Raw genomic sequence first — 922,746 nt, 5'->3', positions numbered from 1 at the left:
GTGAATGTCGGCATGGCCTGGGTTGGCGTGATCGTCGGTGAATTTCTGGTGGCTAAAAACGGGTTGGGTTATTTGATCATCTACGGCTTTCAGGTATTTAATTTTACGCTGGTGATGTCCAGTCTGCTTATCATTGCCGTTGTAGCAACACTGATGTATCAGGCGGTCGTGTATGTCGAGCGTCTGTTGCTGTCTGATCGTCCCCAGCGATAAGAATCATACTTCTATACATTTGTGTAAAACGTGAAAATAAAGTACCATGAAAATGAAAATGATTCAAAATTTACGAAAACAGATTTCATCCAGAGAGGACAGAATTTTTTCATGGGCTTTCGTACGATTAAAACGGCTATTGCCGCATTAATGGCCGTACTTATTGCGGATGGTTTTGGCATTCATGGAGCCACCTCGGCAGGGCTTTTGGCTATTTTGGGGGTGGATGTCACGCGCAAGAGGAGCCTCCGTACCATTTCGGCGAGATTTTTTGCATCCGTCGTGGGGCTTCTTTTTGCTTGTGTTTTGTTTGTTGTATTCGGATTCCATGATTGGGTACTGGCAATATATATTTTAACGGCGTTTCCGGTCATTGTACGGGTTGGCTTTAAGGAAGGAATCGTCACGGGTTCGGTCGTGGTTTTCCGCGTGTTCAGCGGTGGTGTGATTGATATGCAGGTGCTGCTGACCCAACTGTGTCTGCTGGTCATCGGATTAGGGTCCGCGATGGTCGTCAATTTGGCCTACATGCCGCGCTCCGATAACACCATGCAGCAAATCCGGCAGGAGGTAGACCGGACGTTTTCCATTATATTCAGAAATATGGCCAATACATTACGCAGTCCGGCATACATATGGGATGGCAAGGAAGTTATAGAGGCAAACAGCGTCATAGCCAGAGGGGTGACCGAGGCAGGGCGTTCATTGGAAAATCAGATGCTTCGTCCGCAAGAGGGCTGGAATGTGTATTTTTATATGCGCAGGGAACAGCTGGAATCCATTCAAAATATGATGCAGTTGATCTCGCAGATGTACCAGCATATGCCGCAGGCCAAGCTTCTGGCCGAGCTATTCGATCAGCTCAGCAATGACGTTCTGGCCGGACATTATACGGGACAGACGGAGAAGTTGCTGGAGCAGGTACGTGAGGAATTCAAAAAAATGGAGCTCCCCTCAACCCGGGAGGAATTCGAAATTCGTTCGGCATTGTTACAACTTACACATGAATTACATCAGTATTTGAAAATCGCCAAAAAGGACAAGGCCCCCACTCCAGTCAAAGCTTAGAGTCGAGGGCCCAAACTGAAAAGCTACTGTCTAACGAAGGACAGTAGCTTTTTCTTGTTCAGTGATGACGGGCGGAGCAGGAAGGGGGCGTTTGTGCCGAATTCGACCTGCGATCCATAAGGCAACGGTGATCAGGCAAGGATAAAGCATGGCCCAGCCGACAAAAGGAAACACCACAGCAGTCGAGATGAACGACACCCAACTGATGGCTACACCCCAGCGATTACCTCGTAGCAGCTTGATACCCGCAGCACACCCGCCCAGATAGGTCAGGATAAAAGTGGCGTTGGGGAACTGAATCAGGTTGGTGAGTGAAACAGTACCGCTACCGTAAAGGGACATAATGACGACGAAACAAAGGGAGAGAAACACGATACCCCCAATTGGCGTATGAAAGCGTCGGGATAAGAGACCCATCCAGCGGAAGGCATGGCCTTGCCGGGATAAAGCATATGCGACGCGTGAAGCAGCACCCACATAAGCAATAATCGTAGCTGTACATATAAAGATGCCTGTCAAGCCGGCTATCACCGCGCCCCACGGACCAATGGCCCGGCTAATCACCCATACGAGCGAAGCGTCCGATCCGCCTGCAAGGTAGCTTTGCGTCCCGACTGTAGCCAGTGCAGTAAGAAAATAAAGCAAGCCGACGATAACGGCTGCAACGGTGACACCCTTAACAGCCGCCCGTTGTGGATTGGTGAATTCCTCCGACAAATGGGAGACAGCCTCCCAACCGATGAAGCACCAGAACAGAATTGCTGTCGCCTGACCAACAGGAAGCCAGCCGTGCGGAGCAAACGGTGTGAAGTGTACCGATTTCATTTGTGGCAGCGCTGCGGCAATGGCGAAGATAAGGACAGCAACGATAGCAATGACAACGGCGATCTGAATACGTCCCGCAACCTTCATACCGATCCAGTTAATGATCAGTCCAACCGCCAGCATGGCGGCAGCCAATCCCATCCGGCTTCCCTCTCCCCAGCCCATGGCGGCGGTCATATAGCCAGCTCCGGTGAGTGCGGCAACAGGCGCCCCAATCGGAACTGACATCAGAAAAAACCATCCGATATAAGAGCCTGCACGCGGCGAAAAAGCCAGCGAAACAAAATGCGATACTCCTCCAGCGTTCGGGAATTTGGCGGACAACAGTCCCATGGACAGAGCCATCGGCAAGATGAGCAGGGTCATAAAGCCCCACGCCAATAGGGAGGCCGGACCCGCCATTTCGGCGGCAAGACCGGGCACAATCAATATCCCCGAACCCAGCACCGCCCCGATATATAGCGCAATGGCCTGTGGAAGACCAATGGTGGATTGCAGTTTATGTTCATTTGTCATTCAGGTAAGCCTTCTTTCTCTTGTCATTTCCTTCAGCTTATCAGATAATCAATCTATCGGAAAAACGGAATATAACGATGGCTTGCATCGAAAAAAACGATCGAAGGAGCAATTTATGGAATCACGGCATTTGTTTACGTTTTTAAATGTGGTTGAGGCAGGCAGCTTTACCCGGGCGGCGCGTATATTAGACTATGCACAATCAAGTATAACTGCCCAAATTCAGACGCTGGAGACGGAGCTGGGCACGCCTCTTTTTGACCGCATAGGTAAGAAAATCATGCTGACAGATGCCGGACGACGCTTGCTGCCCTATGCGCAGGAAATTTCCAAGATGCATGCCCTTGCCAAGGATGCGCTACGTTCGGAAACAGTGCTGACGGGCACGCTGAAGATCGGAGCGCCAGAGTCGCTGGCGGCTTTCCGCCTGCCGAGCTTGATCCGTGAGTACAGGGAACAGTATCCGAAGGTGAAAATCGTGCTTAAACCGGGAGAATGCTGGGAATTGCGCGATATGATCCGCTCAGGTGAGCTGGATTTGGCCTTTTTGCTTCAGCCGGAGACGGAGGATAGAGAACTGAATGTCACTACACTCATTCACGAGCCGATGGCATTGGTCGCGCCACTGGGTCATCCATTAGTTTCCTATAATAACGTGGAGCCCGTTGACTTAAAGGACGAAACTATTTTGCACACAGAGGCGGGCTGCACCTATCGTATCCTTTTTGAGCAATATTTGAATAGACACGGTATTTTTGCAGACCCGAGTCTGGAGTTTTGGAGTATAGAAGCGATCAAGCAATGTGTCATGGCCGGATTGGGCGTTGCGCTGCTTCCGCTGGTTACGGTGCAAAATGAATTGCGTGAAGGGAAGATGGAGCGTTTAAGCTGGGATGACAGCGAACAGCAGGTGGCTACCCAAGTTGCCTATCACACGAAAAAGTGGAAATCTCCGGCGCTCAGCGAATTTTTACGGATTGTCGAGCAGCATGTAACACATTGGCGTGCATGAGTTCAAGCCGTTAGAGCATAAGCTTATACAAATAATATTTTTTCCTTTTCGCCTATTCACTCAACATTCGCCTACTTCCTGCATACATATGTATGGAATGATTGATTGTATGGAGGAGGTTCAAGAATGGCATTGAGTCATAAAAATCGTAGAGAGATTATTACAAAAGCGATCTGCGGTAAAGGTCGCAAATTCTCTACCGTAACCCATACCGTAACTCCGCCTAATAATCCTACCAGCATTTTGGGGGCGTGGATTATTAACCACCAGTATGAGGCTATGGCGGCTGGAGACGGCATTGAGGTCGTGGGGACGTATGATATCAATATCTGGTACTCATACGATAAAAACTCGCAGACCGATGTGGCCAAGGAAACGGTGTCGTACGTGGAAAATGTGCCGCTCTCGTATCTTGATCCGAAACACCGGGCGTCTACAGTGGAAGTATCCGCCGAGGCGACACAGGAGCCAAGCTGCGTTGAGGCGAGTGTGTCTTCAGGGGGCGGCAGCGTAATGATCCGGGTCGAGCGGGAATTTGCGGTGGAGCTAGTGGCGGAAACGAAGATTGTTGTAGAAGTATTCCCGAATGGCAGCAGTGACGATTTTGACAAGGACTATGATTTTGGAGCGGAAGAAGGGGACTATGAGGAGCTCGACCCCGACCTCATCGACGACGAGCTCTGACGAAGTAACCAAAAAGAGGGCCGCTTTACTCTTTGCGCCGGCTGAGACTGCGTAGAGGGCAAAGGCCCTCCTTTTTGTTGTTATAAGGCCCTCCTTTTTGTTGTTATAGGGAAGGGAAATTTTCCGGCCGTCCGTAATCTGGTAGGGAGGGGTAAGATGATGCAGCAGGCGGGACAGGCGCTTAGACGCTTCAGACAGATGCCGGATGATGAAAAGCAGCGCAGGCTGGAACGTTCTGGCATATCGGTTCGCTGGATTGACGACAACGCAGCAGATTTTTCGGTAGGCTATGTGGTGCAAATCCATCAACTGCGAATGCTGGAAATTCGAAGACGCACGATTGAAGGACACTCCAAAATCCTCGCTTATGATCCGACTGTGCTGGATAGCAGTTCTCAACTGTCCATCAGAATGGAGCGATTGGCTGTACGTACTTTGTACACACTCGGCCTCGACAGTGGTGAAGTGGTGCTGACACTGCTGGGCGAGCGCAGTTGTCAGGTGCGTGAAGTCGTGGCCCAGCCATGGCTAAATGATAGACGTTTAGATGCGCTATATGAAGCCGCAGCTCGCGAAGAACAAGGCCTTCCAGCGGCACAAGGGGATAAGCAGCTGCTAATCGGGATGGACCCTGAATTTGTGCTGGTCCGCATGCCGGAAGGACGGGTCGTACCGGCTTCACGATATTTGGGCCGCCTTGGCGTGGCAGGATGCGATGCGGTTACGCGCCGGGGGCGGACGTTGTACCCGGTCGCTGAGCTTCGACCCACGCCAAGTGGCGATCCCGCCCTTTTACTGACTCATCTACGGCATGCCTTTGCGGTTGCAGCCCGTCGCATTGACGACCGTACGCTGATTTGGCAAGCGGGCGGGATGCCGCAGTCGGGTTTTCCGCTGGGAGGGCATCTGCATTTTAGCGGAATTCCGCTGAACGGGGCACTGTTACGTGCGCTGGACAATTATTTAGCGCTGCCTTTGGCGTTGTTAGAAGATAAACGCGCAGCTCGGCGCAGACCGTATTACGGCAATTTGGGCGATTTTCGTCGCCAACCGTACGGAGGTTTTGAATACCGTACGCTACCCAGCTTTCTCGTTTCGCCGCAGCTTGCGAAGGGCGTGATTGGAATGGCATTTCTCATCGCGTCTCAATATCCGCGTTTGCAGCGCAGGCCGCTGGATGAGGAAGAGGCTCATAGAGCGTTTTATGAAGGAAATCGGATCGTGCTGGGGGAGTATATGAAACCTCTTATTTTGGATATTGTTTCACTGGATGTATATCCGCAATATAAAGCTTATGTCGGTCCATTGCTGGACAGCCTGCGTCAGGGAAAACAATGGGATGAATCGCGGGATTTGCGTCCGTTCTGGAAGCTTTCGTAAAATGTGTGACGTTGTTTGCGATGCTTTCATGTTATCGACTGTCATTTTTGCTATAATGAAAGGTAATGTAAGTTTAAACGGAACATTGTATGGGGGTTAGTAAAAGGTATGGCCAAATATACACCGATGATTGAGCAATATTTATCGATAAAAGATCAGGCGCAGGATGCGTTTTTGTTTTTCCGCCTGGGGGATTTTTACGAGATGTTTTTTGATGATGCGATTCTTGCATCCAAGGAGCTGGAGATTACACTTACCGGACGCGAGGGTGGCGGCACGGAAAAAATTCCGATGTGCGGCGTGCCTTATCATTCGGCGGAAAATTACATACAGCGCCTTATAGAAAAGGGCTATAAAGTTGCCATTTGCGAACAGATGGAGGATGCCTCGGCTACGAAGGGGATGGTACGGCGAGATATTGTCCGTGTCGTCACTCCGGGTACGGTAATGGAAGGCAAGGTGCTGGGTGACAAATCCAACAACTACATGGTATGTGTCACCGAGACGGACGGGATGCTGGCACTGGCGGCTTGCGATTTGTCCACAGGTGAGCTGTATGTGACCTCTGTACCAGATTCGAAGGAATGGCTATTGGATGAAATTAATATTTATGAGCCATCAGAAATGCTGGGGGATGGTCATCTGCTCGATTTTGTGACCTCCCGAATGTCACCCGTAGGACGGCGTGTTGTATTCACAGCCTGGGACAAGTCTAAGGATGATCTTGTGCGTAGTCAATTTGGTGAAGCAACGTGGGCCAGACTCAACGAGGAACGTAGGCATTGTGTATCGCGTTTGATTGCTTATTTGAATGAAACGCAAAAAAGATCGTTAGGCCAGTTAACACAGATTTCTGCTTATGAGCCGAACCATTTTATGATTCTTGATCCATTTACCCGCCGTAATCTGGAACTGGTGGAGACGGTTCGTGAGCGCTCCAAGAAGGGCTCGTTGCTGTGGCTGCTGGATCGGACGGAGACGTCGATGGGAGCGCGGTTACTGAGACGCTGGATCGACAAGCCGCTACTTAGCAGTAATTTGATCGAGGAACGGCTGGAAGCAGTGGACAAGCTGTACCATCAGTTTATTTTTCGGGAGGATGTGCGTGCACAGCTCAAGGAAATTTACGATCTGGAGCGGTTGGTTGGGCGAATTGCCTTTGGCAGCGCCAATGCACGCGACCTGATTGCACTCAAGCTATCATTGACCCGGATTCCGGCTTTACGTGAGCTGTGCGCGGAATCGGAATCGGAGACACTGCGCCGAATTGCCCAAACGCTGGATAGCTGTACAGACTTGTGCGCGCTGATTGAGGAAGCCGTGGCGGACGAGCCGCCTGTTTCCGTAAGGGACGGGGGTCTCATTAAGGAAGGCTACCATCAGCATCTGGACGAGCTGCGGGAAGCTAGTGTGAACGGCAAGCGCTGGATCGCCGAACTGGAGGCGAAGGAGCGTGTAGCGACTGGTATTCGATCGCTCAAAATCGGATACAACAAAGTGTTTGGTTATTATATCGAGGTAACCAAATCCAATCTGGCTTCATTGCCGGAAGGACGTTATGAACGGAAGCAAACGCTGGCGAATGCGGAACGTTATATTACACCGGAATTGAAGGAAAAGGAATCTCTGATTTTGGAAGCCGAGGATAAGATGGTGGACCTGGAATACTCTCTCTTCTCCGAGCTTCGCAGTAAACTAAATACTGAAATTCCACGTCTGCAAAAGCTGGCAGAGCGGGTGGCTGAAATTGACGTGTACCAGTCACTGGCATCGGTCAGCGCAGAGCGTGGCTTCGTGAAGCCTGAGCTGACAACCGGATATGATTTCGTGGTGGAGCAGGGGCGACATCCCGTTGTGGAAGCCGTGATGAAGGATGGCAGCTTTATCGCCAATGGTACGGCACTGGAAGAAAAAGACGCGCATATTTTGCTGATTACCGGTCCGAATATGGCCGGGAAAAGCACGTATATGCGTCAGGTCGCGCTTATCGCAATCATGGCGCAGATCGGCTGCTTCGTTCCGGCTGCACATGCCAAAGTGCCGATGCTGGATCGCATTTTTACGCGCATCGGTGCGGCGGATGATCTGATTGGTGGACAGAGTACGTTCATGGTGGAAATGGCTGATATTCAGGTTATGACAGACAAGGCGACTCCGCGAAGCCTCATCATTATTGACGAGTTGGGACGCGGTACGTCCACTAGTGAAGGGATGACGATTGCGCAGGCGGTCATCGAGTTTGTGCATGATACGATCGGCTGTAAGGCGCTGGTGTCTACGCATTTTCATGAGCTGGCTCATTTGGAGCAAAGCCTGTCCTCGCTGCGGAATTACTCTATGGCAGTACAGGAAAGCGGCGACAAGGTGAATTTCCTGCGCAAGCTCATACCGGGTGCGGCCAGTAGCAGTTACGGTATTTATTGTGCCCGTCTCGCAGGTTTGCCAGATAATATCATTGAACGCGCGAACGGACTGTTGCACGGCTTTGAGCACGCAGCTGCCCAAGTGACGGCAGGCACCGAGGTTGTTGCAGCAGCGAAGGAAAACGTTGTAAGAGAAGCTGCATTGCAGGCTCCATTTGTGTCACAGCAAGCCAACGTTGTAAAAGAAGATACTCAGCAGGAAGTGGAAGATTCCAGTGTGCTGGATCATACAGCTACCGGAGTCGTACAGCTGTCCATTTTCGGAGAGCAAGAGCTTGCTCCTGCCAAGCCGCAGCCAGAGACGGCCGAGGTTAATCCGATTGTGCGCCAGATTTTGCGCAAGGTGAAAAACGCCGATGTCATGAACATGACACCTTTGCAGGCGATGCAGTTGTTAAATGAACTGAAAAACAAGGCTAACGGCCTGTAGTTCACGATATGATATTTCCAGTTTTTCATCACACTTTGAGGTCAGGGGGAGGTTAAAAGGATGTCTAAAATTCGGGTACTGGATGAGCATATTGCCAACCAGATTGCTGCCGGTGAGGTTGTGGAACGTCCAGCCTCCGTCGTGAAGGAACTGGTGGAAAATGCGATTGATGCGGGCGGTACGCGCGTAGATGTATGGGTTGAAGAAGGCGGACTGCAAAGCATCCGGGTGACGGATAATGGCAGTGGCATTGAGCCTGAGGATGTGGAAACGGCGTTCTATCGGCATGCGACAAGCAAAATCGGACATGGACGCGATCTGTTCCAGATCACGAGCCTGGGCTTCCGTGGAGAAGCGCTGCCGAGTATTGCGGCTGTATCGAAAGTGGAGCTGCTCACAGCAGCCGCAGATGACGGACGTGCCCGCAAATTGATTATTGAGGGCGGCAAGCTGGTACTGCACGAGGATGCAGCCGCCCGGCAAGGGACGGATTTTACCGTCCGGGAGCTGTTTTATAATACACCTGCAAGACTGAAATATATGAAAACGATCCAGACGGAGCTGGGGCACATTTCGGATGTGCTTTACCGAATGGCGCTTTCGCACCCGGAAGTTGCCTTCACTTTACGACATAACGGGAATACACTGCTTCAAACGCTGGGTAATGGTGATTTGCTTCAGGTGATTGCTGCTGTTTACGGAACTTCTGCGGCCAAATCCATGCTGCTGCTGGAAGGAGAAAGTCTCGATTACCGTATTAGCGGCTATGTCAGCCGCCCGGAGTGGACCAGATCGAATCGAAACGCCATCTCAACGGTGGTGAACGGACGCTTTGTGCGTAGCTATGGGCTGAATCAGGCGTTGCTTAAGGCATATCATACGCTGCTGCCGATCAATCGTTTTCCCCTGGCTGTGATCCAGTTGGAGATGCATCCTTCACTGGTAGATGTTAACGTTCATCCCGCCAAGCTGGAGGTGCGTTTCAGCAAAGAAGCAGAGCTGTTTCAGTTGATTGAGGATTCGGTAAAAGCTGTTCTAGGACAGCAGGTGCTGATTCCGAAGGCAGTCAAGCGCGAAATCGGCGGCAAGGATAGCGGCTCGTTTGTGCAGGAGCAGTTTCATTTCTCGAAGGGAAACGGTATGGAAGGAAATTCTTCTGCTGGCGAGAGTCAAGTGGAGGCACAGCCGCTTACCGGATCTTACCCAGAGGGCCGTGACCCTCGCCAATCTATTCGGTTGGATGGAAATGAGGAGAACCGTGGGCATGGGGCGGATCGTGAGCAACGTCAAGATAGGGAGAGGCTCCCTGTCATTGGTCGGGTGAACCCGCCTTCTGGGCAACGTGTCAGTGACGAAGAGCTAGATGCAGATTTTGTGGATGGAAACGATGGAAATGGCGTTAGAGGGAGCGCTCCATTGCCTGATGGTGCTGCCGGGCAGACGCCCGATACTCAAGAGATACAAGGAAGTAGAGCCGTATCGGGCTCATCTTCCTTGTGCAGCGACGGAGTACAGGAAGCGGCTGCTTCTGTGGCTTATCGGCCTTCTGCACCGGGTGCAGGAAACGCTGTGGATTCCCGCTATTTCACGGATCAGAAGCCACGTCAGTCACGACTGAATGCAGAGCAGTTGGCGGTGGTATCGGGTGAGGCTCCCGAGCTGCCCGCTTTTCCTGAGCTAAATTTGATCGGTCAGCACCATGGAACCTATTTGATTGCGCAGAACGATCAGGGGCTGTATTTAATCGACCAGCATGCAGCGCATGAACGAGTTAACTACGAATTTTATTATGAAAAATTTGGAAATCCTGAGGCCGTATCGCAGGAGCTATTGCTGCCGATTACATTAGAGTTTACGCCTTCAGAGACGGAAAAGCTGAAAACAAGGCTACACTGGTTTGAGCAAGCGGGAGTGTATTTGGAGCATTTTGGCGGTCAAACCTTTCGGGTTAGCTCTTATCCTTACTGGCTTCCTAAAGGAGAAGAAGCGGATATTATTGAGGAAATGGCAGGATGGGTACTGGATGAAAAAGCAATTGATCTTGCTAAGGTACGGGAGGCAGCCTCGATCATGTGCTCCTGTCGGGCTTCGATTAAAGCGAACCAGAAGCTGACCGACCGACAGGCTGTCGTATTGCTGGAGCGTTTGGCGACGTGCAGACAGCCGTACACCTGTCCGCATGGGCGACCTATCGTTGTATCCTTTTCCACATATGATTTGGAGAAGCTGTTTAAAAGAGTAATGTAAGGGAGTTTGTACATGTTGCAGGATCGGGAAAACCGTAAAGAAGAAAGGCAGGCAAGGCTTCGGAAGGAACAAGCCGATTTACTGGTGACGACGGGGGATTCTCCCTCGGCTGAGGTCGTGCAGCGGGCGGAAATGCTTGCAGCCGAACTGGGGGTGCTGTATGCCCCCCGTCGTGGTATATCGGTAGCAAGGCTGACTGCTGCTCATAAAGTTCGTCAGGCGCTGGTGCTAGTGCAGGGCGGGGTGAGGCTGATTAGTCCGGAACAACCACCGATGACTTTTCACCCAAGTATGGGCTTTATCCGCGCCAAGCGGGTGTTGAAAGGGGAGCCTGATCCGATGTTGACCGCCGCTCGGCTCGTTCCGGGGGACACCGTGCTGGATTGCACCGCAGGACTCGGAACGGATTCCCTCCTGTTTGCAATTGGAACGGGAAGCTCTGGACAAGTAACCGCTGTGGAAAGTTCTTTTCCTGTCTATGCTTTAATCAAGGATGGAATGAGGCATTACCGTTCCGGTAACGAAGCGGTAGATACGGCATTTTCCGGCATTGATGTTCGTTTTGGTCATCATTTGGACTATTTGCGTAGCGTGCCGGATCGCAGTGTGGATATTATCTATTTTGACCCGATGTTCCGTGATCCGTTGCTCGATTCCAGTGCCATCGGTCCATTGAGAGGGTTGGCTAACCCGGATGCGCTGGATGAGGAAAGTATTGCTCAGGCAAAACGGATTGCAAGGAAAACAATTATATTGAAGGAAAAACGGGGCAGCGGGGAATTTGCCCGCCTCGGCTTCCGTGTGGAGCAACGGGGCACAACGAAAACAGTGTACGGAGTGATTGATATTGACAGCGGCATCTAAGCCTAAACTACTTGTTCTTGTCGGCCCGACAGCGGTCGGCAAGACGAAATTAAGCATCGAGATGGCACGGCAATTTGACGGGGAAATTATTTCCGGAGATTCCATGCAGGTGTATCGTCATATGGATATTGGAACTGCCAAAATTTCCGAACAGGAAATGGAAGGAATTAAGCACCATTTGATTGATATTCATGAGCCGGAATACCCATATTCGGTAGCTGCATTTCAGGAAGATTGCCGTCGCCTTATACCGGATATTCATGCCAGAGGAAAACTGCCGTTTATCGTAGGTGGGACTGGTTTGTATGTGGAGTCTGTCTGCTATGAATACCAGTTTTCCGAGGTGGGAGCTGATGAAGCTTTTCGTCAGGAACAGCTTGATTATGCCGAGCAATTTGGAGCCGAGGCGCTTCATGCGCGACTACAGGCGGTTGATCCCGAAAGTGCACGTCGTCTGCATCCCAACGATCGTCGCCGAGTCGTTCGAGCATTGGAAATTTATCATGTTAGCGGAACGACGCTTAGCTCTCAACTTGCCAGTCAAAAAAAGGAATCTCCTTATCAGCTATGCATCGTAGGTTTGACAATGGATAGGCAAATGCTATATAAACGTATTGAAGACCGAATTGACGGGATGCTCGATCAAGGGCTTGTTGCTGAGGTAACCTCCTTAATGGAACGGGGAGTGCGAAGCGATGCCATCTCCATGCAAGGTCTAGGCTATAAAGAGATATCCTCCTACCTGCGAGGAGAGGTGTCTTTGGAAGAGGCGGTGACTTGGCTGAAACGGGATACGCGTCATTTTGCGAAGCGGCAGCTCTCGTGGTTTCGCCATATGAAGGATATCCAGTGGGTAGATGTCACTGATTTCGGAAATTTTTCTGCTCATGCAGCCCGAATACACGAAATTATAGCAGGAAAGTTCCGGACAGACCTTGAATATACTTCAAAACAATCCAAATGATTATTGGGGGTACGGCTAAAATGAACAAGTCCATTAATATCCAAGATACGTTTCTGAATCAATTGCGCAAGGATTCTATACCGGTAACGGTATACCTGATCAATGGATTTCAGGTGCGGGGAACGATTAAAGCATTTGACAACTTCACAATTGTTATCGACTCCGATGGAAAGCAACAGCTGATCTACAAGCATGCTATTTCCACCTTTACACCGCAGCGCAATGTGTCGCTTGTACAGCAACAGGATAACGCCAGCGATAACTGATTACGGCCTGACGGACGCCCGGGTTGATGAAACTTTTCAGGCGTCCGTATCGTCTAACCGTATAGGAATGTGACCGGGAGCAACCTGAACAGGGTTGTTCTTTTCATTCCGTTTGCTTTCATGCTGTCGACATGAAGCTATATACGTTCTGCAACATATGATTATTCGCGAAAGGGAGTCAGGGGAATGCCAAACGATTCATTGTCCAGATCCGGCAATCGCAATAGAAACACACCTAAAGAGAAGCCGAAGGGCAAGAAAAAGAAAATTACAGGTAAGCGAGTTGGATGGACGCTGTTTATTACGGCGGCGTTAGCCATATTTTGCGCGCTTGGAGGATATTTGTTTGTCATGGTAAATGGCGAAAAAATTTATAAGGCCAATCTAGACAAAATTACAGTGAATGAGACATCGAAGGTTTACGATCGTAACGGCGTGCTCATGGGCGAGCTGTCCGTGCAAAAAAGCGATCCTGTCACAAGTAAAGAAATACCAGACCTGCTGAAAAAGGCCTTTGTGGCAACTGAGGATAAACGGTTTTATGAGCATCAGGGTGTCGATATTTGGTCCATTGGCCGGGCGGCTGTTAAGGATATCGTAGCACGTTCGGCAGTGGAGGGCGGCAGTACGCTGACCCAGCAGTTGGCGAAAAACCTGTTTTTGACGCGTGACAAGACCTTTTTCCGTAAAGCGACCGAAGTATCCATTGCGATGGCGCTGGAGCGGAATTTGAATAAAGATCAAATTATTACGCTTTATCTGAACCGTATTTGGTTTGGACGTTCTTACTCCGGTATCAAAGCGGCGTCGGAAGGCTATTTTGGAGTGTCAGACTTAAATGAATTAAAATTATGGCAGATCGCTACATTGGCAGCTATTCCAAAAGGGCCTTCCAAATATAATCCAATTAGTAATCCGGAAAACTCAAAGGAACGACGTGCAGTGGTTCTCCAGTTGATGTTCGAGCAGGGAATGATCGGCAAGCAGGAAATGGAAGAGGCCAAGGCTGTAGATTATGATTACAAGCAGCCGGAAAAAGTTCAAAAGTATCAGAATTTTATGGAATATGTGATGAATGAAGCGGAGGAAGCCCTGCCAGAAGTCAGCGGAGACGACTTGATCGTTGGTGGATATAAAATTCATACGACGATGGATGCTCAGGCCCAAAATGCGTTGGACCAGGCGATGGCAGATGATGATATGTTCGAAAAAAGTCCGGACGATCAGCCTGTTCAGGGCTCCATGGTCATCATTAACAACCAGACGGGCGGAATTGCCGCGATGGCACCCGGACGGGATTACAAAAAGGGAACCTTTAACCGCGCAACACAAAGCCGTAGACAGCCAGGCTCGGCCTTTAAACCTATCGCGGCGTATGCGCCGGCTCTCGAATCTGGCAAATTTACAATGGATACACCTTTGAGTAATGAGCGACAGAGTTTTAACGGGTACAGCCCGAAAAACTTGCACGGTTACTCTTCGACCATCAGTATGACTGATGCGATTACCAAGTCTGAAAATATCCCGCCAGTATGGCTGCTGAACCAAATTGGTGTGGAAAAAGGAGTTCAATTCGCGGAGAGCGTAGGAATTCCGATGGACAAAAATGATCACTCGCTCGCTATCGCTTTAGGTGGATTAAGCAAAGGAACGAATACCCTTGAAATGGCACAGGCGTACAGCTCTTTTGCCAATAACGGACAGTTCCAAAAGGCTTATTCCATCAAGGAAATTAATGATAGTGATGACAAAACGGTTTACACTCACAAAGAAGAGTTTAAAACCGTAATGAGCGAGAAAACAGCTTATGAAATGACGCAGATGATGCAAAATGTCGTCAATAGCGGTACTGGTCGTAAAGCCCGTATTGATTGGCCTGTAGCCGGTAAAACGGGTACAACCCAGAGTGGAATCAGCGGTAACAGTGGCAACCGTGATATCTGGTTTGTCGGTTATACGCCGGAATATACTGGTGCGGTATGGATGGGCTATGACAAGCCGGACAGCAAGCATATGCTGAGAAATTACAGTGGGCAGTCGGCAGCCTTTTTCGGAAGGGTCATGGGTGAAGCCCTCAAGGGGCACCCGGTTACGCAATTCAGCCAGCCGAAAGGATATGAACCGCCAGTTGAGCAGAAGCCAGATGAGCCAGTTCAGGCTACCGCTCCAAGCGGACTGAGCGGGTCTTATAGTCAGGACACCCAAATTGTATCGCTGTCCTGGAATGCCGCGGCGGGAGATAATATGCAGTACCGTGTGTATCGCAAAGGGACTTCTGATGCTGGCTTTACTGCAATTATGGAGGCAATGAAGGGCACGAGTGGTGAAGACACGTCTCCTATAGCTGGAAACACGTATGAATATTATGTAGTAGCTTATGGGACGGATGGAAAAGAATCCGAGGCTTCCAATACTATCCGTGTGGAAGTTCCGGCAGAGACCACTCCGGTAGATCCTCAGCAGGGAACCGATCCGAATCAGAATGGAACATTACCGGATAACAGCGGGACTACAGATGGTCAGAACGGCACCGATCAGGGGAATACATTCCCTGGAGGTACCGATAATGGAACCAGCCCGGAACAGGTTCCGACGACTCCTGGAGACACTAGCGGAAATGGCACTGGCAGTCCAGGCAATAATAGTGACTCCGGCACAGGAAGTGACACGAATCAGGGAAATGGTCAGACTACTTCACCGGATACAGGTATTTCTGATGAAGATACTATGGTAAATCCAGAAAATACGGATACATCTACGACTGGAGTCACAACGGATGGAAGTCAGGAAAGCAATTCCAACGGTCAGTCGAACTCCAATCGTGGACATCGCAACCGAAATTAGAAGGCATATGTTGTATGCAAGTTGAATTTATCTCAACCAAAGGTATTCTCGGACCATTTCATGGTCTGAGAATACCTTTTTTGCTGTGATGAAGGGAGTTATTTTTGAGTGTACAGTTTAAATATGGTAAGCTGGTTTTACCAATGTTGGAGAGGAACATCATTATGAAGCGCAAATTCGGAGACCGGGCCAACTGGCGCAGAATAACGAACCGCAAGTTTGCTTGCCGGTATGTGGAAAGTGACGTGTTTACAGGATATGTGACCTTGTATACCATTTTGAGTCTCAAGGAGCCGTTATGGAAAAGCTACGGCGGTCATACATTTTGCATAGCGGATAAAGGTTATTCCTGGTTGCAATATTATCCGAAGGGTGAGCATTATGTTGTGACTGCCATGTTCGACAATCGGGAGCAGATTGTGGAATGGTATATTGATACCTGCCGTAATCAGGGTGTGACCGATCAGGGAGTTCCCTGGTTTGACGATTTGTATTTGGATGTGGTGGTACTTAAAAATGGCGAAATCTTTTTGGTGGACGAGGATGAGCTGGAGGATGCGTTACAGCGCGGGCATATCTCGACACAGGAGTCAGAATTGGCTAATCGTACGGCGGCTGACGTTTTACGACGAATAGATGCCCATACATTTCCCTATTTTAAAATGTCGCTGAAACACCGGGCAGACTGGTTTCACAATGGTGATTTTAAGAGGGATCGGTGAAGGTTTTGCAGAGGATGAGAAGGACTGGGCGAAAAGAATCTGAATTAAAAAGCAGGCTGAGCCGCCCAGAGAAAAAGTTTACAGCAGCCAAACGTTTTATACTTTGTCTGCTGGTTATTTTTATGATCGGTTTGGTATGGGTGGGTATTCGATTTTGGAATATGAATAACGCAGCCTCTACCACTCCGCTTAAGCAGGCACAGGTAGGTATTGTACTTGGGGCTTCCATGTGGGGAGCAGAGCCAAGTCCGGGGCTTAAGGAGAGGCTGAACGAAGCCTTGCAGCTATACCGCAACGGGACAGTGAAGTATCTGATTGTAAGCGGGGGATTGGACAAACCGACTTACCCCTATACAGAAGCTGAGGGGATGAAACGCTATTTGGTCGACAGAGGTGTTCCAGCGCAACATATTGTGTTGGAAAACCATGCGACCAGTACCTACGAAAATCTACTGTATAGCCAGCGCATCATGCAGGAGTATGGTTGGACCTCGACTGTGATTATCACACATAGCTATCATGGCCAACGGGCGCTGGAGATTGCCCGATTTTTGAATTTGGATCATCCTCAGATGGCTCTAGCGGAATCTAAAGTACTGAATATGCCGCTTCATCAGTCGAGAGAGGTACTGGCTTACGCCAAATGGTCGCTGCAACGGTGGTGGCTTGGTGCCAAAACCTGGGTGTCCTGAAACGTACAACGTTTTCTCATAGAGGTCTTCTCCATAAACAAAATGCTTTGCAAAAGCTCCCGTTGCTTTTGTGCTAATAAGGACATGCCGGGCCGAATACATTAGTAGGGTAAGCTGTGCCTGAAGAAATGTTGAGGTGATGGATGCATGAATGGACGGGGAATCGCCGCGGGCAAGCGGACGGAGGATAGACCTTCCAGGCAAATCAATGTCGTGCTGCGTAGCCCGGAGCCGATAGCTTCGGTAAATGTTGATGAGACGGATGCAGCAACTTCGACCAAGTCGCAGGCGTTACCGCAGTATCTTAGTCTCTATCAGGAAATTCAGAAGGACCTCGATCATCTCGTCGGTCTGGATAACATCAAAGAACTGGTATTTGAAGTATATGCTTTTTTGCAAATTGCCCATATGCGTACCGATGCGGGGCTGTTGAGTAATGCGCACGTATACCACATGATTTTCAAAGGAAACCCGGGTACGGGGAAAACAACGGTAGCACGCATTATCGCTAAAATGCTGCAAAAAATGGGGGTACTGAGCAAAGGCCATCTGATTGAGGTGGAAAGGGCTGATTTGGTAGGCGAGTATATTGGGCATACCGCGCAAAAAACGCGGGATCTGGTCAAGAAGTCTCTGGGTGGAGTGCTGTTTATTGATGAGGCATACAGTTTGGCGCGGGGAGGAGAAAAGGATTTTGGAAAGGAAGCTATTGATACCTTAGTAAAATCCATGGAGGATCAGAAAAATCAATTTATTTTGATCCTTGCCGGATACTCGGGGGAGATGGACTTCTTTTTGCGTACGAATCCTGGCCTGCCTTCCCGTTTTCCCATCCAGCTTGATTTTCCGGACTACACCGTGGATCAGCTAATCCAAATTTCTGAAATGATGGCCAAAGAACGGGATTATATTCTCATGCCCCAGTCCATACTCAAAATGAAAGAGTATCTGTTGAATGAACGCAACGACAGTCTTCATGCATTCAGCAACGCGCGTTATGTCCGCAATGTGATCGAAAAAGCGATTCGGCATCAGGCTGTCCGGTTGCTCAATCAATACAGGAGCGGGCAGCCGGGAAAGCAGGAACTGATGACACTGCGTCCTGAGGATTTGAAAATGGACAAAAGATAGGCGATAATAGAAATCTGAACCACATCGAATTGTATAACATCAAACGGGGGCCGGCCTGAATATCAGGTCGGTCTCTGTGCGAGAGTTAACATGGAAAATAAAGGAGCAAACAATATGGCGAACTCCACTTATGATACACAAACCGAAATGCAGGATAAGGCGGTACTGGTCAGTCTGATTACGGATGAAGTCAAGCGTTCTGGCATCAATACAGAATACTCTCTGAATGAACTTGTGAAGCTGGCTGAGACGGCTGGTGTTGAAGTGCTTAGCGTTCTGACCCAGAACAAGGAAGTGAAAGATTCCAAATGGTTTATCGGCAAAGGTAAGGTAGAAGAACTGCGTGCGGCTGCCGAGGAATTGGGCGCGAATACGGCTATTTTTGATCAGGAGCTGTCGGGGGCTCAGGTGCGTAATCTGGAAGAAAGTCTGGATCTCAAAATTATCGACCGTACGCAGCTCATTCTGGACATTTTTGCCCAGCGTGCGAAAACACGGGAAGGTATTATTCAGGTTGAGCTGGCGCAGTTGTCCTATTTGTTACCCCGTTTATCTGGTCACGGCAAAAATCTGTCGCGACTCGGCGGCGGTATCGGAACACGTGGTCCCGGTGAAAGCAAGCTGGAGACAGATCGCCGTCATATCCGTGATCGTATCAGCGATTTGAAGCGTCAGTTGGAGGAAGTGACCCGACATCGGTATTTACACAGAGAGCGCAGACAAAAGAGTGGTATTGTGCAGGTAGCGCTTGTCGGCTACACCAATGCGGGTAAATCAACGCTGTTAAAGCAACTGACGGCGGCTGATGTATATATTGAGAACCAACTGTTTGCAACACTGGACCCTACCTCCAGAACGATGGAACTGCCGAGCGGAAAAGAAATTATTCTTACAGATACGGTTGGTTTTATTCAAAATCTGCCTCATGATTTGGTTGCTTCTTTCCGCGCTACTCTGGAGGAAGCGAATGAGGCCCATCTTATTTTGCATGTGGTCGACGCTTCCTCGGATATGCGTGACGAACAGATGAAAGTCGTGGAAACGATTTTGGAGCAACTGGGGGCTGCGGACAAGCCTCAGATCGTACTATTTAATAAAAAAGACGCTTGTACTTCTGAGCAACTGGAAATGCTTCCTTCCGGCGAGGGCTATTTGAAAATCAGCTCATTCGACGAAAGTGATCTGTTGCGTCTTCGTGAGCTGATTCAGGAGCATCTGAGCGGAGATACGCTGAGATTCCGTATTCCGGCGGAACGTGGGGATCTGACATCGGTGCTTTATCGGATCGGGGATGTACTCCTGACCGAGTATGATGGCAATGATGTCATTTATGAGGTGGAAGTTCAGCGAGGTGAGTATGAAAAATATGGTCATGCCCTCAAAGACTTCACAGAAGGTTAACATCTGATGACGTTTTTAGGTCAATTCAATAATAATGCACGTCATTCAAAGCGACGATGATATAACATCAATAGCCTAAGGCTGCGTAAGAGAGAGGGTCAGAAAGGTAAAATGGTAGTTTTTAGTCCAGAAATCCAACAAATTCAGGAAACAGCAGAGCGCAAAATACAGGAACGGCTACAGCGTATAGATCATATTGTAGATGCAAATCAGTGGAAGGTTATTCAGGCATTCCAGCGGAAGCAAGTGAGCGATTTTCATTTTGCCGGCTCCACGGGATATGCGTACAATGACCGGGGGCGTGAGGTACTGGAGGAGGTCTACGCCGATGTGTTCGGTGCCGAGTCGGCGCTGGTCCGCCCGCATTTTGCCTCGGGAACTCATACGATTGCCACTGCTTTATTCGGCGTGCTGCGTCCGGGTGATGAACTGTTGTATATTACGGGGCAACCGTATGACACGCTTCACAAAGTGATCGGCAAGCCCGGCGACGGGACCGGGTCATTGCAGGATTTTGGTATTACTTATCGAGAAACTGCACTGACAGCCGAAGGTAAAGTAGATTGGACAGCGGTGGAGGCTGCAATCCATGCCAATACGAAGGTGATCGGTATCCAGCGTTCACGTGGCTATGATTGGAGAGCTTCCTTTAGCGTGGCAGATATCGAGGAAATGACAGCCCATGTAAAGGTGATTAAACCTGACGTTATTGTCTTTGTGGATAATTGCTATGGTGAATTTACCGAAAAGCTGGAGCCTACTCAGGTCGGTGTCGATTTGATGGCAGGTTCACTAATTAAAAATCCCGGCGGCGGCATTGCCGAAACGGGAGGATATATTTGCGGTAAACAAGAGTATGTGGAACTGGCGGCCTACCGCTTAACTGCGCCTGGAATCGGTGGAGAGGTAGGAGCTATGTTAGGTACTACGAGAGGCATCTTTCAGGGCTTATTCCTCGCCCCAACATTGGTTGGTCAAGCGGTTAAAGGAAGTATATTTGCAGCTGCGGTCTTTGAGGAAATGGGCTTTGAAACAAAACCTGCCTGGCATGAGGAGCGCACTGATTTGATTCAGGCCATTTCTTTTAGCGGACCTGAGCATTTAATTGCTTTTGTTCAAGGAATTCAGCGTGCCGCCGCCGTGGATAGCCATGTGGTACCGGAGCCGTGGGATATGCCGGGCTACGAGCATCCGGTTATTATGGCCGCAGGCACTTTTATACAAGGAGGAAGTCTGGAATTATCTGCAGATGCTCCGATTCGTGAACCCTATATTGGTTACATGCAAGGGGGCTTAACCTACTCTCATGTGAAATATGGAGTGCTGATGGCCCTGCAAACGATGAAAGAACGTAAATTATTGTGAGTTTTTCTAACATATTATTGACACTTTGCATCAGCTAAATGTACAATAAGGTGAAGAATAGATCACTGGAAGGTTGATGACAAATGGGCGACGAAATTCGCAGAAACATGGCCTTATTTCCAATAGGTATTGTCATGAAGCTAACGGACTTGTCAGCACGTCAGATTCGTTATTATGAACAGCATAACTTGATAGTTCCTGCCCGTACGTCGGGTAACCAACGTCTTTTTTCTTTTAATGATGTAGAGCGTTTGCTTGAAATCAAGGCGTTGATTGAGAAGGGTGTTAACATTGCGGGAATTAAACAAGTCATGAATCCGGTCACCAAGGAATCGGAAGAAGCGACGGTTATTACTGCAGATACGGAAGTCAAACGCCGTGAAATGTCCGATACCCAGCTTCACCGCTTGCTGAAACAACAGCTTGTGGCAGGTAAAAGACCAGGACAGGTATCCCTGATCCAAGGTGAATTATCACGTTTTTTCAATAAGAGATAATGTATAGCCTGCATTTTTGCATACTACCGTTTTACTTGAAGACCAGACCTCATTTATTTAAGACAATTACGGAACAGCTACTTTGTATATAGTCGCTACAGAAAGGGAGAGGTTAGTGTGAGTTATACCAGAGAAGATATTCTTCGGATTGCCGAAGAAGAAAATGTTCGTTTTATTCGTTTGCAGTTTACAGATTTGCTTGGTACGATCAAGAATGTAGAAATTCCGGTTAGCCAGTTGCCAAAAGCGCTGGATAATAAAATGATGTTTGATGGTTCTTCCATTGAAGGTTATGTGCGCATTGAAGAATCTGACATGTACTTATACCCCGATCTGGATACATGGGTAGTATTCCCTTGGGTAACCTCGGATCGTGTAGCTCGTTTGATCTGCGATATTTATAAGCCGGACGGAATCCCCTTTGCTGGAGACCCGCGCGGTATTTTGAAACGTGTACTTAAGGAAGCCGAAGAGATGGGTTATACTTCGATGAACGTTGGACCTGAGCCTGAATTCTTTCTGTTCAAAACCGATGAAAAAGGCGAACCGACTACAGAATTGAATGACCAAGGTGGATATTTTGACTTGGCACCGATGGATCTGGGTGAAAACTGTCGTCGGGAAATTGTCCTTAAGCTTGAAGAGATGGGCTTTGAAATTGAAGCGTCCCATCATGAAGTTGCACCCGGTCAGCATGAGATTGACTTTAAATATGCAGATGCAATCAAAGCTGCCGATCAGATTCAAACGTTCAAGCTCGTTGTTAAGACGATTGCACGTCAGCACGGTCTGCACGCCACCTTTATGCCAAAACCTTTGTTTGGCGTGAACGGCTCCGGTATGCACTGTAACCAATCGTTGTTCAAGGACAATGAAAACGTATTTTATGATGAATCAGACGAACTCGGATTGAGCCAGACGGCCCGCCATTATATGGCTGGTATTCTCAAGCATGCACGTGCGATGGCAGCAATCACGAATCCAACGGTGAATTCATACAAACGTCTTGTACCGGGTTATGAAGCTCCTTGTTATGTTGCCTGGTCTGCCAGTAATCGTAGTCCGATGATTCGAATTCCGGCATCTCGTGGTCTGAGTACCCGTGTCGAAGTTCGTAATCCTGACCCGGCTGCGAACCCTTATCTGGCGCTGGCTGTGATGCTGAGAGCCGGTTTGGATGGCATCAAACGTCAAATGGCTTTGCCAGCTCCGATTGATCGTAACATCTATGTTATGTCTGAGGAAGAACGGATTGAAGAGGGTATTCCAAGCCTGCCTGCGGACTTGAAGGAAGCTTTGTCCGAGCTGATTCGAAGTGAAGTTATCTCGGATGCTTTGGGTGACCACGCGCTGGCTTACTTCTACGAGCTTAAGGAAATTGAATGGGATATGTACCGGACACAGGTTCATCAGTGGGAACGTGATCAATATTTGACGCTTTACTAAAACATAGAATCCCTTGGCGCTCTAAGCGTTGAGGGATTTTTAATTTGGGGACAGTGAGTAAAAAATATAAATCCGATATATAGTTGCCCCAAAATGCCCCCAAACTTTTTATGGATTTTGGAATTACTCTACCATCAGTGCGATACATTACCAGATTTAGATCGTACCTATACCTTTTGTCCAAACAAGTGGAATCCCGTCACATCAGTAACCCATTTTTCATTCGGGGTGTCATCGCATTGAAAGAGTAATTGCCAATGAAAGAATTACATTGAGGACATTGCCTGAAATTTTAAGTGCAGCAGATATTACTCAATATTACTCAATATTTAGGTATTTCAAAAGATCGTGTATATGAATTACTCAAGATAAAAGAGGATACCGAATTTTTCAATTGGAGGTACTAAAAGAATTGCAAAGGAAGAGTTTGTGAATTGGATCGAAGCCCGTAAGCAAGAACATCGGTGTATTAATGCCATGTTGTCTTGTCTCTTTTGGCTGATTGTGTTTGATGATTTTTTTGAGCGTTTGTAACATCCTAAATAATCAAAGAAGAGAACCTGTATGAGTTGGGGCACGATATTGGACACGTTTTTCCATGATCCCAGGTTTTCGAAAAGAAAAATTGGCGGTAAATGGTATTTTCCAGCTCGTGAAATAAGAGCTTTTTTGAAATATGGTTCTTAGAGCAATAAACACATTATAAGGAAACGAGCGAAAAATATTTACTTAGAATAATACATAAAATATTACAAATAAACATATAATTGTATTGCCATGCTGTTATAGCAAATATAGAATTATATTGTTGGTTACAACTGAGTGAAGGGGATATGTGTTATGTGGGAGCCTATACGGTTCTTGCTATTTTCTAATGTTGAAACATTTGCGGCGTTTGTTTTAATGCTTACTATTTTTAGAATCCGAGCTTTAGATTTTGTCTGGCCTGCCTTGTTTATCAGCCTAATCATGAATTTGCAAAGTATGGTGTTGAGAGAAGAAATGTCGTTGTCTTTTTTTGCTCCGACTATAAACATTATATTATTCACATTATTGATAACTACTGTTGTAAGGATGCCCATTATTTGGGCAGCTATTATATCCATTACAGGTACGTTTTTGTATACGCTGTTTCAAGCAATAATCATAGTAATGCTCTTTGGTACATTGACATCAGACATGCAGACCTCTCCAGAGGGATCGTTAGCTCAAGCTGTAACCAGTGCATGGGTGTTAGCTATATCATGGTTGCTATTTAAATTCAAAATAGGCTTTACAGCAGATTATGAAAGCTTGCGTTTTAGGTGGGAACATGTACTTGTTGTTATTTTAATAATTGGGGTATTAGCAGCTAGTACATTTATGTTCTACGTCAATAATTTTCCTTTGAGTATTTTATTTATAGCTTTGGCATCTGGAATGTTCCTGTACTATGCGCTAAAAACGGAGCGTGATTATTATAAAAAATCTTGATTCTATCGCTCTTGATATTGCAACTCATATCAAAACAGTTGTACCGGATCATCCAGCTTCTATTGCAGTTTTAAAACATGGAATAGTCGTTGTGATTAATACAGTTTCAATCATTTTGTTAACTATTGGTATTTCATTTATTACGGGTAAGGTGCAGGAAACTGTACTGGCGATGATATCTTTTTCTATACTGCGTCAAGTTGTAGGAGGAATACATTTAAAGAGCAATATAGTGTGCATTGTTGTATCTACAGCTTTACTTACCGCCCTGTCCTTTGTGAATTTAAACTATAATTGGACAGTTATTACTTCGATATTAAGTATAATACTTGTCTTAGTTTATGCTCCGTCTAGAATAGACGGGAAGACTCGTATACCTAAACGGCACTACCCATTGTTAAAAATTTGCGGAGTTGCAATAATAACACTTAATTTGTGGCTGGCTTTTCCGGTGGTAGCTGCTAGTTTTTTTGTTCAGAGCTTAACATTAATAGAGAGGAGGTGCGAAAAATGAAAAGTCCTAAATTTAGTAAATTTAAGATTGGCATGTACTATAATGCTGCCATATTACTAACTTCACTTGCAGTTGTATCAGTGAGTACAGCGAGTTTGTCTTGGATTCACAGTCCCGAACCACCTGAAGAACTGTTGAAATAAAGTGGGAAATATATGAAATGCTAAACTTAACCGTCTCAGCTGATGATTCTCGAGGTATTTAACAAGGGCGAAAACATACCAGTAGACAAGGTTCTTTTCATATCTAAAGGACGTAAGAGGGATCAGATTCTAGTTCACACATTCGAAAAAACATATTACATGATCGGCACCCTAAGACATTGGGAAAGCTTCCTGAATAATAATGGGTTTGTGGACAGAAGCAATACTCTGAATGTGGAAAAGGTGAAATTGTTAATGGCATTTTCAAAGACGCTTACTTTGAATGTGAATAACAAAAACATCGAAGAGGTGTCCGATCTCTTATCACCGATTTGACGAGGGTATAGAGGAAATGGGTTTCATTAATTCGAACATAATCTTCACTGGAGTTGCTACTAGATAGCGGCTCTTTTTTTGTCAAAAATAACTCGGCTTATATTGTCGAATCATAAGAGACATTCATCACCCTGATTTTTGTTCATATGTCCCTAATTTTAGGAATTGATATAGGTAAGAGTTTCGAATTTCAAGCCCCTTATTATTGGTTGAATTTCCGTTTTACACTATAATGCGGCACAAAAAAGCGGGAAGAAATCCTTCCCGCTTTTCGCTTAAAAACAATCATTAACGTCTGCGTTGTCTATCATTTACGCTAAACAGATTAACGGCCAGTGCATTACCTCTAGCGCGCGCAATAGCTCTTTGATTTGAACGGATCGATAATCCTCTTCTTCTCACATTACGTTTGAAATGTTTTTTACACATGATATCACCTCCTTTCACAGGAAAAGAAAAGAAGGTACGATGAATCTTAGAAGCGTTTATGATTCCGCTTACGGTTGCGCTTGGAAATTTTGATGTTCAATGCATTGGTGGCTAGTGCGTTACCGCTTCTTGTTTCGGCAGCAGCGGCTTGAAAGACTTTTACGACCAGAAATTTGTTCTTACCAATACGATGCTTATACGTTTTGACTCTATTTTTGATCATCTGCATATCTCCTTTGCTAAGGTCTACTTTATTCATATGTCAGTAGCACTAACAATGTATCAGCATAAATCTATTAAAACCAAAATGAAGCTATTACCTATGACCCTGATATTTAGAAACTAATAAAGTATAAAGGTAAGGAACGCAAAAAAACTCATGCTTACCTGCCTTATCCTTACCAACTTTACGTTGTAGGAAAAGTTACAGTAGATCAGCACGAGCAAAATGATAAAAGTGAAGATAACAAACGGGGAGAAGTATATTACTTACTATAAAGGGCTTTAAGTTTTTTCTGGTAATATGTTTCCTGCTCAAGAATGTGATTCATTTGTTCAGAAAGCTCTTTATATGCTGGACTGTCCTCTGGGTAGTTATTTCTTTCGGAAAGTACAGCTTCAAGTTGCTTTTCCAATGATTTAAAATGGATAATTATTTGTATGTAATGAATGCGATCAAAGGTTGTTCTGGTTGAATTCTCCTTAGCATACACATAATCCATTGTTGGACCTGTAAAACCTATTACGATAAAAGTCATAATAAACACTGAAATTATAATTTTTTTCATTTAATCTCTCCTTAATAAAACTATAAATATTAATATACCATATTTATCCAAAATAATTACAAAGTTCTTTTTGACCCCCCAATAAGCAGAACAGTAATTGCAGATATATACCGATTAATCCATGGGCTATCAAAAGGGAAAAGGATAGTAGTGAGGTAGATTCTATGTAAATAAGATCAATACAAAACCGGCCTGCTATGGGCAGCCGGTTTTGTTGTAGCGGGAAGAATAACGGGGCTGAAAAATGAAAAATCAGTGGAAGTCCCGGAAGAGTCCTACAACCTTGCCCAAAATACTGACGTGCGTCAGGCGAAGCGGTTCAAAGGCTGGATTTTCCGGTTGAAGTCGGATATGATCTTTTTCCTTGTAAAAAGTTTTAACAGTAGCTTCGTCCTCGTCCGTCATGGCGACGACAATGTCGCCGTTATCGGCTGTCTGCTGCTGACGTACAATGACATAGTCTCCGTTGGCAATACCAGCCTCAATCATGCTTTCTCCTACAACAGATAACATGAACATCTTATCCTCACCAACAAAATGCTGGGGAAGAGGAAAGTAATCTTCAATATTTTCTGTTGCTGTAATCGGCAAACCGGCTGTTACTTTGCCGACGACCGGAACACGACTAATAGAGTAATTAATCAAGTTGCTGTTATCCGATTCGTCTTGGCCGAGTAACTCGATAGCCCGTGGTTTCGTTGGATCACGACGAATCAGGCCCTTTTTCTCCAAACGATCCAAGTGACCGTGAACCGTAGAACTGGAGGCCAATCCGACAGCTTCACCTATTTCGCGCACAGAAGGGGGATACCCCTTTAGACGCACTTCATTGCGGATAAATTCAAGAATGGCCTGCTGGCGGCTTGAAATCTTAGACATACCGTATCAACCCCATTTAGTAACGTTTGGGAAAATTATAGCATAGAACCTCCGTTCGTACAAACATAAGTTCTAAATAATCCCTAAAAAAATTACGAACTTTTGTTCTCTTTTCTATTGAACAAAACAAATGTTCGTGTTATATTGTGAAAAAATATAAGAACGAACGTTTGGAGGACGCAGCCAATGATGAAATATAGCACATATCAAAGTATTTTTCCAATGAATTTAGAAAAGATGCATAATATCCGGAATGAGAGAAGGGCACAGCTTGTACGGACCATTTCCAACAGTCTTCTGCCCAAACTTCTTATTCTGGTTATCGTTGCCTGGATCGCAGGTGCAGGTGTACTGACAGTATTCGCGGCTCCTTCGGTTTCGAATGAAGAGGTGACCAAACTTATTGTACAACCTGGGGATACATTGTGGCAGATTGCCTCCAATCATAAACCGAAACGAATGGATACACGGGTATATATAGAAGGAATTGTTCGGATTAACGGACTGGAAGATCGGGGAGTGCAGGCAGGCCAGATTTTAAAGCTTCCGTATTTCTGATCTGAGCTTGTCAGAGGACGTAATGAGGGAACCTTGACAAGCTCTTTTCTACATGTCAAAGTGTATTATATCTTTGCTTATATGGAGGGGACAGAATTTGGATATAGACAGCTTGGTACAGCGCATCAATGAATTGGCTCGCAAAGCAAAAGCCGAAGGATTGACGGAAGAGGAAACAGTAGAGCGCGCCAATCTTCGGGAAATTTATTTGGATAATATTCGCCGTAATTTCCGGCAGCAACTTGATACGATTGAAATTGTGGACGAAGATACGTCGAAGGGAAATGGTGGGCTGACGCATTAATGTTGCTAAAGCGGCTTAGCCCGCGTAATTTGCTTTTCGTTTTTTAGGTATCTATTTTTGGTATCTATATAGATTAGGATTGGTGGCAATGGTTTTTACGCAATATATTTGGGAAGGGAACTGAGAGATGGCCCGGTCATTTGAAAGAAAAGTTCGCAAAAACACAGCGCATTTGAATAAATCGCGTAAAAAGCAAGGTATTCAAACCATTAGTGGTGCCGGTTCTGCAATGGATATTTTCCGTGGACGTAATTTTACCGTGCCAATCATGCTGGCTGGACTTGCAGTTTTGTACATGCTCATGAGTTATTTTTTGACTAAGACTGGCATGCGGGGAATGGACTGGCTTGTATTCGGTTTGTATTTGATGCTGGCTGTTATCTTTTTCATCCGTCGTCCTTATTTGAAGGTTGGAAAGAGCACGCTGTATATGCTGAAGGGTGGCAGAGAGCGTCCAATGACAGCAGAGGATATGAAAGCCATCAAGATTGAAAAGGGTTACGTAACGGTTGAAAGAAAAGGTAAGGGTGGCAATTTTATTTTCACAAAATCACTGGGCCGTTATGATACGGATGCCATTGCAGAGCGGCTTGAGAAGTTTGCGCTATCTAATCAGGTTCAAATAGACAAAAAATAACGACTTCTTTGGTACGAATCGTTTAAATTGTCTGTCGGCTGTAGCCTCTGTAAATAAGGTCGCATGATGTTATCTCATATAACACATCGCGGCCTCTTGCTTAATATGGGCACATTTGGAATGCTTGTAGACACAACAAGGCAGAACAGGCGTACATATAAAGTGGAAAGAGAGTGGATAATTCAGATGACGATTCAGGCGGTAATGTTCGATCTTGATGATACACTTCTGTGGGATGAGCGCAGCGTAGAAGAGGCATTTGACGCGGCGTGCCAGACAGGTTCCCGGGAAGCAGGCGTTGATCCGAAGGCTTTGGAAGAAGCAGTCCGCAAGGAAGCGCGTGCTTTGTATGAGTCTTATGAAACCTTTAGTTTTACTCAATTGATTGGTATTAATCCGTTTGAAGGATTGTGGGCGAATTTTACGGCAGGAGAGCAGCCTGAATTCCGGCAATTGGAACAGTTGGCCCCTGCTTATCGAAAGGAATCTTGGCGTAGAGGTCTTCAAAAGCTGGGGATTGATAATGAAGAGTTGTCGCAAAAGCTGGCAACCCAATTTGCCTTGGAAAGACGCTCCCGCCCCCATGTTTATGAAGAAACGTTTGAGATTCTGGAGCAGCTAAAAGGGCAGTATAAGCTGCTTTTGTTGACAAACGGTTCCCCTGATCTACAACAGGAAAAGCTGGATGGCGTTCCGCAGCTAGCTCCATTTTTTGATCACGTTGTTATTTCAGGTTCGTTTGGTAAAGGAAAGCCTGATCCGTCTATTTTCCGGCATGCTTTGGGACTTCTCGGTATTGAGCCTGAACATGCTTTAATGGTGGGGGATAAGCTGACGACTGATATTCAAGGGGCTCTGGCGGCAGGTGTGCACTCCGTGTGGGTGAACCGAAACGCCAAAACTAATACTACAGAAATCAAGCCAAAGTTCGAAATTAAGCATCTGTCCGAATTGGATGGGATTATTCAATCGTTTAAGTAAGTGCTTTTCGGCTCTTATTTATAGTAACAAGCCAAAAAACTCCCTCCGCTCAGATATCTCAGAGCAGAGGGAGTTGCTTTATCCACATTAGGATGAATTCGCTATTATAGTATTATGCCTTAATAAATGATGAATCTTCAAACGGCTCGGCAATCCAGCCATTTTCTTCGATGAACAAACGTACTGCGACGATCTTCTGATTTTCCATTAAGGTAAAGAAGTGAGGAATATTTTCTGGTACGGAAATAACGTCACCCGGTGAAAGCTCAACATTAAAATAACCGATTTCTTCAGGGCCTTTAATGATGAAAATGCCTTTGCCTGCCACAATAGCACGAATTTCATCTTCAGTATGCGTATGAATTTGCTCAAACTTGGCAAGCAGCTCATCCAGGTTCGGCGTTGCTTCGGACAAGGTGATAACATCCCATATTTTATACCCGCGACGGGCGGCTAAATCCTTGATTTCGGGTTCGAAAGTGCTTAGAACAGCCGCTTTTTGCTCATCCGTCAGGATAAAGTTTTCTTGCAGCTCCCCGGCCAGCTTGGAAGCATCCCAATGCTCGTACAATACCTCTTGGCTCTCCAAAAATTCACGTACCTTGTCTTCATTGCTAATTCGTACATTCGTATTGCGTATTAGGATTTCAGCCAACGGTTATCCCTCTTTTCCACTTGGTTTAATGCTGTATATAGGATACCATGTCTTGAATCGTTGTACAATATAGGTTTGTAACAATTTATACTACAAACTGTAAAAATGAATATCGAGAGTGGCTTTATGTACGGAAGAAGCCGTATAAAACGTATGATTTTACTTCAATCTATCTAAATGATACGGTTTCTGCTAAACTAGGATTTAACGTTTTGCGGGGGGTGGAAAGATTTTGGATAAAGTTAGCTTACAGGATGCATTACAAAGAAGAATACTCATTCTTGATGGGGCCATGGGCACCATGATCCAGCAAGAGGATCTTTCCCCCGACGATTTTGGTGGGGAAGAGCTGGAGGGCTGCAACGAGATGTTGGTCTTGACCAGACCGGATGTCATTCAAGGGATACATGAAGCATACTTGGAGGCCGGATCAGACCTGATTGAAACGAATACTTTTGGAGCGACATCCGTTGTTTTGGCGGATTACGATATACCGGAGCGTGCCCGTGAGATTAATCTGGTTGCAGCTAAATTGGCGCGTAACGCGGTGGATAAGTACAGCACACCGGACAAGCCTCGTTTTGTTGTAGGAGCCATGGGACCGACGACGAAAACATTATCCGTGACAGGTGGTGTTACGTTTGCGGAGCTGATCGAGAGCTATGAAGAGCAAGCCTTGGCGCTAATTGAAGGCGGCGTGGATGCCCTGCTTTTGGAGACCTCGCAGGATACGCTTAACGTCAAAGCTGGAAGTATTGGAATTCGGCAGGCTTTTGAACAGACAGGTATTGAGCTTCCGTTAATGATTTCGGGAACGATTGAACCGATGGGAACGACTCTGGCAGGTCAGAATATTGAGTCTTTCTGCATTTCGCTGGAACACTTGCACCCGGTGTCGATTGGGCTGAACTGTGCTACAGGACCGGAGTTTATGCGGGACCACATTCGCTCTCTCTCCGATATGTCCTCAGCAGCAATTAGCTGTTATCCAAATGCAGGTTTGCCCGATGAAAACGGTCAATATCATGAATCACCTGATTCATTGGCCCGTAAAATGGCCGCTTTCGCCGAAAAAGGCTGGCTGAATATCGCGGGGGGGTGCTGTGGTACCACGCCTGAGCATATCCGGGTTATGAGTGAACGTATGGCGCAGTTTGAGCCGCGCCCGCTGGAAGGTCATCACCCACCGGCTGTATCGGGTATTGAGCCTGTATATATTGAACAGGAAAATCGTCCCTATATGGTTGGTGAACGAACAAATGTTCTCGGCTCCCGCAAATTCAAGCGTTTGATCGTGGAAGGCAAATATGAAGAGGCATCTGAAATTGCCCGCGCTCAGGTAAAGAGCGGAGCGCACGTCATAGATATTTGTGTACAGGACCCGGACCGCGATGAAATGACGGATATGGAAGCTTTTTTGAAGCTGGTCGTGAATAAGGTAAAGGTTCCTCTTGTAATTGATACCACGGATATTCAGGTCATTGATACCGCCTTGCAATATTCGCAAGGGAAGGCGATCATTAACTCCATTAATTTGGAGGATGGCGAAGAGAAATTCGAGAAAATGGCACCTCTTATTCATAAATACGGCGCGGCTGTTGTTGTTGGAACCATTGATGAACGTGGTCAGGCTATTTCACGTGAGGATAAGCTTGAAGTGGCAAAACGTTCTTATGATCTGCTGGTGAACCGTTACGGTCTGGCACCCGAGGATCTTATTTTTGATACACTCGTATTTCCCGTGGGAACAGGTGATGAGCAGTACATCGGTTCGGCCAAGGAAACGATTGAGGGGATTCGGATTATTAAAGAGGCACTTCCAGGGGTTCACACCATTCTGGGTATCAGTAACGTGTCCTTTGGCTTACCGGAGGCGGGGCGTGAAGTGCTCAATTCCGTCTATTTGTACGAGTGTACCAAAGCAGGCTTGGACTACGCGATTGTAAATACGGAGAAGCTCGAGCGTTATGCTTCGATACCAGAGCATGAACGGAAGCTCGCCGAAGACCTGATTTATAAAACGAACGACGAAACTTTAGCCGCTTTTGTGGCTGCTTTCCGTAATAAGAAAGTGGAGAAGAAGGAGAAGGTGTCCAACCTGTCGCTCGAAGAGCGGCTGGCTTCCTATGTAGTAGAAGGCAGTAAGGAGGGACTGATTCCGGATCTGGAGCAAGCGCTCGCCAAGTATTCTTCGCTGGAGATTATTAATGGGCCGCTGATGAAGGGTATGGAAGAGGTAGGCCGTCTGTTTAACAATAATGAATTGATCGTTGCAGAGGTGCTGCAAAGCGCTGAAGTCATGAAGGCGTCGGTAGCTTACCTGGAGCCGTATATGGAGAAAAATGAATCCTCGGTAAAAGGTAAGATTTTGCTAGCTACGGTCAAAGGCGATGTGCATGACATCGGTAAAAACCTGGTGGAGATAATTCTATCCAACAATGGTTACCATATTGTAAATCTGGGTATAAAAGTACCACCAGAACGCATTATTGAGGCTTACCGTGAAGAAAAGGCCGACGCGATTGGCTTATCCGGTTTGCTTGTTAAATCGGCTCAACAGATGGTGTTGACTGCACAGGATTTGAAAAATGCGAATATTGATATCCCGATTATGGTTGGCGGAGCTGCTTTGACGCGTAAGTTTACCAAAAACCGTATCCGTCCAGAGTATGACGGACTGGTCGTCTATGCCAAGGATGCTATGGATGGTCTGGATATCGCGAACAAGCTGATGAATCCTGAGTCCCGTAAGAAAATGGCTGAGGACATGGAGGCCGAGCGAGAGGCGGAAGCTGCGACGATCGTGGAAACTAAGCAGTTGCCTAAGCTAACCCGGGCGGTTCGCTCTAACATTGCTCAGGATTTACCTGTTTATTTGCCGCCGGATACGGATCGTCACGTACTGCGCAACTATCCGCTCAATTATATTTTGCCTTATGTGAATATGCAGATGCTGATGGGGCATCATCTTGGTTTAAGAGGAAATGTAGAGCAGTTGCTGGCTTCGGGGAATCCGAAAGCGACTCAGTTGAAGGAAACCGTAGACAGCATCATGTTTGAAGCCGTTACAGACGGGATTATTCAGGCACATGCCATGTATCGTTTCTTCCCTGCACAGTCCCAAGGAGATCAGATTTTGGTCTATGATCCAGCGGATACGAGCAAGGTACTGCACACCTTTACGTTTCCACGCCAACAGGTAGAACCTTATCTGTGTCTGGCTGACTTTTTGAAGTCGGTGGAATCCGGAGTTATGGATTATGTAGGTTTCATGGTCGTTACGGCGGGTCATGGTATTCAGCAGCTTTCCACGCAATGGAAAGAAAAAGGCGATTACTTGCGTTCTCATGCGCTTCAGGCAGTTGCTCTGGAAGTGGCAGAGGGGTTGGCCGAGCGGCTTCATCATATTATTAGGGACAGTTGGGGCTTCCCGGACCCTGCCGATATGACAATGAAACAGCGGCATGGTGCCAGATATCAGGGCATACGGGTATCCTTTGGTTATCCGGCTTGTCCTGATCTGGAGGATCAGGGGCCGTTGTTCCAACTGTTGAAACCTGAGGATATTGGCGTTGAACTGACAGAAGGGTTTATGATGGAACCGGAGGCTTCAGTATCAGCCATGGTGTTCAGCCACCCTCAGGCGCAGTATTTTAACGTCGAAAAGGTATAACACCTTTATCAGTGGGATAGCAAAGACCCTCCGAGCTTCGGAGGTTTTTTGCTGGTCAGCAGGAAGAAGGTTAAAGTCATGGAATTTTATTTTCTCGGCACGAATGCAGGTGTGCCAACGATCCAGCGAAACGTGGCGTCTATCGCACTCCGTTTGCTGGAGGAACGAAGAAGCATGTGGTTGTTCGATTGCGGCGAAGGAACTCAGCAGGAGGTACTGCGTTCGCCGCTTAAGCTAAGCAAGCTTGAAAAAATATTTATTACCCATTTGCATGGAGACCATCTCTTTGGTCTGCCGGGTCTGCTCTCAAGCAGGGCATATCAGGGAGGTACGACACCGTTGACGGTATACGGGCCGCCCGGATTAAAGCAGTACATCGAATTATCACTGGGAATCAGCCAATCCCGTATCAACTACCAACTACATATTGTGGAGCATACGGGAGGAGTGTTGTTTGATGACGGGCAGTTCCGTGTGGAGTCGGCTCTGCTGGACCATCGTATTGACAGCTACGGCTATCGTATTGTAGAGATGGATAAGCCCGGCAAGCTCAATCAGGAGCTGCTGGAGCGATACGGAATCAAGCCCGGCCCGGTGTATGGCAAGCTGAAGCGTGGAGAAAGCGTAGAGGTGGAGGGTGGAGTCATTCTTCATCCTGAGGATGTATTGGGTACACCGAAAAAAGGGCGTATCATCACCATTCTTGGTGACACGCGGCCTTGTCCGAATACCGTAGTATTGGCTCAAGATGCAACGGTTGTCGTTCATGAAGCTACTTTTCTGCATGAGTTGGCGGATACGGCGTATGAATATCATCATAGTACAGCACTTCAGGCGGCGGAAGCAGCTAAAGCGGCAGGTGCGGGCCAATTGATCATGACGCATTTTAGCTCCAGATATAAAGATCAGGAGCAGCTTCAGCCGTTGCTGGAGGAAGCGCGGAGTATATTCCCCAATTCATTGCTGGCGGAGCAGCATGTGCTGTTACCGGTGCCCGATATCGGTTCATAAACGGTTAGTTATAAAAGATAGACGTGTATGGGTACCGGGGCTTGCTCCGGTGCCTTTGTTTTTCCTGCGAAATTATTTTCCGGGAAAGCGCAGGATGCGACAAGAGATGAGGGTGACATATGGATGGGGTCGAATGAATTTGTACTACCACATATGGAGGCGTGCCATATTCGGTTTTCTATATATCGAATTTTAAGCATTTTGTATTTTGAGCAGGGCCAGGAAATACAGGGAATTTCCCTTGTAGAAAAGGCATCTTCGATGGATTTCGACGGAGATGTAAGCTTATTCTCTGGGAAAGGGACGGCTTTTAGCGAGGAATGGCATTATTTTGAACGGTTTATCAGCAATTCATAGACTTCATACGTATTTTTGACTTAAGATAGATAAGATGAAATGGGGAGACCAACTTATTTTATGACCTGAATGGTTAAGGTGATTAAATACGAGGGTGAACATCATTCATGGGATGAATTATAATTTCAATGTTATTATGAATTGATTTGAAGTGCGGGAGGGAATTACGATAAAATCGTTACTAATTGATCTGGATGGAACATTGTATCATGGGGACCGGATGATCAAAGGTGCGGATCTGCTCATATCCCAATTGCGCACGAACCAGATACCTTACGCTTATGTTACGAACAATGCTTCACGCACACCCGAGTCGGTGGCAGAGCATTTGGTCGGGATGGGAATTGATGCAGTTAGCGATGAAGTATGTACTTCGGCGCTGGCGGCTGCACAATATGTTGCACAGCAAAGCCCTGGAGCACGTGTATATTGTATTGGTGAAACGGGATTACGTCAGGCGCTTACGGATGCCGGATTGCAGCTTGTAGAGGATCACCCTGATTATGTGGTGCAGGGGATAGATCGCCAATTTACATATGATAAGCTGGTTGCTGCCATGCGCTGGATTCGGGAAGGGGCCATTTTTGTTTTGACGAATCCGGATCTACAATTGCCTTCACAGGATGGACTCACGCCGGGGGCAGGAACGATTGGAGCTGCGATTGAAGCGGCATCACAGGTAAAACCGATAGTCATTGGCAAGCCTTCAAGTGTATTAATGAACTATGCGCTGGATCGCTTGAACATTAGAGCGGATGAAGCTCTTGTTGTGGGCGATAATATGCTTACCGATATTGCGGCAGGTGCGGCGGCAGGTTGCAAAACAGCTCTCATACTATCGGGTGTTTCGACCCGCATTAATTTGGACGAACATATACGTGTCGTTGGAGTAAAGCCTGACCTGATTTTTGACAATCTGGATGAATTGCGGGATTGGCTTCAGGAAGAGTGTAAGTAATAGTAAATATACATTTTAAAAAAATCTGCAAGAATCAAAAGTGATTTGCAGCTACGAAAGGAAAGATGTTGACATGCCGGAACTTCCTGAGATGGAGAATTATAGAACGCTATTGTCAAAACAAATTTTGGACATTCCGATTACTGGAGTGACGGTTAACCGTGTGAAATCCATTAATACCGATGTGGAAACGTTTGAGAAGCAATTGTTGGGAACTACCGTTGTATATATGGAGCGTCGAGGCAAGCACTTGATTTTTCATCTAAACACGGGCGGGCGGCTTGTGCTGCATCTGATGCTGGGAGGACTGCTGTATCTGGGAACAGAGGAGCAGCGTCCTGACCGTACGGTTCAAATTGAACTGGATTTCAGTGGAGTAAAGCTTTATTTTATCGGGCTGCGCTTGGGTTACCTGCACCTGCTGACGGCTAAAGAAACAGAAGAGGCGATGTCTGAACTCGGACCTGATCCGCTGGATCGTCGTATGACACTGGAAAAGTTCACTGCACGTTTGAAGGGACGTCGGGGTATTTTGAAAACAACGCTCGTAAACCAGCATGTTTTTTCCGGTATCGGTAATTGTTATTCAGACGAAATTGCTTATATCGCTGGATTTACACCAGGTTCCAAAGTACAAAACATTGTACAGTCGCCAGAAAAAGTGGAAAAGCTGTATCATGCTACGCAATCGGTGCTTCGTGAAGCTACTGCGGAAGGCGGTTATATGGAAATGCCTTTGATGGAGGGGGATACACTAACGGGCGGTTTTGACCATCAGTGCCGGGTGTATGACCGTGAAGGAGAAGAATCGCCAAGTGGCGGGAAAATTGTACGGGTGGAGCTGGCGGGGAAAAAAGCATTTTATTGCCCGGTACAGCAGCATGATGCCTAAATTGCTGATCGGTTCTCATGTTAGTACGCGTGGCGGTTTTTCCAAAGCCGCTGCGCGTGCACGAGAGCAGGGAGGGCGTTCTTTTCAATATTTTCCGAAAAACCCGCGTAGTCTCAGGCTAAAGGAATGGAATGCGGCTGATGCAGCCGCTTGCAAAGCTTACTGTGTAAAGCACGAACTCCAATCTATTGCCCACTCGCCATATCCTGTTAATCCAGCCCACGGACGCGAACGTGGTCAGGAGCTTTATGAACTGACAGTTGCTTCGTTGCGGAATGATCTGGATATTGCTGAAGCCTGTGGCTCCAAGGGGATTGTCGTTCATTTTGGTCATACCCATGCGTCTGACCCGCTGGAGGGCTATCGGAATATCATTGGTTGTCTTGATGATGTGCTGGAAGGATGGAAGGGAAATGCTAAAATACTGATTGAAAATCAGGCGGGGGATCATGGTCCGATGGGAACCACACTGGAGGAAATGGTACAAATTCGCCAGTTGTGTCAATACCCTGACAGCATCGGCTTTTGTCTGGATACCTGTCATGCCTATGCAGCAGGATTGTGGAACGGTGGAAGTGATGAGGCGTTGATCGAAAAAGGGGATCGTCTTGGCTATTGGCCAGCCCTGTGCGGAGTTCATTTGAACGATTCCAAATACCCGTATGGCTCAAGAAAAGACAGACATGCGCGTGTTGCGCAGGGATGTATTGGTCTGGAGGGCATGCGATGGATGACGGAACAGGAGCCTGTAAGGGGCATTCCAGTCGTTTTGGAAAGTGAAACGGGACCTGATGGGACCCATCGCGAAGATATTCAATTAATCCAAAGCTGGCAGTAATACTGTTTGGCGGATGTACTTCATCTTTAAGGATTAGGGAACTTGCATCCTTGGGAAAAAGGAGGAGATGTTATGCATTTGTTTATGGACGATTATCGGCCTTGTCCTCCGGGCTTTAAGCTGGCAAGGGATGCGGAGGAGTGTTTGTTATTGCTTCATGAATATCCGATTTCGGTGTTATCGCTGGATTATGATTTGGGGCCGGGTCAGCCAACGGGGAAAGATGTAGCTGCTGCCATTGCAGGGAAGCAGTTGTATCCGCGTGAAATTTATTTGCATTCCTCCAGTGCGGAGGGCAGACGCGCCATGTATGAGCTACTGTATGCCAACAAGCCGGAAGGTGTCACCGTGTATAACGGCCCGGTACCAGAGGAACGTATGCGTGAGATTAGAAAAGAGTTGGAACGATGAAGGAACTGGGACAAAAGGAGATAAGTCGTGCCATATGGGAGGGATGCAAGCTGGCTTTGTTTGTGTACACTCCCATGTGCGGAACCTGCGGGGCGGCCCGGCGGATGCTGGAGGTGGCAGAGCATTTGCTCCCCGAAGAAGTCGTGGTGCAAAGCAACATTAACTATATTCCCGAACTGGTGCAGGAGTACCGGATTTCCAGTGTTCCTGCGCTGCTTTTATATAACGGAGAGAACGAAAATCCTGAAATCATTTACAAAATGGAATCTGTGGAACACTTGCTGAGCAGGATAAGGAGCGTTGTGGAATGATATCCATTAAGAACATTACATTGCAGCGGGAAGATAGACGAATATTGGACGATGTGAGTCTTGAAATACGGGAAAATGAACATTGGGCCATTCTGGGGCGTAACGGCTCTGGTAAAACAACATTGCTGGAAATGATGACAGGGTATATGTTTCCAAGTCGCGGAACGGTCGAGGTGCTTGGACAAACGTATGGTCAATGTGACGTGCGGGAAGTACGCAAGCAGATCGGATATATCAGCCAGACGTTGCTGGAGAAATTAGCTTTAAAAGATCCGGTATGGGAAGTGGTTGCTACTGGAGCGTATGCTTTTTTACGTTTTTATCAGGAGATTCCAACGGAGACAAAAGAAAAAGCCGTATCTCTTCTGGAGGGGATGAATTTAGGTGCGCTGATGAATCATCCGTTGGGTACTTTATCTCAGGGGGAACGCAAAAAAGTAATGCTCGCCCGTTCGTTGATGGCGGAGCCTCGTTTGCTGATTATGGATGAGCCTTGCGCCGGGCTGGATCTATTTGAGCGGGAAAAAATGCTGGTTGAAATTGATCGGCTTCGCAAGAGGGATTTGTCAGTGGTCTGTGTAACCCACCATATTGAGGAGATTGTTCCCCTCTTTACCCATGTGGCACTTATCCGTGATGGCAAGGTGGCAGCAGCCGGACCGAAAAAAGAGGTTTTAACGAAAGAATTGATTATGCATACCTATGAAGTTCCAGTTGAGCTGGATTGGGATGGAGACCGTCCCTGGATTCGGGTGTGCACTGGAGGGTAACGTTATTTTGGAGGAAATATATATGAGTACAGATGAACAGGGTGAAACCGCTTTGTCATCATCAAGATTTGTTTGCACGGCTAACCATGGGTTTGCACCTTATGCCCAAGAAGAGCTTAGAAGAATGTTTGGCTCGGTGAAAAGCACAATACTTTTACCTGGTGAAATTTTTCTGGCTACATTACCTGTGGATGCAAGTGAAGCTGTGGGAACGATTACGGGTCAGCCGCCAATGTTTTTGCGTCACTTATTTCCTGTGCATTTTCAGGAGGAAGGAACGAACTTGGCTCAGGTGATGGAACGTTTGGTTTCTTTTATCCGTAACCGCCGAGAACTGATAGATCAACGCGTTTCTTTGCAGGTGCGCAAAGGAGCTGACAGTAGTTGGGCTGAAAGCGCAGGTGCGCTCAAGCAGGCTTTAAGTGAGCAATTAAGTGATCTTCCTATGGAGCTTACGGTGCAGGGAGCAGAGGTTATTGTGTCCGTTTTTGCGGATACGCATACATGGTATGCAGGTGTGTCGCATCCTCAGGACAATCTATCGGATTGGAGCGGAGGCGCAGTTCGTTTTCAAAAAGAGGACGGGCAAATCTCTCGTGCCAAATTCAAGCTGCTGGAAGCAGAAGCGACGTTTGGCATTGATTTTAGCGCTTTTCATCAAGGACTGGATATCGGGGCGGCGCCGGGTGGATGGACTTCCTTTTTGCTGGAGCGTGGACTCAAAGTAACGGCGGTTGATCCGGCAAAGATGGAGCCTTCGTTGATGAAGTATGCCAATCTGACTTTTTTGCGTAAAAATGCGAGTGAGGTCAAATTCAAAGAAAATACATTTGATCTGCTGGTCTGTGATATGAGTTGGAGTCCAAAGCAGATGGTAAGGCTTGTCACTGATTTGCTGTATAGTTTACGCAGCGGTGGTACTGCCATCGTAACGGTCAAGCTAATGCATAAAAAGCCTTTGGCTCTTATTCATGATGTGATCGCTTCGTTCGAGCAGTCTGGCATGCAGATCCAGCGGGCCAAGCAGCTATTCCATAACCGGGATGAGATTACATTGTATATGATCAAGTATGGAAAATAATGCTTTACAATTGGTATAGGTGTGCTATATAATAAACCCAAATTGTTCCTTAAAAATACAATAACCACGTTTAAATAAAGGGAAAGCATCCCGCGAACATCGTTTTCATGGTGACATGAAGATTGTGTTTTTGCGGTAGGCTTTCCCTTTTTTGCGTTGTTTGCTTATAGAAAGGAGGCAAGAGAGATGAAAAAACAATCGCATTTGGAATACGGTTCGGTTGTGGGTGAGCGTTACCGGATTGTCCGTACGTTGGGTACGGGAGGGATGAGTAGCGTGTTTATGGCAGAGGATTTGAAGCTGCCAGGTAAGCAATGGGCTGTGAAGGAGTCCGTTGCCAATCCGCAAATGATGAAGATTGTACGCGCGGAGGCTGAGATGCTGATTTCGCTGAGCCACCCACGATTACCGAGAATTGTTGACTTCTTCGAGCATCCGCCATCCGGGGCGGTATATCTGGTTATGGACTATATTGAAGGAATTACGCTGGAAGCGTACATGAAGGGTTACCAAGGCCATATTCCGCAGGAGCAAATTGTTCCATTAGCTTTGCAGTTGCTGGATGTGCTGGATTACTTGCACACTCGCCAGTCCCCTGTCATCTACCGGGATCTGAAACCAACGAATATTATGCTGACACCGGAAATGGAATTTAAGTTGATTGATTTTGGCATAGCGCGGAGCTATAAGGCTGAGATGAATCAGGATACGGTAAAGCTGGGCACGGTGGGCTTCGCAGCCCCGGAGCAATATGGAGCAGGCCAAACGGATGCCCGTTCAGACTTGTACAGTTTGGGAGCGTTGTTGTTGTATCTCTGTACAGGTGGCAAATATAGCGAATGGACGGCCGGAGTAGAAGGATATATTCGTGGAGAATTACCTCGTCATTTGATCCCGGTGATTCGTAAGCTGCTGCGTCATCATCCAGGAGAGCGATTTCAGTCTGCCGGAGAGGTGATTGGGGAGCTTCGACGCAGTGCTGATTTTCAGCCTGCTCAACAAGGAGTGTCCGTTGGCGATGCTTCTATCGAATATGGAGGTACAAGGGTTGTAGCTGTGCTGGGCGTGTCTTCTGGTTCTGGTGCAACGCACACAGCGATTGCGGTGAGCCACTATCTGGCCCGAAGGTCCCGTTCAGTGGCATTGGTCGAACTGCATAGTACAGCCAAAGCATTTGCCCGGCTTCAAGAAGTGGTAGACGGAGTACCCGTTGGGCGATCGAGCTCAAGCCGGCGCTTTGAGGTAGACGGAGTACACTATTGGCGCCAAACATCCCGTGCCGATGTCATTGCGTTACTGGGGGGCTCTTACCAATTTATTGTGCTGGATTTGGGGAGCAGGCAGGATAATGAGCGCTTGGAAGAATTTTTGAGAGCCGATTACCCGTTAGTGGTCGGTTCTGGAGCCGAGTGGAGAATTCAGGATATAGCAGGACTAGCTCGTTCTCTCCAGCGCCATCCGCAGCATAAATGGAATTACTGTTTGCCGCTGGCAGCAACGGAGGCTGTACGCAGGCTGCGTAAGGAATTGGATCACGACAAAGTGTTTGCTTTACCATTCCATTCCGATCCATTTGAGCAAGAGGACGAGATGGATCAGGTGCTGGATGAGCTGTTTCGTGGAGCCATTCCCGATACGCGAAAGAAACGCTTTGGATTCCTCAAACGCAGTCAGCGCTAGATAAAAGGTATATATCAAAAAAGGCAGGGGAGAAGTTGTGTGTCCAAGCTAAGAAAAAGCAGTAAGCAAAAGCTTTACGCCGGTTGTATTGGTGCGGGTATTGTTGGCGTTGTCTTCGCGAGCTACCTTATAATTAACACCCATCAATTGAATGATGTCAGGAAGCAGGCCGAAGCAGAGGCAGCACAAAAATGGAAAGGCTATGAGCAAGAACAACGAACGGCGAAAAAAGGTTGGGTTGTCGTTCGTGACATTTCTCCGGGTGAGCAGATTACACCTAGTGATTTGAAGGGAATTACGGTTCCTCGCTCTCAGGCTCCAGCCAATTTGGTTGCGGGTAAAAATGAAGCTTCCGGCAGCACGGCTAAAATTGAGCTGAAAAAAGGGTCTGTGCTTACATCAGCTATGATTACTGCCGAAGAACCTACGCCTAAAGACTTACGTAATCGGGAGCTGAAGGTGGTGGTCCTCCCAAACAGCCTCAAAGCCGGAGACGAAGTAGATATTCGTATTCAATTTCCGACGGGTCAGGATTATATTCTGCTAGCCAAAAAGAAAATTTCCAAGCTGGAAGGTTCCGTCATCTGGGTTACGTTGAATGAACAGGAGATATTATCGCTTTCGAGTGGGATTGTTGACGCCTATCTGCATAAAGCATCTATCTATGCATTAACGTATGTCGATCCGCAATTCCAGCCGAAGGCGATTCCAACCTATCCACCCAATTCGAAGGTGATAGAGTTAATGAATAGTGATCCTAATTTGATCCGCGTTGCTGAACAAAAGCTGTCCAAGCAGTTGCGTGAGTCTCTTGAAAATGCACTTAGTTCGCCAAACAATGTAATATCGACACCTATAGAAAGGAGCCTGAGTGAGGAAGTTGCGGCACAGCATGCGGGAGCGAATGCAGGTGGAGCTTTGAATGAGAACACAGGTACAGGGGACGGATATGGAAACGGGCCGGATGCCAAAGAACAAGCAGACATCTTGACGCAGAGCGGAAGCTCTGATCCATATGGTAAATAAATCAGAGAAAAGGGACAAAAGTATGAAAACTTGGATATTTGCCGGGCTATGTGATAAAAGCGATACCTTGTTATACATCAGCAGTATATTGGCAGCATCCGGTCAACAGGTATTACTTGTGGATGCCACGCTGCGGGGACAGTATCGGTACAGCATAGGGATGCTTGACAAACCACTTCCCATTGTGCAGTTTGGCGATTTTGATGTCGCCACGGGTTTTACATCTTGGGAGGATTTGCATATCGCCATGATGGCTGATCGGAAAGCAGGGTTGACTTATGACATTGTTATTCTGGATGTAGAGTCACCTGATTTCTGCCCCGTGTCTGTTTGGCAAGAGGCCGAACAGCGGATTTGGGTCAGTGACTATAGCCGGATGTTAATGGACAACGGACAGGTGTGGCTTGAACGTTTGTTCAGTCAACCTGATTTTCCGAAAAATCTTGTTTTTCACAAGTTATTTATGCAAGCCGTCGATTGTGGTGTGGAAGAGCCGTATTTATGGGAATACATGAACCGCTTTCCGGCCTCTTGGCAGCAGGAGCCGTATATACTGCCATGGGATGAAGGGCATCTTGCCCTGAAGCTGGAAAATGAGCACAAACAACAGCTCAAGCTTAAGCCATTGTCCAGAATGTATAAGAAAGAACTGAGTCGTTGCATTGGAGAATTAATGGGTTGGGAACCCAAAGAGAGCCGTCATGCGTTAAAGCGTGCGGAAAGGAGGAAAGCATGAGTACTATTTTGTTTTGGAGCCCGGTTAAGGGAGCGAGTGGAAGCAGTTCTTTGGCGGCATCCATAGCTGTTACTATAGGTAATCTTTATAGAGGGCGACTGCTGCTGACCCATTTGGGGCGCAGACATAACGGGATTGAGTCGGGATTTCCCATACAAGAACATCGGATGGACGATCCAAGCTTACAGCTTCAGGAGGGAGGTTGGGATGCTCTTGCACGATTAGCCCTGCGAGGGACATTGTCCAGAGAAAATATTCGCAATTATACGACGCCTGTACTGGAGCAGACTCTTGATGTGCTTGAGGGGACCTCAAGCTTTGGAGCCGCGCCGCCACTGTTATCCTCTGCTCTTGTACGAGCAGTGATGGATACGGCGGATCAGTATTATGATTTGACGCTTGTTGATGCAGGGAGTGGGGCAGGATGGGGAGCTGTACAGCATGAAGCATGTGTACGAGCCAAGCTGGCAGTTCTTTCGCTGACTCAAAATATGAGAGAACTGGATGCCTACTTTGAATCTGTATCTCCATTATCCACTTATTCGGAATTGCCGCTATTGATCGTGCTTGGGAAATATGATGTGCATTCTCAAGCGAATGTGGCGAATATTCGCAGGAGATATGGCTACAAGGGAGCACTCCATACCGTTCCTTATAGCACCGAATTTATGGATGCGTGGAACCGCAGAGACGTGATCGGTCATGTACAGCGGGATGTGCGAAGCGGGAAAGAGAAGGATCGTAAGCTTTTTATGCCTGTGGGATGGGCACAGAGCATGCGTCAGATCAGCAAGGCTATTCTGGAGACGGCAGAGTCCGATCTTCGGCTCAAGGCTTTGGAGAGGGGCGCTTAAATGCTGTCCGCTCAAATGATTAACGGGCTGATTCTTACCTGCATCATTCTGTTGTGTATCATACTGGTTATCGTTAAATACCGAGGGAGCCTTCGCTTGCGGCATTCAACCATGCAGGTAGCTCCAGAGAGTAAAGATGCCACATTGGAGGCGCTGATGGAGTATATCAAAAATGCGCTGCACGAGCTAAGTCATAGTCAGATGGCGGATGCCGGATTACATGAGGAGGAATACAGGCGGCGTATCCATCAAAGGGCCGAACTGCGCAGGGCGTTAAAGGACTGTGCCAATGGCAGCAGTGGAGACAAACGTTTTGTGAAAAACCTGATGGCTGAGCTGCTGATTAACGGTTATGGCTTGAATGAAAAAATCGTTGATACCGTTATGCCATTCTCCAGACCAGAGCTGTTTAGCGTACAGGACCAATTCGAAATTGTATTTTACCAATATCAGCAAAAGTTTGGTGTCGATGCCCTGTCTCGCTTGCTGGATACTTATGATTTGGCGGAAATGAGATATTCGCAGCAAGATGAAGAGGATGGAAGCTATCATATCACGGCAGAGGATATCCGCTATATCTATGACTGTGAGCATCGCCCTCTCTCCTTTCTGGAGAAGGTAGATATTATTGTGCAGCGGATTTATCAGCACTATAAAGGCTTTTCCGTCATTGATGATATTCGTGACCAGCGGATCGACGGTGTCAGTGGGGGCGTTAGCGGTGTGCCGGAAGGCGGAATCCCTGTATCGGCCGATTGGCCTCAGGATCAATATGCATTCGAACCAACATCTGAACCGATAGCGAATGGTTATGAGAGTGTGTGGATTTTTTATAAAGGTAAGACCATCCACCTTTCGTTCCTTTCCTTCGGTTCAGAGCGGGAGCTTAAAAGGGTGTGCCAAAATATTTACAAATACAACTATCCGGGGCAGCTTTCCGAAGCCAATGGTTATAAGGTGAACGAAATGAAGGATGGGTCACGGGTTGTTGTGGTACGACCTCCTTTTTCAGAATCGTGGGCTTTCTTTGTCCGTAAATTCGATATTCAAAGCGCATCGCTCGAGCAATTAATTAAGGGAGAAAATGCTGAGTTTCCGATACAGTTACTTTCTTATTTAATGAAAGGCAGCCGCATCACAGCAATCACCGGAGCGCAAGGCTCAGGTAAAACGACGTTGCTGATGGCGATGGTTAAGCATATTTACGCTTCGTATACGCTTCGTGTGCAGGAAATGGCCTTTGAGCTGCATCTGCGTAGCATTTACAGCCGCCGTAGCATTCTGACCTTTCGGGAAACGGATCATATTTCAGGGCAACAAGGGCTCGATTTGCAGAAAAAGACAGATGGAACCGTCAATATCCTTGGTGAAGTAGCGAGTGACGAGGTAGCCGCATGGATGATTCAAATGTCGCAGGTTGCCAGTCTGTTCACCATTTTTACCCATCACGCCAAAACCTTTCGTGATCTTGTGTTCTCCCTTCGTAATTCACTGCTCAAAACAGGAGTGTTTCAGCATGAAGGTATTGCTGAGGAACAGGTCGTTCATGTCATTAACTTTGATGTGCATCTCAAGCGTGATGCTGAGGGACGGCGATATATTGAACGGATTACGGAATGTGTGCCGCACGATCCCGATCATACAGATTCAGACTCCAGCTCTGCATCGAGTTATAGCTACCGTCATGTTATGGAATATCGGAATGGGAGATATATGGCGATGGAGCCCCTGACCATCAAAAGCACAGAAGAAATGTGTGAACAGATGAACGTCAAGGATGCCGGAGATTTTCGCAGATTCCTGACTCGCTATTGGGAGGAAGCCTATGAGTCTTAAAGAAATTTCACTGTGGGTTTTGCTCATTTCGAGTGGGTGCTTTGCGCTTCTCTACGTGACTTTGTGGTGGTTGCGCAAGCGTAATGGTCATGCAATCCGCAGAGGGCGAATTCATTCTGTGCGAGAGGGACGGAAGGGAAAGGCAGTACTGCAACGGCAAATGCAATCTGCAATGCACAGGTTGTACACGATAGGCATGAGATTTCCTGTTACATCCGGGTATATCACGAGTGTACGTAAACGATTATCCGGTTTGCACGCCTACGATGAATATAAGCTTCGCCTTGAGACGATGAAGATGACGTTGTTCATTTGGGGGGCTTTTGCTTGCAGCGGCGTTGTGTTGCTTATGATGAAACCGGGGATAGAGTTTGTCATACTGGCTCTGTTATGCGGAGTGGTGATTAACAGTCTCATCTTGGATATGGCGATTAGCCGGATGGAAAAAAGGCTGCTTGCACAGATGATCGAATTGTTCGCCAATGTACGCCATCATTATCATCAGCATGGCATGGTGGAGGAGGCAATATCCGAGGCGGCCGATTTGGCAGGGGCTGAGGCTGGAAGGCATGCGCGACTTATTCATGAGGCGCTGACGGACGCTGATCCGCACGAAGCGCTGGAAAGATACTATGAGTCCGCTCCTAATCGGTTTTTAAAAGCATTTGCCGGTATCTCGTATATGGTAATGGAGTTTGGTGACCGGATTGAAGAGGGAGGCTCCATTTATTTAAAGGGACTTGGCAGTCTTGCGCGCGAAATCCAACTGGAGCTACTGCGGAGAAATAAACTGGACTACCTGCTCAAAAGCTTAAATGTGATCGCACTTGCACCTGTTTTCTTTACAATGCCAATCGAAAGATGGGCAAGGTCCAGCTTTCCATCTATGGATGAGTTTTATCAGGGGAAATGGGGCTTTATCACGAAATTGTCCGTCTATATTGTAATTATAATATCTTACTTCCTGCTCCAAAAGCTGCAACAGACCGACGAGACTGGATATCGTGCGGGCAAAGGAAAACGGGTCTGGGAGCAAAAGCTGTACCGTTTCCCCATTATTCGTAATGTGGTGGATGCTTTAATTCCGCGACAGCATATGCCTTCTTATTTCCAACTGACTCGGCTGCTAAAGGAAAGTGGTGCAGAGGTTAAACTGGAGTGGCTGTACATACGCAGAATCGCTCTTTTTATCGCAGGATTGGTGCTCAGCATCAGTACGGTATTTATTTTACATCAAGCTGAGAAAACACATATCCTTTACGCTCCGGTTCAATCGGGACAAATGTTCGGGCGTTTGGGTCCAGCGGAGGAAAAAGAAGCTTTAAAGCAGAGTGAGATTGATCGTAAAATGATGCATGCGCTAAACATGAGGGCGGACAGTACCTATGAGCAGACGTATGCAGCGCTGGAGCGGGTTTCTGGTGGCAGATCTACTCCGGAGCAGCTTTCCGAAAATACGCGTCGTATCCTGCAAAAGCTGGGAGCGTGGAACGCGGAATATATCAAGTGGTGGGAAGTGCTGATTAGTTTGGTTGCCGGGTATGTAGCCTATCAGATGCCTATGCTTTTATTGTATTTGCAGCGAAAAATGAGGCGCTTGGATATGAGGCATGAGGTTTACCAGTTTCAGACGGTTATTTCGATTTTGCGAGCCATGGAACGAATGTCTGTTGAGGAAATATTGGAATGGCTGAACCGTTTTTCGGTTATTTTCAAAAGACCTTTACAAAAATGCCTGCTTCATTATGAGCACGGGCCTGAGGCAGCACTTGACTTGTTAAAAGAAGAAGCGCCACTGCCCGAATTTCAACGCTTGGTGGACAAGCTGCATCTGTCTTTGGGCAAAATTACGATTCGAGAGGCTTTCGACGATTTGGATTCCCATATGTCCTACTATTTTGAACAAAGAAAACAGGAGTATGAAAAAATTATAGATAGCAAGGCCATTTGGGGAAGGTTGATAGGTTTTGCTCCGATGTACGGTCTTATCTTTTTATATTTGGTCATTCCTTTGATCGGTATGAGCTTTGTCCAAATGGATAGCTATTACGAGCAAATACAAAAGATTCAATAACAGTTCTAATACGACTATTACGATATAACAAGCTAAGGAGAGAAAAATAATGAATAACGCATCAACAGCCTTAAAAGTAGCTGCTGGCATATTTTTGACCATTGCACTGATCACAATTGTAGTCATTTTGTTCATTTCAGCACAGGAGGCGACCAAAACGGCACAAAACAATTTTGCCGATATCCAGACCGAGTTGTCTCAAGCCTCATTTACGGTGTATGACGGGACAACGATCAGCGGGTCCCAGGTGACCAATGCACTGCGGAAATTTCAGGGCAAGGACCAATTCGGGATTCAGATTAAAACTGGAAAAAACATGGCAGGTCAGTGGTATGGAAATGCGCTGAACATTAGCCCTGACAGTGAACAGTATGGAGCGGTGAACGGTGGAAGTGATAAGACCGGAAAAATAACGAATACGCTGAATGAGAAAGAAAACGAATACGTAAATCCAAGTGGTAAATTCAAGGCTGAAATCGTCAAGGATAAATCGAATGTTGTACGCGGGCTATTGTTCACTCAATCCTAAGCTCCACAGTAAGGATATCAATTGTAAGGGAGATGGGTAGCATGTCTGATCACGCTTCAAGTATGCTGCGGCTTGGTGTGTCAGTTACGCTGTTTATAACCGCATGTGTAGCGGCAGCAGAGTTGTCCAGTCAGATGGGCACTACACTGGAATTAAGATCGCAGCAGGAGGAACATTCCGAGGGCCGTATCAATCGTATTTTAGAGGTGAGTATGCCAGAACGGATCAAAGGCACTCAAGTTATGCAGGCAATCCGTATGAACTTGCAGGACGGCATTCCTGTCCAGGTCGATGGTACAGTGTACGATATGTATTCTGAACCGTTCGAGCCCGATGTAATAGCCCTTGATGCTTCCTCTTTATATTCCATGCATCCACAGCGTGATCAGTATGGAGATATACAAACCATACGTTTTGAGAAATTGGGGGAGGATTGAAGTGGTTCAATCAATATCCAAGCTGTTGGGGGCATTGCTCGCTGTCCTGCTCTTGTATATAGTGCCCGCAGCCCAAGCCGCTGAACGGCAGGACGATATATCCGGGTTAAATACATATCATTCAACCGTACGTTTTGTTGATATGGTGAGGACCAAGGGATATATTACACCAACGATGTACGACGATTTTATGCGCGAGCTGGATCTGACGGGAAATACGTATGAGGTTGAATTGGAGCATATGCACAAAAAATATGTACCTGACTATGCAGATGCGGCGAGGCCGGATAGCTTTCTCGGCTACTATTCCTCCGTATATGACGGTTACTATAACCCGCAAATCTTGCCTGTACTGTTTCCAGACAGTCAGCAGCCAAAGTCAGATCAAACACGTCGGTATACCATGATGTCAGGAGATTATTTTACAGTGCGGGTGCACAATACGAATCGCACTCCTGCGGACTTGTACAAATCATGGCTTCTTGGTGGGGCAGATAGCGGCAAACCGGCGGTTACAGCTTCTTACGGGGGCATGGTTCTGAATGAAGATTACTGATTTTGCAATTATATTTATCCTGCTCTTTTTGCCCTTTGGCGTGGTTAGTGACCTGCGGGTGCAGAATCAGCGCGAAGTACAGCAATTGGAAATGAAATATACCTCGGCCCTCCGTACGGCAGTTCAGGATGCAGGTGTCGTGCTTTCACAGAATGAACGTCAGGAACGGGAGGCTGGGTATGGCTCGGACAAGTTTTTTCGTGTAGATAAAGAAGAAGCGCTGCACACCTTTCTGCATACCCTTTTTCTTAATATGGGAATTGATGGAGATCCAGTGGCACAACGTGCACTATTGGATTATATGCCTGCCCTTATGGTTCTGGACTATGACGGCTATTATGCGTTTGCTTCCGAATCTTACACAGATGAGCATGGACAAGCTGTCCAAGGACCCAAATGGAGTGAAAAAAAACCTTATGCTTACGTTGATTCAGTAGGTAACAGTGTTGGATTTACTTTGGACAATTATGTACACGCCTATGATGCTCGGAATCACAGGTGGGTAGAGGGCTTTCAGAAGGAACTTCAGGGACAGACAACGATCTCGTTGCTTAATGACCCGGAAGCTTTTGAGCAAGTACGACGTTCCACCATTGTCCACAGCATTCAGGAGGATCTGGGCCGACTTATTAATCTCCATAACGAAAAGGCAGCACATAATGGTGTATCCTATACTTTCACGCTACCGCTCATCTCACAAGAGGAATGGTATAACACGGTAGATGATGTGGGGCTGATGGCGTTTATCCAGGGAATCCCGGTTGGAGACAGGTACTATAATAACTATGGGTTTGGTGGCGGAAGAGTCGTGAGGAAGCAAGCCATGATCGGCGGCGTAGAGCCGGATACCGGAATGAAATATTTTTACAGAGATTCTTGTCCAGCTCCATTTAAAGCGACAGAGCGTTTTACGGATGAAAAATCTGCGGCGGCCGCAGGGTATTTTGAATATAAATGTTATAATGATTATAAATAAATCTTTAAATAATCTTTAAATAAATCACTCCCACGAGTGGTTTTTCTTTTTTTTAAAGCAGGCAATATCAAAATCCTTCAAATTCACCCAATTTCAATATTCCGATAAGGCTGCTGAATGTGCTACAATAAGGCTTTGAAAGAAATGCATATGAAATAAGAACAGTCGGCATTGCCGATGACAATAAGGAGCCAAAAACAGCTTATGAGTTTATTGACTGTAGAAAATGTATCCCATAACTTTGGGGACCGCGCATTGTTTAAAAATGTATCCTTCCGATTGCTCGGAGGGGAACGTGTAGGTTTGGTGGGAGCCAATGGTGTTGGTAAATCGACACTGATGAACATTCTGACCGGAAAATTGCTTAAGGATGAAGGCAAAGTGGAATGGACTCCACGTGTACGTTATGGGTATCTGGATCAGCACACCAAGCTGACACCTGGCAAAACAGTGCGGGATGTACTGAAGGACGCCTTTCTCCCGTTGTTGGAATTGGAAAAGGAAATGATGCAGATCACTGACAAGATGGGTGAAGCTTCTCCCGAAGAACTGGAAGTGCTGCTGGAAGAGATGGGTGAAATTCAGGAACAACTGGATATGGGGGATTTTTACCTCATCGATGTGAAGGTTGAAGAAATGGCGAATGGATTGGGCCTTTCCGCGATAGGACTGGATCGGGATGTATCCGCACTTAGCGGCGGACAACGGACCAAGGTGCTTCTTGCCAAGCTGCTGCTGGAAAAGCCGAATGTGCTGCTGCTGGATGAGCCTACCAACTATTTGGATGTAGAGCATATTGAATGGCTTACACGCTATTTGAAGGATTATCCATATGCGTTTATTCTTATTTCTCATGATACTGAGTTTATGAATCAGGTTGTGAATGTCATCTATCATCTTGAATTTGCTAAAATGACCCGTTATTCAGCCAACTATGAAAAGTTCCTTGAAATGGCGGACCTGAACAAAAGCCAGCATATTGAAGCTTATGAGAAGCAGCAGGATTTTATTAAGAAACAGGAAGATTTCATTCAACGTAATAAGGCGCGCGCCTCTACGTCAGGTCGGGCGAAGAGCCGTGAGAAGCAGCTTGATCGAATCGAGCGCATTGATAAACCGGAAGAAGCGGCTAAACCAACATTCCAATTTAAAGAAGCACGTGCGAGTGGAAAAACGGTATTTGAGGGTATTGATTTTGAAATTGGCTACACCCATGCCCTGTTGCCTAAAATGTCCATGACGATTGAACGTGGCGATAAAATTGCGATTGTGGGCTACAATGGTGTCGGTAAATCGACATTGCTTAAAACCATCCTGGGAAAAATTCCGCCAATCAGCGGCAAGACCTATCAAGGGGATTTCTTGCAGCCAGCTTATTTTGAGCAAGAAGTACGAGCAGAGAAAGTTACACCGATTGAGGATGTGTGGAATGAATTCCCACACTTGAACCAGCATGAAGTAAGAGCGCATTTGGCGCGTTGCGGATTGAAAAATGAGCATATCACCCGTCCACTATCCGCGCTCAGTGGTGGTGAGCAGGCCAAAGTCCGCCTATGCAAACTGCTAATGCGGGAAAGTAACTGGGTGCTGTTCGATGAGCCTACCAATCACTTGGATATCAAAGCGAAGGATGAGCTGAAACGTGCCTTGAAGGAATACAAAGGAACGGTATTGCTCGTATCTCACGAACCGGACTTTTACGAGGATTGGGTAACCAAAACGTGGAATGTGGAAGAATGGTCAAGTAAAGTCAACTAAATATCCAGTTCTGTACCAAGCTTCACAAGAAGCGGGGTTTGCAGGAATAGGAAAATATGCTAAGCTATCTTTAGCTGATACAATAAAATAGTTACACTAGGGGAGCCGCCCATGCGGCTGAGACGGAATAAACGGATTTCGGACCCTTTGCACCTGATCTGGGTTATGCCAGCGTAGGGAAGTGAGCGCCGTACAAACGAGGTTACGAAATCATTACTTTGTTTGTACGTGGGACGATATACGTATACGGATATAATGGTCCGTTCGGTTATTGGACGTACGTTAAACCACTTCCTTTGGGAAGTGGTTTTTTTGCGTTTTCGTTCGTGTTCATATGTTCGTGTTCATATCCCGTGCCCCTTCATTTTTTTGCTGGTAAACGTGGCTAGTCCATGCCGTATAGCACGATATGAGACTGTAAAGATACAGGGTCAGCTTACAACCATTTAGTCTATTGTGAGGTGAGAATGAGATCGAATTGCACGTAATTACGATGGAAGGCGATTCCGATGCACATGCACATACTGCCCAAGTGGCTGCTGCTATTCATCCGTATGTTCATTATGTACACGTGCGGTTGAAGCAGAAGGGTGCATCTGAACTCCTTGCATTGACCCGCAATATGGCAAATCTGGGAGTTACTTTACAGCAAATTGCAGTAAATGACCGAGTGGATGTTGCTTTGCTTACCTCCGTTGGAGCTATCCAGCTACCGGCTAACGGATTACCTGTTGGGGATGTCAAAAGTATACTTCCAGAGGGTACGCGCTGCGGGGTGTCGGTGCATTCTTTGGAGGAGGCACAGGCTGCCGAACGGGCAGGAGCGGATTATGTACTCTATGGTCATGTGTATGAGACTCACTGCAAGCCTGGTGTTACTCCACGAGGTATAGCACAGCTTGAGCGCATATGCAGGCTGCTGAGCATCCCTGTAATTGCTCTAGGCGGCATACAACCACGCCATATTCCCGAGCTGTATACTGCGGGTGCAAGCGGAATTGCGGTGATGTCCGGCATCTGGGAGGCTGAGTCCCCCGTTGCGGCTGCGATGGCGTACAGGCGAATGGCGGATCGGGTAGTTCACAGCCTGAAGTGGTGAAACGGAAGTAGGACGCTGCAAGCAGAATCGTTAGTGGAGAGGAGAGATGGAACATATGCCAGAGATAAAAACAGAGGCACAAGCTATTGGACACGCTGAATGCTTGGTGATTGGTGGAGGTGTCATCGGTAGCTCCATTGCTTATCATATGGCCAAGGAGGGACGCAGTACGATATTGGTGGAACGATTCATTCCGGGCGAGGGAGCCTCAGGGGCTGCGGTTGGGATGCTGGCAGCAGAGAGTGAAGAATTCACCGACCCGGAGTTGGCACAGTTCGCTCGCACAAGCCGGGATGCATTTCCCGAGCTGGTTCGTGACCTGGAGCGTTTGTCCGGTGTTGCGGTGGAATTCCGAACAGAAGGATTCGTGACTCCCTTCCGTTCGGAAGCAGAGGGGCAAAAACGCTGGAATGCGGCTATTGCGCGAGAGGGTGATCATCCTGTGTGGTGGGATGCCAGAGAATTGGCCCGCCGAATTCCAGGTTTGGATGGTCAAGTGATCGGGGCTATATACCGATCAAAGGAGACACAGATTTCTCCTGCCCAGCTTTGTCGTGCTTATACGGGGGCAGCTATCGTACTGGGAGCAACAATATGCTCTGGTACACAGGCGGAGCAACTCGTAGTACAGAATGGGCGAGTTTGTGGCGTACAAACAGACAGTGGTTTTTTTTCCTGCGAACAGGTCATTATTGCTGGAGGCTTGGATAGTATGAGACTGCTGGAGCAGGTTGGTTTTGAATATCCGCTTAATCCGGTCAAGGGTGAGGCTGTTGCAGTCTCCTTGAAGGATCATCCATTGGAATATACCATTTACGCCGATGATATTTACCTGGTGCCCAAGCGGAATAACGAGCTTTGGATTGGGGCGACGAGTCTGCCACATCTGTATGACAAAGAGGTCACCATTGGAAGCCTGGAGGGGCTGCTGGCCCGTGCTTCTGCCTGGCTGCCTCGCGTCCGTGAAGCTTCTTTTATACGCACTTGGGCGGGCTTGCGTCCGCAGGCAGTAGCGGGGCGTCCTTGTATTGGGCCTGTTCCCGGCGTAGAAGGAGTATATGCCGCGGTCGGGCACTACCGGAACGGTGTGCTGCTGAGCGAAGCTACCGGGCGTGCGATTGCAGCGCTGTTAAAAGGGGCTGGTGTGGCTGAGCTTGGAATAAGCAGCTTTTCTCCTGAACGTATAAAGGAGGCAAGCAAATGAAGCTGACGATTAACGGTCAGAACATGACATTTTCCAATCGGATCATTCATGTGGATCAACTGCTGAAAGAGCTGGATTTGAAAGTAAAAACTGTGGTGGTGGAGCTGAATCGTCACATATTGACTCGTGAAGATCATGATGAAGCGGTACTGAAGGATGGAGATAGCTTGGAAATTGTACATTTTGTGGGAGGCGGTTAATCATGTTAACGATTGGCAAAGCATCTTTTACGTCAAGGCTGCTATTGGGTACAGGAAAATTCCCCGATCTGGATATTCAATCCAAAGCTGTGGAAGCTGCGGAGACCGAAATATTGACGTTTGCCGTGCGGAGATTAAATTTGGAGGAACGGGATAAGCAACATTTTCTGGATACGCTGGATTTGAGTTGTTATACGTTGCTGCCTAATACGGCAGGAGCGACGACAGCGGATGAGGCAGTGCGCATCGCTCAGCTGGCGAGAGCCTCAGGTCTGTGCGATATGATTAAGGTGGAGGTCATTGGGGATAGCAAGACCTTGCTACCTGATCCTTTTGAAACGCTCAAGGCCAGCGAAAAACTGCTGGAGGAAGGCTTTATCGTGCTGCCTTACATATCGGATGATGTGATTCTTGCCAAAAGGCTGCAAAAGCTTGGTGTACATGCCGTTATGCCTGGAGCTTCACCCATTGGTACCGGACGCGGTTTGCTAAACCCGTTCTCATTGGAGCTAATTATTGAACAAGCGGAGGTTCCGGTTATCGTCGATGCGGGCATTCGCTCACCTGGAGATGCGGCAATGGCGATGCAACTGGGGGCTGATGCCGTACTGTTGAATACAGCTGTATCAGGAGCTCAGGACCCCGTAAAAATGGCTGAGGCGATGAAGCTGGCTGTTCGCGCGGGCAGATACGGTTTTGAGGCGGGCCTGATTCCTGTAAAACGTTATGCCTCGGCAAGCAGCCCGACAGAAGGCTTGGTTCAGGCATGAAGGCGACTGAAAAAACTGGTGTGCAAGTACAATCAAATGATCGTTATTCCAGACAGGAAAGATTCGCCCCTTTCGGGCCGGAAGGACAACGTCGTCTGGCTTCATCCCACGTACTGATCATAGGTTCTGGAGCGCTGGGTACCGGGATTGCGGAAACGCTCGTTCGTGGAGGCGTAGGCACTGTGACCATCGCAGACCGGGATTATGTGGAATGGAGTAACTTGCAGCGCCAGCAGCTTTTTCAGGAGAGTGACGCCGCAGAGAGGTGCCCCAAAGCAGTAGCTGCCCAGCGAAGACTAAAGGAAATCAATTCGGAAACGATCATACATGCACATGTACTGGATGTTGGGGTAGAGGAATTGGAGGAGCTGATTCAGGGAGTGGACCTCATTATGGATGCCACCGACAACTTTGATACCCGGCTACTTATGAACGATATGGCACAAAAGCATCGCATTCCTTGGATTTATGGGGGATGTGTTGGCAGCTATGGTGTAACCTATACCATTTTACCAGGGAAAACGCCTTGTCTTCATTGTCTGCTTGGAGCTGTACCGTTCGGCGGAGAAACCTGTGATACCGCAGGAATTATACCACAGGCGGTGCAGATGGTCACGGCCAACCAGACCACGGAAGCCTTCAAGCTACTTGGTGGATACCCGGAGGATCTTAGGGGGAAGCTGCTTTCGTTTGATCTGTGGCAAAATGAGTATGTAGCGATAGCAGTAGACAGTGTCAAAAAAGCGGATTGTCCTTCTTGTGGTACTCATCCGACCTACCCTTATTTGTCGGTAGCCCATCGCCAGAAAACAGATGTACTGTGTGGCCGGGATACCGTTCAAATTAGACCCGCAAAGCCGATACAGGTGAATCTTAAAGAAACAGCAGACAGACTGGCTTCTTTGGGAGAGGGAAGAGTGGAGCAGAATCCGTTTCTGGTTTCTTTCAGTCAGGGAGCGCACCGTTTAGTTATTTTTGCAGATGGAAGAGCCTTGATACACGGAACGAAGGACGTAACAGAAGCAAGGAAAATCTATCACCGCTATTTAGGCTAAACCGTAAAAGCAGGAAGTCTTCCCCCGGGGAATGATTTCTCTGCTTTTTTGTTACAATATAATAAATAATGCTTAAATAAGTTTGTATCAATTACGTCTGTATCCATTTCGCAGTTCTATGTCCAAACACAGGTGGGTGAGAAGAATGAACCCGTTAATTTTACTCGTGAATGGGAATGAAGCATCTGCTACTACGTACGTGCATCAGTTGAAGCAGGAAGGCTATCAGGTTGTTTACGCCCGCAATGTAGCGGAGGGAGAGTCCTATTTAGACGAAAATTCTGTGAATTTGCTGCTGCTCAATATGGAGAATGAGCAGGCCAATACACAAGGCTTGATCCGCATCATGCAGCAAAATGATCCCACTGTTCCCATGTTCGTAATGACCTCATCAGACGATGAGAACCATATTGTTTCCTGTTTTGAGCAGGGAGCACACGATGTGATTGTCCAACCCTTTTCCCCTAAAGTGTTTCAAGCCAGAGTGGCTAATTTATTGCGGATTTTTGGTACTGCACGTGATGTGAAAAGGCCGATACAGGCGGGTGATTTACATATTGATAGTGGAAGTAGACTGGTAAGCAGAGGCGGACAGAAGCTGGAATTAACTCCGAAAGAATTTGATCTTTTGTTTCATCTGGCTATTCATCTAAATCAGGTTTGCAGCAGGCAGCAAATTTTGAAGGATGTCTGGAAGCATGATTATATTGTTGATACGAACGTAGTAGACGTGTATATCAGGCATTTGAGAGTCAAGGTAGACAAAGGACAAAGATTCAAAATGATTCGCACGGAACGAGGCATCGGCTATTCACTCAGAACACCCCCTGAAGTAGAGTAGTAAAGTATGGGGAAATATAAAAAAAGCCGAGACCCAGAGTCCCGGCTTGAAAAGGCTAAATCAAATGAATGCTACAGCACGCGGCGTGCTTTGATGTATGTTCTTTTCCAGTTGCTGGAGTTCAAATCGGAGAAAGTAACCCCGGGTCTGCCGTATGTGTGTAAAATTTTACCTCCGCCTACATAGACCGCTACATGTGTAATGTTGCGACCTGTGGCGCGGCTACCGCTCGAAAAGAACACGAGGTCGCCCTTTTTCAGATTGGACTTGGATACGGCATGTCCAACTTTGGATTGTGCAACAGAGGTACGAGGCAAGTCGACGCCATATTTCTGAAATATGTGCTTCATGAAGGAAGAGCAATCAAAATTGCGTGTTGTGCTTGTGGAAGCACCAAATTTATAGGGAGTCCCCAGATATTTTTCACCGTAGTTAATTACTTTTTGACCTGCAGAAGTAGCGGTGGCAGCTTGAGCCGTATTTGTTCCCTCTAATGCAAACGTTCCAAAGCCGATAGTGGCTGCCATTCCTGTGATAATTGCCTTTTTTATGATTTTATGCATGTTCATGTTGTAAGTACCTCCAGAAATTGATTTGTATAATATTTTGCTGAGCTGCTAACTAACTGACAGCGTTGAGTATAACAGCTTTGAAGCCGCCTAATAGTTGGAAAAATACTCTCAAATCCTTGAGGGACAAGGCTTACACGCCAATTATTAAAAAACGATTAAAAATTACAATTTGTAAAAAATATCGAATTTCACAAATCGGGATAAATGATAAAACTCTTGATTAGCAAGGGTTTTAAGCAGAAAAAATCCTTTTACAAAGGTTACAATAATGTCATAATCAATCTTTGCTTTGGATCACAAGCAGCAGTCCACTTTCGATGGAAATCGTCCCTTTTGGAGCGATCAGTTGGTTGCTGACACCGCGTGATTGTCCCATTTTAAGTGTGGCATTGTGCAGTGGATACATAAACCCATCCAGCTCTATACCGGTTACTTCGGCAGTCATAGGAATGAGAGATGTATATGTATAGCCCATAGGCTCAATCTCCAGCGTGGATCCAGTGAGTTCAATATAGTTATGGGCGTCCATAATGGCACAGCTTATATGATGTTGCATCGCACGTACCAATATTTGAACATTAGCCAGCGTATGATCCATCCGCGTACCCGTAACGCCAAGCATAAGCACATGCTCTGCCTGCTCATCCATGGCAATTTCCAGAGCAAGCTCTGTATCTGTCAGGTCCTTGAGCACGGGATCGCACGAAAGCATACGTTTACTTGCGGATTCAACCCGTGACTTTTCCTCAGGTGTTACTGAATCAAAGTCTCCTACAGATACGTGTGGCGTAATGCCGTGTTCGATCAGGAAAAGGGCACCTTTATCTGCACCAATAATAAAATCGCCGGGTTGTATTTGTTGTAGATCTTCCTCGCCAAGACGGCCGCCGGAAAATACAATCGCGCGCTTCTTCGTCATATTCAACATCCTTTCTGTCTGTCATACATCTACATAGCTCATCAGCTTATAAGTATAACGCGTTAAATATGGCTTGCACAATTTTGGAGGGCATAGCTACAATGGAACAGAAAAAAGGAATGTACGCGCATTAGGAAGGAGAGACAAATGATTAACGTTTTGTTTGTGTGTTTGGGTAATATTTGTCGTTCGCCGATGGGGGAGGCGGTACTGAGACATAAAGCGCAGGAACGGGGACTGGGTACAAAAATTCGGGTAGACTCGGCAGGAACAGGGGACTGGCATATTGGGAATCCCCCGCATAAGGGAACGCTAAACCAGCTCAAGCTGCACGGAATTAGTGAACATGGCCTAGAGGCGCGGCAAATGAAAGGTCATGATTTTGAAGCGTTTGATTATATCGTGTGCATGGATGACTCCAATGAGCGAAACATACGCAAAATCGCGGGCGGAGCAGAGGCTGACATATTAAAATTCATGGATCTGCTGCCAGAAGAAAAGCTGAGAGAGGTGCCGGACCCGTATTTCACCGGGAATTTTGAAGAAACATACCGATTAATGGACGCGGGATGCAATGCCTTGCTGGACAAAATCATAGAAGAAAAGCTATAATGTGAACGACAGAAGACGGCAAAAAATGCCGTTTTTCGTTATCCAGTTTTGAAAGCGTATCCAATATACAAAAAAAGAGGAAAGAGCATAACGACCCACTCTGGTCGACAAATGCCCAATCCTCGGTAGTCTCTGTAGCCTTGGAAAAGCTTCACTCAGGCACGATCTAAAAAATACATTAGCGCGTCAGGCAGCTCATTTTGCCAGAAGCCCCACAAATGCTTGCCGTCCTTTTCTCGATAGGAAACCTCGGCGTTCCGTTCGCGTAGCAAATCTGCGCATTGGCGGTTAAGCTCTACAAAATTGTAAATGCCGGTGTCGCTCTCAAACGCATCTTCTTGAAGACCAACCGTCATCCACACCCGCAGATGGGACAGATCACTTTCACGAGCGATAATTTCTTGTGAAGCTTCATAGTAAGCACCGGACAGGCTGATAATACGATTGAACAATTGGGGATACAGCAAGGCCAAATGCAGAGACACACTGCCTCCCAGTGAATCTCCAGCCAGAATCCGGGACGATGCATCTCTTCTTATAGGATATTTCTGTTCCACATAGGGAATAATCTCTTCTGCAAAACAGGCGGTGTACGCCTCAAAGCGATTGCCAAAGGGAGCATACTCCTGAGTTCTGATTTTCGTGTTGACTTCGACGCCGACGATGATGAAAGGCTCAACGCCTTCGTCCAGAATGAGACGATTTGCCTGTGTTGCAATACGGCCAAAATTGAAAAATTCCTCCCCGTCCTGACAATACACGACCGGGTAGCTCAAAATTTCATTATAGCCGGGCGGCAAATAAATACGGAGTGTTCTGGTCTCGCCAAGAAAACGGCTGTCTATTTCGTCTTTTAGGATGGTTCGTTTCAAATACCGGGAATCCGTCATTATTTGTCACCTTTCTGGAGTATAATTTTGCATTCAGGATCACAATAAGTTAAGATTACCCTGATTGCAATAGATGTTTAAAATTTCAATCATGTACTAAGCTGTTATAGTAAAAATTGTTCCCTGTTACACACACAAAAATGTGGCAAACTCAAAAAAAATAACTAAATCTTTGACGCAAGCAATATAACAGGTGTATAATAATCCTATAACAGCGGAACTTGATATTCAAATTTTTTTGTTGAGGTGAAGAAAATGAGCAAGGTTCCTTATGAAGTGTACACAGAGGAAGTTAAGGCTCTGTCCGTGCTTTCTCCGGATGGTGAAATTATCAGTAAAGATAAATTGCCTAAACTTACAGATGATCAGTTGAAAGAAATTATGTATCGTATGGTATTTACACGTACTTGGGATGATCGTGCCGTTAACTTGGGTCGTCAAGGACGTCTCGGCTTCTACGCTCCGGTATCCGGACAAGAAGCAACAATGATTGGTAGTGAATATGCACTCCAAAAAGAAGACTTTATTGCCCCAGGCTACCGCGATATTCCGCAAATCGTATGGCATGGCCTGCCATTATATCAAGCATTCCTGTATTCCCGTGGTCATCAACATGGCGGCCAAGTGCCGGACGGTGTTAATGTATTGATGCCGCAAATCATCATCGGCGCGCAAATTTTGCACGCTATGGGTATTGCAATGGGATACAAACTGAAAAAACAAAAACAAGTCGCCATTACATATACAGGTGACGGCGGTTCTTCCGAAGGTGACTTCTACGAAGGCCTGAACTATGCTGGTGTTTACAAGCTGCCAGTTATTTTCTTTGTACAAAACAATGGCTACGCAATCACAACTCCATTTGCGAAGCAAACGGCTGCTCTTTCTATCGCTCACAAAGCGGTTGCTGCCGGTATCAAAGGCGTGAAAATCGACGGAATGGACGTACTCGCAGTTATCAAGGCTGTTCAAGATGCTGCTGAACGCGGACGTAACGGCGAAGGCGCAACATTGATCGAAGCTGTAACTTACCGTTTCCGTCCACATTCTCTGTCTGACGATGCAAGTAAGTATCGTTCGAAAGAAGAAGAAGGCGAATGGAATGCAAAAGATCCGATTGCCCGGTTTGCGAAATATCTTGAGAAAAAAGGTCTTTGGACTGAAGAAGATACAGCTCGCGTAAAAGAAGAAGCTAAAGCGAAAGTGAACGAAGAGATCAAAAAAGCCGAGAAAACAGAAAAAATGACCATTTCCGGCCTGATCGACAGCATGTTCGAATCTACGCCTAAGCATCTGGAAGAACAAAAAGCTGATTTTAAATAATTGAGCTTGAAATAAATCAGAGAGACCGGGCGGCATCCCGATCCGGTCTATTTTTCAATTGAACCTGAACTGAAACTGATCTGTCAATGTTTAAGGAGGAAATGAAGCAAATGGCACAAATGAACATGAAAGAAGCGATTCGTGACGCACTGCGCGTAGAGTTGAAACGCGACCCTAACGTCCTGCTTTTCGGTGAAGACGTAGGTCATGTAGGTGGTGTATTCCGCGCAACAGAAGGTCTGCAAAAAGAGTTTGGTGAAGAACGTGTATTTGATACTCCGTTGGCGGAATCCGCAATCGGGGGTCTTGCTGTGGGTCTGGGTATCCAAGGTTTCCGCCCTGTAGCTGAAATCCAGTTTGTAGGCTTTATTTTTGAAGCACTCGACCAAATGGCAATTCAAGCATCCCGTATGCGCTACCGTTCCGGTGGACGCTACAATTCTCCAATCGTATTCCGTACGCCTTTTGGCGGCGGGGTTAAAGCGGCTGAGCTGCATACAGATTCCCTGGAAGGACTTTTGGCTCAAACACCTGGTATCAAGGTTGTTGTTCCTTCCAATCCTTACGATGCAAAAGGTCTGATGATTGCGGCTATTCGCGATAACGATCCAGTATTTTTCATGGAGCATTTGAACCTGTATCATGCATTCCGCGCTGAAGTTCCTGAGGATGATTACACAGTTGAATTGGGTAAAGCGAACGTAGTTCGTGAAGGCTCCGATGTTACAATCATTACTTACGGTATGATGGTACACACTTCGATTAAAGCTGCTGATGAGCTGGAAAAAACAAAAGGTATTAAAGTCGAAATTATTGACCTGCGTACTGTTAGCCCAATTGACATTGATACAATCGTGGCTTCCATTCAAAAAACAAATCGTGCCATCGTTGTTCAGGAAGCGCAAAAGAGCTCTGGCGTAGCTGCTGAAGTGATTGCACAAATTAACGAAAAAGCAATTCTGCATTTGGAAGCACCAGTTCTGCGTGTGGCAGGTCCAGATACCGTTTATCCTTTTGCTCAAATTGAAGATACTTGGTTGCCAACGCCAACACGTATCATTGATGCGGTTAATAAAGTATTGGAATTTTAATTAAAGCACACCGTAAATTTGGGAGGTTTTAAACGTGGCAAAATTTGAATATAAATTCCCGGAGCTGGGTGAAGGTCTTCACGAAGGCGAAATCATCAAGGTGCATATCAAGCCCGGCGACAAAGTAACAGATGAAGATATCATCATGGAAGTACAAAACGACAAGGCTGTAGTTGAAGTTCCATGTCCGGTTAATGGTACGGTTCAAGAAGTATTTGCCAAAGACGGAGACATCTTTAACGTAGGTCAAGTCGTAGCTGTAATCGATGCAGAAGGTGAACTTCCTGAACAAGAAGAAGCACCGGAAGCACCAGCTGCTAGCTCTGAGCCAAGTGCTGCTGCACCAAGCGGAGCTGCAGGTCCAGCTAGATTTGAATATAAATTCCCGGAGCTGGGTGAAGGTCTTCACGAAGGCGAAATCATCAAGATGCACATCAAGCCCGGCGATAAAGTAACAGATGAAGATATCATCATGGAAGTACAAAACGACAAGGCTGTAGTTGAAGTTCCATGTCCAGTCAATGGTACGGTACAAGAAGTATTTGCCAAAGACGGAGACATCTTTAAGGTAGGCCAAGTTGTGGCAGTAATTGCTGCAGAGGGTGAGCTTCCTGAACAAGAAGAAGCACCGGCTGCCGCTAAACAAGAACAGGATGCTGCACAAGGCGGGGCTAACACAAAACCAGCTGCAACTAACAAAGACGTGCTGGCTACTCCTAGCGTACGCAAATTTGCACGTGAGCAAGATGTAAACATCGCTCAAGTGAGTGGCTCCGGCAAAAATGGTAAAATCACTAAAGAGGATGTAGAAGCTTTCAAAAATACTGGAGGCCAAGCGGCTGCACCAGCAGCGAAAGAAACAACAAAAGCACAAGAACCAGCTAAAAAAGAAGCGAAAGCTGCAGCGCCATCCGCACCAGCAGCAGACCCACATGCTGAGGAAGAGCGCGTACCATTTAAAGGTATCCGCAAAGCTATTTCCAATGCCATGGTTAAATCGGCTTACACGGCTCCGCACGTTACGATTATGGACGAAGTGGATGTAACCGAGCTGGTTGCTTTCCGTACTCGTATGAAACCTATTGCTGAGAAGAAAGGCACAAAAGTAACATACCTGCCATTCATCGTAAAAGCTTTGGTTGCCGCTTCCCGTCAATTCCCGGCTCTGAATGCCTCGATCGACGAAGAAGCAAACGAAATCGTCTACAAAAAATACTACAATATCGGTATCGCTACAGATACAGACAACGGCTTGATCGTTCCGGTTATCAAAGATGCTGATCGTAAGAGTATCTGGATGATCGCTGATTCCATTCGTGATCTGGCTGTACGCGGTCGTGATGGAAAATTGGCTGCAAACGAAATGAGAGGAGGCACAATTTCCATCACTAACATCGGTTCTGCAGGCGGTATGTTCTTTACTCCAATTATCAACTTCCCTGAAGTTGCGATTTTGGGAACGGGTCGTATCAGTGAAAAAGCAGTTGTGAAAAACGGTGAAATTGTTGCCGCTCCAGTTATGGCTCTTTCTCTGAGCTTTGACCATCGTATTATTGACGGTGCAACTGCTCAGAACTTCATGAACTATATCAAACAGCTGCTCGCTAACCCTGAGCTGCTTGTTATGGAGGTGTAATCAATGGTAGTAGGAGACGCTTCTCTGGATATTGACACATTGGTTATCGGTGCGGGTCCTGGCGGCTATGTAGCTGCCATTCGTGCCGCACAATTGGGACAAAGCGTATTGATCGTTGACCAATCGGAGCTGGGCGGTGTCTGTCTGAACCGTGGATGTATTCCTTCCAAAGCTTTGATCTCTGCAGCTCATCAATACGAAGCTGCCCAACATGGCGAGTCTTTCGGTATTACGGCTGAGAACGTAAAAGTTGACTTTGCTAAAACACAAGAATTCAAAAACAGTGTTGTTAAGAAAATGACTGGCGGCGTAAGTGGTCTGCTTAAAGGCAACAATGTTGAAGTTTTCAATGGTGAGTGCATGTTCATCAACGAAAACGAAGCGCGTGTATTCAACGAACATGAATCACCACGCTACCGCTTTAAAAATGCCATTATCGCAACAGGTTCCCGTCCAATCGAATTGAAGCCATTCCCATTTGGCGGACGCATTCTGTCTTCTACAGAAGCATTGGACCTGCCTGAAATTCCGAAAAGCCTGATCGTGATCGGCGGTGGATATATTGGTGCAGAGCTTGGACAAATGTACTCCAAATTCGGTTCCAAAGTAACGATTATTGAAGGTATGGATACTGTTCTTCCTGGCTTCGACAAAGACATGACTTCCATCGTTGCGAAAAGCATGAAGAAAACAGGCATTGAAATCTTCACTGGCGCTAAAGCGGAAAGTGCGGAACAAACAGATAAAGACGTAACGGTGAAATTCTCCGTTAACGGCGAAAGCAAAGAAGTAACTGCTGATTACCTGCTTGTAACCGTTGGACGTCGTCCAAACACAGACGGCGAACTGGGTCTGGACCTGATCGGTTTAGAACTGGATGAGCGCGGAATGGTGAAAGTTGACCACCAAGGACGCACTAGTATTCCTCATATCTTTGCAATCGGCGATATCGTTGCTGGTCTTGCTCTGGCTCACAAAGCTTCTTACGAAGGTAAAGTGGCTGCTGAAGCGATCGCAGGCGAGCCTTCTGTAGTGGACTACAAATGTATGCCGGCTGTCGTTTTCACAGATCCAGAATGCTCCAGCGTAGGCTACACAGAGGCACAAGCCAAAGAAAAAGGCCACAATGTCAAAGTTGGCAAGTTCTCTTATGGAGCAAACGGTCGTGCCGTTTCCCTGAACGCTGCTGAAGGCTTTGTGAAAATCGTAGCTGACGCAGATACGGGTCTGGTACTGGGTACGCAAATCGTAGGTCTGGAAGCTTCCAACCTGATTGCTGAGCTGGGTCTGGCGATTGAAATGGGTGCTACACTCGAAGACATCTCGCTGACTATTCATGCTCACCCAACATTGGGCGAAATCGTTATGGAAGCAGCAGAAGTCGTGCTGGGTCATCCGATCCATGCATTGGCACCACGTCGCTAATCCGGATTCATTATCCCGTTTTTGGTTTTCATACATGAAAAGAGAGGCAAGGAGCGCTATATCTGCGTTCTTTGTCTCTTTTTGCATATTTTAGGATTTTCAGGACGTCCATGAAAATTCACACAGTAGATAGTCAATAAAGCGTAGTCCATGATAAACTAAATATAGATATGGGTGCAGAATAGCAGGTCTTTTCTAGATTAGAATTTGACACTGCGGGCATTGAATACTGGATAATGTCGTGAACGTGATACGTTTTTAACGTTTATATACGTTCGGATTTTATGAATGCCGATGTTTATTCATGCTTAAAGGAGAGAAATAAAATGCGCAATTACTTGGATTTGCTGGAGGATATATTGGAAAATGGAGTGAAAAAGGAGGACCGTACTGGAACGGGAACACTCTCTGTTTTCGGAAGACAACTCCGCTTTGATCTGGCCAAGGGTTTTCCCTTGGTGACAACTAAAAGAGTACATTTAAAATCCGTCATCCATGAACTACTGTGGTTCTTACGTGGAGATACCAACATTTCTTACCTCAAGGAGAACGGAGTTACCATTTGGGACGAATGGGCAGATGAGCAGGGGAATCTGGGCCCCGTATACGGATCTCAATGGCGTGCGTGGGAAACAACAGACGGACAACATATTGACCAGATTACAAATGTCATTGAAGCGATTAAAAACAACCCGGATTCCCGACGACATATCGTCAGCGCTTGGAATGTGGCTGAAATCGATTCAATGAAACTCCCGCCATGCCATTTCGTATTTCAGTTTTATGTGGCCGGAGGGAAGCTTTCCTGCATGCTGACCATGCGTTCAGTCGATACCTTCCTTGGTCTTCCTTTCAATATCGCCAGTTATGCATTGCTAACGCATATGGTTGCACAGCAGTGTGGTTTGGAGCCTGGCGAGTTCATTTGGTCAGGTGGGGATGTGCATATTTATTCAAATCACATGCAACAAGTGCATACGCAGTTGGAGCGTGATCCTTATCCATTGCCTCAGCTCAAAATCCTTCGTAAACCGGATTCGATATTTGATTATACGTACGAAGACTTTGCTTTTGAGAACTATGAATATCATCCGGGTATCAAGGCGCCTGTCGCAATCTGATTTTTGGGGGGGCTGTGAGTTATGAGCATTTCGATGATATGGGCTATGGCACAAAACGGCGTCATTGGCCGGGATAACAGTCTTCCTTGGCGCCTGCCGAGAGATATGGCATTTTTCAAGGAGCAGACCATCGGTAAAACCGTACTTATGGGGCGCAAGACGTGGGAATCCTTTGGCGGAAAAAGCCTGCCAAAGCGGCGTAACGTTATTTTGACCCGTGATCAGAGCTACCTGGCAGAAGGCGCAGAAGTGATCCATTCCCTAGAAGAAGGACTCCAATTGGCGGCGCAGGAAGAACTGATGATCATCGGCGGCGCGGAGATTTATTCACTGTTCTGGACACATGCTGATCGGCTAATCGTCACCAGGATTGATGAGAATTTCGAGGGAGATACGACTTTTCCTGAGTTGGATTGGAACGGCTGGTATGCAGTCAGTGAGACTCCAGGTGTCAAGGATGAAAGAAACCCGTACGACTACCGTTTTGTCGTTTACGAGAGGACGAAGTAAGATTGGGGTACATTTGACCTCGCTCATTTGAAAAATTAATGAACCATATAAAAAATCCTTTTGGCTGTTGATGCAGAAAGTTGCATAAGTTTTCATTACTTTTGCGCTGTATTGTGATACAATAAATCAAATTCAACGAGAATAGACCCTTTCATGATACAAACAGACAAATTCGAATTTGACTTAAGTTCGGATGGATGAACGGGGTTCATAAGCGAAGAGATGGGGGAACGTAACATGTCTACACCAACTGGATTTATGGAATACACACGACAGCTTCCTACAGACCGGGATCCGGCAGAGCGTATTAAGGATTGGGAAGAATTCCATAAGCATATGTCCGAAGAAGAGCTGCGTACCCAAGGGGCACGTTGTATGGACTGCGGAACTCCTTATTGTCATACGGGGATGGACATCATGGGAGCGACTTTGGGCTGCCCAGTTCATAATCTGATTCCGGAATGGAACAATCTCGTATATCGCGGTTTGTGGAAAGAAGCGCTGGATCGGTTGCACAAGACGAATAACTTCCCGGAATTTACCGGGCGCGTCTGTCCTGCACCATGTGAAGGCTCCTGTACGGTCGGCCTGATCGGGCAATCTGTTACGATCAAGACGATTGAGGAAGCTATTATCGAAAAAGGCTTTGAGGAAGGCTGGGTTGTCCCTAATCCGCCGGAGAAGCGTACAGGCAGACGAGTGGCTATTGTCGGCTCGGGTCCGGCCGGACTGGCTGCTGCTGCACAGCTTAATAAAGCAGGACACAGCGTAACTGTGTACGAGCGCGCGGATCGTGTTGGCGGGCTACTGATGTACGGCATTCCTTCCATGAAGCTGGACAAAAAGGTTGTTCAGCGTCGTGTGGATTTGCTGGAGGCGGAAGGTATTCAGTTCATTACGAATACCGAGATTGGAAAGGATATTCCTACCGATCAGCTTATTGCTGAGTATGATGCGGTTGTACTGTGCGGTGGTTCTACGAAGCCGAGAGAATTTAACATTGAAGGTAGCAATTTGAATGGCGTTCATTATGCGATGAATTATTTGAATGGAACTATCAAGAGCTACCTGGATTCCAATCTGGAAGATGGCAATTATTTGTCCTCCCAAGGTAAGGATGTTATTGTAATCGGTGGCGGTGATACGGGTTCGGACTGTGTGGCTACTTCGTTGCGTCATGGTTGTCGAAGTGTTACACAATTTGGTACGCATGCCAAAGCTCCTGTGGAACGTGACCCGATTGCCAATCCTTGGCCACAATTTCCGAATGTGTATACTCTTGATTATGCACAGCAGGAAGCGAAGGCGATATTCGGGGAAGATCCGCGTGAGTTCTCCATCATGACCACCAAGTTTGTAGGTGATGAGAACGGTAATTTGAAAGAGCTGCACACGATTCAAATTCAGCGTATTGTGGATGAAACAGGTCGCAAGATCTACCAGCCTGTTCCGGGTACGGAGCGCATATTCCCGGCACAGATCGCTCTCATTGCGATTGGATTCGACGGTCCTGAGCAAACAATTGTGGAGCAAATTGGTTTGGAAACCGATCGTCGTTCCAACGTTAAAGCACGTTACGGGAAATATGTTACGAATGTAGATAAGGTTTTTGCTGCTGGTGATATGCGTCGCGGCCAAAGCCTTGTTGTGTGGGCCATTAATGAAGGTCGGGAAGCCGCACGTGAGGTCGATAAATACCTGATGGGCGCTACCGTTTTGGTGTAGATACAGCTCTATATTAGTTACCAGTCAAAGCTCCATCCTCGGATGGGGCTTTGTTGCGTTCACGAGGATTGTCATGATCAGGGTTGTAAAATGCGAATGGATAACCATTGAGTTACGAAATTTTTCCGAAACAGCATTTATTATCATTGTTTTATAAAGTTTGTGAACTTAACGTTAAATAATATGACTTTATATGATTTCATAATCTTTATTTCTGTTTTCTACAGCGATCATAACATAAAAACAGGGGTGAAGTGTAGCTTTTTTATTGAATAATGAAATTATTTTGCGAAAATAAAGATGAAATTCAATTTTTATGTAATATAAAATAACATAAATATAACTCATTTTGTTATATGAAGAGTGATTTAAGTGAGACTTCATCTAAATCATCCATATAAGTCGAACTCAAAAAGGTATAGGGAAAACCGAGTAGGTGGAAGGGGCTATACAAGCGAAGTGGTGGCGATGGGAAGCATCATTCCTTCGCACAATGGTACTATAGTAACTTTTAAGTTCAGCTTATAAAGCTCTTTTACATGGCCTTATAGATAATGAAAGTAGCTACTATCATTTCATGGCTTCGTTAATCATCACCTGAGAGTATGATTGTATCTATGGTATAATACACGTATATTGTTGAAGCGCTAATGGACAAAGGAGCTTTCGCCAGGAGAAGGCTCCTTTTGCATGAGGCCCTGCCTGTATTTCATTTACCTCTCGTTTGTTACGTGTGAGTTAGGGAAGGGAAGCAGAAGGCCGTCAGGAAGGAATGGAATACGAATGAAGACGTTGATTATTGCTGAAAAACCGGATATGGGGCGCACCATTGCGGCTGTTATGGAGCCGAGGGCTAAAAATAACCGTACCTATCTGGAGGGGGAGAAATATATTGTAACTTGGGCGATCGGTCATTTGCTGGGTCTTGCTGAGCCGGATGCATACGATGCCAAGTACAAACGCTGGAATATTAAAGATCTTCCCATTATCCCTGAGCAGTTTAAAATTGTACCGAATCCGAAAACAAAGGATCAGTTAAAAATAATTGGTGAGTTGGCCAAACGCTGCAATGCAATCGTGAATGCTTGTGATGCAGGGCGAGAAGGGCAATATATTTTTGCGTTGATTCAACAGCAGTTAAAGCTTCGTCAGCCGGTCAAGCGACTGTGGATCTCAGATTTAACGGCAGAGAGTATTGCGGCAGGCTTCGAGCGCTTGCGAGATGCTTCGGAGTTTGAATTTCTGACTCAGGCTGCGCGGGCACGAAGTGAAGCAGACTGGTTGATCGGTATGAATGCCTCCAGAGCCTTTACAACACGGCATAATGCGTTGTTATCGGTTGGACGGGTGCAGACCCCTGTGCTGGCATTGATTCATGATCGTGAAAAGGAAATTGAGGCGTTTCAGTCTCAAACCTTTTATGACGTGTGGGCCGAGTTTAAGCAAGATCAGATCAAGTACAAAGGTGCGTGGCAGGGAGATCGGCTCACCAAACCGGAAGAAGCTGAGGCGATAGCAGCCGCAGTTCGCGGAAAAACAGGTAAAATCACCAAATATGATGTGAAGCAGACCAAGGAATATCCGTTCAAGCTGTACGATTTGACGCTGCTTCAACGCGAGGCGAATGCCAAGTATAGTTATTCAGCCAAAAAAACACTGGATGTAGCACAAGCGCTTTATGAGCGGCATAAGGTCATTTCCTATCCGCGTACTAATTCCAACTATGTAACGGAGCAAAATATAGACGGTATGCACAAGGCGCTTCGTATGCTGGGCACAGGTCCTTATGCTGATCTGGTACAGCAAGCGAACCCTAATTTGGTCCATAAACAGAATAAAGCTGTCTGCAATCCATCCCGTGTTGAGGATCACCATGCTATATTACCGACGCTGAAAAGACCGGGAACACTCAGCAAAGAGGAACAAAATGTATATGACCTGATAATCCGCAGGTTTTTGTCACATTTCTTCCCGCCTGCCGAATATAAAATGCATACCGTGATGACTCAGGTGGACAAGCATCTGTTCAAAACAAGCATTAAGGAACTTCTGTCCTTGGGCTGGAAGGTAGTTCTGAGCAAGGCAGATCAGGATAAAGGAAAAAAGAGCAAAGCACCGAAGAAAGAGGAAGAAGAGGAAACGGACGAATGGACGGACAAGAAGTTTGAGATTGATGCAGGTCGTCCGGTGGATTGCACTCGTGCCGAGATGAAAGAGAAAGCCACGCAGCCGCCTAAAAGCTACACTGAGGGCACGTTGCTTAAAGCCATGGAAAGCGCAGGCAAGCAGATGGAGAACGAGGAACTGCGCGAGGTTATGAAGGATGCGGGATTGGGTACGCCGGCGACACGTGCTGCCACGATTGAACGGTTGAAGAAGGTTGGCTACATTGAAATGAAGGGTAAAAAGATCCTCATTACGGATAAGGGTAAAATGGCTATTGACCTGATTCGTCATGCGGGGGTTGACCTGCTTGCCTCGCCGGAAATGACAGGTCAATGGGAACGCCGTTTGCATCAAATTTCCAAGGGGGAAGCTGCCCAGGAAAAGTTTATGGATAACGTTAAAAAGTTTACCTTATCCATCATTGACAAGGTGAGGCAGCAACCACCGGCTCCAGCAAACGCATTTGGTGAGGAAGCAAGAGGCAGACGCTCGGGTAGTAAGGTAGCCGCCCGTAGTGCAGGCGCAAGCAGCTCTGGCGTGAGGGCAGCGCGAGCTTCGTCCGCCGAGCCGTCGGGCACTTCGCCGGGCCAAAGGCAGACTTTAGGCAACTGCCCGCGGTCGAATTGCGGCGGGAGCATTATCGAAGGCCGCAAAGGATATGGATGCAGCCACTACAAGCAAGGCTGCGGCTTCGTCGTCTGGAAGGAATATGCTGGCAAGCAGATTACGGAAACGATGCTCAAGTCTCTGTTGACGAAGGGACAGACACAGTTGTTATCTTTTAAACGCAAGGATGGTTCGACCGTCAAAGCAAGAATTGTTCTGAATGAAGCAGGTACAGGGCAACTTAGCGTTCGTGAGGAAAACTGATACAGGTACAGAGTATGATTTTCGACAGCTTAAAAAAGAAGGCCTTTTCTAGCTGCCATCAGATGATTTCTGAATTCATCAGGAGTCATCTTTTTTATGTTTCGTACACCAAAATTCCCCATAAGAGATGATTCTATAACATTTTATTAAACATTTGTAAGCTTCCAACCGATAAAACAAATAAGGGTTATGCAAGAGTGTTTTTTTAGGTAGTTTATAAAGCAGACTCTATGCATAGCGTTCAAAAAACTTCCCAAAGCGGACTGTGCAAATCAGGAAGAAAAGTTGTGTTATGTGCTTTAAAACGTGAAGGCAATCGTTTCACATGAAAACTTTTTTACGGGAGATGATGGAAGGATCGTGGAAGAGAAAACGGTAAATGTGGCAGGCTCACTGCAATTACGCAAGCTGGGCAACTCGGATTTAAAGCTGTCACCGCTGGGGCTTGGGTGTTGGCAGTTCAGCAATGGAAAAGGGATAGTCGGGAAATTCTGGCCAGTGCTGCGGCGGGAGGATATACGGCAAATCGTTCAGACCAGTTTAGAAGGTGGAGTTAATTGGTTTGATACCGCCGAAGCATACGGTGGCGGACAGTCTGAGCAGCTACTGGCCGGCACGCTGAATGAGATCGGAGGACTGCTCGCGGAACAGGCGAATATCGCTACGAAATGGTGGCCTGCCTTTCGGACCGCAGGCAGTATCACAGCAACGATTGATGAACGTATTCGCCATTTGGATCAACGGACGATTCACCTCTACCAGGTGCATTCGCCTTACTCCTTTGCTTCGGTTGGCGCCGTGATGAATGCGATGGCTAAACTGGTTGCGCAAGGAAAGATTAAATATGTGGGCGTAAGCAACTTTTCCGCGCAACAAATACGTGAAGCCGATCGTGTGCTGCAAGAACACGGCCTTCGCCTAGTTTCGAATCAAGTGAAATACAGCCTACTCGACCGGAGAATCGAACAGAACGGAATTCTGGACACGGCCAAAGAACTCGGCGTGGCGATCATCGCATACTCTCCGCTAATGCAGGGGATCTTAAGTGGGAAATTCCATAAAAATCCTTCTCTGGTCAAGTCGATCAAGGGTCCGCGCAAGTGGACGGCGGCATTCCGGGATTCGGGGCTGCGGAGATCGAAGCCACTGATTGAAACATTGGAACAGCTGGCTCAACAATATAACGTGACGCCAACGCAGATTGCCCTGAATTGGCTGATTAACGCTCACGGAGAGAATGTATTTGCGATACCTGGGGCTTCAAAAGTACATCATGCCGTGGAAAATGTGAAGGCGATGCAGTTTACCTTGACAGTCGGTGAGATTGAGATGGTCAGCCACGTTTCCAACCAAGTGCTGAGATCAAAGTGATCATGGCTCAAATAGTGGAATATTCCGTTCTTCGGGGTGCTACGCTTTGTGACTAGACCTTGGATATATCCTCCGCAGTAAGCTTACTTGCTCTTAATCAGTTGGAGAGGGGGTTCCCTCTTGTTTTCCTGGTTTGATTTTGGCTTTCTCTTAAAAATGTTGGAAAAAGCACGTTTTACTCTTCCGAAGTTGCACTCCAACTGTCCTTCACTCCCCGTGTACACTCACGTCGCTATTTTCGGCGAAACATCGAATGCGAGAGAAGCTTTGAAACGTCATTTTTAGGTGGATCACAAATCCATCATTTTAAAAAAAGCTAAGCCGCTAAAGTTGTGCAGGTTGTTATCTCTGAATCTTGGGGGTGAGAAATTAAGTAATATGAACTGGAGTTGTCGGATGACAGGAATTTAGTGGCTTGCTGATGTGTTTTAATCAGCAGCTAACAACGTATTGTAAAACTATATCAAGGTAAATGTTTTGAGAACTCAAGGTCAGCTCCTACCGAATGCAGGAGGAAGAAGCATAAGAGCATGCTCAAAAGATGTAAAAATATACGAATGTATTTCCCGTTAATCGTAAACACCTCGAAAGTGGTGGACACAAAGCCATGGGTCTAAAGCTGGATTAAACAGCCATGATTGCCAGGTTGCCGAAGGAAACCGGGCGAAGTCTGCTGTCTGTTCCTGTGCTTTTATATATGGGAACAGGCTTCTTTTATTTGTAGGAGTAGAACGCATGAAATGATTAACAATAGGAGGTAATTTTATGCAAACGAGCGTAATAAGTGTCAAGGAGTATCCGTTAAGTTCCTATCAGAAAGATATATGGTTCGAACAGTGCATGTACCCAGCGAAGCCCATTTACAATATCGGTGGGTATGTTGAGGTTAAAGGAAACCTAAATACGGCTATTATTAGGCAGTCCATGCAGTTATTAATCAGGCAAAATGATTCCCTCAGTGCCCGTTTTATCGATAAAAAGGGAGAGCCTTATTTAACATTTTTGCCGGAAGCTGACTATGAAGTTCCGTTTCATGATTTCTCGGTGAAGGAAAACCCAAACTCTTTTTGCATCAATTGGATGAAGAAGGAATTTTTAAAGCCTTTTCAACCAGAGGACTTCTATTTTCAATTTGTTTTGTTGAAAGGTGCCCCGAACACATACTTCATTTTACTTAAAGTTCATCATTTGGTGATCGATGGATGGGGATTTGCTCTCTTAATCAGTCAAATGTTTGACAATTACAATAAATTGGCGCAAGGAAATGGCGAAATGAACAGAACGGTCTATTCCTATGCCGATTTTATTTCCGATAATCAGAATTATCTGAATTCTCCGGCCTTTTTAAAAGACAGGGCGTTCTGGCAGAACAAATATCTGACCATTCCCGAGCCTCTGTTGAGCAGAGGCATGGATATCGATGATGGTGACGGCGATTCCGTTTGGAGTGATCGGCGAACCTTAACTATAACCAAGGCGTTATACAATCAAATGATTGAATTTTGCAAGGAGGAAGGATGCTCGTCGTTCCATTATTTTTTAGGCATACTGTTCCTATATTTCAGCAGGATTTGCAATCGGAACGAAATGGTGATCGGCGTCCCGGTTTTTAATCGGAGCAAAGCGAAATATAAGCAGACTATGGGACATTTCGCCAACGTGCTGCCGCTGCGGATCAGCCCCGAGAAAGATATAAGCTTCAAAGAACTGATCAAGAGCATCAAACGTGAGCTTATGCAATGCTATCGTCATCAGAAAATGTCTTTCGGTGAAATTTACCGGGCGGTTTACGAGAATAGCAATGAGAAAGGCAAACTGTTTGATATATCGCTTTCTTTCGAAGAACAGGAAACGAGAGAAGCATTGATCGGCGCAGCAAGCCGGATTGTAAGTATGCCGCATCATCATGAAAGAAATGCACTCAATCTCCTGATATGGGGACAAGAAGGTGAAGCGGATGTAGCCGTTAATTTTGACTATCAGATACAGGCTTTTGAAAGATTCATCCCCATTGAGAACGTTATCTCCCACTTTGAATATTTATTTGCTCAAGTCATGGAGCAAAGTGAAACTCTTATTTCGCAAATCGAAATCGTGCCAGAGGAAGAAAGGAGTACGCTAGTTCGCGGTCTTAACCATACGGAGGCGGAATATCCGAAGGATCAAACGATCCACGGGTTGTTTGAGGAACGAGCGAAGCAAAGAGCAGATCATCTGGCTTTGGTCTGGGGAGAACAAACGCTGACCTACCGGGAGCTGAACGAGCAGGTGAATCGGCTGGCCATTGTCTTGAGAGAGCGTGGAGTGAAGCCGAACGATATCATCGCCATCATGGCGGAGCGTTCCATGGAAATGGTCATAGGCATCCTGGGAACACTCAAAGCGGGCGGAGCCTACCTGCCGATAGATCCGAATTATCCGGAGGAACGGATTCACTACATGCTGGAGGACAGCGGCGCGTCCATTGTACTGACGCAAAAGCATCTCCGGGACAAGCTCACCTATCACGGGGCCATCATGGACTTGGATGACGCAAGCCTGAGGTATATAGAGCTAGACCGTGCCAATCCGGAGCCAGTTAACAATCCGGAGGATTTGGCTTATATCATTTATACCTCGGGATCTACGGGGAAACCCAAAGGGGTCATGGTAGAACACCGGGGAATCATCAACCTCCAGCATTTCTTCCAGGAACAATGGGGCGTGGATGGATCGGACCGGATGCTGCAATTTGCCAGCAGTTCGTTTGATGCCTCGGTTTGGGAAATGTTCACGATTTTGCTGGGAGGTGGAACGCTGTATCTGGTTTCGCGGGATATTATTAATAATCTGAATGAATTTGCACGCTTCATGAACGAAAACCAAATTACGATTGCGCTGCTGCCGCCTACCTATCTGGCAGGGATTGAGCCGGACAGGCTGCCGACGCTGAAAAAACTGGTGACAGGCGGATCAGCGATTACCAAAGAGCTGGTTATGCGGTGGAAGGACAGCGTGGAGTATATGAACGCCTATGGTCCGAGCGAATCGAGCGTAATTGCAACCGCGTGGACGTACCGGGGAGAGGATATGGGGTATCCATCGGTACCGATTGGAAAACCGATTGCCAATACTCGAATTTACATTATGGATACACATCAAAAGCTGCTGCCGCTGGGAGCAGCCGGGGAAATGTGCATTGCGGGAGACGGATTGGCCAGGGGGTATCTGCACCGGCCGGAGCTGACGGCGGAGAAGTTTGTGGCGAATCCTTACGAGGCTGGAGAGAAGCTGTACCGGACAGGCGATCTGGTACGCTGGCTGCCGGACGGGAATATCGAATTTTTGGGAAGAATCGACGATCAGGTGAAAATTCGGGGCTTCCGCATTGAGCTGGGTGAAATCGAAGCGCAGCTAATGAAGCATCCGCTTGTCCGGGAAGTGGCGGTGATCGCGAGGGAAGACAAGCAAGGCGAGAAGTATCTGGCGGCGTATTTTACAGCAGAGGGCGAACCGGGAGCGGAAGAGTTGCGGGAACAGCTTATGCAGGAGTTGCCTGATTATATGGTGCCGTCCAGCTTTATGCAGCTGGATGACATGCCGATGACTCCGAGCGGAAAAATTGACCGAAAGGCATTGCCCGAGCCCGATCTGAGCGTGAATGCAACGGAGGAATACGCGGCACCGAGAGACAAAATAGAGGAGATATTGGCTGAAATATGGGAAAAAGTCCTGAAAGTCGAACGGGTAGGCATTAAGGATCACTTTCTGAATCTGGGGGGAGATTCTATTAAAGCCATCCAGATCGTGTCCAAGCTTCACGATTATAAGCTAAAGCTGCAACTAAAGGAGCTTTTTGACCATCCTGTGATTGAACAATTGAGTGCCTATGTACAATCTGTCGAACATACTGCTTTTCAAGGAATGGTAACAGGGGAAATTATGCTCACTCCCATCCAAAGCTGGTTTTTTGAGCAGCCTTTTGCAGCAAAACATCACTTCAACCAGTCTGTTCTGTTACATAGGAAACAGGGCTTTGACGAAAAGGTGTTAAGAAAAGTGTTCGATGGCTTGGTGGAACACCATGATGCTTTGCGTATTGTAGTGCGTGAGAAGGCGGGACAGGTGGTTCTGTTCAACCGGGGCACGGAAGGCGAACTATATTCGCTGGAGGTAAAGGATCTTACAAATGATGATATATATGATAGCTCCGTAAAGGAAGAAGCCGCCCAGCTTCAGTCCCGCATGGATTTAGAATGTGGACCTCTGATGCAAGCGGGCTTGTTCAAAACGAAAGACGGTGACTATCTGTGCGTAAGTATTCACCACCTGGTGGTTGACGGGATTTCTTGGCGGATTCTTTTTGAGGATATTTCTACAGGATACCGACAGGCGGAGAAGGGGGAAGAAGTCACATTCAGAGGGAAAACGGACTCTTTCCTGGCATGGTCTGAACAACTTTATACGTATGCCGGCAGCGGGGAGCTTCTGCAAGAAATCACGTATTGGTCCGAGCTGGAGCAGAATGAAATCAAGCCAATTCCCAAGGATCATTCCGTTCATGGCAGAAAATATATGGATAGCGATCATATCGAAATCGTGCTGGATGAAGTTGAAACCGCCAAGCTGCTTAGAGAAGTGAATAAGGCTTACAATACTGAAATCAACGATGTTCTTTTGACGGCATTGGGAGAGGCTATTCGGGAATGGACAGGAGAAGATAAGGTGCTTGTTAACCTGGAAGGACACGGACGGGAAGAAATCATTCAGGATATGGATATCAGCAGAACCGTAGGCTGGTTTACCGCCCAATACCCTGTGATTTTGGATATGGCAGGCGTCAAGAACGTGTCTTCCCGGCTTAAAGCCGTTAAAGAAAGCCTCCGGCGCATTCCGCAAAAAGGCATCGGCTACGGCATTTTAAAATACCAGACGTTCCCTCGGAACGAGGAAATCTTAAGGTTTAATTTGCACCCTGAGATCAGCTTCAATTACCTGGGGCAGTTTGACCAGGATATCGATGCCGATATATTTACCATCTCCGATGTTCTTGCCGATGAGACGATTTCACCCGACATGCAAAGACCTTACTGCTTGGACATTAACGGAAGGGTGACTGATGGAAAGCTGCGGCTGAGTTTCGCCTATCACAAGCACGAATATGAAAAGGCCACGCTGATCACAGTGGCAGAAGGCTTTAAGCGCAATCTGGAGCAAATTATCGAGCATTGCGTATCACAGGAATATACGGAACTGACAGCCAGTGATGTAAGTTCCAGCAACATTACGACGGCGGAGGTAGAAGAGGTATATCGCGCGCTGGGGGATTCTAAGCCCAATATCACGGATATTTATACACTGACCCCTATGCAGTCGGGAATGCTCTACCACTTTCTCAGAGAACAAAACTCTCATGCGTATTTTGAGCAAGTCGTAATCAGTTTGCAGGGTAAGATCGATAGAAGCTTGTTTGAGCGTGCTTTCCAGCAGGTGATTCAAAGACACGATATTTTGCGGACCGCCTTTGTTTATGAGAAGGTGGAAAAACCGGTTCAGGTCGTTTTAAAGGACAGATCGGCTGAAATGTTTTTCGAGTATATTTCCTTCTTGACGGAGGAAGAGAAAGAAAACTATCTCCAAGCCTATTTGGACAAGGATAGAGAAAAGGGCTTTGACCTCACCCGGGAGCCGCTGATCAGATTTGCCTTGATTAGAGTGAGTGCCGACAGCTACCGTTTCATTTTGAGTTTTCATCATATCATTATGGATGGATGGTGTCTTGGCATTGTATTTAAAGAGCTGCTGGAAATTTACAGTGCGCTTCATAAAGGAAGCATACCGCAATTAGGCACGGTGTATCCTTATCGTCAATATATTCAGTGGCTGGAACAAAGGGATGACCGGGAGACGGCGGATTACTGGGAGAATTATCTGACAGAGTACGAACAGCCAGCGCTGCTGCCTAAAATCAAAAGTGGTATAGCTAATCCGGGATACATTCAGGAGGAATACGATTTTACGATAAATAAGGAAATGAAGGCGAGTTTGGAGAGAATCGCAAGAGAAAACGGCGCCACGTTAAGTACGGTGATACAGGCCGTATGGGGAATCCTGCTGCAACGGTACAACAATACCCAGGATGTGGTGTTCGGAACGGTTGTCTCGGGAAGACCGGCAGAAATTCAAGGCGTTGAACAGATGGTAGGGCTGTTTATCAATACGATTCCTGTCAGAGTCCGGGCAGAGAAGGAAGAAAGCTTTTCAGCCCTGGTTGCCAAACTGCAGCAGGAGGCATGGGCATCGGAGCAGCATCACTATTATCCACTGGCGGAAATTCAGTCGCGGACCGCCCATGGAGGCGGATTGGTGCAAAACCTGCTGGCCTTTGAAAACTATCCGATAGAGGAAGCTGACAAAGGACAGGGTGACCACGGAACAGATTTGAGGATTCTGTCCACAAAGGTCTCCGAACAGACGAATTTTGATTTTAATTTCATTGTTGTGCCTGAGAACGATTTGCAGATTAAATTCCGCTACAATAGCTTGGTCTATGACAGAGGCTTTATGGAGCGGGTAGCCGGGCAGACTAAAATGATCATCCGTGAAATCATCCGTTGTCCAAAGATGAGGATTGAAGATATCGAGATCGTACCGGAGGAAGAGAGCAGCGTGCAGCTCCGTGATTTTAACCGCACGGAGGCGGAATATCTAAAGGATCACACGATTCAGGGACTGTTTGAGGAACGAGCGAAGCAAAGAGCAGATCACCCGGCTTTGGTCTGGGGAGAGCAAACGCTGACCTACCGGGAGCTGAACGAGCAGGCGAATCGGCTGGCCATTGTTTTGAGAGAGCGTGGAGTGAAGCCGAACGATATCATCGCCATCATGGCGGAGCGTTCCATGGAAATGGTCATAGGCATCCTGGGAACACTCAAAGCGGGCGGAGCCTACCTGCCGATAGATCCGAATTATCCGGAGGAACGGATTCACTACATGCTGGAGGACAGCGGCGCGTCCATTGTACTGACGCAAAAGCATCTCCGGGACAAGCTCACCTATCACGGGGCCATCATGGACTTGGATGACGCAAGCCTGAGGTATATAGAGCTAGACCGTGCCAATCCGGAGCCAGTTAACAATCCGGAGGATTTGGCTTATATCATTTATACCTCGGGATCTACGGGGAAACCCAAAGGGGTCATGGTAGAACACCGGGGAATCATCAACCTCCAGCATTTCTTCCAGGAACAATGGGGCGTGGATGGATCGGACCGGATGCTGCAATTTGCCAGCAGTTCGTTTGATGCCTCGGTTTGGGAAATGTTCACGATTTTGCTGGGAGGTGGAACGCTGTATCTGGTTTCGCGGGATATTATTAATAATCTGAATGAATTTGCACGCTTCATGAACGAAAACCAAATTACGATTGCGCTGCTGCCGCCTACCTATCTGGCAGGGATTGAGCCGGACAGGCTGCCGACGCTGAAAAAACTGGTGACAGGCGGATCAGCGATTACCAAAGAGCTGGTTATGCGGTGGAAGGACAGCGTGGAGTATATGAACGCCTATGGTCCGAGCGAATCGAGCGTAATTGCAACCGCGTGGACGTACCGGGGAGAGGATATGGGGTATCCATCGGTACCGATTGGAAAACCGATTGCCAATACTCGAATTTACATTATGGATACACATCAAAAGCTGCTGCCGCTGGGAGCAGCCGGGGAAATGTGCATTGCGGGAGACGGATTGGCCAGGGGGTATCTGCACCGGCCGGAGCTGACGGCGGAGAAGTTTGTGGCGAATCCTTACGAAGCTGGAGAGAAGCTGTACCGTACGGGCGATCTGGTGCGCTGGCTGCCGGACGGGAATATCGAATTTTTGGGAAGAATCGACGATCAGGTGAAAATTCGCGGCTTCCGCATTGAGCTGGGGGAAATCGAAGCGCAGCTAATGAAGCATCCGCTTGTCCGGGAAGTGGCGGTGATCGCCAGGGAAGACAAGCAAGGCGAGAAGTATCTGGCGGCGTATTTTACAGCAGAGGGCGAACCGGAAGCAGATGAGCTGCGGGAACAGCTTATGAAGGAGCTGCCTGATTATATGGTGCCGTCCAGCTTTATGCAGCTGGATGACATGCCGATGACTCCGAGCGGAAAAATTGACAGGAAGGCATTACCCGAGCCTGAATGGCAGGGAAGCGACCACACAGTCAGCAGCCCAAGAAATGACGTTGATTTGAAAATCCAGAAGGTATGGCAGGAGATTCTCGGCATGGAGTCGATCGGAATTGATGAGCATTTCTTTAGACTGGGTGGCAATTCGATCAAGGCGATTCAGGTGGTTTCGAGGCTGGCGCTGGATTTTGAAGTGGGCATTAACGACATCTTTCAATATCCGACGATTCGGGCCTTGGCGGATAACATTAAGTATTCCAAAGACAGATTAAAACAATTCGTGTACGCCTTACGGGAAGCGGCAGCTTCTGGGGAAAACGGCGTACCTGGTGTTGTCTGGAAAATGCGCGAGAGTCTCAAAGAATACCAAAAGAAAAATCAGGGTTATGAAAATATCGATCTTTCTGAACGGGCTGACTACCGTAATGTTCTGCTGGTAGGAGGAACAGGGTATCTGGGAATCCATATTTTGTTTCAACTGCTGCAAAATACGGAATATAAGGTGTATGTACCTGTTCGGGGAACGAGTGACAATGAGGCGCTGGAAAGACTGTGGGCGAAGCTGAAGTTCCATTTTGGTCTTGAGCTTGGGGAGAATGCCTGGGAAGACAGAGTGTGCGTGTTTTGCGGAGACTTAACCCAGGACTACTTTGGACTGAGCCGGGAGCGCTATGAGGATTTGGCCGGAAGCATTGATGCGATCATTAACTCGGCGGCAAATGTGAAGCATTTTGGACATTACTCGGAATTTCAGGCGGTCAATGTGGAAGGGAACGAAAGACTGATCAAATTTGCTGGCACAGGGAAGAAAAAGACCTACAATTTCGTTTCCACCACCAGCGTAGGTAGTGGCTGGATAGAAGACCAGAGCAGCATCATGTTCACAGAATATGATTGCAATGTCGAACAAAGCTCTGATAACTATTACGTTATGACAAAGCTCGAAGCCGAGAAAGAGATTGTTAAAGCAAGGCAACAAGGGCTTGATTCCAATGTGTTCAGAGTCGGGAACCTCGTATTTGATTCCAATTCGGGGATCTTCCAGGAAAATATCTCGGATAATGCATTTTATTCATTGGTAAAGTCGATGATCACACTTGGCCGGGTCCCCGCAATTCAAGATAAAACCATGAACTTCTCCTTTGTGGATGAGGTGGCCAAAGCAGTTGTACTCCTGTTCGACCGGAAAAATTTAATCAACGAAACCTATCATCTGTTTAACAGCCATCAGGTTAGCATGATATCTTTTTCCAAGCTTTTGAAGCAAGCGGATATAAATGTAAAGCCAATGCCAGTGGAGGATTTTACCGAATACATGTTTGAAAAATACGATGAACCAGAGACGGAGCAGGAGGTTGCCCGGATTCTTGTTCATTCCAACGTCTTCTTTGAGGGAGCAAGCAAAACGTTGTTCATGACGATGAACAAAAAGACTGATGGTATTTTGCAGGCGCTGGGGTTTGAGTGGTCCAGGCTGGACGGTCAAAAAGTGAAGCTGATGATGGATCATGTCAAAAAAGTAGGGTTTATGTAAAATAATAGAAGGGAGGGAGGGAGAAAAATGGATGCGATTAAACTGGCGAGCACCTACTTTTTCGGAACTGAAGATTATATTTTATCCAATTGCATAATCGCAACGGTTACTTTTAAAAGAAGAATCGACGCTGAAAAATTGTTTTCCAGCTACAGCTCACTCATCATGGACAATCCTTTGCTGCAAGCCAAAAGGGTGGAACAATTCGAAAAAGACACGTTTGTATGGGGGCGTTTTTCTCAGGAAGAGCTGGAACATTTTCTGGAGGCAGAAAAGGTGAAGCTTTCCCAATATTTTACGGAGGAGGAGGTACTGGCTCAGTACAGACCGACCAATGTCAGACTTCCGTTTCGTATTTACCCTATAAATGAATATACAATGATATTTGCGATGAACCATGCAGTGGCTAATGGGCTGAGCTTGGTTTTCTGGATCAAGAGATGGCTGGAATATTACTCAGGCGAACCAGATTCCGAGCCAGAAAATAAGGCGGCAAAGGGCGACGTCTCCAAAGACAGGCTGTTGCGTATGAAAAGAAGATTTTCCGCTTTTATGTGGATGCCGGTTTTTGTTGCAGGTTTTATGACCAGGGTTAGGGGAAAAGGGACAGGCGCTGGCGAAACCGTTGATTTGAGTTACGGCAGAAGGCCGGAGCAAGGCGGCGGTTATGTCAAAAAATCGTATAGATTCAGCAAAGAGGAGACTGGTGAGATTTTACGGCGATGCCGGAGCCTAAAAATGACATTAACCGAATACATCTGTTATCGAATGACTGATGGACTACTACAGCATGCTCCCGGCAAGCAACGCGTGTTTGTCTCCATGCCTATGGATTTGAAGTTTCTGCATAACTACTCGCCGGAAACTATGCACGGCAATTACGTCGCAAGCCTTCCAATGCAATTTTTCCGGGATGGAAATTTGGAAAAACAGGTGAAATCCGCGTTCAAATGGTTCAAAAGGGGGGTTCCTTATGCGTTGTCGCTCTTTTTTGCTTCGTTTTCCAATTCATATCGGAAATATAAACAACAGTGTCTTGAATTGGTTATGAAAACAATGCCTGAAAGATTCCCCCTGTGGAATTTTACCATCACCTTGTCCAATCTGGGAGTCATATCGTATCCGATTATGGAGGAATGGGTGGATACCATCTATTTTTCCATCAAAAACCAGTCGTTATTGCTCACAACGGCTACGCTTTCGGGATGTTTAATGATGGAGCTCAGCGTATTGGAGAATCTTTACGATTCGGAAGAAGTCTTTGGTCTTTTTGACCGGATTTTATCCGTGGAACCTTTGTTTGATGGTTATCCCCCTGCCAAGTAGATAAATAAAAAAAAACTAAGCAGCCAGCGCGTGCCGATACTTAATCGGCGCGCGCTGTTTGAATTTGACTAAAATCGTTGGTAGTTTTAAAAGTAAAAAAATATCCCCGCCAAGTTCTCTCTAGCCTCATGATACCATGTGGACTTTTTTGAGTGTCTACTTGAAGGGGATATTAGCGGTGCTATCTAGCCGAGAGTCCTTTTTTGTTGATGCAATTGAATGCTTTCGTGTATCACTCGGGGTACTTCTGTTAGCTTCTGTATCGTATACATTACGGAGTTAACGTTTTTTTGCAGCTCTACCATATTGTAAACCCACTCCTTGGCCTGCTTGAGGTATACAGCATGAATGCCTGTCGCAAGGGCGGGTGATACATCGGTGCGCAGAGAGTTACCAATCATCCAGGTGATGCTTCGATCAAAGCTATTCATCTGGATAATTTCCTCCAGAGCCTCGACATTTTTATGCTGACGAATGTAGATGCGATCATCAAAATAGTTAGCCAGCTTCATCTGTTCAATCTTCTTTTCCTGAATGACCTGCTCACCGCCGGTGTACAGATGCAGGGAATGTCCAGCTTTTTGGAGCGAATTTAACGTTTCGACCATCCCGGGATACGGTTCGATTTCCTGCTCGTACACACTTCGCCCAAGTGAGCGAAGCTCCAGCTCTTCCCGCAGATCGGTACGGCGTCCAAACTGTTCCGAAAAAAAGTGGTACGTATCAATCAAAGACTGTGGAAAATGCTCGCTGGCAAAGCCTACCTGATGCACTCCAGCTATATCAATTTCGATTTGCTTTTCACGAATTGTATTTTTCGTCAGGTTATGGGCTGCAAACCATTCCTGAAGCAACTCGAAAAAGTGGTTGAGAATAAGATCGAAATACTTATTACAGTGGACCAAAGTGTCATCAAGATCAAATAAAATATGCTGCTTCGGATACGACATGTTGCATGCTCCTTCCAAGCCAACGCTTTAACGATGTTCGGTTATAACTGAGGATACAGTTCAAATTACAGTCCGATATAGGATTCCAAAAATACCTGTAAATCAGCCGCTCCGTCGGGGCGAATGCAGAATTTTTCCTTGTGATAACGTCCAATATGGATACGGAGCAGACCAGCTACTCGTAAAATCATCATATCAGACATGAGTGTGTCTTCCAATCGGCTCAAATCATGACGCATATCTTCGAGGGATTTAGGGCCTTGAGCCACATAACGCAGAATCCGCAGACGTTGTGGGTCATTTACCGCCCGGGTCAGCCGAAGCAGGAGTGTAGGAGGTTCTTCCTCACTTTCTTCGGGAACGTCTACCGGATACTGGATCAGCAGCATACGGGTATAAAAACAGTACGAATTAATCGGACGATTATGGACGACCGGAAACAGAACAACGGTATCCAAATCTTCCATATGAGGCACGATCAGTCCGGCTGTAGCGTATTCAACCAGTGCTTCCGGCTCCATTTTGCTCAGCAGCATGCGTTTCTCTGCAGCATCTTCCTCTGCCAGCACACGCAGTTCGCTTTCCATGGCCCGGAAATAGTCCCGATCCCATAATTTGAGGAGAGGGGCGTACACCTTGCGAATGCGCAAAGATTCTTCAAAGGTTAAAAAAGGAACATGCGGTACAATCAGCTCGAACATGTCTTCATCCGGGCCGTTGTCCAAATAAGCGATATAATCGGATATTTCATCCGATTCCGGTCGAAGCAAAGCCCAAACATAAAGCGCGTCATAATCGCTAAAAGGGCAATCCTGCGCCGTAGTAAGCTCGGAGCGCACTTCGTTTTGCAGCCGTGCATCCACCTTGTCGATCCACTCGTGGCCCAAGTCCATGTCGTGTACCCACTTTTTGGTTACATAGGCCATAAAGCTGCCGAGTAATTCGTAAATTGGAGAAGTGTCTATTTTAATTTGATAACTCATGGAATCAAATGCCTCCTATTCTGTCTTCGAGCCCAGAGCGGTGAACGTAATTAAGCCCGTCCATAAGCACAACATGAGCCTTTTGAAATTGCTCACTTATTTATTATGGCTTGTTCTGCTGGGCATTGTCCACTATAATATATAATAGTGCGCTGTGACGTGATTCGGTTCGGATTGAACATACAAGGCTCCCTAACGATGCGGAGTCGGTTACTTATCAGACAGGCTTTCCGTAAAATCGTCATCTTAGATGGCGATTTTTTTCATCCTTTCTTTTATGCACTAAAAATACCGGAATTTGCATGTAGCTTGGTTGTGTGTGCGTGACTGCTATACATAGTAATAAGAATATCTATTTATTATGGAATAAAATCCAAATAATTCCTTAACATTCATTTTACTTATTGATATTTTATTATGTTATATCTGGAGGAAGCATAATGTCGTCGTCCATGCGGGTGCATTACTTTATCTTAATTGCGGTTATTGTTGTGGCCGGACTGTGTCAAGGGCTACTGCTGCCGATTTTGTCTATATCTTTGGAACAGATGGGAGTTTCTTCTTCGCTGAACGGAATGAATGCCGCAGCGTTGTATATTGGTTCATTTGCTATGACGCTGGTAGCTGAACGGACATTGGGATGGTTGGGCTTCAAAAAGCTGATGGCTGGAGGGCTCGTGCTTGTACTCTTTACGATACTGCTATTCCCGCTAATCCCCGATATCCGGGTGTGGTTCATACTGCGATTGCTAGTCGGAATCGGGGACAGTGCATTGCATTATTCTGCCCAACTGTGGATACTGCTGGTGACTCCGGCAGAGAATCGTGGGCGCAACATTTCTTTTTATGGCATGTCCTACGGTCTGGGGTTTGCATTGGGGCCGCTTGGATTGTGGTTACTTGATTACGGGATGCTGGTTCCATTTGCAGTGCTGGCCTTACTGTGCTTGCTCGTTCTGCTGCTGGTGCTCATCAAGCTGCCGGATTCCAGACCAGAAAAGCTGGAAACCGAGGCGCGTCCAGCACAAAGATTCCGGCGCAGCTATAGCTGGGCATGGTACGCGCTGCTGCCTGCATTTTTGTACGGTTATATGGAAGCCAGCCTGAACAGCAACTTTCCGGTATATGGTCTTCGCATTGGCTTTCATACCGATGAGATTGCCGCGTTGCTGCCCTTTGTCAGCTTAGGTGGATTAGTACTTCAACTGCCGCTAGGTATATGGAGTGATCGTTGGGGCCGTAAAAAGGTGCTTATAAGCGTAGGGATAGCGGGTGGATTGATCTTTATGTTGATACCGTGGAGCGGCAATCATTTTATGCTGACATTAGTATTGTTGGCGGTGGCAGGCGGTTTGGTCGGCTCCTTTTTCTCCCTGGGGCTGGCCTATGCCGCTGACTTGCTACCCAAATCGTTATTAGCCGCCGCCAATGTGCTGGCATCCTTTCATTTTAATCTGGGAAGTGTGATTGGACCTAACATTAGCGGGACGCTGCTGGACTATGGAACCCAAGGCAGCATGTTTCTGGTTCTTGGGGGCAGCTACGTCGTTTTTGGGTTGTTGGGATTGTTATTCCGAAAAAGAATATCGACGGCATAAAACTGCGGTTTGCATGGTATTTGTTTCACATTTACTATAAACTATAGACAGTATTGATGGCGGACAAAGGGGAATCACAAAGATGATCAGAATACAGAAGCTGACCAAGCAAGTGGGGCCTGAACGGACCCCGTTACTTCGCGGAATTAATGCTGAAATTCACCCGGGCGAACTGATAGCCGTAGTGGGACCGAGCGGAAGTGGAAAAACCACACTGCTGCGCTGTCTTGCTTTGCAAGAGCCATGGGAGGAAGGCAGTCTGATGGTGGACGGCCATGATGTGCTGAAATCCGGATGGACGGGCAAAATGAAAATAAAGCGGGAATGGGCATACCTGGAGCAAAATCCGCATTTAAATATGAATCGGACCGCTCTCAAAAATGTGCTGATCGGCAGAGCGGGTCAGACTCCATTATGGAGAATGGTGACCGGAATGGTGCGTTCTGACGATTATATGGGAGCAATGGACGTGTTGGAGGAGCTGGGCTTGCTGGATAAGGCCCATGACAAATGTGACAAGCTTAGCGGCGGTGAGCGGCAACGGATAGCGACTGCACGAGCGCTCGTTCACGGAGCCAAGGTTATTTTGGCTGATGAGCCTGTAAATGGACTTGACCCGACTTCAGCAGCTCATGTGATGGATACCTTCCGAAAGCTGTGCTCAGACGAACGGGTGACCGTAATCACCGTACTGCCGCTGGAAATGGCTGAACGCTTTGCTTCACGCATATGGGGATTGAACGGCGGCGAACTCGTATTTGATATTCAGGGCAGACGACTGACACAGGTGGAAAAGAACAAATTGTGAAGGGGACGGCAAGTGAAGTGAAAATGATGTTGTTGAGAATATTAACCGGTTGCTGTGCATCACTGCTCCTTGTTGGATTTTTAAGCGGCTGTAATGTCATTAGTGACCCGATTTCGCTGATGCAGTCACCGATGATGTCTGACGAGAAACAGCAGTTGAATGGTGCAGTGGTTACGCAGCTTGGAATGGTGCAGCCTCTGCGCCCGAATGACCCCGATGACCCGACGCCGATTCGTACGGGGGATCTGAACAATGATGGTACAGACGAAGCGGTACTTTTTTACGAAACGCCAGATGAAAGTGTAAAAATACACGGAGCGTTGTTCGAGGATCAGAACGGAACGTGGGTAAAGAAGCTGACGTTTGACGGAGAAGGTACTGTACTGGAGTCGTTCAAACTGGTTGATGTAACGAATGATGGCACGCTAGATATTGTAGCAGGCTTTTCCAGCGGGGATAGCGGTGATGGTAACGATCAGAAGGGACTTATCGTGTATTCTTATACCGGAGGAACTTTGGAGAAAATATATGCTACTGGTTATACGGACTTCGTCGTAGACGATTTTAATCATAACAAGATGGACTTGAACGGGGACAATTTGAATGACTTGACGATTATCACGCTGCGCCGTAATGAATTTTTCACGGTCAAAACATTTCAATTCAGCGGGGGAACGTTTAAAGAAATCGGTTCGCTGGATTTGGACAGTCAGACGCTTAGTATCTACAATGTCGTCGCTGGTAAGGTAGCCGATGGCAGGCAGGGTATCATTATAGATACCAAGATTGCCCAGACAACTACGGTGTCCAACGTTATTGTGATGGACCATAGCAAGCTCAAAAAACTTGATCTCATGGATGTGACCTTTAAGGATGCTACCATTACTAGCGGTGATGTGGATGGTGATGGCATTCTGGAATTTGGCAATCTGGAGAAGCCGAAAGGATGGTCCAACAGGCCGCTGGATGAAGTCCCGTATTTTGTCTCGTTCTATCAGTGGGATGGTGCAAAGGGAACGATTTTCAAACAGCAACAGTATCGCGACTCCAATGATCAGATCTATTTCAGACTACCGAAGGAACTGCACGGCAAGGTAACCATTGATCCGAAAGTATCAAAGAAGGACAGCTATTTGCGGTTCATTCTGGACAATACAGACAAAACGATTGCAGAAATTAAATATTTCTCGTTGTCGCAATGGGAGCGAAACAATGAAGGATATAGCCAGTTATGGCGAACCAATGCACAGGTGATTGGAATCAAGCGATCCAGTGAGCTGGAACCGCGTAAAACCATTAAAAACAAATTGGGGGAAAGGCAGGTAGAATAGAGTGAGTAAAGTTTTAATCATGGAAGACGAGGAATCCATTCGCAGCTTTATCGTTATAAATTTGAAACGAAACGGTTTCGAGGTGTTGGAGGCGTCGGATGGGCATGAGGCTCTTAATATTTTGAACACGGTACGGGATATTGATATCGCGTTGCTCGATGTAATGGTGCCGGGCATGGACGGTTTCGAGGTCTGTCGAAGAATTCGGGAAACGAATGAGCGAATTGGTATTATTTTTCTAACGGCGAAGGTTCAGGAGCAAGATAAAGTATATGCCCTGTCGGTAGGGGCAGATGATCATGTCAGCAAGCCCTTCAGCCCGACGGAGCTCATTGCCCGTATTCAATCGCTGCTGCGGAGGGTAAATGTACACCGCGAGACGGCAGCCAAAGTATCCTTTCAGTCCGGTCCGTTCACGCTGGATCTGATTGCCAAGCAATTTAAGAAAAACGGGCAGCTGATTGAGCTGACGCCAACAGAGTTTTCCCTGATTCAATTTTTTCTTGAAAAAGAAAATACACCGCTCAGCCGGGATGTTTTGCTTGACCACGTGTGGGGCAAGGAATATATGGGCGATCCAAAAATCGTGGATGTGAACATCCGGCGGTTGCGTCAAAAAATTGAAAACAATCCTTCTGAGCCCGCCTTTTTACAAACGGTTTGGGGACATGGATATAAATGGAAAGGTCAGGCTCAATGATTAAAAAAGGAATTCGCAGACAGATTGTGCTTCACTATTTTTTTGTGGTGTTCTTGGCGCTTCTGTTGGTAGAAACCATTTTCATGTTTGCAATCCGGGGGTACTACTACGACACGATTTATAAACACATGGAAAGCCGTATTGAATCAGTAGGTGAGTTTGCACCTAAATTCAAAGACCCAGAACAGTCTTTGCAATCGTATTTGTTGAATACATTTTCTTTGCCCAACACGGAATTTCAATTACTCGATGAACAGGGAAATGTAATTGATAACTCGACGAACTTTGCGGCAGATATAAGTGTGCAAACGAGCGATGTGCCACAAGCGTTAGCGGGGGATACGGGTAGCTGGATCGGCAAGCAACCGGGTACGGGGCAACAGGTGATGGCGGTATCCAAAAAACTGGACAATATTGTCGGAGATCAGGTCTACATTGTACGGTTTACCACCTCTCTGGAAAAGGTCAACGACAAGCTGTTTACGATTACGCTGTTTTCCCTTGGCATCATGGCAGTTGTACTAGTTATTGTATTTGTGGTCAGTACAGGTCTCGCTAATTCCATCGTTAGGCCAATTAACAATATTCGCGATGTATCAGCTCAAATGGCGCAAGGACGATTCGATACACGTATTAAAGGCGATTATCGTTATGAGTTGGGTGAGCTGGCTTCGACACTAAACTACATGGCGCAAGAAATTGTCAGAACGAATCAAATCAAAGATGATTTTATTTCATCCATATCTCATGAACTGCGCACACCGTTGACTTCCATTAAAGGCTGGAGTGAAACGTTAGATTCCGGCACCTTTGACCCAGAGGAGACGAAGATTGGGATGCAAATTATTTCCAAAGAAACAGACAGGTTGATCGGTCTGGTGGAGGAAATTCTCGATTTTTCCAAGCTGGAGCAAAACGCAATGAAGCTTGTCATGGGAACAGTGGATCTACGGGAGCTTCTACAGGAAGTTATGCTGAACGTATGGGCAAAAGCGGAAATGAAGCATATTAAACTCCAACTGGACTCGGAGAAAGCAGCATATCTGGTTCATGGCGACGGCAACCGTCTGAAACAGGTGTTTTTAAACATTGTGGACAATGCCATCAAGTTTTCGCATGAAAGCTCTATTATTTTTCTGTGTCTGCAACGGATCGCAGACAACATCGAGGTATCTGTGCAAGACACAGGAATCGGGATTAGCGCGGAGAATCTTGCCAGAGTAAGAGACCGCTTTTTCCAGGTAGACCATCAGAATGGTGGTACGGGATTGGGATTGGCAATCTCACAGCAGTTTGTGGAGCGCCATCAAGGGCAAATGCTCATCAAGAGTGAATTGGGAGCAGGCACCACCATTACAGTTTCATTGCCTGCATTACAAGCTGAGCAACCCGCAGAGTCCCCGCAACTCACTCAAGGCTAGTTATGTAAACAGCCAGCACCTCACTATAGCGGGGTGCTGGCTGTTTGACGTTTTTCGTTCCATTATGAAGTAAAACCTTCAGCGCGCAAGCGTGTGTTGCGCTCATAAGCTTCTTTCAGCATGCGGGCCGTTTGTGGGCGTACCGCCATTTTCCCGAACACTGTTTCATTCGGTCCGATAACCATAATCTCACTCGGGTTACCCTTGATGATTGCACCGTCACGAATTATAGCACCTTCCCCGATAATCGCGTGCTCAATATGCACATTACGTCCGATACGGGTGTTAGGCATAACGATACTTTCCTTAATAGCTGATCCTTTACCTACCTCGACGCCGCTAAATACGACGGAACGTTCGATTTGACCTTCTACTTGGCAAGAATCATGTAGGAGGCTGTCCAATGAATCCGTTTTGCTGTTAGATAGCTTGTGTGCGCTCAACCTTGTACGGCGTTCACGCGTATACATAGGCCAGTCTGTCCGTTGCAGGTCAATAGCGCAATCCTCTTGCAACAGATCCATATGTGAATCCCACAGGCTTTTAACGGTACCTACATCCTTCCAGTAGCCTTGAAATTCGTAAACATACAAGGACTCTTGATCCGCCAGCATTTTAGGAATGATGTCTTTACCAAAATCATGACTGGATTGCTCATCCTCGGCGTCCTCCACCAAATACTTTCTCAAATAATCCCACTTAAACAGGTAAATCCCCATAGACGCCAGGTTACTTTCCGGTTTTTCTGGCTTCTCGGCAAATTCTGTGACACGCAAATCCTCATCGGCACTCATGACTCCGAATCGGTGCGCCTCATCCCAAGGCACTTCCATAACGGAAATCGTAGCCACTGCACCTTTTTCTTTATGGTAGTTCAGCATTTCACGATAATTCATATAGTAAATATGATCACCGGATAAAATAAGCACATGCTCCGGGTTTTGGCTGTCAATATATTCGATATTTTTATGAATGGCGTCTGCCGTTCCCAAATATTCAGCGTTGTCTGTGTTATAAGATGGAAGTAAGGTAACTCCATTGTCGTTCGTTTTGGTAAGACCCCAAGGAGATCCATCCCCAATATGCTCGTGCAAGGATTCCGCCTCATATTGCGTCAGCACACCTACAGTATCAATGTCTGAATTAACACAGTTGCTGAGAGGAAAATCGATAATTCGGTAATGACCGCCAAAGGGTACGGCGGGTTTTGCAATCGTTGAAGTAAGGGGAGCAAGACGGCGTCCCTCTCCGCCTGCCAGCAGCATGGCAATGCATTCTTTATTAAACATTTCGTTTCCCTCCCGGTTTAGTTGTCTGTTGTAGTACATACATAAACGGTATGGGGTGCTCTTGAAACCATCAGGTGTGTAAGATCCCCCAAAATTTAAGGTTTATTTCTTTCATAGTCATTTTTCTGTTCATTGTGGCTAGAATGGGGTAATAACTCAAGTCAGCTTTGACCGGAAAGTAAATGTATTTCCGAATCATACATTTTGTACGAAACAAACATATAAAGGTGGTGGCGTGATGACAGACCAAACTCTCCCGCAACAGGCTGTATCGCCGGAAGATATTTATTTGTTTCACGAAGGAACGCTTTATCACAGCTACCGATCTTTGGGTTCCCGCCTTACTGTGGAGAACGGAGAACAGGGCGTCCGTTTTACGGTCTGGGCTCCTCATGCTCTCCATGTCGGGCTTGCTACAGATCGTAACAACTGGAATGGGGAACAGGATTCCTTATATAGAGTTCCCGAATCCGGCTTTTGGAGTCGTTTTTTTCCGGGAATATCCCAAGGAACTTTTTACAAATATCATATTACGGGTGCAAATGGTGAACGTTTTCTAAAAGCAGACCCTTACGCGGTACGCGCAGAATTGAGGCCGGCAACGGCTTCCGTGGTTGCTTCACTGGAGGGCTATGTTTGGAACGACGCGGCTTGGCGGCGTAAACGGAGAGAGCCTTATGGAAAACCCCTTCATATATACGAGCTGCATTTGGGCACTTGGAGACAAAAAGAAGACGGTACATTTTATACATACAGGGAAATGGCTGAGCTTCTTGTGCCCTATGTAACGGAAATGGGTTATACGCATATCGAGCTTATGCCGCTCAGTGAGCATCCGTATGATCTTTCCTGGGGATACCAGCTTACCGGATATTTTGCGCTGACAAGCCGTTATGGGGAACCGCATGATTTTATGTACTTGGTGGATCGTTGTCATCAGGCGGGCATTGGGGTGCTTATGGATTGGGTTCCGGCTCATTTCGCCAAGGATGCTCATGGTTTGAGACTGTTTGATGGATCGCCGCTGTTCGAATACGCGGACCCGCTAATTGCAGAAAAGCCCGGCTGGGGAACGCTGACGTTCGATTACAGCAAGCCGGAGGTGCGTTCTTTCCTGATATCCAATGCGTTGTTCTGGATGGATGTGTACCATATTGACGGCCTGCGCGTAGATGCTGTGACGAGTATGCTGCGGCTGGATTTTGAAAAGCAGGATGGTCAATATCGTTTTAACTCCAAGGGTGGCATTGAAAATGAGGAGGCTATTGCCTTCCTTCAACAACTGAATGAAACAGTATTCCGCTATTATCCGTATGCGCTGATGATGGCAGAGGAGTCCAGTGCCTGGCCGATGGTGACTTCCCCGGTAAGCGATGGAGGACTCGGCTTTAATTACAAATGGAATATGGGCTGGATGAACGACACACTTGATTATATCGAAACGGATTTCGATCAGAGATCCGAGCGCCATAATTTGCTGACGTTCCCCATAGCCTATGCATACAGCGAGAATTTTACACTGCCGTTGTCGCACGATGAGGTCGTTCATGGTAAAAAGTCGCTGCTTGATAAAATGCCGGGTAGCTATGAACAAAAATTTGCCGGGCTTCGAGCGCTTCTCGGTTACCAAATCACCTCACCGGGTAAAAAGCTGTTATTTATGGGAGGGGAATTCGGCCAATTTATCGAATGGAAAGATGAGGAGCAGCTTGACTGGTTTTTGCTGGATTATGGCAGCCACCGTACGCTGCACGCTTTTACGAAAGCGCTGAATCATTTGTATATACAGGAAAAAGCATTATGGGAGCTAGATCATTCGTGGGATGGTTATCAGTGGATTGAGGCAGAGGACCGTGGGCAGAGCGTAATTACGTATCTACGTAAAGGTAAAAAACCGGGAGATACACTGGTCATTCTCATCAATTTTCAGCCTGTGGCAAGAGAGCACTACCGAATTGGTCTGGAAAAATCAGGCAGCTATATCGAGTTGCTGAACAGTGATCATTCGGACTTCGGTGGTAGTGGCCAGTTGAACACCGAAGTGTTGCGCACGACGAAGATCCCTTGCCATGGACAACTGCACAGCCTGGAGGTGACCATTCCGCCGCTGAGCGTCGTTATATTGAAGAAAGCATCCCGGAGGGCTAAAAAGGCGGATTAATCCATGTTACAACTGGTTTAAAATAGGATTGAGGTCATTAAGGAGGAAGCATATATGAAGATTCTATTTGCAGCAGCAGAAGCACATCCATTTATTAAAACAGGCGGGTTGGCTGATGTCATTGGCGCACTGCCGAAGGCCCTTCTTCAGGCAGGGTGCGACGTCCGAATCATTTTGCCTAAATATGCGGGGATTCCCGATACTTATAAGAAGTTACTGCGTCCGGTAACGGTCAAGCATGTCGCTGTAGGCTGGCGTGATCAGTATTGTGGAGTAGAGGAACTGACGCTGGACGGAATCAAGGTTTATTTTATAGATAATGAATATTACTTCGGTCGTGAAGGGATTTACGGTTATATGGATGATGGCGAACGCTTCTCCTTTTTCAACCGGGCGATTTTGGAAGTATTGCCTGATTTGAATTTCCAGCCGGATATTTTGCATTGTCATGATTGGCATACCGCGATGGTACCGTTACTATTGAACGCTAATTACCGTCATTTGGCCTTTTACAGTGATATTCGCACCGTGTTTACGATACATAACCTGCTGTATCAGGGGGATTTTCCATATGAGGTCTTAACGGAACTGCTGAATCTCGACAGTAGCTATTTTACCCCTGAGGGTGTGGAGTATCATGGCAGACTGAATTTTATGAAGGGCGGACTGACCTACTCGGATCATGTCACCACAGTAAGTCCTACCTATGCAGAGGAGATTCAGACAGAATTTTACGGGTATGGGCTGGAAGGGCTGCTGCGTAAGCTGGGAGAGCAGGGGCGTTTATCGGGTATAGTGAACGGAATTGATACCAAAAGCTACAATCCTGTTACGGACAATCGTATTTATATGAAGTACCGCACCAGTCTGGTCAAGAAAAAGGAAAACAAGATCGGTCTGCAAAAGGAACTGGGTTTGCCGGTACGACCGGATGTGCCTTTAATTGCGATGGTAACCCGACTTGTGGATATGAAGGGACTGGATCTGGTAACAAGGATACTTGATGAGATCATGTACTATGATGATATTCAGTTTGTCGTGCTAGGCACGGGAGATCCGGCCTTTGAGCACTGGTTCCGGGAAGCGGCTGGACGTTATCCCTTGAAAATGTCGGCGCAGCTGGCATTCAGTGAACCTTTGTCCCGTAAAATTTATGCTGCAAGCGATATGTACCTTATGCCGTCGAGGTTTGAGCCATGCGGAATCAGCCAGTTGCTGGCGCTTCGCTATGGTAGCATTCCCATTGTACGGGAAACGGGCGGTCTAAACGATACCGTACATGCTTACAACGAGTCTACAGGCGAAGGGAACGGTTTTAGCTTTAAAAACTACAATGCACATGATATGCTGCATACGATTCGTCGTGCGGTTGATTTTTATCGCCAGCCTGAGCATTGGTCCAAGCTTACGAATACCGCTTTTGCAGGAGAGTACAGCTGGGATGTGTCGGCGGGAGCGTATCTGGATATTTACCGTTCACTGATTGGGAACGAATGAACAGAGTGTACTGGGGTAAAAGTGTTCAAATGATGCAGAATTGACAATGTACAATGGAAAAAGGGCATTCCTCATGAAGCCAATAATGGCTGGGGATGCCCTTTTTTTGATGTGATCAGTCGCCTCCGCCTCCACCACAGCTGCTTCCGCATGAGGAGCTACTGCTGCACGAGGAATGGCTGCCGCCGGAATCACCTGAATCGTGATGAGATGAGCCTCCATCATGGGAGCTACCGTGGGAAGAGTGATGGTGCGAGTGATGCGTATCCCAGTTCGAGCAACCGCTTGCAGAGCTACAGCCTGAGGAGCTGGCTAATGCGGCACTGCCCGTAGCATACGGATGCATGTGCAAGGCAAACTGATGAGGTTGATACCAGGAATACCATACGACGGCCAGCAGCAGATAATCGATTTGCAAATAGTTGACCTTCGGTAGCCGCTTGCCATCTGGATCATCCACTGCTTCATTCACCCGATTACGCAGATGGTCCACAATTCTCTGAACCGCTTGCTGTGTCTGCTGAGAAATGCCCATGCCCTCCTGCGTATTCCAACGGTCGCCTGCTGGCTGCCCGGAAGCTGTCAGCTTGTAATAGTGTGCAAGCTCGTTATTCGGCAATGGATGATTAAAAAAAGTTCCCCACAAGCTCGCGCTATAGCGGTTCCAGCCAAAGCATTCCACATACAGCCAGTCAAACCATGCCCGTTCATCCGGCATCGGCTGTAATCCGGAATGAGGGGCGTGGTGAAGCATACGGCCAAAGAAGGCTTCCGAGAATTGCTGGTATTCCCGCGTAAACATCAGCATTTCATGCCACAGTTCATCCACATCTGGACTAAACATCGGCACCCGATTCATAATCGCGCATAGCATAAAATACCGTTTTAGCTCATTCCAGCGCCAATCGTATTCCTGCTCCGTCAGGTGAGGATGGGCTTCCACCACACGCTGCCTGACACTATGAGCGTAGGAGGCTGGAATAGATCGTTCCAAAAGCTGCATTAGCTCTATAATTTCCTTATGACGTCCTTGTTCAAGGGAAGAGGGAGACGGGGAGCTTAGGAAAAATGCATTACGGCGACGTGTCCGTCGATGTCCTCGGTTCCTTCGGTATAATGCGCGGAATAAAAACCAAAAAAAGATGATGTCGACCACAATAAACCACGCCCAAAAGCTACTCATATTATTCATAATGACTGCTCCTTTGTGGGAACTGTAATTTACATGCTGTGAAAAATCATAAAATAGTGCTATAACATTCATTGCATATTCATGCATATTCATTTATAATGACACAATCTTATTTATTATAAAGAATTTAAGGAGAGAAAAAAAGATTGAAAAAGCTATATCGTTTTACCGCCCTGGTTTTGACGGCGGTTATCTTGCTGTTGGCTGGTCTTCCCATGCTCACTGCATACGGAACGGAAGCAAAGGCTAAACAGAAGCTTGTACTTGGCACAAGCGCAGACTTTGCGCCGTATGAGTTTCATAAGGTAATTAACGGGAAGGATACCATTGTTGGCTTTGATGTTGATATCGCCAAGGAAATTGCCAAGGATCTTGGCGCGGAGCTGGTTATTGAGGACATGGGCTTTGACTCGTTGCTGCCTGCTCTGCAAAGTGGCCGCGTAGACTTGGTTCTGTCAGATATGACACCGACGGATGAACGCAAAAAGAGTATTGATTTTTCGGATGTGTACTATCACTCCAAGCAAGTGATTATGGTACGCCCGGAGGATAAGGACAAATATGCGACGATGGCTGCTTTGAAGGGCGAGAAGATCGGTGCACAAAAGGGGAGTATTCAAGAGGAAATTGCTCAGAAAGTGCCCAATGCCTCAGTAACCTCACTGGACAAAATATCCGATCTGGTGCTCCAGCTTCGGACCCAACGTGTGAATGCTGTAGTGATTGAAGACACTGTCGCTAAAGGGTACACATTGGATGGCACTGTAACGCTTGCCAAGGCGGTGCCTGAGGATGCAGGAGCAGATACAGCTGTAGGTATTCGTAAGGGAAATACTGAACTGCTGGCATCTGTAAATAAAACGTTGGCTCGGCTGAAAGCAGACGGGGCTATTGAAAAGTTTTCTACAGAAGCGAGTGCGCTCTCTGCGGATCGACAGGCTTCTTCCCATAATATTGTGGATATTTTCTGGAAATATCGCAGTTTATACGCTACGGGTATCGGCTACACGTTGTTGCTGTCTGCCCTCGGGGTACTATTCGGATTTATCATTGGTCTGATCATTTCTCTGTTGCGGATGAGCGGTGTACGCATCATTGAGTGGTTGAGTACAGCGTACGTGGAGGTACTGCGTGGCACACCTATGCTGGTACAGCTTATGATCATCCATTACGGGGTTGCTTTGACGCTGGGCGTCAATTTTTCGCCACTCCAGTCCGGTATTATTACGTTATCACTGAATAGCTCGGCATATCTGGCTGAAATTTTCCGTGCAGGTATTCAGGGAGTAGACCGTGGTCAGATGGAAGCAGCCCGTTCACTCGGTATGGGACGAGGCAAAGCTATGCGTCACGTCATTTTACCGCAAGCGTTCAAGTCCGTACTGCCTGCCATCGGCAATGAGTTTATTACGATTATTAAAGAATCATCCATCATTTCTACCATCGGTATGGTGGATATTATGTATCAGGCCCAAGTCATTAAGAACATTACCTACGAAGGACTAAGTCCATTCTTAATCGCGGCCGCTATTTATTTTGTAATGACATTCAGCTTGTCGAAGCTGTTGGGTTTATGGGAAAGGAAGTTGAGAGCCAGTGATCACCGTTAAACAACTGCGTAAATCGTTCGGCAAAAATGAAATTTTAAAAGGCATTAATGTAGATATTGCCAAAGGCGAGGTTGTCGTCGTCATTGGACCGAGTGGCTCGGGAAAAAGTACATTTTTGCGTTGTATGAATCTGCTGGAGCAGCCGACTGACGGGGAGATTCTGTTTGAGGGTGAGTCGATTACGGCTCGTGGTCACAACATTAATGCGACTCGTGAGAAAATGGGGATGGTGTTCCAGCATTTCAATCTGTTCCCGCACAAAACGGTGCTGCAAAATCTGACGCTTGCGCCGACTCAGGTTAGAGGCCAGGCAGCAAAGGAAGCGGAGAAAATTGCGTTGGGGCTGCTGCGCACCGTTGGACTTGAAGACAAAAAAGACACCTATCCAAACCAGTTGTCCGGTGGACAGAAACAGCGGATTGCAATTGCACGTGCCTTGGCGATGCAGCCGCATGTGATGCTATTCGATGAGCCGACCTCCGCCTTGGACCCTGAAATGGTCGGAGAGGTGCTGGACGTGATGAAGAAGCTGGCTGAGGGTGGCATGACGATGGTCATCGTAACGCATGAGATGGGCTTTGCCCGCGAGGTAGGTGACCGGATTATCTTTATGGATAACGGTCAAATTGTGGAGCAAGGTACACCGGAGCAGGTTTTTGGTACTCCAAGCCATGATCGTACTCGGGATTTTCTTGCCAAGGTTTTATAAGAAATGAGCTTTTAAAGCTATGAAGCAAGCCCTCCACGACGGAAGTTTGACGGGAGGGCTTATTCTTTTTTTTGTCATATCCTTTCAGATTTTTATTACCTTTTTCGATTTTTTGATGACAAAATTGTAACGGATATAGTATGATGTTCAAGGTTCCCAACAATTTCATGCAGATTAGGTTACAAAATTGTGATACTATGCAATGAGCCAAAACTTACCGGGGCAGCAAACAGCCAGACAGACGCTGAATGCGGGACCCAAAACCATGGGAAGTGCGGGGGACGTAACAACGGCAGTCACTTCTGATCCGTCTTCATACGAAGGGATGGAAGGTGCCTAGGGGTGAATTGCATTAAGCATAGGGCTTCTCCTGAGTCCGAATCCGACAGCTAACTTCGCAGGCATATTAGAGGAGGTACATATCTTTTGAAACATCTGAAACGTATTGGAAAAACAATGAAATTTGCAGTGCTGGCCGCAGCTATCGCAGGATTGGCACAGACAGCAGGGGTAGCTGACGCCGCTTCGCTTCATACCGCCAGGGAAGGTGATACCTTCTTTTTGCTTGCTCAGCGTTACGGGGTATCTGTAGAGGATCTGCAAAAGGAGAACCCGGATGTTGCTGCCAGCAATATATATGCAGGAGTACAAATTAAGGTTCCGGATGAGAACAAGGTAAAGGTCTCTTCGGATTCGAAGCCTCAGCTTTTGTCCGAGAAAGAGCCAGCAGGTGACGGTCAACAGGTTGAAGCATGGGGCAAAACATTTAGCTACAGCAAAGTAGTTGACGTGAAGGCCACAGCGTATTCCGCAGCAGCCTGTGAAAATGGAAAATGGGGAGCGGTGGACTATTTCGGAAATCCGCTTAAGCTCGGTACGATTGCTGTAGATCCAAGCGTAATTCCTTTAGGTACGAAAGTACTGGTTACAGGCTATTCCCATCCAGGGCTGCCGGATCAATCTTTTGTAGCGGTAGCACGCGATAAGGGCAGCGCCATTACAGGGAAACGGATTGATATTTTCATTCCGGGTAGCCCATCTTTTGTGAATGACTTTGGTTTTCAAAATGTGAAGCTGTACGTCATTGATAAATAGACTGTATAAGCCAATGAATTATATTTACATAATATATATTATGTAAACCAATATCAAATAACTTAATCGCCGATCCTAATTCATATGGGCTTTGTCGAATAAAAAAGGGCTGTCTTGACGAGCAGAATGCATCTGCTGGTAAGACAGCCCTTTTACTATTATTTCCGCTCCGAGGTGTGAAGTAGCCGTGGAACCGTGACAAATTTGTAGCCCTTGGCTTTCAGCGACTGAATGAGACCCGGCAGGGATTGAACTGTGCCTTTCAGGTTGGAGCTTTGACCTCCACCTGCGTGCATTAAAATGATGGAGCCTGGTCCGGTAGCAGGAATTACATTACGCTGAATTTGTGTTTTACTCAGTCCCTTCCAATCGAGGGAGTCTACGTTCCAATTTACAATCATGTAGCCGTGACGACGCGCCCACTGGATCTGAGGCTCCGTTATTTCACCATAGGGCGGGCGAATCAGCTTGGGTCGAAAGCCGACGGTGGCCTCCAAAATATGTTCTGTTTTCTTAATCTGGTTGCGAAAGCGCTCCGGTGAAGCCTTCCTAAAATCCGGGTGGGTATAGGAATGGTTGCCTATGGCATGGCCTTCACGTATGATACGGCGAATCATGCCCGGGTGTTTTTCCGCACGGTGACCGACGATAAAGAAGGTGGCTTTGATACCATTCGCGTGCAAAATGTCCAGAACCTGCGGCGTATACCGGGAATCGGGCACGTCATCAAAAGTTAGGGCAATTTGCTGAGTATGCGGGCCGCACATTTTAAAAATATCCGCATGTTTTTTTCGAAGCATGGCTAATGTAGGAGTGGCTCGTTCTCTGCTCTTATGTGCTAAAGAAGCAACAGTCGCTTCCTTGGGAGGGTTCGTTCCAATATCGGGAGGCGCATCCGCGTGAACGGGAAAACTCGAAAATGCTAGTAACAGTGCCATGATTGGCCATATTCCCCTGTACGGCATATGTATCCCCCTTTCCGTGCAGTGGTACCTTCTTTCGCTTTCATTTATTATGTACCTGACATGTTGAAATTATGCCGCTGAACAGGTTAGACTATTGAGTGGCTGAGTTGAAATGCAGCACAATACGGATGTAAGTGCAGATCACGAAGCTAAACGCACATATTCTATTAAACCTGACCGAAAACAACAGCATTTTCGCAAGTTTTAGCCTTTTAATGGATTCGGTATCCAGTGATAGCTGGTGTATAATGAGGTTGGAATTCATATTGTACAGAGTTGGAATTAAAGGAAGGATGGATAAAAGTGACCGACTTGTTTACTCCTTATCAATTAAAGGGACTTTCTTTAAAAAACCGGATTGTAATGCCCCCTATGTGCCAATATAGTGTGGAGGCCAAAGATGGAAAGCCAAATGATTGGCATCATGTCCATTATGTTAGCCGGGCAGTAGGTGGTACCGGGCTGATTATTGTGGAAATGACGGCGGTCCACCCGGATGGACGTATTACAGATCATGATCTGGGCATTTGGAGTGACGAGCATATTCCTGCATACCGTAAAATAGTGGAAGAAGTCCACAAGTACGGTGCCAAAATCGGAATTCAATTAGGTCATGCCGGACGAAAGGCTGAAGATGCCGACTTGCCTGTTGCACCGTCCTCGATTGCTTTTAGCGATCGTTTCAAGGAGCCGCATGCTTTGACGACAGTCGAAGCCAGGGAGCTGGTTCAGGCTTATAGGGAAGGCGCGCGCCGCGCGGTGGAAGCCGGGTTTGATACGGTAGAAATTCATGGCGCACACGGTTATCTGATCCATCAATTTCATTCACCTTTAACGAATACCAGAGAAGATGAGTATGGACAGGATCTATCGCTGTTCGGTGTTGAAGTGATTCAGGCTGTTAAAGAGGTACTTCCGTCTGATATGCCTGTGTTGATGCGGATATCCGCCAAAGAGTATGTCGAAAACGGATATAATGTGGAATACATAGCGGGCACAGGGGAACGATATCGTGATGCAGGTGTGGATATTTTTCACATCTCCTCTGGTGGCGAGGGGCCAATTGGTTCTAACGGCGGTCCATCTGCGCGAGCGGGATATCAGGTGGATTTGGCACATAAAGTACGTGAAAAGCTGAATGTTCCTGTAATCGCTGTCGGTCTGCTGGACGATTATGAGGATGCCCGGCGGGTGATTCAGCAAAAAGAAGCTGATCTGGTAGCGATAGGACGCGCTATGCTGCGCGATCCGTATTGGGCGTTGCATGCATCGCGGGATCTGAAAGTACAGGCGGATATCCCGGAGCCATACTTGCGTGGTTTCTAAAATGCACTTTATCAGATAATATTTTTGAAACTCTATTTGCAAAGCTTGCGTAAACATGTGTACAGAGCTTAAAATTTAAGCATTCAACTCTAGGAGGAACTTCACATGTCTATTTTCAAACGTTTAAGAGATCTTACGATGTCCAATATCAACTCCATTATTGACAAGGCCGAAGATCCAATTAAAATGACGGATCAATACATTCGTGATATGCAAGAGGACTTGGAGGATGCAGAGAAAGCCGTAGCCGCTCAGATTGCCATTGAGAAGAGATTCAAACAGCAATATGAAGAGCAGGCCGCTTTGGTGAAAAAACGCGAAGAGCAGGCTCATACGGCAGCAAAAGCGCAAAATGTGGATCTGGCTCGCCGCGCGTTGGAAGAAAAGAAATCTGCTGAGCAAAAAATGACCGAGTTCAAGACGGGCTACGAGCAGAATAAAGCGGCAGCCGATAACCTGCGTGGTAAGCTGGATGAAATGCGCAGACAACTGACGGAAATGAAGAACAAGCGTGAAACACTGGTTGCCCGTTATAATGCAGCCAAAGCGCAAACAGAAATTAACAAAGCGATGAACGGTTTTAGCTCCGATACGGCAACTGCCGGACTGAAGCGTATGGAAGAAAAAATGCTGCAAGCAGAAGCGCATGCTGAAGCAAGCAACGAAATGTCCTCTAAGGAAAAATCGCTGGATGAGGAATTTAAGGAGCTTGATAAGAAAAGTGCCGTGGACGATGAGCTTGCCGCTTTGTTGAAGCAATACGATAATAAATAAGGTTATAAGCATGGCCGCCTGCGTGGCTGCAAAGGAAGCGAAGGGGAACCGTTTTCTCCTTCGCTTTTCCCTGCCCGGAGGCGTGAATCAACATATATGAAGGTCAAGAAGATGTGGAGGATGGTATGAAATGCATTTTTTAGAAACGATGAAAGCGATGCTTGTATGGACTGGCGCCGGTGCCGTTTTGTTGTTCGTATTGATGTACATTGATTCTTTATTTACGAAGTATAAGGATTTTGCAGAAGTGAAAGCCGGTAATATGGCCGTAACGGTACGGTTAATTATGAAGCTGTTTGCACAAGGGTATATTTTGTCAAGCTCGATTGCTACAGCTAACAATTTGCTGGAGGCGCTTGTGTATTCTGTGATCGCCTTTGTCATTCTGTTTGTTTTGGAAGTTATCGTTCGTCTGTTACTTCGGTACTGGGCACAGCTTGATCTGGATAAAGGTACGCAGGAAGGCAAAATTGGCTTTGGTCTGTTTTCAGGTACGCTGCATCTGGTTGGTGCTTTGATCATTGCGGCATGTTTCTAGGCTAAAGAAAGGCAGGGGGAATCATCATGGGTGTATGGAAACGAGTTTCGAATCTGTTTGCCAAGCCGGAGCCGCCGAAAGCGGAAAAAAGTATGCTTCATTTAAATCCGGGCGATATCTGTGAAGTGTCGCTTGTCACATATGAAGTGGTAGGCCGAGTACATAATCGTGCTCGGAATGCCGTTGTTTTGACGCTTCAGGATGGTAATCAAGTCAGCTATCTTCACATTGAGGAACGGGAAACGCTGCAATTTGGACTGTATCAGGCCATCGACGGCAGACTGGACAACCCGGAGGAAGTGCCAACGATTCTGGAGCTGGATGATATAACATATCATTTGGAAGAGCAGTATTTTGGGCATGTTACGGTTATGGGCCGTGCTCCTTTTCGACAGGGTGGAGAGCAGCACGTTTGGCAGTATCAGTCAGATGATTACCATTTGCTGCGTGTAGAGTGGCAGGACGGTCGCTTTATGCTATATGAAGGAGAAGAAGTAATTACCGGAGACGTCAAGGTTATTCGGGCAAGCTAGGAGAGGGTGACACATGGGCAAACGCACCTGGCAGTATGCATTAAAGGTCATTGTGGCGCTGAGCTTGTTCGTATCCGTGTTAAGCGGCTGCGGTGCGCCAAATGTGAAAGATACGTACCCGCTGGAATCGGTTAGCGGCAGCGGCAATTCGACCTCGTACGTGTATCGCGCCGCAGGTAAAACGGTCCCGGAAGTGGCGGAGGAACTGAAAGAACAGCGTGAACCGGAACAAATGTCGCCGCAGAGCAATGAGCGGATGTTTCTGGTGTACAGCGATGAATGGTACCATTTACAGCAAGATCCAGCCAAGAAGGAAGACACATTAATTGAAATTGACAGCAAGAAGTATGTCGAGCAAAATTACAGTTCCAGCTTTCTAAAAGGATACTTAACGGCAACCGTACTGGATGCTCTGTTTGATTCGTTACGCGGATCTGGCTCTTACCGGGGGTATTCAAGCAGAGATGTATACCGACCTTCTCAGGGCCAGTATCGTGCACCTACGGTGCAGGAGAAGAAAGCGATCCCGCCGATTACGGTGGAGCGGAAGGGTTCCGTTACCCGCAGGGGTAAGGGGTCTGATTCCAGTGTCGGTTCCAGCGGAAGTCTGTTCGACAGAGGCTCCAGCAGCAGTTCACCGAGCAGGGGCTCGATTTCACGTGACCAGGGCAGCAGCGGCGGTTCCAGCATTTTTGATTCGCCGCGAAGATCTTACAGCAAGCCTAAAACACGCAGCGGTTCAGGTAAAATCAGTCGACGAAGCCGACGATGATGGGGTCAAGAAGTGTAATGATGATCAAAATTCTAAAATAGCACCTGCCAAAACAGCCTGGGTATGAGATTCCGGGCTGTTTTTTTGCGCATAGAGACTGGCCACGACCCAATAAATACTGTCCGCATTTGCCAGATAACGGTTTTAGCGTTATAACAGAAAGAGAGTATTTTTCAGAAGAACGGAGTGAAGATATGAATCAGGTACAATTAAATTCGGATAAATTTCAGCGCAAAGCGGTTCAAGTGGAAGAAGCGCAAAGAAGAATAGCTGCTCATGTTAAACAGGGAGAGCGGGAGGATGTAGGACTGGAGCAGGCCCATGGACGTTATTTGGGGATGGATTTGACCGCACCACACCCATATCCCAGCTTCCGTCGTTCAGGCATGGATGGATACGCCATCCTTGGTTCGGACACTGAAGTCTGTTCGTCCGGTCAGGAAATCTGGCTACGCGTGATTGATGAAATTCCATGCGGCACCGTATCGGACAAGCGGGTGGAGACGGGCTTGGCGGCGCGCATCATGACAGGAGCACAATTGCCTGAAGGGGCAGACACGGTTGTTATGCTGGAAGCAACACAGCTACGTGAGGAAGATGGACAGGTATATGTCGGCCTGAAGAAGCGCATGGAAATCGGCAAAAATGTAACACCAATCGGCCATGAGATTCAGGAAGATCAGCTTCTACTCAGCAAAGGAACCTGTCTGGGGGCAGGGCATATCTCGGTGCTGGCTACCTTTGGTGTGCATCGGGTACCCGTCTACAGGAAGCCACGGGTGGCCGTTTTTTCCACAGGTTCGGAATTGCTTGCCGTGGATGAGCCGTTGCAGCCGGGGAAAATTCGGAACAGCAATACATATATGCTGGCTTCACAAATCAGGGAGGCAGGGGGGGAGCCGTTCATCCTGCAAGCCATTCATGATGATTTGGATCTCGCCCGTGCTTCTGTACGTGAAGCGATAGCTGCCTACGATATCGTCGTCACGAGTGGCGGTGTATCGGTGGGGGATTTTGATATTATGGGCGATCTGGTACGACAGGAAGATGTGGATATGCTGTTTAACAAGGTCACAATGCGTCCGGGCAGTGTGACTACAGCCGCGGTCATTGACGGTAAGCTGTTATTTGCACTTTCTGGCAATCCTGGTGCGTGCTTTGTAGGCTGCGAGTTGTTTGTGCGACCCACCATCCAAATGATGCTGTCTTCAGAGCAACCGTATTTGCAAACCTGGACGGCGCAGTTGGGGGCAGATTATACGAAGGTGAATAATTTTACCCGTTTTGTACGCAGCTCCCTGGAAATACGCAATGGGCAAGTATACGCGATTCCTGCGCGAGTAGATGAATCCAGCGCCATGGTGACGATTAAGGACACCGACTGTCTGATCGTGATTCCTCCGACAACAGAAGGCTTGCGTGCAGGGGAAGAGGTATGTGTGCTGGTGCTTCTAGGCGGTCATGTGACGTGAATAGGATAAATCCGTATGTATGTCAGGTCGTCGGATTCAAAAATACGGGGAAAACGACCTTCCTCGGAGGGTTGATTCGTTATTTGCGGGAGTCCGGGCTACGCGTAGCTGTGATCAAGCATGATGGACATGAGTTTGAGATGGATCATGAGGGAACAGATACGTACAAGCACCGACAAGCGGGAGCCGAAGGCGTAGCCATTGTTTCAGGTGGAAGAACAGCCATTATAGAGGAGCATAGTCGGCCTGTCACCGGACTAATCCGGCATTTTCAGGCATACGACTGTGTATTGCTGGAAGGCTTCAAACAGGAGCATTATCCAAAGCTGGTCATGGTGCGGGAACAATCGGATGCCCAGCTTACCACTGAGCTGACAAATGTACAGGGAGTAGCGGTTTGGGTAGATCAAACGTATTGGGCACAGAACCATTTTTCGGATAAAACGATACAGATATTTCCCGCCGCTGCCAACGGCCCGGCAGGCCGCTGGTTACTTGGACAGATTCAGAAGCAGAGAGAAGGAGTCCCGGATGAGCAGGGCTGAGACATCAATTGGCTGAGTCGGTTAGAGTCTCTACCCGCCGTTCGATCGCCTGGGACATGGTTTTGTCAGTCAGGTGGGCATAGACTTCTGTTGTTTCTGTCGAAGCGTGCCCCAGCTGTTCCTTTGTTTTGTAAATATCGTTTTGCAAATAGTAGTCGGTGGCAAAGGAATGACGGAGCTTGTGAACAGTCAGGTAAGGCTTGCCGAACCGTTTGGCGTACTTGATGATCATCGCCTGAATCGCTCTTTTAGTCATACGTTTGCCTTCTGTACTGCCGTTAGGACGCGCGACAAAGAGAGCTTTTTCTTTTTTTGGAGCGCGGTAACGGACATGTCTCAGGGACAAATAAAGTGCGAGATCATCTTTGGATTGCTCGCGGAAATACACCGGAGTTTTAAAGGTTTCGTCGTTATTGCCTTTACGGTACACATATAGTAATTTATTGTTTACATCCAGATCGTCCATATTCAGATTAACGATTTCAGATACGCGCAGGCCCGAGTTTAGAATGAGACTGGCAATGCAGGCGTCCCGTTCCTTGTTCAGTTCATAGGAGTACAGTGCCTGCTTATTATCGGCCATATCCTGTCCATAGCCTTCATAAATATAGCCGATAAATTCAAGCAGCTCTTCCTCCTCCAGTATCTTTCCTTTGAGCTTGGCGGCCGTGTCCTTGGGTTTATGTATGCGCTTGATTTCGACCTTGGCCATAATGTTGCGCTTGAGCAAAGGATAAAAGTTTTCATCCTCAGCGATCTGGCTCAAATAATGAAAAAGGGAACGCAGGGACGAAAGCTTACGTGAAATCGTAATACGGGAGTTGGAGCCTTCACGCTTAGTCGATAGGAACAAACGGTAGCCTGTAATGCTATCCATATGGAGCGTCTCCAATTCTTCCAGCGTAACTTGGGCGTTCGTCTCTCCGGCAGACAAGCCTTCTGAGCGAAGCCATGTAAAAAAAGCTTCATAATCACGCACATATTCCAGCAATGTGGAAGGGGACAGATCGGGCAGCTTGTAATCCATAAATTGCTGCACGTACCATGGTAATCCTGGCATTTTTTCGTCCAGTTTGCGCCGGTCGATAATCTTTTGTATATTCATTGGGTTCCACCTCGTCCGATCATAATATATGTATTTTAGCATATTTTGAACAGCACCGGATGGAAGGGAAGATGGAATGCGAATCGAAGTAAAGAACGAACCGATCCATCAAGAGAGGTGAAAATATGGGGTATGACATTCAGTCGGAATTGAAGCTGTCCATAAAAAGTGCACCGGAGTCGCAGAGGAACATTATTGTGCAGCTCATGCAATTTTATTTATATGATTTTACAGCCTATCTTCGAATTGATGTTACTGAAAACGGCACATTCCCGGCTTACCCGGACTTGTATCAATACTGGACAAGCGGTGAACAGAAGCTGCCTTTTCTGATCTGGAGGCAGGACGTTCCCGTAGGTTTTGCGCTGGTTGACCGAATGTCCAGCAATCGGGAGGCTGACTACTACATGGCTGAGTTTTTTGTGCTGCGTCCTTATAGGCATAATGGGGTCGGGACGTGGGCGGCTCATGAGCTGTTTGAACGTTTTGCTGGGCGTTGGAAGGTGACTCAGATGAGCACGAACAGGCCAGCGCAGTCCTTTTGGCGCAAGGTGATTGGCAGTTATACGGATGGGGAGTACAGGGAGCAGACTCATCCGGTACGAGGGAATATAAGTCAGTTTTTCAATACCTGAAAAATTCAAAACTGTGATTAACAACAAAAATGAGTCGGGGAGAGTCTCCTGTCGGCTCTTTTTTGCGTTGTCAATTTAAGTCTTCTATCCATCCATACAGTTATTTGTAAAATTCATATATATCTGATTGGAATTATAAACAATGTGACATTGGCTCCAAAATGCAACGTATTCATAACATTACCCATAAGATTGGAGAGTGCTTTCAAGTGAAACGAACAAGTCGATACGCAAAAATGTTAGCTCTAACCCTGTCGCTGGTGCTGGTATTGTCGGCATGCTCAGATAATGGAGGAGCCAATTCTACGAATACGGGGGCAAATGCAGCGGGAGGCGGGCAAGCCGCAGAAACCTGACCTATGCAAACATTTGTTGGTCGATTTTCACTCTAAATATTTCAATATATGAAAAATTCACAATAGTAATATATAAAGGTATCAACGCCCAGGAGAAGGATCAAACCCACATTGTAAACCACGGAGCAAGTGATGATATTAACATAATCTTGATTTTTTACACAAGGAACCGAGAAAAAGATGACGAATCTATTGACCAAGACAAAATGTAAGCGCTTTATAAAAAAGTAATTCCTGTTGCATTTCATTGATAACGACTGGAGGTGAGGCCGAGAGAAGCATTGATCAGACTATGTTGGTTGGAAATACAATGATAGGAACGAATCCGGAATCGGCTGATTCTTTCATCTGGAAATGACTCGCATATTCAAATGAAATTGGAGAAGGAGGTTAAATTCAATGACGAAGGCAAAAAGCAGGTTTAGGATCGCGTGTCTGGCGTTAGTGGTAGCGGGTGCTTCCTGGACGGGATTGATAGCTCCGACACATGCCGCTCCAAGTGATGAGTATACCTGGAAGAGTGTGGTCACGGGTGGAGGTGGCGGTTTTGTGCCCGGTATCATTTTTAATGAGAAGGAAAAAAATCTGATCTATGCCCGTACAGATATTGGAGGTGCTTATCGCTGGAATCCCGCTGACGAGAGCTGGATTCCGTTGACGGATTTTGTGGGCTGGGAAGATTGGAACAAAAATGGCGTGGATGCGTTGGCTACCGATCCTGTTGATCCGAACCGTGTATATATAGCTACAGGTACGTATACCAATTCATGGGACAAGCAAAACGGACAGATTATGCGGTCGACCGACCGGGGCAATACGTGGCAGACAACGAAGCTTCCTTTTAAGGTGGGAGGCAATATGCCAGGCCGCTCGATGGGGGAGAGGCTGACGATTGATCCCAATAAGAACAATATTTTATTTTTCGGGGCACGGAGTGGTAATGGACTATGGAAAAGCACGGATTACGGGGCAACCTGGAGCAAGGTAAGCAGCTTCCCGAATCCGGGCACGTATGTTCAGGACCCTTCCAATGAGTACACCAGTGATATCGTCGGTTTGGCCTGGATTACGTTTGACAAAAAGACGGGCTCTTCCAGCAAAGCTACACAGACGATTTATGTGGGGGTAGCTGATAAGAATCAAAGTGTCTATCGCAGTACAGATGGCGGGACAACCTGGTCTGCTGTAGCAGGGCAACCTACGGGCTATTTGCCACATCATGGCGTGTTGTCATCGGACGGCAACCTGTATATCTCTTATAGCGATGGAGCAGGTCCATATGACGGGACAAAGGGTGATGTGTGGAAATTGAATACAGCTAGCGGTCAATGGACCAACATAAGTCCTGTTGCCAGTAGCAGCACGGACAATTATTTTGGATATGGTGGACTGACAGTAGACGCGCAGAAACCGGGTACTCTTATGGTGGCTACGCTGAATTCCTGGTGGCCGGATGCAACGATTTATCGCAGCACCGACAGCGGGGCAACCTGGAGCCCCATTTGGGAATTCGATGGTTATCCAACTCGCAAGCTGAAATACAATTTGGATATAACAGCTGCGCCTTGGCTGACTTTCAATGCCAACCCTGCTCCGCCGGAAGTATCGCCCAAGCTGGGCTGGATGATCGGGGATCTGGAGATTGATCCATTTAATTCAGACCATATGTTATACGGCACAGGAGCTACGATTTACGGCTCCAAAAATTTGACGAACTGGGACAAGGGCGGTAAGCTGGATATTTCGGTAGCAGCTAAGGGGGTAGAGGAAACTGCGATTTTGGATCTTGTAAGCCCTCCAACCGGTGCACCTTTGGTGAGCGCAGTAGGGGATGTCTCCGGTTTCAGACATGACGATCTGTTCAAGGCTCCAGCTAAAATGCTGGATAATCCCACTTTTACAAGCAGTGAAAGTATCGATTATGCCGAGCTGAATCCAGCTTTTATGGCGCGGGTAGGCAAAGCAGATTACCAAAAAGATCCGAATGCCAAATCCATCGGCTTCTCCAATGATGGCGGAGCAAACTGGTATAAAGCGAACAGTGAGCCTTCCGGCACAGTTGGAGGGGGAAGCATAGCCGTTGCGGCCGATGGTAATGGCTTACTCTGGAGTACCTCGGACAAAGGCGTGTTTTACTCCAAAACAGGCGGCAACTTATGGACCCCAAGTACAGGGATTCCAGCGAATGCGAAGATTGCCTCAGACCGGATGAATCCTAACAAATACTATGCGTTTGCCGCCGGAAAAATATATGTGAGCACCAATGGAGGCGTATCGTTCACGGCTTCGGCGGTATCAGGCTTACCAACAGAAGGTAATGCCGATATTGATGCAGTACGTGGAGCAGAAGGGGATGTATGGTTCGCTGGGGGCTCTGAGGATGGAGGGCCATACGGCTTGTGGCATTCCAAGGATTCCGGCGTTACGTTCACCAAGCTCGCTAATGTGCAGGAGGCAGACTTTGTAGGCTTTGGTAAAGCAGCACAGAATCGTACCAATGCAACTGTATTCATCGTTGGTAAAATCGACGGTACACGCGGATTTTATCGTTCGGACGATGCTGGCGCAAACTGGGTACGCATTAATGACGACAAGCATCAATATGCACGGGTGACGACCATTATCGGTGATCCCCGAGTTTATGGGCGTGCTTATCTGGGAACGAATGGCCGCGGTATTCTGGTGGCGGATCGTGTGGGTGGTGATCAGCCATCTACCGGGCAAGCAAGTATTACACCAACGACTGCAACCTACGGAGTGAATAACAGCAATACCGATATTACTGTCAAGCTTACACTTAACGGTAATACGCTGGAAGCCATCCAGCAAGGGAACGTGGTGCTGAACAAAGGTGAAGATTATACACTTAGTGACGAGACAGTCGTTCTTACCAACAAGTATTTATCTAAACTTCCTAAAGGTGAGACCACGCTGAACTTCCATTTTAGTACAGGCAATGATGCGTTGTTCACGATTACGGTGAAAGGGGATACGCCAAGTGAGCCGGGAACAGGTGAGGGCGTTCTGAAGGTGCAAACCTTTAATGGGAATGTATCCGCCACAAGCAATACAATCAGTTCCAAATTTAAAATAACCAATACGGGAACTTCATCCGTTTCCCTAGCAGACGTTACATTGCGTTATTATTACACCATCAATGGGGAGAAAGCGCAAAATTTCTTCACGGATTGGTCAAGCATCGGTACAGAGAATGTGATTGCTAGCTTCAAAACACTATCCAATGCGAAGCCAGGGGCAGATTCTTATGCAGAGATCGGTTTTAAGTCGGCTGCGGGTTCTTTAGAGCCTGGTCAAAGTGTGGAGTTGCAAACCCGGATATCCAAAGTGGACTGGAGCAATTATACACAAACCGATGATTATTCCTTTAATCCCACAGCAAACAGTTTACAAGATTCCACTAAAATAACCGCTTATCTGTCTGGAAGCAAGCAATGGGGGATAGAGCCTTAAATCTTAATAAGAATAATCCTAAGTCAAAGTCAGCCACTCTAATGAGCGAGCTGGCTTTATTTTCGATGACATTGTTGCCCGTCAATCTTTTTCGGAAACAAAGCAACGACAAGTTGAAAACACAACCAACAGAGATTCAAATTAATTTTATATAATTATTTCACTATATGAAAAATTCATAATAGTAACAAGATTCTTTCTCGCATACAATCTCCATAAAACAAACACACCACTTTAAGTAGAAAAAGGAACACCAATGGGAACGTACGTTCTTTTATCCGTGAAAAAGAAACGCTCCTGTCCTCAGACAAAAAGCGTCTCTAATCCAATTTTTATATTTATACACCTCAGACAAGATGCCGGGATGCTGAAATCAACAGCGTCATCGTAATGACATTCACAATCGTAGAAAGTAATACTGTCTGTGCCGCAAAATCGGGTTCATTTTTATATTCTTCCGCCAAAATACTTGTGTTAACGCCGGTAGGCATACCCGATGCAATGAGCAGCGCTTGAGCGGGAATCCCCTTAAGACCTAGCAGCAACACTAGCATAAAACCGACCATCGGACCAGCAATCAGACGTAGTACCATACTGATGTACACGGCTGTACGGCGCAAACGAAAGGGGTATTGCACTATTTGTGCTCCCAAAGTAAGCAAAGCAACGGCAACCATCGACTGGCTAATATAATTCAAAGGCTCAGCCAGTAAATTAGGCAATGGACTATGCAGCAGATTTAGAAGCAAGCCTAGCGCAAGCGCGTAGGGAACAGGCATTTTCAGAAAATTAATTAAAATTTTTCGAGTATTGGCCTTGCCATTTTGCACAACAAAAGTACCGTATGTAAATGTGACAAAGCTTTGAAAGGTCATAATCAGTGCTTGAACGGAAATGGCCAGCGGATCACCTTTGAACACCAACTGATTGATTGGCAGACCATAATTTCCTGAATTATCTAGCATAACACTGTTTGTAAAAGCTCCTCGCATTCCAGGGCTGTATTTCAGAGATCTGGCGACGGTTGTGCTGATTACGTACAGAATAGCTATGTACAAGGCATAAAAAAGCGAAACCTCACCCATGAGCATTAAGGATATTTCCGAGTTATAAAGACCCGTAAACACAACTGCGGGGGTGATATAGTAAAAATTGATTTTAGCTAAGGTGTACAAGTCCAGTCGGAAAAAATATTGCATAATACAACCAAAACTGATAAGTACAAAAATAGGTAAAACAACGTCCAAAAGAATGGTGCCGAACATGTCTGTTTCATCTTCTTTCTATTATGCGAATGTAAAGGCTGATTCTTAAAAATGCATGTGTAATTCTCATTATACTGTGTAAATAGGTTAGGCGTATAATAAAATTTTATAGTGGTTTTGGCAATCTGGACTGCAGCTATAGCGGTGTCTCACACATTAGTTAAAGAAAAGATAAAAAATCAGCTTAGAGAAGCCGTTAATACGTCTAGGGACATTTGAGCCCGGTCTTTACTATAAGGAGGAATTGCATCATGAGAAACACTTGGACAGCTTTACTAGCGTGTATACTGGTCTTGGGATTGGCAGCGGGAACCGCTGAAGCCAAGCAGGGACGCGGAAATGATCAGGAGAACAAACAGGAAGCTAAGACGTCTGTTAAAGACGGGAATGAAAAGAGCGGGGAAGAGATAATCGATCCCCATGACTCAGACAATGATCAGTCCAAAAAACAAAAGGACAAAGCATCCGGTAAAAAGGATGAAAACAGTAAAAAAGACAAACACGCAGAAATCAGAAAAACTGAACCTGTTGCAGTAACGGATGATACATACGGGGAGTCCAAAGACCATAATGGTCACAAGGGACGCAACGGTTACAAGGGTCTGCTTAACGCGGTAGAAAATACGAAGGATAAGCCGGCAGGAGCGGTTATTGCGAATCTGCTGCTTACGAAATACCCGGACCGTTTGACTCCGGAGCAGGTTGCTGAACTTGAATTGATCCGAAATTCTGGTAAAGCACTGACTGAGGCGGCTGAGCTACTGGCTGAAAACGGAAATGTGACAGATGCCGTTTACATGCAGGAGGAGGCGGTACTGGCTAATGTGTCCGATCTGGACAGCTACAAAAAGCTGGGTGAATTCTCGAAGAAGGCCGGACGGCCGTCGGGTATGAAACTGTTCGTGAATGGTGAAGAATACGATGCCAAACCGATTAACCGCAATGGGACCACACTTGTTCCGTTTAGAACAGCTTCCGAAGCTTTGGATGCAAAGGTTTCCTGGGATCCGAAAGAAAAGGCTGTTACTGTCACCCGTAACGGCGTGTCCGTCAAATTATTTGTTAACAGTCCGAAAGCATATATTAACGGTCAGCCGTATTCTATCGAGCAGCCAGCATCCATAGTGGATGGAACGACAATGGTACCTGTAAGGGTAATCGGAGAGGCCTTGGGGACAAATGTTAAATGGGAGCCTGAGAGCCAGTCCGTTGTTGTATACGAGCAGCCAACAACACCTGCATCAACATCATAACGTGCTGTAAACAAAACGTGCTGGTCCTGTGTACAATTAAATAGAGAACACTGAGAAAAGGGAGTGGCATAAATGGATTTAGGATTAACAGGAAAATCTGCCTTTGTTGCAGGTTCCAGTAAAGGACTCGGAAAGGCAAGCGCACGGGAACTGGCACGCGAAGGTGCGAATGTCGTCATTTCCGGACGGAATGAAGCAGATCTTCAGCGGACGCAGGCAGAATTACAGGAAACAGCGAGTGGCCGCGTTGAATATGTAGTTTGCGATGTAACAAAACCTGAACATATTTCCCTGGCCATCCGCCGTACAGTCGATTTGTTTGGCACCGTCGATATTTTGGTTAACAATGCGGGTGGTCCTCCTGCGGGCACCTTTGATGATTTTACAGATGAAGTTTGGATACAGGCCTTTGAGCAAAATTTACTTAGTCATATCCGGTTAATCCGTGAGGCGTTACCATATATGAAAAAACAACAAAGCGGCAGAATTTTAAATATTGCTTCCTCCTCAGTTAAGCAGCCGATTCCGGGCCTAATCATTTCGAATACACTACGTACTGGGGTCGCTGGATTAGCGAAAACATTGTCTCTGGAACTAGCTCCTTATAATATCCTGGTACATACTGTAGCACCGGGGAGAATAGCAACCGATCGCGTTCGCAGCTTGGACGAGCATCGAGCTGAGAAAACCCACCAAACGACGGATCAGGTTCGCAAACAAGCAGAAGAGGGCATTCCATTGGGACGGTATGGAGAGCCTGAAGAGTTCGGTAAAGTCGTTGCTTTTCTGGCGTCTTCAGCTTCATCCTATTTGACAGGCAGTACCATTCTTGTGGATGGCGGGATGATTAAATCGTTATAAAAAAATAAAGAAGCGTGCCAGCATCAGGTTTAATTGGTGCTGGCACGCTTTTTTTAAGTTATTTAGGGAGTTAAACATCTTCATTCATTGTCGATCAGCTCTCGCGGCCTGGAATCTCGCAACCGTCGTCGGTACATACACCACCACCTGCATCATGCTTGGACGAGCTGGCGCTTATCATAGTGAAAGGTGAGCGTTCGTCCCATGCTTTTTGAAGCGCATCATAAAATACGTCCTCCGGCTGAGCACCAGAAATAGCAAATTTTCGATCAAATACAAAGAATGGCACACCCCGAACACCCAACTCAGCGCCTTCAGCTTCATCGGCTCTAACTTCATCAGCAAAGCGGTCACTCGCTAATATAGCAGCGGCTTCCTTCTGATCCAAACCAACCTCAGCTGCCAACGCTGCCAGCACTTCATGATCACCCGTATGCTTTCCTTCGAAGAAAACAGCCTGGAATAAACGCTCGCTCAGCTCCAGCATTTTGCCTTGTGTTTGAGCCCAAAGGGTTAGGCGGTGCGCATCGAGAGAGTTTGTCGGCACCATGGCATGAATATTGTACTCCAGACCCGCAGAGCGTGCGTTTTCGTTCATACGATCATTCATGGCCTGAGCCTCTTGCAGACTGACGCCATATTTGGCTGACAGCTCTTCATTGATCGTTTTACCACTATCTTTCACAGCATCCGGGTTCAATTCAAAGCTCTTGAACGTCAATTGCACCTCATCGCGGTGTGGGAATTGCTGTAATACTTGCTCCAAACGGCGTTTGCCAATATAACAGAACGGACACATATAATCAGACCAAACTTCGATATTCATCAGGAAAAAGCCTCCATGTTTACGTATTTTATTGAGTAACCGGGAGTGGGCCTGCCCACTTTAGAATGTGCACAAAGGTGAAACTATATTAGTTACAGAAATAATTATAAAGCTAAAGCATTCAACATGCAAATAATTAATGCTTGTCAAAAAATAAATGCTGTGATATTTTATATGTGTAACCGGTTACACATTGGAGCTGAAACTACACAATGACAACAATTAAACAGGTCGCCAGCTATGCAGGCGTTTCCGTAGCAACCGTATCCAGAGTTATTAATGAAACCGGATATGTGCATGAGGATACACGTCGCAAGGTTGAGGCCGCAGTTAAGCAACTAAATTACAAACCCAACGAAGTTGCTCGTTCTTTGTACAAAAAGAAATCCAGATTGATCGGCCTGCTTCTACCGGATATTACGAATCCTTACTTTCCTTTGTTAGCTCGTGGGGTGGAGGATCGAATGCAGGAAAATGATTTTCGGATTATTTTCGGTAATAGTGATGAAGATCGCCAAAAAGAATTGGATTACATGGATACTTTTGTTCAAAATAATGTCGTTGGTGTCATTTCATCTACAAATGATCCCAATGCTGATTGCTACGCCAAGTTGAAAATCCCTGTCGTTTTTCTTGATCGAACTTCCAATGACAGTCCGTCCGTATATGCGGATGGTGCTCATGGCGGTCGACTTGCAGCGCAGGAAATCGTGGCCCGTGGTAGCAAACAAATTACGGTCATGCAGGGCCCGGCGCATATTCGTCCGGCACAGGATCGTTTTCGCGGGGCGGTTGAAGAACTTCAGCAATCGAGTATTGCCTATCATGTCGTCAAGACGACGTCCTTTTCGTTCAAGGAAGCCGAGCTGTGGGCCAAAGAGCTGTTCAGCAAGCATCCGGATACGGACGGAGTCATTGCGAGTAACGATATTGTGGCTACAGCGGTGATGCATGAGGCACATAGATTAGGAAAGAAAATCCCGGATGATGTTCAGATTATCGGGTTTGATGATATACCATTAAGTAGCTTGTTATTCCCGCCATTGTCAACGATCCGGCAGCCCGCTTATGAAATGGGATGGGAAGCAGCAGGTTTGCTGATTCAATTGATTGAGCAGTCACAAGCAACGAAGTCTAGCGTACCTAATCTTCATTCGAGCATACTTACCCATTCAAGCATACAATTGCCCGTCAAATTCATTGAACGGGAAACGACTAGAAAGGTGGATTATCATGGCTAAAATCACGATTATTGGAAGTAGCTCTATGGATCTTGTAGTGACTTCATCCCTGCGCCCCGGCGCAGGAGAAACGGTGCTGGGTGAAAGCTTTACAACCGTGCCTGGAGGGAAAGGTGCCAATCAGGCAGTAGCCGCAGCTCGTCTCGGAGCGGACGTCACGATGATTGGACGCGTAGGGGATGATCATTTTGGTCAACAGATTTTACGGAATTTTGAAGAAAATCATGTTCAAGTTGGCTATGTGAAACCGGTTACACATATGGAAAGCGGCACAGCACATATTGTACTGGCTGAGGGTGATAACAGTATTGTTGTTGTAAAAGCTGCGAATAATGAAATAACTCCAGCCTATGTGGAGGAAGCACTCAATGTGATCCGAAATTCGGATATGGTGCTCATTCAACAGGAAATACCGGAGGAAACGGTCGTATACGTGAGCAAAATTTGTGCGAAGTATCAGGTGCCGCTATTGCTGAATCCCGCTCCGGCTCGTGAGGTGGAAGCAAGTGTGATTGAGAACGCGACATACATTACACCAAATGAGCATGAAGCCGCTATTATGTTCAAGGGCCAAAGCCTTCAAGAGGCTCTGCGTCAATATCCGAACAAGTTGTTTGTCACAGAAGGCAGCAACGGTGTACGGTTTTTCGACGGAGAACAGGAGGTCGTTGTCCCTACTTATAAAGTAGAAGTCGTGGATACGACAGGTGCAGGGGACACATTTAACGCTGCATTTGCGGTGGCGCTGGCTGAGGGGAAATCGATGGCAGACAGTGTGAAATTCGCCAATCGTGCTGCATCGCTGTCCGTTACCAAATTTGGGGCACAGGGTGGTATGCCAACGCGGCGTGAAGTGGAGGAACAATTATAATATGAAAAAACATGGAATCCTGAACAGTCATATATCCAAGGTACTGTCGGATCTCGGTCACACGGACTATATTGTCGTGGCCGATGCCGGCTTACCTATTCCTGAAGGCGTTACCAAAATTGATTTGGCTCTCAAATTGGGCGTACCGTCCTTTCAGGATGTCGTTGATGTAATCGCAGCAGACATGGTGATCGAAAAGGTAACGTTGGCTGAAGAAATTAAACAGGGGAATGAGGAAGCTTTACAGTATATTAGCCGCACATTTGCAGGGGAGCAGTCAGAATATTCGCAGACCGCGGCGCAAACCGCTGCCATTGAGTTTTGTTCGCATGAGCAATTCAAGGAGTTGACCCGTCATGCCAAGGTGGTCATTCGCACAGGAGAAAATAAACCGTTTGCCAATTGTATTTTGCAGGCCGGGGTTTATTTTGGATAAAGCCTATTTTGGATAAGAAGGAGGGAGCAGCATGCAGATTCAAATGAAGGGAATTCACAAAGCCTTTGGAACCAATCAGGTACTGAGTGGTGTAGATTTTGATCTCCGTGAAGGAGAGGTTCATGCACTCATGGGTGAAAATGGTGCAGGTAAATCAACGCTGATGAATATTTTAATTGGGCTGCACCGCCGTGATGAAGGAACAATCATCATTGACGGTCAGGAAACCTATTTTGCTAACCCTAAAGAAGCGGAGCAAAAGGGAATTGCTTTTATCCACCAGGAGCTGAATGTGTGGCCGGAAATGACCGTGCTGGAAAATCTGTTTATTGGGAAGGAAATGACATCCAAGTGGGGATTTCTCGACAGCACCAAAATGAAAGCGCTAGCAAATGAACAATTCGCTAAGCTTGCAGTGAATCTGCCTTTGAATGGTGAAGCAGGCGAGTGTTCCGTAGGTCAACAGCAGATGATTGAAATAGCCAAAGCATTGATGACGGATGCCAAAGTAATCGTAATGGATGAGCCGACAGCCGCGCTAACTGAACGGGAAATTCAAAAGCTGTTTGAGGTTATTACTTCCTTGAAAAAAGATGGTGTTTCTATAGTGTATATTTCACACCGTATGGAGGAAATATTCGCAATCTGCGACCGGATTACCATCATGCGTGACGGGAAAACCGTGGATACCCAAGCGATTCCCGATACGAATTTTGATGAGGTTGTACGGAAAATGGTTGGCAGAGAGCTGACTGAACGCTATCCAGCGAGAACGCCTGCTTTGGGAGAAGTGGTGCTGGAGGTCAAAAATGCCTCGCACAAAGGTTTATTTAAAAATGTGAATTTTACCGTGCGATCCGGGGAAATTGTAGGCTTTTCGGGCTTGATGGGTTCGGGACGGACAGAAATTATGCGAGCGCTTTTTGGATTGGATGCTTTGGACAGCGGTGAAATCCATGTGCGGGGAAAAAAGGTAGCTATCCGCAAGCCGGATGACGCGGTTAAGCTGGGAATCGGCTTTATTACAGAGGACCGCAAGGATGAGGGTTTGGTGCTGGATTTTTCGATCCGGGAAAACATGGTGCTGCCGAATTTGTTCAGCTTTACGTCAAAGGGATTTATTTCAGGCAAAAAAGAGCTGGAATTTGTTAATACATTAATAAAACGCTTACAAATTAAAACCCAATCGGGCGAAACAACGGTTCGCAGTTTGTCAGGTGGTAATCAGCAAAAAGTCGTTATCGCCAAATGGGTGGGGATTGGCCCAAGCGTACTCATTCTTGATGAACCGACAAGAGGCGTGGATGTAGGTGCCAAACGGGAAATCTACCAGTTGATGAACGAGCTGACCGAGCGTGGAGTAGCGATCATCATGGTATCCTCAGAACTTCCCGAGGTGCTCGGCATGAGCGATCGTATTGTCGTGGTGCACGAGGGTAAGATCAGCGGGGAGCTAAGCAGAGAAGAAGCCACACAAGAACACATTATGACGTTAGCTACAGGAGGACAGTAATATGACAACTATGAATGAAGCAAAAGGTAGCAAAGGCTTTCAAATGTCGCAAATCACACAAAAGCTTGGCCCGTTGTTAGGACTCATTATTTTGGTTATCATCGTATCGGTCTTAAATCCCAGCTTTTTGGAACCGCTTAATATTTTGAATTTGTTGCGCCAGGTATCCATTAATGCGTTGATTGCGTTCGGTATGACCTTCGTTATTCTCACAGGTGGGATTGATTTGTCTGTTGGCTCGATCCTAGCTCTATCCAGTGCGTTTGTCGCGAATATGATGCTGGCCGGGTTCGATCCGATTTTGGCAATTATCATTGGCTGTGCGCTGGGTGGCGTCATGGGGATGATTAATGGCTTGATGATCACCAAAGGTAAAATGGCTCCGTTTATTGCTACATTGGCGACGATGACCATTTTTAGAGGATTGACGCTGGTCTATACTAACGGTAATCCAATTACAGGACTCGGAGACAGCCTTGTATTTCAATTGTTCGGCCGTGGTTATCAATTTGGCATTCCGGTTCCGGCGATTACGATGCTCATTACCTTTGCAGTATTGTGGATCATTTTGCATAAAACGCCGTTTGGACGCAAAACGTATGCCATTGGTGGTAACGAGAAGGCTTCGATTGTATCCGGTATTAAAGTACCGCGCGTGAAAATTTGGATTTACTCTCTGGCTGGAATGCTATCCGCGTTGGCGGGTGCTATTTTGACCTCACGTTTGAACTCGGCGCAGCCGACAGCAGGTACTTCTTATGAACTGGATGCCATTGCGGCTGTCGTACTGGGTGGAACAAGCCTGTCAGGGGGACGCGGACGAATCGTAGGTACGTTGATCGGTGTACTCATTATCGGGACGCTGAACAATGGCTTGAATTTGCTGGGAGTGAACTCTTTTTATCAAATGGTGGTCAAAGGGATTGTAATCGCCATTGCTGTATTGATTGACCGTAAGAAATCTGCATAAACCACCTAATCTGTATATAAGGAGACCACATATATGAAAAAGCTTACATTAATTATGACAGCCTTACTGCTCCTGCTCATGACAGGCTGTTCTCTGGAACCGCCGGAATGGGCGAAACCTAAAGCAGCCGCGAACTTGAAGGATATTAAAATAGGCTTGTCCATCTCTACACTGAATAATCCATTTTTCGTCTCTCTCAAAGATGGAGTCGTTGCAGAGGCCAAAAAACAAGGATTGCAAGTCATTGTCGTCGATGCGCAAAATGATTCGGCGAAGCAAAGCAATGACGTGGACGATTTGATCCAGCAAGGCGTAAATGCGTTGTTAATTAACCCGACAGATTCGTCGGCTATCTCCACGGTAGTTCAATCCGCGAATGCTTTGAACATCCCGGTCATTACGCTGGATCGTTCGGCTGACAAAGGGGATGTAAAAGCGCTTGTTGCTTCGGATAATGTAGAGGGTGGACGCATGGCTGCCAGATACGTGATTGATCAAGTTGGAAAAGGTGCCAAGGTCATTGAGCTGGAAGGCGTACCAGGTGCGTCGGCCACCCGTGAACGGGGCAAAGGCTTCCACGAAGTAGCGGATAAGGAATTGAACGTTATTGCCAAACAGTCGGCCGATTTTGACCGGACCAAGGGTTTGAATGTCATGGAAAACCTGCTGCAAGGCAACCCGGACGTTCAGGCGGTATTTGCCCATAATGATGAAATGGCGCTTGGGGCAATTGAAGCCATTCAAAGCTCGGGTAAAGATATTCCGGTGATCGGCTTTGACGGCAACGAGGATGCACTTAAATCTATTAAGGAGGGCAAGCTCACGGCGACCGTGGCTCAGCAACCCGAACTGATTGGACAATTGGCGGTTCAGGCAGCACAGGATGTACTCCAGGGTAAAACCGTGAAAAAATCAATTCCTGCCAAGCTGGAATTAGTGGATCTGAAGAAATAAAACGGGTATATGACCTAACATATTAAGCTTTCGGACTGATGCTGTAATGCGCATCAGTCCTTTTTCGGGCTATTCTACTATGACGATACATACACATAAATGGGAGTTTTTAATTTTGGTGTTGTAAGAAGTAGCGGTAAAAGATACAATAACAATTGTATGATAATGAGAATCACTATCATTTTTTGATGTATACACTTAAGGAGGACATCATCTTGCAACAAAGTAACAGGATAAAATGGGGTATCACACTGTGTCTCGTGGTTCTGCTGACGGTTGTACTGGGTGCTTGTGGAAACGCAGATAGCGGTAATCAAACCAACGGAAAGACTAGCACTAACGACTCTTCCGGGCAATCCCAAACGGTTGCCATGCGTGAATATACAGATGCCACGGGCAACAAGATCAATATCCCTGTAAATCCGCAGCGGGTTGTCACAACGCAATATTTGGATGCTATGCTGGCCTTGGGAGTTAAGCCTGCAGGTGCTGCTTCCCATTTGTTGGAAGGCGATTATTTAAAAGGTAAGATTGACGGAGTTGCGGATATTGGGAACCCGACGAATGTAGAAAAGGTGCTGGAGCTACAACCAGACCTGATCATCACAACAGAATATACCACGCCAGAAGTGAAGGAGCAGATGGAGAAAATTGCTCCAACCGTAGTCGTTTCTTTTGGAGAAGGGGATGTATTCAAACAACTGCGGAACGTCGCAGCCGTACTGGGTAAGGACAAGGAAGCAGAACAGTGGATCGCTAACTTGGACAAAAAGGCTGCCGAAGGACGGAAAAAGCTGGCTGGAAAATTCAAAAAAGGTGAAACGGTTACGATTTATATGGCCTACGATAAGAATGTGTTAAGGGTATACGGAGCGCGGAATGTAGGACATGTCATTTATCGCTCGCTGGAATTGAATCCTCCTGAGTACATACGCCAAAAGCTGGCGAAGGACCCGAACTTTAATTTTGTTTACGATAGCATCTCGATGGAAAAGCTGCCTGAACTGTCAGGGGACCGAATTATTATGCTGGTTTATGATGAAGCGAGCAAGGACGGCATGCTCAGGGAGATCGAGCAAAGCGCATTGTGGAGAAATCTCCCGGCTGTCAAAAACCACAAAGTATATTTCATCAAAGCTGACCCATGGTTTACGTACTCACCGCTTGCTATCGACCAATCGCTGGATGAAGCCGTTACCATGCTTTCCACCGATCCTAAATAATCACTCGAAATAAGAAAGGAAAAGCCATATACATGCTAAGACGATTTTTTGAATACTACCGTCCTTACCGGACTTTGTTTATTATCGATTTCTCTTGCGCCTTGCTGGCAGCACTGCTGGAGCTGGCATTTCCACTTGCCGTCAACCGGGTGGTCGATGATTTGCTGCCTAGCGGGAACTGGAGGTGGATTTTATATGCCTGCCTAGGACTTCTTAGTATTTATGTAGTTAGTGCCGGATTAAATTACGTGGTTACCTTTTGGGGCCATAAGCTGGGGATTAATATCGAATCGGATATGCGTAAAAAGCTGTTTGATCGAATTCAAAAGCAATCCTTCCGTTTTTTTGATAATAACAAAACAGGGCATCTCGTCTCCCGTATGACCAACGATCTGATGGATATCGGGGAAATTGCTCACCACGGACCCGAAGATTTGTTTATCGCGCTGATGACATTGGGAGGGGCCTTTGGCATCATGCTCGGCATTAACTGGAAGCTGGCTGTGCTGACGTTCATTATTGTGCCGCTTATGATTTACTTGTCCTTATATTTCAGTCGTAAAATGTCTGCGGCTTTCCATCGTATGTTTTCAGATATCGCAGATTACAACGCTCGTATTGAAAATAACGTCAGCGGTATCCGCGTCGTTCAAGCGTTCTCTAACGAAGCACATGAAATGGAACGTTTTGCTGAAAATAACGGACGCTTCCGTAAAACGAAGCTTGTCGCTTACCGCATTATGGCCTGGAATTCCTCGATTAGTTTTATACTGATGAAGCTGGTTTCATTGTTTGTGCTTGTATGTGGAACATGGTTTGTTATTGAGGGGCAGATGACCTATGGGGAATTTATCGCATTTGTGATGCTGTCCAATGTATTTCTCGCACCAATCAAACAAATTAACTCCGTTATTGAAACGTATCCCAAAGGCATCGCCGGCTTCCGCCGATATCTGGATTTGTTGGAAAGTGAATCGGATGTAGAAGATTTGCCTGGGGCCAAGATCGTTACCCATCTCAATGGAGAGATCCAATTTGCAGGTGTAACGTTTGGTTATGAAAACAAAGACAAGGTATTGCGTAAAGTGGACCTATCCATCCATGCGGGAGAAACTGTAGCACTGGTCGGCCCTTCAGGAGCAGGTAAAACGACGCTTTGTAGTTTGTTACCACGCTTCTATGATGTGGAGGAAGGCAGCATTACCATTGATGGTATGGATATCCGTGAAATGAAGCTGGAATCGTTGCGCTCCATGATTGGTATCGTACAGCAGGATGTATTCCTGTTTGATGGAACGGTTCGTGAAAATATTGCTTATGGCAAGCTCGATGCTTCGGAGGAAGAAATTTGGGATGCTGCCCGTCGGGCTCAGATTGAAGACCTTGTTCGTTCCTATCCGGAAGGTCTGGATACGATGATTGGTGAACGGGGTGTAAAGCTGTCTGGGGGTCAAAAACAACGTTTGTCTATTGCGCGGATGTTCCTCAAAAATCCGCCTATTCTTATCTTGGATGAAGCGACATCGGCACTGGATACAGAGACGGAAGCTGCGATTCAGCAGGCGTTGACAGAGTTGTCGCAAGGACGCACAACGCTCGTTATTGCGCATCGTCTGGCAACGATCAAAAACGCCGACCGCATTATCGTGGTTGCCGATCAGGGCATCGCCGAGCAAGGTAGACATGAAGAATTGCTGGCGGTAAAAGGACCATATAGCCGTCTGCATCAAGCCCAGTACGGCACCTAAATAGAATAGTATGAAAGGTCAATAGAGAGAGGAATGAATTTTTTTGAAAAAGAAAATGTGGATTGCAATGATGCTCCTGTCATTTATTCTGGCTCTGACCGCGTGCGGAGGAAAGACGGAGCAGGCTGACGGAAAGCAGAATCAAACTTCTGCCGAGCAGAAGTCAGCGGCAACGAAGACAATCAAAACGATTCATGGTGATGTTACAATCCCAACTCATCCTCAACGGATCGTCGTAGATATGTATCAGAATGATTTGCTAGCTCTTGGTATTCAACCCGTGGGGAGTGTTAAGTATTATTTGGACAATCCGTTTTCAAAGGATCTTGTACAGGGCATTACAAGCATTGGAGATCGCGGTAGCGTGTCCTTTGAAAAGGTACTTACTCTTCAGCCGGATTTGATTCTGATTGGTTCCAAAGATGCTTCTGAATATGAGAAATACAGTAAAATTGCTCCAACCATCGTCATTCCTTATGGAACGTACAAGGATGTGCATGAGGAACTGACAGCTTTTGGTGAGCTGCTTGGAAAAGAGCAGGAGGCTAAAGCGTGGCTTGCCCAATACGATCAGCGGATGCAGGCTGCACGTGACAAGTTGAAGGGAATTATTCAACCTGGAGATACTTTCACCGTAATGGAAGCTTCGGATAAAGAATACTTTGTATATGGTGATAACTTTGGCAGAGGAGGGCAGGCGGTTTACAGAGGACTGGATTTGACACCTCCGCCACTTGTCCAAAAAGAATTATTAGGTGAGACTCAATGGAAATCGGTATCGAAAGAAGTTATTAATCAGTATGCCGGCTCTTATATTTTTCTGACGGTTAACAAGGAAACTGCCGGTTATACAGGGGACAGTATATGGAAGTCACTGGATGCCGTCCGAAATGGCGAGGTCTTTGAGTTACAGGAGGATCGATATTGGTACTTTGACCCGATTGCCATTGTAGGACAAGCAGAAGAAATAGCAGACATGCTCGTCGAGCGGAATAAAGAGAAGGCTTCACAGAAGTAGTTACTCAGGTGTTGCTGGCAGCCCTTTGGTATTTATTTATGCCAAAGGGCTTTATTTTTTCACAAAATTGCAGGGCTTCACGGGTTCGTCGAAATTTACTATTGAAGCCATTGTCGCATTAATTTACAATAGTAAAGATTGGATGATAATAATTCTCATTATCAAACGCCTTCATGAGCACAGGTTTGTGTGAAAGCCTACATACTATTCAACAGTAAGGGTGAAAAATAGTCATGAAATTAACAGATTCATCGGAGAGTCCCGCCCAGAGTAACAATAGCCAGCCGCTGACTCCATTCCACTCACGGCCATGGGCGGCTTCGCTCATCTTAACAGCCGGGCTAGCCCTTTTGGCGTTCGGTATCGCTCTATCCCTATCTTTTGGTGCAGCTCCTATTAGGCTGTTTGAGGTATGGAACGCAGTCTTTCATTTTAATCCTGAAATACAAAATCATCAAATTATTTGGGAAATCCGGCTACCACGGATTTTGGGTGGTGTGTTGATCGGAGTCTGCTTCGCTGTGGCGGGGGCGATTATGCAGGGGATGACCCGCAATCCGCTTGCTGACTCGGGCTTGCTTGGATTGAATTCGGGAGCCAGTTTGGCGATGGCGATTTGTTTTGCCCTTTTTCCCGGGTCATCCTTTTTACAGTTAATGCTGTACTCCTTTGTTGGTGCTGCCTTAGCTGTTGTGATGGTATATGGTACAAGCTCCATATCCAAGGCTGGACTTACGCCAGTACGCCTTGTATTGGCGGGTGCAGCTGTAACGGCGTTGCTGTCTGCCTTGGGTGACGCGATCAGCTTGTATTTTAATGTCGGGCAGGATCTAGCCTTCTGGTATGCAGGGGGACTTAGCGGAACCAAATGGGTGCAACTAGGAATTGTCTTGCCTTGGGTTGTGGCGGCTTTCATCGGCGCGCTTATGCTGTCACGGTCTATTACGTTGCTCAGCCTCGGGGATGAAATTGCGCTCAGTCTCGGTCAGCGCACTGGTATTGTAAAGGTACTTGGGATGATCTTGGTACTTATTCTGGCGGGGGCGGCAGTGTCGCTGGTAGGATCTATCGGCTTTGTAGGTCTGATCATTCCTCACATGACCCGCAAGCTGGTAGGTGTCGATTATCGCTGGATCATTCCTTGCTCGGCCATTATGGGAGCTTTGCTCATCGTGTTTGCCGATCTGGCGGCCCGTATGATTAATGCACCGGAGGAAACACCAGTAGGCGTGCTTATTGCCCTGATTGGGGTGCCATTCTTCCTTTATCTGGCTCGTAAAGAAAGGAGAGCGCTGTAAGATGAATAACATCACGACTGGAGCTATTGCCAAAGCAGGTCACCGTAAAAAAATCCATGATTGGATCGTTGTTATCGTTCTGCTCATTCTACTCATTGTTGCATTCACCATTAGTGCGAATACAGGAACCATTCGACTTTCGCCAATGGAGCTTTTTAGAACCTTATTTGGGCAAGGGACTCCACAGCAGGAATTAATCTTATTTGAATTCCGATTGCCACGAATGGTTATTTCCATTTTGATCGGTGCAGGTCTGGCTGTTTCTGGCTGTATCATGCAAGGAGTTTCACGTAATGGTTTGGCGGACCCTGGTATTTTGGGGATTAATGCCGGAGCCGGGCTGATGGTTATGCTGTTTGTATTGCTTTTCCCAACGATGCAAACAACGAATTCATTGTTTTTACTACCTGCCCTTGCGCTGATTGGATCGGGAGCGGCAGCTATTCTGATCTATGCGCTTTCTTACAAAAAGGGTGAAGGGATTTCTCCGATAAGGTTACTGTTAAGCGGAATTGGTGTAGCGGCGGGGATCAGTGCCGCGATGATCATCATGACCCTCAAGCTTACGCCTGAAAGTTATACGTTTGTTGCCAGTTGGCTGGCAGGAAGTATATGGGGGTCCAACTGGAAATTTGTAATGGCACTGTTACCTTGGCTTGTTGTGCTGTTGCCTTTCGCATACTACAAGGCCAATGTAATGGATGTGCTTAATCTGGGGGATCAGATGGCATCCGGGTTAGGTACATCAATTGAAAAAGAACGCATCCTTCTACTCGCTGCTGCGGTTGGATTGGCCAGTTCCAGCGTATCGGTTAGCGGTGGAATCGGCTTCGTCGGTTTAGTCGCTCCGCATTTGGCGAGAAAGCTGGTGGGGCCGAAGCATAAGATGCTGTTAGTGGGCTGTGCATTGGTCGGGGCACTGTTAGTGCTTGTGGCCGATACGATCACACGATCCTTACCTTTACAGAAGGAAATCCCGACAGGTTTAATTGTGGCCATTATTGGGGCGCCATACTTCCTGTATCTGCTGAGTCGCTCCAAGGGATAATCTTGCGAAGAAATCATAACTTACTCATTAAAAGCTATACACGACAAAATAACCTTCAGCCCCACTTCCTTAGTGGTGTTGAAGGTTATTTTGCATTTAAAATTTAAGCAATCGCATTCTTTCATATCAACGGGAAGTATTCAAGGCATGAGAGGTTTGATGCAGCTCTCTGATCATTTTATGCAACGTGTAATTTTCCTGACGCGTCACGCCGTGTTGATTTTCCTGAATCAGCAACTGATGGATGTTTCGTTTTAGAATTTCACTTCGACGTTCCAGCATTTCGGTACTCATAAATAAATGAACACTCCCTTTGTCATGAATAAACCTACATTTTTGAAATGAGCATAAGCTGAAAATAAGTTTGTCTTTCGACTTCTTTAAGTATAGCGTGCTGAATGATGAAGGGAAAACGGAGCGAGACAGCAAAATTCTTTTTCACATCTCCCACGTCCCGTCGATGGCTACTCACCCCGTAGGTTCTTAGATATGCTTCCTGATGCTGGTGATAACTGGAGCTAAGACGTAATTAGCTAATTGAATAGAATTTGACTGCCGTGTATTCATTGCAATAAAGAGTAAGATGCAATGACACTTTAGAAGTGAGGAGATACAATAATGATTATTTTAAAATCGGATGAAGAAATTGAGATCATGAGGGCAGTTGGCCGAATTGTCGCAGAATGCCATGCTATGTTGGCCTCCATAATCAAGCCAGGTATCACAACCATGGAAATTGATCGATTGGTGGAGGAAAAAATACGTTCACGGGGTGCAGAGAAACTGATGAAGGCGTGTCATCAAAGCTTATTCCTGGGCATTGAGCAAGCCGTTGTTGGAAATCGTACAGGTGATATCGGATATGCAATAGATAGTCTTGCTCAGCATTATGAATACGGAAATGTTAGGGAGTTTACTGGCCATGCCGTTGAGCCTATGCTGACATTAGGTAGTTGGCGCTATGTTTTCTCTCGGCTGCTAAACAAGGGAAAGGTGCTTTATTTGTGCTTGAAAACCGCTTAAAAAACAGCGTATAATATAAATTATACGCGGTTTAGGTTTAAATCGACTTTCATTAGCCCTCACGCATTAGTTGTCGATTGGATTGTCGATAAAAATTAGGCGAAAATGGACGTTTTATAGCATATTTGGTATTTGGGAATATGAATCGAAGCGGAGGGAATCAGGATGAAAAAAGGGATACGACAAATGGAGCCGGATACGATAGATGATATTGATGAAGTGTATGCTGAGGAGCTGGAAGCTTTTTTGATCTGGATGAAGGATGCGGGATATACGATACATACGCAAAAAAACTATACGGGGGATGTAAAGCAGTTCTTACGTACGCTGCATGAAAAGCCACTTGATCAGGTGAAGAAAATTCATGTGATGTCGTATCTGTCTAAAGCGCGGGAAAGTGGGGCTGGAGATAGTACGCGGAACCGGAAGCATGCGGCGGTAAGTAGCTTTTACAAAGCGTTGCAGGAATTTGAATTGTGCAGCACGAATCCGGCATTTGGAATTAAAAAAGCAAAGACCGAAAAGAATCGTATGCCCGTCTATTTGGATGAAAAGGAAATTCAGCCGTTTTTACTCGCAGTGGAGGGAAAATATGCAAATCGCAACATGGCTATTTTTCTGCTGATGGTATATATGGGATTACGGGTGGGAGAGGTTCATTCTTTGAATGTCTCGGATTTTAGCAGAGAACGGCGCACACTAGATGTGTTTGGTAAAGGGCGCAAGTGGCGTACGCTTCCGGTGCCGGAGGGTGTGTGTGATATTGTGGAACGTGCGTTGGAGGAAAGATTAACGCCGTGGAGGGGGAAGGAGGACGCGATGTTTGTGTCGCAAAAAGGCCGCCGTTTGGCGGTGCGCTCTATTCAGCAGATTGCTACGGAAACGTTCGAGCGATTCCAGCAGGATAAGAGTGTGGAACGTCGGGTATCTTACTCCAGTCACAAGCTGCGCCATACGTTTGCAACGATGCTTTTGCGTAAGGGTGCCGATCTGCGTACCGTGCAAGAGCTACTGGGGCACTCATCCATCCAGACTACCACCGTATACACGCATGTCACGGATCGGGAAAAGGAAAAAGCGATGGACAAGTTGGATATTCAGGTACCTATGATGGAATTAAAGAGTTAGGGCTAATAAGAGAAAAAGGGGAATAAAGTGTTCAATAGTCAAAAGTAAAATATTTACAGGGATATGGTAAGCGCATTAGGGGGAATAAAAAAATTAAGTTTACATAATAATTATTATGTAAACTTAATGGAGTGAAACCCAATTTCATAACTTCATATCAACGAAAAATACCAACATATTATATTCGTTTTAACGATTATTAGAGTTGAATCTACAATTGTTCTTACACTTTATCTTCCGGAGGAGATTCAATCATCAGGCCTTCGATATGCTTCCGGCCTAGAAGCTTCCGTTTTTTACGGTTTTCCTTAGTTTCCAAAACGATGTCCAGATCATAGTCGTCGGGATACAACTCGGTAGCTGCAATATGAAGAATAAGCCTCTTTTTGTTTATGGTCAGCTTTTGTCCTTGGATCAAAACCCCGACATTGCCTCGTTCATCTTCGGTTTTGTACACAATTCCAGTCCGGTTCAGGTAGGCTGCGTAAACACTGTCACCAAGGGCAAATGGCTTAGGTCCGGCAGTGTGTTCTTGTTTCACCTGTTTTGTGGCTGTAGGCTTTAAAGACGCTCTTTTAGGAGAGAGTTCACTTATTGTGTTCTGCTTTACATCATCAGAAGCTGGTGGAATCACAAATGATTCCTGTGTATTTTGAGATGTCCTACCCGCAGAAATAGCCTGAGAACGGTCAATAATGCGATTCCACATCCCCAGCTTCAAGGCAATGGCGTATGCGTAGCTTTCCCCGGCCTCGCCGATCCGAAGACGATACAAGGGTTGCAGCGTTTCGGTATCAAACTCCATACGAGCATTTTGGAATCCCGGTGTCTTTTCGGCAAAATGCTTAATCTCGCTAAAGTGCGTGGTAGCCACTACGGTTGCTCGGCGGCGGTGGAATTCTTCCAGCAACGCGATAGAAAGGCCCACACCTTCGCCCGGATCGGTTCCAGATGCCATTTCGTCAATCAGGATCAGAGTGGAGTTGCCCGCTGTTTCCAAAATACCGATCATGTTGCGGATATGTGCAGAAAAGGTGCTCAAGGCATGCTCGATGCTTTGTCCGTCTCCGATATCTACCTCAATTTCCTCAAATACAGCCATTCGGCTGCCTTCCGAAACAGGTACCAGCAATCCGGACTGCACCATCAGGGTTAACAGGCCGACACTTTTGAGGGCCATCGTTTTTCCACCTGTATTGGGTCCGGTAATGATGATTGAGGAGTAGCCTTCACCGATTGAGAAATCAAGTGGAACCATGGAATTTCCCATGAACGGGTGACGTGCCCTTCGAATGTCTATAATTCCGTCAAGGTTAAGCTCGACAGGCACAGCATCCATCGTCAAGGCATATTTGGCTTTGGCTAATAAAAAGTCGAGAATGCCTACCGTCTCTGTGTTGATGCTCAGCTCCCGGTTGTATGACTCAGCGAGTGTCGTCAGGTCTCCCAGCACTTTCATTTCTTCTTTTGATTCTTCCGCTATGTTCGCACTCTGATCGTATTGAAGACTTACGATCTCGGCAGGCTCAATGTAAACCGTTTGACCACTACCTGATTCATCCAGCACGTTGCCTTTCACCTGTTTGCGAAACTCTTTTTTGATCGGAAGCACGTAACGGCCACTGCGCTGACTGATCATATTTTCCTGCATGATGGATCGGTGACGGCTGGTGAGAGAATCGAGTTTCCTTTTGATCCGTTCTTCCGTGACCGCAATTTTTTTGCGGATTTTAGCCAGTTCTTTACTGGCGGTGTCCGTCACTTTTCCTGAATAAATACATCTTTCAATTTCAGACAGAAGAGGTTCCATACCATACATGGAAGATGCATAGGCACTGACGCTTGGAGCGGCATTCGACTTGGAAACCATATATGTTATCAGTTGAATGCAACTTCTGATAAATTGGGCAATGTGAGAAAAATCGCGCTCGCTGAACAAATATCCGGTTCCCAGCAAGTGAAGAATGTGTTCCATCCCTTCCAGGGAGGGAATGGGAACACTTGCACCGTGGCGAATGAGCTGCAAGGCTTCGGTCGCTTCGTCAAGGCGGATCTTGATCGTACGTATGTCTGTAATTGGTTGCATAGAAGCGGCATGGCGCTTACCAAGGTAAGAAAAAGCACATTCGGAAACTCTTGTTTTGATCCGGTCGTATTCCAAACGCTGCATTGTGGTTTCATTCATTAATAAATCTCTCCTTTAGTGTGTGATTTTGGGATTTTTTAGAAGCTTTTCTGTAAAATAAAAAAGGGCGGAGAATGAACAAATCGTTCATTCTCCGCCCTGAAGGAAAGAGGAAATGTATCGTCAAATAAGCCTATAATCCAGCTTTTGCAGCTCCAATTTATGCGTCCCCAAATCATCCATGAGTAAACCAATTTGTAAGCTAATTAGCCCATGAATAGGAGGTGTATAAAGGAAGTTCACAAAATCTGAAAACAAAAAAACCGCGCTGAACACAGCACGGAATAAGGCCTAGAAGAAAATAATCCCTGAGGCGATTTATGATATCCGCATGTTCTTAACTAATGTCAGGGTAAAAACACAGTAGCAAACAAACCTGTCCCGGAGGGCACAAGCGCCTGAATGGTCTTCCCTGAATATGAAGTTGCTTAGTTAAGAACGTTCACCGACATCAAAATCTCTCCCTTGATTACAGATATATCCACACTATACGATCAGTCAGCACCGAAGTCAAGTCTAGCTTCTTCTAAATCTCTAAAACGAAAAAGATAAACGAGCATCGGGCTTCTTAAATTCGGTACAATGGTGATCATGAGGACCTGTTTTTGCTTAACAATAAAAAAAAGTTAACATAATATATATTGTGTTAACTTAAATGTTGTGAGCAAACACGAATATAGAAAAGACAGCATGAAGGAAGAGAATTATAAGTCGTATGAAATCATAAAGAAACCGGCCTTGGGGGATGGCAGGTCATACTATACTTCCATTCCACTAAGGTTCGGTTTCTTGTATTACTCAGATTCATCGACTACGACAGCTTGTGCAGGTTGTCTGTCACGAAGCAACGGTACCAACAGCATCGCTCCGACTAAAAACAACCCGGCACTGACAGCAAATACGATAAACAGGGAAGACGCATGCTTGATCGTCCCGCCAATACTCATACCGACGACCATCATCCCAGTGAACAGGGAGAGAGGGCTCCGCCGACGCGGCCGATGAAAGCTGCTTCGGCATTTTTCATCATCATGGTGTTGATGCCGATATGAATGCACGGATAAAATAAGCCGCTGAATAGTGGTAAACGGACTCAATATAAACTTGTTATTTGGAAATTATATCTAATTCGCAAATTAAGTTAACATAATAAATATTATGTTAACTATAATGTGTATCTTGATGATGAGGACTTGAATCCGATGTACGTTTTAAATCCATAGTGATATAATTACGCGTACATGCCTGAAAAGGAGCGTATGAAACGCAAATGAACTTTCAAGTGGACTTTTTATCTTTTTTTGTAATTCAGGTGGACGGAAAAGAAGGACAGGGCGGTAAATCATACAAGCATTATGCTACGATGGATGACTATGATTATGACGAAAGCGATGTTAAAAAATTTCTGGACGGAGAATTTGCCCGCATTAGCAAGCGAAAGGTCGAGAAAAATCCGAGCACAGAGCAGGCACCGACCAAAATTGGCCGCTTTATCGTCGAACCGGAGCATGAACTGAGCAGTAATCCCAATTTCAATATGTTCGCCCGGCTGCGGGCAGCAGAGGATAAGGAAGATTTTAAAAATGCCTGCGACGATCTGGTGCGGATGTATCTGGATACGAGCGCGGTACGCGGCGGAGCGCTGATCATTGTACAGGCTACCTTGAATACACACTCCGATGATCCCTTTATTTTTGTGCTCAAATGTGATTTTGAACCTAAAATTGCCCGGATTACCGAAAGCAGTTTGGTCAGTGAGGTCGAAATGGCCATTTCAGCCCGTAATATGAAATCTATCATGTATCCTTACATGCTGGAGGAGGGGATGAACGATGAGTGGGAGCTTAAAATTCACCAGTCCTCGCATGCCCGGTATTTTGAGGATTTTCTGAAATTTGTGACCTATGAGCAATCCATGCCAGAAATCGTCAATGAGCATGTCATGGGCTTCGTCCAGAACTATGTAGAGACGAAATGGCCGGATGCTTCCAATGAGGAAAGACAGCAAGAGGAACGTGATCTGGAGCTGTGGGCAGCCAGTGAAAAACGGGATTTGCAAGGGAAATGGGAACCCCTTCAGGTCGTAGAAGCTGCACAGCATATTGTTGAGCTAAAGCCGGAAATTGAAGTTCGCTTCAAGCTGGATGATACGGCTGTACGTGGACTGCTGTCCGACTTTGGGGCCAAGCTGCATATTACGAAGCTGCACGACAGGTACGCGCTTATCATTGAAGGCGATGCATTTACGTTTGAAAAAGGCTTTTCACCGATTGAGCTTCTTCAACCTGAATCGTTCGAAACGGTGGCTGAGCGGCTGAAAGAGAAACGCCTGCAAGAAGACGAGTTTGCCGATGGCGATACGCCGCCTTGGTAATCTGAGTAAACTGTTTGCGATAAGCTGAACTCTTATATGACATAATCAAAGGGCCTCTCAACGGTATTTTCGCCGCTGTGGAGGCCCTTTTTGTCTACAATTTCAGTTCGTTCATCTACAAGTTGAGTTTACTGATTTGATCTTTCAGCTTGTCCGCAGATTGGTGTAGCCCTTGACGTTCCTTGTCATTCAGTGGAAGATCCAAAATTTCACGTACCCCGTTGTGATCTACGATACTTGGAACACCCAGATAAACGTCAGACACTCCGTTATAATCTTCCAGCAAGGTGGACACATTAAGTACCGATCCTTCGTCTCCCAGAATGGCGGCTACGATCCGGTCGAGAGCTAGCCCGATGGCGTAAGAAGTCGCGCCTTTGGCATCTATAATTTCATAGGCTGCATTTTTGGTGTTTTCAAAAATCTCATTTTTCGTTTCTTCGCCCAGCTCCAATGGAGTTCCTGCGATGTTGGCCGTGCTCCATACAGGCAGTTCGGAGTCGCCATGTTCTCCAATAATATGGGCGTGGATGCTGCGAGGGTCAATGCCCTTTTGCTTACCAATCAAATAACGGAAGCGTGCGCTGTCCAGCAGCGTTCCCGAACCGATAACTCTGCTCGAAGGCCAGCCACTACGTTTCCAGGAAATGTAGGAGAGAATGTCCACTGGATTGGTTGCGATCAGCAAAATGCCGTGTGTGTTTACCTTGACGATATTATCAATAATGCTTTCAAAAATTTCGGCATTACGCTTGAGCAAATCAATGCGTGTTTCTCCCGGCTTTTGTGATGCGCCCGCTGTAACAATGATGATATCCGCATCACGGCAGTCTTCATAATCACCTGCCCACACTTTGACACCGCCGAGAAAGGGAAGCCCGTGGTTCATATCGAGCATTTCCCCCTGCGCCTTTTTGACGTTTACATCGATAAAGACAAGTTCTGACATACGTTGGCGTAGCAGGAGGGTGTAACCGGTCGTTGTACCGACCGCTCCCATGCCGACAATGGCCACTCTGCTTCGTTTGTAAGGTTTTAAGCTCATAAAATCCTCATCTCCTTCTCGGGTTGAATACCTTTTCATTTTTTAATAATACAAATTTTATCTTTCCAACTTAGTTTACCGTATATATGCCCTCCACTGCAAAGAAATATGACATTTCTCCTTGACTTCAAACAGAGACTCGCTAATAATTAATCGAATGGTAGGGACACACACTAAAGCGTTGCAGTAGCAATATTGGCGTAGGACATTATGGAAAGAGGATTATGATTATGGACTTATTTCGAAAAAAGACAGGGATGCTCCCGCAAGGGGAAAACGGAACGACGGGTCACTTGAAGAGAACGATGGGCGCCTTCGATCTGACTATGCTGGGTGTAGGATGTATCATCGGTACCGGGATTTTTGTGATCACAGGCAAGGCAGCAGCGGAAAATGCGGGTCCTGGCCTGATGATTTCCTTTGTTATTGCAGGAATTGCCTGCGTGCTGGCAGCCCTGTGCTATGCGGAGCTTTCATCTACGGTTCCCGCAGCTGGCAGTGCTTATGCGTATAGCTATATTGTGTTTGGGGAAATTCTGGCCTGGGTGCTGGGCTGGGACTTAATTCTGGAATACGGGGTGGCGGCTGCCTCTGTGAGTAGTGGCTGGTCTGCTTATTTTCAAGGCTTGCTAGCCGGCTTCGATATTCATTTACCACTGGCTCTAACCGCAGCCTTCAATTCAGCCAAGGGAACCATTATTGACCTGCCTGCTGTGTGTATCATTATGTTGATCACACTGTTGCTGAGTCTCGGAGCCAAGGAAACGGTCCGATTTAATTTCATTATGGTTTGTGTCAAAGTCGGAGTCGTGCTGCTGTTTATCGGAATCGGAATTTTTTATGTTAAGCCTGCTAACTGGACACCGTTTCTCCCCTATGGTTTTTCCGGTGTTTTGAGTGCTGCGGCAATCATATTTTTTGCTTATTTGGGCTTCGATGCCATTTCAACGGCAGCAGAGGAGGTACGTAATCCGCAACGGAATATGCCCATCGGTATTATTTCCTCGCTTGCGATTTGTACAGTGCTGTATATAGCGGTCTCGGTTGTACTTACTGGAATGGTACCTTATACGCAGCTGGGGGTAAATGATCCTGTTGCGTTTGCTTTGCGCTTTATTCATCAAGATTTTGCGGCAGGATTGATTTCTGTCGGTGCGATTGCCGGGATGACCACGGTTTTACTCGTGCTGTTGTATGGTCAGACACGGCTAATCTTCTCGATGTCCCGTGATGGTCTGTTACCGATATTTTTTTCTAAAATCAATCCCAAAACTCAAACACCCATCCGAAGTACCTGGCTGGTCGGAAGCATCATTGCATTGGCTAGTGGATTTTTTCCATTACATGCACTGACGAACCTGACGAGTATCGGAACCCTGTTCGCTTTTGCCGTTGTATCGGTTGGGGTGATCGTTCTGCGGAAGAGACGTCCGGATTTGAAAAGAGGCTTTAACGTACCTTGGGTTCCGTTGCTCCCGCTTTTGAGTGCCCTGGTTTGCGTCGGTTTGATGCTTCAGCTTCATATCAGCACGTGGATTGGATTTTTCGTGTGGCTTCTGCTGGGTTTGCTGATTTATTTCTTCTACGGATATCACAAAAGTTTGTTAAATCGTAAATCCTAATAGGTATAAATGTTAAAAAGCCGGCATCCTGCACGTATGTGAAGGGTGGCCGGCTTTTTGGTATGAGCATGCGAAAAGTGTCACTTAGGGTCGTTTATGGTATAATTCTGTTTCAGATAAGCTTTTGGCACGGGATTACCGCATGCCATCGAGGGAGGATTTTATATGAAACTGCGCTGGCGTGCGCTTCTAGGGGGAGTATTGCTGCTAACAGGCATTCTGCTGGCTGGCTGTTCTTCCGAACCTACAGAAACCGTAACCAAACCTCAGATTGAGGAACCGGATGACCAGGGACAAACGATAACTATTAATCCACCATTGACGCCGAAGGTGGGCGATCCCAATGCCAAATATGTAGTTCAGACACGAATAGCTGATTTCCATCTGATTGATGATACCAAAGGTTTCGTTTGGGGAGTTACTCGTAATGAGCTTCGGCTCTATTATACGCATGATGGCGGAAAGACCTGGAATAATATTTCTCCTTCCGAAAACGTTCAATTTCAAGACAAGCTTGAATATGGGAAGGATATTAGCTTTACCGATTCCCGGCACGGCTGGGTTGTCCGTCAAAATCTGGACAAAACCGCAACCGTCATCCTCAGAACCGCTGATGGGGGACAGAGCTGGGACATTTCAGCGCTTCCAAGCGGGGAACATGTGAGCGCGATTCAATATGTAAATCCATCTACTGGATGGATTATGGCTTCTACAAACCTGAATGAACAGGATCAACAAAAGTTGTTGTATCATACCACTGACGGAGGAGCCACATGGCAGAAGGTTGCGCAAAGTTCCGGCATGTCATCCAATGAGTCAGGCTTGGGCTTACCCGATCAGGGCAGCATGGCGGGAATGGGCTTTGATGGCAACAAGCAGGGTTTTGTTACGATTAATCTGGATAGCAGTGTTAAGCTTTATAAGACTTCGAATCAAGGGAAGACCTGGACTCCGTTAGCCAATAAAATGAATGGTTGTCCTCAAGCAAAATCCGAAGCTCCACAGTCTCTTAATGGAAGTAGTTCCTCGTACTGGATTCCTGTTCTCTGTTATTTGGATAGCGGCACAAAATATAGCGGACTGTTTACTGCTGATACAGGCACGCAATGGAACAATGTGTCTTTGGGGCTAAGCAGTAAAAGAAACTCCATTATTCCCGGCCGCACCTTTCTAAATGATAAGGAAGGGTGGATCGTAACCCCAACTGGAATGAGCCGAACAATAGACGGGGGCAAGACGTGGACAACCCTTATTGTCAGCAAAGTGCTGCCATCGAAGCTAAAGGATTACCCGCGATCGGTCAAGCTCCGTTTTGCTTCTTCTACGGTAGGTTGGCTGCTTTTGGAACGATTGGATGACAAGAAATCACTGTTACTTAAAACGACGGATGGCGGTGTCAACTGGAGGATCCTATAACCTTCACCAGGGTGATTGTCCTGTGCTTTTCCCCTCATTTTGCACGTCCTCAAAAAAAAGGTCATGCAGATCTGGGAAGAGGCACAGGGCGTTTTATTTTTAAAAAACTTAAATTTTATATGACAATATGTGAAAAAAATCACAATATACCGGATGAGTCGCTGTTATACTGAACCTGTAAACAACGATAGGAGTGATAATCATGAGAACGAATCAGGATCATATGTTAACTCAATACTACCTTCAATTTTGTTACACTTGCCAGGATGCCTATGGTTGCACGACTGAAGAGGATTGCAAGCAGTGTGCAGAGCGTTATGCGGAAACAGAAGAAAATGAAGTTCTGGATGAGACACAACGTTATCTCCAGCTTGTACATGTATAAACAGATGCACCATTCTGATATCGCCATATATTGAGCCTCCCGGATCATTCCGTGGAGGCTCTTGGCGTTCTTGAGGGTTGCTAACAAATTTGGGCAGGAACGTACATATACTATTACAGAAAGCTTAGGTCATGTGAGGATGCCCGGCCGTTTCCCTGTGGAATGCCTGGCGGAGAGGAGTGCGGTGCATGGGATTTGAGTCATTATGGATGTTCGATTGGCTGGGTACGGTGCTGCCCGTTTTTTTCGTAGTCGTGTTAGGTATTATCGTACTGTCTGCGGGCAAGGAAGTCATGGAATGGAGCCGGAATAAAAGGCAGCCTGTATTGACGGTTGGTTCCCGAATTACGGCCAGAAGGACGCATCTCCAACAGAGGCGGCAGGAGGAGCAAGGGACTCGTACCTATACTTTCTATTATGTAACCTTCGAGGTGGAGAGTGGCGACCGGATGGAGTTCAAGGTAAGCGGGGAAGAATATGGTCAATGTGCCGAGGGAGATGAGGGACGGCTTACCTTTCAGGGTACACGGTACATCGGGTTCCAGCGACTTAATCGCTATAGCTTGGAACAGGTTAAAATGTAGACAGCAGCTCGTTCTCCCGTTCATTCATGGGTAGCCCCCTGCAATACAACAGGCCAGGGGGCTGTTCTTGTTTCTTGTGCAGCACATTTTGGTACATATATACTAGGGAAGTATATAGAGGAGGAATAAGCCATGTCATTTGAGGGACAAGTTGTTATCGTAACAGGAGCGGCACATGGAATCGGAAGAGAGGTCGCTTTGGCCTACGCTGGCAAGGGTGCCAAGGTCGTATTTGCCGATCACAATGGGGAAGAGGGGGCCGCTGTTGCGGCTGCGGCACGGAATGAAGGACATCTGGCAATCTTTGTTCCCTGTGATGTGCGTAAGGAGGAAGATATTGTTGCGCTGATCCGTGCCACGGAAGAGGAATATGGCACCATTCATACGCTGATTAACAATGCAGGCGTGTTCAAATGGAAATCTCCGTATGATTTAACGGTTGCGGAATGGGATGACATTTTGAATACGAATGTACGCAGTTGCTTTATTGCGACACGAGAAGCGGCCAAGGTGATGAAACGCAATCCGGAAGGCGGCTCGGTGGTCAACATGACTTCGACACGGGCTTTCATGTCAGAACCGGATACAGAAGCCTATGCAGCGTCAAAAGGAGCCATTGCCGCCCTTACACACGCGATGGCCATATCGTTAGGAAAGGATGGCATCCGGGTCAACTGTATTAGTCCGGGCTGGATTGAGACAGGGGATTACGGACAACTGCGCCCCGAAGACCATCAGCAGCATCCGTCTGGTCGAGTAGGAACCCCTGCCGACATCGCACGAGCGTGTCTGTATTTAACCCAACCCGGCAACGATTTTGTAACAGGTACAAATCTGGTGGTGGACGGCGGGATGACGCGTAAAATGATTTATGAGCCCTGAAAGTCAGGCTGAACAGGGGCGAACTTAATTTTCATATAAGGATACGTTACTGTAGGATAGTCCCGAATTTCGGGGCTATTTTTTTGTCTATTTTTTTCGCTGTCGCTGTCACCCATTGGGCATTTGTACCATACAATACGATATATGATTGAGCAGTAAGGAGGAGAGACGTTGGCTGTTATTAATGTCAACTCAGAGGATGTAAGGACACTCGCCCGGCTTATGCGGGCAGAGGCCGAAGGAGAAGGAGAGCAGGGAATGCTCATGGTCGGCAATGTCGGTGTTAATCGGATTTTGGCCAATTGTCTGGATTTTCAGGGAATTCGCCTCATGAATGACATGGTGTTTCAAAGTCCCGGCGGATTTGAAGCTACCCAAAAGGGGTACTTTTATCAAAGAGCCCGTGACCGTGACATTCGTCTTGCCCGGCGTATCATTAATGGGGAAAAAATCCGCCCGGCTTCGAATGCATTGTGGTTTTTCAGACCTTCCGGAGAGTGTCCGGGTACCTGGTATAACCAGACTAACACTGGGCGTTTTAAAGCGCATTGCTTCTTTAGCCCGACTGTACAGGATTGCCCTGCCGTCTATTAATGCGTAACAACATGAGTTTGGATGATTTAAAACCATTTTAGGAGGAATTAACATGATTTCACAACAAGCTTACCGTCCTGTCTCTTATCCTACTGGCGGCGGGTTTCCCGAATGGCCTAGGTTGGCTCCAATGGGAACTATGCAGCCCATGAGCGGCTTTCCCCCTCAAGTCAATAGTGGTAGCGCAATGACACCGACTGGCACAGTGGTACAGACTCAGACTCCACAATATGAGCAATCTTATATTGAAAATATTTTGCGCCTGAATCTGGGCAAAACGGGTACTTTTTATATGACCTATGAAAATAACCGGGAATGGAACGCGAAAATTTTCAAGGGTATTTTGGAAGCGGCTGGTCGTGACCACATTATTATCAGTGATCCTTCTACCGGAAGACGTACCATTCTGTTGATGGTGAATCTGGACTATGCAACTTTTGATGAGCCGCTGCTGTACCAATATCCTGGCGTCATGGGTAATCCGGGCTCGTCCCCGGTTCGCTGATGTCTTCATATATATAGTTTATCCCCCAATCCTCTGCCTTACGGCGGGGGATTTATTTTATTTACATTCTTTCTCAAATATAGTAGCTTCCCTTGTGGTAAGAGGCGGAAAATGGCGATTTCCGGTCAAAATGACCGCGTTAGCCGATTTTTCTGACATACCTTGCGGATTGACTGTGTAGTGTATAACTATATAATTGAATATAAGCTGATGAATGGCTTCGTCATTCATGCGAAAATATGGCTTGTGAAAGCCGGAAGGAGTGAATGTGTTGGGAAGTTGACGCTGCTTATGATGTGTTATCGTTCTGTTTATGATGAAATTATCCGAAGGAGGTGCGCCTGTCTGCCGTAATGACGGCTGATGGGGAGCATATTGAGTGACCCTTTACCGAGTATGTTTAACTTATTTATTGTTTTTGCATTAGTATTATTGAACGGTTTTTTTGTATCTGCAGAATTTGCAATGGTGAAAGTCAGAAGCAGCCGTATTGACACATTGGTAGAGGCGGGCAACAAAAAAGCCGTATATGCCGCTAATATATTACACAATTTGGACGCTTATCTGTCTGCCTGCCAGTTGGGCATTACACTGGCTTCGCTGGGACTGGGGTGGATCGGAGAACCGGCCATTGCACATTTGATCGAACCTGTATTTACAGCCGCCGGGCTGGGACCGGTATATGTACATGGTACTGCTGTGGTCATTGCATTTATTGTGATTACGATTCTGCATATTGTGCTGGGTGAATTGGCGCCCAAAACAATAGCCATTCGTAAAGCTGAAACCATTACGCTGTATTCGGCCATGCTGATGACTTGGTTTTACAAGCTGATGTATCCATTCATATGGGCGTTGAATGGCATGGCGAACAGCCTGCTGCGTTTATTCCGTCTGGAGCCGGTATCCGAATATGACGATTCCGCGCATACGGGGGATGAAATACGCATTCTGATGAAAGAAAGCAATAAGAGCGGACTAATTGATAATACGGAATTGGCGCTTGTTGATAATATATTTGATTTTACCGACACGACCGCTAGGGAAATCATGATTCCGCGTACCGAGATGATCTGTTTGTACAGCAATGAGTCCACAGAGGAAAATCTCGCGATTGCGACGGAGAGCATGAGAACCCGTTATCCAATCTGCGCCGAGGACAAGGACCATATTATTGGCTTTATCCATATCAAGGATCTTCTGCGGGCGAACAAACTGGATACCCGTACGATGATCCGTCCGATTCTTGCCGTTCCTGAATCTACGCAAATTAGTGATTTGCTCAAACGCATGCAGCGTAGCAAGACACAAATTGCGATTCTGATTGATGAATACGGTGGTACCTCAGGTATGGTAACGCTGGAGGATATTATGGAAGAGATCGTTGGTGAAATTCAGGATGAGTTCGATCAGGAGCGTCCGGGTTGTGAGCAGATTAATGACGAGGAATTTTCCATTGACGGTATGCTGTTAATTGATGAAGTGAATGATCGCTTTGGACTGGATCTGGATCATGAGGATTATGATACAGTAGGGGGCTGGCTGTACTCGCATGTTGAGGTCATCCCCCCACAGCCGGGTCAGTCTGTAGAATTTGAAGGTTGTCTGTTCGTTGTAGAAGAAATCGAGAACAAGCGGATTTCACGTATCCGGCTGTTGAAGCAGCCAGTCCTTATGGAGGAAGCGGGAGTCTCGTAAATCAGGATTCACCAGATAAAAGAGTAGACATTCTATAATTGAATTATTCTTGAAGCGACCCTTGAACGATAGAGGGTCGCTTTTTTTGATTTTGGCTTCTTTACACATGAGACATGAATTGATATGATGAGCTATATTATTGTCAACCTATTATATTTTTATTTGGTTGACAATTAAAAAGGGAATTTCTCCTGAGTAACGTATCTATTAGCATGTTCATTTAAAATAGGGAGGTATAATGTATGAAATGGTCCAATGAGGTTACGGATTGGTACTCGCTGGCAGAGAAAGCGATCCACGGCGGCAATGTGACACTCGAAGAAGGGTTGGCGGTGCTGGAAGCGGACGATGAGGAAATTTTACCGATTATGCAAGCTGCATTTCGGGTGCGTCATCATTTTTACGGTAAAAAGGTAAAGCTCAACATGATTATGAATGCCAAAAGCGGTCTGTGCCCGGAGGATTGCGGCTATTGCTCACAATCCATCGTATCCACGGCACCTGTCAGCAAATACAGTATGCTGGACAAGGAGTCTCTGCTGGCCGGAGCCCGTGAAGCGTTAGCGAGGAAAGCAGGTACATATTGTATCGTAGCTTCCGGCAAGGGCCCAACGAATCGAGAGTTGGATCAGGTAATTGAGGCGGTACAGGAAATTACCAGTACGATGCCACTTAAAATTTGTGCGTGCCTGGGGATTCTCAAAGGAGATCAGGCCCGCCGGTTGGCAGAGGCGGGAGTCCATCGTTACAATCACAATTTAAATACGAGCAAGGCCAACTATCCGTCCATTACAACCACACATACATACGATCAACGTGTCGAAACGGTTAAAATGGCTCAATCTCACGGGATGTCACCATGCTCCGGCGTGATTATCGGAATGGGGGAAACGAATGAGGAAATCGTCCAAATGGGTTATGCGTTAAGGGAAATCGGTGCCGACTCCATCCCAGTCAATTTCTTGAATCCGATCCATGGAACCCCGCTGGAAGGAGCAAAGCGTACATCTCCGATCAGAGCATTAAAGGTACTGGCGCTGTTTCGGTTCATTTGTCCATCCAAGGAAATTCGTGTCGCAGGCGGACGGGAGCTGAATTTGGGGACACTGCAACCCTTATCCCTGTATGCAGCCAATTCGATTTTCGTAGGCGATTATTTAACGACAGATGGACAAGAAGTCACAGCCGATCATCAAATGATTGAAGATCTGGGGTTTGAAATTGAGATGTGTGCTCTTCCGGCTGTATAATAGGAATTGTACAAACTTGGAAGGGAGCGTTGAACGATGAGCGAAAAAGTATTTATTAGTCCGGGTAAATATGTGCAAGGGAAAAATGTGATTGATAAAACGGGTGAATATGTCAAGCCATTAGGTCATACTGCTCTGGTTATTGCCGACAAGCTGGTATGGGGTATCGCAGCCGACCGGGTAGTGAAAAGTCTGGAACAGGCGGGGATTACTTCGGTAAAGGTAGAATTTCAAGGGGAAGCGTCCAAAAATGAAGTGAACCGGATTGCTGATCAGGGACGAAGCGGGCATGTCGATATTGTCATTGGTGTAGGCGGCGGCAAGACGCTGGATACCGCCAAGGCGGTTAATGAGGTGCTAGGTTCCTCGGTTGTGATTATTCCAACGACAGCCTCTACGGATGCTCCAACCAGTGCGCTATCTGTCTTGTACACGGATGAGGGCGCATTTGATACGTATTCTTTTTTCAGTAAAAATCCAAGCTTGATCCTGGTCGACACAAAGGTTATTTCCCAAGCACCACCATTGTTCCTCTCTTCCGGCATTGCGGATGCGATGGCAACATGGATTGAAGCTCGTGCCGTCATCGAGGCTCGGGCTACAACGATGGCTGGTGGCTTGCCAACCTTGGCAGCCGAAGCGATTGCGGCCAAGTGCGAAGAGGTTCTATTCGATTACGGACTGCAAGCTTATGAATCCGTGAAGCGCAAAGTGGTTACACCTGCGCTTGAAGCAGTGGTAGAAGCCAATACGCTGCTGAGTGGACTAGGATTCGAAAGTGGTGGCTTGGCAGGCGCACATGCGATACACAACGGTTTTACCGTGCTAGAAGGGGATATTCATCATTTGACGCATGGTCAGAAGGTGGCTTTCGGTACCTTGGTACAGCTTGCGTTAGAAAAAAGACCTTTGGCCGAGGTGGAACGGTATATCGATTTTTATCTGAAGCTGGATCTGCCCGTCACGCTGGAGGACGTCAAGCTCCAGGAAGCCTCCCGCGAGGATCTGTACCGTGTAGCTCAGGCGGCGACGAAAGAAGGCGAAACTGCTCATAATCTGCCATTTGCAGTAACAGCGGACGATGTGCTGGATGCGATTTTAGCCGCTGACCAGTATTCTCTTGCTTACAAAGCTAAAATTGGACATAAGAAGTAACACCAATACAATATGAAATACACGAAGAGGTCGCTAACAAGCGGCCTTTTTCCATTATTTAACTTGCAGCTTATGTTATGATTTTTACAGTACATAATTAGGAAATGTCGGAAGTATATCTACGGCTAGCCTAAAACTTGAGAGGAGTAGAGCAATGGCAAAATGGAATGTAGAAGATAATGGAACTCAGTATGAAATTGAGTACAAGCGTAGCCTCGGCGGAGGGAAAATTATTGTGAATGGAAGCGTACAGAAGGTTAAAAGCCAGAATGCTTTTTTGAATTTGGTCGATTTCCCCATCAGATTGACGAATAAAGCTGTAAATGTTGTCGTCATCGGCAACAAAGCGGATTTGGCCGTGGATGGCGTATATCTGGGTTCCAATCAGCCTTACGTGCCCGTGTCTAAAGTTCCCGGCTGGAGTTGGGCTTTTGTAGTGGTGAGCTTGGTCATAGGCTGGCTGTTTGCGGGTATCTTTGGTTTGTGTTTTGGGATATTGGGCAGCATGTTTTATGTAAAATCTTCTTTATCCATGCACCAATCCACGAATCGAAGAATCGTAAGCTGCCTTATTGTCTTTTTAATCATCAGCGTGGTACAAATTGTTTTTGGAATTTCAGTAAATCAGTGGCTTCGTAATTTGTAAAACGTTTGTGACCTAACCCATTGAATGAAGAAAAAAAAGGCTCCTCCGCATGAAAGCATGAAAGCGGCGTGAGCCTTTTTTGTCTTTTTAGATTGCCCAGTTTCCTTTGCGGAAGATGGGTTCCTCGGTACCGTCCTCGGTGACGCCGTTAATGTCCATTTCACCTGAGCCGATCATAAAATCGACGTGTGTCAGACTGGAATTCAGGCCGTTGGCTGCCAACTGCTCCTGAGTCATGTCCTTGCCGCCTTTGAGGTTAAATGCATAGGCATTGCCGATGGCCAGATGGTTGGAAGCATTTTCGTCAAACAACGTATTATAGAACAAAATGTTCTTATCCGAAATGGGGGACTGGTGAGGTACAAGAGCGACTTCGCCCAAGTAGTGGGAGCCTTCATCCATTTCAACGAGATGCTGAAGAGTCTCCAAGCCTGTTTCAGCCTGCACATCGATAATACGTCCGTTTTCAAAGGTCAGCGTAAAGTTGCCGATAATATTTCCGCTGTAGCTGAGCGGTTTGGTGCTGCTTACTTTGCCATTCACTCCGGTTTTGAGCGGGGCAGTAAACACTTCCTCGGTAGGCATATTGGCTACGAAGGTATGTCCTTGCTGATTGACGCTTTCGGCTGCAACCCACAGGTGATCTTTAGCCAATTCGATGGTTAGATCGGTACCTGGGGCCAGATAATGCAGCTTTTTATAGCGTTTGGCATTCAAAATATCTGATTTACTGGAGAGTGTTTTCAAATGCTCTTTCCATGCTTCTACCGGGTTATCCAAATCCACACGCACAGTGCTGAAAATAGCTTCCCACAGCTTATCTATTTGTTCGGAAGCTGGCAGATTCGGGAATACTTTGGCAGCCCATTCTTCGGAAGGGTAAGCAATCAGAGCCCAACTGAATTTGTCGGCCATTTGAAGTTCGCGGTATTGGCGCAATTCATGTGAACGCACACGCTGAGCCGCAGTAATGCGACTGGACGGGATACCTTGAAGTAAATCCGGATTTTCTGCTATGATATGCAGTACCGCTGCGCCGTTCTCGACCTCTTCGGTCATTTCAGCCGCGTACCATTTGGGAGGAATATTAAAAGTCTCATCAGGAGCCAGTTCATATTGCAGGCGAGTGATGGCTTCGTCGCTCCATTTTACCTTAACCAGCTTGGCTCCGACGGTATACGCGGATTTGACAATAAGCCGCACAAGTTCAGCGGACAGGATGGGAGCATGAACGATGAGTGTTTGCCCAGGCTGGACATTAGCCCCCACCCGAACAGCTAACTCGGCATATTTTTGCAATTTTTGTTGAAAATCTGACATGTAACTTTCCTCCATTTCACGAAAAGGCCCTTAACAGGGCTCGGGGTTGCCTGCGCAGTTTTTTTGCAAATTCCACACACGGCTTATATATTGTACAATGTAACGAAAAGGTTCACAAATCCATTTTGGTACATTTTGGCGAAAATGAAAGGGCGGATAGATGAATGACGGATCAAAATGCACCTCAGGAAGTACATATTCAGCAGGCACAAATGACTAGAGATGAGAATGGTGCATACTTGGGTCAGGTCGTGTTTGGAGTTGATGGACAGACCTCTGTATACGAAATTACGTTCCACAGCAAAAGGGGCAAGGAGTGGGATTACAGTCTCCATTTTGCAGGGGAGCCACGGGTAGAGGAAGAGATGCTGCGTATGGATGCATGGATTGAAGAGAACGATGATTTGTTTGATTATTTGCTTGATGCGGCATGGAGTAAATTACCTGAGTAATGTAAACATGGTCTATTTTCGTGACAAGCGGATTATATTTAGCAGTGTCCGCATAATCTGCCGACATGGGGGAAGCCTATAGGTCGATAATGACAGCAAATTCCATGTGAATGGGGAGGATGACGGTTTGGCAAATCATCTGTTCACCGAAGGAATGACAGCAAATGAAGAGGCTGCTCCCGATCTTCTGAGCTTACGGACGCTGTTTGTAAATGTGTGTTTTATCGGGGAGCCGGGAAGTCGATCCTGGGTACTGGTGGATACGGGGATGGCGGGGTTTACAGACTCGATTATTCGCTTGGCTGAGGAACGGTTCGCTGGCCCTCCCGTTGCTATTGTGCTCACTCATGGGCATTTTGATCATGTGGGATCAGTCATTGAACTGGTTCAGCATTGGGGTACCCCTGTGTATGCGCACTCGCTGGAGCTTCCTTACTTGACGGGGATGAAGGATTACCAACAACCTGATCCCAGTGTGGGTGGAGGTCTGCTGTCGAGCGTTTCCTTTTTATATCCCAATGATGCCATTGATCTGGATGATCGCATTACCCGTCTGCCTGAGGATGGCCGTGTGCCCGGTGCGCCTGGGTGGAAGTGGCTGCATACACCTGGACATACGCCGGGTCACATATCGCTTTTTCATGAACGCAGACGGTTGCTGGTAGCTGGAGATGCTTTTATTACAGTAAAACAGGAATCGGCGCTGGCAGTTATTTTACAGGAAAAAGAAGTACACGGTCCGCCTGCATATTTTACGACAGATTGGCAGGCTGCGCAGCGGTCAGTGGAACTGCTGTCCGGTTTAAAGCCGGAGATTGCTGTTACGGGACACGGTCACTACATGCAGGGTAATGAGCTGACGACCCAGTTGGAACGACTGGCGGAGGACTTTGAGCACACGGCTGTACCCAAGCAGGGGCGCTATGTGTAGTGACGTGGAAAGGACGATGCCTTACGGGGCATCGTTTTTTTGGGTTGGCATGGAATTTTTTTGCTCAGCATGGTATAGTCAAGCCAAAAGCTAACGCTTTCATTAACCATCGTCATTCATCAAGGAGGATTTTTGATGACACATCAGCATGCTGCAATTGGTGACCTTTATTATGGAATACCGGCGATTCGCCTTAAATTCGGGCGTTATGAAGCGGTAGCCCTGCCGGGAAACGGCGCAAATCTGATTTCTTTTCGTGACAATGAGACAGGATATTCATTTCTCCGCGAGCCAGAAGCTGACAGCATAGAGGCTTTTAAACAAAGTCCGTCAGTCTATGGGATTCCTTTCCTGTATCCTCCGAATCGGTATGAGGATGGCAAATTCCTGTGGAATGGAGTTACATATGAACTGCCCATCAATGAAACGGCGACCCACAACCATTTGCACGGTTTTTTACACACCGTCCGGTGGGAGGTTGAGGACTACGGATCTGGAGAACAAGGCAGCTATGTGGTAATGAATCAGCGTGTGAGGGAAGGACATCCCATGTTCCGCTATTTGCCGTTCACCTTTACCATCAAGCTAACATACAGCCTGGACGAATTTGGACTGCATCAGCGTTATGTGATCCACAACGAGGGTGATCAGCCGATTCCAAACCTGTATGCCTTTCACACGGCAATTCGGGTTCCATTCGTACCGGAGAGTTCGCCGGAAGACTACAAAATTAAGGTTACCATCGGTGAGCGTCGCGAGTTGACGGAGCGGTTGTTAGCCACAGGACAGTTCCAGCCATTGTCACCGGAAGAGGAATTGCTGAAGACAACGGGAGTGAGTCCCTATTTTGCATCGATGGACAATCATTACACGGTAGCTCCGCAAAATGGACGCAACTATATGGAGCTGACACACAGTAAGACAGGCGCTACTCTCGTATACGATGTAGGCACGGCCTATAAGCATTGGATGATCTGGAATAACAAAGCGAACAAGGAATTCATCTGTCCTGAGCCGCAAATGAACATGATCAATGCACCGAATCGTCCGGACTTGCCTGCGGAGGAGATCGGGTTGATTGCACTTGCTCCAGGCCATATTTTTGAAGCAACCAGCCGTTTGTATTGTGTTACACCTGCACAATCGAAATCCTAGCCTATATTTTATCGGAATAAGCCTGTATCGTGTCCAACGGTGCGGGCTTTATTTTGTTGATGGGAGAGGTGGAGAAGACAAATATTACAGGCAGAAGTCTGTTTAGTGAGGAAAGGAACATGAAAAACAGGTTGCAGGATGGCAAGCCATCATAGTATGATACGAAACAGGAGATGATCAGATGAATCAGGAAATGATGCCTTTTCAAGCCGTCAAACGCAAGCAAATCGCTGATGAAGTGGCTGAACAGCTGCAACGAAAAATAGCTACTGGTGAATGGGATGTGGGTACAAAAGTTCCGACAGAGCCTGAGCTGATGAAGCTTTTTGGAGTAGGGCGTTCCACGGTGCGTGAAGCGGTCAGCGTTCTCGTACATGCCGGTTTATTAGAGAAAAAACAAGGACACGGAACCTTTGTATGCCAACCGACGACTTCCCAGGAGCCTCTGGATTACCGACTGAGTCGCGCTGAAATAATTGAAGTCTATGAGGTACGGAGTGTGTTGGAGCTGGAAATTGCCAGACTGGCTGCTTTACGACGTAAGGATGAAGATTTACGCTTGATGCGCGAGGCGCTGGACCGTCGTGCCGTGACATTGGCTGCTGGAGATTTGAACGGGTATCTGGATGCGGATATCACTTTTCACTTGGCTGTTGCCGGAGCTACACGTAATAAAGTGCTTACAGATGTGTATCGCAGCTTTGTAGAGGCGATTCGGAAGGCGCTGAAAAATCTCGTAACCGATCCGGCGATGCAAAATCCTTTTACACTTCAACATGAGAAAATATATGAAGCGATCCGCGATCAGGATGCCAAGGCTGCCGAGCTATACAGTATTCAGCATTTGGATGGCACCAAGCTGGAACTGCAAAAGCATATGGGAAATTCATAATTTTTTTAATCTTAAACATCAGATGATCGGATGAATAAATTGAATTATAAATCTTTTATATCGAACATCTCCTAAAATAAAACCAAAGGTGGGTTCTGAATGCGCAAAATATGGGTGTTGGACACAACGTTAAGAGATGGAGAACAATCACCAGGAGTTAGTCTGACCAGTACAGAAAAGGTGGAAATCGCCCTTCAACTGCAAAAATTGGGCGTAGATCGGATAGAAACCGGTTTTCCGGCTACCTCGCCAGGTGAGATATTCAGCATGCAGGAGATTGCCAAACAGGTTACCAACTCAACCTTGGTTGGTTTTGCACGTTCGAAAGAGCAGGATATAGATGCGGTCAGAGAGGCACTACGGGGAGCGGAGGACGCCTGTCTTCATCTGTTTTTGGCTACCTCACCCATTCACCGCCAGCACAAGCTGCGAATGGATAAGACGAAGGTACTGGAGACCGCAGCCGCAGCCATTCGTTATGGACGAAAGTATTTTGATAAGGTGGAATTTTCGGCGGAGGATGCCAGTCGTACTGAGCTGGACTTTATTTGCGAGGTCGTGGATATGGCGATCCGTGCTGGAGCAACGGTCGTCAATCTACCGGACACCGTTGGGTATGCTTCGCCGGATCAGTTCGGCGAAATGTTCAGAATCGTAAAAGCCCAAGTGCCGGGCATCGAAAAAATACAACTCAGCACCCACTGTCATGATGATCTCGGCATGGCAACAGCTAACACACTGGCGGCCATCCGTAATGGTGTAGATCAATTTGAAGGCACAATCAATGGCATCGGGGAACGTGCCGGAAATACACCAGTGGAGGAGGTCGCGCTGGCTCTTGATACCAGAACCGATCTTTATGATGCGCAAACCAGTCTGGTTCTGGAGGAATTGTATGCCACCAGTCGCCTGGTGAGCAAACGCACGGGGATGTCCGTACCGGGGAATAAGGCCATTGTTGGAGCGAATGCTTTTGCCCACGAGTCCGGTATTCACCAGGACGGGATGCTTAAGGAGCGTACGACATATGAAATCGTGTCCCCGGAGCGCATCGGCTTGAAGACGAGTAAGCTTGTACTCGGCAAGCACTCGGGTCGGCATGCGTTCAAGGAAAAGCTGGCGGACATGGGGTTTGATGCTTTGACAGAGGAGCAGCTTCAGGAGGCGTTCCGTAAATTCAAAGCCTTGACGGACAAGAAAAAACAGGTGCTGGATGAAGATTTGCTCGTCCTGCTGGATGAGAGTCGCAGTGCCTCCCCACAGATTTACACGCTGGATTCCATCCAGGTATCCTATGGCAATCAGTCGGTTCCAGTAGCATCCATTCGACTGATTAAGCAGGATGGGACAGCTATTGATGAAGTGGCGATGGGCAACGGCTCCGTAGACGCGATTTTTCATGCTATAGACAAGGCCAGTGATGAAGAAGTGGAATTGGAGGATTATTCGATTCAATCTGTAACGTATGGTAAGGATGCTCTCGGAGAAGTGCATGCTGTTCTGAGACAAGGAGAATACACCGCCCGTGGAAGAGGCACAAGTACAGATATTTTGGAAGCCAGTGCCAGAGCTTACATCGACGCGCTGAATAAGCTGCTGGGCAGAAAAGAGGTTCGAGCTAAGGGCAACATCACCATTAGCTGAACCGACCTCCCTGGTATGTCGCTGACGATACATTCCTCCTCCGGCCTAATCGTAAAAAAGCGCTTGCAAAATATATGATAACCTTTGAAATTTAATGTATAATAGGCAAGGAAGTCACCATATTTTGTCTGAATTACATAGGCCAAGAGGAGGAAATGAGTTGAACTACCGCATCGAAAAAGATACGTTGGGTGAAATCAAAGTACCGGCAGACCGTCTGTGGGGAGCGCAAACACAGCGCAGCAAGGAAAATTTCCCGATTGGCTCGGAGAAAATGCCTTTAGAGGTTATTCAGGCATTCGCAGTGCTCAAGAAGAGTGCAGCGATCAGCAATTATAAGTTGGGCAAGCTGTCACAGGAGAAGCAGGACGCCATTATTTATGCGGCGGACGAAATTCTTGCTGGACGGGTCGATGACCATTTCCCATTGGTTGTATGGCAGACAGGAAGCGGCACGCAGTCCAATATGAATGTGAACGAAGTGATTGCTCATCTTGGAAGCCAATGGCTGCAAGAGCAGGGACAGGATGCGAAGCTGCATCCCAATGACGATGTGAACATGTCGCAAAGCTCGAATGATACGTTTCCGACGGCACTTCATGTAGCGGGTGTCATTGCAGTGGAGGATCACTTGCTGCCTGCTATTGATAAGCTGAAAGAAACCTTCCAGCAGAAGTCAGAGCAATTTAAGGATATTATTAAAATCGGACGTACTCATTTGCAGGATGCCACGCCGCTTACTCTGGGTCAAGAAATCAGCGGCTGGTATGCCATGCTGGACAAAAGCAAGCGAATTATCATCGACACGGTGCAATATATGAAGGAGCTGGCGATTGGCGGTACAGCCGTGGGCACGGGTATTAACGCTCACCCAGAGTTCGGTGACCGAACCTCTGCGGAAATTTCCAGCTTCACCGGCAAAACGTTCACGTCCGCACCCAACAAATTCCATGCGCTGACGAGTCATGATGAAGTGGTTGCCGTACACGGAGCAGTTAAAGCACTCGCTGCTGATTTGATGAAAATCGCTAACGATGTTCGCTGGCTGGCAAGCGGTCCGCGTAGCGGCTTGGGTGAAATTACGATTCCTGCTAATGAGCCAGGCAGCTCGATCATGCCGGGCAAGGTCAATCCGACCCAGAGCGAGGCACTTACGATGGTCGTAACGCAGGTCATGGGTAATGATGCCGCTATCGGCTTTGCTGCGAGTCAGGGGAATTTTGAGCTTAACGTGTTTAAGCCAGTCATTATTTATAATTTCCTGCAATCCGTGAATCTGCTAGCCGATTCAATTGTTGCCTTTAATGACAACTGCGCGATTGGTATTGAGCCGGATCTCACTAAAATTGAGCACAATTTGAACAATTCGCTGATGCTGGTGACAGCATTAAATCCGTATATCGGATATGAAAATGCCGCTAAAATTGCCAAACTTGCGCACGCGGAAGGATTGTCTCTCAAAGAAGCGGCTCTTCGTAGCGGCTTGCTGACCGAGGAACAGTTCGATCAGTATGTCGTACCGGCGAATATGATTCAGCCCAAAGCATAAAGCGCTGAGAATTTCGCAGTTCAAGTCCTATAAAATCAAAAAATCCAGCTCATGGAGTGCTGATTCGCACAGCTCATGAGCTGGATTTTTTGATTTTATATATATTTTTTCATCTGGAATTAGTATTCTGCGTGATTTGAGGGTATATAGATAAAAGGCGAAAAAATGAACATCTATTTTCAAGATAGGAGAAGCCGTCGTATGGAACAGACAACCGTTATTAATTTTATTGTGCTTTTGCTGTCCGGCTTACTGCTGGTTGGCGTACTGACTACCAAATTTTCCAGTCGTTTCGGCATGCCCGCGCTCGTATTGTTTATTGCCGTCGGCATGGTGCTCAGTCAGTTTATTTATTTTGATAATGCGTTTATTACGCAATTGGTGGGGATTCTCGCGCTCATCGTTATTTTGTTTGAAGGCGGGATGCAAACGAAGTTTGCAGATGTTAAGCCAGTCATTCGACCTGCGATGTCATTATCGACGCTTGGCGTCATTATTACGACGGTGGTCATTGGCGTTTGCGCCAAGTTTATTTTAGGTGTGAGCTGGATGGAATCCATGCTGTTCGGCGCAATTGTCGGATCGACGGATGCGGCAGCGGTGTTTTCTGTTTTAGGTGGTAAAAACATCAAAAAACGAATTACATCCACGCTGGAAGCAGAGTCCGGCAGTAATGATCCGATGGCCGTATTCCTCACGGTAACGTTGATTGAGCTGATCCATCACCCTGAGCAATCCATTTGGGTACATATTCTACTATTTTTGTGGGAAATGGGTTTTGGTCTGGTCGTTGGTTTTGTGCTCGGACGCATAGCTGTATATGCCATTAATAAAATGAATTTTGATTCATCCGGTCTGTATCCTGTGATGGCGCTGGCATTTGCGGTCTTAACGTATGCGGCGGCATCTTTACTAGAGGCAAGCGGCTTGCTGGCAGTATATGTCATGGCCATCGTGCTGGGTAATTCGGACCTGACCTACAAGCGGTCTATTATTCATTTTAACAACGGCTTCGCCTGGATGGTGCAGATTATGATGTTCGTTCTGCTCGGGCTATTGGTCTTTCCCGATCAATTGCTGGGCATTGCGTGGCAAAGCTTGGCGCTCTCCTTCATTCTCATGCTCGTGGCTCGTCCAATAGGCGTGTTCCTAAGCTTGCTTTTTTCCAGGTACTCTGTGCGCGAGAAGACACTGTTATCCTGGGCAGGACTGCGGGGGGCGGTACCTATTGTACTAGCAACCTATCCTTTACTGGATGAGATGGATGTAGGACCCTTGTTTTTTAATGTTGTATTTTTCGTCGTGCTAACTTCTGCGATTATTCAAGGTACCACTATTTCGTGGCTAGCGGTGAAGCTTGGCTTAATGGATCCTAACGAAACGTCGTCTCCTTCACTGCTGGAATTAGTTTCTCTGGGAAAAACCACTTCGGAAATCAACCACATTCAGGTACAAAAAGGGATGTCGATAGCGGGCAAAGCGATTCAGGATATACAGTTGCCTGAAGATATTTTATTCACCGCTATTATTCGAGAAGAGCAAATTATAGCTCCGAGAGGCACAACTGTGATTAAGCCGGGAGATACCCTGTATGTGCTCAGTCCGAAGCTCAAGCGACAACAAATGAAAGAACTGTTCATGCTGCTTGAACCAGAGGCAGTACCATAAAAGAGATTGCAATGCAAATGAAACAAGGTTACGACCCACGTGGTTTCTAACGTAATTTTCCAAACAGTCCTTCACATTGATGTGGAGGGCTGTTTTATTGTGTTCTTTTTCGGTATGATGAATCTGTTAAAAAATTGACACTATCATTCTACAAAATTAGTTTATGATATTGTCGTTAGATGTCGCTGCCGATCTGTTACCCTCTGAGGATAAGAATCAGCAGCATGGCTGTCCTGAAAAACAAACTCTATCAGCTCATTGAGAGAACAGTTATATTCAAGACAGAAGTCAGCATACAGGAGAGATGGCGAATGAAACCGGAAGTCTTGCCACAGCGTGCAACAGCTCGCAGGCAGAAAAACAAAAAAAAGAAACGAAAAGGAAAATTTGGTCGCTTTATGGGGCGGCTTTTTATTGTATTACTGCTCGCTGGAATCGGGGGCGGCGCGTGGCTGTTTTTAACACCATCTGGCAAGGACATGCGCTACTTGGCTGCGGATACGCTGATCACTACACAACATCGTCACTGGGCAAAATATTTTATTGGTGAAGCGGAGGCTCAGAAGCGAGTGGCTGAATATTCGGCCCGTTTCGAACAGATGGGCGAGGAGAAGGACAGACATACGATCAAGCTGCCTGATCTGACACCGACCAAGGTGCAGCAAACGCCGCTGGTTGAAGTAGAAGAGGTATCGGGCCGCAATTATCACGGCTATGTAATGACAGTGCATGACCCGACTAAAATCAGACTCGGGGTTCCTGCCAATATAGGCAAGGGAGAAAGAGTATCCAGTATGGTAGAGCGCTTGGGAGCCGTTGCAGGCGTAAATGGTGGCGGCTTTGCCGATCCTAACTGGAATGGGAATGGCTTTAAGCCGATCGGCGTTGTTATTTCACAAGGCCAGCTATACTACAACGATATGGGAAAAAACGCTTCTGCCCAAATCGTAGGGATTGATAAGCAAGGCAAAATGGTGGCCGGGCATTACTCGCTGTCCGAGCTAGCCAAAATGAACGTGCAAGAAGCGGTTACCTTTCAGCCACGCCTGATCGTGAATGGTAAAGGTCTTATTCGCAATGCAAGCGAAGGATGGGGAATTGCTCCCCGTACGGCAATGGGGCAAAGAGCAGACGGCGCGATTATTTTTGTGACCATCGACGGTCGTCAGCCGGGTTACAGCATCGGTGCCAATTTGTATGATATGCAAAACATTTTACTTAAACACGGAGCGGTTATCGGTGCTAATCTGGATGGTGGATCATCGACTGTGCTCGTCAAGGATCATGCCATTGTGAATAAACCTTCTTCTGAATACGGCGAGCGGTATTTACCGACAGCGTTCCTCGTATTCGAGCATCCAGAGACCGTCAGTATCCCGAATATCTGGGAGGGTTTGAATCCTGGAGATATTGACGCAGCCAAGAAGAGATAGAATTTGAATACAAAAGCCCATTAAAGTGAACGGAGACTGGTCATGGAGTTAAACCGGGGAACATTTCAGCGACTGCTTGCCGCCTTGTTTACACTATCCATACTATTCACAGTTACACAGCAAGGAGTGGTGAACGCTGCCGAACAAAAAGCCACACCGACACCAAAAACGCAATCAACGCAGTTAACAACTATTGTCGTAAACGGACAGCCATTAAACTCAAAGGCTGCACCTATGCTGATCGCCGGAAAGCTCATGGTTCCGCTTAAACCCTTTGCCGAAGCTGTGGGTGCAACCTATCATTGGGATGTCAAAAAGAAGCTGGTTACGCTACAAAAGTGGTCGGAACCTGTGCAGTTGAAGGAACCATCACGTAAGAACCAGCAACAACTTACCTTTGAGGTTTCAGGTAAAGAAGTATATATACCTCTCCGTGATGTGTCGTTTGAGTTGGGTTATACGCTGGAAAAGACTGGTCCGCAGATCCAGGTGCAACCACCGATCCAAGGTAAAATAAAAGAACAGATTTATGAGGGAGATTTGGCGGTTGCGCGCGAAGCGTTAGTTCGTTTAGACAGACGCTCTGCTCATCCTTATATTGATGTTCATTTTCCCAATACTGAAATCCTGGCGAGTATTTATTTGTTTCCTCAAGGAGAAGCATTGCGTTATTTTATAATTAGTGGAGATGTGTTGAGCCTGGTTGAAGTGAAAGACGGTTTTCCGGTTGTCACCTATCAAGGGTATGTAGGAGAGCCTTATAATAAAAAGTTCACCATGGATTATGACCCGCTGGAGCGTTTTTTGAATAATAAAGTTAAAAATCAGTGGGGAACATACCCGAAACTAAATAAGCCGCTGGTCTATGAGTTTACTACAGGATGGGGAGACAGCAGCACCACTTATTACGGGCGTATTACTATGGATCATAAAGACGAGTTGCTGGGGACTGTAGTAAATTTAGGAACTGAACTCCCCTCTGATACCAAGCAGATCATGAAAACCTTCAAGCTGCCGTGGGAATCACGGACAGATGCCAAATAGGCGATGGAATAAAGTTAAAGTTGGACTTAGAAATTAAAGAACATAATAAGCGCGTACCGTGGAAGTGAAAAAACGACTTCCCGGTACGCGCTTTTTTTGATGAAATTTAAGCTTCATTCTCTGCTTCGAGAAATACAGAAATCAAAATACGTGCGTTGTTTTCTCCAATGTTTTTGGCATAATGCGGAATGGCTGCTCTCCAGCTAAAGGAATCTCCTGCTTCAAGGGTAGCCGAATCCTCGCCTTGCTCCACATATACTGTGCCTTCCATAACAAAATGAATCTCATCGCCCGCATGAGCATGCTCTTCTTCCGTGGAAGAGCCTGGCGGCATGTCCACCAGCATCATTTTGACGTTACCCTGCCCCCCCAAATGGTCAATCTGAAGCTTATTTTTGCCATAAACGATTTTGCGGCGCTCATCCTTCCGAATCACCTGCATTCGTTCCTCTTCTTTGAGCAGCAGAAAAGCGAGGGGTACCTTAAGTGCATTAGCGATGCTGTCCAGTGTAGCAATGGAAGGGGAGGTTTTATTGTTTTCCACTTGACTCATAAAGCCTTGAGATAATCCGGTTCGTTCGCATATTTGCTGGATGGATAAATTTTTACGTTTACGCGCGGCGCGTATATTGCATCCTATACCCATAGAGCCTTCCTCCTTCAAGGGAATATAATGTATACTAATTTATTATTTATTATACCAAATATTTTATTGACAGACTATAGTTTCTTATGATAAATTCACATTACAAAATAATTATTCCTATTACTAATAATTTGAGTTGGGTATCTTGTTTTTGGCGAACGGAATTGCTAAATTTCAAATGGGGCTAGGCAATGTGGCTGGCTGGTTTTCCAGTATTGGTCAGGGAGCAGGTTATGAGCTGGATATTGCCTTTATTCTGGTAGCTCTGCATTTAGTATTTGCGCCGACGACTCGTTTGTCACTGGATTCTTTGTTTAGCCGCCGTACCTCAACAGAACAGTAATTTATCATTAGCTTAGTCCTCCAATCCACGTAGAAAGAGGGAAATCTCATGACAGCACATATCCATGACAACACCAGAATCGGGCAGGTTTCATTAAAGGTTAGTAACTTGGAGCGCTCTATTCAATTTTATACAGAGGTCGTTGGTTTTCAACTGCTGCGTCAAACGGCGGATACCGCTGAATTGACAGTCGACGGAAAGCATCCGCTGCTGACCCTTAAGTTTATTGAAAATGCAGTTATTCTTCCACGCCAATCCGCAGCCGGATTGTATCACTTTGCTATTCTTGTACCGAACCGCGTGGCTCTGGGCCTGTCACTGCGTAATCTGCTTGCTCATGAGATTGAAATCGGACAGGGGGACCATGATGTAAGTGAAGCTCTGTATATCCATGATCCGGATAATAACGGGATAGAGATCTATGCGGATCGTCCTCGTGATCAGTGGAAGAAAGATGCTAACGGATATTACATTATGGGAACAGATCCTGTGGATGCAGAAGGCTTGGTCGCTATTTCCGAGAACCTACCTTGGCAAGGGTTACCCGAAGGAACGGTAATTGGGCATGTTCACTTTCATGTGTCTAATTTGCTCAAGGCGCAGCAATTTTATTGCGATGTGCTCGGTTTTGATATTACATGCCGCTATGGCTCGTCTGCTATGTTCGTATCCGCAGGTGGTTACCACCACCATATGGGCTTGAATATATGGGCAGGGGAAGGGGCGCCCCCAGCTCCCGAGCATGCTGCAGGCCTGGATTATTTTGAACTGATTGTGCCGGATCAGAAGGAACTGGAGGCCGTTGTCGCCCGTTTGACTGCGGCAGGATATGGAGTGCAGGAACGCGATGGTGCCAAGTATGTAGCTGATCCGTTCCGCATTCATATCAAACTGGTTAATGGCCAAACCATTTAACATATCAGGTAAGTAAAAGAAAAGGGTATTCCCGTAGGCCTTGAAAGGCTGGGAATACCCTTTTTTCGTAAACTAGAACAAGCTCCAATCCAAATCTCGCGACATGGTCTCCAGCAAGTGTACACCCGCTGTACTGTTGCCCATGCGGTTCAGAGAAGGTCCGACCAGTCCAATGCCATATCGTCCGGGCACCATCGTCATAATGCTGCCAGACACGCCACTTTTGGCGGGCAGCCCGACCTGAATGGCGAATTCTCCGGATGCGTCATACATGCCGCATGTGGTCATAAAGGTTTTGGCGATCTGCACATAGCGGCGGGGAATCAGAGGTACACCCGTGACCGGATCACGTCCATTGTAGGCTAATACAAGTCCCAGGCGCGCCAAATCCGTACAGTTCAATTTTACAGCGCAATGCCTGAAGTAAACCTCCAGCACATCCTCAACATGTCCGCGCAGAATTCCCTTTTCCATCAGAAAATAGGCAAGAGAACGGTTCAAATGGCCTGTGGCAGATTCCGAATCGTAGACATCCTGGTCATACTCCAGCGTGTCATTACGGGTAAGCAAACGGAAAAATTGCAGGACACGGGCAAACTTCTCTTCGGGACTGTTTCCGCGAATCAAAGAGGACACGGCGATGGCTCCGGCATTAATAAGCGGGTTAAACGGGATGCCCGGCTCGACCAGCTCCAGCTTCAGCATGGAATTAAAACGGTCTCCGGTAGGCTCCATACCAACCTTGGAGAAGACAACATCTTCACCATTATCCATCAAGGCCAAAATAAGCGTGAATACCTTCGAGATGCTTTGCATTGTAAAGCTTATTTTGGTATCTCCGGCTACCACGGTCTCGCCGATTCCGTTCATCACAACAACACCCAGCGCGTCGGCCGGGGCTTTGGACAATTCGGGAATATACGCTGCCACCTTGCCATGAATATACTGATGACGGCTTTGTTCCACCCATTCCGGCAGTTTAGTCTGTAATCTCTGCCACTCCGATGTCATTTCTTTTCCTCCAGTCGAGTAACCATCCTGTGGTATTGTTATTGTGGAGCAAGATGTGATAGCTATACGCCTATTCTAAAGATATTTCTGGTCGAAAGACAAGCTTTACTTGATTAAATGAAAGGAGGTCGTTGATTTGTCATCTGACAATGAACCGAATTTTGATGGAGACTATAATGAGATATCGAATGGTCGAAGACTTAGAGGTTTCGTACGTAGTGTGCTGGAGCAGGCAGTAGCCTTATCAGACAAAAATCCTGAATGGGCTAATCCTATATTGGAACAGTGGGCAAACGATGTGGAGACAAGCAGAAATGAGCGTCTGCAGCATGAGCGCACTCGGGAGAGGCATGTGCATCTATTGTTCTCTCAATCAGCCGCTGGCTCCATGAAGGTATGCCTTTCGGGTGCAGGATTACGACATGAAAGTATTGTGCTGTCTTTTAATGATCAGTTTTCCATAGGGCCTTTATGGAAACTGGGAACACCAGAAGGACAAGAGAACCGTCACAACTGGTTGGCTGAACGGATGGTGCATTATGAGTCTTTCCATTACGCGAATTGGGATCATCGTATTGAACCGATGATAGCGACTCTTAGTGAAATTCCTGATGATAAGTCGATCACGATCTGGTGTGGCTCTAATGCTGACGAGCAGGCTGGATTACGTTTTGCGCTATATCTCCTGCGTAACAGAGCCACGCCTATTCGGGTCATTAATGTCACGGATACCTTGGAGAGGGACCCAGATGATCGCTTATATACTGAAAGTCGATACCCTGTATCCATGGGCGTGGTGCATTCAAAAGAAATTGAACGCTTCATTAAGCGAAGTGAACACGAATCTCATGTTGTGTCTATCGAAGACCGCCGACGATACGAACGGGAGTGGCTGGAGCTTAATGAGCAAGAGAGTGTACTGAGAATATGGGACAATGACCGTATTGTTCATGTACCGGATTATTATTTTGATCAGGCTTTGCTGGATATGATTGCCAGGCTACAGTTAGAGGGTAGTCAGGAATTTGTAAATACCGGAAAAATAATAGGTGAAGCTTTAACGCAGTGGTCGCAGCCAAGAAGCGACACTTTTTGGGAATACCGGATTCAACAGTTGATCGCCCATGGCAGACTTGACTTTCAGGGGATGCCGGGAATGATGAATCGCTACGCTGTGAAAATTAAGGAGTAAAGCGAAAACAAAACAAATAAAAAACTGCCGACGGGATCGACAGTTTAGTGTAAGAACCTTCTAATGCATCAGGTTGATGTATCAGGAGGTTCTTAGCTATGTACTTGGAATCAATAGTAGTTGCTTGAATTCAATGAACTTATGATAGCAGGCAACAGAGCAATACCAATAATAATATAAATCACGACTACGATAGCGGCCCAAAGAAGAGCTGCTTTAGCATAGTTTGCTTTGCTCGGATTAGTAGAGCCGCTGAAAGCCCACACAAACAGCATAATAAGTCCAACTACCGGAATAGCCAACAGCAGCATGCTAATCATCCACTCCTTGAATGATACAGGAGGCGGGTAAACAGGTGCTGGTCTGGATGGTGCTCCTTGTTGATTGTGTTGCGGGTTAAACTGGTTAGACAATTCGATCTTCTCCCTACGTAGGTTTAGTATGTGGTGCATTTCCTGTATTGACCAAAATATCATACATTATATGACAACCATCAACAAGCGAAATTCCGTAAACAGTTGAATAGAACTATTACCTGAATAAAAATAGGGCTTTTAACCCTGTTGACGAACCTGGAATTATATATTATTGTATTGATATTAACATTTTGTTTTTATCATTTAGTTAAAATAAAAGAATGTTTACATAGGCTGTTTTCGCTGCTTGATTTAGAAAGCGACTATTACCCATATATGAACAGGCAGGTGACGCAAGTGACAGATATATCGAAGCACAATCATAACGGCTTGTCGGAGGAACAATTTTTGGCTGCATATGATGCCAATCAGTATGAGCGTCCATCGGTAACGGTGGATATGCTGCTTTTTACCGTGATGGATCAGCTCCAGCACAATTACCGCAAACTGCCGGAGAAGACACTCCAGCTACTTCTGATCCAGAGGGGGGAGCACCCGTTTCTGGGACAATGGGCGTTGCCAGGCGGCTTTGTAGGGATGGATGAAAGCCTGGAAGAGGCTGCACGACGTGAGCTTAAGACAGAAACGAATGTAGACCGGATTTATATGGAGCAGCTATATACGTGGGGAGATGTAGCACGTGATCCACGTACGCGGGTCATCAGCTGCGCTTACATGGCATTGGTAGATCACGATTCACTGGAGGTACAAGCCGGAGATGATGCTGCGGATGCCCAATGGTTTGAGCTGGACTACAGTGTGGCTCAGGAGACACGGACGAATCAGCCGGAAGGTTACAGATGGGAACAAGACATTGATATTACATTGAAGCATGGGGACATTCACCTGTCAGCCAAAGTAAAAGTGACTGAAATTCTCAGGGGAAAGACCATTGAGGTTAAGCGAGAAGTGCTGGAATCCCAAGGAATTGCTTTTGACCATGCCAAAATTATTGTGTACGGCATCGAGCGTTTGCGCAGCAAAATAGAATATACAGATATTGCTTTTCACCTGATGCCATCCCTGTTTACATTGAGCGAGCTTCAACAGGTATATGAAATTATTCTGGGTAAGGAGCTGTTGGCCGCAGCCTTCCGTCGCAAAATAGCCGAACTCGTGGAAGAGACGAATGAATATAGAAAGGCGGCTGGACATCGTCCGTCCAAGTTATACCGCTTCAAGCCCCGGTCGCGTTTTATGTAGCATGAGTAATATGAAATGAGGAATTAACGTGGAAAAGTTTACATTTTTTTATCGCAGTCAGTCGCCATTTTCGCAATGGTATCCCTCTGTGTTTATCGTGGATGGATTGGAATTCAACTGCGCGGAGCAATATATGATGTTTAAAAAAGCACAGCTTTTTGGGGATGAAGAGGTAGCCAGCAAAATTATGCAAGCATCTACTCCTCGGGAGCAAAAAGCCCGTGGCCGTAGTGTGCGGGGATTTGATCAATCCTTGTGGGAGGCGAATTGCCGACAATTTGTGTACGACGGCAACTACGCCAAATTTACGCAAAATCCGAATTTGCTTAAGCACCTGCTCAAAACGAAAGGAACTACACTGGTTGAAGCCAGTCCGACGGACACGATTTGGGGTGTAGGATTGGCTGAAAATGATGCCCGCATACGGAACCGCAAATCATGGCGAGGCACCAATTGGCTTGGAGAAATATTGACGAAACTGCGTGAGGATGTACTGCAAAAGGAGGAATAGCCATGATGAAACATACCATGAACCCCCGGAGCAACCGGGATGCTCGATCACATATGGCGCAGGAAACGCTATCTATTTTGGAGAATGGATATTATACGAATACCAAACAGGCACAAGTGAATATTGCACAAGAGGTAAGCAATGCCATCACAGGCTCGAAGCTATATGCACCGTCTCAGCTTGTGGCTGTAAAGAAAGAGGCGGAGGAAAGAATAAAAAGCATATTGGGGCCTTCTTCCCGCGTAGACGAACAGGCGATCATTGCAAAGATGGAAATTACGGGAGAAAGTACATTGCAGGCGGCATACAGACTCCAGGTCGAGGAGAAGCTGGCCCACGTGGCGTGTTTGAATTTTGCATCAGCTAAAAACCCGGGGGGCGGATTTCTCGGAGGCAGCCAGGCCCAAGAGGAAAGCTTGGCTCGTTCGTCAGCGTTGTATCCTTGCATTTCACAAATGGAAGAGATGTATCAACATAATCGGAAGCTGCGGAGTTGTTTTTATTCAGATTATATGATTTATTCGCCTGAAGTTCCTGCATTTCGGGATGATCAGGGAACATTGCTGGAAAAGCCGTATCAAGTCGATTTCCTGACCGCCCCTGCTGTTAATGCTGGAGTCGTGCGAGAAAGGGAGCCAGAGCAGGTGAATCGGATTGGTGAAGTGATGTTGGAGCGTATTCGTTACATACTCAGTTTGGCTGCGCAAAACGGGGTAGAGCACCTTGTGCTGGGAGCCTATGGCTGTGGGGTATTCCGCAATAAGCCGGAAGAGGTTGCTGTCTGGTTCAAGCAAGTGCTCGTAGATGAAGGATATGGATTGTTGTTTGACCGGTTTGTTTTTGCGGTACTGGATCACACAGCGGGGCAGCGTACCTTGAACGCCTTTAAACACGGTCTTTCCTAAAGCTGGGGGATGTGTTTCAAGAACCATATATAGTGATAAGTTATCAAAAAGGAGAGTGCTGAATGAATCCAAATCCAAACGTCACCTGGCATGCGTCAGACGTTGACAAGCAAGCGCGCCAGCTTCTGAATGGGCATAAAAGCCCGGTACTTTGGTTTACAGGGCTGTCTGGCTCGGGAAAATCAACGGTATCCTCCACACTGGAAAAAGCATTATTTGCACGAGGCATACACACGTTTATTTTGGATGGGGATAATGTTCGGCATGGTTTAAATCGCAATCTGGGTTTCCTGCCCGCTGACCGCAAAGAAAACATCCGTCGTATTGCTGAAGTAGCGAAGCTGATGTCACATGCGGGGGTGCTAACGATTTGCGCTACGATCTCACCTTATCGTGAGGATCGTGAAATGGTAAAGGATGTTTTACAGCAGGAAGGCTGTTATGAAATCTATATCCAGTGCAGTCTGGAGGAATGCGAGCGACGTGATCCCAAAGGCATGTACAAGAAGGCAAGAGCCGGAGAAATACGCCATTTTACTGGTATTGATGCGCCTTACGAGGCACCTTTGGAGCCTGAACTCATCGTATCCACTGAAGGCCGGGAGATTACCCAGTCGGTTCAGGATATACTGGATTTTCTCGACAGGGAGCAGCTGTTGCTCTAATCTTCGTCAAACCTTTTTCAAATCTTCCTGAAATCTTCATTATCTAAAATGGAATTTATGGTTAAATAGAATAGACCTCTCGATCTTGAAGCCGTCTGAATTTCCCCCAGGTTTTTTCAGATATTCGGCACCAGAGGCGGGAGGTTTTTTGATAACAGCACATAGCCAACCAATTCATTCAAGAGGTGATTTCAATGATGAGTAACCAACCAACCAACCTGACTACCAGCTGGGGCGCTCCTGTCGGTGATAATCAAAATTCCATAACGGCTGGATCACGCGGGCCTACATTGATTCAGGATGTGCATCTGCTGGAAAAGCTCGCGCATTTTAACCGGGAACGTGTGCCGGAGCGCGTGGTTCATGCCAAGGGCGCAGGGGCGCACGGATATTTTGAAGTCACTAATGATTTATCTGCCTATACAAAAGCAAGCTTTTTATCTGAGGTGGGCAAGCGCACACCGATGTTTATCCGTTTTTCTACGGTTGCCGGTGAGCAAGGCTCGTCCGATACGGTACGCGACCCGCGTGGTTTTGCGGTGAAGTTTTATACCGAGGAAGGCAACTACGATCTTGTAGGCAACAACACACCCGTATTTTTCATCCGGGACGCTATCAAATTTCCGGACTTTATTCATACGCAAAAACGTCACCCCCAAACTCATCTGAAAAACCCTAATGCCGTTTGGGATTTCTGGTCCTTATCTCCTGAATCGCTGCATCAAGTAAGTATTCTGATGTCCGATCGCGGCATTCCTGCTACACTCAGACATATGCATGGATTCGGTAGCCACACGTTCAAGTGGGTCAATGCCGAAGGGCAGGCGGTATGGGTGAAATATCATTTTAAAACAGAGCAAGGCGTACAAAATCTCGATGTAGATCTGGCTGCCAAAATTGCCGGTGAAAACCCGGATTATCATACCGAAGATCTGTTTAATGCCATTGACAAGGGCGACTTCCCTGCATGGAAGCTTCATGTACAAATTATGCCTGTAGAGGATGCGGACACATACCGCTTTGATCCATTCGATGTGACAAAAGTATGGTCTCAAAAGGATTACCCGTTGATCGAGGTGGGACGCATGGTATTGAATCGTAATCCCGAGAACTATTTTGCAGAAGTAGAGCAGGCAACGTTCTCTCCGGGTTCGTTCGTTCCCGGTATTGAAGCATCTCCGGATAAAATGCTGCAAGGACGCCTGTTTGCCTACGGAGACGCACATCGCTACCGTGTAGGCGCAAATCACAATTCATTACCGATCAATCGACCACATGCGGAAGTACACAACTATCAACGTGATGGTGCATTGCGTAGTGACGACAATGGTGGCGGATCGGTCTATTATGAGCCTAATAGCCTCGGTGGGCCGAAAGAGTCTCCAGCGCACAACATCGCTCCTTTTGAAGTATCGGGCGAAGCTCAAAGTGTAGCTTATGACCATCATGACCATTACACTCAACCGGGTGACCTGTACCGCTTACTCAGTGAAGAAGAGCGTGCGCGTCTGGTCCAAAACATCGTAAATGCGATGAAGCCGGTGGAAAGTGATGAAATCAAGCTGCGTCAGATTGGACATTTCTACAAGGCTGATCCTGAATACGGACGCCGTGTAGCCGAAGGTCTAGGCTTGACCGTTCCTCAAGGCGAGTAGAGGTATCTGCAAACTCCTAACAGAAAGCCCTGTGTATAAATATAAAAAAGGATGTCCCAACGCCACGTACATGGTGGTGGACGCTCCGCGAACGGAACGTTGCTCCAATCGCTGTTGTCTCCAGATTTATTGAATCACACTACGCGGTGTAAATCTGGAGACAAAGGCGACCGCTACCGCTTTTCCGCAATCGTTCCGTCCTCTCCGCTGCTTTTAGGTGTGCCAATCTTACAAACCGAAGGAAAAATTCTAAAGCTAGAAAAGCCGCAAGCCTCCAATAATCCGAGGTTTTGCGGCTTATTTTTGTGTGTTTTGGTGTTTAAAAATATAATGATGTAAAAAAGCTGTTATATCCTATGCAACCGAGGCAAGTAGATCATAAGAAACAGTGACCGTCCTAATGCAAACACGATAAAGGACAGCCAAAGTCCATGATTCCCATAATGAGGAACGCACCAGAAGAGAGCGATCAAAAAGCAGACCAATGAAATCATCATAGAATTACGGATGGGGTACGTTACCAACATCCCCGTGAACACACCGTAGAATACCAGTCCCAGTCCGGCAGCTAGCGGAAAGGCCACAAGCCAGCCATTGTAAGGGGCTGTAAGGCTGATCACCGTAGCATTATCCGTAAACAGTGAGATAAGCGGCTCTTTCAGTGCCAAATACAATCCTCCCGTCACTACGCTGGTAACCAGCGTCCAGAACCAGGACAAGTGGATAACTCTTTGGAGCATTTTACGATCCCCGGCACCCCGAGCCTGCCCCGTCATGATGCTGCTGGCGTTAGCAAACCCGTCAAAAAAGTAAGCTATAATGTAGTGGATCTGCAACAAAATAGCGTTCGCTGCCAACTGATCGGTTCCAAAGCTCGCACTGCGCGCCGTAAACAGATTAAACATCGTCAGCAGACAGGCTGTACGAATCATGAGATCAAGGTTCGTCGCCATGACACTTTTCAACTCTGAGACTCCAAACCATCCTCGCCAATTCATCGGCCCGCTTCGCTTCCATTCTCTCCAAATCGATGAACGGAACACCAGCACAAGACCAAATACACATGCAAGAACTTCCGCAATCAGAGTAGCGCTTGCTACACCAGTGACATTCCAATGCATAATCTGTGTAAATACAATAGCTAATACCATATTGATTACGTTCATCGAAATTTGCAAAAACAATGTCGCCTTCACGCGGGACAAACCCATCAGCCAGCCGAGCAGCACATAGTTCACCAGTGTAAGAGGGGCTCCCCAAATACGAATGTTAAAATAAATCGCTGCCTGCGCCGCCACATCTTGAGCAGGATGGATTAACTGTAGAGAAGCTAGCAGGATCGGCTTTTGCAACACAATGAATGCCGCACCGATGAGTAAAGCGATCGCCAGTGGGCGCATGAGAGCGGCTATGCTCTGGCCGTTATTTTGTGCCCCCGCGGCTTGTGCCGTGAAAGCTGATGTGCTGACTCGCAGAAAGCCAAACAGCCAATATAAAGTATTGAAAATGAGAGTACCCACTGCTACACCGCCTAAATATGCAGAATAGCTCAAATGACCGATTACTGCTGTATCCACCGCACCGAGCAGCGGGGTTGTAATCGTCGAAATAATTAAAGGGATAGCTAAAGCAAGATAGGCTCGGTGGGAAGGCAACATGTTGAAAAAACCTCCAGTAACGATTGTGTATAGGGATGGCGATCCGAATGAAATAATGCTTCTTTGGAAAAATGCTCAAGCACACTGCCATCTTTCATGACCATGATTCGATCACTCATAAAGTGCACAGCCGCCAGATCATGGGATATAAACAGATAAGCCAGCCCAAGCTCATCCTGTAAATCCTTGAGCAGATTCAAAACGGTGGCTTGTGTGGTCACATCCAAACTTGCTGTTGGCTCGTCCAATACGATAAAATCCGGCTCTGTGCTGATGGCGCGCGCGATGGTTACACGCTGCTTTTCCCCACCGCTGAGCTGATGTGGAAACTTATCCAGATAGCTGGCTGGAAGCTTTACCATACCAAGCAGATGTTCTGCTATATCCCGACGTCCTGAGGGCATACCCGCCATAAAGGAAGGAACATAGTACTTGAGCTGGTCCAGTGGTTCCATCAGTGATTGCAGGATGGTTAGTCTGGGGTTCAAAGCCGCAGCAGGATGCTGAAATACCGCACCCAGCCTGCTGCGAATCCGTTTTAATTCGCTCCGCTTTAACCCCCGGATAGACTGTCCATCCAGTCTAAGCTCACCTTGATCAAACGGGTCCAATGTCAAAATACAGCGAGCGAGTGTGCTTTTCCCACTGCCACTTTCTCCGACGACGCCCAGACATTCTCTGGGTGAGATCGACAGTGCAACATCTTGTAGCACTGTTTTGCCTCCCGCGTAAGCCTTCGTCAAACCGGAGACGGTAACGACAGGATTAGACGTGTCTTGCCGCTGAGCGCAGGTGGCTTGATCATTCATGTAAAGCGCTCCTTTCCGATGCAATCTGTTCTTCGGTGCTGTTGTATGGCAAACGTGCTGGAGCGCCCGGAGACAGCGGCGGAATAGCCGCCAGTAGGCGACGTGTATACGGGTGGGCCGGATGATTCAGCACCGCTTGCGTTTCGCCAGTTTCAACCAGTGAACCTGCACGCATCACTGCGATTCGATCCGCATACTTGCGTACATGCCGCAGGTCGTGAGTGATCCACAAGACGGAAATGCCTGTTTCCGTCCGGATTTGGTCAATGAGCTGGAGCACCCGATGAGCTGTGAGCGTATCCAGCGCGGTTGTTGGCTCGTCCGCAATGAGCAACTTCGGCTCCAGCAGCAGTGCAGCCGCAATAGCCGCCCGTTGCAATTGACCGCCGCTGAGCTGGAACGGATAGCTGCGGTACACACGCTCGGCGGGAAGCTGTACGCGCTCCAGCACCTCGATACAGCGCTGCTTACGCGCCTTGCGATCTTGTTTGCCGTGAGCGCGCATCAGCTCGTCCAGTTGGCTGCCCACACGTAGAAAGGGGGTGAAGGCCCCGTGATAGTCTTGAAAAATGTAAGATATTTCACTACCAAGCAAGGAGCGTCTTTGTTTAGCGGATAGGGCTAGCAAATTATTGTCCTTCCACGCAATGATTCCTTCCGCTGTAACAGAAGAGGGGAGCAGGCCACCAATAGCGAACGCAGTCATGCTTTTGCCGCTACCGCTTTCGCCGGCAAGTGCAAACCATTCCCCCTGACGAACGGCAAGTCCCAGTTGCTCTACAATTATTTTTGCTTTTGATCGAATCGTCAAGCCTTCAATAGTCAGCCGCATGTGCAGTTCACTCCTCCGTCCGGGTTTTGACATCATAACGGTCGCGCAGCTTGTCTCCAAGCACGTTCGCCAGTAGCACTGTTAGCACGACAGCTATCCCGGGAACCAGCATTAGATGGGGAGCCATTTGAAAATACACTCGTCCTTCATTCAGCATGGTGCCCCATTCGGGTATTGGCGGCTGTGGACCTAAGCCCAAAAAGGATAGGGAGGCAATCATTAAAATGATTTTGCCAATATCCAGCGTAGCCAGTACCAGAACATTCCCAATTGCATGGGGGAGAATATGCCGCATGACAATCCGCAGAGAGGAGGTACCCGCCAGTATGGATAACGAAATGTAATCCTTTTGCTTTTCAGCCAGAACGGTACTGCGCACCAGCCGTGCATAACCAACCCATTTTACCGCAGTCACCGCGAAAATAAGATTCACTAAGCCTGGTCCGAGCAGGCCGCTCAGTACAATGGCAAAAATATAATCAGGTAATGTCATGAAGGCATCGACCACCCGTTTGAATACACGATCCATCCAGCCTCCAATAAATCCTGAAAGCAGACCAAGAGGAACCCCGACAACCAGTGAAACGACCAAAATCAACAAACTGGTTCCGACAGTCGTCTGAACTCCTGCTATCACTCTCGATAACACATCTCTTCCCAAATGATCGGTTCCCAGCCAGTGCGTAGCGCTGTTCGGTTGAAGCCGATTCCCCATCTGGATACGATACGGATCTTGCGGAGCAAGGAACGGAACGACTGTAATTGCTGCAAGAATGAGCAGGATGGAGAGCGACACGATCCATGCTTTGGACAATCGTGTCCTGGTGAGCCGCCTGTTTTCCGCATGTACGGATTTTATCATGATAAACGTTTCTCCTTCAAAGCGATTTCAGGATTGACCCAACGGTAGGACAGCTCTACCAAGATATTGATACATACAATGAACATGGCCATAAATACGGTATAGCCCTGAATAATGGGGTAATCTCTCGCGGCAATAGCATCTACAATCCATTTGCCCAGCCCCGGATAGGCGAATAGCACTTCAATCACGACCGTGCCTCCCAGTAGGCTGCCTATACTCTCACTGAATACCGTTATGAGTGGAACAAGACTGTGACGGAACATGTGTCTGAAAAAAATGCGAACTGGGCTGATTCCACGGGCTTGTGCCGCTTTGATAAAATCTTGCCCCGAGCTTTCAATCAAACTTGCGCGAATCATTCGTACATAGACGGCCGCCATTGCCAATCCCAAGGTAAGGGAAGGGAGTACCAAATGAAAAACGGTTCCTTCACCCATAGACGGAAAAATGCGCAATTTAACCGCAAACCACTCGATAAACAAAAGCCCCAGCCAAAAACTAGGAATCGAGGAACCGATTAAGGCAAACACACGACTGGCACTGTCAATCCAGCGATTACGGTACAGCGCAGCCATCGTTCCCAACGGGAGAGCTATCAGCAGCATAATGAACAGAGAGCCTCCGGTCAGCAGAAGTGTATAAGGCAGTTTTTCCATAAACTCTGTAAATACCGGACGATGGGTTAAATAAGATTGTCCAAAATCAAACTGAAGCAACTGAACCAGCCACTTACCATATTGCACAGGTAATGGCTGATCCAGCCCCAGTTGGCTGCGCATATCCGCAATTTGCTGATTGGACACTGCTACATCATCGACTCGGAGAATGCTCCGGACGGGATCGCCCGGAACAAGCTTAAGCAGACAGAAGCTCACAAAGGAAAGAATAAGAAAGAACAATACAAGTTCAAGAAACTTTTTGGCGATGGATTTGAGCATGCTAGTTCACATCCAGGTCCTGGGTCAGCAGGTAGTATTCACTTTGGCTTGTTACCCAGTTAAGTACGTAATTGCGATAGGCCACTACGTTGTTGGGATGGACCAAAAAGGATTGCAAATTTTCTTGGTCAATCAGCGTGACAGCCTCCAGCGCCAGCTTGTTGCGTTGTTCCTCATTCACGGTTGTGTTCAGTTGTGTAATCATAGCCTCCAGTTCTGGTACACGCACACGCCCGTAATTCAATGCTCCCTCAGGCATGTAAGCCGCGTTCAGAAAATAGCTTGCATCACCGCGCGGGGCTGTAATGCTACTGTAAGTCGCCAAATCCCAATCCTGATGAGCGGCAAGATATTCGTCAATATTATCAACCTGACGGATATCAATCGTAATGCCAAGCTCCTTAGCGTTAGCTTGAATCAGTTGTGAAATGAGTGGAAGCTCCGCTCTCGACTGGTAAGTTAACAATGTGAGATGAAGTGGCTTGCCGTCGGGGTTCGTAACTTTTCCGTTCTGCACCGTATATCCAGCTTGCTTGAAGCCTTCTCGTGCGGCATTCAAATCAAACTTTTTCGTAATATATTTCGGTGAAAAAGGAAAGTCGGACAAGAACGGGCCTTGAGCAGGGGTTCCCTGACCAGACATGATACCATTGGCAATCTCATCCCGATGGATCAGGTTATCGAATGCTTTACGCACAGGCGTCTTTTTCAGATCAGTATTGTTCATATTGTAAATAAGTTGATGCGTCCGCAGACTAGGAAGAGAATCAACCTTAACGGTGGAATCAGCTTTCAGCAGCTCCAGACTTTCAATTGGCGGACGATACACAATATCGGCAGTTTTGGCTTGAAAAGCAAGCTGACGTGCATTGGCGTCTTCGTTAAACATGAACTTCGCATGCTTCAACTTTACTTCACCGTTCCAATATTGATCGTTGCGATCCAAATTCAGTTCACTTCCGGCACGGAAACTGACAACCTTGAACGGTCCCGTTCCTGATGGGAAGTCACCTGTAGCTGTGGTGTCTATAATAGCGGTATTCGGATGAACCAGCTCAGATACAAATTCCGGGAAAGGCTTGTCTGTCGTAATACTCAAAATCTGTCCGTCTGCATGAATATCACGGATATGCAGCGCATTTTTGACCGATGGATTGAGCTTCTGTGCTCTTTCCAAGGATGCTTTGACAGCAGCGGCATCGACGGCTTTACCGCTATGGAAATTCACACCCGGTCGGATGTTAAAGGTCCAGTGCTGTCCGTCCTTGCTGTTCCATTTCTCTGCAAGCCAAGCTTCCAGCTTGAGATCCTTGTTCACTTTGATCAGTGTTTCACTTACTCCAGCCCGAACGGCTGTGTAATTTACATCCGCATGAGGATCTATAGAAGGGCTTTGCACATTGAACAATAAGGTCACACTTTTATCTTGTGGTGCAGCCGATGGAGAGGGTGAAGCTGATGGAGATGAAGCGCAGGCTGCCATTATCACCGCCATTACCGCAGGTATAAATAGTTTAAAATACGTTCGCTTAAACAACAGGGAATCCTCCTTAATAGTAATCGTAATTTTTACACTTTACTTCATGAATCATATCGTAACCAAATGGGGGAGCTTTGTAAATATGTAATTGTATGAATATGTATATAGAGGTATAAGAAAAAGGCTGCTTAACCAATAGTGAGTTGGTTAGCAGCCTTTAAGTTTTTTAAGATATTTTTAGTTTGAGATATAAAGAATTTATTAATTAATGCATGGGAGCTTTAGCAGTGCCATGCTCAACATGAACTCTGCGGATGAAAAACGCAAGGATCAACCCGATCACACTGATGATCATCGCAAAGAAAAATGAATTCTGAGATCCGATTGCCATGGCATTGGCCATTTCATTTACAGATTCAGGCATACTGGATTGGCTCAAATAGCTGTCCATGCCTTTGGAGAGAATGCTTACCGCTACGGCTGTACCGATTGCACCAGCGACTTGTTGGAGCGTGCTCATAATGGCAGTTCCGTCCGGATACAGATCCATGGGTAGCTGGTTTAGGCCGTTTGTCTGAGCAGGCATCATGATCATGGAAATACCGATCATCAGGCAGCTATGCAGGACAATAATGAGTACAATAGCTGATGTCGTCGTAATGCCTGACAGGAAAAACAAGACAGCGGCAACGATCACAAGTCCCGGAATAACGAGCCATTTTGGACCGAATTTATCGAACAGGGAGCCCATGATGGGTGACAACAGACCGTTGATAATTCCGCCAGGCAGAAGCACCAATCCTGCGGACAGAGCTGACAGGGCCAGCCCTTTTTGCAAAAAGAGCGGGAGAATCAGCATTGTAGAAAGGATCGTCATCATACACAGGAAGACCATCACAACGCCGATAACAAACATCGGATATTTAAAGACGCGCAAATTCAACATCGGTTGCTTCATTTTCAACTGGCGTACAGAGAACAGAATCAAAGATACCAAGCCGATGATCAGAGGGAGCAAAACTACCAGACTAGCCCAGCCTTCGCCGCCTTCTCCGGATTTACTGAAACCGAACACGACACCACCGAAGCCAATGGAAGACAACAGGATAGATGGAATGTCAATTTTCGGCTTTGTAATCTCCGAAACGTTTTGCATAAACAAGATACCGCAAATCAGCGAAAGAATCAGAAACGGAAGAGAGATCCAGAAAATCCAGTGCCAGGACAGATTTTGCAGCACCAGACCCGCAATCGTAGGTCCAACCGCAGGAGCAAACATAATAACCAATCCGATGATCCCCATAGCTGCGCCTCTCTTTTCAGCCGGGAAAATGATCAAAATGGTGTTAAACATCAACGGCAATAAGAGCGCCGTACCGACGGCTTGAAGAATGCGAGCGATCAATAACACCGTAAAGCTTGGTGCTAATGCAGCAACGAGACAACCCGCAATAGAGAACAGCAGTGATGTGACGAAAAGCTGTCTTGTCGTAAAGGTTTGAAGCAGCAAGCCCGATACAGGTACCAAAATACCGAGTGTCAGCAGAAAGGCCGTGGTCAGCCATTGGGCTGTTGCTGTTGTAATGTGCAAAATCTGCATCAAATCATTCAGCGCAATGTTCAACGCCGTTTCACTGAACATTCCGATAAAGCCGCTAAGCAGCAGGGCAATCATAATAGGCATCACCTTGAATGTCTTAGGATCAGATGGAGCGCTTGTTTGACTCATTGTACTCATGTTGTTTTTGTTCCTCCAATAAATTGATGGGTATTGAATTATAACGATCGGTCTATATATAATAAACATGAAGTTATTTTTTTGTCAAAATAAAAATTGTAAATATTATATTAATGAAGGATGCTGTATATGGCTGCTAAACCCGAATCATATGAAAATATTGTACAAACCGCTTCGAGGCTCTTTTTTCATCAGGGCTACCACGCTACCGGACTCAATCAGATTCTTGCGGAGAGTGGCTCACCGAAAGGCTCGCTTTATTATTATTTTCCACGTGGCAAAGAGGAATTGGCTTTGGAGTGCATCAGAAGAGGGAATGAGTTTATTAAGCAAAAGTTGAAAGAAACGCTATCAGGGAACGAGGACCCTGTGCTCGCTATACAGGATTTCATCCGCAATACAGCGGAGGAAGCGGACCAAACGAACTTTAATGGCTTTATGCCTATGGGATTTTGGGCTGCTGCGGAAACTTCCTGCATCAGCGAATCGTTACGGCGTGCCTGTGTGAATACGTTTACAGATTGGCAACATATCTATATGGAACGTCTTCAGACAGCGGGATGGACGGAGGAAAAGGCACATAGTCTGGCGGTACTTATTATTTCCATGCTGGAAGGCGCCTTAATTCTGGCCCTTACTCAGCAGAGCAGCGCACCTATTTATAATGTAGCCGATTACATTCCACAGCTGATCAAATAAAAAAGGATATGGAATTGCTTCCTGGCTGACCAGCTTTGAGAGCCGATTTTCTTGTTCGTGAGAAAATCGGTTCTTTTTTATACGCAAGTGACACGATTTAACTCAGATTACCAGCACCAAATGATGAAAAGTATGGTAAAATAGAATGAATTTGATTTTGCAGTAAAGGAAGGGTGAAAGCAAGTGGCAAAGGCGAAGGTGGCCAAACGGCCTACCCGGGATGAATTTGTGCTGGAGGAAATCGGGAACCAGCTTGCAGAAGCACAGCAAGAGCAATCCGAAGTCGTGTTGACCGTATGGGGACGTCAAGAAACAACCCGCGGGCAGATCGTCAAAATGGACCCAAGAACGGGCAGGGTTCATGTAGAGAATAATGGTGAAACGGACAAAGTTCCTTTTATGGACATTATGAGTGTAAATTACCCAAGAGATTAGTGGGGGATTTGTCTATAAGATTACATAATATTAAGGAATGAAATCATGACAAAATGGGGCTCCCCTTTTTCAATCTCCGTCAGATGACTATTACGAAAGCTTGGAGAATTTCGGAAAGTAACATTTTACAATACCAAATAAAAACACGGCTTTCCAAGGTTACAGAAGCCCCGGAAAGACGTGTTTTTACGTAAAATATTTTTGTATGTGCCTATGTAGATTTAACAGGAGTAGCATGATCCATACGCGCTTCCGCCTTCTTCAGCACCTTACGGTCAAAGATGAAAGGACCGAACGGCAGCAGCGAGGCAATCAAAGCAATAAGCCCTTGTAATACCGTCAATTTGCGAAAAATCAACATGGCTACAATCGCAACTACATAAGCCACGAACAGTACCCCATGGATCATCCCCACCCAGCTTACCATTTGCGGCATCCCGGCTGCGTATTTAAGCGGCATAGCGATACATACAAGCAGCAGATATGAGACCGCTTCAATATTACCAATGACGCCAAACGTCTTAAAAGTATTTTTAAACATGAATAAACCTCCCTATTCTTATTCCTATTACTTAAAATTTAATATAGCCTATAAAACGCTTTGGTTAAACGTTAGAAAGTTACGATATATCGAATATTTACAGCTTTTTCTTCGTTTTAGAGGATAATACCCCGAAGATATGTCTGGATTTTCACATTTACATGAATGGATTTAAAGCTTAGACTGGGCTTTCTGAATGATGAGTTGTTTTAAAGGATGCGATGATAAAATGAGGAGGCTGCGTATATGACTAGATCCACAGATCGATCGGTTGCACAATCTACAGTATCAAATGGAGATCAAGGTTGGACATGCTCTCACGAATGGAATATCGCAATTCTTAGGTTGTGGGATGAATATGCGTTAGCCGCGCAGCAAGGAGGAATAACAATGAACCACTCCCAGTAAGAAGATTGATTCCTCTGTCATTTTAAAGATAAACTATGGAAAGCATATGTTTGCTAAAACGGTATAGCTCTATACAAGGCTATTTTAACGTGGGAGGTGTCATAGCGTGAATCAAATCTTTAGTGAAATCGCGGGCTCCAGTACGTGGAATAATGTGGATGAGATTCATAAAGGCTGGTCAAAAGATATGAAATACTATGTTCAAACCATCGACAGTAGAGAATTGTTGCTGAGAATGGCGGATATCACCCAATATGAAAAGAAACAACGTGAGTTTGAAGCTGTAAAAAAGCTGGATCATATAGAGAGCATTTTAATGTCCCGGCCGCTTAATTTTGGGATTTGCAACAACGGACAGTCCGTATACTCCTTATTTACCTGGATCAAAGGGGAAGATGCGGAAAAGGCCATTCCCATGTTAAACGCTACAGACCAATACCGACTCGGGGCTCAAGCAGGAGAAATATTAAGAAAAATGCACAAAATCCCTGCGGAGCAAGATCAAGCGCCATGGGCCGAATATTATAATGTTAAAATCAACAGATATATTACAAACTATAAAGCATGCGGCATTCCCTTTAAGGGAGCCGATCAAACCATTAGCTTTATTGAGCAACATCGCCATCTATTAAAAAATCGTCCCCAGACATTTCAGCATGGAGACTATCATGTGGGAAATATGGTAGTTATCCCATCTGGTGAACTGGGTATCATTGATTTTAATAGACTGGATTATGGCGATCCTTGGGAGGAATTCAACCGTATTACCTGGTGCGCAGGTTTAAGTCCCTTGTTTGCTTCAGGTCGTATCCACGGTTATTTTAATAACGATGTGCCTGATTTATTTTTTAGATTAATGGCACTGTATATTGCGAGCAATCAGCTTTCATCGATCCACTGGGCAATCCAGTTTGGTAAAAAAGAAGTGGACGATATGGTTCATCGAGCTGAAGAGGTTTTGGAGGCGTATGATTACTTTCACACCTACATACCCAAATGGTATCTGCCCAGTTTCCTTTCCCTGTAAACATGAAGACCGCCGCTCCTGGGAGTGACGGTCTATTTTTGCATACATGATCTGTCTCCTCCAGTTTAAAATATCGAAGGGAAAATCTGATGAAAAAAGTGTATAACGAACGGGAAATTATAGACATGACCATTAAACTGCTTGAACATACTTCGATATATGAAGACCAGTATGAGCAATATGTAAGTCGACCTTTCCGTACGGATTTTTACGATGATCTTAGTCCGTATGTGCAAGTTGGCGAGCGGGGCTATACTCTTCTCATGTACGAAAGAGGAGTGCAAATGCTGAACAAGCCTACGAAAGATGTAGAGGATGTGATTTATTGGATCATCGAAGATACGATTCACATCATTGCTCATCTGAGTCTGCTTCGCAAATATAAAGTGGATAACATAAATACTCATTTAAAATATACCAAGGAGATCACGAAGGAGCTGACAACTGCAATTAGTAAAGCTTTTTATGAAATTGGAGGAATCTATCAGGAATGGCATGAAGCGAATAGAAGGGGAGCACTGGAGAACCCATTAAAGTAAAACAAAAACTTAAAGAAACAGTTGACAATCACTCAGGTAAAATTTACACTTTAAAATTAGTGATAATGATTATCAATATCACTAATTTTAAGTATGTTTTGCACTTACTATATTTCAAAGGAGATTTACAACATGCATCGTATGATGAACAAGAGATTTCACATGATTTTATGTGCACTATTCGTAATGATCTTCGTTATTTCAGGCTGTGGGAATGCTGGCAGTTCCTCTGATTCATCTGCTAAACCCGCGTCGTCCACGAAGGAAGAGGTAAGCAGGGATTCTGATACGCGTACAGTCTCTACGATAAAAGGAGATATTAAGGTGCCCGCTAATCCTCAACGGGTAGTAGTGAACTGGTATGTTGGCGATGTATTGACACTAGGGATTAAGCCAGCGGCAGTAATGGGCTGGAAACAAGAAACGATGCCTTTTTACGATAAGTTTAACGACATCCCCAATATTGAAAAGTGGGAAACTGAGGAAATTATGAAGTATGATCCTGATCTCATCATTACATATGATACAAAGGATTATGATAAGCTGTCTAAAATTGCGCCTGTTCTTGTGATACCTGAGGATAAAATGACCTCTCTAGAACGTTTGAAATTCCTTGGTCAGGCCACAGGACATGAAGCAGAAGCGGACAAAGTGATTTCACTGTTTGAAAGCAAGCTGAGTCAGGCCAAAGAAAAACTAAATTCCGACATATTCAAGGACAAAACGTTTAGCATTTTCGAGGACTGGGGCAGTGGCTCCTACGGAATTTATTATGAAACAGGCTCACGTGGAGGAACGTTGCTTTACAATTATCTTGGACTTCATAAACCGGAAAAGCTCAACACATTGGTTAAAAATTCCGGAGAGAGGCGAGGTTCTTTATCCTACGAGGTAGCTGCTGAATACTTTGGAGATTATGTCCTTTGGTTTAAGCAGGAGGGCAAGGAATCTGAATATGCAAAGACAAAAATCTGGAGCAGTATCCCAGCCGTTAAAAACGGACATATCATCGAAATTCCAGCGAAATATGCAGGACTGTTCTATTATTCGGACGTTGCTAGTATGACGGGACAACTAGATTATATTATTAGCAAATTGCTGGAACAGGCTAAGTAACGATGCAAAATTGACCTACTAAGGGTGTAATCGATGTCTACTCACAAAGAACCAAATAAAAAAGGAATATTTCATTTTATAGGCTACATGATCGTGGGCGTGTTCCTGCTCCTGGTGGTTACCGCAGCATCCATTACCTTTGGTGCTGCGGAAATGAGCTTAAAGCTGGCGTGGGGTGCTATATTTCAGTTTGATCCCAATATTACGGAACATCAGATTATTCACACCTTGCGTTTTCCGCGCACTGTGGCAGATATCATTGTAGGGTGCAGCTTGGCTGTATGTGGGGCGATTATGCAGGGAACCACTCGTAATCCACTAGCGGATTCGGGACTCATTGGCATAAGTTCAGGCTCGACATTTGCTATTGCGTTATGTATGGCCTTTTTGCCTGGTCGCACCTACGGAGAAACCATGCTGTATTCTTGCCTAGGTGCAGCAATCACTACGGGCATTACGTATTACATCGCATCTATAGGCAAGCGAGGAATGACGCCTCAGCGACTGGTGCTGGCAGGAATGTCCATCTCCATGCTTTTTGGCGCGTTTAGTACGTTTATCGCTATTAAGTATGAGATTGGCCAAGCACTTGATTACTGGTCTGCTGGTGGTACAGCCAGTGCCAAGTGGGGTGAATTAGCTTTCATTGCGCCACTGTTTGTAGTGGGCTTGGTCTGTGCCATCGCGCTTTCTCCCTCAATTACGATTTTGAGCTTCGGGGAGGATGTGGCATCAGGCTTGGGTATTCGTGCGAATAGGATTAAGCTGTTTTCAACCTTAATTGTATTAATTTTAACGGGGTTATCGGTTATTGTGGTCGGCCCTGTTGGCTTCGTTGGTTTGATCGTGCCACACATTATGCGCCATCTGGTCGGAACGGATTATCGGTATATTATCCCGGCCTCAGCTTTGTATGGAGCAGTCTTTCTGTTGGCGGCGGATTTACTCGGACGACTGATCAATCGCCCTCACGAAACACCGCTTGGCATTATTTTTGCGTTGGTGGGTGTACCCTATTTTCTCTACCTTGTGCGCAAGCAGAGGAGGGAGTTTAGTTGAAACTGTCCCGTAATACCAGGGGGATTAGCATTATTTTACTGTTAGTAGTGCTAACGCTGCTAGTGGCTGTACTCAGTATGAATGTTGGGAAAATGAACCTTTCTCCACTCGAAGTTTTCAAGGTCATCATTGGCGAAGGAACGAGCAAGCAGAACCTGATCGTGTTTGATTTTCGATTGCCACGTATTGTGCTTTCCATATTGGTAGGTATTGGCATGGGGATATCAGGCTGTATTATGCAAAGCTTGCTCAAAAACGACATGGCCAGCCCGGGGACACTCGGCATCAGCTCAGGCTCAGGGTTATTTGTACTTATGTATATTACGTTGTTCCCTAGTGAAGGATTGCTATCGCCTATTCTTCTTCCAGGACTGGCTTTTGCAGGCGGCCTTACGGCAGCTTTTTTGATTTTTATGTTTGCTTTCAGGCGGGGAAGAGACATATCGCCTACGGGCTTAATTTTAACCGGTGTCGCTATGGGCAGTGGCTACAGCGCATTATCTCTGATGTTGACACTCCGGCTAGACAAGCAACAGTATGACTTTGCTCTGAGATGGCAGGCTGGAGACCTGTGGGGGGACGACTGGAGCTATATTATGGTGCTGCTCCCGTGGGTGCTTATCACCTGCATTTACGTTTTTTACAGGTCTAACACACTCAATACGTTGAATTTGGGGAATCAGACGGCATCGGGACTGGGTGTAGCGATTAAAAGGGAATTTATCAGCTTGACGATTGCAGCCGTGGCGCTCGCTTCTGGTAGCGTGGCACTTGGCGGAAATTTCTTTTTTGTAGGCATGGTCAGTCCCCATCTAGCCCGCAAGCTAGTAGGGCCTAATCATAAGCTATTACTACCTACGACGGCATTGGTTGGAGCTCTCGTCATTTTGATTGCTGACACACTTACTCGGACGATTAGTTTTGGTGCAGATATTCCAACCGGAATTATTATCACCATACTGGTTACCCCTTATTTCCTTTACTTGCTGTCGAAAGCCAGTTAAATGCAGATAAATGAAAAGACGCTAACTCATGTCCATGCAAAAATACGACAGGGTTAACGTCTTTTTTATTGTTCTTTGGGCGATTCTTCATTGTCATAACTCAATTGCCATTCAATTCCGAACTTATCTTTAAGGCTGCCGTAACATTTGCTCCAGAATGTTTCTTGAAGTTCCATGCTTACGGTTCCTCCTTCTTTTAACTTATGAAAGTACGATCGAATTTTCTCTTCGTCCTTATTGACGATAGCGAGGCTGATGTTGTTTCCGGCTACGAAAGGCATACCAGGAAAAAAGTCTGAAAACATGACATTACTACCATCAATTTGAAGCCGCGTATGCATGACCAAATTTTTGGCTTCTTCTGGTAGAGGATAATCGGGATTGGGCGGTGCTTCACCGAACGTCATGATTTGTGGTTTTTCTGTACCAAAAACCTCTGCGTAAAACTCTGCTGCCTCACGACAGTTTCCATTAAAATTAAGATAAACATCAACAGACATGTGTTTCACTCCTTTATGGCTAATTCCTTCACAGGCTAAATTCTTATCTTTCATTATTAACCTGTACATTAGCAAAAATACCACGTGTTCATAGACATTCTAACGCAAACTTTTAAGGGGTATCGCTAGCGTCTTTTTTATGAAATCCTCGTATTGGAATTAAAGTAACCCGCAAAAAGGCTGCTTGTCTTTAAGCAAATTATTTTGCGGGTTAAGATTATTAAGATTATGGATTGACTAAAGGGAAATCAGGTTTGGAGTGGCTGGATGATAGAGCAGATGTCGTGAAATATCGCCGGGATGTTGCACAAAGAGTGGCCCCCAAACTGGATTTGCATCATGCATCAGCTTCAACAATGACATCATCCGACTAAATATCACTTGCAGATCCGCTTCGTGTGAAAGACCCTCGGTAATAGCGGCTGCCACTACATGCGCGGCGTAGAAGCCTGTGCGGTGCTCATCGGTAAGCGAGCCGGTAGTTTGCAACAAAGTACGCAAAAATGCGACGACGCTTTCATCCTCGTTTCTCCAGTTTTGGATTTCATCCAGACTGTGATTTTCAAGGCTTGCGAGTTTAGTCTTCATAATGGCTTCAGCCACAATTCGTGCAGAACGTTTTGCCGTTTCAGCGTCGATTGCTCTGCCGTTAAGCTTAATACTCGACAAATCCTTGTCGGTTTCAGATTCAATGACATCTGCCCATGCTCCGGCATGTTCAAATTCCAACAGTGCGGTGGCGTAAGCTCCCAAGTATCCTCGCAAAATATCTGCGGCGTGCGGATCACCAGACGGTCCTTCATTTCGGAGTTGGGCTCTTCCTGAAAAAGCGGCATTCATGCCCCGGAAATAACCGATTAAACCGATAGATGCTGCTGGGCCAAGATTCAGCACACCCAAGATATCCGAAGCGGTTTCGTCGATACGGGAAGCCCAATAATTCGGTAATCCTTGTCCGATATTTTCGCTATTCAATCTGGTTCTGACGACATTAGACAGCTCTTGAAGCAGGCCCAGGTCAGCATGCAAAATATCATGACCGCATACTTCATGCGGGATACTGGACCAAGCCAATAATCCAGTTGTTGCATGGGCCGGGGGAAGATTGACGATAGCCGCTTTTACTTTGAATACGGCTGTGGCGTCAGCAGGCCACGTAAACGGGCCACTTTCCGGTTCCCCCCATTTCACAAGTGCCGGGATAACGCTAAGATCCGGCTGTTTTATTCCTGCACGATCTTCCGCACTAAGAAAACCGTCATAAAGGTCACTGACAATCTCCTGAAACGCATCGGTCGCAAGGGCATTATAACCTTCTCCGTTTTGCAAAATGCTCTGGGCGATATCCAGCATAAGTCTAGCTGTACTATTTCTGTTTGGGTCCTGGAGCAAAATCTCAGTGAATCCCTGTTGCCCAAGCTCTTCCAGTACTTTAATAAAAGGGAAGGCAACCGTTTCCTGATAAATTTTTGGAAGCTTGGCTTTTGCCGCATGCAGTCTTCCCATCAGTTGATGATAGTCTGTAGGATCTGGCGGTCCTTGAAGATTGGAGAGAACAGCCTTTTTTACATTTTCGATACAAACAGACATGTTGGATACATCCGGTTTGGTAACAGTGGTGATGCGATTTCTTTCCAGCATTCCTTGCATAATTATATTACCTCCTGAATTTTTTTGAATTAAATTACGACAGGCTGCTCCGTATTCCACAAATGCTTCACTTGACATTTTCCATCACTAAACGTTAAAAGAAAAAGATCCGGATTCTTCATATCCTCCACAACAAAATCCGGTGCATAGTGACGCAACAGAAGCGTTATGATCAAGCGATGGGAGACGAGCAGAAAGGTCTGTTGACCGCTTTTCAGCAATTCTTCTACGAAGTCAGTAACCCGACGGATAACCATTTCATCCGATTCTTCTTCGGTAATGCCTCTTACCCCTTGTTCTCTAAGGCGGTTTCCAGGTGGACCAAGTTTGATTTTTAATCTTTCTTCGATGATTTCCGCAGTCTGCCAGGCTCGCGTATATGGACTGGAAATCAAACGGTCTACATGCAGTCCCTCCATTCGGGACAGAAAATCCGTCAACTGTTCAGCCTGGTTAAAGCCCTCTGGACTGAGTGGAGCATCCGGCTGATTACCAGTCCCAATACCATGGCGAGCCACGTATAGCTTTACATCAGTACTCATTCAACACTCCTCCTTTTTACATTAAATTACTTCTTAGGGAATTTTAGAAAAATCTTTCTTGCCGCCCAGACTAACATGTGTGATCTTTCACATGATTATGCTGTCCTTTTTTTGGCACCTAATTTTGCGAGGTGAAAATCTAAAAATACAAATGTAACAAACGAGTAAAAGCTACTTATCACAGATTTAAGTAGATCAGGACTGCTTTACAAGAACATTTTCAATTTATACGCTCAATTTTTAAAACAAATGGGCATTATGTACAAAGTAATGGTATGATAGCTTAGTTAAATCTGAACGACGACTTTTGAGGTGATCATATGGGTGGAAAAAGCAAGGGCGGCGGGACCGGCAGAGGTACAGGTAGTAAGGGCTGGACACGCTGGAACAAAACCGCGAAGCCAGTAAGGACAAAAAGCGCTTCTACAAGCGCACCGGGAAGCAAAGCGGTAGGTGGCACAAAAGGCGGCAGTGCCAAACCAACAAGGAATAAAAGCGGCGGCAACAGTAGCAAATAAGCCGGGAAAGTATAAGTTGTCGTAAACGGCGAACATCTGATTAAGCAAGAACAATCAGGTGTTTTTTTAATTATTTTACTTATACTCGCATATTACAATCAGAAGCAGGTGAATCGTGAGAATTAACAAGTACATAAGTGAGACAGGATTTTGCTCACGTCGGGAAACCAATAGGCTGATTGCAGCAGGGCGAATTACAATTAATGGCAACGTTTGTGAAGCGGGCGCGGAAGTAGAGCCACAGGATATCGTGCTGATCGATGGCGAGGCTATTCCGGAGAATCATAGCGAACCTGTATATTTGGCTCTGAATAAGCCTATAGGCATTGTTTGTACCGCAGCGGAACAGGTGGCAGGTAATATTATTAGTTATGTTAACTATCCTTCGCGGGTTTTTGCCATTGGCAGGCTGGATAAAGCGTCAGAGGGACTCATTCTATTAACCAACGATGGAAGCATTGTCAATCAAATGATGCGTTCCGAGCATGGTCATGAGAAGGAATATGTAGTGACCGTAGACAAGCCCGTTACAGACGATTTCACGGGAGCTATGTCTCGCGGCGTTGAAATATTGAACGTTATAACCAAACCGTGCAAGGTTGATCGTACAAGCGAATGCGAGTTCCGCATTATTTTGACGCAGGGGCTGAATCTGCAAATTCGCAGAATGTGCAAGGCTTTGGGGTACAGAGTGCTAAAGTTGGAACGTGTTCGAATTATGAATATTACCTTGGATCATCTGGAACGGGGCCAATGGAGACTTCTTGAGAGGGAGGAACGGGAGTTACTTCTTTCTAAGTTGAAATGATGGATACAACGAAATGGGTTCCCAGTTAGATTCAGAGACTCATTTGAAGAAACAATCGGTATCGACAGCCATTAATCTGGCAAATGCCCCGAAACCAAAAATGAACGAAATGATTTTTGGATATAGATAAATACATTTACGGTTTCATAGAGAACCGTTATAAAAAATGGACTCTCGTAGTTCCAAAATCACCATATAGCGAGATGATTTGAAATTTGACGATAAGTCCACTTCTACTCATATGTTAGAGGCTAGCTACTACTCTCATTGCTTCCGAGTAGGCTTTATATTTATTCCATTAATATAGATCAATAGTTAAGATGCGAGTTACTTTTCTAAAGGTTGCGGTCTACGATCAAGTCCTTCTTTTTCTCAATAAGATAGACTTCGGGAGTTTGAATTCCTTTTGTTTCTGTTACTGAATTTGTAAAGAAAAATAAAGGGTTCGTGTCGTATTGTTTTTGGTCGAACTCAATCTCCGTCTCTCTTGTTATGGCGGTTAAAGGAACTTGATATGTCTCCATCGGTTTGAGCCCACTATTTAAATTATCTTGCTGGTTATGGTACTGACGAATAATAAAAGCCAACGTCCGCAGCTCGTGATTTCTATTAACAAACGTTATGGATTTCCAAAAACCATAGGGAACTTTAATTTTGCATCCCGAAGGACGATGAATTCCGCAATACTCCGTGTCCGTACCTTTATTAACTGGCCCTGTATTGACAATAAATTTTTGGTCAGGTTCCATATATTCAATTAACCACTCCTCCAGGTGTTTCCACACTCCCGTATTAAAATCATGATGCTGTAATGCAATATTAGCCCAACAGAATGAATCATCATTTGCCTTCTGCGCTTGCTCCCCCCAGCATACATCATCTCGGCGAGTAAGGTGACCTTTATCCCAATCATTATTACGGTACACCTCCTCTCCCACTTGATTGTGCTCACCGATACGTTCGTCATAATGCCAATCGTCATTTTGGCGTTGAATGCTGCGATGTTGGGATTGGTTAATGATGGCCAACGAGTATGCAGCGAACTTGGTTTCCTTATTCATGACAAGCGAGAAGTTGGTAAAGTCGAAAATTTCCCCATTATTTAATGCATTGTTTTTCACGGTACCCGTAAGTGTAGGGTAGGCAATTACATAATCGCTGCCTAGAAACTGAGGGTCATATCCTTTTGTAGCTGTTGTCATCGTTGTAAACTCCTTTTGTAATTTAATCTGACTGGGTTGTGTTTATTTTCCCGAAGTACAGTAAAATTTCTTACCAGTACTCCACATTTAAATTAACCAAACAGCACTTATATACTCATTCAAATTATGGATTAAGCAGAGTGAGCATAATAAATTGCAATAAAATATACACTCGGTGTGTTACTACCTTATTAAGTCATCTAAATATGAAGCGAAGCTTTATTTTTCTCTAGACTAATTTTGCAAGATATTAACAATAATTATATTATAAAAATTACATAAATATACAAAGTATTGTTTACACACTTTTGAACAGACTTTACAAGGCAGTTAAAAGAAAAAACAAAGGAGAATGATGTATGTCACAAATGTTAGATGCACAGGCCAGAGAAAATGGAACAAAATTTCTGATTTATCCTCAAGATAAAACCGTACCTGGCTTTGAGATCCCCGAAGTTGTGTATATCAATTTACCGCCTGGAACGATCCAAGCAGGACCTGAGGACGACCGAATATATGTGGTAGATGCCCTAAACAAAAAACCGTTTAGACAAGTGGGGCCTTTATCATACCGATACCGTTATGAAGGACCGCATAACCCAGCTATTCAGCCTAATGCCCAAGGACATTTCGATCATGTACGTCCCGGTGAACGGGCCTTTTCGGCTGCAACGATGTATGCAACAGTTCGTCGGGTACTGGAAATATGGGAGGATTACTTTGGACGGGAAATTCCTTGGCCCTGGTCTTCCGGCATTCCCAAGCTGCTGTTGATCCCTTTGGTAGAATTTCAGAATGCTGTATCAAGCACTGCTGGTTTTCTTGAGTTCGGATTTCCAACTAGAGAGCTGGAGAATCCGTATTGCGAAAATTTTGACGTGCTTGCACATGAGATTGGTCATACTATAAAGTACTCAGTTATTGGAATTCCCTCTCGTTCTAATCACACCGATGAATACGACGGACACCATGAAGCATTTGGTGATTTAGTATCCATCGTTTCCTGTTTACATTTTGATTCTGTTGTTGACCATCTTTTGAACAGTACCAAAGGCAATTTGTTCTCCAGAAACGAGTTAGCTCGTGTAGGAGAGTTGAAAAATGGACGGGAAATTCGGTTAGCATTTAATGATAAAAAGATGCATGATGATATGAGCAGAGAAGAACACGATCTATCCGAGCCTTTTACAGGTGGGGCATTCGATATTCTGGTCGAAATTTTCCAGCGCAATTTAATTGAACGCGACTTAATTTCTCAAGAGCTTGGTGATCTTTCCTCTCATGCCGATGGTAATCAAATACCTGGAGTTCAGGAGAAATTCACTACCAAATATCAAGGTAAAGAAGCTGAATTTAAAGATGCCCTGCTTGATGCCCGTGATAAATTTGGCAAGTTGATGGCGACCGCTTGGAGTAATACGTCCAAGAATGATTTACACTATGGAAAAGTTTTAGGGAACATTCTGGATGCAGATCGACAACTTTACAACGGTAAATATGAACGTACTATACTTGATTGCTTTGATTGGCGGGGGATAACTACGGGAACTATGCTGGAGCCGCTGCAATTTCAAATTCATGTGGTGGACGAGTTAGTAACTGTATGACCCAAATTTATATAGCACGACACGGGGAAACGGAAGGTATTCTGGCAAAACGTATGGAATCACGATTGGATTCACCGCTGACAGATATGGGGTTAAAGCAAGCTTTTGCATTAGAAAACAGGTTAAAGGGTATACAGTTCGCAAAGATCTATTCCAGCCCAAGTCAAAGAGCGGCTCGAACAGCTTCAATTATAAAAGGCAATCAGAGCATTGACATTATACTGGATGACCATTTGTATGAACTGGATATTGCGGGGTGGGACGGGCGAACCAGAGATGACGTTGCTCAATCTGATCCTGTTTTGTTTGAACAGTTTACAAATCACCCTGAGTTGTTTCACCCTGTCCAAGGAGAAAGCTTTCAGGATTTGCAGAAACAGATCATAGCTTTCGTCACATTGATTCAGGATAGACACGCTGAAGAAACGATACTGATCATTTCTCATTCTGGGGTCATTAGAATGATTCTTGATGTTGCAGAATCCAAATCTTTGAGCGAGTATAGGAACCGTCGTAGTATACCAAACGGAAGCTTAAGCATTGTTAGGATTGAGGAACACGTGGCGGTAGTAGAGCTTGAGGCTGATATTCAGCATCTGCAAGATTTAATAATGGCTTAAGAATTTTCAGCCAGATGTACTGAGAGATACAAGTGCAGTTCGAGAAGGAGAGACAGGAAAACAGCCTGAGGCAATCTTCTTTTTTAGGAAGATTGCCTTTTTCTATTTATATGTCCTTATTTCATGAAGACTGGGGCAAGTCTCAGGCACAAGTATCCCAAAGCTCCATTAATTTAGTTATGGCTGCATCAATGTTGTCTAGGGACACACCATCTCTGGCTTCCGTAGATATACCTTCCAGGAAGGTAATGAATAGTGTGGTTAACATGCTAACATTTGTGGATTGTTGAAGTTCTCCGTTCTTGGTAGCTCGCTCAATACGAGCATATAACTTGTTCCTTGTCACCGCTTTTTGCCTGATCAATAGTTCTCGAATATGAGTGTTTTCCGGCGAACATGTATTTGCAGACAATACGACTAAACAACCCAAGGGACGGGTCTGCTCAGTCTGCATTATTGCTGAGCGTCTGCAATGGTCAGTCAACTGGTCACTGTGTATGCCACCGGTTCCTTAATGGCGAGCCATCCCTGTAGCTATAGTTACCCGCCAATGGCGGAGGCGTCCGCTGTTACTTCTGGCTATCTATAGCGTCACCGCTATTTCTTCCAGTTATGTACTGACGCTGGCTGCCCGTCTGCTCGCAGGAAGTTTTGGCTGGAGTTCTATGGGGTATGATCGGCGGTTACGCTCTTCGCATGGTATCTGCTACAGTGAAGGGGAGGGGGATGGCAGTTGCCATGGTTGGAACGCCTATCGCCTTGGCTATTAGTGTCCCTGCGGGAACGTTTCTAGGGAGCCTCATGGGTTGGCGTTCCGTTTTTTTGAAATCATGTCGCTACTGACAGTTATACTGATCGCGTGGGTGCTTTGGAAGGTGCCGGACTATCCGGGACAGTCCTCCGATAAGCAAGCTTCGATCTATGAAGTCTTCCTTACACCGGGGTTTCGGCCCATACTTTTGGTTGTTCTGACCTGGATGACAGCCCATAATATTCTCTATACTTATATTGCTCCATTTCTTGCCGCTAATGGGATGAGTGAGAGACTGGGGCTGACGCTGGGTTTCTTTGGCATTGCTGCACTCGTAGGTATATGGATAACTGGCGTGTTCATCGATCGTTGGCTCCTCCGTTTTAATGTGAATTTTTCGAGTTCGGATTATATAGATGTTGAGTTTTAAAACTTGTGTGAGTTTAGAATATTAAATCATTGATTGTAAAGGCTTGAAAGTATAAGTCATTCTTTGGGTTCTATCCTGCGGGGTAGGGCTTTTTCTGGTTTGTTCTATTTAGTAAATAGTCTATGCTTGTTTGGTGGAAATTGGCCAGTCTAATTAAAATCTCCGTTGGAATGTCTATATCACCGCGTTCATAATTGCTGTATATCCGCTGGCTACAATTCAGATAATCGGCGATTTGAGTTTGAGTTAAATCCTTATCTTCGCGTAAATCTCGAATCCGTTGATACATCTTGTTCACCTCAAAATAAGAATATCTTAGCGAAATAATCGCTATTGATTTTTAGCGAATATTTCGCTAAGATTAGTTAAAGGATTAATAATACATATCAAGAAGGAGTAGATCATGAGTATCTTGGAGAACTTTTATTACGGAAAATGTAGCCCAAGTGAACGGATCAAATCGAAAGACACTGAGTTTGAACTGGTTTTACAGAGAATAGCCGATGCTGAGGGAGCCCTCAAAACAAAATTGCCAGAACAGGATTACAAATTAATTGAAGAACTTTCGGATTTACAAGATGTTTTAATTTCCTTATTATCCGCTTCCGCTTATATTGAGGGTTACAAAATGGGGGCACTAATGATGATTGAAGTATTTGACGGGAAAGAAAGCTTAATATAGGTAGGTAGTTCAGAAGAATGAAAGAGTCGATTATAAAAATTTTTGAAAGGTAACTCCTTCATGTGGAGTTACCTTTTTTATTTCTAAAAGGAGCTATCCTGCCGGATAAGGCTTTTTTTGTTTCGTTCTGTTTAACAAGTAGTCTGTGCTTGTGTTATGGAAATCAGCTAGTTTGGTTAGAATTCTCGTAGGAATATCAACATCACCGCGTTCGTAATTGCTATATATTCGCTGACTGCAATTCAAATATTCAGCCATTTGGGTTTGAGTCAAATCTCTATCTTCACGCAAATCTCGGATTCTTTGGTACATCTTACTCACCTCCAAACCAAGAATATCTCAGCGAAATAATCGCTATTTATTTTTAGCGATTATTTCGCTATTTATCCGGAGGTTTTCATTTAGATTTAGAGGAAGAAGGAAGTCGAGAGCGTATCTATTTATTGTTTGATGTAATGATTTTGAGACTCAATATATTTATGGGAGTAAATTAACTGAAATAAGGTATATTCTCATGAATATTCAACGGAAGATGAGGAGTTAAAGGGGGACTTCTTTATACTTAGGAGGGAGCTGTATTGGATTGTCAACAGTAAATCAGACAACTTTTTTAAGGGCTTCTTGGCGATACTGAACAGGCGTCATATAGTCTAAGGTTCCATGGATGCGATGCTTGTTGAACCAGTTGACGTAATCGTATAGTTCGAGTTCCAAGTGACGAAGGCTCTGGAAGTTCATCTGGTTCACAAACTCTGTTTTCATGATCTTGTAGGTGGCTTCAGCCACAGCGTTGTCGTACGGACAGCCTTTCATACTTAGCGATCGACCGATTTCAAACGTCTCCAGAAGCTCGTCCATCTTTTGATTTTTGAACTCGCTGCCACGGTCGGTATGAAACCATTGAATCTGATGTAGATCACCCTTAACGGTCGCGAAGGCACGGGTAATCAGAGCAGCGTCCTTGTTCGGGCCTGCACTATGACCAATGATTTCTCGATTAAACAGATCCACCAGCACACAAATGTAATGCCATCGGTTCTGGACTTTCACATATGTCAAATCACTGACGACGAAGCGTTTAGCTTCCGTTTGCTCAAACTCCCGCTTCAAAATATTCGCCGTCGTTGCTTCGTTACATGCCGTTTTATGGGGCTTATATTGTGCCACCGTGTAGGTGGAAACGAGCCCTTGCTCTTTCATGATGCGGCCAATGCGACGTCTGGAGACGATCAACCCACGCTCATGGAGCTTCACTTTGATCTTGCGTGTGCCGTAGGCTTTTCGATTCTTGTGAAAGATATCCACAATAGCTTCGGTGACATCGTCTTCAGTGGCTCGTTCTTGGGCGTCATAATAAAATGTACTTCTTGCGATTTGCAGGACGTCACACATTGCTGATACCGAGTATTTATCACGATTATTCTGGATGATAGCTACTTTCGTCCCATGATCAGCGCGGCTTGCTTTAAAATATCCACTTCCATTTTCAGACGCTGGTTCTCTTTTTGCAAAGCGATCAGCTCATTTTCTTCTGATGAGCGATTGTCCTTCTCTTTGAAGGAACCCGTCGCCTGAGCTTGTTTGATCCAGCGATCTAAAGCTGAGGCTGTGAGGCCATATTCCTCCACAAGGGCTGCTCTGGATTTCCCATTTTCATAGAGTCCCACCATTTGTTTTTTGAATTCTGCTGTAAAGGTACGTCGTTGTTGTTTTGGCATTGTAGAGATTCGCTCCTTAACATGATAGGTTTATTCTACAAGCCCTTATTTTTTCTGTCCAACTTAGTGTAGCTGATCCATATTTAATATATATAAGTCATAGGTCATAGGGATTAAGTCGTCTTATTCTTATAACAATTAGGAATAGAGAGGGTTTTCCATAAATTTGAATCATGCTATTATGTCTTAACGAACCTAAACCGAGGTAAATTATGACAACAATTAAAGTGACACCTGAACAACTTATAGCCGTCTCTCAGAAATTTGAGCTTGCACAGCAAACGGCGATGCAAATGAATAGTCAGTTATCGCAGCATATCTCGTTTATGGAACGATTTTGGGAGGGCATAACGAAGGAGCAATTCTATTATAGATTTCAAACATCTCAGAAGAATATGGCTGACTTTGTTACACTAACAGATTCTATTGCAGAAGAATTGCGCCATCATGCGGATAAATTCAGATTAGCTGATCTGATGGAAGCAGGCAATCTTGACGCGGCTTGTTTACCTCCTCCACCTAATACGTGTGCTGTTCCTACTCCAGATACACGAAATGCATTTCAGAAATCGGCAGATAGCTTAACTGAACTAGGTCAGGATTTTGTAAACGCTAATTCGGTACGTTATGAGAAGAAATTTGATTCAGTCTGGAGCTTCCTAGATTATATGTCGTACGGCATTCCGAAGGGAATGTATCAAGGGTACATGGAACGGGCAGCTAAACAAAACGATTCATGGAATGACATGCTCAATTTTGGTACATTTGGAGCTTCGGGCATGATTCAGGGAGCATTTAATCCCAACAATGCCTGGTCAAAGGAACACTGGGCTAATATGATCGGTACAGCAGGATTGTTTGGAGGAGTTAGTTCAGTAATCAAACCCAAGATTAGTTTAAAATCATCGATTAAGTATGAGGGGGCAGTGGACTTACGACAAATTTCTTCGGACGGTTTGCGTAATGAATTGCCATTAACAGATGTCCAGAAAACGGAGATTATCCAGTATACTAAATCGTTGGATTTTCCCGAAGATAATATAATAATGAGTAGACCTGGTTTTTATGATGATTGGAATACAGGTATGATGTACGATAGATTTATTATAAATACAGATGTATTACCAGCAGAGCATACAGGAGTTGGAACCTTAAGTGCTAACTCGCGTGTGTCAGCCAAGGCAACGATTGCACATGAAATTGTGGGACACTATGAGGCATATAAGGCAGGGAGAGCATTTGAATTATATGATGTTACTCCAGATACATTTAAAAGAAATTTTGCTCTAGATGAAGCCCAAGCTAGTATAAGAGCAGCAAGGTTCGCTCCCGATTTAACATCAATAGAAAGGATGACGTTACTGAGGGATGCCATAACCCGATTAAAAAGTGCTGATTTGCGTATACGTGATGTTAAGGGAGAACTTTATATTGAAGAACGATAAAGGGGCAACGTTTAAAATGGAAAAAATAATGGACATTAGTTTAACTTTTGAGTCAAAAGATGAAGGTACAATTATAGTAGGAACAAACAAAGGATTAGATCATTTAACTTACCCAGAAATAAAAAAAATCATAGGTGATAAAATTCTTATTAAATACGCAGATCAAAATGCGACGGTATTAAGCGTTAGCTCTGTTCAAATTTCAACTTCAATGGCTGAAAGGAAAAATATTGGAATATGCGTTGGTAAGTTAGCATCTCCTGATCTTGTTCAAGTGGGGGCAAGTATCTACAGTTTGGAAGATTAGTTAATATATTGTATTATGAGGGATCCAGGAAGAATTAGAACACATGAATTTGTTGCTGTTTAAAGGAGTAGTAACAAATTGATATCTCTCCATTGGGTAAATTAACACTAGGCATGTTTTGGTCAATACTTACGTTAAAAAGACGGTTTCCCCTTTTGGGGAAACCATACTCTTAATTTTTTTATGTGAGAAATTGTAGTATTTATCCCTCTTTGTTATAGGAATTTCTTCATTTCATTAAATGCTAACTCCTTGTGACCTGCTTGGCAGTGTTGCTCACCACCCGTTTCTTTAGTAAATACTTTCGTTGTAATGGACGCAGCATTGATTAATTCTTGTTGGATTTGTGCGAGTCGGTAAATAGGTACGTATTGATCATCTTCTCCAGCTAGTAAAAGAACATCTTGATTAATGAATGCCCCAATGCCTTGCATCGTGTGCTTTTCGAAATTTTTAATGAGATCAAAAGGCGTTGCTTCACCGGTGTTTTCCATCCCTTTGGTAATCTTCCAATGTAAATCAATATTGTGAGTCATCATCTTTTCAAGTAAAGAATTCACTTGATCTACTTCATTACGATCGACTAGCTGCACTATGCTCTGGTAAGTTTCTTCTGGCATTCCCATTTTTAAGGCATCTAAACCACAATAGAAAATGTTAAAAGCAACTACTTTATCGATTCTCTTTTCGAAGGCTGCCGCACGCATAGCTAAATACCCTCCCCAAGAAGCACCTACGAGGCTTACACGATCTAATTTGAAATAATCAATCACCGTTGATATGGGCTTTTCCCAGTTGTGAATGAATTTTAGGCCGTTTTTTAATGCAGTTCCTTGGCCTGGACCATCAAATACAATTATATTGTAATGAATTCCCTTCATAAATTTCATCATTTTAAGCATCTCTTCCATGTAAGAATCATACCCACCAAAGACAAGTAATGTTTTCGTAGCTCCAGGCGCCAACAATTTTACAGCAGGAAGATAGGAATCTTCATAGGGAATCTTGTAGGATTCATAATCAAAATCATGAAAGCCTTTATAGAATGTTTCTCTATATTTTTGATACATTTTTTCTTTATTGGGGTCTGTAGGTGGAAGATAAAATTCTGCAGCTTGATAGTAGACTGAGGCTAAGTCATAGTCCTTGCTATCTTCGCGTTTCTTTGCAAAATGGAGCCAAGCTTCATACCAGCTATGGGTATCTTTTAATTTCGGAATCATTTTTTCCAAGTCAGCTTGTGCTCGATCATCTTCTTGATAATAATCATTGATAAAACGATTAATTTGAAGATTGAATTGTTCGTTATTGACATATGATTTAAACATATATTTTCCTCCTTCAATTTGGGTATGTGCTTACTATAGAGTATAGTTACTACATAAAAAATAATTAGAATCGCATAATCTGTAGGATATCTTACACGGCATATATGAAGTGTCCGAAAACTTACACATAAGGAGCAAGTGGTTGAATGGATGAAGATATCAGAATTTACAAAACAAAATTGGCTATTGAACGAGCACTCATTGAATTACTCCAACAACATGATTTTAAAGATATTACGATCAAAAAAATTTGTGATCAAGCTCTTATCGGACGTTCTACTTTTTATAGTCATTATTTGGATAAGTACGACTTGCTAGAAAAAATAGTTAAACAGTATGCTTCTGATTTTAAAGTTGAGATTGAACAGCGTTTTGATTCTATGGAAGATGGCAAGGTGGCAAATGCTATAGAACTTGTAACCGATAGTATGATTAAAAATAAGTTTGAAATTTCAACATTGTTAACTGTTCATGAAGTATCAGCTGATTTACGTAAAGAGTTTGAACAAATCTTGTTTAGGACTTGCTTAGATTATTTAAAGCAACAGAATTCTTCAACCTCGATCGCATTGGAGTATTTAGCAGAACTCTATGCTGCTAACTCAATGATGTCTATTCAGTGGGTTTTGAAAAATGGCAAAGATGCTAACATCATTCTTCTTTTAGATCAAATGCAAGAATATATTTTTAATCAATTAAAGTCTGATTTATATACAAGTTAGCACGCGTGGAGTGATGTTTTTATGAATGATATATCATTAGATGGGTTGCAGGAATAAACAACGAAAATCAATTTTGTGAAATGTAAAATAACACTTTGTTAAAATTCAATCACGAATTAACAAAGTGTTATTTTAAATAATCCTTCGACGCTCACAACAGCGTTTTACCAAAAGGTAGATTGCTGGAACTTTAACTTTATAATCCTTTGGTAAGACCTAATATCTGATCATATATATCTGCATTACTTAATCCCCCGTGATAACAAACTACGGATGCAATGTCGAGATCTAAATACTTTTTCAATGAGAGCCGAGCTGCATTCATATCCGGTGTGGTCGGAGCATGAATTCCCCCGAGAATGCCGTTTACACTGTACATCGAGTCCCCGGCAATGAGAATCCTACTTTGCCTTAAATAAAGGCTGATATGACCAGGGGTATGCCCAGGTGTATGGATGACTCGAATTCTGCCGCAAAACGGCAGTTCCTGACCATCTTTTAAGGTATCATCCACTTTGCCCTTCGGGGGATTCTCAAGGTGACCATCTTTTAAAAGAGGGACCTCCCCCTGAATATACGGCTTATCCAGTTCGTGTGCATAGACTTTAATATTATTGCCACACTCCTGCAAAATCTCAGGAAGACAACCTATATGATCCACATCCTGATGCGTCAATATCACAGCTTTTAGTTTGTCAAACGACACGCCTACCTTTTCCATGGCCACGCGCAAATCTTCAATTTGCCCGGGGAATCCTGTGTCTATTAAAACAGCCATTTCTTGATCCCACAAAAGAATGGGGTGAATCATATTTCCATGAAAATCTAGCTGAAGCATTTCTACTCCCTGTGAAATTTCCATAATATCGGGCCTCCGTAAAATGAAATTGCCGCCCATGCGGCTCGCCGATTCAATAAGACACGAAGGGATCGCGTGGTTTGTTGAATCGGCGAGTGTTAATAATGCTAAAATAGGTTCATGGGGCGAATCCAACTCTGTAGCGTTGCCGTTCCTTAATGTCAATGGATACGGTGCGAATGGACGTAATAGGAATAACAAGCGTCTGATATTGCGTAAGGTATTTAACGAACTTGTCGTCAATCTGATCCAATATCCCGTCGCATGCATTTGTCCCATCTATAAAATGAATAGTTACTTCCTTGCCTTGTAAGCTTGCTAACATGATATCACCTCGTATTATTTCTTGAAGTTTCTTGCGGATCATTAGGTTTTGAGCATACACTACAAAGAAGTTATCACTTGATCAATAACACCATATTCCAGTGCCTCCTGAGCGGACATGTAAAAATCCCGGTCCATATCTTTTTCGACTTTTTCAAAAGATTGCCCGGTCCGTTCAGCTGTGATACGGGTTGCCTTTTCACGAGTCCATAAAATTCGTTTTGCGCTGATCGCAATATCACTGGCCTGCCCTTGTGCGCCTCCGTGCGGCTGATGGATCATAATTTCACTGTTCGGCAGCGCCGAACGTTTCCCTTTGGCGCCCGCCAGCAACAGGATCGCGCCAAACGAAGCAGCAAATCCCGTACATATCGTATGTACATCGGGTTTGATGTACTGCATCGTATCATAAATGGCAAATCCTGCGGAAGTAGAGCCACCCGGGCTGTTGATGTACATGTAAATTTCTTTTTCCGGATCTTCTGCCGCCAGGAACAATAATTGAGCAATAATACTGTTAGCCAAATGATCGTCGATGGCTGCCCCTACAAACACAATACGATCCTTTAGTAGTCTGGAATAGATATCGTACGATCTTTCACCTTGAGCGGTTTGCTCGACAACATAAGGAACATAAACACTCATTTTTGATACCCCCATTTTCTTGGTTCAGTTGATTTCTCCTTGTAAACGAACCGAGGTCGTAAAAAGATACGGAGGTTTCAAAGGGAAAACGATTTGCGTAAATGGTGTAACTTTTATAACCACTTGTTCGTTTACATTGGAGGTAGCAAATGGCTTTGCTTTAGAAAAGGGCAGAATAAGACCGTGGAGGAGAAGGCCTATGAAGATAGATAATTCTATTCAAATGACAGACAATATAATGAACATTGAGAACTTGGAGGAATTACAGGCGGTCCTGAAACGTTACTGTCTGTCGCTTACGAAATCAAATTGGGATGCGGAAGAATTGGCTCAGGACACTTGGGTAAAAGCATTAGGAAAGCTAAATAGCTTTGAGCATACAAATCCCAAAGCGCTTTTGCTGCGGATTGCTAAGAACACCTGGATTGATGATATACGGAGAAAAGCAGTTTACACTCGGATATTGAATAAGGAACAAGCGAAAGTAACCGTACCGGATAATGAATCTTTTGAAATCGAGATAGCGTTGCAGTCCTTAATGAATCATTTATCTCCGCTTCAGAGAACTGTATTTTTGCTGCGAGATGTATTTGGCTATTCGATTAATGAGACATCCGACATGCTCGAAACAACGGAGGGAGCTGTAAAAGTTGCACTCCACCGGGCACGAAAATCGCTTGGAGCAGTCAAGGAGGATCTTCTCAAAGGAGAGTTATCCTTACCGGAAAGTGAAAACTCGAAGACTTTTCTAAGGGCGTTGACGGCGGCATATCAGATGGGAGATATTGCAGCAATGGTTATGCTCTCCCATCAGGATGCAATGGAGCCGGACGTGGTGATCGGAATCGTTAATAATAAGCTGACCCGAGGTCTCGCTTCAATAAAACAAAATACCATGAGTATGATGGCGGCGTAGTTTGGGAAGAGAAATGCGGAGCTGATCCTAGTGAAGATAAGAATCCCATAGTCTTATATCATGCAATGACACGGATAGGAAAAGAGGGCTTCCGTACAGAGAAAATGATAAAAAAATCAAGTGGATTATCATTAAAAATGGAACCCCAAGATAAACTATTAGGTTATTATAAGGTGGGAGACCTAGCAATAGCGACTTTGATAAAACTTGGAGAAAAAAAAGAAGAAATATCTGGATGAATGCATTTAATTTAAACTTATTTCAACTCAAACCATGAGGAGAAATAAGTTTATTTGTATCTAATGGGGATAAACCAAACAAAGAGGATACGTAATCAATCGATGCATGGGACAAGCACATTGCGAATTTGTCTAGCAAAGCAATCTACCTGAACGAAATAAGTAATATCTTCTTTGGATTGGCCGAATTGATTAAAAAGTACATCGTCTGTTTCCTTAACTACCTTGGCCATAATTTTTATCATTTCATCTTTATAGTCAAACACATTTTCGGTTGCATATAGAAATTTGCTAATATGATTCAAGTGTGTTGTATCGCCATATTGATATTCGCAAAATCCTCATCTATAATAATTTTCATCTTCCTTGCTGTTCCACAGGTTTTGGGCTTTCATGTTTGTGATATGTCTAACAAGTGATTCCTCCGTATTAACAGCTAGAAACAAGGTGACAAAATCGCTATCTGTCCAAAAGCACAAGCGTAAACCTTCTCCTTCTTCACTTCTTCCAGCATGCTTTTAAGATCATCGAGAAATCCTGCCCTAAATCTTTCCTCAAATTCATTCAGAAAATTGCTCATCTGGTTCATATACTCCTTTATGAGTTTTATGCTTGATTATATTTTACATTATTTAGATTGTCATATTTTTCTAATTAAAATTAGTTAGGGCTTGTTCAACTAACTGGCAGAAAAAAATGTTTTAGAAATCCTTCCATTTGTTTTAAAAAAGTTGTTTAATTGCTAAATCAGTGTGTAGAGATATTGGTATTAGTTTTAATGACCAAAAATATATGTCGCATGATACGTCTACCATCTGAAATATTTTTATTTCGGAGGGGAACAATATGTATAAGGAAGAAAGACTGCCTCAAAACGCAAAAGAAGGCATATTATTTTTATTGATTATTTCAATTATTTCAGTGAACACGATCGCCCCGATTATTATGGGGTTGGAATGCGGCTTTAGTAAAGAAAATTATTTAGAAACGCTAAAGATTATTCCGTTTATGTGGATTATCGTTGTTTTGTTTAGTAAGATTGGTTGCAGGACCGTTAGTGGGGAAGATGATACCCAAATTCGTAGGACAAACAGATGGATTCAATGCTAGAGTTTTATTGAATACTTTATTGAATGTTACGGTCTTATCTATTCTTCTAACCATTATAGGAACTTGGGTTGGTACGAAACAAATAAGCCTAGAACCTTTTCAGAACTTCTTTCACAGTTGGTTTAGAAATTTTGGTGTAGCATTTTGGATTGAGCTATTGATTGCTCAGCCAATAGCAAGATTTGCAATGAAAAAAATACACGCAAGACAGGCTAGCCAAGAGAGAGTGTAAATCCGTAACACGATACCAAAGTCATAATAAAAAACCGCATAACAACGTGTTTTTTCGTAAATCGGTAAGTTACAAACCATGTAAAAAAACGCTTGTCCCAGGCTGGAACCAGCGCTTTTTCGCGGTTTTGATTACGGACTTTCGTCAGGTCAAGCAGGCCGGGTTGGCGACTTATTTCCTAAAATGACGCATTGCCGTCCGTTCGCCTTTATTCTTACTGGGCCGTTAAAATCAGCGGTCCGTCCGACGTAACTGCGATCGTATGTTCATATTGCGCCGACAACTTGCCGTCGGCCGTTCTCGCCGTCCACTGATCGTCGTCGATCGTGATACGGAACGTACCTTCGTTGACCATCGGTTCAATCGTAAACACCATGCCTTCCTTTAACCGAATGCCTTTGCCAGCTACGCCGATATGCTCGTAGCTCGGCTCCTCGTGCAGGCTCCGCCCGATCCCGTGCGCCAGCAGATCGCGTACGACCGAAAACCCGTTTGCTTCCGCATGCTGTTGAATCGCCGACGTTATGTCGCCGAGCCGGCCCCCGGGGAGTGCCCGGGCGATCCCCAGATCCAAACATTCCTTTGTCACCTTCATTAGTTTTTGCGCTTCCGGCCGGATATTGCCCACCGCATAGCACCAGCACGAATCGCCGAACCATCCGCCGTATTCCACGACGATGTCGAGCTTCAGCAAGTCGCCGTCCATAAGCGCACGGTTCGAAGGAATGCCGTGGGCCACCACATCGTTGACCGAAATGCAGGTTTCGGCGGGGAAACCGTTGTAGCCTTTCGTAAACTGCTTGCCGCCCAGCTTGGTGATGTGTCTGGCAACAAAGTCATTGATTTCCCGGGTGGTGATCCCAGGCTCGATCAGTTTGGCCACCTCGCGGTAGCAGTCCGCAACGATTTGGCTCGCCGGCTTCATCTCTTCAATTTCCCTAGGTGATTTTAAAATGATCATCTTTGTCTATTCGCTCCTTATCAATTCTATAATTTTAAAAATCGGGCGATATCCCTGGCCTCCTCGTGCAGCTTTCCGCGGCGAAGCGAAAGCGAGGCGCAGCCGACCAAGGCGGCCAGCAGCATTTCCGCGCGCTGTAGCCGATACGGCGGCTCCGCCGCGTTTCCGCCGGAAGCGGTAGCCCCGTCCGCCGCACGACCGGTTTCCAGCAGCGCGGCAAGCGGCGCGAGCACTTCCCGGCGAAAGGCGGCCGAGAGCGGGGCTGAGCGCGCTTCAGGCAGCGAAGCAAAGCCCTCACCGGCCAGCTTATGCAGCAGGTACAGGGCGTGGTCCTCCGCCCAAAGCTGCAGCAGCCGGATGCCGGCGGCGGCGACGGGGCCAAGCTCTGCGGCAGCGGCCGTTTCGCGGCTTCCGCTTTGGGAATCCGCAGCAGCCGAGTTCCCGGTGTCCGCCGCAGCAGCCAAGCCGAAATGCCCGCCCGCCGGTGCCTCCCCCGAAGCCGAAGCGCGTGGGTCCTTCAGCCATCCCCCGGCCCGCTCCAACGCGTCCCATAGCAGATCGTGGAGCAAATTGCCCTTATTGCTGTAATAATGGTATACCGTGCCATAGCCAAGTCCCGCCTGCACGGCCACATCGCGGATTTCCAGTAAAGGCCCTTTATTCAAAAACACATCGGCAGCGGCTTTCCGGATTTGCGCCAGACGCCGCAGCCGGATCTCTTCATTTTGTTCCTTCGTGCGTGGAGACATCTCGTCCGTTCACCTCTTTTATTTTTTGACCTACTCTTATGTCAATATAAAACATCGGCTTGCGAATAACAAGAGTCGGGCAAACAAAAGTCCCGGCAACACCTCATAAACGAATGAAGATCAGTTATATATCAGCTCAATTTTAATGGTTTGATTGTACTGATATCATTTAGCTGGTCCCAGGTGAGCAGAAGTTATGCTATACTTGCGAAGTAAAAGGGGGTGCCTACTGATGGAGAATCTATTGGGATTGTCTGTGACTTCTTACACTCATGCAAAGCCAATTATTAGGAAAGCGTTACTTTGTATGGGGCGAATCAAATTTTAACGCTGAACAAGCTTTTTTAATATTTTTGGCTTTGCACCTTATTTTAAAGAATCAAAATAAGGGGCGAGCAAAATTGAGATATACGAATGCTACAAAAGTTTTACCTCAAAAACTAATTATGGAAATCCAAAAATATATTCAAGGAGAGACTCTGTATATTCCTAAGCCAAAAACGGAATATATGGATTGGGGAAGTTTGAGTGGCGGGAGACGGTTGCTTGAACAGCGAAATGCTGCAATCAGAAATGCTTTTCAAAATAGCAGCAGTATCGAGCAATTAGCTAAGGAGTTTTTCCTCTCTACCGAAACCATTAAGAAAATTGTTTATTCACATAAAAAGTAGATGGACATAACGTGATGAGCTTAGGGCGTGACCGGATGATCGCGGTGAAAAACCAATCCGGTCACGTCTTTTTGTTTGGCAAAAGATTTGATCCCACCGCCGATAGGTACAGCCAACGTTCACCCAATCGGTAGTTTATCGTTTCCAGTTCTTCGTATTACCTCCCACATCCAGATTCCTAAATATTTTTATGGCATTTCATTTTCTATTCCAAAGGTTGTACTTCATTTTTTACATTATTGTTTTTATGTCAAAAATGATTCTAAATCGTTGTTTTCATTTATAAAGTTTATTTTAATCTTTAAAATATGAATATAAACGATAGCAACAATTGAAGGGAAATATGTATTGATTAATTGTCATTAAAACAAGAAAGTGAGGAAACGATTACTATGGGGGAGCAAAAAAGTAGAAGTAGACATCTCATTGATCCAGAAATTATCAGTGCAGTTGATTTAATACCAACAACCGATCTTACCGAATCTACACTAATGGAAGCACGTAAAAATCAATCTCAAATGATGCAACAAATAGATGTAACGCAGATGTTCCCTATTACATTAGAAAAAAAGGTTGTGCCAAGTTATTTTAGTGGTCCAGATATTCAAATAGAAATCATTAAGCCCAAACAATCCAAGCATCATAAGATGCCTCTATATTATTCGATACACGGAGGCGGGATGGTCTTAGGAAGTCCAGTCGTGGATCGTCCTGCTAATGCATCTCTTGCTGCACAACATGGTTTTTGTTGTGTATCTGTGTACTATCGCCTAGCACCAGAGCATGTACAGCCAAGTCAGTTACAGGATTGTTATTCGGGCCTAAAATGGTGTATTGAACATGCGGAAGAATTAGGGATAGATACTCAGAAAGTTGCCGTTGGGGGCAGCAGCGCTGGCGGCGGTTTGGCGGCTGGCCTAGCCTTGTACATTCGTGATCAGAAGGAATTCGAAATCCATCATCTAAGATTAATGAGGCCCATGCTAGATGATCGCACAAGTACCGCACCAGAGCATCCATACGCAGGAGAGTTTATTTGGACAAAACAAAGTAATTATTTTGGCTGGAAATCTGTATTGGGGGATGAACCGGGTCAGGAGGAGGTAAGTGAGTATTATGTGCCAGCCCGTGCTAAGTCATTGGCCGGGTTACCACCGACTTATATAAATATAGGTACCATTGATTTATTCATTGATGAAGCCTTATTTTTTGCAAAACAACTGGCCTTTGATGGTGTCTTAGTGGAATTACATGTCTATCCCGGGTACCATCATATATCTCCCACGTTTCCAGATGCGCATTTTTCAAAAGAAGGGGCCAGAACAAGTGAATACGCCTTACTGAAAGCTCTAGAGATATTTGATATAAATTCTAATGAGTATAATGCTAAACGCTAATAAGATCCTAATGCAGTAAATAAAGCACTGATGGAGAATATTCATCAGTGCTTTTCATATCTACTTATGATCTGAATGCGACCTCCCTCAGCGTGTCAATGTCGCCAAGGCGATTGCGTTAAAACCCAAGTTGATCGTGTTGGATGAGTCGGTGAGGGGGATGGATAATAGTGTGCTACCTGATGTACTTGATACTTTTTAACAATGTATTAATTCTAATCTGATATTATCTTTTTTCATCCCTTCCGACTTTTACCACCCATTTAGGGTAAAATAGTACCAAGCATAAAATCTAACTACGGAAGTGGTGATGTCCCATGACAACGAGCAGCAAACCGAATAGACTAGCCAAGGAAAAATCACCGTATTTGCTACAGCATGCTCACAATCCAGTAAATTGGTTCCCTTGGTCAGATGAGGCTTTTGAAATTGCTAAGCGTGATAACAAGCCTATTTTCCTATCTGTCGGCTATTCCACTTGCCATTGGTGCCATGTAATGGGGAGAGAATCTTTCGAGGATGAAGAAGTAGCTGAGGTATTAAACCGGGATTACGTATCCATTAAGGTGGATCGTGAAGAACGTCCGGATGTGGATCATATCTATATGTCCATCTGTCAGACGATGACGGGGCATGGGGGCTGGCCACTGACGATATTGATGACGCCGGATCAGAAGCCTTTTTTTGCGGGTACGTATTTGCCCAAGGAGCAGAAGTTTGGACGTGTCGGACTGTTGGAGCTGCTGGACAAGGTGGGTATCCGGTGGAAAGAACAGCCGGAAGAGCTAGTGGAGCTGAGTGAGCAGGTGCTTACCGAGCATGAGCGGCAGGACTTGCTTGCAGGTTATCGCGGTGAACTGGATGAACAGAGCCTGAATAAAGCTTTCCATGAATACAGCCACACCTTCGATAAGGAATATGGCGGCTTCGGGGAGGCTCCCAAGTTTCCTTCTCCGCATAACCTGTCTTTTTTGCTGCGATATGCACAGCATACGGGGAATCAACAGGCACTGGAAATGGCAGAGAAGACGCTGGATGCGATGTCACGGGGCGGAATCTACGACCATGTAGGCATGGGATTCTCACGATACTCCGTGGACGAGAAGTGGTTGGTGCCGCATTTTGAAAAAATGCTGTATGACAATGCTCTGTTGGCCATTGCGTATACAGAGGCTTGGCAGGTGACAGGCAAGGAACTGTACCGACGGATTACAGAACAAATCTTTACATATATAACAAGGGACATGACGGATGCAGGTGGTGCCTTTTATTCGGCGGAGGATGCGGATTCCGAAGGAGAAGAGGGGAGATTCTACGTCTGGGACGACTCCGAGATAAGGGCTGTACTAGGCGATGAGGATGCCGCCTTTTTCAACGATTTATATGGGATTACATCTTACGGAAATTTTGAAGGCCACAACATTCCAAACCTGATTGATATCAATCTGGAAGCCTACGGGATCAAGCATGACTTGACTGAGCAGGAACTGGAGCAGCGGGTTAGTGAGCTACGCGCCAAGCTGTTTGCTGCCAGAGAGCAGCGGGTTCATCCTCACAAGGATGACAAGATTTTGACCTCGTGGAACGGGTTGATGATTGCTGCTCTGGCGAAGGCGGGACAAGCTTTTGGAGACACAAAATATACAGAGCAAGCTCAGAAGGCTGAGACGTTTTTGTGGAACCATTTGAGACAGGAGAACGGACGGCTGTTGGCACGTTATAGGGACGGAGAAGCAGCTTATCCCGGTTATGTAGATGATTATGCTTTTTATGTGTGGGGCTTGATCGAGCTATACCAGGCGACCTTCGATATAGAGTATCTGCAACGGGCGTTGACGCTCAATCAAAATATGATCGACTTATTCTGGGATGAGGAACGGGACGGATTATTCTTTTACGGGTCAGATAGTGAGCAGCTAATTGCCAAGCCTAAAGAAATCTATGACGGAGCCATTCCGTCGGGTAACAGCATCGCGGCCTATAATTTTGTGCGGCTTGCACGACTAACGGGTGAATCTCGATTGGAGAGCTATGCAGCCAAGCAGTTTAAGGCTTTTGGCGGTATGGTTGCTCATTACCCGTCAGGCTATTCGGCGTTGCTCAGCTCGCTGCTGTATGCAACAGGAACGACAAAAGAGATTGTGATTGTAGGACATAGGGATGATCCGCAGACCGTACAGTTCATTCAGGCGGTTCGAGCTGGATTTCGGCCGAATACGGTCGTTATTTTGAAGGATGAAGGACAGTCGGAGATGGCAGATACGGTTCCTTATATTAGTGATTACGAACTTGTGGATGGCAAACCAGCCGTATATGTGTGTGAGCATTTTGCCTGTCAGGCACCTGTTACCAGGCTTGACGATCTGAAGGCATTGTTGGATTAAATTGAATAAAGCAAGCAAACCTAATCCCCTTGAGAGTAGCAAGCATATGGTGATTTTCGAAAATGACCCTATGTTAGCTACCTTCAAGGGGATTATTTTCATGTTAAGAGGTAGGTATAGTGAGATGAAACTAATATTTTCTTAACATGTGCTACGCATTTTTTTTAATATTTTTTAGGTATATTATATCAAAGAACCGGTTCCGATCAGCCTTGCTCTATTCAAAAATAAGTACATATACCTATTTAACTAGCGTGTTTATATCTTTTTATGTACAAGCGTTTTAGCAGCAGATGTGAAAAACGTGAAAGAGAGTCTGTCGGGTGATTGTCATCATCGGCAAGACGAAGAGGTTCACCATAGGTTAGGAAATCCGTGATGAAATGGAGATGTTCATGAATGAAGAAGTTTTCGGAAAAGAAGTGGCTAGTCGCAAGGATTTTCAGCAAGAATTTTAAAACGAAGCTCATAGTCGCCTTTATTGCATTTCTGATTTTACCGTCCATGATCGTGGGGGCTTTGTCGTTTGAGAGCGCCAGTCAGCAGATTCGAAACCAGATTGAAGAAAGTGCCGAGCAGGCGATCATCCGCACTAATTTTATTATTGATAGTACTATTGAACCCAAAGTACATGACGCAGAATATTTTGCGGAAACACTAAAAGGAAATCGGGTAGAGACGGAGGAACAAGCGGCCAAACTGGAAGAGTTTTTCAAGCAATATGTTACACTCCATCCTGATGCAGAATCCATCTATTATGGTACGAAGGACGGTAAATTTACAACCTATCCACAGAAGCAATTACCGGATAATTATGATCCACGAGTCAGACCTTGGTACGATGAAGCGATAAAGGAACAAGCAAAGACAGTGATTAGTTCTCCCTATCTTTCGGCAAGCTCGAAGCAAATGACGGTTACGGTGTCCAGGGCAACGTCAGATGGATCGGGTGTTATTGGCATTGACCTGAAAATTAGTGGTATTAAAAAGACGTTGAACAATATTAAAGTAGGTCATGAGGGTTATGCCATATTGCTGAACAGCAACCATACTTACATTGTTCATCCGACGAAGGAACCAGGCACCAAAATTGCAGATATTGAATCACGCATGTTTCAGAGCGATACTGGTGCATACGAGTATGAGTATGAAGGCCAGCCCAAATATATGAACTATGCGACTAACAAGCTGACTGGCTGGAAGATAGGCGGAACGCTGTATTTGTCTGAAGTCGATGAAGCAGCACGACCGATTTTGATCAGCACTTTACTAACCATCGTTGGTTGTCTTGTGATTGGTATTATCATCGTTTATTTCCTGATCCGTTCCATCATCAAACCGATTTTAAAGTTAAAAGAACAAGCGGTAAATGTGAGCGCCGGAGATCTGACACAGGACATTCAAGTAAAGAGCGAGGACGAGATCGGAGAATTAGGAGTGGCTTTTCAAAATATGCAGGATAACTTGCGATCTGTTATTCAGAATGTAGGGAACAGTGCAGAGCATGTTGCGATTTCTTCGAATGAACTGACAATAAGCGCGGAACAAACCAGTGCTGCAAGTGAGCAGGTGTCCCAGGCTGTGCAAGAAATTGCCAGCGGTGCAGAGAAGCAGACTACAGGGCTGGAAAATAATTCGGTGGCACTGGATGAAATTGCACAAGGGATCACCCAAATCGCTGAACGCTCGATTTTGGTAGCCGATTTGGCTAGACGATCTGCCTTGCAAGCCGAGGAAGGACGAAAGTCTGTGGAGCAGACAGGCGAGCAAATGAATTCCATTCATCAATCAGTAGAGCGTTCCAACCAGATGATTCAAACCTTGCAAGCCCGCTCTCATGAAATCGGTGAAATTACGAAGGTCATCGGCGATATCTCCAATCAGACAAACCTGCTGGCCTTGAATGCAGCTATTGAGGCAGCCAGAGCGGGTGATCATGGAAAAGGCTTTGCCGTCGTTGCTGATGAGGTGCGCAAGCTGGCAGAGCAGTCTCAGACATCCGCCACACAGATTGCCACCTTGATTGCCGAAATTCAGCATGAAACGGAAACAACAGTGAAGACGATGGACAGGGTTACGACTGAGGTGCAGGATGGACTGCAAATTTCCAAAGCAACCATTGTCAAGCTGGGTCATGCGATGGAAGGCATTCGAGAGACAACGCCTCAGGTAGAGGAGGTCGCTGCGATTGCACAGCAAATATCAGCCAGTGTACAAGAGATTGCGGCGACAGCCAACGAGCTGGCGACGATTGCAACCGGTAATGCCGCCACATCTGAGGAAGTTGCCGCCTCCTCACAAGAGCAGCTGGCTTCCATGGAGGAAATATCAGCTTCTGCACAGTTGCTTTCAACGATGGCTGCTGATTTGAAGGTGATGATCAGTCGTTTCAAATATTAAAACGAGCTTGAACCCTATGGGATCTATAGTACAATGAATGCTCGGGACAGTTCTTTAAGCCTTAAGGCATAAGGAATCTGTCCTGAGTTTTTTTATATTTTCGATATATCTCACAAAACATGGAGGATTATAAGGGGGCGAACACTTGGTTCGAGAATTAGTGTTATATGCTATCTTGATATTATTGTTAGTTTTGATTTTTCAGCGGCAGCTTGTTCGTCAGGCGATCACAGGTGTTTTTTATGGAGTGGCAGGAATTCTGTTCTTATATTTTGGCATAAGTGATAAAACACTGCTGACCTGCGTGCTGGAGCTAGGGATGGGTCTAATGTTCATGACTCTGTTTGTGCACGCTTTAACCACCTCTAAGTATTTATATGGACAACGTTTGTTAGACAAAGATCGTGATCTGCTGAATTTACTTCGGGTTCAACCTGGTTTTACCTTTAGGCTGGAGAAAAGTGGTGATGAATTTTATTATATGCTGCTTGAAGGTGAATTGCTGGAGCGCGTGGGTCTGAATCCGCAAGTCAACCACAATAAAAGGGAGCATGTGAAGCGTCTCGGGGACATTTTGGAGCTTTCCTCTGAAACGATGGAGCAGCTTAGTCAATACTACAAACAGGCCTGGTTCGGTGATCGGACCGTATTTGAATTGGAGTTTTGGGAATATTCGGCTCTCATTACCTTACATCCGGTTAGGGAGGACGGGAATACCAGGCATGTTATCGGTCACGCGTTGGATATTACGGAGTATAAAGCCTCTGAGCAGAAGAGAAAGGAGATGGACGAGGCTAACCATGCGAAAAGCGTTTTTTTGGCTCATATGAGTCACGAAATTCGCACCCCGCTGAATGGAATCATCGGTCTGTCAAAGCTGTTAAATAAGACTAAACTGACCGCCGTTCAAAGAGATTACCTCCACAAGCTTCTCGCCTCCTCGCGTACCCTTTCATCCATGCTCAGTAACGTATTGGACTTTTCCAAAATGGAAGCCGGCAGTCTGGAACTGGAAAAGGTAGAATTCGAGTCGGAAAAAATGCTTCGGCATCTCGCAGATACCGTTGGAACTTTGCTGGAACATAAGGAAATAGAGGTCGTATTTATAACGGACCCGGCATTACCAAAAAGGTTCAAGGGAGACCCGCTTCGCATGGAGCAGGTGCTTTTAAATCTTCTGACCAACGCCATCAAGTTCACCGATCAGGGGCATGTATTGTTACAGGTAAAAATGCTAAGCCAGCAGGACGGACGGGTAGGCGTTTCTTTTATGGTAGAAGATACGGGCATAGGAATTTCCGAGACGTGTATGGACAAGCTATTCATTCCTTTTACCCAGGCGAGTACATCAACCAGCCGCAGATATGGGGGCTCTGGGCTGGGGTTGGCCATTAGCAAGCATTTGGCTGAAGCTATGGGCGGGAATATAGAGGTGAAAAGCCGATTAGGAGAGTACAGTCAATTTTACTTTAATGTCGAGTTGGATACTAGGGAATTGAATGCAGGAAGCACACGAATAGAAAAACAAATAGCCGGCAAAGCCTTGATTGTTGCGCAGCATGAACTGGTGAGATACAGTTTGAACGAACTACTGCAAGATTTGGGGCTAAACACATTCACTATTTCATCCTTTCAAGAAAGTGTGGATGCTTTTCAAAAGGGTGAGCATTTTGATTTTATTATGATTGATATGGGGATGGAAGGCTTTAGAGAACTGGCCCCCCGGAGGCAATGGCTTCAAATGCTGGATAGGCAGATAACTCAGATCATTGGACTTACAACCGTGTTTCAGATGGAAGCAATAGCTGTTGGGGACATGGATCATGTGGTGGATGCCTTTTTGTCCAAGCCCGTTACCCGGAACGCTCTGCTGGAGGTTCTCCGCTGGAAGAAGGAACAGTCAGTGTCAGCAGATGATATTATTCTGGAGGCTCATGCGACGATGATTTCTCGTAATGAGGTGTCGGGCATAACACAGAAGTATCAAATCCTTATAGCAGAGGACAACGAGATTAACCAGGTGGTGATTACCGAGTTTTTGACAGAGCGGAACTTTGGGGTGACGATGGTCACGAACGGAAAAGAACTAATAGAGCTACTGGAGCTGCGTCACTGGGATATGGTGCTGCTTGATCTGTATATGCCGGAGATGGATGGTTTTGAGACGGCCAGACATATTCGAAGAAACAAAGCCTTTAACAGGCTTCCCATTATCGCTTTTACCGCTGATGCTGTGCAGCATGAACAGGAAGTTTGTCTTCGTGCCGGTATTAATGCCGTGCTGCTCAAGCCTATCCATGAACTGACCTCTGCTAGAGTGTTAGCTAGCTGGATCAATTTAGCGTGGCTACAAGAATTACATGGTATTCACGCTGAGCAGGCGATAGCCGCTATGGATGGCAAGGTGTATATTTTTCAATTTGCCCTTTACAAATGGATTCAGGAATACCAGCATCTCGATAAAAGAGTTGTGAGAAAAATGGACAATGGGCAGTTATCTTCTGCTCTTCGATTAATCCACTCGCTTAAGGGAGGAACGGGGAACCTGTGCGCACCTGAGTTGCTGGCAAAGGTGATAGAGCTGGAAAAGGCATTGAAGCGCAGCAATGAAACCTCAACAGGAGAACTATATCCAGACTGGAAAGAGCATCTGAGCACGGTTCAGAAGGATATTAACCAAATCAAGTCATCACTTCCCTGGAGCTGACCGTGTTATTGCAGAAATTTGTAGCCGATTCCCCAAATGGTCTTGATCAATTGCGGTTTCTTAGGGTCTTTTTCGATTTTTCTGCGTAAATGGTTAATATGTACGTCCACAGCCCTCTCATTAATAAAGGAGTCTGTGCCACGGAGAGCCTGAATCAAGGCATATCTGCTGAATACAATTCCCTGATTCAAATAAAAAAGCTTCATGAGCTCAAATTCCGAATATGTTGTCTCCACCATCTGACCATTAACGGTAATCATTCTTCTCGCTAGATCCAATGTAATGCCCGTTTCAGCTTCGGCTTCAGGTGCAAGGCCTCTTCCTTGCAAGCGCGTGATTTCAATACGACGGAAAAGAGCCTCCATCCGTGCTTTTAGCTCTTGCATACTAAAAGGCTTGCAAATATAATCATCAGCTCCCAACGTAAGTGTACGAATGCGCTCTGATATGTTGTTTTCTGTAGAAATCACGATGATGGGCACATCCGTATGCTTGCGTATCAGTGGGCAGGGATTCACGCCATCCAAATCCGGAAGCAACAGGTCCAGCAAAATAATATCGGGCTGTACGATCTCAAGCTGGGTAATGCCCTCAGACGCTTGTTCCACTCGAGTAACGTTGTAGTCTTCTCCTGTTAAATACAAGGAAAGGGTATCTCCCAGCATATTGTCATCTTCAATAATTAAAACATTAGACATATTGATGTTTCCTTATCTATTTTTAAATTTTCAACGTTCTTTCTGATAGAGTAACCCCCTTTGGACAGTCTGTCAAAAGATCAGGGGGACCGGGTCAAACCCATAGCCTAACAGAACGAATTCATATCTTTTTGATATGGAAATATACTATTTTTGATATTTTTAGCTCTATTCCGACATTTTTCGTGGAAAATTAACAAAATGCCTTAAGCCTTAGACCCTCGATTACAAAAATTTAACAAAACACATCAGAATCATGCATTGACTTCAAAAATAATTATGGTATTTTATTACATAGGAGTGACATCTACTGATAGAGACCCCTTAGAAACCCCCACCACTTAATCTTCTGGAGTTTAATTTACTCTCAATAGGCTACTCTGCATTTATTTATCTGTACTCTATTCGTTCCCGTGATCGTACTCATGATTCTTTGGTGTGGCTACCCCTTTGCGATTCAGTCTGTCTTCTCATTTTAGATTACATATTTACACTTTTTTTGCTTTCCATGCTTGTATTTTTTCAAATCATGTCAGCGGGAGGACGAGAGATTATGAACACATTCGAAGCACTGGAGTCCAATGTAAGATCCTATTGCAGAAGTTTTCCGGTTATTTTCAACAAAGCGAAGAACGATGTGCTGTACACAGAGGCAGGAGAGGGATATATCGACTTTTTTGCCGGAGCAGGGGCTTTGAACTACGGGCACAATAATGATTTCATGAAAAACCGGCTTTTGGATTATTTAGCCTCAGACCGGATTATGCATGGTTTGGATATGTTTACGACGGCCAAACAGGAGTTTATTGAATCTTTCTCCGAGCGTATTCTCCAGCCCAAGGGGTTGAATTATAAGCTGCAATTTTGCGGTCCGACTGGTACTAATGCGGTGGAGGCGGCATTGAAGCTTGCGCGCAAGGTGAAGAAAAGAAATGGAATTTTTGCTTTTATGGGCGCGTTTCACGGCATGTCGCTAGGCGGTTTGTCTGTTACCAGTAACAACTCCATGCGAGAGAGCGCCGGTGTATCGTTGAATAACGTTACCTTCATCCCTTATAACAGTACGTTTAACGGCTTGGATACCATTTTATATATGGAGCAGCTTTTAACGGATACCCATTCCGGGGTGGAAAAGCCAGCGGCCATCATTCTGGAAACGGTACAGGCTGAGGGCGGTATTAACATCGCGGATACAGAATGGCTGCGTGATTTGCGGCAGCTGTGCGATGATCATGATATTTTGCTGATTATTGACGATATACAGGTTGGCTGCGGTCGAGTTGGTTCGTTCTTCTCGTTTGAGCGGGCGGGTATCGTTCCTGATATGGTTGTTTTGTCCAAGTCAATCAGTGGCTATGGTTTGCCGATGTCCCTGTTGCTGATCAAGCCGGAATTGGATATTTGGAGTCCTGGTGAGCACAATGGCACCTTCCGTGGAAATCAGCTTGCTTTTGTCGCTGCAAAGGCAGCGCTGGAGTTCAGGGATACGGTAGGGCTGGAAGCACAGGTGAAGGAAAAAGAGGCGTTTGTCCAGCAATTTTTGCGTGAACATATTCAAACCATCGATCCTCTCATTGAAATTCGCGGCTTGGGTCTGATCTGGGGAATTGATGTATCCCACCTGGGAGAAGCGTTCGCCAAGGAGGTTGCTACTCTCTGCTTTAGTAAGGGCCTCATCATTGAGCGGGCTGGACGTAACGATACGGTGATTAAAATTATGCCTGCGCTAACGATCAGCTTGGAAAACCTGCGTGAAGGCTGCAACATCATTAAAGAAAGCATGGTTCAGGTGTCCAGCACACTGGTTACTTTGTAAATCTTCATAGGCAGGTATTTCGAGCAGCATTATAGGCGGCCCTGTATGGGGAAGTATCTCGGACAAGGCAGGGGTGCAACGAACATTTATGCTGGCGTGGATTTTTGCTGTGCTTAGGGGCTGTGGTCTATGTATTAGGCTTCGTGCTGAATAGCAGGGGAAAAGTCGTTTCCGTGCAATCAGAACGCAATTCGTAATAATTCCTGATTTGAAAATTAAACTCAAAAAAAGCCCCCTGGTCGATAGACTGCCACATTCTGCGTCACAGCAGGTGGCAGCTCCAACCAAGGGGCTTTTTGCAATACAATTAAGAAGTAACGGTTTGCGCGTATCTTTGCGCGGATTGCTCAAGCTCCTCATCGGTCAGAACCCCAGCGCCATATTGCACGAAATAAGGGAGCAATTTGACACCAATCATATGGCTTGTACCTTCAAGAGGTCTCAACAGCTCTTCGATCGTGTATTTGTTCCGTCCGTCATGTTGATAGTTTTCCTCTACACTAGCGGCAGACAGAGCAATCAGTAACTCTTTGCCTTGCAGCTTGCCGCCTTCGCTTCCATAAGCCCAACCGTAAGTCAGAACCGCATCTTCCCATTTTTTCAGCAGGGAAGGGGTGCTATACCAGTAAAAAGGAAATTGCAGTACGATACGGTCATGCTGCTCCAGCAGTTCCTGCTCTTGAGCTACATTGATTTTCTCATCCGGGTATACTTCATACAGGTTATGAACGGTTACACCCGATTGCTTTTTGAGCTCCTGGACCCATCTTTTGTTAACGCGGGACTCCGCAAGATTAGGGTGGGCTACAATAACAAGTGTTGACATAAGAAAAACATCTCCTTCAACTTATTTTATGTAAGTAAATTACGTTATTACTTGTAATTATTATAGTTCCAGCTTATATTCTTGTCAAATGGCTTCTCTTTAAAAAAATAAATCCCCGGCAAGCGAGTGCCGGAGAAGTCATCCTGTGAGTATTCTCTGTCGAATTAGGCAATATGATTGAGCGAAACTATCTTATTCTTACCAGAACGCTTGGCTTGATATAGATAGTCATCCGCTTCCTGAAAGAACGCATCTTTGTTCATTTCTTCTGTATAGCTTTTCAGACCAATGCTTACGGTTACAGAAATGTTTTGCTTTTTTTCGTAAAAGGTCATCTTTTCCACTTCGTGCCGGATGTTTTCGGCGATTTGATAAGCTTCTTCAAAGGTATGCTCGAACATCAGGATGGCAAATTCCTCACCACCATAGCGGGCCGCAATATCATTTGCTGTAATCTGTTCTGTGATGATTTGCGAAATGCCCTCCAAAATTTTATCTCCGAACTGGTGCCCATAATTATCATTAATTTTCTTGAAATTGTCAATATCCACTAACGCGAGATGAATAATGGCGCCTTGTTCGGCATATTCGAGTGCTTTTTCATAGAAGTTCTGAAAGGACAAATGATTGTACAGCTTGGTTAACCCGTCGGTCATCGACATTTTGCTTATAATCGCGTTACTGATCATCAACTCCTGTTGGGCGCGTTGTGTTTTGTACAAATCCACTAACAAATCGCGGCCGCTTGCCTGAATAATAAGAGCGATAAAGGTAGACATAATCAAAAATGTCGGAATGGCCACGATATCAAAGCTCGACAAGTAGGTGCGGAATGATCTATCTACTGCCAGCAACAAAAAAAACACAACCACTTGTAATACAAAGGAAAGCCATATTAAGCGGCGGTTGAAGAATAGGACAGACGAGAAGATAGGTAACAAGCACAATGCCGTGATAATTCGGATATCGTAGTTTAGTCGAATGATCGTCCAGCAAATGACCGTGCTCGCAATAAACAGAATCACGAAAGAATACCTATTACATTTAAAATGAGCTATTTCTGCAAGCAAGTTGGAGCCGCTCATGATCAGCGTCGGAACAATAAGGGTTTCAACGTAAAATTCATAAGGCGAAGCGTGGTAATCAAGAAACAAATAGCAGCCCAACTGGGCGATAAAATGTACGGCTATAATCATCCAGTACAGTAATAACATTTTGCGTACCCAGCGGGCTTGCTTCATCTTGTAATCCATGGTTTGTGTAAGCCGTTTTGTCTTGGTCATGATGTCACCACACTTAATATATCTTTAGCCATTCTCGTATTATAAGATACTATGTGATGAAGTTGAAGCTAATTTTTTAGGGGTCGATTTAGGGGTCAATGTACTTGTCAGCCCAGTAGCACTTTAACCTGATGGATAGCACCATCTCCTGCAACCGGTAGAACATTGTCCGTGAGGACAGTTCCATCTATCGTGACTGTAGCTACACCTTTGGATAAATGTTGTGGATTCGTGATTTGGATCACGTAGGTATCGCCACGGAAGACGCGAGTGATTGTAAATTCGTCCCAGGCGGCAGGAATGCACGGATCAATACGCAGACCATCCCATTCCGGCTGAATGCCAAGAATAGACTGGGTAATGGCTACAAAGTTCCACGCCGCTGTGCCGGTCAGCCAGGAATTTTTCGCTTCGCCTTCACGAACGGCATCCTTGCCCGCAATCATTTGCGCATATACATAAGGCTCGGTGCGGTGGATGTCGCTGATGTCCTCCAGGTAGGCAGGAGCAATTTTGCTATACAGCTCAAAAGCGCGATCTCCACGGCCAATCACGGCCTCTGCCATCATAATCCACGGGTTATTGTGACAGAAGATGCCCGCATTTTCCTTGTACCCTGGAGGATAAGAGGATATTTCACCCAGATTGATGTAATAGCGCGAATAAGGCGGATTTTGCAGCACAATGCCATAGGGAGTCTCCAGTCGATCCCGTGTAGAGTCGAGCGCTTTTTGAGCCTGACCTTCCTCAACGCCGATTCCGGCCATCACGCAAAAACCCTGAGGCTCAATGAAAATTTGGCCTTCCTCACAATCCTTGCTACCGACTTTATTCCCATAGTGGTCGTAGGCTCGCAGAAACCAATCCCCATCAAAGCCATGCTCCAACGTGGCGGTCCGCATCCGATCCACATGGGCCTGGGCCGTGGCTGCTTCGTCATCTAATCCTCTACGCTTGCACAGCTCAATAAAATCTGGCCCTGTATATACGAATAGTCCGGCGATGAATACCGATTCCGCTATGCGACCCTCCAAATTTTGCGTGGTCTGATAGGACTCATCCGGTGTAGCAGAAAAACAATTCAGGTTCAAGCAGTCGTTCCAGTCTGCCCGGCCAATCAGTGGGAGACCATGCGGGCCGAGATTGTTAACTACATGATAAAAGGATCGCTTCAAATGCTCAAACAGGGTAGCGGTATGCTCTTCATTCCCATCGAATGGCACCTGTTCGTCCAATATGGAAAAGTCCCCCGTTTCTTTGATATACGCAGCGGTGCCAACAATTAGCCACAGCGGATCATCGTTGAAGCCGCCACCGACCTCGTGGTTTCCTTTTTTGGTTAAAGGCTGGTACTGATGATAAGCCCCGCCGTTATCAAATTGAGTGGAAGCGATATCGATAATCCGTTCCCGCGCTCGCTCCGGTATCTGGTGGACGAAGCCGAGCAAATCCTGATTCGAATCCCGGAAGCCCATACCACGCCTGATGCCAGATTCGAAATACGAAGCGGAACGCGACATATTGAACGTAACCATACATTGATACGGGTTCCATATATTCACCATCCGGTTCAGCTTGTCGTCGTGGCTCTGAATGGTGTATTTGGAGAGCAGGTTGTTCCAATAGGCCCGCAGCTCGCTCAAGGCTCGTTCAACATCGGCTTCATCCGCGAATTGAGCAATCATGGCATGAGCCTGCTTTTTGTTAATCACGCCAGGAGATTCCCATTTTTCATCCTCCGGATTTTCCACATAACCAAGTACAAAGTTAAGACTCGTTTCTTCACCTGGCTCCAGCGTGACTTCGATGCAATGCGATCCTACAGGCGACCACCCGCTGGCAATAGAGTTAGAGGCTTGCCCGGCGGTGACGGTTTGCGGCTGATCCAGCCCGTTGTATAGTCCCAGAAAAGCTTCACGGTCTGTATCGAATCCTGCCATTGGACGATTGACAGAGAAGAAAGCATAGTGGTTGCGGCGCTCACGATATTCCGTTTTGTGATAGATGACGGAGTCCTGTATTTCAACCTCGCCCGTGTTCAGGTTGCGTTGAAAATTGGTCATATCGTCATAGGCGTTCCACAGACAAAATTCCACGAAAGAAAAGAGCTTGATCTTTTTAGTCTGTGCAGAGGTGTTCTGAAGCTTGACCTGATGTACTTCTCCATCAAAGGACAGCGGTACAAGAGCCAACTGCGTCGCCCGGATATCGTTACGTTCACCCATAATTGAAGTATAGCCAAGCCCATGTCGGCACTCATACAGATCCAGCTCCCGTTTGACCGGCATCCAGCCTGGTGTCCAGTAATCCCCGTCATCATGAATATAAAAATAGCGACCACCGTTATCGACAGGAATATTGTTGTATCGGTATCGTGTTAAGCGACGTAAGCGCGCATCCCGGTAAAATGCATAGCCGCCAGCTGTATTGGAGATCAGTCCAAAAAAACGTTCGTTGCCTAAATAATTGATCCAGGGATATGGGGTTTGAGGGGTGTGGATGACATATTCTTGGTTAGCATCATCGAAGAAACCGTACTTCATGGCGCAGAACTCCTCTCGAATTTCAAGAAATAAGGCCAGACACATTATTATATTCAAACATGAAGCTGCTCTTCCTAAAAGAAGCGGTTTCCTGCCTGATGCAGAAGATGCTTGATTTCCCCGACCTTGTTTCTTGAATTTGCAAAATATTTGAAATGGGTAAATATACCTTTTTATGCTAAAATGAAAGAGTAAGGACTCAGCATGGCAGGAGGTTGCAAGGATGGCACCCATCACATTGTTTTTCATTCCATATGCGGGCGGATCGGCATCGGTCAGCTTCAAATGGAAAAAGCTGCTGCTTCCGCAGATTAAGCTTGTCCCGCTGGAGCTGGCGGGCAGAGGTATTCGTTCCGGAGAACCGTTAAAAGACAGCATCGAGGAAATGAGCGAGGATTTATTGCTCAAGATCAGTCAAGAAATAGCCCCCGGCGATCCTTATGCCATATACGGTCACAGTATGGGAACGATGATCGCATTCGAGCTGTATTACAAGCTGGTGGCTGGCGGTTATGGGAAACCTACTCATCTGTTCGTATCCGGTGGACGGGCACCGCATGTCCCGAGAGATTTCCCGTGGGCCCATGATCTTCCCGCAGAGCAGTTCAGAACGCATTTGCAGCGGTATGGTCAGCTTTCGGAGGCCATTTTTGACAATCGCGAATTGTACGACTATTTTATCCCGGTGCTAAGAGCTGACTTCAAAGCTGTTGAGACGTATGAGTACACGGCCCCAGCCGTACCTTTGAATTGTTCGGTCACAGCCTTGACAGGGCTGACCGATAACACAATGACCTTGCAGGATGCGGAGGCGTGGGGGCAGCATACGGATCAGAATTTTCGTATTTTCACCTTTGATGGAGGGCACTTTTTTATTCATGACGAGGTGGAGAGGATTACACAAATCATTAATGAGACCTTGGAACGAAGTGCTGTGACAAGCAGAAAGCAACATTAAAAAGAAGAGGTGATTTGAAGTGACTGTAGGCGTATTGGCACATTTATTTGGCAAGTTGCCTTATCGCGAGTTGGCTGCAAAGGTAGGCGCAGCGGGCTTTACTCATGTTCAATTGGCTCCGTGGAGAGCGATCAGTGATGTAGACTTTAAAAAACCGGGAAAGTTCAGTCCGGGATTGGCACTGTCTATCGCGGAGGCATTCCGTCAGCATGGAGTATCCATATCGGTGCTTGGCTGCTATTTGCATTTTTTTGAAAAGGATGAGGAACTTTTACGTGAAAATGTAGAGCGCTTTAAAGAGCTGATCCGATACGCAAGCCTGTTAGGGGCACCGATGGTGGCTGCCGAAGTCGGACGTAATGAGGATGGAAGCCCATATACGGAACGAGACTGGAAGGTTGTAAAAGAAGTTGTGCGCGAATTAGCGGACGAGGCGGGAAAATGGGGCGTGTTCGTCGGATTGGAGGCCGCTAACGATCATTTGGTCGGAACGGCGGTAGAACTGGCTACCTTGCTGGAGGAAGTACCGTCATCCCAGATCGGCGTAGTGATAGATCCGGGCAATCTGCTGAAAACGGAAAATCTGGCAAGACAGGATGAAGTCATCCGCGAAGCGTTTCAACTGCTGGGACCCCGGATTATCGCGGCGCATGCCAAAGACCGGCGTTTGTCATCGACAGGTGAGATCGAGACCGTACCGCCGGGCTTTGGTGACATGAACTATGGTCTATACATGGAGCTACTGGAACAGTACAAGCCTGGGGTTCACATCATTATGGAAGCCGCGCAGGAGCACCAGATGGCTGAATCCAAACGTTACATCGAGGGCCATCGCTTAGCGGCTCAGAAGGGGCAAGAAGTACACACATAGTAATATTTTTCTTTCCTATTCGGGAATTGCTCAGGAGATTTGGAAGCACTTTTCCAAGTCTCTTTTCTTTAGCTTTGTTTAACCCTGCACTACCGCCACAATCACAAGTACCCAGCTTGCTAAAAAAGCCACCCCGCCAATCGGGGTAATCGCTCCGAGCTTCTTCACACCGGACAAGCTAAGGGCATACAAACTGCCGGAGAACAGGAGAATGCCTGCTAGCATTACCCAGCCTGCGGTAACAATCAGAGACGAATGGACCAGATTTCCTGCAACGGCTCCGAGCAGAACCAAGCCCAAGCCGTGAGCAATATGATATTGGATACCTGTCTGGAATATGCTCATCATATCTGCGGAGAGTCTTTTTTTCAAAGCATGTGCTCCGAAAGCTCCCAGAGCTACGGCTAAAAACATTATTATACAACCAAGCACCAGTAAAATTTTCATATTATAACGCCTCCCTGTAAAATCGTACCGATTTCCCGTGATTTCGTCAATTTTTATTACTAAACCCTAAACATATTGATTTTTTCGACTCTTATTTGGCGGTGGGTATGGTATATTTTTTCCAGGGCCAATGTGAAGCGTTTGGAGCTAATGGACAGCGTGTCCTCCACCTTTTTGACGGGAAAGTGAGGTGATGGTGCTGTCTTTTTGTGCTGTCGTTTTTCGGAACAAAAGCTTGTGTAAAGCCAAAATTAATATTAGAGAGGATGGATGCAAAAGTGATCAGCAAAAAATCCGTGTTCAGGAAATCTGTGTCTATGGTCATGTCAGCCATTTTGGTGCTTCCGCTAACTTTGGGCATATTTCAGGCTGAACCTGATCGTGCATCGGCTGCAACACCGGAATCGACACGCTTCCTACAAATGTATAAACAACTGAAGGACCCGGCCAGTGGATATTTTTCCAAGGAAGGTATACCTTACCATTCGGTTGAAACCCTGATGAGCGAGGCCCCGGACTACGGACACTTAACGACCTCGGAAGCGTATAGCTACTGGATGTGGCTGGAAGTGCTGTATGGCCATTATACCGGGGATTGGGGACATTTGGAATCGGCATGGGATAACATGGAGAAATACATCATTCCTGTTAATGAGGGTGACGGCAAGGAAGAGCAGCCTACCATGAGTAACTACAACCCGAACAGCCCCGCCACCTATGCAGCAGAATATCCGCAGCCAGATCAATATCCAAGCCGTCTGAGTGGTCAGTATAGTGGTGGCAAGGACCCGCTGGATGCAGAGTTGAAGGCAACCTATGGCAACAATCAGACCTATCTGATGCATTGGCTGCTGGACGTGGATAATTGGTACGGTTTTGGCAATCTGCTGAATCCGTCTCATACAGCGACCTATGTGAACACCTTCCAACGCGGGGAGCAGGAATCGGTTTGGGAAGCCGTCCCGCATCCATCGCAGGATAATCAAAAATTTGGTAAAGCAAATGAAGGCTTTATGAGCCTGTTCACCAAGGAGAATAATGCTCCTGCACAGCAATGGCGCTACACGAATGCCACCGATGCGGACGCACGGGCGGTTCAAGCCATGTATTGGGCTAAAGAGCTGGGGTATGACAACTCCGTTTATTTGGATAAAGCAAAAAAGATGGGGGACTTCTTGCGGTACGGCATGTACGATAAATACTTCCAGAAAACCGGAAGCGCTTCCAATGGAACCCCGGTAGCTGGTACCGGCAAGGATGCAAGCCATTATCTAATGGCATGGTATACGTCATGGGGTGGCGGACTGGGTCAAAGCGGCAACTGGGCTTGGCGGATTGGCGCCAGTCATGCGCATCAAGGCTACCAAAATGTAGTCGCAGCCTACGCCTTGTCCGATAAAGATGGCGGATTGATTCCGGCTTCGCCAACAGCAGGACAGGACTGGGCGACCTCGCTGAAGCGCCAACTGGAATTTTACAATTGGCTGCAATCCGATGAGGGAGCGATTGCAGGGGGAGCAACGAATAGCTGGGATGGTGCCTATAAGGCGTATCCGGCAGGCACGAGTACCTTTTATGGCTTGGCTTACACGGGGGCTCCGGTATATAACGATCCACCGTCCAACAACTGGTTCGGGATGCAGGCATGGCCAGTCGAACGGATTGCTGAGCTGTACTATATTTTAGCCAAGAAGGGGGATACTTCTTCCGAGCAGTTTAAGATGGCTAAACAAGTGACGGAAAACTGGATTGCATGGTCCAAGAGCTATGTATTTGCGAACGAACGTCCTGTGACGGATGCACAGGGCTATTATTTGGACGCACAAGGCAAACGTATTCTGGGTGGAAAAAATCCGAAAGTGGCCACAACTACAGCTAAAGGTGAGTTCTGGGTACCGGGCAAACTGGAATGGAGTGGAAAACCGGAAACGTGGAGCGGATTTGCCAATTACAAAGGGAATACCAATCTGCATGTGGTAACGAAGACTCCGGGGCAGGATACGGGAGTGCTGGGCAGTTATGTTAAAGCGCTTACTTTTTTTGCTGCTGGAACGAAAGCCGAAAAAGGTGATTACACCGCACTGGGCAAGGAGGCCAAGGATCTGTCCAAAGCTTTGCTGGATGCTGCTTGGGGCTACAATGACGGCGTAGGCATTACAACGAAGGAAGACCGCGAGGATTATTATCGTTATTTTACGAAAGAAGTGTATATCCCGAACGGCTGGAGTGGTAAAACAGGACAAGGTAACACCATTCCTGGCGCAGATGCTACCGCATCTGATCCGTCCAAGGGTGGTAATGGTACGTATTCCAGCTATACCGATATTCGGCCTAACATCACTAAAGATCCGCAATGGTCTTATCTCAAGGACAAATACACGACCTCATGGAATAATCAGACGAAAAAATGGGACAAAGGCGCTCCGGAATTTACGTATCACCGTTTCTGGTCCCAAGTCGATATGGCGACAGCTTATGCTGAATATGATCGCCTCATCAACGGTGGTGGAACAACCGAACCGACGGCTCCCAAAGCTCCAGCCAATGTGAAGGCAAACGCCGGGGATGCTCAGGTAACACTGACCTGGAGCAAAGCGACGGGAGCAGACAGTTATACCGTCAAGCGCTCTACAACCAGTGGAGGACCTTATGCCACGGTAGCCACAGTAACAGACAGCACTTACAAGGATACAGGAGTGGTGAATGAAACCACCTATTATTATGTAGCAAGTGCGACCAATTCCCTGGGAACCAGCCCGGATTCTGCCGAGGTCAGCGCCAAGCCGACAGCAGCACCCGTTTCGGCTACAGGAGATGTGATTGCCCAATACCGCGTGGGCGACACGAACCCGGGAGATAATCAGATCCGCCCGCTTTTCCGTGTTGTAAACAAGGGGAAAGAGGCTGTTGATCTGAAGAATGTCAAGCTGCGGTATTATTATACAGTGGATGGCGACAAGCCGCAGGAATTTCATTGTGACCATGCACAGCTCGGTAGCGGCAACGTTCAGGGACGTATTGTGAAGCTGGATAAGGCCGTGACGGGGGCAGATTACTATCTGGAAATCTCCTTTGGAGCTAGTGCGGGAAGTCTGGCAGCAGGAGCCAACACAGGGGATATTCAGGTTCGCTTGAACAAAACGGACTGGAGCAATTATAACGAAAGTGATGATTTTTCCTATGATGCGACCAAAACGTCTTATACAGATTGGGACAAAACGCCTCTGTATGTGAACGACCAACGTGTATGGGGGCTGGAGCCTTGATTGTAAAATAAACTTAGTGTGAGGCGGGCGCAATGCGAGGGTGTTAAAACTCATATTGCGCTCGTTTTTTGTGCTCGTTTTTGTGATTGGTTTCGTGGTACACTAAGAGTGCTACATCAATACATACATGACTGAGGTGACCTGAGACATGAACGACAATTTGGCACAGGCTCTAAATGAGCAAATGAATTTTGAATTTTACTCCGCTCACGTATATCTGGCAATGGCTGCTTATTGCTCCAGCGAAAGTCTGGATGGGTTCGCAAACTTTTTTCTGGTACAAGCTGAAGAGGAACGGTTTCATGCCATGAAGCTATACAAATATATTAATGATCGCAGAGGACGCGCCACACTGGCAGCATTACCTGAGCCTAAAAACAGCTATGATTCCATGCTGGATGTGTTTGAGCACGGCTATAAGCATGAGCAGCAAAATACGCAGAAATTTTATCGTTTGGCTGACTTGGCTCTGGACGGACGCGAGCATGCAACGATCCATTTCCTGAAATGGTTTATTGATGAGCAAGTCGAAGAGGAAGCTCTGTTCGACAGTGTGATCCAGAAGCTCAAACGGATTGAAAGAGACAGCAACGCTTTTTACATGCTGGACAGTGAGTTTGCCAAACGCAGCTTTACAGCTCCTGCCGAATAACAAAGCATACATGTTGCGTTTGAATGCCATGGATATGGGCAGCATTTTATTAGTCTAGAAAGTAAAGGAGCCCGGTTTTCGGGCTTTTTTGCGTTGACTTTGATCCCTGGATTTTCACTTTTCGAGGGTTATTGTTATTTTAAATATACTTATAGAAAAAATTAATTTGTCGCTGGATGGTGAGCGTGCTACAGTTATGTTAACTTTTATATCTGATTAAATTGATAGGGTTAATTATTTAGTGATTCACGCGCATTATAATAGCACTATAGGGAGGCGGGTTAGTATGAGCGAAATCTATCGTCTGGCACAACAGGAAGATGCAGAGAGATTGCAGTACGTAACTTATGAGGCGTACGAAACAATTCGGCAGTTGGAGCTTAAATGGCCTGCCGCTCAGGCAGACATTCCTCTCATTCAGGAGAATATTAAAAATAATGACTGCTACGTGCTGGAAGTCGATGGCGTAATTCAGGCTACAGTAAGCCATCTCAAAAATAGAGCTCTTAATTTTATAACGGATCTACCATTTGTCATGTGGTTTGCCGTTGACCCGGTTGCTCAGGGCAAGAGCTACGGACGCAAGCTGCTAAACTGGGTAGAACAGAATATTATCCGTGATCAGGTGGGAGCTCCTGCCGTTACGCTGGCAACAGCCGAAAAGCATCCCTATCTGCTGTCTATGTATGAGCGTTGGGGGTATGAGCGTATCCATGAGTTTGATCATGGTACAGGAGACGGAACGATGCACTTACTGCGTAAAGTTGTGAATCCCCAATTATTTGAAACGTATATTCGTGAAAAAAACGGAGCAGAGACTGCTAACCGCAATTAGACCTGATACCCGGGATAGGACGAAGCCGAGGGTACGGCCAGGTGTTACAGGGGGAGCTAAGGGGGCTTTATGACCAACTGGATTACGGTCACACTGACCGTTTCCGTGCAGCCGTGACCCAGCGCTCCATATCCAACTGGCTATCGATGTATGGAGTGAGTGACATTGGCTACTCATTTACAGAAGACGAGGTTTCCGGCAATCCTTGGGACGATTTCGAGGTCTTGTGGAGACAATCCCCGCTGGCATATGTTAAGCAAATAAATACACCACTGCTTATTTTGCACGGGGAGCAGGATCTTCGTTGTCCCATTGAGCTGGGAGAGCAGCTATGTACAGCACTACGGCGATTGGGTAAATCCACGCAATTTGTCCGTTTTCCAGGCTCAGCCACGAACTTTCACGAAAAGGGCATCCGCAGCTTCGTGTGGAACGACTGCAACGCATTACAAATTGGTTTGTCAAGCACCAGATATAACACAAAACCCGTTTCTTACACTTACTACACAGAAATTTTTACAAAAATTCACTAAAAAAATACAAACTATGCCTAATTTTTAGATAAAGAGGGTATTGTTTGTGTGTATAATATACTTATACATTATATCTTCATACTACTTTAATTTACCTTTCTATTTATAATAAAATAAAAACATTAATAAATAGCAATTTTTTCTTATTAAAGGAATTTAAAAAGATATTGACACTTTTCAAGTCCATACTTATTATATAAATAAAATATATCTCATTTAATGCTTACTTATGGAAAAACATCCTGTATGACCTCAGCAGTTTCTCATCACACTCATCTATGATGCTGAATTTTAGGTCCCAAGCCTGAAATGCCAGTATACTCCAAGGTTTTTTACACTTCCAAGTCTACTCACACACCTGATTTTTGATCTCAATCACACCACGAATGGAAACTCCATAACCAATCACTTTTACATGTCGATTACTGTTTTTTGGCAATTCGTTTTGTTTCTTTTTGCTGTATCTATCTCCATATCTCGATATTTCCATACATATGTACATTAACACCTGAATCGTAAAAACATTTTTGTTTTGCCACATCTTTGTGGGGAGGAAAGGGGTTTCGTATGAATCGCATGGCTTTAGTTTTTCCGGGACAAGGGTCTCAGTATGTAGGAATGGGAGCGGCATGGCAGAGCGGCTTTACAGAGGCGGATCGCTTGTTCGAAGAGGCTGCTGATATTTTGGGATATGATCTGAAAGCTTTATGCATGGAAGGTCCGATCACCCAATTATCCAGGACATTCTATACTCAGCCTGCACTTCTTACGATCAGCGTCATTGCATTCCGGCGTTATATGCACGAAATCGGGATTATCCCTGAATTTTCAGCAGGTCATAGCCTGGGTGAATATTCAGCTCTGGTAAGTAGTCGTGTTCTCTCCTTTGGCGACGCTTTACGACTGGTACAAGAGCGGGGGCGTTTCATGGAAGAAGCCGCTGAGGCAGGGCTGGGCAGCATGATTGCCATTCGCGGAGCTGAGTTGAACGTCGTGGAAGAATTCTGTCGTCTGCACTCCACAGTCGATCAGCCTGCTGTCATTGCCTGTTACAATTCACCTAACCAGTGGGTCGTCTCTGGTCATCTTACGTCGGTAGCTGTGGTAGCTGACGAGTTAGAACAGCGGGGAGCCCAAATTACCCGCTTGCAGGTTAGCGGTCCTTTTCATAGTCCGCTTATGCAGCACGCTGCGGACAGACTGACCGCAGAGCTGCAAAAATACACTTTCCATGAAGCGCAGTGGCCCGTGATCTCCAATGTGACCGCTCAGCCATACCCTGATGTAGACAGCATTCGTCAAGGGTTGATTTTGCAAATGACTCACCCGGTTCGGTGGATTCAAACCATGCAGTATATGGCGAATCATGGCGTGAAACAAGGCATCGAGTTAGGTCCACGAACGGTACTGAAAAATTTGGCGAAGGAAATGAACACTACCATCGAAGTACTGTCCCTGGACAGAGACTTGGATCGCGTTGAACTGGTGCGCCGTTTCTCGATCCGTGATTGGGTAGCCCGTTCCCTGTCACTGGCGGTGTCTACCCCCAATGCCAATTGGAATGAAGATGAGTATCGAAAGGGTGTTATTTTACCTGTTCAGAGACTGGAAGAATTACTGCGAAACTCAGAATCAGGCAGCAGTCCACCTCCTGCTTCTGAGCTAAGACAGGAAATACTGGGGTGTATTCGCCTGGTGTTGCAAACCAAACAGATCGACGAAGGAGAGCAGGAAGTAATGCTAGAGCAATTGAGGAGGGATCAGGATGGAGCAATTTCAAACTTTAATTGAAATCATTCAAGAGCGCGCGAGCCGGGATGAGAACGGAATCACCTTTATTTCCGGTGATAAACAAGAGGAATACGTATCCTACAGTAAAATTCTGGAGCAAGCATCACAGGTACTTCATGAATTACAGGAAAAAGGGATACAACCTGGGGATGAGCTGATCATGCAGATCGACGACAATCATACCTTTGTGAATGTATTTTGGGGTTGCCTACTCGGTGGAATCGTCCCTGTTCCTGTAAGCATAGGGAATAATGATGAGCATAAAATGAAACTGTTTAAAATCTGGGATACTCTATCCCGCCCTTATATGATTGCGGATGACAAGGTATTGAAGCAGTTGGAAAAATACTCGCACCAGTATGAACTGCTGGATTCCTTTGAGCCTGTTAAAAAAGCGACTTTTTCAAGCCATGCATTCGATTATTCCAGTCAGAGTAAAGGTGTAGTTCATGCATCCAAACCGGAGGATTTGGCTTTTATCCAATTTTCCTCAGGCTCTACAGGTGATCCTAAAGGAGTCATGCTGACACATGAAAATCTGGTTTACAATATTCGAGATATCGCAAATCAAACGGGTATGAGCTCCAAGGATGCTTATTTGGGCTGGATGCCGCTTACGCATGACTTGGGATTGATCGCCTTTCATTTAACCTGTGTGATCGCTAATGCCAAGCAGCTGATTATGCCGACGGCACTTTTTATCCGGCGCCCGTCCTTATGGCTAAAAAAAGTATCGGAGCATAAGGTGACTCAAATATGCTCTCCCAATTTCGGATATAAATTTTTTCTCGATCAGTACAAACCTGAAACAGCAGCTAACTGGGATTTATCAAGTGTGCGTATGATTTTAAATGGAGCGGAGCCCGTATCTGTAGAGCTTTGCCATGTATTTATGGATGCGATGAGCGTTCACGGCTTGAATAAAAATGTGATGTTTCCTGTCTACGGATTGGCAGAAGCCAGTGTGGGTGTTTCTACTCCCCCTCTGGACAAAGATACCTTTATTCCGATTCATTTGAATCGGCAGCAGTTACACGTAGGTGAGCCCATAGAAGAAGTAGACAAGTCCGACAAGCGGTGTCTTACTTTTTTGGATTTGGGGTATCCGATGGCCAGCACCTCTGTCCGCATTTGCGATGAACAAAATCGGGTGCTGGAAGATGGTGTGATTGGACACACGCAAATCCGTGGCAAAAATGTGACCGCTGGATATTACAACAACCCAGAGGCTACTGCGAAGGTCAAAACCGAGGATGGCTGGCTCATCACCGGAGATTTAGGGTTTATGCGGAATGGCCGCCTCGTTATTACGGGTAGAGCCAAGGATATCATTTTCGTGAACGGACAGAACGTTTATCCGCATGACATCGAGAGGATTGCCGAGGAACTGGAGAACGTAGATCTCGGAAAAGTAGCTGTGTGCGGTGTACATGATGCGCAAACCAGGCAAGATCATATTGTTGCCTTTGTCATGCACACCAAAAAGATAGAGCATTTTGTGCCACTTGTACAAAAACTGAAAAGTCATCTGAATTATCGGGGTGGTTGGAATATTCAGGATGTAGTTCCGATCCGGCGTATCCCTAAAACAACCAGTGGGAAGGTTCAGCGCTTTAAATTAGCCCAAAGTTATGAGCAGGGCGAATTCGATGAAATACTAACAACTCTGGCCGAGGCCACTCAAACCCTGCAAGCTGCTGAGCGTGCAGTCTCGCCTCAGGGAGAAATAGAACAGAAGCTGATTGGAATCTGCCAGGATATTTTAAATGTAAAGTCGATTGGTACGGACGACAGCTACTTTGATATCGGAGTAACTTCCTTGCAACTCGTTCAGATTGTGGACCAGTTGGAGGATCAATTAGGGGTTCATATTGAAGTGACGGACTTCTTTTCCTATCCGACCATCGCCAAGCTGGCAGCGTATATCTCCAGTCAGGGCCTAGGCAGCGACGTGGCTGCAACAGCACAGCCCGAAGCCAAGGAGGAAGCAAATGACCGGGATATCGCCATCATCGGCATGTCCGGCAAGTTTCCTCAAGCGGAAACACTGGAGCAGTTTTGGGCGAATGTGTCATCAGGGGCAGACAATATCGGCCCGTACAGCGATGAAAGAAGAAAAGACGCCGAAGCTTTCATTTCCCGTCTGAATACGGAAGGTCGAAATATGCAAATCGCAGAAGGTGGTTATCTGGACGAAGTAGATAAGTTCGATTACTCCTTCTTTAAGCTAACTCCGCGGGAAGCCTCGCTAATGGACCCCAATCAACGGCTATTTCTACAAACCGTCTGGAGCACGATTGAGGATGCGGGGTATGGTGGCAAGCAGCTGGCAGGCCAAAAGGTTGGCGTGTATGTTGGCTTCTCCAAAACCAGCTTCGAATATGAGCGTTTGTTGTCCGAGGTGGAACCGGGCGCGCTGCCGAACTTTGCCATTGGTAATTTATCGTCCATTATTTCCAGTCGGATTGCATATTTGCTCGATCTAAAAGGTCCGGCGTTAACGATTGATACAGCATGCTCTTCCTCACTCGTAGCGGTGCATCTGGCTTGCAAGTCCATCCTCAACGGAGACTGCGATATGGCACTGGCAGGCGGAGTAAAGACGATTTTACTGCCTCTGAAAGCAGGCATTGGCATGGAATCCTCTGATGATCGGGCACGCGCCTTCGACGATCAGTCAGACGGAACGGGCTGGGGCGAAGGAGTTGGAGCGGTTTTCCTGAAGCCGCTGCGTAAAGCGGAGCAAGACGGTGACAACATTTGGGCCGTAATCAAGGGAAGTGCCATCAATCAGGATGGCAGTACGATTGGTATTTCCGCGCCGAATGCGCTGGCTCAAGCGGAAGTGATTTCGCAGGCGTGGCGTGATGCACGGATTGATCCCGAAACGGTGAGCTATATCGAAGCGCATGGCACCGGGACCAAGCTGGGCGATCCGGTCGAGATTGACGGCATTACCAAGGCTTTCCGCAAGCATACACAGCGCAAACAGTTTGTCGCGATCAGCACGGTCAAAACGAATATCGGCCATCTCTACGAAGCCGCCGGGATTGCGGGCTTGATCAAATCCGTACTGTCCATGAAGCATCGGCAGATTGCACCGCTTGTTCATTTTCGCACGCCAAACCAGAAGATCCATTTCGAGGAATCTCCGGTATATGCCAATACGAAGCTGAGGGAATGGAAGACGGACGGCTTCCCGAGAAGAAGCGGGCTGAGTTCCTTTGGATTCAGCGGGACAAACTGCCATGTGGTGCTAGAGGAATACATAGCAAAGACGGAATCGGATAAATCCTCTACGGTCAGCAACAATGGATCATCACCGCTGCTGCTGACCCTTTCAGCGCGGAGTGAATCCGCTTTGCGCGAGTTGGTCGAGCGGTACGCAGAACGGTTCGGACGCGCGGAAGAGCTCGTGATGCAGGATATATGCTATACGGCTAACACAGGCAGAAGCCATCTGAATCACCGGATTGCGGTAACTGCCGCAGGAGCGGATGCGCTGAAAGCGAAGGTGCTTCAGTTGCACGAACAAGGCAGAGCCGTCGAAGGCATATACACCGGGAAAGCGGATAGAACAGGTGGCGCAGAGACGGTCACTGGAAGCTTGGACATGTTGCAATCACTGGAGCAACTGGCTGCCAAGTACGTGCAAGGAGCGCAGATCGATTGGAATGCACTATATGCAGGTAAGCACTACAAAAAGGTTTCTCTGCCTACGTATCCATTCGAACGTAAAAGATGCTGGATTAACGTGCCCGAACAGGTTCGAACGGAACAGAAGGTACCCGTTCATGAAAACTCAACAGTAAAGGAGTCTGGAATTATGGGGAACGAGTATTTAGCGTCGGCATCGGTTACCGATCAGCACAAATCATCTATTCTTCAAAAGTTAGCGAAAATGATCGGTAACGTGTCCCAGCTCAGTCTGGAGGAACTGGAGCCACAAGCACATTTTCTGGAGCTTGGGCTGGATTCCATTAATTTGTCCCAGGTTCGCCACAGTATCAAGGATACCTTCGGACTGGACGTTCCGATGAACGAATTCTTCGAATCGTTGACCACGCTGGAGCTGTTAGCTAGCTACGTAGCCGAGCGGGTGAGCATTTCCACTTCTGCTGAAACCCCGGTTCAGTCTGTGGAAAATCGTCCGGAAACAACTCTGAATCAGGTTGAGCATGCAACTCATGCAGCTTCCCTGTTAACCCAACCGTCTTATGAATCCGCCGTTCCGGCTGCCGCATCCGTTTATGCTATAGATACGGCTGGGCAAACACGGGCTCAAAGCTTCCCAATCGTTACAGCTCCTGCGGGTGTAGAGCGAATTTTGGAGCAACAGCTACATCTGATGTCACAGCAGCTCGATGTTCTCCGGCATCAGCCATCTGCATCCGTAATAGCTTCCGAGCCGTTTAGCCCGGAAACGGGCGTTTTGCCCTCGGCAAGTAGAGAAAGCGCGCAGATCATTCGTACCGAATCCAAGCAGGAAGTCGCGGCTGCATTAGCACCGGCTCCATCCGTAAAGGCTGTTCCCAAGCAAACAGGCAATGAAGCCAAGCCGTATACGCCTTATAAAAAGCTGGATGTTAAAGCACGCGAATTGCTTTCGCTCCGTCAGGAACAACACCTGCAAGAGCTGATTGAACGCTACACAGCCCGTACGCGTAGCACGAAGCAATACACCCAGCAGTATCGGTCTGTATACGCCAATAACCGTAATGTGGCTGGTTTCCGGCCTGTTTTGAAGGAGATGGTGTACCAAATCGTATCCCAACGTGCAGACGGTTCAAAAATTTGGGATCTGGACGGCAATGAGTATGTCGATTTGACGATGGGCTTTGGAGTAAATCTGTTTGGACATAACCCGGCCTTTATCCGTGAAAAAATTGAGGAAGAGCTGAAGAACGGTATGTGTGTCGGCCCGATGTCCAACATGGCCGGGCAAGTCGCCGAGAAAATTTGCAGGATGACGGGCGTGGAACGGATTGCGCTATACAATTCCGGCACGGAGGCGGTCATGGTCGCGCTCCGTTTGGCACGGGCTGCTACGGGACGGGCTAAAGTTGTCATTTTTGCCGGCTCGTATCACGGTACATTCGACGGGGTGCTGGCACTGGGCAGCGCAGGTGACAACAAGGAGCATTCGACACCTCTGGCTCCAGGTATCTTGCAGCATATGGTGGACGATATCATCGTGCTTCATTATGGAGCAGACGATTCCCTGGATTATATCCGCACCCATGCGCATGAGCTGGCCGCGGTTGTAGTGGAGCCGGTGCAAAGCCGCCGACCAGATTTTCAGCCTCAAGCCTTTTTGCAGGAAATTCGCCAGATTACGGAGCAGTCGGGTACTGCCTTCGTTTTTGATGAGGTCATAACAGGCTTCCGGATTCAGCCGGGAGGGGCCCAAGCGTGGTTTGGGGTGCAAGCCGACCTTGTGACCTACGGTAAAATCATTGGCGGTGGGCTGCCCATCGGCATTGTTGCCGGGAAAGCCGCCTTTATGAACGGGATCGACGGAGGCACGTGGAGCTTCGGGGACGGTTCCTATCCAAAGCATGAGCAGCAGCGAACCTTTGTCGCAGGAACCTTCTGCCATCATCCGCTGGCAATGGCTGCATCCTTAGCGGTGCTGGATCATTTGGAGAACAAAGGCGAGCAGCTGCAAAATCGCCTGAACAGCCGTACCTCGGCGTTAGCAGCGGAGCTAAACAGCTATTTCACGGACGAACATGTACCTATGAAAGTGGTTAACTTTGGCTCCCTGTTCCGCTTCGTGCTCAAAGGCGATCTGGAATTGTTCTTTTATCACATGCTGGACAAAGGCATCTATATCTGGGAAGGACGAAACTGCTTCTTGTCCACGGCCCATACCGAGGAAGATATTGCGCGAATCGTACAAGCGGTCAAGGATAGCGTGAACGAGCTGCGTAAAGGGGGATTTTTACCGGACCCGCCCCCCAATGGAAACGGCCCAGGGCCGGGCAAGCAACCTGTACCTGTAACCGTACCTCCAGAGGCTGAAGCAGTGGGTGTTCCAGCAACCGTTATTGCGCTGACTCCTGATCAAAAGCAGCTCTGGTTTGTCTCTGTCTCGGAACGAAATGACTCTCTATCTTTACACGAAACCGCCTTGTTGCGGTTTCATGGTCCTCTTCAGCAGGAGTCGTTCAACCGGCTGTCCAGACCATCGTGAACCGTCATGAAGCCTTACATACCTTTATGAGCGGCGATGGGGAAACTCAGGTGATCGCTCCTGTGATGAAAGTGGAAGTCCCGCTTCATGATTTTACCAGTCACCACCCGGATGAACAGGAACAACATATCCGGGCATGGATGATCAAGGACAGCGAAACCCCGTTTAGATTGATCATGTTTCTGGTCAAGGATATTCGCCAGTTTGAGATTCCTTCAAAGGAGATTGGAAGAGTAACCCCTTCCCACAATTCATAAGCCACGCATGCAAAATGTCAGGTCCTCATCACAGGGCCTGGCATTTTTAGTATGTCTGGCTTCGCCACGTCGAAGCAGGTCTTTTTGGTGCTGGTGTTGGAGCGCCGTTTATGGTTATCATAGACGAAGGTATGAATCTATCGTTTATATTCGGATACAAAAGGAGATACAAGATGGCTGAACCTTTAAAAAATATATACACGGAGGATTTTCTTCGCCTGTTCGGTGAAAGAGTACAAACGGCGTATAGCTCGTTTGATACCCAGGGATTTATCCATCAGGTCATGGACGAATCGTGGAATGAGCTGGAGCTAAAAGCCCGGATGCGGCGGATTTCACTAACATTGGGGACGTTCTTGCCCAGTCGTTATGAAGAAGCTTTGGCTGTCCTTTTTGCCATAGACGAGCATTGCAGTGGTTTCCCGTACTTATTTTTCCCGGACTTTGTGGAGGTGTATGGACAAGGGGAGGAGCATTGGACGCTTTCCATGGAAGCGCTGGAGCGTTTCACACAGAAGTCATCTGCGGAGTTTGCCGTCAGACCCTTCCTGCTGCGCGAACCGGAACGGATGATGCGCCAGATGACGGTCTGGGCGGGGCATCCAAGCGAGCATGTCCGCCGTCTGGCCAGCGAAGGCTGTCGTCCGCGACTGCCGTGGGGGCAAGCGTTGCCCATATTTAAGCGCGATCCCGCTCCGGTATTGGCCGTGCTGGAACAGTTGAAAGCCGATCCCTCACTGTATGTACGTAAAAGTGTAGCCAACAACCTGAACGACATCGCCAAGGACCATCCCGAAGCAGTCATTGCAACAGCTCAACGATGGAAAGGCACGCATCCCGACACCGACTGGATTGTACGCCACGGCTGCCGGACCCTGATTCGCAAATCCATCCCCGAAGTGATGGCAATGTTCGGCTATGCGGATGAAACGAATGGGTCCCCGTTAGTCACGGAAGCGTCTTTTACTGCCGATCCGGCTGTGTTAAAGCTCGGTGATAGCTGTGAGCTAAGCTATACGCTTCAACTTCGGGAAGGTGACCCGGTGCGAGTACGCATCGAATACGGCATCGACTTTGTGAAGGCAAGAGGACAAGTCTCGCGTAAATTATTTTTGCTTTCCGACAAAAATGTACCCGGAGGAACCCTTCTTACAGGTACGCGAACACACCGTTTCGCAGACCTGACGACCCGCCGCCATTATCCAGGCGCACACCGTATTACACTGCTTGTGAACGGACAGGAAGCTGCATCTTCGGAAGTGGAACTCCAGTTTTAAAAGCTTTATGGCAGCAGAGAGAAAGAGTCTGAAACCTGGCTCTTTCTTTTTGTCGTTCGCTTCTACGGACTTTATTTTTTTCAAAAAAATGAGTCTGGTATTAGAACCTGGTACTAAGACGTGTTATAATAAGATTAGATCGTGGCTCTCATCTTATGTATAAAGGGGAATGTACAATTTGACAGATCAACAGCAATGGCTTGCGCCTGAATATTACAATATGACTTCGGAAATGGAACACCATGACGCTAGCAAAACAGCACTCAAGTGGTTAAGCGAAACAGGAGACTACGAGGAAATCACTTACGGGGAGCTGCTGAAAAAAGCTAATCGACTGGCTGGAGGACTCGCAGGACTGGGATTTAACAAAGGAGACAGGGTTCTGGTCGTAGTACCACGTCGCATTATTGCGTATGTGATTTACCTAGCATGCTTAAAGCTGGGACTTGCCGTTATTCCTTCTTCCGAAATGCTTCGGGCCAAGGATATTGCCTATCGACTTCGCCATTCGGAAGCGCGCGGGGTGATTGCCTGGACCGGAGTAACAGGTGAAGTGGACAAAGTAGACGGGGATTTGCCTTCTCTGGATTACCGTATCTCGGTTTCCAGCGACGACACCGTAGCTGAACCCGGCTGGCTGGAGCTGAATGAGCTGATGGTTGGACAGGAAGATACCTTTGAAGCTGTGAAAACGCACCGGGATGACATGGCAATTCTGGCCTATACCTCCGGTACCACGGGAAATCCTAAAGGTGTCGTACATAGCCACGGCTGGGGATTTGCCCATCTTCGGATTACATCCCCTTGGCTGGATATCCAGGCCTCGGATACGGTATGGGCTACAGCTGCGCCAGGATGGCAAAAATGGATTTGGAGTCCGTTTCTATCCGTATTGGGAAATGGAGCGACCGGATTCGTATATAATGGTTCTTTTCGTCCGGGTCGCTATTTGCAGTTCCTACAGCAATACCGGATTCAAGTGTTATGCTGTACCCCAACGGAATACCGGATTATGGCGAAGACGGATGGGTTGGATCAATATGATCTGTCCCAACTGCGCAGCGCAGTTTCTGCGGGAGAGCCACTTAATCAGGAGGTCATTAACAAGTTTCAGGAGCAGTTCAACATTACGATTCGTGACGGTTACGGCCAGACGGAAAGCACTTTGATTATCGGTAATTTGAAGGACGCGCCTTTGCGCACAGGTTCAATGGGAAAATCCATTGCGCCAGGACTGGTTGAGATCGTAGACGAGGACGGTGTTCCGCTGGCTACGGGCCAAGTGGGCGATATTGCAGTGCGTGCTGATCTACCGGCATTATTCCATACGTATTACCTTGATCCAGAGCGCAAAGGAGTCAGTGTCCATGGAGACTATTTTGTTACAGGAGACCGGGCGCGCAAGGACGAGGATGGATACTTCTGGTTTGAAGGACGCGGTGACGATATCATTATTAGCTCCGGTTATACCATCGGTCCCTTCGAAGTGGAGGAAGCGCTCATGAAGCATGACTCTGTACAGGAGTGTGCTGCCGTAGCCAGTCCTGACGAAATCCGGGGACATATTGTAAAAGCCTACGTTGTACTCAAAGCCGGAGTAGAAGGATCACCGGAGTTGGTGAAGGAACTGCAACATCATGTGAAAGCATCGACAGCACCTTACAAGTATCCAAGAAAAATAGAGTTTATTCAGGAGCTTCCCAAAACCAGCTCGGGTAAAATACGAAGAGTGGAGCTGCGTGAATTGGAGAAGCAGTCTGTACTGTAATTGTAGATTGTAAATATCATAAAATTCGGAACAGGAGCGTGGAAAAATGAGTTCATTTGAAGCATTGCTGGAGCAATATGCAGAACTTGTCGTAAGAGTAGGTGTCAACATCCAGCCCGGACAGGCGTTGTTGGTAACTGCACCACTGGAAACTGTTGAGTTTACACGCCTGATTGTCAGCAAAGCCTATGAAGCAGGCGCTAAATATGTACAGGTAGAGTTTGAGGATGATTCCATTACACGTAGTCGTTTTGAACATGGTGACGAAGCCAGCTTTGATTACTACCCTGCTTGGAAGGCAGAAATGATGGAGAAATTCGCCGAAGAGGGTGGAGCCACGCTAACAATCAAGGTGCCGAACCCGGATCTGTATCAAGGCATTGATCCGCAAAAGGTATCGCGTGCAACGAAGGCGGCGGTAACGGCGAGAGAGGGCTTCTCCCACTACACCCGAAATCATAAAATCAGTTGGTGTCTGATCAAAGCACCGACGAAGGCTTGGGCCGATAAAGTCTTTGCCGATGTGGCGGAAGAGGACCGAATTCGTGTCATGTGGGAAACTATTTTCCAGATGAATCGTGTAGATGGCTCCGATCCCGTCCTGAATTGGCAGAAGCATCTGAAAAACCTTGAACAGCTGCAAAACAAGCTGAATCATAAAAAATATAAAAGCCTGCACTACCGCGCACCCGGAACAGATTTGAAAATCGAACTGGCCGACGGACATATTTGGCGCAGCGGTGGTGGTGAAAACGAGCGTGGAGACTACTTTGTGGCAAATATGCCGACAGAAGAAGTTTTCACAATGCCTAAACGTACAGGTGTAAATGGTTATGTCACCAGCACGATGCCGTTAAATTTGAATGGACAACTGGTCGATCGCATTACATTTACCTTTAAGGATGGCAAAGTTACCAAATATACAGCGGAATCCGGCGAGCAACATCTGACTCATTTGCTGGCTACGGATGAAGGAGCCAGTTATTTGGGTGAAGTCGCGCTGGTGCCGCACGATTCGCCGATTTCCAATCTCAATCGCATCTTTTACAATACAGGGATTGATGAAAATGCCTCCTGTCACTTGGCGCTCGGCAGTGCGTATCCGTTTAACCTCGAAAAAGGAACACAAATGAACCGGGAAGAGCTGCTCCAGAACGGTGCCAATGTCAGCCTGACCCATGTTGACTTTATGATTGGCTCTGCTGAGCTGGATATTGACGGCGAGCTGCAGGACGGAAGTACAGAGGCCGTATTCCGCAAAGGAAATTGGGCGATTTAATCCTTTTCTCAATCTCAATTAATAGCAACCCGCAAGCGATCTCATTCGTTTGCGGGTTTTTGTATATGCTAAATATCAAACTGCGCTTGTATTGCGAAATATAAAGTGCTAAACTAAGTTCAAACATAAATTTAAACATCGTTTTAAATTATGTTTAACTTATAGGATTCTGGTCTATTCAATCCGCTCTGATTGGACCAGGTAAGAGGAGGAGAAGTATGAATCACGTAGACAAAAAACAGCAAACCAAAGAAAAAATATTACACGCTGCGCTTGAATTCATTAAAAAGGAAGGTTTTGAGGCGGTTACAATCAGGAAAATTGCCGACCTGTCGACCACCAATATTTCTCTAGTTAATTATTATTTTGGCTCTAAGGAAAATCTGCTCAGTGAAGCCATTGAAGTAATATTAAGTGGCTTTCAGCACACTTTTTCTATTTTGGACAATACAGCGATCCCGCCCCAAGATCGACTGAAACAATTTTTGTTTGATTATTTACAAGTCATTCGGCAATACCCGGAGCTTCTCTCACGAGTCATTGTCATGGGTAGCACGCCCTTCACATCCCAACAGGAATACGGAAGGTTTTTAAACATGATGGGATTCCCCAAAGTGCAAAGTACGATCAAGGACTTGACAGGTGAGCAACGGCCAGAGCGATTGTTAGCGATGATGCTGCAAATATTTGGGGCTATTTTTCTTCCCGCATTGATGAGCCCGATTCTTGAATCCGGAGCGGCTGTGGAAATGCCTTCAATCGAGGAACAATTAAACCTGTTGTTTGAAAGATATTTTGATAAATGAGGATTTTGCAAAAATCCTGAAATAATAAATGACTGGAGTGAATACTATGAATTTTTTGAGAAAATACTGGCAGGACGCAGGAGCTATCATCGGTGTGATCGTATGTATTGGTTTACTTATGAACAGAGCCATTTTTTCGGATATAACAGGAATTTTATGGTTGAGCTTTGTAACCATACTTTTTCATCAATTTGAGGAGTACCGCTGGCCTGGATATTTTGCCGGTCTATTTAACAACGTCATGTTTAAAAGTGAAACCCCAGATCGGTACCCCTTAAACACCCAATCAGCCATGATTATTAATGTGGTGATTGCCTATGTGTTTTATTTACTCCCGATATTATTTCCGCACGTGATATGGCTTGGACTCGCGCCTGTTTTTATGGGCTTCTTCCAGGTAGTCTGGCATGGCATTGTTGTGAATATAAAAGCAAAAACCTTATATAATCCGGGCTTGTTTACGGCAGTCTCCCTCCATGTTCCGGTCGGAATCTGGTACATTCACGATATTGTCAAGTACAATGCACCCACCGCAGCAGACTGGATCTGGGGGACAATCTACTTTGCTTTTGCTGTATATATCTTCATCATAAAAGGGAATATGTGGTTGAAAAACAGCAATTCTCCCTATCCTTTTTCTCAACAACAGTTAGGATCGTACTATCGTAAATAGTGTATGTTGGATGATCTTCAATGTCCTTGTTTACAAGTTGGAAACAAGTAGAGGTATTCTGGAAATTTGGTTCGGTTACACTTGGTTTGTATCTCATTGAAACAAATAAAAGAGTCGCTTCCGTAACCATCCCGGAGGCGACTTATTTTTCTGAGTGATTACTATTGCATTTTCGTGCAGTGTCGTATATATTGGATTTAGTAATTGATCAATCACTAATCTGAATCTGTGTTGAACAAAAGGATGGAGATTTCATGACCAAAGCTACGTCAACATCATTAAATCGTCAAAAGGAAATCATCTCCGCCGCCATTGAAGTGTTTGCGGAGATGGGTTACTATCGTGCGACAACAGCCAAAGTTGCTGAACGAGCCAACATTTCTCAGCCATATGTTTTTCGTTTTTTCGCTACCAAGGAAGCTTTGCTTGTTGAAGCGTTGAAGGTTTCATTTGCACGCATCATAGACTCTTTTCACCGAGTTATTCATTCGGTCTCGTCTGAACGGCTAGAGCAGGAGCTTATTGCAGCTTATTCGCAAATTATGGTGGAATACCGCAATGAGATCCTTTTGCAAATGCAGGCGCAGACGATTCACGAGGACGTGGTTATGAACGTGATGCAGCAGGAATTACGTAAAATTCATGCGACGGTATATGATGCTTTTCGCCAGGCAGGTATTGATCAGGCATTGGAAAGAACGATGCTTTTTCTGGCCAGAGGCATGCTGTGTAATATCTCAATGTCGCTGGATCTGCCCGAGCTGATGAAAATAAACGATTAGTCTCGTTTATTTTAATAGTTAGTAATTGATCAATCACTAACTATTGTTTTATCGCATTTTTGTTATTGATTAGTCACTAAATAATTCTATTTAAGGAGTGTTCACAATGAAAAAAGCAATCGTATTAGGTGCAACCGGAGGAACTGGATCGGCAATTCTACATGAACTTCTCAACAGAGGCATTGAAACCATCGCCTTCGGCCGTTCTTCCGATAAGCTCCAGCAATTACAAGCGTCATTGGGTCAGCCAAAGCATCTGTCTGTTTATAAAGGCGATGTATTCGATGCGAATCAGGTTAGTGACGCGGTTAAGGATGCAGATGTCATTTTCCAATGTGTGGCTGTTCCATACCACGAAATGGAGACACGCCAGCTTCCTTTGGGGGAATCCGTCATGGAGGCAGCCAACCGTTTAGGTAAGAAAATAGTCATCATAGACGGAATTTATCCGTACGGAAAGGCATTGACCCCATTGGTGAATGAGGAACATCCCAAAAACCCTCATACCCGTAAGGGAAAAGTCAAGCTGGAATTTGAAAAGCTTATATTCAGTTCCCGCTGGGATCATGCACGGCCTATGATTGCAAGATTGCCTGATTATTACGGACCTACCGCCAACAAATCCTCTTATTTAGGATTAACTATGGAGGCTGTGGCTGCTGGAAAACAGGCTATTTTCATAGGAGGATTGAATGTCCCCCGCGAATATGTATATCTACCTGATGTGGCAGTGATGATCGTGGAATTAGCTAGCCGGGAAGAAGCTTACGGTCAAAATTGGAACATACCGGGGGCGGGTGTGATTTCCGGCAAAAAGCTTGTGCATATTGCACAAAAAGCAAGTGGTAAAACTAAACCTGTCTTTCCACTGCGAAAAACTGCACTTCGTCTGATCGGATTATTTGATCCTGTGATTCGTGAAATCGTAGAGATGCTATATCTGACCCAAACACCTGTTGTGCTGGATGGTAGCAAATACGAGCGTGTTGTAGGCCCTATACCCAAGACCCCTTTTGAAAAAGGCATAACGGATACAATACTCTCATTAAAAAAACGTCAATAAAAAAATCTATAATGGGGCTTTATCAGAAAATATACTTTCAAGCTATGAAAGCCGCGATCTATGCGGTTTTTTCTTTTTTCACTTTGACTATATCAGGTATACTCGTTTGTACGCCTGTGAACACAAACAACCAAATAGGTTGACAAGGAGAGCATGCTTCGTTCGAAATTCAAGCCACGGACAATGGTTCATTAGCCGATTTACAGAGCTGGGCTCAAAATACGGACATCAATATTTAGGTACTCTTCAATCAGGAGATGTGATGCAGCATTATTTACGTAAATCTAATCCCGATGAAGTGAAGGAAGAACAAAGCTTTCCATGGGCTATAAGCCATGAAGAATTACAGACAACACTGTTCGCAAACGGGAAAATAACGTTACTGGACTCGGCCCGCAGATGATCAAGCATGTTATGAAAAAGCATAATGTGCTTTCACTTCCGCAGCTTATCGAGCTGGCGCAAGAGCAGGGGATCAAGCTGGTGTGGTGGCCTGCACCATGACCATGGACCTGCTAGGACTGCAGCAGGAAGAGCTGATGGACGGTTTGGAATATGCCGGAGTAGTTGCCTACCTGGGGGATGCTTCGCAGGGTAAGGTAAATCTATTCATTTAGGATGTCCTTATTATTTTTTTTGTTTATAATATACCTATACATGTATATGATTAAATCAAAAAGGAGTGTAAACCTGATGGATTACAATTATAGTGATGAACTGAAAACACGCCTGAGAAGAATTGAGGGTCAGGTGCGTGGGGTGCTTCGTTTAATGGATGAAGGACAATCCTGTAAGGACGTAGTAAGCCAGTTATCTGCCGTACGCAACGCATCCGATAAAGCGATTGCCCAGATCGTGGCAGAGAATCTGCAACGTTGTATATTGGAAGAACAAGAGGCTGGTGGTGCTACAGATAAACTTGTTAAAGAAGCGATCCAGCTTCTCGTAAAAAGTCGTTAAGGAGGTCATCTTATAAGGAGCTGTAGTCTGACCTGAATCTCCAGAATAGGTAGGGCAATATTATTTCCCAAAATTATTGCCCTCAATCCATAAGGGATGCTGAACATAAGTCCCTAAAACTCGATAAGAGCTGCTTGAGCAGAGTGAGTTAACGTATTCAGGGTTAAGCGGGTAATCGAAACATCATCGGCGTTTATTTTGATTAAATCTTTAGAAGGATCGGCTTGCGAAGTATCGTTTGTTCAATGGATTCACCCTGTATTTTTGGAGTGTGGTTTTGGATCAATATAGTAGAAGAAACATTGTAAATACCGTTTTTTATTAAAATATTTGTTTCATTGGATGCTAAAGCTTCAATTAGAGAAAGATAGTCACCCGAGCCATCAGCGGCTACAACAGCAGACGGGGAAGAAGCAATAGATGGATAGATGGGTCCAAAAGCAAACCTCCAAACGTTTTTACATGATCAAAATATCTGTTGATTTTTGTATGACGAACCCGTAACATTAGAAAAAAATATATCGGGAGCCTGTGGAAGCAAGCTGAGAGTACGACTAAGCCGTCGTAGACCGTGTGAACCTGTTGGATAATGCCAGCGTAGGGATATAAGTGTATACATATGTATAGGCCAACAGTCTTTCACAGGTTCCTGAAGAAAGAGGGTTGGTTTTTTATGTTAGATCAAATGGCTTTATTGCTACAAAATATGCGGGATATGAATCCGCTCGTTCACAATATAACCAATGTGGTCGTCACCAATTTTACGGCAAACGGACTGCTCGCGCTCGGCGCTTCACCAGTTATGGCATACGCCAAAGAGGAAGTCGCAGATATGGCCCGAATTGCGGGGGCGCTTGTACTTAACATTGGTACGTTAAATGAAGAACTTGTAGAGTCCATGATAGTGGCTGGTTTATCGGCTAATGAACATGGGGTACCTGTGCTGTTAGATCCCGTGGGTGCGGGAGCGACCCCATTTCGCACAGCCTCCGCTCTCCGGATTCTGGATCGGGTCAAGGTGGATATTGTTCGCGGTAACGCTGCTGAAGTTGCACAAATCATTGGTGAAGACATACAGATTAAAGGTGTCGATGCTGGAGAAACAGGCAATTTGAATATTTCACAACTTGCAGTCAAAGCAGCCCATCAACTGAATACAATTGTTGCAATCACCGGCAAAGAAGACGTCATTACCGACGGCCGTATAGGGTGGATCATTGAGAACGGCCATAGCATGCTTACCAAAGTTACGGGAGCTGGTTGCCTATTAACTTCGGTGCTTGGCGCTTTCGCTGCTGTCGAAAACGACAGACTTACTGCTGGCATGGCAGCACTTGCCGTATATGGCGTTGCTGCTGAAATGGCAGCAGAACGAAAAGGTGGGGAAGGACCAGGAAGCTTTCAGATCGAGCTACTTAATATGCTGTTCGCGGTAACGCCGGAAGATGTGCGCCAGTACGGTAGGGTGCGCGCATTAGAGCAGATATTCTGAACACAAGAGTATAGAAGGTGAAATGAACCACTGTTTATATAGAAATGGACAGGTGTAATAACCCGTAAGGAGAAATAACTTCTTGCCGGGAGGTGTATGTATGGAGGTATTCGTCACGATTGGTGTCAAATTGATCATCAGCTTTTTTGGTTTGTGGATTATTGCTTTTATTACAGGGCGGAAAACCCTCAGTCAGTTAACACCGCTCGATTTTTTAACGTCATTGGTTTTAAGCGAAATTGTGGGGAATACACTATACGACGATAAGGTGAGCATTGGGCAGCTTTTGTTTGCTTTGGCACTGTGGTGCGCGCTGTCCTATTTTTTTGAGAAGGCAACGACCCATTTTGTAAGATTTGGATATATGGCGGAGGGCCGGACTGTGCTGCTCATCGATAAAGGCAAGGTTAATCAAGAAATGCTAGAAAAATACGATATTGAGTATACACAGTTACTTTCCATGCTTCGGCAGCAAAATATTTTTTCTCTTCGTGAGGTCAGGTACGCCACGTTGGAAACGAACGGCTCACTATCAGTCATGCGCAAACCCGAATACGAGCCGCCAACCGCTCAGGATATGGGGATTGGTGTGCAGCCCGATTTCTTTTCCGTTACGGTCATCGATAAAGGAAAGCTGCTGAACGAATCCATGAGGGGCAAGAAAATCGATATGGAGCAGATTAAAGCAAAGATCCGGGAGCAAGGATATGGTGATATCGACGAGATCGCCTATGCGGAGTATAGCGAGGATGGAACACTGTACATTGTTCCGATGGGAGAGAAAACCTAATTAGACCAGGTTGGACCAGGCATAAATTATCTTTTAGTATCCGCGCTCAGCGCGGCTTTTTTTATGTATACAAGTCCAGTTCTTGGCTTGGGGCAAGAGCTTGTACTATTAACCTAAACATTTCCTTTAAATATTCCGATAACATTTAAATGAACGCCTATTGCTTATGCTAGGCTGACAAGGCTGGATTACAATAGGAGGATTTTGTAATCTTACCAACTGGTTTGACAAATACATATTGTTATCAAGGAGTGCACAGATCATGAAAAAGAAGGGATTGCGCCAATGGATGGCTCCGTTCGCAACGGTTACTCTGATTTTGAATACGGGATATGGCATCTGGGGTGGAACGGATGTAGCGGCAGGTGCGTTGCCTACACAAGAGCATAGCTGGAATTTGAAAAATCCGGGTATAGAGCAGTCACATGCAAATGTATTAGCAGGTCAAGGGCGCTATGCGAAGGTTGGTTCGGGTACAGGCGTGACTACGCTTACAGAAGTAGATGGTCAAAGAACCTATATTAACGGAATTATAAAAACGTTGGCGAACCAAACAGCTGCGTTGAGTATTGTATCTGGAGAAGTAAGCCATTTGACAGCAATTCCGACAGATACAACAAAGATGAACTTGTCTTGGACAAATCCGACGGACACCAATTTTGACCATGTAAAGGTCAGCGTCAGCAAGGATGTATATGTAGATAACATCAAAAGTAATTCTTATATGATGAGCGGCTTACAGCCTGATACAACATATAACTTTCGCGTGCAGACGGTGGATAAGAGCGGAAATGAATCTCAGGGGACTACAATACAGGCCAAAACGGCTTCTGTTGCTCCTGTAGATAAGACACCTCCAGGAGAGGTGAGCGGGCTGACAGCGACGAATGTGGGTTACAACGCTTTTACTGTGAATTACATTTTGCCCAAGGATGCTGACCTGAGCCAAGCGATTATCTATCTAAATGATAGGGAAGTGCAGCGAACCTTAGGTACGTCCTACACGTTTAGTGGCTTGATCGCTTCCACTAACTATACCGTAACGGTCAAAACAGTGGATAAATCCGGAAACGTATCTGGGGGGGTTAGTATTCCAGTTACAACCCCAACAGTCTCCGTCGATACTTCGTCCGTGCCAGATGTGACTGGAGCGACAGTGACGTCCGTTGGTAATCAGAGTATATCCATTTCCTGGACGAGACCCAGCGGGACTAGTACAGCTAGTCTATATCTGGACGGGCAACTGATAACAGATTCATCAGGAACGACATATACGTTCACGAACCTGACAGCAGCTCGGTCGTATGGAATTACGATTAGGTCCAAGCGGAGCACAGGTGCGTTGTCCTCTGGCGTGAAGCTGAGTGCGACGACTAATTCGAGCTCCAGTACGTCGGAAGTAACCAATCTTGAGGTAGACAGCAAGGATGAAACCTGGATAAAAATCACCTACGATATTCCGAGTGAAGCGCAGAGGGTGAAAATATATGTTGATAATGACTATCGTGGGGCTACAACCTCTGAGTCCTACAATATTACGAATTTGCGTGCAGGACGCTGGTATGTAATTAAGGTAGTAGCAGTAAAAAGCAATGGAGGGGAATCTTCAGGTGTGAGTTTGTCGGAACGTACGGATACTTCCTATTCGTCTTCGTCGTCTAGTTCATCAGACTATGAGGAAGCAAGAGATTTGATGAGGACTGCGGAGAATAACCTGAGTGCATCCAGTTGGCGTGCTGCCAGAGACGCAATTAGTGATCTGCCAAGCGGGTCGCGTAAAAGTGATCTGCTGGATCGACTGGAAGCTATTCGCAATCGTGTGTTTAATACCAGCGGTTCATCAACCACGACAAGTACAGGTACAAGTACAAGTACAGGTACAACAAACTCTGGCTCAGCGTCCGTGTACTCCAACAATGCGGTTGCCCCATACGCAACTTCATTCATCCTGACACCAGGAGCTAAATATGCTTACGTGGATGGTCGCGCTATGTCGATAGATCAGGCCCCGCACATCATAAATGGGGTGACGATGGTTCCGCTACGTTTTATCAGCGAACGGGTGGGCTACCAGGTGAATTATGAAAGAGGGACCAAGCGGATCCTTATGAATCGCCCTACTGAAGGCAAACAGGTGATACTTCAAATTAAGAATCCCAAGATGGTAGTATATGAGCTAAATATATCCCGGAATTCCTCAACTCCCATCACAGCCCCGATTATTGTTAAGGGCTACACATTAGTTCCACTAAGAGCCATTAGTGAGCTTTCGGGCTACCAAGTGAATTATAGCGCTGCATCCAAACAAATTACGATTACAAAATAAATGCTTTTGTAAAAATGGTTCCAAGTAAAGAATCTGGAACTCAGCTTGTCGAGAAACCCGGTCATTTCCATGACGTTGGGTTTCTCTTTTGTATAATCAGGTCAACCAGAGTTTTCTGGGGAAAGTGAATTAGATCTTGTTTATGAAAATGTTGACCCTGGATTTGGAATCGGCAAGGATTATGAAGGAGGCCGAGTTACCTAATTCTTGTTTGCCCTATCGTATATGAGGTTTATGCCCTTATGTACGATTTTTTATTTGTACCGATAACTTCGTTAATCAGTGTTGTCTTATTGCCATTAATGCTGTCTGTTTTTTTCTATTATCTTCTGCGCCCATTGGTAGATTTACTGGAAAGACATAAGTTAAACCGTTCTCTTGCGATCATACTCATTTATTTCGCCATTGCAGTCATTTTAGCTCTCTTTATTGTAGGTATTTGGCCTTCCATACGTAATCAAATGATCAACCTCGTGGATAATGCACCCAGTTTATTTAGTGCATTAAGTAATAAGGTTCATGAATTAGAACAGAATGGGGCACTTTCTGCCATTTTTCCGGGCGACGTTAATCCACTGTCACACCTTACTGAATACTTGAATAAAGGTTTCTTATTAGTTACGGATTATGTAACCGGTTTGTTTGGTCTTGTTTCCAATGTTACAATCGCATTGTTTACGTTCCCTTTAATCCTTTTTTACATGTTGAAGGAAGAGGGGGAAATCGGTCGCGATATGGTCACTTGTTGTTATTTTGTTGGCCCAGTAAATACAAGACAATATCATTTCTCCTTATGTATTCGGTAAGCAGCTAAGCGTTCACTCTTTGACAGTGATTATTCTTGTACTGATTGGTGGGGATTTAGCAGGAATTACAGGAATAGTGCTGGCTATCCCTTTTTATATGATTATTAAAGTAATAGTCAGTAAGGTGTACTTGCTTTTTTACAGAGAAAAATGGGAACATTTATGATTGATATTGACTATTTAGCATACTAAAATTCATTTTTTGCCCAAACGTACACACGTTCTCGCCCATGTGTACGTTTTTTTAACTTCATCATTTTGTAAAATGGCTTGAGAAATATTGAGAAATAGTCTTACTTATTTTTAAAAAAAGGTACAAAATGATAAAATATAAATATAATGCTTTTTTGTACGCATATAAGTTAGAGGTGGACTATGGGCAAACAATCCAATGAACAAGACCAAGAAGATGTAGACTTAAAGATCTACGATGGAGAAAGTGATCGACTTAATATTTCCAGAGTTCCGATTATATTATGGATCGTTTTCATCTTTATCGAAGGAATGGTTATTCAAAATATATCTACACCATTACCATTTCGAAGTCTATTGTTCTCTCTGGCAATAACTTTGCATGTACTTTTGTACTGGCATGTTCGTAAAGTTCTACATTATGGTTCATGGATTTATTTTATTATTCAAGCCGGAATTATCTTTTCAAGCGCTTTTCTTCTTCCTGCCAGTTTCCCAATTGTACTGGTTGGATTAATCCCGATTTTAATTGGTCAAAGCATAGGTATATATTATCAAACAAAAAAAGTTGTATTGGTGTTTTTTGGTTTCTATCTTCTTTTTTGTCTTGCTATGATATGGCATCGCGATGGTGAGAACTCCGTGCTGTTTATTGGGTTGCTCATTCTTATTGTTATTATCGTAGCTGCATATTCTATTCTTTTCTACAAACAAGTCAATGCGCGGATTCGTACCCAAAACTTTCTTACTGAGCTGGAGCTTGCACATCAAAAAGTGGAAGAGCTTACGTTAGCCAACGAGCGGCAGCGCATGGCCCGGGATTTGCATGATACACTGGCTCAAGGTCTTGCTGGCCTGATTATGCAGTTGGAAGCCGTAGATGCCCATCTGACACAAGGTAGCTCACAGCGAGCCCACGAAATCGTTCAGCAGTCCATGTCCCAGGCACGCAAAGCTTTGGCTGACTCACGAAGGGCTATAGATAACCTGCGTTCAAAATCGGCTTCGGAAGTGGACTTTGCGGATGCAGTCCGGGAAGAAGCGCAGCGTTTTACAATGGCTACCGGCATTCGAACAGTACTGGACATCAAGATTAAATCCTCGGTATCCAGGTTGTTGATTGAGCATGGGCTACACATCATAAGTGAATGTCTAACGAACGTAGGCAAGCATTCTTATGCCAAGAACGTATGGATTAATATTTTGGATCAACAAGATAAAATTACTATGGTGGTCCGTGATGATGGAAAAGGATTTAATCCAGATCTCATTGCCAGACGATCAGGACATTACGGACTCATAGGCATTCATGAGCGTGCGCGTCTACTGGGTGGAACAATACAGATCAACAGCACAGCTCAAGAAGGTACGTCTATTAAAGTGGAGGCACCTCTTACCAAAGGAGACATAGCATGAAATTTAAAATACTAATCGTAGATGATCATTGGGTGGTTAGAGAAGGGCTAAAGCTTGTTCTAGAGACAAATGACAGCTACGAGGTTGTGGGTGAAGCCGAAGATGGGGCGACAGCTCTTACCCTGATTGAGGAACTTCAGCCGGATGTCATCCTAATGGATTTATATATGCCTCAAATGAGCGGGTTGGAGACAATGAAAGCTTTAAAAGAAAGACAAAATGACACACCAGTTATTATCCTGACTACCTATAACGAGGATGATTTAATGATTCAGGGACTCTCCTTGGGGGCGAAAGGCTATTTATTAAAAGATACCAGCCGTGAAAATTTGTTTCGGACTATTGAATCCGCTTTAAGAGGAGAGACACTTCTTCAGCCGGAAATTACAGCAAGAGTTTTTGCTAAAACAAGTGAGAAAGAGGTCAAGAGTGAGTTGCATGAAGATACTTCAATCCTGACCGAGAAAGAAAAGAACATATTACAATCTGTTGCACAGGGACTTAGGAGCAAGGAAATTGCGTTCGACATGGGGATTTCGGAGCGGACGGTGAAAGCACATTTAACGAACATTTACAACAAGCTCGGTGTCGATTCCCGATCCGAAGCGGTAGCCGTGTCTTTGGAACGAGGCATTCTGCATCTTTAAAATTGGTGAATAAAAACATATATTCATTTGAATAGTAATTGTAGTCTTATTCATCAAATGCAGTAATTGATGTTGAACCATTTTTAAGGTCTCCGGGAATCAGGAGTCATTCATACGAGATTAGAGGGAACCCGAAGAGACCGTGTGAAGAGGCTTATGACGCATTCTTATATTAAAGTGCGTCTTCGACATTAACGGACGGGTAGATAACTAAAATATTGGAATAATTATTAAACAAGGCAGACCGGAGAATCGGTCTGCCTTGTTTTAATTTTTTATCGTCACTGAATGCATTCGTGATCAGCGGATCGCCTTAAGGCGGAAGGTAGAGCTGGTGAAATCCCCTATTAGATCCGAGACCACAAGCCCAATTCTCATTAGACGGTCACCTCCAAAGATTTCGCCATCGAACGCTACGCGGAAGGGGGAGGCGCCGTCTTCCGCCAAGGTATTAACTGCATGATCTGCAGTGTTGTCCGTCGCCCCGGTTTCGATTTTATACTTTTTCTTCGGGTCAAGTCCTTTTAGTGTTAATCGCCGGATTGGCCCATTCGGTTCAGCCAGTACGCGGAAGTAAGAGACAAACGCTTCCGACTTGTCCTCGCTAACGAACATCCAGGCCGTATCACCTCGGCCTTCAAATGGGCTAAGAAGCCGATACATGTCCCCTTGCTGTACAAGGGAACGAATTTCCTTGTACTGGGCGATTTGTTTGGCAGCAAGCTCCTTTTCTTTCTTTGTAAATGCAGTAAGGTCAAGCTCGTAACCAAAGTTTCCACTCATTGCCACGTCGCCGCGTATGGCGAGGGAGGTGATTCGTCCCACCTGGTGGTTCGGCACGCTTGATACGTGTGCCCCCATGGTGCTGGCCGGATACACGATGCTTGTTCCGTACTGGATAGCCAATCTTTCAATCGCATCGGTATCGTCGCTGGTCCATGTTTGCGGCATATAGTAGAGCATTCCTGGATCGAACCGTCCGCCACCTCCGGAACAGCTTTCGAACAAGATGTCCGGGAACCGGGAAGTCAAGCGTTCCAGAAGATCGTAAAGTCCAAGCATATAACGGTGTGCGGTTTCCTTTTGCCGTTTGCTAGGAGTTGTAGCCGAAGCAATCTCCGTCATATTACGGTTCATGTCCCACTTGACATAAGTAATCGGAGCGATTGAGAATACGGAGCTAAGCGTATCGTACAAGTAATCGCATACTTCTTTGCGGGAGAGATCGAGCACCAACTGGGATCGGCCTTCCGTCCGTCGCCGCCCCTCAGCATGCAGGCACCAGTCAGGATGGTCACGGTATAGTTCACTATCAGGAGATACCATTTCCGGCTCTACCCATAAGCCAAACTGTAATCCTTGTTCATTAACCCGTTTGGCCAGGTCGGCAAGACCGCCAGGCAGCTTGCGGCGGTTCTCAAACCAGTCCCCAAGCGAATTGTCGTCATTATCGCGTTTGCCAAACCAACCATCATCAAGAACAAAGAGCTCAATACCGAGGGGTCCCGCTTCCTTAGCAATCGCCTCGATTTTATCAGCATCGAAGTTGAAATAAGTGGCTTCCCAATTGTTTACAAGAATCGGACGTTCTTTGTCACGATAACCTCCCCGGCACAGACGTGTACGATAGAGTCGATGATAAGTGCGAGACATGCCCCCAAGACCTTCTCCGGAAAAGACCAGTACGGCTTCAGGGGTCTGGAATGACTCACCCGCTTCAAGTTGCCAGGAGAAGTCAAAGGGATTGATCCCGATACTTACACGGGTCTGGTTGAACTGCTCTACTTCTGCCTGTGCGACGAAGTTGCTGCTATAGACCAAGCTGAAGCCGTACACATCACCACGATCTTCAGTTGCATCAGGACGAAGCAGTGCCAGAAAGGGATTCATCTGGTGACTGCTGGAGCCCCGACGGCTCTCCAAGCGGACGGCACCGGGTCCGAGGTCACGGCGCTGGATATGCCGTTCCCGTACCCAGGCACCGGACAGGTAGAGAGCTTGGTAGTTGGAATCGGCGAAATCGACAGAGGCGCTCATGGCTTGCTCAATATTCATGATAGTGCTTCCAGTATGCTCAAACAGGGTAGACCGGGCAATAACACTGTAATTCGCAAATACAGTATAGAGCAGTGTAGCTTTAAGACCCGAGTTTTTGTCCTCAAGGATCAGAAAGAGGGTTGCTGCTTCATCATCCGACTCGGTATAGACGGCAGGAAGTCCTTCGAGCTTTGGTTTACCCGGTACAATGCGGTAACCAGTATATTTCAGCTCCGTAATTCGGGTTCCGTCCGCAAGTGCAACCTGGTAGGCGGGCTGACGAAAGTCGCTTGTTCCATACTGGGGATATTCCTGGGGAAGCGTGTCCAGGGAAATCGTACGGTTGGAAGGAACGGGAGTGGGAGAGAAAGAGCAGCGCTCCCTAAGTTCCAGTATACTTGCTAGACTTTTGTCATGATGAAGTCGAGCTCCCCAATAGACATGTGCGGGATATCCTTCTACAAGCTGGATAATATAGCTGCAATCCTTGGACTGCAGGTGAAACAAACCAAGCGTCTCGTCTACATGAATGTTCATGGTATTCACTCCTTGGGGGTTCATAATTTGTGTTCACATAAGGATATTTATCAATGACATTAAGACTTTCAAATGCTGATTTTAGCTGTTTTGGCACGAGCTCTCCCGTATGACAAGCTTAGTCCCGATCACGCTGTGCGCAGGTGGTTCACGTCCCTCAAACCGTTCAGCGAGCAGTTGGACGGCAGCCTTTCCCATCTGTTCGGGATAGGCGTGCACAGTAGTTAGCGAAGGCTGTACGAAAGCCGCCATCTCAATGTCGTCGAAGCCGACGACTGCCATATCCTCAGGTACCTTGACTCCAGCTCCATGAAGGGCACGGAGGGCACCGATGGCGAGCGGGTCGCTTGCAGCGAAGCAGGCCGTCGGTCTTTCCTGTTCGACAAGTAGCTCGTTCATCATCCGATAGCCATCCGCTGTAGTCCAAGCGCCTATACGGACGAATTCAGGATTGTACAATCCCCGTTCCCGCATGAACCGTTCAAAATAATGCGCCCGTCGCTCTCCGTCGCTTTTACCGCCGATAAACCCGATTTGTCTGTGACCAAGCTCCAGTAAATGTCCGAGTGCCTGATCAACAGCTTGCCGGAAATGGAGGCGTACGGAATCGTACTCCAACTGTTCATGGTACTGGTCGACAAGGACAATGGTGTTCTTGTTGGGATGCAGCTTGATCACCTCTTCAGGATCGACGCCGCCCACGACAATCAGACCGTCCGTCTTCTGCAAGCTGACGATGGAAGAGCGGCCTCGCAAAGTCTGCCCCAACGTCAGGCCAAGCTCTTCACAGCGCAGTTCAATTCCACGGCGGATCGAGGCATAATACGGATCGTCCCGTTCCTCTTCAATGGAACACCACAGCAGGAGGGAGACCGTCTTCCCGGCACGTTCCGTGTTCCGCTTTAATTGCCTCAGCCGGGAAGGCTTATACCCAAGCTGTTCAGCAATCGAAAAAATTCTGTTTTTGGTGTCCGGGCTCACGGCCAGTGACAGATCATTATTTAAAACCCTTGAAACTGTTGCGGCAGACACACTCGCTTCGCGGGCAATGTCTTTAATTGTTGCCAAAGAGCTCACACCTTTTTAGTTAATAATTTTACTAAAAATCGACTTTACCTTAACACATCCCATTGATACTTTCAAGATGGCGGTTGAATTTTTAAGCTTACTTGTGATCTACTGCTGTTCGGATTAGTTGTGTTAACATGCTGAATATTCTCTTGATGACGGGGGGGGGTTCAACTTGAATATTCTGTCACTATGCCTGCAATTGCGACTGTGGCCATTTCGTATACGTGGGAGAGGATGTAGTAGCTTTGATAGCTAGATTTTTTCGGTTTCGGAGTTCGCTTTTTTTCAAGAGGAGCCGAGTCATGATCTGCAGCCGTGAGCTGGTCCACAGACATCTGTTAGGAGAGCGCCTAAAAGGAGCATGTCGTGTTTTCGTTCGATACAGAGAAAACAAAAAGATCGATATTTTCCACCTCAATAGATAAAAATATCCCTTTTTTTGGATTGTTTCTCTTTATAATGAAAGCGCACTCATAACAATCTAAGGAGATGGTATGTTTTGACACGTAACATAACTATGATGTAACTGATTACTATCAGGTGGACCCGCAGTATGGGAGTCTGAACGATTTCCGCACCTTGTTGAAAGAAGCAGACGAAAGGGCGTCAAGGTGATCATGGACCTTGGAAGGCGAACATTTAAATCCGTATGCTATTCGCATGATCCGTGTTTCATAGCAAAAAGCTGCCTATGATGCAATAAACTGAAACAGTCAATATATCGTTACGCACTCTTATCAGACGATTTCGGGAACGATGCTATCTTTGTGTTTTCGTTTGCTAAAGTGGTACCTTAATAAGGTAAACGTTGCGATATTCCATCTGTACGAAAAGGCAACATGATTATGAATAGTTATGTGTGCTTTTTTTGAAATTTACAGCAAAAGGAGTCTACCAAAATGAATTTGTATTTAGAGATCCCGGAGCTTGATAGACATTTTCCTTTCCGGAGTTTTATTAATAAAGGCGACGTACTTTGCTATCCCCATTGGCATAAAGAAATTGAAATTATCTATGTTACTCAGGGAACCTTGGATCTGGGAATTAACGATAATTCGATACGCATGAAACAAGGTGAAATTCAATTTATAAATGGTGGTGATGTTCATTATTTCTTGGCTTCTCCCGACAGCGAACGGGTGGTTATTCAATTTGATTTGAGCTTTTTTCAAGAAATATCCACATTAAGCGATCAGAAGCGTCCTCTAAGAGATATATTTACAGAGATGGAGCAATCAAGCTGGAACTGGCCAGAAGAAACAGCAGCTAAAATGCTCCCGCTGATTCAAAGCATTTATGATGAGAACGCCAACTGCAAAGAAGGTTGTTCCTATATGATCAAAGCCAAACTGTTTGAGATGTTGACTCTCATTTTGCGGGAAGTGCCGAGAAGTACGAAGCCTAGACTTCGCGAAATCTCTGAAAGTACCTTAATACAATCCAAGGACATACTTTGTAAACTGGAACGTATTTTTGAGTATGTGGAATGCCATTATCATGAAACCATTTCGCTGAAGAATGTAGCTGAATATATGGGTTTCAGTCCCTATTATTTCGCCAGACTGTTTAAGAAGAATACAGGGATGACCTTTGTAGCCTTTTTGCATGAATACAGACTGAATAAGGCCAAATGGATTTTGCTGAATGAAGACAATCCAATCACTGAGGTCGCAGAGGCTGCAGGTTTCAGGAGCGTGAAGACGTTTCATCATTTCTTTAAGGAAGCGACAGGAACATCACCATTGAAATACCGCAGAGCAATATTCGGGAATAAAACGGCAAGAAATGAGGAAGAAAGTTTTTCATGAGAAATATATGATAGAGCTATCCAACTAAAATTTTATCGTGCAGTAACCCATCTGCAATCGATTTTGATCCGTGAGCAACCGCTTTTAATGTGGTGCGCTTAAATCAGGAGTGAAAGGAAAATGAAAATGGATAATCGGATATATAATGTAGTCATTATCGGTTATGGAGGCATGGGAAGCTACCATGTTCAATTGATCGAACCTATTCAGCAGCTTGCCATTGGCGGTGTATATGATATTGTTGATTACCGGATGGAACTCGCTGCAGCTGCTGGCTATAAAACCTACGCCAGTCTGGATGCCGTTCTCGCCGATCAGGCCATCGATATTGTTTTGATAGCAACGCCTAATGATGTTCATAAAGAAATCGCGATTCAGGCACTGCAAGCTGGAAAACATGTCATTTGCGAAAAGCCGGTTACGATAACGAGCGCGGATTTCTTGGATATTGTTGAGGTAGCGAAGAAAGAAAATCGCGTGTTTACGGTACATCAGAATCGACGATGGGATGAGGACTTTCGGATTATCAAAGATATGATTGGCAAGAAGACCGTGGGCGAGCTTTTCCAGCTGGAATCGCGGGTTCAGGGGGCTAACGGCATTCCAGGTGACTGGCGGCAACTGAAGGCGTACGGTGGAGGAATGCTGCTGGATTGGGGAGTCCATCTGTTGGACCAGCTGCTTCAGATTACGGACAGCCAAATCGAAAGCGTAACTGCTACCCTCAGCTATATTTTGGGAACTGAAGTGGATGACGGCTTTACCAGCTTTATTGAGTTCAAGGACGGCCTGACAGCAGTTATTGAAGTGGGTACAACCAATTACGTAAAGCTGCCGCGTTGGTATATTAAAGGAACCGAAGGAACCGCAGTGATCAGGGATTGGGACTTGAGCGGAGAGATCGTTACCCGGAATCCGGATGTTGCTCATGTGGAACCAAAACCAATTCAAGCAGGTCAAGGATTGACAAAAACGATGGCGCCGCCGTCTGAGGAATCCACCCTTAAGTTCCCGATTGAAAAAATACCTGTTGCAGCGGAAAGCTTTTACGAAAATGTTGTCTCCACCATCGAAGGAAAAGCGGAGCTTGCGATCAAGTGTGAAGAAGTGCATCGTGTGCTGGTGCTGATTGAGACGATTTTTGAGGCGGCTGCAACTAAAAGCGTGATTCGAAGAACTATTTAAATCAGTTCTATTTTTCGACCCGCCTAAGACAGATTTTTAATAGGATCTTATATTTTGAGAACCTATGAAAAACATTGAATCTTAAAGTTTCTCATAGGTTCTGGAATCAAATGAAATTACATAATTTCACGTCTTGAACAAGATCTTAGGGTTATAAAGGATAACATTGCTACTGCGAGGAAAGCGGAAGAAAAATTGCCTGATGCTGAATCCGCAGCTAGCATGGTTGATACTGATAACAGCAAACCCGATTATACACAGGATAAACCAAGCAGGGCAGAGAAGACAAGGCTTTCCCGCCGCCCAAAGCGATTCCAACGTTACCCATTTAGTGTCGCCTCCTCTCCAGTGTTACTACCTAGAAGAGTAGGGATTGCATAAAGGAATGCACCCGGTTTTGCTTCAACGGACAAACATGCATTCATAAAAAGTCGCCATGATGTGGTTGCCCTGTCAAGTAGACACTCTTTAGTTTACTTCTTTGGGCATCTAATGATAAAATACAGAATGAACGTTCAGTATTCATGAAAGCGAAGTGGATGGAATGAACAAAAAGCAGCTTCAAACCGAGCAAACCAAACGCAGGCTTGCCGAGGCTTCCAAAGCGCTGTTTGCCCAGAAGGGATACAAGGCAACCTCGATCGAGGACATCGTGGCGGCGACAGGCAGCAGCAAGGGCAACATCTATTATCATTTCAAAAGCAAAGAAGGGCTCTTCCTCTATCTGATTGATGAATGGAATCGGGAATGGGAAGAGAGTTGGGCATCCAATGAGCATTTGTACCAAACCTGCACCGAAAAAATATACGGGCTGATGGAACAGCTTGTGTTGGACGATATGAATCACCCGCTAACGAAAGCGGCGGATGAGTTTTTTACGGGGGAGAAGAAGGAAAACGATATTGAGGAACGGATCGATCAGATTCTGAAGCATCACATCCAATTTAACCGGCAACTGGTACAGCAAGGAATCGAAAACAGGGAATTCAAGGCGGATCACGCGGATCGGCTCGCCATTATACTGGAAAGCACTATTATCGGTCTGAGCCAGCTATCACGCGAACTGGAGCCGGAGGAGGCGCTTACGCTCTATCGCCAGGCGGCTGACGTGTTCCTGTACGGCATCTCTCGAGGGGGAAAGTAAGCTCAAGCCTGCAGGCCGATGGTTGCCGGGAAGCAAGACGTATTTTGAAGAAACATGGAGGAAGTAATCATGGCATTGCTAATACGTAACAGGGGCGCATTGCTGCTGTTGATGTTTAATATTTTTCTAGTATTTACGGGCATCGGCTTGGTAGTGCCTATTATGCCGGCCTACATGGATTTGTTGCACATTACGGGCACGACGGTAGGCCTGCTGGTGGCGGCGTTTTCGTTCACCCAGTTCCTGATCTCGCCGATCGCGGGCCGATGGTCCGATACGTGGGGACGAAAAAAGATAATTGTCATCGGTATGCTATTTTTCGCCGTATCTGAATTTATGTTCGGCGCCGTAAATGCACCTATCCTGCTGTTTGCGGCTCGAATGCTTGGGGGTATCGGCGCGGCGATGATCTTCCCAGCGGTGATGGCGTATACGGCCGACATTACGTCCGAAGAGGAACGTGGCAAGGGCATGGGACTTATTAATGCCGCCATTACGACCGGATTCATTATCGGACCGGGAATCGGCGGATATATCGCCGAATACGGAATCCGGGTACCATTTTATGCGGCGGGTATTGCCGGATTACTTGCAGCCATCATCACGCTAATCATTTTGCCGGAGTCTACTCGCCTAACCGGACAGCAGAAAGTTATCGCTGCAGCGGGCGCGGCGAGGGCGAAAGGCCCGGGGCTGGTTACCCAATTGCTCCGCTCCTACCGTGAGCCGTATTTCTTCAGCCTGATCATCGTTTTTGTCATGGCCTTCGGACTGGCTAATTATGAAACCGTGTTCTCGTTGTTCGTCGATCACAAATTTGGTTTTACAACCCGGGATATTGCATTTATCATTACGTTTGGCTCCATTGCGGGCGCGGTTGTGCAGGTTTCCTTGATCGGCTGGCTGTTGAACCGCTTTGGTGAGAAGAAGGTTATCTCGGTATGCCTGTTCTTCGTTGCGTTGTTCATCTTGTTGACGTTGTTCGTCCACACGTATTGGCTCATTTTCGTCGTGACTTTCATCGTATTTCTAAGCATGGATATTTTGCGCCCAGCCGTCAGCACGAATATGTCGAAGCTGGCCCAGGACCAGCAGGGCTTCGTGGCAGGCCTGAACTCAGCATATACCAGCCTTGGAAATATCGCAGGCCCGATCGTAGCCGGGGCGCTGTTTGACGTGAACATCAATTATCCATACGTTTCTGCCGCAGTCGTGCTTGGCCTCTGCTTCCTTCTGTCCCTTCGGGGAACGAGGCCAGTGGGCCAGCTCAAGGAGAAAATGTAATCATGGAAGGAAAAGCGAAGTAAAGACATTGAGCAAATCGAGAAGGGCGGAACCGGCAAAAAAGGCTGAAATCCCTGGCAAGCCCATGCCAACTGGCCAAGACGGCCAAGCAATGAACAAACGGCTTCGGCTTTGGAACAAACACCAGAAATAAGATACTATAGAAAACCAAAGATAGACTCAGGAGTACACGATCACAGATACGGATAAAGTGCTTGAGATTACAAAAGAAGGCAGTAAAAAATTCACACGTACACTAGATGGACTTGCAAAATCATAGGAAGTATTCGACTAAATTCAATTGAAATAATATATTGATCCATTTCCTTTACGAAAAAGCTGTCATGTTTGTATAATAATATTTGTACGATATACTTTCAAAACTATTCTAATAAAACTGTTGTTATAGGGGAGACGCTTGTATTCCGTAGGACAACAGTTTTTGCGTTACCCGCTTTTGCTATAGGGGAGTTCTTACATTTACTATATATGTAACTTAATAGGTGGTAACACACGTAGATTACCGCTGGCCATGTATTAATGTTAGAGTTGCTGAAGCCTTCCTACCATCCAGCTTTCCCAACCGCACTCTACTTACACTGTGAAAGGTAATAAAGGTGGGCCTCAAGAAACAAGTCCTCGAGGCCCGTGCCGACTTATGCTCTAACTGGCCAAAAGACGTCATGTTACTGATGACGGGACTCATGCTGCGCTGGACCATGAGGGTTAATGGGGCGGACAGCCGATCATTATGGGAGTTGCTCTACGATCATTTGAACGAAGCGGAGACAGATGAGGTTACCTTATTTTTAATTCTATTGTTTCACAAATAGGCCATCTAACACCAGGTGGCCTAAGAAAATCTTTTTGTTGTGACAAGTAAAGATAATAAGATTTTTTCTTTCTTAATGAATGTTTAGCCCTCCCAAGAGTGAAGAAAAATTAGAAGTTATAAAGCAAAGCTTTCTGAGGGGATGGAGATTCCAAAGGAATTAGAAGGGGAATTTAAGTTTGCCAGACAGAAGTCTAAACTAGCTGGAACAATTCGAGGCTCTTTCTTTGTAATTAAAGGAGAATATTAAAGTAGGAAATGCGTATTTTGCTTGGTAATAGGAACTGCTTGTCAGGGAGAAAAATATAGTTCATGGAGGATCCGAGCATAGCTCGGTTTTCCTTTTTAAGAGACCAAGTTCTTGTCTTATGCCCGTGACAAGAACTTGGTCCCTTTGGAGGACAAGAAAGATAGGCTTAATGCCCGACTTAAATTCCGCGATCGCTGTTTTTTTTACAAGTTTTTATAATGGTTGACGTCCCCATGCAGTATAATCTCAGCAACATCATCCGTGATATCGATTCTTGAAAGGCTAGTTGGAAGGATTTCAGGTGATTTCCATAGCTGCTTCATTTCGCTTCCGGCAAAATGAGCCATCAGCATCTTGACTACAATGGTATGCGTAACAATGAGCACCGATTTCCCGGGGTGTTTCTGCAGAACTTCATTTAAGAATCCAACGGCTCTGTCATGCACTTGCGTATACGTTTCGCTATCAGTTATTGCAAACTTCTCAGGGTCATTCCAAAAAAGATTCCATTGCTCAGGAAACTGGGCCTCCACGTCAGCGTGAACGTGTCCTTCCCAAATCCCAAACCCCATTTCCATCAGCGCTTCGGAAGTTTCCAATGGTATATTCCTGTCCCCGCAAATTAATTTTGCTGTTCGCATTGCTCGGGGACTCGGACTCGTGTAGACAATGTCTAAGGGAACAGCATCCAAGGCGGTTTTTAAGCTTTCAGCCTGACGAACTCCGCGTTCTGTTAAGGGAGAATCTTCAAAACCTTGCATGCGATGCACAACGTTCCATTCCGTTTCACCGTGTCGCGTCAAATAAAGTTTTATGCTCATAAAAATGACCTCCATCAATTTTGGCATCATTGTTAACATCATTAATGCCACGTTTGAAAATAATGAAAATTTTTCATTACAGAAAATTATAACACTAAAAATAACCTGCGGTATAGAAAATGAATTCGGAAAAGTCATCAACAAAATCAGGAGATGGATAAGGAATTCCCGATTGCTTGATGGCTTCTTTTGCAACAATGTAGGTGTTGGTATATTTCACTGCTCTCTCTCATTAAGCTAAAGTTAGGGGCCTGATTACTCTAAAAGCGGGGACGAAGAAGAGAAAAATATTGATAAACTATCTATAAAGGAGCCAACTTGCTGTGGAGCCACTGAAAAAGTTTGTCTTTTAGAAAAAAGTCACTCAGTTCTTTAAGAAAGTTGAAGAAGTTGTATCTATTTTGACTTATAATGAAACCATCACGAAACGTGAAGAGAGCGGATGATTTAGCAACAAATAACCTGATGTTGAGTCCTTATGCGATACTGTTAAAGAAATTCATATCACAGTGAAGGGATGATAAGTGTTGATAGATCACAATAATCTTGAAGAGTATCAAGATCCAATTAATTATGATCTTGAATTTGGCGGCGATACAAAAAAATACAATTTCTATCTTGAAGTTGCTAGATTGAACCCGGGAGAAGTTTTAGAACTTGCATGTGGTACAGGATTAACAACAATTTATTTATCAAAGTTGGGGATTAATATAACAGGTGTTGATATTTCTTCAGCGATGCTTGCATATGCGCGATTTAAAGCTCAAGGTCTGCCTGTGGATTTTATTGAAGCTGATGCTCGTACGTTCGATTCTGAAAAGCGTTTTTCCATGATTTATTTGACAGGAAATGCATTTCAGGCATTTTTGAGTGATGAAGATCAAATAGCCTTACTCGGAACAGTCTACAAGCACTTAGAGCCAAATGGGATGTTTGTTTTTGAAACACGTAATCCCATGGGGACCGATTTATCAAACCAAGAGGAAACAATTTGGGGAGAATTTATCGATAGGGCTGGAATTAAAGTCAAGGTATCTGGAATACAATCCTATGATTCAAGAAACCATATAATGCATTGGGTCACTTTCCGTGATTGGGGATCCAAGAAAACAACTTCACGAATTGCATGTCGTTTTACTGATAATGATACGCTTAAACGTTTGTTAACTAACCACGGCTTTAGTATAGAAAGCCAATATTCAGACTGGGATAAAACTCCGTTCACTTCTTTATCCTCTTCCATCATTAGTGTTTGTCGAAAAATACAAGGTGTCTAATTCCGATTTGAAGAGGATAGATATGGTAAAACAAGGAGCATAAGACGAAGGGGAAGGGTTAATCTGACTACTTTTCTTTAGTACATTTCTTCCTAATCTATCTATGTCGATAGACAGGTTAAGCTAACAGGGAACGACAGCTCAATAAAAACGAGAATTTCTACAACATGAACGTTTTCAAAAGAGACTAAACAACCTAAGTCCCTACGAATACAGGACTCAGGCTGCTTAAATATGGCTTTTTAATAACTGGCTACTTGACAGGGGTCACTTCAATATGGAGGGCTTTTGTTTTTATAAGTTGAGATAAGTATTAGACTGCACTCAAATAGAATAAACGGCAGCTATGGACGAGAAAATAAAATCCTAGACTGCCGTTTTTTTATTGAACTATCGTGTCCCTTTAGTTCAATCCTTTCCTTTTCATAAAAGTTGTTGTGCAAAGCTTTCTGCCGTTGAAATCATGTCTTACTCCAAGTCACTTTGTAAAATTCTAATCCCCACCGAGTTCAATCGTTTTCGTGGCGACACGGTAATGAAATTCCCGATCATGCTCCACGAATACAATGGTCGGCGTGTACTCAAGCAGCAGCTCCTCAATTTGCATCCGGGAAATCACGTCGACAAAGTTGAGCGGTTCGTCCCAAATATGCAGATGAGCCTCCTCACATAGACTTCTCGCGATCAGAACCTTCTTCTTCTGCCCGCCGCTAAACGCCGATATATCCTTCTCAAACTGGATGCGGGCGAAATCTAGCTTACGCAACACGGCCTTAAATAAGCTTTCGTCAATTCTGTGCTCTGCTGCATAATCGGAAAGCGTTCCTCGCAGATGAGAAATATTCTGGGATACATAGGAAACGCGAAGCTGCGGCTCCCGCTGAAACGTACCTGTAAAGTGTAACGCCTCAGCGTTGAGCAGGCGGAGCAAGCTAGACTTACCTGAACCATTTGGACCTGAAATTGCAATCCGATCTCCTGGTTCGATCGTCAGACTAACGTTCTTGCAGACTGCTCTTTCCCCGTAGTAAATCGTGACGTGATCCAGCATGGCCAGTTCCGATTTGGGATACACGAGCTGAGAGATCGCAAGGCTTTCTGACTGTTCGATATTTCGGAGCAGTTTCGATTTTTCATCTAAAGCGGCGTGTTGCCGCTGTTCGATGGATTTCGAGCGTTTCATCATTTTTGCTGCCTTATGCCCGACGTAACCCTTGTCAAGCTTGGAGCCGGAATTTCGTGTGCCGTTTTTTGATTTTTCGGTCTCGAAAGACCAGCCGCTAGTACGTTTAGCAGAAGCTGATAAACGCTGTATGTCTTTGTACAGCTTTTCGTTTTGTGCCATTTCGAACGTATCCTGGCGAGTTTTGTTCGTCCACCAGCTGGAGAAGTTGCCTTTTTGAATTTCGATATTCGTTTTGTTGATCGATAGAATATGATCCACGCAGCGGTCGAGAAAAGCCCGGTCGTGTGAAACAAGAATAAAACCGCGCTTCGTATTCAGATAATCGGCGACAAGCTTGCGTGCGTGCAAGTCGAGATGATTGGTCGGCTCGTCGATGAGCAGAAATCGATTGTCTTGGATGAATAGCACGGCCAGCAATACCTTCGTCTGTTCTCCTTGGGACAGCGATTCGAATGGCCGGTATAACACGTCTTCTGAAACCTTAAGCAGGTTCAGTTCGCGCATCAACTTCCAGCTCTCATAGCTTGGCACGATCTCTTCGACGACGTCTAAGGTCAAATACTCCGGGTGTTCGACGGGAAACGGAAAATAATCAAAGGCGACTGGTGTGGAGATCGTACCGCTGTATTCGTACTTCCCCTGCAGCAGGTTTAAGAACGTCGTTTTCCCCCGACCGTTTCGCCCCGTAAAGCCCAACTTCCAGTCTGTATCAATTTGAAAATGAACATTTTCGAATATGGGGTAATAGCTGCCTGGATAGGCAAAAGTAAGATTGGTGACCTGAATGGCGGGCATGGCAATCATCCTTTCGTTTGGAAATAAAAAAGAGCCGCAAGAAAGGTGCTATCTTGCGACTCTAATCCATACGAGGAAATACAGCCCCATTCCAAGGGGCTGTATGACTGTCCGGAGAGGGAGCGCAAACGAAACGCAGACCTTTCTTGCAGAGATGAAATAAAACGACCACAGCCGATCGCTGAGTCCGTTCTTTTCGTGATCTCAAAGCAAGAAAGTTCTACATGTATCCGTTCAACTCCCGTCATCAAATTACATTCAGTTTATCACAATAGTAATTTAACTACAACCTGCGTAGTCCCGTTTAGGCTGAAGCCTCCCCTAGGTCGACATGCTCCTTAGATTGATTACTGTTATTCAACTATCCTGCTCGTTCGTATTAGGTTAATAACATATGGGTTTTTAAAATCCGTAGCGTTATAGCAGCAGAACCAATTTAAGATACAAGTATGAAAGCCTCTGATAACTCAGATGCTTATTTTGCGTGTTGAGGAGGTGATTAAATCCATGGCAAAGATAAAATCCACATTGGATATACAACTGGATCTGACCAGGCCAGTTGAAGAATTGACTGAGGTTATTTCTGCTGTCATTGCTTCGCAGCCAGCACGTTGGAAAGAACAAAAGCCGCGTTTAACGCGGCTTTATTATATGGGCGTGCCCAGAGGCACGCATTATCTAGTTGGTGAAAGTCCAACCCAAGGAGGGGCCAAGCCACCTTTGTAGCTAGGATGCCTGCGCATGGCGAAATCTGTGTGTAGAAGCGCATTGACGAAAGTACCGGTCAGAGACTGGGCGAGCAACAATCCAGGCCGCAACATCAAGTGAATCCTGCCGCGTCGTCAAAAAGGCCCTGCGAAGGGGAAAAGAGGGTGCCGAGTCTCGCTATAATAGACGAAGGCCAAGGAAACTGTGCAGAATTTGGAGCAGCAGTGAAGAACCCTCCGGCGTATAGGGAACGGCATGGGTTGAAAGATAATGCAGTGAACTGGGGAGACCCTCCCCCACACGGAATTTTTTTAGAAATCCGTAAAGAGACATTCTATAAGTCCAAAAGACGAAGTGAACCGTCTGTGGGAAGGGAGTCCGAGGGGCCCATAGTACCGAAGAACCCAAGGACAACATAACCTTGGGGAGGGAAGGGGCCCTGCTTTGTTTATGCTTTTGGATGAGGTACGAGTGAGTGAATGCCAAACGGCTAACGACACCAAAGGAAAAAGTTCAACAACTCCAAGAAAAGCTAGGTCATGCGGCCAAGGAGAACAGCAAGCGTAAATTCCATGCGCTGTATGACAAGGTGTATCGGTGGAATGTTTTGTGGGAAGCATGGAAATGAGTGAAAGCCAACAAGGGGGCTGCAAGAATAGATGCTGTGACGCTAGCGGATATGGAGGAACAGGGCGAAATACGTGTGAGCAAGAGCTAAAAGAAGGCGACTACCACCCGCAGCCCGTACGACGACACTACATCCCGAAGAAAGACGGCAAGCAAAGGCCACTGGGTATACCCACCGTACGGGACCGAGTCATACAGATGGCAACCAAACTAGTCATTGAACCCATCTTTGAAGCAGACTTGGGGAAGTATCCTTCGGATTTCGCCCGAAACGAAGTGCAAAACAAGCGCTCAATCGAATCCGGAAAGTCTGTAACCGCAAAGGAAATGGGTACAGATGCGTATCCATGACAGGCGGATACTAAAATTAATACGGAAGTGGCTTCATGCGGGAGTCATGGAAGAAGGAAACGTAAGGTGTTCCGATTTAGGGACACCGTAAGGTGGAGTCATTTCACCGCTTTTGGCGATATCTATCTGAATTACTTTGACCGACTGTGGGAGAGACATGGGAGGGAAATCGGAGAGCTTACGAGGTACGCAGACGATTTTGTGGTGGTCTGTAAAACCAAAAAGGATGCTGAACATGCGTATGAACTCACACGCAGGATCATGGAACGTCTGGAGTTAACGCTACACCCGACCTAAACTCGCATTGTAGGCTTATGGACAGGAGACGAAGGATTCGACTTCTTAGGAATGCACCACCGAAAAACGAAAGCAGAAACGTCTCAAGGGAAGATATACTACACCACGCAGCAGTGGCTAACGAAAAAGGCAGAGGAACGAATCCGGGAGGTCGTTAAAGAAAGATTGGCACCCCCGAACATGCGTTCAAGATCGTTTTCGGAACATATAGAATGGCTCAATCCAAAGATTCAAGGATGGAGAAATTACTATTATACGAACTACAGCCAGAAGAAAATGGCTGCGTTAGATTGGTATATTCTGCAACGCTTAACACGGTGGTATGCGAAGAAGAAACAACGTGGGAGATGGATAGGATCACGGTCGGAGGTTAAATACTTGACCATCCAATATGGATTGAAAACGCTGTTGTAATCTGCATGCACATGAATGACAAACATCGGAAAGCCGTATGAGGGAAAACCTCACGTACGGTTTGATGAGGAGGGGCTGGTTTTGAACCCAGCCCTTTACTCTAGATACAACTTCTTGTCCTTTCCAAACGACAAGAAGTTGTAGTGTTTTCCATATATGGACATAACAAAGATGTGTTTTCCGCAATAAACAGCCCGAGAGGCTGTGATATATGAATTCAACAATGAAGCTTACTGGGCGAGTAGCATCATTCGAAACCTTTCGCGATCGTTTCCAGGTACTCCTCGATGGGGACGGATCTCCGCAGCGCAAGCAAATTGTTGCCAGCCTCTCCGACGACCGTCCGGAATTGACGACTCGCTCCCGTCGCCTGAGCAGCGATGGCGTCCACGATGGTTTGCGGGTCGAACAGGGCGCCGCTCTCGGCAGCCCCGGCCATCAAGGCAGTGACCTTGTCCATCAGGCCCTCGTACGCAGTAATATTCTCGTCCTTGCTCCAGCGGATGTTGTTTTGAAAATTGTTTCCACTTGAACCGCCTTGCTCGATGAGACGCAGCTCGATGTTAAGCGGCTTAAGCTCGTAATAGAGTCCTTCAGTCAAGCCTTCCAACGCAAACTTGGACATGTTGTACAGCGAACCGAGCGGAACGGCCGTCGTAAAGCCCATGAACGAGCTGATGTTGATGAACATGCCGCCGCCCATGGACCGGAAATGCGGCAAAAACTTGCGGGTGACGTTGATCGGCCCGCGGACGTTCACGGCGAACTGCCAGTCGATTGTATTTTCCTCCGCCAGCTCCAACGCCCCGTAGACGCCCATGCCGGCGTTGTTGACGACGACGTCGATCTTCCCGAATGCAGCGATCGCATCGTCGACGGCGGAGTTCACTTCCGCTAGGTTCGTGACGTCGAGCTTGAACAGCTTGATATTGTCGTAAGCGGTGAGTTCCGTTTCCTTCTCCGGCGTGCGCATCGTCGCGGCGACATTCCAGCCAAGCTTCGCAAAATGAATGGCCGTCAGCTTGCCGAGCCCCGTGCTGGTGCCTGTAATGAAAATCGTCTTTTTCGTAGTCATTTTATGATTTCCTCCCGATTTAATAATTTAATTCCGACCAAATTGAACGTTCATTCTACTTTGACAATGATGTATTGCGGACAATGGGTTAATCGAACTCGAAGCCCGTTGGCGAAAAGAAGCAGGCCGAACTTAGCCGTTCCAACCTTTTTCTTTGCTCACCGCGTTCCAGCAGACCAAGATTGCTTGCTCAGCGACGTCGTCCGTCAGCTCAAGCATGTTCTGCTGATGGCTCTTCAAGAGATAGACGATAGAGCCGTAATGCATCTGCACCATCATGTGCGGATCAAGGGAGACGAAAAGTCCTTCTTCGACCGCCCGGCGGTACAGTTCTTCCAACGGCCCGCACCAGCCGCCCTTGTAGGCTTCCAGCTTGGACTGCTCATAAATATAAGGCGAGAACGAGTACTGCTCGATGAACCGGAATCCTTTCGGGTACTGCTTGCCCAGCTCGATCACGCTGCGCCACGCCCGGCGGAATCGTTCCAGCACGGACTCGGCTTCATTCATGCCCTTCGTGACGAACTCGCCGTTGAACAGCACTATGGCTTTATACAGCTCGTTGATGATGTCTTCCTTGCTGCTGAAGTAGTGATAAATATTCCCGGTCGAGACGCCGGAATCCTTCGCGATCAATGACATCGACGTCGCCTGCAGCTCGCGGTCGATAATCAGGTGCAGCGTCGTCTCCAAGACGGCCTTCTGTACTTTGTTGTAGCGCTCGAACATCGGCGTGCCAGCCTCCTTTCCTCGGATTAGATCGAATGATCGATCTAATCATGTTGTAGAGCGCCGCCTTTGTCAACCCTTCAGCGGCTAGACGGTTCCAGATGCTAATCACGGCTTCTTGTTTCAATCCCCGTATGAATTCGCAATGGAGGTTAATGCCTTTCTCAATACAAAGTGATCGGTAATTGAAAGTAGCCCTCAGTTTTTCCTCTTTGTTTGCTGCTCGCAGGCGGACTATGGGCTTTACCTGCAGTTTTAGAAGGATCTGCAGCTGTATAATTTTACGCACCCGCCGGGAACGATATTTGACGGCGGCCATCATAATCGGCTTACAAAGCAAACCTGACTTCAGAGCTACGATGCGCCGCTTTCGATATTGGAGGAGCTAAAGATATACAGTCTATCCATAGTCAATGATAATCCAAATGAGGAATTAACTTGTGAGCCATACACGTGCAAATACTTCATCAGAACTCTTGTTCGAAACATATAAACTCAATGACAAACTTACACTTTCAAGTCGAATCGTCATGCCACCGATGACCCGTCGTTTTTCTCCAGATGGTATCCCTGGGCCAGATGTAGCTGCTTTTGTTTAAGTATGGCTTGGATGGGGGGTAGCTCTGCAAGCATGAAGAAGGGTAGGGCTTAAGAGCATTCCTCGCATGTACTGCTGAATAGTCATTGTCGGTTAAGCGATACAACTTGGAAAAAGTGGATGCAGATAAAAATGTAAACAACTTATTATTTTTAAACTGGTAAAAGCGCGCATATATATAAGACGCAAATAAGAAATTAACGAGGCCAATCCGTCGCCAAATGGGGTAATGAATAGTAACTTCAACCCAAGGTGGCGATGAACATGAAAAGCGAAGAAATCGAGCGATTGAATACAGCGATGAAAGAAACATCAGATAAACGTCTTTACGAAAGGTACCTGGCCGTCCGTCTTCGTCTGGAAGGGCACTCGTTTGCTGAGATTAGCGATCTGCTTGGTCGCGTTCGTCAAACGATCAGCCTCTATTGGCAGAACTACCAAAAGCATGGTCTTGCTGGTCTGGAAATGGATCACTCTCCCGGACAACCGCCTAAACTCACGGAGGAACAGCGTAGTCAGTTAGCCACGATGCTCGAACAGCAGCAACCGACGGATGTGGGCTTTGAAGCTCGTTACACCTGGACACTCCCGCTGGTAGCGGAATGGATCAAGCGGGAGTTTGGCATTATCATGAGCGTACGCGGGATTAGCGCGATGCTCAAACGGATGAACTTCAGCTTTACCAAAGCAACCTATACATTAGCCAAAGCCGATGAGGACGCCCAAGAGTTTTTTCGCAAACACACCTTTGCCAAGCTCAAGAAACAGGTTGAGGCGGAAGAGATCAATCATTTGCTCTTTGAAGACGAATCGATGATTCGTTCCTATCAGGCGCTGCAATACAACTGGTTTCCGCGCGGTAAGCAACGCCAAGTGCCAACGTATGGCAAGCATGAAGGAGCCAAGCTATTTGGAGCGATCAACTACGAAACCGGACAGGTCCATCATCGTGAAGAAGAAAAAGCCGATGTAGCCGCCTTTATTCGGTTTCTGCAGGATCTGCTATCGGCTTACCCGAATGGGAAGCTCGCTCTCATTCTGGACAACAGCCGCATTCATCATGCTACCGGGCTGCAGCCTTTTTTGAAGGAACATCGCGCTTGCACTTGGTCTTTCTACCGCCATATAGTCCAAACCTGAATCCGATTGAAGGCCTGTGGCTGTGGCTTAAATCCGATGTGGTCAACAACGTCTTTTTTGAGAAATTCTATAAAATCAAGCTTCATGTCAGTCAATTTATGAAACGGATTAATAAGCATCCGATGGAAACGATAGATCGTCTACTTGTCAGGTTATGATCTTAATTGCGTCTTATATAGTGTATGACACTAATAATATTTGACAAGGTAATATATTGTCGGACGACAAGAACATATATACAACAGCAATATTCGATTTCAATCGGAACGTATGCTGTTAGCTTTATGTATTCAATACATATGTACAAAATACAATGTAATATTTAGTAGAATATAGTCTCAATTTGTTTTAATATTATTAAGGACTTAAATAATGTGTCACAAATAAGAAAGGATTTTAACTGTGAGTATGTATTACCACATCAAATGCCCTCAAGGAGTTGAAAGTAAATATTCTATATTAGTATTTAACGATAAAAATGAACCTTTTATGCCTCTAACAGACTTTTATTTCTATCAACAAAAAAGAATTAGTGAGAGTTCTGCATTATCTTATCTCGTATCATTGGAAAGGTTCTTCACATGGCTTTGCAGAAATAGTAATTTCCAAGGGAAAAGGGTTAATTGGTATGACAGCCATCATGCTTTAAGGGCATCTATTGAAGATTACTTAATCTACGAGCTAGGTTGTAAATTGAGGTCAACAGACGACTATAACTTCGTTATTAAAACAAAAAAAAGTCCTCAAACTATCAATCATTTCTTAGCTGCACTTAAAGCATTCTATAGAACCGCGTTGCATTTAAAAACATATTCTTTTCAGAATCCTCTCATTGATGTAAATTACAGCATTTCAATTGCAGATAACAATGCTCCTAGTATACGTATTAATAAACCACGGTTACCTAAAATAGCTGGGACAGAAACACCATATCAGTCTTCATATAGAAGACAGTCTGAATCGTATTTTAAATTAGTTGCAGATGAATGGAAGCCTATTATTATCGCTGATGAGGATCTTCCCTATATCATCTATAGGGCTGGTTCTTTGCTAAATTGGTCTCTTCGGGATGAAGTAATAATTAGAATGCTTTTTGAAACAGGAGCTCGAATTAATGAAGTTCTTTCATTAACAATGGGCGATTACAGAAGGCGAAGAAATCAATATGAAATTGCTGCACAAAATAAAGGCAGCGAAAATAAGAGAATAAAATTTTTGAGGTTCTCAAAGGATACTTTGAAGTTGTTCATTAGATATGTAAATGGAGAACGGAAATTATACTCACACTGTAAACAAACTTTTCACAAACTTTCAGATAATGATGAGATTTTTTTAACTAGACATGGAACACCGTATAACTACAATGCTTTTTATTCACAATGGATTAAAATCACTGCAAAGGCTAACATTAAAATAAATATTCATAAGACTAGGCACTGGTTTGTTACCAATATGATTAAAAGTATATACGAGATGTCTAAAGATAGCAGTGAAATAGAAATCAAAAAAAATGAATTAATAAATTATATGAAATGGAAGTCTTCCGACACAATTAAAGTATATGAGCACTATTTCAGTGAAGCAGCATTCAGAGATATTCATGAGACGATGGCGAAAAAAATGAACGAACTCGAAAAAGAACATTTGGTGAAAACTCGAATCACTAAGAGTAAAAGAGAAAAAGAAGAAATTACTCCAGTTTCAGTGGAAGATGAATGGATTCAAGAATTATACAAAGGGATGGATGACTAGTGACACAGGAGTTGCTTGTAACAAAAGAATGGTACAACAAATTAAATGGAGTGATTGACGAAGAAATCCTCACTCTGAAAAATATAGAGAATGATTTTTTATGGGATTTGCTCAACAAACAAAGCTTTAATTATATTTATAAATACTGTCTAGGTAGCCCTCTGGCAAATCATTTCTCCTTAGCTGTGTTGTGTGCCACGGATCGAAAGTTGTCACCTGCATCAATTAACAATATGTTAGCTAGCTTAAATGTACGTTTTAGGGATATCTTCAATGCCTTTAAACTTACGGAAGCGGCAGAATTAAATTACTCACACATTCATGATTATTTGTCTGGATCAATCTGTGAAGAGCATACAGATAGTCAACGAAAAGCTTTCATTTCTTATTACAAATCGCTTTTATTCAATGTATTAAAATGGACTAAGAGTAGAATTCCAATGGATAAACAGAATCATTTTTCTGAGTTTTTCTTTCCAGAATTTCCTTTTGACAATAGAGATTATTCATTCCGAAACCGAGCAATTAATTCAGCACAAAAGAAGCGTAAAGATGAGTCTTCAGCTGTAGCACCTTTGTTACCTTCGATTCGCGCTCAATGCCACATTAGGTGGAATCAAATCAAACGTTTACGTGAAATTACTAACAAAGCAATTGCAAAAGTAGAAGACGAAAAGTTACCTTTACCATACTCATTTAACTATAAGGAATCTGAATATTTGAATGAATGCCTCTATTTCGAATTAAATAGAGATAATCAAGGGGAGTATTTTTTGGAATTTGTGAAATCAATAGATCTCTCCGATGGCGCCCCAGGAGAAGGACTATGGTTTTTCGAATTACTTAAAAATCGTCTATTAGGGGCATGGTCTAACCAAGCATCGACTGAGAGACTAAAAGAAGGAGTGGAATTTCTAGAAAATTGGGGGCATGATACTCAAGAAAATAGACACCCTTTTCAATCAAGAAATAATGGGGTTTTGACTCAAGGGTTCTCATTGACCAAAAGTCAGAACTTAAATAAGTCTAAACTATTTATCAATGTAGAGCCACTGTATATAGCATGTATGTTTGCTGTATTTGCATTAGATATTCAATCATTCTCTGGAGCTAGAATGAATGAAATTTTACAAGTAAGCCATGATTCGGATTGTTGCGTCATCATTGAAGATAAGAAACAATCTCCTCCTAAAAAAAATTATATATTTCGTTTAATACCAAAAGGAAGAGATATTGAAGAAAATTATTATATGCCTGAAAGAGTATTTAAATCATTAATAATGATATTACGAGAATTAAAGGATCACTATAATTCTGACAGTCTTCCAACTGTAAAATATAGCATAACGTCTCGTCAACATATCATGAAAGACAAGAAATATGTTTTTCAGTACCACAACCAACATATTAATCAGTTCACACTTAATTCTGTTATTAGGTTTCTAACACATGGATTAATTATACAAACTGAAGAAGGAAATCAAGTAATTCTTAAAACGCATCTTTTGAGACATGCCTTCGCTACTCATATGGCTCAAACGGAAAAACTCCCAATAGATATAGTTAGACAATTATTACACCAGAAAGACGAAAGTGTAACCGGTTATTATGCCGCGCCAACTCAAATACAAATATCAGATACTATTGAAGATATACAAGATAATTGGTTATCTTATATTGATATTCACCAAGGCATTCAGAGGAGTCCAGAAGAACTCAAAAATGCCTATGATGAGTACAAAGAAAAAGTAGGTACTGTTTCAAAAGTCGTAGGTGGTATCTGCACTATTGATGCGGTATGCCCAACAAAAATGGCATGTATGGGATGTGCAGCAAAAGTACCTCAGCCTGAGTTCAAGAGTGAAATTGAACAATATTATAACTGGGCGAAAGATAGTAAAAAGCATTTTGAAAAACATGGATTAGAAGTAGAAGCGAAAAAAATGAAGCTAGCAATGAAAAGAGCACAGCTAGAAATTAGAGAAATTGAAAGTATGGAAGAGTACATTAAGGATGAATCGTATGAGCCAAAAATTCAATTCTAGGAAAAAAATTCAAAAACCTTGGTTGAATGAACTTTACACTTTACGGAAAAACAGAACTTTTGAACTTGGTAAAGCAGCTATAGACGAATTATTAAAACTGGGAATCCAAATCTCTTATAGAAAGATTTCTGAAATGTCAAAAGAGTTAGATAAAGAGAAAAAAGGAATACATCCTAATTCTATTAAGAGTAATATTGCGCTGTACAGTTATTACGAAGAAAACACTCAATTAAAAAGAAAAACAAAAAAAACACTTTCAACTTCTTTTAAAAACGAATTAAGTCTAAAAAATTATACTTCAATTAAAACCAATAGAGATCTCAAATCTTTAAAAAACAGATACATGAAACTCGAAAAAAATGAACTTGTTGAGTTACTAATCAATGCGGAACAATATATTGCTGAAAATAACCAAAAATGGATAGTTACACAATTTGAAAGTTTCATAAAAACAGAATCTAATAGTTAAAAACAATAAACTTTAGCTAATTATCTCCTAGTTGATTATTTTTGGTGTGCCTGAAGAATGTGGCGGCTTTAAGTGCCCTTGCCCTTGATCCCGTCACAATCTTCAATGTTCTTCAAAGACTATGTTAGTGCTGCTAGATGCGGTAAAACTCGTCTACGAAGCGACTACGGAGTTGGGTTTTTGAAAGGGGATGCGAAACCAGAATCACGGCAGGGTAGCCAACAATATTTTTATGTTTCCCAAACGTTCGTTGGCCATTCTTTCACTATTCTTAAATTTTTTAGATCAATAAGTTTATTTTCTAAAAAAATAAATATCCCATCAATCTGTTGAACAGAAGCGCAACTTCCATATTTATCCATAAATTCATTACAAAAATCTATGAGTTTGAAATCTCCTGATGCTAACGCAATTCCAATCTCAGATCGCATAAAAAATGATATGAGAAGATATTTCTTATGATTCTCGTATTTCAGAAATTTCAAATTCCATTGGTCTTCTTGCCATTTAGAGAATAGCATTTCCGCAAAATAACCATAATTAATTGCATTCTCTATTTTCCTTTGTCGATCAAATGATTCGAGTTCATTAAAAACTAAAATATGGTTTGTATAATCTTCATAAAAAAAATCTCGATCATCAAAGTTTAATATTCGTGAACTTTCCCACCGATTGATCGTAAGATCAATATAGTCATTTGCAAAAACAAAGCCTATCTCTGATTCCTTTAATAATCTCTTTAGGTCATTTATCAGTATACGAGGGTTAAATGAACTATTTTTAATTTTTATTTGAAACACAAATGAAATTGACTCTTGTCTATTTTCTTGATGAAATTCCTGAAACCATGCATAGAGTGTTTGCAATTTATACATAACATTGGATTTTTGCTGATCATTTTCATATGCGAAGGTCTTTACCTCAACAACAGCTTTTACTTCCGATAATTTATCCTTAAAAAGCGCTTCAGGTTGTTTTGATGTTAGCCCACCAGTTCTAGCATTATCAAGGGCTTTCTCGAATGTATAATTAGTACCTTCTAAATTATTTATTATTTTAATTAGTAATTCTGCATGCTCATAATCATATTCTTTTAGATTCTTTCGAGTAGCCTTTAGATCCAGAGCGTTCAGACAAATTATTTGTACTCCCATTTTAATCACCTAATCTTATGTTGTTTTTGATATCTACCAATAAATTATATAATAAAAAGACAATGCTTGTCATAACTAAACGTTCAATGCTTGCATTGCTCATCAATGTTAAGCAGTTGAACATAAAACTCTATGAGAATCTATAGTCATTCTTTACTTGCTCTTTATAAAAACCACAATAATTGAAGAGCTTGCTTATTCATTTTCATGGTAATAAAATTAATCATATACATCTAAACAATAATCATATCAAGGAGTAAATAATTTGACGCAGACAGATAAGTATATACGAATTGTGAGATACGCAAACGAGCAGTTTCAGTTAAAAGAGTTCATGCTTTCAGAATACATATATCACGGTGTTGTCAACTACAGCGATCTACTAGAAATTCAAATTGATTGCGACCCGCTTTTGACACCAAAATCCTCGACTGTAGAGGCTTGTTATTGCCATTTCTATCAATTTGACACAAAAGCATTTGGACCGGAAGGGATAATGGGAATGAGGGAGGGTCATAACCTTAACATTGGTTACATGCCGGCAGATCAGCCTGTTTATGTCCGTGCAGTGAATGAGAAGGATCAACCCTTTATGAAGTATTATAGAATGGCAGAGAATCCGTTTGATCATACAATGTACAGGTTTGATGAGCAATCTACTACCGACAAATTCACCTGGGTTAAAATGAAATTGAGTGATGCTGTTGAACGTAATAAGGAGTATCTGAAGCACAACGAGGTTTTACCTGAAAAATTAAGCGAAATGTTGCTGACCACTGATAGTAAAAACACACTTGTTGACGTCGTGCGCAAAGACTATAGCTATTCATTCCACAAAAAATACCCACCAACTAAAGAAGAGAATAATAAATCATTTTTCAACAGACTTTTATTCAGATGATTTTTTAATCAGAAGAGGACCTACCCCAATATGGTTAGTGAACTTAATGAACCCTCAATAAAATCATCACCGAACAAACTGCATGTTGCCTTACTGAGCTGGAAGTCACCATTTCAATCTCGATTCATAATTGGAATTCTACGCTACATTTGGCTGGTGTAGTTCTATACGATATGACAGGCAACCAGAAGAAAGATTGACTGTACGAACATCTTGGGATACCAGATAAACTCGGCAAAGGCACCCTTCATTGTTTTGAGACTAATCAAATAATGGGCTTTGTATCAAGATTTACAAACAAAAAGACTATAGAGAGCACTTACATATTCCATCTCGTACCTCATAACGCGAATGGCCAGCTGCAATGGCTATTCACTAAATCCATGCGGTCTTATATATAATCTTTATGGGGTCACTGCTAAAATCAAAATTGAGGGCGAAGTTAGCTGCACAAACGAGGTTAACGAAAACGATCATCCGGAGATTACCGAAGAATGGGTAATTGAAATGCTCTCAGCAATACGTACAGGAACCAAGTGGCCTGAACAGATAGATGAGGTATGGTTCTCCCCAACTCACGGTAGAAAGCACTTTAAACTATTAGGTCCCAACACGGAGTTTAAAATAACATGTTTGCTCGACAAACAGACCTAAACACTGGGCTAGTCACATCTTACTAAGCAGCCATCTTAATGAGTGAAGCTATTATTTCAAAATAAAATTTAACGTATAGAGGGTATCTTATGGCAACTTTAAACAACATTAGAGAATCCACATTGTAAAAGCTTTTTTAAATTACTGTAAAAGAAAAGATTCAAATGATGACGATTTTTTTCAACTCTATTGTCAACGACTCAACTATTCATTGCAAAAAGTAGTAGAACCTCTTGATATTGATGAGACGCTTGATTTACCACTCAATTTTCAGATGGACACTATACTAAAACAGGGACTCTATGTTTGAGGACAAAAAGCATGGGACCATGATATGACAGAACAAAGCATTGTTTAAGCCTGAACGATCAAGCCTATCGATCAGGCTTAAACATTGATGATTTACTTTCTCTTCAAGACGATGACTTTCAAAATATGGAGTCACGGATAAGAATAACTCATAATACGGCTCATTCATTCATTGGAAAATCCATATTCTTTTCCCGCCCTACATTTGGTCCGGAGATATCCTATCTCGTTGGAGGAGCCGATGCTGACCTTACCATGGATCAGACTTTAATAGATATTAAGGTTAACTCAAGGCTTTCATTCGAAAGTTATCCTTAGCATCAACTACTCACATATTATATTTTGGGTCATCTTACCCCAGGGTATACAACTCAAATATCAAGACTGGCTATTTGGGCCGGACGCAGGATACGTTGATGATGAAACTAACCAGTCGGCTTTCATCTTTCATATGTTTGCCAAATCGCTAGTACTCGTAAACAATTCATTGGCATCGGCAGCTGCACTTGAACCTTCTAAAAGTGCAGTTTGATCTGCATATCTTTTGAAACGGTTTATGGTAGCTTGATTTTGAAGTTGATTTTGGACTTAACCGCTGCATTTATTCTGAATGAAAACTGTGGTTCAGGTGGGAGTCCAAATGATAGATAAACTGGTGTGACTTAGTATAATTTGAATCCATCACTTCGTCGTATGCCTAATATAAATATTTACCTCTTGCATAAAGAACGTGTGTTCGGTTTATAATGTATACAAACATACGTTCTTGAATGTACAGGAGTGATTTCAGTGTTGGCTAAGCAGCGAACCATTATGCTCATCGATATGCAGTCGTTTTATGCTTCAGTCGAAAAGGCAAAAATGCCTCAATACAAAAATAGACCACTCGCCGTCGCAGGCGATCCAGCTAGGCGTTCTGGAATTATCCTTGCCGCTTGTCCATTAGCCAAAGCTAAGGGGGTATCTACCGCGGAACCACTCTGGCAGTCTCTTCAGAAGTGCCCAGAACTGATCATTGTAAAACCTCACATGCAAGAATACATCGAAGTATCCACTCAAATCATGTCCATTATTGAGGAGTTCACCGATCTGGTCGAACCGTACAGTATAGACGAATTATTCGCTGATTTTACAGGGTCTATGCATCTATTCGGTAATGATCCAGTCGATTTGGCCAAGCAAATTCAAGACAAAATCTATAATGAAACAGGCGTTTACGCGAGAGCTGGCATTGGTGAAAACAAAATCATTAGTAAATTATGCTGCGATATGATTGCTAAAAAAGCAGAGGGGGGGATTTTCCACTTAAAGAAAGAGGAGTTACACCTCCATATTGGAGATAAGCCCATCCGCGATATGTGGGGAATAGGCTCAAGAATGGAAAAACATCTGTGGAAGATGGGCATCCGAACCATTAGAGACCTGGCGAATACGCCTCTTTCCAAATTAAGAAGTCAGTGGGGTGTTAATGGAGAAGTCATCTGGCGAGTCGCAAATGGACTCGACAATTCGCCAGTAACCGTCAACACGCACAGTACACAAAAAGATATCGGAAACGGAATGACCCTGCCTCGAGATTACACAGAGGCTTGGGAGATCGAAGTGGTTATTCTCGATATCTGCACAGTAGTATGCAGAAGAGCCCGCCAAAAGGGACTGATGGGTAGTGTCGTATCCGTAAGTGTGTCTGGAGCGGATTTTGATCACCCCACTGGTTTTCACAGGCAGGTTAAACTGTCTGATCCTACAAACATAACCGTTGATGTATGCAAGATAGCCAAACGCATATTCCATCAACACTGGGATGGGCAACCTGTGCGCCGTGTAGGCGTATCCCTGTCTCAATTATCCAACGCGGATACATATCAACTATCTTTTTTTGATGATCAAGAGCAGAAACGGGCCATTGATCAGGTGATGGACGACATTAAGGATCGATTTGGCGACATTGCCATTTTACGAGCGAGCTCCATTACGGCTGCCAGTCAAGCGATAGATAGGGCATCTAAAATCGGGGGGCATTACAAATGAGCAAAAAACTGGAGGCCAATGGATTATGGGAATCGAGCCGCATGATGCTTCCACAACATAAAGAACGAATTATACAGCATCGTACTCAAATTCATTATCAAGCGAAACCGCTGATCCATGAAGATGAGTGGGAGATTATTGCTCAACATATAGACATGTCGCTCACTTATACATTGCAAGCCACCTTTGAAGTGTTTCATGAGTGGGGCAATCGGTATATACACGGGATCGTCACTTCAGTCAGTACTTTTGGAAAGAAAATCAAAATTGAAATGGAGAATGGATTTGAATGGGTCGATTTTGATCAATTGGTCACTGTAAAGCTTGAAGAAGGAGGTGTGCAGGATGAGACAAACTTCTGAGGAACTTGCACTCGTGAAAAGGCTGGTAGAGCTCCCCTATCTTTTAGGTGCTTTGGAGGTAGATAAGCATAAAATATACGCTTCAAACTTCAAGATGAAATCTGTGTATGTTGACTACTTGGACGGTACCCAAAAGAAAATTGCTTTAGAGATGTACAAATCAAAACAAAGTTTAAAGGAACATCATATAAGAATCATTGATGAGCAGAGATCCGAACTGAGTTTAACAGTAAATTATTCCGTAAGAGGTTACATTCATAAGATGACACTATTGTGGAGCAAAGTGAAAGTGGATGTAACCCTAATGCTTACTGAACATATGAACGTTGATATTACTGATTTGCCCCAATGAGCATAGAGTTCGAGCAGAATACGGTATATAACCACATCGGGTGGATATAATACAGTTAAAACCATTGTTTTCTTCTCCCAAATGGGTAAACCGACCTTTGAGTTGAAGGGTCGGTTTTTTTGTCTCAATGTAACATTCAATTATTATGGCAGAGTGTCATTTGCACATGAATTGTGTTATCCTTTGGGTAAATTGTGTCACTCTTCTAACCGAGGTCAGGAAGAGGTTCGATTGAAGAGTTTGCTACTTTAGATGAAGAAAATCATGAACTGCTCACCACATTAAGTTATCTCTATGGGGGGATTAAAATGAGTAAAACGAATGAAGAGTTTATTAAACAACAGCGAGTTGGCGACCTCCCGAAAGTGAAACTCATGGCTCCTTCGTCAGATGGTGGTCCTGATCGCGAAGTGACCGTTGTTTACCAGCGAAAGGCAAACTATGGTACGCCGTCATTCCTCAAAGATAAATAAACGATTTTTAATGAAAAGCCAGTGTTTAAATGCTGGCTTTTTCTTTATATGTGATAACGAATTTATCAAGTCATGTTGATTATTGCCTCAATCAATCCATTTTGAAATAGAAAGCTTTTCAACAAGATAATTCTTAATTGCATAATAATAGTTTAATACGTGGTGAATTATTATAGAACGTAACAAAATTAGAAGTTCAAGCAAGTGTGGACCACTTAATTTTAGAACTCATTTAGCTTGATTAAATAATGCTAGGTGAAAGGCAACAACAATTGCTAAGTTGAATTGAATTCTACAAGTTTAAATGAATAATTTAGTACGCTTAAAAATCTGATTGGATGTTCTGCTCAATAATGGGGAGCATCAGCCAGTACTCCATAGTAGAAATATTTCCATACAGTTGGCATATTAAACCATATAAAATGAGATTAAATACGAGGAATATAGATGCTGATAGACACATTTATCCATATTTTACGACTAAATTCTTATACGCACTACTCTTTACTTTGAATAAAAACATAAATTCTGTACAGCTGGCAACAGCAACAGGGATTAGTTTGCAATGTCGTCTCAGGACATTCAATTATACGAAAATGGAAATCTACACATTGTATTCTGATCCACGAAATCTCATTAATAGTATTTTTTTCTCAGCCAGCCGTCCAGGTGGCTTTTATTGTTCTATGAAAAACAGAAATAAATTCATGTAACTATAGTTATAAGAAATATGGCGGAAAGAGTGTTGCTCTTGCCGCCTTGATTCTAAGGACTCAATAGTATTTCACTCACAAACATACATCAGACAAATGATTGTAATTTAATTGTCGAGGGACAAGAACTTGTACCGATTGCCACTTAGATGAATATCTAAACGTCGATCACAAGCACTTAAAACCTAATTAAGTACCACAGTACATGAAAATGTTCACATTGTATGAGCCAACGGACATGATTGAAAGGTAAACAGGGACTAGACATAACTGATTTGCCCAAATAAATAGGGATAGAACCGCGTAATGTATACAACTAAGTAGTGGGATTTTTCACTTAGGGCAAGCTGAACTGAAATGACTTGCTCAATAAGCAAAACCCATAACGTATCAAAAATTGCTTCTGACGGAACTTAACAATGATTTAGATTTAGAAAATGTCGAAGGACAAAAACATATTCCCATTTAAAGTAGCTATCGGAAACTCGATGTCTAATTCATTACCCTGTGTTAAAGGTCACCTTATGGTTGATAAAGAAAAACCGTTATCGGTTAAGCGGTTGGTCAATGGCCGAAAAAGTATCCAACTAAATCACATTGAGGCTGAAAAAGAGATGCATGCAGTAAATCTTGACAGATTCTCTGTGCGTCTAAGCACCGGCCCTGTATCGTAATCCAAATCTAATCCCCCTTTTTTAGTAAAAGGAGGATTTTTTGATACTACAGAGATTTCTTTCTCATTTCTTCTTTGACCCAAATTAAAATATCTTCTGTTGTCCGCAAAGCAAGAAGGGCATCGTTCATTGTCGTTACTTCAGGTAAAAGCTGACCATCCACCTTCGGAGCTTCATGGGTGTGCGCGCCCAGATCACATGTTAGCGAATAAAGGTTATATACCAACATGAATCTAGGATAATTAAATTTACCCGCATTCTCAAAGACTATGTTTTTGTTTGCACTGCCTTGAGGTATGTTGGAGGCTACAGATACATTGTCGATATTAATATCAGTGCTGATGTTTTGCAAACCTCTAATCCATGAAATGGAGCCATCATCTTTAAGTTCTGAGAATAAGCCTGTTAAAACATTTCTGCAAGAGGCGATACAAGGGACTGCATTTCCGTTAGCATAATTCTCTACAGCTTCACGATAAGAGTTTCCTATTAATGGATATCGATTATCGAGCCATTGGGATAGTATAGATGGGTTTCTGGTGTTTGTTAATGATTGTTCTGTGAAAGTGGTGACTTTCAACTTTTTGTCATCAACAACGATATCCAGGTTAAGAATTTGAAGGTTATTTATAAATACCTTAAAGTCAGAAATAGAATTACTTTTGATGAAGTCCAGAGTGCTCTGATCATTGTAATTCATGCCTTCTAATGCTTCTTTATAGGTGTCGAACCTATGTGTCCACCCATATTCCCTTCTCCTTGCTACAGACAAATTTTCGGGGTTCGGAGGAAAGATATCCTCAAGGTTAATCTCATCCACAATTGAAGAAAGAATGCGATTCAATTTTTCGGGGTTTGATCCATTATTGTACGATTGGTCAAATAGTAGTTTAATCCCAGAGTAATAATCCTTAAACCTCAAATTCTCGTTTTCAAATCCCCGAGAATAATCATACGGAGTCAACAAGCCCCTTAGTGATTCAAAGTACCCTTTCTCTCCGGAATTGGAGAGAATTCGTTGCCATGTAGAATTGCTTTTGATCGGTAAAATGATCTGGTTTGACAAAACGCTTGCCAATTTTGATAGAGCAATATCCTCAAATGTATCCATATTCAACCTCGTTTTCATTTTGTTTAGATTGTGTGATTAAATCTTAAGTCATTATACCAAATATACCAAACTTTACTTGCAGCAATATAGTATTTGTCTATCTGACCTTTGCAGAGAATCAGGAATATAGTGAAGGGATGAAGCAATACTTAAGCAGATAGGTGCTTCATATTTTCCTCGATCGTTCGGTTATTGAATCTTTCACCAATTCTATGAAAAAAGTTTACCACTCGAGTTTATGTAAGAAGATATGACTCATTAGGTTTAAAAATATGGAGTGATCGAGATATTAAGGTGAAGGTCAATGGAAGTTTGGAATCTAGCTTTATTCATTATTTGGTTGGAGATAGCAGGGAAGAGAAATCAGCGTAACACCGTGGAACAAAATTGTATATTTGTTGGGAAGAATATAGCTTACACAATTCTGTAACCTGCATTATAATACTTACTGAAGTACGAGAAAGATAGGGACAAAACTTGAAGTAATATAGTAAAATAATGAAATACTGTCGTAAAATACGATTTTTTAACATTTTGCCACTATTGGGGGGACATGAAAATGAGTAGCGCTAAGTTGTGGGTTCGAAATATGTATACCGGTGTTGGAGGCGGTGCCTATACCGGCGTTGGCGGAGGGATGTATACGGGCGTCGGGGGCGGTGCTTATACCGGCGTTGGCGGAGGGATGTATAGAGGTGTCGGAGGCGGCGCTTATACTGGGGTAGGTGGCGGGCTGTATACGGGCGTCGGGGGTGGCGCTTATACTGGAGTAGGTGGCGGACTGTACACCGGCGTCGGAGGTGGATTGTACACTGGCCCTGGTGGTGGTATGTATACTGGTCCTGATTCAAACCCATATGTGGCTATTCACCCACCTTGGCCGTTATTTGTTGTTGAACTTCGGAAAATGGGTATGTTATCAGAGGCCGAAGTAATTACAAAGACATTAAGGAGTATTGGTTGGAGTATTTAGTAGTAGCTCGCAAATTATAAGAAAATAACATAAAGGCACAGTGCCACAATTGATATGTTCCCATCATAGTAGACGGTAGAAAAACAAAAACTTCTACGACTATACATGATGGGAGTTTTTCTAATGCCTAAAAGAAGCCCTACATCCCTGAAAATGAAACTTTATGTCGTGCGAGGGTGACTTGAGTGCATGTCCAATCCTTTGTTAAAAAAATTTTCCGGTTTCATTTGGTTATTAGGTTAGGATCGCTGAATAATTAAAATAGCCAGTCTACAGAGACAAATCTAGAGCATTGGGGAGCAGTTACCTTTTATTGGGCACTGTTTCGTTAAAACATTTCCGGATAAACAGTGGGTTCTTGTCTCGAGCAAAGGATAAGAACTTGTACCGATCGCCGGAATGGACAATAACATAATCACATTAGACAAGACTTTATTAGGGCGTGTCTGAAAACTCATTACTGCGTCAATTTGAAAACGTTATCCACGCACACAATCATCCAGGTAGAGAAAATATACCCAAATTAACGAATTTATGAAATAATCATATCTATGGTTGTATTATTCCAAAAAGCTAGGAGCATAAAAGCAATGGATAAAGCTAAGGAGTATCTCAGAGGATTGCAGTCAAGGTATCCAACTATGAGTGATATGGCGGATTGGGATCAGGTGATAAAATATCGTCAGAAGCAGATATCGGCCACTGATCAAGAGATAAGTAGTTATTTGGATAAGGTCAAAGGACTTACAAAAGCTGAATTGTTTGAAAACACAATGCGTAAATTTCTTCTTGACCCTTTTTTGGAAATTCTTCCGAATGAGGTGTATGTTGTATTAAGTAATATACATGTTGGGTTATTACCAACCTTTTTAATGAATGCAACTGCACTAAGAACACCAGATGATGAACAATTAATTGTAGTTCATTCACATTTATTTACCGCATTATCACAATTTAATGAAGCACAATTATTGGTTGCAAAATTAATGCATGTAGAAGACGGGAGAATTGTAGGTGAGGGAGTAGGTTTCATGGAAGAAATATACAAAGAAATCGTTAATTGTTTCAGACTTCCGAACTATGCCCTGCGAATGAATAAGCTCCCCGCTGTGTTACCTGAGGATTTATATTTATTTTCTTTATCAAAGACGTTTTTACAAGAACTTTTCATAATTCTTCATGAATATGCCCACATTTATCTTGGACACTTAGACGAAGTTAAAGAAATGTCTCTCAATAAATCAAGTATCGAAACTCCAGATATCTCGGTGTATGTCCGGAAACAACACATGGAACTAGAAGCAGACTTGCAAGCGTTTCGTTGGTTACAAATTGCCTGTAAGAATCCCAAAATGGAGGGGGTTCTCGGAGGTTTAACAGTAATGCCAGTATTAGCCTTAGAAACATTATTGATAATGCACATGTTTGAAGTTAATACAGATTCTTTTTATCAGGATATTCAATACTCTTCTGAAACTATTGTCGGTCGTAAGTTAAATAGACGATATTTTGATACGATTCGAGTTGTAAAGGCGCTTTCATTAAAAGATGATATAGCACAAATAAGACAACATCCATTAGCGTTAACAAGATGCATGCATGTTTTCACACATATCAAAGACGAATTATCAAATAGTGACAGAGATTTTGTTCAACAGATGTTATACAATATGTGTTCTTATGAAACCTTTAAATTGACGGACTTAAACTAATGGGGAACGATAGCGTTATGAAACAAGAAAAAAGCAGCCGACCAACGTATCGGTTTAGGGCGAAACTAGATATTGCTTCAAACACGTAAACATAGCATAATTTTACAAGGACCAAATTACGAGGAGCTTGTAAAAGATGCTAAGACGCCACGAAATCAAAGACCAAGACTGGGAACGAATTAAAGAACTATTGCCAACCGAAAATAGAGGCGAGGGCAGACCTTTGAAATCTACCGGATGATGCTTAATGGCATGCTTTGGAAAGTGAAAACCGGTGCTGTCGAGGGACAAGAACTTGTACCGATTGCCGAAATGGACAAAAACATATTCCGATTACCGATTAGATGATCACCTAAATAATACACATGTAGTTAAAACCTCAATAACACCATGATGCATGACAGTTTTTCACATTGTTATAACAACTCTTTTAGGAGAGGCGAACAGAGGCGGCTAGGTATGTCCATAAAGCGAATTTTTGGTACTTGAACAAGGTGTGATATAAAACAATGTCGAATCTATTTAAATAAATAATTGGGGTATGGAGATGATAGAAAGGTGGAAGATTTTGATAGAAACAAAACGTCTTATAATTAGAGAAATGGTGCAGTCCGATTATGATGCATTGTGCGGAATATTGTGTGATGAGGAAGTAATTAATGCAGGAGTTCGATGTCTTAACGGATTACGGTAACAATTACGTTCCTGAAATACACGACCCCATTGTACTTGAGAAAGCTAGTAAACATTTTGGGATGCCCGTGAGTGAAGTAGATGAGATTTTTATGGCTAGAGCAATGCAATTACCATAAATAATCATGGACCGAAGTACGAAAATACTTATCTCATAATCAAGATCTTCTTCTGAGAAGATCTCTTTTTGTTCTGGATTGATGCAAAAGCCCTAATCGCACACCTAAAAGGTAGTAAAGTATATCCTTTCGACAGCTGAACCAAACATCAGGTCATTCGATTTACACGACATGGATCAGTTAAGGGTTCTTCGCGGCGGGACTTAGTATGAAATTATCATGTTGACATATGAAATGAGAATAACTATTATTTAATCAATACGATATAATCAAAATGATAATTACAAAAGAGGGGATCAGCATGAATTTACTAGTGATAGGAAACGGTTTAGACAGAGCTCATAAATTACGTACATCTTATGAAGATTTCCGTCAGTACTTATTAGAACAATACCCTGACTCTAGTGCAGAAGATTTTATAATCCCTGAGGACCGTGAAAATGCGGATGGAGAGAAAATTTATAAAGATATTGAAGTGGTATCGTACTTACTACGGCTTGTTTCTACTGTAGAGGGAGACGAATGGAATACTTTAGAAAACTCTCTAGGGCGTCTAAATTATGAGGAGATTTTCGATAGCCTATTCACTATGCTTGATGAGGATGGTGATCCTGATCCCTTTAAAAACTCACACAATGCAGAGGTTCTTTTTTCGGGGCTTATTGAGCCAACCCTAAGAATAGCTGATCTTTTCTCTGAATGGATAGATACGATAAGGATTGATGAAGTAGAAAAAAATGATGATTTTTCTTCTTTAATAAATCCAAAAAAAGATCTCTTTCTTACATTTAACTATACCTCGACACTGGAATCTGTATATGGAGCTCAACGCGTCTGTCATATCCACGGTGAACAAGGTACTGAACTAGTTTTTGGACATGGCAATGATGAAGATTATACGGAAGATTATATGGATAAATACACTGGTGCAGAAGAAGCCTTACGCCGAATTGATGAGTTGCTTAAAAAAGATACAATGAGTGCAATCATAAAAAACAGAGCATTCTTCGAAGCTTTGAAGAAAGAACCTGTGGAAAAAGTATATTCCTTAGGATTTTCTTTTTCCAAAGTTGATCAAGTTTATGTCAAAGAGATATGCAAGTGTTTACCCGAAGACGTTATTTGGTATTTGAATGACCATAATACTCCCGAAGAACGTGAACAATTTCAAAAAATTATATTATCGTCCGGTTTTCGTGGTAGATTCAGTACATATCATATTTCTTGCTAACAGGTATTATTCATTTCGACCTTGTTGTATTGCAACGTATAATCCAATTTAAAGAAACTTCATCACATCTTAAGTCGCTATTATAGCGACTTATTTTTTTACAGACTAGGACGAAGTTATTTAATGTGATGTTGATATTGACACAAGAATGTATCAGGTTTTTGCTCATTTATAGGGATTCAAATTTGACTCCCCTAAAGAAAGGGAAGTAAAAAACCGATATAAATATGTTATCCAGCAGTAATATTATCCCAAAAGATTACAGAGTACAGGAGGAAGCACATGAAAGATAAATTAAAGGGTTTACTTATTGGCGTGGGGATCGGTTCGTTAATTACCGGAGCAACCGCTTTTGCAGCAGGAGGCAAGATGATCGAGGTCTTTTATAGCGTAAAAGATATTAAAGTAGATCAAATATCAAAAATGCCAGAAGGGGACATGCAGCCTTTCCTATATAAGGGAAGTACTTTTGTACCTCTAGCTTTTGTTAGTGACGCATTAGGACAACCGGTGAAATGGGATGCGAAAAACAAAACGGTTCTTATAGGTGAAAATGGAGATGAGATTGTATCTTATCCTGGTAAAGACATTAAACCAATTGAGACTCAATCCAGATCTTATTTCAACAGCCATTCCGTTGAATACGGGGGCGAGAGTATTAAAGACAACAATGGACATGAGCACGTTAACTATCATACATACGTTTTTGCAGCTAATTCAGATAACTGGATTTACAACAATTACAATTTAAATGGGGACTATAAGAGTTTTGTAGCAAAAGTGGGACTACTAGAACGATACAAGAACTCACTCAACTCCGTCACATTAACAGTGTCTGTAGATGGAAAAAAAGCATATACACGCGAATTTAAAGCTGGAGATGTATCGGTTGAAATAAAGATTGATCTTGAAAAAGCAGCTAACTTACAGTTTAAGGTTTCAACGGAAAACGGGTCCGATATGTCAGGGTTAGGAATTTTTGACGGTTACTTTATCAAATGATGTGCTACAGGTAGATATTTTAATCACGGGCATTGTTAGTTACGGGACATATAGAAAGTATATGTGTCTGTTACCCGTTTTGCAGACCATGTAGTATCACTTAGTTTCCTGCCTATATTAACGGTTATAATTAATACTCAGCTTGTAATTAAAGGGTCTCATTAAAAGGAGAAAGTTTCATGAAAAAGAAAATCAACATAATAACAAGAACTGTACTGGCAGCGGCACTTACGGTAAGCATGATGGGCAGTGCTGCAGCAAACGCGAATGCAACCACTTCGCAATTTACCGACGTGGAATCAACCCACTGGGGCGCCAGCGCCATTACCAAAGGTGTTTCCAAAGGCTATGTCGATGGGTACACAAACGGTACATTTAAGCCAGACGCCAGCGTCACACGCGCAGAATTCGTGAAGATGGTGGTCTCAGCCATGGAACTTGAAACCATACTAGCAAGCGGTAAATGGTACACTGAGTACGTTGACGCTGCAAGAAATGCAGGCCTATACACATCTGCTGATTTCAACAATAGCGAGGCGGCTTGGACGAAAGTCATGACAAGGGAAGAAATGGCACGCGTTGCAGCTCGTGCAATCGGAGAAACGACAAAGGAAGATGACAAATGGATGTACCTCGCTACGAAAGCAGGTCTAATTAAAGGCGTTGGTATAGGACAGATCGCTCCGAAAGGGCTGACCACACGTGCGCAGGCAATCGTTGTTATCGAACGCATTCTATCCAAGAAGACAGGCATTTCCCTTGACGTCGATAAGTATGCGGTCGCCAGTGCTGAAGTCGCATGGCATGGTACGAACATTTTCTCCGTAATGCCAGAATTGTGGGTAACAACGGAATCCGATCTGAAAATAGCTAAAAAGGCATCCGTTGAAGAAATGTGGAACGAAGAACGTATGACCATCACGTCAAAAGACGGACTGTACCAAGGTAAGCTGGACGCACTTATCGCCATCGACCTTGCCGATCCCGAAGACCCGAACCTTGGTTTAATTAAGCCGATCAATACGCTCAAATGGTTCAATGGCCATCCTAATACCAAGACCCACCTGATGGTAAAAGACCAGAAAAACAGTTACGTTTTGTATTTCAAAGGTGGAACGGTATTTAACAAAGATCCTAAAAGATATAATACTTATGATCATTTAAAGTTCCGTGTCGATGGATTCGATAGTCCTGATTTTGATGCCTTTGCCGATAACGGTGTGCTGAATATGGCAGCCAGTCTTTACCGCAATAGCCTGTTTGACATACCTGGTGTCATAATCCCAAAAACGGGCACTGTGCAAAATTACAGCAATCTGGAGATCAGACTGCAAACCCCTGCTGGTGGATGGTGGTTCAGTCAAACACTTCCCCTTAGTCTGAGAGGAACACACCATTTAGGTGATACGCCTAAGTGATCTCTAAATGGTGTGAGTAGTTTGAAAGGAAGAATTAGAATATAACAGGTAAAATCATGTTATAGGGATTAAGTCCTTATGTTATGTAGGAAAGGGAGGGATAACACGATGTCAGAGCGTAAAGGAGAAGAAGAAAGACAATTGCTAAAATCTGAACTTCTAGAGGAACTTAGTGATGTATTTTTGTTGTTTGAAAACCTAAAAACCTTGCATTTCAGTCCATTGCAGAGAGAAAAAGATCTCAGTTGCGAAGTTTAAGAGATGTTGAGATAATGTTTGTGCGAGCTCAAATATGCAGTATAAGAGTGGTCGCTCAAAAGGAAAATAAGAAGTCGCTATCTCTAATTTAGCGGCTTTTTTTATTTAACGGAGGCCAGAAGTCTGAATTTTCTTACATAAAATAAACATACGTTCTTAAAGTACAGGAGTGAGTTGGCTAAGCAGCGAACCATTATGCTGTTTAAATTTTTGTGGAAGAAGAATATGCGAGTATATTTGCGTATTTAGTCATACAGACTATTAGTCAAAATACGGATTTTGTGTAATAGTCTTAGAAAAACCGCATAGTGCCGCGGGTTTAACGATCCATGTTATTTACTGCATTACGCATCTCTTCATCAGTTAGGTGTGTGTATATCATTGTCGTTTGTATCGACGAATGTCCTAACTGATTCTTTAATCTGGGTACATCGTTATTTTCCAGATGATATCGTGTTGCAAAGGAGTGTCTGAGCGAATGCACCGTTAACGAAGGCTTTCCAAAGGCTATTGCATACTTTTCAACGAGTTTTTCGATTGATCGTTGTGTCAAACGCCGGCTTTTTCCTTTACGACCTACAGGAGCTGCTATGAACAAATAGTTCTCGTGTTTATCAGGTACATATTTTGTTTCTCTGATCTGAAGATAACTTTCTAAATCTATTAATGCCTGCCTGCTAAAGTAAACATATTGTTCTTTATCACCTTTGCGTATCACTCGAACTAAAGCTTTATTCATATCTAAATCATCCGTATTAATGCCTGCAACCTCGGATAATCTAAGCCCAGAACCCAATATCAACGAGATAATTGCGGTGTCACGTTCACGGTTAAATTGATGAAACGAAAAGATCCGTTTATTGTTTTTATGCTTTTCGCCAAAATCATGGGCTACAAATTGTCTGAACAATTCAAAGTCTTCTTCTCTTAGAATTTTTCCTTCAATGCGATTTGCGATAGTTTCCTGGCTTTCTTTTATAGTATTCAAGTCCATCTTGGCCATAACATTTCGTTGGAGATAAGGCTTTAGATCGTGGGTTTCAGCCTTATTCTGCAGGTAATCGAATAAAGATTTTAGTGAGGACAATTTTCGATTAATCGTAAGCTTTTTGTTTCCCAACTGATAATCTAGGAATGACATAAAGTTTTCCGCTTCACGAATGGTTAATCGTTCTAATGTTTCTAAATGTATTTCTTTACGAGTTGATGAAGTTATATTCTCAACGATGAGCCAATCAAAAAAGATAATGTAATCATGGCAATAATTAAGAAGTGTCGTTGGAGATAACTTTCGTTTTTTACTATCGATAAATTCTGTAACGTACCAAGGTAAATCAGATAGTTTATCATCAATTCGTTGCATATAGTGCATTTTCATTTGTTTATCCATATATGTACGTACCTCCATGTTTTCAATATATCTCATCTTTATTTATTCGTCAAATTATTATTTTACGTAATTATTAATTGTTCCTGATTGAAGAACACCCACTTATATTAATGTTCTTGTTCCCAGTTTCTCACCAGAATAAAACGACGATCGTTTCCCAGGTAGAATTACTGGGAAACGATCGTAAAACTTAAGTGGATCTAATTAAATTCGTACTGCAGTATTCTTGCTCCCCATCCAATTACATCAGGTGGGAAGTTGCTATGTTCTTTTAAATAAAAAACACTTGTAAAAGGAGGACTCGAAGGTGCTCCCCCCCATTTCACCTTATAACGAAAAGAACTTTCATTTCCAGACATTCCTATTCCAAGTTGTCTAAAGCCTCTCTCAGTACAGTATTCTCTTACAAAAAACATAACGGCATCTGAAGCATACTGGGCTTTAGCACTATAAAATGCAAACGTTAGCAGAGGGCACTTCTGTAAATGAAAACTTAATGTAGCGAATCCCATCAATCTACCATCCTGTAAAACTTCTACTACGTATGTATTGGGGTCTCGAATAAAGGCATTCAAGTTTGCAAACAACGCTTTACTGAGAGGGTCAACTTTGTGTGTGCGCATAAAATCACCAAGAATATCTAGGTGTTCGTGTGATAGAAGCGCAATCTGTTGTAAATTAACAACCATACGCCGTCGCGTTGCCATTCGTGCATCTCGTCGAGCAGCTTTAGTTAGAGGAGCATTTAGATCAATGACCATATCTACACAAAAAGGATTTGGTTCTGCCCGGTCAAATAGTTTAAATGACTCTCCAATAATCTGTTCAAAGTCTGGAAGTACAGGACCGAAACACGCTAATGCTTCAACTGTTGATTTATCGAACCATCTTCTTACAAGTTCTTGTATTCCTTCTATTTCGTTTACATTATTGCCTCGCAAACAATATCCATTGATCGTAATCATCCTTCCATCCCAATAATATAAAATTCCGTTTTCTAGATAGGGTTCTCCGAGAACCAATGACATTAATGCATGACAATGATCCACCATATATCCATATTTAGAAATTTTCTCCTCATCAATTCCTGTCAGCACTGTTCGTATCCCCTCTCCGCTCTCTAATCCAGTAAAAAGGTAACATTAAATGTGGTTGAAATTTAGCTTTTTCCTTTTTTAATCTTTCAAATCCGCTGTCATCCATGGCACTAAAAATTTCAAACTCGTTTAAGTAACGAACAAGTTCTTTACGAAAAAATGATTTTATACCTTGAATATGGGTTGTTAGATCTGTTTTTCCTATAATAAAACAATAACTTTGTGACCTAAGTACAGTTCCAAATGAATATCCTACTAATCTTCCATCAACCCAAAGTGTATTTCCAGTCAATTTAAGTTTATTGTAGTTTTCTATCGCCAGTAAATCAGTTTCACTCGACCATCGCACACTATTATACTCCGGTGTGTTTGGCTCAAGTTTTTGAAGTTTATGAGTAAGCCAACTTTGAAGTAGTTCAAGACACGATTTTGCATCAATTTGATCAAAAACACGTAATTCTAATTTATGATTACGAAGCAATTGGTGAATGTATTTACGTCGCTTAGCGAATGATTTTCCAGGCATCAACAATTGTTTATTTCTATCATATAGATACTCATGAGCGATAAGCTCGGATTCATACAGAGCGCTATCTACAACTGACAAATAGATTGGGTCAACACAGAATATGAAGGGTTCAGTAGAGAACTTGAATCCCGCTTGTTCTCTTAACTCATGCATTATTTCAAAACAAGATTGTAGAGGAAGGCGATGATGTTCTCGCCCCATAGGTGGGAAAGGCATCCAGACCTCACCCTCGCTTTGCACAAATATACACAGATGATCATCAATAATTTTCCAGCATACATCAGCCGACGGAACACACCAGCTTAGAAAAAAAACATCAAAGGAATAGTAACTTAAGGGTGAAGAAACATGACTTGCAAATGCTTCAAAAATTGCTCTATCCTCTAGTTTAAACCGTTGCAACATCTCGTTAGGACGACTCATGCCGTATTTCTCAATTCCTTTCAGCAAGTAAACTTAAAATTTCCGGACATCGATTACTCAAATTCTTCATAGCTAACTGAATAGCCTTTTTCACAGAATCCCTGTCATCATGTAAAAGGATTTTCAATACTTCAATGGCCTTTACAGCAAACTTAGCACTATTGGCCGCTTTAAATACCATCGCTATGTTCCATCGCACCATTTCATCTTCTTTCTTTACCCATTTATGTAACCTATGTAATGTTACATCTGGATAATAACGTAGGAGTCCATCTCCTATAACAAATGACGCAAGATTTTTTTTCACGTAAGCATCATTATCAATTAGCAAAGGCTCCACAAGATCAACCAGTGGCTCTGCTAATTCTTCCACTCTTGATTTAGCTGCGAACATAGCAGCAAGAGCAGCCGCTCGGCGGACAGTTCCACATTTATCATGTACCCATTGTTGCAAGATTGGGTAAAACAATTCGAAATATGAACGAAGGACTTGCCCACTTGCGCTTGCTACCCATTCACGGACCTCCCAATTGTCACTATCTGCCAATCGGTAAAAAACCTTATTTATTTCCAAAGGGTTTATTTGGTATTGATCAGCAAGGAGCAACACACCAATTTCTTGTCCTGTTGCAATATCAGAATTTGAAAACGCTAACCCGATTTTATATGTTTCGTCGGGTTCGTTCTTTAGTTTGTTACGAATAACTTTCAACGCATATAGCTTAACGGCTGAGTTAGAGGTTTTAGCATGATCGGTGCTTTGCATGTGTAACAAATCTAGCATTGTTTTTATCGAGTTACTTTGGAAAGCATTAAGAAAAGCGTCCTCCCAACAGTCGTCTTCCATTTATATTCCTCCTCGGATAACTTCCACATTACAAAATCAAAATTAGAATGGAGATGAAACTGCACCTCCATCAATAATGAACGTTTGACCAGTTATATAGCGCGCACGATCTGAAGACAAGAAGACGATCAAATCAGCAACTTCTTCAGAAGTCCCCCAACGTCCAAGCGGAATGTTTTCGGGAATAGACTTTATCAAATCCTCATGGGAGATACCTTCTAGATCGGCGATCCGATGACCTAAGCTATTCTGACCTTCCCACATCGGGGTCAGCGTTCTCCCAGGTGCTACAGACATGACAAGGATGTTGTGACGAGCAACCTCAGTCGCCAAATCTTTACCAAAGACCACAAGAGCAGCTTTCACTGAGTCATATGTAGCGTTCCCACTAGGATCTTTAATGCAGCTTGAAGCAACGTTTATTATACGCCCCCACTTTTGCGAAATCATATAGGGTATCACATACCGACACGTTCGGACTGGCGCCAGCAACCCGATCTCAAGAGAACTCAACCAATCATTATCATCTGCCTCTAAGGTCAAAACCGGATTAACTTCCGATGCATTGTTAACTAAGATATCGATCCGCTGAAAGTACTGAAATCCCTTCTCGATAAGGTTTCGACACATTTGGGAATCTTTCAGGTCACCTGTGATGATGAGTGTTTGAACTCCATACTCTTTAATCTCACGTTCAACTAGTTCCAACTTTTCCCTACTTCTGCCTGTCAACACTAAATGAACGCCTTCCCGAGCCAACTCCAATGCAGTTTCTTTTCCAATTCCACTACTGGCTCCAGTAACTACCGCAACACGACCTCTCAGGCCCAGTTCCATTGTCATTATTCCTCCTAACAAAGTTGATAAGTGGCCAAGAAATTATTTTTGCAACATACATTTATTTGTTCCTTTAATTTCAAGATACATGTTGCATTTTAATTCTATAAAGAAATACTATCTAATGTGTGGTGGCCGTAAAATATTTAACATATTTTTCGCCTGTTCATAGCTCTCATCTAGAGTATTTAGTGGAAGAATACTTACATTCGTATCTGGGTACACCTCGCAAGTGGATACATGATTCAAAACTTGATCTGATGACTCAGCTTTCGCAATTAGGATACCCACCGGTTGCCCAACCGGATTTTCATCAAATACTTCTATATTGGACCAGTGATTCGTTTGGGCTAGAACCGTACGGCGCGCGATATCTTTTTGCGCTGCTTCTGGTAATAGAGGGCTGAATGGCTTTACTACTTTGCGGGCCAAAAAGTAATATTCACCTTCTCGTCGCACTGATTCCGGTGGGTGAGATAATTTCTCTATTTCTTCCTTGGGCATGATAGTTTCACCTATATAGTTGTGAATTTCTTCAACAAGTTGCTTGAGTGGGATTACAGGTGAAGTTGACACATACGAATAGGGAAAAAGTGGGTCTGCCTTTATCTGATTGTCAATTTCCTCGACTGTGTCAGCATTGAGCGCCATATACGTTTTTAGTCCATCAGAGGACTTGAAAGAGTAAAATAGCTTACCCTCCTTAAGCAGTTTCTGCTGGTATGCAATAGATTCAATCCGATGTATAAGCATTGCACCTAATTCCTGAGGGTCTTGAGTTTGCCGCTCAGTCATTTCAATAAAAAAACGCATCCCTAATCCTCCACTTCGTTATATTAATTATTCAACGTATTGTCCATCAATGGACGAATCCATAGACCCGTCCGCGAAAGATGCTGGAGCTCATTTTCTAACGGCTGAGGAACACGATAATTGTTCTTGTTGTAAAATGCCTTTGAAATATTGTCCACATACAGACGTCCCATTTCTGTCCAAACAATGGTTTCTGCTGTATCCTCGATCAGACCTATCTCAATTAATTTATTGATACTTTCGCCAAATACATCCATCATTTCTACTTTAAATTCAGATTTAAAATCTTCTTTTCGAATCCCTCTACACTTCATTCCTAACACCATAAAGCGCGACATAAGATCATATTCATCGCAAACTTTACCTGCTACAATTGGTAACATACCACTATTGATTGCCTTTTTGTATTCTGAGATGGTATGGTGATTACAATATATAGCATTGTTAATAAAACCGTATGCACCTGGCCCAAGACCAATATAGTGAACTTGTGGTGCAGACCAATGATCCAATTCATAGCGTGACTCAAAACCAGGCAACGCAAAATCATGGCCGCTACTTGCACAAGAAGCATAGTGAATAAAATTATGACGCTCCAAAATGTCAAATGTTATTCTGGAAAGTTGCATACTGTACTCCTCGTTGCCTTGTAGTGGTATTAGCCCTGCTTTAATTTTCCTACTTAGGAGGTTCTTTGGATCATCATCAAGAATCAAACTGTATGTGCTTATGTGAGTAACGCCCAACTTCATCGCAATGTTTAATTGCTCAATCCAGTGTTCAGGTGTTTGACCAGGCAGGTTAAACAATAGATCGATACCAACATTGTTTATTCCTGCATCAAAACATGTTTTAATAATCCTAAAGGAATCGTCAACCGAATGGTGCGACCCGATTAATTTAAGCATTTCCTTATCAAATGACTGGACGCCAAGACTAATTCTATTGATTCCAGCTTCGGCATAATCGTAGATGTGTTTATCAATAGTACTAGGGTTAACCTCCATTGATATTTCGGTCGTCCCATTTATCGGGAATACCTTCCTAAGTTCCTCAAGAATTCGTGATACATGTTCACCACTCAATACGGATGGCGAACCCCCGCCCCAATAAACAAATGGCACATGTTTAACGTTTAACAGTGACTTATACAAATTGATCTCACGAATTAAAAAATCCACATACTCTCCAATTTGATCATCCTTTACTACATACCTATTGAAAGGACAGAAAGGACATATCGCATCACAAAAAGGAACATGAATGTAGATTCCCATTTGCTTGCATTTGTTTCCAGACTTTTGGCCTATTATTGCATCACTGCCTAGGGGGTTAATATTGGCAGGATACCAACGGACATATTCCGTATCTCGTTCTGGGTACTCTTTCCACCACCAAACCGACATACTAATTCCTCCCATTCATATCATAGCGATTTGTTCGTAAATCTTGAAATAGAACTGTCTTTCCTCTTTGATTCAGCACTAAATTGTTGGGTGTGGAAACCCGTACGCGTACGGGCTCCAAAATTCCAGCTGAGATAACGTCTTGAACATCGATGGATGACCTCCTGATGTTATCCTCAATTCGAAGTAACGTTCGTTCTTCTACGCCACTTTCACAAAGGATCACGCATTCTAGTTGATCCATTCCATTATGATTAGTTAGAATCACCTGACATCCTAGAAAATCAACTATCTCTTCCTGAATAGAACTAAATATTTGCTGGGAATGCAGCTTTGTACCATCTTGTAGATAAATAGTCTGTTCACATCTCCCTAAAAACTTGAACTTCCATCCAGGTTGACCGCACGCACATTTGGATTCTAAACAGCGGACACGATCACCTAAACGATAGCGAATTAGAGGTGTTCCTTCACGTCGTAGAGTAGTTACAACCAGTTCACCTTCGAGGCCTTCTTTAAACTCACTTGGACCGAAAGGAGTAATTAATTCAGCGAACATATCTTTCTCATGTAGATGTAAACCTTCCATGAATCCGCATTCAACACCCAAACTATCTGTTTCTGCAGCTCCGTATAAACTTATAACCTGTGCTTTCCAGACGGATCGTAAAAATTCTCGTTGACTTTGCTGCACTTCTTCTCCGGACAAAATAATAAGACGTACCTTTGGTAAGGGTGGACATCCGCCCGACTCCAACCAACTAAATGTCAATCTGCAAATATTACCCGGAGCTCCCATAAGTACGTCAGCTCCCTCGTTTACGATGAACGAGGTCGTATCACGGTCATCCATATTGATGCCAAGGGGTATAGCAAAGCATCCAATTCTAATCAAGCTTTCTAAAAAAATTGACCCGATTGACCAAACCCCAAAGGGCTGCAAAATCGCAACCCGATCCCGTTTATTAATTCCCGCGATTTTCAAACACTCGATGTTATTATTAATTGCTCTTTCCCAGTCATTCGTTGTATAGTAGATGCGTTTTGATTTTCCGAGAGTCCCACCACTGAAATGCACACGTGTTACATTTTCTAAAGTTCGTGCTCGTAAATAGTTAGCACTATTAATAACGTCATTGCGTTCAAGGAAGGGCAATCTAGAGTACGCTTTGTAATCAAGTTTCGCCAAGTCTCCTACATAAACATCGGAATAATGGTTCTGGTAAAATGGGGACTTCTTGATAACACTCTGTATCAATTTGTGAATCTCTTCTTTGGGGAACATGAAAAAAACTTCACCTCACATTATTTATTTATTTATTGGATCGGAGAATATTTCATCGGTTCTAGCAGTTTTATGTTGATTGTACCCCAAATACAAGGGGTGATCTTTTTGTAGTATTCAATAAGCCTGGGATCTTTACGTAGAATTTCTGTTAAGTCACGATAATCTTCCCAATTCGGATATTCGTAGATGTCATAGAATGTACCGATCTCTCCCCCCACGAAAGTTTCAGATAAGAACATTGGCTTGATACCATATTCTTTAATTATTGGTAAAAAGTATTTCTCATGAAGATCATGAAATTCTGAACTTCGTTCAAGCCGTATTGTCCCTGTAACCAGCTCAAATACTTTATTCATTTTCGTTCCCTCCTTTTTGTTTTATGGTGTTGCCATAATGAATAGAGTATGGTGTTGCCATAATGAATAGAGGTTTGTTTGTGTAATATAGGTCTAACTGATGCATTAATACCCCTTTTATATAGTACAATTGTGGTACCATTCCCGGATTCATTTGCCATGAAAATACATACGAACGTGTTTCATGAGGCTTTAACTCAAATCTTACAAAAGTCGGGAATGTCGGTAGTCTGTAATATTTTGTTGATTCTATTCGCAGTCCTCCGTACCCCACGACCGTTCTTGAAGAACGATTGGAAATTATCATTTTCTGTTCTAATCGCTCTTTAAAACCAATTCTTTCAGGACCTTTTACTTCGCATTCCAACACTGCGTCTTCTGGTTCATCAGCTATTCCCCCACATCTTGGACAAAAGAGAGCATTACGGGCGTCTCCAGTAACACGATGCTCAAACCTTACTTTTTTCACTTGTGAATTACAATTAAAGCACGATTTTCCATATACCATCTGATTTATAATCTGAGCATATTCAATGTATAAATCTGGCATCCAAATGGTACTTATGGATGCGGCGCGTTCTAGAAGATTCTCCACTGTCTTTTTTTGTATTTGATCAATTAACTCCCGAAGTTTTTTATATTCGCGAAGCACTTCTCTATAACCACCTAAGTCATAGTCTAATTTCCCCATACTAATAGCTAACCTATCAATCTGAGCTAGAATAGAAGGAGTTTCGTTATGAATTTTTTTTCCTGATAGATGTCTTTGTAATCCCGTAAGCCACGACCGAGCTGTTACGCTACCCCGAGGAAAATCAAGATCCTCCTCAGATTTAAGTTCAATGTAAAGGAGCTCTTCTCCAATCGGCTCCCAACTGTAGATAAATAATCTAGCTGATCTTGTTCCATCCCTGGGTATGCGGGCGAAATATACTTCTTGTCGGCACTGCGCACTCACAAACGGATATGCATTGAAGACTTCATCCGGAATCTCAATTTCAGCAAAAGTTGTCCCAGCAAAATACACCTTGATCTGGTGCTCCTCAATCCACTTTGCTTCCGCTAGAGTATCTCTTTTACTTACAGAAGACAGTGAAGGGTCACCAAGCAGAACAAAAGATGGAAAATCTATCTCAAAATATTGCAACCAACGATTTACAAGACGAGTGGCTTCACCAGCTGTGTAGCCATTCAAAAGCAAATTTTGTAATAAGCACAGTTCAGCATCTGGGCCATATTTAACCATGTAGGAGCTGATATAAATGGAAGCATAGTTTTCTAAAAATGTAAGTGCAGTGCTAACTTCCAACGGCAAAAGTGTATCGTTCAATCGCACTCCCATACACGTGTTCGAGAGGACAATCCTTGCCTGTATTTCTGTCGCCAAAAAGCCACGCTCACCGAAATTGCATTTCGAAGCGAACTCACAAGTCATACCTTCTGGTCTACCGTTAGAAGATTTTCCACAAATAATGGAGTCGGCCAACATAATTACATCTTCGGTGCCGTGAGCAGAAATTGCTACGGTTTCTAAGGAACGCTCGTCCATCCAGCTTAAAGCCTCGTCATACATTGCATTTGCACGAGTTAATACCTTCCAATCTTCTCTTCCTATAATTGTTTTTCGTGAACGTGGTAACATAGTCAATTGCCCACTTGTCTCCCCCTTTAGCCAACTTTTAAGTAGCAGCCAACTCAATTGGGCATCTGACTTTGCCACTAGCAATCCTACAGAGCAGTACTCTGAAATTTGTTTATGAACTAATTCATAAAAATTATGTGTAGCGAGACTGGGATCTAATAAAAGTAATACAAACTGTGGCTTTGCCTCTTCAAGTATTCGTGATATTTCGCCTAGATCTTCAACTTGTACTAATGTTGAGCCACTTGCCAATGATACATAGTCTACAAGGTCAGAGTATGAGGAAGAACGGACTGAAACTATCAGTTTTCGTGGATTTTTCGAAATACGTTCAACAGGAATATCCCACCTGCTTTTCCAAGATTGCAACTTCATGCGGAAATAGCCGAATGGATCGTATAAAGGTAAATAATCACATAATCCACTTTCGTACATTTCTACCCAATCAATCAATCCTTGTCTGTCTTTCACTAAGTGATACAATCCTCTTCTCACCTCCTTCTTTATAAACACGCTTCACCAACTTCTAGACATAGCCTCTATAAAGCAACACGAATTCAATTTCTTATCAAATTAGTATCCTTTGAATGCGAAGAGCCCTTGATCAATCCATCCCTCTGGAGTCTTGATCTTTTCTGGTAATCTAACCTCTAGCGACCAGAAAGATCCTTTCATAACTTGCTCCAGATTTTCAGTAATTGGCAACCAAACATATAAATACTTAAACCAGTAATGTCGGTTACAAAGTTGAGCTATAAGGTTCAGGGCCTCTACTTGCCGATTAACATCTTGATGCACTATATCCAAATATATTTCTAGGGAACCTGCGGGACGATTAATCTCCCACACCCCCCCTAATCCCAATGGTTTATTTGTTCTCTCTTCGTGGAATGTCAGCAAGAACAATGATTCATTACGAGCAGCCGCTAACCATTTAGGTACTTCCTCAATATAAGATGGAATTGCGTATCTAGTGTAAGTAATCGTTCTCAGTAGGTCTGACGTTCTGCGATTGGCTACAATTAAACACACAATTTCTTCATTAGCTAATCGATAATCCATATGATTTTCATCTCCTCGATCTTACTCAATCGATTGGGCTGTATCACCGTTATAACGTTGCAAGATATACTTCTTCCAATTTTCCTCTTTCCCATGGTAATTGCTATTGAAGGTTTCTTTGTTCAATGAATATACATGAATATCGGAGTAACCCCTGACGTGAATACCGTCAGGAATCTTTCCACAGAAATTTGCACCTAAGCGTTCATTTATAATCTTAATACCCTCGTGATAATCTCCATATTGCCCGTAGATGTAGCGCATATTCCAATGGTTAAATACAAAATTCATTACTGCTAAACGAATATCCGTGCCGAATCCTCTTCCTCGATCTTCAGGATTGACTAATACTAACCCTAGACCTACAGATCTTGAATACCAATCTAACTGGTTTACCTGCAACAGGCCGAGTGGTTTTTTAGACGTCTTCTCTTCCACAAAAAAGTTCCGGCGGTCGGAGGTATTTGCTAAAAACTCTTTTCGTACTTTTTCAATATTACTTGGAGCTTGTGCCACGCCATATGCAAGGTTTGAATCGTTGGTTGAAAAAGATTTGGCTATAGCTAATTCATCTTCTGGTTCAAATGCACGAACGATCGTAATAACCCCTTCAATCATAATTAAAAGCCCTCCATCAGTCGCACTTTTGTAGCTGGTAAAGCTAACGTAGCCTAATACCATAATTTCCAAAATGAAAGGAAACTAAACAAAAATGATCACATTTGTTGAACTACTTATAAGCAGGCTATCCAAGACAGCTATGTTGTGTTCCATGTTAACTTTATTTACACAGTTGAGTTAAAAAAGTAGATAACATCCACGACTTAGGATTTTTCTACAATTAACGTTGCACTTTATTTTAGTCCCGCTGTTCGCTTAGGCACCAATACAAAAAGAGCAACTGTTACGCCAGTTTACTTAACTTCACAATTTAACAGTCTTATGTGTGGATACACTTTAAGTCCCCGCCGCTATTCACCGGGGTACGAAGCAAAAAACCATGCTAATAACAAGCTAATGCCAAATCTACACTGAGATGCCTTACCAGCTAGACATTAAAAAGATGTCGGTAAATCTCGACGTCGTAGAAATTTTTTATTTTCATTTGGATGAGGTAGAGAAGTCGTATATCTATCAAAGGAAGTAGCTAGCTCCATTCATGGATAGATAAAAACTGAGAAGCTAAAATTTCTTTATTGAATAAAAATTCAGACAGAAGCAAGATATTATTCGCATACAATTCAAACCATTATTTTCCGTTGAAGTAAACCTTATAGTTTTAATGAACTTTACTTTTACACTTCCTCTGTTACTTCAATGAAAAACACAGCCGATTTGATACAAGCTGCTGTCGTGTTGTTCAGTAGTTGATTTTCGTGGTCTTTAATTCATTAGATTGAGTGAATGGACGAGATCTTAATCCTTCACTCGAGTGAGATCGGTACCTTTAGGTAAAAACTCTCAAAGAAAGCCGTTTGCATTCGCATTGGAACTCCGTGGCCAAGACAAATACGGATCAGTAAAATAAACGTGCAGGTTATGAGTCGTTTCCAGATTGACATAGCATTCAGACTCCTTTACTAGATCAGCCGTAGCTGTGAGGAAGGTCACTGTAGGGTACTGTGAGATAAATAAACCGTAGCGCAATCTCTATTGACAATGCGGTACGGAAGCATTATAAAAGCGGTATATAGGCGTGTTTTGGGTGCAATTAACTTAGCTGCGCGCCTGCTTCGGTGCGGAAACGTTCAGTGATTTGCTCCAGAGACCACGTTGCCTCAAGTTTTTCCTCCAGTGATGCAGCCGAGGCGCCTGAGCATTTACTAGGAGAGATAGAAGCCTTACGATGCTTCTCATAAGCGTTCTGAGCTTAATCTACCTGATAGGGATGCGATGCAACAAATCGTGGAAGGATGTCTACGGAGTTCCTTTGCAATGGATCGTGAGCTTTGGCCTTGCTTGTAGAGGAATTCTAGACGCTAACTTCTTTTTGCTCTTGTTACTGCTAAATGGATCATCGTATTCTTTTACAATCAGCTTATCTAGCGCTTGATCATGTGTTTCTTGTTCACGAATATACTTTCTTACCGTTGCTTCAGCTTCTCGAAAATCATTAGCGAACTTTCCCTTTAGATATCCCATAAACGTTGAGACAGCAATTTTTGGTGGAATTGCTACTAACATGTGAATATGATCGGGCATCATATGACCTTCTATAATTTCTACTCTCTTGTACTTACATAAACGTCTGAAGATTTCGATTAAATTTTTTCTAACTTGATTATAGATTTCTTTCCATCTATACTTCGGGGTGAATACAATGTGGTATTTGCACATCCACTTTGTGTGAGCTAGGCTGTTGCTCTTGGTTGCCATCTAAGACCATTCCTTTCTTTGAGCCTGAACATCTCAATTTTATCGGAATGGTCTTGGTGGTCAAACCCTCGATCCCTTCACCCTCATAGCGGGTGTTTTTTTGTTTCACGCGTTTCAACCACTCAACTGACTAAAGCCATAACAAAAAAGTCGCCAGCATAGCTCAGCGACTTCACTCTTTACCGTAAAGGCATAGTATATTTTTCTACGATTTGATTAAATAACAGATTGTTTGTTGAGAGAAGTTTTTGTATTTCATCAACAGTCCAAAATTGAGGTGTTTCCTTTGACAAAGATTTTGCTAAGCTTAACAGAGCATCCTTTAGTTGTTTTAGCAGTACTTCATTCATAACTCTGCTATCTTCAGAAGGGTGAGCATTTTCAAACGTTTTGGTGCCCCTATGAAACATGATAGGAACGTACTTTTGATCAGTTCCATATTTATCGTTATGCCATTGTATAGAATGAAGCAACTGCTCCACTTCTGATCTAGAAATTTTGTCATTAGTACTATTATTTTTTGCCTCAATGATAAGATTTACTCCGTTCTCCATTCTCCATAGATTATCCGGTCCATCACCCTCTTCTTCCTCTGGCATCTGAGATGTAAAACCAAGAAACTCTCCAATTTGGTGAACACATACTTCAAAAGCATAGGATTCGACGTCTGGGGAGTATAGTAAATCAGCAGACAAGGTTTCTATTGCAATAACTACATCTGTTCCATTAGAAAATTGTTTTAACCACTTCAAAACAATATCAGCTTGTCGTCCTTTAACTTTAGTCAGTTTAGAATAGGTATGTGCTTGCGGTTTTAATACTTTCGGCGAAAGACTTCTTGCTTTTACCTGCATATCAGTAGCACCAGTTGGATTAACTGGTGCTATCAAAGTCGCACCCATCTGCAGGTAATAAGCCTCATCAATTTTGCTCAAAGAATCTTTATGTGTTTTCATTACATCTCGTATGACACCACACGCATCTTCGTAAAAATCATCACGATATTTCATTAGTGCTGCTCGCTCTGTTTCTGCAATATTAAGCAGATGAGATGTCGCACTTTTATCGTCTGGTTCAGCATTCAGAATCATGTCCTTATGATATTGACGCCATTCCGGGTCGCCTATTAAACATGTTTCAACTGCTCCATGAATCTCCTTTAAAGCCTCTTCACAAGATGTCGGCTTGTGATCACCAAATAACTCAAGGCCAAAATCAATTTGCGTTCTTGTAGCAGGATTAAAGAAAGGACGATTTGTATCTACCCCAATAAAATTGAGCAATGAATTGTCTAAAATAAAAACTGCACAATGATCACTTCCTGACCTTACAGCTCTACCTAAACCTTGCTCAATTGTCTGAGCAGTCTGAGCATTTAAAAAGGGAGATCCCTCTCGAACAATTGAGATATAACGCTCTCGTGCGGAGTATGCACTCGGTTTACCATCCAAAACGAGAATTCGACAAGAATCCCCCGCTAAATCAACCCCATCGTATCTGTTTAAAAATACCATTAGATTACCTTTTGATTCCTTTAGGGTATGAGTTGCAGCAAGAATATTGTCTTTATCGACAATAGTTGGCTTAAACTTAGCCCATGATTTTGCTTTTTTACTGTTTGGAACAATTACTACAACATTATGTGTCTCAGCATATTTTGCTATAATTGGTCGCATCATTTCGTCAGTCAAATCAGCAAAATATCTCTTCGGTGCAACAATTAATCGCTCGCCTGCATCCCCTTGATTATCAGCCTCCAAAGGGGTCTCCACAGAGCTTTTTTCAATACCGAGTTCGGTTATTAGTTCTGTGCTGTTGTTGAATGTTGCTGACAAAATAAATCGATGCTTTGCGTTAAAGAATGAAGGAATTCTTTGCACAGGAATCTGTATCGGTGTGATTTCAATTTGGCTACCGCTAATGTAACATTGACTTTTAGATAATTCATCACCAATAATACCCCACGTGTATAGAACAGTTTCATCCTCTGCTGCATACAATTTTTGAAGGATATTAAGAACCGAATCTTTATGTTGTCTCCAAACCCAGTAAGGAACAAGCCGCGAAACTGTAGAATCTCCCGATTTTATGGAAGTTAGTGCACCTTCACCTTGCTCACGAATCGAAGATTCGAAAAGATTATACAACCTGGAGTAGGCATGATGTTTCCTCTCGATAAGAATCGTACTTTGCTGACGTGCCTTCCTGATACAACTATGCGCATCATCAATAACTAACGCTCCGACCTCTTGAATGGATCGATAGCCATACCCTTCTACTCCAAAAATGGAGCGACCGTTAAACATTCTCTCGAATGTGGTTATGAGAATTGCTTTTCCATTCAAAAACTCAATCGGGAACTCCGCTGCCTGACCTTTTTCTTTAGTAATTGTAACTACTGGTATGTTATGAATTGCCGCTTGCTCAAGAGCTTGCTGGACAAGTTGTTTGTCCGGACAAAGATAAACAACAGGTCCAACTCCTTCGTTCATCTTTGAAAGAAGCATCAACTGACCAATTAGGGTTTTTCCCGCGCCTGTATTTAAGATTCCAACAACGTCTCTTTGTTCTCGTTTGTTATGCCACAGCTTTAAAAAATCCTTTTGAATATCGCGAAGGTAGTCATATCCCTCTTGGTGAATCAAAGTCTTAAAAACTTCTGTTGGGTCTGTAGGCCTTTGGAGTCCACCGTTATTTCCGCCTCTTATCTTATTTCTGAACAAACTCATATGAACCATCACTCCTATTATATTAGTTCTTTTGACAGTATAGCTTAAACTATATGTCGAAATTTGTTATAACATGCTGTCGTATAATAATAGTGTTGTATGAGTTTATTTCCAGTGTTCTTCTCTCTATATCACATTCAAAAAATCAGTACAAAATAGACGAAGGTGCTAATCTAATAAAGATTTGCGATTGCGTCTAACTTTAGCATATTACTGAAATAGCCTGTTTGTTTGAGACAGAATTGTAAACTAAAATTTTTGATTTTCCTTTCTACTTTTCTTCATCAAACCAGACATCACCTGTTATTTCATTGTTTTCAACTGTAAATAAACCATTAAATACTAACCTCCCGTAAAACTTTTCTGATTCGTATGCGAAGAGTTGTTTTTCTCCTCCGATTAACCAAACAATTCGTAATTGGTTTTCTGTTAACCATTTTTGCATTATGTCCTTATTTATTAGTGCATATGACGGTCCTTCGCCCCTTATATTTGGATCACAAAATACTATTTCCCCTTTTCTATTTAACCATTCTCCTGAATTTGATTTTTGAAACAAACCTAAGTCGCTTATTATTTTGGGAGAAGGCATATAAAAACGGATTGAGTCTTCAATGGAATGGTCTACACTTCCACTTTCCCATTCATACTCGCAGATAGGAACATGATATTGGACGTTAATTTCGATCTCTCTGTCTTTACTATAAATCCATTCTGATTTAGATAAATCTTGATAGAATGGATGCCAAGGATATTCTGCAACATATCCTTGGTTACCATTAGAGGAGATACTTGTAACATATGGATCTCTCAAATCTTTATTGAACATCTCTTTTTTTAAAGTTTTAAAATCATCATTATGAATTATCAAAGAATTAATTCTGAACCAATACTCTTGCTCAGGATTATTTCCATTTTTTATTAGTGGCCGCTGAATTCCTTTTGTGAACCCTTGAAGAACAAGCCATGGGGTGTTATCTTCATGACTATCAACTGTCAATATTTCACTAAAAGGAGGGACTATACATCTATCCCAGAGCCAATCCATCTTTAGATTTAAATCATCTTCTACAAAACTGAATTTGTATGGCTGCCACCAAATAGCTCTATCTTGTTCTTCCCAACTTTTGTCTCCAGTTTTCCTAACCCAAAGTGTGGGATCAATATCACGTTTACGAATTTGCCATGGTCCTCTAAATACTTGATCATCCAAATCGCTATATCCCCGATCAATCCATTTAAGGTTGTCAGCCATTCTGGCTAGAAGCTCATGAAATGCTATCCATTGATATTTTTTTCCTATTCTTTCGATCGTTCCGCCTTCCCTTCCATAGCGGTTTGAATAAATTTTCTCAAATTCGGAAAAATACTGGTTTGACCAACCTAACTCATGACTTCTTTTGTAAACCCATCTTTGAGCCCATCTTCTACTGAATACTGCAGGTCTGTTATTACTCAAACCATTAATCCATCTGAATTCTTCTTTATCAACATCACTAAGACTATTGATCATATCGGTCTTAAGAACATCCCAGGAATCTTCTTCTTTATGCTCTACAACTTCATTATCATTTTTATCAGTTTCTTCCCATGATTTATCAATATATTGTGCGAGCCATTTTTCTAATCTTTGTTCTCTTCTTTTTTCGGTGAATAGTTGCCTTTTTAAATAATCTTCGTATTTATTTCGAAGGACATTAGGTAACTTCTTAGAGAATTTAAGCTTTAAGTCTAATCCAGTCTCCAGTTTATATTCACTGATTGCTGTTGAAGACCAATTATGAATACAAGACATTGTATAATTCCCAAAATCATTAAGGTATCCCATGACCGATCTTTTTATAGATGATGAATGACTATCCTTACTGATCTTACTAATTTCTTCACTTGATGGATTTTCTATTGGCCAATCACTACTATAAGGTGGCCTAAAAACAATCGGTTTGTCTAAAGGATCTTGTACATATCCTTTATGATAAGCAAATTCATTAATTCCTCTAGCATGATCTCTCAACAAAAGATTAGGATACGGTCTATTTTCCTTAAATTGATGATTAAAAACACACTGTGAAATATCTTTAATTATTTGCTCATTATCCAGATACAGAACTGCACCGTACACCGAGGCATATAGTCTCTCTTTGACATAAAGATCATCACATTTCTCGTACTTGTTAATAAAATCAACTATCATTTCAGGAATATGGTACAACACCCGCGCTAATGATTTTGTTGCTTGATCTCGTACTTTTCTATTTGTAGTTGAAGTCATCCACAATAACACAGTTGCAAGTAATCTCAGTTTATTCGCTTCTATCCCCTGAAATTCAGCATACATTGCCCAATCAATTAATGTGCGTATAACTGTTTCTTCACCATATTCATCCTCGGTACGATCATTGGAAGCAATATAGGTTGACCAAAAAACATCTCTTTCAGGCATTTTTAGTTCAGATAAGATTTTATTTAAATAATCTGCATTCCAGGGATGATCCTGTTCCGTTGATAATGCTAAAATAATGTCAAATACATTGTCATTATTACGCTGCATATAGTTCAACATTTCACTTGTTTTATTTGAAATTGATTTGCCTGACCTCCATAAGATTACATTTTTAAATGTCTTATTAAAAAACCAGTTATACTGGAATTGATAATGGTACGTGTCCTCATCGTCAATCTCTATATCTATAAAATCAAGAAATTCTTTGTTGAATTTTTCTGGTATGCCTATTCCTAGTGCCTCAATTATTCCACTATACGTATATCTGTTTTCTTCACTTATAATGATTCCGATCTTACCCTTCGGTAAGAACAATTGAGCTATATCTTCTTCTGTAACACAATTCTCAATTAAGTGCATAGCAATCGCATAGTCACTAAAGCGTTCGTATGTAAATCGAACAACTTCAATACCGCGGTTATGAATTCCTTCTCCTGGAGTGACATCAGTTGCCAGTATGCCTTCATCAATTAGTAAATCTAATAGAGGCTCGTCATTCCCTGATTTATTATCAACTTGTCCTATAAGCGATCTGGCCTTACCAGTTGGAATTCCAGATATTTGGTTAGGATATAGCTCTTCCACGAATATCCGTAGTGCTTCTTCAACTATATATTCATTGCTCCTATACCTTTTTTTTCTTCTAATAACATATTCAGCACTTTTTAGATAAAAATAATATACATTATGAAACCCGTTTAACCCTTTCGGAAACTAATCCTCTCCCATTGCTTTTAGAGCTTTACAACATGTTTTTAGAAACAATGGGTTAGTAAATTCAGGATTTAATATGGGGGTTCCAGGTTTGGAAATACCCTGTTTTGCAAGATATTTGAACGCAGCTCTATGTTCATAGCCTTTAAATCCATTATGGAAAAATTCAACCAAATTATTTGTATCTTTTGGTATTAAGAAATCTTTATAAGTACTTCTACAGCTCAGTATTATAGCAATGTGTGGAAATGACTCAAGTTCGACTAAAAATTGAATGATTTGATCACGCCAGCCCTCTTTGAAAATGCCTTCATTTATAGCGTCTATAATAATCAAAAATCTTGTATCTTTACTTTCTCCTAATGAATCTAACGCACTTAAAACAGTTCGATAAGAGTAATTTATCAATCCAAGCTCTGAGCATATAAAGTCGAAAGGATTTCCTCCTGAGTAATGTTGTCCGAGTAAAAATAAAGTAGGTAGATCGTTACTAAGTCTGCTCAAGGTAAGATCACACAATAGGTGTGACTTCCCCATGCCTGCTTCTCCAGTCAGTAACGCTGCCTTTGTTTTACCTGCTAATGTGATCTTATCGTTTAAAAAATAATATACCTCCTTAATACCGAGATACATAACTCCAAGTTTTTTTGTTAAATCACTAAGTTTCTCTTTTCGTGCTTCATCATTCTCATTTTGCACACAAGTATATACAATATCATGACATTCGCTCATTTTTTTGTTAAGATCATTACAAAGGTTCAACAGTATCTCATATTTTTCATAAAATGAATTTCCTGACTGTACAGTGGAAAATTCATTTAAAAACCCCTCTAAACATTTACCTGCGTCAATCAAATTATTTTCAAAAGTATTAAAAAGATCAAGTTGATTTTTTTGAATCCACATAAATTCTTCATGAATTTTACTTATAGTACGTATCTGCCCATTTTTTTGTTTTTTCCATTTTTTTGTATCCCCTATACACTCAAAACTATTAGCTATTGCAAGGTCGACATGAAACTCTGGACTAAACCGCTCTCCCAATGCTACTTTTGATTTTTCTGCAATTCTAGAGAAAATATTCGAAGTCAAGACAGGCGTATTGAACCAGTAGAGCGCTCTCCCTGATAAGTCTGGTCTATCCACTTGCAACATCTGGCTTAACTCGTGCTTACACCAGTACAAAAATTCAACATTCATTTTTTTGTCACTTGAAAGTTTACTCCACTTTTCAACATAGTACAGCCACTTATCCCAGGAAGAGTTGACGAGCTTATCTTTAATTTTTTTTCGGCTATCTGTCCAATCTCTAGGTAAACAAACATAGTACTTTGTAAGATTGGGGTGTTTCTCTAAAGCTGTTTCAACTGATTTAGAAAGTTGATTCCATTGATTGTCTGACAACGTATTTAAGAAGAACTTGGCTTGCCAAGCGTGTTCAGTTCCATCGTTTAATTTCCAATAGCACTCTACACCCGCATCACCTCCATCCCCTTCTTTCCTAACAAAAAATTGAGCATTATTCGGGGGATTCAAATGGGCTAACTGACAAACAAATTCTTCAAAACCCTTCTCTTTACTACCATCGTGTTCTCTTATATTCGCGAAATTTCGACTTATCATTTATCCTCCATAATACTTAAATTTTTGAATTAAAAGTTTGAATACGACTATATTAACAAAATTTCTTTTATTATTCGAATTTATACTTTATTTATTTAAAAGAAAGAAAATTGTTAATCTACATATAGTAGAACTGAATATGATAATTTTATATGTAAGGTCTATTTCTAATGAAAATAGAAGAACCTACTTAAAAACTTTCACTCTGCTAGTACTTGTAATTGGAAGCGTCCAATTCACTGGATGTACAAGAATATTGGCAATATGTAACCGAAAATGCTAAGAGCATGGAACAAAAGCAAGTGGAAACTTTTACTCAAAAGATTGTCGCATTCACTAGCTGGTCAGCACACAGAACTGCTAGCAAAATTCAGGCCCAGTAAATATCAGCACTCTTGTCCAGTGGACATGAAGCATCCAAATGAGTTTAATTTTCCCCCTAATATTGAAAAAGAGAATGATGCTTCTTCAGTGAACTACTCCAATTACGAACCATTTATGTAACAACTCCTTGAGGTTGTTGACGAACCGAAGGAAGAGCGACTTGTCGGCTTAACTGAAAGTACCTCAGAAGTGCTCCGTACACAAATCATGACGATGTCTTTAAACAGAACCGATAGAACCGATCAGGCTCTAAAAGACCACTTTCAGTATTTTATATTTTTGCAGGGTCCATTTCATAAGCGTTATCTCCGAATAATTGCGCTACTCTCCTGCTTCGTTTTATCTTTAACTTTTAAAACTTAAAAAACATGACTCTAAAGAGCCATGCCTTTTAAATATTCCAGAATTGTAGACAATGCATGAAAGTTGATGTGGACCATTAACAGCAAATAAATGTCGTTGAATAATTAAATAGCCATCATTTTTCTTGTCTCCATCCTGTCCCCAGAGACTACGAGGCATAAAATTATCCTTATATTTCATCCGCATCACCTTAGAAAAGAATTCTCCATAAAATCATCCTAATCAATACAAACAAAATCAAATTCTTTAAGCTCATCAGGATTAAGTGATAGGGGATTTACAGAAGAACCCTTCAAGCTTACTTAAGTGTTACTCTAATAATAAAGCTATCTTATTTCTAAATTCTTCAACTCTCTATTCCAATTAAAATATCGTACAAAATAGAATTAAGATTATTACGATAATTTATTTTTTATACAATAGAATTTCAGAAAATTCTTCAAATATGTATTTCCAAAACGTTATAAAGACAACAAAAAAAATTGTTATTATCACTGTTGAATATTAGAAATTCCCTTCATTGTTCGATTCGTAAAAATGTTTCAGAAAATAATTTAAGTTTGGCGCAAGAACTGCTATTAATATGCTGGGTGCAACTAGTGGTGGCATCTTTTCTTTAATATTATCGGCTTTATACGCTTCCATGAGGTTTTCAATTTTCCATTTTGAATATAGATCATGCTCAATCAGATATTCTGTTATTATATGAATTTGAACTTCATGAAAGCCATCTAACCACTTGCCTTTTTCAGTTTTCATTGAAAATTCTCTATTTAGAATGATACGAGCCTTGCTATTGAATCGCCTATGTATAAAAATTAGAAATACAAATAGGGCTATTGCTGACAGAACAGGTCCATAGGCTGACTTTTCTGTCCAAAACCAAGCACTTAACGCAAGAATAATTAAAGGAAGACTAGAGTGTACGAAATTAAATAAGTCCAAAACAAGAAGTTCATTTTACTGTAGATTAATTTACGTGCTCTAACTTTTTCAGTATAAAATATAAGCAATTTATTCTTCATTTCTTTACTCACCATTATATATTTTTAAATTAACTAAAAGAATACAACTATTTCAATAAGATAGACTGAATTATCTTAAATTCCTCAAATTATCAATTGTTTTAAGTATATCTTGAACAAAGCTTTCAACTATTTTAATTTCTTCAAGACTTCTATTATATAGGGCTTCATTTATTCGATCAAGAATTTCTAAGGTTTCTTTATTCTGCAGCTTATTTTCATACGAGCTGAATAACTCTGATGGAGTAATATTTAAGGCTTCGAGTAGTTTTTCCAAGGTATCTAATGATATGTTCCTCTCCCCTTTTTCAATCCCACCAATATAAGGCTGTGGGAGATCTACTTGTTCTCCTAAATTAGCTTGTGTCAATCCTTTTGATTTCCTTAAAGATTTTATTCGTGCGCCTACAAAAGCATTAATTTTTATCATAAGTACAATCACCTCTCACTTAAGAGTAGGTGTACTTATGTATGAAATAAATATACTCAAACTATATATTACCATTAGTAATTATATAGTTTAAGATATATATTTTACTTAGAAAAAATTAAATTTCTTTAGGAGTGTACTTCATGAGACAATTACCTCATCAAATAGTTATAGAAAATGTTCTCCAAACTAAAATGAGGGGGAAAATTGCATACCAAAGTGCGTTTCCATCCTCAATTGCTATGCATTCAACCTATGTTAAACCATATAACGACCCAACTGGAAAAGGATATCAACGGCCAGTTGATCCGAAACGTGTCGATGAATTTGCACTATACCTTTCCAAAGGTGATAATGCATTATTTACACCAATTCTCTTGAATGCATCTGGTATGTGGGAATTTACATCGTATGACTCTAGTAGACCTATGTTTGGAAGATTACTTTGCAAGAGTAAAGCTTCTGTTCTGGACGGACAGCATCGACTAGGAGGTATTAAGCGTTATACTCAGGAAACGCATTCAGAAATTAATGTTCCCTTCATGGTTTTTCACTATTTAGATGACGATGAAGAAATCGAATTTTTCGATACTATTAATACGAAAGCGAAAGGGCTCGGAACTTCTCTCAGTAAATTTCTGAAAAGAGAGCACGATGAATTAAGCTGGATGTCTACTGAACTATTAATATTAAACGATAGTCCTTTCTATCATATAGGTAGTATCACAGGTAAACGTAGTAAAGGAAGACATATTACTCTTCAGAATCTTTATCGTATGTTGAAGTATTTTTTCAAAGACACTGAAGTTACTAACTTATCAAAACACGAAAAGGTGGATATTGTTCTTGCATTCTTTAATATAATGCGTCAAGAATATCCTCATGAATGGTTAAACTACAAAGAATACAAACTTACTCATATCGTATGTTTGGATGCATTAGCAATGGCTGCAACCAAAATGCTATTTAAATGTAAAAAAGAAAACTCAACAAAAATAGACCATCAAGAGTTTATCAAGTCAGTGAAACGCTTGAAAAAGATTGATTGGTCTATAGATGGTCCTTTTAAATATTTAAAAGGTATCTCAAGTTCTAAGACTTTAGCTTCAGAATTATTCGATATTATGAATTTAGAAAAAGAGAGTTAGAAGATCTAAGTATTGGTATAGGTTCTGAAACAGTTTCCTATACCTTTATGATCTCTTTAGTTGTTCTTTGAAAAAGCGACGACTAAGACATGATCTATATTCCAGATTTACTACTTATATAATCAGTGAATATTATGTGTCACAACATATAAAAACATTATTTTATCAAGATTTAACAATGATAATAACAAACTAAAAGAAATACGAGTTTTGTGTACATATCTGAGAAAAACCGCGTAGCACCGCGGGTTTATCGATCCATGTTATTCACAGCATTACGCATCTCTTCATCTGTTAAGTTACCTGAAAGATTAGGCACATCCATCCAATCCGCATCAGATCGGGTGCGGTACAATCGCAGATTTTCTTCAACACTGAGACTTCCGCATGATTGTCTCCCTTGCGAGGGGAATTTTGGGAATTTGTATTCCATTTTTCATTAAGGCTTAGTGATCCGATCGCAGCAATATTATCGTGGCCTTTTGACATGAGAAAAAATGCTCCTTTCAGGTTTGGAATGCTATTGGTCATCCATACAAGTTATTGTTAGAAAATATCTAGAATAAAGCTTCTAAGGTCACCTGTCAGTATTATCAAATATCTCGCCTTCAAGTTCTTAGTCAGTGGTAAATCCCGGGTTCCTCCTGCTGTTCATTAAAATATGGCTGAATCGGTTTGGCTGCATGATTTTCTCTGAACTTATGCTTGTACACTTCAAAATCCCAAGTCTTCAGAAATTTCTCTGCTGCAGCATGGCCCGATGACAGTAAGGTATGCTTATCCTCCTCCGTCAAATCGAACTTCGTCGTCGTTACTTTTCCGGTGGGAATAAAGACGGTTCGTTCTTCCGCATGCTCATCCACATGTCTTTGATCGTGGGCCTGCAGCATAGTTTTGAACATTCCTTTGAGTAAAGAAACCGGGCCGTTGATATCCACGGATTGGGCATACGTACGCTTTTCTGACAGCCGGAAGCCAAAGGTTGGCCACCGTGGAATCCCATCCACATCAAATAGCCAGATCGGATAATTACTGAGCATTCCTCCGTCCAGCATGTAATACGGTTTCTTCTGCAATGGCGTATGCCATATATAAGGCTTAAAAAAGAAAGGCAGTGTTGTGCTCATCCGTACAGCCGCAGCAATTGGAAATTCAGATGCCTTCAGCCCATAATGAGGCAAATCATTAGGGAAAACTACGATCTTCCCATTGCTTATGTTCGAGGCGATAATCGAGAGCTTTCCTTCAGGAAGATCTCCAAACGTTACAATGTTCTTTCGCTTCAGCCAATCCGTCATCACTTGCTCTAAGATGTGGTTGCTGTAAATGCCAGAGTTCAACATTAACGGAAGGGCCTTATTTAAAAAAGGCAGGCTGTTCATTCCTGTCCGCCCGAGCAGCTTCATATAGTCCAGCGAGCTCATCAGGTTCCTAATTTCAGCACTGCTGTAACCGCAGGCCAATAAAGCTGCAACAATCGCTCCAGCGGATGTCCCCGCAAGTTTTTTCCAGGTATATCCTTTGGCCTCCATCACCTCAATAGCTCCCACAAAAGCAATTCCCTTGACGCCCCCGCCTTCAAAGACTGCATCTGCCTCCACTTGCTCATCCTCCTATTACAAATAAAATATTTATTTGTAATTATGTGTTTTGTACACTGAATTATGCACTTTAAGGAATTGTAGTTTTCTTCATAGTGAAGGCTGGTAAAATATTGATTCATAAGGTTAGGCTATATGTGCTGGCAGAGGGCCAGGATCTAGGATCAAAATTATAGCACATGTTCTCAATTGAACCAGATTTCGAAAGAGTTTTGTGTATATGTATAAAAGCATATTTTTAGATCAGCTTTTCAATCCATTGGAACACATCGATAAATCCAAATTCCATAGCCGCAGTTTTAAATGTTGACCCCTTATTTTGTATGTCTATATGCAGTTTTGTAAGTTCAGAATCTTTTACATTTTTTTCATTTAAATTCGATTCGGTTTTTGTTGATTGTAAACCTGTTTTATCCTCATGTATTTTAGGGTTATTAGCGGCATAACAATAACAGTTGATTCCCCCTTTTAATCCAAGCGGATCTCCGCTCACCCAACGCCCCAGCCACGGCGTATAATACCTCGCGCTATGGTATTCCAGTCCGCTCTCCTCATCCCGCTCCATACCCGTGTAGCGGTAACGCTTGGCGGCGCATTTGATGGCGGCGTTTTTGGCTTGAAATGCGGTTGTGCCGAAAGGATGGTACTCTTCGTAACTGATGACCCTTGCCGCATCATCCAGTTCCTATGGGCCGAGCCGAGATGATTGTGCAGATTGTGCAATTGGTAACGTACCATTTGGGCAGGGCTGGTCCGGCCCATTGGCTTGCCATCAAGCTGAGACTGATACTCTCCAGTCCGGCATCCGCGCCGCTGTGTCGCTTAATAAGTGTAATGCCAATCCTGAAGCGGATCATTGTTCTTGCGCTTCGTTTCCAGCCGGCTTAACCGGAAGTTTTCTTTGTCATAATAGAACCGGGTAACTACATCGTTTCCGTAAACGATCTTGCTGCGCTGATCCTTTTCGTTGTAATCGATTTTTTTTATATACGGAGTGGTATTAGTATTTCCGGCATGTAAGACGCTTTGGCCGTTTAATAAGCCTGCCTCGTTATAGCCCGGAATGATAATGCTGCCGTCCGGCGCATCCTGCCTGGTGATTCTTCCGAGCACGTTCGTTTCCTGAGTAAAAGTAAAACCAGCTAATTCAAGGTCTGCGGCCAGGTTCGGACCGTCCCAATTCACTATGCTTTTATAATTTTGAACAGCTTACGGGTGGTGGATTTTGGCTGTCTCCGAAAGTCATATTCGGGCATTTCGAGCAGTCCGCCGGTGTCGTAAAGCCGGATGATTTGTTTCCTGAGGTTTTTTCAGCTCGGGGTTACCCTCCACTTCACCATCCCCTCCTATCCTTGCGCTCCGTAGGCCGATGGAGAATATCATAAAAACGTATTCATGACATCTAGTTTGCTCTACTAAATTGTTGCCTTCCAGAGGAAAAAAGAATAAAAATAGTGGCTGATTCACAATCTTTTTGCACTAAAATAGTTGGAACTAATCTCAAAAAAAGTTATATTAGGATATATATATTATCCTTAGTATAAGAAAAAAAGGAGGAATACCTAGATGGATGTACGAAGCAGTTTGCAACAAGGATGGAAGGTGGGCTTATGTTTGTTGTTATTGTGGGTATGGATGATGGGGGCTGTAACAGCTGGTGAAGCCGGAGCCCAACCGGTTTTCCCGGGAGCCGTGGGATACGGGACTGACACTCCGGCAGGCCGGGGCGGAAAGGTAATCAAAGTGACCAACCTGAACAATGACGGCCCAGGCTCATTTCGTGCGGCATTAGAAACCAAGGGACCGCGGATTATTGTATTTGAAGTCGGCGGTGTCATAAATCTAGAAAAGGAGCGTCTTGAGCTGAGAGAACCCTACGTGACCATCGCAGGTCAGACGGCCCCCTCCCCTGGCATTACATTCATCAAGGGAGGTTTGCAGATCAGAACGCATGATGTGTTGATGCAGCATGTCCGGTTTCGGATGGGTAACGGTGACAGCACTCAAGGTGCAGGCTTTGAGCCAGATGTGTCCACTTACGGAGCCTCCGCTTATAACATTGTCATTGACCATTGCTCCTTTTCTTGGGGAGTGGATGAGAACATGTCCTTCTCAGGTCCTCGTACCAGCGGAACCAAGGCGACCACCCACCGTGTAACCCTCAGCAATAGTATTATCGCCGAGGGTCTGTATAATTCCGTTCATGAGAAGGGTCCCCATTCCATGGGCACGCTCGTTCACGATTACGTCCAGGACGTGGCAATCATCGGAAACCTTTATGCCCATAACATGGAACGTAATCCGTGGTTCAAAGCATTCTCGACGGGCGTAATTGTTAACAATGTCATTTATAATCCGGGAAAATGGGCTATTCGACTCGGATTCGTGGAGAATGAATGGGCGGATACGGGGATCAAACCGGAAGGCCCTAGAGTCAGTATCGTCGGGAATTACATGCGGCATGGAGTAGATACGATTAATGGGTTAGGAATTGTCGGAACGAACAGTAAAAGCGGCTGGGCTTATCTCAAAGATAATCTTGCTTATGACCGTAATGGCAAGTCAATCCCGCTGACTTTTGGCGGAATCAAGGAGCTTGACAATCCACCTGTTTGGGTTGAAGGACTTGAAGCACTAGCTGCCTCGGCAGTAGTAAAGGAGGTCACTGAGCATGCAGGAGCAAGGCCGAAGGACCGGGATGCAACAGATCAACGAATTGTCTCCGATTTTCTGACTGGTCAAGGAAAGATAATTGATAGTCAGGAAGATGTAGGGGGATACCCGGATGTTCCAGCGACCTACCGTGCTTTAAATGTACCTGACCACAGCATTGACGAATGGTTGTATCAATTTTCAGTTGAGTTGGAGTAGTCCTTAATGCTCTTCATATTGATTTCCCTGAATAGGACATTTCGATAAACAAAGTCCACTTTCAGAGTTTCATGCACGTAAAAGGATATTTAATATTTTGATTTTTAGGAGTAGGTATTATGTATTTGGTAATTGATATTGGCGGTACATTTGTGAAATTTGCCATAATGAACTCAGGTGGAGACATCATCCATAAGGATAAATGCCCTGTGGGTAAGACTAGTCTTGAAGAATTGAAAACGGTGCTATATTCCATTATTGATAAACAGGACCTTTCTGAAATTAAAGGAATTGCGTTAAGCTGCCCAGGAACGATCGATGTAAAAACTGGCGTGGTATATCATGGTGGCTCTCTTCCATTTTTGCATGGAGTGAATCTGGCCGAGCTAATTCGGAAACGCTACGGCAAAGAGGTATCTATTGAAAATGATGGTAAATCTGCTGCCCTTGCTGAGTTATGGTTGGGTAGTGTTAAGCATGCAAAAGATTCCATCGTTCTGGTACTTGGCACTGGGGTAGGTGCCGGTATTATTGTGAATGGTAGCCTTCTGCGCGGAGTCAACTTGTCAGCAGGAGAGGTTAGCTACGTAATGGATCACATGGACTCAGTAACCTGCGAGGCTACCTTCTTTGGACTAGAATGCTCTGCTGTAGCCATGGTACAAAAGATTGGCGAAATTAAAGGTCTGGAGGACCCGTCAAACGGTGAAGCAGTCTTTGAGTTCATAAATTCAGATGACCCGGATGCTACGAAGGTTTTCGATGAGTACTGCCTAAAGGTAGCTGCACACATTATGAACCTTCAGTATATTCTCGACCCAGAATTATTTGCCATCGGAGGGGGGATTAGCGCCCAACCCATACTGATTGAGCGCCTGAAGTGGGCTCTTGGAGAGATCAAGAGAGTAAATCCACTGCACATGGCGAATCCGAAGATTGCTCAATGTACTTTTCAAAGCGACGCAAACCTGTATGGCGCGCTCTATAACTTTTTTATTGAAAAGGAGAAAAAGCTCCGCGAGTCTCAGGCCTAATTATCGAAAGAATAAGGTAAGTCAGGTCTCTTGTCTTACCTTATTCTTTTTTAAATAGAATTATATGACGTACGGTGTTCAGGCGGTTTTGCTCACAACTTCTGTTGGAAGCGAAAAACGTCCATTGATATTATTCCGATCAGCTGGACTTATCCGTGGAAAACGTCACAATAAATTCACTGCCTTTGTCTGGCTCACTGTTTACCTGGATTTTCCCATTACATAAACAAACGATACGATAAACCAACGCAAGACCCAAACCATTTCCTTCTTTTGATCTGGATCGATCCCCTTGGTAAAACTTTTCAAAAATATGTTTTTTTACTTGTTGAGTCATGCCAATACCGCTATCCTTGATCGAAACAATGATCTCTGTTTCCCTCTTTATTAAAGTTACTTGAATGCTGCCGAGCGGGGGAGTAAATTTAATAGCGTTTGATAACAAATTGATCCAAACCTGCATGAGCAAATTTTCATTTTGATAAAACATCGTTTTGGGAAGGTCCAATATTAATTCAAGTTCCTTATCCAACCACGTCTTTTCGAAATAAAGCAACACTTGTCGTATTTGCTCGTCTAGGCGGTAAAGCGTTTTATCAGTGACTTTGTCTTGATTCTCCAGCTTGGAAAGCCTCAAAATATTGGACGACAACGTGCTAAGCTGCTTGGTGCTATCGAGTATCGTCTGAATATATTGCAGTCGTTCATCATCTTCTAACTCATTATCCTGTAATAAAGTCGCATACCCTTCAATTGCGGTTAAGGGTGTTTTAAACTCGTGAGAGATATTGGCAACGAAATCATTTCTCATCATTTCAATGTTTTTCAGCTCGGCCACCATTTGATTGAAGCTCGTGAAAATCTCCTCAATTTCTTTAATTTGAGTGTCAGCATTCATCTTCACATGAAAATTTCCATTTGCAATTTCCTTGGAGGCATAATTAAGCTTCATCATGGGTGTAAGAATTTGCTTTCCCACCAGGGATGTAATGGCGGTACCAATAACGAGACTAAGTGTTAGCGCTAGCACAAAGGAGAAGGAAAGGTTAAACTCCATGTAATAGAATAAGTCCGTATTCGATACCAAGAAGACAATGGAATAGGTTATAATTCCGACGACGACAAATATACCAAATACAATGAATACAAGGCGGTTCCTTAAACCGACTTGTTTATTTTTTATGGTTTTCTTCATTTTTTACCACCTTGTATCCTAAGCCGTGTACGGTCACAATTCTAAAGTCTCGATTATCCTTTAGCTTCTCCCTGATCCGATTAACGTGCACATCCACCGTCCGCTCATCCGATTCGGTATCCATCCCCCATATTTCATCCATCAAATTTTGCCGGGTAAATGTTTTGTTAGGATAGGACATTAATTTATAAAGCATGTAAAACTCCTTTTGAGGCAGTTGAAGCTCTTTTCCATCATAAGCTACCGCCAGGCTGTCATAGATTAGACTGGTATTTCCGCATATAATTTTGTGCTCCGCTGCAATTTTTGAGCGTCGTAAAAGGGCGTGAATTCGTAACAGCATTTCATTAACGTCAACTGGCTTGACCATATAGTCATCGGTACCGACCAGAAATCCTTGTTTTTTATCATCAAAGGTATCTTTAGCCGTTATCATCAGAATGGGAATGGTCAGGCTGTACTCACGTACCAGCTTAGTAAACTCGTAGCCGTCCATATTCGGCATCATTATGTCGGAAATGATCAAATCAATATGTTTGTGGCTCATGATTTTAAGCGCATGCTCTCCGTCCGCCGCAGATATAGGATTATAATTATTTTTCTTAAGAATTGTGCAAAATAAATGCTGTAACTTTATATCGTCTTCAACAATCAGAATATTAAACATAAACAACCTCTCTTCTTTTTTTGCACATAGTGTTATTTCAAAAAAATTTGTTTTTATCATAACGCTTAAATATTAACTTTTTATAAAGGAGTATGCTTGCGGACGACCTTCGGTCATAGGACACTTGAAACGGCGCATTCAGCCGTTATGGAAGGGTTACCGCACTTCATATTTGAAACCGTCATACCTCCACGTCAGTTTGAAATGCGCCGAAGTTAATAAAAAGTTTATAATTTAGTTATATTGTAACAACAAGAAGAGCATAAATGGAGGTTTAATAATATGATCAGCAAAATGAAATCATTTATACGGCGCATGAAAAAAAGGACCAAAATAATACTTTCAATACTTATTATCATCGCGATCTCTGGCGGATTCGTTTTAGGAAACCAGTTGATTTATATAGAAGACAAGAATTATGTACCAGCTGCCAATTCCGAAAATTTTCGGCTGGCCCTTTCCGTAAGCCCTTTTTCAGGCAGTGCTTTTAATAATGGATACACCTATTCTGCAGGAGAATTAACAGCCACCAACCGTGAGGAATTGGAAAAAATGTATATTGCCGCTGGGGCAACGGAAATGTACGCAAGAATCGCAACAAAACGTTATCCTACAAAGGACAACCTTGTCAATGGTGAGGAGGATTCCAATGCAAACTATCATACTTTGGAGCAAGGGTTGGAGCTGGCCCGACTGGCAGCAAAATTGAAAATACCGCTTAATCCTGAAATCATGGGTGCCTATACCTATATGGACATGGAGCGGCAGCAAGCTCCGAATTTCGAAGAATACCCGGAGATCTATGCGCTGCAAAAGGGAAAACCCTGGGAAGAACTGAGCTTGGATGAAATGGACGTTGTGTTGAAAGCCTACGGAAAATTTGTAGCGACAGAAATTCTGAAAACAGGGGCCGCAGTTGAGAATTGGAATATTGGCAACGAAGCCAACTTTGGTTTTGCGGGAGTAAATATTGGACTGAAAACAGCTGTTAACGAGAAACTGCAAAAAGTGCCTAGCTTTATGAAATATATGCTTCCTATAGTTGGGACCAACTGGCTTAAAAATAACGTCTGGAAGTATAACGCAGTACAAATGACTGCAGTGGCCAATGGCATCAAAAGCGCGTATACGGATTTAGGCTTAGATTCCAGCAACATCAAGTTCTCCACGCATATCGCAACCGTCGTCTCGACAGTGCATAATGCAGTCGCGTATTTCAATACATTGAAGGAAAACGGATTTCCAATTGATGTTGCGGGAATCAGCTTTTATCCCAGCGCACCAGGGGTTTACATCGATAAGATGGTCATGTATAAGAAAATCGTTACCGCTATCAATGAGCAGGTCGGCCTCCCCGTGTTTATTGCTGAGTTTTCTTATCCTTCAGGTAAGGTGGAAGGTCCATTCGCTGGATGGTCAAAAACGGTCAAAGGGTATCCTCATAATGAAGAAGGGCAAGCTGCTATCTATCATGATGTTATCGCATGGGGTAAAACACATGGCTTAGCAGGCATCCGGTACTGGGCTCCTGATTACAGAGGATGGGGGAGCATGTCTATGTTTGATTACACCGAAAAAGGCGCCAAAGCAAAGAGTATTTTAGTGGAAGCTCTTCAAAGCAAAACACCAGAGAAAAAGTAAGCTTCTTGAGCGATCTACCCAATGAACTTGATTTCCAGATAAAAAAACCGGAGGGGCTGCTTGTAAAGTAGCCCCTCCTTTACAATTCAAAGTATCTAATAATTCAAATAGTTTGTCCTGTAACAAACTCAAAGTGATAACTACCAGATCCAACTAAAATCGGTTTGTCAGAATGAATCAACCATATTTCCGCTTCAGTATTAACAGGAACTTCAACATCCATTGAAAATATATTTTTTTCAAACGACCATTTTGACTTGATTCTTCCATAAGCTGACTTAAATGAAGCTTCCACCCAAGAAATGCCACCAATTAATTCTGGTTTTATCATAAAGCGTTTGTATGCTGGTTCAATCAAACGAATCCCTGCTAAATTTTGATACATCCAGTCTCCAATAGATCCATATGCATAGTGGTTAAAGGAATTCATGCCTGATTCATCAAAGTTTCCATCCGGATTGATCGAATTCCATCTTTCCCACATCGTAGTTGCGCCCATGTTAACTGTGTAAAGCCATGAAGGAAAATCTTCTTTCAAGAAAACTTCACCAGCCAATTGATGGTATCCATTTTCTGATAGCGTTTGGCATAAGTATGGTGTTCCTAAAAAACCTGTCACTAAGTGATTATCGTGTCGTTTAAGATTTTCTACCAGTGATTTCAAAATTCTTGGGCGATCCTTTTCTTCCGCTAAATCAAAGTGAAGCGCCAAAATACAACCGGTTTGCGTCTCACTGACTAGACGACCCTTCTGCGTAATATACTCTGCTCTAAAATCTGTGATAATTCGTTCATATAATTGCTTATATTTTTCAGCATCTTCATTTTTACCTAATATTTTTGCGGTTTCTATCAAGAGAGAGGTCGAATACGCATAGAACGCGGAAGCGATGAAGTATACATCGGTCGCACCTACACGGTCGCTACCTTCCTCTTTATCCAGTGCCACCCAGTCGCCAAACTGAAATCCTTGTTGCCATAATTCTGGGCCTTCTGTTTTGCTATGGATATACTCTACCCAATCCTTCATGCTTTCATATTGATTTTCTAAGATGCGTCTATCCCCATAGACAAGATACATAGTCCACGGAATAATCGTCGCTGCATCCCCCCAGCCAGTCGCTGCATCTGTTTCACCTAAAATATTGGGCACAATGTAAGGAACCCCGTATTTACGAGTTTGTTCTGTAGACAAGTCTTTTAACCATTTCGTAAAAAACAATGCTGTGTTAAAGTTAAAAGCTGCTGTTCTAGCAAAAACTTGGGCATCACCTGTCCAACCTAAGCGTTCATCACGTTGAGGACAATCTGTTGGAATATCTAAGAAGTTACTTCTTTGACCCCATTCAATATTTTTTTGAAGGCGATTTACTTTAGCATTGGAGCAAGTAAACGTTCCCGTTTCTTCCATGTCAGTATGCAACGCACAGGCAGTAAAGTCTTGTATATCCCAAGTATTCACCAAGCCATCAATAGCAATGTACCTAAAACCATGAAAAGTAAATCTAGGCATAAACACATCCTCTGAACCACTACAAATAAACATATCATCCGGTGCAGCTGCACGTAAGTTTTCAGTATAAAAGTTGCCCTCTTTGTCAAGTACTTCAGCATGCTTGATGGTTATCTTTGTACCTTTTGGTTGCTTTAATTTGCAGCAAACAAAGCCAGTCATATTTTGGCCAAAGTCTATGACGGTCTCACCTTTAGGAGTAACAAGGTTTTTTATCGGTTTGATTTTCTTAGTTATTTTGACTTGCTCATTTTCTTGAGCGACTAGAACTGTTTTTGGAAAACTGTACAACTCAACTTCGCCAAATTCAGTTTCACTGATTGTTTTATCAATGCATTCGCCAAGATACATTTCGCTTGTTATGGTTTCACCAGTAAAGCAGGACCAGCTGTTGTCCGTTCCAAACTCTTCAATTGCACCATCTTCATATTCTACCCTTACATATGCAATTGCTGCGATCTTATCTCCATAGTTGTTTGGCGAAGATTCTAAGCCAAAAATCCCTTTAAACCAACCGTTAGCAACCGTCATATCCAATTTGTTATCTTCTTTAGTCTGTTTTAACAATTCCGTAATATCATAGGCTTGGTATTGAATGCGATGATGATAACTGGTCCAACCTGGTGTGAAATAGTAGTCACCTACCTTGTTTCCATTCAAGGATAGCTCATATACACCTAAAGCAGAAGCGTAGATGCGTGCCTTGGCAACCTCGCCTTGTACTTTGAAATATTTCCTAAAGATTGGTACTTCTTCTCTTCCCTCGTTGTGCACGGTAATCCAATCGGCCTTCATATTTTTGTAATCCATCAAGCCTGTTTCAAAGTTGCTTGTAATTGATGCTTTTTCACCATAATTATTCAAGACTTCAAGCATTACCTGATAAGTCGTTAACGGTCGTAATTCATCTCCAGCATATTCAACTAAATGAGAAGCGTCCGACTGGCAAGCGCCTGAATCCCAAACTAATACCTCATTAGCTTTGACAACCATTCGATATTCTTGCTGTTTCACTTCTTGCTTTGGCGAAGTCATTGTCCAACTAAAACGTGGTTTTTCAACATCTAAGCCGATGGGAGCTTGGCGATACTCAATCTTAAAATCATTAATCGTAAACATGTCTTCGTCCCCTTTTCATCTATGCTTTAATTTTTCTGACCAAGAAAAGTCCTAAAATAGCTAGGGTAATTAGCAATGTTCCACCATTGATAAACACAGCGATCATAGGCTCAGCTGTTTTAATGCTTGATAAGGCCAATAGTCCATATGGCGCTAAGAATGAGCCGATATTTGCACCGACTAATAAAATTGATGTATTAAATGTTTCAGATTTCTTGGGCGATAAAATGCTCACTTGGTTAAACAGGAATGGGATGAACAATGAGAAAGAAACTCCCACTAAAATAGAACCAAAGGCAACGACATAGAGATTTGAAATACTAGAAATTAAGAAGAAACCTAATCCCATTAAAAACAAGGAAGTGTGCAAAGTATATTTGTGTAGTTTAGACTGAACAATACCGAACAAGAAGCCGGTTACCATACTTGCGAGTTGCATAATACTAAAAATACTGCTTGCACTTGTTTCTGATCCAAGATGATAAGTCGTTAAAAGTGTCGCAAGCTTGACAAAAACAGCATTATAAAGAATGCATGCGATGATCAGGAAAAAAGCATAGCCGATAATAGCTTTATTGGTTTTAAACGCTTGTGGCGCTTCCTCCTCAACTGTTGAACCATAAGATTCAGGTTTGGGAACAAACATCATAAATAGCACCAAAATCGGGAAAGCTAGTGCATAGACAAGAAACGAATAATGCCAACCAAAAGATAATAAATACCCTGCTAAGAACGTTAGTAGAGCTGCGCCTAAACCTTGGAATGCACTCTGGAATCCAATCAGTGTCGCACGCTCATTTCCAGTATAAAATGATGAAATCATACTGACGGCAAGTGAATTCATCAGTCCAAACCCAATTCCTAAACCTGCTCTTGAAATTAACACTAACATGTAATTATTAACAAAAACCGGAATTATACCGCAAACTCCTGTAATAATTAATCCAATGATAATTGTTTGTTTTTGACCAATTTTACGAGCAATAAAACTACTTAACAAAACAAAAATCATAACCATAAAAGAAGGTATCGTGGTTAACAACTCAATGGATGATAACGAATAACCACTAAACGATTGGCTCAATTGTGGTATTGCTGCACTTATCGCCGTTGACGAAGTTAATATTAATGAAACAGATAGTAGAGAAAATTTCATTAAATTGGTGTCTTTTTTCATGTGCTTTTCCCCTTGCCAGTTGTTTTTTTTACAAATTCTGTTTTTTAATCTCCTATGCTACCTCCTGTTAGCGCTTACATAAGTTTTAACTCATTTACTGAACTTTCACCATGTCAAAAAATTAGATGTTGACTGTCAAAAGCATTAAAAAAGCAGAGTCACACCGTTTTATTTAGTGTACCCCTGCTTTAGAATCCTTATATGAAGTTAATTCCCAGTCATACATTAGCGATATTCGCTAGGTGTCATATGTGTGTATTTCTTAAATAATTTAAAGAATGACGATGATTCGTTATAACCGACACTCAACGCAATTTCTTCAACCGACATATTCGTTTCTTTCAACAATTCTTTAGCTACATTTATTTTTTTTCTGTTTAATAGGTCTTTGAAACTGCTTCCGGTTTCCCTTTTCAGCTTCAAGCTTAGATAACTTTTGTTATATCCAAAGGTTTTAGATAGATCATCTAGCGAAACCGAATTATAGTGGCGATCAATGTACGCCAACATAGAGACCACTTCCTGATTCACATCTTTATCTATAGACTGTAGGTTATTTTTTTCAAGAATGTTGGTTAATTCGATCAGTATCAGTGATAGATACAGATTAAGTGCCTTCTTTTTGAAGGAATACTCGGAGAAATACACACAGAATAAATGATTCATTAGCCCAGTCAACACATCGCTGCTGGGATTAACGAATATAAGAAAGCGGTCATGCTTCTCATTTTTTTTTGATGCTGAAAGCATAAACTGTGTCACTAAATTATTGCTATTGGCAAGATTGGAGATGATGTCTGTCATAATTGTCTCCTCTTTCAGCAACACATTTAGAATAATGTCATCTTTTTCTGTATCCTCAATGCTGTGTGGTGCATCACGGTCAATTAACAGAATATCTCCTGCTGATAATTCGATTCTTTCATCGTTAATTATCTGTATACACTTACCTGAATAGACATAGTTCATTTCGACAAAATCATGCGTATGCATTCTTACCGGAGCGTAGCGCCGATGTTTACGAATGATTATATTCCCTTCTTGAAATAGTAGTTCTCTCGATACTTTAGGAATCAGTTTATCATCAAAGGGAACTTTTAAGTCATTGACACTCACACCTGTTCGTTTTTGTAATGTTTCGACATCCTCTTCTTTTTGCAACAAGGCATCTAACTCTTTAATATTCATTTTTACCTCCCAAAACAAACAAAAATTGGTTCCGATAATTTACTGTACCTCATTGCCCCATGCCTATTTTTTATTCGTTGCACATATGACACATTTATCTCCCTAGACCGAAAGATCATTTTCAAGCACGCAAAAACCCGGAACACTTTTGCAGCCGTGTTTCGGGTCTATCTGTCTCCACTCTTGTTCATCTCGTCAAGTAGGTATTAAGATCAATCATTTTTCCTCTGATTTCTACGTTCCTCCAAGTCTTTTGCAATCTGTGTTTGCTTCTCTTCCGTCAGATCAAACCAAGCAACACTCGCTGTGAAAACGATTACAATTGCAGGTATAACTCCCATTAAAACTTTGAGGCCTGTCAAGGTTGTGCTGCTTTGCTCCACGCCAGGCTCATAGCCGATCATAACTAACACCCCGGCAGCAATAGCACCAGATAAAGCTGTGGCGAAGGTTTGTAGAAATCCCATAAATGAACCCATAAACGCATTGACGTTGATCCCTGTCTTCCATTCCGTGTAATCCATAGCCGCAGGCAGCATTGTTCCTTGAGCAGGACTAGAGAACCCGGTGAACACGCCGGAGATTACCCCGATCACCAGAAAAGCGATAATACCCGCTGGAGTGCTTGGAATTACCAGAATGGCCAGCATTGACAATACAGTCACAAATGTTCCAAGGAGTACGTTAGCCTTGACGCCAATTTTTTTTGTCACCATCGGACTTAAGACGGCTCCAATCATAACTGGTAAAATGGATACAATACCTACGGTAACCACCAAACCTTCATTGCCAAAAAAATATTTAAAGTAGTGTACCATAACGGCTGATCTGATCCCATTAGCCAAATTCAAAGCTAATACGTAAATATAAACGATAATGGCATTTTTATTGGTAAAAACTGCAACAAGCATCTCTTTTAATGAAGGTCTCGCCTCATCTTTACTCGACGTAACGATATATCTCTCTTTCAAGTTCAGTACTTGAAACAGAGAGACCAGAATCGTAATGATACCGACCACAAGCATCAATAAAGAAAATCCTCTGGCATCGCTTCCGCCCCCCAGAGCTTTATAAAGCGGCTGAGCAGCGATTGTAACAAACATGGCTCCAACCATAACAAGCATATAGCTGTAAGTGCCAATAGATACCCGTTCATCAACCCGTTTCGTGACAGCAGGCATAATAGCTGAGCTTGGCGCCGGCGTAATCGCAATCATAATACTGTATGCAAGGTAAGTTACCGTAGCATAGATAATTTTTCCCGTGTGGGAAAGATCAAAGCTGGTAAAAGTCAACCAACCAAAAATGGCGGTCGGAATACCTAGAATGAGCATCCACGGCTTATACTTTCCCCAAGGCGTAGTCACTTTATCTACAAATATACCAAACATGGGTGCCAGTACTGCATCAATGATACGAGCGACCAGAAATAACCCTGCGACATAAGCAGGGGAAATTTTCATGACATCCGTATAAAAGAAGAGCAAAAACATTGAGATCATTTGGAAATGCAGGGTGCCCGTCAAGCCACCGATAGAACAAGCTATCTTTTCCCGGAGTCTAAGCTTAGGTTCCTCATGTTTAGTTTCATTGATAACGCTTTCATTATAGGCGATTTCTGCTCTACTCATTCTGATTCCCCCTATTATTCTGAGGAGCGGGCAAATGCCACCCGCTCCTTCCAACCGAATCTAGCAACTCCGGTTAAGAGTCTGAATAACCGTAATGAATAAATTCTTCATTTCTTCAGGTGCTTTACCTAACACCTCGCTAACCGAAAGCTGTCGGGCAAACTGAATCATCGGATGATTCAGCATTTCCGGTGCATATTGATTTAGCATTTCCAATGCGACCGGCTCATCCATAATCTCACCCAACGTGGAATCCGTAGAGAAGCGATCTTGCTCCAGAGAAGTCTCGGTCTCATATTCGTAGGTATAGCTTCCGGAGCCCACTTCAATTGGCTGCTCCCGCTCAGGAAGCTCCAAAATAGCAGTGGTATTGGCCGGTATCTCCACTTCAATACGAATCATATTATTTTGACAGGACCATTTGCTCACAATCCGTCCGTAAACGGAATGAAGCTCTGCTTCAACAGCAGTAATTCCTGCAATAAATTGTGGCTTGATCAGAATCTTTTTGTATCCCGGCTCCAGTGGATTGATGCCCGCCAGCCTGCGGTACAACCATTCCCCTATTGAACCGTAAGCGTAATGGTTTAAGGAGTTCATGCCTGAGACATCAAATTCGCCATTAGGCAAAATGGAGTTCCAACGCTCCCAAATGGTGGTGGCCCCTTTCTTTACGGCATATAACCAGGATGGATAATCTTCTTTTAGAAGCAGTATGCCTGCCAGATCATGAAGTTGATTTTCCGTCAAGGCATGGCACAAATAAGGAGTTCCTACGAAACCGGTGGACAAATGATTTTTGTGATTGGCGATGTTGGTTTTAAGCGCTTCCAGAATACGCTCGCGGTATTGCTCATCCGCCAAATCAAAATATAAAGCCAGAACGCAAGCTGTCTGTGTTTCACTGACCATTCTGCCAGTCGCCGTAATATATTCCCGGTTGAAAGTCTTCTTAATATGGTTATAAAGTTGATCGTAAGTCTGAGCGTCTTCCTTCTTGCCCAGAACCTCTGCTGCTTGGCATAAAAGACGGGTGGAATATGCATAATACGCATTGGCTATCAGATACTGATCTGTTGCCCCTGTCCGATCGGCGCTTTCCTCCTTATCTAGCGCAAGCCAGTCGCCATATTGATAACCGGACTGCCATAATCCGTTGCGTCCGCAGCGTAAAGTAATATAATCGACCCACCCCTTCATGCTCTCGTATTGCTCCTTCAGGACTCGAACGTCACCATAGGTTTCATAAAGTACCCAAGGGATAATAACTGCCGCGTCACTCCAGGCAGCCGCTCCATCCTGATCCCCTAAAATATTCGGAACGACATGAGGAACCCCATATTCCGGCGTTTGCTCTGAAGCAAGGTCATGCAGCCATTTGCTGAAAAATAGTGCAACATCCATGTTGTAAGCGGCGGTTCGGGCAAAAATCTGAGCATCGCCCGTCCAGCCCAGCCGTTCATCTCTTTGCGGACAATCTGTTGGAATATCAAGAAAATTACCTCTTTGGCTCCATTGAATATTGCTTTGAAGCTGGTTTACCAAAGCGTTGGATGTAGTGAAGCTTCCCGTCATAGCCATATTTGTATGAAGCACGCATGCTGTGAAGTTTTCCAGACGAATATCTTCCAGCCCTTCCACACAGATATACCGGAATCCGTGGAAAGTAAAGTGCGGCATAAAGACTTGTTCCTCACCGTTGCAAATAAAATGATCGACCGAAATAGCTTGACGAAGCGTGTCCGGGTAAAAGTTCCCTTCCTTATCCAACACCTCTGCATGCCTGATCGTAATTTTTTGCCCAACCTTCCCTTTTACCTTTATTTGCACAAACCCGGTTAGGATTTGCTCAAAGTCCAGCACTTGCTCTCCTGCTGGTGTCGTAATCAGCGTTTTGGCGGCAAGTCTTTCGGTGATCCGAACCGGCTCACTCTCCTGGGCGATGATGCGGTTGTTGTCAAATGAAAAGGAGTCCACCTGCTCCGGCTCCTGCTTTGGATAACAGGAATCAATGGTTTCACCCATATAAATTTCGCTGCTACGAATACTCCCCGTCGCTACCTTCCAGCTTGTATCCGTTGAGATGATTTCAGAGGTCCCATCCGTATAAGTGATATGCAATTCCGCCAATGCGGCTACACGGTCTCCATAATGATTAGGCGTACAAGTAAAACCAAAGATGCCTTTATACCAACCGTTCCCCACGATGATTTCCAAACAATTTTGTTCATGCAGCATCCCGTCAGTGTCATAGGTTTGATACTGCAGTCTTTTTCTATAATTGGTCCAACCAGGCGCAAAATACGTGTCGCCCACCTTTACCCCGTTCAGCCTAATTTCGTAGACACCAAGGGCCGTTGCGTAAATACGCGCAGTGCGTACGGTTTTGCTCACAGAAAACTCTTTTAAGAAGACAGGACAAGCGGTTTCTTCCGCGGGAAAACGATGGGTAATCCATTCTGCCTTAAAATTCGTTCCGTTCAATAATCCTGTCTCAAAGCTTCCTTGCACAGTCGCATGGTTCTCTTTGTTATCCCATACCTCTACCTGAACTCCATATCTGGTGGAAGCAGCAAGGTCCGGCCCGGCATATTCTACATGGATTGATGTATCGCTTTCCAGCTTACCTGTATCCCAAATGCTATTCCCATCCGTGGTAACTTGAATCCGGTAGACCTTTTGTCGGACATTTTGTTCCTCAGAGACCAGCTTCCAGGAAAAACGCGGCCTCCTTACATCCAGGCCAACCGGATTTTCACGATATTCCGTCCGCAAATCAACAATCTTCATTAATGCAGTACTCCTTTTCGTTTGGATTTACATCAGTTTGCGCCGTTAACTGCCTGCAAAATACTTTCTAGTGCCTCTTCCGTAAAGACTCCGTTACTCATCGCTACGGCGGTGCGAAGATGTGTAGCTTTCATCACCTCATTCACATTCATACCCAGCATTTTGGTGCCATCCCCCTCCTCTGAAGGAGCTGATGCAGCCAGCATGGATTTAACAACCTCTGCCCCGGCAGGATGCTCCATCAAATCGCCAAACGTTGAATCTCTCGTGATAATTTTTGGGAGTGGAACAGTTGATTCCACCTCTATACTTTCTCGAAGCACAATCTCTCTGGAGGATTTGCCTATCAGAATTTCAAAGGTGCCTGTCTCTACATGCCAATCCTTTAATTGGACGTTATAATAAGCAAACGATCTTTTATTCAACTGGAAGGTAACCGTTTGCGTCTCTCCCGGAAGAAGAAACAGCTTTCTAAAGCCCTTAAGCTCCTTCTCTGGTCGAATAACCGTACTCTCCGTATCTCTTACATAAAGCTGGACGATTTCTTTTCCAGCTGCGGGACCTGTATTTTTCACCGATACACTTACGCTTAGCATCTCATGATCCTTAATGTGCCTTTGGTCAACTTGCAATTGACTGTACTCAAAAGTAGTATAGCTAAGTCCATATCCAAACGGGAACAAAGGTTTCACATCCCTTGTATCATAATGTCTGTAACCGACGAAAATTCCTTCTTTATAATGAACTTCATGTTCATCTCCAGGGAAATTCAAATAGGAAGGATTATGTGCTAGCTTCTGCGGGAAGGTCTCTGCCAGTTTACCGCTAGGACTGACGACACCAAACAGCAAATCGGCAACAGCTCCTCCAGTTGCCTGACCACCGAGATACCCTTCCAATACCGCTTTCACCTGGTTTAGCCACGGCATCTCAACTGGAGATCCATTGCTTAACACTACGATGGTATTCGCCTGCACTTTAGACACAGCTTCGATCACGGCTTGATGATTTGCCGGCAGCTTGAGATGGTTCCGATCAAAACCTTCGGATTCGTGCCTCGCCGGAAGCCCTGCAAAAATTACAGCTATTTCAGCTTGTTTGGCCTGTTCCACTGCTTCGTGGATCATTGCCTCATCGATTTCATCATGGTTCATAGCATATCCGTCAGCATAAAGCAGGTTGGCGTCATTTCCCGCCAGCTTTTTCAGTTCATCATAGATGACATCCAGCTTGGTTGTTTGAATAAAAGAACTGCCCGCCCCTTGATATCTTGCCTGCTTCGCAAAGCCCCCAATCACCGCCAAAATTGTTCCTGGTTTAAGCGGAAGCATGTGATCTTCATTTTTCAGGAGCACCATGGATTCTCTTGCTGTCTTCCTAGCCAGCTCATGGTGTTTCTCTGGATCATAGACGACTCCGGCTTTCTTGTTCTCCGCTGCTTTGAATACCAATTTGAGTATGCGTCTTACCGCCTGATCAAGCATCTCTTCCGGGAGCCAGCCTGACTTCACTGCTTCAATGATTTTGGCGACTCCACGTCCCCCACTGGAAGGCATTTCGATCTCCAGGCCAGCTTCTAGATCTGCGTCTCTTTCAATCGCTCCCCCCCAGTCGGAGATAACTGCTCCCTCAAATCCCCATTCTTCCTTCAAAATATCAGTCAACAAGGTTTTGTTTTGGGCGCAAAATTCGCCGTTCAATCTGTTATAGGCAGACATAACTGTCCAAGGTTCAGCCTCTATGACAGCTTCCTCGAAGCTGGCCAAATAAATCTCCCTTAAAGTCCTTTCATCTACAACCGCATTAATAGACATTCTCCGGTATTCCTGATTGTTGGCGGCAAAATGCTTCAGCGATGTACCAACACCTTGGCTCTGAACCCCCTTGATGAAGCTTGAAGCCATTTTTCCCGACAAATACGGGTCCTCCGAAAAGTATTCAAAATTTCTTCCACACAAAGGAGAACGTTTGATATTTGCCCCAGGTCCAAGCAAAATGGATACTTCTTCTGCCTGGCATTCCTCGCCAATCGCCGCTCCCATTTCTGCAATTAGATCCTCATTCCATGAGCAAGCCACGCCGGCGGCTGTAGGGAAACAGGTAGAGGGAACGCTTTTGTTTAAACCGAGATGGTCAAAATTCCCTTCCTGCTTTCTGACTCCATGTGGCCCATCCGTCATCATAATAGAGGGTATACCTAATCGCTTGATATCCTGTGTATTCCAAAAATCTTTACCTGAGCATAAGCTTGCTTTCTCCTCTAGCGTCAGCTCGCGTATCAATTCATCAATTTTGTTATGCATTGCTTCTTACGACTCCCTTCACTTGCATAGTATAAGCAAGTTAAATTGTAAGGGGTTTCTTGAAAACATTATGGTATTTTAATTTTGTATATGGTATTTTAATTATTGAATTAAATTAAGCGCTTACAATATAAAATTTAGTTTTAAAATTGATTCCAGTTCGAATTTTGTAGAAAGGGGATTGGCAAATGGATTTTTCCCAGGGTTCTCTTTCCTTTATCAGCAAACGACTATCCTTGATCTTCCGATTATCAACTTTTTTTGTGAATCCAATGGGTGATATTTTATGGGAATATACCCCGAATCGTAGCTTGAACCCTTTCTACCAAAACAAGAGAAAAAACTTATTTGAGGTATTAAACTTTGATCCCGCGAAGCCTTGTGAGTTCCCCATCCTTCAGAAAAGCTTCTATCTGGAAAACTACATTCTGATTAGTTTAAATCAAGGAGGCCACTTTCAAGGTACAATATTGCTCGGACCTTCTATTTCATCTGCGCTTGCGAACTCGAAAATTTTGGGAATAATCAACGATCTACATCTGGGCGCTCAACGAGAGCAGATTCTAAACTATTACCATACCGTCCCTGTAATTCCACGTGATACACTGTTGGAGATTTGCACCCTAGTTTTTCACATGGTTACGCAAAAAATGATTTCGCCAAGAGAGATCATTAATGAAATAAATACGTCTTTGAGCTCTGATTTAAAGTTTAATATGGAAGCCGAAACAGCCAAAACGCGCCAAACCAGTGATTTTCACCAAGACCCGTTACTGGAGAAAAAGCTATTCAATATTATTAGAGAAGGTCGTATTGAGGATTTGAAAAACTTCGGCAATGATTTTGGCGACAAGGTCGGGGTACTATCCAAATCCAGCTTTATCCGATCAAAAAAAAATCTTGCAATCACCTCCATTACACTGGCTACCCGTTCCTCCATCGAAGGGGGCGTTTTGTCCGAGCAGGCGTTTAGCCTCAGCGACCTTTTCATCCAGCGGCTCGAGGAAATGAATAAATCGGAGGAGATTGACCAATTTCTTGTGGAAGCCCTGTTAACGTTTACGCAAAAGGTTCGGCAAGCAAAGGAACGTCGATATTCAAAGACGATTACCACGTGCCAAAATTTTATCCACAACCACCTATACGGTAAAATCAACCATGAACAAATTGCAAATTACGTTAAATTAAGCCCAGGTTATCTTTCCGTTTTGTTTAAAAAAGAAGTTGGCGTTTCTGTAAACGAATATATTCAACAAGCCCGGATCGATGAAGCCAAAAATTTGCTAGCTTTCACGGATAAGCCGATCACGGAAATCGGCGCATTGCTCAGTTTCACAGATCAAAGCTATTTCACGAAAATATTCAAAAAAATGACTGGTGTGACGCCAAGAAAATATCGTGAAAACCCACATACACTGGAAACAAGTTAGGAACAAAAAGAAGTCTAAAGTGTATCATAACCCCCAACAAAGAACCCATTATCCTAATGAGTTCTTTGTTGGGCGCAAGTCGTGAGCTGTTATTTCACGGAATAAGAGCCGTCAATCGAGAGTTCCACGCCTGTAATAAAAGAAGACTCCTCTGATGCTAGGAACAGGACAGCGTTACGATATCCTCTGGTTTGCCTAGACGTGGAAGTGGTGTCTGGGATAGAAACTATTGATTCAAATTTCCTCCTTAAACAAATCTGATATCATCGGTGTCTCAATGTATCCGGGATGATTAGCTATTTTTTAAATACTTTTTTAATTCATATAAAATTGGCTTTGCGGATAATGTTGATCCATCTGAGTCCATTTTGAATAAAGACATAGGTGCCCAATGATTAATACTTAAATCTGGAGCCCACGGACGTATCCCACTAACGCCATTTTCTCTACCCCACTTAATAAAATCTATAGTGAAACGTGCCTGATCTTTTTCAGAAATCTCATATCCAGGTATAGGAGTATCCCAATCAGCAAAAGGACCGCTAGTTATTGCTTCGGAAGGATATGCATATTCAGCCACAAAAATTGGAAGCTTTAATTCATTGTAAGTTTCAGTGATCATATTTTTTGTGTAATTCACTGGATCTGTAAAGTGACTCATTGAAGTGGGGTAAAAACTAATACCAACTTGATCTACGTTGTATCCGTTTTCTGCTAACGTTTTAAAGTAAGAGGTCATAAAATTTGTGTCGGCCATAGCTGTTGTAATGTGTGTGGAAAATTTCGCATCCGGGTCTACTTTCTTAATTCCATTGGCTAGTGCAGCCATCATTTCCCCGTTATAATTCCAGACATTTTCTTTTAACCACTGAGCACCAAAAGAGGGTGATGTATACATATCCTGTAGTGTTTTATTTTCTAATATAGGGTTTACAGCTGTCTTAAGACCCACACTCACACCACCAAAACCAAAGTTGGCCTCATTACCTATGTTCCAGAATTCAACCTCACACCCTGAGTTTACTACTTCTTTAGCCACTAACTCTCCGTATTGATACAACACATCTTTCATTTCTTCTAGGTTATATTCACTCCAGGGCTTGTTGGGTTGAGTAATTTCAGGATAGTCTTTGAAGTTAGGTGCCTGCTGGGAAAATGAATCCATATAAGTGTAAGCTACCATTATTTCTGGATTCACTTTTAGACCCAGTTCTTTTGCAATTTTACAAACCTTAAGTCCAGATTCCAAAGACAGCAGCTCAGCGTGCTCTGGATCAATTGAAACGTCTCCATCGTTATATCTCTTGGTATTAATACGAACAAACATTTCATTAGAACCTATCCGCCTATATAATCGCTGCAGCTCTTTAGGAGTTCTAGCAATGTTGTTCCCATACTTGAATTTATAGCCTTGCTTCAAGGTATCCGATACGCCTTGACCAAGAGAAAGCGCCATTCTAAAATTATTACTTTCTATCTCTTGTGATTTTGATTTAGCAGGCTGAGCGTATATTCTGGAGTCAAATCCCATTAGTAATAACACGGTCACCAAAGTGGAAATCAACATTTTTTTCATGTCATATCCCTCCTAATTAATGAAAAGGCTCAATACTGAAAGGAAAAATAAAATAATGTATGTGACCAATGACCGATACGATGAAATGAACATTAACGAGGTGAATACTAAATTATTGTATTTTTTTAATGCTTCCCCCTTCCAGTTTTTCTTACTAAAAGTTCTGTTCTTTAATTTCCACCTTGCTACCAATGTATACCAATGATTTGTTAGCGCTTACATTATTATTTTTAACTCATTTATTCAACTTTCACCATGTCAAAAAAATAGATGTTGACTGTCAAAAACATTAAAAAAGCAGAGGCACATCGCTTGCTGCGATGTGCCTCTGCTGAAACCTTATAACCGACATAAATTCACTCAAGTGTGAAACCATGCGACATCTATTTTCTTTTGTTGCAATCTCGAATCAGAGCGTAAGACCGCCGTCGGCCACAATTATAGACCCCGTCATATAACTCGAACCATCCGAGGCCATGAAAGCAACCAGTTCAGCCAGCTCTTCTGGCTCTGCATAGCGTCCGATTCGCATATTCGGGAATTCTTCTGGTACATAACCGCTTTCTTGCAGTGATTGAGGAACAGCCGCTGTTAAGGTTGTAGCCACTCCCCCAGGACAGATGGCATTTATGCGAATTCCTTTTCTCACATACTCAATTGCAGCCGCTTTTGTTAAACCTGCAACTCCGTGCTTGCTTGCAGTGTAGGCAGCTAAACTGTGCTCGGCACGAATTGCGGTCGTAGATGCGGTATTAATGATATGACCGTAGCCTTGTTTCTCCATCACTTGAAGGGCATATTTCATTCCGAAGAAGATCCCTTTCAGGTTAACATCAATCACGCGCGAAAATTCTTCTTCCGAGATCTCATGAAAGGGTTGGAATTTTTGCAAAATACCAGCATTGTTAAATGCCACATCAATTTTTCCATAAGTTTCAATTGCTTTCTGTATATAATTCTGAACATCCTCACCTCGAGATACATCAGCTTGAACAAAAACGGCCTCCTCACCATTTTTACGAACAAGCTCCAGCGTTTCTTCTCCTGTAACAGCATTGAAGTCAACCAGCACTAGCTTGGCTCTTCTTGCTGACATCAGCACTGCGCTTGCCCGGCCAATTCCGCTTCCTGCACCTGTGACGATGATGACTTTACCCTCAAGCGAAGCATCGTTTTTTCTGGAGGAAGGAGCAGCGTGGGTTTGTGGAGTCTTTTCTGCTACAAACACAATTGAAGCCAAATCATTCTTAATTACTTCTAGTGTAGAAAGGGGAATGTTCACTTGAGGAAGGGCGACCAGCTGATCCAAAGTGAAATTGGAGGCCATCTTAAATGTTGGTTCACTTACAAATTCAGGTAAATGTTTTTGCAGTACAGCGAACGCTTCTTCATGGTTTAATAGATCACCAATTTTAATATTTTCATTGTAGGCCATTGGGCTCATCCTCCAGTAAAGTTAATATATTTCTAAAAAAATGATATTATATATATCATCATGATAGTAATACTATCATTTTTGAAAGTGAGGATGCAACTTTACTTCGTGAACCAAGTAAAAGTTAATCCATATGCTTCGCTATGTTTAATACGGACCTGTTCATTGACAAGCAACAGGCACCTTTGCTAGCATGATTGAAGCTGAATCCTGTAAGGAGGTCTTCCTCATTCAACCTAGTCAAAGACTTGAACATGAGCGCAGCAATCTGAGAATAAAGCGGCGCATAAATATTATTGAAGCAGCCCAGATCGTTTTTACCAATAAAGGGTTTGAACAAGCCACGATGCAGGAGATCGCCAAGGAAGCGGGTTTGGGTGTAGCTACCATCTTCCGCTATTTCCCTAAAAAGGAGCAATTGATCGTGTCCGTTGCTTCCAGGATTGTCCAATCCGAGTTTGAGGTGTTATCAGAAATTGTCAGGGGTAAAGGCAACTGTTACGACAAGCTGGACAGAATCTTTGGTGCACTCATCTTTTTTCAGAATACAGAGCATCAACGAAACTCTAAACTTATTGAAGCATTTGAATGTTACGTTGCGATGTCAAAAGAACCTCTGGAAGATATAGAAATCTACCAGGCACAATACAACAAACTGATCGCGCTTTTCAGTGAGCTTGCTCTACTTGGAGAGCAAGACGGCTCTGTAAGGACGGACCATATGACTGCCGATACCATCATTACCATGATGAACGTTTTTGGGAATTTTTCCAAGAAAATGGCTATGCTGAATGGCATTGCCGCATTTCATACACAGGTAGAAGAGGCAGAACAGTTCAAGATCCTGAAGAAATTATTCCTGGACCAATTAAGAGCTTAAACATCGCCTTTGGGCTTTAGATTGGCTTTAGGTTATCGCGGATTCTCAAACTATGAGACCAATGTGAAGCACATATTGAACAGGATATCCTACACTATTTTTGTTGTTTATGTACTGGACTACGTATTTTGTAGAGAAGAAAGTACCTAACGCCAGTAAAGGCTGGCAAGGCACTTTCTTCATTTGCGTATTTTTTTGGAATCTCGTTTTCCACACGAAAAAGGATGCTGCATGTTCAATGCAGATCCCTGTTCCTTATACTCATCTTATTTCCGGTGTTCATCCCATATCCGGTCTGCACGAATCAACGCTTCATGTATGGATATATTGCCAGCGATCGCATCCTGCACAAGTTCATAGAAGGCATTGCAAAAGCTAAGGGGAATCCCGTCCTGTCCCCAATAATACTCCATACCATAAAGTTTGATCATCTTCGGATCATGAAGCAGTTGCTCCACCTCTTGCTTCAGCTCAGAGGACTGATGTGGCATCGGCTCCTTGGTGACTGGAGCGCCGCTCACCGCTTGCAGGTACTTCGGATATTTAAAAGAAGTGCAAGAACTGCTCCATGACCTTTGCCTTCTCCGGGTCGGCAGCAGCCAGCGAGGACATGACCCATTCTGAAGGCTGTGGTAATCCCAGAATATGGAATCCCTCCTGACGGTCGGGAACCGCAACCGGACGCTGCCGTTCGGTAATTCGGAGAAAATCGTGTTTTTCATAATCATCCTCCTTTTTTTGTCTATTGGAGGACACAACATGAATAACGATCTTCATCTGTCTGCAGACCCTTTCCCACTCGTTCGGGACATCGGATGGAATAAAACTGATAAGTTGTACACGCATCCAGATCGGATATTGGGTTATGATGTTTTTCTATTCGTTGCCAAGGGCTCCATGCAAGTAATCGAAGATGGAGTAGAATATATTATTGGAGAAAATCATCATTTGATTCTGAAAAAAGGCCGCCATCACTGGGGACTATAGATGACAGAACTCGGTACCAGCTGGTACCGGATTCACTTTAACCTCCCTGACGAGGCTTGTGACAACTACAGGGAACATTCGCCTATTCCCGAATTGGAGTACTATGGTCCGGAACACTATAATTACTGTATTCCATTGCCGAAAAATAGAACCTCTAGCCTGCAAGTTCGTCTCGCAGCTAGAATAGAAGCACTGGTTGCTGATTACCGTACGCCTGGATCGCACAGTTTGACTCATGTCAACTTGAGTGTGTGTCAACTGTTTCTCGAGCTGCAACAGGCGATGAGCGAGCGGAGCAAAATCGGACGAATTAGCAAGACAGATACGGTTGCCGGTCGTGTCATAACTTATTTACTGCATCATACCGAGGAAAATTTTGATTCAAAAAAAATCGCCTCCCATATGAACCTTAATTACAGCTATTTATCGGCTGCGTTCAAAGAGCAGACAGGTCAGACCATCGTGGATACCCACACTAGGCTGTCCATGAACATGGCCATTGAATGGATGCGTAATAGTACGCTTAATATCTCTGAGATTAGTGCTCACCTCGGTTATCATAATCCTTTTTATTACAGTAGAGTTTTTAAGAAGGTTATAGGAGAGTCCCCATCTTCCTTCATGTATCATCTCTATAAGCCATAGCGGACATTGAAGAAGTTGCAAGGAAAAAACATTGTCTTGATCGGCTTCGTTGAATTTTAGACCACTGTTATTTTTAAGCGAACTCAATCGAAAATTTACCCAACCAGTGACTTTTAAATTGCAGATACACCGCGAATTCCTGCCAATCGTAACATTCCATGCTTGATCTTTTTGTTTTATATTGAACGTGTATTGCTTCAAAGGTTTAATTCAACATGTCATTCCAAGTCAAGGAAATGAACATATCTATATTCTCCTTGATTGGAAATGAAATAGCTTTCTCTAATCAGGGCATATCTCTTTGTGGGGCGCAACTTGAAGTATGTTAATGTTTACTGATGAATAGAGGGATTCAGGAATTTCCGTGCCCTATAGGTGGGATCATATCATAGTAAAAAGAGCCTTGGACCACAGTTTCGGTCAAGGCTCTTTTTACTACAGTTGAAAATAGCGACTGCAATGCACCGACTTGTCAACCTTTCTGCACATTATGGAATTTACGACATTTTTTTCAGACGCACGGATAATGGTAAAGGATGGCTGATCGTTCTCTCTTCTTTCTCAGACTTAGTGGGTACGTCTAGAAGGACGTGACAGCCATCTGTCACTAGGCTTATGCTTCCACCTGCCTCATGGATTATGTCAAGCTTGTTTGCGCCTTTTTCCTTGGGATAGAGCACCGTCAGGAATCCGTCTCGGGCATCTGCAACCGCACGCACGTAATCCATCATGCCAGCCTTCTCGTCGCCCCGATCATAAAAACGGGTGGAGCGCCCGTGCTCCAGAGTGATCGATTCAAGCGGACTCAGAAACACCGTTTCCAGATCTGCATCATATGCCCCTTCCGAATTCACTCGACTGCCGTCCGTCCAAGATTGTGTGGCTGCAACGGGCAGATTGAATAGCACCTTGCCTTCGAAGTCCAACACCTCATCATGAATAATATACAGGTCTGGCTCTCGTACATAACTCACGTGCCGAATGTGCCTTCCTTCGCCTTCAGGGTTGGCAATCTCGATACTGATCGAGTCCACATCTTCCCCCAGTTGAACATCCAGCACACGGCTGGTCTTCGGCACATCCACCCATCCGCGCTCCAGACTGTAGGTTCCGGCCGAAAGATTGATCATGCCACCGTCATATGGCGACACTACCTTTTGTTTGGTAGCGAATTGGAGACAGGCATGTGAATAAGAGCTGATGTGCCAGTTGGTGCTGCTGTCAAAGTACCCTTCAATTCCCGAGTCCATTACCAGTGGAACCGAGTTTTTGTAGAGTACAAACGAACCTTGATCCAGATGCCCATGGGCCACAGGCTCCGGACTGGACATGATGGCAAAATAGCTCTGCTTCAAGGTGCCGAAATGCTTGCGAAAAATATGGATGCCCGCATTTGGAAAGGCACTCGCCGATTCCAGTTCAAGTGGCTTTCGGGGCGTATAACGGTCCACTTGGGATAGCATATTTTCCAGTATGATCGCTTCTCCCCATAGCTTCTTAAAGGGTCGACCCGCAGCCATCCAGGTATGAAACATCCGGTCCGCCAAGTCCCGGTCAATCTCAGCGATTACTGTCATAAAAGCCGCATAGTAACCAAACTCCTCGCCCCCGCCCAAGGCATGATCACCGAAGGGAGGTGTGCCGATCCGGCCATCGAAATACGCATACCCTGGTGTCTGTATATCTACGCCATAGCTGAACATGCGCAGCAGTGGTGTTGTTCGGAACCAGTCTTCGCCTGTTACATTCTTGAGCACCAGGGCATAACCTGCGAAACGTTCCAGGGCGGCATGATGATACCGGATGGATTCTGGCCAGGAACCGTCGGGATTCACGTTCAATGCCAGCTGGGCCTTCAGAATGGTGTTGGCATTGTTCAGCCAGGCATGGCGATTCGGAAAATCGCTCAGTACCATCATCATGAATCCCGTCCCTACACACATGTCTGTCTGCCAGTTGCTGCATCCACGCTGGGCTTCATATGGGGGCCATTCCGTCCTGTCCCTCAGATCCAGCATATACCTGAGCATGTATTCCACCAGCGCATAGAACCGCTCTTTCTCTTCGGCATCGAAGACATTTGCTGACCGAATCAGCGAATAACTTGCCGCGATGGCGCTCAGTAGCCGTCCACCCTGCACAGCCCCGTAACAGTCGCTACCCTCCGGTCGCAGGTTCGTTACGAGCCAATGCTCTGCCCCCTGACAGAAATCATTCAAAATATAAAGCATCGCCAGCTTGGCTTTCTCTGCGTAGACGGCATCTCCGGTCATCGCGTATCGGATTGCATCGCCCTGCATGGGCAATTGAAATCTTCCGCCAGGCAAGGAGGACTTGCGATGAAAGAAATACACGAACTCTCCAGCAGGCTCACCTTGCTCATCCATATAGGAGATCTGCACCTTAAGCCCCTTTTTCAGCTTTCCATCCAGCTTTGCAGCGAATGTCAGTGTGCAGCCCATCCCACCTTCCACGTCGAATGCCCGTTCATACGTCCAGGCTCCCTCATCATTGGGGGTCGGGTTGCACATATAAAGCGAGCGTCTGGAAACATCTTCGGCGCTTCCGGACACCTGGGAGGAAGGATTGTCAGCTTCTGCGGAACGCATACCACCGCCGCAGTAAGGATACTCCGACTCCCATTTCAACACAGGCTGTCCCTTGAGAACCTCACCTTTCCAGAAGCTGGGCCCCGTCTCCCCTGAGTCATATCCGCCGTTTCGGATGTTTAGGCTACCGCCGCTTGCTGTAAGAATCTCCAGATCGTCGATCCATACATGCCCAAGCCCTTCCTGCTCATTCTCCTCTGCGGGCAGGATAAAGGATATGACCGCCTTGACCGCGCCTGAAGGCACCTTGAAATTGATGATTTTGTCCGTGGAGCTCCACAGGTAGAAATGACGGTTCAACTCGGCATAATCCGTGACGCCCTTCATGATGCCAGAGACTGCTCTCTTCAGATCTGCCAGATTGTAGAGCTCGCTCAAACGTTCCATCTTCTCATACTGCTCGCGAATCGCCGAATTAGAGTGAATCACCGATTTCAGCTCATCCATAGCCTCAGCATTCAGGTAGAGTGAAGCGTCCGGTTCGGCATCCGTCCGCAACCGACGCGAATGACGGAACTCTCTCAGACGGTTATAAACATTAACGATCCTTCGAGCTAGCTCTTCTCCACCATCCACAGTATTGAAACGTCCCACTTCTTTCCTTAGCGCATCCATCGATTGAATCAGCTGACTGCCTGCTTCGGCGTTATATTCACCGATCCCTTCGCCAAGTTCCACCTCATCCAGCAATTCATTGGCCTTCTCCAGAACATAGGCGGCCTTCAACGGGAGCCTCGTTTCCTTCATGCATCATATCCTGCTGCTCGAACCATTCCAGGGCCGGTTCCAGCCCGTAATGTGCATATACGCTTCGTTCTTCCGCAAAAGGAGGAACCATCGTATACCTTTGTGTAGCAAACCGGATTGCTTCTTCCGAACGTGGAACAATAAATTCCCGATTCCGTTCAAAAGGTAATTCGGCCCTGTCTTCCAATGCCAACTTCGCCTGGCGCAGCGTATCCTCCAGTGCCAGCTTGGCTCCGTCGGTGAAGAATTCTCCCCGGCTCTCAAGCATCTTCTCCGCTCGCCTGGCCAACTCGCGGAGCTCATCGCGATTGCTGGAATTCGATGTCATCTTGACATTCCGCCTTTCTCTATTTGTATCGAAAGCCTCAAACATCTGGAAAATGTGTCAGTTGGCCATACAGCCATGGTATCGACTTTTCTCCAGATATCTCGTGTGAGCCGGAATGAATGTGGTAGTCGAAATTATCTTTGGCTCCCCACATTCTGTAAGTATATTCCAGAAAAGTTGCAGCCTGCCGCACTTGCTTGACTGGAAAGATCGGGTCCTGTTCTCCCGACTCCACGAAGAGCGCACGCGGGGCTATGATCCCAGTTAACTCCGGCTGCTCTGCATCCAGCAAAATGCCCGGCAGGTAGTTATCGATGCAGTGATGCATCGCTAGAATGCTGCCCTGGAACGTATTCGTCCAGCCGCACAATACTGTAGCCTTAACGCGTTCATCGAGCGCAGAAGCATATGCAGCGACCAGACTTCCTCCCGAGAATCCAAAGGTGCCAACCCGCTTCGCGTCCACATCGTCACGTCCCAAGATATAGTCCATGGCACGCATTGCTTCATACACTCTCATGCCCGCCAGCGTCCTGCCGTACATCAGCAGCTGAGAGGATAGCGTGCCACATGAACTGTAATTAGGTGCCGATTTCAATTCCTCCGCCATTCGCCGGACGCCGAAGCCCATGATCTCTGGAACCACAACAAGCATTCCCTTCCGTACCAATTGCACGGCGAATCGATTGTGGATTCCCGGGTCAGCCAATTCAGTACCATCAGGCTCCAAACCGACCGCATCAAGATATCCGTTCCCATGACCATGACAAGCAAGAACGGCAGGCCAAAGGCCATTTCCCACCTTCGGAACAAGCACAATCACGGGTACATGCACCGCCTCCATCGTCGTATAGGCGATTCGTTCGAGTATAAAATCACCATAATCTACCCGAGCCAGCACGACAGGATCAAGTGGATGGTCTCTGTCAGGGAATGCGCCTAAGGCTTGCTTCAACGCGGTACGCAGCTGCAACTGACGATCAGCCGGAGTGCAATGCACCTGTTGTCTCTCTCTTTTTCTTCGCAAATCCTGTTCCTCATATAACTGCTTCAGCCATGCATCTGTGGTCCAGTCCACTGTCTTCTGCCTCCGATCCATTCAAAAACTCCCCTTCATGCACCAGTTCCTGATGACAGGCCTGATTTCCTCGGAGGCCCGAGGTTGCAGCACCCTTATCTCCGTCTCCACGCAGACATCCATTGTCTCCCAGCCGTATTTCTCCAGGGATAGCACAACCGGCTACACCTCTCCCATTTGTTATCCATTTACAAGCTATGCTCATCCGTGCTTCAGCGTATTTCTCCAATACTCCTTGGGCGTCACACCGAATGTTTTCTTGAACAGCGAACTGAAATAAGATGTATTCGGTTTACCAACCGTTTTCCCGATTTTCGTAACCTTGTCAGCACCCGCGAGGAGTAGCTCCGTTGCCTTCTCCATTCGGTAGCCGACCAGATAATCGTTAAAATACATGCCTGTGGCGCATTGTATCCCACTGCCTTTAACCATTGACCATTATAAGCAGGGACGAAACCTGTAGCGCCTTCTCCCCAAACTTTAGGACCTCCCAGTTTTTCTCGTTACAGTTAGGAGTGCCTTCGTAGGTTTCATATTTACTCTAGCATCCAGTATTTGATTTATATTCAAAAAAATCAAAATATGCTTTTTTAGATCTTGTATCCAAATCTTGGGTACATATCCCTACATAAGCTCCAGTAAACCCCAGTTTACCCCCGTATTCATCAGAAAGTGTTCCAAAGTTAAGCGGTGTAGTTACAGCAGTCCAATTGTTCCCATCAGGAGAAGCATAGAAAACAAGGTCTCTATAAGATACTTCAACTTTTAAAAAGTAACGTTCCCATGTATTTGAAGAAATCTCCATGGAAGAAATCTCATCGTATACGCCTTGTCTTGAACACACTACTCCGACACAAACACCCCTGATTTCATCGTGACTTATCCGTAAATAATAGTAGTCTTTGTCATCGTAATAACATACCAGCCCGGCCATTTGCATATAGTTATCGGGCTCAAATTCTACACAAGTAGAAGCTGAGAAACAAAAATGTTGGACCGAACGTGCAATCAGGCTTTGATCATGAAGTGACGATAATGACTCTCTTCCTGTCAAACGTAAATATCCTTTTCTCTCGTCCAAGGAAACCCAGGATGAATCAAAAGGAACCCGTAAACTTTGATAAATAATATTCAGTTGACTTGCATCAAACTCATCCCGCTCTATCAATGGTGGAAACGAGCAAGGAGCTAGCACGGGTGCCTTAACTTCAACAGCGGGAAGTTTTCCTCCATGCGCTAGCTGGAGCCAACCATCATCCGTCCATTCACAACGCTGAATAGCTGTCTCTCGTCCGAGCGGATTGTCAGTACGTGTACCGGGAATGGGACGGGTACAGAGGTGAGCCATATACCACTCCCCGGTTTGGGTTTCAACCAATGAACCATGACCTGCCTGTTGAAAAACATAATTAACATCGTGAGCTGTTGTCATCATAGGATAGTGAGGATCTGTCTCATAAGGTCCTTCTAATGTTCTAGATCGGGCCAGAGTCACCATATGATTTGTCCCTGTACCCCCTTCTGCAGTAAGCAGATAATAATATTCTCCCCGTTTATAAAGTTGTGGCCCCTCTGTCACTCCAACAGTAGTTCCCTTATAAATTTCATGGATTGGGCCCGTCAATCTCCTTGCGTCAGGATTATACTCCTGCATAATGATTCCAGAAAAATGAGTACGATTCTTCCTGAAATCCCATCTCATGTTCAACAGCCACTTTCTTCCGTCATCATCATGGAACAGAAATGGATCAAATCCACTTCCATTTAATCTGGTTGGGGGAGTCCAAGGACCATTAATATCCTTTGCCGTGATGATATAGTTATGCAAATCCTTATGAATGCTACTGCGTGATTTTACATCTGTAAAGATCAAATAATACGTACCCTCAGCATAAGATAAAGCGGGTGCCCAGATAGACCCAGAGGCAGGATTTCCACGTAAATCGACTTGTGAAGACTGAGTTAATACCCTGCTTAACAATCGCCAATGTATCAAATCTCTAGAGTGATGAATTTCCACACCCGGAAACCATTCAAAGGTGGACGTCGCAATATAATAGTCATCCCCTACTCTTAAAAAAGAAGGATCGGGATGAAAGCCGGTTAAAACAGGGTTGTGAATGAACTGTTGCATGATAACCTCCATCGATATGAAATAGTTGTAATTTAACCCTTCACTCTATTGACTGTGCTTTGCACCCGATGTAGTTTCTTTTCGGACAAGATTCCCGTCCCGGTATTCTGCTAAATCAACGGTTATGTTCATATCTTCGATAGAATTGACATTGATGATTTGTGTTCTGCCGTCTTTCAGAATAATCTCAACAGTATCTGCATCTAAGCCATTTACCATATCAATCATGCTAGCTGACTCATGGGGTTCAATAATCGTGATGTATCTGGCCGTTTTGCCTGTCGTTCTGACGGCATAGGTTTTGCGTCTTTGTGATTCATCCCCCGGAAAGGCATCTGCACCCACTAGGCCCGTGAAGTGCACAGCATTTAAACCTGTTAGATCAAGTGTTATTATTCCGTCTAAATCGTGATTGATCGGACTTGCAGGGATGGCATATGGATACTCGATGCCTACGATCGTAACTCGGCCCCCCTCATAATCCTTACCAATTCCAAATCCGTGGTCCACATTTTCATAAACAAGATCTAATTCACTTAAGTTCACATGTGTGCCATTGGCTAAGGTAAGGTAAGCCTCCCCCCAGAAAAGGCCCTGCTTGGTCTGTTCTGGATACTGCTGCTCATTGTAAACGGGTAGATTTCTCACTCGCAAACGAAGCTGGTGGACATTCGTAATATCCAAATCACATTTTCCCTCGCCCAAAATCCAGGCTCCGAACATGCCTTCTGCCTTGATCTCCCCATCTGTTTCAACTTGGTAGATAAGCGGAATGTTATATCCATGAAATTCTGCTGTCCGACCCAATATTTGTACCGTTTTTTGTGGCCATGCGGTATAAACATCCATTTTTAACAGCCCTGGTGTATTATAGAATGTTCGTGTTCCGCGTAAATCTTCTCCTTCACCGAATATAGTTTCAAAACTCGCCTTGCTAGTTCCACTGACATTATACCAATGGCAATCCGTCACAAATTGTCCGTCTGACAGGGGATTTTCAGTATATTGACTCGTGTGCTTGATGTATTCGGAGTAATCCGCTTCTAAACCTTTGAAACCTTTGATTTGTAACAGGCTGTCGTACTGGTGTTCTTGTTCACTCTTTAGAAAGTCAAATAACACAATATAATCATCAGTAACTGCCATTACCCTTTTTTGAATAATCGGCTCTGTAAATTCAGTAAGTGCTCCGTAGGCAGGCGGGTTTGGAATTTCCGGCAGGGAACTGGCGTTGTATTCCGTTCTCTGGGCCAACGTTTCATCATCATCATAAACCATGCCCCCATAGGGAGGATAAGCCCATTGAGAAGCAGTCTCTATAGCAACTGCTTGTAGTGCCTGCCCGCTGTAAAACAATAATCGCCTGGAGTCGCTCGGCACCTGCATTTTCTCATCCACCGTAACCATATTCTTTGTAATTGAAGTTTGCACATAGAACTTATACATAAAATGTCCGTATCCCCACCAAACATGTTCAGGATTATAGAAGCTGCGACCATAACGCATCACGGAAAGCAGATTTGTCCGGTCATAATGCCCATGGGCATACCCGTGTGATCCATAGCGGATGACCGCCTGAATTTGCTCCTCAGGTTTTCTATGGTCCGTTTGGCTCCTTAACATGGCAATCCCTATATTGTCAGCGTATGCATTTTGGCCTGTTAGCTGCGATGTATATTCAGGTAATTCAGCGTGTCCGAATATGGGGTCAGCAATTGGGTTGTGATGGATGACAGGGATATATTCAGGATTCTTATAGTAGGAGTAAGCCAAATCGAAAGTAGAGCCAAAATGGACTCCATCCAATTTTTTCTCATCGGAGTCGCTAATACCAAAGATGACACCACGGTGATCCAAAAATGGAAGAGCTGCATCGAATAAATCCTTAATTCGCACGTAGCTTTTATGGTTACCGCCCCATTTTTTGTTACACATTCCAAATCTAAATTCAAAATCCTCACCTTTATAGGTACTGTGAACCTCGTCATTAAAGGGCACTGGGAAATGTGTATGTAGAATATTAATCCCAAATGGAAGCAAGGCATGAGCAGTATGCATGAATATGGAGGAAACCCATATGTTGTATCCTACAGAACATTCATGCCACCAGCCGTCATTAAATACACCGTAACGCAGTTGTTCAATCAAACCTCCTGGACCAAAAGCGAACCGGAGCGTTCGTTCAATATCCTCAAGTGAGAGCGCACAATACATAGCTCCCAAGATTTCAGACAGCAACCAATTGGAAATATGGCCACTCTGTATGTGATGATCTAGAATATCCATATAGATTCGGAATGTTTTTTCGACTTGTCGATGTTCTGCTGGAGTAAGAACTCCGCTATCATGAATGATGTCATATGGAATAGCTAAATGCTGAAAAAAATGGCCTTCTTGCACATAACTTTGGCTACATCCCTTTTTCTTCTTAGGATAGCCTGTTTCTTCATCTATAAAAAAACGTAAAAACGCGGCCACTTTTTCTGCATACTTTATGTCCTTGGTAAGAGCAAATGCATATGCGGCGGACATAATGCCATGTTCTTCAGCTGTATCATAGCAATAATCCCTTTCATCTACTGGTACAGGCGGCTTTACTTCCCATGCTTCTGCATCTGCAATTATTTTATCAAAACCAGGTTTGAACTTTGGATAATTATCGATCTTGGCTCGTGTTTCACCCCACTTTTGCTCATTATGATAAATATAAGGATGTGGTAATCTTTTTAATGTCTTCAATTCGACTTCGACAGCACTTCCGCTGTCCCCATTGGCCGTAAAACGCACAATTGTATTCTCATGTCCACCCGGTACTATGTTTTCATGGAGAGTGAGAGAGATAGTAACCTCTTGTTCGGCATCCGCATGAAGTACAAAATCATGTGGAGTAATTTCAGCAATCAAAGACTCCCAACCTTCAAAAGTTTGACTTACATTGACCAATTGTGTGTAATCTGTACAATTATATACGTTCAGCGTGTAGGCAATCATGTCGCCTGTATTGCCAGACTTCCCGCGAATATCTGATTGTACTGAAATTTTCTCTCCTCTCACTAACTCAGCTGATATTAATTCGGCGTTTCCATGCAGTTCAAAACTCTGCAAGAATCTCCATATGTTCGCCTTGGCTGACTCAATCTCAAAATCAGACAACTTGATTCTTAATTCATGTATTCTAGTACCTGCCAGGCGGATTGTTGTTTTGACAGATCGTTCGTCTGCAAAATGAGCCTTTATCATAATTTCGGTGGGCTCCATATTTGTAGATATGCTTAATTTAAGACCATACCACCCCATAGCATCTAGAGCAGAATCGTGGCCCCTCTCAAAACCAATAGGATACCACCCTCTTGCATTCTCCGGTGCACGATATGTTAAGAGTAGTGGTTCCAGCAAATTGTAACCATTCGTGCTCTTTTTTCCACTTACACTCCAGTCATTCAATAGGTTCATTTTTGTTTTCAATGGTTCACACTCCCTTAAATCTCAAAATGCATAACAAAAAAGTAATTATATGTTCAGCTTAACATTCAACATTCCCTTGGAAAATGAACTTATTTAATGATCATCTGCGGTAAATTTAAGGTATAACAGATTCGAAAAAATCTTTTTTAGAAATCATGATTTGCTATATTGAAAGAAGCCATTCGATTTAAATCATGTCTTCAAGCACGTAAAAACAAACAAGCCGCTCTAAGCGACCTGTTTGTCAATGTAGCCATTATTAGCTGTTTATGAATTGACGGATATTTTTACTACCTTCGTCACAATTCCATCAGGGAGTGTATATTTGAAAGCAATATAATAAACTCCCTCTTGTTCTGCTTTCGGACTCCAGGTAAAGCGTCCGTCTTTGACCTCATAGCCGCTTTTTTCATCCAGATTGGTATCGACTATTGTCGGATTTACGTCAGCAGCACGCAGGTTAAAACTAACTTCATCTCCCACTTTGACGCTTTGATCCATCAAATTAATTTGTGGCGGCTTATAGGGTTCTCCTACTGCCGGGTTAACCTCGACACTTATAAAATTTTCGACTGGAATTCGATGGAATGGATCCGTCGCTGTGGCGGTAAAAGCATAACTACCCGGCATAGCGGGCGTCCAGGTGATCTGGCGGGTTGCTTCATCCAGCGAGGCTCCTTCCGGTAAACCGTAGATACGGTAGGAAATTGGATCCTGTTCCAGGTCCTTTGCCAGCGTATCGAGCTGGAGTGGCATCCCTGTTTTTTGATCGGTTAGCACGGACTGACCATCAAGATCGACATTGGAAACACGTACGCGGTTGGTGTTATTATCGTCATCGAGGCAAGTCAGAGCAATTCCGGCATATATCTCTTTGCCCATCGCTACGGTGTAAGACGATTTGGTAGCATAGGTCCAATTCTTCCCGTCCTTTGAATAGGAAGTATAGAAAGTATCTCCTTTTCGCTCCAGACGGATAAACAAAGGTGCAGCTTTGAAATTCTGATCCAGCGTCCAAGAGCCCTTCTGCGTCTCATCTTCTTTGCTGCGGTGAGTTAAAAGGACTCCGTCCCCATTGGAAAACAACCTGAATTGGACGTTCACATCGTCATAATTCAACCGTGGCATCATCATAACGGAAGCATACGTTTCAGGATTGGCTGTACGGTCAAAGCCATCGACCTTCATTGTTACACTTCCGTCTCCAATGATTTTGCGGTACAAATAGGTCACGCCGTTATGCTTACTAGCGACGCCTTTTGTGGAAATAGCTGTTGGATTTCCGTCCTGGTCCAGCTGTGCCTCCCCGGAGGCTCCACCCAGATTGGCAACCTGCCACCCGGATTTAGCTTCCTTCACAGGTGGATTGAATATAGGTGCTTCATTCGCTTTGTAATGGAATATGATGATATTTTTATTGGATTTGGTAGATATCTTAATTTTTTTGGTTTTCTCATCCGTCAGCTCATAGCCTTCATGCATGGGGGCTGTTGCAGTAAAAGAATCACCCGCTTTTACAAGGGTACGGTCAATTCGGATGATATTGTCGCCCGCTTTATAAACAGCTTTTGCGGTTGCAAGCTTGGAACTTTCCTTGAGTATCTCCAAAACCACCGTTTGGCGTGGCTCCACCTTGATATGGAGAGTTTCACCTGAAGCAACACGGTATTCCTTGCCTGTCATTAAATCACGGGCCTTTGTTACACCATGGGTTTCCAATTCGTAGACTTTTCCTTTTTGTCCAACAGCCGGATCATCGGATGACATATTCATGCCAATCAGATAATTACCGTATCTGACCTGATTCAGACCGTCATAACGGATATGTCTGTATTTTTTCCCTAAAACGCCGTCATGCCGATAATTCGCTGTATCATCCTCGTATACGTACATGTCCCCCTGATGGGTAGCTTTGACGTTCGCTATACGGTCCACCTTATCGGTCGTTAAATGGATTCTTGTAAAATCGTTATACTTCCAATTCTCACGTCTCCAGTTAAAAGTTACATATCCCCGCTCCCCTTTGTTCTTGAACACAACAGCTTGAGAATCGATATCTGCAAACGCGAAATCAGAATGTTGCTTTTCCATTGGGAAATAATAACCGTTCTGTCCTGAGCGCTGCTGGCGAGCCAGTTCGGCGAAAGCATTGAAACTTTTCATAGTCTGCTGTAGCTCGACCAACTGGGTGTATACATGGGGTGTATTGGTTTTCAAATTATCTTGAATAGCATCATATGCAAATACCCGGTTATCCTCAACGTAGCGAATCCCTCGACGGATCGCGCCATCACTTCCTACTTTCAGCGCCAAATACGGCAATATTTGATATTGTGTAAACAACCCATACGTATTTTTGCGAGAAGAGGCCACATTTTCATTGACCAACTGAATGGTTCCATCCGCTGCGACTGCATCATTTAAATAATAGTCGAACGATTTCACCGCCCCCAAGGCCGCGTTCGTGATCAGATTGTGGACCTTGTCGTCTCCTTCTGTTAACTCAGCGTACGTATCCAGCCAGGTCAGCATGAGTGAGCCATAATCTCCGGCAAAGCCGCCATGGCTGGCCCCTGCCTCTAAAACCTGATTGTTATCGCTGGAAAACCATTTTTCACCGTCCACCATTTCTTGAAACTTATACTTGATCATATCATAATCACGGTCATCGTTTGGAGGAATAAAGGCCTTATATTTGTCGGTCAGCATAATGGAGGATTGATCTACTTTACTTCGTTCCATCGACTGGATCAGTAGGGTAATCGCTCGGTTCGTGGCGTAGGAAAATCCATTATCCTGATTTACTGTACCTGCGCGGCTGGCCGGATCATAAAAATCCTGTTCACTATTTGTATCCATATAATAGATATTCAGTTTGCCGAACATCTCAATATAAGCCATACGACGGGTAACTGATTTTTGTCCGGTCATATTATTGTCAATCGTTTCGTCCAGATACTCATTCAAACGCTCCTTGGCCTGCTCATTGCTTCCGTTCATGATGTAATTGTACACACGAATAAAGCCGGACATCATGCCATCCGTGCCATTACGCAGTAGTGGCTTCTTTTCTCCTTTACCGCGTATGCCAGTTCCATTCAAATCCGCTCCAATCCACTGATAAGCGATAGAACCCGATGTTGGAACACACCAGCCACCAATGTTGTCTTGCGCGCGGGTGTAAAAATCCATTAGTTTGAAAATACGGTCCAGCATTTCATCACTATGATAGTCAGCCCCGGACCATTCATTCATGTAAGCGTTCGCAAATATTTCAACACCAATCATCGGACTCCAATTCTGATAATTAATCGCTCGACTTGTATAAGCTTTGGCCCATTGCTCCTTTGAATATTCAGGATGCACAGGCTCGTTTTTACTTAATCTAGTTACCATGGCTCCTTCGAGGAATGCATTGTTGGGCGTTTTGATCCTCTCATATGTTGGACCATATAGCTGCCAGGATTTCACTTCATCCAATATCGTAAGCGTCTGATGCAAAAGCAGCCCATAGGCATCGTAGGTCACACTATTCACTGTCTGAGTGGTATCTGGTGTTACTGCCAGATCAGATTTTGCTGAGGTAGTGCCGGAATCAGATGCGGAAGAAGCCACTGCTTCAAGAGATTGGATTGGACTGATGAGGTCGGCTTCCTTCACATCACTCGATATTTCGACATCGTATACAGAATCCGTCACCACTGTGGCCGAGGCTTTAGGCTTGGCTGGTTGACCTTCAGGAATACGCCCGTAAGGAATATCACGATGGAGTTCAAAGTATGGCTCCGTGTGGGTCGATGCTGAATATAGAAATTTGCTATTTTGCGTCTGTTTCGTTTGCTCACCTTTACCATAGGCATCATATACTCCTGTGCTTGAAACAGATAAGGTTACCTTACCCGTACGGTTATCAACCAAAGCAGAAGGAATGATATAGGTGGCGTAATAGTACCTGCCCAAGAAAGGGGCGCCTTTCTGATATCCGTTATCCAATTCAGGGACTTCTGTGCCATTCGCCGGCTTAAGAATTGAAGTGCTGCCGTCCGGTCCTTTGACAAACAAATCTCCGCGATCCTGCTGCGTACCATTGAGTTGTATTGTCAAATAGTTTTGTGAATATGGATCGGCTTCCAAAGTGAATTGTACATAACCACCAGATATTTCTGTAGCAGAAGGCCGGATATAACGATATGTAAGACCATCGCCAATCCCTCCTCCAGTCAGCAATCCGCCGGTACCTTTGTATTCAGGCTCCGCCTTGGTGTCTATACCAGCCACCGAGTTTTCATGCTTGAAAGCATGAATTTGCTCCGACTGGGAATCACCCAACCATACAGTATCCATCACTTCCTCACTCAGTAGCTTGTTCTGTGCATCATTTTGAGCGAATACCTCACTTCTGTAGGGTATCGCCATGGTCATTAGCATCGAAAGGATTACCGATAAAACAACAACCTTTCTTCTCATTCTTCGTTTCCTCACTTACATCCCTCCCCGTTTATTTGATAACGCTTTCAACAAAAAAGATGATCCCTTCCTTCATTACTTCTCTCCCATCATTTTCACATTTAATGTATCATATGGACTCACATGGATACATGAACTTTTTTTAGAAATAACCGCATCTTTTTTATATCAAGGTTGGTGCTTTACAGCCCGCAATTCTGTATCCCATTTTTGATCCGCCTGCTTCATCGCTGCCTCGACAGATATGTTTCCAGTTACCATTTCCCGAGTCAAATCATAGAACCAATTCCTAAAGCGTGGTGGCAGCTCATTCTCTCCCCACCACATATTCATCTGACGGGATTGGCCCACATCAGGATCTTTCATAATCTTTAACACCTCTTGCATCGCCTCGGAATGATTCGATGCCATGGACGTATTCGTTGCTGAGATTCCCCCGACAGCATTCAAATACTTTGGGTATTCCTCATTACTGTAGAAAAAGTGAAGGAACTGAGTTATAATTTTCCGTTTTTCCGGATCTTGAGCAGATTGAGTGGACATAGACCAGCCATTAGGAAGGGGAAGTGTGGCTACGTTCACATGACCCTGCTCATCAGGAAGTGCGAAAAATCCAAACTCGAAGTCAGGATCGGCTATAGCCAATTGCCGAAACATCCACGGCCCAGAATATAGCATAGCCGCTTCTCCTGATACGAGTGCAGTTGTCACCTGGTTATCAGCAGTTGTAATAAAGCCTGGTGACACATTTTTCTGTTCCCAGAGCAGTACCAGTTTTTTCATCGCTCGGGTTGGTCCGGGATCTGTCCAGCTCACTTCACCACGGTTACGCTTGGCATTCCAATTCGGATCATGTATGTAAACATCGTCGATCAGGAACTTGTTGACCCAAAAGGACATATGCCATCCATCTTTGCCCCCAACCACTAGTGGAACCATGCCATGCTTTTTTAATTTTTGACATGCTTCCAAAAATGCCTCCCACGTTTTCGGAGTTTGATGAATACCCGCTTTATGGAACATCTTTTTATTGTAAATGATGCCATTAGGAAAAGGGAGTGCCATCGGCGTATTGTAAATTTTCCCGTTGATTAAAGGAACGCTTGGGAACTTATCCGTCAGCTGTCTGGGCATTTCCGCGATCAGACCTGCATCTGCAAACATTTGCGTATCGCGAACCTCTACAAGATCAGGAAATTCTCCGACCGCATCTTTTAACTTAAGTTGCTCTGCGTATGTACCACTCCAAGTATCATTCATTTCTTCAATAATAATATTCGGATGTGAGCGTTCAAAATCAGCAATAATGCTGGAAATTCCCATCTTATGTGAATTATCACCGCCAGCATACATCACCGTAAAGGAAAGAGGCTGTTCCCTCTGATTCTCATTCAGCTGGTTACTCACACCCGTCGTATCTGCGCAACCGTTGATAAGCATAAGCGTGATTAGAGCAGAAACTAACAAAACAAAGTTGGTAGTATGCTTCATCGGATACGCTCCCCTTTTCTGCCTAATGTTCGATCTGCAAAGTCATAGTCTGTGACAACCACAGACTGATGGACTTTACGCTTTGCGATGTATCAAGAGAGTTGTCTGGCACTCTGCTTATATTCCTGCGGCAATTTTCCAAATATTTTTTTGAACATGTCACTAAAATGACGGGCATTATTATATCCAACTCGATCTGCAATTTCATAGACCAAAAGATCGGTCTGCATCAATAGCTGGAGAGCATGTTTCATCCGTACCTGTGTGACATATTGCTTGAAATTTTCCCCGGTATGCTTTTTGAAAAAGCTGCTAAAATAATAAGGATTCATAAATACAATCGTTGCGATAGACTCCAAGGTGATATTTTCCATATAATTTTCTTCAATATATGCTTTGGCATGAACGAGCTGTCTCAGCTCCTTACTACCGTTCTTTTCCTTAATCTGTTTGACGATCTGATCGATCACCAGTTCCATCTCCTGTCGAAGGCGGGCATAGGAAGGAAAGCTGTTCCAACGGTCAAACAGGAGGTGAGAATCACGTTCGGGTGAATCGCAAGACAAACCCGCTCCTTTCAATTCCTGTTGTATCATCATATAAGTGGCGTAAAGGAACGATACAACAGTATTTGGGCTGAAACGGGCATGTTCGACTGCGTCCAACAGTTCAGTCATCAAGGCAGGAAGTCGCTCTGCTGATAAAGTCGCTGTTTCAGCCACCAACTGCTTACGGAGTTCCGTCAAATGTACTTCGACATTGCAATCAGATATTACTTTCTGATATATAAGCACATTACTATGAGCATCAAAATATTTGGATTTTAATGCTTCGGCAGCCTGCTTACGGGATACTCCAGCTTTCGTAATTGTCGTTTGCGGCAAACCAATGCCTACCCGCAGCTCAAGCTTTAAACAGGAACGGACTTGTTCATAAACATGTTGAGCAACAGCAAGCGGCTCTTCAGTTCGGTCGTGTTGGAGAAAAATCCCATAGGTATCTCCTTTACGAAAAACAAAGCTTTGAGCATATTTGGTAACGGTTTCATGAATGATGTTGGTAACGGCGAAATCCACCAACTTACGCTCCTGCTCCTGCCAACGACTGTTGTCCTCCGATAGCCGATCCAGCTCGGCCAAGCATACTGTGATATATTTGCTGTCTGTCATTACCCCAAGCGGAGCCAATTCCTCCGCTGCCTGTTGATCACCGTCCGTCAGCCGATCAAGTAGCTCGGAAATGTTACGGTAACGTTGCTGATTCTCCAACTGATTCAGCATCTCCTGATGACGTGCACCTTCGGCTTCCTCCCGGATCAGAAGTGCCGTGCGCTGCATAACCTGCTCCAACTGATTTTTGTCCACAGGCTTTAACAAATAATCCAGTGCCCCGTATTTTACAGCATCCTGCGCATATGAAAACTCTTGGTAGGCACTGATGAAGACAACTTTAACACCCGTTTTTTGAACAGAAATCTTCTTAAGGAAATCAATTCCAGAGCAACCCGGCATACAAATATCGCTAATAATGAGATCCGGACGAAAAATATTGTACTTTTCCAGCAGCTCATTGCCATCGTGGGCTTCTCCTACAAACTCTATACCGAACCGGTCCCAAGGAAGTAGCTTTTTTAATCCTCGTAATATAATCGGCTCGTCATCCGCTATTAATACTCGAATGTTTTTCATCTTCCTGCTCCTCCTTCTTCAAGGGGAATACCATCGTAACCGATGTACCCAAATTCGGATTGCTCTGAACCATCACACCATAGTGGTCCCCACAGACCGTACGAATCCGTGCATGAACATTTTTTAAGCCAATGCTTTTTCCAGTTGACCCCTTTCCGTCCGCCAAATGCTCCCGAAGACGAGTTAATTTCTCCTCTGACATGCCAATGCCGTTATCGTATATGGTGATTACCAGCTCGTCATCATCCGTTCTTTCCAAAGTGACCATCACGATTCCCTTGCCACCCTTAGGACGAACTCCATGCTGCACCGCGTTTTCGACCAGCGGCTGTACACTCATTTTTAGTATAAATCTGTCCAGCAGCTCTTCATCCCTGATATCCATGCGCAGCTCAATCCGGTAATCGAACCGAACTTCAATAAGATGAAAATAGTCTCTCAAATGCTCGAACTCACGCCGTGCCGTCACCCACTCCTCACCGTAGTCAATGACATATTTCAATTGGTTTGATAATGCGTGAATCATATCTGCAACCTGCTCATCATCATTGGCAACAGCACTCATCCGAATCACTTCAAGAGTGTTGTATAGATAGTGAGGACGAATCTGACTTTTGAGGGCATTTAGCTCCGCCTGCTTGTGTTTAATTTCAGCAACGTAGGCGTTCTGGATGAACAGCTTGAGCCTTGTCACCATCACATTAAAGCCTTCGGCCAGTCTACCCATCTCATCCCGGCTAACCACAGTCATGCTTGTTTCTAAATTACCAGATTCAACCTTTTGCATATGACGAATCATTTCAACAATAGGGTTCGTAAACCTGCGTGAAAACCAAAATCCAATGAGGAGCAATACCAGTAAACAAATGCCCGCTGTAAAAGCTACCTTAAAGGTAATCTGATGTATCGGAGCAAACATGCCTGACTTGGAAATGAGTCCAACCACCTTACCATTAACGAAAGGTACCGGCTCTGTAAAAACGAGCATTTCTCCGCTTCGTCTTACCGCATAATCATCAAAACGCTGTCCCAGTCGATCACTTCGGTTAGAGTATAAAATATTGCCCCGTCCATCGACCAGATACACCTCGTCTTGTTCTCCCAGTTCCATCTGTCGAAACAGATTATCTAACACATCGACACTTACATCCATATAAAGGGTTCCCATCACTTGGGGATCCTGCTCAGCCCTCCCAGACGTATCAATCAGATTACGTGCAAAGGTGAGTACCTGTCGATCAGAACCATAATACATCTCCAGATGAGGCGGAAAAACAGCCATCTTCTTGGGCTGCGTCTGTAGAATATAATCCCAACTGATAAGCGGGAAAGGCTCATTTTCATTAAAGACCCGACTACTGCGGGTTTGTTTGAACAATTGCCGATCCGAAGCTCGCCTGAAAAAAGTACTTTGGATATTCCGATTGGTGTATAGCGTAGATTTGAGATAGTTGTCGATAAGACTTGCCCTGACCGAAAGGTTATCGTGCATATCCTGCTTGGCAGGTGCTGTCTGCTGCATGGAATTTACCATGTCTGAGCTGACATAAATGGTTTTGGATATTTCGTTATATTCGTTAAAAATATCCTCTACGTTCTTGCTAACAAAAAGCATCGTTTGGGCGAATTTATTGACCGTGTGCCGTTCGACCTGTGCAGTGGACTGGTTAATAGCCAGCATTCCCAGAACAAACAGCGGTATCAGGCCGACAGTTAGAAAGGCCAGCGAAAATTTAAAAAAAATACTGTGTATAAAGTCCCTTCGTTTTCGCATGAGCTCCCCCCGTTCAGACCACGACCAACCTAATATTTGAACTCCTTTCCTTTCCCTAATCATAGCATTTTGGCATATAAATAAAAAAGCTTTTCGAAGCAGGCACTGTCAAGACAACGTTTCTTTCAGTCAGCCACAGAAACGTCAATCCTTCATTTCATGAGACTTGCAAAATAGATGGATCTGGATCGCCTTTTGCTGGATATAGGCAAGGCCATGCAGGATCAATCGCCCGCACAGCCCTGTTTCGCATATTCTTAACAACCCATTTATTGGCCCTGATTATCCAAAAACTTCTGTGCTTGCTCTATGACCTGTTTACGAATATCCTCCAATCCGAGTGCTTGCATTTCCTTATTCGCTTCAGTTGCTCTTTGTCTCCAGTTGGCATCCAAACCGTTTTTCAGCACAGGTTCCAGCTCCGTGTACTTCGGCTGAACTTTAGCGATTTGTGTTTTCACTTTTTCCGTGTTGAATGTAAAACCAGCTAGAGGCAGTTTATAATACGTATCGTCCTTTGCCGCATATTCCAAATACTTGGTTGTCTCTGGATCATTGGACGCATTAATTCGCGACATTACCGGATTCCATGTCAACTCATACATCGGAAAGACATAATTGGCGCTCTTGTCAGTTGTTTTGAATTTGTTATCCCCCACATCCTGCCAATGCTCACCTTTGATCCCAAGCTCGAATAGATCGTGATTTTCCTGCGAAGCGAACAACCAATCGAGGAATTTCATCGTACGATCTGCATTTTCCGACGTCACTGGCAGCGCGATGAAGTTCCAGGCTCTATAATCGGTACCGATCGCTCCTTTTTCCATATTACGAACACGCTTGTCATAGACAAATGTCTCCAGCTCGGCTCCCGGTATAGCAGAAGTCAAGCGATCCTGATAGGAAGATGAACTATTAAGTGTTCCCTCCATCGCCCCCAATTTGCCCGCTGTAAGTAAGAGAGCCGGATCTTTTTCGGACAAAACATCCTTCTGTATAAAGCGATTCCATTTTACAAATTGGTCATAAGACTTATAGAAGTAATCGGGATCGTTGTAGGGGGCTGGGAAGCTGCTAAATGCGGAATCCGGGTCCCCTATGGTTGTAGCACCCAATACCTTTTTCCCATCTTTGGATAAAATGATGTTAAATGGAGCGCCTGCACCTGGCACCGTGGGCACAACATGCGTATACTTTTCTTCTGGCGCAAACATTTTGAAGAACCCACGTTCTCCTTTGTTACCAAAAGGAATCATACTCGGATCGTTTTGCTGTACCTTTTCCAGATAAACTTCCAAATCATCGTAGCTTTGAATAGGTTTCAAGCCATACTTTTCTCGCAAATCCTTACGAATATAAATAACCTCAATATCGTAAAACAGTTGAGTGAACGGTACAGTGTACAAATGTCCATTTACTTTGTTACTTTCCAGAAATTCCGGTGAGAATGCTTTCTTTAAACCGGGATAAGCGTCATTATTAAAATATTTGTCCAGCTCAAGATAGTATCCTTGGCTGATATTTTGATACATGTTCATCCAGGGAGCATCAAATACGACATCAACAGATTCGCCGGCAGCCATTTTCAGTTTCACCTTTTGTTTGTGATCCGAGCTTGGATTCCATTCTATATTCAGTCTGGTCTTAAGCGTATCCTTCGTTCTGTTGTTAAATTCGGTCAATACTTTTTCCATATCGACTGGCTTCTCACCAAAAAGCATGACCTTCAGTGTGACGGGACCCGTTCCATCGCTGGACTGGCCCTTGCTTCCTGAACAGGCAACCAGCGACATACTCATGAGCAGAATCATTGCTAATATCAGTGATATCCCCTTGTAAACTCGTTTCATTCCCTTAACCCCTCTCATTTTTGAACAATATGTTATCCTTTTACAGCTCCGACCATCAACCCTTTGACAAAATACTTTTGCAGGAACGGATACAGGAAGATAATCGGGCCAATCGTGACAACTGTTGTAGCCAGTCGAGTGGTAAATGTAGGAACCACATATCCGGGTAGTGTCACTTGTGAGGAAATCTGATTGGCAAAATCAGCATTGCTCATAATGCGCATAATCAAATATTGCAGCGGGAACAAGCTTTCGTCTGAAATATAGAGCATTGCTTCAAACCACTTGTTCCAGAAAGCCATTGCATAAAACAGTCCCACTGTGGCAAGCGCAGGCAGTGAAATAGGCAACATAATTTTATAAAAAATATAAATATCATTGGCTCCATCTATTTTGGCCGACTCTGCCAGCGATTCATCAATGGATCGGAAAAAATTCCGCATAAGAAACATATTCCATGGACTGATTAGTGCAGGGATAATAAGCACCCAGATAGAATCTTTCATATCCAAATACTTGGAAATCAGTAGATAGTTAGCTACCAGTCCCCCATGGAACAGCATGGTAAAGTACACATAGAAGTTAATCCAGTTTCGGTATTTCAGTGTTTTGACCGCCAACGGATAAGCCATAGCACAAGTCATCACCATTGCCAATACGGTACCGACCACGGTTACAAAAATGGTTACACCATAAGCTTTATAAATAGTGCTGTCCTCAAAAATCAGTTTGTAGGCATCTAGTGTAAATTCGCGGGGCCATAGGGTATACCCGTCCCGCAAGATCGAACTCTCTGAGGAGAACGAACTGCCGATGACTGTGATGAACGGGACAAGACAGTAGGCAGCAAACAAGATCAATGCTAGATAGATAAACGCTTTCAATACTCGATCGCTAAAACCTTCTTTTATCATGGTATCGCCTGCTTTCCTAGAAGAGTGCTGAATCAGGACTGAATTTTCGTGCAACCTGATTCGCCGTGACGACAAATATGAGCCCGATTACCGATTGGAATACACCTACTGCAGCCGCCATACTCATATCTCCCAGGTCCATGAGGGCTCGGTAAACATACGTGTCAATAACGTCCGTTGTAGAATACAGAGCTACATTTCGTCCAACAATGGCAAAGATCATACCAAAGTCACCATAGAAAATGCCTCCCATAGCAAGTAGCAGCATCAAAATCATCGTCGGTTTCAGTAAAGGGAGTGTAATATGACGAATTTTCTGCCAACGACTGGCTCCATCAATGGAAGCCGACTCATAAATGTCCGGGTTAATCCCCGAGATTGTAGCCAAATAGATGATTGAACCGAATCCGGCTCCCTGCCACAGCTTGATTAATACCAAAATCATTGGCCACATGGCAGCTTCATTAAAATAAGAAATAGGTGCGATCCCGAATAGTGCTAGTGCTTTGTTCAGCATGCCTGTTTCCGAAGACAACAGGGCAGTAACGAACATCGCAATGACGGTCCATGATAAAAAGTTCGGCAAGGTAACAATGGTCTGAATCGTGCGTTTGAACCATTTTCCCCCTAGCTCGGATAGCATAACCGCGATAGCTACTGAAGCTAGCATGCCACACATAATAAACAGAGTGTTCAAAAAGAGTGTGTTAAAAATAACCCGTATCATTTCGTTGGACTGGAAGAAAAATTCGAAATTTTTTAACCCGACAAATTCACTACCTGTAATACCTTTAACAGGATTGAAATTTTGAAAAGCAATGACGATTCCTGCCATAGGAAGATATGAGAATACCAGCAACAACAAAATACCCGGTAAGGTCATGAGATACAGAAAAAAGTTTTTGTGAATCTCACCCAGCCAAGAATCAGTTTTTTTCCCTTTGTTCATGTCTCGCGGGGATGTTGACCTAGTGACCGTAATTTCTTTCATCCCTCTACCTCCTTCACATAATACTTAATAACTTTCAGCTATCATCCAAGTAATTTCAGTAAACGTTTACAATACTTTAAATTAACAATATCATGTGGATTGGATTACGCACATGAAGTTTTTTAAGTGCTGACTGCCAGATTTTAAATTTCTTGATAAAAAAGCTATAGTTTAAATACAAAAGTCCTGAAGTAATACGAGAGCGTATCGCTTCAGGACTAAAGAAATATGTTGATTTTTCTGAATGTAAACGGATGGATACGGTTCATTGCTGTAAGTGTTTCCAAGAAAACCAAATCGGTTATGGCGAAGTGTACGCGGGATGGCAGCTACTTGATCCCACTGCCTAATCTCGTTCCATGCGCGAACAGCTTCTTTTCTCTGTTACGTTACCTCATTTGTCAAAGAGATAGAAGGCGTTAGCGAACTCTGGAACAGGACAAGCTCCGCAATGGGCCAGCCACTCTCCTGTCGTCGAATGGTCGTAGTTAATCCGCTCGGTTGGCTGCAAGTTTAGGAACACAATCGGCGCTTTATTAATTTGATGTACAGGAATACAGTTGAGCTGGTCGCATGAGTGGCAGCATGGCAGAACCAGATCTACAATACCGTAATTATAAACCTCGCCCCACTTTGTCATCTGCTCCTCTATGAACTTACCAAACCCAATCAAACGTTCACGAAACAGTAATACTCCGTACACGTGGGTCGACGATTACCATATATACAGATCATTTTCCTTTAGTTTAAAAACGGCTTCGATAAAATAATAATCACCGTAAATGATGGAGTTATGGTGCTCCTTGTTATGATAAGCGGCTGATCCGTTTTTCAGGATACAGTCGCAATCCCTAGACCAGTCGGTACGAGTCTTATCCAATGCTTTTAGCATTTTTAGTGCTGCTCCGAGATACAGGTCTTTTTCAAGAGGCCCTACGGCCTTGGAAATCTCAATTAATCCACAAGCTGCAATAGCGGCTGCTGTAGAATCCTCATATGCGGGTTCTTTTGGCTGCCTGAAGTCGACCGGAATAATTCCGCTTTCTGGAATGTTAGCTATAAAATAATGCGCAATGCGCTTGGCAGTATTCAAGTATTCCTCTTTGCCAGTATGCCTGAAGCTCATCATAAAGCCGTATAGCCCCCAACTCTGGCCTCTGGTCCAAGAAGACCCTTCTTCGTAGCCCTGCCCACCATAAGTTTTCACAACCCCACCATGGAACGGATCGAATTCAACGATATGATTCACGGAGCCATCTGGTCTTACAAATGTATTCATGACCGTATCTGCGTGCTTTATAGCGATCTGCTTAAACCTTGGATCACCGGTTTCTTCTGTTGCCCAATAGAGCAATGGGATATTGAACATACAATCAATAATCGCCCAACCTCGCGTATCTTCTCCATTCAGATCGTTCCACGCCCGAATGAATTCTCCGACCGGGTTGTACCGCCCAGCCAGCAGATTAGCTGCATGCAGTGCTCTTTTTCTGGATTCCGGATTTTGAGTGACTTTATAGTTCGCGACACTGGTTGGCAACCACATAAAACCAACGTCATGATGCAATCCATAATAATCCTGAAAACAAACGTCCAACTTATTTTCCAGAATATTTGCAAACTTCTTGTATTTCTCCTGTCCGGTTTCGTGATACATCTGCCACATCATGCCACCCCAAAATCCGTTAGTCCACCAGTTAATTCCGTCAGTAACTGTATGGGTGGGGTTATCAATAGCTCGATCATCATGTACTCCGTTTATCGTAGTATAAGGTATTTTAGCTTGGGATTTTTCACTAACCCAGTCCATTTTATCCGTAATTTTTTGAATTACATCTTGTACCCATACATTTGCTTTGTCTAGTGTAAACATTAAATAAATTCCCACTTTCCATTTAGATTTTTTTGGTGGTGAACATTTTTCATTCAACAGGTGCATCAGCATGTTTCGGAAATTTTCTGATGCCTTGATATTGGGCTAGTGAAGTCAATCTGTTATTGGATAAATAACTCTTAGGTATATTGCTCAAAGAGTTTTCCCCATTCTGCATAAAATTCAGGGGTGAGGCGTTTCCGATCATTAGTTGGAATTATGTGGTCAATGTCCTGTTCAATAATGTCATGTCTCGCCGTGCCAATCAGTTGCTTGCGGAAAAAGTGTGCAACCGTGATCACGAGATCCTGAAATTCAAGATTGCCTTTAATGAAGAAATGATCCCCGTTTTTAATCTTGATGAAAGTCGCATTATCCAGTTTCGCATACAGTTTTTCGGATTCAATGATCGGTACAATTGCATCCTCTTCACCATGAATAATCAGGAATGGCGGCATATGCTCATGAATATGAGTCATGGGACAAGCCAAATCGGCCAGTTCCTTGTGCTCGTGAATGTTCTCTAGAGTAGCGCCGATCAGGGCGGCTTCTGCGTCATTTCCGTACTCGGCGAGCGCAATAAGATCCATCCCACCCGATACCGAGCAAGCGGCTTGAACCGCGGTGGATATTTCTCCTTTTTCCCATGGAGAATGATCACCCGATGTACCCAGCAGTGCCGCCAGATGTCCACCAGCTGAATGTCCCCATACTCCGATCCGCCCGGGATGTATACCGTATCGCTCAGCATGCGCCCGAATCCACTGAACTGCATCCTTTAAATCTATAATCTGGGCTGGAAAAATAGCCTGGCTGGAGAAGCGGTAATTCACATTAATCGCTACAAATCCTTGCTGCGCCAGAGAGGCATTCCACACCTGTCCTCCGTAATTCTGCTTATCCCCACCATTCCATCCCCCGCCATGAATATACATCACAGCAGGACACGGAATGCTTACCGGCTTATCAGGTATCAAAATATCAAGCGACAGTTCCACGCCGTTCACCGTTTTATAAACAACATCTTTCAATGCTGTAAATCCGCTCACTACCATCATATTGCACCCTCTCCTTGTTTTGTTAGAGTTCCCTTTTCTGAACGCTCACCAAGCGTCCCTTCCTGCGTAGATTCCGGGTCTTGATCGTCCTTGCGCAGTGTGAATACAGCGATGATTGTGAATATTAAAGCAATTCCGCCCATGAGCACGTAAGCCTCATTAAAGCCTATAGTGTCATAAAGGTTACCGATGACTGGTGAATATATCGTTTGTCCCAGTGCAAGCGAGAATTGAAACCCGATTAGATAAAGAGTCGACGAGACACGCGAGCTAAAGTGAGCACTAATATATTTAAATATCGAAACAAGCAGGATCGGTAGTTCAATGCCGCTAATGAGCTTGACAAAAGACAAGCCGACTGGAGCGACCACGATGCCTGCCAACAGCAACCGAATAATCATTAGGGAGTTAGCTAACAACAGACCTCTTTTGATACCTATTCTGACCACGATTAACGGAGCCACGAACAGCATGCCTGCTTCAATGAACACCTGGACGGAATTCAGATAACCGTAAAATTGATTGCCGGTGGCTGCATTCGTAAAAGAGGCAGCATAATGAATCGGAAACTGCTGCTCACAAACCATATAAAATGTCGGAACCGAAACCACATACACGACAAAGGCCCAGAACTTACCTGACTTCAGAAGCGCCCATATATCATTTATTCTGAAAGGCTCTGCCTTCTCATGAGCCGTCTCTGCTTCTTTTTGAGGATCAATCTTCATGACCAGCAACAGGAGCAGGAGAATAATCCCCAGTAAAGAACCGATGACAAAATTATAATTAGGATTCATGTTCATTAAAGGCCCTAAGAAAAAGGACATGGCCGCGAAACCGATAGAGCCGAACATCCGGACTCTTCCGTATTCAAAACCGTAGGTTCTTGCCACACGGTCAGCATAGGATTCTACCGCTCCCCCACCTGCCTGAAAAGCTGCGCCGATATATAAGCCACCGATAATTGCCCCAAGCAGTGGACTGAATAGCAGCAGCGGTTTGTAAACAAATATAAAGAAAGGACCGGTAGCTACCGCCAAAAAGGCGATGATCCATAATATATTTTTCTTCAATCCGAACTTATCAGAAATAATTCCGTATATAGGCTGTGCAATCATAGCTATAATTGCGTTTGCAGAGAATACAACACCAATTTCTGTTCCTGTCAATTTCAAAGAGGAACTTAACCATATTGACAGCAAGGCAATTGCTGTAGCCTGAACTGCAAAATATAAAAATACAAATCCACTGATTGACCAGTAATTACGTCTGGCAATGCTGCTCATAAATGATCATCCTTCCTGTCTGCTCACACTTGTGTCGTTCGCTTTCCTCGTCCTGAAATAAAACGGTAAAACATCCTCAGAATCCGCGTGGATTGCTTTCTAACGGATTTTAATCATAGCCAAATGATTGTTGGAAAACAGTCTTCTATCTATGTGACATCGATATCAGAGTTACACATAGATAGGATATAGTCTTGACATACTAAGACTAGACCGTGGGTCGTTCTCGTATCCGTTAAAGCGTTTTCAGTATAGCATGAGAAAAGTCGAAGAAGTTTTGTTATGTATAACAGAAATAACGTTTTATTTCACTTGTGATAAAGCTAACAAAAATGCTACACTGTTGAAAAATCGACTTAATGTAGGAGAGTTAACATGGCACTTGGTTTTGAACCTGTCCCTTTTCAGGGACTACCCATTGTTTGGTCGGATTGTCATGTTTCAAGCAAGCCCAACAGCGGATTCTATCATTGGCATCAATGCTGCGAGATTTTAGTCATTTATAATGGCAACGGTACTGTCGTCATGAATAATCAGACTCAGCAGATTAAGAAAGGCATGCTCTTTGTGTTTCAACCATTTGAAATTCACAAAGTTTATGCTAAAATTTCTGAACATTGTCCGTATAAAAGAACCGTTATTCATCTAAACCATTTGTATATTGATCAGTATCTAAGCAGCTTTCCACATCGGCGGGAATTATTTGACCGTTTGTGCTACTCAAGTGTTATTGAACGTGCTTTTGATTTGGGAAATGATTTAGATTTTTTTACCACATTCGTGGATGATTATGAGCGTATAGCGCACACAGACAGAGGAGCTTCGCAAGAGGAAATTACCATCTTTATGCTTCGATTCCTCAGCGCTATGGAAAAGTTCATTCCCTCGTCCGGCACAAAGCCTTTGCTGACCTGGCGCAAGGAGGAATATTCAGAAATTATAATGAATTGGATTGAGACTCATTATATGGAATCCGACATTCTAAATAAGTTGGCAAACGAACTCCATTTGACAAGGTCATATGTATCTCGTCTGTTTAAGAAAGAAACAGGCAGCAATCTGACAGAATATCTCACCGCGAAACGAGTCAAAGTAGCAGCCCACTTGCTTGAAACGACATCGTTTCCCGTAGAAACGATTGGTAATAAAGTCGGTTTTCAAAATATCTCACATTTTATCTCCTGTTTCAAAAAAACCTACCAGGTTACACCTCTGCAATACAGATTAAACACAAAAAAAATTGACCACTAAAATGATCGTTGCCGTGATATGACGAAAACGGAGCAAAAAACAAACCCACAAAAAAAAATAAGCTGCTCCGGTAGAATTCCGGAAGCAGCTTGTAGTTCAAGTCTTTTTCAACCCGAAGTGGATTACTTTTCAACAACTATAGGGGAATTGATTGTTGCCTCAAGTTTGTTTCCAGGTGTTTTATTAAGCGTCAGTATGGCTAATACCGTAGAGATCAGCACAATAGTACCCATCAGCATGTAGGTTTTAGGAAATCCGAGTGTTTCATACAGGTGTCCCGCAATCGGTCCTATAATAACTACTCCAATGTAATTTATCGACTGATAACCGATTAAATACATGCTGGAGGACAAGCGCTGTGAGAAGGTTTCGGCAATATATTTAAAGACAGAAATCAGAAGAATAGGCAATTCAATGCTATGCAGTAGTTTCCATATAACTACTTCGGATATAGTGGTGGAAAAGCCCGTGCCCAAGATGCGGATGCCCATAATTGCCCCTGCCAGCAACAAGCCCCGTTTGGCACCGATCTTATTCACAACAAATGGGATTGTAAACATAAAGAAGGCCTCACCGAATATTTGCACGGAATTGAGATATCCGAAAAATTCATTTCCCTGCTTCTCAGACGGAAACAAAGACACAAAAAAACGCGGAAACTGCTGGTCCATGACAAAAAATATGCTGGCAACCCCGAATACGTATATAATAAAAAACCAGAATTTCTTTAATTTTAGTAACAAAAACACATCTTTTACTTTGACCGGGTCTTTATCAATGACAAGCTGCTCCTTGATCTGATCAGGTATTTTTATCCATAAAAGCATAAAAATCGTGATGAGAGCAAAAATGGAAGCGGTCCAAAAATTTAAATTCGGGTCTATATTGAATAGTTTCCCGGCAAAAAAAGCTGCGAAAGCAAAGCCTAATGAGCCAAAGCTTCTGACTTTCCCATATTCAAAACCAAACTGACGTCCACATTTTTCAATATAAGATTCGATCGCCGCAATCCCTGCGGAGAAAGCAAAACCGATAAAAAGACCGCCTACCAGCATGCCAACGATCGGCGTCCCACTTAACAAAGGACGATATACATAGATGAAAAAGGGAGCAATCAGCAGCGTTGCCCCAGAAATGAACCACAGAACATTTTTGCGGTAACCGAGCCTGTCCAGGAAGTACCCGAAAACGGGCTTGAAGGCTAAGGCAAATAATGCATTAATGGAAAATACTGTACCTATTAAGGGCCCATTGAGACCGATTGTCTCCCCGAGCCATAATGAAAACAACGAATAAGCCGCTGCCCATGCAGCCTGAAAGAAAAATAGAAAAGAGCTTAATTTCCAAAATAGTTGCTTGTTAATGGGTGTCATTAGATTATTCCTCCGCATAAAAATAGAAATATACATCACGGATAAAAACGGAATAAACTGTTTCCAACAGAAAACACTGACAAACTCATTTGGCTATGTTTATTATAGCAAACTTGAAAACGTTATCAAGCATAAAATCACAGTTTTTTTATAATTAAGTTTTCCTTTTTGGGACCTGCTCTTCCCTTTTGGACGAACATCACTACATGTGAAATAAAACGTTATTTTTATCATACAAAACAGAACTTTTTGGGCCTTTTTCATGTTATGATGTAAGCGGTTTAATAAATATTGAACAGGTCTATGAAGTGAAATTCCTTAAAATTGAGGTGTACATATGATTAATTTATCCATTGAAGTACAAAGTGAAGATGGAACTATACTCGCAAAAAATACGGACGCTGAGGAGATAAATTTGGTTTATAATCATCCGTATCAATTGGGCGATTCGATTGTTCTAAGAAGCTCTAAACCCCATGTTTATTTGTACATCCAGTTGGATGACGCGATGAATGAGGCCTTTGTCTATTTATCTGGGCAAGAATACCAGTATATTATACCTTTTGATGAAAAAAAAACTTCCTACTCCCCAAGGTCATTTACAGGTGAAATGCACTTGTTGTCCGCGCGGGTTGCAAGCGTAGAAGAAATCGCGTCCTATAAAAATCTTGCGAGGAATGAGTATGATCAGCATACAAATACCTCATTGTTCCCGCATGCTTCGGCCAATGTCGAAACCCGTGGTGAAGCGGTTTTCGCTGCCAGAAACGCAATTAACGGCAATACAGTGACATTTTCACATGGAGGCTGGCCCTTCGAGTCGTGGGGGATTAACCAGCAGGAAGATGCCGAATTCACCATCCATTTTGGACGCCATGTTGAAATTGACAAGATTGTATTGTATTTGCGGGCCGATTTTCCGCACGACAATTACTGGGAGAAAGTTTCGTTACATTTTTCTGATGGCAGCAAACAAGTGACGCAGCTTATTAAGTCAGGTAAAGCGCAGACTATACAGCTTGAGCCGAAGAAAGTGGAATGGGTAAAGCTTAGCGAACTGATTAAATCCGATGATCCGGCTCTATTCCCAGCGCTTACACAGTTCGAAGCCTATGGACACGATGTATGAGTACATGAAAAGGCATTATCAGCTTGGAATTAGTATGAAACGTTCTACCAAGTGACGTTCTTTGTAGATATCCCGATCATATTTCGGAGGCACTCGGCGGTTTTCTTACCTGGAATCACGGGGATGGCTTGTTGATCTTCCAAAAAGGCTCGAATCGCATTCGTATCGTAAGCTCGGTCGGCCAAGACTTGCTTCATGGTCAGTTTCATGGCTTTAAGCATTTCGAATCCATGGACGGAATCATAGGCCTCGCCTCCGGTCAATTCGAAGCGAAATGGATTTCCTAACGCATCCACCACGGGAGCGTCCGCTTGCTTGCTGTGCCCCCATACTAGTGAACTCGCACCATCGTGGCATCTATCATCACACTTTCCTCATCGGAATCCAGCGAAACGTCTTTTAACAATTCGTCCCAAATCCCCGCTTTTTGCCAGCGTCGAAAGCGGGTGTAGACGGATTTCCAATGGGGAAAGAAACACGCCAAGGGGCACCTGAACGAGCCACCCATAGCATAGCATTCAACATGATTCGATTGTCCACTGCAGGACGTCGTCCTTGTGATTTTCGTTCAGGCGGAAAAAGATCTTGAATCTGCCGCCATTGTTGATCTTGAATTTCATATCATGTACTCATTAGATGGTTTTAACCAATATATCCCTACTTAAACACTTTGAAGACACGCCCTAATGGCTAATCTTAAACTTTGCTCATTGGATATTTACATTTCGATCACTCCTTATAGGATTTAGTTTAATTACATTATATACATAGTAAAAATTAAAATCTGTTGTAAATTTATTAGAATGAAAGCCCGCCAGATCAGTGATTTGATCTGGCGGGCTTTCATTCTATTTACTTAACTAAGGTGAACGTGAATAACTTACCACGTTACTTCATGTTTAAATATTCAAGCTTCATTCTTGAAGCCTCATTCGATCCTTTAAATACAATATATATCATATAGTTTCCATTAACGCGTCCCCCGGCTAACCCCTCAGAAGAAATAACATTTTGACTTTTTTCCGTAAGCTTATAAGTTGTGAGGCTACCTGTATTCTCAACTGGAATGGTGGCTGATAAACTGCCTCTGTCTCCATTGCCAGCACCATTGTTTTAGTCTTCAGGTTGTCCTTTTAAAGGACCCGAGCTACTGGCGGCTCTAATTTCAAGTGTGCCTGCCCCTGTGCTTTAATGTTCACCGTGCTAACATCCTTAAATGAAGTATACGGCAAAGAGGCTATGGCATGGGGTACCAGTGAGATTTACATAGCTGTTCTCTCTTGAACTGTTTATTACCAGGACTTCGCTTGCCGTTTCAACAAGCGAATGCCGTTTACGCCGAGCTCGACGGCATCGCCCGCGGCATCGCCTGTTTCAATATCCGTGTAGGACCGGCCGTCCAATTCGACGCGCTGCGGCGTGCCTCCGAAATTCTGGATAAACACGAAGTCGGCCGTTCCGTTCGTCCGCGCCTGCGCCGTAACGCCATGAGGAAGCTTTGTATCGATTACCCGCTCCAGGCCGGCCTCTTCAGCCAATCGGCCATAGAATGCGTCCAGGAAATCGTCCTTGAAGCGGGTCGCCATGTAATAGGCGCGGCCTTTGCCCAGTCGGTTCACCGTCAGTGCGGGACAGCCTGCATAGAAACTGTCCGTGTAGACGCCAAGCACTTCCGCACCCTCCGTATGGATCAGCTCGCAAAGTTCATGCGATTCAAATGTTCCTGCCAGCCCGAGCGGATTGTCCGCCGCCAATACGACGCCGTTGCGATCATGGTCGTACAAGCCCTCGATCTCCTCCGCCCAAATGCCAAGCGTGTTGCGTAGCGGTCCCGGGAAACCCCCGAGGTGGCAAAGATCATGCTCGTCGACGATGCCGGACCAGTACGTCGCGACCAGCGTCCCCCCATTCTCGACGAAAAGTTCTAGCTTCTTCCCCGTTTCCTCCCGGCACAAATATAGCATGGGCGCGACGATCAGCTTGTACGGCGCGAAGTCGTCCTCGGAGCCGATGACGTCGGTTGGCACGCCGTGCGACCACAGCGCGCGGTGCTGAGCGTACGCAGTCTCTTCGTAATGGAGACCCATGTTGCGCGGCCCTTGTGCATCCTTGATTGCCCAACGGTTATCCCAATCGAACAGGATTGCCGCTTGCGCGGGCGTCGAAGTCCCGACGACCTCGATCAATCCCGCTAGCGTCTGGCTAAGCTCCGTGACATCGCGGAAGACGCGCGTATGCTCGTGACCGACATGGTCCACGACTGCGCCGTGGAATTTCTCGCTGGAGCCGCGGCTTTTGCGCCATTGGAAGTATTGGACGGAATCCGAGCCGTGCGCCACGGCTTGCAATGAGGACAGTTTGTGCATTCCTGGCTGCTTTAGCTTGCTGACCGGCTGCCAGTTGGTCAGGCTCGGCGTGCTTTCCATCAGCAGGAACGGCCGCCCCTTGATAGAACGAAACAGGTCGTGATAGAACGCGACGAATGCTCCCAGTTTGCCGTTGTCTTGATGCTCATGCCACGTCGGGTAAGCGTCCCAGGAAATGATGTCGAGCAAATCTCCGAATTTACGGTAGTCCAAACCCTCGAACATATGCATGTTTGTCGTGACCGGCAACGCTGACCCTGCTTTCCGTATTGCTTCGATCTCGTACCGGCAGAAATCGATCGTTTGGTCTGTCACGAAGCGGCGCCAGTCGAGATTCTGGCCATGTACTGCGGATTCGCCGTGCGGAGCAGGGGATTCGATCTGCCCCCAATCGAGGTACGTATGCGCCCAGAACGTCGACCACCACGCATGGTTTAACGCCTCAAGCGTGCCGTATTTATTTTTCAACCACTCCCGGAAGGCGTCTTGGCAATAGTCGCAATGACAATCGCCGCCGAATTCGTTGGAAATATGCCATCCTACGACCGCCGGATGGTCGCCGTAACGCTCCGCCAGCTTCCGGTTGATGATGGAAGTCTTCTCGCGGTAAATCGGTGATGTATAGCAGTGATTGTGACGCATGCCGTGCAGGTTGCGGATGCGATTCGCTTCGACCCGCCGAACCTCAGGATACTTCTCCGACATCCAAGCCGGACGTGCGCCACTCGGCGTCGCCAGCCAAGCATAAATACCGTTCGCTTCGAAGCGCTCGAGCATCTGGTCCAGCCAATCGAAGGTAAACGTGCCTTCCGTCGGTTCGAGCGCGGCCCATGCGAATATGCCGATCGACATGACGTTGCAGCCGGAAAGCTTCATCAGACGGATATCTTCCTCGAGCACCTCTGGATAACGAAGCCATTGATCTGGATTGTAATCGGCGCCGTGCATCATGACGGGAAGCTTGTCGCTGACGGGTGGGAATACTTGCGTGTTCTTCATAGTGTCTATCTCTCCTCGTGTAATGGTGAATTATGGACAAAATCGGGCATCTACCTACAAAAATGCAGCTAGATCTTGGAATCGAACGAATCCGTTTGAACTTATCGTATTTGTGCTGCTAGGCAGGCATAGTTATTCGTCTGCTTTAAACACCGGAATGATGCGCAAACCGAATTCAATTTCTTTTTCATCCAGGCGATATGGCTGGAGCAGCTCCGGACCGCAAGAGTTCGATCCAATCCCGCTCATCTTGTAATCAAGATGGATAAACGTTTCTTTACGCTTGGTAAGCTCATGGAGGTGCCCCGCAGCCGCAAGATCGTCCATGCCATAATGCCCCGCATTGAACGAGAAGGCCTCATCCCCTTTGAAACGAAGGCCCATGCCTAGTGCATTGGATACAGTGACCCATTCTGTTCCGAATCGTGAGCCGTTTTCTTGCGGTTTAATGTAAGGAACGAACATCTCATCGACTGTCGTCAGGTAATGCCCTTTCTTTACGCTTCGGCGTTTGTCCATATAGCTCTCATGCGGGCCGAGTCCGAAGTATTCTACTTCCTCCATGCCGGCAGGCATCGTGAGCTGAAGCCCGAAGCGAGGCAAATACAACAGGTCCTCCTTCACGTTCGCTTTTACGCACAGCGCGATTTCCCCCGTCGCCAACACTGTCCATTCGGCGTTTCCTGAGAGAATGGTCGGTACGCTATGGCCGCCCAATGAGAAGGAGACTTGAATGGTGACCGAACCGTCCTCCTGCTTCCAATCCGCGCGATACACCTTTGCGACCACCCGATCAAATCCGGCCTCAAGCCACTCTGCTTTCACAAAGCGGTCGTTATCGGTCGGTGCGCGCCATACGGTGAAGCCGACCGGACCTTGGATAAGCGGCACGCCGTGCCGAGAAATCGCCGTGAATGCTCCCCTGCATAAATCGAAGCGATGAACGAAATCGAAGCCTTCGATCGTCAGTATCCCATCCTCTTCCCGCGCCGTGATGCCGGGCCGGTCAGCGGAAACGACGTCTACTTTCTTCTGGATGACTGGAAGCTCGAATTGCTCGAACGCAATTTCGTGCCCCAAGCCGCCCCATGACGTCTCGCGGTTCAATCGATATGAGATCGTCAGGAAATAACGGCTCTCCGATTCCTTGGGCCAGCATACCGGGATCGATATCGTTTCCGTTGCGTGCGGCTTCGTCGACAGCCCTTCGAGCAGGCCTTGCCCCGCGACTTGGCCGTCCTTCTCGACCTTCCAATGGAAGATGACGTGGGATAAGTCGATGAAGTCGTAGAGATTCGTGACATCGAGCTTTCCTTCCGCAAGCGCCTTTGCTTCCACGCGAATTGGAGCGATCACTTGCTTCAGCTCGAGCAGACCGGTATGCGGCACGCGGTCCGGCGACACGAGTCCGTCAATGCAGAAATTTCCGTCATTTGGCCGATCCCCGAAGTCGCCTCCGTAGCCGAAGAAAGGTGTGCCGTCCTCCGTCCGGGTCAAAATCCCGTGATCGCACCATTCCCAGACGCAGCCGCCCATCAGCTTCGGGTATTTATATATGACGTCCCAGTAATCCTTCAAATCCCCGGGGCCATTGCCCATCGCATGGCTGTACTCGCATAAGAAGAGCGGCATCGTAGCCGTTTCGTCCTTCGCATAATTCTCAATATACTCGATCGATTCGTACATATGGCTATCCATGTCCAAACACCTCGTTTCGGTGCTGCCTTGATGGCGCGGTGCGGCGCCTTCGTAGTGAATCGGACGGGATGGATCGCGCACCTTCGTCCACTCCGCCATCGCGATATGATTGGCGTCGAAACCAGATTCATTCCCCATTGACCAAATGATGACGGACGGGTGGTTTTTATCCCGTTCGATCATCCGTTCCGCGCGTTCGACAAAGCTGTCCCGCCAGGCTGGATTCTTCGTCAAGGCATGGTAGGTTCCCGTCGCGGGCAGCACCCCATGGCATTCCAAGTCCGCCTCGTCGATGACGTAAAATCCGTATTCGTCGCAAAGCTCCAAAAATTTCGAGTCGTTGGGATAATGTGAAGACCGAATCGTGTTGATGTTATACCGCTTCATTAAGACAAGGTCTTGAACCATGTGGGGAACGGGAATGGTCTGTCCCAGCTCGGGATGGGAGTCATGCCGATTGACCCCCTTTAGCTTGACGGCCTGTCCGTTAATCCGAAAGACGCCGTCCTTGATTTCGATTTTGCGGAAGCCGACGCGGAATCGGAGGACTTCTTGTCCGGAGTATACGAGTAACTGGTACAAATAAGGACATTCCGCATTCCACAGCACCGGCGCTTCGACATGGAACGCTAGTATACCCTTCCCGTCGATCGCCGCCGATTGGAAGCCGACCTGCTTACCGTCCGTGTCAAGTAGTTCCGCTTTTACGCCAACAGGGCCAATCGTCTCGATTTCGCAGTTCAGCACAGCCCAGCTGAAATCGCTCGCCAACTCTTGCTTGTTGTAGACATCCCGAATGTAATGCGAATCGCGTGCGAGCAAATAGACGTCCCGGAAAATACCCGAAAATCGCCAAATGTCCTGATCCTCTATATACGAACCATCACACCACTTTAAGACCATGACGGTAACCCGGTTCGATCCCGTTCGCAAGACGTCCGTCAGATCGAATTCCGCCGGCATCCGGCTTCCTTGACTGTAGCCGACAAACTGGCCGTTGACCCATAGGTAAAAACATGAGTTCACGCCCTCGAACACGATGAACGGCTTCTTCTCCTCCCAGTTAACCGGCACATTGAAGTCCCTGACATAGACCCCCGCCGGATTGTCGTCCGGCACATACGGCGGATTATACGGAAAAGGATAGTGGATGTTTGTATAATGCAGCTGGTCGTACCCGTTCACTTGCCAGCAGGAAGGAACAAGAAGATCGTCCCATCCGCCGACATCCGCACCTTCCTCATAGAACCCGTTTTCAACCCCCTGTACACTGGCATGATAGCGGAATTTCCAGCTGCCGTTCAGCGTTTGGTAAAATGGAGATCGCCCTCGCTTCCCCTCCATCGCCCGCCGCGTATCCCCATATGGAATAAAATACGCCCTGGATTCTTCGCGATTGATTTGCCTTACACCCAAGTCCTCCCAATACGACTCGATCTTAACCATAATCCTCCACGCCCTTTCGTCCTTTACGCTCACCACTCGTCCACGCTTCGTCCTTGTAATCGATACTTGCTTAGTTATAATGAATGCCTAATGATCTACTTGCAGGCAAGCAGTCAAAGCGATCGGCACGGAGTGAACAGTGGTGAGCCAGCACCGCGTCGTAAGCCTCTACCGTCGATACGATTTTATTGTATTCGGTAACTCATCCAGCATGATTGAAATGCGACAGGATGATATCGACGGAAAACCCAGCGGAAACATCTGATACCCGATCGCGATAGGCGTCAGCGTGTGCATTAGAAGCAGGGTTTCATTCTCCCTGATATCACTCCAAATCTGTGCAGGTTCATGCTCTCCCTCTCCTCTCTCCGCTATGTATCCATTATAGGCTAGCGTAATGAGTCTCGAGAATTTAGCCTAGCAACAATAACCCATACTTTTTCACCGATCTGTCGAACCATGTATTTTCCCTCAGAACAAAAAACAGAAAACCCCGTTATGATTCAACTGGGGTCTCGATCACACATGCAGCTATTCAAATCTTGTGCCTCTTGCTCGTAAAAAGTACCTTTCGAATAGTATGAGTCAAAACGAAAGAAACAGTCCCCATTCCAAGGAAGGGGGACACATTTTTCCAATAACTTAATTTCGATGTCTTTAGCTTAGATCCAAAGATCTTGTTACTTTACAGCATCGGCTTTCTTAATAAGTTTGAAGTCGTCAATGTTTCCCCACTGCCCGCCGGGAAATTTTAGATGGGCGCCAATAGTCAGAGTTCCATTTGTAACTACAATATTATCTATTGTTGGATTAGACCATTGTCCGGTATTTGTAAAACTCTTCCTCTTACCTCCAGCAAAAATCTCAGATATCTCTTCTTCTCCTCCGCCGTAGACCCAAGCAGATAATTGATAGGTGCCATTTTTAATCCCTGTGATAGTTTGGGAAACTTTGAATTCTGTGGCTGTTGGTCTCCAATAGTGTAATGCTAATGTGCCGGAGTGTACGTCAATATCTGTGCTAACCGCGTCTGTATCCCCAGTAACCTTCCACGGTTTTAATCCCATCTCAAAGCCAGGATTTTGAATCATACTTGTGCTTGGCACCACAGTAACTTTGGAAGAGTCAGTAAAACCCCCATCATATGAAACCACCGATATGGTTGCTGTCCCAGCAGCAAGTCCGGAAATAGTCCCATTATAAGGATGTACCTTTACAATATCAGGATTTGAGCTCGTAAAAGTAATTCCTTTATAGGTTGCATTAGCAGGATTGATGATAGCATTTAGCTTACTAGTAGCACCTACTTCAATCGTTTCGGTATGCTTATCCAGAGCTAAAGATTGCACAGGATACCGATTATTTTCAACAGCACCGTCAATAAATGCATCTAATGCCAATGAGGGCGTACCGTCCGGGTCCCATGCAGATTTAGGATACCCAAAATAATTCCCCTCAGGTGCCCAATAAAATACACCCGTTCCCAAATCGTTCGGAGCTGCATGTAATTTATTTTGAACATTTACAAGCATGTTATAAACACTATCGGCATCCTTGGCAACTTCCCCCCCGACTTCAACAATCATGACTTCCTTCCTATATTTTTCTGCGAGTTTATTCATGTTTTCAGTTAATTCATTAATTGAGGAAGTAAAAACCGAATCCGGATAATAAGATAAGCCAATGATATCATAATCGCTATCTTTAAGACCGGCTGCAACCAGACCGGCATAAAACGGTTCAACGCCATTTTCTGCTCCGCTTGCTCTATGGATGATAACCTTAATCCCAGGAAAAACCGCTTTGGCTGCGCTCGATCCGGCTTGAATCAGTTGAACGAGGTTGGACGTATTGCTATACTCCCCCAAGGGATGCATCATTCCATTATTAATTTCATTCCCGATTTGTACCCACTCCGGTGTTACGCCTGCTACTTTTAGAGCATTCATCACCTCAGAAGTGTATTCCGATACATGTACTTTTAATTGATCTAAATTATCGTTGGCCCATGCTTTAGGTGTTATCTGTTTTCCCGGGTCAGCCCAAGTATCACTGTAGTGTAAATCAATCATAACCCTAAATCCGAAGGCGCTTACACGAGATGCTAATGCAACTACTTCTTCTGTACTGCAATGACCATTGGAAGGATCATCAGACGGATCAACAAAAGCCCGTATTCTTATGGAATCAATTCCGTGATCCTTTAAAATCTGAAGAAGATCTTGCTCTTCCCCATTATCATTATAGAATTTATAACCCAGGGCCTCTAATTGTGGCAGCCAGCTGATATCTGCGCCTTTGGCGAACGAGTCAGGGATAGATGAAGCGCTTACCTTTGTCGGTAAGATAAAGGCTGTCATGGATATAATCATTGCAAACGTAAGAATCATAGCAATTATTCTATTTATCATTGTACTACCTCCTTGTTTTATTTGCATCAATACATCCGTATTGAAGCGCTTTCACAAACCTCTATAGATCACATCCCGTTCCACGCCAACTGGATCGTCCGCTTGGGATTTCAGAATCCGCCGATTCGGGTAGTTCCAAATTCGCAACCTGATCAATTCACGCGCTCCGCTTTAATCGCAGCATGTCGTCCTGCACCCAGTCTTCGCAAAACGTACCTCCTGCGCTTCGATTTCGTCCACAAACGAGATATCTATCCCTTTTAAAAATTCGAAAGTTGCCATTGCTGTACCCGCCTTTCGTTGAAAAAAGAAAGAGGGAATGACTCCCCCTTTACGTTATTTCCCTTCTAAGAAGGCGTCGATCTGGCTTTGCAGTTCCGCCTGCACTTTGTCGATGCCCGCAACTTTAAGTTGTTTGATCAGCTCGGCTTGACCCTTCTCCAAATCCGGAACTAGGCCGTACTCTAACGGAACGCCGTATCGTAACATCACGTTGCCGATGCTAGCCATTTCATTCTTTACCTTCTGGTCGTCGAACACGAACGTCTCAAGCGGATAGTGATAAACTTTCTTCTTCCAGTCAGCTTCCATATTCGTCGCTTCCTGAGGGTAGGAAGCATCCGTCCGATTGAGTGCCGAATTCCACCCCCAGTAGGAGAAACCGGTGAAATTCGCTTGGCTCGCGCCTGGTTTAAACTTGTCGTCGCCGACCGGCTCGTAGTGCTTGCCTGCGATGCCGTACATCGTTAAATCATGAATTTGCTTGTCGTTCTGCAATAGGTCGATCACCATTAGGGAACGCTCTACATGCTTGGTCGTCGCATGAACCGCCATGCCATTCTGCGTCGAGATGGAAGCCGTCTTCTTCTGATTCGGGGTGAGATCGGCGATAGCCATGTCGGCATCAGGAAGCGCACGACGAGCCTCGGCCAAATCGAAGCCCACAGATCCGAGATTGCGTTTGTACGATGCGGCCTTGCCAGCCTTCATTTCCTGCCAAACGTCGTTCTTGCTGTTGACAACGTTCTTGGACCAACCACCGTTATCGGCCAAGTCCTTATAATAAATGAGCAACTTTTTGAATTCCGGCGTATCATAAACGTTAAAAACTTTGCCTGTTGCATCGTCGAGCTTATAAGCGAACGGGATGTTCGGATCTACGAGTTTCCATTCGTTATACTGCTCGAGCAGCACATTATCCAGCTCGTTCCATTTATACCCGCCGCCCGCCGCTGCGGCGAAGCCGCTCATCCCTTTTTCGTTCTTCGAAATCGTCTTCGCGTAGGCGGCAAACGTCTCGGGACTGGTGACTGGCTCAAGATTGTACTTCTTGCGTAAGTCCTCACGAATCAGCAGAACTTTGTCCATAATTTCTTGGTTGTTGTTCGGCACCATGTACAGCTTGCCCTTAATCTTCGCCTGATCCCAAGAGAGCTTCGGCATCGCTTTCCATGTCATAGGTGCATTGGATTTCAGCAGTTCGTCGGTCAGTTCGTAGAAGCCACCATTCAGCGCCTGATTGGAATAAAATGCCCAGTTCGCCGTGAACACCAAGTCGAAATCATCTTTCGCTGCGAACCTGAGTGGATATTTCTGCGACCAATCGGACCAGTCGAGGAATTCGACATCGACTGTCGTGTTGATCTTCTTCTTCAGCAGTTTGTTCACCTCACCGAACACTTCGTCGTAATCCGCCGGCTTGGCGCCCAGCAGCAGCATTTTCAGTTTAACCGTGCCGTCGTTCGCGCCGTCTGTACCGTTCCCGTCCCCCGAATTTCCATTGTTACCACCGCATGCGCTAAGTAGCGTACTAAGCAACAGCACGATGACAAGAAGCAACATGGCATTCCTCTTCTTATGTTTCATGATCCATACTCCCCCTAATTCAGATAATGGCATTGATGTGAACGGACATGCTATTGATAACCAAGTTGCCCTGAGATCATCCTTTCACTGAACCGACAGTCAAGCCTTTGACGAAAAAACGCTGAATGAACGGGTACGCGATTAGGATGGGTCCTGTCGCTACAATGGTCATCGCCATCTTCAAGCTTTCGGTCGGGATACTTAAATTGACGACTGCCCCCGATTCCATCATCGCCTTGCGCATGCCGTCCATATTCCCAAGCATGCGATAAAGATAGTACTGCAGCGGCATCAAATTCTCTTGCGAGATAAAGAGCAGCGGGTTATACCAATCGTTCCAGTAACCAAGCGCGATGAACAATCCTATGGTCGCCAGTGCCGGCTTCGACAAGGGGATGATCAGCTCGATAAAGATCCTAAAATCGCCCGCTCCGTCAATTTTAGCAGATTCTGTAATCGCTTCTGGTATATTACTCATGAACGTCTTCATGACAATGATGTAAAACACATTCATCAATAAGGGAAGAATCAGTACCAGAAAAGTATCCTTCAGGTGCAAGTATTCAACGACGAGCAAGTACCAGGGGACAAGTCCACCGTTGAACAGTGTCGTAAAGAAGAAGTAGAACGAGAAGGTTCCTCGCCATTTGAAATCCTTCCTAGCCAGAACATAGGCCGTCATTGCGGTCAAAAACAGCCCGACTACCGTCCCGATGGCGGTCACCCCGATCGTGACGGCGTAAGCCTGGATCATCTGTGAGGGATATTTGAACAGAATACTATACGCTTCGATCGAGAAGACCGTCGGAAACAACTGAAAGCCATTCTCAATAATGCTCTTCTCCTCTGTCAACGAGGAGGACACGATCAAAATAAAGGGCAAGATGCAGAACAAAGCCAGAATAGTAAGCGAGACGTAACCGATAATATTGAGCAATACACGATCGGCAGACACGCGTCTTCTGCCTACCGCTTGGGCGACTGGGCTCGTATTTATCGTAGACATGGGCATTTCCTCCTTCTCTTAGAATAATGCACGGTCTTTATCGTATTTGCGAACCGCGTAGTTGGCAATCATGATGGTCACGAAGCCAAGCAACGATTGGTAGAAGCCCGCTGCGGCCGACATGCCGATCTCATTTGAGCTCATCAGCAGACGGAAGACAAACGTATCGATGACATCTGTATTTGAGAATAAGAGACCGTTGTTGCCGATCATGTTGTAGAACATCCCGAAATCCCCACGAAAAATATTGCCGATCGCCAGCAACACCAGGATAATCATTGTTGGATACAGGTTTGGCACAGTGATTTTCAGGATTCGCTGGAAGACGTTGGCCCCATCAATTTCCGCCGCCTCGTACATCTCGGTATCGATGCTCGTGATGGTAGCCAGATACATAATCGTCCCGTAACCGAACGCCTTCCATGTGGATACGATGATCAGAATGAACGGCCAATACGCGGGGGTATTGTAAATGTCGATCGGCTCCATGCCCAGCTTCGTCAACATCGCGTTAATAAACCCGAAGTCGTAGCTAAACAAGTTGAATGCAATGGCGCCGACGACAACCCACGAGATGAAGTAAGGCAGGAAAAACACCGTTTGAGTCAACTTTCGAAACCACTTCCCCCCCACCTCGAACAGCAGGATCGCGGCAAAGATTTGCACTACGTTGTTCACGACGATGAACGCGATATTGTAAAGCGCGGTGTTGCGTGTTACGCGCCAGGCGTCGCCTGACTCGAAAAGGAACCGGAAATTATCGAGACCATTCCAGGGGCTCCCGAATACACCGCCGTCGAAGTTGAATTGCTTGAACGCCAATACGATTCCCGCCATAGGCACGTAGGCGAACAGAAAAATAAAAAGTACGCCTGGCGTGAGCATCAGTAGCAGGGTTTTATACTTCCTGACATCGCTCCAAAATCCATGCAGGTTCATATGCTCCCTCTCCTCTCTCCTCTTTGTCCCCATTATAGGCGAGCGTTATAGGCCTTGAAAATTTAGCCAAGCAACAAAAAACTATACTTTTTCACCGATCTGTCGAACCGTGCCGTTTACCTCCATAAAAAACTACACTGCCCCATTGATTAACAAGGCCGGCTGGAACCAAACAACAGAGATTTCAAAAGAAGCATAATTATCTAATAAACATTTAAAATAAGGTCAGTGAGTTCATTGATTAGGCGTAGAAAAAAAGACCCTCGGTCATGATTCGACCGGGACCTCAATCACACATATAGCTATCAAATTTTGTGCTTCTTGCGGTATTCGCCCGGCGTCATGCCCATTGCTTGCTTGAAATTCCGGTTGAAATAAATTATATTCTTATAGCCCATCTGATCAGCGATTTCATAAATTTTCTTCGTCGGGTCTTTGAGCAGCTCGCACACACGATCCGTCTTTAGGCCGATCAAGTAATCGCTGAAATGTGTGCCCGTCTCCTCTTTGAATAACTGGCCCAAATAGTTCGCAGTAAAATCTAAATGCGCCGCGACTTCCTTAAGCGTAATTTTCTTCTCCAGGTTATTCTCCACGTATCGCATGATTTCTTCAATTAGTTTGCGCATCTGCCTTTGTCCCTTGATGTACAGCATCTCAGACAGCTCGAAGAATCCCCTGCGAAGCCAAGACAGAATGTCATGCACCGTCTCGAATTGAAACAGTACGTCTGGTTGGCGCGATTCCCATTCCAGCAGCTCGTATAAATTTTCTTTTCGCTGCTGAAGATCGGCATGCAGCTTGGACGTCATGCGTATGATAAGCGCATACACGCCTTCCTTGCCAGTCAGTGTCACATCCTGTTGAAGCAACTCCATCAAACAGTCGTCAATTGTGACCAGGTCGTAGTCCAAGATCGCCTCGAGCATTCGATTGACCTTCTCTTCCATGCACTTGCCCGGCGTATTTTGAGAATGCGCCTCGATCACTCCTTGAATGATTCGATTTTTGCCGAGCAGCCATTTGGCGCCAAGCGCCGCCAGCGCCTGTCGAAAAGACTCGTGGAGTTCCGTCTCGTTGGATGCGTTACGACCGACGCCGATCGTGACCGTGCGAGAAGTGCTTCGATTCACATGTTCGACAAGCTCCTTAAGCAAGCTATTGAACCTAGACTCCGGCACGGCTGCAAGAATCACGAATCGGTTTCCCTGCCCCTCGATGACGGTACCGAGCCTGATGTCCGCTGCAAAAGTCTTGATCGTCCGGCTGATCTTTCGAATCTCTGCGCGTTGCTCTTCCAGCGGAAGGTTGCGCATCTTCCATTCTAAGTCGTCAATTTCCACGAGCGCCACGGACGTCCCCTTCTCCAAATAATGCGCAAGCACGCCACTAACGTGCGATGTGGCCGGCGCGGGCGTTCGTTCCTCAAACCACCTTAGGAGTAGCTCTTCGTTCACGAGCGACAGGGTTTCCGTAAAGGAACGATCCTGCTCCAGTTCTTGCTCGATTTTCGCGACCTGCTCCGTCAGTATGCGAAATAATTCTTGGTCTTCGACCGGCTTCAGCAAATACCCTGAAGCATTGATCTCGATCGCTTCCTTGGCGTAGCCGAAATCCTCGTGGCCGCTAATAAATACGATCTTAACCTTCGGATGGATCGTCTTCGCCTTCCGGGCGAATTCGGTTCCCGTCATGATCGGCATTCGAATGTCCGATAAGATCAAGTCGATCGGTTCGGATTCCATGAGCTTCAATGCCTGAAAACCGCTATGGGCCGTGCCCGCTACGCGGACATTCAGCCCACTCTCGAGGACGCGTCGTCGTAGCCATTCGAGGTCGACCACTTCATCATCAACTAGCAACAGATTAACACTCATGTACATGCCTCCGGTCGTTTCACTCATTTACGCACTATGCCTGAATGTATCATACCTTTTCCCCCCGAAGGACAACATGGCGGTCTTCAATGAAAACGGATACAAATTCACGGTTACTGCCGTGGTTCGCCGCCCTGCCCATCCTGATGCCAAGCCGGGAGCAGAATCCGAACCGTCGTTCCTCCTCCATAAATGCTTGCGATCTGGACGCCGTAAGCATCTCCGTATAACAGCTTGATGCGATCGTCGACGTTTTTGACACCGTAACCGCCCTCTTGCCTCGGGTTGTTTAGCAATCGCTCCACCGTATGGGGCTTCATGCCAATGCCGTTGTCGATGACCTTCAACTCGATAAGATCGCCAATACGACACGCCTTAATCAGGATCGCGATCGTATCTCCGAACCAAGCGTGCTTAAAGACGTTCTCCACGAAGGGTTGCAGGATCAGCTTAATGACCGGCACCTGCAGAATATCGGGCTCGACATCGACATGCATCGTAAACGCGTCCGCATATTTTACCCGTTGGATCGCAAGATAGGTCGTTACTTGTTCCAGCTCTTTCCCCAGCTCAATGCAGACACGGCCTTGGTTGAGGGTGAGACGGTAAAAACGGGAGAGCCCTTGCACCATCTCCGTCACCTTGTCCGTCTCTCCGAGATTCGCCAAGCTTCCGATCGTCGACAGCGTGTTATAGAGAAAGTGAGGATTGATCTGCGCTTGCAAGGCCTCCAGCTCAGCTTGTTTCTTTTGGATGCCTTCGATATATACGCTATCGATTAAATTTTGGATACTACTGGCCATCACGTTGAACGCATCGGCGATTTGTACAAACTCGTCATTGCCGGAGAATTGTATCCGCTTTAGAAAATTTCCTTCCTGGAACGAACGAACAAGGTTGACGATCCTCGACATCCTACGCCCGGAAAGGCGGGCGACGATATAGCCAATGAAGGCCATGACAACAAAGCTAATGGCACATACGGTGATGATGATTCGCTGTAACCTACCCGCATCCTTTGACAAGTACGAATTGGGCACAAGCGTCTCGATTACAAAATCAGTACCTGGGATCTCTTCCAGGAGGCTTAGATACGCTTCGCGCGAGGCGTTTTGTTCGGCCATTCCTCGATGGTAAAGCGATATGCCAGTGGAACGGTCGACCAGACGCAGCGTAATCCCTTCTTCGAGCGGAAAGGCCACGAAATCGCCCAACAGGTCTTCGAGTGACACGGTGATACGCACATAGCCGATTTCGGTCTTATAATCGGCATACGATACCAAACGGCGAAAATGTGATATATTACCAAGTTTACTGTCGGTATCGATTTGCAGCCAGATGTTGTCCCGTTCCGTGGCTTGAAGCGAACGAAACCACTCGGAATGGGAAATCTCACCGAACGGCAGGATATAATAATCGTTTTGCGCGATCGGCTCCGCGAGGTTATCGCCACTCACAATGTTCAAATCGCTGTTCAGTGTATAAAGCATAAGGCGAATATCGTTCCCAGATAGCTGCAGCGGCGCTGTCATCTGCGGGATGATCTCGTCCAGCATCGTCCAGTAAATGTCCAGCGGATCTCCCTTCTTCTGAATGGCGTGCTGGAACGCTAGGCTGCCGAACAGCGAATCGGACATGCGCTGAATTTCGTCCATCTGATAAAGAATATTGTTCCTTGTCTGCTCCATACCGGTCCGAATATTCGTCTCAGCCATCTCCGTCCGCGAATGAACAAGCATCGAATACGAAATATAGCCGATCAACACGTCCGTAAGCAACACTAGCAGCAAGTAGGGGACCATCATTTTATAGGTAAAAGGCACATATGATTTCACCGGTAAGTTCCTTTCCCATTCCTCGTTCTAATAATAAATATCACCATGTTCTAACCACAAGTTCTATTCGATTCCGTGACCGCTTGTTTCGCCAGATAATCCTGACCTCTCCTCTATAAAGCGGCAAAAAGAGAACCCGAAGTCTCTTTTCGAGTTTCCTCACCAGCAGTTGCAGGCCAATGTCGGTCTTCTGGTCTTTTGAAGGTGTGTTTGAATACGGCCAAGCCCATAGCTGCACTTGCTGCTTCTTGCGTTCGGTTCGTATCTTACTCTTCTTCCCACGTGCCTCTCGGTAAGCGTTATAACCCTGAAGGCCACATCTATACATTCTTACTGCGTTAGGTTTTCTGCTACTAACATAAAGGGCGTAGGTCTCCAAAATGTCCTCCATCCGAGCTACAACTCGCTACTGGATTTGGCAGGAATGCACCACTGTTTTTTCAAGTGAGACTTAAGCTTTGTTTTTTTACGTTGTCCGAATCGTTTCCCCTCCCAGCGCGATAATTCGGGTTTCGATCTCGCCGATCACTTGCGAAGGGGCGTGCAGGCTTAATTTTGCTTTCAGCACTCCTCAAACTGATTTCAAAACCTGAGTATATATTATATTAAATGCATTATATTGCTTTTGCTCTCTACAGACAATAAAGTTGTGTACAAGTGAGTAAAATACAAATTCTTTTGCTTGTGTAAGCAGCTTGTATAAAGAACAATAACCAAAAAAATCCAAAAATTTCTTTCATCTATAGCATTTATTCACAGTCATCCAATGGTTCTGTACTATGATCTAAAAGGTTCTCACAGTTACCCGTAATTGTACGTAATAATTAACCTTAATACTCATAGCGTTCACTTTGTTTCTGTTCTTGAGTTCTTTCCCACTCTTGGATAGTCGGATTCTCGTGATATATAAAACTACTGGATCAGGAAATCTATTGATTAAGTTCATTGCAAATGTTGTCCACTGTAATTCATTATCAAGAGCAATATAAGGACTAATATAGAACGGGAATTTAGGTTTGAATCCTTCACAAAGTTAACGATTTTGAATAGCAATTCCCTCCACCCTCACGTTCACCACGACGATGGATAACCCTGTCATATTGATCACATCTTCCATTACATTTTGTTGTAATTTTCTGGTCACTTCATGGATAGGACATCCGTAATCAACGACAACTTTTAGATCAATAGTTGTTTCATCCGAGCTAATTTTTACTGAAATTCCTTTTTTAATATTTTTTTCATTCATACGTTTGTTTGCTTCTTTCGAAAACCCTCCGTAAATTGCTGAAATTCCTGGGGTCTTCAATGCGGCTACACCAGTAATTTGGGATACAACATCATCTGATATTAGAATGCGACCGTGCTGCTCGTTTTCAGTCATACGACTCTCTCCTTTGGCATCGTATAAAATTTGCTTTTACTGCTTTTGATTTTTAATATTTTTTTTCCTTACTGTTCATTGTAGTACACTCATATAAGAAAAAAATCGTACATTAGGGTAAGAGACTAATGTACGATCGGGTAGGTGCTCAAGCAAAGCTATGGCCTTACTCTTTTGTATCCGTTACAAAGACAATGAGCTATCGTTGTTTGTATGCATTTCTTTCTTATGCTTCCGTTTCAGCTTCAGTTGAGCTACAACCATATAAAGAGTCGGAACTACAAACAACGTTAAAATGGTTGAAAAAATCAGTCCGAATATAATGGTCGCTGCCAATGGCTTGAATAGAATTTCTCCCATCGTAGCAATCGGTATCATTCCGACGATCGCAGTTAGCGAGGTGAGCAAGATCGGACGGAAACGGGCAGAGCATGCCATTAAGATGGCTTCTGTTAATTCGGCGCCTTCACGCCGTGCATCTTCAATAAACTCGATCAATACAATACCATTACGCACGACGATACCGGCAAGGGAAATGATACCCATGATACTCATAAAGCCGATTGGCATACCTGTAATAAAGCTACCAAGCACTCCTCCTGCTGCTGCCAGGTACACAGTCGTCATTATAATGAGCGGTGTGGAAACCGAGTAAAACTGCATGGTGATCAAGAGCAGAATGAGAAAAACAACGATAACGGCTAATTTGCCCAAATCCTTAAACAAATCGGACTGCGTAGATGTTTCCCCGTCCATTTCCCAAGTGTACCCCGAATCGAAGTGTGTACTTGTAAGCTTGCTGCGGATGTCCTGGGTGAGCTCCGAAGCCGTACGCCCTTTTGCATTGGCTGTAATCGTTACCGTCCGTTCCAAATCATAGCGGTGGATTTGCTGAATGGAAAAGTCCGGTTTCATCGTGGCTAACTGGGATAACGGGATCTGCTCTCCTCCCGCATTAGTGACACTTAGCTGTTGGAATAACACCTCAGGATCATGGTTAGGTTTATCCATGTACATATTGATATCCAGCAGTTCCTTACCCGTGTCAAAGTCCGTGACCTTCACTCCGTCACCCATTAGCAACAAAGTGCGGGTTAAGTTGGAATAGTTGACCTGATATTTATCCAAGGCCTGCTGGTTGACTTGAAAATTCAAATTATAGCTTTGCATCCCCATATTATCGGTCACATCTACAGCTCCAGAAGTCCCCGCAACGATTTCTTTTATTTTTGTGGTCATCGTTTGCAGCTTACCAAGGTCTTCTCCTTTAATACGGACAGACACTGCACTGCCGACTGGGATACCTAATTGAGGAACACGTATACTTATTAATGCTGCTGGATATTTGGCTTGCAGCGTACTTGTCCAACTATCCACTGTTTTTTTGATATCAAAGACTCCCTCTTTACCAACAACAGCAAGTTGTCCGTGTACCGCGCCCACGGAGCCACTACCGGCTACTATATCGCTGTACATTTGAGGTGCTCCACCACCTGCCGTTCCTGCCAGATGTTCTGTTTCTGGCTGCTTTTTAACCCAGTTCTCAATCTCAGTTATAACCTGATTGGTTGCCTGCAACGACGTTCCTTCTGGCATCGTTACGTTGATTGTGGCATCCGGTTGGTCCGATTCAGGAAATAATTGAATGGGCACAATAGCAAGCAGTCCATAAGCTGCCGTACCAATCATAAGACCAATAAGCGCAGTGAAAAGTGGTCGACGCAGTATTCTCGGCATCCAGTTTTTAGCGTATACATTAGAGAGGGACTGAATTTGATTGCCAAGGAGCCCTGGAGGCTTGGTCGGTTTGCTACGTTCTCTACCTTTATGACGGTTATCGTACCATTGACGGAAAATAGGAATGATCGTAAGCGACATAATCATGGAGGCCAGCATCGTTAACGAAATAACGGTAGGGATCGGTTGAATAAAGTCTCCCATATTGCCCGGCAGAAATAAAAGCGGGGCAAATGCTGCAACTGTAGCCAGCGTGGCTGTAATGATCGATAAGGATACTTCCTTCGTTCCTTTAATTGCCGCCTCCGTAGCATCTTCCCCAAATTCAGAGCGTCGGCGTTCAATGTTGTCGTTTACCACAACGGCATCATCAACCAGTATCCCCAGTACGATGATTAATCCGATGACTGAAATTTGATTCAGTGTCGTTCCTGTCATCGGCAAGACAATAAAACCGATGGCAATAGAAACAGGGATAGCCAACGCCACGAATGCAGAGGTCAGCAAGTTTAAACCTAATGTACAAATCACAATAACCGATGCAATAGCAATCATCATCTCTTTGGACAGATTACCAAAGATTTCACTTACACGATCATTTTGAGCGAAGAGTAGTTCAAAATGTACATCTTTAGGTAAGCTACTCGCAAGCTCGTTGATTTTGGCTGTTGCCGCTTTGGATACCGTTGGTACGTCTGTGCCTGTATCTCCACTCAAACTGATTGAAATAGCAGGCTTGGTATTCACATACGTATAACTCTCCGTTTTTTTAAAAACAAGCGAGGCTGCACCTATATCCTTCAAGGATATAGGGAACCCTTCTTCGTTGCTTGAAATCTGAACGTTATTTAAAACATTGGGATCAGTTGAAGCATCTACCGTCAACTGATACGTACGCTGATTGAAATCCAGACTTCCTGTAGGTACTCTATCGTTTTCATTTTTAATGGCTTGAACGACCTGTTCCCAGGAGATGTCGTATTGCTGCATTTTTTGAGTGTTCAGGCTTATCCGTACTTCTTGTTCTGGAATTCCTTGAATATTAACTTTTGAAATACCTGAGACCGTTTTTAATTGATCTTTCCATTTAATCATCAATTCATTTAACGAGTATAGATTCTCAGCTTTATCAGAAGTGATTGCGTATGACCCGATGAAGGAGCCTGCCATACTATCATTGATAATGGGCTGCATCGCATCGTCCGGAAGCTCAGATTGTGCATCTTGTACTTTTGTACGAAGATCGGCCCACACTTTTTTCGGATCTGCCTCATCCAAAGCTTCTATACTTATACTGGATTGGCCTTTAGAGGAAGTGGAAGAAATCGTTTTGACACCTTGCACTTCTTTGATTTTCTGTTCCAATATCTTCGTAATGGTTTGTTCGATTCTTTCAGGTGAGGCCCCTGGATACACGGTTGTAACACTGGCTGACATAGGAATAACGTCAGGCATCTCCTGTTTAGGTAACGATGCAAAGTTGTAAATCCCTAGCAAAATGCACATGCCAAAGAAAATAAGTGTGATTTTCTGTTTTTTAACGATATATTTAATCATTCGGACGACTCCTCCGATTTCACAAGTACATCATTCCCAATTAAATCACCATTAAATAGGGTTCCTGCACCTTGCGTAACGATTTGATCGCCTGCCTGTAGCCCAGAGACAACTTCGAGCTGATTATTAGTCACTTTCCCCAGTTTAATCGCTGTTTTAACGGCCTTTCCATTTACAGCTTTAAAGACATACGGGTCATTTCCCGTACTAATTACAGCCTCTACGGGCACTAAAAGCGCTTCGTTTTGATTCATGCTTTTGGATGCACTAATGACTTGACCAGGCTTCCAATTCAGTTCAGGATTGGGAATGCTAACTTCCACATTGATGCTTCCCGTTTTGGAGTTAGTCGATGGATAGATCTGAGTAACGGTCCCTGTTCTAATTTCATTATAAAGTGATATATTTACTTTTTGGTTTTTCTTCCACGATAGGATTTCGCTGTCCGGTACGGGAAGAAGTACTTTTAAAGTGCTGATATTTCCGATAATAAACGCTTCACTTCCGCTGGAGCCCAACTGCCCATCAGATATCTTTTTCTCAATCACAACACCAGCTATAGGGGATGTTAATGTGGTTTTCTTAAGCGCCAAAGCCGATTGCTCATAAGCGACCAATGCATCCTTGTAGGAAGCCTGAGCCTGAGCTTTACTGGCTAGCCCTTGTTGCTGAGTAGCCCTAGCCGATTCCAACCCTGCCCTAGCCTGATCTACACCATCCGAAGCTTGTGCACGCTGTTCCTGGGAAGCCCCTGCAAGCAAAAGGGACAATTGCTCTTGCGCATCACTCAAACTTTTTTGTGCGTTGGTTAATTCAAGCTGCGCATTCTCATTTTCCGTTAATGATACAGCCCCTGCCTGAAATAGGCTTTGCGTCCTAGCGGCATCTGCCTTTTTCTTGTTATAGGTATTGGTAGCCGCCGTAACTGCATTTTGCGCCTGTACAATTTCCTGTTTTTTGGCACCGTTGTTTAATTCCCGTAATTTGGATTGGGCTGAATTAATCTGGGATTGTGCAGTATGAATACTCGCCTGTGCCGATTGAACAGAAGCGTCTGCTTGACTAACACCGGCTTTCGCCTGATCCATAGCTGCCTTGGCCCTCGCAAGCTGCAGTTGATAAGTGGATGTGTCCAATTTCGCGAGGACTGTCCCTTTATGTACCTGATCCCCTACTTCAACCGTTGTATTTAAAATACGTCCATCCGCTTCAAAGGAAACCGCAGTTTGATTGCTTGCCTGCAATGTTCCCGCCAAATTAAATTCATTAGCCAAAGGCTGCATCTTTACTTTTTGAATTTGTACCGGCTGACCAGATTTTGCAGTAGTATCCTCCGAAGCGCTCGAGCAACCGGAAACCACCATGGCGAGGGTTATTCCCGTGATTAGCATTTTGATTCGTGTTCTATTCAACAATTTCATCCTCCTTGACTTACTTCTAAGCGGTTACCAGCAATCTACGAGATTAACTGGATTCTTTCTCTTTTCATGGTACAACAGTTAACAAAAAAAAAAATCGTACATAAGGGCAAGCACCTCATGTACGTTTGGGCAAATCCGAAATAAATATATGTTTTTATTCACCAATTTTAAAGATGCAGAATGCCTCGTTCCAAAGACACGGCTACCGCTTCGGATCGGGAATCGACACCGAGCTTGTTGTAAATGTTCGTTAAATGTGCTTTCACCGTCCGCTCCGAAATCCCCATGTCGAACGCAATTTCCTTGCTCCTAAGTCCCTGTGCAACAGATTGTAATATGTTCTTTTCTTTCTCGGTCAGGATTGAAGTATCTTCATGCAACTCACTCTTGACCTCTTTCTCACTTGTTTTAGCAAAAACTCTTGCTGTAATTTCCGGCTGAAGAAGTGTCTCTCCTCTTAAAGCGGATTCAATAGTCCGAAACAAATTTTCACGGCTGGTATCTTTTAATAAATAGCCTTTCGCCCCCAAGGAGAGTCCCTGAATCATTAAATCATCCTCGTTATAGGTAGTCAGGATAATAACTGGTGTGTCATTTTGTCTTTCTTTTAAAGCTTTCATTGTCTCCAACCCGCTCATTTGAGGCATATATAAATCCATTAGGATGACATCCGGCTGAAGTTCCTCAATCAGGGTAAGAGCTGTCGCCCCATCTTCGGCTTCACCCACAACCTCGTAGCTGTCATTTGTCTCTAGAACAAGCTTTAGCCCTTCTCTAACCACCCAATGATCATCTACGATTAGTATTTTAAATTTCATGCTATGTCTCCTTTGGTAAGAGGTGCCTCCACTTTAATAGACGTACCTTCTTGAGCTGTGCTGTTGATCTGTATTGTTCCACCCAGTAGACGCGCACGCTCATGAATGCCTATGAGTCCGTAATGTCCTGATCGTCTGGCAATGAGATCTGGATTAAATCCTTTTCCATCATCACGGACCACCATAGTAATTTTATCTTGTTGATCCAAAATATTAATCCATACGTTCTTGGCATAAGAATGCTTGCCTACGTTCGTTAGACATTCACTTATGATGTGTAGCCCATGCTCAATCAACAACCTGGATACCGAGGATTTAATCTTGATGTCCAGTACTGTTCGAATGCCGGTAGCCATTGTAAAACGCTGCGCTTCTTCCCGGACTGCATCCGCAAAGTCCACTTCCGAAGCCGATTTTGAACGCAGGTTATCTATAGCACGTCGTGAGTCAGCCAAAGCCTTGCGTGCCTGGGACATGGACTGCTGAACGATTTCGTGGGCTCTCTGTGAGCTGCCTTGTGTCAGATGAGCATCTACGGCTTCCAACTGCATAATCAGGCCAGCAAGACCTTGAGCCAGTGTGTCATGCAGGTCCCGCGCCATGCGTTGCCGCTCGTTGGCTAACGTAAGCTCCTCCACTTTTTGATGTGCAAGCTCCAGCTCATTGAGAAAGTTTTGGGTACGAATCCGCGCATTGACTTGTTTGTAGAAAAGAATAGAATATGCAGCTACGATAATAACGATAAGAATGAGCAACCCAATAAACAGCACGGAGTTCTCACCATCGCGATGCCATATCATAGCAAGACAAAAAAGAAGATAGAAACCAAAAAACACCAATACAACTTTTTTTGTTTGATAATATATACCTATGCTTTGACCAATTAAAATCGGGATTAATCCAACCAGTACAATTGGGAAACTGGCAGGAAGAAGAAAAGCGCTTGAAAAGATAATTCCGGCTTGAATAATAAAATAAATCCATGAACCATAATGTAGAACTTTACGAACATGCCAGTACAAAAGTACATGCAAAGTTATTGCCAGAGAGAACAATAGACTTCGAAATGGTAATGGTGTAGATATATTTTGAATAACCATTCCTTCGATAAAGATGAAAACGATCCATAATATAATCGGAACTCTGGAAATATTAAGTCGATCACTTTCTCCATCGTAGATCTTTAAGTCTACATCTTCTTGGTCTTGTTCATTGGATTGTTTGCCCATAGTCCACCTCTAACTTATATGCGTACAAAAAAGCATTATATTTATATTTTATCATTTTGTACCTTTTTTTAAAAATAAGTAAGACTATTTCTCAATATTTCTCAAGCCATTTTACAAAATGATGAAGTTAAAAAAACGTACACATGGGCGAGAACGTGTGTACGTTTGGGCAAAAAATGAATTTTAGTATGCTAAATAGTCAATATCAATCATAAATGTCCCCATTTTTCTCTGTAAAAAAGCAAGTACACCTTACTGACTATTACTTTAATAATCATATAAAAAGGGATAGCCAGCACTATTCCTGTAATTCCTGCTAAATCCCCACCAATCAGCACAAGAATAATCACTGTCAAAGGGTGAACATCAAGTTGCTTACCGAATACATAAGGAGAAATGATATTGTCCTGTATCTGCTGGGCCAAAAGAATAACGATAAGTGACCAGATTGCCACAGACGGAGACTGAATAAAGCCAATAATAACAATAGGGATCGATGATAGAATAGCACCTACAAAAGGAATGAAATTCATAATCACCGCAACGACGGTTAATAACAATGCATATGGCAGTCCTATCAAAAGAAATCCTAAGTACATTAACACACCAAGCGCCAAGTTAATAAGTACCCTTCCCACGATAAAGCTGCTAAGCGCGCTATCAATATCATCCAAAACCTCATTTGCAGCGATTAGAAAGCGTTTAGGAACAAAACTGACCAATTTGCGACCGAATTCCCCCCCTTCCTTCAGCATATAAAAAAGGATTAAAGGGAACGTAAACAATGCGATTGTAACATTGGAAACAAGACCAAACAAACCGGTTACATAATCCGTAACTAATAAGAAACCTTTGTTCAAGTATTCGGTTAGGTGTGACAGTGGATTAACGTCGCCCGGAAAAATGGAAGAAAGTGCACCATTCTGTTCTAATTCATGAACCTTATTACTTAATGCACTAAATAGACTGGGTGCATTCTCCACGAGGTTGATCATTTGATTACGTATGGAAGGCCAAATACCTACAATAAAGAGAGCTAAAATGACTGCAATGGCGAAATAAATGAGTATGATCGCAAGAGAACGGTTTAACTTGTGTCTCTCCAGTAAATCTACCAATGGGCGCAGAAGATAATAGAAAAAAACAGACAGCATTAATGGCAATAACACAACGCTGATTAACGAAGCTATCGGTATAAATAAAAAATCGACTAGTGTGCACAAATATATAATGATGAGAACAAAAATGATACCCATACACCATTTAAAAAACTTGTTTATTTGTGGAGAGTGATTAGGCATTAAAAATAATCCCTCCTGCCTTCGCATTTTTAATGAACAATTTTAACTTCTTCAACTGACCACACCCTCTAACATAATAAAAAGAAAATTTCCATTATTAACACCCTGCTAATTTACTTTGGTTCCCCCTATTCATCTTAAATGGAATACTGAAATAAAAAATCGTACATAAGGGCATAAACCTTATGTACGATTGGGCAAATTATTTAAAATTTTTGCAAGGTTCTCGGAAGGTCTCTATCTTTAGATGGATGCTTAAGCATATCTTTTCTCAGCAAACTCATTAGAGATTTGTTGAGGCATTTTTCCTCATAATCCAGAAAATCATATTCATTACCAACAAAATTTCCAGAAACTAGGCAATCTTTATTGATCGCACTTGCAGGCTATGTGGTTGTGTCCTTTTAAGAAGGAGCTTCGTGCGAAGCTTTCTAAGTTTCTTTATTGGGTCAAGGAGCAATTAGAAATAACAGTCCTCTTGGCAGATTCTGCTTCTTACTCTGATGAAGTTGATAATCTCGGAGTATTAATTGAATTAGCAACTAACGGGGAATTTAGCGAATTCTCAGATGAAAAATTTGTTCAATTATTGAAACCTGATAATCAGGTAACTATTTAAACCAGGCACAGTGGACAGATTCTTACGCCTTTCAGCACTGCAAAGCAATAGCCCTTACTCACTTTTAATGAGATTGCTCCGTGGTCGTCTTTTGAGTTCCGCTAATTTTCCAATGATACGAAAACACCCGATACGGTTGTGAGCCGACCGGGTGATACGTGTCTTGGTAGAAAAATGTTACTTTAATTAGTTTTGGGGGCCAAGTTCAGATACGGGTGAAGGTCAACTCCAGTCTCACTGTGGTTATCTCTGAGACTAGGTTTAAGGTCCAACTTTGTGTCATTTCCCTTTTAAGGGATAAATATATGTCTGGTAAAAAAAGCACCTGAAGAGTTGCATTCTGAAGACGGTAACCAATTGTACTGGTTGTTCATAACCCCCTCAAGGATAGAGACTATCCGATGCTTAATGAATGAAAAAAATGATTTAGATGGTCGGCAAACGATTTAGGATTTTCCATAGCGGCGAAATGACCGCCTTTATTCGCTTTCTCCCAGTAAGTAATATTATAAACGCGTTCTACCCAGCTTCGGGGAGGCGTGGGCAGCTCCTTGGGAAATAAGGAAACCCCTGTTGGAACAGTAACACGCTGACCTTCGGTGAAATGCAGTGGCATTTTGGTACCTTCAGTATATATTCGTATGGAAGAAGCAATTGAATTGGTAAACCAGTAAATCGATATGTTGGTGAGGATATGATCAAGTGAAAAAGACCTTTCCATATCTCCGTCACAGTCACTCCAACCTTGAAATTTTTGCTTCGTCGCTATACCTCGTGGCTGCAAGTCTAAATCATAGAAAAAGAGTCGATATCGGACCATGTTTGAAAGATATCTTGTAAAGCATGATATTGATCCATTTCAAACCATGGAGTTATGGAGTATAGAGGCGATTAAACAAACCGTTATGAGTGGGCTTGGATTTTCTTTTTTGCCTTATATTACAGTTAAAGAAGACGTGGATAGAGGAAAACTTAAAGTTGTAAGTCATTCCGAAAAGTTCGATCCGATATACTCCCATATGCTGATTAAAAAGAAAAAGTGGCTATCTCCAACAGTGAAAGCTTTCTCTGAACTTGTCATAAAGTCGATCCGTGAAACGGATAACGAGATCGAAAGATCAAGATGACCACCATTTGTTGGATAATTGGTATTATCTACTCGAATCGTAATATTCTTTTTGCCATTGGCTGCATGAGATGTCGTACCAGGTAATGAAATGACATCTGAGTAATGGTATTCGGAGGACAGTAAATAAACGGCCTTCATGCCGGATCATTCAAAAGAGGCCGTTTTTTTCACGTGTAACATCGCTGATCCCTTTTCGCTAAACTCCGTTTGTTATGATTGTCCATTACAAAAATTGACATTTCACATGAAAATAAGTAGTATAATTAGAAACAATTATACTGTAAAAGAGGCCTTTTCTCATTCCCCTCTATTCAATTCCTGATCCTACCTATTTTAAGGAGTGAAAATGCTATGTGTGCACGAACGCTAAAAGCGAATACAAGGTATGTAATCGGTAACTATTGCAAATGGATCGCAGTTGGTATGATTTTAACTTTCACGGGATGCCCGCTTGCATCCGCCGCTCCTTCACCCTCATCCTCTAGTAAAACTAGTGAACCCACGTCCTCCCTAGTTACATTTCAATTGCAAGAGGCTACGATTGCTCAAATGCAGGAAGCGATGAAGTCAGGGGCACTGTCAAGTGTCGAGCTCACCGCCCTGTACCTTAACCGGGTATATGCCTATGATTCTAGTGGCATTCGGCTGAATTCCATCCCTGTTCTGAACCCCGACGTACTGAAAGAAGCCGCTCAGGCTGATCAACTAAGGGCACAAGGTATTAAAACCGGGCCTCTGCAAGGCATCCCCTACACGGTTAAAGACAGCTACAAGGTTAAGGGACTCACTGTCGCCTCTGGATCTCCGGCTTTCAAAAACCTGATGGCAAAGGACGATGCCTTTACAGTAGAGAAGATACGCAAATCCGGTGGGGTGCTCATTGGTAAAACCAACATGCCGCCAATGGCAGCAGGGGGAATGCAAAGAGGCGTTTATGGCCGTGCTGAAAGTCCGTACAATTCAGATTATTTGGCTGCAGCCTGGTACTCTGGCTCCTCTAACGGATCTGGCGTATCAACAGCCGCCAACCTCGCTGCCTTCGGTATGGGGGAAGAAACGGTATCCTCTGGAAGATCACCAGCATCTAACAATGGTTTAATTGCCTACACGCCATCGCGGGGCCTAATCTCCATTCGGGGGAATTGGCCGCTCTTCCCTATACGGGATGTCGTTGTCCCACATACGAGGACTGTCGAGGACATGCTCCGCTTGCTTGACGTGATCGTTGTAGAGGATAAGATCACCAAGGGCGATTTCTGGCGAGAACAGAAAGCCGTTCGGCTCCCTTCTGTCAACAGTGTCCGTCCCAAATCCTATTTAGAGCTGCGAGACATTCAAGCTTTGAAAGGCAAACGCATTGGCGTTCCGAAAATCTATATCGGTAAGGACCATGAAACCACAACTCCGATCAAATTCAGACCTTCGATACAGGCATTATGGGAAAAAGCTGTAAAGGATTTAACTGCTCTTGGAGCTGAGGTTGTGGAAGTTGACTTCCCCTTGCAGGCGAACAGCGAGAAGGACCGGGCAACAGCGAAAACACCTGAGGAACGTGGTTTGATGCCGGCAAAGTGGGTTGAAAAGGAATTCGGGTTGCTTAATCCTTATGTAACTGAGGAATTCCTTAAGAGTGTGGGCGATCCGAATTTCCCGTCATGGGCTAATATCGACCCTGCAACCGTCTTCCCGAATCCGCCCGGTTCGGTAGATGCCAAACGTGGCAGAGACCTTGGCCACTATGACGTATTCATTGAAACCATAAAAAAAGGCGTCACCCCTTACGAACAAATTCCTCAGTTTCATGAAGGACTACAGGGGCTTGAAAATGTACGAAAGATTGATTTTGAAAATTGGATGAAGCAAAACAACCTTGATTTTATTACATTCCCGGCAAATTCGAATATCGGCAAAGCTGACTCCGATGTGAATGAAACGTCCTATGAGGAGGCTTGGGAGAATGGCAACTATTTCTCCAATACGAATTTCATTCTACGCGAGTACGGGATTCCAAGTGTATCTGTGAGTATGGGCGCTATGAAGGATACCGGTATGCCCGTTAATCTGACGATGGCAGGTGCCGCATACAGCGATAATGACCTGCTTCGTTACGCTTATTCCTATGAGCAGGCGACCAAAAACCGTCCTATTGCAGCACGCACGCCAGCGCTTGAGGATGAAACCTTTTCCTATAACCCGCAAACTGCTCTCCCACCCTCTAAACGTAAGGAAACAGGAGCCCCTGCACTTAAGTTGAATGCTTCGATCAAGGACGATGTTCTCGCTTTGGAAGGTTCAGTCACAGATCAAAGCGATATCGCACAGCTTAAAGTTTATGTCAATGGCATTCGTGTCGTTACTACAGAAGATAAAGCCAATTGGTCAGCAACGCTTCCAACTACTAAATACAAACAGGGTGGTACCTCCCAAGCCGATACGCTGCATATTCTCGTGCTGGCCAAAGATATTTACGGAAATACCTCTGCTCAAGTCAAGTCTGTCACTTTACCCCAATGACGAAGGACATCATAAAACTCACTATAATTGCGGGTTCCCTGACCGTAAGGTTCTCATTAGGGAAGCTATCGCTGCAGCTGGCCTGAGCGACGGGATAGTTGAGCTTGACGGGCTGGAGGTTGGTCAGATGAAGCTGCAACTTCCAGCTCTTTAAATTCCAATGCAACTTGGTATGCTTTAGCCTTGCTGTCTTGTTCATTGAACTATCGTTTCTCGATAGCTCAATCACTATTTGGATATTTGTTGAATAGGAACTCTAATATATCTTTCAAATAATCTTCGGAGAGGCTATGTATAAATCATTGTGTTGTTTTGAGAATAATATTATTATGCTTCATTGAACTACATAGAATCGCAGCAAGGGAAACCGTCGATAACTCATAAAGGCTCCTGATTATTGTTAAAGTACACCCCCAAATTAAAATCATTTGATTTTTTTTGGGGTGCTTTGTGTCATGGGTAGATAAAAGGACGAACAGGGTAACCGCCCTTTTATCCATGACAGGTTGCATTTAATGCCGTCCATTATGATAAAGGCTCTTACTTGACGCATTCAGCCATCACAATATTTCGATATACCCTTCTGTTCCATGCACGCGAATTCGTTGTCCATCTTTTATCAGTTTGGTAGCATTTTCCACCCCGACAACTGCTGGTAAGCCATATTCACGTGCGATAACGGCTCCATGGGTCATCAGTCCACCAACTTCGGTGACTAGGCCTTTTATGGATACAAACAATGGTGTCCAGCTAGGGTCAGTAAAGGAGGTGACTAATATATCTCCATCTTCTAGATCAGCATCTTCCATGTTTAAGATGACACGTGCTCGTCCCTCTATAAGTCCGGAAGAAACAGGTAGACCTACAATAGCTTCGGCTGGGAGGTTTTCTCGTTTGTACTCACCCGTAATGATTTCACCGTCAGACGTGATAACACGTGGTGGAGTTAGTTTTTCATATAATTTGTACTCGTCTTTTCGTTTGCTAATGATCTGGTAATCTAGTTTATTTGTGCGTACGACTTCGTGAAGTTCTTCAAAAGTGAGATAGTATATATCTTCTTTTTCATGAATAACGCCCGTTTGTACGAGTTGTTCGGCTTCTTTCAGTAAAGCCTGCTTATAAACGAAGTAGCGATTAATCAATCCATATTTTGGATATTCACGATAACCGATAAAATTCCGTATGAGGTCGATCATTCGTTTTGTTTCTTTGGCTTTTTGTTCACCATCCGGTAATTGCTTCAATCGATCTAATAACTCTTGTTCTTTTTTCAAAGCTTCCTGTCGCCCTTGCTCAAATTTCCGATGGCTAGCATTAGGCTCAAAGTTTTTGATATTACTAAGAATCATGGGGACAAGTGTAATTGGTTTTTCACTCCAACGAGTTCTCGAAATATCGATTTCACCGGCACATCGCATTCCGTATTTGTTGAGATAAGCATAGAGAGCGTCTTGAGTTTCCTGTCCACCATCGAACTTAACCAGTTCATCCAAAAAATTATCATCTTTTACATGTTGTAAATAATCAATTACTTCCGGATAAGGACGAATCACATCTGCGACATCCAATAGCGCCAGACCCATTTCCGAAGTAATGTTGTTTGGTACAGATTGAGAAAGTGTATCTGCTGCGTTTTTTTCACCTAACCACTCGTACATTTTTTCATTGATCCATGACGAAGCATTCATAGCAGTCATAAAAACCTTTGAACTTTGTGGGTCAAATAAGATCTTCTTTAATTCCTGGAGATCTTCCAGAATAAAATCAAATAAATCTGCTCCTGATTTCGTTTGGATGTTTTGTTTTAATTCTTCTATCGATGTTTGACTGTTCTTAATCAAATCAGAAACGATTGCCGGATCGTTTTCGATTTGTGCTTGAAAACCTGCAGACGACAACCCTTTATTGCTTTTACCGGGACTCCGTTCTTTTTTATCATTTGGTAACGATTTTATAAAATCTCGCTTGATTATGGTCATAAATGCGTCTTTTATGAGCGGATCGGATTGGCCCAGGGTATTTAAGAAAGTTTCTCTGCTGACAGGTGAAGCCAGCATAGGTGTAACATCAACAAACAACCTTCCACCGGCTTTACGCATGGGTGCAGGAGTTATTAACAGGTAAAAAGACAATCCCAATGGTTTTATCGGGTCAGTCATCATTTGTTGATGACCGACAGATACATAAACGTGATTTTCTTGATCATTCGATTCAGGGATCGGGTATAAAGTCGTGATTGGCCGACTCTGGACAATATAAAATGTATCATCAACCAAACACCATTCGATGTCCTGGGGGTAACCAAAATAAGCTTCGATCTGTCTTCCGATGCGTGCCAGTTGTAAAATTTGTTGTTCAGTAAGTGTTTGAATCTTTTGCTGATCAGGATCGATCTGCTTTGTCTCTGTTCCGCCTTCTTTTCGTCCATAGATAGCCAATTTTTTGGTTGCTATCCTCTTATCGACGATTTGCCCTTCCTGTACTTTATAACAATCGGCAGATACCAAGCCAGAGACCAGTGCTTCTCCAAGTCCAAAACTGGCATCGATTGATAGCAGCTTTCGGTTAGAAGTAATTGGATCAGCGGTAAATAAAATCCCTGAAGCCTGTGGGAAAACCATCCTTTGAACGATAACGGATAAATAAACTTGACTGTGGTCAAATCCGTTTTGCATACGGTAGATTACCGCGCGATCCGTAAATAGAGAAGCCCAACATTTGCTAATATGCTGCAAGATCGCTTCTTTGCCAATGATATTTAAATAGGTGTCTTGTTGTCCAGCAAAAGAGGCATGTGGTAAATCTTCAGCAGTCGCACTAGAACGCACTGCATAAGCATGTTCATCACCAAACTGGGAGAGATAGTGAGTAACTGCTTTCACAACATCGGAAGGAATTTCTACTTCCATAATGATTTGTCGAATCTTCCTGCTGATTTCACCAATTTGATCTCGATCTTCTACTTTTAGCATGGTTAGTCGATCCAACAAAGTATGATACGTTTCGTTTTGTTCGATGGCTTTTTGATATCCCACTGTTGTAACACAAAATCCTTCTGGTACTTGTACTCCTTCAATTTTTGATAATTCCCCTAAATTTAATCCTTTTCCGCCAACGAGCAAAAGCTGCGCTTTTTCCATTTCCTGAAAACCGAGAACCAAAGAACTCATTCAATATCTCTCCTAACCATTAAATTGAGAAAAAACATTTGACAAGAGTTTACCGGCATGGTACAATTAAAGTGTAAGATGCAATAATTATGTCAATTTAAAATGTAAAATTCGTAATCTGATTATATCATCGTGTCTGTTTATATGCAATATAAAAGAACCTGATAAAACTACGAGGCCACAAAAACTTGTGTTTTTCTGGTGAATAACCATAAAGGACAAAACAAAAGACGACCCTTATCCAGATATTTGGATAAAAGGTCGTTTTTTTGCTGTTCCAGAAGGTCTATGGATCCGTTATTTTATTTCATCAGTTTCAATATTCTCTTTAGGTTTACAGTGAAAATGGCCATGGCACCTTGTACTCCATGCCAATTAGACCCGAGGAAGACGCTACGTCATACCCGTGTCTGTGTTTAAGCTCGCTGTTCTTTGCTTCGATTTTGTAGCGTTCTTTGGCTTTCTCCTTGAAGTACTCATTTTCTTGAAATGCCATTTGTTCGGTATGCTCGGCAGATTTAATACTCACGGAATAGGTTTTGCTTTTTGCTCCTTCTTTGCAGCACCCTTCTCGGAGTGGACATCTTTTGCACTTCTCTATATCGAAGTAGTACGTATCCGTTTGATTTGCGCCGACCCTTTTTTTGCCGATTCGCGCTTTCCGGATTGCGATGTGGCCAGCCTTGCAAACATACATGCCAGCATCTTTATTGAAGAGGAACTCATCTTCTTTTTTTCGGGCACCTTGAGTGATGAGCGGGTTCAATTTGGCGAGTTGTTCAAGGTCATCTGCGACGGCTTCTTTTAACAAATTAAGCGGTTCTGTTAACTTGGGCAGCGCACAGACACCGCCTTCTGCTTCAATGACATCCATAAGCTTCTGGCAGTAAGCGATTTCATCCTTCAGCACATCGCTCGTATTCTTCGGCGGGAACTTGGCTTTGAGGGATTCGTCGACTTTATAGACAGCCTTTGAAAATCGCTTTTATGAGAAGGTACTTGAACATCCGAGTAGGATCGACCGCATTTCTACCGTTGTCCAGACAATAGTTTACGTTCAATTCATCATATACAAACGAGAAGTCAACGAACTCGTTGATTTGCCGAAGTATATTATCCTTGGGAATCACCTGATTATACAGTTCGATATACGAGCTTAAAATTATCGTTTGTTGCTGTTGAATCATGGTAGACACCTTCTCCCCTTGGATGTTTTCATTATACAGAAAAAGACGCAGTTTCTCCAAATTTCTGGAGTGACTGCACCTTTCTCACATCACAGGGACTTTTTCAGTGGCCTCTAAAACTACCCAGGTTTTTTTTGGATTTCCCCGCTTTTCCACAATAAAAAGCCGCTAATCTTCACGTTTCTAATTAGCGGCTTAAAAAATACTAATATTGCTACTTGAGGTGTAAATGAAGTTATCAATGGTAACTATAACTAACGTCTAGACAGTCTCATTTCCCCAAATACTTACCAGATCATTGATTTGAAGCGACAGAACCCTTAGTTCTCCACCAATGGCATAGAGTTCTAGATCTCTACTTTCCATGTCAGGGAAAATCAAATCTGAAATGATTGTTTTCCCATTATTGCCGAAGACCTCGACACTTGACCAATCTACGTAAATGCTCAACTGTATTCGTCCATGCTCTGGCTTCATAGGGGCCTTGTGTATTGCTGTGAAATCGGAATGAAAATCAATGGCGCTCGACTTCGTCCGATCAACAAACAACTCCCCATTCGAGATATTATATCCAATAATCGTCTCCTGATTGGAAGACTTCCGCACTTTGAACCCGAATTCCACAGCAGTACTGATTTCAAATTCTGCAATAATTTCTGCCTTTGTAGCAGAAATATCAGACAACACGTTCATACCTGGCTTAATCGTCAAGTCTTGCAGAGACAAAATCGGTTTTCTAAGCTGACTTAATTCACTTATCGGTGCTTGGATTAGGCGAAGTCCCTCCGGATAAGTCCTAAGCTGTAGCTCACGGGGAATTGACATCTTGCCACGCCATTCCTCTGAAGGTAGCGTGGTACCATAACGCCAATTGTTCATCCAGCCGACCCATAGCTTTCGACCGTCCTCGTTTGGAATGCCATTCCAGGTCACGGCCGCGTAAAAGTCTGATCCGTAGTCTACCCATTTGATAGTATCGTAAGATTCCAACGTTTCATCCAGAGTAAATGCCTTACCGTCAAAGTTGCCTATGAAATACATCATGCCAGAACCACCTGCCGGTGGTTCCGAATCGTCTGGATTCACACCATTTCTATCCCCGACGCTTAGCATCAGGATCCACTTCGAGGTATTAGGATCCTCATCCACTTGGATTTGAAATATATCAGGACATTCAAATATCCCTCGGTGGATATGCGGAATGTCGGAACCGAATTCGCTTGCAAAAGACCATTCTTTAAGGTTTGGAGATGTGTAAAATTCTACACGGTCTCTTACGGCAAGGACCATGATCCACATCGACGATTCATCATGCCAAAACACCTTCGGATCACGAAAGTCTAGCGTTTCCGTTGGGAATAAAACCGGGTTACCTTCATATTTTGTCCAGGTTCGACCTTTATCCTTGCTGTAAGCAATGCTTTGCACCTGCGGCTTGCCGGGCCGAGTCCTGTTGCCCTCATTCGTATAAATGGCAACCAAGCCTGTTCCTTCTTCGTTGAAAAATCCGCTTGTATTGTGCTTATCCACCACCGCGCTTCCCGAGAAGATCGCTCCGTCCTCTCCAGGCGGAATTGCAGGTGGGAGTTCGTCCCAATGCAGTAGATCCTTGCTTACCGCATGCCCCCAATGCATGCGGCCAAAGTCTGGCTGCGTATCATGGGGCGTATGCTGGTAGAACAGGTGGTACTCTCCTTCATAATAAACCAAGCCGTTGGGATCGTTCATCCAATTTTTCTCAGGTGAATAATGAAATTGAGGCCTGTATGTCTCCCTATAATAACTGTTTCGTGATCCTTTTCTGCTGCTATTGTCATTCGTTAGGTGCATGTCTTTAATGGTACCCACTCTCCTTTTGATTGATAAGGTATTTAACGGCCCCTACCACCTTTTTTATGTTTCAGCCTTGATCTTTAAGATATCTGTCATAGCCTTTTTGTTTGATTTCCAGCCATTTGTCCAGTCCAAGTCTGGTAAGCTCGGCCTTATAATCCGCCCATTCTTCTTCCACTTTGCCCGTTTTGATCCATTCCGCCCGTTTGCGGTTAACGTAAGCAAACAAATCGGTTTCAAGTGTGGAGATCTGCTTCTGATCCTCCAGTGAGAAGAAGACTTTCGGGAAATTATGGTCAGCCTTCATATAAGGAACAAGTCTTTCCTTTATGAGCTCGAGCCGCCCCACTGCATCGTCGGGCTTGGTCGTCACGGTTCCGTAATACTCATCAAGAACGGCCAATGGACCACCGATATTCGTTTTTTGCCGCAGCTCGACAGGGGCAGTTCCCTTAAGCGGAAGATGCTTCAGCATATGACTCGCTTCATCGTATTTAAAAATGTTCTGCTGAGTTTTGTCGCCGTAGGTGCCCCAGTTGTCCTGTACGGACTGGATAGGATCATACAGCTGGTCAATCCATTTTGCCGTAAGCTCAAGATTTTTGTTGTCACTGGTAATCACCATTCTCCCCCGGTCAAAGCCGAGATTGTTCGTGCGGGTCACATTGACTTTACCGCTTGGCCCCGCGAGCGGATTCATCAATTCATATTTATCGTTGTCTCCTGAAATATTCGCCTTATCCCATTGAAAGTAGAGACCATATTTTTCACTCTGGCCTTTGGCCAGATACGTATTATAATCCTGCTCGAAAGACTCCTCGTCGATCAGGTTCAGTTTATATAGCTCATTAAGGTATTTAATCCCGTCTTTATAACCGTCCTGATCGGCGGTGAAGACCACTTTCCCTTCATTGGTCACTACAGTATGATCGCCGTTGTCCCCAAGACCAAATGATCCGAACAGAAAATTCAGGTCCTCATTGCCGTTATTGAGTATAAAGGACAGCGGGATTTCATCCGCTTGGCCATTTCCGTTAGGGTCGCCATTTTTAAATGCAAGCAGAACTTTTTTTAAATCCTCAGTAGTTTTTGGCATTTTAAGTCCCAGCTTTTTCAGCCACTCCACATTGATCCATGGCATGTCGTTTACAGAATGAATGCTCTCCTTCTCAGAACCCAGCTCTTCAATCCAAGGAAAGGCATAAATGTGCCCGTCCTGTGCGGTTATCATGGATCTGTACTCAGGTGCTTCCTTCAATACCTTCTGAAGATTCGGCATATATTTTTGAATCAAATCCTCTAAAGGGACAATGGTTCCATCCTTTCCGAGGTTCAACAAATCGTAATCGGAATATCCGGCATCCAGTATGGCATCTGGAAGATCTCCGCTGGCAACAGCCAGGTTTCTTTTTTCAATGAAGGAATCGGAGGTGAAGTTGGTAAAATCGATATGCACACCTGTTTTTTCTTCCAGTCTTTTATAAATCAGCTTTTCATTTGGATCGGAAGGTGCCAGCGGCGAGCTTTGAGTCATAAAATGCAAGGTAACTTTCTCTTTAAGCGGCAGAGTGACATTTTCCAGTTTGTAATCTTCGGATGCAGCAGAATTATTTCCTGAACCGCCGCATCCAGCAAGCAGCGAAGTAGAAAGTACCAGCACGGACAAGGTTAGTAATGTTTTTTTCATCTCTATTCCCCCGATTTGTTATTTGATCGAACCTACCATGACACCCTTTTCGAAATACTTTTGGAAGAATGGATACATAACAATTAAAGGCAAACTTGATATGACAATGGCAGAGTATTTAATCATTTCGGACAATTTTTTAAGCTCCGCTTGCGCCAGCGCATCGGCAATCATACCGGGCTGAACCTGATTCTGTATCAAAATGGAGCGCAGCACCAGTTGAAGCGGAAACAGCTTCGGATCATCCAGATAAATCATGGCGTCGAAATAAGAATTCCACTGTCCGACAAAAGCGTATAAAGCTAGAACAAAAATAATAGGCTTCGACAACGGCAAGACGATTTTAAAGAAAATACTGAGCTCAGAAGCTCCGTCTATACTTGCTGCCTGGAACAGCTCTTTGGGAAGCCCCTGGAAATAAGTCTTTGCCAGAATAATATTGAATACGCTGATCGAGCCGGGCAGAATAATGGCCCACACCGTATTCAACATACCTAAATCCTTAATCACCAGATAGGTTGGAATCAGACCGCCACCGAAAAACATCGTAATCAGGAAAAAGATCATAATGGGCCGTTTCCCAACCAGCCCTTCAATCGCAAGCGGGTAAGCAGCGAAGACGGAAAAAAATACAGTTGCGAACGCAAAGGCTGCTGAATAAAAAATGGCATTAATAAAACCGCGGATCATGGCACCGTTGCTTAGGATTTTGGCATATCCCGTGAGTGTCCAGTCTGATGATGTAATGGCAAACCCTTTGGTAATCAGAGTATTTGGAGTTAAAAAGGACGAAAGCACCACATAAATCAGCGGTAACAGAATAGCGAGAACAAACAAACCAAGCAGAATATAATTGATGATGATCAGAATCCGGTCCTTCCCGGTGTAATGAATATCCATAAATACCTCCTTCTTTAATACAGCCCTTCCCCTTCGTTCAGCTTCTTGACGACGGTATTTACGAAAATCAGCAGGACCACATTAATCACGGAATTGAACAACCCGATTGCCGTAGAATAAGCATAATCGCCGGATTGCAACCCCACCTTGTATACATAAGTCGCGATGATTTCCGAGGTTGGCGTGTTCAGAGCCGTCTGCATCAGGTAAGCCTTTTCATAGCCGATCGACATGATGCCTCCTGCAGCGAGAATGAATAGGACGGCCATGACGGGTTTGAGAGTTGGCAGATCAATGTGCAAGATTCTCTTCATCAAAGAAGCTCCATCAATTGTTGCAGCGTCATGCAGCTGCGGGTCCACATTGGCCAAGGTGGCCACATAAATGATAGAGGACCAGCCAGCGGTTTGCCATATACCGGACAAAATATATACCGTTCGGAAATAGGCGGGATCAGTCATAAAAGAAATCGGCTTGCCGGTGAAGGTTGTTACCATAGCGTTCACTATTCCAGTCGGCGATAGAAAAACAAACAGCATGCCGGCAACAACAACAACCGAGATGAAGTTAGGTGCGTATACAATAAGCTGAATATTCTTCTTGAACTTCGCTCCTCTGATCAGATTTAGCATCAAAGCCAGAATGATGGGTACTGGGAAACCGAGAATAAGACCGTAAGCGCTTAATTTAAGCGTATTCATTAAAATGTCATAAAAATTTGGCGACGAAAGAAACCGCTGGAAATGTTCGAATCCAATCCATTCGCTACCCATGATTCCTTTTCTTGGACTGAAATTTTTAAACGCAATGATCGAGCCGTACATGGGAACATACTTGAAAATGACGGTAAGAATTATGGACGGAACCAGAAACAAATACAATATATAATTTCGAACCATATAACTTAGCCAATGGTTTCTTTTTTTTGCTTCCGAAGCCTTAATACCCCTTTTTTGAACGATCGAGTTTGCCACTCTTTTCCCCCCTACTGCTCACGGCTTGTTATTAAAGACAGTTATAAGCCATGTTATGTCATCTCTCTGACATAATTCTGCAAGATGTTTTGCAAATGCCTTACTGGTAATTTCCCCACCTCCAACAGAGACTAAAAATTTACACTTCCCCAAGATGAATGGGTTTACATTTTACATTTGAACATTTTTTCTCTTACAATTTAACAGGTGCGCATTGAATAAGTCAATACATTTCGGCAACTAAATCCATTTTAAATGCATGATTCGAGAGGTATGTAATATTTCAACACCAAATTCCCTAAAAATGCATCCAATAAATGAATAAATGTAAACCTGTTTTGTTCATTTGAATAATTCATTGTTAAAAGCATGAAAATACTATATATTTAGAAATATGAAGAATCTTAATTCAGGAGAATAAGGTGGAACAATATGACTAGAAAGTCAAAAGTTACTATCCAAGACATTGCTGATGCCTTGGGAATTTCCAGAAACACTGCATCCAAGGCGCTTAATGGAGTAGAGAATATTCCTGCCGTTACGAGGGACAAGGTGATCAAAAAAGCAGTGGAGCTTAAATACAAACAATTTTCTTATATGGAAACAGCCTCTGAAAAACAAGGCAATATCGCACTTTTGACCTGCAATCTTCCCAATAGCTCACATTTTGGATCGATGCTGATCAGCGGGCTGGAGAAGGAAATCAGCAACCTGGGCTATACTTTATCCATTTATTTTATCCGCGAGAACGATATCAATACCATGACCCTACCCGGTAATTTTGATCCTTCGAATGTGGCTGGCATCTTCTGCATCGAAATGTTCAGCAAGGAATACAGCAAGCTGATCACGGATCTTGGCATTCCAACCATTTTTATTGATTGCGCTGCGGATATGATGTATCCAGAATTGAAAGCGGATCTGGTATTAATGGAAAATCAACACAGCACATACTGTGTTACTCGGAAATTAATTGATCATGGCTATGAAAGCTTCGGTTTTGTAGGCGATTACAATCACTGCAAAAGCTTCAATGAACGCTGGACCGGGTTCAATAAGGCCCTAGCAGAAGCCGGAATCACCCTGAATCCTGCCCATAGCATTGTAGCGCCGGACCGCAACTTCTTTAAAGAGATGGAGCAGCAATTGGATGCCCTGAGGGAGTGCCCCTCCGTCTTTATTTGTGCCAATGATTTCATTGCCATCAGCGTGATAAAATCTTTGAAGAACAAGGGAATTAAAATCCCGGAGGATGTTGCTGTCTGCGGGTTCGATGATGCTTCGGAATCCCGGGTTGTCGAGCCCCATCTTACAACCGTGCATATTTACAGTAGTCAGATGGGTATTATTGCAGCCGAAATGTTATTGTCCAGAATCAAAGACAATACCAAGCCGTACCGAGTTACCCATGTTGCAACGGATATCGTATACCGGGACTCGACGCCTGTTCTAAACTAAATCTACCAAGAGGTGAATCAATGTGAAAAATGACGGAACGGTTCTTTGTGTGGGCGAGCTGCTTATTGATTTTTTCTGCACAGATATTGATGTCAATCTTGCCAAGGGTCAGCATTTCTCCAAGCAGGCCGGCGGTGCTCCGGCAAATGTAAGCGCAGCCGTAGCCAAGCTCGGAGGAAAAGCGTCATTCTTGGGGAAAGTCGGAGCCGATCCCTTCGGTATGTACCTGAAGCAAACTCTGGATGAGCAGCACGTGGATACGTCCATGCTCCTTTTTGATCCGGCAACGCCGACTACACTGGCCTTTGTTTCCCTTACCGCTAACGGCGAACGGGATTTCGTGTTCAACCGTGGAGCTGACCGTCAACTGTCTCTGCAGGACATTGATAGAGAATGGACCCGGCAGGCTGCCATTCTGCATTTTGGCTCGGCAACGGCCTTGCTCGCCGATCCTTTTCGGGAAGCGTATTTGTCTTTATTGGACGAAGCGAAGGCCAATGGGCAATTCACCTCCTTTGATCCCAATTACCGGGGGGATCTTTGGAAAGACAGGCTGGAGGAATTTATCGCATTGTCCAGAAGAGGAATACACAATGCGGATTTGGTAAAAGTAAGCGAAGAGGAATTAAACATCATTACAGGGCTGGCTGACCGCAATGCTTCATTGGATCTTTTGCATGGGTTGGGAGCCAAGACGGTGGCAGTTACCTTGGGGAAAGAAGGAACCCTCATCTCAAGCGGTGTCTCCCGTTCGCTAATCGGCAGTATTGCTGTCAAATCGATCGACTCTACCGGTGCCGGAGATGCCTTCGTCGGAGCTATGCTGTATCAAATCAGCCAGTTGAGTCAGCCTAAGGTATTTACCTCCAACGCGAAGCAGCAGCAGGAATTTGTGACACTTGCCAATCAAGTCGGCGCCATCGTGTGCACCAAAGTTGGAGCGATTGCAGCCTTGCCGTCGTTGGAAGAAGTTAATCGTTTCGTAGCGCAGGGTGAATCAAGGATTGAAGCATAAGAACAGCAAAAGGTGTCCGACGATCCCTAAGGTCGCTGGACACCTTTTTATGTAGAGATTCGTCATTGATTGGAAGATGCTGCTGATCAGGGCACCTTCCAATCAATGACGGGAAGCTTGGTGAAAATTAAAATTTTTTATTTATGAGCGGCAGGTTATGCAACAAAGTCTCTACAAATAGTGTGGCTGTAGTAAGTCGATGTACACTTAGCCTGATTATTTTCTGATTTTGCTGATGAAAAACGGATATTCAGGGAACACTTTGTATGCATTTTTTTGTACAATATGATACTTAGTATTACTTATGTATTCTTCCAACATTTCAACGGGTGTATATTTTAAACTTGCCATAAACATCAAATGTCCCCCTTGCTTTATTAAACTAAAACACGAATCTAAGCATTTTTTGAAGTCCCCTGTTTCATTAATAGCGGACCCAATTAGGGTTACAATATCAAAGGCTTCTTGAGGCAAATCGGAATCGAATATGCTCCTGCATAAAACCCTTGATGGATTCGGATGCTGCTCCCTCTGTTGTCTATACTCAAATATCTCGCAAATACTTTCGTCAATATCAATGCTGGTTAAACCACCTCTTCCTTTAAGCCAATATCCAAGGTAATCGTCCCAATCTCCAGTTCCGATACCAACATTACATACTTGGATTCCATCAAAAATATCGAATGTCTTCTTTACGTAATCCCTTGTCACCAACTCTGTGTGAATGCACTGTGGAGAGGAGTTCCATTCTCCCGCATCCGGTCCTTTGAGTTCCAGATAATATTGCAATAATTCTCATCATTCATATTCATTGATAATGCCTCCATCATTAAGGTATGTTTGGTTTGTTCAATTCCATTCGCATCCAGAGCAACCGTTCATTGACCTCGTCGATCTTCTTTTCATTGTATTTTTTTATAGTAAGGGCAATCTTGTCAAACCTTATAGGCCTGGATATATTATATAAGAGGGTAATAGCTTTAAATTCTGTTTCGCTTAATGGATACTCTGTTGTATAGCCTTTCATGTATTCTTTAAAGCGCATATCCATAGCCTGCACATGCTCTTCATCAAACCATTCTGTTTTATAACACTCATACGTGAGAAATATTCCTTCTTGAATACAATCCGAGATAAAGGCATCACTCCCTGAGAGATTATAATCATAGATTCCTACAATGCTGTCCTGTGGATTAACAATAAAATTCGCCGGCGAAAAGTCTCCCTGGACTTGCCCCGTAGGTAAATGATCATAGAATTCCTTTAGCTTCCTTCTATTGTCGTTGTAAATGCTCCATATTTCCTCTATCGCTTGTCCTGCTTCTTCCGTATCCTTGAATGAATTATATAACCACAGTGCATTAGTGTAATTCTCATCGTACTCCTCTTCTGCTGTGAACGGCTCGTAAAGCCGCCAAGGACTTACCCAATCACATTTGATTTGGTTTTCAAAAGCTAAGCGATGCATTTTGCCTTTCATTTGTCCAATTCGATTAAATACGAACAAAGATTGCTCTTCCAACTTTATCCCCTTTCCCAATTGATATTTGCTTGGAATGTATTCTTCAACCCATACATAGTAGGTTTCGTCCTCAATCATAACCGCTTCTGCAAATTTCCCGCTTAAGCTTGGCAAGAATTGTGGTGTCACAATCCCTTCTTTCCTGTATATGTCCGCCAAGCGTTGCCAGGAATGAATCCTCAAAGAATCAACGTAGGATGAGGAATACATTTTAATAACAATCCTTAGCTGGCCACCAGCCATTGCAAAGCTTATATATCTTTTTTCATTCGATCTGGAGTTGTTAATAATGTGAATTATTTCACATTTTTCAACAAAGAATAATCTTAATCCGCTTTGTATAAGTTCTATGTCATTCATGTTCTAGGATACTTCCTTTCTTAAAAGCCATAAGATAATTATAACCTAATTAACCAATCCATTGAAACTACAACTCGCATCGACAAAAGTTTTTGTGAAAGTGCTATACTGGTTTGTCCCCTATCATTAAAATGAGCCTTTTGATACTCCAGTCAAGTAGATATCTTTGGTTGAGGACTTTGTGTCGATGTATAATGAACCAAGCAGGATTAAGTATTCTTTCTCTGAAAATAGATCCTATAATTAAAAAAAGTTTGTGTCGCTGTGCGGCGACACAAACTAAATCCATAGAGATACAAATGTCATTATTTAACCAACCTTAATCTTCATCTTTATGTTTTAGTTTCACTTTAACTTCATTAAAAAAAGCTGTTGTATCCCATACATTGAGACCAAAGTATCCTTCTTTATAGGTTTGATCTTTTGTGTCGATAACTAATTTATTGTTCAAATAAACCTTAGTGATATTGCCTTGCGCTTCTACTTTGAGATGATAATCTGTATTGGGCTGTAAATCCAGTTTTCCATCATTGTTATATGTTGCAATTTCATATCCGGTCCCATCAACAAATTTAATGAATTTTACAACATTATTTTTTATATCCACATTTGCTGCATACGAATTCTTTGCTGTTAAGTCAGAACGAAAAACCAACGAACCCGCTCCAATGGAATTGTCTATCGAATCTTTTTCGGAATCACCGGGGTGCGAATCTGTATCTGGCACGTTTATATTGGCTTCATATACAAAATTCCTGCCGGTCACTTTTGATACTATAAAAGCATCCCCCTTACTCTGTCCCTGTTTGCCATGAATGGTGTCCGCCCACTTCCCGTTAACGGTGGTCCAACCTGATAAGTTTGATTTAAAAGAAGAGCTTTTTTCTTTCCATACACTCTTTAGAGGATATAGGTCCAAAGATTTCAGCTTAACATTTCCGCCCTTACTATAGATCTCTAGTCCTTTGCTTGCAGAATCCGCGAATATCTGATCGGTAATCACGGTCGTACCATTATTGCCGAACACTTCTACAGCTGATCTGTCAACAATAACCTGTAATTTAACCGTGCCGTTATTAGCATGTAATGGTCCCTCATGCTTGCCAACTACATTACTTCCGTAATCGAAACCTCCTGAATGAGTCCGATCAACGAATAATTGCTCGTTGTAGACATCATAACCTACAGTAGTATATTCCTCACTTCCTTTACGGATTTTGAAGCCCAATTCTGTTGCTTCAGTATCCGATACATCAAACACAGCGTTCAATTCAAATGTATCTTCTGATAATTTAGATAAAAGATGGCTATTACCTGATATCGTTTGATTGGTATACGAAATGCGATCCCCTCTGTCACGAATGCTTTTTAGGGAAATAGGGGTTTGTTTTAAACGTAGACCCTTTGCGGTTTGAGTGAGCTCCATCTTCCGCGGCAGTGTTGTTGAACTTCTCCACGTTGAGGTCGGCGTATCATTGGCATACTGCCAATTGCTCATCCAGCCGATCCAATATTTTTCGCCATTTTCCCCTTCTAATCCACTCCAATCCACAGCAGCATAATAATCAGCTCCATAGTCAGTCCATAATACTTTATCGGAAGTATTTTCATTTTTAAACGTTTTACCGTCAAAGCTGCCTACAAAATACTGCATGCCCGACCCGCCTGCCGGAGCACCATCATTTATACTTACCTGTAGGACCCACTTTCTTTTTGAAGGGTCGCCATCAACCGGCAACTCGACTAACGTGGGACATTCCCATACTCCGCCGATGCTACCGTTTGTGGAAGGAATCCACTGTCCGGAAACAGCAGACCAATCTGTGAGGAGGCCGCTTTGTTTCGCGTCTGTTTTCTCCGGCTCTTTTGCAACCTGGTCAACTTTATCCGAAATGGCCCCTTCATTATAAGCATTAACATCATCAATGTTGATATGACCGTAACCATCTTTTGCATGGTCTACTACCTTGATATATAACACTTCGCCAATATAATTGGACGCGTCCCATACGTATTTTGAATATTTTTCCTCATTAAATCTTGTATTAGCCTGGCGGATCAATTCTTGATCGTCGGCTGCTCTGACCAATGATACATAGGTATTGTCGCCATCATCGCCTGCTCCTAATAACAGATTGATTTCACCGGAACCACTTAATTTAAAATAGGAGGAATGCAGTTCACCCGTTGCTTCATCTCCCTTGTGAAGATTGGAATATCCCCACAAGTGATAATTCCCCTCATGTCCGAAGGATCCACCCCAATAAGTCGCTTCACTGGATACATGATCATCCGAAAAGGCATCACCCTGGGTCACAGTCCATCCGGTTAAATCGCCTGTTTCAAAATCATGATTGGTGATTTCTTTCTCATCGGTCATGATATTTCTACCCAATTGAACATGCTGAAATATCGCAGAAGAGTGCAAAAGATGTAATCCAAAATGGCCGGACAGGAAGGTTGCATCATCGATATCATGAATGAGATTTCCGTCCAGATACATCTTTATATTTGTTCCTAATGTGCTCACTTTTAAATCATGGCTTTGATAAGTATCCAGCGTTACTGTGGTTTCGGCCAGAACCGTTCTATTCCCGTCTTCCATTTTCACGATTTTCACTTTATCGTTTAAAGCATCGATACTCGCCATATATCCATTTTCCGCATCAGCATCCGCTCGGAAAATAAGTGATCCTGTTTCATCTCCTCCCTCTGACAAATCAATAATCGCATTATATATAAAGTTATCCCCGGTCTTACCACTTATGATAAAAGCATCATCTGCAGATGTACCGCTTTTTCCCTCCATGGTATCTTCCCACCGGCCGGTTACAGCCGTCCAATTAGATAGGTTGGTTGCAAAGTTAGAGGTATTCTTGAAATTTACATTTCGGAAGGAAGCTGTTGAATTCCAGGCGGTCAGACCGTAATAACCATAATCAAATTCAGTATCAGTTTCTTTAATTACAGACTGATCATCTACAAACACATGAATGTCATGACCATATACGTCCACCTGCACGTTGTAAGTTGATGAGGTTCCCAGGGTTAAAGACTTGCTTGCAATTTCTGTATTCGATCCATCGACATTCTTATTTAAAGTAACGACATCATTTTGGGCGTCCAGGCTGACGACATAACCGTTTTTCGCATTCTTGTCAGCACGAAAAACCAGACCTCCTGAGCCTTCCCGGCCATTCTTTTTATTAAGGGTAATATCTCCCTCATAGGAGAATGAAGCGCCTTCCTGTGAGGACATAGCGTACGAAGTGGTATCCAGACTGTTGGCCTGTATTCCGTTATCTTCACCAAATTCACTTGCATAGGTCCACTGTTTTAAATTGGGCGAAGTATAAAACATTACTTTATTCGCTGCGGCCAAAGACATCACCCATTGTCTGGAGTCTTCATGCCAGAATACTTTAGGGTCTCGCCAATCCGATATTGGGGGATCCGGCATTACTGGATTTCCTTCATACTTAGTCCAGGTTCTGCCTCTATCTAAGCTGTACGCAATGCTTTGAACCTGGCCGTTATCGCTGGAATGAGTAAAGATCGCAACCATCGCTTCTTTGCCGAACCCTGCTGTATTGTTCCAATCGATCACGGCACTTCCCGAGAAAATCTGACCGTTTTCATCCGGATATAACGCAATCGGTAAATGTTTCCAATGGATAAGGTCTTTGCTCACCGCATGACCCCAATGCATCGGCCCCCATGCCGTTCCGTACGGATGGTACTGGTAGAACAAATGATATTCACCCTTATAATAAACCATTCCATTCGGGTCATTCATCCAGTTAGCCTCGGGGGAAAAATGAATCTGATTACGGTATGTTTCATCATAATAACCAGGATCCGCTGCAAAGGCTGGAGTTAACGGTAAACCAAATACCATAAAGCAAATAAGCAGCATACTTAACTTCCTCTTCACCATCTTTCACATCCTCTTTTAGTATTTTGAACTCCAAGTGATGTTCTTGTTATTAAAAATAAAGCGCTTACATTTATCTCTATAGCTCAATACCTTATATTTACGCTGTTTTGGTCACAAAAGTCCGGACAAGGATTGCCGAAAAAACGGGCTTACATGAAGCCACGGTCAGCAGGGCGGTCAGTGATAAATTTATGCAGACGCCTCGCAGATTATTCGAACTCAAATTCTTCTTCACTTCCTCCTTGGCGTCATCGGACGGAGATGCAGCTTCATCGGAGAGTGCAAAAAAGCGTATCAAAAAGTTGATAGATGATGAAAACAAGCGTAAAGTGTCATCGGATCAGGCTATTACCATCCTGCTGGAAATAAATAAAAAAGGGCCCATGGCCGGATTCGTGTAGAATGAAAGTTCCTACACCCACATTCACACAAGGAGAATCCACCATGAGCTACACACATCTTAGCATAATCGAACGAAGCAAGTTAGGGGAAGTAGCTGACGTCGTTCTGGTTGATTACACCAGCTACGTATCCTCCAATTTACTTTCCACCGTAGCGCTGGAATTTTCCGATACCCGTTTTCAGCACGCCCCTCCAATCCCTGTTCTGTCCATCGTTTGGCCCGGAAGGACAGCCTCGCGTAGAGTCAGGTTGTCGGCGGTATTGGGGTACAACTTCCACATGTCCATGCCTTAGAGCAGCAAGCATTAGAAGCCCGCTCGCTGGCACCCCTGCCATCCGGTAAGGAAACGGTTGCGTATCAACAAGGTTTTGCCCAAATGTTGCAGTTGATTGTGCCTGGAGAAATACCGCCTGCCTGGCCCAAGCTATCGCCTGATTGAATCGGTGCAGCATTCGTCCAGCGTTTCAAGAAACTGCCTTGGAAAGGGCTAAACTGTATGGAGACGTATTGAAAGAAGTGCAAGCCTATCTCTCAGGAAAATATGCCACGCTGCTCAGATGCCATCCGGCGGAACAAAGGCTACAAAGGTAAACTATATCCCCCCGGACTGCAAAAGAGCTTTTCACCTTCTGCTTGTCTCTGTCTGTTTTACAACAATGGCAAGCAGGAGGTGAAAAGCTTTGACGATTCTTGCTAATGCTTCCTTTATCAGTCTATCCGTTGGCATTCTACTTCTGCTCCGCTTATCTCGGCTGCTGTTTCAGGGGCTGGCCGACCTCATGCAGCACCAGAAAAACCGCAAGCTGCTGATCGGTCAACAAATTCGCTCCGTGCAGCAGCCAAAAAAATAGAAATGTTGCGGGCTACCATTGGCTATACCATATGAATTGCCAGTATTTTATAGGTCATTCAACGGTGGCCGTTTCTAACCAGAGCGCAGTTGTACTGGTGCTAATATGCTAGGATAGGCAATTAAATGCTTGTTCAATGTCTTCAATTATATCTTCTATATTTTCTAGACCGACTGAAATGCGAACCATTCCCGAGTCAACCCCAGCAGCTTTTAATTGTTCATCATTTAGCTGACGATGAGTTGCACTTGCTGGATGTAAAACACAAGTACGAATATCAGCGACATGAACCTCATTGGAGGCCAATTTCAAGGAGTCCATAAATGAAATCGCATTTTTCTTGCCACCTTTAATAATAAAGGAAATCACACCGCTTGCACCCTTAAGATACTTTTGGGTTAAGGTATAATTTTTATCAGTTTCTAAACCAGGATAGTTTACTGACGTGACTTTATCGGAGGCTTGCAAATATCGTGCTACTTTAAGTGCGTTTGAGCAATATCGCTCCATTCTTAAAGCCAACGTCTCCAGGCCTAAATTTAACAGAAAAGCTGAATGTGCCGCTGGATAGACACCATAATCACGCATGAGCTGCATTCTTGCTTTCACAATAAAAGCACTATCACCATAGGATTCCGTATAAGAAATGCCATGATAGGACTCGTCAGGCAAGACAAAGTCAGGATTCTTTCCGTTGGTCCAATCAAATTTTCCACCGTCTACAATTACTCCCCCGATTTGAACAGCATGACCATCCATATATTTGGATGTAGAATGAACAATAATATCTGCTCCAAATTCAAAAGGTTTGCACAATATAGGGGTAGCAAATGTGTTATCTATTATTAGAGGTACCAAATGGGCATGCGCCACTTTTGCGAATTTTTCGATGTCCAATACGTTTAATGCAGGATTAGCTATTGTTTCTCCAAACACGGCTTTCGTATTTGGTTTAAATGCTGCATGTATTTCTTCCTCACTAGCTTCACTATCCACAAAAATACATTCTATACCCAGTTTTTTGAGTGTAAAGGAAAACAGATTAATAGTTCCTCCGTATACTTGTGCAGCACTAATTATGCTATCTCCAGATTCACAAAGATTTAGTATGCTAAGCAATATGGCTGCTTGCCCCGATGTCGTGCAAAGGGCCCCGATCCCTCCCTCCAAATCTGCAATTTTTTCTTCTACAGCCATAACGGTTGGATTCCCAAATCTCGAATATAATAAACTTTTCATTGGGTTATCAAACACCGCACCAACCTCATCAGTAGAATCATATACATATGTCGTGCTTTGTATAATTGGCAAAACGCGTGGTTCAGTGTTTTTAGGTGTATAACCTGAATGCAGACATTTTGTTTCATCTCGCATAGTCATTTCTCCTTATCTTAAGTGATTTATCTCAAGATTAACCTTTTTGGCGATCCTGTACAAAAGCGTTTACGTTTACTAAGCAGCACCTCCTTTGTGGGCTGTTCACCTCACATTCACAGCGACCTGCCTGGCATGAGCCTTGATTTGTTCAGTGGGTTGTTGGTCAAGGCCACCCTCATGAAGAAGTCGCTCTCTTGTCCAATCAAAGCAGTAACAAACAGGCACATCCATACTGAAGATTTTCGCCGCTTTTTATTCTTCCTTTACCTTGGTACCAAACCAGTCTTATTAATAATTTTATATTAACCAATTGAATGATCGGATTATACTTTTTTATCGTCACCTTCGTCAAGCCTTATTGGCCTTCACTGCGACTTTGGAAGACAAAACGGATTCGATTTTTTCACGCTTTTTTAAAATGCAGGGTAAGACGGGGGATTACTTCCCCGGACTCCCCGTCAAACCGTGCATGCGGATTTCCCGCACATGGCTTTCCTCCGTTAGTTCCCCATCTTCAGGAGTGAGTTTCCTTCATTCGTCGTCGAATTAATTATTTCACTCCTGAATTAGAAACGTGGGGTGAGTAAACATCTATTAATGAAGTTACGCTCCCTATTCTCCATCGCAAGCATTCCACTCTTGGGCTCCTTCTTCTACTCGATAAGCTGTGAATCCCTGTTTTTGAATATAATCAACAGCTTGAGATGTAAGAGAGCAGTAAGGGCCACGACAGTATGCAGCAAGCTCTACATCGGCTTTATTTATTGTTTTTAGGTATTCCTCCTCTCTACGCTTTCCTTCCTGCTGGAAACAACAACTTGAACTTGTTGTTTTATCGAAACTATAACGCTTGTTTTTACGCTGATTCCTGGCGCTGTAAGCTCATGATGATCAAGGATATGGCTAGTATCGTAAGGATGATTCCGAGCAGTTGGAAACCTGTAGCACTGAATGTATCACCCATGACGATTCCAATCAGCAATGACGATAAAATGGTACCCAGGTATCTCGATGTATTAAAAATACCTGATGCGACGCCGATCATTCCTTTTGGCGTGCTTTTGAACAAGGCTGCTTGCATGCCGACACCATTCAGCCCGTTACTAATGCCAAATGCAGCTAAAGCAAGGATTACACTGACAACCGGGGAAGCTTCATCCAATGTCACGATCCATATCGACCCGAATGTCATCAACACTGCAGATACAATCAAAGCTGGTCTTGGTCCCGACTTGTCTATCCAATGTCCCGCGACTGGAGATACGATGAGCGAGCACAAGCCCAGGGTTAGCATGAGAATTCCTGTATTAAATTCGTTGACATGGCGTATCTGTTGCAAATAAGACGGAATGCCAAAAAACAGAGCGTAAAAAAGAATGTTAACCAGTATGAACTGCACATTAACCCAAGTCATTGCGGGATATTTAGCGAAGGCCCGCAAAGGAATAAAGGGTGTTGACGTTTTTAATTCGTGTCGTATAAAAGTCACTAGTGCAATAAAACCGATCCCCCCTGTTGTAAGATGCCATGTTGAGATATGTCCGGTTGATTTGACCGAAAGTAAACCAATCAGTAGAGCCACCAAAGCTATCGCAAACAACAGGATGCCTGGGGCATCAATCAACCCTAACCATTTCCGAATGGACATGTTGCTAAAAGTGGATACCCTCGGCTCGTCCTTGGGGATTGTTCTCCAGGCTAACACAAAGCTTGCCGCAATAAACGGAATATTAACAACGAAGATGCTAGGCCAGTCCCACCAATGAATTAATAAGCCACCGATAAAGGGTCCAATTGCTGCTGCTCCGGACAGGAATATCGCCAGGACCGACAATGCAGTTGCTTGTTTCTCGGTAACATAAATTCTTACGATCGCCATTCCAACGGCAACCATCATGCTTGTGCCGATGGCTTGAACGACGCGGAATACGATGAGCCACGAAAAGCTGGGTGATAACGGAGCTAATATGGATGAGACGAAGGATACAACAAGACCGGTAAGGAATATCCTCCTGCGACCGAACAAATCGCTAGCCTTGCCCATTACGGGTTGAGCTACGGCACTCGCAATGTAGAACGAAAAAATAATCCATGAAACGACTGTAAAATCGAGTTGATACACATGTTGCAGTCTTGCAATTGCCAAAGAAATCATGGAGGAATTTAATGGATTCAGCATGATTCCCAATCCAATGGATATCATTAACCATTTGTTTCGAGCATCCATTTTCATTTTGATCTCACCTCCTTGCTCTGCTGTCATCTTACTTGAAGTTCGATATTTATTCCAACGCATTTTGTGCTATGATTTAATGGATCTAAAGGAATAAGGAGATGGTGAGAAATGGAGCTTCTTCAACTACAATATTTTCTGACAGTGGCCCGATGCGAGCATGTTACGGAAGCTGCGGGAAGGCTGCATGTCACGCAATCCTCACTGAGCAAAACGATTCAACGGTTAGAGGAAGATCTGGGAGCTCCTTTATTTGACCGAATTGGGAGAAAGCTACGACTAAACGAATTCGGAAGAACCTTTCTTCGCCGAACCGAAAAAGCCTTATTCGAATTGGAACAGGGAAAGCGGGAAATCAGTGACCTCTCCAGCCCCGAACAGGGCACTCTCCAATTGGCGGTGACCACGGCAAGCACATTGCCAAGCATCCTGAGGGAATTTAGGAAAAACCGGCCACATGTTCAATTTCATGTACAAATGGTAACCTTGCGGGAAATGGCCTCGCTTCTTCATCGAGGAGAGGTCGATTTTTGTCTGTCCTCCCCTCCCATCCAAGGTGATGATATAGAATGTCAAATGCTGTTCGCTGACCCCATCGTTGTAGCCGTTCCCTCTAGTCATCGGTATGCGGAGCGAAGCAGCATAACGTTAGCAGAGCTTAAGGACGAGTGGTTTGTGGGTGTGAAGAAAGGATACGGTGTTCGTGATCTGGCGGACTCTGAATGCCAATCAACCGGTTTTGTACCCAAGTATGTATACGAAGGAAATGAGCCTGCAAGGTTAACCGCACTTGTGGAGGCGGAGATCGGTCTCGCATTTATACCAAGCACAGCAAGAAATCCACAAGAGCGCATTAAATATCTCCAAGTAGAGGATCATGCACTGGTGCGTGAGATTGCTTTATTGTCACACAAAAGCCGGTATATTTCGAAAGCGGCTCTAGAGTTTCGCAGAGTTATTGTAGACTATTTCGGTGCGATGTCCAAAGAAATATATTAATTAACCCTGCACGCTAGAATCCCTGGAAGTGGCGGTAGCACTGAACAAGAACTTGTATCGTTAACCAAAAAAGCCGCCAATACGGCGACTTCATAAATCTATCTGTCGTTGTCCTCCGACAAGTTCGTATGGAGTGGTGGTTTTTGAACGATAAACCTCTTCCTCCTGTCGAGATGGCCAAGCAAATCAGCATGCTGTTGGACCATAAATTGTGAATCTGGAGCGAAAAGAGTAGCAGACTATATGTCTGCTGCTCTCAAAATGATTTATCGGGACCAAATACAAGATTGGCGGACTGCTTGGCTTTCTCAATGACATTCATGACCTTCTCGCTATGTTCAAGCATAACCGAGACTTTTTCCAAATCTTTTTCTCCGATGATACGGTCAAATTCAATGAATTCGTCATACATACGATGCGGATGATCTTTCAGGTCCACCCGAATTGGCGTTTCCTTATTCAGAGTGTAATCAAAGCTGTCGCATATATTAGCTGAACTTGCCATGTGTATATAGCCCTTATTGCCTTGAATGTTCACTGCATTGGGGGCTGTACTATCTTTTGAACCTATGCAGACACACTTGAAATCACCGTAATCCAGCAGCAGCATACCTGAAGTATCAATTCCACGCTCCATGTTCGCCCAATACTCCACCTTCTTAGGGCTCCCGAAGAAACCAACAACCAAATGAATATTATATAAATTAATATCCATCAAGGCTCCACCAGACATTTCCGGACTAAACGCAGGCTGGATTACTCCCGCTTTGAAAGCCTCATACCGAGATGAGTATTGGGAATAGTTGCATTCAACTATTTTGATCTCACCCAGCTTAGGTAGATACTCCTTCATTGACAAATAATTTTTCAAATATTGATTCGTTATGGCTTCCACCAATACCAGTTTTCTTTGCTGAGCAATTTCTTTTAGCTCTAGAAGTTCTTGCAAATTGGAAGTAAACGGCTTCTCACAAATGACATGTTTACCACTCAATAATGCTTCTTTGGCATATGAATAATGAAGATGATTAGGCAACCCGATATAAACTGTATCCACATCACTATTCATCAGCATCTCGCTGTAATCCGAATAAATCTGAGATATTCCATATTTATTTTGCAAATCCAGTAATTTCTCCTGGTGGCTAGGTCTAGAACAAATGCCCTTTAATAAAATGGTGGGGATTTCCTGAATAAAGCTCAATAGATCCCCTACGATCATCCCTGCTCCGACAATTCCCAACTTCATTTTAGCTACACTCCTCTATACCTTTTTCAAGTATTTCCATAGTAGTTATCGTTTCTTCGTCTTTAATCACTTTTTCTTTACCAAGTACGATTGACTGATAGATACCGTAATGCTCGGGCTGGTCGATGCCGAAATCGGCGTGTCCCTTAGGCATCTGCAGGTAAGGATCAACTTTCATCTATTGCTTTTCGAATATCATAATCATGTATATCGATATCCAAAGCCATTCCAAGTGCCAGCTTTGCCAGCTGACTTCCAATATATGGACCCATAGTCAACCCGGATGCTCCAAGTCCGTTTGCCGCTATAAGGCCATCCCACCCAGGAACAGCGCCTATCACCGGAAGAAAACCGGGTGTAAAAGGACGGAAACCAACTCTTACCTCCTGAAAATTGCTGTTTGCTAAACCAGGTGCCAATTCTAGACCTTTATTCAGAATTTCCTGCATCCCACCTGCTGTTACTCTCGTATCGTAACCTTCGATTTCATTTTCGTGAGTCGCCCCTATTACGATCTTCTGTTTATCAAAAGTCAGCAGGTATTGGTCAGAAGGCGGCATGATTACAGGCCAAGTGCCCGTGTCTTGCCTATTAGGAACCTGTAAATGCATGATTTGTGCTTTTTGAAAACTAACCTTAAAGTGAATGCCCAAAGGCTGTAGCAGTTGATTTGCCCATGCACCTGCACAAACAATGACTTCGTCAGACGAGAAGCTATTTGCACCGACTGCTACTCCTGTTACATGGTCGGATTCATATTGAAGCGCAGCATCCCCATGTACAAGGATGGCCCCGTTTCTTTGTGCTGATCGGAGCAACGCATCGCGCAGCGCACGACCATCTATACGGGCGGCACCACTAATATGAACAGAATGATAACCTTCTACTAACAAAGGAAACCGTTCATGGGTTTCTTTTTCATTTAGCCGGGTAATTTGACCAATTTCCGGTGCATCCACTTGTCGTATGCGTGCCCGCTCTTCCATCTTTCTGATTTTCTCCAGATCATCATGGATACTAAGAGCACCCACTTGAGCATAGCCTGTTTCTGTTTCTCCCTCGCTTTTGAGTTCTTCAATCAGTCCGGGGTAAAAACGTGCACCAGCTTTTGCCAGCCGGTACCAAGCCTGATTGCGTCGTTGTGATAGCCAGGGACAGATAATGCCAGCAGCGGCATCAGTAGCCTGTCCTTTATCTTTGCGGTCTACAATAATGACATTAGCACCTATTTTGGCTAACTGATATGCTGTTGATGCCCCAAGAATCCCTGATCCAATTACGATGACCTTCTTCATGATTACATTCCTTTCCTAAATCACTGTATCCATTATAACAAATACTGCATGAATGCATAATATTAACAATTTATTGCAATTGAGATAAATCTGTTAGACGAACATCAACATCGGCTCCGCCAGCTTCGTAAAGTCACGAAGGGCAAGAGCATTTTCCCGACCGATGAAGCTTTGCTCAAGATGCTTTACCTGGCTACAATGGACGTCGTTCGCAAATGGACAGGTCGGGTTCAACACCGGGGACAAATGCTACTTCAATTGTCTATTTTCTTTCCAGACCGCGTAAGTCAGCACTTGCGATAAGGGGTATCCCCCCCACTGGTAACGTATTCCAAATGAGTTTACACAAAATTATTGACAGACCCTGAAAATATGATATTTCTGCTCTTCATATAAAAAGAGTCGAGCAATTCACAATATTCTGTGAATCGTTCGACTCTTAATATTTTTTCATAGTGGAGGGGTCTTTTTCAGTTTCACTTCTTCCATAAAGCTTCTAAAGTCTTTAACGATTTCTTTGGATTGGGTATGGTGTAAATAATGCCCTCCTTCAAGCTCCACTACTTTTCCATGTACAGAATCTTTTATCTGTTCTTCATGTTTTGGTGTCCAGCCTTCAACATCCGTATTATTTTTTTGTAAAAAGAATATAACAGGAAGATTTTTAGGGAATTTAAAGTTTTCAGCGGATTTAAAATTATTTTTTAAATTTTCTCCTTCGCTTATAATATTTGGATTCATCGAGTTCTTGAGAGAAATCATTCTAATTTGTTCTCTCGTTTCATCATCTACTTTAGGTGCAACAAGTTGGTCAGGATTTAGTTTCATTAGTAATCTGTTAAAACCTGAATTCTTAATCAGTTTATAGGCTTCTGTTGGAAACTCATCATCCATGCCACCTTGCGTTGGAAAACTGCTATCAATCCCAACAAATGCATGGACTTCTTTTTCGTATTTGTTCACATATTCTAGTCCGTAAATGCCGGCAATGGAGTGACCCATCAGAGTGTACCGGTCAATATTTAGTTTTTGTAAGCACTCATGAATTTCAGCTACAATATTTTCAACGGTTCGTTCTTTTTCGGTTACATCACTTAATCCATAACCAAAAGGCTCAATCACGACTACTTTGTAAAATGGAGTTAGCTGCTCCACAAGTGGCTTAAAATCTATACCTGGTGCTCCTGTTCCATAACCTGGTAGCAGCACGATCGTTTCTTTACCCTTTCCTTGGATTAAAACATTCATATTTTTTCCATCTACTGGTACAAGCTGACCATAGGGTTCTATTTTTCCTTTCTCCAATTGGTTGCAGATAATATTAACTGTAAAAACAATAACCAGAAAAACCCCAATTGCTGTAAGCATTATTCCTAGTGATTTAAGTATAAAGAAAAGCGTTTTTTTCATCATTTAATTCCTTCCCTAACGTTTCATTTATTTGCCAAGCGGGTTACTCGGCCTTTATCGTCTCGCCCTGTACAGGAGCAATGTCATCCTTCCAATGAATGTTGATCGAACGAGACTTGAATAGATCCGCACCATCTGACACCTGAAAATGAAGATGCGCTTCGCTAGAATTACCTGAATTACCAAGCAAACCAACTTCATCGCCGCTCTTCACCTTATCTCCAACCTTTACTTTAATGGAGCCGTTCTTCATGTGAGCCAGTACGCTATATTCCCCGCCATGATCAATGACAACCTCATTCCCCGCAGGTACCTTCTCGTTCATAACGCCGACAGGCTCGTTATCTGGAATATGATTTACGACTGATACCACAGTACCACTTGCCGGAGCAAGAACAGGCTGGCCGAAGGCATAATAGCTTTCATTTTTCAGCCGATCGCCTTTATACGAATGGCCATCCTTGTTCTGTATAATGTCATAGGCGTATCGCTGACTTTCATATTCATAATGATAATTAACCAGTGCATTTGTTCCTCCCCATACAATAAACCAGTCCCCTTTTAAAGGCCAATCATATTTGATTTTGCTCAGGATATGATCTGTTTTTGGGGAAGGAGAAAGTTCCTTGGCCTGAAGACCTGATATCTCTCCCTTTTCATCAAAAACAGTGGTCAGTCCCATTTTCCCGGAATCGCTTATCCATGTACGCTGATCGCTGCCATTGAATTGGATGACCGACGCCTGCTTAAACGACTTGACCCCTTTAAGAGAATCAGCAGCCTTGCTTACAAAATCAGCTTCGCTGACCTGTTTTTTAAACTCATCACTAAAGTGGTCATACACCTCAGCATATTTGCCATCAAGAAGCTCTACCGGGATCTCCTCAGGCTTCAACGTTTGAGTATTTGTGCTTGTTTTTTCAGTTTTTTCTTTCGGAATGTCTGCTGCCACTTCCGGATTTGCTCCTCCACATGCCGTGATCAGAGCAGCAAGCGCACCCATGACCCATATCATTTTGCTATAGTGGATGATTTCCATTCTGTGCTTTCTATTTGGTCTCTTCATTCCACACCCCCGCAAGTATGTTTGTTCATAATATGGCTTTTGTCTACTCATTCTAACAAACCACTCTTAGGTCCCGTGTAACCCTACTTTAACTGTGTCTTAACTCTTATCCATGGCTACAGTCAACAATTAAGCTTTCGTTAAGACAACATCATAAGTTCACACTAAAGAAAGCATGATATGATGGTAGGAAAGATTACTGTGAAGAAAGGAACACAAGCATGAACCATGCGTCAATTTTACTTGTCGATGATGAGCACTCCATTCTTGAACTCTTGCTGACCGTACTCCGTAAGGAAGGCTACACGAATGTAGACACGGTCATGACAGGTGAAGCAGCGATTGCTGCCTGTGAAGAAAAAATATATGATCTGATCCTATTAGATGTCCTTCTGCCTGGACGCAGCGGAATCGAAATTTGTCCGTTTCTCCGTCAAACGACGGATGCTCCCATCATATTTCTTACGGCTCGGGAATCTGATTTTGATAAACTGACCGGTTTTGCCGTTGGTGGCGATGACTATATTACCAAGCCGTTTAATCCTTTGGAAGTTGTGGCACGTATACGCTCCCAGCTACGTCGTTACTTGGCAGCGAATCGTGCAATCAGACCATTTGGATCTGAGCAACCCACCAGTAGAATGAATGTTATTTATGATTACGGGCGTTTTCAGGTCGATGAAGCAGCGTGCGAGCTTCGCGTTGAGCAAAAGCGGGTAAGCTGTCCCGCGCTTGTCTTCCAATTATTGCTTTTCTTATGTAAAAACCCCAATCGTATCTTTAGCAAAAGCGAGCTATATGAATCGGTATGGGGTGAAGAAGCGCTGCGTGATGACAATACCGTCATGGTTCATATTCATCGCATCCGGGAAAGAATTGAGCCTGATCCCGCAAACCCGAGCTTTATCGTAAATGTTAGAGGATTAGGCTATAAGCTTGTACAAGCGGAAATAGGGAGCTCCCAGCGATCATGAACATCAAACGGAGGCTAACCATACGATTCGTGCTTCAACTGGCTACTGCCGGCGCATTCGTGCTTCTCATTGTTGCGGCTACGTTCTTTTGGGCTTTACAACGTGTTATTGATATCCGCATCTCCAGTGACTTTGCTTCTGTGGGATTAAATCAGCTTGTAGAGTCCTCCGAAATAGACAAGGATGGCATTCATTTTGATCCCCAATTGCTAGAACAGGTCAAGAAAAATGGAGGATGGCTTCAAAGTCTTGATGAGAACGGCCAGGTGGAGCAGTCCTATAACACACCAAAAGATGTGCCGAAAAGCTATGCACCAGGCGAATTCGTCTCCTATTGGACAGGCGATCTTCCCTTCCCTTATGGGCTGTATCTGTGGGTACAAGAGAAGGATGGTCGTCCCTTCACTCTTCTCTATGGCGAGCCTAATCATCTAGGCCCGTTATTAAAAAAAATAAGAAGTCAGGGGATACTTTCCTCTAATGGATTACTGGTGCTGCCTACTGATGTTACCGACCGGCTCAAACAGCTTGGTGGTTACGTTCAATTGCTGGATTCAAAAGGCTCTGAGCTTGCCTCCTACAATCGGCCCGCATCTGCACCGACAGCCTATACCCTTTATGGACTTGCTCTTCGTAACATGTACAATGAAAGATACGGTTTCCATTTGACATCCACTTATGATAAGGAAACAGGACATACCTGGGTCGTTAGTCTTCCTAATAGCAGTGGCTATGCCATCGGCAATAAATGGCTTCCGCCTGAGGAAGAAAGAATAATACTCATTGCCATGCTCGCCATGTTCACAGCTATTTTTGCATCCTTTCTGCTTCTCTCGTTATGGCAGGCGCATCGCTTTGGAGTTCCGTTGCTTCATATGCTCACCTGGCTCGACTCGCTTGGCAGGGCTGTATATCAGGAACCTGTGGATCATAGAGGCATTCACCGCAGCCGAATGCGTTCAGGAAAATGGAAGCGTCGTTACCGCATTTTTGTCGATGTGATGCATTCGATTGATAAGCTATCAGGTACTCTGCAGAGAGATCAGACACTGCGTCAGCAAACCGAAAGCCTGAGAGAAGAATGGATTGCCGGGATAACCCATGATCTGAAAACACCGCTCGTTTCAATTAAAGGCTATGCGCACCTGCTGGCTGAACCTCAATATGATTGGACGGTGGCGGAGGTTCGTCAATTTTCCAGCACAATGCTGGAGAAATCTGCACATATGGAGATGCTGATTAATGATCTTGCGATGACTTATCGGTTAAAAAGCGGCGCCCGTCCGCCAGAATCCGAGGAGATTGAACTCAATAGCTGGCTAGAGGACGCATTAAAGCAAGCGGCTGCCGACCCTTTTTATAAAAAAGAAGCCATTTTGTTTCAGGCCGCTCCTTTTGACGTAACCATTAGGCTGTATACTCCTTGGCTGGAAAGAATCATTAACAATTTGGTAGCCAATGCTCTGCTGCATAATCCGCCGGATACGGTACTTATCGTCTCGGTTATACCGGGCGAAGGTGGCAAAGGACTCACCATTCAGTTCGCTGATAATGGCACGGGAATGGATGAAAATACAGTAAACCGATTGTTTGAGCGTTACTACCGGGGAACCGCTACCTCTGCGGCGGTGAATGGAACAGGACTTGGCATGGCTATATCCAAAGGGCTGATCGAAGCCATGGGTGGTCAAATTACGGTGGAAACAACTTTGAGGAATGGCACTGTCATTCGCCTTAGTTGGGAAGAAACTGTTGCTGGAAACGGAATAGAAAAGGACATTAATGAAAACTTGTGATCACAAACTAAAAATCCCCTTCCCGAAAAGCGAGGCGAATCCGAATGAGGGAAACGCCTTGGCTTGCCGGCAAGGGGTACTTTGTCTATGTCGTATACAGGTTATACTTTTAAATCACCGTCATAGGTAGCAATCGTTTTGTATAGCTCCGGGCGGCGGTCACGGAAAATACCCCATTCAATCCGCCCCACTTCCAGTTCATCCAGATCAAATTCAGCAGTAAGCACTTCCTGATCGGTACGACCAGCTTCTGCAATCTTGTTACCCTGTGGCCCGGCAATAAAGGATGAGCCGTAGAACGTGATACTGGAGTCCTCATCTGTTTCCATTCCAATGCGGTTGGAAGCAATAACTGGCATCAGATTGGAAGCAGCATGACCGAGCATGCAGGTCTGCCAGTGATCCTTGGAGTCAATGGAAGAATCCTGCGGTTCCGAACCAATGGCTGTTGGATAGAACAATATTTCTGCACCCATCAGCGCCATACAACGGGCAGCTTCGGGATACCATTGATCCCAACAAACGCCTATTCCAATTTTGGCATATCGTGTATTCCATACTTTAAAGCCGGTATCACCTGGATTAAAATAGAACTTTTCCTCATAACCGGGACCGTCCGGGATATGGCTCTTGCGGTATTTACCCAACACTTCACCGTCTGCATCAATTACAGCAAGACTGTTGTAGCGGGCGTAATTTTTTTTCTCATAAAAACTGATTGGCAGCACAACCTGCAATTCTTTGGCAATCTTCTTAAAATGGTTAACCGCCTTGTTATGCTCCAGCTCGGTTGCATATGCAAAATAATCGGCCTTTTCCTTCTGGCAGAAGTATGGAGTCTCGAACAATTCTTGCAATAAAATAATCTGTGCACCTTGTGCAGCCGCTTCACGCACCAGCTTCTCAGCTTTTCTTATGTTTTCATCAATGTTGGTAGAGCAGCTCATTTGGGTTGCCGCTACTTTTACTTTTCTCACGTCAGTCCTCCTCTTGGATGTTTATATCATTTATTGATTCACAGCAGGCATCTGCTGGGTAGTGCAGTGTACGTTACCGCCTTCACGGATAACCGCCATGCCGTCCACGGTACGAATGGTGCGGTCTGGAAATACATTTGCCAGCACCTGCTCGGCTGCGCGGTCGCTTTCAGCCGCAGTGCCGCCAAACACTGGCAAAATGATGCCGCCGTTCACAAAATAGAAGTTGATATAGCTCAGCGTCAACCGGCCGTCTTCATAATCCACGCGCGGCGGTTGCCCGATTTGGATCACTTCCAGCTTGCGGCCTTTTGCATCCGTTGCCTGCTCCAGAATACGCAGGTTTTCCTGTGTGATTTCGTAATTTTCATCCTCAGGATCATCGCATACTTGCATAATGACCTTGCCGGGAGCAGCAAAGCAAGCAATATTGTCCACATGACCATCCGTTTCGTCGCCACTAAGTCCACGTTTCAGCCAGATAATCTTCTCAACGCCTGTATATTCGCACACATACCGTTCGATTTCTTCCCTGCTTAATTCCGGATTGCGGTTCGGATTCAGCAAACACTCTTCTGTTGTAATTAATGTGCCTTCGCCGTCTACGTGCAGTGAGCCGCCTTCCATCACAAACGGCGCATTAAACCTCGGTACTCCAAGCTTGTCCAAAATTTGCGGCGCTACCTGATCATCCAGGTCCCACGGAGCGTATTTGCCGCCCCAGGCATTAAACTTCCAGTTCACACCTGCCAACTGTCCATGCTCATTCGTTAGAAAAGTAGGACCGTTGTCGCGCAGCCACGCATCGCTATGCTCTATTGGAAGCAGTTCCACCCGTTCCCCGAGCTCAAGCGATCGGACGCTCTCCAGATCATCTGGATTTACAACCACGGTAACTGGTTCAAACTCAGCCATGGCGCGTACAATTCCAGCGTAGCCCATGCATACATCGGCATGCATATCCGGATAAACCATGGAAGACTGTACAGGCCAGGAAATATACGTACGTTCATGCGGTGCCCATTCAGGCGGCATCTTATAATGTGAATCCTTAATTTGCATGTATTGAAGCTCTCTTTCTTCATCATAATATTGAGTCTTATCTGTAGCTGAAAAACGTTGTCTAATAAAACGACGGACAGACTCCGTTCCTATCATACAATAATATGATCTTTGTCTCAATCAGATCGGAAAAGTTTTGAACGGATTCCATTCAAGTTAAAAATGAATTACATTGAAAATGTGATCGTTTTTATCGTGTCGCCATCAAAACCCTTAACCGTGAATTGCACTCCCTCCAGTATGCCGTAGGATGGAGGAAAGTTTTCCTTTGGCAGCGCTATCGAACCGGGGTTCAACACAAAGATTCCCTTTTCCACATCCGCTACCGGAATATGGGTATGTCCCTGAATGAACACATCCCCTGTTTCCAGTGGTGGCAAGTTACCCATGCTAAAGCCATGTCCGTGCGTGACATAGATACGTCGACCTTCATGGTACAATAATGCATAATCGCCCATCATCGGGAACTCCAGCAGCATCTGATCCACTTCTGCATCGCAATTACCGCGAACTGCTACTGCAATATGGGACTTGTACTGATTCAGTACAGCCGCCACTTCCGCCGGATTATACCCTTCCGGTAGCCGATTACGCGGTCCATGGTACATATAATCCCCGAGCAGGACAAGGCGGTCCGCTTTTTCCTCCCTGAACTTTTCCAATGCCAGTTGTAGCCAGTGTAGCGAGCCGTGAATATCCGATACAAACATAAGTTTCATAATGGTTCATTCCTTTCTCAATATACGTGCTCATTACCGTATCATAGCCTTTCTGACAAGCGCTCGTCAGTAATAAAATTATCAGCTAAAGGCTTGATCGTGATAAAAAAACTAAGCGACCGCTTCCCTGTACAATAGCAGGAAGCGGTCGCTGTATAACATCCTTTTTTTGTTGAATTGCTGCCTTGATCAAGCAAGCAGCATCTTATTTCCGTCGCAAGTTTGCACCATTGGTCGAAATAACATCTTTGTACCAATGGAACGATTTTTTCCGGTATCTTTCAAGTGTGCCGCTACCGTCATCATGACGATCTACATAAATGTAACCATAGCGTTTTTTAAGCTGAGCGGTCGATGCACTGACAACGTCGATGCAACCCCAAGACGTATAGCCCATAACTTCTACTCCGTCGTCAATGGCTTCCCCAACTTGAACCAGATGATCATTCAGATAGTTGATCCGGTAGTCATCTTCAACGGTTTTCTCGCCTTGTTCGTTGGTGATAAGTTCATCAACGGCGCCCAAACCATTTTCCACAATAAATAATGGTTTTTGGAAACGGTCATAGAACGTGTTCAGCACATAACGCAATCCTTGAGGATCAATTTGCCAGCCCCACTCGCTTGCCTCAAGATGCGGATTGCTGACACCACCGAGGATGTTGCCTTCACCTTTCGTTTTTTTAGCTTCGTCAGCCGTCTCACAAGTACTCATGTAATAACTGAACGAGATAAAGTCAACCGTATGCTTCAAATCTTCTGCATCGCCTGGTTCAAAGTGAATAGAGATTCCGTTTTCTCTAAAGAAACGTTTCATGTAGCCTGGGTATTGCCCTCTGGCATGAATATCAGCAAACGCCATGTTTCTGTGGTCAAATTCCATCGCAGCAATCACATCGTCCGGATTAGGTGTCAACGGATAAGTAGGCATACTCAGCACCATACAGCCGATTTTGAAATCCGGGTTGATTTGATGACCGATTTTTACCGCTCTAGCACTTGCTACAAGCTCATGGTGAATGGCTTGATAAAGATCCTGTTCACTAAGTTGATCTTTAGGTGTGCTAATGCCTCCGCTCATGAATGGAGCTTCCAGAATGGAATTGATTTCATTGAAAGTCAACCAGTATTTTACTTTATTTTTGTAGCGGTTAAATACAGTTGTAGCATAACGCTCATAAAAACCAACAAGCTTACGGTTCACCCAACCATCGTATTCTCTGGACAGATGTAAAGGTGTTTCATAGTGAGATAATGTAACGAGTGGTTCAATTCCATATTTGTGAAGTTCATCAAACAAATCATCATAAAATTGCAAGCCTTGTTCGTTCGGTTCCAGTTCGTCGCCTTTAGGAAAAATCCGTGACCAAGCGATGGAAGTCCGGAACACTTTGAAACCCATTTCTGCAAAAAGTTTAATATCTTCTTTATATTTGTGATAGAAATCAATACCGATCAACTTCATATTATCTTCTGTTGGTACATCCGTAACTGGTCCCCAACCACCACGAGGGGTTACATCCTGAATAGACCAGCCTTTTCCATCTTCTTGATAAGCGCCTTCGAGCTGGTTAGCAGCAACTGCTCCGCCCCACAGGAAATCTTTTGGAAACTGTGTACTCATATTCTCTCCGCCTTTACTATTGTGTTATAAAATACTTCTATATCAATACTAAGTTTTGTAACGCGTTTCATGTCAAGTATTTTTTTGTATTTTCCTTACTTCTACTTAAGATATCGCCGCTTAAAACACAGATGACCCATAAAAGAGTCGCTTTTTTCAAAGCTTCCATCTTAAGGGTCATTGTTCGCCGCATGACATACTTCCAAAAATTCGTTTAAAGATGTCGGGTAATGCGCTTCCTTTTCCAATTGCTCAAGCACAAAATAACTATTTTTCCAGGGGCGGGTCTGTATGAATATCGCTGTCTGGTTCAGTGCTTATCCAACGCGTAAAGGTTACTTGAAAACCTGCCCGGGTCGGCGCACATATAAAAGGACCGGCCTGTTGCCCGGATTCGTAAGGAAAACGTGCCACACGCACGGTGCGCCAGCCATGATGATCTGTTCGTGCTCTAATGACCACTGCATCCTGAATTCGGGAAGCACGAATCGTGACATGATCCCCTACCCATTCAGGTACAGGAGATAATGACCAATCGGAATAGCCGTCTGTGACAACCACCGCCAGTTGAGGAATTCCATCATTTAATTCAATGCCAGCTTTAATCCACTTTCCTGGTCCTTGATGCAGCATGATTCCGGCCTGATCATAAAGCTCAGTAAATGAGTCCAACTGAAACGTGACCTCTATAGCAGAATCCCTCTCCCATACTGCAAGCAGAGAATGTCCACTACTGCGTTCGAATCCATATAAGGTTTTTTCCCAATAATCGCTGCCTTCGCTGGCTTCAACTTGGAGGAACTGGCCTTCTTGCAGGGATAACACAGGAGGGTTAGTCCAGATTCCTGCGTTCCATGAAATTACTTTTTGAGTCATTGATCTCATCCTCTCTTGCTTAATAGAGCAATACCCTAATTCGTATCGCTTTTCACAAAAATCTCTGGCATATGTTCTTGGGGTATATCTTTTAGACAACCGTTATAAATATCGTCCAACAGAGTCGGGTTGGATAATTCTCCATTTGATCTGCTTTAGTTGTTCTTCCCTTATCATATCACAGGGAAAAAAGGAACTTATCCATCAAATTTGGTATTTCCTACAATCAGGTATCCGTCAACAATACTACCCGCTCCCGGGAAATTATCCTTGGGACAATTAACAATCGCGAAGGTTTTGTCTTCATCATTCCTCCCTCCGTACTCATGTAAATTCAGCGATTCCAGATAATATAACGTAAATTATCATGCTATACTATTTATATTGAGCAGATTCCAGTGTGGCATCTCCGGGATAAAATCAAATGAAAAAGGGGGAACTCTAGTGGAAACTATGGAATTTATAGCATTGATCGCTTTGATCATCTCCGTCATTCTTTTGATCAAAGTCTACAGCTTGCAAGCTCGACTTAATGATTTGAAATCCGATGTAGAGCGTCTTGAGAATCGTTCTGGAATGTCGGGAATATCACTATCTGGCCCAACCGCTACTGCACCACCATCTGTGCTAGACACAGTAGTTTCGGAGGATGTCAATGAAAGACTGCTCCTGCTGATTAGAGAAGGCAAAAAGATTCAGGCGATAAAAGAGCTAAGAGTAGCTAAAGACCTCTCTTTAAAGGAAGCAAAGGACTATGTAGATGGCTTGGAACGCCTCTAATAATGAGATCCAAATAATTCCGCCGAGGTAAAGGATTGCAACAATTGCCTCGGCAAGAGCTTTAGAAAGGACGACGAAATAAGATGAGTGTGAGCAAAACGAACGCAATGCGAATATTGGATGGTCAGGACGTTAACTACAACATGCTGAGTTATGAGCATCAGGATGGAAAAATAGATGGTATGAACGTAGCTGAGAAAATTGGGAAATCCCCGGAAGCCGTTTTCAAAACGTTGGTTGCACATAGCAAACAACATCTGTTTGTTTTTGTGATTCCTGTACATAAAGAGCTTGATCTCAAAAAGGCAGCTAAATCAGCGGGCGAGAAGAAAATCGAAATGCTTCCAGTCAAAGAACTGCAAAAGCATACCGGGTATATCCGGGGTGGCTGCTCTCCCATAGGAATGAAAAAGCTCTATCCTACTTTTATTGACCAACCCGCAGTAGAGTTGGAAACTATTGTTGTGAGCGCCGGAAAAATTGGAACCCAACTGGAGTTAAGTCCGCAGGACTTAGCCCGGCTCATTGATGCACAGTTTGCGGATCTGACTCAGAAAGCATAAAACCCCCCAACAATTCATAAAATCTTTATGCGGATTTTCTCTAATTCTAAGATAGATGAAGCTTCAACTTGGAGAGGAAGATCAAATGATGCATAATGATTCCCTGAAAAATGCCCGTGTGCCGCAGCCCATCAGAAGTGATGGTGCTGGAGGCATTGATAAGGGTCCCCGTGATGTGATGAGGGATTTGCAAAATCCCGACATGCTGGTTCCGCCCGTAACAGATAATGGACTCATTCCGAACATGAGATTTTCTTTTTCAGATGCTCATATGCAGTTGAATCACGGTGGATGGTCAAGAGAAGTAACCGTAAGGGAGCTACCCATTGCCACAACTCTTGCCGGAGTTAATATGAGTTTGACACCGGGCGGCGTGCGCGAACTTCATTGGCACCAGCAGGCGGAATGGTCTTATATGCTGTTGGGGAGTGCCCGTATTACTGCCGTCGACCAAGTAGGAAGAAATTTTATTGCTGATGTGGGCCCTGGTGATCTCTGGTATTTTCCACCCGGCATTCCACACTCAATACAAGGTCTTGAGGAAGGCTGCGAATTTTTGCTGGTTTTTGATGACGGCAGCTTTTCTGATTTGAACACTTTATCCATCTCCGATTGGTTTGCACATACTCCAAAAGATGTACTGTCTGCCAATTTTGGCGTTCCTGAAGCTGCTTTTTCATCCATCCCTCAAGAACAAGTATATATCTATCAGGATGCTGTTCCCGGTTCAATCCAAAGTCAAGCGGTTTCTTCTCCCTATGGTACGTTGCCTCAATCCTTTAAATATGAATTACTCGCTCAGCCTCCCATCAAAACGCCGGGTGGAAGCGTACGAATCGTCGATTCCTCCAATTTTCCGATATCCCAAACGATCGCCGCTGCTCTTGTTGAGATTGAGCCTGGTGCAATGAGAGAAATGCACTGGCATCCCAATAATGACGAATGGCAATACTATCTTACCGGGCAAGGCCGAATGACTGTTTTTGGCGGAAATGGCGCGGCGCGCACATTTGATTTCAGAGCCGGGGATGTTGGATATGTACCTTTTGCTTACGGTCATTACATCCAAAATACAGGCTCAAGCACGCTATGGTTTCTTGAAATGTTTAAAAGTGACCGTTTTGCAGATGTTTCCTTGAATCAATGGATGGCACTTACGCCGACAGAGCTCATTCAGAGCAATTTACATGTTGGCGCAGATGTGACCTCTAAATTGCGGAAGGTAAAATGGCCCGTCGTCAAGTATCCTGGTTATTCTTTTTATCCAAAGGATGAACTCTGATTGCGCTACTACGCTGGGTGAAACCGCAGGTGACTTATTGTCACAAACCCTTAATGTAGGCTATCCATTAGTTCCATATCCGATGCTCATTTATTGGTATTGTAACGATTGCCCGATACCGCTTTAAATTCAATGCATGTGGTCCTTCTGGATGGCGTACATATTATGTTCAGGTTTTTCTTTCTCTCACATGCTAAAGTCATACTATTTATGCGTTATTATTCCATTATCAGGGGAGTGGCTTAATTATGTTTAAAAATGAGATTTTAACAGGCTCACTACAGGAGCGCAAACAGATCGTAATCGACGATGTAGCAGCGCTGGGCTACCCTTACAATGAGTACGATCAGGGGCGAAAGGTCGGTGCTTATGCGGCTATGTCACAATTTTCCAAGGGGGATATCAGCACTGGACTTGCCTACGTCAACATTCATTTGGATCGGAACAAAGACATGTTCTGGGGAATTAACGTAATGGAAGCTTATATGAAGTATAAAGAGTATTACACACCCGCATTAAAGGATAAAGTAAAAGCAAAAATGCTCAGTTTTAACATTTTGAATGCCGATGGGACTGCTCTGTTGGGAAATACAGAAAATCAACGGCTTATGTACGCGGCAGTCGGGGTTGTTGGAGCGGAAGAATGGCCAGATTATCCGGTGAATTATGCTACCATCGCCAGAAGCTATCTGCTGTCCGAACTTCCCACAATTACAAAACAGGGGTACTTTGAATACGACTCCCCAACATATTTTATCCATCATGTAGGACCGCTATTGTTCATTACCGAACACTTGAAAGATGCCACATTGCAGAATATGGCCAAACTGACGTTAGAGTGGTATTTTGCCAGTATCGTAGGGGAGTGGCTGCATGGGTACTGGGTGACCAGTCAGGCCAGAACATATAATGCGCAGCAAGAGCCGGGATATACACTCGATGAGAGTGCAGTGCTACTGTGGATGTTGTTTGGAGACAGTCGCAAGCCGATATATCTCGGCAATGAAACCAATCTGAAATTTACCACGATTCCATTTACGGTTGCGGACTACGAGTTACCAGACATTTTCAAGAGTATAGCGACAGCCCGTTCTATAACTTACACACATAAGGAACGGATGCCTAGAAACAGTAACAAACCGTATAAGACAAGCTACATCACCCCAGATTACGCCGTATTCAGTCAAAAGGACAATCGGCTCGCACAAAACCAGCTTCATCGTTGGGGCATCAAATGGGTGGGAGATACATACAGTGACGAACCAAATACGTTCTTCATGAAGCAACACTTCAGTGAGCCGATTAACTTGAATCCGTCCAACTCGGAATATTGGATTGGCGGAACAAATATGGAGGAAGTGCTTCAGGACGACGGTGCACTCATTGCGGTATACAATATCACAAATTCAAATACATGGATCGACGGCCCTGTTTCATATAACGGAATCAAAGCAACGATCGAACAGGACCCATTCAACAAGAACGGCTGGGTGTTCTTCCATACAGGTAAAATGCTGATGGCTGTCAGGACGGCACAACCTTACGAGTGGCCATATGACACGGAATCGTGGAAATACGGAGGTTATCAGAGCGCCTTGCGAAGTGACGGGGCAAAAAATGCGGTCATCGTTGAAACAGCACCTCTTATGGACTACACAGGAGGTTCTTGCATTAGAGAGCTTGACTGCTTTGCTGAGGCTGTGCTGACGAAAACCGTAGTGGATTTCAGCGGTATTAACGATACCAATCCCCGGGTCTATTACAAAGGATTAACAGGTAAAGAGATGGAAATCGTATATGCCACCTCACGTAAAATTCAGGGTGCAGAAGTCAATTATGCTAATTGGCCTCTGCTGGATGATCCGTGGATGCATCAGAATTATAATGGAAATAAACTCGATTTGGTTTATGACAGAGAGAGACGGACCTATGATTTCAATAACTGGAAGGTAACATCAAGCATTATGTAAAGTGTCTGTCGCCAACTGACAAGGGCGTCGCAACCAGGCTGTCAGATCTGTTTGAGACGCCCCTACATTTACTTCCAGGTGCCTACATGGGTTTGTACAAACTTCTCGAATGAAATCGGGCTGCGCCCGGTGATACGCTCCACGATATGGGTAACTTGGTCTTCACTTCCGTTTCACGTATCCTTCTATCCAATCCCGCCACTCATAAAAATCAATCCAAAATCGACAGCGTCGTACGCACGACATCTTTAAGTACCTCAGGGCTTGCGCCTGTCTTGGCGGTAAATGTCAACGATAGCCGGGCATGATTTAGAAATCTGGTGATCGACCGTAGCTCAGACTCCGCGGAATGAATCTCTACTTCTTTATGAGCACGGACCAGGGCGTTGTAGAAAGCAAGCTCAAGCCTTTCTGTACTCGCAGATATAAAAACTCTGATTTCATGATGATGCGGAGCCTGTTCAATAGCACTGTTCATTATAAAGCATTCCTTGGATAGCTTGGGGTCCGTCAAAACCCTGACAGATTGATTAAAAATCATCGCTATGGCTTCCTTAATGCTCCTTACACAGAAATAGCTGCAAATACGCAAAAAAACATCGTATCGGAATACGATGTTTTTTTGTCGTACGAATTTAGGTGGTTCAGCTTGAAGCTATTCATCAGAATCTACATTATGGTAAACCTGCTGAACATCCTCCAAATCTTCTAATGCATCAATCAACTTGTCAAATTGAAGCTGTGCATCTTCTGGAAGAGTAATATCATTTTGGGCAAGCATGGTAAGTTCGGCCACTGTAAATTCTGTAACTCCTGCCTGCTTGAAAGCTTCCTGCACAGCATGAAACTGGTCAGGCTCAGCATATACGATAACAGCCTCATCCTCTTCGATGATGTCACGCACCTCTACATCTGCCTCCATCAACAGCTCCAACACTTCATCTGCGGTTTTACCTACCAAACCAATAACCGCCGTTGAATCAAACATATAGGCTACAGATCCGCTTACACCGAGGCTACCGCCATTTTTAGTAAAAGCAGAACGTACATCAGATGCCGTGCGGTTTACGTTATTGGTGAGTGCATCTACAATGACCATAGAACCATTTGGTCCGAAGCCTTCATAGCGAAGCTCAACATAGTTTTCATCTCCGGCGCCTTTTGCTTTTTCAATCGCCCGGTCAATAATCGCTTTCGGTACATTGTACGTTTTTGCACGTTCTAGCACGACTCTGAGAACCCGATTGGATTCAGGATCAGGCTCGCCCTGTTTGGCTGCTACATAGATTTCTACCCCAAATTTAGCATATATACGACTCGTATTAGCATCCTTGGATGCCTTTTTTTCTTTAATATTGTTCCACTTACGTCCCATAATATCCCGCTCTCTTTCTATATGAATATACACAACGGTATTCATTATATCCTTGTATATTATATCTCCTAAAGGACGCTTGAACAAGTTCAAAGGATTTAGTGATAAAAATTGCGCTGTTTGCGGCGGAAACCAATTCTCAGGCATTTCGTCACTGACACTCAATAGCGGGGTTCCTTGCTCGTTCAAAATTCGGATCATTTGATGCGGATCAATGGCTGCAAGCTCACTTGTCCTCTTATGCCCACTGGGCGCCGCAGCATAACAGTCTTTTAATCGTAACATGGGACGAAGATGACATGAGCAGCAACAACAAAATCCCGACTATGATTATAGGGAAAAGCAATCATTTCTCCGTGCTGCGCATGATCGAACAATTATACGGATTGGAGCTGCTGGGCAAGAGCAGAACGGCACCGCCGCTTAATATATGGACAACAGGCTCATAAATGTCTAATATGATGGTGGAGTATGACTTGAAGGAGATAGATCATTTGGATGTACTACACAAAAAGCTGAGCAATAATCATGAAATAACGATATACGACACCACAGAGCTGTATGGCGAAAAGGGATTATTCCGGGTGATGCAGTTTTCAAATGCAGCCGTACAAGGCGCGGTGGATTTGAATCATCCGCAACGCATTCTGTTCGAATATCCGAGAGCCATCATCCATCTGATGGAGCTGAACGATCCGTCATTTGAAGACGTGTTTGTGATTGGGCATGGTATAGGTACGATTGCGGGTCATTTTACAGATAAACGCTTCAAGATTGCAGAGCTGGATGCACAAGTCGTGGAATTCAGCCGAACATTCTTTGGATACGACAAGGACAACGTGACCGTTGGTGATGGACGTCGCATGTTGGAGAAGGAAGCGCCGGATGCATATGATTATATTATTTTGGACGCCTTCACAGATCAGGGAACGCCGCCTCATTTAATATCCCGGGAATTTTTCAGGATGGCCAAAGAAAAGCTGGATTCCGAAGGCTCCATGATCATGAATGTAATGGGCAAAAGTGAGCATGATCATCTGATGAAATCCATTCATACAACGTTGCGTGGGGAATTCGCTTATGTTACAGCTTTCTCCCTCCCCTCGGAAGGCGCTGCCGACATTCAAAATATCATTATGATAGGTCGGGACAAGCCAATCCGGTTTCAGGCACGTCATATGGCAGGCTTTTATGAGATTGCCCTTGGAGAAGGTCACATTCTACAGGACACAGATATGTAATGCTTGTACAACAATTGTTGGTAAAGATACGCCCAAACGATTGTAGTCCGGGCGTATTGGATTGTAGAACCGTATAGGGTGCCGGCTTGTAATTTATTAAGCCGAGTAACTATTGCTGAATAAGTTCCAATATCCGTCGCTCTACATCTTGGACATGAATGGTTTCTTTGTTGCTGGTTCTTCGCTCCACTAACTCTATTTTCCCGTGCTCAGCATCTTTACCAACGACGATGCGCACGGGAATACCCACTAAATCCGAATCTTTGAATTTAACCCCGGGGCGTTCCTCCCGATCATCCATCAACACTTCCACGCCGAGATCCTGTAGCTGGTTATACAAATCCTCGGCCATCTGCATTTGCAAGCTGTCTTTAACAGAGATCGGAATAATATGAACTTGAAACGGCGCCAGCGCATGGGGCCATATGATTCCGTTCTGATCGTGATTTTGCTCCACAATAGCAGAAAGGATTCGGGAAATGCCAATGCCGTAGCAGCCCATAATCATCGCCTGATCTGTTCCGGACGCATCCAGAAAAGTTGCACCCAGCTTCTCGCTGTATTTGGTGCCCAGTTTAAACACTTGTCCAATCTCAATCCCACGATGAAACTTCAACTTCCCTTTGTCACAGCGAGGACATGGTTCCCCTTCCATGACGTTGCGTAAATCCGCCACATGGCGAAGATCCATATCGCGTCTTGGATTCACATGCCGATAATGGGTTTCCAGCTCGTTCGCGCCTGCGATGCCACTGGACATTTGAACGACGGCGTAATCCACCCACACAGGGATCGTCAAGCCGCATGGGCCTACGAACCCCGAGGGGGCTCCAGTCGCCTTTGATACGGCATCTGAACTTGCTATTTCGAATTTTTCACTACCTAAAATATGTTTTACTTTCACTTCGTTGACCTCATGATCTCCCCTGACGACTACAGCAATGGGTTGATCGTCACTCATATAAATCAGTGTTTTGATCACATCCTGTGGCTGTATTTGCAGCGATTCAACCAGCTGATCTATCGTGCGCAGACCTGGAGTATGAAACTTTTCCATTTTATTTGCGGCAGTTAATGCTTCTGATTTTTCCATGCTTCGTGGTTCGGCCTTTTCAAGATTAGCGGCATAGTCACAGCAATTACAAGAGGCAATCGTATCCTCTCCAATGTCAGCCAGCGCCATAAATTCATGGGTTCCGCCTTCGCCACCAATAGTACCCGCATCTGCTTCTACTGCACGAAAGTTCAGGCCACAACGGGTAAAAATGTGTTGGTAGGCCTTGAACATGGTCCAATAGGCTTGATCCAGTCCTTCCCAGCTCGTATCAAACGAATAGGCATCCTTCATCAAAAATTCCCTGCTACGAAGCAAGCCAAATCGTGGACGTCGTTCATCCCGGAATTTGGTTTGAATTTGATATAGCATTACAGGTAATTTTCGATAGGAGCTCACTTCATTCCGTACTAATGACGTAATGACCTCTTCATGAGTAGGACCCAAAGCGAATTCCCGATCATGCCGGTCTTGAAGACGTATCAGCTCTGGACCGTACATATCGTATCTCCCCGATTCTTGCCACAGCTCGGCAGGCTGCAATGCAGGCATTAACAGCTCCCCAGCCCCTGCACGATCCATTTCATCCCGTACGATTTGCTCCACTTTCCGGAGAATGCGTCTTCCAAGTGGCATGTAGCTATACACTCCGGCTGCGAGTTGCCGGATCAACCCTGCACGCAGCATAAGCTGATGACTGATCACTTCGGCTTCTGCGGGCGATTCACGTAATGTTGTCAGTAATAATCGACTTTGGCGCATGTGTGGCTGCCTCCTTGTATGGACGATAAAATGTACGCAAAAAAGACACATCCGTCAGGGACGAATGCGTCGTGGTACCACCCTTAATTTGACCATATCCATAGTATGGAACGGCCCTTCATCAGATAACGGCGTCTAACCGGTAACGGTTTAAAATACATTCCGCTACAGCTCACAAGGCAGGAAAACGTCCATTCGCGGCGGAGAAACCTTTCAGCCCATGGGTTTCTTCTCTGTACGGCGATTGTTGAACCTTTGATCCTTGGTCTACACTATTCCTGTATATTACAATTTTTTGTTATCTTACACGAAACGAAAGCCGTGGTCAAGGAGCTTTTTTGGAATTCATCCAGGACATGAAACGGTTCAGCGAACGTGTCAACACCCCGTCATTGCTTCTCAAAAAACGACGACGTATCTCACGTTATTCATCAAGCAACCTGCTCCTTATACCATTCTGAATGGACCTCGAACATAACCTGAACAAATACTGGTTTATATATCTTTCTTTTTAAAATACACACCCTTATAAACCACAAAGTTTTGCGCATACCTGCCATACAGCTCGTTGAACTTGGAACGGAGTGTATTCGAAGAGAGCGTGTCTGAAACTGTCCGGTCGGTTTGGAGCGTTAATGCGGCACAACTGATTCCAAATTGACAAATTTGTTCCATCGGATAGCCTTGAATAATTCCATATATCATTCCGGCAATAAAAGCATCGCCTGCGCCCGTGACATCAACGATCCCTTGAACAGGCTGCACGGGAATTTGTCCGTGAGTTCCACCTTGAGATGCAAATAAGACACTGTCTACACCACCAGTAAGAATGACATGTTTAACTCCGAGCTTATGAAAAACTTGCACCGCCTCCAGCATCTGCTGATCATCAGTTATCTTCAATCCCAAATAGGCTTCTGCCTCCACAACATTACATACCAGCCATTCTACTCCATTCAGATTACGGGGCAGCTTTCTCATTTTGGAGGCCGATACAGAAGAAACAACCAACGGAACTTGATGTTCGTGGCATAATCGGATTGTGGAAGCAAGTACGCTCGCGGAAAAATTGGTATCCAGCAGCACCAATCCGGATGAGGTGATTAAAGGGGCATTATCAAGGATAGCTGAGGCACGGATCTGGTCGTAAATCTCCATTTCTGCAGTTGCTACAATCATTTCACCCTGCTCGTTCAGCAGAGCGGTGTAGACCCCGGTAGATGGTTCGCCTTTGACTTGAAGAGGGACCACGTGGATGTAACGGTTGGACTGTTCAACTACAAATTCACCTTCCGCATCATCTCCAACTGCGGTCAGGAGACTGACCCACTGGCTCAGCCGTCCCAAATTTTCAGCCACATTCCGAGCTACCCCTCCGCAAGACTGCTGTCTGGTGCTGCTTGGATTGGAGGTGTGAAGCCGAAATGTACCTTTAATCCTAATTTTACGGTCAATATTGGCCCCCCCGATACATAATATATGTTTTCGAACAGGCCAAGGCTCGTTCTGGCCATTTTTATTGAGCTGTTTAAAACTCATTACTTGACTCCTTTCGCGAGTCTGTTCGCATTGGATGATATATTTTTAATTAATTTACTTTCATTAAAATTGTTAGCTTTATAAAATGTCGCTTTATAAAATTAGCACGTTTCCAATCTCAAATTCCTGAGAATAATGTCGAGTTCATCAAATTAGTCCTTAAGATACACAAGGCTAAACACAATTCAAAAAAAGCTTGTTTAAACCTTGTTATGAGATAATATAGTATTTTTCAATATCTATGTTTTTGCAATACATATCTTTTCACTTATTTGTATCATAATATAACAAAATGTTCACGTAGCCAAACAAAAAATCGCCCGTGGTAAAATGGAAGTGCTACCGTCCACTTTAAAAAGAGCGATTTCATTTAGAACATCTAAGATCAATTCAATCATTGCATGATGACTATTTTAACATAAATAAAGCGGCTCCATGAGGGGGTAAATCTGCAGACAATTCTTGCTCTAAAGTGCCCAGATCCACACGGTTCCATAAGTCTCTGCCACTTGTCTGTCCTTCAATGCCAAGGTCTTGCAGCAATACACAAACCCGCGAGGCTTCATCTCCAGCATTAAACAAAGCCGCATATATGTGACCCTCCTCGTTATGCGAAGTCCAGACGATATGCTCATCCTTTCTGTACACCTGCTGCGCATCCAAGCCGTTGCGGTGAGCATCCAGCACCTCTTCATTGGTCAGCAGAGAAAGTGTCCATGCATCGTTATCACGCAGTTCTCCCCCAAACATCAGTGGGGACCGGAAAATACTCCACAAGATCATCATCGTCAGTTGTTCATCCTTCGTAAAGCGTGTCCAGCGGTCATGGCTACCGGAATCTACAGAATCTACCGAGCGAATACCCAGATGACCCAGTGGCAGCATGTCGCAATCCGGCCAGTGGCCCGGGCCCACGTGCTCTGCCCACTTCTCGCAGCGCTCAAACATGCCGTGCAGCAAAGGCCACACATCCCAAAAATCGTCGGTCATGCGCCACATATTGGCGTTGGCGATTAATTCGGATGCATGCTCCAGCGGTGCCGGACCTGGCGACAGACTCAAAACCATCGGACGTCCGCATTGGGTGATGGCCTGCCTAATCAATTCAATTTCCGCCAAGTGAGTACCATAGAGTCGGGAAGCGGCAATGTCATCCACTTTGACAAAATCGACACCCCATTCCGCGTACAGGTCAAACAGCGAATTATAATATTCCTGTGCGCCTTCCTTGGTAGCATCTACCCCGTACATATCTGTATTCCAGGGACAAATGGAGTTGGGATGCGCAATCTGTCTCGCTGTTGCCTGGGTTCCCAAAATCGACGTATCCTGATGCACCGCCTGTCTCGGAATTCCTCTCATAATATGTATACCGAATTTCAAGCCCAGACTGTGCACATAATCCGCAAGAGCCTGGAAGCCGTGCCCGTCCGCTGCGGAAGGAAAACGATTCGCCGCTGGAATAAGGCGCGAAAATGAATCCATTTCCAGTGGAACGAAAGAACGATACTGTGAAGATACAGCTCCCGGCTCATACCACTGAATATCTACCACGATATATTCCCAACCGTATTCCTTCAAGTGCTCCGCCATATACTGCGCATTTCCCCGCACTTCTTCCTCACGCACTGCTGCGCCGTAGCAATCCCAGCTATTCCACCCCATAGGCGGTGTATGCGCTGTCAAATGATGCTTCATTTCGATTCATCCTTTCATCTAAGACAACTAATCCTGCTGCCAAAATCCACCTCGTCACTACGGTACTATTATAATGTAAACACTTACTTTTGTCGCTCGTCACCTGCTCCTTTATTTTCCATTCCCACTTTTTATACAAATATGTTGACTAACTTAAAGAATGTGGTACATTTAAAATTGTATGTTAAAAAACTTTGACTTGAATCAGAGGGTGATTTTACGTGTGCGAGCATGCTTATCGAATTTTGTTGTTTTACAAATATGTCAATATTGAAGATCCTGCCACCTTTACGGCAGAGCATCTGGCTTACTGCAAGGAATTGGGCGTGAAGGGAAGAATTTTGATCGCTCAGGAAGGAATTAATGGCACACTGTCTGGTACGGTAGAGCAAACCGAGCAATATATCCGTGATTTGCGCGCCAATCCGAAATTCCACGATATCGTTATTAAAATAGATGAGTCTGACAGTCATGCGTTCAAGAAAATATTTGTACGCCATCGTCAGGAGCTGGTGACGTTGCGCCATGAGGATGAGCTGGACCCCAACGTAATCAGTGGCAAGCGTTTGTCACCGAAGGAGTTTTACGAACAGCTTCAAGGTGAAGATGTGGTGGTGCTGGACGGACGTAACGACTATGAATATGACATCGGTCATTTTCGTGGTGCCATTCGTCCGGAAGTCGAATCTTTCCGTGAATTTCCACAGTGGATTCGCGACAATATGAGTCGGTTTAAGGACAAGAAAATACTGACATATTGCACGGGTGGTATCCGCTGTGAGAAGCTGTCCGGTCTTCTGATAAAAGAAGGCTTTGATGATGTGGGACAGTTGGATGGTGGCATCGTGACCTATAGTAAGGACCCGGAAGTACAGGGGCGTCTGTTTGATGGTAAGTGCTATGTGTTTGACGAACGAATCTCGATCCCGATCAACCATACGGATGAAAACGTTGTTGTCGGTCATTGCTTCCATTGTGAAACGTCGAACGATCACTATATCAACTGTCCGGTGTGCAATCTCCAGCATATCGTATGTCCGGACTGCGAAGAGCAGCATCAACATTATTGCTCTGATGATTGCCGGACCAAAGCGGAAACTGCGGCTTCTGCGTAAGTATAATTCAGTAAGATCATTAGTTTCATAGTAAAAAAGGGATGTTCCTACTAGCCTTTCAACATGGCTGTGGACATCCCTTTTTGTTGTACACAAAAATATTTGCTGGAAGCTTCATAGTGTATTCCTATGGCCTTGATCGTATTTTCATCTTGGACGGGCTCGAAAGCTCCCTCTTATAATGGAAAAAGTCATTACAGAAAGGATTGGTGGATTTTCATGATTCAAATTGTACTTTCAACCCTTCTATCCGTTATCGTTCCGCTGTCCATTCCGGTAATCGCCGGGTTTTTACTCGGCAAATTTATGAAGCTGGAAACGAAGCCGCTCTCGACTTTATACTTATATTTTTTAAGTCCCGCAATGATTCTGGACACGCTACTGAAGGCACAGCTATCCTGGCATGAAGTGGCGCAGACGGCCGCTTTTTCGATCCTGAATCTGCTGCTGTTATGGGGAATTGCACAGATTGCAGGAAAAATGTTTAAGCTGAGCGTCCCGGAAACAGCCGGACTCACCCTAGTCTCCACACTGACCAATAGCGCGAATTATGGCCTGCCCCTAATTTTACTTGCCTTTGGGCAGCTTGGTTTGGACAAAGCCTCCGTGTATGTCGTCATCCAGATAATCCTGGTCAATACGATTGGAGTTTATTTTGCGGCCCGCTCTGAGTTTTCCGTCCAAAGCGCCGTCAAGTCGGTATTTTCACTTCCCGCGATCTATGCAGCTCTGCTGGCGATGGGGCTTCGACTGTTGGACTTGCACCTACCCTCCGGCATTCGAGCGGGCGTTTCGATGATTGCTGCCGCCTATTCTCCGGTTGTACTGGCGATTCTGGGCACCCAAATGGCTTACGTAAAAATATTCAAGCTGGAGCCGTCCATTAAAAAAGCCAGCTACGCAGGACTGACGATCCGACTGCTGCTCTCCCCGCTCGCGGCTTGTCTTGCCATGCTGGTACTCGGGATTTCGGGACTTTTGTTCTCTGTCCTTTTCATTCTGGCCTCGATGCCGGTTGCGGTGAATGCCGTCATTTTAGCAGAGAAATTCAATGCATCACCAAAGCTGGTATCCACCTGTATTTTGTGGAGCACACTTGCCTCATTCCTGATTTTGCCCGTTCTGATTATGATGGTGGCAGGGTAGATCCGAACAGATACAGACTGAACCCTCTAAACCATAGAGAGCCATGCCCGATCCTGTCTCCACTCCACCTCCACTGTTGTTTCAAAAAAATCACTAAGGGTTTCGCTGCTCAGAATATCTGTCGTTTTGCCTTTGGCAAAAACGGTACCCCGGCGAATCAGAATGGTATGCGTGTACATGGGTAGAATTTCTTCTATGTGATGCGTGACATACAGCAAATTCGGCGCACCAGGCGACTCGGACAATTGACGGATGCTGGTTAGTAAAGCTTCCCGGGAAAAGAAGTCCAGTCCGTTACACGCCTCGTCCAAAATCAGCAGCTTGGGCGAGGCCATTAATGCGCGGGCGATAAGCACCTTTTGTTTTTCTCCCTGTGAGCAGCCCTGATACAGACGATCCACGAGGTGAGCGCAGCCTAATTGGGTCATGAGGTGAACTGCCTGTTCATAATCCGTATTCGTCGTCTGATCGTAAAGCCCGATAGAAGCAAATTTGCCACTAATGACGACATCCTGCGTGCGCTGGCTACCATTGATTCTTTCCTGTAAAGAGGAACTGACCCAACCGATGGATTTGCGCAGCTCTCTCAGATCCACTTCCCCGAAGGTGTGACCCAGGACACCGACACTGCCTGTAGTTGGCCATATGTAACCATTAATCATGTTAAGCATCGTTGTTTTACCTGACCCATTCAATCCGAGTACAGCCCAATGCTCACCTTCGGCTACTTGCCAGTTGATTTGATCCAGTATCGTACGGTTATCTCTTTTCCAGCTTACATTGTCCAGTTCAATGACAGAGGTCATGGCTGTACACTCCTTCTATTCATCATATCATCAGATGTTTATGAATGCAGAGAAAATCATCTTTACTACGTTTATCTTCTATTTAATATAAGGATAGCACAGGGTTACAGGTTGTTCAATTTCAAATTCATTGTATAGAATTCTTCATACTAACTAAAATCAAATCTATCATTCTTTATCAATAGGATGTTCGATTCTATCCTTATATTCATCAAAATAAACATTTCCATCAGAACTGATTACGGCATAATTGATATTTTCAATAGAGAATCCCTTCTTTTTCATCTGCGAAAGTAGCCACTCTGTTGTGATGTCATTCTGCTTCAAATTGGCATGAATGATGTTCCCGTTCAGCTCAAGCACGGCATACTGGACATCTTGAATATTAAATATATTTTTTTCTCTTAACTCCTGATTCAGAGTATCGAGCGTAATCTTAAGCTTTCTCATGTTGTTCTCCAAAATTTTTCCTTCTTGAATCAACACGGTTGGTTTTCCCGAAAACCAATTTCGCAGTTTCCGGTTCTTCATTGCAAAAACCATCAGCAAATAAGCAATTCCGGTAAAGGTAAGTGTGGCTGTTAGTAAGTTCCAAATGCTTATTTTGTCATTAAAGGAAATATTCGCGGTGATCGCGCCCAATGTAATGGCAGCTACAAAATCATGATAGGTCATTTGCGCAATGGTGGGTTTTCCCAATATACGTGCTATAAGCATCATGATGGTAAATGCTAATACAGACCTTAACATTGTTTCCCATAACTCCATACACCAAGACCTCAGTTCTCATTGTTTTCATATAGCTTTTCCAATTCCACTTTTTTCATTACATCGAAACAAAATCTGGTATATAAAAAGGATGAATTCATGGAACATTCATCCTTTGATTTCTACATATAGTCTGGCTTTATGTTATTTAAGAAATTCATTCTTCGTCATGAAGTTTTTGCTTTCTTAAGGTCTTTATCTTTGATTTTATCTTTGACCGGGACGATGATTTTCTTCTTTTCATTGGCAAGTCGCCAATACCTTAACACTTTCCGATACATAGACTTATCTTTTAATTGGTTAAAAATATACGGGTCTGGCTTCGTATTCACCTCAATAATCCACGGGGTGAAACGGTGATCCAGTCCGATGTCCACTCCAATTTGCCGGAAATTTGGATATGTTTTTTGTAGATGTGTCGCAATGGTGATGCCCAGTTCATTCAATTTTTTTACCAGTTCAGCCTGCTTGCTTTTGGTTAAATGGGATTCCAGCAGTTGCTCCAATGCCATCGGCGTGCCGCCGCTATGATAATTCGTCACGATTTTGCGGGGATGACCGAGCCGACCAATAATTCCGGTAGATTCCCATGGCCCTTTTGCATTGCGCTGCACCATGACCCGGATATCAAAATAACGCTTCTGATGCCGCAGTAAATGGATGCCTTTTTGAATGAGATAGCTTTGCTTGCCCGTTTTCTTCGACAAACTGGTAAACAGGCCCTCCAAACTTTTGAACTCCAGACGCTTTTCCTCATACTGATAGGCAAAACGTTGTCCTTCCTCCTGCTCTACTCTCATCACACCTTTGCCAAACGTGCCTCGCTCAGGTTTTACATAAACCATGCCGTATTGCTCCAGCATCGACTTCAGATTTGCTTTGTTGTATTTCCGGGTATTCGGTATAAAAGGCTTGATGCCGCGATGCTGGAGCAGCAATTTGGTTTTGTGCCACTTGCTACGCAAGGCCTGCGCTTGTGAAGATTTCACTTGCCCCTCTCCTCTCTGCTGTCAGGGTAGAACGCTCCTGTATGAAAAGAACAATCCATCGTATGCACCAAATCCCCATCCGAAAGCGCCATCAGCCCTATTCCGCATATAAATGGACGACTGGCCTTGCCCGATCGAAAGCGCCTGTCCGTACATACAATAATATAAGACGCCGAACGCGTACATTTTGCATAAATAGGGAGTGAATAACATGTCAGCGCAATCGGATGGGCAACGGAAAGGTTCCCTAACGATAGATGTTCTGATTCCTGCAATTGATAAGGATATCGCCACGCTTCCACTGGTGATTGACAGCCTGCGCCGTCACGTGCAGCACCGGATTGGAACCATTTATATCATTTCACCGCAAAGTGCCGGACTCCGCCGTCTGTGCGTACGCAAGAAGTGTACATTTGTAGACGAAAAGACCGTTTTGCCCATCACGAAAATGGATATTCGCTACGGAACAACGCGTTGGGATCGCTCAGGCTGGCTGTATCAGCAATTGCTTAAAATGAACGGTGACAAAATCAGCAAAGCTTCTTTTTTCCTTGTCATTGACGCAGATACCGTTCTGATTCGTCCACATGTATTCCGCAAAGACGGCAAAACGATATTTTACTATCGCAGCTGGAGTCAGCCGGAGTATTTCCGCACCTACCACAAGCTGATGGGCGTTAAGGCCCCTTCACCAAAGTCCTTTGTTACCCACTATATGCTGTTTGAAAAAGCGCGGCTCACCCGGCTCAAGCAAGTCATTGAAGCCCGCCACGGGATTCCCTGGTACAAAGCGATTATCCGCAGTATAGACCGGACGAAGCAGTTTGGATTTTCTGAATATGAAACATATGCCAACCACCTCTACAGCAGTGATCCCTCCCGAATGATTTTACGCAAGTCACTCAATAAAGGGCTTCATAGTCGAGCGGACTCCCTGTCACAAAAACAACTGGATGCATTTGCTAAAAGCCATCGTTCCTTATCCTTTCATCAACGCAAGGTGTACCAGTTGGCAGCTAAAACAAAAACGGAAGCATCTGTGAAGACGAAAGCGCTCATCAGGATTCCAAATCATGATCCAAAATGGATCTGAAATCGAAGGAGGAAGCGCCTGTGCGCATTGTTCTGTTATGCGGCGGTGCTGGAAAACGGCTGTGGCCGTTGTCCAACGATATCCGCTCGAAGCTGTTTCTCCGGCTGTTGCCTGCCCCGGATGGGCAGAAAGAATCCATGCTTGGGCGGGTGTATCGTCAGCTTGCTGTGGCCGGACTGGATGCCTCTGCCCTGCTGCTGGCTCACCGGAATCAGGTAAATCTGGCCTTTCGCCATACGGAAAGCCGTCTGCCTGTTCTGGGCGAGCCTGCCAAGCGGGGCACCTTCACCGCTGCTGCGCTCGCGGCTGCTTATTTGCACACCAGAGGTACAGGATTGAACGAAATCCTCTGTATCGCTCCGGCCGATATGTTTGCAGGAGAGGATTTCTTTCACAGTGTGGCAGCGCTCCCCGACCTGCTGCTCGATAGTGGAGCTGATCTGGCCATGCTTGGGACAAGGCCCACCCATCCCTCTGACCAATACGGCTATATCGTGCCGGATCAGGAGATAACACGGGCGCATAAGGCTTCTTATGCGTTGGTTGCCCGCTTCACAGAGAAGCCGGATCGCATCGGGGCGCAGCAGCTCATTAGCCAAGGTGCATTGTGGAACTGCGGCATTTACGCTTTTACGCTGAGATATATGCTGTCCTGTATGAAGCGCTGCAATTTGCCGCTGAATGATAAGGAGCTGCGCGCAATGTATGACGACCTCCCTGTTCGCAGCTTCGACGAGGAGGTCGCCGAGCGTGCCGAACATGCCGTTGTCCTGCCTTACGATGGTGAATGGTGTGATATCGGAAGTTGGCAGGCGTTAACGGAACAGCTCGGCAGCCGGGTCATCGGGCGTGGACAGATCAGCGGTCCCGCTGATGGGACGCATATCGTTAATGAGCTACCCTATCCGCTTCACGTTATTGGCGTGGAGCATATTATCGCTGCTGCCAGTCCTGACGGCATCCTCATTGCCGCCAAGGGCCATGCCCACGCGATAAAGGAGCAGCTAGGAGCGCTTCCGCTATATCCTATGCATGGTGAAACCGCCTGGGGCAGCTATCGTGTGCTGGACGAGTTCGATCACCGCAGCCTGAACGATATCCTGGCTATACGCTTGACGGTACTGCCAGATCAACGCTTGAACGGCCGTATCCACGGCAGCGGGCTTAAAGTGTGGACGATCGTTTCCGGTCGGGGAGAGGTCATGCTGAATGGGGAACGGTTTTCGGCGGCAAGCGGCTCCGTGTTCAGCATTCCAACGGATATGTATCATACCGTCAGGGCAAGCCTGGATACGTCGCTGGAACTGATCGAGGTACGCTTGGGCAACAGTCTGGTGAGTGCCTTCTATAAGTCTGATTCCTGACGACACTACAGTAGGACTTACTAACGTAACTACTCCTTCATGAAACCACCAAACAAATAATCGCTTCTGTAGTAAGGGGAACCGAACTTCCCTTGCTTCAGGAGCGATTTTGCGTTGTAATGTTTTGCCTGGCTAGGTTACACCTACACCTCTGACCTGAGCGGATAAATATACTTCGTTAGTCTTAATCATCCCTGCTTCTCTCAAAAAATGCTGTACGATCTGCATTTGATAATTTATGCGCACTTTCTTGGGCAGACTCCAGCCTGTTTCCACGGTAACCGAGCGTGCTCCTAAAATACGGGCTGCCGCCGTTCGAGAGGAACCTGGAAGCTCGCGCAGCCGAATGTTGAAATGTTGGTCTTTCACCTTGATGGAACAATTCATTCGCTTTATAATCCGGTGCACCGTAGGGACCGCCGGATTGCCGCTATTGGTAATCAACGTCTGACCAAGCACCTTGGCATCCTTTTGAGATAATCCGTTGGCTTCGTGCAGATCCAGGTACCATTCGGGTCGATGCTTTCGTGCCAGTTCGAACACAGCCGCTGCCAACGGTTGCGTGGCCGCTTTCTTTTTCGTACGCGGAAAGGTCCGGTTCAGATCAGGCACACCTCTGATCCGCTTGCGGTAGGCCACCTGGTTCACAATGGGTATGATCATGAGCTTGCCTTGGCTGATCCGCAGCTTCTGTTGATTCAACAGCCCCACCAGCTTCTCAGCGGCCCGAATGCTTGCGATTTCCATGCCGTGTATGCCCGCAACCACCATCACATGCGGCCCTCCCTGTCCCTCAGTCGCTATATAATAAGGAGTAGCCCAGGGGGAACCCTTCCCAAGCATATGCTTTTTGACCCTCATTCCCTCCACCTCCGTTTAGGCTCTCGATGCCCTGTTCTTCTATCCTTCCTGGCGGATGATTTCACGGTACAGCTTCAAATATTTATCAGTCATCTGCTTGTTGGTAAATCTTTGCGTGACATACAAGCGAAGCTTGGCTGGAGACGGATAGTTTTTTTGCCGCACCTTTAGTACCATCTGACCAACCGACTTGCAAATCAGCTGTGGAAAGCCTGCCAGCACCTCGGGAACCGATCCGTTTTTCAAAGCCAGCACAGGTGTCCCGCAAGCCATCGCCTCCACCATCACAAGTCCAAACGGCTCTTCCCACAATGTCGGAAACAACAGACACTCCGCGTGCTTGAGTAGCTTTTGCTTCTGTTGGCCCCCCACTGCTCCTATATAACGGATATTGGGATTGCGCTGAATCCGTTTTTGAATCTCCTGGCGAAAAAAAACCGGAGCTTTGATCGGCCCGGCAATCAGTAGCCTTTTTCCTGTTTGTTCTGCAACCTGAATGGCCTGCAAAACGCCTTTATTCCGTATTATTCTGCCCATGAACAGCAAATAGTCTCGTTTCTTGCTGCTAAATTCGTAATCATGTGTGTTGATGCCGTTATATACATAATAGCCTTTTCCCTCGCCCATCAACTGCCGTGCCCGCTTGCTAACATATACCGGATTGTTGCCATGCTTCTTCACAGGAAGATGAACCGTGGATACTGCCGGACAAGGGAGCTTCCTGTTTCCCATAGCCGAACGAAAGGTATGATCATGAATCATTTGCGTTCCGGGAGGCATGTGCCGGAGTACGAATTGGGGGATTTGACCATGCTTCAAGCCCTTGGGATAGGTAATCAACCGGGCGCTGCTCTTACTCCCACGGGCGGCAAAAAGAGATACATGATGTCCCCGTTTTACCAGTTCCTCTGTTAATTCATACACAACCTTTTCCGTTCCGCCCTTAATGGAGGGCACCGGCTGTGCATTTGGAAAGTTAGAAATGACCTGAACAATGGTCAGACGTTGGCCTTTGATCGTTTTATCCTGCTTTGGAGCCATGTGAATTCCCCTTCCTGACCAGAAATACAGTGTGACTATTACGATAAGACGGGAGCTTGAGCCTACTCCCGTACAAGTTATAAATGTAGTATATAGGTATGTATATTTTGCATCATTGCTTGTGCGAATCGTCTTCAAGTCGGTTTTTGTCATACAGGCCCAGTGATAAGGGGAAGCTGCACATTTTGTCAATCCAGAATTAAGGAGAAAATTCTCATCGTTTTCTAATAAATCAGGGCAAAGCGTTGGGGTAACAGGATTTTAACTTTGAGTGGTAAATTCCGGATATTTTATTTATGTTATTGTCATTTCAGGACATCAACAAAATACGAAATAACGGAGGAACATCATGAAAAAACATACTACTAAAAAATTATGGATGGGCATTTGCGTTACGATGACATTGGCTTTCAGTGCAGGCAGCTTCGTTGTAGGACCAGATACCATTCATGCGGCTTCCGCGAACAAAGCTGATCGGGTTATTGCTACGGGTTCCGAGTTCATGGGCGTACGTTATCAGCATGGAGCGCCGGCAGGCAGCACAAATTCTTTTGATTGCTCTTCCTTCACTCAATATACTTTTGCACAAAATGGCATCGAGCTTCCACGCTCGTCCAGACAACAATCGACCGTTGGTACCTTTGTGCCACGCAGCCAGCTTCAAAAAGGCGATCTAGTCTTTTTCTATTCACCAATTCACCATGTAGCGATTTATATGGGAAATGGCAAGCTGCTGCACACGTTTGGTAAAGGCGGCGTAACAATTACCGATCTGGACTCAGGATGGTGGAATTCCCATTACACTACAGCACGCCGTGTCCTCTAGGACAGGCCCTGGAAAGGCTGTTTATTCATTCACTCACACTATACTAGAATCAACAAAAGGGCTGTTCCGCGAGTAGATATGTCTACTCGAGGGACAGCCCTTCCTGTTGCCTCTGTGGCAGTGTGACGATGACCTCGGTTCCTTTTCCCTCCACACTTGCCATACGTATCGTGCCCTGATGGGCATCTGTAATAGCCTTGGCAATGGGTAGCCCAAGCCCCGTTCCTCCCGTTTTACGGTGTCGGGAGCAGTCTACCCGGTAAAATCGTTCAAACACTCGCTTGACCTCTCCCTCAGGTATGCCGATTCCAGCATCCTTGACTCGAATTTGGACATGCTTTGCCTCTGTGGACAAAATGATTTCAATCTCATCCGCGCTGTATTTTAGAGCATTGTCGAGCAAGATAACCAGCAACTGCTTCATTTTGGCCAGATTGGCATCCAACCAGATTTCCGGTTCATCCGTAAAAATAGTAATTAGCCGATCATGTACTGTCTTGAGATGAGCCACTACCTGCTGACAGCAGCCAACTAGCTCCATTCGTTCATGCGGTTCGGTATTTCCCTGCTGTGAGGAAGCCAGTGCCAGCAATTGCTGTGTCATGGTGCGCATCCGCTGTGTTTCTTCATAAATGGATTGAATGGATTCCTTGTAGATATCCTCATCATGCGTGCCCCACCGTCGTAGCATGTTGGCGTAGCCCTCAATAATCATAAGCGTCGTATTCAGCTCATGCGAGGCATCAGAGACAAATTGCTGCTGGCTTTGAAAGCTTTCCTCCAGCCTGCCCATCATTCGGTTGAAAGTAGCCGTCATTTGGGACAACTCGTCTTGATTATGACTGCCCACGGGGATTTTTTTAAACTTCAGACTTCTTTCAATCTCCTGCATCGTCTGGATGCTGCTCGAAATAGGCAGCAATATGGCGTTCGCCAAAATCGTGCTGCCTACCAGACTAAGCAGCATAGCACCTACGGTTGATGTGATTAGAATTGTATTCAGAATATCGAGATTGTTTTCGAGCGCATCCCATTTTTCCACGATTTCCAGCGTTCCCTCCTGATTGCCCTCCGGGGAGAGAACCGGGAGATGGATGACCAAAATTTTATGACCTTGTACATCCGTCAGCTCCGAGCTTTGAGAAGGGTTAAAACGTACATTACCCAGCTTGAAGCGGGACTGGCGGCTGACTTCATACAATAAGCGGGATTTCTGATCAAAAACTCTCAGGATCGTATCCCCTGAAAGCTCGTCCTTTAGCTTGGGGCTCCACGCATTTTTCAGGATCATGGTCGGACCGGCCTCGGCAATGATTTCAGTCCATTTATTTTGCAGCACTTCTCTTTCATTCCGGGTCGCAATTTTGACAAACAGTAAATGAACCGTTACGTCTACAAACAGGAGAATAGAGAGGGCTAAAATAGAAGCAAGCAAAGTAATTTTCGTACGCAGCTTCAATGGTCTTCCTCCCTGATGCAATATCCTACACCGCGTACGGTTTTGATCAGCTTCTTTTTGTAGCCATGGTCGATTTTTTTGCGGACATACCGGATATACACATCAACGACATTCGTATCGCCGACAAAATCAAAGCCCCACACGTCCTGAATAATCTGATCCCGCTGCAATACCTGGTTTTGATGCTCCATGAGGTAGAGAAGCAGGTCAAATTCTTTGGGCGTTAACTCCATATGCTTCCCTTCACGCACCACAGACCGTGTCTTTCGGTCTAACACCAGACCATCGACCTGAAGCGGGGACGGAGGCTTGTTCGCTTCATGTGGAGGGATAGCCACAGACTCTGGTTGATGTCTCATGCTGGCCCGCATCCGCGCCAACAGCTCCTCAATTTCAAAGGGCTTCGTAATATAATCATTCGCTCCCTCGTCCAATCCGGAAACCTTATCAGTTGTTGTGTTACGCGCGGTTACCATAATGACAGGTGTAAGTGTGTCGACTTTCCGTATCTCCCTTAACACCTCAACCCCGTTCATCTCAGGCAGCATTACATCCAGAATAATAATGTCCCAGGTGCGCGTCAAAGCCTTATCCAGTCCTTCTCTGCCGTTTTGGGCGATTTCGACCATATAGCCTTCATGGGATAGCTCCAATTGAAGCAGTCTGGAAATTTTCTCTTCATCATCGATCACCAGCACCGACTTCTTCACCGCAAATCCACCTTTTTTCATAGAAAAAATAAATGATAAATGGAAATGACATTCATTTTTCATTTGATTTTAAGCTTTTAATGTCCGATCCCTATATAATATAACTTTGTAATTCAATTTTTTGATATTAAGGAGTATTTTATTCATGCTAATTAATGTAGACGTTCACCTTTAAAATGCTCAAATTAAAAAACGGGTCATTCCAAGAACTTCATTCTTGGTCGACCCGTTTGTTTTTTTATCCCTGTGTTCGTACGCTTGCACTTTCCGGCTATGCTGTCGATTTGGAGCGGAGAGGTGGCATATGTTCTTCATAACGCTGATAAAACCAGATACAAGCCGCCATCCAGCTTCCGCTCATAAAATAACCCCCCAGTACATCGCTCGGGTAGTGCACTCCCAGATAAATACGGCTTATCCCTATAGTAACAATCAGTAGCGTGCTGACCGCAACAAGCAGGATACGACCCAGCCTGGATGAGACATGCTTCCATATGAGAAAAGTGAGCGCTACGTACATCGTGAATGCGGTCATGGAGTGTCCGCTGGGAAAGCTGTAGCCATTGGCTTCAATAATACGATTAATCTCGGGGCGTTCGCGCCGAAATAGCATTTTTAGTACGGTATTCAGCAGCACTGAGCCCAGCACAGCAACGGCTAAAAATAGCAGCTCTCTACGATGTCCCAATACTCTGTACAGTACAATCATGGCGATCACCAGAATGATAATAACCGGAACCTCGCTCCCTATGGTGGTGAAAAATTCCATGATGCGAGTCATAGCAGGCGATTCCAGTTGTTGCACGGCCGTAATAATTCTAAGGTCAAAATACCGCACTTGCTGGTCGCTGACCCACAAGGCAATTAAACCGAAAACGAGCGCACATACTGCGCAGGTAAGTAATGCCAAGGAAATAGGCAGCTTCATTTGCGTTTGCTTCATGATGTTATTTGTCCTCTCCGTAATATTCGTTTCGTAATAAAATAAAACGGGTGTATTTCATGCCGCTTCGCTTGTACAGTACCATTCCGTCTACACCGTTTTAAATGTGCATTTTCAGCTTATATAGTGTATTTATTTACTGTACCCATATTTCGTTTATCCCTATCATGAAGGGGGTTATGTTTTAGAGTAAAGTAATTTCAGCTTTTTAGCAAAAGAGCGTGGAGTCAGCCTGTGATACGAAATCAGTTCTCCGTTAAAAATTACTTGGAATACACCGTAAGGTGTCGGAGACAGTTCCATCAGTTGTGGACGGTTATCCATAAGAATGATTTGGGGCTGTATTCCCAAAAGTTCGGCCGCTTCGATCACATTCTGTGTGGCAATCTCGAGATACGGGCATTGACGGGTTCGCAAGATGGTCAATCCTTGAGCAAAACGCTCCAAGCGTTGGGTCCAGTTATCAGGAAAATACGGATCAACGAATGTTGGATCAAGCTTGTATACATATAACTGAAAAGAATAAGGTGCTTTGTCTACATGCTGAAATCCGCTTTTCAGAAAAATGTCAGGACTTGGTGCCCATGACGTGTCCGTGTTGGTTACTACAGCCACTCCTTTTTTGCCCAGTTTCACTGCGTCCTCAATACAACGCTGAATGAGCTGAGTGCCTATACCCACTCCCGTCACGCCAACCCATAAGCAATGAATCACAAGGTAACCGTCTGCATGAACAGTTCTCCATGCCTCTTCTCCCGGTGCATATTCGACAAATCCAACCGGCTTGTTATCTTTTCTTAGTTGTATGTAAGTCAGACCACGACTGAGTTCCTGTACTGTCCAATTCACCTTTTGAATATATCCCGGTGCTTTTTGCATGCTTCTCATGCAGTAACAGCCGTTCTCTCTAATTTGGTTCTCCTGCCATTCAAGGGTTGAAATGTTCATATAACCTCTCCCGACTTTAAAAATCTATACTATAAAAAACGGATGAATGTTATATAAGCTGAGCTTAGAAGTTATTTTTCAGCTTATATAACATATCCCCCCTAATTTTCCAGGTGGCCTGACTCAAGAGAGATGGAGCTGATTAGTTCAATAAGAAGAGGACCGAAAATGAATAAATGCCTCCAACCTTAACGGTTCAAGAGGCATCTATTCATGATGTGACTAAATATGTGTAGGCTAAAGCCACTATATTCGTTCTAAGTTGTTGGGGTTACTTCGCCGAGCTTGCCCTTATCCTCTGCTTCCTCCGTTGGATAGCGTCTACGGAACCATAGCGACTGGAGCAGCAAAAAGGTACCACTTACCGTCCAGTATAACGGCATGGCAGCAGGCGCGTTAAAGGAAAAAACAGCCATCATGATGGGCGAAAGATATCCCATGATCGCAAACTGCTTGCGTTGCTCAGCCGTCATTTGAAGCTGGGATAGCTTGGCCTGTGCCAAGTAAACGACTGCGACGAAGATTGCCAAAATCCAGTCCGGCTGCCCGAGTCGGAACCATAGGAACGAATGAGACGCCAATTCCGGGGTAAGCCGGATGGCTGTGTACATACCGCTCAATATGGGTAGCTGAATGAGAATAGGCAGACAGCCAATATTCAGCGGATTAAATTGATGCTCTTTGTAAAGTGACATCATTTCCTGCTGCATACTCTGCTGGCTGGCAGCATCCTTCTTATTTTCGTACTTCTTCTTAATTCGGTCTAAGTCGGGCTGCATAGCGCTCATTTTGCGCTTCATCCCCTGTTGAGCACGAGTTTGGCGCATCATAAGCGGTAGTAACGCCAGACGGACGATTAACGTCAATGACATGATCGCCAGTCCAAAGCTTCCGCCAAACCATTGCGCTAGTTGCTGAATAAGCCAGGATAGCGGGAACACCACATAATGATTAAAAAATCCGGGTGTCTGTGCATTAATCTCCGCAGCATTCGCGCCGCAGCCGGAAAGCAGCATAACCACCGCCAGCGCTACCATAATTCCAAATATCCGTTCTTTTTTACCCCAAAAGGTGAATCCCTTGAATCGTTTCATATGTTCCTCCTCGTTGATTGGCTGTGCCATCGTTCAACGAGGGGGAACAATCTGACGCGTCTTCATCCGGCGCTTCCTTCCGCCGGATATGACGTGCCAGCCGGACAGGCATGTCCTGCCCGCGGGCAGTTAACGGCATCAGCGGAGAAGCATGCGACCGCACGGCCCCGCCTTCTATCCAGCACTCGGGCACACTGCCGTGCAAATGAGCGAGATATGCGTAGGTTACCGTACACAGCAAGCCGATCGTAAATAAGTAGGGGAGCAGGTCCTGAAGCTCAAACAAGGGATTCACCTCCTTCGGTTCGTTGCTACGATTATAGCACGAAACCAGGCAAGCGACTATTACATTAGAAAGAGATACAACAGGTTGTCGTACTACTGAATTTAAGCATCCCTCTTACTCAAAAAAGACTGAAAATGAAATGGATTATGAAACTTTTGGTTCTTTTTACAGTCTAATCAAAGGATGGCTTACCAAAGCCTTACACCCAATTTAACTATTAAAGGAGCAAGCATGAATGAAGAAAACGATACATAGCTCATTGCTAACAGGATTGGCGATAGTCAGCATCGGGCTGCCTTTGACTGGCGGTGGTTTTGCCTTAACAGCAAGTGCAGAGCAAGCGACGGTCTCTATGAGCAACGGGGCTTATAGTTCTCCAATCCAAGCGCCTGTGATCAAGCCCTCCTGGTCTTTTCCCGTTATCCCAATCGATAGAAATCAGGTTCCAGATCAGGCGGTTGCGGTTGCGGAAAACGGTAAGGCGTTCGCAGTGGATTCTAACCACAGACTGGTTGCCCTTGAAGGTACTTCGGGACGGAAATTGTGGCAATATGGAAATCAGCTTACCCCTGTTTTGATTCATAGCAATGACACCATTTACGGAATTACACAGAGCGGTTCCGTCTATGCCGTTACAGAATCAGGCAAGAAAGCATGGACCACTTCATTAGGTTTTACTAAGGCAGATCATATTTATAGAATAGACTCTACAATATACATTACACAGTCGGAGCAAACGGCTGCCGTTGATGCTGCCAGCGGCAAGCTCAAATGGAAAATCAGTGAGGATAAGGACTCGTACCACGGTCTGAACAAGTTAATGGAAACCAACGGTGTCCTCATCCGCAATTATAACGTACAGGGCAGCCTAACCTTTGAACAGATCAATGCATATGATGCTAAATCTGGCAAAAAGCTTTGGGAAAGCTTCAGAACTTCCTTTCCACTAACCGTTAAAGACGGGGTCGTCTACTCTGTTGTCAACACGTTTATGATTGATGACGATCCAGTAAACAGAAAGATTACGATAGCACAGTATAATCTCAAGACAGGAGAATCCAAAGGAGAGCGTCAATACCGCTGGACTGACCCTGAGAATAAAGACGGTATCTTCCGATCCGGAGGCATTCATGGCTCTGCTTTTCTGGACGGCAAAGACCTTTATGTTTTTCAGGGAAATACACTGGCTTCCTATGACTTCTGGAACTACAAGCCAGACAGCAAACCTGCTCGCAAGTGGTCGCAAAATGGCTATGAGCAGCTTGTTCCTTTATGGTCCATTCATGAAGGCCGCATGTTCTACCAAGATTTTAGTACGGGCGGACTGATTGCCATGAAGCTGGCTTCCGGGCAATTCATTCATTATGATTACGGTGATAATCCAACCATTCAGGCTGACGTATTCGGCAAAGGGGTCTATGTTGGACAATCAGATGGCGTGTTTCATGGTTATGACCTGATGACCTTGAAACCCGTGTTTACCGTCAACATTGGATCACGCTCCTTCGGTCCAACGCTCAAATCCGGCGGAATGATATTTATTCAAAGCGGCAACCATCTGCATGCTGTCAAGCTCCCTGCTTCTTTAAAATAATTTCAAACCTTAACGAATAGCAAGCATACGGTTCAGGGCCAGCACAGCATCCTGTCTAACCTGATCGTTAACACGAATCACACCCACAGGCTCTCCACGGTCAATCTGCTCCATCGCCCACAGCAGATGTGGAAGATCAATCCGGTTCATCGTCAGGCAGGGACACATATCGGGATTGAGCGATTCAATTTGCTGTTCGGGGTACTGCTGCCGGATACGCTGCACGAGATTCATTTCCGTGCCAACAGCCCATTTTGTCCCCGGTTCTGCCGCATGGATCGTGTCGATGATGAATTTCGTGGAACCTGCGCAATGTGCAAGCTGAACAACCTCATGTGAACATTCAGGGTGAACGATGACCCGGATGCTCTCGTCGCGCTCACGGATACGATGGATATTCTCGACCGTAAATTTTTCATGAACAGAACAATGCCCTTTCCATAAAATAATTCTCACGCTTGCCGGGTCACGTTCCGTCTCCAGTTGATCGGTCATTGGATTCCAGACGGCCATTTCATTCAGCGGAATGCCAAGATCGTAAGCTGTATTACGGCCCAAGTGCTGGTCTGGCAAAAACAAAATGCGTTCCTTCTGCTTCAGTGCCCAATCCAGCACTTGCTTGGCATTCGAAGAGGTCACCGTAGCCCCGCCATGCCTCCCCACAAAAGCTTTAATTTCTGCTGTGGAATTCACATAGGTCAGCGGAATGATCGTGTCGCCTACCATCTCCTGCAAATGCTTCCACGCCCGTTCTGTCTGCTCCATATTCGCCATATCTGCCATCGAGCAGCCTGCGCGCATATCCGGCAGTACGACCGTTTGCCGATCCGTAGTCAGCATATCCGCTGTTTCTGCCATAAAATGTACTCCACAAAACACAATAAACTCCGCGTCCTGATTTTGTGCCGCCATTTGGGCAAGCTGTAGGGAGTCCCCTGTCATATCAGCAAACTGAATAACTTCATCCTTCTGATAGTGATGGCCCGGAATAAGCAGCTTTTGTCCCCATTTTTGCTTTAGTTGGGCGACACGCTGCTCCATATCAGCAACCGTCAGTGTCTTATAATACTCTGGCATGAGTCCACGATTTCCTTGTAAAACGTCAAGCATAGACATTTGAATCCCTCCATTATCTCTGCGACTGTCTGACCCGTCTTCCCACGAACAGACAAGCGCTGTGTGTACATATATGTTTACAAGTGTCTTGACACTTATATTTACACATGCCTACAATAATCTCAAGGCTTTTTGGATGGAATTATTTTTAGCAGGGGGAGATTGGCCATGATTTATCTGGACTATGCCGCTTCTACACCGATGTGTGACGAAGCTTTGAATATGTATAACACATTAAATAAGGAAATGTTCGGAAATGCCAGCAGCCTCCATGATGCGGGCGGTCAAGCAGCTTATGCACTGGATTATAGCAGACAACGGATCGCAGACATGATTGGAGGTCAAAAGGAAGGAGTTTATTTTACAACAGGAGGAACAGAGTCTAATATGCTGGCTGTACAGTCCATCCTAAAAGGATTGCCGCAGCATAAAAAGCACTGGATCATGAGCGCCCTGGAACACCATTCGATGTACAATCTTGCTGCTTTGCTGGAGGTGCAGGGCTATGAGCTGACCATTGTGCAGCCGGACAAGGAAGGACGAATCACCCGAGATGTCCTCTTACCTCATCTCAGAGAAGACACCGGGCTTGTATCCATACAACACGCCAATTCAGAGACCGGACTTATTCAGGACATTACTGCCTTGTCTCCCCTGCTACGCGAACGGGGGATTTTGCTGCACAGCGACGCGGTGCAAACCTTTGGCAACATTCCAGTTCATGTAGATCTGCTAGGGGTGGACGCTCTCTCCATATCGAGCCATAAAGTGTATGGTCCCAAGGGTGTGGGGGTGGTATATCTCAGACCGGGAACGCCGTGGCGCCCTGTGTATCCTGATACACTGCATGAAAACGGATTTCGCCCCGGAACGGTCAACGTTCCCGGGATTGCGGCGTTTGTTGCGGCAGCGGAAATGATGACAGAACAATTGGAACTGCATCAGGAACGATATGCCGCGCTGAGACAGTATTTTTTTACCAAAATTCAGGGAAGATCAATCCCGTTGCGTTTGGCCGTACAGGAAAACAATAGGATTGCCAGGCTCAGTCATATTCTGGGATGTTTTTTTCACGGTTATGAGGGACAATATGTTATGCTGGAATGTAACCGTAGCGGTGTCTGTATATCCACCGGAAGCGCCTGTGCCGCCGGACATCACGAGCCTTCACCTGCTTTACAGGCGCTTGGAGCATCCGATCGGGAGGCATTGCAATTTATTCGTATTTCCTTCGGAAGAACAACAACCACCGGGGATCTGGATGTGTTGGTGGATATTTTAACAGACCTGACAAGCAGACAAGAAAGGAGCTTATCCCGTTGACTGAATCTTTAAAACGGATGGGCACGGAACGCCGCGAACAGCTATTACTGTGGCTTAAGAGCGAATCCCCGCTGACCGGGAGCGAACTGGCACGCAGGGCTTCCGTCTCCAGACAAGTAATCGTACAGGATATTTCGCTGTTAAAAGCAAGCCAAGAGCCTATTCTTGCGACAAGTCAAGGATACATTTATATGGAGCCAGCAGGTCAGGCTGCCCCTCCAGCCTCACGTATTATCGTGTGCAAGCACCGACCTGAACAGACAGAAGAGGAACTAAAGCTGATCGTCGACTATGGCGTAAGTGTACAGGACGTTATTGTAGAGCATCCGGTATATGGTGATCTGACTGCTCCGATTCGGGTTGGAACCCGCAAGGAGGTGGACGATTTTATCCGCAAAATCAGCTCCACCCAAGCGACTTATCTGTCACAACTGACCGGAGGTATTCACCTTCATACCTTGCACGCCCCGGATGAAACTAAAATTAATGAAGCCTGTGCTGCATTGGAGAAAGCAGGCTTTCTAATAGCGGACTAGCTTGCAGTGTTATAGCAGCAGATAGTAAATACTATGTAGTCCCTGTCTCGCATGTGGAGCGCACTCTGCGCTCCGATATAGGGGCTTACAGGATGAAAAATAATCTCCTAAAAAGATAAAAATCCCGGCCCCCTCCATACAAGGGAATCGGGAACGGATTACGTTAACTTAATTTCGAGCAATTCGTATTTGATGACAGCCATAGGTGCATTTACATGAACGATACTGCCCACTTCTTTACCCAAAAGCTCCTTGCCTAGAGGGCTTTCATAGGAAATTTTGTTATCCAGCACGTCCGCTTCCGCAGGACTTACAATTTTGTACTCCAGCTTCTCAGAAAATTCGATGTCATTCAGAATGACTGTCGATCCGATGCTAACGGTTCTAAGATCCAAATTACTCTCATCCACGACCCGGGCTTTGGTCAGCATCTTCTCCAATATGAGAATCCGGGTTTCCATAAACGCTTGATCGTCCTTGGCTGAGTGATACTCACTATTTTCTTTCAAATCGCCGTAGCTGATCGCCAGCTTAAGCCGTTCGGCGAGTTCCTTGCGTTTGACAGTCTTCAGTTCCTTAAGCTCATCCTCCAGCTTGGTCAATCCCTCTTTAGTCAACAAAACTTCTTCATTCGACATATTTTATCTACAACTCCTATTTGGCTGGCTTTATTGTAGTTTAACCTATATTGGAGCAACATGCGAAAAGAAATTATAGGGTAATAGGAGTCGAGGTCACTCAGACAGGGTTATTCTTACAGTAACCAACACTTTCTTGTTCGCATATTATATGAATATAACGGCATTTTGAATGAGCACGCGCAGTTCCGTTGTCCTTATACCTCACTGGCATAAAGGACGGGCAAGGACAACATATAGCGGGAGGAAGATTCAATGACTTCCTTAGGAAAGAATGGAAACCGTAATCGCAATCAAAAATCCAAATCATCCCCTAACCCCAATGGACAAAAGAAAAACGGGTTAAACAGTAACTCGGCTATCTTCTCCGCCCTGCATGGAAAAAATGTGGAGGTCATCGTAGCAGCCCTATTATTAACAGGAAAGCTACATGTCGATTCCGTTACTTTATACAGACAAGCAACGCTGCTTGTGGGATTAACGGGAAAATACAAAACATTAGCAGCAGACCCTTCCAACGTCGATAACATGGTGAAATTTTTAAATGATAACGGGAATATGACGCTGGATCAAGTGATACAAGCCTTTCAAAAGAAAATGCAAAAGTAATATGCCGATTACGAAAGGGGTTATTTGTGGTGAGTGAGCTTGCGCCAAGTGAGTTTGATGGAGAGCATTTTGCAGAGTTTCTTATTATTACAATTCTGATTGTTTTATTCTTCTTTGGCTCCACCAATATAGATAATCTCTCGGCTCAACCAACTCAATCTTAAATATGCAGGTCCCCGTTCCCGGGGGCTTTTTTTGTAATAATACCGATATTCGGGATGAGAACCGATAGACAGACATATGAAACGACCGAATAAGTAAAAAGAGCATCTAGCGACTCTCAAAAAGTCAGTAGATGCTCTTACATTTAGCGTTCTTTCACTTCAACGATCATCGTTTTGCTAGAAGTTTCTCCTGATTCATTGACGAGCTCGGCCCGATACTCATAAGTGCCCGATTTGTGGCCTTGGATGTCTGTGACTGCGCTTTGGGCCTGCGGCGTTTGGTTCCGCAGCTCTTGCGTGTCGATCAGCTCCCCATTTTCATATAAATTGTATTGGGTCGCATTCGTGCCCCACCACATGTTCATAGCAACGGTGTAATTGCCGTCACCATCCCAGTTGTTGTGAGACAGCACCGGAATGCCGGGCGAAGCATCGGTCACTTCGACGGTTAACGGGTCACTCACCGTTTTACCAGAAGCGTTGATCAGCTCAGCGGTGTACGTATAAGTGCCATTTGCCTTGCCCGTTACCGGGATGACTGCGTTCTGTGCCCCGGGGGAGGCGGATTTCAACGGTTGAGTCCCGATCAACTCGCCGTTTTCATACAGCTTGAGTTCGTCACCGTTCGTACCCCACCATAGATTCATGGTGATATTATAATCGCCGTCCTTCAATCCGGTATTCTGCCCGTTATCATGGGACAGTACAGGTTTGCCAGGCACTTCGCCTGCAGCGGCTTTCCGGACTGTAACGGTTACTGGATTGGATACGATGGTTTTACCTTCAAAGGTTACGCTGGCCGTAATTTCGGCGCTCCCCTCTTTTTCTGCCTTAATTTGTCCATACGTATCGAGGGTAACAGACTCCTGACTGCTGGCATACTGAACGGAAGCATGACTTAAATCGGCTTTGCTGCCATCCGTGAGCAACCCACTGAGATGTGTTACTGCTGTATCCCCAACATTGAGAGTTGTTTGATCCAGTGAAAGCTTGACTTCTTGCAATGTCGCCCCTGCCTGAGCTGTAAAATCATCGAGACCACGAGGCTTTAACTGGTAGTCCCCTTTGAAAATCGCTGAAATCCCCTTAATCTTCACTTGCTGTCCTTCTTGATATGGAAAAGAGGTCCGTGTTACGCCTGTACGTGCATCCACACGCACATGGTGGCTTACCTCGCCGGACACCGCATCAAATTCAAACGAACCGACGGGAGTCGCGTCTGCTACATTACGAATAATGGCTTGTGGAAGCTCGACCAACTGCCCTTGGTTAGCATCGCTTAGTTCGGTGATCTGTAGAGCTTCCGGAAGCTGTCCTTCGCCTGTTTTTTCAATGGCCACCGGATCGGTCAGCTCCAGCTCGCTGTTATACAGCGTCAGGGTTGCCGTAACCTTCACCTGATCGCCTTGGTGAAAACCGCTTTGGTTTTGATATACATAAATACCGCCGCTTTCATCCTGCATATAAAAGGCTTGACCGCCATATGCACCTGGCTCGGTCGTCACCGTACCTGCCAGTGTAACCACTTTGCCAGCCGGGAGGCTCCGTGCTTCTGCAACACTGATACGAGCCGGAACAGTATTCCCTTCCTCGGGCAACGGCTGAGTCGGAACATCTGCCAGCACGACCGATTGGGTCAACAGGTTGCTGCCGTTTTGTCTCAGCCTAAGACTGGCCGAACCGCTGGTTCCCGGCTTAATCCGTACGGTGAGGTCTTTGTAGGCATGTCCCTTGCTGTCGGACTCCAGGCTGAATGCTCCGCTATAGCCGTACGAGGTCGGCCAGGTGCCATCCTGGTTTTGAATCTGGGCTACCTGATTGCCGCCCGCTACATAAATGCCTGCGCTGAATCCACTAATCGTGGTATTCGGAGCCAGTTGGTCCGCAGTAATTCGAATTTGAAAAGGCTCTGCATTCGGTAGCTGATCCTGACGAACGATGCTGTAAACAGGCTGCGTACTGGCCGTAGAGCTACCATAGGCTCCGGGCTTGTACGTCTGCTGATCCCACCACTTGTAGCCTGCTGCGGGAGCGGACCAAGGCTCGGCTTGTGGCTCCGTCGAAGCCTGCGGCTCCTCAAAAGGCAGCAGTGCTGTCGGCTGATCAAGCTGCAAGCTTTTCACATCCGTCAGACTGGTGTAGTTCTCCTTCTTGGATAACCAATCGACGATATTAACCAGCAACACGGCATCATCCTGCTCCTTAAAGCCGTCATACGTCGTCTTCTTGGTTCCTGTCTCTTCGCGCAGATATTTTGGCGTCGCATCTTCAACAGGAGATGAATCCCCCAGAAAGGCTGCTTTACCGAGTCCTACTTTGGATACGGCTGCATAGGGTCCTTCCGGTATGCCTCCTCCGTTATAGACGCCCTGATCTACCGCGTTGCCCCAAGCCTGATTGGTTTCAGGGAGATATACGATCCCCTTGGCTTTCGCCGGGTCGATAATCGCCAGTGTTGATCCTGCATGCATTGCCACATTACTCACTCCAACTGTAATGCCGAACGCCTGCGCTGGCTCGACAATCTGATTAGCGGTAATATCGCCTAATGCATTGTAGCGAAAACGCACACCAAACTGGCTGCCCAGCCAATCTGAGCTGACTACGTCCTGCATCGCTGCCGAGCTTCTTTCTTCCGCGCTCATTCCCTTGGCAGGATCTTCCCATGCTCCGCGACGGTAACCGTTAATACTCTCTGATCCGTCCCAACGGTTCTTGTTCCGGTCCGCATTATAATGATCTCCAATGAAGAAAATGCTGTTGCCTGCTTTGGCATACTGCTCCATCGCAACCTGTTCGCTTTGTTTGAAAGGAATATTCGGCTCTGCCGTCACAAATACATCATAATCCTTCAGATCATTGTAAGTAATCGGCGTAGATTTACGAAGCTCATGCACATCATAGCCGTTGCTTGCAAGGGCTTGGCCAAAGTCTGAAAATCCACCATCAATCACCCAGTCTGCCGCACCGGCTGTCTGTCCGTGTGTATTATCGAACAACACCTTTTTACCAGCGTTTTCATTGACCACTTTGGCTGCAATGAAAGGGGCCGGATCAGCCGGACCTTCTGCCGATGCCGGTTGTATGCTGCTCGCAACACCAGCGTACAATGACAAAGTGAATACCATAGCGGTTGCATATTTGAAGCCACGGGATGTAAAACTGCGAAAGATTCCCATTCTATTCCTCCTGTTTGTTGGTTATGGCCCCCGATGAGGGGGATCAAATACAAATTCTAGCATTCATTTATGTTCGGACATGCGATGTTTTGTAAATGTTTAGGAGTAATGAACAGGAAGGAAATTCCAGTAAAAAAGATATACCGTGTGCAATAACGTGATGATCGCAAACAGGACTTTTCCGGTGGCTCTGGCCTTCCTCTCTCCTGTAATCAGCCTTGCGCTATTCACGATCAATACCCATACGGCAATTAGGGCTGAAATCAACGGAAGCGTGCAAATCCCCCAGATATACCAGGCGGGATAGCCATATACAATCTGACTGTTACCATAAATAAACTGCACGCCGAGAAAAATCGTATTAAGTAACGCGATGAATGCAAGGGTGGAAGAAATGTGAGCTTTATTTTTGCGGATAGCTCTTATCACATACCTTACGATCCAAATCAGCAGGGTTGTGATGAAAAACAAGGAGGCGGCAGCGTAGCTGACAAGTAATGTCCAGGTACGGTGCCAAAGTGTCGTCTGCTTCATGGTCTTGCTATCCGGGGCGATCATCATCCATGTACCGTTTTGCTGATACAGCAAAATTTTAAGCTGTCCTCCCTTTTCCGCAAACAGCCCATCGCCTGCCGCTTGAAAGATTTTGTCCGTTGTTTCATTTTCATTCGGGTACTCTCCGTTGACGATCAACGTGTGATCATCCTGAATGCTAACGGTGTATTTAATGCTTCCCAGCATCCGAATCCATTTGCCCCAACCATGAACGGGGTTCAGACTTACCTGATATACTCCCTCAACCTCTGGCGAAAGCTTCACTTCCGTGGCAAAACGAGCCAATGATCGAGGAGCAGCCTGCGACTCTGCGGGCAGCAATTTGGCTATCGAATTTATGACTTCTCCATGAAGCAGGGCGCCCGAGTCAGCCGCATTGATGGTCACAAAAATACCTATTTTTCGGGATGGAATCAGTACCATTTCGGAAATAAAATCATCAATTTCCCCTGTAGCCCACAGCATGGGTACTCCCGTCTCCAGTTGACCGCGAAAAAATCCGTAGCCCACGCCATCCAGACGCGCATCAGCTGCAAATTGCTGTGCATGCATGGCTTCTGCGGTTTGTGGCTGGAGCACCACCTGTTCCCCATACTTTCCTTCATTCAAATGAGTGATCAGATAATGTGAAAATTCATTTGGCGTGACGTTTAGCGCCCCCGCTCCAGGCAGATTGATATAAGAAAAAGGTTGCTTCTGGTATACTCCATCGTTCCACTGATACGATTGAGCCAATGCCGGATTATTTAGCGGCAAATCCAGTGTCGCGCTAGGCATATCCATCGTCTGGAACAGATGTGTACGGAGGTAATCATCCAGTCCTTGACCGCTCACTTGCTCCACCAGATTACCAACCAGCCCGTAGGCCACATTACTGTAGTCATACTGAACGCCGGGCTTACGAATGGGAGGCTGATTTTGAAAATAGGTACTGAGATACTGATCTGTGGGCAAAGAGCCTGCTTTGGTCGGACTGTTAATGCCATACACCGCTTCGTCCAATCCAGATGTGTGTGTCAAAAGCTGATGCAGATTGAAAGGCTGATTTTGAAATTGCGAAGCTTTATAGCTTTTGAGATAGTTGTTCACGTCCTGGTTTAGATCAAGCTTGTTCTGCTCTACCAGTTGCATAGCGGCGGTTGCACTGAACGACTTGGTCAGCGAGCCGACGGGTACAATCGTCTTGGTCGGGTCGAAAGCCGTCTTCTGCTCCAGGTCCGCATATCCGTACCCTTTGCTGAAGTAAATCTGATCACCTTGGGTCACAACGACAGCGGCCCCCGGAATATGCAATTTTTCCAGCTCCGTACTCATGATTTGGTCCACTGTCTTTTCCAATTGATTCGGCGTTATGCTGCCTGCTGCCCATGCCAGATCAATGAGCAGGTTCCAGAAAAACAACGATGCTATGAATGCTGATAGGCAACAAATGCCTTTTTTCTTCATGTGAAGTACCATCCTTACGTGTGAAGTTGGCTCATTGATTGGACGGTGCGGTGATTGCATAGCGGAGCAGATGTTTCCACTCTGTATCGGAGCCACCAGCATGGCGCTATGGAATCATCGCACTTCCCATAGCGGGAGTACAGATGATAGAGCGAATCCTGATCGAATCGCGTAAGCCGTAGGCTTCTTACATGCTCGATCAGGATTCTGACAAAGCATAATTAACGAATTTCAGACAAATCATCGACCATTGGTTTTGATGAGCCAGGATGAATCATATTTTGTGCCCTGTTCCGGGTTATGTTTTGTATTGCGGCACGAATACTTTTTACATTTTCCTCGATAAAGCCGGGTTCCAGCACCTCATAGTGACCGCCAATCAAGGTGTACTCTGCATAGCTGCCTTGTGTAGCGTTTTTCCATAAAAGTCGGTTGTCTCCTGTTCCCTTCACCGTTTCTGATCCAACCGCGACAAAGCCGTGAATATTCGCCTGAACGGTCTCTGTATTCAGAAGCTGGTTGCCATACACCGCGTAAGCAATCATTTTACACTGGTACGTGTCATTCAACAGCTCACGGTAGGATTCGGGAACCTGTTCCAGCATGACATGAATCTCCTGCTCTGTTTCTTCCTCTGTGATGGACAGGGCTTCCGTCCTTTTGACCGAATCGAGCATCAAAATGTCGGATACAGCATGACCTTGACGCTCCAGCGTGTCGGCAACCTTATGCGCAAGATTACCGCCCATAGAATAACCAAGCAGCACATAAGGACCTTGCGCTTGCGTGCTGACGATCAAATCAACATACCGTGCCAACATTTCCTGCTCATCCGCAGCATCATCTATGAACTCCAATCCATACACAACTGCGTCCTGATCCAGTTGTTTCGCAAGCTCCGCGAATGACAGCCCGTATCCGAGCATTGGCGGAAAGCAGAAGATGGAGACAGGACCGTGTTCATTCAACCGAATGATTGGACTATCTGCCTTGGATTCCAAATCTGATTTCAATAATGCGAGTGCCTGCTCTTCTATGGTTGGGAACTCCAGAACACTACGGATTGGAAGCTCGATGTCTGTAGCAAGATGAACTTTGCGCACAAGCTCCAGCACCTTCAAGGAATGTCCTCCCAACGTGAAAAAGTCATCGTGGACACCCACTTGCGGGATATTGAGCACTTCCTGCCAAATGGTTGCCAGCAACTGCTCCACCTCGGTTCGCGGCGCCACATATTCTGTACCTGTGTGCAGCGCTGTGTCTGGCCTAGGTAACGCTTTGCGGTCGATCTTGCCGTTGGTCGTCAGCGGTATGCGGTCCAACTGTATAAAAGCGGACGGAATCATATAGCTTGGCAGAGCCGCGGACAATGTACCACGGATTTCATTTACGGTCGGCTGTTCATCGGCTGTAAAATAACCATACAATTGCTGCTGTCCCGCTCCATCCCGCAAAGCGATGACAACACTCTCCCGTACGGACGGCACACTTGCCAGTTGCGCCTCCACCTCGCCCAGCTCAATCCGGTAGCCGCGGATTTTGACCTGATCGTCGATCCGTCCGACAAACTCGACATTACCGTCAGGCAACCAGCGGGCCAAGTCACCTGTGGCATACATTTTTTGCCCGGGTGCATACGGATGGTCTATAAATTTCTCGGCAGTCAGCTCTGGACGGTTCAGATAGCCTTTGGCCAAACCTGCACCTGAAATGAACAATTCTCCAATCACCCCGACAGGCTGGAGTTGTTTATCGCTATTCAGGATATATGCTCCCGTATGACGGATCGGTCTGCCCAGATGTACCGCTGTTCCCGGCTCGCAAACGGCAGCCAGCGCATCAATGGTCGTTTCTGTCGGTCCATAATGGTTATGCAAGCTATACCCTTTTATAACGATTTTTTCCTTCAATGAATCTTCAAGCCGCTCACCTCCGCAAATTAACGTATTCAGGCAAGGGATTTTCGGTTCATCGGCTAAAAACTCTCTCATGAGCACGGGAGGGATGTCTAACAGTCCAATTTCTTGGCCCGTGATATATTCCAGCAACTGCTGCTTACTCAATAGCGTTTCACGCCGGATGCAATGCAGCTCACCCCCATGAAGCAGCGCTCCGAAGATTTGCTCCACACTCGGATCAAACGTATATTCTGCCGTTAAAATCAACCGGTGTCCGACATGCGCCGCATAACGCTCAGCAAACCAGCTCACCGTGTTGGCTACACTACGATGGGCGACCATAACCCCTTTGGGCTGTCCTGTCGTTCCTGAGGTGTACAATACATACATGAGCTGCTCCGGCCCGGTAACGGCCACTAGGTTGGAGCCGTCTTGTGCGTAGGCCTGAGGATCATCCAGCGCTACGATAACTCCATCAAAGGAAATGCGATCTGCAAGTGCCTGTTGCAGTAATATGATGGGTGCGCCCGAATCCTCCAGCATATAACGAATACGATCAGCTGGATATTCTGGATCGATTGGCACATAAGCGCCGCCTGCCTTAAGAATGGCCAGCAGGCCGACAATCATTTCAATGGAACGCTCTGCCAGCAGCCCGACACGCTGATCAGGCTTCACCCCTTGGCTACGCAGTGTTCTCGCCAGCTGATTGGCCCGTTCGTTTAACTCACGATAGGTAAGCTTTGCATCCTCGAATACAACAGCGATGTGATCCGGTGTACGTGCAGCCTGTTGCTCAAACAACTGGTGCAAGGTATACCTCGTCATGTCATCCGCTATCGTATTTGGTGAAGCACCTCTGTTAAACGCGTTCAGGATTTCAGACTCTTCCTGCGGTGTTGCCAGTTTAATTTCGCTTACAGCGATGTTCGGGTTGACTGTAACCTGCTCCAGCAGATGAATAAAGTGCCCGGCGATTCGGCGAATATCAGCTACATCATAAACCTGTGTGTTATAGCCAAAGCTGAGACGCAGCGCCTCACCCGGCATCACTGCGAGATTAAAATCGTAGTTCGTCTGCTCAAAAACCGTTACATTGTCAATCTCGAAAGGGGCCTCGTTATTTTGGCCCAACTGCTCGACCTGTTCCTCCACCGGATAATTTTCAAACACCATAATATGCTGAATTAGATCCTGCTTCTGGTCGGTCAATGCCTGAATTTCAAACAGCGGATACATATCGTACGCATGAGAAGCCAACGCCTGCTCCTGCATTCTCTTCATGACTTCTGCAAAGCTATCCCCTGCCTCGCTACGGATACGAACTGGAATGGTATTAATGAACAAGCCAATAATATTCTCGACCCCGCTAATATCCGATGGACGGCCTGAGACGACACTGCCAAATACGGCATCACTGTGGTCGTTATATTTTTGCAGCATGATCCCCCATGCGGTTTGTAATAACGTATTCATGGTCACCTGATACCGCTTAGCCGTCTCCTCCACCCGGGTGGTCAGCTCACGCTCCAAATCCGTCACCCAATCGCTGGCTGTGTAGCCTTCACTCCTGCGACCGGATTTTACAGCAGGTAGCGCTGTTTGTTGCTCATACCCGGACAAATAGCTGCTCCAGTAGTCGGCTGCCGCCTCGCGATCCTGCGCTTCCAGCCATTCAATAAAGCTGCTGTAAGGCACTGCCGGTGCCAGCTCTGGCACTCTGCCCTCCTGAAGTGCTGCATAGCTTTCAAACACTTCTTTATTTATAAGGGACAGACACCAGCCGTCCATGACGATATGATGGAAGCTCCATACAAAATGATAGCTGTCTTCTCCGGTACGTAAAATCGCTACACGCAGCAGGACATCCCGACGCAGATCAAAGCCCCGTGCTTTATCCTCCAACTTAAAGCTGTTCACCCAGGTATCTCTTGTATCCACATCCAGCTTGCGTAAATCTTCATATTGAAAGCCGCAATCCCGACTTCGATACACCACCTGCAACGGTTCCGTATCCCGGCCAAAATAAAAATGTGTACGCAGCGCCTCATGTCGCCGAACCAGAATATTCAGGCTTTCTGCAAAAGCCCGAATGTCCAACTGACCTCGCATATCATAAGAAACCTGCTCAAAATACGCATCATTCGCGGCTGCTTGACTATCCAACTGGCTGTGAAACAGCATCCCTTTTTGCATCGGGGTCAGTGCATATACATTGTCGACCTCACCCGCGGCACCCATTTCAGTTAACAGGCTGTCCAAGCCCTCCACACTCATTCCTTTATAGGAAATATCACTTGGGGTCAGCTCCGGGTGTTCTTTATGGATGCAATGCGTCAAAATTTCACGTAGACTCGATTCCAGTAATTTCGCCAATCGCTCTATCGTCTCTGGTCGATAGCTGGTACGGCTATAGCTAATCGTCAGACCCAGCTGACCTCCCGAAATGATGCCGCCAAAATCTAACGTATACGTCCGAGCCATTGTCGGGCTCAGTGGCATCCCACCCCCATATGAGGATGATTGCAGGTCGTTCCCTTTCATATCCTGATCGAACTGTCCCAAATAGTTAAAGCTGATTTCGGGATCTGTCGTAAATATGGCTGGAGATGTCTCCAGTGCCTGTGTCTGGCGGTCGGCTAAATATTTCAGTACACCGTAGCCGATCCCTTTTTGCGGGATGCCGCGCAGTCCTTCCTTCACATGCTTAATCCGTTGCGAAAGAGCAATTTCTTCCGGCATATTAAGCAAAACAGGATATTGGCTCGTAAACCACCCTATGGTTCGGGTAATGTCTACCTCAGGTAAAATAGCTTCGCGTCCATGCCCCTCCAGATGTATCAGGAAACGCTCATATCCGCTCCACGCTTGCAATGCCATCCCTACCGCTGTCAGCAACAGATCGTTAACCTCGGTGTGGTAGGCACGATTGGCCTGCTTCAGCAGCTGCTCTGTCTCCGCACTTGTCCATACAGCGGTAACCGACTCACTGTCACCAATCAACGGCTTTTCGTGCTCATGATGCCCGTAATCCTGCGGCAAGGGAGCCAGCTTGGCTTGTGAAAGCTCCTCCCAGTACGAGCGCTCACGTTCCATGGCTGGGCTATTGGCATAAGCGTACAGCTGCTGGGCCCACGTTTGGAACGAATCCGTTTTATGAGGCAACCGAATCATCTGTTCTCCCTTGGAGGCTTGCTCATAAGCAGTCGCCAAATCCTCGAATAAAATGCGCCAGGATACCCCGTCCACCGCCAAATGGTGAATCACGACCAGCAGATGATCTCCATCCGGGCAACGGAACAGCCCCAGCCTCATGAGCGGCCCTTCGCTTAGAGAAATGCCGGATTGAATTTCATTGCATTTCGCTTCAACCATCTTCGCCAAATCGCCCTCGTTTACATCGCTGTCCCTATAATTAAAGATTTCCAGATGGTATGGTTCGCCTTCCTCTATACCACGATTCCATGCCGTATACCCGTTCTCCGACGAACGAAAAACCATACGCAATGCATCATGGTGCGATGTAATCTGATTGATCGCCTGCCGAAGTGCCTGTTCATCGTAGCCTTCTTGTCGATAAAGCATGACAGATTGGTTAAAATAGTGCGGCTCTGCCGTTGGCTGTTCAAAAAACCAGCGCTGAATCGGTGTAAGCAAAACAGATCCTGTAACCTCTCCCTGCTCTGCTATTCGGTTAACAGGCTGAATAAATTTGCTTAGTCCGGCAATCGTCGGGTATTTGAACAAGTCCTTCATTTCCAGCTTGTATCCAGCCTGAAACAATCGGGACGACACTTGAATGGCCTTGATGGAGTCACCACCCAGATGGAAAAAGTTATCCTGTATGCCCACTCGCTGAATCCCAAGAATTGCCCCCCAGGCGGTAGCCAGCGCTTGCTGAACATCCGTCTCAGGTGCCACATAATCCATGCCTGTATCGACGTTATGCTCCGGTGCAGGCAGGGCCCTGCGGTCTACTTTACCATTCAGCGTCAAAGGCAGTCTGGAAAGCTGCACAAAGTAGGAAGGCACCATATAGCCAGGCAGATCCTGCGACAAAATGTTACGTAAGTCGCTGGCGCTCAGTTCGCTGTCTGTTACAAAATAGGCACACAGCTGTTTTTGCCCGTTATCGTCCTGCCGCACGGTAACAATCGATTCCTTCACTCCTGCAATCGTGGACAAACGGGTTTCTATTTCACCCAGTTCAATGCGGTAGCCGCGAATTTTGACCTGCTCATCCATTCTTCCCTTGTACTCCAACACGCCATCTGCACGCCAACGCACTAAATCGCCTGTACGATAGCAGTGCTCCCCGGGCCGGAACGGACTTTCTATAAACTTTTCCGCCGTGAGCTCCGGGCGATTCAGATATCCAAGTCCCACACCGTCACCACCGACGATCAGCTCCCCCCAGGCTCCGATTGGCTGCAGCTTCAACGAACGATTGACCACATATGTGGTTGAATGATCAATCGGACGCCCAATGGGAATAGCTTGGGCTTGCGGTTCTGTAATGTCATAGATGGTGGAAAAGGTGGTGTTCTCCGTCGGCCCATAAATATTGGCCAAACGAAGCTGCGGGTGCTCCTTCAGCACACGATTGACGTGTGGTATGGACAACACATCACCACCCACAAGCAATTCCTTCAGGGAGGAAAACACTTCAATAGCTTGCTGTGAATGCTGATTGAATAAAGCTGTGGTCATGAACATAATGTTAATACGATACTTGTCAATCGCCTGTTTAAGCTTGGCCGCGTCCAAGATAGTGTCATGACTTACCACATACAGTTGACCCCCATTCAGCAGCGTTCCCCAGATTTCAAACGTGGAGGCATCGAACACAACTGCACCCATTTGCAGCATACGCGTATTTTCGTCAAGTGAGGCATAGCTTTTGTTTTTCACCAAACGCACGACATTGCGGTGATCGATCATCACGCCCTTTGGCTTGCCTGTCGTACCAGAGGTGTAGATCACATACGCAAGATCCGAGGAAGATCTCTCCATTGGAATAACAGCAGATTCATCCACATGAGCGTAAAGTTCAGATTCGCTACTCCATCGTTGTTCATCACTCAAATCTATGATCGGAATGCCTGGTTCAAAAGGAACCTGCTCACGTCGCTGTGAAAGTAACAGCCTAGCACTGGAATCCTCCAGTAAATAACGAATACGCTCCTCAGGATATTCAGGATCAATGGGAACATAAGCCCCCCCAGCCTTTAAAATCGCCAGCATGCCGACGATCATTTCAATGGAGCGCTCCGCCATAATCCCTACTCGCTGTATCTCTGGCTCGGAGCCGCGCCGTATCCCGTGGGAAGCGAGTATACGTGCCAGACGGTCGGAGCGTTCATTCAGCTCGCGGTAGGTGAGCTGTGTGTCCGCAAAGGTGACGGCCAGCCGATCCGGTGATTGTGCGGCCTGTTCCTCGAACAGCACATGCAGCACTTGATCACGTGGATACGGATAGCCTGCTACTGTATCGTTGAATTGCTGCACAATCTGTTCTTTTTCACGAGACGAAACCATTTCAATAGCCGAAAGAACGATATCCGGCTGGTCTATAACTGCATTGATAAGCTGCTGCAAATGTACAGCCAGTCGTTCGATGGTTTCCCGTTTGTACAGCCGGGTTCCGTATTGAAGACCGCAGGCAATTTGCTTCCCATCCTCCAGCGCGAACAGACTCAAATCAAATTTCGCGGTATTTTGTTCACTCGGATAGGGTGTCAATTGCAAGCCTTCCAGCTGCTGCTCCTTTTGCTCCAAATTTTGCAGAGCAAACATGGTATCAAATAGCGGATTACGGCTTAAATCTCGATCCACGCCCAGCTTGTCCACCAGCTCTTCAAACGGGTAGTCCTGATGCTCAAAAGCTTTCAATGCGTTTTCCTTGACCTCCAGCACATAATCGCGGAAGGTTTTCCCGCCTTCCGGGTAATTGCGGATCGCCAATGTATTCACGAACATCCCGATCAGGCTGCCAAGATCAGCATGGGGCCGTCCCGCAATCGGCGAACCGACGATAATATCCTCCTGCCCGCTGTAATGGCTAAGCAAAGCCGTATAAGTAGCCAGCAACACCATATATAATGTCGATTCTGTCTGCGCCGCGATGCTTTTTAAACCCTCGCTTTGCCGTTGATCAAGTGTAAATTCCAGCAAATCTCCTTCAAAGCTTCTCACCGCCGGACGTGGATAATCGGTTGGTATATCCAGCACGGGTAACTCTCCTCTGAAGGTATTCAGCCAATAGCTTTCCTGCTCCAGGTAGCGCTCACTTTGCTGCTGCTTCAGTTGCCAAGCGGCGTAGTCCTTATACTGAATGCGCAGCGATGGCAACGTGTCGCCTGCATATAAACGGATGAAGTCCTGAATCAGCACATTTATAGAGGTACCGTCGGAAATGATGTGGTGCATATCCAGTAGCAAAATATGATGCTCTGGACCTGTTTCAATCAGACCAGCCCGGAACAGCGGAGCCTGCGCAAGATCGAACGGCTGGACAAAGCCATGTACCAGCTCATCCGTTTCCTCCTGGTCAGCTCCGTGGGCATGAATCAACTCCATACGAAAAGGAACCTCGTCATGTACTCGCTGGACAGGTTCACCGTTCATGGTCTCAAAGCTTGTACGCAATGTTTCATGGCGGTCAATAAGCTGGCGGAACGCATTGTCCAGTGCCTTATGATCAAGTGAACCTGTCAGTGCCAGAGCACCAGGGATGTTATAGCTAATTCCCGCTCCGTCAAGCTGATTGAGGATATACATCCGTTTTTGTGCCGAAGATACCGCATAAAATGGCTTTTTCTCCGAAATAGGGATGGATTCATAGGCGGTTTGCTCCAGTGCTTCAATAACCTGCGCAAGCTGTTCAATCGTCGGGTGCTGAAACAGGTCCTTTAGCTGCACATTTTTATGCAATTCCTTATGGATGAGCGATATGACATGTGTCGCCCGCAGGGAGTGCCCTCCCGCTTCAAAAAAGTTATCCTTAATCCCAATGCGCTCAAGCTCCAGCACATCTTTCCAGATGCTCGCGAGTTGTACTTGTAATTGATTTTGAGGGGGTACATATTCTGTGCCTGAGTTTACACTTCCCTCCGGATGCGGCAACGCCCGGCGATCCACCTTGCCGTTAGGTGTCAGTGGCAATTGCTCCAGCCGCACGAAATACGACGGCACCATGTATCCCGGCAGTTCCTGGCTCAAAGCGCTTCGCAGCTCACTTGCCGCGGTATCCGCATGGGTCACCACATAAGCGCAGAGCTGCTTTTGACCCTGCTCATCCTCACGTGCAATCACGACGGCTTCACGCACCGCTTCCAGCTTCAACAGCTGCGCCTCCACCTCGCCCAGCTCGATCCGGTAGCCCCGGATTTTCACCTGTGCGTCGATCCGTCCCTTGTATTCCAGCGTCCCGTCCGCATTCCAGCGCACCAGGTCGCCTGTGCGATAGCAGCGTTCTCCGCTGCGGAACGGACTGTCGATGAACTTTTCAGCCGTCAGGTCAGATCGGTTGCGGTATCCACGTGCTACACCATCGCCACCGACGATCAGCTCTCCCCACGCCCCGACAGGCTGGAGCTGCATCGAACGGTCCACGACATACGCCGTCGAGTTATGGATCGGGCTGCCAATCGGCACCGATTCCGATTGCACGCTGGTAATCGCGTGCGTGGTGGAAAAGGTCGTGTTTTCCGTCGGGCCATAGCCATTTACGATACGCAGGGACGGATGGGCCTCCAGCACCCGGTTAATATGCGGTACGGACAGCACATCACCGCCGACCAGCAGCTCCCGTATCCCCTCGAACAGCGCTAAGTCTTGCTGGGACAGCTGATTAAAGAGCGGTGCTGTCAGCCACATCGTTGTAATAGCGTGACTGCGTATGGCTTCTTTAAGCTTCGGCGCATCCAAAATGACATCCTGACTCACCAGCACCAGTTGTCCGCCGTTCAATAGCGCACCCCAAATTTCAAAGGTGGACGCGTCAAAGACGACGGCCCCAGTCTGCAAAATGCGCGTGTCGACATCCAATTTCGCGTAGTTTGTATTTTTCACCAAACGCACGACATTGCGGTGTTCCACCATGACCCCTTTAGGCTGACCTGTGGTCCCCGAAGTGTACATGATGTAGGCCAAGCGATCAGCAGCGGTCGCCTTCGGTTGTTCTCCAGCCGCGTAAGCCTGCTGTATCTGTTCTGCTTGTTCTGGGTGTGTAGTTGTAGTAGAAGCAAGCTCAGGACTAGCGGAAATGAAATAGAGCGGGTTTAAGCAATCCACGTATCCTATGTCAGCCGTGTAAGTATACGTCCCGTGCTCATTCGGTAAAACAGGATCAAAACGATCAGCATCATTCGTTCCATAGATTGTGGAATCGCTCAGGTCGAGCACCATTCCCTTAAAATCAGCGGGCCGATGTTCCATTCGCTGCACCAGCAGTGTTTTTGCATCGGAATCCTCCAGCAAATAGCGCACGCGCTCATCCGGGTAATCGGAGTCAATCGGTACATACACTCCGCCTGCTTTGAGAATCGCGAGCATACCGACGATCATCTCCATCGAGCGTTCAGCCACAATGCCGACAGTCTGCTCGGTGCAGATCCCCTGCTTACGTAATGTATGAGCCAGACGATTGGCCTTTTCGTTCAATTCTCCATAGGTCAGGCTGTCTCTTCCGAACACTACCGCCACCTGCTGCGGTGTCTGCTTCGCCTGTTTCTCGAACAGCTCATGAATGGACGCATGACGTGGATAATCCGCAGCTGTATCGTTGAAGGTATGAACCAGTTGCTCCACCTCTTGCTCTGACAGCACCTGTGCTGTGGAAATTGCCAGCTCTGGCTGATGCAAAACAATGGTGTATAACCGCAACAGCTGCTCAACAAAGCGTTCAACCGTCGCCTCGTTATAACGGTCGCTATTATACTTCACATTCAGAGAAACAGCTGCATTTTCCCATTGAAATTGAAAATCCAGCTCAGACTGTACATGATTCAAAAAATCAGAAATATGGATATTTCGCAGGGACGCCGTGGTGTGAATAAGAGGCTTTTCGTCCTCGTTACGTGGAATTTCAAGCCCCTCCGAATAGTTCCAAAAAGGAATATTTTGGTGCTCAATAGCTTCGCTGACGGAGGTTTTGATTTGAGACAGCAAGGCTTTGAAGGTCGTGGTGGAATCGAGCGTGTTTTTCAGTAAAAGTAGATGGTTAATCGGCTTTGTAGCACCGTTGCCTGACTTGGCTACCGGAATGCCCAGCAGCACACGTTCCTCACCTGTGTATTTATGTAATAGGCTTTCTACTCCAGCAAGCAGAACCATAAACACAGCCCATGGAGCGCCACCTGTTATAGACGATATTCGCCCGGAAATTTCAGATGGAAATGTGAGCGTGTACGTATGGGAATTTGAACTCGTTGCAGTTGTATCCTTGGACACGTCGTTGGTGTATGGCAGACAGATGATATGATCCTCAGATTCCAGCTTATGACTCCAGTAATTTTTTTCCTTCTCAAATAAGGCTTTCAATGACATCCCTCCTGCTTTATGGGGCCTGTGCCCCGGTTGGAATGGTGCGTTGATACGTAAATGACCGTTGTGTCGGAAAAATAATACTTTGCAGGCAAGGGCAGTCGGACAAGCCGCCGCCCTCTGCACACGCAAAGTGAAATCATTGCCTTTTAGAAAACGGATTTAGAAAACAAAGTCGATGGAATCCGGTGAAAAGCCTTCCGGCTGCTCGTCAGAGGTCACCTGAATATCGCTTAACAGCAAATCCGGGTTTGCCCCTACCTGTGACAGAATCGCTATTAAATCTCCCGTTAATCGTTCGATCGCGTCTGCTCCAAACAGCTTCGTGCAATATTCAAAGGAACCTTTGATCACCCCGTCTTCATCACTCATGGACAAGGTTAAATCGAATTTGGAGATGCTATGCTCCTGAACATACGGACTGAAGGACAGGGTCTCAAGCTTCGTTTCCTGCGACTCCGTGTTTTGCAGTACAAACATGGTGTCAAACAACGGATTACGGCTTGCATCCCGCACTACATCCAGCTTTTCCACCAACTCTTCCAATGGATAATCCTGATGCTCGAAGGCTTGCAGCGTGCGATCTCTGGCTTCCAGCAAGTAGTTGTGGAATGTTTGGCTGCCCTTCGGCTGATGCCGGATGGCTAACGTATTGACGAACATGCCGATCAGTGGCTCTAGTTCAGGCAACAAGCGGCCTGCTACCGGAGTACCGATAATCAAATCGTCCTGACCGCTGTATTTGGACAACAGAACGGTGTAGGCGCTCAAAAGTACCATGTACAGCGTACTTCCGGTCTGAGCCACAATTCGGTGCAGCTGCCCGGATACATTCGGGTCCACTGTAAATTCATACAGCGCACCCTCGAAGCTGCGAACAGCAGGTCTTGGATAAGCAATCGGCAGATACAGTACCGGTAATTCCCCTGCTAAATGCTCCAGCCAGAAGTGTTCCCGGCGTTGGTATGACTCACGTTGCATTTCCTGCTGCTGCCACACGGCATAGTCCTTGTACTGAATTTGCAACGGCTCCAATTCCCGTCCCTCGTACAGCTGTACCAGCTCCTGTACGATATTGCTAGACGATACACCGTCCGAAATAATATGGTGCATATCGTACATCAGAAGGTGGCGCTCTGGTCCGGTTTGAATGAGACGGACACGCAGCAGTGGTGCCTGCCGAAGATCAAAGCTGCGTACAAATGACTCGATATGCGCTTGGGCTTCGGATTCACTGGCCTGTAGACGCTCTACTGCAAACTCAACCTGATCGTAAACTCGCTGAACGACCTCGCCTTCCACCATTTCAAAGGAAGTCCGCAACGTTTCATGACGGTCAATTAACTGACGGAACGCAGCCTCCAGTCGATCGGCCTGGAGCGGACCTTCCACCGTTAACACACCCGGCATGTTGTAGCTGACATCCCCACCTTCCAGATGGCTCAAAATATACAGTCGTTTTTGGGCCGAGGAAACCGGGTAGTACGCCTGTTTCGACGCAGCAGGGAGCACCGTATAGGTGTCTGTGCCGTGCGTAGCTATGAGCTGGGCTTGCTGCTCAATGGTAATGTGTTGGAACACCTCACGCAGTGTAATCCGGCTATCCAGTTCCTGATGGATTTTGGCCACCAGCGTCGTTGCCCGCAGGGAGTGTCCGCCCACGTCAAAGAATGAGTCGGTAACTCCTACGCTGGACAGCTTCAATACATCCTGCCAGATTTGGGCTAGCTTGGCTTCCAGCGGCGTCCGCGGCGCAACGTACTCCAGGCCTCCTTCAAGGCGTGCTTCCGGTGCAGGCAACGCTTTGCGGTCGATTTTTCCGCTCGGGGTCAGCTGGAAGCGATCCAGTTGTACCACATACGTCGGGATCATGTAATCCGGCAGCTTCGGCTGCAGCGCGTTTCGCAGCTCCGGCAGACTCAGCGACCCTGAGGCTACGATGTAAGCACACAAGTCCTTGTGTCCGTCTTCGTTTTCCCATGCGGTGACCACCGCTTTCTGAATGCCGTCTACGGTCAGCAGCTGCGCTTCCACCTCACCCAGCTCAATCCGGTAGCCCCGGATTTTCACCTGGTGATCGATCCGGCCCAAATACTCAATGCTGCCGTCTGGCAACCACCGTGCCAGGTCGCCCGTCCGGTACATCCGGTTGTTGTGGGCATCTGGAGCTTGCTCAGCTTCTAATGAGGCTGAGGCGAACGGATTCGGGATAAACTTCTCTGCCGTCAGTTCCGGCAGATTCAGATACCCTCGTCCTACACCTGCACCCCCGATATAGAGCTCACCTGCGATACCGATCGGCACCAACTGTTGTCGGGTGTTCAAGATGTACACGGACTGGTTCGCTATCGGCGTTCCGATGGATACCGTGTGCTCCCCTTTTTCCAGCAGCACGTTCAAGGCTTCCACATCTTCGATCGTATAAGTTGTCGCATCTACCGTCGTTTCGGTCGGACCATACACGTTGGTAATCACCGGGCGGTACCCGGCCCACTTGTGCAGGAACACGTTTACCAGCTGCACAGGTAATGCTTCGCCACCGATCAGGTAGTGCTTCACTTCCGGCGCTTCCGTCACGTTGACGCTTTCGTTCAAAATATGCAGATGCGCAGGTGTGCCGTCCGACAGATCAATCCGGTGCATGCGGTAGTAAGCGATCAAATGCTCCCCGCTCAGGCTTACGTCACGGGATACCACATGCAAGGTGTGGCCTAATAACAAGCTGGCAAAGATTTGCTTCACCGAAGCGTCAAATACAAACGCCGACAGCCATGCGACATGAAGCGGCTGTTCATAACGGCTGTATACTCGTTCCAATAAAGCATCTACCAGATTGCTGACACTGCCCTGCTCGATCATGACCCCTTTCGGCTGGCCGGTTGTACCTGACGTGTAAATCATATAGGCCAGGTTATGCGGGCCGGCGACAGGCATCAGATTGCTCGCATCCTGTCCGTCCAGTTGAGCCTGAACGTCCTCGTCATCAAGGACTACAACTCGAACTGTGGATGGCAAGCTGAGCGACAGGTTGGCGACTCTGCTTGTAATCACGACCTTTGCCCCACTGTCTTGGAGCATGTAATCGATGCGCTCCTGTGGATACATCGTATCCATCGGCACATACGCGCCTCCGGCCTTAAGTACCCCCAGAATGCTCACCAGGATATCCGCAGAACGTTCCAGCAATACGCCTACTGGTTGATCCGCTTCGATCCCTTCTGCCCGTAACAGACGGGCCAATCGGTTCGCCTGCTCGTTCAGCTCGGCGTAGGTCAGCGCTGTGTCCCCAGACACGACTACTATCCGCTCAGGGCTACGCTTCGCTTGCTCTTCAAACTGTTCGCTGAGCGAACGACCTTGTACCTGTCCGTGTCCAGCTCCACGCACGCTATGCGCGTTCGGGTCGTTGAACACCTTCAGAATCCGCTCGGTTTCTTCTGCAGTAATCAGTTCCAGTTCACCCAGCTTCGCATCCGGGTTCGCCGCCACGGCTTCAGCCAAACGGATGAAATGACGCGTCATCCGTTCCACGGTTTCTCGTTGATACAATGCTGTCGCATACTGCAATCCGAACTGGATGCCTGCTTCTTCCTCGCTGGCTTCCAGCGTCAGATCAAACTTCGCTGGCGTATGCTCCAAGCCGTATGGACGGAAGCTCAGGTCCGCCAGCTTCAGTTCGCCTTCCTCGGTGTTTTGCAGCGTAAACATCGTATCGAACAGCGGATTGCGGCTCATATCCCGCTTCACGTTCAGCTTTTCCACCAGCTCCTCAAACGGATAGTCCTGGTGCTCGTAAGCTTGCAGGGCACGCGTCTTCACATCCTCCACGTAGCTGCGGAAGCTTTGCTCTGCCGTCGGATAGTTCCGCAGGGCCAACGTGCCGACGAACATTCCGAGGATCGGCTCCAGATCCGCATGTGGTCGTCCTGCAATCGGTGTGCCGACTACAATGTCCTCTTGGCCGCTGTATTGATGTAAGAGCGAGGTATACGCCGCCAGCAGCACCATGTACAGCGTGGAGCCTGTTTGCGCCGCCAGTTCTTTCAGGCGTTCGCTGACTTCACGTTCCAGTCCGAACACAACCGTATCGCCTGCGGTACTTCGCACCGCCGGACGGGCAAAGTCCGTAGGTACATCCAGCACAGGTAGCTCACCCCGGAAGGTGTCGAGCCAGTACGCTTCCTGACGCTGCATCCACTCCTGATGGGCTTCGCTTTGCTGCCACACCGCATAGTCTTTGTACTGAATCCGCAATGGTGATAGCTCTTCATCACCATACAAGCGGACAAATTCATCGGTCAGTACCCCCATGGACACGCCATCCGAGACGATATGGTGCATATCAAGCATGAGCAAATGCTGCGGTTCTTGCTCCACTCCTTGTACACCCAGATCCACCAAGCCTACCCGCAGCAACGGAGCGGTTTTCAGATCGAACGGACGTACAAAGCTCCGCACCAGCTCTTGCGTTTCCTTGCTGACCATCGTGTCCGTATCCGTAATAGTCGACCCCTCTGCCTCTACCTTTGCATATTCCACCTCGAATGGTACAGTGTCCTCAATCCATTGCATCGGCTCACTGTCCACCAGTTCAAAGCGGGTACGCAAGGTCGCATGGCGGGCAATCAGTTGACGGAACACGTCTTCCACTCGTTTCACGTCCAGCGGGCCGCTCACTTGCAGCACAGACGGCATGTTGTAGTTCACATCATTCACATCGAACTGATGCAGCACATACAGTCGTTTTTGCGCTGAGGACAAGGGGTAGAAGCTGCGTTCTTCCGTCACCGGAATGGACGCGTACGCCACTTGATCCAGACTCTCTATAACCGCTGCCAGCTGTTCAATCGTTGGCGCTTCAAAAATGCTGCGTAATGGAATCGGCTTGTTCAGCTCCTTGTAAATCTTCGAGGCCAGCGTCGTTGCCCGCAGCGAGTGTCCGCCAATCTCGAAGAAGTTTTCCTTCACGCCAACCTGTGCCAAGCCCAGCACGTCCTGCCAAATTTGCGCCAGCTTGGATTCCACCCACGTCCGTGGTGCGACATAGTCGGCTCCACTTTGCAGGCTGCCTTCCGGTGCTGGCAGTGCCTTACGGTCGATTTTACCGTTTGGTGTCAGTGGCATGTGCTCCAGCTGTACCAAATATGTGGGTACCATATAGTTTGGAAGCTCCTCGCCCAGGAAGCTGCGCAGCTCACCTGCGCTCACTTCCCGTTCAGCAACATAGTAGGCGACCAGTTGATTTTGCCCCTGCTCGTCCGCTTGTGCCAGTACGATGACCTCTTGCACGTCTTCCACTTTCAGCATTTGTGCCTCGACCTCGCCCAGCTCAATCCGGTACCCCCGGATTTTCACCTGATGGTCGATCCGGTCCAAATATTCGATGTTGCCATCCGGCATCCATCTCGCCAAGTCACCTGTACGGTACATCCGTTCATAGCCTGCTTCGCCACCTGCAAACGGATTCGGTACAAATTTCTCAGCCGTCATTTCTGGACGATCCAGATAGCCACGTGCCAGACCCGGACCAGATACGCACAACTCACCCGCTACGCCCACAGGCGCCAGATGTCCATGCACATCCACCATGTATATCCGGTGATTCGGCATAGGACGTCCGATCGAAATCATCTGTCCTGCTCTTTCATCCTCGGATACCGACCATGCCGACGTCGCTACCGAGTTTTCCGTTGGACCGTAAGCATTGTAGTATGCTACCCGATTCTTCCACTTGTAGATCAGCTCTATTGAAGTGGCTGAACCCGCAGTGACCAGAATGCGCAGGTTTGGCATCCGTTCCGGCTCCAGATATACCGCATAGGTCGGTGGTAACGTCGCCGACGTAATCTGATGTTCTGACATGTAATGCTCGAATCTCTCATAGTCCAAAATCGTCTCTGACGTTGGCACAAACAACGTGGCTCCGCAGAACAGCGACTGGAAAATTTCCCAGCAAGCCGCATCAAACGAATAGCTGGCGAACAGCAACGCATGATCCGACGTGCTGATCCGGAGCACCTGATCAAAATACGTTTTCAGATTGCACAGCCCCTGATGCTCCAGCATAACTCCCTTCGGTTGACCCGTGGTTCCTGACGTATAAATCACATACGCCAGATCGTTCGGACCGGACAACGGCTCCAGATTGGAACCATCCTCGTGATACACCGTCTGTGCTCCATCCAGCACCAGCACATGGCCCTCGAAAGCTGCTTTGTCCACCAGATGGCTTTGCGTTAACAACAGCTTCGCACCCGAGTCATCCAGCATGTAACGGATACGCTCTTCTGGATACGTCGGATCGATTGGGACATATGCGCCCCCGGCTTTCAAAATCCCGAAGATGCCCACGATCATGTCCACCGAACGCTCGGTCATCAGACCCACCAAACGATCTTTCGTCACGCCTTGACTACGCAAGGTACGAGCCAATCGATTCGCACGTTCATTCAGCTCGCGATAGGTCAACTGCTCTCCTTCGAAGAACAACGCTGCCTGCTCCGGTGTCTGTGCCGTTTGCGCCTCGAATAAGCCGTGAATGGTTTGCTCGCTTGGATATTCAGCCGCCGTGTTGCCCCAAACGCCCAGAATTTGCTCGCGCTCCTGCTCGGTTACCATATCCAGCTCATGCACTCGTATGTTCGGATTCGCCGCCACTTGCTCCAGCAGCTGCACCAGATGGCCCTGAGTCCGTTCAACAGCTTTACGATCATATCGCTTCGCATTGTATTCAAATCGGATTTTCATCGCTTCCTGCGGAATGACGACCAGATTGAAGTCATAGTTGGTTTGTTCAATCATGCCTGCATTGCTAATTTCAAAATCCGACTCCGCACCTTCGCCAAGCTGCTCAACCTGTTGCTCCACCGGATAGTTTTCGAACACGATAATGTGGTTGATCAGGTCTTGCTTTTGCTCAGTCAAGGCTTGAATTTCATATAGCGGATGCGTTTCATAAGCTTGAGAAGCCAGCGCTAGCTTCTGATTCGCTCTTATCATGTCGGCAAAGGTGTCCTCAGCGCTACTGCGGATACGTACCGGAATGGTGTTAATGAACAAGCCCACCATATTTTCGATGCCCGGAATATCAGCCGGACGACCAGACACTACGCTGCCAAAAACAGCGTCGTCACTGCCGTTGTACTTGTGAAGCAGCAAGCCCCATACCGTTTGCAGCAATGTATTCGTGGTCACGTGGTGCTGCTTGGCAATGATTTCGATGCGGCCCGTCAAGTCCTTGCCCAGATCGCACAGCACATGCTCGAATTGCGCACCTTCGACTTTGGCCCCTACTTTTCCGGTTGGAATCTGGGTTTGCTGATCATAGCCGGACAAATAACGGTTCCAGTATTCCGTCGCAGCCCCTAAATCCTGTGCTTCAAGCCACTCAATATACTGACTGTATGGTGAAACCGGGGCAAGCTGTGGATCTCTATGCTCCACGGCTGCAAAATAAGCCTCAAACACCTCATCCGTCACCAGTGCCACACACCAGCCGTCCATCAAAATGTGATGAGAGCTCCATACGAAATGGTAGTCCTCGTCACCTGTCCGCAAAATCGCCACGCGCATCAACGCATCCCGAGATAAATCGAAGCCGGTTGCCTTGTCCTTGCGAATAAATTCCTTCACATATGCGCTTCGCTCCACATCATCCAAATGACGCAGGTCTTCACATCTGAAACCAATATCCTTACGGCGGAAAATGACCTGCACAGGCTCATCTTGCCAACCGCTGTAGAAATTAGCTCTAAAAATCTCATGCCGCTGCGACAAATGATTCAAGCTATCTTGGAAAATATCCGCTTGGAAGCGTCCATGCAAATCAAAGGTCGTTTGTTCAAAATAAGCTCCTGACTCTGTATCCATCAGACTATGGAACAGCATACCTTTTTGCATCGGCGTCAACGCATATACATTTTCCAGTTCGCCAATGTCACGGGTTTGTTCTACCAATTGATCCAGTTCAGCCATGGTTACATTTTTAAGCATGACATCGCTTGGCGTCAGCTCCTGCTGTTTGCGTCCTGTGCAATGCGTAATGATTTCCTGCAAGCTGGTTCTGAATTCTTTGGCTAGCTGCTCCATCGTTTCACGGCGGTATTCCTGGTTGCTATAGCTGATCGTCAATTGCAGTTCGCCTTCTGAAATCAGTCCGTTAATGTCCAGCGCGTACGATCTTGCCGCATGTGCGCTAAGCTCTGCACCGCTGGAGTAAGGAGATACGCCAATGGATTGATTTTGCAAATCTTGATCAAACTGTCCCAAATAGTTAAAGCTGATTTCCGGTTCGGTTACAAAGCGTTCCTGCTCACGTGCTGCAGACAGGTATCTTAAAATACCGTAGCCGATGCCCTTTTGCGGAATGCGACGCAGCCCTTCTTTCACATTTTTGATTCGATGTGAAAGGTCTTGCTCCACGCTCATATCCAGCACAACCGGGAATTGAGTCGTAAACCAGCCAACGGTGCGCGTAATATCCAGCTCTGGCAAGATGGACTCTCGTCCATGACCTTCCAGGTTGACAAGCACTCGTTCGATGCCCGCCCAGCGATGAATAGCCATTCCTAATGCGGTAAGCAGCAAATCGTTCATATCCGTGTTGTAGGCACGGTGCGCCTGTTTTAACAGCTGCTCCGTTTCCTGACCTGTCCACGTGGCAGTAATGATCTCGCTGTCCCTATTCAAGGAATAGGACTGTGGCTGGTCTTTTGGAAGCGGCTCATACATTCCCTGTTCAATTTCCCGCCAGAACACGTGTTCCGATGCTACTGCCGAACCGTTCGCATATTGAGACTGTTCATCAGCCCAAGTGCGGAACGAATCCGTTTTGTGCGGAAGACGAATGGCTTGTCCGTTCAATGCTTGCTCATAGGCTGTCGTAATATCCTCGAACAAAATGCGCCAGGATACTCCGTCCACCACTAAGTGATGAATAGCAATCAGCAAATGATCTCCATCTGGGCAATGGAACAGCCCCAGCTTCACCAGCGGTCCTTCGCTTAGATCAATCCCCGCTTGAATTTCATTCGCTTTGGCCTCGATCGCCGCGGACACCTCAGCCTCATTTCTGAAGTCCGTCCGTTCCAGCGTATACAGCTCACCCTCACCAATCGCGCGGTTCCATGCTTCGTATCCGTGTTCGGTATGACGGAAAATGGTACGTAGCGCGTCGTGATGGCTAACCATTTGATCCATCGCCGTGCGTAGTGCCGTTTCATCGAAACCATCCTTGCTGTACAGCATGATGGACTGGTTATGATGATGAGCTTCCGTCAGATTTTGCTCAAAGAACCATTGTTGAACGGGTGTCAGCTTCACATCGCCGACTACTTCGCTCTGATCCGCCAATCTTGTAACCGATTGGACTCTCAGCGCCAATGCCGATACCGTTGGATGACTGAACAGGTCCTTCATATCCAATCGGTAGCCTGCTTGCAGCAAGCGGGACGATACTTGCAGCGCCTTGATCGAATCGCCGCCCAGTTCAAAGAAGTTATCTTGCGTACCCACGGCTTCCACTCCAAGCACTCCGGCCCATACCGTAGCTAATACCTGCTCGACCGTTGTCCGTGGAACCACATAAGCAGCACCCGTATGGATACTTCCTTCCGGTTCCGGCAAGGCCTTACGGTCGATTTTGCCGTTGCTCGTCAGGGGTATCGTCTTCAGTCGCATCAAACGTGCAGGCACCATGTGCGCTGGCAGCCCTGCTTCCAGCTGTGCCTGTACCTCCTCGATCCGCAGCTCGGCTTCTCCGGTGATGTATCCACACAAATACTTGTGTCCACGCTCATCCGTCCGGTCGATCACTACCGCTTGACGCACACCCGGCACCCGCTGGATCGCCGTTTCAATCTCGCCCAGCTCAATCCGGTAGCCCCGGATTTTGACCTGATAGTCCATTCGGCCGATAAAGTCCACATTCCCGTCCGGCATCCACCGCGCCAAGTCGCCTGTGCGATACAGTCGTTCGCCTGGTACATACGGATTCGCTACGAATTTTTCAGCCGTCAGGTCCGCACGGTTCAGGTACCCGCGTGCCACCCCGGCTCCGCCAATGCATAGCTCGCCCAGTACGCCGATAGGCACCGGATTCAGCTGGCTGTCCACAATGTAAAAGCGTGCGTTCAGCCACGCCTGACCAATCGGCACACTGCCGCTGCTTGGCAGCTTCGACAGCTCTTCGTCGTAGAAGCTGGAGTCAATCGCCGCTTCCGTCACGCCGTAGCTGTTAATGATGCGAATGTCTGCACCAAACCGTTCTTGCAGCACCCGGTAATCCGTCACGCTGCAGCTGTCCGAGCTGGTGATCAGCAATTCCAGACTGCTCATGTCCAGTCCAGGTTCATGCACGTGCTGCATAAACGGTACGATCAGGGCCGGAGTCGATTCGAACACCGTAATTTGGTAATCGTGAATCCAGCCGTACAGACGGCTTGGATCAATCCGGTCGTCTTTCGGACAGATGACCATCGTGCCGCCGTTGTACAAAGTCCGTGCGATATCCCCAACGAACACGTCGAAGGAGAAGCTCGCCAATTGTAGCAGTCGTACCGGGAACTGGTTCAGACGATAATCCCGGCGGTATGCCGCAGCCGTATTCACCAAGCTGCGATGCTCAATCATGACGCCCTTCGGACGTCCTGTTGTCCCGGAGGTGTAGATCACATACGCCAGATCCTGCGGTTCGTTAATGTGATTGACGTCTGTGGTATCTCCGGTGTACAGCGACTCATCGTCCAACGCCAGTACGGTATGCAGACGCAATCCCGTTGTTACTGGTTCGAATGTAGCTTTGCTTTCATCCAGCCAGACCTGTGCACGCTCCTGCAAGCCCGTTTGGGTCAGCAGTACCGTGGCACCGCTGTCTTCCAGCATGAAACGAATACGCTCAGACGGATAGTCCGCATCCAGCGGCACATACGCGCCTCCAGCCTTCCATACCGCCAACACACCCACCAGCATGTCCACCGAGCGTTCGCTTAAGATGCCGACAATCGACTCACGTCCAATGCCCTCACTCCGTAATTTACGAGCCAGCTGGTTCGCACGTTCGTTCAGTTTGCGGTACGTAAGCTGACGCTCCTCGTACACCACCGCCACGTGATCCGGTACAAGCTGCGCCTGTTCTTCCACAAAGTTATGGAATAAAGCTCCTGCTTCAACAGCAGCAACATCCGATACCCCTACATCTCCAAAACCGTAGATGATTTGTGCTTTTTCCTCGACGGGTACCATATCCAAAGCTGCCAGTGGCTGCTGCGGATAAAGTGTAATCGCACGAACGAGTTCGGTAAAATGCTTTGCCAATCGTGCGATGGTCTCAGGCTTGTACAGCGCCGTGCTGTATTCCAGACTGCACAGAATGCCTTCCGGCTGCTCCACTGCATCCAAGGTTAGATCAAATTTGGCCGTATTATTCTCCGTCGGATACGGCTTAAAGGTCAGACCCTCCAGCTCGAACTCCTGCTGCTCAAATGTTTTCAACTCAAACATCGTGTCAAACAGCGCATTCCGGCTCGTATCCCGCGTTAAATCCAGTTTTTCAACCAGTTCTTCAAAAGGATAGTCCTGATGCTCATAAGCGCTGAGCGCATGCTCTTTGACCTCTTGCAGGTAATCAAGGAATGTTTTGTCGCCAGACGGATAAATGCGGATCGCCAACGTGTTGAGGAATACGCCTACCAGGCTCCCCAGTTCCGCATGTGGTCTTCCGGCAATTGGCGTTCCGACGATCATGTCTTCCTGCCCTGAATATTTATGCAAAAGCGTGCTATACGCTGCAAGCAACACCATGTACAAGGTTGATCCGGTTTGAGCAGCCAGCTGTTTCAGCTGTTCACGGTCCTCCTCGCTGATCGCAAAATCCAATCGAGCTCCTTCCAGACGCTGTACGGCTGGTCTTGCAAAATCCGTTGGCATATCCAGCGCCGGAATTTCACCAGCCATTGTTTTCAGCCAGTAATTTTCTTGCTCACGAAGACGGTCACTTTGCATATCTGCGTGCTGCCAAGCGGCATAGTCCTTGTACTGGATGCGAAGTGGCGGCAGCTCCTTGCCTTCATACAATTGAGAGAACTCCTGCACGATAATTCCTGCAGTCACGCCGTCCGAAATAATATGGTGCATGTCATAGAGCATTACGTGACGCTGCGGTCCGCTTTCCACCAACTGAACCCGCAGCAACGGCGCTTGTGCGAGATCAAAGGCGCGTACAAAATCCAGTACGTACTGCTGTGTCTCTTCTTCGCTTGCCTGCACATGCTCGACGTGGAATTCGACGTTTTTATCAATCCGTTGAACGACCTCGCCATCCACCATTTCGAATCTGGTTCGCAGGGTTTCATGACGGGCAATCAGCTGGCGGAAGGCTTGCTCCAGTCGCGTTTTATCCAGGGAACCTTCAATAATCAAAGCTCCCGGCATGTTGTAGCTAACTTCTCCACCTTCCAGATAACTCAGAACATACATCCGTTTTTGCGCTGAGGAAACTGGATAATATGCGCGCTCCTCCACAACAGGTATGGATGCATACGTTTGCTGTGTCTGTTCACCCATCACCTGTACCAATTGCTCAATCGTCGGATATTGGAAAATATCTCGCAGCGCCAGCTTGTGATGCAGCTCCTGGTGGATTTTCGCCACCAGCGTTGTTGCGCGCAGAGAGTGTCCTCCCACTTCAAAGAAGTTATCCGTAATTCCAATCTGCGGATGGTTCAGCACGCTTTGCCAGATATGCACAAGCTGTTCTTCCAGCGGCGTCCGCGGCACAACATACTCCATGCCTCCTTCGAGGCGTGCTTCCGGTGCAGGCAACGCTTTGCGGTCGATTTTTCCGCTTGGGGTCAACGGGAACCGATCCAGTTGTACCACATACGTCGGAATCATGTAGCCCGGCAGCTTCGGCTGCAATGCGTTCCGCAGCTCCGGCAGACTCAGCGGCGCTGAGGCTACGAGATAGGCACACAGGTCCTTGTGTCCGTCTTCGTTTTCCCATGCGGTGACCACGGCTTCCTGAATGCCGTCCACGGTCAGCAGCTGCGCTTCCACCTCGCCCAGCTCGATCCGGTACCCCCGGATTTTGACCTGATGGTCGATCCGGCCCAGATACTCGATACTGCCGTCCGGTAACCATCTCGCCAGGTCACCCGTACGGTACATCCGATTGGCGTGAGTGGTTGCCGCTTGTTCGGCTTCCAGATAGGCGAACGGATTCGGGATAAATTTCTCTGCCGTCAGTTCCGGCAGATTTAGATAACCGCGTCCCACACCTGCACCACCGATATATAACTCGCCCGCGATGCCGATCGGCACCAGCTGTTGTTGTGTGTTCAAGATGTACACGGACTGGTTCGCCAGCGGCGTTCCAATGGATACCGTATGTGCACCTTTTTCCAGCAGCACGTTCAAATCTTCCACGTCTTCCATCGTATAGGCGGTCGCATCTACCGTCGTTTCGGTCGGGCCATACACGTTGGTAATCACTGGGCGGTACCCGGACCACTTGTGCAGGAACCTGTGAACCAGTGGTACAGGTAACGCTTCGCCACCGATCAGGTAGTGCTTCACTTCCGGCGCTTCGGTCACATTGACGCTCTCGTTCAAGATATGCAGATGCGCTGGTGTACCGTCCGACAGGTCAATCCGGTGCATGCGGTAGTAGGCGATCAATTGCTCCCCGTTCAGGCTTACGTCACGGGATACCACATGCAAGGTATGGCCTAACAGCAGACTCGCAAAGATTTGCTGTACCGAAGCGTCAAATACATACGCGGACAGCCATGCAATTTGAAGCGGTTGCTCATAGCGGTTGTACACCCGTTCGGACAACGCATCCACCAGATTGGTGACGCTGCGCTGCTCAATCATGACCCCTTTCGGCTGGCCAGTTGTACCTGACGTGTAAATCATATAGGCCAGGTTGTACAGGCTGGCTACAGGGATCAGATTGCTCGCATCCTGCGTTTCCAATTGTGCTTGAACAACCTCGTCATCCAGAGCTACAGCACGTACGGTGGCTGGCAAGATGAGCGCCGAATTGGCGGATGTATCTTCTGCACCTGTGATGGTCGCTGGTGAAGCATTCACCGTTACACCAGCATTTTCGGTTACTGGCGTTTGCAGGCTGTTGCATTGGCCCACGGTAGCTTTGGACGTAATCACGACCTTCGCCCCGCTGTCTTGGAGCATGTAATGAATACGTTCCTGCGGATACAGCGAGTCCATGGGCACATACGCGCCTCCGGCTTTCAGTATCCCGAGGATGCTCACCAGGATATCCGCAGAACGTTCCAGCAATATGCCTACCGGTTGATCGGCTTCTACCCCTTCTGCCCGTAACACACGGGCTAATCGGTTCGCCTGCTCGTTCAGCTCGGCGTAGGTCAGTGCCGTGTCCTCGAACACCACTGCTACCCGCTCAGGGTTGCGTTTCGCTTGCTCTTCAAACTGTTCGCTGAGCGAACGACCTTGTACCTGTCCATGTCCAGCTCCACGCACGCTATGCGCGTTCGGGTCGTTGAACACCTTCAGAATCCGCTCGGTTTCTTCTGCTGTAATCAGTTCCAGTTCACCCAGCTTCGCATCCGGGTTCGTCGCCACGGCTTCGGCCAAACGAATGAAATGTCGTGTCATCCGTTCCACGGTTTCTCGCTGGTACAACGCGGTCGCATACTGCAATCCGAACTGGATGCCTGCTTCTTCCTCGCTGGCTTCCAGCGTCAGGTCGAACTTCGCCGGGGTTTGCTCCATGCCATATGGACGGAAGCTCAGGTCGAACTTCGCCGGGGTTTGCTCCATGCCATATGGACGGAAGCTCAGGTCCGCCAGTTTCAGCTCGCCTTCTTCGGTGTTCTGCAGCGTAAACATCGTATCGAACAGTGGATGGCGGCTCATATCCCGCTTCACGTTCAGCTTTTCCACCAGTTCTTCAAACGGATAATCCTGATGTTCGTAGGCTTGCAGGGCACGAACTTTCACATCTTCCACGTAGCTGCGGAAGGTTTGCTCCGCCGTCGGATAGTTCCGCAGGGCCAAGGTGCCAACGAACATTCCGAGGATCGGTTCCAGATCGGCATGTGGTCTTCCCGCAATCGGTGTCCCGACCACGATGTCCTCTTGCCCGGTGTATTGATGCAGCAGCGCTGTGTAAGCCGCGAGCAGCACCATATACAGCGTCGAGCCTGTGTGCGCCGCCAGTTCTTTCAGACGTTCGCTGACTTCACGCTCCAATCCGAATACGACCGTATCCCCTGTCGTACTCCGCACGGCCGGACGGGCAAAGTCGGTTGGAAGATCCAGTACGGGCAGCTCACCCCGGAAGGTGTCAAGCCAGTACGCTTCCTGACGCTGCATCCACTCCTGATGGGCTTCGCTTTGCTGCCATACCGCATAGTCTTTGTACTGAATCCGCAATGGTGATAGCTCTTCACCACCATACAAGCGGACAAATTCATCGGTCAGTACCCCCATGGACACGCCATCCGAGACGATGTGGTGCATGTCGAGCATGAGCAAATGCTGGGATTCCTGCTCGTGTCCTTGTACGCCCAGGTCCACCAAGCCTACCCGCAGCAGCGGCGCAACTTGCAGATCAAACGGACGTACGAAGGGCCGCACCAGCTCTTGCGATTCCTTGCTAACAAGTTGTTCGGTATCCGCAGCCGCACCCTCTGTCTGTACCTTCGTATAATCCACCTCGAATGGTACAGTCTCCTCAATCCATTGCATCGGCTCACTGTCGACCAGTTCAAAGCGGGTACGCAACGCCGCATGGCGGGCGATCAGTTGACGGAACACGTCTTCCACTCGTTTCACGTCCAGCGGACCACTCACTTGCAGCACAGACGGCATGTTGTAGCTCACATCGTTCGGATCGAACTGATGCAGCACGTACAGTCGTTTTTGCGCTGAGGACAGTGGGTAGAAGCTACGATCTTCTGTCACCGGAATGGACGCGTACGCCACTTGATCCAGACCTTCAATAACCGCTGCCAACTGTTCAATCGTTGGCGCTTCAAAAATGCTGCGCAATGGAAGCGGTTTGTTCAGCTCCTTGTGAATCTTCGAGGCTAGCGTCGTCGCCCGCAGCGAATGTCCGCCAATCTCGAAGAAGTTTTCCTTCACGCCCACCTGCGTGAGGCCCAGCACGTCCTGCCAAATGTGCGCCAGCTTCGCTTCCACCCACGTCCGCGGTGCGACATAGTCCGCTCCGCTTTGCAGGCTGTCTTCCGGTGCGGGCAGTGCCTTGCGGTCAATTTTGCCATTTGGACTCAGCGGCATTTGCTCCAGCTGTACAAAGTACGATGGCACCATATAGCTTGGCAGCTCCCGGCCCAACTCACTTCTCAGATCGCTGGCTCCGAGCTCTTGCCCGGCGACATAGTACGCCACCATTTGTTTTTGTCCCGTTTCATCCGCACGAGCCGTGACGACGGCTTCTCGTACCGATTCCACTTGGAGCAGCTGCGATTCGACCTCGCCCAGTTCAATCCGGTAGCCCCGGATTTTGACTTGATGGTCGATCCGGCCCAAGTATTCGATGTTGCCGTCCGGCATCCATCTCGCCAAATCGCCCGTGCGATACATTCTCTCATACCCGGCTTCGCCACCTGCAAACGGATCGGCAACGAATTTCTCGGCCGTCAGCTCTGGACGGTTCAGATAGCCTCGGGCTACGCCTACACCGCCGATGCACAGCTCACCCGCAACCCCGATCGGCTGCAATTGCTCCGTTCCTTCCTTTACGATGTACAGACGGATGTTTTGAATCGGTTTTCCGATTGGAATGACCGAATATATTTCATTAGGCTTGCAATCGAAGTACGATACGTCCACCGTCGCTTCGGTCGGTCCGTACAGGTTGATCAGCTTCGCTCCGGCGATACCCGACACGAGGCGTTGGAAACGTGCGACATGCTGTGGTGGCAATGCTTCGCCACTGGCAAAGACATGTCGCAGCGTTTCCAGCTTCGCTTGCATCACTTCCCGTGGCTGCTGCTCCACGTACTCCAGGAACGCATGCAGCATGGCAGGCACAAAGTGCATCGTGCTCACGCTATCGCGGGCAATCGTTTCTACGATGTCCTCTGGATTCTTTTCTCCGCCAACCGACAACAAGCTCACCTTCGAGCCGACCATCGACCACCAGAACAGCTCCCACACCGACACGTCGAACGTGAAGGCTGTCTTTTGCAGGATCGTATCTTCGGCACTCAAGCCGTAACGACCATGCATCCACAAAATCCGGTTCAAAACAGAATGGTGCTCAACCATAACACCCTTCGGTTTTCCCGTGGAGCCAGAGGTATAGATGACATAGGCTACATGGTGCGGCCCGGCCAGCGGCTCCAGATTGGAGCCATCTTCGTGGTAAATGTCATGGCCATCCAGCTCATGACGATCCAGCACCAGCACCTTGCCGTCAAAACTCAGTGACGCTTGCTCGGCCAGATGCGATTGCGTCAGCACCAACTTCGCTTCCGAGTCCTCCAGCATAAAGCGGATGCGATCCGCCGGATATTCCGGATCGATTGGCACGTAGGCTCCGCCTGCTTTGAGGATCGCATAAATGCCTACGATCATGTCCAGCGAGCGTTGTACCAGAATGCCCACAGGCTGATCCGGTTCAACTCCTTCCGTACGCAGCGTCCGCGCCAGACGATTCGCCCGCTCGTTCAGCTCGCGGTAGGTCAACGTCTCTGCTCCGAACAGCACTGCCACCTGATCCGGAGTTCGCGTCGTCTGTTCTTCGAACAGCGTACTTAACGTCTGATGCTGTGGATAAGTTGCTACTGTATCTCCCCAAACCTCAAGGATTTGCGCTTGTTCTGCTGGTGTCACCAATTCCAGCTCATTCACGCGAATATGCGGATTCTTCACGATTTGCTCAATGACATGCAATACATGTCCTTGCATACGCTCCACGGTAGCCCGATCGTATACATTGGCGTTATATCTGAACATGATGCGGAAGGTTTCATCTGGCATCACAATCAAGTCCAGATCATAATTCGTTTGCTCGACAACCTCTACATTCGTAATTTCAAAAGCGGACGGACGAACTTCACCAAGCTGCTCGACTTGCTCCTCTACCGGATAGTTCTCAAATACCATAATGTGGTTAATCAGATTTTGCTTCTGCTCCGTCAGCGCCTGAATCTCATACAGAGGGAAACTGTCGTATGCTCCCGAGGCCAGTGCCTGTTCCTGCGTTTTCCGCATCACTTCCACAAAAGTGGCATTCCGTTCACTTTGAATCCGAACCGGGATCGTATTAATGAACAAACCGATCATATGCTCTACGCCAGCAATATCTGTCGGACGTCCAGATACGACACTACCGAAAATAACATCCTCATTGTTGTTATATTTCTGCAAAATAAGGCCCCACACGCTTTGCATCAGCGTATTAATCGTCACCTGCTGCTGCTTCGCAATCCGGTACATGGCTTCGCTCCACGTTTGATCCAGCTCCACCGTTATTTTTTCAGAAATATATTCGCTGGTTTCACTAGCTGTAGTGGATGGAGCATTTTCCCTGCTGTCCACGGCTTGATCTTTTAATGAAGCATCCGAGCCAGGTAACAAAGTCTGCTGTTCAAAGCCCGCCAAATAGCTGCTCCAATAATCTTTTGCCTCACGTTCATCCTGACGCTCCAGCCATTCGATATATTGGCCATACGGTGTGACCGCAGCAAGCTCCGGCTGCTTCTGCTCCAGCAGCGCAAAGTACGTACCAAACACTTCACCTGTAACGAGCGATAAGCACCAGCCGTCCATGACAATGTGATGGAAGCTCCATACCAAATGATACGTATCTTCATCTGTCTGCAATACCTGTACGCGCATGAGCGCATCGGTACCGAGATTAAAGCCCCGAGCCTGATCCTGAAGCTTGAACGCTTGGATATACGCCTTCCGTTGCGCTTCCTGCATTCCACGCAGATCCTCGAAGGAGAGGTCACTATCTTTGTGGCGGAACACGACCTGCAATGGCTCCTGATTCTGCCCTGTCTCAAACATATGGAAATTCGTACGCAGTGCTTCATGCCGCTGTGTCAGTAGATCCAGACTCTGACGGAAAACAGCAACATCAAAGCTGCCTTTTTGATCAAACGATGCTTGCTGGAAGTATGCGCCTGACTCCGGCTCCATCAAACTATGGAAAAGCATCCCCTTCTGCATTGGCGAGAGCGCATAAACATTTTCCAGCTCACCCACAGAAGCCATTTGCTCCGTCAATTGTTCCAGCTGCTCCAACGTCAAGCCCTTGAACAATACATCGCTTGGTGTTAGCTCACTCCGCTCTTTAGAGGCACAATGAACGATCACTTCCTGCAAGCTCTCCTGCAGCAATTGTGCAAATTTTTCCACGTTTTGTTGATGATATACCTTACTGTCATAGCGAATTTCCAACGAAAGCACGCCCGCTGTAATCATTCCGTTCACATTCAGCGGATGCTCCAAAAGGGTACTGTCGCTCATCGGCTCTCCACCTGTATGTGAAGACAGACCGATATCGCTATTTTCCAAATCCTGATCGAATTGTCCCAAATAGTTGAAGCTAATTTCAGGCTGCAAGGTAAAGGAAGGATTGGCAGCATGCTGAGACATATATTTCAGAATACCGTAGCCAATGCCCTTATGCGGCACATGACGCAAGTCTTCCTTCACCCGCTTGATTCGCTGTCCCACTTCTACTTTTCCGTCAACATCGAGCAGCACCGGATATTGGCTTGTAAACCAGCCTACTGTACGTGTGATGTCGATATCTGGAATAATGGCTTCCCGACCGTGTCCCTCCAGATTGACCAGCACGCGCTCTTGACCGCTCCAGTTGTACAGTGCTGTGCCGAGTGCGGTTAACAGCAGATCATTGACCTCTGTGTTATACGCACGGTGTGCTTCCTGAAGCAGTAGTCGTGTTGCCTGCTCGCTCCAAGCCACGGTCACAGTCTCACTGTCTCTCAGCGGATAATGCTGTCCTTCCGCTCTCTCTTGATCCTTAGGCAACGATGCGAATTCCATTTGCGCGAGATGCTGCCAGTATTCACGTTCAGCTTCGATCGCCGGACTATTCGCGTATCGGGACAAACGCTCTGCCCAAGCGGAGAATGAATCCGTTTTGTATGGCAGACGAATGGCTTCTCCCTGAACGGCCTGTTCATACCCGGTTGCAAAATCCTCGAATATAATCCGCCATGAAATGCCGTCTACGACCAAATGATGAACCGCGATCAACAAATGATCTCCATCCGCGCAGTGGAACAATCCCAGCTTCAACAGCGGTCCTTCGTCCAGACGAATGGAACTTTGAATGGCATTCGCTTTCACTTCAATCGCCGTCACTACATCTGCGGAGTCTCCTAGGTCTGTCAGATCAACAACGTCCAGACTGTACAGCTCGCCTTCGTTCAAGCCACGATTCCACGCTTCATAGCCCTGTTCGGTCTGGCGGAAGATCATACGCAAAGCATCATGATGCTCAGTCACCTTGGTCACCGTTTGACGCAATGCTGCTTCGTCGAAACCTTGTGCTCTATACAGCATCACCGACTGGTTGAAGTAATGCGGCTCTGCTGAGGATTGTCCAAAGAACCATTGCTGAATCGGGGTCAGTTGGACCGCCCCGGATACCGCCCGTTGATCGGCTGTACGGCTGACCTTGTGTACATGACCGCTCAGCAGTGACACGGAAGGATATTGGAACAGGTCCTTCATTTCCAGCTTGTAGCCCGCTTGCAGCAAACGGGAGGATACTTGAATCGCTTTGATCGAATCTCCACCCAGATCAAAGAAATTGTCCAAAATCCCGACTCTCTTTGCCCCTAATACGGCCTGCCAAATGGAAACCAAGGTCTGCTCCAGCGCTGTGCGCGGCTCTACATAATCCGCTCCGCTTTGCAGGCTGCCCTCCGGTGCCGGCAGTGCTTTGCGGTCAATTTTACCGTTCGGAGTCAAAGGCATGTTTTCCAGCTGTACGAAGTACGAAGGCACCATGTAGTTTGGAAGTTCCTCGCCCAGCAAGCCACGTAGCTCACCCACATTCACTTCCCGTTCTGCGACATAGTAGGCGACCAGTTGATTTTGTCCCTGCTCGTCTGCACGTGCCAGCACGATAACCTCTTGCACATCTTCTACTTTCAGCATTTGGGCCTCGACCTCGCCCAGCTCAATCCGGTATCCACGGATTTTGACCTGATGGTCGATCCGGCCCAGGTATTCGATGTTGCCATCCGGCATCCATCTCGCCAAGTCACCCGTACGGTACATCCGTTCATAGCCCGCTTCTCCAGCCGCAAACGGATTCGGTACGAATTTCTCAGCCGTCAGCTCTGGACGATCCAGATAGCCGCGTGCCAGACCCGGCCCGGATACACACAGCTCACCCGCTACGCCCACAGGCGCCAGATGTCCATGCGCATCTACCATGTATACCCGATGATTCGGCACAGGACGTCCGATGGAAATCAGTTGCCCCGCTCTCTCGTCTTCAGATACCGGCCAGATGGACGTCGCTACCGAGTTTTCCGTTGGACCGTAGCCGTTGTAGTACGCCACTTGATCCTTCCACTTATACACCAGCTCTGTTGAAGATGCTGATCCGGCAGTGAACAGAATACGCAGGTTCGGCATCCGCTCTGGCTCCAGATATACCGCATAGGTCGGTGGCAAAGCGGCCACGGTGATTTGATGATCCGCCATATATTGCTCAAACCGCTCGTAGTTCAAAATCGTTTCTGTCGTTGGCACGTATAACGTGGCTCCGCAGAACAGCGCCTGGAAGATTTCCCAGCAAGCCGCATCAAACGAATAGCTGGCGAACAGCAATGCACGATCCGACGTGCTGATCCGGAGTGTCTGATCAAAATACGCTTTCAGATTGCACAATCCGTGATGCTCCAGCATAACGCCCTTCGGCTGCCCCGTTGTACCCGACGTATAGATCACATACGCCAAATCATTCGGACCGGACAACGGCTCCAAATTGGAATGATCCTCGTGGTATACCGTTTGCTCTCCATCCAACACCAACACATGACCATCGATAGCTGCTTTGTCCACCAGATGGCTTTGTGTCAACAGCAGCTTCGCACCCGAGTCATCCAGCATGTAACGGATACGCTCTTCTGGATACGTCGGATCAATTGGCACATATGCGCCCCCGGCTTTCAAAATCCCGAAGATGCCCACAATCATGTCTACCGAACGCTCGGTCATCAGACCTACTAGACGATCCTTCGTCACGCCTTGATTGCGTAAGGTACGAGCCAGACGGTTGGCACGCTCGTTCAGTTCGCGATAGGTCAACTGTTCTCCTTCGAAGAACAACGCTGCCTGCTCCGGTGTCTGTGCCGTTTGCGCCTCGAACAAGCCGTGAATGGTTTGCTCGCTTGGATATTCAGCCGCCGTATTGCCCCAAACCTCAACAATCTGTTCGCGCTCCTGCTCGGTTACCATATCCAGCTCATGTACCCGAATGTCTGGATTCTCCGCCACTTGCTCCAGCAGCTGCACCAGATGACCTCGAATTTGCTCTACACTTTCACGTTCAAACGCCTGCGCATTATAACCAAAGCTCATGTGGATGGTGTTACCCGGCATTACCACCAGGTTAAAGTCATAGTTCGTCTGCTCGACAGACTCGACCCCTGTAATGCTGAAGCTGGATTCTTCACCATTACCTAATTGCTCAATTTGTTCCTCTACCGGATAGTTCTCAAAAATAAGAATATGATTGATCAAATCCTGCTTAAGCTCCGACAACCCCTGAATTTCATTCAGCGGATACGTATCATAGGCATGGGAAGCGATAGATTGCTCCTGATTTTGCTTCATCACGTCTGAGAATAAGCTATCCTCATGACTGCGGATGCGTACAGGAATCGTATTAATAAACAGACCGATGATGTGCTCCACATTTGGAATATCTGCCGGACGTCCAGATACCACGCTGCCAAACACCACATCATCTGTGCCATTATATTTTTGAAGCAAAAGGCCCCAAACGGTCTGCATCAACGTATTGATCGTTACCTGATAACGCTTGGCTATGCGCTGAATGCCAGCCGTTAGATCCGCGCCCAAATCAAAGTCCAGGCGCTCCGCCTGATACTCCGTTTTGCCCTGGATTTTTGCCTGTGGCAAGCGGGACTGTTCCTCATACCCTTCCAGAACCTTGCTCCAGTAACTCGATGCGGCCTGACGATCCTGCTGTTCTAGCCATTCGATATACTGACTGTACGGCGTTACAGGGGCCAGTTCTGGCTGCTTCTGGGCCAGTATCGCAAAATAACTCGCAAACACTTCGTTTGTCACCAGCGACAAGCACCAGCCGTCCATCACGATATGATGGAAGCTCCACACAAAACGGTACGCATCCTCACCCGTACGCAAAACGGCGACACGCATCAAAGCATCTTGTGCCAGATCAAAGCCTCTCTGCTTGTCTTTGCGCGTATATTTGAGGATGTACTCGTTTTGCTGCTCTTGCTCCACATCCCGCAGGTCCTCTACATATAACTCACTGCGCTTATTGCGGTACACGACCTGCAGCGGTTCATCCTTCCAGCCGCTGTAGAAATTCGTACGCAGTGCCGTATGCCGCTGCACCAATACATCCAAACTTGCCGCAAATGCAGCAACATTAAAGTGTCCTCGCAGATCAAAGGATGCCTGTTCAAAATAAGCTCCCGATTGCGAATCCATCAGATTGTAGAACAGCATACCCTTCTGCATCGGCGTCAGTGCGTATACATTTTCCAGTTCACCAGTACGTGCAGCCTGCTCTGCAATTTCCTCCAGCTCACCATTTGTCAGACCCTTGAAAGACACATCACTCGGGGTTAACTCCGGCTGGTCCTGAGCGACGCAATGCGCAATCACCTCTTGCAAAGCGGCTTGCAGCAGTCCCACCACCCGTTCCAACGTTTCCTTGCGATATTGCTTACGGCTGTAAGCGATCGTCAAGCGCAGCGTCCCCTCCGAGATCATCGCGTTCAAATCGAGTGTGTGTGGCAAAGGTGAATTCGCATCGTCAGTCTCACCTACACCATAGGAAGACAGCGTGATGCCGCTATTTTGCAAATCCTGATCCACTTGTCCCAAATAGTTAAAGCTGATTTCCGGTTCTGCTACAATTGTACGCTCTTCATCTGCTGCGGTCGCATGGGACAAGTAACGCCATGTACCATACGTCAGTCCTTTATGCGGAATCCCGCGCAGGTCTTCCTTCGTTTCCTTGATCCGCTGTGCCAGTGTCATTCCCTTGCCCGTTTCCAGCAGCACCGGATACAAGCTCGTGAACCAGCCTACCGTACGCGTAATATCCACCTCTGGTAAGATCGCTTCCCGACCATGTCCCTCTAGATTCACCAGGACCTGTCCCGCGCCTGTCCAGTTATGCATCGCCAACCCTAGCGCGGTCAGCAGTAAATCATTGACCTCGGTGTTGTAGGCGCGATGTGCCTGCTTCAAAAGCTGCCGGGTTTCGGCTTCGGTCCACTCCACCGTCAGCACTTCGCTGTCTGCATTCAAGGAGCCCTCATAGGTAAAATCCTTAGGCAGCGGCGCGGCTTCCGCTTTGGCCTGCTCCAGCTGCTGCCAGTAGACTTCATCCGATGCAGCCTCAGGACGGTTGGCGTAAGACGACAACTCCCGTGCCCATGTTTGGAAGGAATCCGTTTTATATGGCAATCGTACAGGCTCGCCCTTGATCACTTGCTCGTAGCCTGTGGAGAAATCTTCAAACAGTATCCGCCATGACACCCCGTCCATCACCAAATGGTGAATGGCTATCAGCAAATGATCGCCCTCTGCTGTGCGGAATAATCCCAGTTGCACCAGAGGTCCTTCGGACAGATGGATGCTGCTTTGCATTTCGGTTGCCTTCGCTTCCAGCGCTTCCGCATAGGTTTCCTGTTTACGGTAATCCACTGTTTCCAGCGTATATAGCGCGCCTTCCTCTACACCGCGTGTCCAAGCCTCAAAACCGGACGGAGCCTGACGGAAAACCGTACGAAGCGCATCATGATGTTTCACAATGTGATCCACAACATGGCGAACCGCCGTCTCATCAAAGCCCGCAGCGCTATAGAGCATGACTGCCTGGTTAAAGTGCTGCGGACGCTCGCGCTCCTGCGCAAAGAACCAGTGCTGGATCGGAAGCAAAGCGGTTTCCCCGCTCACTTCTCCTTGATCTGCCATACGACTGACCCTATGCATATGCGGTGCCAGTGTTGCAACCGTTGGATACTGGAACAAATCCTTCATGTCCAGCTTATAGCCGGCCTGGAATACACGGGATGCGATTTGAATCGCCTTGATGGAATCGCCGCCCAGATCAAAGAAGTTGTCCAAAACACCGACAGTCTGCAGTCCCAGTACCGACTGCCAGACCCCTACCAGAGCGCGCTCTTGCGCGGTACGCGGCTCTGCATAATCCGTTCCGGTTTGCAGGCTACCTTCTGGTGCTGGCAGTGCCTTGCGGTCAATTTTTCCGTTCGCACTCAGCGGCATCTGCTCCAACTGCACAAAGTACGATGGCACCATATAGCTTGGCAGCTCTCGCCCCAGCTCACCTCTCAGCTCGCTGGCTCCGATCTCTTGTCCAGCGACGTAATACGCCACCATTTGTTTTTGACCTGTTTCATCCGCTCGGGCCATAACTATGGCTTCTCGTACAGACTCCACTTTCAGCAGCTGCGATTCGACCTCGCCCAGCTCGATCCGGTAGCCCCGAATTTTGACCTGATGGTCGATCCGGCCCAAGTATTCGATGTTGCCGTCCGGCATCCATCTCGCCAAATCGCCCGTGCGATACATCCGCTCATAGCCTGCTTTACCGCCTGCAAACGGGTCGGCTACGAATTTCTCTGCCGTCAGCTCTGGACGGTTCAGATAGCCGCGTGCTACCCCTACACCGCCGATGCACAGCTCACCCGCAACCCCGATCGGCTGCAATTGCTCCGTGCCTTCCTTCACGATGTACAGACGGATGTTCTGAATCGGTTTCCCGACCGGAATGACTGTATATTCCTCCGTTGGCTCGCAATCGAAATACGATACGTCCACCGTCGCTTCGGTTGGGCCATACAGGTTGATCAGCTTCGCTCCAGCCAAGCTCGACACGAGCCGTTGGAACCGTGCGACATGCTGTGGTGGCAACGCTTCGCCACTGGCAAATACATGTCGCAGCGTTTCCAGCTTCGCTTGCATCACTTCCCGTGGCTGCTGCTCCACATACTCCAAAAATGCGTGCAGCATGGCGGGTACAAAGTGCATCGTGCTCACGCCATCGCGGGCAATCGTTTCTACGATGTCCTCTGGATTCTTTTCTCCGCCCACCGACAACAAGCTCACCTTCGAGCCGACCAGCGACCACCAGAACAGCTCCCACACCGACACGTCGAACGTGAAGGCGGTTTTTTGCAAGATCGTATCTCCAGCATTTAATCCGTAACGATCATGCATCCATAAAATCCGGTTAATCACCGAGTGGTGCTCGACCATAACACCCTTCGGTTTTCCAGTGGAGCCGGAGGTATAGATCACATAGGCTACATGTCGCGGCCCGGCCAGTGACTCCAAATTCGAGCCATCCTCGTGATAAATGTCCTCGCGATCCAGTACCAGCACCTTACCGTCGAAGCTCAGCGACGCCTGCTCTGTCAAACGCGATTGCGTCAGTACCAGCTTCGCTCCCGAGTCCTCCAGCATGAAATGGATGCGGTCCGCAGGATAATCCGGATCGATCGGGACATAGGCTCCGCCTGCCTTGAGGATCGCGTAGATGCCTACGATCATGTCCAGCGAGCGCTGAACCAGAATGCCTACCGGCTGATCCGGTTCAACGCCTTCCGCACGCAAGGTGCGTGCGAGACGGTTGGCCCGCTCGTTCAGTTCACGGTAGGTCAACGTCTCCGATTCAAACAGCACCGCCACCTGATCCGGTGTTTGCTCTGCCTGTTCCTCGAACATCGCACTTAACGTCTTATTCTGCGGATAAACTGTGTCCGTATCTCCCCAGACCTCAAGGATTTGCGCTTGTTCTTCCGATGTTGCCAATTCCAGCTCATCGAGACGAATATGCGGATTGTTCACGATTTGCCCGATGATATGGTCGATGTGGCCTTGGATACGTTGCATGGCAGATCGGTTATAAACAAGAGCATTGTAATCCAGCAAAATGGAGATATCTTCGTCAGGCACGACAATCAGGTTAAAATCGTAGTTGGTTTGCTCTGCAATTGCTACGTTGGTAATGGAGAAACCAGCTTGTGCGCCCGTCTCACCGGAACCGCCCACCTGCTTCATCTGCTGCCCAATCGGATAGTTTTCAAAGACCATAATGTGATTAATCAGATCTTGTTTTTGCTCGGTCAGTGCTTGGATATCATACAGCGGGAACGTGTCATATGCCCCGGAAACCAAAGCCTGCTCTTGCGTGCGTTGAAGTGTTTCGGCAAAAGTGGCATTTCGTTCACTGTAAATACGAACCGGAACCGTGTTGATGAACAGGCCGATCATGTTTTCCACACCTGGAATTTCTGCCGGACGACCGGATACAACACTACCAAACACGACATCCTGATTATTATTGTATTTCTGTAAAATAACGCCCCAAACGCTTTGCAGCAATGTATTAATCGTTACCTGCTGCTGCTTCGCAATCCGGTTCAAGGCTGCGCTTCGTTCTTTACCTAGCACAAATGACAGCTTTTCCGAAACATATCCGGAATTTGAAACCGCACCGCTTCCGTCTGTACCCTCAACCTTTGCAATCACGGATGATTGTGCGTTCTCGCCAGGCAACAAGGTCTGCTGCTCAAAGCCCGCCAAATAGTCGCTCCAATAGCGGGTCGCTTCCTGAGCATCCTGCCGTTCCAGCCATTCAATATAGTCACTATACGGCTTGACAGGTGCGAGCTCTGGCTGCTTGTGCTCCAGCAAGGCAAAATATGCACCAAACACTTCGTCCGTCACCAGGGACAGGCACCAGCCGTCCATCACGATATGATGGAAGCTCCATACAAAACGGTATGAGCTATCACTCGTACGGAAGACGGTTACGCGCATGAGCGCATCCTTGCCTAAATCAAAGTTTTGAGCTTTATCCCGGGCCACAAATTCAGCTACAGCGTCTTCACGCCCTCTGACATCCTCATAACGGAAGCCCGGATTTTTATAGCGATATACGACCTGCAACGGTTGACCATGCCAGCCGCTGTAGAAATTCGTGCGGAATATAGCATGTCGGCTTGCCAGCAAATTCAGACTTGCCTCAAATACGCTCGGCTCAAAATGGCCCTCCAGATCAAACGTCGCCTGTTCAAAATACACTCCTGATTCTGCGTTCATCAGACTATGGAACAGCATACCCTTCTGCATCGGCGTTAACGGATACACATTCTCCAATTCCCCGACCGCCTGTGTCTGCTCGACAATCGTGTCTAATTGCTCCAGTGTCAGACCTTTTAGCAGTACATCGCTCGGAGTCAATTCGGACCGTTCCCGCGTGACACAATGCTCGATCATTTCAAGCAGGTTTGCTTTTAACAGATCAGCCAGCATTTGGACTGTGTCCTGACGGAAGGCCTTGCCGTTATACCGAATGTCCAACTCCAGGATGCCGTCCGTTACGATCCCGCCCACATCCAGAGCGTATTTCATCTCCGTCCGATCACTAACGACCGATCCAATGGGGTAAGGAGACATGCGAATATCGCTGTTTTGCAAATCCTGATCAAACTGTCCCAGATAGTTAAAGCTCACTTGTGGATCGGCGTAACCTCCATCTGTTTGACCAACGTGCAGAGCATCTTCTTGATGACCAACGGCCTGGCCGGATTCACTCAGATGTCTCCACATACCGTAGCCAATTCCTTTATTCGGAATATGACGCAGGCTCTCTTTGACCTGTTTGATACGTCCAGACAAAACTTGTTCACGACCGATGTCCAGCAGCACCGGATATTGACTCGTAAACCAACCCACCGTACGAGAAATATCCGTATCCGGCAAAATGTCCTCACGTCCGTGTCCCTCCAGATTGATCAGGCTACGTTCATGACCGGTCCAAGTGTACAGCATCATGCCCAAAGCAGTCAGAAGCAGGTCGTTCACTTCCGTGTTATATGCGCGGTGCGCCTGCTTCAATAGCCGTTCTGTCTCTTCTTTCGTAAGCTGGACGACCACTGTATCTGTGTCAGCCAAGGTAAATTTGCCATCCTGCGCTTGATCCTCAGGCAACCGTGCTTGCTCAGCCAAAGCGGACGCGTTCAATTGCTCCCAATAGGCGTGTTCACTTTCCATTGCCGGACTATTCGCATAATTGGAAAGACGTTCAGACCAGGAACGGAAGGAATCCGTTTTGTCAGGCAACTGAAGCACTTCTTGATGGACGGCTTGTTCATAGGCTGTAGCCAAATCCTCAAACAAAATACGCCAGGATACCCCGTCCACGACCAAATGGTGAATCGCCATCAGGAGATGATCTCCATCTGCACAATGGAACAAACCCGCTTTAAAAAGTGGCCCTTCTTGCAGTTGGATACTGCTTTGAATTTCACTGGTTTTCGCCTCAATTGCCGCGCTGAGTAAAGCTTCATCCGTCAAATCCCTAAAGTCCAGCACGTTCAGGTGATACAGCTCGCCTTCCTGTAATCCGCGGTTCCATGCTTCATAGCCTTGCTCGGTCTTGCTGAACACCATCCGCAGAGCATCATGATGCTCTGTCAGTTTGTCAAGCGTCTGACGCAGTGCGGATTCGTCAAAGCCCTGCTCCCGGTGCAGCATAACCGCCTGATTAAAGTGATGCGCGTTCACTTGCTCCTGTTCTGCAAACCAGTATTGTATCGGCGTAAGCGCCACTTTCCCCGTAACCTCGCCTTGCTCGGCTGTTCTCTTCCCCGCCAAACGCAGATGCGGAGCCAGCTCCTTTACGCTCGGATATTTGAACAAGTCTTTCATATCCATCTTGTATCCGGCTTGAAGCAACCGGGAAGAGAACTGAATCGCCTTGATCGAGTCGCCGCCCAGATCGAAGAAATTATCCAGTGTGCTGATTTGTCCAGCGCCGAGTACCGTTTGCCAAACATCTGCCAACGCCTGTTCTGCTGCTGTTTGCGGTGCCACATACTCGATTCCGGTCTGAAGTCCGCCTTCCGGGGCAGGCAGTGCTTTGCGGTCCACCTTGCCGTTAACCGTCAGTGGAATCTGCTCCAGATGAAGGAAATAAGACGGTACCATATAACCCGGGATTTCCTGAGCAAGCTGATTTCTCAGCTCCCCTGTATTCCATTCCCGATCAGAGGTGTAGTACGCGCACAGTACCTTTTGTCCAAACTCATCTTCACGTGCCAGCACAACAGCTTCCCGAATGGAATCCATATTTAACAACTGAGTTTCAACTTCGCCCAGCTCGATCCGGTAACCGCGAATTTTGACTTGTTGATCAATCCGTCCCGCGTATTCCAATGTGCCATCTTCACGCCAGCGAACAAGATCTCCCGTGCAGTACAAGCGATCTCCGTCCACCCACGGATTGGAAAGAAATCTCTCAGCCGTCAGCTCAGGACGGTTCAGGTAACCACGTGCGACTCCATCTCCGCCGACAACCAGTTCACCCCAAGCTCCGACCGGCTGGAGATTAAACGCTGTATCCACAACATACGCCGTCGAATTGCGAATAGGACGTCCGATCGGCACAGAATCAAGCTGCTCTTCCGTAATAGGATAAGCCGTCGAAAAAGTTGTATTTTCCGTTGGCCCATAGCCGTTAATTATGTTCATGTCCGGATTATCACGTAGCACCCGGTTAATATGCGGTGCAGACAGCACGTCGCCTCCGACCAGCAAATACTTCACATCTCCGAACAATTGACTGTCCTGCTGCGAAAGCTGATTAAATAGCGGTGTGGTCAGCCACATCATGGTGATGCGATGATCCCGTATTGTCTCCTTAAGCTTAGCTGCGTCCAAAAGATCATCCTTATGCACGAGTACAAGCTGACCGCCGTTCAGCAGCGCGCCCCAAATTTCAAACGTAGACACATCAAATACAAACGCGCAAGTCTGCAACATTCGGATCGATTCATCGAACGGCACATAATCCGTATTACGCACGAGGCGTACAACACTTTGATGCTCAACAACTACGCCCTTAGGCTTGCCTGTTGAACCCGAGGTATAAATAACATAAGCAGCATGATCACCCGCTCCATCTATCCCCAGATTGGAATGATCCTCACTGTAGGACTGATCATCATTCAGATTGACAATCTGTCCGTCAAAATAGCAACGGTCCAGTAAATCCTGCTGAGCCAGCAGCAGTTTGGCTCCCGAATCCTCCAGCATATAACGGATACGGTCTTCCGGATATTGAGGATCTACCGGCACATACGCGCCTCCAGCCTTCAAAATAGCCAGCGTTCCTGTAATCATATCCAGCGAACGCTCCGTCAGAATACCGACAGGCTCATCGGCCTTCGCCCCGGCGGCCCGCAGTGTATGCGCTAATCGGTTAGCCCTCTCATTGAGTTCCCGATAGGTCAATGATTGATGGCCCAAAGCTACAGCAATATGATCCGGCGTGCGCTCAGCTTGCTCCTCAAACAGTTTTTGGATCGTCAGATTGCGCGGATATGCAGAAGCGGTGTCATTAAACTCTCCTGTAATCTGTTGTTTTTCCGCCGCTGTAACCAATTCCAGCTCCTCAACGCGAACATTCGGGTTGAGCGAAATTTGCTCCAGCAGACGCGCAAAATGTCCATGCAGACGCTCAATGCCTGTTTGATCAAAGCTGAGCGTGTTATACATAAAACGAATCTTTATGCCTTCTCCCGGCATCACGACGATGTTCAGATCGTAGTTGGTTTGCTCTGTAGCCACCACGTTCGAAATCGTGAATTTATCCTGGCCATCGCTTCCCAGTTGCTCTACCTGCTGCTCCACCGGATAATTTTCAAATACCATAATATGGTTGATCAAATCCTGCTTCTGCTCGGTCAGTGCCTGAATTTCATACAGCGGGAAGGCGTCATAGGCATTGGAGGCCAGCGCCTGTCGCTGCGTTCGTTTCATCAAGTCTACAAAGGTCTCGTCCTTTTCAGACTGCACGCGCACTGGAATCGTATTAATGAACAATCCGATCATGTGCTCCACACCCGGAATATCGCCTGGACGACCGGACACAACACTGCCGAACACGACATCCGGACTGTTGTTATATTTTTGCAACAGAACGCCCCATACCGTCTGAATCAGCGTGTTGATCGTCACTTGATTTTGCTTCGCCACACGTTCAATCTGAGCGACCAGCTCCGGCCGGAAGTCACATTCCAGTTCTCCGGCAATATATTCCCCGGCCTGCATAGATTTGGGCTGTGTTTTTTGCTGCGGAAGCGTAATTTGCTGCTCATAATCCGCCAGATACCCGCTCCAGTATTGCAGGGCCGCCTCACGATCCTGACGCTCCAGCCATTCAATAAAGCGACTGAACGGCGTAACAGGCTCCAGCACTGGCTCTTGAACCGCACGAAGTGCCAGATAGCTACCAAATACCTCCTGTGTCATAAAAGACAAGCACCAGCCATCCATCAAAATATGATGGAAGCTCCAAATAAAGTGGTACGCTTCATCCCCGGTTTGCAAAATAGAGACACGAATGAGTGCATCCTCAGCGAGACGGAATCCTTTGGCTTTATCCGCAAGGGTAAAAGCTTCAACACGAGCTTCACGTTCCAATTTTTCTAGTCCGCGCAAGTCTTCGTAGTACAATTCTCCGCTGCGATTACGGAAAACGACCTGCACAGGCTCATCTTTCCATGAACTGATAAAGTTCGTCCGCAACGCCTCATGACGCTGTACGAGCAGATCAAAGCTTTTGCCGAAAGCAACCACATCAAAACGTCCGTTCAACTCAAAGGTTGCCTGCTCAAAATAAGCTGCCGAATTCTCATCCATCAGACTGTAGAAGAGCATGCCCTTTTGCATCGGTGTTAAGGCATACACATTTTCCAGCTGACCCATTTCTCGCGTATCTTCCACCAATTGCTCCAGCTCATCCAGCGTTACGTTGTTTAACAGGACATCACTTGGTGTCAATACCGTTCTTTCCTGGGCGACACAATGATGAATCACCTCACGCAAGCCGGATGCCAGCAGCTCTCCAAGCCGTGCAATCGTTTCATGACGGAATTGCGTTGTGCCGTAACGAATAGTGAAGATCAGCTCGCCATCCTCGATCACTCCATTGATATCCAGCGCAAAATCCATAGCCGCGTTTATGCTGACAGGCACACCGATGGAATAGGCGGAAGGCTCCAGATCATTGCCTTTATAATCCTGATCGAATTGGCCCAGATAGTTAAAGCTGATCTCTGGCTCGACCTGCAATTGCACGCTTGCTTGCGCGAAAGCATCTGCATTTGACAGGTATCGCAAAATACCGTAGCCAATGCCTTTTTGCGGAATATGACGCAGCCCTTCCTTCACCCGTTTGATCAAACGAGCGGTATTTCCGCCTTGTCCCAGACTTCCATCCAGTACAACCGGGAACTGGCTCGTAAACCAGCCGACCGTCCGCGTAATATCCACATCCGGTACAACGGCTTCCCGTCCATGGCCTTCCAGGTTGACCAGCACCCGTTCGGAACCAGACCAGTCATACACGGCTTTGCCGAGTGCAGCCAGCAACAGGTCATTCATTTCCGTGTTATACGCGCGGTGAGCCTGCTTGACTAACAGATCCGTTTCCTGCTTCGTCCAGCGGACAGTAACAACCTCACTGTCTCCAAGCAAGGCATGATCGTTGGCAAAATCCTTCGGCAAAGGCTTCGCGAGGCTGGCTTCTGCTTGGTCGATATGCTGCCAGTATGCAAGCTCCCGCTCTATCGTCGCACTATTCGCGTAGGCTGACAGCTGTTTGGCCCAGGTCTGGAACGAATCTGTTTTATGTGGCAGTCGAATGGCTTTGCCCGTTTTACCTGCAACGGCCTGCTCATAACCGGATGCCAAATCCTCCAGCAAAATACGCCACGATACGCCGTCCACGACCAAATGATGAATGACCATTAATAAATGGTCGCCCTGAGCGCATTGGAACAGACCGAGCTTCACAAGCGGACCTTCGCTCAAATGAATGCTGGCTTGAATTTCACTCGCCTTGGCTTCCACAGCGGTGGATTCGTCTTCAACCCCGCTGAAATTTACAATTTCCAGTGTATATAGCTCGCCTTCCTCTACACTGCGGTTCCAAGCGGTGTAGCCATGCTCCGTCTCGCGGAATACGGTACGCAATGCATCATGATGCTGGACAATACGTTCCATGGTGCAGCGCAACGCATCTATGTCAAAGCGCCCAGCTCGATACAGCATCATCGCCTGGTTGCTGTGATGCAGGTCCACCGGCTGCTGCTCGAAGAACCACCGTTGAATGGGTGTCAGCTCCACTTTGCCTGCTACATCTTCCTGACTGGCGATCTTGCCATCTGTGCGAAGCAAAGGACTGAGTGACGCTACCGTCGGATTGCTGAACAGGTCCTTCATATCCAATCGGTAGCCTGCTTGCAGCAATCGGGACGATACTTGCAGCGCCTTGATCGAATCGCCGCCCAGTTCGAAGAAGTTATCTTGCGTACCCACGGCTTCCACGCCGAGCACTCCGGCCCATACCGAAACCAATACCTGCTCGACCGTGGTACGCGGTGCCACATAGGCTGCACCCGTATGGATACTTCCTTCCGGTTCCGGCAAGGCCTTTCGGTCGATTTTGCCGTTGCTGGTCAGTGGTATCGTCTTCAGTCGCATCAAACGTGCAGGCACCATGTGCGCTGGCAGCCCTGCTTCCAGCTGTGCCTGTACCTCCTCGATCCGCAGCTCGGATTCTCCGGTGATGTACCCGCATAAATACTTGTGTCCACGCTCGTCCGTCCGGTCGATCACTACCGCTTGACGCACACCCGGCACGCGCTGGATCGCCGTTTCAATCTCGCCCAGCTCGATCCGGTAGCCCCGGATTTTGACTTGGTAGTCCATCCGGCCGATAAAGTCTACATTCCCGTCCGGCATCCACCGCGCCAAATCGCCTGTGCGATACAGTCGTTCACCTGGCACGTACGGGTTCGCCACGAATTTCTCCGCCGTCAGGTCCGCACGGTTCAGGTACCCTCTGGCCACCCCGGCTCCGCCAATGCACAGCTCGCCCAGTACGCCAATCGGCACCGGATTCAGCTGGCTGTCCACGATGTAAAACCGTGCGTTCAGCCACGCCTGACCAATCGGCACACTGCCGCTGCCCGGCAGCTTCGACAGCTCTTCGTCATAGAAGCTGGAGTCGATTGCCGCTTCCGTGACGCCGTAGCTGTTAATGATGCGAATGTCTGCACCAAACCGTTCTTGCAGCACCCGGTAATCCGTCACGCTGCAGCTGTCCGAGCTGGTGATCAGCAATTCCAGACTGCTCATATCTAGTCCATGTTCATGCACATGCTGCATAAACGGTACGATCAGGGCCGGAGTCGATTCGAACACCGTAATTTGGTAATCGTGAATCCAGCCGTACAGACGGCTTGGATCAATCCGGTCGTCTTTCGGACAGATGACCATCGTTCCGCCGTTATACAATGCCCGCGCGATATCGCCGACGAACACGTCGAAGGAGAAGCTTGCCAGTTGCAGCAATCGTACCGGAAACTGGTTCAGACGGTAATCCCGGCGATACGCCGCAGCCGTATTCACCAAGCTGCGATGCTCGATCATGACCCCCTTCGGACGTCCCGTTGTACCGGACGTGTAGATCACATACGCCAAGTCCTGCGGCTCGTTGATGTGTTCGACATCCGTGGTATCTCCGGTGTACAGCGACTCATCGTCCAGCGCCAGTACGGTGTGCAGTCGCAGTCCCTTTGCGGATTCGGATGCTGCTTCGCTGTCAAACTCCGAATCTGATTTCAAGCTTAAGCCTCCATTAAGGCTGTCTCTTTCCATCGTTTCAGCGCCAGCCGCTGTTTCCAACTCGCCCTCAGACTGCCCTCCGGCCAAGGCCTGTCGGCTTTCCTCCAGCCAACCCTGTGCACGCTCCCGCAAGCCGGTTTGCGTCAGCAGCACCGTCGCGCCGCTGTCCTCCAGCATAAAGCGGATACGCTCGAACGGATAATCCGCATCCAACGGTACATATGCACCTCCAGCCTTCCATACCGCCAATACGCCGACCAGCATGTCCACCGAGCGCTCACTCAAAATGCCAACAATGGACTCGCGCCCAATGCCTTCATTCCGCAGTCTTCGAGCCAGTTGGTTCCCACGCTCGTTCAGCTCGTGGTACGTAAGCTGCCGCTCCTCGTATACAACCGCCACGTGATCCGGCACAAGCTGCGCCTGTTCTTCCACATAGGCGTGGAACAACCATTCTGATTCCTTTGCATCACTCCACGCAGATACGCCTACAGAACCAAAACCGTCGATGATTTTCGCTTTTTCCGCAGCAGTTACCAGCTCAAGCTCATCCACCAGCGCATCCGGTCTGTTTATCGCTTCTTCAATAATATGCAGCAAATGCTCACGGATTTGCTCTACAGCTGCGCGTTCAAACACCTGCGCGTTGTATTCCAAATAGACATGGATTTCATCGCCCGGAACAACCGTAATGTTGAAATCATAGTTCGTTTGCTCCGACACGGAAGCATTTGCAATCGTAAAGCCATTCGTGCCACGGCTGCCCATTTGCTCCATGCGCTGTTCCACTGGGTAGTTTTCAAACACCATAATATGGTTCACCAGGTCCTGTTTTTGCTCTGTCAGGGCCTGAATTTCATACAACGGATAGGTTTCATAGTCACGGGAAGCAAGCGCCTGCTCCTGTATCTGCTTCATTAACGCAGCAAACGTAATATCTCTCTCACTGTGAATCCGTACAGGAACCGTATTAATGAACAATCCAATCATTTTATCGATGCCCGGAATATCCGCTGATCTGCCGGATACAACACTGCCAAATACAACATCCCGACTGTTGTTATACCGTTGCAGCACAACGCCCCACGCTGCTTGCAGAAGTGTGTTGACCGTCACTTGCTTCTGCTTGACCAGCCTGTTCATCCGTTCCGTCACTTCACGACCCAGCGTAAACGAAAGCTTATCCGCTTCATATCCCTTGACGTGACCGTCTAGTTTCTTCGCCTGCGGCAGCACTGTTTGCTGCTCGAAACCAGCAAAATAGTCACTCCAGAACCGTTCAGCCTCTGCGTTGTCCTGCCGCTCCAGCCATTCAATATATTCACTGTATGGCGTTACCGGGGCAAGCTCCGGCTTGCGGTCTTCGAGGATGGCAAAGTACGTATTGAAGGCTTCCCCCACAACCAGGAACAAGCACCATCCGTCCATCAAAATATGATGGAAGCTCCACACAAAACGATAGGACTCCTCGCCTGTACGTAAAATAGACACCCGCATCAGCTCGCCTGAGCTGAAATTAAACCCTTCTACCTTGTCACGCTCTGCAAAATCGGCAATGTACGCGTCCAGTGCCTCTTGCTCCAGTGAACGTACATCTTCAAAACGGAATCCGGCATGTTTGTGGCGGTACACCACCTGTAAAGGCTGCTCATTCCATCCGCTATAAAAATTCGTTCTGAATATTTGATGGCGCTCCACCAGCTGATTCAAGCTTTCGGCAAAAGCCTCCACTTGAAAGCTGCCTTGCAGATCAAATGTCGCCTGCTCAAAGTACGCCCCGGATTGCGGCTCCATCAAGCCGTGGAACAGGATGCCTTTTTGCATCGGTGTTAACGAATAAATGTTTTCCAGCTCTCCCGCAGCAGCCGTCTGCTCAACAATATGATCCAGCTCTCCAGCCGTCAGTCCTTGGAAGGATAAATCGCTTGGTGTCAGCTCCGGCAACTCTTTTGCCACGCAGTGAGCCAGTACCTGACGCAAGCTCTCCTGAAGCAGATCAGCCAGCTTTTTGATTGATTTTTTCATGAACGTTTTGCTGCTGTAGCTGATCGTCAGTTCCAGCGCACCGCCCGTGATCATGCTGTTCATATCGAGGGCATACCGTTTGGTCAGTGTGTCACTAATGGATGCCCCGATGGAATAGGGAGACATGCGAAATGCATTATTCTTCAAATCCTGATCGAATTGTCCGAGATAGTTAAAGCTGATTTCCGGCTCGGCGACAAAAGCGGCTTCCCCTTCCCCACCAGCAGACAGATATCTCAAAATCCCGTATCCAATTCCTTTATGCGGCAACCGACGCAGCCCTTCCTTGACATTCTTGACACGCCGTCCCACATTCCGGTCCTCATCCATATCAAGTACAACCGGGAATTGGCTGGTAAACCAACCGACCGTACGTGTCATATCCACGTTCGGCAAAATAGCTTCCCGCCCGTGCCCCTCCAGATTTACAAGCACCTGACGGATGCCTGCCCACTCATGAATGGCGGTGCCCAGAGCTGTCAGCAGCAGGTCGTTCGCTTCCGTATTGTAGGCCCGGTGTGCCTGCTTCAAAAATTGCTCTGTTTCTTCGACCGTCCATGCCACGGTCAGTGTGCGGTCATCTCGTAGCTGAGGCTTGGCCTCGGATTTGCGAGTGTAATCCTTGGGCAAAGCTGCTTGAGTGGCTCCAGCTTGCTCAATCTGCTGCCAATACGCACGCTCCTTCTCCAAAGCCGAACTGTTCGCATAAGCTGATAGCTGATCCGCCCACAGACGGAAGGAATCCGTTTTATTGGGCAAACGGACAGACTCGCCCCGTAAAGCCTGCTCATAGCCGGCTGCCAAATCCTCCAGCAAAATACGCCAAGACACACCATCGACCACCAAATGGTGGATCGCCACCAGCAAATGATCTCCATCGGTGCAACGGAACAGACCGAGCTTTACCAAAGGGCCTTCATTCAGACGAATACTGCTTTGAATTTCGCTGGCTTTGTTCTCCAGCAAATGAGCAAAATCAGGCTCATTTGTAAAATCCACCACTTCGAGACTGTACAGTTCTCCTTCTTGTACGCCACGGTTCCATGCTTCATATCCACCGTCTGCATTCTGACGGAATACGATACGCAAAGCGTCATGATGCTCGACAATGCGTTGCAGTGCCTGACGAAGCGCCGTTTCGTCCAAACGATCCTCACGGTGCAGCATTAAAGCCTGATTATAGTGTTCAGGCTTGGACGGCTGCTGCTCAATGAACCAGTGTTGAATCGGTGTCAACGCCACTGTTCCACTGACTTCTCCTTGATCAGAAACGCGGCTCACCCGCTGCACCCGTCCATTCAGCTCAGCAATCGTCGGATACTGGAACAGCTCCCTCATTTCCAGCTTGTAACCATTTTGCAGCAGTCTTGAAGACACCTGGATGGCCTTAATCGAGTCGCCCCCCAGATGGAAAAAATTATCTAGTACGCCAATATGCTCGATACCCAGTACAGATTGCCATACCGATACCAACGTCCGCTCCACATCAGTTCGCGCTGCTACGTAATCCTCACCGGAATCCACGCTTCCCTCCGGTTGCGGCAACGCTCGACGATCCACCTTGCCATTCGGTGTCAACGGCAATTGCTCCAGCTGCACGAAATACGACGGCACCATGTAGCCCGGCAATTCTTGGCTCAAGGCGCTTCGCAGCTCGTTTGCCGCAATATCCGCATGGGTCACCACATAAGCGCAGAGCTGCTTTTGACCCTGCTCATCCTCACGTGCAGTGACGACGGCTTCACGCACCGCTTCCAGCTTCAACAGCTGCGCTTCCACCTCGCCCAGCTCAATCCGGTAGCCCCGGATTTTCACCTGCGCGTCAATTCGTCCTTTGTACTCCAGCGTTCCGTCTTCACGCCAGCGTACCAGGTCGCCCGTACGGTAGCAGCGTTCTCCGCTACGGAACGGGCTGTCTACGAATTTCTCGGCCGTTAGATCCGGACGATTCCGGTATCCACGTGCCACCCCGTCGCCGCCGACGATCAGCTCACCCCATGCCCCGACAGGCTGAAGCTGCATGGAACGGTCCACGACATACGCCGTCGAGTTATGGATCGGACGCCCAATCGGCACCGCTTCCAATTGCACGCTGGCAATCGCATGAGCTGTAGAAAAAGTTGTATTTTCCGTCGGGCCATAGCCGTTGATAATCCGCAGGGACGGATGAGCCTCCAGTACCCGGTTAATGTGCGGTACGGACAGCACATCACCACCGACGAGCAACTCTTGTACCCCCTCGAACAGCTCCAGATCCTGCTGGGAAAGCTGGTTAAAGAGCGGTGCAGTCAGCCACATCGTTGTAATACCGTGGCTGCGTACGGCTTCTTTAAGCTTCGGCGCGTCCAAAATGACATCCTGACTCACCAGCACGAGCTGTCCGCCATTCAGCAGCGCACCCCAAATTTCAAAGGTGGACGCGTCAAAGACAACAGCCCCGGTCTGCAAAATGCGCGTGTCAGCATCCAATTGTGCATAGTTTGTATTCTTCACCAGACGCACAACATTGCGATGCTCTACCATAACCCCCTTGGGCTGTCCGGTCGTGCCCGAAGTGTACATAAGATAGGCCAGTCGATCCCCAAATTTACCCGCTTGTGAAACCTCATTTTTCAGATTTGTATAAAGGGTATAATCCGCATGATAAGCCTCGTTTTGCTCCCATTGTACGGTATTTATGTCTTGAGAATCCTCTGTCCCATATACGCTGGCATCACTCAGATCCAGTACGAGTCCGCTGTAATCCTCCGGTTGCTGTTCCGCACGCTGCACCAGCAGCAGCTTCGCGCCTGAATCCTCCAACAGGTAACGTACACGTTCGGCCGGATAATCAGGGTCAATCGGCACATATGCGCCGCCCGCCTTGAGGATCGCCAACATACCGACGATCATATCTGTGGAACGCTCAGCGACGATACCTACAGTTCGCTCGGCAGTAACACCGTACCCGCGCAGCGTGTGAGCCAGTCGATTTGCTTTTACATTCAGTTCGCCATAGGTTAAACGGGCGTTTTCGAACACAACCGCTGTCTGATCCGGTGTACGCTCCGCCTGTTGCTCGAACAGTTCATGAATGCCTGCTTCAAGTGGATATTCCACCGCTGTAGCATTGAATACGTCCACGATTTGCGCCCGTTCTTCCTCACTGATCAGCGACAATTCCTGTATCCGCTTGTGTGGTCCCTGCACCATATGCTCCGCCACACTCAAAAATTGTCGAATAATTCGAGCAATCTCCTGCTCACTAAACAGCTCGGTACGATAATCCAGGTACAACACAAGACGATCGTCATCCAGCATTTCGACCATGTGAATATCGAAGTCGTTCACCGTATCTCCGCAAAAATCGTTATCCACCTGCTGAATCGCTTCATCAAATCGGGAGAAACTCAGTGTACGGTACTGAATGGAAGCGCCAAACAGACGCTGAATGTCCATACTGCTTTGCTGTTCACGCAAATCCTGAATAATTTTGTTGTACGGGTAACGCTGATGCCGCAAAATTGACGCCTGCTCCTTACCCACACCTTGCAGGAAGGTCAACAACTCGGATTCCGGTTCGACCAACAGACGCGTAGCTACGGTGCTGACGAACATGCCAATCGTATCCTTTTCCTTCTTAGACGTACGATTGGCATAGAGTGTACCCACGGTTAAGTCCTGCTCTCCCGTCACTTTATGCAAATAAATATACAGAGCGGCCAGGAAGAACGTAAAAATACTGATTTTATGCTCCTCGCAAAAAGCCGTAACACCACGATACAATTCATGCTCCAGTATAAAGCTCTCCCGGCGTGCAGCCGTGCTCAGTGTCAGCGGGTTATACGATTTTAAGCCTGTGGTCTCTGGCAAATCGGCAAACTTCTCCGTCCAGTACGTCTTATCCTTTTGATAGCGGTCAGATTGCTCATAGCTTTGCTCTACCTGAATGAAATCCAGATAAGGATTGCCTTTGGTCGGTGTATCTTCACCTGTGTCGTGCACAATGTTCATATAATGCGCGGTAATTTCATTAACTGCCTGATTCATGGACACGCCGTCCGAAATAATATGGTGCATTTTAAAATTAAACCAGGTTTCTTCTGCCCCCAACTGCAAAATAACAAATCGGTACAGTTGCGAATCCAGCAATGAGAACGGCTGTGGATTATGACGCTTTAACCATAGATCAGCTTCCTCCGGGGTAACTTGGAGCGTTTCTATGCTTTGCGTCGTAAACGGCTCTACATATTGATATGGAATACCATCCTGAGCCGTGATTTTGATACGAAAAGAATCGTTTTGCGCAATTACCCGGTTCATTGCTTGCTGCAATGCATCTATACGAACAGTTCCCCTGATTTTTACAGTTGCAATAATCGTCGACGTGTTCCGATTGGGATACAGAAGCTCCGTATACCAAATGCGTTGCTGTGGCTGGCTTAATGAAAACAATTGAACATCATGCTGGGTCATCCGTCTCTCTCCTCGTAAAATAGATATTGGTAAAAAGAAACCTAGCATATTTATGCGGTTTGTTCCTCAGGATGCTTTCGAAACTGAAGCTCATACAGCTCCGCATAATGACCGCCCTCGGCAAGGAGCTGGTCATGGGTACCCTGTTCTTTCAGCTCGCCTTCGGCAAGGACACAGATCGTATCCGCCCGCTCAATCGTAGACAATCGATGGGCAATGACTAATGTCGTACGATCCTTCATCAGCTCATTTAAGCCCTGCTGGACTTCATATTCCGATTCTGCATCCAGGGCCGAGGTCGCTTCATCCAGCAGCAAAATCGGTGCATTTTTGAGCAAAGCACGGGCAATCGCGATCCGCTGTCTTTGACCGCCGGACAAGTTGGCTCCGCGTTCACCGACAATGGTGTCGTAACCCTCCGGCAGCTCGGCTATGAAGCCGCTGGCATAGGCCGTTTTGGCCGCTGCCTTCACTTCATCATCTGTGGCATCCGGTGAGCCAAAACGGATATTATCCGCTACTGTACCGTGGAACAGCGTAGCCTCCTGTGGTACATAGGCCATCAAATCCCTGACCGCATCCAACCGAAATTCTCCTGCCGAACGACCACGGACCCGCAGCACACCCTCATCCGGTGGGTAAAAGCCCAGCAACAGCTTCATGACTGTGCTTTTGCCACCACCACTCGGGCCGACAAGCGCGGTTACCTGCCCTTCCGGCACGATCAGGTTCAACCTTCGCAGCGTTGGACAGTCCGGCTGATAGCCAAAGGTGATGTCGTGCAGCTCCAGCGCAGCCGGAACTTGTTCAATGGCGTGGCCTGGGCCCACGGTCTCGACATCACCATAAGATCCCTTAGGTTCACTGGCTGATAAAGCTGCCGCCTCCGGGCCGATAAGCCCAGTCCGCAGTCCCTTCTGTTTCGCCGCTGGAAAGTGCTCCTCTTCCTTCGGCTCATCCAGAATTTCGCGGATACGCGCCAAACCCGCCAAGGAGTTTTGCAACAATGATATAGCCGCCCCCAGTTGCAAAAACACCGTGGAAATACCGCTTTGCAGCTGTACAATCTGTCCCAGTACTCCCAGCTCCATTTGCTTCTGCGAAACCAGAATCAGTCCGGCGACAAGCACACCGCCCAGCGTAATGAATTCAATTATAAAATTGCACATATCCTGCAAGCCCATATGACGTCCCTGCCGGATGCTGATGCTGTTTATGTCCTCACTTGCATCGTTACAAAGGCCTCCTACCTTTTTCCGCAATCCAAACAGCTTCACTGTCTGCAAACCGGAAAGCAAATCACTCAACCGTTCCGTGAACCTGCTCATCCGTCCCTGTAACTCTTCACTCGTCTGTCGCATCTTCTTCGCGAAATGAGAATTGACCCAAGCTGAGGCCAGCCCCAGTAAAACCGCCATAATCCCAAATCGCCAATCCAGCGCCATCATAATGACCAGTGAGCCAAAGAAAAGCGAAATTTCCAGTATAATCGAGCGAATATGAACGGTGTAAGCCTGCTCCAACGCCTGTACATCGTTCGTCATACGGGATACAAGATCACCCGAATGTCGTTTTTCGGCCTTTTCGTACGATAGCTTGACGATATGCCCGAATAGTCTCATCCGTACGTCGGCAATCGCCAGCTTCACACACCGCTTATACATGTAGCTGCACAGCGGGGAAATAAGACTTAATGCTAAAAATGTACCGCTGACCAAATAAACCGCCCGGTATAGCTCCTGCACATCGCCATCAACCGCAAAATTCAGCAAATAATGCACCACAAAGGAAAGTAAAATCGTGATGCTGGCATTGGTCAGACTGTTGCCAACCAACCCGGTAAAATACCATTTCCGGTGCGGCTTCATCAGGGACATCAACTGCTTAAACTCATAAAACCCCTGCTTGAAGGTCACGCTTCTCACTCCTTTCCTCCGGCATCGAATTACCGTTTTCCATCGTATGCTGATCCTCTTCGAAATTTTTCAAATACAGCTTTCGGTACACACCGTCACGGCCTAGCAATTCCTCATGGGTCCCCGATTCCACAATGCTCCCCTGATCGAGTACAATAATCCGGTTCGCCTGACGTACGGTTGACAGTCGATGAGCAATGACCAGTACCGTCCGGTTTCTCATTGCCGCATTCATCGCGATCTGCACCTGAGCCTCCGACTGGCTATCGAGCGCTGAGGTTGGCTCGTCCAGTAGAAGCAGCGGAGCATTTTTCAGCAATGCTCTTGCTATGGAAATACGCTGCTTTTGTCCGCCGGACAATCCGCCTCCCCGCTCGCTCAAAAGGGTTTCATAGCCCTCGGGAAGCTGAACAATAAAATCATGCGCATGTGCCGCTTTCGCCGCCTCGACAATTTCTTCCCGGGTCGCCTCCAGACGTCCATATCCGATATTTTCTGCAATGGTGGCTGGAAAAAGCGACGGCTCCTGAGATACCATCGAAATATGGTTGCGCAGGCTTGTTAAATTCCAATCTGTCAAGCTCTTTCCAAATAGTTGAACGGTTCCAGCATGCTCTCCCGGTTCATTAAATCCGCAAAGCAGCTTGAAAATCGTGCTTTTGCCGCCACCGCTGGCGCCGACAATCGCTACCGTTTCTCCTTGTCCTACCTGGAAGCTAATATCCTTCAGCACCGTGTTCCCTTCGTTGTAGCCAAAGGTCAAATGCTCAAAGCTGACCACAGCAGCGTCACCAACGTCATCATCGCTTTCTGCTCCGCCTGCCTCGCTTCCACTAGTTTGCTTGGCTTCCCTATCTGCATCGTCTTGCAAACGGCGGGCCTTATCCCCTCGATCTTGACCGACTGAAGTGATTTCGCCGCCTTGACGTTCATCCGGCCAATCCAGTAGCTCAAACAAATGCTTAGCCGCTCCCCCTGCTTCCTTCATTTGCGAGATGATCGTCGGCAGCATTGAAATGGGCTGCAATATGAACGAAATCAGATATAAAAATAGGACAATGCCTCCAGCATTCAGCTCTCCATGTTGAATCAGGTATCCTCCGTACACAATGACCAAAATAATCGGTGTTGCCAGCATCATCACACCTACCGGAGTAATGAACGCATAGCGTTTTTCCAGCCGCAAGCCGCGCTTGACGACCTCCTCCATAATCACCATATACTTCTTCAACAGCACAGCCTGCATATTGAATGCCTTGACGATAGGAATTCCTCCGATCGCATCCTGCCCCACCGCGTTCAAATGAGCCATTTTCTCCTGAAGCTCCTCGGAGTATTTTTCAATCGGCTTGCTCATCAGTGATGTTATGATCATTCCTACAGGCATGAGCGCAAGACTTGCCAAAATCAGTTTCCAGCTTGTCAGTAAAAGCAACGTTAACGATGCCGTAAACACAAGCGGTAAATAAAACAGATTGGCAAACTGCTGGATAAAAAAGTTCTGTAACACCGCCGTATTGTTTGTTAGACGGGATACCAAATCTCCGGTGAACTTCCTCTCCACGCTGGAAATCGGTAAATCGCAAAACTTATGTACGAGGTCGCCTCTCAAGTCCCGCAAAGCGCTAACGCTAAATCGCGCTGAAGCGTACCTCATCACAAACTTACAGGGCATTCCAATTAGCGTCATACCAACAACCAGATAGATCATGTTCTGGGCGGAGGAGAATGTCCCCTGTGCCATTTGCTCAATGGCCTTACCCAAAATAATGTCTATGGCTGCCAAACATAAGGAGGCGATCACCGTTATGAGAACCCATAGATTGTACGGTCTTACATAACGTGCGAGTCTCCGAAAAGCAGAATTAGATCGAAACAAAGACATCCCTCTTTTTCGTTGCTCACACTTTCGCAGTGCGAACTTTTTTAGTTGCAATGGACACGGTGAGATAAACTCTGGCTCTGGATGTAGGAGTGTTTGCGTGGAATGAAATCGTTCTTGAATTATGCTGGGAATTGCATCATGGTGGTGGGTTGGCTGTTGGATTGTTACTGAGATGTTAATCATGTTGTGTATCGTGGTGTATCGTGATGTGTGGGGCATTTAACTCTGTCTGAATCGTGGTTGTAGAGTATTGGTGCTGTAAGATGTATGAGCTGCGGTAGCGGGGTTCAGAGCTGAAGATGCGGACAAAATATTCACGACTGCGCTTATAACTTCTTGCTCTTGTTCATGGATGAAAAAGTGATTGCCTTCGAACATTCGCACATCTATGGGCGATGTGGTGTGTTGCTGCCAGGCATGGAGTGAATCAGTCGTCACCTCATGATCCTTCATGCCGCCTAAAATGGTCATCGGACAGGCCAATGAACTCCCCGGTTGATAAACATACGTTTCGCACACCTTAAAATCTGCACGCAGACGAGGCATAATAATTTGCATTAACTCTGCATTTTGCAGTACTTCTTCGGGTGTTCCCTGCATCAAACGAAGCTCTTCGGTGAAAGGTTGATCTGCTAAATCATGGAGTTGTTTTTTGGAATACGGAAGATGTGGTGCGGATTTACCGGATACGATGATATGGACAGGCAAAGTCCCGGTTTTGTTATACAACTGCCGTGCTGTTTCAAATGCAATCAGTGCTCCCATACTGTGTCCGAAAAAAGCAAACGGCTTATGTACGTATGGAGCCATAGCGGGAATCAACGATTGCACGATGTCCTGAATGGTGTCCATTGGAGCCTCTGTTGAGCGGCTTTCACGTCCTGGAAGCTGTACAGGCAACACCGTAATGTCAGGCGCAAGTCTAGACTTCCAGGAATTAAATATGGAAGCGCCGCCACCGGCATAAGGGAAGCAAAATAGTTGGAGCTTCTCAGCCGGATGGACCGCAGTTTTCGCAAACCAAGATTGTGACCGAGTCGTCATATGAATTCCTCCATCCTCTATGCAGTTCAGGATTTTACAGCAAATCCTTATATCGCTTTTTTTCTTCCAACACTTTCTAGCTATTTTTAAATATACAAACTTTAAAACCGCTTGGCATGGGACAAAAGATCTAACTTGATAGAGTTCATAAAAATAAACAAAATACATATTATGCTATTTATTTTCAGACTTTAAAAGCAACAATTTCACTTTTTGCATGAATTACCTGCCGATCATGATCTGTTAATTTGATTTAAAACGAGGTTTCAAATTTTCATGCTTTTGTAAAATCACAATGATGATGATTTGCAATAGACGCCGAAAGCCTTGTGCTACAACAATTTTACCTTTACATGCCATTAACATAAATGTAACAAATTCAGCCTGATATTATCCGACAAATTCCGCCTTTTTCCGCAACAGCCTTTATCTTCCTATTTTATGGGATTAAATTTCATCAAGCTCACATCAATCAAAATTAATAACTCTTTAATTTTTTAATAAATAATATTGTTTTATAGTTCAATAGAACCAATTTTCATGAAATTTTTTTTGACTCTCCGTCTAAAAATTGCAGTTCAGATTGAATTGTTCTTTCCTGAAGCTATGAATTTTCTTTTCAAACTTTAATAGAAACGTTTTTATCTTCCTTCAAAAGTGTCAATTTTCAGGAAATTTATATCTTTGGTTCTGGCCCTTCTGCAATCGGTAAACGAATCGGAAACACCAAACAGCAAGTCTCCATGTGGTAAGAGACTTGCTGTTTTTAAGCTTTTATGACTTGGTCTTTGATGTAGCTGTGAAGACTTAAGAGGATGCGGCTGCAGCGAGCGTACCGGAAGAGTCAGCCGTATGGTGAATACTCCGTACAAAGCGGATCGTTTTCGTTTCCGAGTGCATCACGACCGAATGGGTTTCCGCTCTATGACCAGGGAGGGAACGAACCCCTTGCAGCCACTCGCCCGGTGTCACGCCAGTAGCCACAAACATTACGCCTTTACGTCCGACCATATCCTCCATGGACAATAAAGCCCCCGGATCAGCAATGCCCATACGTTTGCACCGTTCGATCTCTTCTTGATCATGAGGCAACAGGCGACCTTGAATCTCTCCACCCATGCATTTCAGCGCTGCCGCAGCCAGCACACCTTCAGGCGCTCCACCGGAGCCGATATGCAGATCCACACCGCTATCCAGGGATGTTTCAATTGCACCCATTACATCTCCATGCCCAAGCAGCTTGATCCGAACGCCGCTTTCCCGCAGCAGCTTGATGATTCCGGCGTGACGTGTACGATCCAGAATGGACACGGTAAGTTCGGACAAGGATTTACCCAATATCCGTGCGGCCTTTGACAGGGTAGTCGGAATCGGATCATCCAGTGACAGCTTTCCAGCCAGTGCCGGGCCTACGGCCATTTTTTGCATATACATATCCGGAGCATGGAGCAGACCACCACGAGGAGCAGCAGCAATGACCGAGAAGGCATTGTTCAATCCGTTCGCCACCGTTTCGGTTCCCTCCAGCGGATCGACGGCGATGTCTAAGGCCGGCCCTCTGCGATTGCCTACTCTTTCCCCGATATACAGCATGGGAGCCTCATCCATTTCTCCTTCGCCAATGACGACCGTACCGTCCATAGATACTGCGTTAAAATGAGTGCGGATGGCTACCGTAGCCGCCTCGTCCGCGCTGTTCTTATCTCCACGTCCTATCCATTGCGCTGATTGCAGCGCTGCCGCCTCTGTAACCCGAACGAATTCCAATGCCAGTTGACTCTCCATACCTATCCCTCCACCTCTTCTATATATAATTGTTATCCTATAGCAAATTATTATTTATAGAGCAGCTTTGCTGCTATTTATATATCTATAACACTCCTGTATCCTACAGCAACTATTATCTATAGAGCAGCTACGCTGCTATAACATTTTGATAATCAAACCCGCTGTTTCTTCAATCGCTTTATCCGTGACATCAATGATCGGGCAACCTAATTCCGTAAACAGGGATTGCGCATACGCGATCTCTTCCTCCACCCGCGTCGATGTAGCATATTGCACATTGTTGGGCAATCCCATCACCTTGAGTCGCTCACTGCGTATTTTTAACAGCAGCTCCGGCTGGATCGTCAACCCAAACACCCGACCATGCTGTACATCCTTTAACTGTGCGGGTGGGGTCAACTCCGGTACAATGGGAATGTTGACCGTTTTAAAGCCTTTATGGGCCAGAAACATCGACAAAGGGGTTTTGGAAATACGGGAAACGCCAAGCAGTACAATATCTGCTTTGAGAATGGCGCTCACATCTTTGCCATCATCATATTGAACCGCAAAATCCATGGCTTCCACACGGCGGAAATAATTATCGTCCATCCGATGCAGCAGACCGGGTTTTTCCTTCGGATCATCATGGAACGTATCGGCAAACGCCTGCATCATCGGGCCCATGATATCGACAGCCCGCACATTCAGCCGGACAGCCTCCTCTTTCATTGCTTCTCTCAACTCCGGCTGTACCAGCGTATAGGCTACAAAGCCTTTACGCTCGGCCACCTCTTCCATCACCCGACTCAGTTCGTCTTCATCTCTTACATTCATAAATCTCTTGATCTCTGTGTCCGGTAGCTCAAATTGGCGCATGGTCGCCCGAACGACGGCTTCCGCCGTCTCGCCAATCGAGTCTGAACAGATCGCTATAAAATGACTGCTCGCCTGAACCATTCGATTCCTCCCATTAATCCTCTGCTACCATATCGAGCAACATTTTGATGATATTTGTTTTCGTAATGCGTCCCACGACTTTCCAATGCTCTCCTGGTTTGTCGGAGTTGGAAGGGACGACGACAGGCAAACTGTCAATTTGACGGGCAATGATTTTGCGCGCTGCCTCCAATACAGTGTCTTCCGGGAAAACAGTGACGACATTCGCCTGACGGGTCATTACGAGACTGACAGGAATGGTCGCTGCATTGGGATTACCTAAAGTAACCTTGAGCAAATCCTTGCGGGAAGCTACCCCTGCCAAATCTCCGTCTTCATCAGTGACGATCAAATTGCTCACATTTTCCAAAAAAAGAGCTACGACAGCTTCCTGAATCGTTGTTGTTTCGCGTACGATGACTGGAACCCCGTGAAGATCGCCGACCTTCATTTGCAAGAGCCGGAATTTTTCCTCCCGGTTCGGCGTGCCCCGTTTTCCGACAAAATAACCAACCTTGGGCTTCGCATCTATATAATTCAAAATACCCAGCTTGGATAGGTCGGTCCGAATGGTCGCCTTGCTGAGATTGAGCATTTCCGCAATCTGATCACCGGTAATCGGGGCATGCTTTTGTACGATGTTTAAAATTTCTACTTGTCTTGCCGTAAGGTCGATGATGAACGCCCCTCCTTTTTTTCCTTGCTATCTGATATTGAATATAATACGTCATATATAATTAAAAATCAACCTATAAAATTATATAAAACATCACATATATAAGATTAAAGCGGTTATTGATGGTTTTTTATCGTTTAAAGCACTTATACCACACTAAAAAAAGCGGATACTTCACATCCTGCTCTTTCGAGTAAGACGAAGTATCCGCTCCTTTATTCGTATCTTAAAGCATCAATCGGACGCAGCTTGGACGCCTTCCGCGCCGGGTACACTCCAAACAGCACACCAACCCCCATGCAGCACAGAAAAGAGTACAGCACTGGTTCCATCGTATACACAATCGGCATATGGACAAATTTCTCCAGCAGCTTCGCGCCCCCAAGACCCGCCATAACGCCAACCAGTCCGCCCATCAGACTGAGAAAAACAGCCTCGGCCAGAAATTGCAGCATAATATCACTGCGCTGCGCACCAATCGCCTTGCGAATCCCGATCTCCCTCGTCCGTTCCGTGACAGACACCAGCATAATATTCATGATACCAATGCCCCCAACACCAAGCGCTATTGCAGCGACGCCGAGCAACAACATATTCATAACCTTGTCTACACCTGAGACCGTTTTTAGAATCTCCGTTTGGGTCGTGATCTGAAAATCATCGCCCTCTGATGGCTTCAGCTCATGCCTGACACGCAGCACCTGCCGGATTTCAGCACTTGCCTGATCGATCTTCTCCTCCGTTGTTGCAGAGACATTCACCTGCTGAATGCTCATATTGCCCAGCCGTTCCATCCCCGTTGTAATCGGCACATATACCTGCTGCCCGCTGTTGCTCATATTGGAATTGGAATTTGTCAGCACACCGACCACCTTAAAAGGAAGCTGCTTGATCATGATCGTCTCACCGACCGCCCTGGAAGCATCTGGGCCAAAAATATTACGGGCCGCATCACTCCCAAGCACGGCCACATTCATACGTTTATCCACTTCATAGTGGGTAAACGACCTGCCCTGAGCGAGCGACAGCTTTCTCACGTGAACGAATGCCAGCGAAGTCCCCTCAATTTGCCCGCTGACCTTATTGCGGCTCCACGTAATATCCGCATTGGTCATTGCACTTGGAGCTACCTCGGCTACGGCTTTTTGCTCCTCTAGCGCAGCGATATCCTCCAGAGATATTCCTTTCGTCTGACTGAACGACATGGAGCTGGACCCATCATATGGGGCATAAGGATAAATCATGAGCAAATTATTCCCCATACTGTTAATCTGCGACGTAATCGTGGCCGTAGAGCCTTTACCGATGGCTACAATCGCGATTACAGCAGCCACCCCAATAATAATACCCAGCATGGTCAGCAAGGATCGCAGCATATTGGTTCGCAAACTGTTGAGCGATACCCGGATAATTTCCCGAAATTTCATGCCTTCACTTCCTCTGCCGCCATTCTTCGGTTCCCAACAGGCTGATCCTCTTCAATCCGTCCATCGCGAAAATGAATCAGACGCTTGGCGTATTCTGCAATCTCCTGATCATGCGTAACGAGCACAACCGTTTTGCCCTGGTCGTTCAGACGCTGAAAAATCCCCATAATTTCAACGCTTGTTTTGGAGTCCAGTGCGCCTGTCGGTTCATCCGCCAAAAGAATGACCGGATTGTTCACAAGTGCGCGCGCAATGGATACCCGTTGCTGCTGACCGCCTGACAGCTCATTCGGCTTGTTGTTCATCCGATCGCCCAGCCCCACGCTGGTCAGCGCCTCAATGGCACGCAAGCGCCGCTCCTTGGCTGATACCCCGGCATAGATCATGGGCAGCTCTACGTTATCCAAAGCTGTGGCCCGCGGAAGCAAATGAAATTTTTGAAATACAAAACCGATTTTCTGATTACGGATAATAGCCAGCTCATCCTCACGTGCATCCAGTATGGAATAACCGTCCAAATAAAATTGCCCCGAGGTAGGCAGATCCAGACAACCGATGACATTCATCATCGTGGACTTGCCTGATCCAGACGGTCCCATGATCGCAACAAAATCACCGTCAGCAATATCAAGTTGTACCTCACGCAGGGCATGAATTTCCTGATCCCCGACCTGGTACACTTTTTTCAAATCCTCAATCTGAATGACGTATCTCATACCTGTTTAAAAGCCTCCCTGCATACCGCCCATAGCGGAAGGGTCCGGCGGAGGTTCAGGAGCAGGCACAATAAGAGTGTCACCCTCCTTCACACCCGACTTGAGCTCGACTCGATCTGGCGTGTAAAATCCGAGTTCTACGGGCTTGAATGTGCGCGCGCCTGGATTTGCAGAGTTATTAGAGGAAACATACACGCCGTCCTGTCCCCCCTCTGATCTTAGCGCAGTCGCTGGTACGAACAACACATTTTTGTGTACCCCCATAATAACAGCGACATTCATAATCATGCCCGTTTTCAGCTTGCCCTTCGGATCATGAACAGACAGCTCCATCAGATAAGTCGTCATGCCTTCATCTGTGGATGCCTCCGGTGAGACAAATTGCACCTTCCCAGGGAACGACTCACCCGGATAAGCATTGGTGGATAACACCGCTGAAAGTCCTTTTTTCACCTTTACAATATCGTTCTGACTAATTTTCGCAACAATTTTGAGATTGTTGGAGTCCGAGTTGTTCATAACGATAAAAGGAGCCGTCGGACTGGTTCCGACATCCCCGTTCACCTTTAAAATGACTCCGTCCCACGGTGCCGTGACCTGAAGCTTGTTCAGGTCATTTTTTTTCTGCTCCAGCTCGGTGGCCAGTCTTCTAACCTCAATCCGTGCGGATTGGATATTGGAGGCATCGGCCGGAACCTCAGTTTTGCGAAGCTCAGCCATAGCCGATCGATAGCCAATTTCAGCGTCTGCGATGGCATGACGTTTTTGCGACATGATTTTGCGGAATTGTAAATCCAGACCGTCATAATCTGTCTGTGCCTTATCCAGTGCTTGCTCTGCCTGCTCCATTTCACTGTTAGACACCGCCCCGGCATCATGTAAAAACTTTTGATCTTCATATGCCTTACGTGCCTGCTCCAGCTGCTTTTTGGAAGCCTTCTTCTGACTTTCCGCTTCTTCCAGCTCAAATGATTCCTGCGCTGTATCGACAGCCATTTTAGCCCGAAGCACGTTCGTCTTCTGAATTTCAATATCCTCCGCCTTCGGCCCCTTCTCCAATTCAGCCAGCTTGGATTTGGATATTTCCAAATTATCGGATGCGCTCTGGATCTGCATCTTAATTTCAGAGCTGTCCAAAAGAGCCAGGACTTGTCCTTTTTTCACCTTGTCTCCGGCCTTCACGTTTACCGCCGCCAGCTTATTTTCGCCTGCACTTGTGAAATTCAGCTTTACTTCCTTGGAAGCCTGCACAGTACCAGACGTATCCAGCTTCTCGCTCACATCCCCGCGCTCCACTTTAAGCGTCTCGTCCTGAACCAATGGTGCAGCCTGCTCTTTGGGCAGCTTCAAATACACTGCTGTTCCACCCCCGCCTATAACCAGCAGCACAACCGCGGTCCAGATCCACTTTTTTCTCCGTTTTCTTCGTAACTTTAATAATGCATCGTTTAAAACCGCTTCTGCCAACTTTGTTTCCTCCTTATGTGCTCCATGGCTTGCTCAACGTGTACTCATTCTGACTCAGCTCAATCGCCAGCTCTTCCATTTGCCGTTCAATCTGGTCCACCTTCAACTGGCTATTTTTCAGCTCCAGCTCGATAATTAAGCCTCTGGCCCACTTTTTGCGGGACAGCTCCAGCCCCTCTTTTGCCGTGCGCAGACTTTCTTCCAGTTGAACGTATTTTTTTTGGTTTTCCTTGACCGTGGCATATAAATTGCGGAGCGATTCGGCAAAATCCTTTTGTCCCTTGTCCAGCTCCTCCTTGGCTGTATCCACGTCCATTTTGGCTAGATCGTAAGCACCTGCACCGCTGTTAAAATCGAAATATCTCACATTGAGTTCCGAGGTCTTGATGCTATCCTCCAGCTTCCACAAGTTCGGATTCATATCCATCAGCTGTTGTATATGTATTTCGATATCCAGCTTCTTCGGTTCCTTGTACACTGGTCGATCCACCATTTCATAGGCTGTTCCGTTAGGCTGGCCCATCAGAAAATTCAGAGCGTCACGCGATTTTTGCAGCGCAATTTTTCCCTGCTCGACCGTCTGCTCCGCCTGGCTTCTGGCCTGTGTACTCTCGTTTTTCGCATACTCAGACAGCTTGCCGCGCGCAAATTTGGCGAGTGCAATCTTTTCCTCCGCTTGAGCAATTTCAAGCGCTTCCAGATCATTTTTCACCTGATTCTCTGCCACGAACACGCTTTGATAGCTTTTCATCACATTAAAATAAATCTGATCCTTGGCGAACTGCGCCTGCTTTTTGCTGGCTAGATAGGATAACGTCGAAGAGTTATAATTTCTCCAGGATGACTCATCACCAACATATTCACCATCTATAAAATCGACGAATGCATTTCCCAGATCCTTTTCCGCATTTTTCAGTTCCATTCTGCGACGCTCCACGTCCCGCTCGGCGGTACGCGTGTTGTAGCTATTCGTCTGTGCCCATTCCGCTGCCTGCTTGAGCGTTAATGGAGGTAAAGCCTGTCCCGTTACGGAGGCGGTCTTCGATGTAACCGCAGCAGACGAAGTTCCTGATATACTTGCTGACGTATTTCCTGTTGAACTCCCTGCTGCACTATCAGCCTGAACGGTGGAAATCAAGCCTGACGACATCGTCAAAACGAGCAGCGTGGCAGCCACTTTTTGCTTCATAAGATGAATCTCTCCCCTTTCAGTGAAATCTTTCGAATTATTTCCATAGATTTCGACATAAATTTCCACAGTCTATCCGCCACCTAATTGTACTTTCAGGTTAATGTTGGTACAAGGTGTCAAATCAATACATTTTTGTAACCTTTATTTCAGCATATTGTCAATGCAAGCTGTTCTCTTGCAAATCAGATATAAAATGAACCTGTTTTTACCTGAACTTCACCTAATTTTCAGCTAATTTTAAGGAAACCAACAGCATCTATTAAGGTTGGGAACATATACTAGAGAAAGAATAACAGCCGCTCACTGGGAGGGTTAATAGATGATAAAAGAATCTCGCATGACAACTACTAACGAACCGTCTGATTTGTGGATGACCCGATTTTTACGTGAATCCGAACAGCAAAAGAAACAACTGATCCGGGAAGCCCGGAAAAATAACGATATACCGCTTATAAACAGTATTTCTTTCCACCTTGCCCAACGGAATCAGCAGCATCTGATCAGCTAGGGATGATTTTAATAGAGATGAATCTCGCTTCTAACCTAAAATGCCGATCAACGTCGCTTGGATGCGTACGTGATCGGCATTTTTAGGTTGTTTCTATCTATTCGTCTTCTGTCATTCCTTGAGAATCATGCAGGTATTTTTCCAGCGAAATTCGTCCGTTCTCCATAAACTGTATACCTTCTGCTTCCAAAAGCAGCCTTTGTAAAGAAGCTCCTTCATCGTCCTGTAGCGCGATTTCTCCCAATCGATTTACGACCCTGTGCCAGGGCAAGCGGTACTTGCTGCTAAGCGTATGCAAAATACGCACCACCTGACGCGCCCCTCTCGGACTGCCTGCTTCCGCTGCAATTTGTCCGTAGGTCATGATTTTCCCCTCAGGGATGGACTGGATTATTTTTAATACACGAGCTGTAAAAGGCTGCATGTGATCGTCGAATCTCCTTTCCCCTAGCCGTAAACTGTGGTCTTCACGTCTCAAAACAGTGCTGACACCATACAACAAAACCATTCCGGCTCTCGCGCTGTTTTTCTATCATTATAGCACCCACAGTCTTCGGTTGGCGAAGGCTAGAATCCGCTTAGACCCTGCCTTTTTAAATCCTTAGCTACTAGACGTGCCAGTTCCTTTGCTCCCGCAACATTCGGATGCAGCGTGTCACCGTTCATATAGAGGGCAAGCGTGGCTTGCGGGCCAATGGAGGTAAAATAAGCTGAGCTGAGCACGTTCAGATCGACCAAAGGCGTTTGTTCCTCTTGAGCCAGCGCTAAAATAGAGCTTCTATACCATCTATTTTCAGCAGTGTGTACATTGTTGGCGTTAAAATCCGTAGCTCGCCCCTGCGGTGTTGACAGGATTACGGTTGCCCCCTTGGCCTTGACCTGCCGGATCATATCCCGCATCCATTCCTTAAACTCCGCTTCGCTTTCGTTATGCTTCGGGTTGGTGTCATTAATGCCCAACTGGAGAATGAAATAATCCCCCGGCTTAATGTATTTGACGATGGCCTCGAGCTGACCGTCATGATGAAAGCCCCTTGCAATTTGACCACCTGACGCCATGTTACGGATCTGGAATGTATTCGGATTTACGAATTGTGGCAATAACTGACCCCATCCGGCCTGCACGCCGCTATCCAGTGGATAGTAATTGCAGACGGTAGAATCCCCGCCGATGTAAATCGTCCGATTCGTAACGGGGTTGTTAGACAATCGCCTGATTTCCAATGCACTTATTGCAAAAGAGGTGCCCTCTTTACCTTCAGTCATCAGCAAATTCAATTGCCCATCGGTCACGGGAATTTGAAAACGGTCCTTCGCTCCGTCCCCCGTCATATTGATGACCTGATAGACTCCCTCGGCGGCAACGCTCGCTCGGGTCGTATTCCCTAGCGTGACCGACACCTCATATAGCCCTGGGGCAAGGTCCATATCAAATGTATTCCCGCTTTTCGTACCGGTCGTCAGAAACCGTACCGCATCACTAGCGACACCAGTACCCGATGCTCCCACATTGCGTACGTTCTCGGGTGTACGAAAGCCATAACTGCGCGTCGCATCGTATCGCAGGGATGCGTTCACCCCGGTATAGCCTGATTCCACTGGCCCCGCGCCAAAATCAAATTTGTAATCGCCAGCCGCTCCATACGCAGGCGTAGTCCCATTCAAGCCCGGCGTACTACATAATAAAGCGACCAAAAGCATACGGGTCATTCCTTTCATCCACTTCATATCATCATTCCTCCTCCAAAATGTAGAATACCCTAAGGACGTTTCAACTCTTTTGTAAGCGCATACATAAAATTACGTTCTTTTACCTCATGGATACAGGTTTGTGCCCATTTGATTCCTATGCAGGCAAGAGCCTGCTTATTCATCCGATCACTCCCTTTCAAATCAATCGCATTCTTAAACATTATAGAATAAATGGGTATATTATGTAAATATCCCAATGTGAATGAGCCCCGCAGATATTCACCTGCGGAGCCTCGTACAGAAGGAACCTTTTTGAAATTTAATTCATTTACAACATTACATTAATCTCCAACCAAAATTCCATCGAAGCTCTCTGGACCTACCCGTATCGTACCCAGCAGGTTCGAAGAAACAAAAGCGGTGTAAACCAACTGTGGCGTAATCGGCGGGTTAAAGTCATCAGCCGAGAACGCGATGACCTGAGGAGCCGTTATACTTAAACTAAACGTAGACGTTGCCGAATAAACGAGAGGATCGGTTGGCAAGGTCCCTCTTACAATGGTGATCGTAATTCCTACTAAAGCGAGTGGCAGTTGAACCGACAGAGTCCCTTTAAGCAGAACCCGTGCCGTGCCTGTAATTCCCAGTGTGTTTAATCCGATCTGTCCAAACAATTGCGGCGTATTCAAAACGGTGATCGGAATGGAAATAGAGTTTGCAAATGAGGCATTTTGAGATGTTCTTCCATCAATAAATGTTCCCATGGTTTTTCCCCCTTTCTCTACCAGATACTCATAGTCTATGAAAAGATGACTTATATGCTTGGACTAAATAACTTGCTAAACACACAACTTTCTCTTTATAGGCGAATGTACAGCCCTTTCCCTGACCCTATGAATACACTAAACCAACACTGGGAAAAGGAGCGATGTAATGTCTAGGTTTAAAGCCACCTTAAGGGGGAGTCATGAAGTACCTCCTGTCAGAACAAATGCCACGGGAAATGCGGAGTTTCATTACCAAAAGGAACGTCGACAATTAAAATTCGAACTTACTGTACGCAACATTTCACGTGTAACCCAAGCGCATATTCATCTGGGTCGCAGAGGTGAAAATGGTCCGATCGTAGCTGTCTTGTTCGGCCCTTCAAAATTTGGGATCACGGTCAAAAGAGGCGTTGTTAGCGGCGTGCTGCGTGCATGTGACCTCGTCGGTCCACTCAGAGGCAGAACCATTTATGATTTAGTTTGCCAAATCAGAGAAGGCAATGCTTACGTTAATGTTCACACCGTTCGGCATCCAGATGGAGCCATTCGCGGACAGATCAGACGTTGCAAGTAACCACCATATGACGAAAATTAAATATGAAAAAGAACTTTCATAGCCACCTTGAAGTGCTTACATGCACCTTTTATGTGGATTGAAAGTTCTTTTTTTTCTATTCCCCGTCAATTCTTAACAAAAGTTAAGAAGTTCATAAGCAAGGAAGCTGCCAGTGAATGAGGAATGGTTGCTCAGCGGTATCCATACGGTGCAGGACGGAATGCGGGCGTTTGCCAAGCTGGATTCGTTAAAGGAACGTCCGCATGCCATCATGAGAACTAACGATTTTGTGGCATGTGGTATTATCTCAGCCGCCCGCAGTAAGGGCTGGAATGTTCCGTACGTTGTATTGGCAGTTGAATGGCCAGTCTACCTGCTAACTCCACCTATAAACTAGCCCATTAACAACGTATAAACGATTCCGGGCCCGTGTACGCCGATAGTCAAATCATTTTCAATATCCGACGAACGGCTGGGTCCAGTAATAAAATGAATCCCTGCGGGCAGTTGCTCGCGCCCGACTTCGTCAAAGCAGCATAAAATCTCGCCCAGCCGTGTTCGCAAGCGCTCCACCGGCAGGATAATGATCAGTACGGTAGGCAGCAGGCTGACCGCACGGCCCTTCTCCGGCGAGGATAGCACCGCCACCGATCCGGTGTAGGCAGCGGCTTCGTCGGCAATCACGATGCCGATATCCGCCTCGGCGGCGCGGGCCTTCCAGTCCTCGACTGGATCGGTGTTCCACACCGATAGACGGACTTCCGGCAGCGCCGATTCCAACCGGAGCGCATCCAGATCCGGCTCATTCTGCCGGACGATATAGGCCGCTCCCAGCTCTCGCGCCTTGCGCGCGATCCAGTCTGCCGTCTGCTCCAGATCCGGCAGACGCACAACATGCCCGCCAACACTGGTAAAGTTGGCGGTAAACTCTTCGATGCGCTGCTCCGAGCTCCATTCGAATTCATGCCAAAATGCAGGTGCACCGCGAAACGGCTGCACGGGCGGCTCCGTCTGTCGCGGACGCTTGAGCTTCGTTGCGATGCCATCCATAAAGCGTACCTGCTTGGCGCGGGATTCCGCTTCCATTTGATGGAGCCACGCTTCATGGGCCACCTTTGTTTGCGCAGAAGGTCTATTCTGTTCACTCATGCTGCCTGCCTCCTTTACTTCTATCCGCCAAAATCTTCTCCATTCGGCTATGGACATCCGATTGCATCACGGTGCGTTCTTGCTCCAACTCATGCTCCAGTGTTTTCCATTGCTGACGGAAGGATTTTTTCGCCAGAGTCGGAGCCACACGGTACGTATTCCAGCCCTTTAACGGGCCAACCTTAAGGGTGATTTCTCCCTTACGGACGACCGCTTTTTGGGCAATCTGCCCAAGCCGAATCGCTGCTGCGAATCGCTTCGAGCTGGAAACCACTGTCGCGAACCCCTTCATCCCCGCCGTTTCCAGCTTATCTCCTTGTCCTGCCTCCACCTTGCGTCTACGCAAATAAACCAGCATATCATGCAGCGGTATTTTGACCGGACAAGCTTCATAGCACGCACCACACAGGCTGGATGCACTCGCAATGTCGTTCCACTCTTCGATGTTGCCATGCAGGGCAGGCGTAAGTACTGCACCGATAGGGCCGCTATATGTCCCACCATACGCATGTCCGCCAATGTGACGGTAAACTGGGCAGGCGTTCAGGCAAGCCCCGCAACGAATACAATTCAGCAGCTCCTGAAACTCAGGATTGCCTAGCTGAAGCGAGCGACCGTTATCTACGATAATGATATGCATTTCCTCCGGCCCATCGGCATCTTGACTGCGTCGTGGGCCTGAAATGCCGGACATATACATCGTCAGCTTCTGTCCGGTAGCGGATCGTGGCAGCAATGTAGCCATAACCTCCAGATCCGTCCATGATGGAATAATCCGTTCCATACCCATCAGCGTAATTTGCGTTTTGGGCAAAGTGGATACCATCCGCGCATTGCCTTCATTTTCAAACAGTACCATGGAACCCGTCTCTGCAATGGCAAAATTACAGCCTGTCATGCCAATATCCGCCTCCAGAAACTTTTCACGCAGCTTCTTGCGGACAAAACCAGCCAAAATCGTCGTATCCGCAGACAATTCCTCCCCCGCTTCTTTCGACAGCAGTTCGGCAATCTGATAGCGGTTTTTGTGAATCGCCGGAATGACGATATGGGATGGGGCCTCTCCTGCAAGCTGAATAATATATTCACCGAGATCACTTTCAATCGTCTCGATATCCACGCCCTCCAGCGCCTGATTCAAATGTAGCTCCTCGGACACCATCGACTTGGATTTAACAACAGACCGAGCCTGATTGTGGGTAGCAATATCCAGCGTAATCCGTACCGCATCTGCTGCTGTATCGGCAAAATGGATATGCACCCCGTTGCCCCGGGCATTGTCCACAAACAAGTTCAAATAATAATCCAGATGAGCAATGGTATGCAACCGAATTTGACGGCCCCGCTCACGCCATTCCTCCCAATTCCCATGCTGCTCTGAAGCCGCCTGCTTGCCGTTACGCAAACGCTCCGTTGTGAAACGAACCGCATTCCGCAGAAAATCGTCGTTCAGGGCCAGCTCGGCGCGTTTTTTGACCTTTTGGCTCATCGAATGTGAATGTACAGCGGTCATGCGTGCTTCACCCCTTCGTACAGCAGCTCAGCCAGATGCATAACCCGAACTGGCTCTTTCCGATACCGGAGATTTCCGGCAATGTTCATTAGGCAGGCCATATCCAGTCCGACCAGTACCTCGGCTTCCGTCTCCCTGATATGGTCCACTTTTTCAGTCACCATCGCTCCCGAAATATCTGGCATTTTCACCGCAAAAGTTCCGCCAAAGCCACAGCAATCCTCGGCAAAAGGAAGCGGCACCAGCTGCAAGCCCTTTACGCTGGCAATTAGCTGCATTGGCTCCTCCTTCACGCCCAACAAACGGGTACCGTGGCAAGACGGATGGTAGGTTACGGTATGCGGAAAAGACGCGCCCACATCGGTCACGCCAAGCACCTGCACCATAAATTGCGTAAACTCATACATCTTTTGCTCCAGTCGCCGCGCTGAGTCCAGCCATTCCGACTCATCCTTGAACAACTCCGGGTAATGATGAATCATATAAGTGCAGGAACCGGAGGGCGATACGACAAAGTCGCTGTCGTCAAACGCTTTCAAAATCGTTTTTGCTGCTGCCCTCGTTTCATCCCAATAGCCGCTGTTATAGGACGGCTGTCCGCAGCATGTCTGCACCTTCGGAAAATCCAGTTGAACACCATATCTGGCAAGCAAATGTGCCATCGCTTCCCCCACCTTGGGATAAATCGCATCACTCAGGCAGGTAATAAATAAAGATACCTTCATACGGAACACCCCTTCCGTCCATGGAATAGCTATACTTTATAACTGAAAAGTTACCTTTGGTGCCACTGCGTAGTCGGATGGTGCTTCCCATCGCCACCGCCCCCGGATTTCTTGAATTAAGCCTTTCATCAGGGTAGAAATCCGGGGACAAAAGCGACCGCTTCGCTTGTACAACACCATTCCGTCTACTTCGTTTTATGTGAATTTTTCGAGTTCAGCTTATTCGAAAAGTAAACGCTTTCTAATTATCTTGATTGTTGTACTTTTTCCTGTTGAGCTGTCTTAGTTAGTCTAACGTCACTATGTTTGAACCGATACCTACTCACTACCAAAAAATCCACTTATGGAGGATACCAGCGGAGCGGTTCATTTGAATCTGGAGAAGCGTCAGCGCTCGCCTAAAAGCTTTCCAAAGGAAAGCTCTCATCGTAAGCATAAGCTTGCTGCGGGATTCTCATCTATACATGTTCTACATCATCAGAGAATCCCGCTACAACAGCGATCGTAAGATCAAATGAAACGCAAAGCGGCCTCCACCTCGGAAACTCCCCGCTTTACACAACCGTAACTGGAATCGACAGCTCTGCCAAATGACTGCGAATGGGGTCCGACAACCGCGAATCCGTAATAATCTCGGACACCTGCGACAGCTTCACGACATGCGTAAACGCCTGCTGCCCAAATTTGCTCGCATCTGCCAGTAAAATCACGCGGTCTGCAATGCTGACCATTTTCTGCTTCAAACGGGCTTGCAGCTCATTCGATTCACTAATGCCCCGATCCAGATGCACTCCCTGACTAGAGAAAAACAGTTTATCCACATAATAGGATTCCAACGAGCGCTCTGCGAGCGGGCCTACAAACGACAGCGAGCGTTGAAGCAACTGCCCTCCCGTCGAAATGACCTCGATTTTTTCCTTACCTGCCAGCTCTGTTGCTACACGGATCGAATTCGTCAATATCGTCAGCGGAATATCCGGCAAAATCGACGCCATATACCAGGCCGTTGTGCTGGCGTCCAGCAAAATACGATCATGCGGCTGAATCTGCTTGACCGCTTCCTCGGCAATCCGGCGCTTTTCCTCTGCGTTCATAATTTCCCGTACCGCATACGGCGTTTCGGGCTGCTCGTTTTTGACGCTAACCGCTCCACCATGTGAACGGCGCAACCGTCCCGCCTGCTCCAGACGGTCCAGATCGCGGCGGATCGTTTCCTCCGTTACTTTGCACAGCTCACTCAACTCCGACACACGTATGCTTCCTTTTTCATTGACGAGCTGTACGATCATCTCATATCTTTCTGCGACCAGCATGGCAATCTCACTCCACATCTTTAATGTACAAAAAGTCCCGCCACCCGCCGGAATCGTCCGTAGGCATCCTCCCACGCTTCCGACTCAGCAGGTTCATACACCTCTACGGAAATAGAATCCGCGATGACCCGGCGTGCTTCCCATATATCGGCGAACTTTCCCTGTGCCATCCATTGTACCGCAAGATTGCCGATTGCGCTTGCTTCGGCGGGTCCAGCCCACACGGGTTTTTGAATCGAGTTGGCCGTCCATTGGCACAACAGCCGATTTTGAATCCCCCCGCCGACCATATGCAACCCGTTAAACCTTTGCCCTGACACCCGTTCCGTAAGCTCCAAAACGTAACGGTACTTCAACGCCAGACTTTCCAAAATACAGCGTGTAACCTCTCCCGGTGTCTCCGGCAAAGGCTGCCCGGTATTACGGCAATATTGGCGTATGCGTGTTTTCATATCCCCGGCATGCAGAAACAGCTCATCGTCCGGGTCGATCCAAGAAGCGAACGCCGGAGCCTGCTCCGCCATGTGTACCAGCTCAGGAAAGGAATAAGAGGTTCCTTGACGCTCCCACTCTCTGCGTGCCTCCTGTAAAATCCACAAGCCCATAATATTTTTAAGCAGCCTGTAGGTCCGGCCTACCCCGCCTTCATTCGTAAAATTAAATCTCAGCGTATCGTCGTTGATCACGGGCTGCGGGGTTTCCGTTCCCATCAGGGACCACGTTCCGCAGCTTAAATATGCAAATGACCGCTCCAACGCAGGCACGGCAGCCACAGCCGATCCCGTATCATGTTCCGCGACCGCAATGACAGGAATCGCTTCGATGCCCAGATCAGTCATGACCGAAGAACGGATCGTACCGGCGGCACTTCCCGGCTCCAGTACCTTTCCAAACCATGAACGGGGAATGCTGATACCAGACAAAAGCTCATCATCCCAGTCCTGCTGCAACGGATTATATAACTGCGTGCTGGTCGCATTGGAAAACTCATTAACCATTTCACCCGTCAGAAAATACCGCAGCAGATCGGGAATCATCAAGAAATGCTCTGCCTGCTCCAGCAACGGCGATCTCGTCTTTCGCATAGCAGCCAACTGATACATCGTATTAAATGTCAAAAACTGAATCCCTGTGCGCTGAAAAATAAACTCCTTGCCTAGTCCTTCCTGGACTTCCTCCATCACCCCGTGGGTATGCCAATCCCGATAATGATATGGGTTACCCAGCAATTCTCCGGTTTCCCCAATCAGTCCAAAATCGACCGCCCAGGAATCAATCGCCAGGCTGGACGGGTTCACTCCCATGTGCTTGGCTTTGAGCAGTCCTTGCTGAACCTCGTGATACAGACGCAACATATCCCAGTGCAGACGTTCCCCGACCTTGACCGGATCATTCGAAAATCGATGGATTTCCTCCACCTCTATACGTGAATCCGTCAATCGTCCGAGCAGAACTCTGCCGCTGCTTGCCCCCAAATCATATGCGAGGATGCTCACCAGCTAGCACCACCCTTGCCTCTTTGCAAAATCTGCGTGCCATAATCAGACGCTAAATAGGCTTTCATCGGATCAGCGGGTAGCCCTTGCTCCTCACGTATTGCCTTGAGCAATGGTGCAACGTCGAACTCAAACGCCTTGCGCACGGCATCCTCCGCACCCAGCACATCCTGACGGCTTGCCGCTTCTTCCACCTCTGCATGATTGATCAGCAATGCCTTCGCATATTGAGTCTGCACATTCAGCACCGAGCGAATCATCGCCGGGATTTTTGGCTCAATATTGTGTGACTGGTCTATCAAATAAGCAATTTTGTCCACCGTATGCCGAATATCCGCATCTACATCCTGAGCCGCATTTAAAATTTGATAAAAAATCAAGAACAGCTCGTACGGATTCGCGGAGCCCACGATCAGATCATCATCCGCATATTTGTAGCTGTTAAAATGAAAACCGCCCAGACGCTTCTCATCAACTAGAAACGCAACAATATGCTCCACATTGGCTCCCGGCAGATGATGCCCTGTATCCACCAGCACCTGTGCCTGCGGTCCCAGCTTGGTCGCGTAATTGTACGCCATGCCCCAGTCGGCAATATCCGTATGATAAAAGGCTGGCTCGAACGCCTTGTATTCAATCAGCATGCGCATATCAGGCGTGAGCGCCTTATACATTTCGCTGAGTGCTTCCAGCATCCAATTTTTCCGCTTACGGATGTCTCCCTGACCGGGATAATTCGTTCCGTCTGCAAACCACAGGCTAAAATCGTTGGAACCTGTTTCCTTCGCAATATCCACGCATTCCAGCAGGTGGTTTGTTGCCTTGCGGCGGATTGCCGGGTCTACATTGGTGACGCTGCCGAGCATGTAATCTTCATCCTGAAACAGATTCGGATTAACCGCCCCAAGACTTAGCCCTAGGCTTTCGGCATGACTGCGAAGCTTGCCGTAATTGTCTACTTTATCCCAGGGTATGTGAATGGCAACGGATGGACATAAGCCTGTCACGGCATGAACCTGTGCTGCATCCTCCAGCTTTTCGAACGGATCACGCGGCACGCCTGTTTTTTGAAAGACTTTGAAACGTGTACCTGAGTCGCCATAGCCCCAGGAAGGCGTTTCTATGCTAAGCGCTTTCAGCTTTGTTTTTACTTGCTCCAGGTCAATACCTCGTTGTTGCTGCTGTTCCTCGAATAAGGCGTACGCTTTGTCACTCATCGTGGTTCCTCCTTGGAAAGTGAAGTGAGTTATGGGGAGGCGCTTCGCGTGCGGATTGTTCTTCCGATCGCTGTTGCAACGGGATTTTTTCATTTTATAACACATGATAAGGTTAAAATCCCGTTGCAAAGGCGAACACTTCGTTTCTTCAGAACAATTCCGCCCGCTCCGCTGCTGACCACCCATAAAGTCACTTCTATTTTAAAATGTTAGTGTGTATATAAAGGATGCGAACACGTAAATAAGTCGTATAACTTATTTACGTGTTTTTAGCTAATTAACAAACCCTTCAGTACTATGGTCATGTGGTCTGGATTAGTTTAATGGATTAGTACATTAAATTAGTTCGGTTTTGATCCTAAGTGTTGAGCCGTTCAAATGGGCTATCGCTTGCTGAGGTTCATTTTAATTCAGTCAGCTCTTGTTTTCATCACGTGTAGCTCTATTGGCTACCTCTCTTGGCTTCCTAGCGTGTAAAGGCTGCGGGGACACCGCCGTCGATGGTGAGCATACAGCCTGTCGTTTTCTCCGCCTTGGATGAGGCGAAAAAGGCAATGCCCTCTGCGATATCCTGTGGATAGATGTTTACCAGCAACGTCGTTCGCTTGCGGTAGTGTTCCTCCAGCTGGTCTGGCTCGATGCCGTAGGCGGCGGCGCGTTCGTTGCGCCAGTTGGAGTTCCAGATGGCGGAGCCTTGCAGAATCGCGTCCGGCAAAATCGTATTTACCCGAATGCCGTATTCGCCGCCTTCTGCGGCAATACAACGGGCGAGGTGCGCTTCCAGCGCCTTGACCGAGCTGTAGGCCGTTACATTTTTACCCGCATAGACCGAATTTTTCGAGCCAACGAACACCATGCTGCCGCCAAGTGTCTGCTCCTTCATCAGCTTGAACGCTTCCCGTGCCACCAAAAAATAACCTGTGCCCAGCACATTTACATTCAAATTCCATTCCTTTAATGATGTTTCATCGAATGGACTGGAGGTAGCCAGCCCCGCATTGTTGACGATGATATCCACACCACCATAGGTCAATGCGGTTTCCGCGTAGGCGGCCTGAATCTGCTCCTCCTGCGTCACATCCATTTTGACTGCAATAGCGCGGTTTTCTCCGTAGTGGTCATTCAGCTCGGCGGCCACCTTTTGCGCGCCTTCCAGATTCAGGTCGGCCAGCACGACGTGTGCCCCTTCATCCACCAGACGGCGTGCGGTTGCACTGCCGATTCCGCCTGCACCGCCTGTAATGAGCGCGATTTTGCGCGAAAATTCCGCTTCTGCCGGAGCAAGCGACAGCTTATACAACTCCAAGGGCCAGTATTCCACGTTATACGATTCATTTTCACTAAGCGAAACAAACTGTCCTAACGCCGTCGCACCCCGCATCACCGCGATAGCGCGATGATACAAAGCGCCACTCACCTGCGCATTACTCCAGCTTTTGCCTGTGTTAATCATACCGATGCCGGGGATTAAAATCACACGCGGCGCGGCCTCAAACATAACGTCTCCCTCATGCCGATTGCGTTCAAAATAAGCTTGGTACTGCTCCTTATAGGCTGCGATACCCTCTACAAGCTTTATTTTTAAACCCTCAACATCCTTCACGTCCGGTGTCCAATCTACAAAAAACGGCACCACCTTGGTATGAACCAGATGATCCGGGCACGCTGCCCCGACCTGTGACAATACAGCAGAATCCTGACCATTTACAAACTCCAGCACGTCCTCTGCATCATCAAAGGTAAGGATCATTTTCTTCTCATCACTGACCGCTCCCCGAACGGATGGCATGACGCTAGACGCAATACTGCGGCGTTCCTCAGGAGTAAGCGCTTTATATTTTACGCCTCCAAACGACTGTTTTTCCTCTTGACGAGCTTTAATATAGCTTTCTGCTGCTTGAATAATTTCGATGGTTTTCGCATAAGCTGCCTCGGAAGTTTCTCCCCATGTAACCAGACCGTGCTTTTCCATCAATACCAATTCTGCTTGCGGATGATCGAGTACACCTTGGGCAATCATCTTGGACAGCTTAAAGCCAGGACGAATATAAGGTACCCATACAAAACGGTCACCGAAAATCTCTTTCGCAATGTCCTTGCCGTTATGCGCACAGCACAAGCTGATAATTGCGTCCGGGTGGGTATGATCCACATGTCTAAAAGGTAAAAAAGCGTGCAATAGTGTCTCAATCGAAGCACGCGGATGCTTGGCATCTATCATACAATTCGCCAGATACGCGACCATATCCTCGTCAGACATATCCTCTCTTTCGAACAAGGGACGGATATCCTCCATACGAAGCCCTGTAAAGTTATGCGCTTTCATCGTAGCTAGATCGGAACCGCTGCCCTTGACGTACATTACTTCTACTTCACGCCCGCGAAAATCCTGTACCGTCGTTTTGGCCGAAGTATTGCCGCCTCCCCAGTTGCACACACTTCTGTCCGTGCCGATAAGGTTAGAGCGATATACGAGCTGTTCCAGCGTGTTTTTTTGCTCAGATGCTTGTGAAGAATTCCACAGACTTTGTACCATAGGAAAAAGACCTCCAAGTTCAGTTTTAGTTTTGAATTACTTTATTACAGTGGTTATTCTTGGTTTATGGAGACTATAACACTTTTGTTTTCATTTGAAAATAATAAATACAAAAATAATCAAAAATAAATTTTAATTTTGAATAACCTGCAAGACGGATACATCGATCTGTGGGGCTACAGGTACTTGCGGTCAGTACGCTGCTGTATAAGCTTTAAAATACAATAAGACCGTGCCGGAATCGGGTTGTGAGAACCTTTTTCGGCACGGCCTTTTGGTAGGTAAATCACTTCATTGCCACGCATATTGCTACGAATCGAATACGCTCTGTTCCAAAGGAAGAAGACTCAGGGAATATCAAGTCGTTTTTTAACGACTGCTGGTACACCTGCAGCCATGGTAAATTCGGGTATATCATCTTTAACAAAGGCCCCACCGCCAATTATAGACCAACAACCGATGTGACGTTTCTCCCGTACCGAGGCTCCAATGCCGATATAGGCTCCCTCATCTATAGTTACATTTCCTGCCAGATTCACACCGGGAGATATGGTTACATAATCTCCAATAACCGCATCATGACTGACGCTAACACTCCGATTGATAATTACATGATGTCCGATCTTAATATTGTCCGACAGGACAGCCCCCTCAAAGATCATGCTTCCCTCTCCAATGGTATTTCTTCGAGACAAACGAACATGGGGGTGTATTAGCGGGGCTGCGATACGAAATCCCGATTGAATTGTATTATAAGCGAATCGCTTCTTTAATGCCGGGTCCCCCACTCCGGCGCATAGGAGCTCTACCTCATGTTTTAACACTTCAATATCAGTCAACGTCCCCAGTACAGGAACGCCATCTACCACCTGACCTTTCGTCTTAGGCCGTTCGTCTAAAAAGCCTACCACTTGAACTCCCAGCTCTTCACATAACCAATTAATCTCCCTGGCATGTCCTCCCGATCCCCAAATGACAATTTTTCTCATCTCCTTTTTTCTCTTCCTACGCTCCGGAGCACTTTTACAATTCTTTGAACGATTGTCTCGTCCAACTCTTCCCACAAGGGTAGGCTGACAATATGTTTTGCAATATACTCGGTAACATCAAGCGTAGAATGGGGATAGCTTCGGAACTGCTTCTGCTGATGGCATGCTGGAGAAAAGTAGGTTCTGGCTTCTATGGAATTAGAGGCTAATAATTCAACAACTTCTTGATTGCTGTGGGAGCCTGGACTAAGGATGGATATAAATTGGTGAACCACTGATCCTTGCAGTTTTTGTATAGACCATCCTCGTTCTAATAAGCCTGCTTGGCGCAGTTCTTGAAGATAATATTGGTAGATTGTCTTTCTATTCCCCCGTACAGCCTTGAATTGATCGAGAGTGGCTAAAGCGATAGCAGCGGTATACTCGGATATCTTACTGTTAAGACCTTGGATGACAGATTCCCTGCTACTGGAAAAACCAAAATTTCCCGCCTGACGAATTCGCTTTATGAGATTCTGATCCACACTATATACTAGGCCACCCTCTCCAATACCGAAAGATTTGGTGGCATGAAAGCTGTATACGACGGCTCCTCCGAAGCCTTTTCCGAAATGTGTGGCTTCCTCCGGAGTTATAGTTCCAAAACTGGCAGCAGCATCAATAACTACCGGAATTCCTTGCTCCAGCAGCTTATTGTATACGGATAAATCAATGGCTGTACCGAAAGTGGCATAAGGAACGATTACCGCAATCTCATCCCCCAGCAGCTTGACTGTCTGCTCTAACTGCTCCCTGTTCATTTGCCAATTCTCCGGTTCAATGTCTAGGAAGTAGGGTTCAAGCCCGCACCACTCAGCAGCAAGTGGAGTGGCAGCAAAAGTAAAGCTTGGCATAACCGCATATTTGCCCTGGGGTCGCTTACTTTGAGAAATTGCCAAAATCAACCCGATGGTAGCGTTATGAACGGTCACTGCTGAACCGGTTCCATCAAACATTTGATTAATGACTTGCTCTTCAAAACGTTTATTTAGGGGACCATAATTGGAGTAAATCCGAGTCTCTTCTATTTTCTCAAAATTAGTAATAAATCGTTCCTTTTTTACTAAATTAGGCCGTAAGAAGGGAATTTCAAACATGATCCAGCCTCCTTCGCACATGGGATAGTAAAGCCAGAATGTTCAGTCTAACGTGGTTAATATCGTTTCAATTCGCTCGACATCTGAAATAAATTGTGGGAGACCCTTTATACGTTCATGATAAGAATGAAGAGCCGTTTTAAACAAATCGGTAGTATCCAAAAATCCGTCATCTCTTGAGGCAATCATAATATCCAACCATTCCGTGAACGCCTTTGGACCAAGTGTTTGATTATTTTGATTAGGATGTATTCGAAAATAGCTTAGCTCTTCAGAAATATAAACGGCTTTTCCTTTGGATAGTAAAGTCAACCAAGAAGCTAAATCATTAAGAAGAGAATACTGTTTTCCTTTATATACTCCAAACCGTTCGATAAGATCTGTTTTTTTAAATAACACTGTCGTGGGTTCACCAATCACATTTAAACACCGGGTTAATGCAACGTTTGCCAACATTTTTCCGTCCATGATTCTAGTTTCATCGTATAGCCTTTTCGTTGCATAGTTCGCTGGGATAAAAGCCCCTGATTCATTCATGGTTTGTCGATAACTGGTAACGAGTGTGATGTTTTCGAAGTTTTCAAAAAAATAGATCATCTTTGCTATTTTTTCTTTATGAAACATGTCGTCATCCATCAAGTAATTGATGTATTCCCCTGATGCTAAGTCGAAACATTTGTGCCAATTTTCAAGAAAAAGATTCTTCTCATTTTTATGATATTGAATTTGGGGAAACGAATCTAAAAAAGGTTCAAGCATCTCTTGTACTTCAGGAGTTGTACTGTCATCACAGATAATGATTTCGATATTCGGGTAAGTTTGTTCCAATGCACTTTCGAGGGCGATTTTTAGTGTATGAGGTCGGTTATATGCAGGAATAACTATACTTACTAATGGATGTTCCAAGTTCCTCCACCTTTCTTTTGCGCTTCTTCTTGAAGTACTAATGAAGGTGCCTCAAGATACACACCTAAAAAGTGATGTATTCATTGGTTTCAACGTGGGTAACCTTTTGCTCACATACACATACATATATATTACTGGAAAATAAAATGATGATTAAAAAATGGAACGGTTTAACCAAAAATCCCGTCTGAATCGACACTTCGCTCTCGTCGGTGTTCAAAACCCGTAAAGGAGAATGATCATGCCACTGGATTTCACTCCACTATTGACAGCTCATATATTTGTATCAAAAAAGATTTTCAAGGAAGATTTAAAGGAATTAATAGAGAAGTTAGAAGAAAATCACATCACAGTGACTTTGTATCAGCCTGATGATCCAATAATAGAAAACAGCGTTCACAAACCGCGAGTCTACGTTTCATTGGGAGAAGAGTGGGGAGAATTTACAACACTAAAATTAATGCCTTTTCACGAAAAAAAACGCTGGTTACACTTCCAATCACCAGACGAAATTCAACCCATACATTTATTTTTCTGCTGGCTCAAAGCAACAGATCCTCTCCCGGAGAATAGGACAATTCCTTCAACTCAATTTTCTTCAGACACTCCTTTAGTATCCGTATTTACTGCCAGTTACAGGTCAAAAGAAAAAATTCAGCGACCTTATCAATCCTTGTTGAAGCAGACTTATCAAAATTGGGAATGGGTAATTGTGGATGACTCCGATGATGAAGATGAGACATATAAGCAATATTTACTCCCTTTAGAGGATCACCGTGTGCGGAGATATCGCCAAGACTCCCGCAATGGCTATATAGGGGCCATCAAAAGATACGCAGCAGGCCTATGTACAGGAGAAATTTTGGTAGAAGTCGATCATGATGATGAGCTAACTCCTGACTGCCTAGAGAAAATCGTTAAGGCATTTCAACAAAACCCTGAATGTGGCTTTGTATATGGGGATTGTACTGAGGTGTATGTGGGGAGCAATCATGCTCATTGGTATGGCTGGGATTGTGGTTTTGGTTACAGTGTTCATTATCGAGTCTGGCTGCATAAAATGAACAGATGGCAAAATGCACAAAAACATACGACTATTAATAGCAAAACCATTCGTCATTTGGTCGGTTTACCCAATCATCCCCGTGCGTGGACGAGAGACTGTTATCATCTGATCGGAGGCCATCGCAATGAACTGCTGGTAGCAGATGATTACGATATGCTGGTTCGGACGTTTCTTTGTACTAACTTTCTATACATCCCCGATTTGTTATATATCCAATATCGTAACGAAAATGGAAATAACACTACATTCCTCAGAAATAAGCAGATTCAGGTTCTTGTAGGGGAACTAAATAGATGCTATTTTCAAAGAATTCAAATGAGATTGAAAGAGCTTGGTTTACCAGAGCAATTGCCTTATCGTCGTATATGGGAGACTTCTACAGATGATCCTGCCCGGAAATCTGCTCACTTTCTTCAAGAAGACACTTCCAGATCGTCAATATTGTTCCCTATTCCCTATTCCAGTCCTGAAAAAGAGAATATCCAATTATTAAAGAGTCTTCAAGAGGGCATTGAAAACAACTTTAAGGAGACAGAAATTGTGGTTGTAGGCCGTGTTCCCAATGAAGTTGAAACCTATGCTTCCAAAGCTCCCATGGGAGCCATACGATGGTGGCCAATGGAGCCAAATGATTCATTAGAAACTTGTATTCAATATGCAAAATTTATTGCGTCCTGTAAAGAAAAGGTGGTTGTATTGCCGTAATTTTCAAGTAGGATGATCAGACATTATTTCTACAGTTAGCGCGTGCCGACACTCCATCGGTGCGCGCTGTTTAAGTTTCCCTTGCGCTGAATTCATTTAATCGTGTGTTGTACGCTTGAGACGTGTACTGGAAACCCCTGCAAGCTAACAGGCGTGAACACCGTGTAACCCGCATAGTTCTTCAATCAAATGGTAAGGTAAGCATTTACGTGTAACTGACCCTTTTTCCTCTTGTTACCACAAGATTTTTTTCGAGTGTTTACTTGAGGGGATAATACCAAAATGGGACTTCGACAAATTTTTTTCAGCGTTCATACGACAAAAAATGACCCAAAGGTTATAAATAACCTTTGGGTCATCTAAATTTACATATACCTTAACCTTAAGGTTAGAGAATGCCTTAAGACCCTTACGGTTATGCAGGTCCTTCCTCACCTTGTGGCCCTTGAGGTCCTTGGTCTCCCTGAGGTCCTTGGTCTCCCTGAGGTCCTTGGTCACCTTGCGGTCCTTGATCACCTTGTGGTCCTTGGTCGCCTTGCGGTCCTTGAACACCTTGAGGTCCTTGGTCACCTTGCGGACCTTGAACGCCTTGAGGTCCTTGAACTCCCTGAGGTCCTTGGTCACCTTGTGGTCCTTGATCACCTTGTGGTCCTTGATCACCTTGTGGTCCTTGAACGCCTTGCGGGCCTTGATCACCTTGAGGGCCTTGGTCTCCTTGAGGGCCTTGGTCTCCTTGTGGTCCTTGGTCGCCTTGCGGGCCTTGATCACCTTGAGGGCCTTGGTCTCCTTGAGGGCCTTGGTCTCCTTGCGGGCCTTGAACGCCTTGTGGTCCTTGGTCGCCTTGCGGGCCTTGGTCGCCTTGTGGTCCTTGGTCTCCCTGAGGTCCTTGAACTCCCTGAGGTCCTTGAACTCCCTGAGGTCCTTGGTCGCCTTGCGGGCCTTGGTCTCCTTGTGGTCCTTGGTCTCCTTGAACGCCTTGTGGTCCTTGGTCTCCCTGAGGTCCTTGGTCGCCTTGTGGTCCTTGGTCGCCTTGTGGTCCTTGGTCGCCTTGTGGTCCTTGGTCGCCTTGTGGTCCTTGGTCTCCTTGTGGTCCTTGGTCTCCTTGAACGCCTTGTGGTCCTTGGTCTCCCTGAGGTCCTTGGTCGCCTTGTACGCCTTGAACACCCTGAGGTCCTTGGTCTCCCTGAGGTCCTTGAACTCCCTGAGGTCCTTGGTCGCCTTGCGGTCCTTGGTCACCCTGAGGTCCTTGGTCGCCTTGATCTCCCTGATCACCTTGAACGCCTTGAGGTCCTTGGTCACCTTGCGGTCCTTGGTCTCCTTGAACACCCTGAGGCCCTTGATCACCTTGCGGGCCTTGATCACCTTGTGGTCCTTGATCACCTTGTGGTCCTTGGTCGCCTTGAGGTCCTTGGTCGCCTTGAGGTCCTTGGTCACCTTGCGGTCCTTGGTCTCCTTGAACACCCTGAGGTCCTTGGTCGCCTTGTGCGCCTTGAACACCCTGAGGTCCTTGGTCACCCTGAGGTCCTTGGTCGCCCTGAGGTCCTTGGTCTCCCTGAGGTCCCTGGTCGCCTTGAGGTCCTTGGTCGCCTTGAGGTCCTTGGTCGCCTTGCGGGCCTTGATCACCCTGAGGTCCCTGGTCGCCTTGCGGACCTTGAACTCCCTGATCACCTTGAACGCCTTGAGGTCCTTGGTCGCCTTGTGGTCCTTGGTCTCCTTGTGGTCCTTGAACTCCCTGATCACCTTGAACGCCTTGTGGTCCTTGAACACCCTGATCACCTTGAACTCCTTGAGGTCCCTGGTCGCCTTGCGGGCCTTGAACTCCCTGAGGTCCTTGGTCGCCTTGAGGCCCTTGATCCCCTTGAGGTCCTTGGTCACCTTGCGGTCCTTGAACACCCTGATCACCTTGAACGCCTTGAGGTCCTTGATCACCTTGTGGTCCTTGATCACCTTGAGGTCCTTGGTCACCTTGCGGTCCTTGATCACCTTGAGGTCCTTGGTCACCTTGCGGTCCTTGATCACCTTGAGGTCCTTGGTCACCTTGTGGTCCTTGGTCACCTTGTGGTCCTTGGTCACCTTGTGGTCCTTGGTCTCCTTGAGGCCCTTGATCACCTTGAGGTCCTTGGTCACCTTGCGGTCCTTGATCACCTTGAGGTCCTTGGTCGCCTTGTGGTCCTTGGTCACCTTGAGGTCCTTGGTCGCCTTGTGGTCCTTGGTCACCTTGTGGTCCTTGGTCGCCTTGTGCTCCTTGATCACCTTGAACGCCTTGAGGTCCTTGGTCACCTTGGACTCCCTGAGGTCCTTGGTCACCCTGAGGTCCTTGGTCGCCTTGTGGTCCTTGGTCACCTTGTGGTCCTTGGTCTCCTTGCGGTCCTTGAACTCCCTGAGGTCCTTGGTCACCTTGGACTCCTTGAACTCCCTGAGGTCCTTGGTCTCCCTGAGGTCCTTGGTCGCCTTGAGGTCCTTGGTCTCCCTGAGGTCCTTGGTCGCCTTGAGGTCCTTGGTCTCCCTGAGGTCCTTGGTCGCCCTGAGGTCCTTGGTCTCCCTGAGGTCCTTGGTCTCCCTGAGGTCCTTGGTCGCCTTGAGGCCCTTGATCACCTTGAGGTCCTTGGTCGCCTTGTGTTCCTTGAACGCCTTGAGGTCCTTGGTCTCCTTGTGCTCCTTGAACTCCTTGAGGTCCTTGGTCGCCTTGTGTTCCTTGAACACCCTGAGGTCCTTGGACGCCTTGTACGCCTTGAACACCTTGTGGCCCTTGTACGCCTTGAGGTCCTTGAACACCCTGAGGTCCTTGTACGCCTTGAGGTCCTTGAACACCCTGAGGTCCTTGTACGCCTTGAGGTCCTTGAACACCCTGAGGTCCTTGGACGCCTTGATCGGTTCCTAAAAGTTCATCAGAAACTAATCGGTGGGCAGGCACCAATTGCCCAAATGCATCTTTACCCCAAACAGAAATTTGAGTCTCATCCTCTGCTGCTCCGCTTGTGGTAAAAACGAATTCAAATGCATTGAAATTTGCAAAATAGTTCCTGGTTACAACCGCATTTGGTCCCACTGGTACTAGTTCTTGCACATATAATGTTCTGCTACCGTTTAAAATAAAACCCTCGATCAAAACAGTAGAAGAATTTACAGAATCTCGGTTATCGATTTTTACCGTGACCAGTTGGGTGGGTCTAACTCCATTAACAGGATCGTTTGCAATGGGTCCAGTTGATAATACTGCCATTAAGATACTCCCTCCTTCCTAGTAAAAGTAAGTCTTTCTTGTGAACAGTGAGATCTTTCTCAATATCCTGTTCCCTCTATTTTATGTCTCAACCATTTGATATGATTGTGGTTTTATCTCTGTAAATTTGTTGAGTTTTAAGACTCTAGTTGCTCATCCGCAACAATGCGCTGAACATCAATAATTACACCACTCCCATTTTTTCCCCAAACTGAAATATCAGTACTTTCTTCTGCAGGACCGCTTGTAGTAAAAACGAATTCATATGCGTCGAAGTTCGCTAGATAATTTCTCGTAGCAACTGCATTGGGGGCTAAAGCTATTTGTTCTAGTACATACAATGTTCGTAAACCATTTAAAATGTATCCTTGAATTAAAACAATTGAAGAATTGACTACATCGCGGTTAATTATTTTAACGGTAACCTGCTGAATAGGCCTGGCCCCACTAACAGGACTATTCTCAATAGGTCCAGTTGATAATACTGCCATTAAGTTGATCTCTCCTTTACTATTTATTAACTACAAATCCATATTGTAAAAAATGATATATATATATTGAACTAAAAAATATATTTAGGCTTATATCCACTATATTATTTTACGGTTCAATCTATATAGAACAGAATAGGGATTAATGTAGCTCCATGTATCATATTAATAATGTGTTACATATGATTGTTTGTTTACCTATTAAAATAAAAATAGATATCTATCTACTTATGGAAGCCTTTTTAAATTCCGGGGACATTAATAGGTAGTGACCGAGCATTAAGTAAGCTGATTCATCCAATTTCATTTCCAACCATAAAAGGATAAAGGCACCCTGAGAAAAAAGGTGCCTTTATCCTTATAAATCTACAACACTCTAACAGATTTATTTTTTAATTCCTCGAATTGTTCCAACCTTTGTTTCTCATCCCATAAATAATGAAATCCCCATCTATTTGCTGTGTCCCCTTCTCGCAGTCCTTGTTTTAAAGTCGAGAAACGTGAATTTAGATAGTCGAATCCCAAGTATTTATAGTGTAATAATAAAATATCATTATTGGATGGCTTTATGACGTCCCCTGTAGGTGAAGCAGTATGCCTGCCAGGACTAAAATTTATTTCTTGAATCGCATTTGGATTAAATATTTGAGGCTTATCGTAGGTTTGACTTCTTACACCATTCCTTACCGTTTCATGTAATGGTTAGGGTGATAGAAATGTTCATCTGCGTCACAGACAATAACCCAGTCTGCCTTTCCTCTGCTTCCTTTCCAAAATTGATTGAATTTATCTTGTGCTGATTTCACGAGAGAATTACCTTCTATTTCGAATCTATCTATAACAACTTTGGGATTTTCCCTTAACATGGATACAGAATTATCAGTTGAGTCATTATCGAAAATATAGTATTGATCCGCTATATTATCATAGTGCTTTAAAAAAACGGGAGCATTTTTTCTTCATTCCAGCATAAAGCATATACATGTATTATCACGTGTTCTTCCCCTTTCACACTCAAAGCTTATGGATCGACTTGCTTGATAATATATTCAATTTATATTTGTAGAGTTCAAGTCGTGGAAGACGAGCTTTTCGTTAAGCGAGTATGTAAGAGATGATAAATCATATTGTAGCTATTATGGGAATCATTTTACCTCCTTTGAAAATGTCGTCTTGAGTGTCAAACCTCCCCCGTTCGCCCCTGACACTCACGATATTGACTGGGCGTATACCCTGAATACTCCTTAAATTTCCGATAAAAAAAGCCCAGACTTTCGTATCCCACCTCGTATGCTAGTTCGCTAATATTCTGGTTTGTATGGCGAAGTAGCGTCTCTGCGTACAGCATACTGGAAAACACCTCAAATGGGGAGGTATGCTACGGGATGGAGCGGATAGGTTCTGGGAATTGTACGATCCCTATAATAAAGCCTTTTCACCCTACGGCAGTTATTTGATTCAACAGCTACTGTCACGCGTGGAGCTGCACCCCAACCTATTTAATTCGTAAGTATAAGCTTTAAAATATAATAAGGCCGTGCCAGAATCGGGTTGTGAGAACCTTTTTCGGCACGGCCTTACTATTTGACTAACTACTCGTCTGTTCGCATCACTTCGGCAAGCAGCTCATACGACCGCAGGCGCGCTTGATGATCATATATATGGGATGTTGTAATTAGCTCATTGGCTCTCGTCTGGTTCATTATAAAATCAAGTTTTTGCTTAACCGTGTCAGGGCTACCGACTGCAGAATACCCTAGCATATTACCGCGAACTGCCTCCCTCTCCTGCTCACTCCAGAGCTTCTCCATGTCATCTACTGGTGGCTTTAGTTTCCCGCTCTTCCCACGTATCAAATTGAGGAATTGTTGTTCTTGTGAAGTGAAAAGCCACTGTGCTTCCTCATCAGAATCTGCAACAACCACATTGACACCGATCATCACATACGGCTTATCCAGTGCCTTCGATGGGCGGAAATTGCGATGATACAGCTCCAGAGCCTGTAACAAATGAGCCGGGGCAAAGTGGCTCGCAAACGCAAACGGCAACCCAAGCTGACCTGCCAGCTGTGCGCTGAATCCGCTTGATCCCAGCAGCCAGATCGGTATATCCAGCCCTTCTCCAGGAACCGCCCTCACACCCGGCACTCCCCCATTCAGCGCTGGATTCAGATAGGAACGCAGCTCATTTAATTGTTCCGGGAAGTCTTCTCCAGTGCTGTGCAACCCTCGCCGTAACGCCCTCATGGCAGGCTGATCCGTGCCCGGAGCCCGACCAAGTCCCAGATCAATCCGTCCCGGATACAGCGACTCTAACGTTCCGAACTGCTCTGCAACCATGAGCGGAGCATGATTAGCCAGCATGATGCCGCCCGAACCTACCCTAATCCTGTTCGTATGTGCAGCTACGTGCCCGATAACCAGTGAAGTAGCTGCGCTGGCAACCGCCTGCATGTTATGATGCTCCGCCAGCCAGTACCGATGATATCCCCATTGCTCGGCATGCTGGGCAAGAGCAACGGTATCGCGGAAGGAATCGGCAGGAGTGCCGCCTTCAATGACGGGTGCAAGGTCTAATATAGATAGTTTAACGTTCTGAATAGTCATTTTTCAATAAACCTCCCTGTAATTGTATCGCTAGTGAAATGCTATATCACTGATGAAGTAAACGCCTGTCCCATTTCCTTCACCATCACATGTAATCGGGAACAATGCTCCCTGTCGGAGCATTGTTCCCGATTCCCCTCACCACCTTAATTATTTGACTTATCAATTGATATGTCAAATATAATAATGTGTCTAGTTATGAATTGCAAATGAATTAAATTTTTATTTTTTTTTGAGAAATAGTTTACTTTTACGAAAATCACCTCTATCATACACTTAAATGGATAATCATTATCCACATTAGCCTGATTATAGATTTTGAATGTAAAGAGGTGATGCTGATGCATATGAAAACAGGCGTCGAACAATCTGTCTACGCCCTTCTTCTACTCACGATGCTGCCAGACAAAGCGGTTTTACCAGGAGAAGCCATCAGTCAGCAATTAGGTGCTTCGCCCACTTATTTTCATAAGCTGTTACGAAAATTGGTCAGCTCCGATTTGATTACTTCTGTACCCGGAGTCAAAGGCGGGTTTAAATTAAAGAAAAAACCTGAGGATATTCGGGTATTTGATATTTATCTTGCGATCGAAGGACAACAGACACTCTATTCTTCCAGCGGTATTTACAACGATATGCTTGAATTAAAGGATGAAGATCAGTGCTGCCTGCTGACAAATTTGATGGAAGAGGCGGAAATGTCCTGGAAGGCAGTTCTGAAAAGGGTAACCATCGCATCATTATCCGCTGACTTTTATAAAGCAGGTTATGCTTCCAAAATCACTTCTTTGGAGAACTGGATTCAGGAAAAAATGGTTTTGTAAAGAATTTGAAATAGCAGAAAGGATCATGATCATGAACGATTATTTAGTAAAAGCTCTTGCCTACAACAACCAGGTCCGGGCTTACGCCGTCAGAACAACGGAGACGGTAAGTGAAGCACAACGGCGTCATCATACCTGGCCAACAGCATCGGCTGCATTGGGACGCTCCATGACAGTCGGCGTTATGCTCGGGGCCATGCTTAAAGATGAGGATAAACTGACGATCAGGATTAACGGCGGCGGCCCTATCGGCACTATTCTTGTCGATACCAATGCCAAAGGAGAAGTTAGAGGTTATGTAAAAAATCCGCAAACCCATTTCGACCTTAATCATATAGGGAAGTTAGATGTCGCCAGAGCAGTTGGAACAGATGGAGCGCTGATTGTATCCAAGGATATCGGATTAAAGCAGCCTTTTGTTGGACAAGTCCCCCTTATATCAGGTGAGCTGGGTGAGGACTTCACCTCATATCTGGTCCAATCCGAACAAATTCCTTCTTCTGTTGGAGCCGGGGTGATTGTCAATCCTGACAACTCCATTCAGGCGGCTGGCGGATTTATTATTCAGCTAATGCCGGGTACGCAGGAAGAGGTAATCAGTTTTATTGAGAGACGCCTTGAGGCCATTCCGAGTATTTCCTCTATGGTCATGCAAGGACTGACGCCGGAGCAGATACTTGGACAGATTTTGGGAGAAGACAATATTAAAGTATTGGAAACCATGCCTGTGCAATTCCATTGCCCCTGCTCAGAGGAACGAGTTTCGAATGCCATTATCAGCTTAGGTAGTGAGGAAATAGCAGATATGATCCATACCGATGGACAGGCCGAAATACATTGCCATTTTTGCAACGAGCATTACCATCTTACCCAAAAAGATCTCGAAGGTATGCTGGAGACTGCTACTTTATAATGGTAGAGGGGGTATCCACAACATAGGTGGATCGCTTTGCAGTGCCTGTACTAGCCCAAAAAGAGACTACTCCTTGCTAACAAAAATCTTTTAAATGAGAGCTGTTCCCCAAGGTAGTTTTTGCTACTGAGGGACAGCTTTTTTCCTTTCATTAATAGAGTGCATAGTTTTACAGCCCCACACTCCCTCTACCCCGATGCCCCCGATTGTGTCCCTATTTGAAACACGGTAGACGTATTCATGATGCTAGTGCTAGTGTTATATTATTCCATATCATTGAGTGAGGTGTACTATGTCTAAAAAAAGATGAGCATGAAATTCTGGCTTATTATGATGGCGGTGCAGCAAGAGCGAGTAAAAGCACTGCAAGAAGCGGCACGTGTCTTAAAGAAGGGGGGAACGCTGATTACTTCAGCTATATCCAGGTTTGGCTCACTGCTGTGGGGATTATCTGTGTATGGCGAACACAATACCATTGTGGAAGAAGACGCGTTCATGGATAGGGTCAGACAAGATCTGACGGATGGCCAGCATGTGCGCCCTGTGATTTATCCCTCTTTTATCGCACGCTCCTACTTTCATACACCAGACGCCATGCGTGCAGACTGGCAGACGGCTGGATTGCCGGAGCCACGTGGAGTGGAAGGACCCGGTTGGACCAGCGCCAGGCTTTGAAGAGAAGTGGACGTTCCCTGCCCATCGCAGCCGTTTGTTGGCTATAGCACGACAGGTTGAAGAACAGAAATCCATTATCGGCATGAGTCCGCATATGCTTTCGGTAGGTACCAAGCCATAAAGCCTTGAACCTTTAAACTGTGAAGGAGTAAGTTTATGACAAAACGTAATAACTATATTTTTAAGTCTGCAATCCTTCTGATCGCAGCTATTATTGGAATCATTTATATTGTAAAACTGGATACCTCATTTAAAGATGTCGTCATGGATCATATGAATACATCCAGGATCACTTCTATTTTCATTAGCAGGTCACCAGATTATACAGACAAAATTGTAAGAGATAAGCATGAAATTCAAAACATCATGAACAGCTTCACCCAAATGAAATTCAGAAAATCCAGTGTATTAGATAAAGGTCTTACTGCCACATATATGATCACCATCTTCGTAAACCATGAAAACAAAGAAGATTCATTTGGCATAACGCTATACGACCAAAATTATATTGAAATATATGATGGTACAAAAACCAAAAATCGGCTTAATTCTTATAAAATCACCAATGAATATGACATAGAGCCCATTCGTAAGCTATTTAAATAATAAATCGAGTCTTGTCGTCAATGTCAAACCTCACCCACCCGCCTCTGACACTCGCGATATTGACTTGGCGTATAGCCTGAGTACTCCTTAAACTTCCGATAAAAAAAGCCCAGGCTTTCATACCCCACCTCGGACGCTATTTCGCTGATGCTGTGGTTTGTATGGCGAAGTAGCGTCTCCGCATGCAGCATACGTTGGGTTTGGACAAGCTCCCGAAAGGTTTTGCCTGTCTGCTCTTTAAGCAAATTCCCCAGATAATTAGCGTTAAAACTAAATGCCGCCCCCAATTGGGGTAGCTCTCCCAGATGTCATGCGATAAAATTGACAATAAAACAAAAAAAAGTCCCCCTGCATCAATGCGTTGCATGTAAAAAAATGCTCCTAAAAAGGAGCTTGTGCGGATTGTACGTACTCAGGATCAGGGTATCCAAATGGATCTGACAGGTAAAAAAGCAGGATGCGGCGCCAAGGATGGCAAAATCTTTATCCACACTATACCGGACACCTGACGCGCGTGTAATGTCTACCTTTCCAGCCGGGCATTCAAAAGCTGATCGTATCCGAATTGCTGGCGCGTAAGCTCCTCCTTGCGCTGTTTTTCCAAAGCTTTTTCCCCCAGTTCCCATGCTTCCTCCGGCTTCACTACAAATACGCCATCGTCATCACCCAAAATGAGATCACCCGGATGTACGCTGACCCCAAACAGGCTAATCGGCGTATTCACCTCTCCCTCCAGTTCCAGTGTACGTGTAGTCAAGGCACTAACCCCTTTGGAAAAGACGGGAAATTGCAGCTGGTTCAAGACACCAACATCTGTGACACAACCGGAAACAATCACTCCAGCCAGTTGTTTTTTCATCGCTACATAGGCTCTAAATTCTCCCCAACAGGCTCTGGCGTCGTCACCGGACATATCGACAACCAGCACATCACCCGCTTGTGCCAATTCCAGTGCATGACGAACAGCGGCGGAGTCCAGATGGGGAAGCCTCACTGTAACTGCATTTCCCAACAAACGAATGGGACGAAACAACGGCAGCGCCCCCTGCATACATCCAAAATCCGTGAAATGCCCAAGGGTAGAAGCACTAACATGCTGATAAAGCTCCAGCAGTTCCTTCGTCACACCCTGAACCCGAGGTTGAATCCGAAACATACAAACCAGCTCCTTTCGTGATCTAACCAAAACTCACACTATACATCTAGGAATCAAAGCAGGCAGAATGGCGCTTAGGCAAATATTCAGTTTACTGTAACCCAAACATCGTAGCCCACACTTAGCTCGTACAATGTATCTTCGGACAGGTAGGGCAATAGCTGCCCTTTTCCTTCATCAAACGAAGACCCTTTGGCGTACGGCATCCATTTTCCTCCCCTTTCCATGAGGAATAAACATCGGTGTTCCGTACAAAGGATCAGGAATGACTTGGCAGCGCAGTTGGAATACCTTCTCCACCGTCTCTGCGGTCATGATTTCTTCCGGCTTTCCCTGCGCGTAAATGCGCTTATCGTATACCGCAACCATATGGTGCGCATAGCGACAAGCCAGATTCAGATCATGCAGCACCATGACAATGGTCCTCCCTTCTCGTTCATTCAGATCAAACAGAAGGTCCAAAATCTCAATTTGATGCGTCATGTCCAAATAGGTCGTCGGCTCATCCAGTAAGATCATATCCGTCCCCTGCGCCAAAGTCATGGAAATCCACGCACGCTGGCGCTGCCCGCCAGATAAGGAATCTACCGGACGATCCGCAAAAGCCTCCAATTGCGTCGCTTGCAGCGCGTTTTGTACCTGTGCTTCATCCTCTGCCGACCACTGCTTCAGCCAGCTCTGATGTGGATATCTGCCCTGCTTGACCAACTGATACACTGTCAGTCCTTCCGGCGCTGACGGTCCCTGCGGCAAAATGGATAGCCTTTTGGCAATTTGCTTGGAGGGTAACTGGGCAATAGCCTGACCATCCAGCAGCACCGCTCCCGCCGCAGGCTTCAATAGCCGGGCCATGGCACGCAAAATCGTCGATTTTCCACAGCCATTGCTGCCTACCAGCACCGTAATCTTTCCCTCCGGAATTTGCAGGTCTAGCTCTTGAATGACCGGGTCTGTCCCGTAGTTAATCATCAGGTCCTTCACCTCTAAACCCATGCAGCTTCCCTCCCATATTGTGATGTCATCTATTTCAATCATGTAAACATTCCAACTCTGGCTTTAATGCCGATTTCGGCGCTGGAGCAGCAAATACAGGAAAAACGGTGCACCCACCCCTGCTGTAAAAATGCCTGCGGGAATATCAATCGGATAAAAAGCCGTACGGGCCAGCAAGTCGGCGAGATACACCAGCAATCCCCCTACCAGTGCTGACACCAGTGTCAGGCTCCCCATAGAGCGGCCTACTAATCTGCGCGCAATATGCGGCGCGATTAAACCCACAAAACCAATCGCTCCCGCAACTGCTACTGCAGTTCCAGCAAGAATCACACTGAGCAGCAGCAACATCACACGATGCCGCTGCACCTCCACTCCCAAGCCGGTAGCCACATCATCCCCCAACTCCTGTGTGTTGAGGCTGCGTGAAAAATAGAGCACCAAAGGTGTGCAGATCACAATAGCGATCAGCATGGTATATACGTTATTCCACGATGCTCCATACACGCTGCCTGTCAGCCAAATATAAGCCTTGCCGGCTGTAAAGGACGAGCTCATGACCAGCATAAGCGTGGTGATCGAGCTCATGGCAGAAGCCAAACCAATCCCCACCAGCACCAGTCGGATTGGGGTTACTCCGTCCTTCCAGGACAATATATACACAAGCAGCGATACGACCAACGCTCCAGCGACAGCCGCCACAGGCAGCCATTGAATGCTCAAAACAGCTCCCCCGTAAGCAATGAACGTAACTGCCGCTACGGATGCTCCGCCTGTAATCCCGAGGATATCCGGGGATGCCAACGGATTGCGGATAATGCCCTGAAGCACCGCTCCCGCGATGCCCAGAGCCGCACCAACCAGCATGCCCGTAAGCGCTCGCGGAAACCGCAGCCTGTACAAAATAAAATCATAATCGCCTGAGCCACGCCCCCATATCGCTCGAAGCACTTCCCAAGGGTGCACATACGTATCTCCCCAGCCTACACTAATCACGCCAATGATCAGTAGCGCCAAGGCCAGTCCACACATCATCCATAGTGCTTTCTTTTCCAGTTGGATATGACACCTGCCGCTCCTGCTGCGCAGCGTCACATAATGCTTCGTACTCATGCCGTCTCTGCCAGTCCCATGCTTCAAATTCACACGCTTCATTTCCACGCCACCCCTTTACGGGCAATGTAGACGAAAAAGGGAACCCCGATCAAAGCTGTAATGACGCCAATCGGAATTTCCTGCGGCGAAATCAGCACTCTGGCTGCGGTATCCGCCGACACCAATAGCAAAGCACCCAGTACCGCCGAAAAAGGGGTAATCCAGCGGTAATCCGCACCAACCAAAGCACGCGCCACATGCGGAATGATCAGACCGACAAAGCCAATCGCCCCCGCAATAGCAACAGCGCATCCAGCCAGCACCACAATAATCAGGCCCATCACGCATTTTACCCATAAGATATTTTGCCCCAAGCCCTTCGCTACATCTTCCCCGGTCACGAGCAGATTCACCGCTCTACCCATAAACATCGCCGAGATCCCAGCCACTAGCATAAAAGGAAATAAAGGATGTAGCATCTCCAGCGAACGTCCGCTGACAGAGCCTGCCATCCAGAACAACACATTTTGCATCCCCGTTTCATTCATCACCAAAATAATTTGGATCATCGACATAAACAAAGCGTGAATGGCAGAGCCGGACAATACAATCTTGACTGGCGTCAAACCATCCCTGCCTAATGATCCGATGACGTACACCAGAACAGCCGCCAGTCCTGCGCCGATCAAGGCAAAGCCCATCAGAGACATCATGGACTCGACCGAAAACGCGACGGAAGCTATGGAGACGAAGAACAAAGCACCCGCATTGATACCGAACGTACTGGGCGAAGCCAACGGGTTGCGGGTAAGTGCCTGCATGAAAGCCCCTGCCATCGCCAAGCTCGCGCCTACAACAGCAGCAATGACCGTGCGCGGCAAACGTTCGGTATGTATCAGCACATGCTCTACATTTTGAGCATCATAATGAAATAAGGAAGAAATCATAAAATTTGGATTAATTAGCGTTCTACCCATCAGTAGGCCAAGAGATAAAGCTCCTGTCAACAAAATCAGGCATACACCAAGTCCAATCCATTTTCTTAAATTTGTCGTTAGCATCATTGCATAGCCTCACTCTTCCAACAGCCTGGTACAACATAAAAGAAGGATGAGAAATATAACCCCTCACCCCTCTGCTATATTTCCGTTGTTTTTTTGTCATGTAGGTTTATGATTTCAAATCATAAATTTTATAAAGATCATCCAGCATCCGATTCGCGCTCAGATAACCTCCAGCCAAATTCCAGTTCACCTCGTCGACCTTAAAAATGCTATTTTTCTTGTATGCATCAAGGTTTTTCCATAGAGGATGATGGGTCCAGGCTTCAACATTTTTTTCAATCGCAGCCTGATCCTTACCGGAGTTAAATACGAACAATGTATCTGCATTCATATCGGGTATGCTTTCCTTGCTGTTGACTTTGATTCCCCACTTGTCTCCTTCTTGCGCAGGAGGGCGGGTAAAGCCCAGCTCCTTCAGAATTTTCCCGGCATAGCCCATATAATAAATACGTGCATGGTCCGCGCGGAAATTAACAATGGAGGCCTTGATCGGCAGACGGTCACCCATTTTCGTCCTGAAATCCGCTACACGCCGATCCCAATCCGCCAGCAATTGTGTTCCTTTGTCCTCCTGATTCAGCACTTGTCCGATCAGTTTTACGGTTTCCTTCCACTCATATACTTCATTGACGGCCACAGTAGGGGCAATTTCCGATAATTGCTGGTACGTCGCCTCGTTACGGAATCGGGTTGCAATGATGACATCCGGTTTCAGGTTATAAATCTCCTCCAGGCTCGGCTGTGTTTCCAACCCAACCGTGGGAATCCCTGCGAGATCCTTTTTTAAATAGTCATACACGGGCTCCGTTCCATGGGACTCCACAATCCCCACAGGCTTTATACCATAAGCGATCATAACATCGTTGGCTCCGTTATACAGCGTTACGACCCGCTTGGGTGTCCCCTTAATCTCGGTTTTCCCCAACGCATGCTCAATGGTACGCACCGAATCGGTTGAAGCTGGCCCCTGTGTATCCGTCGTTCCTTTATCTGTTCCAGTCGCTCCACCGGAATTCGCACTCTTACCCGCGCCTCCAGCTCCGCAGCCTGATAAAAGCAGCAATACAACCATGAGCGCAATCCATATACTCCCCTTGCCTGATGCTCGAAACATTTCTCTATTCCCCCTATTTAGATCGCCAATGATGATATTGATTCTCATTATTAATTATAGGGAGGGGGGCTATGATGAACATGGACGTTAGCGTCCTTTATTTGGACGAATCAGACAATAACAACGTTACCATTTTGTCCAATAACAGGTCGTGAGACAACGAAGTATAGCATGTATACAGATGTCGGCTATCGCACATATGGTGGACTGCTCCGCGTTGCACCGCCTTTAGTTTCTGCCATTCAGGAGAGCGCCACAGTGCCAGACATTCTTGCTGAATCGTTTGTTCTTCACAGGCATTTCCATAATGGCGGAAACACGTCAGTATGATGCGATCCGCATCATATTCAGCCAGATCGTCCACCGTCACCTCACGGTAATGGGCAATAGCCTCCACTCCCGCAGGCATAGCCAGCTTTAAATCCCCGTATAGCACCGTTCCCACATTCCGCTGTCCATACACACACATTTTCTGGTTCCCCACTCCCACGATTAGCACACTCTCCCCGCCGAGCTTTTGCCTGAGCTTTCGGGAAATCGTTTCCGCTTTCGTTTCATATCGCTCCAGCCATTCCACCGCTTCCGTATCCTTGCCGACGATCCGGGCGATTGACTGAAAATGAGTACGCCAGTTTTGGAAAAAGGGTACAGTGACGGTGGGCGCAATCTGCTCGTACATTTTTTCTTTTTTCGACTTCCCAAAATCTCTGAACTCACAGGTTAAAATCAGATCCGGTCGGGCTGACATCAGCCTCTCCAGATCGGGCTGTACCTCACCCACCGAAATGGTATTGCGAAAGCCTTCGGTGACAGGATAAGCCTTGTTGATGACCGCTGCATACGGCTCAATGCCCAATGCAACCAAATGTCCGGTTAACAGATGCTTGAGCGAAGCGATTTTATCCGAATACCGGATTGTATTCACATAAGCTGAGGGAGAGCGTCCAGTCGCGGCTTTAAACTTGCGGCTAAAATAGAACTCATCGCTAAATCCGGCACCGTGAGCAATAGAACGAAAGGAATCACGAGTGAGCACCAATGCCTGCTTCGCATGATTGATACGAATGTCCGTCAAATATTCCATCGGGCTTTTGCCGATCAATTTTTTGAACATACGCGAATAATAATCAGGGCTCATTCCTGCCAGCTCTGCCAGCTTATCCCGCGTAATATCCGAAGCATAGTGCTGTTCCATATTATGGAGGGTCAGAGTCACCGCCTGCTGCACATCGGGCTTCTGATCACGGCTGGTATGCTGAAACAAGGACATCAGCATTTCCTGAAATACAATGTTGGCCTTCATTTGGTCCCACACGCTATTACAATGATGCTTCCTCTTGATCTCTTCGACCATATCCATCACAAAGCGAAAGTGGGAAATGATCCATTCATGCGGTCCAAGCGCTGGTGCGGGTATGTAACGGTCCGGCTCCCCGGACGGCTGTAATGCAAGAAAACGGATGATGTAATAATCCGCCGGAGCGCCGGACAGCATATGGAGCTTCATGACTGCGCCGGGGGCGAGCATAAAGCCCTTTTGACGGTAAAGAGGATACGTCATTCCATCAATCGCTATATCCCCTTCGCCTTCGTTGAACAATAATAAGGTATGAAAAGACGTTTCTTGCCGGGAGGAAGAGCGACCAGAACACACATGCTGAATATCTTGCAGTTTATAAAGAAATGAAGTAAAAGATTGGTCTTGAGTATTCATTGCTCCCAGCCTTTCTATATATCGAGAATTATTCTCATTTATGTGAGAACTCATTTCATTATATATAGACTAGGTCGGATTTTGCAAAATGGAATTGCGCTAAAGCTTATAAATGATGAAACGGGTTCTGTATACGGCTTTGACCAGATGGCATGCTGCCGGGTACGCCGGACTGCTCCAGCAAAGGTTTAACCAGCAGCTTGAGCGGCCAGTCCGGCTTTTCAAATAAAATATGCTCGATTTCCTGACGAACGGCAGCCTTGAAAGGTACGTGGTGAATCGCTTCTTCCAATTGATTCTTTAGTACGGACCATAAAGTGGACTCGTCTATACCATGAACATCGGAAAGAGTATCTATAATGGCGTACAGGTTGACTTGAATACCAAGGGTTTGCAGGTAGAACAACAATTTCTTCGGTGTTTCATTATATAGGCTGTTGGAATAGCCAGGCCGGATTTGGTATTCAGGATCGGCAATCCCCTGCTCTGTCAGCCAGGGCAGATGCAGACGCACCGAGTCATGGTCACGCAGCAAAATGTGCTCGATCTTGCCGTTTTTCCAAACCAGCACACAGTTTTGCCCATGGATTTCAGGCATGAGACCGATCCGATACAAGCGCAGCATGATTTCAAAAAATGTCGAGCATACTTCACCGAACAGTTGTTTTACCGATTCTGCCGTGTCCGGAAATCCACGCTCAGCGGCCCATTCCCGGAAAAAATGATGCTGGCCTGCGGCCAACGCAGACATGGGGATAAGACGAACGGCCGGATCATGGATCAATTCGTGCGGATAAATACGCGCCATCGCTGCCAGGTGCCGGGGTGGATCATCATACAGGCTGCCATTTTCCGGCATATAGGCCCACCAGGAGCCTTCATCGCATAAAAATAAGCGTTCCTGAAGCTGCGGGTCACGTGTCTTGGCTTGCTGCAACATGGCTTGTCCACGATCCCCGTTGATCAGCTTCACCGCAGGGAGATAGCGGGATGCCCCCAGCGAAAATACGCCCAACGGGAGCTTGACATAATTCTGTCCGCCATCCTTGGGAGACAAAGAGCGTACAGATGAGGTTGCCTGAAAAGCTCCAGCCTTCACTTCCAGTGGAATCCATACTTTGTCCGCCTGCTCGGCATGCAAATGTTGTGGGAGCATATATGTGAGCTGCCACGGATGCACGGGGATTGCAATATAATCCGCAGCTAGCCCGCGTTCCTGCATTTCTTGCTCTACTAGCTCACGCTCAGAGCTGGACAGAAGAAGGTCGTCTGGCTGCTGCCCATCGAATGGGCGCTGTGTGTCCGATGCGACTGTCGCTGCTACTGTTTCTGTTTCTGTTTCTGTGTCCGTAAAATGAGGACCTTGTGCGATTCCCACTCCGGTCATCACCGCATCCTTTCGGAGCGCTACCCAGCTCAGCGTGATGTCTTGCCCAAATTCAGCGATATATTTGCGATAGTCCTCATAGTTCAAGCCCGTTTTGGCCTTGGATGCGGGGTGGAATGGACGATCACGCAACGAAGAATACTGCTCCAATCGTTGAAAAGCCTCCGAGGGCGATTTTTCCAGTATATTTTCATCCGTCAGTCCGCTATCCAGCGACCATGTAGTCTGCTCAACCGTTTGCTCCAACAACTGGACAAACCTTCCCACTCCCTCCTGTTGGCGGTATTCTTCATCCAGGCATCTCTCAATCACACGCTGCATCAGCGTTACGGGGTGAAGAAATTCTGCACCAAATCCACCATCCTCTGACAGCCGCCGAATTTCATACACTCCACCTGCTCGCAGATAACGATAGGGTTGAACCACCGCAGCTTGTACAGGAAAAACGAGACTGTGCTCCTGCTCCCGATCCACCCACCAGCGGTAAAGGCTCATAGAACGGCCGTTTGGAGAGGTTTCCCCCTTTGGCTCAGCAATAGCTTCAGGATCGGCAAAAGCAAATAGCTCGCCTAATTCGGGATGGGCAGCAGCATAGTAGCTTTGCCATTGCGGAATAGACAACAGTTCAACATCGGCATGCTCCCAAAATCCTTCCGCCAGCAAGGTATTGATAAGATCCTGCATGACATGGTTTTCAGCCTGCTTTTTCTTCTGCAAAAGTGTGGTCTCTGTAGTCTCTGTGGTCTCTATCGTCTCTATATCCTCCGCGCCCGTTACACGATCCATATAGTAAAAGTGTGGATGTGGATGGCTGAGAAAATCATGATGGGAAATCGTCCAGCTATAAGCTCCCGCAATGTGGAACAGCAGAACATCCCCAATCCGCAAATGCTCCACATACACTTCATGCGCCAACACATCCTTGGGGGTACAAAGCTCACCCGCGATGGTCACTGCTGTTTGTCGCCGCTCTGTGCGCGGAAAAGGATAACGCCATTCGTCAACAGCAATCACCTCAAAAGGCTGGTTATGCTGCCATGACACCGGCAATCGAAAGTGATGGGTTCCCCCGCGAATAATGGCGTAATGCTGGTCATGATTCGTTTTGAGGTCGATCACTTCTGCCGCATAATACCCGCAGTGCGCTACCATATAGCGCCCGGACTCAAAAATGAGCTGGATGCCGGGAATGCGGTATTCCTCCCACACTTGACGCAATTCCTCCATAAAATCATCCCATTCGAACCTGCGCGCCAGATCGGTATACGAAATGCCGAAGCCGCCGCCCGCATTCAGGTAGCGGATAGATAGCTCATGCTCCTGAATCCAGCCCTGCACACACTGCAAATACGTAGCGACCATTCGGGCATGCAGCCGGGCATCCAGATTGTTGGACAGAGAGTGCATATGGAAGCCCTCCAACTGTACATACGACAGACTCTGGGCCAGTCGGATCGCTTCTGGCACCTGAATTTCGTCGATACCAAACTGAGTGGGCCGACCGGACATCGTGATGCTCGCCTCTGGCAAGGTACGCCGCAAATTAATACGCAGCAAAATAGATACACGCTGCTGTCTGCGCTCCGCGATCCAGCCGATACGCTGCAACTCATGCAGACTTTCGGCATGAATCAGCATCACCTTTCGCTCTAATGCTTCCTCAATTTCGGCGTCCTTTTTCCCTGGACCTCCAAAAATAATCGGCACGTCGGCTGACACTTCGCGAATAGTCCGAATTTCTCCAATAGATGCAGCTTCGAAGCCCTTTACGATGGGAAGCAGGCTGGCGATCAATTGAGGATCGGGATTGGCTTTGACTGCGTAAAACAAACTGCAATCGTCGGGCAAGCTGCTCACACAACGTTGTGCCCGTTCTCTCAGTGCGCCCAGGTCATATATATATGCGCATACCGGCTGCTGCTCTTGCTCCCGTGTTTGCTGGATAATTTTTTCCACATATGGAACGATCTTCTCTCCAGATAATACTGTAACAAGCTGACTCATCTTCTTCCTCCTTTGTGTTGAGTGCTAGCGTAGGTCAGACCTTCTTTTTTGCAAGGCGCGAAAAGCAATTCCCCGCTCATCACCCAGTACGAAGGCATGAACCCCTTTTTCTATCCATACGCTGTATTCCCCGTCCCTGCGCGGAATGGCGCAATACGGAATACCTGCTTCCCGTGAGGCTTCAAAGACCCGCTGTAACCCCTTCTGTACAATCATTGCATCGGTCTGCCACGGCACCCCGTACGATTGGGACAAATCCGCTGCTCCTTCCAGCACCATGCCAATGCCCGGTACAGCTAAAATATCCGCGATGCGTTCCACACCCAGTTCGCTCTCAATCATGGGCACCAGCATAATCTGTTCATTGGCTCGCTGCATGTAGTCCACCAGATTTCCTTTGCCAAATGCGGCAGGTCTGCCGCTGTTTAGGCTTCGCTTGCCCTCCGGGCTGTATTTAGCAGCCTGAACCAGCATCTTCATCTGCTCCCTGCTTTCCACATGCGGAACGACGATCCCCTGTGCTCCGCTATCCAGCACGCGCAGTATTTCCTTGGCATCGACCTCGGGCACACGCACCAAGGGCGTGATTTGTGCGGCTTCCGCAGCACGGATCATATGCTCCACCGTCTCGGGATTGACCATGACATGCTCCATATCAATGATCACAAAGTCATATCCGGCATGTCCGATCATTTCGACTGTAAGTGCCGCCGGGATGGAAGCGATGAGGCCAACGACCTCCTGTCCTTTCCGCAGCTTCTCCTGAAGCCGATTTACAGTCAGCATGTCGGCTCCCGGTACGCATACAGCGGGTTAATCCCCGGTTTGAAATGAAGGTCCTCATCCCCAAGCAGACGTCTTTTCATCAATTCTTCAATCTGTACAGTCGGGGCAAACAGATCAAACAGGCGGAATCGCTCCTCATGCTGAGGATGCTGGCGCTGATAATCATGAATGACCTGTGCGGACATTTCCCAAAAGCGCTGCTCGTCCAACTGATAATGTTCGGCCAGGAACATCGCCAGCTCGGCGGCTGCAATAAAGAAAAAAGCATCGTAGGAAAAGTCACGTACATCGTCCGGGTTACTTGTTTTAATAAACGAATTGCGGTTAATCCGGGCATGACTTGGCGGCTCAGGATGAAGATCGGGGCATTTCTCCGGCTCTGTCAGATGCTTCACGGAAAACCGGACGCCATCATGAAAATCCTTAAGAGCCACCCGTGTCGCTTGCCCGTTCCGGTGGATCAAAATGATATTCTGACCGTGGGATTCCATGCCGATTCCATGCGCATACAGCATATGAATAATCGGCGATATCGTGGCCTCCAGCACACGCCGGGTCCATTCCTCTACGCCGAATTGCTGTACCCACGGATCAATAAGCGGTACCCCGTTTTTTTGCACATAACATAGTCCGTTAAAAGGAATCGCATCCTCATCCGGCTGCAAATACCCGTGGATGCTTTCCCGCCAAACCGTCCCCAGTGAGCCGTAGGTTTTCGCCTGACGGTATTCGGGCAGCTGCTCATAGTCATACGTGATACCCAAAACCTCACGCAAAACAAAGAATCCCTGCTGTGCGGCGTATTCATCGTGTTCCAGCAACCCATACAGCCAGTCCGTGATAAGCGCTCCGTTCAGCACCGTATGTCCAGCCATGATCCGACTGGTCGAGGTGTTCGTAATGCTCAGCGACAGCTTCACATACGCACGCTCCGGTGTCGTCCGGTTGGACAATGTGCGGATCGACTGCTGCGCCTGATACACATCGCTCGCTTCACCGAGCCACACGATCCGCTGATCCACCAGCTCCTGATGAAACCGGGGCAAAATGACCTGCTGCCATTGCCACGGGTGGACAGGCATGAGCCGATAGGCTTCCGGTTGCTGACCGTAGCTGGTTAACAAGGCTTGGAAGCGTGCAACTTCGCTTTCTCCCAACTCTTGGCGAATAAATGCTTCATACTCAATCGCCTGCGACTGCCCTGCCCGGCTATGGCTTTTGGCGATGGCCAGCCAAACAGGACGGAGCGGCTGCTTGAACTCGGGACCATACAGCTCATTATCTGCCAGCGTAAAGCCGATTCTGGATTTATAGCATGGATGGTAGGGATGCCCGTCCCCCAAATTGCCCTCCAGCTCATCATATCGACGCTGGTCATCCGCCAGAAATGGCGCGTTGAAAGAGCTTTGCGCCTGTACATCCTTTAGCAAGGTCTGCTCCAATTCCTCGATGAAGCGCTGGAGTCGTTCACCCTGCTGTGCGGCGCTGAGGACTTCATTTGCAAAATCAGCCAGCATGGCTGTCCTTTCGCTTCCGTCTGTCCCCACTCGTATGATTGGAACAGGTACCAGCCGAATGCGCCCAAAGCTGTTCATCTGTTTTCCGACAGAACGGTATTGGACAGGGCGACCTGTAATGTCCTTGCCGGACAATATAAAATGTTGATCGCTGTTATCCACGGAATCGCTGTAGGTGTCATAAGGCAAAATTTCTTCATATAGCAATGCCTGAATCAGTTGGCGGATAATACGCTGCTCGACCTCCATAAAGGTATCCGAGCGGAGCGCCTGAATAAAGCGTTGAGTGGTCGAAGCATGGCTGACGGGAGCTTTAGAAAGGCTGCTTGTGGAAAAGTTATGATTCGAAATGTTGGTTACAGACATGAAGTCACCTCACGAAAATGAATTGGATTAGGGATCGGGATAAACGACGGCGTATCCCCTCTGGACTGAAAGCAGCTTGTAAAATTGGCTTTGGCAGGCAGTGTAGGTGCGGTCAATAAATCTTGGATATAGGCGACTAGACGGGGGCAAGAATCAGCATCTTGCTTCCGTAATTGCTCCAATACCTTGCGTACCACCCTCCAATACTCCTGCTCACCGTGCTGCTCATGAACCGCAAGGGCATGAATCAATGCCCCCAAATGGTTAACAAAGAAATAATAACGGGTACGCATCCATGGCTCTTCTGCGCCGTACAATACGGGACTGTCCTCAGCAATCAGTGAACCCACCCATCCGGCTTCCTCGGCCTGTTCACGCACAATACTTACGCCCTCCAAATCCCGCACATAGTAGCATTCCGGCCATCCGTCCTGTAGGGATAAAAGCGAATTTTGTACATGGGCTTCGAAGGCGATACCCTTCACCGCAAGCAAGCGCAGCATAGGCACCATGGATATGTGAAGATACCGCTCCAGCCAAGCTAACAGGTCAGGCCGTTCTCCGTTTTTACTCGGGTAATTGTTCCGAATCACTGCGATAAGCCGCGGCTCCTGTTCACCCGGCAACGACTCCAGCAAGGAAGCCACTACATAGGTGTATTCAGGGTTCAGGTCCATCGGTCGATAAAGAACCGTAAACTGGTCAGACAACTGCTCCAGCTCTTGAACCATCGTTGTTCCTCGTTCTGTTGCCGCCGCGCTATGCTCATGTCCTGCGTCATACTTTGCAGTAGTCGTGGTGACCTGTGAAAGCCCTGCATCCTTAGTAGACTCAGGAATCTCCGTCCGTTTCACTACCTCATTCGGCTGGAAGCATACGCGGCTGTATCCCGTTTCTGTCAGCACCTTGAAGGACTCGGATTGGATATGGGACGACCAGTCGGCTGAAAGCTCATGAATGACCTTCGCAGCATCCAAAGTACGCCGAGCCTGCTCCTGTGTATTGTCACGCACAAGATTGGTAATCCGCACATGCAGCGGCAGCTTATAGCCGTTTCCGGTTTTCAAATCCCATACTGTTCGTATCGAAGAAGTCGGATAAATGACAGGGCCTAGCGCGCCCAAAGGAATCAACACCCGCTGACGCATCAAACTTTGAATGTGAGATTGCCGCAACACCCGCTCGGCCTGCCATGGATGCATGGGCAAAATGCGATACCGCGCCAGCTCCTCTCCCCATTGACGCCGAGCATGGAGCAGTACAGACGGGTCAATGGCATCCCTGCGATACTCTTCACCAATCCATTCCTCCTGCACGTTATCCTCATGAACCGCGAAATAATACAACGGAAACGCCGCACCCATCTCGGGACTGTATAACGGAAGCTCATAATCGGCAAAACCCTCCGTGCTTTTTGGAAAAGGATGAAAAGGGTGTCCGATCAGCAAAGACTGCTCTGAGCGCACATACGTCAGGTGGACTTCTGTACTTGAGAAAGACTTTGGCTTGCTCTCGCCTGTGGTCTTCGTATGGTGATCCATAAAGAGCGTCATTTTGTGCATGCTGTTACGAATACGCTGCTTCATCTTTTGCTGCTCCGCTTCCCGTTGCTCGGGCTTGGCGTGATAGCTCATCTCGTCCAGCAGTCTTTGTATAATTCCATCCATATCCAGTGACCTGTGAGTCCCTCCTTCTTCCACCTCGTACCAATTACTCCCATACACATGTTGTCCGGTTGCAGAGAAATGGTGCAGGGTCCCCGTGATGTGCAGCCCGAACCGGGGTAAAATCACCTTTATTTTCGGTGCTTCCCCTTTGATCCTTGGGTCAAATTGTCGAGTTTCCCGCAGATAGCTGTTGACCAGGGCCCGCAGTGTCGCTTGCTCCGCCCAGATCCTGCTTTCGGACAGCTCTCCAGCGATAGTGGAAATCTCCGTTGATTGTGTCAGCATGTATTCTTCCTCTCCCTTCCTGTTGAAACCTTGGGTGTAGCCGCAGACGCTTTCGCTTCCGGGGTATCAATGGATGTACGACGCTCTCCTTTTTTACGAAGGAAGTCAGGCGTCTTCAGGAAAAAAGCGGCGGGAATCGTGAGTAAAATCAATATACTCATCCCGATAAACCCTTCCCTGATCGCTTGCAGCGTTCCCGTTTCCACCGAATAGCCCGCCACCAGAAGCTGAGTCTTGCGAACTTCAAAATAAATCGAAATCACAACCATTCCAAGCGAAGAGGTCAGTCTGCGCATCACATTATTCATTGCCGAGCCTTGGGCTACCAGCTCATCGGGGATCGCATTCAACCCGGCCGTTGTGGCAGGCATATTCGACAGACCCAGCCCAATTCCCCGTAGCATCATGAGGACGAAGATCATCCACAGCGGTGAATTCATCTGGAGCATACCGAGCATAGCCGTAGCAGCACATGTGATGATAAGTCCCGTTCTGATAATTCCTTTTGGCCCCTTGTGATCTAATTGCTTGCCCGCTATCGTGACAAACCACCCTGTACATATAGCGGAGGGCAAAAACACAAGTCCTGTCATCATGGCGTCATAGCCATACACATTTTGAACAAGCATCGGAACCAAAAAAATGCTGCCGAACATTGCAATCGCCTGTACACTCGCCACGATGACGCTCAAGCTGTAGGTCGGTATTTTGAAAATGTGCACATTCAGCAATGGCTGTTCCTTCACCAGCTCCATTCGCACAAACAGAACCAGCAAAGCCGCACCTGCAAGGAACAGTAGAATATGCAGCGGGGCAATTAGCTCCGCAGCGGTCGTTGTTCTACCAAGCGCAAACAGAATGAACCCCACCCCCAACGTAACCGTTATAAATCCGCTGCTGTCAAAGGTACGCGATGGATTGCTACGTGCCGCTGTTAAATAACGTATCCCCAGCAGCAATCCCAGCAGTCCGGTCGGCACATTCATGAGGAAAAGCACCTGCCAGCTACTTAGTGACAGCACAATTCCTCCCACCGTAGGCCCAAGCATCGGAGCCGCCATAATCGCAATCCCCCAAATTCCCGTAACCTTACCGCGTTCCTCCTTGGGAAAGGCTTCAAATATCAGCGCCAGTGACAACGGAATCATCAGCCCACCCGCCATCCCTTGCAGCCCCCGACAGAGGATTACAGCAGTAAGTCCCCACGATAACGAGCCGAGCAAGGAACCTGTGACAAAGAGCGCAAGTCCGCTCAGATATACTTTCTTTTTCCCAAAACGATCTGCCAGATATCCGGTTAAAGGCATCGTCATACCCATCATGATTAGAAAAATAGTGATGAGCCAGCTCGCCGTAGCAGCGTTCGTATGAAATACTTTAATGAAGGACGGAATCGCCGGGTTCAGCGAACTGTTATTCAGCAAAACCGTAAAGGTGCCGAGCATCACCGTGATGACGACCTTCCATTGCTCGGACACAGCCCGTATTTTCATACCTCGGCCTGCTTAACCATGACCGTGCTGCAACCCGGCATAGGCCACCTGCACCGGAGTGGTCAAATCGAGCGTATGCAGAGGACGTTTGTGATCCAGCAGCTCCCTGATCGCTTCAATCACCACCGGATGATTATGACCGAGCGCTAAAGTTCCGGCCCCGGCCAGGCAGTCGTAATAGATTTTTCCATCCATATCCTTGACATGGATGCCCTCTGCTTCGGCGATGGCAATAGGGATACGGCGGGGGTAGGATCTGGCATTGGATTCCCGTGCAGCCTGACTCTCCAGATAACGGGTGTTTTGCGAGATAGCAGTAGTAGCTTTTGGCAACTCGATCACTCCTTTGATATTGATAATCATTTTCAATTAATTCACCTCCTTATTATATGGAATAAATATCCTGATTCCATGGACATTTAAGACCGGGTTTTGGACAAAAACTGTTTTTAATTCCTAAAATAGAATAAAAAACCACAATAAAAATCGTCATTTCGACCATTTCCACTGTGGTTCTTTTGCATTTCTTCCTGACAGAATCAGGAGTGCGGTTTTGTGTATGAAATTTTCGCTATAGCATCATGCAAATGGATGGATTCTTCATTTCGGCACTCCACCGTGAAGGCACGAACGGCCTCTAGCTCAACCAGATCGGCAGCAATCAGCCGCACCATATCTTCGACAAAACGCGGATTTTCGTACGCTTTTTCAGTTACTGCCTTCTCGTCCGGGCGCTTGAGCACCGGATGCAGCGGAGCGCTGGCATTGGATTCCGCTGCATCCAGCAGCATGACCTTCCAATCCTGCTCCAGCTTGTCCGGCTCATCTATATGCGCCTCCATAGTTACCACGCCCCGCTGATTGTGGGCACTATACTCGCTGATTTCCTTGGAGCACGGACACAAGGTGGTTACTGCCACCGTTAAGCCAACCACGGTACGACTCCCCCGTCCTGCCTCATAGCTGATTCGGATCAGCGTCTCGGCATGGTTCAGTCCCGTCTTTTCCAGTACAGGGGAGCGCCGTTCGTAGAACCAGGGGAACGACAGCTCCAACTCGGCCCGTTCCTGATTCATCCGCACAGCCAGACCTTCCGTAAAACGGGCCAGCTGTGCCAAATCCGTCGTTCCGCCCTGCTGCCGATATTCCTCCAAATGCTCTGTCAGACGGCTCATATTGATCCCTTTAGTCTCACGATAAAGCGAGGTTGTCAGCTTAAAGGTTGCGATGCTTACCTGTGACGAAGGGAGCAACCCCGCCTCCACGATAATGGGATGCTTTACTCTGGCAATGCCCACCTGTTCGATATCGAACAAATAGTTGCGTTTCTCATTTTGCAAATCGGACATGTATTCCTTCGTGGTGGGTTTATCTCCCGGGATAGGGTCCACCGAGCCGAACAGCCGATGGCGCTCTGCCTTGGAAGGCAGTTCCGGGGTTACTCTATCTTCTCTCACATTGATGACTCCTTCAATTATGATTTTCCAAGGTGACAGGATGCTGCTCCAGCGATTTTTGCAAAGCCTGCCAGCCCATCAAGGCACAGTTATGACGTCCTCGGAGCTTGTGAACACCCGACAAGGAAACGGCATCCTCCAGCACATCCTCATCCGGCTCTGCGCCTTCCTTGATCATGGAGGTAAACTGTTCCAGCAATTGACTGACCTCCCTTACAGACTTTCGTTTGACCAGTTCGGTCATCATGGAGCAGGAGGCCATACTGATCGAGCAGCCTGAACCTTCGAATTTGATATCCTGAATGCAGTCGTCTTGCAGCAACATATATAAAATCATGACATCTCCACACGTCGGATTTTTATACGGAAGTACGATAGCGTCATCATCTGCAAGCTTGCCATAGTTTCGCGGTTGCTTGTAATGATCCATAATGGTTTGCCGATAAAGCTGTTCCAGCATTACGCTACCCCCTTTTAATAGTAATAATTACGATTAATTTATATTACTACAAAAACACCGCAAGGTAAACCTCGCTTCCCTCACGGCAACACAGTTGAATAGCGTTCATTCATGAGCTAACGTGAGGGTAGAACTTTTTTACGAGATAAAAAACGAACCTGCAGGAGGTTGTTTCCTTGAGAAGTGAACATGAAATGCTTCATACCATTCTCGAATTTGCCCAAGAGGACGAACGGGTACGTGCCGTGATTATGAATGGTTCACGTGCCAATCCACATGCTCCACGGGATATATTTCAGGATTATGACATCGTCTTTCTCGCATCCTCTGTAGGCAGCTTTGTTCAGGATCGTCGCTGGATCAACAGTTTTGGAGAATTGATTATCATGCAAACGCCCGATGAACACATGGAACCCGTTCCGACTTACCGTGATCGCTTTGCTTTCCTCATGTTATTCACGGACGGCAACCGTATTGATCTTACACTCTATCCTGCGGATAATATCGCCAATTTGGAGCGAGACAGCTTAAGTGTGCTGCTGCTGGATAAAGACGGACTTGTAGAGCCTTTTCCACCGCCAAGCCTTCAAGATTATATAACAGTACCTCCAACTGCCCAAACCTTTGCAAACTCCTGTAACGAGTTCTGGTGGGTCAGTACCTATGTGGCTAAAGGATTATGGCGACGGGAGCTTCCTTATGCCAAATTTATGTTGGATCGGCCTGTAAGAGATATGCTTCACTTGATGCTGGAATGGCATATTGGTATACGGACAGACTTCGCGGCAGATCCGGGTAAGCAGGGAAAATATTTCGAGCAGCACCTTGAGCCTGAACATTGGACTGTCTACGTCCAAACGTTTGCGGATGCAGATTATGAACAAATGTGGCAGGCTCTTTTTAGGATGGGTGACTTATTCAGAGAAGTAGCCCTGGAGGTGGCGAATCATTATAGTTATGAATACCCGGCTCAGGACGATCAACGTGTTACACACTATCTCCATCACGTACAAGCTCTGCCAGCAGATACGAAGGATATCTTTTAATGAAAAGACCAGTCAGACATAATTTATATGTGTTGCTTTAGCCAGTGCGCTGTTCGCTCCGGTTGCGAGATCGGAAAATGATGGGCTGCAGGAAGATCCCGCGTGTGCAAGGAACGGAATGGCTCAGGCAGCTTATATATCTGATCCTTCACCCCCCACAGAATCGAAACTTTCTCCTTGGACCGCGCTTCGTATATTTGGGGAGCGAATTGGAAGCTATTTGACCTCGTTAACATGGCCAGCGTTTCCGCAGTCGTCTTTCTTACGCGCGGGGAACGCATTTCTTCAAGAACATACGTAACGTATGTTGGCGGGATATCTCCCAAGCTCTCAAAACATGTCTGCGAAAGCAATTGCTTTTGTAAGCCTGGCTCGCTGAGCCTGCCCAGCACACTCTCCGTAATTCGTGCACTCCTGTACCTAGGCGGAGCGGTATGCAATACAGGCTGCAACAGATGCAAGCTGCTGATGTGCTCAGGTACGCGTTCCCATACTTTAGCAGCCAGCAGTCCGCCGAAAGAATGACCTACAAGGCGGATCGGCGTTTCAAAAGCCTGAATGGCCTGTACTAACGATTCAATATGGCCTTCCAGTGCATCCTCCTTATGATGGTATGGAGAGCGTCCAAAGCCGGGAAGATCCACTAGGCAAACCGAGGATTCAGGAAAATGTTCAGCCAGCGGTATCAAGCAATCCGCCCCGCTTAAAGTACCGTGAACAAACACTATCGTTGGATTTTCATTTCTCGCCTTTTCCACCTTTCGCTCCAGTGTAGCTAAAGGCCCGCGCCTGCTGCGGACATATCCATCTGTTTCCGCATGGGAATGAATAATTCTAAAATCAAGATCGGTAATAACAAATGGGAAAGTGCTGGAATTCACCGCATGTGACAGCCCGGATTTATGGTGAATCCGCCGCGTTGCATCTAATGGGTAGTCCACGTCCACGATAAAATCGAGTGATTCCTTCGGGATACCCAACTTTCGACCAAGTGGAGTACCCAGTATCTTGGATAGCCAAGCGGGTGAAATCGAACCTAACGGTTTACGGAGCCGAAGCTCCTTCGCCATATTCGTTCCCAGCTCTATCATCGTCGGGCTCTGTTGCCTTTCATCCATCAAGTAGTATGTTTCATTGACAGGGCGCGGTTCCTTCGCAAGAGCGCTGATAAATTCGGCCGCATGATCTACGTGAACCAGTGGAAGCCAATGAGACTTCCCCCCGGGAACGAGACCCATGAGCTTGCGTGCTGTAGAAGCCACGAGAATGCCGAGTCCACCGGTTTGAGGCGTATCCCCATGCTCAGAGTCACCAATGACAACGCTCAAATGGATAACCGAAAGCGGAAACCCTTCCCTGTGCGCCCCCTGCCGAATATGCAAATCAGCCAGAAACTTCATACGCTCGTATGGAGGTGCTTGTTCCAATTGAGCGATGACAGGCTCCGGGGCATTCCAGTTATGATCATTAAAAGGGCTTTTGAACCCAACCAAATGGATAAAATGTCGTAGCCCCTTGCTCGCATGAATATGTGTAGCCAAAGTTAGCATTTCTTCTGCCGCTTGTAGAAAAGCCGCTCTCGCTTCCTCCTCTCCCAGCAAAATGTCCATCGGACCTCCTGCGTGAATCACCACATCTGCGGTCTCAACCCGCTTTCTGTCAGAAGGATTCAGTCCCAGAGCAGGTATGCTTAAATCACCAATAACCGGCGTTAATTTCCCGGTATGCCAGGCTGTCTCCAAACCCATTTGCCTGCACATTCGTTCCCATTTCTGCTGTGAACGAACAAGAACGGTAACGGTGTGCTCCTCCCGGGAAAGCTGCCGTAGCGCATGCATGCCGATAAAGCCTGTACCACCCGTGATGAAAATATGTGCCATGAAAATAACCTGCCTTCTATATTTTAGTACCAATCAGTGCTAATGATGATTAAAAAAAATCACTTTAGCAGAAACGCTAAAGTAAATTTTAAATTTTCTAGTATGCTCGGGTCCTGGCTTGCATGTTGCAGAAAAAGTGCCCCCTCAATGGCCGAGACGATGAATTGGGCAGTCGACCTGGCAGGAAGTTCAGTCTGAATCTCTGATTTCTTCATTCCCTCGTTCAGCAACATCTCCACGGTGGTGATTTGGCTTTGGAAAAATTGGCTGACTTTATCCCGAAACAAGGGGTTATCCTTGGGCATCTGCGTATAAAGAGTAATAAATGGACAGCCGCCCAAACAATCTGTCTCTTGTTGTGTCAGCAGTTGAAGAAGGATTTCAAAACGTTCCTGAACAGACTGATCCTTACGCGAAGCAACCTCATAAATCATCTCGTTATACGTTTGAATCAGTTGATCCAGAATGGCTGAAAGCAACTCTTCCTTACTTTTAAAATAGTAGTAAATGTTCGTTTTGGATACGTTGCTTACAGCCACGATTTCATCCATACTTGTCGTATGATAGCCTCGGGTCAGGAACAATGAAGTGGCAGTGTGCAGAACAACATCCCGATTCGTCGTTTTATTTTTCTTCATCATATTTAGCACTATACGGTACTAATGAATGCTTGTCAAACTTCGCTTGATTAGGTCTGCCGAAATATTATTTTTCAGTCAGGACCCGATCACCGCTGCTCGCAGGCTGAGAGATCACCAAAAACTCAACATCCTCATTCGTTTCGTTAAACATTTGATGAGGGACCAAAGAAGGAATCTCACAGCCTTCCTGAGATCCTAATTCGATTCGTTCACCATCCACTTCAAGTATATACCTGATAAAATAAAGAAGAATTGGCGTGCATGATGGTGATAATGTCTGACCTCGTGTGTATTCCCGGGCATACGCTCATGAATAATACTCAAATCTTTATTTTTCACCAAACGCCAACCATCACATTGATCTCCCCATATGTAATGTTCGGCATTGTTTTTACTTATTTTCAAACTGAACCCCTCCTTTTGCGATTACTGATTCATTTTAAGCCTGTATTTCTACGGCTACAATCTTATTTTCATCCAACAGAACGAACATAAAAAAAAGTCCGACTTACCGGACTATTTTTTTATATATCTGCCTCTATAATTTCCTCCAGCTTAATCCAGCTAAAATCCTCTTCCCCACGGGACAGCTTCACTTCCCGCCGACTCGTGTTAATCACCGTCACAAACCCGCACAGCTCCTCGTCATCAAATGGATTGAATACCCGCAGCGTAATGGGCTTCCGCTCGTTATAGGAAACGATGATCGCCTGCTCAATCTGCTGCATTTCCTGATCGTCCAATGTCGGCTTGCCGCGTCTCCCCTGCTCCTTCATCAGTCGCAAATAAGCATCCCGATGCTCAGGCAAGATCATGCGCGAGCTTTCCCATATGCCGTTCCCTTCAAGCTTTTTCCCCATCGTAAACGCCTCCTATGCTGTTCTGGTTACCGGATGCCATGCCAGTACCTGATCTAATCGAAAAACGCGTGGCTGGCCTGTCTGAAAACAGGTGGCCCGTATCAAACCGTTCCGCACACGATGCACCTCAATGCGTCGCTGAGACAGCTTGCCCTTTCGGTCCATATACACGATTTCCACGATCTGTCCCACGTATTTTTCCAGCATGCTCCTTCACTCCTTATCAGAACGTTTGTTTGTATTATATGCGAACATGTGTTTGATTATCAATGTAAAAAAATCCCCTGAGAAGATTTGGCTTTCTCAAGGGAATTTTTACATGCATAACTATAATAAAATGAGCTTAAAAGCTGCCTGTTGCGCCACTACACAGTCGGATGGTGCTTCCCATCGCTATCGCCACCGGATTTCTGGAATTAAGCCTATGATCAAGGTAGAAATCCGGGGACAAAAGCGACCACTTCGCTTGTACAGCACCATTCCGCCTACTCCGTTTTAAATGTGTATTTTTTAGTTCAGCTTATATAGAATTTATTACTTAAAGTTTATCAAAAAACTCCTGAACTAAACGTTTTGAAGTAAATTTGGGGCAGCCTAGCACATTCATCATCAGCCCAAATCCTACGCAAATGATTGAAATCACCACAGAAGCACCTAAATTTTCGAATAAATAGTCACCTAGCATCCATCCCGCTACACCACAAGCTAGAGTAAATACAACCATCATAATTAAACACGTTACAGGTACAAAAAGAAGAAGTAGACAAACGATAAAAATCCAAGCACCTACCCACCATTCTCCATCTGGCCACCAAGTTCTATCCGCCCATCTACCAACGAGTACAGAAACAAACAGGATTTCGAATAGAACAAATCCTTCTGCTGAACCTGCTGTTTTGTAATCTCTAATCCCCTCTGCAACTTCTTTTCTGATACTCAAAACCAACCACCCTTACATATGTAATTAATAATTTATATAAATGAACTCTAACCTATCAATGAAGCTTAGAAAATTTTAAAATACACATGTTAATATTATACATACAATATAGCACACACATTAAGAGAAAACATAGCAAGCCTCCAAATGATTAGAGGCTTGCCACTTGACGTTTCCGATTAGACTCACCAACCCGTATCTCACTTTAAAATTCATAGGTGGACAGCTTAATATCCTCTTTATTCAAATCTTTCAGCGGATAGGCTGGGCCATTCCAATAAGTCAGAATATCAACAGGCTCGTTAGCACTATACTCTTGTAAAATAAGAGATAATTCAGGTAACAAATGTGAAAGCTGGTATGAGCTTGTTATAAAATGATACTCTTCCGGGCTTTCACATTCTTCAGCTCTGTAAAAAACAAAGTAACCCTCGGTGTTGTCCCCGATGAGTACAATATAACGAGCAAGAAAAATAATTTCACCATTGGAAAAGGGAATGGAGTGTGTCTCATTAGGAATTAAATCCGTTTCCAGCCCCTCTATACGCGCGGTAAGTTCACTGTTAAGAGCATCTATTCTTTCTCGTTGCTCGCTAATGAGGTGTTCATAGCTTACAGGGACAAGCCCTCCTTTCTTAATCGTAGTGATCAGTTCATCGATAAATACTTTTTGAGATAAAACCCGATTGCTCATCCTATTCATCTCCACATTCATTTAAATCACAGCCCTCTTACTCATTTTCAAGATGCTTTATATTTATGTAAATTAAATCTTATGTCATAGAAATGCTCTCTTGTTCAACTTATGGATTGCAGCCATCATCATGAACAGGTACGGTTAAATCGATTAATCAACTACCAAATATTTTTGTGATTGCATTCACAACTCTCTCCATTTGAAATGGTTTAACAATAAAATCCTTTGCACCTGCCTGAAATGCTTTGATAATCGCTTCTTGCTGACCCAAAGCAGAGCACATTAAAATTTTAGCCTCGGGATCAAGCCCTATAATCTTTTCAACAGCCTCAAGTCCATCCATCTTGGGCATATTGATATCCATCGTGATTAGATCGGGACGAAGGTTCGAGTATTTCAAAACAGCATCATACCCATTTTCCGCCTCCGCAATAACAGAGTGACCCAAATCCAAAAAAATATCCTTAAGTACAGATCGCATAAATAAAGAATCGTCGACGACTATAATTGTTGCCAAGGTTAATCTCTCCTGTCGTTTTATATATCGTACTTCTTCATTCAGATGCTGACTGCTGAACAAAATGCATATCCAAGTTCAATATCGGTGAAATAATAACTGAAGTTAATAGAAAAAATCTGTAAAAACAAAAACGCTACCATAGGATTACAAACGGAATTTCAAACTAGATACTATTGAATTAGTTTTCAAAAAATCGTTTCACAATGACGTAAATTATTTCTCTAGGGTGAAGATCACAAAGTACTAGGTATCCACTGGAACCTTTGCACTATATAAGCTGGACTTAAAGTTACCTATCGCACCATTCCGCAAACGGATGGTGCTGTACAAGTGAAGCGGTCGCTTTTGTCCCCGGATTTCTATCCTCATTATAGGCTTTATTCAAGAAATCCGGGGGCGGTGGCGATGGGAAGCACCATCCAGATGCGCAGTGGCACGATAGGTAACTTTTGAGTTTAGCTTATATAGACATAAAAAACTGACACCGGAGTCGTTCCAATGTCAGTTTACAGTCTTATTCATTCAGAGCCTTTTTCAAAGCCTCCATGTTGTTTTTCATAACGCCAAGGTAGTCGAGATTCTTCTGCTTGTCTTCATCCGTCAGTCCTTCGAGCGGATTCAATACATCGATTTTTGCACCGATTTCAGTAGCTACGGTCTCAGCGACCTTTGGATCAACAAGGGTTTCAAAGAAAATCGTTTTAACATTATTCTCTTTGGCAAATTTGATAATACCCACCAGCTTGTCCGGTGTAGGCTCTTGCTCCGGAGATAATCCAGAAATTGGTACTTGGGTTAGACCATATTGCTTAGCCAAATAACCAAAAGCAGCATGCTGGGTAATAAAGTCTTTACGTTTTACATCTTTCAGACCTGTTTTGAACTCGGTATCCAGCTCTTTCAGCTTGGCGATGTAAGCATCAGCATTTTTTTCATAATCAGCTTTGTTTGCAGGATCGGCTTTTACCAGCCCTGCTTCAATAGACTCTACTTCCTTTTGGGCCAAGACTGGATCAAGCCATACATGAGGGTCCAGCACATGATCGTGAGCATGGCCTTCCTCTGCGTGCGCTTCTCCTTCTTCCTCAGCAGTACCTTCCATCAGGTTCAGCCCTTTGCTTGCTTCAACCACAACACGCTTGTCGTTAGACGCGCTGCTCAAAGCCTGCTCTGCCCAGCCTTCCACGATACCGTTATATACAAAAACGTCAGCATCCTTTACCTGTGCCATATCTTTGGCGCTTGGCTCCCAGTCATGCGGCTCAGCACCAGCAGGAATCAGCGCGGTTACATCAGCATGATCTCCAGCGACCTGCTTTGTAAACTCATACATCGGATAAAAAGTGGTAACCACTTTCAGCTTTTTGCCGCTGTCCGTCGTTTGTGCCTGATTCGGCTCGGTTTGGGGAGTGTTGGTAGCTGCATTATCAGATTTGGCTCCGCAGCCAGACAAAATAAGTGCTAGCCCCGCAGACAATACAAATGATTTTTTGAACCATATATTCATGTTCATAGCTCCTTTATTTGTTTGGTTTTTCAGAATACGAACTGTTTCATTCACTGGCGTGCTGCTTCTTCTGCCGGGAAGCCTGCTGCTTACCCAGCTTGCGGACCAGCTTTTGAATACCGATTCCCACGATCAGGAATAATAACAGCACCATGGCAATCGTCCCCCCTGGGGGTGTACTCAGTTCATACGATGCAGTTAAACCCGAAAATACCCCGATCAATGCGGTCACCATAGATATCCAGATGGCTGCGGCAAAGCTCGGTGCAATTCGAATCGCCAATGCAGCCGGTAACACGATCAGTGAGGAGACAAGCAACACACCGACAATCGGCATTGCAGCGGCTACAATCATCCCTGTCAAAATGCTAAACGCAAATGAAATGGATTTGACAGGAAGGCCGTTTGTCTTCGCCGTTTCTTCATCAAAGGTAATCTGATACAAAGGACGCCGGAATACGAAAAAGAAAATACCCCCGATCACAGCCACTGCGATCATCAACATCAGCTCTGTCTGATTGACCGCCACCACTGAACCGAACAAATAAGCGGAAAATCCTTTATTAATACTCTGATTCAGGTTCATTAAAATAACAGCCGTCGACAGGCCGCCTACCATAATAATGGCCACAGAAATCTCACTGTACGTTTTATAAGACCTGCGGACGTATTCAACGATAATCGCTCCGATTATAGCTACGATAAAACCAGTTATCGTCGGATTAATGCCCAGATAGGCACCCGCTGCCACCCCTGCCAGCGATACATGCGATAGCATGTCCGCCATCAGAGCCTGACGCCGCAGCATCAGGTACACTCCAAGCACCGAGGCCAGCAGTGCAATTACCCCACCGGCACAAAATGCCCGCTGCATGAAGTCGTAGTGCAGCATTTCCATCCGCCATCTTCCTTCCTCTCAAGCTCAATAATACGATCCAGATAATGTTGCACTTCCGATAGTCCATGGGTAACCATGACTACGGTTCTTCCATATTCCTTAACCTGCTGATTCATCAGATCGTAGAAGTGATGGCGGCTTTCCTGATCCATCCCGGTCGTGGGCTCATCCAAAATGAGCAAATCCGATTCCTGAGCGAGCGCTCGTGCCACACAAATGCGCTGCTTCTGTCCACCGGACAGCTCGCCGATTTTACGATGACGCAAATCCCACATACCTACCTGACGAAGCGCCTGCTCTGTCAAATCATGATCCTCGGGCCGCATACGGCGCAACCACGAGCCATGAGTGTATCTTCCTGAACGGACAAATTCCAGGATGGTACTTGGAAATCCGCCATTAAAAGCAGCAATTTGCTGCGATACGAATCCGACAACGAGCTTCTTACCCTCACCTGTACGGTCGGACATAAACACCTTGCCCTTCCAAGGCTGAAGCAAACCGAGCAACAACTTGAGCATTGTCGATTTGGAAGCCCCATTCGGCCCGGTAATGGCCACAAATTCGCCAGAAAAAATTTCAACATTGGCATCCACCAGATTAGGAACGTCCCCGTAGCCAAATGTAACTTGTTCCAGTGAGGCTAATAACATGACGCAGATCTTCCTTTCCTTTAAAAAGCCTGGAGCCATCTGAACGATTTACCTCCGCGCAGATTCTCCAGGTCGTTTATTCTCATGAAACTATCTACCGTAATTATTACGATTAGATAATAAAAAAACAAGCGTTGATAAACGTAACCTTTACGCATTAGCAAGTTTAACAGTTTAGGAAAGGTTCGTCAATGTTTTGCAGGTCCAATATTCAGTATATCCTGATATACGTCTCCTAATGTGGAACCCGGTTTGTTTGATGATTCCTGCACATAAGTCGTCACGCCCTGTTTGGCAAGCTCCTCACATGAGCCGAGATTTTTGTCGTTAAAGGCACTCTTCCAGCCAGGTGAGCGTGGGATTTATGTTTTGACGGATTATGTTTTGACGGATAAATGCCGCTCGTTCCTGACGTCATGAACCAGTCAATGGTTTTCGGCCATTTCCAGCTTTCTCAACCGTTCTTCGATCTCGGAAGCAGAGAAATTTTCGCCCATAACAACCGCTACATCGTTCACCTGCTTTTGCGGGCGAATCGGAATGATTTCCAGCTCCCGGTAGGCAAACTGGAACATCATCTGACCCTCTGATTCCAGAAAACGCACAATTCCTTTGGCTCGGTAAATTTCAGCAGGCAAACTGCGGAACAACTGTTCAAACTCGGAGCGTGGCACAGGTTGTCCAAAGAAATGCGTATGAACAACTACATGGTCGTAGGAATGATAATGCTCCCCATGTTCGTGGTTATGATCGTGCTCATGGTGATGGTCTGCATGGTCATCATGAGCGTGAGCGTGCAGATGATTTTCTAAATGATGATGATCATTTCCGCTATCGGCCGTGGACTCCTTTTGCCGCGAAACGTCCATACGATCCTCTCCCTGAATGGAGAAAAAAGTATCCGCGTCCACGTCGCTCCGTTGCGTGCTCACCGTCAGCGCATACGGATTTAATTCTTTTACGAGGGCCTGTGTCTTCTGCAACTCCCCCGCAGCCAATAAATCGGTCTTGTTAATAATCAGCTTGGAAGCGCATCGAAGCTGATCCTGCATCAAGCGATGTGACTTGCTTCTCTCGTTGCCCGAGGCAAAATCCAGAAATTGACGCGCATCCACCACCGTAATAACGGATTGTAAAATCATTGAGGAATAGATGGAGGCATCTGTCACCGCATCTACAATTTCCAGCGGATTGGCCACTCCGGTACATTCAACGATAATCACGTCCGGCTTATATTCCTCGGCAAGATTCATCAGCTCCACGCCTAAATCTCCGCGAATGGTACAGCATATGCAACCACTAAGCATTTCCTTCATGGGAGCCTGACCGTTCACCAAACTGCCGTCCAAATTAACATCACCCAACTCATTCATCAAAATAGCCGGCTTGAGCCCCTGCCCTTTATAATAAGCCAGCGCATGCTGAAGAAGAGTTGTTTTACCGCTGCCCAGAAATCCGGATAAAACAACAATCGGTATCATAAAATCCTCCTTGTCTTTACAACGTTTTAATAAGGATCGTACCGTAAAAATTTCCTTCTTGCAATCGTTTAGTGATATTTAATAGTAATAATTACGATTAATGAGCATAAATATATATGAATACGTTCGGATTTGTCAATATAGGGGGTGATTCAAGCACGATTCAGCGGTCATGTTTGTCCCATTGCAGGCATAGGATGTAGACAAGAACCCTTATTCCCAAGGAGACGTAGAATGAAAAACAGTACGCTGTTGAAGATGCTGCCTTTTATGATTCCGTTTGCCTTTCTCATCCCTGTGCTTGTTACGCTATCTCCCCGGTGGATTCGTTCGTTAGATACGAGTCAGCTACAGCCGTTAAAAACGGTATTTATGGGCATCTTTCTGGAAGCTGTCCCGTTTCTCCTTATCGGCGTGCTCGTCTCATCCCTTTTGCAATGGCTCGTACCGGAAACATGGATTCGCAAAATAGCGCCTGCGCATCCTGTGCCGGGTGTCCTGCTGGCCTCCTTGCTGGGTCTACTGTTTCCCATCTGTGAATGCGGCATGATCCCTGTCGTTCGCCAATTGATGCTCAAGGGAATGCCTGCCTATATGGGCATCACCTTTATTTTAAGCGGGCCGATTATCAATCCTGTGGTGATGGCTGCGACGATGATGGCGTTTCCTTCCCATCCCGAGGTCACTGCCGTTCGAATGGGGCTGGCCTTTGTCGTTTCTGCAATCATCGGGCTGATCGTGTATGCCTTTGTGCGTGTGCATCCGCTCAAACGGTCGTTGCTCTCTTTTAACCCGCAAAAGCAGAGCAACCAGACTCATCGGCATAATCGCACATGGCGGGGCTTTTTTGTACATGCTGGCGACGAATTTTTGGACATGAGCAAATATCTCATTATCGGCGCGTTGCTGACAGCCTGCATCCAGACCTTCATCCCGCGTGATGAAATGCTTTCGTTAAGTGGTGGAACGGCTGGCTCGTACGCCTTTATGATGGGCTTTGCCTACGTCCTGTCGCTATGCTCCACCTCCGATGCCTTCGTCGCTACTGCTTTTTCGCATACCTTTACACTGGGTCCGCTGGCATCCTTTCTTGTACTCGGCCCAATGCTGGATTTCAAAGGCACGCTCATGCTGCTAAGCACCTTCCGCACCAAATTTGTCGCCGTCCTGTGCTTGCTTATTGTTTCGCTTGTCCTGGTGGGCTCTATAGCTGCTGAATGGTTATTGGGGAGGTGATTACGAACGTGAATTCAACCTTTAGCATCCGCTGGCAGTATGGCATGCGCTCCTTGCTCATGATTGGATTGGCTGTGTATATCATCACATTGAGTCAATCGAATTCCCTTCATTACTACTTGGCTCCGCAAATGCAAAAGCTGCTCCTGCTCTGCCCCATACCCCTGCTGTTTATCGCCTTGGCTATGGCGTGGCACGGCATAGCCGGGGAGCAGGAAGGCGAGGATTTATGTGATTGTGAGCATCCGTTGCCACAAAGCTGGGTAAAAAAAATACTTGTATACGGAATGCTGCTCATTCCGCTGCTATTCGGTTCTCTGCTGCCCAATCAGGCGCTTGGCAGTGACATGGCGGCCAAAAAAGGCATGTCCTTCACGTATCCCAACCCGGAGATCCGACGCAAAACAGATATTCAGACCACAAAAGCACCGGAAGTCTCCATGTTATCAACCGTATCTTCTACTCCAGCTTCACTCCCTTCAGGGGGAAAATGGAGTCAGGAAACGCTGGATAAGCTGTTCGTTCCACCTGATAAATACAACGTAGAATTTGCCGAGCTGGCGAAACGTCTTTACCAGCAGCCGACCATACAGATCAAACCGGAGATTTTTTCCGAAACCATTGGAGCCATCGAATTGTATAAGCACGCTTTTGAAGGAAAAAAGGTGCAGGTGACTGGCTTTGTCTATAAAGACGGCAGCCTGCCGGGCAATGGTCTGTTTGCGGTAGGAAGATTCCTCGTTATGTGCTGTACTGCCGATGCCATGCCTTTCGGGATCATCATCCAATCCAAGAAGGCACCGTCCTTTGACAAGGATACGTGGGTGACTATTGAAGGAACATTACATGCCACACAAAAAGACAATGTACCCGTACTCGAAATTCGATCCGAGAAAATAACTGCTGTCGCGCAGCCGGAATCCCCCTATGTTTATACTCAGGCCGACTCGGTAGCCACCTTTGATCGCTTGAATGCAGTACACTAAACTTATTAAGGAGGAAGAATGATGAACAAGGTTCCTGTGATTTTAATCAGTGGTTTTCTTGGAAGCGGCAAAACAACACTGCTTCTGCGCTTGCTGGCCCATACCCGCCAACTTCCGCTCCGTCCCGCTGTATTAATGAACGAAATGGGTGAATACGATGTAGACGGTGCCATTATTTCTGAAGAAATGCCCGACGTATCGGTCGAGGAACTACTGGAGGGCTGCATTTGTTGCAGCAAAAGAAATGAACTGGCAGGCGCTCTGCACACCCTGCTCAGTCAGGAGCCGGATCTGATCTTCATGGAAACCACCGGGGTTGCCAACCCTGAGCAAGTGCTGGAAGAGCTTCGCTCCCCGCTGCTGGCAGATCGGCTGTATCTGGTTCACAGCATCAGTGTTGTGGACGCTAAGCTTTTTCACGAATACAACAGCCGCTTCACCGCGGATAAGGAGCTGGTTCGGACCCTGCACGGACAGCTGCGCACCGCAGACTTCATTGTGGTGAACAAGACGGATGTCGCAAGTAGCCGTGAAGTGTCGAAGGTCGTCAAAAGCATCCGCAAGCTCAACGATACGGCCAAGCTGCAAACCGCTGAATATAGCCGGGTTGACCTTGAACCACTGCTAGAGCCTGTTCTGGCCTCCGTATCCGTTGCCGCAAAACCTGTACAGGTAACTCAACCCACATCAGCACAGGCGCAGCGAACCGATGCAGCAGCAGCGTCCGTTCCTGTTTCCTCCAAAAGTATCGGACGACCTGGCAGTATCTCCAGAAGTACGGCATTCAAAGTCATTTCTGCGCACAGTCATAGCCCTAACCACGATGCCAACCAGCCCCATTCGTTTTCCCGTCTGGAGAGCTTAACGCTGCATCAATATTCTCCACAGCCACTTGAAAAGCAACGATTGGAAAGCTTCCTGACCGGGCTCGGTTCCTCGCTGCTTCGGGCGAAAGGCTATTGCGTGCTTCCGCACGAAGGTACGATGCTTTTGCAATTTTCAGGCAGTCACCTGGAGTGGCAACCCACAGCGCTCCCCGTGAGTCAGGGGTATGTCACGCTCATTGGAAAGCAGCTCGACAAAGCATCCATTGCCGACCAATGGGAGCAGTGCTTTATTTCGCTTTAATCGGTACATCTGCTTTGATATAAAAGAAGAACCCTCCACTTCTGTCGGGGGGTTCACTCATTAAGACTTCTTACGTAATTAATCCGTACAACGGTCACAATAACCATGAATCTCATCCAAAACACCAATATCCACTAAGAGTCTTCAATTTCGATTGTGTAAAATGATTTGTTGTTCTCATTTGCGTATGTAACTATCTGTAGATAATAAAAAAGCGATGTTCACGAATTATTTGTATAATCCGCGAACATAACGCTCGTCTTGTTTTAAAGGTTATATTTTTTGTTAAAGCGATCCACACGTCCACCGATATCCACGTTTCTTTGTTTACCAGTGAAGAACGGGTGGGAAGCGGAGCTGGTATCTACACGGATAACCGGGTATGTGTTGCCGTCTTCCCATTCCATCGTTTCTTGGGAATACTTAGTGGAAGCACTCAGGAAAGAGAATCCACAGCTAGGGTCCAAAAAGATAACTTTGTTCAATGTTGGATGAAGATCTTTTTTCATATTATTTCACCTAAGCTTTCATATTATTTTATTGGTTCAAACTCATACGTACTGGCGCAATACTCCATCAGTTGGCAAAAGGAACGATTATGCCCCAGAAAAAAAGACGACAGATCGTAACGGTTGCGCTCAGGTTCGTAAACGACAAGCAAACGATGCCGTATATATCGCATCGCCCATTGCACGAACGCCCCCGATCTTTCGTCAGCCTTCATCGTTATATAAGCATATAGTGAATGGTCCTCCGGCTCGTCCCAAATGCTGACACCAGCACAGGAGAACTCGGTAGCCACGTGCTTTCGATTCAAAAGGCAAAGCGTACCATGCAGCTCGGCATCTATCGTACAGCCATGAAAAAAGGCCGTTGCTTAGGTGCAAACTTTATCTTTGGACGCTCTATCCACTGGACTAATTCAAGTTTTCGCCGGTTCCATAACGCAGGCTTTTGCAAACTTAACACGATTTCTTCAACATGAAGTGGAGAGACCATGCCATGGCTCCTTTCATGAAGCCCTATATTCAGTAGAATTCAGGCTCCCTTCAGGATGCAAAACAATTCAGGTTGCTATGTAGCAAGCCCCAAATTATCTAGTTTCACGATGGATCGTGTACTTTTTCAGACGCGGAGAGTATTTTTTCATTTCAAGACGCTCCGGATGATTTCTTTTGTTCTTGGTTGTTGTATAATTGCGATCACCAGATTCGGTGCATGCCAAGGTAACAATTACGCGCATTTCTCTTCCTCCTTAAATGGAATACATGGTATTCAATTACAATAGTAATTTTTACGGTTAGTTCCATTCTATAATTCAGGGTGCTCTTTGTCAACCTTTGACTGACGGTTTATCGCTTCTTCTACTGTATTCCAGCGATTACAGTACTGTGCCAGCTTCGGATGAAGTTCCAATGGTTCGGTCGAAAGCACCAATCTGACGTTTCTGATCCATTCATCGAACGATGCATAGGATGCACACAAATTTGCAGTTTCAGGATTCATATACAGAAAAAGCGGGGGAGGATATTTTTCCGCCAGAAAACGGATTGCTGCTTCAATCGGCGTATACTTTTTGCGTTTACCTTCCCAGCTCTCGATTACAACAGCGCTCAAAGCCTGCTCTCGCTGCCACTCCCCAAGGTCGTCCACCCGCTTGTAATATGAGCGAACCGGCTGCTTCCACATTCTCCTAACTGTTTCCTCATGTAACGGGTATAGTACCAGCTTTTTAAAGGATAGCGCAGCTCCCGTTTTAGCAAAAATCTCCAGTTCCCTGGCTGTAATCTGCTCAAACGTATCATAATAGATCATAGTCCCTTTATGCGTCTCGACTGGAGGCTCATAGCCATAGGGTACATATTGAAGGTTTCTTGTCATGCCGGACACTCCATCCTTCCGTAGATGAACTTTTCCTTCTATATTATACCCTTGTTTTGGCATGAGTTTGCATAAAATGTTTATCCTTGCTGGGCAGCAGTCGTATTGCGGCGTGGGCCCCGGCGAAACTGCAAAGCGTAAAGTCCCATGGTTGCGAGCGCAATCAGCGCAAGAACTGTAAATATATTACTAAAATTGAACACCTGCACGTTGGATACGACAGGATTCAGGTGAAAGGTAGACGAGCTATCTAGCGTTTTACCCAAAATACTGGTCGTCACTGCACCGGAAATAAAATTCAGCAGAGACAGCAGCCCCATTCCAACACCAATCTGATCCCTCGACAAGGTACGGGAAATCGTATTAGACATGGCAATCTGCATAAAGGTTTGACCTACGTTTCCGAAAATGAGCAAAAATAAAATGAGATACGGAGACGCGCCAACAAAGGTAGACAAGCTGATAAAGCAGATAAACATAAACGTAACTGCCGTGTAGACTAGAAATGAATTTCCTTTGCTATCGGCCAAACGCCCACCGCTTTTACCAAGCAACGCCGACGCAATGGCCGCCGGAAACATAATCAATCCAATCGTTGCAGGTGTAAGCTGATTGAGACTGTTCAGAAACTGCGGCGCCAGGTACGGCAGCCCAAAGCTGACCCCTGCTCCCAAAAAGGCTATAAGTAATCCGTAAGAATATTGCTTGTTGCGGAACAGCTTGGGCTGAATGAATGGATCTTTAGCGGTGGCGATCCGCCATATAAACAGAGCAAACAGCACAATACCGACCAGAAAAAATATAATACTGCTTTGCGAAATGGAAAGCAGTAAGAAGGCTACCGTTCCGCCCAGCAGCAATCCACCCAGAAAATCAAATTTCTGATTCTCTCCCCGCTGGTCGTCCAAATATTTGCGAAAAAACGGCAAGGCGATAAGCGGCAGCATGGAAATAAGGAACAAAAAGCGCCAACTTGCAAAGCCTGTAATCAAACCGGATATAATCGGAGCCAGTGCCGTACCCAGGGCCAAGCCAATTGCTGTAACGCCCAAGGCGCGTCCTCTTTTTTCAGCAGAGAAATAACGGACAGGAACGATCATAGCCGTTGCCGGGATGACAGCAGCCCCTGCGGCCTGAAGCAAACGGGCTACAATCAGCATCCAAAATTGATTGGCCAACAGACCAATAAGCGAACCTAACGCAAAAAAGATAATCCCAAACGTCAATAAATCCTTGAGACGGTATTTGTCCGCCAGCTTACCGTAGGTCACTGAGCCAACCGCATACACAATCATATAACCGGTTAACAGCCAGCTCACATCGGAAGCACTAATATGGAACTCCTGACGAATCACAGGCATGACTACATTAAACATAAAGGCGTTCATCACTGAAAAAACAAGTGTGAAGGCCAACACACGCATAAGCTTATCCGCATTGGGATAAGTTTGTTCTTTTATCATCTGGTCTCTCCCTCTCCTGTAAAAACTATCTATGCTGCAATAACTCAGATTTTGAATACCCCTATCCGGGCAAATTTCTATATATATCCGTTCAAACGCGGGCGTTCGCAGGACGGTAATCGTGAAGTATTTTTTTCAACAGACCTCGAAGAGTCTCTGACTCCCCCACAGATAACGTTTCGCCTACCGAGCTTTTAACTTTCTCAACCGTATGCTCAGCCACCTTGTGAATTTTCAAGCCTTCCTCAGTCAAATAAATCTGCTTCATACGCGCATCTTGCGGGTGACTTTTGCGTACTGCCCAGTTTTTCTTAACAATCCCGTTCACCAGGCTGGTGACGCTTGATTTATCAATAAGCAGCAGCTTTTCCAACTCCGTATTGGTCACTCCAGGCGACATTGCCAGTATATAAAGCGTCTGCGATTGCGGGGAGGTAAGCCCCAAAGGACGCAACGCCGTCTCAATCTCGCGCCGGACTGTTGTGAAAATCCATTTAATTAAATACATCGTGCTCTCTTCCTCCCAAGGAAGACAAACGGGATACACCTCACTTCCCATGTGGTTACTAACCTCCATAATCATTGAATTTTAATAGTTTGAATTCCAACTAATCTTAAACAGTCACCTATCTAGTGTCAATACTTTGGTCGTTTTTAAGTATATTTTCTAGTTAGTCTTATTTAAAATCTTATGTTAGCAAAGAGACGAGCCCAGTAAGGGAAGCCCGTCTCTTTGCTTGTTGGTTCATATATAATTGCTTGTACATGAGAAACCATTGGAATACGGCTTAGTCTGCGGTTTTCACTTGAACCAGCGGGTACTCTTTTCCATCCACCGTAACTGTACTAGCATCATCTAGTTCCAGTCGTTGCCAAATGGTCAGCAGTGTGCGATAAGGATACTGCTTCAGGTCATACTCGGTTGGCGCGTCAGCGTCCGTTCCGGTTCCATCGGTTGCCGTACCGCTCCCCACTGTAGGAGTCCCTGACGTCGTGCCTGCGCCCGATTCTCCTGTCACCGTTTCGGCCTGATCAGCGCTGTTCCCCCTGAAAGTACTGCCACCGCCAGCCGTTGAACCACTGCCAGTGGCCCCCCCTGCTGTCGTGCTTCCTGTAGCGGCACTGCCGGTTTTCGCTTCATCGGACTGTCCAGTGTTAGCTTTACTGGCTGCTTCCTTGTCGTTCTGTTCAGCAAGCGTAAAAATTTCGTATGAATGCTCCTGTTGATCCGCACCGACTATGACGAGCTTTTTAGGCTTAAACGCCGCCTGCTCCGCCGATGTTTGAAAAGCAAACAGCAGCTTGACCATTTTTGTAGTCGCCTTGGTGTTGGGCACATGAGTCACAATCGCCGTAGGCTCTTCCTTTACGGGTACTGTAGGCTTCACTACAGGCTGCTGCACTGGCTTGGGTGTAGTGACAGGCGCAGGCGCGGCGGTATCAGAGCCGATTACTCCCGCTGCTTTCAGGCCGCCTAGCGTGCCTGCAATGACGACAAGCACGATCCCGGAAATCACCCCACCCTTGCGGAAGCGACGAAGCGTTTTGACCAAAGACGTATCCGTCTCACGCTTTGCTGTCAGATAGAAATTTTTAAAGACAGGCTTGGCAGGCTCAAAATATTCACGCCACAGCGTTTTTTTATGCAGCCCCTCGCGTCCTTCCTTCTGGAAGAACAAAAGCAACGCACGTCGATAGGCTGGTTCAAAACCGCCTCGTGGCGTAGCAAATTCGGCATGTCCCTCCGACCAGCGGATAAAACGGTACATCGTATCGTTATCCTTCGCCCATTTGCGGATCGAGCTAACCAGTCGAGCAAAATCCAACATTCCTTCGCCCGTGCCATCGGAACGATAGAAGGCGGGCAGCAGGCGGGCAAAATGGCCCTCCGCAAGCTGCTGGGGCAGCCAGCTGTAAGCCCAGTCCTGCACCTTTTCCACTTCGCCCGGCTCCAGACCGTCCAGCACGGACGGTTCCGGGTTCTCCGTGCTAAACCAATCGTAAGCCGCAATCAAGCGCACCGCTTGTCCCTTGAGCGGGGCTGGCAGCTTCCCGACCCACTGCACCAAATCAGGACGGGTAAAGAACGGAATCTGTACGACCTGATCAGGTGAGATTTCCTTTAGCTCCACTTCGGTAAGCAAATACCGATCCGACGCTTCCTGCAAGCGTTCCGTTAACCCGGATTGCTCCAGTGGAGAGATCTGGCCCCCCGTAGAGCTACTTTCCCATTGCTGCAACCGTTGATGAATAGCAGCCACAGCCTCTACCGGCTTTCTTTCGGCACGCAGCCTGCCCATCAATGCGGACTCAGCCAAAAGCTGAAAATCGGCATTCGCCGATACTTCAATATATCGACTGCCCCATTCATGCACGACAGCCAGCAACCCCTTCACATCCGGTGTTCTTTTCATCTGACTGTCCATGTAGGGAATGAACAGCAGCTTCGTGAGCGCCGGATTACCCAGCACCTTCGTAAAATACGCCTTGCCCAATGAAGGATTTTCTTCAATCGTATGATAAATAAAAGTGACAGCTTCCGTATTTCTGGCGGTATAGGCGTTATTCAGCGAGCGGATCAAATACTCCACCAACCGATTCTCGCTACGCGCGTGAACTTTATAGTAATCCTTGAAGCAGTCGACCAGACCCACGTCAGGAATATATCCATCCTTCACCCGATCAAATTCATGATCAAAAAACGACAGAAACAAGTCATTCAGCCGCATTTTACGTGGCAACGCATTGGGAGAAGACAAATAATCAGTCAAGCTTCTCAGCACGGAAATTCGCCGTTCGTTATATAGTCCACGCTCTCCCTGCTCTATTTTGTACAGCGTAATGAGCTCGTGATAGCTGGATAGCGTCAGATCACGCCCCGCCTCCATGCCTGTCAGCATTTGCTCGGCAAATTTGAAAAAATCGTCCGGCGTCCCCCCATTCAGCAGCGTACGGGTAATCCAGTCAAAATACGGCTGCCTCACCTGCTCTGCATCCACATTGAGTATCCGGCCACTGTTAGTAAGGTCAAATACAAAATCCTTTTCCACATTCCGATCACCGGGACGCAAACTGAAAGGCTCAACAAACATCAAATGAATGCCTTTTCTGCTGTGCGGCTCTTTCGCATATGTAAGAAATCCGAGCCTGTTGCGAAATGCATAAGGCAATGCTGCATACAACACACCCAGCAGCAGCTTGGCTGAAGATGCTACCGCTTCTGCGGGAACGTTCAGTGCTATATATACCTTTTTACGGCCCGTGGCCGACATCATGACTGCATATAGAATCTGCTTGAACACTTCTTCGCCGAGCTGCAATTGAGACAGCACCGCAGACGGATCAACAGATGGAAATACGCTCCCACCCGGCAGACGCTCCAATTCCGGCAATTCCGTTCCTTGCTCAATATCGTAAGTATCGACAAAAGATGTGTTCAGCCACTGCTTATAATCAGACGGAGATTCACCCTGCCCGGCTGGAATCACATAATTGTGCGTAAAAAAGGCGCTCCGCAGCCCGGTAAAATCCGCTGCCTTGTAGATACTGCGTCCCAGCACCACATCCCCTGACTCCGTCCGTACCAGATGCATGGCTTCCGGGTAGACGCTCTCCTGCTTCTCGCCACGCGCTGTTAAAGCAGCAGGCGCATCATACACACACAAGGGATGCAGCACCTTTTTAATAAAAGAAGTGTCCAGCCCCTTGGAATTGGCCACCGTATCGAAGCCTTCCGTTGAACGGAAAATACCACGCCGTTCCCGTGTGTACATCTGCTGCTGTATCAAATGAGAGGTAGAATTACTCACTGTGATTCTCTCCCCTCAATGTACTTCAGCTTGTAAAGCAACCAAATGAATGGCTCATCCACACGGATCGGACTAACCAGCCCTTGCAGCTTTTGCTCCACCGGATTGCTACCCAAGGCGGAAACCGCAAAATAGGCCGTATCTGTAAAATACACATCCATCGTGCCCTTGAACGGCTTATCCACCTTTTCAATGAACCGTCGAACTTCGCCATCAATGTTAGCAAACTCATCCAAATCCATATACTTTCGGTGCTCCATCGGATTAAAGATATTGCTGTTCGTCTTGATGTACGTGCCTTCTTCATCTGCCAGCGCAGTGAGCATGTCACTTTTGGTCAGAACAACGGCGGTTGGAATGTCCGTCTTCCCTTTTTCCTGATACGCGATAAAATCACCGAACATCGTAAGCACGACATCACGCGGCTCATCATATTGCGAAACCCATTCGCCCGGCTTGTCGCCGATGTTGATCTTGATACGCTCCCGAATAGAACGGATTTGCAGCGGATCGACCATAAACAGAATCCCCGCCGAATTTTTAATATGCTGTCCGTGCAGACCCAGATAGTCCTGATCGACCATCCCCTCACCGGCGACATCAAAAAACACCAGCGTCAGTGGCGGTTTTTCCTCATCCTTAAACACAAACTGGAAGATAAAAGGCTCCTGCATCTTTTCCTTCTGTGTTGAGGTCAGCAGATCCCCACGCTCAAACAACGGTTCCTCATACATCGTACGAAACTTGCGGCTAATCTCCGCATTGAGCGGCATGCAAGCCGCATCAAAATGATCGGCCGTAACATGCTGCAACGTATGAATCAGGGAGGTCATATAGACGGATTTCCCTGCCTGCGAAGCTCCAATAATCGAAATAATATTACTCGGCACCTTGCCTGCGGTCACTGGCAGTTCGTTATGGCAATGTGGACACAATCTGCGACGTGTAAGCTCGCCGTAACGATCCGTCAGACCTGTCAGTACATGATCCGAGTACAAACGATGCTCCTCAGGAACATCAAGAGGGTGAAGAATGGCTTCCATATCATGTACACTGTCCAAGCCAAAGCGCTCCCGATATTTGTTCAGCAGCTCATCCTCGCCCAAAGCATAATCCTCGTCATCCTCACGGTGATGGGAAGCACGGAATACAACTTCCTCCGGGGAAAACTTACTAAAGCAATAAGGGCACACAATATCATAAAATAACAGCCTTGGTGCTGCCTGCGGCTTTCTTCTGAATAAATTGCTAAGAAAACTCATCGGTTGCGGCCTCCTTTCATTCAGGGACTAATTCATATACCGTGCCATATTTCTGACCGTCCGTAAAAAACAGCCGCACATATTCATCTCCGCCCACTTCGACAGCGGGCAACACATTCCGTCCCGCAGCAAACGGTGCCGTGAACGGGTACAAGGTCCCGTCCTCCCGGTCCGCCGGATAGCCACCACGCTTTTTCACATAGCAAAGCGCCTCCTGCGGAACAGGAACTTCAGCCGTCACCTGAATCTGCACTGTTTTGCGGCTGCGAAACCAGCTTTTTTTGTGGTGAACCGCATATCTGATTTTAGCTTTGCCCGTACTCAGCTCCAGCCGGTTAGCTCCATTCTGCTGACGGATCACAAAAGTATCTCCATCCTCCCGCACAGCCGGATACACGGTATACCGCACGCGTCCAATGCCATCGATCCGGTCGCGGTAGCTGCCAGCAGCCTTGTATTCCTCACGTGTGAAGAGCTTAAGGCTTGAAAAAGGCGGCAAGGCTTCGGCGTCTTCCTGCCCGTTCACGCCCGGATCGGCTAATTGTTTCGCAATATATACCACGGCGGCTCCTTCCGGCCACTGCCAGCGAAGCACAACCCGGTTGTCGTCAATTTTGTGGCTCAGCTCCGAAATAACAGGATCACCGGGCTGTGCATCCCTATACTGCATAAGTTCCGCCTCCCGTTCTAAAATCCACTGCTGCGTCGATTACGCGGCGGGCCTTCCGGCGCTCCTCTCCGGCGACCTGATGGCGCACCGGGGTTTCCTCCGCCGGAAGAACGGCGAGTATTTTCCGCAATCGGCAGCACGAGCGAAAAGACGGCGATCAGGGCCGCCAATACGAGCGCTGCCATCAAACGAATCATCAAATCACCGATGGGCGAGCCGGACAGGCCCTTTTCCAAAATAAAGCCAGCCAGCAAGCCCGCAGGAACCCCGCCAATCGCGAAATTCCGCGCCAGAAAACGGTTATCGAACATCAGTCCGAGCGCCAATCCCAGTAGGACTCCAACAATTACCAGAGCCGTTACGCGATAAATGGCAAAATACAGACTGTCCGCATACTCACCTGTTCGCTCCGTTACCAGTGTACGGTCGCCGATTTTGTCATAAATTTTACCGAACGCCTGAGCAAGACCTTGTGCATTCGCTACATTGGAGTAAGTTCCACCCGTCATTTGGGCAATATTTTGTAATAATGCTATACCATCGGATTCGGCGAGCTTCAGACCGATCGTATTAATCGGAATCTGCCGGGCGATGTAAGGAGCCAATGCCGTCTGAGTATCCAGATCACTAAAGCCGTCAGACAGCATAATAACGAGAGAGCCCTTTTCTGCATTACCCTGAGTTTCAATTTCCTTGATGGTTTCATCCAAAGCAAGACCGATTTCTGTGCCGCCTGTCATTAAGGTCTGCATGCTGTCGATTTTGGCATAAACGGCTTGCTTCTCCGCATCTGTGCCAATCGGGGTAAACGGCTGAACCAACTGCGCAGTGGACTCAAAGGAAACAATGGCTACCCGCTTGTCTCCATCTATTTGGCCGATCAGACTCTTGGCGGCCGTCAAGCGTTCGTTATCGGGATCTGTTTGCTGCATACTTCCGGAATTATCAATGACGAGCACGAGGTCCTGTACGCTTTTGCGACCTTCCGGGTTCACCTGATAGCCCAGCTCCAGCAGCAGCCCTGCCACGAACAGCATCACCAGCGTAGCAGGCACCAGCAGCTTCCAGGACAGCCCGGAGTACCGCTGCCGCCATGAAGGCCCGTTCAGTTGTGGCGAAATCCATTCGCCGATAAGGCATCCCAGGCCAATACACAGCGCCATGATGCCAAAATACAGCCCAAGCACGATGATATGCGGCCAGTGGCCTATCAGTTTGTTAAGAATCAGCTCTCCAATGATGAAGCCCACTACGGCGCCCAGCAAGCCGAACAGCAGCAGGAGAACATTAAATTTACGCTGCTTCATAAGAATCGTTGCTTCCTTCCATATTTAAAGTAGGATACACATGTTGCTACCGCAATTCCGGCAGCCGATCCGCGCTGATCCCGTGAAACACGAAACCATTCGCCATATATGTCTCATAATACGTCTTGCCGTTACGGTAGACCATCAGATCCTCCAGATGGAAACCACCCATCAAATGAAGCTTTTCTACCCCGCTGCTGCGGCGTTCATGCACAAACCCCAGCTTGTAAATGCGCGAGGTAATATCCACATCCAGCGCATAAGGAAGAAATTCGCCTTCGTAGTCACCAAAGAAATACTTTTCCTCATACCGATGCTCATGAGTGTAATCCAGTAAACGCACGTTAATGCCGCCGTTTTCCTCCAGCGTTTGGTACAGTTTTTTAAACAGCTCATCCTTCGGAACGACCAGCCGATTTTCATAGGCAGCAGCCACATTCGCCCGCCGCAGCAATTCTTCCTCGAATGTCTGGTTAAACGGCTGTGCGCTGAGGATCAGGGTGCGGCAAGTCTGTGTGAGTCGATCCACCAGCTTTGACGGACCTCCATCTAGCAAACCGGATACAGGACCCATATGCCGTATATCAAAGAATACAGATTTGCCCCGCTTGGTCTCCAGCTCTTGCATGACATCTTCCGTCACACGCTCGTAATACTCAAACAGGTTTTGGCCCGTGTAGCTGTCAGCCTGACGGACGCTGTCCGTTGCAGCCTGATGCAGGTCACGCTCCAAATTGGCAAGCTGTACAGTAATATGTTTCGCCTGCATATGCCATTTTTCAAGAGCCAGCTCATAACGGCGAAGTAGCTCCAGATCCGTTTGAATCCGCAGCATGTGCAGCTTGTGCCCATAGACCGTCTCGGTCAGGTAACGGATAAAGCTGCGCACATTATGTTTATCCATCAGCGGTAAGCGTTGAAAAGGCTGGTCCTCCACTCGTCCGCTATACAGGGCATCCAGTTCGGCAGCGCTGACCTGCAAATCATTGGACGTATCGCGAATCAATCCCCGAATGGCGGTAAGCACATTCCCGGTCTTATTCTCATCCGTCCAGTCCGTAAGCTCGAACAAACCGATCTCAGGGTGCTCCTTGGCCGATTCGTTCACAGCCGTTTGCAGACGTAATTCTGCCTGAAAATCCCCCAACCGTTTGTGTGCGATCCGTTCACAATTATCACGGAAAAAGGCTTCACAGCCCTGTCCGAACAAGGCTTCCTCCGCCTCGCGCAGTGTCATCCGCTTTAACGAGCCGTAGCTGGCTCCGCTGGTCATGAGGGCGCTCATGTCGGTAATGGCCTCATTGCCAGGAACGAGGTCATTACGTGTACGGCCTCGCTCGGTAGCATCCAGACCGAAATAATCCAGCTTATCGCGTATATCCCATTCCTGCTCTGTTCTCATACGCGCCAGCAGCTTCACATAAAAGTGATACAGCACCGTAAGCGCAATCGACTCATTAGGGCGCTTTACCCGGGAAAATCCGGCCGACACATAGCCCTGCCGCCCGGATTCCGTCATGATGTTGTTTTTAAACGATGTATTGTTGTATCCCCCATCCTGGGATCGATAGGAATCCCCCGCCTGATAACGATTTTTAAGAAGCTGAATGTGGCAAATGATGTCACAGCTCTCCCGCAGGCTATTCGGCACCGTTACACCGCGTTCGTTCTTGTCGGACAGCACATAGACGAGATCGAACAACGGCGACGGAGCATGAGATACAGGAATAGTCAGTTTGTCCTCAGTCATATGCAGTGGCGCCGTAAACGTATAATCCGGACTTTGAATATAGTCCAGCTCCCGCATAAAAGCGACTGACGCTGCGCTGCTGTAGCCAAATTGGGCTGCCTGATCGCTTTCGCTGACCAAAACGTACAAATCCATCTGCACCGACTTAAAGGACTGCGCAAAAATGTATTCCGCCAACAGCGTAATCTCGGGAACCAATACATTCATGGGATCGTCGGCTGTCGTCAGGATCGACAAATGGACACGCTCGAACGAGGAATACAAGCGACCGTAATCTGCCAAGTGTCCACTAGCCCGGCGCAACGCGGCGTTAAGCTCAATCAACTGCGATTCATGTGTATAAAAAGCCTGATGCAAATCACGGCGTCCGGTTTTGTGGCTGCTTTCCTCCGGTACCGCTACTGTATGGGCAATGACATCCATCGAACGGTCAACAGCGGCATGATCCTCCTGCGAGCGGATGTGGATGTACGTTACCCCTGTACTGTTATCCCACTTGGTCCGGTTGATATCTGCAATGGTGTTCATCGCCGGGCCCATACGGTCACCGATAAAAAGAAACACGGACGGGAAATGGATGCTGCTGCGTCCATCCCCGCTACCGATTAATTGATCCTCTGCGACTGCATAGTCAGCCGCATAACGTAACAGCTGCTCTCTCATACTTTACTTCAACTTTCTGCGGATATCGTTTAGTTTCCCGGACATTTGAGCGTAGAACGCATAGAGTTCCGCTCCGTTAGCCAGCTCCACCTTTTCATATTCCAATTGATTCCGGGCTTCCATGTAGGTTGCAGCCAGTTCATCCAGCTTCGCCAGCAACGGCGTAATATCCTCGGACGAAGTCAGGACAGCATCACGACGATCCGCCTTACGCATCAGGGCTGCATATTTCTTCTCTTCCAGACCACGGAAGTTCGTAAACACTTCAAACTCCACGTAATTACGGCTTTTCATGACATTGGCAAACGGCTCCCAAGCCTCTTCCTCTTCATCACGGTCATAGACGTACAAAGCACCTTTCTTCGTAATCGTGTCGGTATAGAGTGCCTGAATGAACTGATCCAGCCATTTTTCCTCATCCTGATATTTGCCCAGCAAGGCTTCCAGCTCGGCGGCCTTCGCTTCAATTTGAGTATATTTCGCCAGCTCTTCACGAACCACCTGCGTTAACTCCGGTGAACGGATCAGGTTTTCCTTCGCCATCTCTTCATTGATGCTGCCAAAGATGTCCTTGCTTCCCGCCTGTTCCAGCCCTTCAGCCAGCAGACGTTTTAGCTCAGACCACGCTCTCTTCACCTCACCCAGATTCGGTTTGGATTCTTGCAAACGCATATCGTAGCCTGCCAGCAGACCATTCAGATCCAGCGCACGTGAACGCAGCACAGTAAAGCGACTGCTCGTATTCTGGTCAACATCCTTCTCACGGATCACGCCAAGTGACTTGGCACGGTCGAAGTCGTTACGGATGCGGGCATTGTAAGCTTGCACACGCGAATTAACATACGTTTCTCCCCAGGATTTTTCAGGAATTGGCGACGGCAGATTCGTCCAGTTATTCTGGCCTGTTTGCACCAAATGGCGGCCAATACCTTCGCGGTCGAGAATCGTTTTTTCATAGCTTTCTTCATACACCTTGAGCGGCGTATAGACAAACAACGGCACACCATTGCGCGTATTGAGCCAGAAAATCCGGTTACGGACTTCGCTCTCTTTAATGGTAAAGTGTGATTTACCAATTGCATTATTTTGATAATTGCGAACGCCTTTCAGGATATTAGGCGACTGTACAGGTACCGAAACGAAGCCCCATGACGGGAAGTACAGGTTACCGGAGCTATTGCTCAGATGGAAAACAGGCACGGCTTCTTCATCCAGTTTGCTCGCAATATAGCGCTCCACGAATTTTTCAATGGCCTCATCCTGCCCGTATTTCATAACAAGGAAATCCTCCATCGAACGGGTAATAAGATCACCGAACTTGTCGGTCAGGAAGTTGGAAATGGAACTAATGATGTCGATATCCTGATCCTTCACCCATTGATCTGAATTTTCTAACAACTCTTGGGCAAAATCACGAATCAGATCATCACCATCACGCTTATCCAGCAGCTTGGTTACGACTTCGGAAATATCCGGCACGCTGACCAGATTCCAATAGTACGTCTTGTTGCCTCTGTGATCGGACTGTTCTTCGCCGTTGATCAGCAAATCGCCATTCTTCTCGAAAATCGCGCTCAGTGCGTTCAAAATTTCAGTAAATACATTATAAATGCGGCTGTTTTCCTTATTCAGCAGATCATACAGGTCTTCATAAAATTCAATAAGCTGCTCTGTACGCACCACATCGGCCCGAAGCCAGTATTCATTAATTTTCGCTTCGATGTAAGCATTTTTCTTTTTATCCTTGGACACGAATGCGCTCTTGGCATCGCCCAGCTTTTCACCCGCCTGTTCACGCGCCCATTCAATATCCGTAGGGATACGATGCAGTGATTCACGCAGCGTCTCAATGTATGAAAGCAGCATTTTCAGCAAGCTAAAACCTTTTTCCGTATAAATCATACGGGATACATAAAACGGCCCTTGCTCGGGATGCAGGAACATCCGGCGAATTTGGTCGGTAAACTGCCCGGTAATTTCACCCGGAAGCTGCTTCTTCGCCTTGATATATTCCTCGCGGGCACGGGTCAGGAACGTCTGCTCCAGCTCTGTGTCCATATTAACGACTTGCATTTTGACCACATTGTTGTAGCTTAGTCGTTCACTGTTTTCAAAGCCCGGCAGCGGTTCAGGAACACGAGATTCAAAGTTTTTGATCATGCTGTCGAGATCGACACCCAGCTTGCGAGCAAACTTCTCGACATCCTCTTGATTCGGCGATTGCTCGAACATTTTGGACATTTTGCCAAACATCCGGTAGGCCAGATATGTTGTCATTTCCTCCATTGGCAGTACCGCTGAGGAAGCCCCGATAATATTGTAATCGTAGTTGGCAGGATATGCCTTGTTCATTTGTGCAATATTGGTGCGAATGTTGCTGATATAGTCATGAATGGCAAACTCTTCGCCCGATTGCTTTTCCTCACTCGCCATAAAGTTGGTGATGTTCTCAGCGGTGACATTCATGCAGTAATCATAAGCGTTTTCCAGTAGCTTGCCTTCTGTATTCGTCGCTGAAATGAGATGACACAGATTAAATGGCGGCAACGGTGAATTTACGGTCAAAATGTTGCCATACTGCTGTTTGAACCGTTCACTGCGGCTGTCCACATTCATCCAGTAATCCAGCTCTTTCAGCGCAGCATAGCCGTTCTTTTTAATATATTCACGTGTATGCTCGCTCAAGCTTTTGTTCGCCAGATTAATGTCCGGCGTGAACAAATACCCTAATGTATTTACACGGTCTACACCTGCGGAGCCGTAATCGCGCTCAATAATCCCTCTGACGATATACGAGATATCGAGGAAGGTACCGCTACCCGTACCACCGGACAAACCGGACAGCAGGAACACCATCAGCTTCTTATTGGTGCCTTCAGACAGGGTTTTGATTTTCTTGTCAATGCTTTGCACGACTTGATTGATTTTGGTGAACAGCAGCAAACGTCCAGCCTGACGCACCCCTGCTGCCCCGTTCATGCCATCGGTAATGCTTAGCTCAGGTGACAGCCAATCCGTAATGTACGGCTCCAAAATGCTGCGGTTTTGCAGCAAGCCGCCGATTTCCGCATTGGACAGCAGGACAAACTCGTTGATCGGGTCCAAGCCAATCCCTTTATATTTTTTGTTGCGATCCTGTTCATTTGTTTCAAAAGCGAGAAATTCCACGTTGTCCGGCTTCTCGCTCTTTTTCTTGGAAACCGGATCTGCTGGCAGCTTGAATCTGCGGTTAATTTGATATTTCAAACGGAGGAGGGCATCAATCCCCGTCCCTCCGAGTCCGATAATCAAAATGGGATTATCAATGGTATCAACCCTGATTTTATCGCTTACGATCCCTCCGCCGAGTGATACATCTAATTGCTGGATATGCTCTCTAACTACTGGTTTCATAGATTTGACCTCCTAAGGGTTCGTTTAGCTGTTTACTGAAATGAATTCCAGCAAAATGGTTTTGTCCACGCTTGCCAGCGGAATCGTCAGACGATCGCCGTTTTTCAGCTCAAGACCACTGCCTGTATCTACAGCGCGTCCGGATTTTTCAATCGTAATCTCCGGAGTGCTGCGCACAATGATACGATCCTGATTGGCTGGCGTGAACACCACCTTATCGGTTCCGGCAAATTCCGGTGCCAGTTGTAGCAACTGGTGCAGATTGAATTTACCCCGAAAGGTGTTCAGCTTCTTGTATTGCGGATACGTTTTTTCGCCGGTATTTTCATCCCGAATTTCCAGAACGATTTGTCCGACGAAGCCACGATTGGCTTTTTTGACAGCCTTCCAGATGAAGTAGGCTGCAATCAGCAGAACGACCAGCCCCAGCCCTAAAAGAATGAGTGGTAGCAGCTTGGACTTCTCGGCAGGTACTGCCGGCGCAGTCGTAGTGCCCGTATTCGTGCCACTGCCCGCCGCAGCTTTGGCACTGACGGTCACAGGCTGAGTTTCACGGTAGAAGCTCTTTTCCTCTGCTCTGACGGTCAGTTCATAGTCATGCTCATCCGGTATCGTGTAGGAGCCGGTAAAGGCGTCCCCCTCATTCTTCAATGGAACCTCATTCGTTGTACCGGAATCAAGGTCCTTGACCTTCAGAACTGCATTCATATTTGCATACAATTCCTGATCCTGAAGCTGCTGGTTGTTACTCGTCAGGTAGGAACGAATTTGGACTGCGTCACCTTTTTTGTAAGCTTTGGCAGGCGGTGCATCCAGTTTCAGTTCCAAATCATAGTTGAATACCAGATTAATATCAATCTGATCCTGCTGGACTCCCTTGACCTGGAGCTTCCAGTCGCCAGCCACAGGCTTGAGCAGCTTAATCAGCGAGTAGCTTTTCGACTTGGACAGCAGTACATCACTTGAAGGAATCGGCTTGGTGTTGCCCGACGGGTCTATCAGTCTCGCATCCACCGGCTTGGAGGACATAATCGAAATATTAGCCTCCAGCACGCTATCGTTCGGTACGGTTACCGTAACGTCCTGATAGTTGCCGTTAGCCGTAATGGACTGCAAGGGAACAACCTTCAGCTTCAAATTGCTGGCGAAAATTTCACTCAAGATGTTCGGCAGATCATCCGCCGAGCTTGTAATAAAGGATTTACCGCCCGTTTGCTGCGCAATGTCTGCGAGCTTGTTTTTATTCAGTTTTCCGTTTGCATTCAAACCGATGGTGTAGATCGGAACGCCGCTATTTTTAGCTTCGGCCACAGCCTTTGCCATATCCTGATCGGATTGGCTTTCAGTTCTGCCCGTCGTTTTATTTAAATCGTTGTTACCATCGGCCAGCATAACGATCATAGGCGCATGTCCCGCTGTCTTGCCATCCTGCAAAATACGGATCGCTTCCTTGACACCAACGGAGGTGTCAGTATACGCCCCCCGGTTCAGCCCGTCAATGAACGACTTCAGTTCCTGTTTGTCTGCTTCGGACGTAATATTAAGCAAAGCCTTCTCGCGCTGTACGACATCCGTATACGCTACAATGCCGACCTTGTCGTTTTGCGTCGACAGCATATCAATGAACATTTTCATGGCTTCATTACCAATTTTGCCTGGATCACTGGTGTTCATGGAATTACTCACATCGACGAGCAGCACCGCATCCACCTTGGAGGCGGAGGTTGAAGCGGCATTCGCCGTCTGCGGCTGCCATGCCGAAATTGAGGTCATGATCATTGTACATATGATTCCGATGACCAAAAACCATTTTCTGTCTCTACTAAACATCGCCTGTACCCCTTTGCCGATTAGTTCTCATTCTAAATTACAGTTGTACTCCCCTACTATTAAATTATAATGAGTTTTACATGAGAGCTAGCTGAAAATGGTGCCCGAATAGCCTGAATACAGCCAAGAAGTCTATTACACCGCAGGATTTTACCAATATCCTGCAGTAATGATATAATTATACCCCAACGAGGGCAATTGGGCACCAGCCTTCTCCTTTATACGACAAAAATGACAGAAGCGAAACCCGCCCTTGTAAAATATCGCTGTAAAAATCTGAGTAGAAAGAGGAAGTACACTATGATCTCATACGGATGTTTGGCGATTTTGTTTCTTTTTGTCGCCATCAAATTAATCATTTACTCTATACATAAAAAACGCGCTCCCTCGATTACGCAAATAAACACTGAGCTTCTAGCCCTGCTGAACCGGAGTAGTGATCGCAATGAGTAGTTCCAAGCAGCCTGTACAATTTCGTCCGTTTACACACACCGAGCATGCGTACCAAAAGCTGCGAATCTGCAAACGATGCGGACAGTTCACTGCCCTATGGGAGAAGGAATGTACGTCATGCGGTCGCGATGCATTGGTGCCTGTAGAGCAATATGCCAACCGCAAAGCCAAGCTTTATTTTCGCAAAGACCTCGCCTTCGGCATTGTGCTGCTGACCGCCGCCGTCTTTTTCGGCCATTCACCCCAGCAAATGCTCTTGTGCGGTATCGTCGGCGCGCTTCTCCTGCTACCCTTGGTGCTTCTACAGCAGCGTATTCGTCCCTATGAGCAGCACAGGCAGCTTATACGCCTGTTCAGAGGCCGTATAGAGCAGCTTAAAGAGGGCCTGAACATCAATCATAAAAACGCGGTTGCCCTGCGACAGCTCAGCGAGCGTGTCTCCTATGAAATGCTGCGTGAGATTGCCGTACTCATTCACAACGACCGGATAAGGCTCCAACAGGTCGCCTTGCTGCAATCTTTTGTTCTCCGCAAGGATATGGAGCTAACGCTCGACCCTCTCCTGATCAAAAGCTTTGAACCGCTTATGGTCAGATATATCGGAGAGATTACGAGATTAAATCGCGAGCTAATTAAGGATCGAACGTTCCGTTACGTCATCTTTTATGAGCGCCGCATTCTGGAAATGGCAGGAGGCGAGGATATTCTTGTCCGTGTTGCCAGCGCGGCAGTCCGTAAAAAGCGCTACGTGGTCACGCACGCCGGTTTTATTTCCAGATATGTGCGCAAACTGCCGAAGGAACGAGTCCAGCGTTTATATCATATCATTCAGGAGAATCCTTATGAACCCTTTGGCGATTTGGCCGATGAGGTCAAGATCGTATACCTGATGGAGCAGTATAAAAACTGATCTGTCCTAATGCCCTTCTATATATGACGTCATTACCATGACAAACCACTGCAATGAAGCAGCAAAAAAACCGTCAGGATCGCCAGCGCCTCCGGACGGTTTTTTAGTTCTGGCTTTTGGATCAGCCTTGCAGCTTTTGCTGCGCTTGATTTAGGGAAGTAAAATTAAAAGCACGTACACCCTTGCTGTCATACACGATAATATCCTTATTCAAATACGGGTGCAGACCGTTAAAATAACCGGGCATAATCAGTCTGCGCGTGAACAGGTTTTTACCTAGCATGCGGGGAGAATTTGTCGCCACAACAAGCATTTGTTGGCTTTTGGACCACGGGGCAGGCTGGATATACGAAAGACAATACTCGCCTGCCGTAAAATCGCCGTCCAGTATATACCCTTTTTCCGTACAGGTGATCTGCAAATGGGCTTGATGCCGCTGAAGCAGCTCATGTTTGGACAAGCCCGAGGTGATACAGATAACGTTACTGTCAGCCAACTCTTCCTCCGAAATAGCATGAGAAGCCACAACAGGGTAATGAACACCGATATACGGATTCCAGGTTGCTGTGCGTGGGCTGGACAAAGCCTTCGCCGTCCGTTTTACCGCCTGCTCTTCTTCGGGTGTGGCATAGCTGGACGGAAGGACAATGTGCAGGCGCCCCATATAAACGTCGAGCACTCCCATACCATGGCCAGAAGGATTCCGGCCTGCGCTTTTTAACCTGAACGTTGCCGTTTCGTCATCCGTTTCTTTTCCAAAACCCCCATACGTTTCGCTACCCCGTTCAGCAATCAATCGATATTCAGGTGAGGGGCGTTTCCGCGACTCTATTTTAACAAAGCGAAAGCGGTTATATTCTAGTAAATCCAACACGAAAACCCGCGCTCCAATACGGACATGGACAAGCTCCAATGATACGATCTCATGTGAGAGGTGAATAATAAATTCATCAGCGTGGACGGCTCTAACATCCAGTTCACCCGTTTTACTCAATTCACCGTACAGTTCGGCGTATTCCTCGGTTTCATCCACTTGTGTCAGCTCCAGCCAATAAGCCCGGTTATGTCTCCCCCGCTCCGTTCGGTAGGCAATACGCTGAGGTACCATCACTCTCTTCCATTGCATTAGCCAGCTCAGTACACCGTCCAAAAGCCTCAGTTCATGCGTGTCCCAATGGTTGGCACACCGTTCTACTACTCCTTTATAATGGTCGGATGAAAGGTCGGTTTCAGGAGCCGTATAAGCTTGCGCAAACAAGTAATCCTGATCTCCAACCACATTGAATATGGGCATATTCAGTAAGTTCATCAGATGCTTCGGATGCGGTGCGCCAGCAATGACAGCAATAGCCGCAAAACGCGAAGGATACGCCTGTGCCATCGCCCAGGCAGCGTATGCGCCGTTAGAATAGCCCGTCAGATAGATTCGGTCTTCATCCACCCGGTACGCTTGCAGAATGACATCCAGCGCCTCCAGAAAAGCGGCTTCGCCAATGTAACTGCCCAGCGTAACTCCACGGCACGAAAAAGTGACGAATATCGCCTCTTCCTCCCAGCCCCGTCCAAAGCCCCGTTTCTGAAAGTCCGGCAGACCCAGCTCATACCGTTTGCCCGGCATCAGGACGATCAGAGGATACTGCCGATCCGCCGAATAGTTTCGGGGAAGCTGTATCGTGTAGCGTTGAAGGCTGTTGTCCAAACGGGAGACAAAAAATCCTTCGCCAATCCCGTCAGGGCACAAAAGGATGTTATCTTCCCGAGATGGATGCTGAGGCCGTTCCGTATATGCATGTGTGAAAATCCGTTTTAGCAGCTTGATATATTCCCGCACTATGCGATAATCCCAGATTTCAAAAGGGTCTTCCGGCAAAGCCGTTAACCTTTTCAGCTCCTCCAGCAAGCCTTCTGCCTGTAAATTCCTCGCATATATGGAAGCATCTATGTTATAAGCTCGATTATACTGGTCGTACTCTTCTTGTAAGTCCTCCACAACCGCCGACAAAGGCCGCACAAGCATTGAGTACACAAAATAATGCTCTCTTGCCTCATGGTCCTGATATGTAACCGTAAAATGCAGCATTCCCGTATTCCTGGTAACTTCCTCATTCCAGGCATATTGCTGCTCCTGCTCCCAAACCGCTTGAAACCGATCCAGCAGCGTCCCCTCATCATTCGTTACCTCGACCCATAATGGCTGATCTACAGGAAGATCTATGCGATCCTTGCGCAGCAAATAAAACGAGACCGGACTGTCTTCCCCCTCTCTGCCAGCGGGTTTCTCCACTTCCAGCCATGCCATATGAAAACGTATATTGCGCTCTACGAATTCCTGATGTAGTTCCTCCACATCTGGGCTGTCGCACGTCTGATTTCCACTGATCCGAATAGAGTGAGCTTCATCGGGAATAAAGGCTGCAACGACCACCACCGTATGATTACCTTCCTCCAGAACCAAGCGCAAAGGACCGGATTCTGCATATACCAATATGCCGTCCACCCAAATTTGTCCTGTCCCTTCAAACGGTCTGAAAATAACTTCTTGTGCCACCGCACAGTGGAGATTCGAAACCAGCAAAAGCCTTTCTTGCTCAGTCAAGGGCGGAAAGACACCTAAATTCAATTCGGCGTTTCGAGGGTCCAGCTCAGTTAATAAGCGGCATGCTGCCTTTCCTCCAGCCGAAAGCTCCAGTCCATCTTCATTACAAGCCCTTTCCAAATCCCATTCCTCAGGGGTAAAATGATCGGACCATGCCCTACCCACACCGCAATTTTCCGGCAGCTTGACCGGACCGACTGCATAAGCAGACGTCAGACGAACCGGATGATCCAACAGCACAGTTGTCGCTTTTTCCAGATGCGTGAACCTCATAACATTCCCCCTCCAGGTTTTTGTTTCCTCAGAGACGTCGCGATAATATTCCGTTAACATTCATTTTAACTATATAAAGCTATTCGTTATCGCCTTTGCGTACTCCTTTCTTCTTCCAAAAAAAAGAGACTATTCTTAAAAAACAAAAAAACGAAGAAAGCAGAGTGCTTAACTTCGTTTTTGAAAATTTCTATACTCCTTGCAATGCCGCCTGTAAATCTTCGATTAAATCCTCAAGATCTTCAATCCCTACTGAGATCCGTACCAGTCCTTCGGTAATTCCCAATTCTGCGCGGCGTTCTACCGGAATAGATGCATGTGTCATACGTGCCGGAACACTAATCAGACTTTCAACCGCCCCCAGGCTCTCAGCCAGTGTAAAATATTTCACCTTTCTCAGGAGGGCAACCGCGTTAGCATCGCTACCTACATCAAAGGAAATAATGCCGCCAAAGCCTTCGGCCTGAGTTTTGGACAGCTCGTGCTGCGCATGGCTTTCCAGTCCAGGATAGTACACTTTGCTAACCTTCGGATGTTTTTCCAAAAAGGCTGCAATTTCCTTGGCATTTTGCTCAATCGCTTCCATACGCAGACCCAGTGTTTTGATCCCGCGGATCAGTAACCAGGAATCATGCGGGCCGAGAATAGCACCAATGGCGTTTTGCAGAAAATGAAGCTGTTCTCCCAGCTCGTCGCTGTTCACAACAGCCAGACCAGCTACAACATCGCTGTGGCCGCCCAAATATTTGGTCGCCGAGTGAATGACGATATCGGCTCCAAGCGTAAGTGGTGTCTGCCAATATGGAGTGGCAAATGTATTGTCGACGATCAGCAACAGGTCATGCTTTTTCACCAGCTCCGAAACCGTACGGATATCCGTAACTTTCAGCAGCGGATTCGTAGGCGTTTCTACATACAGTGCCTTTGTATTCGGACGGATCGCTTTGGAGATAGCCTCCAGGTCCGTCGTATCTACAAAAGTAGCCTCTATGCCGATCCGGTTAAGCACCTTGCTTACAATACGGTAGGTGCCCCCGTATACATCATCGGTCAACAAAATATGATCCCCTGCATTAAACAGTGAAAACACCGCATGGATTGCCGCCATCCCCGAGCCGAAAGCAAAACCGCGTTTTCCTTCCTCCAGCTCCTTGATCAACTCTTCCAGCGCAAAGCGGGTAGGATTGCCTGTACGCGAATATTCGTAGCCCTTATGAACGCCGATTTCCTCTTGCTCATATGTGCTTACCTGATAAATAGGGACGTTAACTGCACCTGTATGCGGATCGGTAGGGAGGCCGCCGTGAATCAGCTTTGTTTTACGTTTCATTTTATATCCCGCCTTCATATATTTTTTTGCTCAGATAACGTTCACTGCTATCCGGGAAAATGGTGACGATATGTGCGCCATCCGCTGCGTTCTCTGCTTCCAGTAAAGCGGCATGTAATGCCGACCCGGAAGAACTGCCGACAAGAAGTCCTTCACGCGCTGCCAGCTCCTTGACACGGTCGAACGCATCGACGTCGCTAATCGTGTGAATGGCATTAAAATAACCCTTATCGATAAACTCAGGAATCAATTCCATGCCAATCCCTTCAGTTTTATGCGAACCCGGTTCTCCGCCGTTCAAAATGGAACCTTCCGGCTCCACGATTACGGTTTTAATGGATGCATTTTGTTCCTTAAGGTAACGCGAGGTTCCCATAAAGGTTCCCCCCGAACCTGCTCCTGCTACAAATACATCTACTTTTCCTTCCAGATCGTTCCAAATCTCCGGTCCCATCGTCGTGTAAAAAGCCTCTGGATTATCCGGATTGCTGAATTGACACGGCAAATAGGCATCTTGAAATTCAGCAGCCAGTTCCTTCGTTTTCTCGATGGCTCCCTTCATCCCCTCACTTGTCGGGGTATTAACGATACGTGCTCCCAGCGCCTTCATCAGATCCTGCTTTTCTTGACTGAACTTTTCAGGCACCACAAAAATAACAAAAATATTATAATGAAGTGCTGCCATCGCAAGACCAATACCTGCATTGCCTGCTGTGGCTTCAATTAAAGTCCCGCCTGGCTTCAACTGACCTGTTTTTAAGGCTTTTTCAATCAGAGCCTTACCCACTCGGTCCTTCACGCTACCGCCGGGGTTCATAAACTCCAGCTTGGCGAACAGACGAATCCCCCTCGGCAGAGAATAGCTGTTCAGTTCTACTAGCGGCGTGCGTCCGATTAATCCCAAAGTATTATGATATACATTCATGATTTCAAGCTCCTTTTAATGGCGAATCCTAATAAATCAATGGTCAAAAAATAGCAACCTATTGCCGGAGAAGTTCGCCGTCATCCCCAAAAAACATAGTAATGCGGTGTGTATTTATGCAATAAGATTTTATGTTTATTTCAAGCATTTGTCAAATAGTTTCCTTCACAGCATCCACACCCCTGACCTTCTTCCTCGATATGATAGATGGTATGTTCACAATGCCTGCAATCATAAGGAGGATTTCATATGGGAAAGCAATTTATTAAAATAGCTGCTGTGTATTTTGCCCTAGCTGCGCTGCTCAGTGTGATTATTGGCGTGTCGGGCGATTACAGCCTGTCCAGCGTTCTGTCTCATATTCATTTACTCGGTTGGACGGCTCTCGGAATTATAGGTTTGATCTATGTCGCCTTTCCTGCGCTTTCGGTTACCGCACTGGCACGCGCCCATTTTTGGCTGCATAATATCGGCCTTCCGTTATTAGTATTAGCAATAGCAGGGAAAAAGTATGGGGTGCCTGATATTGGGGTTTTGATCATCATAGGGTGGGTACTACTGGCGGCCGGGGTTGTGCTGTTTATGATGAATGTATGGGACAGACTGCGCTGAGGCAGACTGATATTCCTTGAATGAGCATGAAAAAAGGAGCCTGATCAATTACATCAGGACTCCTTTACATACTTCGTTATACGGGGGCTATCACACCCAAGCGTTCTATTTCGTTACTTTACGGCTCCGTCCTGCACATGCTCTTTGCAGAAGTTCTCGACAGCCTGCAACTCATCCTCTTCCAATTCAAGCTCGATGTAACGGTTCGTTACTTTTTCAATCAGCTCGTATTTCAATATTCCTGTTTTCTCTTCGTCTACTAAATAAAGCGTACGAATATACAGCCCGTTTTCGGTGTAGAGCTCGTCGTCCTCTTCAACCTCTACATCAATCATAAATTCATAACGCTGCCCACTCAAAATACCAAAAGCGTCTTTAATCTGATCTACCGTGTACGATGTAAAATTTAACATGTCTTCATTCCCTCCGGATTTCCTTCGATTACAGTGCATTCTACGCCCGCAGGCAGTAGTTGTAAAACCTGTGTACGTACTTCTTGGCGGTTCAGATCCTCACCCATGATGGAGATCCAGCCCCGATCATTACGCGAGCGAATTAATCGCCCGATGCCTTGTCTGAGTCTGAGCGCCATGTGAGGCATATCTATCTCCATAAACGGATCTGTCGCATCCTTGCGCAGTGCCGTAAAAACCGGATCATTTGGAGGAAAAGGCAGCGACCAGATGATGACGTGCGACAGGGACGGGCCCGGAATATCCAGTCCTTCCCATAACGTAACAGCACATAAGACGCTTTCCTCATCATTCTGGAAAGATGAGATCAGATGGCTGATTTCAGCCGATCCTTCATATAGAAAACGAAAAGCAGACGCTTCACGATAAGCCGCAAGGCCCGTTCTGAATGCAACCAGTTCCTCCTGTGATGGAAACAGGATAAGCGCTCTTCCCTGCGATTTATTCAGCAGGGACAACGCTCTCTGGATTGGATCATGCCCCACCTGCAACGGATATAATGCCGCTTGCATCTGGTCGTTGTAATCATACGGTGAAGCAACGGAAAACGTGAGTGGATTCTCAATACCGAGACTTTGCGCCATATAATCAAAGGAGTTCTCCACGGAAAGTGTAGCGGAGGAGAATACAATCGGTATATGCTGTGAAAATACCCGTTCTTTGAGAATCTCTTTTACCATCTTGGGCATAACCACAAGTGTTAATCCATCCTGATCCTCCATAACCCACGAAATCAGGAGTTCCGGGCGCTTAAACAAGGCCAACGCCGTCTGAATCATTTCCAGATGCTCTTCCACGATTTTGACCTGGTACTCATCCAGAGAGAATAACCCGCTTTCAAATACAAGCTCTTCTTCAATCGTGCCGATCAGATCGCCAAAGCGGTTTACCTCTCGAATCAGCGACTCATTCAAGGTAAACTCCTTGCGATTAGACCCCTGTACAGGCTGACTGTTCTTATCGAGCGCAGCGAACAAAACCTCACTTTGGGTTATCGCATCTTCAATCGTCATTGCCAGCGATTCTCGCACTTCCCCCTCTAGCAGACGGGTAATAATGGCCTCGAATTGAGCGTGCTTCAGCTTATAAGTGAGTGCATTCTGCGCCGCTGTCTCCAGCAGATGCCCTTCGTCGAAGACGACAGAGCTGTGCTCCGGCAGTAACGGCAGCTGGCCCTCACGCTTTCTCGCTTCATAGGTCCATACATGCTCCATATAGAAGTCATGAGAGCAGATCACCAGATCTGCCGCTTTGCGGTAATGATCGCGGGACAACGTCTGTCCACAACGATGCCGCTGATGGCAAACAAGACAATCCTGAAATACATCCCAGCCCAGTCTGCTCCACTGTCCGTCCGTTAGCTCAGGATACTCTTTGCGGTTCCCGTAAGGGGTAAAGGACTGTAGCGTATCCGGAAAATGGACAAAATCCGGCAAGTCCTGATAGATATCACGAAACACATCCGCGTCCTCATCCAGTCCGCCTCGTACACTATCCAGCTTGTTCAGACAAATATACTGATCCGGCGACTTACCTAGTCGGGCATCAATCGTCAGGCTCAAATGCCGCGCCAGCTTGGCGATATCCCCCTCCGGCTTCACCAGTTGTTCAATCAACGACTCGTCCGCGCAGGCGATAATCGCGGGCTTTCTCATGTACCGGGCATATGCAATAGCGTACAGGAGGTACACCAGCGTTTTGCCTGTGCCCACACCTGCTTCCGCGAAAATCGTTTTCTTTTCCTTATAGGCACGCTCCAACTGGAATGCCATATAAATTTGTTCATCCCGAACCTCAAAGCCGACTTCAGGCAAAACTTCATAAAATACATCCGCAATCCAGTCACTTGCCTGCTCAATAAACGGCTTGGACGGATCAAAGGCAAAAGGATAAGTAGTCAATCGGGCTGTGCCTCCAATTCGTTCATAATGTGCATCCTTTCATTATAACGCAAAACAAGCTAAAAAGAACATGGAAACTGTGCGAACAGCTTACATTTTTTTATTTCGACGTGAAATTCTATAAAAGACAGGACACAGGGGTTCGGCTGTGTGAGGGCGCTGCGCGTAGGATTTGATCCTACGATCGCTACGCTTCACCAGATTCAAATCCTCCGCTACGCTGCAAACGGCCATTATATTGGCATTTTGTGGGGAAAGCTATGATAAAGAGATAGGTTAAGCAAGGGAAGTTTCATGCCGAAAATAAAAGACAAAGAAACCAGCTAATGCTTTTCAGACACTGGCTGGTTTCTTGTTTACTTTTGCTTCATAAATTCGGGATTTGTTCAAGAAGCCGCTCTCTCGTAGTGGCATCATCAAAATTCCATGAGCTGTCGAGTTTGTAATAGGACCATCTTCTGCAACGGCAATTTCCTTAATTCATGATATTCGTAGCTACCGGGGGGAATGACGGTTGCTGTTCATGTCGTTGCAGCTCTTTTTTATTCACAACCAAGGTTTTGGCACAGAAATCGTGTAATCCCTGTTTTCTTGGAGTAAAAGCAACAACGATATATATAATACATGCAATCGCACCTGATATGGCTTTAACCCAATAACGCCCCGAGGCATGCATGAATCCAAGACGCTTTCCTCCCTCGCCCACGACAATTAGAGAAAATGTAAGCTTGCCTGGTGTTGCTTGAGCATTCGATGACTCCCACAACACACAATACAGCCACGGCACTATAAGCCATAGGATCAGCGGCCACAACATAAGTAATGCTTTTATGAAGCCAACCTCCTCCATGTCTAGAAGGACTGGAATCATGGAAAATATTCCCCCCACTAAAAGAATCATTACTGTTACAATGATCAAATCAATCACAAACGCAGCCGTTCTTTTCCAAAACCCTCCGTATATCTGTTTTTCACTATCGTTCGTTGTTTCCATGGTGATGCATAACTCCTTTTTAAATGAGATTTAAAACCCAATTTATCCCTTTATCCAAGAAGTTATCATACGGATGCCTACCCAATTTGTCAATTTACGAATAAATTCTCACAAATAAGCAATAAGACCTATATCCATACATTAAAATGAAAAATTTTATAAGAGCAAGAGCTTATCTGCAATATTTTTGCTCTGATTCAATATGAATTAAGCACAGCTATGCCCTCTCTCCTGCTAGAAATAGTTCTTTGGCATCGAGATTTCTAATATACTATTTGTTTACTATGAATTTAATTAAATTTTGACATCACACACTAAACAAGCCTTCTTCTCCACGCAATTTTGCCAGTGCCTCGACAAAGAAATAATCGCCGTAGATGATGGGCACGTTAATATATTTTTGCTCGGGATAGTGCACTGTTCCATTCATGAGCAGTCCCTCATGATCCTGCTCCCATGCTGTACAGGTCTCATGCAAGCCCTTGAGAATGGATTCCGCTGCCGTCGTAAAATGCTCCGCACGCGTCGAGTATTTTGCCAGCTCCAGCAGGCCACTCGCTACAATCGCAGCAGCAGACGAATCCCAAGCTTCACGGTGCCCCTCCTCCGCTCTAAAATCCCACACAGGCAGGCAAGCATCACCCAGTTGGGACAGGAAAAAGTCTGCCGTGTTTTCGGCTACCTTCAAATAACGCGAATCGCGCGTGTACCCGTACGAAAGCGTAAAACCGTACAAAGCCCATGCCGTGCCACGTGCCCAGGCAGAGCCGGGAGCAAACCCCTGTCCGCCGTGCTCGGCGCGTTTTTTTCCAATCTCCGGGTCGAACTCGACCACATGGACAATCGAACCGTCAGCACGGACAAATTCACGCGCTACGGTATCGGCATGCTGTACAGCCAAAGCGGCAAAACGCGGGTCCCCACTTTCCTCCGAAGCCCAATAGAGCAGGGGCAAATTCATCATGCTGTCTATAATCGCTACACCCCGTGTATCCATGTCCTTGGCGTGGAAATTCCACGCGCGAATAAAACGGCCATTCACGTTAAAACGTGCAGCCAGCAGGTTAGCGGCTAACAGCCCACGTCTTCTGGATTCTGGATCTCCAGTCAACCGATGGGCTGCCACACCGCTGGGCAGCCAAATAAAGCCAAGATCATGGTCTACGGCTTCACTGTTGTAGAGCACCTTTTCCAGACGTTCCTCGCACTGCTGTGCAATTCTGGCAGCTCCGCTGTCAGGGCGCGCCCGATGTACCAGCCATAGCAAACCCGGATAAAAGCCTGCCGTCCACCATTCTTCCTCACGATGATCATAACGTCCACCTTCTGCAACATGTGGAAAGGCGTTCCCCAGTCTTGCCGCCAAGGCAAGCGTTTTGTCTAAAGCCAGCTCCCACGATTGTTCCAGCCATGCTTCTGTTTCAGTCATTGCTCTTCACTCTCCCTTTTCCACATGTTAAAAAAATCTATTGTTCCCGCCCTGTTTATTCAGGCAAACGAATGATAAAGGAAATACGACTACCCTCACATTCCAAACGCGCTCCCTTGAGCAAACCATTCCGACAGGCCACAGAAGCCAGTTCTTCCGGCCACACGACATTCGTTCCATCCGTTGCTGGAATAACCTCCAGACTCGCACCTGCATACTCCACCCGAATGCTTTCCTTCTCTTCACCCGTGGACATCACATGATGAATGGTACTGCGTTCCCGGCCGTCATACGCCATTAAAGGAATAAGCGCCCCCACTGCCTGAATATTGCCTTGAAGCTCATACGTCACCTCAATTTTGCCGGGTACCTGCCGAAAATGCGTTCGAATTTCCCATACGCCCGGGAATGGGCCCTTCCACAACAACGTAAAATCAGTCGCTCCGTGGGATGCGGAGCTTTGCTCCATCTGTACCGATCCTCCACCGTCCAGCGGATCAATGCCTCCGTCCCGGTCGAACTCCAGCGTGCCGGGAATGCCTTCCGACAGGCTGTGCCATTTCCCGTCCTCCGTTTGCCAGGCTGGGGTATAGCTGAGCGGGAAAATATCCCCTTTCGCAAAGCCTGTAAAGCCGCGGTCTGCATGCCCCGCCGAGGACGGGCCGATTAACGGTGGCAGCGTGGAACGCTGAATACGCACGATGCCGGGAATATTGTACGGGTCATTGACCGATGTTTGCACAAGCATTTGCTGTCCATCTACGGTCGCAATGACGGTCTGGAACCAGCCGTCCGTTTCCAGCACTCGACTGCCGATTTCCGCCGGAATTAAAGATGGTGAAATGCGCTCCACATCCGCTCCGTGCAAAAGTGTGTAAGCCAGTGCAGCGGCCGTCCACAGGCTGTAGCAGGTATGGTTCGAATACACCTCGAAGCCATGCCGCGCCTCGGACGAATAATGGTTGCGGACGATATGCAGCTTGCCTTCGGCGGTCTGCCAGCGGCCAATTGCCTGCCAGCACAGGTCCGCTGCCCGCCGGAATGCGCCTGCCAGCACATGCTCGCCCGCTGCAAAAGCCTGCTGCGCATGTGTCGTGAACACAAAGGCCGCTGCCGCTTCGTTCCACTGATGCTGCGCGCTTCTTCCACGCGGCGGAATTTCCCCGTGTGGGGATAACGCCAGCAACGAACTGAGCGCCCCCTTGCGAAGATGGTCGCGCAGCTCAGTGGCGCAGCCGCCATCATATCCGCTTTCCAGCATCACGCCCAGATGAAAGCGTGTGACGATGTCGTAGGCGAACGGGCTATTGGGCCGATCCAGCGGGCCGTCCTCATACAAGCCCAATCCGGTAAAGCGTGGCAAATGATAACTGCGGATATACGTCTCCATCCATTCAGCATCCGCGGCAATCCCTTCCGCCGCACGCATATACTCACCGGACATCATAATCGCGTTCCAGTTGATCATGCGGTTCGGATTTTTCATTTTGCTCATCGTAAAAATGTAGGTGTCTTCCGGCTGAATCCGGCTCAACTGCTGCTTCCATGCTGTGGCCTGCTCTGGCAGCAGGTTTTTGAGCAGCCGATACGCCCCCATCATCATGATCGGAAAAAAGTCCGGATGGTGATCCGGGGCCCTTTCCTCCACCACACATGCTATGCTGTGTGTTAGAGCCGCCGCAGCGGATTCGAGCAAGTCATGCCGACCTTCTTTGACCAGTATCGCCGCTGCCAAAGCATAAGATGGAGTCGAGTAATACCGTTCACTATCAGAATGGGGGTCGATAATGGCCCCATTTTCATCCTGATACGGAGTATAAGCACGAACCAGCTTTTCCAGCACGGCAAGCTTACGTTGGTGAGTCCAGCCGTCATCCACTCGATTCAGCCCGTTTTCCAACTGTTCATCCAACTGCTCTATAAATTCCTCCAGCTCCGTCTGCCAAGGATACACGCTGCCTGTATGCAGCTTATTCATCCTGTCTGCCTCCCCTTCAAAATGAAGATTGGTTTATGGTAAAAAACAGCTCGCATTCCACGCTCGCAGTGCCGTCACAGCGATCCGGGACCAGGCTTAACGATGTTTTATAAAACATAAACGGTACCCCGTCATGATCCATATGCTGCACAGCCTCTACCTCCAGACGCAGCAACCTGGCATCATAATCCAGCCTGACCAATGTATTCGCTCCCTTCCATTCCACGAAGCCCGTACCCGTGTAAGGCTGAATACGGCTGATCAAGTTCTCTTGCACATCCCACGGCTGTATGCTCCCGTCCGAAGACGCTACAAACTCAAAATGATCTGTGACGGTAAGCCTCGCCCCCTCGTTTCCCTCCAATACATTCCAGACAAACGAGCGGGTAAACAGCGCCAATTCTTCTACGGGATACGCAGATGTCAAATCCAGCTTCAGCCTCGCCCCCGCCAGTGCCGCCCCTTGCTCTTCCAAGGCAATATCCAGCACAATCGCCTGTGCCCCCGCACCTGATTGCTGCATGGCCCCGTTAATGACAGGCACAGAATGACCACCGGAGGAAATGTTGATGATCGACTCTCGTCCCGGTGAAAAATAGGCTTTCGTATATAAGCCGGCTCCCAGATCACACAGCAGATTTTCGCCGCCGCCATGAAGGATAAAATGTCCCAGATCATTATGATTGTGCGGTTCATCGTTATGTCCACCCTTTGCTGAAAAGGCAAATTTCGTGCCCTGTTCAATTGTCGGGGTTCCAGATATGCTGTGGCAGTGACTGCGGCACATCAACCACCCAAGCTGTGGCAAATAATCGACTACAGCCTCACTGTTCCCAAAGGCCAAAGGATTCGTCCATACCAGATTGCGTAATACATGCGCCCAACGACGGCAAGGGTCCTCCAGCAGACCCGGTACGCGGAAAGGCAGTGTGGACGGTCGTCCCTGCAAAGCATTCACACGAGAGATGAGTCCGGAAGGAAGACGTTCGGCTTCGCTGCTGTCCGAATAATTGGCGAAAACGCCGTCCGATAGATGAACCCGCTCCGCAAAGGCCGCTATTTGCCTAATCTTTTGCGAGCTAAGGATATCCACAGCACCTTCGGTAAGCTCACCCAGCATATCGGCAAAATAGATAAAATAGCCGAAGCCGTACACCCAGTAGCCGACACCCTCGGGACAGCCGCCGTCCTCCTTGTACCCTGCAAGAAAGCAATCCAGCGTACCTAGCATTTTCTCAATAGCCGCAGCTTGGCGCGGGTCATCTTCTGATAGCAGCAACACGGAGATTCCACAGCCGGAAGCGCATACAGCCGCCCAGTTGTGATCCGCTGTTTCCCATTGAAAATGACGCGGCTCCCAAAATACAGGCTCTACAACACGCCGTTCTACCTCACCGCGCACCTGAGCGACCACATGGCTATCCAGTTGCTCACCGAGCAACAGTATGATTTCAGCCAGCGTTTGCGCGGTTTCGGAAGCGAATAAATCCACCTGCTGCCAAGGCGGCGTGACCGTATCCTCTTCCCTGACATGTGCAGGAAGTGCCCATGTATACTCCCCACAGATGTCCAGCAGACCGCGTTCCACCTCTTTGATCCGCCAAGGCTCTGGCTCGGCAACGGCTGCCAGCACGAGGGCAACCAGTCGTCCACGCCGTTCAAAGTACACATCCTCATACGGCTTGCGCTCCCCTGTATTCGCAAATTGCCTGAACAGAGTCAACGGAAGCATCGGCCATGATGTTTGCCGGTTATTCTCACAGACACGCTCAATATCCTTCCAAAGCCCGGTATATATCGGCTCAGAGACAGTCGCCCGCAGCCTTTTTGTCCACTCACGCCTTAACCGTCGCCTTGCTGCATCCTGCACGCCGCCAGTCAGCACCGTGACGAGCTGCGAAGCAGGCCAAGCCTCCTTCAGAAGACTCAATTGCATTTCCTCCCCATGAGACACATTCATTTCGGCTTCTTTTTTGTTAACGCTTTCATTGTATCTAACAATCACCCTAAATTCAAAGAGGTAGAAAAACAATAACGCAAAACACAAAAGAACCTCCACGCCACGTTGCTGTGGTCATGGAAGTTCTTGTTCTACTCTTTTGCTAGACTGAGTCCAGATTGGCCTGGATTTATCGTTTCTAGACCTTTGGCTTTTCCGATTTCCAGTTTTTAATCCCGTCATCCTCCAGAATACCAAGCGCGGCGTCTGAGATATTAGGATCACGTAACAAAGCATCCTCGACTCTGAATTTGATATCGTCCGCATCTGCCAGCGTCATTCCCGGTGTAAGCTCGATCAGCCCTTCTACGTGATAATAGCGTCCCTCCTGCAAAATACGCATTTGGTAAATATCCGTCACATGCGTATCTGCAAGAATAATGGAGGCCACGTGTTCTTCGATATCAGGGGGAGCAGATACCCCAATCAAGCCCACCATATTGTCGTAGCCGACCCGAAACGCAACGCCTACCATAAGACAGCCGATGAGAATACTCGATATTCCGTCAAGCAGTTTAAAATCTGTCAGCGATGTGACCACAACAGCCAGCAGGGCAAGCACACCCCCCGTTGTTGCTACCAGATCCTCATAAAATACCAGACGAGTTGGCGGTGCAGCACGTCCCACATTGCGAAACGCAGAGGTGAAAATGCCGAACCCTTTCGCCTCAACTCTGGATTCATGCAGCACTTCCTTCATCGCTTTGCTCCATACAAAACCGTCAACCACCAGAGACAAGATCAAGACCACCACATTAATCCAAAATCCATGCGTGGATTCAGCCGGATGCTGCAACAAATGGATGCCTTCCAACGCGGTTTCATAGGCCATGATCGTTACAACAATAACAGCGACCATACAAAACAGGTTAATTACCCGTCCAAAACCGGTAGGAAAGCGCTTTGTCGGCTTTTTCTCTGCCAGCACGCTGCCCGCGAACACAAACACCTGGTTCACCGCATCTGCAATCGAATGCATCATCGTGGCAAACATGGAACCACTGCCTGTCAGGGCAAAAGCAATCCCCTTAATTAGCGCAATACCGGTATTACCCAGCGCCGCCGAGCCTGAGGATTTGTTCCCCTTTTTCACCAGACTCCAAAATGAATCCTTTTTCTGCTGCTCAACCATCCTGTAGCTTTCCTCCTGAGGTATACATAATCTGATATCGCCACATTATGTAATCTTTTGTTATGTATTATTTTTAACCCGTCCACATTTTACCTAACCATCCGGGGAGAATCAATACAAACAGCAATATAAATGCTATAAAAAAAGAATGCTCCACGTCATCCCATGACGCGAAGCATTCCAAGTCTGATCCTCTGTAATACATTGAGTATGTGAGCCTCCGCTAGCGGAATCGGATTCTGTAAGTGGTTAGGACAACTTATTACCAACTGGCTTTCGTAACGCCTGGAATTTGGCCTTTATGAGCCAGTTCGCGGAACGCGATACGGGACAGCTTGAATTTGCGCAGGTAACCTCTCGGTCTGCCTGTGAGCTCGCAACGGCTTTTCAGACGAGTCGGGGAAGAATCACGTGGAAGCTTCTGTAATGCTTCGTAGTCCCCTTTTGCTTTCAGTTCACGTCTCAGGTCTGCATATTTAGTTACAACTTCCTGACGTTTCTTCTCTTTTACTACTTTCGACTTCTTAGCCACGCAAAGCTCCTCCTTGTGATATATGCCAATCATGAAGGCTCTCCACCCCTGCCACTGGATGGACGAACATGGAAATGGACATGATTTTCATTTAAATAGTAATCGTTATTATTATCATTTAATATAACGCTGTTTCGGGTGGGTTGTCAACCCCATTTGATGTCCTATGAACATCATGGATTTAACTAACCGAATGAAAAAAAACAGCATTAGTCTGAAATTTGAACATAAAAGTTTCAGACTGCCGCCGCTATTGAGGTATCATCATGTTATCATTGCTCTTTCGTAAATGAATGAAATTAAATTTTAGAATAACGTTCTGATAGTTTCTTTTTATGGGAGTGAAATACTTCTTCTAAAGGAATATCATATTTATTGGCTATTACAATTAGGTTACCTAATACATCTCCTAATTCTTCAATAAGCTCCTGTTTGTTTTCCTCAAATGAGCCCTTTGATTCGTCAGGTCTATCTCTACCGATTTCCAAAGCTCTTATCGCTCGTGCCACCTCGCCCGTTTCTTCTGCTAAAAAGCCGATACGAATAAAAATATCTAACTCTGACCAGCCCCTGCTTTCATAGTAATCTTTTACCCATTCTTGGAACTCAGCAATATTCATTTTCATCAGCCTCCATTTTCATTTCTCAAGTTTATCAAATATTGAAAGTCAGATAAAATATGATGATGAAAATTTTACGAGGAGGCCCGCGAATAATGACACAGCAGGAGCGATCCAAAACGGTAAATGATATTAAGCGGCTGAAAATGATATCGCGATACCAACAGTACCCGCGACAGTCCATGGGAAGGCTCAAGCTGGAAGCCATTGGTTATGCGATCTACCATTCCGTTGTGCTACACAACCGGATAGCAGCCGTAAAGTAAGACTGCGAAGCTTCTCCATATCGTCCCGGATGACAAATCCGTCTTCTTTTATGCCTTGTGGCAAATAATTGTACATCCGTTCATTCCCTGTGATCCTTGCATACAAATATGAACGAAACAAGCGACATATCAAGATGCAAAAAAAGCCTGATATGATCAGACTCCAGTTGTTCCAGCTATGAATTAGAAAAGGCTGTCTCCTGCAATATCGCAAGAGACAGCCTTTAGAATGACTTATTGCTTAGCCGCAACTTTCCACTCCAGGATTCCGGTAGATGCGGAACCATTGGATACCATTTCAATTCTTAATTTCGTTGTTTTTACAGGAGCAAAAGTGGTCGCATTATACTGATCTGCCGCAGTCCCAAAACCATTGGCTTGCTTGACATTAGACCAGCCTTGACCATTCCAATACTAATCTTGTAAGACTTAGGCACATCTATGCCAGCGCCATCCTTAAACCAATAGACATCGGCTTGGGATACCGTATGTTCTTGATCAAAATCGTATTGAACCCATTGCGTTCCCGTCTCAGGCCAGTTGCCGTATACGGCATGACTTCTATCGTTGGAATTAGTAGGCTCAAAGCCATCCTTTAGCGCGCTTACATTTTCCCAAGATGAAGTATAAGAGCTGCTAGCCATTGCCGCAGGCGCTATGTTCACGATTTCATTCGGATCTGTTTCGATTGGACCATCATCATCTTTAGTCGTGGTTGGGAAACGAGCCGTATCCTTTTTGATTTGACTCCAGGTATAACGCAGCATCCAAACATCCCAGTCGGTGATATGATCGGAATTCCCGGCCCACATAATGGTGTTCGTTGGGAAGCCACCCGGTGGACGCTCATGTTCTTCATAGAAATCGTTTAATCCAAAGCCATGCCCAATCTCGTGTTCGGTAATCAAAATCTCATCAGCGTTCACCGTGCTCAGAACATATTCATCACTCATACGCTGTCCCCAGTCGCCGCCGGCTCCCCCACCGAAATTTTCTGTAGCCCAAAGATACATATCAAAGCGTTTATCCAATCCACCCGGATACGAATAGTTGGGGTCCGAAAAATGCTCAAATCTGGATATTTCATTAGGCGCAACAGGAAGTGCAGCAGGAATTTCCGGTTGTTCGGAAGCTAGTGCATCTTCAATCGTATTCGTATAAACAACCTCGTCAGGCTGCTTGTCCAGCAGCAGTGAAGGATCGGCAACAGCCCAGCCTACTACTTTCACTTTAATATTCTTATAGGGCCATCCATCATATCCCCGGAGATGCTCCGTCCAATAGTTCATCTGACGACCTAGCATTTTAGCAATATCTTGACGCTGTTGAAGCGTAACTGGCTTAGAAGATTGCCAACGTACTACATAATTTAGAGTTCCTTTTCCCGCAAAAATCTGATCAAAAATCAAATTTTTACGGTTAGTCGAGCCTTCGGTCAGCATTCTATTCTTCCAAACCCACTCCACCGATGATTTGAGATAAGCTGGCATATCAGCGAGCGTTGAATCACCCTTTGCCGCAACCACAGCATTTCCATTCCCTAAAGATGCTGCGGACATCGTCGCAGCGTTTCCCATCAGTAATGAACTAGCAATCACTACCGAAAAAGAAGCCATCATCATTCCTTTTCTCTTCAACATGTATGTAACCACCATACCTTTGTATTTGATTGTTGACTTCATAAAATGGCAATCGAAATCTCTTATCTCCCTCCTTTCTTTTGATTTGAAAAAAAATACAATTTTATATTATCATTAGGATACAACAATGTCAATATTTTCCTTTATACTTTAGAAAAAGGTTATTCTTTTGATCTTTTAACAAATCAGAAACCCCTTCTCTATACAAGAAGGGGCCTAGAATTGAAAGAGTAGACTCACGTCCTGCCTTACTCTATTTATACCAATACCGATTCTGCCAGTGAAGCCAGCAGCTTCGCGGTTCCCGGCAACGCGCGTTCGTCCAGATCGAAGGCTGGATGATGCCATTCCTGACTCCCCGAAGTGCCGACAAAGACGAACACACCGGGGATGCTCTTCTGGTAAAGCCCAAAATCCTCGCTCGCCGAGGAAGGCACGGGACGAACGACCTCCAGACCAGCCGCTTGGGCCGCTTGCTCCGCGAGGACGGTCAGCTTGCCGTCATTCAGCACGGGGGGCGGGCCCTCGATCCAGTGGATGTTCGCTTTTGTGCCGAAAGCATCGGCAACACCTTTTACGACCTGCTCGAAGCGTTCAGCCACCTGTGCGCGCACGTTCTCATCGAACGTCCGGATCGTGCCGTCCAGATGGGCACGGTCTGGAATGATGTTCCAGGCGTTGCCGCTGTGCAGCTTCGTCACGCTAATCACCGCGCTGTCCAGCGGGTTGACGCTCCGGCTCACGATGGATTGCAGCGCCGTGATGATGTGCGACGACACGACGATGGGGTCAATCCCTGCTTGCGGCACCGCCGCATGCGTGCTCAGACCCTCTACCTCGATGTAAAAGCCGTCTGCCGCCGCCATCAGCGGGCCTTCCTTAATGCCGACCGTGCCTACAGGCAGGTCCGGCTTGTTATGCAGGCCGAATATAGCCTGCACATCTGCCAGCACACCGCTGTCCAGCACTTGGGCTGCGCCCTTCGCCTTTTCCTCCGCTGGCTGAAACACAAGGCGAACCGTGCCTTTCAGCTCCTGCTCCCGCTCTTTTAACAATACGGCAGCTCCGAAGAGGGATGCCGTATGAAAATCATGCCCACAGGCATGCATCTTGCCCGGATGCAGTGAAGCATAGGGCAAGCCCGTCTCCTCCTGAATCGGCAACGCATCAATGTCCGCGCGAAGCGCCACAATCGGCCCCTCCTGCTGCCCGCCGATTTCCGCCACCAGTCCGGTGCGCAACGGCACATCCAGAATGGTTATGTTCTGTTCTTCCAGCAGACGACGGATATAGGCGGTAGTTTCAACCTCCTCGTTAGACAGCTCGGGATTCTGGTGAAGATGGCGACGAATGTCTACCAACTTCTGCTCCAAAACCTGCTCCTTCGTCCCGGTTGATCCACTCATCCCTATTCCTCCTTCGTATAAATCCAAAATGGTTACAACTTTCTCAAGCCAACAACACCTAGGACTGTACAGGCAGACCAGCAAAAGCTTCATGCAACAGCTCAAATGAGCGGACGCGCTTTCCGATATCCCGTATTCCTGTCGTTACAATCAGCTCATCAGCCTGATATTTAGCTTGAATTTCCGTCAAAGTAGCATAGATTTCCTCTTTATTTCCCTTGTTAATTTGCGCTTGTGTAACTTCAATCGTATATTCTTCACCCGATTGCTTACCGAACTCCTCTGCACTTCCCAGCGTGCCCACCGTAGCCGTTTTGCCGCTGGCCAGATGAATTTTGTACAGCTTGTGCTCACCTGCCAACTCCGCAGCTTCCTCGGAAGTATCCGCTACGATGACCGCAAGCGCAAAAAGAGCCTTCGGCTCACGTCCATGACTATAATCGAAAGACTCCCGATACGTACGGAATGAATCCAATGCAACCTGCTCATTACTATTGATAAATTGCGAGAAAACATAGGGCAACCCCAAACGCGCAGCAATTCCAGCACTGTCTGTACTTGTACCCAAAACGTAAATATCCGCTGGTGTTTCTGGAATCGGATTCGCCTGTAACCCGGCTAACGGTCCTTCTTCAGACGGAATATTATGAATATAGCGACTTACTTCATCAATTTTTTCTTCGAGAGAAGGCGCATCATGAACGTTTCGTTGTAACGCCTGTGTGGATTTCGGCAACCCGCCCGGCGCGCGTCCGATTCCCAAATCTACGCGACCCGGTGCAAGAGAGGACAGCACATTAAAGTTTTCAGCTACTTTATAAGGGCTGTAATGCTGAAGCATCACTCCACCAGAACCGACTTTAATACGCTCAGTGCGTGCCAGCAAATGGGAAATGAGTACCTCTGGCGAAGAGCCCGCAACCTGCTCAGAATCGTGATGCTCTGATACCCAGAAGCGCGTAAATCCCAATTCCTCTACACGCTGTGCTAGCTTAATCGTGTTACGCAGAGCCTGCGCTGCCGTTTCCCCCTCGTGTATAGGGCTTTGATCCAATACTCCGATTTTAATACTCATGTCTCCCTCTCCCGTCTAAATTGAATAGTTATATTCCGGTGTAATCCGTTTCAGGAATTGCTTCGTGCGTTCCTCTTTGGGATGATTGAAAATGTCGTCCGGGCTGCCTTCTTCGATAATGTGGCCGCCATCCATAAATACCACGTGGTTGGAGACATCCCGTGCAAAGCCCATCTCATGCGTGACGACAATCATCGTAATACCTTCCTTCGCAATCTTGCGAATAACCGACAGCACTTCACCTACCAGCTCAGGGTCTAGCGCGGATGTCGGCTCATCGAACAAAATCACTTCCGGGTTCAGCGCCAAAGCGCGCGCAATGCCGACACGCTGCTGCTGTCCACCGGATAGCTGACTCGGATAATGGTCCAGCTTTTCGCCCAATCCAACCTTTTCGAGCACTTCAATACTGATCTTCTTCGCTTCCTCATGCTTCACCTTACGGACGACGACAAGCCCTTCCATCACGTTTTCCAGCGCCGTTTTATGCTTGAACAGATTGTATTGCTGGAAGACCATAGCCGTTTTTTGGCGCAGAGCCAAAACATCCTTCTTCGCAGGTCGCTTGCAGTTTACTGTAAAATCACCAATGCTGACCTCCCCGTCATTCGGCTTTTCCAGATAATTGATGCAGCGCAGCAACGTTGTTTTACCCGAGCCGCTCGGTCCGAGAATGACGACAACCTCTCCCTTATTCACGGTCAAATCAATGCCTTTGAGCACCTCATGCTTGCCGAACGATTTCGTGATATTTTGCAGACGGATCATGATGCTCTCCCCCCATTAAACACATTGATTTTTTTCTCCACCAAGCCGGAAATTCGTTCAATCAGCGCCGTCAAACCCCAGAAAATCAGTGCTGCCGCGATATAAACCTCCAGGTACTTCCAGTTTGTAGATGCTAAAATTTCAGCCTGAGCCTGGATTTCAGTGACCGAAACCGTAAAGGCCAAGGTAGAGCCATGCAACATTCCAATAACGGAATTCGTCAGGTTCGGCAGACTGACCACGAACGCCTGCGGAAACACGATACGTCTCAACACTTGCCACGTCGTCATGCCAACCGCATAAGCCGCCTCGATTTGCCCCCGGTTCACCGATTGAATCCCGGAACGGACCACCTCGGACATATACGCGCCACTTGTAATCGAGAACGAAATGAGTGCAAATACCATATAGGGAACATCTTTAGAGTGAAACGACCAGCCAAAATGCTTGGCTCCCGCATCAATGAACAAAGGTAAGCTGAAATAAATAAGCAGCAAATGCATCAGCATCGGCGTTCCACGGATAAAGGTGACATAGCCATGGGAAATCTGGGACAACACAGGCACCTTATAAATTCGGGCCAGAGCCGTTATAATGCCGATGACCAGTCCCACCAGTACGGAAACCACCGTAATGATTAAAGTGTTGGGCAACGCCGAGAACAATCCCAGAAAGGCCGTATATATAAATCCAAAATCCAGACTCATATGCTCTTGCCTCCTTTACTCAAACGGGGGTTCAGATAACGCACCACAAAACTTTTTCGTTTCTTGGGCTCGCTTTGGACTGTGTCCCGATGCTCATGCTTGAGAAGCGTATTTTCCAGTACCTTGAACAGCTTTTGCAAAATCAGACTGACGACCAGATAAATAAGAGACAACGCGATATAGGTTTCAACAAAATGCTGCGTAGCCGCTCCCAGTGTCTGCGATTTCCCCGTCATCTCCATAGCTCCGATGGTAAACGCCAGCGAAGTATCCTTCAGATTGCCGATCACCAGATTGGAGAATACCGGAACCACAACTGCCAGCGCTTGCGGCAATATGATACGTGTAAAAGTCTGATAGCCTGACATGCCGACCGACTGTGCTGCCTCGATTTGTCCCCGATCTACCGCCTCTACTCCCGATCGGATAATCTCGGAAATAAAGGCCCCGCTGTTTAGTGCATAGGTCGCTATGGCAAACCACAACACATCCCATCTGGAGGAATTGATATCTACCAGCTTCAGCAGCTCGGGCAGGCCGTAATACACCAGAAAGAGCTGGATCAGAATAGGCGTTCCACGAAAAAATGAAACATACACCTGAGAGACACGTTTGAGAAAAGGAATATTATACATACGAGGCAGCGCAAGCAACAGGCCGATGATTAACCCTAACAAAAGCGAGCTTGCCACAATAAACAATGTGATGTGTAAATAAGACAGCATTTTCGGAATAAAGCTAAAAACATAATCGATATTAAACTCTCTGCTCATATGCCTGCCTCCTTTCCTATACATCAGCGGTCAGAATACACGGGGTACCCTGACCGCTGAAATATTCAAGCTTATCGCTATTTCTTGCTGGTTGTGCCTTCTTTTTTCACGTCATCCAGGGACTTGGTAAAGTCTTCTCCGAGCCATTTGATGCTCAGCTTCGACAGTGTACCGTCGTCCTTTACTTCCTGAATGGCTTTGTCCAGATCATCCGCCAATCCTTGCTCATTTTTGTTCAGTACATACAATACATCCGATTGAGTCAAAGGATCACCGACTGTTTTCAGAGCTACTTCTCCTTTTTCATCGGTGTTAAAGCGGTTCGCAAAGTCTGTCGTAATGGTAGCATCTATACGGCCGCTCGTAATTTGTTGCACTGTATCATTGGCTGCACCGCTTGTATAGACAATGTTCAGGGCATCCCCGTGTGTTTTGTTGTATTCCTTCAACACATATGCCGCATTACTCGTCGGGCTGGTGAGTATCTTTTTGCCTTTCAGATCATCAATCGAGTGAATGGTATTGTTATCCTTCGCTACAGCGACTCTGTTCAGGAAAATGCTGTACGGATTTTTGTTGAACAGATACTTCGCTTCACGCTCCGGGTTTTTTTCCATTTGATGCAATACCAGATCAATTTTACCGGCATCCAGACTCAACAGCAGATTGCCGAAGTCCATCGTTTTGAACTCAAATTCGTATTGAGGCAGGCGCTTGTCCAACTCCTTAATCAGCTCAATGTCAAAGCCTGTTAAATTTCCATTTTCGTCAATAAAGCATACATTTTTAAATTGAGTGCCTGTACCTACAATAATTTTTTTCACGTCTCCGTTTAAAGCGGACGCTCCAGACGCGTTAGACGCATTATCAGAGGAACCGCAGCCTGCCAGCACCAGAATAATCGCCATAACAGACAACATTGCAAACCACTTTTTCATATGAATCCCCCTCGTCTCTTTGTATATCAGCAGTTTGCAACATACATGGTAACTGCCACATTAAGCAATTAATAATTCATATAAGTTTAATCGGTTTTAAGATGTGACTAATTTAACACCTGCGCTCACTTACGTCAATCTACCAGGCAAGAGAACATTTCATCCATTTGCAAAAAAAACGGTTTACAAAACAGCACCCCGGAAGCCTTCTGTCAGTGCATCTGCAAAATCTGAGCTTACCGTGCAGTTTTCTTTAGTCGCCACAATGCTGATCTGCATGGACACCCCGGCTACCTCTGGTACATGAATGCGGAACAGCTTCTTATCCTTCACCTCACGGTTCACACAGACATCCGGTAAAAAGGCGATGCCCGCTTCTTCCAGCACCAGCTTTTTGGCTGTAACCACATTATCTACCTGAAAGGCAATATCCGGTGGCTGCTCCAGCGATTCAAAAGACCGATGAATCCTCATCCAGTCCAATGACCCGCATTCAAAAAATACCAGCGTTTCATGCTGAATATCCTGTATGCTGGCCTTTCCTGTCTTCATAAACGGATGGCCGTCATATACATACAGGGAAATCGGATCTTCATAAAAAGCAAGCGTACGAATGGCCGGATGCATCACTTTACGGACAAAACTAATATCCACCTCACGGTTCAACAGCTTATGTACCAGTTGATCCGTCGTAGCCGTCACAATTTTGTAGTTAATCTCCGGATAACGGGCGCGGAGTTGCCTTAAGATCTCAGGAATAATATAGTTCGACACCGATATCGTGCAGCCAATCCGAACTTGCTGAGGGGCTTTTTTACGCTGTTGAAGCTTTTGCTTGCCCTGTTGTAGCACTTGCAGCATTTGCTCTGCATAAGGAAGAAACTTTCGTCCATCCTCCGTCAAAATGGTTTGCTTGCTTTTGCGGTCGAACAGCTTGCATTCCAGCTCGCGCTCCAGCGTCTGAATCCGAGCTGTGACAGAGGGCTGTGACAAGAACAACGCTTCTGCCGCCTTGTTAAAACTGCCATAATGATTCACGTATACAAAAGCTTCCATATTCTCGATATTCATACACAAGTCCCCCAGTGAGTTTTAAATACATTTATCCAATAAGTTAACTTGGTTTTTTGTATCATAAAACTCACTGAACGCCCTGTCAATGTAAAAATTGAAAATATTTATACTTCAATAGCTCCGTCAGCTCTTTAACAGAGCGATCCAGCCGTGAAACCAGTTCCTCTGACAGCCCATATGCTTCATCCGGCAACCGTTCAACCCACTGATCTACCGCATACACGCCGCCAAGAATATGTCTTCCTCCCAGCGCGTTAAGAACTGGCTTCAAAGCATAATCAATGACCAGCAGGTGAGCCAGCGTGCCACCAATAAATAAAGGAAGTACAGGTTTCCTCTCAACCCCTCCTTCTGTTACGCGTCTACCTTCACTTTGGATTTAGCTGCTGTGTAGCGGTTCTCAGGAATAGGTACACCCAGGTTTTCACGCAATGTGCTGAATTCATAATCCTGACGGTAAATACCGCGCTCCTGCAAAATAGGCACAACCAGATTTACGAAATCATGCAGACCAGACGGTACATCAGAACCGATAATGAATCCATCTGCTCCTTTTCTTTCAAACCACTCCTGCACCCGATCTGCCACCTGCTCAGCTGTACCGATAAACGCAGTTCTAGGTGTTGCCGAACGTAATGCCACCTCGCGCAACGTCAGTTTTTGCTCTTTGGCTGTCCGTTTGATTTTATCGGTGCCGCTACGAAAAGAATTGCTGCCGATACCATCAAGCTCAGGGAATGGCTCATCCAGCGGATATTGTGAGAAATCATGATGATCGAAGAAACGGCCCAAAAATTTTAACGCAGTCTCAATGGTCACCAAATTGGTGATCTCCTCATACTTACGCTCTGCTTCTTCCGTCGTGCTACCGATAATCGGTGAAATTCCCGGTAAGATGACAATATCCTCTTCGGATCTGCCATAGCGTACCGCCCGTTCCTTCACATCACGGTAAAACTGCTGCGCTTCCTCCAGCGTTTCGTGTCCCGTAAATACAGCATCCGCTTCCTTAGCGGCTAGATTTTTGCCATCTTCCGAGGAACCTGCCTGGAAAATAACCGGCTGTCCCTGCTTGGATCTTCCAATGTTCAATGGACCCTGCACAGAAAAAAACTCGCCTTTATGGTTCAGGGTATGCAGCTTTTCAGGGTCAAAGAACACGCCGGATTCCTTATCACGAACAAATGCATCCTCTTCCCACGAATCCCACAGTCCTTTGGTTACCTGCAAATATTCTTCCGCGATTTTGTAACGCTGTGGATGCGATGGATGCTCGCCCTTGTTAAAGTTAAGAGCAGAGCCTTCCAGCGGGGAAGTCACCACATTCCAGCCTGCACGACCTCCGCTAATATGGTCAATAGAAGAAAACTGACGTGCTACCGTAAACGGTTCGCTGTAGGAAGTCGACAGCGTGCCAACCAGCCCGATATGCTTCGTCACCCCGGCCAAAGCGGACAAAATCGTAATCGGCTCAAAACGGTTCAGAAAGTGGGGAATGGATTTTTCGTTAATGAACAGACCGTCTGCGATAAAAACAAGGTCAAACTTGCCTTCCTCCGCCTTTTGCGCCTGTGTCTTATAAAATTCAAAATTAACACTCGCGTCCGCAGGCACTTCAGGGTGACGCCAAGTCGTCATGCTTCCTCCAACACCGTGAATAATGGCACCAAATTTGATTTGTCTGTCTTTCGCCATGAATTGTTCCACCTCTCTTGAAAATTATTGTTATCCTAGGGCTAATCATTTGTTTTCAAGGCAACTACGCTGCTACTTCTTTGTAGGGAGTTTACGCTTGTAAGGGCAGTTTGCACTGCTTATTTTGTATAGGCAGCGTAGCTACTGACCTTTTCCCGTTGGCTTATACCGCCTGACTGTAACTTTCCAGCACTTTACCCAGCTCTTCCAGATCCGGGTTGAGCAGTGCCTCATATTTGTTATCCCCGCCTACCTCAACAACAGGGACAAAGCGAACACCATATTTTGTCTCCAGCACGTCACGCAGGGCATCATTTCCGTCTACCTGAATATTTTCATAAGGCTGATTTTGGGATTCCAGATATGATTTAATCTCTCCACAAAAATGACAGCCTGTTTTACTCCACAAGACAACTTTGGGTTTGGATGACATATACATACCTCCGTGAACTTAATGTTTATAATTCCGATGAACTAAATAAGAATTATATTTATAATGTATCCTGCCCACCCTTTTCCGTCAATCGCCTGCGTAATAGACATTGATAATGCAACGATAGAAAATTTTAATACGATTTAAACGGTTATCTAAAATTGGATGACCCAGCGTTTAAACAAACCTTGGTGCGGACATGCTTGGAATATCAGCGCACTTGCGGCGGAATGAAATGAGGTTGAGCATATGCAGGAATGGGCCGAGGTTGCTTTACGCACGCTAATGGCTATCGCTATATTATTTTTAATTACCAAAATTCTCGGGAAACGTCAGGTATCTCAGCTTTCCTTGTTCGAATATATAACCGGAATTACGATCGGTAACCTGGCTGCTTCCATTCCCCTGGAACGAGAATCCGCTTGGTATTTGGGCTCTGTATCCATGGCAGTATGGGTCCTGACAACGTTTTTCATTGAATTGTTGCAAATTAAAAGTAAGAAGGCCAGAGATTTTATCGACGGAAAGACGACCACTTTGGTCAAAGACGGAAAAATTTTAGAGGATAATCTGAAAAAGGAACGACTTACACTGGATGAACTCATGGAGCAGTTGCGGAGCAAAAATGTATTCAAGGTTGCTGACGTGGAATTTGCCCTTATGGAGACCAGCGGTGAGGTCAACGTGCTGCTGGCCAAAGACAAGCAGGCTGTGACGCTTAAGGATCTCAATATGCTGCAGCTACCGGAGAAAGAACCCACAGCCATTATTATGGATGGACAACTCATGGAGCAGGAAATGGCGTACATGGGAATTACTCAACAATGGCTGGATGCAAAGCTGAAAGAAAAAAGCCTGACGGTCAAAGACGTATTTTTCGCGCAGGTGGACCCGCAAGGGGAGTTATACATTGACCAGTACAGCGATAATGTACAGATGTCCAAGGTACAGGACTCTAATCAAGCCGTGCTGACGCTGTTGGAACAATGCACGACGGAATTGCAAAAGCTGGCGGCAGACTCCAGTGAACAGCAAAGAAAACAACTGTATGAGCAATGCTCCCAAAGTCTGAAGGAAGCCATACAGGATATGAAGCCGATCAACTCTGCCAATTCCTGAGCACCTCATATTTTAAGATCTGAAACATCCAAAAGGGAGCATTTTCAAAGCCAAAAATGGCTATGAAGGTGCTCCCTTAAACTTATAACTACCTTACTTTACATTTCAAAAAAATAATCCCGTTCTACCTTACATACTCTAAGACCGTAGCTTTTATACCATTCTGCTTTTCCTTTTTCCTGTGCGACTTGGTGCGTTTCATGATGCTTCCAACTCCTGATAGCGTCTAAGGACTCCCAATATGAGACGGTGATGCCTACTCCTTGTGAGTCACGAACACTTTCCACGCCTAAAAAACCAGGTTGTTTAGCAGCTAATTCCAACATTTTGTCACCCATTTTTTCGTACCCACGATCTCCTTCGTTACGTTCAGAAGTAAAAATGGCCGCATAATAAGGCGGCTGTGGAGTTTTAGCAATTGAGTCCATGTGTACCTCCCAAGAACAAAATAAGTAATCTTTCTTTAATTTGATTATAATCATAATTATTAAATAAAAAAATGAATTTATATGATACGATACATGAATATATTTCATAGAAGTAGGAGTGAGCCAAGTTGTTTAAATATAAGGTTTTTCTTAGCGTAGTTGAAATGGGAAGTTTCACAAAGGCAGGGGAAGTTCTAAATCTTACACAATCAGCAATCAGCCATGCCATTTCTGCTTTAGAACATGAACTAGGGTTAACACTCCTGATCAGGGGTCGTTCAGGCATCAAATTAACCAACAACGGAGAAAGATTAATGAAGCACTTCAGAGAGATTATACAAATGGACGAAAAGCTCTATCAAGAGGTAGCTTTAATTAAAGGATTGGAAATCGGAACCGTAAAAATAGGTACATTCTCAAGTGTATCTATTCATTGGCTGCCGCGTATTATAAAAAAATTCAACGAGCAGTTTCCTCTCATTGAGATGAAACTGCTCGATGGGAACTACCATGAAATTGAGAGTTGGTTAGTCAGCGGCGAGGCTGATTTTGGCTTCGTAAACCTACCCACGTTAGACACATTAGAGGCGCTACCACTAAAAGAAGAAAGGATGCTTTGCCTGCTTCCTTCTAATCATATTCTTGGGGAGCAAGCCGCTATTCGTGTGGATCAGCTCATAGATGAGCCTTTCATTATGCCTGTTGCAGGCTGTGACACCGATGTGCGAAATATTTTTTCACAGTTTAATATTTCACCGAGAATCAAATATGAATTAGAAGATGATCATGCCATTATGGCCATGGTACAGAACGGCTTAGGTGTGAGTATTCTTCCTGAAATGATTTTATCTCACATTCCTTATGACATCTCTATTCGACCTTTGGAAGGAAAACATTCCCGCACTATTGGTATCGCTACCGCTTCTTTAAAGAATGTTTCTCCAGCCGCCAAAAAATGCATGGACTTCATTGCTGAATGGATCACTAGGTCCATATGACAATACACTACATCCTATTTCTGTAAATTAGATACACCTTTTAATTTATAGACGAGGATTCATCCGTTGTCGGCCATGGTAACGGATTTTCAAAGCCGGACCAGTCCATGTCCATTTCGCTATCGTTTAGCAGACATTCATCCAGCTCTTCTTCCAGCTCCGGTCGATTCATTCCGATACCGATCATGACGATTTCGCTCATGCGGTCGCCCCACTGCTCATCCCAGTTATCTAATGCCTCAGGATCAGCCGCGACGATCTCCTGACGTTCTTCCTCGGACAACGCCGCCAGCCAGCTTCCAGCAGGGCCAAATTGAATGGAGGGGCCTGCCTGGCTGATACTGGCCGCCCAATCCTGAGGGGTCGCAATCCAGGCCAAGCCTTTGGTACGAACGACTTCCTCCGGCCAGTAGCTCATAAATTCAGCCAATCTCGCAGGATGGAACGGTCTTCTGCGGCGATATACAAAGGAATTGATGCCATATTCGTCCGTTTCCGGTGTATGGTTCTCCAGCTCCAGCTCACGAATCCATCCGGCGGATTGGCTGGCCTTGTCAAAGTTAAACAATCCCGTGTTTAAAATGTCTGAAGGAGCGACCTGTCCCTTGGAGGTACGAATGATTCTGGCCTCAGGCTGCAATCTGCGCAAAACGCCCTCAAGTTTGTCCAGCTCCGCAGGCTGAACCAAATCGCATTTATTCAGAATCAGTACATCACAGGTTTCAATCTGGTCAATCAGCAAGTCCGAAATATCACGCGTGTCGTCTTCTCCCGTAGCCTGCCTGCGATCCAGCAGCGTTTCTCCCGATTCAAAATCATGCCAGAAACGGTTCGCATCGACCACGGTCACCATACAATCGAGCTTTGCCAGGGAAGCCAAATCAATGCCTGTCCCTTCATCGGCGTACGTAAAGGTTTGAGCGATAGGTACAGGTTCACTGATCCCTGTGGATTCGATTAAAATATAATCAAACTCGCCTTGTTCCGCCAGCTTCTTGACTTCCAGCAGCAGGTCTTCGCGCAATGTGCAGCAAATACAGCCGTTGGACAGCTCGACCAGCTTTTCTTCTGTTCTGGACAAGCCCCCCTCTTTTTTGACCAGCTCGGCATCAATGTTCACTTCGCTCATGTCATTGACGATCACGGCCACTTTCATTCCGTCCCGATTGTTTAACACATGATTCAAAATCGTTGTTTTCCCTGCACCCAAATATCCGCTCAGCACCGTTACCGGTATTACTTTCTTATTCATTGGTGGTACGCTCCCTTTAATATAAGCTCATTATCTTCACGTCATTTAAATAGTAATCATTACTATTATCATTAGCATTCAGTAATATACAGTATCCCTTTCGCCTTGTCAACTACGAAGAAACCCTTGTAATGAATCATAAAAAGTTATTAATATATGGTAATAACGATACTTAAAGAATAAGGTGAATGTTTTGCGATCAATCTGGCTCGGAATATTGGCGGCTTTCTTTTTTGCTTTTACATTTGTTCTCAATCGGTCAATGGAGTTATTAGGCGGAAGCTGGATATGGAGTGCTTCTTTGCGCTATCTGTTTATGCTCCCCGTTTTATTCGTCATCGTTTTGACCCAGCGCAAGCTTAAACCTCTTTGGAACGTCATGAGAGAACGACCGGGGATCTGGGTTTTATGGAGCTTCGTCGGGTTTGGACTGTTTTATGCTCCATTGTGTTTCGCATCGGCTTATTCACCAGGCTGGCTGATCGCGGGAACATGGCAAATTACCATTATTTCCGGTTCATTGCTTGTTCCGTTATTTTCTGAAATTGTGCAAACGGAAAATGGCCCTTTAAAAGTACGAGGAAAAATCCCCATTCAGGGACTTATGATGTCTTTGGTTATTTTACTTGGGATTATTCTCATGCAATTCGAACAGTCGCAATCCATTTCCACCCAGGATTTTGTATTCGGCATTCTGCCTGTCGTACTCGCTTCATTTGCCTATCCACTAGGTAATCGTAAAATGATGGAAGTTTGTGCAGGGCGATTGGATGCCTATCAACGTGTTCTCGGGATGACATTAGCCAGTTTGCCGTTCTGGTTATTCCTTTCGTTATACGGGGTTTTTAGCGTGGGAATGCCGAGTCAGGAGCAGACGCTGCAATCCGCTTTGGTGGCCGTGTTTTCAGGAGTGATTGCTACAGTCCTGTTTTTTAAAGCAACAGATCAGGTTCGGGGAAATATGCAAAAGTTAGCAACGGTGGAAGCAACACAATCTCTGGAAGTGCTTTTCGCATTAATGGGAGAACTGATCTTTCTATCCATACAGATTCCCTCTCTTTTATCATGGATAGGTATGTTCATCGTTATTCTTGGCATGGTTCTGCACAGTTATATTACACATGATAAGAAAATCATCCCTCGGATAATGCCCAAAAAGACAGATCACGTTTAGCGCAGGATTATTCTAGTCATGATCGCTTATTTTTCAGGTTCTGACAGGGCAATCTAGTAAAAAAGCAGCAGACTCAGGAGGCTACTCCTGCTCTGCTGCTTTTTTGCGATTCGCTTCTTGTCACCTTGGCACTCACCGTCAATGCTCACTTCGCTTCCACGAATGATGCCTAAATAGGAATGATGCTTGAATAGAAAGGGTTCAACTTACCAAGCGTAGGCTTCCGGCGCAGGTTTGCCGGGACCAGGGAAAATTTCGTTCAGCTTGGCAAGCACATCCTCGCTCAATTTGACCTCAGGCACCCGGAGAGCATCCTCCAGTTGTTCCAATGTCCGTGGACCGATAATCGGAGCCGTTACGGCCGGATGGGACAATACCCAAGCCAGCGCAATCACGTCTTCCTTTTCGCCCAGCTCGCGAGACAACGCTGCAAATTGCTCCAGCTTCGCACGATTCTGTTCAATCTTTTCCTTGGAACGTGCGCTGCGTGAGCCGGTGCCTGCCAATGCATTACGTCCCAGCAGCCCGCCAGCCAGCGGGCTCCATGGAATAACGCCGAGTCCCAGCTCCTGAGCCGCAGGTAATACCTCTAGCTCAGCGGAACGTTCGTTCAGATTATACAAATGCTGCTCGGATACAAGCCCCAAAAAACGACGTGCCTTCGCTTCGGCCTGCGCCACAGCAATATGCCAGCCCGCAAAGTTACTGGAACCGATATAATCGACTTGTCCCCGATCCACAACTGACTCGAATACGCCCCACAGCTCATCCCATGACACGTTTCGATCAACATGATGCATCTGATACAGCTCGATATGATCGGTCTGCAAGCGTTTCAGAGAAGCATCCAAATGACGGCGAATTTTGTAAGCTGACAAGCCTGATCCTGCGTTCGGACCGTCGTTCTCATTTTTCATATCCCCGTATACCTTCGTTGCAAGCACGACCTTCTCGCGTCTTCCGCCACCCTGCTGGAACCAGCGTCCAATAATTTCTTCCGTCCACCCTTTACGGGCCTGTCCGTACACATTGGCTGTATCAAAGAAGTTAATGCCCGCATCCAGCGCGGCATCCATAATTTTAAACGCTTCCTTTTCTTCGGTTTCCGGTCCAAAATTCATCGTCCCCAGACACAACCGACTAACCTGCAAGCCTGACTTTCCCAAATATGAATATTCCATACTGCCTCCCGCCTTTGCCTAAGAATTTTAAAATTTCATAAAAATCCCCTGCCAAAAAAGACCATACCCACTTTATTCACCAGAAAACACCACCTTGAAACACCCTAAAATAGAAATGTATTATTTAGCGCAAACAAAAAAGCCTCACACCCTGCCGAAGCTGTCAGCGCGAGGCCCCTCCCTTATACTACCCGCCGTATGTTAAAAAGAAAGTGACTTTACGGTGGTAGCCCCAGCGGAGCGGAGGGTTTGAATCTGTAGAAGCGGAGCGTTCGCCTTTGCCCCTGAATTTTAACCTTATCATGTCTTATACAATCCAAAAAATTCAGGGGCAACAGCGATCGTAAGATCAAATCCTTCGCGGAGCCGCCCCCACACTGTAACTCTCTCTTTTTAACAATCAAGGAATCAATTTCGTCTCTTTCGCACGCTCAGCCATCTTCTTCGTATGCTTGCTGAGCGGCTTCTTAAGCACTAATCCAAACAGGAAGCAAAACCCGATAAATACAAACAGCATTACCACATCCCGCGTCACCGTCGAAGGCAGCATTCCTCCCACCGTTTCCCGTAGCAGACTAACCGCATAGGTGAACGGTACAAACGGATTCAGCGCTTGAAAAAACGGCGTGCTTGTAGCAATCGGGAACGTGCCACCTGAACTGGAGAACTGGAGCACCAGCAAGATAACCGCCAGCCCCTTACCAATATTGCCAAACACCGAAACCAGTGTATAGGTCATGGCCGTGAACACGAGACTAATCAGCATGGAGGACAGTACAAATGCCACCTTGGCATCCACATACGCACCGAGCAGGAACAAGTCACCCAGTGACACACTAAGCGCCTGAAATATACCAATGGTGGAGAAGGTCATAAGTCGCCCGAAATACACTTGGTAGCTTTTATATTTACCTTCCGGGTCCTCCACATCTACCCTGAACATCGACACCAGCAGCATCGCACCTACCCAAACCGATAATGTGGTATAAAAAGGCGACATCGCAGAACCGTAGTTCGGAATCGGATAAATCCGCTCCTGTTTCAACGACACCGGACTGCCGAGAAAATCGCTCTCCTTTTTCACATCGCCCTTGAGCAGCGCAATGGCCCGTCCGAGGGCATTTTCACCTTTTAGCTTGCGAATCGTGTCCGCAGCCTGACGTATGGAATCCTCAGCCGCAGGAAGATCCGTCCTCACAAAGTTGGCTACCTGGTGCACCGCGTGTTCTGCCTCAGGAAACTTGTTCTCAATCAGGTCAGCCATTTTGACAAACTGCTGCTCCGCCTTCGGCAAATCGTTACGCACAAAGTCCGCCGCCTGATGAATTTTACTTTTAACCCCAGGCAAATCGTTATTCACGAAGTCCGCTGCCTTGTTTACAGCATTCGTAAATTCACCCATGCGTCCCTGAATCGTCGTAGCTGCTTCATGCAGCTTTTGCCGATATTGTGGCAGGTCCTGCTGAAGTCGAGTCAGTTCTTCCTGACCGAATTGTGCGGCAGCCTGAGCATCATTTAGTATTTTTTCAATATTCGGTAGCTGCTCTTGGGCCGTATTCAGCACATTCGCAGAATTGCGGGCAACGGTCTTGATTTGATCCAGCGCCTTTTGAATGGCTGGTGCATATTCCGTATCATAGTTGCCCAAAATGCTGTCGATCCCGCTGCTGATTTCTCCAGCAAGGCGGTCAGCGTCATCCAGCAGATTTTGTGCAGGCTTCTCGCCGCGCTGAATGGCATCTCCGATGCTGGTAACCGTGCTATTCAAGCGACGGAATCGATCCTCTACCCCACTCACACGGGAAATAAGCGAATCCAGCGGCTGACTCGGCAAATATCCGTTAACACGGGTCAACAACTGAGAAATACGATCCAGCACTCCCACAGCAGTGGTCAGTCTTCCGCTAACCCGATTCACCGCAGCCTGTGCTGCTTTAGGATCAAAATCAACACCGCGGATGATTCCTGTGATCTCCGAAACTCCATTCGCCATTTGCTGTACCAACTGTAAATCCTCTTTGACCACCGTGCCGATTGAATCCAGCGCACCATCATTTTTATCCAGAAAATCAAGCAATCCGGTTGTAAAATCCTTGCCAGTATTCGCAATTTTTTGTACTTCAGGCAACGATTTTTGTGCGGCATTAATGACCTTGAGCGCCGTTTGTGTATCCTCCAGGGCCGTAGCCAATGCGCTTTCTACCTTACCGAAATTTTGATCCAGCTCCACGATCCGATCCCCGGCCTTTTGAATGTCTGGCAGCTTTTTTTGTATATCTAAAATAACCGCCGCCACCTTGTCCAGCTCGGGCAAGTTTTTTTCAATTTTCAGCACCAGATCGCCAGCACGGTTAATTTCAGGAATTTTCTCCTTTAATGCAATGATCTTTTGTCCCTGTGCCTTAATTTTCGGCAAATTCTGTTCCAGTTCGATAGCCTGCTTTCCTAATCTGTCGATATCCGGCAATCGGTTGTTAAGCTCCAGCACCCGGTTCTCAATATTGCGAATGGTCGGCAATTCCTCCTCCAGCTTCACCCCGGCTTCCTTCAATTTGGTCAGCACAGCCTTACTGGCGGTTTCAATAAAGTTTTGACTAATCTGATTCGTCAGAGCGGTTGCTCCAGAAGAAGTAATTTTGGGAGCAACCGCATTGATTTTTTCATTGACGGCGTAATCAATCTCCGGCTTTTGCGAATTTTCCGTGAGCACGCTCGTAATTTTTTTGGAGAAATCCTTTGGAATGAGCAGGCTTGCGTAATAATCTCCGTTCAGCACACCTTTTCGCGCTTCCGCTTCATTGACGAAGGTCCAGCCCAGTTTCTTGTTATTTTGAAGATTATGCAAAACCTCGTCACCGATATTAATCTTCTTCCCGTTCACCTCAGTGCCCTGATCCTGACTCGTTACTGCAATTTTAATACCAGATGTATTCGCATAAGGGTCCCACATTGCTTTCAAATTTACCCATGCATAGACGGAAGGCAAAAGAATAATACCAATGACCAATAAAGTCCCGGTTGATACTTTGAATACATTTTTCCAGTCTGTTAAGTAGATTTGCCATATATTCCGCAACTTCACCACTCCTTGTATGTACATTAACCTGTCGTCCAGTGTTGTATGCACACGTATTGTAAACGATTCGAGCGAATGAAGCCAAATTAACCCTTTACTATCGTAAAAATAACGAATAAGTTCCTCAACGATTTTAGGCAAACCAAAAAGAAGCCCCTCAGGCCTAATTCATAGGCTAAGGAGCTTCTTATTCACTTCGTTATCCATTCTTCAGCAGTCTGGCCCCTGAAAAGGCTGCGCCGTGACGCAGTTTCCGCTTTTCCAGCCGTTTGTGCAGCGAACGGTTGTACAGAAATTGAATGACAAAATACGAAATAATCCCTAGCACCACGCCAAAAATCGACATGCCAATCAAAATATGCAATCCTCCATGTAGCAGGTCTCTGAATACAGACCAGTTTCCATGAAACAGCTCCATAAAGGAATGCTCGTGAAGCCGACCTCCCCGGACATGGACCGGGTAATGGGACGGATAAACCCAAGCTCCCAGTTGCTTGGCGAATGGCATCAGTACAATTGGCAAAAAGGTCAGCTTACCTACAACGTTGCCCACAATTGCCGCTGGCAGCGAACCGCCGGACAGACGAACAATCGGATAAAAGACAAGGTATACCAGAGAAGCCGTGGAAATCACAATCATCTCCAGCGCAAAGCCAATGGCGAAGCCCAAAGAGATCTTTTTTACGCCACCAGGGGCACGCAACAGCTTGATGAAATTCAGCCGAATCGCACGCCATATATTATGAAACATATTATATTTCTTCTTCGATTTATGAGGTTTGAGCCTGTTCGGATTGAGCTTTATCAATAGGAGGACTCCTTCAACAGTACAATTCAAGTTCAGGAATGAGTATATACAGCTCCCCATCCTTACTTATGTCTATACTGTCATTATAACCCTCAGCGTTCGAAAAGCAATGCCATTCCGCCTGTTTCGCCGTTTTAGGACAAGATTCGCTTGTTGACTTCGTTTTGGAGAGGTATAATGTCCCAAATATCCGCCGCGTACTGCTGAATTGTGCAATCACTGGAAAATTTACCGGCATGCGCCATGTTTACAATGGCACGCTGCGTCCACTCGGACGGATTCCGGTACACCTGCTCGATCTGCACCTGAGTATCTACATATGCGGCAAAGTCCTTGAGCACAAAGTATTCATCATTATGATCAATCAGGGATTGATAAATAGCCTCAAACTCCCGTTCATGCCGCGTAAAAGGAGCGTCGTTCACCAGTTGATCCAGCACTTCACGCAGTCTTTCGTCACTGTTGGCTGTTTTGCGTGCTGAATATTGTCCGTCCCGGTAATACGCCTCGATTTGATCCACCTTCAGTCCGAAAATGAACATATTGGCGTCGCCCACCATTTCATGCATTTCTACATTGGCTCCGTCCAACGTACCCAGGGTGAGCGCACCGTTCATCATAAATTTCATGTTCCCGGTGCCTGAGGCTTCCTTACCTGCTGTGGAGATCTGCTCGCTGACATCCGCCGCAGGAATAATCAGCTCGGCCAGTGAAACCGAATAATTTTCCAGAAAAACGACTTTCAGCTTGTCCCTGACATCCACATCCCGATTGATCGTGTCCGCCACGTTGTTAATGAGCTTAATCGTCTGCTTGGCAAGATAATAGCCGGGAGCAGCTTTAGCTCCAAAAATAAACGTGCGCGGCACCACATCCAGGGAAGGATTATGTTTGAGCTGATTGTAAACATGCATCACATGCAAAATATTAAGTAGTTGTCGCTTGTATCCATGCAGTCGTTTGACCTGTACATCAAAAATCGAGGACGTATCCAGTCGCACGCCCTGTTTAGCAAAAACATGCTCGGCGAGCCTGACTTTATTATTTCGCTTAATCGCCTGTATCCGTTCCTTGAACGACTCGTCCCCGCTGTAACGAAGCAGGTCGATCAGCTCGCGTGGGCGGGTTCTCCAGCGTGTGCCTATCGTTTCATCATACAAGCTTGCCAGCTCGGGATTCGCGTGCATGAGCCAGCGGCGATGGGCAATCCCGTTCGTTTTATTGTTAAAACGGCCGGGATACAGCTCGTGAAACGGCTTCATTTCCCGCTCCTTCAAAATTTGCGTGTGCAGCGCAGCCACCCCGTTGACGCTGTAGCTGCCGACAATCGCCAGATGGGCCATGCGAATTTGCTCACCGTAAATAATCGCCATTTCACCAATTTTGATGTCCTGTCCCGGATAACGCTCCAGCAGCATTGCACAATAACGCTTGTTAATCTCTTCAATGATAAGAGAAACTCGCGGAAGCAGCTCCCGCACCATATTGACAGGCCATTGCTCCAGCGCCTCGCTCAATATCGTATGATTCGTATACGAAACCGTCCGCGTCGTAATATCCCACGCTTCATCCCAGCCCAAGCCCTTCACGTCCATCAAAATACGCATAAGCTCCGGTATTACGAGCGTCGGATGTGTATCGTTAATATGGAGCGCTATTTTGTCAGGCAACTGGCTGTAGGGCAACCGAAGCTTCTCAAACGTCCGCAAAATACTTTGCAAGCCGGCCGAGCAGAGGAAATACTGCTGCTTCAAGCGAAGCAGCTTGCCCTCATAATTCGAATCGTCCGGGTACAGAAACGCCGAAATGGATTCCACCGAGCGATTGTAGTCAAGAAAGCGGTAGTAACCGCCTTCGCCTCGAATCGGCCCTCGGACAGGATCAAGCGCCGATTCCGCACTCCAGATCCGCAGCGTATTCACCTGCGTATGTCCGTAGCCCACAAGTGGAATATCGTACGGAACTGCCCAGACCGTTTCGGCATCCTGCGTCTCGAATACAAGACGACCGTCCTCCTCCCGAGTTTCCACACGTCCCCAGAACTGAACCTCGACCTTCTTGTCGGGGCGGCGCTCCTCCCAGACGTTCCCTTTTTGCAGCCAGTAATCCGGCAGCTCCACCTGGTTTCCGTCCACAATACGCTGCTCGAACAGACCGTACTTGTAACGGATGCCGCAGCCATGTCCTGCATAGCCAAGGGATGCCAGCGAATCCATGAAACAAGCCGCCAGACGGCCGAGACCGCCATTGCCCAGCCCCGCGTCTGCCTCCTGTTCTTCAATCTCTTCCAGATCCCAGCCCAGCTCTCCCAGTGCCTGCCGGACCATATCCAGCACGCCCAAATTCAGCAAATTGCTGCCCAGCAGACGACCTATCAAAAATTCCAGTGAAAAGTAATAGACCTGCTTCTCTTGTCCTTCTTTATAGGCTTGGTTCGTTTCCGCCCAATTTTTGCCGACTTGTTCGCGGATCATACCGCCCAAAACCTTATATATGTCTTCCGCCTGAGCTTCCTGCATCGGCTTGCCCAGCCTTCCGACCAGTTGCTCTCGAAAAGCCTGCTTAAATGCTTCCTTATTGCTGAACAAAGGTGTGACCTCCTGTTATTTCCGTTTTAAATGCTCAATTATATTTTTAAATCACGCTATTTTTGGCAATGACATAGGGTACTCTGGCGTCTCCAATCAGGGTACGATCCGGTGAAAGCTGCACATCCTTATCCAAAATCACATTCTCCACCACTGCGCCTTTACGGATCACACATTTCTGCATAATGATCGAGTTACTTACCCGTGCGCTCTCCTCCACCCGTACCCCGCGAAAAAGGATGCTGTTCTCCACCTTCCCCCCAATCGTGCAGCCGTTGGCGATAAGCGAATGATCCACCTCGGCAGTGTCCGTATAACGGGTTGGGGCTTCATATTTGATTTTCGTATGCACCGGCTGATTCTGGAACAGCGCTTGATACTGCTGCTGATCCAGCAGCTTCATGCTGTTTTTATAGTAACTCTCAATAGAATTAATCACGGCATGATAGCCTTCATAGGGGTATGCATAAATGCGCAGACCACTAGGGTTTTTCTGAATGGCATCCCGGAAAAAATGGTTATCCTGATGAGCAATGCAATGCTTCACCTGATCAAGATACAGGCTTTTATCCATGACGAAAATTTCCAGATAAATATTATGATGATCCTGCTCCTGATGAATGCCCGTCACCCGTCCGTCCTCATCAATCTCCAGTCGAACACAAGGAGCGTGCTCAGATTCGAGCTGATCTATTGCTTTGTACACAAGGGTGACGTCCGCGTTCTTCTCCCGATGGAAACGGTATACATCCTCAATATCAACCTTGTTGACATGCTGGGTTCCGGCGTGAACAATGGTCTGACCCGATGAACGATGAAAAAAGTCCAGATTGTTGTGTACATGCTGCAAATCTCCAAGGGATGCATCCGTCGGATCATTCCAGTCCGGTGGTAAAATGAACAATCCGCCCCGTCTGCGGTCCAGATCCCAAGGCCGCCCTTCACCCAGATGATCCAGAAGCGAACGGTATTTGCGACGGATGAACAGTGCGATATCATGCACCCCTGCATGCATCATGTTAGATAAGGTAAAATCAATGAGCCGATATCGACTGGCAAAGGGTACTGCGGCCCCGCACCGGAAATAGGTCAACTCCTTCAACTGATCCAGTTCGTGATCCAGGTTGATGACTCCAATGAGTCGGCTCATAGCGGACACCGTCCTTATCCGGGTTATATTCGTGCATGAAGCTGGCTTTCCTGATCGAACAAAACAATTTCATCCGAACTGCCCTCAGATCCGATGACCGCGTTGTCTTCAATAATTATGTTTTCGCTCACAATGGCCCGGTGAATACGAACATTGCGACCAATTTTGACGTTTGGCATAATGACAGAATCGGTAATAACACTCCCTTCCCCTACCTCAACTCCGTAAAATAGCACGGAATGCCTGACCTCTCCGTCCACCACGCAGCCTTCATTCACGATGCTGTTTTTCAGAATCGCCCGTTGGGTTATATACTGGGCCGGTTGATTGGGGCTACGGGTATAGATGCGCCAGAAAGGGTCGTTCAGATCCAGAGGCGGGTCTTGAGCCAGCAGATCCATGTTGGACTCCCACAAGCTCTGAATGGTGCCTACATCCTTCCAGTACCCGGCAAACGGGTACGCATACAGCGACCGCCCATGCTGGAGCAGCAACGGAATGATATCCTTGCCAAAATCATGCGAGGATTCAGAATCACTCGCGCTCTCCAGCAGATATCGGCGCAGCACCTCCCATTTGAACAAATAAATGCCCATGGAGGCCAGCGTGCTTTTTGGCTGTTCCGGCTTTTCCTCAAAGTCGTATATTTTCAGATCATCATCGGCGTTCAGAATCCCGAATCTTTTGGCTTCCTGAATCGTGACGTCGATGACGGAAATGGTGCAATCTGCTCCCTTTTCCTTGTGATAGTCGAGCATGCGACTGTAATCCATTTTATAAATGTGATCGCCTGACAAAATGAGTACATGCTCCGGGTCATATTGATCCAAAAAATGCAGGTTCCGATAGATAGCATCCGCCGTACCCCGATACCAGTTGTTTCCATTCTCCTTTTCGTGGGGAGGCAAAACGAAAACTCCTCCGTCCAGGCGGTCCAAATCCCAGTCACTGCCGACACCGATATAGGAATGAAGCACCAGCGGTTCATATTGGGTCAGCACGCCCACGGTATCAATACCGGAATGAGTGCAATTGCTGAGGGGAAAATCAATGATGCGGTAGGTTCCTCCAAAAAATACAGCCGGTTTGGCAAGTGTACGGGTCAGTCCTTTGAGTCTTTTGCCTTGTCCGCCAGCGAGCAGCATGGCAACTACTTCCTTCTTTCTCATAACAAAGACCTCCCTGTCATGTGCATCTGAAGCAATTGCGGCAGGATACTTGATAATATCCATTAAACGTGAAAAGACAGTCGTAATCGTTTTATTGCTGAAGGAACGGGTAAGATGTGATGGAAAGGGTAAATCATAGTTATGCGGAACGAGTGCAAGGAATCACTAAATCGTAAAATCCCGTTCATCTTTTCACATTTTGGATGCTTTTAAAGCATTTGTGTATGACAACATGATCATAAGGAGGCGTTATTCATGAAGAATAAAAAATGGGTGGTAGCAGTATTAGGAATGGGTGTTACGTATCTGATGAAAAATAAAGGGGCACGCGATAAGATACTGAATAAGGTACAGACTATTGTCAACCGTGCAAAAACATCTGCAAAATCGTAAAATGTTAAAGCAAGAAAAAAGCGAGCCTCTCTGAATCATTGTTCAGGGAGGCTCTGCTCTGACTTTTCTCTGCATCCACGAACAATATATCTGTTCGAGGCTGTATCAGTAGACGGTCAGGCATTCTCCTTGTGTTCTTCTATTTCCATGATATGTTCAATGGTAAAGGTTCGATGCTTCCATTCGGAGGAACGGTAGGCCTCTAGGAGACCAAAGGTACGAATTTTCTCTTTGTCCACCTTCTTAAAGGTATGAGTAATCCCTACCTTGCCCTTGAAAGGAAAAAAGGAAATTCCTACAGTCTGATCCGATAACCACTCTGCCCGAACTCGCCCGCTTTCATGACGAACAGTCGGGAAGCTCAAACCTTCAGCAAACCATTCATAATCTGCTGTAGGCGTACCCGGCTCTCGACTGCACAGAAACAGACTCAATTCGTCGCAAAACAACATTCTCCGTACATCCGTCCGCACTTGATGTTCGAAAGTTACGCCACATGCCAGCTCCTGTTTGAGCCTCTGCCGACGCTGTTCCTCTGCCTCCTGATAAACATGCGTAATCTGCTTGTCCTGAGCGTTTTGATGCTCGGTCCGTCCGACTAGCTCCTTGTACATCAAGCTGCACAGCAACGCCGCATACGTATTTCCTTGTTCGACTTCATCAATCCCAAGATGATAGAAAACAAAACGTGGACTGAGCGGAAAATCAATAAACGTATAAGGTGCAGACACATGATCATTCCAGAAAGGAGCAGCGTCTAACTGTATCCAACCCCGATCATGCTCCCTTGCTGCATATACAAAATCCTGCTTATGACGTCTATTCTTGAAGGCGCTCTCTTCCCATTGTGAAGCCAACTCACCTGAAATATGGGCATGGTCATGCTGCGTCGTCATGATATAAGCTTGGTCCGTTTCATAAATAACCATATGCTCTCCCCTTCCGTTCGGCGATTCGTGTGATTGTGTACAAACTCTCTGATCGAAGGCCATGGTTAAGCTTACGTTTATTATATCAGGATAAGGGTAAAAAGGCAGTGAAGTTTTCTGCCTCCTTATGTCTAATTACCCCTTTGATTCTTCACTCGAAACTGCTGCGGGGTCATCCCCTCCAGCTCACGAAACACCTTGTTAAAATGCTTTGCATTGTCAAAGCCCACGTTAGCAGCAATTTCATAAATCTTGCCTCCTTGACACCCCAGCAGTTTCTTGGCCTCTGCAATGCGCAATTTTTTTACATATTGAACAAAGCTCATGCCTGTATAGGCTTTGAACGCCTGACTAAAATACGTGTAATTCAACGATACCGAATTGGATACTACCGCCATATTCAAATCCTCGCTGTAATGAGCATGGATGTATTGGATAGCTCGCGTCATACTACCTCTTCTATCGGCGATGACACTAATACTATCCATGCTTCCGGTCCGTCTTTCCTTCTCCACTTCGACAATATTATCGTTTATGATAGGGTTCCTGTGTTCCAGTTTGTCCTGACCTGCGTGCTGCTCCAATTCCTCGTTCAAGGTTACCAGCGCACCGAACAGCTCCTCCCTGACAATCGGCTTGAGCAAATACTCCCGTGCTCCGCAGCGAATCGCTTCTCTTGTATACTGGAACTCGTCATATCCACTGAGAATGATCACCATAGGCCTGCGTCCCGGCTCCAGCTCGCGGATATGCTTCATCAGCATAATGCCATCCATGACAGGCATACGGATATCCGTAATGACCAGCTCAGGTGAATACTGCTGTACATGCTGCCAAGCCTCTCTTCCGTCCTTGACTAGTGCACATTCATATAGGCCGGAAAATTCCCGTTCAATCATGGACTGAAGGCCCATTCGAATGTTCTTTTCGTCATCCGCAATCAATAGTCTGGTCGCCATTGTCCATCCCTCTCATCATGTGACGTCTGGGCAAAATCAGGGTCACTGTCGTCGATTGTCCGAGGATGCTGTCCAGTCGGATGCCGTACCCTATGCCATAATGCATACTCAGGCGACGATGCACATTGCGCAAACCGATCCCTCCATTCATTCCCGGCTCACGTGAATCCATATCTTTTTGTGCCAGACCTGCCATAATGTCTTGTCTTCTCTCTTCGAGTATCCCTGCTCCATTATCCCGAATGCGCAGCTCAAATCGTTCCTGCATCATGCAGGCTTCTATGGTAATGCTGAATGTCCGTTCAGGCTGTTCCCATTCATCCATTTCATTGTGCAATGCACTCCAGCCGTGCTTGATGGCATTTTCCACCACAGGCTGTAGCGACATTTTCAGCACCTCCTGCTCCATATACGCTGGCGGCAGATGAACCTCCAGACCAATTTGGTTGTCATGGCGAATGTTCATAATAGCCACATAATGCTGAATATGGCGGATTTCGTCCCGCAGCGCAACGTATGGCCCGGACCATTGAAGGTTGTAACGCATCATCGAGCCAAGAGAGGTCAAGGCATCCGATAACGGATACTGACGCTCCAGCTCTGCCATCATTTTTAAATTTTCCAGCGTATTATAAAGAAAATGGGAATCAATTTGATGCTTGAGTGCTTGCAATTCGGCCTCCTGAGCAGCGGCCTGCTTGTGTACTGCCTCGGCAATAAGCCCGTTAATCTGACTCAGCAGACTGCGGAAATACAGGGCCAGCTCCGCCACCTCTCCACGTCCATACACGGGAATCCGAAGCTGAAAGTCTCCGTCCTGCTGCACCTTCTGCATGGATTCCCGCAGTGTATGAAGCTGTTTGAGGATAAAAGCGTGCAAGGTGTAGGAAATAAGTGACATCAACAAAATCAGTACACAAATAATAAGCAGCATAGCATTGCGCTTCTGACGGAGATCACCCAGCGAACCGTCCAGCGCTACCACGTTTAGCAGATAAGCGTCCAGCCCTTCTATAGAACGGTACAGACCGAGATAAGGCTTATTTTCATAAGTAAAATCAAAAGCACCACCCGGTCCCTGAACGCGGGACTGAAACAGATGGCGCAAATCGGACTCAGGTATGGGAATCGCATCGAATGGAGAGGAGGCTGTTGCTATATCGTTAAAAGACATGGGCTTGCCGCTGTTCCATGGGCTGGAATCGCTGCCGCCCCATATGAGCATTTGTGACGATGCACGGTCATCTTGCGGAGTATCAAATACTCTGGGCGAAAATAACTCCAGCCTCATGTTCGTTTCCACCAAGCCCGTATGTCTTTCTCCAGCATGAATTTCACGCAGCAAAGCCATATACTGCACCGTTTCGCCTTCCTGTCGTGCTTGCCCTCGAAGCAAGCTTTTTGGTCCCTGATACATTTCCCACCAGATTTTCCCTTGCTGATGTTGAGCCATTTTCAGCCAGGAAGCCACAGGCAATCGTGACTCGTTGAAAATCATCGGCCATATTTCGCGTACGTGTGGATTGCTCGTATACAGCCGAATATTCGCCACATTGGGATTGCTGTACAGCAAATGCTGCAAATTCGGAAACACGTTCATGTTGAACTGCACCAGCTCATCGCTGCTCATTTCACGTTCCTCAGTCAAATAACGGAGTACGTTGCGATCTGAAATCGCAAGCTGTGCGGTTCGCTCCATAATTTCCATATTGCTGTGAATATGGGCCAGCTCTGTATCCAGCACATACTGATTTTGGGCGGTAATCTCTTGCATGGTGTTCTCGTATAGCTGGTGAAAGGTATATAGCGAGAATAATACAACCGGGATTAATATAACGGCGATATATGCGACAATGAGCTTGACTTGAAGGGAGCAGCCACCAAGCCGATCCGCCGTATCCGTCAGCCACCGCCATACTTCGCGGAGCAGCGGTCTTTTTATTCGTGAACGTCTACGGCTTGGCATGAAATCACATCCTTATCGGTTCAATAAATCAGATCATTTGTCGAACTTTTCGATTTTCTTGAGGTTTTCTTCATAGGCCTTTTGCTGATAGGCCATAACCTTGTCATAACCGGCTTTTCTGCGATCTTCCAAAAAGCGGGCAAACAATTGGTCGAATTCCTCATCCGAGGAAGCCAGCAGCAGCTTTGGCAATGCCTTGCCCCAGATTTGGTCTATCCGTCCTGACGCAATGCCCTCTGTCGATGTTCCGGTCGGTTTGATGTTGTCGTATTGGGAGAAGCCTTTCGTCTTGCCCTTCGTCCAATCCTCCGGTTGCTTGTATGGCTCCACGCTGGGCGGTGCCCACTGCAAATTCATATTCGTGTCCATCAGCATCCAGAAGGTGAAGGCAGCACCATACTTTTTATCAAAAGCAGCACGGTCCTTGTTCAGCAGCTCCAGCACCTCCGGCTTGAAGGCTGGCTTACCGTTAATCGTATCCCACAGCTTCCCCTGCTCCCCGAGGTACAGGTCACGGTTCCCTTCCTCGCTAATCAGGTAGGTCAGGAATTCAATAGCCCGCTCCTTGTCTTTGACATCCTTGGAAATGAGCGTCACCGTCCAGCCAGAAATACCCGGTCCAGCCAGCGTCGGCGGGTCCAGCTTGCTATTCGAGGGCCCATCGACCGCGATATAGACGGAGTTCGGGTCCTTCGCATACAGTGTAGCCTGTTGTCCGGCAAAGTCGGAGCGCTGATACAGCATGGCAAAATACCGGCCCTGTGCCACCTTTTCCTCCATCTGCGGACGCTTGTCAATAAATACATCCTTGGCGATCAGGCCCTGCTCATTCGCTTGACGGAAGGTCTTGAGCCACCGAATATATTCTTCGTCCGAACGGCGGTCGTACAGCTTTCCGTCCTTTTCATGGGGAATGGCTAGAAAATTGAGTAAATAGTCTTCAAAAGAGTAATTCCCGTTATCCGTAAATTCGTGGAACCCAATCGGGATCAGCGGCTGACCGTTCACATCAGGAAATTTTTCTTTCGATTTTTGAAGCGCTTTCAAAAACCCTTCCGGTGTTCTCATATCCGGCTTACCAATCGCCTCATACATGTCCTTCCGCACCATAAACGTCTGGTTAGAAACAAAATTTTGCCCGTATTTTTGATAATCCTGCGGTGAAGAGGAAGCATTGGGATAGCCGTATACATTTCCGTCCGGTTGCTGATACCAGGACATTTTCGCCGGGTCAGCCATTTTAATCAAATACGGATCGTATTTCTCGGCCAGCTTGTTGAGTGGAAGCACCATTTTGCCCTCGATCATTTTTTTTACTGCATCCTCCCCCCAACCGAGCGTCACAAAATCAGGCAGCTTGCCCGAGGCCAGCATGGTATTAAGCTTCTCATTTTCATTCCCTGCGGGTACGATAAAATTGACGCTGACCCCGGTTTTCTGCGTAACATACCTCGAGGTCTCATCCGTACCCCACTTGTTCGGGAACCAGGAAAAGTTCAAATACCAGTCAAACGTAATCGGCTCCGTATCCGCCTTCCATCCCGGTGCATCTGCCGTAGCCTTTGTCTTCTCGTCCTTTAATTCCGTGACAGCTCCGCCTCCTCCGGACGTACATGCCGCGAGCGAACCCGCCAGCAGAACGGCGGCCAGCAGCCCCTTCTGCCATTTGCGAATGTTCATCATAAATCTCCCCCTTGGATGATGTTCTATCCTTTGATCGAGCCGATCATCAGACCCTTGACAAAATATTTTTGCAGAAAAGGATACACAAGTACAATTGGCAGTGTCGTCACGACCATCGTCGCCAGCTTGATGGACTGCGAGGTGACGGACTGGGCAACAATCCCCGGTGCAGCAGACATCATCTGATTAGAGCTGGATTGGGCAACAACCCGGTACAAATACGTCTGAATCGGCTGAAGGTCCGTATTATTGATATAGATCATTCCGGTAAAATAATCGTTCCACTGGTACACCCCATGAAAAAGCGCAATCGTCGCTACCACGGGCATGGATACGGGAAGCACAATCCGGCAAAAGATACTGAAATCGTTCGCCCCGTCTATTTTCGCCGCTTCCTCCAATGCATCCGGCAGCTCCCGGAAAAAAGCCATAAAAATTATAAGATCAAAAAAGCTGAACATCGCCGGAATAATATACACCCAAAAGCTGTCCAACAGCCCGAGATCACGTATCAGCAAATACGTCGGAATCAATCCCCCGCCGAAAAACAGGGTTATCGTACCGATCAGCATATACAGCTTGCGCCCAATCAGCTCCCTTCGGGAATATGCATATGCAATCATGGCGGTAAAAAACACATGTACAATCGTGCCGATTATCGTCTTGGCAATGGTCACCCCCATCGCGGTCATAATACCGTTGTTCGCAAACACGGCCTGATAGCTGCCCAGACTAAATACTCGCGGCCACCAGTAAATACCGCCCCGCATGGCGTCTGCTCCTTCGTTAAAGGAGTTCACCAGCACGTACCACACCGGATACAACGTTACAAAACATATGATCAGCATGAAGACGCTGTTCACGACATCGAATATCGCTTCGCCTGTCGTTTTGCGTTGTAATAGCTGCATGCAGCCGTCCTCCTTCAGAATAGGGATGTATTATTAATCCGCTTGGTGACCGAATTGGCGATCAGCAACAACACAAGAGCAAGAACCGATTTCAGCAACCCCACTGCGGTCGAATATGAGAAACGCCCCTGCTGTATGCCCACCTGATATACATAAATATCCACGACATTACTTGCGCTTTCATTCAGTGAGTTACGTAAGACGAGAATCTGGTCAAAGTTAGAGTTCAATATCCCGCTGACCGCCAAAATAAACAAAATGGATATCGTGCCCTTGATCGCAGGAAGTGTGACGTACCACATTTTCTGAAACCGTCCAGCTCCGTCAATGGTCGCCGCTTCATACATATCCGTCGATACACCCGCCATGGCTGCCAAATAAATAATGGCTGACCATCCAAGCTCCTTCCAGATATCCGAGCTGATGACAATGGCCCAAAAGTAACTCGGCTCCGCCAAATAACTGATCGGCTGGTCGATCCAGCCCCAAGCCAGCAACAGATGATTGATCATCCCGGTATCTGCCAGCCACGTCGTTAAGATCCCGCCAAGAATAACCCATGATAAAAAATGAGGAAGATACGAAATGGTCTGAATGGACTTTTTAAACCGCGTAGACCGGATTTCATTCAGGAACAAAGCAAATAAAATGGGCAACGGGAACCCGATTGCCAGCTTGAGCAGACTGATGCCCAGCGTATTTTTGACAACATACCAAAAGTTATCATCCTCCAGAAAGGCCCGAAAATGCTCCAGTCCCGCCCAAGGTGCGCTTGATAGGGTGCCAATGATGTCAAAATGCTTGAACGCAATCAGAATGCCGTACATCGGAATGTAATGAAAAATAATCATCCATACCACACCTAACAGCGCCATGGTCTGCAAATGTCTTTGTTGCACCCATTTACGAGCCAGTGCTCTCCCTTTTCCGGGCTGGCTCGGCGGCTGTTGTCGCGGCCTCCATTCTGTACTCATACGACAGACCTCCCTTCTCTATAATGTAAGCACTTACATTTCTTATTTTAGAGGCATCCGCTGTTCATGAGTAGTACCGATTTTTTTGATTTTGGTGTCTAAAGTTCAGGTAGCAGCATTCCGAGTCGCAGAATATTTTTGGCCTGTTGCGAATTTTTCACAATCTATTGATTTACGAAGAAGACTATCCAATGGTACGATAAGCCTATATATTATTCCAATCATTACCTATACATCTAGATCAGGAGGATTAAGAAGAATGGAAGAATTGGTTCGTTCGATTCAAAAACAGATACGGATTAAAAAGGTAGCCTGCTGGGCGGGAATCATTTTGTTTGGCCTGTGTACTTTAGTCGGCGTTGCGGCTCAAGAATGGCTTTTGACGATTCTTTCCCTTGGGATAACGGTTTTATCCGCTTATGCTTTAAGGCTGTTGCGCGGTATGACCCGGTTTACTTCGGAATATCAGCCAGGAAAGGGCCACTGGTACTATCGCCTTACAGTTCAACAAAAGCTGCGTTATCTCACCTGGGCACAATGGGTTGTAGGCATCTCTATCGCCCTGATGTTTTTCGTGTTTCATGCCCGACTGACTTCTTTTGTCATAACTATTTTGTGTATCCTCACTATTCAATTTAGTATCAAGAAACGGATTAAAAATCATCAGGAGCCTGATGCTGCCGAGTTAGTTGAGTTTGTGCGTTTGGGGATCATCTCTCCCGATGAGCAGGCCATTGGAGTGTATAAAGATTTTGTGCATCTTACCCATACGTTTCGGGGGAACCAAATTATTATCGTGACGGATAAACGCCTGATTTCCGTGTTTATAGAGGAACAGGGTCGTGCGTTGAAAACGGAAATGCTGCTTTCGGGCATAAACAAGGTACGAGCGATCGGCACTGGTTTCCAGGGTCGTGGATTGCTTTTGTCAGTGAGCAACCGTGACCATAACGAGCTTCACGTTCATATGGTCGGACAAAGTATTTTCTTTTCTCCAGAGCAGTTCGTGAGCTCCTTGCTACAAGCATTGGATGGGGCCTTAAAGAGCAGTCCATACCAAATGGAAGAAACATTCCCGGCCTACCAGCAGTTGAAAATTTCATTGCATCCATCAGATCAGGGTGTTCTGCATAAGCCTACTACGGCTCAGTATTCATGAAACACCAAATAGCAAGCAAGCCCGGTTCCTAATGAGCTTGCTTGCTATTTGGCATGATTTAGCATACTTTTACATCATTTATCTAGTTGTCGGAGAGCTTCTTTTCTACTTACTTCTGTCCAATTAATGATTTGCTCCATGATAAAACACGGAAATGAGGTCATGACTTGTAACAAACACCAGCAAGCTAAACAGACTGAGCGACAGAGGCTGTGAAATCAATTTTTTCATCCTTTAACACTCCTTTTAAAATAGTTATATATTGGTCTTGCTGTGTTGCCGTAGCTTGGGTTCTGAAAATCTCAAATATTGCGGTACACTTCCTGAATTCATGCTCATGCTCCATACCCAGGGTATCTGACAGCATGAGGGATTGCAGAATATAGTTCAGCGCAACTGTAAACCGCTGCTGCTTGATGTAGTAGAGAGACAATTGATAGCAAAAGCGAAAATAATAAGACACATTCACAGGCTCTTCGAGATATTTGAAATCGTCAATTTGTTCAGCAAAGGGTTCAAGCACAGCCTCTAAAGGATAGTCGTGCCTGGATGCCCCCTCCACGATGGAAAGAAGCCCCGGTAACAGTTCTTCAGGATTGTCCTGAAGAAATTGAACGTATTCCTGCAACACATCAAAACGGCCTGACAAAATATCAAGGGCATACAGATTGGCTTTGGCGGCATGGCGATAATACTCGACTTCCGCTTCCCCGTGAGGATCAAGACCATTAAACCAGCCCAATTCCGAATACTTTTCGATGCAATCTCGGGCTTCATCATATTTACCCTGTTTCTGGAAGGCCATTCCTCTCATCAGATGACTGTATCCATAGTAATATACTAGTGGACGTTTGGTATGTATGGGTTGTACGGATTTCTTGTGCGCTTTGTAGAACTGTAACTCCTGATACTTCTGACTGGCACGGTCGTACAGATGATCACATAAAGCAATCATATTGGCTCCGTCGTTAAACGAAAATGACAGCTTAATCATGTTAACAAGTGTGTCTAAATCTGTGATGTCGGAGTGAACAAGATCATCCACCCTCCCCACCTCCTTGTCCGACTTTTCATATTCACCAAATAGAAGTTCGCCAAGCAAAAGAAAGAACTGAACACCGTTCATGATATGATTTAATGATAAAGTAACTTAATTACGTAACTATTACTTAATTAAGTTATATCATAAAATCAACTATGCCGCAAGCTTTTTATAATAATAAATTCCAATTATGCATTATGCCGAAGCAGGTCACGCCAACACAAAAAAGGAAGCGGAATCCTTCCGCCTCCCCTACGTTACAACCTCTTTTACAACGTAACACCGTTTTTAAAAATAGCCAGCTCTCTGAAATTGTTCTTCTCGTTGTTCACCCAGGTTCCGCTGGCTACATCGACAATGTAATCCACAAAGCTGCGGAGTGCATCCTCCATGCTAACATCCTCCACCAGTGAACCTGCATTGTAGTCGATCCAATGGGGTTTGGCCTTATACAGCGGCGAGTTGGTCGAAACCTTCATCGTCGGAACGAAGGAACCGAAAGGCGTACCGCGTCCAGTTGTGAAAATAACGAGCTGGCAGCCCGCTGCCGCAAGCGCCGAAGAAGCAACCAGATCGTTCCCCGGTGCGCTGAGCAGGTTGAGTCCCTTGGTTTTGAGACGCTCCCCATACTGAATGACATCGGTGACCGTGGAGGAGCCAGACTTTTGCGTACAGCCCAACGATTTATCCTCCAGTGTCGTGATGCCTCCTGCTTTGTTGCCCGGCGACGGATTTTCGTATACCGGCTGCTTGTAATCCAGAAAATATTGCTTGAAATCGTTAATCAGATGCACGATTTTGCCGAATACTTCCTCGTCTGCCGCACGTTCCATGAGAATCGTCTCCGCGCCGAACATTTCCGGTACCTCAGTGAGTACCGTCGTTCCGCCCTGCGCGGCCATATAATCCGACAGCCGACCGAGCAGCGGATTGGCGGTAATACCGGACAGGCCGTCAGAGCCGCCGCATTTCAGCCCGATATTCAGCTCAGCTAAAGGTACAGGCTCTCGCCGATCTTCCTGCACAGCCGCATAAATTTCATGAAGCAGCCGTACCCCTTCCTCCACTTCATCCGATACTTCCTGGGAAAGCAAAAACTTTACCCGTTCCGGGTCATATTCCCCGATGGCTTCCTTAAACTCCTTCATTTCATTGTTCTCGCAGCCTAAGCCAAGAACCAGCACGCCACCTGCATTGGAATGCTTGACCGCATCAATCAAAATCGTGCGCGTATATGCATGGTCGTCTCCCAACTGGGAACAACCATAGTTATGCTTGAGCACAAGTGCATTTTCAAAAGGCGAAATATCGCCCGCTTCCTGCTTGAAACGATTTAAAATAAGTTCGGCAATCCCGTTCACACAACCGACCGTTGGTACAATCCACAACTCATTGCGAATCCCCACGCGGCCGTCCTTTCGTCGATAACCCTGAAACGTACGACTCTCCTGTTCATATAAATGAGGCGCGGGTTTAGGCTTATAAGTGTACTCCTCTACGCCCGTCAGATTCGTCTTCGTATTATGCGTATGCACATGCTGCCCTGCCTGAATGGGCTGAATGGCATGACCGATCGGATATCCGTATTTCAGCACGTTCCCGCCTTCAGGAATGTCCTGCAACGCAATTTTGTGCCCACGCGCCACATCCTCAGCCAGCTCCACGCGCTGTTCTGCTTGCGCTCCCCACGCCAGCGTCTCGCCCTGCTTGTAATCACGCAAAGCGACAGCCACGTTATCTTGATCATGAATTTGAATGAATTCCAGCATTCCAGTCTCCTCCTTGCTTATGCTTTGGGCACGCTGTTCCCGGTTAGAGAATCCAGCGTCTCCTTCATTCCCCTGCTTGTAATCTCATACACATGCTGTGCCGTCTGTTCAGCCAATCCTGCAATCTGGTTCAGGTCTTGCCCCCACCAGGTCTGCTTGCCCAGTATCTGCGCCGTTAATTGCTTCGCTCCGGCAAGTGTTCCATCATATCCGCTCCACAGCTCGCCAAACGCGGTCAACACTTCCGCTTCATCTGCCAAAACAATCGGCTCGCCGTCTCTCTTTCCACGGTAAAATACGAATAAAGACGCCAGCGAAAATACCGTTTTGGTAGGTAATGCCTTATGCTGCTCCACATATTGAAGCAGGGAAGGCAAATTACGTGTCTTGAACTTGGATACCGAATTCAATGCAATGCTCATGACATAATGACTCACATACGGATTATGAAACCGTTCAACAACATCATCGGCGTATACATTCAATTCCGTTGCTGGCGAATCCAGCGTTGGAATAACTTCTTCTCGAATGAGTGACTGGATAAAAGCACCCACGACATCATGCTCGACCGCCTGCCCTACCGTATCCAAACCATATAAATAAGCGACAGGCGTAAGCGCCGTATGTGCCCCGTTCAAAATGCGTACCTTGCGTGTACGGTATGGCGCCATATCGTCGACGATCAGTACGTTCAGTCCAGCCAGATGAGCAGGTAATTCTTCCTTGAGCCATTGTGGGCCTTCGATGACCCACAGGTGATACTGTTCACCGACAACGACCAGACTGTCCTTATAACCCAGCTCTGCTTGAATCTCTGTGATCCGGTCCTTGGGATAACCCGGCACAATCCGATCCACAAGGCTGTTACAGAACGTATTCGCTTCCTCCAGCCAGGATGTAAACTCAGTCCCAAGCTTCCACTGATCTGCATATTTCAACACAATTTCCTTGAGCGCATCTCCATTGCGGTCGATCAGCTCGCATGGGATGATAACCAGGCCCTTGCTTTGATCTCCATTGAAAAATTGAAAGCGCTTATACAGCAAAGCAGCCAGCTTACCCGGAAAGCTCTTTTGGGGGCGATCCTCAAGCCGATCCTCCGGTCCGTAAGCGATTCCTGCCTCCGTCGTATTTGATACGACAAAGCGCAGCTCCGGTTTTTGGGACAACGCCTCATATTCTGACCAATCTGAGCCGTACGGGTTAAGCCCGCGGGTGACGCATTCCACAACGGTATGCTCCTTCACGGCCTGCCCATCCTTCATCCCTTCGAGAATAACCGTGTACAGGCCATCCTGCTCATTAAGCTTCTCTACGAGACCTCCTGCCTGCGGCTGTACAATGACAACACCCGTATTCCAATCGGCCAGCTTATTCATTTTGTCAAATTGCCAATCTACAAAAGCACGCAGGAAATTCCCTTCCCCGAATTGCAGCACTCTTTCAGGATGCGCCTCTGTCACGATAAAGCTTTTTCTGTTTAATTGGTCCAATTCATCTACTTGTTTCATCCGGAGTAACCTCCCATTAATTACCTTAATGATTTCAACAATATTTTATCACAATGCACACGTTAACAAAATAGTTTTCTCAATATTTTTAGTTTTATAAATTATTAATGACAATAATATGAACACGTTAACATATAAACTATGCAACCTTACGCGGATCTATGATTTTCTTCCCACTGTTTCGCACCTGAACCAAGACGGTTAAGACTAATTAGAATAGATGCAAGATAGCATGGGCAGGATAACGTTACTTACTAGGCAGGAGGAACATCTATGAAGACAATCGCAGATACTATTGTAGAAGTTTTAGTCAATGCAGGGGTCAAGCGAATTTATGGTATCGTTGGAGATTCTTTAAATAATATGGTCGATTCCATTCGCAGCAACGGTCAAATTGAATGGATTCATGTGCGGCACGAAGAAGTGGCAGCCTTTGCAGCCGGGGCAGATGCCGATCTTACCGGCAGCATTGCAGTTTGCGCTGGCAGCAGTGGTCCCGGAAATCTACATCTTATTAACGGATTATATGATTGTCATCGCAATCGGGTACCTGTACTCGCTATTGCGGCCCATATTCCAAGCGACGAAATTGGAAGCGAATATTTCCAGGCTACGCATCCCGAGCATCTTTTCGGGGAATGCAGCCACTTCTGTGAAGTCATTACGACTCCACGACAAATTCCAAGAACCATTACGATGGCTATACAACAGGCGGTTTCACGTTCAGGTGTCTCCGTCATTGTTCTTCCCGGAGATGTGGCGGCTTTAGCAGCGGAAAAGGCGCCTATTCCCGAACATGTCTACCATCCCACTGCACCTGTGGTGCATCCGTCAGCTTCTGAAATTTCCCGGCTGGCCGAGTACCTGAATGAAGGTAAACGAATCACTTTGTTATGCGGCTCCGGCTGTGCTAAATCCCATGAGTTGCTCATGCAATTGTGCGACAAGCTAAAATCCCCTATGGTCGCTGCCCTTCGAGGCAAGGAATACCTGGAGTATAACAATCCTTATTATGCAGGCTTGACAGGTCTGATCGGATATTCTTCCGGATACCATGCGATGATGGATTGTGACGTCCTGCTTATGCTCGGAACAGACTTTCCTTACAGACAGTTTTATCCCGAAAATGCAGTTGTGCTGCAAGTGGATATAGAGCCTGCCCACCTCGGCAGACGCACTCCTTTAACGTATGGGCTGTGCGGGGATGTAAAAGCAACGTTGGAAATGCTGCTTCCTCATTTAACGACAGAGCATGATTCCAAGCATTTGGAAAAAACCGTCTCTCACTATACCAAGGTGCGTCAGGAGTTGGATGAACTGGCGGTTGGTAAACCGGGTCATACGCCGATTCATCCGCAATATCTCACCAAGGTAGTTAGTGATGCCGCGCATGAAAATGCCATTTTCACCTGTGATGTGGGTACGCCTACCGTGTGGGCAGCACGTTATTTGCAAATGAACGGCCAACGCCGACTGATCGGCTCCTTCAATCACGGAACGATGGCAAGTGCATTGCCGCAAGCGATTGGGGCACAAGCCACTGAGCCTGGCCGACAGGTGATTGCTCTCTCTGGCGATGGCGGATTGACGATGCTGATGGGCGATCTCCTCACCCTGAAACAGCATCAGTTACCTGTAAAAGTTATTGTTTTCAATAACGGCGCCCTCGGTTTTGTTGAGCTGGAAATGAAAGCAGCCGGTTTTTTGGAAAACGGTACCGCGCTGGTGAATCCTGATTTTGGCGCAGTCGCGGAAGCTATGGGTCTCAAGGGAATTCGAGTCGAAGATCCGGCGATGCTGGAGGATGCAATTCAACAGGCATTGGCTCACGATGGTCCTGTGGTGGTGGATGTGGTGGTAAACCGTCAGGAGCTATCCATGCCACCTAAGATTAATCTCAAACAGGCTGAAGGTTTTTCGCTATGGATGATGAAAGCTGTGCTGAACGGGCGCGGTGACGAAATTATTGAACTGGCAAAAACCAATCTTTTAAGATAGAAAGCCGCCGCACTCGCCCAGATTTGAATACCAAAGGGCAGGAACAGCGCGTCATGCACTGAACCTGCCCTTTTTGGTCTGCCTTTTTCCAATAAAATCAAGCTTAACGTTGCCTGTCTGCCGTTGATTTCCGCTTCATGAGCGCGGTTTCCATAAATATAAGCTCGCCCTCGTTCGATGGTGACTGGATTCGTTCCATAATGCAGGCGGCTCCACGCGCGCTAATCTGCTCAATCGGTCTTTTGACCGTCGTTAACGGCGGGGTCGTATACATCGAAAAGCCGATATCGTCAAAGCCAATGACCGAGATATCGTCCGGTACCTTTAAGCCGTGCTCGAATACCGCGTTCATCGCCCCGATAGCCATGTCATCGTTAGAGCAAAATACCGCTGTCGGCGGTTCCTCCAAGGAAAGTAACTGCTTCATCGCCTGGCTTCCGCTTTCGGTGTCATAATGTCCATGCACGATGTATTCGTGCCGAATCGGCTTGCCGCTGTCAATCAGCGCATTCATGAAGCCTTCGCGCCGTTGCTGGGTGGACTTAAAGCCTTCTACCCCTTCAATGATCGCGATGCGTTCATGTCCGCTTTCAATGAGAAAGGTAACTGCCGCATAGGACCCTTCCTTATCGTTGGAAATGACATTCACAATACCTGCCCCGGGCACCTGCCGATTCAGCACGACGAGCGGAATACCCTGACCGAGCACATGATAAATAAACGGGTTGTCCGCCTCGCTCTGACTCATCAGGATGATGCCGTCAAAACGCTTGCGGTGAATGGCTGAAAAATCGGCGTAATCGTCAATCCCTCGCACGAACAGATTGTAATCCACCCCAATGACATGATTAACTCCACGGATGGTGTCCGCAAAAAAGCTGGAGCTGGTGCCTTCTGAAATACTGGTGAAAAACAGGCCTATCGTATGCGAGCGCTGGAGGACAAGGCTTTTGGCGTTAAAATTTGGAATGTAATTGAGTTGCTCCGCCAGCTCCATAATTTTGCGTTTGGTATCTTCTTTGATTAGTGGGCTGTTGTTGAGCGCCCGGGAAACGGTCGTATGGGAAACATTCGCCAATTTGGCAATGTCTTTAATGGTAGCTGCCATATACGTATCCTTTCTTTACTGAGGCTCTAAAAAATTATATACCCACCATACCACAAGAGCCGTCCGGAAAAGAAGACTTTCACAAATTATACGCGGTTATCAGCATGTCGACGCTGTAGCTCTTGAACCATTTCTGCGTGTCTGCTGTCTGTCAGCTTGTACATTTTACCGATTACCAGCATGGCAATGAGCAGGGCAACAGCCGGATAGAGACACAGCAGCGCCTTGATTCCGAGCAGCGTTCCTGAGGTTTGAACTACATTCGGGACATATCCGATAAACGCCAGCCCGATCCCGGACAGAAAGCCGGACAAGGATTGAGCCAATTTGCGTGAAAAGTTAAACAGCGAGTAGGTAATCCCTTCCTTCCGCTCCCCGGATGACCATTCGCCGTAGTCAATGATATCGGAGACAAAGGCCCAGGTAACCCCGTTAGGAATACTAATACCAATAAACGAAATACTGGCCAGAATGGTGAAAATATATACATTCGAAGGCATAAAGAAGTTCATGGAGTCGGCAATGACACTGACCAGCATCCCAAGCATGGCTGTTTTTCGTTTACCGAAGCGCCGCACCAGCTTGGGCAGGAACAATACACCCAGCAAAGAAGAACCGATTATAATAAAATTCATATAAGCCATTAATTCTACATGTCCCAAATTATATTCGGCAAAATAGATCAGTAACGCAGACTTGATATTGTAAGCGGATATGGTGAAAATCGTCATCAACACGAGTACCAGCAGAGGCTTGTTGGTCGTAAAGGTATGCACGATCACGCCAAAAGAAAGTTTTTCCTTCGGTCCCGACTGACTGACAATACGCTCCTTCGTTCCCCGATAGCATACGATGAAAGCGATCACACCAATGAGAGACATGATCCCCATCACGACTGGATATCCAACATGATGGTTAGGAAACAGTAAAATAAGCGGCATGACAATGACACTGGTTACGAACAATGCGCCCAGTGATCCTGCCTGACGGAAAGATGACAATGAGGCACGCTGAATAGTATCCTGCGTAATGGCGGCACCCAGCGAGCCGTATGGAATGTTTACAATAGAATATCCAACACCCCAGATCATATAAGACGCATAGGCGTAAATGAGTTTGCCTGTGGGTGAAATATTCGGTGAAATAAAGGTAAGAACCGTAAGAATAGCAAGGATAACGCTTCCAACGATAAGAAAAGGTCTAAATTTTCCGCGTGTACCAATATGCTTTCGATAATCAACAAAGGACCCGACAATTGGATCACAGACGGCGGCAAACAGCTTGCTGACCAAGAAAATGATTGCGGCTGCTCCTGCTGAAACCCCTGCTACATCCGTAAAAAATTTCAGCAAATACAACTGCCCCAAATCAAACATGAATCCGTTTCCAAAGTCACCCATACCATACGAAATCTTTTCTTTCAGGCTGATATGCTCACCTGTCTTGTTGTCAGTTTGGATGCTCTCCTGAACGATAGGCACTCCCATAGCCTGCTCACTCCTCTATCTTTGTAATTATTTTCACATTCTTGTCTGATACGTATTCTGTTTTCAATCCCCCTTACCCGGAGCTTGAATTGCCTCCCGGCAAGGGCATCTATTGAAATGTGAATTTACAAGTTCTTCCTGTACATCATCACTTGCTGTGAACAACCGTCGGGAAATTAAAATATTGCTTGGCATTATTGTAGCTAATGTTTTGTACCATTTCTCCGAGCAGCTCCAGATCCTCAGGTGCCTTGCCCTCCTGTACCCATGTTCCGATCAAATCACAAAGTATCCGCCGGAAATATTCGTGCCGTGTATAGGACAGGAAGCTGCGGGAATCCGTCAGCATACCAATGAAGCGGGACAGCACGCCATAGTTTGCGAGCAGCTTCAATTGCTCCAGCATGCCTTCGATATGGTCGTTATACCACCAAGCGGTACCAAACTGGATTTTACCTGGTGTTCCGCCAGACTGGAAGTCGCCTGCAAGACTTGCCAGCACCGGATAATCAACTGAGTTGAGTGAATACAAAATTGTTCGCGGCAGACCTCCTGCCAGCTCCTGTGCATCCAACAATGCTGCCAGCGGACGAGCGATGGAGCCGTCATTCACTGCATCATAGCCTGTATCCGGTCCCAAGCTGCGGAACATGGCCGTGTTATTGTTACGCAGTGCGTGAATATGGTACTGCATAGCCCAGCCATGCTCTGCATACTGTTTCCCAAGGAATACAAGGACGTACGATTTGTATTTCGCCTCTTCTAATGGAGTCACATGGCCTTCCTCCAGCGCCTTGCTGTATATCACTGCCGCTTCCTCACGTGTTGTTTCTTCATAAACGACCGTATCCAGCGCATGATCGGACACCCTTCCTCCAGCAGCATGGAAGTGACGGACCCGGCTCGCCAGCGCGTTCAAAAATCCTTCCAGACCGGAAACATCCAGTCCGCTCACTTCACCCAATCGAGCGACCCAAGGCTGGAATGTTTCACGGTTAATTTCCAGTGCTTTGTCTGGGCGGAAGCTTGGCAGTACAGCCACTGGAAAATCCGTCAGCTTGCTAATTTGTTTATGATATTCGAGATGGTCCGTCGGATCATCAGTAGTGCACACAACGGTTACCTTTGAATTCACAATCAGATCACGTGCCCCAAAGCCCTTTCCTTGCAGCTTTTGGTTCACCTTTTCCCAAATCACAGGCGCGTTCTGTTCGTTCAGCAGTTCATGGACACCAAAAAAGCGTTGAAGCTCCAAATGCGTCCAATGATACAGCGGGTTGCCGATCAGTGTAGGTACGGTTTTGGCCCAAGCCAAAAATTTGTCATAGTCTTCCGCATCTCCAGTAATCAGGCGTTCCTCAACTCCATTGGCCCGCATGAGTCTCCATTTGTAATGATCTCCGTACAGCCATGCTTCTGTAATGTTTTTGAACGTTTTATTTTCGTAAATTTCCTGTGGACTTAAATGACAATGATAGTCGATAATCGGTAGATCCTTGGCATACTGATGATACAAAATTTCAGCGGTTGGATTGCTCAACAAAAAATTGTCGTCTAAAAATGCTTTGGTCATGGCTCATTCGTCCCTTCTATAATCATGTTTCTGAATAATTGTTAACGTGAACAAAAAAAGAATTCGATTTTGCTGCTATTCAGTAATAGCATTCTATAACGCATAGCAGGTTACCTACTTATATCAAATGATACCGCTATAATACGATACCTGCATGTCGAATCACCCTTGATTACTTCTCCTTAAATTTAATGTTTACGTTAACAACAATTACATTGTAACCGCTATCCTTTGCAGAGGAAAGTGATTTTTATCATGTGGAGGAACAAAAAAACAGACCTGCCACAACCTCTGCAGATCTGTTTTCTTCGTCCAGCTTTATTTCAGACTATATGAACCGTTTCAACTTTCACTCCCTCTTCCCCTTCATCTCGTCATCTTCAATAAAATGCCCCTCACTTATTTTAGGGCATGAGCGTTGTTTGAAAATCCTTTATTTCCAAATCTCCGCAATTTTTATTTTTCCTCTTAAACCGCGCTTTGAAAACGTTTTTATATATTTTCGCTCTTTTTCAGAAAATTTTACTCTTGAAAGTACCAGTTATTGTATTATAATTGTCATATACAACCAATGTTTTACATTGAAAGTATTTTGTAACCATATCCAAAGAAGAGGTGATTGCGTTGAGCACAAAAGTGCAAACTATCCATGCTAAAACCGCTACAAAAGGAGCTGACCTCGTTGTCGATTGCTTGATTAAACAAGGTGTAACGCACATTTTTGGTATTCCAGGTGCCAAGATTGACTCGGTTTTCGATGTCCTTCAAGAACGCGGCCCGGAACTGATCGTATGCCGTCACGAGCAAAATGCCGCCTTTATGGCAGCCGCCGTCGGTCGTCTAACTGGCAGACCGGGCGTATGTCTCGTCACTTCCGGCCCCGGTGCGTCAAATTTGGCTACAGGACTTGTCACCGCTAATGCGGAAAGTGATCCCGTCGTCGCTCTCGCTGGCGCAGTTCCAAGATCAGAGCGTTTGAAACGCACTCACCAATCCATGGATAACGTCGGGTTATTCGAGCCTATCACCAAATACAGTGTGGAAGTAGAGCATCCCGATAGTGTACCAGAAGCCATTACCAACGCATTTCGGATTGCGACCTCAGCACAGCCTGGAGCAACCTTTGTCAGTCTACCGCAGGACGTGTTGACTTCGTCATCCGAAGTGACCGCCATTGAGAAGCTTTCCCTTCCACAGCTTGGAACTGCACCAGCTGGACTTATCAAACAAGTAGCAGACCAAATCAGCCAAGCCAAGCTGCCTGTTCTTTTGCTTGGTATGAAAGCGAGCACTCCCGAAGCTACAGCAGCCATCCGCGCGCTCATTCAGAACACGGATTTGCCTGTCGTCGAAACCTTCCAGGCTGCCGGAGCCATTTCCCGCGAATTGGAGAATCATTATTTTGGCCGAGTCGGTCTGTTCCACAATCAGCCGGGTGACATGCTCCTTGGAGCCGCAGATCTGGTGCTGACTATTGGCTATGACCCCATTGAATACGATCCGAAAAACTGGAACATTCCTGCAAACCGGACCCTCATTCATCTCGATGATCATCAGGCGGATATCGACCATGATTATCAACCGGATTACGAACTGATCGGCAATATAGCCCTGATCGTGCGCAGTCTCGCAGAAGAATTGCCTACAGTAAAACTACCTGAAGCCTCATGCGCCCAACTGAATCGTCTTCGTCACGAGTTGAACGAGCAAGCCGCCGTTCCTGCTCGCAAGCACAACTATCTGATTCATCCATTACAATTCATTCGTACGCTGCGCAGCCTGATTGATGATAACGTCACGGTCACCTGCGATGTGGGTTCACACTACATTTGGATGGCCCGGTATTTCCGCTCCTATGAGCCGCGTCGCCTTCTGTTCAGTAACGGAATGCAGACGCTCGGTGTAGCTCTTCCCTGGGGCATTGCTGCCACACTAGTCAATCCCGGTCAAAAAGTCGTTTCCATTTCTGGCGACGGAGGATTTCTTTTCTCATCCATGGAGCTTGAAACTGCCGTACGTCTCAACTCCCCACTTGTGCATATTGTATGGAGAGACGGTACCTACGACATGGTCGCTTTTCAACAACAGATTAAATACGGCAGAACGTCCGGCGTAGAATTCGGAGATGTAGATATCGTGAAATATGCCGAAAGCTTCGGGGCAACCGGATTGCGTGTGCATTCCCCTGAAGAACTGGAAAGCGTATTGCAACAGGCACTACATACCGATGGCCCCGTGGTCGTCGATATTCCGATTGATTATCAGGATAATATCCAGTTGGGACGTAAACTGCTGCCCAATCAGTTAAACTGAATTCACAGTTGCCCAATCGTGACAGCTTCGTGACAATGAATGGAGTTTAACGTTTTTTTTATGAGTTTTTTGGGTTATCCATGTTATTTACTGAAATTTTACGTTTATTATTGAAAAAGAAAGAAAATAAATGTATCCAATCACAAAAGGAAGTGTATTGCCATGACCGTTGCAGGACTGGAAACCAAGCAAGAAACTGATCATGATATTTACCAAACGTCCACCATGCTCGCTTTATTGGATGGTCTTTATGACGGAGTTGTTGCCTTTGAGGAGTTGCAAAAGCACGGGGATTTCGGAATTGGTACCTTTGATCAACTGAATGGCGAGATGATCGCGTTCGATGGTGAATTCTATCACTTGCTTCCAGACGGTACGGCCCATCGCGTAAAACCGGAAGAAACCACACCTTTTTCCACCGTCACCTTTTTCCGTGAAGATTTCACATATACTATTGATCGTCCCATGCATCGTGAAGAGCTGGAAGCCCTGCTGCTAAAGCTGTTTCCAAGCCGTAATCTGTTCTATGCCTTCCGTATGGACGGCACTTTTCGTGAAGTGAAGACACGCACCGTGCCTCACCAGGTGAAGCCTTACAAGCCTTTTATCGAAGCGACCAAATCACAGCCCACGTTCTCCTTTAACGACGCTTCCGGCGTGATTACCGGGTTTTGGACACCTGCGTATGCTCAAGGAATTGGAGTGGCCGGTTTCCATTTGCACTTTATTAACGACGAACGCACCGGAGGCGGGCATGTCTTTGATTTTGTTGTCGACAAGTGCACAATTCGTGTTTGTCAAAAATCCAATCTGCACCTCGTCCTGCCCGAAACACCGGATTATTTGGCCGCCAACCTGTCCAGAGAAAATCTGGAGAAGGAAATCGCCGTTACCGAGGGTGCGCAATAATCGCAGTGTATGATTCAACAAGGTACAGTCTATATAAATTGAACTGGAAATGTACATGACGTGCCACTCCGCCAACCCCAAGTAAAAACCAAAGATCGCAGCCCAGAAGAGATACTTGATGCTCTCTGGCTGCGATCTTTTTTAGTATGCACTTCCGAATAAATGCGCGATAATGATTATCTATTGTTTTTCTCATCATTTCATACTTACGTCTCAATCTGATCCAGCTTATCTGCATAATATTGAATCGCTCGTGAGTACGCTTGTGTTGGCGAGTCCGAGGTGGTTTCAGCCAGCTCCGTTAACAGGCCCTGCATGCATCATTCTGCTCCTGCTCCAATGCCTTCAATAACAGCTTGCGCGCTTCCTCCGCCTGCCCTGTGCGCCTTAGCTCGCTGGCTTTTGCAATAATATCGTTCAGGTCAGTTCCTCCGCTTCTAATCCATCCCGTGTCTTTGAGATACATCTTACCCGACATTTGAACACGCTGTAAATAAGGTTTATCTAATTCTGAAACACAAAAAAGCGGCTCCCCCTCAGGAGAACCGCTATATAACCGTAGTTACGGCTTATTTAACATTTTATGATCCTGCACTCAATATCCCCGCTACACGCTGAGCGTCGAAAATACGGGAAAGCTCCTCCACCGCTGTCAAGTACAACAGCCCATTGCCTTCCAGCTTAGCAGAATGACCGAGTGGAATGGTACGTTTGATCAGTTGGGCGTATAGCTCCGGTTCGGTGAGATTCCGCTCAAAGCTCGCGTTCGCCAACTGCTTAATCAGCGCCAAAGCACCCGCTACATGCGGGGTAGCCATTGAAGTACCGCTGAAGGTCGCATATTGGCCGCCCGGAACGGTAGACAAAATATCTTCCCCCGGCGCAACCAAATCTACCTCATTATTGGAGTTGCTGAAATCGGAAGCATATCTGTCAAAGTTCACAGCACCTACACTGATCACCTCATTATAGCAGCCGGGATAGCCCAACTCGTCCGTCCTGTTGTCACCGTCTCCTTCATTACCCGCTGCGCAGACGACCAAAATTTGGTTCGCTACCGCCTTCTGTACCGCTTCATGCAGCTCAGGCACATCCTCGGGACCACCAAGCGACATAGAAATGATGTCTGCCTTTTGTTCAATCGCATAATGAATGCCCTGAATGATCCAGTCGTATTGACCGGAACCTTGCTTGTTCAGCACCTTGATAATGAGCAAATCCGCCTCCGGGGCCACACCCACCACACCATCCTCATTTTCTGCTGCCGCGATTGTACCCGCCACATGCGTACCGTGACCGTTGTAATCCGTGAAAATATTCGGATCACTGTCATCATCATCTGTGAAGTTCCGGCCACCAATAATGCGTTCCTTCAAATCAGGATGGTCCGCATCACAGCCCGTATCCAGCACAGCAACCTTCACTCCCTGGCCTCGGGTCTGGCTCCACACCGCAGGGGCCTGAACCAGTTCCACCCCTCGCGGTATTTCATTCACCTGTTGCTCCTGCTTGATCACTTGGTAAGGAATGATATGCACTTTACGTTCCATCCTATTCCCTCCTTCATGGATTCAATCGGAAACCATCCGTCTTTGAAACTTTCAAAACCAAAACTTTCAAAACCGAAACTTTGAAAACCTCTACTGAAACTCTTGTTCGAGGTTACTATATTCTAGCAATTTTTGAAAAGTTTGAACATCCCTTTTTGCTTATTTTTGTGAAAAAATAGACATCCCCCATATCCATGGAGAATGCCTATGTATAGAGGTGCCTGAGAAACTACAGCTTCGAGTGTCAGCCTGACAACGAATCCGCTTGAAGTTCAGCCTTGGACAACAGCGACTTGTGCTGCCACTTCCGACCTTTCCAGCGCAGGTAGTGGAAAATGCCTCGTACCCACTCATCGCAGGCATGTGCAATCCACACCCCAAGCACACCATATCCCAGATGAATGCCCAGCACATACGCCAACGGGATTTTGATCCCCCACATCGAGATGATCGCCATCATCAACGGAAACTGTACATCCCCCGCTGCCCGCAAGGAGTTAATGACGACATGATTGAACACACGGCCCGGCTCCAGCAAAATACAGAACAGCAAAATCGCTGCTCCCAGTTGAATAATCGCCGGCTCATCCGTAAAGATCGCCATCACTTCATACCGGAAAAAGGATACCACCACGATCACCGCAATCGTAATGACCAGCGACCATTTCAGGCTGCGCAGCAGTTGGTGATACGCCTTTTCCTTATCTCCTGCACCTATCAGGCGAGCAACAATAATTTCCGTCCCCTCACCCACTGCCATTCCGAACACCATAAAAAAGTACACAATCGTATTCGTATAAAAATGAGTAGCAATCGCCGTTGTCCCCATGAAGCTGACAAACCGGGTCACCATCATTTGGCTGAGCTGATAAGACAACCATTCCAGTCCAGCCGGAATGCCGATTTTCAGGATGGCCACCAGCTTGCTCCATTGAAGCTGTACATAATACTTGATACGGATCGGCGCACTTACACGTTTGTATAACAGAATAAAAATCCAGACACAGGCTACAGCACGACTAATCACCGTTGAAATCGCTGCTCCTGCCACGCCCATTTGCGGCAGACCAAACCAGCCGTAAATCAGCAGCGCATTCCCCACAATATGCAAAATATTCATACCAATGCCCACAACCATCGTGTCTTTGGTAAAACCATGAGAGCGAATAACCGGACCTGCGGTTAGCATAAGCGCTTCCAGAAACAGCGAGCCCCCTGCCAGCATCATATAAATCTCGGCATTTTCCTTAATCGTCGGGGTAATATGGTAAAAGGACAGCAGAAAATCCCGGCTCACGATAAACATCAAACTCAGCGCCAGACCGAATACCAGATTAAAGGTCAGGGCCGAGGCCGTAACACGGCTCGCATCCACATGCTTTTGTGCACCCAATAGTTGAGCGATGATGACACCTACTCCAAGACCAAGCAGATTGAACAAAATAATCGTAAATTCAATCAACTGTCTCGACACACCCACCGCCGACACAACCTCGTCCGACACGTGGCTCAGCATGAATGTATCCACGCTACCCATCAAAATATGAAACAGCATTTCTATAAAGATCGGCCAAGTGATTGCAAAAACCGTCATCGTTTTAACGACTTGCGCTTGCTTGGAGCCGCTTTCCTGCGAAAGTGACATACTTCTGTATTCCTCCCGGATGAGAACCCTGTGTATACTCAGACATTATTATGGATACCGCTTACTCAATCATAAAAAGTCATGTGCTTCTTCTCATTTTTATAATATTCCAGACGATCCTGCAATTGTCTTGTGTGGAATTCAAACTTATGTCCGTCCGGATCTGTAAAATAGACTGACCTTTTGTCCTGTTCATTCCGCTCTCGTCCGGGCAAAATTGTGACATTGAAGGCCCTCAGCTTGTTAAGCATATCCTCAAAATCCGCTTCCGCTACCGAAAATGCAATATGCGTATAGGAATGATGAATTAAAAGCAAATATGATTCCATCCTTGTATACTCATATTCGAGCAAAAGACGTATATCAGATCATATAAGGATTCCTTCGTCCTGTGCAGCAGAAAATCTCTCCATTCCACAAACGGATGGTCTGGATAACCATAATGACGTTCCTCTCCCAGAGGCTTGTAGTGTGCGATCAGCTCCGTCCATGACGGCAATCACTTCGCTTGAAGTTCCTCCAGTCAAGGGCTTGAGTTCTTGCACATGACCTTCAAGTATCAAGTACACCTGCTTCATGAAGCTCCTTTAGGATCAGTTGAACGTCCATCAAAAGCCCCCTCTATGTCTTTAATCTGCTACGCGACTGGCGCTGGAATTCATCGCTATGACTCAATCCGTTCGCCAGCCGCACCTACTTTAAAAAGAAATCTTCTCATGCTCCGCATAAATTTCAAGCGCACGCTCCATTTTATGGACATAGTCCGCATCCTGACTGGTACACAGGAACGTAATGTGTCCCTCCTGCGATTGACCTGCTTTTGCCGGAGATGCCAGCAAATTACGATCAGACAACACCTGTTTTAACCGTCTGACTGTTCCCTGACTTCCGTCGATTAGCTGAATATGGGAAGGAAGCAGCCCCTTCAAGATCTCTTTATAAAAAGGATAGTGGGTACATCCCAAAACGACCGTACCGTATAAGTCCAGATCGAATGCAGCCAGCTTACAGTTAAAATATTCGGCCATTTCTGTCCGGTCAAAATTTAACTGCTCACAAAATTGTACCAGCTCAGGCAAAGGCAACGAATCCACACTTCCATGATCGTCGACTCTGGACACCAGTGCTGCATAACCGGATTGCTTTAACGTCAACGGCGTGGCTAACACTAGCACTCTTTTACCATTCGCTCGATTCATCTCTACCGCAGGCTTCACGGCCGGCTCCATGCCAATGATCGGAATCTGGTATTCATTTCTCAGCTCCGCAACCGCGATACTCGTGGCTGTATTGCAGGCAATGACCAGCGCTTTTACGTCCTCTTTTAAAATAGTTTGTACCGAAGCCTTGACGTATCCACATACCTCTTGCGGTGTTTTCGTCCCGTAAGGAACGTGAAGCGTATCCGCCAAGTATACAAAATTTTCGTTTGGCAGCCGTCGTAAGGCCTCAGATAATACCGTAATTCCACCCAATCCTGAATCAAAAAAACCAATCTTCAAGCTACTCACCTTTTTCGTTCATCTGTTGTGCCTATCCTACTGACTACATGGTAATTTCATTTTTCACCTATTGAATCCATTCTTCTAATCGGCTCATATTTAAATTTTACCGCAAAACAGATATTTTGCAAAAGAAACACATAAATTTTACAGTGTAAAAAATAAAGTAGCTTTTTAAAATAAATTTAATATAAAAGTGTTGACTAATATTATCTTTATATTGTAATATTACGAGGTAACTTACTTACTGAACTTACTTAGGGGGAAATAAACCATGTCTAAAGTATTATTTGTCAAAGCTAATGATCGTACAGCCGAAGAATCCGCAACCGTTAAACTGTATAACGCCTTCGCGGAAAGCTACAAAGCTTCCCATCCATCTGATGAAATCACTGAACTGGATCTGTTCTCCGTCGAGCTTCCTTATTTGAACGCCAACATGATTAACGGCACGTTCAAATCCGCTAGAGGCTTGGAGTTGAACGCAGAAGAAGCTCGCCTGGCAAATATTGCTAACGGCTATTTGGATCAATTCCTGGCAGCAGACAAAGTCGTATTCGCTTTCCCGCTTTGGAACATGACGATTCCAGCTGTACTGCATACGTACATTGACTACTTGAACCAAGCTGGTAAAACATTCAAATACACTGCTGAGGGTCCAGTTGGTCTGGTAACTGAAACTAAAGTAGTGCTGTTGAATGCAAGAGGCGGCGTTTATTCCGAAGGGCCTGCTGCTGCTGCTGAAATGTCTTTGAACTACATGAGCAATATCTTATCCTTCTTCGGTGTGAAAGACATCGTGAACGTTGTACTGGAAGGACATAACCAAGCTCCAGATCAAGCACAAGCCATTGTTGAAGCTGCTGTACAAAGTGCAACAGAAGCTGCAAAATCCTTCTAAATCCATATATATGAGCAGAAGAGGATATTCGCCCCCTAGCAGGGATGGATATCTCTTTTTTTTGTTATAAAGTATGAAAAACACGTGCTCCCCTGATATGAATCAAGTGAAAAGCACGTGTTTGTTATGCAATACCTGGTATGTTAAGGAATAAACTGCTGCACGATTTTAACGACCCTACCGTCACGCAGCGTAACATGGTATGGAAATTGACTGAGATCCAGTACATCTTTTTTTGCAAAATCTTTTTCAAACTGTGCCAGAGGGATCGATTCGTTCCATTTCACATCTGTATCTTCTATATGACCTGTATGATCATAAATTTGCACCTCTACCGAAGCATCTGGCGCAACCTGATACACGTCATTTTGCACGGAATTATTTACGATATAGTAGCCATCCGGTGCTCCGTTCAACCCTGTGTTTCCTTCATGCTCCAAAAATGCCTTATCTGCTGCCGCACCTTCATACCATTCAATCGGGTCAGCCGACAAATAGATTTGTCCGTTACGGATCTCCATTTGGTTTATATAAACGGTCTCCTGATTTTCAGCAGGTGCTACTGGCGTGTAGCCTTGTGCTGTTGCCCCTGCCGTCGTAATCAGCATCATCATTAAAGCCAATACGGTCCATTTCGAAGCTAGTTTCATCATGTCTGATCTCTCCTTACCGTTAGGGTATGTACACGGTGTCTGTAAGCTTCATTACCCTTATGCACTTACTATAAACGTTGTAAGGTTAAAAAGTGTATCAGATACGTAAAAAGAAGTTACGATTTTTTAAGACTTGGTCTTAAAACTTGCTTGCATGTCCTATTTACGCCTTATTATTTGATCAATCCGACCTGACGTGCCTGTTCTTCGGTGAGAATAAACTCTTCATTTTGCCATACCTCGTCCTCTTTGGTTACAGCGAACATTCCCATGATCTCTGTCCAGATTCCTTTGTCGGCGGCTTCCTTTTGTGTAATGATAATTTTCATGTGAATCCCTCCTTTGTATACTCTTATCGGTCTGTGAGCCCACTACGCAAACAGATGGTTTCTCCGGTCGCTGTTGAAGCCTGATTTTTTCATTATATTTAAATGGTTAAAATCTGGTTCCAAAGGCGAACGCTATCGCTTCTCCGAAATCCATCTGCCCGCTTCGTTACTCAACTTATCCCTGCCACACTATGAGCAAAACTTCCGATATGAACAGACCGTTGCTTCTCCAAAATGTATACTTTTGTTTAAGAAACTTCTAAAACTTATGTTGAATTTGCAATACTTGTCTTAGATTCGCCCAAGGGATTCTTGTCCCGCTTATAACATATGTACCCTTTTCCTGTCGAGATTATTCGTTTCTTATTTGTAACCTTAAAATTTTAGATTATTTCCAAAGCAATGACTTCTATAAAAATAACCAGCCATAAAAAGAAAAACGGCCGTAGGTTTACCTACAGACCGTAATTCTCAAGAATTTTCTATGAACAGTTGCCCAGAAGCATAAAAGCAGCGGAGAGGACGAAATCGTTCTGAAGAAGCGTTAGCGTTCGCCTTTGTCCCCGGATTTCTATCCTTGAACATATAATCAAGAAATCCGGGGGCAACAGCGATCGGAAGAATGATCCGTCCTCGTAGCGGCCATTAACCGCATACCGTTATTCAGTCATCCAGTATCATATAGGACGTAACGCCCTTTTTACACAGAAAAGTAAAAAGGCTGCACGCATACCGGCTTGGACACGGTTACTTGTTGTCCAGTATAGGTTAAGCGACCGCTTGCCTTGTCCACTTTGAACGTAACAATGTTGTTGGTGTCACGGTTTGCCACCAGCAAATGATCTCCGTTTGGAGTCAGAGCAAAATGGCGCGGATGCTCGCCTTTGGCAGATACATGCTCTACCAGGCTCAGCTTGCCTGTTGCAGCGTCTACAGCGAACACTACGATGCTGTCATGCCCACGGTTAGAACCGTACACATAAGCACCATCCTCCGAAATAGCAATCTCAGCGGTTGTATTTTCGCCCGTAAAATCAGACGGCAATGTAGGCACGCTCTCAAGCTCAGTAAGCTTGCCTGCTTCTGCGTCATACGCAAAAGAAGTAATGGAAGAATCCACCTCATTAATGACAAAAGCAAACTTACCGTTCGGGTGGAACGTCAAGTGACGTGGACCTGCACCTGCATGGGTTTTCGTTTCGCCATGAAGCACCAGTTGTCCTTTGCTGTCATCAATAGTATAGACACGGATCAGATCCAGACCGAGATCCTGTACGAACAGGAAACGACCGTCAGGGCTAAAGAAACTGGAGTGTGGATGCGGACGATCCTGACGCTCAGGATGCGCTCCCTTGCCCTCATGCTGTTTAACATCCAGCAACTCGCCGATACGACCATCCTCGGTTAGAGACACCAGTCCCACCATACCTCCGTGGTAGCTGACTACGACCAGGTAGCGATCGGATGGATCACGCTGAATGTGACAGGTTGTTGCGCCAACGTTTTCCGCCCGGTTAAGAAATGTAAATGTTCCCTTGACCGGATCAATTTCAAAAGCAGTAGCTTCGCCCACCTTCGCTCCAGCAGCAGAAGTCGTTTCTCCAATGGAATACAGCTTCCGGTTCTTTACGTCCACATTCAGGAAGGTTGGATTTTTCAATCCGGAGAACTCATCCTGTAATGTAAGAACCCCTGTTTCTTCATTAAAAGTGTACGCATAAACTCCGCTGCCTTCCAATTCGGCGTAAGAGCCTGCGAATACGAGCAATTTTTGTTGTGCTGTCATGGTTGTGTCCTCCTCGAATTAGAAAAATAATGGGCAATTGGAATGATTGCTCCTGGTTCAAATAGCGCTAAGAGGCGCGTTGCACGACGGGCACTGTAGACAAAGCCACATTTCCCGCTACGGCACGCGAGATCATGCAAGAGCTCTCTGCCTGCTCTGCCAGTCGCAATGCCTGTTCGATCTGCGATTCTGTCGCATCGGCGGCCAATTGAACTTGCGGACGATGAATAATTCGACGATATGTAAAAATATTGTTCGTTACATCAACAATGCCTTCGGATTCCAGTGCCAGTGAAGCCACCGGAAGACCAGCGCGCTCCATCATCGCCGCCAATGTAATCAAATAGCAGGTCGCGGCAGCGCCTAGCAGCATTTCATCCGGATTGGTGCCCACACCGGGACCACCCATCTCCGCCGGGATCGAAATCGCTGTCCGCAGCTGTCCGGCCTCAATATGACCGTCGCTGTTGCGCCCCCCGTTCCAGTCTGCCTTGAGCAGAAAGGTATGCTCCATTTCAGGTCACTCCTCTCTCTTGTATTATGAATCTTTACACAGGTGAATGTAAAGGTTAGTCGATCTCCCGATTTTTCGTTTCGGTCCCGAGCAACCATACCGCCGCCGCTCCAATCAGGATCGCTACGAAGAAAATCACAAAGATAGATTGCAGCGCCATGCCCTGTCCGACCAGCATACCGACCAGGAAAGGTCCGATCACGCCACCGATACGGCCAAACGCAGCCGCCATACCCACTCCGGTAGAGCGGACGGCTGTCGGGTACAATTCCGGGGTATAGGCATACATCGCTCCCCACGCACCGAGATTGAAAAAGGACAAGCAGATACCAGCAGCCAGCAGCATTCCTGCCGTTTCCGAGGTACCGAACCAAATGGCGGACACGGCCGTCAGCAGTAAATAGACGATCAGCACGAATTTGCGGCCCAGCTTCTCAATCAGATATGCGGCAGTAAAATAACCTGGCAATTGCGCCAGCGTCATGATCAGGACGTACTCAAAGCTTTTAACCAGCTCAAAGCCCTTCATAAACATAATGCTTGGCAGCCACAGAAACATTCCGTAATAGGAAAATACAACCGTAAACCATAAAATCCACAGCATGAGCGTGGACTTGCGGTTCGGCCCTGACCAAATGGAAGCCAGTCTTGCACGCAGCGGAAGCTTGACACTCTGCTGCTTGTATCGCGGTGAATCCTCTACCGCTTTGCGTAAATAAAGAGCGTACAGGGCTGGTACTGCGCCGAGAATAAAGGCCATCTGCCAGCCGTACTTTGGAATAACAAAATAGGCAATAAGCGCCGAAAGAATCCATCCCGCCGCCCAGAAGCTTTCCAACAGAACGACCGCTTTTCCCCGTTCCTGAACCGGCACCGATTCCGACACCAGCGTCGAAGCCACAGGCAGTTCCCCTCCCAAGCCTACGCCTGCAATAAAACGCAGCACCAGCAGTACACCGAGCCCGGTCGCCAAAGCCGACAAGCCGCTTGCAATGGAAAAGATCAACAGCGTCCACACTAATATCGCGCGCCTGCCATAGCGATCAGCCAAAATCCCCGCTAAAGCGGCCCCAAACACCATCCCTATTGAATTCATCGCAGTCAGCAGACCAATCTGCTCTGAACCCAAATGCCACTCCTTAGCCAGCGCTGCGGCTATGAACGAAAGCAGCCCCACGTCCATGGCATCAAACAGCCAACTGAGTCCCGCGCTAAACAGCAGCTTTCGCTTTTTGGATGGTGGTAATGAAGTCAATTCACTCATGATTCGCTCTCCCTTAAAAATGCATCGTATATAGCCGTATATTCAGGTGTCTTGTCACCTGTAGCTTAGCATCTATTGTACCGCAAGCTCCCTCCATCTGCGAGCATTTTAACGTAAAAAAATCTCTTGTTGTCGCTCTTGAAAGGAAAACGAAAAAAGCGGAAGATTGCCTAGGGCAATTCTCCCGCCTTCTGGAACCTGCCACTTACCGGTTTTGGACCAGACCGATGATCGTCACCATGAGCACTAGCAGTTGGATGAGTGTATCGTTGCTCATTCCAATCGCCTCCATCCCATATGAGATACTCCTTCGGCCGTTTCCCCTCTCCCCGGATCATGACGCTTGTTCCCCAATACATACCTATGCAGGCGGCGGGAAGCTTATGATCTGTAGTGAATGAAAAATCTCCATATTCATTTAAGGCTTGATCCAGGACCATTGCAAATCCATTTCCTGAATGCATTCGCGGTTATCATGTTCGTCATTGGCGACCAGTGGGGTCACCGGATAGATGCTCATGTCGCCCTGTTCATACGTGCGCAGCAACGGTAGCAACTCATCGATGTTCTTTATGGACGGGTCCAGCCATGAATCCATATGTGCAGATTCCAAAATGGCGGGCATACGGCTGTCAAATTCACGAATATCCGAATTGGCCTGCACCGTCATCATCGTACAGGTACGTAGCGGCTCCTTACGGCTATCCTGCCATACCTCATACAATCCCGCGACCGCAAACATTTTCTGTCCCGGCAGCACCACTCGCACTGCGCACATACGTTTACCGAGCTTTCGCCAATAATAAAAACCGTTGCAAGGAATGACACAGCGCCGAGTTTCGGCCATTTTGCGATAGCTCGGATTCACTCGAACTGTATTCAAATCAGCATTGACGCAATCCTTCCCCCAGTAGGGGATAAATCCCCAGCGAAATTCATCTAGCACCCGTTCCCCCTCCTGATGCAGCACGATGGGAACATGCTGGGTAGGGCTCATATTGTAACGCGTTTTATAATAATACATCACCCGTTGTATGCCAAAATGATCCCTTACCTCGTCCAAATCAGCCGATAACGAAAACCTTTTGCACATATGCTATTCATCCTTCCGCCTTCTTTTTCATCTATTGTGCGGTTATACAAGGAAAAATATGCATAAAGCAAAAAAGCGCCGGCAAGAACATATAGCAATATCCCCGCAGTTGTGAAGCTACGGGGATAAATACTAGCTTATATCGTTATTACTTCTTTTCTACCGCGTGACCGCCAAATTCATTGCGCAGCGCGGCAACGACTTTACCGTTGAACGTATCTGCATCCAGTGAACGGTAACGCATCAGCAGGGATAACGCGATAACCGGAGTTGCCGCCTGAATGTCCAATGCTTCCTCAACTGTCCATTTACCTTCGCCGGAAGAGTGCATAACCCCACGGATTTCATCCAGATTTGCATCCTTGGAAAATGCACGCTCGGTCAAGCCCATCAGCCAAGAGCGAATAACGGAACCGTTGTTCCAAACACGCGCCACTTGCTCATAATCGAAGTCAAAGCTGCTTTTCTCCAGCACTTCAAAGCCTTCACCAATGGAGGCCATCATGCCGTATTCCACACCGTTGTGAACCATTTTGAGAAAATGTCCGCTACCGGATTTACCTGCATACAGATAACCATTTTCCACTGCTGTATCCCGGAAAATAGGCTCAACAAACGCCCATGCTTCCGGGTCGCCACCGATCATGTAACAAGCGCCACTGCGTGCACCTTCCATACCGCCAGAGGTTCCGGCATCCATGAAGCTGATGCCGTATTCCTTCAGACGAGCATGACGGGCAATGGACTCTTTGTAATGAGAGTTACCACCTTCAATAATAATGTCCCCTTTGGACAAAATCGGTTGAAGCTGATCCAGTACGGAATCAACAAATTGATGGGGAACCATAATCCACAGCACTCTCGGGGTTTGGGTCGTTTGCACAAGCTCTTCCAGTGTGGAAGCACCTGTAGCACCGTAATCCTTCATTTCTTGAATCGCTGCTGCATTGACGTCATACGCGACAACTTCATGCTTGTGATCGATCAAGTTTTTTCCGAGATTCAAGCCCATTTTTCCCAAACCGATTAATCCAACTTGCATTGTAAAAGCCTCCTGCCGTAGCAAAATATATGTTCAATGTAGTGATGTGTACATATTTACGAACGAACAACCGCTTTTTCAGAAGTTTCGGACTTTTGGTCTAGCCACCATGTAAAGCCCTGCTCCTCCAGCAATTTGTCAGAAGCCTCTGGACCGTAGGAGCCTGCTGCATACGTATGAAGTGGAGCCTCTCCGCGAGCAAAAGCTTCCAGCACAGGCTGTACCCACATCCATGAAAGCTCAACTTCATTCCAGTGAGCGAAAAAGGTGGAATCGCCGCGCAGCGCATCAAAGATCAGACGCTCATAAGCTTCCGGTACATCCTTGGCCTCTGATGTATAATTCATCAGCACCGTCTCCAGTTGACCGTTGTTCAGCGGGTCCTTACTGTTCAGACGCAGCGTTACTTTTTCATCCGGGTTCACATGAATCGTAAGCAAGTTCGGCTCGGATGGCTGTCCTTGGGCTGCATACGGGTCTGTGCTGTCCTTTTTGAATTCCACGACGATACGTGTGGATTTTTCCTTCATGCGTTTGCCTGTGCGAATATAGAACGGCACACCTGACCATTGCTCATTGTCAATCCACAGACGAGCTGAGATGAAAGTATCATTTTGCGAATCCGGTCCAATGTCCGGTTCTTCTCTATAGGAAGGAACTGCTTTTCCGTTAATCTCACCGTTCGTATATTGGCCTCTCACCACGCTGGAAGCAATGTCGGACGGATCGAGCGCACGCAGCGCATCCATCACCTTGCGTTTTTCGTCACGTACCTGATCTGCCGTTACATGTCCCGGCTTGTTCATAGCCGCCATCATCAGCACTTGCAGCATGTGATTTTGTACCATGTCCCGAATAGCTCCGGAGTGATCGTAATAACCAGCGCGTTCCTCGACGCCTACAGTTTCGGAAGCGGTAATTTGCACATTGGCAATGTATTGATTGTTCCACACACCCTGAAGCAATGGATTAGCAAATTTCAAGGCTTCCAGGTTTTGCACCATCGGCTTACCCAGGTAATGGTCAATACGATAAATTTCATCCTCGGCAAATGTTCTGCTCAAGCGATCATTCAACTCGCGTGCCGATTCCAGATCATGTCCGAATGGTTTTTCGATAATAAGCCGTTTCCAGCCCTTCGTTTCAGCCAAACCGCTTTCCCGGATGTTGAGGGCAATCACATCAAAAAATTCCGGTGCCACCGATAAGTAAAACATGCGGTTCCCCGGAATTCCCAAGTCATTTTCACGTTGCTCAGCAAGCTGTAACAGCTTTTTATAATCTTCCGGGTGATTGACGTTCAATGCACTGTAGCGGAAAGCGCTCAAGAACTGATCCATCTGTGCACGGTCATCATTCACGTGTCTGGAAAAATCTTTAATGGATTGCTCTACGTTACTTTGAAACTGTTCGTCAGCCACTTCACGACGCCCCATACCGATTACAGAAAAGGAAGCCGGAATTTTACCTTCTACAAACAAATTATACAAGGCAGGGTAGATTTTGCGTTTAGCCAAATCCCCTGTCGCTCCAAATAAGACAAATGTCATTGAATCCATGAATTATTCCTTCTTCCCTTTATAAAAGATGAGGTTATTAAAAGTTACCTGAGGAATTAACGTAACCCATAATACACCCAAAATAAGGGGCAAGTCAATCAAATTTTAGCGAAATGGTGAACTTTCGTTATTCCCTGTAATGATAACGTTTTCTGTGATATGATTAACGTAAGTATGAGAAAAAACTGTTAAAAATGTCACGGTTGACACAAACCAAGATAGTTACTATTGGTATATAGAGTTACTTTTAGTATACTATATAAAACAACCAATGAAATTGAGGGGATTCAGATGAGCGACGACAGGCAGCCTAAGCATTTGTGCGGCAAGGTGGAACAGTCCTTTCAGATCATCAGCAAAAAATGGACCGCTCTCATCATTCATACTTTGATGGAACATCCCAAACGATTCAGTGAAATTCATGTATCCATACCTGATCTTAGCAAACGTATGCTGACCGAACGCATTAAGGAGCTAGAGCTTAGTGGCCTGATCCTTCGCAATGTCATTACAGAGCGGCCCGTGCGCACCGAGTATTCGCTGACACGCAAGGGTAAAGAGCTCGGTGATGCATTGAATGGCGTAGAGAGCTGGGCCGAAAGATGGCTCTAACCGCTAACAGGAGATTGTCAGAGTCTCCTGTTATTGTGTTACCCTTTAGAAATCGTAATATAGGCTATAATACATAATGGTACACCTACCCGACCGCTTATGATTTCGGAGCGAACCAAGAAAGGATGAGACTGATGGCGTTTGGTATTAACCGACAGGAGCTTTCTGCCTGGAAAAGAGAGGTCAGTCGCGGCGAAATTGGTTTTCTGACGCATTACTGGCTGGATGACCGCTTTCCAGGTATTACAACCGTAACCAAGGTGGGTTGTTCCAATTTGGACAAGCTGCGTTTATGGTGCAGCAATAATGGATTGAACCCCCAATATATTCACCAGCGTCAGCCCTATCCCCATTTTGACCTCATCGGCAACAAACAAACGGAAATTTTGCGCAAGTATGGCATGAGCGAGCAATTGGAACGGTTCGGTCTTCATCTTCACACAGGTATACGTCCACCGTTTTAAACCGCAGCTCCTAGATCTGCGGTATTTTTGTTTTTATACCGGATAATACTTTGTGTATCCAGATCGCTGACATTGCTCCTTCTCCCATCGCGACAGTTGCTTGCTCGGCATGGGCCCCCAAATCTCCGGCTACCCATACATTTTCTACACTGGTCATCTTGCTGCGGGGGTGAGTTTCAATATGCTTGTTATCCAGCAAGTGCACGCCCAACTGCTCCGCCAGCTCTGAATGGACATGGTTGCCTCCAAACGCCACAAAGCCTCGCTCCGCCCGAACAACCTCTCCATTAGCCAGTCGAACCCCTTCAAAATGTCCCGGTTCCCCGGTCATGATTCTGGAAATGGATTCTTCCCTGTATCCAATTCCTTTCTCGCGCAGCTTCTCCATCAGCTCGTCCGGCACCTCTGAACGCTCATGGTTCACATAAACCAGGTGGTCCGTACGCGCGGATAATATCAGAGCCATAGAAGCTCCGGCTTTTCCCGCCCCCATCACGACCGTACTGCGATCCTGAACCTCGTATCCGTCACAGTCCGGGCAGATATACACGCTATTGCCCAAGCAGGCCAGAAGCCCGTCCAGCTTTGGAAAGCGGTCGGTCAGCCCCGTTGCCAGCAGCAGCGTCTTTGAGGAATACACGGTCCCCTCTTCCACTTGAATGCCAAAAAGCTCATCTTTTTTGGTGGCTTTTACCGCCTTACCTTCAACGAATTCAGTGCCTAGCTTCGTGGCCTCACTTCGTCCAAGCCGTCGCAGCTCTTCACCTGAAATCCCGTCAGGAAAGCCCAAAATATTATGATACTGATGGCACAACGTGGATCGACCATAACCCGAATCTATCACCAGAACCCGATGACTGCTGTATCTTCCCAATTGAATGGCTGCTTGCAGCCCGGCAATCCCTCCGCCAACAATAATGCAATCGTATGTCATATATTTTTTCCTCCCTCATCAATAACACCTAGGTAACCCTCTCATGCAAATTTAAACATAGCATCACCCGCTTACGCCTGAATTAACCCCTGAACCATCCCGTTCACAAAAAAGAAAAAAGCATATCCAGAAGCTCACTCCTTAAAAATGGAATGGCAAAAAGCACTGTGGATATCCACAGTGCTCTGTTCAGGCCAAACCTGAATCAAGTTTGCATCGTCTGGCTTATTTAAATGTTTTTACGCGTTCTTCAACAGGTTGGAATTCTTTTTCACCTGGTTGGAATGTCGGTTTACCGAATGGCAATTCAGCAATCAATTTCCAATGCTCAGGAATGTTCCATTCATTTTTCACTTTTTCGTCGATCAAAGGATTGTAATGCTGAAGGGATGCGCCCAGTCCTTCTTGCTCCAAAGCTGTCCATACAATCAATTGCAGCATGCCGTTGGATTGGTTAGACCAGATTGGGAAGTTGTCCGCATAAGCTTCAAATTGTTGTTGCAATCCAGCCACTACATTGTTGTCTTCAAAGAACAATACAGTACCGTAGCCGCTACGGAAGCCGTTCATTTTCTCAGCAGTAGATTTAAATTGCTCTTCATTGCCTACAACTTCGCGCAAAATATTTTCTGCAATATTCCACAGTTTGTCGTGATGCTCTCCGAGCAGTACAACTGCACGTGAAGTTTGGGAGTTGAAAGAGGTAGGTGTATATTTAACTGCTTCCTCTACAATCTCTTGAATCCGTTGGTCGGAAATTACTTGTTCTTTGCTAATACCGTAATAGGAGCGTCTTTCTTTCAGAGCTGTGAAGAAATCTTTAGCCATTTTTGCTACCTCCCGAGAAAAATTAATTACTTTTCGTAACTAAATATATATTATATTTATCTTAAAGTCAAGAGATTTATTTTTAAATATTACCAGTTCCTTGATTCATGATGGGCCGCCATTGTATTTTTTCTCACTGGAAGAGGTATGCTTAGTGACATCCTTATCTTTTTCCTCCTGACGTTCCATCTTCAAATCCTCTACGGGAATGGCGTCTACCGTCTGTTCACTTTCAAATCGGTCGAACAAGCTCTCCTGCTCCGTCGGATACTGCTCAGCGTGATCCCGATTTACGGGTTGTTCCTGATGGTGCAGGTCATTGTCAAATGGGGTCATTTTCGCTTCCCTCCCTATCGGATTGGTGTCCACAGTATACTTTTACCTTTCAGGTCAGAGATTAAACGCAAAAAAAAGAAAATCTCCGCAAAGATTTTCTCTACTCACGTTTTTATTTATAGTTTGTTGTGTGAAAAAGATGTGGTTTCAGCTTCTCTCCTGAACAAGCTTCTGCACCAGTTCTGTGCCCGCAGCAGGCGTCATCTGACCATACCAGTCCCCTTGAGGATATACGATCACAACCGCAGCATCGTGACAACGGCCATTACAGCGAGTTCTAGTCGTATGAATATAAGCTTCTGCGTTTTGTTCACGGATTTCATCCCGAATTGCTTGTGTAACTTCTTCTCCCTCATGTCGCATACACGTGCTCCCATTACAGATCAACACATGATGCTTCATCGGTTCCAATTCAAAAATAGCCATAGCTTCCCCTTTAATCAACGGTTGTTGGTTTATTCATGCTTATCTGGATAAAGAACAAGCTGTGCATCCATCTGCCCGGCTTCAATCGTCAGCACGATAAATGAATATTCGTCCTCGCCGCGCTTGTCTGTCGGAGATCCGGGATTGAGGACGAGCAGTCCGTCCAACTTTTTGACAACCGGAATATGCGAATGTCCGTAAATCAGGCAATCCAGCGTTTCTCCCTTAAACGTATTCAGTGCGATATTCTCTGTCGAGCCGCGCCAGCCGTGACCGTGGACCATGCCGATCCGTTTGCCCTCGACTTCAACGATTCTTTGATAGCCCAGACGCTCTACGATGTCTATTCCATCATTGTTTCCGGCAATCCCTTGCACAGGTGCAAATTCGGATAGCCTTTCGTATACGAACCAATCCGTCCAGTCTCCGGCATGGAGAATGAGGTCGCTGCCTTTGAGCTCCTGTACAAGCCGACTAGGAAGTGCTTTGCCTCGGTGCGGCATATGAGTATCTGAAAGTACGATGATTTTCATAGCAATTCTCCTTACCGGCGTCTTTACACGGATGAACTCTGCTGCCCAACCCGCTGCTGAAGCGCCTGCTCCAGATCCCGCAGCGTAACCGTCTCGAAAAACGCCTGTATTTTCTGCTCTGCTACGGTATATAATCCGTCCAGCAAAACGTCGATGTTCTTGCCTACCTCGCAATTGTGATTGCTGTCACTATGGATAGCGAACAGCGGACCGTCGTCTTTGGTCGCTTCATATATCATTTTAAGATTAATATTTGAACTGGACATGCTCAGACGAAAGCCCCGTGCTCCTGGTGAGGAATCAACCAGATCGGCTTGCTTGAGTCGGCTCATGATTCTTCTAACAACCACCGGATTCGTATTGATACTGGAAGCGACAAGTGTCGAAGTCATCCGCTCCGGTGCTCCTTCAGCCAGAAGAAGCAGACAATGGATACTAACGGAAAAATGGGTACTCATGTTAACCACCTTTATATGTGTGCCTCATTAATGTTTGTGTACATATGCATAGTTCCATCATACCACAATGAGAGGCACCGACACAGCGCTTACTGCACCTTACTCCGGAAAATAGTCATTTTCAGGGCGTACTCGCACCTTTAGCTGGCGGACGCTATACTCCAGTTGCTTAACGATGTCCTCCATCTGACGTCGGTCAAGTGCATTATAATCGGCTGCAGGCTTGGGTGCGTTTTTCAAATCACGTATGGTTGCCTGCTGCTCCTGCCACTTGTCCATCAGGTCTGCTATGTTCGCATAGAAGCGTTCATAATCCTTTATCACTTCATCCAGAAAGGCGTCCACCTCGTCCGGATCATAGCCGCGCATTTTATTTTTAAACTGTTTTTCATGAATGGAGAGCGCGTCCAGTTGAATCCCCAGTTGCTTAAACAACTGCTTTTGCTTATCCAGACGACGCTTCATATGTTCATCCATCGGTTATTCCCTCCTTAACACACTATTCTTTTTATATCACATTCTAGGCTGGGAATAAAAGTCTCTGCTGATTGCCTCCCCCGATGAACGGGTATAAAAGAGCATACGCACAGTATGTACAGATTCATTCAGACCACAAAGGGGAGATATGATCATGAGCCATTTGAGCGATTCACAGCTTGCTGAGCTGAAGCATATGTTGCTGGAGCAGAAAAAGGATCTGGAAAAACATTTTAAACAAAATGGTCAGGAAAACTCCAAGCTGGGAGAAACGCTGACGGGTTCCACTGGGGAGCTATCTTCGTATGATAACCATCCGGCAGATGTAGGGACAGAAACCTTTGAACGGTCCCGTGATCTGGCCATTAACGATTCGCTGGAAAGCGAGCTGGATCAGGTCAATGCCGCCCTTCAACGGATGAAGGACGGGACATACGGCATATGTGTGAAAAGCGGCGAAGAAATTCCTTTTGAACGCCTTCAGGCGATTCCGCACACGGCCTATACGGTCGAGCATACTCCCAATCGCGAGTTATCTAATGACCGCCCTGTTGAGGAGCAAGTCATGACTTCCCCGCCCAAGGGTGCTGGTGAGGTTCGCCAGCGGAATGCAGGACGGTTTGACGATGCGGGCGCGTGGGACGCGGTGGAAGAATACGGTACGTCCAACTCGCCTGCCACAGCCGCCAAACGCGATGTTGCTGACTACGATGAAAATATGTAATCGTTGAAGGCTTCACGCTTCTCTGTATGTCTATGTATTCATTTCATCTAAAAAAGCAGCTTGTCCCTGTGACAGGCTGCTTTTTTAGATGCTTTCCGAGAACACGCTTATCCGGTTTATCCGATTTCTACCCGCTTCCGGCTACGTGCCGACTCGATACAAGCGTCGATCACCTTCATATTGCTTACCGCATCTTCGGGTTCATATGGCAACGGTGCACCATCAAGCACCGCTTTGGCAAAAGCATCCGCTTGCAGCTCAAAGGAGTTGAAGCCTTTAAGTCGTTCCTCCCGTGTAACCGAACCGACATGAACAAAAATTTGTGGTACGACAGACGATCTTTCCCAGCCAAACATTTTGGGCATCGCAATCGTGCCTTTACTCCCCAGTACCTCCATATTGGAACGGTTCGCTGCCCACATGCCGCAATCGAAGGTGAGGTTCACCCCGCCCGGAAACTCCAGCAAGCCGGATGCCATCATATCAACATTGTCATGCTCGGGGGAATACAAAGCATGCACAGTTACGGCCTCGGGCTCCCGATCCAAATACATGCGGGCTGCCGAAATCGGGTATACGCCCACATCGTATAAGGAGCCGCCGCCCATGCTTTTATTGAAACGCACATTATCTGCCTGATCGGTATTGTTGAATGTAAATGTGCAATGCATGCCGCGAATGTCACCGATTTCTCCACTATTGATAATTTCCTTAATACGCCGATGTTTTGGATGATAGCGATACATGAAGGCTTCTGCGAAGATGACTCCTGCGCTTTTACATGCTTCAATCATGCGACTTGTCCCGGCTGAGCTAAGAGAGGATGGTTTTTCACACAAAACGTGCTTCCCCGCTTCCGCGGCCCGGATCGTCCACTCTTCATGCAGATGGTTCGGCAACGGGATGTACACCGCCCCGATTTCGGGATCAGCCAACAATTCCTCGTAGCTTCCATAGCTTTTTGGAATATCGAACTCCTGGGCGGCCTCAGCGGCTTTATCCGCATTGCGACTAGCAATTCCAAGTACTTCTCCGCGCTCGGATTGCTGAATCGCCGGAATTACAGCAATTTTGGCAATCTCGGCAGTGCCTAAAATTCCCCATTTCAGCTTTCTACCCATCATTCTCATCCTTTCGTGGTCAGGAATAGTTGTCTTGCTCCGCTTTGTGCAGCATACCTAAGCAACGGTCCAAATCGGTTTTGACCTGCTTCTTGTATAGTCGCGCCTTCTCCTCCCCATCATCTGTAAAATGATAGAGTACAATTTCCTGAAAATCTACGCGGGGATCTGTTCCTTTTAACCGTTTGGTACGGTAAAAAACGCCCTCCTGCACCAACTCGTGCAGCGCCCGATAGACCTCACTCTGAGGCGGAGCATATCCAAAGCCACTAAACTCATCCTTCATCGATTCGAGCATCTGATATCCATAACCGCGATGCTTCTCCACCATTGTGATCAGATAAATTTTGATAAAAGCCCGCTGGGATATCATAAACGCCATTTCACGGCCTCCTCTCCACACCATAGTCTTATATCTTACCTTCCATTATAAACCACTCAGCGCCCATACACTAATGATAGGGGGGATTTTCAAGCTCTCCCTTGTGACCTGTTTGAAGTTGGCGGGAGATATAAAATGAAGCGTTGCGAGCTAGTTGGCGAAGTGGCGGTCGGTGATTCTGTCTTTTTCTATTATGAATTTTTCATATACTGAAATAATATAATAAAAACTAAAAAAATAGAATTACAGACTACGAAGACTTACTTAATTTCTTTAAGGCATCCGTATCGTTACTTGTTAAAACAGGAATACATTCTGTTATTTTTTGGATATCCCAGTTCCACCATTCTAGTGTTTTGAGTATTTCAATAGTTTCCTCGTCAAACCGATAACGAATTAATGTTGCCGGATTTCCCCCTACAATTGAATAAGGCAGAACATCTTTAGTCACCACGGCATTGGACGCAATGATCGCTCCATCTCCTATATGAACTCCAGGCATAATGGTAGCATTGTAACCTATCCAAACATCGTTCCCAACCACGGTATCCCCTTTGAAACCTCCACTTAAATTGGGTAAACCAACTGCCCACTCTCCACCAAACGCCCCAAAAGGAAAAGTGGTAAACGCATTTGTATTGTGATTTGCGCCATTCATAATAAATTTGGCCCGGGTTGCAATTGCGCAAAACTTACCGATCTTTAATTTGTCCCCTATAAAATCAAAATGGTAAAGGACGTTTTTTTCAAAATCCAGAGGATGATGTTGGTCGTCATAATAGGTATAATCCCCAATTTCGATATGTGGATTAACCACTACATTTTTCAAAAAACACAGACTTCTAATATTTTTCATCGGGAAAACGCTTCCTGGATCTGGACCACTCATTTAGCAACACCCCTATAATGATATAGATTCACCTTAAATGAAAAGACACGTCCAAGTCTAACAGTATGCATACCAAATCAGGCTTGCTTTTGCAAGGCTGGCGGGCCTTCGGCCGGGCGGGGACGAACTCGAAGCCCCACTATCCATTTTCCCAGAGGCAAACGAGCCAGCAGCCATGTGCCGGCAACGGAAAAAGCCATACAGAGAACGAACGAAGCCAGCGTACGAAGAACATGGCTCCAGTCTGCAAACAACGTCTCGTCAAAATAGTACGTCACACGCAGCATAAAGGCGTGCATCAGATACGCTCCATAGGACAAGGTTCCGATGGCAGTCAGCAACCCCGCCGCACGTCCGCCCTTATGAGCAATCCACGTCGCTACACGATAAGCCACAAAAATAGACGTGACACAATATACAGCCATGACTGGACGCAGCAGAGACAAATAGTTAAAGGAAAAAACCGTGCCTCTCGGCGTCTGAAACAGACCAATCATCTCATACAGCAAGTAGCCTGTAATCACAATAAATAGCGGCCAATATACGATCTGCGCCTTGGTTACCCAAGCATTCCAGCGCTTGACGTTCATCCCGGCTGCCGCCCCTAGCACAAAATAAAAGAAAAAGTAAATCACATTACGGTCAGCATAGATGGTGAACCAGGAAGTAACCACCGGAAGCTGGAGCCCATCCATCAATCGGTACATCGGCCCCACCGCGAACATGAGCATGATGTACAGCACGCCGACTCCAGCCAATGCAGCGGGTCGCCATGTTGACGGCAATAACGCTGACAAACGGCGGACAGCATAACGAAACACTGGAAATAGCACATAGCACTGGATAATCATAACGATATACCACAGATGATAGCTGCTTTTCCCGTTCAATAGCTTCTGGAAAAAATCTAGCGGGTGAAGATGCCCTCCACTTTGGACTAGCTGATTTCCCAATTCGTATAAAAGAGACCATATGATATAAGGAACAATGATATCCATGAACCTTTTACGTAAAAACGTTCCGTACTTTAAAGCTCCATCATAATTGTAAAATAACACCATCCCGGTGATAAACACAAACACGGGAACTGCAAATTTAGAACACAGCAGTAAAAGTGTCATCAAAGCTCCGTCCTGGATGCGCGCCCCCTGCGCAACCGCATAATGTGCGACGGAATGCTGAAGAACAACGGCGGCAAACGCCAGCCCTCTCAGCAAAGCGACTTCGGAAATTCTCTCTTTTTGACTCATGTCACTCTCCTGTTATGTCTAGAAATATATAAGTCTATTATAACGACAATTCTGTAAAAATATATAGAGGGATAAACGTGCCAGTGGCAAGCAAAGCTTCAATGTTCTTTAGTTTATTTAACGAGTGTACATATTGAAAAGCAGCAGCCTTCCCTTTCGGGGAGACTGCTGCTGTAAGCGTAAGCTATAAAGTTACAGGTTCCTTCTGGTATCTGTGTACGCATCTGTCCGGGTATCCGCTACCGTATCATCATACGTTCTGTAACGATCCGCATTCAGAGAACGGTTGGTACGGAAAATATCATACACATCCCTGTGATGATCAGCGGAATCCACCAGCACTAAAATCTTGCCCTGATCGACGTAGGTCTCGTATTGACGCGCATCATCTTCCGGAATGCCCAGCCCGACCAGTCCACCGACCAAGCCACCTGCTCCCGCTCCAACAGCCGCTCCAGTAAGGGTAGCCGCGATAGGTCCAGCCGCGAGAATAGGTCCGATGCCCGGAATAGCCAAAGCCCCGATGCCTGCCAGCAAGCCAGCGACCCCGCCTACAACGCCGCCTGTAGCTGCACCTGTCGCCACACCCTCCGGTGCTTTGGTGCCTGTCTCTTCACTAATCGTCCTCAACTCGTCACGGTCACGTGTGATGACAGAAATTTCGCTGCTTGGAATTCCTCTGCTCTGCAATTGTCCAATCGCACGAGATGCTTCCTGTTCTGTATCAAAAACACCGACAATTTTCTTTTCGTTATAATCGTTTACGTTATTAGCCATGGTAGTTACCTCCCAATATTTTGGTGTTGAGTGGTTCGTCCTTCATTACCCGGCTGTCCTGACGTTTAAACGATTTTACGAAAATTCAAAAGTAGATGAATGAAAACAGAACTTCATTTCAAACCAGTCATTCGCATAAAAAAGCTGCTGTTCAACGCTTGGGCTTCGTTCTGTTCGTCGCCACGGCTTCCAGTGGATCATCCGGCCAATAATGCTTGGGATATCTACCCTTTAGATCCTTTTTGACTTCAAAATAAGCCTCGCTCCAGAAGCTGGACAAGTCGGAAGTCACTTGTACAGGTCGCTGCGCAGGTGACAGCAAATGCAGTACGATCGGCACACGTCCGCGTCCAATACGCGGCGTATCCCGCATGCCGAACAACTCTTGTAACCGCACCGCCAGCGCAGGCGCCTCGGGATTCGTATAATCGACAGGTATACGGGAACCGCTGGGCACACGGATATGCGTCGGTGCTTCCTGCTCAAGCTGCTGCCGCTGTTCCCAATCCAGCCTGCCCAGCAGCAATGCAGCACCGTCCAGCCGTTGCAGATCGGATACATTTTTGGCTCCAAGGGCAAAAGGCAGCAGCCACGAGTCCAGTGAATCCAGTAACGCTGGCTCGGTGCTGTCTGGCCAATCCTCGGGTGCCGAAAAGTGCATAAAAATTAAACGCGCCTGCAACTGGAGGGTTTGCCGATTCCAGGACAGCAGCTTTAGACCACGTTCACGGACACCCTGCATCAAGGCGGCAGCGATTTCCTCTGTCGGAGGACGCTCAAAGGACGTTTCCTTTAAAACGAGCGAGCCCAATTGTAATACCTTACGGGCTCTTACTGCTGACGCTGAGCTGTCCCAGTATACGTTCGCTTTCTCCAGCAGCAATTCGCTGCAATGCTCGATCAGCTCTTGCAGTTCAATCGGTGCCGCCAGCTGAATGGCACCGTCCGCTCCCTCGTCGTCCACTTCGGCGGCGACGAGATAGGACGAACGCGACATCCACTCCACTTGTCGGAGTCGCGCACCCCGGCCGCCGCTAAGCAGAAAGCGGCCATCCCCCCGGCCCTGCGCGATCCGGTCCGGATACGCAAAGGCCAGCAGCAGCCCGCAGGCCCCGGAGCCGTCAGGCTCGTCCTGCCCTGCGGCTGCTTTCGGCAGCGTGGCAAGTAGCTGCCGACTCTCCTGCACGATACGGCGAATCACCGTATCGTCTGCCGCCCGCAGCAGGCTGTGCGTGCTGCGGGCGTGAGCCGCCTCGCGCATGGCGTCCAGCCGCGGGCGCAAATCCGTTCCGCCATGGGCGCGGAACGGGTCCCGCTCTTGCAGCAGCGCAGCAAGGCGGCTGGCGGTCGGCGCCAGGCCGAGGGCGGCCGCGCGCAGCAGCATGTGCCCGAGGCGCGGATGCGCGCCCAGGGCGGACACCTCGCGCCCGTGCGCGGTGATGCCGCCTGCCGTGCCATCGGCTGTGGCATCCAGGCAGCCGAGCTGACGCAGCAGGCCCGTGGCCTGGCGGTACGCCGCCTCAGGCGGGGCATCCAGCCAGGCCAGCTCGGCGGGCTCGCGGACGCCCCAGGCGGCCAGCTCCAGCGCGAGCGGGGCCAGATCCGCCGCCGCGATTTCCGGGCGGCTGGCATCGGGGAGCGCGGCATGTTCCTGCGCGCTCCACAGCCGGTAGCACACGCCCGGCTGAAGGCGGCCCGCCCGGCCGCGCCGCTGATCGGCGGAAGCCTTGGACACCTTAACGGTGGTCAAACGGCTCATGCCGGTTCGCGCGGAAAATACGGATTCCCGCGACAAGCCGCTATCTATCACTACCGTAATCCCGGCTATCGTCAAGCTGGACTCGGCAATAGAGGTTGCCAATACGACCTTACGGCTTCCCAAAGCCGACGGTCGTATCGCCTCATCCTGCTGCTCCAGCTTCATACTGCCGTACAGCGGAATAACCTTGACGTGTGCAGGCAAATTTCTTGAAGCCAGCTCACGTTCCGTTCTATGAATTTCTCTGGCCCCCGGGAGAAATACCAGCAGATCGCCTTCATGAGCATGAAGGGCCTTGTCTACCGTCTCTGCCGTAAAGGATTCTAATGAAGTCGATGAAGGCTTGGATAAATGAAACGTCTCTACCGGAAATACCGTGCCCGGACATTCCAGCAATGGAGCGTCCCCCAATAGACGGCACACAGGCTCAGCCTCCAGTGTGGCAGACATGATCAATATTTTTAAATCAGGCCGCAATAGCGCCTGACTTTGCAGGGCAAGCGCCAAGCCCAAATCTGCATGCAGGCTACGTTCATGAAATTCATCAAAAATGATCAGGCCGATCCCCTCCAACGCCTGATCATTTTGCAGCATCCGGGTCAACACGCCCTCCGTAACCACTTCAACCCGCGTATTAGGCCCTACTTTTGTATCCATGCGAACCCGGTAGCCCACCGTCTGCCCGGTTTGTTCTCCCAGTGCTTTCGCCATTTGTGTCGCTGCTGCACGTGCCGCCAACCGCCTTGGCTCCAGCATCAATATTTTTTGCCCCGCCAGCCACGGCTCGTGCAGCAGTTCCAGTGGCGTAACCGTCGTCTTGCCCGCGCCCGGCTGTGCAATCAATACGGCAGCCGGATGGGATTGCAGCGCATTTTTAAGCTCGGGTATAATTTGAATGATAGGCAGTTGTTTATCTGTCAAAGAAATCTCTCCAATGATACGCAGATGCGTAGAATCTAAGTGTTGTTTCTATACGAGCAACGAATTTGCTTTATTATTATGAATTTTTCATTACCTGTAATTATTATGATTTGAATGACGAACGTTAAGCTTGCCTAATAGGGACTTCTCGCTACCCTACAGTGCTTTATCCTGAATCTATTATACAGGTATTTTACTTTTCCGTCCGACTGCCACTGGTAGGGCAAATGAATCCGTGTCCTTCTTACGATGCAATTCCTCAAGAAACTATCTGCACTGCAACGTTAATCACTGCCTCTATTCCTCCAACCGCTTACGCACAGCCGGCTCATATTCATAAAATACGGACGAAGCGTTCAGCCCTCTTTCCTCCAGCAGCATGCGTAGACGAAGCGATTTTTCAGTGAGCTTGCGACTAATGCGCTGTTGCTCTCCCGCCTCACGACAAGCATGGAGCAAATCGCGTAGCTGGACGCATTCCTTCTGCAATTGAAGCTCCTCCGGTAAAATGCCGGCATTTTTCAATAGCTTGTACGACATACGCAGCTCCTCTGGAACATGTGATAAATCCTCAATAATCAGCGGCTTGCCTGCTCCCTGCAAATCATCAAACTCGCCTTTCGCCATCGCTTCGGTAATTTTTTGCTCGGCCATTCTGGAGAACATTCCCATAGATCAACTCAACTCCGTATAAGCATATGTACAACCATATTGGATCATAAAAGTGGGGTCCTTCGTCACTGTAGCATAAATCTTCTGAAGATGTCCTGCATTCATGGAGAAAAGAGGGGGATTATTCTTCAATTCCTAGCAAATGGGATACTTGCGTTCTATGTCTTTTGGCCTTACGTGTTCCGTGAATAAGATTGGACAATCGGCTAGGTGGTATATGATATGTCTCACAAAATGTTTTCTGGTCAATTTGTTTCTCAACCAGCTTTTGTTTGATTTTCCACCCAAAAGGGGTTACAGCATTGCGTTTATTCAACTTTATTACCTCCAGGTTAAGTTTTGCTCTAATTATCAGTTCGTTAAGATTTTGATTTGCACGTTTGGTATTGATTCAATAGATTATCCAGTTTCTTGGATTGTTCAATCACTTTGGGATGCGTTAAAAATCCGTATTTTTTCTGGAGTTGGTACAGTCTTTTTCTAGCCCGCTCGACACGAAGTAAAGTCACACCTTGATTCATCAGCATGATTCCCCCTTCTGTGTCATATCCTAATGTAAACCGTCAACTTTTGGATTATTTAATGATTCACTCAACAAAAAAAGTGCTTCCGGAACATTCCAGAGGCACTTTATGTCGATCTATGTTCATTTGGTAAATGATATGGAACTCCTTCAAGCTGAACTTAAAAGTTACCCAATTGTGCCACTGCGCAGTCGGATGGTGCTTCCCATCGCCACCGCCCCCGAATTTCTCGAATAAAGCTTAGGATAAGGGTAGAAATTCGGGGACAAAAGCGACCGCTTCGCTTGCACAGCACCATTCCGCCTACTTCGTTTTCCATGTACATTTTTTAGTTCAGCTTATTACTACTAATAATAAAATAATCTTTCCGTTCGCCCTTCATTAACTAAACTTTCATACTTTACATAAGCTTTAAGGTCTGAGAATTCTTTAAATTGCTCAAATAACCTAATGCATCTAATAAAAAAGTCTTCTTTGTTAATGGCTAAAGATTTAGATAAAACGTCCAGTAAGTATTTAAAGCCATGTGAGTAGCTACCTCTATTCAAGTAATATTTAGCCAGTTCATATTTAAAACGCGTTGTTTGTTCTGGTACCACTTGATGGGTATACATATCAGCAGATGATTGCTGTTGGGTGATAGAATCAACCTCCGTTTCAAAACGCAGAAGTATGTCATCCACATCTATCTGATATTGATTAGCTGCCATTATAATATTTATCAGATTGGCAACCATTTCTTTTTCAGTGTTATCTGGCGATGACATAATATATTTAACATAATTGTGTAGCGTACTTAAATCGCCCGACAAAAGCTTGTATACGTAAGTATTTCCTTCTGCCCAATCTTTGAACAAGTTAACCCAGTGTTGGGTATCCTCATCAGTCTCTTTGACCCAATCCAAATCAGCATAGGCGTATGTATATTGTAGAGCTTGCTCATAATCGCCTTGGGCTTCACAGACACTGGCACACAGTAAATCGGCATAACTGATGTACACAAACAGGGGGCGACTCAGCTTCTTATCAGGTTCCTCACGCTTTCGCATCTTCTGCTGGTGTTTCATCGTATATTGAATTTCCGCTTTATCTCTCATTTTTTTAGCTGTTGCATCCAGCCTGTCCCATTCACGCAAAGAACGATACACATTCGCCAAATCCTTCAATGCATCAAGCTGATTAATTTCATCTAGGCGCTCAACAAAAGCCTCAAATAGTGTAGCTGCCCTGAGATTGAGGCTTTGATCATCTCCAACCTGAATCGTGAATATACGATATTGACAGATTGCCAAGCGTTCAGAATGTTGATATTTTTCCACTTCTGCTACATTCTCATAGAGTAGCAACGCAGCAGCATGTCGTCCCTGTGCAAATATCGCTTCCGCAATGTCAAATAGTCTGGGCGAATACAACGGATTGTCCATAATATGTCCAACCATTCGACGGATCGCATCCAGCTTGTCCAGCTCCGCACAACGATATAATAGTGGCTCGATTCGCCGCCAATTCGGGGAAAGGTCTATGATGTAATTTTCTATGTATAGTTCGTAAAAATAACCCTCCGATAATCCCATGGCCAACGTGATTCGGTCAAGCTGTTGTACGGAAACAGGACGATGTTGAATAACCCAATTACTAAGTGTTCTTTGATAAACACCTGAACATTCCGCAAACTGGGCTAAAGTCAATTCGTTTTGCTTTAGATAATCTTCAAACTCCGCTAAAACCGTAGGTGTATGCTTCAAATCATAACCACCCTCCACATAAAAATTCCATAATTTTAAAGATCAATTACTATTTTTGTCCAAAAATTAACAACTGTCAACATTTTTTTGCAACTCATGCGGAAAAACTACGTTTGGCATAAGTTGTCCAAAAAGGACATGGTGACACGAGCTAGAGGATTAAAATTTGATAGACCCAAGGAAAAGATTTCACACGGGTTTTGAATGCTATACAAACAACCCCCGCATTGTGGAGAGTTGGGATTGAGCGACAGGACATTCCGCGTATAAAGTCGGAAGCCCTTAGTATTCTTGTTGGATTGTCAACACTAAACTAGACAATTTTTTCGTGGTGCCTCTGCTTGAACTCAGCCGGACTCAAGTAATCCAGAGAACCGTGAATCCGAATATGGTTAAACCAGTGTACATAGTCATGTAATTCTGTGGTTAGCTCAGCAAGACTTTCAAAATGACGTTTCTTTACAAACTCCGTTTTGAAAATTTTAAAAGTGGCTTCCGCAACGGCATTGTCATAGGGACAGCCTTTCATGCTCAAAGAACGTTCAATCTGAAAAGCCTCCAGCGCATCGTCAATGAGCTTATTCTTGAATTCATTGCCTCGGTCGGTGTGGAAGAGCTGAATGTCATTCAGGTTGCCCTTAATTGAAGCCAAAGCACGGTAAACCAGCTTGGCATCCTTATGGGGTCCTGCACTGTAGCCGATAATCTCGCGGTTAAACAGATCTACAAAGAAGCATACGTAGTTCCAATATGAACCCACTCGGACGTACGTCAGATCGCTTACGACGACAGATAACGCCTGCTCTTGTTCAAATTTTCGGTCCAATACATTCGCTTGCTTGGCTTCATTGCAGCTCGTGGGACGAGGCTTGTACTGGGCGACTGTATACGAGGAAACCAACCCGAGTTCCTTCATGATTCGTCCAATTCTCCGCCTGGATACCGTAAGGCCCTGCTGATACAGCTCTTTTTTAATCTTACGCGTACCGTAGTTTTGGCGGCTGCTTTGAAAAATGTCCATAATCAGGGAGGGAAGCTCATCCTTCGATGTCACTTCCACTTTGTTTTCTTCATAATAATACGTGCTTCTAGGGAGTTTTAGGACGTCGCACATTGCTGATACCGAGTATTTATGTTTATTCTGGCGAATGACATTTACTTTCGTCCTATGATCAGCGCGGCTTGCTTTAAAATATCATTCTCCATGAGCAGTTGCTTGTTCTGTTTTCGAAGTTCGATGAGTTCTAATTCCTCTGGAGTTCGGTTGTCTTTCTCTTTGAAGGATCCCGATGTGGAACTCTGTTTCACCCATTTATCTAACGATGAAGGATTCAAATCATATTCTTGAATGATATCCTTGCGTGGTTTGCCACTTTGATAGAGCTGAACCATCTGTGCTTTAAATTCAGTGCTAAAGGTACGTCTTTCCTTTTTATTCATGTCCGTTCGCTCCTTCTAGAGTCCATCTGTAGTCTACTATATTAGACCACAATTTTTCTGTCTAGAAGAGTGTAGCCGATCCAATCATCCACCAGTAATTTCAATCCACGCACTCATATAGAGTGCGACATAATATTCGGCTTTGACCTCTGCCGCTGTCTTCGCGATTTCAATCCACGCACTCATATAGAGTGCGACTCGAAATGCATTAAGCTGCGTGGCATACGACTTGATATTTCAATCCACGCACTCATATAGAGTGCGACATGACTCTGCCGTCCAATGGTATGCAGCTTGAATTATTTCAATCCACGCACTCATATAGAGTGCGACAGCGAAAATGCAGTAATTCATACCCTAATGATATCAATTCCATACATTTTCGCAAAAAACGATGCTTAAAAAGCTTGAATCCACCCTTGACTTCTATTATAGAAAGTGGATTCTAATCCTTTTCGACAAATCTCGAGGTGCGAAGGATCCGGGGTTTTTATGTGAGCTTCACATTCGCACCTTAACCAAGACATTACATTCAGGATCCACAAAACATTTTTCCCTCACAGAGAATTCTTTAGTGCTAAAACAATAAGGACTCTGCCCCATCAATCACAATTTGTGCACCGGTAATGTGGCGCGAATGATCGGAAGCCAAGAATGTCACCAAATCAGCTACCTGCTCGGGTTGACCGGGCCCATCAGCCAATGGCTGCCCTCCTTCGGGAAACTGAACGGGGATGGTAATCTGCTTTAAACTTTCGGATTTTTCCGTCGTTTCATCAATATTCGTCGAAATAGCTCCCGGATAGATCACATTGACACGGATACGAAACTTGGCTAGCTCCAGCGCAGCCATTTTAGCAAATCCGGTTTGGCCTGCCTTGGACGTACTGTAGGCTGACATTCCAAAGCTGGTAAAGCGCTGATTTCCATTAATAGAGCTGGTAATGATAATGCTGCCGCCACCGTTTTTTTTCAAATGCGGCACGGTATACTTCACCGTCAGGAAAGTACCATCCAGATTCGTAGACAGCGTCTGCCGCCAATCCTCAATGCTCAAATCCTCAATCGGTCCGACAACCCCGTTAATCCCCGCATTGGCAAAAATGATATGCAGCCCGCCAAACAGTTCAACTGCCTCCAAAACGGCTTTTTCCACACGCACCGGATCGGCAATATCCACGTCAAAAGCCCGAGCGGCGCCTTCACGTATGGCATTAATCTCTCTCTCCGTCTCTACAATCCGTTCATTACTCACATCAAAAAGAGCGACATTGGCTCCCTCTCTGGCCATTTGAATAGCTGTTGCCTTGCCAATACCAGAACCGGCTCCTGTGATCAAAGCCGTTTTGCCTTCAAAGCGCGCGCTTCCTGCTAATGTATAGTTCATATGTATCGCTCCCTTTCAGTATCCTGTATAATCACAAGATTACCCAAAAAGGTATACTTTATAATCACCATTTTTGCGCATTTTTTGCTATTCCGTTGCGATATTCGAGAAAAGGACCAATTATACACCCATTATCGCATCTTTTCTTCTGCTTTCTTGTTGACCGTTAGTTTCTTTCTATGTATTCATTAAAAAGGGACGCTATACAGCCATCAGTATGGATGCATAACGTCCTTTTTTGATTCCGTTTACCACTGCAATTCAATAAATGCAGCATCATCATCAAGCCCTCCGGTATGGGAGGCATCCAGCAAAACCTGTATCTGCTCATCAGGGACAGGCTCACGAATAGGGTCCAAATCGGATAACCCGTCACTGTATACCTGTAATCTCATCGACATATCTGCGGGTATGCTTCTTTCGTACCAATGAGGCTTACCTCCAATCGGCCCACGGCTTGTGGACCAGCGTTCCGATGTAGAGAAGGTATGATCAAATAATTGGCTGATCTCCTCCGAACCGTTCCATAGCCGCAATCGTGAATCTCCTTGCCAGGCAAGTCTGAGACGCCCGCGGGTGCCGCGCTTCGGTAGCTCGATTTTACCGCAAATATACATCGACTGGCTTCCCTGACGACGTTTATCCTCCAGCACCGAACGCATCAAACCCGATTCATGATGTAAAGGCTGCCGATCCAGTTCCTCCGCAGCTGTGCCTGCCAAGCGTTCGAGGTACAGTCCCAGTTTATCAGCAGACAGATCCTGCCCCTGTACCATCCAATCTAGCAAAGAGGAGCCCAGATAGCGGGCTGCAAAATCTCCCTGGTAACTAAGCCCGACACCATCACACAGAACAAAACAACAGACAGATTTATGAATACGCACTGCGGCGAAATCCTGTCCACTTTCACCCATACTGGCAGATTCGGCAGACCTTCCGTAACCATAACGGCACATAAAGCGGCTATGATGAGTCGATAGTGGCTGATCGCCCGTCTGAGAGCTTATGTAGGAAAAATGCTGCGTCAGCCGTGCATTCATTCCCTTCCTTTTGCTCGTGGGGAGCAGAGACAGCAGTGGATTCATGCGTTTACCTCCTTACCGTACAGGCGTTGCGGCCGACATTTGAAAACCGATGGACACCAGTTCCGGACAGGTTCCGGGCAGCATCATAACTGCTCCCTCACCTAGCTGATAATCTGCCTCAAACAGCATTTCCCGATAGCTTTCAGGAAGTACAGAAGACATATTACGCAATTTCACAGCATGTTCATCCTGTAACGGCGTATTATGCGTAAGACCTTTCCAGCGGCGGGGGTCCTGAATAGGCGTTTCCAAAAGTCTGTCCGATAAAAATATATTTTCCACCAGTACATTGCCGTCCGGTACACTCATGCTCATAATACGCTTCGCAATCGGTTCCGGATCATCACCTGTGGAAACACCATCTGTCATATGACAAACCAAAGGCGCAGGGCAATCCTGCATCCCCGGCAGCTCCGCCTGTAAAATACGTTCGGCTTGCAAGAAAGCTTTTGCCGAATCTGAAAACCGTTTGGGTGTCAAATCGGGCAACGAGCCAATCGCCGCAATTTCATCAATCCCCTTCACACCGTTGAGCAGATCATATACGTCGTCACTATAGGCCAAAATCGCAATCCGGTAGCGTGCAGTCAGCCGATTTCCTTTAGTCGAACGGAAAACCATCTGCCGGATCGCCAGTGATATGGCTTCATAGACAACATCAATTCGCCGCCGCCCCTCCATGAGCATGTTCATTGACGCGCTAATGTCAATCAGGTAAATGATCAGGGCGGGGGTACGCTGAGAAGCCTGTATGGTATAATTCATCGTTTGCACACGCTCCCCTCAGTTACCTTTTATCATCTTGTGCCACTTCATCCAAGATATGAAAATATGAAAAAATTAAATTTTAGGCAGTCTAAAATTCGTATCGCTTAAAAAGTTATAGATAGAGGAAGCCCGATACCCGACTTCGCCTACCGAACGATAATAGGAAGAATTACTTTCGTACAATGCTCTAAAACGATTGGCAAAACCCTTCGCCTTCGCCGTGCTTCCGCCCTCCTGAGAGGCATAAGCCTTGTTATACAGGGAAATAAGCTGGAGAACATTCTGTTTGTTACTTGCATGAATTGATGCTTTTTGCTTTTGCTCCGCCTCTGCCGCCGCCTTACGTGCTGCCTCTTCCTGCGCTGCGCGGGCAGCCTGGTTCTTTTTCCAAGCCAAATATGTTTCGTACTTCGCCTGCTGATCATACGCTTTCTGCTTTGCCAGCTTGGCGACCGCCTGCTTGTTTTGTTCCTTTTGAGCAAGGTAGGCTTCATATTTGACCTGCTGAGCTACAAGGGCCTGTTGTTTTTTCTGCTCTTCCTGCTGCTTTTGGGCAGCAAGAGCCTGTTGTTTGGCCTGCTGCCCAGCTTCCTGCCGTTGCTTCTCCGTCAGTGCCTTTTGAGAGGCCTCCTGCTCGGCAGCCAGCTTCGCTTCCGCCGCCTTTGCGGCTTCTTCCTGCTTGGCTGCCTCGATTTGCCGCTGATTGGACTGATCCGCCAGAATATTCACGGCTGGGATGCCAACAGCCAGCAGAACGGCAGCCGCCGCCGTTGTCACAATGAACTTTTTGGAGCGGTACCATGCTGCTGATTTTCCCGGCTGCTCAGGCGGCTTGGGATTCAACTGCTCCTCTAGCCCCATAATGGCAGCCGATACCTCCACATGCAGAGGACTGCCGTCTTCTACAAAATGATACAACGACCGATATACCTCCAGGGCCGCAGCAGGCTTGTTTTGCTTCTCCAGTTCACGCGCCTGTCGGAACAGCTTGTCCGTCACCCCACGCTCTCCTTGCTCCCGGGCCGCCTGATTCAGTATCGCATCTTGTTCCGCTTGGAGCGGTGCAACCAAGGAGGATGCAGCTTTCCCGGACTCGCCAGTAGCTAATGCTGCTGCCTCTGTCGCCTCGGGTTCCACCATCTCTACTTCAACAGGAATCTCTTGCTCGGTAAGTGCATTGAGTACAACCAGCCATTCACCAAAGGTAGGGCAACTGCTCAGATCCTGACTGTCCCAGGCACGGCTAAACAGTTCTACCACTTTGCTTCCCCAACGGGCTTCCAGCGACTTGCGTAAAATATAATAACGTTCGCAAGGCGTCTGCATTTCATGCTGGTCAAAATAACTTTCGCCCCACGCTTTATCGACCACCACACGGTCTGACCATCCCAGCATTTCGCCGATAATAACGGCCCCTGCAAAACGATCCGCATACGCGCTCCATAATCCGCTGTGAACGGTACGGTGCGCCGCATACCCCGGAGAACCCGCCAATAGAGCATCCGGACGATCCATTTTGGTACTGTACATTTGTTCCACATCGACCAATTCCACAGCTGATGTGCCTTCAGGCAGTTCCACTTCAGAAAAAAACGGAAGCATGACATTCGGCGCAGATAAATCACAGTGCGCCAGTCCTTTTTGCTCCATAGCTGAACCGATCCCTGCCAGCGCTCTGGCTAAAGCCAGACTATCGGAAGCCTCAAGCTGCTGCTGAGCTGTGAGACAATCGAACCATGTCGTACCATGAATCCATGGCATCAGCACTGCATACAGCAAATCAGGCTGCTCGGCGATCAGACTTCCGTTTCTTTCTGGAGTGAGCACATCACGCTTGCATACCTGCAAACCGGGAACATCCCCGTACGCTTCCATATGCTCAGATTGATAAACCATGGCCGGGATACGAAACTTTGGAAAAAACACTTTAAGGGCTTTAGCCTCATGCGGCGCTCCGCTTTTGGCCTTCAACTGGTATACGATCCCCTGCCGCCCTGCTTGAGCATAAGCCAAACCGGGTGCAACAGGATGTCGCCCAATCACATAGGCTATGCCGTTTATGATCAATTCGTCTCCCGGATTCGGTTGAAAAGACATGGAAAATCCCTCTCCTTACATCGTTCAGTATGCTAGTTTCCTCACCCTATTATATACAATCTGTGGATGGCAAGAAAACCGGGTGTCCGAAGATCGCCCGGTTTTTCCTGATAACCACTATACCAAATGTACAAACCACAAGAAATGGTTCAACCATATTGCTTCTTCATAGAGTGGTATATTATAAGGTGATGCCTATCACGCATCTTACTTCGTTTGGTCAACAGTACGGAATTTGTTAGCGATAGCCGTCAGTTCCTGGCTGATGCTGTTCAAAGTCGTTACGAAAGCTTGCATTTGTTTGCTGGCTTCCTGAAACTCTTGAAAGAAGCGTTGTTTGGTCATACCTTCCCATTGACCTTCCATACCTGAGATGGACTGTGTCAAGCTGGAAACGATCTGCTGGCTTTGCTCACCACTTTGTTTAAATTGGTTAGCTACCTGATCAACCTGTTCCGGGGTAATTAAAATGCGTCCTGCCATATTATGAGTCCTCCTTGATGATAACTAAATGTTTTGTTTAACTAGTTCAAATTGTACTATGTTTATTTAATTTCCTACAAAAGGCGAAGGTCCTAATTGTAATAACCCCACTTTTTAACTATAAAACAGCACCTAACAGTATAATATCAATAGAGTTAGTACCTAATAAGTCCCAAAAAATCAGGATTTCATGAACTGAATTTATATGGACCCTTATGTCCAGGCATGTGAGTCCCGGGAATCTACTAAGCGACAGGCTGATCCCTAACTATAGCCGGGTCAGCAAAATACCATTCCTTCGGATTGCTGGAAGACGCCTGTTTCAAAATATCCTGATTCAGTGTACCTGCATCCGACGACTGTACACCAGCAATGGCATGCACGACAGACTGCGGGTCCGAAATCGGACCGCTTCCTTCCAAAGGTTGCTCGGGCAAAATAGACGGTGACTGCTGATTCGACCAATCCAGCATCGTGACTGGTCGTCCTAATGGCTGGCTGGCAAATGACAGAATCGTATGATAGTTGTGGTCAACAGACTGAAACTGTTCTGCCTTTCGATTCAGTTGTGTCCCTGATGTATGGAGATAAGCATGAATCTGCTCCGACATCCGTTTGGCCTGCATCCAATGATTCAAGACCGACTCACGTGCAGATACATCCCAATCAAGCGATTGTAACGCCTGCTCCAACCCTACTGTTAACTGTTGAATTTGCTCCGCCGCATGCTGTAGCTGCCCGCTAAGCCCCCGAAGCACATCCGGTTCAACTCGAATGCGCATATCCATCACCCTTCTTCTGTCACTTCTTCTGTCACTGCTGACTGTCTCAACCAATTCAATAATAAATCCACAAACTGATCTCTTGATGCCATGGCTGCAATAAGCCAATCTCCGTTGCCATTAGAGCTCATACGAAATATCCAGTTCATCGTTGGACACAGGACAAAGGCAACCCGCTGTGATTCCCACTCCCTGCCGCTCCAGACCAGCAATTGCAGTTCTCCTTCGGCTATACGGGAACTCAATGACTGGGCAAGTCTCGCAGAACCTTCTGCATCTCCGCTCGCCTCGGTCAGTTTGCTGTTAAGCTGAGAAACACTGTCTCCTGCAGATTGCTTGTAAATTTCATTAAATGCCTGCTTGGAGAACATAAGCGCGGGAGATTCAGGCACGAGCCGATCTACCCAGCCCATTTTATCAATCAATGTCTCGCAAGCCTTCTCCACATTACCCAGATCATACAGGCGGTACTCATCGGGATCATCAACGGATTTTACTAGCTCCACGACACGCTCGTTCGTGCAATGGAGGTAACCTTCGAACTGCTTGCCGCCCCGCGCATAGCGTATGCGGCAAGCCCGGTTAGATAATCCCGCGATAGCAACCCTCGAAAAAACGGTAGGGGGCATTGACAACTCAGTACCCTCATCTACTCGCTTTAGATAACCCTTTTCCAGAAGAGAGGCTTTTACCTGCTCCCACTCTTCCGCCAACTCTTCTGCCAGATAGCCCTTAAACGGATCTTCCACTCCAAGCAGCCTGTCAGAACCCAACACGCCTGCCAGGAAAAACAGTTCCTTCGACTTGAGGGTTATTAACTTCTGCTTGGAAGCTTGAAACGTTAACATTATGAGCCACCTCCCTTCAAACTACAACATGCCATCGGTCACGAATTTTCGTTATCCAATCCTCACAGCTCACTTGCTCTGAGAAGGGAATTGCCGCTTTTACCCTGGTAAATTTGCGTCGTACGTAGTATCCCTGCCCAGGGGGCAGGACTTTTAGGCCACCAGCGGCGGCATTCGCTTCTGAATAGGGGATACGAAAGAACGATAAATCATTCGAATCCAGTGTTCCGAAAAGCATGCCGCTTTGACTTGCCTTAACATCATTAAACCAGTCCACACCAAAGGTTGGGAAATCAGATGGCACGCCCGAGAGCACGACATGCACGTTGCGATCACGTCCCAACCGCACAATGGCAGAAAGCTGATCCTTTATCGTAAAATCGTTCAATTGCTTGCTTAGCATATCCGCATCATCAATGACCAGCAGCAATTCGGGATCATTTCCGTCCTTGTTCCGCTGTTGAACGATATCATACATTTGCTGTATCAAAGGTCCAAGCTCTTCCTCGCTTTCAGCAGCAGCCTTGACATGAGGAAGATGTCGCAATCGCGATAATCCCCCGCCTCCATAGCGGGTATCAACCGTATAGACTTCCAATTGACTCGGCGATGTGTAATAAGCCAGCGAAATGATCCAGCTCATGAGGAAAGAGGTTTTCCCTCCCTCCATAGGACTGCCCACGATAAAATTAGGACCTTCCTTGAGATTCAGTAAGAAAGGCTCCAGATCGTCGCTCTGTAGCCCTACAGGCACCTCATAAGGAAGCGCGCCCGAAGGCCCGCTCGTCCCGTCCCACTGCTGAAGCAGTTCCGCCAACTGGATTCGCTCAGGCAACGGAAGAATGGCTGGGGCGTTTTTGCCCTTCCATTCCTGCACGATGCCCGCGATATTGCGGCGCAACCGTGCTGAACGTTCCGTTTCATCTTCTCCGGGTGAAGGCAACGCCGTCTGGAACTCCAGCGGCGGGATATGCCCTTTAACCAAAGCCCGGCCCGGAATTAAAGGCCCCGGTGTTTTGGCTGGTCGTCCTACCGCATAATAATAATCACTCGGGTCAGACATTTCAAAAGAAACGGCGTTCGGAATATTACTGCGGAACTTCTCAAACACATCAGTAATCCGATTCGCTGTAATAATAAATGTAATGCCGAGACTGCCACCTTCACGCAAAAGAGATTCCAGCAGCTCATTTTCATCTGGATAAGCATTACGGAAATTAAGGTAGCCGTCAATGACTACGATAATTTGCGGCACATCCTCAACAGCAGAATGTCGATAAGAGCTTATCGTTTTGACGCCAGCTTCGGAGATCATGTCCTTGCGCACAGCCACCAGCTTGAACAGATAACGGAACAACCGCTTGATCCGGTCGTCCTCCTCTGCCATCATCACAGCACCGATCTGGGGGAGTTCCCCAAAGTCACGCATCGTTCGACCCATATCAATGATATAACCGTTCCAACGGTTGGCATGAAAGCGTTGAGCCATCGACATCAGCATTGTCTGCAAAAAGGTTGTTTTACCCATGCCCGGCATACCGTACACTGCCCAATGACCATGATCCAGCGATGCATAAATCGGCTCCTGTCGCTGGTTCGGCAAATCATCAACCAGACCCATGACCGCCTTCAGCTCTTGAGGCGCTGTTGGACTGTCCGTTTCGGCGCATGGAGACAAATCAGTTAAATCCAGCAATTCAGGCAGCGGCGGAAGCCACGGCCCCTGAAGCCGTTCGATCCCTGCCTTGGCAGCTTCTTCTGCAATATAATCAATGAATATCTGGAGCTGTTTGGGAGCTTCTTCTCCTTTTAAGCCTGAGCTTGCCCGTTCGCCGCCAGTCAGCAGCGCTTCACGCTTGCCGTTCAGTCTAACCTCATGCACAGGCAGCGCAGAAGAAATATCGCTGTTGCCTACATACGGCGCACCGCTCCAGGCAAACTGCATCTCTTCAAACACCTCATCACTGCCGACCTGAAAATACCCTCGTCCTGGCTTCGTGATCCACGCGGCATTCGGTATTTTCAACATATCACGGCTGTCGCCTTCGCTCTGCACCCGTAAGCAGATACGGAACCTGGAGTTACTCCAGATTTTATCGTCCACCACGCCGGCAGGCTTTTGGGTCGCCAAAATCAGATGGACACCCAAGGTCCGCCCAATGGCAGCAATACTGATCAGCTCATCCATGAACTCGGGCTGATCCCGTTTTAATTGTGCAAATTCATCAATAATAATAACCAGATGAGGCAGCGGTTGTGCGTGCCGCTGCCGGAGCAATCTGTAATATTCATCAATATGCTGTAAATTGCCTGCATCGTTTAATATTTTCTGTCGGCGAACCAGTTCTGCTTTTAATGAAATTTTGGCGCGTTCGATCAGGTTATTGTCCAAATTCGTAATCGTGCCTACTACATGCGGCAAATTAACGAACGTATTGGACATACCGCCACCCTTGTAGTCAATCAGCATAAACGCAAGATCATGCGGGTGAAACTCAGCGGCAAGGGAGGCTACGATGGACTGAATAACCTCACTCTTCCCTGAACCTGTCGTACCCGCGATCAAGCCGTGGGGACCGTGTCCCTGACGCTCGATTTTATCATGCAGATTAATCATGATCTTCTTGCCGCCTGCCCGCACACCCATGGGTACAGGTAAGGTATCAGGATGGCGATTGCGCCGCCACCGTTCTGTCACGTCCAGTTCTTCCACACCCGCTACGCTCATCATATCGAACAGAGGCAGCACAGAGGGAATATCGGAAGCCGAGGAACGCTTCAAGCGAATAGGAGCCATATATCGTGCCAATGCATCTGCTTCCTCTCTCGACAGACGATCCGGTTTAAAGCTTTGCTGTTCAACCTCCGGTGACTCCGATTTGCGAGCATATACGCCCTGCTCCCTGGAAGCCTCCACGATAAGCTGACACTGCATCGGCAAAGCTTCCTTGCGAGAGGCCAGCACGATGGTACACGCATCAATTGCCCGTCCGTCCTCCAACAGCAACGGAAGCAGCGGCTCTTCCTCAATTAGCTGGCTATCTGATAAAACAACCACATAACACGGGACTTCCATCCCTTTTCCATTACGTTCGTTGCGGTTGTTTTTACGGCGGTTCAATCTGGCAAACAGAAAGTCGGCCAATTGATGGGCGCTGCTGCTGCGGTCTGACATCATCCGCCCAGTTCTGTCATCGTCCCACACATGCGGAAGCCAACGCATCCAATTCCACTCATTTTCTTCCCGTTCATCATAAAAGGAAGCGATTTTCACTTCATCCGGCGAGTGACGGACAGTCACCTGTGCCAGAATCACTCTTAATGCTGCAAGAGTATGCTCTCGCTCTCCAACCAAACCAACCACCTTGGATTGGAACAGCGGCAATGCAATGGAAGCAGCATCCACCAGACGAAACTCTTCCCCCAATTCATCCGCAGCTCCCAGCAACGGGTCTCGGTCATAGCCGTCCGGGCGCGGGATTTGCAGCTTGATATGAAACGGAACTTGTCCGGTTCCAATACGCACTTGCAAAAAATCCTCATCCTCCGGCGAACGCTCCCAGAGAGAGCTGTTACGGTTTTTGACGATTTGAGCGCAGATTTGCGGGTCACCGTGTATTTCATACAACGTACGAATTTGCTCTTCGCGTTTCAATTCAAGCTCTTCCCGATGCTTCTGGAGCTGTTCCCGGTACATCCGGTCACGTTCCTCCAGCTTGCGCTTGTATTCCTTCTTATTGTTCAAATACACGAAAAAAGGAATGGTATAGGATGTAAGCATCATGACCACAGTAACCATCTGGAACATCAGGTAGTTACTGTTGCCCATCTTGCCTGTTTTGCTCATATATACGTAAAAACCAATCGTTACCAACGTCATCATTAACGGAATAAGTATAGATATAATGGAAAAAGACGGCTTGCTCGGCTCAGCCGGAGGCCGTAAAATCTCCAGCTTCTCCTCTCGGAGCGCCGGTCTTAATCTCGGGGAGCGCTGGTATAATACATTCAAGACAAAAGTCCCCCTTTTCGCTTACTATTTCATTTTACCAAGGTTTCATATAATTTCATGTGTGTATTTACCCATTTTTTTCACTTTGAAACAGCGAACGCCGTCCATATACAGGAGCTTCGTCCCGGGTTGTCGAAAAAGCTCGCTGAATACGCACCGTACAGCCTTCCCGCAGGCCTGCTCCTATCAACAGCTGGTCGTCATCCACCCTGAACCAAAGCCCCTCCGGGAATTTTGCTTCCATAATATATTGCATTCCTTCCGCCGGAGGCTCACCAAAAATACGCACACCCAGCATCAGCTTCAAATGATCCACCGAGTATTCATCAGCCACCTCGATGTCAAACCACTCTGTTTCCTGTCGTCCCGAAAGCACGGTCAGGATCATCTGTCATCCCTCCCGATCCTTAATATATACAGTAAAGCTCACACAAAGAGCCTATTTTCTATGAAAATATGGCTATCGTAACTGTAGCATCCGTCTATTAGGCTGTCAATTTGTTACAAACTACCCACACGAGCTATCAAATCATGACTTTAGTTGTATTTTTATATCTTAAAAGAGTCATATGAATCAATAAACTATATTTTCAGAGTTTTGCAGAATTCGCATATACGTCATTTTGTCGATAGGTTAGAACCAAATTCGATTTGTTTGCCAGAGCATTGTGAACACTTTGTAAATTTTTCAGACCTTTATGTTTTTATAAGGTGTTTTTAAGGTAATTTTAAGAAACGGGCTCTACAATAAAGCCATGAAATAACTCAAGCGAGGTGATTTTTGTGAGAACATTAATTACATTTCAAAACAAACGTATTCCCGTATACTTCAACCAAGAAAACAAACAACCTGTACAAAAAACGCTAAAACTTCTAAGCAACACTTTGGAGAACAAAATCTCCAGAGGCAAGCGTGCCCTTCAAAAATGTCTTAACTCTTTGATCAGTATAGAAATTGTCGGTTGTGAAGCCATCTTGCATAGCGTTAGCGAAAATGATTCATTGGCACTGTCCCTCTACTAAGAGGGACTTTTTTTTGTTCCGAAATCATAGCAAAAAGGAGGGAGTGATTAAGCACCCTCTCCGTATCGGCGGCTTTGAAACATGATACATGTAACTAGCCGAACCTATCATTTTATAGAAATCTGCTTATAGTATTCTTCTGCGATAACCTTTTTTACCACCACGTTCCATCTTCTGCGCCTTCTCAATTCGTATTCTAAACAGTTCCAGTAAATTAGCGCGTGTATGCTCTTCCCGGCAGTTGTCCAGCTTTTTCAGGATAAAACGGTCAATGGACATATGACTCAGGCTCCTTTACAACATGCTGCCCTTTCTTTCCAAGGGAATGATCAGGTTATCCATTTTTAACCATTCTGCTTGTAGTTTAAACAAATAGGCACCCTGTTGGATAAAACAGGCAGGATTACATAACCTTTAAAAAGGGTAAATACATAAAGTTTCAAAGCATTGACCGCTTTAAATCTGGAAGCTATGAACAAGGAGCGAGCAGAAACTATGGAAAAGCAAAGATTGCCTAAAATAGGCTGGATATTTTTATACACTTTGTTGCTGCTGACAATTCTGTCTGCATGTAGCAGGGAAAAAGCCTCTACCCGCAGTATGGCCCAACATGAGGCTGAGGCCCGCGCCTACACTGTTACCGGGAATCCGAACCAGAATACGTCCTCCCTGGATGAACGAGCTGCCAATCGCACCCCTGTACATCAACAAGGCAGCAGTTATGTCGAAATATCAGGCTACGTAAGTATAGACAGGAAAACCGTAAAGGTCACAGGGCGCTCCAACCTCCCCGCCGGAGCGCGGATTAAGGGTAATCTCGCGGTCAAAAACTCCCTGCTCACCGGATACACGGACGAAGCAACTGTTCAAAAGGACGGAAGCTTTGTACTTCGTTTGCAACGGCCAGGCATACAGGGCAGCATGGATCTGACGGTTTTGTTCCGTCCGTCCGACCAAGACGACCCGATACGCAATCTTTACGGCAGCGGTGGTGAGCAATTGGAAGGCCCCTATGTATATCAATACGAAGAAAAGGAACAGCTTCGGCAAGAAGTCCGGATTGGCGCAGAGTTTGATCCTGAGCAGGAACAAAGCACCCCGCTGGTCAAGCCTGTCTGGAACAAACCAAAGGATTACGGTAGCCCCAAAGTGTGGATCAAGCCGGATGTGCAGCAGGAAGGCAACTATTATCATGTATATGCGCGCAGTAATTTGCTGGAAGGGTCAGATGTCAAGCTCACTATTGATTTCCCGGGACGCTGGCAGTTCGGTTATGACGACCAAACCAAAGTCATGCCTGACGGCTCTTTCAGTATGAGGGTCAAAAAACCGAGCCTGGCTAATCGTTACACCATGGTTATCATTTTCGAGCCCAATGAAGACATATGGGCGAATGCGAAACGAGTGTATGGAGCAAGCGGAGAGCATCTTTCCGGCACGCTAGTTAAATCCGCAGACGACAAGGAGGGCTCCAAACGGATTGAAGCCCGTATCCCTGTTCAACCCAAATCATAATTGGACAGCACATAGCTTGCAGGGTATTGCAACTTGTCGGTCACTAAGGCTGTATGGTGACCGGCGTGCCGATGCTAACCTTTTCCTGAAGCTCCAGCACATCCTTGTTCTGCATACGTATGCAACCATGCGACACCAGCTTGCCAATGGACCAAGGCGCATTGGTGCCGTGGATGCCATAATGCGGCTTGGACAGCCCCATCCAGAACGCTCCGAAGGGGCCGCCGGGATTAGGCTGTTTATTGATGATGGTAAATTGTCCGTGCGGTGTCTGTGTAGCGATTTTACCGATACCGACCGGATAACTAAGTACAGTCTGATCGCCATCTTTTAAATAGAGACGACGATCCGACAAACTCACCACAATACTATAATTTGGCATATACTCACCCCTCTACAGGATATGCCAACCACACCGCAGATTCTCTTGTGATTTTTACAAATAACCTTTCTTCATCCTCACCACTCCACATCACGTCTCCAGCCACTTCGATTACCGCCTCGGCCCTGATTTGTGCTTGAACGTTGATCCTTTTTCCGCCGATCTGCTTCTTTACGTGCCTGATACTCCAGCTCCCGCTGCATTTTGCGATAGTTGTTCACTCTGGATTCAGATAGCTCACCACGCTGCACAGCTTCCTCTACCGCACATCCCGCTTCACCCTGATGCTTGCAGTCTGCAAAACGGCAATTTTGTGCCATTTCCGTAATATCCGCGAAGGTATTGGCGACCCCGGTGGAATCATCCCACAGATTCAGTTCACGCATTCCCGGCGTATCCAGCAGAACGGCTTGCTTCAATATAGGGAACAACTGTCGGTGGGTTGTCGTATGACGCCCTCGACTGTCCTCTTCCCTCACATCCTGTGTAAGCTGTACTTCGGCACCGGACAGCCAGTTCACAATTGTTGATTTGCCGCTGCCGGATGAGCCTGTCAAGGCAACTGTGCGTCCGGGTTGAAGAAACGCCTCCAGTTGCTCTCTCCCTTCGTTTTGCAAGGCAGAAATGACGATGACTGGTACACCAGGGGCAACCCCCTCTGCTTCTGCCACCCGCTCTTCCACATCGGGACAAAGATCGCTTTTGCTCAACACAACGACCGGATCGACCCCGCTGTTCCACGCCATAATTAAATACCGCTCCAGCCTGCGCACATTAAAATCGTGATTTAGCGCATTGACGAGAAAGAGCGTATCTACATTTGTCGCAATCAATTGCTCCTTCGTCTCAAAGCCCGCAGCCTGCCGGGATATCCGACTTTTACGTGGCAGCACGGCATGAATGACTGCATCAGAGACTCCATCTGGCACGGTGACAGCCACCCAATCCCCCACAGCCGGCATTTCTGCCGGATCGACGATAGCATGTCTCAGCTTGCCGGAAGCAGCTCCCCAGCGTTCTCCATCCATAGTCATAAGCTTTACTTTTTGACCATAATCGGCAATCAGGCGGGCAGGGCGTACCTGTGTATTTTCTGCTCGTTCTTCAAAGCTTTGTTTCCATTGATCCCAAAAGCCGTTCCAGTAATCAGACCAGCCGTATTCATGTATACTCATTGTTTTCCTCCTGTGAATCATCGTTTATTGCTGATGTTTAAAGTTGATGTTTTTTTATTTTCGTGCTATTCGGTGTTTATAAATGTTCTCTCCCGCGAGCAAACAACGCAAAAAATCCGCAGGGAAACCCCTGCGGAGGGTGTATGATTCAGGCCGAGGCTATCCCAAGACCCTAATCATAAAAAAATCCGCAGGGAATCACTCCCTGCGGATTTCATCGGTTCTACTGCTCAACCGAATGCCATGTAAAAACTATACTTATTTCATATAGTCTTCAACTGTGCATCATCCGTGCGGGAGACAACGTCATACTGCTGCTGAACCAATCCATTCATGTTCGTACGCATATAACATCGCCTCCTCCTAAAATTTCCTTAATCATACAAGTCCACAATTCGTCTGTCAAGTCTGCCGCAAACCTTTTTTTTAAATCTTTTCAAGTTTCTTTTAGCGCACTTGATCCCAACGCGTCCACATCTCACGTGGATTCAATTCATACATTTCACGTTCCCTGTACATAAACTGATGCATAATCAGCTCACGCCGAATTGTAGCAAAATCCTCATGATACTGCTTAATCCACTCGTTTAGCTCACGTTCAGGATACACGCGGCCCGGCTCCAGCTTTTCTGCCAGCATGTGAAGCACAATCAGCTTTTTCTTGTATTGTGAGGGAATTTGACGCAGCTTGCCGTCCTTGGAAAAAAAATTACGCAAGACTGTCGCTTCCAGCGTTTCATTAACCTCTGACATCTCTTCCTCCCCCTCTCCTTTTTCAAAAATAAACCGCACTGTCGCCTCGGCATGCTGCCTGATCAGTTCAGGATTCAGTGTAAAATATACCGTATTCTTATCACGCCGCTCCTTGATTAACCCCGTTTCACGAAGCTTGGAAGCATGATGCGTGACAGTCGGTTGGGATAAATTCAGTTTTTCCGCCAACGCCTGACCATGCATCTCTCCACGTGACAAGAGCAGCAATATACGCATACGCGTAGGATCAGCAAGCGCTTTATGATAGTTGACCATTTTATCCAGTTGCATCGTTAACGCCTCTTTTCATCACTACATACTTTCCGTATATTTTCCGTGAAAAAATAAAATAAATACACAAAATAGATATATATCTAATTATATGATTGTTAAAAATAGTTGTCAATCGTATCATTCTTTTACTTCTTTCTGAAAACGGCTGGATATTGTGTACGCATTGCGGTAGGATGATATTACTTGACTTTTGTGCAGAGATTGCATATATTCATTTGTTTCGCCTTTTCAAATTTTTATGAATTAGCGCTTTGAAACGTCTACCATACTACTGCAAAACAGGCGCAACAGACCAATATCACGGGAGGTTCATCGAAATGCACGACGTAATCATTATTGGAGGCGGGCCTTGCGGGCTGTCCGCTGCAATCGAATGCAGCCGCAGAGGCTTGCAAACCGTCATTATCGAAAAAAGTAACATTGTTCACTCTATTTTTCTGTACCCGACGAACATGCAGTTTTTCAGCACGGCTGAACTGCTGGAAATTGGCGATGTTCCGTTCAGTACGCCTAACGACAAGCCTTATCGTCATGAAGCACTGGCGTATTACCGCAAGGTAACTGCACATTATAACCTGAACATCCGTCATTATGAGGAAGCAAAAACGATCACACGACAGGATGATGCTACATTTACTGTACATACGGTGAGTAAGCAGGGAATAGCCAAAACGTATTCGTCACGCTATGTCGTCGTGGCTACAGGATATTTTGATCATCCGAACTATTTGGGCATTCCCGGGGAACAATTAGATAAAGTTACTCATTATTTCAGTGAAGCCCATCCCTATACCGGCACGCGGGTCGCAATCATCGGCGGCAGCAATTCAGCGGTGGATGCAGCGATAGAACTCGTACGTGTCGGGGCTACCATTGACATGGTGTATCGCCGAACCGAACTGTCTGAATACATTAAGCCGTGGGTTCGTCCACTGTTCGACAGTATGGTGCAAAAAGGAAAAATTACGCTCCATCTGGGCGCGCGCATCACTGAAGTTCATCCAGATTATGTAGTGGTCACCCCGTTGGAGGCAGAAGCTTTCCGGCTCGAAAATGATTTTGTACTGGCACTGACCGGGTTTCACCCGGAACGGAAGCTACTGGAGTCTGTAGGTGTCCACATGGCTGAGGGTCTGGACAAACCGGAATATGATCCTTCCACGATGGAGACCAATATACCGGGTATATATGTGGCGGGTGTCATCGCTTCCGGCAGCAATGCCAATGAGGTGTTCATTGAAACAGGCCGCTGGCACGGTCGCCAAATCGCTGAACATATTCAAAGCTAAATGAACTAAGGAGAACACAGATATGGATTACAGTTCACTCATCCTGCTGGTACTGACTGGTCTTGGAATTGTCAGCGGCAACTCCACCATCACCATTGCCATGGTCGTACTACTGCTACTTCGGGTAACCCATTTTCATACTGCTTTCCCCTGGCTTGAAAAGTATGGATTGACGATCGGGATCATCATTCTGACCATTGGTGTGATGACCCCTCTGGCCAGCGGTAAAATCAGCATTAGCCAGGTGATAGAGTCCTTCCTTCACTGGAAGTCGCTGCTCGCTATTGCTATTGGCATCCTGGTAGCCTACCTTGGCGGCCGCGGAGTAACTCTGATGTCCGGACAGCCCATCATTGTGACGGGTTTGCTTATCGGAACCGTGATTGGTGTCGCCTTCTTCAAAGGCGTTCCTGTAGGGCCGCTCATCGCCGCCGGGCTGCTGTCACTGTTAATCGGACGCACCTAGACTTCCTCGCTTATCCTTCGTCTGTCGTTGGAAGATGCTGTCTATAAAAAACCTGAGCAATCTGCATGACGGGCTGAATTCAGTCTCGCTTTGTGTTATACTCTTATCGCATAATTTGGTAAATGCAGGAGGCTTGACCGATGTCCCGACAATTTGTAACGGAAGCTGTAATGGTTGCCATATATGGCCAACTGCTTACAACTCCCGCCCCTGTGGAATATATAGTACCTTACACGTCGCTGCTGGAGCTATACGAATTTCAGGATAGCACAGAGCCGCTCATGGATAATCCTGCGGACGATCAGCATGTGAAGCGAAAGGTAAGCGAACTGATCAGCTATTTTGAGGAACCTTTGAATCAGAAAAAAATCCGGCGCGCGCTTCAGATGCCCTGGGCCAAAAGCTTACCTATCCTGTTCGACGCTAACACCTCACTGATCGTCATTAATGCCGTCGACACTGCGCATTACGGAGAATATTTTGATCCAATCGAGACCGAACTGGTGCTAACAGCCCAACGTGAAGAATTACCCATTTTGACAGATCAACTGGACTGGATTCATCGCATTATTGAAGCTTCCGTACCTGTACATGTGTACGACATTGATGATTTTGATTTTGCGGTGGATGGTCCGATGCTTAACAACCCTTAACATGCAGCACACGCGTCCCAAGGACAACAAAACGGCGGAGTATCACACACAGGTTAATCCCCTGTAATGCGATACTCCGCCGCTTTTTCATGTCTCCAAACGGTTAACCTGCAAGCTATTTCTAACGTTAGAGCATTAAGACTGCTCTTCCTCGGCATACGTGTAAATAATGTCGTCATGTTCCTCCAGATACTTTACTTCCAGATGATGACCCTTCAAGTACCAGTAATCCTGGTCCTCCATATAAAACGTAATGCCAGCCGCTTCATGTTGTAGTACGGGGTGCTGCGGAGGCTCTACGGCAATTCCCAGAGAGAAGCCTGGATGTAACCCACCGCCAGAACTATAGCGGGCAAAAAAACGGATGGTATCTCCACGGTTCAGACCAAGCTCCTTGATGTACCACTGTGCCGCTGGTTCAGTTACCTGTATGCTCATGCGTTATGCTCATCTCCTTGTACAATTACGTCCTGTTAACTATATCATAGTATTCTTTAGAATGGCCACCAACTGCCCCTTACTCAAGTAAAAATCTCCAGCGAGCGATATACATTTTTTTGAAAAAGGTTTGACAATTCGCAAAAGACGGTGTTAAGATTCAAGCATACGAGATCCATTTTGAAATTAATTACCAATTTGAACGATTACTCATGGTCAGAATGAATCCAATTCGAAGAAGAAAGGAGTGTTCCCGGTGCTAAACATTCATCTCGCCTTTTACCCAACTCTACAAACACAACAACTTCATACCGGAGCATCTCCCCTGACGCATCCTTCGGAATTGGGCCATTCACGTTGTATGGTTTAATACGAGTGGCTGCCTGCGTTTGAGCAGTTTTTCAGTGGTGAGTGTGCTGAAAATACCTGCGCGCCATATGATATTGAGATTTAAGGCATATCGTCTGCGGACGGTATGCCTTTTTTGCGCCTGTTACCGGATTGAAGCTAGTGGTAGCAAGCCGTTATTGTTTATTCAAAATGGTACAACAACTCTCGCATGAGCTTTTCATGAAAGGATGGGATTCCTCTTGTTTTCGGTACTCAAAAATTTAAGCTGGTTTTTTAAAAGAGAACAAAGCCGGTACTCGATTGGGCTGTTTATGCTGATAGCCGTTGGCGTGCTGGAGCTGGCTCCGCCTCGGCTGCTAGGCAGCGCTATTGATGAGATCGTACGCGGTTCAATTTCATGGTCCTCGCTCTGGCATTATATTTTTTACATTTTAGGCATTCTTGCCGTCATCTACTACATTACGTACATATGGATGCACAAGCTGTTTGGGGGTGCCAATCTGGTGGAGCGCCTGTTGCGCACACGCTTTATGAACCATCTGCTGCGGATGACACCTCCATTTTTTGAACGCAATCGTACTGGTGACCTGATGGCTCGTGCTACGAACGACCTTCGTTCCGTGGCAAGTACTGCGGGCTTTGGCATGCTGACGCTAACTGACTCTACAGTTTACCTGAGCGTCGTGCTGGTCGCCATGGGCACCCTGATTAGCTGGAAGCTGACGCTGGCGGCGGTTCTGCCCCTTCCTTTTATCGCGCTGGCAATGAGCATTTACGGTAAAGCCGTTCACGAGCGTTACACGCTGGCACAGGATGCATTTGGCGATATGAACGACCAAGTGCTGGAATCCGTGGCAGGTATCCGGGTCATTCGCGCCTATGTACAGGAACGAATGGATGAAAAACGGTTCGCCGATATTACCGATGACGTATTTCGCAAAAATCTGGCGGTCGCCCGAATGGACGCTCTCTTCGAACCGACGATCCGCTTATGCGTAGGGCTTAGCTATGTGATCGGACTTGGCTATGGTATTTATCTGGTATTTCATAACGATATCACGCTGGGTGAACTGGTATCCTTTAACATGTATCTGGGGATGATGATTTGGCCGATGTTTGCCATTGGCGAACTGATCAACATTATGCAGCGCGGTAGCGCTTCCCTCGATCGGGTGAACGAAATTCTCCATGTGGAGCCGGACGTACAAGATGCAGCTCAGCCTGTAACGGTTAACCACCCCGAGTCCATTACGATGAAAGATGTTACCTTCCGCTATCCAACCTCATCTGTTGACAATCTGTTACATGTGAATTTGGAGCTGAAACGAGGGGAAACGCTGGGTGTCGTCGGCCGAACGGGCAGCGGGAAGTCCACCTTGCTCAAACAGCTACTGCATGAATACCCGACGGGTAGCGGTGACATTTTAATCTCTGGCACTCGGCTGGAGGACATTGCAGTTGAACAACTGCACAGTTGGATCGGCTACGTGCCACAGGAGCAAATTCTGTTTTCCAAATCAGTGCGTGAGAACATTCAGTTCGGTAAACCGCGTGCAGATGATGAAGACATCATGGAAGCGATCCGTACCGCAGCCTTCGATCAGGATTTAGGCACCTTGTCCGATGGACTGGATACACTTGTCGGAGAAAAAGGCATTGCCCTGTCCGGCGGCCAGAAGCAACGTGTTTCGCTGGCACGCGCCTTTATCGGCGATCCGGATATTCTGGTGCTAGACGATGCACTGTCCGCGGTTGATGCTCGAACAGAAGCACGTATTATTGATAATATCCGACGTAAACGCTCGGGTAAAACAACTCTGATCTCCACTCACCGTCTCTCGGCTGTAGAACATGCAGACCGGATCGTCGTGCTGGAGCAAGGACGCATTATTGAGGAAGGAACCCACGACGAGCTGCTTCAGACGGACGGATGGTACCGTCAACAGTTTGAACGGCAGCAAGTGGAATCTGTTCTGACCTCAGGGGAGGTATCCTAATGAAACCCAATATCGGCAAAAGGCTATTCCAGTATGCCCTGACGAGCAAAGCAGGCTTTATCGCCGCACTCATCGCGTTGGCTATCGGGGTAGCCGCTGAGCTGGCCGGACCCTTCATTGCCAAAACGATGATCGACGACCATATGCTCGCTATTGAAAAACCATTTTACGAGACAACTAGCGTGGACGGCACCGTAAGTTATGCCGGAACCCATTTTAAGCGTGAAGACCGCTTTGAGGCCGGGGAGCCCAAAGGGCGTGAAGCAAGGATTTTACAAGTTGGAAAATCCTTCGTATTTATTGATGGCTCGGTGCAGGTGGCTGACGGTAACCGCTCCTTTACGAACGGCACGCTGACGGTGACACGCGGCTCCGACACCTTTCGCTATGATGCCAAGGCTTTGACAGCCGATGAGCTGTATAGCTTTTACAAGCCGGAAATGCCCGGTATCTTTCAACTGATTGGCTGGTATTGCTTCTTTCTGGTCATTTCGATCTTTGCTGAATTTGGTAAAACCTACTGGCTGCAGTCCTCGGCCAACAAGGTTATTCAAAAGCTTCGGCTTGACCTCTACGCACATATTCAACGGTTGCCAGTTTACTTTTTTGACAATCTGCCCGCAGGCAAGGTCGTATCCCGTGTTACGAATGACACAGAAGCGGTAAAAGATTTATTCGTGGCCGTACTGTCGAACTTCACTTCAGGTATTGTGACGATGGCCGGTGTATATGTCGCACTCTTTTTGCTGGACTTCAGACTGGGCCTGATCTCTCTGTTCATTGTACCGCTGCTGATCTTGTGGATTGTACTGTACCGCAAAGTCGCCACCCGCTTTAATACGATCATTCGGTCCCGACTCAGTGAGATTAATGCAATTATCAACGAATCTATTCAAGGGATGTCCATTATTCGCGTGTTCCGGCACCAGAAACAAACGCAACATGAGTTTGAAGAACTGAACGATGATTATATGAAGCATCAGAATAAAATGCTGAATTTGAACGCCTTCACTTCACACAATCTGGTTAATGTGCTGAGAAATCTTGCCTTTGCCGTCGTGTTGTGGTATTTCGGAGCCGAGGCGCTTGGCACGACAGGCAGTGCTGTATCACTAGGCGTACTATACGCCTTCGTCGATGTACTGGGACGACTGTTCCAACCGATGACTGGTATGGTCAACCAGCTTGCGGTGCTGGATACTTCAATCGTATCCTCGGGACGAGTATTTGAACTGATGGATGAAACCGGAGAACAGGTAACAGACGGCACGATGCCGCGTTACAAAGGTCTGGTGGAGTTCGACGACGTAACCTTTGCCTACAAAAAGGATGATGTCCTTAAGCATATTTCCTTTACAGCACATCCCGGCCAAACAGTTGCACTCGTCGGACATACCGGATCGGGAAAAAGCTCGATTATTAACCTGCTGTTCCGGTTTTACGATCCGCAAAAAGGAACGATCACCATTGACGGAACCTCTGTCAAGGACATTCCGAAGCAGTGGTTACGCCATCATATGGGGATCGTTCTTCAAGATCCATATTTGTTTACAGGTACAGTAGCCTCCAATGTCAGTCTGGGAGATAGCCGGATTACCAGAGAACAGGTGAACAAAGCACTGTGTGATGTTGGGGCTGACAAACTGCTAGCCCACTTGCCACAAGGCTTTGACGAGCCAGTGATCGAAAAAGGAAGTACTTTATCAGCCGGGCAGCGTCAGCTCATTTCCTTCGCCCGCGCGTTGGCCTTTGATCCGGCGATTCTGATTCTCGATGAAGCTACTGCCAATATTGACACTGAAACCGAGGCGCTTATCCAATCTGCGCTGGAGGTGCTCAAGAAAGGGCGTACTACCTTCATCATTGCTCACCGTCTGTCGACCATCCGCAGTGCGGATCAAATTCTGGTGCTGCATCGGGGTGAGATTGTCGAACGCGGTAACCATGACGAACTCATGGCTCAGGGCGGTCGCTACTTCCAGATGTATCAGCTCCAGTCAGGAACAACGGCAACAGGTACAAATGCATTCTCTACTGCATCGTCGGAACAAGAAGCTTTGCTTGCAGAGCAAACTGCTGTAGCAGCAGGAGCTGCGACTTCTGGAAAAGCCGATACCCGAGCAGGTACCAGCTCCTTGCAAAAATCGGGCTCAGGTCAAAACGGACCTGGCTTGGCTGGAGGAAGCGCATAAAGCAAGCCCACAAAGCATGCATAAAAAACAGCAAGTCTCCTGATAAATACAATGGAGGCTTGCTGTTTTGCTTTATCTAAATATATGTTTTGTGTGTAGGCTACAAGTATTATTGGACTACCGAGACACCTGATCCTGTAGGAGGAAAAACGGTTCCCTCAACTGCCTTAATCGTAACTTTATATTTGCTGTCCACCAGGGTACTGGTGTGGGTATCCGTAATAACCTGGATATTCATTTCCCCCGGCTTTGGACTTGTCAACTTGTAGTAAATCACTGCATTGGCGTCATCTACATAGTCGATATGATCCACTTCAATACCGTAACCGGGATTGGGTGCCTGGAACCGGGTTAATGTTACCTTATTCTGTTGGTCATTCACCTTCTCTACGCTCATACTAATACCATTTTGCTGGCCCGGATCTGAAGGCTCAGCCGGATTTTCTGGAGTAGATTCAATCGGTTTATGATTTTGCACAAATTCGGATGCATTATAGACCATCTCTGCTGCCTCCATTCGGGTTACCTTACGTTCCGGATTAAAGTTGCTCTTTTCATCTAATTTTGCAATTTTGGTCAACAGCAGGAACTGAACCGCTTCGCTTGAATCTTGGTCCAGCTTCTTGCCATCCACCACATTAATGTACATGCGGACTGTTGGATATTCTCCGGTTGCACTAACCGCTTTATACAGTATATTCGCGAATTGTTCTCTTGTCATCTGAGTGCTTGGATCAATATCCGGTGACAAAGGAATTTGGTGTTGAGCCGCAATCCGGTAAGACTTGGCATACCATGCCGAAGACGGAATATTTGCGAAGGAACCCGTCGTGAAATCCGGCATAACCTGAAGATCCATCGCATTAACGACCAAATGCACCCCTTGTGCATACGTAAGTGATTGATCAGGCGCAAACTTATCCTTGGTAATACCCTGAATAATCCCTCTGTTCTGAAGCGAACTTACAATCTTCTCCTGCTCGGTTCCTTTTATATCACGAAAAGCAGAAGCTGACGTAGCCACTGCCAACGAACAGATCACGAGCAAAGCTGCTGTCACGCTTTTGTTTTTTTTCATGAGATGCACCTCCATATTTACTATGTTTCTTCTATACTTATCGACGTAATACTACCAACAAATGTTTCAGATACTCAAAAATTGATTGTAAAAAAGCTTACGATACTTACAGTTAGTGTAACCCGTTTAACTCTTTTCTGCTCACGTCCTAGGCTACATTCTAAGGATACTCACTTTGCGGGTATTCTTCCTCAGACCATTTGACTACATCCGATAAGGTGCTTTCAGACCAAGAAGTTGCAGCGTATGTGCCAAAATATCAGCGGTTTGTTCCGCCAACTGAATGCGCCACGGCCCACCATCGACAATCCGTTCCTTGGCGTAAAAGCGGTTGAACGCCTGCGCCGTATCCAGCGCAAACCTCGCGATAACCGAAGGTTCCAGTTGCCGAGCCGCACGTACCAGTTGTCCCTGATAACGAATCAGTTGCTTAAGCAGCGCCCAACCTGCATCCCCCAGCATTTCATCGGATGTATACGTTGAATCAGGTGCATGACGTTCCCCCGCGGGAACATCTATACTAGATCCAGCCACCGTACCAGTGCCAGCATGAGCTTTTTCCAAAAGACTACGTATACGTGCATGTGTGTATTGTACATAAGGGCCTGTCTCACCTTCAAAGGTTAACGCGTCTTCCAGTGAGAAATCCACTTCGTTCAGGCGGTTATTTTTTAAGTCGCCAAAAATGATCGCCCCAATGCCGACGTCCTCGGCTATTTCCTGTTGATCCTGTAAATCGGGATTCTTCTGGGTTATGATAGATCGAGCACGGGCTACTGCTTCATCCAGCACCTCCTCCAGCTTTACGACCTTGCCGCGTCTTGTGGACATTTTTTTACCTGCAAAGCGCATCAGACCAAACGGCACATGCTCACATTGCTCCGCCCACGTCTCTCCCGCACGCTTTAGTACCGCAAACACCTGACGGAAATGCAACTGCTGCTCTCCACCCACCACGTACAGCAACCGATCAGCTTTCATAACCTCATGACGATAGATCGCCGTAGCCAAATCACGTGTCGGGTAAATGGTAGTCCCATCCTTTTTCAAGATCAGACAAGGCGGCAGTCCTTTATCCTCCAAACGCACCACAAGCGCACCTTCACTTTCTTCCAGCAAACCTTTCGTCCTTAATTGGGCAACAACCGCCTGCATTTTATCATTGTAAAAGCTCTCTCCCAGCACATGGTCGAATGTAATGTTCAGACGCTGATACATGCGATCAAATTCACGCAGGCTGACTTCAACAAAAAACTCCCATAGCTGCTGAGCCTCGGTATCTCCATGCTCCAGACGGCGGAACCATTCTCGACCTTCGTCCTCCAAAGATGAGTCATGCACGGCTTCCTCATGAAAACGCACGTACAGCTTCAGAGATTCTCCAATCGGATCCTGCTGTAGCTGCTCCTCATTTCCCCATCTTTTATAAGCCGCAATTTGCTTACCAAACTGTGTTCCCCAATCCCCCAGATGATTCACACTAACCGGAATATACCCCATTTCTCCGAGAATGCGGTACAATGCAGCACCGATGACAGTAGAGCGAAGATGGCCGATACCAAACGGTTTGGCAATATTGGGCGAAGACATATCTATCACTATCCGCTGTCTGTGTCCGATATCTGGCTTGAAAAATTCGGGTTTGCTCAATTCAGCCAGCATGAGTGGAATATGAACAGAACGCCCCAGTGTTATATTTACATAGGCTCCTGATGCCGAAGCAGTCAGTCCTTCCTCACGATTTATTGCTTCCGCCAGTTCCAGTGCGATTTGCTGTGGAGACTTCCGAAACTTTTTAGCCAGCAAAAAACAGGGAAACGCCACATCTCCCCATTCCGGCTGTGGCGGTACCTCCAATAAAGATGAAATCTCCTTTTCCTCCAAGCCCGTATGGGCAGAAATAGCTTGAGCAGCGATCGACAGCAGCATAGCTTTCTCTCCTTTTTTCATTTAGAATCTAACAAAAAAAGCTCCCGCCTCTTGAATTATTCAAGAGACGAGAACTTCAATATCCCCGCGGTACCACTCTTCGTAAATCGGATTGTGCAATGAACTATGCATAATCGCCGATTTCACTCCAATGACAAATAACGGTGTCTACCGGGTTGATCTACTAACGGAATTCCGTGTTGGAACAACCGCCTCCCGGGTGCGCTTCACATCGGACCTCATACCGGCTTCCACCTTTTCCGGCTCGCTGTAATGATATGGCTCCCCTGCTACTCTCCCGTTCCAAGACGTTAATTCCCATCATTATACAAACCTATCCAGTGGAAAGCAATCTTTTATTTTCTGTTCAGGCGCTGACTCGATAATATGTAATTACACAGCCACCATTTGGCGACAAGCCTGAACACAACGGCGGCAGGCTTCTGCACATTGCTTGCAATGCTCATGGGCGTGCTTACCGCATTCAGCAGCACATACTTCACAGGCTTTGGCACACAACTCACAAATTTGCTCGGCAAATTCCGTTCCGCGTTCCAACATTTGAGCAGCAAACCCGCATATTTCTGCACATTCCCGGCTCACTCGAATACACTCGCGCAGCATAGCCAAATCATATTCCTTCAAGCTCGCCACGTAACAAACGTTGCAAGCGTTCATACATTCCAGGCAAGCATCTACGCATTGTTGGTATGAATGTTTCATAATACATTACCTCCCTGTTGTTGACCCTGCTGTATTATTACCCGCCGACAATTGAGATTAATCAACCGTTGTTCACGCTTTCATCAATGACCAGACAAGAAATCCCGACTTATGTAAGGAAGTGTACTATATTCCAACTCATCCGTGCAAGGGAATAAATCACACCTCTTCCTCGTGCCTACTACTGACTTGCACACCAGCAATCATTCCTCTATTGTAAAAAGAGTATGTCTAACATAGATCAAGGAGTGAGCATTGCAATGAATATATCTTCTGTAGAGGAGCATCGACTGGAGGCCCCGCAGCAGGTTAGCTGCATGGTTGTAACCGTCTCCGACACCCGTACCGTGGAGACAGATACCGGAGGACGACTACTGGTGGATTTGCTGGAAACGAACGGCTATCAGGTAGTCCGATATGTTATCGTCAAAGACGACTATGACGGCATCCGGCAGCTCGTATCCGAAGCCGCCGAACGCGATGACATTGAGGCTGTTCTTTTGACAGGCGGCACCGGTATTTCCCCGCGTGATACAACATATGAAGCCGTTTCCTCTCTGCTGGATAAGGAACTGCCCGGATTCGGGGAAATCTTCCGTTATTTAAGCTTTGCCGAGGATATTGGTTCAGCAGCGATATTGAGTCGTGCTGTGGCAGGCACCGTGGGCCGGACAGCCGTATTTTCTATGCCAGGCTCGCGTGGAGCCGTCCGTTTGGCGATGGAGCGCATCATTATACCTGAGCTGCGGCATGTCATGAGGGAAATTTACAAATAACACACAGATTTCCCTCCCACGCTCTGAAACACAAAGAGGCACCCCATCACTTTCAGGGTGCCTTCTTAAAGCTATTCCTTTTCTTCTACTTCCGGCTGCATATAGCTGTCGATCAGCTTTTGTTTCAGCCCCCATACCTTTTCACTGAGATTTACACGGTAAATTTCCGGGTTCAGCTTCCGCAAATATTCCGGCCAGAACAGTTGCAGCTGGGAAGTATGGTATGCGCGAATTTCATCCAGCCCGGGAAGCTCATACACTTTCTGCCCATTTACGAAAATAGGCTCCAGCATCGGAACTGCTTCGTAATTTTCCACATACTTCTTCATATACGGATGCAGCGGGTTAAAGAGCTTCAGCCGCTTTCCATTGCGCGGACGATCTTCGTCCGGAAAAGAAATATAATCGGCGACAGCTCTCCCTTTCTTCTTATCTATAATACGATATACATCCTTCTTGCCCGGTGTGGATACCTTTTCCGGATTGCCCGAAATTTTAATCGTCGGCAGCATTTCGCCTTCTACTTCCCGCTCGACCAGCTTGTACACCCCGCCCAGTGAAGGTTGATCCGAAGCTGTAATGAGCTGTGTTCCCACACCCCATACATCAATACGCGCACCTTGGGCCTTTAAGTTAAAAATTGTATTTTCATCCAAATCATTGGAGGCTACAATTTGTACGTAATCCAAGCCTTCGGCATCCAGCATTTCTCGCGCCTGAATGGACAAATAAGCTAAGTCACCACTATCCAAACGGATCGACTTCATGCGTTTGCCCTGACTCTCCAGCATCTTCGCTGTCCGAATCGCATGGGGAACACCGCTCTCCAGCGTATCAAAGGTGTCCACCAGCAGTGTGACCTGATCCGGTAAAACCTTCGCATACACGTCAAAAGCCTCCTGCTCGCTCATAAAGGTCTGCACCCAGGAATGAGCATGCGTTCCCTTGGTCGGAATACCAAAGTGCTCACCTGCCAGCATATTAGAAGTTGCGTCAAAGCCCGCTACATAAGCTGCCCGGGCTCCCCAAATCGCCGCATCTGCTTCCTGCGCCCGCCGTGTGCCAAATTCCAGCAGCGTATCGCCGCTTGCCACCTGCTTAATGCGCGACGCCTTCGTCGCAATCAGCGTCTGGTAGTTCATAAAATTCAACAACGCTGTCTCAACCAGTTGTGTTTCCATAATCGTTCCTTCGACGCGTACCAGAGGCTCATTTGGAAAAACAAGCGCCCCTTCTTTCATCGAATGAACGGTTCCGCCAAACCTAAACTGTCGCAATGCCTCCAGAAACATGGGATCATACTTCTCCTCTTGCTCTGAGAGGTAACGGATATCCTCTTCTGTAAAGCGCAGATTTGCAATATAATTCACAATGCGTTCCAGACCTGCGAACACCGCATATCCGTTGCCAAAAGGCAGCTTGCGAAAATATGCCTCAAACACAGCTTTGCGCTGGTGACTTCCGTTCACCCAGTGGGCGTACATCATATTAATTTGATATTTATCTGTATGTAATGCGAGGCTCGTTGACTGCATCGTAATCATCCTCTCTGACTGTCCCCGGTTTGGCAGCGGCGTACCGCCTTGTCCATCCGTATGCACCCATATCCAACTCCATTCTGTTATCGGATATTGGTGCACAATCGTTAAGTTATTTACTTCTTCTGGCGTAAAATCGTATCCTCAGCCGACCATACGTCGGCTCCGAGACTGCCCTGAAAATGACCCAAAGCCCAATCATGTCCAGCCTGATTAAAGCTTGCCACAGCGTCCTTGTATACCGTAATCGCAAAGCCTTTGTTATAAGCGTCTAAAGCCGTATGCAGTACACATATATCCGTGCACACACCGATCAAATGAACTTCCGTAATACCACGTTCACGCAACCTGAGTTCCAGATCCGTGCCAGCGAAGGCGCTGTATCGTGTTTTGTCCATCCAATAGATGGAATCCCTCTGTTTCGTATAGAGATTATGGAGCTTGCCATACAAATCTCGTCCCTCGGTTCCACGAATATTATGCGGAGGAAACAGCTTGCTTTCCGGGTGATAAAGGTCATTTTCCTCATGCAGATCCACTGCCATTACGACAAAGTCTCCTTGATCTACATATGCCTGCGTTATAGCTGCCATCCGGTCATCCAGCTCAACTGCCGGTTGGCCTACAGGCAGACTACCGTCCACAAAATCATTCGTGTAATCAATAACAATCAACGCCTTCATCGTACAGCCAGCTCCTTCATCCTCAAATTGGGGATTGTGCGCTTCTTTGCGTGACCTACTACATTACATTAAGTGTAGATAGACAACCGTGGCACCCTGTCACTAAAACGATAAAGCTGTGCAGGTCTCTGTGAATACTGATTGGAGCTGAGCGGTTTACCGTTCTCGTCCCGTACCTCTTCCAATATTCCCTGTCTGCTGCGAGTCGATGTTATTTTGCGAATAAAGTTCGGCTCTTCGAAATCCGGTACGACACTTTGAATGACCTGATACAGCTCGCCCAATGTAAAATGCGGAGGCAAAAACTGCTTGGCTATCGTCGTCTGAAGCATTTGCAACTGAATCTTCCGGTAGGCATCCACAATAATGTCCCGGTGGTCAAACGCCAGCTCTAATTCCTCCAGCGCTTCACGGATCGTGAACAGCCCAACCTCGGAAGCATCATCCGCCGCTTGCCGCTGCTCCAGCATCCACTCCTCTACCAGCGCAAAAAACGCATGCGATATAATCCACCCGCGCGGATCACGCCCAGGTCCACTATACACACCTAGATACTCCAGATGCCCGCCATCCACACCGGTTTCCTCTAACAGCTCGCGCTTGGCGGCTCCGTACATGGATTCATCTTCCTGACAAAAGCCCCCGGGCAACGCCCAACGTCCGGCAAACGGCCATCTGCGGCGCTTGATAAGCATTACCTTCAGCTCACGGATCGGCAACGTCTTCGTCACCGTCTTGCGCTCCCGCTTGGTCAAGGTAAACATGACGATATCTGCCGGAGCACCATCCGGGGTGCGATATTTCTTAATGTTATACGACGCCTTCTGCGCCTCTTCGTTTATACGTTCGTTATCCATTGGCATCACCATATTATATCATTTTGATAAATTCATTATGACATAATAAAAAGTTTTGTCAAGCGTCAGGCCTTATCCAAAAGATCTGGTTGTTTACGCAATACCCGGAATGTCGCCGTAGCCATGCAGCCGAGCGTTCCTTCACTATCCTTCACTTCCGCCTCAGTCGTTATGGTACGCCCTCCTTGATGGAGAATTCGTGCCTTAACCTCCAATCGTCCTTGTTTCATCGCTGACAAAAAATGAACGTTCAGATTCGTCGTCACACATAATTCCATATTGCGTGAAACCATACTAACCATCCCCATCGCCTGATCCATCAATGTTGTGAGTACGCCCCCATGAACAATACCCACCACGTTGGTATGCTGTGGTCCGGCCTGTAAAGCGATATGTACCTCTTTTGCATCAGCTTCGATCAATTCACAGCCCAAATACTCCCAAAATGTATTTACTTCACCCTCTACCAAACTACGCAAAATATCCATTCCCTAGCCTTCATCCTTTCTATGTGTCCCATTTCCTCTTGAGGTCTGGCACAGTACATATGATTACAAGTTGCACCTGAAAAAAAGGCGTGGAGGCTGAGCCTCCACACCATACATCATTCTAGTCACTGCAATTGGAGGAAGAAGTACTTTTTCCCTCTTCTACATTCACCTTTTCGGCAACTGTATCACGAATCGCCATGATAACCATTTGCAGCAGCTCATTAATTTCCACCTGGCTTTGTTGAAACTCCGTTACAATCGGAATACCGTCAAGCTCTTCCTGAAGCTCCTGAAGCTCGGCCTCTATTTTGGCAATCATCGTCTGATTCTTCAAGGATTCGAAGGCCACAATTTCCTTTTGCTTTTTCTTCATCGCTGCAATCAGATGCTGGATGCGCTGATGATCACGGATTTTATCTTCTGCTTTCCGAAATACCTGCACTTCCTCACTGTTGCCCAAAATCCCCGCCAACTCTTGGGCTTTCGCCAATATCATATCACGATTGACCAAATGATCATGCTGGCGCGCTGCCGATTGAAGCTCTGACTGTTGCAACCGCTCCTCTGTCACTGTCCATCGCTCCTTTTCTCACTTATACAGTCGTACATACAACTCATATTTGATCCACATACAAGCCTTGCTACGCTATTTTGTTAACCGTTAACCGTCACGGCAGTTTGAACCAAATCACCCTGGATGTAAAAGGTCATAGGCTCCGTAATTTTCACCTGCACAAAGCTACCGATCAGATCCTTGGAGCCTTCAAAATGCACCAGCTTATTGGAACGGGTCCGGCCTGCAAGCACCTCGCTGTTATTTTTGCTCTCGCCTTCCACCAGCACCTCAACCACCTCGCCACGCAGTCTACCGTTAAAGCGGAGGCTGTTTTCGTTCACCACATTGTTCAGACGCTGGAGACGCTCTTTTTTGACAGACATAGGCACATTGTCTTCCATGGACGCGGCTGGAGTACCTTCACGTGGTGAATAAATAAAGGTGTAGGCAAAGTCGTAACCGACCTCACGTACGAGAGAAATGGTATCTTCAAACTGTTCGTCCGTTTCGCCCGGAAAACCTACGATAATATCCGTTGTCAGCGAAACATGCGGAACAGCCGCTTTGATCTTCGCCGCCAGCTCCAGAACGCGCTCCCGAGTATATTTTCGGTTCATTTTCTTCAATATATCCGTATTGCCGGATTGAACAGGCAGATGGATATGCTCCACCAAATTGCCGCCCTTACCGAGCGCTTCAACCAAATGGTCATCAAAATCACGCGGATGTGATGTTGTAAAACGTACACGCGGGATATCAATTTTACGCATATCGTCCATCAGATCCCCGAATCTGTAATTCATATCCTTCAAATCCTTACCATAGGCATTGACGTTCTGGCCCAGCAAGGTAATTTCCTTAAAGCCCTGGCGCGCCAAATCCCGTACCTCAGCAATGACATCCTCCGGGCGACGGCTTCTTTCCTTACCGCGAGTGAAGGGAACAATGCAATAGGTGCAAAATTTATCGCAGCCGTACATAATGTTCACCCAAGCCCGCATACCCTCGCGCTTCTTCGGCAGGTTTTCGATAATGTCGCCTTCCTTGGACCACACCTCGACCACCATTTCTTTGCTGAAGAGTGCTTCCTTGACGAGCTGCGGCAGACGGTGAATATTATGGGTACCAAAAATCATATCGACAAAACCGTGCTTTTGCAAAATCCGGTTGACGACACTTTCTTCCTGCGACATGCAGCCACAAACGCCAAGCAGCATACCCGGCTTCTCTGTCTTAAGATGCTTCAGGTGACCCAGTTCGCCAAATACTTTGTCCTCCGCATTTTCACGGATCGCACACGTATTCAGCAAGATGATGTCCGCTTCCTTACGATCCTCTGTCGCCTGATAGCCCATTTGCTCCAGCAATCCTTTAATCGTTTCGGAATCATGCTCGTTCATCTGGCAACCGAATGTGTACACGATGTAATGCTTTCCCTCGCCGATATGCTTCAGCTCATCCGGAACTGCGTTATCGTACAATACCTGTACGTCTTCTTTACCGCGTTGCTTTTCTTTTCTATGATCCGGCTCCGCAATAATATTGATTTCACGTCCGCGAATGCGGATCTTTTTGCTATGCTCATCCTGAGAAATGATCTTTGCATCCGAGAAATCAAAATATTTAGAGTAATCTTTCGTTTCCTTGGCCATTCCTTCGGTCACTCCTTACACCATCTATTTCACGCCAATCACGCTTTTACTGTATCTTTGCATATGGGTAAATCTCTTTTAAGCCCGTAAAAACTCCTTTGAAAAAGGCATTACATTAAATTATAGCATGATTTATAAGCCATCGCCATATATCCCCGTGAACGCCAATTGGTTACGGAGTGAATCTAATGCCCATAATTTTATAGATAAAAATTTTGAGAATCCTTAGTATGTAAAAAAGCCCGACTCTTTAGCAAGAATCGGACCCTTACCTTTCGGCATTATATACGTATATTAGTCTACGATTTCAGCGTTGTCACCGTTTTTCACACCGGCTCCGTTCGCTTCATCCGTATCAATGTGCATATCCAAAGCAAAAGAATCGGACACACGCGCAAGAACATTTTCAAATACAAGACCACGTTCGCCGCCGACACGTACTTTCAGCAACTGCTTGTCCTTAATGTCCCATTTCGCTGCATCAGATGTATGGAAATGAATATGACGGGCAGCTACGATTACACCCTCCTGCAGTTCCACTTCTCCGGCTGGGCCTTTTACTGTGATTCCTGGTGTACCGTCAATGCTGCCAGATTCGCGTACAGGCGCTTTTACACCGATAGCAAAGGAATCTGTGCGAGAGATTTCAAGCTGGGAAGCTGGACGAGCTGGTCCCAAAATACGAACCTTATCAAATTGGCCCTTAGAACCAATTACAGCTACCGTTTCATTTGCGGCAAATTGTCCTGGTTGGGACAGTGGTTTAAATTCAGTCAGTTGATATCCTGCTCCGAACAAAATTTCAATATGCTCTTGAGTCAGATGAATATGGCGTGCAGAAACGCCGACAGGTACGATTTTACTCATCGTATGGTCACTCCTTTTTCTCTATACAATACTTTACACATCTATGATATTATACTCCTACTTTGCCAAGAAAGAAAAGGAGCGCGGGACAAAGTTCCGTTTTTCGCCCCAATCAGCGTTAAATATCGTCCCACTCGCCAGATTAACACTACATCCTTGACAGATCAAACCGTCGTTTTAGCAAACAGGAGAAAGAACAGCATGATTTCAGCTACGATGAGATGAGAGGGAACAACAATAAATACATTAAGGATAAACAAGACACAGAGGACTCCAGTTAAGAAAAGAATGACTCTAAGACTTGGTTTAAGATGACTTAATCTGTACCGATGGAATACCAGCAGAACTGACAGAAAGTAAATAAATACAGAAGCAAAGGTAAAGCAAAGTGCAAAGATATAGGCTACCTGTCCCAAAAACAAGAGCTGTATCGATGCTGCTAGCATGCTAAGTGAACAATAAATAAACAAATGACCATAAATAATAGTCTGTCCTGCTGATTGTTTTGATTTATCTACCCGCTTCTCCATATTCTCAAAATATTGCCACCAGATTGCGATGACTAATACAAAAGCCAAGGCAGCAAATACAACGGAAGAGACCGTAAAATGATCAGATTGCAAAACAGCAAGCATACTGATCACTGATTCGCCAAGCAGGATTAAGGTGAACTGTGCAAAGCGCTCTAATAGATGCTCCGTATGGATAGGTGTGATCACCAATTTTTTACGACCAATCAAAGGAACGAGGATATCAACAGCAATGCCGGCATATAAAATCAAATATCGAACCCAAGAGTCAAAGAAGAGGGAGCAACTGGAGATGACTATTCCGATCCAAAAATAGGTACCGATAAAACGAGCCGTTTCCTGTTTATGAGCCGTTTCTTTGGGTGCCGAAAGTAAATATTGAACGGCAGTCAAGCCTCTTAAACCAATATAGCCAACAAAAAAAGATACATAATACGCGTCAAAATCTATATTAAGGCTAGCAGTCATGATTAACACGAAAAACAATTGAAGGATCATAAAGATTCGATGCGTTATACTGTCTTGACCAAAACGGTTGTTGTAGACAGTTTGTCCCACCCAAGCCCACCATATCGGAATAAAAATCAAAATAAACTTTTCCAGATGATCCCAAGAAATACTATCATGCTCAACATGTAGTAAAACATGAGTGGCCTTGGAGACAGCGGCTACGAACAATAAGTCATAAAAGAGTTCAAGCCAGGTAACCTTTTTTATCAACATTATGTAATGGATCTCCCCTCTGACATGGCGGTACAGCATGGTGACTCGTCAGGCTCGCCCCAAGGTATGTCATATTTCAGCAAGCGTTGTTTTTTAGCACCATGCAATACTAGGATGCTCCAATTATTTCGTAATATAGCTCGCATTGTCAAGGGGATTAAGCAACCAAAAATAACTGCTATTAAATAGCTATTTAAGAAGACATTTTGGAAGGCAGATTCGTTTGCAAATATTCCAGCGCATGTCCTCCCAGCCACCCCTTGACCAGTTCCCCAGGATAATGCTTCAGCAGCAGTTCTGCAAAACCCGGATATTTCCCCGGATGCTCCAGCCCTTGCACATGATGCTCGATACCGTCAAAATCAGATCCGAACATCAAATGACGTTCGCCGCCTAGTGAACAAATATGTTCAATGTGTGGCAACAAATCCTCAGCGGTCACCGTACCCTGCTCTTTGAGAAACATCGTGACGAAAGTCAAACCGATCCGTCCGTTACGCGCGATCAGCGCACGAATCTGTTCATCCCGAAGATTACGTGGGTGAGGACATATCGCGAAGGAGTTAGAGTGCGAAGCAATCGGCGGCTGAGACGCCGCCTCCAGAACTTCCCAGAAGCCTTGTACGGACAAATGCGATACATCTAGCAGCAAGCCTAACTCATTACAGCGCTTGAGCAACTCATGCCCCTTGCGCGTCAGTCCGCCGCCTCTTTGCTCCATTATGCCGTCAGCCGCCCAATTTGCATAATTCCACGTCAGCCCGATCAAACGGATTCCCAAGGCATAGCACAGTTCAGCATAAAACGGATTCCCTTCCAGCGCGTCCACTCCCTCCAGTGATAGCAGAGCCCAGAGTGATCCTTGAAGTTGTTGCATTCCATTGCCTTCCCGATGTCCCACTGATGTATCCTTATGTTCTTCCAAGTCTTCCTTCCACAATAGCGGCTTCAACCCGCCAGGTGGGGATATCATATGCTGCCTGAACAGTTCAACCTGACGAATTACATGCTCAAATTTTGGCGTACCCAGCACCTGGGAAATATATATAGCGAATGTTTGCAAGTGCACATGGCCTTCTAACAAACGCTCTCTTGTAACATCAAGCGACGGATGATTGAAATCCACCTGCGGATTGAGCTGCATCTTACACAACACATCACAATGCAAATCGGCAACCGACCATTTCGTGTGTAGTCTACTGTTCATGCATCCTACCTCCATTCATAGATTACAGCGTGACGAAGCTATCTTACAATCTATGTAATAACAGGCGACTTCCATGCAAAAAAAGCCCGTTTACACCATCGTAAACAGGCTCAGGCAACTAGCATTTATTATCTTGGCTCTACAATCAGCTTGATTGCAGTCCGGTCTTCTCCGTCAATAACAATATCCGTAAAAGCAGGAATACAAATCAAATCCACTCCGCTTGGTGCGACAAATCCCCGGGCAATGGCTACAGCTTTAACGGCTTGGTTCAGTGCACCTGCTCCAATCGCCTGCAATTCGGCATTTCCGCGTTCACGCAGTACCCCTGCGAGTGCGCCTGCAACTGAATTGGGATTGGATTTTGCTGATACTTTTAATACATCCATAGTAAGTACCTCCCCTGGGAATGATGATGGTTTGATTCCACTATTAGATGTTATTCGAGGGTCAGCAAAAAATTCCTGCTTTTTGGTGACAGTTTTCCTTATTCTTTCCTTAATCAGCTTCCAAAAACGTTAATCCATCCGCCATTCATCTTCTTTGAGTCTGATTTTCTGAATTTTGCGGGCTTTTCCATCGTCATCATTCAGCTCTACGCTGATGGCATGAAAGTGCCATTTTCCGTTGTCCGGTTGAAAACGTACCGGAAGCTGAGTCTGAAATTTCTGCAACACGGCGTCTCTCTGCATGCCAAGTACTCCTTCATAGGGACCTACCATGCCCACATCTGTCTGATACGCAGTTCCTTGCGGTAAAATCGTATCATCGTTGCTCTGCACATGGGTGTGTGTACCAACAACAATTGAAGCACGGCCATCTAGATGCCAACCCATAGCGATTTTTTCCGATGTCGCTTCGGCATGAAAATCAACCAGAATGTGCTTATGCTTCTTGCGCAATTCATCTACGATCTCATCTGCTGCACGGAACGGGCAATCGATGGGTGGCAGAAAGGTTCTGCCCTGCAAGTTAACGATCGCCAGCTCCTTGCCTCCACCTTTCACCACGGTATAGCCTCGCCCCGGCGTTCCTGGCGGGAAGTTTGCCGGACGTATGATACGTGGCTCATCATCTATAAAATCAAATATATCCTTATTGTCCCAAGTATGATTACCCATTGTAATCCCATGTACGCCCCAATCAAAAAATTCTCTGGCGATGGCTGGAGTAATACCTCTTCCTGAAGCTGAATTTTCCCCGTTCACGATAATAATATGCGGGTTGTATTTTGATTTTAGCGAAGGGAGATTTTCCCTTAATGCCTTTCTGCCTACACTACCGAAAATATCTCCAATAAATAGTACGTTGATAGAAAACCCTCCCTGGTATGCCTTACATAATGAAAAGTGGCCCTACAAACAGCGGCCACTTTTCGTTAAATTGCTTTTATTTTGCGTATTCTACCGCGCGGGTCTCGCGAATGACGGTAACCTTGATATGCCCTGGATAATCCAGTTCATTTTCAATCGTTTTCGTTATATCACGAGCCAGTCGGAATGCTTCCGCATCATCAATTTTCTCTGGCTGCACCATGACGCGAACTTCGCGTCCAGCTTGAATGGCGTACGATTTTTCCACGCCTTCAAAAGATTCGGAAATGCGTTCCAGCTTCTCAAGACGACGGATGTACGTCTCCAGTGTTTCACGCCGCGCTCCCGGTCTTGCTGCCGAAAGGGCATCTGCCGCCCCAACCAGCATGGCAATCACCGAAGTCGCTTCGCAGTCGCCGTGATGTGAAGCAATACTGTTGATGACGACCGGGTGTTCCTTGTACTTCTTCGCCAGTTCCACGCCAATTTCAACGTGTGATCCTTCCACTTCGTGATCCAGCGCCTTCCCGATGTCATGCAGCAACCCTGCCCGTCTTGCCAGTGTAACGTCCTCGCCCAGTTCTCCGGCCATCAGACCTGTCAAGTATGCAACTTCCATCGAGTGCTTCAATACGTTCTGTCCGTAGCTTGTACGGAACTTGAGACGTCCCAGGATCTTGATTAAATCCGGATGCAGGCTATGCACACCCACCTCGAAGGTGGCTTGTTCGCCATACTCGCGAATTCGTTCATCCACTTCTTTACGGGATTTTTCCACCATTTCTTCAATACGAGCCGGATGTATCCGTCCGTCCGCTACGAGCTTCTCAAGCGCAGTACGCGCAATCTCTCTGCGAATCGGATCAAATCCGGACAAAATAACAGCTTCCGGCGTATCATCAATAATGAGGTCAATTCCCGTAAGGGTTTCAAGCGCACGGATATTACGGCCTTCACGTCCGATAATCCGGCCTTTCATTTCTTCATTCGGCAATGTGACCACGGAAACCGTCGTTTCCGCCACATGGTCCGCTGCACAGCGTTGGATGGCCAGTGTGATGATTTCACGAGACTTTTTGTCCGCTTCTTCTTTGGCCTGTTGCTCAATTTCCTTAATCATCTGAGCGGTTTCATGACGAACTTCCTGTTCTACGTTGGACAGAATAATACTTCTCGCATCTTCCGTCGTCAGATTGGAAATACGCTCCAGCTCAGTTACCTGACTCTTGTAAATCAAATCAATCTGCTGCTGGGTTTCATCGATTCGTTTCTCTTTGTTGGCCACTTGTTCTTCTTTACGTTCCAGCGATTCCAATTTTTTATCCAGCGACTCTTCTTTTTGCAGCAGTCTTCGTTCCTGCCGTTGAATTTCATTACGACGCTCACGAGTTTCCTTTTCAGCTTCGGCACGGATGCGGTGAATTTCATCTTTCGCTTCCAATACCGTTTCCTTCTTCAGCGCTTCTGCCTCTTTTTTCGCGTTCTCCACGATTTGCGCGGCAGCTTCTTCCGCACTGGAGATTTTAGCCTCTGCAATAGATTTGCGAATAAAATAACCAATCCCGAACCCAAAGAATAACGCGGCTACAGCAACGAGAACGAACCAGATCGCAGTCATCATACTGTTCACCTCCTCGTTGGTTCCTCCAAGGCATTCCTTGGGACTTTTTGCAATTGTCACATTAGCTTTGATCGTCAAACTAAGATAACGGCATGCGCCGTTTCATTTCATATGCACATGCTTTCACATGTACAATTCCGCCTGGCATAGCGGCATCACTTGTTATTTGGCGATGAGAACGTACCCATGGACTCCGCTTTTTTGGAAGGAAAAAGGGTGTTCCACAAGCATCGTTTCATGTATATTTTATTATTTGACAAATGGCATTGTCAAGGGAATGCAAACTTTAGTAGATTACCATGTGGCTTTCCATACGATAGCCAGCTCATCCTGTTCACTTGTGCCAGCTAATGGATACCCAACTGTTTAACAACTATTCATCCCACTGCGATAATTCCTCGTCACCGGAAGTCCCATCTTGCTCGGCCATCGTGAGATGATTAACTACGCGGCGTGTCATATCTCCCGAATATCCGCGCCTCATAAGAAAGGGATACGTTTTGCGTTTTTTCTCCATTATATCTCCACGCACCTGATTCCATTTCTTGCGTCCGACAACCAAAGCGCTCTCCCATTCCTCCTGATCGCTGACCTCACCTAAAGCTTCCCCGATAGAGGCTTTAGAGATGCCCTTTTGACGCAGTTCCTGCCTTACCCACATCTTCCCCTTCCGCTGGCTCGTTATGCGCTGTCTTGCCCACTGACGGGCGTATAGATCGTCATCCACAAGTCGCTCCCGCTCCAGACGGTTCAACACTTCATCAATAACAGCTTGACCCATTTCCTTTTGCGTCAAACGCTGCTCAATCTCCTGACGTGTACGCGGCTTTCGTCCCAAATAACGAAGCGCGTGCACGTATGCCTGTTGCTTTTCGTCCGCCAGAACGATTTCTTCCAGCTCCTTTTTGACGAAAGTCGTTCCTTTGAACATATTGTACTTGATCATTACATCTTCCAATATGGACAATGAATACGGGCCAAAATGAATCGTGTATCTTCCGCGTTTCCTACCCTGCCCCTGTTCCACCCTCGTAACCATCAATTCCTCATGATCAGGAAAAAGGGAAATGCCTTGCTGCTCATTTTCCTTCGAAGTGTGTTCACCTTCATCTTCCAATTGCAATGTGCTTCCCTCACTTTGATATTCACGAAAGCAAGCTGAGAACGCCCGCCACGCAAAAGTAAAATGCAGCTGACACGCAGGCCACATTCGATGCAAAAATACCCTGCACAACTGTACAGGGCATCAGAATCATGCTATTCAAACGGCTGTGCCATAACCCTTGGCTCCAGTTCACAAAATCAGGATTCACCAAGCTTTATTCAAGCTCCAGCAATTCCTGTTCTTCCTTGGCTTGCTGTGCCAACTCTTCTTCTGTCGGCGGAGCTACCGTCGTAATCAAATTGCTGGCCACCCGAATTTTTTGTTCGATCGCGCTAGCAATGTTCGGATTTTCCTTCAAAAATTGCTTCGCATTTTCACGGCCCTGACCTAGTCGTTCACCTTCATAGGAATACCAGGCTCCGCTCTTATCAACAATGTCATACTCCGTACCAATGTCGATCAAACTGCCTGCCTTGGAGATGCCCTCGCCGTACATAATGTCCACTTCCGCCTGACGGAAAGGAGGTGCGACTTTGTTCTTCACCACTTTAATACGTGTGCGGTTACCTACAATATCATTACCGTTTTTCAAGCTTTCAATGCGGCGGACATCCAAACGAACTGTAGAATAAAATTTCAGAGCACGTCCACCTGGTGTCGTTTCAGGGTTACCGAACATAACACCTATTTTTTCACGTAATTGGTTAATAAAGATAGCAATGGTGTTCGACTTGTTAATAGCACCGGACAGCTTACGCAATGCCTGTGACATTAAACGGGCTTGAAGACCAACATGGGAATCTCCCATTTCACCTTCAATCTCCGCTTTTGGCACAAGTGCCGCTACAGAGTCAACAACAATAATGTCTACTGCTCCACTACGTACAAGCGCTTCGGCAATCTCAAGTGCTTGCTCTCCTGTATCTGGCTGCGATAGCAACAACTCATCAATATTGACACCCAGCTTGCTGGCATACGACGGATCAAGAGCATGCTCGGCGTCGATAAAAGCGGCTTGTCCGCCTGTTTTTTGTACCTCTGCTATAGCGTGAAGAGCTACCGTTGTTTTACCGGATGATTCTGGTCCATATACTTCAATAATTCGGCCTCTCGGGAAGCCGCCCGTTCCTAACGCAATATCCAAAGCAATCGAACCACTGGGAATTGTTTCCACTTGCATGTGGGTGGACTCACCCAACTTCATAATGGAACCTTTACCGAATTGCTTTTCTATTTGACGGAGCGCCATATCCAGCGCAGCACGACGATCTGACAATAAACTCACATCCTTCATTGTTTGTAGTTTAATAATACCTTGTTTTGACACGCTTGCCAAGCATTTTTTCGAACATACATTCGTTTTTTTTGTTTGGTAGGTTCTCTTCTATACTTCCATCTGTCTCTTAAATCAAAAAAAGAACCGCAGGCAAAAAAGCTTTTGCAACGGTTCTTCCGATAATATGATTATACCATTAATCGTCTACCTAAAACAACTCTATGAAAACTCGCGTCGTATACAGCTCCTTAAGAGAGCTTCTCATTTTCCACCAGTCTGCGCCATAATCTGTACAGGATTGCCTTAACAGACCGCAACCGGATCGTTTCACGATTCCCGCTCAGCTTCAGCTCGTAAACCTCAGTTTCCTTGTCACGCTCGGCAATACCGATATAAACCAGACCGACTGGCTTCCGCTCAGAATATCCGGGTCCAGCTACACCTGTAACCGAGAGTCCGAAATCAGTGTCCATGACCATTCTTGCCTGCTCCGCAAGGACAAGGGCTACTTCCTCGCTTACTGCGCCGGGCGCATTGTCCCCCTCCAAATAATCATGAGGCACGTTGAGCAGCTTCTTCTTCATTTCATTGGAATAACACACGATACCGCCCTGAAACATAACTGAGCTGCCTGGAACGGAAGTGATGTGCTCCATCAGCATTCCACCTGTGCAGCTTTCTGCCGCGCTAACAGTCAGTCCGCGATTGGACATCAAATCCACAATAACCTTCTCCAGCGTGACGTCCTCGCTCGCATACATGTATTCCGAAAGACGCTGCTGAATTTCTGCTTCCGTAGCCCCCAGCTTAACCAGCGCCTCGCTCTCGCTGGCCGCCTTGGTGGATATACGGATCGTGACCTCTCCCTCCTTGGCATAAGGAGCAATGGTCGGGTCTGTCTGTGATTTGATCAGATCCAGCAACCGGGTTTCGAGAGCAGACTCACCGATTCCTGCAAACTTTAGCATTTTCGAATAAATCGACATTTCCTTACCGCTCAGCGCTTGCTGGAGCAACCAAGGTTTTGCCTGATTCTCGAACATCGGCTTAAGTTCCTTCGGCGGACCAGGCAAAATCACATAATATTTACCTTCCTGTGCAATCGCATCGCCCACAGCCAGCCCTGTCTCATTTTCAAGAGGGATAGCTCCTTCAATAGAAAGCGCCTGACGGCGGTTATTCTCGGTCATCTCCACACCGCGATTACGGAAAAACTGTTCCAGCTTATCCATAGCGAGACGGTCTATATGCAATTTACGCCCCAGCACAGCAGCAATTGCATCTTTTGTCAAATCATCCTGAGTCGGTCCCAAACCACCCGAGAACAAAATAATATCCGCACGCTTCTGAGCCAGACGCACCGCTTCCTGAAGTCGATCCATGTTATCGCCGACAACCGTCTGAAAATATACATCAATCCCAATCGTAGCCAACTCTTGTGACAAATATTGGGCATTTGTATTCACAATTTGTCCAAGCAATAATTCAGTTCCTACTGCGATGATTTCAGCTTTCATTGTTTCTGCCTCCTGTAGAGCGAATGTTGTGGGAATTATACAAAGAAACAGCAATAAGCAAACTCCCTATCGCTGTTCCCATGAAACGTATCCTGTTAAACCTTGGAGGAGCGGAGTAAATGACTGTTCTTTACAAAATAGTCAATGCCCGAGTAAATGGTAATTAACGCAGCCGCCCATATCGCTATCAAATCAAACGGAATACCCAGAAAAACAAACGGGAAATTATTAATGAGTAACGCTACAATGGCAACGATCTGGATGACAGTCTTTATTTTGCCCCAGTTGCTTGCAGCGACCACAGAGCCATCCAGTAAAGCAATTTGACGCAGACCGGTAACCGCAAACTCACGGCTAACAATGACAACAACAATCCACGAATCAATCTTGCCCAATTCCACCAAAGAAACCAAAATAGCAGTTACCAAAAGCTTATCCGCAAGAGGGTCCAGCAATTTTCCCAAGTTGGTGACCATGTTATTTTTACGGGCCAAATATCCGTCAAGACCATCCGTGCTGGCAGCTATGAGGAAAATAATAGCCGCAATCAACTGATTATACGGTAGCTTGAAAGCTTCGATCTCAATCGGCGGCGGATAGAAATCAAAATCCACCAGCAAGGCCAGCATCATCACCGGGATGAGGCAAATCCGCGTTATTGTAATTCTGTTGGGTAAATTCACAACACACTCTCCCCTGATTATCGTACTTGATTAAAAATGGCAGGCAGTTTTCGGATTGAATTCAATCCTATGTAAGTCGCTTTTGACTATCGCTATACACCTGATCGTCTGCATTTTCGTTACAAGTATAATATGGTGTAAAACGCATGTCAAAATAACCTGCCGCGCATCAAGTATCATTTTTTCTTACAATCTGCATGAGGGAAAACGGCTTTATTTCATATTCGTAAATTGAAGCTCCAATGGCAGATCAGCTTTGCGCAACAACTGAATGACTGCTTGCAAATCATCCCTGTTTTTTCCAGTCACACGGATCTGATCACCTTGAATCTGACTTTTCACTTTCAGCTTGGAGTCCCGAATAAGAATGTTAATTTTTTTGGCATTATCCTGATCAATCCCCTGCTTGAGTGCAAGACGCTGGCGTACTGAACCCAAAGAGGCTGCTTCCAGCTTACCGTACTCCACATTTTTAAGGGATAAACCGCGCTTGGCCATTTTGGATTGCAAAATATCAATTACCGCATTGAGCTTGTATTCGTCTTCCGATGCAATCGTAAGAGCTTCCTTTTCAAGCTTAAGGCTGCTTTTGCTCCCCTTAAAATCAAATCGTGTTTCAATTTCACGCTCCGTCTGATGAACCGCATTGGTCAATTCCTGCATATCCATTTTGGAGACGATATCAAATGAATTTTCTGAAGCCATCGTTTCACTTTCCTTTCCACAACAAAGTTCAATAACTAATTATAGGCTAGTCATTTACAAAAATCCAATAATCCGCTCACTAAAAAGGCGCTCTTGCCAGTTAAGCTGACAAAAACGCCTTTATTTCATTCCACAGTCAACATATCTAACTGTGGCTGCGGGTCGGATGCCGGAACATATCCAGAAGTCCGAGCACAATGTGAGCAAGACCAAAGCCCAGTATGCCATAGCCCCAAGCACTTGGGGTCAGATAATAGCCAAGTAGACTGACAATTATACCAAGCCCTGTCACAATCCAGCTGACGGTCATAATAGATACACCTCACTTTGCGGAAAATGAAATGACTGGCTTTCCATGAATTACAGTCATTAGTATTTCCGCGCAATAGAGGGTTTATTCACCACCAGTAGTCGAAGGAGCTGTACCGCTCTGTGTTGAATCCGTACTGCCTGTAGTCGAATCCGTAGTAGTACCACTCACCCCAGCACTTGTTCCGGTCGAAGAAGCTTCACCTTGCTGTATCAAAACACGAGTCGTCGATTTATTATCAGTTATCGGTTGACCTGCTACGGAAATATCCGTGGCAGAAGAACGTCCTGATTTGATATACAAGCCTTCTGGACCGATGTCAAAGGACATAGCATCTCCGCTTTTGGTCATGCCATAGCTCAGCTTTTCACCACGCGAGTTTTGTCCCTTGTACACCTCAAGCCAGCTTTCTCCCGTTGCCTTAATATCGACCTTGACTGTAGCTCCGGTTGCACTGGAAACTTTGAAAATCGTCGTTTTACCTTGCTTGCCATCCTGAGCCACGGTTACACCTTGTTGCGGCGTAGTGGTATTCGGCTGCTGGCTACTGTCAGGAGTGGTCGTATCCGTTCCTGTACCTGTTCCTCCCGGTTGGGTTTGCCCTGTTTGCCCAGTATCAGGAGTGGTTTGTCCGCCGCCACCATTGGGAGCTGCCGTCTGACCGTTATTCGGCGTTGTCGTCTGACCGCTTCCCTGAGGAGGGGTTGTCGTCGTATTTTGTGACGGTGTCATAGTACCCTCTTTGGTGCTGTTAGGGGTGGACGTACTTGGTGTCGTAATCGGTGTTGTATTCTCGGCTGTTTTTGGAGCCGTATGGTTGTTACTCACCCAATAAGCATAAATAACCCCAACAATGAGAACCAGAAAAAGCCACATTAAAGCTGTCGGCAACCATTTGAGATTTCCAATCGTAGCCGGACGGCTGGAGCGTTTCTGTGTCACAGGCTCCATGACAGCTTCCGGCTCCGGTTCAGGCACATTGCTTTTATGTCCTTCAAGAATCTCATCGGGGTTTAAACCGACCGTTTCAGCGTACGTTTTAATAAAAGCTTTGACATAAAAGCTTCCCGGCAGCACTTTGTAATCGCCCGTCTCAATGGCTTCCAGATAACGTTTGCGTATCTTCGTCATTTCCTGAACATCGTCAAGGCTCAATCCCTTTTGCAGCCGGGCCTCCTTTAATTGCTGACCCAGTTCTGACATGTCATCATCTCCTTGTATAATTACGCTTATTTAAAGATCTTCTGTATAACTGGCTGTAAAGGTATCATAAGTAATTTCCTCAGCCGGATTATTGCGAAGTTCAATAATGATATTGAAATCGTCGAAGCTGTATCCCGATTCACGTACAAAAACGTCAGGATGCTCAATAACCTTTGTACTCGGCATGCTCATAATTTCCTGAAGCAGGTGATAATGTCTTTCATTTGACCGAATCGTACTCACAATGCCGTCAATAATAAAAACATTGTTAGGGTTCATTTCCTCTTCGGAGAGCTGGCTGCGCACCGTCTGCCGTAGCAGCGTTGAAGACACAAAAGTCCAGCGCTTCATGGCGCATACGCTACTGGCTATAATGGATTCGGTTTTTCCCACACGGGGCATTCCTCGAAGTCCAATGACCTGATTGCCATCCCTCTTTAATACTTCACCCAAAAAATCGACCAGTAACCCAAGCTCCTCCCGTGTAAAGCGGAATGTTTTGCGGTCATCCGAATCCCGGTCAATGTATCGTCCGTGTCTTACTGCCAATATATCGACCAGCTTCGGGGCACGTAAGGCCGTAACTGTAATATTGCTGGCCTTCTTTAAGGTATCTCCGAGAATGCGTATCTTCTCGTCATCGTCCGTTTCCAGCAGCATCCCCCGTCTTTCGCCTTCAACACCGTTGATCGTTAGTATATTAACCCCCAGAATACCAAGCATGGAAGCAATGTCTCCCAGCAATCCGGGACGATTTTTATGTATCTTGTACTCCATGTACCACTGTTTCATTTCTTCCGTCACATTAGCACCTCATTCACATTCAAAACCGTCAACATTTCCAATCAAAGCCTTATTGTATCATAAAATAACACCATTCGACAAAACCAATTATTGAGACCACAAAGGCTTCCTGTATTCAACACAATCGCATAAGCCTCAATCACGTTTATGATATATAAATTACAACGGAATTACAAGAACAGCTCTGTAACCATTACAGAAAAGCCCCCAAAAGGGAGCTTTTCATGTTGGTTCCTGCTTATGCGTTGCTTTTGGCTAATTTGACCATCAGCCGGGCGATAGTGTGACGCTCGTCCTCATCGGCAACTCCCCACAGTTCTTTCAGTGCGCGGTTGGAGTGGTTGGCCGGATCGACCTTCTCATCCAGAAAATCACCGATTTCATAAGCAAGCTCTGAAATGGTATCCTGGCTGATTCCCAGCTTCTCCGCCTGTTCCACACGCTGACCAAGGAACTTCTTCCAGGTATCGAAATTCTGAACAACTGTTGACATACTTAAATCCTCCTTAGATGATTCAGATTTAAAATCAACAGTTATAATATGCTCTTCTCAGGTGCTCACTATACTGGAAGGTTTCCTCCAAAATCTGTACTTCCCATCAAGTTACCCATCCTCCGTTAGGACTTATGACCTGCCCGTTAATATAACCCGATTCAGGAAGCGCCAGAAAATAAACCAATGACGAAATTTCATCAGGCCGAGCCAATCGACCGGCAGGAATTTCTTCTTCGAGACTGGAGATTTCCCCTTCGTCCAGATGATCCAGCATCGACGTATCCACCGCTCCCGGAGCTACAGCATTGACCGTTACCCCTGAAGGCGCAACTTCTTGAGCCAGCGCTTTAGTGAATGCGTTAATCCCCCCTTTGGTTGTGGAATACAGCACCTCGCACGAAGCGCCGCATATTCCCCATACAGATGACACATTCACGATACGACCATAGCGTTGGGAAATCATATGTGGCATAAATACCTGCGTACACAGAAAGGTTCCCTTCACATTGACGGCCATCACTTCATCCCATTCCTCTTCCGACACATCCGTCAGCAATCCATAATGAGATAATCCGGCGTTATTCACAAGAATATCTGGCTTCATCCCGTGATTCTCCAGCTTCTCGCGCATGCGTTCAATCTGTTCCTTGCTCCGCAGGTCCGCTGACACGGTCATCACCTTGCCTGAATAAGCCATACAGCGACGGGCAACTTCATTCGCTTTTTCATGGGATTTCATGTAGTGAATGACCACGTTCATCCCAACAGCCGCAAAACGCTCAGCAATAGCCGCTCCAATCCCGCCGCTTGCTCCTGTGATCAGCACAGTCGTATCGCCAATAGCTTTTAATTCCCCATCCTTGGTGGTTATCGGTTCCCTCTCCCAGGACATTACGGACTCACCACCAGCGATATGGCCATCTGATCCCACTGAATATGATCTTTCAGACGGCGGTTAACATCCTCAAGCGTAATGCTTTCATAGACCGGAAGCAGTTGGAAAAAATCGCTGTCCCGGAAGCGATGTCTCGTAAACTCATGCGCAATATTTTCGGGCGAATTGAGCATGCGCAGGTAACCGCCAATTTTCTTTTTACGTGCCCGTTCAAAGTGTTCCGCCGTGAAGCCCTGCTTCTGGATGGACTCCACCTCTTCACGTATCCGCGCCAACAGCCGATCCGGGTCCTTTGTATCTCCGCCGATAGCAGAGAACGCATACTGTGGGGTACTGTTGTACTCATGCCCGAAGCTGTCTGAAATGAGGTCCTCATCGTAGAGCTTTTGATACAGCTGCGTACTGGAGCCGAACAAGAGATCGAGCATCAGCTTGGTCTCCAGATCATGACGGAGTAGTTCTTTCCCCGTTAGGCCTACCTTGGCTTCCTTGAATCCGAACAACAGCTTGGGCAGAGAAACCGCCAGCTTTACCTCACGACGCTTCTCTGCCACAGTAGCAGGCTCATTGTCAAAAATTCGCTCAATCTCTCCTTGCGACTTGTAATCCTTTTTCGCCTGATTGTTACGCACCAGTTCTATTACTTCCGCCGGGTCCACTCCGCCTACCACAAAAAGAATCATATTGCTCGGGTGGTAAAAAGCCTCATAACAGCTATACAGCGTTTCTTTCGTAATCGTGCTGATGGATTGAACGGTACCTGCAATATCAATATGCACCGGATGAACCTTGTATAGCGCTTCGATCAGACCAAAGTAGCTCCGCCAGTCCGGGTTATCCTCATACATATTGATTTCCTGGCCGATAATGCCTTTTTCCTTCTCCACATTTTCATCTGTAAAGTAAGGGTGCTGTACAAAATTGACCAATGTGGTCAAATTCTCCTGAATATGCTCGGTTGCGGAAAATAAATATACCGTTTGATCAAAGCTCGTAAATGCATTGGCCGATGCTCCATTGGAGGAAAAAGTAGCGAAAATATCGCCTTGAGGCTCTTCAAACATTTTATGCTCCAAAAAATGGGCGATGCCATCCGGCACTTTAACCGGCTGCTGACCTTCCACGCGAAAATGATTATCGACCGAACCGTATTTGGTTGCAAATGTAGCGTATGTCTTTTGAAAGCCCGGTTTGGGCAAAACATAGACGTGTAATCCGTTATCCATCACTTCATAGTACAGCGTTTCCTGCAAATGCTCATAAGGTATGTGCTCCACCCGCTATTCCCCCTTCTGGTCTCTCAAGAAATAAATGGTGTCCAGTCGGAACGTCCGGGCGGCATCCTGAACATCCTGCACCTTGACGGCCTCCACCTGGCTCAGCAGCTCATCTACCGTCCGCTCTTTGCCGGAAAGCTGTCTGTTAAAATCGTAAGCAATCATTTCAAAAGCGGAATCCTGCATTTCCTTCAACAAGTTGCGGATCATCGCCTGTGTTTGAGTCATCTCCAGCTCGGTAATCGCCCCATTTTGCGTATCTTCCAATTGCTTGCGGATAATGGTAACCGCTTTTTCATAATTGGGAATTTCGATACCGGATTGAATCGTACCTATGCCCTTGTGCCCGTCATACCGTGATGAGGCGTAGTACGCCAAGCTTTCCTTCTCACGCACGTTGACGAACAGCTTGGAGTGAGGATAACCGCCTAAAATCCCGTTGTACATCAATGCAGAGGCATATCGATCATCACCATACGTAATTGGAGTGCGCAATCCCATGTTCAGCTTCCCCTGATTTACATCAAGACGCTCCACTACCGTTTGTACATCACGCTCCACCGATTTTGGTTGTTCAGGAGCATAGCCCTTTACTTCCGAACGGTTCAATTGGAAATAGCGGTCTACGAACTTCTCCACTTCCTCTAGCGTCGTATCTCCAACCACATACAAATCCATGCTGGCGTTATTTAGCCATTCTCCATAAGCCTGATACAAGCCTTGCGCATCTATAGTGTCCAGATCAGACCGCTGACCGAGGGGATGCAAACGATAAGGCTCATTTTTGCACATTTCCTCCATGCAGCGCTCTCCAGCATAACGAATTTTATCATTGACTATAGATTCCAGCTTCTTGCGTACGTTTTCCCGCTCCTGCTGGACGTATCCGGTCTGAAATACTCCATTCTCCAAGGCAGGCTTCGTCAACACTTCTCCAAGAAAGGCAAACGAACGATCGAGCAAGCTGTCTGGGCTGTTTACGAAGCTGTCATTAATGGTATCCATGCGAAATTGCACGATTTGATAATCTCCGCGTTTATATACATCGAATCCAAAGCCGGCACCGTACAATTGCTCCAATTGCTCTCTAAATTGCGTGGTTTGAGGATATGATTCCGTACCACGACGCAGAACGAAAGGCGCAAGACCTACGCGGGTTACGGTTTCCTCCCGTAGCGGAGTGCCTACATACAATGATATGGCAAACGTCTTGAAGCGCTTGGTCGGCAGTACATGAATCCTTAATTGTCTGCTCGTACCACGCTCGAAACCTGTTTTGTTCAAGTCCAAAACTCCTTTGTGACGTCAATTTGCGTCTAGCCTTTGTTTAGTATCCCCCTGTAAAGAGGTAAAGTGTACCAATCTTTATTCTAACCATGCAAAAGCCAAGAAGCAACCGGAGACAAGCTCCCGGCTGCTTCGGCGTTTTACATGCAGAAAATATGTTCCCCGATGGTTTTCACCTGAGGACGGGTCCAAATCCATTTGGAGGTGGCTGTTCTTGGATTAAAATAATATAGACACCCTCCGCTCGGGTCCCAGCCATTTAACGCCTGACGTACCGCCTTCTGCGCGCTTTCATTCGGCTTTAGCCAAATCTGACCGTCTGCCACGGCTGTAAAAGCCCCGGGCTGAAAAATGACTCCCGATGGAGTGTTCGGAAAGCTGGGTGATTTTACCCGGTTCAAAATGACCGCCGCTACTGCAACCTGTCCTTCAAACGGCTCGCCACGGGATTCACCATAGACTGCGTTAGCCATAATTTTGAGATCGTTGTCAGACAGCCCCATCGTGTTAGCCGATCCCATCGTTTCATCTTTTTGATCCGGTTTATTATTGTCCGCTGTCTGTCCCTGAGCGGAACCCTGATTTTTACGATGTAAAGGAGTTTCCGTCGGCTTCCAATTAGGAGTTGCATTCACCAGCTTTAGCTTTGTTTTTGCTCCGACCACTCCGTCAGGGGTAATGCCAAACTCTTTTTGAAAGCCCTTAACCGCCTTCAATGTACTGCTGCCAAAATGACTGTCCACTTCCGCCCCGAAAAAGCCCAGCAGCTTCAAACGGGATTGCAGTTCATATACATCCTGACTGTAGGAGCCGTAATTAACCGCCTCTGTGCTAAATGTCGCTTGGGAAGGCTCTGTTTCTGTTACTTGTACTTCCTGCTGTGTGCTCAGCGTCTCTGCATGCTGCGCAGAGACGTTTGCAATAAGTCCTGTGTACGTGATAGCCGAGGCTGCGAGAATACCCGTGCAAATCCAGACCATTGTCTTTTTCATATGCTGCGCTCTACCTTTCTTTTGTGGGATTAACAGGATGGCTACGTTTATTATGACAAGCTCTGCTTAAAGCTATTCACCCTTTTAATCTTCTTTCATTCGACTGTTCCTATTCCTAAAAAAAGCAAAAAAACGCTGTCTGTACGCATAGTGTTGTCGAATTTAAACAAACACCATACTTACAAACAGCGATTTTGGATGCGATTTCCGGTAAAGCCTATGGTCAGGAACTGACTTTGTTTTGCTGATATTGCTCCATTGAAATAAGCACCTCACGGGGCTTGCTCCCCTCGTAAGGACCGATAACTCCACGAGCCTCCATAGAGTCAATCAGTCGGGCCGCACGCGTATAGCCGATCCTCATGCGGCGCTGAAGGAGAGATACAGATGCCTGCTTGGCCTCCAAAATGATGTTGACGGCCTGATCGTACAGCTCATCCAGCATTTCATCGGCATCAGCCGATACTTCCTCTACCTCCGGTACAAGCGTTTCATCATATTGCGCTTCACCCTGCTCACGCACATAGTTAACAATGTTCTCCACTTCCTGATCGCTCATAAACGCTCCCTGAACGCGAACCGGCTTGGAAGCGCCCATCGGCATGAACAGCATATCCCCACGTCCAAGCAGTTTCTCGGCTCCTCCCATGTCCAGTATTGTACGGGAATCCACCTGTGAGGACACACCAAAGGCAATACGCGAAGGAATATTGGCTTTGATAACCCCGGTAATTACATCAACAGACGGTCTCTGCGTTGCAATGATAAGATGAATGCCTGCGGCACGGGCCATTTGGGCCAGTCGTGCAATTGCATCCTCCACATCCCCCGCAGCTACCATCATCAGATCCGCCAACTCGTCCACAATGACGACGATGTAAGGCAGGAACGCAGCAGGATTGTCTTTCATCAAATTATTATACCCTTCAATGTTACGGGTTCCTGATTTGGAAAATAACTCATAACGCTTTTCCATTTCTACTACAATTTTTTTCAAAGCGAGTGAAGCGCGCTTCGGATCGGTAACGACTGGTGCCAACAAATGCGGAATCCCGTTGTACACGTTTAACTCCACCATTTTAGGATCGACCATGAGGAATTTAACCTCATCCGGCTTCGCCTTGTACAAGATACTCGTGATGATACCGTTGATACACACCGATTTACCCGAACCGGTAGCTCCTGCTACAAGTAAATGGGGCATCTTGGCTAAATTACCAACAATCGTCTGTCCTGCAATATCACGTCCAAAGGCAATGGACAAATTGGATACAGACTCCTGGAAAATGGTCGTCTCCATAACCTCACGCATCGTTACAATAGAAACCTCATTGTTCGGAACCTCAATGCCAATAGCCGATTTACCCGGAATTGGAGCCTCCATACGAATATCCTTAGCAGCGAGCGCAAGCGCGATGTCATCCGTCAGACTCACAATGCGGCTGACCTTCACACCAATGTCCGGCTGAATTTCATAGCGCGTCACCGCAGGTCCACAGACCACCTCCAGTACCTTCGCTCGTACGCCAAAGCTCTCCAATGTGGCCTCCAGCTTGCGTGCCGTTTGCATGTAATCCTTTTGCCCAAGGCCTTTGCCTACGTTTTGTGGTTTGGAAAGCAAACGGAACGACGGGAGCTTGTAGGGCTTGGGCGGCGGTGGAGCAGGAATGGCAGCAGCTGTGGCTTCAACCTCTTCGCCTGATGTCCCCGTTGCGCTCATTTGGGCCTGTCCATTTGTACTGTCCAGTGTATTATGGCCTGTTGCTGCCGCACTGTTCGCATCTATATTTACAGCGGCACCCATAAAGTTGTCATTCAGCGGCTTATCATAAGTTGAATCCGTCTGCTCTGACCCAGCCAGGGTTGCCTCAGAATCATCCTCAGGTCTTCTTTCCTCTTGCTTCACCTGCTCGAAGAAATCCCGAATAATCGGTGACCTTTTTATCGGAACAGAAGCTCCCTCATCCAAGTTTTCAGCAGGATCGGACAATTCATCTGCTTGCTTGGTGTTTCTCCACAAGGGCTGTGCTTCCTCAGCTTCATAATCATCCTCGTCAGCATGAACGGAACGATCATTCTCGTCCTCTCCAGCCGATTTTTTCAGGCCAAACAGCTGAAAGAAAATCGGCTGCTTACGCGCCGGAGGCTGCATTTCATCAAAATCATCATCCATATCTTCCTCATAAGCAGGAATAGACTCGGACTTGATTTTTTTATTCCCGGTACCTCTGCCGGATGCCGAAAGTGAAGTAGCTTTACCAATCCATTTTTTCCGAACGCTTCCCCCTGCCGCCAGCAGCTTCGTACGAACAATTCGCACCAGATCCACATAAGATAGCTGGGTCAGCAGCATAAAGCAAATCACAAACATTACAATCATAATCAGCTTGGCACCCGTAAGACCAAACAGCCACAACAGCACAGTGAGCTGCAATGCCCCGATGTACCCCCCGCTAATATCCTTGTTCAGCATTGAGGTATGGCCTTCCTTGTCAGGCGACAGCAACTGCTCACGCATATCTATATGTATCTGGCTCATCACTCCGCCCGGTTGAAGTGCATTGATCGGCCCCAAACGCTGCTCCATAGATGAAATAGAGCTCATGAGCGTAAAGGCAAATACCAGTAGTAGCAATCCCGTTTTACGCGAGTTCCACTGGTTCGGCCATTTGCGATGAATCATCACCATCAGACCGTAATAAATGCCGATCAGGGGTATGACAAAATAAAATTTTCCCAGTACAAGCCCGAACATCTTGGATAGCGACCGACCGACCGCCGCTTCACCCGAAAGCGCAATGACCGCCAATGTAATCAGCACAATGCCGTAAATTTCGAATTTCAGAACTCCGCCAAACGCGGCTTTCTTTTTCCTTTTCCTTCTTCTGGACATTCAAGGTCACCCCCCAGAAGAATATTATACCACGTCACTGGGTATCCGCACATATGTTCTTTTTCGATATTAAACGACCTATTTTCGTCCTATTCGACACCTTCTACGACCATTCGATGACTTGTCCAGGCTCATAACGCGGATTCAGGTAAGTTTCCAGTGGACAGTCCAGCAATCGGACGATAATCCCCCTGCGACTTTCGAGCGGCTGTACCTGCATGAGTAGACCGTCAACCCGAACCTCCGCGAACGCCTCCGTCTCCTTCCACATGCCCTCCCACACCATTTCCATTGGCATTACCGTATATAAGGTCATTGAGGCAACTCCCCATTATGCTCATTTGGCAGCGTTCCAGTCGGATTCCCTGTAGCATTGGGGGAAAAAGGTACGAACGGAGCCTGCTGCTGAGCCCCTGTAATTCCGTTTTGCTGACGACGCGATTCAATAATGGTGTTCAGTTGTTTCAACGCTTCTCCGATGCCACCAACGGCGTCCATTAATCCATACTTCACTGCATCGGCTCCTCCAACCGCGGTACCAATATCCCGATTCAGTTCACCGGTTTTAAACATAAGCTCCTTAAACCGCTCCTCGGTAATACGCGAGTGGGAAACCACAAAACGCACAACACGCTCCTGCATTTTTTCCATATATTCAAACGTTTGTGGCACCCCAATGATCAAGCCGTTCATACGAATCGGGTGAATGGTCATTGTCGCGCTCTCGGCAATATAAGAATAGGTGGAAGAGACAGCGATTGGTACACCGATGCTATGCCCGCCTCCGATGACAATCGTTACCGTCGGTTTGCTCATTGAAGCGATCATTTCAGCAATAGCCAGTCCGGCCTCTACATCCCCGCCTACTGTATTCAGCAGTATCATTAAGCCTTCAATACGGGGGTTTTGTTCTGCTGCCACCAGTTGGGGAATAATGTGCTCGTATTTGGTCGTTTTGTTTTGGGGTGGCAATATCAGATGTCCTTCAATCTGACCGATAATTGTCATACAAAAAATATTCGATTCGCTTCCGGGCATGGAGGTTTGTCCCAGTTGCTGCAGGGCCTCCATAGCGGGGGAAATGGGTCTTTGCCCGACTTCAGGCATAGGTTGATCCGGTGCTTCCGTTTCCTGTCTGCCGGATGATAGGTTGCTGTATTGTTCCATGTGGGTGATCTTCCTTTCGCTTTACGCATCTTTGTGACCCGTATTCACCCTATAGTATGGGATGGAAATGGAATATTTTATACCCGCCCCATGGCTTCCCTTATTTCCTCACCCGGAAAAGTCAAAAAAAGCCTCCCCTCCCGCGGAAACCGTCCAATATTTCCTGCGGGAAGAGAGGCGACTGTGTGCCTGTGACTTAAGTTTTTAATTCAGGTTTTCGAGCAAATTTCAATTGACTCACACTTCCATAATAATTGGCAAAATCATCGGTCTGCGACGAGTTTGCTCATACAAGAAGCGACCCAGCGCATCCTTGACGTTTGTTTTAAGGGAAGCCCATTCATTTACATTCTCACTCATGAGCTTATGCAATGTGCTTGAGACAATGCGATTCGCTTCATCCAGCAAACCTTCCGATTCGCGAACATATACGAAACCACGGGATATAATATCCGGTCCAGACTTGATCGTGCCGTCCTGCTTGCTCAGGGTGACAACAACAACCAAAATACCATCCTGTGACAGCAATTTGCGGTCGCGTAATACGATATTCCCTACATCTCCTACACCCAGTCCGTCGATTAACACGTTGCCCGCTGTAACCTTACCAGCTCTGCGTGCTCCACCGTTCTGAATTTCAATAACTTCACCGATATCCGTAATGAAAATGTTGTCAGGCTCTACACCTACCGATTCGGCAAGGAGAGCATGACGACGTTGCATTCTGAACTCACCATGAATTGGCAAGAAGAATTTAGGTTTCATCAGATTCAGCATCAGTTTGAGTTCTTCCTGGCTTCCGTGTCCGGAAACGTGAATTCCCGGATAAGCTGCGCTGTAATAAACATTGGCACCTAAACGGAACAGTTCATCAATCGTGCGACCGACATATTTTTCATTACCCGGTACCGGTGTAGCAGCAATGATAACCGAATCTCCAGGCAGAATATCCACCTTACGATGTGTGGAACGCGCCATTCTTGTCAAAGCGGACATCGGTTCGCCTTGACTACCAGTGGAGAGAATAACTACGCGATCCGCTGACATTTTGCCAACTTCCTCAGGCTCGATCAGCATTCCATCCGGAATTTCCAAATAGCCTAAATCGGAAGCAATCCCTACGACATTAACCATACTGCGACCGATAACCGTCACTTTGCGTCCTGTCGATTCTGCAGCATTAATGACCTGCTGAATACGGTGTACGTTAGAAGCAAAAGTAGCTACAACTACACGCTGTTTCGACTTACGGAAAATATCTTCCAGCACGATGCCGACGCTCTTTTCCGATGGAGTAAAGCCCGGTTTTTCCGCATTGGTACTGTCTGACAAAAGAGCCAGTACGCCACGTGTGCCGATTTCAGCCATACGCTGCAAATCTGCATATTGTCCGTTAACTGGAGTATGATCAAATTTGAAGTCACCTGTATGAACAACAGCGCCCTCAGGAGTATCAATGCATACACCCACCGAATCCGGAATACTGTGGTTAGTTCTGAAGAATGTTGCTTTCAGCGTGGAACCCAGTTTGATTTCGGAATCAGCATTGATCAAAATACGTTTGGTTTCGCCAAGCAGATTCGCTTCCTTCAGCTTGTTTTCCACCAGTCCCAGCGTCAATTTGGTACCGTATACCGGTACGTTCAAATGTTTCAGCACGTAAGGCAAACCGCCGATATGGTCCTCATGACCATGAGTCAGCACTATGCCTCTTACTTTGTCGCGGTTCTCCGTAAGGTAGGAAATATCAGGAATAACGATATCAATACCAAGCATGTCCTCTTCCGGGAATTTCAGACCCGAATCCACCACGACAATGTCATTGCCGTATTGAATGACATACATATTTTTCCCGATTTCACCGACGCCGCCCAAAGCGAAAATCATCAATTTATCGTTGTTTGTTTTTTTAGACAAATGAATCTAAACCTCCTATGGTAGTTGGACGTCGTACCTTGATTTATTTATTTAATTTTCAAAAGAATACCGCACCCAGTCACTTGACCTCATTATACATGATTAAAATAAGAAAAAACAAGTCATCCTGTTCGTTACGCATAGGTTTCCCTCTCCCGTCTAAAACCAATACTCCCTGTTCGATTATCTTTATGCATGGTTAAAAGTCACGACAAAAAGGGCGCCCTATAAGAACGCCCTCATGCCTGAGTACCTTGTCAGACTATACAAATCCTCCGGTTTTTTTACTCCCGGCTACCTTTAACAAGGATACTTTTCCATATTCATTTAACATTTCAAAGCCATTTTTGCCGATTAGCGGGCAAATAACTTCTTAATAAATTCCGCTTCCTCTTCGGTCGGAGGAATAAGCGGCAACCGGACAGAACCGACCGAAACATTCCGTAACTCCAACGCATATTTTACAGCCACTGGATTAGGCAGCGGATGAGGACAGCCGAACAAACCCTTGAAAACCGGGAACAACTGCTGATGCAATTTTGCTGCCTGCTGTGCGTGTCCCCCTACAAGTGCATCAATCATCTGCTTCATTTCTGCACCTACCACATGACTTGCCACGCTGATAATTCCATAAGCACCTACAGCCATAGCAGGCAGCCCGGAAGCGTCATCCCCCGAATAAATGAAGAATCCTTCCGGAGCTGCGGCTGCAATCTGTGTGATCTGCGCCAGCGACGCGCATTCTTTGGTTCCCACAATGTTAGGGATTTGCGCGAGACGCAGCGTCGTTTCCGCCGTCAGGCTGGCTGCGGTACGGCTTGGTACATTATACAGTATAACTGGAAGGGATGTGGAATTTGCAATACTTTCAAAATGCTGATACATCCCTTCCTGATTCGGTTTATTGTAATAAGGCACTACTAGCAAAACACCGTCTACCCCTGCCTGCTCCGCAGCACGGGTCAGATGAATGGAGTGACGTGTATTGTTGCTGCCAGTACCGGCAATGATTTTACATCGTCCAGCTGCTTTTTCTACAGTAAATGCAAACAGCTTGATTTTTTCATCATCGCTCAGGGTAGGGGACTCGCCCGTCGTTCCTGATACGACAAGGGACTCTGCATGTTGTTCTTCTATTAAATAATCAATCAACGAGGATAATGCAGTCCAGTCAATCTCTCCTTGCTGATCAAAAGGTGTCACCATTGCGGTAATCAGTCTGCCGAAGTTCACCATGCTGCCTCCTTTTTTGCAAGTCCGAGCACGGACATTGCGCCTATTGATGGAGTTCAAATTTATTATGCAATGCGCGTACAGCCTGCACCATATCTTCTTTTTTTACGAGTACCCAAATTGTTGTGTTGGAATCTGCCGATTGAAGAATCTGTACGTCTGATTCTGCCAGTGCCTCCACAATCGTTGCCATAATGCCCGGTACCCCATTGATACCGCCGCCTATGACGGATACTTTAGCGCATCCTGCCAAAATTTTAGGCTCCAGGCCCAGACCGTTCAATACTTCAACCGCTTTGCTTCCATCATGATCGAACACGGTATAAACTGCTCCGGATGGAGTTACATTAATAAAATCGACGCTGATTCCATGCTCAGCCATGGATTTGAATACTTGTAATTGCAAATGCTCCGAGCCAGGCTTTAATTCTACGGTAATTTGTGTGACGTTGCCGACATACGCAATACCGGTCACGAAACGGTCAACGATGTCTGCCTGTACGTCCTTAAAGCCCTCCGGATGGGTGACCAGCGTTCCTTCCCCTTCGGAAAAGGTAGAACGAACCCGAACCGGAATATTCGCCTGCATGGCGATTTCAACGGCACGGGGGTGGATAACCTTAGCTCCCTGATGAGCCATATTACAAATCTCCGTATAGCTGACATGGGCAAGCGGCTTTGCATTTTCTACAATGCGCGGATCGGCGGTCAAGATGCCGTTCACATCCGTATATATATCTACCATATCCGCATGTAGAGCAGCACCCAGAGCGGTAGCGGAAGTATCGCTGCCTCCACGACCCAAAGTGGTCATATCACCGTTTGCAGTCTGTCCCTGGAAGCCTGTCACAATGACAACACGACCCTGGTTCAGCTCTTCCACGATACGGTCTGGCTTTATATCCAAAATACGAGCATTGCCGTATTGATTATCCGTAATAAAGCCCGCTTGTGCCCCAGTCAGCACCGTAGCAGGAATACCTTCATTTTCTATCAGGCTACATAATGTAGCGGCAGAAATGATTTCACCACAGCACAGCAGTAAATCCCGTTCGCGTCTAGGAAGACTGTCGCCGTTAGACGCCGCCCAATCAAGCAGCGTGTCGGTGGCATAAGGCTCTCCTTTCCGTCCCATGGCCGACACAACGACAACCAGTTGAACATTTTGTTCCAGCTCCCGCTTGACATGTCCCAACACCAGTTGACGTGCTTCGGGTGTAGACAGCGAGGTGCCCCCAAATTTCTGAACTAAAATACTCATTGTTTTTCCCCCATCTTACTCCCTGCTTCAGGAGCTTTACTCCGCATTTGCAGCAATAATCTCGGCGATTTGCACCGCGTTCCATGCCGCTCCCTTGAGCAGGTTGTCGGATACGACCCACAGATTCAATCCACGGCTGTTGCCCAAATCACGGCGTACACGTCCTACGAATACGTCAGGTTTCCCTGCGGCTTCGGATGCCAGCGGATAGAGCTGCGCAGCAGGATCGTCTACCAGTGTTACACCCGGTGCCGAAGCAAGCAGATTGCGGATTTCTTCCAAATCATAATCTTTTTTAAGCTCTACATAGACGGATTCCGAGTGTCCGTATACGACAGGAATACGTACACACGTTGCTGTTACGTCCACGGATTCATCATCTAATATTTTTTTCGTTTCACGAACCATTTTCATTTCTTCCAGTGTATAGCCGTTGTCCTGGAATTTGTCGATTTGCGGGATAGCATTGAAAGCGATCTGATGCTTCACCGGCAATGAGCCGACTGGCAGCAGATCAGGCTGTACTTCTTCACCGTTAAGGATCGCTGCACTTTGACGATTCAGTTCATCAATGGCACGACTTCCAGCCCCGGACACCGCTTGATATGTGGATACGATGATACGGGAAATGCCATACTGATCATATAATGGTTTCAATGCAGCTACCATCTGGATGGTGGAGCAGTTCGGGTTGGCAATAATCCCTTGATGCTCGGCAATTTTGTCGCTGTTCACCTCAGGAACGACCAAAGGAGCTGTAGGGTCCATGCGGAAGGCGTTTGTGTTGTCAATGCAAACTGCACCATGACGAACAGCATGTGGTGCCAGTTCCTTACTTACGTCTCCGCCTGCGCTGAACAAGGCAATGTCGATTCCTTCAAAGCTGTCGGGGGTTGCAATCTCTACTGGAATTTGCTGACCTTTAAAGCTAATTAAAGTGCCGGCAGAACGAGGCGAAGAAAGAAATTTAATTTTATCCACAGGAAAATCTCGTTTTTCCAGCAGACTTACGATTTGTTCTCCTACAGCGCCTGTCGCTCCAACGACAGCTACATTAAACTTTCTATTGCTCATCTGGTGTATCTCCCCTTCTCGACTAAAAAACCATTTTTTTATTCTGAAAGCATCCAATGCCAACAAGAAATCAGACCCGATGCATCATCGAATCATCTTCTAGGCGAGGGATGCTCAGCAGTTAACTATAGTACATCATGGGATCTTGCGTTCCACAATCATCGGTTGAAGCTGTTTGCCCTGCACAGCAGCGTAAGCAGCTTCCGGAATCAGCTCCATGTCAGCCACAAGTGAATTGGGCTTTTTAACTGGATTGTCCTGTCCGAATGGCACAAAAAAGATATTTTTAGCTACCAGTAACTTGGCGATATTCGCAGCATTCAGACCAAGTCCATCATTGGTTGATATAGCCAAAAGAAGCGGACGACCGTTGCGTAATTGCGCCTTGGCAGCCATCAGAACCGGACTGTCTGTCATGGCGTTCGCCAGCTTACTCATCGAATTCCCCGTCAAAGGTGCAATCACCAGTACATCGAGTATTTGGGAGGGACCCAGTGGCTCAGCCTCCACAATTGTAGAAATGATATCATTCCCTGTTATATCTTTCAACTGTTTTTGCCAACTTTGAGAAGTACCGAAGCGGGTATCCGTTGTTAATACCGTATTGGATATAATGGGAACGACCTTCGCACCCTCGTCAACAAAACGCTGTATCACAGGCATAACCTCTTCAAATGTGCAGTGTGAGCCTGTAATTGCATAACCTACCGTTTTCCCTTGCCAACTCATTACGCATCCCCCCGATCAGGATTATCTTCCATTAACAACTGCACCAGCGTATTCGCTATAATGGCACCAGCAGTTTTGGGAGCAACAATACCGGGAAGGCCGGGGGCGAGCATTGCCGTGATTCCACGCTTTTCCGCAAAACGGAAATCACATCCGCCCGGGGCGGAAGCAAGGTCAATAATCACGGAGCTCTGTGGCATTTTAGACAGGATTTGCGCTGTGATAATCATAGAGGGTATCGTATTAAAAATCAAGTCAACTCCCTGAGTTTCATCCGCCAAATCCCTTGTCATAAAAGGCTTCCAGCCCATTTCCACCGCTCTTGCCGCATCCTCCGCCCGACGTACCCCGACCTTCACTCTGGCTCCCAATCCTTGTAGCGCCCTTGCCATGGTAAATCCAGTCCGTCCCATGCCCAGAACCACACAATTTGCACCATGAATCGTAAAATCCGTATGCTGAATCGCCATCATCAGTGCGCCTTCCGCCGTAGGTATTGAGTTATATATGGCCACATCGTCTCTTTCCAACAGCTCCACCAGCTTTAAATCATGTCTGGCACAAATTTCTTTTAAGTACGTCCGCGCCATCCCCGTATATACGACGCAGTGTGGCGGAAGAGCAGCGGCGTGCTCATTCAGAAACTGCAGCTTTTGCGCTCCGAAAAGTGCATTCACATTGCCTTCCTCATCACATCCCACCACTGGCAGCACTAGCGCATCTGCCGATTCCAGCAGCTTGACAGACAACGACTCCCGTGATGCTCCTCTGAGCGGCTCTTCAAGCTGGTCAAAGCCGACCACGCTGATGGTAGCATCCATGTCTACACATTTGCGGATTACCTCAAGCTGCCTCGCATCGCCCCCCAATACAACGATGCGTATTCCTGTTAGCATCCGGATCACTCCTTTCCGAGACACGATATGCTTTAGTCTATGCAGACACCCATAGATAGGTGAAGAAACACAAAAACCGCCCCTATTCGGGACGGCTTTCATGTGTATCCATTTTCATATGCAATTTATGCTCCAGCTTTAAAATCGACAATTCCGTTACATTCTCCAAAATGCTGATTAATACCGTGACATTCAGCCGTTTAAAAGTAACTGTGAACTTAGCGACCGGTATGGCCGAAGCCTCCAGCACCACGCACCGTTTCAGACAAATGGTCCACCTGCTTCAGCTCTACCTCAGGTACAGCCTGAAATACCATTTGTGCAATCCGCTCATTACGCGTAATCGTGAATGGTTCCTCGCCCAAATTGATAAGCAGTACCTTAATCTCCCCACGATAATCCGCATCAATGGTGCCCGGTGTGTTGAGACAGGTAATACCATGCTTGAGAGCCAGTCCGCTACGCGGACGGATTTGTGCCTCCAGTCCTGCCGGCATTGCTATAGCCAATCCGGTTGGAACAAGACAACGCTTGCCTGGTTCCAGAACTAAGTCCTCCTGCACCGCAGCATACAGGTCAAACCCGGATGCAAGCTCTGACATTTTACGGGGCAGCTCAATATCCTCATTGCCCTCAAATCTGTTTATTTCCACGTAAGTTAACAAAATAGTCCCTCCTCATATCCTTAACCGCTGAATCACTCGCTCCAACCATCGACAGGGCAAACGGCTCCGAGAACATCCGGTCCAGTACCTTGTTCACATCATCGGCTGTCACTTGCTCAATGTGTTCGATCATTTGATCCAGCGTGTAATGCTGCCCCAACATCAACTCATTTTTCCCAAGACGATTCATCCGGCTTCCTGTGCCCTCAAGGCTTAAAATCAGGCTTCCTTTTAACTGCTCCTTGCCCTTACGAAGCTCGTTATCGTCCAGTCCCTTGACAGCCACATCACGTAACAGTTCAAGCGTCAGATCCAGCACATCCTTCGTCTGCTTGGGAGCTGTACCGGCATAAAGGGTAAACATACCACTGTCCGCATGGGAGCTATGGTAGGAATAGACCGAATAAGCCAGCCCGCGCTTTTCCCGAATTTCCTGAAACAGACGTGAGCTCATACCGCCGCCGATCGCGTTGTTCAGCAATACCATAGCATACTGGAGATCGTCACCTGTTGCAAATCCGGGCAGGGACAAGCAAATATGATTCTGCTCCGTTGCCTTTTCATGATACAACAGCTCACCGTTAAACGCAGGCACCGTCAGAAGCGAAGCAGTTCCATGGGTATCAAAGTGCCCAAAGTGACGCTCCAGTAGCTCTACCAGACTATCATCAATATTACCAGCCACACTGATGACCGTATTGTCGACTGTATAGTGTTCTTTCATATAATTGCTGAGATGAGAGCTGTCCATAGCTAATAAATGCTTTTCGGTACCGAGAATGGGGTAAGCCAGCGGATGGTCGCCATAAGCTGCGCGTGATAAGAGATCATGCACCATATCGTCCGGTGTGTCCTCGTACATAGAGATTTCCTCCAGGATCACGTTCTTCTCTTTTGCCAGCTCTTCATGATCTAATTTAGAATTAAAAAACATATCGGACAGTACATCAACCGCAATCGGCAGATGCTCATCCAGCACTTTTGCATAATAGCACGTATATTCCTTCGAAGTAAATGCATTAACATTCCCTCCGATGGCGTCAAATTGCTCGGCAATTTCCTTCGCGTCAAAACGCTCTGTTCCTTTGAAAAGCATGTGTTCAATAAAATGAGAAATACCGTTATTGTCCGGGGTTTCATTTCGGGAGCCGGTTTTAACCCATATGCCGAAAGAAACCGAACGCACGGTTGGAATTTTTTCAATGACCACTCTTAGGCCGTTTTTGAGTTGAATTCTTTCCATGATTGGCCCTCCTAAACTGAATTGCAAACTTTGCCATAATGTTCAATCCTAACAGAAAAAAGACGTTCACTCAACCGGAGCAGGTAGCTGCCGATCAGGGGAAAGCGTCTGACTGACGGTTCCAGGTACCAGTCCCTTGCTGCGAATGGCACGAATCATACCTTTGAGAGCTGCCGAAGAAGAATCTGTCGGATGCATCAAAATCAGTGATCCCGATTCGACCTTGCTACTGATTTTAGCAATTACCGATTCCGATGAAGGATGCCTCCAGTCCACTGTATCCAATGTCCACAGCACTGTTTTAAGCCCCATACCTGCTGCTAAATCGACAGTTTCCTGATTAAAATCGCCAGACGGCGGTGCAAACCAACTATTTTTCACACCTAAAATGTCCTGAAGAAGCACTTGTGTCTTCTCAATTTCTTGTGTAGCTCTTTCCCTGCTCAGGCGGCTCATATTCGGATGGGAGTATGCATGGTTCGAAAGCTCATGTCCTCTTTTTTGAATTTCTTTAGCCAGTTCAGGATTTTTTTTCAGCCAGCTACCATCGAAAAAAAACGTAGCCTTGACCTTTTCCTGATCCAGCGTATCCAGTATAGGCATGATATACTCGTTTCCCCAGGCCACATTGATCATGAAAGAAACCATCGGCTTCTCGGGATTCCCCCGGTAAATCGGGACATTACCAAGCTGGTTCAAATGTACCTTGGGCGCAAGCTGCCGGTATACATACTGTATGGGTCGATCTGGAGCCGCGATTGCATTACGATAAGTCGCATCCAGGTCAACCTCCAAGCCGTTATAGCCGGGAATAGCCTTCCATACCCGATCGATTTTGGCATCAACCGGCTCTCGTCTTTGCCGGGCAGCCTCTGATCGCAGTCGCTGCATGAGTGCATTATCAGGTAAAACCGCGACCGCCATCGTTGTTACAGCCTCGGGCTCACTCGTTTCCGTGCTGTATCCGGCGCGTAGCTGACTTACATACTCACGTACCCCGCTAAACTGTCCAATCACCAGCGTAATGGCCAGACTGGCTATAACCCACGCTGCTCTCTTTGCCTTTCTCATGATCCCTTCATCCTCCCGCCCGTTTGTCCACATTGTATGCAGGGAGGACAAGAACTATGACGCAGCAAGCCCCTGGAAGCCCACTTCGACACAGCTTGTGCATATGTATGAAAAAAGAGCCAGAAACGTAGCTCTGCCTCTTTCCAAAAGCTTAAACGATGCTATTCTAATCCCGAGTGTTCTATAAAAAACGAACAGTATTCCTGTTATAGCGATCCGCTGTACGCAGGTACTAGGACTTCGCAGGAGCCTCAGCCGTCAGAACCGCTTTGCGGGACAAATTGACACGGCCTTGTTGATCAATTTCGGTTACTTTCACCGTAATCGTATCTCCAATAGCAACTACATCCTCAACTTTGGCTACACGTTCAGTAGACAGTTGGGAAATATGAACCAGACCGTCCTTGCCCGGTAAAATTTCGACGAACGCACCGAATTTTTCAATCCGTTTCACTGTGCCGATGTAAATCTCTCCGATCACGACTTCTTTCACGATACCTTCAATAATGGAACGCGCCTTTTCATTCATCTCTTGGTTTGTGGAAGCGATGAATACACGACCATCTTGTTCGATATCAATTTTCACGCCGGTTTCTTCGATGATTTTGTTAATGATTTTACCACCCGCACCAATAACATCACGGATTTTATCCGGGTTAATGTGCATCGTCATAATTTTCGGCGCATACGGAGACAATTGCTCACGCGGCGTCTGGATGGCTTCCATCATTTTGCTAAGAATGAACAGACGTCCTTCTCTGGCTTGATTGAGCGCATCCTGCAAAATGTTACGGTCGATACCGTTAATCTTGATATCCATTTGAATAGCAGTTACGCCTTCTGCTGTACCAGCCACTTTAAAGTCCATATCACCTAGGTGATCTTCCATGCCCTGGATATCGGTCAACACGGAAACATGATCCCCGTCCTTGATCAATCCCATCGCTACACCTGCAACTGGAGCCTTGATCGGCACACCCGCATCCATCATAGCCAGTGTGCTCGCGCAAATACTAGCCTGGGAAGTCGATCCATTCGATTCCAGTACTTCGGAAACGAGACGAATCGTATATGGAAATTCAGTTTCAGAAGGAATGACTTTGGAAAGCGCACGCTCACCAAGAGCACCATGTCCAATTTCACGACGACCCGGCGCACGCAAAGGACGAGCCTCGCCTACACTGAATGGAGGGAAATTGTAATGATGCATGAAACGCTTCGTTTCTTCCAAATCAATGCCGTCCAAAATTTGTACATCACCCAATGCGCCAAGTGTACAAACGCTAAGCGCTTGCGTTTGACCGCGCGTGAACAAGCCCGAGCCATGCGTACGTGGCAGAATGCTCGTGTCGCTTTCGATCGGACGAATCTCGTCAAGCTTACGACCGTCAGGACGCACTTTATCATGCGTAATCAGACGACGGACTTCTTCTTTAACGATATCATAGAGAACTTCGCTCACGTCTTTCAAAAGCTCAGGCGTCTCTATGTATTGTGCTTCAAAGTGTGCAACCGTATCTTCGTTGACTGCATCAATCGCCTCTTGACGGGCATGTTTTTCTACAATTTTGACGGCTTCCACCAAACGTTCGGCTGCATAAGCACGAACTTCGCTGTTCACCTTTTCATCGACAGCATGCAGTTTAACCTGCATTTTTTCTTTACCTGCCACTTGAACCAGTTGCTCAATGACTGCCACAATGTTCTTGATCTCGTCATGTCCAAACATGATTGCTTCCAGCATGACTTCTTCCGGAATTTCGTTACCTTCCGCTTCTACCATCATGATAGCATCTTTAGTTCCGGCTACAACCAGGTACAGATCGCTTGCATCCTGCTGCGCAATGTCCGGGTTAATCACGAATTGTCCGTCCACACGGCCTACAGCAACTCCGCCAATCGGTCCGTTAAAAGGTACGTCCGAAATACTAAGCGCTGCCGAGGTTCCGATCATCGCTGCAATTTCCGGCTCACAATCCTGATCGACACTCATCACCAGGTTTAATACCTGTACATCATTCCGGAAGCCTTCCGGGAACAATGGGCGAATCGGACGGTCTGTCAGACGGCTGGACAAAATCGCTTTTTGACTCGGGCGTCCTTCCCGTTTAATAAATCCGCCTGGGATTTTTCCCACAGCATACAATCTTTCCTCATAGTTCACCGTCAGCGGAAAAAAGTCCAAATCTTTCGGTGCATTGGAAGCGGTCACGGTACAGAGAACAACCGTTTCGCCATAGCTTACTTTAACTGCCGCATTGGCCTGTTTCGCAAGACGTCCTGTTTCCAGCACCAGCTTTCTTCCGCCGAGCTGCATTTCTACACGTTGCTCCATGGTATCCCTCCATTTCATTCCATTGTAAAAGTTCTATACATATCCAGTATTTCCTGCGCGGGCCTAATTCATAAGAAGCCCTATGCATTATAAGCACCAGAACCTTACTAGACTCGCACTTCTAAAGGATCTGTACGTCAAAAATAATTCCTTACTTCAAAAAAGAACCCGGCTGCTGTCCGCCGTCGCCTTAGCAGGGACAAGCGGTGAACAACCAGGCTTCTTTTCTCATTACATGTCTGAAAATTAACGACGCAGTCCGAGACGCTCGATCAACGCACTGTAACGTCTAACATCAGTCTTCTTCAGGTAAGCCAAAAGTTTACGACGCTGACCGACCATTTTCAACAACCCGCGGCGGGAGTGATGGTCTTTCTTATGCGAACGAAAGTGGCTTTGCAAGTTAACGATGTTTTCAGTAAGGATAGCGATTTGTACCTCTGCAGATCCTGTATCGGATTCATGAGTTTTGTACTCCTCGATCAATTGCTGTTTACGCTCTTGAGTCAATGCCATCCTGTTCACCTCCTTCATTATAATCGCCATTAGCCTCGTAGCCGCTGGTGAAAGCAGACAACCAAGCCAAGGTTCATCGTTGTTTACACAACATAAGTCAGTATAACACAGCGCCTGTCTTATGTAAATAAATTAGCCTAACAGCTTTTTAGCCGTTTGTACGTCATTGCCAATCTGGGTAATCAGCTCGTCCACTGAAGAGAATTTGCGCTCAGGACGAATGTAATGATGAAGCTCAACAAGCACAGGCTCACCATAAATCTGCTGATCAAAATCAAACAGATGAACCTCAAACGACGGATTCAGCACACCTTCATGAAAAGTAGGCTTAACCCCTACATTCATTACCCCGCATACCCAACGATCACCTACCAGTGCCCTCACAGCATATACGCCTTTGACTGGAATCACGTAAGTATCATCCAGCTTGAGATTGGCTGTCGGGAAGCCGATGGTACGTCCTCGCTTCTCTCCATCCATTACGGTGCCCCGAATGCGATATGGGCGTCCCAGCCAGCGAGAGGCATGCGTTAAATCTCCTGTATGCAAGGCACGGCGGATGCCGGAGCTACTCACTTTTTCCCCATCCAGCTCGAATGGTGGTACGGTGTGGACGGACATTCGTTCTCCTCCCAGCTCCCGAAGTGTATGCTCATGTCCGGCTCCCCGGTAGCCAAACCGGAAATCAAAGCCCACTACTGCCGTTTGAATCTGCAATGGAAGCAGGATGTCCGTGATGAACGCCTCAGGGCTAACTTTGGAAAAGTCCTCGTTAAAACTCAAAATATAAAGCACGTCCACACCCATATCGGCCAAAATATCCTGCTTGTCCACAAGCGGGGTCAAATAGCCTTCATAGTCGCCTTTTTTCATGACTTCCTTCGGGTGAGGATGAAATGTCATAACAGATACCGGCACTTTCTGTTCTCGAGCCAGCTCGACAGCCTTGCGTATGACACTTGCGTGTCCGAGATGAAGACCGTCAAACTGACCGATCGCCGTGACCTGTGAACGTCCCCATTGGCGCAAAAGCTCATCGCTCAATGGATAAGATAACGATACGGTAATCATATTATTTCACCTGCATTTCACATCATTTGACTAACTTCGTCAAAATTATAGCACAATTCAAGGTAAAAAAACTTTAATTGGCGCGATAGCCCCTGATTCATCCTGTCCATATATGCCCAAAAACGTTCGATCCTCTTTATACAAACGGAAGGGCTGGCTGTCCGTCACAGGCGGTGAAATCATGCTTAGTGACAAACGCTGACCTTGAAGAGCAGCAGCAGCCTTCACTTCGGCTACCGTATGATCAGGCATATAGTCAATGGCCTCATCAGTGGCAATAAGCCGCTCACCCAGGCTACCATCCGCTACGTAGCGTTCAATTTCTTCAAATGTTAAACAACGATCTGCAGGAATCCCCGCAGACATGGTTCGTTCCAGCTTAACCATCGTCGAAGGATATCCCAATGCGCGGCCGATATCGACGCATAGCGTACGAATATAAGTTCCTTTGGAGCATAATGCACGAAAAGAAATATCCACATGGGATCCCGTCTCCGCGAATCCCGTCATTTCCAGCTCATAAATGGTCACTTCACGGCTTTTACGCTCCACGGTTTTGCCTTCTCGGGCCAGCTCGTATAGACGTTTGCCATCCACTTTGAGCGCAGAGTACATTGGCGGCACTTGGGAAATCGTACCGACAAAACGCTCCAGAACCTCTTTCGCTTCCCCTTCTGTAACCTCTACCGGACGGTCACACTCTTCAGTAATTGTACCCGTAAGGTCCTCCGTATCCGTGGCAATCCCCAAGCGTAACGTTGCGTGGTATTCCTTAGGTAGCTCCTGCATGTATTCAACTACACGGGTAGCACGCCCCAGACACAACGGCAGCACGCCCGTCACCTGAGGATCAAGTGTTCCAGTATGTCCGATTCGTTTCATTCCCAGCAAACGGCGAGCCTTGGCCACCACATCATGAGAGGTGAATCCAGCGGGTTTGTAGACGGGTAACACGCCTTCCCAATTTGCTTGTTCCTGCTTTATCGGCTTCATAGTTCGGCCTTCACCCGCCCTACAACGATCTCAATAATATCCTCCAGCTTACCCTCCAGACGGCAACCGGCAGCACGTACATGCCCCCCGCCCCCAAATGACTGGGCAAGCGCAGCTACGTTAACATTACCTGCCGATCTCAGACTGGCTTTGACCGCTTGATCACTAATCACTTTAAAGAAAATGCCTACTTCAACGCCGCGAATATTTCTCGGATAATTGACGATACCTTCCAAATCCTCATTAACAGCTCCGCAATCCTTCATATCGTCAGGGGTTACAACCACCCAGGCGATTTTACCATCCTTCGAAATTTCAAGCGTTTGCAACGCTTTGGTCAGCACCTTCATTTGCGGGAATGTCATCTCTTCCAGCAGACTTTCGGAGAGATAAGGACCGTCTACACCATAAGCGAGCAACCGTGACACCGTAGACATAACCTTGGGTGAAGTGTTCGAATACCTGAAGCCACCTGTGTCCGTCAGCAGCCCGGTATATACAGCCGTCGCCACTTCAACGTCCCAGTTGATCGCAAACTTTTCCAGTAAATCAAAAAGAATTTCTACCGTTGCCGCAGCATCCGACTTAATCACATTAACTGTGCCATACGCATCATTCGTTGGATGATGATCAATATTCAAAATGATAGCATCTTCCGAAAAAAACTGCTCTGTCAGACCAACACGACGGAAATCTGCACAATCCACGCAAATAATCCGGTTGTATTTTCGTTCCGGCGGTTGCTGGCTCATATCCATAATCTCATCGGCATGCCATAAAAAATCCATGCGCTTCGGGATAGGCCCCTCATTCAGCATGGTAAATTTCTTCCCCAGACATGAGAGAAGCCAGCCCACCGTTATGGTGGAGCTGACTGCGTCTCCGTCCGGCTGTACATGCGATACGATCAGGTAATCATCATGCTCCAGAATAAATTCCTTCGCTTGTTGAAGCGCCTGTTCATAGGTATGCATTGCCGTCTCCTTTACATTCAGTTCATAGTTCCTTCGGATAAACTGGCTCTTGCTATTTTTCATCCTTGTCAATATCACTTAACAGCTTTTCAATCCGGCTGCCATAAGCGATAGATTCGTCAATTTTGAAAATCAGCTCGGGAATATGGCGAAGCCGTATCCGTTTGCCAAGTTCAGAACGAAGATAACCGTTCGCTTTGTCCAATGCTTTCAGGGAAGAAGTTTTTTGCTCCTCATCCCCAAGCACGCTCAAGTAGATTTTCGCTTGGGACAAATCGTTTGTCAGATCGACACCCGTTACCGTAATAAAACCGATACGGGGATCTTTTAATTCGGTCTGTATGAGTTGGCTCAGCTCTTTCTTAATCTGCTCGCCAACCCGACCTGTACGTATTTTAGCCATGGATGCTCACCTCTCTGCCGTTAGCGCTCCACTGTTTCCATGACGAACGCTTCAATAATGTCGAGTTCCTTAACATCATTATAGCCATCAAGGGTAATACCGCATTCGTAACCTTGGGCAACTTCTTTTGCGTCGTCCTTAAAGCGTTTCAGTGAGTCGATTTTACCTTCAAAAATAACAATGCCATCACGTATCAAGCGTGCTTCAGCTGAACGGGCAATTTTACCGGACGTCACCATACAACCGGCAATCGTACCGACCTTAGTTACTTTAAACACGTTACGTACTTCAGCATGCCCAATCACATTTTCTTTATATTCAGGATCCAACATGCCTTTCATGGCTTGCTCGATTTCTTCAATGACATTGTAAATGACGCGGTGCAGACGAATGTCCACTTTTTCTGCTTCAGCTGTAGATTTCGCCTGATTATCCGGACGAACGTTAAAACCAATCACAATGGCATTGGAAGCCGCAGCCAAAATAATATCGGATTCGGTAATTGCACCTGCACCGCTGTGAAGAATTTTAACACGTACACCTTCAACTTCAATCTTGTTCAAGGAGCCTTTCAGTGCTTCGACGGAACCTTGCACATCACCTTTGATAATGACGTTCAGATCCTTCATCTCGCCATCCTTGATGTGCTGGAACAGGTCATCCAGCGTTACGCGGGTGTTGCTGCCCAGATCGGACTGACGCTGCGTAATCGCACGTCTATCAGCGATAGCACGAGCTTTGCGCTCATCTTCGAACACCATGAACGGATCGCCAGCAAGTGGTACTTCTGTCAAACCAGTGATTTCAACCGGTGTGGAAGGGCCCGCTTCCTTAAGACGGCGGCCTTTGTCGTTAACCATGGCACGTACACGTCCGAAACAGTTACCTGCTACGAAAGCATCGCCGACTTTCAGGGTACCGTTCTGAACAAGGATACGAGCTACGGAACCGCGGCCTTTATCCAGCTCAGCCTCGATAATCGTACCACGTGCCCGTTTGTCCGGGTTCGCTTTGTACTCATTCACTTCAGCTACGAGCAGGATCATTTCGAGCAGATCTTCAAGTCCCATTCTCTGTTTCGCGGAAACGTTAACGAAAATCGTATCGCCGCCCCACTCTTCAGGAACCAATTCATACTCGGTCAGTTCTTGCTTCACTTTATCCGGATTTGCATCCGGTTTGTCGATCTTGTTCACAGCCACGATAATCGGCAGGCCAGCTGCCTTCGCGTGGTTAATAGCTTCAACTGTCTGTGGCATAACGCCGTCGTCAGCCGCAACAACAATGATCGTCATATCCGTAACTTGAGCACCACGAGCACGCATAGCCGTAAATGCTTCGTGACCCGGTGTATCCAGGAAAGTGATTTTTTTGCTGTTGATTTCAACTTGGTATGCACCGATATGCTGTGTAATACCACCAGCTTCGCCGCCCGTTACATTAGTGGAGCGAATAGCATCCAACAAAGTTGTTTTACCGTGATCGACGTGACCCATAATGGTAACAACAGGTGGACGTGCTTTCAGAAGCTCTGGATCATCGTTTTCTTCCACTGTTTCAAAGCGATCCTCTTCGACCGGAATTTTCACTTCTACTTCTACACCGAAATCTCCGGCAAGCAGAAGGATAGTATCCATATCCAGTTCCTGGTTAATGGTCGCCATCGTTCCGAGTGTGATCAGCTTTTTGATAACTTCCGATGCATCCTTGTGGAGAAGCTTCGCTGTTTCGCCTACTGTCATCTCACCGCGCACAATGATCTTCTTAGGCGTATTGTCGATCTTCTCGCGGCGCTCCTGTTGTTGACCTCTGCCACGATTGTTGAATTTCCCACCACGATTGCTACCACCGCGGTTATTGCCACCACGACCACCGTTACCTCCGCGTCCTCCGCCTTGACGGTTATCGTCAAAACGACCTTGACCGGAACGGTTAGTGCCGTTATTGGAGTTGCTGCCTGTACGGTTGCCACCACCGCTACGGTTTGCATTACTGCTTCCCGTGGATGATGTCGTTCTTACTGCCGTACCACCTTGACTGCTCCCTTGTGGACGTGAGTTGGTGCTTTGGCTGCCTTGAGGACGTGAACCCGTGTTAGTGCTTGGGCGCTGTTGTCCTCCCTGTTGCTGGCCGCCACTGCGGTTCTGACTGCCTTGTTGTCCACTTGGTCTGCTTGTACTCTGTTGACTGCGGTTTTGACCGCCCTGCTGACTGCCTTGCGCTTTTGGAGCGCTGCTTCGGTTACTGTTTTGGTTGTTGTTTGTCCTATTCATACTTACCTGCTTTTCCTGTTGATTTTTGGTTTGCTCAGTTGAATGATTAATATCCTGGCTTGAACCGGCCTGGTTCGAGCTTACTTGCACCGTGCCTGCTCCGCCTTGCTTGGCCGCAGCATTGGATTTAATATCCTTAAAAAATTTTTCCACTTTACCCACGGCATCGTGTTCCATGACGCTCATATGGTTGTTCACGGGAATATCCAGCCGTTTAAGAATGGTGATAATTTCTTTGCTGCTCATGTTCAACGATTTGGCGTATTCGTATACCCGCACTTTGTCTTTGCTTTCTTGTTTACTCAATATACTCCACCTCCGACATTATCCCCGCATGTTTCTTGATCAATTTCGCGAATCCTTGATCCGTCACAGCCAGCACAACCCGTTCAGGCTTGCCGATACTGCTTCCCAAGCTTTCCCGGTCAAATCCTATCAATAAGGGGATTTTGTACGTCCCGCATTTGTCGCGGAATTTCTTTTGAGTATTCATTGAAGCATCTTTCGCAAGAATGACCAGCTTGGCTTCTGAAGACCTGATCGCTTTATAAACGATCTCATCACCTGTAAGCAGCTTGCCAGCTCTCATAGCAAGGCCCAATCCAGACAGCGCCTTATTCATCCTGCACGCTGCCTTGTGCCGCCAGGAATTCTTCCTCGACGGCAGCAAAATCACGACTTAGCTGCTCATAAATATCAGGATGAACCGAGTGCTTCAATGCCCGATCCAGTGCCTTGCTTTTTTGAGCAAGCTTGAAGCAGGCGGCTTTGCCGCACAAGTAAGCGCCGCGTCCCGACTTTTTGCCAGTCAAGTCAATCAGCACTTCGTCTTCAGGGGTTTTGACGACACGGATCAACTGCTTCTTAGGCATCATTTCATGACAGGCCACACACTTACGCAAAGGTATCTTTCTCTGTTTCATGCATTAACCCCCCTACACTCCGTTTAATCTACAGAAACGGAATCCTGATGCATTTCATCGGTGGATGTTCTCGGTCTGCCGAGTTCTTCCTCCGCCTGCGTTTCGCTCTTGATATCAATTTTCCAGCCAGTAAGCTTGGCAGCAAGGCGGGCATTTTGCCCTTTGATACCAATGGCTAGAGAAAGCTGATAATCCGGCACGATGACACGCGCCATTTTTTCTTCTTCAAACACCTGCACCTCAAGCACCTTAGACGGGCTCAGCGCATTAGCCACATACTCGTCAACATTATCGGAATAGCGCACAATGTCGATTTTTTCACCTCGCAACTCATTCACAATCGTCTGCACCCGCGTTCCTCTCGGTCCTACACAAGAACCGACCGGATCTACCTCGGCATTGCGGGAATGAACTGCGATTTTAGAACGGAAGCCTGCTTCACGCGCTACAGAACGAATCTCAACGACACCGTCAAAAATTTCTGGCACCTCGAGTTCGAACAAACGCTTAAGCAGACCTGGATGTGAGCGGGACAACATGATTTGCGGCCCTTTGGTCGTATTCTCTACCTTGGTAATATAAGCCTTAATCCGGTCCAGATGACTGAATTTCTCATTAGGCATCAACTCGCCCAACGGGAGAACCGCCTCCACCTTACCCAGGTCAATATAAATATTACGCGGGTCCTGACGTTGTACGGTCCCTGTTACAATATCCTCTTCCTTGTCCACAAACTTGTTGTAGATCAATCCCCGCTCCGCTTCACGGATACGCTGGGTTACGACCTGCTTCGCTGTTTGTGCGGCAATCCGTCCAAAATCACGAGGAGTAACTTCAATCTCAGCAATATCCTCCAGCTGAAAATGCGGGTTAATCTCACGGGCCGCTGGCAACGAAATCTCGGTGCGAGGATCCAATACCTCCTCAACGATCAGCTTGCGGGCATATACCTTAATGACACCCGAGTTGCGGTTCATATCGACACGCACGTTTTGTGCAGTGTTGAAATTCCGTTTGTAGCTGGAAATCAAGGCTGCTTCAATGGCCTCAAACAGCACATCCTTGCTGATCCCCTTTTCCCGTTCCAACTCGTTCATTGCTTCAATAAAATCCATACTCATGGATTACTGCTCCCCCTTTCAAATGATGCACCTGCGTCCTGGTCGGCACACGAGGCAAAAAACATGAAGTACATGTCAAACAGCAACGGTCAAATCCGAATTAAAATATGATCGCGAGCCTGGCTCCAGCCACCTTGTCGTAAGGTATGGCATGCTTCTTTTGTCCGCTCTGAACGGTAAGTTCCCCATCTTCAAAAGAAAGCAAACGACCTTCAAATTCCTTCAGGCCGTTGATCGGCTCGTATGTAGTAACGAATACATTTTTGCCTACCGCTTTGGTTACGTCTTCTGCTTTTTTCAGCGGTCTTTCAGCGCCTGGTGAAGACACTTCCAGAAAATATGCTGTAGAAACAGGGTCATTTTCGTCCAGCTTTTGACCCAGGTATTCACTGATCATACTACAGTCGTCCAGATCAATTCCTCCGTCTTTGTCTACAAAAACGCGAAGAAACCAATTGCTGCCCTCTTTGACATACTCGACATCGACCAGTTCAAAACCATGCTCATCGAGGTAAGGTTGGGCCATTTCTTCTACTACTGACTTGATCTTTGGTGTGCTCAAAGATTATAACCTCCAAAAGTAAACTTTCCTGTGGTGAAAAAGAGACGCCCCATTGCCATGGACAATGCTTCTCCATCACCGGCATTTTCCATTTTCATTTGATGTAATGTTCATTTTGGGCTCACTGCAAATAAACCGGCGTACCGGTTCCTGCCCAAAAATCGTCTTTTCACGTTGTAACTGTATATCAAACAGTAAAGAGTGGGTTTCCCCACTCTTTAAGCAACGGTTTTATCTCCATGATTACCAAAAAAATTATAACATAACCGTAGTTATGTGACAAGTGCCAGAGCTTGACTACTAGGATTACATTTAAAACAGAGACAACTGATTGCTCTCTGGCAGTCCGCGGAAACAGCCCATCTGGGACAGCATTTCGACAATCGTTTTACTGGCCTTCGATTTTTGCTGAAAATCTTCCACAGACAAAAATTCACCCTGCTCACGGGAGGCTGCGATGTTACGCGCCGCGTTGTCACCAATCCCCTGAAGCGCCCCGAAGGGAGGAATGAGCGAATCTCCGTCTACCTTGAAGCGCGTAGCTTCAGAACGATACAAATCAATCGTCTTGAAACTGAAACCGCGTGCTGTCATTTCCAACGCCATTTCAAGGATCGGAAGCATCCCTTTTTCCTTAGGCGGAGCCTGAAAACCGAGCTGCTCGATTTCGACAATTTTCCGCGCGATGGCATCATACCCCTGACAACACAGTTCAATATCAAAATCGGCTGCGCGTACCGAGAAATAGGTCGCATAATATTCAATCGGATGGTACAGCTTGAAATAGGCGGTCCGCACTGCTGAAATAACATAGGCTGCGGCATGCGCCTTTGGAAACATATACTGGATCTTGAGGCAGGAATCAATGTACCATTGCGGTACCTTGCATTTTTTCATTTCCTCGATCCATTCCGCACTAAGCCCTTTTCCCTTACGCACGTTCTCCGTAATTTTAAAGGCTAGACTTGCATCCATCCCCGCCTTGTAGATCAGGAATAGCATGATATCATCCCGGCAACCGATTACGGTCTTGATGTTGCAGGTATTGTTCTTGATCAAATCCTGCGCGTTACCCAGCCATACGCCCGTACCGTGGGACAAACCGGAAATTTGCAGCAAATCGGCAAAGGAAGTCGGCTGTGATTCCACTAGCATTTGGCGTACAAACTTGGTTCCCATCTCGGGTACCCCATAGGTTGCGACAGGAGTACGGATTTGCTGCGGCGTTACACCAAGCGCCTCCGTGGAATTAAACATGCTCATGACCTTCGGATCATTCATTGGAATCGTTGTTGGGTCGACACCGGTCAAATCCTGAAGCATTCTCATCATAGTCGGATCATCATGGCCCAGAATATCGAGCTTGAGCAAGTTCGCGTCAAAAGCATGATAATCAAAATGCGTCGTTTTCCATTCCGAGCTTGTATCATCAGCCGGGAATTGTACCGGTGTTATGTCCTCAACCTCAATATAATCGGGAACGACGACGATCCCGCCCGGATGCTGTCCGGTGCTGCGTTTGACGCCCGTACAGCCGGAAGCCAGCCTGTTCAGCTCGGCCCCGCGCCATTTTTTATGATGCGCCTCTTCATATTTCTTCGCAAAGCCAAAGGCCGTTTTCTCCGCAACCGTACCGATGGTTCCAGCACGGAATACACTTTTCTCACCAAACAGTACTTTCGTATAATTATGTGCGACTGGCTGATATTCCCCGGAGAAGTTCAAGTCAATATCGGGAACTTTATCTCCCTTAAACCCAAGAAACGTTTCAAACGGAATATCCTGTCCCTCACCCTTCAGCTTGCCACCGCATTTCGGACAGTTTTTATCAGGCAAGTCAAATCCGCTCGGCACACTGCCGTCCAAAATCCATTCGCTATGTCTGCATTCAGGATTACCGCAAATATAATGTGCAGGCAGTGGATTAACCTCGGAAATACCGAGGAAGGTAGCTACCACAGAAGATCCAACAGAACCCCGCGAACCTACCAGGTATCCATCTTTATTGGATTTTTTAACCAGTCGCTCGGAAATGAGATAGTTGGCAGAGAAACCGTATTTAATAATCGGCTCCAGTTCTTTCTCCAGACGGGCTACGACCACCTCGGGCAATTCCTCACCATAAATGGATTTAGCCGTCTCGTAGCAAGTATTGCGGATTTCCTCGTCTGCCCCATCCAGCAAAGGTGTAAACAGCTTGTCAGGGAACAGCTCCAATTCCTCAAACCGATCCGCCAGCTCGCTGGTATTCTTCACAACGACTTCATAGGCTTTCTCCTCGCCCAGAAACTCGAATTCTGCCAGCATTTCGTCTGTCGTGCGCAAATGCGCATCCGGTTTCCGGATATCTTTTAACGGGCTAAAACCAGTAATTCCATGTATCGTGATATCTCGGTACAGCTTATCACGCGTTTCCAAATAGTGAACATTGCCTGTAGCAATAACGGGCTTATCAAGCCGCCGCCCAATTTCGCATACTTTACGAACTGCCGTTTTCAGAGCATCAGGGCCACTTACCAGTTGTTTTTCCACCAGATGCATGTACATAGTTAAAGGCTGGATCTCCAGCACATCATAAAACTGGGCGATTTCCTCGGCTTCCTCCTCCGACTTGTTCAGCACAGCCTCGAAAAACTCTCCCTTTTCGCAACCTGAAATAATAAGCAGCCCGTCTCTCATCTCTGACAATTTCGATTTAGGGATACAAGGGACACGCTTAAAATATTCGGTATGTGATATTGAAACCAGCTTGTACAGATTTTTTTTGCCAATCGGATTAAGCGCATAAATGCAGCAGTGGAAAGGACGAACGGTCGATAAATCCTTACCCACATAGTCGTTCAAGCGGTCGAGCATTTTTAAGCCTTTAATTTGTTCCGCATCATTCAAAAGTCCATTCAGCACTTCCGTTAGCGCAACTGTATCATCAATGGCCCGGTGATGACTTTCGAGCGCAACCTTATATTTGGTAGTCAGTGTGTTCAGACGATGATTTTTCATTGTCGGGAACAACAAGCGAGCCAATTCCAGTGTATCGAGTACTGGGTTCGTCATCTCAGGCAATCCCATGTTCCTAAGCGTAGCCTGGATAAAGCCGACATCAAATCGCGCATTATGAGCAACTAATACAGCATCGCCTGCAAAAGCCACGAATTCCTTCATAACGGGCTCCACATCCGGTGCATCCTTGACCATTTCATCGTTAATGTTGGTCAATTGCTGGATATTGTAAGGAATGCGCTCATGTGGATTTACAAAGGTAGCATAACGGTCAACCTCTTTGCCTTCATGCATTTTAACAGCGGCAATCTCAATAATTCTATTTTGTGTAACTGATAGCCCGGTGGTTTCTATATCAAAAACGACATAAGTCGCTGTTTTCAAATTAAGCGGCTGTGCCTGCATTACAACCTCAACCGCATCGTTGACGACATTGGCCTCGATACCATAAATCATTTTAATTCCGTTTTTCTTGGCGGCCTTAGCGGCATCGGGATAAGATTGCACTCCACCATGATCGGTGACCGCAATCGCCTTGTGCCCCCACTTGGCGGCTGTTTTAACATACTGGTCAATGGAGCTTACAGCATCCATCGCGCTCATCTTCGTATGAAGATGAAACTCAACCCGTTTTTCCTCTGCATTATCTTTACGGGAAGGAGGAGCCTGCACCTCTACCAGATCAGAAGGAATCATAACCAGCTCAGGAATTTGCATAAAACGATCATATTCGACGCGACCACGGACTTTAACCCATTTACCGTTAGCCAGCAAGCTGAGAATTTTTAGATCTTCTTTTGTTTTGGCAAACATTTTCATTTGCAGCGAATCACTAAAGTCAGTCAAATAATACGTAAACAACGTACTTCCGTTACGTAGTTCTTTGCTATCCAGACCGAAGATCGTCCCCTGTAATGTGACTTTCTTCTCTTCATCCTGAATGTCCTGCATCGGAACAGGCGGTTCCTTGATGTCATAGCCAAATTGAAGCCTTACATCTCCCTCTTCTTCATCCACTGGCGGCATTTCCGATTCCATGCTTTCCATCATCTGCTGAATAACTTCACGTTCTTCCTGCATCTTTTTCTCTTGGAACTGCTGCAAAGCCTCCTGATTACTTTCACCCACCTGGATTTTAATGCGCATCGAGAGACCAAAATATTTATCGTAGAATTTGATGATTGCTTGGTCAATCTGCTTTTTACGTGCCAGCTCCAGTGACATGCTATCGCTCATCGTCAATAATAACAGGCCGTCCTCCCACTCATGTACAGCCCGGGTCATCCAGCCGTTCACGGATGGGATTTCGCGGTGCACCCATTCCAGAAAAAGCTTCCAGTATTCACTGATGATATCCGCAGACTGAACCTGCTCACTATAATGAAACCGAAAGGTGATTTTAGCGATGTGGTTCATTTTCTCCTGCACTTGAATACAGAAGGCCCGATATACCTGAGCGGGAACCAGTGTTTCCTTGGCGATGATAATATTCCAATCCTTGTTGGTACGGCTTATTTCCACCTGCTCAATCCAACCGTCCAGGAAATAAGGTTTCACCACTCCCTCCGGCATCACTACCTGCTTCATTAGCAGTTCCAGCCGTTTTCTCTTTTCTTCAGCTCCGCCCATGGCTCTCCCCCCAATTTCAAATCTGCAATTCTGAAAACATGAAAAGCTTCTGCGTCTAAAACATCTCCGACCGCAAAAGCTTTTCGTAACCCCTCAATCCTCCACCATAGCAACCCCTTACGGTTATGCTCGTTGGCGGAGAGAATGAAGTGAGTATAGTGGTATAGCTTTACTTCTTTATTAGTACGCCCGTGCGAACACTACAGTATGCTTGGCTGGTTTGCCGCAGCACAGACATGTGGTCTTTTGCTCGGTAGTTTTGAAAGGTATATTGCGGCTTGTAGCGCCTGTCACTTCTTTGACCTTGTCTTCACATTCTTCAGATCCGCACCAGCCTGCCAAAGTAAAGCCGCGTTTCTCTTCCATGAGCGCCTTCATTTCATCCAGCGTATCTACGGAATAGAAGTTTTCATCCATAAAGCTCTTGGCACGATCAAACATTTCCTGCTGTACCTGTGCCAGCATCGCATGGACTTCCTCAACAAGGTTATCCTGCTGTACAATCTTTTTCTCGCCACTGATACGGGATACGAGCACGCAAACGCCATTTTCCATATCGCGAGGTCCGATTTCCAGACGCACCGGTACACCGCGCATTTCATATTCATTAAACTTCCAACCTGGACTCACATCACTGCGATCGTCCATTTTCACGCGTACACCCACCTGTTTCAGTTCAGCGAACAGTTCATCTGCACGGGCAATAACTGCTTCACGCTTCTTAGGCGGCCCGATAGGTACCATAATGACCTGTGTAGGCGCAACCTTAGGAGGCAAAGCCAAACCACGGTCATCCCCATGAACCATAATCAGCGCACCAATCAGACGCGTGCTTGTTCCCCATGAAGTGGTATGAGCGTATTCCAGGTTATTGTCCCGGCTCAAGTATTTAATATCAAAAGCAACGGCAAAATTGGTTCCCATGTAGTGGGAAGTTCCCGCCTGCACCGCACGCCCATCCTTCATCATCGCTTCCAGTGAGAAAGTATCCTTCGCACCTGCAAATTTTTCAGAAGGCGTTTTTTGCCCAGTAATAACTGGGATAGCCAGCACTTCCTCGATAACCTCGCGGTATACTTCCAGCATTTTCATCGTTTCTTCGCGTGCTTCTTCTTCATTTTCATGAGCAGTGTGACCTTCCTGCCACAAAAACTCACTCGTACGCAAGAAAGGAAGCGTGCGTTTTTCCCAACGAACCACGTTAGCCCATTGGTTGATAAGCACTGGCAGATCACGATAGGATTGAATCCATTTGGAGTACATATGACCGAACATTGTCTCTGAAGTCGGACGGATCGCAAGGCGCTCCTCCAGCTTTTCCCCGCCAGCCTCGGTTACCCAAGGAAGCTCCGGGTTAAACCCTTCAACATGCTCTTTTTCCTTCTGGAAAAAGCTCTCGGGAATGAACATCGGAAAATAGGCATTGCGATGACCTGTTTCTTTGAAACGCACATCCATGGCTTCCTTGATATATTCCCAAATTTCAAAACCGTCGGGACGGAACACAATACATCCGCGAACCGGGGAGTAATCCATCAGTTCAGCTTTTTTAATAACATCAATATACCATCGGGAAAAATCTTCACTCTGTGGCGTAATTTCCTCGACAAACTGTTTATCGTTCGACATAGAAACGCATGTCCTCCCATACAGACCCTTTTATATAAGTCCGTCTCTAATTAACCGTTAATTAATCTTAAAATATCATTGTACGTGACCGCAATCATGAGCAGGAATAACATGGCAAAACCAACGAAATGGACCATACCTTCCCTGCTCGGATCAACCGGACGTCCTCTTACCGCCTCTACACCGAGGAAAACAAGTCTGCTTCCATCTAGCGCCGGAATTGGCAATAGATTAAATATCCCCAAATAAAGACTCATTATAGCAGTCCAATACGTAAGCTGCTCAATGCCCTGCTTGGCAATTTGTCCTGTCACTTCAAAAGTACGTACCGGACCTCCCAAATCATTAATGGAGAAACGTTGGATAAGCTGACTAAATCCCTGGAAAATAATGTCCGTCGTTCGTACCATGGATTGTCCGGCAAATTTAAACGTTTCCCCGACTCCGGCTTGCCGTGTCGGAAGTTCAGGCACGATGCCCACTTTACCGCCCTTTTGTCCTTCCATTGCACGAGGTGTAATCGTCAGATCAAAAGTTTTGTTATCCCGGCGAACAACCCATTTCATCGGCTTGTCTTGGGAATCGGCAATCAGTTTGATCATATTTTCAACATTCGCACCAATTGCAACCCCGTTGACTGATTCAATGATATCGCCCTTATGCAAATCAGCTTCAGCAGCAGGCATCCCTGCTGTAATGTCACTAATCTGAACATAAGTCGGGTTGTCCACTTGTACGCCGACCATCTGGATATGCAGACCAAACAGCACAAAGGCAAGAATAAAATTCATCAGCGGTCCGGCAAAGATAGCCATCGCACGCTGTCCTACTGTTTTGCTGCCATACTGTCGATCCTTAGGCGCAATCTGGATGGATTGTCCTTTGGTTACCATCATCGCTTGTGGGTGTACAGTATATTGCTGATCTTCGCCATCCACATCCAATTTTACAGTCAGCGCCTGCTCTAGATCAATGTGCTGCACTTCACCGCGCACCACATTTTTGCGGTTATCCAACTGGTCTAAATAAATGGTTTTGACGACACCGTCCGTTACGCGTACAGCAATTGTTTGTCCGGTTTCAATTTCATTGATTTCCGGATCTTCTCCCGCCATGCGAGCGAAACCGCCAAACGGCAGTAAACGTAGTGTAAATCGCGTCTCGTTTCTTTTATAAGAAAACAGTTTCGGACCGAAACCGATCGCAAACTCCCGGACCAGAATCCCGGCACGTTTGGCAAAATAATAATGCCCCCATTCATGCACCGTCACTATGACGAAAAACATGAGCACCGTCATCAAAACTATTCGAATCGTTTCCAATCGTTTCCGTTCCCCTTTCAATGAGATCGAGTTTGTCTTCCTAGATTATCATTATTCTTCGATCCTACACAAGAGAATCACAATTCACTTCCGAATCCAAAGTCAGCCTATATCCCGGCAGCTATGCTGCGAACCTCACGATCACAGGCTTCAATCGCAGCCAAATCGGGGTTAGTGACATTGACATGCCGTTCCAATACACGCTCAATAACGGCTTCGATATGCAGAAAAGGAATTTCTCCACGCAGAAAACGAGCAACAGCAATCTCATTAGCCGCATTAAATGCAGTTGGTGCTGTACCACCCATTTTACCACATTCAAAGGCAAGCCTTAAACAAGGAAAACGATTAAAGTCCATTTCCTTAAAATGGAGCCTGCCCACCTCAGCCAATGACAGCGGCTTGGCGGGAGACTTCATCCGTTCAGGATATGTTAAGGCGTATTGAATAGGAACTCTCATATCAGGGTTGCCCAGTTGGGCGACAATACTGGTATCTACAAATTCTACATAGGAATGAATGATGCTTTCAGGATGCAATAGCACGTGAATCTGCTCATAGTCAAGTCCGAACAACCAGTGCGCCTCAATGACCTCTAGCCCTTTGTTTACCATCGTTGCCGAATCAATCGTAATTTTGGCACCCATCGACCAATTGGGATGCTTGAGCGCATCTTCCACCGTAACCTCACGGAGCTGTTCCCTTGTCAAATCACGAAAAGAACCGCCCGATGCCGTGAGAGTAATATGTGCCACATCTTTCATACGCTCACCATTCAAGCATTGAAAAATAGCTGAATGCTCACTGTCAATCGGCAGCAACGGCACTCCTTTCGCCTGGGCCCGTTCTGTGACCAGATGACCAGCGGTAACCAGTGTTTCCTTATTGGCCAAACCGATCTGTTTTCCAGCCTCAATCGCGGCCAGCGTGGAGTGCAATCCGACACTGCCCATTACAGCTGTCACAACCATATCTGCATCTGTATTCGCAGCCAGCTCGACGAGTCCTTCATTCCCCCAATGCAGTTCCATTCCGGAAGGCAACAAAGGACGGATTTCCTCCGCCAATTGCTTGGTGCCAACGGACACCTTCTTGGGTTGGTATAGATTCGCCTGCTCGGCAAGCAACTTTATATTTGAGCCACCTGCTAAAGCCTCTACGGCAAACTGATCCGGGTGCATAGATACGACATCCAGTGTCTGTGTTCCAATAGACCCGGTTGAACCGAGTACCGTAATTCTTTTCATGAAGCACCTTCCTATCTTGAAAATAACCGTTACTCTGCACTAATTTTACCCTGAGCATAATCTGTAACCACCAGGTAAGAGTCATGGAAGCAGCATCAGCATATGTACAAATGGAAAAACGACAATCCAACTGTCGCAGCGGTCTAGTATACCACCGTGCCCTGGCAGCAGATTACCGGAATCTTTAATGTCGTACACCCGCTTGTACGCAGATTGCACTAAATCGCCCAGTTGGCCCACAACTGCACAAGATAAACCGATAGCGAAAGCTTTGTCCCATGGCAGCAGCCCTTCTGACAATCCGGCAAATACCAGTGCTGTAGCCAACGCTAAAACAATCCCGCCTATAGACCCTTCGACTGTTTTGTTTGGACTGATCGCAGGCCATAGTTTTGTCTTCCCCGCCATTTTGCCTACAAAATAAGCCCCTGCATCACTTGCCCAAATGCAAGCCAGCAACAAAAAGGTCCATAAAAGCCCATGTTCCATATGGCGTGATTCCGCAATATACGAAAATCCAAAGCCTATATAAACGGTACCGAGAAATAGTATGGACACCGTTTGAATTGTGATTTTATTTTTCGTTCCCACCGTAATGATCATAAAAATAATCATCAGCAGCCAAAGCAGACTTATAGACGGTAATGGTGAGTGCAGACCCAAGGGCTGATAAGGAAATACAAAAGCTAATATTCCTGCATAGCCAACTAACGCCGTACCGCCGAAAGGAGATACATTGGTCATCCGCGCGAATTCATAGAATCCGATTAGGGCCATGGCCAAAATGAGCAAATGGTAGGCCAATCCGCCCCACAGGACCATCGCCAAGAAAAATGCGCCTGCCACAATACCGGTAATCAATCTCTGTCTCAACGGCTTTCATCCTCCATTTACTTCAGCCCGCCGTACCGCCGTGATCTCCGCTGATATTCGACCACTGCTTCGTATAAATGCTCTTTCTTAAACTCAGGCCAATAAATATCAGTAAACCATAGCTCACTGTAAGCAAGTTGCCAGAGCATAAAATTGCTGAGTCTCAGTTCGCCACTTGTCCGAATCAGAAGATCAGGGTCCGGCATACCGCTGGAGAGCAAAGAGTTCTCAATGAGTTCAGGCGTAATATCTCCGGGTTTAAGCTTCCCATCCTCAATTTCACGACCCAACGCTTGCATACATTCAGTGATTTCCAGCCGACTTCCATAATTCAATGCAAAATTAAGAACAAGTCCGGTATTATTTTCGGTTCGCCGAGTCGCTTCAGTCAGCGCATCAACGGTATGAGAAGGCAAATGCTCCTTATTTCCCATCATACGTACTTGTACATTTTTTTCAATCAGCTCGTCAAGCTCAATAGCCAAAAATTCTTGCGGCAGACGCATCAAAAAATCGACTTCATCCTTGGGACGCGACCAATTTTCAGTTGAAAAAGCAAATAAGGTCAAATATTTAATGCCCAGTTCATCCGCAGCAATTGCTGTGCGCTTCACTGCCTTCATTCCATTTTGATGCCCTACAATCCGCGGCATTCCAATCCGTTTGGCCCATCTGCCGTTCCCATCCATAATGACAGCAACATGCTGCGGAATATTGTCTTTTGAAATGGCCGGTGTTTGCTGTTTTTGTTCCCCGTTCCACCAAGACCGAACCCGTTTGATCATTCCAGTTCCTCCAGCATTCTCTGAAAATGTGCCTCAGGCTTGAAAAGAGACAAACCCCACCGTAAGGGAGGGGCTACCAGTCTCTTATACTTCCATAATTTCTTTTTCTTTTGCAGCCAAAACTTTATCCACTTCAGCGATGAATTTATCGGTCGTTTTCTGGATCTCTTCCTGATATTTACGGGATTCATCCTCGGATATATCGGTTTTTTCCATTTTTTTAATATCATCATTTGCATCGCGACGAATGTTACGAATGGCGACCTTCGCTTCTTCGCCGTTCTTTTTCGTCAGCTTCACCAGATCGGTTCTGCGTTCTTCTGTCAAAGCAGGAATACTCAGGCGAATGGTATTCCCGTCATTGGAAGGAGTCAAACCTAGATCGGATTTTTGGATAGCACGCTCAATGTCGGCCAAGGAGGATTTATCCCAAGGCTGAATCATCAGAGTCCTGCTGTCCGGTGTATTTACATTAGCTAACTGATTGACCGGAGTCATTGCACCGTAATACTCAACCTGAACACGATCCAGTAGAGCTGGTGTCGCTCGACCAGCGCGCAAAGATGCAAGGTCACGTTGCAACGACTGAATTGCTTTATGCATGCGCTCTTCAGCGCTCTTTTTCACAGATTGTGGCATTAATTTACACTCCCTTTGACGATCGTGCCAATTTTCTCACCCAACACGACACGTTTAATGTTACCTTGCTCTGTAATAGCAAAGACAATCAACGGAATATTGTTATCCATGCACAACGACGAAGCTGTGGAGTCCATGACACCGAGATTTTTGTTGAGCACATCCAAATACGTAAGTTGCTCATACTTCTCGGCTGTGCTGTCTTTAAACGGATCAGCTGAATACACGCCGTCCACTTTATTTTTAGCCATCAGAATCACTTCAGCCTCAATTTCCGCAGCACGCAAAGCAGCTGTAGTATCGGTTGAGAAGAACGGATTCCCTGTACCTGCCGCAAAAATAACAACACGGCCTTTTTCCAGATGGCGGATAGCTCTACGACGAATGTAAGGCTCAGCAATTTGCTGCATTGCGATAGATGTCTGTACACGCGTAGGAACTTCAATTTGTTCCAAAGCATCCTGTAGTGCCAGTGAGTTCATCACCGTCGCCAGCATCCCCATGTAATCCGCTGTTGCCCGGTCAATTCCGTTGGCGCTTCCGGCAATACCCCGCCAAATGTTGCCGCCTCCGCACACGATAGCAACTTCTACTCCCAGTTCGACAACGTCCTTGACCTGCTCGGCGATCGACGCAATTGTATCCGCATCAATACCGTAACCGTTCGGGCCTGACAGCGACTCTCCGCTGACTTTCAGAACAACACGCTTAAAAACAGGTTTTTCCAAATGATCACCCTCCAATATCGACTATATATTATGTACAGGATAGATGTCCTGTTGCAAGAAAAGGAACACTGATGTGTTCCAATTCTTTGCTCTTTCCGTATGCAATTACCGTTCGTTGGTAATTATTATTTCACTTGAGACATAACTTCTTCGTAGAAGTTGTCTTCTTTTTTCTCCAAACCTTCGCCCAGTTCAAAACGAACAAAACGACGCAGGGAAATATTTTCGCCAATGGTGCTGATTTTTTCGTTGATGAGTGTGGAGATTGTTTTGTCCGGATCTTTAATGAAAGATTGCTCCAACAGGCAGAACTCTTCATAGAATTTACCGATGCGGCCTTCAACCATTTTCTCAACGATTTTTTCTGGTTTGCCTTCGTTCAAAGCTTGTGCTTTCAGGATTTCTTTTTCTTTTTCGATCTCTTCCTGTGGCACTTCTTCGCGACGAACATAACGAGGGTTCGATGCAGCGATATGCATAGCGATGTCACGTACAAAATCTCTGAACTGGTCTGTTTTAGCGACGAAGTCTGTTTCGCAGTTTACTTCTACCAGTACGCCGATACGGCCGCCAGCATGGATGTAGGATTCAACAACGCCTTCAGTAGCGATACGGCCTGCTTTGTTCGCTGCAGCCGCAAGTCCTTTTTCACGCAGAACTTCAACTGCTTTTGTCAAATCACCGTTTGCTTCTTCAAGCGCTTTTTTACAATCCAGCATTCCTGCGCCTGTTTTTTCACGAAGCTCTTTTACTGCGCTAGCATTAACTGCCATATTATTTCCCTCCAAATTTGATTTTCAGTGGTGTACACAAGCTTTATTCCTTAAAAAAAGGGTAGTGAGAGGTTATACACCTGCCAACCACCCTTTTCATTTAATTCATATAAGTATTTCCGCAAGGAAATATTATGCTGTAGTTTCTTCGCCTTGGTTAGCTTCCATAACTGCATCAGCCATTTTACCTGTCAGCAATTTAACAGCGCGAATCGCGTCGTCATTACCTGGGATAACATAGTCAATTTCGTCTGGATCGCAGTTTGTATCAACGATACCCACGATTGGGATACCCAATTTGCGAGCTTCAGCAACCGCGATACGTTCTTTGCGTGGATCAATGATGAACAGAGCGCTTGGAAGGCCCTTCATGTTTTTGATACCGCCCAAGAATTTTTCAAGACGATCTTTCTCTTTACGGAGAATGATAACTTCTTTTTTAGGAAGAACTGCGAAAGTACCGTCTTCTTCCCAAGCTTCCAGTTGTTTCAAACGATCAATACGTTTTTGAATGGTTTGGAAGTTAGTGAGCGTACCGCCCAACCAACGTTGGTTGATATAGAATTGACCAGCGCGTGCTGCCTCTTCTTTAACGGAATCTTGCGCTTGTTTCTTCGTGCCTACGAACAGGATTGTACCATTCTCAGCTGCAATGCTTTTTACGAAGTTGTAAGCTTCCTCAACCTTTTTCACTGTCTTTTGCAAGTCAATGATGTAAATACCGTTTCTTTCAGTGAAGATATAACGATCCATTTTCGGGTTCCAGCGACGTGTTTGGTGACCAAAGTGAACCCCAGCTTCCAGAAGCTGTTTCATGGAGATTACTGCCATCTTCACGCACCTCCTAAGTTTGGTTTTTTGTGTGTCCTCCGCCGACATCATTTCTCGCAAAGACTTTCCATTGGGAAAGCACCCTTCACAAAATTAATCGACGTGCGTTTTTAACACCGTCAATTAATATACCATAACACCCGCAGCGTTGCAACCAACTTTTCGACAATAGTTGGATACGCGTGAAATGTGACTGTTTACTTCCGCCTGATGGACTTTTTAGCAAATAAATAAAAGCCGTCCACTTCCCGATCACGGTCAGTTGGACGGCTTCTTTGTAATTTTAGTAATAATAGAACCGAAATCCTCACCCTTGGCAAACTCATAGGTGCCGGTACGAATTTTGGTATTGATTCTCTGAGCCTTAGCCTCTGCCTCAAACGCGCTGGCATCCGATACAATGCCCGCCTTCTGCAAGCCAGATGCCACACTCCTCAGATTGCTTCCCGATGCAATGCTATATTGTACTTGTGGAGTGGCAGGCTGTTTGGGCGTATCTGGAGCAGTTGTAGCACTCGAACCTTTAGTTAGCGGCTTATTCGGACTTTGGAGCGCAGACGTGCTTGCTAAAGGCTTGGAAACAGCCGAAGGTGTGCTGTTTGCAGGTGTCTTGGGTGTCGATGGAATTTGCGCCGCTTCTGCCTTTTTGGGAGCAACCGGTGTTTTATTGCCTTCCTTGATCACCTTGTTACGCCATTCCTCTTCTGTCATCTTCGGATTAGAGCTGTCGCTGATTTGAAGATTCAGTCCGGCTGCCGCCTTCTCCAATTGCTCACGAGTCATGTTTTTCGGGTCTGCTGCAGACGGCTGCGATTGCCCCTGACCGATCATCGCCAGTTGCAGCAGCAGTGCGCCTGTAATAAGTCCGGTGCCCATGCCCAGCATGAATGAACGATTTTTGATCACGTCAGGTCCTCCCGTTCCGCCAATTGTAATATGAGCTGTACCTCGCCCCGTTGGATGCCTGATTCCTTAGCAATGTAATCCACTGATTTGCCCTGCTCATACAGCGCGAACAGTTCCTGATAACGCTCACGGATAGATTCCTGCTGAGCTTCAGGCTCAGCTTCTTGCAACGGCACCTGCTCTTCCACAGCTACAATAGAGGCGTCAGACTGCTTTGCCTGCATGGGAATAGCAGACTGCGTATTGCGGAACTGACCATAAGCTGCCACCACCTGATGCGGGGTACCAGTATGTAGTAGTACCTCAGATCCAGACACTGTCTGTGTAGAAACTGAAGCAAGCGCAGCCTGGCGTTCAAGCTCCACAATCCGGTTCCGAAGCTCAGCCACTTGCTCTTGCAATGAGGCCTGTTTAATCGCATGCTCCTGCTTTATGCCGGATACGAGCTCGATCAGCTCATCATTGTCGTTTTCAATATCGGCCATATATTGCTCCAAGGTGGCCTCGACCTTTTGGACGACGGCCTCTTCTGTTCCCCGGCCCGCCTGCCGCTTGGGCAGCAGCCAGGCGTAGACAACAGCTGCGGCGCCCAGCAGAACAATATATATCCATGGTTGATCCACTGCCCATCGTCTCCTTTTAAACGCTTCTCTACCTGTCGGATCAGAGCGAAAAATCTATATGATGTCCCTTGTATGGATGCTCTGCAGGATGCTCCTTTGGCAGTTCATTTTCACTGGACCGAGATCGGTTCTGTCTGGAAGAATCACTGCCCTGCCCTCCAGTTTCCCTCTCACCGACGAATGTTTCCGCAGATTCATCTACCGCACTGCTTCGCTGACGAATCTTTTCTGTCTCCTGCTCGTTCTTTTGCCCTAACAACGCTTGCTCATTCATCGGACGTTGCTGGTATTCGCTTTGGTACTTACCCGCTTCACTGGTACGAGGTACGGCGATTTGTAATTCAACAGCTTTCAGGCTCATTGGACCACACCCTTTCCGATTGGGCATCCGTATCTGTTTTCCGAAGAATTAGAAAACTTGTTATTCCTGTGCCAGATTACACGGAGGAGGACATGCTGATGTCACCCTCATGATAATAAAACGCCATTCTTTCCACCGAATCTTTAATGAATTTTGTATATCTGCCGATAACTATTTTAGAGCCGCCGTAAATAACGTTTTTGACTTCTACCCGTGCGCGGCTTGTATCTTCCAAGGTTCGTTCAATCTCCAGCATTCTTGATTTGGTTTCCAGAAGCTCGTTGTCATTTGATTTTTTGGTAGATGTCAACTTGATTCGCATCGCCATTCTTTCAGGGGCAAGCTGTCCGGCAGCAGCAAGCTGGTCCAATATGGTGAGGGCCTTATTGGTCTTATCCTGGCTGTCTGTCTGCTGCTTCAAACGTGCCCGGAGTTCAGTCAGCTCATCGCGCAGCTCTGGCAGTACACCTACTTCGATTATAGTGGCCGTGGACATTGTATTACCGATGGTGCGCGCCACTACCTTTTCGCCAGCTTGTACACTACCACCTACGATCAGTCCTTTAGCCCCTCCACAAAGTACATTCTTACTGGCTTTGATCTGGGAGTGCATGATGCTTTGGGATACAAGTATTTCGCCACCCGCAATCACGTTACCATCCTGGATAAAGGAACATTTCACATTTTGTGCAGCTTTCACATACCCCTTGTGGTAACCGATAATACCGCCACTGATGTCGACTGAGCCTCCCGCATCCAATTCAGCACCTTCCACACCGCCGATGACACGAATGTCGCCAGCCGCCCGAATACGAAAACCCGTCAGGACATTACCCCGAATGACGACGGTTCCAACAAAGTCAATGTTGCCGACGCTATAATCCACATCACCGTTCACTTCATATACGGGAAACACATTGAGCTTACCCTTTTCAGTCGTAGTCACCAGCCCGTCGATAGCTGCGTACATTGCAACGCCCTCTGGATGAACAACTACGTTTTTCCCGATTTTAAACCGTGCCTCTTTGCCTGAAAGGTAAGGAATTTCCTCTCCCGTTACAGCAATACCAGGTACACCCGGCAATGGATCAACCCGCTCGGCAATCAGTTGTCCACGCTTCACATTCTTTAAACGGATTAATTCTTTATAGTCCACTCGTCCATCCACGGTTTCGAGCGGCTTATGGGCATCTTCACCGGTCACAACTTCAGCAAGATTAATTTTTCCGTCCGTGCCATGAATCGGCGGTGTTCCCTCAGCAATCAGTAATTTGGTGAAGAAATAATCTTCCGATCTTGCCACAAACGTATGAATCGCATCAGTAATCAAACCATGCCTTATTTTTTGGTTATTCAGGAAACGCTCCAATTCTTCCACAGAACAGGAAAAGCCTTCTTCACGTTTGGCAAACTCCAAATAAGCGCTAAGTTTATCGGGTGAAACGACCACTTTTAAATACTGGTCCAAAGCATATTGCTTCTCCACAGGGGTGCTCCTTCCGTCTAACTGTTACTATAACCTCCCGTACGTTTAATCTTTACGCATTAACAGATCCCGCTGTTTGTCCAGTGTCGCTCTCAGCCGCAATATGGCTTTGGAATGTAGTTGTGAAATACGCGAGGGTGAAAGCGACATGACCTCAGCGATTTCACTGAGTGACAAATCCTCGTAATACAATAAAGAAACAACGATACGTTCTTTTTCAGTCAATTTGTCAATGCCATGTGCAAGAGCATCACGAAGTGTAAACTCATTGACCTTGTGATCCGGATTTTTCGCTTTTTCATCGACTAAAAGGGAAAGTCGTGTCTCCGACTCTTCTTCACGAATCGGGTCCTCCAGTGAAACGATCGACATAACGGCGACCTCCTGGATCATGTTTTGAAACTCTTTTTCAGAGACGTCCAAATAATGGCTCATCTCTTCGTCACTTACCGTGCGTAAGTATCTCTGCTCCAGATGCTGATAGGCATCCTCAATTTTTTTCGCTTTTTCCCTGACTGAACGTGGAACCCAATCTCCTTGGCGAAGACCATCCAAAATCGCTCCTCGAACGCGCCAGGAAGCATAAGTCTCAAACTGCAAACCACGTTCATAGTCAAACTTTTCAAGAGCATCAATCAAGCCCATGACCCCGTTACTGGCCAGATCATCTTTGGATACATTTTTAGGTAAACCTACTGCAAGGCGTCCCGACACATACTCCACAATATGGAGGTACTTTTCAATTAACTGCTTTTTTGCTTCCTTGTCACCGTGTTCTTTCCATTGCTCCCACAGTTCGGAATGGTTTAAATGAGCGGCTTTTCGCTCGTTCATCGGCTTCACCCTCCTTGTTTGTCTGTCAGGTGACGAACGGCCTTGGCCAATTCTTCAGGGTCCTTGTTTGAAACCAGCTTAGGCGGGTTTAAAGGCGCAAAACCGGTGTTTTTCCCATCCGTCTGCTCTGGTTTCGGCTTCAACAATTCATTCAGGTTTTCATCTTCGTCTGGTGTCGTCAGGTCCAGATTCCCCCCTACGCCATCCACCTGAGAGCTTGCCCGGCTTTGGGCATTACCCAGATCTGGCCGCGCTACGACACCCAGTGCCCAGCGCAGCACAAATGCAAGCAGGAACCAAAAAACGAAGGCGATCAAGCCACGAATTAAGCTCGTGGTCAGCAGATTGCTGCCAGTGGACAACACAAAAGTCAGGATAAATCCGACTACTCCAGACCAAAGATTAATGCGTAAGCTGCCAAATAACATGATTATAATTCCTTTACACCTTTTTGTACGCTTCGAATATTCAAAACGCCAGTTTCACAGTCCAGTTCAATCGTTCGGCCATAACTACCGCCTGTATCCTCCGCAAGCAGTGGAATACCGAGATCTACAAGCATTTCCTTGCATGATTCCACATTGCGCGGACCAATTCGCATGGTGTCCCCACTACCGGCAAAGGCGAACATTTGCGCTCCCCCTGCCATTTTGGCGACCAGTCTGCGGCGTTCGGCTCCCAATTTCAGCATCCGCTCAAATAGCTCTGGCAACGCGGTATCGGCGTATTTAGCAATGTTCAATTGCCCTTCACGCGCAATGTCCGAGGACGGTAGCATCACATGTGCCATACCAGCCAGTTTTAAATGAGGATCGTAGAGGGTCAACCCGACGCAGGAGCCAAGTCCTGTCGTGCGAATGGAGTTTGGATTGCTGGTTACGTTCAAGTCTGCCATACCCACTTTGATGATGCTTTTATCCTCAATCATCGTTCATCGGGACTCCTAACGACCTGAATATTTTCCCAAACGATTCCGGATCAGGAATCAGGAAAAATTGACCCTCAATCTGATTCTGCCCCTCCAGAAACGATGTGTCAATCAACAAGGCTGCATCCCCCATCTGCCCAAATTGCAACAGCCCATAGCTGAGAATGGCCCCGGCCATATCCAAAGCTAGTGCGGGAACCGTCGGATACATGGACAACCGGGTAAAATCGGCCAACGAAGACAAGTATGAACCCGCTAAAATATTTCCGATTTCGGACAAAGCCGAGTGCTCCATTTCGTTAAAGCCGTCCTCATCATCCGACGGAATATTTGCCAGCCGGGAAAGCAGGCTTTTCGCCGCATGGGGCTGCAATATGAAAAAGAGATTGCCTGGGGCTTCCCCCTCGACTCTGAAAAATATCGCAACGACAAGTTGCTCATTCCCGCCAACCTTTTCGGCAATCTCCTCAAAAGGCAGCATCTGTACTTTAGGTACGCCCATATCAACGGGTTTATTCAGAAGTCGGGAGAGCGCTGTAGCAGCGTTCCCCGAACCAATGTTACCGACTTCCCTCAAAACATCCAACTTGAAATCTTCGAGATTCTCAAGATTTTCCATAAATTAATCCTCTAAGCCTTCCAGTTGGTTCATTTCACTCCGATTCAGCACCTCAGACAAATTCAGCATGATGAGCAAGCGCTCTTCACCAATTTTAGCGACTCCACGCAAATATTTAGCCTTGACTCCGCCAACGACTTCCGGTGGTGTCTCAATGTTGTCGGTATTCAGGTCAATTACGTCGTTCGCCGAATCGACGATAAAGCCGACTTGCATCTCACCCACTGCAACGATGATAATCCGGGTTTGATCGGTGTATTCCGCCTCAGACAATCCAAAACGACCCCGCAGATCAATAACAGGAATGACCACGCCTCTCATATTGAATACGCCTTTGACAAAATCGTATGTTCTTGGAACACGTGTAATCGGCACCATACGCTCAATGGACTGGACTTTTTCTACTTCGACACCGTATTCCTCTTCACCAAGTTTAAATACGATAACTTTAATTTCTTCTCCCATGTCTAAAAACCCTCCTTATGGATGTCAGCAATTTCACATTTCTTTCACTTAATGAAGACATTATTTAATGAAAACATTAGGGTCGATGATCAAAGCAACCTGACCGTCACCCAAAATCGTGGCGCCTGAAATTCCCTGAATGTTCGGAAGGTATTTGCCCAGGTTTTTAAGAACAATTTCACTTTGTCCCAAAAAGTCCTGAACAGAAAGAGCTGCCAGACGGTCACCCTTGCGGATAACAACAACCTCTGTCTCTTCTTCTTCATCCTCATTGAAGTCTGGTACTTCAAACAGCTGACTCAAGGAGATAAGCGGAATATGGGATTCGCGGAAAGCGATCATTTTGTTGCCGTGTACAGAACGGATTTGTGTCCGTTTGACGATCGCGGTCTCTACAATAGAAGACAACGGAATCGCATATTTTTCGGAACCGATCTGTATCATCATGGCCGCAATAATGGATAGTGTCAGTGGCAACTGTACAGAAAAATTGGTTCCTTTGCCCAGAACAGAATGAATCGTAACGTTACCGCCAAGGGAAGTGATTTTAGATTTAACTACATCGAGTCCAACGCCGCGTCCTGAAACGTCCGAAATGACCTCAGCAGTGCTGAATCCCGGAGCGAATAGCACCTGATGAGCCTCTTCATCGGTCATTGCAGCTGCTTGTTCCTCCGTCATAATTCCTTTGGAAATGGCACTTTTCAGTACCTTCCCACGATTAATGCCGCTACCGTCGTCTTCAATCTCAATGAACACGTTATTGCCGCTGTGGAAAGCACGTAAATGAACTGTTCCTGTCTCCGGTTTGCCTGCCGCAATACGGGTCGCTACTGGCTCGATGCCGTGATCCACAGAGTTACGCAGTAAATGCACTAACGGATCACCGATCTCGTCGATAACGGTACGGTCCATTTCGGTGTCCGCGCCAGTAATAACCAAATCCAGCTTTTTATCCAGCGATTTGGCCAGGTCGCGCACCATGCGCGGGAAACGATTGAAAACCGTGTCCACGGGTACCATCCGCAATTTAAGCACGACATTTTGCAGATCACTGCTTACACGGCTCATATGCTCTACCGTTTCCGTCAGCGCCGGATTAGAAGCCTCACTCGCCAGTTGCTCCAACCGTACACGGTCAATGAGCAATTCACTGAACAAATTCATCAATACGTCCAGACGTTCAATGTCGACACGAATCGTACGGTTGTGCGTAGGTGCTGCTGCCTTGGTTACTGGAGCTTTACCCTCGGCTGGCTTAGCGCCGGAGGCCGCAGTTGGAGACTGCGGCTGGGATGCAGCGGACTGTTGTACAGCTACCGGGGCTTCCTGCGCTACAGCAGTTTCTGCCACTCCGGCATTGACTTCGCTCATTTGCTTAAGCGATTCCTGATCCAGCTGTACAACGGAGACGGACTCGATTTCGGAAATACTGCCGATTTCCTTTTCCAGCTCTCCTACCTCTTTCTGCGTTATGTAATATAACGAGAAATTTTGTTCGAATTTCTCCTGCTCAATATCCTGCACAGACGGATAAGCTTTTACGATTTCACCGGTGTTCTCCAGCGTATTAAATACCATAAAGGCACGCGCAGCCTTCAACTGGCTTTCTGAGCTAATCGTTACCTGTATATAGTGAACCCGATGACCTTCGGAAATAGATTGCTCCAGTACAGAATACTGGAATTGATCCAGCACAAGACCCACGCTTTCGCTATCAGCCGCTTTTTTCGGCGTAACCGCCTCAGTAACAGTATCTGTGTCGGATTTTTGGAAATCGCCACGCACGATGGATTGCAGTGAAGCTACAATAGAGGATACATCCGCTTTTCCATCGCCACCCTCTGTAATGTTCTGTACCATGGACTCCAGCGCATCCAACCCTTTGAAAAAGGTATCGAATATAAATTCCTGCATCGCAAGCTTGTTGTTACGTACCAGATCAAGAACGTTTTCCATTTGGTGAGTGAGCGATGCCAGGTCTTCAAAACCCATTGTAGCAGCCATTCCTTTGAGGGTATGGGCAGACCGGAAAATCACCTGAACGATGCTCAGATCGGTAGGATTACTTTCCAGTTGAAGCATTTTTTCGTTAAGAGATTGCAGATGATCATTCGACTCATCAATAAACATGTTTAAATATTGGTTCATGTCCATTGTGAGACACCTCCTCTATGAGTTACACTCCGATTATTTCACAACTTGTACAAGCTTGGGGGCGATCTCCTGCATCGGCAGAAGGTGGCGCACACATTTTAACTCTACAGCCGAGCGGGGCATTCCGTACACTACGCAAGTTTCCTCATTTTCAGCAAATGTGGATTGTACCCCTGCATCATAAAGCTTTTTCATCATTTTAGCCCCGTCGCTTCCCATGCCAGTCAGCAACACCAGATGCCGTTCCAGAGAGGTTAACGGGAGTAACGATTCGAACATCGTGTCAACAGAAGGACGGTGACCGTTACGAGCTTCTTCCGTCTTCAGTGACACGGTGTATTTACCACTGGCTCCCGGCACAATTCTCAATTGATATCCTCCCGGAGCGATATAAGCTGTTCCAGTCTCCAGCGTCATCCCCTGCTCGGCTTCAACCACCCGGAGCGGACTCAACGTATTCAGACGCTGTGCCAGCGAACGGGTAAAGTTTGGCGGCATATGCTGCACAATGACAATCGGGGCCGGAAAATCCCCAGGAATGCGTTCCAACAACGTCTTGAGCGCACGCGGACCACCGGTAGAGCATCCGACTGCCACCAGCTTACGGAAGTTGGGCGAATATACTCCTTTTTTAAGGGAGAACCCCTTGGGCGCTGACTGAACAATGGGTGCCCTCACTGGGGGCGTAACAGCCGAAGAAGCAACTGGAGTCGAAGGAATTGGTGTAGACACCGTTTTCTGGGGCTCAGGTTTGCTAAGCCCTGCCTTATCCGCGCCGTGCTGCGATTTAGCTGCGGATGTACCCGAAGTATTCAGTTGCCTTGGCACACGTTCAGCTCCCTTGGGCGGCTCTTCCTTCTTCTGCGTAGCAGGTGCTTGGGCGGTCTTCCGCGGCTGGGCGACTGGCTTACTTAAATGGCTGTCAGGTACAGAACTTCCTGTCTGCGACCGTTTCGCGGCCGACTTGGCTGCCGGAACGGCCTTGCCAGCATCCCGCTTCGGCGGAACCGGTGCAGCAGTTGCAGAAGCAATCGGTGCAATAGGAGCCTTGCCTGTAGCTTCTTTACCTTCCGTTCCCATGTCAGCTAAAGCTTGTCCTTCTGTAGTCTGCTCCAGCGCCGCTTTTCGTTCGTTAGCTTCCTTGCGCTCCAATCGGCTGCGGACTGCTAGCATAGCGGTGTGCATCTGCTCCAGTAGCGCCTTGCCCACCTGCTGGATATCCTGCGCGTGAGAGATGGAGGGCTTCCGTATAAAATCGAAAGCTCCTGCTTCAAGAGCCATAATGGTCTCCTTCATACCCTGTTCATTAATACCAGAGAGCATAATGACCGGAAGCGGATGGGCCGCCATAATATGAGGAAGCGCTTCAAGGCCATTCATTTCAGGCATCTCGACATCCATTGTGACTAGGTCAGGCTGTAACTCCTTCACTTTCTCTACAGCCTCTTTGCCGTTGGCGGCTGTACCTGCGATGTCGAACGACTCATCCCTTACAATTAAATCTGAAATAATTTTGCGCATAAAGGCCGAATCATCCACAACCAGCACCCGGTAAGCACACATGTTAAACACCTCTGTTTCCTTTCAGTCAAAATCAATGTGCCGAACGCCGCAACCATTTTTGCATAAACCCTTTGATTCCGCTCAAAGTACCTGATTGCGGAGTCTGTGGCATCGCTGCAAAACGGTGCGCCAGATTCAACACATCTCTGGATGCCGTACATCCCGGATAAGCAATTGAAAAAGGCACCTGCCTTTTGACTGCCTGCATGACATGCGTATCATCACTGATATGTCCCAGCAACGGAATGTCGATCTCCAAAAAGCGTCGCGCAACCAAAGCTATCTTATCGGCAACTTGACGGGCCTCATTATCGTTATCGGCACGATTGACTATAATTTTGAATACTGTATCCTTTTGCAATCCACTGACGACTTTGATCAGCGCATAAGCATCCGTCAAAGACGTCGGCTCTGGCGTAGTTACGACCATGCACTCGTCAGCAGAGGTTATGAATTTCAGGTTTTCTTTAGATAATCCCGCGCCAGTGTCAAACAAAATATAATCCATATCTGCCGCAATTTTCTCCACCTCATCGGCAAAGTAATTCAGATCGTCATCGGATAACGAGAACAGCTCGCTCAGGCCAGATCCTCCAGCAATATAAGGCAAGCCTCCCAAGCCCGTTTGAACAATTTCGGCCATTGATTTTTCACGTTTTAACAGATGAAGAAGATTGTATCTTGAGTTGGCACCCATCAACACATCAATATTGGCCATACCGATATCAGCATCAAATACGAGTACCTTTCGATCAAGCGATTGCAAGGCCAAAGCAAAATTAAGGGTGAAATTGGATTTGCCCACACCGCCCTTACCACTGGTGACTGTCACGATTTTCGCATGGCGATTACGTGCAGGTAGTCGATACTTATCCAGTGCAGAAGCCATTTGTCTAAGAGATTGGGCTTGGTCACTCATACAGAATCCCCGGTATCTCCTGACGATTCTGTGGCTCCGAACAGCAGGCTTGTCACCATTTCTGTATCTGGATGCAGCAGATCGTCAGGCACATTTTGACCGTTCGTAATATAGGCCAACTGCATTGGAAACTGGTGTAACAGATTAAACAAACCGCCGCAACTACCTGTCTCATCCATTTTGGTAAATACAACCTTACCAAGGCCAAACTTACTGAAATGTCCGGTTATGTTAAGCATATCTTTACTTTTGGATGTTAGGCTAAGCACCAGATACGTCTCGCTTTCCTTAATAGGTGAAAGCAGACTTTGCAATTCGGAAACGAGCAGTTCATTACGATAATTTCGTCCTGCGGTATCCATCAGGATCAAGTCACAATGCTCCAGACGTTGAATGGCTCTGTGAACATCTCCGGGAGATTGCACAACTTCAAGCGGCACATTCAAAATCGTAGCATATGTACGCAGCTGCTCGACAGCCGAGATACGGTACGTGTCCGAGGTAATAAATCCGACTTTGCGGTGATGCTTAAACAACTGTTCCGCTGCCAACTTCGCAATGGTCGTCGTTTTCCCTACTCCGGTTGGACCTGCCACATAGACAATTTTGGTATCTTTCGAGATGCCCTTGTCCAGCCTTTCCCGAATGAATTCGGTCACTTCTGCACGAAGGGCCTGCTCCCAATCAAAAGATTCAGGATCAGACGGATGCTCACTTCGGCGCTCATATACCCGTTCCAGCCAATGCTCCAGCAAATCGCGTTCCACTTCCTGCTCCAGCATACGCTCACAAATCTCTTGTAACGGTTCCGGCCAAGTGTTCTCCATCGCAGAATTGCGGGAAATTCGAGTCATCATGGCTTTCATTTCCCGTAATTCATAAAGCAGGGATTGATTTTCCTCTGCCCCCATCTTGTCTAGAATGCTTGCCTCCGATGCTTGCTTAAACAACTCGTTGGATGTTTCCTTTTTCGGAACTGCTGCTTTGTTGTTAAAAGCTTTATTTTCGACTTCCACACTATAACCTGCACCATATGAAGAACGTTCTGTGCCTGGGGCAACTTGTTCGGCCGCAGCCATCAAATCAGCCAATCCCTCTTTGGAACCGTTTGTCATCTGCGTTACCCGTCGATAGGCTTCAGGAGCGGCTTGTCTGGGAACCACTGGTGACGACGGTGCTTCCTGCTGCTCAGGAGCATTCATGGGTGGAAAAGCCTCAACATGCGGTTCCTGCGACGGTTGAGCTCGTCGTGGTTTTTGAAGCTGCTGCTCCTCTACCGCAGCGACGACTTCGATTTTCTTTTTACCAAACATACCCATAAATCCGCCGATCTTCATTTCCTTGGTGCTCAAAATGACGGCATCCGTTCCAAAGTCACCTCTGATTTGCATCATGGCTTCCGGCATGGTATCTACTACATATCGTTTCACTCTCATAAGTTCACCACCCCGACACTTTGAATTTCAACGTTCGGCTCTAGCTCACTGTACGACAGTACCGGGACATCCTGCATCGTCCGTTCCATCACTTGCCGCAAATACATACGAATTGTCGGTGACGTTAATACGATAGGCTGCTGCCCGGATTGAATGAGACGGTTGATTTGCTCCATCATCCTTTGGTACACCGTCTGCGTTGATACCGGATCAAGAGCCAAATAGCTGCCCTGCTCCGACTGTTGCACGCTTTCGGCAATTTTCTTCTCGAGCCCTGGTCCCACGGTAATGACACGTAGTGTCTCTCCCTGCTGGGCGAACTGCTGCGTAATCTGGCGGGACAACGCCTGACGGACATATTCAGTCAGCACGTCCGGATCTTTTGTATAAGTGCCGTAATCAGCCAGTGTTTCAAAAATGGTCACCATATCGCGAATGGATATTTTTTCTTTTAACAGCTTGGCCAGCACTTTTTGTACATCTCCAATCGCCAATACGGAAGGAATAAGATCGTCCACAAGCACTGGATAATTTTCCTTGAGATTGTCGACCAGCGACCGCGTTTCTTGTCTGCCAAGCAACTCGTGGGCGTGTTTCTTGATCGTCTCTGTCAAATGAGTAGCTACGACCGAAGGAGGGTCCACAACCGTATAACCGGACAGCTCCGCAACATCCTTGGTATTCTCATCAATCCAGAGCGCTGGCAAACCGAAGGCTGGTTCTGTCGTTTCAATCCCCGTAATGGAATCATCGTCGTATCCTGGGCTCATCGCCAGATAATGGTTCAACAGCAATTCCCCGCCGCCTACCGTATTGCCTTTAATTTTGATTACATACTCGTTCGGCTTGAGCTGGATATTGTCCCGTATGCGAATGACCGGTACAACCAATCCCAGCTCCAGCGCACATTGACGACGGATCATAATAATCCGATCCAGCAAATCCCCGCCCTGCTGTGTATCAGCCAGTGGAATCAGCCCGTATCCAAACTCGAATTCGATCGGGTCCACCTGAAGCAAATTAATAACACTTTCCGGACTGCGAACCTCTTCGATCTGTTGCTCTTCTTCCATCTGCTCATCAGCAATCTGCTTACGTTCCATATTGCCCTGCATTCTTCGGGCCGCAAAAAACAGCAGAACAGCCAGTGGAAGGGTCGTAATGATATGAATAGGAGTAAACAAGCCCAACAAAGCAATCGTGGCAGCCACAATGTAAATTAGCTTTGGATATGAAAAGAGCTGACCCGTCAAATCATCCGCCAAGTTTCCATCAGACGTAGCTCGTGTAACGATCAAGCCTGACGCCGTGGATATGAGCAATGCGGGGATCTGGCTAACCAGTCCATCACCAATGGTCAGAACGGAGTAAGTCGACAGCGCCTCCTGAAACCCTTTACCCTGAACAGCCATACCAATAATGAAACCGCCGACCAGGTTGATAATCAAAATGATAATACTCGCAATGGCGTCACCTTTAACAAATTTACTGGCACCGTCCATTGCTCCGTAAAAATCCGCTTCCCGTTCGATTTTACTACGCCGTTCACGGGCTTGCTGTTCGTTGATCAGACCTGCATTCAGGTCGGCATCAATACTCATTTGCTTACCCGGCATCGCGTCCAGCGTAAACCGTGCACCTACCTCAGCAACCCGCTCGGAGCCCTTGGTGATCACGATAAACTGCACAACCACGAGAATCAGGAAGACAACAAAACCGACCGCAATTTGTCCGCCTGCAATCCAGCTACCAAACGTAGCCACGACTTCTCCGGCATGTCCCTCACCTAAAATGAGCTTGGTCGTAGAAATGTTAAGCGCCAGACGAAACAACGTTGTGATGAGCAGCAATGAAGGAAAAATAGAAAACTGTAAAGCTTCCTTCGTGTTCATAGAAACGAGTAGAATCATCAAAGCAATCGATATGTTAATCACGAGCAAAATGTCGAGCAACCATGAAGGGATCGGTAGAATCATCATAAGAACGATGCCGATGACGCCTGCAAGGACGGTTATTTCTTTTATTTTCACGGGTCTCTTGGCCTCCGATCCCTTTATTTCACTTTACCTTTTAATTTATATACATACGCCAGCACTTCGGCAACAGCCTGGAACAGATCGGCTGGAATCGCATCCCCGATTTCGGCTCTTTGAAACAGCGCCCGTGCCAGCGGCTTGTTTTCCATCGTTATAACGCCGTTTTGCTTGGCAATTTCCTTAATTCGGAGCGCTACGTAATCTTGCCCTTTCGCAATAATCTGCGGCGCTTCCATCTCCGAACCGTCATATTTCAAAGCCACAGCAAAGTGCGTAGGGTTGGTAATGATGACATCTGCATTGGGAACTTCCTGCATCATGCGCTGCATAGCCATTCGGCGCTGTCGTTCACGAATTTTCCCTTTGATCAGCGGGTCACCCTCCATTTTCTTGTATTCATCCTTGATGTCCTGTTTGGACATTTTCAGATTTTTCTCATGCTCATAGCGTTGATACATATAATCCAATACTGCTAAAACGAACAGCACCACACCAATTTTGAGTCCCAGCTCCATTGTTAATGAAGCCGTAAAGCTCAACATTTGGTCACCGGACATTTCGGCCAGCTTGGGTAAGTCTGCTTTTGTTTTCCACAGCACGCTGTACACCAGATAACCAATCACGGTCATTTTTAAAACAGATTTCAGGAATTCAACCAGTGACCGCATGGAAAAAATATTTTTAAATCCTTTAATCGGGTCAATCTTGCTAAACTTGGGCGTAATCCCCTCACCGGTTAACAAGAAACCGATCTGCATGTAATTCGCAGCTACCCCGATGACAATGGCCCCAATAAAAATAGGCGCCAGCATAATCATGATTTGCACGCCATACTCACCCATCATCAGCATTGTCGTGTTCGGCGTTACCTCCATCGATAACCGGTTTACAAAAATATCACGAAACAAGCGAACCGCATGATCCTTGAAATACCCGCCGAAAATCATAAGACAGAAAAACGTGACCAGCAGGACACCCGCTGCGGGCAACTCCATACTTTTGGCAACCTGCCCTTTTTGTCTTGCATCCTGTTTCTTTTTGGGTGTAGCTTTTTCCGTTTTTTCCCCTGAGAACAACTGCAGGTTCATAGCATATTTAAATGACAAACTACGTTCCTCCAGACCAGACATTAAGGACGATTACCCATAATATCCAACAAGTTGCGCATGGATTCGAACATCACAGAAAACAATCTTTCGAATATAAAAGCAAAACTTGGCATGAGAAGCAATAACATGAACAGTCCCACAATAATTTTGAGCGGCACACCAATGACAAAAATGTTAAACTGCGGAGCCGTTTTAGCCAAAAATCCGAGTCCCACATCCGTTAAAAAAGTAGCTACTACTATAGGAGCAGCGATTTGAAAAGCCAGCATAAAAGATTCAGCAAAGGAACGGATCAGAAATTCCGTCACACTGCCTCCATACAGCTTTACAAAAAAATCATTCGTCAGCGGCACCCAATCATAACTGTATAAGATAGCATTTAGCAGATGATGGTGCCCATTTATACTTAAAAAGAACAATACAGCTATCGCAAACTTGAAATTTCCCGTTAAAGGCGACGAAGCTCCTGTCATCGGGTCAAACACACTGGCCATCCCGAAGCCCACCTGTAGGTCTATAAATGAACCTGCGGTTTGGATCGCTGTCATGAACAGATATGCAGTAAACCCCAATAACAACCCAATCAGCACTTCACGACCCACTAACAGCACATACGCTACATCGGTCGGTACCTGTTGATGCGTACCATATGTAAGATACACGACCAAAGCTAGAAATCCTGAAATTCCAACCTTAAAGATATTAGGTACCCCTCGGGTTGAAAAAATAGGCGCTACTACAAAAAATGAGGTAATCCGACAAAAAATCAGCAAAAAAACAGGAAAACTCTGTAACAATATGTTCATAACATTCAGCCTAACCTATATATTTGTACAAATTGTCCAGAATGTTATACGTAAAGTCCACTAATGTGGTCAATATCCAGGGCCCGAACAAAAGCAATGCCAGCAATACGGCGACAATCTTCGGAACAAAGGCTAGTGTCTGCTCCTGAATTTGGGTTGTCGCCTGAAAAATGCTGATAATCAAACCCACGACTAGCCCCAAAATCAGCATCGGAGCGCTCACCTTGAGTACAATGTACACCGCTTGCCCAGCCAGGGAAATAATAAACTCCGAAGTCATTGCCGTCCTCCTTGATTGCTGTCCTTGCATGAAGTATTCATGTGTTAAAACTCAGAAGCAATGATTTGACAACCAAATACCAACCATCTACAAGTACGAAGAGCAGTATTTTAAAAGGAAGTGAAATCATTACCGGCGGCAGCATCATCATCCCCATAGCCATGAGCGTACTCGCCACCACAATGTCAATGACCAAAAACGGTATAAATATCATGAAGCCCATCTGAAATGCTGTCTTTAACTCACTGATAGCATAAGCCGGAACCATCACCGTTAATGGAATTTCCTGATAATTCTTAGGTTTTTCCATCTTGGTGTATTTCATAAAGAGCAGTAGATCCTTCTCCCGTGTATGAGAGAACATAAAGGTCTTGATTGGTACCGCAGCCTTGTCCAGCGCCTGAGATTGCGTCAAATCCCCCTTGAGATACGGCTGGAGCGCAGTCTCGTTCATAGCGGAGAACGTCGGGGCCATTATAAATAAGGTAAGAAACAAGGCCAATCCGACAAGCACCTGGTTAGGCGGCATCTGCTGGGTCCCCAGCGAGGTGCGAACAAAGCCCAGCACGATCACGATTCGCGTAAAACTCGTCATAAGCACAAGCAAAGCGGGTGCTACACTGATGACAGTAATAAGTAAAATAATAGACAGCGAGGTGGCACCGGGCTGTCCTTTGTCCGAGTTGCCGACTTGAATATCAATGTTCGGAATCGGTTCCGCAGAGGCCGCCGTCACCGAAATGAAGCTGAACAAGACGAGCAGCAAACAAGCAAGTATAATCTTTTTTCTCATGAATCTCCCGACCGATCTGTAGTATTCTCCTCATTGCGCAGCTTTTCGAGTTTATCCTTGCGCTTCGGCATCTGCCGAAGCTTGGATTCGAACATCTCGTGAAAAGACGTTTCCTCTTCAGGCTGCTGCTGTGCCGCGTTGTTCCGGCGAAGCTTATCCGCAATTTTAGCGAATAGCGGGGCAATCGGGCCGCGCTGCAGAGAAGCTTCCTGCTCCAGTGCGGCCAAAATTTGCTCCACTTCTTCAGGATCGGATACTTTGTCAACAAGCCGGATATCTTCTCCCACACCAATGAGATACACACTGCTGCCAACTTCAACAAGCTGAAGGGATTTGTTAGGGCCCAGCCCCACGCCTCCCAGTATGCGAACGGAGCGGTTGCTGAACCAGCTCTGATTTCTTTTACTCAAAAACCGTATCAAGTACACGATCAGTACAATGATAAAGATCAGCACGAAAAGGACCCAGGCAATATTGCCTATATTGCTGGATGTACTCAATGCGTCAGAGGCACCCTGTTTTGTATCCATAGCGGATGCGCCTTACACACCCAATGTTTTGTTGATGGCTTCGATAACCCGATCCGATTGGAAAGGCTTAACGATAAAATCTTTTGCGCCTGCTTGGATGGCATCAATAACCATCGCTTGCTGACCCATCGCGGAGCACATGATAACTTTTGCATTCGCGTCAATTTTTTTAATTTCCTTCAGAGCGGCAATGCCGTCCATTTCGGGCATCGTAATATCCATCGTAATCAGGTCCGGACGAAGCTCCTTGAATTTTTCAATAGCCTGTGATCCATCCTGGGCCTCTCCTACTACTTCATATCCATTTTTGGACAGGATGTCCCGAATCATCATTCTCATAAATGCAGCATCGTCCACGATCAAAATACGGTTTGCCATCTGAAATAAATCCTCCCTAAATTATGCTATTATTGTAATTTTTGAATACGGTCCCATTGGCTTACAATATCCGTCACACGCACGCCGAAGTTCTCGTCGATTACGACAACCTCGCCTTTGGCAATCAGTTTGTTGTTGACCAGAATGTCCACTGGCTCCCCAGCAAGCTTGTCCAGTTCGATAATTGAACCTTGTGAGAGCTCTAGAATATCTTTAATTTGCTTTTGGGTCCTACCTAATTCTACGGTGACTCTAAGGGGAATGTCCATCAATAAATTTAAATTGTTTTCATCCACTTGCGCAAATGCACCGGACTGCAAGTTTGAAAATTGTACAGGCTGCACATTTACATTTCGTCCCGGTATCGAACCATAATGTTGAGGCGCTCCATAAGGGGCCTGCGGTGGTACACCTCCAGGCATTCCATAACCTGGCGCTCCCTGCTGACCGTATCCCGGGTCTTGAGGGTACATAGGCGGCTGCTGTCCATAACCTGCATCCTGCGGCTGCTGTACGGGCACCTGTGCGGCTACCGGTGGCTGTTGATACGTTGGTGCGGGTTGCTGTTGCGGAATCTCGGTTTGTTGTGGCACTTCTGGAGCAGCCGTTGCTGCTACTTGCTGTGCGGACGCTTGCGGTTGCTCGTCATCCTCTCCGCCATTCATTAGAATGCTCACCATCTTTTTGGCGAAATGCACAGGCAACAGTTGCATCAATGTGGAGTCAATCAGGTCACCGATCAACAAACGGAAGGATACTGTAATCAGCGTCTGTTCATCTGGCAGGCTGGATACTCCATCACCATGCATCGGATCCAAAATATCAATTCCAGGTGGGGAGATATTAACAAAACGGTTAAACATGGTAGACATTGAGGTTGCCGACGAGCCCATCATTTGGTTCATCGCTTCCTGCACAGCGCTGATATGAATTTCATTCAATTCTTCATCTACCGGGTTTCCTTCACCGCCAAGCATTAAATCCGCTATGACCTGCGCATCACGCTTTTTGATCACGAGCGAGTTAATACCCTCAAATCCATCTACATAATTCACATGTACCGCTACGTGCGGCTTAGGAAATGCTGTTTCGAATTCAGAGCGGGTAATAATTGAAACTTTAGGGGTTGTAATATCAACCTTTTGACCGAGCAGTGTGGAAAGAGCCGTCGCTGCGCTGCCGAACGTAATATTACCGATCTCCCCGAGAGCATCCTGCTCCAGAGGAGTCAGAAAATCGTCAACGGTCTTGTTGGCGGGAGTAGAATCCGTGCCCGCTTCAGACTGTTTCAGCAGGGCATCAATTTCCTCCTGGGACAAATAGTCTTTACTCGTCAATTTCTTCAACTCCTTCGCTGACAATTTCATCAATCTGTACGGCAACACGATCTTTTACCATGCCGGGACTTCCAAAAAATTTCAGTTTTTCGCCCACCAGGATGGAGAGCCCTTCCTTAACGGGTTTATTCAATGAAATGACATCCCCCACCGAAAGGCCCAAAAACTCGGCCACATTTATTCGGGATTCACCTAGCTCGGCAATAATGGGAAGCTGCGCTTTCGTGACCCGTAATCTCAAGGCGTCAATCTCTTCAGGCGCCCTTGATTTCTTTTCGGATGTAAACCACTGGTGCGTGGACAGTCTAGCCATAATCGGCTCCAATACCACGTGCGGGATACAAAGGTTAATCATTCCTGTGGTATCACCAATTTTGGTACTAAGTGAGATTAGGGCAATCGTTTCATTTGGTGAAACAATCTGCATAAACTGCGGATTGGTTTCCATCGCCTCCAAACGCGGTTCAATATCCAATACCGTTTTCCAAGCCTCTTGCAGGCTGTCAAAGGTACGACTAAAAATCCGCTCCATGATTGTCGTCTCAATCTCTGTCAATGCGTTAACCTTGGACGGCGCTGATCCGGTCCCTCCGAGAAGCCTGTCCAGCATTGCAAAAGCTATGTTCGGGTGAACCTCAAGCACCATACGTCCTTCCAGCGGCTCGGCTTCAAAAATGTTCAAAATGGTCATTTTCGGAATGGAGCGAATGAATTCATCATAAGGAAGCTGCTCCACCTGAACGACATTAATTTGGACAAACGTCCGGAGCTGTGCTGAAAAATAAGTGGTCAGATACCGCGCAAAATTTTCGTGTATCCGCGTCAGACTCCGAATGTGATCCTTAGAAAACCGAAGCGCTCTTTTGAAGTCGTAAGAGCGAACTTTCTTTTGGGTATCTTCCTTTTTAAGTTCTTCCGCATCCATTTCACCGGACGAGAGAGCTGCTAAAAGGGCATCAATTTCCCCTTGCGACATTACATCCACCAATGTTATTCACCCCCTTGCATGTTCTGACAAGTTCACCTGGAATCAAATGGCTGCCAGCAAAAAGTCTGTAATTTTGGCGTTCCCCAGGTGACCTTCAGGGAGCGACTTGTTGATGAGATCCGTCAGCTTGTCACTGAACTGGTCTCGGCCTTTGGCTGTTCTGAGCTCATCAGGCTTGGTGTCTGCAAGTAATTGAATAACGATTGGCTTGATACTGATGTCCTTGATTTTTTCAAAAGATTCCTTTGCTTTGGCATCGTTTAATTGAAAAGCAAGATTCATCTGGACAATATAATCAGCGTCTGCCAGATTGGTTTTGATACCAGTAATTTCAGAACTCACTTCCACCAATTCATCTGCTGACAGTCGGGGAAGCTGTTCTGCTTGAGCGGCTTGCGCATTTGGAGTGGCTTCCGACTTTTTCCCGCTAAGCGCTGGTACAAGTACAAAGGCCGCACCTGCAATCAAAGTAATCGCGAGTAAAATTGTAATGAGCCATGGCAGCATCTTTTTCATTCGTCTTCCTCCATTTGTTGCACTTTTATCGTGGCGGCATGTATGCCGATTTCACGGCTGTAACCCTTGATCAAGGAGACGACATCTGCCGCTTTTTCCAATACAATCAACCGTTTCCCCGTCACTAAAGTGACGTATGTATCCGGCGTTTCCTCCACAGTCTCAATGAGCAGAGCATTAAGCCACATAGGCGAGCCGTTCAGCCGCGTTAACGGAATCATCGTAACACCAACCTCCTGATAGGTACGGGGGAGCCTTTACTCCCCCGCGTTTAGATGCGATTAACGTTTCAAGTTTACAACTTCCTGTAGCACTTCATCCGAGGTCGTAATGATACGCGAGTTCGCCTGGAAACCGCGCTGAGCTACGATCATTTCGGTAAATTCACCTGTCAAATCGACGTTGGACATTTCCAGCTGACCCGCGATAATAGCGCCCCGGCCCTCCGAATTAGCTACTCCAGGCTCAAGTGCATCAATGTTGGAGTTAACCGTGGTACGGTACAAGCTACCTCCGATTTTCTCCAAGCCTTCGGGGTTTGTCACTCTGGCTATACCAATTTGCGTGCCATTGTCTACGGTGCCATCATCCAATTGCTGTACAATCGTACCGTCCTGCGAGATAGAGAACGATGTCACATTGTCAGCCAGTGTGATTGGATCTCCACCCGCATCTCCTACGAAAAAGCCATCTGAGGTAACCAAATTCCGGTTTGCGTCCACGTGAAAATCACCCGCGCGAGTCAGATAAGGAACTTCCTGTGCATCATTCATTTTGACCAGGAAAAATCCGTCACCGTTAATCCGCAAATCTGTCGGATTGTTCGTAGTCATGGCACTACCTGGAAGATGAAGTGTATCAATCGAACTGACCGATACCCCTAAACCGACCTGCTTGGCATTTTGTCCCGCAGTAGTCGTTCCGTCCGGCGCACTTGCGCCCGAACTCGTTTGGCTCAAAATATCCTTGAACATGACACGGCTGGACTTGAAGCCTGTTGTATTTACGTTTGCAATGTTGTTACCGATAACGTCCAGCTTTGTTTGAAAGCCCTTCATACCCGATACACCCGAATACATTGATCTCAACATTGAGTATAAATCCTCCTCTGAATGCTTGCTCGATTAACCGCATCAGTCGATCCGCGGCTTCTTCATGGCTTTCCTGCTCGGGCCAGCCACTTCTTGCTAAATTTTCTATGAAATAATAACGGCACTATCAATTTGCGTAAATACGTTATCCTGCATGGATTGCTTATCCATCGCGGTAACTACTGTCCGGTTGGGCACACTTACGATCAACGCCATATCCTGCATTAAAATCAATGATTCCTTGGCGCCTTTGGCAGCTGCTTTATCCACAGCGGAGTTAATCTTCGCCATCTGGTCACTTCTCAGCTCTATCCCCCGCTGCTCCAAACGCTTTGCTGCATGATTGCTCAGCTTGAGTACTTGATCCTGCAACACCTGTCCGAATGGCCTACCATCCTTCGGTACCGGATTTACCCGGTTCTGCGAGATTGCTGCCGGAGGAACATTGGCGGGAAAAAGACGTCCGACCGTTATCCGGTCATTCATGTGTCTCACCACCTCCAGTAGAGGAAGAAGTTGTAGTATCCGATGTCCCTGCCGAGGAAGCCGCTGTTTGAGCCTGGCTTACCGATGTCACATCTTTCAGGGCTACCTCTGACTTTCCGATTTTGGCATACTGTACACCGTCACGAATAACGATGGAATCCACGATTCCACTTTTCACCGCACCTGCGCCCGTTTCACCCGTAATTGAATCCTTCTTACCTGCCTCGATCCAGCTGACTTCTTTTCCAATCAAACCGGAGGATATTCCTAAAGACTGTCCCAACGTATTCAACTGGGTAGAAATGTTCATCAACTGCTCCACGGAAGAAAATTGCGCCATTTGCGCGATAAATTCCTTATCTTCCAGAGGCTGCATTGGGTCCTGGTTTTGGAGCTGGGTAATCAAAATTTTCAAAAATTGGTCCTTACCCATCGTTTTGGTATCCTTGGCGCTTGCCGTTTTGACGTTATTCACGTTGTAATTCGGCCAGACGTTACTGGTGGATACATTATTGTCCGCAGTCGTCATTGTGTTCTCACCTCCATGCTACGCTTGTGCTGTAAAGGAGCCTGTCCGATTTACATCATCTGTGCGTTGTTCTGCTGTCCAGTTGCGGAGTTCTTCCGCCATTTCAGCTACCTTTAGAGCATCATCGGCTTCTTCTCTGCTCCGCGTCTTGGAACGTTGCTCGGATTGTTGCTGCTGATTTGCACCTGATCCACGGCCATCCTGATACATATGGGAAGAAAGTGATTCATTTTGCGTTACTTCCACCTTATCTACCTGAATTCCCTGACTTTGAAGACTTGCACGCAGCTGTGACATTTGCTGTTCGAGCAAATCTTTAGCTCCGCTGTGCTCAGTCATGAACTGGGCAACCAAGTGCCCATTCTGCATCGTCAGTTTGACTTCAAGCTGTCCCAAATGATCTGGACGAAGCATAATAGTCGCTTCTGTTAATCCAGAATGCTTCACGATATCCAGCTTTTGCACTACAAAGTCCGTCATTTCCTTAGCAAATTGTCGCACATGTACGACAGGCTGCGCCGGAGCCGAAGGAGTTGTGCCTTGCGTCTGCACCGAAAGCTGGCCTGCGGTCGTAATCACAGGAGTTTGACTGTCGGTCGCTGCTGGATCAGCCTGCTCGGTTACGTCCACTACTGCACCAGTTTCATCCGTTGGAGTTGCTTTAACTGCGGCTTGAACATGAACATTAGCTGATGAACGTTGTCCTTCTGCACCTTGCTGGTTTGTCCCGCCTTGACTCGTCTGCTGCTCAGTAGCAACAACCTGTTTATCTGTAGAAACAGCCGTTAATGTCTGAGTGCCATTCGCCCGATTCGTGGAAGGCTGAACTGCTTGTGAATCTGCGCCATCAGCAAGCTCCACAGCTTTCAGTACGCCGGTCCACTGCTCATCGGAAATAGCTCCCGTACCAGCTGTCGTATTTTGAAGCGATTGTAGCAACTGTGTAATCTGGGCCTTTTGGTCTCCCGTAGCCTGATTCACTACATTTGCAAGCTGTGACAAAGCATCCTGTAATGCAAACCGAATGGTAGCCGGATGTGCTGCCAAAGCCGTTAAGCCTGTCGCCGCATTCGTTTCCCCACCGTCTGTTTGCTCCTGTGCACCACCGTCACCTTGTAATAACTGCTGTACTTGCTGGACCCACGATTGCAGAGCTGCGAACAAGGCTGGGTCAGACGCTACCTGATCATCCAACTTTTCAAGGTTTTGCAGCAATGGAGCCAACGTCTCAACAAGCGGCTCTGTTGAAGCTTCTGTCGATTCTCCGGCAGTAATCAGCGGCATTACCATAACTAATGGAGATTTCCCAGCATCTGTGCTTGTAGAGCCCGTTTGCCCGCCAGTCATCATTTGCGTAAGCGTCTGATTAAAAGCACCGCCTGTGGCTCCTGCTGCTGCCGTCCCTGCTGTTGAGGTTGTCGCTGTACTAGCTGTGCTACCAGCCGTCTGACTGGAACTGCTGAGAGATACACTTTGAGAAATAAGTGTCATTTATTTTTTCACCTCCCTTCATTCAAATCACTTGCTGCCCATCAGCTTGTTTAAAATTTTCGCCGTTTGTGCAGCGTCCTTCGCAGACATATTTTGCAGTAAAGAAGCACGTGTCGAATCATCTACTGTATTTAATATGTTTAATGCCTTGTCCGGACTGATTTTGTAAGTTTGTAAAATCAGTTCGGCACCGCTCTTCTTGTCCATGGAAGCAAATGTGCTGCTAATTTGAGTGTTTTGCAGACTTTTGCTCGTTGTCCCCGCTGTAGTGCTTTGATCCTTTTTCAAACGGGACTGCAACGCAGCCACCGACAAATCAGTAGATGGTGTTACGTTTTTCAGAGCCATCGTGATATCGGCTGCTTTTTTAGCATCCATCTTTTGCAAGATCTTCGCACTGTTCGCTGGGTCCATGTAGCTTAGCAGTTGTACCGTTTCTTCGGTGGTCAAGTTTTCCATAATCGGTGCTGCCTTACTTGCCGTCATTCCTTCATACATGGAAGCAAGGTCTCTGGCCTGTTTTACATATGGGTCTTCATTCGCTGTTCCGCTCGCCGCCTGTGTACCCGTCTGTCCCTGCTGACTGACCTGCGACTGTTGTTGCGTTTGCGTTTGTAGTGTATTGACCTGATTTTGCAGTTCTGTAACCTTTTTATCCTGAGTTGTTCTGGCAGCGGTAGCCTTTTTGAGTTCCTCCGTCTGCTTGGCCAAATCCGCCTTAAGCTGCTGGATGGTTGCTTCAGAGCTTACGGACTGGGCTTTCTGATCTGCCTCTTTGCTCTTGGCAACCTTGTCTTTCGGTTCGGGAATCCAATTCTTCACAATTGGAATCTTGTTTCCCAATGAAATCATTTCACTTCTGAAATCCACGTTGAACAGCGTAAGCAGGACCCCGACCAGAACGATTGTAAAAACAATCGGAATCAGGAAAAACATAAACCGTTCAAATCCCCCACCTGACTCTTTTTCCAAATCCATATCCAGTTCATTTTCTGCTAAATTCCGTGCCATCGTCTTCCTCCTCAGGCAGCTGATATGCGCATCCTGTGACTTTCCGCTTACCGGGCTTTCATGGCAAATCTCACGGAAGCCATTTCATCCAGCTCGTTCTGCTCGCGCAGGAGCATTTCCTGTTGGAATTTCACGTTGGCCTTCTCTCTCGCTTTCAGCCAAACTTGTTCATCCAGCATTTTATCGGTCAAAACGGTTTGTTTACTTTGCACATTTTGCTGCGCATATTGAACGTCCCTATGCTTGCGTGTGATACATTGATCCAGATGATTGACATAAGCCTGTAATTCCTGAATGGTAGAGAGCGGCGCGCAATCCTCGGCAGCCTTTTGAATGGCTGATATGACCCGATTCCTTTCGCCTACAAGCTGTATCAATGTCTGCTCCTCAGCCTGCAATTGTCCGACAGCACTGGAAAGCAACCATTCGGCCTGCGACTTTTCGTTGGTTTTCAAGTCTACAACTTTCTGAAAGGAATACTGAAATCTCATCGTTCAACCTTCATCTCCTCGTAAATTCAGAAATCAAACGCTTACGTACCTCGTCCAGCTCAGCCTTTTCATCCGTTCTTTGCCTTGTAAAATCCCATATATCCCGTATACGCTCCATGGATTCGTCAATTTCTGCATTCGAACCCTGCTGATAAGCCCCGATGTTAATCAGGTCCTCTGAATCTTTATAAACCGCCATCAGGCGCTTAATATTTTCGGCAGCGTCAATCTGATCTCGTGGTGCAATGTCCTTCATGACCCGGCTAATGCTGGCTAACACGTCAATCGCAGGAAAATGTCCCTTATTCGCAATTCCCCGGTTGAGCACAATGTGTCCATCCAAGATCCCGCGCACCGCATCCGCGATGGGTTCATTCATGTCGTCACCATCAACAAGTACCGTATAAAAGGCGGTTATAGAGCCGGTTGGCCCGGTTCCCGCACGTTCCAGCAACTTGGGCAAACTGGCGAATACGGAAGGGGTATAACCCCTCATCGCTGGTGGCTCCCCGACAGCCAGTCCTACTTCGCGCTGCGCCATTGCATACCGGGTAACCGAGTCCATCATCAGCATGACGTTCAAGCCGCGATCCCGAAAGTATTCAGCGATCGTCGTTGCAATAAGCGCACCCTTAATGCGGATCAATGCAGGTTGGTCGGAAGTCGCTACGATGACTACTGAACGTTCAAGCCCTTCCGGACCCAAATCCCGTTCAATAAAGTCCAGCACCTCGCGTCCACGCTCTCCGATCAGAGCGATTACGTTCACATCTGCTTCCGTATTGCGGGCAATCATTCCCATCAGGGTACTCTTACCTACACCAGAGCCTGCGAAAATACCGACCCGCTGTCCTTTACCGATAGTAAGCAATCCATCAATGGCCCGTACACCGATACTGATCGGTTCCTGTACACGCGGGCGACTCAGTGGATTGGATGGAATGTTGAAGGTAGAGTATCTCGCCATCCGTGAGGGAATCAACGAACCGTCCAGCGGTTGGCCCAAACCGTCCAGCACTTTGCCCAACAGCTCCGATCCCACCTGTACGTTCAATGGCTTCCCTGTTCCTACGACATCACAACCGGGTCCAATGGATTGCAGTTCCCCAAGCGGCATCAAAAGTACCTTATTGTCTCTAAAGCCTACGACCTCCGCTTGCAGTGGCTTAGCCGTTTTACCCGGATAAATGTAACAGACATCCCCTATACTGGCGTCCGGACCTTCCGACTCCACCATCAAACCGATAACCTGTGTCACCTTGCCGTTTACCCGAACCGGGTCCAGTTGTCGCAAATGATCCATGTAGCGCTGCGCATTAAGCCCCTTCATGTCTTCGCTCCTCGTTCTCGTGTGCCAGACGCAGCAATTCCTTTTTGATCTCAGCCAGCTGTGTATCTATCCGCGCATCCACACTTCCAAAGGAAGAACGAATGACACAGCCGCGATCCTTCACAGTACCATCAGGAATAATTTGCAGTTCTGCCTGCGAATCGACAGTTAATGACAATTCTTCACGCGCTCCTTGCACAAATGCGAAATGCTGTGGCGACACACACAACGTAATTGTTCCTTTTTCCCGCTTACGAGCCAGATTATTACGAATGAGCTCAATTGTATATTCCGGCTCTATGCTAAGCTGTTTTTCAATGACTTTCTCAGCAATAGCACTACTCAGCTCGACCAGAAAAGGCTCAGCCTCCTGAATCAGTTGTTCCTTGGTCTCATAAGCCTGACGCAAAATATCCTGCGCCTCTACCATCATCTGTTCCGATTTCGCCTGAAGCTCAGCCTCAGCCAATTTCTGACCTTCCTCATAGCCTTGCTGAAATCCGTCAGCCTTTAAGGACTCTGTTAACTGCTCGTCCTGCTCACGGCGTTCCTGCCACCAACCTTCGATCTGCTGCTGCGCCTCCTGAAGCATCCGTTCCGCTTCTTCAGCCGCCTCACGAACCTGCCGTTCAGCAAAATCCTTGGCATCATTCAGCATTTCATCCCGGAGCCGTTCAGTCTCGTAATCTCTCTGTGGTTCCGGCTCCATATGTTCAGTTGTGACTTCCTCTTCCGACGTTTCAGGCGCATACGAATGTGCCACATCAATGGTTTTCAAAGCTTCAACAGGCACATATTGGAAAGATTTGATCAAGTTAGACAATGATGTCATCTCCTCCGCCGCGTGCGATTATAATCTCACCGGCCTCTTCCAATCTGCGGATCGTCGATACGATGCGAGTCTGCGCTTCTTCCACATCACGCAGCCGTACCGGTCCCATATACTCCATTTCCTCTTTGAAGGTTTCTGCCATCCGTTTCGACATATTTCGGAAAATCACATCGCGAACTTCTTCGCTGGACACTTTAAGCGCCAACTGCAAATCGGCATTGTCGATATCGCGGATAATACGTTGAATGGAACGGTTGTCCACATTGACGATATCCTCGAATATAAACATTCTTTTCTTGATTTCTTCGGCCAGTTCAGGGTCCTGAATTTCAAGCGAGTCGAGAATCGTACGCTCGGTTCCTCGGTCTACGCCATTCAAAATCTGAACAATGGACTCAATACCGCCCGCATTCGTGTAATCCTGTGTCGCGGTTGCCGACAGCTTTTGCTCCAGCACACGTTCCACTTGTGAAATAACTTCCGGCGAAGTGCTGTCCATTACAGCGACACGTCTGGCCACATCAGCCTGCTTTTCCTGTGGCAGGGACGACAGAATCGCTGCCGCCTGCTCAAATTGCAAGTACGAGAGCACGAGAGCAATCGTCTGTGGATTTTCATTTTGTATAAAGTTTAAAATCTGGTTCGGATCAGCTTTGCGGGCAAAATCGAACGGTCTCACCTGCAACGTCGCCGTCAGACGGTTAATGACCTCAACTGCTTTTTGTGACCCGAGTGCCTTTTCCAATATCTCTTTGGCATAATTGATGCCGCCTTGGGAAATGTACTCCTGAGCCAAACAAATTTGATGAAACTCAGCCATAATCGAATCTTTTTCCGTTGCATCAACCTTCCTCACATTGGCGATTTCCAATGTAAGTTGCTCAATCTCTTCATCACGCAAATGCTTGAATATTTGAGCAGATACCTCCGGCCCCATCGTGATTAGCAGAATTGCCGCTTTTTGTCTTCCCGTTAAACCTTGACTGCTTGCCTTTGCCAATGAACTCACCTCTATTCGTCAGCCAGCCATGTACGAAGCAGATTGACGAATTCGTCGGGTTTCTTTTTCGCCAGACTCTCAAGCTGTTTACGCACTTGACTTTCATTTGTCACACTTTCCATGGTAATGGACGGGAACTCCGTCGGAGTTGGCATAAGTTGCAGATCTTCTTCCAGTTCTTCTTCCTGCTGCTTACGACGACCGCGTACAATCAGGAAGATTACACCTGCCAACAGTGCCAGTACAGCAGCCCCGATGCCCCATACCCAAGGGTTGGAAGCCGAGAAAAACGTGTTGGTGTTCGCTGGCGCCGGTACGGTTTGAGAGAACACTGAAACTTTTTTGGCTAAATCAGCGTCTGTAATAGTAACGCCGGAATTCGCTAATGAAGCTCTTACGATATTAACCAAGATGTTTTGGATTGCGGCCTGAGTTGCAGCATCCAAAGTTTGCTGCCCCGTTGGTGGTTCAACTGCTACATTAATGGTTAAATCTTTTACAGTGTACGGACTTTGGATAATATCCTTCGCAATTCGGTTAACTTCGTAGTTAATTGTGCTTGAGCTCTTGTCTGAGCTTGTGTTGCCCGAATTGCTTCCTCCAGGGTAACCAGGTACATCCTGCGTTCCTGTGCCTGCGACTCCTCCGGTTTGTCCACTGCTGCCAGTGTAGCTTTCCTGAATTTGCTGGGCGCTGATTTCAATGCCCTTCATTTTCGTTTGATCAACCGGTGTGACCAGTTGTTCTTTCGACGTTACTTTGTCGAAATTTAACTGTGACATAACTAGCACATTCACTTTGTCTTCGCCAACAATTTTCGACAAAAATTGTTGGACATTATTCCTTACATCGCTCTCAAACTTCTTCTGCAGAGCCATGTTTTCCTGAACACCGCTGGAGAGACCTCCCTGGCCGCCCTTGGCCGTTGGAATCAGTTCATACTCCTTATTGGTGATCGTAATGTTTTCTACAGGCAAATTCGGCACAGCCGTTTTTACCAGATTAAAGTATCCGTCGATGGCTTGCTGATTTGGCGTAAAACCAGGTTCGAATTCCATTTGAACCGAAGCAGAAGCTTTGTCCTTTTCTTCAAGTCCGGCAAAAATGTTTTCCTTCGGCATATTAATGACAGCTTTGGAGCTTTGGACACCATCCATCCGTTCCAACAGTTGCTGCACTTCGCCGTTCAATGCGTTATTGTACTTCACATTGAACTCGTTCTCCGTCATGCCAATTGCCGAGGAGGACTGGTCAAAGGTACTCATGCCGATTGAACCCTTCTGAATTAGGCCCTGAGACCCAACATCTACCTTTGCCTTATCCGCGTTTGCGGTTGGGACTGCGATTTGCGTCCCGCCATCATTGAGCTGATACGGTATACCCGCAGAATCGAGATATTTAATGACCCCGGCAGCATCGTTTGCGTTTAAATCCCGGAAAGCCACTTCATACTCGGTTTTGGTAAACTGCATCGTTAGCACTACAATGGCAATGATGATGAATGCCAATGTCGAAACAAGTAATATCTTTTGTTTTTTGCTGAAATTATTCCAATACCCGGAAATCTTATCCCGATATTGGGCGATTCTCTCGTTCACTCCGTCACCCCATCCGAAACTTTGCTAGACCCTCTTTACATCTGTGTACGCATGATCTCCTGATAGGCTTCAATCGCTTTGTTTCGGACCTGAGTAGTAAGCTGCAGGGAAAGCAGCGCTTGTTGGGATGTGATCATGACCTGATCAACATCAACTTTTCCTGCCATGAACTGGTCGGACATCGTGTGTGTAGCGGCTTCCTGCTGCCCCACTTCATTGAGCGCATCCTTTAGGAACGAACCAAAATCCTTCAAGGATTCGGAAGGTGTTGATTTCGTCAACTCATTGTTAGGTGATTGAATTTGCTGTATTACCGGTGTCTGTACATTAAACATGGCGTTCTGGATCATGTTTTACTCTCCCTATTCTGTAGTTAGTAGTCCTGGAACTTAGCGACCGATTTCAAGTGCCTTGGAAACCATTGCCTTAGATGCATTCAGAGCTGTTACATTGGCTTCGTAAGAGCGTGTTGCGGAAATCATGTCTACCATTTCTTTCATAATGTCTACATTAGGCATATATACATAGCCATCTTTATCAGCATCCGGGTGACCCGGATTGTACACAGGCTTCAAAGGTGACTGATCTTCCTGTATTTGCGAAACCTTGACGCCAGTGGCGCCCGTGCCATTTCCTTCCATTCGAGCCCGCAAAACATCGGCAAACCGAGATTGGTTAGGCTCCAAAACAACCGTTTTTCTTCGATATGGAACCGCTTGTCCATTCTCCACTTTTGCCCGGGTTGTCTCTGCGTTGGCAATGTTGCTTGATATGACATCCATCCGCAACCTTTGGGCCGTAAGAGCAGATGCGCTGATATCAAAGCCGTTGTTAATCTTCACCTGATCCTATCTCCCTTCTACCGCTGTTCTCATCATTTTGATGCGTTCATTAATTTCTTGGATGTAGGTATTATATCTCAGTTGGTTCTCAGCCATAAGGCTCATTTCTCTGTCGATATCCACGTTATTCATATTGTTGTTCATGACAGAATACCCATCTTTGGTAACCACAGCATCTGGAATGGAGTTCGCAGGTCCTATTTGAAAATGTTTCGCATTGGTTACTTTTCCACGTAATGGTGTCACGTCGCCACCCATTTGCTGCTGAAGCAATTCTTCAAATGAAACCTCTGAACGCTTAAAATACGGGGTATCGTTATTGGAAATGTTGTCAGCGATCACACGTTGTCTCGTATTCGCCGCCTGTACACCTGCCTGAAGCTTTTGAAAGCTCATATCACCCAGCAGATTCATTTAGCTCCTCCCTTCCAGCGTCTACTCCAAAGTAAGATTCAATAAAACAAGATTTTTCACTTTTTTTCGACAATTAAATTTCATAATTATACATTTCTCTTAGGTCTTAAGTAGAAAATAATTGCTTTGCGTCATATATTCTAAGTTTCGTAGAGTTGGGACCTAATTACAATAAGAAAAAAGCCCTATCTTTTTTAAAAAAGAGGGCTTTCGATGCATAAAATGTTAAATTTTTCAGGTTTTTTTCAATAAAACGGACGTTTTCTTAGCACTTTGCGCCTGTAAAAGATTATACGTCCTACTTTTGGAATAGACAGACAAATCATCAAAGGGACGTTCATCTAGGTCTATATGACGGTGCAAGATAGTGTTATTCTAGACAACGCATCCTATTTTAAAAGCTCCCACTCATAAAATATACTGACTAAGGTCCCTGTTTTGGGCAATATCACCCAGCTTCTCCCGAACATATTCCGGGGTAATGATCATGCGGTCCAAAGTAAGCTCCGGAGCCTCGAAGGACAAATCCTCCAACAACTTCTCCAAAATGGTATGCAAGCGGCGCGCACCGATGTTTTCCGTGTTCCGGTTTACAGACTCGGCAATGCTGGCAATTTCACGGATAGCTTCCGCCGAAAATTCCACTTCAATCTCTTCGGTACGGAGCAAATCCGTGTATTGCTTGGTCAGCGCATTTTTGGGCTCTGTCAAAATGGATACAAATTCATCCAATGTGAGACTGCTCAGTTCGACACGGATCGGGAAACGCCCCTGTAGTTCGGGAATCAGATCAGAAGGCTTAGCAACATGAAAAGCCCCAGCGGCGATAAACAGAATATAATCTGTCCTTACCGGGCCGTATTTAGTCATAATGGTAGAACCCTCGACAATAGGCAAAATATCGCGCTGGACACCTTCTCTAGACACATCAGGACCACTGCCCTTGCCTTGGCTGGCAATCTTGTCGATTTCATCAATAAAAATAATACCGGATTGTTCGGCACGCTTCACGGACTCCTGAATGACATCATCCATGTCGATCAGCTTGGCAGCCTCATCCTGAATTAGCACCTTACGGGCTTCCTTCACCGGCAGCTTGCGCTTTTTGGTCCGCTTTGGCAGAAAACTTCCGAACATTTCCTGCATGTTCATGCCCATTTGCTCATTTCCCTGCCCAGCAAACATATCCAGCATATTGGGTGCGGTGTCCTCCACATCAATCTCAATCACTTCATCCTCAAGCTTGCCGGACAACAGATCGAATTTAGCCTTACGCCGTTTCTCTGCCAAGGATGTGTCCTGTTCTGGGGGTTCTTCCTCTACCGAATTCCCGGTGTTATTGCCAAACAGCATTTCAAAAGGGTTACGTTGAGATTTATTTGATTTCTCAGCAGGTACAAGAATACTGACAATCCGTTCATTCGCCATGTCCTCGGCTTTGTCCTTCACATTCTCTGTCCGCTCCGCTTTAACGATGCGAATCGAGGTTTCCATCAAGTCACGCACCATGGATTCCACATCCCGGCCGACATAACCCACCTCTGTAAATTTAGTCGCCTCTACCTTAACAAAAGGAGCTCCCACGAGCCGGGCCAGTCTGCGTGCAATTTCGGTTTTACCCACGCCCGTCGGACCGATCATCAAAATATTTTTGGGCACAATTTCGTCCCGGATATCGTCCGGCAGCTTGCTGCGCCGATAACGGTTGCGCAAGGCAACGGCAACGGATTTTTTAGCCTGCTTCTGTCCGACAATATATTTATCCAGCTCGGATACAACTTGTCTGGGCGTCAACGATTGATTATTCATTTTGCACTCCTCCACCCTTGAATACTCAGAGCCGATTTACAGTTCTTCCACGATAATCTGATTGTTCGTATACACGCATATCTCCGAGGCAACCTCCAGCGCTTCCCGGGCCATATCCTTTGCCTCCATGCCGGAGCCATGACGCTTGAATGCGCGCGCCGCCGCCAATGCAAAATTACCGCCTGAGCCGATCGCAAGCACATCATCGTCCGGCTCGATAATTTCACCGCCCCCAGAAATGAGTAGCATTCCGGATTGATCCATAACAATCATCAAAGCCTCCAGCTTACGCAGGATACGGTCCTGCCGCCAGTCCTTAGCCAGTTCCACCGCGGCCCGCTGAAGATTGCCGTGATGTTCCTCCAGCTTGTTTTCAAACTTTTCAAACAATGTGATGGCATCCGCCACTGAACCGGCAAAACCTGCGACCACCTGACCACGGTATAATCTGCGTACTTTTTTCGCCGTCTGCTTCATGACGACACTGTTACCGAACGTTACCTGACCATCACCGGCAATAGCTCCCTTGCCATTGTGGCGTACAGCACAGATGGTGGTAGCATGAAAGGACATATCCATAACGCGCTCCTCCTTTTCCTTCATCCTTATGACTGTACTTCGGCTGGCATAACTTCCGCTTCGTTAATATAACCACGCAAGCTTTCCAACGCACGGTTAGCAAGCGCTTCGTTCTTTTCCTTCTTGTTGCGGATACGCGTCTCCAGCTTTGGCAGCAGACCAAAGTTCGCATTCATCGGCTGAAAATGCTTGAAATCTGCGGTTGTGATGTAGCGGGCCATGCTGCCCAGTGTCGTTTCCGCAGGAAATACAAACATTTCTTGTCCACGCGCCGCACGCGCTGCATTCATCCCCGCCAGCAAACCCGAGGCCGCAGATTCTACGTACCCCTCTACTCCAGTCATTTGTCCGGCAAAGAACAAATTACTTCTGCCTTTGAACTGATAGGTCGGATAAAGCTGCTGTGGGGAATTAATAAAGGTGTTGCGATGCATCACGCCATAACGTACAAACTCTGCATTTTCTAGGCCCGGTATCATAGAAAATACGCGCTTTTGCTCTCCCCATTTAAGATGAGTCTGGAAGCCAACCAGGTTGTACAGTGTACCCGCCGCATTATCCTGACGAAGCTGCACAACGGCATATGGCAGCTCTCCTGTATGTGGGTTCACGAGACCGACTGGTTTCATCGGCCCAAACAATGCCGTCTGCTTACCGCGTTGCATCATCACTTCAATGGGCATACAGCCTTCGAAATAAATTTCTTTTTCGAATTCCTTAACTTGTGCCACCTCAGCCGTAATCAGCGCCTCATAAAAAGCGTCAAATTCCGCTTCATTCATCGGACAGTTCAAGTAAGCTGCTTCTCCCTTATCATAGCGGGAAGCCAGATAAACCTTGCTCATGTCGATAGAGTCCTTCTCCACAATCGGGGCCGCCGCATCGTAAAAGTAAAAATACTCTTCTCCCATCAGCGATTTAATCTGTTCCGACAAAGCCAGAGAAGTTAAAGGCCCGGTAGCAATGACCACGATCCCATCCTGTGGAATTTCCTGAAGCTCCTCATTGACAACCTCAATAAGCGGATGTTGATGAAGAGTATCTGTAATATGGCCGGAAAATCCATCACGATCCACTGCCAGTGCACCACCAGCCGGAACAGCATGACGATCTGCGGCATTCAAAATCAAGGAGTTCAATATTCTCATTTCTTCCTTCAGCACACCTACCGCGTTAGTCAAGCCGTTAGCCCGTAAAGAATTGCTGCACACCAGCTCGGCAAATTTATCTGTATGATGCGCCGGTGTTTTAACAACCGGTCTCATTTCATATAACTTGACAGGCACACCACGGCTTGCAATCTGCCAGGCAGCTTCGCTGCCCGCCAAACCTGCTCCGATGACCGTTACCTTTTGTAGTTCACTCACGTTTAAATCCCCCTGCTATTGTTGTTCTTATGAAGTCTCTACACCCTCGTCGCTATCTTCCAGCATTTCACTGTGATCGCAGACGGTACAGTTGAGCTTCGTTCCTTGTTTGGTACGTTTTTCGACCATTAGGCTACCACAGCTTGGACAAGGCTTAATGGACGGTTTATCCCAGGATACAAAATCGCATTCCGGATAACGGTCACATCCATAAAAGATACGTCCTTTTTTACTCCGCCGTTCCACAACATGGCCCTCACCACATGTAGGACAATTTATTCCGATATCCTTGACAATCGGCTTCGTATTACGGCAATCCGGGAATGCCGAGCAGGCCAGAAATTTACCAAAGCGGCCAAGCTTATACACCATCGGGCTGCCACATTTGTCACAAATGACATCGGATTCTTCATCCTTTATCTCAATTTCCTTCATTTCTTCCTCTGCCACTTCCAGACGCTTCTCAAACGACTCGTAAAAATCACTCAAGACCTTGACCCAGTCTCCTTCGCCTTCTTCTACGTGGTCAAGATCACCTTCCATATTGGCCGTAAATTCCACGTTCAGAATTTCAGGAAAGAATTCCTCCATCTGCTCGATGACCAGTTCCCCCAGCTCTGTAGGAAAGAACTTCTTCTCTTCAATGGCGACATAGCCACGCTTCTGAATAGTTTCCAGTGTCGGTGCATACGTACTCGGACGTCCGATACCCAGTTCTTCCAGCGTTTTCACCAGTCGTGCCTCTGTATAACGGGGAGGCGGTTGCGTGAAATGCTGCTTCGGCTCAACCGATTCCTTTTTCAGCTTGTCGCCCGGTTTAAGCGGCGGCAGCAGCCTATCTTCTTCAGTTTTGCCATCGTCATTCCCCTCCACATACACTTTCATGAAGCCTGGAAAACGAACCTTCGAGCCGGCTGCCCGGAATATAGTCTCACCCGCTTCGATATCAACGGACAAGGTATCCATAATAGCGGAAGCCATCTGGCTGGCCATAAAACGCTCCCATACCAGTTTGTACAAACGGAACTGATCCCGGCTCATAAACGGCTTAACCGTTTCCGGGTCACGCAACGCGGAGGTTGGACGAATCGCTTCATGCGCATCCTGGGCATTGGCCGCTTTTTTGGAATATTGACGAGGACTTTCAGGTACAAAAGCTTCGCCATATTTCTGAATAATGAATTCCTTCGCTTCCTCTTGGGCCGAAACGGCTATTCGTGTGGAATCCGTACGCATATACGTAATCAGACCCACGGTTCCTTCTTTGCCCAAGTCCACACCCTCATACAACTGCTGGGCCACGGACATCGTTTTGGATGCACGGAAGTTGAGTTTCCGAGCCGCCTCTTGCTGCAAGGAGCTAGTTGTGAATGGTGGAGAAGGATTGCGCAAACGCTCTTTCTCTTTCACATCACGGACCTTGTAAGACGACTTGCCGATAGCCTCCAGCACTTCTTGTACATCCGCTTCGCTGGAGAGCTCTTTCTTTTCGCCACGAAGCTGATGGAATTTCGCCTCAAAGGTACTGTCCTTAATCGCCAGTTTAGCTGTGATCGTCCAATACTCTTCCGGTACAAACTCATTAATCTCGTTTTCCCGGTCCAGGATAATTTTCACGGCAACCGACTGCACGCGCCCTGCGGACAAGCCCTTCTTTACCTTTTTCCAAAGCAATGGACTGATTTTGTAGCCGACAAGCCGATCAAGGATCCGCCGTGCCTGTTGGGCATTGACTAAATCCATATTGATTTTGCGTGGTGTTTTAAAAGCATCCTTGACGGCCTGCTTTGTGATCTCATTAAATACAACGCGGCAGTCTGCTGTATCGTCCAGATCCAGCGCATGCGCCAAATGCCAAGCGATAGCTTCGCCTTCGCGATCCGGGTCAGCCGCCAGATATACTTTTTTTACTTTTTTTCTGGCATCCTTTAATTCTTTCAAAATCGAGCCTTTACCTCGAATGGTAATGTATTTGGGATTAAAATCATTTTCGACCTCTACGCCGATCTGACTCTTTGGCAAATCCCTGATATGACCCATGGAAGCCTTGACGATATATTTACTGCCCAAGTATTTGCCGATCGTCTTCGCCTTGGAAGGCGATTCCACGATGACGAGTGAATCCGCCATAGGCTCTTCCTCCTCTCATTTACGTACAATTACTACATTAAGGATTTGCAAAATCAACTATTAAATAAGTTTGTATTTTGTACCCGCAAGCTGGGCGATCCTTTTTTTTATGATTAACGATAACAGAACTGAGTGTAAAAGTCCAAAATCCCATGCAGTTGCTTCAAGCAGTTCATCCAGTGTCATGGTTCCTTGCTCCAGTAAAAGCATGACACGCTTTTCCTCGGGTGTCTCACTCGCTGGTGCTTTGGAGACCCCATTCACATCCAGACCCTGCTCTCTATTGTATGAAGAAACATCCCTTATGCGCAAATCGGCCACGTACTCCTCTACAATATCCGAAGCTTCGGTGACCGTTTTAGCGCCTTGCTTAATCAGGCTTAACGTACCTCTACTCTTCGGTGATGTAATTGGCCCCGGAACGGCGAACACATCTCGATCCGCCTCCAACGCAGCATCGGCTGTAATTAGGGAACCACTTCTTACATCTGCTTCCACGACAACGGTTCCCCGTGTCAGACCGGCAATGATCCGGTTACGCTGCGGAAACATTCCCGGATGCGATCTGGTGCCTGGTGGATATTCCGATACAATCAACCCTTTGCTCACCATCTCTGCAAATAAAGATGCATTTTGGGGCGGGTAAACTTGATCAATCGCCGTTCCAAGCACCCCAATCGTATTGCCTCCCCGGCGCAGAGCAGCTTCGTGGCAAATACTGTCGATTCCTCTCGCCAATCCACTGACCACTGTAATGCCCGCATCACACAATCCCTCTGTCAGCATTTCGGCCGCTCTGCGTCCATAAGCCGTAGGAATGCGGGTCCCCACCATAGCTACAGAGCATGTATGCAAAAGTGAATTGTCCCCTTTCGTATACAATACCCAAGGCGCGTCAACCGTTTCCTTCATTAATAGGGGATAATCTTCATCCACATAAGTAATCACTCCGATATCGCCGGATCGAACCCGCTGATATCTTTCATGTACCCAATCTTCATCGTAACGCTGCACCGCTATGCGGGCCTGAGCGGGACTTAATCCTATCTCAATCCATTTCTGCTCGCTAAAATGCAGCAGTTCATGCAGTCGGTAGTCACTCGACCAAATACGCTGAATTGTTCTTCTACCGATCCCCTCTAATTCATGCAAACCCAGCAAAAGCCATCTTTCTTCCAAACTGTGGTTCCTCCGTTCACGGGAAGAGTGAACCCTCCCTTATTTTGTGGCACAACGTATCATTTTGCAAGCGTTTCCCTGATAAGCCTGTCCTAACGCAAAAAAAAGCAACCTTTTCATCCCCTGTTAAGAAGACAAAAAGGTTGCTTACCTTTCTTTCATTATACACTAGCAGGCGGCAAATTTCGATGCCATTTTACAGCTTGTATATTAATGAAGAAACACGATTTAATGTGTCGTACACAAATTCAAAATACCACGTGCTTCCAGCACACTGACCAGCGTCGAGCCCATCTCGGAAGGAGTCGGTGCCACCTTGATACCACAGGCTTCAAGCGTAGCGATTTTCTCCTTGGCCGTTCCTTTTCCGCCGGAAATGATGGCGCCTGCATGCCCCATCCGTTTGCCCGGAGGCGCAGTCACACCGCCGATAAAACCGACCACCGGTTTCGTCATATTGTCTCGAATCCACTCGGCAGCTTCCTCCTCGGCCGTACCGCCGATTTCTCCGATCAGAATGACAGCATGCGTGTTAGGATCTTCATTGAAGCGCTGCAAAATATCAATAAATTCCGAGCCCTTAACCGGATCACCGCCGATACCAACCGCGGAGGATTGTCCGATGCCCCGGGTAGTTAGCTGATGCACCGCTTCATAGGTCAGCGTTCCGCTACGTGACACAACACCTACATGACCCGGTAGATGAATGTAACCCGGCATGATGCCAATTTTGCACTCTCCCGGTGTAATTACGCCCGGGCAGTTAGGGCCGATCAGAACGGTCTTTTTACCTTCCATAAAGCGTTTGACCTTGATCATATCAAGCACCGGAATACCCTCGGTTATACAAATGACGAGGTCTAATTCTGCATCTACAGCCTCCAAAATGGAATCCGCAGCAAAAGCAGGCGGCACATAAATAACACTCGCTGTCGCGCCTGTAGCAGCCTTCGCTTCGCTCACCGTATTAAACACGGGCAACTTGACCTGTTGTCCGTTCTCCAGCGTAATTTCCACCTCGGTGCCGCCCTTGCCTGGAGAGGTGCCTCCTACCATCTGTGTGCCATAATCAAGCGCACCCTTGGCGTGGAATAACGCCGTTTTTCCCGTAATCCCCTGTGTAATCACCTTTGTATGCTTATCGACCAAAATACTCACGATCTTCACATCCCCTATCGTTTATTCGGCATATCGGAATGCAAACAGGCTATTGAACAAGTTCGACGATTTTCTGGGCACCGTCCGCCATGGAATCAGCCGCCACGATATTCAAACCGGATTCCGCCAAAATCTGTTTACCCAACTCGACATTCGTGCCTTCGAGACGGACAACGAGCGGACGGGTCAGCCCCAATTGCTTGGCAGCCTCCACCACACCGTTCGCAATGATGTCGCACTGCATAATTCCGCCGAAAATGTTCACAAAAATGCCTTCTACCTTCGAATCGGACAAAATGATTTTGAACGCTTCGGTTACCTTTTCCGTCGTCGCACCGCCCCCTACGTCCAGGAAGTTGGCCGGATCGCCGCCGTAATATTTGATAATGTCCATCGTCGCCATGGCAAGACCTGCGCCGTTGACCATACACCCAATATTTCCGTCCAATGCGATGTAGCTCAGATCGTATTTGGAAGCTTCTATTTCTTTCTCGTCCTCTTCGTCCAAATCACGCAGCTCCAAGATATCCTTGTGGCGGAATAACGCATTCGAGTCGAAATTCAGTTTGGCGTCCAACGCCAGCACATTCCCGTCACCTGTAACGACCAGCGGATTGATCTCTGCAATCGAACAATCCTTGTCCACAAAAGCTTCATAGAGCGCCTGCATGAACTTAACCGCCTTGTTTACCAGCTCATTGGGGATGTTAATGTCATAAGCCAGCTTACGAGCCTGATATACCTGAAGCCCAATTGCCGGATCTACAACCGCTTTAAAAATTTTCTCCGGAGTAGCCGCAGCTACCTCTTCGATTTCCGTACCGCCTTCTTCTGAGGCCATGATCACGACACGTCCGGTCGCACGATCCACAACAACACCGACGTAATACTCTTTACGAATATCGCAGCCTTCCTCTACCAAAAGGCGTTTAACCTCTTTGCCTTCAGGTCCGGTCTGATGTGTCACCAGCACCTTACCCAAAATTTCAGAAGCATAAGTACGCACTTCATCCAAGCTTTTGGCCACCTTCACACCGCCCGCTTTACCACGTCCACCGGCATGAATTTGCGCCTTTACCACCGTAACAGCGCTTCCAAGCGATTCTGCTGCAGCAACGGCTTCCTCCACCGTATAGGCAACCTTACCGTTCGGTACAGCCACTCCGTACTGCTTCAATACTTCTTTACCCTGATATTCATGGATATTCATTCTGGAATCCTCCTATCAACATGACTGCAACAAGGGCGGTTCACAAGGAAATCTATACTAAACCTACATCATTGTAACATGTTTTTAAAACGCTTTCCTTATAATTTAACGTTATGAATTACAGTATTTTGATATCATTATCATTCCCAAAATCGAATGTTTGGATATTAATGGATATTTATTTGGATAGAATACAAACAAAAAAGCACCTCTTCAAGTTCGGGATTTATTAAATCCGTATGAGAGGTACTTCAGTTCATTCGATCATTCCTTCATCCGGTTACAGGCGGCTACATAACAATAAGATTCATAAAAGTAACCGGAAATGCCTACTATGATTTTTCAACCTGTACATTCGCTTTGTGAACTCGATCCAGCAGATCATTGAACTGAGACAGGAGCGAGCCAAATTGATCGTGGGTCATGCTTGTTTTTTCTTGAATACATCCCGGGATAGATAGCGCTTTTTCCCGCAATGTACTCCCTTCAGGAGTCAAGGAAATCAGCACCTTACGCTCATCCTGAGTCGAACGCTTCCGGTTAATGAGTCCGGCATTCTGCAATCTTTTCAATAACGGGGTCAGTGTGCCTGAGTCCAGATACAACGCCTCGCCTAATTCCTTCACCGTACATTCCTCGCGCTCCCACAGCACAATGAGCACCAAATACTGTGAGTATGTCACACCGAGCTTTTCCAGATAAGGCTGGTAAAGCTTCGTAATCTCTCTGGAGCACGCATATATAGCAAAGCATAACTGATTATCAAGTTTTAATACTGCACCTTCATTATGATTGTTGTTGTCCATGCTGTCAGATCACCCGCTTTCGTCATTATCTTAGCACATTATATAATAAAAAGCATGATAATTGCACAAAATACTTTACAAATAATAATTATTTTGATAAATTAAATTGTATGAAATATAAATTGAGCGAGAGGCAGTGATTGAATTATGATGACCATTCAACAAAAAATGTATGAAACAACAGTGAAAGCAGTTGGAGGACGTAGTGGTTATGTCGAGTCTTCTTCCCCTGAACTTCGTTTAAATATTGATACACCCAAAGAAATGGGCGGTGCAGGTGGCGCGGGTACGAATCCGGAGCAATTGTTTGCAGCAGGCTATTCAGCGTGTTTTGACAGTGCTTTGAATATGGTTGCCCGCATGCAGCATATTAAACATGAAGGTACCGAAGTAACAGCAACGGTCAATTTCGGTAAAGTTGAAGACGGCGGCTTCGGAATCGGAGTGAACCTTGATATTCTGGTGAAAGGCGTTGACGCTGAAACAGCGGTAAAATTGGCAGAAGGCGCACATGAACAGTGTCCTTACTCCCGCGCTACCCGCGGTAATATCGAAGTGAAACTGAACGTGCTTTAATACAGAATTATATAAAAAATCCTCCGAGCTGTTTCTGGTTCGGAGGATTTGTATACTTTCAGCTACACCTTCACAACAAAGGATTGACAGCTGTTTTTTTTCCATCAAGTAACATGGCAGATGATGCATAATCGTATATACGAAATTGATATACTTATTGTATAATCACATTGTCATAATCTTTTTTCTTCTCCAGAACTTTGCGTCTGGAGCTTTTTTTTGTCTTACATAAAAAATATGGACATATCGTTATTCCTATGCTGTTTTATTCTTCTGAAAAACTGGCATGTGCTCTGTCCATATTCCGATATTGAATGGCTTCAGCTACATGCGACACGGTGATCTGCTCTGATTGACTCAAGTCTGCAATAGTACGTGACAGTTTGAGAATTCGATCATACGCACGCATGCTTAAACCGAGCGCATCCATCGTCTGATCAAGCAGTTCTGCCGCATTGCGTTCTAATACCGCATATTTCCGGAGCATTTGACCGGATAATTCGCTATTCCATGAAAAAGGAAGCTTGCTGTACCTATCGATTTGTATCCTTTGAGCAGCTAACACCTGTCTTCGCATTTCAGCGGACGACAGTGACTCCTTTTCCTCACGCCAGTCCTTCGGTTGTGATACCTCAAGCTGAAGATCGATCCGGTCCAGCAACGGACCAGAAATACGTGAACGATAGCGGGCTACCGCAGCAGGTGAACAGGTACAACGCTGATGTTGCGTATCACTTCCGAAAAAGCCGCAGTGACACGGGTTCATAGAAGCTGCAAGTAAAAAATGCGCAGGATACTTAAAAACTGCACGTGAACGGCTAATTGTTACATTGCGATCTTCCAATGGCTGGCGCAGCACCTCTAGCACATGACGACTAAACTCAGGCAACTCATCCAGAAATAAAATCCCCCGATGCGCAAGGCTAATTTCTCCCGGCTTGGGAATCCCGCCTCCTCCCACCAGTCCAGCAGCAGAAATCGTATGATGAGGTGAACGGAAGGGGCGAATGTTCATCAAATGAGGCGATGACTCCTTCCACTTTCCAGCGGCGCTGTATATTTTGGTAACCTCCAGTGCTTCTTTTTCGGTCAAGGGCGGCAGAATGGATGGCAGTCTGCGGATTAGCATCGTTTTTCCGGCACCCGGCGGCCCAATAAGGATGATATTGTGCATTCCGGCAGCAGCGATAACCAGCGCTCGTTTGGCGTGTAGCTGACCTAATACATCGCTGTAATCCTCCATAACGTCAATTATCGCTTTGACCTCACGTATCGGTATCTGATCTGCCGGAAGCAAATGCTCATAAGAATGGATAATGATCTGCTGTCTAGCAGTAATACGCTTGCCTTGGTCATGATTTTCAGCTTGATTCGAGACTGGGTTAGGGGCTGGATCAATAGTTTGCTTAATGACTTGATTAGTGACTTGATTAGTGACTTGGTTAGTACCCTCGTTATCAATTGGATCAGGTAGATAGTTAGAATTCCGATCTTTTGATTGGCCTTCAATAACGTATTGTGTGTGACCTTTTTCTGGAATGAGATCCATCAGATGACGAACAGCGTAAATACGTATACCCGTGATCAGGCGTGCTTCCCCTGCATTTTCCTCAGGAAGCAGCACCGAATGAAATCCTTCTCGCTTGGCCAAATCAACCATAGACAATACCCCGTTCACGGGGCGAATACTGCCGTCCAACGCTAGTTCACCGATAAATAACGTCCGTTCCCCCGTAGGTAAAACGACTTGTCCGCTGGTTGTCAGCAGTCCCAAGGCGATTGCAAAGTCAAAGGATGAGCCTTCCTTACGTAAATCAGCAGGAGCCAAATTTATGGTTACACGCTGGGACGGATATTTGAAACCGCAGTTTTTGATCGCTGCTCTTACGCGCTCCACAGCCTCTCGAATGGCCGAATCCGGCAATCCGATAATCGCAGTTTGAGGCAACCCATTCGACAAATCCGTCTCCACCTCAATCAGAACACCGTCTATTCCATAAAGACAAGCTCCATGTAATTTTCCATACATAACAAAAAACACCTCTCCTCATACTGAAATGTCTCCCCCTAGGAGCATTGCATATATGAAAAAAGGTGCTTCCAAATTTTCATCTGTTGCAAATATAATGTTACATCTTTAATTTCCAAACTGTCTAATCAAGGTTATTCGACAAAAGATTATTTGTCAAACAGGGTCAGCTTATCCGCTGCTGGAATACGTGGTCTTGGTTCTGGAATGACTTCAGGATAACCTGCATACACCATGCCGATGATCTTCTCACCAGGCTGAATTCCCAAATGCTTGCGGAATTTCGGTGAATAAAGAAAAGGCTTTGTGACCCAAAACGTTCCGATTCCTTTACTCCATGCGGCAAGCATAAAGTTTTGTACAAGGGCACTAACCGCTGCAAAATCCTCATCCCAAACTGCCTGACGAGGGTCTTCCTCCAACACAACTAAAAGCTGAATCGGATTGTGTAAAATGCCGCTTTCGAATTTGTTATCCTTGCCAATGTCAGCTTCAATAGCTTTAGCGAGCTTTTTCCGTCCGTCGCCAGCAAACAAGAGAAAACGCCATGGCTCACGCATTTTATGATTGGGAGCCCATACAGCAACGTCCAGCAGTTCTTTAATGGTATCTACTGGAATGGGGTCGGATTTGAACCGTTTAATGGTCCGTCGTTCCTGAATTACATCTATGACATGTTCACTAAAGGTATGCTCTGTCACGTATATCCTCCTTCGTAGGAATAGCTCGTGGATGTTCACTATAACCACAAACCAAAATGATAACCATTCTCAATAAAATATACCTTTAGCATTCCTTCCTGTCAACCTGTGCATATGAAATTCGAAATGAACCTTCAAAAAAAATTCATCGCTCTTTTAGAATGCCTCGATTATATGGTCCGTGACGACCGCGGTTTCGTCAATCAATCGTACAGAGATCATATCAAAACGGATTGGAACATCCTCAATCCCGTTCATATGCAAATAAACAGCGGCTGTCTGGCGAACTTGGGTTATTTTACGTGCAGTGATTGATTCTGCGGGCGTTCCATAATTGGAGCTACTTCGGCTGCGTACTTCAATAAACACGAGAATATCATGCTGCGAGGCAATCAGATCCATTTCTCCGCTACGACATCGCCAGTTACGCTCTATGATACGATACCCCAGATTTTCCAAAAACGATGCCGCTGCCTGTTCACCCAAAGCTCCTTTGGCTTTTCGTTGATCCTTGCCTCCGGTCCCCATGTCGTTCCTCATCAGCTGTCATCCCTTGGAGCAAGCTTATCCATTTGATATATATAGGTGAGCACCTCTGCCACCAATTGATATAGCTCAGCAGGAATTTGTTCATCCAAGTCAAGCTTGGACAATACCTCAACCAGTGCGGCATCCTCTTGAACGGGAACACCATGCTCTTTGGCTTTTTCCAAAATGCTATCTGCAATACGACCACTGCCTTTGGCAATGACGATAGGGGCTTCGCTCTCACCGGGCGTATATTTAAGGGCGACAGCCTTCTTCCTGGAAGGAGAAGGAGCCTCCAACGGCTCTTTCATATTTTAAGATCGACTCCTTTATACGGCTGAGGCACATAGCTTTGTACCTCCGAAGAGACCAGACCTTTGCTCTCCTGTCCAGTCCTTACCGGCATCGGTTCGGTGCGCAGCGATAAAAGCTGATAGCCTAGCGATTCCAGCGCCGTATGAATGGATTCACGCCCGCTGGTCAACAGCGAAGCAGCCCAATCCTGATCGTTATGGAGCTTGAGGCTCACTATCCGGTCCACGACTTGCACATCCACCAATGTTGGCCCGAGCGCCTTCATGTCCAAATCAAACCAAAGTCGGCAGTTGGATGCATCCAGCTCCCCGCGTTTACCGCGTCGAGACTGAATCTGGATCGTAGCTGTTTCACGACCATCCGGTCCGACAAACGGAATAAACATGTGTACCTGTGCAAAAGGGGCCGTACGGTCCGTATTCAGCAGCAACTGCTGACCCGTCAGGTGCTGCACGACCTGCTGCGCCGCCTCTTTCAGGGCAGGCGGCAGGTCATCGCTGCTCATCAACTGGAGCAGCGCCCCCTTTACGGTGTCGGCGTCCGCTGACACCGCACCGCCAGCCGCCGCCGCTAATCCCGGCAGCGGCTGCGTTCCTTCCGGCGGCTCCATACGGGCCGCCGCCGTTCCCTGCGCGGTCTGTGCAGCCGCGCGGTGTACCTGCTGCTCGTGCTCTGCACCGAGCAGCTTGAGCACGCGGCCCACCCACGGGTCCTCCGTGGGGGTGAGCTGCGTGCTGGACACCACGGACGCCGCTGACTGCGCAGCAGCGGTGTCCGTAGCCCGCAGAGCGCCAGCCGTAGGCTGCGGCGCTTCTGCTGTGGGCTGTTCCGGCGCAGCCGTGCCCAGCGCGGGGGGCACCGCCGCGCGCAGCTCTTGCAGCAGCGTGCGCAGCCGCTGGAGAGGCGCCTCCGGCGTGGCCGCGTTGCCCGCAGCGGCCTGCGGCGCAGAGCCGCCAGCCAGCTGCGCCGCGGCACGGTCGGCCGTAGCGGCGTTTGCAGCGGGCTTCGCCCCGGCAGGCTCTGCCGTCGCCGCAGTCGGAGTGCCTTCGGTGCCCTTGGGCTGCTGCGTACCCGCCGTGGCTACTTGCGGCTGCTCCGCTCCGGCGCGTGAAGCCCTTAGTGCATCAGCGCCCGATTCAGGCACATTTGCACCAGAATCCACCACCTCCGTGGCTATGGCTCCACGCCCATTAGCTATCGTTGCTTCCCCAGAGACCGTACCTTTAGCTACAGGTGCAGCAGTTCCAGTCGGAGCATCCGAGTCAGTCGCTGAAGCGCCCGCTTCATCCGCCATAACAGCAAGATTTGCCGCTTGAGTTCCTTTCAGCGTCTCCTTGCCTCCTGCTGCCTGTGCCGCTTCTGCCTGCTTTGCAGCAACAGCAGCGGCATCCTTGGACAATACAGGAGCTTGGCCTTCTGGTGCATCTGCAACTACAGGTGAAGAAGCACCGGATGGAGCAGGAGACACTCGATCACCCGCCTTTAAGGCTGTAGCTTCTCCCGCCATACGGTCAGCAGATACTCCTTGTCCTTGCTGCTTGAATACCGCTTCAAGCTCCTGTTCCAGCGAAGACAAAAGATCATTTAAAGGAGGGCCAAACATCGCCTGTCGCAAACCGTTTATACTTTCCGCCGTCAATGGCAAGCCACGTTGAAAGGCAACCGCTGCTGCCTGTACAAACGTCTCCATTTGTACTTTTCCCGGCTGCTTCGCCAAAGCGTCCCGTAAAGAAGCCGCATTTTCCGATGTCAACGGTACACCATTCTTTTGCATCGCCTGTATCAGTTCTCTGTTCTGCGCTGTATCCGGTAGCCCCACTGAATCCAGTACATCTGCCAACGCTACAGTCTGCTGTCCTGTGTTGGCTGCATCGTTCAAAGGCTTAAGTACAGTCATTCCGCTGGGAGAAGCTGGCTGGACCTGGAGTAATGTGGACTGCCCAGGTTGAAGAGGGGTTTCCAGCTTGGCTCTGACCTGGGAACCTTGAATTTGCAACACAGCCTCACCGCCGTCCTCAGACACCTTTAATACGACGCCTCGCACGACCTGACCTGGCTGCATATCGAGCTTTTTAACCTCTCCCGCCTTCACATCACCAAGTAATCCTCGAAATACAGATCCGATATTCATAGGGTCCCTCCTCTCTTCATGCCCCATATTCAAGGGCTCTATTTTATTGGGTATACATTATATCGGCACAGTCTTGACTCCTAATAAGTATTTACAGATCAAACAACGTCGGTTGCTCGATCAACAAATTCCCAAGAAAGCTGCGTCTATGCATCGCTGTAGGTCCCAGCGCCAAAATTTGTTCCCTGTGCAGCTTGGTAGCGTAACCTTTATGTATGCCAATCCCATATTCCGGGTACTTTGCATCCCATTCACCTTTGCACAGTCGATCACGGGTTACCTTCGCAATGATAGACGCCGCTGCAATAGACTGGCTGTTCGCATCTCCTTTAATAATAGAGAGCTGGGGAATAGGCAAATCCACCTTTTCTGCATCTACAAGCAAATAATCAGGAGATACCTGTAATGCCTCAACTGCCTGCTTCATCGCCAAACGAGCAGCCTGCTTAATATTGATGGCATCAATCGTTCGTGCCTCCACATACCCGACTCCTACGGCAATGGCCTTCTCCATAATCAGCTCATAGTAGGTTTCCCTCTTCTTGTCCGTCAGCTTTTTGGAATCATCCACGCCCTCCAGCAGCTCACCATTCGGCAAAATGACCGCCGCTGCCACAACATCTCCGAACAAACACCCTCGGCCTACCTCATCAATACCAGCGATGCGCTCATAGGATTGCTCCCAGCACTCTTTTTCATAGCGCAGCATGTCCGTTACCGCTACCACTTTTTCTTCCATACTCCATACCCGCCTATCTATATGTAGTTTGGCGCTTAATTCACGCCATAGTTCTGCACAATTTTATTCAGCTTAACACAGACCTGTCCATCCCAAAACCCTTTTCGTTAACCTGCCTTCACATACCAAAAAACCTTCCTCTCTCCGGAGAGATGGGGAAGGTTCTTCCTTGCCACACTATGCTATGTTGTGTATCCGGTACATCTGGCAGAATCAGTAAGGAGCTTCCAAACTGAAACGTCCTAGCTTACCTGCACGCAGCTCACGTAAAATGATTTTTGACGACTTTTCGAGATCTACACGTCCACCGCTGACAATACAGCCGCGTTTACGTCCAATCGCTTCCATGACACTGACAATTTCATCAGCATTTTCCGTATCCTCGGGACGTTCAGTCAGCTCAAAGCGCGCTGCCAGCTCATCCCAGTAATATTGAACCAAATATTTTGTCGCGAAAAAAGCGATATCCTCAACATTCAAAATCTCTTCCTTGATCGCGCCTGTAACCGCCAGACGATAACCAACATTCTGATCCTCAAATTTGGGCCACAAAATACCCGGTGTATCCAGCAGCTCAATTTCACCAATCTTGATCCATTGCTGTGCCTTCGTCACCCCAGGACGATCGCCCGTAGCTGCAATGCTACGTCCTGCCATACGGTTGATCAGGGTCGATTTACCGACATTCGGTATACCAACAATCAAAGCACGCATAGGACGAGGATTCATACCTTTAGAAATCTGCCGATCTATCTTTTCCTTAAGCAGCAACTTGGCCTGAACCGGAATTTCTTTCATCCCTGTGCCTGTTGTAGCATCCACCTGAAAAGCGATATGCCCTTGCTCCTTAAAGTAGGCAATCCACTGCTGTGATACTACCGGGTCCGCCAAATCTGCCTTATTTAAAATAATCATTCGCGGCTTGCCCTGCAAAATATCATCAATCATTGGATTTCGGCTGGAAAGCGGCAATCGAGCATCAATCAACTCAATTACCAAATCAATCAGCTTTAATTTTGCTTCAATTTGGCGGCGCGCTTTGGTCATATGACCAGGAAACCATTGTATCGTCACCGTCATCACCTCATTGATCGTAACTCCTAACCGTTTCCCATAGGGTTATGCGTCAGGATTACGGCAGCTATGCTGCATATTAGTTGTTCTAGTGGTTAATCCACTTCATATCCTTCACCGGCCAGAAAATAACATCAGCACGGCCCACGACTTCCTTCAAATCAATATATCCAATCATCCGACTGTCTGTACTGTTGGAACGGTTATCCCCCATAACAAAAATATGCCCTGCCGGAACTTTACCATCCTTAAAATTTTCATTCGGGAAATTTGTAAACTTGTTGTAAAGCTCACCATTTTGATGCGCTTCCTCCAACGGAGCTTTCAAGTAAGGCTCCTGAATAGGTTTACCATTCACCGTAATCGTGTCACCTTCAACCTTAACCGTATCGCCCTCAACGGCAATGACGCGCTTAATGAAGTCTCTTCCTTCATCCGGTACATGAAACACGATGACCTCTCCCGGTTTTGGGGAACGGAAATCATACAAAATTTCATTTACAATGACACGTTCTCCGGTATGAAAGTTAGGCTGCATCGACGGGCCATCCACAATAAACGGTTTAAAAAGAAACCAACGGATTAAAAAGACCAACACTAACGCGATAACGATGGCCTTGATCCACTCAAAAATCTCATTTTTGGGTTTACGCTTGGGTGTGCCATCCTGATCAGCCGGCTGTTGTATAGCTCCTTGTTCTACTTCTTGCTCCATAGCTCACTGTCCTCTCTTTACGGTCAATAATCCACAGTTCCCTATGTACGTAGAAAAAACGAAAGGAGCTTGTAATCAAGCCCCTTTCGTTATTCGTTGTATTAACGACGAATTTCTTTAATTCTCGCTGCTTTACCGCGCAGTTCACGAAGATAATAAAGCTTCGCACGACGCACTTTACCACGGCGAGCCACGTCGATTTTATCGATTTTCGGGGAATGAAGCGGGAAAGTTCTTTCCACACCTACACCGTAAGAAATTTTACGAACTGTAAAAGTCTCACTGATTCCACCACCACGGCGTTTAATTACAACACCTTCAAACAACTGGATACGCTCACGAGTTCCCTCAATAACTTTCACGTGCACTTTCAAAGTGTCACCGGGACGAAAGTTAGGCAAATCTTTACGCAGTTGTTCTTCAGTGATCGCTTGGACGATATTCATCTATGACTCCCTCCTTCCGTACAGGTGTTCATGCATCTTCTGGAAACACATCCGTTTCCTTCATCATCCACAGAGGACCACCGTATTACACACAACAGATGTATTGTATCATGGAGGATACCGCATTGCAACAAGAAAAAGGGATTTGACCAAACATTATATTTAATTAATTACATTATAAAACAGGTTAGCACCTGCTTTCAAATCCCCTCATTGCTACAGCGCTTTAATACACTCTTCCCATGATCAATCCATCTTGCGCTGTTCCTCTATCCATAGCCGTTCCTTGCTTGTCATTTCAGCCTGCTCCAGCAGATCCGGTCGACGTTCCATCGTACGACGCAGTGCCTCCTGCCGTCTCCATGCATCAATATTAACGTGATGTCCTGACAACAGCACCTCAGGCACCTTCCAGCCCCGAAACTCAGCAGGTCTGGTATAATGCGGGTACTCCAGCAGACCTGTACTAAAAGAGTCCGTTACCGCACTCGTTTCATTGCCCAGCACTCCAGGCAGCAACCGTGCCACACTATCTATAGCGACCATGGCGGGCAGTTCCCCACCAGTCAACACATAATCTCCGATAGAAAGCTCATCCGTCACCAAATGCTCGCGAATACGCTCATCATAGCCCTCATAATGCCCGCATATAAAAATAAGATGGTCCTCTTTAGCAAGCTCCTCCGCTTTCTTTTGCGTAAAAGTCTCACCTTGGGGACACATCAAAATAATACGCGGTGCTTTCAAACCTGCACTTGACCCGGTCTCTTCACCTTGAACAACTTCGTCTGTGTTCCCTAATATGGTTGGACTCTCTGACTCATCCAATAACGCCTCCACCGCAGCGAAAATCGGGTCAGGCTTCAATACCATCCCGCCCCCGCCGCCATAGGGTGTATCATCCACTTGACCATGCTTGTTCCCAGCATATTGGCGAAAATTAACCGCTTGCAGTGATATGATTCCCTTCTCCCTTGCTTTTCCCAGAATGCTTGCATTAAATACACCGTCAAACATTTCGGGAAACAGGGTCAGCACATCCACCCGCATTACAGTAGTCCTTCCATCAACCGTACCGTAACCCGTTTTTCAGGCACGTTTACATCCAAAATGACACCTTCTATATACGGCAGCAGCAGTTCCTTGCCATCGGGCATTGTGACTACCCATACATCGTTAGCTCCTGGTGTCAAAATCTCCTTCACCACGCCAAGCTTTTCTCCATCTTTTGTCACTACATCCAAGCCAACAACTTCATGAAAATAAAACTCATTTTCCTCTAGTTCGCCTAGCCGTTCAGCGGACACCTTCAATAAGCTGCCTTTATACTTTTCAACATCATTGATGTTATGATATTCCTTGAATTTGGCTACAACCATATTTTTTTGAAAACGTGCTAGTTCAATAGTTACAGGGATCGGCGCTTTACCATCCGCAGGAATGATCAACAACTCACTGCCTTTGGCAAAACGATCCTCCGGGAAATCAGTCGTCGTTAATATTTTAAGCTCGCCGCGGATTCCATGTGTATTCACAATTTTCCCGACATTAAACAATTGCTGCATCGTGTTCCTCCTGCATGTAATCGGTCCCGCTCCATATCATCTTCATCATGTACGAAAAAGGGTTAGGACATACATCCTAACCCACTTTCGTATATCTTTAAGATATGATGTCTACGGTAACCCGTTTATCCATCTTAACGGCTGCTGATGCAACCACAGTGCGAAGCGCCTTGGCGATACGACCCTGCTTGCCAATGATTTTACCTACATCCTCAGGATGCACGCTAAGCTCATATACGACAAGCCGATCCTTCTCCAAGGTCTTCACGGTTACATCTTCCGGATGATCGACTAAAGCCTTAGCAATGATTATCACTAATTCTTCCATGGTTGACCCTCCGTATCAGCACCTTATTTCTGTTGTTTAGACTCATGAAACTTTTTCATTACGCCCGCTTTGCTAAGCAAGTTGCGGACTGTATCGGATGCTTGTGCACCATCTTGCAACCATTTCAACGCTTTATCTTCATCAATTTTTACAACTGCTGGTACTGTAATAGGGTTGTAATAACCGATTTCTTCGATAAAACGACCGTCACGCGGGGAACGGGAATCCGATACCACGACGCGATAGAAAGGAGCTTTATGTGCACCCATACGTTTCAGACGAATACGAACTGCCACGAAAATTCACCTCCTTCAAAAAGTAGACTGTATATTGTTATCCTATAATTCCAACGGCCTACTGGCCTTAACGGAAAGGAAACTTCATACCTTTACCCATACCCTTCAACTGCTTCAGGGCTTTGTTTTTGCCACCCTTAGGTCCCATCATGTCTGAGAACTGCTTCATCATGCGCCGCATTTCGTCAAATTGCTTGATTAGGCGGTTTACCTCAGCCAGTGATGTTCCACTGCCTACAGCAATCCGTTTGCGACGGCTATGATTAATCATGTCCGGGTTTTGCTTTTCTTGTGTGGTCATGGAATGAACGATAGCCTCAATCCGGCCCATCTGCTTGTCATCCACTTTGACATCTTTCATTTGCTTCATATTGCCCATGCCGGGAATCATATCGAGAATCTGGTCGATCGGGCCAAGCTTTTTAACTTGATCCATCTGCTCCAGAAAATCTTCGAAGGTAAACTCGGCATTACGCATTTTCCGTTCCATTTCCTTCGCCTTATCGGCGTCGATATTGGATTGCGCTTTTTCAATCAGGGACAACATGTCGCCCATACCCAAGATCCGTGAAGCCATCCGTTCCGGATGAAACGGCTCCATTGCATCCAGCTTTTCACCCAATGTAGCAAACTTGATCGGGCATCCAGTCACAGCCTTAACCGACAAGGCCGCACCACCGCGGGTATCGCCGTCCAGCTTCGTCAGTACAACCCCTGTTAACTCCAAGCTCGTGTTAAAATGCTCCGCAACGTTTACCGCATCCTGACCTGTCATGCTGTCAACAACCAGCAGAACTTCGTCAGGATTCACATTCGCATGAATCTGGCGCAACTCTTCCATAAGCTCTTCATCCACGTGAAGACGACCGGCAGTATCTATAATAACGTAGTCATTACCGTTATCCTTGGCATGCTGCAAGCCCTGTTTTGCAATTTCCACCGGGCTTGTCTGATCACCGAGCGTAAATACAGGAGCATTGATCTGCTCGCCAAGTACCTGTAACTGCTTGATCGCAGCCGGTCTATATATATCACCAGCTACGAGCAAGGGGCGATGATTTTGCTTTTGCAGCAACTTCGCCAGCTTACCGGACGTCGTCGTCTTACCTGCGCCCTGGAGACCCACCATCATAATGACCGTAGGCGGTTTGTTTGCTTTGGCAAGCTTGGCCTGACTGCCACCCATCAACTCGGTCAGTTCCTTGTTCACAATGTCGATGATGACCATGCCTGGCGTAAAGCTGTCCATCACTTCCTTGCCGACGGATTTCTCCTTCACCTTGGCAATAAAGTCCTTTACAACCTTGAAGTTAACGTCCGCCTCCAGCAAAGCTAATCGTACTTCGCGCATCGCCTGAGCCACATCATCCTCAGACACTTTTCCTTTGCCGCGCAGTTTACTAAATACATTTTGCAAGCGGGTCGATAATCCTTCAAATGCCATATTTTCGCACCTCCTTGTCTACCAGGGTTGTTTGTTTACTAATCTATATGACCTACAATTCCTGCAGGCGATTTACAATTTGATGAACATGTTGCAGAGTGCCTTCATCGGGTTTACCGATTTTACCGAACGCCTCATACAACGCTGTATTCAATTCTTCCAGATCTCGGCTTCTACGCTCATGTTTACTGAGCAACCCGAGCTTTTCCTCATACATTTCCAGTACCTGCTCGGCACGTTTGATATGCTCATACACGGCCTGACGGCTAATTTGAAATTCCGAAGCAATCTCTCCCAGAGAAAAATCATCATGGAAGTAATATTTCAAAAACATCTGTTGCTTCTCCGTAAGCAGAGGTTCATAGAAGTCAAACAGTCGGTTAATCCGGTTTGTCTTTTCCAGCCGATTCTCCTGACTCATCGCGTATACCTCCATCGTCAAGGAAAAACACTTTACAGTTCTTTTCAACGATCCTTATCATACATAAAAGAAAAGAAGATGTCAAGCGTTATCCCTTGTCAACCAAAAAAAAGCCGATTCACTGCCCTTAAACGGAAGTACGAATCGGCTTTTTGCCTACTAGGGTTTAAACTCTTACCGGGGTAAGATACAACAGAACAGCCAGAAAATGAAGTATGCTGCCTGCCAGAACAAACAGATGCCAGATCGCGTGATGATACGGAAACGCCCGCCACACATAGAAGATTGTGCCCAACGTATACATTAGACCGCCCACGAACAATAGCGTCATGCCCCCTGCGGGAACAGCCGCCACCAGCGGGTTCCAGGCAATCGTGATGAGCCAGCCCATCACGATGTAGAACACGGTAGACATGAACAGGAAGCGCTTGGTGAAGAATGCCTTGAATAGCACACCGAACAGGGCGATTCCCCAAATAACGCCAAACAGCGTCCAACCTAAAGTCCCGCGCAGTGCAACGAGCATAAACGGGGTGTAGCTGCCTGCAATGAACAGGTAAATGCAAGAATGATCGAATATTTCGAACAAATCCTTCAATTTTCCTTCGCGCAGGCTATGAAGCAACGTGGAATTGGTGTACAACAGCAGCATCGTAATTCCGTAAATCGTGAAACTGACAACATGCCAAGTGGTCCCTTTCAAGCTTGCAAAAACAATGAGCAGCACAAGTGCCACCACACTTAAAACGGCTCCAATTCCATGTGTGATCGCATTGGCTATTTCTTCCCGGCGGGAATAAGTATAGGTGTTCGCCATTGGTTCTTCACCCGGCTTCCTGTGAAATATTTTTTACATCCAAAAAATTCATATCCGGCGCCGACAGACCCTTTTCTTTCATTATACATTCCTGTGATCTCACGCAGCAACCGGACCCTACTTAGCCCCAAGCCTGATTAGACCTGTTCTTCTTCATCCGAAGCGGTTTCATCTACGCCTTCTTCCTGAATCAACCCAGCGAACAGCGCATGAACGAATTGCTCGGAATCAAATGGCTGGAGATCATTCACTTTTTCACCCAAGCCTACCAGCTTCACTGGCAAATTCAGCTCTTGGCGGATCGCCACAACAATACCACCCTTCGCTGTACCATCCAGCTTCGTCAGCACCAGCCCGGTTACGCCACTTTTCTCCCCAAACATTTTGGCTTGATTGAGCGCGTTTTGTCCGGTCGTCGCATCGAGTACCAGCAGTACTTCATGGGGAGCATCGGGAATTTCACGCTGGATCACGCGGAAAATTTTGTTCAGCTCCTCCATCAGGTTGCTTTTATTCTGGAGACGTCCTGCGGTATCACACAGTAACACATCCACCTGACGCTGCTTGGCAGCCTGTACCGCATCAAACATAACCGCCGCTGGATCAGAACCGGATTGCTGCTTAATGACCTCTACACCAGCCCGTTCACCCCATACCTCAAGCTGTTCAATCGCACCAGCACGGAACGTATCCCCGGCGGCCAACAACACTTTTTTACCTTCCTGTTTAAAACGATGCGCCAGCTTACCGATGGTTGTTGTTTTGCCGACACCATTGACACCGACGAATAGAATGACCGTAATCCCGTCAGGGCTCATTTGAAGCTGACTGTTGTCATTGCCCCGCAGCAGCTCAGACAGCTTTTCCGATAATACAGGCTGTAGCTCGGATGCGTCCTCGATTTTGCGTTTTTTCACCTCTACCCGCAGGTCTTCAATGAGGTTCATAACTGTGTTGACGCCAACATCGGCACCGATCAGAATTTCTTCCAGCTCCTCATAAAACTCCTCATCAATCTTCTTGCGGCGAATCATCAGATCCGATACTTTTTCAACAAAACCTTTGCGTGTTTTTTCCAGACCGTCCTTGAACTGTTTGGTAACAGATTCGGTTTTGCTTGCAATGCTTTCCTTCAATTTCCTAAAGAAACTCATAGGTTCCCTCCGTTGATCTGAAAGTATGTTATTTGAAGTCAGGCAATCTCGGCTTCCTCGTTGTCCAGCTTGACGGATACGAGCTTGGAAACCCCGCCTTCTTCCATCGTAACTCCATATAGCACATCGGCTTCTTCCATCGTGCCCTTACGATGTGTAACTACAATGAATTGTGTCTGTTCGGAGAACTCCCGTAAATATTGGGCAAAACGCACCACATTGGATTCGTCCAGTGCGGCCTCCACTTCATCCAGCACACAGAATGGGACAGGCTTGACATGTAAAATGGCAAACAATAGCGCCATCGCCGTTAACGCCCGCTCTCCCCCTGACAGCAGTTGCAAGTTTTGCAGCTTTTTGCCCGGCGGCTGGGCCACAATATCAATTCCCGTCTCCAGCATACGTTCCGGGTCAAGCAGTACCAGATCGGCACGTCCGCCCCCGAACAGCTTGGAGAACACCGTACCAAATTCGCGCCGGATGGCATCGAAAGTGGCTTTGAAGCGTTTGGACATTTCATCATCCATTTCACGAATGACCTGATAGAGCGTTGTCTTGGCCTCGACCAAATCAGATTTCTGCTCATCGAGAAACGTATAACGCTCATGCACCCGCTGGTATTCCTCAATGGCACCCAGGTTTACCTCGCCCAACGCAGAAATACCGCGTTTGAGCCTTTGCACCTCGGCCTGCGTACCTTCTATATCTTCAGGTATCGGATAACGCTGCTTGGCCAGCTCATAGCTGAGTTCATAGTCATCACTTAATTTTTTCAGGACGTTCTCCAGCTCTACATCAAGCCGGTTCACTCCAATTTCTGTCTGGCGTAGCTGCTCCTCGACCGACTTGAGCTGAATGCGTTGCTCTTTCGTCTCATTTTCGGCCACTTCCAGCTTTTTGGACAAGCTGCTGCGTGCAGCACGCTTGAATTCCAATTGCTGCGAAGCCTCTTCCTTTTTAAGCCGATACTGATTGAGGTTTTCAATCTGCTTCACGCTTTCCTGCTCATTGGTCAGCAGATCAGCTTCAACGGAAGCAAGTAAAGTCTTGTTCTGTCTCGAATCCTTGCCAAGGGTATCATAATCGCCCCGTAATCTACGCAACTGCTCTTCCAGTGAAAAACGCTCCTGATCCAGCTTTCCTTCTCTTACCTTGAGATTCGTAAGTTCTCCCTGTAGCTGCTCTTTGGCAGATTCGTTGGCCTTACGGGCAAATTCAGCAGCATGGATAGCCTGATGGGTTTTCTTCTCTTCTTCCTCCAGCGCAGCCAATTTCAGCAATGCCTCTTCACGTGAAGCTTCCAGTTCCTTGATCTCCTGATCAAAGCCCTTCTTCTCCTGACCAGATGCAGCCACCTGCTCCAGAACATGACGAAGCTCATGCTCCAGTTGCTTGAGCTCCATTGCTGCCTGCTGTTCTTCGCCGCGCTTCACATCGCCGCCCTGACGCAGCTCGTCCAAACGAATCTGTGTCTCTTCCAGCTGACGTTTTGTATCCACCGCGCTCTGTCGCAGCCTCGCAATTTGTTGCTCCGTATCGATAATATCCTGATCCAACTGATCCAACTGACGTTTACGTCCAAGCAGATTGGCATTTTTCTTGAATTGGCTACCACCTGTCATGGAACCACCTGCATTGACAACATCGCCTTCCAGCGTTACGACACGATACCTATATTGGCAACGTGCCGCAATACGGTTTGCATCTTCCAAGGTACGGGCAATAACCACATTTCCCAGAAGACTGCCTACAATGCCAGCATACCGTTCATCATACTGAACAAGATCCGCACCGATTCCGACAAAGCCCTCGGCACCTTCTGCGATCTGGCGTTCACCCGCCCCAATTTGACGCGGACGGATAACATCCATAGGCAAAAATGTCGCTCTGCCCAGCTGACGCTGCTTCAAAAAGCTAATCGCCTGTCTGGACACCGATTCGTTTTCCATCACGATATGCTGCATCGAAGCGCCCAAAGCGGTTTCCATCGCCTGCTCCAAATGCTCAGGTACCCGGATCAGCTCTGCTACCGCCCCATGCACACCATGCAGGGTTTCTTTGCGTGCCGCCTTCAATACTTCTTTAACACCCAGCATAAAGCCATCGAAGTCATCCTGCATTTCCTTCATCGTATCTCGACGTGAAATTTGGGCCTCTCGTTTTTGTTCCCATTTGCGGACAGTACCCTGACTTTCTTCCAGCAGCTTTTGCAGCGCTTGGTATTTTTCGCTTCCCTGAATATATCCGCTGCGCAAACTGCTGATTTCCTGACCCAGCTTCTGCACAGCCGCTTCCAAACCCTTTTTACGCTGTTCCAGTTCGGCTTTCTGGGCTTCCCATTTGCCGGATTCGTCACTTACGCGAGTCACCCGCCGTTCAAGCGCTTCCTTCTGCTGGTCAGTATAACGGATTTCGTTACGCGCCTGTGCCATCTGATTCATCAGCTCCAGCAGTCCACCCTTCAGGCTTTCCTCCTGCTCCTGGCTGATTCCACCTGTGACACCAATCAGCTTCGCCTCTTCGTCGGATAGCCGTTCACGTAGCTCGTCAAGCTCAACAGTCAATGCAGACAGTTTTTCGTTCAGTAGATCCAGCTCACTTTTGCGCTCGGAATGACGTGATTCGCTCGTGCTGAGCGATAAAATGAGCTGCTCCCTGTTCGCCTCCAGATTGCGTGTACGCTCTTTCAGCAGTTCACCGTAGCCTTCACTCTTTTCCGTAGCTTCACTGTATTGCAACAGATCACTTTGCAGCTGTTCCACTTGCTCCTCCAGCTGACGCAGCTCATTGCGGTCGCTCTCCAGCATCGCATCATGACGGGACACCACCGTAGACAGCTGTAGCTGCTCCTGCTGCAACAAAGCCAGCTTGGACGTCGCATCGCTCCACGAGGTATGAATCTGTTCAATTTGATGGACATACATCGAAATTTCCTTCGATTTCAGTTCACCTCGTAGCTCCTTATAATGGATCGCCTTTTCCGACTGCTCCTTGAGCGGTCCGATCTGATCCTCCAGCTCACTGACCAAATCATGAATACGCAGTAAATTTTGCTCCGTGTCATCCAGCTTGCGAACCGCATCTTTTTTACGTGATTTGTATTTAACGATGCCGGACGCTTCCTCGAAAATCCCCCGGCGATCCTCGGAACGGGTACTCAAAATCTCTTCGATTCGCCCCTGTCCGATAATGGAATATGCTTCTTTACCAATACCTGTATCCATAAACAGCTCGGTAATATCTCGGAGTCTGCATGACTGTCGGTTAATAAAATATTCACTATCTCCGCTACGATGCACACGCCGCGTGACCGTAACCTCACCAAAATCAAGCGGCAACGCCTGATCCTCATTATCCAGCGTAAGCGACACTTCGCCGTAATTAACGGCCTTACGAGCATCACTACCCGCAAAAATAATGTCCTCCATTTTACCGCCGCGCAGTGATTTGGCGCTCTGTTCACCCAGCACCCAGCGAATACCATCGGATATATTACTCTTTCCGCTTCCGTTAGGTCCGACGACCGCTGTAATGCCGCGGACGAATTCCATCTCCGTTTTATCTGCAAACGATTTGAAGCCCGCCAGCTCAATGCGCTTTAAAAACATACTCAATCTCACCTCTAACATTTAAATATGCTTGTACAACACCGTTTACCTGATTCACAAGAATTATCCCTATTGTAGCACAAGACTACCCCGGATAAGCGCGGCAAAGACATATAAAGCTACAGTAGCAAAGCCACGAAAAAAGAGCAAAACGCAGTCCATTCGCCATTGCGGGCCGGGACTCCCCGCGGACTGCCCTTTGCTCTTACTTTGTGTCCCCTGCTCGTGTAACCCGTCCGGGCCGCTCAGGTACCGATTACGATTCTGCCAGCTTCAAACGGCTTAAGGCTACTGCCGCCGCCTGCTGCTCAGCTTCTTTTTTGGAGCGTCCTGTACCTGTACCCAGTCGTTCGCTGTCCATATATACCTCAGCTACAAACTCGCGCTCATGGGCAGGTCCGCGTTCCTCCACAATCTTGTATTCAAGCATCCCCATGTTATGATGCTGCGTCAGTTCCTGAAGCTCTGTTTTGAAATCACTCATCTGTAGCTTACCGTTTAATACAATTTGAGGAAAAATATAACGTTCCAGAAACGACCGGACGGCATCCAGACCTTGATCCAAATATAGCGCGCCTACGAACGCTTCGAATACATCGGCCAACAGAGCCGGACGAGTACGTCCGCCTGTCAGCTCTTCACCTTTGCCAAGCAGTACATATTGCCCGAACTCAAGTCCGACAGCAAATTTCACCAAAGAAGGCTCACAGACAATGGCTGCACGCAACTTGGTCAGTTCGCCTTCCGGCCGATTAGGGTACTGATTGTACAATTGCTCGGATACAGTCAACTCCAGAACAGCGTCACCTAAAAATTCAAGCCGCTCATTGTCTGCATGCTGACTAAACCGATGTTCGTTTACGTAGGAAGCGTGCGTAAAGGCCTGCTTCAGAAGCTGCCGGTTGTTGAATTGAATATGAAGTTTGTGCTGTAATTGCTTCAAGTCTCCACTCAACGAACTGACCCCTTACGCTTCATATTTTTTTAGAATAACCGTAGCATTGTGACCACCAAAACCAAAGGAATTGGACATCACGACATTCAGTTTCGCTTTTCTCGGCTCGTTAGGTACATAATCCAGATCACAAGCCGGGTCCTGATTATCCAGATTAATCGTCGGCGGAATAATCTGGTGTTGGAGAGCCAGTCCGCAGATCACGGCTTCCACGCCACCAGCTGCACCCAACAAGTGCCCCGTCATTGACTTGGTTGAGCTAATCGCCACTTTGTAGGCGTGCTCTCCAAGCGTTTTCTTAACCGCTTCTGTTTCCGATTTGTCACCGACTGGTGTAGATGTACCATGCGCATTGATATAATCAATATCCTCAGGATTCAACCCTGCGTCGCGGATCGCCATTTTAATGCAGCGTGCTGCGCCATCCGGATCTGGCTCTGTCATATGATGTGCATCGCCTGACAGGCCATAGCCGATCACTTCGCCGTAAATACGTGCGCCACGCTTCAATGCGTGCTCCAACGATTCCAGAATCAGAACACCAGAGCCTTCTCCCATAACAAATCCGTCTCTGTCAGTATCAAAGGGACGGCTTGCCTTCTCAGGCTCATCGTTACGAGTGGACATCGCCCGCATCGAACAAAAGCCAGCCATGCCGATCGGACGAATAGTTGCCTCAGCCCCGCCGCAAATCATGGCGTCAGCATCACCACGCTGAATCATGCGGAACGAATCGCCGATAGCATGACTGCCTGTTGCACAAGCCGTAACCGGTGAGGTATTCGGTCCTTTGGCGCCGAGTGAAATCGACACTTGGCCGGAACCCATATTAGCAATCATCATCGGGATAAAGAAAGGGCTTACGCGTTTAGGTCCTTTTTCAATCAGCACATTGTGTTGATCCTCCCAGGTACCCAATCCGCCAATACCGGAGCCAACGGATACACCCACACGCTCGGCATCGGCGTTCTCTCCGATTACGAGTCCGCTGTCCTTGAGTGCCAATTTACTGGCGGCAACGGCGAATTGTACAAAACGGTCCATTTTTCGGGCATCCTTGCGCTCTATATAATCCTCAGGATTAAAATCCTTAATAGAAGCCGCAATTTTCGTTGTATATTCACTGGTATCGAAAGCTTCGATTTCACTGACGCCGGATTTTCCAGCCATCAGATTATCCCATAGTGTGTTCAAATCCTGTCCCAGCGAAGTGATTACACCCATTCCTGTTATGACAACACGTTGTTTCAAAGATAATCACCTCTATGTCTACTGCATATTGTATTTCAAGGCCGAACGCTCTTGTGTGCAAAAATAATATAGAATCAACTAAAGTTAGTAATGCCGCATACTCCCAGCCTTGACTAAGTCATGCCAAGCTCAAGAACACGCGGCAATTCCGTCTTTAGTTCAATCTGTATGATTAGGAGAAAGTCCCGCCTGTAACAGAACGGGACTTTTGTTGACTTGAATTAGGTATGAGATTGTATGTACTTTACAACTTCACCTACGGTTGTAATTTTCTCTGCATCTTCATCAGAGATTTCCATATCAAACTCATCTTCCAATTCCATAACCAATTCAACTACATCGAGAGAATCAGCGCCTAAATCATCTTTGAAAGATGCTTCAAGTGTAACTTCGGCTTCGTCGGCTCCCAAACGGTCAACGACAATGCGTTTTACGCGCTCCAATACGTCGGACATCCGGCTCACCTCCTCCTTAGGTATTATACGAAAATTACAATTAAAATGCCATAGAAGAGAGTTATCATTCACTACTCTTCATTCGGGCATGCGGATTAGCAGCATGTAGCTACATGTACATGCCACCATCCACATGCAAAGTCTGGCCCGTCATGTATGAGGAAGCATCCGAGGCCAAAAACAGCACCACATCCGCAATTTCCTCAGGCCGTCCGAGACGGGCCAGCGGAATACCGCTGAGCATATTGTCACGCAAATCATCAGCAAGCACCTGTGTCATTTCGGTATCAATGAACCCCGGGGCTACGCAGTTGACTGTAATACCTCTCGAAGCAAGCTCCCTCGCGGACGATTTGGTAAGACCGATCACTCCTGCTTTGGCAGCCACATAGTTGGCTTGTCCTGCATTGCCTAGTACGCCGACAACGGAAGAAATATTGATAATCCGGCCGGAACGCTGCTTCATCATCGGACGCGTCGCTGCCTTGAGGCAATTAAACACACCTTTCAGATTCGTCTCGATCACCTGATCGAACTCCTCTTCCTTCATGCGCATGATTAAATTATCTCTTGTTATCCCGGCATTATTCACCAGAATGTCGATCTGGCCCCAAGCGCCGATCACATCCTTGATTAACCGATCCGCCTCGTCAGCGCGACCAACATTAGCCTGAACCGTAATAGCTTCCACGCCTTTGGCACGAATTTGCTCCGCAACCTCTGCCGCAGCCGCCTCACTGCCAGCGTAGTTTACCGCTACATTAGCGCCTGCTTCAGCCAACGCCAATGCGATACTGCGGCCGATCCCCCGTGACGCCCCTGTAACGAGCGCCGTTTTTCCACTTAATGGCTTAGACATCATCCAGCCTCCCCTTGCAAGTATATAACCGTTAAGGCGATAATTGCTACTTTTAGCGGGCCTCCAAGGCTTCCGTTACCGAAACAAGCGATTCCAGGCTGCTTATATTATACAGCTTAACCGTTTTGTCGATCTTTTTAACCAGTCCGGTCAAAACACTGCCCGGTCCGAACTCGACAAAAGTGTCAACTCCCTGCTCCAGCAGCCATGCTACACTGTCTTCCCACAATACCGGGGAATAGACCTGCTCGACCAGTAGCTGGCGAATTTCGCCACCCTCACGCACAGGTTTCGCTGTGACATTGGCTACAACCGGAACCTGAGCTTTGGAGAAAGCTACGTCTTCCAGCTTGCCGGACAACTTGGTCGCTGCTTCCTTCATCAACGAAGAATGGAAAGGACCACTGACCTCCAAGGTAATAGCACGCTTGCCACCTGCTTCCTTCACGCGTTCAGCAACAGCAGCTACGCCCTCTTTCGCACCGGATACGACAATCTGCCCCGGGCAGTTGATGTTCGCCAATTCAACCAATTGACCGGATTCCGTAATATCACGGCATAGTGTCGCCAATGCTTCACGGTCCGCTCCCAATACAGCAGCCATTCCTCCTTGTCCGTCAGGAATGGCTTGTTCCATGAACTCGCCACGAGTACGAACGACCTCAACTGCATCTTCAAAGGCAAGTACACCGGAAGCAACGAGCGCACTGTATTCTCCAAGACTGTGCCCAGCCACGTAATCAGGGCGAATGCCCTTTTCCTTGAACGCTTCATACAACGCAATGCTCGCCGTTAACAGCGCAGGCTGCGTATTGGATGTCTGCTTCAAGGCTGTATCTGGACCTTCAAAAATCAGTGAGCTTAGCGCAAAACCCAACCGTTCGTCCGCTTGGCGGAACACTTCTCTTGCCGCAGGAACTGCTTCATAAGCATCCTTAGCCATACCTACAGCTTGTGAACCCTGACCGGGAAATATAAATGCCGTTTTGCCCATCATGTATGCACCTCTCTGTATCCAATGCTTGTCCTGTAAAGTACCAGACAAATTCAATATTGTATCAAACCCGCCGCTTTCTTACCAGACAAGAACTGACGCTCCCCATGTCAGACCGCCGCCAAAGCCCACCATTAATACCCGGTCGCCTTCCTTCATCCGGCCTTCCTCAGCTGCTTCCACAAGCGCAAGAGGAATCGATGCCGCGGACGTATTTGCATATTTATGAACATTAATGACGACCTTTTCTTCCGGTAGATCCAGACGCTGCATCGCCGATTGAATAATACGAATATTGGCTTGATGCGGAACGAACAGATCAATATCATCTTTGGAAAGCCCTGCTTTTGCCAGCACATCGACGGTTGCTGTTCCCATAATACGTACCGCGAACTTGAACACTTCGCGTCCGTTCATATAAATATAGTGCTGCTTGTTTTCCACGGTATCCGTACTTGCAGGCAAACGTGAACCGCCAGCTTCCAGCTTAAGCAATCCGCCTCCTGCTCCTTCGGCACCAAGATCAAAGGATTGGAATCCTCTACCCTCAGGTACTTCACCAATTACTACCGCCCCTGCACCGTCTCCAAAAAGAACACAAGTATTGCGGTCTGTATAATCCGTGATCCGGGAAAGACAGTCTGCCCCAATGATTAACGCATTATTATAAATGCCCGTCTTAATAAAGCTCGTCGCAGTTGCCAGCCCATATACAAACCCTGAGCATGCCGCAGACAAATCAAAAGCTGCTGCGCCTTTGGCTCCGAGCTTGTCCTGAAGAATGCAGGCAGTCGAAGGAAATGCCATGTCCGGCGTAACCGTAGCAACTATGATCAGATCCAAATCCTGTGCCGTCATACCTGCGGATGCCAATGCCTTAATCGCTGCTTCATAAGCCAAATCGGACGTAGCCTGCTCTGGAGCCGCAATGTGGCGCTCCTGAATTCCTGTACGGCTGACAATCCATTCGTCACTTGTTTCTACGATTGCTTCCAAATCTTTGTTCGTCAATATTTTCTCAGGTACGTATTTCCCTGTTCCGATAACACCAACTGACCGCAAATTATTCATATCGTCACTCACTTCCTGCTGATTTCCTTGGATATACTTTCCACCAACTGGTTTTGCAAGGCCGTACGGGCCTGTCTTACTGCATTTTTGACGGCAATGCCGTCAGATGAACCGTGACTTTTCAATACGAGTCCGCTCAGTCCCAGTAAGGGAGCGCCGCCGTGCTCTTTGTAGTCCAGTTTATTTTTCAAACTGCGAAGCTCGGGCATAATCAGAGCCGCTGCCAGTTTGGTTTTTAAAGATTTACTAAACCGCTCCTTTAAGAGAGAGAATATCGCCCCCGCCGTACCTTCCAGCGATTTAAGCATGATGTTTCCGGCGAATCCGTCACACACCAGCACATCGCAATTCCCGGTCAGCACATCTCTAGACTCCACATTACCTACAAAGTTAACAGACAACTGCTCGATCAGAGGAAAAGCCAGTTTCGTCAGTTCATTGCCCTTCCCGGCTTCCGTCCCAACATTCAGCAAACCCACTCTGGGGGAAGCCACACCATGAACCTTTTGTCGGTATAAGCTACCCATCAGCGCATATTGGGCAAGATGTTCGGGCTTAGCGTCCATATTAGCTCCCAAGTCCAGCGCCAGCACACCCTGATCGTCAATCGTCGGAATCATCGGTGCAAGAGCAGGACGCTCAATGCCTGCCATTCTCCCAACCACCAACAAACCTGTTGTCATCAGCGCACCCGTATTACCTGCCGATATCATGGCATCTGCTTCGCCTTCTTTGACCATTCGGCCAGCTACGACCATGGAGGCATCCTTTTTACGTCGTACTGCCTTCACAGGCTCGTCCTGCGCATCTATCGTTTCGGATGCATGTCGAATGTTGAGATTCGCAGGCAACGCTCTGCCGTTCAGCACCGATTCAATTCGTTCCCGGTCACCAACCAGCGTAATGTCTGTATCCTTCCATTCCGCCGCCGCAGATAACGCGCCCTCTACTGTCGCCTCGGGAGCATTGTCTCCCCCCATGGCATCAATGGCGATCCGCATGCTGACTTCCTCCTTCGCTATACTCTTCCTCTGTGGAGCGGTAAATGACAAAGTTACCCTGGAACACCATTTCTTCTCCAACGTAAGCAAACACTTCTACTTTGGCTTTCCCTTTTTGCTCGGGATTTGATCGCACATATGCTTTGGCAATGCACTTTTCTCCCAAATGAACAGGGCGGACAAAGCGGATGTCCGCCGAAGCGGTTAACGCAATCTCATCATTAATCACGGCAACAGCCAAAGAATTGGCCTGGGCAAACACATAATGCCCCCGCGCGATGCCGGTGCGTGAAAAGATATGCTCTTCTTTAATTTCAAAAATGGAAATACCGCTTCTGTCCAACTGGAGATCCACGATATCCCCGATCACTTCATGTAAAGGCAGGGAGCGAACCTGATCGTAGGAACGCTCAGCCATCAGCTTCAGTCGCTCCCGCAGCTCTGGGATACCCAATTCCATCCGATCCAGCCGAATCGTCTGAATGCTCACCTTAAGCTGTCTCGTCAGCTCCTGATCCGTTACGAACGGATTCTCATCAATTAATTGAGTCAGCCGTTGCTGTCTCTGTCTCTTTGGCAAACGTTCGATATCAGTGACGCCTCCTTTCCCTGCAATAAATTACCGTTCAGCCGACGGTTCGGGTTACTTCACGTGCTAGCGGCGAATGCTTCATGCCGATTTGTCATCTTGTATGTATAAAGAACCCCTTCGGCCCTTCTTTCTTAGAACCTGGTACTAAAACAGTATATAGCATGCCGCCGTAAAAAGAAAGTACGAAGACAAAAAAAAGTAGCGCCTCACTAGAGTGAAGCACTACTTTTCCTGCGAAGATTCCAAAGAATCCGCTTATCGGACATTATTGAGAGATAATCTCTCTAGCTTTGTACGTTCCGCAAACTTTGCACACATGGTGAGCAAGTTTCAATTCGCCGCATTCGGAGCATTTCACCATACCTGGTACTGCCAGTTTAAAGTGAGTACGACGTTTGTCGCGACGAGTTTTGGATGTTCTCCGTTGAGGTACTGCCATTATTCCCACCTCCTTAACCAGATCAACCCGTATAACGGGCGTGACTTCTTATCTCATTCAAGACTGAAGGAAGCTGCCGGAAGCAGCTACCTCACAGCCGGTGAATCAAGCCTGCAACATCCATGTGTCGGTTCTGTAACTCCCCTGCACAAGTGGATGATGATTTGTCAGAATTGAACTCAATTCTCATTTAAAAAAATCCTTAAGCCCTGCCAGACGCGGATCAATCTTTTTCGTATCGCCATCATCACTGTCATCGGAGCCAACACTCCAGTTTTGTCCGGCCGCAGGAGCGATCCCCTGACAATCCTCACTGCACACAGGCGCAAACGGCACGTGCAGTACAAACAGCTCTTCGCAATACGGTGCAATGTCGAAGGAATCCCCCGTCACTGCGATAAATTCGCCATCTTCATCCTCCTCTTCGCCAACCGAAGAGATTTGCTTGAACCGTTCACGGAATTCAATCTTCAAATCCTCGTGCATCGGACTTAAACAGCGTGAGCACAGCATGTCCAGACCTGCGGTCAACGTGCCTTCCACGCTCATTAAGCCTTGACCCAGACTAACGGCGACCAAATCGGTCTCCAGCGGGGAAACGGCCGTAACATCAGGACGATCATCCACCAATTCACTCACATTGAGAGCTTCACGGATCGGAAAAGGACCATCACTTGCTGCTACTTTGCGAAAAAATAGTTGCATCGCTATCACTCCAAACAAACAAAAATTATTATACCGACTGATCGAGTCGTTTGTCAACACCTTTCACTTTACACCTCTCACAAATCCATCGGTTTTCCAATGGTTCCGCAAGTTTTATGCGAAAGCGAAAATACGTTGCATGGATCATGTACCTGTGAGTATTCGTACCCCCGCCACTCTTCGTGTACAATAATGCGAGTATAAAGCTTTTTTCTTCAGGTCTCAATGGTCTTGTTCATTTCGGATCACAAAAAAGCATCATCGCTACCCTTAGAGCAATCATTAACTGGTGGAGAACCATCATTTTCAGGATAGTCACCAGATTGGCGACATCAGAAAGGAGCCGACGTATAGCCTTGAAAACCCTCGGTATTATTGTAGAATACAACCCGCTACATAACGGTCACACGCATCACTGGAAGGAGTCTCTTCGCATCACTGGCGCGCAGCGCACGGTGGCTGTGATGAGCGGTCCCTTCCTCCAGCGGGGGGAACCCGCAATTGTGGACAAATGGTCCCGCACCGAAATGGCACTTGCCATGGGTGTGGACCTGGTTTTGGAGCTGCCTGTGGCCTATGCCGTCCAGCCCGCAGAATGGTTTGCCCACGGGGCGGTCGCCCTGCTCCGCGCCACGGGTGTCATCGACGCGCTCTGCTTCGGCAGCGAGAGCGGCGACATCGCCCCGCTGCGCGCGCTGGCCCGCGTGCTGGCGGCGGAGCCGGCCGAGCTCAAGGCCGGCATCGCGCAGCGCCTGAGCAGCGGCGCAAGCTACCCCGCCGCCTACGCGGGGGCCGCAGCCGCACTCGCGGCCGAAGGGGCGGACGGCGCTGCGCTCGCCGCCCTCATGCAGCAGCCCAACAATACGTTGGGGCTGCATTACTTGATTGCGCTGGAACGGCTGGGCAGCGCAATCAAGCCCTTCACCGTAGCCCGCACGGGATCGGGCTACCACGAAGCCGTGGCGCCCGCGGACGGAGTCATCGCCAGCGCCACGGCCATCCGCCGTCTGCTGCTGGACGGCGGGCCGGAGGCCGCGTCGCCGTACGTGCCTGCGGCGACGCGGGAGATTTTGCGGCGCGAATGGCAAGCCCGACGCGCGCCGCTGCAATGGGAAGCGTTCAGCCAACCGTTGCTGAACACCCTGATCACGCGCAGCCCGCAGCAGCTGGCGGAGCTGCACGAGGTGACCGAAGGGCTGGAGCATCGCCTGCGGCAATCGCTGTACACGCTGCCCCAGCCCTCCGTAGAGGCATTACTCGCCGCCGTCAAGACGAAGCGGTACACTCGCACGAAGCTTCAGCGTATGTTCACCCATATTTTGCTGAATCATGCCAAAGCAGATATGGCCCCCTCCGAGCTGGCGAAGGGCCCCGGCTATATCCGCGTACTCGGCTTTAATACTGCCGGACGCGAGCTGCTGGCTCGAATGAAGCAGACAGCGACCCTTCCGGTATGGGTCAAGCCGTCAGCCGGATCGCATCCTCATCTGGACTGGGACACCGCAGCAGCAGCCATACACGCAGCCGGAATGCCCCGTCCCGCCATTCGTGACATGTATGCCGATTACTTGCGGCCGCCCATCATGATTTGATCGGGAGCTTTTCCATATAAGTTAACGCATCGTCAAGCTTGCGAACCGGAACGAGCTTCATTTGGGTTCCGATTTGCTCGGCTTTGGCCTGGGCTTCCTTATAATTGTCCGTCGGGACGAAAAACAATTCAGCACCCTGACGGTCAGCGGCGACAATTTTATACTTTGCACCGCCGATAGCTCCCACCTTACCATTCTTATCAATCGTACCCGTACCGGCAACACGATATCCCTTGCTTAGATCGCCCGGTGTCAGCTGATTATAAATTTCCATCGTAAACATCAAACCAGCCGAAGGCCCGCCCACATCCGTTGACGTAAAATGAATCGTTTTACGTTCATCCTTCGGCTCTACTTTCTGAACGGTAGCGATGCTGACTCCAAAGCCGAGGCGCTGTTTGCCTGTTTCGCTGTCCGTGATGGTCGTTAATGGGGCTTGCACCGTCAGCAGCTTGCCATCACGTTTTAGCTTCACTTTGGCCATCGTTCCCGCCTTTTCATCCTCCAGGGCATTTCGAATGGAACGATTATCCGTCACCCTTCCCCCATTCAGCTCCAGAATTTCATCTCCGGGATGAAACACACTGTTCGAGCCGGGTACCTTAAATACATACACATAATCCGGCACAATGCGATAAGGAATATCGGCCCGCGTATAAGCAGCCTCCATCGCGGAAGACTGGGAATCTCCCATATACCACACCTGCTCTGCTGCATATTCGTCTTCACTTCGACCGTGCAGGCGATCCTCCTTACGCTGAATCTCCGAATTGGCATCCAGCTTCGACATACCCAGCATAATGACATTGGCATAACGCGCCGATACCGTTGTCATCATAAAGGTCCCCCGTTCGCTATGGTCGCCTTCCTGAACGGTAACCATCGGCTTGATTTCATTCGCCCCGCCGGGTCCATAGATCAGATACGGGGTTGGCATATATACCAGCACATAGACCATAGCGGCCAGGAACAGAACATATCCGGTTGTAAAAAAAGCTCTATTCCGGTTAATTCGTTTCATTGCTTCTCCCCCTCACAGCCTTAACTTCTCCTGCCTCACCCAAATCCACTCTGTGCCCTGTCTGTTCTCAATTCTTACAAAAAAGCATACATTATTTACCGACAGCGCGTACGAGCACCTCGGCCGATTACAAACGCGAACAGGCGCTAGAAGCAACATACGGTGAACTCTACTATATTTATGCACGATGAGATTCGTTTTTTTTAATGTTAAATCATATCACTGCCAGGGAGGTGAACCCTTTGCTACAAAAGGAAGCCCATTCCGCTCCTTATTGGACAACCCTGTTCCTAGGACTTGGTGCCATTCTGCTCGTGCTGGCTGTTGTCGCCTCACCGGAAGAGGTATTTCAAGCCTCCGCCCAGGGACTTAAGCTATGGTGGAGCATTATTTTCCCGGCCATGCTCCCTTTCTTAATGCTGTCCGAAATGCTCGTCGCCTTCGGTTTGGTGCATGGGCTTGGCGTCCTCCTGGAACCGTTCATGCGCTCCTGGTTCCGTCTTCCGGGTCGAAGCGGCTGGGTACTGGCCCTTGGTCTGACTGCCGGATTTCCGGCTGCTGCGGAAGCAGTGCGCCAATGGACACAGCAGGAGGATATGACCGAGCGCCAGCTTAGACGATTGACGGCTATCACTCATTTCTGCAATCCGATTACCATTCTGCTCGTGATCGGGACGGGATTGCTGCACAATGCTGCTGTAGGCGCCATACTGCTTGCCATTCACTGGATCTCCGGCCTGTTGGCGGGATGGATTACAGTCAGACTAACTGCATCGTCAAAAGAATCGCAAAAACGGGAAACGCCAGTTGCCCTCCGGCGAACCTCTGTTTCCCGTACTTCTACCACCCTCATCCGGTCCGCATGGGACGCCACACGCTCTGCCAGAGAACGAGACGGACGCAGCTTCGGAAAGCTGCTGGGCGAAACCGTATCCCATGCCGTACAGACACTTATGATGACAGGTGGATTCATTATTTTCTTTTCCGTACTGATTCGGCTGCTATCCATATACTCAGGTCAAGGAGCATTTTCTTTCATCTGGCCCGCCTGGATAGAAATCCATCTCGGTTCCTATGAAATCAGTCGACTGCCCTACGACCTTCGTACACAAGCGGCTCTGATCAGCGCCGTACTAGGCTGGGGAGGGCTATGCGGCTGGCTCCAAATCACAGCCGTCACCAGACCCTCGGACAAAGGCATCACGTTCACCATATCCAGGGTGCTTCATGGCATCATCGCCTTTGTGCTCACACTCGTCGCATGGACGCCTCTTAGCCGTATCACAAGCAATACACTTCCCGCATATGTTAGCCGCAGCTCTGTTTCTTCCTTCGCGGAAGGCGGTTATGATCCAGCCGCGCATTCCGTTATGGCAGAGAGCAGCAACCTGTGGACACAGTTGGAAAGTCCGTCGCTGTATCCCTGGCAGCTAACAATCTTGTCTATTGCGCTGCTGGGCGCGATTATACTTACACTGCTCGTCATTTCCTTTATGACTTCATGGTGGAGCCGCCGCGATTGGCGTTAACCTTGGCACGAAGCGCATCCTCGACTTCAGGAGCCACCAGATCTACGACCTTGCCATCAAAATGGGCGATTTCCTTCACCATACTGGAACTCAGATATGAATAGGTTGGGTTCGTCATCATAAAAATCGTTTCGGCATCCGGGTTCAGCTTATGGTTTGTGGAAGCCAATTGCAGCTCGTATTCAAAATCTGTCACCGACCGGATTCCTCTGACGATAACCTGAGCCCCTTTTTCACGTACATAATTGGCTGTCAGGTCACGGAAGCTGTCCACCTCAATGTTCGGAATATCGCGGGTTACCGTCCGCAGTAGCTCCATTCGCTCCTCCAGAGAAAACAGTGGATTTTTACTAATATTGTTAAGTACCGCGACAATCAGCAGATCAAACTGCCTCGCCGCTCTTTGAATAATATCCTGATGCCCCATCGTCACGGGATCAAAGGTTCCCGGATATACGGCAATACGTGGTTTATGCTCAGTCATGATGGTCCTCCCCGCCTGATTCGGCTATACCGGATGTTTCCGTTCCGGCCTCCGTATGTCCTGCATCGTCCGGTTGCTCTGCTGCAAAGCGGTAGATAGATAACGTTGTTTCGCCATAGACCGCTTTTCTGACCTGTTCGAACGCCCCAAAGCTTTCCGGATACTTATGTCCCGACTCATACTCCAGCACAATGACTGCCTCGGAACGAAGCAAGTCCAGTTCAGCCATACGGCTCATCAATTCATCACCATGCTTGAGACGATAGGGCGGATCCAGAAAAACAGCATCAAAAAGAGCTCCACGTTTAGCCAGCACCTTGAGCGCTCGTCCGGCATCATTGCGGAACACTTCAGCCTGTTCTTCCAATCCGGTTTTTCGCAAATTTTCTTTAATGACATCAATACTTTTTGATTCCATATCAATAAAGACTGCCTTGTCCATTCCCCGGCTGAGCGCCTCTATACCCAGGCCGCCACTGCCTGCAAACAGATCAAGCGCGACTCCCCCATCAAAATAAGGACCTATCATGCTAAATAACGCTTCCTTGACCTTATCCGTGGTCGGCCGCGTCCCTGTGCCGGGAACTGCCTTTAACGGCCTTCCTTTGGCACTACCCGATACCACTCTCACGCTGAAACTCACCTATTTTCTATATGTGCTGATAACCATATAAAGATTATGACGTTATCGTACCACATGCATCGCCGTTTGAAAAACGTAGGGTTTGAGGAGGTATAAAAAACCATATCGTGGGCATCCTTAAGATATCGGCATTCAACCAATGTCGTAGACAACCGCGGAGAAGACTTACGTTTCCCCATAAGCTCTTCGTCCGGTTTCTCCTCTCCCATTCGGGCGCTCTTAATGGAGCGCCTGATTTTTTTTGTAAAAAAAGAAGCTGCTCACTGGCAGCCTATGTATATATGGAAGTGATGTTATACTATTTAAGCAGCTCCTCGGGCGTATCTCCCTGATAGACATACACATAACTCGCTACCGATACAGCAAATGCAGCAAACATAGACAACGATGTCGCCAGACCATATACGATTTTTTTCACCATTTTCCTCACCTCCTTCCCCGAATCAACGTCAGGCTCTGGACTAGAAAAGCAACAGCCACTACAGAGGAACCGATTACAAAATTAGTACATACAAGCAGGGAAGACAACAGTCGCAGGAGGGGATAAAACCGAGATGGAATGCGCGACTGCTTTTCTATTCTGGACGGGGCAAAGCACAAGACAAGAAGCAAGGATAATCCGGTGAACACGTTTGTCCACCAACTATGTAAAGAGATACAGGATAGGGCTGTAAAAGCTAAAGAGGTCGCCACAACACATGCCATCCCTGTTTTTAGATGAATCCCTCCTGACATTTGGCGCAACAAGGCAAAAACCACCAGAATCGTCACAGCTTCTGCCGTCCGCCCGGTGAAGAATGAGGCGAGTAGCGTCAGCACAATAATCATGGAGGCATTTATAATAAGAGCCAGTGCATATTTAAGTACCGGGATAGAAGCCGGATGATCCGGCACAGTCTGTTTGATCTGGTTAGCAAGCTTGAAAGCCATCGTTTCAATCATCCCGATATTCCTTTCCAACCGCATAATAGATGAAGAACCCCGATACCAGTGCAAAAAACATCATATTTAACCATACCTCGTTGTAGTACAGCACGATAGAGGTGGATATGAAGGATAAAATAATGAGTGTAATCACAATGCCGTATTCAGCTCTAAATTTAAGCTTTTTGAAATTAACGGCAAACCCAATGCCTTTTCGATACAAAATAAATGAAATGAGCAGTCCTACCACCGCACTTATCGTTTGCAGCAGATATCCCTTTAGGGAACCTTCCTGTAGCTCAGAGACTGGCAGGCTCCCGAACATCGCTTTTAAAAGCATCGACTGAATGACCGCATAAGCAAAATAACCAGTAATCGTCATAATGCCTAACCACACAATCGGAATTTTCACCACCGTAGCGAGCAAAAAGATAAAAAGCAGCATGTTAATGACAGGCACCAGATAAGCGAGGGACAATTCTTCTCTCAGCACATAACTTTGCAGGTTCATAATCAGGTTCACAAAAATCGCTTGCCATACATAAGGAGTCATTTTAACTTTAAAAATACTAAGAATGAGCGCAAAAACTGCCACTCCTTCAAACGTGGAAAATACTAAAAAGCCGAAAGGCTTCACAAGCATACATGCATCTCCTTTTCAAGAGGTCTTTTCAGTGATTTGATAGGATTTCTTTAAGTACTTCAACGAAATGTTATCGGATGGAGAAGAAAGCTACAGCTCAGGCAACACTTTCCTTGACCGAATCTTTCTGTGAGCGCACAGACTTCATACGTGATATGATCTTTTTTCCCCAACGAATGCCCGGTTGCTCGATCCAAGAATAGGTGAGCCAAGACAAACCTGTGGTCAACAGCAGTGTCATAACAAACATAAGAGTCAAATTAACAACAGGGGAAAATGGTAGCTCAATCTGGCTTACAATATCCAGAGCAAGCAGATGCGTCAAATACATACTGTAGCTAAGGCAGCCGATCCATGACCATCCCCGGTTTAGCAGCCACACAGGCTGCCAGTGATACAAAGCATAGGCTGCCAGCAGCAACAGGACACCGATGAGATAATCCGTCATCCCCGTACAAAGAGCAAACAGTACGGAGCCAAGCAGCAATCCCCCGCTGAATCGATCCATACTTTTCCAATGCCGCTCGTCTTTCCATATGAAGAACAGCAATATCCCCAGTCCGAAAACAGGCAGTTGGTTCGGAAACCATAAATACAGATAATGTCCCCATAACGAGTGATCACTGATCCATGGAGCATGGGCAAACACCGTATTCAGCCCGAAGCTTAGTAGAAGCGCGCCCATCACAAACCAGGCAGCATGCCGGATCGATCGGATCAGCTTAAATAATAACGGCACGCACAGATAAAACATACATTCCACCGCAATGGACCATTCCACACCGATAATGCTGTTGATCCAGTACGGATTCAGGCCGTTCAGAAACAAAATATGAGCTGCGATATTGGCAGCGGTGACCCCTTCCTGATCCCCAAGCCAGAAACGGGGCCCTGTCCCGTTTACAACCAAATAGATGATTAACATAACGTAATACAAGGGAGCAATTCGAAAAAAACGACGCACCAGATACACCGAGACACGCTCTTTTCTGTCACCCATACGTCTGCTCAAAGACAGAAAGAGTGTAAAAGCACTAGCCAGATAAAATAAAGCGACCCCTTTCGCTCCCAAGCTCAAACCCTTTTGCAACCATCCGTTTAATTCATCCACATGCTGGCTGACATGAACAAGCAACACGCCCATAATCGCCAGCGCTCTCAGCGTATCTACAAATTGCAGCTTGTTATGTTCCGTTTCACCCTTGGCTCCTGACATCGTATCCCTCCATATCTCGTCCCTTCGTGATACATTTCGTATCTATAATACACAAAACGTATCATTAAAGTAAATATGCCGGCATGGAAAAAAACACCTTCCAGCCGCATGACATGCGGCCAAAAGATGTTCATTTTGTCAAGCTATAATCGCCTGTTCCCTTGCAAGGACTGTTATACGATTTATTTGTTTAAATGAAAAGGAACAGTCGTTACAATAACGTCTTTGTAATTGATCAAATAAGCTCTCATCAGCAGGCTGGTCTGGTTGTGCAAAATATTTTCCCACCAGTGCTTCGTAATGAATTGCGGAATAAGGACGGTAATATGATCTTCGTCCGCTTTTTTCCACTCCACCGTATCAATGAACTTGCGAAGCGGATTGATAATGCTCCGATAACGGGATTTCAGCACCACCAATCGGATACCTACATCCCACTCTTCCCATTTTTGCTCCATCTTGCAGATCGCTTCATCATCAACACCTACATATACAGCAATCACATTATCCGACAAGGTCTTGGCATAGCTGATGGTATTCATCACGACCCGTGTAATACCAGCTACCGGAATAATGATTGTATTGCCTTTGACCATAGGCTTATCCTTCGTAATGTCGATCCGCAGCTGTTCAGCCGTATTTTTGTAATGTCTTTCGATCTTCATAAAGAAATACAGAACCAGAGGCAGGAAGATAAACACCATCCACACCTGACTAAACTTGGTGAAAATAAAGATAAGCGTAATGGACAGCGTGGTCAGCATTCCAATGGTATTAATAGCAAGCTTGACGACCCAGCCTGACGGCTTGAGACGAATCCAGCGAATCATCATTCCCAGTTGGGAAAGCGTAAACGGAATAAATACCCCTACAGCATAAAGCGGAATCAGATTTACCGTATTTCCGCCAAATACGATGACCAGCAATGCCGAGAAAATACTCAGAAACAGAATACCGTTCGAGTAACCAAGCCGATCTCCGCGAACCATGAACATATGCGGCATGTATTTATCTTTGGCCAGCATAAATGCGAGCAACGGAAAGGCCGAATAAGCTGTATTCGCCGCCAAAAACAAGATTAACGCCGTCACGCCTTGAATGATGTAATACATCACACCGCGCCCGAAAGTGGCGTTCGCAATTTGCGAAATGACCGTTTCATGCGGATTAGGACGAACACCGTACCAATAAGCCAGCAGGCTGATTCCGATAAACATACACCCGAGAATCAAGCCCATCATCATCAGCGTAGTTGCCGCATTTTTGGCAGCAGGCTTGCGGAAGTTCGGAATGGCATTCGAGACAGCCTCTACCCCGGTTAACGCCGAGCAACCTGAGCTGAACGCCTTCAGCAGCAGAAACAGACTGACGTTGGATACCGTAGCTCCAAATTGCGGTGCCGCAGCGTGGGCTCCTCCTGCCACGTAATGGATGATACCGCTAATAATCAGAACAAAAATGGCAACAACAAATAAGTAAATCGGTACAGCCAGCACCGAGGCGGATTCTGTCACCCCGCGCAAGTTCATAATGGTCAAAAAGATGATCATGATCAGTGCAATCGCAATCCGATGATCATGCAATGATGGGAACGCCGATGTAATAGCATCTGTACCCGCCGACGAGCTGACTGCTACCGTCAAAATATAATCGACCAGCAAAGAGCCGCCTGCAATCAGACTCGGAGCCTTTCCCAAATTGTCCTGTGCAACAATGTATGCTCCCCCGCCACCAGGATAGGAAAAAATGGTCTGTCTATAGGACAGGATCAGAATGATCAGCAACCCCAATACCGCGATGGATATAGGAATGGAGTACCATAGGGCAGCGAAGCCCGCTGTAATTAAAACTAACAAAATTTGCTCTGTTCCGTAAGCTACAGAGGACAACGCATCCGAGGACAGAATGGCTAGAGCCTTGAGCTTGTTTAGTTTCTCCTCTTCAAGGGCCGTCGACTTTCGAGGACGACCGATTAGTAGTCTTTTGACTTTACTCAGCATTTCGTTAACTCCTTCTTGGATAGGGGTTTTGCAGAAGAACTTTGGATCGTATGTTTATTATGTCACCTGCACATCAGATTGATGAAACAAATGAACTATTATTTTATACCCCCTCATCCTGAAAAAAACAATAAGGAATGCTTCCTATAATGAGCATTCCCGAGTAAGAAAGAGTATTTCGATAAAATACCCTTATAAATACAATAATTTGAACCTTTCAGGGGTAATTCCTTCGGCCTTGCGGAAAGTCGCCACAAAATGACTGACATCACGGAACCCTACCCGCTCGGCGATCTCTTTTACCGTTAAGTGCGGGAATTCAGTCATCATCTCCTTAGCCTTTCGCAGACGTATGACGATCAGATATGCGTAAGAGGTCACACCGAATGCCTGCTTGAACAACGTATTCAAATGACGGGCGCTGACATTCATCATCACCGCCATATCGGACAGGCCGATATCCGGACTGGCATAATTTTGTTCCATAAAAGCCAGCACAGGCCCCAAACGTTCTACATTATGAGACAAGGAAGGCATAGAACTGTATTGACCATGTTTGCGCAGCAAAGTTAGAAAGCGGTACATATTGGCCGAAGCGTCCAGCCCCGATAAATCCCGTTCACTCGCCATAGAATGAAGCATACTTTCTCCGAAGCTGTCCAGTTCACTATGGGCGTCCCAATGATACCCGCGCGTATGCTTCAATCCGAGTTCGGTCAGCACAGCAGCGGCTATCGGTCCGTCAAACGTAATGTACAGCGTTCGCCATACTTTCGTTGCACGGCTGTATACATGGGACTCGCCCGGCAACAGCAGGACTCCGGCATGTTCTCCCAAACGGAAAGAGCCCCCCTTGAACGTGAATACCCCTTCCCCGGACACCGTCTGAATCCAGTGAAAGCAGGGATACCCCTCCGGCCGGGATACATCCTCCTGCCTGCTGTTAAATCCGATACTTTCGATAAAAAGCGGTAAAGAATGCTCACGCGTAGTCAGAAAAAATCGCAAATGATGGGGAGTTAAAATCATAAAAAATCACCTCCAGCGCACGTGGTTATGTATTCCTTAATGCAGATCCATATTGTTATATCCATGTTCATTTTATTATATTTAAAAGCATTTACTTGTATTATAAGATAGAATTATTATTATATATAGAGGTGATTGGCATGATAAGCGGTAAACTGCCTAAAGTATTTTACGGCGGAGATTACAATCCTGAGCAATGGGATGACACCACACATCAGGAGGACTTACGGATGTTCCGGCTGGCAGGAATTGATATCGCCACAGTCAACGTATTTTCCTGGGCCAAAATTCAGTCGGATGAAATCACATATCATTTTGAATGGTTGGATCAATTCATCGGCAGTTTATATAAAAGCGGTATCTTTGTGTGTCTTGCCACCAGCACTGCGGCTCACCCTGCCTGGATGGCAACCCGATATCCGGATATTCTCCGGGTCGATGCCGACGGGCGTAAACGAAAATTTGGCGGACGCCACAATTCCTGTCCGAACAGTCCCACCTACCGCAAATATGCTGAGAGCATGGCTGACCGACTGGCAGAACGCTACAAAAATCATCCTGCGATCCTCGTGTGGCACGTGTCCAATGAGTACGGCGGGGATTGCTATTGTGATAACTGTGCTGCTGCATTCCGAGTGTGGCTCAAACAAAAATATGGAACACTGGAAGAAGTGAACCAGGTATGGAATACTTCGTTCTGGGGACACACCTTCTATGATTGGGATGAAATTGTACCCCCAAATAATCTGAGCGAGCATTGGGGCGAAAACCACTCTACCTTTCAGGGCATTTCCCTTGATTACGCGCGCTTTAATTCAGACAGTATGCTGGAATGCTATTTGCTGGAGTATAACGCGATCAAAAAGCATATCCCCAAAGCTGTCATAACGACCAATCTGATGGGCTTTTTCAAACAACTGGACTATTTCAAATGGGCAAAGCACATGGATATTGTGTCTTGGGACAGCTATCCGCGGGCTAATACCCCACCGAGCTATACCGCGATGGCCCACGATCTGATGCGCGGCCTTAAGGATGGGCAGCCGTTTATGCTGATGGAGCAAACACCGAGCCAGCAAAACTGGCAAGCGTACAATTCGCTCAAGCGGCCTGGTGTCATGCGGTTATGGAGTTACCAGTCGGTAGCGCATGGCGCGGACACGGTCATGTTCTTCCAGCTTCGCCGTTCCATCGGAGCCTGTGAGAAATTCCACGGGGCTGTGATTGAGCATGCCGGTCATGAGAATACACGTGTATTCCGGGAGGTGGCACAGCTCGGCAGCGAGCTTGGCACATTAGGTAATACGCTGCTGGATGCCACCGTGAACGCAAAAGTAGCCATTTTGTTCGATTGGGATAATTGGTGGGCATTGGAAAAATCAAGCGGTCCTTCTGTAGCACTGAATTACGTCGATCAGGTGCATAAATACTATGCCGCCCTCTTCCGCCGTAACGTCCAGGTAGACTTGATTTCCGTGGAATCAGATTTCCAGAAATATGATCTCATTATCGCGCCTGTACTCTACATGGTCAAGCCGGGTACAGCGGAAAAACTGGAACAATTTACTGAACATGGCGGCACCTTTGTCACCACCTTTTTCAGCGGAATTGTGAATGAAAACGATCTGGTCACAACTGGAGGATATCCGGGTAAGCTGCGTAAGCTTCTCGGAGTTTGGGTAGAAGAAATTGACGCGCTTCTGCCGGAGTCACGCAATCGGATCGTATTGAAGGAACAGGTGGGAGCATTACAAGGGGAATATGAATGTGGCTTACTCTGCGACCTGCTGCATAGCGAAGGTGCCGAGGTGCTAGCGGAGTATGGCGATGATTTTTATCAGGGAATGCCCGTACTAACACGCAATCGTTTTGGTCAAGGTGAAGCATGGTATGTGGCTTCGGACCCTGAAGAAGCTTTCCTGGACGGTCTGCTGGGCTATATTTGTGAGGAAAAAGGGATTCTGTCCTTGCTGCGTGCTCCTGCGGGTGTGGAGGCCAGCGTTCGCTCCAAGGATGGAAAATCGTATTTGTTCATCTTGAACCATAACGCCGAGAAACAGAATTATCATCTGAATGAACAAAAAGGACATGAGCTGCTCAGCGGCGAATTCCTGGAAGGAGATGTTACCATCGGAGGCTATGGCTTTCAGGTGCTGGAATTATCATAAATATTTAATACCTCACATTATCGTTCACTTTACGGTATAAGTGCAATTCAGGTATCAAAGGAGTTCATCATGAAACGACTGCTATGGATTGGCAGCTTGTCTTATTTTCTAATTGGCCTGGCGCACGTGGTTGTAGGGTCTCTGCTGCCCGTGCTGCTGGAGCACTATGGACGGAATTATACGGAGGGCGGAAGTCTGATCTTCGCCCAATTTTCCGGTTTTCTGGTTGGCGTCCTGCTGTCGCCATGGCTTGCGCGGCAGTTTGGCAAACGCCGGACGCTTGTATTCGCCTTGCTGCTGCTGTGTGCGGCGGAAGTGCTTTATTCACTGCTGCCCCCATGGGGTTGGCTATATGCCATCGGAGCGGTAGCTGGCTTTGGCTTCGGCATGGTGGAAGCGGTCATCGGAACCATCGTGATTAGCGGTATTACCGAAGGAACGGGCGCGGCGATGAGCCGTCTGGAGGTCTTTTTCGGAATCGGCGCGTTAGCTATGCCTGCGGTTGCCAGCCAGTTGATCGCCCTTGGCTGGTGGCGTTTGGCCTTCCCTGTCATCTCCGTCTGTGCGGCGGTGGCAGTCGTAGCCTGGCTGCGGGGATCCTTCGGCAAGCTGGATGCTGTATTGGACGAATATGGACGTCCCGGGGAAAGGCATACGCATTCCGTCTCGGCCCCACATTCTTCATCGAAGGGAGCTTCTAAAGTAAGCACTGCGGGAAATTGGCGGCTGCTGGCACTATTTATCATCTTTTTCTTTATCTATGTAGGGACAGAAATGAGCCTTGCCAATTTCCTACCTTCTATGTTCATTGAACGGCTGGGCCTTTCCCAAGCCGAGGCGGCACTCAGTGTTACCTGCTTCTGGCTGGCAATGGCGGCCGGGCGACTGTTCGCAGGAAACATTGCCGACCGGTACGGCTATGGTATCTTTGTTGCCCTTAGCTCGCTTGCTGCGACCATGCTACTCTGCATGTTCCCGCTGGTCAAGGGAACTGCTGGTGCCTTTGTGCTTATCGCGATGCTAGGGCTAGGCATGTCCGGTATCTTTTCAATCGCACTCGTCTTTGCCAGCAAGATGATGCCCGGCACAGAAGAATCCACAACCAGCCTGCTTATTGGCGCAGGTGGAGTCGGGGGCGCTCTGTTGCCATTATGGCTCGGACACAGCATGGATCGCGGCGGGGCTGTCGCTTCAGCCTGGTTACTGGCAGGCTTCGCCTGTACCTTGTGCATGCTTGGCGGCATCCTGTACGCTATATACATGCGCAAAAAGCGGCTTCAAACTGCTTCATAATTACGGCACGCTTCTTCTGACGCCTTCAGCTGTTCCTTGGTGTGAACCAAGGTAACAGCCGGGGGCGCTATTTTTATATAACTAGATGAATGCACCTGTACAAATACCCATTTTTATCCAAAAATAGATCATTGCCTATCAACCACAGGACAGATGTCCATGCCTGCCTTGGATGAATGGAGTAGTATACAACAAATCGATATGGAGGTGTTTGTATTGGGTCGTCCCGAATTGAAACGAAAGAAAGGCCGTAAAAAAGACGTTTTTATCCGCTCTTGGTTTAGTAAAAAACGTCCGAAGAGAAAATGCCATTCGAAACGAAAGTGCTTTTGCAAAGAAATCGTCGTCAGAAAGCAAATCGTCCGTGTAAATATACCTCAAAATGTTTTAGGTATAACAGGCGCAGCTGGAGCTATAGGTGCAGCAGGTAACGTAGGTGCAGCAGGTAACGTAGGTGCAGCGGGCGCTGTGGGTACTGCTGGAGCCGTCGGAACTGCCGGAAATGTGGGGGCTGCTGGAAATGTCGGGGCTGCTGGAAATGTCGGGGCTGCCGGAAATGTGGGCGCAGCAGGCGCTGTAGGTACTGCGGGCACCGTTGGGGCTGCCGGAAATGTAGGCGCAGCGGGCGCTGTGGGCACTGCGGGCGCAGTTGGAGCTGCGGGTGCGGTAGGACCAGCAGGCCCCGTAGGTCCTGCGGGGATTCCAGGGGCAGTCGGTCCAGCAGGTCCTGCGGGCATTGCAGGGGCAGTCGGTCCAGCAGGTCCTGCGGGCGTTGCAGGGGCAGTCGGCCCAGCAGGTCCTGCGGGTGCGGTAGGTGCCACTGGGGCTACGGGTACCGCAGGAGCAACGGGGGCCACCGGGGCGACGGGAGCTACAGGAACCGCAGGTGGAATAGCTCAGTTTGGTTATATCTACAACTTAGGATCCCGAGTCGTTCCAATAGAAGCGGATGTCATTTTCGATACGAACGGTATACTTACACCTGGAATTACCCATGCTCCCGGCACTACGCAGATTGCAGTTACCGATGCGGGGAACTATGAAGTTAACTTTTCAGTATCGGGTGTAGAGCCAGGCCAATTTGCCATATTTATCAATGGCACTCTGGCAGCAGGAACCATATACGGCTCAGGAGCTGGTACGCAGCAAAACACAGGGCAGGCCATCCTCGCTCTAGCATCCGGTGATGTCATTACCCTGCGAAATCATAGCTCTGCCGCTGCGGTTACCCTGCAAACCTTGGCTGGAGGTACCCAAGCCAACGTAAACGCTTCTGTCGTTATCAAAAAATTAAGTTAGACATGGATACATCCGGTTTAACATATGGCTGACCTGCTCATCTGCTAATATCAAACACCAGTTTGTTTCCGCTTGGATCAATGACAGAAAATCCATTCAGCTCTCCATAGGTTGCATGGCCGTCAAGCGTGCTTTTTAGCTTCCACAAAGATCCATCGCCAGAAAGCAGCATTATAATTTCCTTAACCCCTGTCGCATGAGCGGAAGGATAGGGGTTACCTTCTCCATTCCATACATTGCCGCCAATATGGTGATGATCCCCGCCTGCGGGCACAAATTACACGGTATCAAGCTTTTCCGTACCTGAGGGCAGCTTTCCATCTGTTACAATGTCACCCAACCGACCCGTGCTTCCGGGTGAATCTGAAATTCCTGCGTATGACTTCGTTTGTACTCGTACGTGTCATATTTTCTCCCTGCTCCATATTATTCATAGTATTTCAATGTGTTTTTCAGCATGTCAAAAAGGCTTACACCAACTCAGGCTCGAATTGGCATAAACCTTGATTTAATAAGAGAGTACCCTTCACTCCAATAGCTTAAAACGCCATAATAATTCCTTTGTCATTAGCATACATCGAACTGATTCCTCTGGTGGGCACAATCAGAATATCCTTAAATTGATATCGGTTCTTCAACGCATTCACCAGTTTCTCCGCAAGCCCGGGATTATTACAGTGGGTAATCACAATGCTTTCCCCCTCCGTAGCCCGACCACTTTTTTCGATCGTATCTGCCAGCTTTTCAATGATTTGATTTTGACCACGCGCTTGGGTAAACAATGCGATATTTCCGTCACTGTCTGAACCCAGAATGGGTCTGATATGCAGGAATGAAAGTATCTTTCCCGTAATTTTATTCATTCGTCCGTTCTTCACCAAATTGTCCAGATTCTCTAGCACAAAATAGGTTTTCATCTTCGTGATAAAGCTTTCCAGGGAAGAAATAATCTCTCCTTTATGATACCCCTCGTCGATCAGCTTGCGTAATTTTAGAGCTAACAATATTTGTCCAGCCGACGCGCTTTTCGAATCGAATACATGAACATCAGCCCCTTCTTCCTCCGCCATATCCTTACCAACCAATGCACTTGAATACGAACTGGACAGATTGCTGGATATTGTAATGGCAAAAGAAGTATGCTCACCTTGAAAGGCTTCCTTATACAGCATAGGTGACGGTGAAGCCGATCCGATCTTGGTTGTACAGGCTTTCATTTCTTCCATAAACTGAGGTAAATCTAGTGTTTCATCATCTACAAAGCATTTTTCTCCCAATGTCATGTTTAACGGGATCATCGTGATTTTCATTTCTTCTCTAAGCTCTGTTGTTAAGTCACAACAGCTATCCGCTATTATTTTATACCTCATCCTGTACACCCTCACATTATGTTATTTTTCAGTAGATTCCGCATTCATAATACGAATGGAAAGCTCGATCAATCGTATAAATTCCCTGACATTGTCCTCACCCAGATCCCCTACCAGCGCTTCAAAATAGCCTTCAATTCTCTCTTGTTTCTGTTTAATCAGGAAGGCACCTTCTGGTGTGAGCCTTACACACATTCGTCGTCTGTCATGCTCGGACATTTCCATGGTCACATAGCCTTTTTTTCTTAAGGTCGTAAGCGCTGCCGTAATTCTCGATCTGGATACATGCAGGTGGTCACTGAGTAAGGATGGATTAATTTCATCATCTCGATGCTGAACTAAATATTGAAGCACATGGTTTTCCCCTTGGACAAGCTCCGTCAGGCTGCTGAATAATTCCATGTCATAAATCCGGTTAACGGATTCTCTCAAATCGTCCCTTAATTCATAATCTTTCATAGTGAACCTCCGCAAAACACATAATACATACAGTTAACTATTAATACTATGTACTATAATCAATTGCTGACGATAATAATAATGAATTATTTGTGAATTTTAATACAAGGATTATGAGAACTCAGTGTATAATAAGAAAAAAAACATGCTGGTCACCTCTTGCCTGTTACGATAAAGGAGTTGTTACATGAGATGAAACCTTTTACTCTTCGCCAATCCCAAAATTCCGATGTTGAAACCATAGCTCATTTACGGGCCATTGTACTGCGTAACGATTTAACCAGGTTAGGAAGATTTGATGAAGAAAAAGTTCGTCAACGCTTCCGTGATGCATTCGACTCTATCCATACCTGGATCATCGAAATAGACTCTTCTTTTGTTGGCTGCGTAGCTTTTAAACCGACGTTTGACGGTTATTTATTGGAGCATTTTTATATTCACCCCAATCACCAAGGTAAAGGGGTCGGAAGTCAAGTATTAAGAAATCTACTTGAACAAAATGATGTAAAAGGAAAACGTGTAACCTTAAATGTCCTGCAAGGAAGCTCTGCCAGACGTCTTTATGAACGGTTTGGTTTTAAAGTTGAAAGTGAGGATCCTATTGACGTTTACATGTCCTTAATCGTAGAGGGACATTCCAAAACCGTCGAAGGATATTAGCATCTATATAAACTGAACTTAAAAGTTTCATGTAGTGCCACTGCGCATTCGAAGCCAGCTTATATAGAAGAAAAGGCCAACCAGTAAATGCTGGTTGACCTCATCATTTGAAGACTGCCGTACATTTCTTAACGGTAAGAACAGCCTTTTAATGTGATAATATTGTTTCGTTATAACACTGATTTGACGGTGTCTTGTACCTGCTTCAACAGTCCTTTATAGCCATCTTCATCAAGGTAGCCGATACTTCCAAGCAGCAAGTGACCGACGGATTCAATTCCAACGAAATCAAAAATTCCCGTATCTGATGTGATCTTCAATCCTGCGGTCATACCGATTTCATCGTAGATAACGTTGGGAGTACCGTGTGTATTCACAATAAAACCTCTTTTACCTGTAAGAAGCTTATTAATCCCTTCTGGACCAGACGTATATGCAAAACCGTATGCAAATACACGATCAACGTAACCTTTCAGGATAGCAGGAAGACCTGTCCACCAAATGGGAGAAATAAAAGTAATCGTATCCGATTGTGAGATGTATTCCTGCTCCACTTTGATATCAGCCGGAGTTTGCCCCGCTCTCATAGCAGCAGTATCCTCAGGTTTTAATACGGGTTGAAAATCAAGAGCATATAGATCGCGTACAACGACTTCGTCACCTTTTTCTTTCAAGGTATTTATAACAGTTTCCAGTATCGCATGATTAAAACTTTCAGCGTTAGAGTGAGCATAGATGATAAGATGTTTCATTTCAATAACCTCCAAATGTTTTATTGTTATTTGGGCAATCATATAGATATCTATACATTTATTCAAAAAAATTTTAAAATCTGTTTTTCACATGTTCCAGCAGATATTCCAGTTGTTCTTTTTCTTCGTCTTTGAGACCACCATAAAGGGTTTCTTTTAATCTTTTGGAGATCGCCTCAAATACAGGCTCCAGCTCTTTCCCTTTATTGGTCAGATATATCAGGGTAACTCTGCTATCCTCCCTTTCTTTTTTTCTTTCGACATACCCCAGCTTCACTAGCTTGTCGATTAAAACTGTAACTGTTGGCTGCTGACGAGAAATTTTTTGCGTCAATTCCTTAATGGAAAGCCCATCCTTTTGATAGAGGAACATTAATATTCCACCATGGGTAGGAACAATCCCTTCAACTCCATATGATTCGAGCTCAGTCACAATCAATTTATTGATCGAGTCTCTGATCGTTGCTATCAGTGCGGCTGCGTTATTTTTTAACATACAAGCATTATTACATAGACATCTATATATATCAAATGTTTTTTTGTTAGTCTGATCTGGTTTTAAGTTTAACGTATGAATGATTCAAGTTGCCCTTTCCTTTTGCTTTATAAAATAAGGCTTTTTTCGTAATTTTTTTTGTTTTGCGTAAATTTATAAAGGTATATTCTTGTCTATTAAAAATGATCTTGGTATAATTTACCTATGGATAGAAGCAAAGGGGTTGAGTTTAGATGAATGCAACTGATTTAATAATTTTAAATTTTGAAGAAATTAGACGTAGAAGTATAAAAGTATGGAAAGCTATACCCGAAGAAATGTTAAATTGGAAACCTGATGAAGACGCTCTTACTTGTGCTGAAATGATTAGACATTTATTACAAGCTGAGTTTCTTTTTCACCAAGTTCTTATAGGGAGAGGTGGTAAAGCTCTATCTAATTTGTTTAATCCCTTTGAAGCAAAAGAATTCACATCAGTAGAAGATGAACTTGAATTTTCACAGCCTTATCGTGAGGAATTCTTGAAATATATTAAAACAATTAGTATAAACGACTTAGAAAATATAGAAATAGACCTTCTTGATGCAGGTGGCTATGTTAAAAAACTTGGGGATATGCTATTACGCATTGCTTACCACGAATCTGTTCACACAGGTCAGTTGTTAGACTATATGAGAACAATGGGAATTGAACGTCCTAAGATATGGGATTGATAGTTGAGAACGCTGTATCTGTGCATAACAAAGCAGATGGGTGAATATACTCACCGATCACAGCGTCGATTTCTTCGGCTTTAACACGCCTTGTTCCTGCATTGAACTCTTCATATACATCTTTCCACATCCTCGAACGCAACCTTAAACCCTATTATATCAACCTTTTAAAAGTATGGTCAAAAAAGCAACAATCTATGTGAAAACAGCCTAAAATAAAAAAAGGCAGTTCCCAGTGTTCTTCGATGATGTCCTGGGACAGCCCTTATATAACAAATTAACTGCAGCATTTATTTAAAGAATTTTCTTAAACATCTCGATAACTTGTTCTTTGGTAGGTATGAACGGATTGCCCGGTGCGCAAGCATTATACTTTAAAGGTTATTTCATAAATTAGGGGAAGGCCAGCTTCCCCATTACGGTAGGGCGTTCCGCTCCAGTGGCGGAAGGCAGATTATTGCAGAGACCGTGCATAAAATCGTTGCCGAGCAGCGCGAAAATAACCGCTTCTTTGGCATCGTCGCTCACTCCGAACGCCCCCGAAGTCAGCACCTTCTGCTCCGGCAGCAGTTGCTCCAGCATTGCCAGCAGCGTGCGGTTATGCGCGCCTCCGCCGCTGACGATCACTTCATCCACCCGGCACGCCGGGAACACATGGCGGCGGTAGCCGTCGGCGATCGTCCGGGCGGTAAAGGCGGTGGCAGTCGCCACCATATCCGCTCCGCCAAGCCCACGCTGCCGGGCCGCATCGACGAACTGCCGGGCATAGTCTTTGCCGAATATTTCCCGGCCGGTGGACTTCGGCGGCTTTCGGGCGAAGTAGGGATGCTCCAGCATTTCCGATACCAGCGTCCCGTCGGGCTGGCCCTGCGATGCCCAGGCCCCGTCCTCGTCGTAGGACAAGCGGCCATCCGTCAGCAGGTGCACCACCTGATCAATAACCATGTTGCCGGGACCGGTATCGAACGCGAAGACCTGTTCGGGAGTACACGAAGGCGGCAATACGGTGCAGTTGCCGATGCCCCCGATATTCTGGAGCAGTCGTCCTTTTTCGGAATGCCGGAAGAGGATCAGGTCGCCGTACGGAACCAGCGGCGCTCCCTGGCCGCCGACGGCCATGTCAGCCGGACGGAAGTCCCCAACAACGTACCGGCCCGTTCGTTTGGCCAGCACGGACAAATCTCCAAGCTGCAAGGTGGAACGGAGCAGATGGGGATCATGGTCGGCTTTTTCCGGGATATGCCAAACGGTCTGTCCATGGGAGCTGATCAAGTCGATCTCTCCCATCTCCATTCCGGCACCGCGCACCGCCTCAATTGCCGCTTCGGCAAACCGTTCGGCCAAATAGACATTCATGCCGCATACCAGCTCTACCGATGAATGCTCCACGGTGCACAGCGACTTGAGCCGCTCGCGGAGCGCAGCTTCATAAGGCACGCTGTGATAATGCAGCAGCTTCACCCGCGCACCCATTCCGCAGCCTTCAATAGACACCACTGCGGCATCAATGCCGTCCAGCGAGGTGCCGGACATCAGGCCGACTACGGTGGCGTTTGTTTTGTTCCAGAACGGGCCGATCATAGGCGTATTCCCCACCCCGCCGGATAAGCGGAACCCAGCGAGACCGGCAGCTGCCCGCGGAAAGGAATTTCTCCGAGCAGCGCTTTGGCCGCGCTCTCCAGCGCGAGCGGACGGCCCTCGTAAACAGCGGCATAGACCTGCACTCCCGGCATGACGAGCAGGTCATACGGATTGCGCAGCGCGACGACGGCCAGTGGTTTGCCAAGCGCCTGCAATGCTTCGGCCAGCTTGGCCTGCGCGGGATTAAACCCGGCGTTGTAGGTGCCAAGCACAATCTGCCCGATTTCCTCCGCAGCGGCTGCGGCCAGCAGTTCCGCACTGTACTGTGCGAATTGGCTGGCCTGAATGACGCGGTCTTCGCAATCCAGGCCGCGCTTGCCCAGCGCCGCGCCAAGTCCGGGACTAGGCGCGAAGGACTCATCGACCTGCGTGGCAACCATCGGAGCAGCCGTAATCGCCAGCGTACGCAGCCGCCGCAGCGGCAGCACCGGCGCATCGTTGCGAACCAGCGTCACGCTGGCTTCGCTGATCCGCCGCGCCACCTCCAGGTGCGCTGCGATTCCGCAGCGTGCCAGGCCGGATAGCGCCTGGCCTGCTGCGCCGGCGGCGGCTTCGCCTGCACCGGCAGCCGTGCCGCCGCCCCCAAGCAAGCCACGCTTCGCCTTCAGCGCCAGCAGCCGACGCACTGACGCATCGAGGCGCGCCTCGCTCAGCTGGCCCTCCTCCACCGCTCGGCCGATCGCCGCGATAGCGGCAAGCTGGCGGTCGACGCGGTGGCTGATCAGGATCATATCCGCGCCCGCTTCAATCGCCATTACGGATGCTTCCACTGTTCCGTAATATTCGGCGATCGCATTCATTTCCATACAATCGGTCATAATGATACCTTCAAAACCAAGCTCCTCGCGCAGCAGTCCGGTCAATACCGTCTTCGATAGGGTGACGGGCAGCTTCTCTGGCTCCAGCGCCGGAAAATAAATATGCGCCGACATCATGGCATCCACCCCTTCGGCGATCGCCCGTCTGAACGGCACCAATTCTACCTGCTCCATCCGTGTCCGGTCATGCGGTACCGTCGGCAGATCCAGATGGGAATCGACGGCGGTATCGCCATGGCCGGGGAAATGCTTCGCCGTAGCGGCAACACCGGCATCCTGGAACCCGCGCAGCGTTGCCGCTCCGAAATCGGCCACGCGCTGCGGCGACTCCCCGAAGGAGCGAACTCCAATTACCGGATTGTCCGCATTATTGTTGACATCCATCACCGGAGCATAGTTGAAATTAATGCCCATTGCTGCCAGCTCGCTGCCGCTGACAAAAGCGGCCTCATAAGCATCGGCTTCCGACCCCGCCGCGGCAATTGCCATTCCACCGGGCATCAAGGCAACACCCTTGGTAATCCGCGCCACCATGCCGCCTTCCTGGTCAATGGATATAAAAAGCGGCGGCGTCCCTCCCTCCAGAGCCGCACGCTGCAGCGACGCCGTCAGCTGCGCCACCTGCTCCGGCGACTCCACATTGCGGGCGAAATATATAATTCCTCCGATTTTGCCGGTTGCGACAAGCTCCCGGACCTCATCCGTCAGGGCAGTTCCTTTAAAACCGCACATTAACATTTGGCCGATTTTGTCCGCAAGGCTCATGCCAGCGAGAATCGCATCGGGATCATCCCCCGGCCCCCCAGTATTGCGCAAATCCATATTCACCGCCGCTCCTCCCTTAGCTTCAATAATATCGTTCAGTCTCAATTCTTAATATCGCCCAGTCTTTGGCCCCCGCATTATTACGCAAACATTTGCTGCCTGAATCAGCTGGCCGTCTGCCTAACATCATCGGACAGATTGTGCCCGCGATACCACGCCCCGCTTCAGCCGCTGTATTCGCCATTCGCTCAGGTATAGAGCAGATACGGCCGGGCCTGCTCCTTCCAGGCTGCGCTGTCCTGCCGCCAGGCTGCTTGAATCTCGCGCAGGCCCGCGGCCGACGCGATGGTGCGGCGCACCTCTTCGCCTCCGGTCAGCAGGTCGATGAAATATCTGGAGCCTTCCTGCGGTGGGGCTAGCCAGCGGAATGCCTGTGGGTACAGGGCATTGACCTCGTGCAGCAGCAACAGCCCCGTATTTACGGATTCGTAACGTTGCGGATCGGTAATGAACAATCGCACGCCGCCGCACATTTCCCCCTGATGCTTGGAAAAGGCCGGGGTAGCATATACAGGGTGCACATGCACCCCCGGCAGCCGATGCTTATTCATGGATTCGGCCAGCCGGGCGCCATCCAGCCAAGGCGCGCCGATCCACTCGAAAGGGCGGGTGGTGCCACGTCCCTCGGACAGATTGGTCGCTTCAAAAAAACAGGTTCCCCCATAAGCCCTGACCGTCTCGAGGGTCGGCATATTCGGCGAGGGCAGCATCCAGGGCAGCCCTGTGTCCGTATATTCCATGCTGCGGCTCCAGTCCTCAAGTGGAATCACGTCGAGATCGCAGCCCAACCCTTTCAGGTCGTTGACCATTCGCGCCAGTTCTCCAAGAGTCATTCCGGTGCGGATCGGCATCGGCCATGCGCCAACCATGGATTCATAACCTTCCTGCAACAATCCGCCTTCGCAGATGGTCCCGCCCAGCGGATTGGGGCGGTCGAGGATAAGCAGGCTTTTGCCGTTCTCGGCGCAGGCTTCCATTACGTACAGCATGGTGGAGACATACGTATAGAAGCGCATTCCCAGGTCCTGCACATCAAAAACCAGCGTATCCAGGCCGGCCAGCATGTCCGGGGTCGGCTTTTTATGTCTGCCGTACAGGCTGTATACCGGAAGCCCCAGTACAGCATCCCGTTCATCTTCGAACTTCACGCCTGCCTGATACTGCCCGTGTATGCCATGCTCGCAGGCAAAAAGAGCCATCAGCTGGGACGATGCCAACCCACAGCAGACCTCGGCGGTGGAACGGAAATCCCCCGTAATCCCGGTCGGATTGGTCACCAGCCCGATCCGCCGCCCCTCCAGCAGCCGGTGTGCCATCCCCGCGGCCAGCCGGTCCGCCCCGCTGCGCACGCGGGCACTCATCGCAGGCTCCCGCCCGCCATTCCGGCGCCAGTCTTTGCCGCTTCCCCGGCTTCGTTGTCCTCATCCGGGTGCAGCGCATTATAAGCCGCTTTATGCAGGTAAACGGCAAGTACGCCGTTGTACAAAGCGGCAAAACCGACAACCGTGACGGCCAGCATCACGCCGACGCACAGTGCTTGAAAAAAAGCACCTATCGTATAGGCCGGATGGCGCAGGAACAGCTTTACGCTCTCTCCCATCGCCTTGAAGATGCCCAGCTTCTGCTGGATGACAAGCTGGAGCGTATAAAACTGGGAGACCAATACCATGGCGACAAAATACGTCTGGATGATCGCGATCATCCGGCTCAGCATCCCTTCGCGTCCTCCGTAATACCACCAGGTGGACCACAGAATGAGCACCAGCAGCGAACAGAGCAGCCCGAATACTGCCGCAGGTGCAAAGCCGCGCCACGCCCCCCGGAACATCTCCCGCACCGTGAGTTTGTTTCCCTCCATTCTCCGGTGATAGGCATAAAACGCGCCGAACACCAAAGGCATATAAATGAGCGGAATCAGGATAAACGCAAAGGCAAGCGGCGCGAACAGGACGACCGGCACCAGCACGGCCGAGCCAGCGAGGCTGAGCAGTGTAATCGGTACAATCTCCCTGAACGCCTCTGTTCCTGTGCGAACCAAAACGTCATTCAGCTTGCGCATGATTGTCTCCCCCTTTTATCATGGCAGTCCAGCTTGCTTTTACCGGCTGCCGAGTTGTCAGGCTACCAGAGGATTCTGTCCTCTGTCAGCGGATCGAAGTAACGCGCTTTGGCCAGGTCGAGAATAAACGGCTTATCCAGCCCGTTGTACGCCTTGGTTTCCGGATGCACCTTGGCGGTAACCAATCTTTCGCCTACGTGAAAATAGACCAGGTTCTCGGAGCCAAGATGCTCCACAACCTTGATATGCGCATTCAGCCGGTGTTCGGCGGTAACTCCCGGCGCAAAGTCCTCGCCGTAAATATGCTCCGGGCGGATGCCGAGAATGACCTCGTCGCCTTCATACCCTTGAAGTCCGGCAGCGGCATCCTGCGGCAGCGCGAATTCTCCGCCGGCCACGAACAAGTGGCCCTGCTCCACGCGGGCATTGATGAAGTTCATCGCCGGGGAGCCGATAAAACCGGCCACAAACATATTTTTCGGGTTGGCATACAGCTCCGTCGGTGAGGCAATCTGCTGAATGACGCCTTTGTTCATGACGACGATCCGTTCGCCCAGGGTCATTGCCTCCACCTGATCATGGGTGACATATACGATGGTTGCACCAAGCCGCTTATGAAGCTCGCCCAGTTCGACCCGCATCTGAATGCGCAGCTTGGCATCCAGGTTGGAGAGAGGTTCATCGAACAGGAACACCTGGGGATCGCGCACAATCGCACGACCTACGGCGACCCGCTGGCGCTGCCCGCCGGACAGCTCGCGCGGCTTGCGCTCCAGCATATCCTCCAACCCAAGGATCGTTGCCGCTTCCCGGACCTTTTGGTCGATATAATCCTTCGGCTTCTTCAGATTGCGCAGGCCGAAGGACAGGTTCTCGCGGATCGTCATGTGCGGGTACAGCGCATAATCCTGGAACACCATGGCGATGTCGCGGTCCTTGGGGTGGAGATTATTGACGATGCGGTCGCCGATGATGATATCGCCGCTCGTCTGCTGCTCAAGGCCCGCTATCATCCGCAGCGAGGTCGTTTTGCCGCAGCCCGACGGACCGACAAACACAACAAATTCTTTATCTTGAATAACAAAATCGGAACCCGCCACCGCTGTAAAAGCCTGCTTGTTCTGATCGTTAAATTGTTTGCGCACATTGCGGAATTCAACACGTGCCATAGCCTTTCCCCCTTTAAGTTCCCCCACAAAGTGAAGGTTTTGCTTCTGAAGATGAATTCGGGTACTTTGCGGGGACTTCTGTAAAACTCACACATGGACATATTGCCAGAATCCCGGGAGCGGCATCCATGCCGTTTTATCACTATGCCGTTCTCCCATACAAGCAAAGCCTGACCGCCATTTCAGCCTTTGACCGCTCCAATGGTAATTCCCTGCAGGAAATACCGCTGCAGCGAGAAAAACAAGATAAGCATCGGCAGCGCACCAACCGTCGCCCCGGCCATAATCGCTCCAAAGTCTGTCGATTCGGAAAAGACGAAGGAAGCCAGCCCCACCTGGATCGTCCGCATCTCCGTCGAATTCGTTATCAGGAACGGCCAGAAAAACTCGTTCCAGGAAGCCACAAAGGTGAAGATCGCCAGCACGGCCAGCCCCGGCTTGGCCATGGGCAGAATCACCTTCCAGAAGATGCCGAACTCGCTGCAGGCGTCAATCCGGGCCGCATGAATCAGCGAGGTCGGAAGCGAAGACATGTATTGCTTCATCAGAAAAATATTGCCGACCGTTACTGCGGTAGGCAGAATAATCGCGGTATAGCTGTCGCCAAGATTAAACACATTGACGATCAGAATATACAGCGGAATCAGCGTCACCTGCGCCGGAATCATCATCGTGCTGAGCAGCACCCAGAATATCGCATTGCTGCCAGGGAACTTCAGCTTGGAGAAGGCATACCCGGCCAGCGAAGCGAAAAACACGTTGGTTACGGTCAACACGGTGGAAATCAGCAGGGAGTTGAACAGCCAGCGCCAGGCCGCTGTTTTGGCAAAAAAACGGTCATACGGCGCAAACGACAGCTCCTCGGGAATCATCCGGGGCCGAAAGCTCGCCGTCGTCGTCGAATCCTGCACGGAGCCGATCAGCATCCAGTACATCGGAATGATCGTTACGATTGTCCACACCACCAGGATGAGGGCCGCCACGGCCAGAAAAACGGTTTTTGATCTGGTTTTCATGTAATGCTCACCCCTTCGCCCTAATACTCGACATCGCTCGAGAAGTATTTAAACTGGATGACAGAGACCAGGATAATCAGGAATGCCAGCACGAACGATTGGGCCGAAGCCAGGCCAAATTCATAAAATTCGAACGCCGTCTGGTAGATTAAATAGGCAATTGTCGTGGTCGCAAAGTTGGGGCCGCCCTGGGTCATCATGTACACCGAAATAAACACCTGGAAGGAAGTAATCACTCCCGTAACGAGCAAATACAGCGTCGTCGGCTTCAGCAGAGGCCAGGTAATGCGTGTGAACTTGGTCCAGCCGCTGGCGTGGTCAATGTCGGCAGCCTCATACAGCGATTTGGGCACCCCGCCCATGGAGGCCAGATACAGGATGATTCCCGCGCCGTGCGAGCCCAGCCAGTTCATCAGAATCAGGGAGAACAGCGCAGTTTTGGACTGTCCCAGCCAAATGACAGGGTCGAAGCCGAACCAGCCGAGAAACCGGTTGAGCAGACCCACATCGGTCGGATCAAAAATAGCCAGCCAAACGATGGAGATAGTTACCCCGGAAGCTACCGCCGGCAAATACAGCGTTGCTTTGAAAAAAGTCTGCCATTTCGTCTTCATCTGGTAGATCAGATATGCAAGCACAAAGGTGATAATGATGTTCACCGGCACCGTGCACACCGTAAAGATGACCGTATTACGCATTGATTTCCAGAAGGTCGCATCCTGCACCAGCCGCTCGTAATTGTCCAGTCCGACCCAGGTCGAATCCATAATGTTGTACTGCTGAAAGCTCATGATCAGGGCGGAGAAGACCGGATACAGTGTAAACACGAGAAACAGCAGGACGGGCGCCAAAATGAACAAGTAGGCCCATCCGTATTCACGCCATAACCGCCCGGCGGAACTGCGCACCCGCTTTGGCGCGATTGTCGTCATCTTTTCCTCTCCTCCTGTCTATTTGCCGAGCATTTGCGTTCCTTTGCTCTTGAACTCCTCAGCGATGGCCTCCGGCGTTTTCTCTGAGGAATAGAGCGCCTGAAGGTTTGGTGTCACCACCTGCTCCTTGAACTGCTTCATTTTGGCGGCAGTCGCCGCATCAAGCTTCAGCGTGACCGGATTTACGATATGTTTGGCCATGGCCGCCGATGCCTTGATCGTCTCTTCCGAGCCGAGCGCCTTGCCAGCGAACAGGGCCGCCTGGGATTTGCGCACAAATGGCAGCACCAGCTCATTGGAGGAATTTCCGGCTTTGGCATTACTCAAGTATTCAAGCACTTGGAATGTATTTTTGGCATGCTGCTCGCCTTTGTCGTTTTTCTGTTTGAAGGCGATGTAGCCTTCCGCCCCCATCGTTGTCTTGGCCGGAGCATTGTCATTATGCGGAACCGGCAGCAGCACAAAGTCGATTTTTTCACCTTTCACCTTGCCGGAATCAATGTCCTTGTTGCGGTTCTGGATCATGACGTCATAATACGGAATCGCTTTGGAAATAATCGCTGCCTGTCCGGCATAGAACATATCGGAGCGTTTGGCGGGGGCGATCGCCGCCGTTTCCTTGGGCATATATCCTTTATCCAGCAACCCTTTGATGAAATTCAGCGTCTCGACGATCCGCTCGTCACCCCATTGGAATGCCCCGGACTCATCCAGAACATCAGGCATGTTGTTGTTGCGGGAGAGCATTTCGATAAAATCAAGCGAGGTACCGTCCGTAACCAGCGGATATTGCGTTGAGCCGTCGCTCAAGGTTTTGCTCAGTTTGGTAGCCGCCTCGTTGAACTGTGACCAGGTCCAGCCCTCTTGCTGGATTTTGGCCCAATCAATGCCCGCTTCCTCCAGAATGCGCTTGTTGCCGCCCCAGGCCCATTGGAACTGGTATAGCGGAAGCCCATACTGTTTGCCGCCGATCTGCGCAAGCTCCAGCGTTCCCGGTAGGTAATCATTTTTGATGTCGTCGGTCATGTAAGGATCAAGATCAAGGGCAAGACCGGTATTGACATATGTGCCGTCCACGCTGTGAAAATACAGGTCCGGCGGGCTGCCGGCGTTCAAGGCAACGTCAAATTTCTTCGGCCCCTCGGCCCAGGACAGCACTTCCGTCTTCACTGTAATGTTCGGATGCGCTTTTTGAAAATCGGCCACCATTTCTTTCAGATCATCTTCATATGTACCGTGTACCGGATAGGTCCAGACTACAACGGTATCCTTGTCATCCGGGCTTGCGGCTTCCTTGCCTGATTTGCCGCAGGCGCTCATCAGCATCAGCACAACAACCATACAGAGCAACAGACTTTTTTTCATCATTTCCTCTCCCTTTTGCATATGTTCTTGTTATTGGGCGGCAATGCTGCACCCTGCCCGGGCGCTACAGCTGT

Annotated in this window: 754 protein-coding genes, 26 pseudogenes, 4 riboswitches and 1 other annotated feature (2 of these 785 only partly in view); of the genes and pseudogenes, 289 read left to right on the top strand and 491 right to left on the bottom strand. The window is 46.5% G+C overall.

The annotated features are described in order from the left end of the window. Together AC0WRU_RS13285 and AC0WRU_RS13280 are read left to right on the top strand one after the other, a co-directional pair. A protein-coding gene (locus AC0WRU_RS13285) for an ABC transporter permease (protein ID WP_476125008.1) crosses the window boundary here: on the top strand, positions 1–213 show its 3' end. 621 nt of this gene lie to the left of the window's left edge; only the last 213 of its 834 coding nucleotides appear in the window; its start codon lies beyond the left edge, outside the window; its stop codon occupies positions 211–213. Between the two features lie 111 nt (positions 214–324). Next, a complete protein-coding gene (locus AC0WRU_RS13280; protein WP_476125006.1) occupies positions 325–1,281 on the top strand; it encodes an aromatic acid exporter family protein in 957 nt (318 codons plus the stop codon). A gap of 30 nt (positions 1,282–1,311) precedes the next feature. Here AC0WRU_RS13280 and AC0WRU_RS13275 read toward each other — a convergent pair whose 3' ends face one another. Continuing rightward, positions 1,312–2,622, bottom strand: coding sequence for an APC family permease (locus tag AC0WRU_RS13275; RefSeq protein ID WP_476125004.1), 1,311 nt, complete (start codon positions 2,620–2,622; stop codon positions 1,312–1,314). Between the two features lie 115 nt (positions 2,623–2,737). Here AC0WRU_RS13275 and AC0WRU_RS13270 point away from each other — a divergent pair, with 115 nt between their 5' ends. The 21 genes and pseudogenes from AC0WRU_RS13270 to AC0WRU_RS13170 all read left to right on the top strand — a co-directional run bounded on the left by AC0WRU_RS13270 (position 2,738) and on the right by AC0WRU_RS13170 (position 25,456). Then, positions 2,738–3,634: a LysR family transcriptional regulator gene (locus AC0WRU_RS13270; protein ID WP_025684051.1), complete on the top strand. Its 897-nt coding sequence runs from the start codon at positions 2,738–2,740 to the stop codon at positions 3,632–3,634. Between the two features lie 126 nt (positions 3,635–3,760). Further along, positions 3,761–4,318 (top strand): outer spore coat protein CotE, encoded by a 558-nt coding sequence (locus AC0WRU_RS13265; protein WP_025684050.1) that lies wholly within the window; start codon positions 3,761–3,763, stop codon positions 4,316–4,318. Positions 4,319–4,474: 156 nt separating this feature from the next. Continuing rightward, entirely contained in the window at positions 4,475–5,698 is a 1,224-nt protein-coding gene (locus tag AC0WRU_RS13260) for a putative amidoligase domain-containing protein (protein WP_476125001.1), read from the top strand. 108 nt (positions 5,699–5,806) lie between these two features. Beyond that, complete coding sequence (gene mutS, locus AC0WRU_RS13255) at positions 5,807–8,551, top strand: DNA mismatch repair protein MutS (RefSeq protein WP_476124999.1); 2,745 nt, start codon at positions 5,807–5,809, stop codon at positions 8,549–8,551. Positions 8,552–8,611: 60 nt separating this feature from the next. Further along, a complete protein-coding gene (gene mutL / locus AC0WRU_RS13250; protein WP_476124997.1) occupies positions 8,612–10,798 on the top strand; it encodes a DNA mismatch repair endonuclease MutL in 2,187 nt (728 codons plus the stop codon). Between the two features lie 12 nt (positions 10,799–10,810). Next, positions 10,811–11,662 (top strand): class I SAM-dependent methyltransferase, encoded by an 852-nt coding sequence (locus AC0WRU_RS13245; protein ID WP_476124995.1) that lies wholly within the window; start codon positions 10,811–10,813, stop codon positions 11,660–11,662. After that, the gene (miaA, locus tag AC0WRU_RS13240) at positions 11,646–12,626 is read left to right on the top strand and encodes a tRNA (adenosine(37)-N6)-dimethylallyltransferase MiaA (RefSeq protein ID WP_476124993.1); all 981 of its coding nucleotides are present in this window, start codon (positions 11,646–11,648) and stop codon (positions 12,624–12,626) included. The genes AC0WRU_RS13245 and miaA overlap by 17 nt, the downstream gene beginning before the upstream one ends. A 20-nt stretch (positions 12,627–12,646) precedes the next feature. Next, on the top strand, positions 12,647–12,892 hold the full coding sequence (gene hfq / locus AC0WRU_RS13235) for an RNA chaperone Hfq (protein ID WP_023989043.1): 246 nt from the start codon (positions 12,647–12,649) through the stop codon (positions 12,890–12,892). A 186-nt stretch (positions 12,893–13,078) separates the two neighbouring features. Next, positions 13,079–15,736 carry a PBP1A family penicillin-binding protein gene (locus AC0WRU_RS13230; RefSeq protein ID WP_476124991.1) on the top strand — a complete coding sequence of 886 codons (2,658 nt, stop codon included), beginning with the start codon at positions 13,079–13,081 and terminating at the stop codon, positions 15,734–15,736. 164 nt (positions 15,737–15,900) lie between these two features. After that, positions 15,901–16,458: a ribonuclease FAU-1 family protein gene (locus tag AC0WRU_RS13225; protein WP_476124989.1), complete on the top strand. Its 558-nt coding sequence runs from the start codon at positions 15,901–15,903 to the stop codon at positions 16,456–16,458. A gap of 14 nt (positions 16,459–16,472) precedes the next feature. Continuing rightward, positions 16,473–17,150, top strand: coding sequence for a YdcF family protein (locus AC0WRU_RS13220; RefSeq protein WP_476124987.1), 678 nt, complete (start codon positions 16,473–16,475; stop codon positions 17,148–17,150). A gap of 147 nt (positions 17,151–17,297) precedes the next feature. After that, a complete protein-coding gene (locus AC0WRU_RS13215; protein WP_476124985.1) occupies positions 17,298–18,281 on the top strand; it encodes an AAA family ATPase in 984 nt (327 codons plus the stop codon). 114 nt (positions 18,282–18,395) lie between these two features. Beyond that, on the top strand, positions 18,396–19,682 hold the full coding sequence (hflX, locus tag AC0WRU_RS13210) for a GTPase HflX (protein WP_476124983.1): 1,287 nt from the start codon (positions 18,396–18,398) through the stop codon (positions 19,680–19,682). A 111-nt stretch (positions 19,683–19,793) separates the two neighbouring features. After that, positions 19,794–21,047 carry a methionine gamma-lyase family protein gene (locus tag AC0WRU_RS13205; RefSeq protein ID WP_476124981.1) on the top strand — a complete coding sequence of 418 codons (1,254 nt, stop codon included), beginning with the start codon at positions 19,794–19,796 and terminating at the stop codon, positions 21,045–21,047. Positions 21,048–21,130: 83 nt separating this feature from the next. Further along, entirely contained in the window at positions 21,131–21,544 is a 414-nt protein-coding gene (locus AC0WRU_RS13200; protein WP_007430683.1) for a MerR family transcriptional regulator, read from the top strand. Positions 21,545–21,661: 117 nt separating this feature from the next. Next, on the top strand, positions 21,662–22,990 hold the full coding sequence (gene glnA, locus AC0WRU_RS13195; RefSeq protein WP_476124978.1) for a type I glutamate--ammonia ligase: 1,329 nt from the start codon (positions 21,662–21,664) through the stop codon (positions 22,988–22,990). A 549-nt stretch (positions 22,991–23,539) separates the two neighbouring features. After that, positions 23,540–23,677: pseudogene (locus AC0WRU_RS13190) on the top strand (group-specific protein); the annotation flags it as partial. A 153-nt stretch (positions 23,678–23,830) separates the two neighbouring features. After that, positions 23,831–24,463 (top strand): hypothetical protein, encoded by a 633-nt coding sequence (locus AC0WRU_RS13185; protein WP_025685288.1) that lies wholly within the window; start codon positions 23,831–23,833, stop codon positions 24,461–24,463. Continuing rightward, a complete protein-coding gene (locus tag AC0WRU_RS13180; protein ID WP_476124976.1) occupies positions 24,441–24,977 on the top strand; it encodes an accessory gene regulator ArgB-like protein in 537 nt (178 codons plus the stop codon). Before AC0WRU_RS13185 ends, AC0WRU_RS13180 begins: the two co-directional genes overlap by 23 nt. Next, positions 24,974–25,120, top strand: coding sequence for a cyclic lactone autoinducer peptide (locus AC0WRU_RS13175; protein ID WP_014281452.1), 147 nt, complete (start codon positions 24,974–24,976; stop codon positions 25,118–25,120). The genes AC0WRU_RS13180 and AC0WRU_RS13175 overlap by 4 nt, the downstream gene beginning before the upstream one ends. A gap of 42 nt (positions 25,121–25,162) precedes the next feature. After that, positions 25,163–25,456 (top strand): LytTR family transcriptional regulator DNA-binding domain-containing protein, encoded by a 294-nt coding sequence (locus AC0WRU_RS13170; RefSeq protein ID WP_476124974.1) that lies wholly within the window; start codon positions 25,163–25,165, stop codon positions 25,454–25,456. Between the two features lie 475 nt (positions 25,457–25,931). Here AC0WRU_RS13170 and AC0WRU_RS13165 read toward each other — a convergent pair whose 3' ends face one another. From AC0WRU_RS13165 to lexA, 3 genes are all read right to left on the bottom strand, one after another. Further along, positions 25,932–26,108 carry a hypothetical protein gene (locus AC0WRU_RS13165; RefSeq protein ID WP_162833922.1) on the bottom strand — a complete coding sequence of 59 codons (177 nt, stop codon included), beginning with the start codon at positions 26,106–26,108 and terminating at the stop codon, positions 25,932–25,934. Between the two features lie 262 nt (positions 26,109–26,370). Then, positions 26,371–26,673, bottom strand: coding sequence for a hypothetical protein (locus AC0WRU_RS13160; RefSeq protein WP_476124972.1), 303 nt, complete (start codon positions 26,671–26,673; stop codon positions 26,371–26,373). Positions 26,674–26,925: 252 nt separating this feature from the next. Continuing rightward, the gene (gene lexA / locus AC0WRU_RS13155) at positions 26,926–27,552 is read right to left on the bottom strand and encodes a transcriptional repressor LexA (RefSeq protein WP_025685285.1); all 627 of its coding nucleotides are present in this window, start codon (positions 27,550–27,552) and stop codon (positions 26,926–26,928) included. Positions 27,553–27,741: 189 nt separating this feature from the next. Between lexA and AC0WRU_RS13150 the strand changes: the two genes are divergently transcribed. The 4 genes from AC0WRU_RS13150 to AC0WRU_RS13135 all read left to right on the top strand — a co-directional run bounded on the left by AC0WRU_RS13150 (position 27,742) and on the right by AC0WRU_RS13135 (position 30,032). Then, complete coding sequence (locus tag AC0WRU_RS13150) at positions 27,742–28,110, top strand: LysM peptidoglycan-binding domain-containing protein (RefSeq protein ID WP_476128640.1); 369 nt, start codon at positions 27,742–27,744, stop codon at positions 28,108–28,110. Between the two features lie 97 nt (positions 28,111–28,207). Further along, entirely contained in the window at positions 28,208–28,414 is a 207-nt protein-coding gene (locus AC0WRU_RS13145) for a DUF896 domain-containing protein (protein ID WP_025685283.1), read from the top strand. Positions 28,415–28,541: 127 nt separating this feature from the next. After that, on the top strand, positions 28,542–29,051 hold the full coding sequence (locus AC0WRU_RS13140) for a hypothetical protein (protein WP_134914742.1): 510 nt from the start codon (positions 28,542–28,544) through the stop codon (positions 29,049–29,051). Between the two features lie 186 nt (positions 29,052–29,237). Continuing rightward, positions 29,238–30,032, top strand: coding sequence for an HAD family hydrolase (locus AC0WRU_RS13135; protein ID WP_476128638.1), 795 nt, complete (start codon positions 29,238–29,240; stop codon positions 30,030–30,032). 112 nt (positions 30,033–30,144) lie between these two features. On the opposite strand, the gene AC0WRU_RS13130 is transcribed toward AC0WRU_RS13135, so the two are convergent. After that, on the bottom strand, positions 30,145–30,687 hold the full coding sequence (locus AC0WRU_RS13130) for a 1,2-dihydroxy-3-keto-5-methylthiopentene dioxygenase (protein ID WP_476124969.1): 543 nt from the start codon (positions 30,685–30,687) through the stop codon (positions 30,145–30,147). Between the two features lie 232 nt (positions 30,688–30,919). Between AC0WRU_RS13130 and metH the strand changes: the two genes are divergently transcribed. The 26 genes from metH to AC0WRU_RS13000 all read left to right on the top strand — a co-directional run bounded on the left by metH (position 30,920) and on the right by AC0WRU_RS13000 (position 58,620). Beyond that, positions 30,920–34,360 carry a methionine synthase gene (metH, locus tag AC0WRU_RS13125; RefSeq protein ID WP_476124967.1) on the top strand — a complete coding sequence of 1,147 codons (3,441 nt, stop codon included), beginning with the start codon at positions 30,920–30,922 and terminating at the stop codon, positions 34,358–34,360. Positions 34,361–34,438: 78 nt separating this feature from the next. Next, a complete protein-coding gene (gene rnz / locus AC0WRU_RS13120; protein ID WP_476124965.1) occupies positions 34,439–35,371 on the top strand; it encodes a ribonuclease Z in 933 nt (310 codons plus the stop codon). Positions 35,372–35,879: 508 nt separating this feature from the next. Next, positions 35,880–36,686 carry a TIGR01457 family HAD-type hydrolase gene (locus AC0WRU_RS13115; protein WP_476124963.1) on the top strand — a complete coding sequence of 269 codons (807 nt, stop codon included), beginning with the start codon at positions 35,880–35,882 and terminating at the stop codon, positions 36,684–36,686. 73 nt (positions 36,687–36,759) lie between these two features. Then, a complete protein-coding gene (locus AC0WRU_RS13110) occupies positions 36,760–37,578 on the top strand; it encodes an Fpg/Nei family DNA glycosylase (protein ID WP_025685275.1) in 819 nt (272 codons plus the stop codon). After that, positions 37,568–38,416, top strand: a complete 849-nt coding sequence (locus AC0WRU_RS13105; protein WP_476128637.1) for a deoxyribonuclease IV — start codon at positions 37,568–37,570, stop codon at positions 38,414–38,416. Before AC0WRU_RS13110 ends, AC0WRU_RS13105 begins: the two co-directional genes overlap by 11 nt. 72 nt (positions 38,417–38,488) lie before the next feature. Continuing rightward, on the top strand, positions 38,489–38,827 hold the full coding sequence (locus AC0WRU_RS13100) for a cyclic-phosphate processing receiver domain-containing protein (RefSeq protein ID WP_025685273.1): 339 nt from the start codon (positions 38,489–38,491) through the stop codon (positions 38,825–38,827). Then, a complete protein-coding gene (locus AC0WRU_RS13095) occupies positions 38,824–39,138 on the top strand; it encodes a thioredoxin family protein (protein ID WP_025685272.1) in 315 nt (104 codons plus the stop codon). Before AC0WRU_RS13100 ends, AC0WRU_RS13095 begins: the two co-directional genes overlap by 4 nt. Continuing rightward, on the top strand, positions 39,135–39,908 hold the full coding sequence (locus AC0WRU_RS13090) for an ABC transporter ATP-binding protein (RefSeq protein WP_476124960.1): 774 nt from the start codon (positions 39,135–39,137) through the stop codon (positions 39,906–39,908). The genes AC0WRU_RS13095 and AC0WRU_RS13090 overlap by 4 nt, the downstream gene beginning before the upstream one ends. Before the next feature lie 22 nt (positions 39,909–39,930). After that, positions 39,931–40,989: a 23S rRNA (cytidine(2498)-2'-O)-methyltransferase RlmM gene (locus AC0WRU_RS13085; protein ID WP_476124958.1), complete on the top strand. Its 1,059-nt coding sequence runs from the start codon at positions 39,931–39,933 to the stop codon at positions 40,987–40,989. A 186-nt stretch (positions 40,990–41,175) separates the two neighbouring features. Next, complete coding sequence (locus tag AC0WRU_RS13080) at positions 41,176–42,669, top strand: serine/threonine protein kinase (RefSeq protein ID WP_476124956.1); 1,494 nt, start codon at positions 41,176–41,178, stop codon at positions 42,667–42,669. A 39-nt stretch (positions 42,670–42,708) separates the two neighbouring features. After that, complete coding sequence (locus AC0WRU_RS13075) at positions 42,709–43,695, top strand: SAF domain-containing protein (RefSeq protein ID WP_476124954.1); 987 nt, start codon at positions 42,709–42,711, stop codon at positions 43,693–43,695. 22 nt (positions 43,696–43,717) lie between these two features. After that, the gene (locus AC0WRU_RS13070; RefSeq protein WP_025685267.1) at positions 43,718–44,431 is read left to right on the top strand and encodes a hypothetical protein; all 714 of its coding nucleotides are present in this window, start codon (positions 43,718–43,720) and stop codon (positions 44,429–44,431) included. After that, positions 44,428–45,285, top strand: a complete 858-nt coding sequence (locus tag AC0WRU_RS13065) for a hypothetical protein (RefSeq protein WP_025685266.1) — start codon at positions 44,428–44,430, stop codon at positions 45,283–45,285. Before AC0WRU_RS13070 ends, AC0WRU_RS13065 begins: the two co-directional genes overlap by 4 nt. After that, positions 45,286–47,121, top strand: coding sequence for a pilus assembly protein CpaF (locus tag AC0WRU_RS13060; RefSeq protein ID WP_476124952.1), 1,836 nt, complete (start codon positions 45,286–45,288; stop codon positions 47,119–47,121). Beyond that, on the top strand, positions 47,111–49,195 hold the full coding sequence (locus AC0WRU_RS13055) for a hypothetical protein (protein ID WP_476124950.1): 2,085 nt from the start codon (positions 47,111–47,113) through the stop codon (positions 49,193–49,195). The genes AC0WRU_RS13060 and AC0WRU_RS13055 overlap by 11 nt, the downstream gene beginning before the upstream one ends. A 49-nt stretch (positions 49,196–49,244) precedes the next feature. Further along, complete coding sequence (locus AC0WRU_RS13050) at positions 49,245–49,724, top strand: hypothetical protein (protein WP_023988985.1); 480 nt, start codon at positions 49,245–49,247, stop codon at positions 49,722–49,724. 41 nt (positions 49,725–49,765) lie between these two features. After that, a complete protein-coding gene (locus AC0WRU_RS13045) occupies positions 49,766–50,161 on the top strand; it encodes a hypothetical protein (protein ID WP_134914790.1) in 396 nt (131 codons plus the stop codon). 1 nt (position 50,162) lies between these two features. Continuing rightward, a complete protein-coding gene (locus AC0WRU_RS13040) occupies positions 50,163–50,717 on the top strand; it encodes a hypothetical protein (protein ID WP_134914789.1) in 555 nt (184 codons plus the stop codon). After that, entirely contained in the window at positions 50,704–51,693 is a 990-nt protein-coding gene (locus tag AC0WRU_RS13035) for a hypothetical protein (protein WP_476124946.1), read from the top strand. Before AC0WRU_RS13040 ends, AC0WRU_RS13035 begins: the two co-directional genes overlap by 14 nt. 204 nt (positions 51,694–51,897) lie before the next feature. Beyond that, a complete protein-coding gene (gene abc-f, locus AC0WRU_RS13030) occupies positions 51,898–53,451 on the top strand; it encodes a ribosomal protection-like ABC-F family protein (RefSeq protein WP_149095101.1) in 1,554 nt (517 codons plus the stop codon). A gap of 88 nt (positions 53,452–53,539) precedes the next feature. Next, a riboswitch (TPP riboswitch) is annotated at positions 53,540–53,648 on the top strand. 281 nt (positions 53,649–53,929) lie between these two features. After that, complete coding sequence (locus AC0WRU_RS13025; protein ID WP_476124944.1) at positions 53,930–54,550, top strand: thiamine phosphate synthase; 621 nt, start codon at positions 53,930–53,932, stop codon at positions 54,548–54,550. A 55-nt stretch (positions 54,551–54,605) separates the two neighbouring features. After that, positions 54,606–55,754 (top strand): glycine oxidase ThiO, encoded by a 1,149-nt coding sequence (gene thiO, locus AC0WRU_RS13020; protein WP_476124942.1) that lies wholly within the window; start codon positions 54,606–54,608, stop codon positions 55,752–55,754. Then, on the top strand, positions 55,751–55,954 hold the full coding sequence (gene thiS / locus AC0WRU_RS13015; protein ID WP_014281483.1) for a sulfur carrier protein ThiS: 204 nt from the start codon (positions 55,751–55,753) through the stop codon (positions 55,952–55,954). Before thiO ends, thiS begins: the two co-directional genes overlap by 4 nt. 2 nt (positions 55,955–55,956) lie before the next feature. Continuing rightward, positions 55,957–56,724, top strand: a complete 768-nt coding sequence (locus tag AC0WRU_RS13010) for a thiazole synthase (RefSeq protein ID WP_476124940.1) — start codon at positions 55,957–55,959, stop codon at positions 56,722–56,724. Next, complete coding sequence (locus tag AC0WRU_RS13005) at positions 56,721–57,779, top strand: ThiF family adenylyltransferase (RefSeq protein ID WP_476124938.1); 1,059 nt, start codon at positions 56,721–56,723, stop codon at positions 57,777–57,779. The genes AC0WRU_RS13010 and AC0WRU_RS13005 overlap by 4 nt, the downstream gene beginning before the upstream one ends. A gap of 145 nt (positions 57,780–57,924) precedes the next feature. Then, on the top strand, positions 57,925–58,620 hold the full coding sequence (locus AC0WRU_RS13000) for a response regulator transcription factor (RefSeq protein WP_476124936.1): 696 nt from the start codon (positions 57,925–57,927) through the stop codon (positions 58,618–58,620). 71 nt (positions 58,621–58,691) lie between these two features. On the opposite strand, the gene AC0WRU_RS12995 is transcribed toward AC0WRU_RS13000, so the two are convergent. Then, complete coding sequence (locus AC0WRU_RS12995; RefSeq protein ID WP_476124934.1) at positions 58,692–59,189, bottom strand: C40 family peptidase; 498 nt, start codon at positions 59,187–59,189, stop codon at positions 58,692–58,694. A 280-nt stretch (positions 59,190–59,469) separates the two neighbouring features. Continuing rightward, entirely contained in the window at positions 59,470–60,111 is a 642-nt protein-coding gene (locus AC0WRU_RS12990; RefSeq protein ID WP_025682668.1) for a thiamine diphosphokinase, read from the bottom strand. A gap of 147 nt (positions 60,112–60,258) precedes the next feature. Here AC0WRU_RS12990 and AC0WRU_RS12985 point away from each other — a divergent pair, with 147 nt between their 5' ends. Beyond that, a complete protein-coding gene (locus AC0WRU_RS12985) occupies positions 60,259–60,723 on the top strand; it encodes a low molecular weight protein-tyrosine-phosphatase (RefSeq protein ID WP_476124932.1) in 465 nt (154 codons plus the stop codon). Positions 60,724–60,878: 155 nt separating this feature from the next. Here AC0WRU_RS12985 and AC0WRU_RS12980 read toward each other — a convergent pair whose 3' ends face one another. Then, positions 60,879–61,613 (bottom strand): alpha/beta hydrolase, encoded by a 735-nt coding sequence (locus AC0WRU_RS12980; RefSeq protein WP_476124930.1) that lies wholly within the window; start codon positions 61,611–61,613, stop codon positions 60,879–60,881. Between the two features lie 255 nt (positions 61,614–61,868). Between AC0WRU_RS12980 and pdhA the strand changes: the two genes are divergently transcribed. The 11 genes from pdhA to AC0WRU_RS12925 all read left to right on the top strand — a co-directional run bounded on the left by pdhA (position 61,869) and on the right by AC0WRU_RS12925 (position 85,861). Next, on the top strand, positions 61,869–62,936 hold the full coding sequence (gene pdhA / locus AC0WRU_RS12975; RefSeq protein WP_476124928.1) for a pyruvate dehydrogenase (acetyl-transferring) E1 component subunit alpha: 1,068 nt from the start codon (positions 61,869–61,871) through the stop codon (positions 62,934–62,936). A 110-nt stretch (positions 62,937–63,046) separates the two neighbouring features. After that, positions 63,047–64,027: an alpha-ketoacid dehydrogenase subunit beta gene (locus tag AC0WRU_RS12970; RefSeq protein ID WP_476124926.1), complete on the top strand. Its 981-nt coding sequence runs from the start codon at positions 63,047–63,049 to the stop codon at positions 64,025–64,027. Positions 64,028–64,061: 34 nt separating this feature from the next. After that, positions 64,062–65,663, top strand: coding sequence for a 2-oxo acid dehydrogenase subunit E2 (locus tag AC0WRU_RS12965; protein WP_476124924.1), 1,602 nt, complete (start codon positions 64,062–64,064; stop codon positions 65,661–65,663). Positions 65,664–65,666: 3 nt separating this feature from the next. Beyond that, positions 65,667–67,088, top strand: coding sequence for a dihydrolipoyl dehydrogenase (gene lpdA, locus AC0WRU_RS12960; RefSeq protein ID WP_476124922.1), 1,422 nt, complete (start codon positions 65,667–65,669; stop codon positions 67,086–67,088). Positions 67,089–67,414: 326 nt separating this feature from the next. Beyond that, positions 67,415–68,209: a thymidylate synthase gene (gene thyA, locus AC0WRU_RS12955; protein WP_476124920.1), complete on the top strand. Its 795-nt coding sequence runs from the start codon at positions 67,415–67,417 to the stop codon at positions 68,207–68,209. A 21-nt stretch (positions 68,210–68,230) separates the two neighbouring features. Next, a complete protein-coding gene (locus AC0WRU_RS12950) occupies positions 68,231–68,719 on the top strand; it encodes a dihydrofolate reductase (protein ID WP_476124918.1) in 489 nt (162 codons plus the stop codon). A gap of 237 nt (positions 68,720–68,956) precedes the next feature. Next, positions 68,957–70,444, top strand: a complete 1,488-nt coding sequence (locus tag AC0WRU_RS12945) for a glutamate synthase subunit beta (RefSeq protein WP_476124916.1) — start codon at positions 68,957–68,959, stop codon at positions 70,442–70,444. Positions 70,445–71,227: 783 nt separating this feature from the next. Continuing rightward, positions 71,228–73,480: a type IA DNA topoisomerase gene (locus AC0WRU_RS12940; RefSeq protein WP_476124914.1), complete on the top strand. Its 2,253-nt coding sequence runs from the start codon at positions 71,228–71,230 to the stop codon at positions 73,478–73,480. A gap of 360 nt (positions 73,481–73,840) precedes the next feature. Further along, positions 73,841–74,851: an aldo/keto reductase gene (locus AC0WRU_RS12935; RefSeq protein WP_476124912.1), complete on the top strand. Its 1,011-nt coding sequence runs from the start codon at positions 73,841–73,843 to the stop codon at positions 74,849–74,851. Positions 74,852–75,415: 564 nt separating this feature from the next. After that, a riboswitch (cyclic di-GMP riboswitch) is annotated at positions 75,416–75,505 on the top strand. Positions 75,506–75,616: 111 nt separating this feature from the next. Beyond that, the gene (locus AC0WRU_RS12930) at positions 75,617–84,535 is read left to right on the top strand and encodes a non-ribosomal peptide synthetase (protein ID WP_476124910.1); all 8,919 of its coding nucleotides are present in this window, start codon (positions 75,617–75,619) and stop codon (positions 84,533–84,535) included. A 27-nt stretch (positions 84,536–84,562) separates the two neighbouring features. Then, positions 84,563–85,861, top strand: coding sequence for a hypothetical protein (locus AC0WRU_RS12925; RefSeq protein WP_476124908.1), 1,299 nt, complete (start codon positions 84,563–84,565; stop codon positions 85,859–85,861). A 185-nt stretch (positions 85,862–86,046) separates the two neighbouring features. Here AC0WRU_RS12925 and AC0WRU_RS12920 read toward each other — a convergent pair whose 3' ends face one another. Together AC0WRU_RS12920 and AC0WRU_RS12915 are read right to left on the bottom strand one after the other, a co-directional pair. After that, positions 86,047–86,811: an HAD family hydrolase gene (locus AC0WRU_RS12920; RefSeq protein WP_476124906.1), complete on the bottom strand. Its 765-nt coding sequence runs from the start codon at positions 86,809–86,811 to the stop codon at positions 86,047–86,049. A 65-nt stretch (positions 86,812–86,876) separates the two neighbouring features. Continuing rightward, positions 86,877–87,794: an ArsR family transcriptional regulator gene (locus AC0WRU_RS12915; protein ID WP_476124904.1), complete on the bottom strand. Its 918-nt coding sequence runs from the start codon at positions 87,792–87,794 to the stop codon at positions 86,877–86,879. Between the two features lie 440 nt (positions 87,795–88,234). Here AC0WRU_RS12915 and AC0WRU_RS12910 point away from each other — a divergent pair, with 440 nt between their 5' ends. From AC0WRU_RS12910 to AC0WRU_RS12890, 5 genes are all read left to right on the top strand, one after another. Further along, positions 88,235–89,392: an MFS transporter gene (locus AC0WRU_RS12910; RefSeq protein WP_476124902.1), complete on the top strand. Its 1,158-nt coding sequence runs from the start codon at positions 88,235–88,237 to the stop codon at positions 89,390–89,392. A gap of 82 nt (positions 89,393–89,474) precedes the next feature. Continuing rightward, a complete protein-coding gene (locus AC0WRU_RS12905) occupies positions 89,475–90,200 on the top strand; it encodes a phosphonate ABC transporter ATP-binding protein (protein WP_476124900.1) in 726 nt (241 codons plus the stop codon). Then, positions 90,197–91,531 (top strand): hypothetical protein, encoded by a 1,335-nt coding sequence (locus AC0WRU_RS12900; RefSeq protein WP_476124898.1) that lies wholly within the window; start codon positions 90,197–90,199, stop codon positions 91,529–91,531. Before AC0WRU_RS12905 ends, AC0WRU_RS12900 begins: the two co-directional genes overlap by 4 nt. A 1-nt stretch (position 91,532) precedes the next feature. Then, complete coding sequence (locus AC0WRU_RS12895) at positions 91,533–92,231, top strand: response regulator transcription factor (protein WP_025682710.1); 699 nt, start codon at positions 91,533–91,535, stop codon at positions 92,229–92,231. Beyond that, complete coding sequence (locus AC0WRU_RS12890; protein ID WP_476124895.1) at positions 92,228–93,652, top strand: sensor histidine kinase; 1,425 nt, start codon at positions 92,228–92,230, stop codon at positions 93,650–93,652. The genes AC0WRU_RS12895 and AC0WRU_RS12890 overlap by 4 nt, the downstream gene beginning before the upstream one ends. Positions 93,653–93,714: 62 nt before the next feature. On the opposite strand, the gene AC0WRU_RS12885 is transcribed toward AC0WRU_RS12890, so the two are convergent. Continuing rightward, entirely contained in the window at positions 93,715–94,941 is a 1,227-nt protein-coding gene (locus AC0WRU_RS12885) for a glucose-1-phosphate adenylyltransferase (RefSeq protein ID WP_476124893.1), read from the bottom strand. A 238-nt stretch (positions 94,942–95,179) separates the two neighbouring features. Here AC0WRU_RS12885 and glgB point away from each other — a divergent pair, with 238 nt between their 5' ends. After that, positions 95,180–97,102, top strand: coding sequence for a 1,4-alpha-glucan branching protein GlgB (gene glgB, locus AC0WRU_RS12880; RefSeq protein WP_476124891.1), 1,923 nt, complete (start codon positions 95,180–95,182; stop codon positions 97,100–97,102). Between the two features lie 54 nt (positions 97,103–97,156). Then, entirely contained in the window at positions 97,157–98,599 is a 1,443-nt protein-coding gene (gene glgA / locus AC0WRU_RS12875; RefSeq protein WP_476124889.1) for a glycogen synthase GlgA, read from the top strand. Between the two features lie 115 nt (positions 98,600–98,714). Here the strand turns inward: glgA and AC0WRU_RS12870 are convergent, their stop codons facing one another. Then, positions 98,715–99,791, bottom strand: coding sequence for a glycine-rich domain-containing protein (locus tag AC0WRU_RS12870; RefSeq protein WP_476124887.1), 1,077 nt, complete (start codon positions 99,789–99,791; stop codon positions 98,715–98,717). A gap of 146 nt (positions 99,792–99,937) precedes the next feature. Here AC0WRU_RS12870 and AC0WRU_RS12865 point away from each other — a divergent pair, with 146 nt between their 5' ends. The 3 genes from AC0WRU_RS12865 (at position 99,938) to AC0WRU_RS12855 (ending at position 103,205) form a co-directional block, all read left to right on the top strand. Further along, a complete protein-coding gene (locus AC0WRU_RS12865) occupies positions 99,938–101,401 on the top strand; it encodes an ABC transporter substrate-binding protein/permease (protein WP_476124886.1) in 1,464 nt (487 codons plus the stop codon). Beyond that, positions 101,388–102,110, top strand: coding sequence for an amino acid ABC transporter ATP-binding protein (locus AC0WRU_RS12860; protein WP_476124884.1), 723 nt, complete (start codon positions 101,388–101,390; stop codon positions 102,108–102,110). Before AC0WRU_RS12865 ends, AC0WRU_RS12860 begins: the two co-directional genes overlap by 14 nt. 245 nt (positions 102,111–102,355) lie before the next feature. Then, positions 102,356–102,529: riboswitch (cyclic di-AMP (ydaO/yuaA leader) on the top strand. A 7-nt stretch (positions 102,530–102,536) separates the two neighbouring features. Beyond that, positions 102,537–103,205, top strand: a complete 669-nt coding sequence (locus AC0WRU_RS12855; RefSeq protein ID WP_476124882.1) for a 3D domain-containing protein — start codon at positions 102,537–102,539, stop codon at positions 103,203–103,205. A 158-nt stretch (positions 103,206–103,363) separates the two neighbouring features. Here AC0WRU_RS12855 and AC0WRU_RS12850 read toward each other — a convergent pair whose 3' ends face one another. Beyond that, a complete protein-coding gene (locus AC0WRU_RS12850) occupies positions 103,364–104,170 on the bottom strand; it encodes a polysaccharide deacetylase family protein (protein ID WP_476124880.1) in 807 nt (268 codons plus the stop codon). 303 nt (positions 104,171–104,473) lie between these two features. Between AC0WRU_RS12850 and AC0WRU_RS12845 the strand changes: the two genes are divergently transcribed. The 7 genes from AC0WRU_RS12845 to mobB all read left to right on the top strand — a co-directional run bounded on the left by AC0WRU_RS12845 (position 104,474) and on the right by mobB (position 110,130). Further along, on the top strand, positions 104,474–105,496 hold the full coding sequence (locus AC0WRU_RS12845) for an NADH:flavin oxidoreductase/NADH oxidase (protein WP_476124878.1): 1,023 nt from the start codon (positions 104,474–104,476) through the stop codon (positions 105,494–105,496). A 105-nt stretch (positions 105,497–105,601) separates the two neighbouring features. Then, the gene (locus AC0WRU_RS12840; protein ID WP_476124876.1) at positions 105,602–106,270 is read left to right on the top strand and encodes a PspA/IM30 family protein; all 669 of its coding nucleotides are present in this window, start codon (positions 105,602–105,604) and stop codon (positions 106,268–106,270) included. A gap of 130 nt (positions 106,271–106,400) precedes the next feature. Beyond that, positions 106,401–106,808 (top strand): DUF350 domain-containing protein, encoded by a 408-nt coding sequence (locus tag AC0WRU_RS12835; protein ID WP_025682698.1) that lies wholly within the window; start codon positions 106,401–106,403, stop codon positions 106,806–106,808. Between the two features lie 26 nt (positions 106,809–106,834). Further along, positions 106,835–107,341 carry a DUF4178 domain-containing protein gene (locus AC0WRU_RS12830; protein WP_476124874.1) on the top strand — a complete coding sequence of 169 codons (507 nt, stop codon included), beginning with the start codon at positions 106,835–106,837 and terminating at the stop codon, positions 107,339–107,341. A gap of 13 nt (positions 107,342–107,354) precedes the next feature. Next, a complete protein-coding gene (locus tag AC0WRU_RS12825) occupies positions 107,355–108,113 on the top strand; it encodes a DUF4247 domain-containing protein (protein WP_476124872.1) in 759 nt (252 codons plus the stop codon). Between the two features lie 194 nt (positions 108,114–108,307). Beyond that, the gene (locus AC0WRU_RS12820; RefSeq protein WP_476124870.1) at positions 108,308–109,585 is read left to right on the top strand and encodes a molybdopterin molybdotransferase MoeA; all 1,278 of its coding nucleotides are present in this window, start codon (positions 108,308–108,310) and stop codon (positions 109,583–109,585) included. After that, positions 109,582–110,130 (top strand): molybdopterin-guanine dinucleotide biosynthesis protein B, encoded by a 549-nt coding sequence (gene mobB, locus AC0WRU_RS12815; protein ID WP_476124868.1) that lies wholly within the window; start codon positions 109,582–109,584, stop codon positions 110,128–110,130. The genes AC0WRU_RS12820 and mobB overlap by 4 nt, the downstream gene beginning before the upstream one ends. Positions 110,131–110,134: 4 nt before the next feature. Here mobB and xerS (AC0WRU_RS12810) read toward each other — a convergent pair whose 3' ends face one another. Continuing rightward, a complete protein-coding gene (gene xerS, locus AC0WRU_RS12810; RefSeq protein ID WP_476124866.1) occupies positions 110,135–111,235 on the bottom strand; it encodes a tyrosine recombinase XerS in 1,101 nt (366 codons plus the stop codon). A 125-nt stretch (positions 111,236–111,360) separates the two neighbouring features. On the opposite strand from xerS (AC0WRU_RS12810), the gene AC0WRU_RS12805 reads away from it, so the two are divergent. From AC0WRU_RS12805 to AC0WRU_RS12795, 3 genes are all read left to right on the top strand, one after another. After that, the gene (locus AC0WRU_RS12805) at positions 111,361–111,870 is read left to right on the top strand and encodes a GNAT family N-acetyltransferase (RefSeq protein ID WP_476124864.1); all 510 of its coding nucleotides are present in this window, start codon (positions 111,361–111,363) and stop codon (positions 111,868–111,870) included. Between the two features lie 209 nt (positions 111,871–112,079). Next, positions 112,080–112,226, top strand: coding sequence for a hypothetical protein (locus AC0WRU_RS12800; RefSeq protein ID WP_476124862.1), 147 nt, complete (start codon positions 112,080–112,082; stop codon positions 112,224–112,226). A gap of 399 nt (positions 112,227–112,625) precedes the next feature. Then, complete coding sequence (locus AC0WRU_RS12795; RefSeq protein ID WP_476124860.1) at positions 112,626–115,697, top strand: X2-like carbohydrate binding domain-containing protein; 3,072 nt, start codon at positions 112,626–112,628, stop codon at positions 115,695–115,697. 347 nt (positions 115,698–116,044) lie between these two features. Here the strand turns inward: AC0WRU_RS12795 and AC0WRU_RS12790 are convergent, their stop codons facing one another. Then, positions 116,045–116,962 (bottom strand): AEC family transporter, encoded by a 918-nt coding sequence (locus AC0WRU_RS12790; protein ID WP_476124858.1) that lies wholly within the window; start codon positions 116,960–116,962, stop codon positions 116,045–116,047. 251 nt (positions 116,963–117,213) lie between these two features. Between AC0WRU_RS12790 and AC0WRU_RS12785 the strand changes: the two genes are divergently transcribed. Both AC0WRU_RS12785 and AC0WRU_RS12780 read left to right on the top strand, forming a co-directional pair. After that, the gene (locus AC0WRU_RS12785) at positions 117,214–118,215 is read left to right on the top strand and encodes a copper amine oxidase N-terminal domain-containing protein (RefSeq protein ID WP_476124856.1); all 1,002 of its coding nucleotides are present in this window, start codon (positions 117,214–117,216) and stop codon (positions 118,213–118,215) included. 72 nt (positions 118,216–118,287) lie between these two features. Continuing rightward, positions 118,288–119,076, top strand: coding sequence for an SDR family oxidoreductase (locus AC0WRU_RS12780; RefSeq protein ID WP_476124854.1), 789 nt, complete (start codon positions 118,288–118,290; stop codon positions 119,074–119,076). A gap of 94 nt (positions 119,077–119,170) precedes the next feature. Here the strand turns inward: AC0WRU_RS12780 and AC0WRU_RS12775 are convergent, their stop codons facing one another. Next, complete coding sequence (locus tag AC0WRU_RS12775; protein ID WP_476124852.1) at positions 119,171–119,902, bottom strand: DsbA family oxidoreductase; 732 nt, start codon at positions 119,900–119,902, stop codon at positions 119,171–119,173. 212 nt (positions 119,903–120,114) lie between these two features. On the opposite strand from AC0WRU_RS12775, the gene AC0WRU_RS12770 reads away from it, so the two are divergent. The 11 genes from AC0WRU_RS12770 to AC0WRU_RS12720 all read left to right on the top strand — a co-directional run bounded on the left by AC0WRU_RS12770 (position 120,115) and on the right by AC0WRU_RS12720 (position 132,222). After that, positions 120,115–121,143, top strand: a complete 1,029-nt coding sequence (locus AC0WRU_RS12770; protein ID WP_476124850.1) for a LacI family DNA-binding transcriptional regulator — start codon at positions 120,115–120,117, stop codon at positions 121,141–121,143. Continuing rightward, positions 121,136–122,014, top strand: coding sequence for a ribokinase (rbsK, locus tag AC0WRU_RS12765; RefSeq protein WP_476124848.1), 879 nt, complete (start codon positions 121,136–121,138; stop codon positions 122,012–122,014). The genes AC0WRU_RS12770 and rbsK overlap by 8 nt, the downstream gene beginning before the upstream one ends. A 1-nt stretch (position 122,015) precedes the next feature. Beyond that, the gene (gene rbsD / locus AC0WRU_RS12760; protein ID WP_476124846.1) at positions 122,016–122,450 is read left to right on the top strand and encodes a D-ribose pyranase; all 435 of its coding nucleotides are present in this window, start codon (positions 122,016–122,018) and stop codon (positions 122,448–122,450) included. A gap of 31 nt (positions 122,451–122,481) precedes the next feature. Next, positions 122,482–123,963 carry a sugar ABC transporter ATP-binding protein gene (locus AC0WRU_RS12755; RefSeq protein ID WP_476124844.1) on the top strand — a complete coding sequence of 494 codons (1,482 nt, stop codon included), beginning with the start codon at positions 122,482–122,484 and terminating at the stop codon, positions 123,961–123,963. Between the two features lies 1 nt (position 123,964). Next, positions 123,965–124,933, top strand: a complete 969-nt coding sequence (gene rbsC / locus AC0WRU_RS12750) for a ribose ABC transporter permease RbsC (protein WP_476124842.1) — start codon at positions 123,965–123,967, stop codon at positions 124,931–124,933. 33 nt (positions 124,934–124,966) lie between these two features. Next, positions 124,967–125,887 (top strand): ribose ABC transporter substrate-binding protein RbsB, encoded by a 921-nt coding sequence (gene rbsB, locus AC0WRU_RS12745; protein WP_476124840.1) that lies wholly within the window; start codon positions 124,967–124,969, stop codon positions 125,885–125,887. A 215-nt stretch (positions 125,888–126,102) separates the two neighbouring features. Further along, positions 126,103–127,110, top strand: a complete 1,008-nt coding sequence (locus tag AC0WRU_RS12740) for an ABC transporter substrate-binding protein (protein WP_476124838.1) — start codon at positions 126,103–126,105, stop codon at positions 127,108–127,110. 32 nt (positions 127,111–127,142) lie between these two features. After that, positions 127,143–128,858 carry an ABC transporter ATP-binding protein gene (locus AC0WRU_RS12735; protein WP_476124836.1) on the top strand — a complete coding sequence of 572 codons (1,716 nt, stop codon included), beginning with the start codon at positions 127,143–127,145 and terminating at the stop codon, positions 128,856–128,858. Positions 128,859–128,895: 37 nt separating this feature from the next. Next, the gene (locus tag AC0WRU_RS12730) at positions 128,896–129,876 is read left to right on the top strand and encodes an ABC transporter substrate-binding protein (protein WP_476128635.1); all 981 of its coding nucleotides are present in this window, start codon (positions 128,896–128,898) and stop codon (positions 129,874–129,876) included. A gap of 233 nt (positions 129,877–130,109) precedes the next feature. Beyond that, positions 130,110–131,174 carry a FecCD family ABC transporter permease gene (locus AC0WRU_RS12725; protein ID WP_476124834.1) on the top strand — a complete coding sequence of 355 codons (1,065 nt, stop codon included), beginning with the start codon at positions 130,110–130,112 and terminating at the stop codon, positions 131,172–131,174. Between the two features lies 1 nt (position 131,175). After that, positions 131,176–132,222 carry a FecCD family ABC transporter permease gene (locus AC0WRU_RS12720; RefSeq protein ID WP_476124832.1) on the top strand — a complete coding sequence of 349 codons (1,047 nt, stop codon included), beginning with the start codon at positions 131,176–131,178 and terminating at the stop codon, positions 132,220–132,222. 126 nt (positions 132,223–132,348) lie between these two features. Here AC0WRU_RS12720 and AC0WRU_RS12715 read toward each other — a convergent pair whose 3' ends face one another. Continuing rightward, the gene (locus AC0WRU_RS12715; protein ID WP_179086194.1) at positions 132,349–132,516 is read right to left on the bottom strand and encodes a hypothetical protein; all 168 of its coding nucleotides are present in this window, start codon (positions 132,514–132,516) and stop codon (positions 132,349–132,351) included. Positions 132,517–132,840: 324 nt separating this feature from the next. On the opposite strand from AC0WRU_RS12715, the gene AC0WRU_RS12710 reads away from it, so the two are divergent. Together AC0WRU_RS12710 and AC0WRU_RS12705 are read left to right on the top strand one after the other, a co-directional pair. Continuing rightward, the gene (locus AC0WRU_RS12710; protein ID WP_476124830.1) at positions 132,841–133,245 is read left to right on the top strand and encodes a hypothetical protein; all 405 of its coding nucleotides are present in this window, start codon (positions 132,841–132,843) and stop codon (positions 133,243–133,245) included. 165 nt (positions 133,246–133,410) lie between these two features. Continuing rightward, positions 133,411–134,373: a tyrosine-type recombinase/integrase gene (locus tag AC0WRU_RS12705; protein ID WP_476124828.1), complete on the top strand. Its 963-nt coding sequence runs from the start codon at positions 133,411–133,413 to the stop codon at positions 134,371–134,373. 223 nt (positions 134,374–134,596) lie between these two features. Here the strand turns inward: AC0WRU_RS12705 and AC0WRU_RS12700 are convergent, their stop codons facing one another. Both AC0WRU_RS12700 and AC0WRU_RS12695 read right to left on the bottom strand, forming a co-directional pair. Further along, positions 134,597–136,558, bottom strand: a complete 1,962-nt coding sequence (locus AC0WRU_RS12700; protein ID WP_476124826.1) for an endonuclease MutS2 — start codon at positions 136,556–136,558, stop codon at positions 134,597–134,599. A gap of 794 nt (positions 136,559–137,352) precedes the next feature. Then, the gene (locus AC0WRU_RS12695; RefSeq protein WP_476124825.1) at positions 137,353–137,505 is read right to left on the bottom strand and encodes a hypothetical protein; all 153 of its coding nucleotides are present in this window, start codon (positions 137,503–137,505) and stop codon (positions 137,353–137,355) included. Positions 137,506–137,828: 323 nt separating this feature from the next. On the opposite strand from AC0WRU_RS12695, the gene AC0WRU_RS12690 reads away from it, so the two are divergent. Continuing rightward, entirely contained in the window at positions 137,829–138,932 is a 1,104-nt protein-coding gene (locus AC0WRU_RS12690; RefSeq protein WP_025684297.1) for a DUF3900 domain-containing protein, read from the top strand. Between the two features lie 115 nt (positions 138,933–139,047). Here AC0WRU_RS12690 and AC0WRU_RS12685 read toward each other — a convergent pair whose 3' ends face one another. Continuing rightward, positions 139,048–139,977 carry an L-lactate dehydrogenase gene (locus AC0WRU_RS12685; RefSeq protein WP_476124823.1) on the bottom strand — a complete coding sequence of 310 codons (930 nt, stop codon included), beginning with the start codon at positions 139,975–139,977 and terminating at the stop codon, positions 139,048–139,050. A 230-nt stretch (positions 139,978–140,207) separates the two neighbouring features. Between AC0WRU_RS12685 and AC0WRU_RS12680 the strand changes: the two genes are divergently transcribed. The 11 genes from AC0WRU_RS12680 (at position 140,208) to AC0WRU_RS12630 (ending at position 150,714) form a co-directional block, all read left to right on the top strand. Then, positions 140,208–141,599 (top strand): amino acid permease, encoded by a 1,392-nt coding sequence (locus AC0WRU_RS12680; RefSeq protein ID WP_476124821.1) that lies wholly within the window; start codon positions 140,208–140,210, stop codon positions 141,597–141,599. 165 nt (positions 141,600–141,764) lie between these two features. Next, positions 141,765–143,015, top strand: a complete 1,251-nt coding sequence (locus AC0WRU_RS12675; protein ID WP_476124819.1) for a YCF48-related protein — start codon at positions 141,765–141,767, stop codon at positions 143,013–143,015. Between the two features lie 202 nt (positions 143,016–143,217). Further along, entirely contained in the window at positions 143,218–143,400 is a 183-nt protein-coding gene (locus AC0WRU_RS12670) for a hypothetical protein (RefSeq protein ID WP_025684293.1), read from the top strand. A gap of 188 nt (positions 143,401–143,588) precedes the next feature. Continuing rightward, positions 143,589–143,984, top strand: coding sequence for a DUF2500 domain-containing protein (locus AC0WRU_RS12665; protein WP_025684292.1), 396 nt, complete (start codon positions 143,589–143,591; stop codon positions 143,982–143,984). A 132-nt stretch (positions 143,985–144,116) separates the two neighbouring features. Further along, complete coding sequence (locus AC0WRU_RS12660; protein ID WP_025684291.1) at positions 144,117–144,866, top strand: SDR family NAD(P)-dependent oxidoreductase; 750 nt, start codon at positions 144,117–144,119, stop codon at positions 144,864–144,866. Positions 144,867–145,037: 171 nt separating this feature from the next. Next, positions 145,038–145,460 carry a cell wall hydrolase gene (locus tag AC0WRU_RS12655; protein WP_476124816.1) on the top strand — a complete coding sequence of 141 codons (423 nt, stop codon included), beginning with the start codon at positions 145,038–145,040 and terminating at the stop codon, positions 145,458–145,460. Positions 145,461–145,512: 52 nt separating this feature from the next. Continuing rightward, positions 145,513–145,965 carry a spore coat protein GerQ gene (gerQ, locus tag AC0WRU_RS12650; RefSeq protein WP_476124814.1) on the top strand — a complete coding sequence of 151 codons (453 nt, stop codon included), beginning with the start codon at positions 145,513–145,515 and terminating at the stop codon, positions 145,963–145,965. 396 nt (positions 145,966–146,361) lie between these two features. Beyond that, positions 146,362–147,663, top strand: coding sequence for a hemolysin family protein (locus tag AC0WRU_RS12645; protein WP_189338290.1), 1,302 nt, complete (start codon positions 146,362–146,364; stop codon positions 147,661–147,663). A 242-nt stretch (positions 147,664–147,905) separates the two neighbouring features. Next, positions 147,906–148,913, top strand: a complete 1,008-nt coding sequence (bioB, locus tag AC0WRU_RS12640; RefSeq protein ID WP_476124812.1) for a biotin synthase BioB — start codon at positions 147,906–147,908, stop codon at positions 148,911–148,913. 36 nt (positions 148,914–148,949) lie between these two features. After that, positions 148,950–150,068, top strand: a complete 1,119-nt coding sequence (locus AC0WRU_RS12635; protein WP_476124810.1) for a glycerol dehydrogenase — start codon at positions 148,950–148,952, stop codon at positions 150,066–150,068. Between the two features lie 154 nt (positions 150,069–150,222). Continuing rightward, positions 150,223–150,714, top strand: a complete 492-nt coding sequence (locus AC0WRU_RS12630) for a hypothetical protein (RefSeq protein ID WP_476124808.1) — start codon at positions 150,223–150,225, stop codon at positions 150,712–150,714. A gap of 87 nt (positions 150,715–150,801) precedes the next feature. On the opposite strand, the gene AC0WRU_RS12625 is transcribed toward AC0WRU_RS12630, so the two are convergent. After that, positions 150,802–152,034 (bottom strand): aminopeptidase, encoded by a 1,233-nt coding sequence (locus AC0WRU_RS12625; protein WP_476124806.1) that lies wholly within the window; start codon positions 152,032–152,034, stop codon positions 150,802–150,804. Between the two features lie 164 nt (positions 152,035–152,198). On the opposite strand from AC0WRU_RS12625, the gene AC0WRU_RS12620 reads away from it, so the two are divergent. From AC0WRU_RS12620 to AC0WRU_RS12580, 9 genes are all read left to right on the top strand, one after another. Then, positions 152,199–152,486: a hypothetical protein gene (locus AC0WRU_RS12620; protein ID WP_025684284.1), complete on the top strand. Its 288-nt coding sequence runs from the start codon at positions 152,199–152,201 to the stop codon at positions 152,484–152,486. A 127-nt stretch (positions 152,487–152,613) separates the two neighbouring features. Continuing rightward, positions 152,614–153,417: an MBL fold metallo-hydrolase gene (locus AC0WRU_RS12615; RefSeq protein ID WP_476124804.1), complete on the top strand. Its 804-nt coding sequence runs from the start codon at positions 152,614–152,616 to the stop codon at positions 153,415–153,417. 135 nt (positions 153,418–153,552) lie between these two features. After that, positions 153,553–154,572, top strand: coding sequence for an aldose epimerase family protein (locus AC0WRU_RS12610; RefSeq protein ID WP_476124802.1), 1,020 nt, complete (start codon positions 153,553–153,555; stop codon positions 154,570–154,572). A 181-nt stretch (positions 154,573–154,753) separates the two neighbouring features. Next, entirely contained in the window at positions 154,754–155,464 is a 711-nt protein-coding gene (locus tag AC0WRU_RS12605; RefSeq protein WP_476124800.1) for a FadR/GntR family transcriptional regulator, read from the top strand. Between the two features lie 99 nt (positions 155,465–155,563). After that, positions 155,564–157,108 carry a 2-isopropylmalate synthase gene (locus AC0WRU_RS12600; protein WP_476124798.1) on the top strand — a complete coding sequence of 515 codons (1,545 nt, stop codon included), beginning with the start codon at positions 155,564–155,566 and terminating at the stop codon, positions 157,106–157,108. Positions 157,109–157,268: 160 nt separating this feature from the next. Further along, positions 157,269–158,657, top strand: coding sequence for a class II fumarate hydratase (fumC, locus tag AC0WRU_RS12595; protein ID WP_476124796.1), 1,389 nt, complete (start codon positions 157,269–157,271; stop codon positions 158,655–158,657). Positions 158,658–158,858: 201 nt separating this feature from the next. Further along, positions 158,859–160,325 carry a potassium/proton antiporter gene (locus AC0WRU_RS12590; protein WP_476124794.1) on the top strand — a complete coding sequence of 489 codons (1,467 nt, stop codon included), beginning with the start codon at positions 158,859–158,861 and terminating at the stop codon, positions 160,323–160,325. A 311-nt stretch (positions 160,326–160,636) separates the two neighbouring features. Next, positions 160,637–161,758 carry a phosphodiester glycosidase family protein gene (locus AC0WRU_RS12585; protein ID WP_476124792.1) on the top strand — a complete coding sequence of 374 codons (1,122 nt, stop codon included), beginning with the start codon at positions 160,637–160,639 and terminating at the stop codon, positions 161,756–161,758. Positions 161,759–161,800: 42 nt separating this feature from the next. After that, the gene (locus tag AC0WRU_RS12580) at positions 161,801–162,802 is read left to right on the top strand and encodes a stalk domain-containing protein (protein WP_476124790.1); all 1,002 of its coding nucleotides are present in this window, start codon (positions 161,801–161,803) and stop codon (positions 162,800–162,802) included. Between the two features lie 106 nt (positions 162,803–162,908). Here the strand turns inward: AC0WRU_RS12580 and AC0WRU_RS12575 are convergent, their stop codons facing one another. Further along, positions 162,909–163,448 (bottom strand): helix-turn-helix domain-containing protein, encoded by a 540-nt coding sequence (locus AC0WRU_RS12575; protein WP_476124788.1) that lies wholly within the window; start codon positions 163,446–163,448, stop codon positions 162,909–162,911. Positions 163,449–163,584: 136 nt separating this feature from the next. Between AC0WRU_RS12575 and AC0WRU_RS12570 the strand changes: the two genes are divergently transcribed. Together AC0WRU_RS12570 and AC0WRU_RS12565 are read left to right on the top strand one after the other, a co-directional pair. Next, the gene (locus AC0WRU_RS12570; protein ID WP_476124786.1) at positions 163,585–163,791 is read left to right on the top strand and encodes a hypothetical protein; all 207 of its coding nucleotides are present in this window, start codon (positions 163,585–163,587) and stop codon (positions 163,789–163,791) included. A 48-nt stretch (positions 163,792–163,839) separates the two neighbouring features. Beyond that, complete coding sequence (locus AC0WRU_RS12565; protein WP_476124784.1) at positions 163,840–164,706, top strand: VOC family protein; 867 nt, start codon at positions 163,840–163,842, stop codon at positions 164,704–164,706. A 72-nt stretch (positions 164,707–164,778) separates the two neighbouring features. Here the strand turns inward: AC0WRU_RS12565 and glsA are convergent, their stop codons facing one another. Continuing rightward, entirely contained in the window at positions 164,779–165,717 is a 939-nt protein-coding gene (gene glsA, locus AC0WRU_RS12560; protein WP_476124782.1) for a glutaminase A, read from the bottom strand. Between the two features lie 136 nt (positions 165,718–165,853). Between glsA and AC0WRU_RS12555 the strand changes: the two genes are divergently transcribed. After that, the gene (locus tag AC0WRU_RS12555; protein ID WP_476124780.1) at positions 165,854–166,909 is read left to right on the top strand and encodes a DUF1835 domain-containing protein; all 1,056 of its coding nucleotides are present in this window, start codon (positions 165,854–165,856) and stop codon (positions 166,907–166,909) included. Positions 166,910–167,019: 110 nt separating this feature from the next. Here AC0WRU_RS12555 and AC0WRU_RS12550 read toward each other — a convergent pair whose 3' ends face one another. Further along, entirely contained in the window at positions 167,020–167,361 is a 342-nt protein-coding gene (locus AC0WRU_RS12550) for a hypothetical protein (protein WP_476124779.1), read from the bottom strand. 261 nt (positions 167,362–167,622) lie between these two features. On the opposite strand from AC0WRU_RS12550, the gene AC0WRU_RS12545 reads away from it, so the two are divergent. The 5 genes from AC0WRU_RS12545 to katA all read left to right on the top strand — a co-directional run bounded on the left by AC0WRU_RS12545 (position 167,623) and on the right by katA (position 172,264). Further along, positions 167,623–168,528 (top strand): NUDIX hydrolase, encoded by a 906-nt coding sequence (locus tag AC0WRU_RS12545; RefSeq protein WP_476124777.1) that lies wholly within the window; start codon positions 167,623–167,625, stop codon positions 168,526–168,528. A 28-nt stretch (positions 168,529–168,556) separates the two neighbouring features. Continuing rightward, positions 168,557–169,039 (top strand): NADAR family protein, encoded by a 483-nt coding sequence (locus AC0WRU_RS12540; RefSeq protein WP_476124775.1) that lies wholly within the window; start codon positions 168,557–168,559, stop codon positions 169,037–169,039. 5 nt (positions 169,040–169,044) lie between these two features. Continuing rightward, positions 169,045–169,944: a TIGR02452 family protein gene (locus tag AC0WRU_RS12535; RefSeq protein ID WP_476128634.1), complete on the top strand. Its 900-nt coding sequence runs from the start codon at positions 169,045–169,047 to the stop codon at positions 169,942–169,944. Positions 169,945–170,006: 62 nt separating this feature from the next. After that, positions 170,007–170,609, top strand: a complete 603-nt coding sequence (gene cysC / locus AC0WRU_RS12530; protein WP_476124773.1) for an adenylyl-sulfate kinase — start codon at positions 170,007–170,009, stop codon at positions 170,607–170,609. Positions 170,610–170,806: 197 nt separating this feature from the next. Further along, complete coding sequence (gene katA, locus AC0WRU_RS12525; RefSeq protein WP_476128633.1) at positions 170,807–172,264, top strand: catalase KatA; 1,458 nt, start codon at positions 170,807–170,809, stop codon at positions 172,262–172,264. Positions 172,265–172,611: 347 nt separating this feature from the next. Here the strand turns inward: katA and AC0WRU_RS12520 are convergent, their stop codons facing one another. The 7 genes from AC0WRU_RS12520 to AC0WRU_RS12490 all read right to left on the bottom strand — a co-directional run bounded on the left by AC0WRU_RS12520 (position 172,612) and on the right by AC0WRU_RS12490 (position 180,575). Continuing rightward, complete coding sequence (locus AC0WRU_RS12520) at positions 172,612–173,922, bottom strand: MATE family efflux transporter (RefSeq protein WP_476124771.1); 1,311 nt, start codon at positions 173,920–173,922, stop codon at positions 172,612–172,614. After that, on the bottom strand, positions 173,889–174,731 hold the full coding sequence (locus AC0WRU_RS12515; protein WP_476124769.1) for an ABC transporter ATP-binding protein: 843 nt from the start codon (positions 174,729–174,731) through the stop codon (positions 173,889–173,891). Before AC0WRU_RS12515 ends, AC0WRU_RS12520 begins: the two co-directional genes overlap by 34 nt. Continuing rightward, on the bottom strand, positions 174,724–175,563 hold the full coding sequence (locus tag AC0WRU_RS12510) for an ABC transporter ATP-binding protein (RefSeq protein ID WP_476124767.1): 840 nt from the start codon (positions 175,561–175,563) through the stop codon (positions 174,724–174,726). The genes AC0WRU_RS12515 and AC0WRU_RS12510 overlap by 8 nt, the downstream gene beginning before the upstream one ends. A gap of 7 nt (positions 175,564–175,570) precedes the next feature. Then, positions 175,571–176,425 (bottom strand): nickel transporter permease, encoded by an 855-nt coding sequence (nikC, locus tag AC0WRU_RS12505; RefSeq protein ID WP_476124765.1) that lies wholly within the window; start codon positions 176,423–176,425, stop codon positions 175,571–175,573. Further along, on the bottom strand, positions 176,422–177,366 hold the full coding sequence (gene nikB / locus AC0WRU_RS12500) for a nickel ABC transporter permease (RefSeq protein WP_476124763.1): 945 nt from the start codon (positions 177,364–177,366) through the stop codon (positions 176,422–176,424). The genes nikC and nikB overlap by 4 nt, the downstream gene beginning before the upstream one ends. Before the next feature lies 1 nt (position 177,367). Continuing rightward, on the bottom strand, positions 177,368–178,903 hold the full coding sequence (gene nikA / locus AC0WRU_RS12495) for a nickel ABC transporter substrate-binding protein (protein ID WP_476124761.1): 1,536 nt from the start codon (positions 178,901–178,903) through the stop codon (positions 177,368–177,370). A gap of 208 nt (positions 178,904–179,111) precedes the next feature. Continuing rightward, a complete protein-coding gene (locus AC0WRU_RS12490; protein WP_476128632.1) occupies positions 179,112–180,575 on the bottom strand; it encodes a DHA2 family efflux MFS transporter permease subunit in 1,464 nt (487 codons plus the stop codon). A 138-nt stretch (positions 180,576–180,713) separates the two neighbouring features. Here AC0WRU_RS12490 and AC0WRU_RS12485 point away from each other — a divergent pair, with 138 nt between their 5' ends. After that, positions 180,714–181,283: a TetR/AcrR family transcriptional regulator gene (locus tag AC0WRU_RS12485; protein WP_025685710.1), complete on the top strand. Its 570-nt coding sequence runs from the start codon at positions 180,714–180,716 to the stop codon at positions 181,281–181,283. Positions 181,284–181,466: 183 nt separating this feature from the next. Continuing rightward, on the top strand, positions 181,467–181,718 hold the full coding sequence (locus AC0WRU_RS12480; RefSeq protein WP_025685709.1) for a YolD-like family protein: 252 nt from the start codon (positions 181,467–181,469) through the stop codon (positions 181,716–181,718). Positions 181,719–181,929: 211 nt separating this feature from the next. On the opposite strand, the gene AC0WRU_RS12475 is transcribed toward AC0WRU_RS12480, so the two are convergent. Then, positions 181,930–182,259: a DUF3817 domain-containing protein gene (locus AC0WRU_RS12475; RefSeq protein WP_476124758.1), complete on the bottom strand. Its 330-nt coding sequence runs from the start codon at positions 182,257–182,259 to the stop codon at positions 181,930–181,932. Positions 182,260–182,773: 514 nt separating this feature from the next. Here AC0WRU_RS12475 and AC0WRU_RS12470 point away from each other — a divergent pair. From AC0WRU_RS12470 to AC0WRU_RS12450, 5 genes are all read left to right on the top strand, one after another. Then, on the top strand, positions 182,774–183,694 hold the full coding sequence (locus AC0WRU_RS12470) for an aminoglycoside phosphotransferase family protein (RefSeq protein WP_476124756.1): 921 nt from the start codon (positions 182,774–182,776) through the stop codon (positions 183,692–183,694). Between the two features lie 89 nt (positions 183,695–183,783). Further along, positions 183,784–184,233, top strand: a complete 450-nt coding sequence (locus AC0WRU_RS12465; RefSeq protein ID WP_476124754.1) for a hypothetical protein — start codon at positions 183,784–183,786, stop codon at positions 184,231–184,233. Between the two features lie 132 nt (positions 184,234–184,365). Then, the gene (locus tag AC0WRU_RS12460) at positions 184,366–185,349 is read left to right on the top strand and encodes an ABC transporter substrate-binding protein (RefSeq protein ID WP_476124752.1); all 984 of its coding nucleotides are present in this window, start codon (positions 184,366–184,368) and stop codon (positions 185,347–185,349) included. Between the two features lie 33 nt (positions 185,350–185,382). Continuing rightward, positions 185,383–186,408, top strand: coding sequence for a FecCD family ABC transporter permease (locus AC0WRU_RS12455; protein WP_025685703.1), 1,026 nt, complete (start codon positions 185,383–185,385; stop codon positions 186,406–186,408). Continuing rightward, the gene (locus AC0WRU_RS12450; RefSeq protein WP_476124750.1) at positions 186,405–187,412 is read left to right on the top strand and encodes a FecCD family ABC transporter permease; all 1,008 of its coding nucleotides are present in this window, start codon (positions 186,405–186,407) and stop codon (positions 187,410–187,412) included. Before AC0WRU_RS12455 ends, AC0WRU_RS12450 begins: the two co-directional genes overlap by 4 nt. 65 nt (positions 187,413–187,477) lie before the next feature. Here AC0WRU_RS12450 and AC0WRU_RS12445 read toward each other — a convergent pair whose 3' ends face one another. From AC0WRU_RS12445 to AC0WRU_RS12435, 3 genes are all read right to left on the bottom strand, one after another. Further along, positions 187,478–187,912 (bottom strand): VOC family protein, encoded by a 435-nt coding sequence (locus AC0WRU_RS12445; RefSeq protein WP_476124748.1) that lies wholly within the window; start codon positions 187,910–187,912, stop codon positions 187,478–187,480. A gap of 237 nt (positions 187,913–188,149) precedes the next feature. Beyond that, positions 188,150–189,562: a hypothetical protein gene (locus tag AC0WRU_RS12440; protein ID WP_476124746.1), complete on the bottom strand. Its 1,413-nt coding sequence runs from the start codon at positions 189,560–189,562 to the stop codon at positions 188,150–188,152. Between the two features lie 29 nt (positions 189,563–189,591). Further along, complete coding sequence (locus AC0WRU_RS12435) at positions 189,592–190,104, bottom strand: histidine phosphatase family protein (protein ID WP_476124744.1); 513 nt, start codon at positions 190,102–190,104, stop codon at positions 189,592–189,594. 320 nt (positions 190,105–190,424) lie between these two features. Between AC0WRU_RS12435 and AC0WRU_RS12430 the strand changes: the two genes are divergently transcribed. Beyond that, the gene (locus AC0WRU_RS12430; protein WP_476124742.1) at positions 190,425–190,622 is read left to right on the top strand and encodes a DUF3934 family protein; all 198 of its coding nucleotides are present in this window, start codon (positions 190,425–190,427) and stop codon (positions 190,620–190,622) included. Between the two features lie 115 nt (positions 190,623–190,737). Beyond that, entirely contained in the window at positions 190,738–191,430 is a 693-nt protein-coding gene (locus tag AC0WRU_RS12425; protein WP_476124740.1) for a pseudouridine synthase, read from the top strand. A gap of 335 nt (positions 191,431–191,765) precedes the next feature. Here AC0WRU_RS12425 and AC0WRU_RS12420 read toward each other — a convergent pair whose 3' ends face one another. Next, positions 191,766–192,632, bottom strand: coding sequence for a DNA/RNA non-specific endonuclease (locus AC0WRU_RS12420; RefSeq protein ID WP_476124739.1), 867 nt, complete (start codon positions 192,630–192,632; stop codon positions 191,766–191,768). A gap of 359 nt (positions 192,633–192,991) precedes the next feature. Between AC0WRU_RS12420 and AC0WRU_RS12415 the strand changes: the two genes are divergently transcribed. Together AC0WRU_RS12415 and AC0WRU_RS12410 are read left to right on the top strand one after the other, a co-directional pair. Beyond that, positions 192,992–194,239 carry a gluzincin family metallopeptidase gene (locus AC0WRU_RS12415; protein ID WP_476124737.1) on the top strand — a complete coding sequence of 416 codons (1,248 nt, stop codon included), beginning with the start codon at positions 192,992–192,994 and terminating at the stop codon, positions 194,237–194,239. Next, entirely contained in the window at positions 194,236–194,859 is a 624-nt protein-coding gene (locus AC0WRU_RS12410; RefSeq protein ID WP_476124735.1) for a histidine phosphatase family protein, read from the top strand. The genes AC0WRU_RS12415 and AC0WRU_RS12410 overlap by 4 nt, the downstream gene beginning before the upstream one ends. Positions 194,860–195,001: 142 nt before the next feature. On the opposite strand, the gene AC0WRU_RS12405 is transcribed toward AC0WRU_RS12410, so the two are convergent. Beyond that, positions 195,002–195,313: a hypothetical protein gene (locus AC0WRU_RS12405; protein ID WP_476124733.1), complete on the bottom strand. Its 312-nt coding sequence runs from the start codon at positions 195,311–195,313 to the stop codon at positions 195,002–195,004. Positions 195,314–195,665: 352 nt separating this feature from the next. Between AC0WRU_RS12405 and AC0WRU_RS12400 the strand changes: the two genes are divergently transcribed. Then, positions 195,666–196,040 (top strand): hypothetical protein, encoded by a 375-nt coding sequence (locus AC0WRU_RS12400; protein ID WP_476124732.1) that lies wholly within the window; start codon positions 195,666–195,668, stop codon positions 196,038–196,040. A gap of 70 nt (positions 196,041–196,110) precedes the next feature. Here AC0WRU_RS12400 and AC0WRU_RS12395 read toward each other — a convergent pair whose 3' ends face one another. Continuing rightward, positions 196,111–196,329, bottom strand: a complete 219-nt coding sequence (locus AC0WRU_RS12395; RefSeq protein WP_476124730.1) for a helix-turn-helix domain-containing protein — start codon at positions 196,327–196,329, stop codon at positions 196,111–196,113. A gap of 114 nt (positions 196,330–196,443) precedes the next feature. Between AC0WRU_RS12395 and AC0WRU_RS12390 the strand changes: the two genes are divergently transcribed. Beyond that, complete coding sequence (locus AC0WRU_RS12390; RefSeq protein ID WP_476124728.1) at positions 196,444–196,722, top strand: DUF6809 family protein; 279 nt, start codon at positions 196,444–196,446, stop codon at positions 196,720–196,722. A 93-nt stretch (positions 196,723–196,815) separates the two neighbouring features. Here AC0WRU_RS12390 and AC0WRU_RS12385 read toward each other — a convergent pair whose 3' ends face one another. Then, complete coding sequence (locus AC0WRU_RS12385; protein WP_476124726.1) at positions 196,816–197,034, bottom strand: helix-turn-helix domain-containing protein; 219 nt, start codon at positions 197,032–197,034, stop codon at positions 196,816–196,818. Positions 197,035–197,319: 285 nt separating this feature from the next. Beyond that, a protein-coding gene (locus tag AC0WRU_RS12380) for an IS3 family transposase (RefSeq protein ID WP_476124724.1) occupies positions 197,320–198,440 on the bottom strand; the annotation gives its coding sequence in 2 pieces (ribosomal slippage) (positions 197,320–198,191 and positions 198,191–198,440; 1,122 coding nt in all). Between the two features lie 212 nt (positions 198,441–198,652). Between AC0WRU_RS12380 and AC0WRU_RS12375 the strand changes: the two genes are divergently transcribed. Then, a complete protein-coding gene (locus tag AC0WRU_RS12375) occupies positions 198,653–199,885 on the top strand; it encodes a WXG100 family type VII secretion target (RefSeq protein ID WP_476124723.1) in 1,233 nt (410 codons plus the stop codon). Beyond that, the gene (locus AC0WRU_RS12370; protein WP_476124721.1) at positions 199,872–200,192 is read left to right on the top strand and encodes a hypothetical protein; all 321 of its coding nucleotides are present in this window, start codon (positions 199,872–199,874) and stop codon (positions 200,190–200,192) included. The genes AC0WRU_RS12375 and AC0WRU_RS12370 overlap by 14 nt, the downstream gene beginning before the upstream one ends. Before the next feature lie 215 nt (positions 200,193–200,407). On the opposite strand, the gene AC0WRU_RS12365 is transcribed toward AC0WRU_RS12370, so the two are convergent. Continuing rightward, the gene (locus tag AC0WRU_RS12365; protein ID WP_476124719.1) at positions 200,408–201,520 is read right to left on the bottom strand and encodes an alpha/beta fold hydrolase; all 1,113 of its coding nucleotides are present in this window, start codon (positions 201,518–201,520) and stop codon (positions 200,408–200,410) included. Between the two features lie 146 nt (positions 201,521–201,666). Here AC0WRU_RS12365 and AC0WRU_RS12360 point away from each other — a divergent pair, with 146 nt between their 5' ends. Beyond that, entirely contained in the window at positions 201,667–202,242 is a 576-nt protein-coding gene (locus AC0WRU_RS12360; RefSeq protein ID WP_476124717.1) for a TetR/AcrR family transcriptional regulator, read from the top strand. Between the two features lie 196 nt (positions 202,243–202,438). Here AC0WRU_RS12360 and AC0WRU_RS12355 read toward each other — a convergent pair whose 3' ends face one another. From AC0WRU_RS12355 to clpP, 3 genes are all read right to left on the bottom strand, one after another. Further along, positions 202,439–203,104, bottom strand: coding sequence for an MBL fold metallo-hydrolase (locus AC0WRU_RS12355; protein WP_476124715.1), 666 nt, complete (start codon positions 203,102–203,104; stop codon positions 202,439–202,441). A 115-nt stretch (positions 203,105–203,219) separates the two neighbouring features. Then, positions 203,220–203,426 carry a hypothetical protein gene (locus tag AC0WRU_RS12350; protein WP_025685691.1) on the bottom strand — a complete coding sequence of 69 codons (207 nt, stop codon included), beginning with the start codon at positions 203,424–203,426 and terminating at the stop codon, positions 203,220–203,222. Positions 203,427–203,485: 59 nt separating this feature from the next. Continuing rightward, positions 203,486–204,070 carry an ATP-dependent Clp endopeptidase proteolytic subunit ClpP gene (gene clpP / locus AC0WRU_RS12345; protein ID WP_013310269.1) on the bottom strand — a complete coding sequence of 195 codons (585 nt, stop codon included), beginning with the start codon at positions 204,068–204,070 and terminating at the stop codon, positions 203,486–203,488. A 199-nt stretch (positions 204,071–204,269) separates the two neighbouring features. Here clpP and AC0WRU_RS12340 point away from each other — a divergent pair, with 199 nt between their 5' ends. Beyond that, on the top strand, positions 204,270–204,986 hold the full coding sequence (locus AC0WRU_RS12340) for an RNA polymerase sigma factor (protein WP_476124712.1): 717 nt from the start codon (positions 204,270–204,272) through the stop codon (positions 204,984–204,986). A 675-nt stretch (positions 204,987–205,661) separates the two neighbouring features. Here the strand turns inward: AC0WRU_RS12340 and AC0WRU_RS12335 are convergent. Then, complete coding sequence (locus tag AC0WRU_RS12335) at positions 205,662–205,805, bottom strand: hypothetical protein (protein WP_476124710.1); 144 nt, start codon at positions 205,803–205,805, stop codon at positions 205,662–205,664. A 266-nt stretch (positions 205,806–206,071) separates the two neighbouring features. Between AC0WRU_RS12335 and AC0WRU_RS12330 the strand changes: the two are divergent. Next, positions 206,072–206,567 (top strand): annotated as a pseudogene (locus tag AC0WRU_RS12330) (DUF2798 domain-containing protein). A gap of 214 nt (positions 206,568–206,781) precedes the next feature. Here AC0WRU_RS12330 and map read toward each other — a convergent pair. Both map and AC0WRU_RS12320 read right to left on the bottom strand, forming a co-directional pair. Continuing rightward, positions 206,782–207,528: a type I methionyl aminopeptidase gene (map, locus tag AC0WRU_RS12325; RefSeq protein ID WP_476124708.1), complete on the bottom strand. Its 747-nt coding sequence runs from the start codon at positions 207,526–207,528 to the stop codon at positions 206,782–206,784. A 26-nt stretch (positions 207,529–207,554) separates the two neighbouring features. Beyond that, the gene (locus tag AC0WRU_RS12320; protein WP_476124706.1) at positions 207,555–208,277 is read right to left on the bottom strand and encodes a TetR/AcrR family transcriptional regulator; all 723 of its coding nucleotides are present in this window, start codon (positions 208,275–208,277) and stop codon (positions 207,555–207,557) included. A 401-nt stretch (positions 208,278–208,678) separates the two neighbouring features. Between AC0WRU_RS12320 and AC0WRU_RS12315 the strand changes: the two genes are divergently transcribed. From AC0WRU_RS12315 to AC0WRU_RS12295, 5 genes are all read left to right on the top strand, one after another. Then, entirely contained in the window at positions 208,679–208,948 is a 270-nt protein-coding gene (locus AC0WRU_RS12315) for a CD3324 family protein (protein WP_476128631.1), read from the top strand. A 392-nt stretch (positions 208,949–209,340) separates the two neighbouring features. Then, positions 209,341–210,345 carry an alpha/beta hydrolase fold domain-containing protein gene (locus tag AC0WRU_RS12310; protein ID WP_476124704.1) on the top strand — a complete coding sequence of 335 codons (1,005 nt, stop codon included), beginning with the start codon at positions 209,341–209,343 and terminating at the stop codon, positions 210,343–210,345. A gap of 317 nt (positions 210,346–210,662) precedes the next feature. Beyond that, positions 210,663–212,729, top strand: coding sequence for a thioredoxin domain-containing protein (locus AC0WRU_RS12305; protein ID WP_476128517.1), 2,067 nt, complete (start codon positions 210,663–210,665; stop codon positions 212,727–212,729). 399 nt (positions 212,730–213,128) lie between these two features. After that, a complete protein-coding gene (locus AC0WRU_RS12300) occupies positions 213,129–215,129 on the top strand; it encodes a methyl-accepting chemotaxis protein (protein WP_476128516.1) in 2,001 nt (666 codons plus the stop codon). Positions 215,130–215,274: 145 nt separating this feature from the next. Further along, the gene (locus AC0WRU_RS12295; RefSeq protein ID WP_476128515.1) at positions 215,275–217,836 is read left to right on the top strand and encodes a hybrid sensor histidine kinase/response regulator; all 2,562 of its coding nucleotides are present in this window, start codon (positions 215,275–215,277) and stop codon (positions 217,834–217,836) included. Between the two features lie 5 nt (positions 217,837–217,841). Here AC0WRU_RS12295 and AC0WRU_RS12290 read toward each other — a convergent pair whose 3' ends face one another. Next, entirely contained in the window at positions 217,842–218,534 is a 693-nt protein-coding gene (locus AC0WRU_RS12290) for a response regulator transcription factor (RefSeq protein WP_476128514.1), read from the bottom strand. Positions 218,535–219,087: 553 nt separating this feature from the next. Between AC0WRU_RS12290 and ectB the strand changes: the two genes are divergently transcribed. Then, on the top strand, positions 219,088–220,350 hold the full coding sequence (ectB, locus tag AC0WRU_RS12285; RefSeq protein ID WP_476128513.1) for a diaminobutyrate--2-oxoglutarate transaminase: 1,263 nt from the start codon (positions 219,088–219,090) through the stop codon (positions 220,348–220,350). A gap of 307 nt (positions 220,351–220,657) precedes the next feature. Here the strand turns inward: ectB and AC0WRU_RS12280 are convergent, their stop codons facing one another. From AC0WRU_RS12280 to AC0WRU_RS12270, 3 genes are all read right to left on the bottom strand, one after another. Next, positions 220,658–221,176: an NAD(P)H-dependent oxidoreductase gene (locus tag AC0WRU_RS12280; protein ID WP_476128512.1), complete on the bottom strand. Its 519-nt coding sequence runs from the start codon at positions 221,174–221,176 to the stop codon at positions 220,658–220,660. A gap of 164 nt (positions 221,177–221,340) precedes the next feature. Then, entirely contained in the window at positions 221,341–222,459 is a 1,119-nt protein-coding gene (locus AC0WRU_RS12275; RefSeq protein ID WP_476128511.1) for a GGDEF domain-containing protein, read from the bottom strand. 107 nt (positions 222,460–222,566) lie between these two features. Further along, positions 222,567–225,002 (bottom strand): glycoside hydrolase family 94 protein, encoded by a 2,436-nt coding sequence (locus AC0WRU_RS12270; RefSeq protein ID WP_476128510.1) that lies wholly within the window; start codon positions 225,000–225,002, stop codon positions 222,567–222,569. Positions 225,003–225,225: 223 nt separating this feature from the next. On the opposite strand from AC0WRU_RS12270, the gene AC0WRU_RS12265 reads away from it, so the two are divergent. Both AC0WRU_RS12265 and AC0WRU_RS12260 read left to right on the top strand, forming a co-directional pair. Beyond that, a complete protein-coding gene (locus AC0WRU_RS12265) occupies positions 225,226–225,960 on the top strand; it encodes a thioesterase II family protein (protein ID WP_476128509.1) in 735 nt (244 codons plus the stop codon). A gap of 19 nt (positions 225,961–225,979) precedes the next feature. Then, positions 225,980–226,831, top strand: coding sequence for a sugar phosphate isomerase/epimerase family protein (locus AC0WRU_RS12260; protein ID WP_476128508.1), 852 nt, complete (start codon positions 225,980–225,982; stop codon positions 226,829–226,831). 78 nt (positions 226,832–226,909) lie between these two features. Here AC0WRU_RS12260 and AC0WRU_RS12255 read toward each other — a convergent pair whose 3' ends face one another. Continuing rightward, positions 226,910–227,278 (bottom strand): DUF423 domain-containing protein, encoded by a 369-nt coding sequence (locus AC0WRU_RS12255; RefSeq protein ID WP_476128507.1) that lies wholly within the window; start codon positions 227,276–227,278, stop codon positions 226,910–226,912. A gap of 317 nt (positions 227,279–227,595) precedes the next feature. Between AC0WRU_RS12255 and AC0WRU_RS12250 the strand changes: the two genes are divergently transcribed. The 24 genes and pseudogenes from AC0WRU_RS12250 to AC0WRU_RS12135 all read left to right on the top strand — a co-directional run bounded on the left by AC0WRU_RS12250 (position 227,596) and on the right by AC0WRU_RS12135 (position 257,085). Next, entirely contained in the window at positions 227,596–230,544 is a 2,949-nt protein-coding gene (locus tag AC0WRU_RS12250) for a glycoside hydrolase family 48 protein (RefSeq protein WP_476128630.1), read from the top strand. A 148-nt stretch (positions 230,545–230,692) separates the two neighbouring features. Then, the gene (locus AC0WRU_RS12245; protein ID WP_025682098.1) at positions 230,693–231,196 is read left to right on the top strand and encodes a ferritin; all 504 of its coding nucleotides are present in this window, start codon (positions 230,693–230,695) and stop codon (positions 231,194–231,196) included. Positions 231,197–231,482: 286 nt separating this feature from the next. After that, on the top strand, positions 231,483–232,031 hold the full coding sequence (locus AC0WRU_RS12240; protein ID WP_476128506.1) for a GNAT family N-acetyltransferase: 549 nt from the start codon (positions 231,483–231,485) through the stop codon (positions 232,029–232,031). Positions 232,032–232,071: 40 nt separating this feature from the next. Beyond that, positions 232,072–232,509: pseudogene (locus tag AC0WRU_RS12235) on the top strand (alpha/beta hydrolase family protein); the annotation flags it as partial. A 622-nt stretch (positions 232,510–233,131) separates the two neighbouring features. Beyond that, positions 233,132–234,355: an ACP S-malonyltransferase gene (gene fabD, locus AC0WRU_RS12230; protein WP_476128504.1), complete on the top strand. Its 1,224-nt coding sequence runs from the start codon at positions 233,132–233,134 to the stop codon at positions 234,353–234,355. Then, positions 234,330–240,551 (top strand): aminotransferase class III-fold pyridoxal phosphate-dependent enzyme, encoded by a 6,222-nt coding sequence (locus tag AC0WRU_RS12225; protein ID WP_476128503.1) that lies wholly within the window; start codon positions 234,330–234,332, stop codon positions 240,549–240,551. The genes fabD (AC0WRU_RS12230) and AC0WRU_RS12225 overlap by 26 nt, the downstream gene beginning before the upstream one ends. Positions 240,552–240,613: 62 nt before the next feature. Beyond that, entirely contained in the window at positions 240,614–240,808 is a 195-nt protein-coding gene (locus tag AC0WRU_RS12220) for a hypothetical protein (RefSeq protein ID WP_476128501.1), read from the top strand. Positions 240,809–240,981: 173 nt separating this feature from the next. Beyond that, a complete protein-coding gene (locus AC0WRU_RS12215; protein ID WP_476128500.1) occupies positions 240,982–242,085 on the top strand; it encodes a DNA alkylation repair protein in 1,104 nt (367 codons plus the stop codon). A 178-nt stretch (positions 242,086–242,263) separates the two neighbouring features. After that, positions 242,264–243,853, top strand: coding sequence for an acetate--CoA ligase (locus AC0WRU_RS12210; RefSeq protein ID WP_476128499.1), 1,590 nt, complete (start codon positions 242,264–242,266; stop codon positions 243,851–243,853). Between the two features lie 46 nt (positions 243,854–243,899). After that, positions 243,900–245,132, top strand: coding sequence for an aminopeptidase (locus tag AC0WRU_RS12205; protein WP_476128498.1), 1,233 nt, complete (start codon positions 243,900–243,902; stop codon positions 245,130–245,132). A 218-nt stretch (positions 245,133–245,350) separates the two neighbouring features. Next, the gene (locus AC0WRU_RS12200; RefSeq protein ID WP_025682103.1) at positions 245,351–245,938 is read left to right on the top strand and encodes a TetR/AcrR family transcriptional regulator; all 588 of its coding nucleotides are present in this window, start codon (positions 245,351–245,353) and stop codon (positions 245,936–245,938) included. Between the two features lie 46 nt (positions 245,939–245,984). Then, positions 245,985–246,611 (top strand): HXXEE domain-containing protein, encoded by a 627-nt coding sequence (locus AC0WRU_RS12195; protein ID WP_149096365.1) that lies wholly within the window; start codon positions 245,985–245,987, stop codon positions 246,609–246,611. Positions 246,612–246,865: 254 nt separating this feature from the next. Next, positions 246,866–247,393, top strand: coding sequence for a TetR/AcrR family transcriptional regulator (locus tag AC0WRU_RS12190; protein ID WP_476128497.1), 528 nt, complete (start codon positions 246,866–246,868; stop codon positions 247,391–247,393). Positions 247,394–247,499: 106 nt separating this feature from the next. Next, positions 247,500–248,456, top strand: a complete 957-nt coding sequence (locus AC0WRU_RS12185) for an SDR family NAD(P)-dependent oxidoreductase (RefSeq protein ID WP_476128496.1) — start codon at positions 247,500–247,502, stop codon at positions 248,454–248,456. A gap of 164 nt (positions 248,457–248,620) precedes the next feature. Next, positions 248,621–248,844, top strand: a pseudogene (locus tag AC0WRU_RS12180) (sulfurtransferase TusA family protein); the annotation flags it as partial. Next, positions 248,832–249,073, top strand: a pseudogene (locus tag AC0WRU_RS12175) (DsrE/DsrF/DrsH-like family protein); the annotation flags it as partial. The pseudogenes AC0WRU_RS12180 and AC0WRU_RS12175, both read left to right, overlap by 13 nt. A 76-nt stretch (positions 249,074–249,149) precedes the next feature. Further along, complete coding sequence (locus AC0WRU_RS12170) at positions 249,150–249,416, top strand: metal-sensitive transcriptional regulator (protein WP_025682107.1); 267 nt, start codon at positions 249,150–249,152, stop codon at positions 249,414–249,416. A gap of 511 nt (positions 249,417–249,927) precedes the next feature. Further along, a riboswitch (TPP riboswitch) is annotated at positions 249,928–250,037 on the top strand. A gap of 52 nt (positions 250,038–250,089) precedes the next feature. Then, positions 250,090–250,908, top strand: a complete 819-nt coding sequence (thiM, locus tag AC0WRU_RS12165; RefSeq protein ID WP_476128495.1) for a hydroxyethylthiazole kinase — start codon at positions 250,090–250,092, stop codon at positions 250,906–250,908. 100 nt (positions 250,909–251,008) lie between these two features. Beyond that, positions 251,009–251,698, top strand: a complete 690-nt coding sequence (locus tag AC0WRU_RS12160) for a YetF domain-containing protein (protein WP_476128494.1) — start codon at positions 251,009–251,011, stop codon at positions 251,696–251,698. A gap of 262 nt (positions 251,699–251,960) precedes the next feature. Beyond that, positions 251,961–254,024: a fibronectin type III domain-containing protein gene (locus AC0WRU_RS12155; RefSeq protein ID WP_476128493.1), complete on the top strand. Its 2,064-nt coding sequence runs from the start codon at positions 251,961–251,963 to the stop codon at positions 254,022–254,024. A gap of 242 nt (positions 254,025–254,266) precedes the next feature. Continuing rightward, on the top strand, positions 254,267–254,830 hold the full coding sequence (locus AC0WRU_RS12150) for an AI-2E family transporter (RefSeq protein ID WP_476128492.1): 564 nt from the start codon (positions 254,267–254,269) through the stop codon (positions 254,828–254,830). 19 nt (positions 254,831–254,849) lie between these two features. Continuing rightward, on the top strand, positions 254,850–254,996 hold the full coding sequence (locus tag AC0WRU_RS12145; protein WP_476128491.1) for a hypothetical protein: 147 nt from the start codon (positions 254,850–254,852) through the stop codon (positions 254,994–254,996). Between the two features lie 209 nt (positions 254,997–255,205). Further along, the gene (locus tag AC0WRU_RS12140; protein WP_476128490.1) at positions 255,206–256,438 is read left to right on the top strand and encodes a sensor histidine kinase; all 1,233 of its coding nucleotides are present in this window, start codon (positions 255,206–255,208) and stop codon (positions 256,436–256,438) included. Then, positions 256,435–257,085, top strand: coding sequence for a response regulator (locus tag AC0WRU_RS12135; RefSeq protein WP_476128388.1), 651 nt, complete (start codon positions 256,435–256,437; stop codon positions 257,083–257,085). The genes AC0WRU_RS12140 and AC0WRU_RS12135 overlap by 4 nt, the downstream gene beginning before the upstream one ends. A gap of 300 nt (positions 257,086–257,385) precedes the next feature. Here AC0WRU_RS12135 and AC0WRU_RS12130 read toward each other — a convergent pair whose 3' ends face one another. Both AC0WRU_RS12130 and AC0WRU_RS12125 read right to left on the bottom strand, forming a co-directional pair. Further along, on the bottom strand, positions 257,386–259,659 hold the full coding sequence (locus AC0WRU_RS12130) for an alpha-galactosidase (RefSeq protein ID WP_476128489.1): 2,274 nt from the start codon (positions 259,657–259,659) through the stop codon (positions 257,386–257,388). Between the two features lie 81 nt (positions 259,660–259,740). Then, positions 259,741–260,727 (bottom strand): LacI family DNA-binding transcriptional regulator, encoded by a 987-nt coding sequence (locus tag AC0WRU_RS12125; RefSeq protein ID WP_476128488.1) that lies wholly within the window; start codon positions 260,725–260,727, stop codon positions 259,741–259,743. A gap of 513 nt (positions 260,728–261,240) precedes the next feature. Here AC0WRU_RS12125 and AC0WRU_RS12120 point away from each other — a divergent pair. The 6 genes and pseudogenes from AC0WRU_RS12120 to AC0WRU_RS12095 form a co-directional block, all read left to right on the top strand. Further along, positions 261,241–261,356: pseudogene (locus AC0WRU_RS12120) on the top strand (alpha-amylase family glycosyl hydrolase); the annotation flags it as partial. Positions 261,357–261,629: 273 nt separating this feature from the next. After that, entirely contained in the window at positions 261,630–262,538 is a 909-nt protein-coding gene (locus AC0WRU_RS12115) for an AraC family transcriptional regulator (protein ID WP_476128487.1), read from the top strand. 120 nt (positions 262,539–262,658) lie between these two features. Then, positions 262,659–263,723 (top strand): Gfo/Idh/MocA family protein, encoded by a 1,065-nt coding sequence (locus AC0WRU_RS12110; RefSeq protein ID WP_476128486.1) that lies wholly within the window; start codon positions 262,659–262,661, stop codon positions 263,721–263,723. 544 nt (positions 263,724–264,267) lie between these two features. Next, positions 264,268–264,867, top strand: a complete 600-nt coding sequence (locus AC0WRU_RS12105; protein ID WP_476128485.1) for a TetR/AcrR family transcriptional regulator — start codon at positions 264,268–264,270, stop codon at positions 264,865–264,867. Positions 264,868–264,936: 69 nt separating this feature from the next. Further along, positions 264,937–266,151 carry an MFS transporter gene (locus AC0WRU_RS12100; protein WP_476128484.1) on the top strand — a complete coding sequence of 405 codons (1,215 nt, stop codon included), beginning with the start codon at positions 264,937–264,939 and terminating at the stop codon, positions 266,149–266,151. A gap of 953 nt (positions 266,152–267,104) precedes the next feature. Continuing rightward, positions 267,105–267,233: pseudogene (locus AC0WRU_RS12095) on the top strand (phage tail protein); the annotation flags it as partial. A 203-nt stretch (positions 267,234–267,436) separates the two neighbouring features. Here the strand turns inward: AC0WRU_RS12095 and AC0WRU_RS12090 are convergent. Both AC0WRU_RS12090 and AC0WRU_RS12085 read right to left on the bottom strand, forming a co-directional pair. Beyond that, complete coding sequence (locus tag AC0WRU_RS12090; protein ID WP_476128483.1) at positions 267,437–268,054, bottom strand: histidine phosphatase family protein; 618 nt, start codon at positions 268,052–268,054, stop codon at positions 267,437–267,439. 94 nt (positions 268,055–268,148) lie between these two features. Continuing rightward, entirely contained in the window at positions 268,149–268,274 is a 126-nt protein-coding gene (locus AC0WRU_RS12085; RefSeq protein ID WP_476128482.1) for a hypothetical protein, read from the bottom strand. 307 nt (positions 268,275–268,581) lie between these two features. Between AC0WRU_RS12085 and AC0WRU_RS12080 the strand changes: the two genes are divergently transcribed. Continuing rightward, a complete protein-coding gene (locus AC0WRU_RS12080; protein WP_476128481.1) occupies positions 268,582–269,331 on the top strand; it encodes a class I SAM-dependent methyltransferase in 750 nt (249 codons plus the stop codon). A gap of 493 nt (positions 269,332–269,824) precedes the next feature. On the opposite strand, the gene abc-f (AC0WRU_RS12075) is transcribed toward AC0WRU_RS12080, so the two are convergent. Continuing rightward, positions 269,825–271,312 (bottom strand): ribosomal protection-like ABC-F family protein, encoded by a 1,488-nt coding sequence (gene abc-f / locus AC0WRU_RS12075; protein WP_476128480.1) that lies wholly within the window; start codon positions 271,310–271,312, stop codon positions 269,825–269,827. Positions 271,313–271,819: 507 nt separating this feature from the next. On the opposite strand from abc-f (AC0WRU_RS12075), the gene AC0WRU_RS12070 reads away from it, so the two are divergent. From AC0WRU_RS12070 to AC0WRU_RS12050, 5 genes are all read left to right on the top strand, one after another. Then, positions 271,820–272,038 carry a hypothetical protein gene (locus AC0WRU_RS12070; protein WP_476128479.1) on the top strand — a complete coding sequence of 73 codons (219 nt, stop codon included), beginning with the start codon at positions 271,820–271,822 and terminating at the stop codon, positions 272,036–272,038. 457 nt (positions 272,039–272,495) lie between these two features. After that, entirely contained in the window at positions 272,496–272,648 is a 153-nt protein-coding gene (locus AC0WRU_RS12065) for a hypothetical protein (RefSeq protein ID WP_476128477.1), read from the top strand. Next, a complete protein-coding gene (locus AC0WRU_RS12060; RefSeq protein ID WP_476128476.1) occupies positions 272,645–272,998 on the top strand; it encodes a hypothetical protein in 354 nt (117 codons plus the stop codon). The genes AC0WRU_RS12065 and AC0WRU_RS12060 overlap by 4 nt, the downstream gene beginning before the upstream one ends. A 66-nt stretch (positions 272,999–273,064) precedes the next feature. Next, positions 273,065–273,295 (top strand): hypothetical protein, encoded by a 231-nt coding sequence (locus tag AC0WRU_RS12055; RefSeq protein ID WP_476128475.1) that lies wholly within the window; start codon positions 273,065–273,067, stop codon positions 273,293–273,295. Positions 273,296–273,346: 51 nt separating this feature from the next. Then, positions 273,347–273,709 (top strand): group II intron maturase-specific domain-containing protein, encoded by a 363-nt coding sequence (locus tag AC0WRU_RS12050; protein WP_476128474.1) that lies wholly within the window; start codon positions 273,347–273,349, stop codon positions 273,707–273,709. Positions 273,710–273,956: 247 nt separating this feature from the next. Here AC0WRU_RS12050 and AC0WRU_RS12045 read toward each other — a convergent pair whose 3' ends face one another. Both AC0WRU_RS12045 and AC0WRU_RS12040 read right to left on the bottom strand, forming a co-directional pair. After that, complete coding sequence (locus tag AC0WRU_RS12045; protein WP_476128473.1) at positions 273,957–274,784, bottom strand: SDR family oxidoreductase; 828 nt, start codon at positions 274,782–274,784, stop codon at positions 273,957–273,959. Positions 274,785–274,916: 132 nt separating this feature from the next. Beyond that, a complete protein-coding gene (locus tag AC0WRU_RS12040) occupies positions 274,917–275,513 on the bottom strand; it encodes a TetR/AcrR family transcriptional regulator (protein ID WP_476128472.1) in 597 nt (198 codons plus the stop codon). 856 nt (positions 275,514–276,369) lie between these two features. Here AC0WRU_RS12040 and AC0WRU_RS12035 point away from each other — a divergent pair. The 4 genes and pseudogenes from AC0WRU_RS12035 to AC0WRU_RS12020 all read left to right on the top strand — a co-directional run bounded on the left by AC0WRU_RS12035 (position 276,370) and on the right by AC0WRU_RS12020 (position 281,517). Beyond that, a pseudogene (locus tag AC0WRU_RS12035) lies at positions 276,370–277,409 on the top strand (IS630 family transposase). 250 nt (positions 277,410–277,659) lie between these two features. Beyond that, entirely contained in the window at positions 277,660–279,003 is a 1,344-nt protein-coding gene (locus AC0WRU_RS12030) for a tyrosine-type recombinase/integrase (RefSeq protein WP_476128629.1), read from the top strand. After that, positions 279,003–281,048: a site-specific integrase gene (locus tag AC0WRU_RS12025; protein WP_476128471.1), complete on the top strand. Its 2,046-nt coding sequence runs from the start codon at positions 279,003–279,005 to the stop codon at positions 281,046–281,048. The genes AC0WRU_RS12030 and AC0WRU_RS12025 overlap by 1 nt, the downstream gene beginning before the upstream one ends. Continuing rightward, the gene (locus tag AC0WRU_RS12020; protein ID WP_476128470.1) at positions 281,026–281,517 is read left to right on the top strand and encodes a hypothetical protein; all 492 of its coding nucleotides are present in this window, start codon (positions 281,026–281,028) and stop codon (positions 281,515–281,517) included. The genes AC0WRU_RS12025 and AC0WRU_RS12020 overlap by 23 nt, the downstream gene beginning before the upstream one ends. A 230-nt stretch (positions 281,518–281,747) precedes the next feature. Here AC0WRU_RS12020 and AC0WRU_RS12015 read toward each other — a convergent pair whose 3' ends face one another. Continuing rightward, positions 281,748–282,671 (bottom strand): hypothetical protein, encoded by a 924-nt coding sequence (locus AC0WRU_RS12015; protein ID WP_476128469.1) that lies wholly within the window; start codon positions 282,669–282,671, stop codon positions 281,748–281,750. 265 nt (positions 282,672–282,936) lie between these two features. Here AC0WRU_RS12015 and AC0WRU_RS12010 point away from each other — a divergent pair, with 265 nt between their 5' ends. The 5 genes from AC0WRU_RS12010 to AC0WRU_RS11990 all read left to right on the top strand — a co-directional run bounded on the left by AC0WRU_RS12010 (position 282,937) and on the right by AC0WRU_RS11990 (position 287,753). Then, entirely contained in the window at positions 282,937–283,572 is a 636-nt protein-coding gene (locus AC0WRU_RS12010) for a hypothetical protein (protein ID WP_476128468.1), read from the top strand. A 1,776-nt stretch (positions 283,573–285,348) separates the two neighbouring features. Further along, on the top strand, positions 285,349–286,566 hold the full coding sequence (locus AC0WRU_RS12005) for a DNA polymerase IV (protein WP_476128628.1): 1,218 nt from the start codon (positions 285,349–285,351) through the stop codon (positions 286,564–286,566). Next, positions 286,563–286,928 (top strand): YolD-like family protein, encoded by a 366-nt coding sequence (locus AC0WRU_RS12000; RefSeq protein ID WP_476128467.1) that lies wholly within the window; start codon positions 286,563–286,565, stop codon positions 286,926–286,928. Before AC0WRU_RS12005 ends, AC0WRU_RS12000 begins: the two co-directional genes overlap by 4 nt. Further along, positions 286,912–287,280 carry a YhjD family protein gene (locus AC0WRU_RS11995; RefSeq protein WP_476128466.1) on the top strand — a complete coding sequence of 123 codons (369 nt, stop codon included), beginning with the start codon at positions 286,912–286,914 and terminating at the stop codon, positions 287,278–287,280. The genes AC0WRU_RS12000 and AC0WRU_RS11995 overlap by 17 nt, the downstream gene beginning before the upstream one ends. 308 nt (positions 287,281–287,588) lie before the next feature. Next, positions 287,589–287,753 (top strand): hypothetical protein, encoded by a 165-nt coding sequence (locus AC0WRU_RS11990; RefSeq protein ID WP_160319680.1) that lies wholly within the window; start codon positions 287,589–287,591, stop codon positions 287,751–287,753. Between the two features lie 1,433 nt (positions 287,754–289,186). Here AC0WRU_RS11990 and AC0WRU_RS11985 read toward each other — a convergent pair. Then, entirely contained in the window at positions 289,187–290,251 is a 1,065-nt protein-coding gene (locus AC0WRU_RS11985) for a hypothetical protein (RefSeq protein WP_476128465.1), read from the bottom strand. 559 nt (positions 290,252–290,810) lie between these two features. On the opposite strand from AC0WRU_RS11985, the gene AC0WRU_RS11980 reads away from it, so the two are divergent. The 6 genes from AC0WRU_RS11980 to AC0WRU_RS11955 all read left to right on the top strand — a co-directional run bounded on the left by AC0WRU_RS11980 (position 290,811) and on the right by AC0WRU_RS11955 (position 297,657). Beyond that, positions 290,811–291,224 carry a hypothetical protein gene (locus tag AC0WRU_RS11980; protein ID WP_476128464.1) on the top strand — a complete coding sequence of 138 codons (414 nt, stop codon included), beginning with the start codon at positions 290,811–290,813 and terminating at the stop codon, positions 291,222–291,224. Positions 291,225–291,814: 590 nt separating this feature from the next. Continuing rightward, a complete protein-coding gene (locus AC0WRU_RS11975) occupies positions 291,815–292,936 on the top strand; it encodes a hypothetical protein (RefSeq protein ID WP_476128463.1) in 1,122 nt (373 codons plus the stop codon). Between the two features lie 1,113 nt (positions 292,937–294,049). Next, positions 294,050–294,979, top strand: a complete 930-nt coding sequence (locus tag AC0WRU_RS11970) for a bacteriophage abortive infection AbiH family protein (protein WP_476128462.1) — start codon at positions 294,050–294,052, stop codon at positions 294,977–294,979. Between the two features lie 282 nt (positions 294,980–295,261). Then, positions 295,262–295,981: a stalk domain-containing protein gene (locus AC0WRU_RS11965; protein WP_476128461.1), complete on the top strand. Its 720-nt coding sequence runs from the start codon at positions 295,262–295,264 to the stop codon at positions 295,979–295,981. Between the two features lie 179 nt (positions 295,982–296,160). Then, complete coding sequence (locus AC0WRU_RS11960; protein WP_476128460.1) at positions 296,161–297,399, top strand: S-layer homology domain-containing protein; 1,239 nt, start codon at positions 296,161–296,163, stop codon at positions 297,397–297,399. Positions 297,400–297,507: 108 nt separating this feature from the next. Continuing rightward, entirely contained in the window at positions 297,508–297,657 is a 150-nt protein-coding gene (locus AC0WRU_RS11955) for a hypothetical protein (RefSeq protein ID WP_476128459.1), read from the top strand. Positions 297,658–297,976: 319 nt separating this feature from the next. Here AC0WRU_RS11955 and xerS (AC0WRU_RS11950) read toward each other — a convergent pair whose 3' ends face one another. The 19 genes and pseudogenes from xerS (AC0WRU_RS11950) to AC0WRU_RS11860 form a co-directional block, all read right to left on the bottom strand. Beyond that, the gene (gene xerS / locus AC0WRU_RS11950; protein WP_476128458.1) at positions 297,977–299,047 is read right to left on the bottom strand and encodes a tyrosine recombinase XerS; all 1,071 of its coding nucleotides are present in this window, start codon (positions 299,045–299,047) and stop codon (positions 297,977–297,979) included. A 200-nt stretch (positions 299,048–299,247) separates the two neighbouring features. Beyond that, on the bottom strand, positions 299,248–300,144 hold the full coding sequence (locus AC0WRU_RS11945) for a hypothetical protein (RefSeq protein ID WP_476128456.1): 897 nt from the start codon (positions 300,142–300,144) through the stop codon (positions 299,248–299,250). Next, positions 300,128–301,123, bottom strand: coding sequence for a phosphatidylglycerol lysyltransferase domain-containing protein (locus AC0WRU_RS11940; RefSeq protein ID WP_476128455.1), 996 nt, complete (start codon positions 301,121–301,123; stop codon positions 300,128–300,130). Before AC0WRU_RS11940 ends, AC0WRU_RS11945 begins: the two co-directional genes overlap by 17 nt. After that, on the bottom strand, positions 301,107–301,943 hold the full coding sequence (locus tag AC0WRU_RS11935; RefSeq protein ID WP_476128454.1) for a DNA alkylation repair protein: 837 nt from the start codon (positions 301,941–301,943) through the stop codon (positions 301,107–301,109). The genes AC0WRU_RS11940 and AC0WRU_RS11935 overlap by 17 nt, the downstream gene beginning before the upstream one ends. A 42-nt stretch (positions 301,944–301,985) precedes the next feature. After that, positions 301,986–302,780, bottom strand: a complete 795-nt coding sequence (locus AC0WRU_RS11930) for an SDR family NAD(P)-dependent oxidoreductase (RefSeq protein ID WP_476128453.1) — start codon at positions 302,778–302,780, stop codon at positions 301,986–301,988. Positions 302,781–302,897: 117 nt separating this feature from the next. Then, positions 302,898–303,593 carry a hypothetical protein gene (locus tag AC0WRU_RS11925; protein ID WP_476128452.1) on the bottom strand — a complete coding sequence of 232 codons (696 nt, stop codon included), beginning with the start codon at positions 303,591–303,593 and terminating at the stop codon, positions 302,898–302,900. A 23-nt stretch (positions 303,594–303,616) separates the two neighbouring features. After that, positions 303,617–304,999, bottom strand: coding sequence for a radical SAM family heme chaperone HemW (hemW, locus tag AC0WRU_RS11920; RefSeq protein ID WP_476128451.1), 1,383 nt, complete (start codon positions 304,997–304,999; stop codon positions 303,617–303,619). Between the two features lies 1 nt (position 305,000). Continuing rightward, the gene (locus AC0WRU_RS11915; RefSeq protein WP_476128450.1) at positions 305,001–306,284 is read right to left on the bottom strand and encodes a phenylacetate--CoA ligase family protein; all 1,284 of its coding nucleotides are present in this window, start codon (positions 306,282–306,284) and stop codon (positions 305,001–305,003) included. 32 nt (positions 306,285–306,316) lie between these two features. After that, positions 306,317–306,643 carry an NIPSNAP family protein gene (locus tag AC0WRU_RS11910; protein ID WP_476128449.1) on the bottom strand — a complete coding sequence of 109 codons (327 nt, stop codon included), beginning with the start codon at positions 306,641–306,643 and terminating at the stop codon, positions 306,317–306,319. Beyond that, positions 306,636–308,768 carry a hypothetical protein gene (locus AC0WRU_RS11905; protein ID WP_476128448.1) on the bottom strand — a complete coding sequence of 711 codons (2,133 nt, stop codon included), beginning with the start codon at positions 308,766–308,768 and terminating at the stop codon, positions 306,636–306,638. Before AC0WRU_RS11905 ends, AC0WRU_RS11910 begins: the two co-directional genes overlap by 8 nt. 90 nt (positions 308,769–308,858) lie before the next feature. Next, the gene (locus tag AC0WRU_RS11900) at positions 308,859–309,347 is read right to left on the bottom strand and encodes a hypothetical protein (protein WP_476128447.1); all 489 of its coding nucleotides are present in this window, start codon (positions 309,345–309,347) and stop codon (positions 308,859–308,861) included. Positions 309,348–309,368: 21 nt separating this feature from the next. Next, the gene (locus AC0WRU_RS11895; protein ID WP_476128446.1) at positions 309,369–309,965 is read right to left on the bottom strand and encodes a GNAT family N-acetyltransferase; all 597 of its coding nucleotides are present in this window, start codon (positions 309,963–309,965) and stop codon (positions 309,369–309,371) included. A gap of 1,235 nt (positions 309,966–311,200) precedes the next feature. Further along, a pseudogene (locus AC0WRU_RS11890) lies at positions 311,201–311,287 on the bottom strand (hypothetical protein); the annotation flags it as partial. Then, entirely contained in the window at positions 311,265–311,723 is a 459-nt protein-coding gene (gene tnpA, locus AC0WRU_RS11885; protein ID WP_476128445.1) for an IS200/IS605 family transposase, read from the bottom strand. The pseudogene AC0WRU_RS11890 and the gene tnpA, both read right to left, overlap by 23 nt. A gap of 179 nt (positions 311,724–311,902) precedes the next feature. Continuing rightward, positions 311,903–314,452: a DEAD/DEAH box helicase gene (locus AC0WRU_RS11880; RefSeq protein WP_476128444.1), complete on the bottom strand. Its 2,550-nt coding sequence runs from the start codon at positions 314,450–314,452 to the stop codon at positions 311,903–311,905. A gap of 271 nt (positions 314,453–314,723) precedes the next feature. Next, a complete protein-coding gene (locus AC0WRU_RS11875; RefSeq protein WP_476128443.1) occupies positions 314,724–317,540 on the bottom strand; it encodes a hypothetical protein in 2,817 nt (938 codons plus the stop codon). A 129-nt stretch (positions 317,541–317,669) separates the two neighbouring features. Continuing rightward, positions 317,670–319,292: a hypothetical protein gene (locus tag AC0WRU_RS11870; RefSeq protein WP_476128442.1), complete on the bottom strand. Its 1,623-nt coding sequence runs from the start codon at positions 319,290–319,292 to the stop codon at positions 317,670–317,672. Positions 319,293–320,543: 1,251 nt separating this feature from the next. Then, positions 320,544–320,798 carry a hypothetical protein gene (locus AC0WRU_RS11865; protein ID WP_476128441.1) on the bottom strand — a complete coding sequence of 85 codons (255 nt, stop codon included), beginning with the start codon at positions 320,796–320,798 and terminating at the stop codon, positions 320,544–320,546. Positions 320,799–321,134: 336 nt separating this feature from the next. Continuing rightward, the gene (locus AC0WRU_RS11860; protein ID WP_476128440.1) at positions 321,135–321,494 is read right to left on the bottom strand and encodes a helix-turn-helix domain-containing protein; all 360 of its coding nucleotides are present in this window, start codon (positions 321,492–321,494) and stop codon (positions 321,135–321,137) included. 143 nt (positions 321,495–321,637) lie between these two features. On the opposite strand from AC0WRU_RS11860, the gene AC0WRU_RS11855 reads away from it, so the two are divergent. Continuing rightward, on the top strand, positions 321,638–322,642 hold the full coding sequence (locus tag AC0WRU_RS11855) for a DGQHR domain-containing protein (RefSeq protein ID WP_476128439.1): 1,005 nt from the start codon (positions 321,638–321,640) through the stop codon (positions 322,640–322,642). 620 nt (positions 322,643–323,262) lie between these two features. Here the strand turns inward: AC0WRU_RS11855 and AC0WRU_RS11850 are convergent. From AC0WRU_RS11850 to AC0WRU_RS11835, 4 genes are all read right to left on the bottom strand, one after another. Further along, positions 323,263–324,243: a patatin-like phospholipase family protein gene (locus tag AC0WRU_RS11850; RefSeq protein WP_476128438.1), complete on the bottom strand. Its 981-nt coding sequence runs from the start codon at positions 324,241–324,243 to the stop codon at positions 323,263–323,265. Positions 324,244–324,481: 238 nt separating this feature from the next. Continuing rightward, positions 324,482–324,844, bottom strand: coding sequence for an RHS repeat-associated core domain-containing protein (locus AC0WRU_RS11845; RefSeq protein WP_476128627.1), 363 nt, complete (start codon positions 324,842–324,844; stop codon positions 324,482–324,484). Continuing rightward, a complete protein-coding gene (locus tag AC0WRU_RS11840; protein ID WP_476128437.1) occupies positions 324,733–325,005 on the bottom strand; it encodes a hypothetical protein in 273 nt (90 codons plus the stop codon). Before AC0WRU_RS11840 ends, AC0WRU_RS11845 begins: the two co-directional genes overlap by 112 nt. A gap of 60 nt (positions 325,006–325,065) precedes the next feature. Continuing rightward, positions 325,066–325,356, bottom strand: coding sequence for a hypothetical protein (locus AC0WRU_RS11835; RefSeq protein WP_476128436.1), 291 nt, complete (start codon positions 325,354–325,356; stop codon positions 325,066–325,068). A 453-nt stretch (positions 325,357–325,809) separates the two neighbouring features. Here AC0WRU_RS11835 and AC0WRU_RS11830 point away from each other — a divergent pair, with 453 nt between their 5' ends. Further along, the gene (locus AC0WRU_RS11830) at positions 325,810–327,114 is read left to right on the top strand and encodes a pectate lyase family protein (RefSeq protein ID WP_476128435.1); all 1,305 of its coding nucleotides are present in this window, start codon (positions 325,810–325,812) and stop codon (positions 327,112–327,114) included. Between the two features lie 119 nt (positions 327,115–327,233). After that, positions 327,234–328,148, top strand: a complete 915-nt coding sequence (locus AC0WRU_RS11825; protein WP_476128434.1) for an ROK family protein — start codon at positions 327,234–327,236, stop codon at positions 328,146–328,148. 139 nt (positions 328,149–328,287) lie between these two features. Here AC0WRU_RS11825 and AC0WRU_RS11820 read toward each other — a convergent pair whose 3' ends face one another. Together AC0WRU_RS11820 and AC0WRU_RS11815 are read right to left on the bottom strand one after the other, a co-directional pair. Further along, positions 328,288–329,343 (bottom strand): sensor histidine kinase, encoded by a 1,056-nt coding sequence (locus tag AC0WRU_RS11820; RefSeq protein WP_476128432.1) that lies wholly within the window; start codon positions 329,341–329,343, stop codon positions 328,288–328,290. Next, entirely contained in the window at positions 329,321–330,010 is a 690-nt protein-coding gene (locus AC0WRU_RS11815) for a response regulator transcription factor (protein WP_476128430.1), read from the bottom strand. The genes AC0WRU_RS11820 and AC0WRU_RS11815 overlap by 23 nt, the downstream gene beginning before the upstream one ends. A 282-nt stretch (positions 330,011–330,292) precedes the next feature. Between AC0WRU_RS11815 and AC0WRU_RS11810 the strand changes: the two genes are divergently transcribed. Continuing rightward, the gene (locus AC0WRU_RS11810; RefSeq protein WP_476128429.1) at positions 330,293–331,651 is read left to right on the top strand and encodes a glycosyl hydrolase 53 family protein; all 1,359 of its coding nucleotides are present in this window, start codon (positions 330,293–330,295) and stop codon (positions 331,649–331,651) included. Between the two features lie 103 nt (positions 331,652–331,754). On the opposite strand, the gene AC0WRU_RS11805 is transcribed toward AC0WRU_RS11810, so the two are convergent. The 6 genes from AC0WRU_RS11805 to AC0WRU_RS11780 all read right to left on the bottom strand — a co-directional run bounded on the left by AC0WRU_RS11805 (position 331,755) and on the right by AC0WRU_RS11780 (position 343,372). After that, positions 331,755–334,283, bottom strand: coding sequence for a family 78 glycoside hydrolase catalytic domain (locus tag AC0WRU_RS11805; protein ID WP_476128428.1), 2,529 nt, complete (start codon positions 334,281–334,283; stop codon positions 331,755–331,757). 19 nt (positions 334,284–334,302) lie between these two features. After that, positions 334,303–335,460, bottom strand: coding sequence for an MFS transporter (locus AC0WRU_RS11800; protein ID WP_476128427.1), 1,158 nt, complete (start codon positions 335,458–335,460; stop codon positions 334,303–334,305). Positions 335,461–335,685: 225 nt separating this feature from the next. After that, positions 335,686–336,648: an AraC family transcriptional regulator gene (locus tag AC0WRU_RS11795; protein ID WP_476128426.1), complete on the bottom strand. Its 963-nt coding sequence runs from the start codon at positions 336,646–336,648 to the stop codon at positions 335,686–335,688. A 212-nt stretch (positions 336,649–336,860) separates the two neighbouring features. Continuing rightward, positions 336,861–338,279, bottom strand: coding sequence for an MFS transporter (locus tag AC0WRU_RS11790; protein ID WP_476128425.1), 1,419 nt, complete (start codon positions 338,277–338,279; stop codon positions 336,861–336,863). 60 nt (positions 338,280–338,339) lie between these two features. Then, positions 338,340–341,069 carry a glycoside hydrolase family 78 protein gene (locus AC0WRU_RS11785; RefSeq protein WP_476128424.1) on the bottom strand — a complete coding sequence of 910 codons (2,730 nt, stop codon included), beginning with the start codon at positions 341,067–341,069 and terminating at the stop codon, positions 338,340–338,342. 32 nt (positions 341,070–341,101) lie between these two features. After that, entirely contained in the window at positions 341,102–343,372 is a 2,271-nt protein-coding gene (locus AC0WRU_RS11780) for a glycoside hydrolase family 3 C-terminal domain-containing protein (protein ID WP_476128423.1), read from the bottom strand. Between the two features lie 272 nt (positions 343,373–343,644). On the opposite strand from AC0WRU_RS11780, the gene AC0WRU_RS11775 reads away from it, so the two are divergent. Further along, positions 343,645–344,802, top strand: coding sequence for a helix-turn-helix domain-containing protein (locus AC0WRU_RS11775; protein ID WP_476128422.1), 1,158 nt, complete (start codon positions 343,645–343,647; stop codon positions 344,800–344,802). An 89-nt stretch (positions 344,803–344,891) separates the two neighbouring features. On the opposite strand, the pseudogene AC0WRU_RS11770 reads toward AC0WRU_RS11775, so the two are convergent. The 3 genes and pseudogenes from AC0WRU_RS11770 to AC0WRU_RS11760 form a co-directional block, all read right to left on the bottom strand. Continuing rightward, positions 344,892–345,093, bottom strand: a pseudogene (locus tag AC0WRU_RS11770) (SDR family NAD(P)-dependent oxidoreductase); the annotation flags it as partial. A 1-nt stretch (position 345,094) separates the two neighbouring features. Beyond that, complete coding sequence (locus tag AC0WRU_RS11765; RefSeq protein ID WP_476128421.1) at positions 345,095–346,378, bottom strand: glycosyl hydrolase 53 family protein; 1,284 nt, start codon at positions 346,376–346,378, stop codon at positions 345,095–345,097. 409 nt (positions 346,379–346,787) lie between these two features. Continuing rightward, positions 346,788–347,531: pseudogene (locus AC0WRU_RS11760) on the bottom strand (SDR family NAD(P)-dependent oxidoreductase); the annotation flags it as partial. A gap of 475 nt (positions 347,532–348,006) precedes the next feature. Here AC0WRU_RS11760 and AC0WRU_RS11755 point away from each other — a divergent pair. Further along, positions 348,007–348,693: a TetR/AcrR family transcriptional regulator gene (locus AC0WRU_RS11755; protein WP_025684865.1), complete on the top strand. Its 687-nt coding sequence runs from the start codon at positions 348,007–348,009 to the stop codon at positions 348,691–348,693. Positions 348,694–348,959: 266 nt separating this feature from the next. Here AC0WRU_RS11755 and AC0WRU_RS11750 read toward each other — a convergent pair whose 3' ends face one another. After that, entirely contained in the window at positions 348,960–349,415 is a 456-nt protein-coding gene (locus tag AC0WRU_RS11750) for a hypothetical protein (RefSeq protein WP_476128420.1), read from the bottom strand. A gap of 37 nt (positions 349,416–349,452) precedes the next feature. On the opposite strand from AC0WRU_RS11750, the gene AC0WRU_RS11745 reads away from it, so the two are divergent. Then, positions 349,453–349,680 (top strand): hypothetical protein, encoded by a 228-nt coding sequence (locus AC0WRU_RS11745; RefSeq protein ID WP_476128419.1) that lies wholly within the window; start codon positions 349,453–349,455, stop codon positions 349,678–349,680. Beyond that, positions 349,681–350,325, top strand: coding sequence for an AraC family transcriptional regulator (locus tag AC0WRU_RS11740; protein ID WP_476128418.1), 645 nt, complete (start codon positions 349,681–349,683; stop codon positions 350,323–350,325). A 497-nt stretch (positions 350,326–350,822) separates the two neighbouring features. Here the strand turns inward: AC0WRU_RS11740 and AC0WRU_RS11735 are convergent, their stop codons facing one another. From AC0WRU_RS11735 to AC0WRU_RS11655, 17 genes are all read right to left on the bottom strand, one after another. Beyond that, complete coding sequence (locus AC0WRU_RS11735) at positions 350,823–353,681, bottom strand: heparinase II/III domain-containing protein (RefSeq protein WP_476128417.1); 2,859 nt, start codon at positions 353,679–353,681, stop codon at positions 350,823–350,825. After that, positions 353,626–354,009, bottom strand: coding sequence for a hypothetical protein (locus tag AC0WRU_RS11730; protein ID WP_476128416.1), 384 nt, complete (start codon positions 354,007–354,009; stop codon positions 353,626–353,628). The genes AC0WRU_RS11735 and AC0WRU_RS11730 overlap by 56 nt, the downstream gene beginning before the upstream one ends. A gap of 37 nt (positions 354,010–354,046) precedes the next feature. Then, positions 354,047–355,108, bottom strand: coding sequence for a dienelactone hydrolase family protein (locus tag AC0WRU_RS11725; protein WP_476128415.1), 1,062 nt, complete (start codon positions 355,106–355,108; stop codon positions 354,047–354,049). A 180-nt stretch (positions 355,109–355,288) separates the two neighbouring features. Beyond that, positions 355,289–355,483 (bottom strand): helix-turn-helix domain-containing protein, encoded by a 195-nt coding sequence (locus tag AC0WRU_RS11720; protein WP_209440986.1) that lies wholly within the window; start codon positions 355,481–355,483, stop codon positions 355,289–355,291. Positions 355,484–355,628: 145 nt separating this feature from the next. Then, on the bottom strand, positions 355,629–357,221 hold the full coding sequence (locus AC0WRU_RS11715) for a glycoside hydrolase family 43 protein (RefSeq protein WP_476128414.1): 1,593 nt from the start codon (positions 357,219–357,221) through the stop codon (positions 355,629–355,631). Between the two features lie 45 nt (positions 357,222–357,266). Next, a complete protein-coding gene (locus AC0WRU_RS11710; RefSeq protein WP_476128413.1) occupies positions 357,267–360,686 on the bottom strand; it encodes a COG1470 family protein in 3,420 nt (1,139 codons plus the stop codon). Between the two features lie 267 nt (positions 360,687–360,953). Then, positions 360,954–365,168, bottom strand: coding sequence for an Ig domain-containing protein (locus AC0WRU_RS11705; protein ID WP_476128412.1), 4,215 nt, complete (start codon positions 365,166–365,168; stop codon positions 360,954–360,956). Between the two features lie 153 nt (positions 365,169–365,321). Then, positions 365,322–366,644, bottom strand: a complete 1,323-nt coding sequence (locus tag AC0WRU_RS11700) for an ABC transporter substrate-binding protein (protein ID WP_025684874.1) — start codon at positions 366,642–366,644, stop codon at positions 365,322–365,324. Positions 366,645–366,736: 92 nt separating this feature from the next. Further along, positions 366,737–368,332, bottom strand: a complete 1,596-nt coding sequence (locus AC0WRU_RS11695; protein WP_476128411.1) for a response regulator — start codon at positions 368,330–368,332, stop codon at positions 366,737–366,739. Continuing rightward, complete coding sequence (locus tag AC0WRU_RS11690) at positions 368,301–370,106, bottom strand: cache domain-containing sensor histidine kinase (RefSeq protein WP_476128410.1); 1,806 nt, start codon at positions 370,104–370,106, stop codon at positions 368,301–368,303. Before AC0WRU_RS11690 ends, AC0WRU_RS11695 begins: the two co-directional genes overlap by 32 nt. 269 nt (positions 370,107–370,375) lie before the next feature. Further along, positions 370,376–371,956, bottom strand: a complete 1,581-nt coding sequence (locus AC0WRU_RS11685) for an ABC transporter substrate-binding protein (protein WP_476128409.1) — start codon at positions 371,954–371,956, stop codon at positions 370,376–370,378. 32 nt (positions 371,957–371,988) lie between these two features. Beyond that, positions 371,989–372,870 (bottom strand): carbohydrate ABC transporter permease, encoded by an 882-nt coding sequence (locus tag AC0WRU_RS11680; RefSeq protein WP_476128408.1) that lies wholly within the window; start codon positions 372,868–372,870, stop codon positions 371,989–371,991. A gap of 16 nt (positions 372,871–372,886) precedes the next feature. Further along, entirely contained in the window at positions 372,887–373,819 is a 933-nt protein-coding gene (locus AC0WRU_RS11675; protein WP_476128626.1) for an ABC transporter permease, read from the bottom strand. A 436-nt stretch (positions 373,820–374,255) separates the two neighbouring features. Beyond that, positions 374,256–374,501, bottom strand: coding sequence for a hypothetical protein (locus tag AC0WRU_RS11670; protein ID WP_476128407.1), 246 nt, complete (start codon positions 374,499–374,501; stop codon positions 374,256–374,258). A 75-nt stretch (positions 374,502–374,576) separates the two neighbouring features. Next, positions 374,577–375,734, bottom strand: a complete 1,158-nt coding sequence (locus AC0WRU_RS11665; RefSeq protein ID WP_025684880.1) for a glycoside hydrolase family 88 protein — start codon at positions 375,732–375,734, stop codon at positions 374,577–374,579. Positions 375,735–375,874: 140 nt separating this feature from the next. Then, positions 375,875–376,792: an alpha/beta hydrolase fold domain-containing protein gene (locus tag AC0WRU_RS11660; protein ID WP_476128406.1), complete on the bottom strand. Its 918-nt coding sequence runs from the start codon at positions 376,790–376,792 to the stop codon at positions 375,875–375,877. Beyond that, the gene (locus AC0WRU_RS11655; protein WP_476128405.1) at positions 376,789–378,078 is read right to left on the bottom strand and encodes an oligosaccharide MFS transporter; all 1,290 of its coding nucleotides are present in this window, start codon (positions 378,076–378,078) and stop codon (positions 376,789–376,791) included. Before AC0WRU_RS11655 ends, AC0WRU_RS11660 begins: the two co-directional genes overlap by 4 nt. A 375-nt stretch (positions 378,079–378,453) precedes the next feature. Here AC0WRU_RS11655 and AC0WRU_RS11650 point away from each other — a divergent pair, with 375 nt between their 5' ends. Continuing rightward, on the top strand, positions 378,454–379,329 hold the full coding sequence (locus AC0WRU_RS11650) for a helix-turn-helix domain-containing protein (protein ID WP_476128404.1): 876 nt from the start codon (positions 378,454–378,456) through the stop codon (positions 379,327–379,329). A gap of 122 nt (positions 379,330–379,451) precedes the next feature. Here AC0WRU_RS11650 and AC0WRU_RS11645 read toward each other — a convergent pair whose 3' ends face one another. Continuing rightward, entirely contained in the window at positions 379,452–380,702 is a 1,251-nt protein-coding gene (locus AC0WRU_RS11645) for an oligosaccharide MFS transporter (protein ID WP_476128403.1), read from the bottom strand. Positions 380,703–381,039: 337 nt separating this feature from the next. Here AC0WRU_RS11645 and AC0WRU_RS11640 point away from each other — a divergent pair, with 337 nt between their 5' ends. Beyond that, entirely contained in the window at positions 381,040–381,831 is a 792-nt protein-coding gene (locus AC0WRU_RS11640; RefSeq protein ID WP_476128401.1) for a DUF7402 domain-containing protein, read from the top strand. Positions 381,832–381,875: 44 nt separating this feature from the next. On the opposite strand, the gene AC0WRU_RS11635 is transcribed toward AC0WRU_RS11640, so the two are convergent. From AC0WRU_RS11635 to AC0WRU_RS11620, 4 genes are all read right to left on the bottom strand, one after another. Then, the gene (locus tag AC0WRU_RS11635; protein WP_476128399.1) at positions 381,876–382,130 is read right to left on the bottom strand and encodes a transposase; all 255 of its coding nucleotides are present in this window, start codon (positions 382,128–382,130) and stop codon (positions 381,876–381,878) included. Between the two features lie 100 nt (positions 382,131–382,230). Continuing rightward, complete coding sequence (locus tag AC0WRU_RS11630; protein WP_476128625.1) at positions 382,231–382,446, bottom strand: transposase; 216 nt, start codon at positions 382,444–382,446, stop codon at positions 382,231–382,233. A 677-nt stretch (positions 382,447–383,123) separates the two neighbouring features. Beyond that, complete coding sequence (locus AC0WRU_RS11625) at positions 383,124–385,196, bottom strand: beta-galactosidase (protein ID WP_476128398.1); 2,073 nt, start codon at positions 385,194–385,196, stop codon at positions 383,124–383,126. A 132-nt stretch (positions 385,197–385,328) separates the two neighbouring features. Next, positions 385,329–388,340, bottom strand: coding sequence for a glycoside hydrolase family 2 TIM barrel-domain containing protein (locus AC0WRU_RS11620; protein WP_476128397.1), 3,012 nt, complete (start codon positions 388,338–388,340; stop codon positions 385,329–385,331). Between the two features lie 142 nt (positions 388,341–388,482). Here AC0WRU_RS11620 and AC0WRU_RS11615 point away from each other — a divergent pair, with 142 nt between their 5' ends. Beyond that, complete coding sequence (locus AC0WRU_RS11615) at positions 388,483–388,605, top strand: hypothetical protein (RefSeq protein WP_476128396.1); 123 nt, start codon at positions 388,483–388,485, stop codon at positions 388,603–388,605. Positions 388,606–389,020: 415 nt separating this feature from the next. Here AC0WRU_RS11615 and AC0WRU_RS11610 read toward each other — a convergent pair whose 3' ends face one another. The 13 genes from AC0WRU_RS11610 to AC0WRU_RS11550 form a co-directional block, all read right to left on the bottom strand. After that, a complete protein-coding gene (locus tag AC0WRU_RS11610; RefSeq protein WP_476128395.1) occupies positions 389,021–390,751 on the bottom strand; it encodes a glycosyl hydrolase 53 family protein in 1,731 nt (576 codons plus the stop codon). 336 nt (positions 390,752–391,087) lie between these two features. After that, positions 391,088–392,617 carry an ABC transporter substrate-binding protein gene (locus AC0WRU_RS11605; protein ID WP_476128394.1) on the bottom strand — a complete coding sequence of 510 codons (1,530 nt, stop codon included), beginning with the start codon at positions 392,615–392,617 and terminating at the stop codon, positions 391,088–391,090. 76 nt (positions 392,618–392,693) lie between these two features. After that, positions 392,694–393,623, bottom strand: coding sequence for a carbohydrate ABC transporter permease (locus AC0WRU_RS11600; protein WP_025684891.1), 930 nt, complete (start codon positions 393,621–393,623; stop codon positions 392,694–392,696). Between the two features lie 18 nt (positions 393,624–393,641). Then, complete coding sequence (locus AC0WRU_RS11595; RefSeq protein WP_025684892.1) at positions 393,642–394,562, bottom strand: ABC transporter permease; 921 nt, start codon at positions 394,560–394,562, stop codon at positions 393,642–393,644. A 305-nt stretch (positions 394,563–394,867) separates the two neighbouring features. Next, on the bottom strand, positions 394,868–396,439 hold the full coding sequence (locus AC0WRU_RS11590) for a response regulator (protein WP_476128393.1): 1,572 nt from the start codon (positions 396,437–396,439) through the stop codon (positions 394,868–394,870). Positions 396,440–396,552: 113 nt separating this feature from the next. Continuing rightward, a complete protein-coding gene (locus tag AC0WRU_RS11585) occupies positions 396,553–398,274 on the bottom strand; it encodes a sensor histidine kinase (RefSeq protein WP_476128392.1) in 1,722 nt (573 codons plus the stop codon). Positions 398,275–399,307: 1,033 nt separating this feature from the next. Then, positions 399,308–399,658, bottom strand: a complete 351-nt coding sequence (locus AC0WRU_RS11580) for an Asp23/Gls24 family envelope stress response protein (protein WP_476128391.1) — start codon at positions 399,656–399,658, stop codon at positions 399,308–399,310. A 183-nt stretch (positions 399,659–399,841) separates the two neighbouring features. Then, the gene (locus AC0WRU_RS11575; RefSeq protein ID WP_476128390.1) at positions 399,842–402,952 is read right to left on the bottom strand and encodes an efflux RND transporter permease subunit; all 3,111 of its coding nucleotides are present in this window, start codon (positions 402,950–402,952) and stop codon (positions 399,842–399,844) included. Then, positions 402,949–404,373, bottom strand: coding sequence for an efflux RND transporter periplasmic adaptor subunit (locus AC0WRU_RS11570; protein ID WP_476128389.1), 1,425 nt, complete (start codon positions 404,371–404,373; stop codon positions 402,949–402,951). The genes AC0WRU_RS11575 and AC0WRU_RS11570 overlap by 4 nt, the downstream gene beginning before the upstream one ends. Before the next feature lie 167 nt (positions 404,374–404,540). Then, complete coding sequence (locus AC0WRU_RS11565) at positions 404,541–405,191, bottom strand: response regulator (RefSeq protein WP_476128388.1); 651 nt, start codon at positions 405,189–405,191, stop codon at positions 404,541–404,543. Continuing rightward, a complete protein-coding gene (locus AC0WRU_RS11560; RefSeq protein WP_476128387.1) occupies positions 405,188–406,420 on the bottom strand; it encodes a sensor histidine kinase in 1,233 nt (410 codons plus the stop codon). Before AC0WRU_RS11560 ends, AC0WRU_RS11565 begins: the two co-directional genes overlap by 4 nt. A gap of 209 nt (positions 406,421–406,629) precedes the next feature. Further along, entirely contained in the window at positions 406,630–407,721 is a 1,092-nt protein-coding gene (locus AC0WRU_RS11555; protein ID WP_476128386.1) for an AI-2E family transporter, read from the bottom strand. Positions 407,722–408,734: 1,013 nt separating this feature from the next. After that, positions 408,735–409,160: a hypothetical protein gene (locus AC0WRU_RS11550; protein WP_476128385.1), complete on the bottom strand. Its 426-nt coding sequence runs from the start codon at positions 409,158–409,160 to the stop codon at positions 408,735–408,737. On the opposite strand from AC0WRU_RS11550, the pseudogene AC0WRU_RS11545 reads away from it, so the two are divergent. Continuing rightward, a pseudogene (locus AC0WRU_RS11545) lies at positions 409,150–409,467 on the top strand (LysR substrate-binding domain-containing protein); the annotation flags it as partial. The gene AC0WRU_RS11550 and the pseudogene AC0WRU_RS11545 sit on opposite strands and share 11 nt — an antisense overlap. A 353-nt stretch (positions 409,468–409,820) precedes the next feature. Beyond that, entirely contained in the window at positions 409,821–411,983 is a 2,163-nt protein-coding gene (locus tag AC0WRU_RS11540; protein WP_476128384.1) for an amidase, read from the top strand. Between the two features lie 560 nt (positions 411,984–412,543). On the opposite strand, the gene ppsA is transcribed toward AC0WRU_RS11540, so the two are convergent. The 6 genes and pseudogenes from ppsA to AC0WRU_RS11510 all read right to left on the bottom strand — a co-directional run bounded on the left by ppsA (position 412,544) and on the right by AC0WRU_RS11510 (position 421,662). Then, a complete protein-coding gene (gene ppsA, locus AC0WRU_RS11535; protein WP_476128383.1) occupies positions 412,544–415,156 on the bottom strand; it encodes a phosphoenolpyruvate synthase in 2,613 nt (870 codons plus the stop codon). 302 nt (positions 415,157–415,458) lie between these two features. Further along, positions 415,459–416,343 (bottom strand): annotated as a pseudogene (locus AC0WRU_RS11530) (transposase). 261 nt (positions 416,344–416,604) lie between these two features. Then, positions 416,605–418,173 (bottom strand): glycoside hydrolase family 32 protein, encoded by a 1,569-nt coding sequence (locus AC0WRU_RS11525; RefSeq protein ID WP_476128624.1) that lies wholly within the window; start codon positions 418,171–418,173, stop codon positions 416,605–416,607. 70 nt (positions 418,174–418,243) lie between these two features. Further along, complete coding sequence (locus AC0WRU_RS11520) at positions 418,244–419,863, bottom strand: ABC transporter substrate-binding protein (RefSeq protein WP_476128382.1); 1,620 nt, start codon at positions 419,861–419,863, stop codon at positions 418,244–418,246. Positions 419,864–419,881: 18 nt separating this feature from the next. Then, positions 419,882–420,763: a carbohydrate ABC transporter permease gene (locus tag AC0WRU_RS11515; RefSeq protein ID WP_476128381.1), complete on the bottom strand. Its 882-nt coding sequence runs from the start codon at positions 420,761–420,763 to the stop codon at positions 419,882–419,884. Between the two features lie 14 nt (positions 420,764–420,777). Then, positions 420,778–421,662: an ABC transporter permease gene (locus AC0WRU_RS11510; RefSeq protein WP_476128623.1), complete on the bottom strand. Its 885-nt coding sequence runs from the start codon at positions 421,660–421,662 to the stop codon at positions 420,778–420,780. Between the two features lie 507 nt (positions 421,663–422,169). Here AC0WRU_RS11510 and AC0WRU_RS11505 point away from each other — a divergent pair. Beyond that, positions 422,170–423,195 carry a LacI family DNA-binding transcriptional regulator gene (locus tag AC0WRU_RS11505; RefSeq protein WP_476128380.1) on the top strand — a complete coding sequence of 342 codons (1,026 nt, stop codon included), beginning with the start codon at positions 422,170–422,172 and terminating at the stop codon, positions 423,193–423,195. 22 nt (positions 423,196–423,217) lie between these two features. Further along, complete coding sequence (locus tag AC0WRU_RS11500) at positions 423,218–424,210, top strand: carbohydrate kinase family protein (protein ID WP_476128379.1); 993 nt, start codon at positions 423,218–423,220, stop codon at positions 424,208–424,210. Between the two features lie 216 nt (positions 424,211–424,426). Here AC0WRU_RS11500 and AC0WRU_RS11495 read toward each other — a convergent pair whose 3' ends face one another. The 3 genes from AC0WRU_RS11495 to AC0WRU_RS11485 form a co-directional block, all read right to left on the bottom strand. Further along, positions 424,427–424,999, bottom strand: a complete 573-nt coding sequence (locus AC0WRU_RS11495; protein WP_476128378.1) for a class I SAM-dependent methyltransferase — start codon at positions 424,997–424,999, stop codon at positions 424,427–424,429. Positions 425,000–425,039: 40 nt separating this feature from the next. Further along, complete coding sequence (locus AC0WRU_RS11490; RefSeq protein WP_476128377.1) at positions 425,040–426,092, bottom strand: phosphotransferase enzyme family protein; 1,053 nt, start codon at positions 426,090–426,092, stop codon at positions 425,040–425,042. Between the two features lie 319 nt (positions 426,093–426,411). Further along, the gene (locus AC0WRU_RS11485) at positions 426,412–430,029 is read right to left on the bottom strand and encodes a GH32 C-terminal domain-containing protein (RefSeq protein WP_476128376.1); all 3,618 of its coding nucleotides are present in this window, start codon (positions 430,027–430,029) and stop codon (positions 426,412–426,414) included. Between the two features lie 107 nt (positions 430,030–430,136). Between AC0WRU_RS11485 and AC0WRU_RS11480 the strand changes: the two genes are divergently transcribed. From AC0WRU_RS11480 to AC0WRU_RS11470, 3 genes are all read left to right on the top strand, one after another. Continuing rightward, the gene (locus tag AC0WRU_RS11480) at positions 430,137–430,430 is read left to right on the top strand and encodes an RNA polymerase factor sigma-54 (protein WP_476128375.1); all 294 of its coding nucleotides are present in this window, start codon (positions 430,137–430,139) and stop codon (positions 430,428–430,430) included. A gap of 43 nt (positions 430,431–430,473) precedes the next feature. Further along, a complete protein-coding gene (locus tag AC0WRU_RS11475) occupies positions 430,474–430,725 on the top strand; it encodes a hypothetical protein (protein ID WP_476128374.1) in 252 nt (83 codons plus the stop codon). Between the two features lie 387 nt (positions 430,726–431,112). Next, complete coding sequence (locus tag AC0WRU_RS11470; protein WP_476128373.1) at positions 431,113–431,283, top strand: hypothetical protein; 171 nt, start codon at positions 431,113–431,115, stop codon at positions 431,281–431,283. A 108-nt stretch (positions 431,284–431,391) separates the two neighbouring features. On the opposite strand, the gene AC0WRU_RS11465 is transcribed toward AC0WRU_RS11470, so the two are convergent. Both AC0WRU_RS11465 and AC0WRU_RS11460 read right to left on the bottom strand, forming a co-directional pair. Further along, positions 431,392–432,657, bottom strand: a complete 1,266-nt coding sequence (locus tag AC0WRU_RS11465; protein WP_025681822.1) for an O-acetylhomoserine aminocarboxypropyltransferase/cysteine synthase family protein — start codon at positions 432,655–432,657, stop codon at positions 431,392–431,394. Between the two features lie 859 nt (positions 432,658–433,516). After that, on the bottom strand, positions 433,517–434,887 hold the full coding sequence (locus tag AC0WRU_RS11460) for an MFS transporter (protein WP_476128622.1): 1,371 nt from the start codon (positions 434,885–434,887) through the stop codon (positions 433,517–433,519). Between the two features lie 117 nt (positions 434,888–435,004). Here AC0WRU_RS11460 and AC0WRU_RS11455 point away from each other — a divergent pair, with 117 nt between their 5' ends. Continuing rightward, the gene (locus AC0WRU_RS11455; protein WP_476128371.1) at positions 435,005–435,892 is read left to right on the top strand and encodes a LysR family transcriptional regulator; all 888 of its coding nucleotides are present in this window, start codon (positions 435,005–435,007) and stop codon (positions 435,890–435,892) included. A gap of 256 nt (positions 435,893–436,148) precedes the next feature. Here AC0WRU_RS11455 and AC0WRU_RS11450 read toward each other — a convergent pair whose 3' ends face one another. From AC0WRU_RS11450 to AC0WRU_RS11440, 3 genes and pseudogenes are all read right to left on the bottom strand, one after another. Continuing rightward, on the bottom strand, positions 436,149–437,141 hold the full coding sequence (locus AC0WRU_RS11450) for a Gfo/Idh/MocA family protein (protein ID WP_476128370.1): 993 nt from the start codon (positions 437,139–437,141) through the stop codon (positions 436,149–436,151). Position 437,142: 1 nt separating this feature from the next. Beyond that, positions 437,143–437,277 (bottom strand): annotated as a pseudogene (locus AC0WRU_RS11445) (NAD(P)-dependent oxidoreductase); the annotation flags it as partial. A gap of 31 nt (positions 437,278–437,308) precedes the next feature. Beyond that, entirely contained in the window at positions 437,309–438,436 is a 1,128-nt protein-coding gene (locus AC0WRU_RS11440; RefSeq protein WP_476128369.1) for an NAD(P)/FAD-dependent oxidoreductase, read from the bottom strand. 117 nt (positions 438,437–438,553) lie between these two features. Here AC0WRU_RS11440 and AC0WRU_RS11435 point away from each other — a divergent pair. Further along, a pseudogene (locus AC0WRU_RS11435) lies at positions 438,554–438,739 on the top strand (IS256 family transposase); the annotation flags it as partial. Positions 438,740–438,886: 147 nt separating this feature from the next. Here AC0WRU_RS11435 and AC0WRU_RS11430 read toward each other — a convergent pair. Both AC0WRU_RS11430 and AC0WRU_RS11425 read right to left on the bottom strand, forming a co-directional pair. After that, positions 438,887–439,849, bottom strand: coding sequence for an alpha/beta hydrolase (locus tag AC0WRU_RS11430; RefSeq protein ID WP_476128368.1), 963 nt, complete (start codon positions 439,847–439,849; stop codon positions 438,887–438,889). 40 nt (positions 439,850–439,889) lie between these two features. Beyond that, a complete protein-coding gene (locus tag AC0WRU_RS11425) occupies positions 439,890–440,912 on the bottom strand; it encodes a peptidoglycan DD-metalloendopeptidase family protein (RefSeq protein ID WP_476128367.1) in 1,023 nt (340 codons plus the stop codon). Positions 440,913–441,133: 221 nt separating this feature from the next. Here AC0WRU_RS11425 and AC0WRU_RS11420 point away from each other — a divergent pair, with 221 nt between their 5' ends. Together AC0WRU_RS11420 and AC0WRU_RS11415 are read left to right on the top strand one after the other, a co-directional pair. Next, complete coding sequence (locus tag AC0WRU_RS11420; RefSeq protein WP_476128366.1) at positions 441,134–441,886, top strand: response regulator transcription factor; 753 nt, start codon at positions 441,134–441,136, stop codon at positions 441,884–441,886. Beyond that, positions 441,883–443,682: a sensor histidine kinase gene (locus tag AC0WRU_RS11415; RefSeq protein WP_476128365.1), complete on the top strand. Its 1,800-nt coding sequence runs from the start codon at positions 441,883–441,885 to the stop codon at positions 443,680–443,682. The genes AC0WRU_RS11420 and AC0WRU_RS11415 overlap by 4 nt, the downstream gene beginning before the upstream one ends. A gap of 101 nt (positions 443,683–443,783) precedes the next feature. On the opposite strand, the gene aguB is transcribed toward AC0WRU_RS11415, so the two are convergent. From aguB to AC0WRU_RS11390, 5 genes are all read right to left on the bottom strand, one after another. Then, the gene (aguB, locus tag AC0WRU_RS11410; RefSeq protein WP_476128364.1) at positions 443,784–444,659 is read right to left on the bottom strand and encodes an N-carbamoylputrescine amidase; all 876 of its coding nucleotides are present in this window, start codon (positions 444,657–444,659) and stop codon (positions 443,784–443,786) included. 30 nt (positions 444,660–444,689) lie between these two features. Beyond that, positions 444,690–445,721, bottom strand: a complete 1,032-nt coding sequence (locus AC0WRU_RS11405) for an agmatine deiminase family protein (RefSeq protein WP_476128363.1) — start codon at positions 445,719–445,721, stop codon at positions 444,690–444,692. A gap of 167 nt (positions 445,722–445,888) precedes the next feature. Next, positions 445,889–446,440, bottom strand: coding sequence for a phosphodiesterase (gene yfcE / locus AC0WRU_RS11400; protein WP_476128362.1), 552 nt, complete (start codon positions 446,438–446,440; stop codon positions 445,889–445,891). A 205-nt stretch (positions 446,441–446,645) separates the two neighbouring features. Then, on the bottom strand, positions 446,646–448,064 hold the full coding sequence (locus AC0WRU_RS11395) for a glycoside hydrolase family 1 protein (protein WP_476128361.1): 1,419 nt from the start codon (positions 448,062–448,064) through the stop codon (positions 446,646–446,648). A gap of 267 nt (positions 448,065–448,331) precedes the next feature. After that, positions 448,332–448,940 (bottom strand): DUF1349 domain-containing protein, encoded by a 609-nt coding sequence (locus tag AC0WRU_RS11390; RefSeq protein ID WP_476128360.1) that lies wholly within the window; start codon positions 448,938–448,940, stop codon positions 448,332–448,334. A 444-nt stretch (positions 448,941–449,384) separates the two neighbouring features. Between AC0WRU_RS11390 and AC0WRU_RS11385 the strand changes: the two genes are divergently transcribed. The 4 genes from AC0WRU_RS11385 to AC0WRU_RS11370 all read left to right on the top strand — a co-directional run bounded on the left by AC0WRU_RS11385 (position 449,385) and on the right by AC0WRU_RS11370 (position 453,535). Then, positions 449,385–449,720 (top strand): ribosomal protein L7/L12, encoded by a 336-nt coding sequence (locus AC0WRU_RS11385; RefSeq protein ID WP_025686418.1) that lies wholly within the window; start codon positions 449,385–449,387, stop codon positions 449,718–449,720. Positions 449,721–449,803: 83 nt separating this feature from the next. After that, positions 449,804–450,283: a Cys-tRNA(Pro) deacylase gene (gene ybaK, locus AC0WRU_RS11380; protein WP_476128359.1), complete on the top strand. Its 480-nt coding sequence runs from the start codon at positions 449,804–449,806 to the stop codon at positions 450,281–450,283. 88 nt (positions 450,284–450,371) lie between these two features. Further along, positions 450,372–451,565, top strand: a complete 1,194-nt coding sequence (locus AC0WRU_RS11375) for an oxalate decarboxylase family bicupin (protein WP_476128621.1) — start codon at positions 450,372–450,374, stop codon at positions 451,563–451,565. 248 nt (positions 451,566–451,813) lie between these two features. Then, positions 451,814–453,535 carry a hypothetical protein gene (locus AC0WRU_RS11370; protein WP_476128358.1) on the top strand — a complete coding sequence of 574 codons (1,722 nt, stop codon included), beginning with the start codon at positions 451,814–451,816 and terminating at the stop codon, positions 453,533–453,535. 211 nt (positions 453,536–453,746) lie between these two features. Here AC0WRU_RS11370 and AC0WRU_RS11365 read toward each other — a convergent pair whose 3' ends face one another. Both AC0WRU_RS11365 and AC0WRU_RS11360 read right to left on the bottom strand, forming a co-directional pair. Then, complete coding sequence (locus AC0WRU_RS11365; protein WP_476128357.1) at positions 453,747–454,076, bottom strand: TetR family transcriptional regulator; 330 nt, start codon at positions 454,074–454,076, stop codon at positions 453,747–453,749. 114 nt (positions 454,077–454,190) lie between these two features. Beyond that, on the bottom strand, positions 454,191–454,910 hold the full coding sequence (locus AC0WRU_RS11360; protein WP_025686422.1) for a YebC/PmpR family DNA-binding transcriptional regulator: 720 nt from the start codon (positions 454,908–454,910) through the stop codon (positions 454,191–454,193). 299 nt (positions 454,911–455,209) lie between these two features. Here AC0WRU_RS11360 and AC0WRU_RS11355 point away from each other — a divergent pair, with 299 nt between their 5' ends. Together AC0WRU_RS11355 and AC0WRU_RS11350 are read left to right on the top strand one after the other, a co-directional pair. Further along, on the top strand, positions 455,210–455,359 hold the full coding sequence (locus AC0WRU_RS11355; protein WP_476128356.1) for a hypothetical protein: 150 nt from the start codon (positions 455,210–455,212) through the stop codon (positions 455,357–455,359). Positions 455,360–455,386: 27 nt separating this feature from the next. Beyond that, positions 455,387–456,151 (top strand): spermidine synthase, encoded by a 765-nt coding sequence (locus tag AC0WRU_RS11350; protein ID WP_476128620.1) that lies wholly within the window; start codon positions 455,387–455,389, stop codon positions 456,149–456,151. 109 nt (positions 456,152–456,260) lie between these two features. On the opposite strand, the gene AC0WRU_RS11345 is transcribed toward AC0WRU_RS11350, so the two are convergent. The 3 genes from AC0WRU_RS11345 to AC0WRU_RS11335 form a co-directional block, all read right to left on the bottom strand. Continuing rightward, the gene (locus AC0WRU_RS11345) at positions 456,261–457,967 is read right to left on the bottom strand and encodes a proline--tRNA ligase (RefSeq protein ID WP_476128355.1); all 1,707 of its coding nucleotides are present in this window, start codon (positions 457,965–457,967) and stop codon (positions 456,261–456,263) included. Between the two features lie 495 nt (positions 457,968–458,462). After that, the gene (locus AC0WRU_RS11340) at positions 458,463–459,506 is read right to left on the bottom strand and encodes a carbohydrate kinase family protein (protein WP_476128354.1); all 1,044 of its coding nucleotides are present in this window, start codon (positions 459,504–459,506) and stop codon (positions 458,463–458,465) included. Positions 459,507–459,914: 408 nt separating this feature from the next. Then, positions 459,915–461,204 carry a glycoside hydrolase family 27 protein gene (locus AC0WRU_RS11335; protein WP_476128353.1) on the bottom strand — a complete coding sequence of 430 codons (1,290 nt, stop codon included), beginning with the start codon at positions 461,202–461,204 and terminating at the stop codon, positions 459,915–459,917. A 221-nt stretch (positions 461,205–461,425) separates the two neighbouring features. Here AC0WRU_RS11335 and trhO point away from each other — a divergent pair, with 221 nt between their 5' ends. Then, positions 461,426–462,319 carry an oxygen-dependent tRNA uridine(34) hydroxylase TrhO gene (gene trhO, locus AC0WRU_RS11330; RefSeq protein ID WP_476128352.1) on the top strand — a complete coding sequence of 298 codons (894 nt, stop codon included), beginning with the start codon at positions 461,426–461,428 and terminating at the stop codon, positions 462,317–462,319. A 219-nt stretch (positions 462,320–462,538) separates the two neighbouring features. Next, positions 462,539–463,465: an AEC family transporter gene (locus tag AC0WRU_RS11325; RefSeq protein WP_476128351.1), complete on the top strand. Its 927-nt coding sequence runs from the start codon at positions 462,539–462,541 to the stop codon at positions 463,463–463,465. Between the two features lie 26 nt (positions 463,466–463,491). On the opposite strand, the gene AC0WRU_RS11320 is transcribed toward AC0WRU_RS11325, so the two are convergent. From AC0WRU_RS11320 to AC0WRU_RS11310, 3 genes are all read right to left on the bottom strand, one after another. After that, entirely contained in the window at positions 463,492–464,271 is a 780-nt protein-coding gene (locus AC0WRU_RS11320; protein WP_476128350.1) for an ABC transporter ATP-binding protein, read from the bottom strand. 168 nt (positions 464,272–464,439) lie between these two features. After that, complete coding sequence (locus tag AC0WRU_RS11315) at positions 464,440–465,039, bottom strand: DUF421 domain-containing protein (protein ID WP_476128349.1); 600 nt, start codon at positions 465,037–465,039, stop codon at positions 464,440–464,442. A 167-nt stretch (positions 465,040–465,206) separates the two neighbouring features. Further along, positions 465,207–466,028, bottom strand: a complete 822-nt coding sequence (locus tag AC0WRU_RS11310; protein WP_476128348.1) for a YheC/YheD family protein — start codon at positions 466,026–466,028, stop codon at positions 465,207–465,209. Positions 466,029–466,239: 211 nt separating this feature from the next. Between AC0WRU_RS11310 and AC0WRU_RS11305 the strand changes: the two genes are divergently transcribed. After that, positions 466,240–467,121, top strand: a complete 882-nt coding sequence (locus AC0WRU_RS11305) for a DUF6492 family protein (RefSeq protein ID WP_476128347.1) — start codon at positions 466,240–466,242, stop codon at positions 467,119–467,121. Between the two features lie 20 nt (positions 467,122–467,141). Further along, positions 467,142–468,485: a sugar phosphate nucleotidyltransferase gene (locus AC0WRU_RS11300; protein ID WP_476128346.1), complete on the top strand. Its 1,344-nt coding sequence runs from the start codon at positions 467,142–467,144 to the stop codon at positions 468,483–468,485. Positions 468,486–468,617: 132 nt separating this feature from the next. Here the strand turns inward: AC0WRU_RS11300 and AC0WRU_RS11295 are convergent, their stop codons facing one another. Both AC0WRU_RS11295 and AC0WRU_RS11290 read right to left on the bottom strand, forming a co-directional pair. Then, complete coding sequence (locus AC0WRU_RS11295) at positions 468,618–469,346, bottom strand: succinylglutamate desuccinylase/aspartoacylase family protein (protein WP_476128345.1); 729 nt, start codon at positions 469,344–469,346, stop codon at positions 468,618–468,620. 39 nt (positions 469,347–469,385) lie between these two features. Continuing rightward, a complete protein-coding gene (locus AC0WRU_RS11290) occupies positions 469,386–470,387 on the bottom strand; it encodes a glycosyltransferase (protein ID WP_476128344.1) in 1,002 nt (333 codons plus the stop codon). Positions 470,388–470,736: 349 nt separating this feature from the next. On the opposite strand from AC0WRU_RS11290, the gene AC0WRU_RS11285 reads away from it, so the two are divergent. Continuing rightward, positions 470,737–471,213 (top strand): C40 family peptidase, encoded by a 477-nt coding sequence (locus AC0WRU_RS11285; RefSeq protein ID WP_476128343.1) that lies wholly within the window; start codon positions 470,737–470,739, stop codon positions 471,211–471,213. An 82-nt stretch (positions 471,214–471,295) separates the two neighbouring features. Here the strand turns inward: AC0WRU_RS11285 and AC0WRU_RS11280 are convergent, their stop codons facing one another. The 6 genes from AC0WRU_RS11280 to AC0WRU_RS11255 all read right to left on the bottom strand — a co-directional run bounded on the left by AC0WRU_RS11280 (position 471,296) and on the right by AC0WRU_RS11255 (position 476,662). Continuing rightward, on the bottom strand, positions 471,296–472,672 hold the full coding sequence (locus AC0WRU_RS11280; protein WP_476128342.1) for a sensor histidine kinase: 1,377 nt from the start codon (positions 472,670–472,672) through the stop codon (positions 471,296–471,298). Further along, the gene (locus AC0WRU_RS11275; protein WP_476128341.1) at positions 472,669–473,382 is read right to left on the bottom strand and encodes a response regulator transcription factor; all 714 of its coding nucleotides are present in this window, start codon (positions 473,380–473,382) and stop codon (positions 472,669–472,671) included. The genes AC0WRU_RS11280 and AC0WRU_RS11275 overlap by 4 nt, the downstream gene beginning before the upstream one ends. Positions 473,383–473,653: 271 nt before the next feature. After that, positions 473,654–474,325 (bottom strand): phosphatase PAP2 family protein, encoded by a 672-nt coding sequence (locus AC0WRU_RS11270; protein ID WP_476128340.1) that lies wholly within the window; start codon positions 474,323–474,325, stop codon positions 473,654–473,656. A 177-nt stretch (positions 474,326–474,502) separates the two neighbouring features. After that, entirely contained in the window at positions 474,503–475,273 is a 771-nt protein-coding gene (locus AC0WRU_RS11265; RefSeq protein WP_476128339.1) for a GNAT family N-acetyltransferase, read from the bottom strand. 257 nt (positions 475,274–475,530) lie between these two features. After that, complete coding sequence (gene yidC / locus AC0WRU_RS11260; protein WP_476128338.1) at positions 475,531–476,367, bottom strand: membrane protein insertase YidC; 837 nt, start codon at positions 476,365–476,367, stop codon at positions 475,531–475,533. Continuing rightward, on the bottom strand, positions 476,333–476,662 hold the full coding sequence (locus tag AC0WRU_RS11255; protein WP_476128337.1) for a hypothetical protein: 330 nt from the start codon (positions 476,660–476,662) through the stop codon (positions 476,333–476,335). The genes yidC and AC0WRU_RS11255 overlap by 35 nt, the downstream gene beginning before the upstream one ends. Positions 476,663–476,888: 226 nt before the next feature. On the opposite strand from AC0WRU_RS11255, the gene AC0WRU_RS11250 reads away from it, so the two are divergent. Beyond that, positions 476,889–478,247 carry an outer membrane protein assembly factor BamB family protein gene (locus AC0WRU_RS11250; protein ID WP_476128336.1) on the top strand — a complete coding sequence of 453 codons (1,359 nt, stop codon included), beginning with the start codon at positions 476,889–476,891 and terminating at the stop codon, positions 478,245–478,247. Between the two features lie 9 nt (positions 478,248–478,256). Here the strand turns inward: AC0WRU_RS11250 and nadA are convergent, their stop codons facing one another. After that, on the bottom strand, positions 478,257–479,363 hold the full coding sequence (gene nadA / locus AC0WRU_RS11245) for a quinolinate synthase NadA (RefSeq protein ID WP_476128335.1): 1,107 nt from the start codon (positions 479,361–479,363) through the stop codon (positions 478,257–478,259). Between the two features lie 168 nt (positions 479,364–479,531). Here nadA and AC0WRU_RS11240 point away from each other — a divergent pair, with 168 nt between their 5' ends. Together AC0WRU_RS11240 and AC0WRU_RS11235 are read left to right on the top strand one after the other, a co-directional pair. Then, positions 479,532–480,686, top strand: a complete 1,155-nt coding sequence (locus tag AC0WRU_RS11240; protein WP_476128334.1) for an IscS subfamily cysteine desulfurase — start codon at positions 479,532–479,534, stop codon at positions 480,684–480,686. Further along, complete coding sequence (locus AC0WRU_RS11235; protein ID WP_149094045.1) at positions 480,683–481,222, top strand: transcription repressor NadR; 540 nt, start codon at positions 480,683–480,685, stop codon at positions 481,220–481,222. The genes AC0WRU_RS11240 and AC0WRU_RS11235 overlap by 4 nt, the downstream gene beginning before the upstream one ends. Before the next feature lie 158 nt (positions 481,223–481,380). Here AC0WRU_RS11235 and greA read toward each other — a convergent pair whose 3' ends face one another. Then, positions 481,381–481,860, bottom strand: coding sequence for a transcription elongation factor GreA (gene greA / locus AC0WRU_RS11230; RefSeq protein ID WP_025685803.1), 480 nt, complete (start codon positions 481,858–481,860; stop codon positions 481,381–481,383). Between the two features lie 255 nt (positions 481,861–482,115). On the opposite strand from greA, the gene AC0WRU_RS11225 reads away from it, so the two are divergent. Both AC0WRU_RS11225 and AC0WRU_RS11220 read left to right on the top strand, forming a co-directional pair. Beyond that, complete coding sequence (locus tag AC0WRU_RS11225) at positions 482,116–482,469, top strand: hypothetical protein (RefSeq protein WP_025685804.1); 354 nt, start codon at positions 482,116–482,118, stop codon at positions 482,467–482,469. A 29-nt stretch (positions 482,470–482,498) separates the two neighbouring features. Beyond that, on the top strand, positions 482,499–482,633 hold the full coding sequence (locus AC0WRU_RS11220) for a hypothetical protein (RefSeq protein ID WP_262384646.1): 135 nt from the start codon (positions 482,499–482,501) through the stop codon (positions 482,631–482,633). 143 nt (positions 482,634–482,776) lie between these two features. Here AC0WRU_RS11220 and AC0WRU_RS11215 read toward each other — a convergent pair whose 3' ends face one another. The 14 genes from AC0WRU_RS11215 to AC0WRU_RS11150 form a co-directional block, all read right to left on the bottom strand. Beyond that, entirely contained in the window at positions 482,777–485,812 is a 3,036-nt protein-coding gene (locus AC0WRU_RS11215) for an endonuclease (RefSeq protein ID WP_476128333.1), read from the bottom strand. Between the two features lie 99 nt (positions 485,813–485,911). Continuing rightward, on the bottom strand, positions 485,912–487,813 hold the full coding sequence (locus tag AC0WRU_RS11210; RefSeq protein WP_476128332.1) for a serine hydrolase domain-containing protein: 1,902 nt from the start codon (positions 487,811–487,813) through the stop codon (positions 485,912–485,914). A gap of 221 nt (positions 487,814–488,034) precedes the next feature. Continuing rightward, a complete protein-coding gene (locus AC0WRU_RS11205) occupies positions 488,035–499,254 on the bottom strand; it encodes an amino acid adenylation domain-containing protein (RefSeq protein WP_476128331.1) in 11,220 nt (3,739 codons plus the stop codon). Positions 499,255–499,419: 165 nt separating this feature from the next. Continuing rightward, positions 499,420–541,695, bottom strand: a complete 42,276-nt coding sequence (locus AC0WRU_RS11200; protein WP_476128330.1) for a non-ribosomal peptide synthase/polyketide synthase — start codon at positions 541,693–541,695, stop codon at positions 499,420–499,422. Between the two features lie 50 nt (positions 541,696–541,745). Continuing rightward, complete coding sequence (locus tag AC0WRU_RS11195; protein ID WP_476128329.1) at positions 541,746–543,611, bottom strand: ABC transporter ATP-binding protein; 1,866 nt, start codon at positions 543,609–543,611, stop codon at positions 541,746–541,748. Then, on the bottom strand, positions 543,586–545,490 hold the full coding sequence (locus tag AC0WRU_RS11190) for an ABC transporter ATP-binding protein (protein ID WP_476128328.1): 1,905 nt from the start codon (positions 545,488–545,490) through the stop codon (positions 543,586–543,588). The genes AC0WRU_RS11195 and AC0WRU_RS11190 overlap by 26 nt, the downstream gene beginning before the upstream one ends. 225 nt (positions 545,491–545,715) lie before the next feature. Next, positions 545,716–546,540, bottom strand: a complete 825-nt coding sequence (locus AC0WRU_RS11185) for a thioesterase II family protein (RefSeq protein ID WP_476128327.1) — start codon at positions 546,538–546,540, stop codon at positions 545,716–545,718. 807 nt (positions 546,541–547,347) lie between these two features. Continuing rightward, entirely contained in the window at positions 547,348–548,325 is a 978-nt protein-coding gene (gene glpX / locus AC0WRU_RS11180; protein ID WP_476128326.1) for a class II fructose-bisphosphatase, read from the bottom strand. A gap of 138 nt (positions 548,326–548,463) precedes the next feature. After that, on the bottom strand, positions 548,464–549,267 hold the full coding sequence (locus tag AC0WRU_RS11175; protein ID WP_476128325.1) for a pyruvate, water dikinase regulatory protein: 804 nt from the start codon (positions 549,265–549,267) through the stop codon (positions 548,464–548,466). A 13-nt stretch (positions 549,268–549,280) separates the two neighbouring features. After that, a complete protein-coding gene (locus AC0WRU_RS11170; protein WP_476128619.1) occupies positions 549,281–549,895 on the bottom strand; it encodes a helix-turn-helix transcriptional regulator in 615 nt (204 codons plus the stop codon). A gap of 242 nt (positions 549,896–550,137) precedes the next feature. Next, positions 550,138–551,349, bottom strand: coding sequence for an ABC transporter permease (locus tag AC0WRU_RS11165; RefSeq protein ID WP_476128324.1), 1,212 nt, complete (start codon positions 551,347–551,349; stop codon positions 550,138–550,140). Then, positions 551,346–552,065 carry an ABC transporter ATP-binding protein gene (locus AC0WRU_RS11160; protein WP_476128323.1) on the bottom strand — a complete coding sequence of 240 codons (720 nt, stop codon included), beginning with the start codon at positions 552,063–552,065 and terminating at the stop codon, positions 551,346–551,348. Before AC0WRU_RS11160 ends, AC0WRU_RS11165 begins: the two co-directional genes overlap by 4 nt. Positions 552,066–552,071: 6 nt before the next feature. Next, positions 552,072–553,532 (bottom strand): efflux RND transporter periplasmic adaptor subunit, encoded by a 1,461-nt coding sequence (locus AC0WRU_RS11155; protein ID WP_476128322.1) that lies wholly within the window; start codon positions 553,530–553,532, stop codon positions 552,072–552,074. 13 nt (positions 553,533–553,545) lie between these two features. After that, a complete protein-coding gene (locus AC0WRU_RS11150; RefSeq protein ID WP_476128321.1) occupies positions 553,546–554,721 on the bottom strand; it encodes a TolC family protein in 1,176 nt (391 codons plus the stop codon). Positions 554,722–555,043: 322 nt separating this feature from the next. Between AC0WRU_RS11150 and AC0WRU_RS11145 the strand changes: the two genes are divergently transcribed. After that, a complete protein-coding gene (locus AC0WRU_RS11145) occupies positions 555,044–555,232 on the top strand; it encodes a hypothetical protein (protein ID WP_014281398.1) in 189 nt (62 codons plus the stop codon). Positions 555,233–555,329: 97 nt separating this feature from the next. Here the strand turns inward: AC0WRU_RS11145 and AC0WRU_RS11140 are convergent, their stop codons facing one another. From AC0WRU_RS11140 to AC0WRU_RS11130, 3 genes are all read right to left on the bottom strand, one after another. Beyond that, entirely contained in the window at positions 555,330–555,656 is a 327-nt protein-coding gene (locus AC0WRU_RS11140) for an MGMT family protein (RefSeq protein ID WP_476128320.1), read from the bottom strand. A gap of 143 nt (positions 555,657–555,799) precedes the next feature. Next, on the bottom strand, positions 555,800–556,960 hold the full coding sequence (locus AC0WRU_RS11135; protein WP_476128319.1) for a rhamnogalacturonan acetylesterase: 1,161 nt from the start codon (positions 556,958–556,960) through the stop codon (positions 555,800–555,802). A 305-nt stretch (positions 556,961–557,265) separates the two neighbouring features. After that, positions 557,266–557,688 carry a hypothetical protein gene (locus AC0WRU_RS11130; protein WP_476128318.1) on the bottom strand — a complete coding sequence of 141 codons (423 nt, stop codon included), beginning with the start codon at positions 557,686–557,688 and terminating at the stop codon, positions 557,266–557,268. A 169-nt stretch (positions 557,689–557,857) separates the two neighbouring features. On the opposite strand from AC0WRU_RS11130, the gene AC0WRU_RS11125 reads away from it, so the two are divergent. Continuing rightward, complete coding sequence (locus AC0WRU_RS11125; protein ID WP_476128317.1) at positions 557,858–558,265, top strand: CHRD domain-containing protein; 408 nt, start codon at positions 557,858–557,860, stop codon at positions 558,263–558,265. 154 nt (positions 558,266–558,419) lie between these two features. After that, on the top strand, positions 558,420–558,644 hold the full coding sequence (locus AC0WRU_RS11120; protein WP_476128316.1) for a hypothetical protein: 225 nt from the start codon (positions 558,420–558,422) through the stop codon (positions 558,642–558,644). Here the strand turns inward: AC0WRU_RS11120 and AC0WRU_RS11115 are convergent. From AC0WRU_RS11115 to AC0WRU_RS11070, 10 genes are all read right to left on the bottom strand, one after another. Continuing rightward, on the bottom strand, positions 558,641–559,396 hold the full coding sequence (locus AC0WRU_RS11115; RefSeq protein ID WP_476128315.1) for a LutC/YkgG family protein: 756 nt from the start codon (positions 559,394–559,396) through the stop codon (positions 558,641–558,643). The genes AC0WRU_RS11120 and AC0WRU_RS11115 overlap by 4 nt on opposite strands. After that, a complete protein-coding gene (locus AC0WRU_RS11110) occupies positions 559,389–560,909 on the bottom strand; it encodes a LutB/LldF family L-lactate oxidation iron-sulfur protein (RefSeq protein WP_476128314.1) in 1,521 nt (506 codons plus the stop codon). Before AC0WRU_RS11110 ends, AC0WRU_RS11115 begins: the two co-directional genes overlap by 8 nt. After that, positions 560,906–561,634 (bottom strand): (Fe-S)-binding protein, encoded by a 729-nt coding sequence (locus AC0WRU_RS11105; protein ID WP_476128313.1) that lies wholly within the window; start codon positions 561,632–561,634, stop codon positions 560,906–560,908. The genes AC0WRU_RS11110 and AC0WRU_RS11105 overlap by 4 nt, the downstream gene beginning before the upstream one ends. A 554-nt stretch (positions 561,635–562,188) precedes the next feature. Continuing rightward, positions 562,189–562,947, bottom strand: a complete 759-nt coding sequence (locus AC0WRU_RS11100) for a DeoR/GlpR family DNA-binding transcription regulator (RefSeq protein ID WP_044647135.1) — start codon at positions 562,945–562,947, stop codon at positions 562,189–562,191. Positions 562,948–562,967: 20 nt separating this feature from the next. Continuing rightward, positions 562,968–564,443: a rhamnulokinase gene (rhaB, locus tag AC0WRU_RS11095; RefSeq protein WP_476128311.1), complete on the bottom strand. Its 1,476-nt coding sequence runs from the start codon at positions 564,441–564,443 to the stop codon at positions 562,968–562,970. Then, positions 564,440–565,660, bottom strand: coding sequence for an L-rhamnose isomerase (gene rhaI / locus AC0WRU_RS11090; protein WP_476128310.1), 1,221 nt, complete (start codon positions 565,658–565,660; stop codon positions 564,440–564,442). Before rhaI ends, rhaB begins: the two co-directional genes overlap by 4 nt. A gap of 466 nt (positions 565,661–566,126) precedes the next feature. After that, positions 566,127–568,196, bottom strand: a complete 2,070-nt coding sequence (locus tag AC0WRU_RS11085) for a bifunctional aldolase/short-chain dehydrogenase (protein ID WP_476128309.1) — start codon at positions 568,194–568,196, stop codon at positions 566,127–566,129. Positions 568,197–568,543: 347 nt separating this feature from the next. Beyond that, positions 568,544–569,185, bottom strand: a complete 642-nt coding sequence (locus AC0WRU_RS11080; RefSeq protein WP_476128308.1) for an acetyltransferase — start codon at positions 569,183–569,185, stop codon at positions 568,544–568,546. Beyond that, complete coding sequence (locus AC0WRU_RS11075; protein ID WP_476128307.1) at positions 569,182–570,321, bottom strand: DegT/DnrJ/EryC1/StrS family aminotransferase; 1,140 nt, start codon at positions 570,319–570,321, stop codon at positions 569,182–569,184. Before AC0WRU_RS11075 ends, AC0WRU_RS11080 begins: the two co-directional genes overlap by 4 nt. 42 nt (positions 570,322–570,363) lie before the next feature. Then, positions 570,364–571,227 carry a glycosyltransferase family 2 protein gene (locus AC0WRU_RS11070; protein WP_476128306.1) on the bottom strand — a complete coding sequence of 288 codons (864 nt, stop codon included), beginning with the start codon at positions 571,225–571,227 and terminating at the stop codon, positions 570,364–570,366. A 241-nt stretch (positions 571,228–571,468) separates the two neighbouring features. Here AC0WRU_RS11070 and AC0WRU_RS11065 point away from each other — a divergent pair, with 241 nt between their 5' ends. Next, complete coding sequence (locus AC0WRU_RS11065; protein ID WP_476128305.1) at positions 571,469–572,998, top strand: glycosyltransferase; 1,530 nt, start codon at positions 571,469–571,471, stop codon at positions 572,996–572,998. Between the two features lie 234 nt (positions 572,999–573,232). Here AC0WRU_RS11065 and AC0WRU_RS11060 read toward each other — a convergent pair whose 3' ends face one another. The 5 genes from AC0WRU_RS11060 to AC0WRU_RS11040 form a co-directional block, all read right to left on the bottom strand. After that, entirely contained in the window at positions 573,233–575,845 is a 2,613-nt protein-coding gene (locus AC0WRU_RS11060) for a hypothetical protein (protein ID WP_476128304.1), read from the bottom strand. A 513-nt stretch (positions 575,846–576,358) separates the two neighbouring features. Further along, complete coding sequence (locus tag AC0WRU_RS11055) at positions 576,359–576,712, bottom strand: hypothetical protein (RefSeq protein WP_476128303.1); 354 nt, start codon at positions 576,710–576,712, stop codon at positions 576,359–576,361. A 683-nt stretch (positions 576,713–577,395) separates the two neighbouring features. Further along, positions 577,396–577,614 (bottom strand): glycosyltransferase family 2 protein, encoded by a 219-nt coding sequence (locus AC0WRU_RS11050; protein WP_476128618.1) that lies wholly within the window; start codon positions 577,612–577,614, stop codon positions 577,396–577,398. A gap of 278 nt (positions 577,615–577,892) precedes the next feature. Then, positions 577,893–578,060 (bottom strand): helix-turn-helix domain-containing protein, encoded by a 168-nt coding sequence (locus AC0WRU_RS11045; protein ID WP_081750716.1) that lies wholly within the window; start codon positions 578,058–578,060, stop codon positions 577,893–577,895. A 244-nt stretch (positions 578,061–578,304) separates the two neighbouring features. Next, positions 578,305–579,318: an LLM class flavin-dependent oxidoreductase gene (locus AC0WRU_RS11040; protein ID WP_476128302.1), complete on the bottom strand. Its 1,014-nt coding sequence runs from the start codon at positions 579,316–579,318 to the stop codon at positions 578,305–578,307. A 341-nt stretch (positions 579,319–579,659) separates the two neighbouring features. Here AC0WRU_RS11040 and AC0WRU_RS11035 point away from each other — a divergent pair, with 341 nt between their 5' ends. The 5 genes from AC0WRU_RS11035 to AC0WRU_RS11015 all read left to right on the top strand — a co-directional run bounded on the left by AC0WRU_RS11035 (position 579,660) and on the right by AC0WRU_RS11015 (position 582,336). Beyond that, entirely contained in the window at positions 579,660–580,142 is a 483-nt protein-coding gene (locus AC0WRU_RS11035) for an Rrf2 family transcriptional regulator (protein WP_025683592.1), read from the top strand. 31 nt (positions 580,143–580,173) lie between these two features. Continuing rightward, the gene (gene hslO, locus AC0WRU_RS11030; RefSeq protein ID WP_476128301.1) at positions 580,174–581,055 is read left to right on the top strand and encodes an Hsp33 family molecular chaperone HslO; all 882 of its coding nucleotides are present in this window, start codon (positions 580,174–580,176) and stop codon (positions 581,053–581,055) included. A 312-nt stretch (positions 581,056–581,367) separates the two neighbouring features. Then, positions 581,368–581,730: a hypothetical protein gene (locus AC0WRU_RS11025; RefSeq protein ID WP_476128300.1), complete on the top strand. Its 363-nt coding sequence runs from the start codon at positions 581,368–581,370 to the stop codon at positions 581,728–581,730. Beyond that, positions 581,690–581,851, top strand: coding sequence for a hypothetical protein (locus tag AC0WRU_RS11020; RefSeq protein WP_476128299.1), 162 nt, complete (start codon positions 581,690–581,692; stop codon positions 581,849–581,851). The genes AC0WRU_RS11025 and AC0WRU_RS11020 overlap by 41 nt, the downstream gene beginning before the upstream one ends. 35 nt (positions 581,852–581,886) lie before the next feature. Next, positions 581,887–582,336: a hypothetical protein gene (locus AC0WRU_RS11015; protein WP_476128298.1), complete on the top strand. Its 450-nt coding sequence runs from the start codon at positions 581,887–581,889 to the stop codon at positions 582,334–582,336. A gap of 23 nt (positions 582,337–582,359) precedes the next feature. Here the strand turns inward: AC0WRU_RS11015 and AC0WRU_RS11010 are convergent, their stop codons facing one another. After that, positions 582,360–582,623, bottom strand: coding sequence for a helix-turn-helix transcriptional regulator (locus AC0WRU_RS11010; RefSeq protein WP_476128297.1), 264 nt, complete (start codon positions 582,621–582,623; stop codon positions 582,360–582,362). Positions 582,624–582,663: 40 nt separating this feature from the next. Between AC0WRU_RS11010 and AC0WRU_RS11005 the strand changes: the two are divergent. Further along, positions 582,664–582,803, top strand: a pseudogene (locus AC0WRU_RS11005) (YlxR family protein); the annotation flags it as partial. A 56-nt stretch (positions 582,804–582,859) separates the two neighbouring features. Here the strand turns inward: AC0WRU_RS11005 and AC0WRU_RS11000 are convergent. The 14 genes and pseudogenes from AC0WRU_RS11000 to sufU all read right to left on the bottom strand — a co-directional run bounded on the left by AC0WRU_RS11000 (position 582,860) and on the right by sufU (position 600,894). After that, a complete protein-coding gene (locus tag AC0WRU_RS11000; protein WP_476128296.1) occupies positions 582,860–583,492 on the bottom strand; it encodes an RraA family protein in 633 nt (210 codons plus the stop codon). A gap of 177 nt (positions 583,493–583,669) precedes the next feature. Further along, positions 583,670–584,485, bottom strand: a complete 816-nt coding sequence (locus AC0WRU_RS10995) for an ABC transporter ATP-binding protein (RefSeq protein WP_476128295.1) — start codon at positions 584,483–584,485, stop codon at positions 583,670–583,672. Positions 584,486–584,548: 63 nt separating this feature from the next. Beyond that, on the bottom strand, positions 584,549–585,640 hold the full coding sequence (locus tag AC0WRU_RS10990; protein WP_476128294.1) for a FecCD family ABC transporter permease: 1,092 nt from the start codon (positions 585,638–585,640) through the stop codon (positions 584,549–584,551). Continuing rightward, positions 585,637–586,641, bottom strand: a complete 1,005-nt coding sequence (locus AC0WRU_RS10985; protein WP_476128617.1) for a FecCD family ABC transporter permease — start codon at positions 586,639–586,641, stop codon at positions 585,637–585,639. Before AC0WRU_RS10985 ends, AC0WRU_RS10990 begins: the two co-directional genes overlap by 4 nt. 109 nt (positions 586,642–586,750) lie before the next feature. Beyond that, positions 586,751–587,758, bottom strand: coding sequence for an ABC transporter substrate-binding protein (locus AC0WRU_RS10980; RefSeq protein WP_025683599.1), 1,008 nt, complete (start codon positions 587,756–587,758; stop codon positions 586,751–586,753). Between the two features lie 97 nt (positions 587,759–587,855). After that, positions 587,856–589,472 (bottom strand): helix-turn-helix domain-containing protein, encoded by a 1,617-nt coding sequence (locus AC0WRU_RS10975; protein WP_476128293.1) that lies wholly within the window; start codon positions 589,470–589,472, stop codon positions 587,856–587,858. 106 nt (positions 589,473–589,578) lie between these two features. Next, positions 589,579–592,863 (bottom strand): IucA/IucC family protein, encoded by a 3,285-nt coding sequence (locus AC0WRU_RS10970; protein WP_476128292.1) that lies wholly within the window; start codon positions 592,861–592,863, stop codon positions 589,579–589,581. A gap of 24 nt (positions 592,864–592,887) precedes the next feature. Next, complete coding sequence (locus tag AC0WRU_RS10965; protein ID WP_476128291.1) at positions 592,888–593,649, bottom strand: HpcH/HpaI aldolase family protein; 762 nt, start codon at positions 593,647–593,649, stop codon at positions 592,888–592,890. Then, positions 593,643–595,532: an IucA/IucC family protein gene (locus AC0WRU_RS10960; protein ID WP_476128290.1), complete on the bottom strand. Its 1,890-nt coding sequence runs from the start codon at positions 595,530–595,532 to the stop codon at positions 593,643–593,645. Before AC0WRU_RS10960 ends, AC0WRU_RS10965 begins: the two co-directional genes overlap by 7 nt. Next, positions 595,523–597,484: an IucA/IucC family protein gene (locus AC0WRU_RS10955; protein ID WP_476128289.1), complete on the bottom strand. Its 1,962-nt coding sequence runs from the start codon at positions 597,482–597,484 to the stop codon at positions 595,523–595,525. Before AC0WRU_RS10955 ends, AC0WRU_RS10960 begins: the two co-directional genes overlap by 10 nt. Further along, on the bottom strand, positions 597,478–598,977 hold the full coding sequence (locus tag AC0WRU_RS10950) for an MDR family MFS transporter (protein ID WP_476128288.1): 1,500 nt from the start codon (positions 598,975–598,977) through the stop codon (positions 597,478–597,480). The genes AC0WRU_RS10955 and AC0WRU_RS10950 overlap by 7 nt, the downstream gene beginning before the upstream one ends. Before the next feature lie 48 nt (positions 598,978–599,025). Next, positions 599,026–599,340, bottom strand: a pseudogene (locus AC0WRU_RS10945) (aminotransferase class III-fold pyridoxal phosphate-dependent enzyme); the annotation flags it as partial. 176 nt (positions 599,341–599,516) lie between these two features. After that, a complete protein-coding gene (folE2, locus tag AC0WRU_RS10940) occupies positions 599,517–600,434 on the bottom strand; it encodes a GTP cyclohydrolase FolE2 (RefSeq protein WP_025683606.1) in 918 nt (305 codons plus the stop codon). 13 nt (positions 600,435–600,447) lie between these two features. Beyond that, a complete protein-coding gene (sufU, locus tag AC0WRU_RS10935) occupies positions 600,448–600,894 on the bottom strand; it encodes a Fe-S cluster assembly sulfur transfer protein SufU (RefSeq protein WP_476128287.1) in 447 nt (148 codons plus the stop codon). A gap of 176 nt (positions 600,895–601,070) precedes the next feature. Here sufU and AC0WRU_RS10930 point away from each other — a divergent pair, with 176 nt between their 5' ends. Then, entirely contained in the window at positions 601,071–601,940 is an 870-nt protein-coding gene (locus AC0WRU_RS10930) for an aminoglycoside 6-adenylyltransferase (RefSeq protein WP_476128286.1), read from the top strand. Positions 601,941–601,963: 23 nt separating this feature from the next. Here the strand turns inward: AC0WRU_RS10930 and AC0WRU_RS10925 are convergent, their stop codons facing one another. The 5 genes and pseudogenes from AC0WRU_RS10925 to AC0WRU_RS10905 all read right to left on the bottom strand — a co-directional run bounded on the left by AC0WRU_RS10925 (position 601,964) and on the right by AC0WRU_RS10905 (position 605,528). Continuing rightward, entirely contained in the window at positions 601,964–603,820 is a 1,857-nt protein-coding gene (locus AC0WRU_RS10925) for an alpha/beta fold hydrolase (protein WP_476128285.1), read from the bottom strand. A gap of 59 nt (positions 603,821–603,879) precedes the next feature. After that, positions 603,880–604,461: a TetR/AcrR family transcriptional regulator gene (locus tag AC0WRU_RS10920; protein ID WP_245233343.1), complete on the bottom strand. Its 582-nt coding sequence runs from the start codon at positions 604,459–604,461 to the stop codon at positions 603,880–603,882. Between the two features lie 64 nt (positions 604,462–604,525). Then, a pseudogene (locus AC0WRU_RS10915) lies at positions 604,526–604,866 on the bottom strand (cupin domain-containing protein). Positions 604,867–604,985: 119 nt separating this feature from the next. Continuing rightward, the gene (locus tag AC0WRU_RS10910; protein ID WP_025683611.1) at positions 604,986–605,321 is read right to left on the bottom strand and encodes a YolD-like family protein; all 336 of its coding nucleotides are present in this window, start codon (positions 605,319–605,321) and stop codon (positions 604,986–604,988) included. Positions 605,322–605,333: 12 nt separating this feature from the next. Further along, positions 605,334–605,528 carry a hypothetical protein gene (locus AC0WRU_RS10905; RefSeq protein WP_476128284.1) on the bottom strand — a complete coding sequence of 65 codons (195 nt, stop codon included), beginning with the start codon at positions 605,526–605,528 and terminating at the stop codon, positions 605,334–605,336. A 112-nt stretch (positions 605,529–605,640) separates the two neighbouring features. Between AC0WRU_RS10905 and AC0WRU_RS10900 the strand changes: the two genes are divergently transcribed. After that, a complete protein-coding gene (locus AC0WRU_RS10900; protein WP_476128283.1) occupies positions 605,641–605,820 on the top strand; it encodes a hypothetical protein in 180 nt (59 codons plus the stop codon). Positions 605,821–605,859: 39 nt separating this feature from the next. Here the strand turns inward: AC0WRU_RS10900 and AC0WRU_RS10895 are convergent, their stop codons facing one another. The 8 genes and pseudogenes from AC0WRU_RS10895 to AC0WRU_RS10860 form a co-directional block, all read right to left on the bottom strand. Next, positions 605,860–606,261, bottom strand: a complete 402-nt coding sequence (locus tag AC0WRU_RS10895) for a hypothetical protein (RefSeq protein WP_025683612.1) — start codon at positions 606,259–606,261, stop codon at positions 605,860–605,862. A gap of 205 nt (positions 606,262–606,466) precedes the next feature. Further along, the gene (locus AC0WRU_RS10890) at positions 606,467–606,955 is read right to left on the bottom strand and encodes a hypothetical protein (RefSeq protein ID WP_476128282.1); all 489 of its coding nucleotides are present in this window, start codon (positions 606,953–606,955) and stop codon (positions 606,467–606,469) included. Between the two features lie 157 nt (positions 606,956–607,112). Next, on the bottom strand, positions 607,113–607,475 hold the full coding sequence (locus tag AC0WRU_RS10885; RefSeq protein ID WP_025683614.1) for a response regulator: 363 nt from the start codon (positions 607,473–607,475) through the stop codon (positions 607,113–607,115). 517 nt (positions 607,476–607,992) lie between these two features. Continuing rightward, on the bottom strand, positions 607,993–608,985 hold the full coding sequence (locus AC0WRU_RS10880; RefSeq protein ID WP_476128281.1) for a metal ABC transporter substrate-binding protein: 993 nt from the start codon (positions 608,983–608,985) through the stop codon (positions 607,993–607,995). A 46-nt stretch (positions 608,986–609,031) separates the two neighbouring features. Beyond that, on the bottom strand, positions 609,032–609,883 hold the full coding sequence (locus tag AC0WRU_RS10875) for a metal ABC transporter permease (RefSeq protein ID WP_476128280.1): 852 nt from the start codon (positions 609,881–609,883) through the stop codon (positions 609,032–609,034). Then, a complete protein-coding gene (locus AC0WRU_RS10870; protein ID WP_025685519.1) occupies positions 609,829–610,536 on the bottom strand; it encodes a metal ABC transporter ATP-binding protein in 708 nt (235 codons plus the stop codon). Before AC0WRU_RS10870 ends, AC0WRU_RS10875 begins: the two co-directional genes overlap by 55 nt. 203 nt (positions 610,537–610,739) lie before the next feature. Continuing rightward, positions 610,740–610,883: pseudogene (locus AC0WRU_RS10865) on the bottom strand (ABC transporter substrate-binding protein); the annotation flags it as partial. 67 nt (positions 610,884–610,950) lie between these two features. Further along, positions 610,951–612,017: pseudogene (locus AC0WRU_RS10860) on the bottom strand (CobW family GTP-binding protein). A 234-nt stretch (positions 612,018–612,251) separates the two neighbouring features. Here AC0WRU_RS10860 and AC0WRU_RS10855 point away from each other — a divergent pair. The 3 genes from AC0WRU_RS10855 to AC0WRU_RS10845 are packed head-to-tail and all read left to right on the top strand — an operon-like array spanning position 612,252 to position 615,367. Next, positions 612,252–613,253 carry a permease gene (locus AC0WRU_RS10855; RefSeq protein WP_476128279.1) on the top strand — a complete coding sequence of 334 codons (1,002 nt, stop codon included), beginning with the start codon at positions 612,252–612,254 and terminating at the stop codon, positions 613,251–613,253. 8 nt (positions 613,254–613,261) lie between these two features. Continuing rightward, positions 613,262–614,239: a TIGR03943 family putative permease subunit gene (locus AC0WRU_RS10850; protein ID WP_476128278.1), complete on the top strand. Its 978-nt coding sequence runs from the start codon at positions 613,262–613,264 to the stop codon at positions 614,237–614,239. Positions 614,240–614,257: 18 nt separating this feature from the next. After that, positions 614,258–615,367 carry a CobW family GTP-binding protein gene (locus AC0WRU_RS10845; protein ID WP_476128276.1) on the top strand — a complete coding sequence of 370 codons (1,110 nt, stop codon included), beginning with the start codon at positions 614,258–614,260 and terminating at the stop codon, positions 615,365–615,367. 266 nt (positions 615,368–615,633) lie between these two features. On the opposite strand, the gene AC0WRU_RS10840 is transcribed toward AC0WRU_RS10845, so the two are convergent. The 13 genes from AC0WRU_RS10840 to AC0WRU_RS10780 form a co-directional block, all read right to left on the bottom strand. Continuing rightward, positions 615,634–615,876 (bottom strand): type B 50S ribosomal protein L31, encoded by a 243-nt coding sequence (locus tag AC0WRU_RS10840; protein WP_014281334.1) that lies wholly within the window; start codon positions 615,874–615,876, stop codon positions 615,634–615,636. A 23-nt stretch (positions 615,877–615,899) separates the two neighbouring features. Beyond that, complete coding sequence (locus AC0WRU_RS10835) at positions 615,900–616,184, bottom strand: hypothetical protein (RefSeq protein WP_476128275.1); 285 nt, start codon at positions 616,182–616,184, stop codon at positions 615,900–615,902. A 276-nt stretch (positions 616,185–616,460) separates the two neighbouring features. Next, positions 616,461–616,610, bottom strand: coding sequence for a 50S ribosomal protein L33 (gene rpmG, locus AC0WRU_RS10830; protein ID WP_007430271.1), 150 nt, complete (start codon positions 616,608–616,610; stop codon positions 616,461–616,463). A gap of 68 nt (positions 616,611–616,678) precedes the next feature. Then, the gene (locus AC0WRU_RS10825; RefSeq protein ID WP_476128274.1) at positions 616,679–617,248 is read right to left on the bottom strand and encodes a hypothetical protein; all 570 of its coding nucleotides are present in this window, start codon (positions 617,246–617,248) and stop codon (positions 616,679–616,681) included. 80 nt (positions 617,249–617,328) lie between these two features. Continuing rightward, positions 617,329–618,711 carry an MFS transporter gene (locus tag AC0WRU_RS10820; RefSeq protein ID WP_476128273.1) on the bottom strand — a complete coding sequence of 461 codons (1,383 nt, stop codon included), beginning with the start codon at positions 618,709–618,711 and terminating at the stop codon, positions 617,329–617,331. Positions 618,712–618,802: 91 nt separating this feature from the next. Then, on the bottom strand, positions 618,803–619,270 hold the full coding sequence (locus tag AC0WRU_RS10815; RefSeq protein WP_476128272.1) for a MarR family winged helix-turn-helix transcriptional regulator: 468 nt from the start codon (positions 619,268–619,270) through the stop codon (positions 618,803–618,805). 229 nt (positions 619,271–619,499) lie between these two features. Then, a complete protein-coding gene (locus tag AC0WRU_RS10810) occupies positions 619,500–622,520 on the bottom strand; it encodes a GAP1-N2 domain-containing protein (protein WP_476128271.1) in 3,021 nt (1,006 codons plus the stop codon). Continuing rightward, a complete protein-coding gene (locus tag AC0WRU_RS10805; RefSeq protein WP_476128270.1) occupies positions 622,517–623,782 on the bottom strand; it encodes a TRAFAC clade GTPase domain-containing protein in 1,266 nt (421 codons plus the stop codon). Before AC0WRU_RS10805 ends, AC0WRU_RS10810 begins: the two co-directional genes overlap by 4 nt. A 16-nt stretch (positions 623,783–623,798) precedes the next feature. Then, positions 623,799–624,452, bottom strand: coding sequence for a beta-mannanase (locus tag AC0WRU_RS10800; RefSeq protein WP_476128269.1), 654 nt, complete (start codon positions 624,450–624,452; stop codon positions 623,799–623,801). Positions 624,453–624,469: 17 nt separating this feature from the next. Then, on the bottom strand, positions 624,470–625,759 hold the full coding sequence (locus AC0WRU_RS10795) for a vWA domain-containing protein (protein ID WP_476128268.1): 1,290 nt from the start codon (positions 625,757–625,759) through the stop codon (positions 624,470–624,472). Between the two features lie 46 nt (positions 625,760–625,805). After that, a complete protein-coding gene (locus AC0WRU_RS10790) occupies positions 625,806–628,172 on the bottom strand; it encodes a transcription initiation factor TFIID (protein ID WP_476128267.1) in 2,367 nt (788 codons plus the stop codon). A 3-nt stretch (positions 628,173–628,175) separates the two neighbouring features. After that, positions 628,176–631,565, bottom strand: coding sequence for a tubulin-like doman-containing protein (locus AC0WRU_RS10785; protein WP_476128266.1), 3,390 nt, complete (start codon positions 631,563–631,565; stop codon positions 628,176–628,178). A gap of 24 nt (positions 631,566–631,589) precedes the next feature. Continuing rightward, entirely contained in the window at positions 631,590–633,395 is a 1,806-nt protein-coding gene (locus AC0WRU_RS10780; RefSeq protein ID WP_476128265.1) for a vWA domain-containing protein, read from the bottom strand. A 445-nt stretch (positions 633,396–633,840) separates the two neighbouring features. Here AC0WRU_RS10780 and AC0WRU_RS10775 point away from each other — a divergent pair, with 445 nt between their 5' ends. Then, positions 633,841–634,758, top strand: a complete 918-nt coding sequence (locus tag AC0WRU_RS10775; RefSeq protein WP_476128264.1) for a hypothetical protein — start codon at positions 633,841–633,843, stop codon at positions 634,756–634,758. Positions 634,759–634,879: 121 nt separating this feature from the next. On the opposite strand, the gene AC0WRU_RS10770 is transcribed toward AC0WRU_RS10775, so the two are convergent. The 3 genes from AC0WRU_RS10770 to AC0WRU_RS10760 form a co-directional block, all read right to left on the bottom strand. Further along, the gene (locus tag AC0WRU_RS10770) at positions 634,880–637,627 is read right to left on the bottom strand and encodes a PHB depolymerase family esterase (RefSeq protein ID WP_476128263.1); all 2,748 of its coding nucleotides are present in this window, start codon (positions 637,625–637,627) and stop codon (positions 634,880–634,882) included. Positions 637,628–637,817: 190 nt separating this feature from the next. Then, the gene (locus AC0WRU_RS10765; RefSeq protein WP_476128262.1) at positions 637,818–638,957 is read right to left on the bottom strand and encodes a bifunctional cystathionine gamma-lyase/homocysteine desulfhydrase; all 1,140 of its coding nucleotides are present in this window, start codon (positions 638,955–638,957) and stop codon (positions 637,818–637,820) included. Position 638,958: 1 nt separating this feature from the next. Beyond that, positions 638,959–639,882 (bottom strand): PLP-dependent cysteine synthase family protein, encoded by a 924-nt coding sequence (locus AC0WRU_RS10760; RefSeq protein WP_476128261.1) that lies wholly within the window; start codon positions 639,880–639,882, stop codon positions 638,959–638,961. 249 nt (positions 639,883–640,131) lie between these two features. On the opposite strand from AC0WRU_RS10760, the gene AC0WRU_RS10755 reads away from it, so the two are divergent. Next, on the top strand, positions 640,132–640,494 hold the full coding sequence (locus tag AC0WRU_RS10755; protein ID WP_476128260.1) for a hypothetical protein: 363 nt from the start codon (positions 640,132–640,134) through the stop codon (positions 640,492–640,494). Positions 640,495–640,607: 113 nt separating this feature from the next. On the opposite strand, the gene AC0WRU_RS10750 is transcribed toward AC0WRU_RS10755, so the two are convergent. The 21 genes and pseudogenes from AC0WRU_RS10750 to AC0WRU_RS10650 form a co-directional block, all read right to left on the bottom strand. After that, complete coding sequence (locus tag AC0WRU_RS10750) at positions 640,608–640,907, bottom strand: DUF6509 family protein (protein ID WP_025685541.1); 300 nt, start codon at positions 640,905–640,907, stop codon at positions 640,608–640,610. Then, a complete protein-coding gene (locus tag AC0WRU_RS10745) occupies positions 640,901–642,868 on the bottom strand; it encodes an ATP-dependent DNA helicase (protein WP_476128259.1) in 1,968 nt (655 codons plus the stop codon). The genes AC0WRU_RS10750 and AC0WRU_RS10745 overlap by 7 nt, the downstream gene beginning before the upstream one ends. Positions 642,869–643,343: 475 nt before the next feature. Then, positions 643,344–643,862: an RDD family protein gene (locus AC0WRU_RS10740; RefSeq protein ID WP_476128258.1), complete on the bottom strand. Its 519-nt coding sequence runs from the start codon at positions 643,860–643,862 to the stop codon at positions 643,344–643,346. Between the two features lie 307 nt (positions 643,863–644,169). After that, positions 644,170–645,291 carry a glycoside hydrolase family 88 protein gene (locus AC0WRU_RS10735; RefSeq protein WP_476128257.1) on the bottom strand — a complete coding sequence of 374 codons (1,122 nt, stop codon included), beginning with the start codon at positions 645,289–645,291 and terminating at the stop codon, positions 644,170–644,172. 55 nt (positions 645,292–645,346) lie between these two features. Continuing rightward, the gene (locus tag AC0WRU_RS10730) at positions 645,347–647,269 is read right to left on the bottom strand and encodes a glycosyl hydrolase (protein WP_476128256.1); all 1,923 of its coding nucleotides are present in this window, start codon (positions 647,267–647,269) and stop codon (positions 645,347–645,349) included. Positions 647,270–647,285: 16 nt separating this feature from the next. Continuing rightward, positions 647,286–649,199 (bottom strand): hypothetical protein, encoded by a 1,914-nt coding sequence (locus tag AC0WRU_RS10725; RefSeq protein ID WP_476128255.1) that lies wholly within the window; start codon positions 649,197–649,199, stop codon positions 647,286–647,288. Between the two features lie 208 nt (positions 649,200–649,407). Beyond that, a complete protein-coding gene (locus AC0WRU_RS10720; protein WP_476128254.1) occupies positions 649,408–650,400 on the bottom strand; it encodes a cation diffusion facilitator family transporter in 993 nt (330 codons plus the stop codon). 262 nt (positions 650,401–650,662) lie between these two features. Beyond that, complete coding sequence (gene rpsN / locus AC0WRU_RS10715) at positions 650,663–650,932, bottom strand: 30S ribosomal protein S14 (RefSeq protein WP_025685549.1); 270 nt, start codon at positions 650,930–650,932, stop codon at positions 650,663–650,665. A 299-nt stretch (positions 650,933–651,231) separates the two neighbouring features. After that, positions 651,232–651,552 carry a MazG nucleotide pyrophosphohydrolase domain-containing protein gene (locus AC0WRU_RS10710; RefSeq protein ID WP_025685550.1) on the bottom strand — a complete coding sequence of 107 codons (321 nt, stop codon included), beginning with the start codon at positions 651,550–651,552 and terminating at the stop codon, positions 651,232–651,234. 89 nt (positions 651,553–651,641) lie between these two features. Continuing rightward, positions 651,642–651,776, bottom strand: a pseudogene (locus AC0WRU_RS10705) (ArsR family transcriptional regulator); the annotation flags it as partial. Between the two features lie 276 nt (positions 651,777–652,052). Next, a pseudogene (locus tag AC0WRU_RS10700) lies at positions 652,053–653,458 on the bottom strand (discoidin domain-containing protein). 257 nt (positions 653,459–653,715) lie between these two features. Beyond that, positions 653,716–654,864 carry an amidohydrolase gene (locus AC0WRU_RS10695; protein WP_476128616.1) on the bottom strand — a complete coding sequence of 383 codons (1,149 nt, stop codon included), beginning with the start codon at positions 654,862–654,864 and terminating at the stop codon, positions 653,716–653,718. A gap of 58 nt (positions 654,865–654,922) precedes the next feature. Next, positions 654,923–655,939 carry an LLM class flavin-dependent oxidoreductase gene (locus AC0WRU_RS10690; protein ID WP_476128253.1) on the bottom strand — a complete coding sequence of 339 codons (1,017 nt, stop codon included), beginning with the start codon at positions 655,937–655,939 and terminating at the stop codon, positions 654,923–654,925. Positions 655,940–655,954: 15 nt separating this feature from the next. Beyond that, positions 655,955–656,707, bottom strand: a complete 753-nt coding sequence (locus AC0WRU_RS10685; protein ID WP_134909884.1) for an amino acid ABC transporter ATP-binding protein — start codon at positions 656,705–656,707, stop codon at positions 655,955–655,957. Then, a complete protein-coding gene (locus AC0WRU_RS10680) occupies positions 656,704–657,414 on the bottom strand; it encodes an amino acid ABC transporter permease (protein ID WP_476128252.1) in 711 nt (236 codons plus the stop codon). Before AC0WRU_RS10680 ends, AC0WRU_RS10685 begins: the two co-directional genes overlap by 4 nt. After that, the gene (locus AC0WRU_RS10675; protein ID WP_476128251.1) at positions 657,411–658,187 is read right to left on the bottom strand and encodes an amino acid ABC transporter permease; all 777 of its coding nucleotides are present in this window, start codon (positions 658,185–658,187) and stop codon (positions 657,411–657,413) included. The genes AC0WRU_RS10680 and AC0WRU_RS10675 overlap by 4 nt, the downstream gene beginning before the upstream one ends. A gap of 77 nt (positions 658,188–658,264) precedes the next feature. After that, positions 658,265–659,125 carry a transporter substrate-binding domain-containing protein gene (locus tag AC0WRU_RS10670; RefSeq protein WP_476128249.1) on the bottom strand — a complete coding sequence of 287 codons (861 nt, stop codon included), beginning with the start codon at positions 659,123–659,125 and terminating at the stop codon, positions 658,265–658,267. Between the two features lie 183 nt (positions 659,126–659,308). Continuing rightward, positions 659,309–660,196: a LysR family transcriptional regulator gene (locus AC0WRU_RS10665; protein WP_476128248.1), complete on the bottom strand. Its 888-nt coding sequence runs from the start codon at positions 660,194–660,196 to the stop codon at positions 659,309–659,311. Between the two features lie 85 nt (positions 660,197–660,281). Continuing rightward, positions 660,282–660,539 (bottom strand): annotated as a pseudogene (locus AC0WRU_RS10660) (NADPH-dependent FMN reductase family protein); the annotation flags it as partial. Positions 660,540–660,553: 14 nt separating this feature from the next. Next, positions 660,554–661,894: an LLM class flavin-dependent oxidoreductase gene (locus tag AC0WRU_RS10655; protein ID WP_476128247.1), complete on the bottom strand. Its 1,341-nt coding sequence runs from the start codon at positions 661,892–661,894 to the stop codon at positions 660,554–660,556. Positions 661,895–662,057: 163 nt separating this feature from the next. Then, positions 662,058–662,327: a glutaredoxin family protein gene (locus tag AC0WRU_RS10650; protein ID WP_044645553.1), complete on the bottom strand. Its 270-nt coding sequence runs from the start codon at positions 662,325–662,327 to the stop codon at positions 662,058–662,060. A 249-nt stretch (positions 662,328–662,576) separates the two neighbouring features. On the opposite strand from AC0WRU_RS10650, the gene AC0WRU_RS10645 reads away from it, so the two are divergent. Further along, the gene (locus tag AC0WRU_RS10645) at positions 662,577–663,446 is read left to right on the top strand and encodes a DUF421 domain-containing protein (RefSeq protein WP_476128246.1); all 870 of its coding nucleotides are present in this window, start codon (positions 662,577–662,579) and stop codon (positions 663,444–663,446) included. 98 nt (positions 663,447–663,544) lie between these two features. Here AC0WRU_RS10645 and AC0WRU_RS10640 read toward each other — a convergent pair whose 3' ends face one another. Beyond that, entirely contained in the window at positions 663,545–663,874 is a 330-nt protein-coding gene (locus AC0WRU_RS10640) for an antibiotic biosynthesis monooxygenase family protein (protein WP_025685554.1), read from the bottom strand. 128 nt (positions 663,875–664,002) lie between these two features. Between AC0WRU_RS10640 and AC0WRU_RS10635 the strand changes: the two genes are divergently transcribed. Continuing rightward, positions 664,003–664,872 carry a LysR family transcriptional regulator gene (locus tag AC0WRU_RS10635; protein ID WP_476128245.1) on the top strand — a complete coding sequence of 290 codons (870 nt, stop codon included), beginning with the start codon at positions 664,003–664,005 and terminating at the stop codon, positions 664,870–664,872. 40 nt (positions 664,873–664,912) lie between these two features. Here the strand turns inward: AC0WRU_RS10635 and AC0WRU_RS10630 are convergent, their stop codons facing one another. Then, positions 664,913–666,124 (bottom strand): GTP-binding protein, encoded by a 1,212-nt coding sequence (locus AC0WRU_RS10630; RefSeq protein ID WP_476128244.1) that lies wholly within the window; start codon positions 666,122–666,124, stop codon positions 664,913–664,915. A gap of 193 nt (positions 666,125–666,317) precedes the next feature. Between AC0WRU_RS10630 and AC0WRU_RS10625 the strand changes: the two genes are divergently transcribed. Next, positions 666,318–667,298: a DMT family transporter gene (locus AC0WRU_RS10625; protein ID WP_476128243.1), complete on the top strand. Its 981-nt coding sequence runs from the start codon at positions 666,318–666,320 to the stop codon at positions 667,296–667,298. A gap of 206 nt (positions 667,299–667,504) precedes the next feature. Here AC0WRU_RS10625 and AC0WRU_RS10620 read toward each other — a convergent pair whose 3' ends face one another. The 6 genes from AC0WRU_RS10620 to AC0WRU_RS10595 all read right to left on the bottom strand — a co-directional run bounded on the left by AC0WRU_RS10620 (position 667,505) and on the right by AC0WRU_RS10595 (position 677,270). Continuing rightward, on the bottom strand, positions 667,505–668,479 hold the full coding sequence (locus tag AC0WRU_RS10620; RefSeq protein WP_476128242.1) for an aldo/keto reductase: 975 nt from the start codon (positions 668,477–668,479) through the stop codon (positions 667,505–667,507). Between the two features lie 400 nt (positions 668,480–668,879). Beyond that, positions 668,880–671,555: a YhgE/Pip domain-containing protein gene (locus AC0WRU_RS10615; protein WP_476128615.1), complete on the bottom strand. Its 2,676-nt coding sequence runs from the start codon at positions 671,553–671,555 to the stop codon at positions 668,880–668,882. 199 nt (positions 671,556–671,754) lie between these two features. Continuing rightward, complete coding sequence (locus AC0WRU_RS10610) at positions 671,755–672,306, bottom strand: DUF2062 domain-containing protein (RefSeq protein WP_476128241.1); 552 nt, start codon at positions 672,304–672,306, stop codon at positions 671,755–671,757. 191 nt (positions 672,307–672,497) lie between these two features. After that, entirely contained in the window at positions 672,498–674,951 is a 2,454-nt protein-coding gene (locus tag AC0WRU_RS10605) for a glycogen/starch/alpha-glucan phosphorylase (protein WP_476128240.1), read from the bottom strand. Between the two features lie 46 nt (positions 674,952–674,997). Continuing rightward, complete coding sequence (glgD, locus tag AC0WRU_RS10600; protein ID WP_476128239.1) at positions 674,998–676,101, bottom strand: glucose-1-phosphate adenylyltransferase subunit GlgD; 1,104 nt, start codon at positions 676,099–676,101, stop codon at positions 674,998–675,000. A 23-nt stretch (positions 676,102–676,124) separates the two neighbouring features. After that, positions 676,125–677,270, bottom strand: coding sequence for a glucose-1-phosphate adenylyltransferase (locus tag AC0WRU_RS10595; RefSeq protein WP_025685563.1), 1,146 nt, complete (start codon positions 677,268–677,270; stop codon positions 676,125–676,127). Between the two features lie 255 nt (positions 677,271–677,525). Here AC0WRU_RS10595 and AC0WRU_RS10590 point away from each other — a divergent pair, with 255 nt between their 5' ends. Beyond that, positions 677,526–677,663: a hypothetical protein gene (locus tag AC0WRU_RS10590; RefSeq protein ID WP_162833924.1), complete on the top strand. Its 138-nt coding sequence runs from the start codon at positions 677,526–677,528 to the stop codon at positions 677,661–677,663. A 116-nt stretch (positions 677,664–677,779) separates the two neighbouring features. Here AC0WRU_RS10590 and AC0WRU_RS10585 read toward each other — a convergent pair whose 3' ends face one another. The 6 genes from AC0WRU_RS10585 to AC0WRU_RS10560 all read right to left on the bottom strand — a co-directional run bounded on the left by AC0WRU_RS10585 (position 677,780) and on the right by AC0WRU_RS10560 (position 685,085). Then, a complete protein-coding gene (locus tag AC0WRU_RS10585; protein WP_476128238.1) occupies positions 677,780–678,592 on the bottom strand; it encodes a DUF3891 family protein in 813 nt (270 codons plus the stop codon). Between the two features lie 131 nt (positions 678,593–678,723). Beyond that, positions 678,724–679,551: a response regulator transcription factor gene (locus tag AC0WRU_RS10580; protein ID WP_476128237.1), complete on the bottom strand. Its 828-nt coding sequence runs from the start codon at positions 679,549–679,551 to the stop codon at positions 678,724–678,726. Further along, a complete protein-coding gene (locus AC0WRU_RS10575) occupies positions 679,523–681,517 on the bottom strand; it encodes a sensor histidine kinase (RefSeq protein WP_476128236.1) in 1,995 nt (664 codons plus the stop codon). The genes AC0WRU_RS10580 and AC0WRU_RS10575 overlap by 29 nt, the downstream gene beginning before the upstream one ends. Positions 681,518–681,550: 33 nt before the next feature. Next, positions 681,551–683,197 (bottom strand): type 2 periplasmic-binding domain-containing protein, encoded by a 1,647-nt coding sequence (locus AC0WRU_RS10570; protein WP_476128614.1) that lies wholly within the window; start codon positions 683,195–683,197, stop codon positions 681,551–681,553. Between the two features lie 26 nt (positions 683,198–683,223). Then, positions 683,224–684,111 (bottom strand): carbohydrate ABC transporter permease, encoded by an 888-nt coding sequence (locus AC0WRU_RS10565; protein ID WP_476128235.1) that lies wholly within the window; start codon positions 684,109–684,111, stop codon positions 683,224–683,226. A 14-nt stretch (positions 684,112–684,125) separates the two neighbouring features. Then, entirely contained in the window at positions 684,126–685,085 is a 960-nt protein-coding gene (locus AC0WRU_RS10560; RefSeq protein WP_476128234.1) for an ABC transporter permease, read from the bottom strand. Positions 685,086–685,344: 259 nt separating this feature from the next. Between AC0WRU_RS10560 and AC0WRU_RS10555 the strand changes: the two genes are divergently transcribed. Then, positions 685,345–686,244, top strand: a complete 900-nt coding sequence (locus AC0WRU_RS10555) for a hypothetical protein (RefSeq protein ID WP_476128233.1) — start codon at positions 685,345–685,347, stop codon at positions 686,242–686,244. Between the two features lie 187 nt (positions 686,245–686,431). Here the strand turns inward: AC0WRU_RS10555 and AC0WRU_RS10550 are convergent, their stop codons facing one another. The 3 genes from AC0WRU_RS10550 to AC0WRU_RS10540 all read right to left on the bottom strand — a co-directional run bounded on the left by AC0WRU_RS10550 (position 686,432) and on the right by AC0WRU_RS10540 (position 690,566). Then, positions 686,432–687,289, bottom strand: a complete 858-nt coding sequence (locus tag AC0WRU_RS10550) for a DNA-binding protein (protein WP_476128232.1) — start codon at positions 687,287–687,289, stop codon at positions 686,432–686,434. Between the two features lie 266 nt (positions 687,290–687,555). Next, complete coding sequence (locus AC0WRU_RS10545; RefSeq protein ID WP_476128230.1) at positions 687,556–689,055, bottom strand: UxaA family hydrolase; 1,500 nt, start codon at positions 689,053–689,055, stop codon at positions 687,556–687,558. 17 nt (positions 689,056–689,072) lie between these two features. After that, the gene (locus tag AC0WRU_RS10540; protein ID WP_476128229.1) at positions 689,073–690,566 is read right to left on the bottom strand and encodes a tagaturonate reductase; all 1,494 of its coding nucleotides are present in this window, start codon (positions 690,564–690,566) and stop codon (positions 689,073–689,075) included. Between the two features lie 273 nt (positions 690,567–690,839). Between AC0WRU_RS10540 and poxB the strand changes: the two genes are divergently transcribed. Continuing rightward, positions 690,840–692,564, top strand: coding sequence for a ubiquinone-dependent pyruvate dehydrogenase (poxB, locus tag AC0WRU_RS10535; protein WP_476128228.1), 1,725 nt, complete (start codon positions 690,840–690,842; stop codon positions 692,562–692,564). A gap of 103 nt (positions 692,565–692,667) precedes the next feature. Here the strand turns inward: poxB and AC0WRU_RS10530 are convergent, their stop codons facing one another. The 3 genes from AC0WRU_RS10530 to uxaC all read right to left on the bottom strand — a co-directional run bounded on the left by AC0WRU_RS10530 (position 692,668) and on the right by uxaC (position 696,732). Next, a complete protein-coding gene (locus tag AC0WRU_RS10530) occupies positions 692,668–693,672 on the bottom strand; it encodes a LacI family DNA-binding transcriptional regulator (RefSeq protein WP_476128227.1) in 1,005 nt (334 codons plus the stop codon). A gap of 86 nt (positions 693,673–693,758) precedes the next feature. Continuing rightward, positions 693,759–695,159 (bottom strand): glycoside-pentoside-hexuronide (GPH):cation symporter, encoded by a 1,401-nt coding sequence (locus AC0WRU_RS10525; RefSeq protein WP_025685571.1) that lies wholly within the window; start codon positions 695,157–695,159, stop codon positions 693,759–693,761. A 148-nt stretch (positions 695,160–695,307) separates the two neighbouring features. After that, positions 695,308–696,732: a glucuronate isomerase gene (gene uxaC, locus AC0WRU_RS10520; protein ID WP_476128226.1), complete on the bottom strand. Its 1,425-nt coding sequence runs from the start codon at positions 696,730–696,732 to the stop codon at positions 695,308–695,310. A 615-nt stretch (positions 696,733–697,347) separates the two neighbouring features. Here uxaC and alsS point away from each other — a divergent pair. Beyond that, positions 697,348–699,045: an acetolactate synthase AlsS gene (alsS, locus tag AC0WRU_RS10515; RefSeq protein WP_476128225.1), complete on the top strand. Its 1,698-nt coding sequence runs from the start codon at positions 697,348–697,350 to the stop codon at positions 699,043–699,045. A 162-nt stretch (positions 699,046–699,207) separates the two neighbouring features. Further along, on the top strand, positions 699,208–699,954 hold the full coding sequence (gene budA / locus AC0WRU_RS10510) for an acetolactate decarboxylase (RefSeq protein ID WP_025685575.1): 747 nt from the start codon (positions 699,208–699,210) through the stop codon (positions 699,952–699,954). A gap of 301 nt (positions 699,955–700,255) precedes the next feature. Here budA and AC0WRU_RS10505 read toward each other — a convergent pair whose 3' ends face one another. The 6 genes and pseudogenes from AC0WRU_RS10505 to murI all read right to left on the bottom strand — a co-directional run bounded on the left by AC0WRU_RS10505 (position 700,256) and on the right by murI (position 704,651). Beyond that, positions 700,256–700,432, bottom strand: coding sequence for a hypothetical protein (locus AC0WRU_RS10505; RefSeq protein WP_476128224.1), 177 nt, complete (start codon positions 700,430–700,432; stop codon positions 700,256–700,258). Positions 700,433–700,535: 103 nt separating this feature from the next. Continuing rightward, complete coding sequence (locus AC0WRU_RS10500) at positions 700,536–701,504, bottom strand: S8 family peptidase (RefSeq protein WP_476128223.1); 969 nt, start codon at positions 701,502–701,504, stop codon at positions 700,536–700,538. Positions 701,505–701,748: 244 nt separating this feature from the next. Continuing rightward, positions 701,749–703,149: an MATE family efflux transporter gene (locus AC0WRU_RS10495; protein ID WP_476128222.1), complete on the bottom strand. Its 1,401-nt coding sequence runs from the start codon at positions 703,147–703,149 to the stop codon at positions 701,749–701,751. A 65-nt stretch (positions 703,150–703,214) separates the two neighbouring features. Then, a pseudogene (locus tag AC0WRU_RS10490) lies at positions 703,215–703,457 on the bottom strand (VOC family protein); the annotation flags it as partial. A gap of 60 nt (positions 703,458–703,517) precedes the next feature. Continuing rightward, positions 703,518–703,727, bottom strand: coding sequence for a hypothetical protein (locus AC0WRU_RS10485; RefSeq protein ID WP_476128221.1), 210 nt, complete (start codon positions 703,725–703,727; stop codon positions 703,518–703,520). 120 nt (positions 703,728–703,847) lie between these two features. Continuing rightward, complete coding sequence (gene murI / locus AC0WRU_RS10480) at positions 703,848–704,651, bottom strand: glutamate racemase (protein ID WP_476128220.1); 804 nt, start codon at positions 704,649–704,651, stop codon at positions 703,848–703,850. A gap of 274 nt (positions 704,652–704,925) precedes the next feature. Between murI and AC0WRU_RS10475 the strand changes: the two genes are divergently transcribed. Then, positions 704,926–705,552, top strand: a complete 627-nt coding sequence (locus AC0WRU_RS10475) for an FMN-dependent NADH-azoreductase (protein ID WP_476128219.1) — start codon at positions 704,926–704,928, stop codon at positions 705,550–705,552. Between the two features lie 143 nt (positions 705,553–705,695). Here AC0WRU_RS10475 and AC0WRU_RS10470 read toward each other — a convergent pair whose 3' ends face one another. The 9 genes from AC0WRU_RS10470 to zwf form a co-directional block, all read right to left on the bottom strand. Continuing rightward, a complete protein-coding gene (locus AC0WRU_RS10470) occupies positions 705,696–706,205 on the bottom strand; it encodes a hypothetical protein (protein ID WP_476128218.1) in 510 nt (169 codons plus the stop codon). A gap of 173 nt (positions 706,206–706,378) precedes the next feature. Next, positions 706,379–706,534, bottom strand: a complete 156-nt coding sequence (locus AC0WRU_RS10465; RefSeq protein ID WP_170970838.1) for a hypothetical protein — start codon at positions 706,532–706,534, stop codon at positions 706,379–706,381. 700 nt (positions 706,535–707,234) lie between these two features. Then, positions 707,235–708,320: a lactonase family protein gene (locus AC0WRU_RS10460; protein ID WP_476128217.1), complete on the bottom strand. Its 1,086-nt coding sequence runs from the start codon at positions 708,318–708,320 to the stop codon at positions 707,235–707,237. A 67-nt stretch (positions 708,321–708,387) separates the two neighbouring features. Beyond that, positions 708,388–708,834, bottom strand: a complete 447-nt coding sequence (locus AC0WRU_RS10455) for an OsmC family protein (protein WP_476128216.1) — start codon at positions 708,832–708,834, stop codon at positions 708,388–708,390. Between the two features lie 55 nt (positions 708,835–708,889). Next, complete coding sequence (locus tag AC0WRU_RS10450; RefSeq protein ID WP_476128215.1) at positions 708,890–710,098, bottom strand: MFS transporter; 1,209 nt, start codon at positions 710,096–710,098, stop codon at positions 708,890–708,892. A 170-nt stretch (positions 710,099–710,268) separates the two neighbouring features. Then, on the bottom strand, positions 710,269–710,538 hold the full coding sequence (locus AC0WRU_RS10445) for a hypothetical protein (RefSeq protein ID WP_025685604.1): 270 nt from the start codon (positions 710,536–710,538) through the stop codon (positions 710,269–710,271). Next, a complete protein-coding gene (locus AC0WRU_RS10440) occupies positions 710,517–711,191 on the bottom strand; it encodes an SOS response-associated peptidase (RefSeq protein ID WP_476128213.1) in 675 nt (224 codons plus the stop codon). Before AC0WRU_RS10440 ends, AC0WRU_RS10445 begins: the two co-directional genes overlap by 22 nt. Before the next feature lie 148 nt (positions 711,192–711,339). Continuing rightward, positions 711,340–712,233 carry a phosphogluconate dehydrogenase (NAD(+)-dependent, decarboxylating) gene (gnd, locus tag AC0WRU_RS10435; RefSeq protein WP_476128212.1) on the bottom strand — a complete coding sequence of 298 codons (894 nt, stop codon included), beginning with the start codon at positions 712,231–712,233 and terminating at the stop codon, positions 711,340–711,342. A gap of 56 nt (positions 712,234–712,289) precedes the next feature. Next, a complete protein-coding gene (gene zwf / locus AC0WRU_RS10430) occupies positions 712,290–713,792 on the bottom strand; it encodes a glucose-6-phosphate dehydrogenase (RefSeq protein ID WP_476128211.1) in 1,503 nt (500 codons plus the stop codon). 291 nt (positions 713,793–714,083) lie between these two features. Between zwf and AC0WRU_RS10425 the strand changes: the two genes are divergently transcribed. Both AC0WRU_RS10425 and AC0WRU_RS10420 read left to right on the top strand, forming a co-directional pair. Continuing rightward, complete coding sequence (locus tag AC0WRU_RS10425) at positions 714,084–714,404, top strand: winged helix-turn-helix transcriptional regulator (protein ID WP_025685608.1); 321 nt, start codon at positions 714,084–714,086, stop codon at positions 714,402–714,404. A 134-nt stretch (positions 714,405–714,538) separates the two neighbouring features. After that, on the top strand, positions 714,539–714,868 hold the full coding sequence (locus AC0WRU_RS10420; RefSeq protein WP_476128210.1) for a hypothetical protein: 330 nt from the start codon (positions 714,539–714,541) through the stop codon (positions 714,866–714,868). 10 nt (positions 714,869–714,878) lie between these two features. Here AC0WRU_RS10420 and AC0WRU_RS10415 read toward each other — a convergent pair whose 3' ends face one another. From AC0WRU_RS10415 to AC0WRU_RS10385, 7 genes and pseudogenes are all read right to left on the bottom strand, one after another. Then, the gene (locus tag AC0WRU_RS10415) at positions 714,879–715,802 is read right to left on the bottom strand and encodes an NAD(P)/FAD-dependent oxidoreductase (RefSeq protein ID WP_476128209.1); all 924 of its coding nucleotides are present in this window, start codon (positions 715,800–715,802) and stop codon (positions 714,879–714,881) included. A gap of 225 nt (positions 715,803–716,027) precedes the next feature. After that, positions 716,028–716,630, bottom strand: a complete 603-nt coding sequence (locus AC0WRU_RS10410; RefSeq protein WP_025685611.1) for a nitroreductase family protein — start codon at positions 716,628–716,630, stop codon at positions 716,028–716,030. Positions 716,631–716,735: 105 nt separating this feature from the next. Then, on the bottom strand, positions 716,736–716,966 hold the full coding sequence (locus tag AC0WRU_RS10405; protein ID WP_025685612.1) for a hypothetical protein: 231 nt from the start codon (positions 716,964–716,966) through the stop codon (positions 716,736–716,738). 112 nt (positions 716,967–717,078) lie between these two features. Further along, positions 717,079–717,392: pseudogene (locus tag AC0WRU_RS10400) on the bottom strand ((2Fe-2S) ferredoxin domain-containing protein). 29 nt (positions 717,393–717,421) lie between these two features. Next, on the bottom strand, positions 717,422–717,925 hold the full coding sequence (locus AC0WRU_RS10395; RefSeq protein ID WP_476128208.1) for a metallophosphoesterase family protein: 504 nt from the start codon (positions 717,923–717,925) through the stop codon (positions 717,422–717,424). Between the two features lie 23 nt (positions 717,926–717,948). Further along, a complete protein-coding gene (locus AC0WRU_RS10390; protein WP_476128207.1) occupies positions 717,949–718,383 on the bottom strand; it encodes an Rrf2 family transcriptional regulator in 435 nt (144 codons plus the stop codon). A gap of 99 nt (positions 718,384–718,482) precedes the next feature. Further along, positions 718,483–718,860, bottom strand: coding sequence for a DivIVA domain-containing protein (locus AC0WRU_RS10385; RefSeq protein WP_476128206.1), 378 nt, complete (start codon positions 718,858–718,860; stop codon positions 718,483–718,485). Positions 718,861–719,014: 154 nt separating this feature from the next. On the opposite strand from AC0WRU_RS10385, the gene AC0WRU_RS10380 reads away from it, so the two are divergent. Further along, positions 719,015–719,584: a TraR/DksA C4-type zinc finger protein gene (locus tag AC0WRU_RS10380; protein WP_025685616.1), complete on the top strand. Its 570-nt coding sequence runs from the start codon at positions 719,015–719,017 to the stop codon at positions 719,582–719,584. A 116-nt stretch (positions 719,585–719,700) separates the two neighbouring features. On the opposite strand, the gene AC0WRU_RS10375 is transcribed toward AC0WRU_RS10380, so the two are convergent. From AC0WRU_RS10375 to AC0WRU_RS10280, 20 genes are all read right to left on the bottom strand, one after another. After that, positions 719,701–720,705, bottom strand: coding sequence for a Gfo/Idh/MocA family protein (locus tag AC0WRU_RS10375; protein ID WP_192510472.1), 1,005 nt, complete (start codon positions 720,703–720,705; stop codon positions 719,701–719,703). A 19-nt stretch (positions 720,706–720,724) separates the two neighbouring features. Then, the gene (locus tag AC0WRU_RS10370) at positions 720,725–721,087 is read right to left on the bottom strand and encodes a replication termination protein (RefSeq protein WP_476128205.1); all 363 of its coding nucleotides are present in this window, start codon (positions 721,085–721,087) and stop codon (positions 720,725–720,727) included. A gap of 250 nt (positions 721,088–721,337) precedes the next feature. Beyond that, positions 721,338–721,976, bottom strand: coding sequence for a CatB-related O-acetyltransferase (locus AC0WRU_RS10365; protein WP_476128204.1), 639 nt, complete (start codon positions 721,974–721,976; stop codon positions 721,338–721,340). A 77-nt stretch (positions 721,977–722,053) separates the two neighbouring features. Continuing rightward, positions 722,054–723,226, bottom strand: coding sequence for an acyltransferase (locus AC0WRU_RS10360; RefSeq protein ID WP_476128203.1), 1,173 nt, complete (start codon positions 723,224–723,226; stop codon positions 722,054–722,056). A gap of 192 nt (positions 723,227–723,418) precedes the next feature. After that, positions 723,419–724,003 (bottom strand): general stress protein, encoded by a 585-nt coding sequence (locus tag AC0WRU_RS10355; RefSeq protein ID WP_134909975.1) that lies wholly within the window; start codon positions 724,001–724,003, stop codon positions 723,419–723,421. A 151-nt stretch (positions 724,004–724,154) separates the two neighbouring features. Beyond that, complete coding sequence (gene hrpB, locus AC0WRU_RS10350) at positions 724,155–726,683, bottom strand: ATP-dependent helicase HrpB (protein WP_476128202.1); 2,529 nt, start codon at positions 726,681–726,683, stop codon at positions 724,155–724,157. A gap of 297 nt (positions 726,684–726,980) precedes the next feature. Further along, complete coding sequence (locus tag AC0WRU_RS10345; RefSeq protein ID WP_476128201.1) at positions 726,981–727,355, bottom strand: DnaJ family domain-containing protein; 375 nt, start codon at positions 727,353–727,355, stop codon at positions 726,981–726,983. Positions 727,356–727,476: 121 nt separating this feature from the next. Next, positions 727,477–727,671: an XRE family transcriptional regulator gene (locus AC0WRU_RS10340; protein WP_476128200.1), complete on the bottom strand. Its 195-nt coding sequence runs from the start codon at positions 727,669–727,671 to the stop codon at positions 727,477–727,479. 43 nt (positions 727,672–727,714) lie between these two features. Further along, the gene (locus AC0WRU_RS10335) at positions 727,715–727,882 is read right to left on the bottom strand and encodes an aspartyl-phosphate phosphatase Spo0E family protein (protein WP_476128199.1); all 168 of its coding nucleotides are present in this window, start codon (positions 727,880–727,882) and stop codon (positions 727,715–727,717) included. 344 nt (positions 727,883–728,226) lie between these two features. After that, on the bottom strand, positions 728,227–729,624 hold the full coding sequence (locus tag AC0WRU_RS10330) for a transcriptional regulator (protein WP_476128198.1): 1,398 nt from the start codon (positions 729,622–729,624) through the stop codon (positions 728,227–728,229). 313 nt (positions 729,625–729,937) lie between these two features. Further along, positions 729,938–731,064, bottom strand: a protein-coding gene (locus tag AC0WRU_RS10325) for an IS3 family transposase (protein WP_476128197.1) whose coding sequence is annotated in 2 segments (ribosomal slippage) — positions 729,938–730,815 and positions 730,815–731,064 — 1,128 coding nt in all. Because the reading frame shifts where the segments join, the coding sequence is not laid out codon by codon here. Positions 731,065–731,641: 577 nt separating this feature from the next. Continuing rightward, complete coding sequence (locus AC0WRU_RS10320) at positions 731,642–732,451, bottom strand: SDR family oxidoreductase (RefSeq protein WP_476128196.1); 810 nt, start codon at positions 732,449–732,451, stop codon at positions 731,642–731,644. 248 nt (positions 732,452–732,699) lie between these two features. Then, positions 732,700–733,536 carry a hypothetical protein gene (locus AC0WRU_RS10315; protein WP_476128195.1) on the bottom strand — a complete coding sequence of 279 codons (837 nt, stop codon included), beginning with the start codon at positions 733,534–733,536 and terminating at the stop codon, positions 732,700–732,702. A 12-nt stretch (positions 733,537–733,548) separates the two neighbouring features. After that, on the bottom strand, positions 733,549–734,301 hold the full coding sequence (locus AC0WRU_RS10310) for a vWA domain-containing protein (protein ID WP_025685035.1): 753 nt from the start codon (positions 734,299–734,301) through the stop codon (positions 733,549–733,551). A 75-nt stretch (positions 734,302–734,376) separates the two neighbouring features. Next, positions 734,377–736,401, bottom strand: a complete 2,025-nt coding sequence (locus AC0WRU_RS10305) for a hypothetical protein (protein WP_476128194.1) — start codon at positions 736,399–736,401, stop codon at positions 734,377–734,379. A 207-nt stretch (positions 736,402–736,608) separates the two neighbouring features. Further along, complete coding sequence (locus tag AC0WRU_RS10300) at positions 736,609–736,884, bottom strand: WXG100 family type VII secretion target (RefSeq protein WP_013309990.1); 276 nt, start codon at positions 736,882–736,884, stop codon at positions 736,609–736,611. A gap of 245 nt (positions 736,885–737,129) precedes the next feature. Beyond that, positions 737,130–737,666 carry a WXG100 family type VII secretion target gene (locus tag AC0WRU_RS10295; RefSeq protein ID WP_476128193.1) on the bottom strand — a complete coding sequence of 179 codons (537 nt, stop codon included), beginning with the start codon at positions 737,664–737,666 and terminating at the stop codon, positions 737,130–737,132. 5 nt (positions 737,667–737,671) lie between these two features. Beyond that, on the bottom strand, positions 737,672–738,514 hold the full coding sequence (locus tag AC0WRU_RS10290) for a hypothetical protein (RefSeq protein WP_476128192.1): 843 nt from the start codon (positions 738,512–738,514) through the stop codon (positions 737,672–737,674). A gap of 16 nt (positions 738,515–738,530) precedes the next feature. Next, entirely contained in the window at positions 738,531–742,526 is a 3,996-nt protein-coding gene (gene essC / locus AC0WRU_RS10285) for a type VII secretion protein EssC (RefSeq protein WP_476128191.1), read from the bottom strand. Between the two features lie 67 nt (positions 742,527–742,593). Continuing rightward, positions 742,594–742,914: a hypothetical protein gene (locus tag AC0WRU_RS10280; RefSeq protein ID WP_025685030.1), complete on the bottom strand. Its 321-nt coding sequence runs from the start codon at positions 742,912–742,914 to the stop codon at positions 742,594–742,596. A gap of 395 nt (positions 742,915–743,309) precedes the next feature. Here AC0WRU_RS10280 and AC0WRU_RS10275 point away from each other — a divergent pair, with 395 nt between their 5' ends. After that, a complete protein-coding gene (locus tag AC0WRU_RS10275; protein WP_081473730.1) occupies positions 743,310–743,549 on the top strand; it encodes a hypothetical protein in 240 nt (79 codons plus the stop codon). A gap of 126 nt (positions 743,550–743,675) precedes the next feature. Here the strand turns inward: AC0WRU_RS10275 and AC0WRU_RS10270 are convergent, their stop codons facing one another. Next, positions 743,676–743,828 carry a hypothetical protein gene (locus tag AC0WRU_RS10270; RefSeq protein WP_162833918.1) on the bottom strand — a complete coding sequence of 51 codons (153 nt, stop codon included), beginning with the start codon at positions 743,826–743,828 and terminating at the stop codon, positions 743,676–743,678. Between the two features lie 216 nt (positions 743,829–744,044). On the opposite strand from AC0WRU_RS10270, the gene AC0WRU_RS10265 reads away from it, so the two are divergent. After that, the gene (locus tag AC0WRU_RS10265; protein WP_476128190.1) at positions 744,045–745,064 is read left to right on the top strand and encodes a flagellar motor protein MotB; all 1,020 of its coding nucleotides are present in this window, start codon (positions 744,045–744,047) and stop codon (positions 745,062–745,064) included. Positions 745,065–745,107: 43 nt separating this feature from the next. Here AC0WRU_RS10265 and AC0WRU_RS10260 read toward each other — a convergent pair whose 3' ends face one another. The 3 genes from AC0WRU_RS10260 to AC0WRU_RS10250 all read right to left on the bottom strand — a co-directional run bounded on the left by AC0WRU_RS10260 (position 745,108) and on the right by AC0WRU_RS10250 (position 747,665). Then, positions 745,108–745,446, bottom strand: coding sequence for a L,D-transpeptidase (locus AC0WRU_RS10260; protein ID WP_431089324.1), 339 nt, complete (start codon positions 745,444–745,446; stop codon positions 745,108–745,110). A 77-nt stretch (positions 745,447–745,523) separates the two neighbouring features. Beyond that, positions 745,524–746,621: a ribosome small subunit-dependent GTPase A gene (gene rsgA / locus AC0WRU_RS10255; RefSeq protein WP_476128189.1), complete on the bottom strand. Its 1,098-nt coding sequence runs from the start codon at positions 746,619–746,621 to the stop codon at positions 745,524–745,526. Positions 746,622–747,068: 447 nt separating this feature from the next. After that, positions 747,069–747,665, bottom strand: coding sequence for a DUF2087 domain-containing protein (locus AC0WRU_RS10250; RefSeq protein ID WP_025685026.1), 597 nt, complete (start codon positions 747,663–747,665; stop codon positions 747,069–747,071). Between the two features lie 320 nt (positions 747,666–747,985). On the opposite strand from AC0WRU_RS10250, the gene AC0WRU_RS10245 reads away from it, so the two are divergent. The 3 genes from AC0WRU_RS10245 (at position 747,986) to AC0WRU_RS10235 (ending at position 750,076) form a co-directional block, all read left to right on the top strand. Continuing rightward, the gene (locus tag AC0WRU_RS10245; protein WP_025685025.1) at positions 747,986–748,957 is read left to right on the top strand and encodes a YpdA family putative bacillithiol disulfide reductase; all 972 of its coding nucleotides are present in this window, start codon (positions 747,986–747,988) and stop codon (positions 748,955–748,957) included. 22 nt (positions 748,958–748,979) lie between these two features. Continuing rightward, the gene (locus AC0WRU_RS10240; RefSeq protein WP_025685024.1) at positions 748,980–749,423 is read left to right on the top strand and encodes a DUF441 domain-containing protein; all 444 of its coding nucleotides are present in this window, start codon (positions 748,980–748,982) and stop codon (positions 749,421–749,423) included. Positions 749,424–749,563: 140 nt separating this feature from the next. Further along, positions 749,564–750,076: an ADP-heptose synthase gene (locus AC0WRU_RS10235; RefSeq protein ID WP_430044383.1), complete on the top strand. Its 513-nt coding sequence runs from the start codon at positions 749,564–749,566 to the stop codon at positions 750,074–750,076. A 135-nt stretch (positions 750,077–750,211) separates the two neighbouring features. On the opposite strand, the gene AC0WRU_RS10230 is transcribed toward AC0WRU_RS10235, so the two are convergent. Then, on the bottom strand, positions 750,212–750,514 hold the full coding sequence (locus AC0WRU_RS10230; RefSeq protein WP_014281172.1) for a HesB/YadR/YfhF family protein: 303 nt from the start codon (positions 750,512–750,514) through the stop codon (positions 750,212–750,214). A 590-nt stretch (positions 750,515–751,104) separates the two neighbouring features. On the opposite strand from AC0WRU_RS10230, the gene AC0WRU_RS10225 reads away from it, so the two are divergent. Both AC0WRU_RS10225 and AC0WRU_RS10220 read left to right on the top strand, forming a co-directional pair. Next, positions 751,105–752,862: an ABC transporter ATP-binding protein gene (locus AC0WRU_RS10225; protein ID WP_476128188.1), complete on the top strand. Its 1,758-nt coding sequence runs from the start codon at positions 751,105–751,107 to the stop codon at positions 752,860–752,862. Then, on the top strand, positions 752,862–755,054 hold the full coding sequence (locus AC0WRU_RS10220; protein WP_476128187.1) for an ABC transporter ATP-binding protein: 2,193 nt from the start codon (positions 752,862–752,864) through the stop codon (positions 755,052–755,054). Before AC0WRU_RS10225 ends, AC0WRU_RS10220 begins: the two co-directional genes overlap by 1 nt. 109 nt (positions 755,055–755,163) lie before the next feature. Here AC0WRU_RS10220 and AC0WRU_RS10215 read toward each other — a convergent pair whose 3' ends face one another. The 3 genes from AC0WRU_RS10215 to AC0WRU_RS10205 form a co-directional block, all read right to left on the bottom strand. Continuing rightward, positions 755,164–756,132, bottom strand: a complete 969-nt coding sequence (locus tag AC0WRU_RS10215) for an S-layer homology domain-containing protein (protein WP_476128186.1) — start codon at positions 756,130–756,132, stop codon at positions 755,164–755,166. 204 nt (positions 756,133–756,336) lie between these two features. Next, on the bottom strand, positions 756,337–758,061 hold the full coding sequence (argS, locus tag AC0WRU_RS10210) for an arginine--tRNA ligase (protein ID WP_476128185.1): 1,725 nt from the start codon (positions 758,059–758,061) through the stop codon (positions 756,337–756,339). A gap of 60 nt (positions 758,062–758,121) precedes the next feature. After that, positions 758,122–758,376, bottom strand: a binding site (T-box leader). A gap of 78 nt (positions 758,377–758,454) precedes the next feature. Beyond that, positions 758,455–758,784 carry a four-helix bundle copper-binding protein gene (locus AC0WRU_RS10205; protein ID WP_025685018.1) on the bottom strand — a complete coding sequence of 110 codons (330 nt, stop codon included), beginning with the start codon at positions 758,782–758,784 and terminating at the stop codon, positions 758,455–758,457. 260 nt (positions 758,785–759,044) lie between these two features. Here AC0WRU_RS10205 and AC0WRU_RS10200 point away from each other — a divergent pair, with 260 nt between their 5' ends. After that, positions 759,045–759,560, top strand: a complete 516-nt coding sequence (locus AC0WRU_RS10200) for a MogA/MoaB family molybdenum cofactor biosynthesis protein (RefSeq protein ID WP_476128184.1) — start codon at positions 759,045–759,047, stop codon at positions 759,558–759,560. 71 nt (positions 759,561–759,631) lie between these two features. Here the strand turns inward: AC0WRU_RS10200 and AC0WRU_RS10195 are convergent, their stop codons facing one another. The 103 genes from AC0WRU_RS10195 to AC0WRU_RS09685 form a co-directional block, all read right to left on the bottom strand. Then, positions 759,632–761,095, bottom strand: a complete 1,464-nt coding sequence (locus tag AC0WRU_RS10195; RefSeq protein WP_476128613.1) for a nicotinate phosphoribosyltransferase — start codon at positions 761,093–761,095, stop codon at positions 759,632–759,634. Positions 761,096–761,214: 119 nt separating this feature from the next. Beyond that, entirely contained in the window at positions 761,215–761,781 is a 567-nt protein-coding gene (locus AC0WRU_RS10190; protein WP_476128183.1) for a cysteine hydrolase family protein, read from the bottom strand. A gap of 68 nt (positions 761,782–761,849) precedes the next feature. Further along, positions 761,850–762,638, bottom strand: a complete 789-nt coding sequence (locus tag AC0WRU_RS10185) for an NUDIX domain-containing protein (protein WP_476128182.1) — start codon at positions 762,636–762,638, stop codon at positions 761,850–761,852. 65 nt (positions 762,639–762,703) lie between these two features. Then, complete coding sequence (locus AC0WRU_RS10180; protein WP_476128181.1) at positions 762,704–763,126, bottom strand: PaaI family thioesterase; 423 nt, start codon at positions 763,124–763,126, stop codon at positions 762,704–762,706. Positions 763,127–763,247: 121 nt separating this feature from the next. Continuing rightward, positions 763,248–763,700 (bottom strand): YlbF/YmcA family competence regulator, encoded by a 453-nt coding sequence (locus tag AC0WRU_RS10175; RefSeq protein WP_025685012.1) that lies wholly within the window; start codon positions 763,698–763,700, stop codon positions 763,248–763,250. Positions 763,701–763,783: 83 nt separating this feature from the next. Further along, positions 763,784–765,337 (bottom strand): tRNA (N6-isopentenyl adenosine(37)-C2)-methylthiotransferase MiaB, encoded by a 1,554-nt coding sequence (gene miaB, locus AC0WRU_RS10170; RefSeq protein WP_476128179.1) that lies wholly within the window; start codon positions 765,335–765,337, stop codon positions 763,784–763,786. A gap of 294 nt (positions 765,338–765,631) precedes the next feature. After that, on the bottom strand, positions 765,632–766,204 hold the full coding sequence (gene pduL / locus AC0WRU_RS10165) for a phosphate propanoyltransferase (protein WP_013309962.1): 573 nt from the start codon (positions 766,202–766,204) through the stop codon (positions 765,632–765,634). Positions 766,205–766,368: 164 nt separating this feature from the next. Continuing rightward, complete coding sequence (locus AC0WRU_RS10160) at positions 766,369–767,457, bottom strand: low temperature requirement protein A (protein WP_476128178.1); 1,089 nt, start codon at positions 767,455–767,457, stop codon at positions 766,369–766,371. 193 nt (positions 767,458–767,650) lie between these two features. Beyond that, positions 767,651–768,664 carry a dipeptidase gene (locus tag AC0WRU_RS10155; protein WP_476128177.1) on the bottom strand — a complete coding sequence of 338 codons (1,014 nt, stop codon included), beginning with the start codon at positions 768,662–768,664 and terminating at the stop codon, positions 767,651–767,653. 128 nt (positions 768,665–768,792) lie between these two features. Further along, entirely contained in the window at positions 768,793–769,053 is a 261-nt protein-coding gene (locus tag AC0WRU_RS10150; RefSeq protein ID WP_044644814.1) for a stage V sporulation protein S, read from the bottom strand. 129 nt (positions 769,054–769,182) lie between these two features. After that, positions 769,183–769,977 carry a TIGR00282 family metallophosphoesterase gene (locus AC0WRU_RS10145; protein ID WP_476128612.1) on the bottom strand — a complete coding sequence of 265 codons (795 nt, stop codon included), beginning with the start codon at positions 769,975–769,977 and terminating at the stop codon, positions 769,183–769,185. Positions 769,978–770,053: 76 nt separating this feature from the next. Then, entirely contained in the window at positions 770,054–771,598 is a 1,545-nt protein-coding gene (gene rny, locus AC0WRU_RS10140) for a ribonuclease Y (RefSeq protein ID WP_014281153.1), read from the bottom strand. A gap of 373 nt (positions 771,599–771,971) precedes the next feature. After that, positions 771,972–772,721 carry a regulatory protein RecX gene (locus AC0WRU_RS10135; RefSeq protein WP_476128176.1) on the bottom strand — a complete coding sequence of 250 codons (750 nt, stop codon included), beginning with the start codon at positions 772,719–772,721 and terminating at the stop codon, positions 771,972–771,974. 196 nt (positions 772,722–772,917) lie between these two features. Then, on the bottom strand, positions 772,918–773,979 hold the full coding sequence (gene recA, locus AC0WRU_RS10130) for a recombinase RecA (RefSeq protein WP_476128175.1): 1,062 nt from the start codon (positions 773,977–773,979) through the stop codon (positions 772,918–772,920). A gap of 248 nt (positions 773,980–774,227) precedes the next feature. After that, positions 774,228–775,496 (bottom strand): competence/damage-inducible protein A, encoded by a 1,269-nt coding sequence (locus tag AC0WRU_RS10125; protein ID WP_476128174.1) that lies wholly within the window; start codon positions 775,494–775,496, stop codon positions 774,228–774,230. A 95-nt stretch (positions 775,497–775,591) separates the two neighbouring features. Then, complete coding sequence (gene pgsA / locus AC0WRU_RS10120) at positions 775,592–776,179, bottom strand: CDP-diacylglycerol--glycerol-3-phosphate 3-phosphatidyltransferase (protein ID WP_476128173.1); 588 nt, start codon at positions 776,177–776,179, stop codon at positions 775,592–775,594. A gap of 213 nt (positions 776,180–776,392) precedes the next feature. Continuing rightward, positions 776,393–776,884 carry a YajQ family cyclic di-GMP-binding protein gene (locus AC0WRU_RS10115; protein WP_476128172.1) on the bottom strand — a complete coding sequence of 164 codons (492 nt, stop codon included), beginning with the start codon at positions 776,882–776,884 and terminating at the stop codon, positions 776,393–776,395. Between the two features lie 145 nt (positions 776,885–777,029). After that, positions 777,030–777,194 carry a hypothetical protein gene (locus AC0WRU_RS10110; RefSeq protein WP_476128171.1) on the bottom strand — a complete coding sequence of 55 codons (165 nt, stop codon included), beginning with the start codon at positions 777,192–777,194 and terminating at the stop codon, positions 777,030–777,032. 84 nt (positions 777,195–777,278) lie between these two features. Continuing rightward, positions 777,279–778,397: a RodZ domain-containing protein gene (locus AC0WRU_RS10105; RefSeq protein ID WP_476128170.1), complete on the bottom strand. Its 1,119-nt coding sequence runs from the start codon at positions 778,395–778,397 to the stop codon at positions 777,279–777,281. 30 nt (positions 778,398–778,427) lie between these two features. Continuing rightward, positions 778,428–779,201: a DUF3388 domain-containing protein gene (locus AC0WRU_RS10100; protein WP_025685001.1), complete on the bottom strand. Its 774-nt coding sequence runs from the start codon at positions 779,199–779,201 to the stop codon at positions 778,428–778,430. A 238-nt stretch (positions 779,202–779,439) separates the two neighbouring features. Continuing rightward, positions 779,440–779,694 (bottom strand): DUF3243 domain-containing protein, encoded by a 255-nt coding sequence (locus tag AC0WRU_RS10095; RefSeq protein ID WP_014281144.1) that lies wholly within the window; start codon positions 779,692–779,694, stop codon positions 779,440–779,442. 106 nt (positions 779,695–779,800) lie between these two features. Further along, entirely contained in the window at positions 779,801–780,589 is a 789-nt protein-coding gene (ymfI, locus tag AC0WRU_RS10090; RefSeq protein ID WP_476128169.1) for an elongation factor P 5-aminopentanone reductase, read from the bottom strand. Then, complete coding sequence (gene yfmH / locus AC0WRU_RS10085) at positions 780,589–781,869, bottom strand: EF-P 5-aminopentanol modification-associated protein YfmH (protein ID WP_476128168.1); 1,281 nt, start codon at positions 781,867–781,869, stop codon at positions 780,589–780,591. Before yfmH ends, ymfI begins: the two co-directional genes overlap by 1 nt. Positions 781,870–781,872: 3 nt before the next feature. Next, complete coding sequence (gene yfmF, locus AC0WRU_RS10080) at positions 781,873–783,153, bottom strand: EF-P 5-aminopentanol modification-associated protein YfmF (protein WP_476128167.1); 1,281 nt, start codon at positions 783,151–783,153, stop codon at positions 781,873–781,875. A 143-nt stretch (positions 783,154–783,296) separates the two neighbouring features. Next, positions 783,297–784,148, bottom strand: a complete 852-nt coding sequence (gene sleB, locus AC0WRU_RS10075; RefSeq protein WP_476128166.1) for a spore cortex-lytic enzyme — start codon at positions 784,146–784,148, stop codon at positions 783,297–783,299. Positions 784,149–784,371: 223 nt separating this feature from the next. After that, positions 784,372–787,041, bottom strand: coding sequence for an FtsK/SpoIIIE family DNA translocase (locus AC0WRU_RS10070; protein WP_476128165.1), 2,670 nt, complete (start codon positions 787,039–787,041; stop codon positions 784,372–784,374). 103 nt (positions 787,042–787,144) lie between these two features. Then, entirely contained in the window at positions 787,145–787,357 is a 213-nt protein-coding gene (locus AC0WRU_RS10065; protein WP_025684978.1) for a YlzJ-like family protein, read from the bottom strand. Continuing rightward, positions 787,354–788,208, bottom strand: coding sequence for a ClpP family protease (locus tag AC0WRU_RS10060; protein WP_025684977.1), 855 nt, complete (start codon positions 788,206–788,208; stop codon positions 787,354–787,356). The genes AC0WRU_RS10065 and AC0WRU_RS10060 overlap by 4 nt, the downstream gene beginning before the upstream one ends. Positions 788,209–788,445: 237 nt before the next feature. Further along, positions 788,446–790,125 (bottom strand): ribonuclease J, encoded by a 1,680-nt coding sequence (locus AC0WRU_RS10055; RefSeq protein WP_025684976.1) that lies wholly within the window; start codon positions 790,123–790,125, stop codon positions 788,446–788,448. Positions 790,126–790,479: 354 nt separating this feature from the next. Beyond that, positions 790,480–791,361 (bottom strand): 4-hydroxy-tetrahydrodipicolinate synthase, encoded by an 882-nt coding sequence (dapA, locus tag AC0WRU_RS10050; protein WP_476128164.1) that lies wholly within the window; start codon positions 791,359–791,361, stop codon positions 790,480–790,482. Between the two features lie 40 nt (positions 791,362–791,401). Next, complete coding sequence (dapG, locus tag AC0WRU_RS10045) at positions 791,402–792,619, bottom strand: aspartate kinase (protein WP_476128163.1); 1,218 nt, start codon at positions 792,617–792,619, stop codon at positions 791,402–791,404. Positions 792,620–792,655: 36 nt separating this feature from the next. After that, the gene (locus AC0WRU_RS10040) at positions 792,656–793,693 is read right to left on the bottom strand and encodes an aspartate-semialdehyde dehydrogenase (protein ID WP_134910072.1); all 1,038 of its coding nucleotides are present in this window, start codon (positions 793,691–793,693) and stop codon (positions 792,656–792,658) included. A 135-nt stretch (positions 793,694–793,828) separates the two neighbouring features. Further along, complete coding sequence (locus tag AC0WRU_RS10035) at positions 793,829–794,422, bottom strand: dipicolinate synthase subunit B (protein WP_476128162.1); 594 nt, start codon at positions 794,420–794,422, stop codon at positions 793,829–793,831. Then, positions 794,422–795,318 carry a dipicolinate synthase subunit DpsA gene (dpsA, locus tag AC0WRU_RS10030; protein WP_476128161.1) on the bottom strand — a complete coding sequence of 299 codons (897 nt, stop codon included), beginning with the start codon at positions 795,316–795,318 and terminating at the stop codon, positions 794,422–794,424. Before dpsA ends, AC0WRU_RS10035 begins: the two co-directional genes overlap by 1 nt. Before the next feature lie 218 nt (positions 795,319–795,536). After that, complete coding sequence (dut, locus tag AC0WRU_RS10025; RefSeq protein ID WP_025684970.1) at positions 795,537–795,983, bottom strand: dUTP diphosphatase; 447 nt, start codon at positions 795,981–795,983, stop codon at positions 795,537–795,539. Further along, positions 795,952–797,226, bottom strand: a complete 1,275-nt coding sequence (locus AC0WRU_RS10020; protein WP_476128160.1) for a M16 family metallopeptidase — start codon at positions 797,224–797,226, stop codon at positions 795,952–795,954. Before AC0WRU_RS10020 ends, dut begins: the two co-directional genes overlap by 32 nt. Before the next feature lie 66 nt (positions 797,227–797,292). Further along, positions 797,293–798,297 (bottom strand): polysaccharide deacetylase family protein, encoded by a 1,005-nt coding sequence (locus AC0WRU_RS10015; protein ID WP_476128159.1) that lies wholly within the window; start codon positions 798,295–798,297, stop codon positions 797,293–797,295. Positions 798,298–798,529: 232 nt separating this feature from the next. Next, positions 798,530–800,632: a polyribonucleotide nucleotidyltransferase gene (pnp, locus tag AC0WRU_RS10010; protein WP_476128158.1), complete on the bottom strand. Its 2,103-nt coding sequence runs from the start codon at positions 800,630–800,632 to the stop codon at positions 798,530–798,532. Positions 800,633–800,878: 246 nt separating this feature from the next. After that, complete coding sequence (rpsO, locus tag AC0WRU_RS10005) at positions 800,879–801,148, bottom strand: 30S ribosomal protein S15 (RefSeq protein WP_014281126.1); 270 nt, start codon at positions 801,146–801,148, stop codon at positions 800,879–800,881. 132 nt (positions 801,149–801,280) lie between these two features. Next, positions 801,281–802,219: a bifunctional riboflavin kinase/FAD synthetase gene (locus AC0WRU_RS10000; protein WP_476128157.1), complete on the bottom strand. Its 939-nt coding sequence runs from the start codon at positions 802,217–802,219 to the stop codon at positions 801,281–801,283. 57 nt (positions 802,220–802,276) lie between these two features. Then, complete coding sequence (gene truB, locus AC0WRU_RS09995; RefSeq protein WP_476128156.1) at positions 802,277–803,212, bottom strand: tRNA pseudouridine(55) synthase TruB; 936 nt, start codon at positions 803,210–803,212, stop codon at positions 802,277–802,279. Further along, on the bottom strand, positions 803,209–804,186 hold the full coding sequence (locus AC0WRU_RS09990) for a DHH family phosphoesterase (RefSeq protein WP_476128155.1): 978 nt from the start codon (positions 804,184–804,186) through the stop codon (positions 803,209–803,211). Before AC0WRU_RS09990 ends, truB begins: the two co-directional genes overlap by 4 nt. A 52-nt stretch (positions 804,187–804,238) precedes the next feature. Beyond that, the gene (gene rbfA / locus AC0WRU_RS09985) at positions 804,239–804,589 is read right to left on the bottom strand and encodes a 30S ribosome-binding factor RbfA (RefSeq protein ID WP_014281122.1); all 351 of its coding nucleotides are present in this window, start codon (positions 804,587–804,589) and stop codon (positions 804,239–804,241) included. A 20-nt stretch (positions 804,590–804,609) separates the two neighbouring features. Next, positions 804,610–807,168 (bottom strand): translation initiation factor IF-2, encoded by a 2,559-nt coding sequence (gene infB / locus AC0WRU_RS09980; RefSeq protein ID WP_476128154.1) that lies wholly within the window; start codon positions 807,166–807,168, stop codon positions 804,610–804,612. Continuing rightward, positions 807,161–807,484, bottom strand: a complete 324-nt coding sequence (locus tag AC0WRU_RS09975) for a L7Ae/L30e/S12e/Gadd45 family ribosomal protein (RefSeq protein ID WP_013309928.1) — start codon at positions 807,482–807,484, stop codon at positions 807,161–807,163. The genes infB and AC0WRU_RS09975 overlap by 8 nt, the downstream gene beginning before the upstream one ends. Next, positions 807,477–807,785, bottom strand: coding sequence for an RNase P modulator RnpM (gene rnpM / locus AC0WRU_RS09970; RefSeq protein WP_007430067.1), 309 nt, complete (start codon positions 807,783–807,785; stop codon positions 807,477–807,479). Before rnpM ends, AC0WRU_RS09975 begins: the two co-directional genes overlap by 8 nt. 23 nt (positions 807,786–807,808) lie before the next feature. Then, entirely contained in the window at positions 807,809–808,906 is a 1,098-nt protein-coding gene (nusA, locus tag AC0WRU_RS09965) for a transcription termination factor NusA (RefSeq protein WP_013309927.1), read from the bottom strand. 100 nt (positions 808,907–809,006) lie between these two features. After that, positions 809,007–809,468: a ribosome maturation factor RimP gene (gene rimP, locus AC0WRU_RS09960; protein ID WP_014281118.1), complete on the bottom strand. Its 462-nt coding sequence runs from the start codon at positions 809,466–809,468 to the stop codon at positions 809,007–809,009. Positions 809,469–809,780: 312 nt separating this feature from the next. Continuing rightward, positions 809,781–814,097 carry a PolC-type DNA polymerase III gene (locus AC0WRU_RS09955; RefSeq protein WP_476128152.1) on the bottom strand — a complete coding sequence of 1,439 codons (4,317 nt, stop codon included), beginning with the start codon at positions 814,095–814,097 and terminating at the stop codon, positions 809,781–809,783. Positions 814,098–814,277: 180 nt separating this feature from the next. Next, on the bottom strand, positions 814,278–815,726 hold the full coding sequence (proS, locus tag AC0WRU_RS09950; RefSeq protein WP_476128151.1) for a proline--tRNA ligase: 1,449 nt from the start codon (positions 815,724–815,726) through the stop codon (positions 814,278–814,280). Between the two features lie 50 nt (positions 815,727–815,776). Further along, complete coding sequence (gene rseP, locus AC0WRU_RS09945; protein ID WP_149095837.1) at positions 815,777–817,048, bottom strand: RIP metalloprotease RseP; 1,272 nt, start codon at positions 817,046–817,048, stop codon at positions 815,777–815,779. Positions 817,049–817,155: 107 nt separating this feature from the next. Continuing rightward, the gene (locus tag AC0WRU_RS09940) at positions 817,156–818,295 is read right to left on the bottom strand and encodes a 1-deoxy-D-xylulose-5-phosphate reductoisomerase (protein ID WP_476128150.1); all 1,140 of its coding nucleotides are present in this window, start codon (positions 818,293–818,295) and stop codon (positions 817,156–817,158) included. An 81-nt stretch (positions 818,296–818,376) separates the two neighbouring features. Continuing rightward, complete coding sequence (locus AC0WRU_RS09935; RefSeq protein WP_476128149.1) at positions 818,377–819,168, bottom strand: phosphatidate cytidylyltransferase; 792 nt, start codon at positions 819,166–819,168, stop codon at positions 818,377–818,379. Between the two features lie 17 nt (positions 819,169–819,185). Then, on the bottom strand, positions 819,186–819,953 hold the full coding sequence (locus tag AC0WRU_RS09930; RefSeq protein ID WP_134910098.1) for an isoprenyl transferase: 768 nt from the start codon (positions 819,951–819,953) through the stop codon (positions 819,186–819,188). An 84-nt stretch (positions 819,954–820,037) separates the two neighbouring features. Next, positions 820,038–820,592: a ribosome recycling factor gene (gene frr / locus AC0WRU_RS09925; RefSeq protein WP_025684954.1), complete on the bottom strand. Its 555-nt coding sequence runs from the start codon at positions 820,590–820,592 to the stop codon at positions 820,038–820,040. Further along, complete coding sequence (gene pyrH / locus AC0WRU_RS09920) at positions 820,592–821,320, bottom strand: UMP kinase (RefSeq protein ID WP_013309918.1); 729 nt, start codon at positions 821,318–821,320, stop codon at positions 820,592–820,594. Before pyrH ends, frr begins: the two co-directional genes overlap by 1 nt. A 125-nt stretch (positions 821,321–821,445) precedes the next feature. After that, positions 821,446–822,093 (bottom strand): translation elongation factor Ts, encoded by a 648-nt coding sequence (gene tsf, locus AC0WRU_RS09915; RefSeq protein WP_134910100.1) that lies wholly within the window; start codon positions 822,091–822,093, stop codon positions 821,446–821,448. 132 nt (positions 822,094–822,225) lie between these two features. Further along, positions 822,226–822,924, bottom strand: a complete 699-nt coding sequence (rpsB, locus tag AC0WRU_RS09910) for a 30S ribosomal protein S2 (RefSeq protein WP_013309916.1) — start codon at positions 822,922–822,924, stop codon at positions 822,226–822,228. A 258-nt stretch (positions 822,925–823,182) separates the two neighbouring features. Next, positions 823,183–823,830: an endolytic transglycosylase MltG gene (locus AC0WRU_RS09905; RefSeq protein ID WP_476128148.1), complete on the bottom strand. Its 648-nt coding sequence runs from the start codon at positions 823,828–823,830 to the stop codon at positions 823,183–823,185. Beyond that, positions 823,827–824,453 (bottom strand): hypothetical protein, encoded by a 627-nt coding sequence (locus AC0WRU_RS09900; protein WP_476128147.1) that lies wholly within the window; start codon positions 824,451–824,453, stop codon positions 823,827–823,829. Before AC0WRU_RS09900 ends, AC0WRU_RS09905 begins: the two co-directional genes overlap by 4 nt. A gap of 40 nt (positions 824,454–824,493) precedes the next feature. Further along, positions 824,494–824,814, bottom strand: coding sequence for a hypothetical protein (locus AC0WRU_RS09895; RefSeq protein WP_476128146.1), 321 nt, complete (start codon positions 824,812–824,814; stop codon positions 824,494–824,496). 76 nt (positions 824,815–824,890) lie between these two features. After that, positions 824,891–826,300 (bottom strand): DUF342 domain-containing protein, encoded by a 1,410-nt coding sequence (locus AC0WRU_RS09890; RefSeq protein ID WP_476128145.1) that lies wholly within the window; start codon positions 826,298–826,300, stop codon positions 824,891–824,893. 45 nt (positions 826,301–826,345) lie between these two features. After that, on the bottom strand, positions 826,346–827,134 hold the full coding sequence (locus tag AC0WRU_RS09885) for a FliA/WhiG family RNA polymerase sigma factor (RefSeq protein WP_476128144.1): 789 nt from the start codon (positions 827,132–827,134) through the stop codon (positions 826,346–826,348). A gap of 5 nt (positions 827,135–827,139) precedes the next feature. Then, positions 827,140–827,562, bottom strand: coding sequence for a hypothetical protein (locus tag AC0WRU_RS09880; protein ID WP_025684947.1), 423 nt, complete (start codon positions 827,560–827,562; stop codon positions 827,140–827,142). A 2-nt stretch (positions 827,563–827,564) separates the two neighbouring features. Beyond that, positions 827,565–828,062 carry a chemotaxis protein CheD gene (locus AC0WRU_RS09875; RefSeq protein WP_025684946.1) on the bottom strand — a complete coding sequence of 166 codons (498 nt, stop codon included), beginning with the start codon at positions 828,060–828,062 and terminating at the stop codon, positions 827,565–827,567. Next, a complete protein-coding gene (locus AC0WRU_RS09870) occupies positions 828,055–828,681 on the bottom strand; it encodes a chemotaxis protein CheC (protein WP_476128143.1) in 627 nt (208 codons plus the stop codon). Before AC0WRU_RS09870 ends, AC0WRU_RS09875 begins: the two co-directional genes overlap by 8 nt. Before the next feature lie 3 nt (positions 828,682–828,684). Beyond that, a complete protein-coding gene (locus AC0WRU_RS09865; RefSeq protein WP_014281101.1) occupies positions 828,685–829,146 on the bottom strand; it encodes a chemotaxis protein CheW in 462 nt (153 codons plus the stop codon). 60 nt (positions 829,147–829,206) lie between these two features. Next, complete coding sequence (locus tag AC0WRU_RS09860) at positions 829,207–831,303, bottom strand: chemotaxis protein CheW (RefSeq protein ID WP_476128142.1); 2,097 nt, start codon at positions 831,301–831,303, stop codon at positions 829,207–829,209. Between the two features lie 33 nt (positions 831,304–831,336). Further along, the gene (locus tag AC0WRU_RS09855) at positions 831,337–832,866 is read right to left on the bottom strand and encodes a chemotaxis protein CheB (protein ID WP_476128141.1); all 1,530 of its coding nucleotides are present in this window, start codon (positions 832,864–832,866) and stop codon (positions 831,337–831,339) included. Positions 832,867–832,897: 31 nt separating this feature from the next. Then, positions 832,898–833,785: a MinD/ParA family protein gene (locus AC0WRU_RS09850; RefSeq protein ID WP_476128140.1), complete on the bottom strand. Its 888-nt coding sequence runs from the start codon at positions 833,783–833,785 to the stop codon at positions 832,898–832,900. Further along, complete coding sequence (gene flhF / locus AC0WRU_RS09845) at positions 833,782–835,221, bottom strand: flagellar biosynthesis protein FlhF (RefSeq protein ID WP_476128139.1); 1,440 nt, start codon at positions 835,219–835,221, stop codon at positions 833,782–833,784. Before flhF ends, AC0WRU_RS09850 begins: the two co-directional genes overlap by 4 nt. Continuing rightward, positions 835,218–837,251: a flagellar biosynthesis protein FlhA gene (gene flhA / locus AC0WRU_RS09840; protein ID WP_025684940.1), complete on the bottom strand. Its 2,034-nt coding sequence runs from the start codon at positions 837,249–837,251 to the stop codon at positions 835,218–835,220. Before flhA ends, flhF begins: the two co-directional genes overlap by 4 nt. 23 nt (positions 837,252–837,274) lie before the next feature. Beyond that, positions 837,275–838,387 (bottom strand): flagellar biosynthesis protein FlhB, encoded by a 1,113-nt coding sequence (gene flhB / locus AC0WRU_RS09835; protein ID WP_049827444.1) that lies wholly within the window; start codon positions 838,385–838,387, stop codon positions 837,275–837,277. Next, complete coding sequence (fliR, locus tag AC0WRU_RS09830) at positions 838,387–839,172, bottom strand: flagellar biosynthetic protein FliR (RefSeq protein ID WP_025684938.1); 786 nt, start codon at positions 839,170–839,172, stop codon at positions 838,387–838,389. The genes flhB and fliR overlap by 1 nt, the downstream gene beginning before the upstream one ends. Before the next feature lie 10 nt (positions 839,173–839,182). After that, a complete protein-coding gene (fliQ, locus tag AC0WRU_RS09825) occupies positions 839,183–839,452 on the bottom strand; it encodes a flagellar biosynthesis protein FliQ (RefSeq protein ID WP_007430038.1) in 270 nt (89 codons plus the stop codon). 37 nt (positions 839,453–839,489) lie between these two features. Then, entirely contained in the window at positions 839,490–840,245 is a 756-nt protein-coding gene (gene fliP / locus AC0WRU_RS09820) for a flagellar type III secretion system pore protein FliP (protein WP_476128138.1), read from the bottom strand. After that, complete coding sequence (locus AC0WRU_RS09815; RefSeq protein ID WP_025684936.1) at positions 840,242–840,775, bottom strand: flagellar biosynthetic protein FliO; 534 nt, start codon at positions 840,773–840,775, stop codon at positions 840,242–840,244. The genes fliP and AC0WRU_RS09815 overlap by 4 nt, the downstream gene beginning before the upstream one ends. A gap of 12 nt (positions 840,776–840,787) precedes the next feature. Further along, entirely contained in the window at positions 840,788–841,153 is a 366-nt protein-coding gene (locus AC0WRU_RS09810; RefSeq protein ID WP_014281090.1) for a response regulator, read from the bottom strand. Between the two features lie 29 nt (positions 841,154–841,182). After that, the gene (gene fliY / locus AC0WRU_RS09805) at positions 841,183–842,490 is read right to left on the bottom strand and encodes a flagellar motor switch phosphatase FliY (RefSeq protein WP_476128137.1); all 1,308 of its coding nucleotides are present in this window, start codon (positions 842,488–842,490) and stop codon (positions 841,183–841,185) included. After that, on the bottom strand, positions 842,480–843,478 hold the full coding sequence (gene fliM, locus AC0WRU_RS09800; protein WP_476128136.1) for a flagellar motor switch protein FliM: 999 nt from the start codon (positions 843,476–843,478) through the stop codon (positions 842,480–842,482). Before fliM ends, fliY begins: the two co-directional genes overlap by 11 nt. Before the next feature lie 42 nt (positions 843,479–843,520). Next, on the bottom strand, positions 843,521–843,994 hold the full coding sequence (locus AC0WRU_RS09795) for a flagellar basal body-associated FliL family protein (RefSeq protein ID WP_025684933.1): 474 nt from the start codon (positions 843,992–843,994) through the stop codon (positions 843,521–843,523). Beyond that, a complete protein-coding gene (locus tag AC0WRU_RS09790) occupies positions 843,991–844,215 on the bottom strand; it encodes a flagellar FlbD family protein (RefSeq protein WP_014281086.1) in 225 nt (74 codons plus the stop codon). Before AC0WRU_RS09790 ends, AC0WRU_RS09795 begins: the two co-directional genes overlap by 4 nt. Before the next feature lie 60 nt (positions 844,216–844,275). Continuing rightward, the gene (gene flgG, locus AC0WRU_RS09785; RefSeq protein ID WP_134910131.1) at positions 844,276–845,085 is read right to left on the bottom strand and encodes a flagellar basal body rod protein FlgG; all 810 of its coding nucleotides are present in this window, start codon (positions 845,083–845,085) and stop codon (positions 844,276–844,278) included. Between the two features lie 105 nt (positions 845,086–845,190). Continuing rightward, a complete protein-coding gene (locus AC0WRU_RS09780; RefSeq protein ID WP_134910133.1) occupies positions 845,191–845,571 on the bottom strand; it encodes a TIGR02530 family flagellar biosynthesis protein in 381 nt (126 codons plus the stop codon). After that, the gene (locus AC0WRU_RS09775; protein WP_476128135.1) at positions 845,564–846,100 is read right to left on the bottom strand and encodes a flagellar hook capping FlgD N-terminal domain-containing protein; all 537 of its coding nucleotides are present in this window, start codon (positions 846,098–846,100) and stop codon (positions 845,564–845,566) included. Before AC0WRU_RS09775 ends, AC0WRU_RS09780 begins: the two co-directional genes overlap by 8 nt. Positions 846,101–846,118: 18 nt before the next feature. Next, positions 846,119–847,591 (bottom strand): flagellar hook-length control protein FliK, encoded by a 1,473-nt coding sequence (locus tag AC0WRU_RS09770; protein ID WP_134910137.1) that lies wholly within the window; start codon positions 847,589–847,591, stop codon positions 846,119–846,121. A gap of 27 nt (positions 847,592–847,618) precedes the next feature. Further along, the gene (locus tag AC0WRU_RS09765) at positions 847,619–848,602 is read right to left on the bottom strand and encodes a magnesium transporter MgtE N-terminal domain-containing protein (protein ID WP_476128134.1); all 984 of its coding nucleotides are present in this window, start codon (positions 848,600–848,602) and stop codon (positions 847,619–847,621) included. Positions 848,603–848,649: 47 nt separating this feature from the next. After that, positions 848,650–849,093 carry a flagellar export protein FliJ gene (gene fliJ, locus AC0WRU_RS09760; protein ID WP_348624965.1) on the bottom strand — a complete coding sequence of 148 codons (444 nt, stop codon included), beginning with the start codon at positions 849,091–849,093 and terminating at the stop codon, positions 848,650–848,652. A 10-nt stretch (positions 849,094–849,103) separates the two neighbouring features. Next, on the bottom strand, positions 849,104–850,423 hold the full coding sequence (fliI, locus tag AC0WRU_RS09755; protein WP_025684926.1) for a flagellar protein export ATPase FliI: 1,320 nt from the start codon (positions 850,421–850,423) through the stop codon (positions 849,104–849,106). Continuing rightward, positions 850,410–851,246 carry a FliH/SctL family protein gene (locus AC0WRU_RS09750; RefSeq protein WP_476128133.1) on the bottom strand — a complete coding sequence of 279 codons (837 nt, stop codon included), beginning with the start codon at positions 851,244–851,246 and terminating at the stop codon, positions 850,410–850,412. The genes fliI and AC0WRU_RS09750 overlap by 14 nt, the downstream gene beginning before the upstream one ends. Further along, positions 851,239–852,255, bottom strand: a complete 1,017-nt coding sequence (gene fliG / locus AC0WRU_RS09745; RefSeq protein ID WP_476128132.1) for a flagellar motor switch protein FliG — start codon at positions 852,253–852,255, stop codon at positions 851,239–851,241. Before fliG ends, AC0WRU_RS09750 begins: the two co-directional genes overlap by 8 nt. Before the next feature lie 11 nt (positions 852,256–852,266). Continuing rightward, a complete protein-coding gene (gene fliF / locus AC0WRU_RS09740; RefSeq protein WP_476128131.1) occupies positions 852,267–853,853 on the bottom strand; it encodes a flagellar basal-body MS-ring/collar protein FliF in 1,587 nt (528 codons plus the stop codon). Positions 853,854–853,888: 35 nt separating this feature from the next. Further along, on the bottom strand, positions 853,889–854,203 hold the full coding sequence (gene fliE / locus AC0WRU_RS09735; RefSeq protein ID WP_025684922.1) for a flagellar hook-basal body complex protein FliE: 315 nt from the start codon (positions 854,201–854,203) through the stop codon (positions 853,889–853,891). Positions 854,204–854,242: 39 nt separating this feature from the next. After that, positions 854,243–854,695 (bottom strand): flagellar basal body rod protein FlgC, encoded by a 453-nt coding sequence (flgC, locus tag AC0WRU_RS09730; RefSeq protein ID WP_025684921.1) that lies wholly within the window; start codon positions 854,693–854,695, stop codon positions 854,243–854,245. Between the two features lie 6 nt (positions 854,696–854,701). Continuing rightward, positions 854,702–855,109: a flagellar basal body rod protein FlgB gene (gene flgB / locus AC0WRU_RS09725; RefSeq protein WP_476128130.1), complete on the bottom strand. Its 408-nt coding sequence runs from the start codon at positions 855,107–855,109 to the stop codon at positions 854,702–854,704. A 408-nt stretch (positions 855,110–855,517) separates the two neighbouring features. Further along, complete coding sequence (gene hslU, locus AC0WRU_RS09720) at positions 855,518–856,918, bottom strand: ATP-dependent protease ATPase subunit HslU (protein WP_476128129.1); 1,401 nt, start codon at positions 856,916–856,918, stop codon at positions 855,518–855,520. Between the two features lie 36 nt (positions 856,919–856,954). Beyond that, positions 856,955–857,497 carry an ATP-dependent protease subunit HslV gene (gene hslV, locus AC0WRU_RS09715; protein WP_014281071.1) on the bottom strand — a complete coding sequence of 181 codons (543 nt, stop codon included), beginning with the start codon at positions 857,495–857,497 and terminating at the stop codon, positions 856,955–856,957. A gap of 26 nt (positions 857,498–857,523) precedes the next feature. Next, entirely contained in the window at positions 857,524–858,864 is a 1,341-nt protein-coding gene (gene trmFO, locus AC0WRU_RS09710; protein ID WP_476128128.1) for an FADH(2)-oxidizing methylenetetrahydrofolate--tRNA-(uracil(54)-C(5))-methyltransferase TrmFO, read from the bottom strand. Between the two features lie 27 nt (positions 858,865–858,891). Beyond that, the gene (gene topA / locus AC0WRU_RS09705) at positions 858,892–860,994 is read right to left on the bottom strand and encodes a type I DNA topoisomerase (protein ID WP_476128127.1); all 2,103 of its coding nucleotides are present in this window, start codon (positions 860,992–860,994) and stop codon (positions 858,892–858,894) included. A gap of 60 nt (positions 860,995–861,054) precedes the next feature. Further along, positions 861,055–862,173 carry a DNA-processing protein DprA gene (gene dprA, locus AC0WRU_RS09700; RefSeq protein ID WP_476128126.1) on the bottom strand — a complete coding sequence of 373 codons (1,119 nt, stop codon included), beginning with the start codon at positions 862,171–862,173 and terminating at the stop codon, positions 861,055–861,057. A gap of 228 nt (positions 862,174–862,401) precedes the next feature. Next, positions 862,402–863,331: a succinate--CoA ligase subunit alpha gene (sucD, locus tag AC0WRU_RS09695; protein ID WP_025684916.1), complete on the bottom strand. Its 930-nt coding sequence runs from the start codon at positions 863,329–863,331 to the stop codon at positions 862,402–862,404. 49 nt (positions 863,332–863,380) lie between these two features. Beyond that, positions 863,381–864,541 (bottom strand): ADP-forming succinate--CoA ligase subunit beta, encoded by a 1,161-nt coding sequence (gene sucC, locus AC0WRU_RS09690; protein ID WP_025684915.1) that lies wholly within the window; start codon positions 864,539–864,541, stop codon positions 863,381–863,383. Between the two features lie 332 nt (positions 864,542–864,873). Next, positions 864,874–865,347 (bottom strand): MarR family winged helix-turn-helix transcriptional regulator, encoded by a 474-nt coding sequence (locus AC0WRU_RS09685; protein ID WP_476128125.1) that lies wholly within the window; start codon positions 865,345–865,347, stop codon positions 864,874–864,876. Positions 865,348–865,494: 147 nt separating this feature from the next. Here AC0WRU_RS09685 and AC0WRU_RS09680 point away from each other — a divergent pair, with 147 nt between their 5' ends. Continuing rightward, complete coding sequence (locus AC0WRU_RS09680) at positions 865,495–865,923, top strand: organic hydroperoxide resistance protein (RefSeq protein WP_476128124.1); 429 nt, start codon at positions 865,495–865,497, stop codon at positions 865,921–865,923. A 265-nt stretch (positions 865,924–866,188) separates the two neighbouring features. On the opposite strand, the gene AC0WRU_RS09675 is transcribed toward AC0WRU_RS09680, so the two are convergent. The 28 genes from AC0WRU_RS09675 to AC0WRU_RS09540 all read right to left on the bottom strand — a co-directional run bounded on the left by AC0WRU_RS09675 (position 866,189) and on the right by AC0WRU_RS09540 (position 892,556). Continuing rightward, entirely contained in the window at positions 866,189–867,952 is a 1,764-nt protein-coding gene (locus AC0WRU_RS09675; protein WP_476128123.1) for a YifB family Mg chelatase-like AAA ATPase, read from the bottom strand. 149 nt (positions 867,953–868,101) lie between these two features. After that, on the bottom strand, positions 868,102–868,653 hold the full coding sequence (locus tag AC0WRU_RS09670; RefSeq protein WP_192510540.1) for a nitroreductase family protein: 552 nt from the start codon (positions 868,651–868,653) through the stop codon (positions 868,102–868,104). A 156-nt stretch (positions 868,654–868,809) separates the two neighbouring features. Continuing rightward, positions 868,810–869,193: a YraN family protein gene (locus tag AC0WRU_RS09665; RefSeq protein ID WP_476128122.1), complete on the bottom strand. Its 384-nt coding sequence runs from the start codon at positions 869,191–869,193 to the stop codon at positions 868,810–868,812. Further along, positions 869,193–869,492 (bottom strand): EscU/YscU/HrcU family type III secretion system export apparatus switch protein, encoded by a 300-nt coding sequence (locus tag AC0WRU_RS09660; RefSeq protein WP_476128121.1) that lies wholly within the window; start codon positions 869,490–869,492, stop codon positions 869,193–869,195. The genes AC0WRU_RS09665 and AC0WRU_RS09660 overlap by 1 nt, the downstream gene beginning before the upstream one ends. After that, entirely contained in the window at positions 869,489–871,627 is a 2,139-nt protein-coding gene (locus AC0WRU_RS09655; RefSeq protein WP_476128120.1) for a DNA ligase, read from the bottom strand. Before AC0WRU_RS09655 ends, AC0WRU_RS09660 begins: the two co-directional genes overlap by 4 nt. 91 nt (positions 871,628–871,718) lie before the next feature. Further along, on the bottom strand, positions 871,719–872,387 hold the full coding sequence (locus AC0WRU_RS09650) for a ribonuclease HII (RefSeq protein ID WP_476128611.1): 669 nt from the start codon (positions 872,385–872,387) through the stop codon (positions 871,719–871,721). 192 nt (positions 872,388–872,579) lie between these two features. Beyond that, complete coding sequence (gene ylqF, locus AC0WRU_RS09645) at positions 872,580–873,440, bottom strand: ribosome biogenesis GTPase YlqF (protein ID WP_134910182.1); 861 nt, start codon at positions 873,438–873,440, stop codon at positions 872,580–872,582. A gap of 88 nt (positions 873,441–873,528) precedes the next feature. Next, entirely contained in the window at positions 873,529–874,155 is a 627-nt protein-coding gene (gene lepB, locus AC0WRU_RS09640; protein WP_476128119.1) for a signal peptidase I, read from the bottom strand. Positions 874,156–874,256: 101 nt separating this feature from the next. Next, a complete protein-coding gene (gene rplS, locus AC0WRU_RS09635) occupies positions 874,257–874,601 on the bottom strand; it encodes a 50S ribosomal protein L19 (RefSeq protein ID WP_010346403.1) in 345 nt (114 codons plus the stop codon). Between the two features lie 246 nt (positions 874,602–874,847). Further along, the gene (trmD, locus tag AC0WRU_RS09630; protein WP_476128118.1) at positions 874,848–875,651 is read right to left on the bottom strand and encodes a tRNA (guanosine(37)-N1)-methyltransferase TrmD; all 804 of its coding nucleotides are present in this window, start codon (positions 875,649–875,651) and stop codon (positions 874,848–874,850) included. Further along, entirely contained in the window at positions 875,651–876,166 is a 516-nt protein-coding gene (gene rimM, locus AC0WRU_RS09625; protein ID WP_476128116.1) for a ribosome maturation factor RimM, read from the bottom strand. Before rimM ends, trmD begins: the two co-directional genes overlap by 1 nt. 97 nt (positions 876,167–876,263) lie before the next feature. Further along, on the bottom strand, positions 876,264–876,494 hold the full coding sequence (locus tag AC0WRU_RS09620; protein ID WP_013309863.1) for a KH domain-containing protein: 231 nt from the start codon (positions 876,492–876,494) through the stop codon (positions 876,264–876,266). Between the two features lie 23 nt (positions 876,495–876,517). Continuing rightward, positions 876,518–876,790, bottom strand: coding sequence for a 30S ribosomal protein S16 (gene rpsP, locus AC0WRU_RS09615; RefSeq protein WP_025682296.1), 273 nt, complete (start codon positions 876,788–876,790; stop codon positions 876,518–876,520). 67 nt (positions 876,791–876,857) lie between these two features. Next, positions 876,858–878,234, bottom strand: coding sequence for a signal recognition particle protein (ffh, locus tag AC0WRU_RS09610; RefSeq protein ID WP_014281050.1), 1,377 nt, complete (start codon positions 878,232–878,234; stop codon positions 876,858–876,860). 52 nt (positions 878,235–878,286) lie between these two features. Beyond that, complete coding sequence (locus tag AC0WRU_RS09605; RefSeq protein WP_149095811.1) at positions 878,287–878,655, bottom strand: putative DNA-binding protein; 369 nt, start codon at positions 878,653–878,655, stop codon at positions 878,287–878,289. A gap of 166 nt (positions 878,656–878,821) precedes the next feature. Further along, entirely contained in the window at positions 878,822–879,472 is a 651-nt protein-coding gene (trhA, locus tag AC0WRU_RS09600; protein ID WP_025682293.1) for a PAQR family membrane homeostasis protein TrhA, read from the bottom strand. Between the two features lie 137 nt (positions 879,473–879,609). After that, positions 879,610–880,626 (bottom strand): signal recognition particle-docking protein FtsY, encoded by a 1,017-nt coding sequence (gene ftsY, locus AC0WRU_RS09595; RefSeq protein ID WP_476128115.1) that lies wholly within the window; start codon positions 880,624–880,626, stop codon positions 879,610–879,612. A 38-nt stretch (positions 880,627–880,664) separates the two neighbouring features. Further along, positions 880,665–884,234 (bottom strand): chromosome segregation protein SMC, encoded by a 3,570-nt coding sequence (gene smc / locus AC0WRU_RS09590; protein ID WP_476128114.1) that lies wholly within the window; start codon positions 884,232–884,234, stop codon positions 880,665–880,667. 256 nt (positions 884,235–884,490) lie between these two features. After that, a complete protein-coding gene (gene rnc, locus AC0WRU_RS09585; protein ID WP_025682290.1) occupies positions 884,491–885,189 on the bottom strand; it encodes a ribonuclease III in 699 nt (232 codons plus the stop codon). 12 nt (positions 885,190–885,201) lie between these two features. Further along, a complete protein-coding gene (gene fabF, locus AC0WRU_RS09580) occupies positions 885,202–886,440 on the bottom strand; it encodes a beta-ketoacyl-ACP synthase II (RefSeq protein ID WP_025682289.1) in 1,239 nt (412 codons plus the stop codon). Between the two features lie 221 nt (positions 886,441–886,661). Beyond that, a complete protein-coding gene (locus AC0WRU_RS09575; protein ID WP_007429985.1) occupies positions 886,662–886,895 on the bottom strand; it encodes an acyl carrier protein in 234 nt (77 codons plus the stop codon). A gap of 109 nt (positions 886,896–887,004) precedes the next feature. Continuing rightward, entirely contained in the window at positions 887,005–887,754 is a 750-nt protein-coding gene (gene fabG / locus AC0WRU_RS09570; RefSeq protein WP_025682288.1) for a 3-oxoacyl-[acyl-carrier-protein] reductase, read from the bottom strand. Between the two features lie 52 nt (positions 887,755–887,806). Continuing rightward, positions 887,807–888,748: an ACP S-malonyltransferase gene (gene fabD / locus AC0WRU_RS09565; protein WP_476128610.1), complete on the bottom strand. Its 942-nt coding sequence runs from the start codon at positions 888,746–888,748 to the stop codon at positions 887,807–887,809. A gap of 81 nt (positions 888,749–888,829) precedes the next feature. Then, on the bottom strand, positions 888,830–889,819 hold the full coding sequence (locus AC0WRU_RS09560) for a beta-ketoacyl-ACP synthase III (RefSeq protein WP_476128113.1): 990 nt from the start codon (positions 889,817–889,819) through the stop codon (positions 888,830–888,832). A gap of 8 nt (positions 889,820–889,827) precedes the next feature. Next, a complete protein-coding gene (gene plsX / locus AC0WRU_RS09555) occupies positions 889,828–890,820 on the bottom strand; it encodes a phosphate acyltransferase PlsX (RefSeq protein WP_476128112.1) in 993 nt (330 codons plus the stop codon). Then, entirely contained in the window at positions 890,804–891,400 is a 597-nt protein-coding gene (gene fapR, locus AC0WRU_RS09550) for a transcription factor FapR (RefSeq protein WP_025682284.1), read from the bottom strand. Before fapR ends, plsX begins: the two co-directional genes overlap by 17 nt. 277 nt (positions 891,401–891,677) lie before the next feature. Then, a complete protein-coding gene (gene rpmF, locus AC0WRU_RS09545; protein ID WP_007429979.1) occupies positions 891,678–891,851 on the bottom strand; it encodes a 50S ribosomal protein L32 in 174 nt (57 codons plus the stop codon). Between the two features lie 186 nt (positions 891,852–892,037). After that, positions 892,038–892,556 (bottom strand): YceD family protein, encoded by a 519-nt coding sequence (locus AC0WRU_RS09540; protein ID WP_025682283.1) that lies wholly within the window; start codon positions 892,554–892,556, stop codon positions 892,038–892,040. 356 nt (positions 892,557–892,912) lie between these two features. Between AC0WRU_RS09540 and AC0WRU_RS09535 the strand changes: the two genes are divergently transcribed. Continuing rightward, positions 892,913–894,148: a nucleotidyltransferase gene (locus AC0WRU_RS09535; protein ID WP_476128111.1), complete on the top strand. Its 1,236-nt coding sequence runs from the start codon at positions 892,913–892,915 to the stop codon at positions 894,146–894,148. On the opposite strand, the gene AC0WRU_RS09530 is transcribed toward AC0WRU_RS09535, so the two are convergent. After that, the gene (locus tag AC0WRU_RS09530) at positions 894,138–895,169 is read right to left on the bottom strand and encodes a YlbL family protein (protein ID WP_476128110.1); all 1,032 of its coding nucleotides are present in this window, start codon (positions 895,167–895,169) and stop codon (positions 894,138–894,140) included. The two genes, AC0WRU_RS09535 and AC0WRU_RS09530, sit on opposite strands and share 11 nt — an antisense overlap. Before the next feature lie 233 nt (positions 895,170–895,402). Between AC0WRU_RS09530 and AC0WRU_RS09525 the strand changes: the two genes are divergently transcribed. After that, a complete protein-coding gene (locus AC0WRU_RS09525) occupies positions 895,403–896,698 on the top strand; it encodes a nucleoside recognition domain-containing protein (RefSeq protein ID WP_476128609.1) in 1,296 nt (431 codons plus the stop codon). On the opposite strand, the gene coaD is transcribed toward AC0WRU_RS09525, so the two are convergent. The 8 genes from coaD to AC0WRU_RS09485 form a co-directional block, all read right to left on the bottom strand. Further along, positions 896,661–897,182: a pantetheine-phosphate adenylyltransferase gene (gene coaD / locus AC0WRU_RS09520; RefSeq protein ID WP_025686336.1), complete on the bottom strand. Its 522-nt coding sequence runs from the start codon at positions 897,180–897,182 to the stop codon at positions 896,661–896,663. The genes AC0WRU_RS09525 and coaD overlap by 38 nt on opposite strands. After that, positions 897,175–897,813: a 16S rRNA (guanine(966)-N(2))-methyltransferase RsmD gene (rsmD, locus tag AC0WRU_RS09515; RefSeq protein ID WP_476128109.1), complete on the bottom strand. Its 639-nt coding sequence runs from the start codon at positions 897,811–897,813 to the stop codon at positions 897,175–897,177. Before rsmD ends, coaD begins: the two co-directional genes overlap by 8 nt. A 310-nt stretch (positions 897,814–898,123) precedes the next feature. Beyond that, complete coding sequence (locus AC0WRU_RS09510) at positions 898,124–898,246, bottom strand: cyclic lactone autoinducer peptide (protein WP_014281032.1); 123 nt, start codon at positions 898,244–898,246, stop codon at positions 898,124–898,126. Between the two features lie 5 nt (positions 898,247–898,251). Further along, positions 898,252–898,767 (bottom strand): accessory gene regulator ArgB-like protein, encoded by a 516-nt coding sequence (locus AC0WRU_RS09505; RefSeq protein WP_476128108.1) that lies wholly within the window; start codon positions 898,765–898,767, stop codon positions 898,252–898,254. Then, positions 898,760–899,392: a hypothetical protein gene (locus tag AC0WRU_RS09500; protein ID WP_476128107.1), complete on the bottom strand. Its 633-nt coding sequence runs from the start codon at positions 899,390–899,392 to the stop codon at positions 898,760–898,762. The genes AC0WRU_RS09505 and AC0WRU_RS09500 overlap by 8 nt, the downstream gene beginning before the upstream one ends. 97 nt (positions 899,393–899,489) lie before the next feature. Next, positions 899,490–900,608 carry an acyltransferase family protein gene (locus AC0WRU_RS09495; RefSeq protein ID WP_476128106.1) on the bottom strand — a complete coding sequence of 373 codons (1,119 nt, stop codon included), beginning with the start codon at positions 900,606–900,608 and terminating at the stop codon, positions 899,490–899,492. 182 nt (positions 900,609–900,790) lie between these two features. Continuing rightward, positions 900,791–902,608, bottom strand: a complete 1,818-nt coding sequence (locus AC0WRU_RS09490; protein WP_025686331.1) for an APC family permease — start codon at positions 902,606–902,608, stop codon at positions 900,791–900,793. A 192-nt stretch (positions 902,609–902,800) separates the two neighbouring features. After that, complete coding sequence (locus AC0WRU_RS09485) at positions 902,801–903,637, bottom strand: helix-turn-helix domain-containing protein (protein ID WP_476128105.1); 837 nt, start codon at positions 903,635–903,637, stop codon at positions 902,801–902,803. Positions 903,638–903,777: 140 nt separating this feature from the next. Between AC0WRU_RS09485 and AC0WRU_RS09480 the strand changes: the two genes are divergently transcribed. From AC0WRU_RS09480 to AC0WRU_RS09470, 3 genes are all read left to right on the top strand, one after another. After that, the gene (locus AC0WRU_RS09480) at positions 903,778–905,805 is read left to right on the top strand and encodes a beta-galactosidase (protein WP_476128104.1); all 2,028 of its coding nucleotides are present in this window, start codon (positions 903,778–903,780) and stop codon (positions 905,803–905,805) included. A gap of 69 nt (positions 905,806–905,874) precedes the next feature. Next, on the top strand, positions 905,875–907,098 hold the full coding sequence (locus AC0WRU_RS09475) for an MFS transporter (RefSeq protein WP_476128103.1): 1,224 nt from the start codon (positions 905,875–905,877) through the stop codon (positions 907,096–907,098). A gap of 504 nt (positions 907,099–907,602) precedes the next feature. Continuing rightward, positions 907,603–908,397, top strand: a complete 795-nt coding sequence (locus tag AC0WRU_RS09470) for a BclA C-terminal domain-containing protein (RefSeq protein ID WP_476128608.1) — start codon at positions 907,603–907,605, stop codon at positions 908,395–908,397. Positions 908,398–908,577: 180 nt separating this feature from the next. Here the strand turns inward: AC0WRU_RS09470 and AC0WRU_RS09465 are convergent. The 3 genes and pseudogenes from AC0WRU_RS09465 to AC0WRU_RS09455 all read right to left on the bottom strand — a co-directional run. Further along, positions 908,578–908,674, bottom strand: a pseudogene (locus AC0WRU_RS09465) (VOC family protein); the annotation flags it as partial. 262 nt (positions 908,675–908,936) lie between these two features. Next, the gene (locus AC0WRU_RS09460; protein WP_476128102.1) at positions 908,937–909,767 is read right to left on the bottom strand and encodes a DegV family protein; all 831 of its coding nucleotides are present in this window, start codon (positions 909,765–909,767) and stop codon (positions 908,937–908,939) included. 21 nt (positions 909,768–909,788) lie between these two features. Next, entirely contained in the window at positions 909,789–910,226 is a 438-nt protein-coding gene (locus AC0WRU_RS09455) for a MarR family winged helix-turn-helix transcriptional regulator (protein WP_476128101.1), read from the bottom strand. A gap of 192 nt (positions 910,227–910,418) precedes the next feature. Here AC0WRU_RS09455 and AC0WRU_RS09450 point away from each other — a divergent pair, with 192 nt between their 5' ends. After that, complete coding sequence (locus AC0WRU_RS09450) at positions 910,419–910,886, top strand: GNAT family N-acetyltransferase (protein ID WP_476128100.1); 468 nt, start codon at positions 910,419–910,421, stop codon at positions 910,884–910,886. Positions 910,887–911,056: 170 nt separating this feature from the next. Here AC0WRU_RS09450 and AC0WRU_RS09445 read toward each other — a convergent pair whose 3' ends face one another. Then, a complete protein-coding gene (locus AC0WRU_RS09445) occupies positions 911,057–911,638 on the bottom strand; it encodes an NAD(P)H-dependent oxidoreductase (RefSeq protein ID WP_476128099.1) in 582 nt (193 codons plus the stop codon). Positions 911,639–911,711: 73 nt separating this feature from the next. Continuing rightward, on the bottom strand, positions 911,712–912,134 hold the full coding sequence (locus AC0WRU_RS09440) for a MarR family winged helix-turn-helix transcriptional regulator (protein ID WP_476128098.1): 423 nt from the start codon (positions 912,132–912,134) through the stop codon (positions 911,712–911,714). A 233-nt stretch (positions 912,135–912,367) separates the two neighbouring features. Here AC0WRU_RS09440 and AC0WRU_RS09435 point away from each other — a divergent pair, with 233 nt between their 5' ends. Next, complete coding sequence (locus AC0WRU_RS09435; protein WP_025686320.1) at positions 912,368–912,847, top strand: DinB family protein; 480 nt, start codon at positions 912,368–912,370, stop codon at positions 912,845–912,847. Between the two features lie 393 nt (positions 912,848–913,240). Here the strand turns inward: AC0WRU_RS09435 and AC0WRU_RS09430 are convergent, their stop codons facing one another. The 9 genes from AC0WRU_RS09430 to AC0WRU_RS09390 all read right to left on the bottom strand — a co-directional run. Further along, on the bottom strand, positions 913,241–914,428 hold the full coding sequence (locus AC0WRU_RS09430) for an anhydro-N-acetylmuramic acid kinase (protein ID WP_476128097.1): 1,188 nt from the start codon (positions 914,426–914,428) through the stop codon (positions 913,241–913,243). Then, complete coding sequence (nagZ, locus tag AC0WRU_RS09425) at positions 914,425–916,176, bottom strand: beta-N-acetylhexosaminidase (RefSeq protein WP_476128096.1); 1,752 nt, start codon at positions 916,174–916,176, stop codon at positions 914,425–914,427. The genes AC0WRU_RS09430 and nagZ overlap by 4 nt, the downstream gene beginning before the upstream one ends. 143 nt (positions 916,177–916,319) lie before the next feature. Beyond that, positions 916,320–917,492, bottom strand: a complete 1,173-nt coding sequence (locus AC0WRU_RS09420; RefSeq protein ID WP_476128095.1) for an exo-beta-N-acetylmuramidase NamZ family protein — start codon at positions 917,490–917,492, stop codon at positions 916,320–916,322. Continuing rightward, a complete protein-coding gene (locus AC0WRU_RS09415; protein WP_476128094.1) occupies positions 917,489–918,190 on the bottom strand; it encodes a hypothetical protein in 702 nt (233 codons plus the stop codon). Before AC0WRU_RS09415 ends, AC0WRU_RS09420 begins: the two co-directional genes overlap by 4 nt. Before the next feature lie 62 nt (positions 918,191–918,252). After that, positions 918,253–919,359 carry an ABC transporter ATP-binding protein gene (locus tag AC0WRU_RS09410; RefSeq protein ID WP_476128093.1) on the bottom strand — a complete coding sequence of 369 codons (1,107 nt, stop codon included), beginning with the start codon at positions 919,357–919,359 and terminating at the stop codon, positions 918,253–918,255. 182 nt (positions 919,360–919,541) lie between these two features. Beyond that, entirely contained in the window at positions 919,542–920,375 is an 834-nt protein-coding gene (locus AC0WRU_RS09405) for a carbohydrate ABC transporter permease (RefSeq protein ID WP_476128092.1), read from the bottom strand. A gap of 20 nt (positions 920,376–920,395) precedes the next feature. Further along, entirely contained in the window at positions 920,396–921,307 is a 912-nt protein-coding gene (locus AC0WRU_RS09400) for a carbohydrate ABC transporter permease (protein ID WP_025683162.1), read from the bottom strand. An 18-nt stretch (positions 921,308–921,325) separates the two neighbouring features. Further along, positions 921,326–922,675: an ABC transporter substrate-binding protein gene (locus AC0WRU_RS09395; protein WP_476128091.1), complete on the bottom strand. Its 1,350-nt coding sequence runs from the start codon at positions 922,673–922,675 to the stop codon at positions 921,326–921,328. A 61-nt stretch (positions 922,676–922,736) separates the two neighbouring features. After that, on the bottom strand, positions 922,737–922,746 hold the 3' end of the coding sequence (locus AC0WRU_RS09390) for a MurR/RpiR family transcriptional regulator (RefSeq protein ID WP_476128090.1). 833 nt of this gene lie beyond the right edge of the window; only the last 10 of its 843 coding nucleotides appear in the window; its start codon lies off the right edge, out of view; it ends in the stop codon at positions 922,737–922,739.

Source organism: Paenibacillus sp. 1-8 (genome assembly GCF_056316205.1).
Note: the sequence above shows the minus strand (reverse complement) of the source record. Positions and strands in the feature narration are given on the sequence as shown.

What these genes read in the sequence shown, in the direction of transcription:
- AC0WRU_RS13280 (WP_476125006.1), top strand. Translation starts at nt 325, where the DNA reads ATGGGCTTTCGTACGATTAAAACGGCTATTGCCGCATTAATGGCCGTA.
- AC0WRU_RS13275 (WP_476125004.1), bottom strand. Translation starts at nt 2,622, where the DNA reads ATGACAAATGAACATAAACTGCAATCCACCATTGGTCTTCCACAGGCC.
- AC0WRU_RS13270 (WP_025684051.1), top strand. Translation starts at nt 2,738, where the DNA reads ATGGAATCACGGCATTTGTTTACGTTTTTAAATGTGGTTGAGGCAGGC.
- AC0WRU_RS13265 (WP_025684050.1), top strand. Translation starts at nt 3,761, where the DNA reads ATGGCATTGAGTCATAAAAATCGTAGAGAGATTATTACAAAAGCGATC.
- AC0WRU_RS13260 (WP_476125001.1), top strand. Translation starts at nt 4,475, where the DNA reads ATGATGCAGCAGGCGGGACAGGCGCTTAGACGCTTCAGACAGATGCCG.
- mutS (WP_476124999.1), top strand. Translation starts at nt 5,807, where the DNA reads ATGGCCAAATATACACCGATGATTGAGCAATATTTATCGATAAAAGAT.
- mutL (WP_476124997.1), top strand. Translation starts at nt 8,612, where the DNA reads ATGTCTAAAATTCGGGTACTGGATGAGCATATTGCCAACCAGATTGCT.
- AC0WRU_RS13245 (WP_476124995.1), top strand. Translation starts at nt 10,811, where the DNA reads ATGTTGCAGGATCGGGAAAACCGTAAAGAAGAAAGGCAGGCAAGGCTT.
- hfq (WP_023989043.1), top strand. Translation starts at nt 12,647, where the DNA reads ATGAACAAGTCCATTAATATCCAAGATACGTTTCTGAATCAATTGCGC.
- AC0WRU_RS13230 (WP_476124991.1), top strand. Translation starts at nt 13,079, where the DNA reads ATGCCAAACGATTCATTGTCCAGATCCGGCAATCGCAATAGAAACACA.
- AC0WRU_RS13225 (WP_476124989.1), top strand. Translation starts at nt 15,901, where the DNA reads ATGAAGCGCAAATTCGGAGACCGGGCCAACTGGCGCAGAATAACGAAC.
- AC0WRU_RS13220 (WP_476124987.1), top strand. Translation starts at nt 16,473, where the DNA reads ATGAGAAGGACTGGGCGAAAAGAATCTGAATTAAAAAGCAGGCTGAGC.
- AC0WRU_RS13215 (WP_476124985.1), top strand. Translation starts at nt 17,298, where the DNA reads ATGAATGGACGGGGAATCGCCGCGGGCAAGCGGACGGAGGATAGACCT.
- hflX (WP_476124983.1), top strand. Translation starts at nt 18,396, where the DNA reads ATGGCGAACTCCACTTATGATACACAAACCGAAATGCAGGATAAGGCG.
- AC0WRU_RS13205 (WP_476124981.1), top strand. Translation starts at nt 19,794, where the DNA reads ATGGTAGTTTTTAGTCCAGAAATCCAACAAATTCAGGAAACAGCAGAG.
- AC0WRU_RS13200 (WP_007430683.1), top strand. Translation starts at nt 21,131, where the DNA reads ATGGGCGACGAAATTCGCAGAAACATGGCCTTATTTCCAATAGGTATT.
- AC0WRU_RS13185 (WP_025685288.1), top strand. Translation starts at nt 23,831, where the DNA reads ATGTGGGAGCCTATACGGTTCTTGCTATTTTCTAATGTTGAAACATTT.
- AC0WRU_RS13175 (WP_014281452.1), top strand. Translation starts at nt 24,974, where the DNA reads ATGAAAAGTCCTAAATTTAGTAAATTTAAGATTGGCATGTACTATAAT.
- AC0WRU_RS13170 (WP_476124974.1), top strand. Translation starts at nt 25,163, where the DNA reads ATGATTCTCGAGGTATTTAACAAGGGCGAAAACATACCAGTAGACAAG.
- AC0WRU_RS13165 (WP_162833922.1), bottom strand. Translation starts at nt 26,108, where the DNA reads ATGATCAAAAATAGAGTCAAAACGTATAAGCATCGTATTGGTAAGAAC.
- AC0WRU_RS13160 (WP_476124972.1), bottom strand. Translation starts at nt 26,673, where the DNA reads ATGAAAAAAATTATAATTTCAGTGTTTATTATGACTTTTATCGTAATA.
- lexA (WP_025685285.1), bottom strand. Translation starts at nt 27,552, where the DNA reads ATGTCTAAGATTTCAAGCCGCCAGCAGGCCATTCTTGAATTTATCCGC.
- AC0WRU_RS13150 (WP_476128640.1), top strand. Translation starts at nt 27,742, where the DNA reads ATGAAATATAGCACATATCAAAGTATTTTTCCAATGAATTTAGAAAAG.
- AC0WRU_RS13140 (WP_134914742.1), top strand. Translation starts at nt 28,542, where the DNA reads ATGGCCCGGTCATTTGAAAGAAAAGTTCGCAAAAACACAGCGCATTTG.
- AC0WRU_RS13135 (WP_476128638.1), top strand. Translation starts at nt 29,238, where the DNA reads ATGACGATTCAGGCGGTAATGTTCGATCTTGATGATACACTTCTGTGG.
- rnz (WP_476124965.1), top strand. Translation starts at nt 34,439, where the DNA reads ATGGAATTTTATTTTCTCGGCACGAATGCAGGTGTGCCAACGATCCAG.
- AC0WRU_RS13110 (WP_025685275.1), top strand. Translation starts at nt 36,760, where the DNA reads ATGCCGGAACTTCCTGAGATGGAGAATTATAGAACGCTATTGTCAAAA.
- AC0WRU_RS13105 (WP_476128637.1), top strand. Translation starts at nt 37,568, where the DNA reads ATGATGCCTAAATTGCTGATCGGTTCTCATGTTAGTACGCGTGGCGGT.
- AC0WRU_RS13100 (WP_025685273.1), top strand. Translation starts at nt 38,489, where the DNA reads ATGCATTTGTTTATGGACGATTATCGGCCTTGTCCTCCGGGCTTTAAG.
- AC0WRU_RS13095 (WP_025685272.1), top strand. Translation starts at nt 38,824, where the DNA reads ATGAAGGAACTGGGACAAAAGGAGATAAGTCGTGCCATATGGGAGGGA.
- AC0WRU_RS13090 (WP_476124960.1), top strand. Translation starts at nt 39,135, where the DNA reads ATGATATCCATTAAGAACATTACATTGCAGCGGGAAGATAGACGAATA.
- AC0WRU_RS13085 (WP_476124958.1), top strand. Translation starts at nt 39,931, where the DNA reads ATGAGTACAGATGAACAGGGTGAAACCGCTTTGTCATCATCAAGATTT.
- AC0WRU_RS13080 (WP_476124956.1), top strand. Translation starts at nt 41,176, where the DNA reads ATGAAAAAACAATCGCATTTGGAATACGGTTCGGTTGTGGGTGAGCGT.
- AC0WRU_RS13070 (WP_025685267.1), top strand. Translation starts at nt 43,718, where the DNA reads ATGAAAACTTGGATATTTGCCGGGCTATGTGATAAAAGCGATACCTTG.
- AC0WRU_RS13065 (WP_025685266.1), top strand. Translation starts at nt 44,428, where the DNA reads ATGAGTACTATTTTGTTTTGGAGCCCGGTTAAGGGAGCGAGTGGAAGC.
- AC0WRU_RS13060 (WP_476124952.1), top strand. Translation starts at nt 45,286, where the DNA reads ATGCTGTCCGCTCAAATGATTAACGGGCTGATTCTTACCTGCATCATT.
- AC0WRU_RS13055 (WP_476124950.1), top strand. Translation starts at nt 47,111, where the DNA reads ATGAGTCTTAAAGAAATTTCACTGTGGGTTTTGCTCATTTCGAGTGGG.
- AC0WRU_RS13050 (WP_023988985.1), top strand. Translation starts at nt 49,245, where the DNA reads ATGAATAACGCATCAACAGCCTTAAAAGTAGCTGCTGGCATATTTTTG.
- AC0WRU_RS13045 (WP_134914790.1), top strand. Translation starts at nt 49,766, where the DNA reads ATGTCTGATCACGCTTCAAGTATGCTGCGGCTTGGTGTGTCAGTTACG.
- AC0WRU_RS13035 (WP_476124946.1), top strand. Translation starts at nt 50,704, where the DNA reads ATGAAGATTACTGATTTTGCAATTATATTTATCCTGCTCTTTTTGCCC.
- abc-f (WP_149095101.1), top strand. Translation starts at nt 51,898, where the DNA reads ATGAGTTTATTGACTGTAGAAAATGTATCCCATAACTTTGGGGACCGC.
- thiO (WP_476124942.1), top strand. Translation starts at nt 54,606, where the DNA reads ATGCCAGAGATAAAAACAGAGGCACAAGCTATTGGACACGCTGAATGC.
- thiS (WP_014281483.1), top strand. Translation starts at nt 55,751, where the DNA reads ATGAAGCTGACGATTAACGGTCAGAACATGACATTTTCCAATCGGATC.
- AC0WRU_RS13010 (WP_476124940.1), top strand. Translation starts at nt 55,957, where the DNA reads ATGTTAACGATTGGCAAAGCATCTTTTACGTCAAGGCTGCTATTGGGT.
- AC0WRU_RS13005 (WP_476124938.1), top strand. Translation starts at nt 56,721, where the DNA reads ATGAAGGCGACTGAAAAAACTGGTGTGCAAGTACAATCAAATGATCGT.
- AC0WRU_RS13000 (WP_476124936.1), top strand. Translation starts at nt 57,925, where the DNA reads ATGAACCCGTTAATTTTACTCGTGAATGGGAATGAAGCATCTGCTACT.
- AC0WRU_RS12995 (WP_476124934.1), bottom strand. Translation starts at nt 59,189, where the DNA reads ATGAACATGCATAAAATCATAAAAAAGGCAATTATCACAGGAATGGCA.
- AC0WRU_RS12990 (WP_025682668.1), bottom strand. Translation starts at nt 60,111, where the DNA reads ATGACGAAGAAGCGCGCGATTGTATTTTCCGGCGGCCGTCTTGGCGAG.
- AC0WRU_RS12985 (WP_476124932.1), top strand. Translation starts at nt 60,259, where the DNA reads ATGATTAACGTTTTGTTTGTGTGTTTGGGTAATATTTGTCGTTCGCCG.
- AC0WRU_RS12980 (WP_476124930.1), bottom strand. Translation starts at nt 61,613, where the DNA reads ATGACGGATTCCCGGTATTTGAAACGAACCATCCTAAAAGACGAAATA.
- pdhA (WP_476124928.1), top strand. Translation starts at nt 61,869, where the DNA reads ATGAGCAAGGTTCCTTATGAAGTGTACACAGAGGAAGTTAAGGCTCTG.
- AC0WRU_RS12970 (WP_476124926.1), top strand. Translation starts at nt 63,047, where the DNA reads ATGGCACAAATGAACATGAAAGAAGCGATTCGTGACGCACTGCGCGTA.
- lpdA (WP_476124922.1), top strand. Translation starts at nt 65,667, where the DNA reads ATGGTAGTAGGAGACGCTTCTCTGGATATTGACACATTGGTTATCGGT.
- thyA (WP_476124920.1), top strand. Translation starts at nt 67,415, where the DNA reads ATGCGCAATTACTTGGATTTGCTGGAGGATATATTGGAAAATGGAGTG.
- AC0WRU_RS12950 (WP_476124918.1), top strand. Translation starts at nt 68,231, where the DNA reads ATGAGCATTTCGATGATATGGGCTATGGCACAAAACGGCGTCATTGGC.
- AC0WRU_RS12945 (WP_476124916.1), top strand. Translation starts at nt 68,957, where the DNA reads ATGTCTACACCAACTGGATTTATGGAATACACACGACAGCTTCCTACA.
- AC0WRU_RS12940 (WP_476124914.1), top strand. Translation starts at nt 71,228, where the DNA reads ATGAAGACGTTGATTATTGCTGAAAAACCGGATATGGGGCGCACCATT.
- AC0WRU_RS12930 (WP_476124910.1), top strand. Translation starts at nt 75,617, where the DNA reads ATGCAAACGAGCGTAATAAGTGTCAAGGAGTATCCGTTAAGTTCCTAT.
- AC0WRU_RS12925 (WP_476124908.1), top strand. Translation starts at nt 84,563, where the DNA reads ATGGATGCGATTAAACTGGCGAGCACCTACTTTTTCGGAACTGAAGAT.
- AC0WRU_RS12920 (WP_476124906.1), bottom strand. Translation starts at nt 86,811, where the DNA reads ATGTCGTATCCGAAGCAGCATATTTTATTTGATCTTGATGACACTTTG.
- AC0WRU_RS12915 (WP_476124904.1), bottom strand. Translation starts at nt 87,794, where the DNA reads ATGAGTTATCAAATTAAAATAGACACTTCTCCAATTTACGAATTACTC.
- AC0WRU_RS12910 (WP_476124902.1), top strand. Translation starts at nt 88,235, where the DNA reads ATGTCGTCGTCCATGCGGGTGCATTACTTTATCTTAATTGCGGTTATT.
- AC0WRU_RS12905 (WP_476124900.1), top strand. Translation starts at nt 89,475, where the DNA reads ATGATCAGAATACAGAAGCTGACCAAGCAAGTGGGGCCTGAACGGACC.
- AC0WRU_RS12890 (WP_476124895.1), top strand. Translation starts at nt 92,228, where the DNA reads ATGATTAAAAAAGGAATTCGCAGACAGATTGTGCTTCACTATTTTTTT.
- AC0WRU_RS12885 (WP_476124893.1), bottom strand. Translation starts at nt 94,941, where the DNA reads ATGTTTAATAAAGAATGCATTGCCATGCTGCTGGCAGGCGGAGAGGGA.
- glgB (WP_476124891.1), top strand. Translation starts at nt 95,180, where the DNA reads ATGACAGACCAAACTCTCCCGCAACAGGCTGTATCGCCGGAAGATATT.
- glgA (WP_476124889.1), top strand. Translation starts at nt 97,157, where the DNA reads ATGAAGATTCTATTTGCAGCAGCAGAAGCACATCCATTTATTAAAACA.
- AC0WRU_RS12870 (WP_476124887.1), bottom strand. Translation starts at nt 99,791, where the DNA reads ATGAATAATATGAGTAGCTTTTGGGCGTGGTTTATTGTGGTCGACATC.
- AC0WRU_RS12850 (WP_476124880.1), bottom strand. Translation starts at nt 104,170, where the DNA reads ATGCCGTACAGGGGAATATGGCCAATCATGGCACTGTTACTAGCATTT.
- AC0WRU_RS12840 (WP_476124876.1), top strand. Translation starts at nt 105,602, where the DNA reads ATGTCTATTTTCAAACGTTTAAGAGATCTTACGATGTCCAATATCAAC.
- AC0WRU_RS12835 (WP_025682698.1), top strand. Translation starts at nt 106,401, where the DNA reads ATGCATTTTTTAGAAACGATGAAAGCGATGCTTGTATGGACTGGCGCC.
- AC0WRU_RS12830 (WP_476124874.1), top strand. Translation starts at nt 106,835, where the DNA reads ATGGGTGTATGGAAACGAGTTTCGAATCTGTTTGCCAAGCCGGAGCCG.
- AC0WRU_RS12825 (WP_476124872.1), top strand. Translation starts at nt 107,355, where the DNA reads ATGGGCAAACGCACCTGGCAGTATGCATTAAAGGTCATTGTGGCGCTG.
- AC0WRU_RS12820 (WP_476124870.1), top strand. Translation starts at nt 108,308, where the DNA reads ATGAATCAGGTACAATTAAATTCGGATAAATTTCAGCGCAAAGCGGTT.
- xerS (WP_476124866.1), bottom strand. Translation starts at nt 111,235, where the DNA reads ATGAATATACAAAAGATTATCGACCGGCGCAAACTGGACGAAAAAATG.
- AC0WRU_RS12805 (WP_476124864.1), top strand. Translation starts at nt 111,361, where the DNA reads ATGGGGTATGACATTCAGTCGGAATTGAAGCTGTCCATAAAAAGTGCA.
- AC0WRU_RS12795 (WP_476124860.1), top strand. Translation starts at nt 112,626, where the DNA reads ATGACGAAGGCAAAAAGCAGGTTTAGGATCGCGTGTCTGGCGTTAGTG.
- AC0WRU_RS12790 (WP_476124858.1), bottom strand. Translation starts at nt 116,962, where the DNA reads ATGTTCGGCACCATTCTTTTGGACGTTGTTTTACCTATTTTTGTACTT.
- AC0WRU_RS12785 (WP_476124856.1), top strand. Translation starts at nt 117,214, where the DNA reads ATGAGAAACACTTGGACAGCTTTACTAGCGTGTATACTGGTCTTGGGA.
- AC0WRU_RS12780 (WP_476124854.1), top strand. Translation starts at nt 118,288, where the DNA reads ATGGATTTAGGATTAACAGGAAAATCTGCCTTTGTTGCAGGTTCCAGT.
- AC0WRU_RS12775 (WP_476124852.1), bottom strand. Translation starts at nt 119,902, where the DNA reads ATGAATATCGAAGTTTGGTCTGATTATATGTGTCCGTTCTGTTATATT.
- AC0WRU_RS12770 (WP_476124850.1), top strand. Translation starts at nt 120,115, where the DNA reads ATGACAACAATTAAACAGGTCGCCAGCTATGCAGGCGTTTCCGTAGCA.
- rbsK (WP_476124848.1), top strand. Translation starts at nt 121,136, where the DNA reads ATGGCTAAAATCACGATTATTGGAAGTAGCTCTATGGATCTTGTAGTG.
- rbsD (WP_476124846.1), top strand. Translation starts at nt 122,016, where the DNA reads ATGAAAAAACATGGAATCCTGAACAGTCATATATCCAAGGTACTGTCG.
- AC0WRU_RS12755 (WP_476124844.1), top strand. Translation starts at nt 122,482, where the DNA reads ATGCAGATTCAAATGAAGGGAATTCACAAAGCCTTTGGAACCAATCAG.
- rbsC (WP_476124842.1), top strand. Translation starts at nt 123,965, where the DNA reads ATGACAACTATGAATGAAGCAAAAGGTAGCAAAGGCTTTCAAATGTCG.
- rbsB (WP_476124840.1), top strand. Translation starts at nt 124,967, where the DNA reads ATGAAAAAGCTTACATTAATTATGACAGCCTTACTGCTCCTGCTCATG.
- AC0WRU_RS12735 (WP_476124836.1), top strand. Translation starts at nt 127,143, where the DNA reads ATGCTAAGACGATTTTTTGAATACTACCGTCCTTACCGGACTTTGTTT.
- AC0WRU_RS12725 (WP_476124834.1), top strand. Translation starts at nt 130,110, where the DNA reads ATGAAATTAACAGATTCATCGGAGAGTCCCGCCCAGAGTAACAATAGC.
- AC0WRU_RS12720 (WP_476124832.1), top strand. Translation starts at nt 131,176, where the DNA reads ATGAATAACATCACGACTGGAGCTATTGCCAAAGCAGGTCACCGTAAA.
- AC0WRU_RS12715 (WP_179086194.1), bottom strand. Translation starts at nt 132,516, where the DNA reads ATGAGTACCGAAATGCTGGAACGTCGAAGTGAAATTCTAAAACGAAAC.
- AC0WRU_RS12710 (WP_476124830.1), top strand. Translation starts at nt 132,841, where the DNA reads ATGATTATTTTAAAATCGGATGAAGAAATTGAGATCATGAGGGCAGTT.
- AC0WRU_RS12705 (WP_476124828.1), top strand. Translation starts at nt 133,411, where the DNA reads ATGAAAAAAGGGATACGACAAATGGAGCCGGATACGATAGATGATATT.
- AC0WRU_RS12700 (WP_476124826.1), bottom strand. Translation starts at nt 136,558, where the DNA reads ATGAATGAAACCACAATGCAGCGTTTGGAATACGACCGGATCAAAACA.
- AC0WRU_RS12695 (WP_476124825.1), bottom strand. Translation starts at nt 137,505, where the DNA reads ATGAGTATTGGCGGGACGATCAAGCATGCGTCTTCCCTGTTTATCGTA.
- AC0WRU_RS12690 (WP_025684297.1), top strand. Translation starts at nt 137,829, where the DNA reads ATGAACTTTCAAGTGGACTTTTTATCTTTTTTTGTAATTCAGGTGGAC.
- AC0WRU_RS12685 (WP_476124823.1), bottom strand. Translation starts at nt 139,977, where the DNA reads ATGAGCTTAAAACCTTACAAACGAAGCAGAGTGGCCATTGTCGGCATG.
- AC0WRU_RS12680 (WP_476124821.1), top strand. Translation starts at nt 140,208, where the DNA reads ATGGACTTATTTCGAAAAAAGACAGGGATGCTCCCGCAAGGGGAAAAC.
- AC0WRU_RS12675 (WP_476124819.1), top strand. Translation starts at nt 141,765, where the DNA reads ATGAAACTGCGCTGGCGTGCGCTTCTAGGGGGAGTATTGCTGCTAACA.
- AC0WRU_RS12670 (WP_025684293.1), top strand. Translation starts at nt 143,218, where the DNA reads ATGAGAACGAATCAGGATCATATGTTAACTCAATACTACCTTCAATTT.
- AC0WRU_RS12665 (WP_025684292.1), top strand. Translation starts at nt 143,589, where the DNA reads ATGGGATTTGAGTCATTATGGATGTTCGATTGGCTGGGTACGGTGCTG.
- AC0WRU_RS12660 (WP_025684291.1), top strand. Translation starts at nt 144,117, where the DNA reads ATGTCATTTGAGGGACAAGTTGTTATCGTAACAGGAGCGGCACATGGA.
- gerQ (WP_476124814.1), top strand. Translation starts at nt 145,513, where the DNA reads ATGATTTCACAACAAGCTTACCGTCCTGTCTCTTATCCTACTGGCGGC.
- AC0WRU_RS12645 (WP_189338290.1), top strand. Translation starts at nt 146,362, where the DNA reads ATGTTTAACTTATTTATTGTTTTTGCATTAGTATTATTGAACGGTTTT.
- bioB (WP_476124812.1), top strand. Translation starts at nt 147,906, where the DNA reads ATGAAATGGTCCAATGAGGTTACGGATTGGTACTCGCTGGCAGAGAAA.
- AC0WRU_RS12635 (WP_476124810.1), top strand. Translation starts at nt 148,950, where the DNA reads ATGAGCGAAAAAGTATTTATTAGTCCGGGTAAATATGTGCAAGGGAAA.
- AC0WRU_RS12630 (WP_476124808.1), top strand. Translation starts at nt 150,223, where the DNA reads ATGGCAAAATGGAATGTAGAAGATAATGGAACTCAGTATGAAATTGAG.
- AC0WRU_RS12625 (WP_476124806.1), bottom strand. Translation starts at nt 152,034, where the DNA reads ATGTCAGATTTTCAACAAAAATTGCAAAAATATGCCGAGTTAGCTGTT.
- AC0WRU_RS12620 (WP_025684284.1), top strand. Translation starts at nt 152,199, where the DNA reads ATGACGGATCAAAATGCACCTCAGGAAGTACATATTCAGCAGGCACAA.
- AC0WRU_RS12610 (WP_476124802.1), top strand. Translation starts at nt 153,553, where the DNA reads ATGACACATCAGCATGCTGCAATTGGTGACCTTTATTATGGAATACCG.
- AC0WRU_RS12605 (WP_476124800.1), top strand. Translation starts at nt 154,754, where the DNA reads ATGAATCAGGAAATGATGCCTTTTCAAGCCGTCAAACGCAAGCAAATC.
- AC0WRU_RS12600 (WP_476124798.1), top strand. Translation starts at nt 155,564, where the DNA reads ATGCGCAAAATATGGGTGTTGGACACAACGTTAAGAGATGGAGAACAA.
- AC0WRU_RS12590 (WP_476124794.1), top strand. Translation starts at nt 158,859, where the DNA reads ATGGAACAGACAACCGTTATTAATTTTATTGTGCTTTTGCTGTCCGGC.
- AC0WRU_RS12585 (WP_476124792.1), top strand. Translation starts at nt 160,637, where the DNA reads ATGAAACCGGAAGTCTTGCCACAGCGTGCAACAGCTCGCAGGCAGAAA.
- AC0WRU_RS12580 (WP_476124790.1), top strand. Translation starts at nt 161,801, where the DNA reads ATGGAGTTAAACCGGGGAACATTTCAGCGACTGCTTGCCGCCTTGTTT.
- AC0WRU_RS12575 (WP_476124788.1), bottom strand. Translation starts at nt 163,448, where the DNA reads ATGGGTATAGGATGCAATATACGCGCCGCGCGTAAACGTAAAAATTTA.
- AC0WRU_RS12565 (WP_476124784.1), top strand. Translation starts at nt 163,840, where the DNA reads ATGACAGCACATATCCATGACAACACCAGAATCGGGCAGGTTTCATTA.
- glsA (WP_476124782.1), bottom strand. Translation starts at nt 165,717, where the DNA reads ATGACATCGGAGTGGCAGAGATTACAGACTAAACTGCCGGAATGGGTG.
- AC0WRU_RS12550 (WP_476124779.1), bottom strand. Translation starts at nt 167,361, where the DNA reads ATGCACCACATACTAAACCTACGTAGGGAGAAGATCGAATTGTCTAAC.
- AC0WRU_RS12535 (WP_476128634.1), top strand. Translation starts at nt 169,045, where the DNA reads ATGAAACATACCATGAACCCCCGGAGCAACCGGGATGCTCGATCACAT.
- cysC (WP_476124773.1), top strand. Translation starts at nt 170,007, where the DNA reads ATGAATCCAAATCCAAACGTCACCTGGCATGCGTCAGACGTTGACAAG.
- katA (WP_476128633.1), top strand. Translation starts at nt 170,807, where the DNA reads ATGAGTAACCAACCAACCAACCTGACTACCAGCTGGGGCGCTCCTGTC.
- AC0WRU_RS12520 (WP_476124771.1), bottom strand. Translation starts at nt 173,922, where the DNA reads ATGTTGCCTTCCCACCGAGCCTATCTTGCTTTAGCTATCCCTTTAATT.
- AC0WRU_RS12515 (WP_476124769.1), bottom strand. Translation starts at nt 174,731, where the DNA reads ATGAATGATCAAGCCACCTGCGCTCAGCGGCAAGACACGTCTAATCCT.
- AC0WRU_RS12510 (WP_476124767.1), bottom strand. Translation starts at nt 175,563, where the DNA reads ATGCGGCTGACTATTGAAGGCTTGACGATTCGATCAAAAGCAAAAATA.
- nikC (WP_476124765.1), bottom strand. Translation starts at nt 176,425, where the DNA reads ATGATAAAATCCGTACATGCGGAAAACAGGCGGCTCACCAGGACACGA.
- nikB (WP_476124763.1), bottom strand. Translation starts at nt 177,366, where the DNA reads ATGCTCAAATCCATCGCCAAAAAGTTTCTTGAACTTGTATTGTTCTTT.
- AC0WRU_RS12490 (WP_476128632.1), bottom strand. Translation starts at nt 180,575, where the DNA reads ATGAGTCAAACAAGCGCTCCATCTGATCCTAAGACATTCAAGGTGATG.
- AC0WRU_RS12485 (WP_025685710.1), top strand. Translation starts at nt 180,714, where the DNA reads ATGGCTGCTAAACCCGAATCATATGAAAATATTGTACAAACCGCTTCG.
- AC0WRU_RS12475 (WP_476124758.1), bottom strand. Translation starts at nt 182,259, where the DNA reads ATGTTTAAAAATACTTTTAAGACGTTTGGCGTCATTGGTAATATTGAA.
- AC0WRU_RS12465 (WP_476124754.1), top strand. Translation starts at nt 183,784, where the DNA reads ATGAAAAAAGTGTATAACGAACGGGAAATTATAGACATGACCATTAAA.
- AC0WRU_RS12460 (WP_476124752.1), top strand. Translation starts at nt 184,366, where the DNA reads ATGCATCGTATGATGAACAAGAGATTTCACATGATTTTATGTGCACTA.
- AC0WRU_RS12455 (WP_025685703.1), top strand. Translation starts at nt 185,383, where the DNA reads ATGTCTACTCACAAAGAACCAAATAAAAAAGGAATATTTCATTTTATA.
- AC0WRU_RS12445 (WP_476124748.1), bottom strand. Translation starts at nt 187,912, where the DNA reads ATGTCTGTTGATGTTTATCTTAATTTTAATGGAAACTGTCGTGAGGCA.
- AC0WRU_RS12440 (WP_476124746.1), bottom strand. Translation starts at nt 189,562, where the DNA reads ATGCAAGGAATGCTGGAAAGAAATCGCATCACCACTGTTACCAAACCG.
- AC0WRU_RS12435 (WP_476124744.1), bottom strand. Translation starts at nt 190,104, where the DNA reads ATGAGTACTGATGTAAAGCTATACGTGGCTCGCCATGGTATTGGGACT.
- AC0WRU_RS12430 (WP_476124742.1), top strand. Translation starts at nt 190,425, where the DNA reads ATGGGTGGAAAAAGCAAGGGCGGCGGGACCGGCAGAGGTACAGGTAGT.
- AC0WRU_RS12420 (WP_476124739.1), bottom strand. Translation starts at nt 192,632, where the DNA reads ATGACAACAGCTACAAAAGGATATGACCCTCAGTTTCTAGGCAGCGAT.
- AC0WRU_RS12415 (WP_476124737.1), top strand. Translation starts at nt 192,992, where the DNA reads ATGTCACAAATGTTAGATGCACAGGCCAGAGAAAATGGAACAAAATTT.
- AC0WRU_RS12410 (WP_476124735.1), top strand. Translation starts at nt 194,236, where the DNA reads ATGACCCAAATTTATATAGCACGACACGGGGAAACGGAAGGTATTCTG.
- AC0WRU_RS12405 (WP_476124733.1), bottom strand. Translation starts at nt 195,313, where the DNA reads ATGCAGACTGAGCAGACCCGTCCCTTGGGTTGTTTAGTCGTATTGTCT.
- AC0WRU_RS12395 (WP_476124730.1), bottom strand. Translation starts at nt 196,329, where the DNA reads ATGTATCAACGGATTCGAGATTTACGCGAAGATAAGGATTTAACTCAA.
- AC0WRU_RS12390 (WP_476124728.1), top strand. Translation starts at nt 196,444, where the DNA reads ATGAGTATCTTGGAGAACTTTTATTACGGAAAATGTAGCCCAAGTGAA.
- AC0WRU_RS12385 (WP_476124726.1), bottom strand. Translation starts at nt 197,034, where the DNA reads ATGTACCAAAGAATCCGAGATTTGCGTGAAGATAGAGATTTGACTCAA.
- AC0WRU_RS12375 (WP_476124723.1), top strand. Translation starts at nt 198,653, where the DNA reads ATGACAACAATTAAAGTGACACCTGAACAACTTATAGCCGTCTCTCAG.
- AC0WRU_RS12365 (WP_476124719.1), bottom strand. Translation starts at nt 201,520, where the DNA reads ATGTTTAAATCATATGTCAATAACGAACAATTCAATCTTCAAATTAAT.
- AC0WRU_RS12360 (WP_476124717.1), top strand. Translation starts at nt 201,667, where the DNA reads ATGGATGAAGATATCAGAATTTACAAAACAAAATTGGCTATTGAACGA.
- AC0WRU_RS12355 (WP_476124715.1), bottom strand. Translation starts at nt 203,104, where the DNA reads ATGGAAATTTCACAGGGAGTAGAAATGCTTCAGCTAGATTTTCATGGA.
- AC0WRU_RS12350 (WP_025685691.1), bottom strand. Translation starts at nt 203,426, where the DNA reads ATGTTAGCAAGCTTACAAGGCAAGGAAGTAACTATTCATTTTATAGAT.
- clpP (WP_013310269.1), bottom strand. Translation starts at nt 204,070, where the DNA reads ATGAGTGTTTATGTTCCTTATGTTGTCGAGCAAACCGCTCAAGGTGAA.
- AC0WRU_RS12340 (WP_476124712.1), top strand. Translation starts at nt 204,270, where the DNA reads ATGAAGATAGATAATTCTATTCAAATGACAGACAATATAATGAACATT.
- AC0WRU_RS12335 (WP_476124710.1), bottom strand. Translation starts at nt 205,805, where the DNA reads ATGAGCAATTTTCTGAATGAATTTGAGGAAAGATTTAGGGCAGGATTT.
- map (WP_476124708.1), bottom strand. Translation starts at nt 207,528, where the DNA reads ATGATCATTTTAAAATCACCTAGGGAAATTGAAGAGATGAAGCCGGCG.
- AC0WRU_RS12320 (WP_476124706.1), bottom strand. Translation starts at nt 208,277, where the DNA reads ATGTCTCCACGCACGAAGGAACAAAATGAAGAGATCCGGCTGCGGCGT.
- AC0WRU_RS12310 (WP_476124704.1), top strand. Translation starts at nt 209,341, where the DNA reads ATGGGGGAGCAAAAAAGTAGAAGTAGACATCTCATTGATCCAGAAATT.
- AC0WRU_RS12305 (WP_476128517.1), top strand. Translation starts at nt 210,663, where the DNA reads ATGACAACGAGCAGCAAACCGAATAGACTAGCCAAGGAAAAATCACCG.
- AC0WRU_RS12300 (WP_476128516.1), top strand. Translation starts at nt 213,129, where the DNA reads ATGAAGAAGTTTTCGGAAAAGAAGTGGCTAGTCGCAAGGATTTTCAGC.
- AC0WRU_RS12290 (WP_476128514.1), bottom strand. Translation starts at nt 218,534, where the DNA reads ATGTCTAATGTTTTAATTATTGAAGATGACAATATGCTGGGAGATACC.
- ectB (WP_476128513.1), top strand. Translation starts at nt 219,088, where the DNA reads ATGAACACATTCGAAGCACTGGAGTCCAATGTAAGATCCTATTGCAGA.
- AC0WRU_RS12280 (WP_476128512.1), bottom strand. Translation starts at nt 221,176, where the DNA reads ATGTCAACACTTGTTATTGTAGCCCACCCTAATCTTGCGGAGTCCCGC.
- AC0WRU_RS12275 (WP_476128511.1), bottom strand. Translation starts at nt 222,459, where the DNA reads ATGACCAAGACAAAACGGCTTACACAAACCATGGATTACAAGATGAAG.
- AC0WRU_RS12270 (WP_476128510.1), bottom strand. Translation starts at nt 225,002, where the DNA reads ATGAAGTACGGTTTCTTCGATGATGCTAACCAAGAATATGTCATCCAC.
- AC0WRU_RS12265 (WP_476128509.1), top strand. Translation starts at nt 225,226, where the DNA reads ATGGCACCCATCACATTGTTTTTCATTCCATATGCGGGCGGATCGGCA.
- AC0WRU_RS12255 (WP_476128507.1), bottom strand. Translation starts at nt 227,278, where the DNA reads ATGAAAATTTTACTGGTGCTTGGTTGTATAATAATGTTTTTAGCCGTA.
- AC0WRU_RS12250 (WP_476128630.1), top strand. Translation starts at nt 227,596, where the DNA reads ATGGTCATGTCAGCCATTTTGGTGCTTCCGCTAACTTTGGGCATATTT.
- AC0WRU_RS12245 (WP_025682098.1), top strand. Translation starts at nt 230,693, where the DNA reads ATGAACGACAATTTGGCACAGGCTCTAAATGAGCAAATGAATTTTGAA.
- AC0WRU_RS12240 (WP_476128506.1), top strand. Translation starts at nt 231,483, where the DNA reads ATGAGCGAAATCTATCGTCTGGCACAACAGGAAGATGCAGAGAGATTG.
- fabD (WP_476128504.1), top strand. Translation starts at nt 233,132, where the DNA reads ATGAATCGCATGGCTTTAGTTTTTCCGGGACAAGGGTCTCAGTATGTA.
- AC0WRU_RS12225 (WP_476128503.1), top strand. Translation starts at nt 234,330, where the DNA reads ATGGAGCAATTTCAAACTTTAATTGAAATCATTCAAGAGCGCGCGAGC.
- AC0WRU_RS12215 (WP_476128500.1), top strand. Translation starts at nt 240,982, where the DNA reads ATGGCTGAACCTTTAAAAAATATATACACGGAGGATTTTCTTCGCCTG.
- AC0WRU_RS12205 (WP_476128498.1), top strand. Translation starts at nt 243,900, where the DNA reads ATGAGTTCATTTGAAGCATTGCTGGAGCAATATGCAGAACTTGTCGTA.
- AC0WRU_RS12200 (WP_025682103.1), top strand. Translation starts at nt 245,351, where the DNA reads ATGAATCACGTAGACAAAAAACAGCAAACCAAAGAAAAAATATTACAC.
- AC0WRU_RS12195 (WP_149096365.1), top strand. Translation starts at nt 245,985, where the DNA reads ATGAATTTTTTGAGAAAATACTGGCAGGACGCAGGAGCTATCATCGGT.
- AC0WRU_RS12190 (WP_476128497.1), top strand. Translation starts at nt 246,866, where the DNA reads ATGACCAAAGCTACGTCAACATCATTAAATCGTCAAAAGGAAATCATC.
- AC0WRU_RS12185 (WP_476128496.1), top strand. Translation starts at nt 247,500, where the DNA reads ATGAAAAAAGCAATCGTATTAGGTGCAACCGGAGGAACTGGATCGGCA.
- AC0WRU_RS12170 (WP_025682107.1), top strand. Translation starts at nt 249,150, where the DNA reads ATGGATTACAATTATAGTGATGAACTGAAAACACGCCTGAGAAGAATT.
- thiM (WP_476128495.1), top strand. Translation starts at nt 250,090, where the DNA reads ATGTTAGATCAAATGGCTTTATTGCTACAAAATATGCGGGATATGAAT.
- AC0WRU_RS12160 (WP_476128494.1), top strand. Translation starts at nt 251,009, where the DNA reads ATGGAGGTATTCGTCACGATTGGTGTCAAATTGATCATCAGCTTTTTT.
- AC0WRU_RS12155 (WP_476128493.1), top strand. Translation starts at nt 251,961, where the DNA reads ATGAAAAAGAAGGGATTGCGCCAATGGATGGCTCCGTTCGCAACGGTT.
- AC0WRU_RS12150 (WP_476128492.1), top strand. Translation starts at nt 254,267, where the DNA reads ATGTACGATTTTTTATTTGTACCGATAACTTCGTTAATCAGTGTTGTC.
- AC0WRU_RS12140 (WP_476128490.1), top strand. Translation starts at nt 255,206, where the DNA reads ATGGGCAAACAATCCAATGAACAAGACCAAGAAGATGTAGACTTAAAG.
- AC0WRU_RS12135 (WP_476128388.1), top strand. Translation starts at nt 256,435, where the DNA reads ATGAAATTTAAAATACTAATCGTAGATGATCATTGGGTGGTTAGAGAA.
- AC0WRU_RS12130 (WP_476128489.1), bottom strand. Translation starts at nt 259,659, where the DNA reads ATGAACATTCATGTAGACGAGACGCTTGGTTTGTTTCACCTGCAGTCC.
- AC0WRU_RS12115 (WP_476128487.1), top strand. Translation starts at nt 261,630, where the DNA reads ATGAATTTGTATTTAGAGATCCCGGAGCTTGATAGACATTTTCCTTTC.
- AC0WRU_RS12110 (WP_476128486.1), top strand. Translation starts at nt 262,659, where the DNA reads ATGAAAATGGATAATCGGATATATAATGTAGTCATTATCGGTTATGGA.
- AC0WRU_RS12105 (WP_476128485.1), top strand. Translation starts at nt 264,268, where the DNA reads ATGAACAAAAAGCAGCTTCAAACCGAGCAAACCAAACGCAGGCTTGCC.
- AC0WRU_RS12100 (WP_476128484.1), top strand. Translation starts at nt 264,937, where the DNA reads ATGGCATTGCTAATACGTAACAGGGGCGCATTGCTGCTGTTGATGTTT.
- AC0WRU_RS12090 (WP_476128483.1), bottom strand. Translation starts at nt 268,054, where the DNA reads ATGAGCATAAAACTTTATTTGACGCGACACGGTGAAACGGAATGGAAC.
- abc-f (WP_476128480.1), bottom strand. Translation starts at nt 271,312, where the DNA reads ATGCCCGCCATTCAGGTCACCAATCTTACTTTTGCCTATCCAGGCAGC.
- AC0WRU_RS12070 (WP_476128479.1), top strand. Translation starts at nt 271,820, where the DNA reads ATGGCAAAGATAAAATCCACATTGGATATACAACTGGATCTGACCAGG.
- AC0WRU_RS12060 (WP_476128476.1), top strand. Translation starts at nt 272,645, where the DNA reads ATGAGTGAAAGCCAACAAGGGGGCTGCAAGAATAGATGCTGTGACGCT.
- AC0WRU_RS12050 (WP_476128474.1), top strand. Translation starts at nt 273,347, where the DNA reads ATGCACCACCGAAAAACGAAAGCAGAAACGTCTCAAGGGAAGATATAC.
- AC0WRU_RS12045 (WP_476128473.1), bottom strand. Translation starts at nt 274,784, where the DNA reads ATGACTACGAAAAAGACGATTTTCATTACAGGCACCAGCACGGGGCTC.
- AC0WRU_RS12040 (WP_476128472.1), bottom strand. Translation starts at nt 275,513, where the DNA reads ATGTTCGAGCGCTACAACAAAGTACAGAAGGCCGTCTTGGAGACGACG.
- AC0WRU_RS12030 (WP_476128629.1), top strand. Translation starts at nt 277,660, where the DNA reads ATGTATTACCACATCAAATGCCCTCAAGGAGTTGAAAGTAAATATTCT.
- AC0WRU_RS12020 (WP_476128470.1), top strand. Translation starts at nt 281,026, where the DNA reads ATGAGCCAAAAATTCAATTCTAGGAAAAAAATTCAAAAACCTTGGTTG.
- AC0WRU_RS12015 (WP_476128469.1), bottom strand. Translation starts at nt 282,671, where the DNA reads ATGGGAGTACAAATAATTTGTCTGAACGCTCTGGATCTAAAGGCTACT.
- AC0WRU_RS12005 (WP_476128628.1), top strand. Translation starts at nt 285,349, where the DNA reads ATGCTCATCGATATGCAGTCGTTTTATGCTTCAGTCGAAAAGGCAAAA.
- AC0WRU_RS12000 (WP_476128467.1), top strand. Translation starts at nt 286,563, where the DNA reads ATGAGCAAAAAACTGGAGGCCAATGGATTATGGGAATCGAGCCGCATG.
- AC0WRU_RS11995 (WP_476128466.1), top strand. Translation starts at nt 286,912, where the DNA reads ATGAGACAAACTTCTGAGGAACTTGCACTCGTGAAAAGGCTGGTAGAG.
- AC0WRU_RS11990 (WP_160319680.1), top strand. Translation starts at nt 287,589, where the DNA reads ATGAGTAAAACGAATGAAGAGTTTATTAAACAACAGCGAGTTGGCGAC.
- AC0WRU_RS11985 (WP_476128465.1), bottom strand. Translation starts at nt 290,251, where the DNA reads ATGGATACATTTGAGGATATTGCTCTATCAAAATTGGCAAGCGTTTTG.
- AC0WRU_RS11980 (WP_476128464.1), top strand. Translation starts at nt 290,811, where the DNA reads ATGAGTAGCGCTAAGTTGTGGGTTCGAAATATGTATACCGGTGTTGGA.
- AC0WRU_RS11975 (WP_476128463.1), top strand. Translation starts at nt 291,815, where the DNA reads ATGGATAAAGCTAAGGAGTATCTCAGAGGATTGCAGTCAAGGTATCCA.
- AC0WRU_RS11970 (WP_476128462.1), top strand. Translation starts at nt 294,050, where the DNA reads ATGAATTTACTAGTGATAGGAAACGGTTTAGACAGAGCTCATAAATTA.
- AC0WRU_RS11965 (WP_476128461.1), top strand. Translation starts at nt 295,262, where the DNA reads ATGAAAGATAAATTAAAGGGTTTACTTATTGGCGTGGGGATCGGTTCG.
- AC0WRU_RS11960 (WP_476128460.1), top strand. Translation starts at nt 296,161, where the DNA reads ATGAAAAAGAAAATCAACATAATAACAAGAACTGTACTGGCAGCGGCA.
- AC0WRU_RS11955 (WP_476128459.1), top strand. Translation starts at nt 297,508, where the DNA reads ATGTCAGAGCGTAAAGGAGAAGAAGAAAGACAATTGCTAAAATCTGAA.
- xerS (WP_476128458.1), bottom strand. Translation starts at nt 299,047, where the DNA reads ATGGATAAACAAATGAAAATGCACTATATGCAACGAATTGATGATAAA.
- AC0WRU_RS11935 (WP_476128454.1), bottom strand. Translation starts at nt 301,943, where the DNA reads ATGGAAGACGACTGTTGGGAGGACGCTTTTCTTAATGCTTTCCAAAGT.
- AC0WRU_RS11930 (WP_476128453.1), bottom strand. Translation starts at nt 302,780, where the DNA reads ATGGAACTGGGCCTGAGAGGTCGTGTTGCGGTAGTTACTGGAGCCAGT.
- AC0WRU_RS11925 (WP_476128452.1), bottom strand. Translation starts at nt 303,593, where the DNA reads ATGCGTTTTTTTATTGAAATGACTGAGCGGCAAACTCAAGACCCTCAG.
- hemW (WP_476128451.1), bottom strand. Translation starts at nt 304,999, where the DNA reads ATGTCGGTTTGGTGGTGGAAAGAGTACCCAGAACGAGATACGGAATAT.
- AC0WRU_RS11915 (WP_476128450.1), bottom strand. Translation starts at nt 306,284, where the DNA reads ATGTTCCCCAAAGAAGAGATTCACAAATTGATACAGAGTGTTATCAAG.
- AC0WRU_RS11910 (WP_476128449.1), bottom strand. Translation starts at nt 306,643, where the DNA reads ATGAATAAAGTATTTGAGCTGGTTACAGGGACAATACGGCTTGAACGA.
- AC0WRU_RS11900 (WP_476128447.1), bottom strand. Translation starts at nt 309,347, where the DNA reads ATGGATTATCGATTAGCTAATGAAGAAATTGTGTGTTTAATTGTAGCC.
- AC0WRU_RS11895 (WP_476128446.1), bottom strand. Translation starts at nt 309,965, where the DNA reads ATGATTGAAGGGGTTATTACGATCGTTCGTGCATTTGAACCAGAAGAT.
- tnpA (WP_476128445.1), bottom strand. Translation starts at nt 311,723, where the DNA reads ATGGCAACCAAGAGCAACAGCCTAGCTCACACAAAGTGGATGTGCAAA.
- AC0WRU_RS11880 (WP_476128444.1), bottom strand. Translation starts at nt 314,452, where the DNA reads ATGAGTTTGTTCAGAAATAAGATAAGAGGCGGAAATAACGGTGGACTC.
- AC0WRU_RS11870 (WP_476128442.1), bottom strand. Translation starts at nt 319,292, where the DNA reads ATGATAAGTCGAAATTTCGCGAATATAAGAGAACACGATGGTAGTAAA.
- AC0WRU_RS11865 (WP_476128441.1), bottom strand. Translation starts at nt 320,798, where the DNA reads ATGAAAACTGAAAAAGGCAAGTGGTTAGATGGCTTTCATGAAGTTCAA.
- AC0WRU_RS11860 (WP_476128440.1), bottom strand. Translation starts at nt 321,494, where the DNA reads ATGATAAAAATTAATGCTTTTGTAGGCGCACGAATAAAATCTTTAAGG.
- AC0WRU_RS11855 (WP_476128439.1), top strand. Translation starts at nt 321,638, where the DNA reads ATGAGACAATTACCTCATCAAATAGTTATAGAAAATGTTCTCCAAACT.
- AC0WRU_RS11840 (WP_476128437.1), bottom strand. Translation starts at nt 325,005, where the DNA reads ATGGGCCGGACCAGCCCTGCCCAAATGGTACGTTACCAATTGCACAAT.
- AC0WRU_RS11830 (WP_476128435.1), top strand. Translation starts at nt 325,810, where the DNA reads ATGGATGTACGAAGCAGTTTGCAACAAGGATGGAAGGTGGGCTTATGT.
- AC0WRU_RS11825 (WP_476128434.1), top strand. Translation starts at nt 327,234, where the DNA reads ATGTATTTGGTAATTGATATTGGCGGTACATTTGTGAAATTTGCCATA.
- AC0WRU_RS11820 (WP_476128432.1), bottom strand. Translation starts at nt 329,343, where the DNA reads ATGAAGAAAACCATAAAAAATAAACAAGTCGGTTTAAGGAACCGCCTT.
- AC0WRU_RS11815 (WP_476128430.1), bottom strand. Translation starts at nt 330,010, where the DNA reads ATGTTTAATATTCTGATTGTTGAAGACGATATAAAGTTACAGCATTTA.
- AC0WRU_RS11810 (WP_476128429.1), top strand. Translation starts at nt 330,293, where the DNA reads ATGATCAGCAAAATGAAATCATTTATACGGCGCATGAAAAAAAGGACC.
- AC0WRU_RS11805 (WP_476128428.1), bottom strand. Translation starts at nt 334,283, where the DNA reads ATGTTTACGATTAATGATTTTAAGATTGAGTATCGCCAAGCTCCCATC.
- AC0WRU_RS11800 (WP_476128427.1), bottom strand. Translation starts at nt 335,460, where the DNA reads ATGAAAAAAGACACCAATTTAATGAAATTTTCTCTACTATCTGTTTCA.
- AC0WRU_RS11795 (WP_476128426.1), bottom strand. Translation starts at nt 336,648, where the DNA reads ATGAATATTAAAGAGTTAGATGCCTTGTTGCAAAAAGAAGAGGATGTC.
- AC0WRU_RS11790 (WP_476128425.1), bottom strand. Translation starts at nt 338,279, where the DNA reads ATGAGTAGAGCAGAAATCGCCTATAATGAAAGCGTTATCAATGAAACT.
- AC0WRU_RS11785 (WP_476128424.1), bottom strand. Translation starts at nt 341,069, where the DNA reads ATGAAGATTGTTGATTTGCGGACGGAATATCGTGAAAATCCGGTTGGC.
- AC0WRU_RS11780 (WP_476128423.1), bottom strand. Translation starts at nt 343,372, where the DNA reads ATGCATAACAAAATTGATGAATTGATACGCGAGCTGACGCTAGAGGAG.
- AC0WRU_RS11775 (WP_476128422.1), top strand. Translation starts at nt 343,645, where the DNA reads ATGGGTGATATTTTATGGGAATATACCCCGAATCGTAGCTTGAACCCT.
- AC0WRU_RS11765 (WP_476128421.1), bottom strand. Translation starts at nt 346,378, where the DNA reads ATGAAAAAAATGTTGATTTCCACTTTGGTGACCGTGTTATTACTAATG.
- AC0WRU_RS11755 (WP_025684865.1), top strand. Translation starts at nt 348,007, where the DNA reads ATGATTGAAGCTGAATCCTGTAAGGAGGTCTTCCTCATTCAACCTAGT.
- AC0WRU_RS11750 (WP_476128420.1), bottom strand. Translation starts at nt 349,415, where the DNA reads ATGAAAAACACGATTTTCTCCGAATTACCGAACGGCAGCGTCCGGTTG.
- AC0WRU_RS11745 (WP_476128419.1), top strand. Translation starts at nt 349,453, where the DNA reads ATGAATAACGATCTTCATCTGTCTGCAGACCCTTTCCCACTCGTTCGG.
- AC0WRU_RS11740 (WP_476128418.1), top strand. Translation starts at nt 349,681, where the DNA reads ATGACAGAACTCGGTACCAGCTGGTACCGGATTCACTTTAACCTCCCT.
- AC0WRU_RS11735 (WP_476128417.1), bottom strand. Translation starts at nt 353,681, where the DNA reads ATGAAGGAAACGAGGCTCCCGTTGAAGGCCGCCTATGTTCTGGAGAAG.
- AC0WRU_RS11730 (WP_476128416.1), bottom strand. Translation starts at nt 354,009, where the DNA reads ATGACATCGAATTCCAGCAATCGCGATGAGCTCCGCGAGTTGGCCAGG.
- AC0WRU_RS11725 (WP_476128415.1), bottom strand. Translation starts at nt 355,108, where the DNA reads ATGGATCGGAGGCAGAAGACAGTGGACTGGACCACAGATGCATGGCTG.
- AC0WRU_RS11720 (WP_209440986.1), bottom strand. Translation starts at nt 355,483, where the DNA reads ATGTATTTTAACGATTATCTGGTCGGCTACCGAATGGAGAAGGCAACG.
- AC0WRU_RS11715 (WP_476128414.1), bottom strand. Translation starts at nt 357,221, where the DNA reads ATGCAACAGTTCATTCACAACCCTGTTTTAACCGGCTTTCATCCCGAT.
- AC0WRU_RS11700 (WP_025684874.1), bottom strand. Translation starts at nt 366,644, where the DNA reads ATGAAGCATACTACCAACTTTGTTTTGTTAGTTTCTGCTCTAATCACG.
- AC0WRU_RS11695 (WP_476128411.1), bottom strand. Translation starts at nt 368,332, where the DNA reads ATGAAAAACATTCGAGTATTAATAGCGGATGACGAGCCGATTATATTA.
- AC0WRU_RS11690 (WP_476128410.1), bottom strand. Translation starts at nt 370,106, where the DNA reads ATGCGAAAACGAAGGGACTTTATACACAGTATTTTTTTTAAATTTTCG.
- AC0WRU_RS11685 (WP_476128409.1), bottom strand. Translation starts at nt 371,956, where the DNA reads ATGAAACGAGTTTACAAGGGGATATCACTGATATTAGCAATGATTCTG.
- AC0WRU_RS11680 (WP_476128408.1), bottom strand. Translation starts at nt 372,870, where the DNA reads ATGATAAAAGAAGGTTTTAGCGATCGAGTATTGAAAGCGTTTATCTAT.
- AC0WRU_RS11675 (WP_476128626.1), bottom strand. Translation starts at nt 373,819, where the DNA reads ATGAACAAAGGGAAAAAAACTGATTCTTGGCTGGGTGAGATTCACAAA.
- AC0WRU_RS11670 (WP_476128407.1), bottom strand. Translation starts at nt 374,501, where the DNA reads ATGACAAAGTGGGGCGAGGTTTATAATTACGGTATTGTAGATCTGGTT.
- AC0WRU_RS11665 (WP_025684880.1), bottom strand. Translation starts at nt 375,734, where the DNA reads ATGTTTACACTAGACAAAGCAAATGTATGGGTACAAGATGTAATTCAA.
- AC0WRU_RS11660 (WP_476128406.1), bottom strand. Translation starts at nt 376,792, where the DNA reads ATGATGGTAGTGAGCGGATTTACAGCATTGAAAGATGTTGTTTATAAA.
- AC0WRU_RS11655 (WP_476128405.1), bottom strand. Translation starts at nt 378,078, where the DNA reads ATGAGCAGCATTGCCAGACGTAATTACTGGTCAATCAGTGGATTTGTA.
- AC0WRU_RS11650 (WP_476128404.1), top strand. Translation starts at nt 378,454, where the DNA reads ATGGCACTTGGTTTTGAACCTGTCCCTTTTCAGGGACTACCCATTGTT.
- AC0WRU_RS11645 (WP_476128403.1), bottom strand. Translation starts at nt 380,702, where the DNA reads ATGACACCCATTAACAAGCAACTATTTTGGAAATTAAGCTCTTTTCTA.
- AC0WRU_RS11640 (WP_476128401.1), top strand. Translation starts at nt 381,040, where the DNA reads ATGATTAATTTATCCATTGAAGTACAAAGTGAAGATGGAACTATACTC.
- AC0WRU_RS11625 (WP_476128398.1), bottom strand. Translation starts at nt 385,196, where the DNA reads ATGAAGAACACGCAAGTATTCCCACCCGTCAGCGACAAGCTTCCCGTC.
- AC0WRU_RS11620 (WP_476128397.1), bottom strand. Translation starts at nt 388,340, where the DNA reads ATGGTTAAGATCGAGTCGTATTGGGAGGACTTGGGTGTAAGGCAAATC.
- AC0WRU_RS11610 (WP_476128395.1), bottom strand. Translation starts at nt 390,751, where the DNA reads ATGATAAATAGAATAATTGCTATGATTCTTACGTTTGCAATGATTATA.
- AC0WRU_RS11605 (WP_476128394.1), bottom strand. Translation starts at nt 392,617, where the DNA reads ATGAAACATAAGAAGAGGAATGCCATGTTGCTTCTTGTCATCGTGCTG.
- AC0WRU_RS11600 (WP_025684891.1), bottom strand. Translation starts at nt 393,623, where the DNA reads ATGTCTACGATAAATACGAGCCCAGTCGCCCAAGCGGTAGGCAGAAGA.
- AC0WRU_RS11595 (WP_025684892.1), bottom strand. Translation starts at nt 394,562, where the DNA reads ATGAACCTGCATGGATTTTGGAGCGATGTCAGGAAGTATAAAACCCTG.
- AC0WRU_RS11590 (WP_476128393.1), bottom strand. Translation starts at nt 396,439, where the DNA reads ATGAGTGTTAATCTGTTGCTAGTTGATGATGAAGTGGTCGACCTCGAA.
- AC0WRU_RS11580 (WP_476128391.1), bottom strand. Translation starts at nt 399,658, where the DNA reads ATGACTGAAAACGAGCAGCACGGTCGCATTCTAATATCAGATGATGTT.
- AC0WRU_RS11575 (WP_476128390.1), bottom strand. Translation starts at nt 402,952, where the DNA reads ATGATTAAATATATCGTTAAAAAACAGAAAATCACACTTATTTTCTTT.
- AC0WRU_RS11570 (WP_476128389.1), bottom strand. Translation starts at nt 404,373, where the DNA reads ATGAAATTGTTGAATAGAACACGAATCAAAATGCTAATCACGGGAATA.
- AC0WRU_RS11565 (WP_476128388.1), bottom strand. Translation starts at nt 405,191, where the DNA reads ATGAAATTTAAAATACTAATCGTAGATGATCATTGGGTGGTTAGAGAA.
- AC0WRU_RS11560 (WP_476128387.1), bottom strand. Translation starts at nt 406,420, where the DNA reads ATGGGCAAACAATCCAATGAACAAGACCAAGAAGATGTAGACTTAAAG.
- AC0WRU_RS11555 (WP_476128386.1), bottom strand. Translation starts at nt 407,721, where the DNA reads ATGCCTAATCACTCTCCACAAATAAACAAGTTTTTTAAATGGTGTATG.
- AC0WRU_RS11550 (WP_476128385.1), bottom strand. Translation starts at nt 409,160, where the DNA reads ATGGTCCGATATCGACTCTTTTTCTATGATTTAGACTTGCAGCCACGA.
- AC0WRU_RS11540 (WP_476128384.1), top strand. Translation starts at nt 409,821, where the DNA reads ATGTGTGCACGAACGCTAAAAGCGAATACAAGGTATGTAATCGGTAAC.
- ppsA (WP_476128383.1), bottom strand. Translation starts at nt 415,156, where the DNA reads ATGAGTTCTTTGGTTCTCGGTTTTCAGGAAATGGAAAAAGCGCAGCTT.
- AC0WRU_RS11525 (WP_476128624.1), bottom strand. Translation starts at nt 418,173, where the DNA reads ATGCACCTAACGAATGACAATAGCAGCAGAAAAGGATCACGAAACAGT.
- AC0WRU_RS11520 (WP_476128382.1), bottom strand. Translation starts at nt 419,863, where the DNA reads ATGAAAAAAACATTACTAACCTTGTCCGTGCTGGTACTTTCTACTTCG.
- AC0WRU_RS11515 (WP_476128381.1), bottom strand. Translation starts at nt 420,763, where the DNA reads ATGGATATTCATTACACCGGGAAGGACCGGATTCTGATCATCATCAAT.
- AC0WRU_RS11510 (WP_476128623.1), bottom strand. Translation starts at nt 421,662, where the DNA reads ATGGTTCGAAATTATATATTGTATTTGTTTCTGGTTCCGTCCATAATT.
- AC0WRU_RS11505 (WP_476128380.1), top strand. Translation starts at nt 422,170, where the DNA reads ATGACTAGAAAGTCAAAAGTTACTATCCAAGACATTGCTGATGCCTTG.
- AC0WRU_RS11490 (WP_476128377.1), bottom strand. Translation starts at nt 426,092, where the DNA reads ATGAATGACATAGAACTTATACAAAGCGGATTAAGATTATTCTTTGTT.
- AC0WRU_RS11485 (WP_476128376.1), bottom strand. Translation starts at nt 430,029, where the DNA reads ATGGTGAAGAGGAAGTTAAGTATGCTGCTTATTTGCTTTATGGTATTT.
- AC0WRU_RS11475 (WP_476128374.1), top strand. Translation starts at nt 430,474, where the DNA reads ATGAGCTACACACATCTTAGCATAATCGAACGAAGCAAGTTAGGGGAA.
- AC0WRU_RS11465 (WP_025681822.1), bottom strand. Translation starts at nt 432,657, where the DNA reads ATGCGAGATGAAACAAAATGTCTGCATTCAGGTTATACACCTAAAAAC.
- AC0WRU_RS11460 (WP_476128622.1), bottom strand. Translation starts at nt 434,887, where the DNA reads ATGGATGCTCGAAACAAATGGTTAATGATATCCATTGGATTGGGAATC.
- AC0WRU_RS11455 (WP_476128371.1), top strand. Translation starts at nt 435,005, where the DNA reads ATGGAGCTTCTTCAACTACAATATTTTCTGACAGTGGCCCGATGCGAG.
- AC0WRU_RS11450 (WP_476128370.1), bottom strand. Translation starts at nt 437,141, where the DNA reads ATGAAGTTGGGAATTGTCGGAGCAGGGATGATCGTAGGGGATCTATTG.
- AC0WRU_RS11440 (WP_476128369.1), bottom strand. Translation starts at nt 438,436, where the DNA reads ATGAAGAAGGTCATCGTAATTGGATCAGGGATTCTTGGGGCATCAACA.
- AC0WRU_RS11430 (WP_476128368.1), bottom strand. Translation starts at nt 439,849, where the DNA reads ATGATGAAAAAAACGCTTTTCTTTATACTTAAATCACTAGGAATAATG.
- AC0WRU_RS11425 (WP_476128367.1), bottom strand. Translation starts at nt 440,912, where the DNA reads ATGAAGAGACCAAATAGAAAGCACAGAATGGAAATCATCCACTATAGC.
- AC0WRU_RS11420 (WP_476128366.1), top strand. Translation starts at nt 441,134, where the DNA reads ATGAACCATGCGTCAATTTTACTTGTCGATGATGAGCACTCCATTCTT.
- AC0WRU_RS11415 (WP_476128365.1), top strand. Translation starts at nt 441,883, where the DNA reads ATGAACATCAAACGGAGGCTAACCATACGATTCGTGCTTCAACTGGCT.
- AC0WRU_RS11405 (WP_476128363.1), bottom strand. Translation starts at nt 445,721, where the DNA reads ATGCAAATTAAGGATTCACATTATAAGATGCCGCCTGAATGGGCACCG.
- yfcE (WP_476128362.1), bottom strand. Translation starts at nt 446,440, where the DNA reads ATGAAACTTATGTTTGTATCGGATATTCACGGCTCGCTACACTGGCTA.
- AC0WRU_RS11395 (WP_476128361.1), bottom strand. Translation starts at nt 448,064, where the DNA reads ATGAGTACACAGTTTCCAAAAGATTTCCTGTGGGGCGGAGCAGTTGCT.
- AC0WRU_RS11390 (WP_476128360.1), bottom strand. Translation starts at nt 448,940, where the DNA reads ATGACTCAAAAAGTAATTTCATGGAACGCAGGAATCTGGACTAACCCT.
- ybaK (WP_476128359.1), top strand. Translation starts at nt 449,804, where the DNA reads ATGAGTGTGAGCAAAACGAACGCAATGCGAATATTGGATGGTCAGGAC.
- AC0WRU_RS11375 (WP_476128621.1), top strand. Translation starts at nt 450,372, where the DNA reads ATGCATAATGATTCCCTGAAAAATGCCCGTGTGCCGCAGCCCATCAGA.
- AC0WRU_RS11370 (WP_476128358.1), top strand. Translation starts at nt 451,814, where the DNA reads ATGTTTAAAAATGAGATTTTAACAGGCTCACTACAGGAGCGCAAACAG.
- AC0WRU_RS11365 (WP_476128357.1), bottom strand. Translation starts at nt 454,076, where the DNA reads ATGATTTTTAATCAATCTGTCAGGGTTTTGACGGACCCCAAGCTATCC.
- AC0WRU_RS11360 (WP_025686422.1), bottom strand. Translation starts at nt 454,910, where the DNA reads ATGGGACGTAAGTGGAACAATATTAAAGAAAAAAAGGCATCCAAGGAT.
- AC0WRU_RS11355 (WP_476128356.1), top strand. Translation starts at nt 455,210, where the DNA reads ATGAGCAGCAACAACAAAATCCCGACTATGATTATAGGGAAAAGCAAT.
- AC0WRU_RS11345 (WP_476128355.1), bottom strand. Translation starts at nt 457,967, where the DNA reads ATGCGCCAAAGTCGATTATTACTGACAACATTACGTGAATCGCCCGCA.
- AC0WRU_RS11340 (WP_476128354.1), bottom strand. Translation starts at nt 459,506, where the DNA reads ATGAGTTTTAAACAGCTCAATAAAAATGGCCAGAACGAGCCTTGGCCT.
- AC0WRU_RS11335 (WP_476128353.1), bottom strand. Translation starts at nt 461,204, where the DNA reads ATGAAGCATCATTTGACAGCGCATACACCGCCTATGGGGTGGAATAGC.
- AC0WRU_RS11325 (WP_476128351.1), top strand. Translation starts at nt 462,539, where the DNA reads ATGATTCAAATTGTACTTTCAACCCTTCTATCCGTTATCGTTCCGCTG.
- AC0WRU_RS11320 (WP_476128350.1), bottom strand. Translation starts at nt 464,271, where the DNA reads ATGACCTCTGTCATTGAACTGGACAATGTAAGCTGGAAAAGAGATAAC.
- AC0WRU_RS11315 (WP_476128349.1), bottom strand. Translation starts at nt 465,039, where the DNA reads ATGGAGTTATGGGAAACAATGTTAAGGTCTGTATTAGCATTTACCATC.
- AC0WRU_RS11305 (WP_476128347.1), top strand. Translation starts at nt 466,240, where the DNA reads ATGTCAGCGCAATCGGATGGGCAACGGAAAGGTTCCCTAACGATAGAT.
- AC0WRU_RS11295 (WP_476128345.1), bottom strand. Translation starts at nt 469,346, where the DNA reads ATGAGGGTCAAAAAGCATATGCTTGGGAAGGGTTCCCCCTGGGCTACT.
- AC0WRU_RS11290 (WP_476128344.1), bottom strand. Translation starts at nt 470,387, where the DNA reads ATGGCTCCAAAGCAGGATAAAACGATCAAAGGCCAACGTCTGACCATT.
- AC0WRU_RS11285 (WP_476128343.1), top strand. Translation starts at nt 470,737, where the DNA reads ATGAAAAAACATACTACTAAAAAATTATGGATGGGCATTTGCGTTACG.
- AC0WRU_RS11270 (WP_476128340.1), bottom strand. Translation starts at nt 474,325, where the DNA reads ATGAAGCAAACGCAAATGAAGCTGCCTATTTCCTTGGCATTACTTACC.
- AC0WRU_RS11265 (WP_476128339.1), bottom strand. Translation starts at nt 475,273, where the DNA reads ATGAACATTTCAACCCTTGAATGGCAGGAGAACCAAATTAGAGAGAAC.
- yidC (WP_476128338.1), bottom strand. Translation starts at nt 476,367, where the DNA reads ATGAAACGATTCAAGGGATTCACCTTTTGGGGTAAAAAAGAACGGATA.
- AC0WRU_RS11250 (WP_476128336.1), top strand. Translation starts at nt 476,889, where the DNA reads ATGAAGAAAACGATACATAGCTCATTGCTAACAGGATTGGCGATAGTC.
- nadA (WP_476128335.1), bottom strand. Translation starts at nt 479,363, where the DNA reads ATGTCTATGCTTGACGTTTTACAAGGAAATCGTGGACTCATGCCAGAG.
- AC0WRU_RS11240 (WP_476128334.1), top strand. Translation starts at nt 479,532, where the DNA reads ATGATTTATCTGGACTATGCCGCTTCTACACCGATGTGTGACGAAGCT.
- greA (WP_025685803.1), bottom strand. Translation starts at nt 481,860, where the DNA reads ATGTCGAATGAAGAAGTTTTGTTGACTAAAGAGGGATTGACCAAGCTG.
- AC0WRU_RS11225 (WP_025685804.1), top strand. Translation starts at nt 482,116, where the DNA reads ATGACTTCCTTAGGAAAGAATGGAAACCGTAATCGCAATCAAAAATCC.
- AC0WRU_RS11215 (WP_476128333.1), bottom strand. Translation starts at nt 485,812, where the DNA reads ATGGGAATCTTTCGCAGTTTTACATCCCGTGGCTTCAAATATGCAACC.
- AC0WRU_RS11210 (WP_476128332.1), bottom strand. Translation starts at nt 487,813, where the DNA reads ATGAAGAAAAAAGGCATTTGTTGCCTATCAGCATTCATAGCATCGTTG.
- AC0WRU_RS11200 (WP_476128330.1), bottom strand. Translation starts at nt 541,695, where the DNA reads ATGACCCAGCATGATGTTCAATTGTTTTCATTAAGCCAGCCACAGCAA.
- AC0WRU_RS11185 (WP_476128327.1), bottom strand. Translation starts at nt 546,540, where the DNA reads ATGACGACTCGGTCACAATCTTGGTTTGCGAAAACTGCGGTCCATCCG.
- glpX (WP_476128326.1), bottom strand. Translation starts at nt 548,325, where the DNA reads ATGGAGAGTCAACTGGCATTGGAATTCGTTCGGGTTACAGAGGCGGCA.
- AC0WRU_RS11175 (WP_476128325.1), bottom strand. Translation starts at nt 549,267, where the DNA reads ATGGTTCAGGCGAGCAGTCATTTTATAGCGATCTGTTCAGACTCGATT.
- AC0WRU_RS11165 (WP_476128324.1), bottom strand. Translation starts at nt 551,349, where the DNA reads ATGAAATTTCGGGAAATTATCCGGGTATCGCTCAACAGTTTGCGAACC.
- AC0WRU_RS11160 (WP_476128323.1), bottom strand. Translation starts at nt 552,065, where the DNA reads ATGAGATACGTCATTCAGATTGAGGATTTGAAAAAAGTGTACCAGGTC.
- AC0WRU_RS11150 (WP_476128321.1), bottom strand. Translation starts at nt 554,721, where the DNA reads ATGAAGCAAAAAGTGGCTGCCACGCTGCTCGTTTTGACGATGTCGTCA.
- AC0WRU_RS11145 (WP_014281398.1), top strand. Translation starts at nt 555,044, where the DNA reads ATGATAAAAGAATCTCGCATGACAACTACTAACGAACCGTCTGATTTG.
- AC0WRU_RS11140 (WP_476128320.1), bottom strand. Translation starts at nt 555,656, where the DNA reads ATGCAGCCTTTTACAGCTCGTGTATTAAAAATAATCCAGTCCATCCCT.
- AC0WRU_RS11135 (WP_476128319.1), bottom strand. Translation starts at nt 556,960, where the DNA reads ATGAAGTGGATGAAAGGAATGACCCGTATGCTTTTGGTCGCTTTATTA.
- AC0WRU_RS11130 (WP_476128318.1), bottom strand. Translation starts at nt 557,688, where the DNA reads ATGGGAACATTTATTGATGGAAGAACATCTCAAAATGCCTCATTTGCA.
- AC0WRU_RS11125 (WP_476128317.1), top strand. Translation starts at nt 557,858, where the DNA reads ATGTCTAGGTTTAAAGCCACCTTAAGGGGGAGTCATGAAGTACCTCCT.
- AC0WRU_RS11115 (WP_476128315.1), bottom strand. Translation starts at nt 559,396, where the DNA reads ATGAGTGAACAGAATAGACCTTCTGCGCAAACAAAGGTGGCCCATGAA.
- AC0WRU_RS11110 (WP_476128314.1), bottom strand. Translation starts at nt 560,909, where the DNA reads ATGACCGCTGTACATTCACATTCGATGAGCCAAAAGGTCAAAAAACGC.
- AC0WRU_RS11105 (WP_476128313.1), bottom strand. Translation starts at nt 561,634, where the DNA reads ATGAAGGTATCTTTATTTATTACCTGCCTGAGTGATGCGATTTATCCC.
- AC0WRU_RS11100 (WP_044647135.1), bottom strand. Translation starts at nt 562,947, where the DNA reads ATGCTGGTCGCAGAAAGATATGAGATGATCGTACAGCTCGTCAATGAA.
- rhaI (WP_476128310.1), bottom strand. Translation starts at nt 565,660, where the DNA reads ATGAGTGACAAAGCGTACGCCTTATTCGAGGAACAGCAGCAACAACGA.
- AC0WRU_RS11085 (WP_476128309.1), bottom strand. Translation starts at nt 568,196, where the DNA reads ATGGTACAAAGTCTGTGGAATTCTTCACAAGCATCTGAGCAAAAAAAC.
- AC0WRU_RS11080 (WP_476128308.1), bottom strand. Translation starts at nt 569,185, where the DNA reads ATGAGAAAAATTGTCATTTGGGGATCGGGAGGACATGCCAGGGAGATT.
- AC0WRU_RS11075 (WP_476128307.1), bottom strand. Translation starts at nt 570,321, where the DNA reads ATGTTTGAAATTCCCTTCTTACGGCCTAATTTAGTAAAAAAGGAACGA.
- AC0WRU_RS11065 (WP_476128305.1), top strand. Translation starts at nt 571,469, where the DNA reads ATGCCACTGGATTTCACTCCACTATTGACAGCTCATATATTTGTATCA.
- AC0WRU_RS11055 (WP_476128303.1), bottom strand. Translation starts at nt 576,712, where the DNA reads ATGGCAGTATTATCAACTGGACCTATTGAGAATAGTCCTGTTAGTGGG.
- AC0WRU_RS11045 (WP_081750716.1), bottom strand. Translation starts at nt 578,060, where the DNA reads ATGCTGTACGCAGAGACGCTACTTCGCCATACAAACCAGAATATTAGC.
- AC0WRU_RS11040 (WP_476128302.1), bottom strand. Translation starts at nt 579,318, where the DNA reads ATGACTATTCAGAACGTTAAACTATCTATATTAGACCTTGCACCCGTC.
- AC0WRU_RS11035 (WP_025683592.1), top strand. Translation starts at nt 579,660, where the DNA reads ATGCATATGAAAACAGGCGTCGAACAATCTGTCTACGCCCTTCTTCTA.
- hslO (WP_476128301.1), top strand. Translation starts at nt 580,174, where the DNA reads ATGAACGATTATTTAGTAAAAGCTCTTGCCTACAACAACCAGGTCCGG.
- AC0WRU_RS11025 (WP_476128300.1), top strand. Translation starts at nt 581,368, where the DNA reads ATGAAATTCTGGCTTATTATGATGGCGGTGCAGCAAGAGCGAGTAAAA.
- AC0WRU_RS11015 (WP_476128298.1), top strand. Translation starts at nt 581,887, where the DNA reads ATGACAAAACGTAATAACTATATTTTTAAGTCTGCAATCCTTCTGATC.
- AC0WRU_RS11000 (WP_476128296.1), bottom strand. Translation starts at nt 583,492, where the DNA reads ATGTTTCGGATTCAACCTCGGGTTCAGGGTGTGACGAAGGAACTGCTG.
- AC0WRU_RS10995 (WP_476128295.1), bottom strand. Translation starts at nt 584,485, where the DNA reads ATGGGTTTAGAGGTGAAGGACCTGATGATTAACTACGGGACAGACCCG.
- AC0WRU_RS10990 (WP_476128294.1), bottom strand. Translation starts at nt 585,640, where the DNA reads ATGAAGCGTGTGAATTTGAAGCATGGGACTGGCAGAGACGGCATGAGT.
- AC0WRU_RS10985 (WP_476128617.1), bottom strand. Translation starts at nt 586,641, where the DNA reads ATGCTAACGACAAATTTAAGAAAATGGATTGGACTTGGTGTATGCCTG.
- AC0WRU_RS10980 (WP_025683599.1), bottom strand. Translation starts at nt 587,758, where the DNA reads ATGTTTCGAGCATCAGGCAAGGGGAGTATATGGATTGCGCTCATGGTT.
- AC0WRU_RS10975 (WP_476128293.1), bottom strand. Translation starts at nt 589,472, where the DNA reads ATGAATACTCAAGACCAATCTTTTACTTCATTTCTTTATAAACTGCAA.
- AC0WRU_RS10970 (WP_476128292.1), bottom strand. Translation starts at nt 592,863, where the DNA reads ATGAGTCAGCTTGTTACAGTATTATCTGGAGAGAAGATCGTTCCATAT.
- AC0WRU_RS10965 (WP_476128291.1), bottom strand. Translation starts at nt 593,649, where the DNA reads ATGCTGACTGTAAATCGGCTTCAGGAGAAGCTGCGGAAAGGACAGGAG.
- AC0WRU_RS10960 (WP_476128290.1), bottom strand. Translation starts at nt 595,532, where the DNA reads ATGTCTGTAACCAACATTTCGAATCATAACTTTTCCACAAGCAGCCTT.
- AC0WRU_RS10955 (WP_476128289.1), bottom strand. Translation starts at nt 597,484, where the DNA reads ATGCTGACACAATCAACGGAGATTTCCACTATCGCTGGAGAGCTGTCC.
- AC0WRU_RS10950 (WP_476128288.1), bottom strand. Translation starts at nt 598,977, where the DNA reads ATGAAAATACGGGCTGTGTCCGAGCAATGGAAGGTCGTCATCACGGTG.
- sufU (WP_476128287.1), bottom strand. Translation starts at nt 600,894, where the DNA reads ATGCTGGAACAGCTTTATCGGCAAACCATTATGGATCATTACAAGCAA.
- AC0WRU_RS10925 (WP_476128285.1), bottom strand. Translation starts at nt 603,820, where the DNA reads ATGGCACATATTTTCATCACGGGTGGTACAGGCTTTATCGGCATGCAT.
- AC0WRU_RS10920 (WP_245233343.1), bottom strand. Translation starts at nt 604,461, where the DNA reads ATGATGAAGAAAAATAAAACGACGAATCGGGATGTTGTTCTGCACACT.
- AC0WRU_RS10910 (WP_025683611.1), bottom strand. Translation starts at nt 605,321, where the DNA reads ATGGGGAAAAAGCTTGAAGGGAACGGCATATGGGAAAGCTCGCGCATG.
- AC0WRU_RS10905 (WP_476128284.1), bottom strand. Translation starts at nt 605,528, where the DNA reads ATGCTGGAAAAATACGTGGGACAGATCGTGGAAATCGTGTATATGGAC.
- AC0WRU_RS10900 (WP_476128283.1), top strand. Translation starts at nt 605,641, where the DNA reads ATGCATAACTATAATAAAATGAGCTTAAAAGCTGCCTGTTGCGCCACT.
- AC0WRU_RS10890 (WP_476128282.1), bottom strand. Translation starts at nt 606,955, where the DNA reads ATGAGCAATCGGGTTTTATCTCAAAAAGTATTTATCGATGAACTGATC.
- AC0WRU_RS10880 (WP_476128281.1), bottom strand. Translation starts at nt 608,985, where the DNA reads ATGAATATATGGTTCAAAAAATCATTTGTATTGTCTGCGGGGCTAGCA.
- AC0WRU_RS10875 (WP_476128280.1), bottom strand. Translation starts at nt 609,883, where the DNA reads ATGGAAATGCTGCACTACGACTTCATGCAGCGGGCATTTTGTGCCGGT.
- AC0WRU_RS10870 (WP_025685519.1), bottom strand. Translation starts at nt 610,536, where the DNA reads ATGTTATTAGCCTCACTGGAACAAGTTACATTTGGCTACGGGGACGTT.
- AC0WRU_RS10855 (WP_476128279.1), top strand. Translation starts at nt 612,252, where the DNA reads ATGAAAAACAGTACGCTGTTGAAGATGCTGCCTTTTATGATTCCGTTT.
- AC0WRU_RS10845 (WP_476128276.1), top strand. Translation starts at nt 614,258, where the DNA reads ATGATGAACAAGGTTCCTGTGATTTTAATCAGTGGTTTTCTTGGAAGC.
- AC0WRU_RS10840 (WP_014281334.1), bottom strand. Translation starts at nt 615,876, where the DNA reads ATGAAAAAAGATCTTCATCCAACATTGAACAAAGTTATCTTTTTGGAC.
- rpmG (WP_007430271.1), bottom strand. Translation starts at nt 616,610, where the DNA reads ATGCGCGTAATTGTTACCTTGGCATGCACCGAATCTGGTGATCGCAAT.
- AC0WRU_RS10825 (WP_476128274.1), bottom strand. Translation starts at nt 617,248, where the DNA reads ATGACAAGAAACCTTCAATATGTACCCTATGGCTATGAGCCTCCAGTC.
- AC0WRU_RS10820 (WP_476128273.1), bottom strand. Translation starts at nt 618,711, where the DNA reads ATGATAAAAGAACAAACTTATCCCAATGCGGATAAGCTTATGCGTGTG.
- AC0WRU_RS10815 (WP_476128272.1), bottom strand. Translation starts at nt 619,270, where the DNA reads ATGGGAAGTGAGGTGTATCCCGTTTGTCTTCCTTGGGAGGAAGAGAGC.
- AC0WRU_RS10805 (WP_476128270.1), bottom strand. Translation starts at nt 623,782, where the DNA reads ATGAGTTTTCTTAGCAATTTATTCAGAAGAAAGCCGCAGGCAGCACCA.
- AC0WRU_RS10800 (WP_476128269.1), bottom strand. Translation starts at nt 624,452, where the DNA reads ATGCAGTATAGGGATGCACAGCCCGGTGATCCTGTTATTTCGGAGCTG.
- AC0WRU_RS10795 (WP_476128268.1), bottom strand. Translation starts at nt 625,759, where the DNA reads ATGAAGCAGCGTAAATTTAATGTTCTCCTGCTGCTGTTCGGCTTGCTG.
- AC0WRU_RS10790 (WP_476128267.1), bottom strand. Translation starts at nt 628,172, where the DNA reads ATGAGAGAGCAGCTGTTACGTTATGCGGCTGACTATGCAGTCGCAGAG.
- AC0WRU_RS10785 (WP_476128266.1), bottom strand. Translation starts at nt 631,565, where the DNA reads ATGAAACCAGTAGTTAGAGAGCATATCCAGCAATTAGATGTATCACTC.
- AC0WRU_RS10780 (WP_476128265.1), bottom strand. Translation starts at nt 633,395, where the DNA reads ATGTTTAGTAGAGACAGAAAATGGTTTTTGGTCATCGGAATCATATGT.
- AC0WRU_RS10775 (WP_476128264.1), top strand. Translation starts at nt 633,841, where the DNA reads ATGAGTAGTTCCAAGCAGCCTGTACAATTTCGTCCGTTTACACACACC.
- AC0WRU_RS10770 (WP_476128263.1), bottom strand. Translation starts at nt 637,627, where the DNA reads ATGAGGTTCACGCATCTGGAAAAAGCGACAACTGTGCTGTTGGATCAT.
- AC0WRU_RS10765 (WP_476128262.1), bottom strand. Translation starts at nt 638,957, where the DNA reads ATGAAACGTAAAACAAAGCTGATTCACGGCGGCCTCCCTACCGATCCG.
- AC0WRU_RS10760 (WP_476128261.1), bottom strand. Translation starts at nt 639,882, where the DNA reads ATGAATGTATATCATAATACTTTGGGATTAATCGGACGCACGCCGCTA.
- AC0WRU_RS10755 (WP_476128260.1), top strand. Translation starts at nt 640,132, where the DNA reads ATGGGAAAGCAATTTATTAAAATAGCTGCTGTGTATTTTGCCCTAGCT.
- AC0WRU_RS10750 (WP_025685541.1), bottom strand. Translation starts at nt 640,907, where the DNA reads ATGTTAAATTTTACATCGTACACGGTAGATCAGATTAAAGACGCTTTT.
- AC0WRU_RS10740 (WP_476128258.1), bottom strand. Translation starts at nt 643,862, where the DNA reads ATGGAAACAACGAACGATAGTGAAAAACAGATATACGGAGGGTTTTGG.
- AC0WRU_RS10735 (WP_476128257.1), bottom strand. Translation starts at nt 645,291, where the DNA reads ATGACTGAAACAGAAGCATGGCTGGAACAATCGTGGGAGCTGGCTTTA.
- AC0WRU_RS10730 (WP_476128256.1), bottom strand. Translation starts at nt 647,269, where the DNA reads ATGAATAAGCTGCATACAGGCAGCGTGTATCCTTGGCAGACGGAGCTG.
- AC0WRU_RS10720 (WP_476128254.1), bottom strand. Translation starts at nt 650,400, where the DNA reads ATGGTTGAGCAGCAGAAAAAGGATTCATTTTGGAGTCTGGTGAAAAAG.
- AC0WRU_RS10710 (WP_025685550.1), bottom strand. Translation starts at nt 651,552, where the DNA reads ATGAATATTGCTGAGTTCCAAGAATGGGTAAAAGATTACTATGAAAGC.
- AC0WRU_RS10695 (WP_476128616.1), bottom strand. Translation starts at nt 654,864, where the DNA reads ATGAGTGGATCAACCGGGACGAAGGAGCAGGTTTTGGAGCAGAAGTTG.
- AC0WRU_RS10690 (WP_476128253.1), bottom strand. Translation starts at nt 655,939, where the DNA reads ATGAGTATTAAAATCGGAGTATTGGATCAAAGCCCTATACACGAGGGG.
- AC0WRU_RS10685 (WP_134909884.1), bottom strand. Translation starts at nt 656,707, where the DNA reads ATGATCCGTCTGCAAAATATCACGAAATCGTTCGGCAAGCATGAGGTG.
- AC0WRU_RS10680 (WP_476128252.1), bottom strand. Translation starts at nt 657,414, where the DNA reads ATGAGTCTGGATTTTGGATTTATATATACGGCCTTTCTGGGATTGTTC.
- AC0WRU_RS10675 (WP_476128251.1), bottom strand. Translation starts at nt 658,187, where the DNA reads ATGAGCAGAGAGTTTAATATCGATTATGTTTTTAGCTTTATTCCGAAA.
- AC0WRU_RS10670 (WP_476128249.1), bottom strand. Translation starts at nt 659,125, where the DNA reads ATGAAAAAGTGGTTTGCAATGTTGTCTGTTATGGCGATTATTCTGGTG.
- AC0WRU_RS10665 (WP_476128248.1), bottom strand. Translation starts at nt 660,196, where the DNA reads ATGAATATCGAGAATATGGAAGCTTTTGTATACGTGAATCATTATGGC.
- AC0WRU_RS10655 (WP_476128247.1), bottom strand. Translation starts at nt 661,894, where the DNA reads ATGGCGAAAGACAGACAAATCAAATTTGGTGCCATTATTCACGGTGTT.
- AC0WRU_RS10650 (WP_044645553.1), bottom strand. Translation starts at nt 662,327, where the DNA reads ATGTCATCCAAACCCAAAGTTGTCTTGTGGAGTAAAACAGGCTGTCAT.
- AC0WRU_RS10645 (WP_476128246.1), top strand. Translation starts at nt 662,577, where the DNA reads ATGCAGGAATGGGCCGAGGTTGCTTTACGCACGCTAATGGCTATCGCT.
- AC0WRU_RS10640 (WP_025685554.1), bottom strand. Translation starts at nt 663,874, where the DNA reads ATGGACTCAATTGCTAAAACTCCACAGCCGCCTTATTATGCGGCCATT.
- AC0WRU_RS10630 (WP_476128244.1), bottom strand. Translation starts at nt 666,124, where the DNA reads ATGAATAAGAAAGTAATACCGGTAACGGTGCTGAGCGGATATTTGGGT.
- AC0WRU_RS10620 (WP_476128242.1), bottom strand. Translation starts at nt 668,479, where the DNA reads ATGGAATATTCATATTTGGGAAAGTCAGGCTTGCAGGTTAGTCGGTTG.
- AC0WRU_RS10610 (WP_476128241.1), bottom strand. Translation starts at nt 672,306, where the DNA reads ATGTTTCATAATATATGGCGTGCGATTCGGCTGAATTTCATCAAGCTG.
- glgD (WP_476128239.1), bottom strand. Translation starts at nt 676,101, where the DNA reads ATGAGCCGACTCATTGGAGTCATCAACCTGGATCACGAACTGGATCAG.
- AC0WRU_RS10595 (WP_025685563.1), bottom strand. Translation starts at nt 677,270, where the DNA reads ATGAGAAAGAAGGAAGTAGTTGCCATGCTGCTCGCTGGCGGACAAGGC.
- AC0WRU_RS10590 (WP_162833924.1), top strand. Translation starts at nt 677,526, where the DNA reads ATGAAGAATAAAAAATGGGTGGTAGCAGTATTAGGAATGGGTGTTACG.
- AC0WRU_RS10585 (WP_476128238.1), bottom strand. Translation starts at nt 678,592, where the DNA reads ATGGTTATTTATGAAACGGACCAAGCTTATATCATGACGACGCAGCAT.
- AC0WRU_RS10580 (WP_476128237.1), bottom strand. Translation starts at nt 679,551, where the DNA reads ATGGCGACCAGACTATTGATTGCGGATGACGAAAAGAACATTCGAATG.
- AC0WRU_RS10575 (WP_476128236.1), bottom strand. Translation starts at nt 681,517, where the DNA reads ATGCCAAGCCGTAGACGTTCACGAATAAAAAGACCGCTGCTCCGCGAA.
- AC0WRU_RS10570 (WP_476128614.1), bottom strand. Translation starts at nt 683,197, where the DNA reads ATGAACATTCGCAAATGGCAGAAGGGGCTGCTGGCCGCCGTTCTGCTG.
- AC0WRU_RS10565 (WP_476128235.1), bottom strand. Translation starts at nt 684,111, where the DNA reads ATGCAGCTATTACAACGCAAAACGACAGGCGAAGCGATATTCGATGTC.
- AC0WRU_RS10560 (WP_476128234.1), bottom strand. Translation starts at nt 685,085, where the DNA reads ATGAGTACAGAATGGAGGCCGCGACAACAGCCGCCGAGCCAGCCCGGA.
- AC0WRU_RS10555 (WP_476128233.1), top strand. Translation starts at nt 685,345, where the DNA reads ATGGAAGAATTGGTTCGTTCGATTCAAAAACAGATACGGATTAAAAAG.
- AC0WRU_RS10545 (WP_476128230.1), bottom strand. Translation starts at nt 689,055, where the DNA reads ATGCTGGAATTCATTCAAATTCATGATCAAGATAACGTGGCTGTCGCT.
- AC0WRU_RS10540 (WP_476128229.1), bottom strand. Translation starts at nt 690,566, where the DNA reads ATGAAACAAGTAGATGAATTGGACCAATTAAACAGAAAAAGCTTTATC.
- poxB (WP_476128228.1), top strand. Translation starts at nt 690,840, where the DNA reads ATGAAGACAATCGCAGATACTATTGTAGAAGTTTTAGTCAATGCAGGG.
- AC0WRU_RS10530 (WP_476128227.1), bottom strand. Translation starts at nt 693,672, where the DNA reads ATGGCAGCTACCATTAAAGACATTGCCAAATTGGCGAATGTTTCCCAT.
- AC0WRU_RS10525 (WP_025685571.1), bottom strand. Translation starts at nt 695,159, where the DNA reads ATGGGAGTGCCTATCGTTCAGGAGAGCATCCAAACTGACAACAAGACA.
- uxaC (WP_476128226.1), bottom strand. Translation starts at nt 696,732, where the DNA reads ATGACCAAAGCATTTTTAGACGACAATTTTTTGTTGAGCAATCCAACC.
- budA (WP_025685575.1), top strand. Translation starts at nt 699,208, where the DNA reads ATGACCGTTGCAGGACTGGAAACCAAGCAAGAAACTGATCATGATATT.
- AC0WRU_RS10505 (WP_476128224.1), bottom strand. Translation starts at nt 700,432, where the DNA reads ATGTCGGGTAAGATGTATCTCAAAGACACGGGATGGATTAGAAGCGGA.
- AC0WRU_RS10500 (WP_476128223.1), bottom strand. Translation starts at nt 701,504, where the DNA reads ATGGAACGTAAAGTGCATATCATTCCTTACCAAGTGATCAAGCAGGAG.
- AC0WRU_RS10495 (WP_476128222.1), bottom strand. Translation starts at nt 703,149, where the DNA reads ATGTCACTTTCGCAGGAAAGCGGCTCCAAGCAAGCGCAAGTCGTTAAA.
- AC0WRU_RS10485 (WP_476128221.1), bottom strand. Translation starts at nt 703,727, where the DNA reads ATGAAGCAGGTGTACTTGATACTTGAAGGTCATGTGCAAGAACTCAAG.
- AC0WRU_RS10475 (WP_476128219.1), top strand. Translation starts at nt 704,926, where the DNA reads ATGTCTAAAGTATTATTTGTCAAAGCTAATGATCGTACAGCCGAAGAA.
- AC0WRU_RS10470 (WP_476128218.1), bottom strand. Translation starts at nt 706,205, where the DNA reads ATGATGAAACTAGCTTCGAAATGGACCGTATTGGCTTTAATGATGATG.
- AC0WRU_RS10465 (WP_170970838.1), bottom strand. Translation starts at nt 706,534, where the DNA reads ATGAAAATTATCATTACACAAAAGGAAGCCGCCGACAAAGGAATCTGG.
- AC0WRU_RS10460 (WP_476128217.1), bottom strand. Translation starts at nt 708,320, where the DNA reads ATGACAGCACAACAAAAATTGCTCGTATTCGCAGGCTCTTACGCCGAA.
- AC0WRU_RS10455 (WP_476128216.1), bottom strand. Translation starts at nt 708,834, where the DNA reads ATGGAGCATACCTTTCTGCTCAAGGCAGACTGGAACGGGGGGCGCAAC.
- AC0WRU_RS10450 (WP_476128215.1), bottom strand. Translation starts at nt 710,098, where the DNA reads ATGAGTGAATTGACTTCATTACCACCATCCAAAAAGCGAAAGCTGCTG.
- AC0WRU_RS10445 (WP_025685604.1), bottom strand. Translation starts at nt 710,538, where the DNA reads ATGGTCCTGGATCAAGCCTTAAATGAATATGGAGATTTTTCATTCACT.
- AC0WRU_RS10440 (WP_476128213.1), bottom strand. Translation starts at nt 711,191, where the DNA reads ATGTGCAAAAGGTTTTCGTTATCGGCTGATTTGGACGAGGTAAGGGAT.
- gnd (WP_476128212.1), bottom strand. Translation starts at nt 712,233, where the DNA reads ATGCAAGTTGGATTAATCGGTTTGGGAAAAATGGGCTTGAATCTCGGA.
- zwf (WP_476128211.1), bottom strand. Translation starts at nt 713,792, where the DNA reads ATGGATTCAATGACATTTGTCTTATTTGGAGCGACAGGGGATTTGGCT.
- AC0WRU_RS10425 (WP_025685608.1), top strand. Translation starts at nt 714,084, where the DNA reads ATGAGCGACGACAGGCAGCCTAAGCATTTGTGCGGCAAGGTGGAACAG.
- AC0WRU_RS10420 (WP_476128210.1), top strand. Translation starts at nt 714,539, where the DNA reads ATGGCGTTTGGTATTAACCGACAGGAGCTTTCTGCCTGGAAAAGAGAG.
- AC0WRU_RS10415 (WP_476128209.1), bottom strand. Translation starts at nt 715,802, where the DNA reads ATGACATACGATTGCATTATTGTTGGCGGAGGGATTGCCGGGCTGCAA.
- AC0WRU_RS10410 (WP_025685611.1), bottom strand. Translation starts at nt 716,630, where the DNA reads ATGGCTAAAGATTTCTTCACAGCTCTGAAAGAAAGACGCTCCTATTAC.
- AC0WRU_RS10405 (WP_025685612.1), bottom strand. Translation starts at nt 716,966, where the DNA reads ATGACCCCATTTGACAATGACCTGCACCATCAGGAACAACCCGTAAAT.
- AC0WRU_RS10395 (WP_476128208.1), bottom strand. Translation starts at nt 717,925, where the DNA reads ATGAAAATCATCGTACTTTCAGATACTCATATGCCGCACCGAGGCAAA.
- AC0WRU_RS10390 (WP_476128207.1), bottom strand. Translation starts at nt 718,383, where the DNA reads ATGAGTACCCATTTTTCCGTTAGTATCCATTGTCTGCTTCTTCTGGCT.
- AC0WRU_RS10385 (WP_476128206.1), bottom strand. Translation starts at nt 718,860, where the DNA reads ATGGATGAACATATGAAGCGTCGTCTGGATAAGCAAAAGCAGTTGTTT.
- AC0WRU_RS10380 (WP_025685616.1), top strand. Translation starts at nt 719,015, where the DNA reads ATGAGCCATTTGAGCGATTCACAGCTTGCTGAGCTGAAGCATATGTTG.
- AC0WRU_RS10375 (WP_192510472.1), bottom strand. Translation starts at nt 720,705, where the DNA reads ATGGGTAGAAAGCTGAAATGGGGAATTTTAGGCACTGCCGAGATTGCC.
- AC0WRU_RS10370 (WP_476128205.1), bottom strand. Translation starts at nt 721,087, where the DNA reads ATGGCGTTTATGATATCCCAGCGGGCTTTTATCAAAATTTATCTGATC.
- AC0WRU_RS10365 (WP_476128204.1), bottom strand. Translation starts at nt 721,976, where the DNA reads ATGAGTGGTCCAGATCCAGGAAGCGTTTTCCCGATGAAAAATATTAGA.
- AC0WRU_RS10360 (WP_476128203.1), bottom strand. Translation starts at nt 723,226, where the DNA reads ATGAGTCAAAAAGAGAGAATTTCCGAAGTCGCTTTGCTGAGAGGGCTG.
- AC0WRU_RS10355 (WP_134909975.1), bottom strand. Translation starts at nt 724,003, where the DNA reads ATGGCTAATAACGTAAACGATTATAACGAAAAGAAAATTGTCGGTGTT.
- AC0WRU_RS10345 (WP_476128201.1), bottom strand. Translation starts at nt 727,355, where the DNA reads ATGGGAATGTTCTCCAGAATGGCCGAGCAAAAAATTACCGAAGCGATG.
- AC0WRU_RS10335 (WP_476128199.1), bottom strand. Translation starts at nt 727,882, where the DNA reads ATGCTGATGAATCAAGGTGTGACTTTACTTCGTGTCGAGCGGGCTAGA.
- AC0WRU_RS10320 (WP_476128196.1), bottom strand. Translation starts at nt 732,451, where the DNA reads ATGAACTATACATTAGCAGGAAGCGCGCGCTTTGAAGGCAAAACGGCT.
- AC0WRU_RS10315 (WP_476128195.1), bottom strand. Translation starts at nt 733,536, where the DNA reads ATGAATCCACTGCTGTCTCTGCTCCCCACGAGCAAAAGGAAGGGAATG.
- AC0WRU_RS10310 (WP_025685035.1), bottom strand. Translation starts at nt 734,301, where the DNA reads ATGAATTATACCATACAGGCTTCTCAGCGTACCCCCGCCCTGATCATT.
- AC0WRU_RS10305 (WP_476128194.1), bottom strand. Translation starts at nt 736,401, where the DNA reads ATGTCTTTTCAACCGAATCCGGGAGACGAATTGATCATAAACGGCATA.
- AC0WRU_RS10300 (WP_013309990.1), bottom strand. Translation starts at nt 736,884, where the DNA reads ATGGCAGGACGCATTTTAATTACCCCGGAACAGGTTGATCAGGTAGCT.
- AC0WRU_RS10295 (WP_476128193.1), bottom strand. Translation starts at nt 737,666, where the DNA reads ATGCGCATTCGAGTTGAACCGGATGTGCTTCGGGGGCTTAGCGGGCAG.
- AC0WRU_RS10290 (WP_476128192.1), bottom strand. Translation starts at nt 738,514, where the DNA reads ATGTTAACGTTTCAAGCTTCCAAGCAGAAGTTAATAACCCTCAAGTCG.
- AC0WRU_RS10280 (WP_025685030.1), bottom strand. Translation starts at nt 742,914, where the DNA reads ATGATCCTGACCGTGCTTTCGGGACGACAGGAAACAGAGTGGTTTGAC.
- AC0WRU_RS10270 (WP_162833918.1), bottom strand. Translation starts at nt 743,828, where the DNA reads ATGTCCATTGACCGTTTTATCCTGAAAAAGCTGGACAACTGCCGGGAA.
- AC0WRU_RS10265 (WP_476128190.1), top strand. Translation starts at nt 744,045, where the DNA reads ATGGAAAAGCAAAGATTGCCTAAAATAGGCTGGATATTTTTATACACT.
- AC0WRU_RS10260 (WP_431089324.1), bottom strand. Translation starts at nt 745,446, where the DNA reads ATGCCAAATTATAGTATTGTGGTGAGTTTGTCGGATCGTCGTCTCTAT.
- rsgA (WP_476128189.1), bottom strand. Translation starts at nt 746,621, where the DNA reads ATGAGTATACATGAATACGGCTGGTCTGATTACTGGAACGGCTTTTGG.
- AC0WRU_RS10250 (WP_025685026.1), bottom strand. Translation starts at nt 747,665, where the DNA reads ATGCAACTGGATAAAATGGTCAACTATCATAAAGCGCTTGCTGATCCT.
- AC0WRU_RS10245 (WP_025685025.1), top strand. Translation starts at nt 747,986, where the DNA reads ATGCACGACGTAATCATTATTGGAGGCGGGCCTTGCGGGCTGTCCGCT.
- AC0WRU_RS10240 (WP_025685024.1), top strand. Translation starts at nt 748,980, where the DNA reads ATGGATTACAGTTCACTCATCCTGCTGGTACTGACTGGTCTTGGAATT.
- AC0WRU_RS10235 (WP_430044383.1), top strand. Translation starts at nt 749,564, where the DNA reads ATGTCCCGACAATTTGTAACGGAAGCTGTAATGGTTGCCATATATGGC.
- AC0WRU_RS10230 (WP_014281172.1), bottom strand. Translation starts at nt 750,514, where the DNA reads ATGAGCATACAGGTAACTGAACCAGCGGCACAGTGGTACATCAAGGAG.
- AC0WRU_RS10220 (WP_476128187.1), top strand. Translation starts at nt 752,862, where the DNA reads ATGAAACCCAATATCGGCAAAAGGCTATTCCAGTATGCCCTGACGAGC.
- AC0WRU_RS10215 (WP_476128186.1), bottom strand. Translation starts at nt 756,132, where the DNA reads ATGAAAAAAAACAAAAGCGTGACAGCAGCTTTGCTCGTGATCTGTTCG.
- argS (WP_476128185.1), bottom strand. Translation starts at nt 758,061, where the DNA reads ATGCTGCTGTCGATCGCTGCTCAAGCTATTTCTGCCCATACGGGCTTG.
- AC0WRU_RS10205 (WP_025685018.1), bottom strand. Translation starts at nt 758,784, where the DNA reads ATGAAACATTCATACCAACAATGCGTAGATGCTTGCCTGGAATGTATG.
- AC0WRU_RS10200 (WP_476128184.1), top strand. Translation starts at nt 759,045, where the DNA reads ATGAATATATCTTCTGTAGAGGAGCATCGACTGGAGGCCCCGCAGCAG.
- AC0WRU_RS10195 (WP_476128613.1), bottom strand. Translation starts at nt 761,095, where the DNA reads ATGCAGTCAACGAGCCTCGCATTACATACAGATAAATATCAAATTAAT.
- AC0WRU_RS10190 (WP_476128183.1), bottom strand. Translation starts at nt 761,781, where the DNA reads ATGAAGGCGTTGATTGTTATTGATTACACGAATGATTTTGTGGACGGT.
- AC0WRU_RS10185 (WP_476128182.1), bottom strand. Translation starts at nt 762,638, where the DNA reads ATGGATAACGAACGTATAAACGAAGAGGCGCAGAAGGCGTCGTATAAC.
- AC0WRU_RS10180 (WP_476128181.1), bottom strand. Translation starts at nt 763,126, where the DNA reads ATGGATATTTTGCGTAGTTTGGTAGAGGGTGAAGTAAATACATTTTGG.
- miaB (WP_476128179.1), bottom strand. Translation starts at nt 765,337, where the DNA reads ATGGCCAAGGAAACGAAAGATTACTCTAAATATTTTGATTTCTCGGAT.
- pduL (WP_013309962.1), bottom strand. Translation starts at nt 766,204, where the DNA reads ATGAGTAAAATCGTACCTGTCGGCGTTTCTGCACGCCATATTCATCTG.
- AC0WRU_RS10160 (WP_476128178.1), bottom strand. Translation starts at nt 767,457, where the DNA reads ATGTTGATAAAAAAGGTTACCTGGCTTGAACTCTTTTATGACTTATTG.
- AC0WRU_RS10155 (WP_476128177.1), bottom strand. Translation starts at nt 768,664, where the DNA reads ATGAACAGTAGACTACACACGAAATGGTCGGTTGCCGATTTGCATTGT.
- AC0WRU_RS10150 (WP_044644814.1), bottom strand. Translation starts at nt 769,053, where the DNA reads ATGGATGTATTAAAAGTATCAGCAAAATCCAATCCCAATTCAGTTGCA.
- rny (WP_014281153.1), bottom strand. Translation starts at nt 771,598, where the DNA reads ATGATGACTGCGATCTGGTTCGTTCTCGTTGCTGTAGCCGCGTTATTC.
- AC0WRU_RS10125 (WP_476128174.1), bottom strand. Translation starts at nt 775,496, where the DNA reads ATGAAAGCTGAAATCATCGCAGTAGGAACTGAATTATTGCTTGGACAA.
- AC0WRU_RS10115 (WP_476128172.1), bottom strand. Translation starts at nt 776,884, where the DNA reads ATGGCTTCAGAAAATTCATTTGATATCGTCTCCAAAATGGATATGCAG.
- AC0WRU_RS10110 (WP_476128171.1), bottom strand. Translation starts at nt 777,194, where the DNA reads ATGACCGTCAGCTGGATTGTGACAGGGCTTGGTATAATTGTCAGTCTA.
- AC0WRU_RS10105 (WP_476128170.1), bottom strand. Translation starts at nt 778,397, where the DNA reads ATGTCAGAACTGGGTCAGCAATTAAAGGAGGCCCGGCTGCAAAAGGGA.
- AC0WRU_RS10095 (WP_014281144.1), bottom strand. Translation starts at nt 779,694, where the DNA reads ATGTCAACAGTTGTTCAGAATTTCGATACCTGGAAGAAGTTCCTTGGT.
- ymfI (WP_476128169.1), bottom strand. Translation starts at nt 780,589, where the DNA reads ATGTCCTGGGAGAGGGAACCGATAACCACCAAGGATGGGGAATTAAAA.
- sleB (WP_476128166.1), bottom strand. Translation starts at nt 784,148, where the DNA reads ATGAAAAAGACAATGGTCTGGATTTGCACGGGTATTCTCGCAGCCTCG.
- AC0WRU_RS10070 (WP_476128165.1), bottom strand. Translation starts at nt 787,041, where the DNA reads ATGTCCAGAAGAAGGAAAAGGAAAAAGAAAGCCGCGTTTGGCGGAGTT.
- AC0WRU_RS10065 (WP_025684978.1), bottom strand. Translation starts at nt 787,357, where the DNA reads ATGACCTTATATACGGTAATGCCAATGGAAATGGTGTGGGAGGGCATG.
- AC0WRU_RS10060 (WP_025684977.1), bottom strand. Translation starts at nt 788,208, where the DNA reads ATGGAACAATACAGCAACCTATCATCCGGCAGACAGGAAACGGAAGCA.
- dapA (WP_476128164.1), bottom strand. Translation starts at nt 791,361, where the DNA reads ATGGTGAACTTCGGCAGACTGATTACCGCAATGGTGACACCTTTTGAT.
- dapG (WP_476128163.1), bottom strand. Translation starts at nt 792,619, where the DNA reads ATGAGTATTTTAGTTCAGAAATTTGGGGGCACCTCGCTGTCTACACCC.
- AC0WRU_RS10040 (WP_134910072.1), bottom strand. Translation starts at nt 793,693, where the DNA reads ATGAGCAATAGAAAGTTTAATGTAGCTGTCGTTGGAGCGACAGGCGCT.
- AC0WRU_RS10035 (WP_476128162.1), bottom strand. Translation starts at nt 794,422, where the DNA reads ATGAGTTGGCAAGGGAAAACGGTAGGTTATGCAATTACAGGCTCACAC.
- dpsA (WP_476128161.1), bottom strand. Translation starts at nt 795,318, where the DNA reads ATGCTAACAGGAATACGCATCGTTGTATTGGGGGGCGATGCGAGGCAG.
- AC0WRU_RS10020 (WP_476128160.1), bottom strand. Translation starts at nt 797,226, where the DNA reads ATGGAAAGAATTCAACTCAAAAACGGCCTAAGAGTGGTCATTGAAAAA.
- AC0WRU_RS10015 (WP_476128159.1), bottom strand. Translation starts at nt 798,297, where the DNA reads ATGAGAAAGGCAAAGAGAGCAGCGTGGGTTATAGCCAGTCTGGCCATT.
- pnp (WP_476128158.1), bottom strand. Translation starts at nt 800,632, where the DNA reads ATGGAGCAACGTGTAGAAATGCAGCTCGGCGGAAGAAAGCTGGTGCTG.
- rpsO (WP_014281126.1), bottom strand. Translation starts at nt 801,148, where the DNA reads ATGGCATTGACTCAAGAGCGTAAACAGCAATTGATCGAGGAGTACAAA.
- AC0WRU_RS10000 (WP_476128157.1), bottom strand. Translation starts at nt 802,219, where the DNA reads ATGATTACCGTATCGTTATCTTATCCATTGAGCGATGAGCTTTTGCGC.
- truB (WP_476128156.1), bottom strand. Translation starts at nt 803,212, where the DNA reads ATGAAGCCGATAAAGCAGGAACAAGCAAATTGGGAAGGCGTGTTACCC.
- AC0WRU_RS09990 (WP_476128155.1), bottom strand. Translation starts at nt 804,186, where the DNA reads ATGCATACCTATGAACAGGCGCTTCAACAAGCGAAGGAATTTATTCTG.
- rbfA (WP_014281122.1), bottom strand. Translation starts at nt 804,589, where the DNA reads ATGGCTAAAATACGTACAGGTCGGGTTGGCGAGCAGATTAAGAAAGAG.
- AC0WRU_RS09975 (WP_013309928.1), bottom strand. Translation starts at nt 807,484, where the DNA reads ATGAATAAGGCGCTGTCTGGATTGGGCCTTGCTATGAGAGCTGGCAAG.
- rnpM (WP_007430067.1), bottom strand. Translation starts at nt 807,785, where the DNA reads ATGAAACAGAGAAAGATACCTTTGCGTAAGTGTGTGGCCTGTCATGAA.
- nusA (WP_013309927.1), bottom strand. Translation starts at nt 808,906, where the DNA reads ATGAGTATGGATTTTATTGAAGCAATGAACGAGTTGGAACGGGAAAAG.
- AC0WRU_RS09955 (WP_476128152.1), bottom strand. Translation starts at nt 814,097, where the DNA reads ATGGGCGGAGCTGAAGAAAAGAGAAAACGGCTGGAACTGCTAATGAAG.
- proS (WP_476128151.1), bottom strand. Translation starts at nt 815,726, where the DNA reads ATGTCGAACGATAAACAGTTTGTCGAGGAAATTACGCCACAGAGTGAA.
- AC0WRU_RS09940 (WP_476128150.1), bottom strand. Translation starts at nt 818,295, where the DNA reads ATGAAAAGAATTACGGTACTCGGTTCAACCGGGTCTATTGGAACACAG.
- AC0WRU_RS09930 (WP_134910098.1), bottom strand. Translation starts at nt 819,953, where the DNA reads ATGATCAAACGGGTTCGGTCTTGGTGGAACGGGGAACAAAAACAGCAA.
- frr (WP_025684954.1), bottom strand. Translation starts at nt 820,592, where the DNA reads ATGCCACAATCTGTGAAAAAGAGCGCTGAAGAGCGCATGCATAAAGCA.
- tsf (WP_134910100.1), bottom strand. Translation starts at nt 822,093, where the DNA reads ATGGCAGTTAATGCTAGCGCAGTAAAAGAGCTTCGTGAAAAAACAGGC.
- rpsB (WP_013309916.1), bottom strand. Translation starts at nt 822,924, where the DNA reads ATGGCAGTAATCTCCATGAAACAGCTTCTGGAAGCTGGGGTTCACTTT.
- AC0WRU_RS09895 (WP_476128146.1), bottom strand. Translation starts at nt 824,814, where the DNA reads ATGAGCCTGAAAGCTGTTGAATTACAAATCGCCGTACCTCGTACCAGT.
- AC0WRU_RS09885 (WP_476128144.1), bottom strand. Translation starts at nt 827,134, where the DNA reads ATGAACGAGCGAAAAGCCGCTCATTTAAACCATTCCGAACTGTGGGAG.
- AC0WRU_RS09880 (WP_025684947.1), bottom strand. Translation starts at nt 827,562, where the DNA reads ATGTTATTTGGCAGCTTACGCATTAATCTTTGGTCTGGAGTAGTCGGA.
- AC0WRU_RS09875 (WP_025684946.1), bottom strand. Translation starts at nt 828,062, where the DNA reads ATGATTGAGGATAAAAGCATCATCAAAGTGGGTATGGCAGACTTGAAC.
- AC0WRU_RS09870 (WP_476128143.1), bottom strand. Translation starts at nt 828,681, where the DNA reads ATGGAAAATCTTGAGAATCTCGAAGATTTCAAGTTGGATGTTTTGAGG.
- AC0WRU_RS09865 (WP_014281101.1), bottom strand. Translation starts at nt 829,146, where the DNA reads ATGGGAGAAGAAATTAAAGTTATCGTATTTAAACTTGGTGAAGAGGAA.
- AC0WRU_RS09860 (WP_476128142.1), bottom strand. Translation starts at nt 831,303, where the DNA reads ATGGACATGAACCAATATTTAAACATGTTTATTGATGAGTCGAATGAT.
- AC0WRU_RS09855 (WP_476128141.1), bottom strand. Translation starts at nt 832,866, where the DNA reads ATGTGTGCTTACCGGGTGCTGGTTGTGGATGATTCGGCCTTTATGCGC.
- AC0WRU_RS09850 (WP_476128140.1), bottom strand. Translation starts at nt 833,785, where the DNA reads ATGAGTGACCAAGCCCAATCTCTTAGACAAATGGCTTCTGCACTGGAT.
- flhF (WP_476128139.1), bottom strand. Translation starts at nt 835,221, where the DNA reads ATGAGAGTGAAACGATATGTAGTAGATACCATGCCGGAAGCCATGATG.
- flhB (WP_049827444.1), bottom strand. Translation starts at nt 838,387, where the DNA reads ATGTCTGGTCTGGAGGAACGTAGTTTGTCATTTAAATATGCTATGAAC.
- fliR (WP_025684938.1), bottom strand. Translation starts at nt 839,172, where the DNA reads ATGAACATATTGTTACAGAGTTTTCCTGTTTTTTTGCTGATTTTTTGT.
- fliQ (WP_007430038.1), bottom strand. Translation starts at nt 839,452, where the DNA reads ATGACTTCGGAGTTTATTATTTCCCTGGCTGGGCAAGCGGTGTACATT.
- fliP (WP_476128138.1), bottom strand. Translation starts at nt 840,245, where the DNA reads ATGAGAAAAAAGATTATACTTGCTTGTTTGCTGCTCGTCTTGTTCAGC.
- AC0WRU_RS09815 (WP_025684936.1), bottom strand. Translation starts at nt 840,775, where the DNA reads ATGGATACAAAACAGGGTGCCTCTGACGCATTGAGTACATCCAGCAAT.
- AC0WRU_RS09810 (WP_014281090.1), bottom strand. Translation starts at nt 841,153, where the DNA reads ATGGCAAACCGTATTTTGATCGTGGACGATGCTGCATTTATGAGAATG.
- AC0WRU_RS09795 (WP_025684933.1), bottom strand. Translation starts at nt 843,994, where the DNA reads ATGAAAAAGATGCTGCCATGGCTCATTACAATTTTACTCGCGATTACT.
- AC0WRU_RS09790 (WP_014281086.1), bottom strand. Translation starts at nt 844,215, where the DNA reads ATGATTCCGTTAACGCGGCTGAACGGCTCGCCTATGTGGCTTAATGCT.
- flgG (WP_134910131.1), bottom strand. Translation starts at nt 845,085, where the DNA reads ATGTTGAGATCAATGTATTCGGGTGTATCGGGTATGAAGGGCTTTCAA.
- AC0WRU_RS09780 (WP_134910133.1), bottom strand. Translation starts at nt 845,571, where the DNA reads ATGAATGACCGGATAACGGTCGGACGTCTTTTTCCCGCCAATGTTCCT.
- AC0WRU_RS09775 (WP_476128135.1), bottom strand. Translation starts at nt 846,100, where the DNA reads ATGACGACTGCGGACAATAATGTATCCACCAGTAACGTCTGGCCGAAT.
- AC0WRU_RS09770 (WP_134910137.1), bottom strand. Translation starts at nt 847,591, where the DNA reads ATGACACTTATTTCTCAAAGTGTATCTCTCAGCAGTTCCAGTCAGACG.
- AC0WRU_RS09765 (WP_476128134.1), bottom strand. Translation starts at nt 848,602, where the DNA reads ATGGCACGGAATTTAGCAGAAAATGAACTGGATATGGATTTGGAAAAA.
- fliJ (WP_348624965.1), bottom strand. Translation starts at nt 849,093, where the DNA reads ATGAGATTTCAGTATTCCTTTCAGAAAGTTGTAGACTTGAAAACCAAC.
- fliI (WP_025684926.1), bottom strand. Translation starts at nt 850,423, where the DNA reads ATGAAGGGGCTTAATGCGCAGCGCTACATGGATCATTTGCGACAACTG.
- fliE (WP_025684922.1), bottom strand. Translation starts at nt 854,203, where the DNA reads ATGATCCAGAACGCCATGTTTAATGTACAGACACCGGTAATACAGCAA.
- flgB (WP_476128130.1), bottom strand. Translation starts at nt 855,109, where the DNA reads ATGAATCTGCTGGGTGATATGAGCTTTCAAAAGCTTCAGGCAGGTGTA.
- hslU (WP_476128129.1), bottom strand. Translation starts at nt 856,918, where the DNA reads ATGAATAATCAATCGTTGACGCCCAGACAAGTTGTATCCGAGCTGGAT.
- hslV (WP_014281071.1), bottom strand. Translation starts at nt 857,497, where the DNA reads ATGGATATGTCCTTTCATGCTACCACCATCTGTGCTGTACGCCACAAT.
- topA (WP_476128127.1), bottom strand. Translation starts at nt 860,994, where the DNA reads ATGGCGGATTCACTCGTCATCGTGGAATCGCCTTCCAAGGCGAAGACG.
- sucC (WP_025684915.1), bottom strand. Translation starts at nt 864,541, where the DNA reads ATGAATATCCATGAATATCAGGGTAAAGAAGTATTGAAGCAGTACGGA.
- AC0WRU_RS09685 (WP_476128125.1), bottom strand. Translation starts at nt 865,347, where the DNA reads ATGGACAACAACAATCATAATGAAGGTGCAGTATTAAAACTTGATAAT.
- AC0WRU_RS09680 (WP_476128124.1), top strand. Translation starts at nt 865,495, where the DNA reads ATGATGACCATTCAACAAAAAATGTATGAAACAACAGTGAAAGCAGTT.
- AC0WRU_RS09675 (WP_476128123.1), bottom strand. Translation starts at nt 867,952, where the DNA reads ATGTATGGAAAATTACATGGAGCTTGTCTTTATGGAATAGACGGTGTT.
- AC0WRU_RS09665 (WP_476128122.1), bottom strand. Translation starts at nt 869,193, where the DNA reads ATGAGGAACGACATGGGGACCGGAGGCAAGGATCAACGAAAAGCCAAA.
- AC0WRU_RS09660 (WP_476128121.1), bottom strand. Translation starts at nt 869,492, where the DNA reads ATGAAAGAGCCGTTGGAGGCTCCTTCTCCTTCCAGGAAGAAGGCTGTC.
- AC0WRU_RS09655 (WP_476128120.1), bottom strand. Translation starts at nt 871,627, where the DNA reads ATGAATATCGGATCTGTATTTCGAGGATTACTTGGTGATGTGAAGGCG.
- lepB (WP_476128119.1), bottom strand. Translation starts at nt 874,155, where the DNA reads ATGGAGCAAGAAGTAGAACAAGGAGCTATACAACAGCCGGCTGATCAG.
- rplS (WP_010346403.1), bottom strand. Translation starts at nt 874,601, where the DNA reads ATGAATATCGTCCAAGCGATCACTGAAGAACAACTGCGTAAAGATTTG.
- trmD (WP_476128118.1), bottom strand. Translation starts at nt 875,651, where the DNA reads ATGCGGGTGGATGTGCTGACCCTGTTTCCCGAAATGTTTGACGGTGTA.
- rimM (WP_476128116.1), bottom strand. Translation starts at nt 876,166, where the DNA reads ATGCAGCAATTGTTTAATGTCGGGAAAATTGTGAATACACATGGAATC.
- AC0WRU_RS09620 (WP_013309863.1), bottom strand. Translation starts at nt 876,494, where the DNA reads ATGGAAGAATTAGTGATAATCATTGCTAAGGCTTTAGTCGATCATCCG.
- ffh (WP_014281050.1), bottom strand. Translation starts at nt 878,234, where the DNA reads ATGGCATTTGAAGGATTATCGACCCGCTTGCAAAATGTATTTAGTAAA.
- AC0WRU_RS09605 (WP_149095811.1), bottom strand. Translation starts at nt 878,655, where the DNA reads ATGAGTCAGGAGAATCGGCTGGAAAAGACAAACCGGATTAACCGACTG.
- trhA (WP_025682293.1), bottom strand. Translation starts at nt 879,472, where the DNA reads ATGGCGAACACCTATACTTATTCCCGCCGGGAAGAAATAGCCAATGCG.
- ftsY (WP_476128115.1), bottom strand. Translation starts at nt 880,626, where the DNA reads ATGAGTTTCTTTAGGAAATTGAAGGAAAGCATTGCAAGCAAAACCGAA.
- smc (WP_476128114.1), bottom strand. Translation starts at nt 884,234, where the DNA reads ATGTTTTTAAAGCGCATTGAGCTGGCGGGCTTCAAATCGTTTGCAGAT.
- AC0WRU_RS09575 (WP_007429985.1), bottom strand. Translation starts at nt 886,895, where the DNA reads ATGTCCGACGTATTGGAGCGCGTAAAACGCATTGTCGTTGACCGTTTG.
- fabG (WP_025682288.1), bottom strand. Translation starts at nt 887,754, where the DNA reads ATGTCTAAGCCATTAAGTGGAAAAACGGCGCTCGTTACAGGGGCGTCA.
- fabD (WP_476128610.1), bottom strand. Translation starts at nt 888,748, where the DNA reads ATGGGCAAAACGGCATTTATATTTCCCGGTCAGGGTTCACAAGCTGTA.
- AC0WRU_RS09560 (WP_476128113.1), bottom strand. Translation starts at nt 889,819, where the DNA reads ATGAATAATTTGCGGTCAGTTGGTGTTATCGGAACAGGGAAATACGTA.
- plsX (WP_476128112.1), bottom strand. Translation starts at nt 890,820, where the DNA reads ATGCGGATCGCCATTGATGCCATGGGGGGAGACAATGCTCCCGAGGCG.
- rpmF (WP_007429979.1), bottom strand. Translation starts at nt 891,851, where the DNA reads ATGGCAGTACCTCAACGGAGAACATCCAAAACTCGTCGCGACAAACGT.
- AC0WRU_RS09540 (WP_025682283.1), bottom strand. Translation starts at nt 892,556, where the DNA reads ATGCAACTATTTTTTCGCAAAGTAGCAGCAAGTGATGGTCCTTTTCCG.
- AC0WRU_RS09530 (WP_476128110.1), bottom strand. Translation starts at nt 895,169, where the DNA reads ATGAAACGAATTAACCGGAATAGAGCTTTTTTTACAACCGGATATGTT.
- coaD (WP_025686336.1), bottom strand. Translation starts at nt 897,182, where the DNA reads ATGACTGAGCATAAACCACGTATTGCCGTATATCCGGGAACCTTTGAT.
- AC0WRU_RS09510 (WP_014281032.1), bottom strand. Translation starts at nt 898,246, where the DNA reads ATGGTGAAAAAAATCGTATATGGTCTGGCGACATCGTTGTCTATGTTT.
- AC0WRU_RS09505 (WP_476128108.1), bottom strand. Translation starts at nt 898,767, where the DNA reads ATGATTGAAACGATGGCTTTCAAGCTTGCTAACCAGATCAAACAGACT.
- AC0WRU_RS09500 (WP_476128107.1), bottom strand. Translation starts at nt 899,392, where the DNA reads ATGCTTGTGAAGCCTTTCGGCTTTTTAGTATTTTCCACGTTTGAAGGA.
- AC0WRU_RS09495 (WP_476128106.1), bottom strand. Translation starts at nt 900,608, where the DNA reads ATGTCAGGAGCCAAGGGTGAAACGGAACATAACAAGCTGCAATTTGTA.
- AC0WRU_RS09490 (WP_025686331.1), bottom strand. Translation starts at nt 902,608, where the DNA reads ATGCTGAGTAAAGTCAAAAGACTACTAATCGGTCGTCCTCGAAAGTCG.
- AC0WRU_RS09485 (WP_476128105.1), bottom strand. Translation starts at nt 903,637, where the DNA reads ATGATTTTAACTCCCCATCATTTGCGATTTTTTCTGACTACGCGTGAG.
- AC0WRU_RS09480 (WP_476128104.1), top strand. Translation starts at nt 903,778, where the DNA reads ATGATAAGCGGTAAACTGCCTAAAGTATTTTACGGCGGAGATTACAAT.
- AC0WRU_RS09475 (WP_476128103.1), top strand. Translation starts at nt 905,875, where the DNA reads ATGAAACGACTGCTATGGATTGGCAGCTTGTCTTATTTTCTAATTGGC.
- AC0WRU_RS09460 (WP_476128102.1), bottom strand. Translation starts at nt 909,767, where the DNA reads ATGAGGTATAAAATAATAGCGGATAGCTGTTGTGACTTAACAACAGAG.
- AC0WRU_RS09455 (WP_476128101.1), bottom strand. Translation starts at nt 910,226, where the DNA reads ATGAAAGATTATGAATTAAGGGACGATTTGAGAGAATCCGTTAACCGG.
- AC0WRU_RS09450 (WP_476128100.1), top strand. Translation starts at nt 910,419, where the DNA reads ATGAAACCTTTTACTCTTCGCCAATCCCAAAATTCCGATGTTGAAACC.
- AC0WRU_RS09445 (WP_476128099.1), bottom strand. Translation starts at nt 911,638, where the DNA reads ATGAAACATCTTATCATCTATGCTCACTCTAACGCTGAAAGTTTTAAT.
- AC0WRU_RS09440 (WP_476128098.1), bottom strand. Translation starts at nt 912,134, where the DNA reads ATGTTAAAAAATAACGCAGCCGCACTGATAGCAACGATCAGAGACTCG.
- AC0WRU_RS09435 (WP_025686320.1), top strand. Translation starts at nt 912,368, where the DNA reads ATGAATGCAACTGATTTAATAATTTTAAATTTTGAAGAAATTAGACGT.
- AC0WRU_RS09430 (WP_476128097.1), bottom strand. Translation starts at nt 914,428, where the DNA reads ATGATCGGCCCGTTCTGGAACAAAACAAACGCCACCGTAGTCGGCCTG.
- AC0WRU_RS09420 (WP_476128095.1), bottom strand. Translation starts at nt 917,492, where the DNA reads ATGAGTGCCCGCGTGCGCAGCGGGGCGGACCGGCTGGCCGCGGGGATG.
- AC0WRU_RS09415 (WP_476128094.1), bottom strand. Translation starts at nt 918,190, where the DNA reads ATGCGCAAGCTGAATGACGTTTTGGTTCGCACAGGAACAGAGGCGTTC.
- AC0WRU_RS09410 (WP_476128093.1), bottom strand. Translation starts at nt 919,359, where the DNA reads ATGGCACGTGTTGAATTCCGCAATGTGCGCAAACAATTTAACGATCAG.
- AC0WRU_RS09405 (WP_476128092.1), bottom strand. Translation starts at nt 920,375, where the DNA reads ATGAAAACCAGATCAAAAACCGTTTTTCTGGCCGTGGCGGCCCTCATC.
- AC0WRU_RS09400 (WP_025683162.1), bottom strand. Translation starts at nt 921,307, where the DNA reads ATGACGACAATCGCGCCAAAGCGGGTGCGCAGTTCCGCCGGGCGGTTA.
- AC0WRU_RS09395 (WP_476128091.1), bottom strand. Translation starts at nt 922,675, where the DNA reads ATGATGAAAAAAAGTCTGTTGCTCTGTATGGTTGTTGTGCTGATGCTG.